Genomic DNA, 891220 nt, shown 5'->3' on the forward strand with positions numbered 1-891220 from the left:
GGTTCGTCGCGATGATGTCCTCGTAGTTGGCCGGTCGCGGCGGCATGTCCGAGAGGATCAACTCGACGAACGACTCCTCGTCCATCGTCAGCGCGTCCATCTCATCGACGAGGTCACCGATCGGCGCAGTGTAGGTGCCGTCGTCGGCGGGCACGGCGGAATCGCTGAAGTGCGCGCCGCCGACGAGGGTGTCGTCGGGCAGCGAGAGGATGCGCTCCTGGAGCGACTCGTAGAGCATGCTGGCGGCCTCGGGTGCGCCGTCGTCACCCTCCTCGAGGTCGGGGCGGGCGACGCTCTCGACGAACAGCCCGTCGCCGGTCGCGAGCAGCGAGTCGTCGACGAGATACGAGGTCATCCCGGAGGTGTGCCCGGGCGTGTAGACCGTCTCGATCGTCGCGTCGCCGACCTGGAACTCGTCGCCGTCGGCGGCCGTCGTCAGCTCGTCGGCGTAGGTGACGCCGCGGTCGACTGCCGCCGCGGGAATGACGCCTTCGACGCCGACGGCGTCGAGCGCGCGGACGCCCGAAATGTGGTCGGCGTGAATGTGGGTGTCGATCGCGTATTTCAGGTCGACGCCCAGTTCCTCGGCATCGTTGAGGTAGCGGTCAGTAAAGGCACGCAGCGGGTCGATGACGGCGGCCTCGCCGTCGTCGTAGACGAGGTAGCCCAGACAGCCCGAGGAGGGGCGCTGGTACTGGAGCAGCGTCCCGGAACCGTCGTAGCGCTCGACCTCGACGGCCTCGTAGATGCGCGCCCAGCCGTTCATCCCCTCCTCGAGGTGGTCGACCTCGTAACCGCGCTCTTTGAGCGTGCCCGCGACGTACTCGCTGGCACCGCCTTTCGCACAGAGGACCGTCAGTTCGCGATCGTCGGGAATCTGCGCAAGAACGTCGTCGTCGATCTCGTCCTCGAGGAACTCGAAGTAGGGCACGTTGATCGATTCGACGGTCTCGCCGTCGATGTGCCACTCGTCGTACTCGGACTGCATGCGCGCGTCGAGGAGCGTGACGTCCTCGCCCGCGTCGATACGGCTTTTTAGCGTGTCAGGCGTGACCGACTTGACGTCGGCGTCCGGAGTGGGGAAGTCGTCTGCGTTCATTGTCGTACACCTCTCCCTATCGACTGGGGGCATATAAGAATTTGCATAGTAGTTCCAAATACGCACAATACAGTAACCCGGATGAAGACGATGAGGAACCTAACCGGCCAGCAAAGCCCTATAGAGGGCGTTAACACATTCTCTCGCCCAATCGGTTGTTTGTGTATGGCGCAATAATCGATATCCTTTTACCGTCGCAGTCGATATTGTGCGATAGCTCCAATACAGATCACGGAGTATCCAACTATGAGTGACGAATTCGACATCACGGAGACGCTCGACGTCAAAGGTGCATCGTGTCCCATGCCGGTCGTCAAGACCAAGTCCGCCGTGGACGGACTCGAGGGCGGCGAGGTTCTCGAGGTGGTCGCGACGGACTCGGGCAGCATGAGCGACATCGACGGCTGGGCGGCCGGAACCGAGGGGGTCGAACTCCTCGAGCAGGTCGAGGACGGCGACGTGTACAAACACTACGTGCAGAAGACGACGTGAAATGAGTACTGACACACCCTCGGCGACGGCAAACGGCGAGCCGATGAGCGAGGAGGAACTGCGCGCGCAGGTCGCGGAACTCGAGGAGAAAGTCGCCGCGCTCGAGACGGACGTTGGCGACGATCAAAAGAAGATGACGATCGTCGCGACCAAGGGCAGCTTCGACATGGCCTATCCGCCGCTGATCCTCGCGAGCACGGCGGCCGCCTTCGGCTGGGACGTCGTCGTCTTCCACACGTTCTGGGGGCTCGATATCCTCCACGAGGAGAAGTCGACGGAACTGCAGCTGTCGGCGGTCGGCAACCCGAACATGCCGATGCCGAACTCGATCGCCGCGCTTCCCGGGATGGACCGGATGGCGACGTGGATGATGGAGCAGAAAATCGACGAGAACGGCACCGCGACGATCGAGGAACTGATCGATCTCTCGCTCGAGCAGGGCGTCGATCTGCAGGCCTGCCAGATGACCATCGAACTGATGGACTACGACGAGGACGACTTCCACGACGGCGTCACCACCGGCGTCGGCGCGGCGACCGCCATCCAGCACATGGCCGAATCGGACATTCAGCTCCTCGTCTGAGCTGCTCGCACCGACTGTTCGAGACACCGATCAACTATTCCGGCACTGAACGAACCGGTCGACCACGGGCCGACCGATCCCGAACGCGACTTCGAAGCCTCGTTCACCTATCGCGGACGCGGGTCGTCGTGACCGATCGCGGCACCGTCGAACTCGAGTGACCGACCCCGCGTCGGTTCTCCGGTCGTGTCTTCCTGAGAGTCGTCATCGATCCGCAGTCCCGCTGCTCTCGTCACCACTCCCGCTCCAGGCGCTCGAGCAGCCGATCGACCTCGGTCGCGGTGTTGACGGCGTGGACGGACGCCCGAATCGCGTTCGGTGAGGGGAGTTTCCGCAGGACGATGCCGTCGTCGGCCAGCCGTTCGACGGTCGCCGCCGGGTCGTCGACGTCGATCGCGACCAGGCCCGATTCGGGTTCGGCCGGGCTGTACAGCCGATCGTCGGGGACGCCGTCGGCCAGTCGCCCGGCGAGGCGGCGAACGCGCTCTTCGATCCGGTCGATCCCGACTTCGTCGATCGCGTCGATCGCCTCCCGAAGCGCGACGTGGGGGCCCGGATTCGCCGACCCGATCTCGAAGCGGCGCGCGCCGGCCGCGTACTCGTAGGGATCCGCGGTCGGCGTCTCGACGCTCCGGTAGCCGACCGCCCGCGGCTCGAGCCCCGCTGCCACGTCCCGATCGACGTAGAGGAACCCGCCGCCCCACAGTCCGAGCAGCCACTTGTGGCCGGCGGCGGCGACCGCGTCGGCGCCCCACTCGCCGACGTCCATCGGGAACTGTCCGGGGACCTGGACGGCGTCGACGAGCGCGAGCGCGCCGGCGTCGTGGGCGATGTCGACCAGCTCCGTCACCGGGAGTCGCGTCCCGTGTGTCCACGTGACCGCACTGAAACAGGCGAGTCGGGCATCGGAGACGGCCTCGGCGAATCGGTCCGGATCGACGCGGCCGGCGTCGGTCTCGACGACGCGGACCTCGACGCCCTCCCGTTCGAGGCGCTGCCAGGGGAGGATTCCGGCGGGGTGCTCGAGGTCCGTTCGGACGACGACGTCACCGGGCTGCCAGTCGATCGCACCGGCGATCGCGTTGATGCCCGCGGTCGTGCTCTCGGTGAGCGCGATCTCGTCCGGCTCGGCACCGACGAACGACGCGACCGTCTCTCGCGTGCGGTCGAACGCGCGAAACGCCGTCTCGTACGGATCGTCCGCGATCGGCGCGTCGTACTCGTGGGATCGGACGAACTCGTCGGCGGCGTCGACGACGTACTCCGGGCTCGGGCCGTGGGCACCGAAGTTGAAGTAGGCGCCGTCCTGCAGGGCCGGAACGTCCGCCCGGAGTTCTTCCGGCGTCATCGTCACATTCGGGTGCATGAGTGGCTGTTCCGTCCGGAGAAATCATCGCTCGGTTCGACGCTGGCAGGTGCCTTCGTCTCGATCGCCGCTGACTCGTTCGGTTCCATCGGCAGCGAATACGCGCCCAGCGGATAATAATCTTGGGAATATTGTGAAATACTGGTCCGGCCTCGAGACGACCGCCGAATCGCACGACCCTTCCACGACGGTCGCGGCACTGCGCGGCGGTCGGATCGGTCGACGACGACCCGGCTTCTCGTGTCTCGAAATCGAACGCTCCGAATCCTTACGAGACGTCACACGTGTCGACGCCGAGCACTCGGTACAGGAGACAGAACCGCGTCAGCCCCGTTCCGAGAGCGACGACGCCGACCACTGCCGCGATGGCACCAGCCGCCACTCCGTACTCGAGGACGCCCGCGAGCGTCGCGACACCGACGGCGAGTAACACCGCACCGACGACCAGTCGCGCCATCCGATCCGCCGAACCAATATTGCTTTTCATACCCATAACTACGGACGACTGAGACGTAAGCGTTGCCCTCGTTCCCGGTTCGTGGGGTCAGCTGGCCCGTCATCGACCGTTCGCCGCGGCGTCCCACGCTGCGGGGAGGGTCGCGTAGATCGTCGCGTTTCCGACGAGGGCGTCGACGGTCGTGTACTCGTCGACCGCGTGGACGGTGTCTGTCCCGAGCGCGAACTCGACCGTCGGAATCCCGGCGTTTCGCAGCTTTTTCGCGTCGCCGCCACCGGTCGCGCTCCGCCGATACACTCGCTCGCCGGTCGTCGCTTCGGCGGTCGACGCGAGGGCCTCGACGAGCGGGGCCTCGACCGGTTCGGCGGTGCCAACGCTCCAGGAGACGTCGGCGATCGTGATGCCGTCGCAGTCGGCGACGCACTCCCGAATTTCCGAGAGAACGTCGGGCGTCGGTACGCCGGCGGTCAACCGAACGTCGAGTTCTGCACGGGCGGACCCGGGAACGCTGTTGATCGCTTCCCCGCCCTCGAGGACGCCGAGGTTGATCGTCGGCGTCTCGAACAGTTCGCGGGCGGTTTCGGTGCCCATCGCCGGTTCGTAGAATTCGATCGATTCCTCGAGTATCGGCTCGATGGCGGGATCGACGTCGAGCCGTCGCGTCCCGAAGCGCTCTCGGAGCGTCGTGACCGCTTCGTAGAGCCGGTCGATCGCGTTCTCGCCCAGCATCGGACGCGAGCCGTGTGCGGCCTCGCCGGTCGCCTCGAGAGTCAACCAGATGCTCCCCCGGTCGGCGACCGTCACTGAGTGGCGGTCCCTCTCGCAGGTCGGTTCGCCGATGACACAGGCGTCGGCCTCGAGGCGGTCGGCCTCGAGCAGCGCCGGCAGGCCGGCGTCGCCGCCGACCTCCTCGTCGCTGACGAACGCGAACGCGAGGTCGACGGGCAGCTCGGTGTCGCTCTCGGCGAACGCGCGGACGACCAGCAGCATCGCCGCGACGGCCCCCTTCATGTCGGTCGCGCCGCGGCCGTAGAGGCGGTCGTCGACGCGCTCTCCCAGCGGGTCGAACGACCACGCCTCCGCGTCGAACGGCACCGTATCGAGGTGGCCGTTGTACAGCAACGTTCGGTCGCTCGCGCCCGACAGCGTCACGAGGAGGTTCGGTTTTGCCGGATCGACCGCGAACCGCTCGACGTCGACTGGCAGCTCCGACAGGTACTCCTCGAGGAATCCGACGAGTTCGCGCGTGTCGCCGGGCGGGTTCGACGTGTCGATCGCTAGCAGGTCGAGCGCGAGATCGACCAGTTCCGCGCGGTGGTCGGCGACGTATTCGGCGGGATCGGCCATCGTCACTCGAGTTTGCCGGCGAGGACCTTCGCCGCCGTGAGGATCGGGTCCCAGACGGGGCTAAAAGGCGGTGCGTACGCCAGATCGGCGTTCTGCAGCTCGGCTACTGTCATGCCGGCTTTCAGCGCCGTCGCGACCGTGTCGATTCGCTTCGCGCCCTCGCGACCGACGACGCTGCCCCCGAGCAACCTGCCGCTCTCCCGATCGGCAAACAGGGTGACGGTGAGCTCCGACCCGTCGGGGTAGTAGTGGGCGCGCGACGACGCCGAAATCGTGATCGAAACCGGATCGAAGCCGGCCTCGCGGGCCTGGTCCTCGTCGACGATCCCTGTCCGAGCGGCGCCGAGTTCGAACGCCTTCACGATGGCCGTGCCCGCGATCTCGCCGACCGGCGTGGGATCGCCGGTGACCGTCTGCCCGATCGCCCGACCCGCGCGGTTGGCGGTCAGCGCCAGCGGGACGTGGTCCGGCTCCCCCGTCACGACGTGGGTCGCTTCGGCGTTGTCGCCCGCCGCGTAGACGTTCTCGTCGTTCGTCCGGCCGTACTCGTCGGTCGCGATAGCGCCGGTCGGACCGAGTTCGATCCCGGCTGCCTCGGCGAGGTCGGTGTTGGGCGCGACGCCGACGCCGACGATCGCGATGTCGGCGGCCACGGTCTCGTCCTCGAGGTCGACCGCCTCGACCCGTTCGTCGCCGGCGAAACCCGAGACGGCCGTCTCGAGGTGGAGGTCGACCCCCTGCTCGCGCAGGTGTTCCTCGACGACCTCGGCGACGGGCTCGCCGAACGGCTGGAGCACGTGGGGCAGCATCTCGTAGAGGTGGACGTCGAGCCCGCGGGCCGACAGCGCCTCGGCCATCTCGATCCCGACGTACCCGCCGCCGACGATCGCGGCGGTCTCCGGGGCCCGCTCGGTGACGTAGTCCTCGATGGCGTCGGCCTCGTCCATGTCGTGGATCGTGAACACGCCCTCGAGACCGAGCCCGTCGAAGGGCGGCTCGATCGCGCTCGCGCCGGTCGCGACGAGGAGGTCGTCGTAGGGCTGCTCGTAGGTCTCGTCGCCGGACTGAACCGTCACCGTCCGCGCCCCGCGGTCGATGTCGACGACCGCTTCGCCGGTTCGCAGGTCGACATCTCGCTCATCTCTGAACTCTTCGGGCGTCACGGTGACGAGATCGTCGAGGTCGTCGACGTCGCCTTTCACGTAGTACGGCATCCCGCAGGCCGCATACGAGACCCACTCCCCCTTCTCGAAGACGATCACGTCTCGATCGGGCTCCTCGCGTTTCACCTTGCTCGCGGCGCTCATTCCCGCTGCGTCACCGCCGATGACGACGAACGTTTCGCTCATAGCCGATAGTAGGAGGCTCGTGCGTAAAATATTTTCCAATGTCCCCAATACTGTGCATAGATAGATGTGGTTATCCGGGCGGGGCCGCCTCGAAGCGAGTCACGTCTCACAGTCCGAACAGCGAGCCCGAAACCGTAGCACTGCTCCGATGATCCCGAGCGTGACGACGGTGACCGCAGACTGCACGAGAGCGCTACTCGCTCCGCCAATTGCAGTGCCGCCGGCAACGGCGGCGCCGCCGACGACGAGGCTGCTGGTCCCGACACAACAGAGGCCTGCGAGACCCGCGAGACCCAGTAGCGACCGCCGAGAGGCAGACCTCGAGTCCATGAGTCTGTTTCCGGCGGAGCGGTGTAAATGGATTGTGGCGATTTGCCGATCCAGCAGACGGCCCGCTCGTATCGGGCGAGTCAAACGAGACGCGCGGCCGTTCTCTCTGACGATCTCCGACGGACTGTGAAGCGTACCTCTCGTCGCGTACCGACGTGGTTTCCGTCGGCGGAGCGCACGAGCGTCGGGGCCCCGGCGACCACCGCGAGGTGGCCTTCACCCTCGATAGAAAGCGGTTCCCGATCGACCGTCTGAAAGCGTCGTCACTTCACGGCGAACCGGGCGAAATAGCTCCCTCGCGTTCCGATGCGGCCCTCGAACTCGAGCCCTCGCCGTTCGGCACGTCGTCGGAGCGTCTCGAGCGTGACGAAATGCGGGTCGGGAAGCGATTCCCCGACGACGAGCCGGCCGTCGGGCTTCAGTACTCGCTCGAGTTCGGCGAACGCCCGCTCTCGATCGGGAATTTCGCCGAGAACGAGGACCAGATACGCGGCATCGAAACTATCGTTCGGATACGGGAGCCGCTGTCCGTCGCCACGTACCGGCTCGACGTTCCGATAGCCTCGCTTCCGCGTCCGCTGTCGGAGGTGCTCGACCATCGCCCCCTGAACGTCGACGGCGTGGACCGTCCCGTCCGGTTCGACTTCTCGCGCGACCGTCCCCGTGTAGTAGCCGGTCCCCGGTCCGAGTTCGAGGATCCGTTCACCGGGTCGCGGGTCGAGGAGGTCGCAGAGCCTCGAGCGAGTGATTCCCGGGCGGGGGAGATCGATCCAGAGTCGCTGAGAGTACGGACACGGCGACGGATTCGACCGCCACCGGAGCGCGTACCCGATTCCGGCGAGCGCGACGAGTCCGAGCAGGGAGCCGACCGCTCGTAACGTACCGCGAGAGACCATCGGGCGCGTTGTTTACTGCGGACGGGTTACAGTCTTTCCCCGGGCACCCGGCCGAACGCCACGAACTTGCCGTTGCTACCCCAATCATAACCGCTCTGCGGAGGGTCCGTACAGTATGTCGTATACGCTCCAAACGCGTGTCGACGGCGAGTTCGACGACGTCGTATCCGAGACGACGGACGCCCTCGAGGACGAGGGCTTCGGCGTGCTCTGTGACATAGACGTCCAGGAGACGCTGAAGCGGAAACTCGACGAGGACTTCCGCCGGTACCGGATTCTGGGCGCGTGCAATCCGGGGTTGGCCCATCGGGGACTCGAGGACGACCTCGACCTCGGAACGTTGCTTCCGTGCAACGTCGTCGTGTACGACGCCGACGACGGCGTCGTCGTCAGTGCGGTCGACCCGCAGCGTCTGATCGGCGTCGCCGACAACGACGATCTCGATCCGATCGGAGACGATGCCCTCGAACGCTTCGAACGCGTTCTCGAGAGGCTGTGAGCGCGGACTCGATCACTCTCCAATCGACTTCAGTGGCCGCCGTTTGGCACGGATCCCGCGCCAGTTTCGAACGAGGAACGAACGCCCGGATTTCACGCCGCACAGTTGTTCGGCCCGAGCTCGAGTTCCGTCGCTTCGGACTCGTCCTCGGGCGGCTCCGATCCGGTATTGATCTCGATCACGCGTTCGTAGTTCGGCGGTTTCTCGGGCGCGTTCTCGGCTAACCGTTCCACGAACTCGTCTTCGTCCAGACCGAGCAGGTCGAGCTCGTCGCGGAGCTCGCCCAGTCGAGCGCCGATCAGGTCGCCGGGCGAACCGGCTTCGTATCGGTTGTCCTCCGTGACCGAGACGTGTCCCGGGAGGATCCGCGTCTCGTCCGGCAATTCGAGGATGGTGTCGTGGATCGATTCGTACAGCAGTTCGGCGCCGCTCTCTGCGTCTTCGTCACCGAACTGGAGCTCCGTCCGACCGACGGACTCGACGAACAGCGTATCGCCTGTCAGCAGCGCCTCGCCGTCGACGAGGTAATTGACCATCTCGGTCGTGTGTCCCGGCGTGTGGAGCGCTTCGATCTCGATCTCGTCGAGTTCGATCGTCTCGCCGTCGGCGAGCGGTTCGTAGTCGTACTCGACGTCCCGGTCGCTCGCGTGTTCTCCGAGGTGGTACGGTACGTCGAGTTCGTCCGCGAGCTTCGGTCCGCCCGAGATGTGGTCGGCGTGGACGTGGGTATCGAGGACGCGCTCGATCGTGAGCCCGGCCTCCTCGGCGACGATCTTGAACTGGTCCGTCTGCCGGGTCGCATCAACGACGACCGCTGATTCGGCGGATTTCGAGCCGACGATGTAGCCGAGACAGCCCTTCGCTCGCCGCTGCAACTGGACGACGACGAGGTCGTCGTTTTCGGTCTCGACGGGGACGACCTCGTAGACCTTGCTCCAGTCCTCCATGCCGCCTTTTACCACGGCCACGTCGTCGTAGTCGTGTTGCTCGAGTTCGAAGCTGAACGGCGTCGACGTGAGCCCTTTTCCACAGATCGCGACGACTGAATCGCCGTCTCTGGCCTCCTCGACGCGCTCGAGTTCCGCGTCTGTGATCTCGTCGTCCGGACCGAACGGAACGTTTTCGGCACCGTGGATCCGCCACCCCTCGTAACTGTCCTCGGGCCGCGTATCGACGAGCGTGAACGCCTCGCTCGAATCGATCATCTCCGCGAGTCGTTCGGGGGAAATCTGGTTCACCATTGAAATCACCCTACAATACTATCTGGTGCGAGGTCGCGGATAGTTCCCGTCCCTGCACAGGCACCCTCGGCTACCGATACGGGTTTCTGCGCGAAAACGGTCCCGTCTGAACGAGCCGCGTTTCGCGGCTCTCCTCGCCATCGGCGTAATCGACGCCGGATTGGACGAACGGGTACGGCCCGTCAGCGGGCGTGTTCTGAATCCGCCCGCCGTCGGAAGTTCGGACGAGTTCCGTCTCCCCGTAGTCTCCCAGAACGACGTTCTCCCGCTGAGAGGCGCGTCTGCTCTGAGACCGCCCTCAATCCCCGGTAGTCGTCGTCTCACGACTCGCCGACCGTCGGTGTGCGCGCCAGAGACCTTGGACGTAGGCGCCGCCGAACATCCCGGCGACGGCCCAGAGGATCCGGTAGTTGCCGATTCCCAGACTCGCATAGCCGGCACCGGGACAGACGCCCGAGAGCCCCCAGCCGACTCCGAAGATGACGCCACCGACGACGACGTTCCTATCGAACCCCTTCTCACGGCCGGTGTAGCGCGTCCCCGTCAGCGGTGCCGTTTCGAGGACTCGCGTTCCCAACTGAATGGCGAGACCCGTCACGAGGGCCGCCCCGCCCATCACGAAGAGCAGCCCGAAGTCCTCGAGCTGGAGGAAGTCCAGCACGATTTCGGGGCGGGCCATCCGACTGTACGCCAACCCGAACCCGTGCAGGAGTCCGCCGGCGACGATGAGGCCCGTGAAAAACGGCCCACGGCCGTCGTCACTCATCAGGGAGTCACCCCCAGCGCGGCGACGACGAGCGCTGTCGCGACGGCGACGCCGATGAACAGCGCCACGTTCACGATCGACGTCCGGGACAGCGACGCGATACCGGAGACACCGTGGCCGGACGTACAGCCCTTCCCGATCCGGGTGCCGATCCCGACGAGGATCCCCCCGCCGAGCAACCGCCACCACTGCACCTCGGTGACGAAGGCATCGGCGGTGAACCCGAACTCGTAGACGGCCGCGCCGGCGACGATACTGACCGCGAAGACGACCCGCCAGTCGCGAGACGCGACGTACTTCTCGCGCTGGAACCGCGGGAGATCGGAGACGTACGACAGCGTCGTCTCGAAAAACGTACTGTTTCCGGCGAGGATCCCCGTCCCCAGATAAATGACGGTAATGCCGAGGCCGACGAACAGGCCGCCGATCAGATAGTGATCGATTCCTCGCGGGAACGGGTCGACCGCTATCGAGAGAGCAGACGCTATCGCGGGTGATACCGCGATCACGGCCCGCCCCCTCCGAAGAGCGCGACTCGATCGACGATGCGTGCGTTCGGGACGATTCCGAGCGAACGGATATCGACGCGTTGCGAGCGGCGGTTCCCGTTGGAATCGGCGAAATTGGATACCGGCACTGGAGAACCTAACACGATTGCGCGGCATAAGCGAGGTGCCTGAATTCCAATAAAGCACAATATCATTGCCGCCCGAGGGCCGTTCCCGTTCCGGAACGAGACCGAGCGCACTGTTCGAGTGGTCAGACTCGGACGGCGTCCGGAGAGTGGCGGACTCACGTACATCGGTATCTCGGTCACGGAGACGATACACCACGCCGATAACTGAACAGTATCCGCGGTCTGCGCCCTCTATACCTGCATTTCGACCATCACATCGCCGGCGCCGTTCACGACTCTGCTCCGTTCGCTTCTCGAGTCTCACCGCCCCGTCAAGCGTGCTTTCCCGACTCCTCGAATCTCTGAGAGACGTGGTCGGGGTAGCCGTTCTCTCGTACGACGGTGCGCTCGTTCGAACCGGCGGTTCGGCACTGTCACTGTTCCCACTGGGCTGGGCGATCAGTCGCGAACGATGTGCGATTCCCACGGAGAAGACACCGCTCCTTCCGATCGCTCTGATCGAGTCGTGGAGCGCTCGCGTCGGGGACGGTCGTCGTCGCCGGCGTGATTCTCCCGTTCGGTCTCGTCACGGACTCGCCTCTCGGTTCGCGCCCTCGAGGCGACCGACACGGACCATCGGCGAACGCCGTGTCCCGGAAGCGACCGACGTGCTCCCGACGCGTACCGGCGACGAAATCCGGAAGTGATTTTCGTAGAGGGCCCAATACCACGCACGAATGACGCTGCCTATCGACCCGAGTCGGCTCGATCCGGACGACATCGGTGCGAAACAGACGACCCTCGAGATGGACCACGAGGCGGCGATCGAACACGTCCGCGAGGTGTTCACCGACGCCGGATTCGGCGTCCCCGTCGAGTTCTCTCCGTCGGAACTGCTCAACGAGAAAGTCGACGCCGACCGCGATCCGTACTACGTCCTCGGCGCGTGCAACCCGGCAGTGGCCGACCGGGCGCTCGAGGCCACCGATGGGAAACTCGGCGCGCTGTTCCCGTGTAACGTCGTCGTCTGGGAAGAGGAACCCGGCCGACAGCGCGTCTACCACGTCTCGATCATGCGGATCGCGCGGCTCGTCGGCATGGCGCCGGACGACGACGAGATGGCGGATATCGTGGCGGAGACGGGCGAACTCGTCGATACGGCCTTCGAGGAACTGTAACCGTGGGCCACCACACGTTCGACGCCTCGCGAGCGGACAAGTTGGAGAAAGCCGGACGGCGGTACCGCTTCGTGTCGGCCGAAGAGCTCCTGTGGGCGCTCGACGTCTCGCCGGACGACGCCGTCGCCGACCTCGGCAGCGGCACCGGCTTCTTCACCGACGACGTCGCGCTCCACGCAGGTGGGGTCCACGCGGTCGACGTTCAGGAGGAGATGCACGAGTACTACCGGGAGAAGGGCGTCCCGGAGAACGTCGACCTCGTCACCAGCGACGTGAGCGACCTGCCGTTCGACGACGACGCGCTCGACGCCGCGTTCTCGACGATGACCTATCACGAGTTCGCGAGCGACGACGCGCTCGCGGCGGTCCGACGGGTTCTCACGCCCGGCGGCCGACTCGTCGTCGTTGACTGGGCGGCGACCGGCGCCGGCGAGAACGGGCCGCCGGTCGACGAGCGATACGGCGCCGACGAGGCGGCAGCCGCTCTCCGCGAGGCCGGCTTCACCGTCGAACACGAGGCCGTCCGACCGGAGACGTTCCTGTTGATCGCGACGCTCGAGTGACAGTCTCGGCGGCCCGCTCGAAAGCGGTTTCCGGCCGGGCCAGCGGTCGCGTTCTCGAACGCGAATCGAGCAAGCTGTGCGCCGATATACCCCCCTCATTTTTCACGGCAGTTGTGGGCGATGCTGTGATGGACGACAACGAGCGAACCGTCCCGCGCCGACGAGCGTTGCGCATCGGCAGCGCGACGCTGATCGGAGTTGCGGGACTCGCGAGCGGAATCGGGGCGACGACCGTCGAACGGATCGCACAAAACGACGACAGGGATGCACAGGAAGAAACGCTGATTGCCTCGAGCGGAGCGGCCGACGTTGGAGCGGACGAGAGCGTGGAGACGTGGCTGTACGAGGAGCAGTTCCCCGGGCCGGAGCTCCGGGTGAGCGAGGGAGAGACGCTCCGCGTCTCGCTCGAGAACGGGTTGCCCAAGGGGACGACGATCCACTGGCACGGCGTTCCCGTACCGAATCCGATGGACGGTGTTCCGGACGTCACGCAGGATCCCGTCTCGTCGGACGAAACGTTCGAGTACGAGTACGAGGCGTCGCCGGCGGGGACGTACGTCTACCACAGCCACGTCGGGTTGCAACTCGACAGGGGGCTCTACGGACCACTGATCGTCGAAGCGGAGTCGCCGCACGTCGAGTACGACCGCGAGTACACGCTGCAGATCGACGATCACCTCGGGACAGAGCCGGCGCTCGACTCGATCGAAGCTCCGCCGGGCGGCGGTGACGGAATGGGCTCCGGCGGCCGACCGGACGGAGACGGAAACAGGACGGATCCCCGCGGTGGCGACGGACGGGGCGGCGGTCGCGGAACGGGTGACGGAATGGATTCGGGCAGAAACGGTGACGGAATGGGCCCCAGTGGTGACGGCATGGGACCGGACAATGGAAAGGGTCCCGGCGACGGTATGGGACCGGGCGGCGGTGGACCTGATGGCGAGCGCGGACCGGGCGACGGCATGGAACCTGGCGATGGGATGGGGCCTGGTGACGGCATGGGACCGGGTAATCAAATGATGAGTCAGCGACCGCCGTACGAGGGACTGCTCGTCAACGGCCGCCTTCCGTCGGATCCGCCGGTGTTCGAGGTCGAAGCGGGCGAGCGCGTTCGGCTGCGGTTCATCAATCCGAGCAGCGCCACGACCTATCGCGTCGGCGTCGGCGGCCACTCTCTGACCGTCACCCACGCCGACGGGCGACCGGTCGAACCCGTCGAAGTGGATTCGTTCGTGATGAGCATGGGCGAGCGCTACGACGCGATCCTCGAGGCCGACTCTCCCGGCGAGTGGGCCGTCGTCGCGGAGCCCGTCGTGGGCGAGGAGAGCCCCGCGGAGGCGAGACTGCGGTACGAAGATTCGTCCGAGGACGAGTCCGCCGATCGGCCGCAGTTCGGCGGTCGGGAACTCGAGTACGGCGATCTCGAGGCGCTCGAGCCGCTGGATCTCGACGGGGAGCCGGACCGAACGTTCGACCTCACGTTGTCGGGCGGGATGATGGGCGGCGCCGACGCCGACGCGTGGACCATCGACGGGGAGGTGTACCCGAACGCCGACCCGCTCGAGATTAGCGAGGGCGACCACGTCCGCGTGCGGATGGTGAATCGCAGCCCGGCGATCCATCCGATGCACCTCCACGGCCACTTCTTTCAGGTCGGTGACGCGGTCAAGGACACCGTCCTCGTCGCGCCCCGAGGCGACCAGGTGACGTTCGACTTCCTGGCGGACAACCCCGGCGACTGGCTGTTCCACTGTCACAACGTCTACCACCTCGAACGAGGGATGGCTCGCGTATTCGAGTACCAGTGAAGCCGATAGCCGAGCGCGAGCGAGTCACGCGTTCCTGACCCGTTCGATCGCCTCGTCGAAGCGGTCGATCGGCTGTGCACCGACGAGCGAGCCGGCGGCTTCGGAGCTCGGGTCGAAGACGACGAACGTCGGCGTTCCCCTCACGCCGAGTTCGGTCGCCCGGTCCGCGTCGGTCTCGACCGCGGCCTCGAGTTCCGACCGTCGATCATCGAGACACGACTCGAGGGCGTCCGCGTCGACGGCGTCGACGGAGCGGGTGTACTCGAAGAGGTTCTCGGCCGACGCCCAGCCCGAATTCTTCTCGCCCTGTTCGTCGAACACCGCCGCGTGCCAGTCCCAGTACGCGGACGGGTCGTCGTCTCGGACCTGCTCCCAGACGCACTTGCTCGCGACCGCGGCGGTCATCGAATCCGCGCCGAAGTACGGAATCGCGATCAACACGACGCGAACGTCGCCCGGTTCGACGTACTTCCGAACGAGGTCCGGGAACGTCTCCCGTTCGAACCGCTCGCAGAACGGGCACTGGAAGTCCGTCCAGTAGTAGATCTCGAGCGGTGCCTCCGGAGACCCCACGATCGGCTTTCCGGCGAGGTCGACGCCGAACGCGGACGTCTCGTCGCTCGAGTGAAGCGACGGGGAGACGTCGTGTGCGGGTTCGTCAGATCGCGTGAGATAGTAGGCGCCGCCGGCGCCGACCGTCACGACCGAACCGGCGAGGAAGGCGCGGCGGGATGGCTGATCGAGCGACATCGGGTGTTCTCCCGAACGTTTCCAGTCCGTGCTGGTAACGGAACCGCCGATTTGCTGGGCCAGCAAATCGGTCCCGTGCCGGTATCGACGGTTGAGGGTAACGCAATAGATACTTCCGGACGAATCGAGTGGCATCGGAATGAGAACCGAGCGGACGGAAGCGGTCGAGGCGATCACCGTCGATCTCGACGGGACAGTACTGCAATACGAGCGATCTCCCGGAGCCGTACTCGAGGCGGCCTTCGAGCGTACAGGCGTCGGCCCGCTGTTTTCCGTCGACGAGTACTACGCTCGATACGACGAGTTCGCCGCGCAGTCCGATTCGATGGACGAGCTCCGGTCCGACTGTTTCGCGGCGCTCGCCGCAGAGAACGGATACGCGCGACAGCACGGACGAGACGTCGCGGCGGCGTTCAGCGGCGAGCGCGACCAGTCGAACGTCGAACTGCTGCCGGGGGCCGCTCGTGTGCTGGACGAACTCAGCCGGGAGTACCGATTGGCCGTCGTCACCAACGGAGCGCGGGACGCACAGCGCCGAAAGATCGACGCCGTCGACCTCGAGCGGTGGGTCAACGCGGTCGTCGTCGCCGGTCACGACGCGCCGCCGAAACCGGATCCGGAACCGTTCGAGCGGGCGGTTCGCGCCCTCGACGCGACGCCGGCGACGCCGGCGACGACGGTCCACGTCGGCGATTCGCTCGAGACGGACGTCGCCGGCGCGGCCGCTGCCGGACTCGAGTCCGTCCGGCTCTCGGACCGCGCCGAGACGGGAGGATACGAGCCGACGTACCGAATCGAGTCGATCGGCGAACTCCGTGATCTCCCGCGGCTCTCGGACGCCGGCGGATACTCGGAATCGGACACCGGGACCGAGACGCAGTGAAGCGGGTCGAGACCCCCGTGACGGACGGTGGTCGAGCTCGGCGACAGCGCGTTCGCTACGCGTCCACGACCTCGAGGGTCCAGTCGCCGTCGGCCTCGACGTTGAGCCAGACGACGCCGCCGGCTTTGTACGACCGCGAGTTGTCGAACGACCCGTCCCGGTGGACGAGTATCTCGCGGCTGCCGTCCGCGCCGTGGCCGTCGACGACGAACCGCCCGTCGCCGTCGTGGGTAGCCTCGACCCTGACGTCGCCTTCGGTCCACAGCGGACCGACGAACGCCGACCCCGTCCCGGACGCCTGCACGGGGAGCTCTGAGAGCTCGTCGGCGCGGACCGCTGGCTGGGAGAGTTCGATCGACCACGCGCCGTCGGCGTCGATCTCGAGTTCGTACGTCCCGGTCTCGACGGCCGCGATCGACTCGCCGGTGGCGTTTCCGGACGTCGTCAGCAGGTTCTCGCTACGGCCGCTCCCGTCGGTGTCGGTCACGTCGACGGCGATCGACGACCCGTCGTTCGAGACGTCCGCGACGACGACGCCGTCGTCGAGGTCGAAGGTCTGGGAGTCGGTCGGCCCGGATCCCTCGAACGCGTAGGACTGCCCCGCCTCGAGGACGACGCCGCTCGGCCGCTTCCGGTTCGTCGGCTCGTCGCTGCCGTCGGCGCGTTCGAACTCCTCGTCGACGAGAGCGGAGGGCGTGACGACGTCGAGACCGCGATGCTCGAGGTGATCGAGGAGCAGTCCGAAGTCGTCGAGCGACATCCGGTTCTCGTCGACGCCCACGTCGTCCGCGTCGACGAGCCGCGGGACGCGCAGGACGGTCAACAGCCCGTACTGATCGGAGTGGTTGGCGTGGCGCCGAACGCCGGTGTGGAGCGCGGGCCCCCAGATGTACGGGATCATGTGCATCTCGGTCGGCGGCACGCCGGTCGTCCCGGCGCTGTACAGGAATGCCGATTCGTGGACGTCCCGAGCGACGTCGTAGGTCGTCGCGTCCATCCGGCCGTCCGGAACGAACAGGTGCCGCGCCCCGTCCTCGAAGCCCGCGTTCTCGAGCGCGTCTCGAGCGCCCTCGAGGACCTCCCGCTGCCGATCCGCGGACTGTTCCGGGAGGGGCGTCGACGGCTGCGGGAGCGAACAGACGTCCCACCCGCGGTCGCGGAGTTCGCGGAGTTCCTCGCGTCCCATCCGTCCCGCGTCGCCGATCCGCTCGGGGGTGACCGGGACCGCCGCCGCCCAGCCGCGCTCCGCGAGCATTTCGGCCGCGACGTCGTAGTGGGACTGATGTCCGCCGTGGAACGACAGGATCGCCGCGCCGGCGGCGGCCGACTCGGTTCGCCGGAGGTCGTCGACCAGCAGCCGGGTCGGCCCGCCATCGGGGCCGTGCGCGACGACGTTGATCCCGGTGACGGCCGTGAGATCGGGTTCGTTCCCCGGCTTCTGCTGGAAGCCGCAATCCATCCGGAACCAGCCGTCGAACGCGTCCGGCACGGGTCGCACACTGGCGAGACGCTCGCTCCGCGTCGGCGCGAGGAATTCGACGGCGATTCGGTCCGCCGACTCCGGCTTGACCGCCAGTGAGATGTCCCACCCCTCGAGGTCGATCCCGTCCGAGAACCGGATCTCCATGCCGGCCCTCCCCTCGTCGCTCTCGACGACCGCCGCCTGCGAGCCGGTCTGCGCCTCGTCGGGCGCGGCCGAGAGGTCGGCGGTCTCGGAGCGGGGGGACCACTCCTCGAGGTCTTCGAAGTCCGAGAGGACGTCGCCCGCCCCGATCGCGGGCCAATCTGTGGCGCCGTTTCTCGACCCGCTCTCGCGGGAACCCCGTCTGGCGGTCCCGTCGTCGGGCCCTGCTGCTCCGGTTTCGTCGTCGGACAGGACGTCCGTACAGCCCGCAATCGCCGTCGTCGATGCGGCCCCGAGTGCGGTCAGTAGTCGCCGCCGGGAACGACCGTCGTCCGTGTCGCGTTCGGATTCCATCGATGGAGCAGTCCCTCGCTGCCCCCGTCATTATCGTGTGGATAAGCGAATCCCGTTTTGCTGGGTCAGCAAATCGGAGTCGGAGATTTCAGTCGTCCCCGCGTCGGTTCGACTGAATGTTCACGCGCGACTCGTTCGGGGAGTATCTGACGAACCTCCTCGAAGCGGCCGCGTACCCGTTCGAGACGTGGCGCGGAACGATCGGGCTGGCTCTCGTGACGGCCGTCACCTACGTCCTGCTGATCCTGAGTACGATGCCGGCGTTCTCGCTCCAGATGCTCGGCGACGGCCTCCACTGGTTTACGTACGTCCTCGTCTCGTTGACGGAGACGGTGTACCGGACCGACGGCTGGACCGGGCTCGCGGTCGTCCTCCTCTACGCGCTGCTTTCGGGCGTCGCGATCGTCAACGCCGTCGCACAGCTCCGACTCGTCGGGCTCTCGAGTCTCGCCGACCTCTCGGGGATCGTTCCCGGGCTCCTCGCGTCGGGCTGTGCGAGCTGTGGCGCCGGCCTCGTCGGCTTCCTCGGGTTCGCCGGGGGCGTCGCGGTGCTCCCGTACGACGGCGCAGCGCTTCGCGTCGGAGGGCTTCTCCTGTTGCTGTTTTTCCTGGGACGTGCGGGTCACCCCGAACGGTGTGCGATCACGACGGAGGCGAGGCAATGACGGATCGCGGCTTCGTCGGAGCGATCCGGTCGGACCGGCGAGCGATGACGTGGGGAACGGTCGCCGGCGTCGGCGTGTTCCTGCTGTTCGGGCTCGTCACCGGCCTCGTTCCGAACCCGCTGTACGTCCGGATGGTCCCGCGGACGCCGATCGACTACCTGTTTCTGGCGCTGACCGCGCTGCTGGCCGGCGTCTACACCGCACAGCGGTTGGCGACCGAGGTCGTCGACGCCGAGGGGAGCGGGACCGACGCCTCGAACGGCGAGGACGGTCTGGCGATGGGCGGACTCGTCGGCGGATTTCTGGCGGTCGGCTGTCCGATCTGTAACGCCTTCCTGCTCGCCCTGTTCAGTTCGTCCGCGCTGATGACGTACTTCGACCCGCTGCGTCCCCTGCTCGGCGCGGTCTCGGTGGCGATGCTGGCGGGACTGATATACGCCCGCCACGAGCGATCGTGTCCGACCTGTCCGCCGTGACCCGGTTGACCGTTCGTCGACGTCATCCGCACGTTCACGGCATGTTGGTTCGACACCGTCTGGACACTCCGATGGACCGTGAAGACGACGATCGACGGGGTTCGCGGGAGCGCGATACAAAACGATGACGGCGATTCGCTGGATCGGCAAATCGTGGCCTATTTGCCGCTGAACGCCGGGGTCTATCGTGTGCAACACGGCGGCTCCTCGGACTCGACGGAAATCTTCCAGATCCTCGCGGACGAGTACGCGCGAAAGATCCTGCTCGCCGCGGATTCCGGACCGAAGACCGCGAAGACGCTCAGCGAGGAGTGCGACGCCTCCCTCACGACGATCTATCGTCGAGTATCGACGCTCCAGGACCACGACCTCGTCGAGGAACGCCGAACCGTCGACTCGGACGGCTCCCACCGGAGCGAATTCCAGACGGCGCTCGACGAGCTCCACGTCGACATCACCGACGGCCAGCTCTCGCTGACGGTCGAGACTCGCGACGAACTCGCGGACAACTTCACCGCACTCTGGAGCGATCTCAGGGGTGACGAGTGATGGACGCGTCATTTCTCGCCGCCAAACTGATTACGCTCGTCCTGAGTCTCGTCGTCGCCTATCTGGCGTATCACGGCTATCGCCGGAGCGGACAGACGCCGATGCTGTACGTCTCCGGCGGGTTCGTCTTCATCGGCGCCGGCGCGATCTGCGAGGGCCTCGTCTACCACATCTTCGGGACGACGGTCGCGTCCGCCGCGCTCGTGCAGGCAGTCATCGTCTCGAGCGGGATGGTGCTCGTTCTCGTCTCACTGACGAAGTGAACGCGGTGGGCTCGCGGCGTCGGCGGTCCGGTCGACGGCCGGAGAACGAGGCCGGCGCGGTCCGCGTGGCGGTGGCCGACCGGTCTTCGGCCGTGGCCGAGCTGCCGAGAGCACGGCAGTATTGTACAATGGCCGCAAAACACTGAAACGTGCTCGGCCCCTAACGTGGGTAATGACAGAACCAACAGCCTCGGACTCGACCGATGACGGCCAGCCGACACGGAAACCCGTCCAGTTGGACGACGCGGCCGACTACGACGACCTGATCGCGACACACGACCTCGTCTTGCTCGAGTTCGTCACATCCGGCTGTGGAATCTGTGCGTCGATGGAACCGGTGCTCGGCTCGGTCGCACGCAGCGCACCGGGAGCCGTCGCGACGGTGAACGCCGGTCTCGTCCCCGACCTCGCCGCCGAGTTCGACGTTCGGAGCGTCCCGACGCTCGTCGTCCTGAAAGAGGGCGAGGAAGTCGCCCGCCTCGACGACGGGTTCCAGCAGGCCGAAACGCTCGTCGACCTGCTCGAGACACACGCGGCGCGCTAAGCAGCCGGCCGGAATCGACTGCGTTAGCGTCGTTACTCCGGAACCGGGGTCGGTTCGTCGCTCTCCTCGAACGACGGCTCCGAGTCCCGATCGGTCTCCGTCGTCGCCTTTTCGATCACGAAGTCCTCGAGGACGAGCACGTCGAGTCCCATTCCATAGAAATCCTTGATCGCCTGCGTCGGCGTCCGGACGATCGGTTCGGCGTGATCGTTGAACGAGGTGTTCAGCACGACCGGCACGCCGGTGATGTCGGCGAATTCGGCGATGAGCCGGTGATAGCGCGGGTGCTGCTCCTCGCGGACGGTCTGTGGCCGCGTCGAGTCGTCGGCCGGATGCAGGACGGCTTCGAGGTCGTCGGTCTTCTCGGGCCGGACGTCGTACGCGTCGATCATGAACGGCGCCGGGCCGCCGTCGATCAAGTACTCCTCGGCGGCCGACTCGAGCATCGACGGCGCGAACGGCCGCCACTCCTCGCGGTGTTTGACGAACCGATTCACGCGGTCGCGGGACGCGGCGGTGCGGGGATCGGCGATGATGCTCCTGGCGCCGAGTGCCCGCGGCCCCATTTCCATCCGGCCCTGGAACCAGCCGATGAGGTCGCCGTCGGCGAGCCGCTCGGCCACGTATCGTTCGAGATCGCCCGGCTCGGCGTACTCGAGCTTGTTCGTCTCGAGGATCGTCCGAATCTCGTCGGTCTCGTACGCTGGTCCGAGGTAGACGTCCGTCTGGCGGTCGACGGCCGCCGGACGCCGCCGAGACCAGCCCGCACCGAGCGCGAGCCCCGCGTCGTGGGCGACCGGCTGGACGAAGACGTCGTCGACGACTGACGACTCGCGCACGCGCTTGTTCAGCTTGCAGTTCAGCGCGACGCCGCCCGCGATCGCGACGTTAGACGTCCCTAACTGTTCGACGGCCGTCTCCGCGATATCTACGATCGTTTCCTCGAGCAGCTTCTGGGCGGTGTGCGCGAGGTCCTTCTCCCACTGATCGAATTCACCGGGCGTCTCGTTTTGCGGGCGGCCGAACGCGCCCTCGAGGGTTTCGACGCCGTGGCCGGTTCCCCAGCGCTTCGTCAGTTCGGTGACGTCGTAGTCGACCCCCGCGTCGATCAGTTCGCGCAGGACGGCTTCGATCTCCGGATTGTCAGTTCCGTACGGGGCCAGCCCCATGGTTTTCCCCTCGCCGTTGAACATCCGGTACCCGAGGTACTCCGTGACGGTCGCGAAGAAGAGACCGAGACTGTTCGGGTGTTCGTAGGTGTCGGCCCGCGTCAGGCCGTCTTCGTCGGCGCGCCAGACGACCGTCGAGTCGTACTCCCCTTTCGCGTCGATCGTGAGCACGACGCCCTCGTCGAACCCCGACGGGTGGAACGCGCTCGCGGCGTGACAGCGGTGGTGGGGAATCGTCTCGATCGGCGGTACCGGCGTCCCGATCGACTCGAGACGGTTTTCGATCTGTCGTGTCGGGGCGAACCGGCTTCGGACCTGCGTAACGAGCGTTTCCTCGAGTGCGGAGAGTTTTCGTCCGATGCCGGGCGCTCGGATCGCGTCGGTGACGTAGTGCGAGGCGATTTCGCCCCGGAGCCGCGGTTCGTACGGGAGGAGGATTCGATCGAGGTCCGGGAGCGTCAGATCGCGATGGTCGAGACAGGCTCGAATCGCGCGCTCCGGAAACGTGTCCGTCGCGTGTTTGTCCCGCGTATATCGCTCTTCTTCGACGCCGAAGAGAGGCGCCCCGTCTTCGAAGAGGACGGCGCTCGGATCGTGCTGGCCGTAGAGTCCGATCGCGGGTTTGAACGCGAGTCGATAGTCAGTCATGGCTCGTGAAAGTAACCGTATCTTACACCGAAATCGGACGGCGGCAAAACGGTAGTGACGTTTCGCTGGGTCAGCAAATCGTCGGCGACGGAGCCGTGTTCGGTTAGTTCGCGGCGCAGTTGTTCGGGCCGAGCTCGAGCGCTTCGACGTTCCCGCCCGGCTGTTCCTTGCCCCAGTTGATCTGCTTGATCTCGTTGTAGTTCGCCGGCTCGTCCGCGAGGCCTTCCACGATCGTCTCGACGAACGCGTTCTCGTCGTCGTCCTCGACGTAGCTCAGGAGTTCGTTGGCCGTCTCCGCTCGGAGGTCGCCGAGTTCGGTCGCGAGCGGGCGAATCGACTCGTCGCTGAAGTGACCGGGCAGCACGACGGTTTCGTCCTCGAGCGCCGTCAGCCGCTCGAGACTGTCGAACAGCTGGCTGGCGGCTTCGCGAACGGCGTCTTCCGAGCTATCCTCTAGGTCCGGACGGCCGACGCTGCGGAGGAACAGCGTATCCCCGGCGAGGAGTGCGTCGCCGAACCGGAACGAGACGCTGCCGGGCGTATGTCCGGGCGTGTAGAGCACCTCGAGGTCGCGCTCGCCGACGGCGACCGTCTCGCCGTCCGTCAGGGTCGTGACGTTGTCGAGGTCGCCGGCGTCGCTCCCGTGGAGGTAGTAGGGGACGTCGAGCTCGCCGGCGAGTCGGCGGGCCCCCGAGACGTGGTCGGCGTGGGCGTGGGTGTCCGCGACGCCGACGATCTCGAGATCGCGTTCGTCGGCCGCGTTCAGGTACCGATCGACGTACTGACTCGGATCGACGACGACGGCTTCCCCGCCGTCGTGGGCGAGATACGAGACGCAGCCCGTTCCGGGACGGACGATCTGGACGACGCCGTCGGCGGCGTCGACGTCGTACTGGCGGTGGACGCGCCCCCAGCCGTTCATGCCGTCGTCGACCGATTTCGCGTCGAACCCGTGCTCGCGGAGGAACTCCGCGGCCCGCGCCGAGGTGATGCCGGCGACGCAGACGACCGCGATCTCCGTTTCCGTCGGGAGTTCGTCGAGGTGTTCCTCGAGCGTCGAGTAGTCGTACTCGAGCAGTTCGTCGTAGATCGGGATATTCGTACTGCCGTCGATCCGCCACTCCTCGTAGTCGTCCTCGTTTCTGACGTCGAGGACGAAGAGGTCCGGCGCATCGTCTTCCTCGATGCGTCGTGCGACCTCCGACGGGGTGAAGTCAGTATTGGGCATCGCACCCACTGATATACGATACCGATCCTTAAACTCGTTGGTGGAACGCGCAACGAGCGAACCGAACGCCACCGAGGCCGGCCGCGAGACCGGACCTCCGCCGGAACCCGCCGGGCGGGGATTGCGCAGAGCGGCCATCACCGGGTCGTCCGTCCCAGCGCCTTCGCGAGCGAGAGGAGAAATCCCATCCCCGCCCTGACATCCGGATCGCGCAGCGCCTTCGCGACGCCGATCGCACCGACCGGTTCCGCGGGGTCGGAGCCGGCCTCGCCGACCGCCTCGAGCAGCGACTCGAGCGACCGGGCCACGTCGTCATCGCTCGCGGCGTCGGCGACCTCGCCGAGTCGCGTTCCGGTCGCCGCGAGGTCGGTCACCATGTCGTCGTCCATCGCCGACGAAGCCAGCCCGACGAGGTCCGCCATCGCCAGCAGGTCCTCGAGCGTCCCCGACCGCTGCAGGCGAGCGAGCGTCTCGATCGCGTCGGCCAGTTCGGCCGCGTTCTCGCCGGTCGCCTCGCCGAGTCGCGCGACGTCGTCGGTTGCCAGCCCGTCGGCCGCGGCGCCGAGGTTCGTCGCCGTCCCGGCCAGTTCCTCGACCATCCGGTCGTCCATCGCCGCCGTCGCGAGGTCCGCCGTATCGAGCAGTTCGTTGACGACGCCGAGGCGCTCGATGAACCGAGCGACCTCGTCGGGGTTGTCGGCGACGAGTTCCTCGAGGGTCGGCTCCCCGGCGCCGGCGGTCTCGCTCGCCGTTTCGGGTTCGGTCTCAGTCTCGATGTCGGATTCCGATTCGGCCATCTACAGTAACCCCCGTGCGGTGAGCCAGTAGGACTCGTTGTAGCCGAGCTTCGCCCAGTGAAGCGGTTTCGACGGCTCGCGGACGTACGGTTCCTCGCCGTACTCGAACTCGATGAACGTCGCCTCGTCCATCCCCGCCTCGAGGAAGCAGACGGTCTTCCCGTCGTAGGTCGCCGTCGGGACTGTCCCGCGGGCGCGGCTGGCGATCCGATCCGCCACGACGCCGGCCTCGTAGTGGGCGACGCTGCCGGCCTTGCTCGTCGGGACGTCGGCGACGTCGCCGATCGCGTAGACGTCGTCGGCCGCCGTCGCCTCGAGCGTGTGTCTGTCGACGTCGACCCAGCCGTCTTCGCCCAGCCCTGCGTCGGTCACGAGATCGCTGCCCCGGTGGGGCGGGATCGCCACGAGCAGATCGTAGTCGAGTTCGTTCCCTTCGACGGTCTCGATGACTTCCGCGTCGGGGTCGACCTCGTCGACGTTGAAGAACGTCTCGAGGGCGATGTCGCGTTCCTCGAACAGGTCGGTCGCCCAGTCGGCGACCGACTCGAGGCCGTGGGCGCGGTTGATCGGATACGTGTAGGTGATGTCGACGTCCTCGCGCCGGCCGCGTTCGCGGAGCCAGGCGTCGACCATCAGGGGGAACTCGACGGGCGCGGCCGGGCACATGTGCGGGACGCCGACGACGCTCAGTACGAGGTGTCCCTCGGTGAAGTCGGCCAGCTCGTCCCGGAGCCGTTCGGCGCCGTCGGGGCCGTAGAAGTGGTGGCCGCCCTCGGCCAGCCCCGGGACGGCCTCGGGCTCGAGGGTCGCGCCGGTCGCCAGCACGAGCTGGTCGTAGTGCAGCGAGGTCGTCCGGTCGGCGAACGATACGCGATTGCGCTCGGTGTTGACACCGGTCACCTCCTCGAACGTCAGGGTGACGCGGCGGTCGACCAGCTCCTCGATCGGCCGTTTCGCGTCCTCGACCGTCTTCTCGCCGAACGGCACGTACAGGAACGTCGGCTTGTAGACGTGATTTTCGTCGGCGGTGATCAGCCGGACCTCGACCTCGCCGGCCTCGATCTCCCCCTGTAGCTCGCTCGCGAGTCGATTCGCGAGGACCGTCCCTCCCGTTCCGCCGCCGACGATCGCGATTCGGTGCATCTCAATTGACCTCCAGATAGATGTTCCAGTGGTCGTCGCGCTCTTCGATCTCGAGGAGGTCGTGGCCGGCCTCCTCGAGCCATTCCGGCACGTCCGTCGTGGAGTTGCGCGCGGTCGTCTGGAGTTCGACCACGGTACCCGGATCGAGCGTCTTCACCTTCCCGATGAGGTCCATCAGCGGACCGGGACACGTTGCGCCGCGCGAGTCGATCGTCACGTCGGGTTCGGTCGTTTCTGTCATCGGTCTAGGTCCCCCGTTTCCGTTGCCGTCGTTCGAACTCTCTCCTCGAGCGATCCCCCTCGAGCGTGGCGTTCACGGCGACGAAACGGACGGCGCCGAACGCCGTCGCTCACCCCGCAGACTGTCCGAGCGTGTCGTGTATTAGCGGTCATCGTTCGATCACACTCGGAAGGTGGTATTGTATCATAAAGCCAATTCTGCAAAACATATGCGGTCGGGAAGAGGCGAAGAAAATATATACAAATGGGGCGATGGCGAGCGCCCTTACCGGATACTATGGGTCTCTCGTCCCTCTCGGCGACGCACAGCAGCCCGGTTGCTGCGTTGATATTGCGCCCCATACGCAAAATCATTATAACCGTGGAGGCCGTACGGCCACACGATGAGCGACACCGCCGACGACGAACGGCAGCGGATCCGCGAACGAAAGAAACGAGAGCTACAGGAACGCCTCGAGAACGGCGGGAGCCTCGACGCGGCCGACGCCGACGAGGAGGGCGACGCGCCCGACGAGCCGATCGCGATCACGGGTCAGGACCACCTCGACGAGGTCGTCGGGGAATACGACGTCGTCCTCGTGGACTGTTACGCCGACTGGTGTGGCCCCTGTCAGATGCTCGAGCCGACGATCGAGGCTCTCGCCGCGGAGACCGACGCCGCCGTCGCGAAGGTCGACGTCGACGCCCACCAGCGCCTCGCCCAGCAGCTGGGCGCTCGCGGCGTCCCGACGCTGGTCCTCTACGCCGACGGACAGCCGGTCGAGCGGACCGTCGGAGTTCAGGATCGGGCGACTCTCGAGGGCCTGATCGAACAACACGCGCAGTGAGCCGCGTTCCGTAGTCACGCCGGGCGACCGGACGGTCTGTCAGGATACCGCTATCGGCGGGCGTCTCGGCTCCGCGAATCCGCGTCGACGGACCGACCCGTCGCCGGCGCCGCGGCGTCGGGACCGGCGATGACGATGGGTTTAACTACGGCGCTGCGGACGATTTAGGTAAGACCTTCTCGGGTGGTTTACCATGTCGGACACGGACACACGCGACCCCACATCCCTCAGAACGCCGATCGTCGCCGTCCTCGGACACGTCGATCACGGCAAGACAAGTCTCCTCGACAAGATCCGCGGCTCCGCGGTCATCGAGGGCGAAGCAGGCGCGATCACCCAGCATATCGGCGCGACCGCCGTCCCGCTGGACATCATCTCCTCGATCGCGGGCGATCTCGTCGACCCCGACGACTTCGACCTTCCTGGCCTCCTCTTTATCGACACGCCGGGCCACCACTCCTTTACCACGCTGCGTTCTCGCGGCGGCGCGCTGGCCGACATCGCCATCCTCGTCGTCGACGTCAACGACGGCTTCCAGCCCCAGACGCTCGAGGCGCTTGACATTCTCCGTCGCTCGCAGACGCCGTTCATCGTCGCGGCGAACAAGATCGACACCGTACCGGGGTGGAACGCCCACGAGGACTCGCCGATCAACGACACCTACGAGTCCCAGTCCGACCGCGTGCGCCAGCGGTTGGACGAGAGCCTCTACGAGATCATCGGCAACCTCTCGGACGAGGGCTTCTCCGCCGACCTCTACTGGCGGGTCCAGAACTTCCAGCGCAACGTCGGCGTCGTCCCCGTTTCGGCGATGACCGGCGAAGGTGTTCCAGACCTTCTGACCGTCATGATGGGGCTCTCCCAGCGCTACATGAAAGAGGAGATGGAGATCGACGTCGCTGGCCCCGGCGTCGGCACCGTCCTCGAGGTCAAAGAGGAGAAAGGGTTCGGGACGACGATCGACACGGTGCTGTACGACGGGACGATTCGATCGGACGATACGATCGTCGTCGGCGGCCAGAACGAACCGATCGTCACGGACGTCCGTGCGCTGCTCCAGCCCCGTCCGCTCGCCGAGATCCGCACCGAGAGCCGCTTCGAGAAAGTCGACGAGGTCTCGGCCGCGTCCGGTATCAAGGTCGCCGCGCCGGAACTCGCGGACGCGATGGCCGGTGCGCCGGTCCGGGTCGTCCGCAACCGCGACTTGGACGAAGTCATCGAGGAGGTACAGGCCGAACTCGCGGACATCGCCGTCGACACCGCCGAGGAGGGCGTCGTCGTCAAGGCCGACACGCTGGGCAGCCTCGAGGCGATGGCCGACGCTTTAGGCGACGCGGAGGTCCCGATCGTGCGCGCGGAGGTCGGTGACGTCGCGCCGCGGGACGTCTCGGTCGCCTCGACGGCCGACGACGGCAAGCAGAAGGTCATCCTCGGGTTCAACGTCGACGTCCTCGACGACGCGGAGGACCGCGCGGAGATCGAGGACGTGACGATCTTCACCGACGAGGTCATCTACCAGTTGATCGAGGAGTACGAGGAGTACGTCGAGGGGATCGAGCAGGCCCAGCAGGACACCATCCTCGAGAACATCACCCGGCCCGCTCGGTTCCGCATCCTGCCGGACCACACCTTCCGCCAGAACGACCCCGCGGTCGTCGGCGTCGAGGTGAACTCCGGGACGGTCCAGAAAAACACGAACGTCGTCAAGTTCGAGGGCAACGAACCTGAGCGCGTCGGCCAGGTCAAAGGTATCCAGGAACAGGGCGAAGACGTCGACGAGGCCCGCGCGGGCAACCGCGTTTCCGTCGCGATCGACGGGCCGACGGTCGGCCGCCAGATCGAGGAGGACGACGAACTCTGGGCCGAGATCCCCGAGAAACACGCGAAGATCCTAGAGCAGGAACTCGCGAGCGAAATTCCGGGCGACGAACTCGAGGCGCTGAACATGTACCTCGACAAGCAGCGTAACCGGGACCCCTTCTGGGGGAAGTAAGCATTTGTGTAGCTGTTTGTGTAGACAAATGCGAGGATTTCCGCGGTCGATCGGCCAAAGTTTCTAACATCGTACTCAGACTGAAGTATGGAACAGGAGCAAGAGCCGCAGGTTGCAGATATTTTTGAGGACAAGCAATCCTCACTCTCCTCATGGACTGACGGCGACGGTGCTGACAGTGGTGTACAGGTAGACACTCTAATCGGGACTTTCAGCGACAATACGGATGCACCGATACATCGCTGGTTCCGATATCAAGCAGGATTCTCCTACGAACTTGTATCTTCATTCTTAGACTTGTTCAACATAGGGGAGAACGATGAGGTCCTTGATCCGTTCGGCGGGGTAGGGACAACCGTCGTTGAGGCGAAAAAGCAGGGTGCCACCGCCCACGGCGTTGAAGTCCATCCATTTATCTCATGGGTGGCGAAGCGAAAAACCGACTGGGATGTTGATGTTTCCGAGCTTCAGTGCGAAAAATCGGAACTTCAGAATCGCGTGACCACCGCTCTGGATGAGCAAGACTACAACGACTACATTTCCGACGATGAAGAGCCTGAGTTCCTGTACAAGGTCTTTGATAACCGCAAACTCGGAGAATTATACATCATTGACGAAGTTATCAAGGGATTCGAGAGCAAGTACTCCGAACTCTATCGGATGGCCTTGGTAGCCTCACTACGTGATGTGTGCAAGGCAAACACCGTCTTCCCCTACGTACAACCAAGTGCAACCAAAGACTCGACCCCTGAGCCACAGACAGTCTTCTCTAACAAACTGAGTATGGTCATCGATGACCTGAACTCAACCCTCCGAGAGACAGATGTCGTTGGTGATAGCGTTATTCACAACATTGACGCCCGCAATATCGACACGATTGAAAATGAGTCGATTGATGCAGTTATCACCTCCCCACCGTACCTCAACAATGTTGATTACGCGGATGTTACTCGGCTCGAACTCTATTTCCTTGGCTACGCTTCCACTTGGGGCGAGGTAACGGATGTTGTCCGCACCGATCTCGTTAATTCGTCTACAGTAGTTCTCAAAGGGGTTCCCTCTGATGTTGAGCCACGGTCTGAATTACCCAAGCAAATTCGAGAGGAAGTTGTACGGAGACAGAGTGAGATTCTGGATATCCGTGACGAGAAGAGTTACAGCGGGAAGCGGTATGATGTCATGGTAGCGGCATATTTCAACGACATGTACGACGTTATTTCATCGGTGTATGATAAAATGAAGCCAGGCACTCACTTTGTGATGGTCCTTGGTGATTCTGCTCCATACGGCGTCCATATCCCGACCGATATCTACCTTGGACGAGTCGCTGAACACATTGGATTCGAATTCAAGGACGTGTATGAGATACGGGAGCGTGGAGATACTTGGAAGAGTATTAAAGGCTCTCGCCGCCACGATGTTGACCTTCGAGAGAGTATCGTCTTACTCAAGAAGCCAGAATAGCGGGGTGAGTTAGTTAATCTCACGGGCGGACTTCTTGCTCTGGCCTGCAAGAAAAACTGGACCTCGATTTCTGTCTACGCTTCAGTGAGGGAGCGGGTTGAAGCGTTGCGGGAAGGGCAGTCTTACAATGAACTGTTTCTTGAAATATGTGAGAAGTACGATCCTGAGCAAGCAGACCACAATTTTGAGTACGAACCATCAGAAGAAAAAAGAAGAGCGTGACTGGGAGACGATTTCACTTCACCAATCTACCTACGACGAGATAGACAAACTGAAGCAGAACGACGAGACATTCAACGATCTCTTCATCAAGATGGTGAGACAGTACGAGAGTGTGAGATCAGCCGCTTGATCACTTCTCAGTCATCGGCGTGCCCAGTATCTGCATCACTCCTCATCATGTGACGACACGGCCGTGCCTTGCGCGCGTGCACGCCAATAGATGATTAATCGTACGTATAAACACAAATCCGTTTTTCTAGCGAAGCCAGACGTTCCATCTCTGAACTCACGTTCTCCGTTCGAGTCGAACCCGCGCCCCGGCCTCGAGGTCCTCGAGCGGTTCGGTATCGTCCACTGGAGATCCCTTTCCGGTACCGACCTTGCGATGTACCCCTGTAAGGATTACCACGCTGCTCGTGATGGGTTCACTATGCTCGTACAGCTCCGTCAGTACAAGCACGAGGAGGTCCAGTTCGACGACAACCGGACGACCGGCGAGTCCCAGACCGAGGATACGGTGAATCCGGATGCAGAGGACTACTTCGGCGCGGACATGGACGATCTCGACGTGGAGACGTGGGACACCGTCGAGTACGAGGGCGACCCGATCGAGCGCCGGTCGGTCACCATCGACGGGGTCGCCGCCGTCTCCGTCCAGCACGAGTCGGCCGGCGATGAGGACCCCGGCCTTCCCGGGCGACCGATCCAGATTCGAACGGGCGGCGGGACGGAGATCCTCGAGCAGGCCGAAATAGTCGAAGTACAGGACGAGACGCCGAAAGAGACGTAGGTCGAGGTTCGAACCCACGGTGGGAAGACCGCGGGGACAGTCGTCCCCTACCTGATTTTCGTCGTCCCTGTCGATCGGCCGAACGATCGTTCCTCCGTATCGGATCGTTTTGGACGAACGTCGACCCAGATCGCGAGACGGGGGGCCGTGGCCGTACCGCCGCGGAGTGACAACCTCTGTCGGAGGCAGTACGGTCCCGAAATCGTTTTCAATCGGTCGCGCGCACACTCGGTATGCCGACGGAATCGGACACTCATTATGACCCCTCGCTGGGGAACAAGTTCATCTTCGTCACCGGCGGCGTCATGTCGGGGCTCGGCAAGGGGATCACGGCCGCGAGCACCGGCCGCCTCCTCAAAAACGCCGGGTTCGACGTCACCGCGGTGAAGATCGACCCGTATCTGAACGTCGACGCGGGAACGATGAACCCCTACCAGCACGGGGAAGTCTACGTCCTAGAGGACGGGGGCGAGGTCGACCTCGATCTGGGGAACTACGAGCGGTTCCTCGACATCGACATGACCTCGGACCACAACATCACGACGGGCAAGACCTACCAGCACGTCATCGAGAAGGAACGCGCGGGGGACTACCTGGGGAAGACGGTCCAGATCATTCCCCACATCACCGACGACATCAAGCGGCGCATCCGCGAGGCCGCCGAAGGCACCGACGTCTGTATCATCGAGGTCGGCGGCACGGTCGGCGACATCGAGGGGATGCCCTACCTCGAGGCGCTGCGCCAGTTCGCCCACGAGGAACCAGAGGAGAACGTCCTCTTTACCCACGTTACGCTCGTCCCGTACTCGAAGAACGGCGAGCAGAAGACCAAGCCGACCCAGCACTCCGTCAAGGAGGTCCGCTCGATCGGTCTCCAGCCCGACGTGATCGTCGGCCGCTGTGAGGACCGACTCGACCCCGAGACCAAGGAGAAGATCGCGCTGTTCTGTGACATCCCGACCGAGGCGGTGTTCTCGAACCCCGACGTCGAGGACGTCTATCACGTTCCGCTGATGGTCGAAGAGGAGGGGTTAGATCAGTACGTCTTGGAGCACTTCGGGCTGGCCGACGAGGCGCTGCCCGAAGGCGAGCGGGCGAACGACTGGCGCGAGATCGTCACCACCGAGAAAGACGGCGAGATCGACATCGCGCTGGTCGGCAAGTACGACCTCGAGGACGCATACATGTCGATCCACGAATCGCTGAAACACGCCGGCTTCGAGGTCGGCGTCGACGTGAACGTCCACTGGGTCGCCGCCGACGAACTGAGCGCCGGCCACGACGGGCAACTCGAGGGGATGGACGGGATCATCGTCCCCGGCGGCTTCGGGATGCGCGGCTCCGAAGGGAAGATCCGCGCGGTCCAGTACGCCCGCGAGAACGAGGTTCCGTTCCTCGGGCTCTGTCTGGGCTTCCAGATGGCCGTCGTCGAGTACGCCCGGAACGTGCTCGGTCTCGAGGGCGCCCACTCCGCCGAGATGGAAGAGAACACGCCCCACCCGGTCATCGATATCCTGCCCGAGCAGTACGAAGTCGAGGACATGGGCGGAACGATGCGCCTGGGCGAGCACACGACCGTGATCGAGCCCCAGACGCTGGCCTACGACCTCTACGACGATACGTCTTGTACGGAGCGACACCGCCACCGCTACGAGGTCAACCCCGAGTACTTCGACCAATTCGAGGACGAGCCGCTGGAATTCTCCGGCACGGCCGGCAACCGGATGGAGATCCTCGAGCTCGAGGACCACCCGTTCTTCTTCGGGACGCAGTTCCACCCCGAGTACACGTCCCGACCCGGCCAGCCGAGCCCGCCGTTCCTGGGGCTGGTCGAGGCCGTCCTCGAGGAGTCCGATGGGGGAGACGGAGCGACGACCGACGACGCCGATGCCGATGCGGAAACGGAGGTAACTCACTGATGGTAGACACCGAGACGTTCGTCCCCGACGCAGTCGCAGAGATCGAGGAAGAGATCGACGACGCCAATGCGGTCATCGCCCTCTCGGGCGGCGTGGACTCGTCGGTCGCCGCCGCCCTGGCCTACGAGGCCATCGGCGACCGCCTGACGCCGGTCTACGTCGACACCGGGCTGATGCGGAAAGGCGAGACCGACCAGATCCGCGAGACGTTCGACTACATGGAGTCGCTGCGGATCGTCGACGCGAAGGATCGCTTCCTCGAGGCTCTCTCGGGCGTGACGGACCCCGAGGAAAAGCGCGCGGTCATCGGCGAACAGTTCATCCGCGAGTTCGAGCGCGAGGCCAAGGACGCGGACGCGGACTACCTCGTGCAGGGGACGATCTATCCCGACCGCATCGAGAGCGAGGGCGGGATCAAGTCCCACCACAACGTCGGCGGCTTGCCCGACGTGGTCGACTTCGACGGGATCGTCGAACCCGTCCGGGACCTCTACAAGGACGAGGTCCGCGAGGTCGCTCGCCACCTCGGCCTCGACGAGCTCGTCGCCGAGCGGATGCCGTTCCCCGGACCCGGCCTCGCGGTGCGCGTGATCGGCGAGGTCACCGAGGAGAAACTCGAGGTCGCGCGCCACTCGTGTCACGTCGTCGAGGAGGAACTCGAGGAGTACGAGCCATGGCAGGCGCTCGCGGCCGTGATCGGCAAGGCCACGGGGGTCAAAGGCGACAACCGGGTTCACGGCTGGGTCGTCTCCGTGCGCTCGGTCGACTCCCGCGACGGGATGACCGCCCGCGCACAGGAGATCGACTGGGACACGCTCCAGCGCATTCAGTCCCGGATCACCGGCCAGAACGACAACGTCGCCCGCGTCGTCTACGACGTGACCCACAAACCGCCCGCGACCATCGAGTACGAATGAGTTCCGTCACGACCGCGGTCGTCGCCGGCCCCGACGAGGACGGCATCGCAGCGGCGCTCGAGGGCGAGGGCGTCGACGTAACCCGCGTCGACGGTGTCGTCTCGAGACCGCACCTCGAGGAAGCCGGTATCGTCGATGCCGATCTCTACGTCCTGACCGACATCGGTCAGGCGACGACGATCCCGATCGTCTGCGATCTGAACGACGACGCGCGGACCGTCGTCTACGCCCGCGATACGGTCCCCGAGTTCGTCAAGGGGCAACTCGATCTCGCGATCGATCCGCAGTTGATGGACGCGAGCGTCGTCGCGGACGAACTCGTCGGCTGACGGCGTCGGCCGGCCGCTTGGCCCCGAACGTCGTCGTTGAACGTCGTATTACTTTCCGAACACGGCGCACGGAACCAACTCGTTCGGACGGAATCGGTGTAGTCGCCGTATAAACTCTCTCGCCGGCGGTATAGCCGGCGTAAATCCGCAGTGAATTCGGCAGAATTCGGCGTAAGACCGGTATACCATCACCCCCGTTCAAGTAGCAATCGCTCGTCCGAACGAATGGAGGTCGACGGGCAGACCCCACCGATGGCACCCACCACCTGTTCCCGCGACTTCCAGCAACCCCACCACAGCACCCTTTCCCCACCACTGCCAACCGATTCTCGCTGACGGGACCCGCCCCACCGGTCCCGTCACACCCTGGAATTCTGGCATTCGGGACGCGGCGCGTTTGCCGCGTCCCGGGGATGGACTGGTCGGTTCTCTCGTCGCGATGTCGATCGATCGGTAGCCCTCGGCTTTCCTATCGACTCCGATCCGACAGCCGCTGTAACACCGGTATTTCTTCGAGCCGATCGTCCTCGAGCAGGTCCCAGTCGATGCCGGTCGGCTGTTCGCTCCCGTCCGGACGGAGCACTCGCTCGGGCGTGACGACGAGGCTCATCGCGACGTCGTGTGCGCCGATCGCGACCGGTTCGTCGAGCAGTTGGCGCTCGTGGACCGTCGTCGCGACCGGCGTCGCGTCGTCGATGAGGCCGAGGTCGCGGAGGATGGCGTATTCGAGGTCGCTGTACCCCTCCCCCTTGCCGATCCGGCCGCCCGCTTCGGTAACCGCGACGCTCCCGGAGACGATCAGATCGATCCGGTCTACCGCCGCCGGTCCGACCTGCACGCCGTGCTCGGCCGACCCAGAGACGGTCGTCGCCGCGTCGTAGTCCTCGAGTTCGTCGGGATCGAGCTTCAGAAAACAGTCCTCGTCGCGGAGCCGCGGCACGGCCATGTAGACCGTCTTCCCCTCGCGCAGCGCTCGCCGCCGGACGGGCAACTGCGGCGCGTCCGGGTTGGCCTTGATCGTCGTCGCCTCCTTCCACTCGGGCTGGTCGGCCAGTCGGTCGGCGGCCGCGTCTGCGCCGGCGAAGTTCGGAATGCGGCCGTGTGGCGGAAACGGAAACCGGGCCTCGCCGCTCTCTTCGAGGTCGTCCCAGACACGCTCACGGATGGCCGCCTTGTCGGCGCGATCGGTCCCGTCGTCGCCGTTGTCGCCGTCCACGTCAGGCACCTCCGTTCGTCGCGTCCGCCTCCGGCGCGTCCTCGTCGGTGTCGGGTTCGTCCTCCCGCGCGAGGTCGACGATCGCGGCCGCCTCCGACAGGACGATCTCCTCGAGTCCGATCCGCGCCACGTCGGCGACGCCGGGGAGACAGAAGACCGGCGTCCCGCTCCCTTTGGCGATGCCCGCGAGCGTCCGCGCAGTGACGACCCGCGTGCCGACTCGCTCGTAGGCCAGCGCGGTGAACAACTCGCCGAACGGCGTGAGTTCCTTTTCGAGGAGGGGTTCGACGGCCTCGAGGGTCACGTCGTCGGGTTCGACGCTCGTCCCGCCGGCGGTGATCACGATATCGACGTCGTCGCGGTCGATCTGGCGCGAGACGATCGACTGCACCTTATCGTGAGCGGAGCCGACGTGTTCCCGAACCGCAATCTCGTGTCCCGCCTCCTCGAGCACCGTGGCGATCATGTCCCCGGCCGGATCCTCCTCGAGCGACCGGTCGGACGAGATCGTGACGACGCTGGTGCAGAGGTCGTCCGGGGCGGTGTCGCGACCGCCGCCTGCGTCCGCCCCGTCGCGAGTCTCGTCCGCGTCCGTCTCGTTCATATCGCGTCTTCGAGCGCCGGCGAGTAAAATACTGGCCGAAAAGAGGCACGGCCCACGGATTGCCCAACTGTTATGCACGGGCTTTCCGTTGCCAACGGTACATGCAGGCAGTCAAAGTCACCGAACACGGCGACATAGACGTCCTCGAGTACGGCGAGTACCCCGACCCGGAGGTCGGCGCGGACGAGGTGCTGGTCGACGTCAAGGCGGCCGCGCTCAACCACCTCGACATCTGGACGCGACGGGGAATGCCGGGAATCGACCTCGAGATGCCCCACATCCCCGGCAGCGACGGGGCGGGCGTCGTCGAGGAGGTCGGCGAGAACGTCACCCGCTTCGAGGAGGGCGACCGCGTCGCGCTTTCCGCCGGCGTCGGCGACCTGCGGATGGACGATCCGACCCTCGATCCGCGCTTCCACATCATCGGCGAACACGTTCCCGGGATCCACTCGGAGTACGCCGCGATCCCCGAGGACAACCTGATCCCCGTCCCCGAGGGCGTCGACTGGGAAGTCGCCGGCTCGAGCTGTCTGGTCTTCCAGACCGCCTGGCGGATGCTGATCGAACGCGCCGAGCTCAAAGCCGGCGAGTCGGTGCTCGTGCTGGGCGCCAGCGGCGGGGTCGGCCACGCCGCGCTCCAGATCGCAGACTACGCGGGTGCCGAGGTGTACGCGACCGGCAGCACCGAGGAGAAACTCGAGTACGCGAAGGAACGCGGTGCCGATCACGTCTGCAACTACGAGGAGGAGAACTTCGCCGACTGGGTTCGCTCCGAGACGGGCGGCCGCGGCGTCGACGTCGTGGTCGAACACGTCGGCGAACCCACCTGGCAGGACTCGCTGGCGAGCCTGACCAAGGGCGGCCGGCTCGTCACCTGCGGCGGCACCGGTGGCGGCGCTCCCGAGACGGACATCCCGCGCATCTTCTGGAACCAGCTCGAGATCATCGGCTCGACGATGGCCACGCCGGACCAGGTCGACGACGTGATGGAACTCGTCTGGGACGGCACCTTCGAGCCCGCGATCCGCGAGGAGCTACCGATGAGCGAGATCGACCGCGCCCACGAGATCATCGAGAATCGGGAGGGCTTCGGCAAAGTCGTCGTCCGGCCCGATAGCGAGCTGTAGTCGGCCGAGCCCGTCGGTCGCGCGCGGCCAGGTTTCCGACGGTCGCTCGCGGAACCGTGAGGGCTTTCACGCCGCGCTCGCAAGGGACGATAGTGAGCTCGAGCGACGACGGCGGATACGTCCACGACCCAGCGGCGTTCGATGCGGACGGCGACGAGGGAGCTGCTGGGCCGGCCGACGACGGTTCAGCGGACGAGCCCGTCCACCCCGCGGCGGCCGACCGCGAGTTCGACTGGCGCGGCTGGACGCTCGTCGGCGTCCTCGCATTCGCCTTTCTCGTCGCCCCGACCGCGATCTACCTGTTCCCGCCGGGCGTGGAGGGGTACCGCTTCGCGCTGCTGATTCTCCCGCTCGCACCCGCCGTCCTGCTCGCGGTGACGGCCGTCTGGGCGACGACGCGTCCCTGACGAGCACCGACGAGCGGCCGGCTATCGACCGATTTCTACATTCTGAAAAACCGTGCGGCCTGTTACGCTCGAGCCTCGCGGACGTCCTCGAGCCGGTCGAGGACGGCCGCGCCGTGGCCGACGTCTCGGTCGGGCGTCTCCTCACGGTCGACGTACGCGGCGAGCGCGTCATAGACGCGGTCGGCCTGGTGGCCGGTGAGTCGTTCCGTCTCGTCGTCGGTCTCGATCGCCTCGAGTACCTCGAGGACCCACTCGGGCGGGGTTTCCTCGTCGTCTAGGGCGTCGTCGAGGCGGTTCGAGAGAACGTGGTGAACGACCCACTGCTCGTCTCTGGAGAGCGTGACTTCGTACGTCTCGGTTTCCGGTGGTGAGGAGCTCATTTCGTCACACGGACCTGTTTTCCGGTCCTCATGGGACGCTACGAACAGGGATGTAATAAGCCTTGTTACCGTATGGCATAGTTGCTGCGAGTCGGCGACGGCGACCGGTCGGCGAGCGTCGTCCGGCGGGCGGGACGGTTCGGCGTTCGATCAAAAACTTCTAACAGAATCGCGTCCAGAGAGTAGACAGAACGACGCCAATGGACTTCGCGACGGTATCCGAGAAGATCGCGACCGGGCGTCTCGGCGGCGCGCTCTCGCGGCTCCTCCCCGCGACGCCCGTCTGGGAGCGCGAGTGGGACCTCTGCTGTATTCTCGACGGCTGTCGGCTGGATCTCATGCGCGAGGTCGCCGCGGCCGGCCACGACGCGCTTCCCGGCCCCGAGGGAGTCGACTCGCTGTGGTCGGTCGGCTCCCAGTCGGCCGAGTGGATGGACCGCACCTTCGGGCCGGAGCACCGCGCGGAGATGGCCCGGACCGCCTACGTGACCGGAAACCCCTTTTCCTCGCAGTCCTGCGAGCACATCCTCGTCACCTCCGACGAGGTGTTGCCGCTCTCCGGCGACGATTTCGGCGTCTTCCACGAGGCCTGGCGCGACGAATGGGTCGACGACGAGATCTCGACGATCCCGCCCGAGTCCCTGACCGACGCCGCGATCGCCGTCTGGCGCGAGCGCGAGGCCCTCGACATCGACCGCGTTCTCGTCCACTACATGCAGCCCCACGCCCCGTTCCGGTCGCGACCGGGCTGGTTCTTCGGCTCGGCCGACATCGAACACTGGGGCCAGTTCACCGACGGCGACGGCGAGGACGAGGACATAGAGCTCGCCGACCTCTCGCCCGAGGAACGCGAGGCCCTCGAAGCGCTCGCCGAGGCCGAAGCGGCGGACGACAGCGACGACTCGATGAACGACCCCTGGCTGCGCGTCCGCGACGGCGACCTCTCCTTCGAGGCGGTCTGGGGGGCCTACCGGGACAACCTCGAGTGGGTCCTCGACGACGTGACGCGGCTGCTCGAGAACTGCGACGGCCGCGTCGCGATGACCAGCGATCACGGCAACGGCATCGGCGAGTTCGGCGTCTGGTCGCACCCGCCCGGCACGCCGGTCCCCGCGGTCCGGCGGGTCCCCTGGGTCGTCCGCGAGGGGCGGGATCGGCGGACCTGCGAGCCCGGCCTCCCCGACGCGATCGGCGAGGGGGCGACCGGGAGCGACGAGAGCGCGACCGACGACGACGCGATCGACTCGCGCCTCGAGGCGCTGGGATACAAGTAATGGCGGGACTCGTCCGCGACGCGATCTACGCCGTTCGGAAGGCGCGACTGGACAGAGAGCGCCGCCGCCTCGACTACGGCCGAGAGACCCGCGAGCGCGCCGACCGGCTGGCCGACGTGCTGCCGGCGTCGGCGGCCGAGCTCCGCGAGTACGAGCGCGAGTACGACGATCTCGAGTGGTTTCACGACGCCTACGCCGACCGCATCGCGGAGATCCACGACGCCGGCGTCGCGACCGACACGACGCACTGGCGCGACGGGGCGACGCTCTACGTCGTCTGCCGCGCGCTGGGGATCGAGACCGCCGTCGAGACCGGCGTGTTGTTCGGCTCGTTCGACGCGCACATCCTCGCGGCGATGGAGCGAAACGGCGGCGGGACGCTGCACTCCGTCGACCTGCCCGGCGGGCCGCCGGGGCCGTTCGAGTACGGCCACCTGATTCCCGATCGGTGTCGCGACCGGTGGACGCTCCACGAGGGCGACGCCCGCGAGGTGGTGCCCGACCTGCTCGAGCACGTCGGCCCCCTCGATCTCTTCTTGCACGACTCGGACCACCGGCTGCCACACATGCGCTTCGAGTACGAGACGGCGGTGGATCACCTCGAGCCCGGCGGGGTGCTGGCGAGCCACGACGTGCGGCTCTCGGGGCTGTTCGATCGATTCACCGCGGAAAACGGGCTGCAGTCGTGCGTGGTCTGCGATACCGGGATCGCTCGGCGACCACGGTAACGGCCGTCCCGACTCCTCGAGGGCGGCGGCGAACCGCTCGCAACGTCCGCGGCTGCCGGAGCGAACGTCGTGAGTGGCTCTGCGAGCCGAAAGAGCGGGTGAGGGCGGTGTCGGTCAGGAAGTGGTCGGGGTCCCGTTCCAGCCGGGGTCGCGACCGGTGCGGGCGATACGGTCGGACCGACACGCCGGGCAGTAGTCGGGGGTGGTCGATTCGCCTCGAGGGACGTACACCGCGCCGTCGCACTCCACGCACGCGTCCGCAACGATGGTTACGCAGTCCGCGCAGACGTTGAAGTCGTCAACCGTGAGGTCGCGCAGCGGTTCGAGTTGTTTGTCCAGTTCGTACTCGTCGATTACCGACTGACAGCTGTGGCACGGTTTCATAGCGATGCGTGTGAACCATGTGAACTCGTACCTAAATATCTGTCTCCGGAACCTGTCAGGCTCGCAGCAATCGGCCACTCGGCGCTCCGCGGTGAATCGGGTCTCGACCTCGACGGCTCACTGCCAGCGGGGGTCGTGGTAGCGCAACTCTCGGAAGGGTTATCCGAGTACGGCAACTACGTTTGCTCGTAATGGCAAACGGTAAGGTTGACTTCTTCAACGACACGGGCGGCTACGGTTTTATTTCGACTGACGCGGACGAGGTAGACGACGACGAGGACGTGTTCTTCCACATGGAAGACGTCGGCGGCCCCGATCTCGAGGAAGGGCAGGAAGTCGAGTTCGACATCGAATCATCCCCGAAGGGACCCCGCGCGACGAACGTCGTTCGTCAGTAATCCGGATTCTGCCCGTCGTTCACAGCGATGTTGGCAATTCCGTTCTTTTTGACCCACGCGCCGTAGCTGGGGCTCTCCGTCCGGTCGAGCTACCCTCTCCAGAGGCCACTTCGAACTGGTATTCCCGATCGGACTCCGGTTTGACGCCACGTCTCGAGTCGTGGGCAGCCGCTCCGGTACTCGCCTCGAGCGGTCGCCTTCCCGATACTCGTCACGGCTCGGCGGTCACAGCGGGCGGCGCGCTGGATGAACAGTGCGCGCGACACCGGTGAACCGGTAGGCGGTCGCGCGCTCGTCGGCCTCGCGTTTCGCCAAGAGGTCGCGGGCGACGAGTGCGCGCAGGTTCGGCTCGAGCCGGGATCGGCGTCCGATCGAACCCGTGTGCGCCGCCGGCTGTAGGTGCCGAGTAATTAACCCGAACATTCTGGACCGTTCGCTATGCGGCTCATTCAGATTTTCGTTCCCAGCGACGTCCGCCCGTCCGTCGGCGATACCTTGGACGGGATGGACGTCGAGTATCTCTTCGTCGACGAGGACGGGACGCGAGACGGCGCCGTCGCGTACGTTCCGGTTCCCGCGGGCGCGGTGGACACGGTTCTCGAGCGCCTGTACGACGCCGGACTCGACGAGGACACCTATACCGTCGTCACCGACGTCCAGCGCGCGACCATCCCGAACGTGGACGAACTGACCGACGAATACGTCGACGGCCCGAAGGGTGCTCGAGGCGCGTCCCATCCGGAGATCCGGGATCGGGCGCGGGATCTCACCCCCGAAACGGCGACCTACATCGCGTTTGCGGCCCTGAGTGCGATCGTCGCGGTCGGCGGACTCCTGCTCAACTCGGCCATCGTCATCGTCGGCGCGATGGTGATCGCTCCCTTCGCCGGCTCCACGCTGTCGGCGAGCGTAGGGGCGGTCATCAGCGACCGGGAGATGGTCGTCGACAGCGCGACCTCCCAGATCGTCGGCCTCGTCGTCGCGTTCGTCGGCGCGGTGGCGATGAGTCTCGTCTTACAACGGACCGGCTTCATGCCGCCGTCGCTCGTCGTCTCCCGCATCGATCAGGTGAGTTCGTTTCTCACGCCGAACCTGCTCACCCTCGTGATCGCGATTGCGGCGGGATTCGCCGGCGCGCTCGCGCTGGCGACGGACCTTCCGGTCTCGCTCGCCGGGGTGGCGGTCGCCGCGGCGATCGTCCCCGCCGCCGCGACCGCCGGCATCGGCGTCGTCTGGGGACAGCCGATCATCGCCCTCGGCGCGATCGTCCTGTTGCTCATGAACATCGTGTTCATCAACCTCGCGGCGTACGCCGCCCTCTTCTCGCTGGGCTACCGGTCGTCGGTCATCCGGAACCTCCGAAACGACGTGAGCGTCTCCGTTCGAACGGGCGCGTACGCCGTCATCGTCGTCGCGTTCGCCGTCGTGGTCGCGCTGACGGCCGTCGGAACGTATAGCCACCTCGCGTTCGAGCAGGACGTCAATCAGGGCGTCGAGACGGTCATGGACGACCCGACGTACGGTTCGCTCGAACTGGTCAGCGTCGCGACCGACTACAACGACATGAACGTCCTCGGGAACGAAGAGACGGTGACGGTGACGGTGAGCCGATCGACGGACGCCGAGTACGCGCAATTCGCCGACGAGTTACAGCGGGAAATCGCCGGCCAGTCCGATCGACCGGTCACGGTGAACGTCCGATTCATTGACATCGAACAGGAGCAGGCGACGGTCAGCGCCGACGACCCGCCGAGCCGGCTCTCCCGGTTCGCCGACCGGATCACTCGCGCAGTCGGTGCCAGTAGCGTTCGAGCATTCGGCGTATCTTGTTGAGGAAGGAGCCGACCTTGCGCGACCGCGCCATGAGCCGGAGCGCGCGGACGCCGCGACCGACGCGCAGCAGTCGCAGCGGGCGGAACCAGGGAATAGCCGCCGCGATCAGGAGCCAGTTCGATCGGACGAACGCCCGCGCTCCCTGCTCCGACCACCGATACAGGAGTGCGATGTCGAGGAGGAAGACGAGAATCAGCGCCAGGAGCCCGCGGCCGACGAGGGTCGCTTCGGTCGACGAGAGATCGACGACTCCGTAGGTGGCCGCGACGTCGACGACGAACAGCCCCATCCAGACGACCGCCGCGAGATCGACGAACAGGGTCCACCACCGTTTCGTGTCCATCTGGCCGACTCCGTTCGTTCGATTCGGTCGTCGCCGCGCCGTGTTAGTTCGGGGGGTCGTATCGGAACCGTCCGGAGCGCCTCGAGGGCTAACGGCCGCTTACTCGCGACCGATCGGGCGCGGCGTGCGCCCCAGAGGAAGAGGCCGCTCACGGCGAACAGGACGGTCGTCGTCCACACCGCTTCGGCCGGCGACGCGACGAGATGCACGGTGAACAGCACTCCGAACACGTAGCCGCAGACGCTCGCGAGCAGGACTATCGAAACGGCGTTCCCGACGGCGACCTCCGCCTCGAACGGGTCGTTCATACACTCCGCCTCGAGTCGAGACCGTATAATGTATCCTCTCCTACCTGTTCCGATGAACCCCTCGGGGATACCCGGCAACGGGACGGCATCGCCGACGGTATTGTCCGCGTCTCCGGCCCCGATCACCCGCTTCGGTCGCCCTCACCTCGAGCGACCGCTTTCTCGAGACCTGCGCTGCCCCGGAGATCACAGAGCACGGCGAGGCGTTCGGCGCGCTGGATCAGCAGCGCGCGCCCGGCACCCGTGAGGTGATAGGCGGTCGCGCGCTCGTCGGCCTCGCGTTTCGCCAGCAGCTCGCGACCGACGAGCGCGCGCAGGTTCGGCTCGAGGCGCGCCGCACTGACTCGCGGATACCGCCGCTCGAGGGTTTCGACGATCCCCGACCGGGTGCAGGCCACGCCGTCGCGCTCGCGGCGGGCGACGGCCTCGAGGCAGTCGCGCTGGAAGCCGGTGAGTTCGATCCACGCGCGCCGGCCGTCGGTCGTAGCGGGCGATGCGACTGCTCGGGCGGGAGGTTCAAGGTCCCGCAACTCGTCGTCGGACATGGCTTTCAGTGGATTACGGAAGCCGCGCGGGCCGGTGGTTGGGCACCGGGTCCGCATTCTCTCGAGGACCATTTGGGTAGTGGTGGGTCCGTCTGGCTTCCGCGTGATGACTGATGACCGGCTCCGACTTAATTCTTGATACTATATAGTATCATTAATTCACCTTCGGGCATCATCACTCAAGAGAGCACCCCCAGTTATAGCGGCACATGGCGATTCGCTACTGAATGCGCCCGCTGGTATCGTGGATGACGAAATCCGATCCCGCGCTGCTCGAGTTCTTCGAGGAAACGGGGATAGCGATGCCACCAGCGGTAGTCTCGTATAACATCGACGGCGTCTCTCATCCAACGGTGAAGCGTCGTCTTCCGGTCTTGGAAGATCACGGCCTCCTCCGAAAAGTCGACGACGACCGGGGTTATTACCGGATTACGGACCGAGGTCGTGCCTATCTTGAGGGTGAATTAGAGAGCAACGATCTCGAACCGTCATAACGAACTCGTACACACGACTTCTGAAATCATATTTTTCGGCTTGTTGAATAGTCCATTTGTGACCATGATCAGCAGGGTGTTGATCGTCCAGAAAAGAGCAATGATTCGGCCCATGAATTAGCTCCTAATACACACGATAGATCACGGTTCGTGTGTATATTCAGAGGATCAATTCTGTCGATAGACTACCTAAGAGGGCTATGGTAGGAGAGGGTGGCTACACCCCCTCAATTAATACAATCCCTCCTACAGATTAGAAATATGTGGAAATTTACGTAAACGAAGTGTTCGATACGGATTCCGATCAGAGTGTGGATTTCGAAATAATATTTGCAAGTGTAATGGCTTCGACGATGCTTGCTATTTCTGGAATTTCTCCATCACTCGATAGCTGGTCTGTTTTCGCTGCCTTAGGATTGCTTCTTTTCACTATGATTCGACGAATGGCGATTGATAACCCTTATTCTGCGGAAAACAAAATCATGGTCGGATCAATAATATTTATATTCGTATCGACAGCCTATGGTGTAATATACATTTCAGTCCATCTAACCAGTATACTCCAGAACTGGATTGATGTCGCGTATTTGCCCGCAATCTCCCTATTTTTATTTCTCCTTCCTTATGTAGTCCTATTACTGTACGAATTTATATATCGTGACTTCTTCTTGTGAGCATCTGTCATCACATATAATAAAACAGGGGGTGCGGCTTACGGTCAAAAGCTGATAGAAATAGCTCTGTCGGCATCTACTATTGACCAAGATGAAATGCCAAAAACGCTTAAGGACATTAATCCGTCAGAGACTCCGTCAGTCAGTACAGGACAAAGAATCGGAATAACATTAGCCATAACCGCCTTTTTGGGGATATGCTACGCAGTATCTTGGGTTTTGACGTACTATGTAATTGATATGGGATCTATTCAAGCCCTATTGCTATTGGCTTCGTCAGTTCCCTTGATGGGGATGCTTGAGTTCTGGTACTCAAGGCATGGGAATTCATCACATTCTGATCTCACGAATTTATACCTCAGAATACCTTACTTCACGGTGGTTTTGTTGACAGTCTACCGCGGCCAATTTTAAAGAGTTACATCGATGTGTCCTAATTTAGATATTACACGCTGCTTATGTCTTGCTGTACCTTCGCTAATAACTCCTCATAGGCGTATCTGGCAATCTCAAGAACGTATCCGCCCGAATCAGTTCATTCGAACAGCGGATCAGTAAAGAGATCCGCAGCCCCCGACACCCCCGACAACGAATCTGCGGCCAGCACCGCCGCACCGCCGGTCCACGTCGGCCGCTCGCCCGGCTAGAACTCCTCGTCCTCGAACCGGTAGCCCGTCCAGAAGACCCCCTCGTCGTCGATCCACTGGAACCACTGGCGAGGCCACCATCGATCACAGAACCTCACACGTGCGGCGCAGACTGCGGGCACTGCAGGACGGTGGGCTCGGCGAGCACTACGACGAGGACCGAGTCTGTATCGGATCAGCGACCACGGGAGGGCATCCCTGGAACGTACTTAGGGGTTCTCGGGGCGCTACAGACGTTCTTCGGTGAGTCGTCGTGGCAGGACGTCTCGACCGTTGAGGAAGAGTGAAACTCTCCCCCGCCGACCGCCGATGCAGTGAGGGTGGTCAATTAATCCGGTAGTTGGTGATAGATACACGCTCTGTATCGGTCATACTGTTACTGACAGCGATTGAGCAGTTGGCGAACGCACTGTTTCATACTGCGCGCGAATGCGACACGAGATCGTGACCGAGTCACGAAAGTAGCGATCGGTCAGTACAAACGTTGCATCTATCAGGATCACATCTCGGAGGCATATCCAGCCCTACACCTCGACACCGTTCGCGGCGGTCGCCGGGGCGACCTCGATGAGCTGGGCGATCTCGTCCGGAAGGCTCTGCTCGCCCGCCGGCGTCTCGACGGTTACCATCCCGAACGGCGCGATGTCGACTACCGCGAGTTCGACCTCCGGGCGAACGCCGGCATCGGCGAGGTACCGCAGCTCCGCGTCGCCCTGGTGGCGGATCCGCCGGACAGTCACGCGCTCGCCCTCGTCGGCGTCGGCGAGACGGACGGTTTCGCTCTCCGTGGGAACGGACAGGTCGGCGTCGGGGATCGGATCGCCGTGCGGATCGACCAGGGTGTTGCCCAGTGCCTCGGCGATGCGGTCGGTCAGTTCCCCAGAGACGTGGTGCTCGAGTCTGTCGGCCTCGTCGTGGACGTCGGCCCAGTCGTAGTCGAGGAGTTCGGTCAAGAACGCTTCGAGAAGCCGGTGGTGCCGGACGATCTCGAGAGCGACGAGTTTGCCCTCCGCCGTGAGCGTCACACCCTTGTACTCCTCGCGGTCGACCAAGCCGCGTTCTTCGAGCGTTTTCAGCATGGAGAGACGGTCGGCGCGGTGACCTCGAGATGGTCGGCGAGAGCTGAGGTCGACACCCGCCCGTCGCTGTCGCTCTCGATGGCGTAGATCGTCTCGATGTAGTCCTCCATGACCGCGCTCAGCATTCCTTTCGGTACATTCGACTGACACCGCTTGTCGCTTCGGGTGCGACCGTCGTCTGGCGAGTCGCCATCGCTGGTTGCGACCATCACCTATCCCCCGTCCCGGTGCCGACATCGGCGCTGTCGGCCTCGATGCTACCCATGTCGGGCATGGCCTGTTCACCACGAGCGGACTGGACCTTACCCAGTACGACGGCGCAAACGTAGATTCCAACGGCGATGAGAACGATGACCCCACCGGCCGTGACACCACCGTAATAGGCGACGGCGATACCTAGCAACACCGAGAGTTCCGCGAGAACGACCGAGACAACGAGCGATTCGGAGAAACTTCGGGACACCTGAGTCGCGCCCGCTACTGGAACCACGAGCATCGCCGCGACGAGGATGACGCCCATGATCTGCATCGCACCGACGACGACCATCGCCGTCAGCATCACCATCACCCGGTTGTACCAGTTAACGGAGATGCCGGAGACAGCGGCCGCGGTCTCGTCGAAGGTTACGTATAGGAGCTGGTTGCGCGTCACGGCCACCGTCCCGACGATGACGGCGAACAGCACCAAGAGGATAGCCGCGCTCTGGGGCGACACCGTGGCGAGGTTGCCGAAGAGAAACTGGTTGACGCCGACGGCGAGCCCGCCGGCGTTGAGACTGATGAGCGTCGTTCCCAGCGCGAACCCAGTCGACAGGACGATGGCCATCGAGACGTCGTTATAGGCGTCCGTGACCTCGGAGATGAGCTCGATGAATAGCGCGGCGACCATCGCCACAATGACGGCGGTGAGGTAGGGTGACACTCCAAGGTCAATGACGGCGTTCAGGAACAGCCCGACGGCTACCCCGGCGAACCCGGTGTGAGCCAGTGCGTCTCCGATGAGCGCGAGCTGTCGGTGGACGAGGAACGTTCCGATGAGCGGCGCCATCACGCCGACGCAGAGCCCGACGAGTATCGCCCGGTGCATGAACCGGTAGCGCGGGTTCAGCATCTCTAGGCCTGTGAAGTAGTATACCCAGTCCATCAGCCAGTACCACTGGTCCAAGAACCACAGAAGGACGCCGAAGACTAGGTCGCCGATGGCGCCTGGCTCGCTCTGCAGCAGGAGGACTGGCGACAGGTCCACAGTGGTGAGGACACTCGCCATGAGCGTAGCCGCCACATCTGCGCTCATCCGTCCACCCCCGTGAGAAACCGCGGCTCGGTTCCGAACGCCCGGGCCAGCGCGTCGCTTTCGACGAACTCGTCGGTCGGACCGTCGAAGTAGACTTCGCGATTCAGACACACGACGCGGTCGGCGTGTTCGACAACCGCCCCCAGGTCGTGCTCGATGAGAACGACGGTGATGCCCTCGGCGTTGAGCGCGGCCAGCAGGTCGTAGAAGGCGTCGACCGATTCGGCGTCGACGCCGACGGTCGGCTCGTCCAGCACGAGCAGGTCGGCCTCGCTCGCCAGCGCCCGCGCGATGAACGCACGCTGGCGCTGGCCGCCAGAGAGTTGGGTGACGCGGCGGTCGGCGAACGCGCTCATTCCGACCGTGTCGAGTGCGTCGTCGACAGCCTTCCAGTCCGACGCAGTGAGCCGACCGAAGACGGTGTTCAGGGTATCGAGAGACGTCCCGAGCGGGGCCTCGCGCAGCGCGTCGATACCCGTCTGGTCGTCGGTCACGATTCGCTCGAACCCGATGTGCGGGAACCGACCCATCTTCACCACCTCGCGGACGGTGATAGGCATCTCTTTTGCGGCGCTGGCCTGCTGGGCCACGTATCCGACCCGGTCGCCGTCGTCGAAGCGGTCGGCGCGCTCGCCGAATAGGTGGGCTGTGCCCGTGTCGGGCCCAAGCAGACCCAATATCAGCTGCATCAGTGTCGACTTCCCGGAGCCGTTCGGTCCCACGATGGCGACGTACTCACCCCGGTCGATTGTCAGCGAGACGTCCTCGATCACGGGTGTCGCTGTGTAACCGTAGGTGACGTCAGAGACATCGATGACCGTCTCGTTCGCTGTGGCGTCCGAATCCACCGCGGCAGTTGTCTGTTCGTCTGTGCCGGCTGCGCTCCCGGAATCGGTATCTTGCGTGCTCATATCGGTTCGAAGTTCCGCCACTGCTCTAGCCAGTCCTCCGACGGGGCTGCGTCTTCGGGTGTCTTGTTGCCGAGGACGATCTCGAACGTGGGCATGTTGATGTTGTAAGCGATCTCTTCGTAGCCCCAGTTCTCCTCGACCCACTCCTCACGGACGCCCGCATACGGCGTTACCGGGAAGTACGCCTCCACAGCTGTCTCGCGGACAAGTTGCTGAGCCGGGCGTTGGGACTCGAAGATGCCGTTGGCGATGTACTGGATGTCGTTCTCGCGGATAACTCTCTCCGCCTCACGGATGTCCGCGGGCTTGACGTCGCCGCTCGCCGCGAGGTTCGTCACTAGCGGCCGCATGCGCACGCCGTATCGTACACCGATGTACTGGAAGGCGTTGTGTGCGGCCAGTTGAACGATGTCGCGCTCAGTTCGGTCGAAGATAGCCTGGTAATCCGAGTCGATACGGTCGAGTACTTCAGACTTGTACGTCTCGGCGTTCTCACGGAAGGCGTCTGCGTATTCTGGGACGATTTGGGCGAACCCGTCAGCGATGTTGTCGACGGACTGCTTTGCGCGGCGGGGATCTAGCCAGAAGTGCGGGTCCTTCCCGCGCTGAGCGCCGACCCCTTCCTCCTCGCGATCGAGGGTCGCGGCGAGGTCCACCAGGTCGATGTCCTTCCGGACGTTGATTAGTGCCGTCTCTACGCCGTCGCCCTTGATCGTTTGGATGGCGCGGTCGGCCCAGGGCTGGAAGTCCTCCCCGACGTGAACGAACGCGTCCGCCTTGATGATGCGCTGCGTGATACTGGCGTTGGGTTCCCAACCGTGGCCGTGCAGCCCCGTCGGGACGAGGTTCTCCACCGTCAGCGGGGTCCCGTCGGCGATCTGCCGTCCAAAGTCGAAGAAGCTGAAGAACGAGGCCACGGCGACCGGTCCGTCGCTTCCGTCGTCACTCTCGGACTCTACCGGTGCGTTCGGCAGCGCCGTGCACCCGGCCAGTCCCGCCAGCACCGCCGTACCGCCTGCGCGTAGCGCGTCTCGTCGCGTCACTGCTCGTCCGCCATATAACGTTCGTGACATAGTGGTTATCAAAATTCTGGATTAGACTTATCTAATCCCCAGTTTGCATCACTCGCATGTATAGATTGTGATTTTTGAAACCTTGTGGGTGTGGTGAACGACCGCTAGCTACTGTCTTGTCCGCGCGCGGTTAGACGCCTCTCCACAACCAGCGACGACGAGAGGACCTCCCCGAGTCTATCGCTTCTTGACCTCTCGACAGTGGTCTGGCTACCTCGTTCAGCGGCGATGCTGGGTAGACAACTCAGAAGGCCGTCCACCAGTGAACCACTATTGAGTCACGTTAGAAGCACTAACTCTTCCTGAACCCAATACAGCCGATACAATATTGTAAGAACTCGACAATACTCGTTATCGAAGTCAGTCCGCTCCTACTGTGGAGCAGCGCTGTTGTACCGTCTCGAATCGGCCAGACTAACTCGGCCAGACTAACTTTTCGCTAGCGCGGCGCGCGCTCTGCGCGCCGTGCAATTGCCCTGCCCCCGTAGGGGCATGAACGAACTTACCTGTACAGTTCATTCGAACAGCGGATCAGTAAACAGATCCGCAGCCTCCGACACCCCCGACAATGCATCCGCGGCCAGCACCGCCGCACCGCCGGTCCACGTCGGCCGCTCGCCCGGCCAGAACTCCTCGTCCTCGAACTGGTAGCCCGTCCAGAAGACCCCCTCGTCGTCGGTCCACTGGAACAGCCACTCGTAGATCTCACGCGCGCGCTCCGTGCGGCCGACGGCGGCCAGCGCGATGACCAGTTCGCAGGACTCGGCGACGGTCACCCACGGCTCGTCGTCGACGCAGCGACAGCCCAGCCCCGCCTCGAGAAAGCGATCCATCCCGGCCTCGAGCCGTCGCGCCGCCGGGTCGCCGGTGAGCACGCCACAGAGCACGGGGTAGAACCAGTCCATCGCGTACCGGGATTTGCTCTCCCACGTGCGGTCGAACCGATCGGGTCGCGTGCGGATCGCCGTCCCGAGGTCGCTGCGGGCCTCGAGCCACCGGTCGCGGACCTCGGGACGCCCGAGAACGTCTGCGATCGCCGCGCCGCAGGCCAGACTCTTGTAGAGCGAGGCACAGCCGGAGACGAGCGCGTCCTCGTAGACCTCGCCGTCCGGCCCGACGGACCAGTAGATCTCGCCGCTGGGAGCCTGCTGGGCGCACGCGAACGCGAGCGCGTCGCGGACGGTCGGCCACAGCGACTCGAGAAAGTCCCGGTCGCCGGTACACAGGTAGTGGTGCCACGCGCCGACGGCGACGTAGGCGCTGCGGTGGGTCTCCTTGCGCGGTTCGTCGCCGGCGTGGGCGCCGTCGCCCGCCTCGGAGTCGCCGTAGTTCGCCCACAGCGCGCCGTCGTCGTGCTGGGCGTCGGCCACCCACTGGTAGGCGCGGCGGGCGGCTTCGTGGCGGCCGGCGACCGACAGCCCCATCGCGCTCTCGACGTGATCCCAGGGGTCGGCGGGGCCGTCGGGATACCAGAGGATGAGCCCGTCCGCACGCTGGGCGTGCTCGATGTGGTCGATCGCGGGCTCGAGCCCCCACGCCGACAGCGACCGCCGGCCGGAGGCGTCGCTCACGGTTGCCCCTCCAGCCGGAAGTAGTAGACGACGCTCTTGCCGACCACGGGGTCGAGCGCCCGCTCGAGCAGCCGCACCGGCCGCGGCGACTCGAGGATGTCCCACTCCAGAAAGCGATCGTAGGCCCGCAGCGGCAGCGGCGCGTCGCCCGCCTGATCGCGGTCCCACCAGAGACACTTCAGCCACCAGTAGGGCGCGTGCAGGGCGTGCGCGAAGTGGCCGCCGACTTTCCGGAAGCCCCGGCGCTCGATCGCGGTCCGAAGCTCCTCGCGGTCGAAGATGCGGACGTGGCCGCCCTCGACCTGGTGGTACTCGTCCGAGAGCGCCCAACAGACCCGTTCGGGACCCTCTCGAGGAACGCTCACCGCGAGCGTTCCGCCGGGTGCACAGACCCGCCGAAGCTCGTCTATCGCCGCCTCGTAGTCCGGAATGTGCTCGAGTACTTCGGTACAGCAGACGACGTCGAACGCGCCGTCCTCGAAGGGGAGTCGGAGCGCGTCGCCCGACAGGAAGGTGACCGGCACGTCCGTCTCGCCGGCGACGTACTCCTCGTAGTCGTCCCGGGCTGCAGCCAGGCTCTCCGGCTCGAGGTCGAGGCCGACGACCTCGCCGACGTTCTCGAGGGCCGCGGCGTGGACGTGCCGGCCCTCGCCGCAGCCGACGTCGAGGACGCGCGTGCTCGGCGTCAGCGGGAGCCGATCGAAGTCGATCGTCTCCATCTCAGCTCACCCGCGTCTCGATCGCGTCGCGGTACGTTCGGACGGTTTCGCGGGCGGCCCGCTCCCAGTCGAACTCCGCCACGATTCGCTCGCGGCCCCGCTCGCCGAGCCGACGCCGGCGCTCGTCGTCGGCCAGCAACTCGCGTATCGCGTCGGCTAACGCGTCGGAATCGGCCGGCTCGACCAGGACGCCGGCGTCGCCGACCACCTCGGGGAGGCCACCACCGGTGGTCGCGACGACCGGGACGCCACAGGCCAGCGCCTCGCCCGCGGGGAGGCCGAAGCCCTCGTAGACCGACGGGACGACGGCGAGGTCGGCGGTGCCGTAGAGGTCGACCATCCGGTCGTAGCTGATCTCGCTGTGGGTCTCGATCGCGTCCTCGATCCCCAGCTTCGATATCAGCCGGTCGCAGTCGCCGCCCTCGTCGAACTCGCCGACGACGACGAGTTCCGCGTCGACGGTCTCGCGCACCGCCGCGAAGGCCTCGAGCAGGTAGCGCGCGCCTTTCAGCGGCACGTCGGCGCTGACGGTCGTCATGATCCGCGGGCGGTCGCGGGGCCGCTCGCGGGGTTCGAACAGCTCCGTATCGATCCCGTTGTGAACGACGCGGATCGCGTCGGGATCGGCGCCGAAATCCGAGACGGTGTGGCGCTTGGCCGACTCGGAGACGGTGAGGACGTGGGGAAGCTCCTGGACGACCTCGCGCTGCATCTCGAGGAAGCGGTACCACCGGCGGATCAGCAGTCGTTCTTTCCAGTCGTCGGCCGCGGCGAGGTCCGCGTCGCGGTCGACGGTGATCGGATGGTGAACCGTCGCCACGACCGGGTGACCCCGCTCTCGCAGCGCGTGGAGTCCGTGACAGAGCGACTGGTTGTCGTGGATCACGTCGTAGTCCGGCTCGTGGTCGTCGAAGTAGTCGACGACGCGGCGGCCGAAAACGTAGGGATCCGGGAAGCCCCCGGTGAGCGCGCTCAGCCACTCGTAGAGCGCGAGCGGGTCGCGGAGATAGGACGGTTCGAACTGGCCCAGCCGGTCGAGTTCGTCGACGATGTTCTCGCCGGGCAGTTTCACGAGGTCGACGTCGTCGTCCAGTTCGGGGTAGGGCTTCCCCGAGATCACGTCGACGGAGTGGCCGAGATCGGTCAGCGCCCGGCTCAGGTACTTCACGTAGACGCCCTGCCCGCCCGAGTACGGGTTCGACCGATAGCTCAGCAGGCAGATATCGAGCGGCGCGTCGGCCTCGGCCGCCTCGAGCGACGGCTCGGACTCCGCCGTCGGTCCCGCGGCGGTCGACCTCCCTGCCGACGCGGACGAGGTGATAACGCTCCCCCGCAGAAGACGCCTGAACGTACCAATGACCATCGCAGTCTATCCTGCATGTGTGGGCACTCCCTCATAAACCTCCCGCTCGTGTACTGTTTCTTGACAGTGTTCGGTCCCGAAACGCGACTCGAGCGAGCGTCGGTCCGCCGTCACGAGACCGGTCGACTGGGAGCGCGAGCGGGCGTCGAACGCCGTTTCGGCGCTACCGCTGTGCGACCGGTTCTCGTTCTGGGGTGTCCCCGAGGATGTTCATCGATTGACAGTTTGCGGTTCGGTCGCGATCCGATTACCGCGTATCGCGACGCATGGCGATCTCGAACCACGGGCAGAGCCGCAGTTGGCGGTACCAATCCGGATGGGTGTGGAGCCGCTCGTAGGGGACCCACATCAGCCCGGCGACCTCCTCCTCGTTGGGGGCGAGGCTGCGGTCCGACAGCGTCAGTTTGAGAACGGCACAGACCTCGTGTTCGACGCCCTCGTTCTCGAAGTAGCGCTTGTACTCGAAGCGGTCGGTCAGCCGCAGGTCGTCGTACTGGTCGGGCGTAATTCCCAGTTCCTCCTCGAGGCGCTCGCGGGTCGCCTCCTCCTGGCTCTGGCCCTCGACGGGGTGGGAGGCGACGGTGCCGTCCCAGTAGGTCCCCCAGAGGCGCTTGTCGGGCGCGCGCTGGGCGAGCAAGACGTTGCCCTCGCCGTCGAAGACCAGCGAGGTGAAGGCGCGGTGGCGGATGCCGTCGCCCGTGTGGGCGTCGAGCCGGTTGACCGGCTCGAGTTCGTTGTCGTCGGCGTCGACGGCGATCACGTCCTGTCCCGCGTTCTTGTGTTCCAGCTCCTCGTCTGGGGTGCTCATACCCGCACAATTACGTCGACTCCTGAAACCAGTATCGTCTCGTATCGGCGGTTTCGAATCGATACACGTCGCTGTCAGGACCGGTCGAACGACCACAGCTCTCCGCCGTCCGGATCGGGCTGATACCCCTCTCCGACGGCGACGCAGAGCGTCTCGGTGCTCGTCTCGAGGCGCAGCGTCTCCGCCTCGAGCATCTCGCCGTCGAGGCTGTACTCGACGGAGTCGCGTCGGCTTTCGATCGCGAGCGACGGCGTGCGACGCCGGACGATGTGGTCGCTGTCGCGGTCGAACACCCCTGCGACTGTCGCGCCCCTCAGGAGATCGGTCGGCGACGCGTCCGCGACGATAGTGACCTCGAAGAGCCCGTCCTCGACGTGGGCCTGCGCGGTTCGCGCGCCGGTAAAGCGCCGACAGTTCCCGATGAGGACGAGCATCGCATCGCCCTCCCACTCCCGCGCGGTCTCCCCGTTCGGCCCCGCGGCCGTCTTCACCCGCAGCGGCAGGGAGTCGAACGAGCCGATCGTCTCGAGCGTCGTCTTCACGTACGCGAGGACGCCGAGCTCCTCTTTGCCCTCCGAGGACGTCTCGCTGCTCGCTTCGGCCGTGATCCCGCCGACACAGGAGTTGACGAAGACGCGATCGTTCGCGACTCCCACGTCGATCGAGCGCCGGCCCCCCGCCTCGAGGACGGCGAACGCGTGTTCGATGCCCTCGATCCCGATGTTCGCCGCGAAGTTGTTGCCCGTCCCCGCCGGAACGACGGCGACGGTCGTCGTCTCGAGCGCGTCCGCGGCCGCGACGCCGTCGACCACTCCGTTCACCGTCCCGTCGCCGCCGGCCGCGGCGACGAGGTCGGTCTCGGGCGCGGCCTCGCGGGCCAGCCGGTGTGCGTCGCCTTCTTCCTCGGTCTTTCGAATTTCGAAACCGTGTGCCCGTCCGCGTTCGACGACCTCGTCGACGTGATCGCCGCTCCCGCTGACGGGGTTGAGGATGAGGACGCGGTCGTCGCCCGGCCGACCATCGTCCGGACCCTCGAGTGCCATACACGGGAAACGCCGGCCGAGCGCAAAAGGGTCTGGCTGGCGTATGCGTTCCCGTGTACTCCGTCGACCTGCACGCGCACACGCGTTTCTTCCACGGCCGTCGGGACCTGGGTGACCGGTTCGACCCGCTCGGCGTCCGACTCCTCGCCGAAGCCGCCGACCGACGGGGCCTCGAGGGGGTCGCGACGACGAACCACGACTACTACACGCCGCTCGACCCCGACGGCGGCGCGGTGACGTTGCCGGGCATCGAAATCACGACGGACCGTGGTCACGTCCTCGTCGTCGGTCCCGACCCGCCCAGGGCGACGAAACCGGGCGCGCTCTCGCCAGCGGAGGCCGTCGCCCTCGCACACGACCGCGGCTGCGCCGCCATCGTCGCCCACCCGTTTCGCAACAGCACCGTGCGCGAACTCGATGACGTTCCCTTCGACGCCATCGAGGTCAACGGCAAACATCCGCGCTCGCGCCCGCTGGTGGAGGAATTAGCTCGAGAGCGCGACCTGCCGCTAGTCGGCGGCAGCGACGCCCACTACCCCTTCGAGGTGGGGCGGGCCTACACCGTCGTCGAGACCGACCGGCTCACGCCCGAGGCGGTCGTCGACGCGATCCGCGACGGGCGAGTCAGCGCGACCGTCTCGCGGTCGGGCTTCGATAGCATGCTCCGGCGGGCCTACCAGGCGATCCACGACCGCAAGGGGGTGATCGACGCGATCGAACGACCGACCCCCGGTGTGGGGACGCCGCCTGGTGAGGAAGAAGAAGTCCGCTAAGCGATCGTCCGCCGTAAACTGTCGCGCGCTGGCGCACGTTGTCGGCGTTCTTCGGTGGCACTCGGACAGTCGACGATACTGTGCGAGGTCGTCGCCAACGAAGCGAGAGACTGGCACGGAAGTCCGGTCTCGAGCACTGGGTGAACGGGGCAAAGCGCCCGTGAACAGACGGCGCTCCGCTCCGTGAGGTGCCATCGGCTGGCCAAGACGTGGCAATTCCGTGGTGCCAGGGTGGCAGGACACTCCTCGTCTCAATCACGCCGTTCGCATTTCGAACCTCGGTTTCTCGAGTCGGATAGCAGCGGCGTGGGCCAGTGATGCGCAAAGATTGACGTGCAGTAGTGTGTCATGTACTAACATGGACGACGTTCTGGACGGTATGACCGAGGGGGTGCTAGTTGCCGACGCCGACTGGCGGATCACGAGGGCCAACGCCGTCGTAGAGGACCTCCTCGAGCGAGAACGCGACACGCTCATCGGGGCCGACATCAGGGACGTCTTCCCCCGTTCGGCCGCATCGACCTTCCACGAACACTTCGGCGGCGATACCCCGGAACGGGCCGCGATCTCCTTCGAAGAGTACTTTCCGGAACTCGCCGTCTGGCTCCGCGTCCGGACGACCGTGATGGGTGAGTCCCTCGCAGTCTACCATCGAGACATCACCGATCGGAAGGAACTCGAGCGCGAACGCGAGGATCGGGAGGCGGAACTCGCGCGCCTCGATCGAATCAACGACATCATTCAGCAGATCATTCGAGACCTCGTGGGCGCAACGACCCGAGAGGAGGTCGAACGGATGGTCTGTGAACGACTGGCGGCGACCGACCTGTACGAATTCACGTGGATCGGCGACCGCGAGATGACGGGCGACCAGGTTGCACCACGAACTGCGGCCGGCGAATACGACGGGATTCTCGATCTCGTCATCGAGGGCGGTGCCGACGCAGCCACGGGACCGGAGTACACGGCGATGCAAACTGGCGAGACGCGAATCGTGCGTCATCTCGTCGACGACGAATCGGTTCCCGAACCGGTCCGACGAGAAGCGTTCGCTCGCGGATTGCAGTCCAGCATCGCCGTCCCGCTCCGATACGGCGATACCACCTACGGAGTGGTGGGCGTCTATGCGACCCGCCCGGACGCCTTCAGTGAACGAGAGCAGGAGAGTCTGGAAACGCTCGGCGTCGCGACCGGGTTCGTCATCAACGCGACTCGTCAGCGGAATCTCCTGCTCTCGGATACGGTCATCGAACTGTCGTTCCGTCTCACCGACCCCGACGTCTTCTTCGTCGCGGCGTCCGCACAACTCGACTGTACGCTCGTCGTCGAGGGGATCGTCCCGCTGGACGAGGCATCGCTGCTCTGCTACGTCCGCATCGAGGGTGCCGATCCCGATCCCCTCCTCGAAATGGTCGAACCCCGAGACGGCGTCGACGCCGGTCGCGTCGTCCACACCGCGACGGACGAGGGGGGGTTCGTCGAGATCACGGTGTCCGCTAGTTCGGCAGCCCTCGTTCTGGTTACCCACGCCGCACCCATCAGAACGGCCGAGTTCGACCGCGGGACCGGTCTGATCGTTGCGGAACTGGCACCGAGTGGTGACGTCCGAGAGGTCGTCGAAGCCCTCGGTGAGGCCTTTCCGCAGTCCGAATTGCTCTCGAAGCGCGAACACGAACGGCCGGTCGAGACGGCCCAGGAGTTCCGTAGCACGCTCCACGAACGCCTCACCGACCGCCAGCGAAACGCGCTCCAGACCGCGTACCACGGCGGGTACTTCGAATCGCCTCGTGACAGCACTGCCGAGGAACTCGCCGAGACGCTCGGCATCAGTTCGCCGACGCTCCACTATCACCTTCGGGCGGGACAGAAGAAGCTCCTCAACGCCTTCTTCGACGAGAACACGGAGTACAAACGACCGGCGGCGATCGATGACCAGCAACCGAGACAAAACAGATGACCGATGGGAACGCTCACGAGGATGGCGATCGTTCGCGGCGGCGGGAGAGTACCCGCTCGCCGACGTCCCCGCTGCTCGCCGACGGTGGCCAGTCGCGACGACTCTTTCGAGCCTTTCCCGACCCGCTTCTCTACTACGAGATCGAACAGGACGCGGCCGTTGTGCGCGCGGTCAATCCCGCATACGAGCGGCACTTCGACGTCGACGAAGCGGCGATCACGGGCGACCGACTCCGCTCTCAGCTGCGGCTCGAGACGGCCGAGAGCGACCCGGACCCGGGCTGGATATCGATGAGCGACACGGGCGACGCAACCCGTTCGGACGACACCGATGATCCAGACACGACAATCCATCTCGACGACATTCTTCCGCGGATCACTGCGGGCGAGCGGGTCACCGTCGAACTTCGTCGCGGAGCGGACGGTGACCGGCGTCATTTCCGTCTCGAATCGATCCCGCCTCGAGACGAGGACGCTGGCGGTTATCTCGTCTACATCCCCATCACCGAGTTGAGACGGCAGACGGAGACCCTCAGAACGCGAGTCGATCGGCTCGAGCGAGTCATGCGAACCACGGCCCACGATATCAGAAACCCACTGGAGGTTGCGACGATCCGTCTCGAGGCGGCTCGCGATACGGGTGAGGAGGTGCACTTCGAGAAGGTCGAGCGAGCGCTCGACCGGATTCAACGACTGATTCAGGACGTGCTCTCGGTCGGTGGCGGGGAAACCGATCCGAGCGAGAGCGTTGCCCTCGAGAGCATTGCCGAGGCGGCGTGGTCGACCGTCGAGACGGCCGACGCCACGCTCGCCCTCGCGGACGACCTCCCGACTATCGAAGCCGACACCGACGCCCTGCAGCAGGTTTTCGAGAACTTGTTCCGAAACGCGGTCGAACACGGGGGTCGGGACGTAACGGTGACGGTCGGCAGTCTCCCCGACGGGTTTTACGTTGCCGACGACGGTCCGGGGATCCCCGGATCGGAGCGCGACCGCGTGTTCGAACCCGGCTATTCGACCGCAGACGATAACACGGGTCTCGGGTTAGCGATCGTCCAGCAAGTCGCCGACGATCACGGCTGGCAAGTCGCGCTCGAGACCGGTGAGACCGGTGGTGCCCGCTTCGAATTCAGCGGGGTCGTGGCCGATGACTGCCCGTAACCTGCACGGGATTCTCGCCGCCGGTCGGAGCCCTCATCCTTCCCCCCGGTTGATCGTCGTGAACGTCTCGACCATCTCCTCGAAATTCTCGCGGGGGACGTCCAGTCCCTCTCGAAGTTTCGCCGCCCGCCGTTGCATTCGAACGTATTCGCTCGATTCCTCGAGCTGTTCCGGGGTGTGTTCGGTCTCGAGGACAGCCAGTTTCGCAGTGAGGCTGAAGAACTCCGAGAGGGGATCGTCGTAGGACGCGGCCTCGACCTGTTGGTCGACCGCTGCGAACATATCGCTCTTATCGATCGGCTTGCAGAGATAGTCGTCGAACGGCATATCGACGATATCGAAGCCGGGATTCACGGCCGTGACCATGATGACCTGACAGTCGTATCCCCGGTCCCGAATCTCCGTTAACACCTTGTCGCCGGAGAACGGCATCCGCCGGTCCAACAACACTACGTCGACGGTATCGTCCATCGCCGCTAACGCCTCCTCGCCACCGTACGCCGTCCGAACGTCGTCGTACCGCTGGCGGAGACGGAGCGCATACGCGTCTGTCACTTCCGGCTCGTCGTCGACGACGAGTACGGTCGGGTCCTGGGGGCTATCCATGCTAACGAATGTCTTGATATAGTTGGCCCGTCACCGCATTATAGCTTTCCCGTCCCCGGCCAACGCGGCTTCGATCGGCGAGCGTCCGTTCGTTGACGTGTACGTGGTGGGTATTTGTTCCCATTGGTACCAATACTCAATGTGGGCGTGAGATTACGGACGAAATTCGTCATCGTCGTCGTCGCGATCACGCTCGTGGTGAGCGGCTCGGTCTACGTCGCCCTCGAGTCGTACAAAAGCGACGCAGTGGCCGAAGAACGAGTGCGTACCAACGAGACGGCCACGCTCGTCGCCGATCAGATCGACGCGTCGATCTGGGATCATCGGGATCACGTCGGTCTGGTCGCGTCACGGCCACAGGCCCGGCAGTTCAACGAGAGCGGCCAGTTCCTCGATTCGTTCGTCGCGAACTCCCGGTTCTATGCCGCCCAGACCATTTCCCCGAACGGAACCGTCGTCGACTTCCGTGGCGATATCTCGGCCGAACAGCGGCAGTCGGTAATCGGGTCCGATCGAAACCAGACTCCCTACGTGCAGCGGGCGCTCCGGGGGGAAACGTACGTGAGCGATGCCGAATACGTTCCTCGAGCCAATAAGTCAGTGCTCGTATTCAGTGCCCCTATCCTGAACGGCTCGGCGGTCGAGGGTGCCATCGTGGCCGCCATGTATCTCGACCGGCAGACGATCTTTCGGATGCTGCCGCCACTCGAGACGAGCTCCCAGACGGTCGAGATCGTCGGAGACGGGGAGGTACTCGACGATAGCGATCAGACGTTCGCGGACTCCGTTCAGAGCTCGTCGACGATCGAATCGACCGGCTGGCAGGTCACCGTCACGCAAGACCGGACTGCACTGAACGATCGGTTGCGTGAGTTAGCTACGTTTCAGGCGCTGATACTGGGACTCGTTCTGGCGGTGATGCTCGGATTCGGCTACTGGCAGTATTCCGTGAGCCTTCGCCAGACAGAGCGCCTGCTCGACGGGTTCTCCAACCTCGGCGACGGAAACTACGACTACTCGGTATCGCTGAGCGGCGGGACGGAGTGGGAACAGATGAGCGACGGCTTCAACGAGCTAGCGGACACGCTGCACGAACGGGAGACGGAACTGCGAAAACGGCAGCAGCGTCTCGAAGTGCTCTACCGTGTCCTGCAGCATAACCTGCGCAACCGGATCAGCGTCATCCTCAACTACGCGGACGTTATCGACGACGAGACCACGAACGAGACGGTGCGCGACGCGGCACAGACTATCCTCGATACCGGCTGGGAAGTCACGAACCTGAGCCAAAAAGCCCGACAGATCAACAACGCTATCGAGGCCGACCTGGACCGGAAGCCGATCGAACTCACCTCACTGGTCTCCGACGTGGTCGCTGATCTCCGCGAGGCACACCCTCGCGTTAGCATGACCACGTCGCTGCCGGATACAGCATGGGGTATCGCGCTTCCCTCGTTCCGACTGGCAATCGAGAACGTCTGTGAAAACGCCTGTGAACACAACGATAGCGCCGAGCCCTGGGTCGAAGTAGCGATTACGATCCTCGAGTCGACGGATGCGGAACTCGACGGAGACGAAAGCGACGTCCCCGACGAAAACGGGAACTGGGTCCGCGTCACCGTCGCGGACAACGGCCCCGGCATTCCGGAGCAGGACCGGGCCGCCATCACCGAGGGCCGTGAGACGGCGCTCGAGCACGGGAGCGGACTCGGACTCTGGCTGGCGTACTGGATCGTCGACAACTCCGGCGGTGAGCTCCGATTCGCGGACAACGATCCGCGCGGCTCGATCGTCACCATCGACATACCGCGCGCGCCGCCGGCCGAGCGCGACGAGGTGTCGACGCCGATGCGTCTGTCTGAATAGCGTCGGTGCCCCGACCTGGGCTCTTCTAGATGGCTAGGACCACTGCCGCGAGCGGCGTCGTAATAGTGAGTTGCGGGTTCTTCGACGCAGGCGGGTCTGGAACTACACGCGATCGAGAGGGCAAACCCATGGCTGAAACCGACAGACGCGATTCGGACACGACCGTTACCGAGACGACGCTGACCGACAAGCAACGGCGAATTCTCCAATACCTCCGCGAGAAGGGGGAGACGAACACCTACTTCAAGTCCCGTCACATCGGCGACGAACTCGGCATGACCGCCAAGGAAGTCGGCGCGAACATGACCGCCATCCTCGACGGCGAGTTCGACGTGGCCGTCGAGAAGTGGGGCTACTCCTCGTCGACCACGTGGAAGGTCACGACCTGATCCCGAGACGCTCGGTACCGACCGTCCGCCTTCTTTCGCTGCGAGAGTCCCTCGCTGGTCGGACCATCGTTCTCCCTTCCACGGAGCGACTCGAGCGAGAAGACTCTCGTACGGAGGCGAAACGCGAACGAAGCTCCTCGAGTCGACGGCGCGCCGATATAGGCAAGCCCGGTCGAAACGAGGCGGCGCCGTCAGCGGCACTTCAGGGAGCGCGTCTTCACTGTGACTCACTGGTGGACAACGCCCAGTATCGTCCGGCGCGGTGCGCACCCTCTAGATACTGAGACTCACCGTTCAGTCCGACGGTTATGTATTGAGAACCTGATTCTTCGGGGAACGCGATCGGAGGTCGAAGTGGAGTGACGAGGAAACACCGATGAGAGAACGCGATCCGAGCGATTCGATTTCGAGACGTAACGTCCTCAAAACAGTTGGTGGAAGCTTCGCCGGCGCATCGTTACTCGCCGGGCGGAGCGCCGCGCAGGAGGCTGCCGAAGTCGAACCCGTCACGTTCGATGTCGAGTGTGAGCGCGACGGCGGACAGGGCAATCGCGCCGGCAGAGTCCACCTCGCCAACGAGCCTGGGTTCACCGATGTCAGACCGTGGATCGAAGCGCGCGTCGAGGCGGTGAACGGTTCGTACCGCAGATCGATCGTCCTCGGACCCGGTGCGAGCACGTCCGCGGTTTCGGGGCTCGAGAACGGGACCTACACCGTCGGGACGTACTTCGATCCGGATTCCGAGGGTCACTTCGACCCGGACAGCGCGGACCCCGTACTGGCCGCCGAAGAGACCTTCCAGGTCGACTGTCCGGGGCCGTACGAGTTCGACCTGGCGTTCGAATCTCGTCCGGCCGTGGTCGGCGAGACGGTGCGCATCGACGCCGTTCCGTCTCGACCCCCCGAACGCGGCTTCAACTACTACTGGGATTTCGAGGCGGGCGAGTCCGACGGGATCAGCGGCGATCCGACCACCCGAGAGGCGACCGACGAGCCGCAGGTGGAGTACGTGTACGACGAGCCCGGCGAGTACGAGGTCGAACTGACCGTCGAGTTCCTGGACGAGTCGGAACTGACCGTGTCGGAAGTACTGACCGTCGTCGATCCCGACTTGCTGACCCCGCCGAGGAGACAGCCGGATCCGACGAGGGCGGTTCTCTCCGGAGAGTAATACGCATACGACCACGAGAGACGGACGATCGGCGAATACGTCTCTCGAAGCGGCTCCGTTCTTCCCGGTATTCGTGATCCGGAGTGGCGGCTTCCCGGTGAATGCCCCTCTCCGATGCTGGTTCGTCTCGGTCTGATCGGTCGGAACCGTCGTCCGTTCTCCCGTGACGGTCTGCCGGACCAGTCGGGGCACACCGACTGGATGCGCGGTGGACGGAGCGCCCGGTCAGACAGTCCACGATGGATTTCCCTGCTCGTTCTCGAGTGTGCACACCGACAGAAATCGCGGCTCGTAGACGCCGTCCACGTGGACGTGAACGGACGAGCTATGCGTTTGTGGAGAGCTGTCAGCAGACTCGATTCGACCGGCAATCCGGGCGTCCCTCTATCGTTGCTGAGAGCAGTGTCCGTAACGGTCGCAGCGACCCGTAATCAGCTGGATTGGCCCCTCGAGCGATCAGTGGCAGTAGCGTCGGACGTCTCTCCGGGCCCGCAGTGACCGGACCCCGCTTGCACCGGCGAGTCGCCGCGCTCTACAACGACCGCTCCGTTCATCCGGAGCGTTCGGACTGCTGTCCGGCCGCTCGAGCGTGCGGTGGCCCCGTCTCGAGCACATCGCCGACGCTGTCGGTCACCTCGATACCGATACAGCGCCTCGTGCACCGGACTCGTCACCGGCGCGGGGCTGATCGGTGGTCACTGTCGACGCGACGGCTCGGAAGATCGGGCAGTTACTCCGCGATAAAATTCGACTGATTCGGTTTCGGTCGGATCGATCTGTGTCGGCCCCGACTCGGTATCTCCCGAGAAGATCGCGGGCACTGTCTCCTCGAGAGCCACTGGTGACGGCCGCTCTCATCGGCTACCGACCACGTCCTCGACGGTGACTCACCTGTGGCGGCGTCCGCCGAATCGTGACCCCCGTCTCGAGGTCGCTGCCGCGTTGCCTTCGATGAATCGGCGACGACCGGCTACTCGAAGCGCTCGTCCGGAGCGCTCGTCGTGGCAGTGATCGCCGTTCGTCACGATCCGTTCCTGCTCGAGCAGGGGTCCTCGGCCGTCGAGTGTTCGTCGCGGTCGGTCCGACTGCAGTCTCGGACTGCCGAGACCGGTTCGTCGGCCGACTCGGTCGAGGCGAACGCGATGACCAGTTCACCCTCGGTCGGCACGGTCGTATTGCCTTCTGTCGTCCCGCTCACGGTACTGGTCGACGTACCGGTCGGCGAGACGTCGACGGAGGACACCTGGCCCGTGTACGAGACGTCTTCGGGAGCGACGAACCTGACGACGGTCTCGTTGCAGTCGATGGTTATCGACGGACCGGCAGTCGCGTTCGTCTCGTTCGCCCCCGGTAGTTCTCCACACTGTTCGGACGCTGTGAGTCTCGTCTCTCCCGTCGACTCGTCAGTGACGAACGCGTACACGACTTCGGTCCCGCTAAACTCGGTGGTCGTGTTCCCGGAGAGCGGGGTCCGACTTGACGAGTTCGTACTGGTGCCCGACTGAGTCACGTTCACGGCCGAAACCGTAAGGCCGTACTCGTAGTCCTCCGGAGCAGTTACCCGCACCTGACTCGTGTCACAGTCGATATCGATGGTCGCATCGTCGCTGTCCGTTTCGTTTGTCATGCTCGTTGGAGCGTCGTTTGCGGGACCGCTCCCTATTCTCGGCAGACCAAGTGCGGGCACACCCGCAACTGCGAGTACCAGCACGATGGCCGTGGCCGCAGGCGCCAGGCGGCGGGCCGTACAGCGCACGCTGGGGATACCCCGATATTCGATCGCCGTGAATGGTTTCCTCTTCGTCATCGTCGTTGGCCTCTTGCTCTCGGGTCCGGAGTCACTCCTCGATCGCAGCCTGTTCCTAGCCAGGGCCTGGCTTCGCCCTGGACGCGGACTCGTTCGTTCGTGCGTTAGCCCTGAGTGACGGTAGCCGTGTTACGCTGGCTGATGGAAGCGTCGTTGTTCTTCCCGTCTTGATCAACGGTAGCCGTGTTGCGCTGGTTGACAGTCGCGTCGTTGTTCTTCCCGTCCTGATCGACGATGGCTTTGTTGCGCTGATCGACGTCAGCAGTGTTCTTCTTTCCGTCCTGATCGACGGTGGCTTTGTTGCGCTGGTTGACAGTCGCGTCGTTGTTCTTCCCGTCCTGATCGACGATAGCTTTGTTGCGCTGATCGACGTCAGCAGTGTTCTTCTTTCCGTTCTGGAAGACGCCGGCTTTGTTGCGCTGGTCGATATCAGCGTCGTTCTTGTAGCCGTCTTGGAAGACGCCGGCTTTGTTGCGCTGGTCGACGTCAGCGTCGTTCTTGTAGCCGTCTTGGAAGACGCCGGCTTTGTTGCGCTGGTCGACGTCAGCGTCGTTCTTATAGCCGTCCTGGAAGACGCCGGCTTTGTTGCGCTGGTCGACGTCAGCGTCGTTCTTGAAGCCCTCTTGGAATACCTTAGCCCTGTTGCGCTGGTCGACATCGGCGTCATTCAGGTAACCGTCCTGGAAGACGTCGGCATCGTTGTACTGGCCGACATCAGCATCGTTGCAGCTAGCGGTACAGTCATCCGGGTATGCGAACGCACTGCCGCTCATTACGACGCCGACGAGCGCCGCAGCGAACACCAGTGCGACTAGTGTGCGTAGGGTACGTTTCATTGTCGTATCATCCGAGTTTCTCTCGAAACTCTGCGTGAATCAAGGCCCGCACTTCTTGAAGAACCAGCCTCTCAATATGCTAATCGGCGGGTGTAACGGTGAACCTAGCTATCTAGAGGGACGACTACACTCCCGCCGGGCGACTCCAGTCGTTCCTGGACAGGGTCTCTGAGCCTGACCCGCATCGAGGGTCGCACCCCCGTCACGCTGACAGCCATTGCGTCAGCGTCCTTCCGCGGATACGACCGTCACGGTTCCGACGAAATGGTCGTTGACGTACATCTCGTAGGTCCCGGGATCGGCGAACGACTGTGTAAAGAACGCTTGCCGGCTGCCACTCGGCGCGATCGAGAGCTCCCGGCGGTCGACGACGGTATCGTCGCGGATGAGTCCCACGGTGTATGTCCCGTCAGCACTGCCGACGTTAGTGACGCGGACCACGACGTTCGTGCTTTCTCCGACTCGAATTTCGGTGACTCGCACGACCGCGTCATCGATTCGGAACTTCGCCTGCTGGATCCCGGTTGCGAAGTCCAACAGTCCGGGTGACTCCGCCTCGAAGAAGTAATGTGTCCGGCCTGCGCCGACGAGTTCCGTCGGAAGTTCGATCCAGTTCCCGTCGGAGCGCGTATAGAGCGAAACGTCGTCTGGGCCGGTCTCGTTCCCTGCTAACTGGTCCCTTCTCACGCGGAAATTGATGGTGACATTCCGGAGATCCTCGTCGGCAATCGTACTGTTCATCGAAACGAACGCGACGTCCTCGGTTCCATCGGCGAGATCGAACGGAGGATCCCCCTCGAATTGGTCGTCGCTTTTCGTGACGTTGATCGAGAAATCACCGCTCTGCCGAGGGGTGAAGGTGAACGAATCGATCGCCATGGGATCGTCCCGGGTGAGCGGCCACGAAATATTGATCGACTGTGACGTGTTCGCTCGTGCGTTCTCGATGGTCGCGTTTACGATCGTCCGATCGGCCAGTACGGTCGACGGAGAGACGTCGGCCACTATCTCCGTATTGGTGAGCCAGACGTTACGTTGTGGCTCGTCGGGATCGTCACTCAGGACGTGCATAGTCGCGAATCGTGGCCTCGGTTCCGTCTGATCGAATGTCACTGTGACCGATCGGCTCTGGTTCGGTTCGATCCTGAGCGGACCGCTGACAGCCGATTCGAAGACGCGACTGTCGGGACCGACTATTCGCAACGCTTGCAGCGTTAGCGGGGCAGTCCCGTTGTTCGTTATCGTGAGCGTCTCCGTCGCTTGCTCGTCCGTCACGTTCGCGAACTGGAGCGTCTCCGGACGGACGTCGATGTCCGGGGCCACTCCGGTCCCGGCCAGGTCGAACATAATCGGTGGGCCGTCGGCACGCTCGAGACGTAGGGTCGCGAGGTGGGGCCCGTCACTCTCGGGAGCGAAAGTCACTGCGATGCGGCGCGACGTCCCGGGCGCGCTCGTCGTCTCGCTCACGTCGGTGATTCGGAACGCTTCGGAATCCTCGCCGACGATCGCCAGATCGGTCACGGGGGCCGTCTCACCGGTCGTGACGCGAAACGCCTGCGTTGCGTTCGACCCCACGGTGACCCGACCGAAATCGTGCGACTGCTGAGTGGCGAACGCGTCGCGTTCGGCGCGTCGTCTGGTTTCGGGCCGTTCGATCGTCACCCTTTCGCCGAGTCCGTCGGAAAGAGTACCGCCAGCATCGTCCGGGTGGTCCCGAGCGACGCCGGTCGGCGGTGACCTCGAGTCGTAGCCGTTCGCTCCGCCAGTCGGCCAGACGACGGCACTAGCCGGTGCAGCCGTCACCGAGAGGACTGTGAAACAGAGCAAGAGCAGCCTCGGTTCGCGTCCGGCAATCGAGACCATTGGTAGCATTCACCACAGTGCGGCCCTACGCTCAATCCGCTCTTATAGTCACTGGTGTGTTGGAGTACCGAGGGATCCGGAGTACGAAATCGATCGGGAAAGCGTTAGAATCGAAGACCGTCTCGGACCGGCATTCGCCGATCGTGACTCGGGACCGACTTCGATTCCGACTCCGACCGCTATCACAGCCAGCGCTCTCGTCGCGCGTCCACCCGTCAGTCCGTCGCACGGACATGGAACGTTCCAGTCGATCCCTCGAAGACCCCACCTCTCAATAGGGGAATCGGCCGTCGTACCGGTGGACTAGCTGTCTAGACGCGCTCGAGTGGGTTCGACTCTCGCCTATCTAGAGTGGCACGTTTCCGTGGTGTGGGTCCAGTACTCGAGTGGAGGGAACACAGATGACCGATACGCGCGACCCCAAACAGTTCGACAACAGCCTCGACTCGTCGATCCCGTCGACACACAGCGTGATCGAACTCTGCGGCGAGACTCTCGTCTACGACCGCGAGAACCCGGATCGGTGGATTCAGGCGTCAGAGAGCGTCTCACTCGACGAGTGTCGGTGAGTGCCGGAACTCCCGAGACGTTCGTTGTCTCCTCGAGGTGCGACTGACCCGTTTGCTACCTGGTAGTCACGGGACGGATCGGCGACAGCAAGACGGGGCAGGATCAGTGACAGTAGACGGCGCGGGATCGGCGATGACCGCGCTTTAGAGACGCACACCCGAAGCGCAGAGCGAGACGGGACTACTGACGGGACTGTGTGACTCGTTTTAGCCGAGCTCTTCGTCCAGAATCAGCCGGGTCTTCGTACTCACCACCTCTTCTTGGTCGCGAGCTTTCGTGATGAGATCGTTGACGCCGCGCGTGTCCGCGGCGTCGACGACGAGGACGACGTCCTGCTCGCCCGACACCATCCAGACGAAGTCGACCTCGTCCCACTCGGCCATCCGCTCGGAGACGGCCTTGGTGTCGACATCGACCGCGACGCTGATCTCGAGCATCGCCTGAACGTTGCCCGTGCGGGTCGAGATCGTGAAGCGCTCGATGACGTCGTCGTCCATCATGCGCTCGACGCGGTTGCGGACGGTGCCCTCGCTTGTCCCCACCTCGTCTGCGATCTCGGTGTACGGCGTTCGGGCGTCGCGCCGGAGGATATCGAGGATCTGTCGGTCCAGGTCGTCCATGGAGATACGTACCTACGTGTGACCCGCACTTACAGATTACGAAAATCGTAACTGAGCTTCGAAGACAACACTTATGGGGGTCCATCCGATACGTAGATCGTAATGACGGAAGCCTACGTCGCACTGGAAGACGGCCGCGTACTCGAGGGACGTGGTCGTGCTCCGGGGACAGCTCGCGGTGAACTCGTTTTCACGACAGCGTACACGGGCTACGAGGAGAGCCTGACCGACCCCTCCTACGAGGAGCAGGTCCTGACCTTCTCGTACCCACTGATCGGCAACTACGGCGTCCGCGAGGAGCGGTTCGAGGACGATCGCGTCCATCCCCGCGCCGCGCTGGCCAAGGAGTTCACTGAGGACGTCGCCGAGTGGCTCGAGAGCGAAGGCGTCCCGGCGGTCGACCACCTAGACACCCGAGATGTCGTCACCACGATCCGTGACGGCGGCGCCATGAAGTGCGGCATCGCCGTCGGCGAGGACGTCACCGAGGAGGACGCACTCGAGCAACTCGAGCAGTGTAAATCGATGAGCGACCACACCGACATCGGCGCGCAGGTCAGCGTCGACGAACCCGAAGTCCACGGCGCGGACAACGACGGCGAGACGGTCGCCCTCGTCGACTGCGGCGCGAAGGGCTCGATCGTCGACTCGCTGCTCGAGCGCGACGCGACGGTCCACGTCCTGCCCTACGACGCGAGCGTCGAAGACGTCGAGGCCGTCGACCCCGACCTCCTGTTCGTCTCGAACGGTCCCGGCGACCCGGTCAACTTCGGGCAGGCGATCTCGCTCGTCGAGGCGTTCGTCGAGGACACGCCCGTCGCCGGCATCTGTCTCGGCCAGCAGATCGTCGCCGAGGCCCTCGGCGGCACCACCGAGAAGATGACCTTCGGCCACCGCGGCGTCAACCAGCCCGTCCTCGACCTCGAGTCCGGACAGGTCGTCATGACCACCCAGAACCACGGCTACACGGTCGCCGACCCCGGTGACCACCTCGAGGTCACCCAGATCAACGTCAACGACGACACGCCCGAGGGGATCGACGGCATCGAGTACGACGTGATCACCCGCCAGTACCACCCCGAAGCGAACCCCGGCCCCGAAGACACCCTCGACTTCTTCGACGACGTGCTCGCCATGGCTTCCGGGCGAGCGGACACGCGAGCGGTTCCCGCCGACGACTGATCGGCACCCGCCGATTCGAATTCTTGCGTTTCACTGCCACCGACCAGCGGCGGCCGTCGACCGCGACTGATCATCCGTTCTCGACGCCAGACGAACAGACTCGAGCGACCGCGCTTCGCTCCCGGCGCTCAGTCGCCACCCGACTCCGTCTCGACGAGGCCGTCGGCGTACTCGAGAATCGCGTCGTCGTCGACGGCCTCGAGCAACACGTCGTCGTCGAGCGCGGCCGCGAGCCGCCGCTGGCCGCGTTCGGCGCGCTCGGTCGCGGTCTCCGCGTCGACGAAGGTCGCGTCGCGATCGTCGGCGTAGCGCTCGGCGAGCCGGCGGACCGTCTCGGCCTCGTAGTCGTCGGGTGCACTCTCCTCGAACAGTTCGACCCAGCGCTCGAGGTCGGTCCACTCGTCCCGCCGGTTCTCGGCCTTGCGCCGCCAGTCGTAGTGGGGGGCGAATTTGCCCCAGTACCCTTCGTCCGCACGCAGTTCCCGGAGCAGCGTCCGGGCGACCGTCGCGCCGTGGCCGGCCGCGATGATCGCCTGATCGCCACACCCCGCGAGCGGCCCGGCGACGTAGAGCCCGTCGACGGGCGTCCGACCGTCGGAGTCGGGATAGTCGCGGTCGAACCGCTCGCTGGACTCGCCGTCGCGGTCCTCGGTGACGAACATCCCGCCCTCGGCGGCCAGCCCGCGGAGGTACGAGCCGTCGTACTTCGTCGCGGCGATCACGTGTCGGGCCGTGATCGGATCGCCGTCCTGGGGCTCGAGCCGAAAGCCGCCGGCCTCGAGCGCCGTCACCGACTCGATCAGGTCGTCCTCGATTCGACAGCCCGCCGTCGCGGCGTGGTCGCGCGCCAACTCGAGGAACGTCTCGGGGTCGACCGCGGGGAAGCCGAGGTAGTTCTCGAGGGAGGCACACCGACGCAGCGAGGAGGGGCCGCGATCGAAGAGCACGGTCTCGAGGCCCGCGCGGGCGGTGAAGACGCCGGCCGAACAGCCGGCCGGGCCGCCGCCGATTACGGCGACTGCGGCGTCGAACTCGTCCTCACCGTCCATCGTCGCTCCCTCGCGCTGCCCCCACCGGTGGCAAGCGTCGATCTGATTCTCGTCTCGCGCTCATGTGGTTTAGGCTGACCTAATAATCCAAAAGGCATTCGGTTGGAAGCCGATCGGCTGGCCGAGGGTTGCGTTCGACGCCGCCGCGATCACTCGCCGAACGCGTACGTGACTGTCACGCTGGCGCTGACGCTGACCGGTTCCGCGTCGATCTCCGTCGGCGGCGCGTCGCCCGCCGCGTCGCCGCTGGCCATCGCCTCCTGCCGGACGGGATGGACCTGTACACCGCCGGTCGTGACGGCCGTCGTCCCCTCGAGGCTGACGCCGCGGTTGTCGGCGATGTGTGCCGCTTCCGCGTCGGCGTTAGCGAGCGCCGCGTCGATCGCGTCCTTTCGGAGTTCGGCGCGCGTCTCCTCCTGGAGCGTGAAGTTCACGTAGCCCACATCGTCGGCCCCCGCCGCGACCGCCGCGTCGATGACCTCACCGACGCGGTCGACATCTGTCAGCGTCACCTCGAACGAGTGGGTTCCCTCGAATCCCGCCTCCTCGCCGGTACGCCTGCGGACGGGAGAGATCCGGTACTGCCCTTCCTCGACGTTTTCCTCGGGAATGCCGAGTTCGTCGAACGTCGCGCGGAGTTGCTCGGCTCCCGTCGCCAGTTCGTCGGTGACGGCCTCGGCGCTCTCGCCGCTGGCCTCGACGCCGACACTGACGATCGCCCGGTCCGGTTCCGCTTCGACCTCGCCGTTGGCGCTGACCGTGATCTCTCCCCGACCAGCGCTCTGATTGCCGTCCGAGCCGGAGTCGGCGGTGCTGAGCGGGCTTCCCGCACAGCCCGCAACCGTCGCTGCGAGTCCGACCGTCGATGCCGCGAGGAACTGTCGTCGATCCATACTCGTCCGTCACGGGGAACGGAGAAAAACGCCCCCCAAGCTCAAACGGCCCTTTGAGCCTGCACGGACTCGCTGCCGACCGAACCGATTCGGGACAAGCCGTACCCCGGTTCTCCCGAATGTATCGCCGCATGGACTCGAGTCTCGAATCCGCGGCCGACGTCGACGCCGCCGAGCGCGTCGACGAACTGATCGGCGAGACGCCCCTGTTGCGACTGGACGCCTTCGCAGACAACTGCTTCGGGAAAGTCGAAGCGGCGAACCCCTACTCGGTCAAGGATCGGATCGCGCAAGCGATCGTCGACGCCGCCGAGCGCGAGGGGTCACTCGAGCCCGGCGGCACCGTCATCGAATCGACCAGCGGCAACACCGGGATCGGCCTCGCGGCCGTCTCCGCGGCGCGGGGCTACGACTGCGTGCTGACGATGCCGGAATCGATGTCGGTCGAGCGCCGCCAACTCCTGCGGGCGCTGGGGGCCGATCTCGAGCTCACCCCCGCCGGGGACGGGATGGGCGGGGCCAACGAGCGCGCCGCGGAACTCGCCGCCGACCGCGAGGACGCGATCCTGGCCCGACAGTTCGAGAACGAGGCCAACCCGGCGGCCCACCGGGAGACGACGGGGCCGGAGATCTGGGCGGCCACCGACGGCGCGGTCGACGCGGTCGTCGCCGGCGTCGGCACCGGCGGGACGATCACCGGGGTCTCGGAGTACGTGAAAGAAGAGCAGGGCAAGACCGAATTCACGTCCGTCGCGGTCGAACCCGCCGAGTCGCCGACCCTCTCCGAACTGAGCTCCGCCGGTCACGACATCCAGGGCATCGGCCCCGGGTTCGTTCCCGACATCCTTCGGACCGAACTCGTCGACGAGGTCCGCGCCGTCGAGGCGAGCGAGGCCAGGGACGCGGCCCGAAAGCTGGGCCGCAGCGAAGGGTTGCTCGTCGGTATTTCGTCGGGCGCGGCGCTCGCTGCGGGAGCCGAATACGCGGCCGAGCACCCGGACGAACTGGTCGTCGTCGTCCTCCCCGACACCGGCGAGCGCTACCTCTCGACCGACCTCTACGACCTCGAGTAGCACGGCGGACTCTCCCGAAACGGGCCACACGTCATCTCGCTGCCGTCGTCAGATCTCTCCGTTGCGGATGACCATGATCTTCACGCGGCGAACGCCGTCGAAGTCGCGGAGGCGATAGGTGAGGTCGCGGACCCGTTCGGCCGGTCCGCGACAGAACAGCGACTCGAGACACCACTCGCCCTGATGGGTGTGGCTCGTGTTGAGGATCACGTCCTGATACTCGTGCTGGACCGTGTGTAGCTCCCGAATTACGTCGTGGTGGCGGTAGTCGAAGCCGACGAGCGCGACGATTTCTCCGGTGGTGTCCTCGAGCCGCAAGTGGGCTTCGATGTACTCCTGCATCGCCTCCCTGACCGCTCGAGACCGGTTGTCGATGCCTTGCTCGCGCCAGATCCGATCGAACTCCTCGAGGACCTCGTCCGGGACGTTGAACGACGTTCGCATATCTCCGTTACCGTCGCGTCTCCACAAGAGTCCCCTGTATGATCGAACCCCCGTTTCGGTAGTAACAACGGTTAACCGTCCCGTCGCACTCGACTCGAGACAGGATGATCCACGGCGACGCGCTGGGGCTGCTCACCGGTGCCGTCGCGCTCGGTGCCGTCCACGGCATCGAACCCGGTCACGGCTGGCCGGTCGCGGCGTCGTACGCGCTCGACAGGGGGAACGAGTGGGCGTACGGCTTCGCGGCGAGTCTCATCATCGGCGTCGGCCACCTCGTGAGCAGCATCGCGATGGTCGCGGTGTTCTTCTACGCGAAGGACTATTTCGCCCTCACACAGCTCAACGAGCCGATCACCGTCCTCGATAGCGTCCAGATCGGCGGACCGGTGAGTCTCGTGGCCGGCGTCTTGCTTATCGCACTCGGCGTCCGCGAGTACCGCCACGGCCACACGCACGGGAGCCACGCCGACGAGCACGAACACGATTCCCCTGACGCCGACCGCGTCGCCGATCACCGTCACGGTTCCGACCACGAGCACTCGCACGACCACGGACATGCACACGATCACGATTCGCGCGGCGATCTCGAGCACGACGCCGACCGCGGCCTGTTCGGCATCGCGTGGTTCGCGTTCGTCCTCGGATTCGCACACGAAGAGGAGTTCGAGATCATCGCGCTCTGTGCCGGGTCGACCCACTGCCTCGAGCTAATGAGCGCCTACGCGATCACGGTCGTCTTCGGTATCGTCGGGCTGACGATGCTCCTGATCGCGGGCTATCAGCGCTCCGAGGAGACCGTCGAGCAGTATGCGCCGTACCTTCCCGTCTTCTCCGCCGCCGTCCTCGTCGTCATGGGCGTCGGCTTCGTCGTCGGTCTGTTCTGAACCCGCCGCCGCTCGGGTATCGGCAGCACGTTCTTCCTCACCGACCGTTAAGAGCGTCGCCCGCAACCACCTCTCATGGAATCCGTTGGCAATGGACTCGCAGCGATCGAGTGGGACGACCACCGCGCCGACGTCTACCTCTCGAGACCGGACAAGCGCAACGCTATGACCGTCCCGCTCATGCAGGATCTGATCGAGGCTTTCGAGCGGGTCGACGCGAACGACGATATCCGTGCGGCGACCCTCCTCGGCGAAGGCCCCGTCTTCTCCGCCGGGATGGACCTGAACATGATGCGCGACCGCGTCGAACCCGACGCCGAGATCGACCGCGACGTCTTCCCCACGGTCCTCGACACGATCGAGGAGATTCGCCAGCCGGTCGTCGCCGGCATCAAGCGGGCCGCGCCCGCGGGTGCGTTCGAACTCACGCTCCCCTGCGATTTCCGCGTGATCGGCCGGGACGCGACGTACGGCCTGCTCGAGATCAAACTCGGCACCTTCCCCCACGGCGGCGGCACCCAGCGCCTGCCCCGGCTGGTCGGTCTCTCGAAGGCCAAGGAGATCGTCCTGACTGGCGAGTTCGTCGACCCCGAGGACGCCGCCGAGATGGGACTGGTTCACGAGGTCGTCGACGCCGACGCGGTCGACGAGCGAGCGAAAGCTTTCGCCGACAGGCTCTGTGAGAACGCGCCGCTCGGCCTTCGAAACGGGAAACAGGCGCTCAACGCCGCCTTCGATATGCCCCTCGAGCAGGGACTCGAGTACGAACGCCAGCTCGGCCACGAACTCGACGACACGCACGACTACCGGGAAGGGTTCGAGGCGCGACTCGAGGACAGAGAACCGGAGTTCCGCGGCGAGTGAGCGCCCGCGTGCCGTTCGCTGTCGCGGCAGATCACCGCCGGTCGTAGATCTGGACCGCCCGGTCGTGGCGCGCCGAGAGGCCGTGTGGATTACGCCGCTTCGAGCGGTCGGCGTACCGGGCGCGAAGCCCGTCTAACAACCCGCGTGCGACGTTTCTGCTCACGTCAGTGCCGTCGGAGAGCCAGTCCGTCGGCGTCGCGTCGCCCGAGGCGAGTCGGCGAGCGGCGGCGATGCCGTCTCGGACGGCGCTGTTTCCGGTCCGGACGACGACGCTCGGTCGCGGCCCGTAATTTTTCGCGAGCCGGTACGCCATCGACCGGTAGGTCTCCCCCCAGTCGGGATCGGCTCGACCGCCGTCGGTTCCGACCTCACAGCGGGCGGCCATCGCGGCGTCCCAGGATACCTCGTAGCCGAGATCCGCCGCGCGGTGGGCGCAGTCGCGCTCGCCGGCCGCCTCGAGATACTCGTCGAACCCGTCCAGGGTCTCGAGGACCGGCCGCTCGAAGGCGACGTTGTCGCCGTGAAACTGCGTCACCGTTCGGCCGCCGACCCGCTGTGGGGACCGGAGTTCGCTCCCGCCGGGGCCGCCGGTGACGGGACCGGTGACGATGTTCGCCCCGTCGCCGATCCCCTCGTTGATGGCCGGATACCAGCTGTGATCGATCGCGTACTCGCCGTCGAGGAAGGCGACGACGTCGCGGGTCGCCTGCTCGAGGCCGGCGTTCCGGGAGACGCCGGCGTTTCGCTCGGAGATCTCGACGAGGACGTCGACGTCGTCGCGCTCGCGCACGACGCCGGTCGTCCCGTCCGAGGAGGGGCCGTTGACGACGATGATCTCCGTCGACGACGGCGTCCGCTCCTCGAGGGCGTCGAGACACGACAGCAACCGCTCCCGGTCGTTGAGCGTCGACACGACTACCGAGAGCTCCATACCGCCCGTTAGGGGCTCCTGATAGTAAATAGATGGGATTTCTGCCGGTTCGCTCAGCGGACGCGTGCGTCCCAGTACGACACCGAGGCGAGGTGGTCTGTGACCGGGAGTTCGCCGACCGCTTCGTCGACCGCGCGTAGCGGCGACGCCAACCCGTTGGGGATCGACCGGTAGAGTCCGTACGGCAGGAGGAAGTCGTCTTCGACGTCCTCGAGGGTCAGTTCCGTCTTCGCGAGCAGGACGGCGACTTCGCTCTTCGAGTAGAGCCGCGACCCCATCGGGAGCGCCCAGTTGTAGACGCTACGCGTGGAGAAGCGATTGAACGTATCGAAGACGATCTGATCGCGCGAGACGCGTCGCATCTCCCGCAGGAACGCCTCCGGATCGTCCGCGAGGTGGAAAAACCGCATCGCGACGACGGTATCGAAGTGATCGTCCGGAAACGGCAGCCGACCCGCGTCGCCACGGAGGAACTCGAGCGTTCCCTCGGTCTTGGCGTTTCGCGCCTTCCGCCGTCCCTGCTGTAACATTGCCGCCGAGATGTCCAGTCCGACGACGTCCGCCCCCTGATGGGCGAGCATGAGGGTAAACCGCCCGGTACCACAGGCGATCTCGAGGATCGACCGATCCTCGACGGGCATGATCGCCTCGAGAACGGCCTCCTTCTCCCGGCGGTCGATCAGTTGTCCGCCCCGAGAGAACCGCTTGTCGTCGTATTCCTCGGCGACATCATCGGCTTGGTACCACTCCTGTCCTTTCACACTGGGCGAAGCTACTGTCCCGATGGGATAAAACGATACTGGAGTCCGCCCGCGACTGACCACCGGAACCGAATTCGGATTCGGCCGGTCACGGTAGTGAGGGGGGTCGAAATACGGTGTTGACGTTCTGTGTTAATACCTCATTCATACACCTTATACAAACTGGATTATTCGTATCTGAATATAGGGAAGCTTTACCATCACCGATTCCGCTCACGTAGGTATGAGCACGAGTACAGCCGAGGACCGTGGCGCTGCCGCCGAGGAAACGCTTTCCGAGGACGAATACCGCGACCGACTCCGCGAACTGCCGCCGAGCGCGAAGCTCGTCGCGAAAGTGCTAGAGACCGATTCGCCGCTCTCACAGGGCCAGCTCGCCGAGGAATCGCTGCTTCCCGACCGCACCGTTCGCTACGCGCTCAACCGACTCGAGGACGTCGGCCTCGTCGGCTCGCGGTACAGCTTCCGCGACGCCCGCAAGCAGGTCTACTTCCTCAAGCGCTGATCGTCTCGACTGTTTCCGAGCTGCGGTCCGCCACTCGGGGGGACGGGTGGGCCGACCGGGATCGTCGCTGTCGATACATCCTTTTCGGTCCGATTGCATTGTCCACGTATGCACGTGAGCCGTTGTGTCGTCCCAGTTGCCACGCGCGCGCCAAGCGGCGACACCAACGCCTATTTGCTTCGGGGGACCTCCGAGTCATCGCGTGACGACGAGCGGCGACGCCGTGAGTCCGGGACCGCTCCCACAGTCCTCGTCGATCCGGCGGCGCGGACGGACGATCTCGACCGACTGGTTTCCGAGCACGCCGTCGAGCACGTCCTCGTCACCCACACCCACCCCGATCACGTCGGTGCCGTCACCGAGTACGCCGCCGAGACGGATGCCACGGTCTGGGCCCGGTACGGCCGAACCGACCGGTTTCGCGATGCCACGGGCTGTGAGCCCGACCGTACGTTCGTGCCGGGAACGACTATTCCGCTCGGCGACGAGCGCGTTCGCGTCCTCGATACGCCCGGCCACGCCCCGGACCACGTCGCCCTCGAGGCCGGCCGCGGCGGCCCAGTCCTGTGTGGCGACTGCGCCGTCCGCGAGGGCAGCGTCGTCGTCGGCGCGCCCGAAGGCGATATGCGCGCGTACGTGACGACACTGCGTCGGCTCTGGGCGCGGAACCCGCCGGCGCTCTACCCCGGCCACGGCCCGGAAATCGACGCTCCCCGGGGGACCCTCGAGCGACTGCTCACCCACCGCGCCGACCGCGAGGAACGGGTGCTCGAGGCCGTCCGTGCGGGTGCCGAGACGCTCGATGCGATCCTCGACGGCGCGTACGACAAGGACCTCTCGGGCGTCCGTGACCTCGCGCGGGCGACGGTCCGCGCCCACCTCGAGAAACTCGCCGTCGAGGGACGGGTCGCGTGGAACGGTGAGCGGGCGACGCCGCCCGCGGGCGACTGACTTTTCCGCGTCGACCGCCTCCCCTCGAGCGTGCAATCGCTCGAAGCCGAACTCGAAGCCGCCCGCCGACTGGCCGTCGACGATCTCGCGGACGCGATCGAGTCGATCGGCTTCGAGTGTACTCGCTGTGGCGCCTGCTGCAAGGCCGACGCCGAAGACGACCACACCGCGACCGTATTTCCCGACGAAGTGCGCGAACTCGAGGCGAGCGCGGCGCGTAGCGCCGCGGACGATCGAGTAGCGGGGGAGTCGCAGAGTCCCTCTGACCGTGCGAGCGACTCGACGAGCCGCGAGCAGACGGTGGAACCGCGAGAGAGCGACAGTTACGACGGCGAGTACGACTGGCGCGATATCGCCCGGCCGATGCCGTACGGTCTCTCGGAAACCGAAGACGGCGGACTCGAGGGCGAGACCTTCGAGTGGGCGCTCCAGACCGACGGCTGCGGCGACTGTACCTTCTACGCGGAAGACGAATCGGGAACGGGTGCGTGTACCGTCCACGACGACCGCCCGCTGATCTGTCGGACCTACCCGTTCAGCGTCGCTCTCGCGGGAACCAGCCAGCCGATGGGTGAAGCCGTTGACGAAGCCGGCGTCGTCCGCGCCCACGAGTGCGAGGGACTGGGCCGCGACATCTCGCGCGAGGACGCCGAAGAACTGGCTCGAGCGCTCAAAGAACGGGCCGTGCGAGAACTCGAGGAGGCCATCGCGGTCCGCGATACCTACGAACCGATCGATCCCGATCCAGGTGAGGTCGTCGTCCACGACTCCGAAGGCGCGAAACGGGTCGACGGGACGCCGCTCGAGGAGTGAGACGGAGCCGCGGCTGATCGGTCAATCGCTGACCGATGGTCGAGTCCGATCGCTGTGGCTCCTGTGACGAGACCGGTAGATAGCCGACGACGTAGCTACGAAAGTGGCTGGCCGATAACCGGCAGCGTGGCTCGAAAGCGGCTGGCCGATACCCGACGACGTGGCTACGAAAGCGATTACTGTACGGCGCGCTTCGCGCGCCGTTTCCCCGAGCGCGCCGGAGGCGCGCTCGGCCTTTTTTGGTCGAGATTTTTGCCGGGGGTTGAGGCCGGCGTCTTCGACGCCGACCGATGCCCCCGGTAAAAAAGGTCGTTCTTAGAACGTATCCTCGATGATCTCGCCGACGGCGAAGTTCGACTTGACCTCGGTGACCTCGATCTTGACGCGCTCGCCGACGTCCGCCCCGGGGACGATGATGACGTAGCCGCGCTCGACGCGGGCGATGCCGTCGCCCTGCTTGCCGATGTCTTCGATCTCGACGTAGCGCGTTTCGCCCACGTCGACCGGCGGCTGGGGCTCGGACGGCGCGGTCGCCGGCTGACTGGTCGCCGCGGTGTCGCCGTCGCTGGCGGCCTCGTCGCGCGAAATGAGCGCGACGCGGTAGACCTCCCCGGGATCGATATCGCCGGTCTCGATCTCCTGACGCGGCACCTCGATAACGTAGCGATCCTCCTCCTCCGAAACGTCCGTACTGAACAGACACAGCAGTTTGTCAGAGATTTCCACAGGTAGCCCCTCTATTTCAGTGCAGATTCCCATCCATAATAGAACTACCGACACCGAGCCACCGTTTGACGGGGAAATTGCCGAAAGCGATGCGCCCGCGAGCGCGCCGGAACGGCCGTGTTAGCCGTTCACAATATGCGTGAGGTCGCGAATCCCGTTAATCGGCGCGCTCGAGCGGTCGCGTCGTGACGAACCGGGAGAGATCGAACTCGGTTCCGAGGTCGGCGTCGCCGACGGACTCGTAGGGGCGGTTGACGACGATGTCGCCCGCGGTGCGGTCGCCGACGCCGGGGATGGCGGTGAGTTCGTCCATCGAGGCCGCGTTGAGATCGAGCGGGTAGGGGACGGCGGTGACCGAGCGGTAGCCGTGGTCGACGACCGCCGCGTCGATCGTCCGTCCGAGTTCGCGCTCGCCCGGAATCCCGACCAGCAGCGGGTAGGTGCCGAGCTGGCGGCCGAAGGTCCGCCCGTCCTGGTGGTACTCGAGGTGGACGTCCGGCAACACGGTGCCCGGCGGGGCGACCCGCTCGAGCATCGGGTTATCGATCTCCTCGCGGACCCGTTTCTTGTAGCGTTTGAACAGCTTCTTGTGCTCGTTTGCGATCTCGGCGCCCGTATCGCTCATCTCGGTGCCGTCGAAGGCCATCACCTGCCGGATGTTGATCCGGCGGAGCATGTAACCCTCGTCGTAGACCCGCTGGAGGAACTGGCGGTTGCGTTCGTAGGTCTCCTCGCGTTCGCCCTTGAGCCCGTGCAGGAGGTTGATGCCGGGCAGGAGCTTCGGAAGTCGGCGCGGGGCGTCGTCGCCGAAGGTAGGCGCGTCCGCCGGCTCTTCCCCCGGCCGCCATCCCGCCTCCTCGTTGACGATCCGGACCGCCTCGAAACACTCCTCCGCGGTGACGTTGAGGTTGTTCTCCTCCTGGACGACGGGGTCGGCGGACTCGAGGCCGAACGCCGCCGTGTCGCCGGGCGTGTTGTGCTCGGCGATGATCCGGATCCCCTCCCGGCTGGCCTCGGGCCACTCGACGATCGTGATGGGGTTCATGTTGTCGAGGTGCAGCGTCTCGAGGTCCGGTGCGACTTCGCGGATGCCGCTGTAGAGTTGGCGCAGAGCGTCCGGATTCGGCGCTTCGCCGTCGCCGCCGTAGGCGAGGATGTCGGCCTGGCGACCCAGCCGAAAGTGTCGCACGCCGTGGTCGGAGAGCGCGTCGACCTCGCCGACGACGGTCGGCGGCGGCCGGAACGACGGGTTGCCGTACAGCGGTTCCGTGCAGAACGAACACCGGTACGCACAGCCCCGCGAGGTCTCGAGTTCGGCGATGAGGTGGTCGGGATGGTTCGGATGCTGTTCGACGACGAACGCGCCCTCTCGGGCCCACCGCGAGACCTCGTCGATGTCGCGCATCCGGTTGTTGAAGCCCTCGAGGCCGCTCTCGACGAGGTCGTAGACGGCGGCCTCGACGTCGCCTTTGGCGACGAAGTCGAAGTCGAGGTCCTGACGCTCGGTCTCGGTCGCGCCGGCGTTCTCGTCGCCGACGCCGAATTTGACGGGGCCGCCCATCAGGCTCGTTCCGTCGGCGGTCCAGGCGAGCTTTCGGACCTCGTCGGGTTCGGCCGGCGTGCCGCCGACGTACTTGCCGGGGACGGTCATCCCGCCGAGGTAGATCATGAGGTCGGCCTCGTCGACGTCCCGCCAGTAGTCTGGCTCGTCGCGAAGCCGATCGATCGTGTGATAGGTGATCCCCTCGCGCGGGACGCCAGCATCGACGAGCGCACCCGCGACGTACCGCGGATACGTCGAGATGTACGGCGGCACCCCGAAGTGCGCCGGCTCGTCGACGTAGCCGTCGACGATCGTCACGGACAGCGTCTCGGGGTCAGTCATGGCGCCCGATAGCGTCTCGAGGGCTAAAACGGTGACTACACGAAAGCCCCGACTCGGCGGGCTCGGGAGCCCGCCGAGCCGCCCCTTTCAGTCCCGCCCGGCGGTGGCTCGGTCGGCCAGCAGACACGAGCTGGTCGGTAAATCGGGCGCGAGCGAACGGCTATCCGGGCAGCTGATCGCGCACCGTCAGGTGCCGCAACCCCGACGTTGATAGTCGTCGTGACGCTAGTAACGCGTATGCCTCCGACGGAAGAGATCGTGTGCACCGACGACGACTGCTTTCTCGACATCTTCGAGAACCACTACACCTACGACGTGCCCGACGACCTCGACATCTCGCAGCTGTCGTGTCCGGTCTGTGGCGGCACCGACTGCCTCGAACGGGTGGAACTCTGACCGGGCGAACGGACCCGGCTCGAGGGGCGGGACTGACCGGCTCGCGCTCGATCCCGTCTGACGTTTCTTTTGAACCTGCCAAAAGGGATATGAACGCGGCTGTTGTAGGCCTCGATAGAGTCGTCTCTTCCATGTATCGCCACGCCCTTCTCTCGGTCCCCGAGACCGCTGTCAGCCTCACACGCACCGCCCGGGGTGACCGCCCGTGACCCTCAAAGACCTCGGTAAATCGGTCGGGAGCGCGTTGTACCGCCAGGTCGGACGCGCGAACGGCCGCGTCCAGAACCATCGCTCGCTTCCCGTCGACATCCTCGAGAACGACGACACCTATCGCGTCGTCTTCGACGCGCCCGGTGCCGAACCGGACGACGTAGCGGTCCGCTACCTCGAGGGGACCGTCAAGATCCGGATCGATCGGTTCCGCCAGTTCCACGAGGGGTACGAGATGCGATTCCCCGGCCGCGGGATGGCCCTGAGCGGCGAGGCCGAACTGCCGGCTGACGCGGTCGTCGATCCGGACGCCGGTACGGCGAAACTCTCCGAAACGGGAACGCTGACCGTCGAGATTCCGAAGGACTCGGCGGTGAGAGAGACCGACACGACCGGTGCCGCGGTCGAGGTCGGTGAGTCCGACGCGTCGGCGTCGGACGCGAGTACCGATACGGAACCCGTCACTCTCGACGACTGAGTCAGTTCGGATCGAGTGCCATCCCCGACACGACCTCGAACGCTTCGTCACCGTCGAACCGCGTCGGATCGAAGGCGTCGATCCCCTCCCCGCCGAGTATCTCCGTCGCGATCCGTTGTCCGATCGCCGGCGCGCGCATGAAGCCGTGGCCCTGGAAGCCGGTCGCGACGAAGAGTCCGTCGCGGAGTTCTCCGACCAGTGGATCGCGATCGGGCGTCGCCGTACAGAGACCGGCCCACGCGCGCTCGAGACTCGCGTCTGCCGCGATGGCCGGGACGCGGTGTGCGACCCGCTCTACGAGGTCGTCGGCGAACCCGTCGTCGGCCTCTCGGTCGTACGCGTCGGGGTCGGCCTCGCGGTTCTCGGTGCCGTCGCCGGCGAGGAGCCCGCCCGCGTGGGGTCGCAGGTAGAAGTCGCCGCTCGCGTCGTAGCACATCGGTCCCGCGAGGTCGCCGCTCGCGACGAGCGCCTGTACCCGATAGGGTTTCATCGCGAGGGTGACTCCGGCGCCTGCGAGCAGTTCTTTCGTGTGCGCTCCCGCGGCCACGAGGACCGCGTCCACCTCGCGGTCCTCGCCCTCGGAGTCGATCACCCGCGTCGGATCCGTCCGAATCTCGACTGGCGTCTCGGTCTCGAGGGTCGCTCCGGCACCGGTGGCCGCGGCCGCGAGACAGGCCGCGTACGCGCCCGGATCGGCGTAGCCCGCCGCGCCGGCGATCCCCGCGACCGCGACGTCGTCGGTTCGCAGGGCGGGGAACCGATCCGCGAGCGCGTCACCCTCCATCTCGAGGGCGACGACGCCGTTGTCCTGCATCCGTGCGACCTGCTCGCGAACGGCGTCAGCCCGCTCGTCGTCGCCCTCGCGGGCGAGCCAGACGTAGGGACACTCGACGAACGGGAAGGTGTCGTCGCCCGACAGCGCGCGGAATCGCTCGATCGCGTCGCCCGCGAGTTCGGCGTCGAGTCCGTCCGCGAACGCGTCGTAGCAGATCCCCGCGGCACGGCCGGTCGAGCCGCTCGCGACGGTCCCGCGGTCGTAGAGGGTCACGTTCGCCCCCTCGCGGGCGAGATCGTAGGCCGCGGTCGCGCCGACGGCCCCCGCGCCGACGACCGCCACCTCGAGGCCCGCGCCCTGCTGGGTGAACGCATCAGCGCCGACGGCGAGCTCGGGGTCGTCGCCGCTCATGGGCGCTCACTCACCGGTGTGGGTCGATGGAGGCGACTCGAAACGGGACCGCGACGCGAGTTCGCGTGATCGGAATCGGCGTTCATGCAGCCCACTGCGGACGGAGCCCACTTACGTCTGTGTGGTTCGACCGATCCGTGCACCGGTACTCGCGGGATTGCCGGTCCGGGAAGCCGTCGGATCCGACTACTCGCGATGAGATGGGAGGAAGGGGGTACGACGACAGGGTCAACGGAACTCGTGGTTCAGTGCCGCGTCCCTGCCGTATAGTGTGTATACCGGTATCGAGGATACGGCTAACTCCAAATATATTTGGCATCGATCGCGATCGGCTCCGCTCGTGGACTCGGCCGGTCGAGGCGAGCGATTGCAGTCTCGAAATCCGCGGAACGGCGAGCGGCTCTCAGGTCACGTACAGGGAGCGGGCGATCACCAGGAAGCCGGCCAACACCAGCAGGCTCTCGAGCAGGATGCCGGTCATCAGCGGCACGTCGAGCACTTCGTACAGCATCCCGGCGAGCACCAATCCGAGGGTGACGAGGCCGAACCCGAGCGAGAGATAGCCCAGTGCCGGCTGGCGTGTTCGCCGGTAGGCTTTGTACGAGAAGTAGGTGATGACGCCGCCGACGATGAGAACGAGCGTTTTGACGACCGCGAGTGCGATCGCAGTCGGCATTGCGGCGGACGACATAGCAGTGTGTATTCGGATATCCGAGACCTGTACCAAGAACCTTGCCGTTCCCGTAACGGGTGGGAGTTGACAGCCATTCTCGTAGCCGCGACACCCTCTGGGCGGTCGAGCGAAGCGTTTTGGCGTCGGCGACCGGAGACGCGATCATGACACGACTGGTCGAACTCGAGGAGCGCGGACCGCGAAGACTCGACCCCTCGGATATCGACGACGAGAAAGGCGACGTGGCGGTCTGTCAGTGCGGGCTCTCGGAGTCGTTTCCCTTTTGCGACGGGAGCCACCGGCGGACGCACGACGAGGACGAGGGAACGACCTACGTCTACGAAGACGGACAGCGACGGGAAGTCGAGCGGGTCGTGACGGCCGAGGACGCTTCGGACGCGGGCGACTGACGTTCACATCGAGCGCGCGGAATTGCAGACGACCAGCGCGCTGCTCGCCGCCATCGCGACGGCCGCGAAGAGCGGGTTCAACAGGCCGACGATCGCGAGCGGAATCGCGACCGCGTTGTACGCGAACGCCCACCCGAGGTTCTGGCGGATCCGGCGGTGCGTGCTCGTCGCGATATCGAAGGTCTCCGCGACGGCCGCGAGGTCGTCGCCGACGATCACCGCGTCGGCCGCGTCGGTCGCGAGTTTCGTTCCGCCCCCCATCGCGATGCCCACGTCTGCCGCGGCGAGCGCGGGCGCGTCGTTGCTCCCGTCGCCGACCATCGCGACCGTCCCTCGAGAGCGGAGCCGGTCGACGGTTTCGGCCTTCGCTTCCGGTGGAACGCCGGCGAAGACCTCGTCGACGCCATCGAGCGCGCGGAACTGATCGGCCGCTGGCCCCTCGTCGCCGGTGAGGACGACGATCTCGCGACCCGCCGAGAGCGTCTCGAGCGCCGCGTCCAGTTCCTCGCGCGGGGAGTCGCCGACGACGATGGTGCCGCGAGCCCGGCCGCCCCAGCCGACGACGACCGGCACGTCGCCCGCGGCGCGAGCGTCGTCGATCGTCGACTCGAGCGCGCCGGGGATCGTCTGACCACGCTCGCGGAGGTAGTCGGGGTGGCCGACGACGACGCGGTCGCCGTCGACGAGGCCGCTGACGCCGCGGTCGGCACGCTCGAAGCCCTCGACGGCGCTCGCGGCGTTCGCGGTGGCGTCGTCGGGTGTCGCATCGGCGACGGCGGCCGCGATCGGGTGTTCGGAGAGCGCTTCGACCGCGCCGGCCCGTCGGAGCAGTTCGTCGGCGTCGGTGCCGGTGGAAGCGTCGTCAGCGCCGGTGTGAACGCCCTCGACGGCCATCGTCCCCGTCGTGAGCGTTCCGGTCTTGTCGAGGACGACGACGTCGACGTCTCGAGCGTCCTCGAATATCGTCTCGGCGGCGACGACGATCCCCCGCTCGGCGGCGTTCTGGACCCCTGCGGCGATCGCGAGCGGCGTCGCGAGCCCGAGCGCACACGGGCAGGAGACGATCACGACCGTCAGTCCGAGCAGGAGCGCCGCCGACGCGCTCGAGCCGGTCGCGAGCGTCACGGCGGCCGTCGCGACGGCGAGGACGACCACCAGCGGGACGAAGACCGTCGCGAGCTTGTCCGCGAGGCGCTGGACGCCGGGGCGGGCGCTCTGGATCGACCAGAGCAGCGAGACGAGCCGGTCGTGGGTGCTCTCGGCCTCGTCGCCGACTTCGAGGACGATCGGCGCGTCGGTGACGACGGTGCCGCCCCGAACCGGGTCGCCCGGCCCCTTCCCGACGGGCAGCGATTCGCCGGTCACGAGCGACTCGTCGACCGCCGCCGTCCCCTCGACGACCTCGCCGTCCATCGGGACCCGTTCCCCGGGCCGGACCAGCAGCCGGTCGCCGGGCTCGACGGCCTCGAGCGGAACCGTTTCGCCGCGCTCGAGGCGGGCCTCGTCGACCTGCTGCTCGGTCAGCTCGGAGAGCAGTCCGGTTGCGCGGCGCTTGACCGATTTCTCGTAGAGGGTCCCCGCGGTGACAACGAGAATGATCGCGACGGTCACGTCGAAGTAGAGGTGACTCTCGCCGAGAACGAGCGCGACCGCGCTGTAGCCGTACGAGCCGAGCGCGGCCGTCGCGACGAGCAGGTCCATGTTCGGCCGTCCCGCCCGGAGGCTGACGTATGCGCCGCGAAGGATCGGGTAGCCGCTGTAGAAGAGGACGAACGAGGTGAACGCCCAGATGTTCGCCGACAGGAAGGTGAGCTCGTAGCCGCCGAAGTCGACGACCGGCTCGAGGTCGAAGTACGTCGGGTAGAGAAAGAGGACGTACCACACCATGACCATCATGCCGAAGAAGCCGCCGAGCAGGAGCCGGGCGAGGCCGTCGTCCGAGTCGCCCGCACCGTCTCCGGCCGCTCGATCGGCCGCGGTGTATCCGTAGCCCGAGACGAGGTCGGGGAGGTCCTCGGCTGCGACCCGGTCGGGATCGTATACGAGCCGGATCGTGTCCGTCGCGTAGCTGGCCGTCGCACCGCGGACGCCGTCCTCGCGCTCGGCGGTCGTCTCGAGGAAGGCCTCGCAGGTCGAACAGTGCATCCCGTCGACCGCGAGGTAGGCATCTTCGCCGTCGAGGTCGTCGAGGTCGCGACCGTCGTCGTCTCGCCGATCGAGCCGCGACTGGACCGCCGATTCGTCGGGTGCGTCGGTACCCTCGAGTGCCCGGGAGACCTCGAGACAGCCCCGACAGCAGAAGGTTCCGTCGACGTCCGAAGCGGTGATCGGCTCCGGGGGAGTCGGCAGTTCGCAGAGGTCGCAGGCGTCGCTGTCGACTGCGGAGCCGTCTCCGGCAGCGGTGCGGGCGTTCGACTCCGCGGTCGGCGCGGCCGCTTCCGACGGCGGTGCGTGCGATCGTGCGGTCGGTGGTGAGTCGTCTCCCATCGTTAGAACAGGGGTTCGAAGGGCAGCGGGAAATGCGGCAGATGGATTCCGTACAGCATCAGGCCGTGCGAGAGCGGGATATAGCCGAGGACGATGAACGCCGCGCCCAGCCCGCGGTGCAGTCTGACCCGTGTCTCGGGGTCGATCGTATTCAGGACGGTGCCGTACGCGAACAGTGTCGGGATCGTCCCGAGCCCGAGGACGGCCAGCGAGAGCGCGCCCTGCGTCGGCGATCCCAGCGCGAACGCGTAGAGGTAAGCCGGGTAGATGATCGGACACGGCATGAACCCGTGGACGGCACCGAGCGCGACGATCCCCGGCGAGGTGGCGAGCCGGTCGACCCGACTCGAGAGCAGCGCCGTGAGCCGCCGGAACAGCGTGCCGACGACGGGCAGGTCGTGCCCGGGAACCGCGGTCCGCCCGCGAACGTAGTAGAGCCCGCTCGTGACGATCGCAATCCCGACGAGGATCCCCGTCGCGCCGCGGACGCCGTTACCGATCTCGGCCACGGCCTCGCTCGAGGCGACCGTGACCGCACCGAGCAGGCCGAACAGGCCGCCGATGGCCGCGTAGCTGACCGTCCGGCCCAGATTGAAGAGCGCGTGCTGGCGCACCTCGTAGCCGGTGAGCGTGTCGTCGCGGCGCTTCTCGCTCGCCGCGCCGATCCGGTCGGCGTAGGTCGTCACCAGCGGACCGCACATCCCCAGACAGTGCGCGCCGGCGAGGAGGCCGACGACGAAGAGGACGAGCAGGTTCACGTGCTCGGGGATCGAGCCTGGCCCCATCGCCATCAGCGGAGCGACGGCCGAACGCTGGCCGAACGCGACTACTGTGGCAGTCGAGAGCGGGGCTGGATCGAGTAACACGGGGGTTAACTGACGGTTCCGTTTCCGTGGTGGTCGTCGTGCGATTCGTCGATCGGCGCCATCGCGATGTACAGCGAGCCGATGATGATCACGACGTTGACCGCACTGACGATACCGGCGACGACCGAGCCGGACATCCCGTAGACGAGTACGGGGATGATCGCGAGCAGTCCCGCACCCGCCGCGAACCGGGGTCCGACGCTCTCGAAGTTCATACCGAATACTGGGGACGGCGGGCGCTTAATACCCCAACCTGTTCCCACCGATCGGGAACCAAGGTTGATGGTAAGTCGCCCCCATTTCCTACTCAACCGTATGAGCTCCAAGACAAAACAACGGGAGCCCGATCATGTTCGCGAGCTCGGGCACGACGAGTACGATCCCATCGGAACCGCGATCCTGATCGGGATCTACTTCCTGATACTCGTATTGTTGTGGATATTCATGTACTTCGTCGAGTTCCTCGGCAACGGGCCGACCGTTATCGACCTGCTCTTCCCGGTGGTGGGACTGGCATGAACATCCACACGTACGAGAAGGCGTGGCTGATCGCGTCGATGGTCCTGATCGTCGGTTTCATCGCGACGATCACGTACGGTGCCGTCGGCCCCGGCATCGCGATGATCGACGACGACGGCGGCTCGATCAGTCCCGACAACATCAACGATCACGAACGGTTCGGCGAACCCGGCGTCACGCACGTCGGCGGCAACGAGTACGAGGTCGCCGTCGTCGCACAGGCGTGGTCGTACACCCCGAGTCAGATCGAGGTGCCGGCCAACAGCGAAGTGACGTTCTACATCACGAGTCGCGACGTGACGCACAGCTTCACCGTGGTCGGGACGAACATGAACACGATGGTCATCCCCGGCCAGGTGTCCCAGATGACCGTCGAGTTCGACGAACCCGGCGAGTACGGCATCCTCTGTAACGAGTACTGCGGCGAGTATCACCACACCATGGAAGGCAAACTGAACGTGGTTCCCGAAGACGAGTTCGACCTGACCGAACTGTCCGTCGAGGCCCCCGATGAGGCCCAGGCGGGCAACGAGACGACGATCAGCGCGACCGTGAGCGACGGCATGCAGACCGACCTCGAGACGACCGCCACCCTCGAGATCGGCGAGCAGACGCTCGAGCGTGACGTCATGATCTCGGGCGAAGGCAGCGAGACCGTCGAGTTCGCGGTCGACACCGCGGCGCTCGGCACTGGCGAGCACGACTGGACGGTGACCGTCGACGACCACCAGGAGAGCGGGACGCTCGAAGTCGTCAACGCGACTGAGGGAGGTGATGACAGTGCGTAACGCCTACGTCGACCAGTTCCCCGACGAGGCGGCCGTGATCAAGGCGGCGTTCTGGAGCTCGTTCATCGCGCTGGCGATCGGCGGGACGCTTGGGCTCATCCAGGCGCTCCACCGAACCGACGTCTTCCGGTTCATCCAGTCGCCGGACTACTACACCATACTCACCGCACACGGCGTGTTGCTGGCGATCACGTTCACGATCTTCTTCCTCGTGGGCATCTTCACCTGGGCGGTGACGACCGGCCTCGACCGCGGGGTCGTGGACATCCGCTTCACCTGGGCCTGGTACGCGCTGATGGTCGTCGGTGCGACGATGGCCGCCGTCACGATCTTTGCCGGCCTCCTCGAGCAAGCGCCGACGGTGCTCGGCTCGGAGCTGTACGCGGACGTGCTCTTCACCTTCTACGCACCGCTGCAGGCCCATCCCCTGTTCTATCTGGGGCTGGTGCTGTTCGTCGTCGGCTCTTGGCTCGCCGGCGTCGACTGGTTCCGAACGTGGTGGGCCTGGCGGAAAGAGAACGCCGACGAGCGCATCCCGCTCCCGGCGTTCATGGTCCTGACGACGACGCTGTTCTGGTACATCTGTACGTTCGGCGTCGCGCTGGCGATCCTCGCGTTCCTGCTGCCGTGGTCGCTGGGGATCGTCGACTCGGTCAATCCGCTGCTGACCCGAACGCTGTTCTGGTACTTCGGCCACGCCGTCGTCTACTTCTGGCTGATGCCGACGTACCTGATGTGGTATCTCATGCTGCCGAAGTTCTCCGGCGGAAAGCTGTTCAGCGACCCGCTCGCGCGCGTCGTCTTCGTGCTGTTCCTGCTGCTCTCGACGCCGCTGGGGATCCACCACCAGTATCTCGACCCCGGCATCGCGGAAGGGTTCAAGTTCATCGCGATGACGAACACGATGTTCCTTCTGCTGCCGAGCCTGCTGACGGCCTTCACCGTCGTCGCCAGCATGGAACACGGCGCTCGCCAGCGCGGCGGCGAGGGCTACCTCGGCTGGCTCAAGGCGCTTCCGTGGCGTGACCCGGTGTTCACCGGGATGGCGCTCGCGGGCCTGATGTTCGCCGCGGCCGGCTTCTCCGGCATGATCAATGCGGGGATGAACATCAACTATCTCGTCCACAACACGTGGTGGGTCGTCGGTCACTTCCACCTCACCGTCGGCACCGCCGTCGCGCTGACGTTCATGGCCGTGTCGTACTGGTTCATCCCACAGATGACCGGCAAGAAGCTCTGGAACCGCTCGATCGCGCTAGCCCAGGTCCTCATCTGGTTCATCGGGATGACGTTCATGTCGAACGCGATGCACCGCTCCGGACTGTTCGGCCTGCCTCGCCGTACCGCCGAACCGCAGTACAACGGCTTCGACTTCGAACCCGCCGTCGGCACCGTCGGCGAGATCAACGCGCAGGTCGCCCTCGGCGCGGTGTTGCTGACCCTCTCGCTGGCCCTGTTCCTCCTGGTCATGGTCATGACCTCGCTCAACGGCACCAGCGACGACATCCCGGACAACACCTACGCCGACGCGCTCTCCGGACCCGAGGACTCGCCGGCCATCCTCGACAACCTCAAGGTCTGGACCGCGATCGCGCTCGTCCTCGTGATCTTCGCGTACACGCTCCCGTTCGCGGCCATCATCGACTCCGGCGGCCTCTTCGGCGGGGGCATCGAGGGCTACAAGCTCAGCCTCGGGACCGACCCCGCGCTCGTCCTCGATACCCTCTGGGAGGTGATTCGGTAGATGCGCATCTCCGAAGGGGCGCTCCTCGTCGTGCTGGCCATGCTCGTCCCCTTCGTCGTCGAACTCCGGACGGCGCTCTCGTGGTTCGGCGTCGAACTGACGATCCTCGAGACGATCGTGCTCGGCTCGGCGATCTCGATGGCGGTCATCGCGTGGGCAGCGTGGCCCGAGAAGGGTGACGCGAACGGGGGATCGTCCCGGCCGAGCTGACCGGCGCTCGTTTTTCGGTCGATTCCCCGCGACGACTCGTTTTCTCAAAACCCGTCGCGCTCGCGAAGTCGTTCGACGATCGCCCGCACCCGCTGTGATGCACCGCGGGGCGCGACGAGCACCCGGTCGTCGAACGCCGCGACGATCAGATCGTCGACCTCGAGCAGCGAGACGTGCGCGTCGGGCGCGGCGACGACGTTGTTCGCCGCGTCGATCGACAGGACGTCGCCGGCGACGGTCGCGTTCGCGCTCTCGCCGTCGTCGTCGGCCCCGAGGACGCGCCCGACGGCGTCCCACGTCCCGAGGTCGTCCCAGCCCACCGACAGCGGTGTCACCGAGACGTCGATCGCCCGTTCCATGATCGCGTAATCCACGCTGACGGGCTCGACCGCGTCGAACCCCCGGTCGGGCTCGCCGTCCTCGAGCGCGTCGACCAGCGCTGCGAGCGGCGAGTCGCGGGCCTCGCGGAGGAGCGCGCTCGGCGTCCAGGCGAAGATCCCGGCGTTCCAGTACGCGCCGGCCTCGACGAGCCGCCTCGCGTTCTCGCGGTCGGGTTTCTCGGTGAAGCGATCCACCGCGGCGTAGTCGTCTCCGTGGCGCTCGCGCTCGCTACTCTCGAGTCCGTCGGCGCCGTCCTCGGGGACGATGTAGCCGTAGCCCGTCGCCGGCCGCGTCGGCTCCACACCCAGCGTGACGATCCCGTCCGTCTCGACGGCGATCTCGGCGGCGCGCTCGAGGCGCGTGGCGAACGCGGCGTCGTCGGCGACGTGGTGGTCGCTGGGGAGACAGACCAGAACTGGCTCCGTATCGAACCGGTCGCGGAGCCGCCAGGCGGCGTAGACCAGCGCCGGCCCGGTGTCTTTGCCCGCGGGTTCGACCAGCACGCCCGCTTCGGGCGCATGCTCGTGTATTTCGCCGGCAAAGGATTCGCGGGTCAACACGTAGCGCTCGTCGGCGAAGGCCGTCCGATCCAGCGTTCGGGAGAGCAGCGAGCGCTCGCCGCCGAACGCGAGGAACTGTTTGGGGCGGTCGCTTCGGCTCGCGGGATAGAGTCGGCTGCCGATACCGCCGGCGAGGACGCAAGCGACGACTGGTCGGTCCATCTCACCAGGTCTCGATCCGGCCCTTGCGGACGTCTTCCGCACACCCCTCGCAGTCGGGGTGGCCGGCCTCGTAACAGGCCGGCCGGTACTCCTCGTCTAACTTCGCCGCGCGCTGCTCGGCGTAGCGCCGGCAGACGATCTTCGCTCGCCCTGCCTCGTCGGAGGGGAGGCTACGGGCGTTTCTCGCCACCTCGTAGGAGTCGCGGGCCTCCTCGAGTTGCTCGTCGGTCGATCTGCGAAGTTCCTCGAACTGCTCGCCCGCGCCCCGTAGCGTCGTGCGCAGGAGTCGCTCGAGTCGACGCCGGTCCGCCATTGCCCCACCGTTCGGTCGCCGGGCACATATACTGTTGGTCGTCACCGGCGGTTCCCCCGTCCGGCAGACGGCAACGACTTTGACGAATCGGCCGTACCCTCGAGCATGGACGTTCGAGACGCGCTTCGGGGCATCACCTGCCCGCTGGTGACTCCGTTCGACGACGGATCGATCGACGAATCGGCGCTCGCCGACCTGCTCGAGCACGTGCAGGCGGGCGGGATCGACGCCGTCTTCCCCTGCGGAACGACCGGTGAATTCCCGAGCCTGACGGCCGCCGAACAGCAGCGCGTCGTCGAGGCGACCGTCGAGCGCGCCGACGTGCCCGTCGTCGCCGGCGCCGCCGCGACGAGCGTCGACGAGACGGTCGGGGCCATCGACCGCGCCGCCGACGCCGGAGCCGACGCCGCCGCGATCGTCGCGCCCTACTTCACTACCGCGAACGCGCCGGCGGGCGATCGGCGGTTCTTCGAGGCCGTCCTCGACGACGCCTCGCTCCCCGTTATCCTCTACAACATCCCGCAGTGTACGGGCCAGCGCATCGAACCCGAGACCGTGGCCGCCGTCGCGGAGCGCGATGGGGTCGTGGGGATCAAGGACTCGAGCGGCGACCTCGAGTACTTCCTCTCCGTCCTCCGGAACACGCCCGACGACTTCCGCTGTTTGCAGGGGTACGACGCGCTACTGGTCCCCGCGTTGCGAATGGGTGCCGACGGCGGAATCAACGCGCTCTCGAACGTCGTACCCAGTGTGCTGCGCGAGGCGTTCGAGCGAGCCACGGACGACCGCGGACGCGAGCTACAGAGCGACGCGATCGCGCCGCTGTTCGAGGCGTGTACGACCCACGACTTCGCCCCGGCGACGAAGGCAGCGCTGGCCCACCGCGGCGTCGTTCCCTCCGACGAGGTCCGCCCGCCGCTCGTTCCGGTCGACGACGCGGGAGCCGAGGCGATCGGCGACGCCGTCGACGGGGCGCTCGAAGTCGGCGAGCAATAGCGCCAGTGAGGGCGTCGTAGAAGTCTTCTCCGGGATTGATCACAGTCGATACTCCGGTGAGATCGAGAACGAGGTGTGCGTATCGAACGCTGCGGAAAGCGGCCGCTCGCGGGAATTGTCCCGGCCGTCAGTGATGGGGCAACGGCATCGACGAGTCAGACGCTGCCCGACGGAGCGTGAAGAGAAACATCGCGTCCGTAGACGGTGGTATTTCCTCACCCCGAATTTGACGGTGCGTACATTCACTCCGTTCGAGGCGGAATCACCAGTATGGCTGAGACCCTAGTTCAAGCGCTTTCGTACACGATGTTGGCGGTCGTCGCCGCGCTCGTCGGGGGGATCGTGGCCGTTTACCGGACGCCGGGACCGCAAATGGAGAGTAACGTCCAGCACTTCGCGGCCGGCGTCGTGTTCGCCGCCGTCGCCGCCGAGCTTCTCCCGGACGTCCATACGCGGACTCCGGCCGTGGTTGTCATCGGATTCGCGATCGGTATCGCCACCATGCTGGGCATCCATCGACTCAGTAAGTACGTCGAAAAGCGGAATATCGGCGGAAAGCTGGCGGGTGCCGCCGGCCTGCTGATCACCGTGAGTATCGACATGCTGATCGACGGCGTCTTGATCGGCGTGACGTTTCTGGCGCAGGCGGCCACAGGTGTGCTCATCGCGGTGGCACTCGCGATCGAGGTCCTCTTCCTCGGCGTGACCGGCGTCATAGCACTCCCGGAAGAGACGAGTACGCTGAAGAAACTCGCCGTCCCCGCCGGGTTCGGGGTTCTACTGCTGAGCGGAGTGACCGCCGGCGTACTCGCGTTCGAAGGCGTTACGGGCGCTCCGATCGCGCTCGTACTCGCGTTCGGATCCGCTGCCCTCCTTTACCTAGTGACCGAGGAACTCCTGGTCAAAGCCCAGAAGGTACCGGAAACGCCGACATCGACGACGCTGTTCTTCGTCGGATTCCTTCTCATCTTTCTTCTTGACATGCTACACTGAGCTTCAGGGATCTGCTGTGCAATCGAGTTCTCCCTGAGTGGACGTCAGTACGTGCTGAGCAGGCCGTGGATCCAGCAGCGATTATTCGAACTGCTCGACTTCTGTCAGGAGTGGCGTGACCGACTCAGCGAACGCCTCTCTCGCTGGTCCTGATTATGCTGTCTCACCGCCGCTGCACTGGTCGTAAAGTAGCACGTGCGTATTAATCGTCGTCGTTATCGGCCAAACTGAACGAGTGAACACATCTGTAGCAGCGATGTAGTTCTGCCTGTCAAGCGTGTGTCCGAAGGATATCTCGCCTGTCCGTTTCTTCCGTACTAAATAAGATTTTCAGTTAGTGCTCCGAAGTCGGCCCCGCCAGCACCGATCGCCGGACCGAACGTGCTACGTCGGCGCCCTCCGGCGGTTTCTTTCGCCGCTGTTCACTTCCGCTCCGGTGGCGGTACTTTAAATACTATCGGGCGCGAACGGGCGTATGCCTCCCAGTGAAACCAAAGAGGAGGCGAGACACTATGAGCGACGTACGACAGCACGCGGACGACATCCACGAGCAGTTTTCGGACCACCTCGACGTGAGCGTCGAGGACGTCGAAGGGCGCCTGACCACGCTCGTCGACGAATACAAAGTACCGATCGACGAGGCGCGCCGGAGCGTCACCAATCACTACCTCGAGGAGGCCGGCCTCGAGCGCGAGGACCTCGCGGGCGGCGACAGCGAGGCGGCCACCGTCGAGGACGTCGACGAACCCGAGCAATGGATCGACCTCACCGCGAAGGTCATCGAACTCTGGGACCCTCGCAGCGACTCGGTCGCGCAGGTCGGCCTGCTGGGCGACCCGACGGGAACGATCAAGTTCACCAAGTGGGCCAAGTCCGACCTCCCCGCCCTCGAGGAGGGCGGCGTCTACGAGCTTCGCAACGTCGTCACCGACGAGTACCAGGGCCGGTACTCGGTCAAACTCAACTCGACGACCGTCATCGAGGAACTCGACGAGGACCTCGAAGTCGGCGACGACACCAGCGAAATCGAGGGCGCACTGGTCGACATGCAAAGCGGCAGCGGCCTCATCAAGCGCTGCCCCGAGGACGACTGCACGCGCGTCCTCCAGAACGGCCGCTGTAACGAACACGGCGAGGTCGAAGGCGAGTTCGATCTCCGCATCAAGGCCGTCGTCGACGACGGTATCGACGCCCACGAGGTCATCTTCGACAAGGACGCCACCGAAGAGCTGACCGGACTGAGCTTAGAGGAGGCCAAGGACATGGCGATGGACGCCCTGGACACGACCATCGTCGCCGACGAGATCGCGGACGATATCGTCGGCACCTACTACCGCATCGAAGGGCCGACCTTCGGCCGATACGTGCTCGCCGACGACGTCGAAGAACTCGACGGGCCAGTCGATGCTGAGGAACTGCTGATCAAAGCGAGGTCGATGTGATATGAGCCAGGCAGAACTCACCCGCGAAGTCGCCCGCCGCGTCTTCGCCTCCGAATTCAACGATTCGACGTACGCGTTCAAAGAGAGCGACGACGAGCGCGCACCGAACTACGCGCTGCTCCCGACCGGCGACCGCGCGAACCGCGTGTTCGTCGCCGGTACCCTCACCGAAACCGAGGACGTCGGGGACGAGAGCGAGTACTGGCGCGGCCGGGTCGTCGACCCGACGGGGACGTTCTTCGTCTACGCCGGCCAGTACCAGCCCGAGGCCGCCTCTGTCCTGCGGGATACGGAGCCGCCGGCGTACGTCTCCATCGTGGGCAAACCCCGCACCTACGAGACCGACGACGGCACCGTCAACGTCTCGCTGCGACCCGAGTCGATCGCGGTCGTCGACGACGCCACTCGCGACCGCTGGGTCGTCGAGACCGCCGAGCGTACCCTCGATCGCATCGAGGCCTTCGAGGAGTGGGAGGAAGAACAGGAAGCGCCCGAGAGCGGCTCGACCGCGCCGACCAACGAGTACGCTCAGATGGCCCGCGAGCAGTACGATTCGCCGGTCGTCAACTATCGCAACGACGTGATTCAGGCGCTCGAGAGCCTCGAGACCGTCGACACGGACGACGCGGAAGCGACCGTCTGAGCCGGCGACCACCCTCGTTCTCCGTTTTTCGACGCGACAGCGGCCGCTACGTCGACTCACCGTCGAGGATCCTCTCGAGTAACGCGCCGATCGTGTCGAACTCGTCGTCGGTAACCTCGTGGCCCGTGTCCGGATAGCGTCGCTCGTCGACGGCGCCGTCGGCGCGTTCGAACGTTCGGACCGTTTCGGCGACGCGCTCGCGATCGACGTGGGGATCGGTTGCGCCGTAGCCGACGAGCATCGGCGTCCCGGCGAGCGAGCCGTCGACCGACGCCGATCGGAGCTCGTCGCTCGAGCCCGGAAGCGTCCCGGAGAGGAGGAAGACGCCGCCGTACCGCGCCGAATTCCGTCGGAGGAACTCCGCGGCGACGGTCGCCCCCTGTGAGAAGCCGCCGATCAGGGTTCGCTCGGGCGGAACGCCGATATCGGCCGCCGCTTCCAGCGCCGCGGCAACCGCGTCGACGCTCGAGGAGAGCCACGGCTCGTTGGCGGCTCGCGGCGCGGTCGCCGGGTTCGGATACCAGCGACTGCGCTCGGCCTGCGGCGCGAGGAAGGCGACGCCGTGGCGATAGGTCGGCTCGAGGAGGTTGACGACGCCCTGAGCGGTCGCGCCGCGGCCGTGACAGGCGACGACGGCGGCCTCGGCGGCCAGCGCGGGCGCGCCGCTCGTGAGCAGCGGCTGGCCGGCGTGTGGTCCCGAGATGGCGTCCATCGTCCGTCTCGACCCGGTTTCGGTCATCGGTCTGATATCTCGTCCGTCGTCGGTACCGTCAACTCCGGCAGCTGACTCTCGATCAGATCGCGATCACGTTCGAACCAGTCGGGCAGGAACAGCGATTCGCCGGCTCGGTCCGTCCCACCACCCGCCGCGACGCCGCCGGTTTCGGTCGCTAACTCGAAGAGGATCCCGCCGGGCTCGCGGACGTACAGGGAGTGGAAGAAGTGTCGATCCTTGACCCGCGACACGTCGTAGTCGCGGTCGGCGAAGAGCGCTCGCCACTCGTGAAGGTCGTCTTCCGTCTCGACGCGGACTGCGACGTGGTGGAGGGTTCCCTGCCCTTCGCGGCCGAACGGCGTATCTCGGTCGAGGACGTCCACGACGCCGGCGCGATCTCCCGGTGCACGGTAGCGGATTCGACCATCTCGCTCCGTCTCGTACTCGAATCCAAGCGTCTCGAGCGTCCCCGCGGTCGCGTAGGGATTGACCGACAGCGCCGCGACGCCGTAGAGCCCGCGGATCGCGCGGTCCGTCGGAACCGGCCCGTCGGTCCAGGGCTCGGTCCCCTCCGGTATCGGCGGTCCGGCCACGAGTTCGAGTCGCGTCCCCGCGGGGTCTTCGAACTGCAGGACCCGTTCGTCGAACCGCTCGAGTGGCCCTTCGACCGCGATATCGTGGTCCGCGAGCCTCGTGTGCCAGTACTCGAGCGCGTCGGCCGGCACGACGAACGCGACCGACTCGACCTGCGGTTTCCCGATGCGGCCCGGATCACCGTGGGGATCGGGGAAGTGGGTCAGGACGGTCCCCGGCGTGCCGGCGGCGTCGCCGAAGTAGAGGTGGTGCTGGAGGATATCCTCGAAGTTGACGGTCTGCGTGACGAGTCGAAGGCCGAGGACGCCGCTGTACCAGTCGATAGCCGTCTGAGCGTCCCCGACGATTCCCGTCACGTGGTGGAGTCCCGGCGTGTCGGACGGCATCACCGCGCAGTTGGGTCGCCAGAGAAATAGCCTCCCGGGTCGGCGACGGTTGCTCGGCCGTCGATCGCTCGAGTCCCGCTCCGGCTACCCGGGCTCGAACCCGCACGTCTGACGAATGGTTAAGTGTCGTGAACGACGACTAGGGGTATCGATGGGGAACAAGAACAAGACCATCTCGTTTCGGGTCAACGAGGACGCGTTCGAGGCGCTGCAGGAGATCGCCGAGGAGCGCGATATCTCGCTGTCCGCCGTCTTCCGGGACTACGTCGACCAACTGGTCGAACACGACGGCCAGGTCGAGGTCGTCCCCGAGGCCGACCTCGAGTCCCGCACCGGGGACGACGACGATGAGATCTCGTTCCCGCCGACCGTCGAAGTCCCGAAGCGGTTCATCCGCGAACACGAGCGGCTCGAGCTCGAGGCCGAGCACCTCCGGGAGCAACTCGACGAGTACAAGGGCTACGTTAACGATCTGCAGGACCGCCTCGAGGACGAAGAAGACGAGGTGCTGTTGCTCGACGAACTGGACGACGAAGACGAATCGTACCAGCTGCGGTGAGCGCGGTAGCCGTCCCTCGGACGGTTCGCGGACGGTCGGCCCTTCGTCCCGCGCTATCGGGCTAAATCCCGTTTCGCCTGTCGGATCTCGTCGTACTTCTCGTCCGCGCTGTCGACGCGAGCGAGCCCTTCGGCTGCCTCGAGGGTGCGGACGGCGTTGTCGAGGAAGGAGAGCACGTCGCCGGAGTAGGCGTAGACCATGTAGTCGTCGGTCATCACGTCGACGATCGCGTCCGGGCCGAGCCCCTGGGCGCGCAACTCGAGCAGGTACCGCATGAACTTCCGCTCCGGACACCCACAGTAGGGGTTGTTGTCGCAGTCGCAATCGAGGAAGTCCTGCGCGAAGTCGAGGATCCGATCGCGGGTCGCGTCGTCTAGCTTCTCGAGGCCCTCGCCCTGAAAGAGCACGTCCAGCGTCGCGCCCTTGAACGCTCCCTTGGGGATGTTCGTCTCGAGCTGGGAGCTGAGCTGGCGGTGGTTCTTGACGTAGATCTTGTCGGTGATGGCCACGCGTTGGCGGTTCTAACGGGTGTGGGCCGAAAAACGTCTCGGTCGAGATCGGTCGGTTCGAGCGGCTCGAGGCTGATCGTCCGTGCGCCCGAAATCGCGCGGTACGGAGTCGCACACCCGTATCCCGGAGTCGTAACGTATTTCAGGCCGACCGCGTGTAGGATAACGTGCAAGCGCGTCCGGGTTGGGGTAGTGGTTATCCTTCAGCCTTGTGGAGGCTGAGACGCGGGTTCGATTCTCGCACCCGGACTTCCAATTCTTCGAAAACTACGGGGTTCAGAGCCTCTGGCAAAGAATCCGTATCCCGGCGATCACCCAAGGTTACCGGGGTGCCGAAAAGGCTGAAAAGAAATCTCATACCCGATCCCCACGCCGTCCGGCGATTACGGAAAATTATCAGGACAAATACAACTATGAGTGACGCCAAACTTCCGGATGGCATCCCTCTCGTCCACGACATCGACGCGAAGAACCTCAACCAACTCCAAATCAAGGACTACCGAGACCACCGTCGCGAAGTCCTCACGTGGCTTTGGCAGTCGGGCAAAAATCCCGACGAAGGCAAAGGGTACAGCGAGAGCGTAGTGGAGAGCACTGCCTATCGTCTCTCGAAGATCTACCGGTGGGTGTGGGAACGCGAAAGATACACGGCCTCGTTGACGCACGAACACGCGGACGCGTTCGTCGATGAGATGAAGTACAAGGACTGGGGCGACGAAAACAAGAATCAGTACGTGAAGGCCCTCAAACGGTACATGTCGTGGCAAGCGCACGAGAAAGGCGCTGACGAGTGGGAACCTGAAACCACCTACACACCGAACCAGACCTCCCACCACGCTCGCGATTACCTCACGCTCGAGGAACGGCAACGTATCCGTGACGCCGGTCTCAATTACGGCAGTATTCCATCGTACGACTACGTCGGCCCTGACGAGCGCGATCGCTGGAAGATATACCTCGCACAACGATTCGAAATGCCGAAACGCGAGGTCGGACGCGAAGAGTGGGAGAAAGCGACGAGTTGGAAGGTGCCGTCGCTCGTTGCCACCGGTCTGGATGCCGGCTTGCGCCCCATCGAAGTCGAACGCGCACGCGTCTCGTGGGTGGACACCGCAAATGCGGTGTTGCGGATCCCGAAGGAGCAAGATTCGAAAGGCACGAACGGCGGTGAAAACTGGACGGTCAGTCTCCGCGAGGACACAGCCCGGCATCTCGACCGCTGGCTCGCCGAACGCGAGACACGTCCCAAGTACGACGACTCTGACTACCTCTGGCTCACGTCACAGAGAAATCCGTACGGCTCGAGTGCTCTCAACTACCTCCTCGGCAAACTCTGCGACGAAGCTGGAATTGAGACGGAGAACCGCGACATTTCGTGGTACTCGATCCGTCATTCCACGGGCACGTATATGGCTCGCGAAGAAGGACTCGCAGCTGCGCAGTCTCAACTTCGTCATCGTTCTGAACAGACGACAATGCGCTACGATCAGACACCTCCCGAAGACCGCAGAGACGCTCTCGACAGGATGTAACGCCCTTGCCCCCTGACGATGCGTTTGGGCCTTACAGGTTGAGGTCTTCGAGCTTCACGTTTGACTTGAACAGGGCTTTGATGTACGGGTTGTCAGCCGAGAGATTGAAGACTTCCGTCCTATCTCCGTAGACCTCGGTTATCTCCAACTGTATTCAAAGCGCGACGATCGGTTGTAGACGTTCACTTCCCGAGATGGGGGTATCAGTGTCCCTAGCAAGTGCGGATGTACCCGGGTAGAGATGTTGCAAGATTGCGAAGTGAACTTGAATAGCTTTGTAATTCTGCAACGCGAGTAGCTGCGTTGTCAAGAATGTAGATACCGATCCTGCTCCGGTAATTGAGATCGGTGAGCCGTTGGTTAGTTCTTTGTCCTGTGTGTTGTAGCTATTATTTCCTCACCCCAAATTGAGTTGCCTCTATACATCAAAGAAATAGAAAGTAAGTTTTTACTACCTATGATGGCCTGCACAGGAATGTACATTAATGTCGTCACACAAGCATCCGCTTGGGACGGTCGCCGAACTCGACGAACAGGAGATTGAAGAGTTCGCCGAGCGCCTTGAAGGAGAACTCGTCTTGCCCGATAGTGACGAGTACGAGGATGCGCGAACCGTGTGGAATGGCCTTATCAACAAATACCCCGCAGTTGTCGCTCGCGCCGAGAGCGCATTCGACGTGGCCATCGCTGTCCAGTTCGCTCGGGACGCTGGGCTTGAACTCGCGATCAGGGGTGGTGCCCACAATCAGACGGGCAGCGCCGTCGTCAATCAGGGTCTCGTCGTCGATCTCTCGAAGATGGACGGCGTACAGGTCGATCCCGATGCGAAAGTCGCCCATGTCGAACCCGGCACTCGTGCCGAGGACGTACTCGCCGAGACGCAGGAACACGGTCTCGCGTGTCCTACCGGCAGCGCGGGTGATGTCGGAATTCCCGGCTCCACGCTCGGCGGTGGCATTGGCTGGATACGACGCAAGCACGGGCTCGGCATCGACGCACTCCGTAGCGTCGAAATCGTCACGCCCGACGGTGAAGTGCAGACAGCCTCGCCTGACCAGAACGAAGATCTGTTTTGGGCGGTACGTGGCGGTGGCGGCAACTTCGGCGTCGTCACCAACTTTGAGTTCGAACTGTACGAGATTGGCCCGATGGTGCAAGCCCTCGGCATCTTCTACCCCTACGAGATGGTCGATGACGTGATGGACACGTTCCAACAGGTCATGAGCGACGCACCCGAGGAGCTGACCACCATCCTCCTCAGCGGGCACATCCCGAACCTCCCGCCGATGCCCGACGAACTCGCGGGTACTGACGCCGTTGGCATCCTCGGCTGCTACGCGGGCAACCCCGCTGAGGGCGAGGAGGTCATTGCGCCTCTCCGGGAGATCGGCGAGCCACTGATCGACATGAGCGATATGATGCCCTACGAGGCACTCCACGACCTCGGCACGCAGATGTACCCGTGGGGCCGCAAGTACACCCACCGTTCGGTCTACGTGGACGAGCTCACAGAAGACATTCGCAACTTCATCGTCGAACAGACCGAGGCAGCCCCGACCCCGATGGCCGCCATCGGTGTCTGGCCGCTCGGCGGTAACATCGGCCACGGGGCGGACGCCGCCTACGCGTGGGACGACAAGCAGTACATGATCACCATCGAGGGTAACTGGGAGGAGTTCCAGAACCAGCCTACCCTCGACTGGGCTGCCGAGACTGAACGCAAACTCCGTCGCAAAGGTGCCGAGGGTGCCTACGCTGGCTTTACCGGCGTTGAGGAACGCAACTGGGAGAATTGGACGGAACAGGTCTATGCCGACAGCTATGATCGCCTCGCTGAGCTCAAGGCCAAGTACGACCCCGAGAACGTCTTCCAGCAGAACGTCAACGTCGATCCAGAGGACACCTAAGTGGCGACCAAGCCGTTCGCGGCCACTAACTCTCGAGTGTCATCTTCAGTAATCTGTCTGAGATCGCGATTCTGACAAAAATTCTATAATCGATCGGAGGATCCTCGAGATCGGCCCCAGCAATAGGAAACTGGTGGAGACGCGGTAGCCACAACAAAATTCCGTTCGCTGGAGCCGATACAGGTATGTCTATACCAGCCAGTATCCGAACGACGTTCGATTTCAGTAGTATAGTCAGAGGTGGTCGAGAGTGAAGTCGTTGTATTCGTGGCAGGAACAGATGCTTCCTCATATTGATCCACCGCCGCGCTGGAAGCGGGCCGAAACACACGTAATCGAAGAATATGACCTCATTGAGGATCACGCGTCGTGGCACGATGCACGCACCGAGGATGATGAACTGATCGAGATCAAGTCCTGTGCGTGCGAATACGAAGATGGCTCAGTCGGAGAATTTGCTGTCTGGGAGTACCAGTGGGTGGAACTTGTTACTCGAGGAAAATTCGCACTCCTCGTCTATATCCCTGACGCAGATTGTACAGTCTTGGCGACAAAGATGGTCTTTCCCGGTCAGATAGGGAAGGCTGGAACAGTGTCTAAACGTAAGCATCCGACAATGGGCCGTCAGAGGCTTCGACGCGTCCCGTGGCCAGAGGTAATCTCACTGGATGAGATTGAACCTCGTAAACGTCACTACTTCACGGATTACTATTCCGAAGAGGAGGTAGAAAAGACGGCGTTCTGGTATCCGCCTAACGAGTGACATCCTTCCAGCTGTAAACAGTTGATGTGAAGTGTGCAGACAGGTGCGACGTCCTTGACCGGATGTAACGAAACTGCTACCCAACGATCTTTGACACTGGGACGAGATCCACGCCCTCAACGCGGGCTTGGCGGTCGTCGATCACCGACGGCCCTGCCTCCAGCCATGTCGCCCACACCCACCACCGATGCGGAGCCCGCTGCGACGCGATCAACACGCCGCTCATCCCCGGCCCGCTGCCGTGGGGGCGAGCGAACGGGGCTGCCAGCGAACGCGTCTCCCACTCTTCATCTGACTCCACGATCTCGACGTGCTCGAAGCGGACGCCAATCTCCACACCGGTAGCGAGCCGAATCACGGCCCATCCGTCGTGATCGTTCGCCCGCCGTACAGCTTCGATAATCTCGCTTGGCGAGTCACTCATTGCTGACCACCTCGATTTTCTCCACCGCAACAATCTCCCAGTCCTCCATCATACCGACCTTGGCCATCGAGTTCGACCACGATAACTCGGCGATCTCCCACCCGCCACGGTCTCCTTTGCTGACCCTAACGGAGCCGTGGGTGGCGTCAAACTCCTGCTCAAAGGCGGCGTTGACTTCGCGGTCATCCTCCGTGGGGATGACGACGTTGCGCTGCTCTGTCACCGCAGACCTGACCACTTCTGCCACCTCGGCTGGCGTCTCGGCAATGGTGTCCGTACTGTGCCTGCTGTCGACGGAATCAAGTGCCGTGTTCATCGGCACTCAAACTGAAAATCATGCCCCCCAGATAAACGGTCGCGCAAACCTTTATCCGAAGCAGAACGGACGGAACACCGCCACTGACACAGATCCCTACTTGCCGATCATCTCGGTGCTGATTCTGCGGGCGTTCTCTTGCAGGAGATGAAGGATTTTCCTGTTGACGTCGTCAAGATCGTAGGTGGTCATCGCTACCGTCGTTACGCTCGGAAGTGGGAAAGACGTGGGCCTCAAGATGAGAGAGTTGGCCGTCGGCGAGTAACTCGTCCACTTCGTTAGCACTCTCGGCTATACGGATCATCACCCATTCGCCTGAAGTGGGGAACAAGGAACATACGTCGGGCCGCAACATTGTGGGGTATGACGGAATTCAGTACACTCCAGCGACCTCCCTTCTCTGAATACTGGGCCGACGAGGAGGCCTTCAGCGCGTGGCTGGCTGACAAGGACAACATCCACTACCTGCGGGAGGTGCTTGGCCTGCACAGGCTGGTCGCCGAGGAACTCGAACGCGAGATCGAGGGCTACTTCGTCGACATCTACGCCCGGGACGAGACCTTCGGTGTGGAGGTCGTCGTGGAGAACCAGTTCGGCCGCTCCGACCACGACCACTGGGGGAAGGCGAACACCTACTCGGCGAACCTCGACGCCGATGTGATCGTGTGGATCGCCGGCGAGTTCACCGATGGCCACCGCGAGGCAGTGCGCGACCATAACGAGACCGCCGACCGGGCCGTGTTTGCACTACGGGCCGAGGTGGTCGAAATCGAGGGGTGCAACCGGGCGGCGTTCCGCCTCGTGCCGGAGGTTGAGCCGACCGAGTGGCCCTACGGCGAGGACGTCGACCGTGGCGTCTATCAGGAGCAGTTCTTCGAGCAGTTCGTCGCGCTCGCCGAAGAGGGGAGTCACGAGGCCCTCACTAGGGGGGATGTCCACCCCCATTCCTCGTCGGCTCCGCACGTCTATCACCTCCCTATCGCTGCGGACACCTCAACTAGCGATTACCGGCTGTCGCTGCGGGCCACGGGAACTGGCCTCGCCGTCCGGTTGGAAATCGATAAGGACGACGACCACGCTGCCTTCGACACGTTCGAAGCGAACCGGCAGGAGATCAACGAGGAGTTACGCTCTTGCATCAGCGGCGACGCCGAGATTACGTGGGAACGCGGGTCAGAGGACAAAATCCGTGACGTCATCGCCATCCAGTACAGCGAGGGCGAGTTTGACCTTCGGGCCGTGAACCGATACGACGCGTATCACCGATGGCTCCTATCGGCCACACGGGCCCTTCGATCGACCTTTGCCGGCCGGATCCAGCGGTTACACAGTCGGTCGTAGTTGTCGCTCCGACGCTTCGGCAGACGCTCGGTAACATCCGGTCTTGATGATCTGTTCGGTGTGTCAGTCTTCGTCACCACCCCGAAGCCGCGGCGTCTCTCCGCGTCGACGTCTCCCCGGAACTCCTCGCTTGGCGATGTCGGGGAACCCCTTCGGTTCGTGTCGAGACTCGAGGCTTCCTACGGCGAGATCGAGTCGGAGTCCACCTTGCGCGTAGACCCGCTGGGAGCCCGGTCTGCTCGAGGAGCCAGCGGGGAACCTCTTCGCGTCGATGTTGGAGCCCCTGTTCGCCGTTGAGACTGATCGGGAACCCTCCTGTGCGTAGACCCTTGGGGAACCTTGCCTGCACGCGGAGAGAAGGGGGTTACTCGTCGTCGAGATCGATGTCGAGATGTTCTGCTACTTCCTCGGTGGTGTACTGCTTGTCTTCGTCGTTGATCTCGTCGATGCGGTCGTCGATGATCTGCTCCTCGCGCGCGGTCATTTACGTCGTCGCTGGTCACGTGAAAGTGTAGTCGCTCCTGAGCCTTGGTGTTCTGGGCACGCTGGAGTACCTGCTCCGCTGCCTGCGCGTCGAGACGCGTGGACTCTTCCTTCTCGAGGACACGGTGGGATCCCTGCTTGCGGTGACGCGGGTCTGCTTTCCTTCTTGACAGATGGTGTCGAGACCTGTCTCTGGTTCTTCGAGGTGGCCCGGGGAGTGTTTGGGGCTCGGCCCTTGACTCTGAGGGCCCACTGTTCTTCTCGAGGTGGAACGCGCGAGGCGGTGCCGGGGGAGCGGAGCCTGCGGAGCACCTTTTCCGCGCTCGGGAACCGTCTATATGATGACGGAGCCCCTCTTTGGATACCTTTGGTATGATATTATCGGTATTAATACATATAAGTTACCAGACATTACTAGTACACGATGGCAACGATCAACAACGTCGAACTGGATTGGAAGGCGCAGGACGTCCTTGAGGCCCTCGTCGATAATGGCGGGGAGGCGACGACAAGCGAGGTGAAGACGTACACGGGGCTGGAGCGGAACGAGGTCATCAAATATCGCTTCAAGAAGCTCTCCGAGGCCGGGCTCGTGGAGACGTATCAGCCGGAGTCGCGGAACGGGCGACCGGCTGCGAAGGTGGCGCGGATCACTGACGCTGCCGAGGAGTTGCTGGACGGCGATGGTGAGGTGGATCTCGAGGTTGAGGTGGCCGACGACGAGCTGACGATCGACGAACGGATGGAGCGGTTGGAGAAGCAGATGAAGCGTGTGCGCGACACGTACGGGCAGGTGAAGCAGCGGATCGTGGAGTTAGAGGACGAAGTTGACTCGCACGACGAGGACTTGGACGACTTGGCGGAGAGCATCGAACACGTGAGGAACGCGGTGGACGCGGGCGCGCCGCGAGACGACAAGGACGAGGGTGGTCTGGCGACCGAGCTGGAGTTCGGCGACGACTGACGGCCTATTCTTCGGCGACGTGGATGTCGTCCAGCGCGCGCTGGACGCCCGGGTGGTCGATGATTCTGTCGAGCGTCTTGCAGTAGCCCTCCCACGCGTTCACCGCCCAGTCATCGTTCGTGGAGGAGATTCCGCGTCCGTCGGGCGCGAGAACGGTGCCGTGCGGGAGGTCTGCGAGGTGTTCGCTGAGGGCGTGGCGGCGCGCTTCGGCGAGGGCCATCGCCGAGGGGTGGGCTTCGGGCGCGATGCAGACGGCGTGCAGGCCGGTGGGCATTGCGTCGTCCTCGCTGGCGAAGGCGAGCAGGCGGATAGTGACGCCGTACCGCACCCCGCCGTCGACGCCGAGGACGGCATCGCCGGGCACGTACGCGATGTAGTCGCGGTGGGTGTCGACGGCGGTGGCGGGCATCGACGTGGTGACTTCTTCGACGTCGACCGCCCAGTCGTCCATCTCGGGCGCGCTGTGTTCTTGCCAGTTGATGTGTTCGACGACGGAATCAGCGCGAATCACGGGGTAGCGGTTGTCCGTGTTGAGCGCGGTGAGGGTGCCGTCGACGGCGGTGACGTCGAGTTCGTGTTCGCGGCAGTCGTCGGTTTGGGTGGCGAGGTGGTCTGTCAAGGTGAGCGCGTCGGGCGCGCTGTCGGGGAGGTAGTCGGTGGGCTGCATCGTCACACCTCCTTCTCGTTTTCTTCCTCCACGCGTGCGGTCATGCGGTCGTCTTCGTCGGCGATGATGGCTGCCTCGACGCCGTCTCCTTCGCGGCTGATGAGGATCGTCGTGTCGCCGTCGGGCCGGTGGGTGAGATTCACCGTGAGGTCAGAGTCCGCGAGATCGAACTCTTGGTACTCGTATTCGCCGTCGGAGTCGAATTCGCGGTCTCGGGGTCTGATCATCCGTGGATAGTCAGGGGTATTCATACGTACTTCTGGGGTATCCAGTAATGGGATAAAGGGATCTGCCGGCGGGCTGCTCGGATGGTGGCCGGTGGTTCGATTTGGACATAATCAGCTGCATATGATAGTACTACATCGTGGAAAACCAACCACAAGGTGTGACAATCCGGAATTGCTACTTCGTTCTTTCCTACCGAATTTACCGAAGCACGAATCCTACAACTACTCCTCTCGGCCTGTTTGACCTACTAGATTGGTCACGAGGGCTCGTGGACGCCGCCAGCTGCCGAATTGATGCTCTCGGGTAAGGTTGGATGGATGTGCATCGTGTTCGCGATGTCCTCGGCAGTCGCCCCAAGTTCTATCGCCAGAACGAGTTCGTGGACGATCTCGGCCCCCTGTTCGCCGACCACGTGGCCGCCCAGTAGCTCGCCCGTTTCGGCGTCCGTGACGAGTTTGACGAACCCTTCGGTCTCTCCGAGGGCCTTGGGCTTTCCCTGCTCGGCGAAGTCCTGCCGTCCGACTCCGACATCGTAGCCCGCCCCCCGCGCTTCTTTTTCGGTCATACCGACGTGACCAACCTGCGGATCGGTAAACACTGCCCACGGAACGATTCGATCCACGGTGCTGATCGTCTCGTCCTTGGCAAGATGCCGGTAGAGGCGGTCTGCATCGTCACGAGCCGAGTGGGTGAACATCGGCGGGCCGCTCGCGTCGCCGATGGCGTACACGCCGTCGGCGGTCGTCTCGAAGCTCTCGTCTGTTTGGACGAATCCCCGTTCGTCCGTCTCGACGCCTGTCTCGTTGAGCCCGATGCCGTCGGTGTTGGGCTGTCGACCCGCGGCGATCAGCACGTCCGAGACCGTTACCGACTCGGCATCATCGGGTTCGTCGGCCTCGATAGCGATGTCGTCACCATCCGACGAAAGACCGGTGACAGTCGTTCCGGTTCGGACGTTGATCCCTTCGGCCGCGAACGCGTCTTCGATCACGGTACTCACGTCAGGTTCCTCTCGCGGGAGGAGTCGGTCGCCGCGCTGGAAGACGGTAACGTCGGCGCCGAATCGGCTGTACATCTGGGCGTACTCGCACCCGACGTAACCGCCACCGATGACGCCCAGCGAGTCGGGTACCGAATCGAGGAACAGCATATCGGTGCTGTCGAGTACGTCGACGTCGTCGAGCCCGTCGATTGGCGGCTTCGCCGGTCGACTACCCGTGTTGACGACGATTCGGTCAGCCGAGAGCGTCCGGCCGTCGACGCGAACCTCGTGTGCCGACTCGAAGACGCCGTGCCCCTCGACGAGCGTGATGTTGTCGTTCTCTTCGACGTTCCCGTAGGCGCCCTCGCGAATGCTCTCGACGATCTCGTCCTTCCGTTCGACGATGGCGTCCAAGTTCGCCTCGACGTCGTCATCGATCTCAACGCCGAACTCCTCGCTACGGCGGGCGAGGTTCGCGACCTCCGCGCTCCGAATCATCGTCTTGGTGGGGATACAGCCGCGGTTGAGGCACGTCCCACCGAGAAGGTCATCTTCGACGAGGGCAGTCTCCATCCCCGAGTAGGCACACTTCATCGCGACCGGGAGGCCCGCCATACCTCCACCGAGGACGAGCAGATCGAAGTTCTGGTCGGCACTCATCAGTCACCAGCCTCCGTTTCGGCTCCGGCGATGTTGCGGACGGGTTCTGTCTTGATCTGTCGGGCGTCGTTTCCACAGTTGGAACGGGGTTTTGCTGGAGCAGTCATTGGTGTAGTGTTCGTTGACAGCGGGTTTGTGGTTGGGGGCTATTCGACACAGCAACTCATCGTCGAGGTATCTCGGCGGAACGCCTGACAGGCGTGCTTGAACGCCTCGGAAAACGTCGGGAACGGGTGAATGGTGTCGATAATGTCGTCGACAGTGAGGCCGAACTTCACGGCCAGCGTCGCCTCGGGAATCATGTCGGCGGCTCGCGGCCCGACCATGTGGACGCCGACGATCTCGTCGGTTTCGTGGTGCTTGACAACCTGCACCAGCCCGCGAGTGTCCTCGACGGCCTTCGCCTTCGGGACATCCTCCATCTCCACCGTCCGGCACGTGCAGGTGCCGTGTTCGTCCATGTACTCGAGTTCCGTCGTCCCGACCGCGGCGACCTCCGGGCTCGTGAACACCACCTTCGGGACGGCGTGGTAGTCGATGGTCGCATCTCCATCGCCGAAGGCGTTCCTGACGGTGTAGTTGCCTTCCTTGGCGGCGACGGTTTCCAGCATCGGCTCGCCGATGCAGTCTCCTGCGGCGTACACGTCCGGATTCGCCGTCTGGAACTCGTCGTCCACGACGATGGTGCCCGATCCGTCGGTCTCAACGCCGACCTCGTCCAGTCCGATGTCGTCGGTATTCGGGCTGACGCCGGTGGCGACGAAGAGATCGCTGGCCGTGAATGTCTGTGAGTTGCCAGCAACGGTGGCATCGACGGTGACGTCGTCTCCCGTCTCGCCGCCTTCGGAGACGCGTCGGATGTCCACGTCCGTCTCGACGGTGATTCCCTCTGCCTCGAAGCACCGCTGGAGTTCGCGCCCGAGCTGGCCCTCCATCTCCGACAGGACGCGGCTTGACCGCTGAAGGATCGTCACGTCCGTTCCCATGTGGTGGAGGATCTGTCCCCACTCCATCGCGACGTATCCAGCACCGATCATCACGATGCTCTCGGGGACATCACGGCGTTCGAGGATGGTCTCGCTGGTCTCGTAATCAACGGTCTCGATCCCATTGATTGGTGCGATATGGGACGAACTGCCGGTCGCGACGAGCACTTTCTTCCCAGTGATAGTCGTACCGGCGTCCTCGCCGTCGACCACTTCGATTGCTGTGTCATCGACCACGCGTCCGTAGCCCTCGTAGACGTCCGTCCCAAAATGATCGGCCACGTCCACGTAGTTCTGCTCGCGGAGCGACGCGACGATGCCGTCCTTCTCGTCGATTGCTGCCGACCAGTTAGTTCTCGGTTGGGTGTCGTCGTACGCCACGGCGTCGAAGGGATTGTTCGGCGGCTCGTACGCAGTCTTGCCGACCTCCAGAAGGTGTTTGCTTGGGACACAGCCGACGTTCACGCACGTACCGCCGAGCGGCAGTCCTGTATTTACCATTGCTGTCGAGAGGTTCTGGCGGTCGGCTTCGGTGATGGCCGCAAACGCTGCGGCACCGCCGCCCAGTATCACGAGGTCGTAGGAGTGGTCGGTAGCCATTGCTGTATTTGGTTTATAACGCGAAGCTATTGTACTGTGGAGTCCAAAGCTATGGAGTAGGTTGGAGGCCGCAAAGTAATGGCAGACGCTACATCTCCCCCGGAGCCGACATGCGACGTAGACGGCACGTGTTACTGCCCACTAACGGGTGTGATCGACACGCTGAGCCGAAAGTATGCGATGCAACTGGTCAGTATCATCGGTGCCCACGACTCGCTTCGATTCGCCGAGATCGAAGAGCACCTCACTAGCGCCAGCACCTCAACCATATCGAAGCGACTGTCCGAGTTTGAGGAGGCTGGGCTGGTCTCGCGGACGCAGTACAACGAGATTCCACCTCGTGTGGAGTACGCGTTGACTGACGATGGACGCGAAGTGCGTAAACGGTTAGAACCGCTTCTCCAGTGGGCTGAAGATCAGTCGTAGCTCGGCAGAGAGTAATGAATCAATCACGCTTGGACGGAGGGTGGACACGTTTCACAACTATTCCCCCGCTCTGTTGAGCTACTAGTTTCTAAGAGAGGGTGCTCGTTATGTTCCGGGACGGGTTACTTTTTCTTCGGGCACCGAACACGTCTACTGACGATGACCGATAGGTCAGCTAACGAGTTCACGGCTATCGGGCGAACGACGTCACCAATGTTCGATCTTCTTGACGCAACTCATGGTAGTGTGGTCGCAGTTCAGATGGGTCACGGCACATCCGCTGGGTATCGGGAGTTCTACGACCTGCTTGTTGAGAAGACCGACGAATACGGGAAAGTACACGTATACGAGGAGACGACAGGGTGGACGCTGGCGACGTATCTCTCACACTTGCACGGCATTATCCCCGACTTGCGAACCGGCCAAAAGTTCGACATCGGCAGGTATGCTGCGGTCGGCGATTCCCGCTGGGCACAACTCCTCTATCACCAGTGACAAGCGATCGCCCCGATATGGACGGTCGCTCCGGACGAGATGCGGTACTACGACCGGCCAGAACGCGATCAGGCACTCGACTGGGTGAAGACCGGCAATACCAACCCTGATGCGAAATCATTCAGTAATTGAAACAGATGGCTGCCGACATCGCGATCCACGATGCTTTCGTTCTCACGGTCGACGGCAGAAATCGGCTCTATGAACGGGGAACGGTGCTCGTCGAGGATGGCCGTATCACGGAGGTACGACAGTCTCGAGACGAGGATACGGTCATCGCGGCTGACCGCGTCATCGACGGCGAGGGAAAGCTCGTGATGCCGGGGCTCGTCAACGCCCACACTCATCTCGAACTGACGCCGCTGATCGGCGCGTTCAGCGACCTCGATCTGTTGGAGATGATGGGGAGCATGACGGCCATTTACGGCCAGATCGCGGACGGCGAGTTTGGCTATCTCACCGAGGTAGGGTACAAACTCGCCGCACTCAACTTCCTCGCAGGCGGTGTCACAACCGTTAACTCACAAGACGTCCGCCCGAGCGCGGGCGCGGAAACGTTCGGCGAGGCTGGTCTCCGCGGATTCTTCGGGCCAGCTCTCTCCGACCTCTTCTGGGACGTCCCCGTCGACGAGCAGTTTGCCCGCGCCCGCACGTTCATTGACGAGTACCACGACACGTACGACGGCCACATTCGCGCGACGATCAACCCCCACGACGACTGGTCGTGTACTCGCGAGTTGTGGGAGCGTACCGCTGACCTCGCCGCGGAGTATCCCGACCTGCTCGTCCACACGCACCTGCTCGAACTCGAAGAGAGCAACACGATGGCGCGGTCGAACGGCGCGAAAGACTCGCTCGACCTGCTCGACGACGTCGGCCTCCTCAACGATCGGCTGGTGGCCGCTCACTTCCGCCTCGCGGACGACAAGGACATCCGGCGCACAGCCGAGGCGGATGCGTCCGTCGCGCACTGTCCGTCGATCTTCTCGTACTGGAACACGGATGGTGACGTGCAGTGGACACCGGTACCAGAACTCCGGGCAGTTGGTGTCGACGTCGGCCTCGGCATCGACGACCACTACTGGCACGACTCGTACAACATGTTCGGCGAGGCCCGACAGGCGCGGCTCGCGGCCAATCTCAAGCGGTCGGCCGGTCAGTACCATTCGATGGAACTCGTGCGGATGCTCACCATCGAAGGGGCAGAGGCACTCGGCGTCGGCGACGAGATCGGTAGTCTCGAACCCGGCAAGCGCGCCGACGTCATCCTGCTCGATGTAGACAAGCCGAAGTTCACGCCCTTGACCAACGTTCCGGCGCAGGTCGCCAATAACGCGACGTCCGCCGATGTGGAGACCGTTATCGTCGACGGTGACGTGCTGATGGAGGGCGGCGAGGTGAAGACGATGGATGCCGAAGCGATTCGGGAACGCGCCGAGTCCGCGGTCGAACGCTTTGAGTCCGAGACGGATTGGGAACTCGACATCGGGGGAAGCGAGCCACCGAACTCGGTAGAGATTGCACACGATTTGCCGAAGCGCGGCCCCGCTCAGTTGCTCGGACGGCTCGCCTTCCAGTCAGTCAGAGACAGATTCCCCTTCTAACGTGGAATAACGATAGAGGGTACGAGACCGCCTCGTCTAGGTGCAATACTGAATAGCACAGAACTCCCCGCGTTGACTCTCTATAGGGGATCGAGCCAAAATCGCCTTCGCACATCGTTCACGGTCTCGACATCTACCTCATCTGCATACCGTTGTGCGAGGACTTCGCTCAGATGGTACGCATCATTCTCGGCCTTGTGGTCACCTTCGTCAAGCGAATCCAAGTACTCCATCGCCTCGACCGGTGAGAAGAACGCCATCTGCTCGTCCCACGGATTTCGAATCATCAAATCGTCTATCACCTGTTCGACGTACTCGTCACGCTTGTAGTCCGAATTCAAATTTCCGATGACAGATTCCGCTGCTGCAGCCACGTCATCACGCCGAACGACCGACTCGTGCCGTCGATCCTTGTCATCCCGGACGCGCCGCCAACGATGCCGCAGTACGCCACAGATCACGTGGCGTCGCAGGTCACGGTCTTGTGGCAATTCCTCGTCGGTCACGTCGTCAGGGTGGATTTCGATTTCACCGGCATAGGTCGGGAGTGCTTCGATGGCTTCTCTTCCCAGCGGCCGACTGTCACTCGGATCGTATTCGTCGAGAGTCCGAACGGGTGTACCGTCGTCGGCGAAAAGCTCGGTGATAGTGCTGTCCTGACGGACATACTCCAACATCAGACGCTCGAAAGCGTCGTCTGGATCATCTCCACGGGCTTCTGCGGCTTCTTCGAACTCGTTCGCGATGATGTCTTGGACATCGACCATTTGGTCGCATACGCCCGTTAGAGGGAGTTCATATACGGCTTTCCTCTGGAGGGGCATTCTTCAAGTAGGATGCGATGAATCTTCAGAAAAACTTCTCCATTGAGTGATAGCCCCGTCAGTGACTGTCGAGTTATGAGCCCATGATTGTTTGGTGCAATCACGACATCTCGATTTAAGTATCCTGAAGAGGATTTTCGAGAAATCACTCACGCCCCGAGTCCACAGGTGTCGTCACAACACCTCAATACAAGTGATGTGGTTCGCGTCCGACAGACGTGGGGAAGTAAAGGCCTTCTTGGTCACGACACGTCCTGTTGTAGATTGGTTCTACTCCCCATTGAGGGAACTGTACTCTCGCTCGACCCATTGAGTAGAAATGCTTAAACCACTAACACTATTACACACTTCCGAGGACTATTCGCAAACTGAGGAAAGGGAACTTTCCGAGGGAGAGCCGGCGGCTGTGCCGAGGAACTCTCGTGCGAGCAACGATATTTTGCCGCCACCTTCGACACGAGTCATGTTCGACTTTTTGAAGAGGTTCAGTAACTGCAAGCATAGAGCTCTCTGTGGTTCTCCTGTCTCGGACAGGGCCGTACGTACACACGACGTGAGAGAGATGCCAAATATTCGCACCTACTTTACTTAAGCGGGTTATCCATCTCACCGGAGCTCGATGGTCATATCTCGACCATCGAGAAACGATTGGTGAGTGTTTAGGGCGTAGGAGATCTATCAAAAGTCCGTCTGAGTTCATATAAAGAGGTCGGCGTGTCTCGTGGCTAACAGAGCTTCCTGTTCACTTGAGCAGGAGGATAAAGCGGCAGAGGACAGTAGAACAGCATCTCGTTCAGGGAGTCTACGCGGCACTCCGTGGCGAATTTTCCACGAAGTGCGGGGCGAGAGACGTCCGACTATCGAATTAACTTGACCACCAACGTCAACTCTAATCCGTTTCACCACGAGAATCGGCTCGATTTCCATTGAGTCCGAAGGTGACATAATAACCGCCGTGATCGGCAACCGATCGTCGCTCTGTACCCTCGAATCATCATAACTCTCTTGGACGCGTTTGAGGGCACGATAGACCTCGTTAGGATCGAACTCCATTAGCCTCACGGTCAAGGCGACCTCGAGCACGTTGATAGTTGCATCACCTCGCGAATACTCGGGCGGTGATTATTTACGCAGGTGGCCTCGTGAAGTGTTCGCGTCGGAATCTCATCGAACAGCAGCTTCGTCCCCTCTGGCTCGGAAATACCGGCGGCTTCGTCTTGGTCTCCCATTCACGCGCCGAGGCGGTCATGATGATCAATATGTTGACCGAGGGAATTATCAGGAGCTGAACTGAATCGAGTAGCAATGAGCGTCGGCAACGACCAACTCCGAACGGAACTCGACCGGAAATTCCAACCGCCGATCGACGTGCTACTAGATCCATCCTTGCTCGTCGCCAACCGTGCTCTCGGGCGTCTGGCTGACTCCACCGTCTTTGCGTCGCAGACGCAGGCCACGCTCGGCCGAACACCGACTGAACCGCGTCTCGGTGACCTATACGTACCTGCCACCTTTCTCAAGCTGATCTCCAGCGAGAATCAGTCTACTGTGCAGAAGACGGACGTGTGGGACTTCTATCGGGGACAGGCCGAGGCGGCATTTCCAGATGATTCCGTCGGCCTTCTTAACGAAAATGGCGTTGACGCGTACTCGGGTGAGACAACAGCGGCACCCTTACGTCGGGCGAACGTCGTAGACGATCCCGACCGACAAGAGCCGCTGTTGGCGATTCTCGGCGAGGAGTTTTCCTTCTTGCAGTCGGGCGGGCTCGTGTTGTCAAGAACGGCAGCAGCTTTCGAAGCGTTCCGCGATGCGGGCATTCCAACGATCGATGTCGGGAAAGCAGAGTTGGCGCCCGAATTGCGGGAAACCTTGACCAACATCGGCTATCGGAATCCGGCTGGCGTCTGTGCGTTCGGCGTTTCGACCGCCGAGTCGACCGCCGATGCGCTAGCAGGGAATGTCCTCGCCAATCCTACGGACTTCCTCCTCTATCGGCTAGGAGACTAACCAATCAGTCCTCGCAGCAGTCTTCTCCGACTGCGCGATGCGCGTCTATAGTGAGGGGATTTTCCGCCGTCAGTTGCTCCCCGCACCGCTCGCAGGTGGCCTCTTCCATCACTCCTGTTCCAACGGCGTATCCATAGGATCTCGAGAGCGTGGTCTCGCCAACCTGAAGCGTAAGGTCGAGATCGCCGCGCTCGTACGACACTGCGGTCGCGGCCACCGGCCGCAATCGAACGGTGAGCGCGTGCCGCTCCCGGATCTCCCGGCGTTTCTCGGGGAAGTCGGCCTCGATCTGAGTCGTCATATCGTCCAACTCGGTACGGAGATCGTCCAGCTCTGCTTGGAGGTCTTTCCGCTTTCGGAGCGCCTCGACACGCTCCTCCTGTTCAGAGGCGGTGTCGATAGTTTCGGACACTTCTTCTATCCGAGTCATCAGGCTATCAATCTCGTCAGCTAACTCGTCACGTCGTTGGTGTGCATACTGACGATACTCGTCGAGTTCGACTTCCGCTGCACGCGTCGCTCGCTCACGCGTTTCTTGTACCGTCGACGCCAGCTCGTTCTCAAGGGCGGTCTGTGCAGCATCAAGGGCATCGGCTAACGCCCGCTCATCAATCCCTCTTCCTTCGTCAAGCTCTCGTTGCTCGTCGTTCGCCAGCTCTAGATAGGTTTCCGCGAGACGCGGACGCTCCTCGTGGTCATTGAGATCAATCGCAACCGCGTGTAGCTCCTCCCGTTGATACTCGCTGACAGTCTCAATTCCGGCGTGAAAGAGTACACAGACTGCCCGCCGGTCGTAGTACGGCGTGAACGATCGATCCACGACATCGACTGGGCCGTCAGTCAGCCATAGTGGAGGTCGGATCTTCACGTCGTCGTCAGTGAGAGACAGCGAGCCGACGGGAGTTCGGTCGGCTGCTTCCTCGAGCATTCGTTCTACGAACGGGCTCTCCGGAGCGATAGCGAGGGCATCCTCGTCGACATCGCTCGGATCGTCGACGATCTCCAGTACGGTTCCGTCTAGTTCGAGGTTGGTGTCAGCGTCATCAGGAAGCTTGATCGACCATCGCCGACCGTTTTTCTCGATTTCGGCGCCGAGCGAGGTCAGATAGCTCTCGATGAATTGTTCGACCGCGCGTTGCGTGACCGGCAGAGTAGCGTCAGTCATCGCTGGCCCCCAGATCGAATCCCTCGAAGACGCCGCTGTTGAAGTCCTCGACTTTGTCAGCGAGGTCACGCTGTTCCTGCAGGTCGACAGCCATCGCGTCGAAGTCGTTCTCCAACTCGAGTTCAGAGTCCGCCTCGACCAGCCGCTCGAACACGTCGTCCTCGAAGTTTCGACCGGTCTCCTCCAGTCGAGTCAGAATCTCACTCAGTTCGCCGACGGATTGCTGGAAGAGGTCGATCTTGTGGTAGAGTTTTTCCAGTACGTACTCCTCAATGGTGTCCTCCAGCGCGATATTAAATACGTAAACCTCCCGATCTTGGCCGATTCGATGGATGCGGCCGATGCGCTGTTCGACTTTCATCGGATTCCACGGGAGGTCGTAATTGACCATCACGTTGCAGAATTGGAGGTTTCTCCCTTCGTTCATCGCGTCTGTCGAAACGAGAACGCCGCCCTCCTCCTCGAACCGCTCGACGATTTCCTCCTTCTCGTCGCTGGAGTGGCCGCCGTGGAATGCATGGGTCGTGTAGCCCTCGTCAGCGAGCGTCTCCAGCAACTCCCGCTGGGTGGCACGGAACTGCGTAAAGACGATGACGCGTCCCTTGTCGACGCGCTCTCGGGCCTCGTCAGTGATCCGCTGGACGCGATCGAGCTTCGTAGGTGTCTCGACCGCGTCGATTCGCTCGAGAATCCCTTCGAGTTTGTCGGCATGAGCGGGCCGGCTGCCCTCGCCGTCGAGCTGGCGTTCGATCGTCTGCTCGAGCGCCGCGGGACTGCTGACGACTTCCTTCTGGAGGGTCATTAGGACGAGTTTCTGTCCCTGACTCTCGCGGTACGCTCCGCGAACGTACTCTGTGACCGCCTCGTAGAGGTCTCGTTCGGCCGGCGACGGAGAGAAGGTACGCGTGGTGACGTTGCGCGGGGTGAAATCGATGTCCGTCTCCTCGCGACGGTTACGGATCATCACCTCGCGCAGTCGGTTCTTGAGCTCGTTGCGGTTGACCAGCTTCTCCTGCGAAGAGTTGACGAAGTAATGGTGGAACGCCTCGCGCGTACCGAACAGGCCCGGGCGGAGCAGAGAGATGATGTTGTAGAGGTCGGTGACGTCGTTCTGAATGGGCGTCGCGGTGAGGAAGAACGCGTAGTCGTAAGAGAGCTTGTCGAGGAGAGCATAGCGGTCAGTTTCCTCGTTCTTCACATAGTGGGCTTCGTCCAACACGAGGACGTCCCAGTCACGGGCGAGGACAGTTGAGCGGTGGCGATCACTCTTCGCGGTGTCGATACTTGCGATGACATGGTCGTGGGCGCTGAAGCCCTCAAAGTCGTCGTCGTAATTGCAGGTGAAGTTGAGGCCGAACTTCTCGAGCATCTCGGCCTGCCACTGTTGGGCGAGCTGCGCCGGCGTGAGGATCAGCACCGCGTCATCGGTGCCACGATGGTGCATCTCCTTCAAAATCATCCCGACCTCGATGGTCTTCCCAAGACCGACTTCGTCGGCGAGGAGCGCCTTGCCGTCCATCTCGAAGAGCGCACGATGGGCGGCATCGACCTGATGCTCGAGGAGCTTGACGTTCTCCTCGTCGAGGTAAGAAAGAGAGCGGAGTTCCGTGTCCGGCTGGCTGGCCTGTAGTCGGTTGGCCTGTACCGTGAGGAGATGGTTATTTACCAAGGACGTGTCATCGGCTCGGTTAGCCAACTCGTCGGCACCCTCATAACGAAACTCGGCATCGACGAGATCATCGGTCGTCACTTTGCAGCACCTCGCTTCGGTGTCATCAGAATATAAGAGTTCATAATTCAGCTGAAGGCAGACCCACGTTTCCACTCCTTCTGGAGCCCGTTTTCGTCAAAACGTCGAACGGAAACCGAGTAGTTTAGGTAGTCATGTCCGTATTCCGTTGGATCAGGGACATCTGAATCCTTGAAACGGTGGATTTCGTAATGGGCAAAGTTCTCTGTCTCCTGTCCCGGTGGCACTACCTCAACTAAGTCTACACCGTCCCAGACCGTGCTTGTTCTTGCTATTTCACGTTTGAGTAGCTTATCCCAGTGCTTAGCGATAAGTCGGATATTCTGATTTCCGTAGACCATTCGACAAGGGGCCGGGTCTCTATTCCAATCTAATCGAGACCGTTTTACTGGCACATCAAGTCCATTTTCAGCCAGCGTGTCTTGCACAAATTGAATCAGCTCATCGTCGGTAGAGGGTTGAACGATTACCCGTGTAATTAACTGATCCACGTTGACTCCGATACTGAGCGAATCGTCATATTCCCAGTCGGGGGGTTCTTTTGGCGGCTGGAATACCAGCTGCGGATCTCGATCAACTACGACCCTGAACTCATTTTCGCTCGCAAACCTCAACAACTTGTAAAAATACGCAGCTTCGGGAACAGAGGGAATTTCTACCAAGTCATCAACGTACCGTACCATCCCCATGTAGAGTTGATGGTCATACGAAATTGCTTCTCGCAATCTTCCAACGGTGGTCTCTATAGCAATTTCGCCGAATTCATCCCAATGCTGTTGATTCTCATCTGTCCCAAGCTTCCAGCAATTGAGGAAGAAGCGACCAATTGAATTTCGACGGAGGTCTTCGAGGTATTCTGCTGGTGCGAACGCTGAAAGTGGTGTTCCGCCTTTTTCGGCTTCTCGAGTCGCGTCCGTAGCTTGTCCTTCGGTATCGTCGAAATCCTCCTCGTGATATTTTCGAGCGGCCCCGAAGTACAGTTCCTTGTCTTCAACGAGCGTCTCGAAATACTCACGGCTTTTGTACCTTCGAATAACCATCGAATCCGAAGGGAGAGCCCATTGTTCATTCCGATACGCTACGGGCATTTTACCGGCTCGCTTTGCAGGCGTTTGGTAGGTGTTTTCCATGAGTACGGAATTTGAAGAGAGTTCCGTCAGAAATCGCTCAGACGCGACTCCAGAATGTTCCGGTAGGTGTCGTCGCCGGTCGCGTCGGCCAGCCCCTCACAAAGCTCTCGCAGGTCGTCGGTGATCTCCCATTCGCTGAGATATTCAGAGACAGACTTGCCGTGCTCCCAGCGGTAGCGGAGGAACTGTGCCTTGTCAAGGTCGGTGAGTTCCTCGTCGCTGTCGACGCGTGATTGGATGTAGGCGATGCGCTTCTCGTCGTCCCACGTGCCGAGCGTGAAGCCGTTGTCCATTTGGTAGAGACACATATCCTCCATGCGCTCGGGCGTGGCATTTGTCCCACGACAGAGTTTGTTGAGATCGTCGTAAGATGCTCCAACTGTTTCCAACAGGTCGAGAAACACGTCTATTTCACCGATGTCACTTCCGTGTTGAATGACACCGTAGATCTCATCTACGACCTCCTTCGGAGTCATAGTCTCTCCGGCGCGCTCAACCTTGCCGTGGTGCTTGGAGTATTCGTGGAAACACCGTCCCATTTCGATAACCCCAATATCGCCGCGAGATAGTTCGCGATTTTCTTCTAAGCGTTGGCGTGTCTTTTGGGCAGTTCGATAAATATTCCGGCGCAAGCTATTCCAAGATATAGATTTGCGCTCATTTGCTGTACGAGCAACAATAATAATGTCGAAATCCACAGATTCCCCTTCTGTCAACTTGGAAGTTGCACGGTTAGTATCTGCAGTTATCGGATATGTTGCAGTAACCTCGAATCCAACATCACAAAGCGCCCCCAGTAATTCGCCCCATGATTCGGAATCGCTGTGATGATAAGTAAATACTAGCGCGCCGTCATCTTTTAGCGCCTTGTGGACTGTCCCAAATGACTCTCTCAATTCCTCCTCAAAGGTCTCTTCTGTCTTGTTCTCTGCAGGGTTAGCAACAATACTCTCTGCCCTTGGCGTTGTGTCTGGTTCAAATTGGTCATAATCTTCTTTCAGAATTAATCGGAGCCAGACATAGAAGAAGTTCGAGAGTTCAGAGTAGATCACATTGTGATAATATGGTGGATCCGTCAGTACAGCATCAAACTCGTTTTCAAACTCAAGTTCACGAGCGTCACGACAATAGATCTCATGATCGCCTCCTGCAGGTGTGCTAAATGGGGGTGTTTTCGCTGTTGAACCATCTTCTTCGATATACCGTTCAACAGGATTGTGTGCCCACTCTATCCCTGCTAGAACCTTCTTCCAACTTTTTTCGAAAGTTCCACGTCCATATTCAGTTCCCCAAACATTGTTTTCAACATATTCTCTCTGAGGATTGAATGAATTCTCCTTAAATATACCCTCTATCTTGTGTCCTTGTAGATTGTAAATAGTAAATCTGTTATTGAACATCAGAGAGTCAGAGAACGCTAGCAGTAGATATTCGCGAATATTTTTATCGTCTTCTCTATTAATCTCTTTAAGTAGCTTCGATAGTAGAAGGAGCTGACGGTCGTTGAACATGTCCGTCCAGTCCTCGAATCCCTGTCTCAGAACGTTGAATCCCCCACCAATGCTCCCCTCGAATGCGGCGCTATCCGTTTTGATTCCTAATGGAATCTCCTGTGATGGAACGAATTCATGAAGTTCCGTGCTCTCTTTCCACTCTTCCACTGCCTCTCTGTACTTTTCGCGATCCGCAGATGTTGCCGACTTATATCCCTTATATACTGATCTTTCTTCGCCGTTTTCGTCGCAATGTGGACAGTAGTATTCTATAGCATACAATCGAGAACTATATCCGCCTTGTTCTTGACCAGCATTCATTACTCCATATTGCTGCCCACAACCCGGACATGAGTAATCTCCACTGCTTACGTTCCCCTCTGCTGGGACAAATTCTGTGTCACAAGATTCGCAACTAGACTCACTTTTCCAGTCGTCTACTCGATTAATATGTTCACAAGAGGGACACAGAACATTATACGTTCCTTTATTTTCATATCGGCCTTTCGCTACTCGATAGTCTTTAAACAGGGGAACAAGCTCATCGCATGAGACGCATTGGACTCCATCAACCCAAAGATGGTACATCACATCGGCTTTCTTTTCGCAATTTGGACAATCTGTTTTATAATGGCTCGTTATTTCCTCTTTGATTTCCGATTTTACCCTTTCATATGCTGATTCAAGTTCGTTGATGCTCGTGTTTGAGGCTTCGAGTTCCTTCTTCACCACAAACCAAGCAACTGGGTTTAGATCGTTTCCAACAATCGAGGCACCAAATCGTGATGCCTCTATCAAGGAAGTTCCGCCACCCATAAACGGATCTAGAATTTTCTTGTCCTCGATAGTTGTATCTTTATTATACAGCTCCCAGAGAGAAGATGGATCTTCTAAATCGACATTATCTACAATATCACTCAAATCTGTCTCTGATTGAGAGAACTCAGCTAATTTTCTATTACTGTCTCCCGGGTTATTAACTGTAATTGACTCTGGATCGTCTGCTAGGGTGTAGAGACAAATTGTACGAAAGACAGACCCTAGACGGCGAGCCCACCATTTGTGCATCGTATAGAGAGGACGATAGTACCGCTTAGCTTGGTTCTCTTTATCGACAATCTCGTTCACCCGTTTGATTGGATAACCTCTTTCTATAGGGAGCGTCTTCCGATCGCCCTCGTCAGATTGTCCGAGTTCCTGAGACATTGGTGTGTGTCCACCACGTAGCATTCAGGCCCTGTATAGCTTTCCAGTACGTGGCGACTTGACCAGACGAAGACTCTCTATGAAACAGAAAATTCGCTATCGCTCTGCCGCCATTCAGGAACGATGTTCTCTAACTCCTCGGATTGAATCTCTCCCGGCCGGTTCCCAAACACCCATTCCACATCGTCGAGGTTCAGGTATGGTTCCTCCAGCCGCATCCGGAGCAACTCCTGCAGCACGTTGGCTTTGAGCAAGACGATATTGTCGATGTCAGTATTCGTCCGCAGATCGCGCAGTGTCGATTCCTCGGTGTCCCGGAACGAACTCGAGACGATGGCGAAGTAGATGTGCCGCTTGCCCTGATCGCGCAGCCGACGCGTGTGCGTCTCGATATACTCTCTGATCGTCCGGTCGTCCCGGCCGATCCGGTAGCCTTCTTCCCGCTTCTTCGCGTCGTAGATGACCGCATAGTCGTTCCGTACCGCCTCGGCGATCCCGTCTGGATTGCGACCCGAGCCCTGACCTAACACTTCGGTGTCGAACCCGAGCATCTCGAACAGGATTCCGCATTTTCGCTCGAAGATAACCGGGAGATCCGTGTCGGCTGGCGCGTACTGGTTCACGGCTTCGTCTGTGCCGGCCGCGACCTCGTCCAGATCGGAGACGACTGGAGGTAGGTACGGCTTGTCGGCGCCGGCAAACGTCTCTTCCGTCCCTCCGCTTGCTTCCTCTTCTTCGATCTCGTCGTCGTCCCACTCCTCGTACCAGTAGATCGCGTTGGCCACGTCTCGATACTCAACCGGGCTTTCAAACCACGTCTCGGCCTCCGATCGCAGCTCGTCCAGCACCTCGACGAAACTCGCGTATCGCGTCCCGTACGGTGCGTCAGTGTTGAGGAGTCCCTCGTCGCCGAGGTACTGTTCCGAGGTTGGATAGAAGATCGGGTACTCGGTGGGGCGTTGAATGTGCCAGAAGTAGCTGAGAAAGAAGATCGTCGACTTCGGAAACGGGTCGGAATCGATGTCGTTGTCCTTCAACCGCTGTGTGTACTCGGCGAATGAATCGATCTTTTCACGGCCCTCATTGACTGATCCGGGCGGCTGGATGGCTTTTCGAAGCCGGTCGCCGAAATCGCCCTCGTTTGGGGCGGCGTTGGACAGCTTATTAAAATGCATCTGACCGATGAAGCCGTCGAACCCCCAGATCTGGTTTCGCTTGTTGAGACCGTCGATTCGACTCTTGAATTCAACAACGTCAACGTCACCACTCTGGAAATCGTCGATGAGCGGTTGTAGCTTCTCTTCGGTGACCTCGTCGCGCTTGCTGTTGTGTTCCCTGTAGTACTCTTGAGCCTCCTCACTGTCCGCGAATTGCCGAAAGACCTCCGCTGGAGCGACCATTATCATCTGTTGAGATACGTCCAGCTCCGTTAAATCTTGACTCTACCAAATGTTCAGACGAAGCTGAAGTAGAGGACAAGTGTGATGCTTGATGCCGACGCGAGTGTCGTCTGTCCCACCAGTACAACTTACGACCGGTTTGCAAGCGACACCACATCTTCAAGTGACGTTTCCTCGAGAATCAATGCCCTATACCCGTTATCGACCAGATCTGTCGGATTCGTGGTCGCCAGTTCAGTCAGGTAGTCCGTCACCTCGGCAACGTCGTGCGCATCGAGACAGATTCGGCGATCGTCCCACGGGATTTCCGAAAGCTCGCCGTCGATCTCGGAATAGTCCTCGTCTCGTTCCCATACCTCTGCCTGATCCATGAGGTCTTCCCGGTTCTCGATCGCGTTCTGTTCAATGTCTCGCGCGAGATCGCGAAGCCGCCGGATCAGGTCGTCGAACTGGATGTAGTTCGGTACTTCGTCGCGGTAGAACGAGTGTAGCGTCGTCCCAGCTACGTTGTGGCCCGCGATCAGGTCTTGGCGAATCCGGGATGTGTCCATTGAGTCCAGTTGTCCCTCGAACTCCGAGTCTCGAAGGCGATCAATATGGTTGAAAATCCCGTCCGCGATCTCCTCTGCGAGGTTCGGTTCTCGGTTCAGGTACTCTGATACCACGTGATCGGAAACAAACAACGCGAAACCGTTGTTGTCGAGATACTGTCGGCAGCGATGGTGATGTGAGTCGTCTCGAAAGCAAAATCCGAGTACGACGCCGGTGTCGAGGAACGACGCATCCGACATCTATTCCTGTGCGAGGAGTTGCTCGATCTGTTCTTCGATGGTCTGTGAATATGCATTCGAGACACGATCGAGTTCTGTACTCCGCGATCGGCCGCGGAGGAGTTCCGATCGTACGTCCTTGAGATGTGTCGTGAAGTCTGCCTGCTCTTCAGCTGCGTCCTCTTCCCAGTCCGCAAGTCGTTCGTCGGAGATATTCTGGTTGTAGGCGAAGCGAAGAACGACCTTGCTGAGCGTACGAATGAAATCGTCGAGGAACTCGGCGATCCGACTGTATTCGACAGACTGGTCTACCATAAGACGAACCGTGTCGTCCCACCGTAGATAGAGCGTCTTAATGTCATCGTATCGCTCCCCATCGTCCGGATATGCGGCCATCATCTCGTCAAGTTGCCGCTTGAGATATTCTTCGTTCGACTCTCCACCGCTACCGTAGTTCTCCAGTCGCTCCTGCTTGCCGAGATCGATCGTACTCAAGAGCCACCGGAGTTCGCTGTATTTTCGAATGAACTCATTCTCGGCGTACTCCTCGTACTGGTGTTGTTTGATCTCCTCAACGTTCTTGCGACCGAACTCGTGTACCGTCCAGTCGACCGCAACAGGAATCACCTCGAGACCTTCTTCGGAGACATCGAACGCGTCGACGTGTAACTCCTTGGGGATGTACTGCTGGCCGTCCCAACCGATGGCAAGCGGAGCGTTATAAAATCGTCCGGAAAACTCGTGTTCGTTAGCGAGTTCCCCGTACATATACCAGTAGCGAGGGAGATCAGCCTCATATCCGTGCGTTTCGATAAGGCGACGATCGGTGATACAACAGAGCTTTAGGAACTTCGATCGCGAAATCTGATCGTCACTCTGCTCCTTCAGCCGTTTCAGCAGGAGCCACCCCAAGAACTCCGGCTCACCGAACTCCGGTTCCTCTTGGGGCATTGTTCTCTGTAAGAGTCCGGGAGTGAGGTTCTTAACTTTTCCCACTTATCAAGGGTTGTGTAGAGGCTAACCGAGCCCTGCTACGTCTTGAAACGTGGATAATGGGTTTCGATCACCGAAGCACCCTTTGAGCGAGTATGAGATGGCAGCTACCACAGTACTTAAGCGAGTTACATACACTTCTCAAAATAACGAATGGCCAGTGCGGATTCTCTTACACGGACGATCGCGGACACGGTCACGATAAGCCGTGAACTTCGCGAAGAAGGCGAGATCGACGGACAGGTCAAGCTCTACAATGTCGACGATGAGGACGAGTTCGAGGCCGACGCGTCCACGTTCTTCGATCGAACGCTGATGACCCAAGGGTTACGCGAGGGACTTGTTGACCTCCGGGACACCCTTCGCGGTGACGCCAACTACGGCACACACATCCTCTACGGGCCGTATGGGAGTGGTAAATCCCACCAGATGGTGGCGATGTACCACTGCTTCGCCGATCCTGAAGCTGCCGGCGAATTCGGCGACCGCCACGTCGACGGTTTCAGCGACGCGTTGTCCGCCGATGAGAATTCGGAAGCAATCACTGTCTCGCTCCAGCAACGCCAGCCGGATTACCTTTGGGAGCCGTTCTTCGATGTTCTCGACTACGAACCTTCCGGGAGCGACCTCGATCCGTACCCTGATATGGAGACGATTCAGGAGGCAGTCGACGGTCGTACGGTCGCGTATCTAATGGACGAACTCGAGGACTGGTTCGAGCCGCTGAGCGGCGACCGGAAGAAACGCAACCGCGGCTTCCTCCAAGCGTTCCTCGAGACGGCCGACCTCGACGACAGCGATGTCTTCGCCATCGTCTCCGTCCTCAGGAAGGGCTCTGACGTCCACCGTATCCTCGACAGGGAGAACGCCTCTGAGGTCAACATGAGCAGCAAGGTGAGCAAACAAGAAGTCATTCGCCACCGCCTCATCGATGACATCGACGAGGACGCTGTCGATGAGATCGTCTCTGACTACGTGGACGCGTACGCCGGCAACGATCACGTTCCGGACTCCGACATCCCCAGTGATCTCGCCGGGAAGATGCGTGACACGTACCCGTTCCATCCCGTCCTCCTGAATGCCCTCGAAACCCGCTACTACGCCGACGAGGGGAACCAGAACACGCGAGGGATGATCTATCTCTTCTCGAAGATCCTGACGACCGCCGCCGATCCCGAGGCAGACCCCGATGACGAGGACGCATCTCTTCTTATTGAGGAGACCGACCTCGTCACCCACGGCGACATCGACGCTGTTCTCTTTGACGATGAGCTGACTCGGATCAACATCGACCGCCCCGGCGTCTGTATCGATGACATCCGGAACCGCGTCGACCCCGATGCGATCCCCTACGGCCGCCGCATCCTGAATACAATCCTCCTCTACAGCCTCAAGCCCGACGAGGGCGAGGGCGCCGGCAAGGCCGAGATCGTGATGGGAACCTACCAGACGGGCGACCTCGTCTCGGACATCGTCCTCAACCTCGAGCAACTCTACGGCGTTGCATGGTACCTCCACAAGCTCAATGGTAAGTACGCCATTCGCGACCGACAGAACCCGAACGCACTCATCCAGAACAAGGCGGCGGACGTCGACGAGAAAATCGCGCTCGGCCAGATCGCCGAAACCGTCGAGCAGGTCTTCGGAACAAACGCCTACCCCGTCGGTTTCACCGACGGCGACCTCAAGCAGGTGCCGGACAGCCGCGACGTCAAGGTCGTCGTCAAGTCCAGCGATTGGACACCGGACGACGTCAAGACAGCTATCAAGAACGCCGACGGTAGTCCCGGCCGTGAGTGGCGAAACACGCTCGTGTTCGTCCAGCCGAGCGGCGATAAGAAGATCGAGTCCGGGACGGGATTCATCGAAAAGGCCCGGTACATCGAGGGAGCCGAACGCGTCCTTGAAGACGACTCACTGGACGATGAGATTCACTCCTCCGTGAAGCGCCAGCGCGAGGACGAACAGCGCGAACTTCGTGACCGCGTTGAACTCGCCTACGGAGAGATCCTCGACGGTGACGATCTCCTCAACGAGTTCGATCTGGCTGCCGAGATGGATCTCGACGTGTTCGTCTCTGAAGGAGAGCCGCTCAACGCCGGTGACATCGCCGACAGTGTCTCCGCAGAGGGGATTGACCTTCAACGGTATATTTGGGAAATTGTCGAAGACTTGCTCGACCGGCGGGGCGAGGCCAGTATCGAGGACATCTATGAACAGTTCCTCCGCCAGCCCACCTACCCGATTCCCGGCAGTCCGGGTAATGTGGTGGACGCGGCCGTCGACGCGCTCGAGGACAAGCCGGTGATCACTCACGGCTCCAATGGCTTCTCCGAGTCGTTAGAGGGCAGCTCCCTCGACACAACGATCCTCAACGAGAACGACGTCCAGCGGTGGACAGCCGAGGACGTCGTACAGGAACTCCGCCAGCGGTTCGGCAGCGGAACAAAGGCGGTTGACATCGGGAACTTTGAACTCGAACTTCTCGAGGACACCGAGATTTGGCTTGAAGGCGACGGCCACGACACGGTGATGACGGCTGCTGGCCGCCTCGCACAGGACGACCAGTATGCCCTCTATAGCGGTACGGACATCGTGACGAAAGCACAATCCGACGCGACGATCCGCGACATCTCGGACTCCGAGCGCATCGGTACTCCCGAGGTACGCGAGCGTATCGGCGACGCCTTGGAAGGAAACGGTCGAGCGAATACACACCGTATTCTCGAGGAAATCCGGCGCGACGAGACAGTCTACCTTCCGGGAGATGAGACCGAGAGGGCGTTTCGGGAGGCAGTGACGGACTTCCTCGTAGACGACTACGTCGTCGATGTTGACCGCGAGTACGATGACTCTCTCGGCGACCGCGACCCGACGGACGTGACGCTCGTCCCCGTAGTTCCGGACAACGTTGGCGATCAGATCATCGACTACATCGAGGGCCTTGACGGTGGCGACGAGTTCACGGTCGGGAGCGTGGCCGACCGATTCGATGCATCGGTTTCTGAGGATGCCGTCCAAACGTATCTCCTCCAGCACCTCGGACGCGAGTCCGAGCCAGAGTACGTGATCGCTTCGGATGGATCGGGTGATCCGACGCGTTGGTCGCCGGGCTACCAGTTCCGAGTGCCGAGTGGTGGCTGGCGCTTCGTGTTTAACGGCAATGATGTCGCAGAACTCCGCCGGAATTGGCGTCAAGACGAAGACTCCGGGGAGGTCACCTACGGCGAAGTTAGGTTCCAGTTGACCAACCGGATGGGGATTCCCGGGCCGCTCCAAGGCTCTGCGAGAATCAAGGAGACGATGACAAAGCTGACGCTTGAATCCGGTGAGGACTTCACAAAGGTGCGTGACCTCTTCGAACGCATGCCCGACGAGGCATCGAACATCTCCGTCGAAATCAACTTCGAGTAACAATGGTCGAACACGGCAAACTCCCCGGCGAGTACAACATCGTCGTCAAGGGCGAGTACGACCTCTTCGACCATCAGGTACCTGTCGAAGAATTCGAGGAGATGCTCCGCGAGAACGACGTCCCGGACGAACTCTGCGTCGTCGGTATCGGTGACGTATTTGAAGATGATGATGCGGTGAACGAGTTGTCGGCACTGATGGATCGCTGTGGGAATGCCCTCGAGAACCGACATCCACTGCCGACCATTCAGTTTGCCGTCGATGGTTCGTTCCAGCGGCGGCAGCGTGACTTCGAACTACAGACTGGAGGCGACCTCCACCGGCTCAGCCGTGTCTTCGGCCCACAGATCGACCGTCGGAGCAGCGGCTGGCTCACTGCTCCGTTCTGAAGTCACTCAGAGGAGCCGGAAGTCGTCAGCAACGGAAACGTCCGTGGGCGTTCCGTCCTCGCCACGCGTCACGAAGTACAGGTCGATTCGTTCTTCGTATCCTTCACTCCGGAAAACCGGAACACCTGTGGTTGATTCCGGGGGATGCTCTCTGCATTGCGTCTCGATCTGCCGTCGCGTCCACTTCCCATCCTGCTCGAGATCGGAGCGTGACCGATACTGTGTCGACAGTGTGTCGGCAGCCGCATTGACCACTCGAAGCGAGAACTCGTGGACGTTACTGAAGTCGAACGGCCCGTCGGGGTCGGTTAGACGATCCAGCGCGGACGCGTCGTGCTGATCGAGACAGAGGGCGTGTTCCCTGACGGCACGGAAGACATCGAGAGCAGGGTAGACCTCGGCGACCGCCTCGTGTAGGTAGTCGCGGATACAGTCGTGGTATCCATCGAGCGAGAACTGGTCGCTGTCGGGTGAGATAACTTGTAACTCTGCCTCCGTCTGTGAGACCGTCCTCGTCCGCGGCTCGCCGAGTGGCGTCAGGAATCCCATCCGAGATGTGTCGAGTAGGTACGCGTAACTGAATAGGCGAGATCGCGATCCACCGCTCTTCACCGGATCCTTGTCCTCCGCATAGTATTTCGAGTCGAGAACAGCTAGCGTCTCGTCACCTTCCTCAACGGCGTGATCTGGCTGATGATATACCTGGGATTCGCTCTCGAAGGGTTTGAGTGTCGGTGATCGAACGGCCGAGATGTTCTCAGTCTGCTCGATACGGTCGTACTCCTTGATCGCATCCAACTCGTCCTCGATGGCGACCTGTGAGTACTGTTCGAACAGCGACTCCATATTCAACACGTAGTCCACGACCAGCTCCCGGTCGCCCTCCATTGCCGGCGTTCCGAGTGAAGAGGCTACAACTGCCTTCGCAACCTCAATCGCCTGCCGGTAATAGTGGCGTTGCTTCGGGAGGTCGTATAGTGAAAACCGACGATATTCGGGAATGCGTCGGCGATTGCTCGTTACGTCGAGTTCTTCGAGATGGCGTACCTCTTGATGCACCTGCGAGAAGACGTGGTAGTACGCCTGATGGTCGTACTTGTCCTCGTACTGCCTGAAAAGCCGCAACAGGTGCGTCCCCGCGTAGTGGAGCAGCGAGTTAGCCGAGTTGTCGTAATTGACCTCCTTCAGCAGGCAGTGCTGCTGGGCGCGTCCCTCTGCCTGATTGACTAGCGACTGCTCGATGTCGATGACTCCCCGTGGCTGTTCGAGGTCTGCACGACGCGTCTGAAGTTGTCGCACGAACCCGTTGCGATGGATGGCTTCGAGTCCGTTGAGGAAGTTGATTGCCAGAATCAGGAAGACATCCTCTAGATCAACGTCCTCTGTACGGAACTCATCGAGGGGGACTCCATGGTACTCGACCGACCGCTTGCGGCCGTGAACCGCGAGCAGCATATCGAAGATGTAGTCCCAGTCGATCTTCGGCTCGATTCGGAGCTTCGATCTGGGTGTAAGGCTGACGATTCCGACGTTGTCGCGGGCCGTCACGTGCATCACTGGGCCGTCAACACGCACCTTGACGACTCGGTACTCCTTGTCGCGATCGTCGAGCGATTCCTGTGTCTTTACGAAAACGTTGTCGGACTCCTGATCGAACGAGGCCCGGCGAAGTTGCTCGTCGATGGAGGGTGGGCATCCCTCGATCCGAATCTCGCCTCGCTCGGGTACACTGAACGTCCCGGGCTGGTAGGTGTACGATGCGTCTGTGTCTGAAACGCTCATTGCTCGTAGGAACCCATCCGACGACGCTCTGCCTCGAGTTCACGGCTAGCGAGGTCGGCCGCCGGTGCGAGGTCAAACATCTCGAAGGACTTGTTGAGTGCTCGGTAGTGTTCCTCGATCTGCTCGATTTGGGGGAAGGCCGCCGAATTGAGCAGTCGCGGGACGATGAACGTACGGAACGCCTGTCCGACCGCCTCTTCCGGGGCGTCCATGTAGAGAGATTCGTCTTGAAGGGCTTCACGCAGAAAGATCGTTACATCGCGGTAGTGCATCGGGCCGAATCGCATAATTGGGCCTCGAGACGCTTGCTCGGAGCCGTGGTTGATGCCGTCATAGTCGGCCTCAAAGAGATCGAGAAGATCGTCGTTTCCAATGAGAGGGATGTCGCCGAGGTTGTCCTCGAGCCATCCCTCGAATAGTGCCCGACGATCGTCGTCCTTGTACTCGTCGAGTTCGATCATCGCAAACCGACGCGTGATGGCGTTATCCAACTCGTTGACCGTCCGGTCGGACATGTTCATCGTGCAGATGATGCTCACGTCCTCGTCCAACTCGATGGTCACGCCATCGTCGGTCTCAATGAGCGTCTGATTGCGGTTCTCGATAGCGGTGTAAAGCGGGCCGAAAATCTGGGAGATGTCGGCACGCGTAATTTCGTCGAGGATGACTGCATAGGGGATGTCGAAGTCACGTGCCCGCTTGACTCCTGCAGAGACTGCCCCGAGCTCGGTCTCGTAGTTTAGCGATTGATAGCCGGAGGAGCCAGTAAGGTTCGGCCCGATACCACCGATTATGTCCTTGGCAGTCCATGAAGGGGTGGCAGTGTGAAGAGAGTAGCCGACGCAGTGACGAAGCGCGAGCTGCTTTGCGAAGGTCGTCTTCCCTGTGCCGGTCGGGCCGTAGAGGACAACTGGCTTCCCGGTTCGAAGAGCAGTCCTCGCGTTTCGCTCGACGCTTTCCGGGACGAGTACGGTCTCTGGCGTATCGTCGCCACGCGTGATGACGGTTCGCTTCAGATCCTGTGACGCCTTCCGAGACTCGAGTACGGCGCGACGAATCTTGCCGACCCCCTGATCGCCCTCGTGGTGCAAGTCAAGCTGTTGCTCGCGAATGAGATACTCTAATACCTCAGCATTCTCCGCACCCTCGATGGCTTCAACGACTTTGTCATCGACGGCCCGGAGTACATCGAGATCGGCCTGCACGTCCTCAACTGAAAAGGTCTCGTCCGACGAACTACTCATTTGTTGGATGACCTTTCCCACCGAGGGATTAAAAATATGGGCTCAATCAAAGCCCGCACAGGAAGATACTGGGTCGAGGGAGAAATCACACTGTGACGTTTGAAACTACTACTCAATCTTCACTATCGTATTTCGTCTCGATGACAAGATAACTGACTTTAGCAGGAATATTAACATAGCAGTGAACAGACCAGCACAATAACTAGATGACCGATAGCCTTGAGCAGACAGAGTTTGATACTGACCATATTCGCGCTAACAACGTTCTCCGGGCCTTGCAGGAGTTTGCCGCTGAAGCTCGGCGACGAAAGGCAGTCAATGCCCTCAAACAAGTGGCCAGTAACCAGAAGCGGCAGTTCAAGGGAGGCCATGTCGATCAGGCACCCGAGTACTTTACCGAGCAGTATCTGATTGAGCCAATTCTCGAACAATTGGCGCTGGAACCGTGGCCCCGGCCAGTCGACCTTGTGAAGGACGAGCGAAACCGACCCGACTACAGTCTTCGACAGGTCGCTCCAAACTGCCTCGCAATCGCCGAGAGCAAAGCTCTGAACCGCGAACGCAACCATGGCGATGCGACTGAGGATGTCCACAAGTACCTCCGGGATGAGACATTTCTGAAGACACTACGGCGCGAAGAGGTGCGCTACTCGGTTGGCGTCGCCACGGATGGACTGAAGTGGCGGCTGGTTGCTCGTGACATTGAGCAGGGAGTACAGACCGAAGTAGGGGCGTGTTCTATTGCTGGCCCTGTGGAAATGGTTTTAGAGAAAGCCCACTCCGAAGTAGATCCGGAGGAGAACTGGATGCCCAATGCTCGGCATCGGGTTGCCGACACGCTGGTTGCCACTTTCTCCCGAGAGAACATTGTTAATACTGCTATTGAGGGCTTACAATCCTGAGAAATATTTGCGTCTCTAAGAGGTTAGATCAGAACTGTAGGTCAATGTCGACCATCGGGTTAGGGTACACAGAAGCATATTGAGATGGCCTATGCTCGTCGAGATTAAATCTCTCAAACGCGTCCGTGAGTAGGTAGAGTGGCCTGACTGTGTGGACTACTGAGGTCAATCCACCTTCCATCCTATCGAGGCAGATCGTAGTCGGCGAAAACCACGCATCAACGATTGATTCACGCTGCTAGCGCAGTGATCGAGAGAGCATAAATGTGATTTCAATTACTTCTGTACGTAGCCCCGCTCTCGAAGGAACTCAAAATGATTGTGGTGGTTCCCGATGATGCCATACCCGATCTCGTCGTCCTTTGTATAGCGTATGAGTGTCTCTTTATCGGAGATGACGGCGCCAAAGTAGTTGTTGAACTCTGCTGTGACGTCGACGAGTTTCTCATCGTTAAGGAAGCACCACGCATGCTCAATTGCAATATCGAAGCCGGGCGGGACGGCAAATCCCTCGGCATATGTGAACCGATGGTCGTACTCCCACAACTGAATCGCATTAGCGAAGCAGGCCTTCCTTTGCGGTTTGGTTGCCCGGATTCCCTCGGCGATAAGTTCTCGCTCATCGTCAGTCACGTCTTGCGATAGCGCGATGTCTCGCCCTTCAAGGCAGGTATGTTCGACGTTGGTTCTTGGCACTGACTTGCCGTGGTCTACTACATATTCATGAACCGGGGAGATATGATGTCTCTCTCGGACGAATTCAGCGGCGGAGACTCCGTTTTCATCTGCATCTGAGCGAGAGGATGCCCCCGTGTATGTGCTAATTTCCTCGGAACCGCCTATGTCTTCCGTCACACCCCCGGGGTAGCCAGTCGTTATGAAAATGGATTTGTGTGAAAGGCTGCTCGGGCAGTGGCATAATTCGGTTCGGACGGTAGAAGACCTTCAGGCTTTGTAAGGGCCGTTGTAGAACTGCGAGTGTTCTTCATCGGTGGCTAACCCTTCGCGGCGACGCGTGCCGGACTTTACGGTCTCCCACGAGGAGTAGTCGGACATGGTACTCGACAGGACTCCTGTGGACGAGTGCCCGGAGTGTGGAGAGAAGGCCTACGATCACGTCGAACCGGGCGAGAAGTATGAGGGCGATCCGATTGGCTACATCCGGGTATGCGTGGCCGAGGAGGGGGCGTTCTTTCATAGCAACAGGCAAGTTGATTTGTAGCACCCGCCTGTCACCGTGTCACTGCGTTTTCTTTGTCACCTTGTCCCCGGCGGGATTGAGAACCCAATGGTAGTGAAACTCGGTGTCATCGGAACCGAGTATGTCCTCTTGACCCGCTATGGCGACTGGAGATGAACCAGTCGATGAAGGACATCCAACTCCAAACCCTTGCTCCGACGACGATGATCCCCGCCCCAATCGCGAACATCACCAGTCCGGCCCCGGGTTCAGAGAGAAACATGTTCGTTCCCGCTACCTCAAAAATGAATCCAAAGATGCCGAACGGGCCGGCGGAGATGGTGACAATTGCGAGTCCCGTGAGGACGATGATCAGGGGATAGTTTTGAATGGCGAAGAGGAGCGTGCTGATTGAACTGTCAGTTGTGGTGGTTTCAGTGGGTTCAGCGACTTCCACTAACGATTCCCTATCATAGAGAAGGCACCGGTGATGATGGCGACGAAGACGCCTTCGATGTTGCCGAGGAATCGGTTCCCGTATTCTTGCTCGAGAGACATTTGCGTTCGTATATGCGTTCCGACGTCTTGAATTCCAATCACGATCTGTCTCGTTGTTCCAGAACTCGGATCTAGTTGGTAGAGGAGTCGAAGTGGATCTAACTACGGTTCGAGATCGGCGACGCTAATATTGGTCGTCCGCGGGTGTATCCACGATCCGGCAACTGCAGGCACAACTGAACGAATCTGTTGCGAGATTACGAAATGAACTTGACTTAGTTCGTGATTCTGCAACATGGGTGTCCGCGCTGTTGACTCTGCATCGGTAACCTTTAACCGTACTGATAGTGCCTGTACCCCGGAAAAACAGCCCTTCCAACAATCTGTTTATCTATCCCTCCCACCAATCGATACTTGAGAAGAGGAAGTCGCCCGGATGGAGGTGACGCTGTCAAAAACAATACGACTCGAGACTATGACAGAGAAACATCTGACAAACACGAACAGGCTTCGGACGTTCGACGACTTCGACGGCGACGCCTACGTCGAGGACTATCGTATTCGTCCGCAGGAAGTCGAAGATGAGCAACTGGAGGTCTCGCTGTTGATGCGGATCGGTGGGCCTCGCGGACGGTTTACACTCCGTGCTAGGACTACGTTCATCGACAGCGAAGACGAAGATCACTGGGCAGTGATCCGCCGTCCGACTGGAGACGTCGTCGACGAGCTCGAAGTCGACTGGATGAGTGCCTCACCAAGCAGTATCCGTGATGCGACGCAGGCCTTTCACGAGGTCTATATCGGAGCGGCGAACGACTGGTACAGTCACTCGTTGGCCGTCGAGAAGGCAGATCAAGAGCAATGACGTACGAACGAACGCTTCTTCGAGTCGATGGCGAGGAGGCCGTCGTAGAGACCTACCCGCGACAGTTCGATGACGTTCCGTTCGAGTATGTCTTCCGCCGAGGTGGAAACGTGTGGGTACTGAAACAACCACGACATCAGTACACAGATCACGCCCTCGACTACGCTCGCAAGGAACTAGACAGACGTATCGTGGAGGTCTGCTTGCCCGTCACGCAGACGACGCTTGGCGAGTACGTGGAATCTGCCCCTCCTTCTGATGACAAAGCGGTTCGAGTGGCATCCCCCACGACGACAGCAGACTGATCCCGTTACGTCTACTGTTTCTCTCACCCTCTCGGACAGTGGTCTTATCTGACCTCTTCCCCGAATCGCTATTGCAGTGCCACAGGACAAGAAGGAGATGCTAAACGACTTTGTTGACGACCGGACGCTCCACACGACGATCAGTGACATCGAGGAACGCATAGATAGCACCTTTGAGAATGTGCCAAAGTACGGCCCTGAGTCAGGAGACCTCACCGTCGCTAACTTCGTCTGGGAAACAGACCTCCCGGCTGGTGGCACGATTACCGTCAACCCGGAGAAAGATGACGGCGTTGTCCAACTACACGTGCATCTTCGCGAGGACAGCGCGGCGGCGAGTGTCGTCTACCCGGTGGGATACCACGGAAGCTGTGTATTCATCGGTAGTCCAACGGATGTCCTTGAGGCAGTCCGTGAAGTTGCGGACTGGGAGGAAACTACTTCCGTGGACGGTGGTGTCCTCAGTTGCCCTCTAAAATAACACTTCTCTGTCCTTTTATCGCTAGATTTGTCTGAGAGATTACGTACAGTTATCTCGGCGTATGACGCGCCGCTCTTCCATGATCTTATTCAATAACTGCTGGTGCAAGCTTATCGAATCAAAAATCAGGATTCGCCAGTACCACTATATCTCTATGTGGTGTTGCTCAATCTATCTCCGATGACTGATCAGGGTCGCACAGAGGAATTACCATCCAATGTACACAGTGCGGGGCGATCTACCCTACTCTCCGACTTCCTGATGGAGGGATCACGCGAGACGGTAATAGATCAGTTTGCCGATGTGGGAACGACTCGTTTGTCGAATTGAATGACGATGACTAATCAATATTATCGTTTAATTTCTTACGCATATATTACACTATAGTGGGTAGAATTCTACGAACTGAGCTGACTTCTACTCGTTCTCGAGCCACCATGCAACTGTCGGGCCAACCACTATGTGAAAGAGTAACGTGGATTCGGTTGATCTGCTTCCGGACGACACTGGCTGGAGGCAGATCACCGAATCGGCACCCAACCGTATCAGCGCCTCGATCGAGTTTGTAGTAGCATATAAGGGGCTAACTACCCCTTTCCACCACGAATTGTGTCGACCATCGTCCAGCTGTGAGAAAATCGCTTAGATGTTGCAAGCGTTATGCAAAAGGACTACCAACGGAGAACTGGGCAAATCACTTGGCTACTCGTCCTAACCGTTTTGATTCAGATTTCCTCAACGGAGTATCAAGGAGTTCGTCTGGAAGGCAATCTGGGCGTGTCTGACGTGATGGTGGGTTGGCGGGTGGCCGCGTACCCAGACAGAATCGACGATCTGATCCAGCAGTGGCGGAGCGAATCTCTATGATACCCATGCTATCTCTGAGCGAGATAGCTAGACTCGAGCAGACGACACACCAGCGGCGAGTGTTTTAACTGGGTCGGAAATCTCTAAGAGCCAATGAGTACACGAGCGGGCGCTGCTGACGAAACATTTTGGGGGGACGTCACCGACGACGTTGCCCTCAATCGGTATCGAACGCTCGTCAACACGATTGACGATGGGATGTATCAGCTCGATTCAGACGGATACTTCGTTGCTGTCAATGAGGTCATTACCGAGACGACAGGCTATTCGCGCGAGGAACTCCTCGGCGAGCACGTCTCTCTCCTTCTTACTGACGACGATGCTGACCGTATCGAGCGTGAAATTGCGAGCCAGATCGAAACGGAAGACGAGACCATTGCTACCTTCGAACTTGGTGTCCAAACTGCCGATGGAGGTACGGTTCCCTGTGAATTACGGGTTAATCTGCTGATCGAAGAGGGAGAGTTTCGGGGAACAATCGGCATCGCACGAGACCTCTCCGAGAAAAAACAGCGACTGGCAACACTCGAGGAAGCACAGGCGTCGTACGACTCGATTACAAGCGTTCTCAACGAAGCAAATATCGGTGTCTTCGTTCTCAATGACGAGTTTGAAATCGCATGGGCCAACGAGACGATTGAACAGTATTTCGGTCTTGATCGGGACGAACTCATCGGCCGTGATAAACGACAGGTCGTACACGAGAGCATAAAGGACAAAATCGCCGATTCAGATCGATTTGTAGAGACGGTCTTGGCAACGTACGACGACAACAGTTACAACGAGGAGGTCGAATGCCACGTCACGGCAGGCGATGACCGTAAGGAAAGGTGGCTCGAACACTGGAGTAAACCGATCGAATCTGGACAGTATGCGGGCGGTCGAATCGAACTCTACTACGACGTCACAGACCGAAGGCGTTCAGAGGATGCTCTTCGAGACACCGAAGAGCGATTTCAGTCATTAGTTGATGCTGTCGAGGAGTATGCCATCCTCCGACTAGATTCGGACGGCCACGTTATTAGCTGGAACGAAGGGGCGAAAGCAATCAAGGGATACGACGCTGGCGAGATACTCGGCGAGCACTTCTCGACATTCTACACTGAGGAAGATAAAGCGGCAAACGTTCCTAAGAAGAATCTCGAACAGGCGACTGAAGCGGGATCCGTTGAACATGAAGGGTGGCGTGTCAGAAAGGACGGAACCCAGTTCTGGGCAAATGTAACGATCACATCGATTTGGGACGAGGACGGAACGCATCGCGGGTTTCTGAAGGTCACCCGCGATATGACCGATCGACGCAAGCGCGAACAGACACTTGAGAGTGAACTCCAGCGAGTATTCGGTAGGATTTCCGACGCGTTCTACGCGATCGACGAGGACTTTCGGTTCACACACGTCAATAAGCAGGCCGAGGAACTTCTGCAGCACTCGGAGGATGAGTTGCTCGGCGAGAAGCTCTGGGACATCTTCCCCAGCGCCGGCAAGATCGACGAAGTCCGGGACGCGTTCCAGATCGCACTGAACGAACAGGAAGCTACCAGCTATGAACTCTACTACGATACGCTCGATTTTTGGGTGGAGGCGAATCTCTATCCCTCAGAAACTGGTATCTCCGTCTATTTCCGGGACATCACCGAACGCAAGCAGCGCGAGTTGGAGTTGGAGCGGTACGAGAAGACGATCGAAACGATCTGGGACGGCGTTGCAACACTCGATGCAGACGACCGGTTCGTGATGGTCAACGAGGCGTTCTGTGAGATGACCGGGTACGATCGTGACGAACTGCTTGGAGAACACGTCACGCTCGTCCATGACGAGACGGTTAACGAACGAGCCGAGGAGTTGAAAGAGAGTGTTCTCTCGGACGAAGCAGAGTACGCTTCAATCGAGTTCGACCTCGAGACCGCAGACGGCGACACCATCCCCGTCGAGGGACGATTCGGGCCGTACGAACTCGAGGAGGGATCGGTCGGACGAACGGGCGTTACCCGTGACATCACCGAACGAAAGGAGCGCGAACAAGAACTCCAGCGGAAAGAGCGACAGTTCGAAGCGGTCTTCAACGATCCAAACATCCTCGTCGGACTGCTCGCGCCTGACGGGACAACGCTCGACATCAATCAGACGGCGATGGAGTATATCGACGCCAATCTCGAGGACGTGACCGGGGAACTGTTCTGGGAAACCCCGTGGTGGGGTGAGGGCGATGGCGTCCAATCTGACGTCAAGCGGTGGACTGAACGAGCAGCGAGCGGCGAGTACGTCGAGTTCGAGACCGACTTGACGCGACCGGATGGGAAACAGTACACGCTCAACGGCGTTTTCAGACCGGTCACGAACGACGACGGTGAGGTCGTGTCGATCATCGTCTCCGATCGCGACGTCACCGAGCGCCGCGAGTACGAGCGGGCCCTCGAAGAATCCAACGAGCGCCTCGAGCAGTTCGCCTATGCCGCTTCGCACGACCTGCAAGAGCCATTGCGAATGGTCACGAGCTACCTCCAGTTGGTCGAGAACAGATATGCCGACAAGCTCGACGAAGACGGACAGGAGTTCATTGACTTCGCAGTCGATGGTGCCGAGCGCATGCGTGACATGATCGACGCCCTCCTCGAGTATTCGCGGGTCGAAACGCGAGGTGATCCGTTCGAACCAGTCGATCTGAACGACATTCTCGAAGACGTCCGTGAGGATCTGCAGATGCAGATTGAGGAGACTGAAGCTGAAATCACAACTGGCGATCTCCCGCGTGTAGACGGTGACTCCAGCCAATTACGCCAAGTCCTCCAAAACCTACTCAGTAACGCGATCGAGTACAGCGGTGACCAGCCACCGCGGATCGACATCGACGCCGAGCGCGAGGGCAACAACTGGATCATTTCAGTCCACGACGAAGGGATTGGGATCGATCCTGACGAGCAAGAGCGTATCTTCGAGGTGTTTCAGCGGTTGCAAACCCACGATGAACATCCGGGGACAGGTATCGGACTCGCCTTGTGTCGTCGTATCGTGGAACGTCACGGCGGCGAGATCTGGGTCGAATCGGAATCGGGTGGGGGTGCGACGTTCTCGTTTACGCTACCTATGATGAGCGATTGAGGTTTGCCGAACTCACGTCGATGGGATCAGTCGATCTCCGCGACGAACACCTCCAGCGTGTCGGCCAGTTTGGCGCTTGAGTTGTCGTCCTTGACGGGTGAGTTGCGAATTCCGACGCAGACTAGCTAATCGCGGTGGGCGAGGATGACTCCCCCATGCTATCGCTGTTTGATCGGGGCATGCCCTATCCCAAAGCACTGGTCGACGGTGGAGTCACTCACGTCGAACGAGGTGCCGTCCTCGGAGACGCAGGCTCCCCATCTGCAGACCTCGCAATGCACGCGGCACTCGACGGATTTACTCTCACTCGCCCTGCTCTTCGAAAGCAGAGAAACGTTCAACAAAAAAACCTTCCTGCCAGCCTTCTACCACTGAACAAGTGGATCTATCTAGGATGTGGTTCAGCAAGCATAACCGAGTGGCCTATTTACAGCGAGTGATGAAGCCTTTGACCGGTATTCTTTCAATTATCGGCGGACGGCGTGCAATCTTGAGTCTTGGAAGCGTGTATATCATACTGAGTGTTGTATGGCCGTTCGTGAGCACCCTGAGACCGACACCACTTGAGGAGGAACTAATTGTTTCTATTCTGATTGGTGGGGCTGGAATTGTTCTTTTCTATTGGGGTTATCGCCTGCCACAGACCGAGATCCGACCCGAATTCTTTGAGACCGTCGCTATCTGGTGTTTCCGCGTAGTCGGAGTGATGGTTAGTATCCTCGTCTTTATTGCACTCGCTGCCGAGTTGAACGATCCAGCCCACAACTTTCTCATCCTGCCGGCGCTTGCTGCTGTCGCCGGCGCTGGCGCAGGCAAGCATGATGCACGGGCCAAAACGCGGACGTTTACCCTCAAACAGCGGAACCGGGAGCTACAGGAAACACAGACGGAACTCGAAGAAACCGTCAGCCGACTCGAGGAATCCGAGCAACGGTACCGGACGCTCGCAGAGAACTTTCCAAACGGTGGGGTCGCGCTCTTGGACGACGAGTTACGCCATACAATCGTCGGCGGTCGGGGTTTCGAATCAGTCGATTTCGGCGCCGCCGATCTCCAAGGAGAGGAGGTTCAAGAAGTGTATTCAGGCGACATCCGAGAAACTATCGAATCGAACTATCGCGTAACACTCGCCGGCGAACCGACCTCGTTCGAGGTGACGATACAAGGACGCGTGTTCGAGTTCCGTACGCACCCGCTGACCGACGAGGATGGCGGCGTGTACGCCATCTTAGCGATGTCCCAAGACATCACTGAACGCAAGCAGTACGAGGAGAAACTCGAACAGTTAGTCGCCGATCTCGAGGAATCAAACGAACGCTTAGAGCAATTTGCCTATGCCGCTTCCCACGATCTTCAAGAACCACTGCGGATGGTTTCTACCTACCTCCAGCTCATCGAACGCCGATACGGAGATGAACTCGACGAGGAGGGCGAGGAATTCTTCGAGTACGCCGTAGACGGAGCCGAGCGTATGCGCTCGATGATCGACGGGCTGCTCCAGTATTCACGAATCGAGACGATGGGCAACGAGTTTGAGCCAGTGGATCTCGATGTCGTTTTCGACGATGTCTGTGAGGACTTACGGGTATCGATCGAAGAGAATGGGGCTGAAATAACCGCAGACTGGCTTCCTCGTGTGGAAGGGGATGAAAACCAATTGCGCCAATTGTTCCAAAATTTGCTGTCTAACGCAATCAAATACAGTGGGGAGGAGCCACCGAAGGTACACGTCACTGCCGAACAGAACGGCAAAGAGTGGATACTCTCTGTCACTGACCAAGGAATTGGCATCGATCCCGACCATCAAGAACAGATATTCGAGGTCTTTGAGGGACTGCATGGCGACGGGGACTATGCAGGCACGGGAATTGGCCTCGCAGTCTGCGAACGAATCGTCGAACGTCATGATGGGGAAATATGGGTCGAGTCCGACCTCGGTGAAGGATCGACGTTTTCGTTCACACTTCCAGCAGTAGCTGGTTCTCCTACGTAGACTATCTATACCCACCGATTCAGTACTTATTCGGCAGATGAGTCCCCACTCAAGTCCGAGGGCATACTTTGTGGAGCATCCCCTCGGCGGGTAGTCAGATACCGGGGTTTCTGTTCGGACTTACGGACGAGTCCAAACACGAAACGAGTGTATGAATATAAGACGCGAAATTAGACGCGTAAATGGAATCGACAGAAGAGCGGTATCGAACGACCGTTTAGTCCCTCGCTTCAGTCGAGCCCCCCAGCCTACTTTGGATCCGGCGATCACGCAGGCTCCGGATGGAGATAACGTTCAGGTCAGGTAGAAATACAACTCTGACCAGAGCGTCTACGTGGATTTCGAATGCGCCAGCGATGCCGATGCCCACGAACAGTACGTCTACCGAACTACCTGACGCGTGGCGAGGGCTTCGAGGAAGACATCGAAGTCATCGAGATATGCGAGGACGATAGTGCGACATACGATGAGATGGAGAAAACCGTCTTGTTCTTGCGCAGCACTGTATCGAAGATTCTGGATCGTCGGGAGAAGTACCGTACCGTCGCCGAGAGCGCGAAGCTTGGCCGTGGCCTCGGAGTCGTCTGGCCAGAAGAGGCCGCGTCCACCGACGATTGATTCGGCGACCGTACTCTTTCGTCATATTCTGACGATGCGAACCGGAGGCCTTGTTGAAATCTTCCGGAAGTGATAGACTTTGGCGACCCTGCTGAATACAGGAGAGAGACTTACCGTTTGCTCCTCTCCGGAAGTCATACCCCCCCTTGCTACCTCTCGCCTCCTGCTTATAGAATTCCATGATGTGGGTTAACTATGGCCAAGAGATCAGAAGGGGAAGATGCATCAGATGAGCTTTCACTGGACGCAATCCTTGACGTTCTCAGTCATCATCACCGACGGACGTTGTTCCGGTGGGTACGGGATCAACCGAAACAACAGGCCGATTCCCAAGCTCTAATCGACCATCTGATTCAGCAAGAACACGAACGAATGGGAAAAACACCGAATCCAGACCATATTCAAGCCGCACTCTATCACATCCATCTACCGAAACTCAGTGAAACAGAGTTGGTCACGCACGACGAGGCCGCTCAAGAGTATCAGTACCACTCGAATGATCGGTTAGAGAAATGGCTCGAGCTGATCGACTCCGAGCATGAATCTGAGTGGTGACGAGAAACCGTTTATTTCTTGCCTGCTGTGACGTTTCCGTCGGCATCGATCTCGACAAGATATTCAGCGAACTCGATTCGGAGCAGGGTAGAGACGATTGCCCCCTCAACGAATCGCTCCAAAGCAACGGGTCAAATAACCGGGCTGCTGGTAGATGCTCTTGGATCTTTTCACCGCAAGCAGCCGCTACTGTGGTGACGATCTCTAAGAGAAGGTCATGGAGTTCTGGAGAGGATTCCTTGAAAGCGTCATTTGGCCACAACCATGGACATCTTTTACTGGCAAGGTCAGTCGTACGGGAAATCACTCACCCAGATTTCGACTCCACTGCCGATGTCTCGAAGAGTGACGTACGACTCACCGACGGCGAACGAGACACCTGCAGCACCGTCCGGGTTGAGTTGGAAGAGCCTGTTAAGTGCTGACGGATCAATGATGTCATAGAGGCAAAAGTCAGCCTCCATCAGATCAATGTCTTGGTGCTCGGCGATCGTGTCTAACACTGCTGCGCTCATGGAACGGTTCTCGTCAGTTGTGTATAGATGATGGCATTCACCGTTGTATGTGCCGGGCGAGGCCATAATAATGGAACCGCCCAGCCCACTACTCATAGACCTTCTCGTAGCAAGTGCAGTGTTGTCACTCGTATAATCACATGCTATGTTTTTGGAAAAGAGTTGAGCAATGAAGTCTCTGAGGGACAATTAGTTCGCATATCTATCCAGCGGCTGTTCCAGTAGGAGAAGGATATTGATTTAATAGGTTTCAGTAGAGTTAGCTGGCCTCGTCACCCGCGGAACATATCGTGTCTTCTCCTGTGTGCGTTTTCTGCGTCGTGATACGTGAATTCCCAGCCGTTTTGCATCAGCAGATTAGTGGCGCCTTCCTCATCTCCGTCGTTGGGCCACGCCGGCATCTCTTCAGCGATGTCCTTTGGATTCCGCTCGTAGAACGATTCGTCGCCGTCAATGAGGAGGCGGCCGGTGTAGCCGCCATAGATTCGTTCGTATCTGGTGAAGGTGTGTCCATGTTCGTTGGCAAATTCCATGATTCGAGAGCCGGTGGCGGCGGCACTCATTCATTCTTCGGTGCTTATCTCGTCATACGCGTCTGGGACTTCGGTCACAGACTTCCGCTATCCTACCATCACTAAAATGGATCTGTGCCGGAGCTGCCGAGCAGACAGTGTTGGCTGGTAGCGGAACCGGAGTTGAGTTCAACCGCTCGGTGAACTGGTTCGTTTTGATGAGCGTGCCGCACGAGGTAGAGCATCGAACGTGCCAACGAGTATTGCACGAGTCTTCTCGCCGAATCATCTCTTACTCCTCGGGGGCTGCGCCGGGCCGGCGTTTATCCCAGCCGACAGCTTGGATCCGAATAGAGTGGTTGCACGGACGGATGTTCGCTTACAGGCCTGTAAGCGAGAGCGGTTCTTTAAGTGGATCCTCTGCGGTAAACTGGCATCCCCTCCGACCCGCCCAACCACCCCCAAAGTATGACTGACAATACCAAGGATTACGCGAAGTACATTCGCGCCAGCACCGACACGCAGGAGAAGTCGCACCAGAAGCATGACCTCGACGGGTGGATCGAAGAGAACACCGACATTGATACCACAGAAACCGCCGAGTACGTTGACCTCGACGTCAGCGGCAGCACGCGCGACCGCGAAGACTACCTCAATCTTCTCGACTGCATCAGGGACAGGGAACTCGATCACGTCGTGGTCTGGGAGATCAGCCGCATCGGACGGCGCGGCTCCATCATTCAGGAATTCTTCGACGCGTGCGAGGACAACGAGGTGACCGTTCACATCACCAATGGGAAGGTGGACAAGATCAAGCCCGACGGCACGAACCGTTTCGTCGCTGATGTCGTCGGGATGGTCTATACTGAAGAACGCAGGCAGATCATCCGCCGCACCAAGTCTGGCCTTCGCCGTGCCCGACGAGAGGGTAAGTGGCTCGGCCAGACACCGACTGGGTTTTCTCGTAGCGACGAGGGCTATCTTCATCCGAACCTCTCCCCCGACTACGAGGCGGGTGAGACCAGCTACCTTGATGTCGTCCGGGCACTGGAGGCCATCGAGGATGGCGCATCCTACCGTGAGGCCGCCCGGGAGATTCCAAACTGCACGCGTCAGACCCTCATGAACATCTACAAGGACGACGAACGGCGTCGGTGGTACCTTGAGGAAGAAGCCGAGGACGAACGCGTGGACGCGGCCCTCGACGAGATCGACCGCGCCGACGACTGACCCGGCGGCCTATTCATCACCGTCGATGAGTTCGAGTGCGCGGCGGGCGGCATCACGGGCGGTCTCAATGTTGTCGAGGGCTTCATTGTCGACTTCTTCGATGCCTTCTGCGTTTTCGAGGGTTTTGTGGAGTCCTGAACTGGCCATGGCGAGTTTCGACTTGACCTCGTTGAGTTCGTCCATACCTGTTCGTCACCTGTCCCGTCGGATAAATGTCTGCGTGTAGCCGGCGTTAATGCCCTCGGGGCAGCGTTTTTGGAGTTTCACGAGAGAGACGTGTATGCCGGACGGGCCACAGGAGGAATGCCAGCGAACCACCTAATGGGGGTTCGCCGCCCACTCCGACAAGCCTGCTTCGGCGGTGGTTCAGGTGGAGTCATCGACCGTCCGCCGCGTTCGGCGGGCGGTCACGCTCCCGTTGCTACCCTGCAGGGTGTCACGGAACAGCTCGCACACCCGTCCTGTCACTACCCGACAACGGTAAGTACAGGCGGTCTATGTACCAATAAGTTCGAAGTCAGTTCCGGTACAGCTAGGACACGAATCCCAGTTCAGTGGAGCGGGGTTGACATCGCTCATTGCCCGCAGAACAAACCCACAGCTTTGGCATTCACTAAAGAGGCACAAGCAAGAGCAGGTGCGGGCTCAATTGTCTTTACTCCCTTACCCCAATAATTTGGTATAGATAGAAGAGAATAGCGTAATATTCGCAGGTGTAGTAAACGGATAGTTCAAATCGTTTGGGGCGAAAGAAACGCCATGCGAATCATTCTATGACGCCCTCACCCTGTGCTATCCATAGCCCGTATGATAGGTACGAAGTGCCGTCACCGCCTAGTCCCGTGTATGCTCGAGGACATCGAGGACGTCGACGGAGAGACGGAGCCACTATCCCTTCCCGACTATGACGAAGAAAAACTACGCGAGGAGAAGCGCGAGGAACTGACCGACCAGCCCGATAAGGAGCTCCGAGCGGAGCTCGGGCGGATGGACGAGGAGGAACGCGAATGGCGCGACGAGTACGACGTCGACGGCCCGCGTGAACTGGAGGAAGGCATTACCTCGGAGATGGACGCGAGTGAGCGGCGGGAACGTCGTCGCGTCGCGTACTACTGGCGTCAGAACCAGCATATGCGCAGGATGATCGAGGGTGTGCTCGATGGTTAGCGCGCACGTCGAGATACCCGTGGATGGGGAGCCACGCATCGCTGGCCGGAGACTCCCTGTGCTGACCGTGGTTCTACAGCTGGGTGGCTCGACACAATTCGTTGAGGAGTACGCGGACGAGCGCGGGCTGGATGTGGCGGACGTGACGGCGGCGTTGGCGTGGGCCGCCAACCACGAGGACTGGATGGACAGGCTAATCCAGAGGCGTGCGGACGCGATGCACGAGTTGACCGTGGAGGAGGACTACCCGCCGGATGTGGATCCATCCAGTAAGGCGGATCCGGTGGCGTTCCAGACGCGTGCCCGGCGGGCGCTCCGCGAGGTGATCGAGGATTGGCGAGGTTACGGCGACAACAGGTTCGGTGACTGCTAAGAGTAGAGTGTACGGGCCTCCTGTCCCGTGCCGTCATCGTCCCATCCCTTCTGCGAGTGACCTCCCTACCACCCACCTGATTCCTCGGGTTGCTCTCAACTTGAATGCCGGCGTGGCGGGCTGCAGACCATTTCGTTTCGTATGCCCCGTATTGCCGGGGTACGTTTCACGTGTTCTGCTATCTGGCGATTAGCTCCACACGTCCCCGCAAGGTCTTGCACATTGAACGTGAGTGACCACCCCCTCGAGTTCCGATGAAAAACAGGGAGAAGATGGTGGTCAGTCGTCGATCTTGACCACTTGCCAGCTGGAGTCGTCTGGCCACTGTTTGGGCGCAAACTCGTAGAGATTGATGAACTCATCAATGATCTCGCCGAGAACGGCTACAGCGACACGTGATAGGACGATGGCTGACGAACCAGTGACGCCTTTATCGAGGCGGCGGGATGGTCACCTGCGGCTCTGAGCCGCCATGAAACGACAGAACACCACGATGTCGATCCTATCGCCGCTACATGAGAGGGCGGTATGGAAGCCTCGGTTACGAGTCACCTGCTCTTTTAGGCGGTGAAGACGAGGAAATACGAGTGGTTTTTTCGAGCGTGCTGCTGTGTTACAATGCCTTGTGACGATGGTGTGGTCTGTCCAACAAGGACAAACAAATCGGTCGTAGTGAACCCTAACTCTTCACAAATATCAATGATTTCAACATGGGTGAGATGTTGCTTACCGCTAGCTACTTCGTCCATCGTCTTCACGATGTACGTTCCTCCCTCCCGAAGCACGCGTTTCGCTTCCTTCGCGCCGCCGGCATACTCGTGAAGTACTGCACCGTGGCCAGTACGTTTGCCTTCGAAGACGGTGCCATATTGTTCAACAATCCACGCTTCCTCGTCGCCATCGCGCCGATCTTCATTGTATAGACCACTCGCGTAGGGCGGATCAAAAACGACCGAGTCGAATTCGTTGTCGTCGTACGGAAGGTCGTGATAGTTGACTCCGGTGTTGTCGCTCGGAGAACGTTCTGGCTGAATGTCTGTCGCGCGGAGTTCGTACGCGTCAACATCAACCTGTTTCCAGAACACGCCTTTACCGAACGTGACGTCTGCGATTACCGCTCCTTTCTCGACGTGCAGGTCGAGAATATCCGGGAACAGATCCTCGTTCGTGCCGATGTGAGCAGAGAGAATTAACTCGTCCGGCGAGAGGATTTCTCCCTTGTCGGACGGTGTACCATCCTTGTCGGTTGGGGTAGCCGCAGATGGAGTTCCAGTATCCGAGGATTCGGAAGGGTGGCGTTGATGTACCATCTTGTAGGCCCCGCTGATAGACTGATCGCCACGGTCTAGTTTATTGACTTGGTTGACTGCGACTGGATCGTCGTCTTGAGCGGCCTCCCAGACGGTGCGGGCGTAGTCATAGGTCTTACCAGACCCAATGTTGATTTTCTCGGCGACGACATCGCGAGTACGCGCGAACTCAGATACCTCACTATCGGGTACGTTTTCCCGAAGGTCTGTACGCTGGCCTTGACGCTGACGTGCCCGGGCAGCCTCGATCTCGTGTAGCACCTCGGATTCTCGCATTTTCTGGCTGAAGGTCTTATCTCGCTGGCGGTTGAGATCGATCAAAGCTTCCTTTTGATCGAGTTCGTCGGCGAACTCTTGAACGATGACCGGTACTATCTCAAGGTCAAGCTGTTTGCCGGCCTCCCACCGCCGGTGACCCGAGATGATGAGGTCAGTAGGGGTGACAATGAGTGGGGTGTGGATTCCATTGTTCTCGATGGAGTCAAGGAATGTTTCCTTAAGATCAGCCCGGTCGCCGTACGTACGTTCGTTAAGGGGATGGGGTTGGAGCGTCTCGAGGTGCCGAGTTTCTACTCGAGGCTGGCCGCCAGATTCTACAGATAGGTAGTCTGGAAGTTCTGTCACTTCTTCTTCAGGCGGTGATGAGTTCGAGCCCACAAGGATGGTGTTCTCCTCGAGCAAAATACGTCTGTTTGTTGATAAGAGTAAGTATTAAGATACCTACCCGGGCCGGAACAGTATGAAATTAATATTTAGTGATTCGCCGGACAGTGCTGCAGTTGATGGTTAGGATGTTATCAAAAAGATGTGGGGGCAGGTTGTGATAATGCGGTGACTGGTTCCGAAATGTAATATGAAAACAAAAACCTATAAGTTGGAAATTGGTCTTCTCTTATCCGTGTTCAGCGCCGAGGAGTGAAATCGAGCGATCTGAGAAGGTATAGCAGCTACACGGCGGTTGACAGGTGTACAAGTATTGAATAGCGCAAATAGATAGTCGTAACTTCGCATATGAACACACACGACAACGACGGCGCCGAGATGTCTGCATCTGATGAGAGCGATCCGATCATGCCAACCAAACTTGCCGTTCTTGACCTCGTTGGCGCTGCCTACGAGCGTAACCCCGCCCAGATCGGCATCGACATTCGGATTGAGGAGGCTGGGCCTGTGATCATTGTCGAAGATGACGGTGAGGGTATGGCACCCACAGAGTTCGAGAGATTCTTTGACGCGTCCGCAGAGGATGTGCCGTTCTACGGCGCTGAGGAAGTTCATGTCGTCACCGAAAAAGACGGACAGATATGGCGAGCATCAAGCGAGAACCCCCCTGAGTACCAGATCACTGAGTTCGATTCCGGATATTGGGAAGGGGGTACGCGTGTCGAAATCGTGAATTACGACGCTCCTGACGACATCTGCGAACGAATCTCGGAAGCGGAACTTCGGGAATACGCTGCGCTTGACGAAAGCGATTGGACAACGCTCATTTCGGTTAACACGGACAAAAACGCTTCTAGTGTTCGGAGAGTGCGTGATTTCTAAGTACAGATCGTCACAGGTGAACGACAAGGGTTCTTTGAATACGATGCAGAAGTCAAATATCGAGCCTTCGAAGCTCGCGGAACTTGTGGAGTCGGTGAGCGAAAAGAGAGACACAGAACGGATCAAGCCCGACAATACCTTCAGAGAGATTTCTGCCCATCCGTTTGGCTCAAAGTTGCGTTTGGAGTTTGATTTGCATATTGGAGAAGCAGAGTGTGACGAGATCGTTCCAAGTGACCTTGAAGGGAGTGCCCTTGACGAATCGACCGTCGTTGCCCTTGCCGCCGAAGAAGACGCGACAAAGCTTCGGGAAGCGGTTAGTAACCGAATGTACGAGACGATTGCCAGAGGCATCACCCACGGACTCAATGGTGACTTCGATGGTGTTCGCCACCGGCTCGACCGATATGCGTTCTGTACCGAACGCCATCAGTTTGAAGAGGAAAATGGGAGTGCCACGTTCATCATGCCTCTTGGAACCCTATGGGATGTCACGAAGCAACTCCGTGAGGTCACCATTCACGATACGCTGGAAAACAAAGTGTATGATGTCGTTGCAGTCCATGGGGACGGAGTGGTTGTTGAACTGAAAGAGGATGGAAATACGGCTCAGGAAGAGCGAATCCCTATCTTCGGAAACGAAGGCATCCGAAGTAGTCGATACGTGTTTCCGAATCAGTCATGTGACGATCTACCGGACATCATCATGAATTAACGTGAAAACGGCCTCCGTACTGATTGCCATGAATATGGCTCGAGAATATCACAGCGATGAATGGCTACTTAGTGAGGGGATTTAGGCGATAATGGCCACAACACGCGTGTAGCTTCAAGTCGGAAGCTCACGACAGGTCAGTTTCGGCTGGTTTGTAGACTTGCACCGAGTTTTGCCGTGAGAGGGAGCACCTGCATCGTAATTTCATCGGAACCGAGGGGTGTGTCTGGGGCGGTTGGTAACTCAACCATCTGCTGGTGGTTTTCATCGGAACTGTCGGGGGTGGGGTTCACTCCTCGAGAGAGTCAGAGAGCGTCCGGATATGGGTTCTCGTCCGCGATTTCATCGGGTTCGTATCTACCAATCCCGTCAGGCAGGTCATCAATTAGGTCGTCGATGTCTTTGAGATTCTCCTCGTCGGCGAGTGCCTCGGTGCGGTCAGCGGCGAGATTCGCGTCGTCTCGGCCGGTCTGCTCTTGCACGCGCTCCAGCGACTTCTCGCGCTTGCGTTCGACCTCTTTCATCTCGCGGGGATGGTCGTGGTAGTACACGAGAGCACGGTACACGTCGGCGTCATCGAGATCGAACCAGTCGGCGACCGTCTTGGTGTCTTCGTCCACATCCTCGGCGCGCTCGCCGCCGGCGGCGTGGGCACGGTCGGCGTCGACCTCGTCGTCAGTCATCATCCCATCGCGTGTCGCTATAGTCTCTCTCGGCGATCTGCTCGAGTATCTCGCGGGCAGTGGCGACACTTACGTTGGCTTCGTCAGCGATCTCGGCGGGGTCGTCTGCTGTGCGGGGGTCGTAGAATACGGTCTCGACGCGCTCGCGTGCCGTCCAGTCGCGTGACCAGTCTGTCCCGTCGTCTGGGTCTGGCATTATGACGTGCTCTGAGCGGTAGTACGTGTGTCGTGTAGGGCCAGATCGACCTCGTGTTCTTCGCCGACGGTGATGACGACAGGGGTGTAGTCGTTCTCGTCGTCGATCATACGCGTGTGGTTGTTTTCCGTAGTGGTATGCGTTTCCCTGTTGTGGCTCGTCTAGGGCGTTTTAGCGGCCTATATGTCGGGTTTTACGGTCTCGGAGTACGACGAGTGTGGTGGGCCGAGAAGGCCCGGTGGGCTCTAGTGGAGTCATCCATCCACCATGGATCTGGGGTGAAACATCCCCTCTTTCGATTATGACCGACGAGAACGAGATCATGTGTCCGCGGTGTAGTTGCGAGGCGTACGAGCATCTCGAACCGGGAGAGGCGAGCGAGATAGACACAATTGGGATGCATCGCGTCTGTGCGACCGAGCAAGGGACGTATCTGCACGGCCAAAGTCAGTTCGAGTGATGAGTGGCGGTAAGAACAATCGACGGCGAGAAGCCGCAGAGTTAGCCGTTGACCTACGCGAGATGCTGCATGAGATCCTCGGACGCCGGGTGAGGTGGACGCGCACATCGACGCCAAACAGCACGCTTCCGCCGCGCTGGACGGGATACTAGATGCCGTCGTACGCTGACCCAAATGTTGTCCGTGACTACTCGCTCGACTCAGAGTGACTGATGTCGACGAATACAACGAATTGCCGAGCGCCTTGATGTCGCTCACTCGGACGCCACGCCGCTGATTTCGAACCGTCCTCCACCGGCTTCGCCGTCGGTGATCTCGATTTCCCAGCCGTGGCCGTCGATAATCTCCTTGACGATGCTGAGACCGAACCCTGTGCCTTCCTGCGTGATCGAATATCCGGGTTCGAAGACTGTCTCCCGCTTGTCTGGTGGAATTCCGGGGCCGTCATCTTCGATGTAGAACCCTCCGGCTAGTCCGCCGACTGACACCGCCACGTCGGCGCCACCGTGTTCGACGGCGTTTCGGAAGAGGTTCTCGAACACCTGCTTCAGGCGGCTCCGATCAGCCCGAGTCTTTGCTTCAGTGGTCACGTCGAGCGTCGCATCCTTCGTCTCGACATTAGCCCAGCACTGGCGCGCAAGGTCGCCGATGTCGACCGGCTCTAGTTCCTGTACATGGTCTCCCTCGCGTGCTAGCGTCAGGAGATCATCGATGAGCACGTCCATCCGCCCAAGTGCGCGGTCGACCTCGTCTAGATCGTCGCTATCATACTCCTCGCGGGCCAGTTCCAATCGCCCTTCGGCCACGTTGAGCGGGTTCCGGAGGTCGTGACTGACGACGCTGGCGAACGCCTCCAAGCGGTCGTTTTGATGCATCAGCTCCCGCTCTCGGGCACGCAGCTGTTCGGTCTGATTGACCTGTTCGAGTGCCGCCGCGACGTTCCCGGCGAGCAATTCGCCAAACACGAGGTCTTGCTGGTCGAAGGCCGCCGTCGTGTCCGAGCCGGCCATCAGGATGCCGTGGCCGTCGAGCGGGAGGTGAAGTTCGCTCTGGACAGGCGACTCCGGGTTGTAGGCGTCCGGGTCGTCGTGAACGTCGTCGACAGCCAGCGGTTCGCCAACTTCGTAGGCTCGCCATGCAATGCTGTCGCCCGAAGTGAACTTCGGCGGGTCGCCGATAAGTTCGGTCGCGGCGTCCGTGATGGTCTGCGGAACGAGGGCCGACTGCTGTTCGTCGTACAGGTGGATGGCACTCGCTTCCATCCCCAGAATCTCGGCTGCCGCGCTCACGCCGATTTCGGCGACATCATCGCGGGTCTCGGCGGCCATCAGGTCTTGAGTTGTCGTGTTGAGTGCCTCAAGGCGGGTTTCGCGTCGCTTGCTGTCGGTGATGTCGCGGTACACCCAGAGATGCCCCTCACCCTCGGGGAGTTCGATCGGCTGATAGCTCCGTGCGAACGTCTGACCGTCGCGAAGGTGGACTTCCTCGTTATGCATCGGGTCACCTTCGGTCACCAGTTCATGGATCCGTTCGACGAACGCCGCTGGTTCAGCAAACATCTCACTGGCATCCGCGGCCAGTGCGGAGCAGTCGGCGCCGGTAATCTCGTCGGGTTCCCCCGGTAAGTCGAAGAGTTCGAAGAGTTGGGCGTTGACGGCGACGACGTTCCGCGACGCGTCCTCGGCGAGGACACCCACCGGAAGCGTGTCCAACAGCGTCGACTGGACGGCGTTAGCCTCCTCGAGTTCCCGTTCATATACCCGCTGGTCGGTGACTTCTCGGTCGGAGATGATCAGCGAGACGACCTCATCGGCGTCGTTTGTAACCGGCCTGATCACGCCCTCGACAGCGTACGGGTCGCCGCTGGGATCGACGAGGTCGAGATCGAATTCGACGTACTCGCCCCTTGCTGCGCGATCGATCCAGTCTCTGATTTGCTCTTGAACGGTCTCGGCGTGACCGAACCACGGGGTCTTCCAGAACGGTTCCCCTGTGACGTCCTCGAGGGTGACGTCAACGTAATTCATCGCCGTCTGGTTGATGTCAAGGACGGTACCGTTGGTGTCGAGCAGACCAACGAGGATGTTCGGGTCGTTGAAGATCGCCTGATAGCGTCGCTCTTTCAGTTCGAGTTCACGTTCGCGTTCTCTCTGGTCAGTAACGTCGCTGGCGATTCCGAGCACCGCCTGTTCGTCGGTCTCACCGAAGTCGTAGGGGAGCAACCGAGGATTGAAGATGTGGATGGCGCCGCTCGAGTCGGGTATCTCGGCATCCGGAAAGCTCTTCATCGCCCCTTCGTCGAGCACATCAGCGACATGTCCTCTGAACTCCTCGGCCGTCGCGTCGGGAAGCACGTCGGCGACGTTGCTGCCCTCGATGTCCGTGACGGTCGTGTCGTGGAAATCCGCGAGTGCCTGATTCGCGAGTAGGTATGTCCCGTCGATGTCGACGACGTAGAGAAGATGTGGGAGCGAGTCGATCAACTCCCGAAGGCGTCGCTCGTTGCGCTCGACCAGCCGGCGCGACCGCTCCCGCTCGACGGCGTTGGCGATCCGGTTTGCCAGTACCGTGTACTGGTCTGTGCCGGATTCCTTCTGGAGGTAGTCGGTGACGCCGGCCGAGATGGCGTCGCTGGCGACTTCCTCGGATCCCTTACCCGTGAACAGGATGAACGGTAGATCTGGTCGATCATCGCGAACTGCCTCGAGGAACTCGAGACCAGACTGGCCCGGCATGTCGTAGTCCGAGACGACGCAGTCGAACTCGGCGTCGGCCAGTCGCTCCAGTCCCTTGCTTACGCTGGTGGCCGTCTCGACATCGAACCGGTCGTCCTCACGCCGCAGAAATTCCGCGGCCATCTCGGCGAAATCCGGCTCGTCGTCGACGTGGAGAACGTGGATTTCTGAAGTAGGAAACATGGGTGATTGAAGGTGCGGCTGTGAGTCGTCACCTACCGAAGGTAATCAGTCTTTAAAGATATTCTGACAAATATCGGTTTGTGGGAGTAGATCCTGACGGACATCAGTTCAACTTTCTACGCAGATGAGTGACTGTGCCCCAACTCACTAAAAGCAGGGTGAATACTCCCATAGCCGTAGAAGGTTCAGATGTTCTGCTTAACGAGTGATGAGTATAGACTGTGAACCCCTGCCTGTATTAGCGGGTGATAGATCTATCAGAGGTGTCCACATGCTTGTGGCCAGATGGCATCTCCCTCTGAGGGATCATCTCCACAACGACATGACCTTACATTGGAGATCGTCACCGCAGTAGCGGCTGCTCGCGGTGAAGATATTCAGGAACTCCCTCCATTGGCCTATTCGTTTGACCCTGTTGCTCTAGAGCGATTCATTGAGAGTACGACCGTCTCTACCTCGGTTCAACTTGAGATCTATGGATGTTTCGTCGAAATCGATGCCGACGGAAACGTTGTAGCAACCGAGAACACCGAATAACTGACCCTTATCACCACTCAGACTCGTGTTCGGCGTCAATCAAATCAAGCCATTTCTCTAGCCGCTCATTTGGGTGATACTGGTACTCCTGAACAGCCTCATCGTGCGTGATCAGCTCTGTCTCAGTCAGTTTCGGCAGATGAATATGGTAGAGTGCGGCTTGAACGTGGTCAGGGTTCGGTGTTTTCCCCAGTCGTTTGCGTTCTTGTTGAATCAGATGGTCGATTAGGGCTTGGGAATCGGCACGCTGGTCAGGCTGATCCCGCACCCAACGGAATAGTGTCCGTCGGTGATGATGACTGAGAACGTCAAGGATTGCATTCAGTGAAAGTTCAGCTGATGCATTTCCTTCGTCCGCTTTCTCACCCATAGTTAACATACACCACGGGATTCTATAAACGTGGGGTTGGAAACAGCAAGAGCAGAGGTATCATTTCGGAAGAGGATGAATAAGCTCTGGCCTCTGCTGATCACCGATGGAGCCGAAATTCAGGCCCCCCACACGGACACCGGTCACCTGTTCAATTAAACATATTTTGCCATCTGGCCAGAGGCGAGCGGCGTATGGTGACCGACAAGTAGTACAACCAGCTATAATTCGATTCGTGTCCTCTACTGATTTCATATCCTTTCTGCAGTCAGCAGTTGACTTTCCTTCACCCTTACTTGGGTAGGGCCACGATCCGATCGGTCGCTACAGACTGCATACAGACCGTCGTCTACGTGCTGCAGAATACTGAAATCATCAAAGTCCCGCTTGTTTAAAGGGCGATTCTGACCGGTCTTACAGTGCAATTGGTGTTTCCAGATCGGGATCAGCATCAATGATGGTTGAGAGCTGGGGCTCTAACTGATCGAACTGGGGAGTCGGTTCCACCAGTTGCTGTTCCTGATCGTAGTTGACGAGCGAGTGATCCGCCAACTTCGGGAGATGGACGTGGTGCAGCGCCAGCCGAATCTGTTTCGCTTCTTCTTCGGGAACCTCTGCGGGAGGTGTGTGATGATTGTGTTTGAGGATCGTCTTCGTGAGATCGGTTACCGTTACCGACCGCTTCTCGTGCGCGAGTGTTGCGAGGATGATACGACGGTGCTGCTCTTGACACAGTCGGAGAACCGTGTCGAACTCAGTAATTGACCCAACCACGAAAGAAGAAAACGCCTCTCTACCTAAGAGGAGAAGTGCTGTATAGTACTAATTCGAGCAGTGAAGTCCAGACAGTCCGTCACTGGGGAATTATTCCTCATTCTCGTCCTCATCTGGATGGCTGATCGTCAACGTACTGGTAATGAGATTGTTGTGTGCAGCGCGAAATCGGTTCGAGAGTGTCTGTTGGGCGATTCCCATTTGATCCGCCAGTTCACGCATTGTCACCGCTCGAGGAGCCTCGTAGTAGCCTGCTTCGAGCGCAGTGACCAGCGTCTCGCGTTGCTTCGGTGTGAGATCGTACTGGGCACTCGCCATCGGCTGTTCCTGTTCTTTGATCGACTTGAGTTCGTACGAAATACCGTTCTTCTCACAGTACTCTTGAAATTCCGAGAGGGAGTCCTGACTGTCGAATCGCATCCGTAGTTCCCAGTCTTGGGCTTTGCCGATTGCTTGTATGAGCGTCGCCCCGAGTTCGACATATGCATAGATGATGGTCTCGACGTTTTCCGTCCACTCGCCGCGGTACAATTTCGCCCCTTCTACTTCGTCGATACCGGTCACGTTCGTTACGGATTCGTCGTCCTGAAACGCCGCTTCGAACTCCGCGTGATTACCACCACTCACCCAGAAATACGGCATGATCCGATCTTCCATCGTCGCCACTACTTGCTCGATCTCGATGACCATCTCTGGGGCCGCTGTGAGTGTGTGGTTCAGCGCGAGATCATCCGATTTGACGGAAAATTCGGCGATAATGCTCATGCCGTCAATTGGTGGGCATGCATAATAAGTCGCAGTCGAAATACCTGAGCTATCCGGATATAGTGGCAAGTCAATCACCTATACTTATCACCGAAGTGGCTGAAGATCAAATTCTCCACATGGACACCGGTCTCCCGTTCCAATTAGGCGTATTTCGCCATCTGGCCAGAGGCGAGCAGCATATGGTGACCGGCAAGTGGTACAGACAGCCACGATTCGATCCGTATCTTCTGCCGCTTTCATATCCTTTCTACAGTCAACAGTCGTCTTTTCTTGATTCCCTACTTAGATAGGGAGACGCTCCGATCGGTCACTACAGACTGCGAATTGAAGAAGGCAAGTCAAAAGATTCCGATGATGAAACCAACACCCATGATGATGAGGACAGCCGCTGAAAACGCTGGGAGGTACGGCGTGTACTGCTCGACTTTCTCCTCGGAGTGCTGGTAGCCTGCAATCAACAGCATCGTCAGTCCAACGATACCCACGATGACGGTGATGGCGTACGCACTCATCAGTTCGAGGCAGTGGTTTGACCCGGCACAGAGTGCGATAATCTCGAACTCCTCCTCGTGGGCGAATCCGAGAACGAACGCGAACCACGCGATCCCGAGGAGGCCACGGTCAGCGGCCTCTTTAGGGTCATCGTGTGAGTGAGAATCGACACCGACGAAGGGAACGATGCCTTTCAGGCGGGTAATCAACCCGTCGTCGTGCGAATGGCTGGAATGCTCGTCCGAGTGGTGGTGGTCGTGGCCGTGATGGTCAGTATCGTGACTGGCGTGGGAATGTCCGTGGGAGTACTCCCGGACACCGAGCGCGATGAGCAGGACGCCCGCCACGAGACTGACTGGCCCTCCGATCTGGATGCCGTCGAGTATCGTCATCGGTTCGTTGACCTGCGTGAGGTTGAAGTAGTCTTTCGCGTAGAAGAACACTCCCACCATCGCGATACTACTGATAAGGTGGCCGACGCCGATGATGAGACTCGCGGCGAACCCGTACGCCCACTTGTTCGTCTGGTCGAGGGCGTACGAGGCAGCAACGGGCCACCCGTGACCCGGTTCGATGCCGTGAACGGCGCCAAGGGCAACTGCCCCGAGGAGGAGACCGAGTGCTTCGCCGTGTAACATCCTGACCAAGAATCTGCTACCAACGTGGATAACGGTTGTTAATACCGAAACAGGTACATCGTCATACGAGACCCTCTTGTAGAGCCACGACGAGCCAGTATCTATGCGAACGAGTTTCAACATCCCTGACGACGTGGTCGAAGAGTTTGACCGGGTCTGGCAAGAACAGGGTCTCGAAAATAGGTCACGGGCAGTCAGAGAAGCGATGCTGGAGTACATCGAGTCACATACCCGGCTCGAAGCGACAAGCGGGGAGATCGTTGCGCTCATCGCGTTCGATTATCGCCACCACGAGGTGATACAGGAACTCCACGCAGTCCAACACGAATATCAAGACGTGATCCTCAACACGAGTCATACGCACCAAGGAGAGTGGTGCCTCGAATCACTATTTTGTCGGGGCCCAGCCGAGCGGGTACGTAACCTCACCTACCGACTCCGCGACTTTGATGGCGTCAACCGGGTCAAGGTGATGGTCATTCGGGATGACGAGGAGTGACGAACTGACAGAATCCTCTAAGAGGTACACTCGCTATGTTCTTCACCTGCACTTGACTCAATCTTCACTTTGAATAAACACGCGTGTCGGCACCATCGCCACGGACGACGGACAATAGTGGACTACGGCTCGTAACCCGGGCAGACCTGTACTGTCCAAGATGTATGAGCAGTCACGTTGCGTCCACGGCGAGGTATAGGAATGGCTTGATGACTTCGAAGATAATTCCCTATACCTTCCGAGGTATCGAGGTCGAAAATTCAGTTTTCCTGTCCGATATTTGGTTGATGTGGTGAGGATCTAGTGCTGATCGGGAGTCCACGAATCAACAAACCCGGTTAAGCGCATTGATGATACTACTGTCCCCATCATCACTTCCCACGCGTTCGGTGTAACATTCAGTACAGAGCTATTCTGCTTCAGTCGGCGCTGGAACTCGATTGACGGTCGTCTCGCAGGCTGAACAGATGTTTTTGTCAGTAGCAATATAGACCGTTTCACAGTCTGGGCAACGAAACAACGACGACCGTTGTGTATCTTGCTGCGGTGTCACTGAATCGTCTATTGTTTCCCCTCCGTCCTCAAGACGCTGGAACTTCCTCCGAATGGATACTATCCACTTAGCAATGGAATTCATAGTTACTCTCCAGCATTAGCTGCTCGTCATCGTCTGAAGATGTACCCAGACATTATCAGTCTGGTTCGCAAGTGCAACTCTTTGCTCTGTATTGTCGTATGTGATGAGTTCTGCTTCGGCCATCTTTGGAAGGTGATTGTGTACAAGAGTCATTTCGATAGTAGTTCTATCGTCCCCTGATCGGTCAGAAAGTGGCTGTTGGGCTTCCCACGTTGCGAGTTTCGTTGCTAATTTCCCCACGGAAACTGGCAGTTGGCTGGCCTGCAGTGAGTGGAGCAAAACTCGGCGGCGTTGATTGGACAATACGTCAAAGAGCTTGTCTTGCTGATCGCCGCCTGCGTCGAACTCCGCCAAATCTGTTTCCGAGACTCGATCTTCCATGTCTCACCGGAGTGCATTGGCGGGGATAAGTGTTGTCTGGCAAATATATTGCCTATGCGACATTCCGTAGTTCTCGCCCCGACATTTGCGTCTGCCACAGTTGCCGGTGTGGCTCCCGTAACCACAGCCAGTATGATTGTGGATTCCCCACCTTCCGGGCGACCACAATAAGCGGTCACTCGTCTTGATCGTTATCCCCTTCACTGTATGGATCGGTGAAGAAAAAATGGTTGAACGGCTGCACCCGGCGTTGGCGCAGGATTTCTGAACTCTCTATTGAGAGGCCGATATTATGCATCGCGTCGGTGATGCGGACAGTATCTGTGGTATCAGTCCCGACGGCTTCGACGTACAGGTTGCGATGGCCAGTCAATGTTTCCCGAACGTCCACAACCCCACGGATGTCGAGTATTTGTTCGACCATCTCTGACCGTTCCGTCGGCGGTGCTGAACAGACGAATAGGACTTGGAGTGGGAGACTCGCCCTCTCGTAGTCGAGTTTTGGGTGATAGCCTTCGATAATCCCGTCCGCTTCGAGTTCCGCGATCCGATTCCGTACGGTACTGGCAGACACATCGACTTTATCGGCGATCTCTTGAGCCGTTCGATTCCGCGCATCGAGCTGCAGTTCATGCAGGATACCTCTATCCACGTTATCTAGTTCCACCATACCAGTTTCTCCGAGAGCCACACTCAAAGGTTCACGGCGTAAGTCACATCTCTCAGTAGTATCGCCTCAACAGCGATAATAGCATCCCATGTAGTGCTACGAATCTATCAACTGGGGGCGGGGGTTGTTCATTACCACCCGTGACGTATAGTACGTGATCAGTACTGATGCAAGTACCACAAACTCGAGAGGTTGCGTGTCCGCGATGCGGAGAGAACAGTAGCGTACGCGTCCCAGAACAAGACGTAGAATTGAAAGCCAGCCTGTCCGTCGCTGCGTTCGGTGATCACACTAAGATTGAATGTCAGAATAAACATACATTCTGGGTCTACTACTGCTAACCATACTCTTCTTTTACCAACTGCTTAGTTTGCATGCACACTTTCTGGTCAGTAAAGGGCATGTCGTTACCGTCACCTGCTTTGTAACCCATTTTCTCACACGGTACTTGTGCAGCGTGTTAACTTTTCCCGATTGAGGGTCAGCAAGTGACTATGGAGAGCACTATTTGCCCTAATTGTGGGATGGAAAATTCCAGTATGCTACTTGGGCCAGAAACGAATGTCGAACTCAAATGCACAAGTTGTGATCAGAAATGGTATCCTGAGTGATGAATTGGCAGGTGAAGACCCTACCGATAGGTCACTTAAATTTTGACACTTTCTATGATGCTCAGCGAGTCACTCTGATGTAGGTTTAATTTCGTTATATTTGAACCGTGATGGTCAGATTGCCATATCATTTCGCTTCGGTGACTATCTGGTTCGGGTCAGCGGAAACGAAGTGACAGTCGCCTCTGAGTGAGTTCCGGGAATTGACCGAGACTCACTTCCCCGGATCGTTGGTGGATACTAGCCCCGACGAGATCAGTCGGCGAAGAAGGACGACGACTCCGTTTTCGAGACCGGTGGCGTAGATTGCCTGTTCACTCCCCATGCCGTCGACGGCGTCCGGGTGATACGAGCCGATCAATAGCGTCTCCCGGTCAACGAGCAGAATCCGGCTGATAGCCATTTCGTGGTCGGCCCATTGACCGGTGAGCCAATCTAATCCGGTCTCGAACGTGGTGATATTCGGAAGTTCCGTTCCGAGTCGAGATCTGATCTGCTCCGTTTGGCCGCCAAGAACGATCGAGAGATTCCGTTCCACAGCGTCGTGGAGACGCTCGAAAAACGTCTCCGACAGGAGCGATTCGTCCACGACGAGCAGTGCGATCTCTGACTCTGCGTCGTCAATGAGGTCGAACGTCCGGGAATTGATCGCGTCGTTGCCGGCCAACGACCACACTTCCTGAACTCGGTCGTTACCCGACTCGGCATCGCGAAGCTCGATTGTCTCGAGATGGGTTTCGAGCGTCTCGATCCGATCGGTGTACTTCTGTTGGAGCGTACGGGTGGCCTCGGCGATACTGACAGCGCGGTACTGCTGTGGGCTCGAGTGCTGAACTTCAGCCAGCCCCTGTGATTCCAGCACGCGGAGGGCGTCGTAGACTCGCGTCCGTGGTACCTCGGAGAGTTCGTGGATTTCCTTGGCTGTCCCGCTGGGAAGTTGTGTCAACGCCAGAAAGCACCGTGCCTCGTACTCTTGCAGCCCAAGATCTTGCAACAAACTCGCCGCTTCGCTGATAGTCGTGTCTTGTGTCATGGCCCAACCACGCGTCCGACGATTCGAACGAGACTATTACCGTCCGTAGAGGGAAAAGGCTCCTGTTTTTTGTGCTGCGTCGTTCCTGCTCGGCTGCGTTCTCCGCGGAAAGTATTTTCACTCAGATTATCACACAAGCTACTTCAGCCTCCGAGTACTCCGATAGAGTGGCGTGCCCTATTACGGCCCAACCACGATGGGGCACGCCATCTACTACTCATCGGCGACAGTATAGCGACACCGATGCAATGGTGCTTTGAGCGTTCCTATTTACCAGTGTCAACCAGAGTAGGAGGACTACTGACTCCCGACAGCAATCCGGTGAAGAGATTAATTCCGATTGGCCTCCAGAAACTCGAGAAGCGGCCGAATCTCGTCGAACTGGGGCCCTTTCGTTACGATACTGGCTTCTCGATCCCACTCGATGTACCCATATTGGGCCAGTTTGGGTAAGTGGACGTGGTGTTTCTTGATCAGATCCTTGTCCTGTTCGGTAATATCCCACGGAACGTTGGACAATTCCGTCACATTCTGTGGATTATGGTCTAACAAGCCGAGCAACAACCGGCGTCGCTGTACGTCGGCCAACGCATCAAACATTTTGTCATTCACGTGCCATCCCCTCTGACGTTATGTAGACGGCTATACGGTTAACGAGTAAGCATTTTCACACACCGTTGTTGTAGTGATTAACTGAGTAACTGAAAAGAGCGATGGTCAGCGCGCACACGTAATTACCGCACTGTATCCAAGAAAGTAGAGACAGAAGTTGCGAATAACCGGTGAGCACAGGCTAACTACTCAGCACAGGCAAATCTGCCATCTGCAGAGGGGGAGAATTATTGTGAAATCGGGGGAGCTGTGCCTGTTCAAACCAGAATCGTTCGAGTGACTCCAACAGCGTGATAAACTCGTCATGAGCTGTTGGTTTTGTCAGGTAGGCGCTGGCGTGGGAATCGTAGTGAGGAATCAATATGAGTGCTATCCAACTCGTAAAGACGAGTTGGGTCGGCTTTCGCCAGCTGATTACCTATTTCCGCCTTCGAGCCCACTATACAGCCAAGAATTCTCGTATGCCCTAAAAGGCAATCGACGCCGGAATTTATGGTAGAGCGGCGAGACGTCTTGTCTTGTGACGGCGTGGGGACTTTCCAACTATCGACGCGGAAACAGGGTTCACAGCCTTTGCGGCGGCCAGTATCCCCGACTCCGCAGAGAAAGGTCGGGTGTGAGAAGGAATCCGGCGCGAGAATTGGGTAGTCTGCCCTCTAGAGGGCTTGTGGAGGCTGAGACGCGGGTTCGATTCTCGCACCCGGACCTTCTGAGGAACGTAGTGACGAAGAAGGCCGGAAAGCGAGATCGAATCACGCGAGACGAACGCCAGTGAATCTCGCAGTCGGGTTCGATTCTCGCACCCGGACGTTCTGCGGCGTCATCGCGATTTCCTTCCCCCAACTGAGACGTAAACAATACCTTACTCACACTCATATCAAACAGGCGGAATTTTCATAACAGCTGGTTTCCTGCGTGGTCGTATGGTTTCAGGAGACGTTCGACGCCGGCGATTTCTACAACTCGGCGGCGCGACACTGGCTGTAGGTGCGGCCGGGTGTCTCGGCGACGGCTCGGGGAACGGTTCGAGCTCGGGGAACAGTTCGAGCTCGGGGAACGGCGACGGTGCGGGGACGACCGACACGCCGGCGTACGCGAAGTGGGTAACGACCGTCGACAGCGACGTCTCGTTCAGCTACCTCGATCTGGCGGCACTCGACGAACTCGAGAGCGACGACGAGAACTCGAGCGGCGGTTCGGATAGTCTCGAGGACATCGAGGATCCGATGCTCAGACTCCCCCTGGCCGGCGGGTTGTCCGCCACGTTCGCCGCGGGGTTCGGCCTGTCGGGGTCGGGACTCGGCGGTCTCGTCGGCGATCAGCAGACGAGCGGGACCAGCTTCGAGACCTCGATCGACGACCTGCTCGTGACCAACGGGACCATCGTGCTGTCGGGCGACGTGGTGACCGAGGAGATCGACGGCGAGTTGACGACCGTCCCCGAGGACTCGTTCGCCGAGATCGAGTTCGAACACACGACCGACGTACGCGGATACGCGGTCTACGAGCCCGCAGGCGATCAGCAGGCGACGACGACGCTGGCCGTCACGGGCGAGGTGATCGTGCAGGGGTCCGGCCGCACGGCCGTCGAGCGGGTCATCGAGACCGAACAGGGCGACCGCGCCCGCGCCGCCGACGAACACGAGACGTTCCGGCGACTGCTGTCGACCGGCGGGCACGGACAGATGGTGTTCGGCGGCTACAGCCCGGACGGGTTCGACGGAGCCGACTCGGGACAGTCCTCGAGCGTGTCGTCCTCCGGTTTCCAGCTCGAGGCGTTCAGCGGCCTCAACGGGGCCGTCTCGTCGCTCTCGTTTTCCGAATCGTCGAGCGCGACCGGGGAGACGGCGCTCGTTTTCGACGAACTCGACGAGACGGGACGCGCCGATGTCGAGTCGGTTCTCGGCAAGGACGGCTCCGACGTCTCCGTGAACTTCGACGGTCCCTTCGTCTCCGCGTCGGCCACGTTCGCCGACGACGCACTCGAAAACGCCTGACCGAGAGATCAGGATACTCGCCTGTTATATTCGCCCCGCTTCGAACTGGCGCAGGAAGTTCGAGCGACCCGTTACGTCTCGTCCTCGAGGAACGCCGTCACCCGATCGACGAAGTACGCCGGCCGTTCCTCGGGGAGCCAGTGGCCGGCGCGCTCGACGACCTCGCCGTCGACGTCGGTGGCGACTGCGTTCATATCCTTGATAGGGAGTTCGCGAAAGGAGGCCTCGCCGCCGAGCGCGAGAACGGGGATCTCGAGCGGCTCCTCGGCATGCTCCCGGTTGTGCTCGGCGTCGGTTTCGTAGGCGCGATAGTACTCGAAGCCGCCTCGCAGTCCACCGGCCTGCGAGTAACAGCGGACGTACTCGTCGCGGGCGTCGTCGTCGATCGCGGAAGGGTCGTAGGCGCCCTCGCCGTAGAACCAGTCGAGATAGAGCCGCTCCCGACCGGCGACCAGCCGCTCCGGGAGGTCGCGGACGCCGTGAAAGCGGGTGTGCCAGAGGTGTCGTTTCTCGTCCTCGTTGATGCCCGGCAGCCCGGCCTCGAGGACGACGAGCGCGCGCACCTCGTCGCGGTACTGGGCGGCGTACGCGTAGGCCGTCGGCATCCCCCAGTCGTGACCGACGAGCGCGATCGGTTCGTCACCGAATCCGAGCTCGTGGACCAGCGCTCGAACGTCGGTCGCGACGGTGTCCTTGTCGTAGCCCGAGACGGGCGTCTCGGAGTCACCCAGTCCACGGAGGTCGGGCGCGATGACGGTGTACTCCTCAGCTAAGTCCGGAATCACGTCCCGCCACTCGTACCACGTCTGTGGCCAGCCGTGGAGCAAGACCAGCGGCGGCCCGTCCCCGGCGGTCACGTAGTGCAGTTTGACGTCGTTGACGCGGGCTCGTCCGTGCTCGAGGACGTCAATTGCGACCATATCTCAATGGTGGCGCGCCGATGTATCAGTCTTCGTGAGACGGCGATCGAGGACGCCCGTTCGCACCAGAAGCGATCTTCGTTCGAGAGTTCGATCGTGCGACCGCACCAGCGGCGTACTCAGGCCCTCGAGTTTAGCCGCTGGGAGCCGTGTGAGACGGCACGATGGATGCCCGCTTCGACGGCCTGCTCGAGGAGCCGACGCGGAGCGTGGTCCTCGCCTGGCTCGTCACGGCAGTTCTCGTCGTCCTGGCGGTCGGACACGGACTCGTCGGCTCGTACCGCTGGTTCGTCCTCACCGGCTTCGCGGTCGTGATCGTGGTGCTACCGGCGGCCGCGTTTCGGGATCCGTGCGCGATGCCGCCGTGGCCGCTGCTCGTGTTGGTCTTGCTGCCGATCGCCGATGCGTCGGCGTTCGGTCAGTCGTTTCTGACCGCGATCGCCGTCTACGTGGCCGTCGCCGCGGTCGCGCTCGTGGCGACCGTCGAACTCGATCGCTTTACGGCGGTCCAAATGAGCCATTCCTTTTCGGTCGCGTTAGTCGTTCTCGTAACGCTGGCCGTCGCTGGCGGCTGGCACGTCGCCCAGTGGGCCACCGACGTAGCCGTCGGGACCGACTACCTCCTGAACGATCGATCACAGGACGCGGCCAACAGGATGCTGATGTACGACTTCGCCTATGCGGCCGTCGCTGGCCTGCTCGCGGGGATTACCTTCGATCGATACTTCCGATCGTACTCCGAGCGCGTCGCCGGTTCCCCGGTCGCGTCCCGGGAACCCGAGCAGAACTCCCGGTCGGTTCCGGATCCGGTACCACCCCTGATTCGCGACCGGTTGGACGCGCCCGACGCGCTCGTCAGGCAATTCTCGCAGATTATGCAGGCCGCCCTCGCTGCCCTCCTGCTGTTCGGACTGATCCGCGGGGATCTGACCACCGTCGTCAACGCCGGCGTCGCGCTGGGAATCACGTTCCTCCCCGCAGTCCTCGAGCGCGACGCGAAGTTGCCGCTCGAGCCGGGGCTCGTATTCTGGCTCACGGCGGCCGTTTTCCTCCACGCGATCGGCTCGGCCGGACTCTACGCGGTCGTCGGACAGTGGGACAGCCTGACGCACACGATTTCGGCGTCGATCGTCGCCGCGGCGGGCTACGCGGTCGTCCGGGCGATCGACCTCCACTCCGATGAGGTCCACCTGCCGACGCCGATGCTCTTCGCCTTCATCCTCGTCTTCGTCCTCGCGTTCGGCGTCCTCTGGGAGCTCCTCGAGTTCGCTATCGACGAGAGCGCGCAGTTGCTCGGGATGCAGGCGGTCGTCGCCCAGTACGGCCTCAGCGATACGATCGTCGACCTCGTCTACGACGGGTTCGGTGCCGTCGTCGCCGCGGTCTGGGGCTCGTTCTACCTCACGAGTCTCTCCCAGCGCATAGCGGGGCGTTTCGAGGGCCAACGGCAGTGAAGCCGGCGATAACGTGGGCGTTTACTCCGCCGCGTTAGTTAGCCGCTGTACCTCGTCGTCCGAAAGCGATAGCTGCGAGGCGGCGACGTTCGACTCGAGGTGGTCGGGATCGGACGTGCCCGGGATCGGGAGGATCACGTCCGAGCGCTCGAGCAGCCACGCCAGCGCGACCTGTCGCCGGGTGGCGTCGTGACCGTCGGCAATTTCGTCGAGGAGGTCGCCGTGTGCGTCCAGATCGTCGCCGTTGATCGGGGCCCACGGGATGAAGCCGATGTCGTGCTCGTCGCAGTACTCGAGGGCCTCGCGGCTGCCGCGGTCGTTCAGGTTGTACCGGTTCTGGACGGTCGCGACCTCGACGTGCTCGCGGGCGCGCTCGATGAGGTCGACCGAGACGTTGCTGAGTCCGACCTGGTCGACGAGCCCGTCGTCCTGGAGCTCGGCGAAGGCTTGCACGGAGTCCTCGAACCGCGTATCCCCGTCGGGTCGGTGGAACTGATAGAGGTCGATGGCGTCGGTCTGCAGCCGATCGAGCGAGGTGAGGACCTGGTTCCGGACGTAGTCGGGATCGCCGTGAGCGATCCAGTCGCCCTCGCGGTTACGCAGCAGGCCGGCCTTGGTCGCGACCAGTACGTCGTCGGGGTCGCCGATCGCCTCGCCGATGAGCCGCTCGCTGACGGCGGGGCCGTAGGAGTCGGCCGTGTCGATGAAATCCACGCCACAGTCGACGGCGTGTTCGACGACCGCGCGCGCGGTCTCCTCGTCGTCGGGCGCGCCGATAATGTCCTCGCCGCAGAGTCGCATCGCACCGAAGCCGAGCCGGTGGACGGTCCTGTCGCCGATCTCGAACGTGTCGCTCTCGTTGGTGATCGAGGTACTGCTCACGAGCGTAGTGACAGCCCCATCCCTCTTGAGGGATAGGCTTCCCGAACGAAATGCCGGTTCGCGGTCGCGGTTCAGGCAGTCGTTGCGGTCTGCCAGTTACTTCCGATGTCTGGTCGAGCGACTACGGGCCACCGACCGGCAGCGAAACAGTCGGTCCCTCAGGTCTTCTGTCCCCACCCTTCGGTACTCGAGGATCGATCACGGCCGCCCGCGAACTCATGAGGACTGACACCAATGCACACGATCTAATTGGCCGGCGATCGTAGATCCACCGTGGTTTCCCCTGGACAGATCTACGCCGCGGTCGTTATCGGCCTCCTGCTCGCCGCATTAGGGGTCTGTCTCCCGGTCCTCGGCGGTATTTTCCGGGACGGACTCGAGCGACGGCGCGACCGACGGCTCGAGGCGAACGACCCCGACCCTGGCGACGAGACAGGCGTCCGAACGTCGACTCCCCGACCCGAGGAGGACACGGCGGAGGGATCGACACTGACGTGCCGCCAGTGCGGAGCACCAAACGATCCGGCGTTTACGTACTGTTGGCGCTGTGTGGAGTTGATCTGATCGCTCGATCCGCTCGATTTCGAACCATGCCGAGACGATCCAATCGCTTCGCTCGCTGTTCGTGTGTTTCAGGGTCAAATGAACGCTTGCGTCACGATCGTGGATATCGGGACGGCGTGCGGAAATTACCTGCCTGGTGACGTAGTCCCTTACCAGTTCGGCCGGAGGGATTTCATCGCTCTCGTGCTACTAGCCGACGAACAGAGGCATGGTCACCCCGCTGTCGAATCGACCGGTTCTGGGTCGCGCCATTAGGCCGATCCTCGCCCTCGTGACCGTCACAACGGTCGGAATCATCGGATACGTGCTGCTCGCGGGGGTCGGGCTGATGGAGGCGACGTTTTGGCTCGTCGATTTGACGAGCGTCGAGTTGCACTTTCAGGACCATGACGGTCCCGAGCGGGCGACGAAGGCCTTCGCGGTCGCGGTGCGGATCGGGGTCATCCTCTCGAGCCTCTGGATCGGCGAGACGGTCCTTTCGGCGGCATTCGGCGGTCAGATTACGGAGGAACTCAAACACATGCAAACGGAACGACGGATCGACGACCTCTCGGACCACGTCATCATCTGCGGGTACGGAATCTTCGGGCGCACCCTCGCCGCGCAACTACGTGAGGACGGCCACGACGTCGTGGTGATCGAATTCGACCAAGCCGAATTCGACCGCATCGGTGACGAGACGCTCGCCATCCGTGGTGACGCTCGCCGCGAGGACGTCCTCGAGCGCGCTAACGTCGCGGCGGCGGCGGCTATCGTCGGAGCCATCGACGACTCGAACACGAACATCCAAATCGCTATCACGATGAGTCAATTCTCGCCGAACCTGCAGGTGATCGTCCGCGTTGGCGACGAAATGTACGAGTCCGTCGCTCGGCGCGCCGGTGCTGACGAGGTCGTCATTCCCGAAGTCCTCAGCGGCGATACCGTCAGTGAATGGCTCTGATCCCACGGACAGCCTCACAGGCCACAAGAAATCTCGACGGGTCTCCGTACCGGATGGAAGCGAAGCTCTTCCCCGATTCAGATCCGATCGGATGGCTGTCTGCTGTCTCGAGTTTACTCGCAGCAGAACTGTCGTCTCTCGGTTTTGAACCGAAGTCAGGCGCACTCATTTCGTTACGCGCGTCTGACAGTCTCGAAACCGTTCGGCGTCGTTTCCCCGGCTACCCACTTCGTCGCAGTCTCAAAATATGCCGCCTCCCGAATTTGAACCGGGAAACACACCGCGAAAATACTGTGCCGTCGTGCGGTTTCGTGCTTCGTTTGCGTTTCGGAGTCAACAAATGACGAAGAAACGCTCGAACCCATCTCGCCCATCGAGCAACAGGAAATGTACGCCGATGCGCGCAAGCGCGAGGTATCACAACCAACTCTCGACGTGATCACTCCCGTCTCGAGTACTTCATCCGGTGGTGTGAGAACGTCGAAGGCCTCGACGTCGACCGGGGCGCGGTCCAGTACTGGCGGCGGGGCCAACGCAAATCCCCTGGGCGAGCCGTCTCAGTCGTCAATACCGTGGTAGACCTCTGCGGTGAGGTCCCTGTCGTAGAGGTCGAGTTCCGCCACCGTCGACGATGGTTCCTGACCCGCCGCGAACGCGATCGCACGCGCAACCTCTTCGGCGGCCAGAACGTCCCCCGGGTCAGCCACCGCCGAGAACGGTTCTCCGTCGACGGTGATGTCGGTCAGGGTATCCCCCGGGTTCACGACGGAGACTCCCACGCCGTTTTCCCCCTCTCGGGCTTCGAGACTCAGGGCGAACCCACGGGTCCACCACTTCGTCGCTGCGTACGTCGCCAACCGCGGGTCGGGGTGTTTCGCGGAATCGCTCCCGACGAAAACGATCGTACCGTTGCTCTCGCGGAGGTGTGGCAGGGCCGCCCGGGCGGTGTAGAACATCCCGTCGATGTTGACGGCGCGCATGGACTGGTACTCCTCGATCGGCATCTCTTCGAGGCGGTCCGCGCGCCGAAGGATGCCCGCGTTGTTGACAACGAGGTCCAAGCCGTCGAACACGTCGACGGTCTCTGCGACCATCTCCGCCACAGCGTCCGGGTCGGTGACGTCTGTCGTGACGACGAGCGCGTCCGAACCGTACTCTGCCCGCAGTCGGTCCGCGAGGGCCCGCAATCGTTCCGTGCGACGGGCCGCGAGCGCGACGCGGACGCCCTTCTTCGCGAGTTCGAACGCGGTCGCTTTCCCGATACCGGAACTGGCGCCAGTGACGAGGGCGCGTTTGCCCTCCAGGTCAAATCCTGTGTCAGTCATAGCAACCAGTAGGTAACAGTGCGGATTTAGGGGTGCTGGTCTCGACGGTCCCGACCGTCGAGTTCAGGTCACAGCACCTCTCAGAGTGCGAACGGTAGTCGAACGAACTCGCGATGCTGCGCCCCTGGCCGAGTTCAAAGCGAACGCGAGCGATGTCACTACTCACGTTGTTCGCAGGAAAATGCCGCCTCCCGGATTGTGAACTACGCCCGAGAACCTGCTCGCTTCGCTCGCAGCACCTCGGTCTAGTTCAAATCCGCTCGGATCGCACACTCGCGGCTCACGAAGTTGTTCGCCGCGAGAAGTGCCGCCTCCCGGATTTGAACCGGGGACAGCTCGATCTTCAGTCGAGTGCTCTCCCAGTCTGAGCTAAGGCGGCCTACTCCCCTCTCCGCCCATGATATAAAAAAGGATTTCGAATCGGAATCGTCGTTCCCGTCCCCTTACAGGAATTCCATCGTCGGTTCGACCTGGTCACCCCGTGACGAGTAACAGCGTGCATACCGTCACGTCTTCTCACGTAAGATACGCGAACAACGTATTATACACCGAATACGGTAGTGCCCGCCGACGATTACTGCCTGTCTGTTAGATTATCGGATATTCAAGACACCCTTTTGCGCCCTGGGGGGTAATATCGTGTTATGGAAGCTCTTACCTCGAGCCAGGCAGCCCAAGAGCTGTCAGCTGATACGATCCTCGAGTTACTGGCCAACAGGCGGCGGCGCTACCTGCTCTATGCACTCCGTGGACAGGAAGATCCGATCGAACTGTCGACGCTCGCCGAGACAGTCGCCGGCTGGGAACACGACGTCCCGCCGGACGAGGTCGCGAAAAACGAGTACAAGAGCGTCTACGTCTCTTCGGTCCAGTGTCACGTCCCGAAGCTGGACGACGCCGGCGTCGTCGACCACGACGAGGACAACCATACCGTCGTCCTCGCGGACAACTTCGACCAGCTCGAGCCGTATCTCCGGATCGTCGTCAAGGACGAGCCGGAGAACTCGACGCTCCACGCTGCCCTCCAGACGGAACCGGGCGACGGTCTGCTCGGCCAGATTCGGGAAAACGTCGCACGACTCAAGCAGTGACTACGACCGGCCTCGAAACGAAGACCGCGCATAGTGTTTGATTAGTCCGAACTGTCGGGCTCGAGGATCCGAATTGCGGTTGTTTCAGTTCCCGCCAGTGGCGCTCGGTTAGCCCCTCGAGTTGCCTCTCTGGCTCGAGATCGCGTATCGACCGTGTACATGGGGAGGGAAACGCGGCCGCGACAGCAGGAGCGGGCTCGGGCGGGTTCGAACCACCTAAACGTCGCTCGCGTGCGCTCGCTCGTTCCGTAGCTCGAACCGCCCTCTCGTCACATCGCTGTCGCTCACGTAATGTTCGCGACAGCAGAAATGGGCTCGGGCGGGTTCGAACCACGGTCGCAGCAAAACTGCTCCCTGATTAGAACCCGTCCTCGTGTACATTTCTGTGACTCGCTATCGTTCGTCCCAGAAATGGGCTCGGGCGGGTTCGAACCACCGACCTCGGCCTTGTAAAGGCCGCGTCATGACCAGCTAGACCACGAGCCCGCATTCGGCTGGAGTGCCCCCGTCCGAATAACCTTTACCTTCTCGCGATGGAGGAATCATGCATGGCACTCGAGCGCGTATGGAAGTCTCTTCTCGTCATTGCGATCGTCGGACTCGGCGGCGTCGTCCTCGTACAGGCCGGATTCGTGTCGCCTCCGTGGGGACCCGACGACGGGACTGCTCGCGTCGTCGACAACGAGTCCGACGACGATCCCAAGGCCGTCATCGACGTCGAAATTGCTGACTCCCGGCAGGAACGCTACACCGGGCTGAGCAACCACGAATCGCTCGAGTCGGGCAACGGGATGCTGTTCGTCTTCGAGCAAGAGGGGGAGCGGACGTTCGTGATGCGGGAGATGGACTTCCCGATCGACATCATCTACATCGGTGCCGACCACGAGATCACGTCGATCCATCACGCCCGCGCGCCCGATCCCAACGAGGACGGGAACGATCTCAAATACCCCGGTCGTGGGAAGTGGGTCCTCGAAGTCCCGCGCGGCTACACGAACGAGACGGGGATCGAGGTCGGCGACCACGTCGAGATCGACCTCGAGTCGAACCAGACGATCGTCGCCGAAACGGGTGCGAGCCTCTCGTCCGAAGGCGTCGCAACGGCCGCTCCCCCGTCCGAATCCGTCGCCGGTCGCGCGACCTATTTCGATTCGTAGGTAATTCTTATTGCCGGCGACCCCTGAGCCCCGGGCAATGAGTAGCGCCGAGTTGGACGAGGACGATCCGTTCGAGGAGCAGCGCGAGGAGGTCGAGAATCCGATGAAGCGCCTGTTCCTCGAGTACGGGTCGAACTATCTGGGCGCGGCGACCCTCGGCGTGATCGCGAGCATCGCCGCCCGGATTCTCGACCTGCTCCCGGCATTGATGCTGGGGGTCGCGATCGACGCCGTCATCCGACAGGAGATCGGCTACGTCGAGGCCTTTCCGATCGGTGGAGGCCTGATCGCGCCGTACGTCCCCGAGGCGCGGATGGGCCAGTTCTGGCTGACCATCGGGATCATCGCGAGCGCGTTTTCACTCTCGGCGATCTTCCACTGGACCCGCAACTGGGGATTCAACACGTTCGCGCAGAACGTCCAGCACGACGTCCGGACCGACACGTACGATGAGATGCAGCGGCTGCACATGGGATTCTTCGCCGACAAGCAGACCGGCGAGATGATGTCGATCCTCTCGAACGACGTCAACCGCCTCGAGAAGTTCCTCAACGACGGGATGAACTCCATGTTCAGGCTGCTCGTGATGGTGCTCGGGATCGGCGGCCTGTTGGTGGCGATCAACTGGCAGCTGGCACTGGTCGCCTTGCTGCCGGTACCGCTGATCGCCCTCTTCACGTACTTTTTCATCAAGACGATCCAGCCCAAATACGCCGCCGTGCGCTCGACCGTCGGCAAGGTCAACTCCCGGCTCGAGAACAACCTCGGCGGCATCCAGGTCATCAAGTCCAGTACGACCGAGTCCTACGAGTCCGACCGGGTCGAAGACGTCTCACAGGAGTACTTCGACGCGAACTGGGGGGCGATCCGCACCCGGATCAAGTTCTTCCCCGGTCTGCGCGTCCTCGCCGGAATCGGCTTCGTCATCACCTTCCTCGTCGGCGGGCTCTGGGTCATCGGCGGTCCGCCGGGCCCGTTCTCGGGCGAATTGAGCACCGGGATGTTCGTCGTCTTCATTCTCTACACGCAGCGGTTCATCTGGCCGATGGCCCAGTTCGGACAGATAATCAATATGTACCAGCGCGCCCGCGCCTCGAGCGCCCGCATTTTCGGCCTGATGGACCAGCCGAACCGGGTCGGCGAGGACCCGGACGCGCCCGACCTCGAGGTCACCGAAGGGAGCGTCGAATACGACGACGTCTCGTTCGGCTACGACGAAGACGAACCGATCATCCGGAACGTCGACGTCACCGTCGACGGCGGCGAGACGGTCGCTCTGGTCGGCCCGACCGGGGCCGGCAAGTCGACGGTCCTCAAACTCCTCTTGCGGATGTACGACGTCGACGAGGGGGCGATCCGTATCGACGGACAGGACATCCAGCACGTCACGCTCCAGAGCCTGCGCGAGTCGCTGGGGTACGTCAGTCAGGACACGTTCCTCTTCTACGGCAGCGTCGCGGAGAACATCACCTACGGGACCTTCGACGCCGACCGCGAGGACGTGATCGAGGCCGCGAAGATGGCCGAGGCCCACGAGTTCATCCAGAACCTGCCCGAGGGCTACGACACCGAGGTCGGCGAGCGCGGCGTCAAGCTCTCGGGCGGCCAGCGCCAGCGGATCTCGATCGCTCGCGCGATCCTGCGGGATCCCGACATCCTCCTGCTCGACGAGGCGACCAGTGACGTGGACACAGAGACGGAGATGCTCATCCAGCGCTCGATCGACGACCTCGCCGCGGACCGGACCACGTTCGCCATCGCCCACCGGCTCTCGACGATCAAGGACGCCGATCTGGTCCTCGTCCTCGAGGGCGGCGAGGTCGTCGAGCGCGGAACCCACGAGGAACTACTGGAAAACGACGGACTCTACTCGCACCTCTGGGGCGTGCAGGCCGGCGAGATCGACGAACTGCCACAGGAATTCATCGAACGAGCCCAGCGCCGGCAGGCGCGGACGGAAGTCGGCGGCGACGACGACTGAGCGGCGTCTGTTCGTTCCGCTCAGAACGATTCCTGCTCGCGCTGGTCGTCCTGATCCGGCGCGCCCTCGTCCTGTCTGTTTTCGCCCGCTGCGGGCGGCGTGCGGTCGCTGTAGTTCTTCCGCCCGATGGCCTCGTCGCTCACCATCGTCATGATCGCCCCCTCGAGTTCGCCGTAGTCCTGATACTCGTCTTCCCCCAGCGGGCCGATGATGCCCTCGAGCGTCGTCGTCTCGCCGCTCATCTCGATCTCCTCGTCGCCGTATTGTTCGAGCAACTCGTCGTGGCCGATCGGATACTCCTCGCTCTCGAGGTCGTCTTGCAGGTCGCCGAGTTCGACGCCCTGTTCGCGACTGTCGTCTGGCATACTCGAGTCTTCGTGACGGTGCACAAACGGGTTCGCCCTGCGCTCGCCACGAGGTGGCGGACCGGCGGTCCGAGAGCCGTCGAGTCGGTCCGACGGCGGCTACCGCGGGTTTCATGCCCGCGCGGTCGGCATACTCTCGCATGGATCTCTCCGACGCGACGTGGACCGACGTGCGCGACCTCGAGACGGACCTCGCGGTCGTCCCCGTCGGGAGTACGGAACAGCACGGCCCCCACGCGCCCCTCGGGACGGACGTTCTGACCGCCGAGGCGGTCGCCGACGCCGGGATCGAGCGCATCGATCGCGAGGTCGTGCGCGCGCCGGCGATTCCGGTCGGGATCGCCGAGGAACACCGCCAGTTTCCCGGAACCATGTGGGTCTCGGAGAACACGTTCCGGGACTACGTCGGCGAGGCCGTCGAGAGTCTCGCACACCACGGCTTCGATCGCGTCGTCGTCGTCAACGGCCACGGCGGCAACGTCGACGCGCTGCGAGAAGTCGGCGGCCGCCTCACCCGAGACGGCGACGCCTACGTCGTCCCGTTCACCTGGTTCGAGGGCGTCGGCGAGCACACCGCCGACATGGGCCACGGCGGCCCGCTCGAGACGGCGCTCCTGCGCCACTGCACACCCGACCTCGTCCGCGAGGAGCGGATCGACGATGCCCGCGCGGGTGCGGCCGACGGCTGGGGCGACTGGACGAGCTACGTCAACCTGGCTTACGACGCGGCGGAGTTCACGGAAAACGGAGTCGTCGGCGATCCGAGCGACGGCGACGCCGAGCGGGGGGCGGAACTGCTCGAGCTAGCGGCCGACGCGCTGGTGCGACTGCTCGAGACGGTCGCGGAGCGGGACGTGTCGCGGCCCGAGCGTCGCTAAGCTCGAGCGGTACGGCCTGCGCGGCCGGTGTTGCTCATTCCTCGTCTTCTTCGTCGTCCGTGGCGTCGTCGGTATCATCCGCGTCCGCTGGCCCGGCACCTTCGAGCGTGCCGCGAAGCGCCGGGATCGTCGACGTGAGTTCGCTCACCTGCTCGCCCGCCTCTGAGATGTCGGTGATCGCGTCCTCGAGGTCGGCGATCTCCTCCTCTAAGTCGTCGGCGTCGTCGAAGGCGTCGGCGCGCTGGCCCATAGTGAACCACTTCTTGGCGTCGCGGAGGTGGTCCTCCGCGTCGCCGGCGTCCAGCGCGGAGTTGAGACCGTTGAGGACGCCCAACACGTTGTCGGCGTCGGCATCCCAGACGTCGTCGGCGCCCGGCAGCGCCGCCCAGGCGTCCGCGAGCGAGGCCTCGACGTCCTCGCGCATCTCGTTGGCCGCTTCCCCGAACAGTTCGTCGTCGTCGCCGAACGTGGCTTGGCTCATGTCATCGCCTTTGCGGGCACCGGGGTTAAAAGATCGCCCGAAAGTGAAAGTGAAACCCGTCGGAAGCGGCTCGATATCGGTCGAACGCCGAACGGATTCCGAAAGGGAGGTCCTCCGACTGCGACCGTCGCCGACCGCGACCGACGGCGTCTCCCGGTCCGACGCGGTGAGCGTTTCGACCGAACCCGATTACCGGGACCACAAAGCATATTCCGCACCCTTCCCACTCGCCGCATAGGTCGGTGAACAGCGGGTAGGGGTACTCGCAGTTTCTGTTCACCGCTTTATCAGCCGTCGAGCGGCGCACAGACACTACTCGTCGGCGGGCGATCCGATAGCGGCCCGCCTCCGAGCGGCTCGTCGTCGCGCCGTCACTCCCGGACCGACTCGAGGCGCATCAGCGGATAGCCGTCCACCATTTCCATGCTGGTGACGACCTCGCAGCCCTCGTAGTCGACGACGATTTCGACCTCGAGGAACCGGCCCGTTAGCTCGGTGTAGTCGGCCGTCGACTCGGTGAGTTCGGCCTCGAGGGCGTCGCGTTGGACCTCGACGGTGACGTCCGTACAGTGGGGCTGGTTCTCGATCGATTCCTCCATAGCGGTCTCGAGGCTCGCGGCGCTGTCGGGCGAGAGCGGCGTGCCGGCGAACTGGTGGTAGAGCGAGCCGAACTTGATGCCGGCCTCGAAGCAGGCGTTTTCGGCATCGGTTGGCGTTTCGTCTGTCGGCATGCGTGGGTGGTCTCGGGCGGGCGGGAAGGCGATTGCGATGAGAGGGAGCCGGCGGAGATCTCGTTCCCGTCTCGGGCAGTAATCCGTCGTCGTAGTGAACCGGGTGGGCTCTCTGCTATCGTAGACACAGGGAATCGCCACGCCCTCCCCAGCCGATTCGTTCGCGCCGTTCGGCGCTCACTCATCCACTGTCAGAGCGAGCTCTGACAAGCCTTCGTTCACTCCGTTCACGAAGACCTCGCACGGGATCATCGGTACCCCTCACTCGCGTTCGGACTGCCGACAGCGCGCGCCACCGCGTGTGGCCCGGCAATCGGCAACGAGCCGTGAGGTGTCGTCCCTCTCCGAGAGCCGCGTGCCACCACTGACCTCGCTCCGGGCGAGACCGCATGGTACTTATCGGCGCTGGTCTTCACACCGAACGAATGGCACAGTCAGTCCTGCTCACGGGGGCTGCGGGGCGGGTCGGAGAGGCCATCCTCGACGGCCTCGCGGACGACCACGAGTGGCGGTTGCTGGACCGCGATCCGCCGACGGAGGAGCAACCGGGCGAGTTCGTCGTCGCGGACATTACCGACGTCGAGGCCGTCCGCGAGGCGATGGCGGGTATCGACGTCGTGGTCCACCTCGCGGGCGACCCGCGACCGGAAGCGCCGTGGAACAGCGTCCTGACCAACAACATCGACGGCACGCAGACGGTCTTCGAAGCCGCCGTCGACGCCGGCGTCGAGAAAGTCGTTTTCGCCTCGTCGAACCACGCCGTCGGCAACTACGAGACCGACGAGCGCACGCCCGATATGTACCGCACGCACGACGAGTACCGGCTCGACGGGACCGAACTCCCCCGGCCGAGCAACCTCTACGGCGTCTCGAAGGCCGCCGGCGAGACCTTGGGACGGTACTATCACGACGAGCACGACCTCTCGGTCGTCTGCGTCCGCATCGGGAATCTCACGCAGGGCCACCCGCCAATCGACTACGAGCGCGGCCAGGCAATGTGGCTCTCCTATCGGGACTGTGCACACCTGTTCGACCGCTGTATCCGCGCCGACTACGAGTACGAGATCGTCTACGGCATCTCCGACAACGACCGCAAGTACTACTCGATAGAGCGCGCCCGCGACGTGCTGGGCTACGACCCGCAGGACAACTCCGCGAACTACGACGGCGAGGAACGGGTCGTCGAACCTGACGTCTGAGCGCGCTGCTGTCGCCCGATATCCGCCGCTCCCTCTCTCGAGAGCCGGCAACCGATTCCGACGAGCCGCGTCCTTTTGTCGCTCGGAGTGGCACCTGCCCCCATGGAGTACACCACGCTCGGTAACACTGGGATGACGGTCAGCCGCATCTGTCTCGGCTGTATGAGCTTCGGCACGGGACGAGAATGGATGCTCGACCCCGACGAGAGTCGGGAACTCATCGACCGCGCGATCGATCTCGGGATCAACTTCTTCGATACCGCGAACGTCTACTCCACGGGCGAGTCAGAGGAAATTCTGGGCGACGCACTCGAGGGGTACGACCGCGACTCACAGGTCGTCGCGACGAAGGTCTTCGCCGAGATGGACCCCGACAATCCGAACGCGAGCGGACTCTCGCGGAAGGCCATCGAGCAGGAGCTCGCGGCCAGTCTCGATCGGCTGGGAATGGACACGATCGACCTCTACCAGACCCACCGCTGGGACTACGAGACGCCGGTCGACGAGACCCTGCGAGCGCTCGACGACGCGGTCCGGCGCGGCCAGGTCCGCTACATCGGCACCTCCTCGATGTGGGCCCACCAGTTCGCCGAGGCCTTGCAGACCAGCGACTCGCTGGGGCTCGAGCGCTTCGCAACGATGCAAAACCACTACAACGTCCTCTACCGCGAGGAGGAGCGCGAGATGTTACCGCTTTGTGAGAAGGAAGACGTCGGCGTCATCCCGTGGTCGCCGCTGGCCCGCGGCGTCGCGGCCCGGCCCCACGAGGAGATCGAGTCGACCACGCGCGGCCAGACCGACCAGTACCTCGAGCAGATGTCCTACCTCCAGGGCGGCGGCGAGGCGATCAACGAGCGGATTCAGGAGGTCGCGAACGACAAGGGCGTTTCGATGGCCCAGATCTCACTCGCCTGGCTGCTCCACAAGGACTGGGTCGACGCGCCCATCGTCGGCACGACCAGCGTCGAACACTTAGAGGACGCCGTGGAGGCGCTCGAGATCGACCTCTCCGATTCGGAACTGGAGTACCTCGAGGAGCCCTACGAGCCGCTGCCGGTCGCGGGTCACGAGTAAGCTCTCCCGCCGCAGCCGGCGCCCCTACAGCAGATCGGTTTCGCGCAAGACCTCGGCGACGTGCTCGAGGTGCGCTGTGTGTTCTTCGCCCTCGAGTCCCTGATACATCGTCGTGATCGAGAGGTAGTCCGCGCCGAGGTCGCGCCAGGCCTGGGCGCGGTCGATCCAGTCGTCCTCCTCGTCGGGGACGGCGTACATCCGGCCGCCGAGGCCGATCTCGTCGGGGTCGCGACCGGCTTCTTCGGCGTACTCGGCGAGGTCCGAGAGGTGTTCTTCTGCCTCCTCGCCCGGCTGGAACTGGGGTAACCAGCCATCCGCGAGGCGGGCGACCCGGCGCTTGACCGGCTCGGCCATCCCACCCATCCAGAGGGGGATCGGCTGCTGGACCGGCAGCGGCCGGATGCCGGCGTCGGGGATCTCGTGGAACTCGCCCTCGAACTCCACGAGTTCGTCGGTCCACAGGTTCCGGAGCACCTCGACCTGTTCCTCGATGCGCCGACCGCGTTTCGAAAAGTCTTCGCCCAGCGCGACGTACTCGGGTTCGTTCCAGCCGACGCCGACGCCCAGGCGGAACCGGCCGTCGGTAAAGCGGTCGACCTGTGCGGCCTGCTTCGCGACGAGCGCGGTCTGGCGCTGCGGCAGGACGAGAATGCCGGTCATGAACGCCAGCTCGTCGGTCTGGCCCGCAAGATAGGAGTACGTCGTCAGCGGCTCGTGGAACGTGCTCTCGTAATCGTAGGGGCCGTCCCACCCCTCGCGGTCTGGGTTCACGCCGAGGACGTGATCGTACGCGACGACGTGTTCGTACCCGGAGTCGTCGACTCGCTGTGCGTAGTCGGCGAGCGTCTCCGGGTCGTGTCCGATCTCGAGTTGCGGGAGCACGGTACCGATTTCCATACCCCCGCGTTCGAGCGGATCGGACTTGAAGCTCTGGTTCGGAGAACCGGTGAGCCGTCTCAGAACAGTCCTTCTACGTCCTCCTCGCGGGCCCGCCGCCGACTGACGTGGTCCGTCAGCCGCTGCACGATGATCCCGCGGTGGTCGTCTTCGCGGACGAAATCGAACAGCAGCGTGATGAACCGGCTGTCGTCCTCGCCGGCCTCGAGATCCCGTCGTGCGTACGTCCGCGCTCGTTCGATCGGCTCCTCGTCGTAGCCGAACTCCTCGGCGAGGACGACCGCCGCGACCGCGGTCGGCTCGAATCCGATGTCCGCGAGCGTCGGCGCAGTGCCCTCGTGTTCGATCCGAACCGGTTGCCGCCGCTCGACGACCTCGGGATCGGCTGCGAGTCGGGCGAGAAACGACCGGACCGGCTCGAGCCGAAGGCCGCGGTAGTCGGCGGGCAGCCCTGCGAGGTACTCCCCGCCGCTCTCGGCGAGCCCGACGGCCCCCTCCCAGTTGCGCTCGCGGGCGTGATAGACGGCAGCGGTGTACTGGATGAGCCCGTGAAGCAGCCGCTCGTCGTCGCTGTCGGACGCGAGCTCGAGCCAGCGGTCCTCCCAGGCGTCGTGGGCGGCGTGGTAGTAGCCGTCGTTGAAGACGGCTGCGCCCGCCCGAAGCCGATCGCGCATAGCCATCGTTGGGGCTCGAGACTCGAGAACATGACGAAAACGGTGACCGCCGGATATCCCGTCGGGCGCGGCGACGAGGTCGCGTCGGGAGTACGCGACGCCGTCCCGGACCCGACGGCGGAGCTACCGCCTCCGGCAGGGCGGGGCAGACAACTGTGGACGGGTCGTAGGGGATACGAGACCCCGATACCGGTAATTTGCCGCCACCGGTGAGGCGGTACCCGAAGTGAGGGGCTGTATCCGTATTAGTATGGCGCGGCTTCCGTGCTCCGAGTCGGCTTTCGCGACCGTAATCGGTGCCTACGGCCCGATCTCGCATCACTCAGATTTCGTCGTCCTCGAATCGGAAGACGCCGTTTCGCTGGACGACTTCGCCGTCGATCTCGAGACGGGAGTCCTCGCTCACGTCGGTGATGAGATCGACGTGGACGGCCGACTCGTTGCCCGTCTCGCCGTCGGGCAGACAGGCGTCGTAGGCCCGGCCGAGCGCGAGATGGACGGTGTCGCCCATCTTCTCGTCGAACAGGATGTTGTCCGTGTAGCGGTCGATGCCGCGGTTCATCCCGATGCCGAGTTCGCCCAGTCGTCGCGCGCCGTCGTCGGTCTCGAGTACGTCCTCGATCACGTCCGCGCCCTGCTCGGCGTCGAAGTCGACGACCTCGCCGCCCTCGAACTCGAGGCTGACGTCGCGGACGGACTCGCCACGGATCGTCATCGGCACGTCGAAGGTCACCTCGCCCTCGGTCGCGTACGGGGCGGTGAAGACCTCGCCACTTGGCAAGTTGTGGGAGTCGTAGGCGACCGAAGCGGCGCTGTTGACCGCCGAGCGGCCGTCGATCTGCATCGTGAGGTCTGTGCCCTTCGAGACGAGTCGGACCTCGTCGCCGTCGTCGAGCAGATCCTTCAGCTGGGCCATCTCCTCGGCCAGCGACTCCCAGTCGCGCAGGATCGCGCCGTAGGCGAACTCCTGGTACTCCTCGTAGGCCATGTTCGCCTGCTGGGCGAGCGACCGCGTCGGGTGAACCGTCGAGACCCAGCGGGTCCCCAGCCGGGTCTCGCGGAGTTCGGTCCTGGCCTCGTTGTACGCCCGTCGCCGCTCGCCGGAGATGTCGGCCGTCGCGCTCGTGTTCCGGCCGCCGCCCAGCGAGAGGTAGACGTCGGCGTTCTCGAGCAGCGCGAGTTCGTGAGCCGGATTTTCGTCGAAATCGCCGTCGTGGGCCTGGAGATACGCCCGCGTGATCTCACCCGAACTGTAGGTTGCGAGCAGATTCGCCCCCCGCTCGCCGAGTTGCTCGGCGACTGCCACCCCCAACTCGTGGGCGTCCGGGCCGACCGAGACGACGACGTCGTCGCCCGCTTCGATACGGGCGCTCCAGTCGACCAGCACCGTGGCGTGTTCGCGTACGCGTTCGTCCATACGCGTTCCTCTCGAGCGGGCACCTAAACGCTCCCTGTTTCGCGGAGCGCGACACGCCGCGGACAGCCGGCAGGCTGTGACTCGAGACGGAAATTCAGGCGGCGTGAACGTCGTCGGAGGCGAGATCCTCGCGGGAGCGCACGAGCGCGACGATTGCGTAGACGATCGGCGTGTCGAGGACGGCGATCGCGAGTTTCAGCAGATACTGGCCGACGATCAGCGAGAGGATGACGTTGGCCGGGAGGACGACGCCGACGCCCAGCACGGCGGGTGCGATGGCGAACGCGACCGCGACGAAGATGACGGTGTCGATCGCCTGACTGCTCGCCGTCGACGCGATGTTGCGCAGCCAGAGCTTCTCGCGGCCGGTCCGTTCGCGAATCCGGTGGAAGACGATCACGTCCCAGTTCTGACTGACGATGTAGGCTAGCAGACTCCCGACGACCACGTTCGTCGACGCGCCCAGCGCCGTCGCGAACGCCTCGGGATCGACGCTCGAGTCGGCCGCCGGGGCGGCGATCGTCGACCAGACGAGCGCGAGGACGACGAAGTTCAGCACGAATCCCACGTTGACGACGATCTGGGCCGCTCGGCGGCCGTAGAGTTCGGTGTAGCAGTCGCTCGCGAGGAAGGTGAGCGCGTACGCGAACGCCGCTCCCGGCAGCGCGAGTTGCGCGCCCGCGACCGGCAGCGCGAACGGCAATCCGAACGCCAGTACCTTCGATGCGGTCAGCTGGGCGGTTACGAGCGCCGCGACGAAGAGGCCGATCAGGGCCACCTGCGCGACCGTCGGCACGCCCTGCGTCCGTGGTTCGGTCATAGCGCCGCGTACCCATCGGATCCACCTAAACGGTGTCATTCAGGGACGATCCGTGAGTCGCTGCCTGCCCAGATTACCGGCGCGTCGATCGGCCGTGAGTGCCCCCTTTCACTCCCTGCTGTGACCGAGGCGACCGTCGACGGCTCGGTACCCCCTTCTGGACGATCGGTCGATAACGATCCTACCGAAACTGTCGACAGCGCCCGCCCTTCGCTCGTTGCTGTCTACAGTGCCTTCGTCTTCACTCGCCTCGATGCCGCTTTTGTGCCGCCTCGAGGGGGCAACGAAGCAGCCTCTGAAACGACTACTTCTCTCCAAAGTAGAAAAACTGAATCTGTTGCGACTCTGGCTTTCGAACGCTGTTCGTCGTCTTTCTGCCGCAAATTATTTTGTTTCGATATACGAGCCATAACATAACTGTTATACGTATCGGTGGTCTCGTACGAATTGCAATGGCGAAAGGAAACGTTGATTTCTTCAACGACACTGGCGGCTACGGTTTCATTTCGACGGACGACGCGGACGATGACGTTTTCTTCCACATGGAAGACGTTGGCGGTCCGGACCTCGAAGAAGGCACAGACATCGAATTCGATATCGAACAGGCCCCCAAGGGCCCCCGCGCCACCAACGTCACCCGCCTGTAACACGGCTTTTTGCGTTCGGTAACGGGTTTCACATTCGACTATCATTCTTCGGACGCTACGTCACGAGCAACGGCCAGTGGTCACGCGAGCACGCGATGTGTACTGTTCTACGGATCGGCTCGTATCAGCGCAGCAATAGCTACGCTTCCGTCGTGAAAATCCGGGTGAATGGCTGGTGAGCCGCCGATTGTAAGCTGTTCTTACTGTGCGAAACGAGAGACAGCGGCGGTGGCGGCTCAGTTAGTACGACTGAACGTCCGAGAAACGGTTGATACGAAATCGATAACAAATAGTCGTGTTCCCGTTCGTCCGCCTGAATACAACAATGGACGATCTGACAGGGTTTCAACGAGACCTTCTGTACGTGATCGCAGGGGCCGATCAGCCGTCCGGCCAGGACGTGAAAGACGAAGTCGAGACGTACTACGACAGCGAGATCAATCACGGCCGGCTGTATCCCAACCTCGATACCCTCGTCAATAAGGAACTCGTCGAAAAGGGGGAGCTCGACCGCCGAACGAACTACTACGAGATCAGTGAGAGCGGTCGACAGGCTATCGAAGAACGACGGCAGTGGGAACAACAGTATATCGACGGCTAGTCCAGCGGCCTCTGGTCCTGAACGTCAGCCACCCCTTCGAGCCTCGCAGACGCCAAACCGGGACTGCGACCGTCGACGCGGTGACCGTCACAAATTCGGGCCGCTCGTTCCGTGGGCGAGAACGACGACACTGGCTGCGGCCCCGTTTTCCCAGCGCAATCGGTGTCCGACTCGTGGCCCCCTCTCGAGCTGCCCTCCCCTTCCCGACCGCTCGAGGGAAGCGTCTCGTTTCTGTTGCGATGAACGCCGGCAGTAGTCGCTCGAACCGCACGCGCTCGACTACCGAGCCCGGCGGAAGGTATCCAACACACCGGGGGCGCGGACTGATCCGTCGTGGTCCGCTATCACCTACTTGCCGGATGTTGGCTCGATGCCCCAACTGTGATGATGGGCTGGGAGAGCGGCTCGAGACGTACGCCGCCGACGGTGAGGCGATAACGGACTTCGTGTGTCCGGACTGCGACCATTCGTGGTCGCTCCCGCTCTGATCCAGCCAGCAATCACATATTTTTGCCGAGGCGGCCACGTGACGCTCGAGCACCGGCTCCCATCGGCGCTCGGTCCGGTCCTCACGAGGGACGTTCGGACCGGCCGCTCATTGTCGGTCTCGAAGCCGCGCCACCGCGTAGCTCTCCCGACTTCCGAGAGGGAATCACTCCGAAAAGCGTGAGGTGGAACGAGACTCGGCGGTGTACCGGCTCACTCCTCGAACGAGTCGTAGACGTTCTCCTCCGCCGGGAACGCTCCCGCTTCGACCTCGGTAACGTACGTCTCGACGGCGTTTCGTATCTCCGAGTCGAGATCCGCGTACTGTTTCGAGAGCGCAAACGATTCGCCGCCGAGCCCCAGCATGTCGGTGATCACGAGCACCTGCCCGTCGACGTATCGCCCGGCACCGATGCCGATGGTGGGAACGTCGACCGCTTCGGTAACAGCTTTCCCGGTTTCTTCCGTCACGGTCTCCAGAACGACCGCGAACACGCCGGCTTCCTCCAGTCGCTCGGCGGTTTCGACGAGCGCGTCTACGGCGGCCGAACTCGAGTGATTTCGGCCCTGAATATACCCACCACCGATCTGGTTCATCCGCTGTGGCGTCAGCCCGATGTGACCCTGAACGGGAATCCCGAGTTCGGTCAGCCGGTCGATGATCTCGATCGTCGTCTCACCGTGCGGTGCCGTCTCGAGTTTGACCGCGTCGGCACCCGCTTCCTTCATGAACCGAACGGCGTTGTCCACGGCGGTTTCCATCGACTGACCGTAGCTGCCGAACGGCATGTCGCCGATGACCATCGCATCTTCGACGGCACGGTCGACTGCCGCCGTATTCGACACCGCCTCCTCCATCGTGACCGGAATCGTATCCTCGTACCCGAGGTGATTGTCGCCGGCGGTATCTCCGACCAGAATCATATCGACACCACCGCGATCGACCTGACGAGCGATCGGCGCGTCGTATGCGGTCAGCATCGTCAGCGGCTCCCCGTCGCGATACTTCTCGTGGAGATCCGGAATCGACGTTCGGGCCATAGTACCTGCCGCGTGCCGAGATCAGTTCAAATTGACGGAGACCCAACCATAGATGGGAATTGCGTATCGATCCGCTCGACGAACTCGACCGCATCGACGGTCTGGACGGTCTCGGCCTCGAGGACGTCGTCGCTGGCTTTCGAACTCTCGCGTTCCGACGCTCGCGAGCTCATAGTGGCTCCTCCCGTCCGTCGCGAACCGAGCACGTGCAATCCGGGCAGAGTCGACGAGGCGCGTCGACGCGGTCACTACACCGCTCGCACTCGTCGGAGTCGACGAGGCGGCTCATGCCGACTCACCCCCATCGTTTCGCGTAGAGTTTTCAGATTCTGAAGATGAATGATCGGTGTCTGGCTGTAATGATCGGTCGTGGGCGTTGCAGTCAAATTGGGATAAAAGACCGCCTTCCACTCTTCTAGGTGGCCGATTACTAATCGGAATCTCGCCGATGGTCTGCGTACGGAAGGGTCGCTCAGCGGAAGAGCACCGTAGTCCCATCGGGTTCTGCGGCGGCAATATTGCCTCGTGGCGTTCGAATCCCACCCCTTCCGCTTTCTGTGCGATGTCGCTCGAGGAGTGATCGCTCCCGCCATCGGCGCGAACTTCTCGGTCTTCGAGCGCCTGCCGAACATCGTCGTCAGTCGCTTGATGGACTGGATGGGCGTCCGGTTCTCGACATCGCACAGCCGACTCGCAGGCACGAGGACGGCCCTATGCATCGGCCTCACCTCCGTGGCATCCGGGCCGACGTTTCCGGATCGGGGATCGCGACGTCGACGCCAGCAGCGGAGCCACGGCTCAGTCGCGTGTAGGTGTCGCAGTCGCCACAACGATGGGCGCGGTCGTCATCGTCACCGAAGACGCGGCGGAACCGGTCGGTGACGTGGGCTCCGCAGTGTCGGCACGTCGAGTTGTCGACCGACGGCCACGGTGCGACCGTCACGTCGACCACCCCGTTTCGGCTACTAATTTCCCAAGACGGCGACGACCCGGAACCAGTGACCGGTTCGGTTCAGGTTCAGACGGGGGTTTCGCGGAAACGGAAAAGACGCGTCTCGAGCGGTTGAAGCTCCGATTAGCGGCCGAAGAAGATTCGGCCACGATTCGGGTTTGTTGCGGATGGGCCCTGACGGATTCGAACCATCGACCACTCGGTATCCCACACGACCTCACACAGTCAGGTCGCGTTATGAGCCGAGCGCTCTCACCAGACTGAGCTAAGGGCCCTCAATCGGGTGAAATCGTGCGCGGTAATTAACACTTGCTGTCCGGTTCGCTCGCAAGAAAGGGAACGGGGTCGCTACGCGGTCAGCGCCTCGAGGTCCTCCTCGTCGAGCTCTTCCTCGAGTTCGTCCTCGCTGTGGAACTCGAGTATCTCTTCGCGCTCCTCAGCGTCGAGTTCGGTGGCTGTTTCGAAGTGGTGGCACATAGCATTCGAAGGCACGCGAGCTGTTTCAATAAAAGCTGGTTCAGGCGAACTGACTGCTTGCTCGGGGTACGGGGCGGACGCGCGAACTCGTCTATTCCTCCCGGTAGTCCGCGAGCGTCTGGTCGTTCGTCCCGGCGCGGTGGCGCGTCGCCAGTCCCGCGAGGTGGGGCGTTTCGGGGACGATCAGTTCCTCGCAGGCGGTTTCGCAGGCGCTCTTGCTCCCGGGCAGGCAGAAGACCGGCGTATCGACGGCGATCCCCGCCGTCGCGCGCGAGGCCATCGCTCGCGTCCCCACTTCGTCCCAGGAGAGCGAGCGGAACAGTTCGCCGAAGCCGGGGAGTTCGCGTTCGAACAGCGACGCGGTCGCCTCAGGGGAGACGTCGTCGGCGGTGACGCCCGTGCCGCCGGTGGTACACACTACGTCGATATCGCGGCGCGCGACCAGGCCGCGGACGGCGGTCCGGATCGCCGAGTAATCGTCGCGGACCAGCAGTCGCTCGTGTACCTCGTGGCCTTCGGCCTCGAACGCCTCCTGAATCGTATCCCCGCCCGGGTCGTCGGGGTCTTCGTCGCCCGCACGCGAACTCGAGACGGTCACGATCCCGACGTGGAGCGGGTCGATGATATCGTGGCCGTGATGGTCGGTGCCGCGTCGGTCGTCGCTGTCGTTGCTCATACGGCCATGTCACTGCCGGAGGACGTTAATCCCTCCCCAACGAGCGCACCACTCCATCGATCCGCGATCGTCACTGCAGACCACCGAGCGAAGTCAGCTACCGCCCAGAAGGGCTGTCAGCTGTTCGTCGAACAGATAATCCTCGGCCCAGTTGATCCCGGCACGTTGCCCGTTCCGCGGCGCTCGGAATCTGATTTCCATCTTCCCAGTCGCGGCCTCGGATACAGGAATCAAGTACCGGTTATCGTTGATTGGATCGTAGACCGCGAAATATTCCGCACAGCCGTCATACCCTCGTCGGTCGTAGCCATCACGCCGTCGTCGCGTACTGACGGTCTCGAAGGCTACCGTCCCCGAACTCTTCCGGTACGCCGTCTTACACTGAACGCGGTAGAACTGCCCGTCGATCTCGACGACGAGATCGTACGGCTCATTGTCGAACGTCGGAACGAGTACTGGATATCTCGGAGGACGAACGCCGAGCGAATGAGAGACTCCGTCGCTTGACCACGTTTCTGTGGTTCCTCGAGTTCCTCATAGCACGCGGTTCGATCTGACATAGACCGTTTCGCCGCTTGATCTAATATAAACTATCGGTCCTCGAAACGGCCGTTATTCGGGGCCGCTCTACTGGTTCTCTCCGAAAGAGAACGGTCTCCGTGAAAATCGAAATGAGTTTGAAAAAGCGGGAAGCGAGGACTCGAACAGGAGCGAGACGGCCAGCCTCATTGTGTTCGGTCACATGCGACTCGCACGTTCGAGTCTAGCTCGTACCGCTGTTTTTCCTCAGCGAATCCGCTCGGAGCTATCTCCCCTCGCAGGTAGCGTTTGAAAAACAGCGCCGAAGCCAGGACTCGAACCTGGGACAACCTCGTATCTGCGGCGAGCAGGCAGTACCTGCATCACCGTAACAGCGAGGTGCTCTACCATCTGAGCTACTTCGGCTCATCCACTGATAGCCGGGTTGTTTTGATAGGGCTTTCGTTTTCGTTGCCAGCGGTTCGATACCCTTTCACGCGGGGCTCGAGTACACCCACGCGATGAGCGAGGAGGACGCCGACAGCGACGAGTCAGAGACGCGGGAACTCGAGCGAGTCGTCGCCGACGTTCGGACCGCGGTTACCCCCGACGAGGACGAGCGCACACGGCTCCGCGAGGTCGCCGATCGGCTCATCGATCGTGCCGAACGCGCCGCGACCGACCGGTGTGCCGACGCCGACGTGCTACAGGTGGGCTCGACGGCCCGCGATACGTGGATCAGCGGCGACCGCGACATCGATATCTTCGTTCGTTTCCCGCCAGATCTCGACCGCGAGACGCTCGAGACGTACGGCCTCGAGGTCGGCCACGCGACGCTGCCCGCGGGTCACGAGGAATACGCCGAACACCCCTACGTCAAAGGCACCGTCGAGGGGTTCGACGTCGACGTCGTCCCTTGCTTTCGGCTCGAGTCGGCCACGGAGATCCGCTCGGCGGTCGATCGGACGCCGTTCCACACGCGATACCTCCAGGAGCGACTCGACGACGGGCTAGCCGCCGACGTCAGGGTGACGAAACAGTTCCTCACGGGGATCGGCGTCTACGGCAGCGACCTCCGGACGCGGGGCTTCAGCGGCTACCTCACCGAACTGCTCGTCTGCGAGTACGGCGGCTTCCGGCCGCTGCTCGAGGCCGCGGCCGACTGGCAGCCGCCGGTCGAACTCGACCCCGAGGACCACGGCCGCGCGAGCTTCGCGGATCCGCTGGTCGTCATCGACCCCACTGACCCCGAGCGAAACGTCGCCGCGGTCTGCTCTCCGGCCAACGTCGCTCGCTTCCAGCACTACGCTCGCGCGTTTCTCGATGCACCCTCCACCGATGTCTTCGAACCCGATGACCCGGACCCGCTTTCCGAATCGGAACTGCACGCTCACCTCGAGCGCCGGGGGACCACGCCCGTCGCCGTCCGGTTCGACGCGCCGGAACTCGTCGAGGATCAGCTCTATCCACAGCTTCGAAAGTCGCTCGCGGGCATCACCCAGGGGCTGGACGACCGCGGATTCGACGTGTTCCGCGCGACGACCATCGCCGACGGGACGGCCGTCGTCCTCGCGGAACTCGCGGTCAGCGAGCGCCCCGCCGTCGAACGCCACGAGGGGCCGCCGGTCTCCGTCCGCCACCACGCGACCGGCTTCTACGACGCCTACGTCGACGACCCCGACGCCTACGGCCCCTTCATCGAGGGCGACCGCTACGTCACCGAGCGCGACCGGGAGTTCACCACCGCTCGCGCGTTCCTCGAGAGCGACCGGCTCTTCGACGTCGGCCTCGGTGCGCACGTCGAGACGGCGCTCGAAGACGGCTACGAGGTGCTGGTCGGCGAGGAGATCACGGCGTTGCTCGCGGAGTTCGGGAGTGAACTCGCGACCTACTTCGAGCCCCGTCCCTGAGCCCGCGCGCCGCTCGCTCTACAGCTCCGCGTCGAGGTCGTGCGCCTCGAGCACGTCCTCGAGGGCTGATTCGGCCTTCTCGCCGGGCTCGTCGTCGGGTTCGATCGGTTCGCGCCCGTCGAAGGTTTCGTGGACGATCGCCACGCTGTCGGCGAGGACGTCGAGTCCGTAGCCCCCCTCGAGAACAAAGGCCAGCGCGGCGTCTGTGTCGTCGGCCAGCGATCGCATCCGATCGGTCATCAGCGCGTAGGCTTCCGTCGAGAGACGGATCCGCGAGATCGGATCGTGGCGGTGAGCGTCGAAGCCGGCGCTGATCAGGAGCAGGTCGGGGTCGAACTCGGTCAACGCGGCGGTGACCGGTCCCTCGATGGCGGCCAGATACTCGTGGTCGTCAGTGCCGGCGGGCATCGGGACGTTCATCGTCGTCCCCTCGCCTTCCCCTTCGCCGGTCTCGTCGACGGCACCGGTGCCGGGGTAGAGCCCCTTCTCGTGGAGCGAGACGAAGAAGACGTCGCCCCGATCGTAGAAGATGTCCTGGGTGCCGTTGCCGTGGTGGACGTCCCAGTCGACGATCGCAACCGAGTCCACGTCGTACTCGTCGTGATCGAGCGCGTGTTGGGCGGCGACGGTGACGTTGTTGACGAAGCAAAACCCCATCGCGTCGTCGTAGACGGCGTGGTGGCCCGGCGGTCGGCCGATCGAAAACGGCGTTTCACGGCCCGTCGCCCCCTCGAGCGCTTCCTCGGCGGCCCAGCAGGCCAGGCCGGCGCTCTGACACGCCGCGTCCCACGTGGCCTCGACGGCGGCCGTGTCGGGATCCCAGTTTCCGCCGCCCTCGGCACAGAACTCCCGGACGGACTCGAGGTACTCCCGGTCGTGGACGGCCGCCATCGCGTCCACGTCACAGGGGTCGGCCTCGACGTACTCGACGCCGTGTTTCCGCTTCAGTCGCTCCCGGATCGCCCGTAGCCGGTCCGGCGACTCGGGATGGCGCGAACCGGGGTCGTGTGCGAGACAGGTCTCGCTGTAGCCGAACTGCATTTGCTCACTCGAACAACGAGAAGTACGTCTCGATGTCGTCGTCGGTGATCGTCCGCCGGTCGGCGTGGTGTGCGAGGATGGTGGCCGCCCGGGCGACGTTGTCCGCGTAGTCCTCGAGGATGTCGGCCAGGGCAACGCGGGCGTCCATCGAGACGCGATAGCGATCGTCGATCTCCAGCCTGGCGATGCGATCGACCGGCGCGACCGGGAGCTCGAGGTCGTCCTTGTCGACGACGCGCTCGACGCCGAAATCCTGGGCCATCAGCGTCTTGCGCCCGTCCGCCGTCGCTTCCTCGGCGGCGTCGATCGCGAGTTCGCTCCCGTGTTCCTGAATCCGCGTTGCGAGTTCCTTCGACGCGTCGGCACTCACCCGAAGATCGCCCGCGTTCCGCCGGATGATCGTATCCACCGGGGCGAACGGGAGTTCGACGTTCATATAATCATAGGCGAAGCTAACTCCCTTAACGCTTTTCCTAGGTGGACAATGAGGTTGCTCGCGCCGTCAGAACACGTCGTTTGCCTCGAGACGGCCGTCGCGGACGATCCCTCTGGCGGTTACCTCCTCGCCGAGCCCGACGTCGGCGTCGGTCGCGACGCTCATCGTCGTCTCGCCGTCGTCGAGAACGAGCGGATCGCCGGCCTGGACGACGACGCCGGTGAACTCGAGTTCCTCGCCGTCCGACGGGTCGTCCGAGTCGGCGTCGGCGCCGACGGTCTCGTCGCCATCGCCGCTCGAGTCGTCTCCACTGCCGGCCGTCTCGCCGTCCGAACTGTCGTTGCCATTGCCGCCATCGTCACCGGCGAACGCCGACAGACCTGCGTTCTCGTCGCTCGAGCCGTCCTCGCCGCCGGCAGCGTCCGTGTCGGCCGAATCGGACTCCAGCACTGTGATCGTCGACTGCCAGCCCGCCGACGCCTCGAGGTCGTCTTGCCAGCCGTCCTGGATTTCCACGTCGCCCAGCGCGACCTCGTCGCCCGGGCCGACGTCGATGTCGGCTTTTTCGCCCCACAGCGCCACGCGGATGTCGTCGGTCGCGTCCTGCACGCGGATGTTACGAACCTGCCCCTCGGAGCCGTCGTCGCGGTCGAACGTCCGTTTCGGGTCGGCCGAGCGGACGACGCCGGCGAGATCGACCGTCTGGTCGATCTCGACGTCCTCGATGGGCGTGCTCTCGGGGACGTACTCGACCTCTTCGTCGACCGCCTCGACCGCGCCGCGGTTGCCGACGTGGAGCTCGAGGGTTCCGTCGCGTTCCTTGACGTAGCCGTCGACCACTTCGACGGTTACACCGGGTTCGAACTCCGTCGCGAGGTCGGCCTGCTCGTCCCAGAGCGTTACGCGGATTCGGCCGGTCGAATCGCCGAGTACGAGGTTCGAAACTTTCCCTTCGGAGCCGTCGTCGCGGTCGAACGTCCGAACGCTGTCGGTGTCGAGCAGCAGGCCGACGAGGTTGACGTTCGAGAGGCCCAGCGAGAGATCCTCGATGGCGTACGTATCGGAGACCTGCACGTCGACCTCGGTGTCGTCGTCGGGCTCGACGTCGTCGACGCTGACCTCGACGCCGGAAAAGCCCTCCTTGGGTCGGCCCTTGATCCGCAGTACCTGTCCCTCCTCGAGTTCCTCGATAGCGGCTTCGGCGTGGTCGTCCCAGAAGGCCGCCCGCACGGAGCCGGTCTCGTCCGCCACTTCGACGTTGACGACCTGGCCGTCCTCGTCCTCGCCGTCGCGTTCGAAGGTCCGCTTCTCGCCGATCGAGAGCACCTTGGCGACGAACTTCGCTTCCTCCATGCCGGGCTCGATGTCGGCGATGCCGCCGACCTCGCTCTCGCCGACCTCGTGAGCGACGAGCATCGCCGCCGTCTCCTCGTCCGCGAGCCCTCCCATCTGCTCGACTTTCGCCTCGACGGCCTCGCGAAACTCCTCGAGGGAGACGTCGGCCTCGAGGTCCTCGTATACGCCCTCGATGTCGCTCATTCTATGCTCAGGCATGGGCAGGTCGCGCATAAGCGTTATCCATTCCGCGTCCCGAGGGCGAGCCGCGTTCGTCGGCTTTCACCCCGCTGGGCAGCGGATCGGTCGATTTCGGTTTCGCGAACCCGACACATCGGGGACGCGTACTGGCGGAACTCGAGCGAGGGAACATGTCCTCGTCTGGTCGCCCGCTCGTATATAAACGTCAGCACGGGAGCCGCTCGAGTCCGAACCGTACTGGCGGTCGACAGGAATCGCCGGGCGGCAACCGGCTCCTTTCGAAAGGGCTTTAATGTCGACGCGGCTACGAAGAGATGAGTCCTGATAGGGTAGTGGACTATCCTCTTGGCTTGCGGAGCCAGGGACCGGAGTTCAAATCTCCGTCAGGACGTTTCTCTGCAGCACAATATCGCGAGCAGAGCGAGCAGTCCGTGCTGCAGGAAACTTCCCGGAGATTCGAGCAGAGAAGTCGCAGCGGCCGAGCGAAGCGAGGCTGACCGTCTTCCCGTGTTCAAATCTCCGTCAGGACGCTCACTCCTCGCGAGTGCTTCACGATGTTCAGCACTCGCTTCGTCGTTCGGCCCTGACGTGCCCAACGCTCACTGCGTTCGCGTTGGACTCCGTCAGGACGTTTTTCCAACCACACCGACGGCGAGCGTAGCGAGCAGGCGCGTTTGGGCGTTCTTGTGGAGGCAAATCTAGGGAGATGAGCGCCCGGAACCGATCGCACTTTCGACCGTAAACTGAAGAACTCAACTGTTGCAAAAATAGAACGATCCCAATTCCCGATTCCGGACCGCATTATCAGATCTATAGTAATGCCGGTTACATAACTCGAGAAATTCATGCGTAGGAATACGAGACGACGGTTCCTGAAAGGGTGCATGACGGCCGCTGTGGCCGGTGGGGTGCTCGCGGGGGCCAACGGCGCTGGTGCGACGACCGGAACTGGACGCGGATCGACCGAGCTGCCGTCCCAGCCGCCCGAAGCGGCCGCGGGTTGGTCGACGGCACGGGGAGGTCCCGGACAGACGGGTGCGGTCGGCTTCAGGGACGGATTCGGGGAGGATTTCGCGTTCGATTCCCTCGAGACCGATTGGACGGCCGACGCCGAGGCGCTGCCCGTCGTCGACGACGGAACGGTCTATCTGTCGACCGAGGGGACGGTGCGTGCGCTCGACGCCGCGGATGGCACGCTCGAGTGGCAGTGCGAGGAAATCGGCGCCAGCGGCCAGCCGACGGTCGCTTACGGGACCGTCTACGTCGGCTGTGGCGATACCGTGACGGCGCTCGACGCCGCAAGCGGGGCCGTTCGGTGGGAGACCGCGGTCGCGGACGCCGACGACGCCACCGTCGGATCGCTGACGGTCGCCTTCGGGATGGGCTACGTCTTCGCTGCGGGGCGTCTGACCGCGATCGACTGCGAGACGGGCGCGATCGAGTGGACGCGCAGCGCCGTCGAACTATCGACCGGCGATCCCTGGGAGGAAGCGCGAACGGTCGAGCGATCGCTCGAGCGCGACGTGGTCGCGGCCGACGGTTGTGTCTTCACGATCGCCGAGCAGGGTACGATCGTCGGTCTCGAGCCGCTGACGGGCGAGCCGAAGCTGACGATCGGGACGAACTACTACTACCTGTACGATCTCGTCGCGATGGGCGGCAGGGTCGTCGTCAGAACGGAGTCCGAGGTCGTCGCGGCCTACGATTCGGAGACCGGCGAGCGAGAGGGGACGTGGAACGGCGGTGTGCGCCGGGTCGCCGTCCGCGGCGACACGCTGGTTTTCGTGACGCGCTACGAACTCGTCGCGATCGACCTCGAGAGTGGCGAGAAACGGTGGTCCGTCGGGAAGTACTCCCACGCCATCGGCGTTCCCGTGATCGCCTGCGATGTGGTCCTCGTTGGCTTCGGCCTGCAGGGTCGCCAGTACGAAAACTGCCTCGTCGCGTTCGATATCGACGACGGCAGCGAGCAGTGGGTCAGATCGCGATCGGACAGCGCCCACGTCGGAGAGCGATGTGTGGTCGCCGACCGGACGATCTACATCGACGACGGTGGAGTGACCGCGATTCGTGCAGTCTCCGAGGATTGCGACGAAGACGAGGATGACGACGAGAAGTCCGAGCACTGGCATGACGATGACCGGCCGGAGAACCGTCCGACCGAACGGCGAGACGACGATCAGCGGCGGCAGCGACGAGACGACTGGTCATCTCACTTCTGGGTCCGGGATCGCGCAGCGAACGGTGACGCGAACTCCGACCGAGGACGACGGCGCGTCTCGAGCTGGCTGAAGCTCCTGTGTCGGCGGTAGTGACGGTCTAGCGTGTGCCGGTCGCGTCGCTCGCGGCGGCGCTAACGCTCTCGAGGACGAAACGGGTGAGAGGAGTAAGCCCCCTTCTGTTCGGCCCGGCATTCGGCTGAGCGTCCGCGCCGTCCGCGGCGGCGCCGCGGGGCGTTCGGGCTACCACGGCGCGGACTTGCACCGGTGAGGATTCGCCGTTCCATCGATCCTCGGCCGTCAGCGCGCGGTCGATCGTGACGGGACGTTCGACGGCTCGCACCGTCTCACAGTTCGCGGTTCTCGCGCCGGTGGCGCTCCGAACCGCGCACACGATCCGCGGTTTCGAACCACGTTTCTACGACCGCACGCGATTCGCGGCGGACGCCGCTCATCTGTCGGCGACTCTCGCGCCGGCGGCGCTTCGAGTCGCCCTCCCTCCGCGGGTCAACTCCCCTTCCTCTCGGTCGGGTTCGCGCGCATCATCGGTCGGGCCGAGACGTGTCGTTTCTGTTCCAGAGCCAGCGGTCTCCCGCTCCGGACTTGCGTCCGGTCACCCGCCCGAACGGGTGGGGGGACTTTCCTCGCGAGCGTTGCGCGTCCCGGAGGGACGGGCAACGTTTCAGCGTGGCGCATCTCGAGGAGATGGACCACGGTAGTGCGTTGGGAAACCCGGGGGTTGCCAACAGGAGGTGATCGCGCCGTTGCCGGCTCGATCATCGCGGCAGCCGGGCTCTCTCTCCCACCTCTTCTACGCGCGTCGGGCGAATAAGTCCCCCGATCGGAGCATAAAAAAGATCCCCGTAGCGAATGGAAGCGTTTTAGGACGACTACTCCCTTGTGTTTCTGTATGTCCCAGGGACAGGGCGTCGACCTTTCCTACGAGGACGGTGCGCGCGCGGTCGAACTCGCGCGTGAATCCGTCGAATCCTACGTACAACACGGGCAGCGAGAACAACCGGGCAGCATGCGCGAAGCCTTCTACGAGCGGACGGGCGCGTTCGTCCGCCTCGAGTCGACCCGCGGCCGGGGGAGCCTGCGGGGCTGCGCGGGCGGCTACCGCTCCGGCGACCAGCTCGGTCACGTCATCGTCGACGCGGCGATCGAAGCCGCGAGCGAGGACTCCTGTGGCTCGGAGGTTAGCCCCTCGGAGCTGCCGAACCTCACGGTGTCCGTCTGTACCGTCAAGAACGTACTGCTCACCGACGATCCGCTCGCCGACCTCGAGCTCGGCACACACGGCGTCGCCATCGACGGGGGCGAGGGCGGCTGGCTCTACCCGACGGTGCCCGTCGAGAACGGCTGGAGCGCCCGCGAGTATCTCGACCGAACCTGTCGCAAGGCCAAACTCGCGCCGGGTGCCTGGCAGAACGACGACGTCGTCGTCACGCTGTTCGAGGGCCAGGTCTTCCGGGAGCGCGAGGCCGACGGCAGCATCGAAGAAGTCTAACGGTATCGATATCGATAGCGATTCTGCTGACGGTTTTCGCCGATATCTCGAGCGCCTGTTCTGATAGTCCGGCGTCGACTCCGTCTTGCAGCTGTCGGCTCCTTCTGTCGGATGGGGGCCGCGACTTTCGTCTCGAGCCGGCGTCGCCCGGGCGCTACCGACGCGTTAGGGTGCCGAGTCGTCGAACTCGACCACTTCGGCGTCCGCGAGACAGCGCTCGGTCGCCTCCTCGAGGTCGAACTCCCGGACGATCTCGCCGTCGCGGAGCAGCGGCTCGAGCAGCGGATCGCCGCCGTCCGGACCGTCGCGGTCGGCGAGCGCGACGTGGTGGCCGCCGTCGGGGGTCCGGTAGACCTGCTTGACGCCGGAGAGTTTCCCTCGCTTCGAGACCGGCTCGTCCGCCAGTTCGACGATATCGAGGCTGAAGTCGACCGAGTCGGCACCGGTGATGTGACTGCCGACGCCGAAGCCGTCGGCGACCTCGCGCAGCGGGCGGATCGTCTCGGGCGTCAGCCCGCCGCTACAGAAGATGTCGACGTCCTCGTGGCCGCGGGCGTCGAGTTCCCAGCGGACCTCGCGAATGATGTGTTCGAAGTCGCCGCGGCGCGAACTCGTGGTGTCGATGCGGACGCCGTCCAGGTCGTCGCCGAGCGTCTCGGCGGCCAGCAGGCTCTCGCTCTTCTCGTCCCAGAAGGTGTCGACCAGCGCGATTCGGGGGACGTCCGCGCCGACGGCCTCGTCGAACGCCGTCCACGCGTCGGCCTGATTCCCCTCGCCGAAACAGAACATGAGCGCGTGGGGCATCGTCCCGCCCGCTTCGCGGTCCAGAATATCGCCCGCCGCGACGTGGGAAAACCCATCGAGGCCGGCGAGCAGTGCGGCCCGCTCGACGGTCGACGTGATCGACGGGTGGACGTGACGCGCGCCGAAGGAAAGGACGAGTGAGTCGGGTGCCGCCAGCCGGGTCTCGAGCGCCGCCGTCGCGAAGCCGCTCGGCTGGGACAGAAACCCCAGCAGCGAGGTCTCGAGTTCGGCGAACTCGAGGTAGGGACCTTCGATCCGGCAGACGGGGCCGCCGTCGAACAGCGTCCCGTCGGGGAGCGCGTCGACGTCGACGTCGCGCCCCTCGAACAGCGTCGCGACGTCTTTGACGCCGGTGAAGACGTCGAACTCCCCGGTCGGGAACTGGTCGGCGGTCACTTCGGCGACGACGTGGGGATTCTTCCCCGCGTGCTCGAGCGTGGCCCGGGTGCGCTCGAAGTAGGCGTCAGTCGCGTCCCCCGCGAGAATCGCCTCAGGGGGAACGGTTCCGAACGGATTTGACATATCGCCGGTTGCCCCCGGGGAACAAAAAAGCTACCCGTCTGCTGCCGCGCGCCGGATCTCCGGACCGGTCCACGTGGTCGTCACGCGGCCGACGGTGTGGTGGGTGCTGTCGTCTGCGACGTCGACGCTGGCGCGGGCTCGAGCGCCCCCGAGACGGTCGCGTTCGATTCGCCGCCGGGAGCGTGAATCGCCGAAAGATCGTCGACGCTCGGCGCACCGACGATCTCGACCGTCTCGCCGCCGACCGAGACGCGGTACGCGCCGGCGAACGGTTCGCCGTCTGGGATTCGATAGACATCCGCCCCCACAGTACTCGCGGCGTCGACCGATTCGGCCCCGCGATTCTCGAGGAGGTCGCGGTAGGCGTCGGCGAACTCCTGCGCGTCGGCCGGGTCCTCCCAGGCGAGCCGCCAGACGTGTCCGAGCCGATCGGCGTCCGACGTGCTCCGATAGACCCGGACGCTGTCGCCGGCCCACCCCGTCGTCGCGGGATGGGTGTAGTTGTACGGCCCGAGATCGGTGCCGCCGGCGGTGAGCGGCCGGTCGATCGCGCCGTTGGCCCACAGTGTCGCGAACAGCGTCGCCTCGCCGATCGTCTCGGTGCGGGGCTCGGCGGTACCGTCGTCGTCAGAGCCGTCCTCGATCGGCTTCCAGGCACCGCTCGAGCGGTCCGGAATCGCCACCTCGACCGGCTCGCTTTCGGGGTAGCGGTCGGGGTGGATCAGCTGGGCGGTGCTCGCCGGCGGCTGGTCGTGGGCGCGACTGACGGCCGCCCAGCCGTCGCGCTCGTAGAGGTCGGCGACGAACGGCGGGCCTCCGGCGTACGGGACGTAGATCGAGAGGAAGAGTCCCACGTTGAACGGGCGGTCGGCGAGCACCTCGCCCGAGGTCGTCCCGGTCTGCAGATCCGGCAGACACTGCCACTCGTCGCCGCAGCGGCGGTCGTACCGCTCCGGGACGACGTTCGCCTCACCCTCGAGCAGGCCGTTCTCGGCCCGCAGGCCGTCGATCGTCTCGCTCTCGCGGGCGATGCCGAACTGCTGGTCCTGCAGCGCGTGGGTCAGTTCGTGGACCAGCGTCCAGCGATCGATCCGGATGTCGTCGGCGTCGTCCGTGATGATCACGATCCGGTCGTTTATGTAGTACCCCTGTACGGAGTCGCCGTAGAGGTCGTCGAACGCCTGACTCACATCCGTCTCGCCGTCGACGACGAACGCGCCGCGCCAGAGTTCGTTCCGAAACGCGGAGGCGTTTCCGGCGCTGGCCGCTCGCTGGGCGCGGTACTCCGCTCGGCTCCGCACCTCGAGGTCCACGTCGCGGCTGAACTTCAGCCCGCGGACGACTTCGAGACGGGCCATCGCCCGATACTTGACGGCCTCGAGTTGCTCGCGGGTGAGGCCGTCGCTCGCGTCGAACGCGAACGTGTCGTCGGCGGCGTAGTCGCCGACGTGGCCGAGTTCGCGGTCGGTGTCGAATCCGGTCGTATCGCCGGGAACCGAACACCCCGAGAGGACGACCAGTGCGACGACCGCGAACAGCCTGGTTCGCGTCATTGCCCTACTGTTCGGCGAGAGCGTGAAAGGCGTCTCGGTCCCGCAACTCGAGGCCGGTCCGGCTTCGAATTCGACCCGGCCGGCGTTCCGTGACGTTCAGGATCGGCGTCCATTGACGGCGATCCGCGCCCCCGTACCGAGCAGCGCGATCGCGAGCACGCCGGTCGCGACGAGGGGGCCGAAGCCGGGGATCTCGTCGGAGCCGTCGCTCCCCGAGAGCTCGAGGGTGTCCTCGCCCTCGGGCGCAGCCCCGGACTCCACGTTCGACAGTTCGTCGACGGACGGCGCGCGGACGATGGTCGCCGTCGTTCCGTCCTGTTCGATGGCGTACGCGCCGGCGTAGCCGCCGTCGTCGATCCGGAAGGTGTTGCGCCGTCCGTCGACCGGCTCGGCGTCGTGGCTCTCGAGCAACTGGAGATAGCCGTCGGCGAACTGCTCGGCGTCCGTCGCCGACTGCCACTGCGTGCGCCAGACGTAGCCAGCCCGCCCGGCCGCCGCCAGCGTGCTCGCGTTGACGTCGTCGTCGTTCGCGTAGACGACCAGTTCGTCGCCGGCCCAGCCGTTCGTAACGGTGTGGTTGTACTGGTAGCCCCGATCGTCGGCGAGGAACGCGCGTTGGTCGATCACCGGGTCGCGGCTCGAGCCGAACGCGTCGGCGGTGAACATCGCGACCATGCCGGCCTCACCGACGGTGTCGCTCGCGGGCTCGCCGTCGACGGTGAACTGTCGCCAGCCGTCGCTCGAGCGGTCAGGTACCGAGACGTTCGCCGGTTCGCGCTGGGTGCCGTGGATCACGGCCGAGGTAGTCGTCGGCGGATCGTCGTAGGCCGCGTCGACGGCCGACCAGCCCGGTTCCTGATGCCGGAGTCGGTTGACGTAGTCGGGGCCGTCGCTGTAGGGCTGATAGACGGTGAAGTAGATGCCCCAGTTGATGTCGGACGGCCGGTTGCGGTTCTCGCTGCTCGGCTCGAGGCAGTTCCACGCGTACCCACAGCGGCTCTCGTACTCGAGTTCGACCCGCTTGGCGTCGCCCTCGACTAGCCCGTTTTTCGCGAGTTCGCGGTCCTGAGTCGTCCCCGCGAGTGCCGACAGATTGTAGTGTTGGTCCTGCAGAGCGTGGACGAGTTCGTGCCCGAGCGTGAGTTCGTTCAGTTCGGGCGTTTCGGGGTTCTCCGAGACGATGACGATCTCGTCGGTTTCGGGGTCGTAGTAACCGTCGACGGCCCCGCCGTACAACGACTCGGTCGCGTCGGTCGCGGCGGTCTCCCGGTCGACCATGAACAGCGCTTCGTACGCGACGTTCTGCTCTAAGCGTTCGGCCCCGGTGAGGTTCCCGAAGCGGCCGTCGTTGTTTCGACGGAACTCCTCGCGGGAGACGACGTCGACGGTGACCTCCGTTTCGAAGGTCTTGTTGCGGATCAGTTCGACGCGAGCCATCGACCGGTAGACGACGGGTGCGAGTTCGTCCTCGTCGACGACCGCGTTCGACTGGTCGTCGACCGGCAACGGATCGTCGTACCAGTAGCCCGAGACGTAGCCGACGGTTCCGTTGGTCGTCGGGTTCTCGGGACGCTCGGTCTGTGCCTGAATGGCCGCCGCGTTCGTCGCCGCGGTCGAACCGGCAGTCAGGGCGGGTGTCGAATCGGACGCGGTCGTCGGTTCGGCCGGGTCCGCTGGCGTGGACTCCGCCAGTGCCGGGCCGGCGACCCCGCCGGTCACCAGCACCGCGACGAGCATCACCGAGAAGAGGGCGACAGACGAGCGAGGGTGCGTCGGTTCCATCTGGAGTGGTTAGCTATCCGTTGGAACAGGAGTGTAAAAAGCACGACGGTTGCACCGCTCGAGAGCGGGCACCCGTCGCCCTTCGGGGCCGGTGACGGCTCGCCTCTGTCAGTCATCGTCCGTCGCGTATCGGCCGAACACGACGCTCGCGACCACCGCGACAAGGCCGGCGACCAGTGCCAGCGCGCGCCGGTGCATCGACGCCTGGAGCTGGTAGCTCCGGTCGCGCGCCCGGTCGTCGAAGGGGCCGTGGGCGCCGTAATCGCCCGAAAGCGGCTCGTAGAGGTTGTGCTCCCGGTCCGGATCGGTCGGCTCGTCGGTTAGCTGGGAGTCGTAGCCGCCGCTCGCGAGGAGGTTGTCGAGCCGTCGCGGGATCAGGCGGTTGCCCAGGATCGCCTTCACCGTCGACCGGCCGACCCATAGTTCGTCCTTGCCGCAGTCGACGGTCCAGGTGATCGCCCGAGCGGCGACCTCGGGCTGGTAGATCGGCGGCACCGGCTGGGGCTGTTTCGGCATCCGGCTCTTCGACCACTCGAACTGCGGCGTGTTCATCGCGGGCATCTGCACCATCGAGAGCTGTACGTCGCAGTCGTCGTGGATGAGTTCGGTCCGGACGGACTCGGTGAAGCCCTGGATGGCGTGTTTCGCGCCGCAGTAGGCCGACTGGAGCGGAATGCCGCGATACGCGAGCGCCGAGCCGACCTGGACGATCGTCCCCTCGTCGCGGGGACGCATCCGCTCGAGGGCGGCCTGGGTACCGTAAACGTAGCCCAGGTACGTGACCTCGGTGACGCGGCGGTAGTCGTCGGCGGTCATCTCCGCGGCCGGCGAGAACACCGAGACCATCGCGTCGTTCACCCAGACGTCGATCGGGCCGAACGCGTCCTCGACGATCTCGGCCGCGGTCTCGACCTCGTCGGGGTCGGCCACGTCCGTCGGAACGACGACCGCCTCGCCGCCCGCGTCCTCGACGTCTTCGCGCGCGCCCTCGAGGCCGTCCTGGCCTCTCGCGAGGAGGCCGACCTTCGCGCCGCGTTCGGCGAACGCGCGAGCAGTGGCTCGCCCGACGCCGGCCGATGCGCCCGTGACGACGACGACTTCGGAGTCAGTGGATCCTGCCATCGTTAGCTACTGAGCGGGTTGAGCCGAGCGAACGTCTGGAGGGTCGCGTACTCCTCCCAGCCGCCGTAGCGGTCCTCGAACGAGCCCCGCGGGACGCTGAGCAGCACCACGAGCGCCCCGGCGACGCCGGCGTTGATCGCGGCGAGCGTCGGGACGCCGTCGAACAGCCACGGGGCGACGGCGACCCACGCGGCCAGCGGCACGTTCAGGAACCGGATCGCGCGCGCGGGCTCGGCGGTCGCGATCACGGTGAAGGAGACGATCAGCGAGCCGGCGAGGTGGCTGCTGTCGGCCATGAAGCCGGTCGTCCCGAAGACGGTCGGCGAGAGCATGAGCCACGCACCCAGCGCCATCACACCAAGCAGCGTCCACGGAGTCGAGACGCCCCAGAACGGCTCGCGTGCTGGCGCGTCGTCGATCTCTCGCATCGCGCCATCGCCGACGCCGGCCTCCTCTTCGGGGAACGTGCCGCCCATCCAGAAGGCGGTCCAGAGGCTGTCGCCCTGTCGCATCAGCCGGACGAGGTACTGGCCCATCGCGACGACCTCGTCGACGGTCAGCGAGATCATCCAGAGCATGCCGAAGGCCGACAGGAGACAGAGGGTACACCACGTGCCGACCATGATCGGTTGCATGATGACCAGCAGCACCTGCGCGAAGCCCAGGGGGATCACGACGACGCCGAAGAAGGCGACCATCCACGGCATCGTCCGCCAGCGCCGCCGGTCACCCATGAACCCCATCAGCGCCTCGACGGAGTAGGCGACTGCACCGAGGCCGGCGTCGGAAACGGGGAAGGCCTTCGACACCTTCGACGTCAGTATCGCGTGAGTTCCAGGCTCGTACAGCGGGTCCCAGACGCTCTCGATGTAGCCCAACTGGAAGGCGGCCATGTACCAGGAGGCGAAGAACCCGAAGATCCCGAGCGCGATCAGCGGGGCGCGCTGTGCGCCCGTCGAGGGGTTGTACGACCACCCGGGCGGCACGGTCGGGCCGTCCATCTCGGAGCGCATCACGATCAGGACCGAGAACGTGATCACCATCGTCCCCACGAGCCCGCTGTTGGCGTAGGCCGCCGCCGTCGGTGCCCAGAACGCGATCGGCGCGAATACGAGCCAGAGACCCACGAAGCCGTTGGCGTAGTTAGCGTAGCCGCTCTCGCGGTAGATCGTGAGTCCGGCCAGCGCGATCAGGACGAGCCCGCTGACGACGCTGTTCCAGACCATCAGCGCGCTCCCGTAGTCCAGCGCCGGCGCGGTCGCGACGAGCCAGATGCCAAGCGAAATGACGGCGTACTGCGGCCAGATCTCCTTCGTCGGGTGCTGGAGCATCATCTCGCCCGGCCGCATCGAGTCGCCGTCGTCGCCGTTCCCGTTGCCATCGCCGTTTCCGCCGCTATCGTCACCGCCTCCGTTCGTGCCAGCCGCTCCAGCCCCGTCGCCGGCGGGCCGCGGGCGGCGCTCACGCGCGTCGGTCGTCACGGCGGTCGGTTCCTCGGTCGAGTCGCGGTCTGTGTCGCTCATAGTCTCTCGTTCTCACTCGTTGTCGCTCGACTGTCGCACGATCTCCTCGCTCGAGTCGATTCCATCCGCGCCGTCGCTCCCGAGCGGTGCCGTCGACGCGTCGCTAGAGCCGGTCGCGTCCGCGAGGTAGAGCGCGCCGTTGAGCAGGCCGATGTGGCTGTACGCCTGCGGGTAGTTGCCGCGTTGCTCGCCGCTCTCGGGATCGACCGCCTCGCCCAGCAGGCCGAGGGGGCTGGCGTACTCGAGGACCGACTCGAGGCGGTCGCGGGCCTCGTCGGTCCGTCCCGAGAGCGCGAGCGCGGTGACGAGCCAGAACGAACTCACCACGAACGGGCTGTCGGCCCCTGGGAGGCCGTCGTCGCCCTCGTACCGCCGGACGAGTCCGTCGTCGGTCGCCAGTCGGTCGAGCGTCGCGTCGATCGTTCCCCGCACGCGGTCGTCGTCGGGCGGGAGGAAACCGACGACCGGGACGAGCAGGTTCGCCGAGTCGAGCGTGTCTTCGTCGCCGAACGACCGCACGAAGCTGTTCTCGGATTCGCTGAACCCCTGCTCGAGGATCGCCTCCCGAACGTCGTCCCGAGCCGTCCGCCAGCGCTCGAGCGGGGCCGAGACGCCGTCGGCCGCTTCGGCGAGCTTGATTCCTCGATCGATCGCCGTCCAGCACATGACCTTCGAGTAGACGAAGTCCTCGCCGTCGGTTCGCATCTCCCAGATGCCGGCGTCGGGTTCGTCCCAGCCGTCGCAGACGTAGTCGACGAGGTCGCACACCACTGTCCAGTCGTCTGCCGTCACCGGTTCGCCGTAGCGGACGCTCTCGTAGATCGCGAGGATCAGTTCGCCGTAGACGTCGAGCTGGTGCTGGTCCCGCGCCGCGTTGCCGATGCGAACGGGGGCGGAGCCGCGGTATCCCTCGAGGTGGTCGAGGACGCGTTCCTCGAGGTCGCTCCCGCCGTGGAGGCCGTAGACCGGCGGCATCTCCGCCGGGTCGTGGCGTCGGCAGTGGTCGAGACAGAGCTCGAAGTAGGATCGGGCCTCCTCGAGGTGGTCCAGTTCGGAGAGCGCCCGGACGGTGAAGGCCGCGTCGCGGATCCAGTTGTACCGGTAGTCCCAGTTGCGGACTCCGCCGAGGTCTTCCGGCAGCGAGGTCGTCGGGGCGGCACACACCGCGCCGCTCTCGCGATGAATGAGGAGCTTGAGGACGAGCGACGAGCGGACCGCGAGGTCGTGCCACCGACCGCCGACGGGACACGTCCCCTCGTCGCAGTCGTGGGTCCACGCCCGCCAGTAATCGACCGTTCCGGCGAGCGTCTCCCGGTGACGCGACGGCTCGAGCGGGATCCCCTCGCCGTAGCTCAGCACCAGCCAGCGCGTCTCGCCGTCCTCGAGCGTCGTCGTCCCGCTCGCCCCGTGGCCGTCGCTCGCGGGCTCGAGGGAGAGTCCGCTCGAGAGGACGGCCCGTTCGTCGTCGCCGCGCGCCGCGACGCCGTCGGCGGTCGGTTCGATCTCGGGCACGTCCCGCGCGTAGTCGAACCGCGGGTCGAACTCGATCTCGATCTCGAAAGGGCCGTCTTCGCAGTCGACCCTCCGGTAGACGGCGGGCGGGGGGTCCTCGGCGTCGGCGGCCTCGGCGACGGGCATGAAGTCGGTCACCGTCGCCGCGCCGTCGGCGGTCCGGAACGCCGTCTCGAGGACGTTCGTCCGGTCGCGGTAGCGCTGGACGGACTCGAACGATCCCGTCGGTCGGGCGGCGAACCGGCCGCCGCGATCGGCGTCGAGCACGGCGGCGAACACGCTCGGCGACTCGACGTGGGGGAGCGGACACCAGTCGATCGACCCGTCGCGGCCGACGAGGGCGACCGTGTTCCCGTCGCCGATCGCGCCGTACGCTTCGATCGGGTTGTACTGCATGAGTCGTCTATTTCTCCGACGTGTGCGCTGTCTCGCGAACGATACGCGCGAATCGACTCCGCCAGTCGGATCGCTCGTAGACGGTCCATCGATACTCGCTGCGGCCGTTTCCCTGCTCGGCAGTCATTCGAAAGGTCGCCGACGATGGGGTGGAGCGCGACGCTCGCGGTCGGGTCGTTCGGCGCGCGCTGCTCGAGCGGGAACCGCGCGGCCGACCTCAGGCCGAGGCCATGTTCCGGCAGGTCTCGGCGCAGTCGCGGAGGACGTCCGCACAGACCTGACAGTGTTCGGCGTCGTGCTGTTCGCACTCGTCGGCACACTCCTCGCACGCGTCGGCGGTCGTCGCCGCCAGGTCCGAACTGAAGCCGGAGTTGCGGGCCATGAACCGCGCGTGCATGGCCGCCAGGTCGGCGACGTCTCGACAGAGCCGCACGCACGCAGCCATCTCCTCGCCCTCGTCGGCGGACTCGTCGGCACACCACTCGCAGGCCTGGACGCACTCGAAGCAGCTGTCGATACACTCCTGCATCTCCTCGTCCTCGCTGACGTGGTCGATCTGGGTCAGTGCCATAGCGGTCGATGGATCGGCCCGGTTCGGTTTTGTTAGGCGCTTCCCACGACGCGCCGACCGAACGGTGAGGGCCGAAATCCCGATCAGGCGTCGCGATATCGCCGATTAGTGAGGGTACGTTTACGCTGGGTTACCGACGGTCGCGGCCCAGGTCGCTGCGGCCTGCGATCGTGGTCAGTACCGTCCGTTTCCGTAACGCGATATTAGGGGTCGGCTCGGCCGGCTTTAGGTCGGTGAAACCGCATGCCGCGCTTTAACGAATCGCGGACGCGTACCCCGCGTATGGCCCACTCCGTCGTGCACCTCCTCGGCATCCCCTTCGCGATCATCGCCGGCACGGGGGCCGGCGTGTTCGCGCTCCTCTCGTGGGGCATCTTCCGGGACTCCCCGTTCGGGACGGCGATCGCCCTCCTCTCGCTCGGGATGGTCGCGCTGACGATCTACCACACGATGCTGCTCGTCGCCGGTCCGGATCCGGTCCTCCTCTACGTCCTCCGAAGCGCGGCGAACACGATCGTCGCGATCGTGATCGGCGTGCTGATACTCCGTCACCACCAACTTCGCCGAACCCGGCCGACGGGTGAGCGCTCGTGAACGGGCTGCCCCCGTTCGCCGGCTACGATCTGGCGATCGGCGTCGTGGTCGCCCTCGAGCTCCTGTACTTCCTCTCGCTCGAGGCGTCGGTGACGGCGTACCGTCGGTTCGTCCTCGTCACAGTCGGCGGGCTGGTGCTCGCCGTGCTCGGCGGTCCGGTCGTCGAGTTGGTCGCGCCGTCGCTCGTCCACTGGGTTCACGGGACCGCCGCCCTGCTGGTCGTCTTCGGCCTCTACGACCCCGTGACGAACGACGTGCGAACGACGGAGTGGGCGCGCGTGTTGCTGAGCGAACCCGACCGGATCCGCCGGCCGGCCGCGTGGATGACGCCGATGGACGACGAGGTACTCGCCGTGTTCCACGGCTCCGAACTGGTCCTGACGCCGGCCGTCGTCGCCGTCAACACCGGCTACAGCCGGAAGGAAGTGAACCGCAGGCTACTCGAGCTGGCCGAGCACGGCCTCCTCGAGAAGGTCGAACGGGGGAAGTACCGGCTCACGGGACGCGGTGAGCGGTATCTTCAGGGCGACCTTCCCATCGCTCGGACGGCGGACGGGACGGACGACGAACCGGGCGTCCCGCGGTGAGTGACCGGATCGTCGGGTGCGTGCCGCGGAACGGGTCGCTCCGCGACTCGCGACCATCGCATCCTCGACGCCCGAACTACAGTACCAACTGAACCGGTTCACACATCGGCACCGTCTAGGTAGTGCGCAGCGACCGCACCAGTCACCCAACGGACCGACGCCAGCGGAGGTGCTACGCTAGACAGTGCCACAGAGCCATATCACTCGACTCCCAGAACTACTCCGACCGTCGGACCGTCATCACGGGTACTGGTGAGGTACGCACGGTTTTCTCAGCCACGCTCCCAAGGAGGTATCTCCCGATTCCACTGCGTCCGTGGGTACCCATCATGACGAGATCAATGTCGTGTTCCTCAACGTAGGTACGAATCCCTCGGTAGGGGTTCCCGTGTTCAATCGCGGTTTCGACCGCAGAAACGGAGGCTTGGGTCGCTAGCTCCTCGATGCTTTCTACCGCTGATTGGGTCGCTTCTTCGAGTGCTTCGAGGAATGCACCAGATCGGACATCCACTCCCATCGACATCGTATCGATGACCGAGAGGGCATGTAGGCGCGCATCGTAGGTGCGCGCGATATCGATAGCGGGGTCAATAGCGGCCTCCGCTCCTTCACTTCCGTCGGTCGGCACCAAGATGTCGGTGTAGGGGTACGTGGCTTCACCGTCCTCTTCCGCTTTGACTGTCAATACTGGTACGTCCGATAGCCGAATGACCTTTTCCGTGACACTCCCAAGCAGATACCGTTCGACACCGGTTCGGCCATGAGTTCCCATAACGATGAGATCGATGTCTTGTTCGGTCGCGTACCGCAAAATCGCCTTGTGGGGGATGTCAGTACGGACGGCTTGTTCGGTTGAGACGCCACTCGTAGAAAGGTCGTTGCAGGTTCTTTCAGCGATCTCCTCACGTTCTTTTCTGATCTGGTCGGCCTGTGGGGCAGTTCCGAGTGTTCTGGAATCGGCCACACTGAGCGCATGTACTCTCGCGTCATACCGTGTCGCCAGGTCTGCGGCGTAACCGACGGCTGCCTGTGCACAGTCACTTCCATCGGTCGGGACGAGGATGTGGTCGAACATCGGTAGCCACTCTCCATTTCGTCCGCGAATCTCATCAAGACATGCGACACACCGAAGGTTGTAGTTCCATGAGAGCCGAAGATTCGGCTGGCTCAACACGTTCCTCTCGAGGAGTGACCGTCACGAATCCCATTACTACAGGCGTAACAACCGCTGAAACACCGTTCTCCGTCAACAGCGCTTGACTAGACAGTGCCCACACATCGATCGCACAGCCCTGACCGATCTGGTGTGCAGTGACGTTCCGTGGCTACTGTAATCGTCACGCTCGACAGGCCGGCGGCACCGAACAGCCGCATGAGCTGGCGGTGACGAACCCAACCGGTTCGCCCCAGCGAGGGCAGTCGGGCTGCGGCGATTGGCCATCGGCCTCGCTGCGATTGCTCCCTATCGCAACCGCCCCGCGAACGTTTTGACGATCCCGTTCGTACCACCACGTAGACATGCAACTCGAGCCAGATCGCACGGCGGTGGTGGTCGTCGACATGCAAAACGGGTTCTGTCATCCGGACGGGTCGCTGTACGCGCCGGGCAGCGAGGCCGTCATCGAACCGATCGCCGACCTGCTCGAGCGCGCCGGTGAGGCCGGGACGCAGGTGATCTTCACCCGCGACGTCCACCCGCCCGAGCAGTTCGACGACGCCCACTACTACGACGAGTTCGACCAGTGGAGCGAACACGTCCTCGAGGGGTCGTGGGAGGCCGAAATCGTCGACGAACTCCCCGTCGAGGAAGCGGATCTCGTCGTCGAGAAACACACCTACGACGCGTTCTACAACACCGAACTCGAGGGGTGGCTGAACGCTCGCGGGATCGACGACCTCGTGATCTGTGGGACGCTCGCGAACGTCTGCGTGCTCCACACCGGCGGCAGCGCGGGGCTGCGGGACTTCCGACCGATCATGGTCGAGGACTGCATCGGTGCGATAGAAGACGACCACCACGAGTACGCCCTCGAACACGCCGCGTGGCTGTTCGGCGAGGTCGAACCGAGCGAGGAGATCGACTTCGCGTGATCGACCACGGCTCCACGGGCTCGCGTCTCGAGCCCCCGACTGAGGGTGATCGTAAATGAACCGGCAGCGGTTGCGACCGCTGTATCTGATCGGCATCGCGCTCAACGTCGTCGCGTTCGGCTACGCCGCGACGAACGGAACGTGGCTGTACGCCGGCGCGTTCGCCGTCGTAGCGGTCTATCTCGTCGTTCGGCTCCGGATGCTGTCCGCCGGTACGTAGGTCGGCGGGTGAGCGACCACGCGGGAGACCCCGAGCGACTGCGGGCGTGAGAGCACCCGATCGTCAGTGGATAGCTTTTACTGGCGCCTTTCCGACGACCGGATATGGACGGCATTCGATCTCGTTTCGCCGGTCCGTTCGCCGGGCTACGGCTCGAACTGACGCAGGAGGTCGCCGAATGAACGAAGACCGGTTGCGGTCGGTGTACGTAGTCGGCATCATGGTCAGCGCGTACGTGTTCTGGTACGTCCTCTCCTCGCTCGAGTCGTATCTGTACGCCATCCCGTTCGCGCTCGCGACGGTGTTTTTCGTGGTCCGACTCCGGATGCTGACCGCGGATTCCTGACACCCTGCATCGAGTCTCGTGTCCCGGAATCGGTGTCCGCTGATCGGACGGCAACTGGACCCCGATATCGGCCCTACTCCGGCCGGAACACGCGGTAGGCTCCCTGCCCGGTCGCGACGGCCTTCGTCTCCCCATCGGGGGTCGTGCTCTCGACGGTGATCTCGCTGACGCCGACGCTCCCCCCGAGACGGACGACGTTCGCAGTCGCCTCGAGGTCGCCGGTTGCCGGCCGAAGGTAGTTGATGTTCAGGTTGATCGTCGCCATGCTGACGTCGAAGGGGTCCTCGTCCTCGAGCGCCGTCTGGAGCGCGAACCCGCCGACGGTGTCGATGAGCGTCGCGGCGACCCCGCCGTGGAGGTCGGCGCGCCGATCGGTCACGTCCGGACGCGTGTTCGTCAGTTTCTCGTCGTACGGAATCGCGAGCGTCATCGTTCCGCGGTCGACGTTCTCGACCGTGGTCCCGAGCCACGACAGGAACTCCTGGTTCTCGTCGATGAGATGTTGAATCCCGCTCTCGATGTCGTCGAACGACTCGAAGAACGCCTGCCTATCGTCGGTCATACACTCCCGTCGCCCACCGACGCTCTTTACGGCTACGTTTCCGTCCCTTCCCGTTCTCGAGGGTTCATCCGTCTCCGGACCGTTCGACGGGTATGATTCGTGCGTTCGACGGCGGCCGCGTCGCGAACGACCGGTTCGGTGGTGAGCCCGATGAGTGACGACGGCCCCGAGTACGACGTCGATTTCCGTGACCACCCGGAGCGATACGAGATCGGGCGCGGCGAACAGGGCGTGTTCAAAGTCGAACCGTACAAGAGCGAACTCCTCCCGCTGTGGTCGTACGCGGACGAGGACGCGGCCCGCGAATCCGCGGCGGCGATCTACGAGCGGTACGAACGCTACCGCGACGACGACGAGTTCCCCGGCATGGACATGGCTCGAAAGTACCTCCAGATGGGGTACACTCGCGCGATGCGCTACGCGAAGTACCCCGGCGGGAGGAAGTACGACGACGGCGACGAGCGCGAGCCACAGCGCTGGGCCGACCCGGACAAACGAGCCGCGGCGCTCGTCTTCGAGAAGTACTGGGACCGCGTCCGCGAGGACGAGGTCTATCAGCGGGCGAAAGCCCGTCACCGGGAGCAGACTGACTAGCGCCGGTCACCACTCGAGCGAACCCGCACCCGAACGCGCTCCCCCCGCTCGAACGTCCGCTCCGGACAGATCAGCTTCGCACCGAAGTCGGCGTCGCGGGCACAGAACAGCGACAGCCCAGTGATCTGCTCGCTGTTCGCGGTGACGGTCACGTCGTCCCACGCGATCGTTCGGCCGTCGGCGACGCCGAGGCGGTCGCCGTTCAGCGAGACGACGGGTTCCGTATCGGCCTCGAGCGATCCGCTGCCATCGCCGCGCTCGAGCAACCCGCCGCCGTCGTAGTGTGGCAGTCCACCGTCTATGACGCCACCCCCGTCGGCCCGGACGCCGACGAACGCCGCGCCGGGGTCGGGATGTGCGGGCGCGTCCAGCACCGCGTAGGTGTCGCCGCTCGAGACGACGCGGCCGGTACCGTCCCACTCGAGCGGCCGGACCGCCGTCCCGAGATCGATCGGGAGCGACCCCGACGCCCGATACGGGTTCTGGTCCGATCGACGGAAGCCGACGTGGAGGTGGTTGTCGACCCACGGCGCGAAAAAGCCCGCCCGGACGAGCCGGCCCAGCGAGTCGCCCGGCTCGACGCGGTCCCCGGCCGCGACAGTTGGCTCGACGTGGAGAACTCTGGCGGTCAACCCCTCGAGCGGGGCGGGGCCGTCGCAGTCGAGCAGAATCAGATGATCGTGTTCGGGCGCGTACGGTTTCGGCGGCGCGCGCACGCGCCGGGTCTCGCGGACGGTGCCGGCGACCGGGCTCGGCGCGGCGGTCGTTCGGCCGTCGACCAGCGTCCCGGGATAGAGGTCGATCGCGCAGCCGCCGTCGTGGGCGGGGTACGGCGAGTTGTACAGCGAGAAGCGCTCGTACTGCGCCAGCGCGGCCTCTGGGAGCGTGACGGCCATCGGTTACCGATACCTGAGCGCCGGGAGCGTTTAGGTGCGTCGAGTCCGAGGGTCGGCCATGCGCGTGTTCCGCGGACGAGCGGCGTCGATCGATGCCGATCGGGACGTGAGCGCTCGGCTCCTTTCGGCGGCCGCCGACGGCGAGCCTGCCGTCCGCGTCTGGATCCCTCATCGGCAGGTCGCCTTCGGCCGCCGGGACGCACGCCTCGAGGGGTACGACGGCGCCCGCGAAGCCGCACGCGAGTGCGGCTATCCGCCGATCGAGCGCGACGTGGGCGGCCGCGCGGTGGCCTACGACGGCGAGACGACGCTGGCCTTCACCCGCGCCGAGCCGGTCGCGGACTTCCGAACCGGCTCGAGCGACCGCTACGAACGCGCCGCGACCGATCTCGAGCGCGCGCTTCGATCACTCGGCCTCGAACCAGTTAGGGGCGAGCCCGACGACTCGTTCTGCCCGGGGACGCACTCGCTGTCGGTCACGGACGCGAGCGCCGACGGCCAACGGGACGGGCGCGAGCGGAAACTCGTCGGTATCGCCCAGCGCGTTCGTCAGGACGCGGCCCTCGTCGCCGGCATCGTTCTCGTCGCGAACCGCGCGGAACTCGCGGGCGTCCTCGAGCCCGTTTACAACGCGCTCGGCGTATCCTTCGAGCCGCGATCGGTCGGCACCGTCGCGGACGCCGGCGGGCCGTCCGATCCGGACGCCGTTCGGATGGCGCTCGAGGACGCGCTGGTCGGCGACGCGCGGCCGTCGGTGACCGACGTGAGGTAACGTTTTTTCCGTTCCGTGGCGTCCGAGTCGAACATGACGGCACGAACCCGAACGGAGGCCGCTCGATGACGAGGGACGAATCGGAACGAACGGACGAGTCGGCGGCCGACGACGCCGCGGAACCGACGGATCCGCTGTGGGACGAACTCCGCGAGGACGCACGCGCCATCGCCGAGGAGTACCGCGAGGACGACTGGGACGCCGTCGTCCTCGAGCCCGACGGCGTCTCGCCGGTCGAGTCGGACGAGCGGATCGGACTCGACGTTCGCGTCTCCCGCGAGGAGTACGAGACCGTCGCTGACCTGATCGAGGAGGGCGACGTGACGATCACCGCGGCCGACGTCTACTACCGCCCGCTGGCCGACGAGGGGAGCGACCGGCGGGTCGCGCTCGCGGTCGAGCGCGACGAGGACAGCGAAACGGCGGTCTTCGTCCCGCTCTCGTACGATATCTCCGACGCGCGGTCCGTCTTCGAGACGGCGCTCGTCGAGGAGGAACTGCTGATTCACGTGGCGGCCGATCCGGCGGACGGCTGGGTCAGCTTCTCCCACGACGATCCGTCGCTCTTTCTCGAGGAGTCGGACGTCAGGGAGTGGAGCGCGGAGTAACGAGGGCGGAGATCGGAGCGAGACGTCTCACTTGCCCGTTCGGAACGACAGATCCAGCGACGGCGCGGAGTGGGTCAGCGATCCCATCGAGATCACGTCGACGCCCGTCGCTGCGTACTCGGGCACGTCCGCGAGGCCGATCCCGCCGCTGGCCTCGGCCAGCACGCCCTCGTAGTCGGCGAGTTCGTCCACTGCCGCCCGCGTCTCTGCGGGCGTCATGTTGTCGAGGAGGACGATATCGGCCCCCGCAGCGGCGGCCCGCGGTGCGTCCGCGACCGCCTCGACTTCCACGTCGATCTTCGTCGCGAACGACGTTCTCTCGCGGAAGTGATCGATGGCGTCCTCGAGTCCCAGCTCTTCGATGTGGTTGTCCTTGACCATCACCATATGCGAGAGGTCGAGCCGGTGGGTGTCGCCACCGCCGGCGACGACGGCCCGCTTCTCGAGCCCGCGCAGGCCCGGCGTGGTCTTCCTGGTCGCAGCGATCGCCACGTCGTCGGCCTCGGCTCCGCGCTCGCGGCCCGCAGCCGCTGGCGTTTCCGAGGCCCGTAGCGCCTCGCGTGCCGCGTCGACCGCCTCGCTGGTCCGCGTCGCGATCCCCGAGGCGTGTCCCGCGAGATTGACTGCGACGCGCTCGCCGCGCAGCATCTCCCGGGCCGGGCCGACGACCCGAAGCAGTTCGTCGCCGGGTTCGATCTCGGTCCCGTCCTCGAGCCGGTCGGTCACGGCTACGTCGAGGTAGTCGAAGACGGCCGCCGCGGCCTCGAGGCCGGCGGCGACGCCCGCTTCCTTGGCGACGAGCCGGCCGGTCGTCTCGCCGGGCACCTGGTTCGTCACGTCGTGATGGCCGACGTCCTCGCGGAGCCAGCGTTCGACCTGTGCGTCGGTGATCATCTCAGTCGTCCGCCGTCGGTTCGGCCGTCGACTCGTCGGCATCGCTCGCGACGTAGTGACAGCCCACCGATTCGGTGTTCTCGCCGGCCGCGCGGGCGATCAGCAGCGCGACGACGCTGGCGTTGCGGAGTTCGTAGAGCTCCCGGGCCGTCCGCGTGCGGATGTAGGCATCGACCTCGCCCTTGAGCCGCCGGAGGACGGCGCTGGCGCGGGCGATCTCGTCGGGGTCGCGCTCGAGGCCGAGGTACTCGTCCATCGTCCGCTGGAGGCGGGTGAACTTCTCGGCGGCGAAGCGCTCGGGGAGTTCGGGGTCCCGGTTCAGCAGTTCGGGTGCTTCGACGACTTCTGGCTCGAACCCAGTGGCGTCCTCGCCCGCACGCAGCCCCCAGACGAGTCCCTCGAGCAGGCTCGTGCTCGCCAGCCGGTTCGCGCCGTGGACGCCGGTGCGGGCGCACTCGCCGACGGCGTAGAGCCGGTCGAGCGAGGCTCGACCGCGCTCGTCGACGTCGATGCCGCCACACAGGAAGTGCTCGCAGGGTGCGACGGGGATCTCGTCGCCCTCGATCCCGCGTTCGCGGCACTTTTCGGCGATGCCCGGATACTCGGCTTCGAACTCGAGCGGGCTCACGTCGAGGACGACCTCGCCGGTTTCCTCGCGTTCCGTTTCGACGGCGCGCGCGACGACATCGCGGGGTGCCAGATCTCCCCGTGGGTGGTACTCCTCCATGAACCGCTCGCCGTCGCCGTTACGGAGGACGGCCCCTTCGCCCCGAAGCGCCTCCGAGAGCAGGAACGGATTCTCGCCCGCGTAGGCCGTCGGGTGGAACTGAACGTACTCCAGATCTTCGACGTCCGCGCCGGCGAGCGCGGCCATCGCGATCCCGTCGCCGGTCGCGTCGTCGGGGTTAGTCGACCGGCCGTAGAGCGCGCCGACGCCACCGGTCGCCAGCACCGTCGCGCCGGCGTAGATTGGATGCCCAGTCGGTTCTTCGTCACTCACGACGCCGTGGACGCGTCCCTCGGCGGTGATCAGCTCGAGCGCGGCCGTGTCCTGTCGGACCTCGATCCGCTCGTGGTCGTCGACGTGGTTCAGGAACGGCCGCAGGATGTGCGTCCCGGTGGCAGCGTCGACGTGGAGGATGCGGTACTCGGAGTGGGCGGCCTCGCGCGTGTAGTCCAGGTCACCGCCGTCGGTCTCGTCGAAGTCGACCTCGAGGGTGTCGATGAGCACGTCCTCGACGGCCTCGTCGGCGTGTTCGACGAGCGTCTCGACGGCATCGGGATCGGCGGTACCGTCGCTGGCGTCGATGATGTCCTCCTTGAGCGACGCCGGATCGCCGCGGGTCGTCGAGATGCCGCCCTGCGCCCAGTCGGTGCTGGCGTCGTCCGGCTTCGTCGCCTTCGTCAGGAGGACGACGTCGCCCCCCTTCCTCGCCGCGGAGAGGGCGGCCGCACAGCCCGCGATGCCGCTGCCGACGACGAGCACGTCGGTCGTCTCGCCCTCGGTCGTCGTCGCCGTGCCGGTGTCCGTTTCGGTCATAGTTATATCTCGAGCATGCGGTCGAGCGCGACGCCCGCGAGTTCCTTCTCCTCGGGGGCGACCTCGATCACGTTGTGTTCGCGGCCCTCGGCGAGCTCCTCGAGCACCCAGGTGAGGTAGTTGGGGTCGATCTGGCGCATGGCGTTGCAGTCCATGCAGGCGTCGCCACAGAGCGGGACGACGTCCACCTCGGGGTGCCAGCGCTGGAGGTGGTTCGTGAGGTGGATCTCGGTGCCGATCGCCCACGTGTCGCCGGGATCGGCGTTCTCGATCGTTTCGCAGATCGTCGCGGTCGAGCCGGCCACGTCCGCGGCTTCGACGACCTCGCGGCGACACTCGGGATGGACGATAACGTTCGCATCGGGATCGTCTGCCCGAATCTGCTCGATGTGTTCCTCGCGGAAGCGCTCGTGGACCTGGCAGTAGCCGTCCCAGAGGATGATGTCGCTCTCGGCGACCTCGTCGGCGTCCTTCCCCTCGGGGTCCCAGGGGTCCCACTCGGCGATTTCGTCTTCCATGCCGAGCCGGTGGGCGGTGTTCTCCCCGAGGTGTTTGTCGGGGAGGAAGAGGACCTTGTCCCCTCTGTCGAAGGCGTACTCGAACGCCTCGTGCGCGTTCGAGGAGGTACAGACGAGCCCGCCCTGGCTCGCACAGAAGGCCTTCAGGTCCGCGTAGGAGTTCATGTAGGTGATCGGGACGATGTCGGCGTCGGGCGCGGCGTCTGTGATCTCGGCCCAGGCGCTGTCGACCTGGAGCGCCTCGGCCATCCCGGCCATCGGACACGAGGCCTCCATGCTCGGGAGGATCACGGACTGATCGTCGTCCGTGATGATGTCCGCGCTCTCGGCCATGAACGTCACGCCGCCGAAGATCACGTACTCGGCGTCCGCGTCGGCGGCCTCCTTCGAGAGCTGGTAGGAGTCGCCGATGAAGTCGGCGTGCTCGACGATCTCGCGTCGCTGGTAGTTGTGGCCGAGGATGACGACGTCGTCGCCGAGTTCCTCGAGCGCCGCCTCGATGCGTTCGGTCCGTTCCGTCTCCTCGAGGTCCCGATACCGGGGCGGCAGTTGCTCGAGGTTGTCGTATTTGAACAGACTCAGATCGGTCTCCAGCTCCGCCGTTTCCATCTTTACTATATCACGTCACCTGTGGTTGATCACATATCGGTGGTGGCTATTGAATAACTTTTTCCTTCGATACACTCGACTGGGGGAATACCATCGACTGGTAGAACGTTCGAAAACGGATCGTCCGTTTATCATCATCAGCGACAGATCCCGGTCATTGAGAGTCGGTTTTTCGGACAATAGCAGCCTTTTGGGCGCGGAACGCACTACAGATATGGCACTCGAGGACGCCTTTTCGAACTTCACGCGACGGGACTGGGAACGCGAGTCGGTCGACGGAACTGTCCGATTCGCAGTCGTCGGCATCGGCGGCTTCGCCTGCCAGCGCGCGTTACCCGCGATCGCGGCCGGCGACTACTGTGAGACGACGGTGCTGGTCACGAGTTCGCCCGACGACGTGGCAGACATCGCCGAAGAGTACGGCGTCGAGGCTGTCGTCGACTACGACACCTTCCTCGGGGGCGAGCGCACGGACGCCTACGACGCGGTCTACATCGCGACGCCGAACGCCTTCCACGGCCGGTACGCCACCGCCGCGGCCGATCTCGACAAGCACGTCATCTGTGAGAAACCGCTCGAGACCACCGTCGAGCGAGCCCGTTCGGTCGTCGACGCCTGCGCCGACGCCGGCGTGACGCTGATGACGGCCTACCGGCTTCAGACCGAGCCGACGGTTCGGCGCACCCGTGAACTCGTCCGCGACGGCGTCATCGGTGACGTCGTCCAGATCCACGGCGGGTTCTCGCACCCGCTGTTAGCGCACGCCGAGCCGGACACGTGGCGGCTCGATCCCGACCTCGCCGGCGGCGGCGCGCTGGTAGATCTCGGCGTCTATCCGCTCAACACCATCCGCTTCATCCTCGAATGCGAGCCGACGGACGTCTACGCGACGACGCACTCGAGCGGCGGCCCCTTCGCGGACGTCGACGAACACGTCGCCTTTCAACTCGAGTACGAGACCGACGCGACGGCCTCGTGTACGGCCAGTCTCGACGCCCACGCTCGCAGCATCCTCGAACTGGTCGGCACCGAGGGGATGATCGATATCGAATCGCCCTTCGGCGGCGTCGTGCCCCAGGAGATCACCGTCGAGAGCGGCGACGTTCGGATGGAATACACGGGGTCGCGGATCGACGAGGTCTGCGAGGAGTTCGATTACTTCGGCTACTGCGTGCTGACGGGAACCGATCCCGAACCCGACGGCGAAGACGGGCTGGCCGATCTGCGCGCTATCGAGGCCGCCTACGAATCGGCCGAGACGGGTCGGCGGATCGACCTCGAGTGAAAACGAGTCGAAACGCGTCCGCGACCGCCGCTCACCGATGCCGGGTCTCCTCGTCGACGACCCGACGCCGTTCGCGGGCGGCCCGCGCCTCGTCGATGGACTCGTTCGCGACGAGCCGATCCACGCGTCGTTCGAACTCGGCCTCGGTGATGTCTCCATCGACGTACCGTTCCTTCAGATCGGCGAGTGCGCGGTCGGCCCGTTCCTCCGGCGACGGTTCCGGCGGCGAGAGGAATTCGGAGAGGCCGAGCATCCGGAGCGGCGAATACTCGCGCTCGAGGCGTTCGGCCGCCGACGCCACGCGCTCGCTGCGCGGCAGCGACGCGTGCCGGACGAACACCCACAGCGCGCCGACGCTCGAGACCGCAAGCACTGCGACCAGGAGGGTGACGACCGCCAGCACGGGGAGCGCGATCTCGAGCAGCGTCGCCGCGATGGGTGCCCCGGTCACGAGCCCCGAGTAGACGACCAGGGCGAGGTAGCCGACGACGACGAGCAGCAGGCCACCCGAAAGGAGGACGCCCAGCACGGACAGCCACAGCCACTTGTTCCTGAAAACTCCCATCGGTCCGGGGTACGGCGACGTCGTTTGTATATCCAACGCGTCTCGAATCGGTCGCTCCTCGGCGACGGTCGCGGCCGTTCTCGTCGGTTTCCGGCTAGCGACTCCTCGTCTCGAAGCGATTCGTCGCGGCCTCAGGCCTCGTCCCAGGGCTTCGTCTCCGCGTCGATGAACTCGAACATATCGTCGAAGTCGTCGGGCAACTGCGCCTCGACGTCGTCGATCTCGCTGCCTGGAAGGTGTTCGCTGAGCAGTTCGGTGACCGCCTTGATCCGGTAGACCGCTTCGCCCTCGTCGACCGGCGACGGCGCACCGTAGTCGGCGTCGAGCGCCAGATCGTCGTAGTTCATGCGCTCGAGAACCCGATGGACGAACTCGTCGTAGTCGTAACTCTGGCCGTGGTCGGCGGCCAGCAGGTACCGGTCGATCTCCATCGGCAACGGGCTCGCGATGTCGGTGGCTTCGCCCTTCTGGACGCGTTCGCCGAGCGTCTCGAGGACCGCCCGCGTCGTTCGGACGGCTTCGGCCTGCCGCCCGGCTTCGATTCGGTGCTGTACGTCGCCGACGAAATCGGTGTAGCTCGTACTCATAGCTGTCTCCGCGCGCTCGAGACTGTCGCTCGTTTGCGGCAAAAACGCCGGCCACGGATTCGCAAGGCCGCGGGTTCACGCCTGCTCCAGCGACCGTCGGCCGCCTACAGACGTTCGGGCGCGAGCGCCGCGATCGTCGTCTCGGTGACCTCGCTCGAGGCCGGTTCCGGAACGACGACGATCGGATGGTCGATTCCCGTCTCGGCGACGAGCGTTCGAAGCTGCTCACGAGCCTCGTCGGGCGTCCCCGCCACGCCGAGATCGGCGAGCATCTCGTCGGTCACCGCGCCCGCGGCTGCCCGCTTCTCGCCGTCGCGCCACGCTTCGGCGATCCGGTCGGCCTCGTCCGGAAACGCCGTCGCGACCGCTCGGCGGTAGCCCTCACCGCTCCCGACGTAGTAGGCGACGTGTCGGCGGAGGATATCGCGCGCTGTTTCGGGATCGTCGCTGACTGCCGACGGGACGTACGGCGCGATCTCGATCGCGTCGGGGTCGCGGTCGCGTTCGCGCGCCGCCGACGCAACCTCCTCGAACGCCTCGTCGAGCCGCGAGAAGGGGATGTTGTGGGGAATCCAGCCGTCTGCGAGCCGGCCGACGACGCGGCGATTGGCCGGCCCGAGCCCCGCGTGGTAGATCGGCACCGACACGTCGAGCGACGGGAACGACGACGCCTCGAGCAGTTCGCCCTCGTAGTCGACCGGCTCGCCGTCACCGGCGGTGAACGCGCGGATCAGTTCGATCGTCTCGTGGGCCCGGCGCACCGGCCGGTCGAACGACGTGCCGTGGAGCCCCTCAATCGCCGTGGCCGTGCTCGTCCCGAGTCCGAGCGTGAACCGGCCGTCCGAGACGTCCTCGAGCGACGCCGCCGTCATCGCGAGGACGGCGGGCGAGCGCGAGTAGACGTTCAGGATCGCGGTCCCGATGCCGATCTCGTCGGTTCGGCAGGCTATTTCGGTCACTTGCACGACGCCGCTGGCGCCCCAGAGTTCGCCGACCCAGATCGCGTCGTACCCTCGGTCCTCCGCGCGGACGGCCGCGTCCGCGAGATCCACGTCGCCGAAGCCTGTCACCATGAGTCCAACGTCCATACCGTGCCAGTCGCGTTCCGACGGCAAAAATCGACTCGCTCCGCGCAGTGAGTGCGAGCCGGGCGACCCCGATCAGTCGGCACGGGACAGTAACAATTGAAACTATTTACACAGCGATCGCGCAGTCCGCGGTTCTCGCTCTCACCGCTCGCTCCGAACCGCGCTTCCCTCGTGCGATCGGGTGTTCAGTGGCTGCTATAGCCGCCGCCCTCCGCACGCGTCGTGTCGAACCTACGCCCTCTCGAAGTCGAGGCCGTCGCCGTTCTGTCCCTCCGTTTCGAAGACGAGAACTCGTCCGTCGCCGGTGACGATCAGATCCCACTCGTCGACGCGGAACTCGAGTGCGACCCCGGAGTCGGCCGTTCCGAGGTGACCGACGAGTCGATCGAGCGCCTCGAGTTCGATCGTCTCGTACAGCGGCTGCATCTCGAGGGGCGACGTGTCGCTGACTGCGGCGAGCGCGTCGATGACGGCGCTCGACGCACGCTGCGTGCCGGTCAGTTCGAACTGCGTCTGACAGACGGGCGATTGCTCGTGGCGGCCGATGAGGTTACTCATTACCAGGTTCTACGCCGCCCCTCCGGTTGAATGCGGAGACGGCATATTCCCGGCTTTATGTACCCGCGGCCGTGCCGATCAGTGCGCGACTGTGCTCCCGACCAGGGCTGCCATCCCGCGCCGAAGTCGGCCGCTGACCGCCGACGAGGAGACGCCGAGTACCGCGGCCAGATCCTCGACGGTTGCTTCCCGCGGGTCGCTGAAGTAGCCGCGCTCGTAGGCCACCTGTAGCGTCTCTCGCTGAACTGGTGTCAGTCCGTACGCCGATCCCCGCTCGTCACCGTCGGGGTGGTAGAGCCGATCGACGGTGAACGCGACGTCCTTCGCGAGACAGTGGGCGCGAAACTCCCGCAGCGCCGCCATCTCGGGCACCTCGAGCGTCGACACCCAGCCGCCGCGCCCGCTCGTGGCGTGGAGGACTCGCATACCGAGTTCGGCCGCCTTCGGCAGGACGAGCCGTTCGCCGGAGGTCAACCGCGTCCGGTAGACCCGAAACTCGCCGCCGTCGATGATGACCGTCGGCTCGGACACCGTCGGATCGGTCGCCAGCGCGTCCTCGAAGCGATCGAACTGGTCGCCCGAGACCTTGAAGAAGAGGAAGTACTCGCCCGGGCCGGCGATCGTCTGGTACTCGAGTTCGCTCTCCATCTCCGGAACGGCCTGAATCGTCGGCGTGAGGACTAGATCCGGGTGGACGAGCGTGATCTCCGCGATGGCCCGCGAGTCGCTCATACCGGTTTTTCGCCCGCGAGAGCAATGAAGCTTGGACCACGCTCGAAGTCGGAGACTGCGAGCGAGCGCAAGTTTCACCTGCCTGCCCGTTGGCCGATCCGTATGCTCGATCGCGAGGGACGTGTCGTCTTCGGATCGTTCCTGCTGTTCGTCCTCGCTCGCGCCGGCTCGATCGTCCTCGAGCGCCAGCTCGGACTCGCCCTCCGCGATCGACCGATCCCCTCGCTGTTCCTGTTTGCCGGCGTCGCCGTCGCGCTGCCGCAGCTCTACCTCGCGTTCGCGGACGAGGAGCCGACCTCGCGCAGCAGGCTTCGGGTCGCCACGATCGCGACGGCGGCGTTCGCGGCCGTCTTCGCCCCCGAAACCGACGGGGTACGGTCGCTGCTCATCGGCGCCGTCGGCGTCGGCTCGATCCTCGGCTTGCTCTGTTACGAGGCGCTGTCCGGATATCACGCGTCGCCTCGAGAACTCGCGACCCGGCTTCGGTGAGCTGCGGACCGGCGCTCGGTGACCGAACGCGAATCAGCAACTGTTAGGGCGTCCCACCGTCTCGACCCACGCATGACAGACCCCGAGGACCTCGCCGAGCGGGTGCGCGACGGCGACCTCCGGCTTCACGAACTCGAGGAGCACGCCGACTACGACACCGCGGCCGAGGCACGTCGGCTGCTCGTCGAGCGCGAGACGGGCACGGAACTCGAGGCGATCGGCGACTACACGTTCCCCGCCGAGCGGGCGGATCCGAACATCGAGAACATGATCGGCGCGGCGCAGGTGCCGATGGGCGTCGTGGGTCCCGTCCCCGTCAACGGCGAGGAGACCGGATCGGACGGCGGCGCGGCCGACGGCGAGTACTACCTGCCGCTGGCGACGACCGAGGGCGCGTTGCTGGCGTCGGTCAACCGCGGTCTGGGTGTGCTCCGCTCGGCCGGCGGGGCCGAGGCCCGCGTCACGAAAAACGGGATGACCCGCGCCCCGGTGTTTCGGGTCGAGGGCGTCGCCGAGGCGGCCGAGACGGTCGAGTGGGTCGAGGCAAACCTCGAGACGCTGCGGGAGGCCGCCGAGTCGACGACGAGCCACGGCGAACTGCTCGATATCGAACCCTACGTCGTCGGCGACTCCGTCTTCCTGCGCTTCGCCTTCGACACCAAGGACGCGATGGGGATGAACATGGCGACGATCGCGACCGGCGAGGCCTGCGAGGTCGTCGAGGCCGAAACCCCCGCCTCGCTCGTCGCGCTCTCGGGGAACATGTGTTCGGACAAGAAGCCCGCCGCGATCAACGCCGTCGAGGGCCGCGGCCGGTCGGTGACCGCCGACGCCGTGATCCCCGGCGAACTCGTCGAGGACCGACTCCACACGACCGCCGACGCCATCGCCGAGGCCAACACCCGCAAGAACCTGATCGGCAGCGCCAAAGCGGGGAGTCTGGGGTTCAACGCCCACGCCGCCAACGTCGTCGGCGCGGCCTTCCTCGCGACCGGACAGGACGAGGCCCAGGTCGTCGAAGCCGCGAACACGATCACCACGATGGACGCCCGCGAGCGCGAGGACGGCACGACCGACCTCTACGCCAGCGTCTCGCTGGCCTCGCTCGAGGTCGGCACCGTCGGCGGCGGGACGAAACTCCCCACACAGTCCGAAGCGCTCGACGTGCTCGGCCTGCGAGGCGGGGGCGACCCGCCGGGCTCGAACGCCGACGCGCTCGCGGAGATCATCGCCGTCGGCGCGCTGGCGGGCGAACTCTCCCTACTCGGCGCGCTCTCCTCGCGCCACCTCGCGAGCGCACACGAGGATCTCGGTCGGTAAGGTCGATCGAGGACCGTCCGCTCGGCGGTCTCTCCCGAACCGAGAGCCGGCGGTGACTGCCCTGCCCCTTTTGGGGCCGAGCGGTGCAGGGACGGTATGACCGAGACGGTCGCCGTCACCGGCGGCAACGGCCGCGTCGGACGGCGCGTGATCGCGCACTTGGCCGACGAGGGCTACCGCACCGTCAACTGCTCGCGGGGCAAGCGCGACGAAGACCGGGCGGACGCCTATCTCACGACCGACCTGCTCGACGCGGGCGAAGTCTACGGCTCGCTCGCGAAGAGCGGCGCCGACGCCGTCGTCCACCTCGGGATGATCCCCACGCCCGAGTCGACGCCCGGCTTCCGTACCTACGAGAGCAACGCGCTCTCGAGCTACCTCGTGCTCGAGGCCGCGGGCGAACTCGGGATCGACACCGTGGCGCTGGCCTCGAGTCTCAGCGCGATAGGCGGCGGCTACGAGCCCGAGCCGATCGACGTCGACTACCTTCCCGTCGACGAAGCCCACCCGCCCAGGCCGTCGACCGCCTACGGGATCGGCAAGCAGACCCTCGAGATCGCCGCCGACGGGTTCGCACGCCGGTCCGCGGACCGGCCGCGAACCATCACCTCGCTCCGGTTCCCGTGGATCGTCGACGACGACCTGGCTCGAGAGGCGTTCCTCGAGGCCGACCGGACGCTGGCGGGGCTCCGCGACGCGGGAGAGTTCCACACGCAGCGCAACACGCTATTCAGTTACGTCCACCTGTCGGACGCGGTCGACCTCGTCCGGCGGACCGTCGAAGCGACATTCGACGGCCACGAGCGGGTCTGGGTGTCGGCACCCGATACGAGCGCCGAGACGCCCACCCGCGAACTCGCCGCGGCGGTCTTTCCCGACGCCGAACGCCGAGACGCGCTCGGCGAGGGCGAACACGCCGCGCTGATCGATACCGGGAACGCCGAGACTCTGTTCGACTGGGTGCCCGAATGGAGTTGGCGGCAGCTACGCTGACTGCAGCAGTCGCGGCTCTCGCTCGCGAGCCCCTCAGAGGAGTCGATACTGCCCGCGGCTCTCGCTCGCGACGCCGCGTCGCGTGAGCTTCTCGAGCGCGTCGCGAACGTACTCGGCCGAGACCCCGCGCTCGCCCGCGTAATCGACGATCTCGTCTTCGGTTGGATCCTCGAGGGCCTCGAGCGCCCCTTTTACGATCTCTTTCTTGCTGCCGCTGCGGCTCGGCCCGCGCGGGTCGCGGTCCCCGGCCGCGTCGACTTCTTCGACGTCGAGCCCTGACTCCTCGAGGTACTCGGCGTCGTCGACGACGCCGTCGGCCACGTCGTCCTCGAGCGCGGCGAAGGAGTCGAGTTCGGCGAAGGCCTCGCCCTCCCCCTGCCGGTTCGCGAGCATCGAGGCGCGTACGTCGCGAGCGTGGGCGGCGTCGTCGGTCTCGACGAACTTCTTGCGCTTCTCGTAGGCCTTGCGCGCGCCACAGCGGGGACACTGGGTCGTCTCCGATCGTCCCTCGATGATCCAGAGGTTCGAGCACTCGCTACAGCCGACAACGGCGTACATACCGGGCGGTGGGCCGCGCCGACAGTTCAACTTTCGGCAACCGGAGCGAAAGTGGTCGGGTGGACCCGAGCGGTGACGGCGGTCACCGGCCCGCGACGTCCAGCACTACTTTTCCGGTGAGTCCGCTCCCCTCGACCATCTCGTGGGCCTTCGCGACGTCGCCCAGCGGATGCACCGAGTCGATGACCGGCTCGAGGCGGCCCGCGTCGACCAGCCGACGGAGCGCGTCGAGCGGTCGCCGGTCCCGCTCGAGGAACAGCATCTCGACTGCGAGGTTCTTCTGATAGGCGGTTCCCCACTCGCCCTCCGGCTCGAGCACGGTGACCAGCCGGCCGTGGGGCTTCGTCGCGCCGGTGCTTTCGACCAGCGTGTCGCCGCCGACTGTGTCGAAGACGAGGTCGGCTCCCTCGTCGAACTCCGCATCGATCACGTCTGCGAACGACTCGGATTCGTAGTCGACGGCGCGAGCCGCGCCGAGCTCTTCGGTCTGATCGACCGTCTGCGGGCTCGCCGTTGCGACCACCGTCGCGCCGCTTTCGTCGGCGATCTGGACCGCGTGAGCGCCGACGCCGCCGGCACCGTGGATCAGGACCGTTTCGCCGGCCGTTACGTCGCCGCGGGTGACGATCGCCTCCCAGGCGGTCGCCGCCGCGAGGGGGAGCGCCGCCGCCTCGGCGTGCGAGAGCGAATCGGGCTTTTGAGCGACGATCGACTCGTCGGCAGTGTGGTACTCCGCGTAGCTTCCCTGCTCGCCGAAGATCTCCGGCGTGTAAAAGACCTCGTCACCGACTTCGAAATCCGCGACCGCATCGCCGACCGCCTCGACGACGCCAGAGACGTCGTAGCCGATGACCGTCGGTGGAGCGATGCCGGCCCACGAACCGGCCTGCCGAATCTTACAGTCGACCGGATTGACCGACGACGCGTGGACTCGAACGAGCAGTTCGGTCGGACCGGGCGTCGGCTGATCGATGTCGCGGCGTTCGAACACGTCGGTTCCGCCGAAGTCGGTGATGACCATGGCCTCCATGGACCCACCTCGACCGAGCAGCGAGGTATAGGTTGGACCCTCGCTCGCTCCGAGCTGAGACACCGTTCGGCTGTCATCTCCACCGCTTTCCGGCACGGCGAACGGCCGGTCGAACCCGCCAACGAAGGGAACTATTAGGGCTTTTGCCCCCTTTCGAAGCGTATGGAACGCGTCTCCCTCGACGACTGCGAGCCGTCCGAAGCGGCCGACGGCGTCCACCTGGCCCTGATGGCCGGCACCGACTCGATGAACGTCCAGCACTTCGAGATCGAACCCGGCGCGACCGTCGACGAGCACAGCCACCCCCACGAGCAGACCGGTTTCATCGCGGCGGGCGAACTGACCTTCCTCGTCGACGGTGAAGAGATCGTTTGCGGACCCGGCGACTCCTACGCTATCTCCGGCGACGAGCCCCACGCGGCCGAGAACCGCGGCGACGAGACGGTCCGCGGCGTCGACATCTTCAGTCCGCCGCGAGAGAACCCGAGCTGGCAGTCGGAATAGGTCACGACCGGGCTCGGCTCGTGATCCGACCGGCGGCCCGAGCCGCTACAGGACGACGGCGGTGACGACCGCGAAGAAGACGAGCAGCCCGCCGCCGGTGACGGCGGCCGCGATCGCGAGTGGGACGAGTAGTCGGCCGAGTCGCTGTACCGTCGATACCGTGGCCGTAACCGCGTTGGCGGGGGCACGAACGTCCTGTTCCATACTATCGTTGCCAACGGTCCGGCCCTTGAAACTCAGTCAGACACCCGACTGACGCCGCCCGACGAGTGGCGCTCCCCCGTCACATCGGGCGACGCCCCGCGACTACTCGCCGTACTCCTCGAGCGCGTCCCACTCGCGGCGCATCAGTTCGCGGACGCCGTGCTCGAGAATCCCCTCGCCGAGCGACGTCGCCCGGTAGTAGGAGTAGAGCCCGTTGCTGTTCGGCTCCTTGCGTTTCCGGTTTTCTACGAGACCGACGTCGACGAGCTCGTCGAGGTGATAGTGGAGCACGTTCGACTCGATCTCGAGCCGGTCGCGCAGTTCGCTGGCGCTTTGCGCACCGTCCTCGACGAGCGCGTTCAGGACGCGAAACCGCGTCTCGTTGCCGATCGAGCGTTGCATCGCGAGGTACTCCTCGAGCGAGAGGATGCTCTGCTCGGGTAGCAGTTCCTCTCCCTTCCGCCGCGCCGCGCGCTCGGATCCGGCCATACTACAGCATCGTCACCCGATCCGCATAAACGTTCGCTGAGTCAGTAATCGCTGAAATGGCGTACATTTATATACTAGCCGCGAGCAGCCGAGGTATGCGAGACCGTATCGTCGACGAATTAGGTGAGTTACCCCGCTCGCGATTTCTGGTGTATCTCATGGGGCCCTACGAAGCGTTCGACGTCGAGCGGGCGCTCGCGGACGCCGACCCCGAATCGGTGCCCGCGTCGATGGACTTCGGAACGCTCGTCGGCTCCGAGCACGACCTCGAGCGCGACGAAGCGGCGCTGGACCTCCTGCTGGACGCCCGCGATCGACTCCGGACGAGTGCTGGCGTCAACGCCTTTCTCGCGGTCGACGTCGACGTCCCGCTCTCGGAACTGGACGCCGCGTCCCAGAGCATCGCGTTCGCTCGAGCGAGCAACGCCGTCGTCTACGTCGTCCCCGCCGCCGGCGACAACCTCGGCGTCGGGATCGAGGTCGGGTCGGTCCTCGAGGCGCTGTTCGACGAGGAGACGCCCGCCCACCACCGCGAACGCGTCGTGTTCGCTCACGAGTCGGGCGTCCGAAGCGCGATGATCGCCGCCGTCCGCGACCGTTGGGAGGCCCGGATCTACTCGTACGAGGACCGCGAGGAACTGTGTCGACAGCTCCGCCTGTTCGTTCGCGACCTCGTTCGCAGGGAGCGGACGGGCGACCTGCCGCGACTCGAGTGACGCGGGACGGCCTCGCGTCGGATCACGCCACCGACTTCCGCATCTCGACGTGGGGGATCCCCGCCTCCTCGAACTCCTCGCCGCGCCGTTCGTAGTCGAGGTTACGATAGAAGCCGGCGGCTCGGGTCTGCGAGTGGAGTTTCAACGTCGAAAACCCGAGCGCGGCGGCGCGCTCCTCGAGCGTCGCCATCAGCGCACGACCCACGCCTTCGCTCCGGCGGGGCTCGAGGACGGCGACGCGCTCCACTTTCCCGACGCCGTCCTCGTACTCGCGCAATCGCGCCGCGCCGATCGGTTCCTCGCCGTCGTACGCGACGAAGTGGACGGCAGTCTCGTCGTGATCGTCGTACTCCAGTTCCTCGTCGACGCCCTGCTCCTCGACGAACACCGCGTGACGGACCGCGAACGCGTCTTCGCGTTCTCGGTCCGTGTCGGCGACGTGGACCTCGAGATCAGCCATCGCGTGAGCGTACGCGCGTAGGATGGGTGAATATTACGGCACGAGTGTCGACTCGACCGAGTTACGACCCGCTCGATCCGGTGAGCGGCTCCGAAAGAAAAGCGAGAACGGAGAGCGGTTTACGAGAGGTTCTCGAGTGCGTCAGACCGCGTCGCGGCCTGACTGCCCGAAAAACTGTCTACGACAGTTTCTCGATGTTGTTGACGACTTCCTCGGCGAACTCGCTGGTGGCGAGCTTCTCGGCGTCCTCGAGCTGTCGCTCGAGGTCGTAGGTGACCTTGCCCGACGAAATCGTCTCCTCGACGGCGTCGCGGACGAGGTCGGCGGCGTCGGCCCAGCCGATGTAATCGAGCATCATGCGGCCCGAGAGGATCATCGCGGTCGGGTTGACCTTGTCCTGGCCCTCGTACTTGGGCGCGGAGCCGTGGACGGGTTCGGCCAGCAGGAGACCGTCGCCGAAGTTGGACCCGGGAGCGATGCCGAGGCCGCCGATCTGTGCACCGGCGGCGTCGGACATGTAGTCCCCGTTCAAGTTCATCGTCGCGATGACGTCGTACTGGTCGGTGCGGGTCAGCAGCTGCTGGAGCATGTTGTCGGCGATGCGGTCGTTGACGACGAGCACGTCGTCGTCGGCCTCGCCGTCCTGCTCCTCCCAGAGGGTGTCCTCGGTGATGACCTCGTCGCCGTACTCCTCTTCGGCGACCTCGTAGCCCCAGTCGCGGAACTGGCCCTCGGTGAACTTCATGATGTTACCCTTGTGGACCAGCGTGACCGAGTCGCGGTCGTGCTCGAGGGCGTAGTCGATGGCGCGGCGGACGAGACGCTTCGTCCCGAACTCCGTGATCGGCTTGACGCCGATGCCGACGGGGCCGTCGTGGATGGTGCTGTCGAAGCCCATCTCGTCCTCGACGAACTCCTTGACCTGTTCGACTTCGTCGGTGCCTTCCTCCCACTCGATGCCGGCGTAGACGTCTTCCGTGTTCTCACGGAAGGTGACCATGTCCATCTGCTCGGGCTCGGAGACGGGGGACGGAACGCCGTCGAGGTGGTAGGTCGGACGGACGTTCGCGTAGAGGTCGAGCTTCTTGCGCAGCGCGACGTTCAGCGAGCGGAAGCCGGCGCCGACGGGCGTCGTCAGCGGGCCCTTGATCGCGACGCGGTGTTCCTTGATCGCCTCGACGGTCTCGGCGGGCAGGTTCTCGTCGTATTTCTCGCGGGCGGACTCGCCGGCGTAGACGCGCATCCAGTTGATCTCGCGGCCGGTCGCGTCCGCGGCGGCCTCGAGGACCTTCTGTGCGGCGGGGCCGACGTCGCTGCCCACACCGTCACCGTAGATAATCGGGATAATCGGGTTGTCAGGTACCTCGAGTTCGTCTTCGGTACCCTCTTTCAGCGTGATCTTCTCCCCGTCGTCGGGGACCTCGATCTTGTCGTAACTCATCTCGTCTACACGGTTCTTCGACGGGGGTAAAAGGTCTACCATTTCCGTCTCGGCCCGGCAAAAGTTGAACGATACACAGTCGCAGCGGATTCCGAGATGGTGTCGAAATCCGGTGTCTGAGCGATTTATCGGCCGGAATTCGACACCGCCACTGATGCAAAAAACATCAAATGAAGGGGATGATCGTCGAAAAATCAGCACTTCACGATGGACGGGCGACGAGAGCGATGAGCGTCCGACTCGCTGCCGAATCCTGCTCGTCCCGTCCGGAAAAACGCGGCCGACCGTCCCTCGAGGCCGGTGGATCCACCCGCCGGGTGCTCGTTCGTGCCGTCGGCCTCGTGGGCGTCGGTCGCCGGTTCGAGCCGGGGTCAGCGTGCCAGTGACGCCCTGCTCGGTTCGCTGGCGTCTCTCACGCCGGTGGGTACGAGGTCCCGGCGGGGTATAACCCGTGGCGACCGTTTCACGGACGCCGACGACGATACGGACGATTTCTCGCGCAAACGGTCGGGTCTGGAACGTGTTCGATCGGCCCGCGGTCGCCACTGAACGCGCTTCGAGGCCAGTTCGAACGACACCGCTGGGGTCCGTCCCGGTGACGGCCGGCCCGATCCGTCGGCCCGCGGAGAGACGGAACCTCTTTTTGTCGATCGGTGTAACCCGGATGCATGGCTGAATCCGAGGTGGACCTCGAGTCCGAGCAGTACGAGAAACACCGCGAAGCAGGGGAGATCCTCGCGCAGGTGCGCGAGGAGACCGCCGAGCGCGTCGAGGTCGGCGCGAGCCACCTCGAGGTCGCCGAGTGGGCTGAAGAGCGTATCCGGGAACTCGGCGGACAACCCGCTTTCCCGGTCAACATCTCCGTCGACGAGGAGGCTGCTCACGCGACGCCGTCGATCGACGACGAGACGACGTTCGGCGAGGAAATGATCAATCTGGACATCGGCGTCCACGTCGACGGCTGGCTGGCCGACACCGCGATCACCGTCGACCTCTCGGGCAACCCCGAACTGGCCGAGGCCTCCGAACAGGCTCTCGAGGCCGCTCTCGAGGTCGTCGAACCCGGCGTCGACACTGGCGAGATCGGCGCGGAGATCGAGGACGTGATCGACGGCTACGGGTTCAACCCCGTCGTCAACCTCACCGGTCACGGACTGGGTCACTGGGAGCAACACACCAGTCCGAACATTCCCAATCGCGCCGTCTCGCAGGGCGCGACGCTCGAGGTCGGCGACGTAGTCGCGATCGAGCCGTTCGCGACCGACGGCGGCGGCAAAGTCAGCGAGGGCGCGACCGAGGAAATCTTCTCACTCGAGCGCGAGGGCAACGTCCGTAACCGACAGGCCCGCGAGGCGCTGGACCAGATCACCGAGGAGTTCCGTACGCTGCCGTTCGCGACGCGGTGGCTCGAGACCGACCGACCGGAGATGGCGCTGCGCCGACTCAAGCGCAACAGTATCGTCCACAGCTATCCGGTTCTCAAGGAGGACGACGGCTTCCTGGTCAGTCAGAAGGAGCATACGATTATCGTTACCGAGGACGGCTGCGAAGTCACGACCGAGTGAAATCTGACGGTAGTTCGAATCGGTAATAGCGACAACGAGTGCGAGATGCTCGACGGATTCGGGGACCGAGCAACGGAAGTAGTTGGTCGTTAATCGAGTGCTAATCTGCTTCAGGCGTTGTTCATCCGCTGGCTCGAGCGGTTGCCACATCGCTGGCACTCGCTGACGCGGTACGGTTCGCGGGAGAACTGTGCGTTCTCTTTCTTGAGGCTCTCGGTTCGAATCTGCACGGAAACCTCGTGGAGGGTTTCCAGATCGCATTCCTCGCAGTGCTCGGTCATCCCGTTGAATGAGTTGTCGGTCGTTGCCATTACCGGATTACTTGTAGTAGCCTCCTCTTAAAGCCATGCTTCATTTTGAAACGTGAGTTGAGAAAAACGCAAGAAGGCGTTAACATCTCTATAAAGAGGTACCGAGAGCGTCTTATACTGTTTAAAACTGGCTCTCGTTCAGTTATAGCGGATTTGGGTCTTGCCAACGCACGATATGGCGGTCGAATACCGCCGTGATCGCCGTACGCGATGGGACTGAAACGCTTTAGGCGCGCCTCGAGTGGTACCGACTATGGAGCAGGTGTTCGCACCGTGGCGGATCGAGTGGATCAGACGGGAGGAAAAGAATCCGGACGTCGAGGACTGCGTCTTCTGTGAACTGCCCGAGCGGGACGCCGACCGCGACAACCGGATCGTCGCGCGCAGCGAGCACGCGTTCGTCATGCTGAACAACTACCCGTACAACCCGGGCCACGCGATGGTGATACCCCACACGCATACCGGCGAGTACGGCGCGCTCGCGGACGATACGCTACTCGATCACGCCCGCTTGAAACAGCGAACGTTCGCCGCCCTCGAGACTGCCTTCGAGCCGGACGGTTTCAACGCCGGCTTGAACCTCGGTGACGGCGCCGGCGGCTCGATCGACGACCACCTCCACACCCACGTCGTCCCGCGGTGGCAGGGCGACACGAACTTCATGCCCGTCATCAGCGACACGACGGTGATCGTCGAGGCGCTCGAGGCGACGTACGACCACCTCCACGACGCCTTCGCCGCCCAGGACGGAACGACCGCCCCCGACGAAGGGAGTGCCGTCGTCGTCGAGACCGACGGGGATCGCAATCGAGTGTGATCGGCGGGGAGAGTGCCGGCCCAACGCTTGTGGGCCGCTCCGTCGAACGCCGAACGCGTGCCCGTATTGACTCGCCTCGAGGAACTGCTCGCGGCCTACCTCTCGCTACTGGACAACGTCGCGACCTTCCTGCTGACGTTCGCTCTCGTGTACGTGATCGGCCGAATCGTCGTCCGGCCGCTCGTGAGCGCCGCGCTCGGCGTTCGCGACACCGAGCGCACCCTCAAGGAAGGTCTCGAGGGCGTCGTCGCGATCGGCGTAGTCACGATCGCGGTCGTCGTCGGCCTCTCGATCGCCGGCCTGGGCTTCGTCCTCGAGCGGGCGGCGATTCTCGTCGCCGCGTTGACGGTCGCGCTCGGGTTCGCCGCACAGAACGTGGTCGGCAACTTCGTTAGCGGCGCGTTCATCGTCACCGATCCGTCGTTTAGCATCGGCGACTGGATCCGCTGGGACGATCAGGAGGGGATCATCGAGGACATCAGTTTCCGCTCGACGCGGGTCCGCACGTTCGACAACGAGATCGTTACGGTCCCCAACTCGGAACTGACCGCGAGTGCGGTCACCAACGCCGTTCTCGAGGACCGACTCCGGGTCCGGGTGTCGGTCGCGGTCAGTTACGACGACGATCTCGACGCGGTCACCCGTCTCCTGACCGACGCGGCGGCCGACCATCCAGACATTCTTGCGGAACCGGAGCCGACGGCGCGCATCGTCGGGCTCGGCGACGGGGTTCAGATAGTCGCCCTGTGCTGGATCGCCGACCCAGACCGCGGTACCTACGGCCGCGTCCGCTCGGAGTACGCCCGCGAGATCGTCGCCCGCCTCGAGCGCGAGGGGATCGATCTAGGGACCGCTCAGGGACCGGTCGCACCGTCGGCCGGAGCGGGACCGAGCCCGACGGCGCGAGCGGTCGACGGCGGGGACGGGGGACAGGGATGAGAACCAGCAATCCGGGCCGGTCGACGAGACACTTTTGACGCGCGTTATCGTTCCACACGGTAGCATGGAGTACGAAGTGGTTCACACCGACGACGTACCGATCACCGACCTCTCCGACGTCGACGAGATCCCGCCCGACCTGCGGATCCGGGCGATCGACGAGGTCTTCGACACCGATTCGCTCAATATCAAGCTCTGGTACTTCGAGCCCGGCGAGGAGATCGGCTACCACGCACACAACGAGCAAGAGGAGTTGTACTACGTGGTCGAGGGCGAGTTCTCGCTGAAACTCGGCCGCTCGGGCGAGGAGGAGTACGTCGATGCCGGCCCGGGAACGTTCTGGATCGCGAAGCCGGAAGTCGGCCACGGCCACCGCAACGTGGGCGACGAGGAAGGCGTTATTCTGGCGATCGGCGCGCCCGCAGTCGAAGACCCGGGCATCGATCCCCACGATCTCGACGACGGCGACGAGTAGCGAGCGGCGACTCCGACCGTCGTCAGGCGTAGGTCGTCTCGAGGTAGTCGAGGATGCGCTCGGACTCGGCCATCGTCACGCCGCTATCCTCGTCGATGACGACGGGGACCTGCCGCTGGCCCGAGACGCGCTTGACCTCGTTGCGTTTCGAGTGCAGTCCCTCGACCCAGACGCTCTCGTAGTCGACGTCGAGTTCCTCGAGGCGGTCGACGACGTGCTCGCAGAACGGGCAGCCTTCCAGTCGGTAGAGCGTGAGCATGCCCCTTACTACGGCACAGGCGATCAAAAGAGTACGCCTCGCTCGAGTGCCGTCGGCCCACGGCGCCGACATCGGGTGGCCCCAACGAGAGTTGCCACAATAGCTAATATTCGTCGGTCGAAGACGGAACCGATGGACGCCACCTCGTATCGCGAAGCACTGTACGACGTATTCGTCGATACGGACCGCGACGTCGAGGCGCAGATCGCCCGCGCCCTCGAGATCGGGACGGAGTATTTCGATCTCCCCGTCGGTTTTCTCACTCGGATCGAGGACGAAACCCAGACAATCGTGCAGGCGGTCGGCTCGCACGAACTGATCCAACCGGGCGAATCCTGTCCGCTCGAGGAGGCCTACTGCCGTCGAACCGTCGAGACTAACGTGCCGCTTGCCGTCCAGCAGGCGTCGGTATCGTCGGCAATCTCGGAGACCGCGATCGAGACGTTCGATCTGGGAGCATACATCGGTGGCAAGGTCGTGGTCGACGGCGATACCTACGGGACGGTCTGTTTCGCCGACAAAGACGAACGTGACACCCCCTTTTCGGAGGTCGAAAAGACCACTCTCGAACTGCTGACGAAGCTGATCGGGCAGGCGCTCGAACAACGGGCACACGAGCGCGAGCTCCGGCGCCGAAACGAGCGACTCGAGCGGGAGAAACAGCGCTTCGAGGGGATCGCGGAAACCAGCTTCGATATCCTGTTCCGGGTCGGGCTCGAGACGGAGTTCACCTACGTTTCGTCCGCGGTCGAGCGCGTCCTGGGCTACGAGCCCGAGACGCTGATCGGACGACCGATCACCGAGTTCATCGCCGAGTCCGCGACCGAAGCGGCGATAACGGGCTACTCACAGGTGATCGACGGGACGCCGGTCGAAAACCTCGAACTCGAATTCGTCGACGCGGACGGCGAGCTCGTCGTGCTGGAGGTAAACGGAACGCCGCTCGTCGACGACGGTACCGTTCGCGGAGTGCAGGGCGTCGGCCGAGACGTGACCGCGAGAAAGGAACGCGAACAGGAACTGCGGATCAAGAACCGGGCGATGGACGAGGCGCGGATCGGCATTTCGATTTCGGACGCAGAGCAGTCCGACGAACCCCTCGTTTACGTCAACGAGGGGTTCGAACGGCTGACCGGGTACGAGGCGGCCGATTCGCTCGGTCGGAACTGTCGCTTTCTTCAGGGCGAGGCGACGGATCCGGAGACCGTCGCCACGCTCCGCGAACGGATCGACGCGAACGAGCCGGTGTCGGTCGAGATCCTCAACTATCGGGCCGACGGAACGCCGTTCTGGAATCAGGTCCGTGTCAGTCCGGTCGAGAACGCAGACGGTGACGTGACCCACTACCTCGGTTTTCAGACCGAGATCACCGAACGCAAGCGGACCGACCAACTCGTCCGGCTGCTCAACCGGGTGCTTCGGCACAACCTGCGCAACGACATGAACGTCCTCCTGGGGCTCGCCGACCGACTCGAGAACGCCCCGGCCGACGACGCCGAGACCCCCGGCGAGCAGCTCTCCGACACCGCCGCCGCGCTGATCGAACTGAGCGAACAGGCCCGCGATCTGGAACGGTACGCCCGACGCGAGCGCGATCCACAGCGGCTCCCGCCCGACTCGCTTCTCACCGACGTCGCGAACGACTATCGCGAGCGGTTCCCGTCGGCGACCGTCGACGTGACCGTCCACACCGATCGCCCGTTCTGTGCCGGCCCCGAACTCGAGCGGGCGGTCGCCGAACTCGTCGAGAACGCGCTCAAACACAACCCTGCACCCGAGCCGTGGGTCGGGTTAGCGGTCGCCGACGACGACAGCGAGCGGGTCGTCCTGACCGTCGAAGACGACGGTCCCGGAATCTCGGAGATGGAGACCACCGTCATCGCCAACGGCCAGGAGGAAGCGCTGGAACACGGTTCGGGGCTCGGCCTCTGGCTGGTCAACTGGATCGTCACCCGCTACGGCGGTTCCTTTCAGATCGAGGCCAGGGACGGCGAGACCGCGGGATCCGTCGCGACCGTCCGACTGCCCGGGATCGGTCCCGACGACTCGCTCGAGTCCGTCGCACAGCGCCCGACGGTCCTCTTTCGCTGATCGAACCGAACGATACGCCCGCTACGCCGAGATTTTTGTGCTCGGACGAGCATCCTCGCGTATGCCACCGACCGAGGGCGAGACCGTTGCCGATGTCGAGGCGGTGCTCTGTGACGGCGAAACGTTCCGATCGACAGCGCTGTCCGACGCACTCGGCGCTCGAGGAGGCGTCGTCGTCTCGACGGGCTTTGCGTTCAGCGCGATCGCACAGAACTGGTGGAAGCGCTTCGTCCGCGCCGGCTGGGCCGAGTTCGAGGACGTGTCGGTCCTCGGCGTGAGCCGGGACGGTCCGTACGCCCAAAACGAGTTCCTCCGCTGGCTGGACCGCCCCGGCTTTCGCTTCTTCGCGGACGTCGACGGCGCGGTGAGCGAGTCGTTCGATTTGCTGGTCGATCGGTCGCACATGGCCGGCGTGTCGACGCCCTGGCGCTCCGCGTTCGTCCTCGATGCGGATCGCGAGGTGCAGTACGCCTTCGTCGCGGACGACTGGATCTCGCCGCTTCCCCGCGAGGAGATCGAAGCCGCCGTCGCGGACCTCTAACGGTTCGCCGCCGGGAGGCTCACACCGCAGTCAGGGCTCGCAGTAGAGCGTCTTGCCGTGGTGTGCACACTCGATCCGCAGCGGATCGTCGTACGTCACTCTGACGTGCTCGATCGCCTGGACGTAGTGGGCCGGCAGCCCTCCCTGGGAGCGCTCGTTGAGCTGTCGGATCAGCCCGGCTTCGCGGAGGTTCTCGACTTTCCGGTAGGCTGTGGACGTGGGGAGCTCGAGCGCATCGGCGATCTCGCTGACCGTCGTCGGCTCCTCGACGGCCAGATACACCGCTCGCGCGTCGTCCTCGGAGAGCAACTCGATGATCTGCTTCGGTGCGCACCCGAACTCTCCGTCCCGATCGGCGCGCGGACACGGGGCCGGCTCTTCGACTGTGTTGCTCATATCGAGCAATTCTCTCCGAACGGCCGTAGAGTCGTGCGCTGATTCCCGAACACTGGTTACCGTCGCGACTTTCAAGACCCTCGAGAGCGAGTCGGGTTCGCCGCGGTGGAAGCGACCGACCCGGACCCTACACCGGCGTCCCGAACGCGTACATGGTTTCGTGAGCCGTCACCTCGAGATCGACGAAGTCGCCGGGCTCTATGCCGCAGTCGGCCGCGTTCTGCACGATGATCTGGCGGTAGGCCGAGTCGCGACACTTCACGGAATCGGCGGTGCCCTCCTCGACGACGAGGCAGTCGTCACGACGCTCGCCGACCATGTCCGCGTAGGCGTCGGCGACGATTTCGCGCTTGGCCGCGCTCATCTCCTTCGAGCGCTCCTTCTTGACCGTGCCGCCCAGTCCCTTCATGTCGGCCGCGTCGGTACCCGGCCGCTTCGAGAAGCGAGTGACGTTGATCTTCTCCGGGCGGGTCTCGCGCAGCAGCGCCATCGACTGCTCGTGGTCGTGCTCCGCTTCGGTCGGGAAGCCGACGATGAAGTCCGTCGAGAGCGTCCAGTAGTCGAGCGCCTCGTCGAACGTCTCGACGACTTCGAGATACTCCTCGACCTGGTGCTGGCGGCGCATGTCGCCGAGCACGTCGTCGCTCCCGGACTGGACCGGCGCGTGCAGGAAGTCGTAGAGTTCGTCGCGTTCGGCGAAGACCTCGGCGAGTTCCTCGCGGATGCCGTGGACGCCCTTCGGGTTGGCCATCCCCACGCGCACCCGGAAGTCGCCCTCGAGGTCGCAGATGCGCTCGAGCAGCCGGTGTAACTTGCGCTCGCCCTCGTCCCAGCCGTAGACGCCCGTGTCCTGTCCCGTGATCCGGATCTCCTTCGCGCCGGCGTGGATCAGCGCGCGGGCCTTCTCGACGTTTTCCTCGATCGAGGGGGAGTCGATCTTGCCCGTCGCCTGCTTGGTGATGCAGTAGGAGCAGTCGGACATACAGCCCCGTGCGATGGGGAGGATGCCGACGACGCCGTCGAGGATCGGCTCCGCGTCGGGCGTCGTCGTCGGACACTCACCGTTCGTCACGGCCTCCGGGACCTCGTCCCAGTGGAGGACCTGGCCGTCGACGCCGGCCTGGTCGAACTCCTCGCCCTGGGCCAGCGCCATACAGCCGGTGATGAAGAGATCGGCCGTCTCGTCGGCGAGCTCCTCGGCCCGCTGCAGCATGTTACGCTCGGTCTTCTCGACGACGGTGCAGGTGTTGAGGATGGCCACGTCCGCCTCGTCGGCGCTGTCGACTCGGTAGTGGCCCGCATCGCGGAGTCGCCGCTCTATCTCGCGGCTCTCCCCGCGGTTGGACGTACAGCCGTACGTCTCGATGTGATACCGGGCCATTCGTCTTGCTGCACCGTCGGGCGCGGGACGGCAAAAGCCCGACGGATCCCGGGCGCGACCCACGCAGCGTCGGACGCGAACCGGCCGGTGCCTCGAGGCGGGGGAGTTACTCGTTGTCGGCTCCCAACGACGCGGTGGCGCTGGACGATCCGCTTCGGAAGACCAGATAGAGGACCAGCACCGCGATCAGGAAATCGAACCCGTGCTCGACGAGGTGATGGACCGTCATCGGGACGAGGCCGAGGACGGTCCCGAGTCCGGTGATCGAGCGGACGACGAGGACGCCGAGGACGACCGAAATCAGACAATAGCGGGCCGTTCGTCGGCGGGAGTAGGCGACGAGTCCGACGACGAACAGGGCAGTCGTACCGAGTACCGCGAGGACGATGACGGCGACGAGGACAGGTGCGAGCTGTGGATCGAGCCACTCGCCGGTGACCGATGTGGGGAACACCATGCGATCGATACCGGTACTCGGTCGGACGGCTACCTATTCGTGTCGGTGTTTCCCGTTGGACGGTCTCGGCGGATCGAGCGCCACTCTCGTTCGGTCGTCAGATCGGCTGCTGGCCCGACTCGAGTCACGGATCGCCGGTTCTCGGCGGCTGGGAACGCGGGGAACCCGTTATATGCGCCTATCCGCTAGCTCCCGGTACATCCGTCCGCAGGGTGAACAGGGGTTACGATGACTGAAACACGACAGGAGATCAGAGCGCACGTGGGTTCGAACGCCGGTGTTCACTTCAACGAACTCGTCAGGGAGTCCGACTTCGCGCCGGGGCAGGTCCAGTACCACGTCCGGCGGCTGCTCGAGGAGGATCGGCTCGTCCGCGAGGAGTTCTACGGCCGGACGCACTACTACCCGCCGGCGTACGACGACCGCGAGCGAGCCGCACTGGCGCTGTTCCGCCGGGAGACCGCCCGCGAGATCGTCGTCCACCTGCTCGAACACGAGTCGGCCGCACCCGCCGACGTCGCCGACGCCCTCGAGATCGCTCGCAGCACGCTCGAGTACCACGTCGACCGGCTGGTCGACCACGAGATCGTCACGAAACGGTACGACGAGCGAAATCGCGTCGTGCTCGAGCTTACCGATCCGGAAGCGACGGGGCGGCTGCTGACGACGGTGACGCCGACGGTTCCGGATCGGCTCGTCGACCGGTTTACGCGGCTCGTCGACGAGGTGCTCGCCGGGACGCCCGACGCACAGTAAGACGACCGCGACGACGGGCCGAGCGACGCCCGCACGGCCGCGGTACGGAGTCGACTGGCGTTCGTTACTGTAGCCCCGGTTCCGTCAACTGATTGTAGTGGTCCCGCATCACGTTCAGCGTCGCGATCAGCGCGCCGAGGACGACCGGTCCGTAGAACAGCCCCATGACGCCGAACGCGTAGACGCCGCCGAGGACGCCGAGGATGATGACCGCGGGATTGAGATCGGCGTAGCGATCGACGAGGATCGGCCGAAGGTAGTCGTCCGAGAGGCCGACGACGACCGTACTGTAGGCGAATAGCGCCACCGCGAGGAACGGCTCGTCCGTCGCGAAGAGGAAGAGGACGGCCGGTCCCCAGACGAGGAACGAGCCGACCAGCGGGATCAGCGAGAGGATGATCATGACGACCGTCCAGAACGCGGCGTTCGGGATCCCGGTCGCGAACAGCCCGAGACCGGCGATCGATCCCTGAATGATCGCGATCAGGACGTGGCCCGCCAGGACCGCCCACATGACCGCGTCCAGTTCCCGGTAGAAGTCGTCCTGTGCCTCGTCCGGTAGCGGCGTCAGCTCCCGGATCCAGGCGAACAGTTCGCTGCCGTCTTTGAGCAGGTAGTACAGCAGGAAGATCGCGACGCCCAGTCCGACGACGGTGTGAGTCAGCGCGCTTACCCACTGGGTCGACTGCTCGAGGACGGCTCCGCCGACCCCCTGTGCGGAGTCGGCCAGCGTCGTCGTCAGGTCGACGCTGACGCCCGTCTGCGTCTCGATAGCCTGCTCGAGTTCGGCCGTCCGGAGCGATTCCGGATCGGCGTTTTCGATGAGTCGCCGCGCGTCGCTGGCGACCACGGCGACGATGACGAACAGCGGGACGACGAAGCCGGCGACGGCAACGACGACGAGCGCGAGCGATGCGATACGTGGCGAAACTCGCCGCTCGAGGCGTTCCTGCGCCGGGTAGAGGACGTACGCCACGAGGATGGCTCCGAGGACGTACTGGAAAAACGGGAGGACGAGCAACAGCGAGAGGTACGCGAAGATCCCGACGAGAACGAAGAGAAACCCCTTGCTGAGATTCACGGCTATCAGTTCATCGCTCGGCGGAATAAAACCACCTATCCGACCAGTTCCCAGTACAGACTGTCGTCTGGATCCGTCACACGGCTTCAAGGGCTTGGTTCGTGAACTCATACCCGAATGTCGACTCAGCTCGATCCGCTTTCGCTCTCGGCCGATCTCCTGTATACGGTCAAGACCGAGGGTGACGCCGATCAGTTACGAGAGCGTCTCGCGGCCCTCGAGCGATCGCATCTGGAGCGGGCGCTCTCGGGCCGCGAAGGCAAACTCGCGTTCTGGCTCAACTGCTACAACGCCTACGCCCAGCTCCTGCTGGAGGAACGGGAGCCCGACCTGCTCGATGGCGGTTTCCTCGACCGATGGAAGTTCTTCGCTCGCGATCAAGTTCCGGTCTGTGGCGTCTGGCTGAGTCTCAACGATATCGAACACGGGTTACTCCGCGGTTCGAAGCACCCCTGGGGTTTCGGCTACGTTCCGCGGCTGTTCCCCTCGTCGTTCGAGCGGGAGTTCCGCCTCGAGCAGTGCGATCCGCGGGTCCACTTCGCGCTGAGTCACGGAGCCGATCACTGTCCGCCGATCGCGGTCTACTCGCCGCGCGACGTCGACGAAGAACTGGACATCGCCATCGAGTGGTTCCTGGAGGAGAACGTCTCGTACGATCCCGAAACCGAGACGGCGACCGTCCCGCGACGCTTCCGGTCCTATCGCGGCGATTTCGGCGGTCGACGCGGCATCGTCTCGTTCCTCCAGGAGTACAACGCCGTCCCGCCGGACGTGATGCCCTCGCTCGAGTACGAGCAGGTCGATCGGTCCGCGGAACTCGACGTCGACCTCGAGGGCGAAGACGTCCGACCGTAACGCCGTCCGGTCGGCCACCCGCTCTCGTTACTCACGGCGGCGCTCGACGGTCGCAGTCGCGGCGCTGCGCATCACGCCTCGGGCCGCCCGTTCCGCGTTCGACCGCGACGTATATCCCTCGCCGCTGTCGGCGACGATGTTGCCGTTCCAGTGGACGAGTCGCCATCGCCACTCGCCCGCCCTGTCCTCGTATACTTCGAAGCGGCTTCGCCGGCTACCCTCGCCCGACCGGTCCTCGTCGGTCGTCTCGGCGTCCGTGCTCTCCACCGTCGCCGCCGGTTCGTCTCCGCTTTCGGTGGCGCTCCCTGCCGTTTCGTCTTCGTGTCCACCGCGGCCCGCGACGTCTTCCGGCGACATCACGGCCGCCGCCGGTTTCACATCGTCCGAGTTCGACCCGTCACCGCTCTCGGCGTCGGAATCTGGGGCTTCGTCGGCATCGCGGTCGGTGATCCGAACGCTCGAGCCGTCGGGGTCGTCCCATTCGAGATCGATCTCGAGTTCGCCGACCGGCGGCTCCGCGCCGACGTCGCGTTCGGCCTCGAACTCGGCGACCACGCCCTGCGGGACCGCGAGCCTGACCGTCTGCTCGTCGCCGTCGAGCCGGATCGGTCGGCCGTCGTCGAACGCGTCGGCGAACTCGCGGAAGACGGCGGCGAGATCCCCGCGGTCGTAGGCGCGCTCGAGGTCGAATACGTCGGCGGTCGACTCCTCCGTTGCGTCCGATCGATCGGCGTCGTCCGGTGAATCGGCCATACGGACAGTACGATCGGCCGCGAGTTAGTGTTTCGCACGCCCAGCTCGTCGCGCCGGTGCGTTTTTAGTGTCGGCCTGTCTTCGCTCGCTCGTGACTTCCCCCGACCGCCACGCCGACCGAGCGGCGGTGTTCGACCGCGACGACCGGCGCTGTCGACACTGCGCCGCGGACGGCGACGACGAATCGGTGACGCTCCGGGCGTACCCCCTCGACGACGACTCGGCGAACGACGCCCACGAGAGCTCCCTTGTCACCGTCTGTGACGATTGCTACGCGACGCTCGAGTCGGTGCCCGAACCGACCTCGATGGCGAACGACGACCTGTTTCGCCTCGTGCGCGACACGACTGGCGTCCAGAGCGCGACTATCTCGGATATCGCCGCCTTCGCGTCGCTTGCAACCTCGCTCCCCGATACGCTCGCGTCGGCGGTCGACGACGGAACCGACGTCGACCTCGACGAGTCGATCGACGAGTATCGCCACACCCGCCGCGACGTCTCCCTCGCGCTCGATATCGTCGACGCTCGGCTCGAACGCATCGCCGCGCTCGAGTCGGCCGCCGATCCCGACGTTCAGTCCTCGCTCGCCGCGTTTTCGGACGCGGCGACGGACCTGCAGTCCAGCCTCCGCCGGGTCGTCGAACTCGGCGAGACCGTCGCAACTGGACTCGACCGCTGCCACGGCTGCTTCGCCGCGCTCGAGGACGATCCCGACGCGTGTCCGACCTGCGGACTCGCCGTCCGCGAGACGGCCGACTGGCGAACCGACGACGGGACGCTCGCGTTCGATCGGCTCTTCGAGACGATCAACGAGACGCTGCAGGAGGCGTCGACGACGACCGAGACGCTGACCGATCGGACGATGACGCTCGCAGAACAGCTCACGGCATAGCGCGCGGCGGCCGGATTCAGAGGTCCGCGGCGGCCTCGAGCGCGATGTCGATCGCCCGCCCGACGTTGTTCTTCGCCTTGTCGGGGAGTTCGTCGTCCTCGGTGTCTGTCCCCTTCTGCGTGCCCTCCACGAGATTGCCGTCGACGGTACAGATCGCGCCGGCACGCAGTCCTCTGCGGCGAGCCAGCGAGAAGACGGCGGCGGCCTCCATCTCGACGGACAGCAGGCCGGCGGCCTCCCAGTCGTCGACGGCCGCGTCGGTCTCGGCGTAGTAGGCGTCGTCCGAGGCGATCGGGCCGACGTGAACGTCTTCGTCGTTTGCCTCTGCGGAGTCGACCAGCGCCGACAGCACGTCGTAATCGGGCACCGCGGGGTACTCGACGGCCTCGTACCGTTTGCTCGTCCCTTCGTTTTTGGCCGCACCGGTCGCGACGATCATGTCGCCGATCTCGATCCCCGACTGGAGCGCGCCGGTCGTCCCGACGCGGACGAACGTCTCGACGCCGACGTTGGCCAACTCCTCGATGGCGATGGCCGCGGAGGGACAGCCGATGCCCGTCGAGCAGATCGTCAGTTCTCGACCCTCGTACGTGGCGTTGACCACCTTGTACTCGCGGTTCTGTGCGACCGTCTCCGACTCGTCGCAGTGGTCCGCGATGCGATCGACCCGTCCTGGATCGCCCGGGATGAGCGCGATGTCGGTCAACTCGCCGTCCTCGACCAGCAGGTGTGGCTGCGTCGCCATACCCTCGCGTTCCGCGAGCGGCGAGAAAAAAGGTTCGAGGAAGGGCCGAGGTGCCGGAACCGCGTCGGCGATCCTCGACGCCACCCCCGTTTCCCAACGCTCGACCGCCGATCGGCACGTCCCGGTCAGTCGAGCGGGCGCACGTCGACGCGCTCGGATCGGATCGTGACCACTGCGTCGTCGGTCTCGAACTCGACGGTCCCGTTCGCCCTGGAACCGCCGCGGTTCGTCTCGGCGAAGAGACTGTCGAGTGCATCCGGATCGATGTAGTCGTATAGCTGCGTACTGGCCGCAGTGACGTCGTCGCCGTAATACTGAGCCAGCGCCATCGCAGCGGCGATACTCGGCGGTTCCTCCGCACGTCGATCGTATCGGATACGCCGTCTGATGCCGCATCCGTTAGACTCGTTTACCCTTCCTTCCGTCATGTCTCTCAGTCACGAGATCGTGACTGTTCACTCGAGTGCGCAACGTCTCCGCCTATATAACTACCGTCAGACAGCACCCGGTGAGAATCGCCCGACAGCGACCGGCTCACGACCGCCGGCCGAGCACGTCTTCGACCGCCGCCATCGTCGGCGCACTTCGCGCGCCGTCGCGGCTCGCGGTCACCGCCCCGCAGGCGTTCCCGTACGCCAGCGCACGATCGATATCGCCGTCCTCGAGCCACGTCGCGAGGAATCCCGCCGCGAAGGCGTCGCCCGCGCCGGCCGTATCGACTGGCTCGACGTCGAAGCCGGGATGCACGGCGTCGCCGTCCGGCGCGTACGCTTCCGCCCCGTCGGCCCCACACGTGACGACGACGAGTCGGTCGTCGGCGACCGCTTCGAGTCGTTCGGCCTCGAACGCCGCAGCCTCTCGATCCGTCACGAAGACGACGTCGGTGAGCGCGACCGTCTCGTCGTAGTCGCGATCCCCGAACCGGCGACCGGGATCGAAGCTGACGGTGATGCCGGCCTCGCTCGCGACCCGAGCGATCGCGGCGGCGGTGTCGGGTCGCTGGCCGGTCAGGTGGACGTGGTCGGCCGCGCGGATCCGCGCCGGCTCGAGGTCGGCGGGTGCGACGGCCTCGTTGACGCCGTCGTTGCCGAGGATCGCGACCTCGCCGGTCTCGTCGACGAGCAGGTACTTGACGGCCGTCTCGGCCCCCTCGATCACGCGCACGCCCGACAGTGAGACGCCCGCGGCCTCGAGTTCGCGGCGGGCGAGCAGGCCGTTGTCGTCGTCGCCGACGCTGCCGATCAGTCCGGTCTCGACCTCGAGGCCGGTCAGCGCCGCGGCGACGTTGGCGGCGCTGCCGCCGCCGGATTGCCGCTGCGAGTGGATCGCCGCCTCGCCGTCGGCTTCGGGGAGCCTGTCGACACGGAGGGTCACGTCCCAGTTGACGTGGCCGGCCGCGAGTACCGTGACCGGATCCATTGCACGACTAGAGGTGGACGATATCGGCCGGGAAAAACCTAGGTACTAGAACGGGCCGCGGCGGTGTGATGAGGGGGCGACTGCTCAGCCGACGATGAACAGCAGCGTGTTGTGGGTCGCCGGCCCGAGGCCGACCGCGGCGACCAGCGCGAGGATCGTTCGGGCCTGCTGGGGCCGTTCGTCGACGTACTCCCGGAAGAGCCCGAGGATGACCAGCGCGAGGGCGACCTTGACGAGGACGAACAGCCAACCGGAACCGATGTACTCCGCGGTCGGTAGCGCCTCGCCGGCCTCGAGGAGCACCAGGGAGAGCGGTACGCTCTCGCTGGCTCCGAGGACGTCGTAGCCGACGGCGGTCGTGACGCCGTCTAACGTGTGGCCGAAGACGACGAGCGCACCGGTCGCACCCGTGGTCGCCGCCACGTCGGTAAACCAGAGGCTCAGCGCGACCCAGGCGATGGCGGTGACGATGCCGGCGACGACGACGGCGATGACCGGCCAGAACGGCTCGAACGTGCCCGTCTGAACGCTGCGGAAGATCGCGAACATCGCGAAGACGGTGAAAAACGCCGTGCCGGCGATTCCGACGAACCGGGGAATGGTCGGCTGGAGCCCGCCGATGTGGAGGAAGACCCCGATGATCCAGACGGTCCCCGCGATGATCGCCGTCACTCCGTAGACCAGCGGCGAACTGAACAGGGGCTCGATACCCGCGGGAAACGCGTCCAACTTGTAGAGGACGTGGAGGCTCGCACCGAACATCATCCACGGTGCGAACGCGATGACCGTGCGGTCGGTCACCGGCGGCTCGATCGCCCACAGTAACGCGATGACGCTCCCCAGCACGACGACGACCGGAACCAGCAGGTACCACGGCGGGACGACGAACCCCTCGGGCAATACCATAGGAGAAATAGCACACACCAGTGACTAACACTTTCCGATTGTCGAAATAATCAGCATAGTTATAGCAAACCGGCGGACGATCACCCTCGTGATTCGGATGGCTCCCCGGGATCGGCGGTCGGCTCGCTCCCGACTCGAGGCGCGAACGCCGCCCCGGGCCGCTACGCGTCCCAGGGCTCGTCGGTCGTCTCGCCGAACAGTTCCCGCATGAGGATCACGATGCTCTCCGGCGGGAACTGTCCGTGCTCGGTGACGATCGCGTCGACGTATCGCGGCGGTGTCACGTCGAAGGCGGGATTCTCGACGGTCAGCCCCTCGTCGCTCGTGGCGGTCGATTCGTCGCCGTCCCGACCCTCGGCGGTCGCCCCGTCGGTATCGGTCGCATCCGCTCCATCGCCGGTGATCGCCGCGCGCTCTTCGTCCGTCAGCACCTCCCGTTCGTCCCGGCTCTCGATCTCGACGGTGTGGCCCGTCATCGTATCGGGGTGGAGCTTGATCGTCTGGGCCGCGACCATCACCGGCACCCCTCGTTCGCGGGCGTTGACCGCCAGTCCGCTCGTCCCGATCTTGTTGATCACGCTCCCGTCGGCCGCGATGCTGTCGGCTCCGACCAGTACGTGATCCGCGTCGTCCAGATAGCGTCGGGCCGCGTTGTCCGCGATCAGTGTCACCGGCACGCCCCGTTCGCGCAGTTCGCGGGCCGTGATGTGGCCCTGTTTGCGGGGCCGGGTCTCCTTGACGATCGCCTCGAGCGCTTTCCCGTCCTCGAGGGCGGCGTCGAGACACGCGAGGGCATCCGTGGAGTGACAGTGCGTGAGGACGGTGTCGCCGTCCCGCAGCCGGTTCGCGCCGATCTCGCCGAGGTTGTCCTGGGCCTGCGCGAGTTCGCGCTGGAACTGTTCGGCGCGGGCAATCGTCGACGCTCGGAGGTCGGCGACGGTTTCGCCCGCCGTTCCCCGCAGTACGTACCGGAGGGCGTTCGGGAGACTGACCGCGGTCGGGCGGGTCTCGTAGAGCGTTCGGGCGGCGGCTCGGAGCTGCCGTCGGAACGCCGCGGGGGTGTCGGCGTCAGCGCGTTCGGCTTGGGTCTCGAGGGCGGCCGCGGCCGCGTCGGCGATCGTCGCCGCGCCGCGAATCCGCATGGCGGCGATGTCCTCGGCGGTGGATTCGACGGCCGGAACGACGCCGGGATCGGCCTCTGCCATGGTAACGAATTGCACGCCGCTGCTGAAAAGGATGCTGTCGGCTGTCCCTCTCTGGAACCGGTCGCCGTCCGCCTTCACTGTCGCGTCAGGGTTGACGCTGTCTGGGCTCGAATCGAACGACAGAGCAACCGGCAGTTCTCACCGAATAGGTGCCGCAAGCGAAATCAACTCCTTCGTCGCCATCGTTCCATTCAGCGAACACAATGCCCCGCCAACTCCGCCGATGGCAGATCGTCTCGACGGTCGCCGTCCTCGTTCTTGCCGCCGTTTCGTCACTGCTCGGGTTGGTTCGTGCCGGCCACTATCATGGCCCTTCAGAAATTGTAGAAGCGTATCAAGTGCAGGACCTCACGATCCTCGTCGTCGGCATTCCCGTGATTGCTGCCGGGCTCTGGTACGCGGTCCGGGACTCGCCGCGGGGTCGAATCGTCTGGCTCGGTGGATTAGCGTAGATGACTTACATGTGGGCTAGCATCGCCATCCAGATCCCGTTCAACGAGCTGTTTCTCGTCTATATCGCGCTGTTCGGGCTCTCGCTCTTCACGCTCGTCGGCGGTACGGTAGCGACCGACGCGGAGAGAATCCGACAGGCGTTGGACGGAGACATCATCGTGCCGCTGTACAGCGGAGCGCTGACCGTCATCGGACTCGGTCTCGGGGCACTCTGGCTATCGGACGTCGTACCACCGTTACTCAGTGGGACGACGCCGGCCCTCATCGAAGAGTCCGGCCAGCAAGCGATGGCGACTCACGTCATCGACCTCGGTGTCGTGGTGCCGTCGATCCTCCTCTCAGCAATATGGTTGTATCAAGAGCGCACTTGGGGGTACGTCTTCGCCGGGATCGAGTTGGTCTTGGGTGCAACGCTCGCGGCTCCGATCGCTATCATGACGCTGGTGTTTATGACGGGCGACACCGTCAGTGTCAGCCCCATCGCAGCCGTATTCACTTTCCTGCCGGATCTCGTATCCGCGTTGCTCGCCGTAACCTATCTCCGATCGATGAGGGACCGAACGCGTTCCTCGGCGGACGAGAACCGTCAGATAGCAGAGTAGCCGTGCGGGATACAGCGCGTGAATTCAGCGGACGCGAATAGCAGTACAGTATCTCCGAAGCGTGGAATCCAGGCTTACGTGTCCGGACCTGGAGGCCCCACCTCGATTTATATTTCTGCAACTATTTCGAGTAGTCTATATGACCGACGACCCACCCGAGAACGTCTCTGATTCTATCCGCTATCAAGGCAAAGCGATCGAGGACCCGTCGTGGATTCCTGACTTTCTCGCCGACCAAGAGACAGGTGTGCTCGGTCTCGTAGACGACGACACCCCTCACCTCGTGACACAACTCTTCGTCTACGACCCCGAAGTAAGCGCTATCTTCCTACACGGTGCACAGGCCGGGCGTGCTCACGATCTAGTCGAGAACGGCGAACAGCCGCGAGCCTCTTTCACGACGAGTGAGAAGGGGCGGTACGTTCCGGCCGACGAACCGGTGAACTTCACCGTCGAATACTCGAGCGTGGTCGCCTACGGGCACATCGACTTCCTTGCTGAGCGAGAGGAGAAACGACGTGTTCTCGAGCAGTTCATGGAAAAATTCGCGCCGCAACTGACGGCGGGCGAGGACTACGAGCAGATGTCCGAGGAATCCATCGATCGGACAGCCGTGTACCGTCTCGACGTCGAATCTTGGAGTGGGAAGAAGGGATGGGAGAGCCCCGACCACCCGGACGCCTACGATTTAGACGCCGTCCAGTAACTATAGTAGCCACTGAACGTCGCTGCACACCCGACCCGACGGCAGAAGCGCGGTTCGGAGCGAGCAGCGAGCGCGAGAACCCCGGGTCGGGCGATCGGTGTGCGAATCGTTTCAGTTGTTACTACTGCGCGACTGCTTCGTTCGTTTCACACCTTTGCTGCCGAACTATCCGTTCCGTAGATATGCTTATTGATCGCTGGAATTCCTCCCAATCAGCGTATCTCTTCAAAGAGTCGTGCTGAACACAGAGCGCGTATGCATCAGCATACTGCGAATCCGGTAGTACGAAGACTACCAGAGTGTAACCTCTTAGGCAGTCGGCTTGATATTCTGGTTTAGCCGGAAGACGTTCTCTGGGTCGTACTCGTCTTTGAGCGCAACCAGCCGCTCATACGCCGGGCCAAACGTAGTCCGTAACATCTCGTCGTCCTCCTCGTGGAAGCCGGGAAAGTTCAGATAGACCGATCCATCAGAGAATTGGCGCATGTCGTCGAGGCAGTCTCGGACCCACTCGACGTTGGCGTCGTCGGTTTCGGGATTCTCCCAGTTAGCCTCCACCCCGAGGAGAAACGGTGCGTGCCGCCCAGCGAAGGCACTCTCTTCGATGCCGACGTCCGTAATCGCACCCCCGAGCTGCCAGACGTCGACCGTCGATAACGGCGACGGAGCGGCCCGAGCCCAGTATGCGATGCGGTCGATGGCCATGTTCGAAAGTCTGTCGAGGTACAGTGACTTCCAGTAGTACCGCATCCCATCGGGGTAGTCCTCATCAAGGAGTTGCTGGAACTCGACGTAGGGCATCGTCCCGCTGAAATCAGCGATCGGGTCAGCGAACTCCCGTAGGGGCTTCAGTTGGGGTTCCCCCTCGTCGGCGGGGCCAGCATAACACCCCATGATGGCGAACTTCCGCTCGTTGACCCACTCGGAAGGGAATAGCTCCTCGTCTGGAAGCTCGCCAGCGAACACGAGCGTGCTGATCTCGTCGGGAGCGTTCGCAACGAACTCCTGATAGGCCCGCAGCACCTCGGTCAGCCGGTCACCGGGATAAAACACGAGGCAGGTCGCTACGTCCGGACCGACGGGGTGAAGTTCGAACTCGAATCCAGTGACGATACCGAAGTTGCCACCGCCCCCGCGCAACCCCCAAAACAGGTCTTCGTTCTCGTCGGCGCTGGCCGTCAGGTACTCGCCCTCCGCGGTGACCAGATCGACCGACCGGAGGTTGTCACAACTCAGGCCGTACTTGCAGCGCAGGTGTCCGATCCCGCCACCAAGCGTCAACCCGGCGATGCCGGTGTCCGAAACGACACCGCCGGGTGTCGCCAGACCGAACGCCTGTGTTTCGTGGTCGAGATCTGCCCATGTGGCACCGGCCTGAACCCACGCAGTCCGTGTCTCTGGATCAACACGGACGCCAGTCATCTCCGAGAGGTCGATGACGAGCCCATCATCGCAGACGGCCGTGCCAGCAACGTTGTGCCCGCCGCCACGCACCGCCACGAGAACACCGTTCTCGCGGGCGAAGTCCACGGCACTGATGACGTCTGCGGCACCTGCACACTGCGCAATGAGTCCCGGCCGTTTATCGATTATCCCGTTCCAGACGGCACGGGCGTCGTCGTAGTCGGGGTCGTCAGGGCGAATCAGGTCTCCATGGAATCCGGCATCGAACTGTTCGTCGCCGATTTCGTGCCTTGCCATATCATATCGAAGGATCGCCTGGATTTTGGCCTCACCTATCAAGTAGCGTTCGACGGCGTGAACAGCGTTTCAGCACGTGAGACGTGTTTCAATTCATGACAGGAAGAGTTACGATCTGTGCTCCCGTCTCTCTAACAGAGGGATTCCGATGGAGCCCCACGAAGACGAAACGGACTCCGAAGACTCGACTCCGCCACCCAGCTCACCGGTTCTAGAGGCTCTCCTGGAGAACGAGCGAAACAGACGGCATCTCGGCCAGCGGCTGAACGCGGCGGGCGACCGCGTCGACACGGACCGGCTCGGTGACATCGTCCGACATGGACCAGTACTGGAAGTGCTTCGTCAGGAGTCGCTCGACCGCGGAGAGATCGAGGAGCGTCTCGACGTCTCGCGGGCGACGAGCCACCGCTTCACGAAGTGGCTCGACGAGCAGGGGTTCGCCCAGAAGGTCGACGGCCGGTTTCAGTTGACCGGGCGGGGTGAGGCTGTCGCCGACGAGGTGCTTCGGTTCGAGGCGAACGTGCGAACCGTCCACCGGATGGCACCGCTGCTGGATCTTATCTGTGAAGACCACCAAGAGTTCGTCGTCGAACCGTTCGTCAACGCGACGGTCACTGTGGCCAAGCCGGACGATCCGTACCGGCCGCTCGAGCGGTTTATGTCGCTGGTGGACGAATCCGACGCCTTCCGCGGATTCAATACGACGCACATGGCACCGCTTGTCTTGGGTGAATTCCACCAGCGGGTGTTCGACAGAACCGACACCGAAATCATCTACCTTCCCCATATCGTCGAGAAACTCTTCGAGACGTATCCAACGCAGGCGACCGAGGCGGTCGAGAGAGGCCACTTGACCCTCCGGACGCGCGACGATCTTCCCTACGGACTCGTCATCTTCGACGAACGTGTGGGAATCGGTGGGTACGATGAGTCGACGGGCCAGATGCGAGTGTTTGTCGACACGGAGTCACCCATCGCTCGGGAGTGGGCCGAGCGCGTCTACGCGTCGGTCAGAGCCGATTCCGAACCGCTCGCTGATGAACGAATCGATTCGATCCCCTGAGAGCTTCTTTCCGGCCGCTTCAGATGTTGCAGGGGAGAAACAGATATCGCTTTGCTGAACTAATGCTCTATATTCGGCAGGCGGCTTCTGGCATAGCTCGGACAGATCGATAGCCCCTTCGGTAACTGCTTGCTCTGTACTGAGCGATACTACCGCTGCAACGCAAGCCGACTCTCGAGGGGCGGTCGCGTTTCGTCTCCGGTCGTGCCCTACTACTATCGCCGCAGTTGACAGACGCGACACTGGTTCACATCCGTATCGAACGATCCCGTTGTACCGTCGCTCACTGGAAAGGCTTCCCCACCGTGAAAACGATGCCGTCGCGCATCCCCGATGCGTCACTCGGACCGATCCCCCTTCCCCTCGAGCAGTCCCCTCGAGACCCGACACCCGCACGGACTCGCCTCGTGGGTCGTCGGGCCGTAGCTCACGAGCAGCGCGATCGGGGTGTCACAGCGCGGGCAGGGGACCGATCCTCGCCCCGCCGGTGCGGAACTGGCGGCGATCGAGTCGGCGTCGACGGTCAGTGCCTCGGTCGCGGCCGGTTCGGTGTCGCTCTCGGCCGATTCGTCGTCGCTCATGGTCCCCTCCGGACGCGAGTCCGTCGGTGGGGGAGCGGCGCTGGCGCTATCGATAGTCGGACGCGATACTGTCGTCGTGCGAGACGTTTATGTCTCGGTGGCAGTAAGCGAAACATGGCTTGCAAAGCCGTGGTAGGCTTGGAAGCCAGGCTCGGGTGTCTCCGCACCCGGGCGTTTTCGCACGCCTCGCTGGAGCTGGCTTCCGGATTTCTGTTCTACGAAATTTACCTTGTAATTATTGGAAACTAGCCACGGCGGCCCCTCGAGCCGCGGCTCCGATCCCGGCCGCCGAGCAGCAAACCAACCGGGCGGCTTTTCACTCGTCGCGGAGTCGGCCCGCGTATGGACCGCAGCGAACTCGCCCCCCTGATCGATCACACCGTCCTCGGCCCCGAGACGACGACGGCCGACGTGCGGACGGTCCTCGACGAAGCTCGAGAGTACGGGATGAACGCCTGTATCCCGCCGTACGCCGTCGAAGAGGCGGCCGACTACGCGCCCGAGGTGACCCTCGCGACGGTCGTCGGCTTCCCCCACGGCCAGCACAGCCACGAGATCAAGCGCCGCGAGGGCGTGATCGCCTGGCAGGCCGGTGCGGACGAACTCGACGTCGTGATCAACGTCGGTCGCCTGCGGGCGGGCGAGGACGACGTCGTCCGGGCCGAACTCGCCGAACTCGTCGCCGCGGTGCCGATTCCGGTGAAGGTGATCATCGAGACCGCGCTGCTCTCCGACGCGGAGAAACGCCGGGCCTGCGAGGCCGCCGTCGCGGCCGACGCGGCGATGGTGAAAACGTCGACGGGCTTCGCCGACGGCGGCGCGACCGTCGACGACGTCGCGCTCATGCGCGAGTACCTGCCCGTCAAGGCCAGCGGCGGCATCGGCAGCTACGACGAGGCCGTCGCCATGCTCGAGGCCGGAGCCGACCGGATCGGTGCCTCGAGCGGCGTCGCCATCCTCGAGGGCGCACCGGAGTAGTCCCGAAGCCGAACAGTTTTGGACCAGCCGGAAGTACATTCGAGGTAACTGATGCGCGAGGGTATGCGGGCGCGCGTTCGCGCGTTCGCGAGACGGCTCCGACGACTCGAACGACGCGAGCTCGACGCCTTCCGCCGGTGGCTCGAGCACACGGGCAACCTCCTGCATCTCTCGGTGCTCGTCTTCGTGCCGCTGTTGCTCGCGGTGGTGACGTGGCTGGCGAACGTGACGGCGGCGATTTCGTTCCTGCTCTTTCCCCCGCTCGCGTCCGGGACGTACACGCTCTTTGCCGATCCCGAGGGGACGTACTCGACGCCGAGGAAGTTCGTCGGCGGGATGACCGTCGGCGCGCTCTGTGGCTGGCTCGCGATCGCGCTCACGACTGCGATCGGGCTCCCCGCAGGGACGATCAGCGCGTCCGGTGCCGCCGTCGGCGTCTTCCTCACCGGGGCCTGCACCTGGGCCCTCGACCTGGAGGAGCCGACGGCGTTTTCGACCGCGCTGCTCGTCCTCGTAACTGGGAACGCGCAGTTCGCCTACGTCCTCGGGATCGTCGTCTCGAGTTCGTTCGTCGCGGCCGCGTTCGTCGTCTGGCGGCGTCACTTCTACGAACAGCGCGCTCACTATCTCTACGGGACGACGAGCGGTGACGATCACGTCCTCGTGCCGATGGACGACGGCGACGAGACGGTCGCCCGGTTCGCCGCGTCGATCGCCGGGGCACACGACGCCGGAAAGGTCGTCCTCTTCACCGTCGTCGACGAGGCGGCGGCCGCGCGAGCAGGAGGCGAATCGGCCGAAAACGACGCGTCAGTAGAGGTCGTCGACGCGCAGGCCACCACCGACGGCGGTGCGGACGACCTGGCTGCCGCCGCGGAACGCGCGGCGGACGAGGCCGCCGACCGCCTCGAGTCGCTCGCGGTCGACCTCGAGTCCACCTACAACGTTCCCTGTGAGGTCGTCGTCGCCGCCGACGGGGGGCTGTCGGCCGGGCTGGTGCTGCAGACCGCTCGGCGACAGAACTGTGACCTCATCGTCGCACCCTACGCCGAGGACGACCGCGGCGCGCTCTCGTCGTTCATCAGGGGACTGTTCGAGAGCGAGATCGACGTCATCGCCTTCCGGCCGAACGAGGTGCGCCGGCGGTGGCGACGCGGCCTCGTCGCGGTCCGAGGCGCCGGCGACACCGCCCGGGCGATGCTCGACTTCGCCCTCCGGGTGACCGAAGTCGGCCGCACGGTCAGCGTCTGTACCTGCATCGATAGCGAGTCCCAGCGCCGTCAGTCCGAGAACACGCTCGCAGACCTCGTCGACGCTTTTTCGGGTCGGTTCGAGACTCACGTCGCAACCGCTTCGGTCGAGTCCTACCTCGCCCGGGCCGCGCCACAGTACGACGTCTGCTTCGTCGGCTCGAGCACCGACCGGTCGGCGGCCTCGCGGTTCGTCTCGCCGCCGACGTTCCGAAAGCTCCGCGACCTCGAGACAGACGTGGCGATCGTCCACCGGGGTCGCCACCGGTAGCCGGTTACTCGCTCTCGAGGATGCGATCGACCAGCGCTGTCTCGTCGCTGCCCAGCGCCGACTGGACCAGCAGGTGGCCCCCGAGTTGCGCGGGACTGATGACCGAGTCTGCGCCGGCGCGCTCGAGCTTCTTGACGTTCTCGCGGTCGGTCGCGGCCGCGACGATCCGGGTGGTCGGCGCGAGTTCGCGCGCGGTAAGGACCGTCAGCGCGTCCTCGGCGTCGTGGTTCGTCGCGACGAGGATCGCGGCCGCGCGCTCGATCTTCGCGCGCTTGAGCGGTTCCTCGTCGCTCGGGTCGGCGGTGATGACCTGTACGCCTCTGTCGGAAAGCATCGTTGCGGCCTCGCGGTCGGTGGTGACGACGACGAACGAGCGGCCGCTGTCCGCGAGTTCGTCGACGATCGGTTCCGTCAGTTCGCCGTAGCCGAGCACGAGGATGTGCTCGTCGAGCAGTTGGAGCTGTGATTCGGTCATTTTTCCGAGTGTTCTCGAGATGCGGTCCTGGATCAGCGGGCCGACGAGCGCCCCGATGGCGATACCGAAACTGGCGACGCCGAGGATGAGCACGGACATCGTGAACAGCATCCCCTGGACCGACCCCGAGTTCGGCGTCACGTCGCCGTAGCCGACCGTACTCGAGGTGATCAGCGTGAAGTAGAAGGCGTCGAGAATGGTGCTGATTTCGTCGAAGTGGTCCCGGAGGGCGTAGCCGCCGATGGTGCCGTAGAGCTGGACGCCGACGAGTGCGGACCCGGCCGCGATCTGGGTCGTCGACAGCGAGAGCGGTTTGTCGAACCGGCTGCGTGTCACCAGGAGGGCCGGGATCGAAACGACAGAGAGGACGACCAGCGGTAACGAGTATTGGCTCGACTGGAGGAGTCCCTGTGCCGCAGTCAGCGGCAACAGCAACAGCGTCGCCCACCAGCCGGCCCGGAGTCCGCGTCGGAGGGCCAGCGCGCTGCCGACCATCATGAAGCCGGTGAGCGCGCCGGTGAAGGCGGCGGCGTTCCGGACGGCGTCGGGAACGTATTCCGCGAGCGGGCCGCCGACGTTGTTGATCCCGATATTGACGACGGCAGTCGCAACGGAGAGGAGGGCGACTAGAAGAACGGTGATGACGGCCGCCCGCGTCGTGAACACTCGCCGCCAGTTCTCCGGCAGTCGTTCTCGAAGCGACCGGTCACCGACCATACTCTCCGCTGAGCGTCGGGGTTAGTTAAACGTCCCCGTCTCCGCTCGCCGTCGCAGCCGGTGAGCGATCGGCGCGGATCGCTCCGAAATCGCTCAGCGAACGACCGTCACCGGGACGGGCGAGCGCTTGAACACGGTCTCGGCGACGTTTCCGACGAACAGCCGATCGATCATGTCGCTGCTGTGGCTGCCTATCACGACCGTTTCGTAGTCCTCGGCGCGAGTGATGATCGCCCGCGCGGGCCGACCGACCGTAACGGCGGTGTCGATCTCGGCGTCGTACTCGGCGGAGATCTCACGAGCGCGCTCGAACACCGGCGCGGCGCGTTCCTCCGCGGCCACCTCGATGTCGTCCTCGAACGCGATACTCATCGCTTCCCCCATCATGACCGAGGGCTCGCCGACGACGCTGAGGACGGTCACCGACGCGTCGGGATGGTTCTCGAGTGCGTACTCGAGGGCGCGCTCGGACAGCGTGGAGCCGTCCATCGGGACGAGAACTCGAGAGAGCATACGGGCGCTACGACGAGTGCGCGAATAAATCTCACTCAGTCGAACGGTCCAAGTCGATCGATTCGCGCCCCGGTGAGCGGTTATTTCGGCAACTCGATCTGGTGGGCCTCCTCGGAGAGGTCGTCGGTCGAACTCACCGGTCCGCGCAGGAAGATCGTCTGGTAGATCAGCGCGATACCGATGAGCGCCGACGCCGGCACCGTGATCGCCGTCGAGATCGTCGTCACGGCCCCGATACCGAACCCCAGCAGCAGGCTCGCCAGAACGCCGAGAAGGATCAGGTCGTAGTACTTGATCGAGATCGCCATAGACGACGGTACGAGGCCGGCGAGCAAAAATTCGCTCCCGGCCCCCGCTGTCCGCCGCCTCCGATCGCCGCCGACCTCACGAGCGCTGCCCGTCCGGTGGACGTGTCGGTGCAAATTTAACGGTTCCGCGCCACAGGCAGACAATGCCATCCCTTCCGGTCGAAGTGCTACTCGGCCTCTATCTCGGCCTCTTGACCGGCATCGTTCCAGCGTTCGTCGCCGGCTCGCTGGGTTTCCTCGTGCGGTACTTCACGGGCGTCACGCTGCCCGGCTTCGGTGTCGTCGTCCTCGCGCTTTCGATCGCCAGTGTCCAGGGCGGCCTGCTCGGCCTCGTCGAGCCGACGATCGCCCAGTCCCCGCGGTTGCTGGTCGCCGTGCTGGTCGTACTCATGCTCGCGCTCTACGCCCACAATCAGGGCGACAAACTGGGGTCGGAACTCCCCCGCCGACTCTCGCTGACCTCGCTGCGCCAGCGGACCCTCTCGGCCGACGTGGTCGAACTCGTCGGCGCGGTCGGGCAGGTCACCGTCCGCCCGACCGGCGAAGTCCGCGATATGGAGGGGTACCCGCAGCTGTCACCCGACCTCCGCCGTACCCTCAAGTCCGGCTCGTGGCGGCTCCCCGCCGATCTCCCCCTCTCGGAACTCGAGGCCCGCCTCGAGGAGCGCCTCCGAACGGACCACGACCTGGCAGACGTCGACGTCGCGATCAGCGAGCGCGCCCGAGCGACGATCGCGGCGGCACCGCCGTCGGGAAGCCTCTCGCGGCGCGTCACGGCGGGCCGGCGGGCCGTCTCGCTCGCGACGCTGGTTCCGACGGGCCTGGCCCGCGGCGACGAGGTGACCGTCCGAACCGGCGAGCGCTCGATCACCGGGACGGTGCTGAGCGCCCGGACCGAGATCGACGACGAGCAGCCCGCCACCCCCCTCGAAGCGCCCGCGGACGACGATGCCGCAGCCACCGACGGCGGCGAAGCGCTCGAGCCGGTCGTCCCCGAGCCGAAGCCGAACGCGGCGACCGCCGGCGGATCGGGCCGAGTCACCATCGCCGTCGCGCGCCGGGAGGTGAAGGCGCTGCTCGAGGCCGACTCGCCGCGGCTGGTCGTCCGCTCCCGCGGGACCAGCCGCGAGTTCGAGGCGTTCTCGCTGGTCAAACGCGAGGGGTACGCCGTCCGCCGGCTCACCGTCGGCGCGGCCGGCACGGGCGTCGGGGCAGACGACGTCGCCGCGCCCGCGGCAGCCGACGTGACGGTCCTCGCGGTGCGGCGTCAGGGAAGCGAAACCGGCGGCCGCCGCCACGGCTGGGTGTTCGGCCCGGGCATCGAGCGCCGGCTCGAGGCCGGTGACGAGGCCTTCGTCGCGGGTCCCGAGGAAGCGACCGAGACGTTCGTGGAGGCGGTCGCGCGATGATCGAGCCAGTTCTCGCCCAGACGATTCCGACCGAGACGCTGGTGACGGCGCTCGTCCGAATCGCCGGTTTCGCCGCGCTGGCGGCCGGCGCGGCGGCCGTCGCAGCGTTCACTTACCGGTGGTACAGCGCGAATCCGATTGCGGACGGGGTCGCCGTCCTCGTCGGCGTTACGGTCGTCGCGCTCTGGCTGAACACACAGACCGCGCTGCAGCAGGCGATCATCGGCAATACTGGACTGCTCGAGCCAGGTACCGCGGTCTACACCGTCGGGGCGTTCGTCGCCAGCGCGATCGCCGCCGACGCGGGACGTCGGCTGGGCGATTTCCTCGCCCGCGACGTGTTCATGGTCGCGACGCCGCGGACGATCACCGAGGTCAGCCAGCTCGTGCGCTCGGCCGGCCGGGTGATCACCGTCGACCTCCCCGCGGAGATCGACGACATCGACGGCTACGACCCCGTCGACGAGTCGGTCAAGGCGGAACTCGCCGAACAGACCTTGCTCTTCCCGCGTCGGCTCACCGTCGACCAACTACGAGAGCGGCTGATCGCCCGCCTCGAGCGCGACTTCGGGGTCGGCCACGTCGACGTCGACCTCGACGCGGACGGAACGATCGATTACCTCGCAGTCGGCGGCCGACAGGCCGGTATCGGCCCGACGCTCGCGCCGGGCACCGTCGCCGTCGCGCTCGAGGCCGATCCCGCAGCCGACGCCAGCCCGGGCGACGCGGTGCGCATCTGGACGCGCGACGAGGGGAGCGGTACCGCCAGACGGGTCGCCGGCGGCGAACTGCGCGCGACCGCCGACGACGTGGCGACGGTCGCGCTGGACGACGACGACGCCCGCGATCTCGAGCCCGGCCGGGAGTACCGGCTCGTGACCCTGCCGGGCAGCCCGGACGCCGAACGAGATCTCGTCTCCCTGCTCCGGGCGGCCGACGAGACGGTGACGACCGTCGCCATCGAAGCTGACGATCCGTTCGTTGGCGTGACGATCGACGCGCTGCCGGTGCTAGTGCTAGCCCTCGAGCGCGAGGGCGACGGCGACGAGACCCTGACCCTGGCGCTGCCGGCCGGCGACGTTCGACTCGCGGCCGGCGACGTCGCCTACGTGCTCGGCCGGCCCGACGCGCTGCGCCGGGTGACCGAGCGGACGCTGACCGTGGCGCGGGACGAGGACGGGACAGCCACAGCCGATCGGGAACCGGACTCGAGCGCCCCCGAGGAGCCGGACGCCGACCGCGAACGGGAGCCGGAACGGCCGCGGGAGCGGTAGCTACTTGCCGCCGGCACCGATAGCGCCACGTATGCCCACGGAGTGGAAGCTGTTCGCCGATCTCGCCGAACGCGCGGGCGACAAACACGTGACCGTCGACGCTGGGGCCGGCGACACCGTCGGCGACGCGCTCGAGCAACTCGTCGCGGACCGCCCCGACCTCGAGGGACGCGTGCTCGAGGACGGCGAGTTGCGATCGCAGATCAACGTGTTGCGAAACGGCACGAACGTGCTGGTCGAGGAGGAAGGGATGGCGACGGAGCTCGAGGAGGGCGACGAGTTAGCGCTGTTTCCGCCGGTCAGCGGCGGATAATCGACGCGTCGTCGTTCCGAGTCGGGCACCGTCCCCGCTCGAGGAGTCGTCGAATCGATTAACTGTTCTCGATCGAAACCGGTAGCCGTGCGAGTACGAACCACGCTCAGTCTCGCGGTCCGGGCGATCGGTGCCGCCGCGATCGGCCTCGGCACGCTCGCGGCTCTCGGGCTCGTTCTCGCGATCCTCGGGGGGCTCGCGATCGGCGGTCTCGTCGTCGCCGCAGTCGGCGCGGCGGTCGATCCCGGCCCGTGGGTGCTCGTCGGTGCGTTCCTCCTCGGGACGGCCCTCACGTTGCTCACGTGGGCCGCCGTCGTGCGGCGCGCGGTCCGCCGGAGCCGCCGTCGGCTGCTCCGCGAGACGGAGCCGATCGACCCCGAGGAGAGCGGTCGCGTCGAATCGTCGGCGTCCAGGCTCGCGGCGCAGTTCGATCTGCCTCTGCCGGAACTGCGACGCCATCCCGCGGCGACCCCGATCGCGTGTACCACCTCGAGCAGCGGCGAGCCGGTCGTCGTCGTCTCCGCCGGCCTGCTCGAGGCGCTACCCGATCCGGAACTCGAGGCGGTGCTCGCCCACGAACTCGCTCACGTCGCGAACGACGATCTGCGACTGATGACGTGGGTGCTCGTCCCGTTGGTCGCGTCGGAGGAGTTCTTCGAGATGATGGACGACGATGACGACTTCGATCCAGGTGTCCTCCCCTGGCTCGCGGCCGGCTGGCTGCTGACGGTCAGTTCGACTCTCGGGGTCGGGCTGTTCTCCCGCGGACGGGAGTTCGCGGCCGACCGGGCGGCCGTCGCCGCGACCGGCGATCCGGGCGCGCTCGCAGCCGCGCTCGAGCGACTCGATTCGTCGACCGCGGTGCCCCCGCCGGACGACCTGCGGAAACACGCCGGCTCCGTGGACGCGATGTCCGTCCTTCCGACGCTGGATCCGGAGCGCGACGGTGGCGGCGGGCTCTTGGCGACTCACCCCGCGACGGAGCGGCGACTCGAGCGGTTGCGACGGCTGGCGGCCGAATAACGTCGGCGTCAGTACGTCGTGAGGTCGATCCCCAGTACGAAGTCCGGCTCCTCCGAGATCGCGGCCCCCGTCGCTGCGGCGTCGGTAACGAACCGGGCTGTCTCGGGAATCGCGATGCGAGTCGCATCGGCCTCGAGCGCGGCCGCGTCCCTGGCGACGGCGGCGAACAGCGAGCGCGCAGCGTCGACGCCGTCCCACGCGCCGAGGCCGTACTCGGCCCACGTCTCCGGTTCGCCCGAATCGGTCTCGTCGGCCGTTCGCTCGACGGTCCGCGTTCTGTAGCCGACGCCCGCGAGCCCGTCATCGCTCTCGACCGCGAACACGGCCGTCTCGTCGGCCGACCGTTCGAAATCGTCCCGCGTGAGTTCCCGGACGGCCCACGATTCATCGGGTGCGAGCCCCAGCCCGTCGAGGTGGTCGCGCGCGTCGCTGTGAGTCCAGTACCGCCAGGCAGCGGTGGGGTCACTCGAGACTCGATGCGGCCCCTCGGCGTCCGGATCGGGTTCGGGGTGGGCGAAGCGGAACTCGGTGACCGGCTCGTAGCCGCTGGCTCGCGCCGCACCCAGCGAGACCGCGTTCCAGGAGAAGACCATGACCCGGCCGACGGTCGCGCCCTGCTCGCGGCCCCACTCGAAGGTCGCCTCGTTCAACCTGCTGCTGACGCCCCGACGGCGGTGGTCGGCCGCGACGCGCATCCCCTGGAACCAGGCCTCGTCCTCGGAGAGCATGACGCCCTGCACGATGCCCGCGGCCTCGCCGTCGACCACCGCGAGGAAGGTCTTCTTGCCCTGGCCGGGCTCGTCCTCGAGCCAGTCGTGGTAGATCCGCGGGATGTAATCGCCGCCGCGCTCGGGCCAGATGTCGCTCGTGAAGTCGGCGACGGCCTCGTAATCGCCGTGGGTGGCGCGGCGGATCTCGATGGGAGGATCGGAATCGGATGACATCGTCCGTCGAACGGTCGATGGTAACGCGACCGCGCGGGAAAGAACTTCGCAGGCTCTCGAGACGGAGACACGTCGTCAGCTACAGATCGGCGAACGGCCATACGGTGGCGCGCGCCGTCGAGTGATGAACGAAGTGAATCACGAGACGAAGCCGTGCGAGGGATGAGCGAACGCCGTGAGGCGTGAGTGAATCGGCTGGGGAGGGCGTGGAAATCCCATGCCACCACGATAGCAGAACACCGTCCCACTACTCACACTCGAGCCATCGTTTCAGGTACAGCCGACCGCTTCGAGAAGAATTCGTCCTACTCCCAGGGGACCGACCGCTCCTGAATCTCGCCGGCCAGCGACGTGCCCATCGCCTCCTCGACGTTCTCGCTGTTCTCGAGGGCCCACATCAGCTTCACTTTCGCCGTCCCCGGCAGCGTATCGCCGGCTTCGACGACGCCCGCCTCGAGCAGGTCCCGGCCCGTATCGTAGACGCGGTCGCAGACGCGTCCCTCGAGACACTGGCTGGTCATGGCGACCGTCGTCCCGTCCTGGACGAACTCCTCGATGCGGGGAATCAGATCGGTGTGGACGTGACCGAGGCCGGTCCCCTCGATGATCAGGCCCTCGCTGCCCTCGACCACGTCGAGGAACGCGGGGTCCATGCCGGGCGTGAACTTCAGGAGTTCCACGTCGTCCTCGAGGTCGAGGTTGCGCTCGAGGTCGACCGCGTCGCGCTCCCGATAGTCGCGCCGGAACGAGACCGTCTCCTCGCCGCTCGTCTCGTAGTCGACTTCGCCCAGCGGCGCCGCGCCGACGGTCTCGAAGGCGTCCCGTCGGGACGTGTGGTTCTTTCGAACGCGCGTTCCGCGGTGGAGCGCACAGCGGTCGTCGGATTCGGTGGCGTGCATGCAGACCAGCACCTCCGCGCAGTCGCTCTTGGCGGTCTCGACGGCCGAGACGGCGTTCATCACGTTGTCCGAGGACGGCCGGTCCGCCGAGCGCTGGGAGCCGGTGAAGACGATCGGCACCGGCGTCTCGAGCATAAAGGCGAGCGCGGCGGCGGAGTACTGCATCGTGTCGGTGCCGTGCATGACGACGACGCCGTCGGCACCGGCCTCGATCTCCTCGTAGACGGCCCGTGCGAGGTCCCGCCAGAGCGGGGGTTCCATGTTCTCCGAGAGAATGTTGGCGACGACGCGGCCGCGGTAGTTCGCCCGGCCTGCCAGATCCGGCACCGCGCGCAGGACGTCCTCGGCGTCGAACTGGGCCGTCACAGCGCCGGTTCGGTAGTCGACCGTCGAGGCGATCGTCCCGCCGGTCGAGATCAGCGAGATCGTCGGCAGGTCGTCGTCGAACTCGATCTCGGAACTGGCTTCCTCGTCGGGCCCCGTCGAATCAGTCCCGTCGATCTCGTAGACGTCCTCGGCGAGGACGGACACGTCGGCCTCGTCGCGGTCGACGCCGACGTTGTAGCCGCCCTCGAGTTTCACCACGAGGTGGTCGTCCGTGCTCGAGGGGAGCAACACGCCTTCGTACGTGCGATCCGCGCGGTCGACGCGGACGCGGTCGCCTGGGTTCATGCCTGGCAGTTGCGCGGCTCCGGACTTGAAGGCACGCTTTCCGTCTCACGGCGATCGATCCGGGCGTACCGACCATCCCGGCCGGAGTCGAGCGTGGAAACGCCGCTCTCGAAAAACGTCGCTAAACGCAACAAATAAACCGACGACGGAGTACATACGTGATATGCAAATCGAGCCGCAAGCGTTCGACCGGGTTCTCTCGTCGATGTGTACGGAACCCCACCCGGCGGCGCGCGACGCGGCCGAGCGGTTTCTCGCGACGAACCCCGGTGATCCCGGCACCTACCCGAACGTCTCAGCGCTCGAGGACGACGCCGTCGCCCTCCTCGGTGAAATCGCGGGCATGGATCGCCCGGCCGGCTACATCACCAGCGGCGGGACCGAGGCCAACATTCAGGCCGTCCGAATCGCCCGCGAGCGGGCCGAGAGCCGAACTCCGAACGTCGTCATGCCCGAGTCGGGTCACTTCAGCTTCCAGAAGGCCGCCGACTTGCTCGGCGTCGAACTGCGAATCGTGCCGACCGACGATCGTCACCGGGCCGACCTCGAGGCCGTCCGCGCCTCGGTCGACGACGACACCGCCGCGGTGATCGGCGTCGCGGGGACGACCGAGTACGGCCGCGTCGATCCGATTCCGGAACTCGCCGAGATCGCCAGCTCGGCCGGTGCGATGTGCCACGTCGACGCCGCCTGGGGCGGCTTCGTCCTCCCCTTTACCGACTATGACTGGCACTTCGGTCACGCCGCGGTCGACACGATGGCGATCGACCCGCACAAGATGGGGCAGGCCGCGGTTCCCGCCGGCGGACTGCTCGTCCGCGACCCCACGTTGCTCGACGAACTTGCCGTCGACACCCCCTACCTCGAGTCGACCTCTCAGGCGACGCTGACCGGGACCCGCTCGGGTGCCGGCGTCGCCAGCGCCGTCGCGGCGATGGAAGAGCTGTGGCCCGAGGGCTACCGCCGCCAGTACGTCCGCTCGCAGAACAACGCCGAGTGGCTCGCCGACGCCCTGGAGAAGCGCGGCTACCGGGTCGCCGACCCGACGCTGCCGCTGGTCGCAGCCGACGTACCTCGATCGACGTTCGACGCCCTCCGGGCCAAGGGCTGGCGCATTTCGCGGACTGCGACCGGCGAACTTCGTGTCGTCTGTATGCCCCACGTCACCCGCGAGATGCTGGCCTCCTTCGTCGGAGATCTAGATCGGCTCGAGGTGCGCGCGAGCGTGCCCGTCGCCAGCGACGACTGACCGGCTCGAGTCCGACCGCGTCGCTTTCGATCGCCGGTACCGGCGATCTCAGCCGGTACCTGTCGGTGGCCAACTCGCTCGCGGCCGCCGATCAGTGGCGGCATAGCTACAGTCGGTTGGCGGACCCGCGTTCCGCTCGGGAGATCTTGTTGAAGCAGCGAAAGCAACGATAGAACCGCTTCGCGCCCTCCTCCGTGGAGCGAGGGTATCCGTGCGTTCGTAGCTTCGTCACGAGATACGTACTCCCGCAGTTCGGACAGTCGGGCGTCTGGAACATGATGTCTAATTTGCCGTATGTTGGCACTATATCTCCAGATCTATAACTCTCAGCACTTTCGCCCGCATAATTCCAAGATGCGGTCTTTCTGGCCGCACTTTGGGTTTGTAGGACCGATTGGACGGACGACTCCGCCTCTCACCTCGAGCCGGGGCCGTATACGTCGTCGCCGAACGCGCGACCCGGATCGCGACGGACGATCGAAACCGGCGGGTTTTACGCTCGCGAGCGCAACGTGACGATCATGAGCCACGACGAGTTTCCGACGGAGAACCCCGCCGTCGTGACCTGCGGGTTGCCCTACGCCAACGGCGACCTGCACATCGGTCATCTGCGGGGGTACATCGGTGCAGACGCCTTCAGCCGCGCGCTCGAGACGCTGGGTCAAGAAACGGCCTACGTCTGCGGATCGGACATGCACGGCACGCCGGTCGCCGTCAACGCCGAGCAACAGGGCGTCGATCCCGAGGACTTCGCGCTGGACTGGCACGAGCAGTACGAGGAGACGTTCCCGCAGTTCAACGTCGACTTCGACAACTACGGCCACACCCACGACGAAACCAACACCGAACTGACCCAGTCGATCGTCCGGACGCTGGACGAAGAGGGCTACATCTACGAGAAGGAGATTCAGGTGGCCTACGACCCCGATGCCGACCAGTACCTGCCCGACCGCTACGTCGAGGGGACCTGTCCCTACTGCGGCGCGAAGGCCCGCGGCGACGAGTGCGACGAGGGCTGTCAGCGCCACCTAGAGCCCGGCGAGGTCGAGGACCCGACGAGCACGATCACGGGAAACCCCGCCGAGTACCGCGAGCGGACCCACAAGTTCTTCGAGGTCTCGGAGTTCGCCGACTTCCTCACCGACTTTCTGGACGGTCTCGAGGGGACCTCGAACGCCCGCAACCAGCCCCGGCAGTGGATCGAGGACGGCCTGCAGGACTGGTGTATCACGCGAGACATGGACTGGGGGATCGACTATCCCGACGGCGGAGACGCCGACGGTGACGACCTCGTCCTCTACGTCTGGGTCGACGCCCCGATCGAGTACATCTCGAGTTCGAAGCAGTACTCCGAGCGCGTCGGTACGGACGAGTACGACTGGGAGCAGGTCTGGAAGGGCGAGGGCGAGATCGTCCACGTCATCGGCCGCGATATCATCCAGCACCACACGATCTTCTGGCCGGCGATGCTCGAGGGCGCGGGCTACAACAAACCGCGCGGGATCGCCGCGACCGGATTCATCACGATCAACGGCAAGGGGCTCTCGACCAGCCGGAATCGGGCGATCTGGGCCAAGGAGTACCTCGAGGAAGGGTTTCACCCCGATCTGCTGCGGTACTACCTGACGACGACCGGCGGCCTCCAGCAGGACGTCGACTTCTCCTGGGAAGCCTTCCAGGAGAAGGTCAACGGCGAACTCGTCGGCACCGTGGGTAACTTCTGGTACCGCTCGCTGCTGTTCGCCTACCGCAACTACGAGGGAACGCCGGAAGCCGACGTTTCCGAAGAAGTCCGCGAGCGTATCGAGGGCGCGATCGGCGACGTTCGCGAAAGCGTCAACGACTACGACCTCCGCGGCATCGGGCAGGCGGCCACTCGGCTGGCCCAGTTCGGCAACGAGTACATCCAGCGCAACGAGCCCTGGAAGCTCACCGACGACGACCCCGACCGGGCCGCGCAGGTCATCCGCGACTGCGTCCAGATCGCCAAGGCCGTCGGCGTCCTCCTCGAGCCGATCGCGCCCGACAAGGCACAGGACCTGTGGGCGCAACTCGGCGAAGACGGGGCGGTTGCGGACGCCCACCTCGAGGACGCGCTCGAGGCCCCGCCCCGGAACTTCGACGAGCCCGGCGAACTCTTCGGCAAAATCGAAGACGACCGCGTCACGGAGCTCACGGAAAAACTCGAGGAGCGCGTCGAGGCCGCCTCCGACGACGGCGACGAGTCGGACGAAGACGACGCGGAAACCGAAAGCGACGACACCGGCGCGGACGAAGGCGGCGATATGGCAGACACCGACGACCTCGAGCCGCTGGCCGAGGAACGGATCAGCTTCGACGATTTCCAGGAACTCGACGTTCGCGTCGGCCGGATCGAATCGGCCGAGGGGATCGAGGGCGCGGACGACCTCGCGCGTCTCGAGGTCGACATCGGCTTCGAGACCCGACAGGTCGTCGCAGGCATCAAGCAACTCCACGACCTGGACGAACTGCCGGGCGAGAAGTGCGTTCTCCTGGCGAACATGGAGAAAGCGGAACTGTTCGGCGTCGAGTCCAACGGGATGATCCTCGCGGCCGGCGAGGAGGCGGACCTGTTGACGACCCACGGCGACGCCGACGTCGGCGAAAAAGTTCGATAGGTCGCCGGGTTCGACCGACGGGCGACTCGAGTCGCCGCAGCAGAACCGTCGCTCGCTCGCAGCGAGCCGCTATTTATCACCTCCCTTCAAATACTCCTATTAGGCCATGTGTGTCATGAGCACATATGTCACAGAGTGACGGGCGCATCCGAGGTGTCATCGGCCGGAAACCGGACTCGAACTCGTTTGCACGACTACCAAACGACCCCGCCGCCCCGGAAGTGACGGCACTGCTGGTGCTCGCCGTGTCGCTGTTCTCGCTCATAGTGCTCGGCAATCTCGCCGGGCTGTGGTGACGGTCCGATCCGGGCCAAGCGTTCGAGGCCGATGCGTGACCGGCGTGTCTTCGTGCGGGGTGACGAAGTGACTGGCTCAGACCTCGTCGACCAGATTCGAGAAGTCCGCAGTGTCGACGATCTCCATCGTCTTCCCCTCGAGGCCGTGACGGTGCAGCGTCAGCGCGGACTTGAACGCCGCCTCGCGGTCGGCGGCCTCGAAGGTGATCAGGAAGTCGTGTTCGCCTAATGCGGCGTACGAATCCACGAGTTCGGTGTTGTGCCCCTCGAACTCGGTCCGGATCTCGCCCCAGATCGTGGTGAGTTCCTGTGCGTTCTGAACGTCCCGATCGGCGAGATCGACGAGGGTCGCGTACGTTGGCATATCGAGTCGGAGGGGCGATCCGCGGAAAACGGTTCGCGTGGCAAGCGACGGGAGTTCGATCGGCAACTCGATTCGGGTACTCGAGCGTGAGTAAGTCCCTATCTTTTAGGCGGTGCTGGCGGTAGCCTCCGACATGAGAAACGCGAAGATCGTCTGCACGCTGGGGCCGGCGTCGAACGACCGGGAGTCGATCCGGGACCTCGCCGCTGCCGGGATGGCCGTCGCGCGGCTGAACGCGAGCCACGGGAGCCGTGAGGCGCGGGCCGACGTGATCGATCGCGTTCGCGCGGTCGACGAGGAGCGGGTGGAACCCGTCGCGGTCATGCTCGACCTACAGGGTCCAGAGATCCGGACCGCACCGCTGCCAGACGGCGAGACGGTCTCCGTGGAAACGGGCTCGGAGATCCGGTTCGTCGAGGGCGAGGAAGCAACGCCGGAGACGATCGGACTCTCCCTGTCGATCGACGCCGTCGAGCCGGGGGACCGAATCCTGCTCGATGACGGGCTGATCGAGACCACCGTGGTCGAGAACGAGGGTGACGCCGTTCGCGCGCGGGTCGACACCGGCGGCGAACTGGCCGGCCGGAAAGGCGTGAACGTCCCGGGCGTCGATCTGGACCTCGACGTCGTCACCGAGTCGGATCGACAGGACCTCGAGCTAGCCGCCGAGAAAGGCGTCGATTTCGTCGCGGCGAGTTTCGTCCGAGACGCGGAGGACGTCTACGAGGTCAGCGAGGTACTCGAGGACGCAGGTGCGGAGATTCCGGTCATCGCGAAGATCGAACGCGCCGGCGCGGTGGCGAACCTGGACGAGCTCATCGACGCCGCTTACGGCGTGATGGTCGCGCGCGGGGACCTGGGCGTCGAGTGTCCGATGGAGGACGTCCCGATGATCCAGAAACGGATCATCCGCAAGTGCCGCGAGGCGGGCCGGCCGGTCATCACGGCGACGGAGATGCTCGACTCGATGGTCCACGCGCGCCGGCCGACCCGGGCGGAGGCCTCCGACGTGGCCAACGCGGTCCTCGACGGCACCGACGCGGTGATGCTGTCGGCCGAAACCGCCGTCGGCGACCACCCCGTCGCCGTCGTCGACGCGATGGACAGCATCGTCCGTCAGGTCGAGACCTCGAGCGAGTACGATGAGTTGCTCGAGCAGCGCGTTCCCGAGTCGGGCGAGGCGCGGACGGATGCGCTGGCGCGCTCGGCGCGGTTTCTGGCGCGGGACATCGACGCCGACGCCGTCGTCGCAGCGACCGAATCCGGCTATACGGCGCTGAAGACAGCGAAGTACCGGCCCGGGATGCCGGTCGTCGCCTCGACGCCGAGCCAGGCGGTGCGCCGCCGCCTCGCGCTGACCTGGGGGGTGATGCCGCTGTACGCACACATCTCCGATCAGGGTGCGGGCGCCGTCGTCGAAAAGGCCGTGCAGTCGGCGCTGGACGCCGGCGTCGCCGAGAGCGGCGATACCGTCGTCGTCCTCTGTGGCATGATGACCGAGCTAGAAGGGGCGAACACGACGAACATGCTGAAGGTCCACGTCGCCGCCGAGGCGCTGACGACCGGCCGGGTCGTCGTCGAGGGTCGGACGACCGGCCCGCTCGTCCGACTCGCCGACGGCGACCTCTCGGACGTCCCCGATGGCGCGATTGTCGCGCTGTCCGCGGAGTTCGACGAAGAGTTCACGGGCGAGCCGGCCCGTATCGGCGGCATCGTCGACGCCCAGCGAGGGATGACGGGGTATCCGGCGCTGGTCGCCCGCGAACTGGACCTCCCGATGATCAGCGATGCGGACCTTGCGGACCTCTCGGGGCTCGAGGACGGCGAAACCGTCACCCTCGACGCCGAACGCGGCGTCGTCTACGGCGGCGACATCGGGGACCATCCCGAGCGAGCCTGACTCGCGACGACCCGGGCCGCCTCGTCGAGCCACGGGTTTTTGACGGCGGGAACGTTACGGTCGGATATGGCAGACGATTCGTCCGGACGCGACGAGACCGACGACCGATGGGGGGCGTCGTCGGCGACGGAGCCGGACGCCGGCCCGGCGGCTGACTCGAGCGACGACGAGTGGAACGCACACGATGAAACTACCCGGCCGGCCGCGGACGACCGCCGAGACGCGGAGGCCGGCAACGACGGCTGGGACGGGATTCCGATCGACCTCTCCGGCTCGAGCGAAGCCGACGAGCCGGCCGATACGGACGAGGACGCGTACACGCCCGAGGCCAACTCGACGCCGATCGAACCCGGCGATCCCGACCTCGAGAACGTGCTGTTCGTGGTTCTCGGTGCGATCACGATGCTGCTCGTCTTCGTCCGGCTGATTTTGATCCTGCTGGGGTGACCGATCCGGCCGATCGAATCGGAGTGGCTCGCGCTCCCTCGAAACGACAGCATTTGGTACGCAGTAAACATTTAATCCGGACGAGACCTAACCGCCGCACATGGTCGAATCCCTCGTGGGGAACGCGCCGTTGCTGTTGCTGGTTGCGGGGCTCGTACTGATGGTTCTCGAGGCCCTCTCCCCAGGGGCCCACCTCATCGTCATCGGGATCGCGCTGGTCGGTGCCGGCCTCGTCGGCATGCTCTTTCCGCCCGCGGCGAGCCCGTTCGTACTGGCTGCGCTGACGCTTGCGATCGGACTCGCCGCGGCCTACGTCTACCGGGAGTTCGACTTCTACGGCGGGAAAGGTACCGCCCGGACGACGGACTCGGACTCGTTGGCCGGCGCGACGGGCTACGCCACCGAGACCATCACGACCCGCAGCGGCGAGGTCAAACTCGACGAAGGGGGGTTCGCTCCCTACTACAGTGCGCGGACGACCGACGGGACGATCGAGGAGGGCGAGGAGATCATCGTCCTCGATCCAGGCGGCGGCAACGTTCTCACTGTCGAATCGCTCGACGCGATCGGCGAGGACGAGATCGATCGCGCGCTCGCCCGGGAACGTGCGGCCTCCGAAGCCCGCGAACGGGAGGCCGCGGACGGCGGCGACGAGTTCGACGACGCGTCGTCGAACGCCGACCGCGAGACCGAAACGGAGCGCTCCGGTTGAGCCGTGGGATGCAGTCACAAATGTTGACGAAATAAGGGAACGCTTTTCTCCCCACCCCCGCAAGGGTGAAATATGATAGGACAACTGTTCCCCTTGCAGACCACCGGCGGTATCCTGCTGGTCGTCGGTGCCCTCATCCTCGTCGTCGTCGTCGCCGCGCTGCTCAGCGCGGTCGAGATCGTCGACGCCTACGAGAAACGTGCTCTAACCGTCTTCGGCGAGTACCGCAAACTGCTCGAGCCGGGGATCAATCTCGTCCCGCCGTTCGTCTCGAACACCTACGCGTTCGACATGCGAACTCAGACCCTGGACGTGCCCCGACAGGAAGCGATCACCCGCGACAACTCGCCGGTGACCGCCGACGCCGTCGTTTACATCAAGGTGATGGACGCCAAGAAGGCGTTCCTTCAGGTCGACGACTACAAACGCGCCGTCTCGAACCTCGCCCAGACGACCCTGCGCGCCGTGCTGGGTGACATGGAACTCGACGACACGCTCAACAAGCGCCAGGAGATCAACGCGCGCATCCGCGAGGAACTCGACGAACCCACCGACGAGTGGGGCATCCGCGTCGAGTCCGTCGAGGTCCGCGAGGTCAACCCCTCGAAGGACGTCCAGCGCGCGATGGAGCAACAGACCTCCGCCGAGCGGAAACGCCGCGCCATGATCCTCGAAGCACAGGGTGAACGCCGCAGCGCCGTCGAGAAAGCGGAAGGTGACAAGCAAAGCGAGATCATCCGCGCCCAGGGTGAGAAGCAGAGCCAGATCTTAGAGGCCCAGGGTGACGCGATCTCGACCGTGCTGCGCGCACGCTCCGCCGAGTCGATGGGCGAACGCGCGGTCATCGACAAGGGAATGGAGACGCTGGCCGACATCGGCCAGGGCGAGTCGACGACGTTCGTCCTGCCCCAAGAGCTCTCCTCGCTGGTCGGCCGCTACGGCAAACACCTCTCCGGCAGCGACGTCAAGGAGAACGGCCACGAACTCGAGAGCCGCGAGTTCGACGAGGAGACCCGCGAACTGATCGGACTGGACGACATCGCCGAGATCATCGGCGAGATCGACCAGGAGGCCGACATGGACGTCGAAGCGATGGAGCAGGAGGCTCAGGCGATCAAGGAGGGCAAGGATCCCGCGGAGATCTCCGACCCCGACGAAGTCATCGAGGAGATGGATCAGGACTTCCAGAGCCAGGCCGACGGCGGCACCGAGATCCCGGCCGACGACGCGGACGGCTCGTCCTCGGACGACTGAACCGCCGTCCCGCGACTGCGTTCGAACAGCTACTTCCGACACGTTTCGCGGCTCGACCGGGACGCGGCCGGTCAGTCGCTGCCGTTCACTGCTGGTAAGAGACTACTACCGAGAACCATTAGAAAGCTAACCAGTCGTATTCGATGAACAAAGCGGAGCGAAACCTGTTTTACGGGCCGTCCCGTTATGGGCTGTAGGTAGTTATGACATCGCCCAACAGGGTCGACGACGACAAACGAGCGACCCTGCGCCGATTCGCCGCCCTCGGCGCTGCATCCCCGCTGGTTGGACTCTCGGATTCAGCCGCGGCCGACGCGGGGGAAAGCGACGCGCGCGACGCGATCGCGGGCTATCTCTCGACGACGCCCGGAGCCCACTTCTCCAAGATCCGCGACGATCTCCAGCTCGGCACCGGCGAGACCCAACACCACCTCCGTCGACTCGAGGAGGTCGACGCCATCGAGCGCTATCGCGACGGCGACTACAAGCGGTTCGTCACGGCCGGCCGCTTCGACGAGTTCGAGAAACGGGCACTCGGCTATCTCCGCCGGGAGACGCCCCGCGGGATGCTCATCGAACTCCTCCTGAACCCGGACGCGACGGCGGGCGATCTCGCGACGGCGCTCGACGTCTCGCCGCCGACGGTCAGCAAGTACGCCGGCGAGCTCGAGGAGGCCGGCCTGCTCTCCCGCGACGACGGCTACGCGGTCGAACGCCCCGAGACCGTCCTGGTGCTGGTCGTTCGCCACGCGGATTCCTTCGGCGACCGGGCGCGGACGCTCGCTCGGAACGCGGATCAGTTCCTCGCCTACGAGGGGTAACACGCTGTTTCCGCGGAGTAAAACCCTATTACCGCCTGCTCAGGCCGATTCGACCACGCCGAGTAGCTCCCGCAGCGACTCGAGGTCGTACGTCGCCTCGGCCGGTCGATCGAGATCGCGGTTGTGCGACCGTCGAACGAACGCGGTCTCGAGGCCGGCCGCCGCCCCGGCCGTCACGTCTTTCGGCGAGTCGCCGACGTAGAGCCCGTCGCTGACGCCGAGTTCTGCGAGGGCCGCCTCGATGTAGTATGGGTCGGGCTTGCGTCGCTCGTAGCCCTCGAACGTAGGGTCGCGGCCGCGGACGACGTCGAAGTCGAATCCGAAGTGTTTGGCGACGAACTCGGCGGTCTCGTGGCGGTTGTTCGTGACGAGGCCGATCGTCGTCCGGTCGCCGAGCTCGTGGATCGCCTCGGTGTCGTCGTACGTCTCGCGTTCGCCGCTCCGAAGTCGGTCGTGGGTCCCCTCGGAGGCGTACATCTCCTTCAGTTCCCAGAACCGTGCGAGATCGATCTCGAGGTCGGCGCAGTGCTCCCGAATCCGTTCGTGCTCGTGGCGTCTGAAGTCGCGGCGCTGGGACGGGGTCGGATCGGCCTCGAGATCCGCGAGCACGGCGTCGGCGGCGTCGGCGTAGACTTGCGGGTGAGTCCGGGCTCCCTCGAGGACGATCCCGTCCATGTCGAACAGTATCGGTAGCATCGGCGGTTTCGTCCCCTTAGTCGACCCTCGATAAGACGTTTCTGACTCCTCGTAGTATATTGTCGCCCGCGAGTATTAGCAGAACAGCCAGGATGGCTTTCTGGTAGAAGTGTAACTCCACTATGTGGTCGTTCACGTGATAGACGGTCAAGAGCGTAATTACGACTAACAGAAATCCGCTGTCGAGCCGTCTCCTTTCGCGTGGTGATCCGTCATCCATACTCTTGAATCTGCTTTGGGCCTCGTTGGTTAACAGAGTTGATGCCCTGGCCATTGAAAGTACGTTTGGAGGCCAACAGTATCAGCGGTGGCTTATATTTTGTGAGACCTGCTCGGCAGGAGATAAACTTTTGATCACGAACAAGTGGAAGAGATTGGTCCCAGTCCACCATCGCGAAGGTGATTGTATCGCTAGCAGCGAGAGTAGCAAGAGTAGTAACTATCTCTTCTACCCTACGTTTGGTCAGAAGGTTTACTAACCATTGTGGCCCTTTCTTTCTGATGACAAACCAAAGTTCTGCGGCGACCACAGTTTTAGCCACGGCAGAGGCCTCTCTTCCTAGTTCAAAGGATTCAGCATCGTAATAATGTACATTACAATCACGGCTACAGTGACCGAGTGATTCCCAACGGCGTCCCGCTCTTTTTACAATCTCATACGAGCCAAATTCAACACCATCCAAATCTTCGTCAGTGTAACTAACATCGCCTGACCAGGGTGTATGTGAGGCGAGTCTGATACCGCCTGTCTGGGGAGTGGTGACGATCTCTGGCCTGATAACAAATTCTTGCTCACCACTTGTTCGATCAACTACAACAACTTCATCAGTCTTCTTATTAACTTTGTTTAATTTCTTTCTCCCGTTTCTTTCGAATTGGAGATAGATGTGGTTTTGGTCTTCTCCGAGGAACTTCGTGTGAGAGTCTTCACTATTGTGATTATCCTCGCTGTTTTCGTCTGCAACAACGCTAGCAGAAATCAAACTAACGCTTGAGAGGGCGATACTGTTCGTGAGTAGCTTTCTTCTCCGCATGCAGATTGCGCTTTTTCGCAGATTGTATTGATTTCATGTATGGGTATTCTGAGGCGGAAAGTAGACGATACATTTATTTACACATGAAAATATATTAATTGGTTTCACTCTCCGCTATCGGCTAAAGGAGAATGACGGCAGTACCGCTCGTCGGCTATCTATTACGAGGAAAACCAGAAATCCAGCCCGCAGTGGCCGCGTTTCGGCCTAAACGTCGACTTTCCAGGTCGTGCTCGAGGAGTAACCCCATTTTTCGATCTCGACATCGTACTCGCCCTCCTGAAGCGCGGTGATGTTCGAGCCGACCTCTTTCGCCGTCATCCCGAGTTCCTGGCCGATGAGGCGGGATTTGAAGTACGTCTTCGTCGCCGCGTTCTCGCGGAGGTACTCCAGGATCTGCTGTTGTTTGCTCGTGAGGTCGGGGGCCATTGCAGTGCTCATACTCGGTCGGATGGCAGGAACGCCCTTAGGGGGTTTGGTACGCGCGGTTAACCCGCCGCCTGCTTGCGGTTTTTCGGAAGAGTAATCGATCAATAATCCGGTGGAAAGCTTTCGTTGGTACGCGCGGTTAAAATATATGGGACGGTGACTGTCGCCAGTATTTGATCGTTTCCCGGCGGCGTCCGGCGATCGGCGTCCCTGAACGGACGTGACCGACCGGAGCACGATGGCGCTCGTTACGGTCGCGGTCCACCGTCGTACGTGCCCGCTACGAACGATCCGAACGAACACGCAACTGCCTCGCTGAGCGCCTGCGTTCGGTCCGTCAAGCCGGCGGTGAGCACGCCCGCCGCTCCCTCGGACTCGGCGACCCCCTCCGTTCCGAGCAGGTCGTCCATCACCGGTCCCAGTTCCGCACCGTCCTCGACTCGATCGGCGACATCGTCGGGGAGCCGGAGCGTCGGCCCGCCGCCCTGCTCGAGCCGGTCGCCGTCGGTCGTAGCACCCCACATGATCAGGGAGAGACCCGGAACGCCCTCGAGCCGGGCGACGCCGCCCTCGAGCCCGATCCCGTAGTCGGCGTCGGTTGCTGCGTGCGCCCGCCGAGCGCGGTTCTCGGCACCGCGGACGGTCTCCGCGATCGATCGCGGCTGCTCGCTCACGCCGGAGTCGACGTCGACGGCGGCGACGGTCGGCTCGTACCGCTCGAGCGTGCGTTCGACCGCTTCGACCTTGACCGGATTCGTGCTGCCGACTGCGATCTCCATGTCTGTGGCTCGAATCGGGCGAATTTGGGGGCTCCGGTTTCGACTGGCTTCTCAGCTTTAATGTTACTATCTATCATGCTCTTTCGGTCGAATTATCCAGTTTCGAGGGGTTTCCGGGCACGACTTCGAAACCATTAAACCTCGAGTGTCTGAACGTGGGAGGTAACGACTCCGTCCGGGCTTTTACGATCGGTTCGGCCGGGAGCATTCGCCATCGCATGACTAACGCACCATCGAACACGAGAGTACGACGTAGCGAACCCGAAACGAACGAACAGGAGACCGAAAGCGAGGACCAGGACCTCGTCTGCCCCGAGTGTACGGGCCAGCTCGTCGTCGACGACGAGCACGGCGAGACGGTCTGTGAGGACTGCGGGCTGGTCGTCGAGGAAGACTCGGTCGACCGCGGTCCCGAGTGGCGCGCGTTCGACGCCGCGGAGAAAAACGAGAAGTCCCGCGTGGGTGCGCCCACGACGAACACGATGCACGACAAGGGGCTCTCGACGAACATCGACTGGCGGAACAAGGACGCCTACGGCAACTCGCTTGGCTCCCGCCAGCGCGAGAAGATGCAGCGCCTGCGCAAGTGGAACGAGCGCTTCCGCACCCGCGACTCGAAGGAGCGCAACCTGAAGCAGGCCCTCGGCGAGATCGACCGGATGGCCTCCGCGCTCGGCCTCCCGACGAACGTCCGCGAGACCGCGTCGGTCATCTACCGACGCGCGTTAGACGAGGACCTCCTCCCCGGTCGCTCGATCGAAGGTGTCTCGACCTCCTGTGTCTACGCCGCCGCCCGCCAGGCCGGCGTCCCCCGCTCGCTCGACGAGATCGCCGACGTCTCCCGCGTCGAGAAAAACGAGATCGCCCGCACGTACCGGTACGTCGTGCGCGAACTCGGTCTCGAGGTCCAGCCCGCCGACCCCGAGAGCTACGTCCCCCGCTTCGCGTCGGGGCTCGAGCTCTCCGACGAGGCCGAACACCGCGCGCGCTCGCTGCTCCAGAACGCCAAGGAGAAGGGCGTCCACTCGGGTAAGTCGCCGGTCGGCCTCGCCGCGGCAGCGGTCTACGCCGCCGCGCTCCTGACCAACGAGAAGACCACGCAGGCAGCCGTCTCCGACGTCGCCGACATCTCCGAAGTCACCATCCGGAACCGCTACCACGAGCTCCTCGAGGCCGAGGAGACGATCGGGATGGCCTGACCGCGGACCCGACGACCCGCCGAAACGATACCGTTTTTGTCGTTCTCGCTCGCAGTCCGTAGCAATGGGACTGGATTTCGACTCGTTCGTCCTCGCGGCGTCGACGGCGGATCTCGCCGACGAGCCCGCGGCCCGCGAGCACGCCGACGCGATCGAATTTCGAATGGATCTGGCCGACGATCCGCTGGCCGCGCTTGAGGCCTACGACGGCGAGCTCCCGATCCTCGCCACGAACAGAGCTGACTGGGAAGGCGGCGAGGCCGAAGACGAGGGTCGGCTCGAGGCGCTGGCCGAAGCGACCGCGCTCGAGGGCGTCGAAGCGATCGACGTCGAACTCGAGTCGATCCTCGAGGGGGAGGCCGAGGGGCTGCTCGAGACGGCCCGCGAGCGCGATGTCTCGGTCGTCGCGTCGGCCCACGACTTCGAGGGGACGCCGCCCCGGAAAGAGATGGTGCGGACGCTGACCGAGGCGGGCAAGTACGCCGACGTGGCGAAGCTGGCGGTGACCGCGGAGTCGAAGGCGGATACCCTCGCGCTGCTGTCGGCGACCGAGCAACTGACGTCGCACGGCGATGCCGTGGCGACGATGGCGATGGGGGAAGTGGGGAGTCACACGCGGGCGGTCGCGCCGGTGTACGGCTCTAAAATCGGATACGCACCGGTGGATCCAGAAGAGGCGACCGCGCCGGGGCAGTACGATTTGGAGACGCTAACAGATCTAGTTTCGGAACTCTCTTTGAGAGAGGACCAATAATGATATAGTAGCCAAATCATTCTGCATCAAAATCACCTGACTGTCAAGAATTTTCCCGGTTGGTAATTCAATATTTGTATAACACCTCCATCTCAGAGGTTTAATTCATAGACTCGAGTACTCGTTTCTGACGTCGAATGCTTTTGTCAAGGAGTCCCTGTAGCCACTACAGGACTTCTCTTCCGTAACAACACGCGTTCTTTCCTGCTACTGCTGGTTACATATTCCAAAGATGGATCCTGTGGACCGACTGAATACGCGTCGCAGATGAGGAGGCGGTCGACAACGTGATGCCGGCTATGACGGCGCGCGACACAACGAGGTCGAAAATCAATGCAACGACGCAAATTCCTTGTCGGAATGGGATCGCTTGCCGCCGGTAGTGCGGCTACAATTGGTACTGGTGCCTTTGCTACAGCACGTGTCGATCGGGCAATCAACGTGGATGTTGCGGGTGACAATGCGGCGTATCTCGGATTAGATGCGTCAATAAGCGAATATGCTGTTCAGAAGAATAAAAAGCTGCAGCTTGTGTTCGATGGATCTAATGGCCAAAATGGAGATGGTCTCAACCCGGACTCGGATACGGCATTTCACAACGTCTTCCGTATCCAAAACAACGGAACAAATAAGATTCGGGTCACCCTGCAAGATGTTCCCAGCGATTCACCGATGGTGTTTAAGTACACGGACGGCGCCGACAATTCAACAACGTTGACAGACCAGACCTATTTCCCTAATTCTCCAAAGCCTCTTGCTGATACGACTTATGGTCCGAGTGGGAGTCAAAATTCAGGGCATCTTGAACTTGGGGTTGGTGATGATGCATACGTCCATATCAGTTTCTACCTACGTGATGAAGGAGACGCTGTTGATGATGTAACCACGGATGCCAGCGCAATTCCAGAGGAGTTTGGAATCTACGCATCCGGCCTCATTGATGACGATGGCCTGTAAATAGAGAGAACTACCTCTATTCTATTTTATCGGGTGGCACAGATCTAACATCTATTGAGGGGATTCGGTCTACTCCCCCATCGCAAACAATGAGTCTGCCTACTGATGAGTATGGTTCGGGTGAGAAACTGTTTATTTCCTACGAGTCGTCTTCGGCCGCGTCTTCTTGCCCGTCACCCCCATCGTCTGACCCGCCGGCGACGGCCTTTTCCTCGCCGGTCTGCCGCCTCCCGAGCAGGTCGAGACCGGCGTCGACGCTCAGGTCCGCCTCGAATTCCGCCGGCTCGTACGCGTACAGCGAGTCCCCGTCGACGACGTAGTACCCACCCGCAGCCTCGTCCTCGAGCACGCGCCGGTCGCAGTCGATCGCCACGTCCACCAGGTCCTCGAGCGTCGAGACCTCGATCCGCGACCGCTCGCGAACCTCGTTGGGGAGCGAGCCCCGGGAGATCCAGTCGTCGAACTCCTCGCGCTCGTACTGCATGCGGAGGCGCTCGAGTTCGGCTTCGGACGGCGCGAGCGTCCCGTTGGCTCGCGCGACCGCGAGCGCGCCGAGGGCGCCGAGCGACGCCAGCAGCAGGAGCACGGAGCCGATCGGGCCGACGAACCCGGCCGAACTCGCGGTCGTCGTCGGGTCGGTCGCCTCCCGCGGGGGCTGGTCCGCCGTCGTCGGCGCGTCGACGCCGTACGTGGCCCCGTCCGGCGTGATGGCGAGTTCGTACCGCTCGGTCCGCTCGACGGGATCGCCGTCGATCGTTCCCTGAATCGTCACGGTCGCGACGACGGTCGTCTCGACCGAGCCCGGCGAACCGCCGAGGCTCTCCTGGATACGCTCGCTCTCGTTGACCGTGGCGGGCACGTCGACCGCGAAGTCGGTCGTCGCCGTCTCGCCCGGTCCGAGGCTCTCGACCGTCGTCTCCGCGATCGTCTTGTTGACCTCCCAGTACTCCCGCTGGTCGTCGGCTGACCGGATCACCCGCTCGAGCTCGACGTCGGCGGTCACGTCGCCGGCGTCGGCGTCGTACCGGTAGGTGAAGTTCCCCTCGAGTTCGGGCGTAACCCGGGTGAAGTAGACCGACCGATCCGAGAGCCGCGTTCCGACCGGATAGACTTCGTTCTCCCGCTGCACCTCCGCGCCGTGGTCGAAGCTTCCGGTCGCCGACCACGCCTCGGCCGGCTGTCGACTCGTCTGCTCGGCCGAGCCGGCGACGGCCGCGTACGCACCCCAGCCGCCGACGAGCGCCAGCGCGAGCAACGCGACGACCGCGACGACGTACCACTCGTCGAGCGCGGCCCGCGCACGCACGACCAATCGATCGCTGTTCATCGTCGATACCTCCCTCGAGACGCACCAGTCACATCCATGATTGTCACCTCAGAAATCCCCCTGTCGAATCCGAACGACGCCGCGAGCGGGTCCTGATCGTGCCGGTGCCCGCCAGCAGCGCGAACGGCGAGACCACCAGTCCGGTGAGGACGGTCGCCACGCCGGTCATCGCCACCCAGGGGTGGACGGCGTGCAGTCGGGCGATCAGCGGCGGCGGAAGCACCGCGAAGTACCGGTGGTCCGTGTACGACCGCAGGTAGTAGCCGGTCTCGGACGGTGCGGTCAGCGCGACGGTCGCGTCGACGGACTCGCCTCGAGTGAGCACCCGCGGATCGTCGTCGACGTCGATTCCGTTACTGGCCGGCTCCGTGATGGATACGACCGGCATCGCGCCGCCGTGGCGCAGCTCCGTCGAGTGCGTTTTCGTCTCGCCGGCGGGGACCACGTCGGGCCGCTCCGAGTCGAACTCCGCGCTCACGAGCCCGATTTCGACCGATCCCGACATCGCGACCATAGTCGCCAGCGCGACCACGAAGACGAGGGCACCCATTCCGACGACGAGCCGCCGCGCGTCGAACGCGTCGATTCGCGTTCGCGACCGCGATCGGTCGCGATCGGGCGTCCCGCGGCCGTCGAACGCCGCCGAGAGGACGATCACGAGCAGGCCGAAGCCGAGCAGGAGGTACGAGAGTCCCTGGCTGCCCGCTAACGCTCGGATTCCCAACGTCGACGCGAGCCACCACTGGGCCGACTCGAGTCCCCCCTGGACTGTCATCGCGGCCGTCCCGAGGTGGGGGATCGTCACGACCTCGCCGTTAACCTGTAGCGCTTTCGCGGCGATCTGGCCGTCGGTGACGTGCGGTTCCCCGCCGTCTTGATCGGTAAACGGGTTCGCGTCGCCGCGCGTCACGTAGCCGTGGTCGGTCTCCTCGACCACCCGATGGGTCGTCAGCCCGCCGCCCTCGATCTCCTGTGCGTCGTAGACGACGACGTCGCCTTCCTCGACGGGGCCGGCGATGGCGGTCGGAACGGCGACGAAGCCGTCGCCGGCGTCGATCGTCGGTTCCATGCTGCCCGTCTCGACGTACCCGAGACCGATCGGTACGCCGAGGACGTGTCCGGCCACGAGCAGTCCGACGAGAGCGACGACGCCGATCGCCGCCGCTCGTCCGAGAACCGTCCCGCGTTCCGCTCCCGTTCCTGTCATTGTGTTCCCCAACAGTCGACGCGCCGCCGTCTCGTCGAAACGCGATGGCGCACGTCGTTCCGCCCGACGTGACTGTCAGGTATTGCTATGTACCGTTTTCCGACGCTGCTGGCGACGCCTGCGGCGGCTCAATCCGCTGTTACGAACGCGAGACGTTCTTCTACCGGTGCCATACCCGCCGCAAGTACTGTTCATTTCGTTTACGTTTGGCTAACTGATTTTCTCAATGGCTGTTCAGACACTGATACACTGGTAACTGCGGGCCGAGAACGAGTCGCCACGTCATAGTTTACAATTAATTAACATGGCCGACGGCGAGCGGGTGGATGGGGATGAAGGGGTGACGAACCTGTCTTCGAGAGACGAATCGCGAACGGACGAGTTGACACGCGACGAGATATTCACGATGTTGAGCAACCGACGGCGCCGGTGGGTACTCCACTATCTCAAGCGAACCGACGAGGAACGGGTCGATCTGCGGACGCTCGTCGACTCGATCTCGGCCTGGGAGTACGACGTTCCAGCCGACGAACTGCCCTGGAAGAAGCGAAAGCGGGTCTACACCGCGCTCCGGCAGTCCCACCTGCCGAAGCTCGCTGACGTCGGTGCGATCGAATACGACCAGTCACGAGGCGTCGTCGAGCTGACCGACGAGGCGGCGGAACTCCAGATGTACCTCGAATACGTCCCGGCGCAGGATATCCCGTGGAGTCACGTCTACCTGGGGTTGACTGTCGTCGGAACGGCGCTGACCGCACTCGCACAGTACGCGATCTTCCCGTTCGTCGACCTGGGCGGAACGGCGCTTGCGGCGATTTTCGTCGCCATGTTCGGCGTCACTGCGATCGCTCACGCGAGCTACGCACACCGCAATCGGATCGGACGAGGTGAGCCGCCGCGATGACCTCGAGAGTCGGCATCGCGATGGTCGTCCTCGCACTCGTCTCGCTCGTCGTCTCGAGCGGCGGCGTCAGTTCGGTCGTGCTCGAACGGCCGATCGAAATCGACGTCGCCGACGACCCGTCCGAGCAACTGGTGGTCTTCGATAGAGCGTCGAACGGTTCCCTCACGGTGACGAATCAGGCGACGGCGAACCTCACTGTCGAACGCGCGACCGTCGACGAATCGCGAGTCGGAACGTGGGCGTCGAACGCGAGCGTAGATCAACCTGACGAACCGATCGAACCCGGTGAAAACGCCTCGGTAGACGTTGCTGGCGATCCGTGTGCCGGCGCGGAGACCACACGGGACGTGCCGATCGAACTCGAGGTCGCGACGGATTCGACGACGATCGAAACGACCGTCGACGTCGCCGTCTGGTGTGGCGAAGACGGTGGCGCTACTCGCTCTGCCGGATAACCTCCGGTACTGCGCTCGATAGTAATCGAAATCGGAATGTTAAGGGCGAGGGTCCCCTACCGTCATCACAGACAATGACATGGATCCGTGCGCTCCTCGCCGCCGGCCTTTCGGTGATCATGCCGGGTGCCGGACACGTCCTCGTCCGGGACTGGCTTCGCGCCGCCGCGTTCGCCGCGCTCTTCCTCTCGGCGAGCGTCCTCTTTCTCCCGCTCGAACAGATCGCGCAGGCGGGCCCGATAACGAGCTACGAGCAAGCCTTCGAGCAGGCGGAGATCATGACCGAGGAGACCGACGCGATGGCGCAGTTCCTCCTCTCGTTTATCGCTCTCTTCGCCGCGGTCGATGCGACCGTCCGGGCGCTCGGCTACCGGTCGGGCGGAGCCGACGCCGCTGACGAACTGACCTGTCCGGAGTGTGGGAAAGAAGTCGACGAAGACCTCGAGTTCTGTCACTGGTGTACGACGCGCCTCGAGCCGACAGAGCCCGAAACGGAGACGGAGACGACCGATATCTAACGACTACTTCTCGATAATGCTCTCTTCGACGGCCTCGCCGAAGTGTCGGGCCGTGTCCTCGTAGTACAGCAGGATCTCGTCGCCGGCCTCGAGGTCGGTCACCGCCTTCCGTCCCTCCGCCGTCGCCACCTTGATCGTCTCGGCGTTCTGGAGGAGCGTCTCGACGCGGTCGCCGCTCTCCGTTTCGAGGGCGATCCGGAACATCGGTCGCTGCTCGATCTTGGCCCGGCCGACGATCGCTTCGCGGGTGTTCCCCTCGAGGTCGACGATCTGGACCTCGTCGCCGCTCTGGAGTTCGGCGAGATACTTCGTGCCGCCGTCGGGGGTGCGGACGTAGGCGTGGACCGCGCCGGCGTTGACCCGGAACGGCCGGGAGGCGACGTACGGCGATTCGGCCGTCTCGGCGTGGACGAAGACCAGCCCGCGGCTCATCGAGCCGACGAGCATCCCCTCGTCGTGCTCGAGCATGCTGCCCGTGTCGACGCAGACCCGGTCCGCGCTGCCGGCCCGTTCGACGTCGAGCACTTCGGCGTACTCGAGGTCGAGGCTCTCGCGTTCGGCCTCGTCGCGGACCTCGACTGTCTTGCGGATCTCGTCGGGATCGTCCGAGTCCAGCAGGACGGCGTCGGCTCCGATCTCGAGGGTCTCGAAGGCCGTCTTGGCTTCCTCGGCACTGGTGACGCCCGCCACGAGGTCGGTCTCCTCGCCGATGCGGGCGATCAGGTTCTCGAGGGGGATGATCGTCCAGTCCTCGCCGACGACGATCGTGTGGTCGGCCTCCTCGGCGGCGGTCTCGGCGAAGCGCTCGTACTCCTTGCCGAGGATGCGGACGTACGCGCCCCGCTCGAAGTCACCGTCGCGGCGCAGCGTCGAGAGGTCCGCGGATCCCGAGAAGTCCTCCGGGAGGTCGATCGTCGCGTCGCCCTCGCCGTTCTTGCCGACGACGACCGCGTCCGCCTGTGCGGCCACGTCGTCGTCGCTTCCGCCTTCGGCGTCGTCGATGTCGTCGACCAGCGTCACGTCGCCGTCGGTCCGAAACGCCGCGACGTTGATGTCGCCGAGTTCGCGGACGCGGGAGACGTCGTCCTCGTCGACCAGTACCCAGTCTACACCCGCCTCGAGCGCGGCAGTGATCCGCGCCCGGCGGTCGTCCCAGTCGCCGACGGCGTCGTCGGCTTTCACCCAGACAGATCGCGTCATAAATCGACCGTCGAAGGGAATCGGCTTGAACGTGGCGGATCGGGCAGGTGGTGTGGTCGGCCGACTCGCCCCGGTCCGGATTCACTGTGATTGTCCGGTGCTCGGTTCGTCCGGGCCGATCGTCACTGCTGAATCAACAGTCATGATACTCAGAATAGTACTGATAGTAGCAATACTTTCTCAGAAGCTGATAACATGCGATCGTTCCAGTCATCCCATATGGGTCAGCGCCACCTCGAGACCGCTGGCGAACCGACGATCGACTGCGCCGCCCGCCGTCTGGAGGTGGACGCCGCGACCGACGTCGCTCGAGCGGCGTTCGATCACGCGGGCGAGCTGGCGACCCTCGAGTACGGCCGGTTGGCGGCCGTTCTCGGGGCCGTCCGGCTCGCGTGTCGTCGCACCGAAATCGGCGAGCCCGACCGCGAGGAGTTCGCGACCGCGTTCGACGCCGAGCCGGATCGCGTCGTCGCGGCCGACGAACTGCTCGCGGAACATCTGGGTCCGCCGGCCGCCGCCGACGACGTTCGCTCGCTGCGACGCCGACTCGTCGTGGCTCAGGAGATCCTGGCCGCGGTCGAGCGCGGCCGTACCGCTGGCCCCCAGCTGCCGGGCTCGCGCCTCGCTGACGCCGCGCCCTTCCTGCTCGCTCGCGCGAGCAGCCATCTCGACTCCCGCACCGACCGCGAGTACCCGGGGCTGGAAGCGGCGGCGCTTCGCGACCACGTCGAGCGCCTCGAGGCCGACCTCGAGCTGGCTCGGCTGGGAACGAGGCTCTACGCGTGTGTTCACGACACCGAGTAACCGCTGTACCGCCCCCCGCTGACGCTCCCTCCTACCGCGGCTCGCCGGCCTCGTCCATGAGTTTGTGGCGGAACGCCCGGTAGGCGTTCTCGCCCCGCTCGGTCAGTTCGACCACGCGCCGGCGGCCGACGGATTCGATCGTGACGTAGCCGTCCTCGGCGAGCGGCTCGAGGATATGCGTATCGAGGATGCGGAACGCCCCCTTGTCCTCTCCGGCCCGTTCGTTGGGGGTGCGACGATCGGCCATAAACGAGAGGTCGTGATCGCGAGCGTACTCGATCAGATCCTTCTTCTTCGGCGGCGCGGTCCGATCGTCGTGATAGCCGTCCCACGCGTCGGGGTCCGACAGGAACTCCATGATGGCGACCTGATCGCGCGTCGGCGACTCGATCGGATAGGTCGGTACCTCCTCGATCTCGTCGACGCCGAAGGAGGTCGGCTCGGTCGTCCCGGCGTGGGCGTACGTCGAGGGCTCGACGTAGTACGCGTGGGCGTCGGTCGAGACGTCCATGCACGCGATCGTCGCGCCGATCGCCGGGATCGTGCCGGCCCCCGAAACGTTGACGTACACCTGGTCCTCGGCGTGGATGTCTGCGATCGTCGTCACGTCCCCGAGCACAGCGTACACGTCCGTCAGATCGCACTCCCACGTCCGAACCTCCGGGACGACCGACTCGAGTTCGTCACGCAGTTCCGCGTGGTACTCGGCGGCCGCGGTGGCGTTTCGTTCCGCGTGTCCGTCGGCGTCCTCGCCTCCGACCGCCTCGTCGCGGTCGCCGACGCCCGCTGCCTCGAGCAGGTAGACCAGATCGGCCCGCTGGTCCCGAATCGGCTCGAGGATCCGATCGAACTCGTAGCCCAGCGGCACGACGTGGACTCGCTTGACGACGTCCATATCTCGAGAGGCGTGTCAGATGAAATAACTACTGTGGAATCGGTGGGACCGACTCGAGTCGAGACCAATCTGCTCAGCCGACGTGTATCGGCCGCCTGATCGAACCACCGCGGGGTGGGGCTTTCGGGGTGTTCGCGTTCCTGACACCGATCCGTTTCACGCAAAACCAACCTAGTCGGCGAAACGTTGAGAACGCCCGCACTCATACACGAACGAGATGGCCGCCTACGACGCGATCTGCTTCGATCTGGATATGACGCTCTGCGAATCGACGCAGGATCCCGCCGGCCTGCTCGAGTCCGCGTTCTCCGGAGCCGGCTACGAGCCGTTCTGTACGCCCGCGGAGCTCCGGGCCGCCGTGCCCGACCTGCCGACCGCCGAGACGGACCGCGAGTTCTACGAACACCTCTTCGCCGAGGTCGCGGGCCGCGCCGGCATCGATTCGGGCGTCGCGCCGGAACTCGCGGGGGAGTACCTCGAGCGACAGGATCCGACCGCCGTCGCCTTTCGCCCGGGTGCGAAAGCGGCGCTCGAGCACGCCCGCGATCGGAGCCGGGTCGGTCTCATCACGAACGGCGGGCGGAACACGCAAACGAAGAAACTCGAGGCCCTCGGCATCGACGACGCGTTCGACGCGCGGGTGTTCACCGAACCGAGCGCCGGCATCCATCCGAAACCCAGCGCGGCACCGTTCGAGCGCGCGCTCGCCGACCTCGGGGTCGCGCCCGACGCGGCGATCCACGTCGGCGACTCGCTGCATGCCGACATCGCCGGCGCAAACGCGATGGGGCTCGATTCGGCCTGGCTGGACACCGGCCGCGATGGCGGCCCGCGCGACCACGAGCCGACCTACGAACTCGCGTCGCTCGAGGCGTTCGAGACGATCGTCTAACCCGATCCGCTGGAGACGTCGCTATAGTAACAACTGAAACGATTTACACACCGATCGCACAGCTATCGTGCGATCGGGTGTGCATCGACTTTCAGTGGCTACTATACTTCTTGCCGGGCAGGATGTCCGTATGAACGACGGCGCGATACTTGCTGTCGGACGCCTCCTCCACTCGCTTCAGTAGCGCCGCCGCCCGCTGGAAGCTCTCGGGGAGTTCGAACGGATCGTCGTCGTCCTCGTCGCGCTGTTTACAGAGCTTGACGAACGCGAGCAGGTGGTCGTACGTGTCCGTGCGGGCGTAGACCACGCCGATGTCCCGCTCGACTCCTTCGCGCCAGGTCTCGATCACCGGCTCGGTCGCCTTCCGGGGCCGTCGCATCCGCTCGGCCAGTTCCCCGGCGTCGATATCGCTCGAGCGGCCGTCCACCATTCCGTCGAAGGCCGCCTGTAGGTCGCCCGCCTCCTCGAGCGACGGGGCGGCCGCCTCCGCCTCGAGTAGCTCGGCGAACGCCTCGAGCTCCTCCCGGTGGACCGCGACGGGGTAGACGAAGTCGTGCGTCTCCTTCGGCAGCGTGTACGACTTCCCCTCGACACCCTGCTCGCCGGGGCCCGACTTCCCCAGCATCAAATCGAGTATTCCCATGTCTGAAACAGGTAGCGTGAGGCGAATAAGTGTTGCGCGGTCGACTCGATTTCGCCGTGCTCGTTCCGTCTCGCTACCACTTCTCGTCGAGCGCCGCCTTCGCACCGCCGTAGCCGCTCGCCGTTGCCCACGTTCGGCCGCTGTCCGTGTGTTCGACCTCGTACGAGCCGCCGCAAATCCCGCAGCGGTACTGATCAGGCGCTTTCACCGGCTTCGAGGCGCGATGGCGCTTCGCCCGCCAGTCACAGCCGTCCGTGAGACACCGGAGGACGTACCGTGGCTCGGTGAACGCCTCGCAGTACCGGGGTGCTTCGAGCGCCGCGGCCCGGTCGCGAAACCGGTCCCCGTGGCCGGACTCGCCGAACCGCTGGAACTCCCAGGCGTGGACGAGCTCGTGGCGGACGACGCCGGCGAACGTGGCCCAGTCGTACTCCTCGTAGGCCTGCCGTGCGAGGACGATCGTCGCCATCCCGCGGTCGGCGTGCCAGCGACACGCCCCCGCCCGGCGGCGCGCTCGCGTCGAGACCTCCCACTCGAGCGCCTCGAGGTCGACCGCCAGCTCGTGGTCGTCGACGACCTCGCGGGCGTGGATCCGCGCACGGGCGACGATCTCGTCGGCCAGCGTGTACTCCTCGCCGTCGGTCACGCCCTCGAGATGGGAGACCGCGACCGAAATTCTTCCGGTGGCGACCGATTCGGCCGCCGCACGCGGAATTATTAACTCAAGCCAATTCATTTGTGAAGGTTGCTAGTCTATCCGCCGCTCAATAGCAGCCGAATTAATAAGCGGGACGGGCCGAGTTCGGATACGAATGAGTCCCACCGAGTCGGCGCACGCCCACGACGGCTCGCACTCGCACGACGAGCACGGACGCGATCACGACCACGGCGGTCACGGACACGGCAGCGGATCGACGAGCAGCCGCAAGCTCGCCGCCGTCTCGCTGATCAACGTCGTCGGTTTTCTCGTCGAGCTCGCGGGCGGGCTGGCGTTCGGCTCCGTCGCGCTGATCAGCGACGCCGTCCATATGCTGTTCGACGCCCTCGCGTACGTGATGGCCTTCGCCGCCTCCTACGTCGCCGAACACTACGGCGACGGCGACCGCTGGTCGTACGGCCTCCACCGCCTCGAGCCGTTCGCCGCCTTCCTCAACGGCCTGTTGCTCCTGCCGATGGTCGGCTTTATCGTCTGGGAGTCGTATCGGCGCTTTCTCGAGCCGGCCAGCATCAGTATCGGCGTCGCTCCCACCCTCGCCATCGCGGTCGGTGGGCTCGCGGTCAACGTCGTCTCGGTGATCGTCCTCCACGGCGACGCGATGAGCCTCAACGAGAAGGGGGCGTTCTACCACCTCCTGGGCGACGCCGGCGGCTCGGTCGCCGTCATCGTCTCCGTGATCGCCATCGAGGTGACCGGTATCCGGGTCATCGACCCGATCACCGCGGCACTGATCGCCGCCGTCGTGGCCTGGTCTGCAGTGACGGTGTTGCGCGGCAGCGGCGAGATCTTCTTCCTCAGGACGCCCCTCGAGAGCGACGAGATCCGTGCCCACGTGAGCGAGATCGACGGCGTCGACCGGGTCGACGACTTCCACGCGTGGCAGATCTGCAGCCAGATCACGGTCGCGACGATGCACGTCGAGACCGGCGTCGAGACGATGGCGGAAGCGGAGGCGGTCCTCCAGCGCGTCCACGACGAACTCGCGACCCACGGCGTCGACCACGCTACCGTCGAACTCGGCCCCGGCTACGCCGACCGCGACGTCCACCTCGATACGCACTGCCACTGAGGATCACGCCGGGCTGCTGGCGAATCGGCCGGCCACGGCGAGAAGAACGGAGAAGAGAGGCCTCAGACCTCGAGCGCCAGCCCCGCCTCGGACAGCGCCTCGTCGGCGGAGAGGTCGCGGTGGACGACCCCGGCGACCGCCCGCGCGATGGCTTCGGGATCCTCGTGCTGGAAGATCGACCGTCCCATCGAGACACCGGCACCGCCGGCGTCCATCACGCCGCGGACCATCTCGATGGTCTCGCGATCGGACCCTTTCGACCCGCCGGCGATGACCACCGGCAGCCGGGTCGATTCGACGACGTGCTGGAAACTGTCGGCGTCGCCGCTGTAGCCCGTCTTGACGATGTCCGCGCCCAGTTCCTCGGCGAGTCGAACGGCGTGACCCAGCGCCTCGGGGTCCTCGGGGTCGACGCCGGGACCGCGGGCGTAAGCCATCGCGAGGACCGGCATTCCGAACCGTTCGGCTTTCTCGGTGACTTCCGAAAGCTGGGTGAGCTGGTCCGGTTCGTGGTCGGAGCCGACGTTGATGTGGAACGAGACGGCGTCGGCGCCGACCCGGATCGCTTCCTCGACGGTGCCGGTCACGCGCTTGTCTTCCTCGTCGGGGCCGATCGTCGTCGAGCCGTTGAGGTGGACGATGTAGCCTTTGCCGTTCTTGTTCTCGTGAACGCGGGGCGCGATCCCCTTCTGCGTGAGGACCGCGTCGGCCCCGCCGCTGGTCACGCCGTCGATGGTCGATTCGATGTCTTTCAGCCCCTGGACGGCACCCATGGTGATGCCGTGGTCCATTGGGACGATCACGTACGATCCGTCTGTCCCGATTCGCTCGAGTCGTGCGTCGATTCCTGTGGTCATTGCGGCAGTGTAGCAAGCTTGTCGTTATGGCTGTTCTGGTTCCGGTGCTTCTTCCTCGCCCGCCCCGCGGCGCGCGCCGCGTTTGAGTTCGCGGGCCTTGGCCTCGAGTTCGTCGGCCGCCGCGTCGGGCGTCTCGCTCGAGGCAATTATATCGACTAGGGCGCTGCCGACGATAACGCCGTCGGCACCTGCCTCGACGATCTCGGCCGCGTGGTCGCCTTCGCTGACGCCGAAGCCGACCGCCTTCGGAACGTCGTATTCCGAGAGGCGCGCGAGGCTGTCGTGGGTCGCCGTCGAGACGTTCGCCCGCGCCCCCGTCGTCCCGAGGCGGGCCTGCACGTAGGCAAAGCCCGACACGTGGGACATGATCCGATCGAGGCGCTCGCCCTCGGTCGTCGGCGCGACGATGAAGACGAGATCGAGCCCGTGGTCGTCGCAGGCCTCCCGCAGCGGATCGGCTTCCTCGGCGGGCAGGTCCGGGACGATGATCCCCGAGAGCCCCGCCTCGGCGGCGCGCTCGACGAAGGGCCTCACGTCCGGCTCGGAACCGTACTGGAGGATCATGTTGTAGTACGTCATCACCAGCAGCGGTGCCTCGGTCTCGAGGTCGCCGACCATCTCGAAGAAGCTTCGGGGGGTCGTCCCGGCCTCGAGCGCGCGGTTGATCGCCGCCTGGATCGTCGGCCCCTCGGCGATCGGTTCCGAGAACGGGAGCCCGAGCTCGATCAGGTCCGAGCCGCCCCGGTCGAGCGCTTCGACGTAGGCTTTCGTGTCCTCGAGCGAGGGATCGCCCGCGGTGATGTACGTGATCAGCGCGGGGCGGTTCTCGCGGATGGCGGCTTCGACGTCGCTGTCGTACGCGGTCGGTTCGCCGCCGTCGGCTCGAATCTCGCGGCTCACCCGTCGAACACCTCGACCTCGGGTGCGGCCTCGAGATCGCGTTTTTCGGTCTCCTCGAGTACCGTCTCCAGGTCCTTGTCGCCGCGTCCGGAGACGTTGATCACGACGAGGTCGCCGAGTTCGGCGTGTTTCTCCTCTACATAACCCAGCGCGTGACTCGACTCGAGGGCCGGGATGATCCCCTCGAGCCGCGAGAGTCGGTGGAAACCGTTGAGCGCGTCCTCGTCGTCGACGTTGGCGGGCGTGACCCGCCCGGTCTCGACCAGATGCGAGAGCTCGGGACCGACGCCGGCGTAGTCGAGCCCCGCGCTGACGCTGTGGGACTCCATGATCTGTCCGTCCCCGCTCTGGAGCAGTTTGGTCATCGCGCCGTGGAGGACGCCGTCGGTCCCCGTCGAGAGCGTCGCCGAGTTGGGGGCGACGCCCGACTCGTCGTCGAACGCGAGACTCGAGCCGCCCGCTTCGACCGCGTAGAGATCCACGTCTTCGTCGGGCACGAACGCGTGGAAGGTCCCCATCGTGTTCGAGCCGCCGCCGGCGCAGGCGACGACGCTATCGGGGAGCCGGCCGGCTTTCTCCTGTACCTGCTCGCGGATCTCGTCGCCGATGACCGACTGGAAGTCCCGGACCATCTTCGGGAACGGGTGCGGGCCGACGACCGAGCCGATCACGTAGTGGGTCCGCTCGACGGTGGTCGCCCAGTCGCGCATCGTCTCGTTGATCGCCTCCTTCAGGGTACCGCTGCCGGCCTCGACCGGGTTCACCTCGGCCCCGTTCATCCGCATCCGGTAGACGTTGGGCCGCTGGCGGTTGACGTCGGTGCGGCCCATGTAGATCTCGCAGGGCATGTCGAGGTGGGCCGCGGCCATCGCGGTCGCGGTGCCGTGCTGGCCGGCCCCGGTCTCGGCGATGATCCGCTCTTTGCCCATGTACTTGGCGAGTAGCACCTGTCCGAGCGCGTTGTTCAGTTTGTGCGCGCCGCCGTGGACGAGGTCCTCGCGCTTGAGGTAGATCTCACGGTCGTAGCGCTCGCTCAGCCGGTCTGCGCGCTGGAGCGGCGTCGGCCGGCCGCCGAAGTCGCGCATCCGCTCGCGAAACTCGTCCATGAAGCCGTCCTCGTTCTCAAGGACGTACCGCTCGTAGGCGTCCTCGAGTTCCTGTACGGCGGGCATCAGGGCCTCGGGGACGTACTGGCCGCCGTAGTCGCCGAACGTGCCCGTGCGCCCGGAGTCGTGATCGTCGCGTTCGCGTTCCGTGCTCATGTCTGTGTGTCTCCGTCGTGTTCGCTCATGTCTGCTCCGTCTCCGTCGCGTCCGCCGATTCCGCCCGCACGAGTCGACGCGTGTTCTCGGTCACGTCGCTGTCGCCCGCACCGTGGTCCATGATGGCGCTGCCGACCAGCAACGCGTCGGCACCCGCTTCGCGCATTTGCCGCACGTCGGCCGGCGACGAGATCCCGCTCTCGGCGATCAGTATTACGTCGTCGGGAACGTGTCTCGCGGCCTCGCCGCTCGACTCGTCGAGACCTGTCACACGTCTCGCGTGGGGCGCAACCGACTCGAAGGTTTCGAGGTCGACCTCGAGTTTCGCCAGATCGCGGTTGTTCACTCCGATGATCTCCGCGCCCGCGTCGAGGGCCGTCTCGAGTTCCGCGCGGTCGTGGACCTCGACCAGCGGTTGGAACCCGCGTTCGCGGGCCGCAGCGACGAGTCCCTCGAGATCGTCGACGAACCGCGCGATCAACAGCAGCAGGTCGGCCTCGACGACGTCCATCCCCGCTTCGTCGAGGACGAAGTCCTTTCGCAGGACGGGGACGTCGACGGCCTCCCGAACGCGGGTCAGCGCCTCGGGCGAGCCGCCGAAGTGGGTCGGCTCCGTGAGCACCGAGATCGCCGCCGCGCCGCCCGCGACCATCGCCTCGGCCAGTTCGACGGGATCGTCGGCTCGCGTCCCATCGGCCGTCGGACTCGTCGGCTTTACCTCGGCGATCACCGGGACCCGTCCGTCGGCGTCCGCCGCCGCCAGCGCGTCGGGCAGCGACCGCGCGTCCACGTCGACGACGCCGTCGCCGCCCGAGCGCTCCCGCGCGGCCTCGAGGATCGACTGCACCGCGGGAGCGAGCTCCGCATCGGAGTTCATTATTGTACATCGACGTACTCATATGTACATAAGGCTTGCGCCATGGCGGCATACGGGACCGGTGGAGGGGAGACGACCGACGAGTCCGAGGACCGGCGGCTATTCAAGCCCGGACCGCTTACGGCAGCGTATGGAGGACGTTACGGACGCTGGGATCTACGCGCGGGAGTCACCGTACCTCGACCGGTACGTCCAGCTCGGAGCCGCCAGCGGGCGGGTCCTGAGCGTCTCTTTCCCCGAGATACCCGACGACGACGCCGAGGACGACCATCCCGTCCTCGATCGGATCTTCGAGTACTTAGACGGCCTCGAGCCGATCGACTTCGACGACGTGCAGGTCGCGATGACCATGCCGACCGACCAGCGGGCCGTCCTGGAGAGCGTTCGCGAGATCCCTTACGGCGATCAGGTTTCCGTCGAGACGCTCGCGCGGATGACGTCCGGCCTCGACCACGAGGACGACGACGATATAATCCTCGTCCGCACCGCGCTCGACGAGAACCCGGCCCCGCTGCTCGTGCCGGACCACCGCGTGCGCGACGGCCCCAGCGCCGCGCCGCCGGACGTCGAACAGAAGCTGCGGTCGCTCGAGGAACTATAGGCCATCGACCGTCGGGTACTCTCAGACAGTGCGATCGATTTTGATGGGACGTTTCGAGAGCTCGGTGACTGACGCTAGAACTCCGACCGGTCGACCTTCTCCGGCGCTTCGAACTCCGTCGCGAGTTCGAGCAGCTGCACCAGAATCCGGCCGGTCGCGCCCCAGACGGTGTAGCCGTTCACGTGGAAGTAGTGGATGACGATCTCGCCGTAGTAGGGATGCGATCGGCGCTCGTACTCGTAGTTGTCGGGGTCGAGCAGTCCCGACAGCGGGAGGACGACGATCTCGGCGACTTCGCTCTCCTCGCGAACGTACTCTCGGTCCGGAATGTGAGCGACGAACGGCGTGACGGCGTACTCCGTGACCGTCCTGATGTCGTCCAACTGGCCGACGACCTCGGCCTCGCTGGGCTCGAGGCCGATTTCCTCGTTGGCCTCTCGGAGCGCAGTGTCTAGAATCGTCTCGTCGACCGGCTCCGCCCCGCCGCCGGGGAAGCTCATCTGTCCGGGGTGTTCGCCGAGGTGGTCGGCTCTGCGGGTAAAGAGCAGGTGGTCCTCGCCGTCGCGGTCGACGATCGGCGCGAGGACGGCCGCGTCGTACTCCTGGTCGCCGATTTCGGTCGGCTCGTAGTTCGCGACCGGCTCGAGTGACAGTCTCTTGGTCATTCCTCGAGGGCGTCCTCCAGTCGCGTCCGTTCGTCGGTGCAATCGACCGGCGCCCACGCCTCGAGGTCGTAGCTGATATCGAGGAGGGTCCGGATCCGTTCCGCGTCGTCCGCGGTGACGGCGTCGTCGGCGACCGCGACGAAGCGCTCGCGGGCGGCCTCGCCCAGCGCCGCTCGGTCGAGCCGTCGCCGCTCGACGTCGAGGATGTGTGGCACGTCTTCGGCGTGGTCCGGGACTGTGGGAAACGCGGTCGGCCCGGCGACCAGCAGCGGCTCCGATCCGTCGCCGTCCGGTCCAGCGCCGTCGGCGGCCGCGTCACTTCCGCGTTCGGGGTCGTATCGGACGAGCGCGAACGACTCGAGGGCCGCCTCGATCGCCTCCTCGAGTGCGGCCTCGTCGACGGACTGCCCGTCGGCGCGGTAGGCCGCCTCGGCGAGCGCCCGCTCGAGTTCCGCGCGGGTCAACCCGCCGAAGAGGTCGACCACGCCGGCGAGTTCGTCGGCGGTCGCGTCCATACCCCGTTCAACGGCCGGTGGTGGGATTAGTCTTGCGAGCGCGAGCCGAGCCGGCGCTCCCGCCAGGGGCTGGCCGCCGCGAGCACGTCGGCCGGGCCGAACGGCGCCTCGGTCCACCGGGGTAGCCGCGTGTCGGGTCCCGGCGGTGCGATCGACTCGGCGTACCGCGCGAGCTGGTCTCGCTCGCTCGCGGGATCGTACTCGAGGCCGTTGAACGCCGCGTCGGCCCGATAGCCGTCGATCAGCTCCTCGCCGGCGGCCCGGTAGCGCTCGGGCAGCGTCTCGTAGTCGGGGGCGACCCCGCCCTCCTCGAGGACCCGGAGGAGGGCGGCGGCGACCTCGCGGCTCATCCCCTCGAGGCCGGCGTCGCCGGCGACCGCGCGGTGGTCGTGCTCGTGGCGACCGAGATCGACCTGCGCGGAGCCGCCGAAGCCGGCGACCTCGTAGGCGTCGCCGAGCGTCCCGACCTCGAGTCCCCACGCCCGGGGCGCCCGGAGCCGCCGGGCGAGGTCGGCGGTCGCGGCGAACTCGCCGGCCAGCGCGTAGCGGAACGCGCCGAGGTAGTCGACGATCGCCGCGTCGTGGGCGTCGGCGAGCGCTCGGACGAGCGGTTCGTAGAACAGTCGAAAGAGCCGGCCGTAGAGCCGGCCGCGTTCGACGCGTGCGTAGTACCCCTTCGAGAACTGGTACCCCATCGTCAGCGGCGCGAGCAGCCGGCGGACGTGACCGCCCTCGTAGCTTCGCGCGTCGGCGTCGTGGACGACGACCGACTCGGCGGCATCGGCGGCGGGGCCGAGCGCGAGCCAGACGTCCCGGCCCTTGCCGAAGCCGCCGCCCAAACCCGCGTCGGCGAGCAGCGCGTCGACGGCCGGTGCAGTACACCAGAGAACGCGGATCGGCAGCGCGAAGGACTCGAGCCACTCGCGGAACGCCCCGATCTCGTCGGGCGCGGCGCGGACGGGGACGAAAACTGCGGCCGGAGCGGGCTCGAGGCCCTCGAGTTCGCGGAGGACGCGGTCGGCGGCGGGACTCTCGTACTCCCGGGCGGTCATCGGGACGACGACGGCCGTCTCGGCGACCGCGGCGGCGGCTTCGCGGGCGAGGTCGCCGCCCGCCCAGCCGCCGTCGCCGAACGCGTGGAGCGTTGCGATCCGCTCCTGAACGTACTCCATCGGTAGGGTATTCGGCCGAACCGATAAAACGGCCACGGCTCCGGCCAGATAGACCGGTCGGCTGCCCTCGCTCCGGTCCGCCGTCGGATCGGCGTCGCCCCCTCGCCGACCGCGGGCGTCGACTCGAGACTCGATAAAGCACCGGTCTTTTTCACCCCCTCCTTCCTACAGGATGCACATGAAATCAGTCCGGAAGGCACTTCGGGAGGGTGAACTCGACAAGGACACCTACGATCGGCTGGTCTGTGGGGACTGCGAAAAGCCGCTGAAGACGGAAAACGACCCCGACGAGATCAAGACGGTCCGGATCTGTCCGGACTGCGGAGCCGAGTGGAAGGAGATCCGGTAACGCCGGTTCCCTCGTTCGGACTGATACCGTGGTGGGTGCTCGCGGTTCCGGCTCGACCGGCCAGACGCCGTTCACGACCCTTCGCGCACCGCCGTGATCGGCCGCCGATTCGCTGCTCGCCGTAGCGCTGGCCGTCGAGTCGGCGCCCGCCCCGCCCTCTTTTGTCGGCTCCCGTTCCAGAAGGGACTGTGAGCTACGGTGACCTTCACGACCGCCTGGACGACTTCGAGACCGACGCTCGACGCGTCGTTGCGCTCCCCGACGGCAGCGTCGACCACCGCTACGCCCTCTCGGGAGCCGGCGGTCGCCGCGTTCGGACGGCCGACGACTTCGCTCGGCAACTCACCCGGGGAAGCCGCGCGTTCGCGCTCGAGCCGCTCGGCGTCGAACCCGGGGGGCAGGCGGTCAACGCGTCCGTGCAGGCCCACGCGCTCGGCGACGAGACGCTGCTCGTCGGCCACCTCGATCATCCGGTACTGGCCGACCTCCCGTTCGAAACGCGCTCGATGGGGAGTCCGGCCGAGATTCGCGTCGTCTCGCTGGTCGAGAACGACCTCCTCCTCTCGGAGCCCGGCCCGACCGACGACTGGCTGCTCGAGGAACTGTTAGCGGTCGTCGACTGGGAGCGAGTCGTCGGGGCGGACGGGCTCTGCTGTGCGAACTGGGTTTCGGTACGCGGTCTCACGGCCGTCATCGACCGGCTGGCGGCTGCCCCACCCGACGATCGGCTCGCGGTCGTGGTCGATCCGGGCCCGATCGACGCCGTCGAGCCGGCGGCGCTCGGCGGGTTGTTCGAGGCCCTCTCGCGCGTCGCCGGGGCCGACGCGCCGCTCGAGGTCGTCCTGAGCGTGAATCCGCGGGAACTCGCGGCCGCCGCAGCGGCCGTCGACGGGACGAAAGCCGAGAGTGGCGACGACTCGAGCCCGGACGGAGAACGGACGCGAGAGCGGGCCGCGACACTGCGCTCGGCGCTCGACATCGCCGGCGTCGTCTCCCACGGCTCGGACGCGGCCGTCGGGGCCACGCGCGGCGACACCGTCGCCGTCGAGATGCTCGACGTCACCACGATCGAACGCACGACCGGCGCCGGCGACCGGTTCTCGGCCGGACTCGCCTGTGCGCTGGCTCGCGACTGGCCGCTCGAGACGGCGCTCGCGCTCGGCAACGCGTGTGCGGCACACTTCGTCGAGACGGGCGAGACAGCCGATCCGGCGGCGCTGCGATCGCGACTCGAAGACTAGCGTTCGCCGGCCAGGGCGGCGAAGAGCCGTTCCTCGAACTCCTCGCGGCTGATCCCGTCGGAGGGACCGATCCCGCGCATGTGATCGACCGAGAGCTGCCCGCCGCCCATCCGCGCGTGGCCGCCCGCGCTGGCCATCGGAATGTCGCTGATCGCGTGGCGCAGCGTCTCGCCCATGTGTACCCTGTCGTCGCGCGACCGGCCGGAGAGGTGGAGCGTCCCGTCGTTCTCGCCGTAGACCACGACCGCCGTCACGCCCTCCAGGTGCATGAGTTCGTCCGCGGCCTGGGGAATCGCGTCGACGTTACCGATCTCGCCGACGTCACAGACGGCGAAGGGACCCTCGACGCGTTTCTGGGTGATCGCCGTCGCCTTGACCTGCAACACGTCGTCGCTGACCTGCGGGTTGGCGATCCGGTCGAGCAGGTCCTCGTCGATCCCATCGAAGAGGGCGGCGCAGGCGTCGAACTCGGCCCGCGAGCAGCCGTTCGTCAGGTGATTCGTGTCCGACTGGATCCCGTAGAGCAGCCCCGTCGCCAGCTCCGGCGAGATTTCGAAGTCGCTCGTGCCGTCCTCGTCGGCCATCGTCGCGCCGATGTCGTCGAGATACTCGACGATGATCGTCGACGCCGCGCCGTAATCGGTCCGGACGTCGGTGAACTTCGTCCCCGCCCCGTTGCCGGGGTGGTGATCGACGACCGCCACGGGCTCGACGGTCTGTGCGCCGGTAAAGCCCCGCGGCGTGTTGTGATCGACCAGCACCACTGCATCGGAGTCGAGTTGGGAACTCGCCTCGACGGACTCGAGGTCCAGATCGAGAACGGTCCGGAACGCGCGGTTCTCCTGATGGCGGATCTCGCCGGAGTACTGGAGGGTCGCCTCGGTGCCGACCGAGTCCGCGATCGCCGCGACTCCCATCGCACACGACATCGCGTCGGGATCGGGATTGGGGTGCATCAGCACGACCACGTCGTCGTGGTTCGCCAGCACGCGCTGAAGCCGGACGCCGGGGGGCCGGCGGAACCAGCGGATCGCCCACCAGCCGCCGAGAACGAGGCCGACGGCGACGAGTACGAGCAAGGAGAGAACGAGCGGCTCGAGGGAGCGCAACGAGTCGCCGACCGACCCGTTTGCCAGTGGCCCCGTTCCGGCGAACGCAGCCCCGCTCGAGGCGCTCTGAAAGCTCATATCAGCAAATCAAATCGAACGACCAAGAATTTTCCCCATACTGTCCGGTTTCATCAGTCAGTCGACTCGTCGCGGTAGCGCTCGATCGCTGCGCGATATCCCTCGCGGAACGTCGGATAGGCGAACTCGTACCCCAACTCCCGCAACTTCTCGTTCGAACAGCGTTTGCTCGTCAGAATCCGGCGGCGGCCCGCCGCCGAAACGTCGTCGTCCGCGAGCCGTTCGGCTTTCGTCCGCTTGGGCGGCCGCTCGACGCCGCACTCGTCGGCCAGCCAGTCCGCGAACGCCCACTTCGAGGCGGGTTCGTCGTCGACCACCTGCACGACCTCGTCGCGCGCGAGGTCCTCTTCGAGCAGGTAGCGGACCGCGCCCGCGGCGTCGTCCCGGTGGACCATGTTCAGGTAGCCCTCGGTGACGGGTCCCTCGAGGTAGCGCTCGAGCCGGTACCGGCCCGGGCCGTAGAGGCCGGCGTACCGGGTCACGGTCCCATCGTACCCGTACTCCGCGGGCAACTCGAGGGCGATCCGCTCGGCCTCGGCGAGCACCTCGGTCTTCTCGGTGGTGGGCTCGAGCGGCGTCCCCTCGTCGACCCAGTCGCCGTCGTGGTCGCCGTGGACGCCGGTCGAGGAGGTGTAAACCAGCCGCTCGGGGGAACGTTCGCGCTCGCCGAAGGCCTCGATCGCCGTCCGAAGCCCCTCGACGTACACCTCGCGGGCAGCCTCGGCTCCACGCCCGCCGCTGCTGGCGGCGACAACGATCGCGTCGGCGTCGGGGACCGCCGCGAGCGCCTCGCGATCGGTGATATCGGCCCGTACCGCCTCGAAGCCGGCCTCCTCGATCCGTTCACAGCCCTCCGCCGAGCGGCGAACGCCGGTCGGCTCGTGGCCGCGCTCCGCGAGCTGTCGGCCCAGTTCGAGGCCGACGTGCCCGCAACCCAGAATTGCGACCTTCATACCTCGTCTCGTGGTCGCTCGTACATAATTTCACCGCTCGAGGACCGGTTTCCGATCACCTCCTCCGGGATTCCCTGCGTATTTTCAACTCGCTTCCTCGAGCCGGCCGAGAACAGCCTCGGTCACTCGACGGTGACTTCGACCGCGTGGGGGAGAACGGCGTTCTCGGCGTAGCCACCCTCGTTCCACGGATACTCGCCGTCGGCGTCCCCGTCGGGCTCGGAAATCCGCATTGGCTGGCGGCGGCCGCGTTCGTCGGTCGCCCGCGAGACGAGCGTGTAGGTGTCGGGCGAGGGCTCCCACTCGTAACGGAACAGCCGCCAGGCGCAGTCGTAGTTCGGGCCGAAGAACTCGCCCTCAGCCCAGCTGTCGCCGCCGTCGGTCGAGACCTCGATTTCGGTCACCTCGTCGTCACCGGCCCAGGCGACGCCGACGATCTCGAGCGTACCGTCCTCGCGCGGGGAGACGGTCGCGCCGTCCGCGGGCCGGCCGATCGTCGACTTGACGTTCTCGTCGAAGGTATAGGGGTGGTCGATCTCGTCACCCTCGAGCTGGTCCCAGGTATCGAACGTCGACACCGTCGCGTTCGAGTCGGGCTCGACGCCCTCGGGGTGGATCCGGTAGGACGACTGCTGCCACTGCGTGTAGTCGTCGCCGTCGCGGTCCGCCCACTCGGGACCGTGGACCATCGTCTCCGCGACGTGGAGTTCGGCGAGCCACTTGACGCTGTTGACGCCGTACCAGCCGGGGACGAGCAGTCGCACGGGATGGCCGTGCTCGGGCGGGAGCGACTCCCCGTTCATCTCGTAGGCGAGGATGCAGTCCTCGAGGACCTTTTCCATCGGGACCGAGCGGGCGAACAGGTCGTTTTCCCCCTCTACCTCGGGGTGGTCGCCGCCGACCGCAGTGAGCCACGTCCCCTCGTCGGTCGCCGCGCCGTGATGAGCCAGGATCGACTGCAGCGGTGCGCCGGTCCAGATCGCGGTGCTCGCGGCTCCGTACTCCCACTGGACGCTGCCCGTCTCGGGGTCGAAGTAGCCGCGGCCGTTGCCGGCACACTCCATCGTGTGGGCGACCGCGACCGTCGGATAGTCGTCCCGAAGCTCCTCCATCCCCAGTTCGGCCTCGCGGTCGACTGCGCCCCCGAGCGACACCGTCCACTCCTCGGCCGCGGGATCCAGCGTCTCGTTGCGGTGGCAGACGTAGTGCTCCTCGATCGGCGTGAGCCAGTTCGCGTACGTCTCGCGATCGGCCGCACCGACGACCCGATACCGATCCTCGAGATCGGTGACGGCCTCGGTGCCGGGTTTTCGCTCCAGGATCTCGTCGGTCTCACGTCGCCGGTTCTCGCCGCGCGCCGAATTCGACATGGGGGTCGGACACCGGCCAGAGCGATAAATCACGGGGCTTGGTAGCAATGCTCGTAATCGGCGAGGGGACCTCTCGTTCGAAACGCGGCCGTCCCTACGGCGCGCCGTCCGCGATCACGTACTGGACGTGGACGAACTCCGCGAACGACATCGGCGCTCGCCCCTCGAGTTTCTGCTGTACTTCCTTGGCGTCCATGTCGATCTCGAGGTAACTCTCGACCGCGTCGACGTCCAGTACCGCCGTCGACATCCCCAGCAGGAGGTGCTCGAGCGCCATCGTGACGATGGTCTCCGGATCCGGCGTTCCCTCCGCGAGGGCCTGGATCTCGGCGGCCTCCTCGAGCGTCAACTCGGGCGAGTCCCCTGCGGCGAGCGCCTCGAGCGTCCCCTCCTCGAGGTCGGTATCGGCCGCGACGGCGTCGGGCCCGCGGTCGTCGACGATCGCTGCGAGGTCGTCCTCGTACTCGGCCCGCAGGTCGGCGGGCGAGTCGGGGACAGTCATCCGCTGTTCGTAGAACATACCCGGAGAGACGGGAATGGGGCAGAAAGATATTGTGACCTTCGGTGGACGGGGCGTCTCCGGGTCGGCCACTGGCCCGCGCCGCGTGCGTCCGCTCGCTTGAATGGGCCTCAACGGGAGTGGCATGCGGGTGACGAGAAGGACGGTCGCCTTAACCCGGACGACAATATATTCAAGAAGTTTTCTGTTACGACCCGTCGCTCAAAACGATTGAACGGGTGAATAGAGGGAACCACACCCATAATGTAATAATACCTATTGTGGCCCCTAACGCAAAGCAACCCATATCAGAGAAGACAGCGAAATCAATCCAAGAGCTCCCCCTGTGAAGAATATGAGCGTTTCCCAAAAATCATCTACACTTAGTATTCCGTCGATCCCTTGAAAGTAAACTGAGGACGCCATAACGAAGACCGAAAGGATGAGCATAAACACGGACATTTTCGGGTCTTTCGTGAATCCCGTTTCGAACATTGTTAACTATTTTAACTTCAGATTGTGGCAATGATTTTGTGTGTTGGTGGTCTCAGTGCTGCGGTTCGAGTCCACCGCCTTTGAGATTCCCGCCGAAATAGGTCGTAGTAACGGCGACTACGATGCCCTCGCCCTCATCGTTATTGCTGATTGGGGCCTTAGCAGTTCGCATGAGGAATATAGCGACCGCACTGGCAACCGCAGCTGGGATATTACCGTAGATCGCGCTAATCGCTGCGGCAAGCACACCTACCTCAACACCTATACTAAGCATGTCTACGATGTCATTACAGTTACAGTGATCAATCCAGAGCTTGTGCCTCATACCGTCACCGGTGACGTAACTCTTGTATTTGTTCTTGCCAGCGCAGCCCGCAGCGGTTATCACTACGCTTTCAGGCTCGGACTGTGACTGAGTCACGACTACGCCGTTCTCCATTGCGAAATCGAGTTCTCCGTCGTCGTACTTCTCGTTTATCGCCTCAACCGTGGCACGAATCTGGCCGTTCGTGTCTCCATAGTAGACGAGATGTCCACTGTCGTCGATCCCATACCCATACTTCCCCTGAGTCTCCCGGGCCCGAGACCGGGCCGCCCCCGTACCTGAGGCGAGGAAAGAGGTGAGACCGAGACTGGACAGGGCCGCGCTTGATCTGATTACGTTACGCCTTGACAGACGTCGGTTGTGGTTGTCTTCCGTCACATCCGGAAGAGATGGAGGTTAGTATATTCAAACATTCTAGCTTATTCACATTCAGAAAAAGCTTCGACTGGGAGAAATAAAACCAGTCCCAGCCCTTCTCTATCGGCTCTTCGATTGTCCGACCGGGTTTTATCGATCGACTCAATCGTTTCAGCGACTCTTTCACGTAGTCATTCCGACCCACTATCCCCGCTATTTCACCTTACCGGAACGTTCAACAGGACCCACTTACATGAGAATATCATGAAAGTAGCCCTGATCGGAGTCGGTCAGGCCGGTGGAAAGATCACCGAACGGCTCGCCCGGTTCGACGCGGACATGGGATACGGAGCCGTTCAGGGTGCGCTGGCCGTCAACTCCGCTGAACCGGACCTCCAGTCCCTCCAGTACGTCGATACGCAGCTGATCGGTGCCGACCGCGTCAACGGCCACGGCGTCGGCGGCGACAACGAACTCGGGACCGAAGTGATGCAGTCCGACATCGAGCAGGTGCTCGGCTCGCTCGACGGCCGCGTCACATCGAAAGCCGAGGCGATTTTCGTCGTCGCCGGTCTCGGCGGTGGCACCGGCAGCGGCGGCGCGCCCGTTCTCGTCCACCACCTCCAGCGGGTCTACGACGTCCCGGTCTACGCACTCGGCGTCCTGCCGGGGCGCAACGAGGGGGCGCTCTACCAGGCCAACGCTGGCCGCTCGCTGAAGACCCTCCTCCGGGAAGCCGACGCGACGCTGCTGATCGACAACGACTCGTGGCACGAACAGGGCGAGAGCGTCGAGGGCGCGTTCGAGACGATCAACGACCGGATCGCGAAGCGAGTCGGCCTGCTCTTCGCCTCCGGCGAGGCCGTCGAGGGCGTCGGCGAGAGTGTGGTCGACTCGAGCGAGGTCATCAACACCCTCCGCGCGGGCGGCGTCGCGGCGCTGGGGTACGCCACCGAAATAGCGAGCGAGGACAGCGCCGAGAACATCACCACCGCGATGACCGTCGCGAGACAGGCGCTGCTGACCGGGACGAGCCTGCCCGAGGCGACGACGGCCGACTCGGCGCTGCTGGTCATCGCCGGCCAGCCCGAGACGATCCCCCGCAAGGGCGTCGAGAAGGCGCGACGCTGGCTCGAGGACGAGACTGGCAGCATGCAGGTCCGCGGCGGGGACTTCCCGCTGGACAGCGACCGACTGGGCGCGCTGGTGTTACTCGGCGGTGCGGAACGCTCCGACCGCGTGCAGGCGTTCATGGACCGTGCCCGGGAAGCCAAGGAGGCCCAGGAGTCGGAATCGACGGACCACGCGGCGGCGTTCGAAGACGACCGGCTCGAGAACCTCTTCTAGCGGCGTCTGAAACGTCGGAAGGGCTTTTTACCCCCGGTTCACTCACAGTGACAATGACCGAGGAGTGGACCGGTGGCATCGTCACGGACCGCGACGGTGACGGCCCGCCCGCCGTCGAGGAGTGGCGGTCGGTGTCAGTTCCAGGGCGAGCCGCGGGGTTCGCCGGCGAGGGGCCGATCGCCTACCGAACGACGTTCGCCGATCCCCGGAGCGACGCGACCGAACGGGCACTGCTCGAGCTCCGCGGCGCCTACGACCGCGCGACGGTCTGGCTGAACGGGACGCGGCTGGCGACCCACGAGCCGCACTTCGTCCCCCTTCGCCTCGAGTTCGAACCCGAATCCGAGAACGAACTGGTCGTCGTTTGCGAGCGCCCCGATTCCTTTACGGGTATCTACGGGACCGACGCAGTCCCCGACCACTTCGGGACGCCGGGCATCTGGTGGCGCGTCGAGATCGAGTCCCGACCCGCGGCGTTCGTTCGGCGCTTCGAGGCGCGGCCCCGGCTGGAATCGAGTCCGGGCGCGGGCACGGACGCGACCTCGAGCGCGGACGCGACCGGTGACACCGCGGACAACGCGACTACCGACGGCGCGGGTGCCGCGATCGACGTCACGCTCGAGATCGACGCCGGGCGAGCGATCGACGACGCGGTGACGCTATCGGTGCGACCGGAGGGGTTCCGCGGCGGCGCTTCGATGGAGCGCGTTCCGGTCGCGGCCGCGGCGGGCGAGCGAACGACGGTATCCAAGACGATCCCGATCAGGGATCCCTCGCTGTGGTGGCCTCGCGAGTACGGGCCACAGAGCCGGTACACGATCCAGGCGAAACTCGGCGGGGACGCCCTCGAGCGGACCGTCGGCCTTCGGGAGATCGAGCGCGACGATGACGGCCTGCTGGTCAACGGCCGGCGCGTCCGTGCCCGCGGGTTCACGCGGCTTCCCGGCGGCGACCCGCGCGAGGACGTCGATCGGGCGGTCGACGCCAACGCAACGTTGCTTCGCACCCGCGCACACGTGGCGCCGCACGAACTCTACGAGGCCTGCGACGAGGCAGGCCTCCTCGTCTGGCAGGACCTGCCCGCCGTCGGCTCCGACCTCCCAGTCGAGCGAGGGACCGAACTGGCGGCGGCGCTCGCCGAGGAATACGGCCGCCATCCGAGTCTCGCGATGTACGGCGTTCAGGACCAGCCGACGGATCCGTTCGCGGAGCCGCTCGGGAGCGGCCTGCTCTCGCGACTCCGGCTTCGATATCGTGCGTGGCGGACGTCGGTCGACGACGGTCCTGCGCGTGAGATCGCCGACTCGTTCCCCGACGATCGCCCCGTCGTGGCGACGACCGGCGCGCCGGGAACCGGCGCGGAGGCTGCCCACCTCGCGCTCGGCTGGCAGTACCTCGCGGCCGACGATATCGACTGGCTGCTCGAGACCTATCCCTCGCTGGCCGGGACCGTCGGCGGGTTCGGCGCCGGTTCGCTCGCGGACGACGATGCCGATCCGTCGGACGTGGCGGGGCTCGACGCGGCCCTGCTCGAGCGGCGATCCGCCGACGTCGAGGGATCACAGCGCGAGCAGGCGCGAACGCTGAAAACGGTCGCGGAAGGGCTTCGTCGGCGCGGCTGTAGCGTCCTCGCGGCGTCGACGATCCGGGACAGTGCGCCGGGCGGCGGGATGGGCGTCCACACGGTCGACGGCGAGCCCAAACCGGCCGCCGAGGCGATCGCACAGTCGTTCGAGCCCGTTCAGGCCGTTCTCGACGGCTCGCCGAACCCGGGTTCGGTCGGGATTACGCTCTGTAACGATACCGACGAGCCCTTCGAGGCGATCGTCGGCTGGCGGGCCGGCGAGAACACGGACACCGAACGGGTCAGCGTCGGGCCCCTCGAGACGGCCGCCGCCGGATCGGCGCGGATTCCGGCCGATGCCGACCGAGTCGACCTCGAGGTCGGTATCGGGGATCAGCGGATCCGTAACCGGTACCATTTATAAGCAGCAGACACCGTGTGTTACACTCCAACATGGCACGACGAGGCCCCTGCGAACCGGTTTCAGGGGTTTGGCGACCGGTACATTTAAATTACAAGGGCCAGTATTTGCGGGTACCAGAACGCCACCGGGGCGCGTATCGCTCGACGATCGATGACAGGAAATCTTATTCACCGAGGTTTCGCAGATCGTGAGCAGTCGCTTCAGGCGGCCGGACGGCCGTCGATCGGATTCTCTCGACCGATAGCGAGGGGTCCGCACGGCCCGTCCGACCGACTCCCCCGGTGCGGGTATGGCACAGAGGTTTGAGTAACATGGTAGACGAATCGAAGAACATCGAACTGACAGAGGACGACCTAGAAAACAAATCGAAAGGACAGCTCATCAAGATGGCCGGTCAACTGCGAGACCGGCGAAACGAGCTGAACCAGATGGCTTCCGAGCGGGCTTCTAAACGCGACGATCTCAACGCGAAGACTCGCGAGAAAGTCGACGAGGCTCAGGAGCACCGCGAGAAGCGCGACGAGCTCAACGAGCAGGTCCAGGAGCACAAGGAGAGCCGCAACGAGCTCAACGCCGAGGCCAACGAGCTGTTCGACAAAGTCGAACAGCTCAAGTCGGACATGGAGCTCGACGAGGGCAAGGACCTGGAGGAACTCGAGGAGGAGATCGAACAGCTCGAGTTCAAACAGCAGACCGAGGTCCTCTCGAGCGAGGAAGAGAAGGAGCTCATCGAGAAGATCGAGAACAAGCGCGAGGAGTACGAGGAGCGCAAGCAGAAGCTCGACCAGAACGAGGATTTAGAGGAGCTCGTCGAGGAAGCCGAGGAAGTGCGATCGGAAGCCTCTCAGCACCACCAGAAGGTGACTGAACTCGCGGACAAGGCCCAGGAACACCACAACCAGATGATCGAGGCCTACCGCGAGGCCGACGACATCCGCGACGAGGCCGACGAGATGCACGAGAAGTTCGTCGAGGCTCAGGAGGCAGCCGACCGCCACCACGAGGACTTCGTCCGCGTCCAGAAGCGCCTGCGCGAACTGGACAAGAAAGAAGAGGAAGAGCGCAAGTCCGAGCGCGACAAGAAGAAAGAGGAGGCCAAGGAAGAGGCCGAGGAGATCTATCAGAAGTTCAAGGAGGGCGAAACCCTCGACACCGAGGACCTGATGAAGCTCCAGAAGACGGGGCTGCTGTAAGCCGATCTCGTCTACCGCGTCTTTTCTCCCGATATTCGGGATTCGAAAGCGGGCGTGTAGCACCACGTGATGCGCTCACAGCGATAGCCGCGTCCGGATGAGGGATCGTCCCTCGTGACAGTCTCGCGTTCGTTCTCATCGCCTGTGAACCGACTGGCGCTATTTTGTTCGTCTCGGTCCTCGAGTACTTCTAGCAGAGCAATGAAATCGAACGAACGTCGGTCGGTCGAGAGTCCGACCGCTCGAGAACGACTCACCGAGTTCTACGCGGCGTTCAATCACGTCGTGACGGACCGCAGCGAGGCCGACGAGATGGCGTCGCTGTTGGCCGACGACGTCACGTGGACGGACGCGACGACCGGCGACCGAGCCGATCGGACCTACGCGGGAATCGACGCCGTCCTCGAGAATGTCGTCGCGACGCCGGGCGAGCGGTCCGATCACGTCCAGGCGCTCCCGGACCGGTTCGTCGATGCGGGCGATACCGTGGTGGTAGAGGGGTCCTACGTCGGCACGGCTGGAGGTAGGAACTTCGATATCGCGTTTGCTCACGTGTTTGACCTGCGCGACGGCCGGATAGCCGGCTGTACGGCCTACAGGGATACCGCGATCGAGAACCGGGTATTCGATGCCTAACGGCGCGTATCCGCGGCCAACCCGGAACGGGAACCCGTGGCGCACAGTATTCGATCTATAACAATGGAACCAGATCCACTGCCATCGGTTATGGAACGCTCCAGGGACGACGCAAGCGTGGTCGTGCCGGGGATCGACGCGCCGAGTACCGTCGCCTGTCTCCGCTCCCTTCGACCGCGCGGCGTCCGCACTATCGTCGGCTCCGAGTCGCGGTCGACGCCGGCAGCCGCCTCCTCGCATCGCGACGAGTTCGTTTCCCTTCCGGATCCCGAGACCGATCTCGCCGCCTACGGCGACGCGTTGCTCTCGCTCGCCGAGCGCCCGGACGTGGAAACGATCGTCCCCGTCCGGGAGGAGGACGTCTACGTGCTCGCGGATCGGAAAGCCGCGTTCGCCGACGAAATCGCGACGCCGTGGCCCGATTTCGAGACTCTCCGACGCGTCCAGGACCGTGTCGAACTCTTCGAGGCAGCCGACGCTGCCGGGGTCGAAGCCCCCGCGACCTCCCTCATCGACGAGTGGGACGACTGGGACCGCGAGACGATCGTGAAACCCCGGTACACCGTGGCTGCTCCCGCCTACCTCGGTTCGGGGTTCGATCGCGCCGAGATCGGCTCCACCGAGTACCAACGGCCAGGCACGCGACCGGATCCGTCGACGGAGGTCGAGACCCGCGGCCACGTACCGCTCGTCCAGGAGCGGATCCCGGACTCGAGGGAGTTCGGCTTCTTCGCGCTCTACGATCGCGGCGACCCGGTCGCGACCTTCCAGCACTGTCAGCGCCGGGGCTGGGAGTACTGCGGCGGGCCAAGTGCCTACCGGGAGTCGGTCCACATCCCGGAACTCGAAACCGCCGGGCGCGCCCTCCTCGGCGAACTCGAGTGGCACGGCCTCGCGATGGTCGAGTTCCTGCGCGACCCCGCCGACGGCGAGTTCAAGCTGATGGAGATCAACCCCCGATTCTGGTCGTCCCTCCCGTTCTCCGTCCGCGCGGGCGCCGACTTCCCGTACTACTACTGGCAGTTGGCGACCGACGAGCCGATCCCGTCGGATCCGACCTACGAGGTCGGCATGGGCGGGCATCTCTTGCGGGGTGAACTCAGCTATCTCCACAGCGTCGCGACCAAGGAGTACCCGCTCGTCGAGCGCCCGTCGCTGAACGAAGCCGCGCGCGACGTTGCCGCATCACTCGCCCGCCACCCCCGGTTCGATTACGCGGTTCCCGACGACCCAGTCCCGTTCTTTCAGGACGGCGTCAACCTCGTCCGGGCGTGGCTCGAGAGCACGTCGACGACGGAATCCTCGGCCGTCAGCACCGATATCGACGCCGCAGACGGGGCCGAACCCGAACGCGGGCCCGCAGGCGGAGACGGTGCGGAACCGACCGACGCGGACCTGGCTGCGGACGGCGATCCGACCCGGTCGGCACAGACCGACGGCGGTTCGCCGTCCGAATCGAAGCGGCCGTAGCGATGGCTGGCATCGGATCGCGGCAGCACGGTCGGTGACCGCCAACGCTTAACGGGAACCGCTTCCAGATACGGGTATGAGTTCGACTCGAGGTGGCTGCCGTGGTCAGTAGCGAGGATATCGGCCGACTCGTGATCGTCGTCGCCGGCGGGCTCGCGTTCGCGGCCGTCGGCGTCGTCCTGTTCGTCCTCTTTCCGACGACGCTGGCGGACCTGCTGGGCGTGCTCCTCGCGCTCGCGGTCGCCCTCGTCGGCGTACGGTTCGCGGGCAGCGCCGCCGGCTCACTGTTTCCGGGCTACAATGTCGCCGAGGTCGCCGTCGAGGGACCGATCACCCGCGACGGCGGTGGCAGCCGATTCCCGTCCAGCCCGGGGTCGACGCCGGCCGACGACATCGTCGACCAGATCGAGCGCGCGAACGACGACGAGAACGTCCAGGCGCTCCTCCTGAAACTCAACACGCCCGGCGGCGAGGTGGTGCCGAGCGACGATATCCGGCTCGCAGCGAAGCGGTTCGACGGACCGACGGTCGCCTACACGACCGACGTTTGCGCCAGCGGCGGGTACTGGATCGCCAGCGGCTGCGACGAACTCTGGGCTCGCGAGGGCTCTATCGTCGGCTCGATCGGCGTCATCGGCTCCCGGATCAACGCGAGCGACTTCGCCGAGAAGGTCGGCCTCTCCTACGAGCGGTTCGCAGCCGGCGAGTACAAGGACGCCGGCAACTCGCTCAAGGAGATAGACGAGGACGAGCGCGCGTACCTCCAGGGGCTGATCGACGACTATTACGACACCTTCGTCGAGCGGGTCAGCGACGGCCGCGACCTGGAACCGGAGTTCGTCCGCGACACCGAGGCGCGGATCTACCTCGGTGAGCAGGCGTACGACATGGAACTGGTCGACCACCTCGGGACGCGCCGAGAGATCGAAACCGAACTCGCCGACCGGCTCGACACCGACGCGGTGACCGTCGAGGAGTTCGAGCCCGAGCGGCCGCTGATGGCTCGCGTCGGCGCGGGTGCCCAGCAGGTCGCGTACGCGTTCGGGGCCGGGATCGCCGGCCTCGGCGACGGTCGCGGCTTCCGACTGCGGAGCTGAGTCGACGGACGGCCGCGCTCGCGGCTGGTCGTGCGACCGCCGAACACGCGAGACTGTCTCGAACGAGTAAGTGGTTTTATCGTCGCACGGAACCCAACGCCTATCCGTGACAACGCTGGTCGTCTGCCTCGACCGGACCGACGACGTGGGCCGCAAGACCGGCCTGCGCTCGCCGGTCGTCGGCTGGGAGGCAGTTCGCGCACTCGTGACCGACGTCGGCCTCGCGGATCCAGAGGACTCGGGCGTGAACACGCTGCTCGAGTCCCTGCGCGTCGCACAGAACCTGCGCGACGAGAACGAGGAGGTCGTCGTCGCGGTCGTTTCGGGGGATCGGGAGTCGATGGTGTCGGCCGACCGAGCGGTCGCCGAGCAACTCGACGACCTCATCGCCGACTACGATCCGGAGTCGGCCGTCGTCGTGACCGACAGCGCAGAGGACGAACGACTGATTCCGATCGTCGAGAGCAGGGTGCGAGTCGACTCCGTGGATCGGGTCGTCGTCCGACAGGCCCGCGACATCGAGTCGACCTACTACCTGCTCAAGCAGTTCCTCGCGGACGAGGAACTGCGCCAGACCGTCCTCGTGCCGATCGGGCTGACGCTGCTGGTCTTTCCGTTGCTCGCGACGACCGTCGGTCCGGCGGAGGGAGCCGCCGCGATCACCACGGTGATCGGTCTCTTCCTCCTGTACAAGGGGTTCAATGTCGACGAACTCCTGACCCGACTCGCCCGTCAGACGCGGGAGTCGCTGTACTCCGGACAGGTGTCGGTCGTCACCTACGTGGTCGCCGCCGGGCTGACGTTCATCGGCCTGTTCGTCGGCGCGCTCGGCGTCTCGAACCTCGGCGAAACGCCAGGTGTGGTGATCCCCACGACACAGTTCGCCTTCGATAGCATCCCTTGGCTCGCGATGGCCGCGCTGACCGCGAGCGCCGGCCGGCTGCTCGACGAAGCCATCAGCGAGGAGCCGATTCGCACCTCCTTTCTCAACCTACCGTTTATCGTCCTCGCCGTCGGACTGGTCGTCCGTGGCTTCTCCGCGTACTTCCTCGAGCAACAGAACGTGATCGAACCCTTCGTCGTCCCCGCGGCCGAACTCGGGGTCGTCTCGAACGAGCGGTTTGTGATGGGGGCCGGCGAACGGCTTGCGGTGTTCGTCGTCACCGCCATCGTCGTGAGCCTCGTCGGTGCGCGCATCGCCTCGGTCTTCAGCGACTCGAGCGGGGATGCGGAACGGGGCGACGGCGGCCCGGACGCCGGCACGGCCGGCGGCGGTGACGGCACCGATGCCTCGCTCGAGTCAGCCCGATCGGCCGACGCGACCGCCGACCCCGATGCCGAGCGAGGGCTGGACCGGACCGATCCCGAACTCACCGATGGCGGGGCCGACGCGAACGCGAATCCGAACTCCTCCCGGGATCGGACCCGCTGAGCCGACCGAACTCGGTGCCCCTTTACCCGCGCCGGCCCACCTCCGACTATGAGCGACGCAGACGGCGCGTGGGTGAGCCTCTTCTCCGGCGGCAAGGACTCCTCGTGGGCGCTGTATCGAGCGCTCGAGCACGGACTGCCGGTCGAGCGGCTCGTCACGGTCCACCCCGAGGGTGACTCGTACATGTACCACGTCCCCGCGACGGAACTGGCCGCACTGGCGGCCGAAAGCATCGGCATCGACCTCGTCGACGTCGAACCCGACGACTTCGAAGCCGACGCGGCGACCGACTCGAGCGCACAGGGTGACGACGAACTCGAGCCGCTCGAGGCGGCGCTCGCCGACCTCGATCGCGACCTCCCGAACGGTCTCGCGGGCGTCACGGCGGGAGCAGTCGAGAGCGAGTACCAGACCAGCCGCATTCGGGGGATGTGCGATCGCCTGGGCTGTGAGCTCTTCGCTCCGCTCTGGCAGGAAGAGCCCCGGGAGCTGGCCGACGCGATGCTCGAGGCCGGTTTCGAAATCGCGATTATTCAGGTCGCGGCCCACGGGCTGGACGAATCGTGGCTCGGCCGGACGCTCGACCGCGAGGCGATCGCCGACCTCGAGGCCCTCAACGAGGAGTACGGCGTCCACATCCTCGGCGAGGGCGGCGAGTTCGAGACGTTCGTGGTCGACGGGCCGCACATGGATCGGCGGATCGATCTCGAGTACGAGACCGAGTGGGATGTGACGCGCGGGCGATTGCGGATCACTGACGCACGGCTGGAATAGTGACTCCCGTACTGCGAGAGATCTGGCGCTCAGAACGGCGGCACGTGCCGATAGCTCTACTCGACGGAGACTTCACCACGCCTCGAGCGTGGCCTCGCGCTCCTCGGGGTCGGTGTACGTCCACCACGCGATCCGGTCGAGTTCCAGCGGGGTGTATCCGGAGACGAACGCGAGCCACTCGCAGGAGGCGATCGTTAGCCGGTCGGTCGCGGTATCGATCGGCGACGATTCGAGATCGTCGTCGACGGCCTCGAGCAGCCGTTCGATCGTCGGATCCGGCGTGACGGTGCCGACGCCGGCCAGCTGGCGTAGATACTGGAACGTCGACGGGCCGACGCCGGAAATCGCTCCGATCGGATCCTCGTCGTAGCGGTAGTGGTCCGCCGTCGCGGCCCAGTCGACGAGCGCGGCCAGATCGTCGTCGGCCGGCCACTCCGTGAGCACGCGGGCGATCTCGAGGAGAACCTGTCGCTTGCGCTGTGCGCCGAGGGCCTCGACGAGGTCGTCGTCCTCGAGATCGATCTCGGCGAGGGCTGCAAACGAGTCGACCCGACCGGTCTCGAGGAAGGCGTCGCGAAACCGTTCGACGGCCGGTTTGATGCCGTCGACGAATCGCTGGCCGGTCGACGCGGCGGCGGCCTCTGCGATCAGCAACAGCGGGTCGTCGCCGGTCCAGCGCCGGAACTCGCGAAAGTCGCGTGCGAGGTCCTCGTAGGGCACGCCGTCGGCGTAGGGGTCGAGCACCGATCGAACGGCCGGAACGGGTTGCATGTGCGTCGTCCCCACGTATCACACGGGGGACTCATAGCTGTGTCGACTGATTCGAAACGAAGCACCTCCCGCGGCCAACCGGTTCTACTCCGCGCCGTTCGTGATCGTCGTATGCGCGCCGATGAGCGCCCCCGCGAGGTCGAGATTCTCGATGTGGGTCCCCTGGTCGATGATCGAGCGGCGGATGTCGCCGTTGCGGACCGTCGCGTCCGGGAAGATGACCGTGTGTTCGAGGTCGGTCTCCTCGAGTGTCGCACCGTCCATCACGTGGACGTTCTCGCCGACCGAGGCGTCCTCGAGCGTCGCGGAGTCGGCGACGAGCGACTCGCCGTCCAAGTGCCAGGCGACGGCGTCGAGATAGCTCTCGGGGGTACCGATGTCGAACCACGCGCCCTCGAAGGTGTAGGCGTAGGTGTCCTCGCGGTTCTGGAGCCACTGGACGAACCAGCCCGGTTCGTCGGGGTTGTTGCCGTCTTCCAGATACGTCGGGAGCAGGGACAGCGAGTCCTGCGGGAACGCGTAGCAGGCGATCGAGACGAGCGTACTCTTGGGGTCGTCGGGTTTCTCCTGAAAGTCGACGACGCGGTCGCCCTCGAGGTCGACCAGCCCGTAGGACGTGGCCTTCTCCCGGGAGCCGACGTCGTAGGCGGCGAGCGTGGGCGCGCCGTGGTCCTCGAAGTAGTCGAGAAAGTCCGAGACGGCGAAACTGATCAGGTTGTCGCCGGCGATGACCAGCAGGTCGTCGTCGACGTTCTCGCGGTCGATCAGCTGGGCGAGCGCGCCGACGACGCCGAACTTGTCGTCTTCCTCGGTCGTGTCCTCGACCGAGAGCTGCGGTTTGTCGAACTCGCTGTCCGCCAGGTGGGCCTCGAAGTCGGGGGCGAACCGCTCGTTCGTGCTGACGTAGACCGTCTCGATCCGGTCGTCCGCCTCGAGTTCCGCGAAGATGCGATCGATGACGGTCGACTCGCCGATCGGGAGGAACATCTTGGGCCGATGTTTGGTAATCGGCCACATACGCGTCGCGTACCCGCCTGCAAGGACGACGGCCTTCATGGGCCGCTGTTCTGCAGCAGGGTGTAAGTCACTTACCCTTTCAGCGGCCCGATGGGAACTCGCTCGATACGCTGGCCCGCGGTTTCCGGGCACGGCCGGGCAGAGCAAACGGTAAAAGCACGAGTGCCGTGACCGGACGTATGCGAGAGGCCGACGAAACGACGCGACAGCAACTCGCCGACGCCCTCCGTGCCGAACCGGCGACACCGAGTGAACTGGCCGCGCAGTTCGACCTCACGCCGCACGCGGTGGTCCGCCACGTCGAACACGTCTCCCGGTCGGTCGACGGAACCGACGAGCAGTTTCTCGTCGCGCCGCCGACCTGTCGAGACTGCGGCTTCGACGAGTACGACGACCTGCTGAACCTCCCCTCGCGGTGTCCCGACTGCAAGAGCGAGTCGATCGACGAGCCGACGTTCACCATCGAGTAACGCTGTCACCGTCATCCCTCGCTGACTGTCAATGTCGATTGACAATGCTCAACCAGATTCGATACTAATATTTACGGCGCAGGCAAGAGCCTGATACGAACCCTCGAACGAGCGTCTGTGTCCCATCGATTGCGGCGGTCCGTCTTCCGGCGCGATTGCTCGACTCGAGGACTCGAGCACCCATGACTTCCGGATCCAACTCGGAGTTCGACGCGGTCGAGTTCGTCCAGCGACTGCTCGACTGGCTCGACGGCGACGAGCACGATGTGTCGGGTGAATCGCTCGACGACGCGTTCGCTCTGCTGGCCGACCAGCGCCGGCGGCTGTTGCTCGAGGTCATGCGAACCTACGGGGAGGAACTGACGCTCCCCGACGCGGCGGAGGAAGTCGCTATTCGCGAGACGGGAAACAACGTGCGGAACATCTCGGCCGAACGGGTGCAGGAGGTCTACCTGTCGCTGTACCACGACCACCTTCCGCGGCTGGTCGACGCCGGCCTGCTCGAGTACGATCAGGAGCGGGATCTGGTCGCCCCTAACGCGGTCTAGAACTCGACGTTCGAGGTCGAGGTTCGGTCGAAATCGTCGCCCTCGATCGGCCCCAGTCCGACGACCTCGTAGCCGCCGTCGGTCAGATACACGTCGCCGTCGGAGACGCTCACCTCGAGTTCGGTGAGGTAGGCCCCCTCGCAGGGGCCGAACGTACACTCGCCGGAATCGGCCTCGAAGTAGGCTCCGTGATTCGCACAGACGAGTTCGCCGTTTCGCATCGGCGCACCTGACCCCTTATCCAGTTTGATGTGTGTAAAGTGCTGGCAGTAGTTGAGCCAGCAGGCGACGCCGTCCGCCTCGGCGGTCGGTTCTCCGTCGTCCGTTTCCACCGGGTCGGTCCTGACGAGGATCGCTTCCTGCACCTCGCCCGAGCCGTCGGTCACGCGAAAACAAACCGTCGAGTCGTCGGGCACCTCGGAAAGCGCCGTGATCCGTCCTGCGTCCATCACGCCCCGGTTATCGGTCGGCCGCCCTGAACGTTACGCCACCGGGCGAGCACATGTCTGACGGAATTTTAAACCCCTCTCCAACCAACGCCGTCTATGGACTCCCTTCTCATCTACGGCTCCTACGGGTACACGGGGCGGCTCATCGCCCGCGAGGCCGTCGCGCGAGGCGGTTCGCCGGTCGTCGCCGGTCGCGACGGCCGCGCGGTCGCCGAACAGGCCGACCGGCTCGGCGTCGAAGGTCGGACCTTCGACCTCGAGTCGAGCGATCTCGCGTCTCACCTCTCGTCGTTCGACGCCGTCCTGAACTGCGCGGGACCGTTCGTCGAGACGGCCAAACCGCTGGTCGCGGCCTGTCTCGAGACGGAAACCGATTATCTGGACATCACCGGCGAATTCCCCGTCTTCGAGTGCCTCCGCCAGCACGACGCCGTGGCCCGCGAAGCCGAAGTCACCCTCCTGCCCGGCGTCGGCTTCGACGTCGTTCCGTCGGACTGTCTGGCGGCCTACCTCGACGAACAGTTCCCAGCGGCCGACCAGCTACGACTCGGCATCAAGGGCGGTGGCGGACTCTCGCGGGGCACCGCCAGGACGCTCGTCGAACACCTCGGCGACGGCGGCGTCGTCCGCCGAAACGGGCGGCTCATTCAGGTGCCGACCGCCTTCCGAACGCGCGAGATCGACTTCGGCGACGGCCCCGAACACGCCGTTACGATCCCCTGGGGCGACGTCGTCACCGCGGCCCACTCCACCGGCATCGAATCGGTCGAGGTCTACGCCGCCGCGCCGCAGTGGGCCACCAGGGGCCTCTCCGCCGTCGACTCGCTGGGCTGGCTCCTCGAGCGGCGCCCCGCCGAGCGGCTGCTCAAACGGCTGATCGACGCCCGCGTCGACGGCCCGGATGACCGGGCCCTGGCAACCGGCAGCGCCGTCGTCTGGGGCGAAGTCACCGACGAGGCTACCGGCCGACGGGCGTGCGCTCGCCTCCGAACGCCGAACCCCTACGCGCTGACCGCCGAGGCGGCGGTGACGGCCGCGGAACGTGTCCTCGATCGCGGGAGCCAGCTTTCGGACGGCTTTCAGACCCCCGCGTCGGCCTTCGGGAGCGGATTTGCGCTCGAGCTCGAGGGAACGGAGCGCGAACTGGTTGCGGCACCCGACGGATCGGACGAACCGGACGAGTCGACGCAGGTGGCCGCCGAGTCGGAGTGACGGTTCGCAGCCGACTCACTCGTAACACGTTCGCTCGACGCGCTCGTCGTACAGCCGCGCGAGTTGATCCGTGACGGGACCCCCGCTGATCGGCTCACCGTCGAGCGCGGCGATCGGCCGGAGTTCCCACGTTCGATTCGTAAGAAATGCTTCGTCGGCCTCGAGCACGTCGACCGGCTCGTACCGCCCCTCGTGAACCGGAACGCCGGCCTCTCGAGCCAACTCGAGGACGAGTTCCCGCGTGATCCCCGGTAACACGGGACCGTCGGTCGTCGGCGTGTACAACTCGCCGCCGCGGACGAAAAACAGGTTGCTCGTCGCGCCCTCCGCGACGTACCCCTCGAGGTCGCACATGAGGGCCTCGTCCGCGTCGTCGCCGAGTTCCGTGCGCGCGAGGATGCCGTTCAGATAGTTGTGGGTCTTGGCCGCGGCCGGCACCGCCTCGTTCGGGACGCGGCGAGTCTCGACCGTCTCGACCGTTGCCGGACCAGCCCAGACGGGGTCGCCCGCGAGCCCGCCGCGAGGGAGCGGTTTGACGTAGATCACGACCGTCGGATCGACCTCGGGCTGGGGGGTGAGCTTGCCCGGCTGGACGCCGCGGGTGATCGAGAGGCGGACGTAGGCGTCCGCGAGGTCGTTCGCCGCGAGCGTCTCGTCGATTCGCTCCCGGAGGTCGGCTGCCGACAGGCCGTGCTCGAGTGAGAGGGCCTCGCAGGTTCGCTCGAGGCGCTCGCGGTGGGCGTCCCAGGCGAAGATCGTCCCGCCGTAGGCCCGCAACGTCTCGAAGGCGGCGTCGCCGTAGCGAAAGCCGCGGTCGTCGACGCTGACGGTGGCTTCGCTCGCAGGGACGAGGTCGCCGTCGACGTGGTAGATGCGGTCGTCAGTCATGTGGTGGACTCGAGTGGGGTGTTGTCTCGTCGTGGCACTCGGAGCGGTATCAAGCTACGGTCTCCTGCTCGAGCGGGGCGACTCCGTCCGCCGATACGCCCTCGATTTGCCCGCCGTTCGGATTCGTGAACTCGTATACGCGACTCGCCAAGTCGTCATTCTTGGCGTTCTCGAGCAGCCTGTACCCCCCGTGAGCGGTGGATTTCCATCATCCGATCTGAAAATCGGCTGGTTCCTCGAGTCGATAGCCGTTGATAGACACGTGCGTTCAGCATTTCGTGTGCACATTCGTTGAGTTGGTATTCGAGAATTTTCACCCAATACCGGTCGAATCGAAATGGTTGCTTTTCCTCTTCTATTCACTCAGCGGTTGCTGAACGCCGCGATAACTTCGTGTGCAAATCTCACACTGGTACTTCCATCAGCTATCGGTGATGTTGCCAGAGCGGTGCTAAATACAGGGTGCGTATTCGTGACGGGAATTCCCAAGATTTTGAACCAATACGAGTGACGTGAGTAATAAAAATAGTAAAGCAACACTGATGGACTATAACCAGCCATCTGGGAGTTCGTCCTGGTGGTTCAACATCAACTCTAAGATCGGCTTGATCACATCGTAGTTTGGCCCCTTCGTCACCTTCCCTTTGTCCTTATCCCAGTCGATAAAGCCGTACTCTTCCAATTTTGGAAGATGCGTATGTTCCATCTCAACGAGCAACTGTCGCAACTCCTCGTCACTCGCCCCATCATCCACAATGTATAGTTTGGAATCATCCTCCGGATTATGGGACAACATGTGGACCAATATTCGTCGCCGTTTCACATCCGAGAGAGCATCGAAGATTTTGTCAGTAGATTCCACAACTCTATATACTGATTGTGTATAGTTAACATACGTCAGTTTTCACAGAATGGGTGACAAAACGCGTGAAAGCGTTCAGTCTTGCTCCAGCTATATAGAGGATTCAATTCAGAACCTATGGACAGAGTAAGACTGCTGAAATAAGTAGAGGATCTGTACTCAGAAAGCCGCTTCTGATATCTATCCGAAATATCGGTGTCCGCTCCAGTAACGCTTTCACCTGTACTTACCGCCTGACGATAGGGTCATCATACTCTCCTAAGCGGCCTCGACAACACTCGTAATCGGGTCCCAGCCTCTTCTACTGGTGGAGCAGCACCGTTGTTCCGTCTCGAACCCGCCAGCTTGATTTTTATCAGCGCGACGCACTTTCTACGTGTCTTGCAGTTGCCCTGCCCCCGTAGGGGCAGCACATTTTTTCACACGAACCGGACGAGTCACCGCTGGGTCTCGTTCTCTGGAGCAACACCGAGATACTCAACCAGTCAATATCCTAACGTTCTTTAGAATAGATTGCGTACCGCACGGATGCGCACAAAAGTGCGCTGAGCCGGAGTGTCAAGGACCAACCAAGCGCTCCGGCTCACACACAGCCCCCGCGTCGCGGGAGCAATCCACCGTTGGCGTTGGCGAAATAAAGAAGTACCGACGTCCTGCCGACAAGTCGCGACCGTCGCCGACTCGCTCACTGGATTGTCTCCGCCGCGTTGGGACCACACACCCAACCTATGGACTCGAGCATCACCATCCACTGCACCTGTGAGACAGACGTTCGTATCGAAACGACGGCCGACCCGGTCGGCTGTCCGGACTGCGCGACGACGTTCGAACTAACGCTCGTCGACCACCGCGACGATCACCATGCATCCAGCACTCGCCACGGCACTCACGTGTATCGCGGCCTGTGAGGACCGCGCCGTGACGGACCTGCCGCCCCTATCCCAGACGGTGGACCCCGAGGCCCTCACCGCGGTTCTGGAGTCGAACCCGACCGCCACCGTCCGCGTCGAGTACATCGGCTACCGTCTCGTGCTCGGTCCCGGACCCGACGAGGTGGCGGTGATCGATCGAGAGCGGTGACGGCCCGCCGAGCGCCGATTCGGGCGGGCCGATCACTCGCCGACGCTCGCGGCGAACCGACAGAAGTTCGCGACCATCCGCTTGCCGAGTTCGAGCGAGATCTCCTCGCCGGTGCCGTCGTCGCTCGATCCGATCGCCCCCGCCGGTCCGGTCGCCGACTCGGACTGGGCCCGCGTGAGGATGCTCTCGGGGTGGAACTGCACGCCGACGTGAGGCCGCTCGCCGTGGCGGACCGCCATCAGCACGCTGCGCTCGTCGGTCGTCTGGGCGGTCTCCTCGAGCGTGTCGGGGAGATCGGCGCGGTCGACCGCCAGCGAGTGGTAGCGACCGACCTGAAACGTCTCCGGGAGGCTATCGAAGATCCCACTGCCGTCGTGGCTGATCGTCGACGGCTTCCCGTGGACCACCTCGGGTGCGTGGACGACCGGCGCACCGTTTGCCGCACACAGCGCTTGATGGCCCAGACAGACACCGAGGATGGGGTATTCGGTGTCGACGAACAGCGGGATCGAGATCCCCGCCTCCTGTGGGGTCCCCGGTCCAGGCGAGACGACGATCCCAGTCGGCTCGAGGTCGTGGACGCCCGCGATATCGATCTCGTCGTTCCGACGGACAGTCACCGCGTCGGCGACCTCGCCGACGTACTGGACGAGGTTGTACGCGAAGGAATCGTAGTTGTCGATCACCAGAACGTGGGTGCGGTCAGTCACCGGATTCACCTCCGCCGACCGCCCCCGAATTCGTCTCGCCGCCGTCGGCCTCGAGTCCCAACTCGGCCCGTTCGTCCAGCGCCTCGTCGACCGCGGTGATGAGCGCGCGGGCCTTGTCCAGCGTTTCGTCGTACTCGCGTTCGGGCTCCGAGTCGTGGACGATCCCCGCGCCGACCCGCAGGTGGTACTCGTCGGCGTGGCGAACCAACGTCCGGATGACGATGTTGAGCGTGGCCCGGCCGTCGAAGCCGAAGATCCCGACGCTGCCCGTGTAGGGGCCGCGCCGGGTCGCCTCCAGTTCGTCGATGATCTCCATCGTCCGCGGCTTGGGCGCGCCGGTGATCGTCCCGCCGGGGAACGCCGCCGCGATCGCGTCGGACAGCGTCGCATCGGCGCGGAGCCGGCCGGTCACGTTCGAAACGAGATGCATCACCTCGGCGTAGCGGTCGATCCGACGGTACTCCGAGACGTCGACCGAGCCGTACTCGCAGACCTTCCCGAGGTCATTGCGCTCGAGGTCGACCAGCATCGCGTGCTCGGCCCGTTCTTTCTCGTCGGTCAGCAGGTCGTCCTCGAGCGCGTCGTCTTCCGCGGGCGTCTCGCCGCGCGGTCGGGTACCGGCGATGGGCTCCGTTCGGACGAACTCGCCGTCGCGCTCTCGCGGACTGCGAGACGGCTTCGCCGTCTCGTTCGAGGCGGTGGAATCGCCTCGCTGTCCGCTCGAGAACGCCGGGGAACGTGGCTCCCCGCGCTCGAGCAGCAGTTCGGGACTGGCGCTCACCAGATCGGCCGCCCGGAACTCGAGCAGACAGGAGTACGGTGCCGGGTTGACCCGCCGCAGGGCGTCGTAGGCCGCGACGGGGTGGACCGCCGCGGGCGCGACGAGCCGCTGAGAGATGTTCGCCTGAAAGGTGTCGCCATCGCGAACGTACTCCTTGACCCGGCGCACGCGATCAGCGAAGGCCTCGCGGCCACAGTCGCTCTCGAAGGTCGCCTCAGGGATCGAGACCGGCGGCTCGCCGATTCCGGGATCGCCCTCGCGGACGGCGGCGGCGAGGTCGAGTGCCCGGTCTCGGCCCCGTTCGTAGGCTGCCTCGAGGTCGGTATCCGTCGGCTCCGACGCGCCCTCGCCGCCGACCCGTGGGCAGGCCGTGATCTGTAGCGTTACCGCGCCGTCGGCCGGCCCCTCCCAGGCCGCGAACCGGTCGTAGACCCCGACCTCGAGCCGGGGCAGCCCGCGGTCGTCGACGGCCGACTCGGGGAGGGCCTCGAGTTCGCGGGCCACGTCGTAGGAGAGCCAGCCGACGGCCCCGCAGGGGTAGGGCACGTCGCAGTCGCCGCGGGCGAGTCGGTCGGTCGCCAGCAACCCCTCGAGCGCGGCGAGCGTCGGCGATCGCTCGTCGTCGCGCGCTCGAGGGACGGCATCGGCGCTGACGGTCAGTCGATCGACGGGTTCGACGCCGAAGTAGCCCCAGCCGGGTTGGCCGCCGGTCGTCTCGAGAAAGATGCCGCCGTCGCCCTCACGGGCCCGACGGTAGGCGAGAAACGGATCCTCGACGGTCGTCCGGACCTCGACTGGAACCCGGCGCCCGGCGTGGGTCGGGCCGTCACGGTCGGCCGCCGCGTCGCCGTCGCGGCCGCCAGCGGCGGCGCGAAACGAGTCGAACGTCGTGACGACGTGCGGATCGCTCATATCTCTTGCGTCGGGACGTGCGGATAATCATTTTGCGATTTCGGGGCTGCCGACGGCCGTGGTGTGACGAATCCGGTGTCGCGAACACGACTCACAGTTGCGTCGACAGTGGAAAAATCGGTAGCGAGTGGCCACTCGAGGACGAGTCGGGAGGGTCGGCTCTGGATCGCCGAGCGGTGCGGGTGGATTATCGGACTTCGGCGCGGTCGATCCAGCCCTGAATGCGCGTCTCGGAGATGTCGGTCTGCTCGGCCAGTTCGGCGGCGTCCGCGACGGCGAGTTCGCCGACGGTTTCGACGCCCGCACCGGCGAGCCGGTCGGCGTAGGCCGGACCGATGCCCTTGATCGAGTCGACCGATTCCTGGTTGGTCGGCTCCGATTCGGGCTCGGTGTCGGCCTCGTCTGCGTCCGGTTCGGCCTCGGCGGTTTCCGGCTCCGCTTCCGCTTCGGTCTCCGTCTCGGTCTCGTCCGTGCCCGTCCCGGCCTCGGCTTCGGTCTCAGCCGCGGGCTCCGCGTCTGCGGCCTCGCCGTCCGCCGCGTCGGCGGCGTCCGGTTCGGCCTCCTCGACCGGCGGCTCCCCCTCGGAGAGGTCCGGCGTCGTTTCGGCCGTCGGTGCCGCGTCGTCCGTCTCCGGTCCGGCCGCTTCCGCCGGTTCGGCACCCTCCTCCGGGGCGTCCGTCGGCTCCGTCAACGACTCCGTCGACCCCGCTGCGCTCGAGCCGCTCGCCGCCGACTGCGGCGGCTCTGCGGCCCGCCCCTCTGCCGGTTCGCTCCGGTCAGTGCCGGCGGTGGTTCCGTTCCCCTCGTCCGTCGACCCTTCCCGTTCGACCGTTACCCCGACCTCTCGAGCGCCCCCGCGCTCCGAGTCCGACTCGTCGAATCCCAACAGGGACTTCAGCTTTTGGAGGATTGCCATTATCTCGATGTAGTCGTCTCCAACACTTAAATTCGCCTGATACTGTCGCCGGAACCGGACGCGAGCGCCGTACGCTCGCGGACCGTCAGAGCCGCGAGCGAAGCGCCTCGTTCATCACCGCGATCGGTGCGTCCCGCCCGGTCCAGATCTCGAACGCCTCCACGCCCTGATAGAGCAACATCCACGCGCCGTCGACCGTCGTCGCCCCGGTGGCGGCCGCCTCGCGCAGTAACTTCGTCTCGAGCGGCCGGTAGACCGCGTCGAGGACGGCCAGGTCGCCGTGGAGCGCGTCGGTCGGCACCGGCGAGACGTTCTCCTCCATGCCGACGCTCGTGGCGTTGACCAGCACGTCGGCCTCCGGCACCAGCGTCTCGAGCTCCGCGAGGCCGTGGCCGGTCGCGCGCGGGACTTCCTCGGCCAGGTCGCGGGCCGTCGGCTCGGTCCGGTTGGCGATCGCGACCGTCGCGCCGGCGTCGGCGAGTCCGAACGCGACCGCCCGACCCGCGCCGCCGGCACCGACGACGACCGCGTGGGCTCCCTCGACCGTCACGTCGTGGTCACGGAGCGCACGCAACGCCCCCACGGCGTCGGTGTTGTACCCCGTCGGCGGCCCCGATCCCGAGAAGTCGATCGTGTTCACCGCGCCGATCCGAGTCGCCAGATCCTCGGGGGCGACGATCTCGAGCGCGTCTTGTTTGAACGGGATCGTCACGTTCAGCCCGGCGATCCCGAGCGCGTCGGCGCCGTGAATCGCGTCTTCGATGTCGTCCTCGTCGGGCTCGAAGGTTACGTACCGCGCCTCGAGGCCGAGTTCGTCGTAGGCCGCCTCGTGCATCGGCGGCGACAGCGAGTGCCCCACCGGGTTGCCGAGGAGCCCGTATACGTCCATAGCCATCGTTGCGCTCATTCGACGCGGCGGGACTATAATCGGTCCGGCTCCGATATACGGATCCGGGCCGGCACCAGACCCGGAAAACGTGAACCTCACACGCGCACCGAGCCGAAAATTCGAACGGCGACACCCGTTTTCGATCGGCTGTTACTCACCACGGCTGCGTCCGCCGAGTGCGATCAGTCGTGGCCGTCGGTCGCGGCCGACGACGAACTGACGGGATTCGTGAGATCTCGCGATGACGCGTCCTCGCTGCTCGAGCGGTCCGCGGGCGGGCGAGCCAGCATCAGTGACATTCTGTTGCCATCCCTGATCGACTCGGTCGCGGCCACTCCCTCGACCGTCGCCTCGTCCGACTCACTTCGATCCGTGATCGGCTCGTCCTGCCGGGAACGCCGTTCGAGTCCGGCGGCGTCGGCGAGCGGTCCCTCGAGCAGCCAGTCGACCTCCCACTGGGGGGCGTCGGTGGCCAGCGCGACGCGGCCCGCTTCGCGGTCGTATTCCACGAGTCCGGCGTCTGCCAGCACGGGCAGATGCTCGTGGACGAGCGATTCGGCGACGTGCGTCTCTTCTGCGGCTGCCTCGTCAGTGCCCCCCGTTCCGTCGGCGTTCGCTCGGGCGACGACCGCTGCGGCGAGCTCGGAGACCGAAACGTCTCCGCGTCGCGTCGCGAGGACGGCGCAGACGGCCTGTCGACGCGGCGCGCGAAGCGCTTCGAGCGTTCGGTTCAGCGTGTCCTCGTCCCCGGGGAACGACTCGCCCGTCGGATCCTCGAGGATGGCCCGGACCCAGTCGGCCTCGAGGACGGAGTGGTCTGCGAGGCCGACCATCGTCGTGTCTCCGCGGGTCGTCCGGCGCAGAAGGCCGAGGTCGACCAGCCGCGGGACGTGGGCGTGAACGAGTGCGACGTGCGTTCGCTGGCACTGGTCGTCAGTGACGATGGGACAGTCGTGCTCCGCGGTCGCGACCTCTGTCGCGAGCGTCTCGATCGACATCGACAGTGGGTCCGTCCGCGGCGTCCGGTCCGGCGCCGCATCCGCTCGCTCGAGCAGCGTGGCGAGCAGGTATCGTCGTCGCGGCTCCGAGAGGACGTCCGCCGCGATCGTCATTTCAGGTGCCGGGGGTGAACTCATTACTCGATAGAGCAACTGGGCGGGGGAAAGAAGTGTACCAGCATGCTCTGGTATCGCCGAGTAGTCTCGTACTGTCGGGCGAACCCGTTCGCCTGACGGAGTCACTCGTCCGTCCGGAAGTACGCCGAGAGGAGCTTCGCCATCGCGACCCGGAGGTGCTGGTGGAAGGTCTGTCGGGCGATGCCGAGCCGATCGGCGATATCGCCGGCGTCGCTGTTGCGCGTCGGCCACTCGAAGTAGCCGCCGTGGTAGGCCGCCTCGAGCGCCAGTCGTTGTTTCTCGGTCAGGGTCGATTCGACGCGCTGCCGGAAGTCGCCCCACGTTTCGACCGGCCGGTCGACGGTTCGCTTCGAGACGAGCCTCGTGTCGGGGTACGCCGACGTGATCGCGTTGATGAGGTCACGAAGGTCCGCCTCGGGACTCACCTGCACTGTCAGCGTCCCGGCACCGTCGCGGACGGTTTTCGACTGCAGCCGCGCGCCGTACTCTGCGAGCAGTTCGGTGATCGTCGCCCCGCGAACGACCATTTCCCAGTAGCTCTCCTCGTCGGTTGCGTCGATCTGCCGGAACTCAGTGACTCCCTCGTCGTCCCTCGCCGCCTCCCGGATCCGCTCGGGGGGTGCTTCGGAGGCGGTGAGGTAGTAGACGAACACCTCGTCGGTCAGCGGCAGCACGTGGTCGACCGACAGCGTACAGCCGGTCGCGGCCGACAGCCGAATACAGGTGTCCCTCCGGTCGGCCGACTCGAGTTCGAGTTCGACGACGGAGTCCATATAGAGGAGCCGCCGGACGGCCATCGCGTTGATCGCGTGACCGATCGTGCCGCCGAACTCCTGTAACACCTCTCGCTCGCGGTCGGCGAACGCCGACGGCTCGTCGGCACCGATCACGAGCGCGCCAAGCGGTCGGTCGCTCGCAGCGATGGGAACGACCGCGACAGAGTCGTAGCCCCGTTCGCGAGCGTCGATCCGCCAGTCGTCGACGGGGCTCTCGTGGAGGTCCTGGTACCGCTGGACCGTCCGGGTTTCGAACGGGGACGTTCCCGACGCGTCGGCTGGCGGATCGACCAACGACGCGAGATCGCCAGCCGCCGGTTCGTCGATTCCCGCCCAGGCCTCGGGGTCCCAGGTGTAGCCCTCGGCCGTGTTGGCGGGCTTCGCCCGGCCGATGACCGCGAACTGGTAGGCGTCGGCGGCGGCGAACTCCTCGACGACCGCCGTCTCGATCTCCTCGCGAGTCTCCGCGGCGACCATCGTCTCGTCGATCGTCCGAATGACCGCGTTGAGCCGCTCGAGCCGCTTGAGCTCTCGTTCGCGGGCCTTGCGTTCGCTGATGTTGCGGCCGATGCCGGTAAAGCCGAGCACGGTGCCGTCGTCGTCGGTGATCCGGGCGCTGTTGAACTCGTAGGGGATCCGACGTCCGTCTTCGGTGAGGACTCGTCCCTCGGCCGTCACGCGCTCTCCTTCCTCCATGATGCGCTCGATCGCGTCGCCGATGTGCTCGCGGTCCTCGGGTGCGATGAACGTGAGCGGATCCACCTCTCCGAGTTCGTTCGCATCGTAGCCGGTCGCGCGCTCGAACTGCTCGTTCCACTCGATCAGGTTCCCCTCGGTGTCGTAGGCGTAGAGCACGTCCGGCTGCGCCTCGAGGACGCTCTCGACGAACGCCTTCTCCTCGCGCAACGCCCGCTCGCGGGCCTTTCGATCGCTGAGATCTCTGCCGGTTCCCGTAAATCCGAGGACGGTGCCGTCGTCGCCGGTGATCCGGGCGCTGTGGAATTCGTAGGGGATCCGACGCCCGTCTTTCGTGAGGAAATCCGCTTCGGCGGTAACGCGTTCGTTCTCCTCGAGGACGCGTCGGATCTTCTCGGCGATCCGTTCGCGGTCTTCCGGGGCGACGAACTCGTGCGGTTCCATCTCGGCCAGCTCCGACTCGGTGTATCCCGTCACCGCCGGCACGCGATCGTTCCACTCGAGGAAGTTCCCGTCGGCGTCGAACGCGTAGACGATGTCCGGTTGCGCCTCGAAGACCTTCTCGGCGAAGACTTTCTCCTCGCGAAGTTCCTGCTCGCGTTCGCGTTGCTCGGTGCGGTCGCGGACGAACCAGACGTACCCCCGCAACTCGTTCGTCGGAACTGCTCGTTCGGCGTCGATTTCGCCGTCGCCATCGATCGAGGCGACGACGTCGTGGGCCCAGAACCGGCTTCCGCCCTCCCGGACGCGCCATCCCTCGTCTTCGGCCTTTCCCTCCGTTCGCGCCCGCTCGAGCAACTGCTCCGGGCGGCCGGACTCGCGGGCGGGTGGCGGGAAAACGGTCCGGTAGTGCGAGTCGCGGATCGTCTCCTCATCGTGGCCGGTGAGTTGCCGCGCTCCCTCGTTCCAGGCGGCGACGGCACCGTCGGCGTCCAGCAGCGCGACGGCAACGTCTTGGCTGAGGCTGCTCAGATCGGTGAGATCGAAGTTCACCTCGACCGATCCAGCGTCCGACAGTCCGATCCCATCCCCCTCGTCCGACGTGTGTCCGTGTTCTGACGGTGTATCGTTCATCGATTCTCTAGAGCGATCAGTATGTGTTGTATGTTATCACCAGACATGAAAAGCTACGGGTAGCGGTCGCAACGGGTTTACACCGATCTCGTACGGACATTCAATATATCCCGTTCCCGAAAGCGTAGACTATTCGTCTTCCCCCCGGCAACGCTCTTCCGTGATCGCGATCGTCGAAAGCCGCGCCGACCGCGCCTCGGAGCACATCTGTGAGCAGCTCCGCGAGCACGCCGACTGGGACCGATGCGAGGACGAGACGCGCCCGTCGGCCGACGGCGGCGGCACCTACTACCGGATCGACGGGGCCGAACTCCGCTCGTTCGACGACCTCCACATCGAACTCGAGCGGCCCGCCGACGCCTTCGACTGCGACCCCGAGCTGCTCGTGTTCGCCTCGAGACACTCGGGCGACACCGGACCGCTGCTGACCGGCCACTTCACGGGCAACTTCGGCCCGGCCGAGTTCGGCGGCGACCCCGACGCCCTGGCCGACGCCGCGCCGAACGCGCTGGCTCGGCTGCTCGAGGCCTTCGACGAGTACGCGCCCGCCGAGTACGAGGTGGGGATGGAGTGCACCCACCACGGTCCGACCGACGTGGGCTGTCCGTCGCTGTTCGCCGAACTCGGCAGCGGCGACGCCCAGTGGGACGATCCCGCCGGTGCCGAGGCCGTCGCTCGCGCCATCCTCGATCTGCGAGCGGTCGATCCACACCGTGACAGGCAAGTCGTCGGCTTCGGCGGCAACCACTACGCCCCGCGGTTCGGTCGAATCGTCCGCGAGACGCCGTGGGCGGTCGGCCACGTCGCGGCCGACTGGGCGCTCGAGGCGATGGACCACCCGACGGCTCATTGCGACGTGCTCGAGCGAGCCTTCGAAGCGAGTGCCGCCGAGGTCGCGCTGCTCGACGGTGACTGGCCGGTGCTCGCGGAGACGCTCGAAACGATGGGTTGCCGGATCGTGAGCGAAACGTGGCTGCGCGAAGTCGGCGACCGGCCGCTCGACCTCGTCGATGCAGTCGAGTCGGAGTTAGGCGCGATCGACGACGGGATCCGCTTTGGCGACCGAGTCGCCGAGTCGATCACCGTCGTCGATCTCCCGACCGATCTCGTCACGACGGCGGAGGGGATCGACCACGAATACGTTCGGACCGTCGTCGAAGCACACACCGTCGCCTTCGCGACCGAGAACGGCGGGAGCCGCGTCGGCTCACGGGCGGCGGTACCGGTGACCGTCACTGAGGCCGAGGACGAAAACGGTAGCAAACTGACCAGTCCTCGAACGGCGATCGTCGAGGGACTCGCCGCGGTCCTCGAGTCGAAATTCGACGCGGTCCGGCTCGAGGACGACGCCGTCGTCGCGGAGGAGACCGCGTTCGATCCCACACTCGCGCGCGAGGCCGGCGTCCCGGAGGGGCCGAAGTTCGGAGCCCTCGCCGAGGGCGAGACGGTCACCGTCGACGGGGAAACGGTCAGTCCCGAGAGGGTTCGAACCCAACGGACGCATCGTTTCCCGATCTAACCGGCTCGGCGGCCGATAGTAATATATACTTAATCAGCGCCGTCCTGCGATTTCCACGTCTCCACTACTGAATATATAAGTTTTCATTAACATGTCAGACAGACGGCTGACGTGTAGGGGAAAGGTAATTATGCTCCATCTTTTAGACAGTGCCAAGAATGGACTCTATCATCGACGATGCAATCGACGAGGCCGAGAACGGGGACCCCGCTGGGACTCCAGACGGCGCTCCGGGGGAGGGGCAGTCGCCCGACGGCGACGCTGGGCGACAGACGGGGACGATGACCGACGACGAACTCGAGGACGTTCTCCAGGATCTCCAGACCGATATCACGGTCGTCGGCTGCGGTGGTGCCGGCGGTAACACGATCAACCGCATGCACGAGGAAGGGATCCACGGCGCGAAACTCGTCGCCGCCAACACCGACGTCCAGCACCTCGTGGAGATCGACGCCGACACCAAGATCCTCATGGGCGAGGAGAAGACCGGTGGCCGCGGCGCCGGTTCGCTCCCCCAGGTCGGCGAGGAAGCCGCCCTCGAGAGCCAGCAGGACATCTACGACGCCATCGACGGCTCGGACATGGTCTTCGTCACGGCCGGCCTCGGCGGCGGCACCGGCACCGGCTCGGCCCCCGTCGTCGCCAAGGCTGCCCGCGAGGCCGGCGCACTGACGATCTCGATCGTCACGACGCCCTTCACCGCGGAAGGTGAGGTCCGCCGAACCAACGCGGAGGCCGGCCTCGAGCGCCTGCGCGACGTCTCCGACACCGTCATCGTCGTCCCCAACGACCGGCTGCTCGATTCGGTCGGCAAACTCCCCGTCCGGCAGGCGTTCAAGGTCAGCGACGAGGTGCTGATGCGCTCGGTCAAGGGCATCACCGAACTCATCACGAAACCCGGCCTCGTCAATCTGGACTTCGCCGACGTTCGCACCGTCATGGAGCGGGGCGGCGTCGCCATGATCGGTCTCGGCGAAGCCGACTCCGAGGCGAAAGCCGAGGACTCGGTCAAAACGGCGCTGCGATCGCCGCTGCTCGACGTCGACATCTCCGGTGCGAGTTCGGCCCTCGTCAACGTCACCGGTGGCAACGACATGGCCATCGAGGAGGCCGAAGGCGTCGTCGAGGAGATTTACGACCGGATCGACCCCGACGCTCGCATCATCTGGGGGACCTCGATCGACGAGAGCCTCGAGGGCAGCATGCGAACGATGATCGTCGTCACGGGCGTCCAGTCGCCCCAGATCTACGGCCGACCCGACGGTGAGGAAGCCGTCCAGCCCGGCCCGGCACAGGGCGACGACATCGACTTCGTCGACTGATCGACACGCGCCGACGGCTCGAGTCCACTTCGAATTCATCCCTTTCCGTTTTCTCGACGGCTCCCGGAGCGAGCCGCGGCTCAACAGATCGGCTTCGGATCGAGCCCCAACTCGTTCAGCGACGCCGCATACACCTCGTACGCGGCTTCGATCACGTCCTCGGCGGCCGCTCGAGCGCGATTCCAGTCCTCGGCTTCGTCGCAGACGTCCTCGAGCACCGCGAGCGCCCGATCGCCCTGCGCCGCCGTCTCGCTTCGCAGCTCCCGGAACGCGTCGGCGCGTCGCTCGTCGCCCTCGTTGACGAAGAAGTTCACCACCTGAAGGTGCGTCCGATCGCCGACCAGCGACCGTCCGACGAGGCCACCGAGTCGCTCCGCCGTCGTCTCGAGCGATCGGAGACGGTCGTGCATCGGCCCGCCGTCCGCACCGTCGCTCTCGTGGTCGCCCTCGAGCAGCGCCGTGACCCGCTCGTAATGGTCGCGCTCCTGGTCTCGGAATTCGGCGAACGCGTCCCGTGCGCCGTCGTGGTCCTCGTCGTCGACCCACGCCTCGAAGGTCTCGGCGGCGGCGCGTTCGCTGTCCGCGGCCGTCTGCAGCACGCGCTCGGTCGTGAGATCCGCGTTCGTGTGGGCCACGAGGAGTTTGGAGGAGCCAAGGCGCTCGAGTTCGGTGCCCATCGATTCTTCGATCGCGGGCTGGAAGTCGTCGGCGTCCATACCGGGTCGACACCGCCGAACGTGTTGAACGTTGGCTGCGATTCGGCCGGCGGTATTGTACGGCGGGGCGCTACTTTACCCGCCTCGAGCGCGTATCACACGGCATGATCGACCGGAGCGACGACGCCGACCGATCGGGCGACGGCGTGGATTCGATAGCCCCCGAGGAACTGGCCGACCGGTTGCGGTCCGGCGACGAGCTAACCGTCCTCGACGTCCGCGACCGCGACGAATTCGAGCGCTGGCACCTCGAGGGCGAGGGCCTCGAGGCCGTCCAGATTCCCCATATGAAATTCATTCAGGCCGAGGCGACTGGTGGCGCGGACGACCTGGTCGCCGACCTCGAGGAACCGATCCTCGCGGTCTGTGGTCACGGGGAAGCGAGCGCACACGCCGTCTCCCTCCTCCGGGAGGCGGGCGTCGACGCGCGCAACCTCGCCGGTGGGATGGACGCCTGGGCAGATCTGTACGTCGCTCGCGAACTCGACGTCGACGCGCCCGCGACGGTGCTGCAGTACGATCGCCCCTCGAGCGGCTGTCTCGCCTACCTGATCGTCAGCGGCGACGAGGCCGTGGTGATCGACCCGCTGCGGGCGCTCGCGGACCGGTACGTCGCAACTGCGGCCGACCGCGGTGCCGAACTCGTCTACGCGGTCGATACGCACGTTCACGCGGATCACGTTAGCGGCGTCCGCGACCTCGCCTCGCGAACCGATGCCGAGCCAGTCGTTCCCGAGGGCGCTCGGGACCGCGGCCTCGCGTTCGACGCCCGAACGCTCGGAGACGGCGACGAACTTCACGTCGGTGAGGCCACGTTGACCGCGGTGGCTACGCCGGGACACACGACCGAATCGCTCTCGTTCCGCCTCGGCGACGTGCTGTTCACCGGAGACACGCTGTTCCTCGAGGGCGTCGGTCGGCCCGACCTCGAAGGCGGCAGTGAAGAGGCACCGGCCGCCGCGCGGCGGTTGTACGAGAGCCTCCAGCATCGGATCCTCGAGCGGCCTGACGAGACGACGATCGCGCCGGGCCACTACAGCGACGCCGCCGATCCGCGAGACGACGGTACGTACGCCGCCCGCCTCGGCGACCTTCGCGACCGGCTCGCGGCGCTGTCGCTGAGCGAAGACGAGTTTGTCGATCGCGCCACGAGCGACCTCCCGCCGCGGCCGGCCAACGACGAGCGGATCGTCGCGGCCAACCTCGGGCTCGAGGCCGTCGATGAAGAGACGGCGTTCGAACTCGAGTTGGGACCGAACAACTGTGCAGTCGCCGACTGAAGGGGTAGCTCTGCTCGGCGGCGAACGGCTCGAAGAAGTCGCGACCACCGACGGCAGTGTGCGGTCAGTCGTCGGCGACCGCACCGTCGTTCGCGCCACCCGCGAGGTCGCCCTCGATGCTCGGCGGGTACTTCCCGCGGTCGAGTTTCAGGTCCGACTGCGGGCGCGCCATGCAAGTCAGCGCGTAGTTCTCGGCTTCCTCGTCGGTGAGCCCCCGGGCGGCCGGCTGGGTAACCTCTCCCTCGAGAATTTCCGCCGAACACGCCAGACACATCCCGACCCGGCAGGAGTACTCCTGGGCGATGCCCTCCTCGAGGCAGCGGCTGAGAATCGTCTCCTTGTCGGTGCAGGTGATCGTCTCACCCGTCCCGACGAACTCGATGGTGTACTCTGTCATACACCTCGGTACGGATGACCTGCCTAAAACGTTTTATGTGCCGGGAGCTGTCGGGTTCGGCCGGTCAACCGAGGTATACGGACGCTTGGCGACCCGGCAACCACCGCGGATCGACCATAAAACGTTTTCTTACCGCGGTGTGCACAGTGTGGGTATGAGTACGCAGGAGCAGTCGGGCGCCGCGACGACCCGGACCCAATCGCCGGACGCGGTCGTCGTCGGAGCCGGTACTGCAGGGTGCTACGCCGCGGCGACCGTCGCCCGGGCGGGGTACGACGTCGTCGTCATCGAGCGCAAATCCGAGACCGAAGCGGGCCACATCGCCTGCGGGGACGCGTTGAAGGGTGCCGATGCCTTCCCCGAGGCGATCCCGAAATCGAAGCTCGAGCCGGCCTTCACGAACACCGGCGTCGACCACGGTCGCTTCGAGATCCCGCAGGAGGACACCGTCCTCGAGATCCCCGTACCGGGCGAACTGGCCGTCATCGACCGCTGGGAGTACGGCCGGCGGATCATCGAGGGCGCGGGCGACGCCGGCGTCGAGTTCCACTACGACACCGTCGTCAAAAACGTCGTGCAGGCCGACGACGGCCGCGTCACGGGCGTCGAGGCGGTCCGAAAGGGCGACCCGATCGAGTACGAGTCCGACATCGTCATCGACGCCGCCGGCTCGCTGTCGGTGCTGCAGGACAACGTCGACTTCTCCGACTCGACGTTCGACACGAACGTCGACTACACCCACTTCTGTTCGGCCTACCGCGAGATCGTCCACGTCGACGAGCCCGTCGAGTGGTCGGACGCCCTCGTCTTCAAACCGACCGAACGGGCCGCGGGCTACCTCTGGTACTTCCCGCGCACCGAGACAGAGATCAACGCCGGGCTGGGCTTCCAGATGACCGAGGAGCCGATGCAGCTGGTCGACGACCTCAAGCGCGACCTCGAGAACCGCCCCGAGTTCGCCGGCGCGGAGGTCGAGGACAAACTCGGCGCGGCGCTGCCGACCCGCCGGCCGTACGACTCGGCCGTCCACCCGGGCTACATGGCCGTTGGCGACGCCGCCGGACACGTCAACCCCACCACCGGCGGCGGCATCGCCGGCGCAGCCTACGCCGGCAAGTACGCCGCCGAGCAGGCCATCGAGGCGCTCGAGACCGACGACTACAGCGAGGACACCTTCTGGAAGTACAACGAGCGCGTCATGGACCACTTCGGCGCGCGCTACGCCGCGCTCGACGTCTACAACATCCTCTCGACGGCCGTCGACGTCGACGACCTCATGGGCCTGCTCGCCGCGATGCCCGGTGACAAGCTCGCCGAGGCGCTGTACTCGGGCAGCACGGACATCGGACTGAAGCTCAAACTCGAGGCCCTGCTCAAGAGCCGCGGCCACTGGGGGACGATCTGGAACCTCTACCAGACCAAACGCCGCGCGGACGAACTGCTCTCACACTACGAGAACTACCCGACCAGTCCCGAGGGTCTGGCCGGCTGGCAGGATCGCCGTGACGACCTCATGGAGAAGGTCTACGAGACGACCGGGGCGGAGCCCAAATACTAACACCGACCTTTTACGCTGCGGTCTGTCGCGCTGACGGCAGCATAGCTGCCGCACAGCGCGACGTCCCTCGGTAAAAGGTCGATCAAAAGCACTCCTCCCTCCCCTCCGCGCGGCAAGCCGCGCTCGGCTCACGGCCTTCGGCCGTTCGCCCTTCCGCGCTGCTTCGCACCGCGCTCTCCGGGTCGGTCGTCGGCCGCTCGTCTTTCCGCGGCGCTGCGCGCCGCGCATTCGGTCGCTCGCGGTGAGTGCCGGTGAACCGCCTGCCCTCCCCCGTTGAGCGGACGCTCCGCGTCCGCGAGGTCGTCGGCGCGAAGCGCCGACTGCTCGAGGCACCGCTGGTCCCTGGCCGCTCGGAAGAGCTTGCTCTTCCGTAGGGTCGGACGGCTCTCGCGTTGCTCGAGCCGTCCTCCCGGCCACTGGACGCTCAAGCGGGATGTGGCTACTCGAGCGGTCGATAGCGCTACTGTAAAAGTCCCTATCGGTCCGCGCTGCAATTACCCTACTCTGTTAGGGAACTTCGATTTTCCCATCCGTCAAATAACGGGTAATATGGCAGAAAGCCACACGCGCCGACGCGCATTGACACTGATCGGAACCGCGGGCGGCATCGCGCTCGCCGGCTGTATGGGCGGCGGCGGAGACGACAACGAGATGAGCGGCGGCGAATCGGGCGATGGGATGGGAGATGAGTCGATGGACGACGGTGGCGAGGAGATGGACGAGGCGATGGCGCACGTCCGCGTCGCCCACCTCTCGCCGGACGCGCCGAACGTCGACGTCTACGTCGACGGCACGGCCGTCCTCGAGGACGTTCCCTTCCCGAACGTGAGCGACTACCTCGAGCTGCCGGCCGGCGCTCACCAGGTGACGATTACGGCCGCGGGCGACCCCGACACCGTCGCCTTCGAGGGCGAACTCGAGGTCCCCGAGGGCCCCTCGACCGTCGCGGCGCTGGGCGAACTGAGCGAGGAGAACCAGCCGTTCCAGCCGGCGCTCTTCGAGGGCGATCTGAGCGACTCCGGCGAGAACGCGCGAGTGCGATTGATCCACGCCTCGCCGGACGCCCCCGCCGTCGACGTGACGGTCGGCGACGGCGAGACGGTGCTGTTCGAGGACGCGGCCTTCGGCGAGGCGGCGACGACCGAGGTGCCGGGCGGCGAGTACACCCTCGAGGTCCGCCCCGCGACCGAGAACAACGACGGCGAGGTGGTCGCGACGTTCGACGTGGCACCCGAAGCCGGAACCGTTTACACCGCCTTCGCGGTCGGCTACCTCGAGCCCTCGTCGGCCCCCGCCGACGTGCCGTTCGACCTCGAGGTCGTGATGGATACTATGGAGAACTGAGCGACCGGCGATCCCGCAACTCCCTCCCCGACTCAGACCCCGTCGCGACCGATCCGCTCGATCGCCCCCGCCAGCACGTCGATCCCGTGACCGATGCTCGCTTCGTCGACGTCGAACGTCGCGGTGTGGTGGCCGCCGGGGTGGTCGGTGCCGACGCCGACGTAGCAGGCGGTCCCGCCGTTTTCCTGCACCTTTCGCATGAGGAACGTCGCGTCCTCGCTCCCGCCGAGTTCGTCCCGCTCGAGGACGCGCTCGACGCCCGGGGTCGCCCCCGCGACGTCGACGACGATCGAGACGAGTTCCTCGTCGCTGGTCGCGCTCGGGGCCTCAGCGCCGGTCTCGATCGAGACCTCGCAGTCGTGCATCTCGGCGGCGCTCCGGATGATCCGGCGCGCCCGCATCTTCATCGAATCCATCAGGGCGGTCGTCTCGCCGCGGACCTCGGCGACGATCCGCGCCTCGTCGGGGATGACGTTGGCGGCGCTCCCGCCTTCGACGACGCCCGCGTTGACCCGCGTCTTCCCGTCGTTGTGCCGGGGGATCCCGTAGAGGTTCTGTACCGCCGTCGCCATCGCCTGCACGGCGTTGCGCCCCTGCTCGGGGTGGCCGCCCGCGTGGGCCGACTCGCCCGTGAACTCGGCCTCGAGGTGTGACACCGCGAGGAAGCCGTCGATCCCCGCCACGATCTCGCCAGTCGGGTGATCGAGTCCGATGTGGACCGCGAGCAGCGCGTCGATGTCCTGGAGGTGCTCGCTTTCGGCCATCGACTTCCCGCCGCCGACGACTTCCTCGGCGGGCTGGAAGAACAGCTTCAGCGTCCCAGAAAAGTCGCTCTCCGCGATCCGCTCGAGCACGCCGATCCCGATCGTCGCGTGGGCGTCGTGGCCGCAGGCGTGCATCGCGCCCTCGTGTTCCGAGCGGAAGCTTTCGGCCGCGGGAACGTGGCCCGGATCGTCCGACTCGTTTCGGGGGAGCCCGTCGATGTCGACCCGAAGGCCGACCGTCGGTCCGTCGCCGCGCTCGAGCACCGCGACCGCCCCGGTGTAGCCCCCCTCGAGGCGCTCGAGAATCCCTTCGTCGACGCCCGCAGCTCGCGCCTGCTCGTACCAGTGGGTGAGGTCGCTGTCGTCGGGGACCGCCATCCGATGGTCGCCCGCGATGGCGTCGGGGCCGACGTGGAGAGCGGCGAGGCCGTCGCCGAGTCGGGACTCGAGTTCGTCGACGATTCGGGCGGTAGTGTAGAACTCGCGCCATGCTGGCTCGGGTTTCCGGTGCAGGTCACGACGTAGCGAAACGAGGTCGTCAGCGGTCATACCTCCGACGTAGTCGCGAACGGCAAAAAGCTCTACTGGCGCTCGCGCGCCGTGAGGGGGCAACGGCGTCAGTTCCCGCGACCCGCGCCGTGGATCTGTTCGACTTCGGCCTCGATGTGGACCGAGTCGGGGAAGTTCTGCGAGGCGATGTTGCGCGCCAGATTGTCGTGGCCGTGAATCTCGAGTTCGCGCGTGAAGACGGTGTACTCCCACGAGGAGAAGTGTCGCTCGTCGTCGGCGTGGAGCCGACAGCGCTGGGGGACGGAGAGCGTTTCCGGCGGATGTGAGTGCGGTCCCTTCAGTGCGGCCCCCTTTCGTTCGGCGGTTGCTTTGATGTCCTCGACGATGCCATCGAGCGCGGCGCGATCGCCGCTCTGGAGGGTGAGACGGGTGACGAAGGTCATGGCTGTTGCTGTCGAATACGTCTACGGTGGGTGCGTAAAAACCTGCTGAGACGCGCCGACGCCCCGCACTGGCGGGACGCGACTGCAGTCGGTCGCCACTCGAGTGCGTGGCAATCGGATTCGGAAGCAGTGTCCGTTGGACGAACAGTCCGATATTCTCTTAACGTCGCATCTGTTATCCCACTTAATGGCAGTCGAAGCTACGAGCGCAGGCGCGATCCTCTTCCGCGATACGCGGGGCCGGCGCGAGTATCTTCTACTCAAGAGCCGCCCAGGCGACTGGGAGTTTCCCAAGGGCGGTGTCGAAGGAGATGAAGAGCTACAGCAGACGGCGATCCGCGAAGTAACGGAAGAGGCAGGTATCGAACAGTTCAGACTACTCGACGGGTTCCGCGAGGATTACGACTACGTCTTCGAGGCGAACGGCAAGACGATCCACAAGACCGTTCACCTCTTCATCGCGAAGTCGTTCGAGGCCAGCGCTGAACTCTCGAACGAACACCGCGACCTCCAGTGGCGCGACTACGATCAGGCGGTCAACACCGTCACGCAGGACGGCCCACGCGAGATTCTGGAGGAAGCCCACGAGTTCCTCGACGAGCGCGAGGAGGAGGACGAAGAGTAGGCACCCCTCGAGAATCCGATGCGAGCGGCGGTGTGAGCCGAAGGCTCGCTCGGCGACGGTTCCAACGTCGCCCGACGACCGGATCGAGAAGTGCTTTTGCGCACCCGGGCCCAACGGCCGCTGTGAACCCATACGCCGCGGAGTTCGGGTTCGAACTGCGGACCTGTCGGTGGGCCGAACGCGAGTGGCCGGTCGACGGCGCTGCCAGCGACGGCCGCGCGTTCGTCGTCGCCCGCCAACTCGGGACGAAGCGCCGCCGCTGGGACACCATCGTCCTCGAGTGCGACCGCGAGGCCCTCCGCCGGCGGGCGAACTTCGGCCTCGACAGGCTCGACAGTGACCTGCTGCACGTCGTCCGCAACGCCCCCGCCGAGTGGGCCTACTACCGCGATGCGCTTCCCAACCCCGGCTACCCCTGGCGGTACGTCCGCGAGTCGATCCATCGAGCCGCCGACCGCGGAATCCTCGAGACCCGCAAGTCGGGCAATCGTATCGAGATCCGGCGGAAGTGGCCCTATCCCGACTGGCTCGAGCGGATCGTGGCGATCGAGAACAAACCGGACCTCGACGCGAGCGCCGCCCGCGCGCTCTCGTCGCAACTCGAGTACGACGTCGCGATGGGGCTGGCCGACGAGGTCTGGGTCGCCACCGAGACCACGGACGAGCGCGTCGAGCCGGTGCTCTTCGAGGACCTGCCCGTCGAGGTCGGAATCCTCGCGCTCGAACCCGAGTCGCTGACGGCCGACGTTGCCTGGCACCCCCGGACGCTCCCGGTCGACGATCCGGGGACGAGAATCCTCGAGCGACCGGACGGTGGCGAGCGCGACGGCTCTGCAGCCCGGTTCGAGTACGTCGACCCCGAGACGAAGGCCGAGAAGCGGCTCGCGATCGCCGAACGCGCCTACGAACGCGGCTGGCGCTCGTTCGTCGACACGATGCGCCCCGATTGCCGACACTTCGAGTTGCGCGCTCGAGACGCGTCCCAGGCGCTGCCCCACTGCGCCGCCAAGGGTCGGTGTCAGACCACGGCCGAGTGTGCCGGCTCCTGTGCCGACTTCGAACCCGAGCCGCCGACCTGGCGCACCCGTGGCTGGCCGATCGAGGGCGGGCCGGGAAAACGGCTCCAGCGGGTTCTCGAGGAACGCCGGCGGCGACGGCGGCCGGGGCTGTAGTCGGACTCGAGCGCGAACGGATCAGTCGGCGACGCCGACCTCGAGCTCGTCGCGCTCGACGGCTAGCCGGAACGTCGGAACGGTGCGGTACTCGACCTCGACCACGCCCTTTCGGCGCAGGCTCTGGAGCCCCGAGCGGACGTCCTCGGCTTCGGGATCGACGTCGTACTCGTCTCGGAGCTTGTGGAGCACCGAGACGACGCTCTCGGACTCCTCGTCGGGCCCGGCCAGCACCGCGACGATCTGTGTCTGCAGTTCGGGGACGCGGATCTTCGAGGGCACGCCGTCGTCGGGGTCGCTCTCGATGCCCGGTTCGACGTCGACCAGATCGGCCGCCTCGGCGGTCGCCCGGATCAGGCTGTTGTCGTCGCGGAAGTAGTAGTCGCCGAGTTCGTTCTCGAGGTACTGGTGGACCTCGCTGCCGCTTTCCATCTCCCAGCGGTCCTGTAGCTCGGAATTCTTCGTCGGCTGTAGCTCCACTACGTCCGCCAACCGGTCCTGGGCCTCCTCCGAGAGCGTCATCGTCGAACCGTAAGCGGATCCGGTACTTTTGCGTTGCGTCCCGCCGTTCGGTCGCGCGTTTTTCCTCGCGAGCCGACGTTAACCGAGATCGCCGACGAAGGACCGCAGATCGTCGACGAACAGGTCGGGGACTTCCATCGCCGCGAAGTGGCCGCCGTCCGGCATGTCGGCCCAGTGGACGACGTCGTAGACCTCCTCGGCCCACGCGCGGGGCGTCTTGTACACCTCGGCCGGATAGCGAGCGTGTCCCGTGGGAACGTCGACTGCGTCCGGCGTCGCCGCTCCCACGTCGGTCTCGTAGTAGACCCGCATCGAGGAGTTGATCGTCTCGGTGAGCCAGTAGACGCTTACGTTGTCCAGCAGCCGATCCCGGTCGAACTGCGACTCGAGATCGCCGTTGCAGTCGCTCCAGGTCCGGAACTTCTCGACGATCCAGGCCGCGAGCCCGGCCGGCGAGTCGGTGAGCCCGTAGGCCAGGCTCTGGGGTTTGGTCGCCTGAATCTCGTGGTACGCGGTCTCCCCGTCGCGGAACTCGGCGGTCTCCCGGTAGTCTGCCATCCCCTGCTCGTCGAGCAGGTCGGTCGGATCGTCGGTCTCGAGCGACGACGGGTGCAGAAACAGCATGTTCGTGTGGATCGCCTCCACCCGATCGGGATAGTTCGCGCCCAGTAACGCGGTGACGAGCGCGCCCCAGTCGCCGCCCTGTGCGACGTACCGGTCGTAGCCGAGCCGATCCATCAGTTCGGCGACGGTCTCCGCGATCCGCGGCACGTCGTACCCCTGCTCGTCCGTGGGCCCCGAAAAGCCGAACCCCGGAAGCGACGGGGCGACGACGTGAAACGCGTCCGCCGGATCGCCGCCGTGGGCCGCCGGATCCGAGAGCGGACCGAGCACGTCGAGGAACTCCGCGACCGAGCCCGGCCAGCCGTGACTCAGTACCAGCGGCGTCGCGTCCGGCTCCGGCGAGCGGACGTGATAGCAGTGGACCCGCTGGCCGTCGATAGTCGTAACGTACTGGTCGAACTCGTTGAGTCGCTCCTCGAACGCCGCCCAGTCGAACTCCTCGCGCCAGTACGCACAGAGCTCTCGGAGATACTCTCGTTCGGTCCCGTACGCCCACCCTGCATCGGGGAGTTGATCCGGCCAGCGCGTCCGCTCGAGGCGCGTCTGGAGATCGTCGATCTCTTCGCGATCGACCGACACCTCGAACGGTCGAATCGCGTCGTCGTCCGTCGTCATGACGATCTCGCGACCCCCGTACCGCCGTTCCGACCGGCTATGGAAACGTTTCGCATACCGTCCCCGATTCGGTCGCGGCCCAAAATACTGTCGCGGCGCGCGGCCTCAGTCGCTTCCGACGACCGGTACGGAAGCCGTCGCCTCGAGCGTTTCCTCGACCTGGGTGTACACGAGTATCGCCCCGAGGACGGCGAGCGCGCTGCCGAAAACGAAGGGGACCTCGAAACCGAACCGGACCAGCAGGCCCGAGGAGAGCGGGCCGGCAGCGATTCCGTAGCCGAAGGCCATCGTGAGCACCGACAGCTTCGAGCCGGACTCCCCCTCGCCGGCGAGGTCGCCCGCCAGCGCCAGCGACGGGGCGAACACCATCGCGGCCGCGACGCCCTGGAGCAGCCGGGCGAGAAACATCAGCGGGGACGAGAAGATGAACCCCTGTACGAGCGTCGTCGGGATCAGAAACACCATGCCGGTGACGATGAACGGTCGCCGGCCGTACCGATCGCAGGCTCGCCCGATCGGCGTCTGCAGGGCGACCTGGGCGATGATGAACCCGGCGAACTGGAGGCCGAACCAGGTCGCGCCCTGCTCGAGGCGGGCGTTGACCTCGGGCTGGATGGTCGCGAACAGCGCGATAGCCGTGGCCATGAAGAACGACGCGAGGCCGAGCGTGAAGATCGGATCGAGCAGGTTGGGGCCCGACCGGTCGAGGATCGGGATCGAGAGGTCCGCGCCCGCGTTGGCGACCGTCGATTCGGGGTCGGAGACGAGGACCGTCACCATGACGTAGCTCGTCGTGGCCGCGACCGTGGCGACGTAGAAGGCGGCGTCGAAGCCGTCGACTGTCATTCCGCCGGGGAGCACGTAGGGGCCGCGGCTGACGACTGCGCCGGCGACGGCCGGCCCGGCACCGAAGCCGATCAGCCGGAACGTGTTGTAGACGCCCATGTTCCCGCCGCGGTCCCCCGACGTGGCGAGTTCGTTGACGAGCGCGACCGACGACGGGATGATGAAGGCGACGCTGACTCCCTGCAGCCCGCGGATGACGAGCAGCGAGACGTACGTCTCCGCGACGACGTAGGCGGCGTTGGTTAGCGCGAGGCCAGCGAGTCCGACCAGAATGAAGGGTTTGCGCCGCCCCATCCGATCCGAGAGCCGGCCGGTCAGCGGCTGAAAGCTGCTGTTGAGGAAGCCGAAGAGCGAGAGAATGAGCCCGATGATCAGCGACTCGCCGAGCCCGAACGCCGTCCCGCCGACCACGCCGCTGGTCACGTACAGCGGGATGACGATGATCAGAAACGAGTTGCCGATCCCGTCGGCCATCCGGGCACCCGCCAGCGCGAGCACCCGCCGGTCGACGGCGAACGGCGCGACGAGTCTGTCGAGGAGGCCCCGCATCGCCTTTGCCGTATGCGACCGCGTCCGATTATAGTTTCGAACCGAAACATCGGATTCGATGACAGTCCCGGCCAGCGCGGGAGAGGTACAAGCCGTCGGCCGGCGTCCGTTCATCTATGTCGGAAGTCAAACTCAGCCGCGTCAGTGCAGTTCTCGAGGACCTCGACTACCCCATCGCCCCCGATCAGGCCGCGACCGAACTCGAGGACGTCACCCTCCTGCTCGCGGACGGCGAGCGAAATCTGGGCGACCTCGTCGAACGGATCGACAGCGTCCGTTTCGAGTCGAGAGAGGACCTCGAGTCGGAACTCCACAACGTGCTCCCGCGCGAGGCCGTCGGCGAGCCCTACCAGTCCGAGGGCGAAGGATAGAGCCCCGGCGGTCCCGCAGACGGTCGACGGACCCAAACGGGTCCCTTAAGTCGCTCGACCTCCGTAGCCCGGACAACGATGGAATTTTGCGACGAATGCGGTTCGATGATGAAAGCCGACGATGGCACGTGGGAATGCGGTAGCTGCGGGTTCACGAAACCGAAAGGTGACGCGTCCCAGTACACCGTCACCGACGCTCAGGAGGCCAGCGAGATAATCGAGTCCTCCGGCGAGACCTCGCTGCCCGAGACCGACGCGATCTGTCCCGAGTGTGGCAACGACCGCGCCCACTGGTACATGCAACAGATCCGATCGGCCGACGAGTCCGAGACGCGCTTCTTCATCTGTACCGAGTGCGAGCACAAGTGGCGTGAAGACGATAATTGAGTGAAGACGAGCAGTGCACACCGGAACCACGGGTATAGTTCTGTCTCTCCCTGATACGGTGCTCGTCGACACTCGTCAGAGCGGTTCTTCGCCGTCTATGATCCGCTCGGCCCAGGCGGCGTATTCGGGAACGCGCTCCTCCATGTTCGGGTAGGTCGGATCGTTACTGTTGCCTTCCAGGTACCGTCGGAAGAACATCTCCGAGGCGGAGGCGATCTTGAATACGCCGAACGCCCGGTAGAACCGCTGGTTCTCGAACGTCCATCCCGTCCGATCCTCGTACCGCTCGAGCAACTGTCTGCGGGTCGGATAGTCGGCGTGAGCGAGGAACGACGGCGTGAGCGCCTTCGTTCGTTCGGGATCTTTCTCGTCGGGCCAGTACGCCAGCATCCACCCGAGGTCCACGAAGGGATTCCCCCGGGTACACATCTCCCAATCGAACACGCCTCCGATCTCGGGCGGCGTTCCGGGCTCGAACAGCACGTTGTCGAGCTTGAAATCACCGTGAACGAGGGTGTTCGCGGGCGGTTCGGGAACGTTGTCGGCCAACCAGTCGGCCACTTCGAACAGCGTCGGTACCTCCCGTCGTTCGCTCGTCACCTCCATCGCCCACTCGATCTGCGCCGTCCACCGGTCGACTTGCCGCTCGGTGTATCCGTCCGGATGCCCGAGGGATCCCAGCCCCACCGCTTCGGGGTCGAGCGCGTGTATCTCTGCGCCGACGTCTACGAGTTCGGTTCCGATCCGTCGGCGGAACTCGGGCTTCCCGAAGCGTTTCGGCTCCGCCTCGCGGATCACGTCGCCGCGGAGCCGTTCCATCACGTAGAAGTCGGATCCGATAACGTCGTGATCGTCGCACTCGAGTACTGTCTCCGGAAGCGGAACGTCGGTCCCCTGGAGCGCGTTCATCACGCGGTACTCGCGGAGCACGTCGTGTGCGGAGTCCGCGGTCGCTCCCGCCGGCGGCCGCCGGCAGACGAGTTCTCGCTCCCCCCAATCGACGAACAGCGTTTCGTTCGAGTGTCCCGCCTGGTGATACGTCACCGCGAACTCGTCGACAGCGCCGAGTTCCGACGCGAGATACTCCCGCAGCGACTCCTCGTCGATGAGTTGCTCGAGATACGCCTCCTCGCTCTGCCCGTTCGCCATACCGTTTCTGTGTCCGGTGGCCGTGATAAATATTCACTGTCATAGTGCGGTCTCGGGCCGCGAACCGAGTCTCGGTCACCAGTCGAGAAACGCTCGCCGGCCGCTCTACAGGAGAAGTGCCCTACTCGTTGCGCGCGATCGTCAGATATCCCGTGTGACCCACGGGTGCGGTCGAGGGCCTCGAGCCCCGCTCGTCGAACTGCATCTCGCGTTGAATCGTCTCCCGCGTGGTGACGTTCGCCAGGCCGACCTCGCGGGCCGTCCGTGCGACCTCGCGGGTCGACTCGACGAACGGGCTGTAGACCGCGACGAAGCCGCCGTCGACCAGCAGGTCGGGCGCGTGCTCGACCATCGCGGGCGCGTCGCCCGTATCGAGGGTCAGCACGTCGAACGACGACGGCTCGAGGTCGTCGACCGCCTCGGTCACGTCGCCCGTCCGAACGTCGACGGCGTCGGACACGCCGCCCAGCGCCATGTTCCCGCGTGCCACGTCGGCGAACTCGTCGTCCTGCTCGTAGGTCACGACCGTCGCGCCGGCACGCGCCATCATCGCCGCGAGCACCCCGGTCCCGGTGCCGGCGTCGAGCACGCGGTCGCCGCGAGCGATCCCCGTCTCGCCGATGACGAGGCCGATGTCGCGGGGGACCATCGGCGCGCCCGTCCGCTCGAAGTGATGGAAGAGGTCCGGGCCCCGGAGTCGACGCACCTGAAACTCGTCGCCCAGATGCGTCTCTATAGTGTCGCCCGACTGGACGTCCTCGGGAACCTCGAGCACGCCGAGGTCGGTCCCCTGTTCGCCGCCGGGTTCGACGAGGTACTCGCGGTCGCCGCGGACGAGCAGCACCGGGACGCGGTCGCCGTCCGAATCGTTCCCGTCGCCCGCGCTATCGGCGTCGTTCACTCGAGGGATTCGACCGCCGCGGCGAGATCGCCGTCGTTGTCCTCGAGCGCTGCGCGGGCCTCGTCCTCGCTGACGTCGGCGCGCATGGCGACGAGTTCGACGTCGTCGTCGGGGATCGACGGCTCTGCCTCGCTGCCGGCGTCGTCGCTGCCGGCGCTGCCGCCGGCCGACCCGGCCTCGACTTCCTCGGGCGAGCCGATGACCTGGTAGGTCTCCTGGCCACGGGCGTCCATCTTGGTGACCTCGGCGTCGTTGAAGACGAGGTCGTACTCCTCGGTGCGGATGATGACCTCCTCGGCGTCGATGTCCTCGACGTCGATGCCCATCTGCTCCATCATCTGTTCCATCTTGCGCGGGTTGAGTCCGCCGCCGCCTCCTCCGAACATACTCGCCACGTCGCCGTGGGCGACCTTTTACTTTGTCGTTCGTCGACTCGGCGGAAGCGCAACGCACCCCGAACCGAGCGGGCGGGAAGGGTAACGAAGCCGGCGGCGAGGCGACCGAGACCGACGTTTTCAATCGGTGTCGACGCGTCGAATTACCCATGACCGACGAGTTCGCCGCGCTGCTCGAGGCGTTCGAGTTGAAAGACGAGTCCAGAACGGGATGGGTCCTCCGCGGGATCGACGCGCCGGAGTCGGTGGCGGCACATACCTGGGGGACGGCGACGCTGTGTCTGCTGTACGCCGACCGAGCGGGGGGCGACGTGGACCGCGACCGGGCGGTTTCGATGGCGCTCCTCCACGACCTCGCCGAAGCGCGGACCGGCGATATCCCGACGCGAGCCGACGAAACGAGCACTGAGGACGGCGACGATCGTCCGTCAGCCGAGGAGAAGGCGGCCCTCGAGCGAGCGGCGATTACCGACCTGCTCGGGCCGTTCGAAGGCGAGGACCGTGATCTCGATCTCGTCGCGCGCTGGGAGGAGTACGAGGCCCGGGAGACGCCGACCGCGCGGTTCGTCAAGGATATGGATCTGATCGACAACTGCCTGCAGGCGCTCAAGTACGAACGCGAGGAGCGGTACGACGAAACGACACCGAACGAGGCGTTTTCGCGATACGAGAACCTCGACGAGTTCTTCGCGACTGCCGCGCCGCGGCTCCGGACGACGATCGGAGAGTCGCTGTTCGAGGGGGTCAGAACGCGGTACGAGCAGGAAATCGGACGGGAGTGTCAGCTGTAGCGTCTCCCCGCCGTCGACCGGCTCACGTCTCCGCGGGTGCGCCTTCGCGCACGTTCACCGCCATTCCCGTCTCGAAGTCCCGGATCGCGTCGGCGGCTAACTGCGCCGTCCCGACCGCGAGCAACTCGTCGCGCTCGTGGACCACCAGCACTTCGTCGCCCGGCCGGATCTCGTCGCCGGCTTCGAGGACGAACTTCGCGAAGACGTTCTTCTCGTCGCGGACGAACGGCTCGCTCTCGTCGTCGACGACGACGCGATAGGCGGGGTACTCGAGCGCGGCGTCGAGCCGGCGACCGCCCTCGAGGCCGAGGGTGAATCGCCCGTCGGTGCCGAACGAGACGATCCGCCCCGCGTCGGCGTGGATCTGCTGGGGGCGGCCGGAAGTAGTGCGCTTGATCGTCAGCGATTCCGCCGGCGGGAACAGAGCCGCGCCAGCCCCCGCGCCGAACTGGTAGTCCGCGATGGTCCGAAGTTCGGGCAGTCCCGCGCTACCGTCCGTCGAGTCGCTCATTGGCCGGCGTTCGGTGCGGTGGGTCGAAAGCCCTTCGACCTGTTCGCGTGGTAGCTGCGACGGGTTGCTCACGCGAACGGCGGCGGAGGTTTCGGTTTGATACATGTGCGCGATTATCAGAATCGATATCAGAACGAGATGGTGAATATTAAGGTAATTGATTTAGAACTACCGGCAGCGATGGACGTCACACAGATCGGTCTCGGGGTCGCCCTGCTCGTGCTCGGCACCCTGACGCTCGCCGGCCCGGCCACGATCGTCACGGGACCGTTCGTCTACCTCCTGACTGGGGCGACGCTGCTCATCACGGGCTACGCGCTGTTGATCGGACTCTGGCAGAACAGACAGCCGAATTAGCCCGACGAGCGCGGCCCGCTCCGGAATATTCGGTTCCGCGCTCGCTCGAGCACAGCCGCGAGCGCGGCCCGCTCAGAGCAGGAACGTCTCGTGTCGATCGCCGAGATCGAGGAAGGAGTCGGCTTCGGCGATCAGTTCTTCGGCCGTCGAGGATTCGAAGGCCATCACTTCGACGCGAACTCCCTCGTGGCGCAGGTGCGAACAGAGCCGCGAGAAGTCACCGTCGCCCGTACAGAGGACGATCGTGTCGACGTGGTTCGCCAGCGTCACCGCGTCCAGGCTCATCCCGACGTCCCAGTCGGCCTTCTTGGTGCCGTCGGCGAACGTCTTGATGTCCTTGATCTTGGGCTCGAAGCCGATATCGATCAGTGCCTCGAAGAAGCTCTCCTCTTCGGGCGAGTCCGCGCGGATGACGTAGGCGATGGCGCGCGTGAGTTGGCGGTCCTGCACGGCTTTCTCGAGCAGCGCGGAGTAGTCGATGTTGCGGCTGTGGATGCTCTGTGCGGTGTGGTAGAGGTTCTGAGCGTCGACGAGGACGGCGACGCGCTGACCGGGATGAATTTCCGTCATATACTAGCATGTCGTAGGCGGCTATAAAAAATCGCGGCGTTCGGTTCGGTCGTGGTGCCGCTGCCGGCAGTGTTCAGGACCGGAGCTTCTGAATGCGCTTCTCCGTCGGTGGGTGCGTCGCGAACAGCGTCGCCAGGAGTCCCTTCTCAGAGTTGAAGATACATAACGCACTCATGCTATCGTCGAGTTCGGACTCGCGGCCCTGTGCGCCCTGCGAGATTTTCTCGAGTGCGCGGGCGAGCGGGTCGCCGCTGCCGATGTACTGCCGGGCGTCCTCGTCGGCGACGTACTCGCGGTACCGCGAGATGGCGAGGACGAAGACCATCACGAGCATCTGTGCGATGTTCGAGATGACCATGCCGACGATGATGCTACCGATGTTGCGTTCGCCGCCGAACATGTAGACCATGTAGGCGACCCAGCCGACCATCATGGCGATGGAACTCCCGAAGACCATCGCGAGGACGTCGCGGTTCTTGATGTGGGCGAGTTCGTGGGCGATCACGCCCTCGAGTTCGTCGCGCTGGAGGAGCCGGATGAGTTCCGTCGAGACGACGACGACGCCCTTGCCCTTCCGACCGGTCGCGAAGGCGTTGGGAACGCCCATGTCCATGACCATCAGTTTCGGTTTGTCGATCTTCATATCCCGACAGAGCGAGTCCGTCATCTGATGGATTTCCTGATACTGGCCGTCTTCGGGCATTTCTTCAGCCCGTCTCGTTGCCGACCACGTTCCGATCTTGTACTGGATGACCGGTAACACGAGCAGTCCCAGAAGAACGAGAGGCCACGCGCCGAAGCCGAACATCGCCAGGCCGAAGGCTCCGACGAGCATGTAGAACGCGAACAGGATCGATCCGACGACCGCCATTCGCAGTTTCAATCCGAAATCTGTCACACCGGGTTGTAAGTAACGACTGGGGATAAATTACGCGGAACTGTATCTCAGCTCTCGAATGGCACTGCAACCGATTCGATCAAAGTCACAATCAATAAGTCGGACGAGCAGTATCTGTCGTCTATGCGCCGCGTCGCTCACCCGACCGTTGGCCCCGTCGTGAGCGACGCCCGCCCTCGTTTTCCGAAACGTAAACGCGCGTGAGAGCGCTCGCGGCGGGCGTGGCACCCCCGTCCCGGGCGCGGTTCGACCGCGCACAGTTGCGTTCGACCGACTAGCAGCCGCCCACCGATCGGAACCGATACACCCTACCGATTGGGGGCCGACACACGACCCAACGACACACCTATGACAGCAATCGACCTTTCGGGCGTCTTCCCGGCGATGTGTACGCCCTTCGACGAGGACGAACGAATCGACTTCGAAACGCTCCAGACCGACGCCCAGCGCCTCGAGGCCGCGGGCGTCGACGGGCTCGTTCCCGTCGGCTCGACCGGCGAGTCCGCGACCCTGACCCACGACGAACACGTCCGCGTCGTCGAGGCGGTCATCGAGGCCGTCGACGACGTACCCATCATCGCGGGCACGGGCTCGAACAACACCCGCGAGGCGCTCGAGCTCTCCGAGCGTGCTGCCGAGGCCGGCGCCGATGGCCTCCTCCTGATTTCGCCGTACTACAACAAGCCCGAGCAGCGCGGCCTGATCGAACATTATCGAACGATCGCGGACGCCGTCGACCTCCCGCAGATCGTCTACAACGTCCCCTCGCGGACGGGCCGAAACATCGAGCCCGACACCGCCGTCGAACTCGCGAGCCACGAGAACATCGCGGGCTTCAAGGCCGCCAGCGGCGACCTGGGCCAGATCGGCGAGATCGCCGAGCGCACCGTCGACGAGGAGTTCGCGGTCCTCTCGGGCGACGACGCGCTCACCCTGCCGACCATCTCGGTCGGCGGGACCGGGACGATCAGCGTCGCGGCGAACATCGAACCCGAGCGGACCTGCGCGATGGTCGGCGCGGCGCTCGACGGCGACTACGAGCGCGCTCGCGAACTGCACCACGAGCTCGGCCCACTGTTCCGCGAACTGTTCGTCGAGACCAACCCGATCCCGGTCAAGGAGGCCATGCAGATCCGCGGCTACGGCCCCGCCCGCATGCGCCCGCCGCTGAGCCGTCTCGCCGACGAGTACCGCGAGGGGCTCGAGGCGGTCCTCGACGACCTCGAGCGCGATACGACCGAGGTCGCCGACGCGACGGAGGGTGATCGATGACGGTCAGGCTCGGCGTCACCGGCGCGACGGGCCGGATGGGTCGAGAAGTGATCGCCGCCGCGACCGACCGCGAGGACTGCGAGGTGGTCTTCGCAGTCAACCGCGACCCGGACGACGAGACGGTCGACGGCATCGACGTCGAGCCAGCGAGCGAGTTCGACGCGCTGGTCGCCGGCCGCGAGCCCACGGTCGTCGTCGACTTTACCGGCCCCGAGTCCGCCGTCGACTACGTCGAGGCCTGCGCCGACGCCGGCGTCGCCTTCGTCACCGGAACGACTGGCTTCGACGACACGGGCCGCGAGGCGCTCGAGACCGCCGCGGAGGACGTAGCCGTCCTCCACGCGCCGAACTTCGCCCGCGGGGTGCAGGCGCTGCTCAACGTCGTCGGCGAAGCGGTCCAGAATCTGCCCGGGTACGACGTGGAACTCGTCGAGACCCACCACAACGCCAAGCGCGACGCGCCGAGCGGGACCGCGAATCGCCTGCTCGAGGAGATCGAGGCCAACGGCGAATTCAGCGAGCGCACGCACGGCCGCGAGGGCGAGGCCCCGCGCGAGGAGGCCGAGATCGGCGTTCACGCGCTGCGGGCGGGCGACATCACCGGTGAGCACGAAATCTTGCTGGCGGGCAACCACGAGGAGGTCCGGCTCACTCACCGCGCGGAAGACCGCGGTGTCTTCGCCGCCGGCGCGGTCGACGCCGCGGTCTGGATCGCTGGACAGAAGGCGGGGAGCTACGACTTTGCGGACGTGATCGCAGAATGAGCGCACTCGAAAACGAAATCGACGAGCTGTGGGACCGCAAAGAGAACGGCGAACTCAGCGCCGAGACCGCCGGCGAGGACGAGTACGCGACGCTCGAGGCCTTCCTCGACGCCCTCGAGGACGGCGAGATCCGCGCCGCCGAGAAATCGGGCGGTGAGTGGGAAGCCAACGAGTGGGTCAAGCAGGGTATCCTGCTCAACTTCGGCCTCCGCTCGATCGAGCCTCGCGAGCACGGCGGCGTCACGTACAACGACGTGCTCCCGCTGGCGGACTCGAGCGAATACGGCGACCGCGGGAGCCGCAACACGCCCGACGGGACGGTCGTCCGTCGCGGTGCGAATATCGGCTCGGACTGCATCATGATGAGCCCCGCGTTCGTCAACATCGGCGCTCGCGTCGGCGACGGCACGCTCGTCGACTCCTGTGACACGGTCGGCTCCTGCGCCCAGATCGGCGACAACGTCAAACTCGGCGCGAACCTCCTCATCGGCGGCGTGCTCGAGCCGGTCGAGAACGCGCCGGTCATCGTCGAGGACAACGTTTCGCTCGGTGCCGGCTGCCGGGTCACCAGCGGCTTCGTCGTCGGCGAGAACAGCGTCGTCGGCGAGAACACCCTCCTGACGCCGCGCATCCCGGTCTACGACCTCGTCGAGGAAGAAGTGCTCTACGGCGAACTGCCCTCGAACCGGCGCGCATTCACCCGCTTCGTCGAGTCCTCGATCGGCGACCACGACCTCTTCGACGGCGGCGCGTACAAGCCCGCCGTGGTCGCGACCGACCTCGAGACAGAGACGCTCGAGGCGACCGAGCGCGAAGACGCGCTGCGCGAGTAAGCGCGCGTTCGGCGGACGAATCGCGGTCGATCGATTTCTTCGTGACCGACGTGGGACCGAGACGAATTTCGTGGGAAGACTTTTGATCGTTTCCCCTGTAAGAGACCGTAATGAGCAAACGAGCCGAGGCCGACGATCGGGGTCGAATCGTCATTCCGCACGAGATCCGCGAGAAACACGGTGATCGGTATCGCGTCGTCGAACTCGACGATCGGGTCGAACTGATCCCCCTGAAAGACGATCCGATCGAGGGCCTCCGCGATGCCGTCGGCGGTGCGTTCGACGGAAAATCGATCAGGGAGATCAAGCGTGAGGCGTGCGAGGCCGCTCGAGAAAACGCGATCGACGACGCGAGCGAGTAGGAACCGATGATCTACGCCGACACGGACTTCTTCATCGCATTGGTGAAAGACGACGATTGGCTTCAGGACCGGGCGACCGAGATCGCGCTCGAGAACGAGGGAGAGATCTACACCTCGCGGGCGACGCTGCTCGAACTGCTCGTGATCTCGGACCGGTTCGAGTTCGATCGGATGGAAGCGCTCACGTACGCGCTCGAGATCGCATCGGTTCCCGAAGACGAAGACGTCCTGTTTCAAGCGGCGGACTACATGGAACAAGAGGGTCTCACCGCGTTCGATGCATACCACGTCGCCTACGCGGCCGAGGATCCCATCGTTTCGTCTGATAAATCGATCGGCGACGTGGCGACGGATCGGATCGCGATAGAAGAGACTGACTGACCGAAGACGGAGACGCTCGAGGCGACCGAGCGCGAAGACGCGCTCCGGGAGTAGCCGGTTCGGGCGGCGACGCTCGAGTAGTCGAGTCCGCTCGAACGTCGATCGACTTCTCGCCGGGCACGAAATACCGGTGACGGCCCGTATCGCCGATGGCGCCAGCCGATCGATTCGTTCGTCACGTCGTCCACCGCTCGGTCACGGCTCAGCGTCCGCCACTGATCGTCCCGAGAGAGCCGTCCAGCATCCGTAATACGTCAACAGAGTGACTTTATTCCTGCGGGCGATTCCTACGACTCATTGCGAATTGAACAGTAATGAACGGACCCTAGACGTTTAATTGATTGATCTCGTATGCAATTAATTGTGAAAACTGGACCCGGAAGAACGAACGACGCAGTGGGGAACTGGGACGAACCCGCCACAGATGCCGTCGAGGGGGCCGCTCGAGCGAGCGACGTCGCTCGCGTCGATACGGCCGCGTTCCGGGCCGGCGCCCCGTACGGCCGCGGAGACGCTTCGTCGATAACAGTGGTATGAGAACACACGACAATGACCAGCCGTCGCGAGCGACCGAGCGATCGAGCGACCCCGTCCTCGACGAGTTGCTCGAGGCTCTCAGATCGGATCAGGGCGGTGCGCGGACGGAAGCGATCAAACGCGCGCTCGAGCGGGAGTCGGGCCCGCGGAGCGAGGAAACCGAGCGGATCGCGGCCCTCGAATCGACGGTAGCGCAGTTATCGTCCGAGATCGAAGCCGACGCGGACGACGGCGACGGGGCCGTCCTCGAGGACGTTCGATCCGAACTCGACGCGACCGTCGACGAACTGGCGACGCTTCGATCGGCGGTCGACGCGTGCGAGTCGACTGATGCGGCCCTCGAGTCCCGGATCGACGACCTCGAAGCCGCGGTCACCGAACTCGCCGATCGACTCGCGAGCGTCGAGGAGTCGATACAAAGCGGCCGATCGGAACGCGCTGCGGCCCGCGACGCTTCCGACGACGCGGCCGGGAGCGGAGAACCGTCCGGGGATTCGATGGAACGGGACGGAGACGACGTCGCCAAGCGGATCCGCCACGTCGAGACCAAACTGGACACGCGGACCAACGCCCTGGCGTCTCGGCTTCGCGAAATCGAAACGCTGGCGGACCGGATCGACGACCTCGAGGAGCGAATCGACGCGCGAACGGCCGTCCTCGAATCCGGACTCGAGAACGTCAACGATACGATGGAAGAAGCGATCACGCTGCTCCGAGAAGAGACGCAAACGGAACTGTCGGACGTTCGGTCGGACCTCGACGACCTCGACCGAGAGTTCCGATCGTCGATCGAATCTCTGGAAGACGACATCGGTGCCCTCGAGACGCACGCGGCCGACATGACCCTGTGGCGAAACTCGATCGAGGGGTCGTCCGAGGGCCCCGAAGGCGACCGCGAAGAGGGGGCCGAGTGATCGCGGTATGCGCCGAACCGGCGGCGTCACCAGCGGCCGTCGAACGGAGCGCGGGTCGCCGACGACGGGATCGTGGCCGAGTCGGTAGTCCGTGACAACGACGTGACGGTCGGCTCGCTCCCGCCCGAAACGCGGAATCCAAACGCTTGAATCCTCACGGACGCTTGAACCGACCAATGACTGAGCGTTCGGACTCGCCGGCCGTTCGCCGGCTCACCGACTGGGATGCGACTCGACTCGAGTCCTTCATCGATGCGTACGGCTCGCCGCTGTACGTCCTCGACCTCGAGCGCGTCCGGGAGAACTACCGACGGCTCGAGGCCGTTTTCCCCGACGCAGAGATCCTCTACGCGGTGAAGGCGAACGCGCTGGGCGACGTACTCACGGTGCTGCTCGAGGAAGGCGCGGGCCTCGAGTGTGCCTCCGCGGGCGAAGTCCAGCGGGCGCTGGAAGCCGGCGCGTCAGGGTCGGAGGTTCACTACACGGCGGTCAACCCGCCGGCGCAGGACCTCGACTGGATCGTCGACGCCTGGAACGAACACCCGGAGCTGACGGTCACCGCCGGCTCGGAGGACACGATCGATCGGCTGGCCGACCGCGGCTACGACGGCCGGCTCTGTCTGCGTGTCAACCCCGGAATCGGCGCGGGTCACCACGAGAAAGTCCAGACCGGCGCGGCCGCGAAGTTCGGCGTCCCGGCCGAACGCGCCGTCGAGGTCCTCCGAGACGCCGCCGACCGCGGTTTCGACGTGGTCGGGATCCACGCCCACGTCGGCTCGGGCGTCTCGAGCGACCAGCTCGACGACCACCGGGAGTTCGTCGCGCGAATGGGCGGATTAGCACGAGAGGTCAGTGAGGCGATCGACGGCGACGGCCTCGAGTTCGTCGACGTCGGCGGCGGCTTCGGCGTCCCGTACCGCGAGGACGAGGAGCCGCTGGACCTCGCGTCGGTCGCCGACGCGACCCGAGAAGCCCTCGGCGAGATAGACGCGCGCCTGACGATCGAACCCGGCCGCTACTTCGTCGCGGACGCGGGCGTGCTCCTCACCGAAGTGAACACGGTCAAGGAGGCCCGCGATACGGTCGTCGCCGGCGTCGACGCGGGGATGACGACGCTGATTCGACCGGCGATGTACGACGCCTACCATCCGATCCGGAACCTGACGGCCGACGCAGCGGAAGCCGCCGAAACGGCCGGCTCGAGTGCTGCTGAGGCTCGCGAGACGATTCCACAGACCGTAGCTGGGCCGATTTGCGAGAGCGGCGACGTATTCTGTTCGAATCGCGACCTCCCGGCGAGCGAGCGCGGCGACGTCCTCGCGATCGGCAACGCGGGTGCTTACGGCTACGAGATGGCGAATCAGTACAACTCTCGGCCCCGGCCCGCGTCGGTCGTCCGCGACGGCGAGGCAGTCCGGCTCTCGCGACGCCGCGAGACCGTCGAGGACGTGACGCGGGTGGAACGCGAGGCGCGAACGGTGCGAGACTAACGTCTCGCATGCCGTTCGCGCGGCGCTGCCGCGCGAAGACGAAGTGAGCGCCTCGAGGAGATGAGCGGGAAGGGACGACCCGCGAACGCGAGCCCGGAACGGAGTGTGGGTCGTGGCTCGCTGACACAATCGGCGAGCGACGGATTGAAGACGCAACCGAACAGAGAAGGTGTACACGACTGCGAGGTCGCCGAGGAACCCGTCGGCGACCGCGACGACGAGCACACACCACTGATCGCACGATGACCGTTCCATTCCAGAAGTACCACGGCACCGGCAACGACTTTCTAATTATCCACGCGGACGAATACGTCCCCGACCGCGGCGCACTCGCCGAACGCGAGTGCGATCGCGACGACGGCGTCGGTGCCGACGGCGTTCTCTACCTCGCTCTCGAGGAGAAATTCAACCCGCCTCGCGTCGTCATGACGCTGGTCCAGCCCGACGGCGCGACGGCGCCTATGTGCGGCAACGGCGCTCGCTGCGCCGCCGAGTGGGCGATGGAGCGAACGGGGACCGATAGCGTGATGATCGACACGCAGGCGGGCACACTGCGCGCCGATCGAGCGGGCGAGGACATCATCATCGAAATGGGGACCCCCACGTTCGATCCCGACGAGATCCCCGTCGACGCCGACGAGCAGGTGTTCGAGGAGGAGATCGAGGGCCTCGAGGTAACGATGGTAAACACCGGCGTCCCCCACGCCGTCGCGTTCGTCGACGACGTAGACGACGTCGACCTCGAGGCGGTCGCGCCGGCCGTTCGCTACGCGGACGTCTTCCCGAAGGGGACGAACGTCACCGTCGCGAGCCCCGACGGTTCGGGCGGCTTCCGCCAGCGCACGTACGAGCGCGGCGTCGAGGGCGAGACCGAATCCTGTGGCACCGGTGCGGTCGCGATCGCCGTCGTCGCGCGCCGACTCGGCCTCACCGACGCCGACCCGGTGACCGTCTCACCGCCCGGCGGCGACCTGCAGGTAAGCTTCAACGAGCGCGGAAACGCGACCCTCGCCGGCCCGGTCGAACACGAGTTCGACGGCGAGGTGGCCGTCGAATCTCCCGTCCAGTCGTGACGGGGTTCGACTCGAGCGCGGACGGCGCGTTCGATCCGATCGCGTTCCTCGAGGACGCCGTCCAGCACGCTTCCCACGAGGACGTCGACCCGATGCGGGAATTTCTCTGCGAGACGCTCGCAGACCAGGGTCTCGAGGCCCGCGTCGACGGTGGGGGGAACGTGCTGGCCGCCCGCGGTCCGCCCGCTGCCGATACCGAGACCCACGTCGTACTGAACACGCACATCGATACGGTCTCGCCCCACGTCCCGTTCGAGCGCGACGAGGACGCCGCCGAGGCTGACGAGGGTGCCGTGATTCGCGGCCGGGGCTCCTGTGACGCGAAGGGTCCGCTCGCGGCCATCCTCTCGGCTTTCTTCGCCGTAGAGCCGACTGACGGCCGCGTCACGCTCGCGATCACCCCCGACGAGGAGGTGCTCTCGACGGGCGCGTACGCGCTGGTATCCGGTGAGGAATCCCCGACGCGGGACGCCGACGCGGTGATCGTCGGCGAGCCGACCGGCCTCGACGTCTGTACCGCTGCGAAAGGGCGCTTTCAGGGAACGATCCACCTGTCGGGAGCGAACGCCCACGCAGCCGAACCGGAGACCGGAATCAACGCTGTCGCGGCCCTCGAGCCCGTCCTCGCGGCGATTCGGACCTTCGACGAGCGCGACGATGCACCCCCCGCTCACCCCGAACTCGGCGCGGCGACGCTGACGCCGACCGTCGTCGAGGGCGGCGAGGCCACGAACCAGGTGCCGGCCGACTGCGCGCTGACCGTCGACCGACGGAGCGTTCCGCCGGAGACCGCCGACGGATTTCACGAGGCGTTTTCTGCCCATCTGCGGGCCGCCGTCCCCGACGACGTGAGTCTGGAGTTCCGCTTTACCGACCGGCCGACGCCGTTTCTCGAGGCGTGGGACACCGACCCCGACGCGCGGGTGGTGCAGACGCTTGCGGACGCGGCCGGCGGCGACGTGCGCCCGTTCACCGCGGCGACGGAGGCCTCCTACTTCGCTGCGGACGCGCCGACGGTCGTCTTCGGGCCCGGCGTCCTCGCCGACGACGAGGGGGCCGTCGCGCACGCCCCGCGGGAATATGTCCGGGTCGCTGACGTTCGCGAGGCGGCGAACGCGCTCGAGACGACGCTCGCAGACTTGATTGCGTAACGTTCTCGTCGAGGCGTGTCGCTCGAGCGTTCCCCCGAACGATTTTGTCAATTGAACACCAACTATGTGTGGGTAGATACCATGCAAAAGAACGTCGGCGGGATCGACCGAACAGGACGTCTCATCGTCGGCACGGTCGCTGCATTGGCCGGTATCGCCGCGCTGACGGGCTACTGGGCCGTTGGCATCGTGACCGCGCTCGTCGCGCTCGTCATCGGCGTGATCTTGCTGGTGACCGGGACGACCCAGAAGTGTCCGATCAACGACGCCGCCGGGATCGATACGACGAACCGGCGGTGAACTCGAGGGGACGGCTCACACGGACATCAGCGCGATCGCCAGCACGCTCAACCCGATCGCGGCGACCTTGCGGGCGGTGACCGCCTCGTCGAAGGCGACGATGCCGACGAGCGAACTGACGACGATGAAGAGGCCGTAGATCGGGACGACGACGCTGACCGGCCCGAGCGCGAGCGCCCGATAGTAGGTCAGCAGGCCGACTGTCAGCAGGACGCCCATCACAGCGATGTACGGCGTCCGGGGGTGTCGGAGATAGGGCCGAACCGACAGCCCGCGGTAGCGGATCACCAGTCCGACAGTGACGAACATCACCGAGTTCGAGAGGAACACCGCTAGCGTGCTCGGCAGGTCGGTCATCGCGATCGAGAGCAGCGGCGCGACCAGGCTGTAGGCCAGGCAGGCGAGGATCGACAGCCCGAGGTAGCGGCGCATCACTCCTCACCCCCGACGGCGAGGTAGATCGCGAGCACCGCGACGACGATCCCGGCCGCGCGGGTGGCGGTCAGCTCCTCGCCGAGAAAGGCGATCCCGATGATCGAACTCCCGACGATGAAGAGGCCGTAGATCGGGACGACGACGCTGACCGGACCCTGCTCGAGCGCCTGATAGTACGCCAAGATTCCGGTCGAGAGGAAGAGGCCGGCGACGTAGACGATCCCCGCCGCGGGAGTGGTCGCGTCGGCCGGCCGGCCGGTGCCCGTGGCGACGAGGACGACGGTCGTCAGGCAGAGGAAGATCGTCGTCGAGAGGAAGAGCGCGACCGCGGGCGGCACGTCCGACGTGACGACGCTCGTCAGCGGTGCGACGAGCCCGTACGTGACGAGGGCGACGATCACCCACAGCAGGTACTCCATATCGGCTCGTCACCGACGGTGCCCTATACTGTCACGATCTCGGAACGCAGGGCCGCAACCGGCGTCCTCGACGAGACGGCGACAGCCCGCGCGGAAAACCGGCTACTCGCCGCGCTCGAGGTCGGCGACCAACTCGCTCGCGACGCCGGTGTATCCAGTGGGAGTCAGTGCGTGCAGTTCCTCGCGAACGTCGTCGTCGACCTCGAGTTCGTCGAACATCGCGCGGAAGTCTGCGAGGGTGACGTCTTTCCCCCGAGTGACCGCCTTGACGCGCTCGTAGGCGTCGGCCTGACCCTCGCGCCGGAGGATCGTCTGGACGGCTTCGCCGATGATTTCGGGCGTGTTCTCGAGGTCGTCGCGCATGACCTGCTCGTTGGGAACGACCTTCGAGAGCCCGGCGGCGGTCTTCCCGTAGCCGATCAGGCAGTGGGCGAACGCGCTCCCGATATTGCGCTTGACCGTCGAGTCGGAGAGGTCTCGCTGGAGCCGAGAGGTGGTGACGTAGTCGGCGAGGAAGGTCAGATCGGAGTTGGCCTTCGAGAGGTTGCCCTCGCTGTTCTCGAAGTCGATCGGGTTCACCTTGTGGGGCATCGTCGACGAGCCGGTCTCACCTTCGACGGCCTCCTGACCGAGGTAGCGGTCGGAGACGTAGAGCCACACGTCGAGATCGAGGTCGAGCAACACGTCGTTTGCCCCGCGGAACGCGTCGAACAGCGCCGCGAGGTCGTCGCAGGGGTTGACCTGTGTCGTGAGCGATTCGAACTCGAGTCCCAGATCCGTGACGAACTCCTCTGCGAAGGCCTGCCAGTCCACGTCGGGATAGGCGGCGACGTGGGCCGCGTAGGTGCCTGAAGCCCCACCGAGTTTCCCGCTGAGGTCGTCGGTGGCTCGCCGAATTCGGCCCGTCGCGCGACCGAGCCGCGAGGCGTAGACGGCCATCTCTTTGCCGAAGGTCGTCGGCGTCGCGGGCTGGCCGTGGGTGCGGGCCAGCATCGGGAGGTCGCGGTACTCGCGAGCCATCTCCGCGAGCGTATCGCGCACGTCGTACAGTTCGGGAAGGAGCACCTCGTCGACGGCGTCGCGGACGAGCAGTCGGTGTGCGAGGTTGTTCACGTCCTCGCTGGTCAGCCCGAAGTGGATCCAGGCCGAGGCGTCGCTGTCGTCGGGCAGCCGATGGCGGACGAAGTACTCGACGGCCTTCACGTCGTGGTTCGTCGCCTCGAACTCCTCGTGGCCCTCGGTCTCGAGTTTCTTGATCAGCCGGGCGTCCTCCTCGGCGAAGTGCTCGTAGAGGCCGCGCAGGTGTTCGCGATCCGCGAGGTCGAGTTCCAGCGGCGTCGCCTCGAGGTCGGCCAGCGAGATCAGGTACTCGACTTCGACGCGAACGCGGGCGCGCATCAGCGCGGCCTCGCTCGCGTACGGCGACAGCGGCGCGGTCCGGCCGCCGTACCGGCCGTCCAGCGGTGAGACGGCGTACAGGGCGTCGGTCTCGGTCATACCCGTCGTTGGTCGAGGTGGTCGCAAAAGCGTGTCGAAACCCCTGTCCGGACTGGGCCACGAGCGTGCATACCTCCGGGGGGTGAGCCGAGAATACGGCCCGAATGATACACGTTTGTGCATACAACGGGGCTCGAGACCGCAACCACTTTGCCGCTCGCGGGCGCGGGTTCGACCATGACGCGAATCGCCGGGATGGCCGGCAACCGAGGGCGCAACCTGTTGAACATCGCCGACCGACGGCCGGGCGGGGCCGAGTTCGCGGTAATCCTGACGAACACGGAAGACGCGCCGGTGCTCGAGGCCGCCGAGGAACGCGGGATTCCGACCGAAGTCGTCCCGATGGACGACGACATGAGCCGCCGCGAGCACGAGGAAGCGGTGCTCGAGGCCCTCTCGGAGTACGAGTTCGATCTGGTCTGTCTGGACGGCTACATGCGGATCCTCTCGGATACGTTCCTCGAAGAGGCCCCGACGACGCTGAACGTCCACCCCGCCTTGCTGCCCGCCTTCCCCGGGATGGACGCCTGGAGCGACGCGCTCGAGGCCGGCGTCTCGGTCACCGGCTGTACGGTCCACGTCGTCACCGACGCGACCGACGAGAACGGCGACGTCGTCGAAGCGGAGGTCGACGCCGGCCCGATCGTCACCCAGGAGCCGATTCCGGTCTATGAGGGCGACGACGAAGAGACGTTGAAGGAGCGCGTCCTCTACGAGGGCGAGTTCCGCGCGTACCCCCGTGCAGTGAAGTGGTTCGCCGAGGGAGCCGTGTCCGTGGATACGGACGCGGGTGGGGTATCGGTCGACGCCGATGTCGCGAGCACTGAGGCCGATGGCCACGACGGGCTGCCGGCCCGCCGACTGATTTCGGACGACCGCGCGGACACCCTCCGCTACGGGGAGAACCCACACCAGGACGCGGCGGTCTACGCCGACTACACCACGGACGAGGCCAGCGTCGTCCACGCCGACCAGTTGAACGAGGGCGCGAAGTCGCTGTCGTACAACAACTACAACGACGCCGATGGCGCGCTGAATCTGATCAAGGAGTTCGACGAGCCCGCAGCGGCGGTCATCAAGCACACGAACCCCGCGGGCTGTGCGACCGCCGATTCGCTGGCCGAGGCCTACGAGAAGGCCCTCTCGACGGATCCGATGAGCGCCTTCGGCGGCATCGTCGCGCTCAATCGGGAGTGCGACGCCGCCACTGCAGAGCAAATCATCGACTCGTTCAAGGAGGTCGTCGTCGCACCTGACTACACCGACGACGCCCTCGAGGTCCTCTTCGAGAAGGACAATTTGCGCGTACTGGATGTCGGCGAGTTAGGTGAGCGCACGGAGCGCTTCACGGAGAAGCCCCTCGTGGGCGGTCGACTCGTGCAAGAACGGGACCTCCAGTCGATTTCGGTCGACGACCTCGAGGTCGTCACCGAGCGCGAGCCCACCGAGGAGGAGCTCGAGACGATGGTCTTCGCGTGGCAGACGCTCAAACACGTCAAGTCCAACGGGATCCTCTTCGCGGACGGCACCGAGACGGTCGGCATCGGCATGGGACAGGTCTCCCGCGTCGACGCGGTTCGGTTGGCGGCGATGAAGGCCGACGAACACGCGGAGGGCAAGGACGCCGAGGGCGCAGTCATGGCCTCGGACGCCTTCTTCCCGTTCCCGGACGGCATCGAGGAGGCCGCCGAGGCGGGTATCGAGGCGGTCGTCCAGCCCGGCGGCTCGGTCAACGACGAGGACGTGATCGAGGCCGCTGACGAGCACGGCATTGCGATGGCGTTTACGGGGCAGCGGTCTTTCAGGCACGACTGAGCGAGAGCGAAGGCGTGTCTGAAATTCGAAAGACGATCGAAGTGACGTCTTTCGTCGGTTCAGACGCGATTAGATCCGTGACGGCTGAAGGGAAGAAACGGATTTGTGGTCGAGATTTCGGAACCAGCGCAAGGCGGGTTCCCTCGAGGCGGCGAACGATCGACCCGACATCGGAACTCCCGTCGCTCGAGCGATCCGAACCGGGCCGCGACCAGATCGGCTGTTTTTAATCGCTTCTCGAGGATCGTTCGTTCATGAACGAGACGACCATCGAGGACCGCGATCGCCTCGCTTCGAGCGACGCCCGCGACGTCGCGCTCGCCTGCGTCGAGGCCGGCATCGGAGCGGGTCATCCCCGCACCGTCGTCCGAGACGCCGTCGCGTTCGAGGGCGATACCCTCCGCGTTGCGGACGGGACGTACGACCTCCGCGAGTACGACGATGTCGTCGCCCTCGGCGGCGGCAACGCCGCGGCCCACGTCGCCGCCGCGCTCGAGGACGTGCTGGGCGATCGGATCGACGGCGGCGTGGTCGTCACGGACGACCCCGTCGAAACCGAGCGCGTGACGGTTCGAAGGGGCGACCACCCGGTCCCGAGCGAACGCGGCGTCGAGGGGACTCGTGAGGTGCTCGAGGCGGCCGACGCGGCCGGCGAGGACACGCTCGTGCTGGCGGCGATCACCGGCGGCGGGAGTGCGCTCATGGCCGCGCCCGCCGGCGACGTGTCGCTCGCCAATCTGCAGTCGACCACCGACGCCCTGCTCGCGAGCGGGGCCGACATCGGCGAAATCAACGCGGTCCGCAAGCACCTGTCGGCGCTGAAAGGCGGTCGACTGGCGCGCCGGGCCGCCCCCGGGACGGTCGTCTCCGTGATCCTCAGCGACGTGGTCGGGAACGACCTGAGCGTGATCGCGAGCGGCCCTCTCGCGCCCGACGCGTCGACGTTCGACGACGCGCTCGCGGTCCTCGAGCGCTACGGGATCGACGCGCCAGACACCGTCGTCGATCGCCTCGAGCGCGGCGCGGCCGGTGAGGTCGCCGAGACGCCTGGACCGGACGATCCGGCCTTCGAGACGGTCTCGAATCACGTCGTCGCCGACGGGATGACCGTGCTCGAGGCGGCCCGCGAGACTGCTCGAAATCGGGGTTACGACCCCCTGATCCTCTCCTCGCGCGTTCGCGGTGAGGCCCGCGAGGCGGCGACGACCCACGTCGCCGTCGCCGAGGAGGTCCGTGCGACGGGGACGCCGCTCGAGCCGCCGGCCGTGCTGCTCTCGGGCGGGGAGACGACGGTGACGGTTCGGGGTGACGGAACCGGCGGTCCGAACCAGGAGTTCGCGACGAGCGCGGCGCTCGAACTCGTCGAGGGGGACGAAAACGGAAGCGAGGCCGGCATCGCGGTCGCCGCGGTCGACACGGACGGCATCGACGGGGCGACCGACGTGGCCGGCGCGCTCGTCGACGGTCGTTCCGTCGACGATTCCGACGCTGCGCGCGAGGCGCTCGCGGAAAACGACGTCTATCCGTATCTCGAGTCCCGTGGCGCGCTCGTTCGTACGGGACCGACCGGGACGAACCTGAACGATCTACGGGTGCTGGTCGTCCGTTAGAAGACCATTCCCGCGACGTTCCGGAGGACGGCGATCCAGACGATGCTCGAGACGCCCAGCACCAGCGTCGCGAGCGTCCAGGCCTGGTAGGCCGTCGACGTCTCCATGTCGGTGAACTCCGTGATGATCCAGAAGTAGGAGTCGTTCGCGTGGCTGACGGTCATGCTGCCGGCGCCGATCGCGAGGACGGTGAACACCCGGCCGATCTCGGTGTTCAGGCCGAGCGAGCCGAGCAGCGGTGCCACGAGGCCGGCCGTGGTCAGGATCGCGACCGTCGAGGAGCCCAGCGCGGACTTCATCGCCGCGGCGACGACGAACGCGGCGAACAGGCCGATGCCGAGGCCGCCGAGCGTGTCGGTGATGAAGCTCTCGAGGGGCAGCGCCGAGAGGACCTCGCCGAACGCGCCGCCGGCACCGGTCACGGCGAGGATGACGGCGGCGTTCTTGATCCCGTCGGAGACCCACTCGTCCGTCACGGCGCTCTCGAAGTCGGGCACGATCGCGAACGCGATGAACGCGCCGATCAGCAGTGCGACAGCGGGGTCGCCGAGGAACAGCAGCCAACGCTGGAGGGTGCCGGTGATCAGTTCCGGATTCTCCGCCTCGGGGTAGGCGGCGATCGAGCCGACGGCGATGAGCGCGATCGGAACGAGCAGCGGTGCGAACGAGGCCGCGCGCGATGGCATCGTTCCGTATTCGGCTTTGATCTCTTCCATCGTCAGCTCCGGATCGGGATCGATGTGGTAGTTCGACGCCACCGTATCGGCCCACTTCGCGGCGACGAAGACGATCGGTGCGCTGACGACGATTCCGGCCAGCATGACGAGACCGATGTCCGCACCGATGATCCCGGCCGCGGCGATCGGGCCGGGCGTCGGCGGGACGAAGACGTGCGTGATGTAGAGTCCACCCGCGAGGGCGACTCCGAGCGTCGACAGCGAGAGGCCGGAGCGCTCCGCGAGCGATCGGTTCAGTCCGGAGAGGATGACGAACCCGGAGTCACAGAACACCGGAATGGAGACGAAACTTCCCGTGATCGCCATCACTTCCGTCGTGTACTCCTCGCCGACGTAGTCCAAGACCGTCTCCGCGATGACGATCGCCGCACCCGAGCGCTCGAGGCAGGTGCCGATGATCGTCCCCGCGAGGATGACGATCCCGATGTAGCCGAGGATACCGCCGAAGCCGTCGGTCACCAGCGAGGCGACCTCCGCGGGATCGATCCCCGCGGCGAGGCCGGTCAGATAGGCGGCGATCAGCAACGTGAGAAACGCGTGGAGATCGAACTTCGCGGTCGCGACGATGATAAAGGCCACCGCCGCGGCGAGCAACAGTACCAGTGGAAATCCTTCGAGCATACAATCGGTCTCCGATCATGAACAATGATGAATTCGTCGATCTACCAGTATATGATGATATTCGAGATAGGGTTAGGAGGCAGATATATGGGTATAATAGTACGAATGGAGATATATAGTAAATAATAATTGATGTGTGCGTAGAAGGTACTGACATTTTCTACACATATGAAATCGGCGGCCATCGCTCGCACACGGCTCGGTCTCTGCGATCGGGCGAGGACCGATATCGTCGGGCGAGTGTCGTGGTGACACGCCCTGCAGTCGCGGAAAAACGAGATCGACTCTCAGGGTTGTGCGTCCGGCGCGAGCGCGTCGATCACGCGACAGGCGTTCTTCGAGAACGCGCGGCGCAGCATGTCCTCCGAGACGTCTAGGGTGAGAATCTCCATGACGGCGACGTTGGGATGACAGGCGGGCGCGCCGCTGCCGAAGAAGACGCGATCGGGGTGTTCGAGGAGGGCGCGCTCGAGTTGCTCGCGGTAGCGGACGAAACTCGTCTCGAGGTAGCAGTCGTCGAACTCGTCGAGGAGGTCGATCATCTCGTTCATCAGGTCGCGGTTCAGGGGGTGACCGCCGAAGCGACCGACGACGACGGGAAAGGAGCGCTCGAGCAGCGTCTCGGCGAGCGTCTCGGGCGGCGCGTCGACGCCGCCGCGGACGATCACCGGCAGGTCGACGTCTTCGAGGGCCGTGAGGACCTCCTCGTCGGGGTAGTCGTCGACGGCGGGGTCGAGAACGAACCCGTGGAAGCGGTCGTCGTAAGCGTACTTCTCGATGTCTTCGGGTGAGGTGTGGTGCTCCTCGCGGCGGCTCACGACATTGCGGAGTCGACCGGTCGCTTTCCGACCCGGCGTTTCGGTCCCGTTGATCCGGGCGAAGGCGACGAGCGGCCGGTCGACGCTCCGCCTGGCGACGCCGTTGTTCGGCGCGAGATAGCTGCCGTCCGGCTGCGACGGCGGAAAGACGATCGCTTTCGTGATCCCCGCCTGATGCATCTCCCGCTCGAGCCGATCCGCCGTGATCGTTCGTCTCCGGGGACCCCCGCTGCCGTCGGCCGGCGGCAGCCGCGTCGCGATGTCGACGACGCGAAATCCGTGTTCCAGCTCCAGCATCTACCGGGTGTTCCGAGTCGAGCCATATTTCGCTACCGGCTCCGTCGCCGACGGGCCTGCGGTCGGTTCACACACGCAATCGCCAGAGGGAGCGGTGGTAGTAGGGAAAGAGTTATATAGAAGTGCTGACGACATGGTTAGTGAGGATCAACGATGGCACAACAGCGACGCATGGGCGGACAGCCCATGTTCATTATGAGCGAGGATAGCCAGCGAACACAGGGCCGCGACGCCCAATCGTCGAACATCATGGCCGGCAAGGCCGTGGCGGAGTCGGTACGCACGACGCTCGGCCCCCGCGGCATGGACAAGATGCTCGTCGACTCCGGCGGGGACGTCGTCATCACGAACGACGGCGCGACCATTCTCAACGAGATGGACATCGAGCACCCCGCGGCCCAGATGATCGTCGAGGTCGCCGACTCTCAGGAGGAGGAAGTCGGTGACGGGACGACGACCGCGGCCGTCCTCGCCGGCAACCTGCTGGGCGAGGCCGAGGACCTGATCGAGCAGGACGTCCACGCGACCACGATCGTCGAGGGCTACCACGAGGCCAGCGAGATCGCCCTCGAGGCGATCGCCGAGCAGGTAAACGAGGCCGACGTCGACGACGACATCCTCCGGCAGGTCGCCCAGTCGAGCATGACTGGCAAGGGAACCGGCGGACTCACGGCCGAATCGCTGGCCGAGACGGTCGTCGAAGCGATCCGCCACGTCGACACCGACGACGGCGTCGCCCGCGACAACGTCACCGTCCACACCCAGATCGGTGCCTCCTCGAACGCGACCGAACTCGTCCCCGGCATCATCGTCGACGAGGAGCCCGTCCACGACGCGATGCCCGGCGAGGTCGAGGACGCCTCGATCGCCATCCTGGACGTCGAACTCGACGTTCGCACGGGCGACGTCGACGCCGAGTACGCCATCGACTCGATCGACCAGCTCAACGCAGCGATCGACGCCGAAGAAGGCGAACTGCAGGGCTACGCCGAAACCGTCGCCGAGAGCGGGGCCGACGTCGTCTTCACCACCGAAGACGTCGCCGACCGCGTCGCCAACGCCCTCGCCAACGAGGGAATCCTCGTCTTCGAGGGCCTCGGCGACAGCGACGCCCGACAGGTCGCGTCCGCGACCGGCGCTCGCCGCGTCGGCGCACTCGAGGACCTCGAGGAAGCGGACTTCGGCTCGGCCGACCGCATCCACACCGAGAACTTCGGCGACGACGATCTGGCGTTCGTCGAGGGCGGCGCGGCCGCCGAGACGGTCACCGTCTTCGTCCGTGGCGGCACCGAACACGTCGTCGACGAACTCGAGCGTGCCATCGGCGATGCACTGGACGTCGTCGCGACGGCGCTGGAATCCGGCGAGGTCGTCCCCGGCGCGGGCGCGACCGAGATCGCGATCGCGGACAAGATCCGGAAGGAAGCCGCCGGCATCGAAGGCCGCAAGCAACTCGCCGTGACGGCCTTCGCCGACGCGCTGGACGTCGTCCCCCGAACCCTCGCGGCCAACACGGGCCGCGACCCTATCGACGCGCTCGTGGACCTTCGTTCCGCTCACGAATCCGAGGGACGGGCCGGCCTGATCACCGACGGCGACGAGGTCACGATCGATGATCCGTTCGAGCACGGCGTCGTCGACCCCGCCGACGTCAAGCGCGAAGCCGTCGAGAGCGCGACCGAAGCCGCCACGATGATCGCCCGTATCGACGACGTCATCGCCGCGGAATAACGTCGTCCGTCGCTGCTGTCGTTTCACACGTCTGATCGTTTTTTCGCTCGTTCTCGTCGCCGCCTCGTCGTGTCTTTTGGCCAATAGTGTTAAGTGTTAACATATGATATTTCGGAGTATCATGTCCGGAACCGCTCCGCGAGCGAACCTGACGCCTATCGGTACCACGACCGGTCGAACGGTCTACTACGACGAGGACCGGGAGTCCTACCACACGTGGTGTGACGACGGCGCGTACGAGCCGGTGAATACGGCGCTGCTCATGGCCGTCTCGTCGGTGCTCGGGGTCGAGCCGGACGACCTCGAGTCGCTCTCGGAATGCGTCGAACCGGACGCGCTGAACGCGCTGTTCGTCCACTGGCGAGATGACGAGCCCCGCATCGGCGACGGTTCGATCTCCTTTCCGTTCTCCCAGTGTGCCGTGACGGTGCGGTCGGACGGCGAGATCGTAATCGATCCGGTACGACGGCGGCTCCACTCCGCCGACGACTGAGCGACTCGCGGCCGCGAACCGCAGTCGATCCGTCTCAGTCGTCGGCGTCGACGGCCGGCTCGAGGACGACCTGATCGCCGGTCGCGAGCCCGAAGGCCTCGTCGCCCCGACCCCGATTGACGTCGAGTTCGACGTAGCCGTGGCTCCCGACGGTCGCGAGTCGCTCACCGACCGGTACGGCGGCGAAGGTCTCGCCGACCGGGACGTTCTCGCCGTTCGCCGCGATCCGTTCTCTGCCGTCGAGATACGAGCCCGGAACGTTCGTGATCGCGTTGCCGAAGCCGTCGACGACGAGTACCTCGCCGATCGCTCGCCCGTCCGCGAGGTCGGCGGTCGGGAGCACGAGATCGACGTCGAAATCGGTCGGCGAGAGCCACTCGAGGTCACCGAGCGCGCCGAGATCGGTCTCGTGGACGGCCGCGGCCGCCGGCGCGAACACGTCCCGGCCGTGAAACGTGGCACTCGCGGGGCCGTCGTCTCCCGCGAGCGCCGTCGCGCTCGGGGCCCCTGCGCTCTTGCCGGTCGGTTCGACCGGTTCGAGACGGCGTTCGTCGACGGCGTAGACCTCGAGTCGGTCCTCGTCGTTTCCGACCAGTCGTCGGGTCGCGGGGAGCAAGACGCCGTTGTCGGGGCCGACGAGCGTCCCCTCGCCGGCGCGAACGACGAGCGCGTCCCGGTCGGTGCCGACGCCGGGGTCGATCACGACGAGGTGGGTGGCCGGGGGAAAATAGGGGAGGACTTCACGAAGCCAGAAGGCGGCCGCCCGGACGTCCTGTCGGGGGAAGTCGTGAGCAACGTCGACCAGTCTGGCGTCCGTTCGCTGCAGCAGTACGCCCTTCATCGCCGCCGGGTACGGCGTGCCGAAATCCGACGCGAGCGTGATCATGGCAGACCCTACGAACCGCCGTCCCAAATCAGTCCCCGTTCGAATCGGAGTCGCTGACCATCTGGATACGTTCGATGCCGTCCATCTCCTCGACGACCTCGACGACGGCCTCGGGGACGAGCGACTCCCAGTCGCCGCCCGTTATCATCCGCTCGCGGACCTCCGAGCCCTCGAGCACGTCGCGGTTGAACATCGGCGACTGGCGGATCTCGATGCCGGCCTCGCGAAAGAGCTGGATGACCAGCGGGTTGTTCGAGTAGGCCACGTCGAAGTCCGGACTCATGCTCTGGACGTGGCTGACCCACACCGAATTGCGCTCTAGGTCCTCGATCGGGACGGCGTAGGTGACGAGATCGGTATCGACGAGTGACTTCGTGATCATCATGATCCGCTCGCCGGCGGTGAACGGATCCCGGACCGTGTGTGAGTTGTCGGCGCTCCCGATGCCGAGGACGAGTTCGTCGACGTCCTCGGCGATCTGCTCGACCATGCTCCGGTGGCCGTTGTGAAAGGGCTGAAATCGGCCGATGTAGAACCCCCGAGTCATGCCGAACACTGCTCGAGCGGTCCGCTTAAGCGTGGCGAGTTTCCACGCGCCGCGACGAGGCGTCGGTGGCAGTTCGCCGCCGACACCTCCCGGCCGCGCTCGCTCGAGGCCGATCGATTTCGAGGCAGTATATTCAGCATTGTTTTGATATGATCCAAACATGGGATAGGCACAGCCTGAACACCCCCGTCGGCCGCTGTGTCTGCCGGTATCAGCAACTGACACCATACTCCGCATGGAGAAAGTATATCAGTCGCAATCCCTTCCAGATAGGTACCGAACAGAATTCTATGAGTAACGATACGAACGTTGACGACCCTCCCGAAGACGCGCCGGACGCCGCTCCTGACGGGGACTCCGTCGAGGAGCAGCGCGAGCGTCAGGGAGAACGGTCGCCGTACGAGGAGGACGGCGACCGTCGCACCGACGTCGACGATCCGACCGACGACCGCTCGAGGTCGTCCGACGAGGACGACGACATCGAGACCGTCAACGACCTCGGCAGTTCCGTCGAGGTCGATCCCGGCGTCGAGGTTGACGAGGATATCGCCGAGGACGACCTCCTCGGCGGTCTCAAGATCGACTCGACGGAGGACATCGAAGTCCCCGATCGGCTCGTCGACCAGGTCATCGGTCAGGACGAAGCACGAGACATTATCATCAAAGCGGCCAAGCAGCGCCGGCACGTCATGATGATCGGCTCGCCGGGGACCGGCAAGTCGATGCTGGCGAAGGCGATGAGCCAACTGCTACCGAAGGAGGATCTTCAGGACGTTTTAGTCTACCACAACCCGGACGACGGTAACGAGCCGAAGGTCCGCACCGTTCCCGCCGGCAAGGGCGAACAGATCATCGACGCCCACAAGGAGGAAGCCCGCAAGCGCAACCAGATGCGCTCGATCCTGATGTGGATCATCATCGCGATCGTCGTCGGGTACGCGATCCTCTCGGGAAGCATCCTGCTGGGGATCCTCGCAGCGGGGATCATCTGGCTGATCTTCCGCTACACCAGTCGCGGAACGGACGCGATGGTGCCCAACATGATCGTCAACAACGGCGATCAGCGCGTCGCCCCCTTCGAGGACGCGACCGGCGCTCACGCCGGTGCGCTGCTGGGCGACGTCCGCCACGACCCATTCCAGTCCGGGGGTATGGAGACTCCGAGCCACGACCGCGTCGAACCGGGCTCGATCCACAAATCGAACAAGGGCGTGCTGTTCGTCGACGAGATCAACACGCTCGACATCCGCACCCAGCAGAAGCTGATGACGGCCATCCAGGAGGGCGAGTTCGCCATCACGGGCCAGTCCGAGCGCTCCTCGGGCGCGATGGTCCAGACCGAGCCCGTCCCCTGTGACTTCATCATGGTCGCCGCCGGGAACCTCGACGCCATGGAGAACATGCACCCCGCGCTCCGCAACCGGATCAAGGGGTACGGCTACGAGGTCTACATGGACGACACCATCGAGGACACCCCCGAGATGCGGCGCAAGTACGCCCGCTTCATCGCCCAGGAGGTCGAACGCGACGGCCGCCTGCCCCACTTCACGGACGACGCCGTCGAGGAGGTCATCCTCGAGGCCAAGCGCCGCTCGGGTCGGAAGAACCACCTGACGCTGCTGTTCCGTAGCCTCGGTGGCCTGGTCCGCGTCGCCGGCGACATCGCCCGCGCCGAGGACCGCGAGTTCACCACCCGCGAAGACGTCCTGCAGGCCAAGCAGCGCTCGCGCTCGATCGAGCAACAGCTCGCCGACGACTACATCGAGCGCCGCAAGGACTACGAGCTGCAGGTCAACGAGGGCGGCGTCGAAGGTCGCGTCAACGGCCTCGCCGTCATGGGCGAGGACTCGGGCATCATGCTCCCCGTGATGGCCGAGATCGCGCCCGCCCAGGGTGGCGGTCAGGTGATCGCTACCGGGAAGCTCAAAGAGATGGCCGAGGAGTCGGTCCAGAACGTCTCCGCGATCATCAAGAAGTTCTCCGACGTCGACCTCTCGGAGAAGGACATCCACATCCAGTTCGTTCAGGCCGGCCAGCAGGGCGTCGACGGCGACTCCGCCTCCATCACGGTGGCGACCGCCGTCATCAGCGCGCTCGAGAACATCCCGGTCGATCAGTCGGTCGCCATGACTGGCTCGCTGTCGGTCCGCGGTGACGTGCTGCCGGTCGGTGGGGTCACCCACAAGATCGAAGCCGCCGCGAAGGCGGGTTGCAGCAAGGTCATCATCCCCGAAGCGAACGAACAGGACGTGATGATCGAGGAGGAGTACGAGGAAATGATCGAGATCATCCCCTGTGCGAACATCAGCGAGGTCCTGGACGTCGCCCTGATGGGCGAACCCAAGAAGGACTCGCTGGTCGATCGGCTCAAGTCGATCACCGGCACGGCGTTCGATCAGGGCACCGTCGGTTCCGCCGGCGGGTCGAACCCGAGCCCACAGTAAATGCCCCAGTGGGCGACGTTCGTCGGCCTGACGGGCGTCGTCCTCGTCTTACTGCTCGTTCTTTCGCACCTGACTCAATCGGCGTTTAGCGACGGCGACGCGGACGCCGGTGCCAGCGCTCGGCATCCGGCCGCCACGCCACGCGACGATACCGCGGTCGGAGACGACGCGGATCGCGCCGACATCGCGGTCGATCTGCCGCCGCGGCGTCCAGATTCGGACGCATCCCCGCACGCCGACTCCGACCGCTATCCAACTGATGGGGCGGACCGCGACCGCAGCGAGAGCGCCCGAGGGGACGACTCCCCGGATACGCGAGCGCCCTCGAGCGTAGCGGATCCCGTCGACGGTCGGACCGGCCCCGACCGACGCCGCGACTCGAGCTGGTCGGCCGCTTCGACCACCACTGGCGACCGACGACGGCCACCCGAGCGCGGCGTCGATCCGGGCTCGCTGTCGACCGGGATGGTCCTCGCGAACGTGGCCTTCTCTCAGGGGCTGTTCGCGCTCGTGTTGCTCGGTGCGGCGGTCTACACGGCGATCCCGCCGTCCGCGCTGGGCGTCGACTTCTCACTCGCGTACCTCGAGACGGGGCTCGTCCTGGGGACCGTCGCCGGGATCGCCTTCTACGCCGCGAACGAGCTCTCGGCGGCGGTCGCGACGCGGTTCGGTTTCGACCACGAAGAACAACTGCGCGAACTGCTCTCGCCCGATTCGATCCGGGGCTGGCTGCTCCTCTTGCTCGGGGTCTTGCCGATCATCGCCGGCTTCGAGGAACTCCTCTTTCGGGCGGCGCTGATCGGCGTCCCCGCTGCCGGCTTCGGCATCTCGCCGTGGCTTCTCGCGGTCGGCTCGTCAGTCGCGTTCGCGCTCGGCCACGGGATGCAGGGCTCGGTCGGCGTCGTCGTCACCGGGCTCCTCGGATTCGTCCTCGCGGCGGTCTTCATCGTCACCGGGAGTCTGCTGGTCGTCGTCGTCTCCCACTACCTCGTCAACGCCCTCGAGTTCGTCGTCCACGAGGGCCTCGAGTTCGACTGGGCCGAAACCCTCGAAGGCTAAGGCCGAGGCGTCGGTACTCGAGCTATGGACGAGACTGGCAGGGCGGTGACCCGCGCTCGAGTAATCGTGGCCCTGATCGTCGGCTACTTCGTCGTGCTCGCGTACGCGACGGTCGCGAACGATCCGCTGGCGACGACGGTCACGGAGCTCGGGTTCGGCGTAATCGCGATCGCTGTAGGAGCGTCTCTATACGACCGCGCGGAGGGCGCGCGATCGGCGCTGACGGCGGCCGCGGTAGCTCTCGCCGTCGGCGGCGTGCTCGCGGTCGTCGCCGTTTTCGCCGACGCTCCGGCTCTCGATTCGCTCTCGTCGCTGTTCGTGTTCGCGGGCGTCGGCTGGTACGGGTACGCGGTCTGGCGCAGTTGATCCGGTCGCGGTCCTCGCTCGATCAGTTCCCGCCGCCCTCGAGTCCATCGCCGATCGGGATCGTCACCGTTCGATCGCTGGCGAACAGCACGAACAGCGCGAAGAGTCCGAACAGGGCCGGCTCGTCGGTCGGGATGCCGAGGACGCCGAGAATCCCGAGCGCGCCGAGTCGCCGCAGTCGGATCGTGACCATACGACACGTTTGTCGTCGCGGTTCCAAAAGCCGGAGGCTCCGTATCGAGGGCTTTTATCGTGTGCTCCGGCTCGAGCCGCCGGTCCGTCTCTCACGTGCTATCCGGCCGACAGCGACTCGCGCCCGCGCCGAGACCGAACGCCGACGACGATTCCGGTCAGGATTCCCAGCAGGGTCCCGGCCGCGATCGCGATCGTCACACCGGCCCCGAATCCGACGACGACGAAGACGGCGAGGAAGGTGACGCCGAACGCGCCGAGACCTCGAGCGAGCCACCGACGCGTCGGATCTCCATCGCGGCCGACCTGTACGAGAACGACGGCCGCGATCAGGACGCCGGCGGCGATTCCGGCCGGGAGGCCGACGAGCACCGAGAACTCGATGTAAGGGAGTAGTAGCTCCGACACGGCGGCGAAGACGACGAGAAACGTCGCGATGCCCGCGGCCGCGGCGTAGCCGAGCGTTCGAAGGCGCATATCAATCACGGAGACAGTACGACGGGCTCTGCAATAGGTACTCCGACTGGTCCGGCGGATCGGTCAAAACTGCTCGAGCCCGGTCTGCTCGGCCTCAGCGAGGAGGGCTTCGCAGGTGGACCACGATTCGCGCGCGAACGGCGGGAGGTCGCCGTGCTCGTCGACGTACGTCTCGAGGAACTCCCGCGTCGTGGCGTCGCCCGGGTAGCCGCTGCCGATCGGGCCGTACTCGTCGGCCAGCGCAGCGACGTGGGAATCCCGTTCGACCTTGGCGACGATGCTGGCCGCGCCGACCAGCGGCGACTCGTCGTCAGCTCCGTGGCGCGCGTCGATCTCGAGGGCCTCGAGCGAGCAGGCGTCGGTCACACGGCGCGCGAAGCGGTCGGCGTCGGTGTCGCAGGCATCACAGAGTCCCGAGAGCGTGTCGTCTGTAGCGCCGTCGCGCTCGAGGTCGTCGGCCGCCGCCTCGATCGCCTCCGCGTGGGCCGCGACTGCCAGCGAGTTCATGTCCGTCCCGGGGTCGTCGATCCGGGCCGGCGTGATCTCGCTGACGCCGACCGCGATCCGATCGTCCTCGCGCAGGGTCGCCGCCAGTTCCTCGCGACGCTCGGGCGAGAGCCGTTTGGAGTCCCTGATGCCGTCGGGGAGGGCACTCGAGTCCGCGAGGTGGACCGCCGCGGCGAACATCGACCCCAGCGCGGGACCCTTGCCGGCCTCGTCGACGCCGAATGGCATATGGCGTGGCTCGGTCGCGGATACGAAAACCGTTGTGACTCGTCCCGCCGATCAGCCGGTCGTCTCCGCAACGTCGTCGTTCGACTCCGTCCGCGGCTCGTCCCGGAAGAACGCCTCGAGTTCGAACGGCTCGTCCTCGCCTTCGACGCCGGTCACGTCCAGCGCGGTCACCTCGGCGTCGGTCTCGAGCAGCCCCGCCAGACTCGGCTCCGTCCGTCCGTTGTCGCTGCTGATGAGCTCCTTCACGTAGAGGCCGCCCTCGCCGTGGAGTCGCACCTCGGCCTCGGTCGGCGATCGGAGGTCGCCCTCGATCCCGTAGACCGTTCGTTCGCGGGTCAGTCCCGCCCGCCGGTGGTCGACCCGCTCGGGCGTGTACTGCTCGACGGTCGTCCCCTCGAGCTCGTCGAGGGCGGCGTCGAACGCACCCTCGTCGACCGGCTCGGCAAACTCCACGTCGGTCCGATACCGTTTGCTCGCGTCGTGTTCCTTCACCCGTTCGACCATCTCGTGGGTCGCCAGCCGCAGCCCCTCGACCTCGACTTTCCCGTCGGCGGCGTCGTTGATCTCGCGCTCGAGTTCGCCCGGATCGGGATCGCGTCTCCGGGGTCGTTTCACCTCGAGGACGAACGGCCGCCCGCCCTCGAGCATGCGGGCGTCGACGTCCTCGCGGCCCGCGCCGTGGAAGGTGCCCTCGTCGCCGTTCATGGCGTCGACGACGTGGGGTCGAACGACCTGCTCGACGCTGGTGTCGTACATGTAGCCCGAGCCGCCGCAGTAGTCGCAGGGCTCCTCGCCGTCGTCGCTCAGTTGGACGCCGCTGCCGCCACACTCCCGACAGGGCCACTCAGTCTGCGGGATGTCGCGCTCTAACTTGCGGTAGCGGCCATAGACGAAGGCGGGGTTGACCTGCACGTCGACCGCGTGGCCCGTGACGGTCCCCGACTCGAGGGCCTCGAGCGGGTCGAACCCCTCGAGATCGACGATCGCGAGCACGTCGGGTCGGTCGAAGTCCACCTCGGTTTCGGTCGTCGCGCCGACGCGCCGGCCGACTTCGCGGTTGACCTCCCGCTTGATCGACTCGCCGACGTCGGGGTCGAGGCCGGCGTCCTCTCGAAAGAGGCGTTCGTTCTCCTCGACCAGCGGCGGGACGCGGGTGCCGACCTGGTAGGTAGCGAACTCGGTCCCCTCGAGGGCGTCGACGATGGCGTCGGAGATCGCGTCGAAGGTGCCGCAGTACCCCTCGCAGACCCAGCAGTCCGCGGGGTCGGTCGGCTCGAAGTCCTCGTCGTCAGCTAGCGCGACCGTGGTCCGCAGCGCCCGGCCGCGCTCGGCGTTGGTCAGCCCGAAGCTCCGTTCGGCGAAGGGCCGTCCGAGACAGGAGTCGCAGACGGCACCCGTCGACAGCAGCGCGCGGGCGTCTTCCGTGATCATGTCTCGGGAGTCGGGTGGCCGCGGGTAACACGTTTTCCCTTCGTGGAGACGGGACGGCGACCCGGAACGCCGCTCGGGACGAGTGCCGCGGCTTGAATACGCCGGTCGTTTGCCCGGAGGTTCAAATGGGTCGGGTCCTATCGCCCCATCATGCACGATTCCCGACTGGATCGGCGCTCGTTTCTCGCGGCCGCGAGCGCCGGCCTCGCCGGTGCCGTCGCCGGCTGCGCCGAGCCCCGGGCCGACAGTTCGATCGAGGGCAGCTCTTCCTACGGCATCGACCGCAGTAACCTCGCGGAGGGGTCCGCCTTCACCGACCTCTACGACGCGATCATCGAATCGGTCACGCAGGTTCGCGTCTTCGGAGTCCGGAATCCCGACACGGGCGCCCAGGGTCGCGGCCAGGGCTCCGGCTTCCTCTACGACGACCGCCACGTCGTCACCAACGACCACGTCATCGCCAACGGGACGGCGGCCGACCTCCAGTACATTACCGGCGACTGGACGAGCACCACGCTCGTCGGCCGGGACTACTACAGCGATCTGGCCGTCCTCGAGGTCGATCACGTCCCGAAGGCGGCGACACCGCTGACCCTGACCGACGAACGGCCCGTCGTCGGCCAGCAGGTCGCCGCCGTCGGCAACCCCTACGGCCTCGAGGGGACGATGTCGACGGGGATCGTCAGCGGCGTCGATCGGACGCTGTCGCTCCCGGATCGCCAGTTCTCGTTCCCGAACGTCGTCCAGACCGACGCCGCGGTCAACCCCGGAAACAGCGGCGGGCCGCTCGTCGATCTCGACGGTGAGGTCGTCGGCGTCATCAACTCCGGTGGCGGCGACAACATCGCCTTCGCGATCTCGGCGGCGCTGGCCGGACGGGTCGTGCCGGCGCTCATCGAAGACGGCGAGTACGAGCACGCCTATATGGGCGTCGGGCTCCGGACCGTCGATCGGCTCGTCGCCGAGGCCAACGACCTCTCCGAGGCGACCGGCGTCATGGTCACGGCCGTGGTCGACGGCTCGGGGGCCGACGGCGTACTTCGGCCGGCCTCGGGGACCGTCCAGCGACGCGGCGAGCCGATCCCGGTCGGCGGCGACGTCGTCCTCGCGCTGGACGACGAGCCGATCCCCGACCGCCACGCCCTCTCGACATATCTCGCGCTCGAGACTAGCCCCGGCGATACGATCGCGGTGCGACTCCGGCGAAACGACCGAACGATCACTCGAGACCTGACTCTCGGTGCGCGGCCGTCGGTCTAACCCGCATCCACGACGGGGTCTCGTCTCTCCGGCCGCCCGCGAGACATCGTTCACAACGAACCGTTTACGTCGGTTTGTTCGCGCCATCTTCGATTGCAGCAGCGCATAGCGACATCGTACACGTCAAGTCCCGTTACGTTCATTTTCGGCCGATTAAACCGTCCAAATCGCGACGGATCCGGACGCTATTTGCCGGGTTCGCGGGGTTAGCAACTCGATAACAATAGTACGGAATCCGGTATCATTCGTCGGCGCGAGCACCCGCCGCCTGACACTGCATGACCGACGCCGACTTCCACCCGCCCGACACCGAAGCACCGATCACCGATCTCGAGCACGTCACGGTCGAGAACGACGACGCCCCCAACGAGTGTGCGATCTTCCCCCGTGACGCCACCGAGGACGTGCTAACGACGACCTGGATCTCGGCCCACGAGGACTCCTTCGTCGACCTCGAGTCGATCCGCTGATCCGCGACGATGCACGTGAGTCACTCCGTCACCGCGGCCGGCTTCTGGCTCGGAACCCTGCTTCCGGTCGCCTACCTCCCCTTCCTCGTCGGCGGCATCGACTCGATCAGTCAGCTGTCGCTGTTCCTCGGGCTGGTCTCGATTCACGCCCTCGCCCTCGTCGTCGGCCACGACTACTCGGGGTCGCGGTCCCGCTGACCCTCGTCTCCTCCGCTTTTCGGGGTCGCCTCCTCCACCCACCGGTGCCACTCCGATCGTCCGCTCGTGTTCGTTACCGGTCCGTGACTGGTCAGGTTCGCACCGAAAAGGGATATGTGTTCGATCGGGGCAGACGGTCACATGCAAACCCGCTGTCCGCTCTGTCGGCGATCCATGTCCCGCGACGAACAACACTGGTGTCGCTGCGGCAAGCCGATAGATTCGCGCTGTTACGACGCTCACGGTGACTGGTGCGCCGTCGGCGGCGTCGACGCTGCAGTCGGCGCGCTCGAGCGCTAGCGGCTTTCGATGGCGTTACTCGGCCGTCGGCGACCAGACCTGCGCTTGCGGCGTGCCACACTCGCCACAGACGACCGCCCGCTTGTTCTTGTACGTATCGCGCTCGAGTACCCCCTCCGAGCAGTTCGGACAGGTCCGCCCCTCGAGGATCGCGAGTAGTTGCCGCTTTCCGCCTGACTGCGACGACTCTGATTTCGCCATATAGACACTCCATACCGGAGATCGATGAAACGGTTGGCCATGCCTATGCAGCCCGACGGTGCGTTCGAGCCGAAGGGCCTATACTCGTCTCCGCTGTACGCCCGCAGGATGTGGCCCTGGGGACACCTCGCCGTCGCCTATCTGCTGTATTCCGTCGTCGCTCGCCGGCGTTTCGATCGCCCGCCGCGTGCGCTGCCGGCGATTGCGCTCGCGATCGGCTCGCAGTTTCCCGATCTGATCGACAAACCGCTCGCGTGGAACTTCGGGGTGTTGCCCGGCGGCCGAACCCTCACCCACTCGCTGTTCACCGCCGCGATCCTCGTTCCCGCCGTCTACGTCCTCGCAGACCGCCTCGAGTGCCGCACGATCGGCGTCGCTTTCCTCGTCGGCTACGGCTCGCACCTGCTGGCCGACGTCCCGCCGTCGGTCCTCTCGGGCGAGTTCGTCGGCGCGGCCTACCTCCTCTGGCCGGTTCTCGAGCAGCCGCCCGAAGCCCCCGTCGCGGGGATCCTCGACGCGTTCCTCCACTACTACGAACTGGGCCTCTACGAGTGGACCCAGTTCGCCCTCTTCGCCGTCGCCGTCGTCGTCTGGTACGCCGACGGGATGCCGGGGCTCGGACTCGTGCGTACCTCGCTCGAGCGCCGTCTCGGCGTGCAGTCCTGATCCAGCCGGCCCGCCGGCGAATCGTGGCGGCTATCCCGCCGGCCGCCCTCTGCCCGATATGCGCCAGTTCGTCCTCATCGGTCACGACGTGCCGACGACGCCCGACTTCTCGCTCGACGACCTCGCCGGCGGAGCCGGCCGTCTCGATGCCCTCTGCCGGTCGATCACCGCCGCGTTCGTCACCTCCCACGGCATCCGCGAGGACGTTCGCGTCCACCTGATCGCTCGAGACGAGTACACCATCACCTTCGACGGGAGCGAACTCCGGCGTCTCAACCCCGACGAGCGGAGTACGGCCGCGCTGGTTCGCACCGCGCTCGAGCACCGCGAGGACGCCATCGGCGCGCTCCCCGCGGAACCGAGTCCGGGCGTGGAACTGTATCGCCGCGGATTCGCGGGGACGCTCGAGGCGATCGCCGACGACGGTCCGATCGTCCAGTTGCACGAGGACGGCGAGGCAGCGATCGACGTGGATGCTGACGCGCTCACGGACGGTGTGTTCGTCCTCTCGGATCATCGGGACTTCACGGACGAGGAGGCGGCTGTACTCGAGGACCACGCCGATCGGCGACTCCGGCTCGGCCCCGCGTTGCTGCACGCCGATCAGGCGATTACGATCGCACACCACTATCTGGACACGGACGGCTACGAGCGGTTTTGAGTGGGCGGCTCGAGCGGAGTTGGGCCGCCGTCGGGTGGTGCGACAGCCCCTTTCGCAAGCGTTAAACGAACGGACGCGTTTTCTCAGAATGCGGGCCGGTGGGGTAGCTTGGTATCCTTCGGCCTTCGGGTGGCCGTAACCGCAGTTCGAATCTGCGCCGGCCCACTATAGCTCGCACCCTTTCTGGAGTCGAGGAGAATCGCCCTATAGCTTGGGGTTCAGGGGGTGCGATGCCGCTATCTGGCGCGAGAGTCCAACTGCGCTGCATACGGGCGTCCAAGCCCTACGGCGATTAGGTGTAGAGCTACCAGGGCAAAAGTGATGCCTCCACCAGTTGCGGTGGCGGCGCGACGGCGGCCCGCTATCGCGGGCAGTCCGGGTCGCTACACTCCCGGCGCGGGATGCCGCCGCGCGTCGACGACTGGGTCATCCGCGCACCACACCGCGGGCAGTACCGACTAGTCATCGTCACCTCGCGCTTCCTTCGCTTCCTCGAGGTATCGCTCGAGGTCTTGCTGACCGACGATCTCTCCGCGCTCGTCCTCATCGGCGTCTCCGTACCGCTCGAGCGCACGCCACGCGCGGCGCGTCGTCTGCCACCCGTCCTCGCGCTGCTCGATGAGACCGCGGTTGCGCAGGTCGCACAGGATCGACCGGCTGAGACCGGTGTCCGACCACTTCCATACCGGGCCGGGCGCCGGCAAATGGTCGTCGAGAACCTGGTGGTGCGACCGCATCCAGCACGCGTTCGCATGGGTTAGCTGCTGACCACCGCGACCGGCCGTGGTGGTGGCGATCATCGGCCCATCTCCTGCGGTCGCTTCGCCGCACGGTACTTCCCTCTGTCCGGCTCGTACACCGCCCCTTTCTGCTTCAGCGTCTCAATGTCCGCCTCGACCGTCTCGGCGTCGTCGGTTGCTTCCTCCACCACCGCGTCATGCGGCGCGCCGGACTCTTCGTCAGCGATGTCGTCGATCGTCCTAACGAGTTCCGGCAGTCGCTCGGCCTGCGGCGTGCCGTTCTCTTCGTTGTCGCCGTCGCTTCCGACCAATTCGATGTCTGCGCCTTGGTCGTCGATCCGGTCAGCAGCATCGAGTTCATCGAGCGCGTCCTCAAGATGGGTTCCCGTCAGGCTGCTTCCCTCAAGCACCGTTCTCCTCAGGTAGCTACGCGATGCCGCCGATCTCTTGCTGTCCTCGAGGATCTCAAGGACCGCCTCCTTCGCTCGCTCGACATCGTCGATGCTCTCGTCCTCGCTGGTGTCGCTATCACCACCAGCACCACTGTCCAGGTCATCGTCCTCGTCGTCACCGTCCGTGTCGAGACTGCTTTGCTCGCCGTCGGTGTCGATCTTCCCGACCTCCGTACCAGGGGTGATGACGACTATGATACCATCGTCGTCCTCGACGTCGACGTTGCGCAGGATGTACGTCTCTCCGGCTTCTAGGCCGACCGCGCAGAACCGCGTTTCGAACTTGACGCCACTTCCTTCGTCGTCGATCCGACCCTCAACCTCGACCTTCCCCCACGGCGGGCCATTCGCCACGCCCATGATGGGGGCGGCGATGTCGACATCTTTCATTCCGGCTTCGAGCGCGTCGAGTTCTACTAGACCGCCGTCTTCCTCTTCGTCGCTGCTGATGGAGTCGCCTTCTTCCTCTTCGTCATCGCTACCACCCGCGTCGAGACCGTAGCGCTCGGCGACCGTGTTCGGAAGGTACCGCTCGGCACCCTCGACCCATCGCACTCCCTTCCAGCACGGGAGCGTCCGGTCCTCGTCATGATGGCGCTTCGAGCGACCGGTCTCAACTGACAGATAATCCTTCGTCATGTCGCTCGCAAAGTCTCTCTTGCCACGCCGCTTCGACGTCGACATCTCTTCGGCGATTGCGAGATACGCCTTGTGTGCGTGCTTCTTGATGATGACGTCCTCACTGGTGGCGTCCTCGGTCGTGATGAGAGCGGCCACCCGTGCTTCCGGGTCGCTCAGGTTCTCATACTCTTCGAGGCGCTCTTCTTTGCTTTCGGGGATCGACGTTTCGCCACCGTCGAGAAGCCGCTGCGCCCCGTCAACCGCGAGCTTCAGCAGGCGTTCAAGCTCTTCGTCCGTCGTGAGCTTGCTCTTCAGGTCCCGGTCTTTGTTCGGGAGGTCCGGGTCTTCGTCGCTGTGCTGGTTTCTGAAGGGCACGTGGTACAGGCGTTCGGCGACCGCTTCGCCCTTCTGACCCAGCGTCGGCGGGTCGTTGCTCGAGAAGATGAGGGTCGCGCGGTTCCTGAAGTCCTGCGGGTCGATACCCTTCTTTTCGGCCGGCACGACGTCGTCACCGGTGAGCTTCTTGAACAAGCTCAGGTCGTTGATGCGGTTGCCCGACAGATCGCTGCCGATGTTCGCCATCGAACCAACAAGGTCAGCAAGCGCGAACCGGTTGCTCGTCAGCTTCTCAAGCGGCTGGTGCGACGTGTTCCCCGACAAGAGCTCGGCGATGACGTCTTCAAACACGCCCTTCCCGGTGTCCGGCGGCCCGTGCATCACCAGCGACAGCTTCGGCTGATACCGCGGCAGAAGCGTGTGCCCGACGACTTCCTCGAGAAACAGCCGATCTTCTTCACGCTGCGTGCTCTCATCGAGGAATTCGTCGATACGGCCAGGCTCAGCATCCGGGGTCCAATCGGTGTCGATACCGGTGATGAAATTGTACTCAGGGTCGTGGTCTTCGAGGTCACCGGTCTCGAGGTTGAGCACGCCATTCCCGACGTTCAGCAACGGCTCATCGTGGTACCCGGCGTCGACCGCGGCGCTCGCAGTCGCCTCTATCGTCTGTATGCGCTTCTTGATGTGGTTCTTTTCAGCCGGCGCCCAATGCTCGTCAAGCTTGTTCTCGAGGATTTCGCCGAGTTCGTCACCCTCATCGTCCTCGTTGTCGGGGTCTTCGGGTTCGTACACGCCCGTCTCGGAGTTGTACCACCAGAGTTCTTCGAATTGCGGGAGGTACATCCAGTCGTTGTGTGCGAGCACCAGGTACGCAGCGATCTGCCGCGCCTTACCACGCCGACCGTCCTTGTACAGGTCTCGCACGTCACCCCACGACCAAACTCGGCCGACGACGTCGATGCGCTCGTCGGTCGACATGTCCTCCCATCGCGCGGGTAGCTCGTTCTCATCCGGGTCAGCATCGGCGATGCTGGCGGCGTCGACCTCGCTCGCCGAGTCGACGAGCACCGTCACCTCGTCTGCTTCCGCGTCGTACTCGACGACGTCACTGTACACGGCGCGCACGATCCACTCGCCGAGCGTCAGCGCGGCGTCGTCCGGCAGGCGCTCGCGCACACTCTCAAGCGATGCCGTCTTCTCTCCGTCACCGTCGAACGTGACCGCGCGCGTGACTGCCGTCCAAATCGCCTTGCTCGCGTCGATCTCGTCGTCGCTCGCGCTGCGGAACAGTTTATCGAGCTTGGCTTCTTCCCGCTCTTCTACCGGGTTCCACTCGGCGCCCCCCTCTTCGTCGCTGCTGGTGGCGCCTTCTTCCTCTTCGTCGCTGTCGCCACCATCGCCTTCGTCGCCAAAGACGATCGCCTTACCGGCGTCGAACAAGTCTTCGATGTCTTCTTTTTCGCCAGCGGTATCGCTGGCGGTCGATGCGTTCTCGTCAGTCCCGGTGTCTTTATTTTCCGGGATGTCCGTTTCTGACATGGTGATCGGTCGCTCGGTCACCAAACCCGTTTCGCGCGGGCGGTGGTGACGCCCGCGCGATTTTACCTCGATGGAACCGGGTTCGGCTTACCTGGAAGTAGCCATCATCGACACTTATACCCTTGGGGTGCGTAAGGTGATACGATCCTATGAACGAAAAGATCGAAATCGACCATTATGCGGCTGATTTCCGCATATTACAGCACCTCCTTAAGGGGCGTAACCTACCAAGCAACCTCGCCGACGATCTCGACCTGTCTCCCGAGTATGTGCGCACCAGATTGCGCAAGCTGAGACGTGCGGGGATGGTTGAACACGTCGGCGAACCTGACCGTGGCCTATACCAAATCACCGATCGTGGCGAGGTGGCACTTGACTTCCAAGACAAGTGGGACACTGCGGCCGACCGCGACGAATACCGGCAGATCGTCGCTGAGGCGGACCCCAGTCGTTCATAAGACCATAGCGCTAACTCACCGATGACGCGGTGGTGACGCGTCACGGTCGGTCGCTCGGTCACCGGATATTCACGCGCGGCCGTTTTGGCCGCGTTCACTCTCCTCTCGGTCGTTTATGGTGTGCTTCCGTGTCATCTCACTCCGGTGTATCCACGAGTGCGGAAAAAGGGTTAGCCCTACGCTCCCCAAGGTTCCGCAGATGCCGCAGTCGTAGGTCTCGAGGAGTGTCGCACTAAGGAACACCACCTTAGAAGGTCGAGAAAGCGTTCACAGCTTCCACCAGTCGACCGACCGCGGCAAGAGGTATCGATGTGGGTTGAGGAGGGGTTGAGGGGTCCGTGAGCCCCTACCCCTCAATCCAAATCACGGGCGAGCGGTTCTAAACCGAGCGAACCGATAGGGGGTTAAGGTGCTTAAGGGGTGAATCGCCGCTACCCTCCTATTACTATATTCTACCCCCTCTCTTCCTCTGTCAAGTGTGGTTTCTCTATTTTCTTGCCTACTATTCACCAAACACCCCTTAAGCCCCTTAAGCCCCCATCCAAACGCGAGAGTTAGAGTCTAAATCGTCAGAAATGGGTTGAGGGGTAGGGTCTTAACCGCCCCTCAACCCCCCTTTAACCCCTGACCGGGCACACTCGATACTCTGTGAGTTATCCTCGATCTTGCGGGTTGATGTCTCTCAGGGTTGTATTTCCCTCTCACCACTAGTAGGCCGGCGGCCGTAACCGCAACTGGTGGAAGTGCCACCAGCGGCTACACGGTAGGAAAACAATCGAGAATCGTCGAAAAGAGTAGTGTCACCACCAGGGTTCTTCGATCGCTTCGATGACGTGCTCAGGGTCGTCCCATAGGCTACAGGTGGGCACAAACACGGCAAGGCCGCGTTGTCCCTCGCGTTCGCGGCCGAAGCACGCACGCCCGGTCTCGGTCAGGGTGCCATGCCAGACTGCGACGTCGGGCATCGACGAGCGGTCAGCGGCGTGTTTGAGTATCGCGATTAGCGGGGAGTTCGCCCAGGAGAGCGCTGCGGTGATTTCCAGGCCGTCGGAGTGCCACCACTTGTTGATTTCGTTGGCGGCTGCTTCGGCACTGCAAGCGGGATTCGCGAGCGTGTTCAGGTTGTCCTCTGAGACTTTTTGATCGGACCAGGGTTGTTCTCGAGCGTCGCCATCGCCGACGTCGCCGCCGTGGAGGGCGGCGTGCTCGGCGTCAAAGATTCCGAAGACACCGTCGGAGACAAACACGGCGATGCCGGGCATATTCCGCCGTCTGCGGCCGAAGCTGACTCGTCCGCAGCTGCCAATCGTGGTGGCGCGGGCTTTGGAGTATGGGGCAGCGGCGATCGTCGCGGCGGCGGTTGCGAGGGTCGCTTCGTTGATGTCGTCGGGGTTGTCGATTTGGGTTAGTTCGTGGGTGATGCGGTCGATGTCAAGCCTGAGCGTTGAGTTGGTTTGGCTCATCTCGATTAGAGGTTGGTGGTGGGTTTGTAAAGTCGACCGTGTGGCATTTCGTGTGGAACACAGCTTTGCGGGCGTGGTATTTGCCGTGGAACAGAATTTTGAACAGGCCCGCCCCCACTCGAACAATTTGGCATGTGGCACAATCCTCTCACAGATCCTAATGGCGTTATAGGCTGATTTCTATCGTCTCAGGCCGCTTGACACGAGATATGCCACACTGAGGCGGCTATCTCGGTCCGCAATATAGTGGGGGTTCACGGTACAACAGCCTATTAAAGGCATTAGTGGATCGCTCGGCCGCTCGGGCGGCCGGGCCGGCGCGCCGGCCAGCGCCCAGCAGTGGGTCGCTGTGTCTATTGTGATCAATAGTGACTCCATCAGATACTCGGCCACCGCACACCGGCTAAGGAAGTGCTATATTCGACGGTCCCATCAGGGCCATAGGTACGGAAGACTCGATATGTGTACCTCTAGTATCTGAGCGGTAGTTCATCGACTCCATACCGTGAATTGTAGTCGAAACAGCAAGATGCAACTATTTATCCTAGTTCAGTCCGCATCCAACCATACACCGCACAGGTACGATGTGCCTCTGACAAATGGCCCGCGCCCTAACGCGGGCCCAGGTGCGGTGTTGGAGCTAACCTAACCGCAAATGTACTTACGAGTCAACAGGCAAAAAGACCTTGCTCAGGTCGAATCGTCTCGTCCACCAGTTAATCCGGCTACGGAGGACAGCAATGAATAAGATCGGGAGTGAGAAACACGAGCTCCCACTTGCAACGCTGCTCAGTAACCACCGAAGAATCAACGTATCTCGGTACCTCCTCGAGGAGAATCCCGAGTTTCCAGTAGATGTAGGTCAGCTTGCTGAGGGGGTTGCAGCGATCGAGTACGACAAGTCAGCTGAGAGAGTTAGTGGAGACGAGAAGCACCGAGTCTATGTAGCTCTCATTCAGAGCCATCTCGACCCTCTAGACCAAGAAAACGTCGTGCAATTCGACAGTGAACGCAAAACCGTCCGACCAGGGGCAAACCTACGACAGTTCTATGCTTTCGCGATGCTTCTTTTGGCTCTGAATTAGACCTGCCAACGCGAGAAGAACGATCCTCTTCCTTACCAAGTCGCCTCCAGAACAGCTAATACAGCCAAATCACAACTCGTCGGCTATTTTAAGATGTTTCCTTATCTCGTTCTCTAATATTTGGGTATACGGCGTTCTATCTCCTGATCTGATTTTGGATAGCCAGAGAACTAAGGCAGCACATAGCCAACTATCTACCGCTATTATACGCAGTTGATGGCTCCCGACTCGAGTAACCAACAGCACGTACCTGAACTCGCAGAAGTCGATGAATTCTACGAGGGGTTGGATGCTCTCGATACTGTTCTCTTCGAGTTGCCCCGTGATGTTCCAACTTTAGCAGATGATTCCAGTATAGAGCCCGCTTCAGATGTTCGGGAGACCGAAACGCAAGTCGGACAGATGTGGTTCGAGGTTTCAGAGCTCGTCAAAGACTGTTTCTCGGGTCTCTCCGCAGCCGACCACGAACTGGATCCAGAGACCAATAAACCGCTGTACCTGAGAGCAGCATACCCCGACCCATCAGATCCTATCGTAACCACTCGGATCACCTACAACCCTTCCGGACATCTTTTTGTTGAATCGCAATACTACATCGGTCACATGTCGTGGCCGTACTATATGGGGTCCAATGAGGGACTCTCTACACCAACCCTCTATGCGGCAGCAATCGCGGCGGGACTTAACTACTCCTCTGTGGCAGTCGCAACGGGACAAACTCAACTAGGCTATCATCACGGTCTCGTAATCAATTCGGCAGTCGGAGATGCCCACGCACGGCTCGAGGATCTTCGAGATGACCCTGATGGTTCTGATGGGGAGCTGCTCGACTCGTTTTTAGACCTCGTCAAGGACCGCCCGGAATGGACGATCTGATTTAGTGTCGTCTCACTTTATTCGAGAAGATCGTCGACTTGGGATTCCAGGTTGGAAAACGCTTCTTCAGCGATTTGAACCTCTGGATCCCCTGTAACTACGACTTTTCCGTTTGCAAAGAGTAGTAGCACAGTAGGAAACTCGGTAGGTCGGTAAACTAAACCAGGAAACTGTTCTGGCTCATATTCGACCGCCTCGAGACCCAGACCGATTGCGAGCGCGTTGAGGTTCACACTGTGTCCCAGATCGGCCGTACAGACGACGTTCTGTACGGTGAATCCTGGATCAAGGTCAGAATCGATGATACCGAACTCGATCAAGTGCTCGAGGAACTTTTCGTTCGTATCCGCCAGTTCTTCGAACGTCGAACATCCGCTGATGATGTATTTCCCGCTGCGATAGACAGTGATCAATGGCCCGCCCTCCACCAGACGGACGTAGAGGCCATGATAGTTCTCTGGGTCGTATTCAGTATACGGCACATCCAAATCAGCACCCAGTTGCTCAACGTCTAACTCAACGTTTAGACTTCCCGACCCGACAATATTGGCGATACTGACCATTACTCAGCCTCTTCTTCTGGAATGACGAACGCGGCCGACACTAAGTCTGGCTCTTCTGGCGTGACGTGTTTCTCTTCTTCGAGACGAGCCAGTTCTTCGTCCCGCTCACGCCGGAGCGATTCGAGCTTCCGTTTTGCATTTCCGATTGGAGCAGACATGTCCTTTCCCTCTTCGTCTCGTTGCTGATACGTCTCAAGGCGCTCTTCCCACTCACTGATTTGCTCCTTGAAGTACCGCTCTGCGTGCTGGCGCTTGATCTCGATCTCGCGTTCGCGCTCCTCTCGTGCTTCATCGGCGAACGACTCGACCTGCGTCCAAGCTTCCATCTGTGCCTCCTGGTGGAGTTCTTCAGCCATCGATGCCAAACGGTCGAGAGTTTGGTTAGAGGACGTCTCCTTGGGAGGGAGTGTATCGATTATCTCGGGAGCACTGGTGGAGACCTCGCCGTCTGTGGTAACGTACAGTGGAACGAGTTTCTCGGTAACGACATCGCCAGCCCCCGAGACGTAGCCTAGTCGGTAGGTAAAGAGTATTCCCGGTGCTGGCTGACTTCCACCAGTGACTTTGACGGCGAGCTGGCCTTGGATGCGGTCAGAGCTGAGACAGAACTCGATAAGCGACTGGACTAACGGGTGATCGAGCGCAATGAAGTCGACGTCATCCTGGTCCATCGCGACCTCTTTGGTAAAGGTCGCACGTTCGTACTGTCCGGAAACTTGGTCACCCGAGAGTACGTCCGGAACGTCCAATTGGTAGACGTCTCCACTAGAACGCGAGGGGCCGGGGCGAATGCCCTTGACTATACCGCCAAACTCATCGAAGAACTCGCGAACAAGAACTTCGATGTCGTCTTCGCTCACTTCGCCGTGCTGACTACGCTCAATTACGTCGAGAACCTCTTCGTCCTCGTTGGAGAGGTCAAACCGGTCTCGAATGAGGAACTCGTTCTCAACGGTCTGTAAGGCGTCTTTGCGTTCCTCGATGGTCGATTCGATGTCTGCCACCACCTCGTCTGTTGGCCGACCTTCAGCGATAGCAGACATGATCGTCTCGTCGAGGTCGACATCCTCCAGAACACGACCCATCACGTCCGACCGCATTCCGAGGTCAGACTCGATCTGGTTGGTTTTCTCGACGAGGAGGTTGAGAATCTCGCTCTCGCGAGTATCCTTGAAGAACAGGTTGCGAATCTCGACGGTGTGTTCCTGTCCGTAGCGATGGAGTCGGCCCATGCGCTGGTCGATACGAATCGGGTTCCACGGCAGGTCGTAGTTCACCATGATATGGGCGAACTGGAGGTTGAGCCCCTCCTGTGCCGCGTCGGTCGCGAGCATCAGGTTTGCTTCCTCTTCGAACTTCTCCATCTCCCGCCGTCGGCGCTCCTGGTCGAGGTCACCGTACACCTGCGCGATGTCGTGTTCAGGGAACACCTGATCCCGCAGGTACTCGAGGGTGTCTGTGTACTCAGTAAAGATGAGGATTTTCTCATCGGGGTCTTCCCGCAGAATGCGGTCGACAAACTGGCGCAGCAGTTGCGCCTTCGAGTCGGTCTCGATGTTCTTGGCTTGCTGCCAGAGCTGTTTAACGCGGTCCAGTTCCTCCTGCATCTGCGACCGATTCAGGGTGATTGTGACCGTCTCAAGGGCCTCTTCGACACGTGACCGTTCGGCCTCGGTTAGCGTCTCGGGTTCCGTACTGTAGCGCGGGATAAGCTCCTGTACGTCGTCGGGAAGTTCTTCGGCGATGCCGTCGTTCTGGATCGCCCGCATGCGGTTTTCCAGCGATTTTCTGATGGCATGGACGCTAGAGACCAGCCGCTTCTGGTAGATGACCATCGTAAAGCCGGCAGCCTGGTTCTCCTCTTGCTGTGCGAGGTTGTAGTATTCGCGGATGTACTCAGTGACGTCCTCGTAGAGCTTTCGCTCAGCCTGGGACATGTCGACACCCAATGCCTCGATGTTCTTCTCGGGGAACATGCGCGTCCCATCGGTGTCGTACATGTCGTCTTTCAACCGCCGTATCATCAAGTCGTCCAGCGCGTCGGGGTTAATTTGCGACTCATGGCTGAAGCGGTACGGGTCGAGCAGGCTGACGAGGAAATAGAACTGGTCGGACTTGCCCTTGTGTGGCGTTCCTGTGAGGAGCAACAGGGAGTCAGAGTTCTCAGCGACCGCCTCGCCCACCAGGTAGCGTTGCGTCCGCTCGATAGAGTCGTCACTCGAGCGGCGAGCTGTCAGGTGATGTGCTTCGTCGAAAACGGCAACGTCCCACTCCTCGTCGAGGTTATCGAGAGCGTCCAGAACAGAAACCCTGTCTGAATCTGGATCGTCGGTCGTCTGTTTCGCGAAGTCGATCGAGGTTATGATGAGGTCCTCTTGTTTCCAAACGTTCTGATTCGGGTGGGATTGCCGATGAGTTTCGACCGTCTCCCGGTCGTAGATGACGAAGTTCCGGTCGAATTTCTCGCGCATCTCTTCTTGCCACTGTACCGTCAGTGGCGCCGGTGCCACGATAAGTACGCGCTCAGCACGTTCGCGAGCGATGAGCTCCTCAATGACGATACCGGCTTCTATAGTTTTACCGAGGCCGACTTCATCGCCAATGAGGTAGCGATGATCGTACGAGTTCAATATTTCGTAGGCGGCTTGGACTTGATAGGGTTCAATCTCGATGCGGTTGTTCGTTAGCGAGAGGAACCGATCGTACCGGTAAGCAAGGTCAAGACGAGTTGCCCGTGAGTGTAAATCGTGGTGGAGGGGGTTATCGACCTGCTTTGCTCTGAGCCGGTCGAGGAGAGAGTCTATTTTTTCAATATGAGGCAGACCGCTTGGGAGCTTACGTAGTTGTCCCTCTGTAGTGTAGACGTGCAGTAGTTGGCTTCCGTTCGGGCGGTCTTCTATTTTCGTGATTTCACCCTGTCCGCCGGCGAACTTAACGCGGTCGCCGACTTTGAAATCAGTCATTCCTCAATCAGATTGGATAGCGCATTTTCTACAAGCTCCCTCTCTGCACTGGATAAACCATAGAGCTCAAACACGAGGTCATCAATTTCATTTTCAGCTTCTTGTATTCGTGAATCAATTTCATCTACCCGTTCCTTCACGTCTGCAAAGCGTTCCAACCCATTCCTACAACTTTCAATCTCTGGTAAGGTTAGAGATGTGAACCGGTCTATAAGAGAATTAGTCGACGTGGCAGTTTCTCGGAAGCCTGCAAACCCGCCCGCCTCATCAACTGCTAGTGGGATGAACTCTTTGAGGAGAACCATCTCGATGTCTGACAAATTAGTGAACTTCATGGCAGGCATCAAGTCGGTTTCAGTATAACCCCATTGATCAGTCTCAAAGTTCTCAGGTTCTGTCGGTTTATACCTAGCAGAGGAGTAGAGGACCAAGTTGTCTCCATCCTCTTTCAGTTCGATACTGCCAACACGTAGACTGTCTCTTTCATCCTCTGTGTCAGTAAGAATTGAATCAGAAACGTCTTCAGGTGGGAAATAAATGTCTCCGAGGGTTTCACCATCTTCATACCCGCTAAGATAGTCAAGTAAATTGAGATTGAGATTCCTTCGTTCATCATTCAAATCTAGCAATTCCTGTGAAAGTTTCTCAATTCGCCCAGCGAGTTCTCCTTCGCTATTCCCGTCTGATCCATAGACACGCTCGGACGGGTCTACTTCCTTGATTGGCAGATTACCGACGTATTGGGCTTTTGGTCGAAGATAACCGCCTCTCGCCTTGGCACACTCAACAGCAAGAATCCATTCTAGCAGGGCTGAATTTAGCAACCCAAGATAGTATCTATCCGATGATTGGAGGATGAATCCAGTAGTAGTCACCACACTCCCACTTGTATCAATCGTATAATGTGCACGTCGTGAGATGTCTGGGTAGACGATTTTCTCCTTGGATGGGTCAACATTTTTATTCACTTGCTGGAGCTCGTACCACTCCATTTCCCCCTTAGGATATTTGTCCTCGATGATTGCTCGACTCACCAAGTCCTCCTTGTGCTGCTCTAGGTACTGTTTGGTCACTTCGTAATCTTCCAAATTCGCAACTTCAACCCCATTATCTGTCCGCTCATAGGGGTACATTATATAACTCTCTGGTTTGGGTGATCTGAACCTCTTGATCTCCTTCCCAAAGATGATCGGCCGGAAGAGTTCAGTGTCTTCTGTTTCACCGAAGAGGTCAGTCAGCTTCTCTTCGTCAATTATGAGTACCTCATTGAGTCCGGACTTCACCCCCACAAGGGGATCTCCAATTGCTTCGACTACTGGCCTACCAATATCTGAGATTCGGTTCTTCAATTCACGCTCTTCTTTCCCCAAGAATGTCCACTCATCTTTAGAGAGGTCTGACTGATCTACATCCTTTTTAACTTCTTCAACCCTTTCAGGAAGTGAAGAGAAGCCCAAATCATCAATTTTGGCATATTTGAAATCGTCAGTTGGGGAGCTAGTGGAAAGGACCATAATAGCAGGGTATGCGCTCACGTCTGGCCCGAAGACAGGAAGGTCTTGGAAGTCAATGAATTCCTCAATTTGATACCCTCCCACAAGATTTCTTAGCCCCTTCCCAGACTTAACCTTCGTAAATTTGTGGGAAAGAATGTATGAGAGGCGACGATTCTCTCCAGCCAACTCGATTGCCTGCTCTACAAAGTAGGCGTAGATGTCTGCACGGCCGTGATAGACATCAAACTCTTTCTGGAGGTAATCTTTGAGTTGAGTGATTAACTCTTGGCGAACATATGGAGGGTTACCTATTACTGCATCAAAACCAGGGACATTAGCACTCTGTCCATCTTCTTGATAATATACTTCAGGGAACTCTAACTTCCAATGGAAGTAATTATCATCGTCGGCCCATTTTTGTGCATCTTGGAACCACTGCATCTGTTCAATTTCTTCCCACTCGTCGTCGTCTTCCAACGCTGCGGCCATCCGTTCATATGCATCCGATGGAAGATTATCTAGTCCGAAGTCTTCGGCAGTATGGACATTCGCCATCGCTTCAAGCCGTTGTCGAAGCTTGTTCCGCTCAAACTCGTCGTACTTGGACTCCATCTCCTTGACGTCCGCAAGTTCCTGATTCTCGATGGCGATGAAGTCCTCGTAGATCCGCATCAACTGCTCAATTGTCCCTTTCCGGGCTACACCGAAGTCTGCAAGCGAAGCGTTCTGACCGTCGCCACCGCTATCTGATTCTAGTTCCTCGATTTCCTCGATGTCGCTCCCGACAAGCGAGTTACCGGTCTTCAGGTGGTGATCAAGGAATGCGAGCGGCTGTTCAGCGGCGAGCGTTCGCAGCCACAGAGATACCTTAGCTAGTTCGACAGCAAGCGGGTTCAGGTCAACTCCATAGATACAGCGCTGGGCGACCTGTCGACGTGCCCAGTTGATGTCATGTTCCTCATCGACGGTTTCAATGCCTTGCTGCGCAGCCTGTTTCTCCTGAGCGTCGATAATCTCGCGGGCCAAATAGTCGATAGCACTCGTGAGGAAGTGTCCGCTTCCCATTGCTGGGTCAAGGATCTTCAGGTCGAACACGCGCTCGGCAAACTCCGCAGCGAAGCCACGGTCACCCCGGGCGTTCTGACCGGCTAGTTCTTCCCGGATGTCGTCCACCAGCGGTTCAAGTGTGTTCTCGACGATATACTCGACGACGTACTCGGGCGTATAGTACGACCCAGTAGCCTTCCGTTCACCGCTGCCTGTCGTCAGGTACACTTCGCCCTCCTGCACGACGACATCATCACCCTCGTTGGCGCTCACGTACTCGCCATCGTCGAGAGCTAACGGCTCCTCGGCAATGTTGAGCTGATACTCCAGCAGTCCCTCGTAGATGCTTCCCAAGTGACGTACGTCAAGCGACGAATAGTCGACGAATATTTTCCCACCACCATTGGCGTTCTCGCTACGAGTGAGAAGGTCGATGACTTTTGCAAGATAGGCGTCGCCAACGTCGTGATTGGCGAGGAACTTCGCCTCGCGGCTGTCGTCCTCGTCAGGATCGGTACGGAACAGCCCACCGTTGTACGCCGGGATGTAGAGATCCTCTTCGGGAATTCCGCGCGACTTGCTCCCCTTGTCGATGAGCGTGAAGAGCTCGTCCAGACGAGACTGGAGGTTATCCTGCCAGTCGCGATACTTCGGGTCTGCACTATCGAGTTCCTCGGCAATCTCCTGCTTGAGCGAGTTCAAGCTGTACGACTGCTCGTAAATCTCGTTATTCGTATTGAGCAGGTCGCGGCCCTCACTCTCAGCATAGAGGACGAAGATGAGCCGATAGAGATAGATGAGCGAGCTGTCGTGGATCAGGTCAAGGTCGTCTTCGTCGAGATCGTTGTCCGGGTACTGAAGGAACCCTTCTGAGAGGATCTTGATTGCCTCGTAGATGTTGTCCTGAAGGTCCTCCCCCAATTCCTGAGCGAAAACGTTAGACTCGTCGTAGACGTCGTCGAGGAAACTATCTCCACCAGTGTCCTCGAGGAAGGCTTCGTGGCGGAAGAAGAGGTAGAAATACTTGAAGTCCTCGAGGTCGCCCTTTTCCAGCACGGTCGGAAGGTCAATCTCGTAGTAAGAGTCTAGCCGGTGGCTCGTCGGAGCGTAGTAGAGCCGCCACTTCTTCCCGTCTGTGAGCACTGCCCACCGTGCGGGCGTCTCCTGGAGGTAAACGTGGATCTGGTAGCTGGGGTTCTCGAAGTCGCGCTCGTGTTCACCACTCCCACGAGTGTCGAGGGGGCGCCCCCAGCGCTTAGCGTCGGCGACGGCGACAGAGTCCTTGTAGAAGTCACCACCCTCTTCGCGACGTTCGAACGCCTTGCGGGCGGCGTCTTCTGTCTCGAAGAAACCGTAGTCCGGACGTCGCTGCGTACGACTGGTACTTTCCTCAACCTCGAACGGAATGCCCAGCTTCCGGAACATTGGCCGGATGAACTTCTCCTCGAGCTGGGACTCGTTCCGCTTCGGAGCCGTACTCTTCTCTCGCTCCCAGAGGTCTTTGATGTCCTCGTAGGCCTCTTGGAGTTCCTCATCACTGACCTGGTCCCACTCTTCGGTCTCGGGGAGGTGTTCGTCGAGATAGTGGTTGGAGAACAGGTCTCGGTTCGTACGGTAGGTGAGTGCTGTCTGCATGTATTAAGCCGGTGTAACGATGATGAATTCGTCTGCGTCCTTGCTGTCGATGAGCGCGTGTGCGATTTCCTTTGCGTCGACGACATCGACTTCGACCGCGTCTCCGATGTCGACGCCGAGTTTGTCGAGTTCAGACCCGGAAACGTTGATCCGTCCGGACTGTCCGGTGTTTCGCCCGATTTTCTTCCGGGTCATTCGTTATGCGCTCGAAGTGTTACTGGGAATATATAGTCTTTACTTAGTCTAGTAGAAGTCGAGTGTAGTTTGGTACTCTGCATCGACCCATTTCCAAAACCCCTCACGATCGTCGTAAATGACCTCACCACTCTGGACGTCATGACCGTGTGATGCCTCGTGACAATCGCTGCAAAGAGTAGCTAAGTTAGTTCGATCAGCGGACCCGTCTTGGTTAGCAGGGATGATGTGATGAACGACAAGATTGCCGTCGACCCCACATCTGGCGCACTCGCCATCTTCTTCTACGATCTTATCGCGCTTTGCGGGCGAGAGCTTTGATTCCTCGTACGTACTCCACCAGTCTTTTTTGCGGGCGGTCTCTGTCTCATCATCATACTCGAATTTTGCGGCGTGACTATGACTGCATCCCACGATTTCTGCAACTCGACTCGTGCGAATGTCGCCCTCGAATGCTTCCAGTATACCCAAAACCAGTGTCTTGTATTCAAGATCGAATTCTTGGACCCAGGCTTGGAATTCACGCTGTAATTTCTGGTGTCTTGCTTGAGTGTGATCGATCGCTCGCGACAGCTGGTCGTATTCTTCACCTTGGATGTCGTCCCAGTATGCTAATCGCCCAGTTTCTTCTTGAACGCGCTCTTCGACTTGCGATTCATATTCTTGGCGAGCACTCTTTGCGTCTGTTATCGATGCTTGCGCTTCAGAAAGACGATCTCTCCACTCTTCGACGCCTCTCCTAAACTGTTCCCTCCCACCAGTTCGGCTATCACTCATTATCTGCTTCACCTACTGAGGTGCCTTCGCAAACGAACACCGCGAGTCTACGCCTGCTCGATTGAGACGTCCCATCCCTCGTGTTCCTCATCATCCATGTATTCGAAGTGGTTTTGGGCCTGTTCGTAAGTATCCATACCTCTGAACTGGAAGAAGGGAGCATCGCATGCAGGGCACGTCGGTTCATCAGCGAAGTTGCTGGGGTTGCCGCTGGTGGTCTGCTGTCCTTCAGCTGCCCGCATTGCACGGCCCACATAGTTCGTATCACCTGGAACGAATTGGTTATCGATCTGGGTCATCAGGGCCAGAGTCCAATCTCGGGCGTCAGCTTCTGAGGTAATCTGATCTACTGGGTCAAAGAAATCTTCCACGCCGCCAAACCCGTCAGCAGCCCATTGAAGGGAAATACTGTAAAATAAGTCTGTATCTGCTTCGGGATTCATCTCATCTGCATCCATCCCGAGTACCGAAACTTCGACATCGAGATACTGGTGGCGGTATGTCCACGTTGGTGACGGGTTTTCTGATACTCGATACTCCTCCCAATCCCGTGGCAGGTCTTCAATCAGACTCATATAGTGCTCATCTCAGCCACCCAACTTCTATACTATCATTCTCTATGCCACCCTTTACCAACCCCCTTACCCTTTTACCGGTGTTGTGTCTAGACCTGGGCGCCTTGGGTGTTCATCCACCAGTGAACGCCCGCCACAGTTCGCAAAATAACCATGCCAACGAAAATTCGCACGAATCCCTGTGACCACGAAATTAGCATTGAAACAGACAACGTTAGCACGCCATTCTCGTTGGAATTCAACGAAAACGAGCGTGCCGTTGCCGTCCAGAAACGGACTGACATCAAGAAAAAATTCGGTATCGACCTTGACACAGCCTTTGAATTTGAAGTAGACGAAGAAGATGAGGGTGGTTCGGAATGACGGCGCAGAGTACGCGTTGGTTCGAGTACGACGAGCCGACCGGGAACGGGCGTGTCAAGGCAGTCATTCGGACGACATACCAGACCGGACCAAACGAGCGTTCGCGTGATGATGACGTTCAGCACGGCACCGTCGGATACGACGCACTCGAGGTGATAGACGAGAACGAAGAGGTGCAGCACCACACTCACGACGACGGTGCGGTAATGCTCTCTGGGCTCTCCGTGGACGCTGAGGAAGAACTGCTGGAGACTTTCGAGCCCATCGATATGGTGGAACAGATCCGATAGTGAGTTGATAAGGGCTTTCAGCGGCTATGGCGCTAGTTTTGTCTCTATTTAGTTATTGACAGTGCCAGGATCGTTGACCACGCTCGAAGTCTGTTAATCAAATACACTGTCGTTGTTAGCCTGTGTAGGATTTGTCTCCGGGATGCCGCCACCACTGCGATCGGAGCAATTGGTGGAAACAGTGTTCTGTTAGAGTAACATTGCTAAGGTATAGTCGACCGGCTGAACACCGCTGATACATTACTCGTCACAATCGGGGATGCGGCCAACGCATTTGATCATGCCATTGAGGATGCTTGTTGAGCAGTGAGGATTCCGCCAGGTACAGATGGGGTTCACAGAAGAGTAGTGAATACAGAGCTTAATTACGACTTCATTTAGTGCTGGGGAAACATAACGAGCCCAGCGAGTAGAGAACTGATGGTCCCGGACTCAGGTACAACCTGAAACCATTCACAGTATGTCATCGGTCGTTTCTGCTTCCTTGAATCGGCCCAACTCTGTATAGCGTAGTGAGTAGGGTACTCGACTTTCGTACTCAATTGGGTCTTCTAACTCGTGCAACGAACCCGGTTCGAACACGACGACCTGCTTGTTTTCATCGAACTCCGCTTGATCACCCACGTAAGACTCCAGTGTCCGAGCGAGAGTGGCTTCCGTCGAGGAAACAATCTTCTTCACACGAGCCACGTAGCGTATCTGCTGGACGTCATCGGAGATGTACATCGCTACATACTCCGGTTGCTGGTTGATGTGAACGAAGCCCCACGCATTGTTCTCCTTCAGGAACTCAACACCGGACGTCTGAGATGGGAACACAGCGACCGTGGTATCATCATCCCCTCTCAACTCGTCTCGAGAGATGGTCCCCTGTACTGCGTTCCCGCCGGTCTGTGGTCCTTCCCACTCTGTTCCGGCTGTACCGCCCCCGTCTGTAGACCCGCCTTCTATACCGCTATCGTCTTCACGGAACTCAATAACGTCTTGAATCAGCCCGACCAGTTGTCCGACATCTACTGCGTTGATCGGGAGCAAGACATCAACGACCTGATCGTGCCGAAGCCCCGAATCTTCCTGAATTCCGAGTAAATCAAGTAAACGCTGTGCAGTTACCACTCGCATCCGCTCCCGGTACTGAGACCCGAACACCGTCTGTGCAACCGTCTCGACATCTCCCTCACCAATCACGTACAGGCCGTAGACTTGTGACCGGTCAATGCCTTCTTCGGTCGTGAGTTCGTCCATATAGTCGCCTGCCTGTCCCGGATCTATTGAGTAGGCGGTCGTCTTCTTCGTCTCCACGACGAGGTGTGTGTCGTCTTCAGTTGCCGTCGAGACCCAGTGACCGTCGTATCCGATTGTGTCGCTTCGACCCTGATAGACGCCGTATTCAACTTCGAAGCCAAGACGTCGCCCGATGTTATTGACGAGGTCTTGCAGGGCGCGGTTGTGGTACTGTTCAGTTCCTTCCATCGCCTCAAGCAGATATGCTTCGATCTCCTCAGTTGTGGTCTGTTCGTCCTCGATGATCTCCCGGAATTGTTCACTTGCCCGAGAACCGTCATTCCAATCGCCAGCGAGACTGACGATTCGGTCCAGCGTGAGTTCGACCATGTTGCTTCGTTTCAGACAGCAGGTATATAGAAGTCATCAAGCCACTGTATTCAGAACGCGGTTTCTGGCAGCAACCAGAAAAGTGGACTACAGCTTCGGTAATGCCTTAGCCTATACTGATTGTTTACTCTCGGGGCCGAGGGGTACGTTGCCACAGTAGTGGTCTTGGAATTGCTCGTGACTTCCTCGAGGTGTATTTGGTGGACTAGTTGAGAAGCAGATAATCCCCATCCATGGAGAGTCCTGCTCTACAGTTTAAGTGTGAGGACGAGACAAATACAAGGTATGAGCCAACTCAAGCTCTTCGACTCGGTTCTTCATGAGTTTGACATAGGCGATCGGATGAACATCGGTTTCGAAGGAAAGACTGTAACAGGGATAGTCATCTCGAAGCGTCGCGTGATAAGGGAACTATCTGAACCACATAGCTACACCGTATATGTCGAGGAAACAGATGGGCAGAGGTGGAGCCTCAGAACGAATGCGGAGGAGGACGACGTCAAACTCAGGTTTGCGGTCGGGGAAAGTTCGGGAGAGAGGCCTGCATTGGATTCTGTCGAATGGGAAACGAGAGGAGTCGTCGATAAAATCGAATTCCTCGAGAACGCGAAGGATGACAGTAGAGTGCCTTCACGGTTCAAGTAGCGGTGAATAGCCGAAGTCGGGAATCACTCAGACTTAAACTCGACACCCTGCTACGTCTGATTGAGCCTGCTTATCCTCCACCAGGGAGATATTGGGATCTTGATTCCCGGGCTATCTGAGTGGGGAGATTCAAGAAGATGACGTCAACCTCACCGAGGGCTTCTTCGATTGCTTCAATCCGCTTCTCGGGACGAGTCATGTGATAGCCACCAGCGATGTAAAGACACATTCAGTGGTCGCTCATGCGAGATCGGCCTCTTCAAACGCCTCATTCACGACCTCTGGTGTCGGGGAGTTCAGGTAGGGCTCGATTGCTTGGAATGAATCCCACCCGCCAATAGCCATCACGACGCGGGGATTCATTTGTTCATCAACGAGCAGTCTCTGAGCGAAGCGGCGTCGAAGGTCGTGGCTACTGACGTAGAGATAATCGTCGTCACCAGTCTGTTCAGCTGCGCGTTCAGCGGTGCGCTTGACGACGTGTCGTACGCCGCGCTCAGACAGATTAATTAGCGGTTCATGTCGACCAATGTCCTCAGCGGTCTGGAACCGATGAATGTCGCCTTCGACATCACGAGGTAGATAGGCATCCCGGGGTTTCCCACCGGTACCGGTCGTGTCCTTGCCCTCGGGCACCCGGACCCGGTAGTGTTCACCATCGTCTGTCCGCTTCACATGTTTCGGCCGAACCTGCGGAATTTCGAAGGCACGAAGCCCAACATACCCGCCCAACTGGATGATTAAGTCGTCTCGATGACTCGTAGCAGCACGACGTAGTTCTCGCAGTTCTTCGTCGGTCATCCAGACCTTGTACTCGTCTTGTTTTGCTGTCGCCTCGAGTCGCATTGTGGTTTGTTAGAACAAGTATTCACTAAATTGTCTGGATGTCGCCTCAATCGACCCCTTGTCGCGGGGGATTACCGTATCTTGTTTCCGACTTGTCCAAGAAGTCGGCAATGAATCGAGAGTAGGTTGAGTTAGGGGGATTCTCACTGCCTTCATCTAACCAACAATGACTGAATCGAGACTTTATTTTTCTGGACTGATAAGGCGACTCCAATGACAGATGAAAATCCATTTGAAGGGGTGAAAAGCGCAGAAGAGGTGTTCAACGAACTCAATCAGCAGTTCCAAGAAATAGACGATGTAGATGCTCTTGAAATACAGAGGAATCTACTGAGTAACTCCCCTGTAGTCGAAGATGACGAAGGAAAATATACAGTAGCACATCTAACTCTCGCCCAGAAATTCCTTGAGATCACTCGAGGGGAAAAGCAAATAGAACGATGGTGGGACGAGTATGCTGATCAGCTTGACCCAGATGACTTTCCAGATCATGCCCATCCTCAGCGCCTTGCTGCTATGGGCCGGAAAACCGAGAAACGGAAAGAACTCGCCGATGATATAATATTGTTGTTTAGCTTGGGCCAGGAGGTGATTGATCAGCACATGGTTCAGTTATGCATTACTGAGCTCTCCAGTAGTGCTCCGTCTGATCTCGACCAAGAACGAACTATGGAAAACGGAGATATAAAAGAACACGCAAGTGATCTGAAAGACGAAATAACTCAGAATACAGATACTGAAAAGATTGCTCGTGAAAAATTCTCGCGGATACAGAGAGAAAAGTATCTCTACTATAGAGGAGTTATTGATAAGACGTTACACGACAGGTTACAAGACATTCGTACGAACATTCGTAATTCCCTCATTCACAATGTTGATGACCGCCACACATTGGATCCCGTCAAGAACATAGAACGGGACTGTAGAGATTGTATTGGTGTTATCAATCGGCTTAGCAGAATTGAACAGGATGAAATCGCGATACCGGTTTCTCGGTCTTCGGGAGAAACAATCGTATTTGACCCCTGATCACAGTCTAATTGACGTGTCTCTATGTCAGATGGGTATTTTCCGTTCAGAATATTCCTATGGGGTCAAACTTATTTGATAACACTCCGATAGATAGTGTATGCCACGACCCGCTGAGGCGAGTGCTTCAATTGCTGAAGACGCCTTTGAGGGGACGATCATAGCTCTCCTCCTAATACCTACTTTTCAGACCATCTTTCTGAAGATGGCAGGGGCATTTCAGACAATGCCCTCTGCTGAAAACGCCTTCATTGACCCGGCAGGATATGCGCTCATGATGGTTGGTGCCCTCGGCCTATTCAGCATTGGATTAACAATCGTATCAGTTGTTGGGTCATATGTCATAGCAGGCATTCCCGGTGTTGTAGCATATTTTGTGTTTGACTTGCTCGTGGCGGCTATACTGAATTCAATCACAATTGCTGCGCTGCTATTCGTGGTTGGAATACCAACCTTCGCCTTTCTGATTTGGATGAACCAGCGATTCAGGCAACCAACCTACAGACGCCGATAAGTTGTCGCGATTTTATTGCGATCCAATGCCCAGACAGTCCGCTTCCTGGTCGACGGGCGTCAATACAAGAATGGTCTCGACGGCTTTTCGTAGAGTGTCTATCTACTGACCGTATGGATATTGAACTCGCTGCAATTGTGCGGTTCGACTTTTGCGAAGCCTCCTCCGAGGAATCCCTCGAAGACCAGCTGTCGCAGGTGTATGGTGAAGAGGGTGACCGATATGGAGGACCAATCATGGGCACTGGTGGAACTTGGCGACGTACGATTTATTCGGCGGATGGAGATTCATTCGACGATCTTCCTGCCTTCGACGAGGTATTCACCCTAATTGAACCAGACTGTCGTCATATTCTGGATGTCACCACAGTCGCAATTCTCTCTGACTCTCAGATTAGCGACCTCACAGAACAGGAGTCCTCGCGGACTCACGTCGTTCAGAACGAACTGATGGACTCACTGAATTGGATTTCCGAGTCTATACCTAGTATTGCAGATACCGACCGCAGAGACCCTCCGACAGCCTTCTACATAGAACCGAGCGAAAAGCAGGAAATCGGTGTTGAAGGCGGGTCTCTTGAGACTGAGGCAGTTCATGAGTTTCTTGAAGGACATCAAACGCTCCTCGGAAAGTTCCAGTTCTTACTCGGCCATCCAATCGAATTCGCCGGAGAAGACCTTATCACACCCCAGTCATCGGGTGCCGACGGCGTCCGGAACTTGACGGTTCTCAATACCACCGCATCCTACGAGCAACAGGAAACAGAACCATGGGGTCCTTCGTGGCTTCGTCGTATTGAGGGCGTTCTTAAGCCGTATTTCCGAGCCGATGACTGGCTACGTCACCGACGGGATTTGATCGCAGATATTGATCAGGAGACGCATGGTATAAACGATGTTCTCAATCAGGATGCGGACGGTGTGGAAGCAGCTCTCTCGTCAGAGGAAGAACTCGAACAACTTCGTCGGGAATGGACGGACATCTACACGAAACTCGTTGATGAGGTTACTGTACTACGGGAGGAAACTAGTTGGTTAGATGATGAGGAACGAAATGGTACGGTTTCAATATCTCCCCCAGCAGTGCCCGAACAGCAAGTTTCGATGTTCGATTCCTATGACGAACATCTGCGAGAGCTGTTTACCATAGCCGAGAACGACCTCGATCGAGTAGGCGCCAAACTAGATCGAATCTCGCAATTCATCCACGATACTGTAGCGGCCCGGACAGCTTCAGCTAACATGGATCTCCAGAAGGATGTGAAGAATCTCACAATCGTAATGACGGTACTGACAATCGTCCTTGCTGTTCTGAGCTTGGTACAGTTCCTTTAGACCAGTGCTGAATTCCAGCACTCACATTTATGTATACTTCCCGTTAATTACAAAGAAAGTGCGAGGCCTCTTGAGTCTGTTCAGGAAAGCCAAGGGAGACTATCGAAACAATGCGAGCGCAGCATACACGCATGGCCTGAGAATCCTCAGCTTCTGGGGTATGCTTGCTCTTGTAGTGGTTTCATTGCTAGCTATGGAGGGTGTTATCGCACCGTCACAAGCGGTACAAGCGTTTGCTTACGCTGGTTTGATGTTTTTCTTTGATTTCGCTCTCCTCAGTGACTTCGCCTTGTTATTACGGTTTGCTGGACCCGAGCTATTCGGCGTACTCGGATTTTCGAGTGTCCTCGCTATCGTAAGAGGCACGGGCGCACTCTCGATTGCGCTTCGATGGTGGCGTTCTTAGTCACTCATCCTATGCTTATCCCTTAAAACACCGGACTCGATTAGAGGCTTAGTAAAGTTGAAATCAGCCCCACCGCGAGTGTGCGATAATGGATACACCGCTGTGGCAACTTGACGAGAATGAAATCCGTTCCCGTTCTCGTAAACGGATGCACGACCTCACACACGACACTTCTGGTGATTTCTTTGTTTATGTCCTAGAGTGCGAGCCTGAAATCAGGCTGCGAAAGGAGATTGAGGCATATGATGGGAAAGGAATCGTAGAAGCAGTGCAGGAGGGGAAAGATGCATGGCTGGATTACCCTGCGAAAATTCGACCGCCGATAGGGGATCACCAGTCGAACTTTCCAAATTGGGTCGAACAAGCGGTCGAAGCGGACGAAGTCTACTATGTTGGCCAAACATTGGACCCTGTTGACCGAATCGCTGAACACGCAACTGGCGGGGATAACTCAGCGTATGCAACCCGCCTCTTCCCACCAAAATCGATTATTCACATGGAACGGGTTCAGGACAGAGAGGAGGCCAAAGCGCTTGAGGACCTGATTGCGCAGGTCATCAGTTTCGGTTGTGAAATTGAAAGCGAGCACTATACTGGGTACGGCAGCGTCCCTGAACGGTTACACGAGCGATTAGAGAAGTTTGCTGATCCAGATGGTCCCGAGTTAGAGATTGAAAATGGCCGTAACCTCGCTACGTTCCATGCTGCGCCCAATGATTACTGGACGTTCTATCTCATGAGTTATATTACTGAACTTCCGAGCCCGATGGCTCCCTGGGACACTCATGAAGAATTCGATGCATATCCCATTGAGGAATCAATAGTCGTCGATTGGTATCTGACATCTCTAGAATCCGCTGCAAGAGCCAGTTCCTTCCAGTATCAAGAGGACCTACTCATGAAGCACATTGAAAAATTTGAGGAGTGGTTGGAGTCGTCCGATGAGTACCCCGAACGGGGGGACCCAGAAGACAACTACTGGGATGCCGATGAGGGAATCGACTCGACAGAGGAAGGTAAGCAGTATTTTTGGCAATTACACGAAATAGCGCAAGAATGGATTGTCGAGCCATTCCTTGCTGAGTACCGCGAGGAAACCCGATCGATGCATCCATCCCCCCTACGGTTTGCGTACAGCGATAAATCACCAAATGTTTCTCTCAAATCTGGACCGGAGGGTAGTACGTTGACCTCCTCTGAGCAGGGTGGCAAAAAAGGTACGTCCACAGAGCCGTTGACTAATGAAGAACGAGCTCGGTTAGAGGACGTCATCGAACTAGCGCCTACATCGAATGGTGAGCTTCAGGATAGGTGGGGTTTCGACGAGAGTGCTGATGTCCATCACTATTTAGAGGATCATCTCTCAGAATGGTACTATCGAGACGCAGATAGTCGAATTCGGCCGACTGACGACGCTGAAGATCAATTATAGTTGTACTTAGTTATATTCCTAGCTGAACTCCCAAACACTTCGTACCCGTTCCCAGCGGATGTTTGCGCAACACGCTCAGCCAGACTCATGCTTATTCACTGGTAGACTCTGTGCTGCTATCGCTGTCGAACAATTCGTCAAGTGGTCGAGGCCCATCCGTCTCGGGAGGGTCGACTGGATCGTTATCGAACAGTGTGTCTGGAGCGGATGGCTCCTCAATCCCCTCGGCTAGCGCAGCATCGAGTCTCTCAACAGCGTCCTCTGTCGGCGCACGCAGAGTCTCATCGAGATCAGGAGCATCTGATACAGCAGCAAGTACCGCACGCACGCGTCGCGTTCGATCCTCTAGTGATTCGTCAGAGGAGTCCATATCTGGGACAAATACGACGGGAAGGATAAGATAAGGGGTTAGTTAGACCGAGTCAAGGTAGTCTCGCCGCTGTTCCATGCGTTCTCGTTTAGAGCGTTTGTCGTAGTGCTCGTCCAATACGTCCTTGGTCACGTTCATCCGGTCGCTAACGACCTCAGTCGGCACATCCTGGGTTAGCCAGTGCGTGATAGCTCCACGGCGGATTGCGTGTGGCGACCGGGATTCCGGGCATTTCGATGCGCTCATCCTACTTTCGACAGCTTCGCAGTCATCGGGATCGCGGCCGACCGGACAATCCTTGCCATACTGGCACGGCCGCGATAGCCTGTACACATACGCACGTAGCGTATTTTTCGTAATTCGGCCGTATTCAGTCGTAAGAAGGGGATTGCGACCGTAGTCGTCAGTCACATCGTGCCGATGTTCTTCAATATAGTCTTCGATGAGTAGCGCAGTGTCCGGCGAGATAGCGACTTCTCGCTCTCCACGCTTTCCGTTCTTCAGCGGCGTATCAGTTTCAGGCTGGTGGTGGAGTTCGATGCGGCAGTCATGTAAGTCGACGTGATCGACGTCGATCGCGCGCGCTGCACCCATGCGACAACCAGTCTCCCACAGGATGCGCAGTAGGACATGATGAATGTTGGCGTAGTTGTACTTAGCGAGGTAAGCAAGGATGGTTTCCGCACGGTCAGTTGGCAGAATAGCGCCGCTGACGTTGTCCTCACGGTCGACCGTTGGACTCACCACTGATTCAGCAACACCATCACGCACGCCATCAAGCGACTCACAGAACCGAAGGAACACCCGCAGGGTGTCCATTTGTGACTTGAGGGTGACCGTGCTCACTTGCTGTTTGCGGAACAGCTTGAAGCGCTGGATGTCCCGGCCGCTGACATCGTTGAGGTTGTCGATGTCCTCGCGTTCGCACCACTCGATAAAGCGCTCCAGTCGGTATCCGTGTGACTGCAACGTTGCGTCGGATACCTCATCGCGACGGTCGGCCTCATACAGTTCTACAGCTTCCCGAGGAGTCAGGGGTTCGAGTCGATCGTTGGGGTTCGACATGTGTAGTCCTCGGCGCGAGGATAGTGGCGCGCGGCCCGGCGTTCCCCTGCGTCAGGCGGCCGCGGTGGCCCAACTGGTGGAAGCGCAGCGGTCGCGAAGCGACCGCGAGAACCGCGAAACCGCTCTTACGGTAGCGCCGGTGTAATCTGCGCCGGCCCACTGGATACATATACCTTTTCACCTTTCCTTACACTTAGCGGCCGCTCTACGGGGTGGTCAGCGTGACGGTCACCCCGTGGCCGTCGGTCGACAACTCGACCTGTCGGCACTGTGATGATTACGTCACTGACCGATTCCGTCGCATCTTCCGTGACGACGACGATCGCGCCCACCGCTGTGGTGGTTGCGATACCTACGCGCGACTGAGCCGTGGCTCTGCAGTTGGCGTCGACGTGGCGATCCCAGATCCGGAAACGTCGCTCGGCCGCCACGGCGGTGAGGCCGATGCGTGACGAGTTCGTTCCGGCGAGTCGGCTGTACGATGTCGAGAGCCGGACGCCCATCGCCCATCCGGCCCATCAAGCGACCGACGCGGACGTTCGGCAGGCGTTTGAGGAGCGGGAAGCTCAAGCTGACGGTGAGCAGTTCTCAAGAAAATCAATTCGGTACTGCCACAGCCTCTACGGGCTATTTACTGAAGAACGATTTTGCTGCAACAGCGATTTCTCACAATCGTGTTTCAGGAGAAGTTCGACGAGTATCGAGTATTTCTCCCAGGGCCTGCAAGGGTTCGTCGTTCTCGAGATACGTAGTAACGTCATCACGAATCGGACTCGGGACCAGATCTCGCTCGAGATATTCAATGACGACCGCTTCTGCCTGTCCTTCTACGGTTCTTCTCGGCGGCGTCATTCTCATTCTTCGCCTGAGACAAGAGATGCGAGGACGAAGAAACTATTGGCCATCTCCAATGGTTCGAAGTCCGATTCCGCCGATAGCGAGAATCAATCGATAGGTTCTGAGCGTGAAAGCGGTGGTTCTCTATGAACCGCCTCGTCGAGTCTGACGAGTGCGAGCGCTGCGGTGACCGTGTCGACGTGCTTTGGCGACTCTGTCCGGACTGTACGCGCGCGGTTCGCGACGCGTGGGAGGGGCCGCTATGAGCTCTCGAGCGTCGGAACTCGAGAGTCCGAAGGCCAGCGGCGACGCTGATCGCCACGGTCGTGACCTCGAGGCCGAGCTGGCGAGTCCGGTGGCTGGGCACTCCGGTGTCCGCGTCGAGCGCGCCCGAAACGGTACTCTCACCGGTGGCTTCTTTCAGGTACTTCCACTTCCGCTCTCGAGCCTCGGTTTCCTTGATTCGCATCGTGATTTGCACAACCCCCTCGACGTTCTAGGATTTCCGGTGACTCGAACCTCGAGCACATATAAAGAGTGGCCAATCGAAGGTGATGAAAGCCTTGTTCGTCACGATGAACGGCCCGGCTCGAGGTCGATCTTACACATCTCGACTCGAGATCGATGTGCAAAATTGGAAATCGGATTTCGTCGACGTGTGCCCCTATGGCGATTGGCTACGGATGACTCTGTTGAAACCCTCAACGCTTGATAAGAGTTGTGTGCTGAATACAGAGGATGGGCCTTGTTTAGACGCGGTGCAGATCGTCCTCTACGGCTGTTATCCAAACAACAAACCGAGTCGAGAGACGCTCACGAACTGGTTCTGTTTACCCGTCGTAACTACTAACCGGTTCCTTCGGGAGCGTCTAAACAAGGCTCAGAGGATGTATGCAGTATGGCGGGGCGTGTCGGTCGGCCGTGACGAGGTGAACCAGCTATTGGTCGGATAGGTAGCGTGAGCGACTCGTTTATTGAGCTACGAGGATGACAGCGACACCCGCGAGCAGGAGTCCTGCGACTCTCGTCGTGGTGATTTCGTCTCCAAGCACGGCTATCCCGATGAACGCTGCGACGACGAAATACATGGCACCGAGAGTCGATACGACCGTCGTTGAGCCACGTGAGAGACCGATGTACATCGAGACGAAGCCGATTCCGGCGAACAATCCAGCCACGCCAGCGATCGCCCCGCCTCGTGGCGTGATGGCCAGCGAGGCACCTGACACGATAACAAACCCGACTGCAAGGAGGGCTGCGACGAGATACGATATCGCGGCAGCCGTCTTCGGGTCGATGGACTTCGAGGCAGCGTTCCCAAGGACGATCCAGATTCCCCACGAAACCATCGTCAGCGATCCGAATACCACAGCCGAATCTACCTCAGGGACTCCCATCGGTGCGTACCTTCGCCCCTGTGACGGTAAAAGACGCTGTTTGTAGCAGTTCTGATCGAGGCAGAGGGAACAACTGCTAGTGACCGACTCGCGCTCTATGTTCAGCACCTCCGTTGAAACTTATCACCGGTTGCTGATTTCAACATCATTTGAAACGATATTTAATCAGTTCTATGATTCGATAGCTCAGCCAGTGGGAGAATGCGAACAGGTAACAAGCTCGTTGAGGACGTGGTAGGTACGCATGCCAGAACCAGTCATCGCGTCGGTCGGCGCCTCGCCGCTCGGCCGCACGGACCTCCCGGGCCGCGACCTGTTCTCGGTCGCCCTCGCGGAGGCGTTCGACGAACTGCCCGACCCTGCCGACCTCGTCGAGGCGGTGTACGTCGGCAATCAGTCGGAGAGCTACGAACACCAGATCATGTACGGGACGCTTTTGGCCGAGTGGGCCGGCCTCCGTCACGTCCCCGCCGAGCGGGTTGAGGGGTGTGCCGCCGCAGGCGCGCTCGCGTTGCGCCACGCGGTCAAGGACGTCCGCAACGGAGAACACGAGGCTGTGCTCGCGTGCGGCGTCGAGAAAATGACTTCCGCGGGCACCAGCGGCGCGACGGACGCGCTGTCGGCGGCGTTCGACCGTGCTATCGAGCAGCGCTCCGGCATCACCGCGCCCAGCCAATACGCACTGCTCGCCAAGCGCTACCTCCACGAGACGGACGCCACGGAACACGACCTTGCCGAGATCGCAGTGAAGAACCACGCCAACGCCGCTCGAAACCCCCGGGCGCAGTTTCCGAAGGAGATCGACGTGGCGACGGTCCTGGAATCTGCCCCCATCGCCCCGCCGCTGAAGCTCTACGACTGTGCGCCGGTCGGGGACGGCGCCGCGGCCGTCCTCGTGACGACCGCCGAGCTGGCGGCCGACCTCGACCAACCGCGGGTGCGCGTCGCGGGAAGCGGGGCCTCCGCGAACAACATCGCGGTCGCCGAGCGGGACATGACCGACATCGCGGGCGCTCGCATCGCCGCCGAGACGGCCTACGAGGAAGCGGGCATCGACGCCGCGGCCGTCGATATCGCGGAAGTCCACGACGCCTTCACCGTCTGCGAGGCGCTGCTCGCGGAAGCTGCCGGCTTTGCCCCCGCGGGAACGGGCTATCAGAGCTACCAGACGCCAGCGGAGCGGGCAGACGGCTGGACGGACGTGCAGTTGAGTCCGAGCGGCGGACTGAAGGCCCGCGGCCACCCCATCGGCGCGACCGGGCTCTTGCAGGCGCTCGAAGCCTACGAACAGCTCACGGGGGCCGCAGGCGACCGCGCGGTCGAGGGGGCCGAGACGGCCTTGTTGCTCAACGAAGGGGGCGTCGCGGACGCCGTCACCGTCGGCCACGTGCTCACGACGGCGGAGGCACCATGACTGACGGTGACCTCGATGCGACCGACCCGCGGACACTTCCGGGCTTCTTCGATGCCCTCGCGGACGGCAAACTCCTGGGCGGGGTCTGTGCGGACTGTGGACAGGTACTGTTGCCGCCGCGGCCAGCCTGCTACGCCTGCGGCAGTCGCGCCGTCGACGTCGAACCGCAGTCGCGCGAGGGCCAGGTCTTCTCGTACACGGAGGTCCACACGCCGCCGCCGGCGTTCGCGGCGGACGCGCCCTACACGGTCGCCGTCGTGGAACTCGCGGACGGTGGCCGCCTCCTTGGGCGCGTGGCCGCCGACTACGCCGACGTCGCCATCGGTGATTCGGTCGAACTCACGGTGCACGAGCCGACGGCCGCAGAGCGGGAGGTCGCGCTCGACTACGAGACCGACTGGCCGGTCCACGTCTTCGAGCCGCGGTGAGGGTCAGGCCCGGCTCCACGCCGGATGTCGGTGGCTGACCAAGTAACTCAACGATCCGCTGGTTTCTCAAGCTGGCTTTATTCACGATATCGTGCTCAACCGGTGTAGACGGCTCTGAACCTAGACGCTCATCGCCCGTACGCTGGGCGGCGTCACAGATGGACGGGTCGCTGACGGTGGCCAAGAACGAGCCGATCGGGATACGGGTAACGATCACGTTGCCCTCGCGTGTATACGAGTCGCCGACCCAGCGTGGTGCGCTGGAGCAAGACTGAGTCAATCGTCCTGGGGGTGGTGTCACCGATTGAGGTTCCCGATACGCCGAGCGATGTTGCTGATTACGCGTACTGTATCGATCGGTCGATCCAACAGACTCATTTGAGACAACCCGCTGGTGACCGATTCGCGTCCTCTGTTCAGCACGCCCGAACTAACCTATACAAATCCCGGTAGGAATCGAGTGCTGAATATAGAGGATGGGCCTTGTTTAGACGCCCCTGAATGGACGAGTCAGAAGTTCCCTGGTCTAACCAGAATACGGTAGTGACCACCTCACGGTCCAGTTTCGTGTGTAGAGAACAACGCGTGAGAGCCGATTGTTTCCGCGTCTAAACACGGCCTAGAGGATGTATTCATCATCCATTCTTTCTGCCTGAATTCGTCCTAATCGGTCAATTTGTAACAAGGGAAAGGCTATCTACGCCGCTAGCCAATAGGTGTCATGTCGCAAGGAAGTCGGGAAGAGAGGAGGCGATGGCCGAGCGATAGGTACAGGTGGGAGAAGTATCGCTTAGAGGAGACGGATCATAGAGTGGTAGATTCGGCATGGTCGTAGAAAATACTGATACCTGCTCGGCACCAAACGCTACAATTGGGGTTGGATGATGAGTAAGCTTAAACAATTGCGGAATAAGGATCGCGGGAAGAGGGGAACCAGCAACACGTCGCTGTACGAATGCCGTAACTGTGGCCAAAAGTTCGCGACAGACGTTGACCAGTGTTTCACCTGTGAATCGGCGGAGATCGCTCACTACGAATTCTGAGCCGTCACCCAGAGGGGCGTTTGCCCCGACGTATCTGAGACGGACTTACAGAATGTGTTCTGTTCGTACATGTCATTATTACGGCGTTCAGCTTCCCTCCAGGTGGATAGGAGATCGTGCAGCATCGTTTCGACTGCCTCGAGTCGAACGTCGCCGGAATCCAGTTTCCGAATCTGCACACGACTCATCCGCATTCGGTACTATAGTACCAACTAAATCGATTTCCACACCGATCGAACGACAGCTGTGCGATCGGGTATGCAGTGATTTTCAGTGACTACGATACCCGCTCACGGGTGCCGGATACGCACTGCTGATCCAGCGCGCCGAGCGTCTCGCGGACGCCTGCGACACGACGTTCGGTAACTCCGACACGCTCACTCGAGAGTGGCCATCCGCGCCTGTACGGAGACGAGAGCCGCGCCGCGCGGACACGGCTGTCGGCTCGGTTCGCCGTCCGTTCAGTACGGCGACCTTGTGCTTGTAAGTGCCAGCATTATGCCGGCCGACGCCGTACGTCCCGGTGCCGGGGTTCATCGAGAGACCGACGTCATCACTGTCTCTGCCATCATACTCCCCCGGCCCGCCGTTTTCCCGCCTCACCGTTTTCGCCGATCGGCGCGATCCGACGTTGTGGACGACGCCCGTGTCGGTAGCTCTCCGGATCGAACGAGTTCCCGTTCCAGCAGCCGTGACTGCGTCTCGCGGTCGGGGAGAGGAACTCGCACCGAAAACAGACTCAGCCGCGTCGACAGCCGAGCGAAGCGTTCAGGGCCGATCCGATCGAGACGGATTACCCGGTCGTGTTGTTGCCACCGCTCTCGTTGCCACTCATGTTCCCGGTTTCGTTACCCGTCTCGTTGCCGGTTTCGTTGCCGCCGCCACCGCCGCCACCCTGAATCTGGATCTCGCCTTCCATGCTCGGGTGGGGCTGGCACCGGTAGACGGCGATCTCGTCGGTCGCCTCGAACTCGAAGAACTGATCCTGGGGATCCGAGACGGGATCGCCGGTCGTGTACTCGTCGACGACCTCGCCGTTCGAGTCGCGCAGTTCCATGTTGTGTGCGGCGCCGTCGCCTTCCGACCAGCCGATCTCGTAGGTCTCGCCGCTCTGGAGGATCAGCGTCGGGTTCTGCTCGCCCTCGATCGAGGACGGTGCGAGGCCTTCCCAGTAACTGGTCTGGCCGCTGAAGTCGATCTGGGTTCCGGGCTCGACCTCGTAGCCGCTGCCGCCACCGCCACCACCGTTACCGCCGCCGCCGTTTCCATTGCCGTTGCCACCACCACCACCGCAACCGGCGACGAACGCCGTTGACGTCGCGACACCTGTCAGCTTGAGCATTCGCCGTCGGGAAACCTGCTCGTCTCGTGTCATCAATTCCGCTTTGTACTCGAGCGGAATAACCGAACACCCGTCTCTTGCATGCCAGGTTAAGATTTCCGCCCGCTCAATCGGTACCTGCTGATTCAGTCAGTTTGCCCTGATGATCTCGCGCGATGGAACGAACTCGCTGGCGACGCTACTGGTACGAAATCTGCCATATGTCGACGGCTCGTCGCCGCTAGTCGGCCAGCGCCGTAACGAGCGTTTCCACGTCGAAGTCGTTGAGCGGGTTCTGCTCGTCTTTGACCGTCGTGATGACGAACTTCGAGGAGGTCCGCTCGATCTCGTCGATCGCCTCGTAATCCTCGACGAGCGTCTCGACCATCTCGCGGTTGGCCAGGTGGGCGATCACGACGAAGTCGGTGTCGCCCATCGTGAAGTACACCTGGTTGACCCCCTCGACGGCGGCGAGTTTCTCGCCGACGGTGTCGTGGTATCCCTCTCCGAACTCCGCCCAGATCTCCGAGATGAGCGTGATCGAGAGTCCGACCTTCTCGAGATCGATGTCGTACAGATCGTTTTCGATGACGCCGGCCTCGCGGAGTTGGTTGAGTCGGTAGTGGACCGTCGATTTCGGGATGCCCGTCGCGTCCTCGATCTCGTCCGGACTCGCTGTGCCGTCTCTGGCGATGGCGGTCAGAATCCGAATGTCTTTCTCGTCCATAGGCGAGTTCTGGATACCGTTCAATGGTGTCGGAGACGTATAAATGAATACTGGTTAGAATTCCGTCCGGTCGGCCGCGGCTCGGCGGGGGCCGGTCAGGGCGCGCGCTGTTCGATCGCGTCGCAGATAATATCCATTCCGACGGTCGCCTGCTCTCGAGTGAGAACCAGCGGCGGAATCAGCCGGAGGACGTTACCCCGGCGGCCGGCCGACCAGACGAGGACGCCGCGCTCGTAACACTCCTCCTGAACCGCTTTGACGAGTTCCTTGCCCGTTTCATCCTCGCCGTCGGCGAACTCCGCACCGACGAATAGCCCGCGTCCGCGCACGTCGACGAGGCGGTCGTTGCCGCCGGCCGACTCGCGCAGGCGATCGCGGATGTACTCGCCGAGGTCTCGAGCGTGGGCGAGCAGGTCGTTGTCCCGGATGTACTCGATCGCGCGGAGGCCGCCGACCATCGCCGGGGCGTTGCCGCGGTAGGTGCCGACGTGGCCGCCGGCCTCCCAGGTGTCGAGGTCCTCGTGGTACATCGTCGCCGACAGCGGCAGCCCGATACCGCCGATCGCCTTGGCCATCGGCATCGCGTCCGGGGTGACGCCCTCCCAGTCGCTCGCGAACCACTCGCCAGTCCGACCGAAGCCGGTCTGAATCTCGTCGACGATGAGGGGGATGTCGTTTTCGTCCGCGAGCTCCTCGAGGCCGGGGAGAAAGCCCTCCGGCGGCGTGACGATGCCGCCCTCCCCCTGGATCGGCTCGACCCAGATCCCGGCCGGGTTCGCCAGTCCGCTGTAGGGATCCTCGAGCAGTTCTCGGACGTTCGCCAGCGCTCGATCGGCGGCTTCCTCGGGGTCGACGCCCTGGGCCTGCGCGTACGGATACGGAACGTGGCGGACGTTCGGGAGCATGGGCGTGTAGTTTTCCTTGTATTTGTTGCCCGCCGTGAGGCTGAGTGCGCCCGCGCTGCCGCCGTGGTAGGCCCCCCGGAAGGCGATGAGGCCGTCGCCGCCGGTGTTGTGCTTGGCGAGCTTGATCGTCGCCTCGATGGCGTCGCTGCCGGTCGGCCCGCCGAAGACGACGCGGTTGTTGTCGGGGAGCCCGCCCGGCGCGATGTCGTTCAACGCCTCGATCAGGTCCAGCCGCGCTTCGGTCGGGAAGTCGATGGTGTGTGCGACTTTCTCGGTCTGTTCCTGCACCGCCTCCATCACGTACGGGTTCGAGTGCCCGACGTTCAGGACGCCGATCCCGGCGAAGAAATCGAGGAACGTGTTGCCGTCGACGTCCCGGACCGTCGCACCCTTCGCTTCCTCGATCGCGATGGGGACGACTTTCGGATACGCGACCGCGCTGCTGTCGACGTTGCGCTGGCGCTCGAGGAGTCGTTTCGACTTCGGGCCGGGAATCGACGTCTCGATCTCTGGCTGTTGTGTGAAGTGGAGGTCGTCGAACCGCTGCTCTACGGCCATAGCGGAACACAGTTCTACTCAGTACTAAAACTTTGGACTGTATCCGATAATATGTTTTATTTTCCGAGGTGGTCCGTCTTCTGCTCGGCTAACCGGCTCGGTCCGTCGGCCATCGGTCGGCCTGGGCGGGGGCTCGAGCGCTTGGCCGAGTTGCGGCACAGGGATTGGTTCTCCTCGCTTGCAACGGATCACGGACGCGTCCACTCACCTGCGCGGCAGTCGATAGAGTGTCGAACTCTGTCCGAAAAATAATGATACAATCGGACTCAGTAAGACATATATATCTCTACCCGGATCGCATGCATATGGTTGACACGCAAACCGAAGGAAAGTTCTCACGCGTTCTGACAACGCGTGACATATTCGTGCTCGCGTTCGGGGCAATGGTCGGCTGGGGCTGGATCATCCAGTCCGGCTACTGGATCGACCAGAGCGGCGTCACCGGCACCATGCTGGCGTTTGTCCTCGGCGCGTTCATGGTCGCCGTCGTGGGACTTATCTACGGCGAACTCGCCTCGGCGATGCCGTTCGTCGGCGGCGAACACGTCTACAGCATGCGCGCGCTCGGCCCGATCGGCTCGTTCATCTGTACCTGGTCGCTGATCTTGGGATACGTCGGCGTCGTCGTTTTCGAGGTCGTCGCGTTTCCGTCGGCGCTGGCGTACGTCGTGCCGGGGTTCAACGCGATCCCGCTCTGGTCGATCGCCGGCCAGACCGTCTACGGCACGTGGGTACTCGTCGGCGGGGTCGGCGCCATCGTCATGACGTACCTGAACTACAGGGGCGTCCGTCCCGCGGCGCAGTTCCAGACGATCCTGACGCTGGTCATCGCGTTAGCGGGGCTCACCCTCGCTATTGGTGCGGTCGCGAACGGCCACTCGACGTCGACGCCGCCCTTCGCCGGCTCCGGAATGGCCGGCGTGCTCACCGTCGCGATCATGACGCCGTTCATGTTCGTCGGATTCGACGTCATCCCGCAGGCCGCCGGGGAGGCCGACGTTTCCGAACGACTGCTCGGTCTGCTGATCGTCGTCTCCGTCTCCGTCGCCGCGCTCTTCTACATTCTCGTCATCTGGGCTTCCGGGCAGGCACTCCCAGGCTCCGCCCTCGTCGAGAGCCCGCTGCCTGCGGCCGCCGCGATGGAGGCGCTGTTCAGCAGTGCCCTGATCGGGAAGATCATGGCGCTGGCCGGCATCGCCGGCATCCTCACCAGTTGGAACGCGTTCCTGCTCGGCGGCAGCCGCGCCATCTACGCGCTGGCCGAGTCCGGCATGCTGCCGGCGACGCTGGCGACCGTCGACTCGGAGACCGACACGCCGTCTCGAGCGCTCGCGCTCATCGGCGGGCTGTCGGCGCTCGCACCCCTCTTCGGCGAACAGATGCTCATCTGGATCGTCAACGCGGGCAGCTTCGGTATCGTCCTCGCGTGGGTGATGGTCGTCGTCTCCTTCCTCGTGTTGCGCGTCCGCGAACCCGAGATGGACCGGCCGCTGAAGATTCCGGCCGGGAAAGCGGTCGGCGTCCTCGGACTCGGACTCACGCTCGGCTTCACCGCGATGTACCTGCCCGGTGCTCCCTCCGCGCTCCAGTGGCCCTTCGAGTGGGGGATCGTCTTCCTGTGGGTCGTCCTCGGTATCGGCCTCGTCTCGCAGTCCCGTCTCGCCGGCGACACCGCACAGGTCGAGGCTCACAGCGTCGAGGGAGAGTAACGGTTCGAGAACGCCTCGCTCAGTCGAGTCGGATCTCGATCAACGACAGCTCGTCGGACGGGACGGCCTCTGCGAACGCCGCCTCGACCGCGTCCCACGTCTCGGGGCGGTAGGCCTCGAGTCCGAAGCTTTCGGCGAACGTCACCAGGTCGGGATTCGTCAGTTCGGTGCCGGTGTGTTCGCCGCGGTGTTCGTCCTGTTTCTCGGAGATCAGGCCGTAGTCGTCGTCGTTGAACACGACGGTCGTGAAGCCACAGTCGAGTCGGCTCGCGGTCTCGAGTTCCGCGGCGTTCATCAGGAAGCCGCCGTCGCCGGTGCCCGCGACCACGTTCGCGTCGACCGCGAGATCGGCCGCGAGCGCGCCCGGGACGGCGATCCCCATACTCGCCAGCCCGTTCGAGATGACGCACGTGTTGGGGTCGTAGGCCGGGAACGACTGGGAGATCGCCATCTTGTGGCTGCCCACGTCCGAGACGAGCACGTCCGAATCGGCCATGGCCTCGCGCAACAGCGGCAGGGCGTTGCGCACCGTCACCGGATCGTCGTCGGCCGGTGGCGCCGTCACCGCCTCGAGCAGCCGATCGTGGAGGTCGCCACACCACACCGAGCACGCCCCGGACTCGAGGCGGTCGTCGATCGCGCCCAGCGCCGCGCCGACGTCCGCGACGATCTCCACGTCGGGGTTGTAGTGGCGGTACACTTCGGCGGGTTCGTAGTCGACGTGGACGATGGTCTTTTCGAGGTCGGGGTTCCACCCCTCGGGGTCGTGCTCGGCGATGTCGTAGCCGACCGCGACGACGCAGTCGGCACGCTCGATCGCCCGCGCGGCCTCGCCCGCTGGCCCCGAATCGAGCGTCATCAGCGACGCCGGTTCGCGGTCCGAAATCGCGCCCTTACCCATGTACGTCTCGACGACGGGGATGCCGACGCGGTCGACGATGGCCCGGATGGATTCCGATGTGCGGGTCCGTACCGCACCGTTTCCCGCGAGGATGATCGGGCGCTCGGCGGCTTCGATCAGCGCTACGGCGCGCTCGGCAGACTCGTCGTCGGGGTCGGGCCGACGCACCGGATCGCGGCCCTCGATCGGGTCGGCCTCGACCGATTCGGCGGCCACGTCCTCGGGAAACTCGAGGTGGGTCGCGCCCGGCTTCTCGTACTCGGCGAGTTTGAACGCCTTCCGGACCGACTCGGGAACGATCTCGGGCTCGGCGATCTGCGTGTTCCACGCGACGATCGGGTCGAAGATATCGACCACGTCAAGCGCCTGGTGGCTCTCCTTGTGCAGGCGCTCGCGGCCGCCCTGGCCGGTGATCGCGACGACGGGGCTCTTGTCGAGTTGGGCGTCGGCGACGCCGGTCATGAGGTTCGTCGCGCCGGGGCCGAGCGTCGAACAGCAGACGCCGGCCTCGCCGGTCAGTCGACCGTGCACGTCGGCCATGAACGCCGCCCCCTGCTCGTGGCGCGTCGGGACGAACCGGATCGGCGAGTCACGCAGCGAGAACAGGAGGTCCTCGATTTCCTCGCCCGGCACCCCGAAGACGCGGTCGACGCCCTCGGACTCGAGACAGCTGACGAGCAGCTCGGCTGCCGTTTGCATAGTCGCTCCGTCCACACCGCCCGCCATTAATCGTCCACCTTTCAGGGGTCCGCGACGCGGTCGGACAGCGGCGTCGGTGTCGTCGGTCGTGACGCCGGCTGACTCACTGTCGGCCGCCGGTTCAGAGGACCCGATCTGGCCGAATCCGCAACACGACTCGCTCGGATTCGATCGGATTCGGATACTCGTCGACGTCCATGTATCGCCGGGCGAGTTCGTCGATGTGTTCTCGAGCGCCCTCGGTGGTGATCTCGTCGATTTCACCGATCACCGAGAGGTGTCGGTACGGGTCGTCGGGATCGACCATGCTGACGCCGACGCCGGGGTTGTGCTCCGCGTTCCGCGCTTTCTGGCGGTGGCGCTCGGTGTTGACCAACAGCCGGTCGTCGTCCGCGTCGTAGTCGATCCAGACCGGCGTGACGTGGGGCAGCCCCTCCTCGGTCAGCGTCGCGACGTGGGCGAACGTTTCCTTCTCGAACAGGTCGTGAAAATCCTCGGGAATCGAGGCCATGGGTGTCGTTCATCGGCCCCGGGTTTGGCTGTACTGCCTACAGTGATAGCGAGCGAACGGTCTCCGAAACCGACGGGACTTGCCGTTCGTGACTAGAGATGCTTGCACATGTCACGGAGGGCCACTGACCACGCAAATGACGGCTAACGGCTTATGAAGATCGATTGCGTCCCCATCAGTAGATGTCCGACCAGCAACGAGCAACCCGTCGGCGAGTACTGAGACTCACAGGCATCGCGGCGTCTACCGCCCTCGTCGCCGGCTGTGGCGGCCCGGGAGGCGAAGAGAACGACACCGGCGACAACGAGACCGAGGCCGAGGAGGGAACCGGCAACGGACAGGCCATGGAGAACGAAACGGAAAACGAAACCGGGAACATGACCGGGAACGAGACGAACGAGACTGGGAACATGACCAACGAGACCGGGAACATGACCAACGAAACCAACGCGACGAACGAAACCGGCTAACCGTCGTCCCGACGACGCCGCGCTCGCCGAACCGGCGTAACCGTTACCGGGCTTCGGCTCCTCCCTCGAGTGATGACCGACGGACTCGAGGCCGACGTAGAGGGAACCGACGAGATCGCCGAGCGGCGCAACGACCTCGCGGCACGGGTGCGCGCCCACGCCGGCGAGATCGCGCGGGAACTCGCGGTGCTGCAGGGCGGCGACTATGGGCAGGAGACGTTCGACACCGACGGCGGCAGTTGGACGCTCAAGTACGAGGCCGGCGACGTCCAGTATCTGCGATTCGATCCGAAATCGGGGTCGGAGACGTACGTCGTCTCGAGCAAACAGCCGCCCGAACCGGAACCGCTCGAAACGGCGATGGACGATTACGGCGCGTTCGTCGCCGCGTACAACGAGTACGTCCGCTCGTTCGACGGGATACTCGAGGACGTGCCCGACGAGTTCCCGACCGTCGAATCGACGGCGGAACTGGTCGCCGAACGCGACCGGATCGTCGAACGCATCCGCGAGGTCGGCAACGCGATGGCGGCCCAACTCCACCGGTACGACGGCGACTACGGCACCTACGCGACGACGGTCTCGGGCTCTCGCTGGGAGCTGAAGTGGGACGGCGACGTCGCCTCCTACCTCCGCGTCGGCGGTTCCGACGGCATCTATCTCCTCTCGCAGTACGGCCCGCCGCCGGCCCCGGAAGTCCGCCGGCTGGCCGACGACGTACCGGCGTTCGTCGACGACTTCAACGACCACGTCGACGACCTCGAGGCGGACCTCGAGCGAGTCAGTTTCGACGGCCGGTAGCGCCGCACCTGGGCGACGTAGCGTAGTCGACGACCGTGTACGGTATCGTTTCTCTCAGTACGGTCGCCATACGGCGGCTCCCGTTCCGACGCTGGCTGCCGTCGCTCCGCTCGCCGCCGCTGGCTCCGCTCGAGCGGAACCGATACCGAGCGCACCCGACCGCTCTATATGCGAACTAGTAGCCGTTTTGTACACTCCTGCCCTACGGGACGGTGGCGACGACGCTCGCCTGGACTACCATGGATGGCTCTGCCGACAGGACCGACGAGGGAACTGCCCACGAGTACGCGGTTGACACCGACGAGGCCGAGATCGCGAACGGAGTACTGTTCGACGCCGTCGTCGTCCGGTACGAATCCGGCAACGACCGCTGTACGCTCGTTCCCCACGACGCCACGACCGGCGAGAAACTGAACGCCTGGCTCTCCGCGGACCTCGAGACGGTCGTCGATCTCGACGGCGCCCGCTGAGGACGGCTCACCCCTCCGATCGGACCAGCCGTTATCGCAGCCGACGCGAAGCGAGGCGCTCACCGTCTGCTTGCTGTGAGAGAGGACGATGCCGGGAGTCAGACGTCGACGTACTGGTCGACCCACTCCTGGCGGCGCTGCAGCGCGCGTCGACCTTTCGGCGTCAGCGCGTAGTAGTTCGTCCGGCGGTCGAGCTCTCCCTTTTCAACGAGTTCTTTCTCGACGAGCGTGTCGAGGTTCGGATACAGCCGGCCGTGGGTGACCGGCTGATCGATGTAGCTGTTGATGTCGTCGAGAATCTCCTGCCCGGACGGTCGGTCTTTGCCTGCGATCACGTACAACAGGTCACGCTGGAAGCCAGTTAGCTGGTCCATGGATCACCCTCTGAGTGACGACGTTCACCGCTCTGTGGCTTTGTTATAGAGCTGGTACGGCTCGCCGGTGGTGCGGAACGCACCGCGTAGGACCGCCCGTGGCCCCACGCAGTCGGCAGCGACCCCTTCGCACTCGGCTCGCCGACGTGACGCGGCGCTTTTGACGATCACCGCCGTAGCGGCCGCTATGCCGACCGATCCACTCGAATGGGAAACCCACGATCGCCGAGTAGCCTACTCCTGTCCGGGGTTCGACGTCGTTAACGAATCCGTTCGCCTCCCCGACGGGACTGAAACCGACTTCGATTACCTCTCCGAACCCGCGAGCGTCTGCGTCCTGCCGTTCACCCCCGACGGCGACGTCGTCTGCATCGAGGAGTGGCGGCAGGCCGTCTCCCGGGTCAGCCACGGGCTCCCCGTCGGCGGCGTCGAACCCGAGGACGACGACCTCGAGGCCGCGGCGCGCCGGGAGCTCGCCGAAGAGACCGGCTACGAGGGCGACGAGTTCGAACCGCTGGTGACCGTCGAGCCGGCGAACGGAATCGCCGACAGCCTCATGCACTTCTTCGTCGCCGAGGGCTGTCGGCCGACCGCCGACCAGCGCCTCGATCATAACGAGAGCATTCGCCCGACGACCCGCTCGCTCGAGGCGCTGATCGAGGCGGTGGCCGACGGCGAGATTCGGGACGGCCGGACGGTGCTCGCTGTCTCGTACTATCGGCTGTTCAACGGTGCGGGGAGTACAGAATAAATCGCGACGCGTCGAACCGAGCGGTTCGACGTTCGGCCGGACCGGTTGTTAGCCGGTCTCGTTCGTCTGGTTGCCCGTTTCGTTCGCGCCGCCCGCAGTTTCGTTCATATCGCCCATCTGCTCCTGGAGCGCCGCCTGCAGGCCCTGCGATTCGGCGAAGGTGACCGTGTCGGCGGCGGCGTCGCCGATCGTCATCGATTCGGCGTCGATCGACGAGATCGTCTCACCGGTCGCCGTCTCGTTACCGGCGGTCATATTCGTCTCGTTGTCGCCGGTCGCGTTGTCAGCGGTCGCGTTCGTCTCGTTCCCAGTGGCGTTGGTCGCGTTGTCCGTCTGGTTTCCGCCATCCTGCTGCTCGAGGGTCTGGATGGTCATGGAATCGACCGTGATCTCGCTGACGTTGAACTGTTCGACGGTCAGCGAGTCGATCGTCTGGTCGGCTTCGCCTTCCGCTGTGGCGTTCCCCTCTTGTCCGTCGCCACCGTCGCCGCCACCGCCGAACAGGCCGCCGACGAAGTCGGAGATACCCTGAAGGATACCGCCGCCACCGCTCTCCTGGACGCTGAGGTCCTGGATCGACAGCTGATCCGCGTTCATCGATTCGATCGTCATGTTCTCCACCATCACGCTGTTCGCGTCCGGATCGACGACCTGCTCGAGACCGCCCATCGACGCGTTTTCGGACATGTTCTCAGACATGTTCCCGGTCATGTTCTCGGACATGTTCCCGGTCATGTTCTCGGACATGTTCCCGGTCATGTTCTCGGACATGTTCCCGGTCTCGTTCCCGAGTTGGTCGAGGGACACGTCCTGAAGCACCAGTGACTCGAACGAGATGTTCGAGATGACGACTTCCTGGGACGCGTTCTCCGCGGTCTGGTTGGTCGCGTTTCCGGCGGTCTGGTTAGTCTCCGACTCGTTCGCCGTCTCGTTCAGTTGCTGCTGGACCTCCTGTTCGGCAGCGATGTCCAGTTGCTGGACGGTGAGTTCCTCGATCGTCGCGTTCTGGATCGTGACGTTGTCGAGTTGAAGCGTGCCGACCTGTACGTTCTTCAGCGTTGCACCTGTGTCGCCCATGTCTCCGGCGTCGCCGTCCGCGGCTGTGGTTGTCGTTCCACCGACGAGGGCGGGACCCCCCGAGAACGCAACCAGCAGCGCGACGAACGCGACACCGATCGTCCGCGGTCGTGAAACCATACGAACTGTTAGACGGCGGATTTCAGGCTAAAACGGGACGACTGTTACGGAATTACTGCATCGAAAACGACTGTTGTGATCGACACCGCCGACCCACGCAGGAGGCGTCCCAGTCCCGCCGTTCGGCTCCGATTCCGCAGCGATGTCGTTCCACCGTCCGGCGATTCCCTCGCTGGCCAGCGATCACTTACCCGCACGTCCGTCCCGAAACATCCGATTGTCGCGGTGAAACGGCTCCTCTCGGCTCGAGCGTCGGGACGACGGCCCGACGACGGGCTACTCGAGGCGGAGTTCCCTGGTTTCGATCGCCTCGCAGGACGGACAGACGAACTGGTACTGGACGCGTCCGCCGGAGGTCGTGACGCGCCAGCCGCCCTCGGTGTCGACGTAGCCACACGCCGGACAGCGCAGCTCCGACTCGTCGAACTTCTCTCGGAGTCGCTCGAACGGTGAACGGTAGACCGACATACGAGTTGCTACGGTATGCTAATACATAACACACTAGCCCTCTCGTCCGCCGTGTGAACCGTCTTCGGATCCCAACCGTTCTTAGTCATCCCACCGTAGGGATACCTATGAACGATGTCGACGCGGAGCGCGGTGGCGACGTCGGTGACCCTGCGGCGGCGGCGCATGCGCTCGAGTCCGTCGTCGATCCAGTCGTCGCGGTCGCCGACGGAACGATTACGTATGCGAACGCGGCCGCCCGAGACGCCTTCGAACTCGGCGAGGTCGACCGCGACGCGGCGACCGCACTCGGGACGTACTGGAGCCGACTCGTTACGGTGATCGACGAGACGACGGTCGGCACCGCCCGCCGAGTCGATCTCGATGCGGACGATTTCGATAGCGCGCGCATCCATCGCGGCGCAGACGGTGCGACGATCACGTTCGGCCACAGCTGGAACGACACCGAGGAGAGCGGCGGCTCATCGACCGGAACGAGCGATCTGCTGGTGAAAGACCGCGCACTCGAGGAGGCCCCGGTCGGGATCACCATCTCCGACCCCGACATGGACGACAATCCGCTGGTCTACGTCAACGACGCCTACGAGGAGGTGACCGGCTACACGTTCGACGAGGTCGTCGGACGCAACTGTCGGTTCCTGCAGGGCGAAGATTCCGACGAGGACGCCATCGCCGAGATGGCGGCGGCGATCGACGCGGACCGACCCGTCACCGTCGAACTGAAGAACTACCGCAAGGACGGCACCGAGTTCTGGAACGAGGTAACGATCGCCCCGGTTCGCGACGGGGACGGCCGCGTCACCAACTACGTCGGCTTCCAGAACGACATCACCGCGCGCAAGGAAGCCGAACTCGCGCTCGAGGAGCGGACCGAGGAACTCGAGTACATCCTCGACCGCGTCGAGGGACTGATTCAGGACGTCACCGCCGTCGTCGCCGGTTCGACCGACCGCTCGGAGCTCGAAGCCGAAGTCTGCAATCGGATCGCCGGTGAGACCGGCTACGACGGGGCCTGGATCGGCGAACGGAACCCCGCGACCGGGACGATCGGCGTGCGCTCGAGCGCGGGGGCCGACCCCGAGACGAACAGCATCGCGACCGACGCCGACCACCCCGCCGCCGAGACGCTCGAGACGGGCGAACTCGCGGTCGACACCGTCGACGGGACGACGCGCGCCGCGTTCCCGCTGTCGTACAACGACATCGAGTACGGCGTCCTGACGGTCCGGACGGACCGGGACCGTGAGGTCGACGACCGCGAGGCCGTCATCCTCTCCGCGCTCGCCCGCGCGGTCGCCAGCGGGATCAACGCCCGCGAGACCAGCCGCGTGCTCACCACCGACGCCGTCGTCGCCGTCGAACTCGAGTTGACCGATCCCGCCCTCGCGCCCGTCGCCCTCTCCGCCGACGCCGACTGCCGGCTCGAGTACCGCCGGTCGGTCCACCGCACGGACGACGAGACGGCGTCGCTCTTTACCGTGACCGGCGCGAACGCCGACGAGATCGCCGCGGCCGCGGCCGAGCTCTCCGACGTGGACTGCCGCGTCGTCGTCGACCGCGACGACGAGTGTCTGGTCGAACTGACCAGTCCGACGGACCTCGTCGGCTGGCTCTCCGAGCGCGGGGCCCGCACGCGAGCGATCGAGAGCGAGGACGGTCGGGCCCGCGTCACCCTCGAGATCCCCCGATCGGCGAACGTCCGCTCGATCGTCGAGGCCGTCGAGGACCGCTACGAGGGAACCGACGTCGTCTCCTTCCAGCAGCGCGAACGCGACGGCGAGACGCGCGAGGAGTTCGCCGCCCGACTCGAGGAGGCGCTGACCGACCGCCAGTTCGGCGCGTTACAGCGGGCGTACCTCGGCGGCTACTTCGAGTGGCCCCGGCCGACGACCGGCGAAGAACTCGCCCAATCGATGGGCGTCTCGCGGCCGACGTTCCACGAACACCTGCGGACGGCCGAGGCGAAGCTCTGTCGTGCGTTCTTCGGGGACGCGTAGCGCCGCGTTTCGGTGACTGTCACGGCTCGAGACCTGTAGCCCCCACTTAGCGGCGAAAACGATCTCGGACGGTCGCCGGCGTTTATGTGGCCGCTCGTGGGACCGATTGCTATGCTCGAATTCGCAACTCCGCTTCAGATGGGTGGCGGTGGGTTCCTGTACTGGGCGATCATCTTTTTCGTCCTCGCGATCGTCGCCGCCGCAGTCGGCGCTCGCGGCGTCGCCGGGGTTTCGATGGAGATCGCGCGGATCTTCGTCCTGATCTTCATCATCCTCGCGGTGGTCGCGTTACTGCTGTAGCCGCGACCTCGCGAACGGACGGCCGCTGGCCGCCGCGATCAGCGGACCAGCGCACCGAACATTCGCTCTTCGATCTTGCGGAGGTGTTCGCCCGCGGTCACCGGTGCGATCCCGACGGCGGCAGCCACGTCCTCGTGGGTCGCCCGCCGCGGCGCGCCGTAGTAGCCGACCTCGACCGCGGCCTCGAGTACCTCCCGCTGGCGGGCCGTCAGCAGTCGCGTAAACGCCTCCTCGTCGGGCTCGTACGCCCCAGTTTTGACGACCTCGAATGTGAGCGGGAGCTCCGACACCACCTCGCGGAACAGCGTCCGAAGGGACGACTCGCTTCCGAGATGCGTGATTCGAAGCGAGCCGTCGTCGGCGATGCGGATCGGCATCTCGATGACGATATCCGAGTCGCGCTCGAGCTCGAGGATCCGCCGCATCGGAGCCGTCGGCTCGAACTGACTCACCGCCATCCACCGTCCCGTCCGCTCGCCGGAGACCATGTGGTCGACCACGTGCGGCGAATCTCGCATAATCTCCTCGTACCGGTCGCGGTCGCCGCTCCCCTCCGCGAGCAACAGCACCGTCCCGTCGGCGAGCAGTTCGACCTGATGGATTGCCTCCCGACCGATCGAGGGCTCCGCCGAGAGCGCCTCCCCGACCGGGTGGAACGCACCGCTCTCGGAGGGGCGAGCGAGAACGGTGAGATAGCGCATACTCGAGCATCGCCGCCGCGCCGACTTAAAAGACAATGCATGCGCTGCAGTCCGCGCTTCGCCGCCGCGCTCGAACGAAGAGATATGAGCCACACGCGAGAGCCGCTCGATATCGCCGTCGTCGGCGGCGGTATCTGCGGCCTGACGACGGCGATCGCGCTCGAGCAACGCGGCTTCGAACCGACCGTCTACGAGGCGGCGTCCGACTACCGGCCCGTCGGTGCCGGCATCCTCCTGCAGGCGAACGCGCTCCTCGTCTTCGACCGGCTCGGCGTCGCCGACCGCGTCCGGGCGGCCGGGCGGCCGCTCGAGGACGTGCAGCTCCGTTCGCCCGGTGGACGGGTCCTGTCGCGGTTCGACCTGAACGGCGTCGAACGGTCCGAGTTCGGCTACGGGGCGGTCGCGATCTACCGCGCCGACCTCCAGCGGATCCTGCTCGACGAGTTGGACACCACGGTCGAAACAGGGATGGCGTGCGAGGCGGTGGACGCCGCGGAAACGCCGACCGTCCGGTTCGACGACGGCACCCGCGTTCGACCGGACGTGGTCGTCGGCGCGGACGGCATCCGCTCGACCGTCCGCGACGCGATCGCGCCGGATGTCGAGTTGCGAACGCTCGACAGCGTCGCCTACCGGGCGATCGCCGAGATCGACCTGCCGGCGGGACACCGCGCGCTGGGATTCGAGGTGTGGGGCGACGGAACGTACGCTGGCGGCGCGCCGATCGGCGACGACAGGTTCTACTGGTTCGCGACGGCGGCCGGACGGCAGGCGGAGACCGCGACCGCTACCCCGGAGCGGCTGTCGGCACTTCGGGATCGGCTCGCCGACTACCCCGAGCCGATTCCGACCGTCGTCGACTCGCTCGAACCGGCCGACGTCGTCGTCACCGCTCTGGAGGACGTGCCGCCGCTCGAGCGATGGTCTCAGGGTTCGGTCGTCCTCGCCGGCGACGCGGCCCACGGCATGTATCCGTTCGCCGGACAGGGGGCGGCCCAGGCGATCGAAGACGCGCTCGCGCTGGCCCACTCGATCGCCGGCCGTGAGGAGCCGTCCGCGGCCATCGACGCGTACGTCGCCGAGCGGAAGCCGAGAGCCGAGCGGATTCGCTCCGAATCACACCGCCTGGGTACGCTCGGGACGATGCGCTCGACTGTCGGTTGTCGAGTACGGAACCTCGCGTTCAACTACTGTCCAGACGCGGTGTTGCGCCGGGCTCGCCGGAATCGGATCGCCGGCACTTCGCTGCCGGAGTCCCCCGTCGCCCGCCGCGGAACGGGCGACTGAGCCGTCCTTCGAAGTCGGCTCGCGCGAGATCGGTTACGGTGTCGCAGTATTTGCACCGTCTCGAGACAGTCTCGCTCTCGTATTCGTCGCCTCGAACCTGCCGTCGAGCCGCGAACACCTCCTCGCGATGCTCTAACCGGATTCGGTTACGTCCGGTTGTGAACTCATAACATGCTGGGCGTCGTAGATAAGGGAGAGCACTTACCATGACCGAACTCGGCGGATTCCAAGACAGGGTCGCCCGCATCGATCTCTCGGACGGCGAGGTCGCCTACGAGCCGATTGACGACGAGGACGCGAAGAAGTATATCGGTGCGCGGGGGCTGGGTGTAAAGTACGTGTTTGACCAGGGGCCGGACGTCGATCCGCTCGGACCCGACAACCTGCTCGCGTTCATGAACGGGCCGCTGTCGGGCACGCAGGTAACGATGAGCGGCCGGATCGCCGTCTGTACGAAGTCGCCACTGACCGGCACCGTCACCGACAGCCACCACGGCGGCTGGTCGGGTGCCCGGCTCAAGTGGGCCGGCTTCGACGGCCTGCTGTTCGAGGGTGAGGCCGACGAGCCCGTCTACGCCGTCGTCGAGGACGGCGAGGTCGAACTCCGAGACGCCTCCCACCTCTGGGGGAACGGCTTCCACGAGACGCGCGAGACGATCGAGGAGGAGGTCGAAGGCTCCTACGGCAAGAACCTGAGCATCATGGGGATCGGCCCCGGCGGTGAGAACGGGGTCAAGTACGCCTGCATCATGAACGAGGACGACCGCGCCTCGGGCCGGGGCGGCACCGGCTGTGTGATGGGGTCGAAGAACCTCAAGGCGGTCGTCGTCAAGTCGAACACGAAGATGCCCAAGCCCGCGGACAAGGAGACGTTCATGGAGGGCCACCAGCAGGCGATGCAGGCCATCCAGGAGTCGGAGGTCACCGCGCCCAACGAGGGCGGCCTCTCGATGTACGGGACGAACGTGCTCATGAACATCGGCGAGGAGATGGACGGCCTCCCGACGAAGAACGGTCGCTACACCTCGACCAAAGCCATGCGCGAGGCCGAGGGCGTCGACATCGACGCCGAGCGCGTCTCCGGCGAGAACGTCCGCGAGAACATCCTCGTCGACGAGCCGACCTGCCACTCCTGTCCCGTCGCCTGCAAGAAGGAAGTCGAGGTGACGGCGATGCACAAGGGCGAGGAGATGAACGTCCGCACGGAGTCCTACGAGTACGAGTCGGCCTACGCGCTCGGCCCGAACTCCGGACACACCGACCGCGACGCCGTCGCGCTCATGATCGACCGCTGTAACGACATGGGCGTCGACACCATCGACACGGGCAACATGATGGCGATGGCCATGGAGATGTCCGAGGAGGACAAACTCGAGGCCGAAGGCGAACTCGACTGGGGCGACACCGAAACGATGATCGACCTGATCGAGCGAATCGCCCACCGCGAGGACGACCTCGGTGACCTGCTGGCCGAGGGGCCGCGCCGCGTCGCCGAGCGCAAGGACGCCAAGGAGAACTCGCTGGCCGTCAAGGGCCAGACGATCGCGGCCTACGACCCGCGCTGCATGAAGGGGATGGGCATCGGCTACGCCACCTCGAACCGCGGGGCCTGCCACCTGCGGGGTTACACCCCCGCCGCGGAGATCCTGGGAATTCCGGAGAAGGTCGACCCCTACGAGTACGAGGGGAAGGGCGAACTCACCGCCCAGTTCCAGGACCTCCACGCCATCAGCGACTCCTTCGACATCTGCAAGTTCAACGCCTTCGCGGAGGGCATCGAGGAGTACGTCACCCAGTACAACGGCATGACCGGCCGCGACGTGACCGAGGAGGAGCTCCTGGAGGCCGGCGAGCGCGTCTACAACCTCGAGCGCTACTACAACAACCTGAACGGCTTCGAGGGCGCGGACGACTCGTTACCCGCGCGCTTCCTCGAGGACGGCATCCGCGGCCAGGGAGCCAGCGAGGGCGAGTACTGCGAACTCGAGGAGATGAAAGAAGAGTACTACGACTACCGCGGCTGGGTCGACGGCGTCGTCCCCGACGAGAAACTCGACGAACTGGGGATCGAGGTCGGCCCCGGCACGGGCATCAGCGGCGAAGGCGGCGCGGCTGTCTCGAGCGACGACTGATCGCGGTCGCCCTCGAGCCGTCCGTCACTTCTTACTGTTTTTCCGACGGTGGTTTTACGCCGAACTGGTCGCCGATAAATACTTATATCGTTATTTAACTTGTGCGTGTATGGGGTTCGCACAACAGTGGAAAGGGGTCAACGGATACATGATTCGTTCCCCGGGGGAGTTATTCGAAAAGTACAACGAAACGAACGGGATCGGCTACTCCATCGCGTTCATGCTGGTCTCGTACCTCGCCGTCATGCTGCCGCTCGGAGTGCTATTCGTGCTGGCGAACATCACGGAACCGAGTCAGATAGCCGTCGGCCTCGCGATCACACTGGGCCTCGCCGTCCTATACTGGGTCCTGGGACTCGTCGAGGCGTCGCTCGCACATGTCGTCCTGTATCTGTTCGGCGCGCGCGGGTTAGCGAAGACGTTCGATGCGTACGCGTTCCCGATCGTCGTTCGGAACGGCCTGTGGTGGATTCCGCTCGTTAACCTTCTGCTCGGGTTCTACGGCCTCTACCTCCAGATCAAGGGGCTGGCAGCGTTCCACGACATCTCCACCGGAAAGGCCGCGATCGCCGCGATCCTCGCTCCGCTATTGATTTTCGTTCCCGCGACCGTCGTCATCGCTGCCGTGATCGCCGCGTTCGTCCTCGACATGGGGGAACCAGCGACACAACCGGCGATGCTCGCACTCGAGTTAGTCGTCTGAATAACATCCCGTCCGACATCGATTTTAGACCACATTACGCTGAGTCCTGCCGCTGTACTGGTCGTGTATCGTCGCTCGATCGAGGGCTCACTTCGCACCCGAGTCGGCTGCTGCTGGTCCGCTCCGCGCGGCGATACCGCTGCCAGGAACTCGCATCGCCAACGGTCGGGTATCCGATAGTAGAAGGCAAAGGAACGCCAGCGACCGACTGCGTCGGCCTCGAGAAAGATCCACTACGGGCTCGAGGACCTCAGGAGAGACGACGGTTGCCGAAACGGGCCGCGGATTCAGTCATCGGCGACCGCGGCGCTCGAGCCGAACCCGGACTCCGATTCGGCGTCGGGTTTCGTCATCTCGATCTCGAGTCCCCCGCCGGCAACGGAGACGAGCACGTCGTCGAAGTTCTTGCGGTACTCGGTCGCGTGCTTGCCCGAGGTGTTGATCCGGACCTGCTCTTCGACCAGTTCGGCCTCGGTCAGCATCTCGACCTTGCGGTAGGCGGTCGACATCGGAATGTCACACCGCTCGGAGAGTTCCGTCGCCGTCAGCGACTCCTCGCTCGTCGCCTCGAGAATGGACCGGCAGGCATCGTCGTCCAGCGCGGCCAGGACGGCCTGGGGGTCGACGGGGTCTTCGCGTTGCCATCCTCGCTTCCGGGTCTCGCGTGCGTCGGGGTTCGTAGCGGACATCTGTTACACCTTCTACTACCAACCCTGCCCCCTCCAATTGACGCCCACTAAATCGGGGTGCTTTATATATGCTCACGGAATTCCCCGCTCGTGCCGCTCTCGCGGCCGTTCGTCGCTTGCGCACCGCACGCGTTCGACACGTGTTACCACCCGTTAGTCGTCGGCTCGGTTGCTTGCCGCGGCGCAGGGTTTAGGGTGCCGGCCCGACACCTGCCAGTAATGGCTTCCGGGATCCGTGCGGAGGTAAAGATCGACGATCCGCCCGACTGCGTCGTGACGCAGGCCGCTGCCGAGACGGACGGCCGAACGCACTCCGTTTCGAAGTGTACCAACCCCGCCGAACCCGAGCGCGTGACCGAGGAGTTCATCCTCGAGGCCGACTCCTACCCCGACGAGTTCGACGTCGACGCCGACCTCTCGCCGATCTTCTCGTACGGCTCGAGTTCGGTCTACCGGTTCGAACGCACCCTCGGCTGTGGCTGTCCCTGCGAGTCCGTCGAGCGACACGACTGTCCGGTCGTAGACGTTCGCGCGAAGGGCGCTGCGCTGTATATGACCTTCCACGCGCCCGATATGCGGGGACTGCAGGCCGTTATCGGCGAACTGCGGGAAAATTACGCGAACCTCGACGTGCAGCGACTGTTGCAGTCCCAGCAGGACCACGACGAGCGCAACCTCGTCTTCGTCGACCGGAGCACGCTGACCGACCGCCAGACGGAGGTCCTCGAGACCGCCCACCGGATGGGCTACTTCGAGCACCCCAAGCGAGCCAACGCCGGCGAGGTCGCCGACGAACTCGACATCACCGGGACGACGTTCACCGAGCACCTCGCCGCGGCACAGACCAAGCTTCTGGACGCGATTCTCGATCATGAGTGATCGCCAGCCAGGGGCCGGCGACCGACGGCTGACTCGAGCCGTAAGAACGTATCGGGACCTACAGGGTGACGGCAGTGAACCGCAACGATATATATACTGGCCGCCGAGCTATAACGTATACGATCGAGGGTTCACGCCGTCACCGCCACCGTCATGAGTAGATACGAATTCACGTGCCCGGAGTGCGGGCAGGAGATCGAGGTCAACGAATCGATGCGCGAGGCCACGCTTACCCACGGCTGTCCGGTCTGTGGAGCATCGGTGACGCCGTCGGCTTTCGTTCCGGAACAACAGACTGAGAGTTGAGCGCTCGCGCCGTCCTCAATCACGTTCTCTCGCCGCGCCGGTTGGCCGCTCGCTACTCTTCGCGGTTGACTTCCGTCCGCCGACCGTTGAGCGTCTCGGGCACGAGTCGGTAGAGTTCGATGTCGAGTGATTTCTTCCCCTGCGCCCAGATTTCGAACAGCGGCCGCTTCGCATCGCCGTACTGGGCGATCTCCTCCGGGGTTAGCTCCGCGGGTTCGATGCTCTCGAGTTCGCCCGTCGCGATGATGCTTCGGTACGACGAGCCGGTCTCGTCGTAGACGACGAGCCGCGCCGCGGGCGTCGATTCGAGGAACTGGCGTTTCTCGCTGTTGGGTGTCGATACCAGCCGCATGTAGAATTCCCGGTCGCCGTCGTCGTAGCCGTACGAAATCGGGATCGCGTATGGCTCGTCCGTCCGCGCGAGCGACAACACCCCCGTCTCGTGACGACGGAGGAAGTCGTCGATCTCCGCGTCGGTCATCTCGGTTTCCTGGTCGATAGCCATCGTCTCAGTGGTTTGCCAAAGGTGAAACGTGATCTTTAGAGTTGCCATCGACCGCGAGAAGCTCGGGTGACTGCGCCGTGACCGTCGGCCGAACCTAGGTGCCGTCACTGACCCCGATGATGACCGCCTCACGGATCTCGAGGGCCGTCTCGACCTCGCTTTCGCGGTCCGTTCGTCGGCCGATGCGAATCAGCTGTTCCTCGTGTGCGCGCCGAATCGCGGATAGTTCCCGGTCGCTCACGCCGAGCTCCGCGCCGATCTCGTCCCAGTGACCCCATTCGACGAGGAATACCTCGCAGTCCTCGCCCGCGTAGAATCGTTCGAACTCCTGACGATACCGCTCGATCCGCCGCCCCAACATCGTCTGTGCCCGATCGATTAGATCGGGGAGTCGGGTCGCCGGCACGCTCGCTTTGGCGGCCGTGAGCAGGAGTATCTGCCCCTCGATCGGCTCGCCCGCCATCAGCCACCCGCGCGCATTGCCTTCTGTGCGAACTGCTCGACGAGCGGCTCGAGGGTGTCTTCCGCGCCCTCGAAAGCGACGGTCACCTCGGTCAACTGCAGCGACGGCCCGACGCCGACTTTCTCCGAGGACAGCGTCGCCGTCCAGTCGTCGCCCTCGACGGTGTCCTCGGTCACCTGCTCCCCGCCGAGGTTCGTCAGATACCGGATCGCGAGCCGTTCGGAGATGCCGCGAAAGGAGCGCTCGAGACGTGTTGCCATACCCTCGGTTCGACGGCCGGACTGATAAATTCGCGCTCGACGGTACTGGGTCAGACGAGCGCCCGGAACAACACGACCGCGCCGACGCCGCCACAGAGCGCCAGCAGAATGTTCTCCGTTCGCCACATGACCACCAGTACGACGCCGGCCGCGCCCCACTCGGCCGGCCCGCCGGCCGCCAGCTCCGGTCCGAGGATCGCGATCACGATCGCGCCCGGTAGCACCGAGAGCCCCGCCTCGAGCCGGTCGCTCACCTCGATCCGGCGCAAGAGCCAGAAGCCGCCGACCTTTGCGAGGGCGGTCACGAGCGCCATCGCGAGGATCGTTCCGACGACGAGCGGCTCGAACGCGAGGGCGCCGTCACCGATCATGGCGGACCACCTCCACCGCGGCGGCTGCGAGCCCGCCGAGCAGGATGTACCACCGACCCGGCAGGAGTGCCGCGGCGACGACGGCGGTGGCGAGCGCGACCAGCCACGGCACGAGCGTCGGCCGTCCCTCCCAGAGATCGACCGCCAGCGCGACGAAGACGGCCGCGAGGACGAAGTCGAGGCCGTACCGTGCTGGATCGCCGATCACGCCGCCGGCGGCCGCGCCGACGACCGTCGCCGCGACCCAGAACACCCAGATAGCGATACCGGTTCCCAGGAGGAACGCGCCCCGGCCGCTCCCGGATTTCAGTTCGCGCATGGTCAGCGCCCAGTTCTCGTCGGCCATCAACAGGAGGCTCCCGTAGCTCCGGGCCGGCGCGAGCCGTTCGAGCCACGGTCCCAGCGCCGCCCCCATCAGCGAGTAGCGCAGGTTGATCGCGAGCGTCGTGAGGACGATCGCCGCGACCGGGAGCGGCTCCGCCCAGAGTTCGACGGCGACGATCTGAGCGGCACCCGCGAGAACGGTCGCGCTCATCAGCGTCGCCTCCGCGACGCTCAGTCCGGCCCGGCGGGCGAGCATGCCGAACGCGATCCCGTAGCCGCCGACCCCGAGCGCGACCGGGAGACAGGTGAGAAAGCCGGCGCGGATCCCCTCGCGGTCGAACGTCACCGCCGCGGCGTCCCCGTCGGCCGCTTCTCGCCCGCTCTCGGTCGAATCGTCAACCGTCTCGCGGGCCCGAACGCCTTCGGTCGGCTCGCTCCCGTCGATTTCGCTCACGGCCGTCTCGAAGTCGACGAGCCCTAAATCGGTCTCGAAATCGCCCGACAACGACCCGAAAGTCGACCGGTCCGATCGGGCCCAGCGATTCGGTCACACGCCGTAGACGAACAACGCGCCCCCGACGATCCCGAGTGCGAGCCCGTACCACAGCTCGGTCGCGACTGCGACGGCGACCGCGAGCAGCAGACCGATGAGCCCGAAGAGCAGGCAGAACTGCTCGAGTCCCGTTCGGTTCCGTCTCCGATCGACGAGCCAGTCGAACGCGCCCTCGACGAGCAGGGTAGCGATGTCCTCGAGCACGATCGATAATTAGATTCGACTGACAAAAACGTTCGGCGGTGTCCCCCGCGGGTCGCTCGGCACTGTGTGTCGTCAGCCGCCGGCGACCGGTGGAAACACCGATACCACGTCGCCCTCCTCGAGCGTCGTCTCGACGCCGGCCATGTGGACCACGTTCCGGCCGTTTTTCAGCACGCTCAGTTGCGGTCGGATTGCCCCGTCCGCGAGCAGTCGTCCCTCGAGCCCCTCGTATTCGCCCTCGAGCGCCGCCAGTACGTCTCCCACGGTGGCGTCGTCTTCGACCGTCCGCGTTCGCTCCTTCTCGCCGACGGCTTCCCGGAACGTGGCGAAAAATCGGAGATCGATGTCCATACGTGACACTCGTCGTCGGGCGGCATAAGTTCGGGCGGTCAACGGTCACGACTCAGCCGCGGGCGTGGCAGTCGACCCCGTCTCAGGCCGTCGACGCCATCGGCGACGACGTGTACGTGATCGAATCGAGGTCGGCTCGCTCGAGCGCGTCGCCGATCGCTGCCGCGCCGCGTTCGGCCGCCGCGTCCGCGTCGCCGGCCTCGACGGTGACGGTCACCGCGAACGCGAGCGAAATCGTGTACGGATCGAACGGCGCGGTCGGGTGCTCGTAGACCTCGGCGTCCGTGATCTCCCAGTCGGTGATCGGCCCGTTGGCGGCGAGCGTCTCGAGGGTGTCCGCGAGCGTCGCGGTCGCCTCGTCGCAGGCGGTCGTATCGGATCCTCCGTGCAGCGTCACGAGCGTCGTCCCCTCGCGGGACACAGCGAACTCCATACCGTCTTCTAGCGAGGCTGCGGATTTGAACGCTTGGGATGGACGTGCCGCCGGTTACGGCTCGCCGGCGTCGTGGCTCGCCCGTTCCCGCTCGATCCAGAACGGAACGCCGTGGTCCGAGAGCAACGACCGCATCCGTTCGACGCCGCCGGCGAGATCCCACCCCTCCTGCGTATAGTGCTTGTAGGGGTGGCGGAGCCACGAGTACTCGCGGTGGGCGAACACCTCGATGCCGCCGCTCGTCCGAAACAGCGCGACGTGGAGCTGCCACCGCGCGAGCGTCGATTCGCGCCGGACCCAGCTGCCGGCCGAGAGCCGGCCGTCGTCGTGGACCTTCAGGGACGCGATCGGCTCCGGTTCGAAGTCCATCTCCTCGAGCGTCGATCGGACCGTTTCCAGATCGCGCCTGACGGTGCCGACGTACTCCGCCGGGTGTTGTCGACAGATGGCGTAGCCGCCCAGCGGTTCCTTGACCCGGTGGAGCGCTGGAAGCAGCCGACGGCGAACGCGCGTCGTCAGGTCGATCGCATCGGGGCGATCCGAGACGTGTCCGTCGGTAGTCGTCGCCACATCACTATCTCTCGAGTGGGACTACAAAACCGTTATCCTCTTCGGACTGTCACTTACTCTGCCACGCCCATCAGAACCGGCGATATCGGGCCACTAATTCGGTTCGGCTACGTTTGCCAATGTATTCCACAGTTGGTATAATCGGCTCGGTCACCGGTGGTTGTCAGAGATCGCTCATTCGAATTCCGTCCGCAACCAGCCGCGCGTTTCGCTCCCGATCGAGGTGCTCGCCGAGGTCGTCGTGTTCGTGGAGCTGGGCGATCACGTCGGCGTACAGCGTCCGCCACGCGATCGCGTAGATCGGCGACTGGCCCCACGCTCGCAGTTCGGGCACCAGTTCGTCGTAGGTTTCGTACCGCTCTTCGAAGCGGTCGATCGCCTCGAGGACGCGACTCGCCGCCTCCCGGTCGTCGTCGGCGGCTTCGATCGCCCGGTTGAGTTGCGTCTCCCAGCCCGCGACCGCCTCCTGCATGTCCGTTGCCGCGGTGTCGTCGTCGGCCGGCAAGCGCTCGAGGATCGGTTCCGGGACGCCGAGTGTGATCTCGTCCATACGTCGTGGTATGCAACCGACTGCCATGAAAATGTTCGTCCCGCAGTGTCATTTCCCGATCAGGGCCACGTCGCCAGCATGATCTCGTCGACGAACTCGTCGTCGATGCAGTACTGTCCCTCGTGTTCGCCTTCACGCTGCCAGCCGTTCGCTTCGAGGAACTCGATCGCGGTTTCGTTCGTCGCGGGCACGTGCTGGTAGATCTTCCGATACCCCTCGTCGGTAGCCCACTCGAGGCCGTACTCGAGCAGCGACGAGCCGATCTCCTGTCGCCGGTAGTCCGGATCGACGCCGACGGTCAGTTCGGCCGTGTGGCGAAGCGCCGGGAGTTCCGGCGCGTCGAGGTGGAGCCAGCCGGCGACCTCGCCGCTCGCTACGGATGCATCGTCGGCGCTCTCGTCTCCCTCCATCTCGGCCGCTTCGTCGTCTCCCGGTTCCGACTCGAGAACCGCGACGAAGAACACCCGCGAGCGCTCCTCGTTCGCCCGGACGAGCGCCGGGTCGCGCTCGAGCTCCGCGGCGACGTTCTCGGCGACGACGTACGTGCCGTCGGTGGCGACCGCCCGCATCGTCTCGACGATTCCGTCCCGGTCTTCTTCGCGCGCCGGCCGGATCGTGACGGTCCCGTCCTCGCACTCGAGGTCGGTCGGCGTCGCCGAGAGCGCAACACGGAGCGTGCCGTCGTCCTCGGTCAGGTACCCCTCGGTTTTCAGCGCCTCGATGCACGACCGGAGGTCGTCCGACTCGGCGGGGGCGGTCTCGGTGTAGGCGCCCGACCGAGCGGGTTTCGAGTCGGGGCGGCCGGTCTCGATTCGGATCGACCGTTCGAGTTCGGCCGGCGTGACGGCACCGTTTTGTTCGACGTACTCGTAGACGCGACGCTGGACGTCGTCCGCGAACGATTCCGCCGGGTAGACGCTCATACGGACGGTCCCGCCGACCGACGACATTAGTATGCAACGCGTATTGCCGCCGGCTGCGCCGGACGACAGCGAAGTCGTCCATTGCTCGCGAACCGGTGCTCGTTTCGACGCACGTTCGAAGTCTCAGCGTCCGGACAATCCTCGATTAGCGCTCGGTTTCGCATCGTGGCTCGCTATCGGAACGAACGAAAATTTGATATCGCACTATTTGATTTACGAGGTGGGGAATCGACGACCAGCGCTGCATCCCCGTTTCGAAATCGGTCGGCGAACCGCACCGCGACGGTCTGGTTATCGCTTCGGCACCGCTCGAGTCGCGATCGGATAGTCGGTGCATCCGCGGCAGCTCGAGAGATGACCGGCAACCCCCTGAACGCGGACTCAACGAGCGTATCTCCTCTGACCGATTCGCAGTTCCGACGACCGCGTCAGCGATTTCCGCTCGCGGCTGCGGGCGGTGCGGTCGTGTCCGTCTCTATCGGCCTGTCCCGTGCTTTTCACAGTACGCGGCTTCCGACGGTCGAGAAAACGAATTCGGGTACAGACGACGCTCGGTTCCACTGCTGATCTCCGTTCACTCCAGCAGTCGAATACGAATGCCGGTGTCGAATTTCCGACACGCCGTTTCGTGGTAGTGTGACGAGCGTCGGAGCGTACGCCGTCGACACCGTGTTCAAGCCTGGTTCGAAGAACGGCGACTCACTTTCACCTACGTAGACCCAGCGGTTCGCGCGTACCAAACGCTGTCGTTCGAGTACTGAAGGCATATCCGTCGAACACCTCGAAAAACGTGTTTGCAATCCTCATAGATCCCGTTCGGTCGTCTAGTCGCGGCCGCGAGCGAGACGATAGCCAGCGAATTCGCGGAACTACTTTCACCGGTATCTAGCGCACGTGTTTTCGTTCACTGTGACCCGGAACTGGTCTCCATCGATTCCGAATCGATAGAACCTATCTCTTATCGAGGAGTTCGACGGAGCCGTAAACACCTGTTTGCTGATCGTAGACCCCTGGTGTGAGGGCACCGATTGCCCACTTAGCCGCGGATCACTCACCCGCTATTACAACCGATACGACGGTATTTCGTTGACCGATGCTTCTCCCGGTGTGCTTTGCGAAGTCGGTCGCGGTTTAGTAACAGATATGGCTGTGATTCCGAGAGGAACGGACTGCTAAATATAGAGCGTATATTCATCAGGACAGGCCAGCAGCAGTGTACAAGTGGAAACTCGCTGCCGGATGTAGCGTCAGTAGCTACCCGGGAGGTAGATTTTTCAGAGTAGCCACCGGATTTGCTAACAAGTGACACACATGGTCGATAATTCGCCAGTGATCAGAGATGGGGACCTTGCCCCTGATGGGGGATCGGTGACTCCCGAGTTCGTCACGCCGGACGATCTCCAATCGGCTGCCGAGACGCCAGGTGTTGACAGAAGAATGGCCTTCGAGACCGAGAATAACGTGATGGTGCAATCGCGCGTCGCCGGAAACACAGCAACTGACTGGCACCACCATGGAGACCGTCACGTCTACATCTATCTGGTTGAAGGGAGCGTAGTTCTTGAGTACGGTCCCGACGGAGACCAGCGACTCGAAGGAACCGCTCCTCTGTTCGTGCAGATTCCGCCTGGAATCGTCCACCGTGATATCAATCCCGCCGATACAGAGCAGGTGAGTATCATCAACTTCGTCGGCTCGGGCCCGCTCGTAGTAAATGTCGATAGCCCGATGGCTTCCGAGTGACGGGGGGTTCATCGAGTAAGTAGCCGACCGATCACTCGCATCAGCCGGCTCTGCTGAATTTGCGCTGTGTATTCAGCAGGATTGCCGAAACCTGTCATCGATCGAGGGTTCCAACAGGGCCATATTGTCTGTTCCGACCGGCAGTCGGCCCGGTCGCCGGTTTGGTCACCATCTGAATCGATTTCCGATATCGCGTACCCTCTCGTCTCGAGGCCTGTCGGTCCCTCGCGATAACGGCGGTGAACTGCGATATCGGCCAACATAAACCACAGAGTGCGATACAGAACGGTATCGGAAGTTTCGGAAACGGCCCGGCGTCGTTTAAGACCCTCGAGCCCAAACCGATCCGCTGTGATCGTCGACGGCCGCGTCCTGCGCGAGGATTTCGTGCCGAGCGAGGTGGTTCACCGCCACGACGAGGTGAACCTCCTCTCGGAGACTCTCGAGCCGCTGCTGTCCGACGGGCGGCCGGACCCGGCTTTCCTGTTCGGGCCGACGGGCGTCGGCAAGACCTGCCTCGCCCGCTACACGCTCGCTCAGTTGCGCGACCAGGAGCCGACGGTGCGGGCCGCTTACGTGAACTGCTGGCAGGAGTACACGCGCTTTCGCGTCCTCTACGGTATCCTCGAGTCGATCGATCGGGCGGTCGACGTCCATCGCTCGACGCCGAAGGACGAACTGTTCGATCGCCTCTCGCGGGCGGACGAGGGGCCGATCGTCGTCGTCCTGGACGAGGTCGACCAGCTCGAGGAGACGGGCGCGTTGTACGATCTCCACCGGTTGCCACACGTCTCCCTGATCCTGATCGCCAACCGCGAGGAGGAGCTGTTCGCGAGCTTCGACGATCGGGTGCGCTCGCGGCTCCACGCCGGCACCAGGGTTCGGTTCGACCGCTACGGCACCGACGAACTCGCGGCGATCCTCGCCGAGCGGGCCGAACAGGGCCTCGAGCCCGGCGCGGTGAGCGAGTCGCAGCTGCGAACGATCGCCGACGCCGCGTCGGGGGACGCCCGCGTCGGGCTGGGGATCCTCCGCTCGGCCGCCCGCCGCGCGGAACGCGAGGGGCGGGCGGCGATCACCGACGACGTACTCGAGGCGGCGATCCCGGACGCGCGGACGGCGATCCGCCGGCAGACCGTCGAGGGGCTGATCGAGCACCAGCGGGTGCTGTACGACGTGATCGCCGACGCCGGCGAGATCGAACCCGGCGATCTCTATACCGAGTACGAGCGGCGGGTCGAGGAGCCGAAGACGAACCGCACGTTGCGCAACTATCTGACGAAGATGGTCCACTACGACCTGATCGAGGCGGTCGGCAAGCGCCGCGGACGGACCTACCGGCTCGTCGCCGAGGACGGCGACGACGGCTCGAGCGACGAGCCGTAGCCGTCGACAGGACCGGCAGCCCCGCCCGACGTCGTCGAACGAGCGTCGACGCCGATGCGGCGCGCTCTTTTCGGAACCGGTATCGGAAACGGACGCGCCCCGCGAGCGGACCCACAACGGCCGATTGCGACGGCTTCGACGTTTTCGGAAGTATCGGAAACCGGGCTCCGCCGCTTATGGACCGCTCGCTCGAGTCCTCACACATGCACCGACTCGAGCTCGACCCCGGAGTAACGCTGCTGAACGTCCCGTCGGCGCGGTCGAAGATCGTTCACCGACTGGTCTGTGACCGACTGGCCGACGGCGCTGGTACCGGCGACGGGGGTGCGGCCTACTGGATCGACGCGCGGTCGGCGGCGTCGACCCACGCGCTATACGACTGCGCCTCGAGCCCGCGCGTCCTCGATCGCCTGCGGGTCGCGCGGGCGTTTACGGCCTACCAGCACCACTCGCTGGTGCGAGCGGTCGCCCGGCGAGCCGCACCGACGACGGCATTGCTCGCCGCGCCGAACGTCGCCAGCCTCTATCGGGACGACGACCTCGCGGCGTGGGAACGCGACGATCTGTTGGCCGCGAGCCTCGAGATCCTGTCCGAACTCGGGAGCGTGCTCGACTGTCCGGTGCTCCTGACGAGCGCCGACGACGGGGACGGCGACGTTTCGGACGCGGTCGCCGACCGTGCGGACACCGTTATCGAGTGCGCTCGCACGCGCGAAGGGATTCGTTTCGAGACCGCTGGCGACGAGGCGGCGACGACGGACGCGACCGCGGGGTACTGGCACGGGACCGTCTGGCAGACGACGATCCCGTACTGGGTCGAGGTCTGCGGTGCCGTCGACGCGGTCGATCCCGTCGTCGCCGCCCACGACCGGGGGCTGCTCGAGGTGAGCGGCTGATGGGGCGGACGAACCCGACCTACCGCGACGCGCTCCGGCGACTCGAGTCGGAGTGGGAGCCGATGCGCCGGGCGCTGCGCCGGGAGTACCAGGACGACTTCGACCGGCTGTTCGACCGGGCCCGGGAGTTCGCCGACGCGGCAGGCTACGCCAACCCGCCCGACCCCGAGCGTGCGCTCGTGCTGTCGCTGCTGCTCGCTCACGAGGTCGAACTCCGGCGGCTGCGCGAGGAACGCGACGCGAACGGGAATCGAGCGGACGACGATCGCCGGGCGGATCGCGAGGGGGCCGACGGATGAGCCAATTCACTGTCGAGTTCGAGGACGGGACCGTCAGGGAGTGGACCCTGACCGACGAGGGAGCCGAGCCGACGATCGTCGAGGACTACGCGCCGTCGCTGTTCGTCGCCGGGCCGGGCGACGCGCTCGCGGATCTGCGGGATCGCCTCGAGGCCGACCCCAAGGTCGCCGCGACCGGCGTCGAACGGTGGGCGACGAGCCTCCACGAGGCCCACGCGGGCGAGCGCAGCCGCGTCCTTCGGGCCGACCTCGAGCGCGTCGGCGAGGTTCGGACACTGGCTCGCGAAATCCGGGGCGTCCACGAGCGCGAGACCCACGCCCCCGGGACCTACCGCCTGTTCGACGTGGACCTCGCGCCTGGCTTTCGCTACTGTCTCGACCGGGGGCTCGATCCGACGCCAGCGCGCGAGCTGCGGACGCTCCGACTCGAGCTCGACGAGGCCGCGCTGGCCGACGGCGACGTCTCGGCGCTGGAAGTCGGGGGCGAGTCCGTCGAGGGAGACGGGACGCGAGTCCTTCGGACGCTTGGCCGCCGCCTCGAGCGTCGGGACCCGGACGTACTGGTGGTGAGTCACGCCGATCTGGTGCCGCTGCTCGAGCGGCGGGCGACCGAACTGGGGCTCGACGGGGTTTCGCTCGGGCGGCTGCCGGGCTGGACGACGCTCGCGAGCGAGAACACCTACGCGAGCTACGGACGAGCGGGTCACTCGCCGGCGCGGTACCGCATTCCGGGGCGAGCGATCGTCGATACCTCGAACAGTTTCCTCTGGCACCAGTCGGGGCTGGCGGGGATTCGGTACATGGTCGAACGGACGGGTCGCCCGCTGCAAGAAGCCGCGTGGGGGAGCATCGGGACGCTGCTGACCTCGAGGCAGATCCGGCACGCGCGTCGAGAGGAGGGGGTACTCGCGCCGTGGAACAAGTGGGAGCCCGAGCGGTTTACCGACGTGGAGACGCTGCACGCGGCCGACCGCGGCGGATTCACCTTCGCCCCCGAGGTCGGCTTCCACGATGACGTCCACGAGATCGACTTCGCCTCGCTGTACCCGCGGATCATCTGCGAGCGCAACGTGAGTCCGGAGACGCTCGGCTGTGGCTGTGACGGCACCGCCGGCAGCCACCGCGTCCCCGACCTCGGCTACGAGATCTGTGACGACGATGGCTTCCTCCCCGCCGTCCTCAAGCCGCTGATTTCCGAGCGAGCGGCCATCAAGCGGCGACTCGACGACGGTCCTCCCGACGACGCGGCCGCTCGGCTGCGCGCCGAATCGGGCGCGATCAAGTGGATCCTCGTCTCCTGTTTCGGCTACCAGGGCTACCGAAACGCCAAGTTCGGCCGGATCGAGTGCCACGAGGCGATCAACGCCTACGCCCGCGAGATCGCGCTGACGGCCAAACGGCGGCTCGAAGACGCCGGCTGGCGGATCGTCCACGGCATCGTCGACAGTCTCTGGGTGACTCCGCGGATCGACGACCCGGAGCCGATCGCCGACGTCATCGCCACCGTTTCGGACGCGGTGGGGATCCCGCTCGAGCACGACGGCAGCTACGAGTGGGTGTGTTTCGTGCCCCTCCGTGACTCGATCTCGAGCGGTGGAGCCGGCGGTCCCGCCGACGCAACCACGAGGGGGCGGGCGGCGGCGGGCGCGCTAACGAAGTACTTCGGCAAGCGACGGAGCGGCGAGTACACGTTCCGGGGAATCGAGTTGCGCCAGCGGAGCACGCCGGCGTTCGTCGCCGACAGTCAGCGCGCGTTCGTCGAAGCGCTCGACCGCGAGCGCGACCCCGAGGCCGTCTGTGACGTGCTCGGCCGGCGACTGACCGAACTTCGCGACGGAGCGGTCGACCCGACCGATCTCGCGATCACGAACCGCGTCTCGAGACCCCTCGCCGACTACAGCCGGCGGACGCACACTGTGGCGGCGCTCCAACGGTACGAGCGTCGGGGAATCGATCGCCGTCCCGGTCAGTCCGTCACGTACGTCGTCGCCGACGACGACGCCCGCGGCCCCGAGCGCGTCCGTCTCGCGCTCGAGGAGTCCCACCAGTACGACGCAGACTACTACGCGACGCTGCTCGTGCGGGCCTGCGAGAGCGTCGTCTCGCCGCTGGGATGGGACCGTGCCCGGATCCGGCGCTCGCTGCGCGACGGCCGGACGGTCCGACTGTCGACGTTTACCGACTGACGACCGGACCCGATCGCCGCGCCGTCGAGACTGTCACGGCGAGCAGACCGTTCAGCGACGCTGAAGACGAGCGCCAAGCTTACACGGCTCGCGTACTTTTGAGTCGTACTATGACTGCCCCGAATTCGTCAGGCCCGATCTCTTCTCGGCCCGGGCTCGAGCGGCCGTCGCGGCGGGCGGCCGGTGGCCGCTCGAGCCGACGGGCCGCGAGACGCACCCCATCGACACGCGCCGCTAGCGGGACCGGTCAGCAGCGCCGACCGGTCCGGAACCTCACGTATATGCGTATTCGCCTCGAAAGAGAGATCGATATGGACGGGTTCAGCTCGCGATCGGTAGACTGGGTACGGTTCGGCCGATCCGGATCGTTTCAGTTCGGCAGCCGATCGATGTCAGGTCCGTGGAGCGAACACGGAGACGGAACCGCCCGCGGTCGACGAGGCCGACGCTACAGTCGACCGGGAGGACCTCCGACGACCGATGACTGATTCAGGCACTTCGCGACCCGAGCCGGCACAGATCCTCCTGGTCGAGGACAATCCCGGCGACGTCCGGCTAACCAAGGAGGCGTTCAAACAGGGCCGCATCGAGAACGATCTCCACGTCGTCTCCGACGGCATCGAGGCGCTCGACTTCCTCACGCAGCGCGGCGACTACGCCGACGCGCCGCGACCGGATCTCATCCTTCTGGATCTCAACCTCCCCGGCAAAGACGGTGAGGACGTCCTCGAGGAGCTCAAGGACGATCCGGCGCTGCGATCGATCCCGGTGATCGTCCTGACGAGTTCGCGGGCGGAAGAGGACGTCGTCAAGTCCTACGAACTCCACGCAAACGCCTACCTCACGAAGCCGGTCGATCCCGACGAGTTCATCGAGACGGTGCGAGCCTTCGAGAAGTTCTGGTTCTCCGTCGTGCGGCTCCCCCCCGAGGTCGATAACCGATGAGCGAAACGAACACGCAGACCGGCGGTGAGCGAGGGCAGGAGGCTGCGGAGGCGCTTCACATCCTCCTGATCGAGGACAACCCCGGCGACGCTCGTCTGATTCAGGAAATGCTCCGGGACACCGAGGAACTCGCTCAGCGGGTGAGCCCCACCGAGGCGACCGGCCAGGCTCCGGAAATCTCCCGCCAGACCCGCCTCGAGGAGGGACTGACGGCGGTCGAATCCGAACCGCCCGACATCGTTCTGCTCGATCTGAACCTCCCCGACAGCGAGGGTCTCGCGACCCTCGAGACGGTCCACGAGGAGATCGGCGAGACGCCGATCGTCGTCCTGACCGGAGTCCGCGACCAGCAGGTCGGCGTCAAGGCGATCCAGCGCGGTGCCCAGGACTTCCTCGTCAAAGACGAGGTGACCAGCGAACTGCTGGTGCGGACGATCCACCACGCGATCGAACGCGCCCATCAGGAACGCGAGCGACGCCAGCAGCGCGAGCAACTCGAGGCGCTCAACCGGCTCAACCGGATCGGCCACGACATCACGCACGCGGTGATCACCACGGAGACGCGAGCGGAACTCGAACAGCAGGTCTGCGACCGGTTGACCGACTCCGACGCCTATCGGTTCGCGTGGATCGGCGGGGTGAACCCGGGCAGCGACCGGCTCGTTCCGAAGGCGGCGGCCGGCGTCGAGGACGGCTATCTCGACGAGATCGATATCTCCGTCGACGAAGAAGATCCGGCCGGTCAGGGTCCCGCGGGAACGGCCATTCGGACGGGTCAGGTTCAGGTCATGAGCGACGTCAATGCGGAATCCGACTTCGGACCGTGGCGAGAGGCGGCGCGCGCCCGCGGCTACCGATCGTCGGCGGCGATCCCGATCGTCCACGAGGACCTCGTCTACGGCGTCTTGAACGTCTACTCCGAGTCGCCGCGGGCGTTCGAGGGACCCGAAACGGCCGTTCTCACCAGGATCGGCGACGTTATCGCCCACGCGATCACCGCGATCGAGCGCAAGGACGCGCTCGTCAGCGACGCCGTCATCGAACTCGAGTTCAGCGTCGACGCGATGGCCCAACCGTTGATCGAGCTCTCGGCGTCGGAGTCGTGTACCATCGAGTTCGAGCAACTGGTCGGCGGCGACGAGACGCTGCTCGCCTACGGCTCGGCACACGGCGTCTCTCAGGAGGCGTTCTCCGAGGTCATCGAGCGGACCGACGGCCTCGGCGACGTCCGATTCCTCTCCGCCGGACGCGACGAGTTCGAGTTCGAACTCGTGGCCCCCGCGGCCGTCTCCCTGTTCGAGACGATCGCCACCCACGGCGGCCGCGTCGCGTCGGCGACGATCGCCGACGGCGAGTTCCGGTTCGTCGTCGAACTTCCCCGCGGTCGCGACACGCGCCGGATGATCGAACTCATCAAATCCAAGCGCGACGACGTGACCTACCTCGCCCAGCGCACCACCGAGCGCGGCGACCGCAGCGACTCCGCCACGCCGTCGGTCATCGAGGACGACCTGACGGACAAGCAGCGAGCGGCCCTCGAGACGGCCTACTTCGCGGGGTACTTCGACTGGCCCCGCGGGAGCACCGGCGAGGAGATCGCCGAGCGGCTCGGCATCGCGCCGGCGACGTTCAATCAGCACCTCCGGACGGCCGAGCGGAAGTTCTTCAATTCGGTCTTCGGCGAGTAACGAGGACCTCCCTCAGCGGCTCTGTTGAAACCCTCAGAGAGTTACGGATTCACCCGGTAGTGTGACTGGATACAGGACCACCACTGAGCGTCGCTGCACATCCGATCGCACGACGGAAGCGCGGGTCGGGGCGAGCAGGGAAAGCGAGAACCGCGGACTGTGCGATCGATGTGTCCATCGCTTCAGTTGTCACTATAGAACGGATGGCTCCAGCGGGAATCCCGCCCGCTCGTCTCGAATACGCGACGCTGGCCCGTCGAGCGCCCGAAAAATCGGTGTCGATTCAGACTCCAGTTAGTAGATAGACTGGCCACCGCCTTGTCGCGACGGCGTTTGGCCGCCCATCTGCTGTGACTGGCCCTGCTGTGCGACCTGCTGGCTCGCCTGAGAGATCGTCTGAGAGAGCTGCTGAGCCTGCTGGACCACCTGCTGGACACCCGGAATCTGGGACTGCTGGAGTTGCTGGGTGTTTTGTTGGAGCGCTTGCTCGGTACACTGGCCGAACGTCTGTGCCAGGTCGGACTGCCGCAGGAGGAGGGTCTTCTGGACGTGGATGACCTGAGAGAGGTCGGCCAACTTCCCAGCGGTGAACCGGTCGCCGGCGTTCATCGCCTGTCCGTGCGCCCACTCGGCGTCCGATTCGAGCTGCTCGAGCTTGTAGATGGCCTGCGAGACCTGCTGCGGGACGGCCTGATCGAACGACTGAGGCTGTTGCTGATACTGTTGAGTTGACCGTCCGGTCTGTTGCTGAGGCTGCTGCTGGCCGACCTGTTGTTGAGTTGGCTGTCCCATTTCCTGTCGCGGTGGCTGTTGGTGTGACATGGTTCTCTGGCCTGCGAGGTCGGGAAGCCGGCACTGCGTGCCTCGTAGGGCATTGCGACCAGTCCAGCCGCCTCAGTAAATATCCGGACTACTGTTTCTCTCACTCGCGTTACTGCTTCGTCCACCCGAACTCCCGGTGTGACCGTACACGTCCATTCAGGCATCCTGCCCGAGAGCACCGACCACCCAAGAGGTCGTTACTGGATCTGTTCACACGGTATATCACTGTCACGCTGCATATCGAGCCGCTGTTGACGCGACTCATATGCGTCGCCAACCGGAAATTCTCACTGGAACCCCGGACGACGGTAGACGGGAGGCGGTTCTCAGCCGTCGGCGGCCGCTCCTCCGACTCCCGCACTCGAGCGGTCAAAGCTACCGAAAACGCGAGTTTACAGTCTCAGCGGTAGCCTGTGAGAGCAGTTCTCCACTCCCGCTCTATACCGTCTTCCGTACGGCCCTGAGCATCCCGACTCGGAACTATCCGCCTGGGTACCACGTTCGCGCTGTGTATGCATCACGGGGGCTGAAAACTATCGCTGTGCGAGGAATTTCCACAAGCCCCCTCAGCGGTCCACGCCGTCCGCGATGAGCTCGTGAGAGCGAACCACGTCGTCGTGGTCCGCGATGATGTTCTGAACGATCACGTCGTCGACGCCGACCCGATCGGTCAGTTGCTCGAGCAGGGCAGCCACTGTCTCCGGGCCCCCCGAGATCGACCGCCGCCAGTCGCCGTCGGGAAGCGGGGTCGGCGTCGGATCGGGGACGCCGCCGAGTTCGTCGATCGCCGCCTCGACCGACGGGCGCGAGCCGACGACGCCGCGTCGCATCCGCTCGTAGGTCGCCTCGGCGGTCGCTCGCAGCCTGGCCGCCTCGTCGTCGGTCGCGGCGCAGGCGACGTTCATCGCGAGCATCCCCGTCGGTTCGTCGGGCCCCGCGCCGAGCGGTGACGGCTCGAACTGCTCCCGATAGGTCTCGAACGCACGTTCGGCGAGATTCGGCCTGATGAACCCGGCGAAACAGTATCGGAGCCCGAGTCGGCCGGCGATTTCGGCGCTCGAGGGGCTCGAGCCAAGCACCCACACCTCGGGAACGTCGTCGGCCGACCGCGGCAGGTCTAACTCGGCGTAGTCGTGCCCGTCCGGAAAGCCGTCGTAGAGGTGACTGACCGTCGCGTCGATCTTCTCGGCGTGGTCCTCGTCCGGATTCCGCTTTCGTCGATCGGTACCCAGCGCCCGGTCGGCGGCCGGAATCCCGGTCGCCCGGCCGAGCCCGAGGTCGATCCGGCCCGGTGCAAGCGCGTCGAGGGAGGCGAACGTCTCCGCCACCTTGAACGGCCGGTAGTGGTTGAGCAGGACCGTTCCGGAGCCGATCCGGATGTCGTCGGTTTCGGCCGCGAGACGTGCGATCAGCACTTCCGGCGTCGTGCTCGCGATGGAGTCGGCCATCCCGTGGTGTTCGGCCATCCAGAACCGCTCGTAGCCGCGCTCCTCGGCGACTCGAGCGAGTTCGATCGTATTTTCGTACGCGTCCGTCGCGGTCCCGCCGTCGGGGACCGGAGCGAGGTCGACGATCGAGAGGTTCACACCACCCCTTCGAGTCAGAACGGCCAATAACCGTTCGGTCCGGCCGCTCGAGAAGCGGATCGACGTGCGTTGGAGAAAAAACGGAGTTACGCGCCGCGCGGTTCGGTCGCGGGCGGAGTCACGTCGTCGATCGGTCGGGCTGCCATCGCGACGGTGATCATCGAGATCCCGGTCACGAGGAGGTTCGCGCCCACGAGGAGACCGATCGCCCAGGCCGCGGTCCCCGGGAAGCCGACCCAGAGGAGGGCAGCGAGGACGAGGCCGACGACGCCACTGATGGCGACCGCGGTTCGGCCCCGGGAGCTGGGCATCCGCATCGCCATCGCGAGTTCCGCGATGCCGTCGACGACCAGGTACGCCACGAGCGCGATCGTCAGGGTGATCAGCGCGACGGCGGGCGCCGCGAGGACGGCGATGCCGGCGACCACCGAGACGACCGCGAGCGCGATCTGCCAGAGCGATCCGCGCCAGCCGCGTGCGGAAAACGCGTGGACGCCGTGGACGATCCCGCCCACGACCAGCAACGCGCCGATCGCAAGCGAGAGCGAGAGCCCCGTGACGAGCGGGAAGGCCATCGCGAGAATGCCGATCAGTCCCACGATCCCGCCCGCGATCGCCAGGGTCCGCCATTCGTTCTCGAGGGAGTATCCCTCGACGGACATAGTGTCTACAGTGTCATTGCTCATTGGATTCACCAGTATAGTGTACGTCGTATACGTATATAAAATAAATATACGATTTGACACTAGGTCAGGGGAACGGACCGGTCCGAAACTCGTATTAACGGCGGTTTCGAGCGTCTTCGGGTGGTCTAGTGGCGCTATCTGTTCGACTACGTATGACGACGTGACTGCCAGGGCGCGGCTAGTGAACTACCCCACCCTACTCGCTCACGGCTGACGCCGTTCGCTCCTTGAGGGTGGGGCTTCCTGTTTCCACGACGCACTTTGCAGATACGGGCGTATCCACAGGGAGCGCAGTCTCCACAGGCATTGATTCGGAGTGAACCACTCCTATATCTTCGAGACCACGAGAAAGAATGTTCCACGCCGCGTTCGCGTCCCTGTCCGCCTCAAACCCACACGACGGACAGGAGTGTTCACAAACCCACAGCGGTTTGTCTGTCTTGACACCGCAGGACGCGCACTCCTTCGTCGTGTCTTTCGAGTCAACAGCGACGAAGTGCGTTCCTTCGCGCTCGCACTTGTATTCGAGCATCCGCAGGAACGTCCCCCACGCCGTACCCGCGCGATTCCGTGAGTTGCCGGGGAGTTCGACCAGTCCCTTCGCGTCCAAGTCCTCGACCGCCACCAAGTCGTACTCGCGGGCGTAGGAGTTCGAGAGCTTGTGGAGGAAGTCTCGTCGTTTTCGCTTCAGATCGGCGTAGCACTCGGCCACGACCTTCCGTTGTTTCTTCCAGTTGTTCGAGCCGTGTTCCTTCCGCGAGAGGTTGCGTTGGGCGCGTTCGAGCCGTTCGCGCTCCTCGCTGAAGTCAGGACTCTCGATGGCGTACCCATCAGTGTCATGGGCGTACTTGAGAATCCCGACGTCGATGCCGACGACGTTCTCGGGCGTCTCCGGTTTCTCAGACGTGTCTTCGTCTACGTTGATGCCGAAGGTGGCGTACCACTCGCCCGTTGGTTCCCGTTTGACCGTGACTTGTTTGGTGGTCGCGTCTTCGGGGATGTCTCGGTGGAGGTGTATCGGGATCTCACCGATTTTGCTCAACCACAGAACAGGCCGACCACTCGTATTCTTGAGTTCGAAGCCGGACTGGTTGTAGGTGAGTGACCGATACTCCCGAGGTGGTTTCCACTTGAGCATTCCCACGGTGTGTCCACTCTCCTTCTGTGCTTTGAGTGTGGAGAGGTTGTCGTAGACGCGTTTGACGACCATCTGGAGGACTTTTGAGTAAACGTTCCCGAGGTCGTCCCACCACGATTTGAGGTCGGGGAGCCGCCCCTGCACCTCGTAGCGAGCAGGAATGTCGTCAGACGCGTTAAGTAGGTAGAGAACGTGGTTGTACAGTTGCCTACAAGTATCGACGTGATGGCGGAGCGCCTCGCAGATGGCTTCCGACGGGTCAAGTCGATACTTGTAGTTGTACTGCATGGCCTACTCGTCTGGGTCGGGGTCTGAGACGCGGATGACTTTCACGTCGGCTCCACGCCAGCGTTTGGGAACGATGACGTGGGCGCTGTTGCCCGACGGTTTAGCAGTCCCATCAAGGACTCCTTCGATTTCAAACCCATATATCATAATCGTATATTCTTTGGATAGAAATAAAAGCAGCGGTGGGCCCGTGGGCCGAGTGTCGCGGGTGTTTGAGAACTGTGCGGCGTTGACGAGACGCTTCGCATCTCGTTAACGCTACTCGGTCGCTCCGCTCGTTGCGTTGCTCCTTGAGGAAGGGGACTTAGCGTCTAGTTACAGTTAATGCCGTCCGGGTGACAGACAGAGCCGTGAGCGACGAACGCGACGCCGACTACCGGACCTGCGACCTCTGTGGCGAACGAGTTCCCGCAGCCGTCTATCGCGAACACCTGTTGAAAGCGTGTCCCGGCCGCGGGGGGTAACCGCCGCGATCCAGCCCGGGGCCGCTCTCTCAGATGCCGGCGTCCGACGACGACCCTCTCTCGCCCTCGAGTTGCTGGTAGCAGTAGTACGAGTATCCCACGGTGATCCCGGCCGTCAGGAGCGCCGGCACGACGAGGAAGTAGACGGCGTACTCCCCGAAGAAGAGGCCGATCAGCGAGACGACGGCGGTGAGTTTGAACAGCCGGCCGCCGAGTTCGTGCGTGCGCTCCCAGACCGCCTCGCTGCTGAGCGTCCAGGGCGTTCGGATGCCGACGAACCAGTTGGGTTCCGCGCGCGTGAGCAGTTCGCCGACGCCGTAGAAGAGGACGGCGACCGCGCCGAGGACGAGCAGCGTGAAATCGAACCGGTAGCCGAGGTTGAACGCGATGATCCCGGCGTGCACGACGAACATGAACGCCGTGAAGACGACGATGAACCAGTCGTAGGTGGGACGGAACGACTCGACGTTCTCCCCGAGCGGATCGATGCGAGGGGCGAGCGCGAGGAGCGCCACCAGGACCGCCGTGAGCGCGGGAACGAGCGCGAGTGCAGGGCCCTTCGCCATCGTCCCGTCCGGTTCGCCGGCGGCGTTCCAGTGTGTCACGAGTGGGTCGGGAAGCTCCGGTGCCGCGAGGACGCTTGCGACCCCGGCGAGAACCACGAACCCTCCCGCCAGCGTCAGTCGCTGCGTCGTGTTCATGCCGGTTGATACGACGCCGGCGCTTATCAACGAGCGGGGTCGACCGTCGGCAGTCAGGAAGTGACCTGCCGTTAGGGCCGCTCGTCGTCGACGGCGGGGGCGTTCTCTCGAGACGAAACGTAGCAAAACACCTATTTGAGTCGTCGGAATCACGAACTGACAGTGACGGTGAACTCGTACAGCGCTATCCGCCAGTGTCCGGAGTGTGATCGGACCGTCAATCGATTCGTGAACGGTGCCCGGTGTCCCTCCTGCCGAGCGCCCGTCTTCGGCGTCTCCCCCGGTGACGGGGTTCGAAGCTCGAGCTCAGGCTGTAGCAGCCACTGAAACGGGCAACACCTGATCGCAGCGCAGTCGTTCGGTCAGGCATCAACGACTTTCAGTGACTACTATAGACGTCCTGTGCCCGCGACGCCTCACTTCTCCTCGACGTGGCGGACCTCGGCAGCGATGCCTCGCGTGCTCTCGGCCATCTCGCGGCCGAACATCTCGGCGCGGCCGACGGCGAAGGCCTTCGGACCCTCGACGAGTACTTCGTCACCGACGCGGATCTCCTCGTCGGCGTCGACGACCCCCGGCGCGAGGACGCTGCCGTGGGGGACGAAGCCGTCGATCTCGACCCGCTTTACGGGCGCGTCGCTCTCGAGCCAGCGCTTGGCCCCCTCGAGGGTGAAGGAGAGGGTACCGTACTGGGGAACCATCGTCGCGAGCTGGGTGTCGTCGGGATCGCGGACCTGGATCTTGGGGTAACGACTGGTCGTCTGAATGTCTTCGAAGAGGTCGTCTCCGGCCCCGTCGCCGAGCAGGTAGTCCGCGATGGCCCGGACGGTGTTGTGCTCGCGCTCGCGCTTGGAGTACTTGAGTTCGCCCGACAGCGCCGCCGAGAGGTTGGCGAGCGACTCGTCGGCCGTCGGATGACCGCCCTCGGGGACGGTGTAGGTAACGTCGAGGTCGAGACTCTCCTCGACGCGCCCGACGATGTCGCGGTAGCCCTCGTCGGGTACGTGCGCGATGATTTTCGGATAGTCGTTGCGCTCGAGGTAGCGCTCGAGGACCGCGCTCACGAACCGCTTCTCGTCCTCGGACCAGCGACCCGTGACGACGGTGTCGTAGTGCTGGGCGGGGTAGGTCGTCTCGAGTTCCTGGGGGACGACGCCGATCGGTGACGTCATCGAGACGAGGTGGGCCCGCCACTGGATGGCGTCGTGGAACTGACGGTGGCTCTGGGACTCGCTGTAGGGTTTCGCGGCCGAACAGGGGACGAGCACGAGCGGGTTCCGAAACCGGTTCCGATAGCGCGTCGTCACCCGGTCGGCGAAGCGCTGGATCTCCACTCGGCGGAGCGTGTCCGAGGTCGCGGCGCTGATCTGGGCGTCTCGCAGGATCGGCGTGCGTTCCTCGAGATAGCCCCACTGATCGTCGAGTTCGCGCATGGCGGCGGTGAGCCACTGATCCTGCCGGGCCTGCCCCTCGACGTAATCCCGGAGGCGGCCGTCACGGATCCGTCGGCGGACGACGGCGAGTTCGGCCGCGAGCGCGTTGACGTTGTGCTCGGCGCAGTCCTCGCGGGTGAACTCCTCGCGCGGCTGCTGACAGGCCGGGCACGAACAGGGGAGTTCGTCCAGGTCCTCGAGGAAGTACGCCTCGTCGGTCGTCAGATACCGGCCTTCGGTGCCTTTGACGACGGCGGCGGTCTCGTCGAACAGGTCGACGCCTGCGTAGGCCAACAGGGCGACGTTCCGCGGCGTCGCGACCCCGGAGAACAGCAGCGCAGTATCGGCGGGGGTCGCCTCGCGAACGCGTACGACGGCCTCGACGAGCGCCGCCCCGTGGCCCATCACCGACTGGACGTTCGAGAGGGCGTACGCGTCCGTTCCCTGTTCTGCGACCTGCTCGCTCGAGACGACCGCAACGCTGGGGTAGTCTACGTCGGGGTAGTCGACGGCGAACGACTCCTGTACTTCCTCGGGGGTGCCGCCGGGGAACGCCCGGTGGGGGAGGACGGTCAACCGCGAGTCGTCGCCTTCCGGAACGTCGCGGTCGGCGCTCCAGAGCGAGCCCGCGTCCTCGAGGACGTCGTCGGCGAGCGCGGGCGTCGTCACCGGCGAGGAGAGGCGAAGTTCGCCCACGCGCGCGGCCCCGTCGCGCTCGTGCACTTCGAAATAGTCGGTCATACGCGATATGACCGGGGCGAGCGAAAGAGGCTGTCGATAGCCGGCGACCGTCGGTGGGACGGCTCCGCCGCGGATCGGGGTGGCGACGCGGTCGTTTGCGACTGGTAATTTGTATTGTGCGCGTAAAGTCACGAAAATCAACCTTTATACTACTGGAGTCGAAGTTCGAACTATGCCAGAATCCGAATCACAGCCGAAGCTGCGATCAAAGGAGGGCGTCAGGGCCTTCCTCGTCGTTCTACTGGTCGCGGCCGTCGGCGTCGCGACGATCGGCCTTCCGGCCGTCTACGGTGGTGCGACGACCACTGCAACTGCGGCAGAGCCCTCCCCGAACGTCGAATCGTACGAGAGCGTTTCCCAGGCCGAGTCGAGCCTCGGCCCGGCCGACGACGTCTACCTCCGGGACGACGGCAGCGCCGTCCTCCAGTACGAGGACGATACGGACGTCGACAAGCTCGATATCGGGGCCGACGTGAGCAAAGGGCTCGTCCACATGCTCGTCGTCGATAACGTCAGCGAGCAGGACGCCGAGTACGAGGAAGCGAGCTTCTCGGCGGTCCTCGATCAGAGCGGTCTCTCCGGGGACGGCTCGCTCGTCATGGAGCAGCCGGACTCGCTGAAAGACCTCTCCGTCGACGTTTCGGGCGAGGTCTCCGAGGAGGCCAACCAGTTCGACGCGACCGCCTCCGGAACGTTCGAGAGTCAGGCCGCGGCCATGACGGCTAGTTCCGACGGCACCGTCACCGCCACCGCGGAGCGACTCGAGACGAGCGGCTCCGTTTCGGTCGACGGCGGGATGGCTGCCGGTACCGGTGGCAACATGCAGATGGACGTTTCCCTGGAAGACACCCAGAGCGGTTACGTCCTCGACGTGAGCCAGAACCAGCCCGTCTCCGACTGGTCGGCCAGCAAGTGGGAGACTCGAGAGCAAGCCAAGCGGACCCTCCAGCAGCAGTACGGAAACCTCGCGACCGGGCTCGGCGGCTCCAGCGAGATCACGATCTCGAACTACAACTTCGAAGAGCGATCCACCGGCCAGCACCGACTCGAGATCGACTTCACAGTCACGTACTCCGGGATCGACAGCGGTATCGAACGGCAGCTCGCGACCCAGCTCGCCAGCGACCCGACGACCGGTCTGAGCCAGTCCGAAGCGTCCGAGATCGCGTCCTCCGTTACCGAACTCGAGATCGAGACCCTCGAGTTCGCGGTCGACAGCAGTAGCGGCTCGATGGAGGCCACGTGGGACGTCGCCATCGCGAACTACGACGAACTCACGCTCGCGATGGTCGATCTGGCCGAGGCGAGCTCCACCACCAGCGGCGTCGCTCAGGAGGACCTCGAGAACGCACGAGCGGCCATCGAGGCACAGCAGGCGGCGAACCTCGAGTCGACGCTCCAGTGGGACGTCTCGATAGAGCAGACGTCGGACCAGGAGATGACGCTCGACGCCGAAGTCACCGGTGACACGACGAACTGGGGCAGCTACATCGACGAACTCGAGTCGCGGGATGTCGAGCCCCCGAAGGACGTCACGTTCAGCATGACCGCCGAGACGAACGACGGCGAGCTCGAACTCGACGCGAAGTTCGAACTCGAAGCCGAGGATCTGGCCAGCCAGGCGGTCAAGAGCTGGGCCCAGTCGATGCAGGGTAGTCCGACGGGAACGACGATGTCTTCGGACGCCAACCAGTTCATCACGGCGCTGTCCGAGTCCGAACTCGAGGTCGCTCGCGTCGACGCCAACCTCGGCGACGGCACGGTCCGTGTCGAAGGTGGTGCGAAGTTCGAGAACATGAGCAAGATCACGAACACCATCAGCGACACCGTCGCCATCAGCGGCGTCTCGTCCGAGATGAACGACGGCACCGCGTCGATGTACGTCTACGTCGACAGCATGGGTGACGTCGACACCGCGTCGGCGACGAAGGCCGACATCGAACACCTCGGCGTGGTCGGTGCCGAGACGACCGTCCACGCGGCCGGCGAGTGGGACAGAGAGTTCCCGTCGGTCGACACCGAGGCGATGAACAACTACCTCGAAGGCGGTAGCGAGGAGAAAGACGACGAAGGCGGCGATAGCATCCCCGGCTTCGGATTCGGGGCGAGTATCACGGCAGTCGCCGCGTTGCTGACGGCGCTCGTCCTCCGACGGCAGGAGTAGCGACCCCCGGTAGCGGTCGAACGACGCAGCGTCTTTTTTCGCCGTTCCGTGCGCCAGCGACGAATCGGGAGTCGATTCGCGGGCCGACCGACGTCTCGTCGGCGCGACGACCGGCGCCGTTTCGCGAATTGGACCAGATACGGTTTATTCGCTGCCCGCTACCGTCCGGTATGGAACCGCCGACTGCAGCTGCGCGAATTGACAGATCAACGACGCGTAGGGCCGTGCTGGGTGGTGTCGCGGTCGCCGCCCTCGGATCGATCGCCGGCTGTTTCGGCAACGAAGAGACCGCGAACGCCCCCGACCCGATCAGTATCGACGCGGAGCAAGCCTGTGATAACTGTACGATGGTCATCGGAAACCACCCCGGTCCGGCCGGGCAGTCCCATTACGAGGACCCGACGGCGGTGCTCGACGAGGACCGGCCGGCGCAGTTCTGCAGCACGCTCTGTACGTACGCGTTCACCTTCGACCACGAGCAGGAAAGCGAACCCGTCGTTTCGTATCTGACCGACTACTCGGCGGTCGAGTACGAGGTCGACGACAGCGGCCAGCGGACCGTCATCTCCCGCCACCTCGAGGCCGACGCGTTCGGCGACGCCTCGGAGCTCACGATGATCGCCGACAGCGAGGTAGAGGGGGCGATGGGGAAATCGATGATTCCGTTCGCCGACGCCGACCAGGCCGACGAGTTTCAGGCCGAATATGGCGGCGATAGCTACGAGAACGACGAAGTCACGCAGGAACTGATCATGTCGCTGATGAACTGATCCGGTGGATCGGTTCAGCAAGGATTTCTTTTCGGTGATCGGCGCGTCGAGTCCGTCGGACACGCGGGTCCGACACGGTTCTCGACCTCGAGCGTCGACTACCGGTTCAATACCCACGTCGCGATACCGAGCGACGCGGCCGTCCAGCCGCCGAGGCTCAGCAGACTCGCGATCGGTGACGCTGCCGCCGGCCCGGTCCCGGACGCGACGACGATCGCGCTCTCGAAGACGAGGCCCCGATAGGCGCTGAGCGGGCTGACCGCGAGCGCGTACATGAGACTCTCGTCGCCGATCACGCCGGCCGAAAAGCCGTAGACGAGCGCCAGGTCCAGCCCGACCAGCAGGACGACGAGCGCGACGACCGATAGCGCGAGCGCGCTGCGCGTCCCGCTGACCACTGCCGAGATCGCGATCGCGACGGCGAGGACGGTCAGCGCGAACAGGACCGTCAGGACGACGAATCGGGCGAACAGGATCGGCGAGTCGGCACCCGAGTGCGAGGCGTACAGCGTCCGCCCCTCGTCTTTGAAGACGACGACCGCGAGCGCGGCGAGGACGAGCGGAACGACGATGGCGGCTATCAGCCCCATCGCCCTCCCGACGTAGACTCCGAGAACGATATCGCGGTTCGAGACCGGATACGTCTTCAACACGTCGAGCTCGCCGCGCTGTGCGTCGCCGAGGATGGCTCGATAGCCGAACGCGACGGCGACCACCGGGACGAGGAGTTCGAGCGGCGTGAGCAGGTCGACCAGCGTCGGAACGTAGCCGGCGCGGACGCTCCCGCCGACCCAGGCGATGCCCAGTACGACGGCGGCGAACGCGAGTCCGAGGATGAAAAACGTCCGAGTACGTGCGACCGTGCGGAGCTCGCGTCCCACGATCGTCTCGAGGAGCCGTCTCGAGCCGGGGGCCGTCGGTCGCGAGCGGTCGGACGGGGTCGCGTCCCGGGCGGTGGCCTCGCCCGGCTGGCTCGCGTCGCGGCTCATGCGCGCTCACCCAGTACCTGCACGGTGTCTCGCTCGCCGCCGACGGCCTCGTCGTAGACGGGGCGCAGCGAGGCGACACCCAGTCGCTCCCGCAGGTCCGCCGTCGATCCCTGCTCGACGGTCCGTCCGTCCGCGAGGATGAGCACGTCGTCGGCGACCCGCTCGACGAGCTCCAGGTCGTGGGAACTCAGCAGAACCGCGATCCCGTCGTCGGCGAGGGTCGACGCCACGTCGAAGACGTGGAGCCGCATTCCGGGATCTAACCCGCTGCCGGGCTCGTCGAGAATGACGATCGGCGGATCGCCGATCGTCGCCTGTGCGATGCCGAGCAGCCGCGTCATCCCGCCGGAGAGAGCCTCGACGTTCCGATCGGCCGCATCTTCGAGGCCGATCCGCTCGAGCTGTGCCATCGCGTCGGTCTCGTCGCCGCCGACGAGCGACGCGTAGAACCGAAGCGTCTCGAGTGCCGTGAACCCGGGCCGGAACGCCGGATGCTGCGGCAGGTAGCCGATCTGCCGGGCGGTGGCGGGGCCGTTGTACGCGACCTCGCCGTCCGTCGGCTCGTGGAGCCCGGCGAGGACGCGGATGAGCGTCGTCTTGCCGGAGCCGTTCGGTCCGATCAGGGCCGTCACTCGGCCGCGTTCGACGGTCGCCGAGACGTCCCGGAGCACGGAGACTGTCCCGTAGTCGTGGTCGATACCGGTCGCCTCGAGGATGGGTGCTGACTCAGTCATTGCTCGTCTGCGTCGTTTCGTAACAGGTCCAGGCGTCGTCGGCCCACTCGGTTCGCTCGAGCAGGTCCGGATTGTTCGGCCCGCAACTCGGTGCTCGGTCGACGATACTGCCGGTCCGCATCCCGGGGACGGAGCCCTCGAGTCCGGCGAGGGCCTCGAGCGCGGGTGCCCGGGCGAGCGTCGGCGTTCCGTCGGTCCGGTGTAATCGCCTGTCGACCGGGTCGGTCGGCGAGTACGTCAGGTCGGACTGGTCACCGCTGGCGACGCCGGCAGCGCCCTGCCAGTAGTTGCCGCGGCCGTCGTGGCTCCAGACCCGGAGCGGGCCCGACATCGCGGTGGCGTGGACGTCGTTCCCGACGAAATCGTTGTCGACGACGCGGTTCGTCGGTAACATGGCGTTTGCCTCCGCGCCCACGTCGTTGCCGGCGATGACGTTGTGTTCGTAGATCGACGTGGTCGAGTCGACGCGGAGTCCGAGACCGTTGTTCGCCACGAGGTTGTACGCCACGTAGGTGCCGCTTCCGCCCGGGCTGATGCCGGCTTCGGCGTTCCGAACCGTGTTTCCGACGACAGCGTTCCGCTCGGGGCCGGTCATAATCATGATGCCGTGATTTGGCTGCTCCCGCAGGTCGTTGTCCGCGAGGAGGCTGTCGCCCGTGTACATCAGGTGGACGCCGAGGAAGTTGTTCTCGATCGTGTTCGATCTGACGACTGTCTCCGGAGCGCGGTAGAGGTAGATCCCGTTTCTCCCGCCACGGAACGTCGAGTTCTCGACGACGCTGGGCGACTGAAACAGCAAGGCCCCGGCGAGCCCGTCTTCCGGGGCGGGCCCTGCCACCGTGACGTTCTGCACGACGGCGTCTTCGCTCTGGTACGCGATGATCCCGCTCGCCGGCGTCTCGATACTGACGTTCTGGACGAGGAGCCCCGCCGCGTCGTAGGCCGCGACCCCGGCGTCGGTTCCGGCGTAGTACTCGGTGAAGGTGGCGTCCCACGCCCGTTCGTCGACCTCGACGGGCAGGTCACCGCCCTCCCGCGTCACGTTCCCGACGCCGGCGATGTCGATTCCCCGAACCGCTACTCGCTCGCTGGTGACGGTGATCACCGAACCGTTGCCGTCGCCGCGAAGCGTCACGTTCCCCTCGCTGGCGAGCGTGATCGGCCGATCGATCTCGATCGTCTCCGCGTACGTCCCGTCCGGGAGGACGACCGTCGTGTTCGCCGGCGCCCGATCGATCGCCGACTGGACGGTGTCAGTGTCCTCGCCGACGACCACCGACGTCGGCCGCTCGGTCAGTGCGGTCGCGTTTTCGACCCGCTCGTCCGCCCACTGCCGGTGGTCGTCGACCCGGTTGCGAGCGATCGCCGCATCGTCGCGATCGAACGACCGCTCGAGAATCCCCTCCCACCGCAGCACGGTGCCGCCGTGCTCGTCGGTGAACGCCCGCGCGTCGCCGCGGTCGGCGAACGGGACGACGGTCTTTCCGCCCGGCGTCCGCGCCTCGCTGTCGACGACGAACCACGCCGTCTCGGCGTCGGTCCAGCCGGGCGAGCTGTCCGTAATCGGATAGCCCGCGTCGGTCAACTCGACTCCGGTGTCGCTGTAGTCGGACACGTACACGGTCAGCGGGTAGCCAAACCGCTGCTCGTGGCCCGGCTGTCGCTGGTTCTCGACGAACGTTTCGACGCCGTAGTAGCCGACGACGTACTGAAACTGCGAGTAGAACACCTGCGCGCGGGGGAGTTCGACCGCGTCCTCGAGCGCGTACTCGGACTCGAGCGTGAGGCCGACGGACACCGTGTCGTCGAACGCGACGGGCTCGGGCGAGGTCGAGCTCACGTCGACGGCGAACAGGCCCGCAGCACAGAGAGAGGTGACGAGCAGGAGGCTCAGAAAGACGGTACTGGCGGAGCGATCGATCACGACCGGTAGTTAGAGACTGAACGAAATATAGGGACTGGTCTGAACGTCGAACGCCGCTCGAGGGCTCTGATCGCGTTACGCGGACTCGAGAAAGCGCGCCGTCGCGGACGTGTGGCCGCGGTTGAACGAGAGGATTTTGATCCGAATCACGTCGGTCGTCTCGCAGCGATCCGGGACGTCTTCGACGAAGACGACGAACCCTTCTATCTTGCCGACCGCTCGCCGTTCGCCGGAGTGGTGGTCGGTGAATTCACGGATGGCGACCTCCTCGGTGTCGCCGATATCGACCGGCGGCTCCCGCTTTTGGGCCGCTTCGTGGCGCTCTCGGGATCGTCGTTCGCTCGCCGATCCGGTCCGGCCGCGGAGCCGTCCGAACAGCACCGCACCGAGTACGAGGACGACGAGCCCGCCACCGCCGAGTATCGCTGGCTCGAGCATATCGGAATCGGTGCCCGCCCGGCGCTTCGGTGTTACGGTACGCGACGCGGTCGCCGTGAGCGACTGGTCCCGTCGCGGATCACACGCCGGAACCAGCAAGCGCTTGCCTCTCCGGGAGCTACCGGCACCTATGGGTCTCGAGCTCGACGAGGTCGACCGGGGCATCTTACACCACCTCCAGCAGGACGCGCGCCACAACACGGCGACGGACATCGCGGGGGACGTCGACGTGACGGCCAACACCGTTCGGAACCGCATTCGCCGCCTCGAGGACGCGGGAGTCATCAAGGGATACGTGCCGATCATCGACTACGAGCGGACCGGCAAGTCGATGCACATGGTCGTTCAGTGTACGGTGCCGATCCACGAGCGGGGTGCGTTCGCGGCGGCGGCTCTGGAGATCGACGGCGTCGTCGCCGTCAGGGAAGTGATGACGGGCCATCGAAACCTCCGTATCGACCTCGTCGCCGCCGATACCGACGAGATCACGGCGGCGGTGAGCCAGCTCCAGCAGCAGGGAATCGAGGTCGACGAACAGGAACTGCTCAAGGCGGAGTACCTACAGCCGTTCGATCACTTCGGGACGAACACTGGTGACGACTGAGGACCACCAGACGGGGGCAACGCCGGCGCCGCGGCTCTTCTACAGTTGGAAGTCACAGTATATTCGGGGAAAATTTAAGAAAACTAAATATATGTGTGTTCCACTTCGTTATAGTGGGTTTCCCCGCCACTCTTATATACTCCCGTCTGCTGAGTACGGTGTGAACAACGCAATCAGTGGTCCGTCCGGAAACGGGGTTCAGCAGTCGATAAGCGTCGCCGTCGTCACCGCGGTCGCGAGACGCCGGGGCGCGGACCCGACCGACCTGCCACCCCTCTACGAGTGGATCGATCCGGACGCGCTGGATGCCCTCTTTTCACCGACCCGACGCGGCGGCTCCAGAGACGGTCGCCTCGAGTTCACCTACGACGGCCACGAGGTCGCCGTCGACTGTACCGATGGCGCGTCGATTACGATCGACGGGACGCCGGTCGGCGAATCGGTCGCCACGGGGCTCGAAGCGAGCGCTTCGACCGACGCGTAACTGTCTCACTGAGCGCGGTGTTCTCTTTCAGTTCGAACGGATGGGAGCCGTGGCTCCGACCCGATAGCGGGGAGCGGTTACGGTCCGTCCGCGGCGAGATCGATTCGTCCGACGCCGTCGGGCACGCGCTCGAGGACGCCGGCGGGCCAGCCGCGATGGGCCAGCGTCAGCTCGGCGTCCGGGTTCGTCTCCGCCAGGCGAGCGACGCCGTCTGCTGCGGCTGCGAGCGCCGCGCGATCCGTTCGTTCGGGTACTTCGGCGGTGAGCGGGTAGCTCTTCGAGAGCGCTCGCGGGAACGGGCCAAACGGTGGCTGGACGCGCCAGACGTCGTCGTAGCCGCCGTCCGGTGCGGACCGGTCGACCGTGAGCAGCAGCGAGTCGGGGACCGCGAGCCGCTCGAGTCGCCGGTGGTGGCGCAGCACTTCGGGGCGGCGCGCGCTCTCGTGGGAGGTGTAGAAGAACGAGCCCTTCGAGACGGGATCCGAGCGCTCGAGTTGTGCGGCGTGGTCGAGCAGCGTGCGGTAGCCGTCGAGCATCGTCGGGTGGGCGCGGGCGCGTTGCTCGACGAGCTCGAGCAAGTTGCCGGCCCGGATCGCCTGTTTGATCCGCCGGATCTCGGCGAAGGTGACGTGGAGGTTGTGGGCGGCCAGCTCCGACTCGCGCTCGGGGTCGGGCAGCGCGCGGAGTTCGTCCGGCGAGTGCTCGGTACAGACGGCACACGAACAGGGGAGGTACTCGATCTCCTCGAGCGCCCGAGTGCCCCGCACCGTCAGATAGCGGTCGTCGCGGGCGTAGAGCGCGTAGGCCGCCGAATCGAACAGGTCACACCCCATCGCGACGGCGAGCGCGAACATCATGGGGTGGCCGGCCCCGAAGAGGTGGACGGGCGCGTCGGCACCGAGCCCGCGTTTCGCGGCGGCGACGACGTCGATCATGTCGTCGTAACGGTAATCGTTCATCAGCGGGACGACCGCACCGACGGGGAAGACGTCGAGGTCGGTTCCCTCGGCGTGGCGGCCGGCCCGCTCGCGGAGATCCGGGTAGGTCGATCCCTGGACGGGCGCGCTGACGAGCATCTCGCCCGTGTCGGCCGCGTCGGCGATCTCGAGTCGTTCCTGGGTCGTCTCGAGGTCGGCTTCGGCGCGCTCGCGGGAGACGTCCGGCGGCGTCGGGATGTCGACGGGGGTGGCGATGTCGGAGCCGATCTCCCGCTGGAAGGCGAGGATTTCCTCGGTCGTGACGTCGATCTCGCCGTATTCCGACAGCTGAAACGAGCCGGAGTCGGTCATGATCGCGCCCGGGAAGTCGAGCATGTCGTGAAGCCCCTCCTCGAGGGCGCGCTCGCGGAGGTCGTCGTCGCCGTGGATGATGTAGGAGTTGGTGATGAGGATCTCGGCGCCGAACTCGTCGGCGAGCCGGCGGGGGCCGATCGTGTCCAGATTCGGGTTGATCACCGGCAACAGCGCCGGCGTTTCGACGGTCACGCCGGCACGCGGGACGGTGAGTTCGCCGATGCGGCCGCCGGCATCGGTGTCCCGGAGTTCGAAGCACTCGCGCATTGAGCGTCAGTTGGCTCGTCTCACGTAAGTCCTGACGGTTTTCGACCGGTCGCCAGGTCGAATCCGTAGAAATCGGCGCGTCAGACCGAATCGAACGCGTACGGAGCGTTCCGGTCGACGAGTGGTCGGACGGTCGGCAGTCGCAACCCGAACTTTCGTTCCGACGGAGTCGCGGCACGTATCCGTCTTGTGATCGTTCCTCCCCGCGACCGAGACAGTCATCGACTACGAGGGGACGAACGCGCGATGCGCGCTCGCCGCGCGATTCTAACAGTAGGTTTCTCCGAGACAATCCCGTAACAGTCGCCTCGTTTTAGCCCGCGTCCGAGGGTAGAACGAGGCGCATGGTTTCACGACCGCAGACACTCGGCGTCGTCTTCGTCGCGCTGCTTGTCGCACTCTCGGGGGGTCCCGCCCTCGCCGGTGCGACGGCGGCCGCGGATCACGACGCCGGAGACATGGGCGAATCGGATTCCGAATCGGGCGCGGCGCTGCAGAACGTCACCGTCGAGACGCTCGAGCTCGAGAACGTCACGATCGAGAACGCGACGATCGAGGAGTTGACCGTCGAACAGCTCGATGCCGACGTTCAGCAACTGCAGGACGAACTCGGCGTCGGGAACGATACCGTCGGCGCCAACGAGAGCACGAACGCGACCGCCGGGAACGAGACCGGCGACAGCGGCAACGTGACGCTTTCGGACGTCCGGCTCGAGTCGCTCGAACTCCAGAACGTCTCGATGGAGGACCTCGAGCGCGGGGAGAACGCTTCCACTGACGCGGGGACGAACGTCTCCGCTGACATGGGGGCGAACGAATCCTCCGAGATGGGGACGAACGCCTCCACCGACGCGGAGATGAACGAGAGCGCCGGCGGGCAGGGTCTGATCGACGAGAACGCGAGTCAGGTCACGATCCAGAACCTGACGATCGAGTCGCTGACCGTCGAACAGCTGACGATCGAGGAGTTGACCATCGGCGCGGACGCCGGCACGAACGAGACGGCGGGTAACGTCACCCAGGACAACGCGACCGAGGACGTGTTCGACGAGAACGTCACGGAAGAACCAACGTCGACGGAGGACAACGTGACGATCGGTGATAACCTCACCGAGGACAACGCCACCGAAGGCAACCTCACCGAGACCAACGCCACTGACGAGAACGCGACGCAGGAGATCGAGAACCTCACCATCGAGCAGTTCCACGTCGAAGAACTGACGATCGAGTCGATGACCGTCGAAACGGTCGAGGAAGCTGATGAGGACACCGACACGGCGATGGCCGGCAACGAGAGCGACGAAACGGCGATGGCTGGCGATAACGCGACGGACGACACCGAGGCCAACGAGACGGCTGGCCTCGAGGACGGTGCCGACAACGAGACGATGGCCGACGATGGCAACACGACGATGACCGCCGACGAATCGGCCGGTCACACCATCGCCTCCCTCAACGCGTCGTCGATCACGATCGAGAACGCGACCGCCGACACCCTCTCGTTCGGCGACGCGAACGAACTCGCCGGCATCGGCGGCAACGAGACCCCGACCACTGACACCGGGATGAACGCGACCGAAGACGACGGGATGGACACCGGCACGAACGAGAGCGACAACGCGACCGACAACTAACGCTGCGCTGCCGTCAACGACCGATCTTCGTTTTCTTGACAGTGTACTCGACCAGCGCGAGCCACGGCCGCACGTCGTCGCGCTCGAGCGCCCTCGAGACGGACCGAAACGCGGGGCGGCCCCAGACGAAGGCGCTTTAGGCGCTGGCCCGCTTGCCTCTTTTAATGAGTAAACCCACGCCCGAAGTCTACGAGCAGGGCAAGGGCATGGACGCCCACAATCAGGCGATGCGGGAGATCCGCTCGCGAAAGGAGGCCAGCTACGACCCCCACGAGCCGACCCGCGTCTGGCTCGACGAGGACAACACCCCCGACGGCGTCAAAAAGAGTCTGACGATCATTCTGAACACGGGCGGCTGCCGGTGGGCCCGTGCCGGCGGCTGTACGATGTGCGGCTACGTCGCGGAAAGCGTCGACGGCGGCTCGGTCTCTCACGAGGCCCTGATGGACCAGATCGATGTCTGCCTCGAGCACGAGTCCGAAAACGCGGACGAACCGGCAGACCTCATCAAGATCTACACCTCCGGCTCCTTCCTCGACGAGCGCGAGGTCGGCGCGGAGAGCCGTCGGGCGATCGCCGAGGCGTTCGCCGACCGCGAGCGCATGGTCGTCGAGTCGCTGCCGGACTTCGTCGACCGCGAGAAGATCGGCGACTTCACCCGACACGGGCTCGATACCGACGTGGCGATCGGCCTCGAGACGGCCACCGATCGCGTACGCCACGACTGCGTGAACAAGTACTTCGACTTCGCGGACTTCGAGAACGCCTGTGCCGAAGCCGCCGCCGCGAACGAAGACGCGGGGAGCGACGTCGGGGCCGGTATCAAGGCCTACCTCCTGATGAAGCCGCCGTTCCTCACCGAGTCCGAGGCCGTCGACGACATGATCTCGTCGATCGAGCGCTGTGCCGGCGTCGACGGCTGTCACACCGTCTCGATGAACCCGTGTAACGTCCAGCGATACACGATGGTCGACGACCTCTACTTCGACGACGGCTACCGCCCGCCGTGGCTCTGGTCGGTCGCACACGTCTTGGAGGAGACGGCTGACGTCGACGCCATCGTCGTCTCGGACCCGGTCGGCCACGGCTCCGATCGGGGCCCGCACAACTGCGGCGAGTGCGACGACCGCGTCCAGAAGGCGATCAAGGACTTCGATCTCCGACAGGACCCGTCCGTCTTCGAGCAAGTGTCCTGTGAGTGCGAACTGACGTGGGAGACGGTCGTCGAACGCGAGCGGAGCTTCAATCAGCCGCTCACGCGATAGCCCCGAACGCGACCGCGGCAGTCCCTCGAGCCGAGAGTCAGGATCAGGTACTTTACCGCCGGCCGGGTAACGGTCGCTATGGCGCTGTCCGATTACCTGAACGAACTCGAGCCCACGCTGATGATCGCCATCGGTTTCGTCCTGTTCGTCTTCCCCGAGCCCGCGACCTCCGCGCTCGGCGCGGGGTTGATGCTACTCGGTGCGAGCTGGTGGTTCTACGAGTGGGGTCGCTAGCCCGTCTCAGTCGCCGGCGGCCGTCCCGTCCGACACCGACTTTACCGACTCTGCGTCGGCGCGTGGGACCTCGATCGTGACGACGGTGCCCCGCGGCTCGTTGTCCGCGAAGGAGAGCCGGCCGCCGGCTTGCGTGACGACCCAGTTGATCAGCCAGAGTCCGAGGCCGCTGGCGTGTCGGAGCTGGGTGATCTCCCGGTCGCCCTCGAGCAACTCCCGCTCTTCGTCGGGCATCCCGGGGCCGTCGTCGGTGACCGTCAGCGACAGCATCTCGTCGTCCGGACAGTCCCCCAGCGTCACGTCGACTGTCGGTCGCGCTCGGTCGTTGTGTTCGATGGCGTTCTCGAGAATCTGGAAGACGGCCGTCTGGAGGTACTCGTCGGCCCGGGCGAAGCTCTGGTCCGGCAGCGAGCTGGTGATCTCGGCGTCGTGGGCGTGCTCGAGGCGATCGATCGCCTGTTCGACGGCCGTGGTGAGATCGATCGGGCCGGCTGCGACCTCGTCGCGGTCGAGAACCCGCTCGACGGCGCGGGTCTTCCCCGCGAGATCGATGAGTTCGCTCGTTCGCTCTTTGATCGTCTCGACGTACTCGCTGTCGGCGTCGCCGACGGCGTCGTCGAGCATTTCGGCGCAGCCGTCGATGATGTTCATCCCGTTTCGCAGGTCGTGACGCAGGACGCGATTGAGGATCTCGAGGCGCTTCCGTCGCTGTTTCTGGGCGGTGATATCAGTGTAGAGTCCGAAGGTTCGATCGGAGGAGCCGTCGATTGCCATCGGGACGATTCGCATCATGAACTCGCGCATCCCGTCGGCGGTTCGACGCGTGACCTCGGCTTCGACGGTCTCGCCGCGCTGACTCCGCCGGTTGAGCGCGGCCGCCTCGTCTTTCGCGTTAGCGGGGACGAGAACGTCGTCGAGCGGTTCGTCGACGAGCGTCGCCTCGTCGTAGCCGAACACGCGTTCGAACGCCGGATTCACCGCTTCGACGATCGGCTCGTCGTCGCGGTGGCGTGCGCTGACGACCGCGTCGGGAACGTTTTCGAACAGCGCCGCGAACCGGTCGCGTTCCGTGCGGAGCCGTTCCTCGAACGCGATCCGGTCGAGTGCGTCGGTGACGTGGGAGAGCAACAGCTCCGCCAGTTCCTCGTCGCCGGGGGTGAAGGCGTCCGGTTCCGTCGAGACGGCCTGAAACACGCCGCGGTCGCCGATCGGGACGCTCAGTACCGACTCGATGTCGTCGATCCGCGGCTCCGCATCGTCGTCTGCGGTGATATCACCGACTCGGTACGGCTGTTGCGTGCGATAGGTCTTTCCGGCGATACCCTCCTCGATCGCCATTTCTCCGTCGAAGTCCCGCTCGAGGTTCGACGAGATAGTTTGCTTGACCAGCGACTCCCCGCGGACGCTATCGACACAGCAGACGTCGAAGTTGAGGACGCCTTCTGCCGCCTCGACGGTCACCTCGTAGATCTCCTGACGGCTCTCGCAGTCGTCGAGGCGCGAGGCGACGCTGTGCAGGGCCTCGATTTTGGCTTTTCGGTCGACCAGCTTCCGTTCCATGCGCTTGCGGTCGCTGATGTCGCGGGCGATGCCGACTGTCCCCTCGATCTCGCCGTCGGAGCGCAACAGCGCCATGTTGACCTTGAGCGGCGTTTGCTCCCCGTCGGGACCCACCAGCGTGATTTCGTAAGTGGCGACGTGCCGCTCGTCGTCGATGAGCGCTTGGATCTGCCGGAGCCCGCGGTCGACGCTCTCGTCGGTGAGCACCGTCGCGACGTGCTCGCCGAGGAGAGCGTCGCGTTCGTAGCCGGTCTCCCCCATCATCGTGTCGTTGATCGTGACGAACCGGCCGTCGCAGTCCAGCTGATAGACGCAGTCGCCGACCGTCTCGACGACCGTCTTCGTCCGCTCGAGTTCGCGCTCGCGCGCCGCCCGGTCGAGCGCGGCTTCGGCCGTCGTGGCGAGGACGTGGATCAACGTGGCCTCGATGTCGTCAAGCGTCTTCGCTCCCGGCGACGCCACCGCCAGCAGTCCGTGCTCGCCGAGGGGCTGGAGAATCGCCGTTCCGACGTCGGTCCCGATATCGTACGGGATCCGTTCCGTCGAGACGTTTTCGACGACGGTCGGCTCCGAATCGGTGTAGGCGTCCCAGAAGACGGTATCGTCCGGTCCGATCAACGAGATATCATCGGTGTACTCGTCGAGCGTCGGTGTGACGCCGGCGAGCTCGAGCTGGTCGCTCTCGTCGTCGTAGAACCTGATCGCGCCGAGTGACCGGTCGATCACGTCCTCCGTGGCCATCATCACGATGTCGGCAATCTCGTCGGCCGATTCGGCCCGCATCAGATCGTCGACCGTCTCGTAGAGCGCTTCGAGCGCGTCCGCGCGCTCCCGCTCGTCGGTCACGTCTCGAGCGAACGAGATGACACTGCTGACGTCGCCCGCGTCGTCGACCAGCGGCGTGTTCACCCACTCGCAGGTGACTACCGTGCCGTCCCTGCAAACGTTCCGTTCGAGGTGACAGAACGGATCGCTATCGAGGCCGTCCTCGATGAACATCTCCTGACGCGTTCGGACCGCCTCGCGGTCGCCTTCGGGGATCACGAGTTCGACCGCGGACTCGCCGATCGCCTCGTCGGCGGTGTAGCCGAACAGTTCGGTAGCCGCCGGGTTCCAGTTTCGGATCTCGTAGTTCGGGGTCCACTCGACGACCGGGAGTGGCGATCGCTCGAGCAGCGTCTCGAGTCTGTCGGCGGAGCTGTCCGTCGACGCCGGTGATGATTGGTCGGTCGCGTCGGCCTGTTCGGTCGGCCGGCGATTCGCAGTCTCCTCGGCGTCCAGCAACTCACGCGTCCGCGCGAGGAGCGTCTCGAGTCCCGCGGAACTGGGGACGTAGCCGTCGGCACCCGCGGCGACGACCGCACCTGCAAGCGCTTCGCTGCCGTCGTCGGGATAGACGATAATCGGGATATCGGCTCGCTGCGCTCGAATCGCCTCGCAGAGTTCGACCGGCTCGGCGTCGGCCGCGCTCGCGATCACGACGCAATCGGTGCTCGAGAGTCCCTCGAGGCATTCGTCGACCGCTCCGACTACGTCGGTCGCCACGTCGTGCTCCTCGAGAGCGCGTTCGATGGCGTCGCTCACGTCCGGATCGGTGGTGACGATGCGGGCGTTTGCGCTTGTTTTCGAGCCCATCCCCTGTATTCCACTCGTTTCCAAGGAACGCCGACACTATTACTGTTTGATTCGACTCACGAACTGAGTCGTGTCAATCGATGCGGGCGAATGCGACGACAAAACCAGTCTAGAGCCGATATACGCCCGTTACGTCGTCCGGAACCCTTCGAGGATCCCCTGGCCGTCGGTCGGGCCGATATCGGGCAGAGTCGCGCGTTCGGGATGGGGCATCAACACCGCGACGGTCTCGCGCTCGCCGAGGACGCCGGCGACGTCGTGTTTCGAGCCGTTCGGGTTCGCCTCGGGTCCGGTCTCGCCGTTCTCGTCGCAGTACCGGAAGAGGACGCGGTCCTCGTCCTCGAGTTCGGCCAGCCGGTCGTCGTCGATCTCGTAGCGCCCCTCGCCGTGGGCGATGGGGACCTCGATTACCTCGCCGTCCTCGTAGGCCGCGGTCCAGGGCGTGTCCCCGCGCTCGACGCGCAGGTAAACGTGTTCACACTGGAAGCGGGCGCTCTCGTTAGTCGTGAACGCACCCTCGGTGAGCCCGGACTCGCAGCCGATCTGCGCGCCGTTGCAGACGCCGAGCACCGGGACGCCGTCGGCGGCCGCCTCGCGGATCTCGGCCATAATCGGCGAGCGGGCCGCCATCGCGCCCGCGCGGAGATAGTCGCCGTAGGAGAACCCGCCGGGGAGGACGACGCCGGTCGTATCTTCGGGGAGGCCGTCCTCGTGCCAGACGATCTCGGCGTCGATCTCGAGGTGGTCGAGGGCGCGCTCGGCGTCGCGGTCGCAGTTCGAGCCGCCGAACCGGACGATCGAAACCGTCACAGTCGCCACCCCACGGTGTTGCGACCGACGGTTTCGATCGGTGTGAGAGAGACCGTCATCTACCGCTCGTCGACCTCCACGTCGTAGTCGTGGATGGTCGGATTCGCCAGCAGGCGTTCGGCCATCTCGTCCGCGCGTTCGCGAGCGCCGTCGGCGGAGTCGGCCTCGAGGTCGATCTCGAAGCGGTCGGCCGAGCGCAGGTCCTCGAGCTCGAAGCCCAGTCGCTCGAGAGCACCCTTCGTGGTCTCGGCCTCGGGGTCGAGCACGCCGCGTTTGAGTCGAACCGTCACCGTCGCGGTGTAGGCGGTCATTATCTGATACCCCGTAACCGTGCTCAAAAACGCTTTCGTCTTGACTCCGAAATACACGTTCGTGGATACCCAATCGGACCGGGACGGCGATTACTGCCCGCGTCATCACGTCGGCAGTCGCCCCACGGCCGCTACGCGGCCCGTGCGACGACGATGTCCCCCGTCGCGTGGACGGTGATCGTGTAGGCGTCTAGCTGAAACGTTACCTGTCCGGTGTTTCGCCCGCCGGTGGTGCTCGTCGGTTCGAACAACGTCTCGAGGCTCTCGGGATCGATCCGGTCGTAGATTCGCTCGATATCGGTCGGATCGGCGTCGGAAAGGTCGGCGACCGTCGAAACGATCGTCGCCGTCAGCGAGTCGTTTCCGTTCCAGTCGTGCGAGACAAACGCCGTCTTCCGTTCGCGATCGATTCGTGATCGGCCGTGGTCGTGTGGTGTTGCTGTCATCGTATTCACCCATCGGCTGGCGACTGTCACTGAGCGTGACTGAAAACTCGTTCCACAGTCGAGAGCATAAAACCCTGTCAGACAAATTACGAATACCTGTACGACAAAATAAACCAATCCGCGAGACGGGCGGCGGGTCCGCTCGAGCGTTCGTCATACGTCAGAGGCGCGATAGTCGGCGGCCTCCTTCGTAACGGGACAGGTTCGAGTAAATTTCGGACTCGCAGGGCGCCGAACTGAGAAAACGATGCGGGTCGTTCTCAGCGACCTCCACGGAAAGCAGGACTTTTAGCCGCGCGCGAACTGAGTCCGTCGTGATGGAACGAACTTCGCTCGAGCGGAGGTGGCAGCGGTGACGACCGACGTAACCGAGATCACGGTGATCGGAGACGACGACACCGGACTGATCGCGCGAGTGACGAGCCTCCTGTTCGAGCGCGGGATCAACATCGAGGACCTCGATCAGGCGGTCCGCGACGGCGTCTTCCGGATGTACCTCGCCGTCGATACCTCCGAAATGGTCTGTACCGAGGCCAAGCTCCGCGAGGACCTCCACGACCTCGGGGACGACCTCGGCCTCGACGTGCAGGTCCGGTTCCCCGCCGACCGCGAGCACCAGCAGATCGCCGTCCTCGTCACCAAAGAGAGCCACTGTCTCGAGGCTCTGTTCGAGGCCTGGGCCAACGACGAACTCGGCGCGGACATCGGCGTCGTCATCGGCAACCACGACGATCTGCAGCCGCTCGCCGAGCACTACGACGTGCCGTTCCACGATATCGGCGACGAGGGCGGCCAGCAGAACGAGGACCAGTTGCTCGAGTTGCTCGCCGACTACGACGTGGACCTGATCGTCCTCGCGCGGTACATGCGTATCCTCTCTCCCAACGTCGTCTTCCGCTACGAGGACCGCATCATCAACGTCCACCCCTCGCTGCTGCCGGCGTTCCCCGGCGCGGAGGCCTACCGGCAGGCCGTCGAGGAAGGCGTTCGCGTCGCCGGCGTCACCGCCCACTACGTCACAACCGACCTCGATCAGGGGCCGATCATCACCCAGCGCGCGTTCGACGTTCCCGACGACGCCGGCGTCGAGGAGATGAAACGCCGCGGCCAGCCCCTGGAGGCCGACGCCCTGCTCGAGGCCGTCAAGCTCCACCTGAACGGGGACGTGTCGGTCCACCGCGGCCGAACGTCGGTCAGGGAGAACGGCAGCGAGTACCAACTCGGGCTGCCCGACGAGGTCGAGGAGTTCACGCCCGACCGGCCGGTCGACGGGATCGGCAGCGCGGTCGCCGAGGATCGGTAATCGCTGTCGCTGAACAGGCCCTTTCTACGTCGCCGAGCTGCGTCACGAGCCAATTTGCGGCCGCGTCGACGACCTCCTCGAGTTCGCCCTCGCCTTCGAAGAGGCGGCCCCGTCCGCTACGACGTGAAGCTCGCGCTCGCAGGTGAGCGCGTCGTAGATTTCGCGGTTCGACTCGAGGACGGACTCGTCGTCGCCACCGACGACCAGCAGTGTGGGTGCGGTCACGTCGTCGACGACCTCGGCCGACGTGTCGACGCGGCCGCCGCGGGAGACGAGTCCGTCGATCGCCGTGTCGAGATGGGCCGCGCCGCGGAGGGCGGCCGCCGCGCCGGTGCTCGAGCCGAAGTAGCCGCTCGAGTCGACGGCCACGTCCGGCCGGTCGCGGACCCAGGCGCTCGTAGCGACGAGTCGATCGGTCAGTAAGGGGATGTCGAACCGGTTCTCCCGATCTCGGTCTTCGGCCTCGTGAGCAGGTCGAACAGGAGAGTCTCGAGACCGCGCTCGCGGAGCCGCTCGGCGACGAAGTTGTTTCGCGAACTGTGTTGGCTACTGCCGCTCCCGTGGGCGAAGACGACGAGCCCGGTCGCGTCCGGCGGGACGACGAGGTTGTCCTCGAGGGTCGCGCCGTCGACGGGAATATCGGTGACGGTGTCGATTCCGGTGGACGACATATCGACGGTCCACCCCGACGGAGTTGACTGTTGGGAGTCGCCCTCGTCGGTTCGACGCTGTCGGCTGCCCGTTACGCTGACGCTTCCCAGAGCTCGAGGCAGTCGTCGCTGCAGAAGTGTTTGTAGACGGTCGTCTCGTCTTCGACCGTCGTAATCACGCGCTGTTCGGGAGACGATCCGACGGGATCGCCACACTGTCGACATTCGGGTTCGTCCTCGTCCGTCGAGTCGGTCATCGGTTGACAGGTGGAACGAGACCCACTTTAACGAATCCATTTCGGCCGTATCGGTCGTGGTCGGCCGAATCACCCGACTTAGCCTCTGTAGCGGCAAACTCTCCGATCGTCGGACAGTTGACGGCGTCCGCTTCGCGTTCTCTCGGTCGACCGTGACGCCCCCGAACAGCGGGGCGAAGTCTCGAGCCGCGCTTTCAGGTTCTAGCGTTCGGCATCGCTCGAGGCCCTCGCTTCCCGACCAGTCCGTCGAACTCGTCGGCCCGAGTACGCAGCCGTAGGCCGGTGATCGACATCGGGTACTCGGTTGCAGAGTCCCGCAGCGGAAGCCGATGGGTCCGACGAGAGGCCGGCTCGAAACGCTCGCAGCTCGAGCAGTGCGTCGGCTTCGGTGTGCGGTCCGGTCCCTAGACCTCTCGTTCCCGTTTCCGCCGTCCTTAGCAACGTATTAATTCGGTTTTCACGTATACGACCGCGTCGCATCGGGCGGATCCAGGTCACCTATCTCGTCCATATATATCTACGATTGCGAACCACGGTATTGTATCTCAAGGTATAATAGATGTCACAGAAACTCTCAGAATCGGATATTTTCGTATTACTTAGTAAGCGACGGCGGCGGCTGATACTCCGAATCCTGCGGGAGTCCACCACGCCGCTATCGACGACGGAACTGGCTAACCGGGTCGGAGAAGCGGAGCAGGAGAACCCTTCAAACGAGGATCTCTGCCACGTTTCGCTCGCCCTCTCTCACAACCATCTCCCTCGACTCGACGAGGCCGACGTCGTTTCGCACGACCGGAACGACGCGACGGTGCATCCGGGATCGAACTTCGGTATCCTCGTTCGCGTACTGGAGCGCGTGGACGAGCGAGAACTGCCCTGGTCAGACGAGTGAGAAAGCAGGATCTCGCTTTCCGTCCGCGAACGTCCGACCGAACCGCCGCTGAACAGCGGCCTTCGAATCGGTGTCGACCGCCACCGTCGTGCTGGCGAGGGCCGCTTTCTGTCCACGACGGGCTGGTCCGAACCGCGACCTAGCCGACCGATTCCCGCTGACGGTAAGCTTAACGACGGTGACGGCGTACGTTGGTATGTTATGGCACAGCGAGAAGTCGAACAGGAGCTGTACGTCGACGAGTACACGCTCGGCCTCGTCGGCCCCGATCAGGAGTGGGCCGGGACCGTCGCGGACGGCGGAACGATTCGAACGTACACGCCGCCGGGCTGCTGGGGGCCGATGATCACGCCCGAGTTCCGCGGCGGCCACGAAGTGACCCGGCCGATCCGCGTCGAGGGTGCCGAGGTCGGTGACGCCGTCGCCCTGCACATCCGCGACATGGAGGTGACGAGCATGGCCACGAGCACGGGTTCGATGGCCGAACGCGAGGACGCCTTCGGCGACGACCCGTTCGTCGATCACCGCTGTCCCGAGTGCGGCACCGAGTGGCCCGAATCGATCGTCGAGGGAACGGGGGAGGAATCGATCAAATGCGCCGAGTGCGGCGCGAACGCCTCCTCCTTCGGCTTCGAGTACGGCTACACCGTCGCGTTCGACGACGACCATAGCGTCGGAATCACGCTCGACGAAGACGGGGCACACGAACTCGCCGAGAACGCCGACGAGGTGATGGACATCCCCGAGAACTCCCGCCAGCACCCCATCCTGCTGTACGAACCCGGCGAGATGCCCGGGACGCTGGGTCGGCTGCGCCCGTTCATCGGCAACGTCGGGACGACGCCGCCGGTCACGATGCCAGACTCGCACAACGCGGGTGACTTCGGCCAGTACCTTATCGGCGCCGAGCACGACTACGGCGTCGACAGCGAAGCGGATCTCGAGGCCCGCACGGACGGCCACATGGACATCCCACAGGTGCGGCCCGGCGCGACGCTGATCTGTCCCGTCAAAGTCGACGGAGCTGGCGTCTACGTCGGTGATCTACACGCGAACCAGGGCGACGGCGAACTCTCCCTGCACACGACCGACGTGAGTGGAAACGTAACGATGGACGTCGAGGTGATCGACGGCCTCGAGCTCGATGGCCCCCTCCTGTTACCCCCCGAGGAGGATCTGCCGTTCATCAGTAAACCGTACAGCGACGAGGAGCGCGAGACGGGTCGCGACCTCGGCGCGGATCACGGTGTCGAGGTAGAAGACGACATGGGGCCGATTCAGGTGATCGGCTCCGGGGCGACGGTCAACGACGCCACGCAGAACGCCTTCGACCGCGCGACGAAACTGCTCGACATGAGCGAGGGGGAGGTCCGCTCGCGGTGTACGTTCACCGGCGGCGTCCAGATCGGCCGTCTCCCGGGCGTCGTCCAACTAGACATGCTCGCGCCGATGGCCGTCCTCGAGGACTGCGGGATCGACCACCTCGTGCGCGAGCAGTACGGGCTGTAGGCTCGTTCCGTCTGCCGTCTCGAACGGCGGGGCTTCCGGAGTCACCGGCTGCGGTGGGACCGAGTTCGCAGGCGGTCGCGGAACGATTACGTCTCGTCGTCGGAACCGCCCTGAACGGCGGGAACCAGCGTCAGCGAGGTCGCTTCTGGAACCTGATCCTCGAGGGCGGCGCGCTCGCCGTCGACCGCGACTCTGACGCTCGGCCGGATCCGGTCGCCGTCGTAGAGCTGTGATTTCGCCCGCGGATAGGCGTCGACGAAGGCCGCGATGGCGGCGGCGACCGTACCGCCCGGCCACTCGAGGGACACCGTCTTCGCGCCGGTCGCGCTCCGCAGGGGTCCGTACACCGTGACATCGGTTTCCATGGTCGCACTGGGCCGACCGGACACATATACCGACCGGCGACGACGGCCATCGGCGGTCGAGACTGCCGTGTTACTTTTGGGCATTTGATCGAGCTAGGACTCCGATGACACGTCTGCGTAGACTTATATCGTCGAAATCCAATAGTAACACATGATTGAAGACGTACTACTTCGACAATCGGTAAACGTCCTGGACGACGTCTTCTACATCTACGACGAGCGCGGCGAGCTCGTTTTCTGGAACGACCGACTCGGGAAGCTGTTCGATCTGACCGACGAGCAACTCGCGGGGACGACGCCCATGGAGTTCTTCCTCGAGGCGGACCGTCCGGCCGTCGAGCGCGCCGTCGAGGCCGTCTTCGATACCGGCGAGGTCGTCGTCGAAGCGCGGGCGAACACGACCGAGGGTACGATACTGTTCGAACTCAGCGGCCGCCGACTGACGGACGCCGACGGCAGCGTCGTCGGATTTTGCGGCGTCGGACGGGACGTGACCGAACAGCGAGAACAGGCGATCAAACTCGCCGCGCAGAACGATCGGCTATCCGAGTTCGCGGCGATCCTCACGCACGACCTGCGGAATCCGCTCGCCGTCGCGTACGGCGATCTAGAAGGATATCGAACGGACGGCGACGACGAACAACTGGACTCGCTCGGTGACTCGCTCGATCGCATCGGTCGCATCATCGACGACGTGTTCGTCATCGCACGCGACGGCCGCGGCGTGATGGACGCGGAACCGGTCGATCTGACGACCGTCGCACGCGATGCGTGGGAAATGGTCGACACCGCCGACGCGACGCTCGACGTTCGGACGACGACCACCGTGAACGCCGACGGCTCCCGTCTCCAGCGGCTCTTCGAGAACCTGTTTCGAAACGCGGTCGAACACGCGGGGCCGTCGGTGACGGTTACGGTCACGGAGACGACGGCCGGATTCGCGGTCGAAGACGACGGGCCGGGAATCGCCGTCGAGGACCGCGAGCACGTCTTCGACCCCGGCTTCAGCCGTCTCACCGACGGCACCGGGTTCGGCCTCTACATCGTCGAGACGATCGCGGAGGCCCACGGCTGGACCGTCGCCGTCACCGAGGGCGCAGCGGGCGGCGTGCGGTTCGAGTTCACCGTCGTTCCCGGCGACGGGGAACTCGACCTCGTTTCCGCCTGACGGCGCGGGCAGCCGTCGGTCGGTTCCCCGGCGCTACAGCCGCTGGACCGCGCCGATCGCGCTCGAGAGCGGCGGCGCGTCGAAGAACTCACGCCCGGTGTAGGCGTTGGCCCCGGCACAGTACATGTCGCGAGCGGTCTCGAGGACGCCCTCCTCGAGGGGGGCGGGCTCCGCGTCGCACAGCGACTTCCAGTCGGCGATGCCCTCGCGCTTGGCCTCGGCTTTGGCGGCGTCGACGGCCTGGACCCACTCGGGCTGGGTGCGCTTGTGGTACTGGCGCAGTACCTCCTTCGAGAGCTGGACTCCCTCGTAGCTGAAGCGGTTCTCGTCGAAGGTGCCGACGACGTCTGCGACGCGGATCTCGCCCTGGTAGTACAGACACTCGATCTTGCCGTCCTCGTGGACCAGCCCGGCGGAGTCGGCCTGTTCGGTGACGATCCGGTTGACCTCGCGGGCGACCGATTCGAGGTCCTCGATCGACGCGTTCCCCGCGATCTCGTCGGCTTCGTCGCGCTCGAGCTGCCGGTCGCTCTCCTCGTACTTCGTCGTGAACTCGACGATCGGCTCGTCCAGATCGACCGCCTCGTCGGGCCACTCATCGAAGTCGAGGCCGTGGTCGGCGGGCTCGGTCCGGCTCCGCAGGCTCGAGCCGACGGGGACGCGGTTCCGGAAGACGATCTCGAGGGGGATCAGGTAGTTCTCACCGGCCGCGCCGTGGTAGTGGTCGTACTCGTACTCGCGGCCCTCGTGGGGCAGGTCGGGCACCTGCGTCAGCTCGATGGCCATCTCCCAGGGCGGATGGGAGGCGTCCTCGAGGTCGATGACGTCGCCGTTTTCGACGACGCCCCGGTAGTGGGTCGGCACGCCCTCGGCCTCGAGCAGTTCGAAGTTGAACGCGCCCATCGTACAGAGGGTCGCGCCCTTCTGTGGGATCTGGTCGGGCATCTTCCCCCAGTCGAACACCGAGTAGTCGTCGGTGAAGACGAACGAGCCCCGGCCGAGCTCCTGGGCGGTCGCTTCCTCCTCGATGCGGAACTCTTTGACACTCGTCATACGGGACACCTCAGGACGTGTCCGCCACCGCAGTTCATACTCCAGTTGCTGTGGTCGGACAGTAAGAAGGTTTCAGTATCGGGCCGGAGACCGCAGCGCGCTCGATCCGGCCCAGGGTCCGCGGACCGGTGGTCGGGATCGGTCACTCAGTTCCCCTCGACGGTCTCCAGTAACGCCGCGGCGTCGTCCTGCAGCGAGCCACCGACCGGATCCTCCCTGACGAGTTCGCGAAGCGTCGAGTCGCACTGGGGCGTCGCCAGTGCCTCGAGAGCCTGCCGACGGTACCGCTCGTCGAGACTTTCCCGTCGGACGAGCGCCTCGAGTTCGTCGCACTCGTTGGCCGTCTTCAGCTCGCGAATCGCGGCCGATCGCGTCTCCTCGTCGGCCGACTCGTCGAGCGCGCGATCGATGCACTCCCGTGGCGTCCGTGAGCTCATACGGGTGGATTCACGGTCCGCACCGATAATTCCGGGACCTGCGTTCGACGAGCCGTGCGAAGCCGACGAGTTGGCCGGGAACATTCCGGCTCGAGCGTTTTCCGGCTCGAGCCCGAACGGACGAGCGTGGTCGAACCGATTTCGGACCGTAGTACCGGGCTCCCGGCGGTCGCGCGCGTGCGAGCCGGCGCTCCCCCGGAACCGATTCACCGGTCGACGGCGGGGTGGCGCTGAGATGGATCCCGTACCGTTCGTCGTCGGAGCCGTCCTCCTCGCCGTCGTCGTCGTGGATCTGTTCTGGACGACGCTGTGGGTCGAAGGCGGTGCCGGGCCGCTCACCTCCCGGCTGATGGCGGTGACGTGGGGCGGGTTCAAGCGGATCGGCGATCGTGACTCGAGACTGCTCACCCTCGCCGGACCGGTGATTCTCGTCGTCGGGCTTTCCGTCTGGATCCTTCTTCTCTGGATCGGCTGGACGCTCGTCTTCGCGAGCGGAACAACCCCTTTCATCGATACGGTCGGCACGGGGCCGCTCTCCTGGTTCGAGTACGTGTACGTCACCGGCTACACGATCTTCACGCTCGGAAACGGCGATTACGTCCCGCGGGACGGCGTCTGGCAGCTCGCGACCACGCTCGCGACCGCCAGCGGGATGCTCTTCGTCACCCTGACGGTCACCTACGTCCTCTCCGTCCTCGACGCCGTCACACAGAAGCGGTCGTTCGCGAGCAGCGTGAGCGGGCTTGGAACGAGCGGCGACGAGATCGTCCGGACGAGCTGGGACGGCGAGGCGTTTCGGGGACTCGACGTACCCCTGAACGATCTCACCTCGCAGCTGAACGCGCTCACGGAGAACCACAAGGCGTACCCGATCCTCCACTACTTCCACAGCGAACAGCGCAACCGAGCACCGGTGGCGAGCATCGCCGCTCTCGACGAGGCGCTCACCCTCTTTCGGTTCGGCGTGCCCGAAGCCGACCGACCCAGCGACACCATCGTCAAAAACGCGCGAGCGAGTGTGCAGAGTTACCTCGAGACGCTCCGCAACGCGTTCATCGAACCCGCGGATCGCTCCCCGCCCGCGCCGGACCTCGAGCGGCTTCGCGACGCGGACGTTCCGACCGTGTCCGACGAAGCGTTCGCCGACGCCGTCGCTGACGTGGACGAACGCCGGCGAACGCTGCTCCGTCTGATCGAATCCGACCGCCGGCAATGGCCGACGTCGGAACCGACACCGCCTGCGAACATCGCACGAGAATAGTGACCGCGCCAGCGCCGATCGGTCGATCGATCCCCGTTCGACGGCCGGGCCCGAACGACCGAGATGACATCGCCGGATCGCCGAATCCACCATGCTTTTCTCGCTGTGCCGGAATCGTTTCTCCGATGGAGCGACCGGTGACCGAGGCCGACCTCACGTTCGAACACGTTCCCGAGACCGACCAGTCGTTCGAGAACGCACTGGCGAAAGCGCACGACGGTGACCGACTCGCGGTCGACGACGCGATCGAGTTACTCACCACGGGGACGGACAGTGAGGGGATCGACCGGCGGCGCAAGGAACGCGTCCTCGAGGCGGCCGATCGCCGCCGCGCCGAGACCGTCGGCGAGGAGGTCACCTTCATCGCGAATCTGAACAACAACGTCACCACGGCCTGTAACGTGGGCTGTCTGTTCTGTAACTTCAAGGACGCCGCCCACACCTTCGAGCGCGAGACGGAGATCGAGACGGCCGGCTTCACGAAGACGCCCGCGGAGTCCCGCGAAATCGTCGCCGATGCCGTCGAGCGCGGCATCTACGAGGTCACGTCCGTCTCGGGACTGCACCCCGCGTTCGCGCTCGACGAGGAACACCGGGAGATCCTCGAGGCCCACCCGAACCCGAAGGAAGTCAACTACAAGCCGCCGGCGGTCTACGACACCAGTCCCGGTACCTACACGGACCAGATTTCGGCGATGAGCGTCGACGGCGTCCACGTCCACTCGATGACGCCCGAAGAAGCGTACCACGCCCGTCGGGGCACCGACTGGTCCTACGAGGAGGTGTACCGCCGGCTGAAGGAGGCGGGCCTCGATACCGTTCCCGGCACCGCTGCGGAGATCCTCGTCGAGGAGGTCCGCGAGGTGATCTGCCCCGGCAAGATCAGTACGAACGGCTGGCTCGAGGCCATGGAGGCAGCCGCGAACGTCGGCCTCGGCATGACGGCGACGATCATGTACGGCCACGTCGAGAACGAGGCCCACCGTGCGCTGCACCTGAAGCGAATCCGGGATTTACAGGATCGAACGGGCAATATCACCGAGTTCGTCCCTCTGTCTTTCATCCACCAGAACACGCCGCTGTTCGAGCACGACGTGGTCTCGGGCGGCGCCAGCATCGACGAGGACGAGCTGCTGATCGCCGTCTCGCGGCTGTTCCTCGACAACGTCGATCACATCCAGTCGTCCTGGGTCAAGTACGGCGACGAACAGGGGCTGAAGATGCTCTCGTGTGGGGCCGACGACTACATGGGGACGATCCTCTCCGAAGAGATTACCAAGCGCGCCGGCGGCGGCTACGGCGAGTTCCGTTCGTTCGAGGACTACGTCGAGATGATCTCCTCGATCGGCCGCGTTCCCGTCGAACGCTCGACCGACTACGAGCAACGCCGCGTCATCGATCCCGACGAGCCGCCGTTCGGCCCGCGGCTCGGACCGAAAGCCGACGGGACGCCGCTGCTGACGCGAGCGGAGAGCGAAGAACGGACCGCGATCGCCGACGACTGATCGACGAAACCGTCTCGATCAGTGACGACCCAGCACCTGTAGGCTGGCTCTCGCGTGTTCTCGACAGTGGAGCGGCATCACCGGTCGGCGACCGCGCGGGTGGCAGATCTATTTCATATCTCCGACGCCGACGGCTCGCACCGGGGCGCCGTCGCTCGAGAGGGCCAGCGGATACGCCCGGAACTCGAAGCGGTCCGCAACGGCCTCGAGGTTTGTCAGGTTCTCGAGGATCAGCAGATCGTTGCCGAGCAGCGCGTGGTGTGTCTGAAACCCTTCCGGCTCCTCCGCGGTGGCGTTTTCCGTCGGCGTCGGATCGGGATTGAGCGCGTCCACGGCGACGTCGAACCCCCGTTCGACGCAGGCCTCGGCCGCCGCCGGTGAGAGGTACGGATGCTCGAGGTATCGATCGGTCCCCCAGTGAGCATCCCAGCCGGTCCAGCAGGCTATAAGGTCGGCCTCGGTATCCGGGATCCGATCCGCGGGAATCGGCTCGCGGGCCTCGAGATCGCGGCAGTCGACTCGAACCGCGTCGAAGACGAACCGGTCGATCGAATAGGACTCGAGGGTCCGGCCGTCGGGTTCGGTGTGGGCGGGCGCGTCGACGTGGGTCCCGGTGTGACTGCCACACTCGAGGCTCGAGACACGAGCGCCGTCCGCCGCGTGGGTAGTGTGGGGGCGGACGGCGACCGCGGGGTCGCCGGGGTACGTCTGCATCCCCGTCTCGATCGGCTGAGTGAGATCGACCTGCATACGGGAGAGCCGTCGGCCGAGGGGCATAACGATGCCCGGTCCTCGATCCGATCGACGGTCGATCTCTCGAATGGTGTGACAATCGTTATACGGTACCCTGATAACGTGTGTGTGTATGCGACTCGAAGGCAAGACAGCGTTCATCACGGGTGCCGGGTCCGGCCTCGGCCGAGAAGCAGCTGAACTGTTCGCCGAAGAGGGCGCGACGATCGTCGCGGCCGACATCGACCTCGCAAGCGCCGAGGAGACGGTTGACCTCGTCGAGGAGGCGGGGCAAGGTGGGACCGCGCTCGAGCTGGACGTCCGGGACGCCGACGCGGTTCACGCGGCGGTCGACGAGGCGGTCTCGGAGTTCGGCCTCGATATCATGGTCAACAACGCCGGCGTGAGCCACGAGCGCTCGAAAGTCGAGGACATCGACGAGGGCGAGCGCGACCGGGTCATCGACGTGAACGTCAAGGGCGTCTGGAACGGCTGTCACGCCGTCATCCCCCACTTCAAGGAGCAGGGATCGGGTGCGATCGTCAACACGGCGTCGCTGGCCGGCGTCATCGGCGCGCCGCAGTTGGGCGCGTACTCGCTGTCGAAGGGCGCGGTCGTCAACTTCACGCGCACCGTCGCGGCCGAGGTGGGGCCGGCCGGCGTGCGGGCGAACGCTGTCTGTCCTGGCGTGACCGATACCGCGATGCCCCGGAAGAACCGCACCGAGGAGGAGTGGGAGGCGACCAAAGAGGAGATGTCGAAGTACTATCCGCTCAAGCGACTCGGCCGGCCCGAGGACATCGCCAACGCGATGCTGTTCCTCGCCAGCGACGAGGCCGACTGGATCACCGGACAGGCGCTGGTCGTCGACGGCGGCTTCTCCTGTACGTAGTTCGCTGACCCGGAACAACCGTTAACCCGCTTCCGCACCGTACTACGGGTATGTTCGCGTACCACGCACTCTTTCTCATCGTACTCGTCGGGACGACCGCATTTTTCACCGTCCTCTCCGCGCTCAACCTCCGCCACGGGAAACGGACGCTCGAGCGCGAATCCGACTGGGTCGCGGATCGGCTGGGACTCGAGGAGCCCGACCGCGTGATCGCCTATCAGCGAGCGACCACCGTCCTCTCGCAGATTCAGACGTGGGTCGTCCTCGCACTCGTACTCGCGGCCCTCTACTCGGGCGCGGTCGCAACGGTCGTCGAGCGGCTCGAGGCGCTGGGGTACGGCCCGATCGCGACGGGTGCCGCCTTTTTCGTCGCCGCGGTCGTCGGCCTTCGACTCGTCTCAGTTCCGTTCGACGCCTACGAAACGTTCGTGATCGAGGAGCGGTTCGGCTTCAACGAGGGGACTCTCGCGCTGTTCGTCAGGGACCTGCTGGTCGGAACCGTCCTCGCGGCGGGGTTCACCGCCGTCCTCGCTGCCGCCGTCCTCTGGGTCGTGGGGCGGCTGCCGACCTACTGGCCGCTGGCGGCGACTGCGCTGTTCGCGGCCGTCTCGCTCGCGATGCTCGTGCTCTACCCGCGAGTGATCGCGCCGCTGTTCAACGACTTCGAACCGGTCGAGTCGGGCGAACTCCGCGTGGCCGTCGAGCGCGTCTTCGACCGCGCCGGCTTCACCTGCGACGACGTCTACGTGATGGACGCGAGCAAGCGCTCCTCGCACTCCAACGCCTACTTCGTCGGCTTCGGCCGGACCAAGCGGGTCGTGCTGTTCGACACGCTCGTCGACCGGATGAAACTCGCGGAGATCGAGGCCGTTCTGGCCCACGAACTCGCCCACTGGAAGCGGGGCCACGTCTGGAAAGGGTTTGCGGCCGGCGTGGTCCGAATCGGTGCCACGCTCGCCGTTCTCTGGTACCTGCTCGAGACGCCGTGGCTCTACGGCATGTTCGCGCTCCCCGAGACGACGTACGTCGGGCTCGCGGTCGGCGCGCTCTGGCTCCAGCCTCTCACGAAACTCACCCGGCCGCTCGAGAACCGCCTCTCGCTCTCCCACGAGCGCGAGGCAGACACCTTCGCGACGGACGTGACGGGCGATGGCGAGCCGCTTGTCGACGCGCTTTGCCGGCTCACAGCCGAAAACCTCTCGAACCCGTTCCCACACCCCCTGTACGCCACCTTCCACTACACGCATCCGCCGATTCCGGACCGGATCCGGTACATCCGCGAGGTCAGCGACGGGGCGGACGCGGGCGAGTCACCGCCCATGGACGCGAGCGGCGCGGACTGACGGCCGACCGCGGCTGCGCCGGTCTCGAGGGGAAGCGTTTCGGCGTCGGCCCCGGAAGAAGCGGCTATGGCAACCGACGAATCCTACGTCCGGCGGGCGATCGACCTCTCGCGGTCGGCGGTCGAACACGGCAACACCCCCTTCGGCTCACTGCTCGTGGTCGACGACGAGATCGTCCGGACGGCCGAGAACAGGACCCTCACGGACGACGACATCGCCGCCCATCCGGAGTTCGAACTGGCCCGCTGGGCCGCGAGCGAACTCGAGCCGGCCGAGCGCGCGGCGTGTACGATGTATACGAGCACCGAGCCGTGTCCGATGTGTGCGAGCGCGATCGTCTATGCGGGGCTCGAGCGGGTCGTCTACAGCGTGTCCGTCGAGTCACTCGCGGAAATACGGGACGACGGCGTGATCGAAATTCCGTGCGCGGAGGTCGTCGACCGGGCCGACGGCTCGACGACCGTGGACGGACCGGTGCTCGAGGAGGAGGGACTGGCGGTCCACGAAGACTACTTTTGACCGACGCACACACTGGGTGGCTACTGCATGTCTTCGAGCGAACGGACGGTATCTGACATCAACCACGCGGTCTCGCGCTCCGGGTCCTCGAGGCAGATCGCGAAAAACGAATCACGGCCCTCGTCGACGGTAATGCGGTACCCGTGACTTTCGAGCGTTCGGCCCTCGTCGGCGACGGGTTCGGGGGGAGTCACACACGTCTTCAGGGATAGCAGCGGATAACCGACTCGATTCGGAACGAGTGCGAAACCGGTTGGAACTGCCTAGTCCGCCGCGGCCGCCGTCTCATCACGAAGCACGGCGCGATAGCGCCGCCCGGCGGTATCGTCGGCCGCGAGCGCGTCCCGGATCGTCGGCGAGATCCACTCCCGGCCGGCGTCCGCACCGTCCGCGAGCCGCCCGTCGAAGTCGTCCGTCCGCAGGTCCGGCGGGAGGAATCGCTCGTAGACGGGCAGGCGCTCCCCCAGCGGGACGCCGGCGTGGTCGGCGATCTCCTCGAGTTCGCGCAGCGCGGGCCACGTGTAGTCGGGATTGATGTGGTCGTCGGTGACCGGCGAGACGCCGCCCAGATCGTCGACGCCGCAGTCGACGAGGTCCTTCGCGGGAGCGAGGTTCGGCGGCACCTGCACCGAAATCTCTTCCGGCAGCGCGATGCGAGCCATCGCCGTCACCTGCCGCATCGTCGCGAGGTCGGGCGAGCCGCCGGACCAGCGCTCGTTCTCCACCACCGGCTGGACGATCACCTCCTGGATGTGGTCGTAGCGCTCGTGTAACTCCCGAATTGCCAGCAGGCTCTCGGCGCGATCCCGCCAGTCCTCGCCGATCCCGACCAGAACCCCGGTCGTGAACGCGACGTCGAGTTCGCCCGCGTTCTTCAGGGTTCGCAGGCGCTGGCCGGGCACCTTGCGTCGCGGGCCGGCGTGGGCGCCGACCTCCGCGGTCGTCTCGAGCATCACGCCCATGCTAGCGTTGACGTCCGCGACGACCGCCATCTGTTCGCGGGTCTGATCGCCGGGGTTGGCGTGGGGTAAGAGCCCCTCCTCGAGCGCCACTTCACAGGCCTCGCGCAGATAGGTGTGGATCGAGTCGTGGCCCCACTCCTCGAGTTGCGCGTGGATCTCGGTGTAGCGGTCGTCGGGGTCGTCGCCGAACGTAAACAGCGCCTCGGTACAGCCGGCGTCCGCGCCGCGCCGGCAGATCTCGCGGACCTCCTCGAGCGAGAGCAGCGAGGCCTGCCCGGGCGGGTCGAAGTAGGTGCAGTAGGTACAGGTGTACCGACAGGCCGTCGTGAGCGGCACGAACACGTTCCGCGCGAAGGTCAATCGCGCTGGCGCGTCGACGTCGTTCGGGCTCACCTGCAGGAGGTCCTCGACGGCCCGCTCGTCGATCGCGATATCGACGCCGTACTCGTCTGCCCCGGGGAACATTACCTCGGAGTGTCGTCGCTCGGACTATAAGACCTTGGCTTCGTGACGGCCCGGGAGCCGTCGGCGGGCACCGCGCTACTCCAGTTCTCCGTCGCGGACTGCGACGACTCGTCCCTCCCGCTCTGCGAGTTCGAAGCCGAACTCGCGGAGACGGGACGGGGCGCGGTCGGTTTCGTGGCCGTGGACGAGCACCTCGACCAGATCCTCGGGCTCGTCGACGTCCGTCGCGAGCCGAAACGAGTCGACCGTCTCGAGAGTGGCACCGGCCTCGCGGGCGATCTCGCGGTGATCGAGGTAGGAGGCGCCGTGGTAGTCGACCCGAAACGCGGGGTCGCGGACGACGAGTGCGTTCGTCCCGCCGGCCCGCCCTGGCGCGATCGCCACGTCGGTATCGGGGGCGAACAGCTCCTCGAGCGCCGTCGGCGTCGCCAGCGCGAGGTCGGCCATGACGACGGCGACTGCCTCGCCTCCCTCGCCATCGTCTCCGTTCGCGTCGTTTTCCGACTCACCCGGCAGTCGCGCGTTGACCGCCTCGGTGAGCGGCCGGTCGTCGACCGTCACCGAGGTCGACGTTTCGATCTCGCCCGGCAGCTCGAGGGCGGAGAGCTCGAGCGGCGCGGTCGAGACGACCGTCGGCTCGTAGCCGGCCTCGACGACCGCGCGAAGCACGTCCGCGAGCATCGCGCGGGCGAGCGCCGAGCGTTCGGCTGCCGTGAGGACGGGCTCGAGGCGAGTCTTCGGCGTCTCGGCGGCGAACGGGACGACGACGCGCATCTGAATCTGGTTGCGATACTCCGGGCGCGCTCAAAAGCACGTCGGAGTCGAAATACCGACGATCCGCGCGTTCGACGGCCGCGTCCGATCGGAGTTCGATCTCGCGCCCCCCGACACGAGTCGAGCGCGGCCGCTCGAACCGTCGAAAACCGAGAGAAAGACGGCCTAGAAGAGCGGCTCGAGTTCGTCCTCGTCGTCCTCGACGAGTTCCTCGAGGTTCTCCTCGCTCTCCTGCTGGATATCGTCCATGTTATCCTGCGCCTCGATGGCGACCTGCTGGAGTCGCTTGATCCGCGGGACGTTCGTCACGCCCGAGAGCAGGATCGCCGCGGACACTTCCGGTTCCTCTCGCGGGAAGTCGCCACCGCGAACTTCCATGCTGCCCGTTTCCTCCTCGAGCCACTTGCGCCCGCGTTCGATGCCTTTCCGGTTCAGGTACTCCGAGGGACCGGAGAGGACGAGCAGGGCGCGCTCGGTGCCCTCGATCTCGCAGGGGAGCGTGAGCCGGCCGAGCGCGGCCTTCCGGACGAGGCTCGTGATGCGGTTCGTGGTGTTCGCGGCGTCGAGATTGTCGTCGCCAGCGCCGCCGCCGTCGCCGGTGAACCGGGAGAGCAGGCCGCCGCCGGAGTTGAGTTCGACCTCCTCGCTCGCGAAGCCGACGGTGGAGACACCACCGCCGGAGAGCGTGTTGATAATCTCGGAGGAGTCGACGACGCTCTCGGCGACCTCCTGGCCGTCACCGACCTCGCCGGCACCGAAGAGGATACCGAAGCGCCGGACGATCTCCTCGTTGATCTGCTCGTAGCCGCCCTCGACGGACTCGCCGGTCTGTCGCCAGGAGTCGTTGTCGAAGACGAGCAGGTTGTCGACCTCGCGGACGAACGTCTGGAACGAGCGCGCCGCGTTGAGCGTGTAGATCCCACCTTCGTCGGTGCCCGGCAGGACGCCGAGTCCGTAGACGGGGATCGTGTAGATCCGTTTGAGGTGTTTCGCGAGGACGGGCGCACCACCCGACCCGGTACCGCCGCCCATCCCGGAGACGATCAGGAAGGCGTCGACCTCGTGGGTCGGGATCGAGTCGATGGCGTTCTGAACCTCGTCGATGTCCTCCTCGGCGACTTCCGCGCCGAGTTCGTTGTCTGCACCCACGCCGTGGCCCTTTACGCGGGCCTGGCCGATGAGTACGCGATTCTCCTGTGGAATATTCTCGAGACCGATGAGGTCCGCTTTCGCGGAGTTGACGGCAATAGCAGCCCGGACGATTCCGCTGTTCGTCCGATCGTCGTAATCGAGGAATCGATCGACGATTTTGCCACCGGCCTGTCCGAATCCGATCATCGCCAGCTTCATTGTTTGTCAGGGGGCTCCGTTGGATTGGTACCAGTGCGATAGAGAATATAAGTCTTGTGCTAAACTGAATTTCTTTATTAATTCAATATTGCGCCAAATCGACCGATTGAGGGCGTATGTGGTCCGGTATTCGGACCCGAATACCGCCTTCTATTCCCGACAGTGATGTTCTTTATAATAAGATTTTTCGACAGGCTCGGTCGAACGCCGCCCGGCTGATTCGGGGAGACGACGCACCGTACCCGTCCTCACGCCGTTTCGACCGCTTGCACTCGAGAACCAGCGTCCTCGAGGCCGAGGTATACACCGAGCGTCGTCAACTCCGTCGGATCGCGACCGAACGCGGTGATGTCGTTGTCAGTGGTGGTGTTGTCCACCTCGAGCGAGCGGGCCTGATCCGGACCGAACGGGACGAACGGTATCGGGCCGACGGCCGAGAGTCCGAGCTTCGACAGGCCCATCGGAACCGGGACGATCGTGACGTCTTTTCCCTCGGCCGCGTAGGCCATCTTCGTCACGTCCGCGAGCGTGAGTACCTCCGGGCCGGCGAGTTCGTACGTCTCCCCGGCGTGGGCGTCGTCCGCCAGCGCGTCGGCCAGCATCGGGACCAGATCGCCGACCCAGATCGGCTGAAACCGGGTCTTTCCGCCGCCGGGCAGCCCCGTTACGTGCGGTGTCGTCACGGTCTTCGTGAACTCGAGGAACTCGGCCCCGTCGCCGAAGACGACCGACGGGCGGACGATCGTCCACGCGAGGCTCGAGTCTCGGACGACGCCCTCGGCTTTCCCCTTGGAGCGAAGGAACGCGGTATCTCCGTTCGGGTCGGCTCCGAGCCCGCTCATCTGCAGGAAGCGGTCGACGCCGCCGGCTTCGGCGGCGCGAACGAGGTTCTCGGTTCCGCCGAGGTGAACCTCCTCGTGCGTTTTCCCCCGCGGTGGCTTGTAGAGCGGCGAGAGCGAGACGAGGTTCACGACGGCGTCGCAGCCGGTCACGACGTCGACGATCGAGTCGTACGCGCTCACGTCGCCCATCGCCGAATCGACGCCCGCGGGGAGTTCGCCGGCGTCCGGGGATCGCGACAGCGCCGTCACCTCGTGGCCGCGCTCGGCCAGTTCCGCACACAGGTTCGTGCCGATGAAGCCGGTTCCGCCGGCGACGAGGATCTCCATACGCAGAATGTGCCGTCGCAGCGATAAATACCTAGTCGCCTTCACTGTTCGGCTCGAGCGGGCGCTCGACCGATTGTGCTACATCTAAATAGTGCTCTCCACGACGTGGGTGTATGCTGGTCACGCTCGAGGGGCTCGACGGCAGCGGCAAGACGACGGTCTGGGAGGCCCTGGACGAGCGCTATCCCGACGCCGTGTTCACGCGCGAACCCACGAGCGATTCGTGGTACGGCGAGGCCGTCTACCGCTCGATCGAGGACGACGACGCCGACCCGCTGGCGGAGCTCTTTCTGTACACTGCCGACCACGCAGATCACCTCTCGCGGGTGATCGAACCGGCCCTCGAGCGCGACGATCTCGTGGTTTCCGATCGGTACTCCGACTCCCGCTTCGCCTACCAGGGTGCGACCCTCGAGCGCTCGGAGCGGATCGACCTCGCGGATCCGCTCGAGTACGTCGTCGACCTCCATCGCCCCTTCTCGATCGCGCCGGACCTGACGATCTATTTCGATCTCGATCCGGAAACGGCCGCGGCGCGAGCGGGTACGACGAACAAGTTCGAGCGTGCCGAGTACCTCGCCGCAGTCCGTGACAACTACGAACGGCTGATCGAGCGGGATCCTGACCGGTTCGTCCGCGTCGACGCGACTCGATCGCCGGACGCGGTGCTCGAGGCGGTGACCGACGCACTGGTCGAGGCCGGCGCAGTGACGCGCTGAGGGCCGTCCGCGAGCGACCGCACTCGGGCAAACGCTTTAGTCGTGCCACGATGTACCACACTCTCGATGGTCCACGCGTTCATCATGGTGAAGACGGCCGCCGGAAAGTCCGAGGGGCTGCTGGCGGAGATCGGCGGCCTCGAGTCGGTCGCCGACGCGCACATCGTCGCGGGCAACTACGACATCATCGCCGAGGTCGACGCGCCGGAGGTCTACGACGTCCTGCAGACCGTCTCCTCGGGCATTCAGGGTCTCGGCGGCGTCACCGACACGAAGACGTACATCGCCATGGGGTAGCCCGGCCGGTCGTTCCATTCTGCGCCACTCCCGCCGATCGACTGTTCGTCGTCGCTCGAGCGCTGCCGTTCGAACTTCTCTCATGGTACTCGGGGGCAAACTTATTCACCGGGGCCGGCGTACCCCTGTCCATGCGGTTCGTGATTATCGGGGCGGGACGGGTCGGCCTACGCACAGCACGCGTCCTGCGCGATGAGGGCCACGAGGTGACGCTGATCGAACGCGACGAGCCGACGATCAGACGCGCCCGCAACCGAGAGTTTACCGTCGTCGAGGGTGACGGCTCCCGCGAGGACGTCCTCGAGGAGGCCGGCGTCAGCGACGCCGACGCCATCGGTGCGCTCACGGGCGATCTCAACGTCAACTTCACCGCCTGCATGATCGGAAATCACTACGGCTGCCGAACGGTCATGCGGATCGACGAAGCCTACCGAGAAGGGATCTACCGCAAGTACGCCGATCAGGTCGACGAGGTGATCTACCCCGAGCGCCTCGGCGCGATCGGCGCGAAAAACGCCTTGCTCGGCGGGACGATCCGCGCCATCGCCGACATCGCGCCCCACCTACAGGTCGTCGAACTCACGATCACCGACGCGGCCCCCGTCAATGGCTATACGATCAGCGAACTGCACCTGCCCGCCGACGCGACCGTCCTCGCGTTCGGCAAGCGCGACGCGGATCTCGGCATCCCAAACGAGGACCTCTCGCTCGAGGACGGCGACCGACTCGTCGTCCTCGCGGACTTCGACGTCTTGAGCGAGGTCCGCCAGTTGCTGGTCGGCGAGACGCCGAGCCAGGCGGCCGCCAACGCGGGCTCGGACGCACGCTCCGGGGCGACGGAGCTCGTGGCGGAGTACGAAACCGACGATACGGACGACTCCGAGACGGAAACTGATACTGGAGGTGTCAACTGATGGTTACAGCGTTCGTCATGATCAAAGCGAACACGGGCGAGGCGGACCGGCTCAGAGACAGCATCGAATCCATCGACGGCGTGCAATCCGCACACATCGTCGCTGGGGACGTCGACCTCATCGCGAAAGCCCAGGTCGAGACGCCGGCCGCGGTCAAGGAGATCGCCGCCACCCACATCCAGGCCATCGAGGGCATCGAGGATACGCAGACGTATATCGCGATGGACTAACAACGAAATTTTACGCTGCGGTCTGCCGCGCTGTGTGGCGAAGCCACCAGCGCGGCGTCCCTCGGTAAAATTTCGATCAAAAGCACTCCTCCTTCCCCGACAGCCGCGCGAAGCGCGGCTTCTGGGTCAGTCGTCGGCCCGCTCGCTCGTTTCACTCGCTCGCGGTCTGTGACTGGGCAACGGCCTGCCTTTCCCCGGGTCGCGCGGCTCTCGCGTCTGCTCGAGCCGCGCTCCCGGCCGATGTGCGAGTTTAATTCTACGTCGGTGACCGGCACTCGGAGAACTGGTTCGATCCGATTTCCTCGCGTCCGCTGTGATATCTGAGGAATCGTTCCTGCCACTTACATCGGCATTCCGCCGCTGCTTCCGTCACCGTCCGCGGCTTGTTGGCCACGGTTTTGGGCGCTCTCGAGCAGCGTCGCCGCCGGGCCGCGATACTCGTAGCCGGGGATGAGTCCCTGAGCGTAGGTCCCTTCGACGAACTCGATGAGCGCTTTGGCGTCGGCGACGCCCTCGCCGGCGTCCCAGGCGGTGTACTCGAGGCGGACCCTGACTTCGTCCCCGTCGCGTTCGACGGCTGGCTCGTCGTGGGTGCTCGTGTGGGCGACGCCGAAGGTGTCCTCGAGGCGGCGCTCGAGGGTCTCGAACCAGCCGTCTTCGACGACGGGGGCGACGACTTCGTTCGCCACGGCGGCGTCGAGCGTCGGGAGGAAAACGGTGACGCGGAATCGGCCGTCGCGTTTCCCCTCGGCGTCGTCGGCCGCCACGGTCGTTTCGAAGACGGTCGTCGTCAGCTCGTAGCCGTCGTCGGTCCGATCGAACGCGTCGTGAGACTCGAGTTCGCGCTCGACGGACTCGGGAAGGTCGGTCATTGCGAGAACGAAGGGGCGTGGCGAAAAAGGGTGTTACGTTGTGTCGGCCGATCTCGAGCGGGCCGGGACGGAACGGTATGAAGGCAGCCACTGTTCCGACCGTTTCACGGGAGAAGTAACGAGTTGTTACGGAAAATGATCCGCATTACTACAAGGGAAACCGGCTTCTATCCGACGATATGAGTATCGATAGACACGCTGCGGAACGTCGTCGGTTCGCTCGCCTCCTCGGGACGGACGACGACTACGGATCCGGTCTGCCCATCGGCGGGCGGGACGACGACGCGGAGGCAGAGCGGGACGAAGACGACGCCGATCTCGGCGACTCGAGCGACGCCGTTACGAAATCTCGCGCTCGCTGAGGAACGAGTCGAGCGCCGTCGCTACTTCTTCGAAGTCCTTGACGGTGAGGCCGTCGGTCGTGACGAAGACGCCCTCGCTGTCGTTCGTGACGCGGATGAGAAAGCCGTTGTCGAACACCCGGATCGTATAGTCGTACGCGCCGAGTTCGGACCCCTCGTAGGCCGTCTGGGTGGTCTTGAACCCGCGCCACTCGTGGCCGATGAACGTCGAGAGGTCGGCGTCGCGCTCTAAGTCCTCGCGGAGGTAGACCTGCTCGTAGTCGTCGCGCGTGAAGTAGGTGACCGAACGGAGGCTATCGCCGATGGCCGTTCGACAGGTCGCGACGATCTGCTCCGCTGCGTCCTCGGTGAGTAACCCGGTAGGCATAGTAGGGCAGTCGATCCGCGTGACCTTAACGACGCGGGCTAGTTCCAGTTCGCTGAAACCGCCGGCGGCGTGACGGTTGTGTCCCAGCCGCCCGGCGTCCGATCTACGCCTGCTCGATCGCTCGATCGAGATCGGCGATCACGTCGTCGACGTCCTCGATGCCGACCGAGAGGCGCACGAGGTCGTTCGTGACGCCGCTGGCCAGTTTCTCCTCTTCGGTGAGCTGCTGGTGGGTCGTGCTCGCGGGGTGGATGATCAGCGTCTTCGCGTCGCCGACGTTGGCCAGCATGCTCGTGAGTTCGACCTCGTTACAGACCGTCTCGGCCGCGTCGTAGCCGCCCTCAAGTCCGAAGGTGATCATGCCGCCGTAGCCGCCTTCGAGGTACTCTTTGGCGTTCTCGTGAGTCTCGTGGCTCTCGAGGCCTGGGTAGTTGACCCAGTCGACGTCCTCGTGGTCCTCCAGGTATTCCGCGACGGCCATCGCGTTGTCACAGTGCTTCTCCATCCGGAGGGGCAGCGACTCGAGTTTCTGCAGCGTCGTCCAGGCGTCGAAGGGGGCCTGCTGGTTGCCCAGGTCGCGAAGGCCGCGAGTGCGGGCGACGACCGAGAAGGCCATGTCGCCGAACGTCTCGCGGAAGTTGACGCCGTGGTAGGCCGGGTTCGGCTCGGTGATCTCGGGATAGTCGCCGTCTTCCCACGGGAACGAGCCGCCGTCGACGAGGATGCCGCCGACCGTCGAGCCCGCGCCGTGGATCCACTTGGTCGTCGAGTTCCAGACGAGGTCCGCGCCGTGTTCCAGCGGGCGGCAGAGATACGGCGTGGCGAAGGTGTTGTCGACGAACAGCGGTACGTCGTGGTCGTGGGCGATGTCGGCGATTCGCTCGATGTCCGGCGTCACGAGCGCGGGGTTGCCGATCGTCTCGAGGTGGACGAACGCGGTATCGTCGTCGATCGCTTCGGCGTAGGCGTCGTAGTCCAGAGTGTCGACGAACTTCGTCTCGATGCCCCGCTTCTCGACGGTGTGGGTGAGGTAGGTGTAGGTCCCGCCGTACAGCGCCGAGGAGGAGACGATGTTGTCGCCGGCCTCCGCGAGGATGAACGTCGCCAGATCGAAGGCGGCCATCCCCGACGACGTCGCGAGGGCACCGACGCCGCCCTCGAGGGTCGCGATGCGCTCCTCTAACATCGCGTTCGTCGGGTTCATGATCCGCGAGTAGATGTTGCCGAATTCCTCTAAGCCGAACAGGGAGGCGGCGTGGTCCGTGTCGTCGAAGACGTAGGACGTGGTCTGGTAGATCGGCGGCGCGCGGGCCCCCGTGGTCGGGTCCGGCTCCTGGCCGGCGTGGACGCTGTTCGTGGCGAAGCGGTGTCCGTCCGAGTCGGAATCGTCGCTCATACCAGCGCCGTTGTATCGGGCCGTAGTAAAACCACTAGACGTCTCCCTCGAGCCGGGTCGCGACCGAGTTAGGAGCAAAGGTTTCCTCGTCCGCGTGCCGCGACTCGGTGCACGGGCGGTCACGACGACCGGTCGGTCACTCGGCTGGCGTCACCCGGCTCGCCGCCGCCCGCTTCGGGTTCGACGACGCCGGGAACGCGGACGGTCGCCGTCGTCCCGTTTGCCGTCGTCTCGAACGCGAGATCGCCGCCGAGTGCCGTCACGCTCCACGAGGCGATCCACAGCCCGAGCCCGCTGCCGTGTTCCAGCGCCGTCTCCTCGCCACGCTCGAGGACGGCGAGTTCGTGGTCGGGAATCCCGGGTCCGTCGTCACGGACCGTGAGGACGGCGCTTCGGTCGTCCGCAACGCGCTCGAGAGCGATCGTCACGCGCGGCTCGTCGGCGTCGCTGTGGACGAGTCCGTTCTCGGCGAGGTTCTCGAACGCGAGGTCGAACAGCGCTCGATTGACTCGCACCACGAGGTCGTCGGGGACATCGATCGCGACGCGGCCGTCCGTCTCCGCCTCGAGGTCGGCTGCGACCGACTTCAGGGCGTCACTGGCCGCAAACGCCGACGGCGACCGGACCGTCGATTCGATCGATCGTTCGAAGTTTCGGGCCTTCTCGCTCGTCTCGAGGACGTCGTCGACGTCGTCGTGGACCGACTCGAGCATCGTCGCGACCTCGTCGTCGGCGCGGTCGGCCGCGATGCCGACGTAGCCGCGGACGGCGGTCAGGTCGTTCCTGAGGTTGTGGCGCAACACCCGGTTCAGGATCTCGAGGCGCTGTTCGCGCCGCCGCTGGTCGGTAATGTCCTGCAGGAGGACAGTGTGGCCGACGACCCGGCCCGAGCCGTCCCGAAGCGCCGAGGTCGAGACGGCGAGCTCGCGGCGCTCGCCGCGGTCGGTGTCCGTCACCACCTGCGTGTCGGCGCCGCCGTCGATGGTCAGACCGGTCGCTCGCTCGAGGGGGTCGCCGAGAACGGCCGGCGCTTCGAGGTCGAACAGGGACTCGGCGGCGGGGTTGCAGTCGACGATTCGGTCGTCGGTGTCGACGGTGAGCAGCGGGCTCTCGAGGGCTTCGATCGCCGACTGGTCGGCCCTGCGCCGGACCGAGGGGCTGTACGTGAACATGCCGCCGCCGACGAACGCGTAAGCGTCGAGCGCGATGTGCGGCAGGAACATGACCGCCGAGAGGTTGAGCTGTGGGACCGGTCCGATCCCAACGAGCCAGACCAGAAGGGCGATGCCCGGCGGGAGCGTGCTGAGCCCCACGGCGAGCGCTTCCGTCCGGTAGAGCGGTCCGTAGCTGACGACCGTATCGAACAGGAGCAGCGTCCCGGCGGCCGCGAACACGGTGCTGACCATGAGCGCGAAGAACGCCCACGCGTTGGGGTCGTAAGAGACCGTCGCCGCGCCGAACACCGGATCGATCCGGAAGCCGCTCCAGACGATCTCGTGGAGTGGGTTCGTCAGGACGAGCCCCGTCGTGATCGCGGGAACGAGAACGAGCGCGCCGAACCACGGCGTCCGAATAAGCGATCCCCGACCGGTGTACTCGAGGCCGAAAGCCAGAAACGGGACGCCGGTCCAGACGATGCCGATCCAGGTCAGCACTTCGAACGCCCACCTGAGCGTCGGATCGAAGACGAATAGCGAGACGCCGTAGGAGAAACACCACAGCGCCTGGGCCACCAGCGCCAGCAGAAACCAGTTCGCGCCGGGCTTCCCGCTGTGACGACGGAGATACCAGAGCAAGAGGAGCGTGCCGATCCCCGAGAGGATCGACCCGGCCGCCGGCCACGGAATTGCCCCCATAGTACTCGAGGGTACGAGTACATCGACTTCGGTGTTGTGGCCCGTACCGGTGCAGTATCTCGAAAGCCGCAGTCGAGTTCCGAGCTACTCGAGCAGCGACTCGCCGGTCATCTCGGGCGGCTGAGGGAGGTCGATGGCCTCGAGCAGCGTGGGCGCGATGTCGGCGAGCGTGCCGCCATCGCGGACGGTTCGCCCGTCGGCAGTCCCGTCGGGCGAGAGATAGACCAGCGGCACCTCGTTGTACGTGTGCGCCGTGTGTGGGTCCTCCTCGGTCCCCATGTCGTCGGCGTTGCCGTGATCGGCGGTGATCAGGACGTGTGCGCCGGCGTCCTCGAGCGCATCGGTCAGCCGACCGAGTTGCGCGTCGACGGCCTCGACGGCCTCGATGGCGGCCTCGTAGTCGCCGGTGTGGCCGACCATATCGGGGTTGGCGTAGTTGAGGACGAGTACGTCCGGATCGTCGGATTCGATCACGCCGATCGCGGTGTCCGTGACTTCTGGGGCGCTCATCTCGGGCTGCTGGTCGTAGGTCGGCACGTCGGGGCTCTCGACGATCTCGCGGCGCTCGCCGTCGAACTCGACCTCGCGGCCGCCGTTCAGGAAGTAGGTGACGTGGGCGTACTTCTCGGACTCGGCGATCCGCAGCTGGGTCTTCCCCGCGTCGGCCAGCACCTCGCCGAGCACCTGTTCGGGCTGGGTCGGCGGATAGGCCACCGGGAGGTCGAACGTCTTGTCGTACTGGGTCATCATCACGACTTCGGCGTCCGGTGGGTCCGTCTCGAACTCGTCGGCCCAGTCCTCCGGGCGGATATCGGCGAGCATCCGCGTGAGCTGGCGGGCGCGGTCGGAGCGGAAGTTGAACCAGACGACCGAGTCGCCGTCCTCGAGCGCGGGCCCTCCGCCTATCACTGTGGGCTCGACGAACTCGTCGGTCACGTCGCGCTCGTAGGACGCTTCGACCGCCTCGACGGCCGAGTCGGCGGTCCACTCCGCGTCTCGACCGACGATCGCGTCGTAGGCCCGCTTGGTCCGTTCCCAGTTCTGGTCGCGGTCCATCGCGTAGTACCGGCCGCTGACCGTCGCCACGTCGCCCGTGCCGTGTTCGGCGATCACGTCCTCGAGCGTCCCGAGGTACTCCCGGCCGCCGGTCGGCGAGGTGTCCCGACCGTCTGTGATCGCGTGGGTGACGGCCTCGACGTCGCGGTCGGCCGCCAGCTCGATCAGCGCGTGGAGGTGCTCCTGGTCGGAGTGGACGCCCCCGTCACTGACGAGGCCGAGGAAGTGGACCCGACCGTCGTTTTCCCGTGCCCGGTCGAACGCCCGGTTGATCGCGTCGTTTTCCCGGAAGGAACCGTCCGCGATCGAGTCCGAGATGCGGGTGTACTCCTGATAGACGACGCGGCCGGCTCCGATATTGAGGTGGCCGACCTCGCTGTTGCCCATCTGGCCCTCGGGGAGGCCGACGCGCCGGCCCGCCACCTCGAGCCGACCGTACGCGCCGGATTCCGCGAGCCGATCGAACGTCGGCGTCTCGGCCGCTTCGACCGCGTCCCTGCCGCCGTCACCGAGTCCCCAGCCGTCGAGGACGATCAGCGCAGCTTCCATACTGAATCGGAAATCGGCGCGTCCTAACTAGCTGTCGTTGTCCGTCGTCGGACGGGCTGATCGCGACCGCTCCCGCAACGGTCGAGCGTCGTTACTCGGTCTGGACGAACTCGCCCGAGCAGTCGTACTCGAGCAGTTTGTACTTCTCGATGTCCGGTTCTTCGTATGGGGCGGCCCGGTCGGTCATTCCGTAGATGGTCAACCAATCGACACCCCTCTCGTGGGTGGCGTTCCAGCGCCCGCACAGATAGTTTGCGAAGTACGAGTGGTGGTTCTCGTTGTCGGCGTAGCGCATATTCGAGACGTACTTTCGCCATCGCGCAGACTCGTAGGTCCGATCGACCGACGGCGGCCTGTCCCAGTCGACGGCCGACCCGTGGAGGACGTCGGTCTCCGTCCCGTCGTCGAGTCTTCCGGGAACTACGAGCCATCGGGCGTTGGAGATCGGGTCCGGAGCAAACATTCGCCAGGGCTGCTCCGCGTGGGTCGTTTCGATCACCTGTTCGGCGGGTTCCGGAACCTCGGTGGAAACCGCCTGTATGCTGGCGAGAACGACGAGGACGAGCAAGAGCCACGGTACGACCGTCGAGAGCAGGACGCGACAGGGGTTAGTGACTGCGGTAAGCGAGGGGATAGTCGCCCGAACCGATGGGAACAGCGGAAACGAGACCCGTGGGATGGCTCGCTGGAATCGAGTCAGGCCGCTTCGGAGTCGCGGTGTGGCTCCGGCTTGCGCCGCGAGCGCTGTCAGCCCGTCCCAGACGACGGACGGATAAAACAGGATGAGACCAGTCACGGAGACCAACGGGAAGATACCGACCCGGACCGTGACGAGCATGCCGAGGTGCATACCGACGAAGAGCGATGCGAACAGCGCTCTTCGGTAGCCAGTCAGTATGATAAGTAATGGTGAGAGCAGAACCAGCACCATCCAGAGGTGGGTGGCCGCACGTAACAGATGCGTCTGCTCCGCGATGGCGTTGCCGAGCAGGATCGTGAACTGATCGGCTCGAAAGATCGCGGCGACGGCGTCCCCACTCATCCACGCGTCGCTTCTGCTCTTGTGAACGGCGTTGACCGCGTAGACAAGCATCACCTGCGAGAGGACGGCCAGCGTCCCGACCGAGGACACCGTCGTACGGTCCCGATTGATTCGGCGGGCGTCGACCGACCACCGTTCTCCGAGCGGGAGGAACATCCCCCAGAGGAGGAGCATCCGTAACAGGAGATCGCCGCCATTGAGGACCAGCGGGTTCCGGATGTGAAGCGAGATCAATAGGACCGTCGAGGCGACCGTCGCGATTCGAGTTCGGTAGCCGACGAGCACGGCGAGCGCGGCCGCGCCCGCGACGCAAAACAGCAGCGCCTGAACCCACGCTTTGCCGGAAAGGGCGTGCAGAGAGTAGGCCGACGGATAGACTGAGAACAGCGCCGCTCGAGGGAGGACGCCGTCGTCCGTGTAGAACGCGATGAGGTTCCGCGAGCGCAGTACCAGATCGCCGATCAGCAGTGATCCGATCGCGAGCCGGAACACGGCCAGCGCTCGAAGGTCGATTTCGAAGCGGCGCTCGACGGCTCGTGTGACTCGATCCAGCCTCTCCAACGCCCGACTTTGCGCATCAAGAAGAGATCGCCCCATCGACTACTCCGTTCGTTCGCCTTCGGCTCTCGTATCGACCGGCATAAGTTTGTTGTACGCTGAAACGTGCACGGTAGTGTCCGCTGTTTTGAACCGGGCGGTCGGCGAAAACTGTGCGGTCGTCGGTCCCCGTCAGCGCGACGGCCGAGTCGCGTCCCCGTCGTGCTCGAACGTCACACCACAGTCGCCACAGGTGGTGGCGCTTCCGGGCTTTACTCGCTGCGCGAATACGGCGCCACACTCGTCACAGATCATGAAGAGCCGCTTTTCGGGGGCTACGCCCGCCTCGAACTCGGCGTGGATCCAGGCGTCGGAGTTCCCTTCCTCGTAGAGGGTGACGCCGGAACTGTTCTGTCGCCAGTTGACCGCGGTGTCGTCGGCCGGGACTGCCCGCGTGTCTCGCTTGGACATCGAGATATCCCCTCCCTTCGGCCGTTCATACTTACGTTTTCTGATAGATATTTACACGCCCTCGAGTTAACACCGTATTACTTCGTGACCACTGGCTTTTTGCGGGTCGGGTGGGTGGCCCCTGTCATGACGCTCGATCCGGTCCACTTCGACGGGATTGCGGACCTCGCGAGGCGGATCGACCACGGGGCCGACGAGCGGGACCGCCGCGCGTTCGCCGAGACCGTCTGGGAGTCGTTTCTCGACCCGCTGATCCAGGACGGCCGGACGATCCTCGAGCCGGTCGGCGAGCAGGCCCGGCGGCTCGTCGACTGCGAGGCGGTGGCGCTGCGCGACCGCGAGTTTCCGACCGAGCACGGCCTCGATGCGGGGACGATCAACCCGACGACGTTCAAGAACGGGCTCGTCATCGACATCGCGCAGGCGGCGATGAGCGCGACGCCGAGCGACCTCGACCTCCACCGATCGCGGACGACGGTGATGACGGTTCACTCGAACGACGAGACGATGACCGTCGACGAGACGTGGGGCAAGTTCGACGAGGGCTATAGCCGGAGCCGCGCGGTCAAGATTCCCCCGCTGCCGCGCTTCGCCGAGGGCGTCGTCCACGCGCTGGCGCTGTACCTCGCCGAGAGCACCCACGCTCGCGACCACGCCGAGGCCGTGTCGGACCTGCTCGTCCTCGACGGTCCGCTGTACCCGCGCGGACTGCTTCGCTGGGCCGACCAACACCCCGATCTGGCCGACTTCCTGCTCGACGACCCCCGACCGACGACCGTCCTCGAGAACTACGTCCGCCTCGTCGAGGCGTTCGTCGACCGCGACGTTCCGCTCGTCGGCTTCGTCAAGAACCCCGCGACCCGGCTCTTGACGCGCACGCTGAAGTCGAAACGCGACGTCGACGTCAGCGTCCCCTGGAGCGACGACTCGGCGCTTTTCACTCGACTGCTCGAGCGCGGCGAATACGTCGACGACGTCGACGGCGACCGCTGGGAGCGGGACACGTCGGCGCTGACCTACACGAACTGGTTCCGCTCCCGCGGCGGGGTCGACCGACCACTTTCCGCCGACGGAGACGCGCTCGGCGTCGACCGGCGGCTCGAGCGCGAGGCCTACGAGGTCACCTTCTTCGTGGTCTACGACCCGCGCGACGACCTGCTGTATCGGGTCGAGGCCCCCTACGCGTTCACGGCGGACGCCGACACGCGAGAACGGCTGACGATGCAGCTCCTGCAGGATATCGCCGTCGCCCACGGGCCGCCGACGATCGTCGAGAAAGCCGACGAACTCGCCCGGATCAGCAACGCCGAGAAGGCGTCGCTGCGCGAGACGCTCGAGGACAGGTTCGATACGGCGCAGAACCGGACCTACGACGATCACCGGTGGGACGAACAGCCCTACTAGAGGGCGGACGGTCGGAAGAGAACTGAGAGCTGTCGCTCCACCGACCGAATCTACGCGTCGTTTTTCTCGACCTCGAGGGCGACGTCGTCCGGATCGACGCCGATCCGGGCGAACTGGGTCCGGACGTGTTCCTTGGCCCCCTCGAGGGCCTGTTCACGCGTGTCGAACCCGCGGGGCATGGGTGACTCGAACGCGAGGTTGACCTCACGGCCGTCGACGCGCTGCGTCGAGCCGCCGCTGTCGACCTCGTAGAACTCGTCGCAGACCCAGACGTACGCGGCGTCTTCGTCGGGCGCGCCGCTGAACGTGGGGGCTCGCTCACCCCGTTCGTACAGCGTCCCCGTGAGTTCCGTCCCGCCGGCGCGACCGCGTACCAGAAGCATACGCGACCGTACGCCTCGTGGACGCAAAAGTACAGCGGCATCACCCCCTTCTCGGCACTCGAGTGCGTCATCGCCGCCGAACACTTCTCCTCGAGTGGGCGTAACAGACGAGTACGAGGCGGTAATCAGATATATCCAGCGTTCCGTGACGGTTCAGGAAGGGGCACTCTATCGGTGTTCACACAGTCGTGTTTCTCACGGAAATAGCCGCTATTCGGCGCTCTCGTCCGGTTCAGTGGGTTACTCAGCCTTTACTGGAGTAACACGGTCCTTCCCGGCCCAAATCGTTTTGGAAATGGGCTTATCCCCCTTGCAGAGGTTTGAATGAACAATGAGTTCGGACGCTCACCTCGGCGGCGACAGCACACCCGACCCACTCGCGAACGTTCCGGCGGAGTGTTACGAGATCCTTCGCCATCCTCGCCGGCTTCGCCTCCTCGAGGTGCTCGGTACCCAGGAGACGCGGCTCACCGTCTCGGAGCTGACGACGGAACTGCTCGAGCGGACGGCCACCGACACCTCGACCGGCCAGGCGCGACACGACGTTCGGATTAGCCTCGTTCACAACCACCTGCCGCGGCTCGAGGAGTACGATATTGTCGACTGGAACGACGACGGTGCCGCACTCGTCGACGAATCGCCCGTTCACCCGGCCGACATCTCCGTGCTTCTGGACCTCTGCGAGACCGAACGCGCCGAACAGCTGCTCGAGACGCTCGTCGATCCCGTGCGGATGCGCCTCCTTACCGTGCTCGAAGACGGCGGTCGGCCGCTGTCGGTCGACCAGCTCGCGGCCGAGCTGACCGCGCTCGACGGCGGCCCGCTGTCGAACGCCAAACGCGCGAAAGTCGCGCTACACCACTCTCACCTGCCCGCGATGGCCGACGCCGGCGTACTCGACTACGATCCGGAGTCGGGGCTCGTGACCCAGTACGACCACGCCGTCTCGCTCGTTCAGTAATCGCCCCAGCTGTCGCATCGAACAGGCGAGTACGCGTCCGACGCGTTCTCCCCCTCGTTTTCGCGGCCGCCGACCTGCGTCCGATCGCCCCGCCGTTCTGGCGGCGATCGCAAAACGGTAAGACACGTCCCGCCCTTATCGACGGATGAACGGACGATGTGCCCCGAGTCCAACGACCGTGACGACCGAGGCGACGCCGTGCCGAGTACCGACCGCATCGGTACCGTCGGCACCGTCGTCGCCGTGCTGTTCGTCCTCTCGGGGACAGCGATCGCAGGACCGGCCGTGGCGATCGACCAGGTCGCGATCCTCTCCGCTGACCGGGCGCAAGTCGCGGCCGCGCCAGGCGAGACGATCGAGATCGACGTCACGCTCCAGAGCAGCGGCGGCCACGGCGGCGAAGGCGTCAGCGCCGTGACGCTGATCGCCCAGTACAACCCCGAGTACGTCGAGATAACCGACATCCAGCGCGGACCCTGGCTCGAGGGCGACGGGACCGAGGTCCGGACTGTGGAGGCCATCGCCCACGAGCGGGGGACGGCAGTCATCGAGCAGCGCCGCGTCCCGGCCGCGGGAGGAACGACCGGCAACGGGACCATCGCCACGCTGACCGTCCGCGTCGCCGAGGACGCGCCGGCCGGGACGACCGCGATTTCGTTCGCCGAGAGCGACGTCGAGTTGACCGGTGACTGGCCGATGGCAGTCGTCGACGAGTCCGCAACCGTCGCGATCGACGGCGGCGACGAGCCACTCGACCCGTTCGACCATCCCGATCCGGACGAACTGGACCTCGCACTCGAGCCGAACGCATCGAGCCCGGGGAACGACTCCGATGGTTCCGACGGTGAAACGGCCGATTCCGGCGGCGATGCGCCGGTCCCGGGCTTCACTGCCGAAGCCGCACTGGCAGCCGTCGCGTTCACGGCGGGCGCGCTCTGGATCGGGCGCGACGATCGTCGCAGATAAACAGTCCATCCAGCTGGAGGGAAACGCGTTTTAGGGATGGGCCGGATGGAGTCCATATGACTGATCTGGGAGACTTCGGCGATTTCGACGCCGACGCCGACTCCGACGACGGCGCGGCGGCCGATACAGCCGGCTCGTCGCCGTCGTCTTCGGGGTCCGACGGACCGGGACGCGCGAACGCGAGTACGACGACCGACGGGGCGGCGACCGAATTCGAGTCGACGTCGGTCGAGCCCAGCGGGGAGGACGTCGGCATCGGCGCGATCTGCGTCTCTCAGGGACTGCGCGTCGCCGAAGACGGCGAGGAAACCACCTTGCGGGCGTACGTCACCCGTGGCAACCGCTCCTCGATCCGCATCGGGAGCTACCTGCTCGCCCCCTACCCCGACGGCGAGACGCTGTTCTGTCGGATCACGGGGCTCGAGTACGCCCAGCAGTACCACGCCGACGACGCGACGGAGATCCACGCGCGGCGGGCGATGCGCACCGACGGGATCGACGAGTCGGATTACAAGTTCGTCGCCGAACTCGAGCCGGTCGCCGTCCTCTACGATGACGACGGCGAACTGAAGCGGCGGATGACCGACCGCGTCCCGAAACCGCAGACGGTGATCCGACAGGCCGACGACACCGAGGAGATCAAGACCGGGCTGAAGATGCCCGACGACGGCGTCTTCCTGGGCCACCTCTCGGTCGGCGGCGAGAAGGTCCGAACCGCCGCGTCGCCGCCGACTATCGACTACCGGCTGAAAGACGACTACGACGCGGGCGATCCGCTGGTCTTCCGGCACACGCTCGTCGCCGGCGGGACGGGGTCGGGGAAGACCCACGGTGCGAAGAACATCTTGCGCCAGTACCTCGATGCCGATCGCACGTACCCGATGGACGACGGCCGCGAGGTCACCCCCGCGGTCGTCCAGTTCGACCCGCAGGACGAGTACGCCCAGATGCACGACGACAACCCCGATCTGGACGACGAGTTCGCGCGCCGACTCGAGCGCGAGGGGATCGCCTACGGCGGCCACGACGACACGACCGCGTTCGTTCCGAAGGTGGGGTCGGCGTCGTACGCCGCGGGCCACCACCGCGCCGAACAGGTCGAGTTCACGATCCCCTTCTCGATGGTCCACGACAACCCGTGGCTGGTCGCGGGCAGCGGGCTGAACGACAACCAGTACGGCGCGCTAGTCAGCGTCTTGCTGCCGCGGTTCCGCAAGCAGCACGGCTCCGAGGGGACCTACGAGGAGTTCACCACGTTCCTCGACGATCCTGCCCTGCGCGAGGAACTCGACGAGTCCGGGCGGGTCCACGAGGCGACCTTCGACGCCGTCCGGCGGCGGGTGCTCGGCTTCGGCCACGTCTTCGATCAGGACGCGCGGCCGATCACCGACCTCGTCCACGAGTTCGTCCGCCCCGGCGGGCTCACCGTGGTGCCGACCTACCACATCAACGACAGCCGGGCGACCGAGGCCATCGTACTCGCGGTCTCCTCGCTCGTCATCGACCAGAAGCTCTCGAACGACCCGGATTACGACCGGATCAAAGAGACTCCGCTCGTGCTCGGGATGGACGAGGCCCACAACTTCCTGACCGACGCCGACAGCGTGCAGGCAGGCAAGGTCATCAAGAAGTTCACCGAGGCAGCCAAACAGGGTCGCAAGGAACGGCTCGGGCTCTTCCTGATCACGCAGGACCCACAGGACATCCACGACGCCGTCTTCAAACAGATCAACACCACCGTCGTCCTCAATCTCGGCGACGAGGACGCGATCAAGAGCGTCAACATCCCGAGCAACCTCGAGTCCAAGGTCCCCTACATGGAGAAAGGTCAGATGGTCGTCTACTCGCCGGACAACTCCGAGCCGGTCGAGCTGATCGGCCTCCCGAAGTGTCTGACCAGACACGGCCGGGACTGAGGGTTCCCGCTCGTCCTCCGGAACTATTGCATCTCAGTCGAAGCCGCTGATCAGCGTCACGAGCCACTGGACCGGATCGCTGCGCGTGCGGACGTCCACTCGTTCGACCCACTTCACCCACTGAAACCCGCGACGACCGGGTGCCACGAGACGAAGCGGTGCCCCGTGGCCGTGGCTCAGCCGTTCGTCGTCGACGTGCGTCGCGAGCAGTGCCCGTCGCGCTTCGTCGATCGGCAGCGACCAGCGGTAGCCGGTTACCGACACGAACCGAACGAATTCCGCGTCTTCACGGACCTCGGCCGCCTCGAGGAGGTCGCCGACGCGAACGCCGCGCCACCGTCGGCTGGTGTACCAGCCGCTCGTGCAGTCCAGCAGCGCGTCGGCCTCGCTGTCGGACGTCAGGTCGCCGTACGGCAGTTCGAGCGGCGTCGTCACCTCGCCGCGGACCGTCAGCGTCCAGTCGGACCGATCGACCGGCTCGGGGTCGTCCGCGACCCACGAGGTGACCGGGAACCCCTCGTTCCCGGTTCCGCGTCGCGGCTGGGATCCCGTGAACCGCCGTTCGGCACCGGGGGTCTCGAGGCGTCGGTTCGCGAACTCCTGTAACCGGTAGGTGACCGCACCGCCGAGCAGCAGCGCCGTGTACTCGAGCGTCCTCCGGCGGCGGTCGGAGTCGCGCCGCCTCGGGAGCCGAAAGCGGGTCGTGAGATGCCACACCACTAATGGAACGAGTACGAGACCGAACCCGACGTGAACGCTCAACAGCGTCCAGTAGGAGAGGCGAACGTCGAGCCCGAACGTCCAGGCGATCCCCGTCGCGAGCGCGGCCGTCGCGGCGACCGCCGTGAGCACCGACAGGAGCGTGGATGGCCGCCACTGGTCGGGATCGGTAAGGCGGTGGCGGACTCGAGCGAGTTTGAATCCCAGCAGCGCGATGAACGTCACGCCCACGATTCGGTGGAACCAGAACACCAGCCACCCCGCCGGTGAGCCGACCGTGAACGAGACGGCACCCGAGACGACCTCGAGCACGACGAGCACGAGCAGGGACCAGTCGACGAGTCGCGGTGGCGGTCTGACGGCGATGACGGCGGCTCGGACGCGAGCCATCGGGCCAGAGCGCATACGGAATGCTTGCCCGCGCAGCACGAAGTAACGTGGCTCCTGTTCGAGCCAGTCGACCGCAGTTCGTCGATCTCCCTGGCCGCGTCTCGGGGTGGCCCGAGTATCAGCGCTGTGTGACCCGCGAGTTTCGGGGGCTCACTGCGACTCGAGCAGCGTCCGTTCGAAGAACTCCCCGACCGTGCGCGCGATTTCGTCGCGATCACCGCCGAAGAAGTGGTCGCCCGACAGCGCGGTGAGTTCCTCGCCGCGCTCGCGCGCACGCTCGACGATCGGTTCCCAGTCGACGGTTGCGTCCCGTTCGCCGTAGCAGATGTGGACGGGGCACTCGAGGGTAGAAAGCGCCTCGAGCGCGTCGAGGTCCTCGCCCAGTCGCGCCGTCGGTGCGAGGACGGCGACGGCGTCGGGTTCGGCGTCGGCCGACGCGAGCAGCGCCAGCGACGCGCCGAAGCTGTAGCCGAAGACGCCGACCGGAAGGCGTTCGTCGCCCCACTCTCGAGCCCAGCGGACGGCGTTTCGAACGTCCTCGCGCTCGCCGCGTCCCCCGTCCCACGCGCCGTAATCGAACCGCAGACAGGCGATGCCTGCCTCGCGGAGCGTGTCGCTGACGGCGACGAGGCGAGGATCGCTGCGCGAGCCGCCGTGCTGGGGATGAGGCGGGCAGGCGACGACGACCGCGTTCGGTTCGCCGTCCGGTTCCGAAAGCGTTCCGCGAACGTCGCGAGCGCCCGGGATCAGCACGTCGGTCATGTGGGTAGCCGTTACTGCCGGGCGCTAATCAAGCCCCAGTTCCCGTCGTTGTCACCCGAACCGGGTGTCGCAGTGACCGGAACGCGAGCCGAGCGGAAGGAGTACCGCCGGGACCGGTTCGGTCGCCATGCACACTCATCGCCGGGTGAGTGTCGTCGCTCGCGGACTGTTGCCGAAGTGATGTTTTTAAGTCCGGAGATCCATACGTTGCGAGTATGGGCATCCTCTCGCGGACTTCCTACATCATCCGGTCGAAGCTCAACTCGGTGCTCAACCGGGCGGAAGATCCGACCGAAACGCTGGACTACTCCTACGAGCAAATGCGAGATCAGCTCCAGCAGGTCAAACGCGGTATCGCCGATCTCACCACGCAGAAAAAGCGCCTCGAGATGCAGAAACGCCGCCTCGAGGAGAACGTCGACAAACACAACGATCAGGCGCGGACGGCGGTCCAGCAGGGCCGCGAGGACCTGGCGCGGCGGGCGTTGGAGAAGAAGAAGACGAAGATGAACCAGATCGAGGATCTGGAACGCCAGATCTCCGATCTCCAGAGTCAGCAGGACAAGCTGATCAAGCAGAAAGACGAGCTCCAGACCCGCATCGAGGAGTTCCGCACGAAAAAGGAGACGATGAAGGCGCGTCACGAGGCCGCGAAGGCCAGCTCCTCGGTCTCCGAGGCGATGACCGCCACCGGCGAGGAGTTCGAAGACGTTGGCCGCGCCATCGAGCGCGCCGAGGAGCAGACAGAGGACATGGAGGCCCGAGCCGCCGCCATGGACGAACTCCACGAATCCGGCGCGTTCGAGGACGTCATGTCCGACAAGGACAACATCGACCGCGAGCTCGAGCAGCTCGAGACCGACAGCGGCGTCGAGGCCGAACTCGAGACGCTCAAGTCCGAGGTCGGCGGCGGCGAGACCGACGCGGAGGCCGACGCGGAGAGCGAAGCGGCGACCGACGGCGCGGTCGAGGTCGACGACGAGGAACTGGCGGAACTCGAGGCCGACGATCAGGAGGACGTCGAGGCCGAACTCGCGGAGCTGCAGGACGAAGAAAACGCGTAAACTACCCTACCCTATTCCCTCAGCGCATACGCGCCTCGGTCCGTGAGGGGAGGGCTTTGATATGGACTCCCGGCAATCAACCACCGGCAATAGGCTGGTGACTCTCGGCGCTCAACGTCCCACCATTCAGGCGCACGTCTACTGGTGCGTCTCCGCTCCCCGACTTGGGCGAGGAACGGAGTCTGTGTGTCCGTTTCCGGGCGTATCGTAGCCCGATGTTCTTCGCCGCGTTATAGTCCGCGTTGCCCTCGTAGCCGCACTTCTGGCAGTGAAAGTGCTCGCCATCACGGTTTGCTTCGTGCGTGAACCCACAGTCTGTCCGAGAGCAGCGTTGAGACGTGTGGTTCGCTGCAACCTGCTTCGCCGTGACGCCGCGTTCGGCGGCCTTGTACTCGACGTACTCGAACAGGCGACGGAACGCCCATACGTGGTGCCACTTCGCCTGTGGAAGTCGCTCGCGAATGTCCGTTAATTCCTCGAACACGATCACGTCGCACCCGTTCTCGATGGCTTCCGTGACGATCTCGTTGGCGACGGTGTGGATGTACTGCTTTCGCCACGCTTCTTCGCGCTTGCCGAGGCGAAGAAGCGCGTTGTGCGCAGCTTGCGTTCCACGCTGTTGCATCTCACCACGTCGCTTCTCGAACTCACGGCACCAGTGGTCGTACTCGTCGCCCTGCCAGAACGTACCGGTCGAAGCGACTGCGAGGCTGTTGACGCCGAGGTCGATACCGAGGACTGTTTGGTGCTCGGTATCTTCCGAAACCTCAGACTCGTCATCATCCGAATCGTACTTCCGGGTCGTGATGTGGAAGTAGAACTCGTCGGTCGCCTTATCATATTGCAGTGTGCTTGCCCGGAACTCGTACTCCTCCGAGAGAACATACCGCTCGTAGGGGGTCGGACTGTCTGCCGGCAGTTCAAAGTCGCACTCGACGCGCCCGTTGACGGTCGAGAGAGACACACGGTTACGATAGAACGTAGCGCTTCGCTTGTCATAGGGCATACTCCACGACGTGAACTCCGGCTGGCTCACCCGCTTGCCCTGTTTCCACCGTTCGACGCATCCCTTGACGGCTTGGACGGCGCGTCGGATGGCTTCTTGAACGAGATTCGCGGTGAGGGCGGTTTCCTCACGAAGTTCGTCGTAGAGCGCGTCTCGTGCAGTTGTGTTGGCCGTGATGCACTCCGTGTAGGAGTTGTTGGACCAACAGAACTCGGCGGCACGGTTGGCGCAGTGAAGGAACCGCTGAGCGGATGCGTGGAGATCCTCACGTCGCTCGTCGGGGACGACGAGCTTGACAGACGCGGTACGCCGGACTCCATATTTCAGATGGATGACCTATGGTTCTTAAACGTTCGGGAGTCGGGTAGCTACTGTCGTACAGTTACGTCGTCCGTCGTCGGTTTCCTCTCCGATCTACTCACTCGCTTCCCTCGCTCTTTGAGGTCGGAGGCTCCACCTCGAATTATGCTGAATCGCCGCTTCCACGGCGGCGACGTCGCTTTCGGCACGTCGCGAGCCGTCGGGTCTCCGTCGGCGGTCGGTTTCTCCCGTCTGTTCAAACGATCTCGTCACTCCCGCCTTCTGCGACCGGGAGAAACGGTTACCATCGTTCGTGAATAACCCATACGTATGAGTGAGACTGCCACGTTCGATTCCCTCTCGCTGACCAATCAGGTCGTCCTGCTGGGCGTCGCCGACCTCGCCGCCGACGACGAGACGCCGATCCAGACCCACACCGTCCGACAGCACTGCCGACAACACCTCGAGAACGTCGACACGGAGGTCGTCGGAACGATCACCGAGGCCGACGTCATCCGATCGCTGTACCGACTCGAGGATGCAGGGCTCGTCGAGGAACGCGAGCCGTCGTCGTCGTCTCCCACTGGCAAGGGACGGCCGGCGTACTCGCTGGCTGTGAGCGTCGACGCGGTGTACGACGGGGTCGCTGACGTGTTGCTCGAGGAGTCGGCCGACTGAGCCACGAGGTGACGGGTTGCGGGCCGTCGTGCCTGTTCGACCGTCGGTCACGTCGGCGTGCCCAGAACTGTGATATCGTAACTCCCAACGTCGGACGGGGCCTCGAGGACGATGACCTGAAACGCCCACGACGAGCCGGCGTTGAGGTCACCGGTGGTAGCGAGATATCTGTCGAGAAGAGTGCCTGCGTCGTCGTAGACTCGCGTCCGCACTTCGACGGTCTGAACCCGACTGCTGCCCGTGTGTTCGACGGTTCCCTGAACGGTCGAGCCGAGATACCCGCTCTCGACGACGAACTCGTGGTCGGTCAACTCGAGGGCGTCCAGCGGCGTCACTGACGTGCTCACTTGCTGGTCGGCGAGCGCCGCCGCCGTGGACATCTCGCTCGCCGATCGACTGGCGTTATCGCTGACGTTGAGATCTCCGACGGTCCCTTCCTCGTAGGTCGGTTCGCCGCCGATGCTGTTGCTACCGGTACAGCCGGCGGCCGCGGTCGCGATACCCGTCCCGATCGACGCGAGGACGCGTCGTCGGCTCCATCGGCTCGGTGGCTCCGATCGGGTCATCGCCATCGGTGTCGCGTCTGCGGGCGGTTACCGAGCATATTTCGTCCGTACTATTGGGACGGACGCATTTCAGTGTCTGCCCTGAAGGGACAGCGCTCGGCTCGGCCTCGGTCGGCGTCCCGGCCGACCACGTGGTCCGCCACGGCGATCCACGTCGCGCTCTCGAGCGGTGGACGTGTGCAACGCAGGCGCTTATTGTCGCGTCGATGGAACGTACCACCATGGGGTCTTCCGAGAGTGACGAGACGCTCGAGACCTACGGGGCCGAGATCGGTACGCGATCGCGGTCGGGATCGCGGTTTCGGGAGTGGGTACTGATCGAGGCCGATCGGGTGCTGATCGCGGCCATCATCTCGGTCGTGGTCTTCTTCCTCTTGCTCGTTTTACACCGGCTCGGCATCGTCTCCTTCGTCAACCCGAACTCCGTGACGCGGGTGGCAAGCGGCATGATCGCGGGGACGTTCTCGCTCGTGACGCTCGTCGTCTCGATCAATCAGCTAATCCTCTCCCAAGAGTTCGCGTCTGCCGGCAAGGCACAGGAGCGCCTCGACTCGGTCATCGACTTCCGTCGAACCGTCGCCGACGAGACGGGCGCCACCGCGAGCCCGGTCTCACCGACGAAGTTTCTCGAGTTACTGATCGAATCGATCGCCCGGGACGCCGAGGCGCTCGCCGCCGCCGTCGACGATCACGACGAAGCGGTGCGACGGGCGATCGTACTGTATACGAACGCCGTTCAGGCCGAGTGCGAGCGAATCGACGAGACGCTCGAGCACACGTCATTCGGAACCTTCAGGGCCGTGTTGGCGGCGACCGCCTACGACGAGGACTGGCAGCTGCACGTCGGAGCCCACCTTCGAAACGCGTACGACGACTCGCTGTCGCCGACCGCGACCGAGCGACTCGAGGAGTTGCACGAGTCGCTGAAGCTGTTTCACGTGGCCGGCGAACAGTTCAAGACGACGTACCTGCAACGGGAGCTGACCCGGTTCTCTCAGTTGACGGTTTACGCGGGAGTTCCGTCGATCCTGTCTGCGATCTTCATCGGGCTTCTGTACGCCGATGTTACCGGGCCGAGCATCAGCATCGCGGCCCTACCATACGTCACGATCGGGCTGATAGTCGTCGTGCTCTCGCCGCTGGCTCTCCTCGTCTCGTTCATTCTTCGGACCACGACGATCACGCGCCGAACCGCTTCGGCGGGGCCGATGCTCCCCCAGAAAGCACCCGAGGAAGGGCCGTTCGACGTGATCGACGGCGACTGAACGGTAGCCGTTCTTCGCCGCGGTGATTGCCTCCCCGAGGAGTCGCCTCCGGCCCGCCCTCGCTGGATCGCGTCGTGCAGTGCTGGCGGAGATATTTCCGCCGGGTCGTGGTACCGTCGGACTCGTACGATGAGCGGCGACGGCTCCCAGCCGAGCGACACGATGGCCCAGCGTAGCGACGCCCCGACGGTGAAACAGCGACTGCTGCTGGACACGAGCCGCTGGCTCATCACCCTCGGACTGATGCTGTTCGTCTTCGGCGGACTACTCGTCGTCGCCCGGCTCAGCCCAGTCCCGCTTCGGTTACTCATGCAGACCGACGACCCGATCGAGACCGCGTTCCAGGCGCTCGTGACCGCGTTGATCACCGGCGTCACGCTCGTCGTGACGATCAACTCGCTGGTCCTCTCTCAGGAACTGGGTGCCGTCGAGGACCAGCGCGAACGGCTCGAGGGGGCGATGGATTTCCGGGAGGACGTCGAGTCGTCGATCGACGCCCCGATCAGCCCGCCGGAGCCGGCCTCGTTCCTGCAGGCGATCGTCGCCGCCTCGGAGGAGCGAGCCGAGGACTTTCGCGCGGCCGTCGCCGAGAGCCACGACGATACGTTCGTCGACCGAGTCGACGACTTCGTCGACAACCTCACCTCTCACGCCGACTCGATCCGCGACGAACTCGAGGACGCCCAGTTCGGCACCTACGACGTGCTCAAGGCGGCGCTGGACTACAACTACTCCTGGAAGATCTTCCGGCTGCGCCGGATCGAGAACGCCCACGCGGACGAGTTCGACGACGAAACGCGGGACCGATACGACGAGCTGCTCGAGACGCTGGAGCTGTTCGGCCTCGCGCGCGAGCACTTCAAGACGCTGTACTTCCAGTGGGAGCTGATCAACCTCTCGCGGGCGATGATGTACGTCGCCGTTCCCGCGCTGGTGGTCACGCTGTCGATGCTCTTCTTTTTCAACGCGACGGCCGTGTCGGGGTCGCTGCTGGGAACCGACGTTCTGGTCTGGATCGTCGCGCTGGCGGTGACCGTCGCCGTCACGCCGTTTCTCCTGTTGATCGCCTTCATCCTGCGGATCGCGACCGTCGCGAAGCGGACGCTGGCGATCGGGCCGTTCATCCTCCGCGACTCGAGTCGCGGCGAGGAGATCGACTGGGAGTGACGGCTCGAAGGGCGTGAAATCGCGTGGGAGCGGTCGCTTGCAGACGTTAGCCCTGCGGTTTTCGTCCACAGCCCCAACCGACGAATATGTCCACATCGTCCGATACCGCAGATTTCCAGCAGTGCCAGGCCTGCCGAACCGAAAACGATTCGTTTTAACCTACTGCCGGCAGTGTCTCGCGGAGCTCCCGTCGAAATCGTCGAGTCTATCGATCGTGTGATGATCGCGGCGGCCTCGCGCCCCGAATCGACCCATTGGTATAGCGGCGACCGCTACTGACCGCCGTGATCGTCGCCATCTGCGGGCCACCGGGTGCGGGCAAAACCACTCTCGCGACCCGAGTTCGAGACCGACTCGAGGGGCGCGGATCCTCGGTTCGACTCTTTCACTCGGACGATTTCTCGAGTCGCACCTACGACCAGTTAGCCCGACGGGTCCGCGACGCGCCGGCGACGGCGATCACGCTGGTCGACGGTACGTTCTACCGTCGCGAGTGGCAACAGCGGTTCCGGGCGCTCGGCGAGAGCCGCTTCGTCCGCGTGACCGCGAGCCTCGATACCTGCCTCGAGCGGAACCGACACCGTCCGGATGCGATCGACGAGCAGGGAGTTCACGTCGTGTATCGGGAGTTCGAGCCCCCCGACGCCGACTTGGTGATCGACACCGACCGCCGCGATCCCGACGAAGCGACCGATCGGGTCGTCGCCGCACTCGACGGGTGGCTCGACCAGTAGATCACACACCGATTCGAGGACGATCGACGCCGCTTTTGGCCGCGCGAGTGCCGCTTCAGTCGTCCTGTCTCCTACATGTTCATACATCGAGTTCGGACGGGACGTTCCGTTTCAGGACCTGACCGACGGTCTGACCCGGGATACCGTCGACGACGACCGTTCGAACTGAGCAGTCACTGGTGAGTGCTCCGGTTGACCGATAACCGACACCGTCTGTAACAGTCAGCGGGCCCCGCCGTGGTTGGGCCGTAACGGGACCCGCCACCTGACAGTATTGGACGGCTTCTGAAATATGTTGTGTGATAATTAGGGTTACAGGGCCGAACGCCCGTTTCGGCGAGGAACCGCCGTCGACGAAAGACGCGGAGATGAATCCTTTTCCATCTCGGAGTTCTATTCAAGATAAACGAATATGTTCGTGGTTGGGCCATGACGCGCGACGAAACGATACAGGAGGCGATCGATCTGTTGCAGGACCTCGGGCTTCAGGAGTACGAAGCGCGCTGCTTTGTGGCGCTGAACCAGCTCCCGAGCGGGACGGCGAAGGAGATTCACGACGTCTCAGAGGTCCCGCGGACGAGAGTGTACGACGCGGTCAGCACCCTCGAGTCAGAGGGGCTGGTCGAAGTCCAGCACTCGAACCCACAGGTCTACCGCGCCGTCGACATCGAGGAGGCGACGCAGACCCTTCGACGCAAGTACGCCGATCGGATCGATTCTCTCGAGACGCATCTCGAGAACGCAGAGGTTCAGGAAACGGACGAGGAGAATCACGTTCAGGAAGTGTGGTCGATGGTGGGAAACGACGCGATCGAGTCGCGTATGCTCGAGCTGATCGACGGCGCGGAGTCCGAAATCGCGCTCGTCGTCGTCGACGAGTCGATTCTCTCCGAGACGCTATTCGAGGAATTAGGGTGGGCGGTAGAGAGCGAACTCACGGTCCTGCTCGGCGGAAAGACCGACGCGATCACGAGCCGATTCGGGACGGAACTGCCGACGGTTCGCGTCTTCGAGACGAGTCTCGACTGGCTGACCGGGGCGATGGACGAGGACGAAGTCGCGATCAGCCGCATCATGCTCGTCGATCGCGAGAAACTCCTGATCGGATCCTACTATCCGGCGGCCGACGATGCGAAGGCGAACGAACAGGCCGTGTTCGCCAGCGGGCTCGAGAACGGAATCGTCGTCCTGCTCCGTCGGCTGATAACCGTCGGGTTGTCCGCCGAGGACCCCGCTGACTGATCGGCGCCGGGGCGTCGGAGACGCGTGACACAGCGAGGCCCGGTTACAGCCCCAGGTCGATCCCGAGCGGATCGGGACGCCCGACCTCGTCGGGCGTCCGATCGGGGACGAGGTCGTCCGGTAGCGCGTCCCAGCCGAGGTCGTCTTCCCCGGGAACGGCGTCGGTCTCGAAGCCCGGCTCCTCGGCCGGCGGCAGGTCGCGGTACGCCGCCGGCGGCGCGTCGTGTGCGTAGACGCTATGGGGGTGGTCGGCCGCCCAGACGTGAAGCATACAGGGCGTCCGACAGGGGAAGTCGAGCTGGCCGTCCCCGAAATCCCCCTCGTAGACCTGCCGGTAGTACCACCACGCGAACCGTCCCGGCAAGCCGGTGTGGGCGTGCCACGGCGAACATCGGCTCTCGTCTCCCTCGTCGTACACCGCCGGCGGTTCGACGGGATCGCCGTTGCGCGTCGCGATGAACATGACGCCCAGCGATCGCCACGACTCGTTATCGACGAGGACCGACTCCGGCCGTTCGGGGTCCAGCACCCCGTCGTCGCCGATAAAACTCGGGCTCAGCCAGTGCGACCAGCTATCGTCCCCCATCTCGAGCGTGTCGAAGTACGGCTTGAACCCCGCGTCGACCAGCGCGCCGGCGTCGGGAAACCGGTGCTCGAGGCTCTCGCTGACGGCGGATCGGATCGATACCGTCGCCGGATGGTCGTCCGCACAGCCCGCCGCGGTCGTTCCCGCACAGGGGGTCATCGCGGGCTCGAGGGTCGCTTCCTCGCAGTCTCCGCTCGTCCGTCCGGCAGCGTCGAGGATTCCACCGTCTCCGTCTGCCTGTACCGTTCCGACGGTCGAGAGCGCGACCGTCCCGGTCGACGCCCGGAGCAGCGCTCGCCGGGTGACGTTCGGATCGTCGGTACCGTCGTGCATACCAACGGATCGACATCGACCACCGCTATGAAACCGTGTTGCCGATGAGTTGGACAGTCCGTCGCGATGGGAGACGACGGAGAGTCGCTCGAGACCCACTCACGACACGTCGAGGACGGCACCCGTCCCCGGGCGATCGAGTCCCGTCAAGTCGATCCGGCCGTCGGGCATCGGGACGCCGGCTGCGGGGTCGTCGGCCAGAAGGAGCGAGCCGTCGAGGTCGGCGTAGTCCAACAGCGGCGCGAGGTGACACGCCGCCGCGATCGAGGCGTTCGACTCGGTCATACAGCCACACATCACCTCGAGTCCGTGAGCGCGCGCAGTACTGATGATCCGCCTGGCCTCTTGCAGTCCGCCGCATTTCATCAGCTTCAGGTTCACGATGTCACAGCGGTCCGCGACCGCCGGCACGTCCGCCAGCGTCACGCAGGACTCGTCGGCGGCGATCGGCAGCGCCGACCGCTCGGAGACGAACTCGAGTCCCTCGGGGTCCTCCGCGGAGACCGGCTGTTCGACGAACGTCACGTCGAACTCGGCCAGCCGGTCGATCTTGCGGAGCGCCTCGCGGGGCCGCCAGGCCTCGTTCGCGTCGACGAACAGCCGCACGTCGGGTGCGGCCGATCGGATCGTCCGGACGATCTCCAGATCTCGATCGGTGCCGAGTTTGACTTTCAGCGTCCCGAAGCCGCGCTCGAGGGCCGTCTCGGTCTTCGCGCGCATCGTCTCGAGATCGTCGAGGCCGATCGTATACGAGGTTTCGAGCGTTTCAGCGGGATCGAGCCCCCAGTGCCGGTAGAGCGGAACGTCGAACCGCTTCGCGACGAGATCGTGGAGGGCGATGCTCACCGCCGCGCGGGCGCTCGGATTCCGCCTGACCGTCTCGCGCATGCGGCGCTCGATCCGCTCGAGCTGGTGGGGATCGTCGACGTCCTCGACGACCGAGAGCAGGTCGGGCAGGACTGCCTCGACGGTCGCGACCGTTTCACCGTAATGCGACGACGGCGCGGCGGCACCGATGCCGGTCGTTCCGTCGCCGTCTCCGATTCGGACGAACACTACCTCGGTCTCGGTCGTCGTCCCGCGGGCGATCCCGAAGGGGTACTCGAGCGGGAGCGAGCGCCGTTCGAAGGAGGTCTCGAGACTCATAGGAGCGCATCGAGCAGGCCGTCGGTCCCGAACCGGAGCACGTCGGTCGCGGGCGCGCCGAGTGCCTCGGCGTAGTCGTCGACAGCGTCGCGGGCGGCCGCATCGCCCTCGAGGCCGGCCGTGTTGAGCGCGCCGGCGACGACGTCACTCTCGGCGACCGGCGCGGCGATGCTCTCGTAGAGGTCGACGTAGGTCCGAATCGACGGCAGCGCGAACGACTCGTAGCCGTGGATCGTCTCCCGGCCGGCCTCGTGGCAGAGGACGAGTTCGTCGGCCATCGAGCCGTGGAGGATCCCGAGCGTGACCGGCGAGTACGCCGGGTGGACGATGCTGCCCTGGCCCTCGACGAACAGGTAGTCGTGCTCGTCTCCCTTCTCGAGGACCATCTCCTCGACGGCTCCCGCCGTGAAGTCGCTGACGACCCGATCGATCGGCGTCCCCCAGCCCTCGATGAGGATGCCAGTTTGGCCTGTCGGAATCACCGCGGCGTCGTGGCCGGCCGCGCGGGCCGCTCGCGCCAGTTCCATCGTCGTCGTCATCTTGCCGACCGAGCAGTCGGTGCCGACGGTGAGGATCACCTCGGCGTCGACCTCGTCGGCGACGCCGTCGGCGACGGTGAGGTCGTCCGGCGGGTTCCGTACGTCCCGCAGCTCGCAGCCGTGTTCGGCCGCCAGCCGGGCGAACTCCTCGTCCTCAGCGAGGAAGTAGTGGAGCCCGGAGACGACGTCCCAGCCGTACTCGAGCGCCGTTCGAACGTCGTCCCGCCAGTTCTCGTCGAAGCCGCCGCCGATCGGAGCGATGCCGATCAGCAGGGCGTCGATCTCGTCGGCCTGGGGCTCGAGATCGCTCGTTTCGGCGACGATCGGGGCGTCCTGAACGTCGGGGACGAATTCGGATACCCGCCGACCGTCGTTCTCTCGGTCGAGGACGGCGACGACGTCGTGGTCTGCGTACCGGAGGATCCCGAGGGCAGTCTTGGCCCGATCGGGGAACTTCTCGTGGGCGAGGATCGCGACGCGCATACGGGGAGATTGGCGAGGGGTCACTTAAGCGTGGAGTAACCGAGCGTGACGACCGAGGGCGGAGAGCGACCGTCGCTCGAGCCGGACGATCGCCACAGCTTACTCGTTCGCGACGCAGGGTGGGGCAGTGAGTGATCGCTGGCTCGCCGCCTGGGGCCTCGGCTCGGTCGCCTTCGGCGGCGCATCGCTGCTGATTCCGCTCTATCTCGTCGAACTCGGTGCGACGCCGGTCCAGCTAGGGCTGCTGGCCGCGACAGCCGCCGGCGTCGGCGCGCCCGGCGCGATCGCGTTCGGCCGGCTGGCGAACCGGGTCGATCATCGACGAGTACTGGTGCTCGCGACGCTGGTCGGCGTCGCCGCCTCGATGGCCGCGATTCCGTTCCTGACGTCCATCACGGTCGTTATGGTCGCCAACGCAGTGCTCTGGCTGCTCGTCTCGTCGGTCGGTCCGGTCCTGACGATGATCGTCGTCGACGACGCGCCTGAATCGCAGTGGAGCGAGCGGATCGGGCTGGTGAACGCGTACCAGGGCTACGGCTGGGCCGGCGGGTTCGTCCTCGGGACGGTCTGGCCGCTCGTCGGCGGCCGACTGCTCGCCGCCGGTGCGGTCACGCGATCGCTGTGCTGGCTGCTCGCGGCGTGTGCCGGGGCGAGCGCGCTCCTCGCCGCGCGAACGCTCCCCCGACCCACGCCCGCCGACCACGTCATCGACGAGCGCGCCGCTCGACGGATCGGCCGGCTCCTCGCGACCTCGAGTCGCGGCGTCAAGGGGGCGACGTTCGCTCTCTCGCCGACCCGCCTCTACTGGACGACGTGGGGAATCGACCCGCGGCGGCTCGTGGCCCGAACCGACCGCACGGTAGCCGCGTACTTCGTCGCCGGAGCGTTCTTCTTCACGGGTTCGGCGGCCTTCTGGGCACCGCTGCCGCTGTATCTCACCGAACTGAGCTTCGACTCGAGTCTGGTGTTCGCGTGCTATCTGGCCTCGAGCCTCGGCTCTGCGGCCTGTTACGGCGCTGCCGGTCGACTGTCTGCGCGGTACGACGTTCGATACCTGCAGTCGGGCGCGCTGGCCGCTCGAGCGGTGCTGTTCCCGTCGATCGTCGTCGTCGCGGGAGCGGGGCTCGCCGTCGCCGTCGGTACCGTCGGACTCCTCCTCGCGGCCCTCGGGATCACGTGGGCCGGAATCGCCGTCGTCGGGACCGCGATCGTTACCCGGCTCGCACCGCCGAGCGCACGGGGCGAGGCGCTGGGAGCCTACGTTGCGCTGGGCGCGATCGGCGGTGCCCTCGGCGGCGCCCTGGGGGGCTGGGCCGCGACGTTCGGCTACGCCGTCGCCTTCGCGACCGCCGGTGGACTCGTCGGTATCGGGGCGATCCTCGTCGCCTCGCTCGAGGCGATCTCGGGTGGCGACCGCGCCGTGACGTCCCGCGCGGAGCCATCGGCAGCGACTGCGGACGGCGAGATTGCGACGCTCCGCGACTCGCGGTGAGAAAGCGGTGTCGACGCGAAAAACGAGTGTTCGTCGTCGCTCGGTTCGCACGTGACGGGTTCGAACTCGGGCGCACTCGATCGAAGATTCGTCTTCGCGAACCGAAACGTGTCGGAACGGTCTCGGCCGCGGCCGAATCGCCGCCCGCGAGGCTACTGTTTCGGTCCGAGTAACGGCCGTTTTCGGTTCGGTTTCGCGACGCCGATCGGTTTCGCGCTGACGAACGGTCTCCCGGTGTGGAACCGTTCGGTCGCGGCCGATAAACAGGCAGTGCACTTATGTACGTCGGCCGTGTCAACCGGTACCATGAATGGGGTCCTGAACGAGACGACCAACAAGATCCACAAGTACGAAGCCGGTCGGTCGGACTTCCAGACGAGTTGTGGGGCGACTTCCCACGTCGCGCACGAGCACCTCCGACTGATGCCCGTCGAACGGGCGGTCAGCGACACCGACGCGAACCGGTGCGGGCGCTGTTTTGCCGACGGCGACGGCTACTGACGGACCCGCACCCGCGTCAGAGCACTCGCAGGTCCGTCGTCCAGAAGGAGCGAACCGCGTTCTCGAGCGCCGGCTTCGGGTCCCCGGTCGCGTCCACGGCGGCCGTCGCGGCCGGCGCGAGAGCCGACTCTTCGCCGAGCGCGTCGACGACGCCGCGCTGTCCGACGAGGTAGAGCGGCGTCTCGGCGCGGTCGGCGCCGCGTTCGTACGCGGCGAGGGCCTCCCGGCAGCGCTCGAGGTGGTCGTCGATCTGGCCGTCGCGGATCCGCTCGAATCGGGCCTGCGAGAAGCCGCCCTTCGAGTGACTTCCCTTGACGTCGCTCTCGAAACCGCGGTAGTCGACGCGCTCGTCGTCCTCGTAGACGCCGAGCGCGAACAGGTCCGTTCGGACCAGTGCGACGGCGTGGCAGCCGGTCGGTTGGAACCACTCGCGCTCGAGGGTAAATCGATCGTCCCACGTCGCCGAGAGATCGGGGCGGACCGGCGGTTCGAGAGTCACCGCGATCAGCCCGGCATCGTCGACACAGCAGAGACAGGGCGCGGCGTCGTCGACGAGCGCGGTCCGGTCGCCGAGAGCGTCGGCCAGTTCTCTCCGAGTCGCGTCAGTCAGCCCGTCGTCGCCGACGCTGACCGTCAGTGCGCCTTCGGCTCCCGTCCGGAACGACTCGAGGCGATCGAGGACCGCCTCGAGACGGCCGCCGCGAAGGTGGTCGCGACGACGGACGGCGAGCCCAGCGTCGTCTTCGTCGACGCGCTCGAGTTCGCCTTCGAGCTGGGCGATGCGGTCCTCGAGCCGGTTGACTCGTTCCTCGGCGTCCTGCCGTGCGGTGGCGGCTTCGGCCCGGCGCTCGGATTCGGCTTCGTAGCGATCGCGCAACCGGTCGTTTTCGTCCTCGAGTTCGTCGATTCGCTCTTTGAGCGATGCGCGGCCGAGCAACTCGTCGAGCATCCGCCCGAACACGGGAAGCGAGCCTACTTCTAGGTTCCGGCACTTGGCAGATCGTCGTCGGGCGATCCGGGGCCCTCGGCTCGCCAGCCGCCGGCGAACGCGAGTAACTGTCGCGCCCGCTCGCGTCGGGCGAGGAATACTTCTCGAAGCGATGGCGGGTTTCTGATCTCGGTTCCGTCGAGCATCGATTCGGGCAGCGCGAGCGTATTCGTCGGGACGTCCGCCGCGCCGTGGACGGGGAAGTGCTGGGACTCGAGTTTCATGACCAGCGGGGTATCCAAGCGCTCGAGACCGTCACCGGTCGCGTACACTTCCTCGTTGATGCGTTCGTGTTGCGCGTCGTGCATGAGTGCGCGGTCCCCGTCGGTCGGGGTCACGTAGAGACGTCCGAGATAGTAACTTCGGGAAAAGACCTCGAACATGCTAACTAGTGTCATGGGGCGGACGGACATAACTGTTTGCAGATGGGTTTAAATCGTCGTGCTATCAGACCGATCACCGAGCCATTGCGGCGTCGTTGAGCGGAGTTCGCGGGATCGTCGTTCGATTTCTCGACCGAATCCTCACGCGTCGGCCGCGCGTAGGTCGCGATTGACGAGTCAAAAACCGACCCAAACGGTTCGAACGATCGGTTCCAGACCGGGTCGATTTCCCGGATCTACGACCCGCCGTGACGGATACTGCGACCCGCTTGAACGCTCGAAACGGATTTCAGAACCTGCCTGAGACGATTGAACGGTACGAACGAAGGTCCGTCTTTTTAGTATATTCGGGAGGACAACTAACGTAATGACCACCACTCGGTCGGTCGCCTTCCTCGTGGCCCTTGCCGTCGTCGGCCTCACGGTCGCGCCGCTCGCAAGCGGCGCGGTGGTGAGCCCGTTCACCGCGGCTGATACCGGCCAATCCGAGACGGCGACGACGAACGCGTCCGTCGGGACGCTGATGCAAGCGAGCGCAGCCGATACCAAGAGCGCAGTCGAGACCGGCATGTTCGAGGCCGCCTACGAAACGGCGGACAACGAGAGCCGAGCCGCGGTCGTTAGCGACCGAACGGCAGCGCTCGAGGCGCAGTTAGACGCGCTGCAGACCGAACGCGCCGAACTCCAGAATCAAAGCGAGAAACTCTCGCAGGGGACGTACCGCTCTCGAATGGCGAAGCTGACGGTCGAGATCGCCAGCCTCGAGCGGTCGATCGATCGAACCGAACGCCGTGCCGCCGAGGTCGGCGTCGACGAGGATCGCCTCGCGGAGCTTCGCGGAGCCGCGGCAGCGATGCGGGAGAACGCCACTGCGGAGGCCGGCCCGGGCGTCGCGGCGCTCGTTCGCGGCCTCTCCAAAGGCGGGGGTCCGCCCGCCGGCGCAGGGCCGCCGGAGAACGGCGGTCCCTCGAGCGAGACGCCGGGAAACGGGCAGAACGGCAACTCGGGGGACAGTAATCGGGGAAGTGGCGACTCGGGGGACAGTAATCGGGGAAGTGGTGACTCGGGAAACGGTAACCCGGGAAGTGGCGACTCGGGAAACGGGCAGAACGGTAACTAGCGCGGTTACGGACTGCATCGACCACTTCTCACCTCGAGTCCGGCGAGCAGACACGCTTTTCAGCGCCGGTCACTAACCTCACGTCGATGGACTCCGCCGCGTTGTTGGATCTACTTGGCAACGAAAACAGGAGGCGAATCCTTCGGCTGCTCGCTCGCAAACCCTGTTACGTCACCGAAATCTCCGAATACCTCGGCGTGAGTCCCAAGGCGGTTATCGAGCACCTGCGAAAACTCGAGGAGGCGGGCTTGATCGAGAGCCGCGTCGACGATCAGCGCCGGAAATACTTTCATATCGCTCGAAACGTCCGGCTCGAGGTCAACGTCTCGCCGTACGGCTTCGCGAGCAAGAGCGCATACCCGGCCAACAGCAGCTTCGATATCACGTCCTGTCGGCACCTGACGCTCGACGTCGCGTGGGACGAGTCCGACGATCTGGACGACATGCTCGCGGCCCTCGAAGACTTAGAACAGCTCGAGAACGAACTCTCACTGGCCCAGCGGTGGGTCCAGGGGCGGCTCTGTGACGTCCTCGATGAAATCTCCGAAAACGTGGGCGCGGGACCCGAAAGCCGGATCTACGCCGATCTCCTCGCGAGCGTCCGTTCGGAGCCGAAATCAGTCGACGAACTCAGCGACGACATCGAGGCCCCGCGAGAAGTCGTCGCCGAGTTGCTCGAGGTGATGGCCGACAACGGCGTGGTTCGCCGGACAGAACGCGGCTGGGAACTGACGCCGAACGGCTGAATTAGCTAATGTCCGTCGTGAGTCCGTCGCGGAGGTCGCGACCGAAGTAGTAGCCCACGACCGAAGCGAGCAGTCCGACGGCTCCACCGACCGCGACCAGCGCCCCGGCCGAGTCGGCGGCCGCGATGAGCACGGCGTGGGTGAGCAACGCTGAGACGACACCGACCGAGACGCCGGCGGCGCTCACCTCGAGATAGCGGCGTTTCGACGTGACAAGACCCACGAGAAAGGTAACGGCGAACATCCCGATCACGCGGCCGGCGATCGGCAGTACGGTCGCGCCGGCCAGCAGGCCGGCACCGACGACGAGAACGAGCGCGAGGAACGCCTTCGGCGAGAAGTACCGCCCGAGCGAGAGCCGCGACGTAAGCGGGGAGAGCAACGACGATGGCGCGAACCGCGACGAGCCGCTATCGGCTTCGGCACTGGTATCGCGTTCGGCGTCCGACCTGATCGTCCCCGTATCGTCCACCGACTCCGACGGGGCAGCCGTCGCGTCGGCACGCGGTTTGGCGTCACCGGATTCACCACCGGTTTCCGAAAGCAGGCGATCGGTCTCCTCGAGGAGATCGTCGGTCGCAGGGGCTTCCCGGTCCCGACTCGCCGTCACCTCGTCCGAACGGTCGCTCATATGTCATCAGTGGCGGCCCGTCGTCATGGACCTTTCCCCGGCCACAGGGTATACGGGGACGGCCGCCCCAGCGGAACCATGACCTGGGCCGCGACGGCGGTGTTCGGGCTGTGTTCCGTCGGGATGGGTGCGTTCGTCTACGTGCTCGTCGCGAACATCGAGCCCCAGCCGGAGTATCCGGAGCTGATGACCGATGCGTTGCGGCTCGTCGGCCTCGCGATCGCGATCGCCGCGGTCGGTATCGGAGTCGTCTTTCTGCTCTCCGCCGGGCAGGCCTACACGTGGTGACGAGCGGGAGAAATAGGCGCTACAGAGATCGCGCCGTTAGCGCACCGAGTCGAGCAGCAACTTCTGTTCGACGCGCTTGACCTCGTGCTGGACGTCGCGGACGGCGTCGATGTTCGCCGAGATCGACGTGATCCCCTCCTTGGCAAGGAACTGGACCATTTCGGGCTTGGAGCCGGCCTGCCCGCAGATGCTCGTGTCGACGTCGTGTTCGCGGCAGGTCTCGATGACATCGCCGATCAGCCGCAACACGGCGGGGTGGAGTTCGTCGAAGCGGTCGGCGACGTTCTCGTTGTTGCGATCGACCGCGAGCGTGTACTGGGTCAGGTCGTTGGTGCCGAAGGAGGCGAAGTCGATGCCGGCTTCGGCCAGTTCCTCGACCGACAGCGCGGCGGCCGGCGTCTCGATCATCGCGCCCCACTTGCGCTTCTCGGGGTCGATACCGGCTTCCTTCATCAGTTCCTTCGCGCGATAAACGTCCTCGGCGTCGTTGACCAGCGGGAGCATGATCTCGACGTTGTCGTAGCCCATCTCGTAGAGCCGACGGAACGCCTCGAGTTCGTGGGCGAAGACGTCCGGCCGATCGAGCGAGCGCCGGATGCCCCGGTAGCCGAGCATCGGATTGTGCTCGTTCGGTTCGTCGTCACCACCCTCGAGTTGGCGGAACTCGTCGGTCGGCGCGTCGAGCGTGCGGACGCGGACAGGGCGGGGATAGAACTCGTCGGCGACGCCGCGGATTCCGTCGATGAGTTCCTGCGTGTAGGCGTCCGCGCCGTTTTCGTCGATGTACTTGGCGGGCGTCTGGTTCAGCGAGAGGATCATGTGCTCCGTGCGAAGGAGGCCGACGCCGTCGGCGCCCGTCGCGGCCGCGCGCTCGGCGGCCTCGGGGATGGAGACGTTGACCTTGACCTCGGTCGCGGTCATCGGCTTGACCGGCGACTGCGGGCGCACTTCCTCGACTGGTTCGGTTTCCTCGTCGGGCTCGACCGTCGCTCCCTCGAGCACCGACCCCTTCTCGCCGTCGAGCGTGACGACCTGACCGTCCTCCAGGACGGTCGTCGCGTTGGTCGTGCCGACGATGGCGGGGACGCCGAGTTCGCGCGAGACGATGGCGGCGTGGCTGGTCATGCCGCCCTCGTCAGTGATGATTCCCGAAGCGCGTTTCATCGCGGGAACCATGTCGGGCATCGTCATCTCGGTGACGATGATGTCGCCCTCGCCGACCTTCGCCAGATCGTCGAGTTTGGTGACGATCCGCGCCGGGCCGCTGACCGTGCCCGGACTCGAGCCCAGTCCGTCGACGAGCACGTCGCCGGAGCCGCTCCGGTCGGATGCGCCGCCGCTGCCGCCTTCGGCCGCCTGAACGCCGCTGCCGTCGGTCAGCCCCTTCGAGGCGTCGGCGCCGGTCGCCTCGGCGGCGTCGCCGCTGCCCTCGTCGATCGTGGTGATGGGGCGGGACTGGAGCATGTAGACCTCGCCGTCGACGATGGCCCACTCGACGTCCTGGGGCTCGCCGTAGTGGTCCTCGACGCGCTCGCCGAGTTTCATCAGATCGTCGATCTCTTCGTCGGGGACGACCCGCTGGGTCCGTTTGTCCTCTGGCACGTCGCGCTCGACGGTCTGGCCGGTCGCCTCGTCTTTCTCGTGCATCACCTTCTTCTCGGCGATGGTGACGTCCATCGACCGGTCCTTTCGGTCGATGACGTAGTTGTCCGGCGAGACGGCGCCGGAGACGACGGCCTCGCCGAGCCCCCAGGCGGCCTCGATGATCATCGTCGGATCGCCCGTCGAGGGGTGACTCGTGAACATCACGCCCGACTTCTCGGCGTCGACCATCTGCTGGACGACGACCGCGATGTTGACCGCGGAGTGGTCGAAGCCCTGCTCCTGACGGTAGTAGATCGCCCGCTGAGTGAACAGCGAGGCCCAGCACTCGCGGACGCGGTCGAGCAGGTCCTCCTCGGTGACGTTGAGGAACGTCTCCTGTTGCCCGGCGAAGGAGGCGTCGGGCAGGTCCTCGGCCGTCGCCGACGACCGCACCGCGACGAACGCCTCGCCGTCGCCGACCTCGCGGTAGCTCGCGACGATCTCTTCGCGGAGGTCGTCGGGGAACGGCGTCTCGAGGATGAGTTCCTGTGCGCGATCGGCCGCGTCGGCCAGTGCGGCCGAGTCGTCGACGTCGATGTCGACGGCCGCGAACAGCTCCTCGTCGATTTCGGCCTCTTCGATAAACGAACGATAGGTCCCGGCGGTTACGACGAATCCCGGGGGAACGGGCAGCCCAGCACCCGTGAGTTCGCCCAGGGAGGCGCCTTTGCCGCCGACCTTCTCGAGGTCGCCGGCACTGATCTCGTCCAGCCAGAGTACAGCCATCTCTAGTTGCGTGATCACTGGAACGAATAAAGAAGGTTGCGAACGGTCGCGCACAGTCGCAACTCGCGACCGAATGAGTTTCTATCAGTCGACGGAGTTGAACGGGATGCTCGACCGGATCTGCCAGTGAAACGACTACGAGAAACTGCCTCACATGAGTTCAGGGTACTTCTCGCCCCCGTCCGTTCTAAAATGATCGTTCCGGAACCGGTTGTCCACAGCGGTTATACAGTGGCAGTGACTGTCGCCGGTATGGACCTTCGAAATCCGCTCAAGTGGGCGATTCTGTATCGGATAGTCGCGGTCGGGGCACTGGTGCTCGGCCTGGCGCTGGTCGCGGCTGGCCTCGTTGTCGGCTTCGGCGGTGCAATCACGGCGCTGTTTACTGACCCCCTCGACCCCGGCCCGGCGATCGAACAGGCCAACCCGGTGATTACCCTGCTCTTTGCCGCCCTCGGCGTCGTCGTCTGGCAACTCGGGAAGACCTACGCGCTGTTCGTAACGCTCCCCCGCGCGGCGGGCCGGGCCGCCGGCCGGCAGGTCGACGCCAATCGCGTCGCGAGCGAAGTGCGCGACAGTCTCGAGGATCGACTCACCGACCTGGAGACCGAGATCGAAGAGACGCGCCGGGCGGTCGAGGCCCTCGAGGACGGCGATCGACAGCTGACGTACGACGAGCGCGAGCACGGAGCGGACGAGCCGTCAGCGTCGGTGTCGAATACGTCGTCGGACCGAGAGCCGCTGGCACCCTCGAGTCCGAAACGCTCCGGGAACGACGGCGACGCGGGATCGGTCGACGACGGCAATCACCCCGACGCCGGCAGTGACGGCGACGATCCGCTCGCCTGACCTACTTAGGCCTCGAGAATCTCGTCTTCGTCCGCCTCGGGGACGGCAATCGAGCCGTCGAGAACGGTCACGCCGCGGCCGCCGACCTGCACGCCGTCCGCGAGTCGAACGCGGACCAGTCCCGGCCGGTCGACGTAGTGGCCCTGCTCGAGGCGGAGTTCGTCGGGCAGATCGCCGTCGAACGCGCCGAAACGATCGAGGTACGCGCCGACGGCCCCACTTGCGGTGCCCGTGACGGGATCTTCCGGAACCCCGGCGCCCGGCGCGAACATCCGGCCGTGGAGCGTCGAGTTGCCCTCGAGCGCGTCGAACGTAAAGAGGTAGACACCGGTCGCGTCGACGGCGTCGGTCAACTCCTCGATCGCGTGCATATCCGGCTCGGCGCTTCCCACGTCCGAGAGGTACGTGATCGGGACGATCAGGAACGGCAGGCCGGTCGAGGAGACGGCCAGCGGGAGGTCGGCGCTCGCGCCCTCGAGCGCGGCTCGATCGACGCCCAAGGCATCGGCGACGCGGTCGTAGTCGACGTCGACTTCGCGGATCGTCGGCTCGTCCTGTGTCATCCAGACCGTGCCGTCTTCCTCGACTTCGATCTCGAGGACGCCGACGTTCGTCTCGAGCGCGGTCGTTCCGGGCTCGAGGCCCTCGTCGCGGAGGTGGGCGAAGCTACCGATCGTCGCGTGGCCACAGAGGTCGACCTCCTGGGTGGGCGTGAAATAGCGAATTCGGCGGTCGGCTGCGTCGCTCGAGCGCAGAAACGCCGTCTCGCTGACGGCCATCTCGCCGGCGATCGCCTGCATCTGGTCGGTCGTCAGTCCGTCCGCGTTCGGGACGACGCCTGCCGGGTTCCCGGTCAGCGGTTCGTCGGTGAAGGCGTCGACCTGTACGACCCGAATCGTTTCCATACGACGTGGATCGGACGACCGGCGTATCAATCCTCGGTCCCGCGGTCGTCCGACGCCGTCACAGTTCGTCGATCCAGTTCGCGAGATCGTCGACGACTCCCTCGGCCACGTTGTTCCGAACGGTGTAAGCGAACTCCACCGACGCCCCCTCGCCCGGCATGAACAGGTGATCGAGGTCGCCGTACGTGTCGAACGCGACGTCAGACCCCTCGCCGAGTTCGGAGCGCCAGCGCTCGAGGTCGTCCGCGACGGAGACCTGAAAGTCCCGCTCGCCCTGCAGGAAGTACGCCGGTACATCGAGCCCCGCTGCGGTTTCGAGGTGATCGTACGCCGCCAGGCTGTCCCAGAACGCGCCGGGGTAGCCGAGGAGCGTCTCCGTCGGCTCGTAGTCGCCCGACCGAACGCGCTCGATCTGGCCGGTCCACCGATCGTGGATGTTCGCCAGATCGTCCCACTCGAGGGAGCCGACCGACACCTTGTGTTCGAGTTGCTCGAGGGTCAGGTCGTGGTACGGCCGGGCCGGCGCGGCCAGCCCGACGACCCCGGCGAGCGACCCGTCTCGAGCGGCGATCCGCGGTGCCGCCCGGCCGCCGAGACCGTGTCCGACGACGACGATCCGGTCGGCGGCGACGCCCTCGACGTTCCGAAGCCGTTCGACGGCGACGAGTGCGTCGTCGACGATGACGCGGTCGAGGGTATACGAGTCGGGTTTGACCTCGCAGGCCGGGATGCGCTTATCGTAACGCAGGACCGCGATCCCTTTCGAGGTGAGCCCTTCGGCCAGGTCTTTGAACGCTTTCGTGCCACCGCGGTCGTTGTTTCTGGTCCCTGCACCGGCGTCGTGGACGAGGACGACACCGGGAGCGTTTCCCGAGTCGGATTCGGGTGTCGTGACGGTTCCCGGCAGCGAACAGTCCGCAACCGAGAGCGTCACGTCCCGCTCAGTGATGGCGTTCGGTTCGACGTACGACGGACGCACGTAGCCGTCGACGATCCCGCAGTCGAGAAGCCGGGACTTCCCGTCGGCGATCACGCGAAAATCGTGGTCGCCGCGCTCGAACGACAGCGTCAGATCGACTGCCGTCCGGTTGGATTTGGTCCGCGTTTCCGTGTCGACGACCTCCGCGAACGAGCCGCTGACTGCGCCGTACGCCATCCAGAGCCGCTCGAGTCGGGCGGGGTCACCGCGCTTCCCTCGTTCGCGCTCGACGAACCGCTTACTGGCCCGCTCGAAGTTCTCGTTCGCGATGTCGTCGATCAGCGCCGTTGCGACGTCGGTGGGGGCGGTCGGTCCGTCGTCGCTCGTCTGTTCTGCGAGCAGGTCGGAACAGCCGGCCACTGCTGACGCCGTCGCCGTCGATACTGCCGCGAGTACGGTCCGTCGTCGGGGTGCCATCGTTGTCGGACCCTCCACGGTGTGTCGGATAAGTACGAGGTCGATTCTCTGTGACTGTATTCGACTTTGATATGCGAAGCCGGCGGCCGGCGTCACGCACCGACGGCCGACGGTCGTGGACGGCGTTCAATCGTCGCCCGTTTCCTCGAGCGGATCGGCGTGGTCGGCCATCGTCGGCAGTTCGCCCGACGCGTGGGTGCCCACGGGCGGCCGGTTGACCTCGGCAGCGGGCGAGTTCTCGAGATCGGCTCCCCCGTCGTCCTCGAGGGACTCCATCTCGCCGGCTTCCCGCGCATCCTGGTCGATCCGCATCGAACAGAACTCCGCGCCACACATCGAGCAGAATCGCGCTTCCTTGTAGTTGTCTCCGGGAAGGGTCTGATCGTGGAACGACCGGGCGCGCTCGGGGTCGAGCGCGAGGCGGAACTGTTCCCGCCAGTCGAAGTCGTAGCGCGCCTCCGACAGGGCGTCGTCCCAGTCGCGTGCGCCGGGCCGTTCGTTCGCTACGTCGCCGGCGTGGGCGGCGATCCGGTAGGCCGCGAGGCCGTCCCGGACGTCCTCCTCCTCGGGGAGGCCGAGGTGTTCCTTCGGAGTGACGTAACACAGCATCGCGGCCCCCGCTTGCGCCGCCATCGCCGCGCCGATGGCGCTCGTGATGTGATCGTAGCCCGGCGCGACGTCGGTCACGAGCGGCCCGAGGACGTAGAAGGGCGCGCCGTCGCAGACCTCCTGCTGGCGCTCGACGTTCTCCGCGACCTTGTGCATCGGGACGTGGCCCGGTCCCTCGACCATCACCTGAACGCCGTGGTCCCAGCCGATCCGTGTTAGTTCGCCCAGCGTGTCGAGTTCGGCGTACTGGGCTTCGTCGCAGGCGTCTGCCAGACAGCCCGGTCGCAGGCTGTCCCCGAGACTGAACGTCACGTCGTGCTCGACGAATATCTCACTGATCTCGTGAAAGAGCTGATACAGCGGGTTCTGTTCGCCGTGTTCCTCCATCCACTTCGCCACGATCGACCCGCCTCGAGAAACGATCCCCGTCTTTCGGCCGTCGGTCAGCGGCAGGTGCTCGGCGAGGATCCCCGCGTGGATCGTCATGTAGTCGACGCCCTGCTCGGCCTGTTTCTCGACGACCTCGAGCAGCAGGTCTTTCGTGATATCCTCGGGACTACCCGCCCGTTTGACCGCCTCGTACAGCGGCACCGTCCCGATCGGCACCGGCGAGTGCTCGACGTGTGCCTCCCGGATCTCGTCCAGATCGCTCCCCGTTCCCAGATCCATCACCGTGTCCGCGCCGTAGTGGACCGCGGTGTGGAGCTTCTCGAGTTCCGTCTCGAGGTCGCTCGTGGTTTCGCTGTTGCCGATGTTGGCGTTGACCTTCGTCGCGAACTCCCGACCGATGATCATCGGATCGAGCGCGTCGTGGTTGCGGTTCGCCGGGATCACGGCTTGCCCTTCGGCGACCTGCTCGCGGACGAAGGCCGGATCGCGGTTCTCTCGTTCGGCGATGCGTTCCATTTCGGCCGTGATCGTTCCGTCTCGAGCGGCCTGTAGCTGGGTTTGCGCCATCGATAACTAGGTTATACCACTGGATCATAAATAGCTATCTCCGACCTCGAGACGGGCCCGGTCTCTCTCGACGAGCGCCGTGTATCGTGGAACGCACCCGCTCGAGCGTCACTCGGTCGCCGATAGCGGTTGGCGAACAGCGCTCGACGGGTCGTCCGACTCAGCCTCGAACCGATGACAGTGTCGTTAGCATTGGAAATATATGGCCTTGAACCTCATACAAATTTACAATAGTTTCATTTGCCGCGGCCGAGCCGTTACTCTGTATGGTATCCAGTAACAGGCGGAGGGTGCTGAAAGCGGCGAGTGGGATCGGTATCGGTGCGTTAGCTGGCTGTCTCGGCGGTGGTGGCGGTGACGGTGGTGCGACGTCGCTGAGCGTCGGCATTCCCAGCGCGAGCACGACGACCGGCGCGGCGAGCAACTCGTTCCAGCGAGTCGTCAAAAACCAGTCGGGCGACACCGAACCTGCCGGCGAGATTCGCTGGCAGAACCAGGAGACCGGTGGGGACCCGCCGAGTCTGCGCCAGTTCTCACAAGGGAACGTTCAGGCGCTGTCCGCCGGCAACTTCATCGTTGCCTCGGCCCAGGAGGATCTCCCGCCGTTCCAGGAGCGACCGCTGGACACGCTCCCGAACCAGATGTTCTCGATCACGCCGCTGCACATGCACATCCTCTCGGTGCAGGGATCGGGCGTCCAGACGAGCGACGACCTCGTCGGCAGTAACTTCTGGCCGCTGCCGCCCCAGTGGGGACTGCGCCAGCAGGCCGAGACCGTGCTCTCGAACGCCGGGCTCTGGAGCGAACTCCAGGACTCCGACTCGATCGTCGACGCCGGAACCGGCGACGTGGCCGGCCTCATCGAGGAGGGCAACATCGACGCGATGATGGGCTACGGTGCCGGCTTCACCAACCTCGCCGGCTGGGCGACCGAGGTCGACGCCCGCGCCGACCTCCAGCTCGTCGAGTTCTCCGACAGCCTCGTCGAAGCCGCGAACAACACCCGCGGGACGAGTCACAGCGAGATCGATACCTACGGCTGGGAACAGCAGAGCTTCGACGCCAACCAGATGGACGTCTACGGCGCCGACTTCCAGTTCTGGCTCGGCAGCGGCGTCTCCCGCGACGTCGGCTACGAACTCGCGCGGATCAGCAACGAACACACCGAGTCGATCCAGGAGGGGCAGCCGGCGTATCTCGACCACAGCGACCCCGAGAACATGGCCTCGCTGTACCTCGAGGACGTCCCGGTCCATCCGGGCCCCTACGACTTCCTCGAGGAGCAAGGCGTCGATATGAGTGCCTACACGCGCGGCGGCGAATAGAGCGCGCCCATGAGCGAGACCCAGAGCGAACCGGCCGTCTGGTCGCCGCTGGATCTCCGTCGGGAGCACCTGCTGAACAACCTCGTCGTCCTCGTCGCTCTGCTCTTCTGGGGACGCGTCCTGCTGTACGCGCTCAACCAGGAGGTGCCGCGGGCGAAGTACGGGGCCGTCTTCCTCGCCGGCGGCGTCCTCATCTACGTCCTCGACGAAATCAGAGGGCTCGAGCGCGGTCAGTGGCTCGAGCGCCTCGGGCTGTGGGCGTGTGCGATCATCGGCGTCGCCGTGCCGGCCTACGTCTGGCTGCACTACGACGTGCTCGAGACCCAGCGGATCGGCTACGCCCTGGGCTACGAGTACGCCATCGGCGGTCTGTTCGCGATCGTCGTCCTCTATCTGACCTACCGGGCGTTCGGGGCGGCCTTCGCGGGCGTCGTGATCGCTTCGATCCTGTACGCCTTCTACGGTAACCAGATCACGGGGCTGCTGGGCCACGGCGGCATCGGTATCAGGCAGATCATCAACGTCCTGACGATGGAGTTCGACGGCTTCTTCGGCTCGATCACCCAGATCGTCGCCGCCTGGGTCGCGCTGTTCCTGCTGTACGCGGGGCTTATGCGCGGCTACGGGGCCTTCCAGCTCATCATGCGCCTGTCCTTTCGCACTGCGAAGTTTCTCCGATCGGGAGTCGCCCAGTCGGCGGTGATCTCGAGCCTGATCGTGGGGTCGATCAACGGGGCGCAGACGGCCAACGCGGCGATGACCGGCTCGTTCACCATTCCGCTGATGAAGGAAAGCGGGATGAAAGCGGACTCGGCCGGCGGCATCGAGGCGGTCGCCTCGTCTGGCGGGCAGATCATGCCCCCCGTGATGGGCGCGGCCGCGTTCGTCATGGCCTCGCTCATCCCGGGGATCGGCTACGTCGACGTGCTCATCGCCGGGATCATCCCGGCGCTGGTGTTCTACATCTCCGTCGCCATCGGCGTCCACTACATGTCGATCAAGCAGCTCCCCGAGGGCGGCGTCGACCTCGAGCAGCGTATCGAGGACCTCGAGGAGGGGTATCACCCGGTAATCGAGGCGATCCGCTTCGGCGTTCCATTCGCCGTGTTGTTGTACACGCTGGGGATCGCCCAGTGGACGGTCATCAGTTCCGCGCTGTACACCTGCGCGGCGATGGTCCTGACCGGTGCCGGGCTCCCCATCGTGCTGAGCGTCGTCGACGACGATGAGGGCGTGGGCGAAACCACGCTCGACGCGCTGAAGAACACGATCTCGGGGTTCAAGTTCGGTGCGGTCACGCTGGCACCGATCGCGATCATCATCGCGGCGGTCAACGGGATCGTCGATCTGTTGAACGCGACCGGCCTCCCCGGCAAGCTCTCGCTGGCGCTGGTGGGCGTCGCCGGCGGCGTGTTGCTGTTCACGGCCATCCTCTCGATGGTCGTCTGTCTCGTTCTGGGACTGGGAATGCCGACGGTGGCGGCGTACACGATCGTCGCCCTGCTGATCGCACCGACGCTGACCGGCGAGTTCGCCATCCCCGCCCTCGCCGCGCACTTCTTCGTGTTCTACGCGGCGATCCTCTCGGGGATCACGCCGCCGATCGCCATCGCGGTGGTGGTGACGACCGGCATCGCCGAGTCGAACTTCTGGAAGACCGCCCTCGAGGCGCTGAAGCTCGGCTTGCCGCTGTTCGTGCTGCCGTTCACGTTCATCTACAATCCCGAGATCGTGACCGGCGGCTTCGATCTGGCGACGGCCGGTTCGGGACTGATCGTCCTACTGGGTGCGGTCGCGATCACCCACGGGCTCAACTGCGCGCCCCAGCCCTTCGGCATTCCGTCGCCGCTGAGTTACAGTGCGCGCGTGGCGTACGTCGCGCTGGGCGTCTTCGCGATGGTGTGGCCGGCGACGATGTTCCGGGTCGGCGCCGTCGCGCTCGCGCTCGTCCTCATCGCGCTTCAGACGCAGGTGACCCGCGACACCGGCTTCGGCCCCGTCGCCGAGGGCGAGTGAACCGTTTCAGCCAACTTAAGGGGACCGCGCTCGAGACACCGTGTAGGTGGCCATCAGATGTCCGACCTACCGGACGATTTCGACTGCACGATAACTAACTGGGAGTACATTTACGGCCTGTGCCGGGACGTAGCCGACGACGTACGCGCCGACGAGTTCGAACCGGACGTCGTCGTCGCGCTCGCACGCGGCGGCTGGTTCGCGGGCCGCTGTCTCTGTGACTTCCTCGGTATGGACGACCTGACGAGTCTGAAGATGGAACACTACGTCGGCACCGCCGAGAAGTCCGGCGAGCCGACCGTCCGCTATCCGATGCCCGAGGGCAGCGTGGAGGACAAGGACGTCCTCATCATCGACGACATCGCCGACACCGGCGGCTCGATCAAGCGCGCCTACGAGTACGTCGACGACCGCGACGCCGGCGAGGTCCGCACCGCGACCCTCCAGTTGCTCGACACCAGCGAGTTCCGGCCCGACTACGTCGGCGAACGGCTCGAGGAGTGGACCTGGGTCGTCTACCCGTGGAACTTCATCGAGGACATGATCGATCTCGTCTCGAGCGCCATGGAGAAGGCCGATCAGGAGACGTTCACGGACGACGAGATCCGCCACTTCCTCACCGAACACCACGGCATCGAGCGCATCGAGATGGAGATCGCCCAGCCCGACCGACTCCCCGAAGTCCTCGCCGAAATGGAGCGACGCGAGGTGCTCGAGGCGGCCGGGACCGACGAGTGGGCGCTCGCGGGCGAGTAGCGCTCGCCGTCCGACTCGTCGATCGCTTCTCGTCCGCCCGCCGTTGTCGATCAGCGCGATGTCAATCAGACAAAGTATTTACGGGACGGCTGTGACCCCTGTCACCGTATGAAGCGAATCCTCTCGAGCCTCGGAATCGGTTCGGCGACGGTCGATACGGTCCTCCCGACCACCCTCACGGCGGGCGAATCCGTCGACGCGCGCGTCGACGTCACCGGCGGCAACGACACACAGGAGGTCGACGGCATCTACTTCGCGCTGGCGACGCGCTACGAGACCGACGAGAGCCGCGGAGCCGCGAAGATCGAGACGTACGACCTCGCAGACTCGTTCACGATCGAACCCGACGAGGAGCGGTCGTTCACAGTCACTATCGACGTCCCGTACCACACCCCCGTCACGCACGGGCGAACGAACGTCTGGCTCGACACCGGCCTCGACATCGACTGGGCGGTCGACCCGGACGACCGCGATCCAATCGAGATCGAGCCGGATCCGCTCCGCGAGTCGCTGTTCGACGCCCTCGAGTCGCTCGGCTTCACGCTTCGAACGGCCAAGTGCGAAGCCACGGAGTCGCTGTTCGCGAACCGTCGCTTCGTCCAGGAACTCGAGTTCGTCCCTCGATCCGGTCCCTTCGCGGGCGACCTCGACGAACTCGAGGTCGTCACGCTGCCCGAGGGTGATGGCTTCGACCTGCTGCTCGAGGTCGATCGCAGCGGCGGCCTGCTGGCCGAACACTTCGACGCCGACGAGCGCTACGATCGCGTCTCGCTCCAGCCGGGCGACGAGGCCGACCTCGAGCGTCGGCTTCGAGCGGCGATCGAGCGGAACCTCTGAGCGGGAGTTCACCTCGACTTGCCACTCGCGGCGGTCGCCGACCGCCGTTACTCCGCGACCGACTCCGACTCGGTCGCCTCGGCCGTTCCCTCGCTCGGTCTCGAGCCATCCCTGCTGTCGCCGACAATCGACCCCTTCCACGTGCCTCGCGTGAACCACGCGGCGGCCGCGAGGGCGCCCGCGACATCGCCGACGACGACGCCCGTCCAGACGCCGGTCGGCCCCCAGTCAGCGACGAAGACGAGCGCGTAGGTGACGGGCACGCGGACGATCCAGAGCCCGAGCACGGCGAACGCGAGCGCCGTCTTCGTGTTGCCCGCTCCGCGGAACGCTCCCTGAACGACCTGCAAGACGCCCATGAATGCGAAGCCGACCGCGGCGAAGCGGAGGTAGGTCGCGCCGTAGTCGATCGTCGCCGCCTTCCCCGCCGCGTCGGCCGTAACGAACACGGAGACGAACGGCTCTGGGAACAGCGCGGCGACCGCGCCCGCCGAGAACATGATCGCTGCGATCGCACCCGCGGCGAGCCGGACCGCCCTCGCCGCCCGGTCCGGCTTGCCCGCACCCAGGTTCTGTCCGACGATCGTGTCCGTCGCCTGTCCCAATCCGAGGGCGGGGAGAAACGCGAGCGAAATCAACCGGTTGCCCAGCCCGTAGGCCGCGACCACCGCCGGCGGGAACGTCACGACCATCGCCGTCATCGCGACCAGCGCCAGGGCCGTCATCGACTGCTCGAGCGCCGACGGCGTTCCCAGCCGCGTGATCTTCGCGACGTACTCCCGTCGCGGCCGGAGGTGCGCGGCCCGGATGTCCGGGCCCACGTCAGTGTAGTAGAGGATATAGACGCCGATCAGCGTCGCGAGCCCCCGTGAGATGAGCGTCGCGACGGCGGCTCCCTCGACCTCGAGGCGGGGGAACGGACCGACGCCGAAGATGAACAGCGGGTCGAGCGCGAGGTTGAGCACGACGCTGACGAGCATCACCCGCATCGGCGCACGCGTGGTGCCGTAGCCTCGCATGAGTGCGACGAAGACGTAGAAGCCGAAGAGGAAGGGGAGCCCGAGAAAGAAGATCCGGAGATAGCCCGCTGCGAGCGGGATGATCTCGGCACCCGTCTCGGCGTCGGCGGGGAGGGCGGCCAGCATCGGTCCGGTCGCGACGAAGCCGAGCGCGCCGAGGGCGGCGGCCACCAGCGAGACGAACGACAGCGTCTGGCCGGCGATCAGCCCCGCGTCGCCGCTTCTCGCGCCGGTGTGCTGGGCGATCAGGATCGCGCCGGCCGTCGTGAACCCGCCGCCGATCGCGATCAGCAAGAAGAGGAGCGGAAAAGCGAGGCTCACCGCTCCCACCGCGTCGGGGGAGAGCGCGCCCAGCCAGAACGTGTCGCCGACGTTGTAGGCGACCTGCAGGAGCTGGATGACCACCAGCGGCCACGCCAGCCGGAGCATCGGACGGACGAGCGGGCCGTCGGTGAGCCCGCCGTCCGATCCCTCGCGCACTGCCATACCCGAACAGTCACGACGGTGCTACTTGGGCGCTCCTGAGCCGTGATAGCGACGGCCACCGTCTCCCTCGAGCCGAGAACCGGAGCTTTAGGGGACTGGTCGACGCACCTCCCCGCATGACCATCGGCGTCATCGGCGGGAGCGGAATGTACGAGGCGCTGCCGCTCGAGAACACGCGCAAAGAGGAGGTCTCGACGCCCTACGGCGATCCGAGCGAAGCGATCACGATCGGCGAACTCGGCGGACGGGAGGTCGCGTTCCTCCCGCGCCACGGCGAAGATCATCGACACCCGCCGGGCGACGCGCCCTACCGGGCGAACCTCTACGCGCTGAAATCGGTCGGCGTCGACCGCGTCATCGCCACGAACGCGGTCGGAAGTCTGCGCGAGGACCTGCCCCCGCGAACGCTGGTCGTTCCCGACCAGATATTCGACCGGACGAAACACCGCTCGCCGACGTTCTTCGGCGACGGGATGGTCGTCCACATGGGCTTCGCGGAGCCGTACTGTCCGGCGTTGGCCGCTCACTTGGCCGAATCGGCCCGCGAAGCGACCGACGACGACACCGGGGTCGAGGAGGACGGCACCTACGTCTGCATCGAGGGCCCGCAGTTCTCGACGAAGGCGGAAAGCGAGTTCTACCGCTCACAGGGCTGGGACATCGTCGGGATGACCGCGATTCCGGAGGCCAAACTCGCCCGCGAGGCCGAACTCAGCTACGCCACCGTCGCCGGCGTCACCGACTACGACGTCTGGAAGGAAGACAGCGAAGTCTCCCTCGAGGAGGTCCTCGAAAACGCCGCGGCCAACGAGGACGCCATCAACGCGGTCGTCGAACACGCGATCAGAACGATGCCCGACGATTTCGAGAGCGAGGCCTGGTCCGCCCTCGAGGGGACGATCAACACCCCCACGGAGGCGATCACCGAGGAGACCCGCGAGCGCGTCGACCTGCTGGCCGGCGAGTATCTGGACTGATCACTCGAAGGCGCGTTTGAGCTCGATCGCCGTCGTCTCGTCGGTGGGTTCGACGCGCCGTGCTGCCTCGAGTTGTGGCGTGTCGGGATCCGTGAGGGTCGCTGTCCCCCCCCCGCTGGCGCGTCCGATCTCGGAGTCGATCGCCGCTCGGAGTCGGGTTCTGCCTCCGATTCCGTCGTCCGATCCGAGGCCGCCGTTGCAGTCCGGTCCGGCGCCGGTTCCGGCTCCGGGGTGGGATCGTCGCGCGTGTCGATGCCGTCCTCGAGCGGCCCGCAGTCGACACAGAAGTCGTTGTGTCCCCACTCGAGGGTGTGCAGCGGCACGCCGAGCACGACGAACTGTTTGGCGTACCGGCGATGCGTTCCGGATTCGGCTGGCGTTCCGCAGCGGACGCACTGGCGGCCCTCGGCGTCGAACGGCTCTTCCTCGTACCGGTACTCGATCCCGAACGTGTGGGCCGGATAGAGCGGAAGCCGATTCGCGAGGTGGAGACCGACGAGGACCAGCAGGACGAGGAGCGCCGAGAGCCACATCGCGGTCGCCGGCGCGGTGACGAACAGCGGCCCGCCCAGCGCTGCTGCCAGCAGGGCGATCGGAAGCAGTTTCCGAAGCAGCGCGAACGCCTCGACCCGGGTGCGAAAGAGCGCGTCGTCCGGTCTGGGCATTACCCGACGTTTCGCCGGTGCGGGCTAAACGCTTGTGGGCGCTCGAGTCGATCTGTCTGGAGAGACACCGTCACTTCGACTACGGTATCCTCGAAAGCCCTCGACCGTCTCGATTCCCGTGACTCGCTGCGCGCTTCGGCCACTTCGAGGCCTCCAGTGCTCGCTTCGTCGGGGTTCGCCGAGACGGCCTCGCCCTTTCAGTCCGCCAGGATCTGTTTCGGCCCTGCCTTTCCCCGAGTCGCACGGCTTCGCACGCTATCGCGCGAAGCCGTGCTCTTGGCCATGTGGCGCGAGTGGCACACTGCTGAGCGAGCCGCGCCGAGAGACTGCCGCGAGGAGTTCAATCCGCGATCGCTTCGCTCGCCTCGGACTCCACCGTGACCTCCTGTACCCAGAGGTCGCCGAACAGTTCGTCCTGCTCGAGCGTGACCCGTCCGCGATGTGCCAGAAAGAGCAGCGCGAGATAGGTCATCACGCGCGTGCCGCCGAGTTCCTCGATCTCGGCGTAGAGCACCTCGTCGCGGCCCTGCTCGTAGTGGCGCTCGAGTTCGGCCTCGACGTCGTCGATGACCGACTCGATGTCTTCGTCGTGAGTCGTGTGGGTTACGTCGTCGCTGGTCGGCTCGTCGTCCACCCGGAAGTCGTCCCCGGAGTGGTAGTTCAGCTCCTGGACGCCGCGGTCGTACCCCTTCGGCGAGTCGCTCGTGTCGTACGTTCGCGACTCCTTCCACCAGGTATCGCGCTCTGCGGTCCGGAGTTCGCGGACGAGTTCGTCGAGCGTCTCCGGCTTCCCGCGGGCGTGCTTGCGCTCGAGGCGGCGCTCCATCTCCTCCTCGAGGTTCTCGATGGGATCGTATCCCGGCGGATACTCCTGGCCGCCTTCCTCGGCGTCCATCGCCCCGTCGTCGGCGAACGGGGCTTCCCAGGGCGGGAGCTCCTCCTCGTCGGGCTCGTCGGTAGCGAACAGCTCGTCGCTTTTCATCCGCAGGAGGACGCTCGCGTAGAACAGCGCCCGGCCAGACGTTCGGAGATCGGCGTCCTCGATCGCCTCGAGGAACTTGTCGGTGACCCGGACGACGTCGATATCCCAGGGATCGATCTCGCCATCTTCGGCGAGCTGGACGAGCAGTTCGACGGGCTCGACTTCCTCGTCGTCTCCGGTCTCGTCCCCGGAGTCGGCCTCGATGTCGGTGAATTCGAGGATCGAGTCGCCGGACTCGTTCGCGGAATCGCGGTCCTCGTCCCCGTCGGGAGCCGTTTCTCCCGGCCGCTCGCGGTCTTCGTGACCGGTGATGTTCAGCGGAATCTCGTCGTCCCGCGGCTCGCTTCGTTCGCCGCTCGACGTTTCGGAGTCGCTGCGCGACTCCCTAGTCATCGGCCGGCACCTCCCCGCTGCTCAGGTCGATGCCGGTCACCGCGCTCACGTTGTCTTGTTGCATCGTGACGCCGATCGCCCGCTCGGAACGGTCGAGCATCGCCGACCGGTGGGAGACGACGACGAACTGGGCCTTCTCCGACAGTTCGTCGACCATCTCGCCGATTCGCTCGGCGTTGACGGCGTCGAGGAAGGCGTCGACCTCGTCCAGCGCGTAGAACGGGGCCGGGTTGTGTCGCTGGATCGCGAAGATAAAGGCCAGCGCGGTCAGGGACTTCTCGCCGCCGGACATCGCGTCCAGCCGCTGAATCGGCTTGTCGCCCGGCTGGGCCTTCATCGTCAGCCCGCCGTCGAACGGATCGTCCTCGTTCTCCAAGTGGAGCGTCCCCGTCCCCTCGGAGAGCTTCTCGAAGATTTCCGTGAACTGCGCGGCGATCTCGTCGTATGAGTCCATGAACGTCTGTTTCTTCTGGGTCTCGTACTGCTCGATTCGGTCGCGGATGCCCTCTGCTTCCTCGACCAGCGTCGCCTTGCCCTCCTCGATCTCCTCGAGGTCGCTTTTGACCTCGTCGTACTCGTCGATCGCGAGCATGTTCACCGGCTCCATGGCCTCCATGTCGGCCTGCAGGAGGTCGATCATCTCGATGACGGTGTCGTGGTCGGGCACGTCCTCGGGGTCGTAGTCGCCGACCTCGCTCTCGAGTGACTCGATCTCCCACTCGAGACTGTTCGCGCGCTCGCGGGCGTCCTCGAGCTTGCTCTCGACTGCGTTGACCCGGTCTTGCTGCTGGTCGCGTTTCGTGCGCGCGTCCGATAGTTCTTCCTTGAGGTCGCTCCGTTCGGCTTTCAGTTCCGTGAGTTCCTCCTCTAACTCTTCGACGGCCTCGCGTTTCTCCGCGAGTTCCTCGCGTTTCCCGCTGATCTGCTCCTCGTGCGCTTCGATCCGGTCTTCGTGTTCGGCTTTGCGGTTCTGTGCGGCTTCGATATCGTCGTGGAGATCCTCGATGGCGTCCTCGGCGTACTCCTTCTCGAGGCTCAGTTCGTTCAATTTGTTGTCGAGGTCCTGAATGCGGTCCTCGCGCTCGTCGATCTCGGCCTCGAGTTCCTCGATCTGGTCGGTCAGTTCGGGGATCTTCGAATCGGCGAGCTCCCGCTCGAGATCGTCGATGTCGGCTTCGATCTCTTCGACCGTCGCCGTCTTCGACTCGATCTCGCCGGAGATCTCGTTCATCCGTTCGTCGACGGACTCGCGCTCCTCGCGGAGTTCCTCGAGGTCGTCTTCGAGGTCCTCGATCTCCGCCTCGATGCGCTCGCGTTTCTCGTCGAGCCCCTCGATCTCGGACTCGATCGAGCGCACCTCGTCGGCCGCGTCGCTCTTGCGGTCGCGGGCGTCGTCGAGGCGCTCCTCGACGCCGCGCAGTTCCTCGCGGAGGGATTCGCGTTCCTCCTGCAGTTCGGTGATCTGCTTGGCGACGCGCTCGAGTTGGCCTTCGCCGCCGCCGGTGAAGGAGTAGCGGGAGCCGCCGCCGGAGCCGCCGGTCATCGCGCCGCTCTTTTCGACCAGATCGCCGTCTAAGGTGACCATCCGGTAGTCGCCCATGTACGAGCGGGCGGTCTCGATGTCCTCGACGACCAGCGTATCGCCGAGGACGTAGGAGAAGACGCCGGCGTACTGGTCGTCGAAGTCGACGAGGTTGTACGCGAAGTCGACGATCCCCGGTCCGCTGGGTGCCGACGGCAGCCGGCGTTGGCTCATGTCCGTCAGCGGCAGGAAGGTCGCGCGGCCCGCGTTGCGCGATTTGAGGTGTTCGATACACTGCTGGCCGATCACGTCGTCGTCGACGACCACGTTCGCCAGTCGACCGCCCGCGGCGGTCTCGCAGGCGACCGCGTACTCGCCGGCCACGGTGCCGAGCTGGGCGACCGCGCCGTGGACGCCGTCGATCCCCGAGTTGAGGATCGTCGTCACCGCGCGACCGAACGATGAGTCACCGCTCTCGCCCGCGTTGGCCTCGAGCTCGGCGTACTCCTGCTGTTTGGCCTGGATCTCGTCGTCCAACTCGTCGACGTCGGACTGGAGCCGCCGCTTCTCGCCTTTCAGGTCGTCGACGACCTCCGTGATGTTCGCGCGATTGCGCTCGGCCTTCTCGAGTTCGCGCTCGAGGTCGCCGCGCTCGCTCTCGATCTCGGGGAGCTCTTCGCGGCGTTCCTCGATCGTCGTCTCCTTCTCGCTGATGGCGTTCGAGCGCCGCCGGGCCTCGTCGAGCAGGCGGTCTTGCTCGCGCTGGAGGTCGTTCTTCTCGGTTTTCGCCTCCTCGAGTTCGTCCTTGCGCTCGGCGAGCTCGCTCTTGAGTTCGTCGTACTCGGTGTCGACGGCCTCGATCTCCGCCTCGAGCTCGTCGCGCTCGGCTTCGCGTTCCTGAATCTCGCTCTTGATCGAGGCCTTCTCGAGTTTGTGCTCGCGCATCTCGCTCTCGAGCTCGTCGATCGTCTCCTGCTTGCGGTCGATCTGGACGAACGCCTCGCGGCGCTTGGACTCGGCCTCCTCGATCGCTTCCTCGCTGGCCTCGATCTTGTCCTCGAGCCGCGAAATGTCACCTTTGATCTCCTCGATCTCGCTTTTGATCCGGAGCTGTTCGTCCTCGCCCTTGCGCTCGATTTCGGCGTTTAAATCCTCGAGATCCTCCCGGAGGCGGACGACTTTCCCTTCGCGCTCGTCGAGTTCGCGCTGGAGTTCCCGGAGTTCGTCTTCCCGGTCGTCGACCGTCGACTCGAGGGACTCGAGTTCGTCGCGTTTTTCCTCGAGTTCGCTGGCCTTCTTGTAGCCCTCGTACTCCTCCTTTTCGCGGCGGAGCCGGCGGTAGCGCATGGCCTGCCGGCGCTCGTCGGCCAGCTGGTCGAGCCGGTTGCGCTTCTCTTCGATGCGGAGTTCGGCCTCGTCGATTCGTTCCTGAACCGTCTCGAGTTCGCCGAAGGCGTCCTCCTTCTTGGCGTCGAACTCCGCGACGCCCGCAATCTCGTCGATGATCTCCCGGCGGGCGTGGGGAGTCATGTTGATGATCTCGGTGACGTCGCCCTGCATGACGACGTTGTACCCCTCCGGCGTGACGCCGGCCTGTGCGAGCAGATCCTGAATGTCAGAGAGGTTGACTGAGCGGTCGTTCAGGTAGTAGTACGAATAGTAGTTGTCCTCAGTCTCCTTGACCCGCCGTCGGATCCTGATCTCGTCGACGTCACCCACGTCGTCGCTGCCCGCCGCGTTGACGACCTGCGAGCGGGAGAGCGTGCCGTCTTCGTTGTCGAGGATGACCTCGACAGTGGCCTCGCGGGGGCCGGCCGAGGTGTCGCCGTCCTCGTGACCTGGGTTGTAGATGAGGTCGGTCAACTTCTCGGCGCGGATGCCGCGGGTTCGAGCGAGCCCGAGCGCGAAGAGGACGGCGTCGATGATGTTCGACTTGCCGGAGCCGTTCGGCCCCGTGACGACCGTGAAGTCCTCGTAGAACGGGATCTTGGTTTTCCGGCCGAAGCTCTTGAAGTTATCCAGGACGAGCGCCTTGATGTACATTCTCGTTACGAGTCCTCCGTTTCGCAGTCGCCCGTCGCCGCGAAGCCGGGTGGCGCGTTCGCGCCCCCGTCCCTCCCTTCCGCGGCGTCGGCCGCAGTTACGCGACGATAATGTCGTCGCTACCTGAGTCTTCCGTTTCGTCGCCGGTCGCTCCCTCGCCGTCGGCGTCGGCCGCCGCTTCGGCCACCTCGTCGGGTTCGGCCTCGGGCGTCTCCGTCTCGGGCTCCGTGCCCGTCTCCTCGCTGCGCCGCTCGGGGACGCGCGTCGGCGTATCGGCATCGAGTTCGGCCTCGAGGACGCGGATCCGCTCTTTCGCCTCGATCAGCTCGTCCGTCAGCCCTTCTACCGTCGACTCGAGTTCCGCGACCGTCGATTCGAGTTTCTCGACGCGGTTGTTCGACATATCGTCTAGGGGTCTGTCTGGCTACATAAACGTACGTCAGACACGACTAATTATTCTGCCAACTTTCGATCGACCGTCGTCGCGTGCGGCGAGACTCCCCGGCTGCGCCTCGAACGCCGTGTTCGACTCGGTAGCAGCTACCGTTAACATGTACACATTCGGTTATTTGGTTTGTTACTTAGTCTCATTTGTATGGCAAAACAGCCACTGACAGGTGTCTACAAATTATGACGAGCAAACAGCTGGACGAGACGAACGGATTCGATCGACGAACGCTGCTGAAAACGGTCGGCGGGTCGGCGCTCGCGGTTGCGCTCGCAGGGTGTACGGAACTGCTCGAGGGCGGCGACGACTCCCTGGAAAACGCCGACGTACCGGACGAGCCGATCGAGTCGGGGCTGCAGACGTTCACAGAGGGCGCGCCGGCGGTGCTGGGCAAGCAGGCGCAGTACGGCGCCGAGACCGCGGTCCGTCGGATTAACGAGAACGACGGAATCGCCGGCCGCCAGATGAACCTCGACGTCGTCGAGGAGGGCGGCGCGTATCTCACGAACTATCAGCAGTTCGTCGACGAGGGGAAAGACGTCACCTTCGGCCCGATCTCGAGCAGCGGCCACGCGGAGATGGTCCCGGAGATCGAGGCACAGGAGGTCATCAACGTCTCCACCGACGGGACGGTGACGACGCTCTACGAGGAGGACTTCCCGGACGTGACCTACTCGTTCCGGTTCCAGAACCACGACGTGATGGAGGCGCTCGCGGCGGTCGAGCAGGCGGTCGAAGTCCTCGGTGCGGACTCCATCGACACGTACGCGGGCATCAACCCCAACTACGCGTTCGGGCAGGACGAGATGAAACTGTTCTCGCAGGGGATCGAGAAGCTCACCGGGGCGGAACAGGTGTACAGCGGTTTCCCGGAGCTGGGTGCCAGCGATATGTCGACCCACATCACCGAGGTCAACGGACAGGCGCCCGACGTCGTCTTCTCGAGTTGCTGGGGCGGCGACGCGACGCTGCTGCTCGAGCAGGCGCACGCCAACGGCATGTTCGACAACGTCGAACTGCTGGCCGGGACGGTCCTCTACGGCTCGGCCAACGACATGAGCGCCGACCTCGTGGAGGGGCCGATCTACTCCGGCTCGCGCAACTTCTACTGGGGCGAGCCGTCGACCGACCGGTGGAGCCCGGCCGCCGACCTCGTCTCCGAGGTAGGAGACGAGTACGGCGTCGTGCCGACGGCTCACTTCATGAGCGGCTACGGCGCGGTGACGGCGTGGGCGACGGCCGCCGAGAAAGCCGTCCGCCTCCTCGGCCGCTGGCCCGAACAGGAGGAACTCGCGACGATCCTCGAGAATCACGGCTTCTTCACGCCGGCCGGCTACCACTCCATCGGCGCGGACCACCAGGGCTACTCCAACGCCCACTTCGGCGAACTCACCTGGTCGGACGAGCACGACGCGGCGGCGCTCTCCGACGTGAGCGTCTTCGCCGCCAAGAACGTGTCGCCGCCACCGGGCGAGATTTCCGCCGACTGGATCGGTAGCTGGTGAGCGACGTGCGAAACCCCATCTAATCATGCTCGAACACGTACTCAACGGGCTCTACTCCGGCTCGATCCTGTTCATGATCGCGTCGGGGATGACGATCATCTTCGGCGTGCTCGGGATCCTCAACCTCGCCCACGGCGAACTGTACGCGCTGGGCGCGTTCAGCGCGTTCAGCGTCGTCGGCTTCTTCGCGGGGCAAGTCGCGGCTCCGACCGGCCCAGTGACCGCGATTATCTTCGGCCTCGTCGTCCTCGCCGGCTCGCTCGCGGCCGCCGCCGTGTTGCTGCCGGTCGGCGGCGCGCTCGAGGCGGCGTTCATCAGACCGATCTACGACCGAGACGAGGTCTACCAGCTCCTGCTGACGTACGGACTGCTGCTGGTCCTCACCGACGTGATGAAGTTCGTCTGGGGGCCGTCCCCGGTCGATCTGGGGGTCTACAGCGGCATCAACGAGATCCCGACCACGGAACTCGTCGGCTTCAGCTACCCCTCGTACAATATCCTCGTCATTCTGGTCGGCCTCGCGGTCTTCGCCTGGCTCGTCTGGTTCTTCGATCGGACGAAGACCGGGCGCATCGTGCGGGCGACCGCCATCAACCGGGAGATGTCGACGGCGATCGGCGTCAGCACGGACCGCATGTTCACGCTCGTGTTCGCCATCGGCGCGTTCTTCGCCGGCTTCGGCGGCGCGATGGTCAGTATCGGCCCGGGAAGCGCGGTTCTCGGGATGGGACTCAAATGGCTGGTGCTCTCGTTCGTCGTGATCGTTATCGGCGGGCTCGGGAGCCTGAAGGGGGCGTTCGTCGGCGCGCTTCTGGTCGGCGTCTCCAGAAGCGTCGTGACGTCGTACTACCCGCCACTCGAGTTGGCGGTGCCGTTCCTCCTGATGGTGCTCGTCCTGCTGGTCAGGCCCGAGGGCCTGTACGGAACGTGGGGTGAGATCCAGTGAGCCGATTCTTCGTCGAGCGGGACGGTGAAACCCGCGTGCGCCTCTCGGAGGGCATGGAACTGACGAAGAGCCAGTCGATCCTCGCGGTCGTCGGGCTCGTGGTCCTCTTCGCGGTCCCGGACATCACGCGATTGACCAGCCTCTCGTTCCAGGCGATTCACCGCGGGATCCTGTTCGGCCTCGCGGCGGTCGGACTGAACCTGCTGCTGCGTCACACCGAACTCGTCTCGTTCGGCCACGCGGCGTTCTTCGGCGTCGGTGCCTACGGCGCCGCCGTGCTGGCGTCGCACTTCGACGTCTCGAGCGGGCTCCTCTTGCTCCTCGGGGGCGTTCTCGCGGCGACGACGGTCTCGGTACTGATCGGCTACTTCGTGGCCGGCTACCTCGATATCTACTTCGCGCTGCTGACGCTCGCGTTCAATCAAGTGCTGTACGCGTTCGTCCTGCAGAGCGGCTACTTCAACTTCAGCGACGGGCTCAGCGTCCGTCCCGACGGGCTGAACCCGCCGACGCTGTTCGGCCTCCAGTGGACGTCAGCGGGGTACGACCTGATCCTGTACTACTTCACGGTGGTCGTGCTCGTCGTCTCGCTGCTCGTGATGTGGAAGCTCGTCAACTCGCCGTTCGGCCGGGCGCTGGACGCGATCGGACAGAACCGCACGCGAGCCAGGTTCGTCGGCATCCCGGTCGAAAAGTACGTCTGGGTCGCGTTCGTGATCTCGGGTATCTACGGCGGACTCGCCGGCGGACTGTTCGCGCTCCTGCAGTTGCACGTCAGTCCGGACCCGACCCTCTACGCGTTCGTGTCCGGGGAGATCCTGTTCATGGCGATTCTCGGCGGATTCGGAACGCTCGTCGGCCCCGTCGTCGGCGGGGTCGTGCTCGTCTACATGCTCGTTCAGGCCCCGTTCTACGTGGAGTATTACAACGCACTGACCGGACTGTTGTTGCTCGCAGTCGTGCTCTTCCTGCCGGAGGGGATCCTCGGATCGATCCCGAAAGTCGGCACTGGAGTAGCGCGACGGCGCCGCGATCCCGGGCTGCTCCGGGAGGACGTCACGACGATCGGTTCTTCGCTCCGCCGGGGCGTGACGCGTGCCGTGACCACCGTTCGAATCATCGTTTTCGGGGTGAACTGAGATGCTCGAAGCACGAAATCTTCGCAAGGAATTCGGCGAACTGCGCGCAACGGACGACGTCTCGCTTCGATTCGGCGAGACCGACGGCGAGATGGTGTTCATCGTCGGCCCGAACGGGGCCGGCAAGACGACGCTCATCAACCTGTTGACCGGACTACTCGAGCCCGATCGGGGGTCGGTCGTCGTCCACCGGCGAGAGAACGGCTCGAGCGTCGAGGAGGACATCACGGAGATGGCCCCCGAGGACCGCGTCGAGGCGGGACTGGTCAGGAGCTTCCAGATCGTCCACGTCTTCGAGGAGATGACCGTCCGCGAGAACCTTCGTATCGCGGTCCTCTCTCGACACGGCAAGACGCTGAGCATGCGCTCCGTCGACGACGGTCACGAGGACGTCGAACGCGAAATCGACGATCTCCTCGAGCAGTTCCGCCTGACGGGCGTCCAGCACGAGGTGGCCGAGACGCTGCCACACGGCGACCGGAAACTGCTGGACGTAGCGATGTCGTTCGGACTCGATCCGACGTACCTGCTGCTCGACGAACCCACCGCCGGCGTCGCGACCCGCGAAAAGGAGTACGTCATCGAGACCATCGTCGAGGCCAGCGAGGCCGACGGCGTGACGACGGTAACGATCGAGCACGACATGGATCTGGTCAAAGAGTACGCGGATCGGCTCGTCGTCCTCCACGAGGGCGGCGTCTTCCGCGAGGGCGATCCCTCGCTGCTCGAGACCGATTCCGAACTCCGGCGAGTCCTGCTGGGGGTGGACGAATGAGCACGATCGGCACCGACACTGATACCGACGCCGACACCGGCGCATCGGAGACGCTGCTCGAGGTATCGAACCTCTCGGCGACCGTCGAGGGGTTCGAAGTCACCCACGGGATCGATCTCGAGGTCAACGAGGGCGAGGCCGTCGCGCTCGTCGGCCGCAACGGTGCCGGGAAGACGTCGACGTTCCGATCGATCATGGGGCTGACGCCGGTCGCGGCCGGTTCGATCAGACTGAACGGCGAGGAACTGCTCGATATGCGTCCCGAACTGATCCCCAGACGCGGAATCGGGTACCAGCCGGAAAATCGCGACCTCTTCACCGGGATGACCGTCGAGGAGAACTTCCGGCTCCCGATCTGGACCGCCGGGGACGCACGCGGTGTCGAAGACGAGGACGCCGTCGTGGAGGACATCTTCGATCTCTTCGACGAACTCGAACACCGCCGCGACGCCGAGGTGCAGAACCTGAGCGGCGGTCAGGGGAAGATGACCGCGATCGGTCGGGCGCTCGCGCTCCAACCCGATCTGCTCATCCTCGACGAACCGCTCGAGGGACTGGCTCCGGTGGTCGTCGAGAACGTCAAATCCTACATTCGCGAGATCATCGACCGGGACATCTCGGTGCTGATCGCCGAGTCGAACGCGAGTCACGTCCCGGAGATCGTCGATCGGATGTACGTGATCGAGCGCGGCGAGATCGTCGATAGCGGCGATCCCGAAGCCCTCTCGTCGGACGAGGAGATTCAACTCCTCATGCAGGGCGGCGGCGAGTAGTCGTCCTCACCGATCGATTCGGTTTCGGTAGCGGACGTCGATCCCAACCGATTCTCCAGAATTAGTCACTCGTCCGATCGTTCCGATGGACCTACAGCGCTTCGCGCTCGTCCATCCGCTCGAGCGCGCCCAGCGCCGCTTGCAGGACCTTTCGCTCGGTTCGACGCAGATTCATCGAGACGGCCGTCTTCGAGACGCCGAAGTGGTCCGCGAGCTCGTCGAGCGTCGTCCCTCGCGGCGTCTCGTAGTAGCCTCGTCGAGAGGCGACTTCGAACGTTTTCCGTTCGGTTTCGGTCAGCGACCGACAGCCCTCGAGCAGGCGCATCGCGCTCTCGGAGTTCTCGAGGAGGTCGAACAGCGTCGACGGGCCGAACTGGTCGCGGTCCTCGACGCTGAAATCGTTGTGTCGCTCGAGTTCCGCGAGGGCGTGATCCTCGTCTTCGTCCTCGTCGAAGCCGACGTGCCACCGTTCGCGGCCGTTTTCGATTTGGAACGGACCAGTGATGTAGCCGCCGTTCCGCTGGATCGACCGCATCGCGTTCGTCTGCTCGATTTTCGTCCCGATCTGGGCGACCTCGTCTCGCTTCGAGAGGATGTAACAGTCCCGCATGTTGGGATGCTCCCGAAGGACCCGCAGACCATCGTCGAGCGCCCCTCTCGAATCCGCTCTGGCGATGAGCCTCGTCTCGAGCTTTTCGGCGCCGGTATCGAGCTGCCACTGGACGGCAGAGAACGCGATATCGACGTCGTCGGTCGTATCGATAAAGGGACAATCGTACTGCCGCATATCGATATCGAGGTCGATCATCGCTACTGAGAGAACCACTGCCATACAATGTATTAATAGTTGTTATTATACATGGTCAGAATAGGGGTGCATACTCGACGGTTGACTATTTGTCACGATCGGCGAAACTGACGCACAGCCGCTCGCTCGCGCTCTGTTCGGTCGGGGTAGATGTCGAAGTTTATATGTTAATAGCGACGTTTTAGGGCGTCTCTACCGAACGACTAGCTGGAGAAAAATGTCTCAGAATAACGTTACGCCACCGACGGTGGCACGCGACGACATCTATCCGTTCCCCGATGACTCGTTTACCGACCGTAACGTCTGTCTCGTGACGGGCGCAGCCTCCGGCATCGGCCGAGCGACCGCGCTAGCCGCCGCCGGCAACGGGCTGACCGTCGCGGCCACCGACATCGACGAGGACGGCCTCGCGGGGACCGTCGACCGCGGCGAGGAACTCGGCCTCGAGGGGACGATCGAACCGGTTCCCGGCAATCTGACCGACGATGACGATCTCGAGCGGGTGGTCGAGGAGGCAGCCGAGTTGGGCGATATCAAGTATCTCGCGAACGTCGCGGGGATGCAACACATCGATCCGATCGACGAGTTCCCGATGGAGACCTACGACCGGATGCACCGGATCATGCTCCGAGCGCCGCTGTACCTTTCGAAACTCTGTATTCCGCACTTCCGGGAGACCGAAGACGGGACGGGCTGTGTCGGCAACATGGCCTCGGTCCACGGCCACTACGTCACGAGCGACAAGGTCGCCTACAACGTCTCGAAGTTCGGCCTGCGCGGGCTGACCCAGTCGATCGCCGCCGAGGGCGACGGGCAGATTCGGGCGTTCTCGATCAGCACCGGTTACGTGAAGACGCCGCTGGTAACGGCCCAGCTCGAGGACACCGCCGAACAGCGCGGCATCAGCGTCGACGAGGTGATCGAGGACGTGATGCTCGGCCAGTCCCGCGTCAAGGAGATGATGGAACCGATCGACGTCGCCAACCTCTACCTGCTCGGCTTCTCCGATCTCGGCCGACACCTCGACGGTGGCGACCTGTTGTTTGATGGTGGCATGACGCTAACCTACGAGTAACGATGTCAGGAAACACCAGCCCCAGCCTCGAGGACATCGACGAGATCGTCCACGAGCCCGGTCGGGAGTTCGTCGAGTCCACGAATATCTACGACTTCATGCAGGAGTACAGGATCGAGGACTACGACGACCTCATCGAACGGACGACGACCGAACTCGAGGACGAACCGGAAAGCGGCGTCGACTGGTTCTGGGACGAACTGGTCGACTACCTCGGCATCGAGTTCTACGAGGAGTACGACGAGGTGAGAGACGACAGCGAGGGGCCGCAGTTCACGGACTGGTACCCCGGCGGCGAACTCAACGTCGCTCACAACGTCGTCGACCGCCACGCCGAACTCGGCGAGGAACGCCGCAACAAGGTCGCGACCATCTGGGAGGGCGAACACGGCGAGGTCCGGGAAGTCACCTACCACGAACTCCACCGGGGAGCGAATCAGGTGGCCAACGCCCTCGAGGAGCGCGGTATCGAGACGGGCGATACCGTCGGGCTCTACATGCCGATGGTTCCCGAGGTCGTCTCGATCCTCTACGGCTGTTTCAAAGTCGGCGCGATCGCGGTCCCGATCTTCTCGGGCTTCGGCGTCGATGCGGCCGCGACGCGGATCGCCGACTCCGAGCCGTCCGTGCTCTTTACCGGCGACGGCTTCTATCGGCGCGGCGATCCGGTCTTCCTCAAGTCCGCGGCCGACGAGGCGATCGAGGAAGCGGGACACGTCGAATCGACGATCGTCTTCGATCGGCTCGGCTCGAGCGACCGGGCCAGCGAGCACGAGATCCCGTGGGACGACGACCGCGACGAGTGGTGGGCCGACGCCGTCGAGACGCGGGACGACGAGTACGAGACGAAGTCGCTGTCCTCGAGCCAGGAGTCGATGCTCCTCTACTCGTCGGGGACGACGGGGCAGCCGAAGGGGATCGTCCACACTCACGCCGGCGTACAGGTCCAGTGTCCGAAGGAGGTCCACTTCGGGATGGATCTCAAACCGTCCGACCGGTTCTTCTGGGTCTCCGACATCGGCTGGATGATGGGTCCGTGGACGCTCATCGGCACCCACACCTTCGGCGGCACCGTCTTCATGTACGAGGGCGCGCCGGACTACCCCGACCCCGACCGCTTCTGGGAGATGATCGACCGCCACAAGCTCACCCAGTTCGGTATCTCGCCGACCGCTATTCGGGCGCTTCGCAAGCACGGGGATGAGTGGCTCTCCGGCCACGACCTCTCCTCGCTCCGGATCCTGGGGTCGACGGGCGAACCCTGGGACCCCGAGTCCTGGCACTGGTTCTACGAGAACGTCGGCGGCGGCGATGCCCCGATCATCAACATCTCCGGGGGCACCGAAATCTGTGGCTGCTTCCTGATGCCGATGCCGACCCAGCCGCTGAAACCCTGCACGCTCGGCGGTCCGGGGCTCGGGATGAACATCGATATCGTCGACCGCGAGGGCGAGTCGATCAAAGAGGACAACGAGCGCGGCTATCTCGTCGCCCGCGACTCCTGTCCATCGATGACCAAGTCGCTGTGGTCGGGCGACGAGCGCTATCTGAACGAGTACTGGTCGACCTTCGAGGACATGTGGAACCACGGCGACTGGGCCCAGAAGGACGAGGACGGCTTCTGGTTCCTCCACGGCCGGGCCGACGACACGTTAAACGTGGCCGGCCGCAAGGTCGGTCCCGCGGAGGTCGAAGGCGCGCTCATCGACCACGACGCGGTCAACCAGGCCGCCGCCATCGGCGCGCCCGACGACACCACCGGCACCGCCGTCGTCACCTACGTCGTCCTCGAGGCCGGTCACGACGAAACGGACGACCTCCGCGAGGAACTGCGTGCACAGGTCGGCGACGAGTTAGGAAAGCCGTTCCGCCCGCGCGAGGTGCTGTTCGTCGACGAGTTCCCCAAGACGCAGTCGGGCAAGATCATCCGCCGGGCCATTCAGGCGACCTACGTCGGCGAGGATTTAGGCGATATGAGCAGCATCGAGAACCCGGCGGCGCTCGAGGAACTCGAGGACGCGCGTTAGTCGTCACCGACTCCCGTTGCGCTCGCTCGAACCCGATCGTCGCTCGCGTTCGAGGATGACGCCGCCGGCCCCGACCGCGACGTCGACGGGAGCGGTCGCCAGTCCGGCGTCGACGTCGTCGCTCGAGCGGGCGAGCGCGAGACCGAGCAGCGACTGTTCGGTGGGAACGTCGTGTGCGAGCCAGCGGACGCTCTCGTCGCGCTCGTAGAGTCGGCCGCCGCTCGCGACCGCGATCGCCTCGGAACCGGTCGACCGGATCGATTGCAGGTCCCCCTGCCCGACGAACATCGGGGTCCAGTTCTCACAGTGAGGATCGTACCGGTAGGCGATCCCGTCGGCACCGGCGATGAAGACGGACGCCTCGTCGGCCCAGACGTCCTGGAAGTTGACCTGTGCGTTGCGGACGCCGATCCGCTGCCACTCCTCCGGCGAGGTATCCGTCGGTTCCGTATCCGCCGGCGTACCGTTCCTGGGGTCGCTTCTCGGCGACTCATTTTCGTTCGAGTCGTCGGGCCGGGGCTCGAGGTAGGCCCCGCCGCTGGTGTCGACGGCGTAGAACCCGTCGGGGCCGGCGGTCAGGCCGGCGAGCGTCGACCCGCCGCCGGGTTCGACCACCGCACCCCACGTCGGACAGCCGTCCTCGACGACGCAGTCGAGGACCTCGCCGGAGCCGTTCGCGACGCGAACGCGTTCCTCGCCGGTCTTCCCGGTGACGGCGGTCGCCTCCCAGGTGCTGGTCTTCTCCATCGGTGCGGTGTAGTCGCTGAGGTGGCCGTCCGCCACGTCGTAGTAGCCGAGCGCACCGCTATCGCCGGCGAACCAGAGTCGACAGCCGTCGTCGGTCGCGCCGATGGCCCGGAGGGTGTTCTCAGAGACGTTGGGGCCGCGTTCCAGGAGGACGCGCCAGCCGTCGTCTCCCCGGTGGAGCAGGAGGCCGCCCTCGCCGCAGGCGTAGGGGCCGTCCTGTCCGTGGACGACGCCGTGGAGGGTCCGCGCTGCGGGTGATTCGGCGAGCTCCCAGCCGGGTGCTGCCTCGTCTCCGGGGCGAGCACCGTCACTCGAGGCCGCGGCGGTAGCGGGATCGTCGCCGGATCGCGTCTCTCCGTCGCTCGCCGAACCGTCGGCGGGCCGGTCCGCCGCTCGGTCGTGGCTCTCGTCGTCTTCGTCGGTTGCCGGCAGTTCGACGCGCTCTAACCAACCGCGGGCGTCGCGCAGCGACGCCTCGAGCCGGTCAATCATCGCACCACCTCGTGGGCCGCGGCGAAGACGGCGTCGTCCTCGCCCGCGAGGGTGACGACTGGACCGTCGAACTCGAGCACGGCCTCTCGGCGGCCGGCGACGGGCTCCGCACCGCCGCGGTCACGAGCAACGGCCGGGCGCTGTGGATGGCCGGCGACAGCGGCGCGCTCGGACTGTACGACGTAGTCGCCGACCGCGCCGTCGACCTCTCGGCACCGCTCGAGAAGACGACCTCCTGGACGGCGGTCGCGGCCGCCGGACTGGCCGGCGACGAACGGATTACGGCCATCAATAGCTCGGGGGAACTCCTCTGGGGCCGGCGCAACGGCGCGGACGTCTCGTGGGGCGAGGTGAGCAAACCGGGCAGCGGCTCGAGCATCACCGACATCGCCCTCACGTCGCTGGCCTACGGCTACATCGTCGACACCGACGGCGGGGTCTTCGAATCCCGCGACGGCGGCGTCACCTGGACCCGCATCGGGATCGACGGCGCTGGCGTCGACTTCGCGGCGGTCTCGGCGATCGACACCGGCCACGTCACGGTCGCCGGCGGCAACGGCGTCGTCTACGGCTACAACGGCGTCGACTGGTCACGCGCCACGGTGGGCGAACAGCCGATCGCAGCGCTCGCGCGCGACCGCGACACCGCGCTGGCGGTCTCCGCGTCGGGCGCGATCTACCAGCGGAGCTTCGACGGCTGGCAGCCGCTCGTTCGCCTCCGGCCGGGCAACGACCTGCACGCGGTCGCGCTCGGCACCGCCCGCTCGCCGCAACTCGTCGTCGGCGAGTCGGGCACGGTGTTCGAACGGCGGTACTGAGGGGCCGCTCGGTAGGTGCTCGAGGCCCTTCGAATCTCACCGCGATCCTCGAGCGCGTAAACGACGGCGGTCACGAATCGTCGCGTTCGATTTTCTGCCCCCAGTAACCCGGATGTTTCCGAACGACGAGGTCGTCCTCGACCGACAGCTGACACGACAACCGGAGCCCCGAGTCGGGGCTGTGTGGCGGCAGTTTGAGTCGACGGCGCTCTTGTCCCGTCGGCTCACCGACTTCCCCCTCGACGATTTCGACGGCACACGTTCCGCACATCCCGTTTCCGCGGCAGTTCGTGTACCGTGCGCTCCCGTTGTGCGGCGGGAGGTCGGCTTCGAGCAGGGCCTGACGGAGGTTTTCTCCGGTCTCGGCGTCGATCGTTTCGTCCTCGAATTCGATCGTCGGCATGCCACACCGTGCCATTCCTACGCACAAATACGTATGACCGACTCGCCCCGTCCACGACGATGCGGACGATGGTTGACACCGACCCCGAACGTCCTCGACTCCGTCCCGTTACGTTTTACCCCACCCGGCCCGAATCGAGGCCCAATGACTGCTCAGACCGTCCAGCAGGGCGACCTCGTCACTGTCATCGGCCTCGAGGTCCACGTCCAGCTGGAGACCGACACGAAGATCTTCTGTGGCTGCTCGACCGAGCCGACCGACGAGCCGAACGAGAACGTCTGCCCGGTCTGTCTCGGCCTGCCGGGCGCGCTGCCGGTCCTCAACGAGGGTGCCGTCGAGGCCGCCGTCAAGATCGGGAAGGCGATCGACGCCGACATCCCCGAAGAGACGCGGTTCCACCGGAAGAACTACTACTACCCCGACCTGCCCAAGAATTTCCAGATCACCCAGTACGACGAGCCGATCTGTCAGGAGGGCGAACTCGAGGTGGCCGTCGAAGGGACCCGGCGCACTGTCGAAATCGAGCGCGCTCACTTAGAGGAGGACCCCGGTAGCCTCCAGCACGTCGGCGGCGGTGGCGGCATCGACTCGGCCGAGTATACCCTCGTCGACTACAACCGCGCGGGGACGCCGCTGATGGAGATCGTCACGGCCCCCGACTTCCGCAGCCCCGGCGAGGTGCGGGCCTTCCTCGCCGAACTCGAGGAGGTCCTCGAGTACCTGGGCGTGTTCGACGCCGAGCGCGACGGCAGCCTGCGGATCGACGCCAACCTCTCGATCATTCCCGAGGAGGAGATCGACGGCGACGACGCCACCGAGATCGGTGCGGAGGCGCTCGAGGCCGCGAACCGGACGGAGGTCAAGAACATCTCGAGCCACAAGGGCGCGGAGAAGGCTCTGGCCTACGAGGAGACCCGCCAGAAGAACGCGATCCAGCGCGGGCGCGCGGTCGAACAGGAGACTCGCCACTGGGACGAGAGCCGGGGAATCACGGTCTCGATGCGCTCGAAGGAAGAGGAGAAAGACTACCGGTACTTCGAGGAGGCCGACCTCCCGCCGCTGCGCGTCTCGAACTGGAAAGACGAGATCGCGATCCCGGAACTCCCCTCGGCCCGTCGCGAGCGGTTCCAGGCGGAGTACGGCCTGAGCGAGGAGGCCGCCTCGAAGCTCACCTCGACGAAGCAGGTCGCCGACTTCTACGAGGACGTCGCCGGCCAGTTCGACCCCGACCTCGCCGCCACCTGGGTCGCGGACAACCTGCTGGGCGAACTCAACTACCGCGACATCGAGATCACCGAGATCGAAGGCCGACTCGAGGAGGTCACGCGGCTGGTCGAACTCGTCGCCGAGGACGAGATCACGGCGAAGAACGCCCGCGAGACGGTACTGCGCTCGATGCTCGACGACGGCCGGACGCCCGACGAGGTCGTCACCGAGGAGGGGCTGGGCAAGACCGGCGAAGACGAGGTCCAGCAGGCCGTCGTCGAGGCGATCGACGAGAACCCAGGTGCCGTCGACGACTACGAATCGGGCGACGACGGCGCGATCAACTTCCTCGTGGGGCAGGTCATGCAGAAGACGGGCGGCAGCGCCGATCCCGGCGACGTGAACCAGTTGCTGCGGGCAGAACTCGAGGGATAAGAACCGAACGCGAACGAAGTTCGCGTTCGGCTTTTTGGTCCAGATTTTTCTCGGAGTGGTTGCGAGCCTTGCGAGCGACCCGACGAGAAAAAGATGGCAGAACTGACTGGGCGGCAGCGCCGATCACGGCGACGTGAACCAGTTGCTGCGGGCAGAACTCGAGGGGTAGCCGACCGACGCGACGAAAAGAAGCCCGCTGAGAGTCGAATTCGACCGCCCTACGCCGTCGTTCGTGGCTCGGGTCGTTCGCCCATCGTAACGCTTACGTTTTGACGTTCTCCGTCGCGGATGACGGTCATGTCGACGGTATCGCCGGGTCGGGTCTCGGTCAACACGTATCCGAGGAGTTCTTCCCGCGTCTCGACACGCTGACCGTCGATACCGACGATAACGTCACCGCCGACCGGCACCCGCTGTCGATTGACGATCTCGAACCCGGTCGGTTCCTGCAGTTCTTCGCTGGCGGGCGATCCACGCATCATGCCGGCCACGTAGACGCCGCTGGTCACGTTGAGGTCGTTCGCCTCGATGATCGGCTGGGTGAGCGGTGCCGGACGGATGCCGAGGTAGGGGAACTCGTACGTGCCGTTCTGGATGAGTACCGGTGCGATCTGGTTCACGAGCGACGCCGAGATCGCGAAGCCGATGTTCTCGGCTCCACCCGCCTGATTGACGCCGGCGACCGTCCCGTTCCCGCACAGCACGAGCGGTCCGCCGCTGTTACCGGGATTAATCGGGGCGTCGGTCTGGATCGCGTTCGGAAGCACGCCGGCCCGCGTGGGCATCGTCCGGTTGACCCCGCTGATGATGCCGGACGTGATGGTGCTCTCGAGGCCGAACGGACTGCCCAGCGCCGCGACTTTCTCGCCGGGCTGTGGCGTGTCGTTCGTTACTGAGAGGGCGTCGACGTACTCCGGCGTCTCGTTTACGCGGACGACCGCGAGGTCGGCGTAGGCGGTCGCGCCGACGACCTGGCCCGTGCTGAGGTTACCCTGACTGAACCGCACGCCGACGATCCCGCTTTCGTTGACGACGTGCTCGTTGGTCACGACGTACCCCGTCCCGTTCTCTTCGTTCAGATCGAAGACGAAGCCGGAGCCGAGCCCGCTCGCGGTCTGGATCTGGACGATCGAGTCGATCGTCTGGTTGTAGAGTTGTACGTAGTTACACGTCCCGTCATCCGGCTGCTGGACCTGGCCAGTGCCCGCGTCGGTCGCGTTCGCAGTGTCCTGGACCGCCGGCGACGGCTGTGCGCTCGCCGTCGGCTGTCCCAGCGTCGCCACAGGAACACTCGCGACTGCGACGGTGATGACGAAGAGTAACGTTAGCGTTTGCTTCGCGCCCATGCCACGCTGTCCGACACCGAGCCGACGGAAAAAGGGCCGGCCAGCACTCGCTCTCGAGCGGTGGTGGCGGCGAGGCTACTCGACTGACCCCCGCTCGCCGGCCCGTTCGACGTCGTCGGTCCCCTCCCGCTCGGTGAGGCCCGCGGACTGCAGGCCGAACTCCTCGGCTCGTCTGCGCCAGAACTCGCTGTATCCTTCCTCGGTTTCCTGGACGGTGCTGCGGCCCTGGTCGATCCGCGACAGTTTGAGATTTACTTCCTCGAGCAGCGGCTCGCCCACCTCGTCGCCGACGACGCCGTCGTTGACCAGACTTTCGCCCTCGACGAGGACGGCCAGCCGATCGGGTGCGCCCAGCTCCTCGAACAGCGCGAGGACGGAGACGGGGTCGGTCGGCAGGATCATTGCGGCGAACAACAGCGCGACGATCAGGGGGACGCCGAAGACGTACTGGCCGAAGACGCCGAGGATGATCACCGACAGTACGAGTCCCGGGACCGCCAGCGCCAGGATTGGACCCAGATAGCGCCGGAAGTACTCGAGATCCGTCGTAGCAGCGCCCTCGAAGAGCAACGGGGGCAGTAGCACCAACAGGATGAGGTCGTGACTGAGTTCGATGTCGACACCGATATTGATAACGGAGACGGCCAATCCGGCCAGCAGCAAAGCGATTGTGTATGGAAACCGTCCGACTTTGGCGACGAAGATACCCACGCCCGCGGCGATGATGAACACCGTAAGCAGGTCGAGTAGTTCCGCGGCGACTTCGACGGCCATATCGGCATTATACGAACCAGACGGTAAAACTCTGGGCAGGCGCAACGACGACCGGTGCACACCTGTCGGCCGTGGTTCGGTATGGTATCCCGGCACACGGAAGCTGGGATAATTTAACATTCTTGAGCGACCGTCTCCACATGGGTTCAGAAAACGACACGATACGCGGCCGGCGTCACGTTCTGAGAGCAACCGGTGTACTGGCAGGGCTCGCCGGCGGTACTGGTGTGACGGCCGCACGAAACGCAGACGAACTTGAGGCGCAGGCGGACGCACTCCAACAGCAGGAGGACGAACGGATCGGGATGGTCACGGTCGATAGCGCCTATCTGTTTACTGCGCCCGTCCAGTGGCTCGAGCCGGGAACGACCCTGACCTGGGTCAACGAGAGCGGGTCCCACTCGACGACGGCGTACGCCTCGGCGAACGATCGGCCGGATCGGATCCCGGCCAACGCGGAGGCCTGGGACAGCGGCGTGCTGACGGAGGAGGGGGCGACGTTCGAGCACACGTTCGACGAAGAGGGCGTGTACGACTACTACTGCACCCCACACGAGAGTCTCGGCATGGTTGCTCGGCTCGTCGTCGGCACGCCGAACATCGAGAACTCGCCCGCGCTCGCCGAACCACAGAGTTCGCTGCCCGATACCGCACAGGAAATCATCCGCGGCCTGAACACGCTCACCGTCCCGATGGTCGGCGGGAACTGAGCCTCGAGCCGGCAGCGTTTCTCGGCGCCGTTCCGCTACCGCGCGAACTATTAGCGGCTAGCATGTGGGTAGCCGACATGGACCGCATTCTGCTCGGAAACGAGGAGTTCGAGGGTCGAAACAATGCGTACGTTCTCGCCAACGGCGACGACCTCGCGCTCGTCGATACGGGCGTCGCCACCGATCGCATCCGCCAGGATCTCCGTGACGGGCTCGCCGAACGCGGCTACGAGTTCGCCGACGTCGACGACATCGTCCTGACGCACTTCCACGTCGACCACGCCGGCCTGGCCGGCGAGATTCAGGCCGAAAGCGGTGCGACGGTCTACGTCCACGAGGCCGACGCCCCGCTGGTCGCGCAGGAACCGGACGCCGTCACGGCTGTCGAGGACCGCCGTCGCGAACTGCTCGAGACGTGGGGCGTCCCCGCGGACGCTCGCGAGGAACTCCTCGCCTTCTTCGAGTCAGCCGACATCGAGGGGCCGCCGGCCGATCCGACGCCGATCGAGGACGGGGACGTCCTCGAGGTCGGCGGCCACACGCTCGAAACGGTCCACGCGCCGGGCCACGCCGCGGGCCTGTGCTGTTTCGAGATAGCCGGCGGGGACGAGGCGTTCGTCGGTGACGCCGTCCTTCCGGTGTATACACCGAACGTCGGCGGTGCAGACGTCCGCGTCGAGCGCCCGCTCGAGAGGTACGTCGCCACGCTGGAACGGATCGCCGACCGCGACTACGAACGGGTCTGGCCCGGCCACCGCGACCCCATCGAGGAGCCGACCGCCCGCGCCGAGACGATTCTCGACCACCACCGCGATCGGACCGAGACGATCCTCGAGATCCTGCGCGAGCACGGTCCAGCCGACGCCTGGACGGTCAGCGCGCAGTTGTTCGGCGATCTCGAGGGGATCCACATCGTCCACGGCCCCGGGGAGGCCTACGCCCACCTCGATCACCTCCGTCACGAGGGGATCGTCACGTCCGATGACGGGGTCTATCGGTTGGTTGATTCGGCAGTTGCGCCCGATAACGTGCCGTAATTCCCCGCCGTTGCTTCAAACGGAACACTCGTGCATAGTTCACAACATCCTTGCTAACTTCCCTCACCTTTATTAAGGCCGACTCGAAACTGGTGGCTGAGAATCGGTAACTCAGTGACACACAATGGCTAACGAAGGTAACAATGCTTGCGGATCAGATAGAATTGGTAAAGGATCAGTCGGACGACGAACGTTCATCGGTACGGCCGGTGCTGGGGCTGTCACGACAGCGTTCGCCGGCTGTCTCGGCGGCGTCGATGGCGGCGGTAGCGACGATGGCACGTTCAAAATCGGCCACCTCGCGCCGACCGGCATGGCGATGGGACGCGGGTCGAAACGGAGCGCCGAAATCGCCGTCAACGAACTCGAGGAGAACGACGGCATGCAGGGTCAGGAAATCGAACTGATCGATGAAAACACCGAACTGACCGTCAGCACGACGAAGCCGATCGTGGAGCGGATGGTGAATAAAGACAACGTCGATCTCATCGTTGGGACGTTCAGCAGCGAAGTGACCCAGGGGATCATCGACACGGTCGCGGACGCCAACGTCCCGTTCATCATCACGGGCTCGGCTGACTCGAGTACGCTGCTCGACACGGTCAAGCAAGATTACGAGCGGTACAAGAACGTCTTCCGAACGGGGCCGATCAACTCCGAACTACAGGCCGAAGCGATCGCGGACTACGCCGAGTTCCTCAACGAGCTACACGGCTGGACGGACTTCGCCCATCTGCCCGAAAAGGCCGCGTGGACCAAACCGTTCCGTGACCTGCTGCCGGGCTATCTCGAGGACCGCGGCCTCAACGTCGTCTACGACGAGTCGCCCAGCGTCGACACCTCGAACTTCACGCCGTTCCTCGATGACATCGAGTCGGCCGGCGCGGACGCCGTAATCCGCTTCTTCGCGACCGGTGGACGCGGCCAACTCCTCAAAGACTGGGCCGGCAACTATCCGTTCGCCCTCGAGGGAGTCCACGTCGCGTCGATGTCTCCCCAGTTCTGGTCGCAGACCAACGGTGGCTGTATCTACGAGACGACCTCGCAGTCCGGCGGCGGTGGTGTCGCCCCGCTGACGGACAAGACGATGGACTTCGTCAACAAGTACGAGGAGGAGTACGCCGACGGCAAGCCGCCGAGCAAGCCCATGTACATGGGCTTCAACACCTACGACGCGCTCCACTTCTACGACAAGGCCACCGAGGAGGCCGGCACCACCAACTATGCCGACAACCTCCAGGACATCGTCGACGCGATGCTCAGCGTCGAACACACCGGTGCTGCAGCGGAGATCTCGCTGTACGGGAAGGATTCGGACTACCCGAACGACGTCAAAGAAACTCGGAACGACGAGGATAAGGTCAACTACCCGATCACGCAGTGGCAGCCCGACGGTGAGGGGAGTGGACAGCACCAGGTCGTCTATCCGGAAGCCGACGCGACGAACGATCACACGAAGCCCAGCTGGATGTAAGACGATATGCTCGATGCAATTCTCTCAGTCCTAATCCTGGGGGCGATGATGAGCGCGATCTATGCGCTCGTCGCCATCGGGTTTACGATGATCTTCGGCGTCGGGGGTGTCTTGAATCTCGCCCACGGCGGATTGATTATGATCGGCGCGTATGCGTTCTTAGCGACGACTTCGCCTTCCGTCTTCGGGTCGATTACGGTTCCGACGGCGCTGGGTTTCGTCATCGCGATCGTCGTGACGGCACTCGCATCGTACGTACTGTACGCCGGACTCGTTCAGCATATCGAGGACAACATCGTGATCACGTTCCTCTCGACGGTCATGGTCGCACTCCTCTTGACGGAGCTCGTCCACCACGAGTTCGGCGCCAGTCCGCGGACGCTCCTGCCGATCGCCGACGGCTCGCTCCATCTCGCGGGAGTCGGCACTCGGATCAATTATATGTACATCCTCGGGTTCGCCGTCTCGTGGATCTCGATCGGGCTGCTGTGGTACTACGTCAATCGAACCGACGAGGGTCGGTCGATCCTCGCGTCGTCGATGAGCGAACGCGGTGCACAGCTCACCGGCGTCGATCTCAAGTCCGTGAAATCGCGAACGTGGTTGATCGCTGGCGCACTTGCCGGGATCGCCGGCGTGTTCCTCGGGACGCTCCAGACGACCTCGCCCGAGATGTGGCTCAGTCCGCTCGCGATCGCGTTCATCATCGTCGTGATCGGCGGTATCGGCAGCATCAAGGGATCCATCGTCGCCGCGTACCTGATCGGCTATCTCGAGCAGTTCACGCTCGAATTCCTCGGCACGGGGTATCAGGGAATATTCTCGCTGGTCGTCCTCGTCGCCGTCTTGCTCCTCCGACCGGAGGGGCTCTTCGGGAGGGAGTTTGCCCATGAGTAGCAAAACAGACCGTTCGAGTGGTATCGCCGGGCGCTTCAGGGGTGCCGCCGGTCGTGCCGGCGGCGTCGCCATCGATGGATTACGTACCATCACCGTCCCCCTCAACCGAGCGCTGCAGCCGCTCGCGAGCATCTACAACCATTCACTCGGTCGTTACTTCGGCGAGATGAACGGCCTCCAGTTCGTGTTGTTGTTCGGCTCGTTGCTCGGGCTCGTGACGATCCCGTTCTGGGGTAACTACACCCTGGTTCAGGCAACATGGCTCGCCTGTATCTGGGGAATCTTTGCGATGAGCTGGGATATCCAGAGCGGCTACACTGGGTACATCAGCTTCGGTCACTCGGTGCTCTCCGGCGGGGCGGCGTACACGACCGCGATGCTGGTATACAACGTCGATCCCGCGATGCCGATGCGGATCACGGTTCCCGTCTCGATCTTGGCGGCATTGGTCATCGGTCTCGCGATCGCGCTCCCGTCGCTTCGATTGAGTGGTCCGTACTTCTCGTTGATCACGTTCGTCGCCGTGTTGATCTTCTACCGGGTGATCCGGCCGCTGAGCGATTACACAGGTGGCGAAACGGGGATTACCGGCATCGAGTCGATATACAGTACCGATCCGGTGATGCGAACCTACGCGTTCATGATCCCGATGCTCTTGATCGCGGTCGCGCTGCTGACCGTCGCACGCTCGAACATCGGACTCATTCTCGTCGCGATCCGCGAGAACGAGTCGGCTGTCGAAGCTGCCGGCATCAACGCGACCAAGTTCAAGATCTGGTCGTTCGTCCTCAGCTCGATTCCGATGGGGATCGGCGGCGTGCTCCTCGCACACCGGTTTGGGACTGTCACTCCCAAAGCATTCGTAATCGTGGATAACAGCATCGAGATGATTGCGATGGCTGTCGCCGGCGGGATGAGTTCGATTCTCGGTCCGCTCGGCGGCGCGTTCCTCATCATCATGTTAGAGGACGTGGTCCTCGCGGGTTTCGAGAGCGAGATCAAGTGGTCGATCCTCTGGCTGATCGTCCTAGCGATCCTCGTGTTCGCCCGCGACGGCCTGTTCCGGAAGCTCTGGCACGGGCTCGACCGACTCGGGGGTGATCGCCGATGAGCGTCCTCGAGGTCGACGGACTCACGAAGAAGTTCGGTGGGCTCGTCGCCGTCGACGACTTCTCGTTCGAAGTCAACGAAGGCGAGATCGTCGGCCTGATCGGCCCGAACGGCTCGGGCAAGTCCACGGTGTTCAACTGCATCATGGGCATCTACGACGTCACCGACGGATCGATCCGATTCGACGGCGACGACATCACCGACGATTCGACCCACGAGGTCGTCAACAAGGGACTCTCGCGAGTCTCACAGGAATCGAACCCGATCGATTCGATGTCGGTCGCCGGCAACATCAAGCTGTTCACGCTCCCGAACAGTATCTTCTCGCTGCGCGGCGGTGCCAGCGAGGCGGAGATCTACGACTACGCCGCCCGCATCGACATCGAGGACGATCTCCACGAGATGCCGGACGAACTGCCCCACGCGGACGTCCGCCGGCTCGAGATCGCGAAAGCGCTGGCGACCGAGCCCGAACTGCTGCTGCTCGACGAGCCGTTCGCCGGGATGAACCAGGCGGAGATCGGCGAACTGGCCGCCCAGATCGAACGCTTCCGCGAGGAGGGGATGACGATGGTCGTCGTCGACCACAACATGGGCGGGCTGATGGAGCTCGTCGATCGGGTCGTCGTGCTCAACAACGGCGACTTCCTCGCGGAGGGAACGCCCGAAGAGATCGCTGCGAACCAGCGGGTTCAGGAGGCATACCTCGCTGGGGAGGGACTGTAATGACCGATCCGATACTCGAGGTCGAAGACCTCAACGTCTACTACGGAAAGTCGCACGCGCTGAAAGGTGTCTCGCTGTCGATCGAGGACGGCGAAATCTACGGCGTAATCGGCCCGAACGGGGCCGGCAAGACGACGATGCTCAACGCCATCGCCGGCTTCGTCGACTACGAGGGTACCATCAGGTACGACGGGACGGATCTCGCGACCGTGAGTCCACAGCAGCGCGTCAGGGATGGTCTGATCTACTGTACCGAGGATCGGGACCTGTTCCCGTACTTCTCGGTCCACGAGAACCTGCTGATGGGCGCACAGTTCCGGAACGACCGCGACGCGGTCAAAGACGATCTCGCGATGGTCTACGACCTCTTCCCGCGGCTGGACGAACGCCGCGAGCAGGAGGCCGAGACCATGAGCGGCGGCGAACAGCAGATGCTCGCCGTCGGCCGGGCGCTGATGAGCGACCCCGAGGTGCTGATGCTCGACGAACCGACGCTCGGGCTCGCACCGGTCATCATCGAGGACATCGGCGACGCGCTCGAGACGCTTCAGGACGAGACGGGGCTGACCATCCTGCTCGCCGAGCAGAACTCGACGTTCGCCCTGAACCACGCCGAGCGACTCTCGCTGATCGAAACCGGCGAGATCGAGTTGTCCGGTGCGCACGCCGAGTTCACCGACAACGAGTACGTCCGCGAGGCGTACGTCGGCGTCCACTGACGGCGGCTACGTTCATTTTTCGGGCGCGCCGAACGGAGAGCGACGGCGCTACTCGGCCGACTCGAGGCCGCCCTGGAACGCCGCGACGGCGTCGCGGAAGTCGTCGGGAATTCTGGTCGGCTCTTCGGTCTCGAGGTCGACGGCGACCTGTGTGACGGTTCCCTCGGCCAGAATTTCGTCGTCGCGCTTTCGTTTCGCCCGGTGCTCGTACTCGAGACTCGCTGTTCCGATGTCGGCGACCCGGAGTTCGTTGACGATTTCGTCCTCGAATTCGGCCCCGGTGTAGTAGTTCAGTTCCGTATTGACGACGTGGATCTGCCAGCCGTTCTCGACCATGCGGTCGTACCCGTAGTCGATCGCACGAAAGAAGGCGGAGACGGCCTCGTCCTGAAACGTGAAGTACTCGCCGTAGAAGACGATTCCCTGCTGGTCGGTTTCGGCGAAACGGACGCGGTTCTCGAAGACGGGCTGGAACGTGGGTCCGTCGGATTCGCGGTTCGGATCGCTCGTGTCTCGGTCTCCCATACCGGCAACGCCGCCGCAAAGAGCAAAACCGTACCGGCCACGGCAATCGGTCGCCGGCCGTCGGTGCCGAGCCGCTGCGCTGGAACCATCCGTTACAGCCCCTCTTTCATCGCCTCGAGGTCCTCCATCGCGTGGCCGCAGATCACTCGGGCGTCGTGGCGGCGCTCGAGGTCCTTGAGCGTCCGCAGGCTCTCGAGCCAGTGGCGCTTGCTCCAGAGGAGGTAGCCGCCCATGGGGAGTTCGTACTCGTAGTTCGCCCGCGTGTAGGCCTGATCGCCCGCGAGGATCACCGTCCCGGCGTCGTCGAGCTCGAGTTTCACGCCCAGTAGGCCGGGCGTGTGCCCCGGTAGCCGGAGCAGTTCGACGCCGTCGAAGAGCTGGTGGCGGTCGCGGTGGACGACGTTCCATTCGAGGTCGCGGTCGAAGTCGCCGCGAACGTACGCGTCGTCGCCTTCGTCGGTCGTGACGCTGTAGTAGGCGTGTTTCAGCTCCTCCTCGTGGACGAAGATCGGGGTCTCCGTACCCTCGAACGCGTAGAGGCCACCGGCGTGATCGAGGTGGAGGTGGGTCTGGATCACGGCGTCGATATCGTCGACGCCGTAGCCGGCGTCGGCCAGGTCGTCCTCGAGCGGCCGGAGATCGGTGTGTTCGAAGGTGGCGTACAGATCGTCCGGCCAGTGGCCGTCGGCGGCCTCGGGGTGGGAACCGGTGTCCCAGAGGATCGTCCCTTCGGAGTGATCGATGACGACGTTGTAGACCGGGCCGTCACCCATCATCGTCTCGGGGTTCGGCTCGTCGGCCGTCCCTCGAACGTACCCCTCGATGGCGTTGTTGACGTCGCTGGTGACCGTCCCGCGATCGATCGGCGTGAGCGTCGCGTCGACCATACGCGACCCACGACCGACTGGTGCTTATGACTGTGGGAATCGGTGACGCGTTCGATCGCTCGTCGCACCGATTCGGTGAACAGTCCGATCTCGCTGTCAATGCCTGCCGTACTTCTATCGGCCGTCGTGTCGTCGGTATCACATGGTCAGAGCTTCGACGGTGATTCTCGTCATCGGCGTCGGACTGCTGTTCGTCCCCATTCCGCCCGTGGCAACGATCCTCGGCGCCATCGTGATCCTCGTCGGTGCTGCCCTTCGGATCCTGACGGATCACTGATGGTGCAGTCGTCTCGTCGGATCGGGTCCGCTCGCTCGTCCGAGGCCTGCATCGTTAGGTTCACGGTTTTATTCGTCGGCGTGTGACGATCCCGTATGGCTTCGTCCCCACGCGTTCTCGTCGTCGGCGGCGGACTCGCCGGCCTCGTCGCCGCCCGCCATCTCGCCGGCGGCGGTGTCGACGTCACGTTGCTCGAGCGCCGCCGGACGGTCGGCGGCCGCGTCCGTACCGTCGAGCGCGACGGCTACCAGTTCGATCGCGGCTTTCAGGTGCTGTTCACCGCCTATCCGGCGGTTCGATCCGAACTCGACCTCGAGGCGCTCGACCTCCGTCGGTTCGCACCGGGTGCTACTATAGCCGGCCCGGACGGCGAGGCGCTACGCGCCTCGGAATCGTCGAGCGGGAAGCGCAGCGACCCGCGAGACACGGTCAGGTCGACGCTCGCCGACCCACTGCGAGAGCCGGCGACTGTGCCGGCGACGCTGTCCAATCCTCACGTCTCCGTCGGTGACGCACTGCGGATCGTCCGGCTCTGGTGGGACCTCCGCCGAACCGATCCGGACGCGATACTCGCGGACGGCGACGACACCAGTATCGCGTCGTATCTGCGCGAGCGCGGCTTCTCGGATCGATTCGTCGAGGAATTCCTCGCGCCCTTCTATGGCGGGATCACCCTCGATCGCTCGCTGTCGACCTCGAGTCGCGTCTTCGAGTACACGTTCCGGACTCTCGCGGCGGGCGACATCGCCGTCCCGGCCGCCGGGATGGGCGCGATTCCGGCCCAACTCGCCGACCGCGTTCGCGAGGTCGGTGGAACGATCGAGACGGAGACGGCGGTCGAGTCGGTTTCGTCGGCCGACGGCTCGCGTGACTCCGCCGAGGGCGTCACGGTCGACACGGCCGACGGAACCACCGAGGCCGACGCGGTCGTCGTCGCGACCGATCCGCCGACCGCTCGCGAACTGACCGGGGTCGATGCGATCCCCACCGAGGCGCGGGCCTGCGTCACCCAGTACTACGCGCTCCCGGCCGAGGTCGACCTCGAGACGGGCCGACGGCTCCTGTTGAACGCGAGCGAGCGAGGCCCCAATCACGTCGTCCCGCACAGCGCGGTCGCGCCGGAGTACGCCCCCGACGATCGGACGCTCGTCAGTGCGACGTATCTGGGCGACCGCACGGAGAGCGACGCCGAACTGGCCGAGCGAACGCGGTCGACGCTCGCGTCGTGGTACCCCGATCGGCGGTTCGACGGACTCGAGCCGGTCCACACCGAACGCGTTCCGTTCGCTCAGTTCGCCCAACCGCCGGGCTTTCGCCAGCGGTTGCCGGATATTCGGGATCCCGCTGGACCGGTCTATCTGGCCGGCGACTACACGCAGTGGTCGTCGATTCAGGGCGCGATGGAGAGCGGGCGGGCGGCAGCCAAAGCCGCCATCGACGACCTGTCGCGGTGAGACAGCTCGAGCGGCCACCGGTTGGTCGGGTTCGCTCCGCACGGCGCTCGACCGGTCGATCTCCTGGGAAATCGACGCCGTCATTATGATGTTGCATTTGCAACAACGGAACTGATGCCCGCTCCCGTCCAACCGGGACACAGAGCAGATTGTCTATGGCCATGGATGACCTCCTCGAGGGAACGTCGTTGACCGGGCGACAGGCGGCGATCATCTTCTTCACGTTCCTCGCGCTGATCATCCTCGCGGGGCTGCTCCTGATCACGTTCAGCGACTTCTTCAGAAATCTAGTGATGTTCGTCGAGCCGGCCGGTGCTCGAGTCGGTAGCTCGACGCTCGTCGCCGGAGCCGGGCTCTAACGCTGCAGGCGCGAGGCGAGCGTCTGTTCACCGGCACGTCACAGCAATCGGCGCAACTCCCCCAGTTGCGGGAACCAGAGCGTCTCGCCGCTCGAGTCGTCCCGCACCGCCGGATGAAACTCGTCAGGGTTTCGGACGAGCGGCGTCTGGAAGTCGCGGTCGCGCATGCCGTTGACCGTCGCGCCCGCCGCGAGGCGGGTAAACGCCGGGAGGACGAGCACGGCGGCCCCCTCGTAGGCTTCGGGGCCGTAGAGGACACAGGGGCGTTTGCGCCCGTCGACCGACAGCGCCGGATGATCGTGGCCGACGACGTACCGCTCGCCAGTAGATTCCGGCCGTTCGTGCCCGTGACAGATGACCGTCTCCCCGTCTGCTAGCCGGTACTCCGCCGTCGTCTCGCCGTCGAAAGCCGACTCGAGCATCGTATCGTGATTCCCGGGCGTGACGACCAGCTCAGCGCCGGCCGCGTCGACGGCGTCGGCGAACCGCGACACGTCGCGTTCGACGCCGAGCGGGAGTCGGGAAAACGAGTGGAGCAGGTCGCCCGCCACGACGACCTCGTTCGGCTCGGTCTCCTCGAGGTGCCCACGGAGGCGCTCGACGACGTCGGTTCCGTCGTCGATCGGGGCGTCGACGCTCGAGGCGGCCGCTTTGCCGAGGTGGACGTCAGCGATGACGAGCGTTTCGATGGCGGGGAACCAGACGGCGCGGTCGCGGACGGAAAACGGGACGTCGACGGTGATCTCGGAGTCCGTCATCGCTCGGCGTCGGGGGTTCGCTCACCGCCGTCGGCTCGGACCTCCTGGCCGAGCGCGTCGGCGAGGTCGTACTCCGAACCGGTCAGGATGTAGAGGACGTCCTCGAGGGGTTCGACGACCTCGGGGAGGATGCGGAGGACGAGGTAGGTGATGCCCAGTAGGGCGACGATCGACAGCGACTGGGCGATGAAGTTGTGCGAGACGAGGTACGAGGTCCGGTTGGCCGGCGCGCCCATATACTCCGTGACGATGTAGACGAAGATGTCCTGCTGGAACCAGCCCCACGGCGAGGCCAGCCCGATGAAGACGTTTCGGACGAGGTTGAGAAACCAGATGACGCTGATGGCGAGCGCGAAGGCGGCGCCCTTCCGCTTCAGCGGCGCTTTGACCGCGGCGATGAGGCCGCCGAAAATCGCCATGCTGCCGATCCCCGTACAGGACACGACGATGTAGGTCGTCCGGCCGGTCACCGTCTCGTCGGGGTCGAAGGCGAAGCGACTCTGATATCCGTTCGCCCCCTCCTCGATGCCGGGGCTGTGGCCGAACAGTTCCATCCCGAAGTGGGTCTGGGCGGCGGTCGTCTCGATCAGCCAGGTCTTGACGAACGGAATCGTCTCGACCGGTAGGTAGATCAGTCCCATGAACGCGACGGCCTTCGAGAGCAACAGCAGCGACTCGCGGCCCTGGACGAGCAGATACCCGGTGTAAGCACACAGCGGCAGCGCCGCGAGCGTCAGCATGGTCTCGATCGGGCTCTTGACCTCGAGGTAGTAGTGAGGGACCATCGTCAGCCAGAAGACGCCGAAGACGACCCAGGCCCCGGCTGCGACGTATCGCGCGAGGTCGACGTTTCCGGACCACTCGAGGGCCATCGCGACGACGAACGCGGCGATCGCGATCCAGATGATCGAGTCCGACAGCGGGATCGAACCGACGCTCACGGCCGCGAGCATCGTGGGTCCCGCCGCCACGGCATCGGCGACCGTACTGGAGAGGGCGGTCGTCGCTGGTAGGGCCGGCATACTCAGGCTAACCAGATGGACTCTCCCGCTATCAACTTGACGCCTCCGGGTGGTCGGCCGATCGAGGGACCGTGTACCTTTTTGCCACCCTGCCGAAAAGGCTAGCCGTATGGTCGACGTCCTCGACAACAAGCGGGCTGCGACGCGGTTTCGCATCCTCGTCCAGATCGCCGAGCGCCAGCCCGCGGTCAGTCAGGGGGAGATCGCAGAGGAGGTCGGCGTGACGAGCCAAGCCGTCAGCGAGTACATACGCGAACTCGTCGACGACGGCCTCGTCGAGAAGGAAGGCCGGTCGCGCTATCGGGTCACCCGCGAGGGCGTCGACTGGCTCTTTCGCGCGGCCGACGACGTCCGCCGATTCGCGGACCACGTCACCGGCGACGTGCTCGGCGCGATGAGCGAGGACGCCTACATCGCGACCGACGACATCGAGGAGGGCGATACCGTCTCCCTAACGGTTCGGGACGGACTGCTCCACGCGACCCCCGGCGGCGAGGGCCCCGCAACCGGCATCGCGACGACCGACGCCGCGGCCGGTACCGACGTCGGCATCACCAGCTTCGAAGGCGTCATGGAACTCGAGCCGGGCTCCGTCACCGTCCTGCAGGTGCCCTCGATCCGCGCCGGTGGAAGCCGTGCGATCGACGACGAGACCGTTACCGCTGCCTGCGAGGACGCCGAGCTCGTCGTCGCGGCCGGCGTGGAAGCCGTCGTCGCCTGCCGACAGGCCGGTGCCGACCCCGCCGTCACGTTCGCGGTCGGCGACGTCGCCGCCGACGCCGCTAATCACGGCCTCGCGGTGACCGCCGTCGCCACGACCGACGCCGTCGGCCGGGTCACCGACGCCCTTCGGGACGCAGACGTCTCTTACGAAGTCCTCGAGGGCTGAGCTCCACGCCGAGGGCAATTCTCCCAACACCTTTAGGCACGGTCCCTTTGCCAGTGAAGACGCACGCTTCACGTAGAGACCAGTATGGATCAGTCGGACGCCTTTCGAATCCTTGCCAGCGCTGATCGGCAGTATCTCTTCCACGAACTCGTCGAACGGGACGGCGCGAGCACCGTAGAGACCCTGTCACGGATCGTTGCCGTCCGGCGACACCGGACGACCCTCGGAAACGTCTCCGACGCGGAGATCGACCGGACTCGCGTTCGCCTCGTTCACATCCACCTCCCGCAACTGCTCGAACGAGGTATCGTCGATGTCGACTGGTCCGATGAGACGGTCGCGTTCAGCGAGGACGCCGAGATCGACCTCTTGCTCGAGAGTGCCGCGGAACTCGACCAGTGGCCCCCGAAGCCGCGGGTGAGCCGGCCGCTCTCCGCTCGCTTCTGATCTCGAGCCCGTCGCTTCCGATCACTGACGCGGAACGTCTCCGATCGAAAACAACCGCGAACCGGCGCCGACCGTTCGCCTTCAGCCGATATACCGCAGGTCGTCGTCGGTCGGGACGTCCATCTGCTGTTGCTGTTCCATCTCCTGGATCTTGCCGATGACTTCCTCCATCTCGTCGGCCCGCTCGTCCAAGGACTCGTAGTCGAGTTCGAAGCCGAGCACCGTCTCGAGTACCTCGAGGACGGCGCGGGCGCTCTTGGGATCGACGAGGTAGCCGCTGGTCTCGCCCATCAGGCACGTCGCGTCGAAGCCGCGGCGTTCGCCGAGGCCGAGCAAGAGCCCGGAGACGCCGACGATGCCGCCGGCGGGCTCGTCTTCGCGGAACTCGACGCCAGCTTCCTCGAGTTCGTCGAGGAGCGACTCGTCGTTGACGGCACCGACGACGGCGTACTCCTCGATGAGTTCGCCCGTCGGAACGCCGCCCAGCGCGTAGACTTCCGTCGCGCCGAACTCTTCGGCGATGTCGAGGAAGGCGTCGGTCAGCACGTAGTGGCCCTCGTTGGTCTGGGCCTGATGGTCGCCCGTCAGCAAGAGGAGGTCACGACCCTCGGGGACGTCGACGGCGTAGATCTCGGCACAGGTCAACTCGGAGACGCCGTCCTCGACGCTCACCTGCGGCGGGAACTCGCGGGAGTAGATCCGGCGGACGAGCGTACTCTCGCCCTCGAGTTCCTCGAGGAGGTGTTCGACGGCGAGGGTGCCGACGTGTCCGACCCCCGGCAACCCCTCGACGAGGACGGGGTCGTCCAGTTCGACCTCGGCGACTGCGTCGATCTCGAGTTCGTCCATACCGTATCAGCGACGGCGACGTTTAAGAGCGCGTCGGTACTCGCCGTGCGGGTCGTTCGGATCGAACGGGGCCGGCGCACTGTTTTCCGCCGGCTCGCCACAGTCGGGGCAGGTGTCAGAAAGGGTATACACCGGGCGATCGTGGGCCTCGCGCCACGCCGAACACACCCGGATATCGGATTTCATTACTCGTCGTCGGTCCGGCGCTCGCGGTGGTACTCGCCGCTGCCGTCGTGACCCTCGATCGCGGTGATCGCACGCTGTGCGCTCTCTTCGAGGTGGGATTCAGCGGTCTTGTAGTTCGGCGCTTGCACTTCGATCCGGTACTCGGGCGCGCCGACGTAGCTCACCTCGAGGTCGACTTCGTCGGGGATCTCGCCGTTGCCGGCGGCGGCCTCGAGCGCTTCGCGGATGCCGTCGACGCCGGTGGACGAGGGGTTCTCGAGGTCGACGTAGCCGGTGACGTTGACGTACGGCACCGAGACGTTTTCGCGGGCCGTCTCGACGATCGATTCGATCTCGTCGTCGTCGAGGTCGGTGTCCGAGAGCGCTTCCTCACCGTGGATCGCGGCCTGCTTGAAGCCGTCGTAGAGGCTGCCGTGGACGCCGATGAGTTCGTTGGCGATCGCGGTGTAGTCTTCGTCGTCGATCTCGTCGCCGAAGGCCAGTTCCATCCAGTTGTCGGCCTTCTGCTCGTTTTTCCACTCCTGGATCTTGTCGGAGCGCTGGTGATCGTTGACGTCTTTCAGCGAGAGGTCGATCTGCTGGGACCCCTCGTCGACGTCGAGGACCTTGCAGACGACGATCTGGCCCTCGCGGACGTGATCGCGGACGTTCTTGATCCAGCCGCTGGCGACCTCCGAGATGTGGATGAGCCCGCGTTTCTCCCTGTACTCCTCGAGATCGACGAAGACGCCGAAGTCCTCGATTTCGTCGATCTTGCCGACGACGAGTTCGCCGGGGTCGGGCCAGCCGCTGTACTTCATCGTGACTCTACGGTCTCGAGGACTTCGTGGTCGATCTCGGCGTTGCCGCCGGTCGGTCGCGCGAGCGTCGTCCCGCAGACGGCGCAGGCGACCTCCGTGGAGGCCTTGCCGAAGACGGTCTGTTCGTTCTCGCAGTCACTGCATCGGACGCTGTAGAAATTTCCTGCCATTGAAATCACTCCTGGAACTCGAGTCGGCCGGCGCGCCATCCTTCGCGGAGGTGGGCCTTGCCGCACTCGCTGCAGCGGTACTTGAGGTCGGTTTTCTTGGTGGGCTTTTCGCCGGCGGGCACTTTCGAGAAGCGACCGGAGTTCCCGATCGACGAGGAGTTACGCCGAGTTCGGCGAGCGTCCCACTTCATTCCCGAGGAGCGGCCGGTTCGGGACTTCTCGACTTCGTGTTCGTGGTGTTCGTTACAGAACGGGCAGTACGTATTGAAGCGGCGTGGCATCTGCATGGTTATCTCACTTGCTGTGGGCTATGGCAGCGCCGTTTAAAACCCGTTTGGTTCGTCGGCGTGAACCGCCGCCCCTCTATCAGATTCGTCCGAGGGCGGAGCGGTTCGTCCGCCCCTCCGAAGCGTTTAATCGTCTCTCCTGTGAACGCTCGGGCATGAAGCAACTCATCATTCACGGCGATCCCGGGATCCGTAACGGCGCGATCGTTCGGTACGAGGGAGACGACGGGGAGTCAGAGGTCGTCTGTTTCGGCATCAATCGAAACGGCGAGTATCACGGCCCCGATCGAGTCCAGCTCTGGTGTACCGTCGGCGAGGAAAACGAGTACGAGGATTACGAGAAACGGAACTTCACACCGCACTTTCTCGACGTCGACCGCGTCGACGCCGAGGACGTCGAGGTCGTCCGGGAAAAAAGCGATCTCGCGGTCTGAATCGTCGTCGCTGGCGGTCTCGTTTTCTGCCGGCCTCCTCACCGCTGGACACGGATCGGCCACGTGACCGAGACGGTCGCGTCCCACCAGCGCCATTCCAGGATCAGCCAGGCGATCAGCAGGCCGATCGTTCCGACCGAGGCGGCCGTTTCCGTGATACCCATCCAGGGCGGCCGGACGAACAACAGCCCGTTCCTGATACGCGACGGTACGACACTCACGAGCGGACTGACGGAGCCGGACTCGGCGCTCTCCATCGTCCGACTCGAGGTGACTCCGGCGCAGTTTCGACGAGCCTGCGTCGGTACCGGATTGTTTCAGTCGACCACGACTGGCTGTGACTGACCGGTCGGAAATGATGCCGGAAAATCACTTTTCGGCGGCCGAGACGCGTAGTAACCGCAAAAGGGAAATCGGCGGCGTCGAACAGATGAATACGCTCGAGACCGACATGACTGATTCCCTAGTAGAAGCGGTCCGAATGCGGGCCCGCGCGTTGTTCTCACCGGCCCGGTTTGGCCAGTTCGTCGGGGTCGGCTTCGTCGGTGCGGCCGTCGACAACGTCGTCCTCGTATTGCTGGTCGAGGCGACGTTCCTCGGGCCGGTCGTCGCGAAGTTGCTCTCCTGGGAACTCGGTATCGCGGTCATTTTCGCGGTCAACGAACGGTGGACGTTCGCGAGCTACGGCGATGGCGGTCTGCGAGCGCTATGGGGGCGGTTCCTGCGCTCGAACGTGGTCCGATTAGGGGGGTTTCTAGTCACGCTGGCCGTGCTGGCCGTGCTCGTGTGGCAGTTCGACGTCTGGTACGTGGCGGCCAACGTGATCGGGATCGGTGTCGGGTTCTTCGTCAACTACACCTGCGAGAGCCTCTACACGTGGAAGGTTCACAAGGAATAGCGACAGAAATCCGCATACGGCAGTCGAATCACAACCCTTAACTAGCACACTCGGTTACGAGATGGTAGCGGGATGGGATAGCCAGGAGATTCCGGCGGGCTCATAACCCGCAGACCGGTAGTTCAAATCTACCTCCCGCTACTTTTCGACGTGAACAATAACGAGGAACGGAGTGACGAGTGCCGTGAACGTCGAAGGTACGACGAGTAGATTTGAATCAGGGAGCGGCTACGCCGCGACCGTGGTTCAAATCTACCTCCCGCTACTGTTCACGAATTCAGCGACGAACGACGCGCACAGCGAGGGGGACGTCCGAACTCGCTGAGCGTTTCTCCGTTCGTTAGTCGTCTCGCCGTGTCTCGAGTCGCCTACTCGCACGCTTTCGAACGCGTTTCGCCTGCGGCCTCGTCGCCGTACGGTAGTTAGAGCACGCATCAATTGGCCGATGACGGTCTCCACACCCTCACTTCCAAAGCTAGCAAGGTAGCCGTTGAAGAAGGTGCCTCAGTTAGCGTATCGCATGGTGTCGGAACTGGGCAGGGGCCGCCTCGTTGCCGACGGCGGGTCGACCTTCGTCACGGAGTTCGATGCCGACGAATCGGCGGTGTGTGCGATTTCACGAAGCATCGCTGCCGTGAAAGGCGTTTCCGAAACGGAACTCGAGGCGTTGTATCACCGAATCGAGATCGACGCATTGGACCGGATGATCCGGCACGCAAACGGACGTGACGGCTCCGTGCTGGTCGAGTTCACGATCGATGGATACACGGTTCGCGTCACCGACGAACGGGTCATTCGGATCAGTTTCGACGAGTTCGGATCGTCGACGACCGACGACTGCTGACCGAGTGCTGGCCGACCGCACGAAGAGGGCGGTTGCGATAGCTGAACGAGACGCGCCGTTCACTCCTCGAGGACGATTTCGGTGCGATCGACGAGCCCCTGCTCGGCGGCATCCCCGCGAGCGAGACGGACGGTGATCGCATACGTGCCGGCGTCGACGGGTTCCCACTCGTCGTCGGCGACCCGGATTCGCTGGGGCCACTGTCGCCGGAAGCGTTTGCGCTCGCGCCGAGAAAAGGAGAACGCCGTCGGGCGATCGGGCATCGCCGGCGGTACCCGTGAGGCCTCGCGATAGCCGTCGACGGCCCAGGTCCAGCGAGTCGGCGAGTCGGTCCGAAGCCGGATCGGGACGGGGAGCCGGTTGTGAAACTCGACGGTGATCGTGACCGGTTCGCCGCGCCCGTATCGCCGTTTGTCGGTCGAGACGCTGACGTCGATCGCCCGATGTCGCAGCGCCGTCGGCGTGAGCGCGTGGCTGAGCGCCGCCCAGTCGACCGACCGACTGCCGCGTTCGTGGTCGTCTCCCGCTCCGGGTTCGAACGGGCCCTCGTCGGAACGCTCGAGCGTTCCGGAGCCGTCACGTCGTTTCATCGGTCGCTCCCTCGAGTGCAGTGTCCGAGCGGTTCGATTCCTGGGCGGCCTCGAACCGCTCGTCGAACCGGTGACAGGCGATCGGATGGTCGGCCGTTCCCGGTGCCAGCGCCGGCGCCGTCGTCTCGCAGGGCGTCTCGAACGCCGACGCGAGCCGATCCCGCGCGCTCTCGAGGTCGCCCGCGGCCGCGGTCTCGAGCGCCTCCGAGAGGGCGGCGTCGGCGTCGGGATCGGAGAGCCGCCGGGGAAGACCGTGGGCAGCCCGGATCGCCGCCGGCACGTCCTCGCGCTCCGCTGATCGTGGAAGCAGCGCCTCGAGCCCTGCGCCCGTCTCCATCGCGTCGTCGAGGCGAGTCCGAAGCGTCATCACCGACCGGAACGCGTTCGTCTCGAGGTCGTACGCCGCGGGCGGGATGACTTTCGGGCAGCGGGTGTGGAACCGACAGCCGGCCGGCGGGTCGGTTGGCGACGGCACGTCACCTTCGAGAACGATCCGGTCGCCCCCCCAGCGGGGGTCGGGTTCGGGGATCGCCGACAGCAGCGCCTCGGTGTAGGGGTGGGACGGGGCGTCGAAGACCGCCGGGGTGGTCCCGGTTTCGACGAGGGTCCCGAGGTACATCACGGCCACCCGGTCGGCGACGTGTTCGACGACCGAGAGATCGTGTGTGATGAAGAGGTAGGAGAGTCCGAACTCCTCCTGGAGGTCGTCGAGCAGGTTGCAGATCCCCGCCTGCACCGACACGTCGAGCGCGGAGACGGGCTCGTCGCAGACGACGAGGTCGGGTTCCACCGCGAGCGCGCGGGCGATGCCGATCCGCTGGCGCTGACCGCCGGAGAACTCGCGGGGATAGCGGGCGGCGTGGTCGGCCTGCAGTCCGACCGTCTCGAGCAGCTCCCGGACGCGCTCGTCGCGACGGTCGGGCGGGACGACGTCGTGAACGTCGAGGCCTTCGCCCACGATGTCGCCGACGGTCAGTTGCGGGTTCAGGCTGGCGAGGGGATCCTGGAAGACGTACTGGATTTCGGTCCGCAACTCCCGGAGTTCGGTGCGCGAGCACTCGGTCAGTTCCCTGCCGCGGTAGGTGACCGAGCCGGCGGTGGGCTCGAGCAAGCGGACGAGCGTCCGGCCCAGAGTGGTCTTGCCGCAGCCGCTCTCGCCGACCAGTCCGAGCGTCTCGCCGGCGCGAAGTTCGAGGTCGACGCCGTCGACCGCCCGAACGGTCTCGCCGCGGCCGAGCAACCGCTCGAGAAGGCCGTCGGCGGTGGTGAAGTGCTTCTCGAGGCCCTCGGCCCGAAGCAGCACCTCGTCGTCGCAGTCGCTCGCCGTCATTTCGACTCACCCGACTGTCGACGTTCGGGACGGTTGCCGTTCGCTTCGGTCCCCCCGTCAGGCACGTCTCGCACCTGTACCTCGTAGTCGAGTCCGTCCTCTAAGTCGCCGGTGTACTCGAGACAGGCGGCGACGTGAGCCTCGGGATCGCCCTCGTCTGGGGCCCCCGATGCCGTCTCGACTAGCGGTGGGGCGCGGCGGGCACAGACGTCCTCGGCGTAGGGACAGCGCGGGTGGAACCGGCAACCGGTCGGCGGGTCTACGAGGTCGGGGGCGGTCCCCGGAATCGTCGCGAGGCGTTCGCGGTCGTCGCCGAGCCGGGGCGTCGCGGCCAGCAGGCCGACGGTGTAGGGGTGTTTCGGGTCGTAGTACAGCTCCTCGACCGGCGCTCGTTCGACGATCTCGCCGGCGTACTGGACCAGCACCCGTTCGCACAGTTCGGCGACGACGCCGAGATCGTGGGTGACCAGCTGGATCGCCGTCTCGGACTCGGTCGCGAGGTCGGCGAGGAGCTCGAGGATGCCAGCCTGGACCGTGACGTCGAGTCCGCTCGTCGGCTCGTCGCAGATCAGCAGGGCGGGATCGCCGGCCAGCGCCATCGCGATGACGGCTCGCTGTTGCATCCCGCCGGAGAACTCGTGGGGGTAGTCCGAATAGCGCGCAGCGGGCTCCGGAATGCCGACCCGCTCGAGGAGGGCGATGGCCCGATCACGGGCCTCGTCGTCGTCGGCGGCCTCGTGGGCGCGGATCCCCTCGGCGATCTGCTCGCCGACGGTGTAGACGGGGTCGAGCGCCGCTCCGGCGTCCTGGAACACCATCGCGATCTCGGTGCCCCGGACCGCGCGGAGTTCGTCGGCCGACAGCTCGAGGACGTTCTCCCCTCGAAAGCGAATCTCGCCGCCGACGATCTCGCCGCCCCCCTCGAGCAGACGCAGGAGCGCGAGGCTGGCGGCGCTCTTGCCGGCCCCGCTCTCGCCGACCAGTCCGAGCGTCTCGCCGACGCGGATCTCGTAGCTGATGCCGTCGACGGCGCGGACCGGGCCGTCCTCGGTGTAGTAGCGGACGGCGAGGTCCTCGACCTCGAGCAGCGCCATCAGCGCAGCCGCCTCCGTTCGTCGGCCGCGTCCCGGCCGGGGTCGAGCGCGTCGTTGAGTCCGTCGCCCACGAGGTTGATCGACAGCACGAACAGGAAGATCGCGAGCCCGGGGAAGACCGTCACGTGCCAGTCGCCCCGGATCAGCGAGCTCCGGCCCTGCGAGAGCATCGCGCCCCACTCGGCGCTGCCGGGCTCGAGGCCGAGGCCGAGGAAGCCGAGCGCCGCCGCGGTGAGGACGACGGTGCCGACGTTGAGCGTCGCCTGGACGACGACTGGCGCGACGGCATTGGGAACGACGTGTCTGCGAACGATCGTCCGATCGGGGACGCCGAGCGCCCTGGCCGCGGTGACGTACTCGCGTTCCCGGATCGAGAGCACCTCGCCGCGCAACAGTCGGGCGTACCCGATCCAGCCCGTGAGCACCAGCGCCACCACCACCGTCCAGAACCCGCTGCCGAGGAACGGCACCGGCTCGAGGATCGGGACGAGCGCGATCGCCAGCACCAGGAACGGGAAGGCGTAGAGGACGTCGACGATGCGCATGATTATCTCGTCGGTCCAGCCGCCGAAATATCCCGCGATTGCCCCGAGCGGGACGCCGACGCCGAGCGCCAGGACGACGGCGACGAGCCCGATGCTCAGCGTGTACCGGCCGCCGACGAGGACCCGCGAGAACAGGTCGCGGCCCGCCCAGTCGGTGCCGAACGGATGCGCCGGGGAGGGCGGGGCGTTCGCCGGGCCGACGAACGTCTCGCCGGGACCGTAGGGGGCGAGCGAGAACGGTTGCAACGTGACCGTCACCTGCGCCGTCGACACCTCGATCGGCCGAGCGAAGACCGCCAGGACGGCCATCGCGGCGATGACTCCCAGCCCGACGGTCGCCGAGCGATTCCGCCGAAACCGACGCCACGCGCTCCGGAGCCGCCGCCGTCCCGATCGGTCGGGCTGCGATTCGGTCGCCGACTCGGGCGTCGTCGTCGAACTCGAGTCGAACTCGTCCCGCCGGTCTTCGACGGCCTCGTCGAAGCCGACGACGCGAACTCGACCGCGCTCGGTGGTGGGACGTCGGTCGCTCATGGTCAGTACCGGATGCGTGGATCGAGGATCGCGTAGACGATATCGACGAGCAGGTTCGCGAGGACGATCGCGACGCCGACGAGCAGGACGGCCGCCTGGATGACCGGGTAGTCCCGCCGGAGGATCGAGCGGACCAGCAGCCGTCCCAGTCCCGGCCAGGAGAAGATCTGCTCGACGACCACGGCGCCGTCGACCAGAAACGCCAGTTGCAGGCCGGCGACGGTGACGACCGGGAGCAAGGCGTTTCGCAGGACGTGTTTCAGGATCACCGTTCGCTCGCGAAGCCCCTTCGCACGCGCGGCCCGGACGTAGTCGGCCTCGAGTTCCCCGAGCATCGACGACCGAAGCAGTCGGGTGACGAGCGCCGCCGAAGCGGTTCCGAGCGTGACGGTCGGCAACAGCATGAACTTCGCCATCGCGAGGCTCGCGAGCGGTGCGTCGGGAGGGATGACCCGGAACCAGCCCAGTCGGACGCTGAAGACGAGCAGTAGGACGAGCCCGAGCCAGAAGTTCGGCGTCGCGATCCCGGCCAGTGCGGCGACCCGACTGAGTTCGTCGGCCGGTTCGCCACGATTGACCGCCGCCACGATTCCCGCCGGAATCCCGATCGCGAGCGCGAGCAGCCACGCCGCCACACCCAGCGCGACCGTCGCCGGGAGCCGGTCTGTGATCGTCGCCGCGACGTTCCGGCCGGAGATCACCGACTCGCCGAACTCGAGCGCGACCGCGCCCTGCAACCAGAGCAGGTACCGTTCCCAGACGGGCCGGTCGAGATGGTACTCGGCCCGAATCGACGCCTCGACGGCCGGACTGACGTCCCGGTAGCCGGTGAGCACGTCGACGGCATCGCCCGGAAGCAGGTAGACGAACGAGAACGTCAGCGCGGTGACGCCCAGCAGGACTGGCACCGCGACCGACAGCCGCCTGACGACGTAGCGACCGAGCGACATCGGTGGGCGTTAGTTCGGCCGGACGTACTCGTCGGCGATCCGTTCTCGGAACGACTCGCTGACGTACTCCTCGAGCAGCGGCGAGATCGGCGTGTATCCTACCTGCCCGATCCCGTAGTAGACGTTCTCGAGGATGCGTTCGCGCGGGATCAGCATATTGCAGCCGCGGCGGACCGAGGGCTCGGAAAACGGCGGGAGGTAGGCCGGATAGAACACCACGTCGTAGCTGCCGCCGACGCGGCGACCGACGCCGTAGCCGCCGCGTTCTTCGAAGTCGGCGATGCTCGCCGAGGGAACGCCGTAACTGAAGTGAACGTTGCCGGCCTCGAGCGCGCCCTGTCGAGCGGACTTCTCCGCGATGATCTCGAGTCGGACGGTTTCGATCGGTGCCGTCCCCGGGACCGATTTGTCGCCCTCGAACCAGTGGTCGTCGAACCGCGTCATTCGCCAGTGGTTGCCGCTGTCGTGTTCGGCGAACCGGTAGGGCCCGGTCCCGATCGGCTCCGACTGGAGGTCGTGCTCGCCCTCGATCGCCGCCATCGGGACGATGGGAACGTTGAACAACGCCTGCTCGAACGGACCGTACGCTTGCTGACAGGTGATGTCGATAGTGCCGTCGTCGACGACCTCGCTGGTCTCGTACCAGTCGTAGACGTCGGCTTCTCGGGTCGTCCCCTCGTATCGCTCGAACGACCCCTTGACGTGGTCGGCGGTGAGCTCCTCGCCGTTGTGAAAGCGGACGCCGTCGCGCAGGGAAAACCGGTAGGTCGTGTCGTCGAGGCGTTCCCAGCCGGTGGCGAGCATCGGCTGGACCTCGCCCCCGAAGTCGATACCGACGAGTTCCTCGTAGATCAACGCCGTCGCCTGGCTCGAGACGGTTCCGTTTATCGCGACCGGATCGTAGTTCGTCACGTCGCTCCCGAGGTCGCCGATGAATTCGGTCGTCCCCTCGAGTTCGGTGTAGACGCCGGCCCAGGGGGCGTAGATCGCGTAGTAGGATCCCGGCCGGAGCGGGTACGTCTCCCAGCCGGTGACGACGTCGCCGTCCCAGACGTGGGTCGCCTCGCGAAAGCGGACGAACGACGCGGGTGAGTCGGCGACGAGCCGTTCCTGCAGGTTCCGATAGATCTCGATCCGTTCCTCCAGGTCGGTTTCCGTGAGTCCCGCGTCGATGTACTGGTCGACGGTCTCGTCCTCGTAGTGGCCGACGTTGAACCCGTTCGGCGTCCAGTTGTCCGAGTGAAACAGCATGTCGACGTAATCGCTGGGATCCCAGCCGCCCGTCCAGCTCGCGACGAACATGGCGTTCTCGTCGTTTTCGGCCGCGCCGACCATGAGGTCGACGTGGGAGCCGAACTCACGGCGTTCGATAGAGACGTCGAAAAAGCCCGTGTCGTTGAGTTCGTCCCGGAGGAGTTGCGCGAATTTCCCCCGCTCTTCGTCCTCGGTGATCGCGATAGCCGTCTCGAACGGCGGCTCGGTCCCCGTCGCCTCGAACCCCTCCTGAATCAGTTCCTCGGCCGGGCCGTCGGCCGTCACGCTGTTGAATTCGACACAGCCCGCGAGGCTGGCAATCCCGGCCGCCCCCTTCAGGAGTGAACGCCGCCGTAGCCGATCGCGCTCACCGTTTCCAACACTATCCCCTGTCATAGCCGTGGAATTCAGAACCCGCCACTATATTCCTTGTGATGAGCCGACCCCGTTCCGTTCGAAAAAACAGACTATAACCCCATTACTCACCATATATGTGGTCTAGAACTCGGAAAAGAATCACTATTTTCCAATTTTGCCGGTGGTAGACGGCGTGATGTGGCGATCGACTGTAGTTACTGATCGCCTTCTTCGTCGACGATGACGACTTCGCCGTCGACGACGTCGACGTTGATCAGCGTCTTGACGTCGTAACCGGCGTCGTCGACCTTGTTCTCGCCGCCGACTTTCTTGATGACCGCGACCGTGTCCACGACCTCCGCGCCGATCTCGTCGAGCGCCGTGAGGACCGACGCGAGCGTCCCGCCCGTCGAGAGCACGTCGTCGAGGACGAGGACGCGCTCGCCCTCGCGGACGTCGTTGATGTACATCTCGTTCTCGGAGTAGCCCGTCTTCTGGGAGATCGCGACCTCGTCTTCGAGGCCGTACTCGCGCTTTCGGATGACCGTCAGCGGGATGTCGGTCATCAGCGAGACGGCCGTCGAGATGTGGATGCCCATCGCCGCGGGGGTGACGATCCGGTCGACTTCCTCGAGTTCGGCCTTCCGGATGATCCGGATGACGATCTCGCGCAACAGCGTCGGGTCGAGCTTGGGGAGCCCGTCGCTGATCGGGTGGACGAAGTAGTGATAGCCGTTCTTCTCGATGATCGGCGCTTCGAGGAGCGACTGCTTGAGCTGATCCATGTCGTGGATCGGACGGAAGTGGAGTAAAAGTTGGCGATCCGCGGAGCGCACGGTCGGACCGCTGTAGGTCAGTTTCCGAGTACCCGCGAACCGTCTCGGTTGCTCCGATAAATCGTTACAGCAGACCGTCTCACTCGTCGACGCCGTAACTGAGTTCCGGCGGCTGATCGCCGTGACCCAGTCGCATGTTTCGTTCGTGGTAGATGTGGGCGGCTGCGGTGAGCGTAAACGTGCCCGCGATGATCGCCGTCCAGGTCAGGTCCGTCAGCAGCGTCAGCGGATAGATCTTCAGCCAGAGCGCGGCGACCAGCGCGCAGCTGATCGCGCCGAGCGAGAGGTAGAGTTCGCGCCAGGCGAACTCCCGGCCGGGAACGATCTCGAGGTAGACGCTGATGTCCCGCGTTCGCTCGGTCGCCTCGATGACGCCCCGGTCGGAGTCGAACGAGAGGATGCCGGCCGTGTCCATCTTCGGGAGGTGCGTCTGCTGGAGCGTCGTGTAGACTCGCTTTCGCTGTTCGGGCGTCACTCCCTCGAGGCTCGTTTCGTACTCCCAGGCGGCGACCTGTTGTGCCAGATCGCCGAGTTCGACGGGCCGGTCGTCCTGCTTGAGAAACTGGAGCACGTAGCGACGCCGCTGATTGCGCAGCACCTCGAAGATTTCGCCCTTGGTGAGGGGGTCGGGGCCGGCGTCCGTACCGGCATCACCGTCGACAGTGTCGGCGTCCGCGTCCAATTCCCCGTCGGGCGCTGGCTGTTGTTGCGCCACGTCGTTCACCTCGGGGTGCCAGCCGATGCCGGTGATTCTTTCTCGCTCGAACCTGTTCGAAGACCCATTAGTTCGCTCGAATGAACTGCACCCATATAGTTCCCCTGACGAACTCACCGATCGATTAGTCCGCGCCCGAATCGCCGCCCAGCACCGCGGCGATCGAGTCCGCGATCTCGCCGCCGAGACCGGCTTTCGTCCCCTCGTAGCGGGCTGCGTCGGTCGCGTGGACTAGCAGCGCTTTCGTCTCGTCGGCCCCCATTACGCTCGCGTCGTTGGCGACGACGAAGGTGAGATCGGCCCGCTCGAGGGTTTTTCGAGCCTGTTCGATCATCGCCGCTTCGTCGCCCGAGGTTTCGGTTTTGAAGCCGACGATCGGTAGGTCGGGATACTCGTCGCGGATCTCGTCGATCAGCTTCGGCGTCGGCTCGAGCTCGAGGGTGAGTTCCTGCCCCGAGCGGATCTTCTCGTCGCTCGTCTCGACGGTGTAGTCGCCGATCGCGGCCACGGAGACCATCGCGTCGGCGTCGTCGCAGGCCTCGCGCGTGGCCGCGAGCATCTCGCGAGCGCTCTCGGCCGCCCGAACGTCGGCGTAGGGCACGTCGGGGCCGTCGTGGACGAGCGTAACCTCGGCCCCGCGGACGTAGCAGGCCTTCGCGACGGCCCGCCCCATCTTGCCCGACGAGCGGTTCGTGATGACGCGCACGGGATCGATCGACTCGCTGGTCGCCCCGCTCGTGATTACGACGTGCTCGCCCGCGAGCGGCCGCTCGCCGGCCGCACGGGCCACGTCGCTGACGATCGCTTCCTCGCTGGCTATCTTGGCTTTCCCCTCCTCGATGCGCGGGTCGACGAACTCGACGCCCCACTCCGAGACGGTGTCGATGGCCTCGAGCACGCCGGGATGGTCGTACATCGGCTCGTGCATCGCGGGCGCGATGACGACCGGCGTATCGGCGCCGAGCGCGGTCGTCGCACACGTCGTGACGGGCGTGTCGTCGACGGCTCCAGCGATCTTGCCGACGGTGTTAGCTGTCGCCGGTGCGATCAGGAGCACGTCGGCCCAGCCGTCGTAGCCGCAGAGTTCGACGTGTTCGACGCTGCCGGTGATCTCGGTGACGACCTCGTTCTCGGTGGCGAACTCGAGCGCCCACGGGTGGATGATCCCCTGCGCGCTCCCGGTCATCACGCCCCGGACCTCGGCACCCTGCCGTCGCAACTCGTGGGCCAGTTCGACCGTCTTGACGGCCGCGATCGACCCCGTCACCCCGAGCGCGACGTTGATTCCCTCGAGCATTCGTCTGCCATTCCCTCCCGGGGTGTGTTAAGCGTAGCGAGGCGTCGCCGGAACGCGCACCCCGCTGCTCGCCGCGACGGCTTATTCCTCGGCCGCGAGGTCGACCCGTTCGGCGAGCCACTCGAGGGCTCGATCGACCGTCTCGGGATCGGTCCCGGTCACTTTCAGCCGGTTTCGCCGCTCCGTGTCCGGATAGCTTCCGATCGTCACGTCGAACCGCTCGCGAACGCCGTCGATGGCCGCTGCCATCGATCCTTCCGGCTGTGGCGTGTACGCCACCCGCGAAACCGCGTCACCGCTGAACTCGGCGGCGACCCGCTCGTACAGCGCCTGCATCTCCGCCGGCACGCCCGGGAACGCGTAGACGTTCTCGAGCACGCAGCCGGGACAGAGCCCCTCGGGGTTGACTACCGGTCGACTGCCCTCGGGCAGCGCCGCCCAGGCGTCGACGTCGAACTCCAGCTCGTCGGCCGTGACCGTCTCCGGGTCGAGGCCCCGGTAATCCGCGACGGTCTCGAGGACGTCCCGACGGACGGACTCGTCGACGACCAACTCGCGTCCGAACGCGTCCGCGAGTGCGTCGGCGGTGACGTCGTCGTGGGTGCCGCCGAGGCCGCCGGTCACGATCGCGGCGTCGACGGCGGTCGTCCACTCGCTGACCGTCGCCGCGATGCGCTCGCGGTCGTCCGGGATCGTCAGGATTCGATCGACGGTCGCGCCGCTGTCGGTCAGCCGGGTCGCGAGCCACTGCGCGTTCGCGTTCGCGATATCTCCGGCGAGCACTTCGTCGCCGACGGTGAGGATGGCGACCTCCATCGGCGGATCCGACGCGCGCGGCGGACAAAAGAGTGCGGTCGACCGCGACGCCGCGGTGACCGGCCGCCTCGAGCGGACGGCCCGACGGCTCAGCGGTCTCCCTCGGGCGGGTCGATCCGCTGTCGGCCCGCCGGCGAGAGCGGGTTCGACACCTCGCTGGTCACGTACTCGTGGCGCTTGCCCCGAAGACGCATCGCGGTCAGCGCCTTGTGGACCGCCGGCTCCGCGAACAGCGCGCGCTCGTCGCGCCGGATTCGGTCGTCGGGGACCGCGGGATCGGCGCGGAGCCGATCGAACCCGCGCTCGCACTGCTCGCGGACCCGTTCCCAGCAGGCCCGCTCGTCGACGGCCAGCTCCAACCCGATCGTCGCGACGAGTTCCACGAGGTGGTTCTGGAAGAGCGCGTAGTACAGCTTCCGGTGGAGGTCTGCCTCGCCGTCGGCCTCGAGGTCGGAGTCGGGATACGGCTCGAGCGAGCGCCCGCGCTCGGCGAGCCGACCGCGGTGGACCCGGATTCCGCCGAGGTCCCGCACCAGCGTCGCCGTCGGCCGCGCCTCCCCGTCGAAGACGACGAGGCTGTTCTGGAGGTGGCTCTCGAGGGCGACGCCGTGCTTGCAACAAAGCAGGAGCTGGTCGGGAACGACGATGCCGGCGTAGCGCTCGAGGAACGACAGCGCCGCGTCCGCGGCGCTCGAGGCGTCCGTCGCCGCCGCGTACCGCTCGATCAGGTCGCAGACGAGCGGCCGTCCCGTCGCCGGCGACTCGGCGACGAGGCTCGCGGCGACCACTGGCTGCGCGTCGTCGGAAACGAGCGGATGGGCGTCGGGCGGCGTCCGCACCAGCCCCGAGAGGTGACGGGCGTCGTCGTATCCCTCTCCACTCGGATGAGGGCCGCTGGGCGGGTGGTAGCAGGTCGCCGCAGGCTCGCCCAGCAGCCCCAGCGTCTCGAGCGATTCCCGCCGTTCGATGCCACGGACGACGTCGGTCACCCGCGGCCCGTTGGCCACCGCGTGGGGTGACAGCGTGCGGACGACGTTCGTCGTCTGGACCGGGATCGCCAGCTTACAGCGCGGGAGCGGCCCGTCGGCGGTGCCCCCCGTATCGAACGGGACCACGGTCCGGAGGTTGAGCTGCGGCGTCGCCGGTCGCGCGTACTTCGGGATCGGAACCACGCGGCCATCGGCGCGCTGGCTCGCGTACCGATCCGGTACCGTGCGGTGGTACTGCAGCGGATGGACGGGAACGACGGCGTACTCGCCGGGATCGCGGCCCGCGGGAAGTGCCCGCTCGAGCGCGGCCGCGAGCCCGTCGAACGCATCGCAGAGCCGATCGGTCAGGCGGTCGCTCCCGGCCGCGCTCGTCTCCAGTGCGTACTCGCGGTCGATCGCGACGAACCGGAGGTCGATCCGGTCGGTGAACTCGGGGGCGTACGCCAGCCCCTCGGCGGGGGTCATCCCGCGCCGGAGCTTGCCGCCGGGATGGAAGGGGTGGCCGTCGGTGACGATCCGCTCGAAGGCAGCGGCGGAATCGGCGGCCGGGACGCTGGTCGCGACGCTCTCGAGCGGTCGCGGCGGGTCGGTCCCGTCCACGGCTCGCGACTGCACGGCCGCGGCGAGGCGCGCCAGCGCGAGGTTGGCGACGCTCTCGGCCACCTCCGCGCGGATTCGTTCGGCCTGAGCGGCGTCGCTGAACGCGCCCTCGCACTCGAGTGGCGGAACGAGATCGACCGGGTGCGAGACGCGCTCGGCCGTGCCGTCGGCCGCCGACCAGCGGCGGACCGGTCCGACGAGCCGGAAGCGGTCGTAGCCGCCGCTCGCCGCGATCCCGGCGAACAGGACGCTCTCGGCGGCCGGCAGCGGGACGAGCGCGAGCCGGCGACAGCGATCGGGGAATCCCGCGGCGATCGATCGCAGCACCTCCCCTTCGAGGGCCGACAGCGGCGCGAAGTCGTCGGGAACCGCCGGGGGCGACGGACTCGACGATTCGAGGGCCACGAACCGCGCGGTGGGAAGCCCCGCCGGATCGCCGCGGAGCAGCCCGTGGACGAACCGGTGGCAGACGTCGCGGCGGGCGTCCGCCAGCGCCTCGAGGTAGGCGGCCTCGGCGGGCGTCGAGAGCTCGTGCGCTCGCGCGTACCGGGTCGCAGCGCCGAGCGCGTCCCGTTCGGCCGCCGTGACGAGACCGCCCTCGGAGCGATCACGTCCGTTCGTCCCCGTCATACGTAGAAATCGTCGGGACGGGCTTCGACGCGGGCCGTGTTAATTCACCGGGGGCAGTGCAGCGAGTGCGAATCGACGTCGGTCCGGCACCGCACGTGTGTCGTTTACTCCTCCTCGACGCTCGGGTGCATCGTCGGTTCCTCGTCGAGGGGCTCGGCGAAGGCTTCGCGGATCGTCTCCCTGGCTCGCTCGTCGCGTTCGCGGCGTTCCGCGTCGTCGATCTCTTCGCAGCCCGGCGGCACGTCGCGGTCGCGGCCGGTGAAGTAGCCCTCGGGGACGACCCAGTCCTGATAGAATGCGACGTCGGCGTCGTAGACGACCGCGAGGGCGACCTTCGCGCCGTGGCCCGCCGCGACGACCGTCTGGTGGGGCTCGTCCGCGATCCGACCCGCGGCGTAGACGCCGTCGACGGCCGTCCGACCGCCCTCGTCGACGTTCACGAAGTGTTTGTTGCCCCGCTGCATCCGGCCGACGTCCAGCGGCTCGAGGTAGTCGCTATTGGGCCACGAGGCCGCGATCACCCGCCGCGCCCGGACGGGTTCGTCGCCTTCCGTCTCGAGGACGAATCCGGCCTCGAGTTCCCCTTCGGCGATCGGTTCGGCGCGGGTCACGCGCCCGAGTTCGAACTCAGCGCCCGCGTTGCCGGCCTGTTCGCGACTCAACTGCAGGTACCGGCGGGCGTCGACCCCGTCGGGGAAGCCGGGGTAGTTCTCGAGGCTGGCGTTGCGCGCGAGGATCGACTTTCCCCCGTCGACGACGAGGGTGTCCAGTCCCGCGCGGGCGGTGAAGATCGACGCGGCGAGGCCGGCGACGCCTCCGCCGACGATGCAGACGTCTCGCATGGTCCCCGGTTGGCCCGCTCGAGTATAGAAGGTTGCCGTCTCCGACGCCGATTGTGGCCCACGAGACGGCGATCGCCGCGTTCGTGTAGCACTACCGACAGCATTTTGATCCGCGGTGGTAAACGTTCGAGTAATGCTGGCGGCTCTCGCACTCGTCGTCGCGCTCGCGGTCGGTCCGTTCCTGGGCTTCCGCGCCTACGCCCGCCGCGTCGAGTCGATGGACGCGCCCGTCGAGGACCGGATCCATCGGTTGAACCGCGTCCAACAGGTCGGCGGATTCACCCTACCGATCGCCGGCATCATCGGCCTCTACGCGCTGGATCTGATGGATCGAACGACGGCGCTCGTCGGCACGGCCGGTCCCGAACTGTTCGGCCTCGCCGTCCTCGAGTTCGGCGCGATCATCGTCGTCACGTTCGGAATCGCCGCGCTCCCGCTGGTCTCGATGGCGCTCGGTACGTATCCGACGGTGCGGTCGCTCCGCGACACGTCGGCCTCGATGTGGAACGTCGCGAAGGGGGTCGTCCTCGTGATGGCGGCCAGTGCGATCTCGGTGGCAGTCGCCCTCGTCGGCTTCTTCGCGATCACGTCCGTCGTCGGCTCGTCGCTGCCCGTGCTCGTCGGTGCCCTCGGACTGATCGTCTTCGTCTCCTTCGGCCTCTCGCCGTACCTCGTCCTGATCGCGCAGGACCGCGTCCCGCTCGAGGGGGAGCGCCGCGAGCGCGTCGAACGCCTCTGTGCGGACCTCGGCTACAGGCCGCGCGGCCTCTTCCTGCTCGAGGGCGAGTCCACCAAGACCGCGAACGCGCTCGTCGCGGGCACCGTCCCCGGCTTTCGGTACGTCTTCCTCACGGATTACCTGCTCTCCGAGTGCGACGACGACGAACTGCGCGCGATCGTCGCCCACGAGTTCGGTCACGTCGCCGGCCGACACCTCTGGCAGCGCGGTCTCCTCACCGTCGCCGTCTTCGGCGGCTGGATCGTCGGCGTCCAGCAGTTCGGCATGGGCGGGCTCGAGGAACGGTTCGGCTTCCTCGGCTTCTTCCTGCCCTTCGTGACGCTATACGCGGTGTATCACGTCGGCTTCCTCGGCGGCCTCGCGCGCTGGCAGGAGTTTCGCGCCGACGCCTACGCGGCCCGCGAAGCCGGTCGCGAGGCGATCGTCGCCGCGCTCGAGACGCTCGCGGACGCGAACGACACCCGGCGCGAGGCGGGACTGCTCTACAGTCTCGCGACCCACCATCCACCGATCGGGTACCGTATCGACGCGGTGCGGGACGACGCCGACGGTGAGCGGTCGCGTGCGACGCCGAGTGACTGATGGCGGCGTCGCCGCGCGAGAGCCGGACTCGCTCGTGTAACCCGAGCCGATTTCGACCGGTCGAAGGGTAATCCTTACGTTCGAACCTGCCGTACAGCGTGTGTGGACAGAATTCTCCTCAGCACGCTCGCCCATCGCTCACCCGAGGAGGTCTTTCCGTACGTGCGGTCGTTCGCCGACTATCCACGGTACACCGACCATCTGAAGGAGGTCCGAATCAACGGCGACGGCGGCGTCGGCTCCGTTTACGACCTTCGACTGGCGTGGTGGAAGCTGGCCTATACGGCTCGCTCGAAAGTCACCGAGATTTCCGCGCCGGAGTCTCTTCGGTGGCGGCTGGTCAACGATATCGACGCCCGCGGCGAGTGGCGCGTCGAACCCGAACCCGACTCCGCGCCAGCGGACGCGGAGACGGCGAGTCGGATCTACTTCGAGGCCGTTTACGACCCCCACTCGGCCGACGAGAACGCGATCTCGCTGCCGCGGTTCGTCTCGCTGGACTGGGTCGTCCGGAAGGTCGAGCCCAAACTGCTCGACGAGGCCGAAACCGTCGTCGAGCGGCTGGTCGCCGACATCGAAGGTCGCCGGCGCGACGTCGAGTTGACGATCCACGAGATGCCGTAGTCGGGTGACGCAGCGGTTCGTGACGCCGAAAGCAGTTGCTACTGCTCCTCGTTTTCGAGTTCCTCGATTCGCTGCTCGAGCGCTGCCATCCGCTGTCCGTCTCTGCTGTGGCGAATGACGTACTTCCAGATGGCGACGATGATGACGATCGGAACCGCGAGGAAAGACAGGAGCACCACGACGAGTACGAGCAAATCGGGTGGGCCCATGCCACCGGGGACGAAGGCAGGTAGCATACAGATTTCTAATCACACACTTCATATACAAGTTACTACCTGTGTCGGTCTCGAGAGAACGTCCGGTCGAAACCGTCAACGGGATCGGCAGCGGCAGGTGCACCGAGTCCGGTACTGGCAGCGGCGGGTGCACCGAGTCCGGTACTGGCAGCGGCGGGTGCACCGAGTCCGGTACTGGCAGCGGCGGGTGCACCGAGCCCGGTACTGGCAGCGGCGGGTGCACCCAGCTCAGTATCGGGAGCGCTGTGGACTCAGCAGGCCCAACCCACTTACCCGTCGGGGGAAACACACCTGACATGAGTGCCGTCCGTATCGACTCGCGGCCACAGTGGCGGCGGGTGAGACGCGAATGCGCGTAATCGTCGTCGGCGCGGGACAGGTCGGCTCGAACATCGCCGAGAGCCTCGCCGACGAACACGACGTGGTCGTCGTCGACACGAACCCCGACAAGATCGACTCGATCACCTACTCCCACGACGTGCTGGCCCTCGAGGGCGACGGCACGTCGATCGAGACGCTCGAGGAGGCCGGCATCGAGCGCGCGGATCTCGTTATCGCGAGCACCGATATCGACGAGACGAACATCGTCGTCTGCGGGGCGGCGAAGGCCGTCGGCTCGCCGTTTACGATCGCCCGGGTCAAGAAGACGAACCTCCTGCGGACCTGGGAGCACTCGGCGGGCGCGTTCGGCGTCGATTTCATGGTCTGTACGAACCTCCAGACCGCGGAGACGATCGTCCGTATCGCCGGCCTGCCGGGCGCACACGACGTCGAGACGTTCGCCGCCGGGCTCGTTCACATGGCCGAGTTCGAGGTGGGCCCGGAGAGCCCCATCGCCGGCGAGACCGTCTCGGAGGCCGACCGCTACGAGTCGCTCACCTTCGCCGCCCTCCTGCGGGACGACGACGTCGTCGTCCCGACCGGCGACACGGTCATCGAGGAGGACGACGCCGTCGTCGTCATCGGCTCCGGAGAGAGCGTCCGCGCGTTTGCAGGGTCGCTGACCCCCGACCCGTCGCTCGATGACGTCGACGAAATCGTCATCGTCGGCGGCGGCGAGATCGGCTACCAGACCGCTCGGACCTTCGAGGCGGAGGGGATCGACCCGCGACTCGTCGAGCGCGACCCCCGGCGAGCTCGGCAGTTGGCCGAGGAGCTACCGGGGACGCTGGTCCTGCAGAGCGATGCGACGGACATCGACTTCCTCGTCCGAGAGCACGTCGACGAGTCCGATCTCGTCGTCGCCGCCCTCGAGAGCGACGAAAAGAACCTGCTCGTCTCTCTGCTCGCCAAACGGATCGGCGTCGAGCGCACCATCGGCGTCGTGGAGGCCGGCGAGTACGTCGACCTCTTCGAGACGGTCGGGATCGACGTGGCGGTCAACCCGCGACTCGTGACCGCCGAGGAGATCACCCGCTTCACGCGCGAACGGGAGACCGAGAACGTCGCCATGCTCGAGTCCGATCGCGCGGAGGTCCTCGAGATCGAGATCGACCGCGACAGCCTGCTGTTCGAGAACCGGATCGGGGACACGATGGGTCGGCTGCCGAACGGGGTCGTCATCGGCGCGATCACTCGCGACGAGACGTTGATCACGCCGCGGGGCGACACCGTGGTCGAGGGCGGTGATCACGTGGTCGTCTTCGTCGATACCGACGTGTTAGACGAGGTTACCTCGGCGCTGTAGGTTCCACTACCTGTCGGCGACCCGCGAACCGATCTCGAGCCCGTTGCGCAGCGCCGCGTGCAGCCGTCCCTCGCCGGCGACCCAGTCACCGAGACAGTACAGGTCCTCGCGCTCGGCGCGCTCGAGGGGTTCGAGGTCCACACCCTCGTCCGGCAGCGCGTACCGCCAGCCCTGATGGTCGGTCCAGTCGGGCTCGCGCAGGCGGTCGTCGTCGAGCAGATCGGCGGTCAGTTCGGCGAGCCGCTCGAGATTGCCCTCGGCCGGCTCGTCGTAGCGGTCGACCGACCACTCCGGATTCGCCTGGACGATCAGCAGCGATTCGCCGTCGGGGACGTGACCGGGCTTGCACTCCTCGCGGCTGACCCAACCGACTTCGTGGTCCTTGTCGCTGTTGACGAGCGCGTAGTAGGGCCGCTCGAGTTCGAACGGGTAGTGGAAGACCCCGGTCCAGATCGTCCGGTAGGGGACTGCCTCGGCGGCGTCGGCCAGCGACTGGCGAATATCGACCTCCCAGTCGGCCGACCGAACTAGTTCGGCGGTCTGGGGTGCAGGCGGATTCAGGAGCAGCGCGTCGAAGGGGCCCCACCGCTGACCGTCGGCGTCCTCGAGCCGCCACGTTCCGCTATCGCCGTCGTCTTCCCGAAGCAGCGTCTCTACCCGCGTCTCGCGGTGGATGGTCGCGCCCGTCCGGGCGAACAGCCGCTTCGCCACCTGCGTCAGCCCCTGCCGGTAGGTCCACTTGTGGTCGTCGCGACCGTCCCCTTCGGTGATCTCTCCCGCCGCGTCGAACGTCCAGACCGGGTCGGCGATCTCGACGAGCCCCTCGGTGTCCAGCGTTTCCGTGAGCAGGTCGACGACCCCCTCGTCGTCGGACTTGATGTAGTTCGCGCCGTAGTCGTAGACGGCGTCGTCGCGCCGCCTCGTCGCGGCTCGCCCGCAGAGGCCGCGGGATTTCTCGAACACCGTGATATCCGTCTCGACCGGCGCCTCCTCGAGCACGTGGGCTGCGGCCGCGGCGGCCGCTCCCGCACCGACGATTCCGATTCGCGTCATAGTCGGAGGTGGTCTCGAGGCCCCAAGTAGTCCGGCCCAAACAGCGGAGGGCCGTCGTCGAGAAACGAGCGGCGGATCGCCCTACGTCGTCGATTCGAACTCCCATTCGATCACCCGCTCGGCTCGCCGACGCGGCGTCGTGCCGCCGACGGCGACGAGCTCACACTGCGACGCGCCGTCGTGACGACAGCGACGTTCGTAGACCTCGAGCCGCTGGTCGTAGTGGTCGCCGATTCCTTCTAACAGTCCCATCGCGACCTGACACAGACCCCGTCGTGAGCCGTACGTGACGACGACGACGCCCTGGTCGAGCCGGATCGCGGAGATCGCGGGTGGTTCGTACTCGAGCGTGTCGCTGTTTCGAAGCGCCTGATGGATCGTCCCCTCGACGTTCTCGACGAGCTCGAGCGCGTCCCAGTCGTCCTCGATGTACACGCCGTACATATCGACGAGCGTCGGGACGACGTAACGACCGAACGTCCTGAGGAGTTCCGACTGTTCGATGCCCGATAGCTCGACGGCCGCTTCGACGAGCGCGACGAGGTCTTCGTCCGGGTACGCGGAGACGGGCGTGTAATGGACCCCGCCTACGCCGGCTTTTTCCCGGATCTGGTTCCACGTCCCCTTATCGTACGTCTCGACGACGAAATGCTTCAACCCCGTAAAGATGATTCCGTGCATACGTGCTGTGTCGCTCCGTTCTGGACCCGTCCCTGCCGCCCTGTAAACGAGCGTGGCTATCGTATCTATATTGATTTAATATAAATATGAACCTAAACGATATGTCACCTCTCGGCTACGGCGAGCGTGAGCGGCGGTGGTACGACTCGGGCGGCTCAACCGCGTTTCGCGGCATCCCTCGAGCGAGCCGACAGTCACGGGAGCCGGTCGATCGAACGGCTTTTGCAACGTCGGCAGGTAGGAGCGGTCGATGGACGTACTGATCGTCGGCGCGGGGTCGATGGGGACGTGGTTCGGGGACGCGATCGACGCCCGAGTCTCGTTCGCCGACGTCGACGGCGACGCCGCGGCGGCCGCAGCCGAGCGAGTGGACGGTTCGGTCGCCGACCTCGAGGGCGGGCGGACGTACGACGTCGTCTGTCTCGCAGTGCCGATGGCCCACGTCACGGGTGCGATCGCCGAGCAGGCCGATCGCGCCGAACGGGCGATCGTCGACGTCTCGGGCGTGATGGAACCCGCGCTCGAGGCCATGGAACGCCACGCTCCGGACCTGGAGCGGGTGAGCCTGCATCCCCTTTTCGCGCCCGAGCGCGCGCCCGGTTCGATCGCCGTCGTCCGCGATCGGTCGGGTCCGGCGACGGACGACCTCCTGGCGTCGCTGGCGGCCCGCGGGAACGAGTTACTCGAGACGACGGCCGCGGATCACGACGAGGCCATGGAGACGGTGCAGGCGGCGACCCACGCCGCGGTGCTCTCCTTCGCGCTCGCGGCCGAATCGGTTCCGGACGGGTTCGAGACGCCGATCTACGAGGAGCTACGGCGCCTCGCGAGACAGGTGACCGCCGGCACGCCGCGAGTTTACGCCGACATTCAGGCGACGTTCGACGGCGCCGACGCGGTCGCCGACGCCGCCGCCGACATCGCCGCGGCCGATTCCGAGGAACTCGAGGCGCTGTACCGGGAGGCGGCGGCGAACTGGCACGGCGGGAGCGACGCCGATGAGCGCGATGCCGATGACGGAGAGACGGACCGGGACGAATCCGGCGGTGATGCGGCGTGAGCGATCAGCGCGAGGCGATCCGCTCGAACGCGAAGTATTTGCGCAACGTCCGGCCGATCGATCCCGAGGAGATCTGTGAGTACGTCGAGGGCTCCCCCCACCCCGCGGTGGTCCGCCAGCATCTCCGCGAGGACGCCGCCCTCCTCGGCCTGATCGAGCGCGACGACGGCACCTTCGTCCCCGTCGGCGACGAGCCGGTACGGCCGCTTCGGGGACCCGTCGAACGGTTCCCGGCGGCGTACGAACGCCGGCTCGAGGACGCGCTCGCCGATCGTTACGGGCCGAACTGGGAGGGCGGTGCCTCCGGCGATCTCCTCCGGTCGACGATCCGCCGGTTCAAAGCCGACTACCTCGAGGGTCGGCCGGTCGAGTACGACGAGGACGTGGCCGCGGGCTACGCGATCTACCACCTGCCGGGCTACTACGCGGCGATCCAGTACGCGCTCGACGATCTCGCGGATCGGGGACTGCTCGGTCGCAATCTCCGCGTGCTCGATATCGGCGCGGGGGTCGGCGGCCCCGCGCTCGGCCTCTGTGACTACCTCTCAGACGACGCCCTGCTCGAGTACCACGCGATCGAGCCGAGCGCGGCTGCGGACGTATTCGAGGACCTGCTCGGGGCGACGGGACGGAACGTCCATCCGACGGTCCACCGGACGACCGCGGAGGCGTTCGATCCGAGCGCGGCCGTCGGCGCTGACGGGGACGGTCCGGGCGACGGGTTCGATCCCACCGCGCCGGACGACGGCTTCGACCTCGTGCTCGCCTGTAACGTGCTAAGCGAACTCGACGACCCCGCCGCCGTCGCGCGGTCGTTTCTCGAGACGCTCGCGCCGGCGGGAACCTTCCTCGCGATGGCGCCCGCGGACAAGAATACGAGCATCGAACTCCGCGAGGTCGAACGGAACCTCGAGGGCGAGCGGCTGTGGGACCGCGACGCGTTGCCGGTCGAGGCGGCGGACGAGGACGACGATCCGGCCGCTCACCGACGCGGCGAGGTGACCGTCTACGGCCCCGCGGTCCGGCTCTGGCCCGACGAAACCCCGTCGGACCGCGGTTGGTCGTTCGACGTGCGTCCCGACCTCGACGTGCCGGGATTCCAGCGCCGACTCGACGAGGCCGCGCCGGCGGACGACGAGAAACACGCGCCCGGCGAGTTCGTCAACGTCGACGTACAGTTCTCCTACTCGCTGCTCCGACTCGACGGCCGTCGGCGGATCGAGATGGCACTCGAGACCAGCGAGTGGGCGAAGATGGCCGAGATGGACCGCCACGTCACGAACCGGATCGACCTCGTTGCAGCGAAACTCAGCCGCTCGCTGAGCGGAGACGACGGGAGCGATGGCAGTAGCGGAGGCAGCCGCAGCGGTCGCAGTGACGGCGGAACGAATCCGCTATTCAAGATCAGCGACGGCAGCGAGGCCGTCGACCACTACGCCGTCGTCACGACGGAGACCGCGCTCAACCGGCCGCTGCTCGAGGCCGACTACGGCGACGTCTGTTCGTTCGAGGGAGCCCTCGCGCTCTGGAACGACGACGAGGAGGCCTACAACCTCGTCGTCGACGAAGAGACGATCGTCGATCGAGTCGCCTGACGGGATGCCGGAAGCGGTGGTCTTTTCGCGCCGCCGGCCGACCGGCGTGACATGAGCGACGACCTCGAGATCCTGCTGACCAACGACGACGGGATCGACAGCACTGGCATCCGGGCGCTGTACGACGCCCTCTCCGAGCACGCGAACGTGACCGTCGTCGCACCCGCCGGCGATCGGAGCGCCTGCGGCCGCTCGCTCTCTCACGAAGTCGAGGTCGACGACCACGAACTCGGCTACGCCGTCCACGGAACGCCCGCCGACTGCGTCGTCGCGGGCCTCGCCGAACTCGGCCCCTTCCCCGACCTCGTCGTCGCGGGCTGTAACAAGGGCGCGAACCTCGGCGAGTACGTCCTCGGGCGCTCGGGAACGATCAGTGCAGCCGTCGAGGCCGCATTCTTCGACGTGCCGGCGATCGCGACCTCGCTGTACGTCCCCGCCGAGGACACCCCGTTCGACCAGACGGCGGTGACGACCGACCAGTACGCCGAAGCGACGCGCGCAACGACGTATCTCGCCGAGCGCGCGCTCGAGGCGGGCGTCTTCGATCACGCGGCCTATCTCAACGTCAACGTGCCGCTGCCCGGGGACGAACCCGCGCCGATCGAGGTCACGCGCCCGTCGAAGCGCTACGAGATGGACGCAGAACGGGACGGTGCCCACGTCACCCTCCACGACCGCGTCTGGGAGGACATGCATCCTGACACGCTCCCCGACCCCGAAGGGACCGACCGCCGCGCCATCGTCGAGGGTCGGATCAGCGTCTCGCCGCTGACCGCGCCCCACACGACGGAACACCACGAGGCGCTCGATGCGCTCGCCGACGCCTACGCCGAGACGGTCGGGACGGCCGACCGCTGACGGTTCCTCGGCCCTGCCTCGGTCGAGCCACGCCACGTCTAAACTACCGCTCGAGCCGGGAAGGCGGCGGCTACCGGCAGTATCGGTGAACTGGTACGTGTTCCCGCTCGGCGCCGCTCGGGTTGGTCGGCGAGCCTGTCGGTCGCTCAAACTGATAACTGACTTGCGACCCGCAAGGCGGTCGCTATTCGACAGCGATGCCGTCACGATATGTACAACGTAACCGGACCAACCGGATGTGTATCATATGGAACATAAAATCAAGGTAGGTGGGCGTTCAAGCTGTGGTAGTCCCAACGGAGCGTGATCAACAGATGGTATTCAGCACACTCTGGACCCGCATTTCGTCTCTCTGGCGCAGTTCGGCCGACGAATCCCCATCGGACGAATCCGCGACGACAGCGGCCGAGGAACCGGACGAGGAATCGGAGGACGAAACGTTAAGCTACGCCGAAGAGATCGAGTACGGTGTCGACGAACGCGAGCTGCCGGACGAAGACAAAATCCTTCGGATGCTCGTCAAACGCGGCGGCCGCGTCGACCAGTCGACCATCCGCGAGGAAACCGGCTGGCCGAAAGAGCACCTCGAGGAAGTCATCGATCATATGGAAGACGAAGACCAGATCAGCGCGATCACCGTCGGCCGCAAACGCGTAATCTGCCGGCGCGGGTTCGAGCCGAAAGGCTACCGGGGCCACCTCAACGAGTAATCCATCGGTATCCTGCCGCGTAGCGGCGGTCATCGGCTTTCGGTCGCCCTCCCGTTGGCCGTCTCGGCCCGCCGTTCAGCCAGCGGAGCGAGGACCCACCCTGCCATCTCCCCACGCAGATGTATCCGAGCCGCCGGCGGAGGGACCCCGATTCCGATAACTTACGGCCGAAAACACGCGAGTCGTGGTCGACTACGAGGGGCCGATTGCGCCTTCGAGGTCGTCGGCGACGACGACCTCGAGTACGCTGACACGAGCGCTCCGGAGGCGACGGTTCCCGACGCGGTACTCGAGGCGCTCGAGACGCGGGGAGACATCGTCCCCCGTGAGTGCGTAACCCGCTGCGTCCCGCCATCACGCATACCATATGTTTTCACAGCGAAAATCGTTAGATTGGAAACCTTCTTTCCATAGTTCTCCCATCTGTCTGCTGGGGATGGCACACAAAGACGACGTAACGCGGGTACTCGCATCGTGCACTGCATGTGGCTCCGTCTATGCAGCGCGCCAGTGGCCGGATGGCGAGATCCGAATCATCGGTCAGGACGGGTGCGCTTGTGGCTCGACTGACTTCGAACTCGTCGACGATTCCGACGACGAACCGGGGGTGGACTCTGGCGAGGACTGAGTCGCCGATCGCAGTAAGCTTGTCTCTGCACGTCTCTTGAGCGATCCGATACACTCGGACAGCGACTGCTATCGCACCGAACGCCGTTCCGAAACAGGCGTATCAGCTCCCGGATGCATCTATCCGTCGCGATGGTTCGAACACGAAGACCATCATAGTTAAGCGAGTGAACTGTGAAGGCAACGATCATGCCTTCAGACGAATTCCTCGATGGCGAGTCGCTCACCGGACGACAAGCGGGAATCATCTTCGCTAGCTTTCTCAGCTTCATCATCCTCTCTGGGGTCGCACTGGTGTTGCTCAAAGGCCTGTTCTGACGATCGTCCCGCAGACGGTAGACGGACGCTCGTCCCCGAAAGCAGCGGTCGAGCTCCGGAACGATTTTCTCCCTCTCGAGCGGGCAGTCGACTCGAGTCCGTCTACGTTCTTCTTGGCTCTCTCGAACCGAGTCGCTCGAGTCTCCTGAAGTAGTTCCACCATTTCCGCACTCACCACCGAGCGGTGTTGCCATGTCGGGCATCGTTCTCCTCTTCCTCCGTCGTTCAAATACAAGTGCAATATCAACATTTATTATAGGATTCTATAGTTGTCTGTACGAATATGTCATCCGTTCACGATAGTACGCGAACCAGTCAGTATGCCTCGGCAGTCGACGTGCCGAAGGTCGCCGGAACCGCAACCGCACTCGTTGCAGTGAACATCCTGTTGATGCTAGTGGGGAGTTACACGCCGCTCGCGGATCTCGGCGTCCTCCTGTTCTCGAATTACTTTATCGGAATCGGAACATTCGTCGTCACGATCGGTGGCGGGTTTTGGATCTCGAACAAGGGCATCCAAGGGGATGCCCTGCCACTCGCTGGTGCTGGTGTCGCATTAATCCAGTTTGGTTATACGCTGTTGGGCTCTGCGATCCTCGTGATCGCGCCGGCCGAGCTCCGTGTTCCAGCCCTTACCATTACTACGGTTCTGACGGGACTCCTCACGGCCGGCGTCGTCGTCCTCGTCTACCGTACCGATCGATCGTTCGACCGCTGGCAGCTCTACTCGAGAGGGTTGTTCGTCGCTGGCTTCGTCGCAGGCGGCGTTGGGGTGTTCGTCAACCCGACGCTCGTGCTCCTCGCGTCGGTTCTGTTTTTCCTTGGGTTCGTCACGGACCTCACCTACGAGATCTGGGCCGTCAAGGAAAACAAGTACGCGAGCACGCTCCGAAACGCGATCGGCATCTACATCGCCGTAATGGGCGTCTTCATCCACATCCTCCAACTCGTGTTGCGGATCCTCTCGCTCCTCGATAACTAACCGGAAACGAATCAGCCGTACTCGCGTGCGGGGTAGCGTGTTCGATCGCCACTTCCGACCGGCGGCGATATCGGGACCGTTCTATCTGCTCGAGAAAGGAGATCAGTAGCTCGCGACCCTGTCTACGGTGGAGAAACTCGAGTGGACTCGCCGGGATTTGAACCCGGGGCCTCTCCCATGCCAAGGGAGTGATCTACCTCTGATCTACGAGCCCTCGTGCGCACTCCACAGTTTCCGTCGGGAATAGATAAACCCCTCGAATTCCTCGAGTCGCGTTCCGGCACCTCAGCTCTCGTGATCGATTTCTTTACCGTGAGAACGAACCCGTGGCAAAGTCGTGCGCGAATTCGGCTTACGATCGACGACAAACAGCTGCTCTGCATACCGTTTCACGCCGACTGTAGTCACGAGCCGCTCGACGGGTAGCGAACGTTTTTTGCGCGTTTGCCGATCATCTCCGTCGATGGCCAGGGATCAGAACCGAGACCGAGAGCGACCCAGTAACCGGGACGAACGCGAGCGTCGAGCCGGTATTCGAGACACTTACGACCGGATTGCGACGCACTTTGCGTCCACTAGAGAGTACGCCTGGCCCGAAGTCGAATCGTTCATCGAGGCTCATGCGCTCGACTCAGCCGCCGGTATCGGATTAGATCTCGGTTGCGGCAACTGTCGCCATGCCGAGTTGCTCGCCGCTCACCTCGAGTCCGTCGTCGGGCTCGACGTCAGTCGCGGACTGCTCGAGACGGGCCGCGAGCGAGCGCTCGAGCGCGGGTTCGAAGTCGAGCTGGTACAGGGGGATGCCGTCTCGCTTCCGCTGACGACTGACAGCGTCGGGCTCGCGGTTTACGTCGCGACGCTCCACCATTTGCCGACGCGGGAGGCCCGTCGAGCCAGCCTCGACGAACTCGCCCGGGTGCTCTCACCGGACGGCTACGCGCTCGTCAGCGCGTGGTCGACCGCCCACGACCGATTTGACGAGACCACGGGTTTCGATACCACTGTCGAATGGACTCTCCCCGGCGGCGAGACGGTCGACCGGTTCTACCACATCTATGCACCCGAGGAGTTCGAAGCCGATCTCATCGACAGTGACCTCGAACTCCGCGAGTGGGAGCTCTCGAGCGGGAACTGCTACGCGACGGTAGCGGGGGCGACAGCGAGCAACTGACGACCGCCACGTGGTCGTTCGGTCCCGCCTCGAGTGAGGATCGTTCGATTGATATCTCTCGGCCGAAAGAAAGGGCTGCTCGAGCGACCACAGTTCCGACGAACGACGGCGACTTCGACCGCCAGCAGGGTCTCGTTCATGGGTGGTCACGGCGAAAAGGAAGAGCCTTAAACGTGGAGCGAAGATCCGAGAATGCGCGCGGATGGTCTAGTGGTAGGACCTGAGCCTTCCAAGCTCATGGCCCGGGTTCAAATCCCGGTCCGCGCATGGAGACAGCAGAGCTGTCTCGCAGTTTTCTCGGTCCGCATACGGTGAACGAAAGATGCGGATCACAGCTCATAGTCCGGGTTCGACTAGCGACTCCACCGTCGTGCAGCGATTTCAAAAGCTATCAGGCTCATGGAACGTCCGAGCCTACCCTAATCGACAGCGAGGGTAGGGATGGGAGAAAAGCAATCTACGAGCGACGACATTCCGATCGTGAACCGACCTACCCGCACACAGCTCGATGAGAGGCAGTTAGTCGACTACGAAGAGTACAAAACGAGCCTCATCAGGTGGCTTCTCCGGTGTGGGAAAGAGCCGGAGAAGGTAGTAATCTATGGTGGACACGAAAGCGAGTATCAGTGATAGGCATCGCCAATCCCTCCGTCGAATTTTCTTGACTCGGCTTTCACTGACGGAAGTGCTGCTATCCCTCGGACCTACGAGTGAAAATGCTAGACGGTTTTCGAGCTGTAAGCTCTGATTCCCCGACTGTGTGACTTCAGCACCAAATCCATCAATTTCGGAACCTTATAAAACTTATACGGTGAGTGTCGGTGATGCCGGGTAGGTAGCGAACGATCGGATGAACCGATTGAATGGATTCGTTCTGGTAGCAGTAGCCGAACTGCCTGTCAGTGTCTCTTTCGTGGATTGAATCGCCGATTTTTCGTTGTCCTTATCTCAGTAGTGTATGTGTATTTAGACTGAAATAAGTGAACGGAGAGTAAGCGTTCCCGTGGGTACGCACTATAAGGCGTCTAAGGCATCTCTCACATTCAACCGACCAGCACCGAGGTCCGAATCATTCTGCCCAGTAACGATATCAGCACCTTGCTTGATTGCATTTTCAACCTGTCTCACATTTGCATCAGGTGCCTCCTCTCGAAGGAGTGCCGCTGCCCCGGATACTTGTGGCGCGGCCATCGACGTACCGGCGAGATATGCGTATTGACCAAACTCCTGTCCGAGCATGCTATCAGGGGCCATCGAGCTCCACACGAGATTCGTTGGGAATGGCCACTCGACTTCTTCGGAATCCATCTCGAGTGTTTTCTCTAGGGTTTCATATCCGCCACCCGGCGCACCGACGTCGATCTCGTTCGTTCCCCAATTGGAGTAGAAGGTGAGTTCGTCGTTTGGTCCTGTTGCGCTAGTGCTGATTACGCCGGCAAGACTATTCGGAAGCGTCCAGGATCCTCCTTCTTGGAGACTCTCTCCGTGATTTCCGGCACTTCCAACAACAACCGTTCCCTGTCGGGTTGCGTATTGCATTATAGGTTCGGTTACACCACGAATGCCCCCCGCGTTGAAAGGCCCGTCAAGCGTCTCTATTGTCCCGAGGCTCATATTCGCGGAATCGGCCCCTACCTCGGCCACTGCGTATTCGATCGCGAGGAGGAGATCACTCCAGAAATTATCTTGCTCCTCCTCTTCGGTCGTGAACACGCGCAACGAAACGAGTTCAGCGTCCGGTGCCGTCCCGACGACACCAATCTCGCCCGTGGCGGCTGCAATACCGGCAACGTGGGTTCCATGACCATACCAGTCACCCGTGTGGTCTCGAATTTCACCTCCGAATATCGCTGCACTGGCTTCGCCATTGACATTTTGGAGATCGGGATGTGTATGATCAATGCCTGTGTCGATGATCGCAACGGTAGATCCCTCTCCGGTCGCGATCTGATGTGCCTTCTCAACGCCAGTAACGTGTTTATCCCACTGACGATCCCAGAATGCCGGCTTATCGGATGAACTCTCGACCGTCGCCGTTTCAACGGGCTCTTCGAGTTCGATCTTGAAGTCTGGAATTACGACCTGCACCCCGCGAACGGCCTCGAGCTTATCGAGGCTACCATCCGGACCTACGACAACGAGCACCTCTCCGTCAGCAAGTTCGGTTTCGATGTCGTATCCCGCTCGTTCGATTCGACCGGTAGCACCGCTCCCCTCTACTCTCGCTAGATATCGGGTTTCTCCATTGGCCGAGGCGACCCCGGCAAACACGAGTGTGGGTCCGATGCCTCCGGTTCCCTTCAGAAGCGTTCGTCGATTCAGATTGTGTGTCATCCCGAACCATATCTGCCTTCTGTCCATACACGATTAGTTAATCACATTATTACTTACTGTTTCTAGAGGCTAATCGATGGTAGACGTAATAATGAAGCGCGATGTCGATCAAACGCTTTCGGACATTCTCTGATCACCTCGCTCTATTACGGAGTAGGAGGAAGCCTTTCTATTCTACACTCCCATATATAGGAGTCTAGTACGTCTGAGTTGAGAATACTCGGCGAAGAAGCAGATACTGATCCACATAGAAATAGAGATAATTTCTGTTCAAAGTCGTTGGGCTGCCTCTCCCGGGGAGGTACCTTGCGGTAGAATACCTACCGAAAGCGATTATCGCCAGTTTCTCTCCGAGTAGCTGATAAACGGCCAACGATTTATGGCTTCTCTATACTAATTTCGATAAAGTTGTATGTCGTCGCCAAGCGCACTAACAGGTATTCTGCGTACACAGTCCTATTCTGGCCTCAATACGATCAATCGTGAGTTATGCGATAACAGGATTAAAAGAAGTGGAGGGAAGGAAAAGTATGTTCAACGCTTACGTCGGTCTCTCAAAAATTCCTTAGATAATGGTGATATACTATGGGAGGATCTCTTAGAGGTTCTTCAAGCGGACAATGAAGCACGTACTAGAACCCGAATCAGAGATTGCTTAGCAGGTGTTACATTTTCAAAGACAACAAGTCAAAAGGAAGGAGAAGAGGCGATCGAGCACTACGTGACCGCCGAAGTCTTCCAAGCTCTCCAATGGAAGTTCCAAGATGATGATATAGAGGTATATGACGAAAAGTGGCAAAACAAGTCAGTAGGCCGTCCGGACATAACTGTTTTTGATGATGATGACAAATATGTTATCGAAGTTAAAACATCATCTCTTGGTGCAATGAGCAAACTTAAAGAACAAGTGAAAAAGTACAAAGAGGTCGATGGGTTCCAGTGGCTCCTCGTCTTATACGTAACTACTAACCCTCGAATGACATTAGAAAAGAACTCAAAGCGAAAAAATATGATCGCCGGACTGAAGGGACATCACAAACGGTTAACCGTCGTAGATAAAGGGCCAGATAGTTTCTATCCAACGAAATAGGAATCCCTCTGGTTTTCCAATATCTGAATAGCGTATTTGAAGCCAATAGATCTATCTACCCCCATGTAGGGGTGTGAGTTTGGAACAAGAATGTCAATACTTCTTCTCTAAACGAATCGCCGTGAGCCACATATTCATGCTCCCGGTCTTTTTATAGGAGCACCTCATTGAGTCGACGTACGGACGCGAGAAAATCGCGAGACGGCCCGTAATTTCGGGGCTCCAGCGCGGATGGTCTAGTGGTAGGACCTGAGCCTTCCAAGCTCATGGCCCGGGTTCAAATCCCGGTCCGCGCATCACTCTCCTCCGCATCGTTGCCGTCCACTCGAGCGAATGACCTCCCAGTGCAGTAAGTCAGTGATCCACGACCAGGGTTCACGCGAAACTGGACGAGACGCAACTCGCTGCTTTCGGGTTTCCTCACGTAGACAGTACGCGGTCCATCGACCTATGAGTGAAGAAACCGAGAACATCGTCCTCGTACCCGAACCGTCAGCGAAACACCTCAACCCTCGACAGCGTGTCTCCTACCGAGACCACCGGTGCAAGCTCGTCGACTGGATGCTCTCCGAGGGAAAAGATCCGAAATGATCGATCGGCTACGCCCGTTCGACGACGCGTCAACGAACGTATCGCCTCGACACACTCTACCGAAAAACGTGGAATGCAGAGAATCGATACACGGAGAAGATCACGCCCACACATGCGGACGCCTGGATGGAGGAGTTAGCGGAGACGGATTACTCCCAGAGCTACAAACACTGCTGTCAGAAAGCGGTGCAGACGCTGTTCAAGTGGAAACGACACGAACTCGGCAGCTCAGTCGAATGGGAACCGGAAATATCGTTTGCATCGCGATCGCTTCACAGCCCGCGCGATTTCCTCACGCGTGACGAACGGGAGCGCGTTCGAGAAGCTGCCCTCGAATACAGAGGAATTCCTAACTACGACGCCGTCACGCCGGATGAACGCGAGCGCTGGCGGCGGTATCTCGCGCAGCGATTGGGCAAGTCCAAAGACGACGTAACGGTGGACGACTGGGAAGCCGCGAACAGCTGGAAGATACCGTCGCTATTGTGGACGACGCTGGACGTCGGACTGCGCCCGATCGAAGTGCGGCGAGCGACGACGTCGTGGATAGACGCGTCGAACAGCGTAGTACGCATCCGAAGGAGGATTCGGCGGAGAACACGGAGCACTGGCAGTGTAGCTTGTCGGATCGAACGGTGATGGCAGTCGAACGGTGGCTCGAAGAACGGAACTATCGAGAGAAATACGAGGACACGGAGCAGTTCTGGCTCACTCGGTTCGAAAACTCGTATTCGACCGGATCACTGAATCGAATATTTCGAGAGATCTGTGCGGAGGCCGGAATCGCAGTGGAGGACCGCGACTTGACGTGGTACTCGATGCGCCACAGCGTCGGGACGTACATGGCGAACGAATTGACGGTGAAGGCGGCCGCAGCGCAGTTACGCCATCGATCGATCAAATCCACGCTGCGGTACGACCGAGCGCCGATCGAGAAACGAAAGGCGGCACTCGAGCAGATGGGTTGATTACCCCTTCTGCTGCCGTTGCGCTACCGCGTCGACCACGCGTTTGCATACCGCTCGCTGAATACCCCGGTGATCACAATCGCGTATGGCCAACGACGAGACGAGGGGCCTCGATAATCCGGAAATCCTCTGCGATACGATCGCCGAACTGATCGACGTGCTCGAGGACGGCGACTTACTCACCGAGGAGCGAGCGTCCGAATTGCGCTCCCAGGTCTACCAGTCGATCGATCTGGGGGAACACCCATCGGAGGAAGCCGGGGAATAACTCGACTGCCCCGGTCTCGTACCGATGGACGCTGTCTGTGATAGGATCTCCGACGGGTCAGCGAACGACCGTAACCGGTACCGGAGCACGACGCGTAACCGCTTCGGCGACGCTTCCCAGCAGAACGCGACTTGTCCCGGTTCGACCGTGGGTTCCGATCACGATGTGATCGATATCGTGGCCATCCGCGAATTCGACGATAGAGCGGGCGGGAGATCCGACCAGCTGTTCCGTATCGACGATTCCGTTCACTCTCTCGGCTCGATCTTCGGCGTCTGAGAGTATCTGGTCTGTGGTGTCTTCCTGTTGCCCTCGAATCGCGTCGTAGGTCGCCGGGGCAGTCGCTTCCATCGTGGCAGCACCGTGGAAGTCGGCGGGGTCGACCACGTGTAACGCCGTTATCTGCGCGTTCGGATGCTCCGAGAGGGCGTACTCGAGTGCAGTATCGGATTGTTCGGACTCGTCTACCGGAACGAGGACGTCGGATGCCATTACGGGATATGCCGTTTTAGTACACAAAAGCGGAAGACACGCGTATGCCGAGGTCGAGCGGGCGTTCGACTTCGATTATAGAGATGTGAGGAGAATACCTGCGGCTTTAGCCGCAGGATGAATCCGACAACAGGGAGATAATTCACCACTGCGATGGCCCATCCGAGGTTTCTGATCCATACGTTGAAGTGACAGGATACCAATCATAGAGGTAGGAATCGGCGTGGAACAGAACGAGTCACGCATAGTCCTGTAGAGGCGGCCTGTCCACTCGGGTCGAGAAACGGTGACTGTCGAAGGTCACCGTCTCGGACCAGTTTCCACCGGAACGCTGTCGACGGGACCGCCAGTCTCAGTCGCGTGACGACGCGTGGATGAATGGCAACCCATGACTTACCCGCGTGGGAGCCCGCCGATACACAATGTCATCACCAGATGTCCAACAGACGGAGTCGGCCATCCGCTGTGATGCGTGTCAGTCTACCGTCCGATCTGGCGGCCAGCAGGCGATGTCATTTCTCCTCCTCGAGGGACTCACGGTCCCCGTTCTCGGCTGCGACGACCATCTCGAGCGGTTCTCCTCAATCTGTGGATTGAGCTCCGAGGACGCGGCCGATATCTTGCACCACCGACCGGCCGGCGGCCTCTCGTGTCCGAGCTGCCGCCTCGCGCCGAACAATGCGTCTCATCCGCTGATCCAGGTTCGAGACGGAGCGATCGTCCCGATAGCGTGTCCGGAACACCAGTCGGAGATCGTCCAGCGATTCCGGACCGGACTCCGAACCCGACAACGGCTGATGTCCGACCCCGTTAGCCGCAGCAATCCGTAAAGCGCCGCCTCGGTCGGGGTAGCTCAATCGCCCCAGTTGATGAGCGGTGCTCGCTCTGATTCGTGGAGAACGAACGGGCCGATAGCACCCGACTCCTTCGCGATCGAGGCCGTCCGAAGGACGTACGCAGTAAAAATAAAGAACGGAATCAACGCAAACGTCACGCCGCCGTTGATTACCCAGACGAGTGCGGGGATGCTGAGTACCGTTCCTGACACGGTCCCGGGCTTCAGATAGAGCGCCGCATAGATCGTGAAGAGGAGCGCCGGAATTCCCGTATAGAGGATCCGTCGGGAGAGGTTGACCAGTTCCCACTGGAGATAGTGGGCCTTGAAAAACTCCTCTGCAGGGCCGAACAGTTCTAAGATGTCGACCAGATCGTCGATCGCCTCTCGTTCCTCGTCACTCAGACTCTCTCGATGCTCCCAGTACAGCCGACGAACGAGGTAGATCTTCCACGAGTAATTATACGAGAGGGCGGCTTGCATTATCGTGAACTCTCCGAACGGTGAATCTTCCAAATCGTCGGTGATTTCGTCGGCGCTCGTAGCGATCCGGTCGACTAGCTGATCGACCCGGTTCCGAAGGAGTTGGTCGGAATTTCCTTTCACGGCCTCCTGCACTGTCTTGGCCCGATCGACGCTCGTGTTGATGAGCGTACTGAGGAACCGCTCCGGCTCTGGCGGACCAGTCCATTGAAATTCCCGCTCGGAGTCCTTCCTGAACGTCATCGATTTATCCATCCGCTCGCGTTGTCGACCCAGCGATCCGAATTCCTCGGACAGGACGAGCTGGTTGATCGAGACGACGAGCGTCATTCCGGTTATGAGAACACCGACGAGGGTCTGAAACAGCGTCTCGACCGTGTCCCCCTCAGTCAATATCGACTGGAAGGGGAGAGGAAGTAAACTGAGAACAGTAAGGAGAACCAGGCAGGTGAGTGCCAGTATTCCCGTAACGGTCAAGCGGTTTGCGCTGAACAAGACCCAGTCTCTGATCGATCGTCCGTTATCCATTCTAGTTCAGGTGTGTGAACGCTCGCCGAGGGAGTGCGGTTCAACGATCATCTCTCGAGCGGTGTCCGATCCACCGATTTCGCCGTGAATCGTCGTCCGGAGGGCCAGCACTCCGTGGATGGTTCTCTTTCTCTGACGGACCGGTGCGATAACGGTGAGTTCTACGAGCGGGACTCATTCCCGAGCGACCAGCACGGAGGTAGTCACCGACTCGAGAACGTCCTCCGTCGTGCTCCCGAAGAGTCGTTCCGTGAGGGTCGAACCCTCGCTTTCACCGATCACGATGAGGTCGATCCCGTTATCGGCGCTATACTGGGGTATTGCGTCTTCCGGGAATCCTTCGAGAACGGCTCGTTCGGACGTAACTCCGGCCTCATCGGTCGTTTGCTCGGCCTGATTGAGCGCCTCTTCCGCTTCCTCATCGAGCGCTTCGGTGAGGTCGTCCGCGATGTCGCCAACGGCGGACGCGGACATTTCCGCCTCAACATCCACGACGTGCAGGAGATGCACCTTGGCGTCCATACTCGACGCGATTTCCATCCCGTGTTCCAGCGCTCTTACACTCGCATCGGAGCCATCCGTCGGGACAAGGATGTCGCGGTACACGTCGAGGTCCTATTGGCTGAACGGCAAAAAGCGTGATCCCGAGTCAAATGGACCGAACGATGTCGTAATATTGGGAACGTGGCTCGTGACTCGCCGGAGCGAAACACGCTCGAGGAAAGTCTCACCGTCCAGCGCGTATTCGAGGCCATCCATCACTCCTCCGAGACCGGACGGGCGGTCAAACTCGACTGAACGGCCCATACGGAAGCACTGTCAGTTTGCCACCCGTGCTTTTTTGCTTCGGCGCCGTATCGATGGACCCATACTGAATGCAAGCACCCGAAATCCTCCTTCGTCTCGTCGCGGGTGCCGCATTGATTCTCGCCAACGGGTTTTTCGTCACTATCGAGTTCGCGCTGACCCGCGCCCGACAGTATTCCGAAGCCGAATTCATGGAACCCGGTCTCGAACGCGCGTGGGAGATGACCGAGGACCTCGAAATCTATCTCACCGGGTGTCAGGTCGGCATCACCGCCTGTAGCATCGGACTGGGTATCGTCGCCGAACCCGCGCTCGCAGCGCTGTTCGAGCCGGTGTTCGGCGGGACGGTTCTCGCGTCGATCGGCGCTGCCGTGATCTTAGCGTACATCATCGTGAGCCTGGTGCACAAGGTCTACGGCGAACAGGCCCCTACCTACCTCGGCGTCGAGCGATCGAAACAGGTCTGCCGCTACGGCGCGACGCCGCTGTACTGGTTCACGTGGGTCATTCGACCGATTCTCCGCATCGGTGACTGGGTAGCGAAATGGACGCTTTCGCTGTTCGGCGTCGAGATGACCGGTGCGTGGCTCGAATCCGACGACGAGGACATCGAGGGGCGTGCGGACCTCCACCGACAGCTCGAGTCGATACTCGATGACGGCGAGGTTGCCGAAGAGCGTCGTCAGGAAGTGATGAACGCGTTGGTGGTCGAGGAAATACCCGTCCGTGACAGCATGGTGCCGCGCGAGGAAATCGCCGCGCTCTCGACCGAGAACACCCCCGAGGAAAACCTCGCGGTCATCGAGGAGCGTCCACATCTCCGCTTTCCGCTGGTCGGCGAGGACATCGACGATTTCCGAGGGGTCGTTTACCTCGCGGCGGTCACAAACCAGTTCGAGGCGTTCAAAAACGGCGACATCGACATCGAAGACCTCGCCGAGCCGCCGATGACGCTGCCGGCCGACGAGGAAATCAGCGACGCTATCGACCGCTTCCAGACGGAAAATCAGGAGCTCGCGCTCGTCACTGAGGAGGGACGGGTCGTCGGCCTGTTAACCTCGACGGACGCCTTCGAGGAAGTGATGGGCGAACTCGAGGACCCCATTGACGCCTACCAGCGCGAACAACGCGGGGACGACGCATCGGGATTAGACTCCCAGAGCGACCCGGCTTGAGACACCTCGTGAGGTCGGTATCCGTCGGAGCGCGAAGAATCGGTTTGCAGACAAGCCGTTTATCCGTGTTGCTACTCGTATAACTTGGTATGCCGATGACCGCGCTCGAAGCCTCCATCAGGCTTATCGCCGGTCTATTACTCATTCTGGCCAACGCGTTTTTCGTCGCCATCGAGTTCGCGCTGACCCGCGCCCGACAGTATTCCGAAGCGGAGTTCGTGGAACCCGGAAGCACCGCTCTCGAGCGCGCGTGGGAGATGACTCAGAATTTAGAGATTTACCTGACCAGTTGCCAGATCGGGATTACGTTCTCGAGCATCGCGCTCGGGATCGTCGCCGAACCCGCGCTCACGGCCATCTTCGAACCGCTGTTCGGTGGGACCGTTCTCGCATCGGTCGGCGCAGGGGCCATCCTCGCGTTTCTCATCGTCAACCTCGTCCATCTCACCCACGGCGAGCAGACCCCTACCTATCTCGGCGTCGAGCGCTCGAAACTGGTCTCTCGGTACTGTGCGACGCCGCTGTACTGGTGGACGCGGGCCATCTGGCCGGTCATCAAGTTTGGAGACGGGGCGGCGAAATGGACGCTTTCGCTGTTCGGCGTCGAGATGACCGGCGCGTGGCTCGAAACCGAAGCCGACGTCATGCAGGGGCGTGCGGGCCTCTACAAGCGCTTCGGCTCGACCCTCGAAGAGGGAGACCTCTCCGAGGAACGCCGGCAGGAGGTGATGAACGCGCTGGCCGTCGGCGACATCCCGGTCGAGGTGATCATGGTTCCGCGCGAGGAGATCGTCGCGCTCTCGACCGAGAACACCCCCGAGGAGAACCTCGCGTTCGTCGAGGAACACTCCCATTCTCGCTACCCCGTGGTCGGCGAGGACGTGGACGACTTCCGCGGCGTCGTCTATCTCCCGACGATCACGAACCATTTCGAGGAGCTCATGAGCGGCGACGTCGGCATCGAAGATATCGCCGCGTCGCCGATGACGCTCCCGGCCACGGAGGAAATCAACGACGCCATCGACCGCTTCCAGACGGAAAATCAGGAGCTCGCCCTCGTCACCGAGGGCGGCGAGATCGTTGGTCTCCTGACCGCGACGGACGCCTTCGAGGAGGTCATGGGCGACCTCGAAGACCCGATAGACGAGCGGGCCGGACGCGCGCGCCGCGGTGCGGACCCGACCGGGACCTGAGACGACCCGGCGTCTTATTCGGGCGATCGTAGTGGGTTCTGTCCCGAGATACCGCGAGAAATAGCGAACGATCAGTCTGACACGGATTCGTCTCGCTCTCGGATCGGGTCGGAGTGTTCCCGATACGTCGCGAAGACGCGTTCGGCCCACCCGCGGGCGATCGCGGAATCGGAGTCGACAAATACGCGCATTATGCCGGTTTGTTCGTCGTAACCCGCGACGCCGACTCGGTCGTCGAAGATGGCGAGGCCGTACGGAAGCGCCTCGCGCGTTCGAAGCGTTAGATGACCCGCATCGATGGCGTCACGGAGCCGATCGGGATGGGTCTCGAAGAGACTGTCGATGACCCCGGGCAAGTAGATGAGTTCCGCTTCGAGGCCGTCGAATAGTTGCCCTGACGTCTCCTCGAGTGCCGGCGGAAACATGTGGGTCGTGTTGAACCCGCGAAGGGTATCGCTCTCCCGTACCAACTGGAGAAATCGGGTGAAGGGTGCGTACGGGTCCTCGGGCGTCGTAGTGGTCACCGTCCCGTCCGCAAACGGTGCGACGACGAACTCCTGGTGTGCTTCACAGATCGACTCGAGCAACGGTGCGAGCACCGTCGCCGCTCGTAGGTCTCGTTCGAGGTGGACGATCGCGTCGGCGTACACCTGCCCCTTCCCGGTCAGCGTAAACCGGTTGTCGACGCGTTCTGCGAGGTCGTGATCCGCCAACCATCGCGTGAATCGATGGCTCGTCGCGCGGGAGACGTCGAGTTGCGCTTCCAGGTCGTTCCGGTCGAGCGGTTCAGTCGCTAGCGCTTCCAGGACCTCACGATGACGGATGATGTCGATGAGTTCGTCCGTGGTCATTCGCGAACTGAGTTCGTGTGCCGATATCGGATTCGAGTCCAACTCGAGGCTCGTCTCCAGGATTTCGTCGAGTATCGTATTTCCCATTGAGATCACATGTGAGGGTGTCTACAGGAACAGAGGCGTCTCAAGTGCTTATTCCTGTCGCAGGTGTTGAGACGATCCGAGAGCGGTGATACTACAGTCGGAATTAGATATCAACATCGATAAATGACTACACACGTGCTGGCCGCCTCTCTACGATCATGGGACAGATAATCGAGACTGATTCACGGGCGACACCGACCGACGGACCGACCGAAACCGTTCCGTGGCGTTCCCGAACGGTACAGATCGTGCTGATCAGCACGGCGCTCGCACCGCTCGGTGTGCCGCTCATCAGCCCCGCACTCCCGGTCTTCCGGGACGTGTTCGGAATCACCGACGCGGAGGCGAGTCTCCTGGTGAGCACCTACTTCCTCGTGGGAATCGTTCTGTCGCCGTTCATCGGCATCCTCGCCGATCGTATCGGACGGAAACGCGTGCTCGTCGCGGGGCTGCTGGCGTTCGGCGTACTGGGTGGCGCGATGGCGATCGCCCCGACGTTCGAAGCCCTGCTCGCGCTCCGCGTCGCGCAGGGGACCGCCGCCGCGGCGATCTTCATCACCACCGTCACGATCGTGGGTGACGAGTTCGACGGCGCGCAACGAAATGCGGTGTTAGGGGCGAACGTCGCCGTTCTCTCGGCGACCGCTGCCCTGTTTCCGGTACTCGGTGGGGCACTCGCGGGTATCGCGTGGAACGCGCCGTTTCTCGCGTACCTCGCGGCGATCCCCATCGCCGTGTTCGCACAGGTGGCGTTGGACGAACCACACCGGGTCGCTGGCGGACGCGGGTTCACGTATCTCACGGACGCAGCCCGATCGATCGTCACGCCACCGCTTCTGGCGCTGTTCGCCGTCGCGTTCGTCACCGAGTTCCTGCTGTTCGGCGTGATCTTCACCGCGATGCCGTTCGTTCTCGCGACGGCGTTCGCGCCGGTCCTGATCGGGGTCGTGATTCTGGCGTCGGAAACGGCGTCGACGGTGGTCGCCGCCTCGAGCGGCCGACTGGCGCGTCACCTCTCGAACGAGTGGACGATCGCGTTCGGATTCGCCTGCTACGCGGTCGGCTTCGCAGCCGCGTGGGCCGCGAGCGGATTGCTCACTACGGTGGGGGCGGTCGTGGTCATCGGCGTCGGCGTCGGTCTCCTGATGCCGGTCGTCGATGCCGCCGTGAGCGAGCGGGTCACCACCGAATACATGGCCGGCGCGATGAGCCTCCGGAACAGCACCACGTTCCTCGGGCGAACCACCGGCCCGATCGTGTTCGTCGGTCTGGCGGTCTCCGCCGGATTCGGGTACGAGTCGCTCCTGCTCGCCTCGAGTTTCGTCGCGATCGTGGCGACCGGCGTTGCCGTGGTCGCAGGACCCGTTCGTCTCGCCAGAAGGGGAGCTCATCCCACTTCGATGTGAGGGAGCGATCGAGTCGAGGGAGCACTCGGAACCGCTCTCTCGACCGGCGATCGAGAACTGGGTCGATTTCTGTGTCTCTCGGTCACGTGATCATCTCCGTGACCTTCTCTCGTTTCGCCGAAGGGAAAACGTAGATGTCTCAAGCGCCCCTATTTGGATCGATGTCAATGGATGACTTCGACCTAGAGGAACTGCTCGAGACGGGCGGTTCGCAACTGAAGACGAGTCTCCCCGGCGTGGTCGTGACGACGAAACTCGCCGACGCGGATGTGGACGAACTGGAAGCGGTTCACCGCCGGCAGTTGGAGTATGCGCTCGAGCACGCCGAAGAAGCGAAGGAAGCGACTCGAATGTAACTGTCTCCTGCTGCGGTTCGCCAAGACGTCTAGCGGGACGCCCGCGGACGACGAGGAGACACCCGGTCTGCGCGTCAATCCGTTCGCTCTGACCGAATCTCTGCACGGAGTCTGGACTGCTATCTGCACCGTGGAAACGGTACTACTGGATCTATTTCGAACGCGGTACCAGCAGGAGCGTTGGCGCTTCCCGAACCTCCTCGACGAACCGGAAAGCGCCACCGCCGACCGCGACCGAAAGCGCGACGAGCGCGCTGCCGCCAGGGTACATCGAAACGCCCTCGTCAGGAAAACGGTCGGGAGCCTGGGTCGCGGAGACCGTTCGAACACCGCACATTGTAGTGGTCGGCGAGCCAAGCGAACCCGTGGAGTACGAACTGCTCGGCTGGCCGCCAGACGGCCCGAAACTGCGGCTCGACCACGAACGGTTCAGCTACGCCGGCAAGTTCGTCATGACGAACACCGGGAAGGCGATCGCTCGAGCCGACGGCCAGCTCGTCGCGGCGGTCGCGTTCAACGAAGATCGCACCGACGACAGAACGCTCTGGCTGCGCTACGTGACCGTCGCCCGCGACCGGCGCGGCGAGGGGATCGGTCCCGACCTCTGCCGGCTAGTCCGCGACCGCGCGCTCGAGCGCGGCTACGACCGGCTCCGGATCGCCGTCAACAACCCGTACGCTTACGAGGCGCTCTACCGGAGCGGGTTCACCTACACCGGGGAGACGACGGGGATCGCGGAACTGATCCTCGAGCACCCCGCACCCACGGACGACCGAAGCTGGGACGATCGCGAGCGCTACCAGGCCGGCCTCGATCGGTTCCGCGATCGAGAGCTCTCCGACGGCGAGGAGGCGTTTCTCGAGTCACGACGCGACGGCGATCCGCCCGAGCTCGAGTCCAGCGACGAGTGAGTCGGGGTGGCTGTAGTACGCCGTCCTGGGGGCGGGCGTACGCTACGGCCCGATCCCCTCGACGGGGACTTCCGTCTCGCAGTTCGGACACGATGCGTGTTCGTCGCCGCCGGTATAGGTCCAGGTCTTCCCGCACTCGTGGCAGGTCAGTTCGACCGTTTCCGGTTCATCCTCGGTGTCCGTTTCGAGCCCGCGAAGCCGCGAGACGACGGCCTCGAGGTCGTCGACCGTCGCGGTATCGATCGGAACGCCGCGGTCGTGTTGGGCAGCCGAATCGTCGGGACTCGAGACGAGCCGGTACGCCGCCGACTCGCTCTCGGCCGCGTCGACGATCGCGTACTGTCCCTCGCTGACGATCGGCTCTCGGTCGGTCGGTTGATCGGCCATATCCCCGGTACTGGAACTCCCCGCATCGGTCTTGTGCAAGCAGGGGCCACCGATCGGAGACGAGGGACCGAATCGCGGTGCACGTCCGAGACATGGCAACCCTTTTCCCCCGGGCTACGGAATCGGATTGTATGACGGACGAAAACGAATCCCCTGACGGAGACGACGCAGGCGAGGGTAGCGAGGAGAAGTCCTTCCGCGAGCGAGTCGAGGAGATTCGCGAGAAGCGCGCCGAAGAGGGCGAGGGCGAAGGCGACGCCCCCGAGAGCCCGTTCGGCGGCGGTGGCGGCCCCGGCGGCCCGGGCGGCATGGGCGGTGGCAACCCGTTCGCCCAGATGATGGGCGGCATGATGGGCGGTGGCCCCGGTGCCGGCCCCGGCGGTCCGGGCGGCCCCGGTGCTGGCGGTCAGGACGAAAGCAACGAGGAACTCGTCCGCGAGGTTCGACAACTCCGCGACGAGATGCGCGATCAGACCCGCGCGCTGAAGCGCATCGCCGACGCGCTCGAGGACCAGTAACCACCCCGTACGATCGGTTTTCCGCGTCTCGAGTCATCGATCAGCGACGCCGATACCGATCGCGACGAGGTCATCGCTGGCGACTACTGTCTGACCCGGAGCCGGCCGTCTTCGTCGTAATGGAATCCTTCTCGTTCGAACGCGGCCTTCGCTGCGTTCACATCGACCTCGCCGTCCGTCCCCAGGAACGGCAGTTCGGGATCTTCCCCTTCCCACTCGAGGCTTTTGGGAACCCACTGTTCGGTGACCGGGGTTGCGATCGGCCGTGCGTTCCCGTGGAACACGGTCTCGACGAGCCACTCTTTGTCGACCAGCCGTGCGATGACTCGCCGAAACCGCGGATTGCTGAACGGCGAGTTCCGCGCGTTGAACCCGAGGAAGTAGAACGTCCACGACGGAGACTCGATCAACCGAGTGGTGCCCGAACCCCCCACGTTGTCGATGATGCTCCTCTCGAGTGCCGTACTCGTCACGTCGGCGAGATCGTTTTCAACGGCGTTGACTGCCGTTTCGCTGCTCGGGGAGATTCTGACGGCAAACTCGTCGACGGTCGGTGACGGGAGATCGACGCCGGCTCGCCGCGTGAAGTGGGAATCGAAGCGTTCGAACGTCAGTTGCTCTCCCTGAGTCCGGTTCGCAAACTGATAGGGACCGCTCCCGACCGGCGGAACGTTGTTCGTAGTGACCGCCTTCGTCGTTCCCTGTGTGATGCTGACGCCGCCGGGACCCGACGCGTCGGCGGTCCGTTCACGCCAGATATGCGCGGGGAGGATCGGGACCAGAAGGGCGCGCTCGCCGACCGGCTGATTCGTGTCGACCGTTATCTCCAGCCGATCTCGACTGCGGATCTCGATGGACTCGACGGCTTCGACCTGGCCACGATAGCGAGGTGTCGGGACGGCGTCGTCGTGGTTCCCGAGCGACATGTCTTGCAGGAATCGGTAGGTGAAGTCGACGTCGGTGGCGGTCACCGACACGCCGTCGTGGAACTCGCAGCCGTCGCGGAGGCGAACGGCTGCCGTCCGTCCGTCCCATTCCCACGACTCGGCGAGCCACGGCTGAACGTCGCCGGTGGAATCCTCGGTAGCCAGCGAGTCGTAGAGCAACTCGGTGAACAGTCCGCGGCCGCGATAGCCGACCGCGAGCGGATTGAGGTTTTCAGTCGGTCTGCCATCGGTGTGGCTCGCACGCAGCGTATCGACGCCGACGGCCGGCTCGAGGCCGAGATACCCCTGCCGGGTCGCGAGGTGCCCTTCGCCCCACCCGTCGAACCGATCGGTCCCGACGAGCCGATGTTCCTCGGGGATACAGATCGGAACGAATGGCTGGACGGTCGCGATCGACTCGAGCGCCGCCGTGATGGCTTCGCGACGCCGCTCGCCCGAGACGTGGCGCTGTTTCTCGAGGAAGTCGTCGACGTTCAGGTTGGTGAATCCGAAGGGGTTCTGCCAGCCCGATTCGTCCGCGTACAGTGAGTGCAACGTCTCGTACAGGAAATCGGGGTCAGTGCCACCCGGATGACGACTGATACAGATATCGAACTCGTGGTCGTACAGCACCGTCCGGAGGAAGTCGATGCCCGATCGGATGTCGTAGGAGACGTCGATTCCGACCTGCTTGAAGACGCGTTCTAGTTCGTTGGCGATTCGAATACTCTCTCTGTCGCTATCGGCGGGGAGGGTGGTGATCGTCAGCGAGAGCTGATCGATGTTGTTTCGGGTAACGAGGTCCTGGAAGCGTTGAACGCAGCCGCTAGTCGAGACCGTTAGCCCGGTCGTCGCCGCCAGCATGGCGCGACGACTGATGGGACTGCCGTCGGCGTCGCGGCTGCTCGGTTTCGGGGCGGTCCGTCGTCCGTTCATTTGGTCCGTTTTTTACTGTTGGCTACCCTCAATATAACAGTATTGTGCTCTCGTGAGTCGTAACGTCCCCTCAATCGCCCAACGGTTGGATAGCGAGCGTCCCGCTGTGAACCGTCTCAGTCCTGATCGCGGTCGTGGTTCCGAAGCCGGGGATACCGGTCGCCGAACCGTTCCGACAGCGACCAGCGGCCGACGAGCCGGTCGGAGAGTCTGACACAGAGCGCAGCGAGCAACAATCCGGCGGTCACGTCGATCCCCCAGTGGATCCCGAGGTACATCGTCGAGATCGCGACGCTCGCGGCCAGTACGACCGCGACGGGGAACCATTTCGGAAACGCCGACCGCGTCATGGCCGCAAACGTGGCGACGGTGGCCGACAGCGAGGTGTGCAACGACGGAAAGACGTTGGTGTTGGCGTTGACTTCGCGCGTGAGATACTGATACTGCGGATGCGTATCGTACAGCATCGTCGGTGCGAGTTCGGCAGGCATCACGTTTCGGGGGCCGTACGCGATCACGAGAATATACAGGACCAGCCCGAGCGCGTAGTTGAGCGCGTACGCCGTCAACAGTCGGCGGAAGATCCGCGTGTCGGAGAGCGTAAAGTACGCGATGACCGGAAAGATCAACAGGAACGTATAACCGAAGACGTAGACCGTCGAAAAGTATGCCGTCAGCTCGGCGCTTGCGATCGACTGGAAGATCAGGATGAACTCCCCTTCGAGGTTGTAAAACGTCGCGGTCAGGTGGATCCCGATTTCCCGCGAGATCGCCGGTGCCGTCTGTCTCGCCACCCGGTTGATCAGCAACACCACGATGAGGGCGGCGATGACCGGCGCGTTCGTTCTGAGGCGCGACCGCCATTCCGCCCGCGTTCGTGCGAGTCGCTCGCGGCCGACGAAGAGGACTACCGAGACCGGTAGCAAGACGGCAACAGCGACGACGAGCTGGATCAAAACCTCGGCGAGCATCGCAACTAGTAGCCACCAAGCAAGCGCCCGTTATCATCGTAACGGAACCCGGCCGTCTCGAACGCCGATTTCGCCGCTTCGACGTTGAGTTCGCCGTTGGAACCGACGAAGGGCGTCACCGGATCCTCGCCGTCCCACTCGAGCGACGACGGAACCCACTCGCCTGTCACCGGCGTCGCGGTGGGCGTCGCGTTGCCGAAGAACACGTCCTCGACGATGGCTTTCTTGTCGAGCAACTGTGTGATCGCCCGGCGAAAGTGGGAGTTGCTAAACGGCGCGTTCCGGACGTTGAATCCGATGTGGTAGAACATCCGCGACGGCGATTCCAGTCGCTCGATAGCCGACGAGTCGGGGATCGCCCCGAACGAATGGGCGCTGAGCATCGATGCCGTCAGGTCCGCGTTGCCGTCGGCGACGCGACCGATCGACGAGACGCTGCCAGGATCGACGGTAAATCGGAGCTCGTCGACCGTTGGCCCGGGCAGCGAAACGTCGTCTCGGAGCGTGAAGTGGTCCCCGAATCGGCGGAGAACCAGTGACTCGTCTTCGGTTCGGGTTTCGAACCGGTACGGGCCGCTTCCGACGGGCGGAACGTTTTTCGCTGTGACGACGCTCCATCGCCCCTGTGAGGCAGTGAAATCGCCGGCAGCGGCGTGCTGGTTAACTCGCTTTCGCCAGACGTGCTCCGGCAAGACCGGAACGGTAAACGCTCGTTCGCCGACTTCGCGACTGCTCGTCACCGTGATCGTCAGCCGACGGTCGTCCGTCTCGTCGACGGAGATCTCGTCGATGACGCTCACGTGCCCCTGATAGCGGGGTGCCGGAGAGCGGACGTTGGCCCGCCCGAGCGACGTATCCGTGAGGAACCGGTACGTGAAAGCGACGTCGTCGGCAGTCACTGGCGTGCCGTCGTGGAACTGACACCCGTCTCGGAGGGTGACTGTCGCCGTCCGAGTCGTTTTCCCGTCGCGATCGCTCGTCTTCTCGGGTTCCTCGGTCCACTCCCACGATTCCGCGAGCCACGGCTCGACGGTACCGTCGCGCTCGCTTCCCAGCGAGTCGTAGAGCAGATCGATCGTCGTCCCCTGTTTTCGGAACGTCGCCGAAAGCGGGTTGAGGTTCATCGTCGTGCGGCCGCTGGTCAGGAGGGCGTGTAGCCGGTCGACGCCGTCTGCAGGTTCGAGCCCGAGATAGCCGTGTCGGGTCGCGAGGTCGCCGTCGGTCCAGCCGTCGAACCGATCCGCGTCGGCAACGCGGATTTCGTCCGGGAGACAGATCGGTTCGAACGGTTTGGCCTGTGCCAGTCCCTGGAGGACCGACTCGACGTAGGCGATTCGTTCCGCGCCGTCAGTGCGCCGCTGGGCCTCGAGGCGAGTATCGAAGGCCATGTTGGTGAACCCGAAAGGGTTCTGCCAGCCGGCCTCGTTCGCGTACGTGGAGTGGAGGGCCTCGTAGAGGAAGTCCGGGTCGTAGTCGGCGGGATGGAGACCGACGTACAGGTCGAAGTCCTGGTTGATCAGGACGGTCTCCAACAGTTCCGACCGCGACCGCATATCCAGCGAGACGTCGATGCCGACCTGCTTGAGGCGCTTCTCGAGTCGGCGGGCGATCCGGACGTTCTGTCTGTCCCCGTCCGCTGGAACAGTGGTGATGGACAGCGAGAGTTGGTTGTGTCCGCTCTGGTCGACGACGCTCTGGACGCTGTTGATGCAGCCGCTGGTCGCGACTGTCGTGCCGACAGCACCGGCAGCGAGGAACGAGCGTCTGCTGACGCCGTCCGTGGGCGGGGAGGGGTTCCAATTCATTCAGTTATGTCGCACCTCATTTGATTCGATATATAACAATACTGTGCACTCTGTTCGAATACGGGGCTGAGTAAAGAATCTTTTCAAACGGCGGTACATTCGCCACAGGTGAAGGCTTGTACACAAGTTTGGGACGGGTGACGAACGGCAACAGGTAGCTCGCTGCCGGAGCGCAACACCAATAGGTCGACCGACGAAACACGGCGTATGGATCTCGCCGCCGAACGGATCGAGCGGCTCCACGACCTCGCTCGAGCGGCGGCAGCGGACGGCGAGGACGATCGAGCGCGCTACTACGTCCGGTTGGCACGGCGGGTCGCGGAGCGCAACCGACTGACGCTGCCGCGGGAGTTTCGGCGCTTCACCTGCGATCGCTGTGACGCCTACCTCCGGCCGGGAGCGAACGCCCGCGTCCGGTTGCAGGACGGTCACGTGGTGATCACCTGTGACTGCGGGGCACACGCTCGGTATCCATACGAGGATTGAACGTCGCCGTCGACTGTTCTCGCCACATCCCATACCGCCCTCGTCCAATTCCGATTCGAGAAGATTGAAACGCCTCGCTTCGTTATCCAGCGTCATGGATAAACAGGAACTCAAGCAGCGGGCTCACGATCTCGACGTCACCGTCTGGGTCGGCAAGAGCGGCGTCGATTCGGTCGTCGACGAACTCGACGATCAACTGGCGAATCGCGACCTCGTCAAAGTGAAGTTTCTCCGCGCTGCCCGCGCAGGGAGTTCGACCGACGAGAAGGCGGCCGACCTCGCCGACCGCGTCAACGCGGAACTGATCGACACGCGTGGGCATACAGCGGTGCTCCATCGATGAGTGCCGCCCCAGGACCGACGCCGCTACAGAACGGCGAGTTGGGGCCGGTCGGCGAAGCGCTCGAGCGCACGGACCTCTTTGGCTCGTCGATGGCCGCGAGCGCGGAGGGCGTGATCCGGTTTGCGATCGCGTTCGTCGCGATCTGGCTCGTGGGTCGGTTCGTCATCGTCCCGATCGTCGAACGTGCCCTGGACAGGCGGGGTCTCGACGAGCACGCCAAGAACCCGCTACTGATGATCGCCCGATTCGGGGCCGCTTTCCTCGCCTTCGCAGTCGCGTTCGGCTTCGGCGGCTACGGCAACTTCCTCGTCTCGATGGCCGGTATCGCGGCGGCCGGCGCGCTCGCGATCGGGCTGGCGATGCAGGACGTGATCTCGAACTTCGTAGCCGGCGTCTTCATTTACACGGACAAGCCGTTCCGGATCGGCGACTGGATCGAGTGGGACGACGGCACCTACGCGGGCACCGTCGAGGACATCAGCCTCCGGGTCACTCGCGTCCGAACGTTCGACAACGAACTGTTGACGGTGCCGAACTCGGCGCTCACCGACGACGTACTCAAGAATCCGGTCGACGCCGACAAGCTCCGACTGAAGTTCGTCTTCGGGATCGGCTACGACGACGACATCCAGCGGGCGACCGACATCATCGTCGAGGAGGCCGAGCGCCACCCCGACATCATGGACGACCCTGCCCCCTCGGTCCGGCTGACGGAACTGGGCTCCTCCGACGTCGGCCTCCAGTCGCGGTTCTGGATCGAGAACCCCTCGCGCGCCGACTTCGTTCGGACACGCGGGGAGTACGTCACCGCCGTCAAACAGCGCTTCGACGAGGAAGGGATCGACATTCCCTACCCCGTCCGGACGCTCGAGGGCGGCCTCAACATCGAGAGCGGTGACGGCCAGAGCGTCGTCCAGCCGGCCGAATAGGAGCTACCGGCCGCGACCCGCTGCCGACCGTTCCACTTCTCTCAGGAGATGTCCTCGACGGTCGCGTTTGCCGGCGGCTCGAACGCGAACGTCTCGTCGTCCAGACCGCTGTTGAACGCCACCGATTCGAACTCCTCGACCATGACGATCCGCTCTTCTCCCGCCGGTTTGAACACCACTCTCTCTTTGAGCGGATACTCGTACTCCGTATCGATCCACAGCGTCTGCTCGACGACCCGAAGCCCCTTCCTCGGATTGCTCGTCTCGAGTGCGTAGACGTACTCAGTGTCGCCGACGATCGCGGAGATCCCCTTCTCGACGGTCTCGTTTTTCGCCTCGACATCGAGGACGTGCGTCTCTCGACCCGCGACCCGATCGGTGCCGTTGTACTCGATGTCGTATTTCCCGAGGTTCTCCGCGGCCATCTCCGCCCGACTCGATCGGACCTCGTCGTCGAACGGTTTCTCCGGCTCGAAGTACTGTGCGACCCCTGCGCTCGGATAATAGAACCAGTTCTTCGTGGCGTTCGACACGTAGAGATTGCCGATCTGGTTCGGATCGGGGGCGTCGATCACCTTCGTTCGCTGATCGACGTACGGCCGTTCGTACACCTGAACGACTTCGGAGAGCGTATGGCTCCCGTTCGTTACCTCGTTTCGCCGCGTTCCCGTCACGTCCTCGAGATCGTCGCCGTAGACGTACGCCGCCTCGAACACCGCTTCCGGGTCGGGCTCGGAACCGGAGGCCTCGGCATCGCTCGAGGGCGTGTCGAGCGCGGCACACCCGCTCAGCGGGACGCTTACCACGAGCAGCGCCAGAACAACTGCAAACCGATAGTTCCTCATGCGATACTACATAAAATTAGGGGCGAATAAGCGTTCGCATATTCGCGCTGCGATGAACCGTCGCCAGTCTCGCGAACCGTCGCTCTGTGCAGCCATCGGACAGTGTCGTCTCGTCGAACGGGGTCACCGGTCGAGGGGAGTGTTCACGTGCGTTCCGTGAGCGAGTACAACGAGCGAACGGGCTGACGATCGATGTGAGCGACTGGAAGAAACGAACGGTGGAAGCTTCTGTTCGAAATGTCACTGAAAGGGCGGCGAAGCCGCGCCTGTAGAGTGAAAGTTCGTCGCGTATGAATGCGGACGACCGCGGTGGCCCGGCGTTCCGGCCGGGGGAATCCCGGTTGCCTTCTCCACCCCGCGACCCGTCGAGCGACAGGTGTCCGGCGGTCCACTGCTCGCTTCCGCGCCTGATGGGCTGTCGCCGACTAACCACGATGGGGCGTCCCTGCGGACGGCCATCGTGGACCGCTGTCCCCGACGGACGAGGCTTCTCTGTTGGCTCCCGGGGCCCCGGTCGGTCTGACCGGACGCCCGCGGCGTTCGGTCCCCGCTAATGACCATAGCGCGGGTAACGAGCAGGGCCAAACTGCCCGACCTAGTCCATCCATTGATAGGCGGCCGGCACTTATGGGCCTTTCGTCTCCGCACCCTCGAGCCGGCGTTCGGTTTCGCCGACGCGAACGGATTCGAACCGATCGGAGCGCGAGTCGAGGGCCGTCGGTTTCTCGGGTCCTACGCCCGGTCGACGAACGCAGTGTCCATCCGATGCGTGTTCGGACAGCCGCCGAGCCAGGCGGTCCCGGCGTCGAACTCGCGAGCGTAGAGCCGGCGGAGTCCGTCGTCGGTGCCGAGCGTGTCGCCGGTGTCGGTCCAGTGAAGACGATCGCGAGTTCGTTCTCGGCAGCTTCCTCGAACACGTCGCGGAGTTGCTCTTCGCTCTCGCCGTAGTACTTCGACATGATCTCCGGCCCGGAGATCGTCTCGAAGTTGGCGTCGATCTCGTTGGCCACCGCGCGGGCGATCAGCGTCTTCCCGGTGCCCGGCGGGCCGTGCAGCAGGACGCCCTTCGGCGGCTCGATCCCGAGCGCCCGGAACAGCTCGGGGTGGCGCATCGGGAGCTCGATCATCTCCCGCACCTGCTCGAGTTCGTCGTCTAGACCGCCGACGTCCTCGTAGGCCACGTCCGGCGGCCGTTCGGCAGGTTCGCCGTCGCCCTCGAGCGGTCCGGTCGCTTCGACAGCGAGTTCGTCGTCGCCGCGTTCGGTCACCGTCACCGCAGTCTCGGTAGTGACGACGACGGAGCCGCTCGGTTCGGTGTCGACGACCGTCACCGGGAGCCGCCGGCCGGAGCGCGTCGAGAGCAGGCCGAAGCCCAGCGATAGCGAGAACGTGTCGCCGGTGCTGACGGCCCGCTCGGAGAGTTTGTCCTTGAGGTAGGAGCCGACGTCGCCCTGAATGCGAACGTTCTCGGGCAGGGCGAGCGTGACTCGCTCGGCCGGCTCGACGTCGGCCGTCTCGACGCTGACTCGGTCGTCGATCCGGACGCCGGCGGCCTGCCGGAGCTGCCCATCGATCCGGACGATACCCCAACCCGAGTCCTCGCTGCGGCCCGGTCAGACCCGCGCGACGACGCGGCCGTCGGGCCCCTCGAGCGCGGCGAACTCGCCGCTCGAGACGCCGAGTTCGGCCATCGTCTCGCGGTCGATCGCGGCCAGGCCGCTCCCTGCGTCCTTCCGCTTGAGCGGTTTTACTCGGGGTCGCATGGCTGCTCGGCCGTGGTGGCGTCGACGCGTGCGAACGACGAAATCAGGACAGGACCGACCGGTCGACGCGCCGACTCGAACGCGTCGACGAGGAGGCGGTTCACCGGGCGAGCCCGGGCGTCGATTCACCTGCGACGGATGTGGTCGTCGACTCGGCGGCTACCGCTCAACCCTCGAGCGGAATCTCCTTGCCGCGGGCGGTCGACTCGACCGTCGGCAGCCGGACCTCGAGGACGCCGTTGGTGTACTCGGCGCTGATTTCGTCGTCGGCGACGGTCTTGGGGAACCGGAACCGACGGTGATAGGTCTCCTTCCGGCCGCGACTCTCGTCGGTGTGTTCGGCGGCGACGTTCAGGACGCCGTCGTCCCACGCCAGCTCGATCTCGTCGGTCTCGAAGCCCGGCATGTCGACGGTGAGGACGAACTCGTCGTCCTCTTCGTACAGTTCGTAGTCGTTGCCACCGATGTCCTCGAATAGCTGGGACGGCAGGTCGAGGTTCTGCATCCAGGGGCTTGGTGTGCGTGTGGGCACCATGGCTGATCGCCCCGCATCCAGTAGAACGCTGTTCGCGGTTCGTAATAAATTTCTCGGATCGTGCTACGATCTGCCAAATCGAGGCCACTCGAGGAACGGTCGCTACCGACACGCCGAGCGAGGAAAAGGCCCATTAGTTCCCCGACACATCCTTTAGCTATGGGACTCGGCAGCACCGCAAAGAAGATTCAGACCCTCTCGGATCGGGCCGAGGCGATGTACAAGCAAGTACAGAAGCTCCAGCAGCGAATCACGGGGTTAGAGGAGAAAACGGACGAAACCCACGACACGGTCACCCGGCTGGATCACCAGCTCACCGAGCAGCGCCAACTGCTGCTCGCGCTCGCCGAGGAACAGGGGATAGACGGCGAGGAGATCCTCGCCGAGGCGGCGATCGACGAGGTCGACGTCGACGCCGACGACTCGGCGTCGAGCGAAGCCGAGACGACCGCCGGCGAGACGACGGCCGAGTAGCCCGCTCTCGGAGTTTGCGCGGGTCCACCGGACCGGGACAAGAGCTAACAGCGGCGATACCTTTTGCCGGCACGATGACGACCTACGAGGAGCCGGTCGACTCCGTCCTCGAGACGATCGGCCGAACGCCGCTGGTCCGGCTGCACGGCGGTCCGACGGACGTGCCGATCTACGCGAAACTCGAGTCGTTCAACCCCGGTGCGAGCATCAAAGACCGGATCGGCCGCTACATGCTCGAGCGGATGCTCGAGCGCGGCGACGTTTCGCCCGGCGGCACGATCGTCGAGCCGACCGCCGGCAACACTGGCATCGGTTTCGCGATCGCAGCCGGGCGACTCGGGCTCGAGGCCGTCTTCGTCGTCCCCGAACGGTTCAGCGTGGAGAAACAGCAGTTGATGGCCGCACTAGGTGCGGACGTGATCAACACGCCCACGGCTGACGGGATGGACGGTGCGATCGAACGCGCACACGAACTCGCCGCGGAACTCGAAGACGCCGTCGTCCCCCAGCAGTTCTCGAATCCGCTGAACGCTCAGGCCCACTACGAGACGACCGCTCCCGAGATCTACGAGGCGCTCGACGGGGAGGTCGGTGCCATCGTCGCCGGCTGTGGCACCGCCGGTACGCTCATGGGGCTCGCCCGCTACGCCCGCGAACACGACCCCGACACCCACGTCGTCGCCGTCGAACCCGAAGGGTCGGTGTACGGCGAACTCCTCGGCGAGGACCGCGAGGAAGCCGAGTACAAGATCGAGGGGATCGGCACTCACGACGTCACGACGAACGAACTGTTCGACCCCGAGTTGGTCGATACGGTCGACGCGGTCTCGGACCGCGACGCCCACGATGAACTCGAGCGACTCGCTCGCGAGGAGGGGCATCTGGTCGCCTCGAGTGCGGGTGCCGCGAGCGTCGCCGCCAAACGAGTCGCCGGAGAAATCGCCGACGGCGATCTCGACGTTCCGTCCGAGACGGTCGTCACGATCTTCCCCGACTCGAGCGAGCGATACCTCTCGAAGGGGATCTACCGCTCGTTCGAGGAGTGGACGTCGTAGGCGGGCCGGATCAGGCCGCCAGCCGCCGGTGCTGAACCTTCATACAGCGGTCCTGAACGACCTGCTTTCCTTCGGTCTCCGCGCGGGTGGCCGCCTCGTCGTCGCGGATGCCCTGCTGGGTCCAGATGACCTGCACGTCGTCGCGCTCGAGGGCCGCGTCGACGATCTCCCCGACCTCCTCGCTGGGACGGAAGATACAGACCACGTCGATCTCGTCGTCGACGTCCGCGAGCGAATCGTAGACCTCGCGGCCGAAGATCTCGTCGGCGTAGGGGTTGACCGGAATCACGTCGTAGCCGTGCTCGAGCAGGTACTTCGGTACGTCGTGGGCCGCTTTCCCCGGCGTACTCGAGCAGCCGACGACGGCGATCGTGTCGTAGTCGAGGATTGCCTCGAGTTCGTCTGCGGAGTCGACTGGCATACGCGCAGCTACGCGCTCGAGCAGTAAACGTCTCGGGGTCGCGGAGAACGTGTGCGTGGCCGCAAGCGGTCAGATCACGTCGAGAAGCCGGCCGTCCGAATCTCGGGTTCCTCGCCGTCGGCCGACTCCTCGAGCTCGAGGACGCCGTCGAACAGCTGTTTGAGCGTGTTCATCGTCTGGTCGTCGTGGGCGGTCGAGTCGATGACGTAGATGCCCATGGCGTCGGCGCTCTGGATTCGGCCCGTGAAGACGTGGAGGAACCGGAACACGGTCTGCAGGTCGGAGTACATCAGCAGCGTCGAGACGGAGTGGAGGAGGACGCGGTTCTCGGTGAGCCCGCGCGCCTCGTAAAACTCTTGGAGGAACTCCGAGAGTTTAATTCCGATACCGGTCATGTCGACGGGCGAGGACGCGTACTTGATCCGCGGATCGTCGTCGATGGTCCCGATGCCGCGCTGTTTCGTCACGCAGTCGACGACACCGACGTCGGGATCGACGCCGTCGCCGACGTGATCGTCGAAGCTCTCGAGGACCTTGTCGGCGCTATCTTTCGTGGTAACGACGATCGACCCGTCACCTCGATTTGCACCGCTCGCCAGTATATCGAAGGCGATCCGCCGCTTTCCCGTCAGTGGCGGGCCCGCGATTAGCACGTTCGTCCCCGGATCGATCTCGACGTCCGGAAGGACATCTGCGAGGTCATACATACCAGATACTCACATCCACCGCCGCCGCGACGACGTCCTGGTACCGCCCACTTCAGCGTCCGGCGTGTTACATGAAAATACGCGAAGCGGCTTATAGTACTTTTGATTAGAAAACACGTTGTGAACGCCGACTGCGTCGCCGGTGGTCGCTCGGCTGGTACGGCCTTCGGGTGGCTACACCGCCGGTAGCTCGAGGGCAGCGCGGCCGACAATAAACGCCAGCGCGGCGAGGAACATGCCGTACTTGAGCCGCGACTGGCCTACCGTCGGGTCCCGGAAGCTCTCGTAGGCGGCCGCGAGCATGACCGCGTCGGCCGGGGCGACCACCAGCAGATAGGCGACCCCGAAGTCACCGCGGACGTACGGCAGCGGGCTCGCGACCACCGCTGCCCCAAGGAGGACGGCGGCGATAGCCAGCGCTCGGCGTTCGCCGATCGCGATCGGGAGCGTGTTCAGCCCCTCCTCGCGGTCCCCCTCGATGTCCTCGACGTCCTTGACGATCTCCCTGGTCAGCGTCGCGACCGCCGCGAGGATAAAGAGGACGATCGCGGGGACGAGTTCGCCGTCTCCGCGGACCGCTGCGGCCCCAAACAGGAACGTGCTCCCCACCAGGTAGGCGACCAGCGCGTTGCCGAGTCCCGGCAGGCCCTTGAACACCTCGGTGTAGGCCACCAGCGCCAGGAGATTGATCCCGGCGATGGCGAGCGCCAACCGCGGGAGCGTCAGTGCGAACGCGACCGCACCCGCGAAGAGCGCAACGCTGAAGACGAGCGCCCCGCGCGGGCTCACCGCGCCGCGTGGGATCGCTCTGTCGGGCTGGTTGACTCGATCGATCTCGCGGTCGAAGTAGTCGTTGATCGCGTTCCCGGCACCGACCGCGAGCCCCGTGGCCGCGACCGCCGCGGCGACCGCAAGCGGATCGCCGGCGACACCGCCCGCGACGAACGCCCCGATGAAGGTCAGCACGCTCGAGGCGACCACGTTCACCGGCCGGGTCAACTCGAGCAACCCGCGAACCGTCTCCCCCGCTGTCATAGGGGGGAGTGGTCAGGCGGCCCGGTTAAACGGTGCGGTCCGCGGCCGGTGCGTTCGCTCGTGGACGGAAGCCACCGGAGACGAAATCACGGACGGAGAACCGACCCCAGGACCGGGGTGGCGGCTCAGCGCCACTGCTCGAGGTCACAGAGCGTTTCGCCCTCGACCTCGAGCCACTTGGTCATCCGCTCGTCGCCGCTCGCGTCGGCTGGCACGGCGGTCCAGAACTGCTCGTCGTCGGTGAGCAACTCGAGCGGCGTCGTGCCGGACTGCGCCTCGTCGGGGATTGGGGCCTCGTTCACCGTCATAGCACAGATAGACGTTGGGAGCCTATACCAAAGACCCCCCGCGGTGATTGTCATCGAGTGAAAATTGTCGGTCAGTGAGCGTGTCAGCCCCTGTCGGAATCGCTGAAAATCGAGTGACTTATACGGACTCATCGGAAACGAAACGGTGAGGGCGCTTAGCTCAGTCTGGACAGAGTACTTGGCTTCGGACCAAGCTGTCACGGGTTCAAATCCTGTAGCGCCCATCCCTTCTGTAATTAATTCGAATTCGCAAGACGGCGTCTACCCGTATTTAGTTTTGGTGGTCGTTCGCATTTGGATTTCAACCCGTCACAGGTTCGCGCCCGACGGTTGCGCGCGATTGAGTAGGATTCAATGTTGCCAAAATTGACAATCTTATTGGCTATCCTAACTAAAAAATCACATATGAGGGCATGTAGTCACATGGCACGGTGTCATATACCCCCCATACACCCCCCTGTATGTTACTAGCGAAAATAGAGCAAATCTAAGACCACACCGCACTACTCGTCATCCTCGAGCGCATCCATAAACTTCCGCCGCCTCGCTGCTTTCTCATCGGGATCAGCAGTGTCGTAGTGCTTCCGAATGATATCCACACTATTGTCCGCGCGGTCTGCGACGACCTGATCCGGCCAACCCTGATCCAGATGATAGGTGATGCTTGCCTTTCTCACGCGTTTCGGTGAGACTGAATCATTACACAGGTGGGCATTATTTGCACTGGTAGCTTCGCACTCGTCACAAGAACATTCCTCACCGATATACGACGGCGTCGTCGTCCAATAGATGTCCTTCGCTACTGACTGCCGCGGCGGGCGTCCAGATTCCCATGCGATGAGTGGCTTGCGACCATACTCGTCTGTGACATCCGGGCGCTGATCATCAATCCAATCGGCAACAATCTCAGCGACATCATCAGCAAGGTTGATGTCCCGTTCACTATCGTACTGTTTCTTCAGTCCAGTCCCCTCGTCGGGGCGATGTCGGATTTTTAATGTTTGATCAGCGCGGTCAAAATCTGAGACGTCAAGCGAGTGCACCGTGCAGTTCCGAAGCGTCGCATGCCAAATCAACTCATATACTACATGCTCACGCTTGGCATACTCGTATTTTCGCAGATATTCCTGAATCCGTACCGCCCGGGGGATCGCAATTGAATCGAGATCGACCCCATCATGTTTATCGAGAGATGGCGATTTCACCGCGGCCGTCATGTCCGTCTCGAGGTGATTATAATCCTCGCACCAACGGACAAAAACCCGCAACGTATCCATCTGCGTCTTCAGCGTGATCTTCTTCACCTCCTTGTTCCGCCACTGACGGAACTCTCGGAAATGCGTCGGGCGAATATCCGACAGGTACTGAATGCCCTGCTCTTCACACCAATCCGCGAACGTCGACAGACGATGACTATGGGCTCGTACTGTCCCATCCTCGGCGTCAACTGCCTTATCATCCAAATACTGAGAAATCGCATCGTGCACAGTCAGGTCGTCCTCCGGTGTGGTCGTAGCTGATTGGGCCATGATTTTATCTACAATTTGACATTAGGGGATTGTCCATTATAAAAGCCGTTGACGATCATCTAGACAATCACCACATACTATGTGTGTATGCGCAGTTCATGGAGTCTCGCACCCGGACCTTTTTCTGAAACATTCTGTTCGCATACCTACCAAACGGCTGTTTCAGTAGAAGGGTGTCACGTCAATAGGGTTTCAACAGATCCGTTAGTGGAGAATGACGGCGGGTACGAGGGGAAACATTGAGTCAGTGTTGATTGGGTCGGTCCCACCGCAAACCTCGTTTCCGGTTCGTTTTCACCCGCGTGTGGATCGGGATTTTGAAGCCAACCCCGTTCCAAAATCGGTCCCTCTACCTCACCTCGTATAATCCATTATACAGGACCAAAGAGTCGAGCCCGATCACCGGGATCACTAAGCCCGACCGCTTGCCGTCTAATTCCTCGCGAAGTTCGTCAGGTTCCGCTTCGACCCCGACAACACGGGTATCTATGACGCGGAAGGCATCGCGAGCTTGGGTCACCCCTTCCGAGCACGGAAGTCGACCCTCTCCAAATTGCCCGGGCACGTATCTATCACGTCAGGCCCGGGCACGTAGCACTCCCGACACAGACACAGCAACCCGTTTGACTCCTTGCTGGCCAATTCATATATTTGTCATTACAACTCGAGCGAGTCGTAGATATCGCACGACATCATTCCGAATCACCCTCGACCGAGACGAGCAGTCCCTGACAGTCGACAGGACACCCCGCGGGCGTCAAATACACATAACTCAATTCTTTACATCCCTCACAGCGATACGCGACCGTTCGCGCCGCTCCGTTCAGTTTGTGGCACTTCGATTCATCAAGTCGGCGGACTTGCACGCCGTCGTCACCGCACCGGTAACAATCGAAGTGCACCGTCTTAGTCATCGGAATCACCCCCTCCGAACGAGTTGCGAGCATACAGGGCCACCCGTCCCGTTCCCTCGTCATTGTGCGCGACGATGAACCCCGGATTCTTATCGTTTGTGAGAAATTTTACCGAGTCCGCCGGTTTCAGTAACCGACGTGGTGAGTATGCGGAGGAGAGCGGGAGTGCGAGTCCGCCGCCCTGTCTGTGGGGTCGGACGGTCCGACTCGGAACGTCGTAGGGATTACACCCCATCCGGTCGGCGATATCGGACATGTGTTCCGCCGCGCAGAGCACCGACACGCGCTCCATATCATAGAACAACACGACGACGCCTTCCCCGTCCTCAAGAGCTAAGGAGAGGATATTCGTCGAGCGCCCCTTCACCTCGCCCTGTTCGACCTCGCCGAAGCGAGCGTCTGCGCACGGTCCCGAGGCCTGCGCGATGATTGTCTCGCCCGACTTGCGCACTCCAGCCATTAGGCAGCACCTCCGTTGAGAACAAACTCAATGATTAAGTTGCCATGGTCCTGCTCGTCCCAGAACTGCGCAGATCCGTCGCTGATCGATTCAACACGCCAACCCTCGGCGATCCCAGTAATTTCGTGGAAGACCGTCCGTGAGCAGGTATCTGGTTCTTCATCGGGCCACTCCTCAATGTCGTGGACAGGGTATTCCGCGTCTATTTCCACCACGGTAAACACGCCAGTATCGTAGATTGTCCACACGGTGTCATCGTCTGCACGCCCTGCGATGGCGCAGAATCGGGAGTCACTGTCGGGATCGTAGAGGACTGCGGTATGGGAGTTCCCGTAGACGTCGTTTGGACGCGCGAGTTGGGCGATGTCTGGTTCGATATCGGCCGCGCGATAATTGTTCGGTGCATCGTCCGCGACGGTGAACGCGGTGCGGGCGGTGTCGATGCAGTCAGCATTCGCGAGTTCTTGTTCGATGTTAGTTTCTCCATCGTGGTCAATGGGCTCTGGAACCATTGCGACCAGTATAATTGGTTATATCGCTATAAGTTTTACGACACCCAGAACTTGCAATTACGATATAGTCCCCATATAGTAAAACTGGTCTACGCAGGGGGATCAACCATCCATATTGCGAGGTATATCATTGTCATCTCCGTCTCGGTGCCAATCCATATACACCCAGATGGCAAGCGTAGTCCTGCCGCGTTCCGAAAGCATCGCATGCACGGTAAACGCAGTGGCCAGTCTGTATCGTCAGTGACCCCCAAGAACTCCACGACCAGTTAGGAAGTCCACCAGAGAATACCAGATCAGAGTAAAAAGAAATAGAGCAGCAGGATCATCGCAAGGACGCGAGTCACCCAGACGGCGACCGTTGAGAACACCGACATCGCGATAGCCACCAGCCTCGGGACGACTGCAACCACAAGTAGCCAGACGAACAGTTCTACGGACAGTGGGAGTGGCATGGGGGTCAGGGGATCAGGAACTCCTCGTCGCAGTCTGCATTCGTGCATTCGATCTCCTGCAAAGAGTTCGAGCTGTAGTAGTGTGCGGATCGATGACACGCAGGACACGTTGCCTCGACGAGCAACTCAACCGCGAGTCGGTTCACGAGATTGCGGGGCACGTTCTCGGGGTCCGGATAGTTTTTTATGTTCTTCGCCTCGCGTCCGTCCATGTATCGGCGCTGGATGTCTTGTACCATCGTATTATTTCGGCGAAACATCAATAATCTCGTATTTTTCGAACAATACGTCGCCCCGGTCGAGAGCCCATCTCGCCTCCTGATGGGCAGCGGAGACCGTCTCCTCTAACGAGTGACCCGCCCGAACATGGGTCTGGACGAGATTGTCCGTGACCGTGATGCTACACTCCGCGGGCGGTTCGACGATCTTCTCGTCCGGGCCGACTTCGTAAGTCTGGTTTTGCACCATACGACTCGTATATCACGATCACGCCCCATATTTCTAGTATCTGCTTCCATACAACTTTATTCTAGAATTGATTTAATTTATGTATGAACGACATCGATGAGGAGCGGTTTGCTCCGGCCGACGAGGACGGTTACGTTATCTGTCGAGCGTGTGGGGCGAAACTCCATGCGGGCGACAATCCCCTCGACATCTACAGGCATCGCGAGGCCTGCGCGAAAGATGTATGATACTCAACAGTAATGGATTAAGAATGTACTCCATTCATATTGGTATAGAAATGGAACCGAGATTTCTGTGGATGCGTGTATAGACGTGCGTCTTTACGGGCAACGGTAGTTCTCTACACAGAAAGATGTCCCTTGCCCACGTTCGTGGTATTCAGTTCGCATCTGTTGCCACTAAATGAGGGTTTCAATTCCATAGTTGCTTTAGGAAGCCATTATATTTCCATCTATCTTCGGCCTTTTACCCATAGGTAGAATTTTATATATTATCTCTCAAGAGTTGAGCATAATTCTGTGCGGTAATCTATCCCAATGTCCTTTAGGCGAAATTGCTTTATGCACGGAAAACATAGAGAAGACTACGTGAGGCCGTTGAATGGCTCTGCGGAGGTTGCCATTCATCACCCCCTACGCGTCCTACCAGTGTTGGTAGGACGAAAATGGCGGTCCGTGTTAGGTCGGGGCGAAATGGCCCTTGCACACTCTCTCTAGGAGGTAAGAACTAGAGCGGTAATGTGTGCAAGTAATACTAATAAACCTCCGTTAGAGGGTACTGTACTAACCGAACGCGCTAATAGAACGCGTTCGCAACCACCTTGGCGTCGAAACGACCTACCAACATTGGTAGGACGCTCTGTACGCGGGGTATTACCCGGTAGTTAGAATCAGCAAATCGATGAGTTCTCGCGAAGCGGAACGAAGTGAAGCGGAGCGGGAACTCCCCCGGAATGACTACTCCCCACGCGTGGCGATACTTGTTCGAGCGGAGCGGAACGAAGTGGAGCGGAGCGAGAATTCCCTTGAAGTAGCAGCTTCCTGCGCGTGGCGATACTGTCCGAGTGAAGCGGAACAAGAACGCCCCACTCTGTACAAAAGATGTCTTATGGATGGATTCCTCGTCCAATTAATTGCGGAAGCGGTCTCGCCAACTGTACGACGGGGGGTGCTGCATAATATACTATCCGTTGCCGCACTCGTACTCTTGCAGGCCTTTTAGTTCGGCAAAGTGATCCCAGCAGAGGAACGCACCTTCGGTCGTAACCTCCTCGCCAACCTTCTCCTCGAGCTTCTGGATTATGTCGTAGTCCGTGACGACGTTTTAGCGATGAAACACATCATTGGCGAGATTGCTGACGATTAGAACTCCACGTCCGACAGTTCCTCAACGATTGCGCCCTCCGTTGCTTCCGCGAGGTACGGCTTTATCGCTTCAAAGTCTGACCAGCCTCCAGCGGCGAGCATAATTCGGGCGTTGCGTCGTTCTTCTACGAGCAGATAGGTAGCCCACGAGCGGCGGAGATCGTGACTTGAGACGTTCGTCCAGTCGTCCCGCCCCGTAGCCTCGTGTGCGGTCTCCGCCGCCTTGTCTACCCAGCGGCGGACCGAGCGGGGCGTTACGTCGAGGTACGCCGCGTCCATATCGAGACCTTCGTCGCGTTGGTAAGAGTGCAGGAGTTGCTCGGTCGAGTCCGGGAGGAAGGTATCACGGGCTTTGCCGTCGCCGTCTTTGGTGTCTTTGCCTCTCGGGACACGGAGGAGCCATGCACTGCCGTCCTCGGACCGTCGTTTGTGTTTGGGGCAGATTTGCACGGTTTCGAACGAGCGGAGGCCGCAGTCGCCCATGAGGCGGACTGCTAATTCGCCCTCGCGGTGTGGGGCGTAGCGTGCGAGGGTATTGATTTCGCTGCGGGTGAGCCAACATTTGGTCCGGTCGTTGTCTGTGTCGATCCTCATGTCCTAATTGTCACTAAGAACTAGGACACTTGAAGCTATTGCCGATTGGGATTGAGGGGGGTTATTCGCGCTATATTGGATTTCGTGTCTCAGTTGGAGGGACAACTCGGACACCAGTTAGAAATGACTGACAGCAAAGTCCAGACAGGCAAACTCGAGGAGGATATCGACACGGAACTTACCCGGTACACGAGGAATTCAAGAAGAAGGGGGACGCAGGCTAGCTTGCGTTTCGCCACTGATCCAATCCATTCACAGTACTTGGAGTTCTGTTCACTTTAGGGCATATTCAAGAGAGCCACTCTTAGGAATACTCACAAGTATCAAAAATATTCAGATTACTTTTTCACATATTGTTCACTCACACTAAGTGTAAAGGATGGGGAGTATCCAACTGGCCAATCAAATAGTCCCTGATAGAGTGCATGCTTCCTTGAGCCGCCAGAAGTCATACGGGGAATTACAGATAGCGGTCGTCGAACCGGTCAACAGGCTAGCTAGAAATGACGTTACTTCTATGAACTGACGATGCGTCTTCAATTACATCTCCGCGCGACCGCGGACGCTGTGTACGATAACGCGTACCATCACAAGCTACGCGGGCGTCTGTGGCAAGCACTGGACGAATCGTTCGACGAGGATCACGAGAGTCGTCGCGGTGTTGGGCTTGCGTTCTCAGGACCATATCCGTGGGGTGACATCAAGGAAGGAGACAGCCTCTCTGTGCTTGTTGCCTCTCCGCGGAGGGAACTCTTGGATTCTCTCATTGCCGACCTCAGTCGGAACCGAGAGTTCAATATCGGAGAAATGCCGTTCGAATTGGAGGATATTACGGCTCACAACCCCGACGTGGGGGAACCCGGAACAGAAGGCACGCTCGAAACCGTTACCGGTGTGGTCTGTCGGCTTACGAAGGAGCAAGTTGAAGAATACGGGCTTGATACTACCGAGATAGAATCTGGGGAGACCGAAACACGCACATTCTGGCGACCAGATCACGGAATGGGTCCGCTCCGCGATTCCATCCGTCACTCGTTGCAACTCTCCCACGAGTGGTTCGGTGACCAGACACGCCCGGGACCATATGAAGTCGATCACCGTCTATGGTCTTCGATTGAACCCATAAAGGACGATATCACATACGCCCTTCCGTTTAGTCCTGCAACGGGTGTCGAACGGACACTTATCGTTTCCAAATGGACGCTCGGATACCGTGTTCGTGACGACACGCATCGGTACCATCTCAACTTGGCGTTAGATTGTGGTATTGGACAACGTCGAGAACACGGTTTTGGGTTTGTGAACGTCGAACAGACGAAGCACACCTCGCCTGTTAAAACAGAGAGGGGTTCACAGGTAACTCACTGACTCATGTCCCAACCGAAATCTTACCAACAACCCACGTTCGATGTGGATGTCTTCGAAGAGGAACTACCTGACGTTCCCATAACAGGGTTGAGACAGATACAAACTCTGTACGGGGCCCTCGCCGAAGCCGAGAAAGCTGCGCAGGATTCCGAGACGCCGACGTATGGTGTCGAACGAATTTACTTCACCCCATCCGAACTTGATCGGTTTGTCAACGAATCCGAGTCTGATGACGGTGTCTTGGTCGCAGTCAAAGTCGACCTTACCGGTGAGACGCCAACGTACGAGGGGGTCGAATACCAGAACCTCAGTCGCGACATAGTCCCACGGTTAGGTCATTCATATTACTGGCCCGGAGCCGCAATTGACCATAGTCTAACTCACCGTGGCTCATCAAGCGGCTCCGAGATCAATACGGTCGTCGACTACTGTATGGACCGACTTGTCCGATGGACTAATGAGACAAACAAAGAACCGGCGGTCGGGTCCGTAGCTGACGCCGAGACAGGACACCCTGACGGGTGGGTTATTCGAGGGTTGAGAGAGGTCGGACAACAGGACGATATTAGAGAGACGATTGAGTCGGAATTGGAACGCTTCCATAACGGATCGCCACTTGTCACCTCGACTGTGAAGCTCCGCCTTGACCCCGCTGATTTGGACGAACACGGTAATATTGACCAGACGGACTGGTATTATCCCGGCGAAATTCCCGTCCTGAACCACGCGATGAAAGCGCGGCGAAAGGAAAAACTCGCCGAATCGAACGTCGACAACCCGTCAAAAGGAACGGCAGCGTGCCAAGTCACCAACGAGGAGACAGACGTCTTCGGGACGGCAGGAGGTCCGATGGACCTGTACACTGTACAACATGCGGAGCACTTCCCGAGTTTCCAGCGTAAGGAGGCATGGCGTGTACATCCCATCTCGGCGCGAGCTGCACTTCTCATTCAATCGGGGACTGCGTTCGTTGAGGCCTGCAAGACGACCCGCAATGGAATCGGGGTTTTCACTCTCCCATATTTCACTAGTATTACCCAAGAACGGGCCGAGTTGTTGTTCATCGCACTCTCACAACTTCGGGACCAGTCGGCAGATAAACATCCGATGAAGTTCGTTGCTGACGCCATCCGTGAACATGGATCGGATGAGGATATCGACGCACTCCGATTCTACGTGATGAGCATCGAGAATAATCAGGGTGATATCCGCGTCTTCAATACGTCGCCCGGGACGACGATGCACACGCCCACACGTGTTGCGGAAGCTCACCAAGCTGTGCTGGAGAGTCCACTGTTTACCGATGGTGGACTGCCGACAAGCGATTCTGGCACGCCGCTTAATCCACAGCGAGGCGTGGACGCGCTCGTTGATGACATTATAAGCGGTTGGTACGCGACGACTACGTTCTGTGAAGACGAAGAGTCGAGTGATAACGATATCATCGAGCACGTCACGTTCAGCGTCCTCTCGGACACCCCAATCAACGAAACCATCCTCTTCGACCATTACGTCGAACGGTTAGTCGAGGAGCGGAACACGGATTATGGGCAGTCCGACAACTCTGGGGGATCAGGACGTGGCTTCCCACATCGAACCGTCGCGACACAGTTCGCACAGTACGTCACTCTCGACAGAGCCGAGTTGCTCGATAGCAGCCGAGCAGCCGTCTCAAACGTCGTAGATGACGAAGAAGATGGCTGGAATCCAACTTACGCACCTATGTCAATTCACGAGACGATAGAGGACCAACTCAACGACTTCCTCGACGCCAGAGACGAGCTTCGAGCCAATGACGAACTTCGCGGTGCGTTCCTCTTCGGAGCTTATCTGGGCGTCGTTGCACAGCATCAGAGCCTCCCCACCGAGTACGGCGGTCGCGGGATGAACTATACTATCTTGGATGATATCGTTATCAACCAACTCGCACCTGTCGACGTCGAGTCACTTGTTACCGACCTCGTCGAGAAAGATGGGGTATACGCCCGAGAAAGCGATGTCGGAACGAGCCTCGCCCGCCCTATCAAGGACGAGTTGATGAAGGCGCTCACGCTCAAGCAGCCGCGTGAGTGGGACCTCCCGCGCAGTCAATTCCAGTTCTTCGTCACGGCAGGCGAAGCATACGGCGAACAAGTCATTTCCACGGCATTCGAGGCCAACGGGGATGACCAGACCGAAACCGACGCACAGGCCGAAGCTAACTAACCAACTCCACCAACCAGACCAATGTCCACGAACGAATCCACTCCCGTCGAGAACCGTTCAGAAATCGTCTTTGTCACCGACGCACAGGACTGCAATCCCAACGGAAACCCCAGCGACGACAACCGCCCACGTATCGACCGCCATACGGGCACCTGCAGTATCACCGACGTTTGCCTCAAACAGTACATCCGTCGGCAACTCCTCTCCGACGGACACGACGTGTACGTCCGCAAGCCACAAGAGCAAGATCGTGGAGCGAAACCACGCTGGGAACTCGCACTCGACATCCTCGGAGATGTTGAAAGCCCCGAAGATGTCCCAGAGATGGAAGAAGCACACGATCAGTTCTTCTCTACTGCGACGGACGCTCGATATTTCGGAGCGGCATTCACGTTCAAAGCCAACGAGGGGGAACTCGTCGACGCCCTCACCGAAGCGTTCCCCGACAATCAGAAAGGTCCAGTGCAGTTCATGCCCGCGCGCTCGCTGAACGAAGTCCAGACGAACGACGAACTCAGCAACCTTACGAGCGTCATCGCGACGAGTGATGAGAAAGACACGGGTGGCTTCCAACTCGACGACTACCGCATCAAATACGGCATCTTCCCATTCTATGCGCTTATCGACGAAGAAAACGGGCAGGCCGTTGACCTCAGTCAAGAAGACGTCAAGCGCCTAGACTCACTGTGTTGGCGCGCCGTCAAGAATCAGACTGACTCTCGTGCGAAACTCGGGCAAGAACCACGCCTCTACGTCCGTGTCGAGTACTCCGACGACCACTATCACCTCGGGAACCTTCACCGAACGCTCGATCTCGACTCCGACCGGTCCGAACCTGACGAGCAGATGCGTGATGTCTTCGACGTCACCCTCGATGTCTCTCGGTTCATCCAAGACCTCGAACACGGGGCCGATGCCATCGAGAAGGTACGCGTCTGCGGGGACCGCCAACTCGACATCAGCGACGGAGGCGGAGAGGTTCTCGGGACGGCTGCTGACCTCCCCACCATCCTCAACGAGCGACTGCCTGAGACAGTGACCGTCGAGCATATCGCCATCATGGAAGAGGCCCACGAGACCGCGCCATAACATGTCCACGCCCGCTCCCTCTCAGTCCCAGCAAAGTGTTCCCACTGTCGCTGACGATGGCGTCCCAACAGAGTGTGCTGTCTTCAGTGTCGAAAGTGACCTCGGGCATTTCCGTCGCGTTGCCTCGGTGGACGCGAAAACGACGTACCGAGTCCCTCCGCGAACAACACTCGCCGGACTTATGGCGGCCATCGTTGGACGTGATCGCGATTCGTACTACGATGTCTTCCAGCCCGACAACTCGGCGCTTGCCATTACGGTCGATTTCGAGGTGAAAACGCTGTCCCACACGAAACACGATGTCGGAACCAACCCCGACGAAACGTTCGAGAGTGCGGGCGGCACCGGACAGAAATCGCCGAAGGTGTACTATCCAGACACGATGACTCATCGGCAACTCGATTCGTACGAATATCTCATCGACCCAAAGTACACCGTCTATGCGGCAGTCGAAGACACTGAATTCTGGACGGACCTTGTCAGCCATCTCGATGCCGGGACATCCATCTACCCTCCGTCAATGGGTGCCTCAGAACTCCTCGCGTCCATCAAGTACCACGGGTGTCTCACTCCTAAACGACTCGATCCTGACGAACCTATCGAGATCGACTCTGTCGTCCCGAACGCTAACGACTACATCATCCCGACGGGAACGCCCGCACAGTACGAACACGTCCCGGCATTCATGGAAGCCAACGACACTGGTCGACGAACGACAGCGTTCGCCGACTACGCGTTCACCGACTCGCCCGACGACACGCTCACTGTCCGTCCAGACGAGATTACACCAGTGGATATCGACGGAACAACCGTTATCTTCCACTAACGACCTCGTCGCTGTCTTCCTGTGGGGAGAGAGCCCTCAGATCGGTGCAAGTCCGACGCAGGAGATATGCTTACTACGGATGATGGCCAGTTTGCCATCCTCGCCCGCCCTCCAGTGTCCGAGGAGGGTGAAATTCTCTCACCCCGAACAGATTTGGACGCGCACCTCGCCCGAGTTGGGCGGCGGATGGGGACCAGCACTATCGATCACTGTATCGGACGTCTCCACGATTTTGGGAAGGTCACACACGAATTTCAGCAGTATATTCATCCCAACAGAGAATTCTTGGGTGATCAGTACGAGAAGAACCACGCTCGCTTGGGCGCTATCGCCGTCTACTACGCGCTGACGGAGATGGGAATAGACGAGACCGATGCACTCGCTGCCTGCCTCGCTGTCGCCAAGCACCACGGAACTCTCCCAGACACCGCGAACTACCTCTTCAATGTCGCGGAAACGGAGCGGACAGGCGACTCAGGGAGCTATCTCGACACACAAGTCCAGAATATTTCCGAGTATACCAGCGCTGCCGCGGACACTCTGCTTGACGCCGCGACGGATGGAACGGTCTCGTGGTCCGACCTTGAACACGCAATTACGACCGGAGTGGTCTACGAAAATATCCGAGATAACGTCTCGACAGCGAGCGTTAACAGTGGAACAAACAAATTTTTGCAAGGCGGGACACGTGTTCCCGACCCCACTGGCCTTTCAGACGACTTCTTTGGGCGAGCCCTCTCCTTCTGGGGCACACTCACATTTGCGGACAAAACAGATGCGGCGGGACTCATCGACGAGAATTCTCCATCACTTCGCCGGGAACACCTCCCGTTGGAAACGCTCGACGAACATATCGATGAACTTCAGGATGCGACAACCGACCCACTTCAGGTCAGCCTCAACAAGCAACGAAGCGACGCCAGACAGGAATCTATGGCACGCGTCGAAGCGTTTCTCTCCAGTTCCACACAGTTAGCTACACTCTCGCTTCCAACGGGTCTGGGAAAGACGTACACGGTGCTCTCAACAGCCTACAAACTCCGGAATACGCGCGAGGATAACCCATCCGTTATCTACTGTCTGCCGTTCACCTCGATTATCGAGCAAACGCGTGAAGAGTTCGAGTCCGATGTCTGGGGAGCTGACCCATCCGGAAACGCGTTTACAGTCCACCACCATTTGGCGGATACTATTACCTTCCCCGACCCGGACGATCTCCCAGAGGATACGCCGCCGCAGTCATCCGACTCGTCGCTCGCTACACTCTTGGGAGAGAGTTGGCAGTCCGGAACCGTTCTCACGACGTTCGTCCAGCTTTTCGAATCTCTTACGCGGGCGTCGAACACGCAATCGACAAAAATCCCCGCGCTCACCGATAGCATCATCATCCTCGACGAGCCACAAGCGATTCCACTCGATTGGTGGCCTGCGATCCAGAAACTCATCACAGTCCTTATCGACGAGTTCAACGCGACCGTCATCTCAACGACGGCCACGCAACCCTCGCTCATCACGGACATGGATCTCGAGAGCTTTTCGCTTATCGAGTCGCCCGAGACGTACTTCACAAATCTGAATCGCGTCTCGTACCGGCTTGACCCCTCAGTCATCTGGTTGGGAGCCGACCACTCGGACGGACCAAAATCCCACGAATCGGCGGCACGATACATTATCTCCGATATCACGGGTGGAGAGCAACAATCTGCGATGGCGGTTTGCAACACGATTGCAAGCTGCCGAAAACTGCTCACCAACGTTCACAAAGTCGCCGAAGAGACTAGACATACGACAACGAACATCGGTGAGGCTCTCCAGTCGTACCTCGTTCACAACGACATTGACCCAACGACAGCAGATCCGGCGGACGTCGCTTATGGAGTCCTCACACAACTGGGGTTCAACTACAACAATGGCCGTTGGATTCCCGCCACCAATATGCAGGATACTGTCTTTCTCGGCGCGTTCAACGCACGCTACCGTCCATTCGACCGTCGCGTTTTGATGAAGATACTCGATAACATCTCGACGACAGACGTTCCAATCGTGTTGATCGCGACACAGGCCATCGAAGCCGGAGTGGATCTCAGTTTTAGCCGAGTCTACCGTGACATCGCACCGCTCGATAGCATCGTCCAAGCTGCGGGGCGGTGTAATCGGTCGTTCGAGTGGGGGCGAGATGGTGGACGTGTTCTCGTCTGGGCATTGTACGATGAAGACCGGTCATCAGAAGACGACTATTCGCTTCCCAGCCAGTCCGTCTATCGGTCGTTAGGAGGTCACCTCCATCTGGTCGCATCGATACTATGTTCCCACCTAGACTGGACGTCATGGACTTCGGATGAAACTATGAACGACGTTGTGCGAGAATATTATGACGCCCTCATTGATGAACCGTTTGGCGATGAAGAACTCGTTCAATACATTGAAAACTGTAACTGGGATGCGTTAGCAGAGCGGTCACTGATTAACACACCCTATGAGACTGTGGATGTCGTCCTTCCCATTTCAGACACAGACCACTCGCTCGTGGATTCGGTCCGAGCAGCATTTGAAGCGGAAGATACAGGTCAGGCATACAACCTTCTCAGAGAATGTATGGAAATGAGTGTGACTGTTTCTACATCTGGAGACACTGAATCTGTAACCCAGTTGCCCAGAATCGATGGGGAGCCGGTTGGCGCACCCGGAGTTCCAATCCGACTGGCCGCTCACGGGTCAGTCGGTCAGTACGATCTGGATTCAGGTGGGTTCACGGCTTCTGGGTCGACTTTTCTTGATAGGTTCTCGCTGTGATGGGTTCATCGACCCCCACAGTCTGAGCCAGAATTCGTGGTCGACGAAAATCGACGGCTGAAATCGGCGGCTTTAATCCCGAAGAAACCCGAATTAGATATGGATTCAGAAGAACCCCTGTGGGTTTGCAGCATCCATTGGCCGATCCTCGACTGGCACCCGGAGTTCCGGATTCAGAAGAACCCCTGTGGGTTTGCAGCGTCGAGTACGATCCAGAGACCGGCGAGGTGCAGGCGGATTCAGAAGAACCCCTGTGGGTTTGCAGCGTCGAGTACGATCCAGAGACCGGCGAGGTGCAGGCGGATTCAGAAGAACCCCTGTGGGTTTGCAGCGCGGGCAGCGGCCACACGATGCTTGATCGCGTCTGGATTCAGAAGAACCCCTGTGGGTTTGCAGCGACAAGAAGGACGGCGCGCGTATCTGGCTGTCTCGGATTCAGAAGAACCCTTGTGGGTTTGCAGCTTGCCGAGATACTTCCCGGCCGTCTGGCCGCCACGAGATTCCGACGAACCCTTGTGGGTTTACAGCACGCTCGACTGGCGGGAGCTATTCATGTCGGCGGAAATTCAGAAGAACCACTCTCTGGTTTGCAGCGACATTGAGGACGAGGAAAATGGCTTGTGCGACGCGATATTCAGAAGATCCTCTGTTGGTTTGAAGCACTGAAACCAACTTCGAGCCCTTCCGCTGGGCTGAGATTCAGAAGAACCGCTGTCGGTTTGCAGCATACCCGGAACACAGGCGCGCCGTGACCGCTTCATTTCGATTCAGAAGATCCCTGTGGGTTTGCAGCGCGGCCGCCATGCACCACTCGACGGCCACAGGAGAGATACAAAAGAACACTCTATGGGTTTGCAGCATCGACACCCTCGCGCAAGACGTCGCATCTGCCAAGATTCAGAAGAACCCCGCGGGTTTGCAGTGCGCACGGCCACGGGACAGACCACTGCGAAACCGGATAGATTAAGAAGAACCCTTGTGAGTTTGCAGCTCTAGTCCGCGACTGCCCACGCAGATCGGCCGGTCCGAGGTTCAGAAGAACCCCTGTCGGTTTGCAGTGACCATGCCTTTCAAATGATCTGGAATAACCAAAACAATTCAGAAGAACTCCACTGTGGGTTTGCAGCGAGCGACCGACACTCGAGAAGTTCGACGAACTCACCGAGATTCAGAAAAATCTTGTTGGGTTGCAGTTCGTACTCACCGGTTTCACGCCGGACGAGCACGCGATTCAGAAGGACTCCTATAGGTTTGCAGCGTCCCGTTCGGCAAGTCGTGGGTAGGCGACCGCTGGCAATTTAGAAGAACCTCTATGGGTTTGCAGCATGCTGTGAAGCGGGAGCAGGTTGGATGGATCAATGGATTCAGAAGAGCCCCCTGTGGGTTTGCAGCGCTGGAAAGGAATTTACCGAGGAAGACCTCAACACGGTACCAGAAGAACCACTGTCGGTTTGCAGCACGGAAACCAACTTCGAGCTGTTCGCGTGTAAGATGTCCAGAAGAATCCCCCTCTAGGTTTGCAGCGAGAAAATGCGGACCGACCCCGATTACTTCCCCAAGATACAGAAGAACCTTATAGGGTGGAGGCGCTCGGGTTCGGAAGAACTCCTTAGGTTTGCAGCATCGGGGCGAAGAACGGCACAACGATCCAATTAGAGATTCAGAAGAACCCCTATGGACTTGCAGCGAGGAGGCCTCGTTCCCCGACAGTGTTCACAGCGTGATTCAGAAGAACTCCTGTGGGCTTGCAGCATGGTCGTTCGGAAGCTCGATTTCGAGCGGACAGAGTGATTCAGAAGAATCCCTGTGGGTTTGCAGCCCAGACGCGGATGGCACACAGGAAGCCATGAGGATCAGATTCAGAAGAACCTCTGCGGGTTTGCAGCGTCGTGATCTTAGATGAGTGCGACCAAATCGAAGACGATTCAGAAGAACCCGTGTGGGTTTGGAGTATAGGGACCGTTTTAAACCCCTGTGGCACCGTCGTTGATCCAGAAGAACCCCTGTGGGCTTGCAGCGAGGTCAAGAGTACGTCGTCTGTGATCGGGGACAAGGATTCAGAAGAACCCCGATGGGCTTGCAGCGAGGAACGGCGCAACGCGGCGGCGAAACACCCACTGATTTAGAAGAACCCCTGTGGGTTTGCAGCCTCCTGCAGGTCGACTGCTGGGGCGGTCCAGATGACGGATTCAGACGAACCTCTGTGGGTTTGCAGCCCGTATCACGATACCGAACAGGAAATCATCAAACAGATACAGACGAACCCCTGTGGGTTTGCAGCGACAACTCCGAGGGCGCAAGCGAGATCGATGACGCGGATTCAGACGAACCCTTGTGGGTTTGTAGCGTCGTGCAGTACGTGATCGAGTGGTCGGCCGCGCTCGATTCAGACGAACCCCTGTGGGTTTGCAGCAACGGGCTAGCTGCGCTCAAGTACCACCCTGAAACGATTCAGAAGGACCTCTCCGGGTTTGTAGCGCGGACCCCGAATACCTCACTCTCCCGTACAAAATCCGATTCAGGAGAACCCCTCTGGGTTTGCAGCCAGCGTATCGAAGATGAAGTCGGTGGCAAGGAGCAGAAAGTTAGAAGAACGTTTGTCGGTTTGCAGCACCACTGAGGGTGATCTTGGTGTACCGGACCTTGGGATCTAGAAGAACCCCTATGGGCTTGCAGCAAGGATGGGAAGACGGAAGCCCAGATCAAGCGCGAGATTCAGAAGAAATCCCCTAGGTTTGCAGCGTCGAGGTCTGGTTCGAGAAGCAGTCCCTCGCCAGCGATTCAGAAGAACCCCTGTGGGCTTGCAGCTCGGTCACCGAGGTCTATCTCGAGGTGTTTCGGGATAGATTCAGACGAACCCCTATGGGTTTGCAGCGCACACGGCCACGACACGGATCAACGCGAGAGCGGGATTCAGACGAACCCTGTGGTTTGCAGCCGCGTCCCGTTTGTGATTCACGTCGAAGACATCGAGATTCAGACGAAACCTGTGGATTTGCAGCGTAGAACCCGGAGTTTAAGAAGGCAAAGTCGTCGAAGGATTCAGAAGAACCCCTGTGGGCTTGCAGCGAAACTTTTCAGCGCCATTATTTGGGAAAACACTGATTCAGAAGAACCCCTGTGGGTTTGCAGCGGCGATACAAAGTCGGGCTGGGTACGCGAGGCCGTTGATTCAGAAGAGCCCTTGTGGGTTTGCAGCATCAGAAAGCGTCAGCACGAGCAGCTTGTCGACGAAGCGATTCAGAAGAACCCGTGGGTTTGAAGCGCCGTCCTTCGGAACTCGAACGGCGACCCACTCCCGATTCAGACGGACCACTCTAGGCTTGCAGCGAGAAAATGCGGTCCGATCCCGACTACTTCCGCAAGATTCAGAAGAACCTCTGTAGGCTTGCAGCGCTCAGAACCTCGAGTACGACCTAATGGCCCTGTTGATTCAGAAGAACCGTTTAGGTTTGCAACTCACGAGTGACCTCGTTACCCTTGTGGTTGACAATGTGATGCAGAAGAACCCCTCTGGGTTTGCAGTGCGTTGGTCTGTGTGGACTCGACGACGTGGCGGGATTCAGAAGAACCTCTGTGGGTTTGCAACGCCCGCGAACGAGGAGCCTATGTCTGCCTGTGCGGTCGTGATTCGGAAGAACCCTGTGAGTTTGCAGCCAGTGGCTCAAGGTTCGCCATGCGGAGGCACCCACGATTCGTAGTCCCTAAGGAAAATATAAACATTGTGTCTAGAACAGTTTTGACATATTTGTGAAAATGAATTTTTGTTCGTCGCTTGACTTGCCGCACTGTGACTCGAGGAAGAGGAGGTCAGCTCATCTACTGTATTAGAGTCATTTAGCGCTTTTATCGGTGCCAATATGTGTTTATTACTGTTCTTATCCAATAGTATTTATCCGTTCAGCACTAACGCAAGTATGTCGCATGGCAGACCGAATCCCACTCGAGAAGTTCACGAAGAAGATTGACACTGAAGGGATCAGCCTCATCGCGATCCCGGAAAAGAAGCTTACAGACGGAAAGATGCCGCTCCTTTATCATACATGGGGAGATACACGTCCGCTCAAAGAGGACGCCGCGGAAGTAAGCCGTGTTAGCTATCAAGGAAAGACGTATCTGGCAGGAGATGTCGGCATCGGACACACGGATGTCCACTTCGTCCGTCGAATTCCGGTTTTTTCTGCGGGGGTACTTGGAACCCCTGAAGTACCCTTGAAAGATGGAGTAGAAAACATCCGCGCGTTCCTTACAGAGGAACGAGAACCGACACCAGATTCGACGGAGACGACCCCGCTCGAGTCACTCCTCGACGAGCTTATCGAGGCGGGGGCGGACCCAATAGGGATCGACAAGCAGATGTCACAATGGGGGGATGAAAATCGCCTTATGCTCCGAATTTCGCTGGAACCCGGCATCGGAGTGCCAATCGTTGAACAGTATTCAGATATAGTAGTTGATGACCAAAGCTATAAAATTGACTGCATCTGTGACGCTGTCAATGGACCTGCACCTTTCGGACGGGTCACTTTGTATGCGTCCGACAATATTGGGGGAATGGAGCCAGTCTCGATAGAGACTGGTCAGGAGGATCTCCGTGAATTCCTTCGGACAGAATTAGGCCACGAGTGAAATGGCAAAATAGATGATGGCGTAACGAATCGTCCGCTGCTATCCCGTCGGATTAGGTCCACGGCGACCACCTGATCTGGATACGCATTGACTGGCAAGGAGAAATCACGGTTTTACGCACACAAAACGCGGTCTACCAGACTGATACGACGCACTGTATCCCAAACGTAGGTTCAATATCTCCAATCCAAGTGCGGATCTCCACGATGAGGAACTACCCTAATCGGCGGACTACTGTTATCCGAAGTGTGACCTCTGATTGACGTGCCGCTCAATAGCTTGATGCAACAAGTGTTTCAAGCCAAATCCTCCCTTTGGACGAAAATCTGCCGAGCTTTTTGCCGTATTCTCGTCACGCCCTGACCTCCCCCGCAAACACGCGGTAGAAGGCGTCGGGTTTACGGCGCTGGTTCTACTCGTCCAGCGGGCCCTAGCCGTCATCGTTCCCCATGCTCATCCAGTCCTCCGCCTCAGCCACAATGGGTACAATATGCTCATTCAGATATCGGATTAGTCCGTCGAGATTTCGTTGTGTGGTCGCATGTGCCTTTTCGAGATCGTCAAGGCGGCTCTCTAGATGATCGAGGCGGGCGTCGGTGTCGGCAAGTTCCGGCTCGGCGGTGACGGCCAAACCCTCCTCAAGTTCGCGATGTCCACGCTCGGTGAGGACACCAACCTTCATCGGGGCGACGCCCTCCTTCGTGAGCGAATCATCATAGTTGATCTCGACCAGACCGTGGTTTTCGAGTTTCGTCCACCTGTAATTGACCGCTCGGTTCGAGCAGCCGAGCTTTCGGCGTACCTCGTTCGTGGACGCCCGTGAATTGGGGGCATCCTCCAGTACGCGCATGATCTCCCGCGACTTTTCATCTAATTCCACCATATTATATCTTATTAGTAATTAGTGTAAATATCTGGTGGAGCCCGTCTACAACCGCAATCATAAGGGATCTGTTGCAGTCGACATAATGAGGAGTGTGGAACATACTTGTGAGGACTCCACACCGAGATAACGACCCCTTCCCTATGAGAGCCCCACTCGAAGGATATTCATGAGAGAGTAGTCAGAAATAACGCGAGAGTACGAAGAATACTCCAAAAAAGTGACCTCCCGTTTGTCAACGACTTCGGGAACTATAGGATGGACACCGACAAATCTAGAGGAGCGACACTAGCGGTTAAAGAAGGAAGCCAAAGAGGTCTGGCTCTCCTGAAGGTATAGCATTGAGGGTTGGCGTGTTCTCACTCCGCGTATTTATTCCTTTGCCAGAGTGGTGAAAGGAAAGGGAGAGGGTGGAGAATACGAACCATTCTCTACCCATCCGCATATACATTAATCTCGTATCATGTAGTTCAAGATCGTTCATAAGATTATGTATACACCTCAAAATTTCATCTTAGACAGAGTAGCTGTTATTCGACTCACCCGTGATCGCCAGAAAGAGGAATCGCGATCTATCTAGGTGTGTAGAAATAGCGATGAACGAGACGCGTTCTCTACCGCGTCACCCTCATCGACGGCGGGAGACTTGACTTTAGATGGCACGACCTACGCTCACGATAGGCCGTTCTTCGGATTCTCCGCCGCCTAAGTACCAGTTCCCCAGTTTGTATAATGCATTATACGGAGAAGGCACCGAAGCTCACCACCACTACCACACAAATTCTCTGGTATACGGATGAAGGTCTCTTCAGTGGTCGACTATATGGTAAATTGACTATTTAATAAATACACCAATAAGCAATATTCTTCTGGCATAAATTGGGATATGATGAGTGAGCAAATAACACTCCGAGTACGGAATCGGCGAGCGATCCAGCGCGAAATCAAGCGTCTCGAACTTGAATACGATCCAATGTTCCGCGCGAAAACCTACGAATTACACGATGCTATCGTTCAGGTTGGCCTTGCCAATCCAGAACTAGTACTCAAGCAACTCAAAGAGCAACAAAGTCAGTAAGTCCTTGAGCGCTCGAAGAACTGAGACGAAAGAACAGGGATGTCTGTATAAGCGTTCACGGGAGTTCGATGACTGGACGACAAGTGTCCGGGGCAAGAGAAGGAAAGTATGTCATGACATACCTCGGAGTACGCGCTCGCCCGATTATCCGCCGAACTTTATAGTCACTAACTCCATATGTATGTGAATAGTCACTTTCCGAAATTACCAGCACAACGCTGATGGGGGGTGATCTGTAGTAGAGTACTGTATGAGATGTATACTCTGATTGTTCTCCAAATGCCTATATTTCCGTCTTATTTCAACGTAACATCCTTAACTCTGGTCAGTCCGTAATGTTTTTCCGGGCAAAGGGCTACGGATTATCTGGACAATGAGTCAACAATCTCCGCCTGAGATAGCCTCGGTCGCTAAACGACTAACGTCAGCAGGAACACCCATCCTTGCAGTTCCCGAAAGCGCACTTGCAGACGAAAGAGTAAGATTACTGTACTCTCTGACGAGACAAAACGAGGATCTCGTCGCCTATCTGGATGGGCTTGACAACGTCATGGTTGGAGACGAGAAGTATCCGCTAACATGCGTCAACATCCATCAATCGGATGTGCATTTCGTGCGACGCCTGCCGATATACGCACGTGAGCAACCAACACTTGGTCTATCCGAAATGCCACTCGACAAGGGAATAGAACAACTGCATGTGTGGCTAGCGTCTGGTCGCGAACCGAAACCCACGACTCCTGAGACGGCACCTCTCAACAACCCGATCCAAAAACTCATCAACGGAGGGGCAGTTGCTATCGGCCTCGAAAAAGAGATCTTTGAATTAGTTGATAGTAACTTGCTCAACTTCCGAGTTCATGGTCCTCCCGCTATCGGGGCCCCCCTTGTCAACCAATACGAACAGGTGATATTCGACGGTGAAACCTACGATGTCGACTGGACCTTTGCACTCGATGGGCCAAGAACTAGTGGCAGAGCCATGGTGTATGCTGGTGATAACATCATCGGAATGGACCCAATCCCGCTCAAGAGTGGGTGGGAAAACCTCCGAGAATACCTTAGGAAGGAGTCGTAAGATAAATTTCGTGGTCTGCGTGACGAGCAGTTTGTGGAACAAACTGAGGTGTTGTCCGAGCCTTACGCGCTTGGTGATGTCCTCAATGGCCAAAATAACGGGTCAATCAATCCAATGGGTCCAAATCGGTATCGCCATAATTAGTTTGGTGCCGATCACCGCGGCGGCCTCGCGATGACCGTGGAGACATGCCCCGATGATGATCGCCCTTGACTACGCTATTCTCCAGATCCATCTGAAGCTCGTCGGATGCAAGTGTGCGCGGTGTCTCGCCCGAGTACACCCGATACAGCGAGATGACGGAGACCAATGCACAGATAGCAAACTGTTCTGCTAGCTTTTCGTCGCAGTATTCGATGATCTCCTCATTCCACTTGCTGAGCCAGACCCAGAACGGAGATTTTCGGTGGTGAGACTCTAATTGCGTGTCGATATCTCCTATATGATGGAATTGCCGACACTTGGAGTTTTGGTCGGTCGTATTTGAGGAGGATTTTGACCCATGTGGGTGGGAAAGTGGGCCGTATCGCGTGTAAGTGTGACTGATAATAGGCTATTCTCCGACACCTCCGACACCCAGACTTCGGTTGTCACTAATTTATTAATTATATACTCAACTAATGCAGTTAATTGGCGGAATGCCAATATTCTATTCAGTCGTATAGTGAGTTATGGGTGATCAAGTCACCATCTACCTCGACTCGCGCGAAGAGTTTCGCAAAGATATGACGAAATTGGAACTCGAATATGACGAGATTTGGGATGCAGAAATGGCAGAGGTCCATCAAGCAATGATCGATGTCGCGCTGAACGACCCAGACCGACTTATAGAAAGATTACAGGATATACAAGACGAATAGATTAAGGAGGCATTCTGATCCTGCACCTCATACACAGGACCCCATCAAAAGGTGGCTTCTCCTCTGATCACGCAGCAGGGAGCGTGAACGAGAACGTTGAACCCTGATTGGGGTCGGGCTCCACCCACATTTCCCCGTCGTGGCGTTCACCAATGCGCTCACAGAGCACCAATCCAAGTCCTGTTCCGTCGTACTCGTCGCGACTGTGCAATCGGTCGAAGACGGAGAATATCCGTTCCTGATCGTCTGGATCGATGCCAACCCCGTTATCGTGGACCGAGACTACCCATTCATTCCGTCGCCACTTCGCATCAATATGGATATGGGGAGACAAACTCTCGTTATAGACAATGGCATTCTCAATCAAATTTACCGTCGGGAGTATTATGAGTGATATAATATTTTCACAGGACCTGTGGAATACTGGGCTGTATTGTGTAATCAGGCGAGAAAACGGTTATCCAAGACCGACTGGCCTCTGCACTCTATGGAGGCAACATCCTACCGTTGCGATCCACGGAGGATAAGCGACTCAATCGCAAGCGTTCGCTTGGCTATCGTTACGATCCGTAACACATAGGCCGTGAATAACAGAAACGGCACCAGCGTCACTGTGAATGCACCGCCAATTACCCACGTGAGAGACGGAATACCCAGTAATCTGCCGGGAAACATACCTGCGTCAACGACCGTGAGCATGATTCCAGCAACCACTAACGCTGGTATCGCCGCATAGAGGATTAGTTGTGAGAGCGAGATTAGTGCCCACTCAAAGTACAACGTCTTGATGTGCTCACGAGCTGGACCGAACAGACTCAGCGCGGTCTTCAAATCGTCTAATAGTTTCGTCTCGTCGTCGCTCAGACTATCATCATAGTCGGTGGCGAGGCGTTCAACTTGGAAGATTTTCCAGCCGTAATTGAAGTTGAGTGCCGCAAACAACACGTCGAAAGTGCCGAACTGCGCCCTGTCGAGCTGGTCGCGGACCAATTCGGCGTTCCCGATGAGACTCTCGGTGAACTCATCGACTTCTTCGCGGAACTGGTCATTCGCATTGTCAGAGACGCCCTCGCGGAGTGCCTTCGCCCGTTGTTCAGTTACCCTGATGAGTTCCCCGAGAAACGTTGACGGATCTGCGGGACTAGGTGTGCCTACAAGATCCTCAACGAAGTCCCGAACATCCATCGAGTTCTCCATACGTTCGCGCTGTTCGCCAAGGGGGCCGTTCTCTTGAGAGAGAACCAACTGGCTAATAGTGACGACAAGCGTGGTTCCAGTCATAATCGCCCCAATCATCGTCGAAAACATCGTTTCGATGGTGTCGCCCGACCGGAGTTGTGGCTGGACGGGTTGAGGAAAGACGGTGACCACTACGACGAACACTATGAATATGGACAGCGCCAGCACAGCAGTAACATGCAACCGGTTAGCCGCGAGGAGCAACCAGAGTTTAACTCGACTCTCATCGGCTCGCTCGCGCATTGTGTTCGCCGTGCTAATGTCTGCGTTTTCGGCTTGTCCGCTCATGATGAACTGTCCCTCGTCGCTACAGATAGTTGTCTTAACCGAGCGTTTGAACACGATGAATTTGTCCTATCGGTGTATCCAATTGTGGTGACAAGTACCCAGCTATCGTCACCACAGGTAGTCAGCACCGCCTGCGAGCCCTCAGTTTCTTTCTGAGTTTTATCAGAAGGCGACCTGAATGTCTTGCCTTCCCAGCAGCGTACGGTGGTTTGGTTCATGGTGGTCTCATTGAATGGGTCCAACAGCACTAAGAATAGCGGTAGTCACACCATCGACCGCTCAATCCACGCTCTCCACCTATCGCTTCGCACACCTTTCGTCACGGTTCTCAAAAGGCAAACGCAGTGGGGGTGACGGCTGCGTTTGCCCCCTGAATGGGTCGCAGACAACCGAGGGTTCAGTGCAAGGGTTCTCGGGGGATTGGTTGGCGTACGGTTCACTGCGTGATCTGCCGGGGTGTGCCAGTACCGTGTCAAGGGCAGATCAACAGAATGTTAGGAAATAACACGGTTAGCCATTTGGCCGTCCATCGCAGTCTTGTAGTGATTATCTGGGTAACAGTCTGCGTAGAAACCAGCAGTGCTTGGTTCTTCACCTGTATTGACCGTTGTCGGGTAGTCCTAGGATGGGTATGCTAATTATTAGTCTTGGTGGGACCCTCAATAGATGATAGGTTTTCGCAGCCCTGTTGAATACAGGGTATACAGTGAATGTGGTGAACATCGTGGATCTCACCGATTCCTTCTGTAGGGTTCATTCTCCGATCTGCCTCTTCGGTCTGCATGTCTCCTTCAAAGTTGACAGATAGGCGTTCACAATGCTCGTATTATCGTATTCATTTTAATCCAAATCCCTTTGGAGATGCCCTCATTTCCGGGCAGAACTAGGTGCGTAATATGTCACATACTGAGCCTGAGAAGACAGTTGCGAGGTGCAGTAATTGTGGTGAAATCCATACCATCGAAATTAGGAGCAACGGATCACTACATCTTGTCGGAAGGGGCCTAATAAATCAGTGTCCGTGTGGCGATGAGGGATTAGAGAGACTACAGATGGAACTTCATCCTCAATCTTCCTAACTCACTCACAGTAGTCCGCATATGTATTTGCTGTTCAGTAGAGGGACTTCACGTATTGCCACCGCTTACGGCCGGTAGCGTGAACCGAAACGTCGCGCCCTCACCGTGTTCGGAGTCGACCCAGATCTCTCCACCGTGACGCTCGACGATGCGTTTACACAGCGCCAGCCCGATCCCGGTTCCATCGTGTTCCTCGTGGGAGTGTAATCGTTGGAATACCTCGAAGACCCGTTCGTGGGCATCCGAATCGATCCCAATCCCTTCGTCTTCAACCGAGATCACCCACTCGCTGCCGCGCCGCTCGGCCCCGATGTGTACCCGCGGCGGTTCGTCACCGCTGTACGCGAGCGCGTTCGACAGCAGGTTCTGGAACACCTGCCGGAGCTGGTCCGGGTCGCCCTCGACGCGAGGCAACGACTCGCTCGAGAGGATTGCGTCGGTTTCGTCGAGTCTGAGCCGTAGATCCCGCCGGACGTCCTCGAGCACGGCGTCGAGATCGACCGGTTCGAAGGGATCGCCCTGCGTCTCGACCCGTGAGTACTCGAGGAGCGCGTCGATCATCTCACGCATGCGCTCGGCTCCATCGACGGCGAACTCGAGGAACTCTTCACCGTCCTCGTCGAGGGCGTCACTGTAGCGCTGTTCGAGCAACTGGAGATAGCTCGTGATCATCCGAAGGGGCTCTTGCAAGTCGTGCGAGGCGATGTACGCGAACTGTTCAAGCCGCTCGTTCGATTCTTTGAGTTTCTGTTCGTATTTCTTGCGCTCGGAGATGTCGGTGAAGTACACGGAGAGGCCGGATTCCGAGGGGTAGAGCCTGACGCTTTCCCAGATACCGAGCGGCTCCGAGTAGCGCTCGAAACTCGTCGCGGTCTGGGTGGCCATCGCCGTCTCGAACCGGTCGCGGACTGGATCGTCGTCGGCGACGGACAGCGCTTCCCCAACGGTCTGGCCCAACAGGCTGGCCTCGTCGTGGCCGAGGAGTTCCTCCGCACGGTCATTGACGTATGTAAACCGAAACTTGTCGTCGACTGCGTAGAACGCGTCGTCGACCCGCTCGAACACGTCCTCGAGTTCGCTCTCCAAGTCGTCGCGCTGGCGCTCGAGACGTTGGGCTTGCTTCTCGAGTTGTGTGATGTCCGCCATCGTGATGACGACGCCGGTCTCGTCCGGGAGTGGCGTGGCGTTTACCGACAGCCACCGGGTTTCCCCGTCGGGACTGTCGACCCGAACGCGCTGGTCGGTGACTGTCTCGCCGGTTGCGAGTGCCCGCGGGGCAGGTCGGTCCGGGTACGGGATCACCTCGCCGTCCTCGTCGAGCAGGGGCTGATCCCCCAGTGCGTACCTCTCGGTCCCGTCCCCACCGAGTCCGAGGTACTCGATGAAGTGTCGGTTCACGTGCCGCGGTTCGCCGTCGGTATCGAAGACGCCGATCCCTGTTGGGCTGATCTCGAGGATGCGCTCGAGGAGATCGTGCTCGCGACGAATCTCTCGCTCGCGCTCACGCCGGTCGGTCATGTCCCGAGTCACCTTCGCGTATCCCTCGAGATCGCCGTCGTCGTCGCGGATCGCAGTGATAGTGATGCTGGCCCAAAATCGCGAGCCGTCCTTCCGAACACGCCACCCTTCGTCTTTGATCGAGCCGTCCTCAGCGGCGGCTGCAAGGTTCGCTTCGGGGACATCGGCTTCTTGATCTTCCTCGGTGTAGAACGTCGAGACGTGTTCGCCGAGCACCTCGTTGGGTGCATAGCCTTTGGTCTGTCTGGCTCCCGAGTTCCAGCTACGGACGCAACCATCCACATCGAGCATGAAGATCGCGTACTCCTCGACGGCGTCGATCAGCGATTCGAACCGCGTCCGTTCTTCGCGGTGGGCACGTTCTGATTGCTTCTGCTCAGTGATATCGTAGTACAGTTCGACGCGACCGCCAGCGTACGCGCCGGATGTAATCGGTTTGCTTCGGTGTTCGAGCCAGCGTGCGTCGCGGTCCTCGCCCGCGGTCATGTGACACTCGAACCGTTCGGCGTACGTGTTCTCCTCGTAGGTCGCTAGCACGGTCTCGGCGAACTGCTCGCCGTCGTCGACCATCGGAGTGATCTGGTCCCGGACGAGTTCACGCTTGTCCTGTCCGAGGATGCGCTCACGATTGAATCCGAAATACCGTTCGAGCGTGTCGTTGATCCACGCTACTTCGAAGTCCTCGTTGAGGACAAACACCCCCACGTCGGCAGTATCGAGGACATCGTCGACTAGCGACTCGGCGACGGTCGGCCAGTCGTGGTCGGTGGCCGTCTGTGCAGGCAGCAACGACTGCGGCCGCCACCAGACGTGGCCGTTTGTCCCCGCTTTCTTGGTCTCGAGTTCGCCGTGATCGACGAGTCGCTCGAGACGTTCGTACGTACTGCGGCGGCCGATATCAAGCTGGTCTGCCACCTCGAGTGTCGTCTGTGGAGCGCCGGGTGTATCGAAGAGCGCAAGAGTTTCTCGGAGACTATCGCTCAGCGAACTACTGGTCACGTTGACGTACGACAAGCAATCCCGGATCATAAACCCTCCCCTCGCGGATGTAACAGAATGTGAATTCTCTCTACCGAGTTCTACGCGAACAGAGTGAGCAAAGATCCGGTATTGCTTTTGAATAATCACTCACGAATGGGACTCTCTACCACTGGAATCTAGCGTGAGTGCTGATCCGAGAACTGCAGTAGTGTCGGACGGTCTCGAGTTAGCACTAAGGACAGGTAGTACAGTTATCAGTGTGAAATTCCGCCTACCCCGATACTGTCAAGATTGGCGTGTTGAATACAGAGAATGAGTTCGGCACGGCAGCTTTGTTTGTTTCACGCCGAAGCCGGTGAACTACCCGTGCACTATACGTGCTTATTGATCAGCGAGCGTTCTATCAGGTTCGAGTGAGGTCCGTAGCATCGTGCTGAATAGAGGGCGCGAATGCGGCACGAGACCGTGGCCGATCTACGAACGTAGTGTTCAGTACAGGTCAGGCATTTATTGATGCAAGGGTAGATTGGTACTCTGTATGCCCGAAGAAGTTCTGTTCAAATCAGAGAGCGGCCAAACCCGAGACGAAATCGCATCGTATCTTCACAGCGTCGCTGAGAAGCTTGAACAAGGCGATGCTGTCACGCTCAAATCTGGTTCCGAGTCCGTAACGATGGAACCGCCAGCCCGCCCCACGTTTGAGGTCAAAGCCGAACGCGAGGGGCCAACAGACAGGCCCGGTAAATTGAGTGTTGAGTTCGAACTCGAATGGGACGAGAACGGCAGTGAGGGAGACGGCGAGAGCGGCCAGTTGGAAATCGAGTGAATCGTAATCCATTCGATTTCCACCACTTAAGACGACTGTCTCCATCATGCGGTGTACCTTGGTTGTCCACTGAGCAACCCGGTAGACGACATTTTTAACGCCTGTTGGAAATATACAGTAGTACGAAAATGAGGATTGTAGAACCACTCTCTCCTAGAGCAAACGACCGTTTCAGGCAGACAGGACGATGACTCCCACCGTACTGGCGATCCTACTTATAGGATACGGCCTTGGGCTCATGACCGCTGCCTACACATTAGCACCAGATACGACGGCTTTACTCGGCGGTATGTTAGTCGCTGTTTCTTCCCTCTATATCGTCATAACCGATGACTGGTGGAAATAGGACGATGAGGCAGGAGAGATAAATCCAGTGGTCGCACTTTTCCTCAATAACCTTCGGTCATTCTGGAACACTCAAATCGAACTGGATCTCCGACGCACGGTCACAAACTCGACGAGCAACACGCCCTCTTTGGACCTGCTGGAGAGCGGCTATTGCGGCATACAGAGGACCCGCGCGATAGGTCCTACTGTTCAGATTCACTAACAGTGATGACCGGGACTGGTGCCGACCGAACAGTCTTTTCTGCGACGCTCCCTAACAGAACGCGGTCGGTCCCACGCCGCCCAATCGTCCCTATAACAACCGCCTCGATCTCGTTTTCATCTATATAGGCGAGAATGCCTTCCACCGGGCTCCCGTGCTCGATGGAGTGGACGATATCCCTGAGATCGTACTCCTCAGCTACCGAAACGAGGTCGTCAATAGCCTCCTGTGCGGCTGCCTCGCCAGTTTCACTCGAAGCAGTTGACCGGACATCGAGTCCGAATGAGGCATCATCCACGACGGACAGCAGATGGACAGTTGCGTCGAGCGCCGATGAGAGTGCTAGCCCGTGTTCAGCCGCACGAGTCGCACCTCTACTCCCGTCTGTCGGGATAAGAATATCTTCGTACGGAAATGCAAACTGTTCATCGGGTTGCATTCGTGCTGTCAATACAGGGACCGACGAGAGACGAACCACTTTCTCGGTGATACTGCCAATGAGATAGCGGGATACCCCCTCACGGCCATGTGTTGGCATTACGATTACGTCATGCCCGTATCGCTCAGCATACTCAGTTATCGTCGGTGCTGGATTACCCTGAACGACATCTGTCTCATAGTCAACACCAAGTGTCTGGAGCGTCTTTTCTGCTTCTGCGACGATGTCCTTCCCCTGCTGGCGGAGCGCGTCCACGGTTTGTCCCTTAATAACGGTCACCGAATCACGCGTTGTATCCGCGACATAAAGGACATGAACCGTGGCGTCGGCCCAGTGGGCGATTTCGGCAGCATGGTGGAGGACGGCTGCTGCGCTGTCATTTCCATCGAATGGGAGTAAAATGTCCTCGTACATAGTTCAGCCTTGGATTCTATGATGAGAGGTCTCTAATGATTTTGCCTCCTCACGGTAAGCGGACAGAAAATTGTGACTCCTCTCACGCGTCTCTGGTAGTACGTACATGTACTTACGGCACGAGTCCGCTGTTCGTGAACGCGTGAAAGTCAGAGGGACGATTTAAACAAATAGTAAGTACAGTGGATAGCTGTCACGGTTTGTTCAGGTGAATCTCTGAACCTATTGTCTATACCCAACTCCGGCTAAACGAACTATGGTCGTGGCAAACCGTGAGTTGGGACTTGTCACTCTGCTTCTTACAGTTTCTTATGCAGCATGAGACCTTTTGACAGTGGAAGACGAAACGGGTGTATGGAGAGTGCCAAGTACCCAAGTTGTGGGAAGGAAACTCCCAGCATCTTGCTTGGAAAGGTGGGTAAAGTTCAACTCAAATGTACCGACTGTAACCACAAGTGGGTCACTGAATTGTAGCTGCTATCGTCTTTGCTCGGAATACGACGTATCTCTGGCCGGTAGGGAAGTGCTGTTCAGTTCGCATATCTACGGAACGGCTGGTTCAGTAGGTCGGGCGTGAAACAGACGAGATCGTCGTGCTGCACTCATCCTCTATATCTCGTACGCTGGTTCTGACAGCGATTCGGTAGTTCGCTGCGTCTCTGCAAGATACAGGGCGCGAATGTGGCACGAGATTCGGTTCGATCTGCGAAGGAGGTGATCGCTCAGTACAGGCGAAGGCATTACCGGAGCAACTGCCCATCTCTCGGATAGGCGTCAGAAACGACCTGCTGAATATAGAGGATGTAGTCAGCACCGAGAGGATCTTTTGTGCAGGCACATCTGACAGAATCAACTGCAAGGATGAACGTGCGAATGGAGCGCCACCGGTTCTCAGATATACCGGCTTTCCGCAAAGGTGGGGTGATGCTGTTCCCGAGTTATCCCTACAAGTGTCGCTGTCGCAACTGCGTCACTCGCAATCATAACGAGAAACAGAACCACTAAGAATAACAGCATGAGAAGAACAAGGACCATATCATTATCCATAATTACCACTGTGCTACTTGCGTCTGTGCCCACAACTTCCCGGTAACCGATTTCGCGAATTATTACGCATCCAGTGACACCCGTGCTTACGGTCAGATACACAGAAGTGTTGGCTTTCAAATGACGGCTCCTTTAACCAATACAGATTCCACTCTGCCAACTCTTCGTATTGGTACGTGTATCTACGGTACGTAACCCCTGCCAGCGTGTCTTCCCCGCTCCTCAATATATAGGCAAGTGTCTTCTTCAAGATCTGGCCTGATAGCGTACCATTCCTTCTAATATTAATTTAAATAACTATATCTTTTCTATATAGAGCTATTTAATGACAAATAAATCATCCTACGCTTGCAGTAGATGGGGATCTGATTATCTGCATAGAGTCGGCAAATTAGCCCGTGAGCCAAGACAAGCAGACATCTCGACGGCGGATGCTCAAGTTAACAGGTGTCGCAGGTTCGACGGCGCTCGTCGCCGGTTGTGGCGGCGGGGGTAACGGCGGTAACGGTGGCAACGGCGGTAACGGTGGCAACGGCGGTGGTGGAGCCGACGGATACGAGATTTCCCCCGATCAGGACATCCGATTCGACGGGCAGACGAGCGCTTGGGTCGGGCTCCAGCCGTCCTCTATCGAGGGCGAGGAGAACCCGACGCTCATCCTCGAGGCCGGTGAGAACTATTCAATCGGCTGGACGGAAGGTGACGGTGCCGCACATAATCTGGAACTCCGGAACGATGACGGCGAAGTTGTCGACGACTACACGACCGGCGATCCTGTCTCCGATCCGGGAAGCGACGAGACCTTTGAGTTCGAAGCACAGGACGTGATAACGCTCTACCGCTGCCAGCCCCACCCGGCGATGGAAGCCGAAATCCGGGTTCAGGGCCCTGCTAACGGCGGCGGTGGCGGCGGGAACGAAACCGGCAACCAGACGGGCGGCAACGAGACCGGGAACGAAACCGGCGGCAACACGACTGGCAACGAAACCGGCAATCAGTCTGACTAACAGCGATACTCCCGGTAACTCTCGGTAGTTGTCGCAGGGAAGACCAGAAGAATACTCCGGACAACTGCTTCTCTCAGGTCCAAATCCCTAATCGAGGGTCTCGGCTACGACCCACTGTTGAAAGCTAATCTGTCTGATTATATTTCATATCAGCGGGTGCCGGGGCTGTGATGACACGAGACGGTAGCATACTTGTTTAGTGTGCCCCGGCAGGGAACCTACATGTGCCCTATTTATAGGCATGGTCCCCGCAAAAACAGGGCCTGTTTCAATATCAGAGACTAAAAATAGGATGCGCCAATATCCACCCCCATTTGAAAGAGTATAGAAGAACAATGGACACGCCAGAGGTATCGAAGCAGGCCGCGTACCGCTATACAAAAAAAAAAACGGCGGAGGGAATTACTGGTCTCGAGTCGTTTTTCGATATTTACTGCCACCAATCGTCGTTCTCGAGGATGTTGTCTTCCTCGTCCTCACCGACGGGGCTGGCATTGACGGTGATGAACTCCTGATTGTCGCTGAAGGGGGTCCACTCGCGGTTCATCTCGAACACCTGCGGCTGGTTCTGGTCGTCGTCGGCGTCGGGGATGAACCCGAGATTCTCGTCGTACTCGCCGATGTTTGCGTCGTGGGCAACGAACAACGGCACGACCTCGCCGCTGTTGAGCCACCGGATCTGATAGGTGTTGTAGTCCGAGAACCAACTGTCGTTGACGTCACCGTAGTTGGGGACCCACTCAACGACGCCCGAGACGAACGTAAACTGGGCGTTCGGGTGGAAGTTGCTAATGTGAATGAGTGCCTTCCACCCCTCGTCAAGGATACCGCCATCCTGTGCTGTTGCAGTTCCCGATGCGCCGAGGACAAGGGCACCCGATGCGAGTGCCCCTTTCTTCAGAAATGAGCGGCGCGAATCGTCTGGATCACCGAAGAGTGAATCGCTCTCATCGTGTGTCATACTTTCAGCCTCCAGTTAGCAAATCTGCCAGCCAGACGGGAAAGCCATGCCCCTGCAATATGGTCTATATTCACCCAACATGATCTATCGCTAAATTCGATTTAGAGCCGCGAATATGCCCGCTAAGAGAAGTCACCTGAAAAATCACTGACAGTGCTGCCTGCCTGAACTCGTCGGGCCAACGCCTATTTGTCTCACTGCCACAGGTTAACATGATCTTCCCCAGTACACGGATGTGGCCCATCCTATCGACTATCGGGGGAGATCACCCTGTATCGCACCGGCACACGATCCATCCATGTGCCAGCACTGAACCACTGGGACACCGCGTTCAGGCTGTTCGTGCCTGCAACAGGGACTGACGCCATTCCACGTTTGTCCCCTTCGTGGACCGTAAAAAGCGTACCTCGGTCATCAACGGCCGCTGGCTACGCGAGCCGCTCGCGGCTGGCCGCGGCCGTCTGCTCGCCACCCCGTAACTGCCTTCCAATTACATCGATCATTCAGTAGGACCCCCAGAAAGAGTGCTCTCTCTGAATTCAGTCCCGCCACATCGGCAGTTCGATTCTGTCCCAAGTCGAGAAATTCCCTTTCCCGGCCAGCGTTCCCCTGCATATACCGCCCCATAGTCGACACAGATTATCGCGGTACGTCTCGGTAGATTATCGGCCCCATTCTATTACTTCCGCTGCCTTCTGTAATATAAGGTTTCTACCTGCGAGAGACAGCCGATCAGCGCAGGTTCTTATTAGCCATGGGGGAGATTTTACCCTCAACGAAATTGATGGTAACTCCTGTGTAGTCAACCAGTGCTTTCCGGATCAACGACTTCACGGCATTCAGGACATTCTGCGAATACTCGCTGCTTGCCGTTCGTCACGAACTCGATGATGGATTGATGTTCTGGGACTCTAGCGTTACAGAACGGACAGTTTCCGAGCGTCTGGTTTTCGGCTGTCATAGGGAACCGGGTGGAGCCATGGAGCGTGTGACAGGGGAATCCACAGCTCCATGTGATGTATTTGACCTTTCGAGTGAAAAAGGTGTGCCAGCCTCAGTGAAAGTAGAAAAGCCTTATAGAGCTTTGATAAGGTAAATTTAGTAACTTTACTTATATAAGATGGGCACCCTACGAGGCCGCGAAGATCAGATTCTAAGCACTCTCCTTACTTTGCTCGTATATAAATAGAGGGCTATAGTACTCACATATCTATCTGTATTTTGTCTATAACAATTTCCAAATGGGTGAGGGACCAGTGCATGGACGGCCTCACAGGTTTCCAGCGTGACCTCCTATACGTCATCGCAGGTGCAGAACAGCCATCTGGTCAAGACGTAAAAGATGAGGTAGAGCAGTACTATAGTAGTGAAATCAACCATGGGCGTTTATACCCAAATCTAGATACAGTGGTGAACAAGGAGTTGGTTGAGAAGGGCCAATTGGATCGTCGAACTAATTACTACGATATTACAGAACAAGGAGAGGAGGTAATTGAAGAGCGTCGTAAGTGGGAAGAACAGTATATGGATTTCTGAGAATAGTATCTAAAAATATTTCTTTCTCAGTAGCCGAAATCAACTAATCGATAACTGAGTTCTCTGCACTGAATCATATATGTACCGCCTTCATTGGGTGTTTTCAGGGAGCAAGAATCGGACGACATTTCCACGAGGGTCGTTTTCTTCGAAGACGAGTTCGCCACCGAGTGCATCAACACACCACTGCATGACCCAGAGACCGATACCAGAGCCGTGATATGTCGTACTCGCCGTGACTGGTTCCTTGAGAACGGTAGTCTCAACGTCCGGGATCGCTGGTCCAGTATCGATGACTCGGATCTCCCCGCGATCAGTTGTCTCCGTCACAACCACCGTGATGATGGGTGTCTCACGGTCGTTATGGACGGTTGCGTTCTCAAGCGCGTGTTTCACTGCATATCGGAGACCTCTATCGACATTTACTGATGGATTTGATCGAATGTCGACAGTCAGTTCAGCTTCTGGGTGCTGGGATCTTATCTCTGCGGCGGTTTCCTTCACAAGATCTCCGAGATCCGTAGGAGACCGCTCTGTTGCGTCGGGTTCGGCAATCTCTTCAACTTGCCGAATAGAGTCACTCAATGTCCCAATCTCTGTAGCAATCTCCGAGATGGTTTCGACCTCCTCTTCAAGCGTTTCGTCTTCGATGGCGCTTTTGAGCCGCTCAGCGTAGCCCATGAGCACATTGGTCTCGTTTCGGAGGTTATGACGGACGACGCGGCTCAAGAGACGGAGACGCCGTTCTCGTGCTTTGTACTCCGTGATGTCGCGGATTTCAGCAAGAACACAGGGCGGCCCGTTAATCGTGGCGCGACTGAGGCAAACGCGAATCCAGACTAGTTCACCGTTTGCCCGTTCGATTTGCCATTCGAATACCTGCTCTTCTCCGTCGGCCGCGGCCTGAATACGGCGAAGCGCCTCTTCCTGTGAAAACCGTCTGGAAGTGGCTGTAACGTCCCCAACTTCCATTTCGCGTAGTTTTGACCGAGAATAGCCGTATAACTCTTCTAAGCGGGTGTTGACATCGAGGATGTCACCTGTCTTTGGTTCGTGTAAGATGGTACCAACCTGTAGATCATCGAATATACGTGGCAGTCTCGTGGTGCTCGTATCGGTCATAGTAATTACCAGAAAGAAAACTCATAAAAACTTGAGAGCAGAGGAAGCGATTGCCTGTTGGCGAAAAGCCGTCATTTGAGGGGTATCTGTCCGGTATTTCGGGCCATCATCTTTAACATACGAAAAGTCATTTTGAAGACTACTGACGCTACACATGGAAAGTACACACCCCCCACCAGATAGCCAACGAGTTTTGATCGATAATTTTCCGAATGGGGTATTGGTCTTATTCGACGCTGATCTTTACTACCGGATCGTCGGCCCTGAGACGCTCCCATTTTCAGGCCGAAAGGCGAGGGATATGATTGACAAACACCTCTATGACCTCTTTCCTGAAGAGACTGCGACTGAACTCGAGTCGAGACTCAACGCGACAATTGATGGGGAGTCCCGCTCGTTCGATATCGAATACGACGACCGAATTCACCATATTGAGACGAGACCGGTACGAATTGACGCGAATCCATACGGGGTACTGGTGACCCAAGAGGTGACTGAGGTTCGCCAGACTTCGGAAGAGCTTGAACGGCAGAATAAACGGTTAGATCAGTTCGCAAGTATGCTCTCGCACGATCTTCGCAATCCGCTCTCAATCGCGCTCGGGGAGCTTGAGCAATATCGCGAAACTGGTGATGACGCGTACCTCGATGGAATTGAGGATGCATTAGGGCGAGTTGATGATCTTATCGTTGATCTCACGGCACTTGCTCGATCCAGTATCCCGTCTCACGAGCACGAGGAGGTTTCGCTGGCAGCAGTAGCTTGGAACGCTTGGGAAGTAATTGACACTCGATCAGCCTCCTTCGAAACACAGGACTGCACAGTCGTCGGTGATCGGAGTCAGTTACAGGTGCTCTTCGAAAACCTGTTTAGAAATGCAGTTGGCCATGGGGGAGCAAACGTAACTGTCCGAGTCGGTCCTGTTGACGATGGCTTCTACGTTGAAGATACGGGGACAGGGATCACACCCGATGACCGCGAGCAGGTGTTTGAGCACGGGTTCACGACGGGCTATGGTGGAAGCGGTGTCGGACTGACGATTGTCAACCGAATCGCTACCGAACACGATCTTGAGGTTTCTCTCGCAGAAAGTACTGAGGGAGGTGCTCGGTTCGAATTTCGAGACAGTGGATAACCGCCAGTGTGTATAACTCCACCTGTATTGAGTGTTAGTAGCGGTCTCAGATCGGCTGCAACGAAGAGTGACGCCTCTGTACGTGTGCTTGCTCCGCTTACTGAGCAGCGTGACGATGTATTCGATACTGGATACAGTACCTCGCAAGATGGTGCTGGGTTCGGGTTAAGTATCGTGAAGCGAATTACTGAAGCACACGATTGGAATATTTGTGTGACCGAAAGCCCACGGGGCGGTGCACGATTTGAGATTACTAGTGTTAAGTTCATTGATTAACAATTTTGCTTCTATCATATTCATTTGGGTGACTACTTCGATTGGAGGATAACTCTCCTCAGCGGTAAGTACAGGGGAGGCAGTTACCAAAGCAATCGATGCCCGTCTACTCGATGACCGACCAGCTACTCACTGAGTCCGTACGATTGTCTTATCCATACCAGTACGGATAGCAGGCACTTGGAAGCCGTCGAATTCGCCGACCACTTCGAGGAACTCACCGGGATCGACTGGCTTTTCGATGACCGCGTCTTCGTCCGCATCGTGATCGAGATCACGTGATTCGATGAAGTCTTCGTTCATCCCGGACAGAATAACGACGGGAACGTGTTCGAGTTCCGGGTGGTGTTTGATTTCGTGCAGAACTTCTTCACCGTCCACTTGCGGCAACTTCAGGTCTAATAAGACAATATCTGGACGGGGTGCATCTTCATATTCGTCTCGGCGGTGAACGCGGTCGAGCGCCGCTTGGCCGTCAGTGACGGTGTGGAGTCGATTAGTGATGTTCCCTTCGCGGAATGCTTCTACGACGAGGCGTACGTCTCCGGGATTATCCTCCACCAACAATATTTGCGCCTCAGGGGGACGTGAGGGGCCACCGTCCATGCTGGAATCTGCTGACGGACGGACATAAGCGACTCGGCCTCCGTTCATCGTTTTCGCCGCGCTATTGATATTTCAGCGTCGCTACTCGGGATTGCGTCAGGAAGTACGCATGTGTACAGTCGAGGCGAGTGGAGGGGGGAGAGAACGTATAGTGGATCACGCGGCGGGGTGCGTGAACAAGAAGGTCGACCCCTCACCGGGCTCAGACTCGACCCACATCTCACCATCGTGGCGTTCGATTATCCGCTGACAGAGCGCGAGCCCGATTTCCGTCCTTTCATATTCTCCTTCTGGGTGCCACCGCTGGAAAATTTCGAAAATCTGTTCTTGATGAGCTGGTTCAAATCCGATTCCTTGGCGCTGTTAAAAATTTTATTGATTCGATACTTTCCCACTGGAACAGCCGTTGGGTAGGTCTGCGGATATAACGATACAGACTGTTCATACACGGATCTTTTTTGGTTGGTGGATGCCGAGACTGAGGTGATTGATGCCTGATCTAATCGAAGCGTTCCAAGATATCGAAGAAGCACAGGTGCGAGTCGTTGCGACAATTGACTCCCGCAAGTATGAGATCGAATTCATTCGGGATGACCTTATAGAGGCGTATAGCAGGGAAGACTTCGAGGATGCCTATAAGGATCTCATCGCTAATCAGATATCAGCCGACGACTTCCGGCAAACTGTCGGGTTTAGCGACCTCAACTGCCAACTATTCCTCTTCGACGAGACTGCCGCCTTCCTCTTTCCCTCGTCACGATATGATAGTATCTTCATCTCGTTTGACTATGAGTATCCTTTTCCCCTCCGCACCATTGTCAACACTGCCAGCACTATCCCTCACCTATCCGACGAGGATTCTGCTTAGCAATAGAGACATGCATCTCCTGCACTTATCGCTGTTCTCGGGGATTGGGTTCGTGAACATGGTACTCGTATAGATACAGATGCATAGTGCCCATAGTAACAGTCGGAATTCATTTTACCTCGGCAACCATGTGTTCTCGAATATGCCGAAGGTTTCCCCGCGATCAGCCCTTGCACCGCTCGCCTTATTCGGTTTCTCCATAAGTGCGTACTTTCTCGTGCTTGGAGGGGTTGTGCCAGTTCCACAGAAGCCGGATGTCGTGTTGCTCGCTCTTGCAGGTGTAACGACGATTGCCGCTGCGGTCATCCGGGCGAAGATTCCTGCCGTCACAGCAGGCGTGGTGACGCTCGGATTCGCCCTCGGCTTTGCCACCGATCCACTCGTCGTCACCGTCGCCGCGGCACTCACGATCCTTGGTGGTCTCGGCTTTCTCGTTGGGACGGCAAACCATGTCAGGAAGCGTGCTACCACCACGAATTCGACCTGATTTCTGCGATTCATCATGACCACCCGCACCCCCTACAAATCATCATGGAGAGAGCAAACACCATCCCTCATCTCTCCAATGAGACTTCTACCTAACATCGTATCACCCATGTTCTGACGATGTAGGTATCCTTCTCTCACCTTCAAATTGTCTTACTTGATGGCACCGTGATTGCTATTGACTCTGCAAAGGATGACGGTGGAAGGGGGAAGGATTGTGCCTCTAAATGTAGGAGGGGTGGCAGATAGTTGTTTTTAGTGATAGTCATTAGTATTTTCGTTCTCCTTGTTGGCCATTAGCCTTATCTCACCACTATGAGAACTACCACATGGCGAGGGGGAAGGATCAAACGGAGACCCACCTACTGATCCGCTTCGAGACAGTCCTCGCCACCCCGAATCCCCGAGACCGTTCCAATGCAGGTCAATAGCCATATTGTCAATTCGGTCTTGGACCCATTGACACACCATCTGGTGGATGTGAGGACGCCGACCCCTGTCAGCGTTTTCAAAACACAAGTCGACCACTGAAACCGTGGTCAGTTACCTAAATTGAGGTGCTAATGCCCCTTCCTCAGCGAGCGCCGAAGGCGCGAACAGGGAGGGGATACAGCGTCCCCAAAAATCGAATATTTCTGGTGTGCAAACGAGACGCGGAGCGTCTCGTCAACGCCGCACGAGTTTCTTGGACTGTTCTACAGCAGGCCCGCAGGCCCACGCTATCGGTAGATTCACGAGTATCTACGAGGTAGATACATTCAACGGATCGGTACGAGGTCGAAGGGCACGAAGTCCTTGAAGTTGAAGTGAAACCAACAGGCAACGGTGCGCACATCTGCGTCCCGAAAGCGTGGACTGGCGCAACTGTCAAAGTCGTCCGCGTCACCGATCCAAACGACGAAGACGAGTAGACCATGCGCTACAACTACAGGTATCGGCTCAACCCAACCGACGAACTCCACGAACGGGTAGCGTGGACCGTCGATACCTGCCGACAGGTCTACAACCACTTCCTGTACCGACTCAACCGAGAGGACGGCACAACCGCCTACTCCGAGCAGTCGGTCCTTCCCGACCTCAAACACGAGTGGACTGAGTTGAAGCAAGTCCATTCGAAGGTATTGCAGAAGGTCGTACAGCGGCTGTACGACAACCTTTCAACACTGAAGGGCCGGAAGGACAATGGCTACCGCGTCGGCGAACTCAAGTGGAAAGGCCCGCAGGAATACCGCTCGATCAAGTACAGTCAAACCGGCTTCGAACTCAACAACACGAGTGGCCGTACTGTGCTTTCTCTTTCCAAAATCGGCGATATTCCGATGGTCTACCACCGCGACGTTCCCGATGACGCGACGATCAAAGAGGTCGTCGTCAAGCAAGAACCGACCGGCGAGTGGTTTGCCGTCCTTGGAATCGAAACCGAGGACGAAGCACCAGAGAAACCCAAGACACTCAAGGATTGTGTCGGGATCGACGTAGGCATTCTGAAGTACGCTCACGACACCGACGGCACCGCTGTCGAACGTCCCGACTTGTCCGACGAACGCGAACGGTTGGAACGCGAGCAGCACAAACTCTCGCGGAAAGAACACGGATCGGCGAACTACCGCAAGCAACAGCGAGTCGTTGCCAAACGTCACGCCGACCTGCAACGGAAGCGCCAAGACTTCCTTCACAAACTCTCGAACCACTACGCTCGAGAGTACGACCTCGTGGCAGTCGAAGACCTCGACGCGAAGGGGCTGATGGAACTCCCGTTGAACAGCCGCAACCGTGCCGGAGCAGCGTGAGGAGCGTTCCTCCGAATGCTCGAGTACAAGTGCGAACGCGAAGGCACGCACTTCGTGGCCGTCGATCCGGCCGGGACGACCAAAGAGTGCGCGGCCTGCGGTGTCGGGTCAGACAAGCCATTGTGGGTCCGTGAACACTCTTGTCCTTCCTGTGGCTTCACCGCCGACAGGGACTGGAACGCGGCCTACAACATCTTGGTGCGCGGACTAAAGCAAGTAGGGACGGGCTGTCCCGAATCAACGCCTGCGGAGACTGCGCTCCCTACGGGAACCCATTCGGTTCCTGCAAAGCGCGTCGTGGAAACAGGAAGCCCCACCCTCAAGGAGCGAGCGGCGCAAGCCGTGAGCGAGTAGGGTGGGGAGGAAGTCACTACCCTCTCGGACCGCTGGAATAGTAAGAGTGCCGATTCACACGAAAATAAGACGTGCGGGCGCTGTATCCCCTCCCTGCTCGCTTCGCTCGCTGAGGACGGGGGCTTATCGCCTTCAATTATAGCTAATCTAAGTCAACGTATTTATTCTCCCAGTCACGACGAGCCTCGATCTCGCGAGTACCGCGCCTTGTTACCGAGTAAAAATTCGTCCGCCGATCTTCTTGCCCCTTCTCAACCAAGCCCTTGTCTACGAGCGTGTCCAGATTCGGATACAACCGTCCGTGATGGATCTCCTTCTCGTAGTACTTCTCGAGTTCGTCCTTGATCGCGAGACCGTGGGGGTCGTCCTGTCCAGCGATCACATAGAGCAGGTCTCGTTGGAATCCGGTGAGATCGTACATACTCGATATCTTATACGTGACTGGATAAATGTACTCATTAGTCGTCAATCCAGTCAATAGAGAACGAAGCGCACGAGAACGGATTCGCGGAAATGACTGCCGCCTGTAAGGTGGAGATGACAAGGATCGCGATGGTTGCGTCCCAGAACAACCATGGAGGCGAGCAGGCTGGCTCTCCACCGTACAGACGACATCCTGATCTCTCTGCACCCTCGCCTATAAAAATCACTGCCAGAACCAATGTACACCTGCATAGATGCATTCGGCCTTGTTGAAACCCTCATACGGTGAAAGGCTTCAGCAGTTGTGCTAAAGACAGAGTGTGAATGTCGCACAACAATACTTCAAAACCTATCTATCTCCTGCACTTTATCCGTCGTTAGCACCTACTTCCGCTTGTCTCGGAGCCGTGCTGAATACACAGCCCACAGAGGTTTGTATGTCCTACACGGGATTGGGAACGTGGTTCAGGTACCCCTGTGGCTCTGGGTCGGCGGTCTCATTGTCGGCGTCTTTGCGGCACACTGGGGAGCCGAACAGTTCTCAAAGCCGTTGAAGAAACTCCGTCGCCAGTGGGGACTTTCTGCGGTGGCAGGCGGTGCGTTCGTCGGCCTTGCGGCGGCCAGTCCCGAAATCGGTATTACCGTTGTGAGTGCATATCGTGGAGTCTCGGACATCGGTCTCGGTGTGATGCTCGGCGCGAATATCGTGGCAATTCCGATAATGGTGACAACTGCTTATATCGCCTCTCGAACTGAATCGCTTGGAAACAGCAACACTACGGGGAAGTCACAGTCAAACACGGCTGATCGAGACGGGTCTCACGAGTTACCAACGGGCGACCATGCGCGACATCGTCAAGAACACCTTCTGCATGTTGATCGCACGGCAGTCACCGTGTTGGCACTTCCATATCTTGGAATCGTAGCGGTAGCTGCCGTTCTGACGCTTCCAGCCCCATGGCGAGGGCTCCAGCCCCTCGATGCTGGTGTGATGGCGGTTGTCTACCTCGTTTTTCTTGGGCAGGCAGTTATCCGCGGTCGGCAAGAGACCGAATCTGTCGAGTGGAAGAAACGAGAAGTCGCTCTGGCAAGTACCGGACTAGTCGTCTTGGCGGTTGGGACGTACTTGGCGGTCCGAGCAACTGAAAATATCGCCACAGCGTTTGGTATTTCAAATCTCATCAGTGGACTGTTCATTACAGCTCTTATAGCGGCGACACCGGAGATTTTCGCCACGTGGAACGTTGTGCGAAGCGGGCAGGTCACGGCTGGCACGACTAGCGTCCTCGGTGATCACGCTGTGACGATGACTGTCGCGTTTATCCCGCTTGCAATCACCACAGTCCCCATTGAGAACTTCCGACTCTACTGGGTAAATCTGGTTTTCGTGGCCACGATGCCAGTGGCCTATGCGATCCTTCTCCACTTCGGTACTGCTGAACACGGCTTCAAACGGTGGCAGATCGCCATGTTGGACGGGATTTATGTCCTATACATCGCAATTGTCGTAATCTGGGTTCTTAACCTCATCCCAATTCCGTGAACTTTGTTCCTATACTGGTCACGAGAACCAATCTGGGGTCTGCTGCAACGAAGAGAGGTAGTTCTCTACGTCCGTATGCTCATTAGCCATAGGGAGGTTTACCCTCAACGAAATCGACGGTAACTCCTGCGTAGTCAACCGGGGCTTTCCGGATCAACGACTTCACGGCATTCAGGACATTCTGCGAATACTCGTTGCTTGCCGTTCGTCACGAACTCGATGATGGATTGATGTTCTGGGACTCTAGCGTTACAGAACGGGCAGTTTCCGAGCGTCTGGTTTTCGACTGTCATAGGGAACCGGGTGGAGCCATGGAGCGTGTGACAGGGGAATCCACAGCTCCATACGATGTATTTGATCTTTCGAGTGAAAAAGGTGTGCCAGCCTTAGTGAAAGTAGAAAAGCCATATAGAGTTTTGATAAGAGGAATTCGATGAACTTGTTGGGCATGAGATAGGCCCCTACGAGGCCTCGAAAGCCAGATTCTAAGCACTCTCCTTACCTTGCTCGTATATGATGAGAGGGCTATAGTACTCACATACATGTGATAAATATGTGAAAGGCGTCGCTCAGGAGCGCGACTAAACCAAATAGTAGACCGCTAGCGAGTTCAGCGATAAAGCCAAGGAGGTTGATGACCGAGACAGCAGCCGACTTCCGGCTGTTCGTCGATGATCCCCCGGTCCATGGTTATGGTCGTCGTGCGATCCATCATAGGCCGATTCGTGTTCATCTGGCTTCATTTTTGGTGGCCCTATTTCGTTAAAACGGCTGCTATAAATCCTGCATTCTTGGGTGAGGGTTAGCAATATATTGCGTATAAGTTACTAACAGAGAAAGATACTAGCACTACGCCGATACTAAAACTGGGAGGACCTACAGCGATCAGTAAACACATATGCATAGCAAACTCTCACCCTATGTTGCAGGATACCTCCGTCTGATTCCATCGGCCAGTACAGTTGAAAGCGTCATCAGAAGGATAGTAGGTCTATCTGGCAACTGCCAAGAGTCATATCTCCGTGCTGAGGCTGTAGTCGGTACGGGAGATTACGCTTGGACCGTTCTGGCATGGTGTCGCTCGCGTATCGCCATGCTTGCAATACCTTCGAGACACTGGTGACCCAACGACCACCAAATGCGGACAATCGTTGAGGCGCTCGAACCCGACGTTCCCTACCGCGTGAGACAGCGGCTCGGCCCCGTAATTACTCGTCTCGGGCGAACTCTCGGGCAACCCGAGTATCGCCTTCGCGATACCGAATACGTCGGTACTGTTCACCGGCCGCTGGGCGAGTTCACGGAGACGCTTCAGGAACACGATTTCGAGTGGGACCCACTGGCGTGGTATCACCAACCCCCGGTCGGGTCGGAGCCGAACGGGAGCTGGACGTATCGTCGGACGTTGCTCGCCGACAGACAGATCCATGTCATCCTCATCGCTCACTCGTCGACGTATATCGACGTGTTTGCCCACGAGGAGTACAACTGGCTGCGACACCCGATCAAACACCTCTGGCAGGTCGGCATCGACCGGAAAGCTGGCAGTAGCAAAATGCAGCGGTGGATCGAGAGTCACGGCATGGAGATCGATACGAAATCGCGTCGGCGGCGACGAGTCGCACAGGCAGTAATAGGCCTCCAGAAGTGTCTCGTGTCCATCATCCAGTAGCGTCGGTTCAATCCATACCTTCGAAGGAGAATGACGGGCTACACCACGTGTAGTGTTTATCGGGGATGAGGCCATGATAGTTTGGTGCTTGTTGTCGCCGATTTTCCAACGAGATTTGTGCCCTATTTCTTGCACGAAACACCAGCACTATCGTCATTTGATAGAATCCACAGTGGTCCATCCGTACCTGCGCTGATCGGTTGTCTCTCACGGGTAGAAGCGTTATATTACAGCAGACGGAGACGGTAGTAGAATGGGGACCGGTAATCTACCGAGCCGTACCGCGATAATCTGTGTCGACTGTGGAGCGGTATATGCAGGGGAACGCTGACCGGGAAAGGGAATTTCTCGACTCGGGAGAGGATCGGACTGCCGATGTGGCGGAACTAAATTCAGAGAGACCACTCTCTGAAGGGTCCTCCTGAACTCTCGATGTAATTGGAAGGCAGTTACGGAGTTGGCGAGCAGACGGCCGCGGCCAGCCGCGAGCGGCTCGCGTAGCCAGCGGCCGTTGATGACCACGGGACGCGTTTGACGGTCGTACGCGAGGGGACAGACGCAGAATAGCGTCAGTCCCTGCTACAGACACGGGAAGCTCGAACGCGATGTCCCAGATGGATCAGTGCTGGCACAGTCGGTGAGGATCGTGTGCCGGTGCGATACAGGGTGATCTCCCCCGACTGGCCGACTGGATGGACCACATCCGTGTACTGGGGAAGATCATGTTAACCTGTGGCAGTGAGACGAATAGGCGTTGGCCCGACGAATTCAGGCAGCGACGCTGTCAGTGACTTTTTGGGTGACTTCTCTTGGCGGGCGTATTCGTGGCTCTAAATCGAATTTAGCGATAGATCATGTAAGGTGAGTATAGACCATATTGCAGGGGTACGGCTTTCCCGTCTGGCTGGTTATTTGAAAGCCAACACTTCTGTGTATCTGACCGTAAGCACGGGTGTCACTGGATGCGTAATAATTCGCGAAATCGGTTACCGGGAAGTTATGGGCACAGACGCAAGTAGCACAGCGGTAATTATGGATATGAGATGATCCTTGTTCTTCTCATGCTGCTATTCTTGGTGGTTCTGTTTCTCATTATGATTGCGAGTGACGCAGTTGCGACAGCAATACTTGTAGGGGCAGCTCGGAAACAGCATCACCCCTCCTTTGCGGAAAGCCGGTATATCTGAGACTGAGAACGGTGGCGCTCCATTCGCACGTGCAGTGAGAGGGTAGTTCACCGGTTTCGGAATGATGCAAACGAAGTCGCCGTACTGAATTTATCCTCTGTATTCAGCACGATATTTTGTCAATATCTGAAGAGAAGGAACCTCACGCGGATAACTATACTACCTATATCTTGTACACCTCGCTCAATCTATCCAGCAACTGGCAGAAAGCGCGTGCAAGATACAGAGGATGAGTGCAGCACGACGATCTCGTTTGTTTCACGGCCAACCTACTGAACCAGCCGTTCCGGAGATATGCGAACTGAACGGCGGTCGTTCACCCAGTTAATCAAAACTCAGGTACGAGTGAAATTGTCATGGTGTTAAGACGTAGGAGCACACACTTGGCATTGTAATGAACAATACTAACGATCAATTATACGAAGTATTGGCAAACGAGCAACGCCGACAACTGCTATTCGGCTTATTAGACGAGAATCCTCGGGCAGATAGTCCAATCGACCTTGATACACCACCTGACGATGTCATAGCTGAGAGGACGGATAGAATCGAACAGAGGCACGTTCATCTTCCCAAGTTGGATGATTACGGGTTTATTGAATGGATACCAAGCATGAGTTGTGTGGAAAAAGGGCCCCGATTTGACGAAATCAGGCCCACGCTGGAACTTCTGGCGAAACATCACGGGAAGTTCTCAGCGTAACCTCATCGAATTCCGTTCCACGGTAGTGACTCGTTGTCTTTATTCACTGTACTGAGCGATCTCCACTTTCGCAAGCCGGGCCTGATTTCGTGCGACATTCGCGCTCTGTATTCAGCACGGCTCCACCAATATCATCAATAGCTGATTGAAGTGTCAGCATTATATTCGCAGACAAACTGAACGAGGCACATTTTCACTCAGTTAATCAAACAACACCCACCTGTGAAAATGATAGGTATTTAAGATTATGGGGGAGGGAGTGGATTCGAGGGATATGAGATGGCCAACACTGATGATATGTTTGAAGCATTGGTAGACAATCATCGACGACAGTTATTAGTGAAATTGTTATATAGCTCTCAACACATCCCAGAACCGTCTGGCCTTTCTCGGGAGATTGCAGAAGGGGACGAGAACCTCCTTCAGAGACATCTATCCAGTTGTCGAACGATTGCAGAAGCGGATGAGTACTCAATTGGGATGCACCATATCCACCTTCCCAAGTTAGCAGAGTATGGATTCATCGAGTGGAATCAAGATAACAATCTTGTAGTACAGGGCCCCTGTTTTGACGAGATAAGACCTCATCTTGAACTAGTGTCTGAACATCAGGATGTACGCTGTACAAAAAGTCCCGTTCTCACTCATCGTAGGTGAGGGTTGATTGAGACAGAAGACTTTGCGCAGTATTTCACCTGTACTTAGTGATCGGCCATTCACTCACAATGAGGGGTGTGTCGTAGAAGCGAAGTTATTTCACAGAGATCAGAGCCGAATTAGTCGTGCAGTAGATGTGCATACAGACCGTCGTCTACGTGCTGCAGAATACTGAAATCATCAAAGTTCCGGTTATTTAAATGGCGATTCTGACCGATCTCACAGTGCAATTGGTGTTTCAATATCGGGATCAGCATCAATGATGGTTGAGAGCTGGGGCTCTAACTGATCGAACTGGGGAGTCGGTTGCACCAGTTGCTGTTCCTGATCGTAGTTGACGAGCGAGTGATCCGCCAACTTCGGGAGATGCACGTGGTGCAACGTCAGCCGAATCTGTTTCGCTTCTTCTTCGGGAACCTCTGCAAGAGGTGTGTGATGATTGTGTTTGAGGATCGTCTTCGTGAGATCGGTTACCGTTAACGACCGCTTCTCATGCGAGAGTGTTGCGAGGATGATACGACGGTGCTGCTCTTGACACAGTCGGAGAACCGTGTCGAACTCAGTAATTGACCCAACCACGAAAGAAGGAAACGCCTCTCTACGTAAGAGGAGAAGTGCTGTATAGTACTAACCCCAGTGGTGAAGTCCAGACAGTCCGTCACTGAAGAATTATTCCTCATCCTCGTCCTCATCTGGATGGCTGATGGTTAACGTACTGGTAATGAGATTGTTGTGTGCAGCGCGAAATCGGTTCGAGAGTGTTTGTTGGGCAATCCCCATTTGATCCGCCAGTTCACGCATTGTCACTGTTCGAGGGGCCTCGTAATAGCCTGCTTCGAGCGCAGTGACCAGCGTCTCGCGTTGCTTCGGTGTGAGGTCGTACTGAGCACTCGCCATCGTCTGTTCCTGTTCTTTGATCGATTTGAGTTCGTACGAAATATCGTTCTTATCACAGTACTCTTGAAATTCTGAGAGGGAGTCCTGACTGTCGAATCGCATCCGTAATTCCCAGTTCTCGGCTTTTCCGATTGCTTGTATGAGCGTCGCCCCGAGTTCGACATATGCATAGATGATGGTCTCAACGTTTTTCGTCCACTCGCCACGGTACAATTTCGCCCCTTCTACTTCGTCGATACCGGTCGCGTTCGTCACGGATTCGTCGTCCTGAAACGCCTCTTCGAACTCCGCGTGATTACCACCACTCACCCAGAAATACGGCATGATCCGATCTTCCATCGTCGCCACTACTTGTTCGATCTCGACGACCATCTCTGGGGCCGCTGTGAGTGCGTGGTGCAACGCAAGATCATCCGATTTGACGGAGAACTCGGCAATAATGCTCATATTGCCAGTTGGCGGTCAAGCACGATAAGTCATAATCGAAATATCGTGTACCTGTGCTCCAACATGGAGTATTCAACCTATCATCTCTACTCCTCATCACAGTGTTCGGAGAAATGTCTAAACTATACACAGTAGGAAATGACGAGTCCCGTCGTGGTTGGGCTAGTAACAGGACTCGCCAGTCTTTCGTTTGTGGGCGCGTCGTAAATAGATTGTGTGAGGAAATGAGTAACAGAGAATGGCAATACCTACTGTATCTTGTAACTTTCCCATGAGACAGGAACCCAACCCCTTTTTCATCTGCAGACCGTATGTGGTCTGTTAGACTATGTACGTGGTTGGGCCATGATCGGGAACGAACCGATACAAGAAGCGATTGATCTATTGCAAGAACTTGGGCTGCAGGAGTACGAAGCTCGCTGTTTCGTGGCATTAAATCAACTCTCGACTGCCACAGCAAAGGAGATCCACGAGATCTCCGAGGTACCGCGGACGAGAGTGTACGACGCGGTGAGGGTGCTGGAGTCAAAGGGATTGGTCGAAGTGCGACATTCAAATCCGCAGGTCTATCGCGCTGTGAGCATTGATGAGGCGACACAGACCCTTGCGAAGCAGTATACTGATCGCATTGAGTCTCTCAAGGGTCATCTTCAAAACACGGATGCTCAGGAAACGGAGGGCGAGGACCACGTCCAAGAGGTTTGGTCGCTGTCGGGCCATGAGGCAATTGAGTCGCGAACGCACGAACTCATTGATGAAGCCGAGACCGAGATTGTGTTCGTCGTCGTCGACGATGCTCTCCTGTCGGAACAGATGTTTGAGGGGCTACACATGGCAGTTGATCGCGATCTCTCGCTCATGCTTGGCGGGAAAACGGATACGATCACGGCACAACTTGGGACGGAACTTCCCACAGTTAGCGTGTTCGAAACTGGTCTTGACTGGCTCACTGGGAAGGTGAGTGACGATGAAGTCGCGATCAGTCGCCTCCTGCTCGTCGACCGTGAGACGCTCCTGATTGGGACTTACTATCCCAATGCCGACAATGAGAAGGTGAAAGAGCAGGCCGTCTTTGCGAAAGGCCTCGAAAACGGGATTGTCGTGTTGCTCCGGCGACTGATAACGATGGGATTGTCCGCCCAAAACGATTCAGAATACTGACCAGAAACAGGCATTTCAAGTCGGGTTTTCTGTAGTATTTGCAGAAGGGTTGGGCGCTTAGAGCTATCAATCCACTTGTACTGGCTGGTACGTACCTCCCCTATATCTCGTACGCTCCTTCTGACAGCTATTCGGTAGTTCGCTGCGTCTCTGCAAGAGACAGGGCGCGAATGTGGCCCGAGGCTCTGGTCAATTTGCGAAGGTGGTGTTCGCTAAGTACAGAGGATATAGATACCGTACACTCGGCTTCCTCTTTGTTCTACATATCTACGTCTTCGAGAACGGACCCATCGTTGCTGAGAATACGGAGATCACCATCGTCACATGTACAAGTTTCATCTCGTCCACTCCCAATTGGCCGTATTTCGCCGTCAGGCCCGAGACGCACTGCATGGGCAGTCCCACAGTTTTCACAGACTGCTGCTGCCCGCTGTCTCTCACCTTCCTTCGTCATATCTGGTCCTGTGTGAGGATCTGAGTTAACTATTGCTCATAGGGGAAGAGAGATAGTTTCTCGTTGATCAGTTCGCATGCCTACTTGGCAGTTGATACTCCGCAGTTAGGGTGGAATCAACTGGACTCATACTCTCTATTTAACATGACCCCGTCGACATCTTCGGTAGAAGGTGGAAGCAGCGGTCTCAGTTTACATCTGTGTTGAACGCAGTTACACGACGCGTTATCAGTGACTTTCTACGAGAACTCCGCGACTAGTAAGGGAATCTTCTCAGGAAGAACTGCGCACAGAACGAATATTTCATACAACAAACATTTGAATTTTACCACATTAGTGATGGTATGGACGAATTCGACGAAATCGTATTCCACGTACCAGATAAAGGCGAAGCGGAAGCACTGCTCGTTGACGCCCAACACTCTTGCGTCTCCTACGCACATCGGGTGAAGATTAATCGTGCAATCCTCGCGGTCGCGGTAGATCACCCGGAGATGATCCGTGGGGAGACTACAAGACACGTTCTCGATGATGCTTTCACGATCTAATGTATGCTGGATGTACTCAATGGAGATCCATATGAGTAGATTGGGGGTGTCATATACTATCCTGTATGCACTAGACTTATTGCCTTCTTATTGTATTAGTTTGGATAGGACGGGTGTAAATTTGTCAGCTTATACTCCGCGTGGATAATAACTAGGGTGGGTTGACGCACCTGTAGCGCCCACTTCTCGCGGCGAGCAAATTCTCGAGCCTCGAGCAGTGAACCGCGAAGCATTTGAATCAGGGAGCAACTCCGTTACGATCGTGGTTTAGCTTTCTCGAGTCCGAGACGACGTCGAAACCAGTGAGCTCCCGTTCTGAGCCGAGCGCTCAGTCTGCGTTCGCGAGCCACGACTCGAGTCGGTCGACGACGGCCTCAGCGATGGCCTCGCCGATCCGGTCGGGCGAGTCGGAGAGGTCCCAGACGTAGTCGCCGCGCCGGGTGATGGTCACCCAGTCGACGTAGTCACGGCGATCGAGTTCGAGCAGGAGGTCCTCGAAGACGGAGTCGTCGAGGCGACAGCCCAGCGCGTCCTCGATAGCGTCGGTCAGCTGGGCCGTCGTCGCGACGATGTCGCCCTCGAGAGTCGTGTCGGCGGTCGCGGGGCCAGTCGTCGGTGTCGACGGTGATGGCGGCCGATCGGTCATGGTCGGACACTGGTTGTGGGCGTGGTAGTAATAGGTCTGGTGGTAGTCACGGCCACGCGAAGATGGTGGCTCGATGATTTTAAAGTATATCTGGTAGGAACGCCGGTTTTTTTCTACTACGGCGGAGACGATTGCAGCAGAGCAACGGCCCCGACGAAATCACGAGCAAGAGCAGCGGCTACCGAAATCCCCTTTCTCGGAACGGACTACGAGTGACCGTCGCGGTCCGCGTCGCTGGTAGCGCTCTCTCGAGTCTGCGTCGGACCGCATCGGCCCGTTACGTTTCGGGCGAGTCGTTGATGATGACGACGGCCTCACCGTCGATGACCGGTTCGTCGTCCTCGCCGAAGACCCGCGTGTGGAGCCGATACCGATCGCCGCCGAGGTCCTCGACGATCTCGCACTCGGCGGTGACTGTTTCGCCGATCCGGACCGGCCCGGTGAACTCGAGGTCCTGCGAGAGGTAGACCGTCACGCCTGGCAGTCGAGCCAGCGCGGCGCTGATCGTACCGGCGACGAGGGTGCCGTGGGCGATTCGGCCGCCGAACTGGGTATCCTCCGCGAAGTCCGACTCGAGGTGAAGCCGGTTGGTGTCGCCGGAGACCTGCGCGAACGCGGTTACGTCGGTGTCCGCGATCGGCTTGCTGAAGCGGACGTAGTCGCCGACGCCGAGCGATTCGTACTCGTCCGTCGAGCGTTCCACGACCCAGGTCTCGTCACCGAACGCGACCTCGGGGACTGACTCCGTAGTCGCCGTTCCGGCCCTCGCCGGCTCCGACTGCGACAGCGATTCCTCCCCGGTCGAGGAGAACCCCATTGCCGCGAGGAGGGCGTTGTTCGCCTCGAGATAGCTATTCAATACGTGCTTCGAGATGCTCGTCCAGTTCGCGGGCGATGGCGTAGCGTCGACGCTGTCAGTGTCCGGACATTGACTACTCATAATGTAGTGGGTATGATTCGACGAAGGTGGTGGTTCCACCTCAGTATAGGGTGGTTACTGCCTTCGGGGTATCGCCAAATTGCATTGGACCCTTGACAGTGACTCTCGCGTGAGAGCTAGAGTGACAGATTTTGGAACGAGCTGATACGTCTCGAGACGAGTGCTAAACGGTCGAAACCTGGCGTTAGGTCGCCGGTAGCCGCTCGAGGAAGTCTGCCGCCACCGTGTTGAACGCGTTCGGCCGATCCTGATTGACGAGGTGGCCCGAATCGGACAGTTCCAGTCGGTCGCCGTCGGCGACCGCGGAGACGATTTGCCGGCCCTGTCGCTTGACCAGCGGGGCCTCCTGCTCGCCGTGGACTACGAGCGCCGGCGTCTCGACGCCGGTCAGTTCGGGGGGGTCGTACCGGTAGAGCGCGTCGAAGATTTTGCGGAACTCGGCCGTCGAGATGTCGCCGACGTCGGCGATCGCCTCGGCCCGTACCTCTGGATCGACCGACAGCCACCGCTCGCCGGTCGTCGCCTGAATCGAGTACAGCATCGACTGAAACGTCCCCGCCGTCCCCGTCAGCGACAGCGACGCGGTCAGCGCCGGTACCGGCGTCCAGAGCGGCTTCAGCCCTGCCGGCATATCGACCGGCGGCATCGACCGGACCGCACCGCCCATGATCGCGCCCGTCGCCCCCTCGGGGTGGCGGTCCAAATATTCTTGGACGACCATCGAGCCGAGCGAGAGCCCGCAGAGGGACGGTTGTTCGATATCGAGATCGAACAGCAGCGCCTCGAGATCGTCGGTAAAGAGTTCGATCGAGTACTGATCGGGGTCGGTCGCGCCGGTCTCGCCGTGGCCCCGAACGTCGAGGGTGACGACGCGGTAGTCGTCGGCGAAGTGTTCGACCTGTGGCTGCCAGGTCTCGCCGTTCATCCAGCCGCCGTGGACGAACACCAGTGGCGGGCCGTCGCCGGTGGTCTCGTAGTAGATGGAGCCGTCCTCGAGCGCGAGTTCTGCCATGATCCGTCTCAAGGGCTGCTCGCTCTTAGAATGAGTGGTTGCGCTGGCGCGTCGTGAGACGAGTTCTCGAGCGAGAGCGTGGCCTCGCCGCGCTCAGCGGTCCGCGCTCGAGTCGGCCCCGAGCCAGCGGTCCCAGACCGAGTCGAACTCGGATTCGTCTTCCGTGATCCGGTCCCAGGCCGCGAGGCCGCGTTCCTCCCGCGAGCCCGGGATCGTGTTGTCGAGGACGAGCGCCGCGAGCCCGCCGACGGCCATCCCGGTCGAGCCGATGATGTAGATCGTGTCGACGACGGCCTGTGCGGCGGCCTCGAGCGGGGGCGCAGCGGAAACACTCGCGAGACCCACGGCCTCGCGGAACGCGATCGTGCTCTCGAAGTTGCCCATGTAGGCCGGGATCGCCAGCCCGACGAACAGCGCGAAGCCGACGACGAAGGTGTTTCTCGAGGAGTCGAGATCGACGTGGCGCAGGTTCGAGATGCCGACGGCGACGATCTGGCCGAACATGGCGATGAACAGGCCGCCGACGATCGGGTCGGGAATCGTCGCGATCAGCTGACCGAAGTAGCCGACGAAGCCGACCACGAGCATGACGGCGGCCCCGAGCTGGACGACGTACCTCGAGGCGACGCCGGTCAGCCCGATCGCGCCGATGTTCTCGGAGTACGACGTGGAACCGCCGGTACCCATGATCCCCGCGAAGACGTTCATCAGCCCTTCCATGCCGATGCCGTGGTTGATTCGCTTTTCGCTGGGCGCGCCCGATCCCGAGAGGTTCGCCACCGCGTAGTAGTCGCCGATGCTCTCGACGATCGAGGCCAGCACGCCGGCGAACATCCCGATGACGAACGCCGTCGTCACCTGCGGCATCCCCCACTGGAAGGGGTAGATCGGCAGCAGCGGCCGGGTGTCCGTGACCTGACCGAGATCGACGAATCCCGGATGGCCGCCGCCGATGACACCGGTGACCGACAGCGCCGCGGCGACGACCCAGGCGATAACGAGCGCCAGAATGACCGGGTAGAGTCGGAACGCCTTGTGCCGAACGTCGAGATACTGCGAGAACAGCAGGATGAGGCCGAGCGTGAGCCCGAGCAGCCACCAGCTCTGGTTCGCCGTCGTGATCTGCGGTGCGCTGAACAGCGAGAGCCCGATCAGCGCGATCGTCGGCGCGATGACGACGGGCGAGAGGAACCGGCGCAGTCGTCCGACCAGCCCGAAGTATCCCATCGCGACCTCGGCGGTCGCTGCGACGATGATCGCCCCCTGAAGTTGCAGTAGTGCGGCCTCCCAGTTCGGTTGTCCTGCCACGCCGCCCGCAGTCACGACGCCGACGATCGCCAGCGCCGGCGCGAGCATGGAGAACGGCGCGCCCTGAACGATCGGATACCGGTTTCCGAAGGTCGTCTGGGCGAGCGTCGCGATCCCGGAGACGACGAAGAACGTGCCGACGAACCGGGCAGTCACGTCCGGAGGCATTCCCATCGCCCCTGCAAGGATCAGTGGAACTGCGATGTTCGCGCCCACCATCGTCAGGTAGTGCTGGATCCCCAGCACGAGCGATTCGCCAAGCGGCGGCCGGTCGTCGATGCCATACTCGATCTCGTCGCCGACGGCCCCGTCGGCGACTGTCTCGTCCCCCGTCATCGATTCTCGTCGGATAACGGCAGAGGTAGCTCATAGGGGTGTTGATCCGTGGCCGGCGAATCTTCGGACGATCGTTTGGAGAACCTCCATCGTCCGCCGCTCGAGCCGCTCAGAAGAGGACGGACCAGACGTGGCCGCAGTCCTCGCACTCGAAGGTCTTCTCGAGCCCGGACTCGAGCAGAGTGCGCTCGATTTCGACGCCGGATTCGGTCAGGCACTCCGGACAGTTGATGCGACTCACTGCCACACCCGACGGAACGAAGCGCCGTAAATCGACCGCTATGCGATCCGTCGGATCCAGTATACCTCAGCGGCTCGTCGCTTCTGGCGGCGCTATCGCCGCTTTTCGATCGCTGCGCGCTCGGCTGCGGCTCGCACCGTCTCGGCCGACAGCGAATCGAGGTCGACCAGTTCGCCCTCGGTTTCGGTCGCGACCAGTTCCGAGAGGCCCGCGCGGGAGTCGTCGCCGGCGTCGACGACCACGACTCGCGCATCGTCGGTCGCGAGCGCGCGGGCCGCGGTGCGCGTCGCGTCCGTCGGGCTTCCGTCGGCGACGTTCGCCCGGCCGTCGGTGACGAGGACGACCACCGAGGCGTCGGTATCGGTCCGCTCTATGACTCGTCGCGAGGTCTCGAGCCCCGCGGGGAGCGGCGTCCGATCGCCCGAAGGGAGATCTTTGAGGTGGCGAGCGGCCAGCGAGACGCTGTCGGTCGGCGGCAGCAACACGTCGGCGTTCTCACCGGCGAACGCGACGAACGCGACCCGATCGCGCCGTTCGTAGCTGTCGCGCAGCAACTCGAGGACGACGCCTTTCGCGGTCCGCATCGCCGGCCGCATCGAGGCGCTGGCGTCGACAGCGAAGACGATTGTTACCGATGTCTCGCCGGTTCGCACGGACTGCCGGAGGTCCTGTTTCCCGACCCGGGATTCGCCGCGGGCCGCGGCCGACCGGACCGACGCCGCGGCGTCGATCGGCCCCTCGCCGGACGCGGGCTCGGTGCGGACGCGAGCGCCCCGATTGTCGACGCTGAGTGCGGTACTCGCGCGTGAACCAGTCGCCGCTGTACCGTCGCCGCTCTCGACCGTTTCGGTCTCGAGGTCGGGTGCCCGCGCCTCGCCGATCTCGGCCCGCTGCTGGCCGGGGACCAGCGGCTGGGCGGTCTCGTCCTCGCCGTCGTCGGGTGAGTCGTCCGATTCCGAGTCAGATTCGCGGTCGCTCGAGTCGTCAGAACCGCCGTCGCCGGCTTCCGCGGGCGATTGATTCGCCGACGCCGGTCGCTCGCCGTCCTCCGGTCGCGGTTCGGAGCCGGCATCGTCGCCGTTTCCGCCGTCCGATTCGGCGTCGATATCGTCGCTCGAACCGTCTTCATCCCCTCTCTGGACTCCTTCGTCACGCTCACCCTCGCGATCATCGGATTCGTCGCCGTCCTCGGAGGCGGATTCGACTTTCTCGTCACCGTCGCCCTCGTCCGCGTCGCTCTCGTCGCGTTCGCTGTCTCCGTCGGCCTCCTCCGGCGACTCCTCGTCGAACCGGTCCTCGAGCAGGTCGTCGAGCTCCGGCTCGTCCTCGAAGGGCGTGCTCCGGAGTCGGTGGGGAAGCGCGTACGTCGCGGCCTCGTACACGTCGGACTCGATGACCGTCTCGCGGCCCTCGAGCGCGGCCAGCGTCATCGCCGTTCGAGCGGTGGCCACGTCGCCGCGGTGGCCGTCGACGCCGGCCTCGAGGCAGAGTTCGGCGATCTCGGCCTTGAAATCGCTCGGGAGAGTGACGCTCGAGAGCCGGTCTCGAGCGGCGGCCAGTTCGTCGCGAAGGGCGGCGACCTCGTCGTCGTACTCCGCTTTCGGGTCCGTTGCACCGCCGTCGGCCTCGAGCGCGCGGTCGATGATCTCGACGCGGTCGTCGATCTCGCGGCAGCCCTCGACGGTGGCCTGCAGGGCGAACCGATCGCGAAGTTGGGGTCGGAGGTCGCCTTCCTCGGGGTTCATCGTCCCGATCAGGGTGAAGTTCGCGGGATGGGAGACGCTGACCCCGTCCCGCTCGACGGTATTGACGCCGCTCGCGGCCGAATCGAGAACGACGTCGACGAGGTGGTCGTCGAGCAGATTGACCTCGTCGACGTAGAGGATGCCGCGATTCGCGCGGGCCAGCAGGCCGGGATCGAAGTCGGCCTCGCCGGCCAGCGCGTCCTCGACCGAGAGGGTGCCGACGACGCGGTCGCGGGTCGCGCCGAGCGGGAGCGTGACGAGGGGAACCGGCCGCGTCTCGACCGGCAGTTCGTCGGGCTCGCGCTCTCGACAGTCCGCACACTGCAGGTCGGGGTCGTCCGGCGAACAGCCGTACGGGCAGTCGGCGACGGCCCGCTGTTCGGGCAGGAGATCCACGAGCGCCCGTACGGCGGTCGACTTGGCGGTCCCTTTCTCGCCGACGATCAGGGCTCCGTCGAGGCCGTCGTTTGCCGCGACGGTCAGCAAGACTCGCTTCAGGTCGTCCTGTCCGACGATCGCCGGAAAGGGGAGTGACGATAGCTTTTTGCCCCCGGCGTTTGCAACCATACTTGAGCTAATACAATAGAGGTTTAAAAACGCGATGACAACGATTGGGATATATACCGCGACAGAAAACGAACTCGGCTCGATCGGGCAGGCCGCCGACCGCCTCGAGGATATCGAACTCGTGGTCCGCTCGGAGAGCGACCTCGAGGACGAGGCCGCCGTCGAGGAGTTCGTCGAGGAATTGCACGACGCCGCGGCGGCGATCTTCTGGCTGCACGGGGCCGAAGACAGCATGCCGGGCTACGACTACGCGACGGGCGCGCTCGAGGACGCCGGCGTCCCGCTGATCGTCAAGGCGACCGGCGACGCCTTCGCCGTCGAGGATACGACGGTCTCGGCGGATCATCGCGATCAGGTCTACGACTACCTCGAGAAAGGAGGCACGATCAACGTCGCGAACCTCTGTCGGTTCCTCGGGGCGGAGTACGAGGGTCGCGACGTCGAGTACGACGAGCCGACCGAACTCCCCACGGAGGGGGTCTATCACCCTGACCATCCGGGGATCGAGTACGAGGACCTGCTCGCGACCCACGACCCCGAAAAGCCGACGGTCGCGGTCTGGTTCTACGAGTCCCACTGGACCCACGAGAACACCCGCTACGTCGACGCGCAGGTCCGTGCGCTCGAGGAACAGGGTGCGAACGCACTGCCGATCTTTTGCAATCCAGCGACCGACACGGACGAGCAGGAAGACGCCGAGTGGGTGACCGACAACTGGCTTCTCGACGACGCGGATCAGCCCGTCGTCGACGCCGTGCTCTCCTCCTTTATGTTCTCTCTCTCGATGGACGAGCGCGGCCGCAGCGCCAGCGACGAAGGCGATTCCGCGGAGGACGTCTTCCTCGATCGACTCGGTGTCCCCGTCCTGCAGACGGTCACCACGATGCGCTCCCGTTCGCGCTACGAGTCCAGCGACACGGGCGTGATGGGCTTCGAACTCGCCCTCTCGGTGGCCCTGCCGGAGTTCGACGGCAACGTCATCACCCATCCGATCTCGGGCAAGGAACGCACCGACGACGAGGCCGGTATCGGCTCCGCGCCGAAACACCACTTCCCGATCGAAGATCGGATCGACCACGCCACCCGGCTGGCGGTCAACTGGGCGCGACTCCGGCATACGCCGAACGAGGACAAACGGGTCGCCGTCGTCCTCCACAACTACCCGCCGAGCGACGACGGGATCGGGACCGCGTTCGGTCTCGACTCGCCCGAGTCGACCGTCAACCTGCTCGAGGAACTCGACGCCCGCGGCTACGATTTAGGCGACGATATGCCTGACAGCGGCCAGTCCCTCGTCGAGAAGCTGACCGCACAGCTCACGCTCGAGGATCGCTGGGTCGCGCCCGAAGACGTTCGCGACCTCTCGGTCGACGTGGTGTCGCCGGGCACCTACGAGGAGTGGTTTTCGGCAGCCGACGAGCGCTTCCAGGAGAATATCATCGAGGAGTGGGGCGAGGTCCCCGATCGGCCGTTCGCCATCCCGGGCGTCGAGTTCGGCAACGTCCTCGTCACTGTCCAGCCCCCGCGCGGGTTCGGGATGGACCCCTCGAAAGTGTATCACGACTCCGATCTACAGCCGCCACACGACTACTTCGCCTTCTACGGCTGGCTTCGGAACAGCTTCGAGACCGACGCGGTCGTTCACCTCGGGACCCACGGCAGCCTCGAGTGGCTCCCCGGGAAAACGGTCGGCCTGAACGGCGAGAGCGCGCCCGATCAGCTGATCGACGATATCCCGAACGTCTACCCGTATATCGTCAACAACCCGGGTGAGGGGACGCAGGCGAAACGGCGCTCCTACGCCGCCATCGTCGACTACCTCACGCCGGTCATGCGAAACGCCGGGACCTACGACGAGCTCTCGGAGCTCGAGGAACTCGCGAATCAGTACCGCGAAGCCGGCATGGAGGACGCCCGAAGCGACGACGGCGAACACCTCGAGGCGCTCATCCGCGAGAAAGTCGAGGAACTGGACCTCGCTGTCGAGTTAGGCATCGAAGGAACCATCGGCGAGAAGGCCGACGTCCGCGGCCCCGACGAGGCGGGGTCGACCTTGGCTGAGGGCAACGTCGACGGCGACGACCTCGAGATCGACGACCTCGTCGAGCGAATCCACGAGTATCTGACCGACGTGAAGACGACACAGATCCGGCTCGGGCTCCATACGATGTCCGAGCCCCCGGCAGACGAGCGCCTCGTGGAGTACCTCGTCGCGCTCACCCGACTCGAGAACCCCGGCGCGCCGAGCTTGCGCGAGAGCGTGGCCGGCGTGCTGGGCGTCGACTACGAAACGATGCTGAACGCGCCCGGCGAGTACGACGACGATCTCGGGATGACCTACGCCGAGGCCGCCGACGAGGTCTACGAGACGAGCGTCGACCTGCTCGAGACGCTCGCCGAACACGACTTCGACGTGCCGGAATCCGAACGCGAAGCCGGTCAGGACGAGGAGGTGAACATGAATCTGCTCGTCGTCGATCTCGAGACGATCGGCGACGCGCGGGCCAAATCGCGCGCCCACGATGATCTCCGGGAGGTGCTGGCCTACATCTGCGAGGAGGCCCAGCCCCGCGTGCAGGGGGCCGAAGACGAGATTCCCCGCACTGCGGACGCGCTCTCGGGCGAGTACGTCCCGCCGGGCGGGTCGGGCGCGCCGACCCGCGGTGGCGTCGACTTACTGCCGACCGCGCGGAACTTCTACACGCTCGACCCCCGGAAGGTGCCCGCGAAGGCCGCGTGGCAGGTCGGGAGCGAAGTCGCGGAGGGCGTGCTCGAGCGCCACCAGTCGGAGAACGGCGAGTACCCCGAGGAGGTCGGGGTCGTCGCGTGGGGGACCCCAACCGTGCGCACCCGCGGCGAGACCATCGCCCAGGTCCTCGCGATGATGGGCGTCGAGCCGCAGTGGACCGACGCGGGCCGGATCGACGACGTCGAGCCGATCCCGCTCGAGGAACTCGATCGACCGCGAGTCGACGTGACGACCCGCGTCTCCGGGCTGTTCCGGGACGCCTTCCCGGCCGCTGCGGGCGTCATCCACGATGCCGTGGACGCGGTCGTCGACCTCGACGAGCCCCACGAGATGAACTACGTGAAGAAACACGTCGAGGAAGAGGCTGCGGAGCTTCAGGAGGAAGAAGGACTCGACGAATCGGACGCCCGCAAAGCGGCTCTCCACCGCGTCTTCACGACCCGACCCGGTGGCTACGGTGCCGGGACGAACAAGGCGGTCGACGAGGGCAACTGGGACGACCGCTCCGATCTCGCCTCCGTCTACGTCCAGTGGGGCGGCTACGCGATGGGGTCGCGCGGTCGGGTTTCGGACGCCCACGACGCCTTCGAACGGCGGCTCTCTTCCGTCGACGCCACCGTCAAGCTCGAGGACACGATGGAGCAAGACGAGTTCGACTCCTCGGACTGGTACGCGTTCCACGGCGGCTTCATCTCCGCCGTAAGCGAGATTTCGGGCGAGGAGCCGGCTTCCTACGTCGGCGACTCCTCGGATCCCGACAACGTCGACGTCTACACCAACGAGGAGAAGGTCCGCAAGGCGATGCGGTCGCGGGTCCTGAACCCCGACTGGCTCGAGTCAATGGAGGAACACGGCTACAAGGGCGCGGGCGACCTCTCGACGACGGTCGACGTGACGCTCGGCTGGGACGCCACGACTGGCGTCGTCAGCGATACCTTCTGGGAGGAAGTAGCCGAGAAGTTCGCCTTCGACGACGATCGTCAGGAGTGGATGCGAGACGTGAACCCGTGGGCACTCGAGTCCATCACGGACACCCTGCTCGAGGCGATCGAGCGCGATCTGTGGGATGCCGACGACGAGACGGTCGACCGCCTGCGCGATCTGAACCTCGAGGTCGAGGGCGATCTGGAAGCGCGGACGACCAACGAGGCCGTGGGGGTAGCGAACGATGACTGACAGCGGTCCGACGACGGTCGAACGGGTTCGGCCGACGGACGATACTCGAGCCACGGAGAGTGAGACGCGATGAGCGACAGCCAGGAATACGAAACCGAGTACGCGGACTTGGGCGCAACGACGCAGAACGCGATGGATATCGCGGAGACGAGCATGGACATCGTCCGGCAGTTCACGCCGGACGAGACTCTCGCTGATCGGATCCGTCAGAAGTCGGTCCACTCGATGGGCGACATCGAGTTCCAGCACCTGATCGAGTTCACCGGGACCGACGAAGTCGGCGACGACGAGGACGCGCCGGTTCGGGCCGGCGCTCGAGCAGTACTCGAGGAAGCCGACATCATCACCGATATCACGATGGTGAAAGCCGGCGTCACGGGCCGGGGCCACGACTGCGAGGTCGCGAAGGCCATCGGCCACGGAAAGGAACTCGCCGAAGAGACCGGGATGACCCGGACCGCCGCGGCGATGCTCGAGTTGGACAAAGAGGACGCCTTCGAGGGGTCGATCGTGACGATCGGCAACGCGCCGACTGCGGCGCTCGCGCTCGCCGACTGTATCGAGCAGGGGACGCGACCGGCCGTCGTCGTCGCCAACCCCGTCGGCTTCGTCAAGGCCGAGGAGAGCCGCGGGCGCATCCGCGAGGTCAGCGAGGCGTACGGCGTGCCGGCGATCACCCACGTCGGCCGCCGCGGCGGCAGCGGGCTCGCCGCCGCACTGACGAACGAGCTGATCCACGTCGCGAAGGACGTCCGAACCGGCGAACTCGAGTTGGATCTCGACGCCGAGACGCGGGCCGAAACCGGCGCGAACCGATGAGTGGCGAGTACGACCTCGACGCAGGGCCGGATCCGGCGACGTTCGCGGCAGGAGCAGCGGAGCCCGACATCGACGAATCGGCCGACGATCCGGTCTATGCCGTCGGCGTCGGCCCGGGGAATCAGGAGTATCTCACCCCTCGCGGCGAGCGGGCGATCCGCGAGGCCGACGTCGTCGTCGGCTTCACGACCGTCGTGGAGTTCGTCGAGGACCTGACCGACGCCGACCTGCTGACCTGCGGGTACAAGGACGAAGCCGAGGCGCTCGAGGAATTCGGTGAGCGCGTCGCGGCCGGCGAGTCTGGGACCGCGGTCGCGATGGGCGACCCGAATCACTCGGGCTACCAGTTCGTCGGCAAGGTGCAGGACGCCGTGGAACGAGCGGCCGAGAAACGGGACGCCGACGCACGGCCGGTCCGCGTCGTTCCGGGTATCTCGTCGCTGCAGATGGCTGCCAGCCGCGCCCGGACGCCGATGGAGGACACCGAGTTCGTCACGCTCCACAAGAGCGGCGACCTCGAGTCCGACATGGACCGACTCGCGGCCGCGGCGACGGTCGACGAGCGGCACCTGCTCGTGCTCCCGCGACCCTACGATCGGATGCCCGGCGACATCGCTCAGTTCCTGCTCGAGCGGGGGGCGGCTCCCAATCTCGAGGCGCTGGTGCTCGAGAAACTGACCCACGACGACGAGGAGAGTCACCGGTTTACGCTCGCGGCACTGTCGGACTACACAGGCGGGACCGACCCGGAGGACACGCCGTTCTCCGATCTCGTGGTGCTTGCCGTTCGACAGTCGGTCTAATCACCGCTCTCGAGCGGAGAAGCCGGCCGGGACGGCGATCTATCGCAGCGATTTCTTCATACAGGTCGCCGACGACGGACAGAGATCGGTGAACTCGGTCGTCTCACGAATCTCCGAGGGTGCCTCCTCGCGGTCGATCGCTTCGTATCCCCGCTGTCGGAAAAACTCCGCTGCTGTCGTGGTCAGTAAGTATAGCGTCGCTATTCCGTTCTTTCGAGCGTGGGCTTCTAGCTCGTCGCATACTGCGGACCCGTAGCCCCGACCTCGAACCGATTGCTTCGTCACGACTGACCGGAGGAGCCCGTCGGACTCGTACCGTTCGATTCCGCCGACGCCGATGAACTCCGTCCCGTCGACGGCGACGAAGAAACACCCTGGCTTCGCTCGCACGTCTCGATACGGGAGCTCGTTCGCTTTCAACAGGGCTTCGACTCGGTCGATAGCGTCCGTCTCCGCCGTCGCTACGGTTATCGAAACCTCGGTCATACGGTCGCGTCGACCCCCTCGAACCGTCGGTCAGCTCGAGTCATCGGTACGTGGACGAGTGATCGTGAGTCGAACCCGGCCGGCCAGATCGACCGTGAGGGGCCGACAGCCGTAGAGACAGTGGGCCAATCGCCAGGCTGGTCGTGCGGCGACGGCGAGGCCGACGACGACCCCGAGGGTCGCGACGGCGGTCGCCGGATTCTCGACGGCCCAGAGCACCACTGGAACCGCAGCTACCAGCGCGTAGCCGGTGAGTATCGCCTGCCAGTCGGTGCGTCTCGAGGCCGGATCGGTCGGTGGAACGTGCATCGTGTGATCGATCTGTGTCGGTGAGCGCGTCGTCAGTTCGCCTCGAGCGATCTCGTGTCGTCGAGGGCACGGAGGAGCCGTTCCGCACGCGGCGTTGCGGTGTAGTACCGCCATCGCCCCTCTTTTCGTCGGTCGACGAGGTCGGCACCGAAGAGCCGTGAGAGGGCCTGGCTGACCGCTCCCTGGCTCACTCCGAGTACCGGCTCCAGTTCGCAGACGCAGACGGCGTCGTCGGCGTCGGCGATGAGCCGAAGGGCTTCGTAACGGGTATCGTTTCCGAGCGCTGCGAGCGTCCGGACGTCGGCGGCGACCGCTTCCGCTGACAGGGAATGGTCGGCCGAACAGCAGTCGGGCCCCTCCTCGTTTCGAGATTCGGTCGCCGTCTCGTTCGTCTGTCGCCCACTCATTTTAGCGATTGCTAATATTAGCGCCCACTAATATAAGCGTTCGGGTCGTCCCACTGTCAGGTCCGGATCCGATAGTCCACGAAACCGTCTCACTGACGGCGACGGACGAACGTCGGCCGACCGGCCGACGAGTGAGGCAATCAGCGACGACACCGCCGGCGCTCGTCGCTACTCGACTGGGCGCAGAGAAAGAAATGCGCGCTACCGGTCGCCTTCGTATTCGCGCAGCACGGACGAAACCGTGTTCGAGACCTCCTCGAGCGCGACGGCGTTAGTCTTCCTGAGGTCGTCGTCGTCCTGTACCTCGCCCAGGTGGCGGAGCGCCTCGCGGAGGTGCCGCTCGGTGTCGGTTTCTGGTTCTTCGTTCATCGTTCGAGCGACGAACCGTAACCGACTCGAGCGGTTAAGTTCGTCGGTGGTGGTAGCCCGTCACATACAGGCGCCTCGAACCGCAACTCGTCGATTGATCGCCGGTCGCGCGGCTGCTCCGAACGCCCGAGCCGTCCCGCGGCTCCGAGGACCTAAGGGCGTTCGTGTCACGAACTCCCGTATGCTAACGATCGACGAGGGCCGGTTCCGGGAGAGCTTCGAGACGTACTCCGAGATCGGCGCGACCGACGCGGGCGGACTGGACCGTCTCGCGCTGACGGACGAAGATAAGCGCGCTCGAGATCGGTTCGTCGACGATCTGGCGGCGCTCGGGCTGGACGTTCGGATCGACGAGATCGGGAACGTGTTCGGGCGCCGCGAGGGGATCGACCCCGACGCGGCCCCAGTTCTGATCGGATCGCACCTCGACTCTCAGCCGTCCGGCGGTCGGTTCGACGGGCAACTCGGGGTCCTCTCGGCGCTCGAGACCCTCCGAACCCTGGAGGCGGAGGGCGTCGAGACGAAGCGCCCGATCGAGATCGTCGACTGGACCAACGAGGAAGGGTCCCGCTTCCAGCACGCGATGCTCGGCAGTGCGGTGTTCACCGGCGAAACCGACCTCGAGACCGCGCTGGACCTGACCGACGATGACGGCGTTCGCCTGGGCGACGAACTCGAGCGGATCGGCTACGACGGCGACTACTCGGTCGATCCGTTCGACATCCATAGCCACGTCGAACTCCACATCGAGCAGGGACCGAAACTCGAGACCCACGGAAACGCCGTCGGCGTCGTCGAGGGAGTCTACGGGATCGCGTGGCTGAACGTGACGATACGCGGCGAATCGGATCACGCTGGTCCGACGCCGATGCACACGCGGCGCGACGCGATGGCGGCCGCGGCCGACGCTGTCAGCGCTATCGGCGCGCTCCCGAACCGGCTCTCGGCGGACGCCGTCTCGACCGTCGGCGAGTTCGACGTCGAACCGAACTCGATCAACGTGATTCCGAACCGCGCGACGTTCTCCGTCGACCTTCGATCCTACGACGACGACGTCGTCGACCGAGCCGTCGCTCTGGCCGAGAGCGAGATCGAGGCGGCCTGCGAACGGCACGGAACCACCGCGGACGTCGAGGAAGTGTGGCGGATCCCGCACACCGAGTTCGATTCGGACGTCTGTGACGCCGTCGCCGCCGCTGCGGAAACGGCAGGTGTCGATTACGAGCGGCTCGTAAGCGGTGCGGGTCACGACGCGAAGTACGTCAGCGACGTCGCGCCGACCGCGATGATCTTCGTGCCGTCGGTCGACGGCCAGACTCACAACGAGTCCGAATTCACTGCCTGGGCGGACTGCGTCGCCGGCGCGAACGTCTACGCCAATACCGTCCTCTCGCTTGCCAACGAGTGACGTGACTCTCGGGGGACGGCGCTACGGATTCCCAGCGTTCCCACCGATTCGCCGTCGAACCCTCGAGAGCACCGACGCTTTCAAGTCTACTTGTTCTAATCCAACTACAATGACTGTACACCGATCGACCGGTGCGGTCGCTCGAGCGGCGGAGGGCGATCGATGAAGGGGTTCGTCCTCGGCGGCGTCAGCTCCGGTGTCGGGAAGACGGTCGCGACGCTGTCGATCATTCAAGCGCTCGAGGACGCCGGCCACGAGGTCCAGCCGGCCAAAGCCGGGCCGGATTTCATCGATCCGAGCCACCACGAGGCGGTCGCGGGCCGCCCGTCTCGCACGCTCGATTCGTGGCTCTGCGGCGAGGACGGCCTCCGGCGGAACTACCACCGCGGCGAGGGCGATATCTGCGTCGTCGAGGGCGTGATGGGGCTCTACGACGGCGACGGCTCGAGCACCGCGATGGTCGCCGAAACGCTCGAGTTGCCGGTCGTTCTCGTGGTCGACGCCAAGGCGGGGATGGAGAGCGTCGCGGCGACCGCACTTGGATTCGAGGAGTACGCCGCGACCATCGACCGCGACATCGAGGTCGCCGGCATCGTCGCCCAGCGCGCTCACGGCGGCCGCCACGAAGGGGGGATCCGCGACGCCCTGCCCGACGACCTCGAGTACTTCGGTCGGATTCCGCCGAACGACGACCTCGAGATCCCGGACCGGCATCTGGGACTGGAGATGGGCGAGGAGGCCGCGTTACCGCGGGACGCGCTCCGGGACGCCGCCGGGTCGCTACGGGCTGAACGACTGGCAGCCGTCGCGAGCGAACCGCCCGCACCCGAGACGCCGTCGGCGGACGCCGCGGGCGCGGAGCCGGTCGACGCCACGGTCGCCGTCGCCAGCGACGCCGCCTTCTGTTTCCGCTATCCGGCGACGATCGAACGGTTCCGCGAGCGGGCCGAAGTGGTCGCGTTCTCGCCCGTCGCGGGCGATCCAGTCCCCGACTGCGACGCGGTCTACCTCCCCGGCGGCTACCCCGAACTCCACGCCGCCGAACTCGAGTCGGCCGGCACTCTCGCGGAACTGGGCGACCGCGCCGCCGGCGGGCTTCCCGTCTTCGGCGAGTGCGGCGGCCTGATGGCCATGAGCCGGTCGCTGACGACGGCCGACGGCGATCGCTGCGAGATGGCCGGAATCCTCCCCGCGGACGTGACCATGCACGACCGCTATCAGGCACTGGATCACGTCGAACTCGAGGCCCGCGTAGGGACCCTGACCGCCGATGCCGGCGAGACGGTCCGGGGCCACGAGTTCCACTACTCGAGCGCCGACGTCGACGGCGACGCGCGCTTCGCCTTCGAAACGGTCCGCGGCGACGGCATCGACGGCGATCACGACGGCCTGACCGAGTACGAGTCGCTCGGCACGTACGTCCACGTTCACGCCGAGAGCGGCGCGTTCGATCGGTTCCTCGAGCGCCTCGACCAGTGACGAAGGGCATCGCCGGCCCGCCTGGAGCGATGTCGAGCGGCCGGACTCAACCGGCCGTTTAGTACGCTTCGGAGAAATTCATCGATCGAAACGGATGCTCAATTAATTAACGGACAGTGCCGATAGTGTCAATCGTATGTCCGAATCTGTACAACGGCTCGAACCCCTAGAGCGCCGTCCGCTGACCGACCGCACCTGCCTCGTTACCGGGTCGTCACGTGGAATCGGTCGCGAGATCGCGTTCGAACTCGCCCGTAGCGGTGCCGACGTGGCGGTCAACTATCGCTCCTCGAAAAAGCGAGCGCTCGAGGTGACCGAGACGATCGAGGAAAACGGCGAGGCGGCGGTTTCGGTCCAAGCGGATATCTCCGACCCGACACAGGTCGAGCGGATGGCCGCGGAGGTCAGGGAGGAACTCGGCGCGATTGACGTGCTGGTCAACAACGCCGGGATCACGATCGACCGGACGTTCGAGAACATGACCTACGAGGACTGGCAGACGGTCATCGACGTCAACTTGAACGGGACGTTCAACTGCACGAAGGCGTTCTACGAGGACATCAAGACCTCCGACCACGGCCGACTGATCAACATCTCGAGCGTCGTCGGCCAGCAGGGCAACTACGGGCAGGCCAACTACGCGACTTCGAAGGGCGGTCTCTTCGCCTTCACCCGGACGCTGGCGCTCGAACTCGCCAGCCACGGCTCGACGGCCAACTGCGTCGCGCCGGGCTTTACCGAGACGGACATGCTCGAGAAGGTCCCCGAACGGGTACAGGAGAAGATTCGAAACGACATCCCGCTCGGCCGCTTCGCGAAAACCGAGGATATCGTCGGCATGGTTCGATTCCTCGCCGGCGATCAGGCGGAGTACATGACCGGCCAGGTACTCGGTATCAACGGCGGCATGGAGTGGTAGGGACGCTGCGAGCCGATCGGACTGGAACTATCAGACTGTCGGCTCGAGTATGGTCGTCCGCTCGTCGCCGTGACCGACAGTCAGGTTCGTTTCGACAATTTTCGTTGTCCTACTCCAACTCTATCTGGGCAACCGGAGTTGTGCTACTCCAAACAAAATTGTTTTAGGGGCGGACTCTGTTCCAACGGGTGATGCCACCCATCGCGCTTCCACACGACGCGAAGGCCGGGCCGACCAAGTCGGAGGTCCGGGCCGTCGTCCGCTCGAAGCTCGCGCTCGAGTCGGACGACCACTTCGCGGAGGTCGGCTCCTGTACAGGGGCCGTCACGATCGAAGCCGCACAGCGAGCCGGGCGGGTGACCGCCGTCGAGCGGAAACCCGAGCGCCTCGAGACGACCGAGCGGAACCTCGCCGCGAACGAGGAGTCGATCCGCGCCGACGTCGAACTCCGCAACGCGGAAGCGCCCGAGGGGCTGCCCGACGACGCTGACGCGCTCTTCCTTGGCGGAAGCCGCAACTTCGAGGCCGTCCTCGACCACGCCGTCGAGACCGAGATCGATCGGGTCGTGATGAACGTCTCGCGGCTCGAGGTCGCCGGCAAGGCGACCGAGGCCTTCCGCGAGCGCGACCTGCTCGAGGAAGTCGTCCAGTTTCAGGTGAGCCACGGCTACGAGCTCGCCGGCGCGACGAGTTTCGACTCGGACAATCCGGTCTATACGCTGGTCGGGAGCGCGACGCCGGACGGAGACGAGGACGCGGACGACGGTGAGAGAGTTGCCGCCGATGGACGCGGCGGAACGCGGACGGAGGGTGTCGATCGATGACGCTCTACGGCGTCGGACTCGGCCCCGGCGAGGCTGACCTCGTGACGGTTCGCGGGAAGGAGGTGCTCGAAAACGCCGACGTGGTCTACTCGCCGGGTCGGCTCTCTCGGACCGTCGCGCTCGAGCACGTCGACGAGTCGAAGATCGGCGACCTCGATTTCCCGATGACGAAAGACGAGGAGAAGCTGCGAGCGGCCTGGAAGGAGGCCGCGGCGGAGATCGCCCCGAACGCGCGCGACGGCGACGTCGCCTTCGTCACGTTGGGCGATCCGAACGTCTACTCGACGTTCGGCCACCTGCGCCGGACGATCGACGCCTTTCATCCGGACGTGGATCTCGAGATCGTCCCCGGCGTGAGCGCCGTGACGGCTTTCGCGACCGCATTGGGTGTCGAAATCGAAGCCGGCGCGGGCCTCTCCCTGCGGGAGGCCGCCGCCGGTCACAGCCCGACGGGTCCGGACCGGATGATCCTGTTCAAGGTCACTGACGCGCCGGCCACCCACGAGGGCCTCGTCGAGGCCGGCTACGACGTCACCTACGGCCGCCGGCTGTTCATGGAACAGGGCGAGACGCTCGTTACCGGCGACCCTGCGGAGATCGACGAGCGCGACTACTACACGCTCGCCTACGCCGAGAAGGCGGATCTCGAGGTCGAACAGGCGACGGCCGCGTTCCAGACCGAGGACGAAACCGGATCGGAGGACGCGACGACGGACGGTGAGCCGGTGACTGACGGCGGCGAAGTAGTCGATCTCGAGCGCGCCGAGGGCTGCGAGGGTGGCGATTGCGGAGGACATCGATGACTGACGATACACGCAACGACCCACAGGACGCGATCGATTCACAGGGCGAGGCCCGCCGCGAGGAACTGGACGACCGGATCTTCGAGCACAGCGCCGGCGACGACCAGGAGGGGATCCCCTTCGTCGGCGCCGGGCCCGGCAATCCGCGGCTGCTGACCGTCGCCGGCAAGGAACTGCTCGAGGCGGCGGACCTCGTCGTCCACGCGGGTTCGCTGGTCAACAGCGAACTGCTCGACGAGTACTGCGGCCACGCCGACCTCGTGAACTCGGTCGGGAAGGACCTCGAGGAACTGATCCCGCTGATGCGGGACGCCTACGAGGACGGCGACGACGTCGTCCGACTCCACAGCGGCGACCCCGCGATCTACGGGGCCGCGCTCGAGCAGATGGACGCCCTGGAACACGAGGGCGTCCCGACCTACTTCGTGCCCGGCGTCACGTCGGCGTTCGCGGCCAGCGCGACGCTGCGGACGCAGTTGACGCTGAACGAGGTCTCGAACCACGTCGCGTTCACCCGTCCCCAGGGCAAGACCCTGACGCCCGAGGAGGACCACATCTCCGACTTCGTCGAGATGGGCGACGTGACGACCTGCATCTACCTCGGTACCCACGCGGTTCGTGACACGATGGATCGGCTGCTCGAGGACGACCACGACCCCGAGACGCCGGTCGCGGTGATCTACCACGCCTCGTGGCCGGACGAGGACGTCATTATCGGCTCGATCGGCGACATCGCGGACAAGGTCGAGGAAGCTGGGTACCGAGCGTCGGCGCTGGTCGTCATCGGCGACGCCGTGACGGGTGCGGGCTACGAGCGATCCTTCCTCTACGGCGACTGGGCCAATCGGGGCCCCGACTCGACCGGTGCAGACGAATCGGACGCACAAGCGAACGAAACGCAAGCGGGAGACGATTAACTCATGAGTACGGACAACGCTGACAATGCGAACGACGATTCGGGATCCGGCGGCGGCCACTGTTCGACGGCCGATTCGGACGGCGAGGTCGCCGAGGAGATCGCGATCATCTCCTTCGGCCGGAAGATGGACACCGCCGAGGAGATCAAAGCCGAGATCGGCGATCGCTACGAGGCGATCGACATCATCGAGTACCACGGCGACGTCTTCGAGGAGCACTGGGGCGAGTACGACTGCTTCATCGGCCTCATGGCGTCGGGGATCGCGATGCGGAAGACGGCCCACCTGCTCGACGACAAGTGGGAGGACCCCGCGATCTGTGTGGTCGACGAGGAACTGACCTGGGCCATCCCGATTACAGGCGGCCACCACGGCGCGAACCAGGTCGCACAGGACTTGGCAACGATGGGTGCCGTTCCGGCGATGACAACCGCGAGCGAGGCCGCGGGCAAACAGGGCGTCGAGTCCCGCGCGAAGGCGATGGACACCCACGTCGTCAACGGCGACTCGACGGTGAAGACCAACCTCGCCGTTCTCGACGACAACCTCGGGCCAGTCGAGCGCCTCGAGGGGCCGAAGGCCGTCCTCGTCGGCGACGACGTGACGGTCCTCAAACGTAACACAGACGACGGCGTCGTACTGGGCACCGGCAGCGTTTCCGGAGCCGACAAAGAGGCGTTCCTCGCCGCATGGGAGGACGCCCTCGAGCAGACCGACTACGGCTTCGAGGACGTGGAGTTCGTCGGGACTGCGACCCGCAAAGAGGACGAAGAAGGGCTGCTCGAGGCCGCTCAGGAACTCGACCTCGGCGTCGTCGTCTTCGACAAGGAGACGCTGCTCGCACACGAGGGACCGACGCCCTCGAAGTCGAAGGAGTTGATCGGCTGGCCGGGCGTCTCGGAGGCTTCCGCGATCGCGGGCGGCCGCGAGCAGGAACTGGTGCTCGAGAAGATCAGCTACGAGAACGAGGTCACGGTGGCGATCGGCAAATGAGCGGGACCGAAAGCGGATCCGCCGATGCGACGGCCGGCGGCACCCCCGACGACCACGGCACCCTCTACGTCGTCGGTATCGGCCCCGGACTGCCGGATCACATGACCAAGCGAGCGAAGGAAGTCATCGAGTCCTCGGAGGTCGTCATCGCCTCAAGCCTCTATCAGGAGTTCCTTCGCGACGACGGGACCATTCCCCCGGAGGAGCAGACTGACGAGGACGGTATCGCCGTCCGCGAAGATGGGTTCGAACAGGAGATCGTCCGCTCGACGATGGGTCGACAGATCGAACTCGCCCGCGCGGCGTTCGACTACGTTCGCGAGGGGAAGGACGTGGCTCACGTTTCCGGCGGTGACCCGTCGGTCTACGGCAAGTCCGATCTCATCTTCAAGATGGCCGAGGAGGACGACGCGACGGACGTGCCGATCGAAATCGTCCCCGGCATCACCGCGGCGCTGGGCGGATCGGCGAACGTCGGCGCGCCGCTGTGTAACGACTTCTGTACGGTCTCGCTGTCGGACAAGTGGCGCGGCTGGGACGAGATCGAGGAGAAGCTTCGCGCAGCGGCGATCTCGGACTTCGTGATCGTCCTCTACAACTGCTGGCGCAACTACGAGAAAGCCGTCGAGATCGTCAGCGAGGAGCGCACCGACGACGCCTACGTGGCCATCGTCAACGACGCCGGCCGGGAAGACGCCGGCCGAAACGGCGAGAGCCAGCACATTACGACGCTGGGCGAGGCCGCCGACCACGACGACAAGGTGTCGGGGATGGGCACCTCGCTGATCATCGGCAACCACGAGACCGAGACCTGGCGCAACGACGACCGAACGTATCTCGTCACCCCGCGCGGCGGGCGTGACGTCGACGATTTCTGAACCCACCGACACATAGCCATGAGTACTGACACCAACGCGGACGCTGACGACGAATCGACTTCCAACTGCGGTGGCTCCTCGAGCGGGAGCAGCGAGGCCAGCGCCGATACCTCGAGTGCGTGCGGCGCCTCGAGCAGTACCGACGACTCGACTTCCAAATGCGGCGCATCCTCGAGTTCGAGCTCCTCGTCTTCGAACTGCGGCGCCTCGAGTTCGGACGACTCGAGCGGCAACGAACAGGAGGTCGGCGCGACGGTCGACGACTTCGACGCAGAGCCCGGTCAGCTGATCGCCGTCGGCCTCGGCCCCGGTCACCCCGAGGGGATGACCGAGCGCGCGAAGGCGGCGCTGCTCGAGGCCGACCACATCGTCGGCTACACGACCTACATCGACCTGATTCCCGACGAGATCACCGACGAGGCGGAGGACATCTACGACACGCCGATGTGCGGCGAGGTCTCCCGCACCGAGGAGTCGATCGACCGCGCGCTCGCGGGCAACGACGTCGCGATCGTCGGTAGCGGCGACCCCAACGTCTACGCGCTGTCCGGACTTGCCCTCGAGATCTTGGAGTCCAAGGGCGCGACGGCGTCGATGGTCGACTTCGAGGTCGTTCCCGGCGTGCCGGCGGCGCAGTCCTGTGCGGCCCGACTGGGCGCGCCGCTGGTGAACGACACCGTCTCGGTGTCGCTGTCGGACCACCTCGTCCCGATGCCGGAGATCGAGTCCCGACTCCACTCGGTGGCCAGCGAGAACTTCACGATCACCATCTACAACCCGTGGAGCCGCAAGCGCCGCGAGAACTTCGAGAAATGCTGTGAGATCCTCCTGACTCACCGCGATCCCGACACGCCGGTCGGCATCGTCCACGGGGCCGGCCGCGAGGACGAGCAGGTGATGATCACCGAACTCGCCGAACTCGAGGAGTTAGGCGAGAGCGAGATCATCGACATGACGACGACGATCGTCGTCGGCACCGAGGACACCTACGTCTGGGACGACCGGATGGTGACCCCGCGGGGCTACGAGACGAAGTACGACTACTGAGCGACGATCCCACCAGCGAACTACACCACTATGCCACGATACGAAGTCACCATCGAGAAGGACGCTTGCGACGGCATCTTCGCCTGTCTGACCCGCGATCCGCGGTTCGTCGAGGGCGAGGACGGCCTCGCGACGATCGATCCCGGTGCGGATCCCGTCTACGACTGCGAGGGCGAGGTCACCGACAACGCCGAGCGCGTCGTCGCGACGTTCGACGACGACCGCATCGACGAGGCCCAGCAGGCTGCGGCGGCCTGCCCGACGGACGCGATCGTCGTCCGGGAGGTGGGCGAATGAGCGGAACGGAAGCGAAAGCCGCAATCGAAGTGCCGTCGGACCCCCTCGCGGGCCACCCCGCGACGGCGTATTTCTGGGGCCACGTCGCCGGCAGCGGCACCGTGTCCGACGAGCGCATCGAGGTCGTCACCAACGACGAGGAGTCCGCGCAAGTGCTCGCAGCCGTCGCGGGCGGCGATCTCGAGCACGAAACGACCACCCGCGACTACGCCCACGACACCTCGATCACGCGCACGGAGGACGAGTACACGCTGTCGATCGGCGGCGACGAGAACGCGGGTCTGCTGGGCCGCAGCGGCGCGCTCGGCCTCCCCGTCGACGGTCGCGGCAACTACCGCTTCGGGGCCTTCGCGAGCCACGACCGTGAACTGCTCCGGGGCCTGCTCGAGGGCTGTGGCACGATCTGCTTCAAGTCCTCGAGCGGCACCGTCGGCATCTCGTTCGTCCACGACGATCGGGAGCTGCTCGAGTTCGCGCGGGAGCTGATCGCGGCGTGTCCGGTCGAAGCGCCCGTCGACGACCTCTTGGAGACTTCGTCGGGCGGTTACTGGTTCGGCGTCGACGACGCCGCCGCGCCCGATTTCGGCACGTGGCTCTACGAGGACTGCGAGGGAACCGGACTGTTCGCGCCGAGTCGTCGGCGCAAGTTGGAGCAGAGCCTCGAGCAGGCCGATGCGTACGACGAGTAGCCGACAGACCGATCGAGATAACGAGTACCGATGAGCACACCCGACGAGACCACGCCCGCGTCCGCGGCAGGCTTCGACGACGAGGCCGTCCTGCTTGTCGGCCACGGCTCCAGACGCGAGAAGTCGAACGAACAGGTGCGCGAACTGTCAGCCGGCCTCGAGTCCCGACTCGGGATCCCCGTCGACGCCGCGTTCCTCGAACTCGCGGAGCCGGCGATCGACGAGGCCTTCGCGGGGCTCGAGCCGATCGCGTCGCGAGTGACCGTCGTCCACTGCTCGCTGTTCGCCGCGAGCCACGTGAAAAACGACGTGCCGCTGGCGATCGAGCAGGCACGGGCGGAACGCGACCTCGAGATCGACAACGGTGCACATCTCGGCGTCCACCCCGCAATCTTGGACCTGCTGGACGACCGTGCCGCCGCCGTCGAGGCGGAACTGGGCGTCGATCGCACGGAGGACGACGTCGCCGTCGTCGTCTGTGGTCGCGGCTCGAGCGATCCGGACGCCAACGGCGACGTGCACAAACTCGCTCGGCTGCTGTTCGAGGGCCGCGATTTCGACCGCGTCGAGGCGACGTTCATCGGCGTCACCGAACCGACGCTCGAGGACACCCTTCACGGGCTCTCGAAACACCGGCCCGACGCGGTCGTCGTCCTGCCGTACATGCTCGGCGACGGCGTCCTCACCCAGCGGGTGCGCGATCGGACCGCCGAGTTCGACGCGGACTACCCCTACGTCGACGCACTCGCCGGCGATCCGCTCGGCACGGATTCGCGGTTGCTCGACGTCTTCGCCGACCGCTGGCAGGAGGCCCGGACCGACAGCGTCGCCATGTCCTGTGACACGTGCAAGTACAAGGTCGACCTCGAGGGCTACGAGGAGGACGTCGGCGGCGCTCGCGCCATGCTCCGGGCGCTCGCCCATCAGGAGGCCCACGCCGATCGCGAGGACGTCGACGAGGAACCCCACAGCCACGACGCGCCGGAAAAGCACGTCGCGGTCTGTATGAATCAGACCTGCGCCGAGCAGGGGTCGCCGGCGGTCCTCGAGCGACTGCGACAGGAGGCCCGCGACTCGGAGCACTGCGACGCCCGCATCACGCGGTCGTCCTGTCTGGGACGCTGTGGCGACGGGCCGATGGTCGCGGTCTACCCAGACGGGGTCTGGTACGGCGACGTCGCGAGCGAGGACGCCGAGCGGATCGTGGGCGACCACCTCGACCGGGACCGAATCGTCAGCGACCTCGTCGATCAGACGCTGTAGCCGTGCGAATTATCGCGATATCCACGTAGAATAGCACGCCAACTGACTGCAGATACGAACCCGATTCAACGCATAATCCATGAGCTGTTACGAAATCGAAGCACTGCGACTCGGACTGATGAACGTCCTCGGCGTCGGGGACGACAGCGCCCGCGAGCACGCGGAGAAGGAACTCGAGGGCCATCTCGAGGGTCCCGTTCGGGGCCTCGCGGAGGCCGACAGCCTCGCGGAGATCCAGCGTCACCTCGACGCGGCGCTGGTCGACTTAGAGGAGGCGGTCGCCGCGATGGACAGCGACGACCCCGAGTACGATTACACGCGAGGGCGGTTGCTGGCCGTTCGCGACGCCGAGCGAGCAGTAGCGCGGCTGACCGTACAGGGAGAGAGTATCGTCGACGGGCTCGGGGATGCCCACGACACGCTCCACGAGACCTTCCCGGTCGAGGAGTGACGATGAGCGAACCGACAACCGAAGCCGGTTACGAGACCGAGTTCCGGTCGGTCACCCTCGGCGAGATCGAGCCCGCCCGAAGCCGACATATGTGGACTCGATCCGCAGTCGGTGTCGCCGAGTCCGGCGATCTCGTCGTCACCGGCGAGTGGGACGGCACCGTCACCGCCTGCGACGCCGACTCGCTCGAGGCGCGCTGGACGGCCGACCACCCGGACCACGCGGTCGGGATCGCGTCGCTCGAGGGAACGAGCGAAACGAACGGCAGCGGGGGCGAGGGTGAGGGCGAGACGGTCGTCGTCGCCGGCCGCGGTGAGACGGGAACGATCGCGGCCTACGACACCGCGACGGGCGACCGGCGCTGGCGCTACGACACCGTCGACGAGCTCGGCGAGGCGGTCGAGGACACCGTCTTCTACCTCCCGTACGTCGTCGCGCTCGAGGTCGGCACCGACGCCGACGGCAACGACGTACTCTATGCGGCCGCGCGCCGCTACGAGCGCGACGGCGAGACCCGCCGGTGGCATAGCGCGGTCTACGCGTTCGACGCCGACGGAACGGTGCGCTGGAGCTACGAGACCGACGCGTCCCCGATCGCGCTCGATCTCGAGGCCGACGGCGAGCGCCTCGCGGTCGGCTACAACCGCTGTATGGGTGACCACGACACCGGGCTCGTCGTTCTCGAAGCCGACGCAGGCGACCTCGCGTGGACCTGGGATCCCGGCACCGAGGGCGACCGTCGCGTCGGCGACGTTGCCTTCGATGGGGAGGCGATCGCGGTCTCGAGCCACGGCGACAAGCGCGGCTACCTGCTCGGGCCGGGCGGGGCCGAGCGCTGGAGCGTCGACCTCGCCGTCGAGACCGATATCGGCGACGAGACGCTGTACGCATATCCGAACCACGTGTACGCGAACGATGGCCGGGTGGCGTTCGTGACCGGCAACACCTACGCGGTCGAGAGCCGCGAGACCGAGAGCCGCCATCCGAACGAACACCGAGTCGCTACGTTCGACGCCGACGGCAACCCGCTGTGGGACGACGAGGTCCGCGGCTTCGTCCACGGGCTGGCCGCCGACGGCGATCGACTCGTCGCTCCCTGCGCCCAGAACTTCCGGGTGCGCGATCCAGACACGCACGCCGTCCGCCGGTTCGATCTCGAGTCGGGTGTGACGGACTGCGTGCGGTTCGACGGCATCGCCACCGCGGCCGCCGTCGCAGACGGCACCGTCGCCGCGATCGAGGAACCGGTGCAGTACCACGACGAGGGGCAGACTCGCGGCGAATACGCGCTCCGCGTCGGATCGCTCGAGTAACGCAGTCCGTTCCTTCGCACCGATCCGTCCGGCTGATTGTGTCGTCCGGTCGCACACGCAAGGCCAACCCCCACAACGCGCCCTCGCGTCTGTACGACCGTACTATGACCCAGGATTCTACATCCGGCGGCGACGAGGCGCGTTCGGTCCTGGAGTGCGCTTCGAGCTGTCCCGACGAGACCGAACAAGCGGCGGGACCGCCGCCCAGGCTGATGACCGACGGTGGTCAGGCGGAGATGAAGGAAGCGGAAGACGAAGAGCCGGAAGACGAGACCGAGTCGGACACGGAAGCGGACTCCGATGCGCAGACCGACGACGGGGAGGCAGAGTCCGAAACCGACGAAGCCGAGACGGAACCCGAAGCGGAGGCAGAGTCAGAAGAGGAGGTCGAAGACGAAGCAGAGGGGGAAGCCGAAGCGGAAGAATCGGAAAGGGAAGACGAGGAGGCAGCAGAGGAAGAGGTCGAAGCCGACGAGGCAGCAGAGGAAGAGGTCGAAGCCGACGAGGCAGCAGAGGAAGAGGTCGAAGCCGACGAGGCAGCAGAGGAAGAGGTCGAAGCCGACGAGGCAGCAGAGGAAGAGGCCGAAGACGAAGCGGCGGAAGAAGACGAGTACCACGTCCAAGGCGCCGATGAGGTGTACGAGGGCGACGACGCGTCGGGCGTCCTCCACCTCGACCTCGACGGACTGTTCCTCGACCTGCTCGGCCTCGAGGTCAATCTCGATCCGGTTACGCTCGACGTCTCGGCGCGACCGGGCGAGAACAGCTTGCTCGGAAACCTGCTGTCGGCGGTGACGGGACTGCTCGACGGTCCCGGCGCCATGGTCGACGAGGCGAAGTCGCTGCTGAGCAAGCCGATCGAGTTCGTCCAAAATCTGCTGAACGAGCCCGTCGAGAAGCTCACGGGGCTTTTCGGCGGTGGTGACGAGGCGGACGAGGCCGCCGAAGACGAAGACGCGGCCGAGGGCGAAGAGGAATCCCCCGGTCCGCTCTCGTCGGCGGTGGCCCGCCTGAAGAACGGCGTGTCGGCGGCGGCGGGCTGGCTGCGGGAGAAGGTCGCTGCGCTCGCACCCAGCCTCCCGACCGAGGAAATCGTCTCGGCGATCGTCAGCGCGATACTGGAACAGTTGCTCGAGCAACTCGAGCCCGAACGCACCGACGAGACTCGCGGTGAGACGGAGCCCTCACAGGCGGAGGCGACGTCATGAGCGACGACTCGCTGACTCAACGGATCGATACGGAGCAGATCACGGAAAACGTCGACGTCGACGAGTTAGTCGAGGGGACCGACTGGGAGGACGAGATCGATCGGGACAAGCCCCTCGGCGAAGCGCTGGGCGGACAGATCGGCGCAATCCTCGGTCGGGCAATCGGCGAATCGCTCGGCCGAACCATCGGGAACATAGTCGTCGACGAGCTGCTCAGTTCCGGCGAAACGGGCGACGAATCGGCCGCAGACGAGGAGGCTGACGAGGGAGAGAGCGAGGAAGACGAGTCGGACGACGAAGCCGCCGAAGAGGCCGAGAGCGAATCCGAGACCGACGACAGCGAGAGCGAATCCGAGGCCGAGGAGGACGACGACGGCCAAGCGGCCGAAGACGACACCGACGCCGAAGCCGAATCGCAAGGCGACGCCGAGGACGAGGGATCGGCGGACGAAGAACAGACTGCCGAAGCCGAGGAGTGACCCACTGATGCACAGACTCCTTTCGTGCTACGGCGCGGCTCGAGGTGATCGTCGTGAGTGACGACTCGGGACTGAAGGGAATGGTCGCCGAGGAGGTCAGCAACCAGCTCGACGTGGCCGATATGCTCAGTGACGGAGGCATCGAAGACAGCATCGACGGCGGTGAGGTCGGAGCAGCGGTCGGTCGCCGGTTCGGCGAACGGTTCGGCCGCGAAGTCGGCGCCTCGATCGGCCGGGAGGTCCACGAGACGATCGCCGCGGGCGTCGACGAAGGGAAAGCGCTCGGCGAGATCCGCGCCGACCTCTCGACGGCGATCCGCGACGCCCTCCGCGACTCGCTCGCGGATGTAAGCGGCCGCGACTCGCTCGAGTCGGTGGCCGAGAGCGTGTCGGAGGGGAGCGCCCAGGAACTCCTCGGCGGCGCCGGAAGCGGCGAGACCGACGCGGACGAATCGGAGAGCGAGGAAGCCGAACCTCGAGACGAGGAACCGGCGGACGAAGGGACGTCACCGGACGTCGAAGGCGACGACAGCGACGAGACGAGCGCCAAAGAGCGGGTCAAGGAAGCCGCCAGCAAAGCCGGCGACTCGGTCGAGGAGACCGCCAGCAGGGCCAAAGAGACGGTCGACGGGGTCACCGGCGACGCCGACGAACAGGCCGACGAGGCCGAGGAAACCGAAGAGACGGCCGACGAGACCGAGGAAGCCGAAGCAGCCGACGATGACGAACCGTCCGCGGAGGACCTCGAGGATCTCAGGCGGGAGACCCTCGAGGACTTCCTCGGAGTGATGTCCTACAGCGACCTCCAGTCGGTCGCGAAGGACGTCGACGTGAAGGCGAACCTCAGCCGGGAGGAGATGACCGAGGCGATCATCGAGACGGTGACCGACGAGGAGGCCGACGCCGACTCGGGATCGGCGTCGGACACCGAGGAGGCGGAAGCGGAGTAACGACTGCGACGTACCGGTCGCCCGCCAGCGGGACCGACAACGGACGACACGACGTCGAAATCTGGGAGGCATCTATGAGTGACACGCAACTACGAGATCGCGTACACGACGTACTGAACCAGGCCGACGAGTCGAGCGAATCGATCGTCGCCGGTGACGACGAAGCCGCCGAGGACGGCGAGTCGACCCTCCTCGAGACGGCCGCCGAGGCGAGCGACGTCCTCGAGTCAGCGGAACCGGACGAATTGCTCGCGGCGATCGGACTGGACACGCTGGCGGACGGAACCGAGCCGGATTCGATACCCGAAGCGATCGCCCGCGGGGAGGAGGAGAACGTCGCGGACCTCCGACGGCTGCTACGCCTGTCGAACCTCGCCGATCATGCGGACGACGGCGGGCTCGAGGACGCAGTCGACGGTCTCCGGGCAGCGATCGGAGAGCGAGCCGACGCCGCATCGGAAAGCGGAGCCAGCGCCGACGAGGCGGACGACGAACCAGCGACCGACGACGGCGAGGCTGGGACGAGCGACGGCGAGACCGGCGACGGATCGGAGACGAGCGGCGACGTCGGCGACCGGCTCCGAGCGGCGATGAGCGACTCGTTCGCGGAGTTCGGCGACGAACTCTCGGAACTCAAAACCCAACTCGAGGAGCGAAGCGCCGCCGCTGCCGACGGCGAGACGGCCGGCGAGGAGGCGGACGCGGCGGACGAAGATGAGGATGAGGACGAGACCGACGATGGACTGCTGGAGCGTAGGTCGGGCGGCGAGGATCGCGGCACGGCGTCAGGCAGACCGAGTCGGCATTCCACGATGGCGCCGCCGCCCTCGAGACGAGCGGACATGCGCGGAACCGCGCGGCACTCGACGATGCCGAACAAACGCGGATAGCGGGGCAGCTTTCGGCCGATCCGGAGCGCGACGTCGAATCGGACAGGCTATCGCCCGCTGAAGCCTTATCGGGTTCCTCGCCGACGTCGTGCGTATGACGAGACACATCAGCGAAGCGCAGGTCCGCCACTGGCTCGACGATACCGCGATCCGAGACGTGACGCCGCACACCGACGAGGACACCGAGTTCAACTTCCAGGTCGAACTCTCGCGTCTCCCGGTCCACGTCATCAAGGAAGACGAGTTCGGACCGGTTCGGATCGTCGGCCGTAGCGGATTCGACACCGAACGAGCGAAGAATCTGCTTCGCGACGACCGGCGACGCGGCGAGCTCCTCGAGTACGTCGGGCCCATGCTGGCTGCGACGCCCGGGTTTTACACGTTTCTCGACGAGGAGGGGGCGTCGTGCCAGTTGCGCGAGGCCGAGACGGTGCAAGTAGAGTACCGCGTCTATCCCAACGAGGCCAGTCAGCAGTCCCTGATGGACGGCATCATGTCGATCGCGACGAGCATGCGGTACGTCCAGAACGTGGTGGTCGCGGTCGCCGAATCCGAGTAACGTTCGGTCGACGGGTCGGTTCGGCGAAAGCGAACGCCTTGGAGTCGTCTCGAAGGTCGTTACGCCGGGCCCACCCGGTCGTGCGGTCACGGGGGATTAACAGTAATGCAACTCGGCGCGCGGAAACGTCAGTCGGACCGTCTCCCCGAGGGCCGGGGGGTCGTCGGTGAACACGTCGACGTCGGCCTCGTCGAACGCCACCGTCACTCGGTTGGTCGCGTCCTCGCGGACGACGCGATCGACGGTCCCCGAGACGTCACCCGCCGAATCGCCGATCACGACCGCTTCCGGCCGGATCGCCACGTATCCGTCCGACGGCCCGTCGCGGCTGAGCGCGTCCTCGAGCGAGGGCGCAGCCGACAGCTGAATGGCGTTCGATCCCGTGAAGTCGGCGACCATCGGCGATGCGGGCCGTTGGAAGACGTCGTCGGGCGTTCCGATCTGGACGACGTGGCCGTCTCGCATCACGGCGATCCGATCCGCGATCGCTCGCGCGGTCGTGCGGTTGTGCGTCACGTACACGCTGGTGACGTCCGCGAGGACGTCCGCCAGGTCGTCTCGAAGCGTCTGTCGAGTCGGAACGTCGAGCGCCGCAAGCGGCTCGTCGAGCAGCATCACGTCGGGTCGAACGGCGAGCGCGCGGGCGAGCGCCACCCGCTGTTTTTCGCCGCCAGAGAGCGTCGGCGGGTAGCGGTCGGCGAGGTCCGCGACGCCGAGTTCGGCCAGTAACTCGTCGGGATCGCGCGTCCCGTCGTGGTAACGGACGCCGTACTCGACGTTCTCCCGGACGGAGAGGTGGGGGAACAGGGCGTAGTCCTGAAAGACGAAGCCGAAGCCGCGCTGCTCCGGCGGCCGGTCGTCGAGCCGTCGTCCGTCGAGCGTCACGGTCCCGTCGTGGTCGTGGAAGCCGGCGACGGCCTCGAGCAGCAGCGTCTTGCCGCTTCCGCTCGGTCCGAGAACGGCGAGGCTCTCACCGCGCTCGACCTCGAACGCGGCGTCGACGGTGAACGCGTCGGCTCCCTGCGCGGTGAACGTCGTCCTGAGGTCCGCGTGCAGGCTCATCGGGACACCCCACCGGCGACCGTGTCACCGTCGGTCAGGTAGCGGACGACGAGGAAGACGAACGCGGACACCCCGAGTAGCAGGAACGCGACCGCGCCGCTCTCGTCGAGCCCGCCTTGGAGGTACGAGTTGTAGACGAAGACGGGCGCGTGCTGTGCGGTCACCTGCCCGCCCGCGGGCGGGTAGAAGAACGAGACGCTGTAGGCGACGACGGCGACGGCTCCGAACTCCGAGACGGCCCGCGCCCACGCGAGGACGCCGCCGGTGATCATGCCCCGGACTGCGAGCGGGCCGGTCACCCGGCGGAACGTCTGCCAGCGGTTCGCGCCGTGAATTCGAGAGGCGTACTCGAGGCGCACGTCGATCGTCTCGAACGCCTCCCGAGTCGTGTTCACGGCGTAGGGTGCGGCGACGAACGTCATCGCGAGGACCATGCCGACCATCGTTCCGAGCACCGACAGTTGCGGAAACGCGCCGTTCTGGCCGAAGCCGAACAGGATGATGATGCCCGCGACCGAGTGCGGGACGACCAGCGGGAGGTCGACGAGGCTCTCGACGAACTGCTGGCCGGCGAACCCCTTTGCGAGCAAGTGGGCAAGTGGGACCCCGAGCAGGAGGCTGAGCACCGCCGCCAGCAGCGGGCCGTAGACGCCGAGATAGAGCACGCGTTGCACGTCCGGGTCGAGCGCCTTCTCGACAACGAGCGACGGCGACTGTCGCGCGACGAACAGGAACAGCGGGAGCCCCAGTGCGACCATGAGAAGGCTGCCAACAGTCGCGGTCGCGACGGTGAACGGCGACCCGTCGAGCGCGTAGGCGGTGACGGCCGTGCTGCCCACCATGAAGAAAGCATACCAGGTCGGCTTCTCGAGCAGAAACGCCCCGGCAAACGCCAGTAGCTGCACGGCTATGAACGCCGCCACGAGCGGCGTCCGGCCCACGGTTCCGTCTCCGAATCGCGTCTCGGTTTCTGTTGCCATGATCTCTGATTATCGTTCGTCGGCCGCGTATCGGTTCACGGAGCGAGACTCAGGAGCCGCTGAGTTCGAGCGGGCCGAGGTTGGACTTCGCGCTGGCGACCTCCATCACGCGGTCCGGAACCGCGTCCTCCGAACTCTTCGGCACGACGATGGGATCGACCGGAGTGAGCCCCTGGTTTTTCAGGATCTCCCGCCCCGGTTCGGTCCCGAAGTATTCGACCCACTGCGCGCCGAGTTCCGGTGACTGTGCGACGCTCGGTACGGCGATACCGTAGGCGATGGGTGCACCGGTATACGTCCCCGAGTCGGTCTCCACCTCCGCCTTGGCGTAGTGGTCCGCGTACGTACTGGTCGCCTTCGAGAGGTCGACCTCCGGCTGCAGGTCGATGAACGGTTTCCCCGCCGTGCTGGAGATCGACTGGTAGTAGAACACGTAGTCCAGTTCGCCCGACTCGAGTTGCCCCTCGAGGTTCGTCTCCGTTCCGGTTGGGACGACCGAGTTCTCGCGGAGTTTCTGGTAAGTGGCTTCGTCGTACAGGCGCTCGCCCTCGAACTCCTCTTTGCCGAGTTGCTGAGTCATCACCGCGCGATAGCCGCCCGGGTCGACCGCCGGGTCGGAGTGGCCGATCGTGATCCCGTCCCGGCTGAGAACCTCCCACCAGTTGTCCTTCGAGATGTCGCCCGCCCCCGGGGAATCCTCCCGATACTGGATCGACATCGAGTTCGTGGTGAAGACGGCGTACCAGTCCCCGTAGTCGGGAACGACGTCGTCGCGAATGAGCCGGAAGTCGGAGACGCCGAGGACGTCTGCCTTCCGGTTCTGCTGGGTGATCTTGTTCTTGGAGTCGACCGAGCCCTTGGCTTCGCGCGTGACGTCGACACCGTATTCCTCCTCGAACTGGGGTTCCGCCTCACCGAACGGCGGTGCCAGCGACCCGGCGTGGAAAATCATCATCGAGTCGCTGCCTCCGCTGCCGCTTCCACCGCCGATACACCCGGCTACCGCGATCGCCGCGGTGCTTCCGCTCCCCGCCAGAAACGCGCGTCGGCTCCGTTGTTCCACCATGGATACATCGCTGTTCCGCCGGGACGAGTATAACCGTTTCCCTCGAAATTCGTACGGAGATGACCATATTCCCAATAGAACACCGTTGTAACAACGGAAAGTTGCTCGAAGAGAGGCCGATCGGATGACCGGGGAACCGCTCAGCCGATGGAAACGAACTTCTCGCTCGATCGCAAACCACACGTAAGCAGCCCGACCGGGACCGCCGCATGACCAACTGATGTCTATGGAAAAGGAGTTCGACCCATACCTGCGGATCGACGACGTGGCCGTCGATCGGAGCGACGTCGAGATGTTGCGCGCGATCGACGACTGCGGCTCGCTGTCGGGTGCGGCCGACGCCCTCGAGCGCTCCTATCCCCGCCTCCAGCAGCGGGTCGTCGAACTCGAGGAGGCGATCGACCCGCTGGTCGAGCGCACCCGCGGCGGGGCAGACGGCGGCGGGAGTTCGCTGACCGCGACGGCTCGAGACCTGCTGGCACGGTTCGACCGACTGGTCGCGGCCTACGAGGGCGTCGCCCGCGTCGACGAGACGGTGCTGTCGGGGCCGGTGGTCGACCGCGACGGCGAACTCGCGACCGTCGAGACGGCGGCCGGGACGGTCCTCGCGGTCGTCCCCGCGGACGCCGGGACCGCGGCCGTGACGATCCGCTCAGATGCGGTCAGCCTCCACGCACCCAGCGACGCGCCGCCGATCGAGGGGACGAGCGTCCGCAACCGCTTTTCGGGAACCGTCGCATGGCTCGAGGCGGGCGATGCCGTCGCTCGCGTCGGAATCGACCTCGAGGGCGGATCGAACGGCGACGACCCTGTCGAACTCGTGGCGCTGGTCACCCGCCGCAGCGTCGATGCACTCGGGCTCGAGCCCGGGCGGGCGATCGTCGCGTCGGTAAAAGCGACCGCGGCGCGGGGGGTCGCGGTGACGAACCGAGATGGAGATTGACGAATCGGCCGGCGAAGCGAGTCCGATCGAGCGGTTCCGTCACACGACGCCGAACGCTTGTGATTTCGTGTCCCGCTAGGGGAGACGTTTCGTTGCGGTCGGTTCGGACCCGCGACCGGCCGCCGTTCGTGGACATCTTTCGCCGCTTCCGGCCGCGAACTTCACGCCAGTTAGCCGCCGGTACCGCTGTACTGGGTCACTCGCGGGGCCGATGCGCGACCACTGTTGTGTAGGTCGGCCTCTGAGAGACCACCCTCGAGAACGGATCCGCTGGACGACGAGCGTCCCGTTCCGAAGTCCGCTCGGGCAAAAATAAAATGTCCCGATAGTTCATGAATTGGTTGTATAATTCAATGGTCGCAGTTCTTTCGACGGTTTTCTAGAAAACTGTTCACTAGTTTATTACCCGTCAATTTATGTGGATGTCTCTGGCACTCGGGGACGATGCACACGAGCGAACAGCCGACTGCAGTGCCCAGCGACTTCCCGGTATTGGACGACAGAGATACGCCTACACTACGCCGACACACGGCAGGGACGAGGGCGATCGGCCACCGGCGGCCGTCGGTGCCGTCTGACTGCAACCGCCTCGCTGTGCTCGCAGTGCTCACCGCGACGGATCGTCAGCGGCGAGCGGAGGGACGGTATGCAGGCCGATAAGTCCGCGAGTCTCCCTGCGGTCGACGAGGTCCCGCGGAAAGCCCGTCGGATCGACTGCTACGTGCGATCTACCGTCCCTGGTCCACTCGCCGAGACAGTCGACGACATCGTCGAGCGACTCCACCGACTCCGCGACCGCGGGCGCTTCGCCGACGTCCGGGTCTGTGTCTGGCCCCCGGAGGGCCACGCAGCCTCCGAACCGGACGACGAGCGCGAGCGAACGCGACACGACCTCGTGGCCGAGTTCGAACGCTGGGCCGCCGAGCACGACGCGACGCTCGAGCCGGCCTTCCGTCGAGAGGAGAGTCCACCGTTCTCGCACGGACTCGGGCCGGAGGAGCCCCGCGAACGACTGCGGGTACCGGTCGTGGCGCTGGCGCTCCGCGCGGACTCGGCCGAGTCGGACGCCGAACCCGATCCCCTCCGCGGAGTCGTTCCACACACGACGTCTCCCGGGACGGACGACGAACGGACGTACACTGTCGACGAGTGGCTCACGGCCGTCGAACGGTCGGAGCGGAAACCGGTCGCTGGCTCCGCGCAGACTGATGGCCAGCCGTCACTGGGAGGGCAGCGATGAGCGCGGCTCGGACGGCACGATCAGGTGACACGGGACGAACGGGGACGATCACCGACACCGCTCGCGAAATCGAACGGAGCATCGACGCGCGGAGTACATGACGACCGATTGCGATCGAAACGACGATGACCCAGCGGCGACGGGCGACTCGAGCGACGGCGGCGCGCGCCTTTCGTGGAGCGCGACGTTCGCCGTGCTGTCCCACTGGTATCGCCGCGAGGTGCTGCGGTTCGTCGCGGACGCCGACGACCACACCGCCACCGTCGACGAGCTCACGGCACATCTCGTCGAGCGGACCGACGAGCCGCCGCGGTGCGACCGGATCATGATCGCTCTCCACCACGTCCACCTGCCGACGCTGAGCGAAGCGGACGTCGTCGACTACGATGCCGAGTCGAAGGTGGTGTCGTACCGGCGATGCGGTCGAGTCGAAGCCATCCTCGAGCGCGCCCGGTCCGAGGAGCCCGGCCGAGAGTTCCCGACGTAGGATCCGAACGGTGCCGGTCGCAGCCCGTTTCACGTTCGAAACACGATCAGATCGCAGGAACCACGGCCCGCCACGCTGCATTTCGGTCTCGGGACGCTCGGGGAGCCATAGGTCTTTCTCGCGAGGGTTCGTATCGGCACGCATGTACGACTCCATTCTGATCGCGACCGACGGCAGCGAGGCCGCGGCGACCGCCGTCGATCACGCGGTGGCGCTCGCAGACCGATTCGACGCACCGCTGTACGGAATCGCCGTCGTCGACGATCGAACCGAGTACGACACCGGCATCGTCGACCCCGAGGAGGCCCGACAGCACCTCCGCGAGCGTGCGTCGGAGTGGCTCGCGGCCCTCGAGGAAACGGCGGGCGAGGCGAACGTGACCGTCGAGACGACCGTTCGAACTGGCGTGCCTCACGAAGAAATCCTCGGGTACGCGGCCGAGAACGACATCGACGTGATCGTCGTCGGCGCTCGCGGCCGCTCGTCGTTCAAGGGGGCGCTGCTCGGCAGCACCGTCGACAGGGTCGTCAGAGTCGCGGATCGGACGGTGCTCGTCGTCGGGACCGACGACTGACGAGAACCGAGCGTGGGATGGACCGGTGTGCGAGACCGGTACCGGCGGCGGGGAGGCCTGCGACCAGGTGATGGAGGGAGAACACTTACCTTCGCTGTCGTATGAGCTATCACCATGTCACTGCTCGTTCCCTTCGACGGATCGGTGTTGGCGACGAACGCGCTCGAGCGAGCGTCGACCTTCGGCGACCTGCTCGACGAGGAAGTCGTCGTGCTGACGGTCATCCCGGACGACGCCGATTACGCGCGGGAGCGCGGCTGGATCACGGAAGGCGAGCCGTTCAATGCGGAGGCGATCGCCGCAGGGATGCAGACCCGCGCTGACGAGGTCGCGCCGGAGGCGACGTTCCGAACCGAGCGAGTGAGTTCCGACGAACCGACTGCCACGTCGACGACGAACGTCGTCCGAGAGATTCGGCGGGTCGCCGCCGAGATCGAGGCGTCGGTGGTCTTCATCGGCTCGGAGAACGCGGGCTCGGTTATCGCACCGCAGTCAAGCGTCGGAGGTCCGGTAGCTAACGACCAGCGCTACGACGTCTACGTCGTTCGCGAACCCGGCGACGAGATCGATCCCGAGGAGATGGCCGACATCGACTCGACGCAGGACGATCTCTGATCGGCGACAGGGCCGCCGCCGACGGGCGGACGCGACCCGTCTACCGCACGGCGATTTGGAGGAACGTTTATTCCGCTGACCGACCACGATTCGGACGACAATGGACGATCGGAACGGGTGGGACCGGGACGCGACGGCGCCGACCGGGTCCACCCACAGCCCGCCGGCGTCGTTCGTCGAGCAGGCGAACGTCGCGGAGCAGGATATCCACGAGACGTTCGACGCGAACTGGCCGGACTGCTGGACGCGTGCGGCCGACCTCCTCTCGTGGGAGGAACCTTACGACACCGTCCTCGAGGACGCTGACGCCCCCTTCTACCGGTGGTTCGCCGACGGCCGACTGAACGCTTCCTACAACTGCCTGGACCGCCACCTCGAGGCGGGCCGGAAGAACCACGCCGCGATCCGCTGGGAGGGCAAACAGGGCGAGCGCCGGACCTACACCTACCGCGACCTCTACGTCGAGGTCAACGAGTTCGCGGCCGCGCTGCGGGATCTCGGCGTCGAGGAAGACGACGTGGTGACGATCTACCTGCCGATGATCCCGGAGCTGCCGATCGCGATGTTGGCGTGTGCCCGTATCGGCGCGCCACACAGCGTCGTTTTCGCCGGGCTCTCCGCGGACGCGCTCGCGACGCGGATGGACGCCGCCGACAGCGAGTATCTCGTCACCTGCGACGGCTACTACCGCCGCGGCGACGCCTTCAACCAGAAGAGCAAGGCCGACAACGCCCGCATCGGGCTCGAGCAGGACGTGCGGACGGTCGTCGTCGACCGGCTCGGCGACGACCTCCCGCACGTCCTCGGTGATGGCGAGTGGGACTACCACGAACTTCGCGAGGAATTCGCGAGCGAAACGGTCGAGCCGGTCTCCCGGGACGCCGAGGACATGCTGTTCCTGATGTACACCTCCGGGACGACCGGCGAGCCGAAAGGCGTCGTCCACTCGACCGGCGGGTATCTCGCGCACGTCGCGTGGACGAGCCACGCGGTCCTCGACGTCAAGCCCGAGGACACCTACTGGTGTGCGGCCGACATCGGCTGGATCACCGGCCACTCCTACATCGTCTACGGCCCGCTCGCGCTGGGAACGACGACGGTGATGTACGAGGGGACGCCGGATTACCCCGACCGGGATCGGCTCTGGGAGATCGTCGACCGCAACGCCGTCGACGTCTTCTACACCGCGCCGACGGCCATCCGCGCGTTCATGAAGTGGGGCGCCGAGTACCCCGAGCGCCACGATCTCTCGAGCCTGCGGCTGCTCGGGACCGTCGGGGAGCCGATCAGCCCGCGCCCCTGGAACTGGTACCGCGAGCACGTCGGCGGCGGCGACTGTCCGGTCGTCGATACGTGGTGGCAGACCGAGACCGGCGCGGTGACGATCTCGACGCTGCCGGGCGTCGACGACATGAAGCCCGGCTCCGCGGGGCCACCATTACCGGGGATCGACGCCCGAATCGTCGACGCGGGGGGCGAGGCGATCGATCCCGGTGAATCCGGCTATCTCACGATCACACAACCGTGGCCGGGCATGGCCCGGACGCTGTACGACAACGACGAGCGCTTCGTCGCGGAGTACTGGCAGCGCTTCTCCGACCCGGAGGCCGGCGAGTGGCGTTACTTCAGCGGCGACACCGCTCGAGTCGACGAGGACGGCTACATCACCGTCCTCGGCCGGGTCGACGACGTGATCTCCGTCTCCGGCCACCGTCTCGGAACGATGGAGATCGAGGGCGCGATCGCCGACGTCGACGGCGTCGCCGAAGCCGCCGTCGTCGGCCGCTCGAGCGGGACCGGCGACACCGAGATCTACGCGTACGTCAGCACCGAGAGCGGGCGGGAGCCGGACGGGGCGATTCGGCGGGCGATCCTCGAGAGCATCGAGTGCGCGATCGGAGCGATCGCACGACCGTCCGAGGTCGTCTTCACGCCGGAGCTCCCGAAGACGCGCTCGGGCAAGATCATGCGCCGCCTCCTCGAGGACGTCGCCAACGGCGAGGAACTGGGTGACACGAGCGCGCTCCGGAACCCGGAGATCGTCGGCGAGATTCAGGCCGAAATCGACGAGGACGGCGAACGAATCCAGTAATTTCGCAGTATCAATTTTCGCGAAACGTTTTCCGTTCGTGTACCCGCCGTCCTCAGCGGGGACCGCACGGAAATCATCGCGCTCGGCGATACAGTTATGTTCGCGTCGCCAGAACGAGCGAACCATGAGCCTCGAGGGGACGGGGGGGACGGTGCTGACGCGCCGGGAGTACGAGTCGCTCCTCGACGCCGCCGAGACCTACCGCGAGGCGCTGGTCGTCCGCCTCTGCGGGGACGTCGGGCTCCGGCCGGCCGAACTGACGCGGCTGACGATCGACGACGTCGAACAGGTGCGGATCGATCCGCCGCGGTACCTGGTCCGGGTGCCGGGCGGCGACGAGGGGCGCGGCCGGACCGCGTACCTGCCGACCCGCGTCGAGCGCGAACTCCGGCGGTACGCCCGCAGCAACGACCTCTCGCCCGAGGATGAGATTTTCTCGGTCACGGCCCGCCGGCTCCAGATGCTCGTTTCGGACGTCGCCGACCGGGCCGCCGAACTGTTCGACGATCCGACCCTCGTCGACGCGTCGACGAGCGATCTCCGGCGGCATTTCGTCCACACGGCGCTGGTCGATCACGACGTCAACCCCCGCGTCGTCAAGGCCGCGGGCGGCTGGCGCAGCTTCGAGGCGCTCGAGTCCTATCTGCCGGAGCCGACCGAGACCGAGATCGTCGACGCCTTCGACGCCGTCGAGCGCCCATCGGGACCCCGCGCCGGCGAGTCGGGGTCCGGGCCCGCGGTCAGCGACGACAGCGTCGTTCGGTTGTTGCTGGCCGCCAGCGACCGGTACGCGCTCGTCCGCCTCGATGCCGACGGCTACGTCGAGCGCTGGAACCGCAGCGCGGCCGCGATGTTCGGCTACCGGGCCGGGCAGATCGTCGGCACGCACGTTTCGACGTTCTACACCGACGACGCCATCGAGGACGGGGAGCCCGAACGGACGCTCTCGGCGGCTCTCGAGGAGTCCGGGACCGAGACCGAGGGCTGGCGCGTCCACGAGGACGGCACCCGGTTTCGCGCGACGGAGGTCGTCTCGCCGCTGCGGGACGATCAGGGCCGCCACAGCGGCTTCGCCGTCTTCGTCCGCGACGTGACGGCCGCCCACGAGGAACTCGAGGCCGCCCGCGAGCGCCGGGACGAACTCGAGGGGCTGTATACGGTCGCTCGCCGCCACCGGGCCGTCACCCACGCGCTACTCGACTCGACCGACCACGAGGAGGTCGAGGCGGCGACGTGTGCCACGCTCGCCGACGGGCGGGCCTACGACGTGGCCTGGATCGACCGGGCGACGATCGGGGATCGTCGTCGGGAGCGGCGCGCGGCGAACGGCATCGACCCGGAGGAGATCGATCGGCTCGTCCCCGAGGACTGGCGCGAAACCGAGCCAACCGCTGATCTCGAGCGACCGGTGTTGGACGCCGATACCGAGACGCGTGAGCGGGCGGTTGCCGTCGCAGACGACATCTCGGCGACGCTCGACGGCGACGCGTTCGAGGGGGCCATCGCGAGGACCCCGCTGACGTACGGTGATACCGTCTACGGAACGCTCTCGGTCGCAACCGAGCGGCCGGGCGCGTTCGCTGACGACGAACGCACGTGGCTCGGGACGATCGGCCGTCAGGTCGGCTACGCCATCGCCGCCATCCGCCGACGGAACCTTCTGTTATCCGATCGGGTGACGGAACTCGAGGTCACCTGTCGGGACGACCGGTCGTTCTTCGTCGACGCCTCGCGCCGGCTGGACTGTCGGTTCGAACTCGACTCGCTGGTCCCGATCGGGGAGGCGACCCAGCTCTACTACGTCCGGCTCGAGGGGGCGTCGCCGGCCGACGTCTTCGACCTCGCCGCCGACGATCCCGGGATCGACGACTGCCGGCTGGTCGAGACCGGCGAGGAGAGCTGGCGCGTCGAGTTCGTCATCGACGGCTCCTGTCCGATCGTCACGCTGACCGAGTACGGCGTCACCGTCCGCGAAGCGGTCTTCGAGGCCGGAACGGCGACGATCACCGGCGACTGCGCGGCCGACGCCGACCTCCGCACGATCGTCGACGGGCTCCGCGCTGCGTTCCCCGACTCCGAACTGGTCGGCAAGCGCGAGGCAGAGCGGGCCGTCCAGACGGCCCGCGAGTTCCGCGAGGGGCTCGAGGATCGACTCACGGACCGCCAGGAGGCCGCGCTGCGGGCAGCGTACTTCGGCGGCTACTACGACTGGCCTCGAGAGAGTACGGCCGAGGAGGTAGCCGACGCGATGGGGGTCTCCTCGCCGACGCTGCACAATCACCTGCGGAAGGGCCAACACGAACTGCTCCGAACCTTCTTCGACGAACCTGGCGATGGCTCGTAGTAACGAGTTCGAACAGCCGGCGGCCGGAGCGTATCGCACTACGCGCGCACGCAGTCTCATGGCGACCATGTCAGTACTAGACCTCTAGATGTCCGGCGCGAACATGTGGGCCGATACACACATATCTTCGCTGATCTGGGCGTGACGACTCGTCGTGCTGTCGATTTCCTCCGCGCGCGGCGGTCGCCGACGGGCTATCAGGACCTAATATGGTCAATATACCCTATATTTCCCTGGGAGAATGGGGTCGATTTTGCACAGCTAGAGGCTGGCTTTACTATGGTCGTTGAAGACTGGGTGAGTGTACCATGTCACAGGACAACGCCGAACTCGAGGCGCGACTCGCGGAACAGGAGGCGTTCGAGCCTCCCGAGTCGTTCGTCGAGCAGGCGAACGTCACGGATCCGGGGATCTACGAGGAGTTCGAGGAGAACTGGCCGGAGTGTTGGGAGCGGGCTGCCGATCTGCTCACGTGGAACGAGGAGTACGATACCGTGCTCGAGGACGGGAACGCCCCGTTCTACGAGTGGTTCACCGGCGGTGAACTCAACGCGTCGTACAACTGCCTCGACCGCCACGTCGAGGACGGCCGCGGCGACAGCGTCGCGATCGAGTGGGAGGGCGAACTCGGCGAGACGCGCACCTACACCTACGAGGAACTGCTGGACGAGGTCGAGGACTTCGCCGCGACGCTTCGCGACCTCGGCGTCGAGGAAGACGACATCGTTACGCTGTACATGCCGATGGTTCCGGAGCTGCCGATCGCGATGCTCGCCTGTGCCCGCATCGGCGCGCCACACAGCGTCGTCTTCGCCGGCTTCTCGGCTGACGCGCTCGCGACCCGAATGAACTCCGCCGACAGCGAGTATCTCGTCACCTGTGACGGCTACTACCGTCGCGGTGATGCACTCGACCACATCTCGAAGACCAACGAGGGCCTCGAGGGCGTCGAGCACGAGGTCTCGGACGTCGTCGTCGTCGACCGTCTGGGCGACGATCTCGAGCACGAGCTCGCGGCCAACCAGCACGACTACGACGAACTCGTGGCCGACCACGAGGGGTCGACGGTCGAGCCGGTCTCCCGGGACGCCGAGGACATGCTGTTCCTGATGTACACGTCGGGGACGACCGGGCAGCCAAAGGGTGTCAAACACACCACCGGCGGCTACCTCGCGTACACCGCCTGGACGAGCCACGCCGTGCTGGACATCGAGGCCGACGACACCTACTGGTGCTCGGCCGACATCGGCTGGATCACCGGCCATTCGTACATCGTCTACGGGCCGATGGCGCTCGGAACGACCAGCGTCATGTACGAGGGGACGCCGGACTACCCCGAGAAGGACCGGCTGTGGGAGATCGTCGAGGAGAACGAGGTCGACATCTTCTACACCGCGCCGACGGCCATCCGCGCGTTCATGAAGTGGGGTTCGGAGTACCCCGAGAAACACGACCTCTCGAGCCTGCGGCTGCTCGGAACCGTCGGGGAGCCGATCAATCCGCGCGCGTGGAAGTGGTACTACAAGCACATCGGCGACGAGGAGTGCCCGATCGTCGACACGTGGTGGCAGACGGAGACCGGCGGTATGATGATCACGACGCTGCCGGGGATCAACACCATGAAGCCCGGCTCCGCGGGGCCGCCGCTGCCGGGCATCGATGCCCGCGTCGTCGACGCACAGGGTGAGGAAGTCGACGCCGGTCAGGCCGGCTACGTCACGGTGAACAACCCGTGGCCCGGGATGCTCCGGACGCTGTACGACAACGACGAGCGGTTCATCTCCGAGTACTGGCAGGAGTACTCCGACGAGGAGGCCGACGAGTGGGTCTACTTCCCCGAGGACGGGGCGAAGATCGACGACGATGGCTACATCACCATCCTCGGCCGTGTCGACGACGTGATCAACGTCTCCGGCCACCGGCTGGGGACTATGGAGATCGAGTCGGCCGTCGTCGGCGTCGAGGGGGTCGCCGAAGCCGCCGTCGTCGGCGGCGAACACGACGTCAAAGGCGAGGCGGTCTACGTCTACGCCATCCCAGAAGACGGCTACGAGGGAGACGAGGAACTCCAGGAGCGAGCCGTCGAGGGCGTCCTCGATTCCATCGGCCCGATCGCCAAGCCCGAGGAAGTGATCTTCACTCCCGAACTTCCGAAGACGCGCTCGGGCAAGATCATGCGCCGCCTGCTCGAGGACATCGCGAGCGGCAACGAACTCGGCAACACGTCGACGCTTCGGAATCCGGATGTCGTCGACGATATCGCAGACCAGGTATCGAGCGACTGACCACCATTCGATTTTCGGGATGGAACACGACGACACAACACGATTCACGAACATATGACAGAGAATAACAGCCACGATACGACCGACGACGAGGTCGCAACGGACGGTGGGGTGGCCGGACAGCCCGGCCAGGCCCATCGAAACACCGATTACCTCAGTTCGGAGGTGAACCTCCTGAACCCGAGCACGACGTTCATGCGCGATCACCTGCGCATCGTCTGGACCGGGTTCGCCATCTGGTTCGTCGTCGTCTTCGGGCCGGTGACGCTGACGCGGCTCGCGCCCGGCGTGATGACGACCCAGCTGCCGGCGATCGGCTTCCCGCTGCACTACTTCCTGGTGGCCTTCGCCGCGCCGACCGGCGCGCTGATCCTCTCGTTCTGGTACGCCCGGAAGCGCGACGCGTTAGACGAGAAGTATGGCATCGACCAGGGGACGGTCGAGGAGACCGGCCGCGGCGGGGGTGCCGCGGCGACTGACGGAGGTGTCGACGAATGACGGGCGCTGCGGGCGTCGTCCTGCAGAGCGGGCTCCTGCCGGAGGGGCTCAACGTCTCGTTCAAGCTCGGACCGGCCATTCTGGTCCTCGCGATGCTGCTACTGTTCCTCGCGATCGGCGTCGTCTTCCGCGTCGCCGACACCGAGGACATGTGGGTCGCCGGCCGATCGATCGGCAACATCGAGAACGGAATGGCGATCGGTTCCAACTGGATGTCGGCCGCGTCCTACCTCGGGATGGCGGCGCTGATCGCGCTGTCGGGCTTCTACGGCCTGGCGTTCGTCGTCGGCTGGACGACGGGCTACTTCATCCTGCTCATCTTCATGGCCGCACAGCTACGCCGGTTCGGCAAGTACACCGCGCCGGACTTCGTCGGCGACCGCTTCAACTCGGACGCCGCCCGCGCGATCGCGGCCGTCACGACGTTCCTCATCGGGTTCGTCTACGCCATCGGCCAGGCCCGCGGCATGGGGCTCGTCGGGCTGTATATCTTCGGCGACATCGGCCTCCCGGGACTGTCGGGCTACCAGTCGATGGTCGTCTTCATGATGGCCATCACGGTCGGCTACCTGACTCTCTCGGGGATGCTGGGCGCGACCAAGAACATGGCCGTCCAGTACGTCATCCTCATCTCGGCGTTCATCCTCGGCCTCTACGTCGTCGGCTTCACGCAGGGGTACTCGACGGTGCTTCCCCAACTCGAGTACGGCATGCTGATCAGCGAACTCGGCAGCGAGTTCAGCGAGCCGTTCGTGAGCGGGAGCTACTACTTATGGATCGCGACGTGTTTCTCGTTGATCGTCGGGACCTGCGGGCTCCCACACGTGTTGGTGCGGTTCTACACGGTCGAGAGCGAACGAACGGCCCGTTGGTCGACCGTCTGGGGGCTGTTCTTCATCTGCCTCCTGTACTGGAGCGCCCCCGCGTTCGCCGCGTTCGGGACCGACCTCTTCGCGGAGAACGTCGGCGCGGTCTACGGTGACCCCGGCATGAGCAGCGCCGCCGGTGACGTCATCGTCGTGCTGGCCGCACAGCTCGCGGAACTGCCCCAGTGGTTCGTCGGCCTCGTCGCGGCGGGCGGGATCGCCGCGGCGATCGCGACGGTCGCCGGTCTGTTCATCGCGGGCTCGTCGGCCATCTCGCACGACATCTACACGAACATCATCAACCCCGACGCGACCCAGCGCCAGCAGGTGATGGTCGGTCGGCTGAGCATCGTCGCGCTGGGCGTCCTGACGACGCTGGCCGCACTCGACCCGGCGGCACCCATCGCTGCGCTCGTCGCGTACGCGTTCTCGCTCGCCGGCTCGGTGCTGTTCCCCATGTTCTTCCTCGGCATGTGGTGGGAGAACACGAACCGTCCCGGGGCGCTAGCCGGGATGCTCACCGGACTCGGAATCTGGGGCATCTCGATGATCAACGAGGTCCTCCCGGTGTACATCAGTAACGGCGAACCGTACGTGGCGGCGCTCGCACAGTGGATGCCCGCGATCGGGTCGGCCTTGATCGCGGTCCCGGTCGTGTTCGCCGTCACCATCAGCGTCTCGATGATGACCGACGAACCCGACCTGGAGACCAAGCGGATCGTCCGCCAGTGTCACAGTCCCGAACCGATGAGTCGCCAGCAGACCGCCGAAGACGTTGTCACCGACGGGGGCGAGACCCCCGCGGACGACTAATCCATGTACGAGAAAATACTCGTTCCCACGGACGGTAGTGAGACGGCCGAGGCGGCCGTCGATCACGCGCTCGACCTCGCCGAGAAGTACGAAGCCGGGCTCCACGCCCTGTACATCGTCGACACGGACTCGATGAGTCTCAGCCTCGGCGCAGAGCAACTCGACCGTATCGAACAGGGACAGTACGGCGAGATGGAGGAGGTCCGCGAACGCGCCGAGCGCGCCACCGGCCACGTCGCCGACCGCGCACGTGAGCGCGGCCTCGAGACCGTCGAACACGTCTCGGCCGGCAAACCCCACTCGCTGATCGCCGATTACATCGAGGACAACGGTATCGACCTCGTCGTGATGGGGTCTCACGGCCGCTCGGGCATCCGACGGGCGCTGCTCGGCAGCGTCACCGAACGGACGCTCCGGTCGACGCACGTGCCGGTGCTGGTCGTCGACGTCGACGAGAACGAGTAATCGCGCGGACTGCAGTTCGATTTTTCGCGGCGGTGCGCTTCGTCTCGACCAGCGGAAGCACCGTTACGGCGTCTCGAGGAGGCTACCGTTTCTGCTGTGCGGTCGCGAGCTTGAAGCTCCAGATGAGCCCGAAGTAGGCGGCGATTCCCGCGAGCATGAACATGTAGTACGCCCAGGTCGGTCCGTCGAGGACGCGGAAGACCAGATCGACGGCCGTCACCCAGACGACCGCGAACGCCAGATCCGTCAGTATCCCCCACCGCTCTTCGCGCGCCGTCTTCAGCCACTCGCGAACGCCCGTCATCGACCCGTCACCCGGCTCCTGTAGTCGGCCATAGTGTGACCGTTTCGCAGGGTCCCGAAAAAGCCTATCGGAGAGGCGGTCGAGAACCGCGCACGCCGCCGTTCTGGTCGCTAATCGTCCCAGTACGTCGTCTCGTCGCCGATATTGTAGTACCCGTGGAACGAACGCTCGTCGCGGCCGCCCGGCGGCGAGCCGACGAAGACGCCGAATTTCTCCATGTCGGGGTAGATCGTCACGTCCGGCTCGTTCATCGTCGAAATCGCGAGGTAGCGGAGCGTTTCCTCGCCGTCGTTGACGAGCCGGTGACCGCCGCTCTCGTCGGCCGGCAGAGAGATGAAATCGCCGGTCGAAAGCGGCTCGAGGCCGTCCTCGGTCCGGAGCTGGCCGTCGCCCGCCAGCACGTAGATCGCCTCCTCGTTGGCCGTGTGGTAGTGGTAGGGCCACGAGCGCCGGCCCGGCGGGAGCTCGTAGAGGCTGCAGCCGAGGTCGTCGGCGTCGACGGCGCTCGAGAGTTCCTTTCGACGGAACATCGTCTCCTCGCGCTCGTACTCTTTCCAGTCCATTTCGGACTCGTTCACTTTCTTCATGATACGGTATCCCACTACCTCGATTCTTTAAACGTCTGTGGCTCTTCGCCGGGTTTTCGGCCGCCTCCGTGCTCGGACGGCTCTCTGCTCGAGCCTGCGTTTCGGTCGATCGTCCTGCAATCGTGAACACACGGAATCTCCACGCCCTCCCCAGCCGATTCGCTCGCTCCTACTGTCGCTCGCTCATCCCTCGCACAGTATCGTCTCGCGATTCACTGGTCGTTCATCGCTCGACAGCGCGCGCCACCGTATGTCGGCTGGCCGAATCGCGGTGATACGTTTCCCTAGTATCGAATTCGCGCGGCCCTGAATCGATGGGCAACCGGAGGCAAAAACGAAACCCCCTAACCCAGCCCGGGAGTGGATACGTACATGTACGACGACAGCGAGGTCGCCGTCCTCCGGCTCGGTCACCGGCCCGGCCGGGACGACCGGATGACGACCCACGTCGGCCTGACCGCGCGGGCGTTGGGTGCCGACCGCGTCCTCTTTCCCGACAACGCCGGCCAGTCCCTCGAGACGGTCGCGGACATCACCGATCGCTTCGGCGGCCCGTTCGACGCCGAACTCACCGACTCGCCCCACGGCGTTATCCGCAACTGGGAGGGGCGGGTCGTCCACCTCACGATGTACGGTGAGCGCGTGCAGGACGTGGAAGCCGACATCCGTGATGCCCACCTGTCCGAGGGCGAGCCGCTCCTGCTCGTCGTCGGCTCCGAGAAGGTCTCGTTCGACGTCTACGAGGAGGCCGACTGGAACGTCGGCGTCACCAATCAGCCCCACTCCGAGGTCGCGGGGCTCGCGGTCTTCCTCGACCGCTTGTTCGAAGGGCGCGAACTCGAGCAGGAGTGGCAAAAGGCCGACCGACGCGTCGTCCCGATGGAGACGGGCAAGCGCGTCGAGTCGGCTGACACTGAGTCCGAGTCCGAGTAACGACCGAGCCACGGTATTCGGCCGCCGTCTCGCGACGGGGACGGGTTGCGAACTCACGCCAGGGAGCACTTCGTCACCTCCGGACTCCGTCTCGAACGTGCTCAGATCTCCCCGAGTGCGACCGGTCGATCGCCCGATGCCGTCGAGAAACTGTGTCCAACACGAAAGTTTATGGATGAACTACGGTATCGTCAACCATGGATCTAGACGCGGTGGAGCAGTCTGCACTGGAGGGGAACGTCGCGAAGCTCTTCGATCAGACGGCGGCTCAGCACGGGGAGGCACAGGCGATGGAACACCACGGCCGGCGCTGGACTCACGCGGAGCTCCGCGACTGGACGGCCGAACTCGCCGGCGGCCTCCACGACCTCGGCCTCGAGCCCGGCGATCGGATGCTGCTCTTCTTGCCGAACTGTCCGCAGTACCTCGTCGCTTCGATCGGCGCGTTCAAAGCGGGCGTCGAGATCTCGCCGGTCAACCCGCAGTACAAGCGCCGCGAGGTGGCCTACCAGCTCGAGGACACCGATGCGAAGGCGATCGTCACCCATCCGGCGCTTCGGGAGATCGTCGATCAGGCAACCGAGGACGCCGAAATGGAGCCCGAAGTGATCGCGATTCAGAGCGAGGATTGGCCGCGAGACGACGCGGACCACGCCTTCGAGGAACTGCGCGGCGAGCCGACGCTGGTCGACCGCGACGGCGACGACGTGTCCCTGCTGCCGTACACCTCCGGGACCACGGGCGACCCGAAGGGCGTCCAGCTTACCCACGATAACACGCGAGCGCAGTTGATGTGGCCGCTGGTCGCCTCGAACGTCGACGTCGAACCCGAGGAGGTTCGCAGCCTCACCTGGCTGCCGCTGTACCACATCACCGGCTTTACCCACACCGCCCTCCAGCCGCTGGTCGGCGGCGGGCGGCTCTACTTCCGCAGCGCGCTCGAGTGGGACGCTCAGGAGTGCATGCAACTCATCGAGGACGAGGGGATCACCCACTTCGTCGGCGTGACGACGATGTACGCCGACATGGTCGATTCCGACGACTTCGGTGAGTACGATCTGACCAGCCTCGAGGCGGCCTCCGAAGGCGGCGCGAAGCTGTCGACCGCGGTCCAGGAGCGGTTCGAGGAGACCGCGGGCGTCGACATTTCGGAGGGGTACGGCCTCACCGAGACCCACGGGGCGACCCACACCCAGAGCGGGTCGACGTTCGGCCTGAAACACGGTACGATCGGCCAGCCTCTGCGGATGACCGACTGCAAGATCGTCGACGAGTCCGGCGACGAAGTCGCACCCGGCGAGGAAGGCGAACTCGTCGTCCGCGGGCCGCAGGTGATGACGGGCTACCACAACCTACCCGAGGCAACGGAGGCCGCATTCACCGAGAACGGCTACTTCCGTACCGGCGACATCGCTCGCCGCGACGGGAACAACTACTACGAGATCGTCGACCGCAAAAAGCACATGATCAACACCGCAGGCTACAACGTCTATCCGAGCGAACTCGAGAACCTCCTGCTCGAGCACGAGGCCGTCGCCGACGTCGCCGTCGTCGGCGTGCCCGACGAGCGGCGCAACGAGGTGCCGAAGGCGTTCGTCGTCCCGGCCGAGGGCGTCGAACCCGGCAGCGACGTGACCGACGAGGCGATCAAGGAGTTCTGTCTCGAGGAGGTAGCCAGCTACAAACACCCCCGCGAGATCGAGTTCATCGACGAACTCCCGCGGACGACGAGCGGGAAGATCCAGAAGTTCAAGCTCGAGGACGAAACGGAGTAACGACGATTCACCACGACCGGACTAACGCGGGGCGGGCTCATCGTTCGACTATTCTTGCGCCTCACAGAGCGCCGTCACCGCCAAAACGGTATGCCCTCGCACACCTCTCCCGCCCGCGATCGGTCAGCGCCCTCTCGAGAATCTGCCTGAAGCTACACAGCCGCAGGTCGTGACTTCGTGCAATCGAATTATATAATCCAACCACATGCACGAGAATTCATGTACGAAGCGTCTAGAGAGATACTGTGCGTGATTATCGGAATCCCGACACTCACGGTCGTCGCGTACATACTGTTTGTCTTTCTGGCGTTCACTCCAATCGGGTGGCTGGCGCTCGGGATTCTCGTTCTCGTCGCTCTCGCGGTGAGTTCGTGGGACAGCGAGCCGCCGATTCGGATCAACTGCTCCGAGTGCGGGTCCCCGAGCGAAACCGACAGTGTCCGCTGCAAGCACTGCGACACGGCGCTCGAAACCGCCGATGATACCTGATCAGTGACCTACTCGAGACGGCCTACGTCGTCTCGTAGTACCGAACGCCGTCGTCGATTTCGTACGTTACTTCGTCCCGTCTTTCGAGCGTACCCAGCGCCCCGAGCGTGTCGAGCACGGGTGCCATGTGACGGACGGTGCCCGCGCGCTCTTTCGCGATCGACAGCGGCGTGGCGGGTTCGATCACCGCGGTTGCCGCTCGGGTCTCCTCGAGCAGTTCGTCGAGTCGGTCGCGGGTGGTCTCGATGACCCGCTGTGTCTCCTCGAACGACGGGCCGTGGCCGGGGAAGACGTGCGTCGCGTCGGTCTCGCTCAGCCGGTCCATCGCCGCGTAGTAGTCGTCGACGGCCTCGTACGCGCCGTCGTCGATACCGACCTGAAAGGCACCGGCTCGGAACGGCTCGATGAGCGCGTCGCCGGCGAACAGCACCGTCGTCCCCTCGAGCGTCGTCTCGTAACAGAGGTGGTTGATCTCGTGACCCGGCGTCTCGAAGGCGCGGAACTCGCGCCCGCCGACAGTGAAGCGTCCGGTCGGATCGACGGCTCGAGCCGTCTCGAGGTCGATCAACCGCCGGTCCCGTCCGATCTCGTCGATCTCCTCGTCGACGATCTCCTCGCGGTCGTCGCCGCGATAGCCGGCCGCAGTCGCTGCCTCCCACATTTCCGCTCGAGCCGCTTCGAGGTCGCGCTCGAGCCGCGACAGCGCCGCCTTCGGGACGTGGATCGTCGCGCCGGCCTCCCTGAGCGCGGGGAGCTGGCCGATGTGATCGCTGTGGACGTGGGTCACGAGCACGTGGTCGACGTCGGCGGGCTCGCGGTCGATCTCGGCGAGGCCCTCGAGCAGTTCCGACTGGCCGACCTCGCCCGGCGCGCCCGCGTCGACGAGGATCGATTCCGGCCCCTCGAGCAGATAGGCGGCGACGTGTTTCGGGGGCCAGGGGACCTCGAATTCGAGGCGATGGATGCGAGAGCGGGCCCGGTCGGCCCGAACGGTTCCGCAGGAGGCATCGGTAGTCATTGTCTCGAGAAGTGCCACCCATCACCATAAACGTCGCGCCCGAACACGCCGACGGCGCTCGGATTCACCGCTCTCGTGGCAGAATTTGCCCCGACTTGAGCACGGTCTCATCAGTTCTGGTAAGACGACGAGCGTTCTGCTGTCGTGGGTACGAGGGATCTCCACGCCCTCCCCAGCCGATTTCTACTCACGGGGCTGCGGGACGGTTCTACCGTCCCAACAGCCGCGGCGCGTTGCGCCGCGCACTGCCCGTTCGTATGGTTCGCGGGACCGTCGGTCCCGCGCTAACGCTCGCTCCGTCTGGTCGCTCGCTCATCCACCGGAAGACCCCTCGCGTCTTCCGAGCTACTCGAAAACGCGTCGCGTTTTCGGCATCACGAGTCGGCGAACCGTCGCACAGCGCGCGCCACCGCACGGCGGTTTCTCGGTCCAGCGCGATGCCGACCCCCCGAATCCCGACTCAGTAGGGCAGAGCACTTGATAAGACTTAATGGCTTCATGCCGTTACACGTAGGTAATGGCTTTTGAGGACCTGCTCGAGGACCCGGTGATCCAGAAATATTTGCACGAGCTGGTCGGTCCCAAGGGGATGCCCGTCGCGGCGGCACCCCCGGACGGGGAGGTGACCGACGAGGAGCTCGCGGAGGAACTCGACCTCGAGTTGAACGACGTGCGGCGCGCGCTGTTTATACTCTACGAGAACGATCTCGCCACGTATCGGCGGCTGCGCGACGAGGACTCGGGATGGCTGACCTACCTCTGGACGTTCGAGTACGACAACATCCCGGAGAATCTCGAGGAGGAGATGTACCGGCTCCACGAGGCCCTATCGGACCGCCGCGAGTACGAGCGAAACCACGAGTTCTACCTCTGTGAGATCTGCTCGATCCGGTTCGAGTTCGGTGAAGCGATGGACTTCGGCTTCGAGTGCCCCGAATGCGGCTCGCCGCTCGAATCGATGGACAACAACCGCCTGGTCACCGCGATGGACGACCGCCTCGACGCCCTCGAGGACGAACTCAACATCGACGCGGACGCCTGATGGTCGTACTCGCAACCAAACTGTACGTCGAGGGCGACGCCCGCGAGCGGTCGCTGGATTCGCTGCGGTCGCTGGTGGACAACGAGATCGGCGACCTGGACGTGGAGTTCGAACTCGGCGTGCGCCACGACGACTTTCCGTCCGTGACGATTCAGGGCGAGGACGCCGTCGTCGCGCGCAACGCCCTCCGAGAGGAGTTCGGCGAGATCGTCCCCGATCTCGAGGCCGGGGAGACCTACGTCGGGACGCTCGAGTCCTGGGACGAAGACGGGCTCGTTCTCGATGCCGGACAGGGCGAAGGCGTGCGGATTCCGACGGACGAACTCGGGCTCGGCCCAGGAACCGCGACGCAGATCCGCGACCGGTACGGGCTCGTCCAGCACATGCCGCTGCGGTTCGTCTACGGGGGTGAGGGAACCGGCGCCCCCTCTCGACTCGCCGACGCCGAACGCGACCGACTCTACGAGTGGTCTCGGGGTGACGGCCGCCTCAACGTCAACAGCGCTACTCGAGCGGAAGTACGGGCGACGCTCAATCGCGCGGGCCACGCTCAGGACTACGTCACCGTCGAGCGGCTCGGCCTTCTCGAGCAGAGCGTGATCTGTACCGAAGACACCGACCCGCCGGGACTGCTCGCCAGCGTCGGGGAATACCTGCCGGCGGAGCTCCGCTGTGTCGTTCCATAGCATGAATCGACGACTCGTTCTCGGGATGATCGCGGTCGCGCTCCTCGCGATGGGAGCGGGCTGTACCGCGTTCTTCGGCGGCATCTCCGACGAGCAACTCGACCAAGAGGGGAACTACAGCGACCTGCGGGACAGCGACGCCGACGTCGCCATCGAAATCGAGGGCGGTAATCTCATCAACGGCGGCGAGTTCCGGGCGGTCTACGACCTCAACGGGACCGAGGAGCTATCGCTGTACCGGTCGACGATCTACCGCGACGAACCGCTCCAGATCAACAGCGTCCGCTACTGGTATCCCAATGGTACCGAGCTGACGGGGTCCGAACTCGAAGTCAGCCAGGGACGCTCGGCGACTACCGTCGAGGTGCCCGACGAGAATGGGACGCTCGCGTTCTCGAGCGAAGCCGGGCGCAAGAGCTTCTCCCTTCCGGCTTACGTCGGCGGCTCCTACGAGATAACGCTACCCGAGAACCACCGAACGGGGAACTTCCTGTTCGGAGACGTCTCGCCCAATGGAGCCGAGCGGGAGGTCGTCAGCGGACAGGAGCGACTCTCCTGGGAGGAGATCGAGGCCGACCGCACGATATCGCTGCGGTACTACCTCGCGCGGGATATCCCGCTGTTCCTCGGACTCATCGGGATCGCCTTCCTGCTGGGCGGGCTCGGGATCGGCTACTACTACCGGCAGGTCAAGCGACTGCAGGAACAACGCGAGGAGTTCGGTATCGACGTCGACGCCGACGACGATTCGGACGGCGGGCCGCCGGGACTACTTTGACCTCCTCCCACGGCTGAAGCCGCGGGCTTCGCCCGTGTCATCTGTAATCCGACCGTCGTCGCACGTGTTTTCCACCCCTCGGCGACGACCGCTCAGCCGTGCATCGCTCGTCGAGCCGGCCGTGATAATGTCGTATAAAATTATATCGGCAAGAGAGAATGTAGTGTGGAGTCAACGTTTTATTGTTGGAACCTGATACACGAACAGGACAATGGCCCCGGATCTCTCGGAAAAGCTTCTCGGAACGGATATCGACGCTGCCGACCAGACTCACGAGACGGACGGCGACGAGGGCGAGGCGGAAGAACTCGTTCAGTTCGTTTTCGTCGGCGTCGGCGAACATCGACTCGCGCTGCCGGTCGATACGGTGCGGACGATCACGAAACCACCGTCGGAGCTGACTCGCGTCCCGCGATCACCGCCCGCGGTCGAGGGACTGATGGACTTGCGCGGGGAGATTACTGCGGTTATCGATGCGCACGTCCACTTCCCGACGACCGAATCCAGATCAGGGCGCGAGCGACTGCTCGTTCTCGACCGACCCAGCGATCAGCAGTCGGCTGCGATCCGGGTCGACGACGTCATCGGCGTCGAGACCGTTCCCGAGAGTGACGTACTCGATAGCCATGCGATCGAAACCAGCGAATTCGACGGCGATGCGCTCGCACACCCGCTGGTCGTCGCACTCATCAGACAGGAACAAGAGCCGCAGGCCGACGTCGACCACGTGATTGCTGAACAATCGGCCGACGACGCCGCCGCACCGACACCGGGCCCCGACACCGGTCACGCGGCCGGGACGGGTGGCTCCGCGGCGCTATCGTCAGCTGGCGGCGTCGGTGGCGGACTCGGCGAGTCGGTCGGCGAGACGTTCGAACTCGAGTCCACCGAGGAAGCCGACGCGGAGGAGGACGCTGAAGGTGGGGTAGAGTCGGAGGATTCGATCGAGGAGATCGTCGTCACGGCAACGCCGCTCGTCGATGTCGATCGACTGTTGTTGGCGTCGGGTCAGGCGGACGACCGGCGCTGACGGGCCGTTCGCGAGAGTCCGACCTGAGCGGGTTCTCCGGGGCGTATTCGACGCTTATCATGACTGATAATCGAGAGACAGCATTTATGGTAGTTGTATCTCTACCAGAGTTTGGTGTACTACTGAATGTCGACAGGGGTGCTCATCGTGGACGACTCTCATTTTATGCGGAATCTACTGCGTCAGATCTTGGAGCAGGATTACCGCATCCTCGGAGAGGCGTCCAACGGAGCAGAAGCCGTTAAACTGTACAAAGAACACGATCCCGATATCGTCATGATGGACATCGTGATGCCCAAATGCAACGGCATCAAGGCGACCGCGGCGATCAAGAAGATCGACCCGGACGCCCGCGTCATCATGTGTACGAGCGTCGGACAGCGTGAGAAAATGAAACTCGCCGTGAAGGCTGGCGCGGACGGCTACGTCACGAAACCGTTCGAAGAACCCAGCGTCAGAAAGGCCCTCTCAGACGTCGTTGCGGCATGACGCGAGTACTCGTTGTCGACGACTCGAGGTTTATGCGGACAGTCATCGGCAACGCGCTCACTGGGGCCGGATACGACGTGGAAACGGCTGCGAACGGATCTGAGGGGGTCGAACGCGCCGGCACGTTCGATCCGGACGTCGTTACGATGGACGTCGAGATGCCCGAAATGGACGGTATCGACGCCGTGGAACGAATCATGGCGACGAATCCGACCGCAATTCTCATGCTCAGCGTCCACACCGAACGCGGTGCGGAAGCCACGCTCGACGCGTTGGAGCGCGGTGCCGTGGATTTTCTCCACAAGCCCGACGGTTCGGGCTCACGGAACATCGCGCACCTGACCGACGAGGTCATCGAAAAAGTCGACGACCTCGCCGAAGCGGACGTTTCGTCGGTTGCGCTCGCCCGCGCCGCGGCGTCGGCTTACGCGACCGGCGCGGGCCGCGCGGAAAACCCCGGGCAAACGACCGTAACCGGCAACGCCGTCGCCGGCGGCAGTTCTGACGTCCAGTCGAGCGTCGACCGCGGCACGGCCGGACCGGACGTATCGCCCGGGCTCGGTTCAGACGCCGAACACGACGAGTCGGCACCGATCGCGGTCGACGGCGAGCGTGCGGACGCCCCGACGGTCGTCATCGGGGCGTCGACCGGCGGCCCGAAGATCGTCGAGCGATTGTTCGGTCGGCTTCCCGCCGATCTCGAGGCGAAGGTGCTGGTCGTTCAGCACATGCCACCCGGTTTCACCGAGCGGCTGGCCGAACGGCTCGACGATCGCAGTGCATACGACGTGACCGAGGCGACGGATCGTCAGCGACTCGAGCCCGGCGAGGTCGCAGTCGCGCCAGGCGATTACCACCTCGAGGTAACGAGCAACGTCGGCGACTCGCTGCGCCTGCGACTCGACGACGGCGAGCGCATCCACGGCGTGCGCCCGGCGATCGACATGACGATGCAAAGCGCCGCCGAACGGGTTTCCGACGCCCTCTGTGGCGTCGTACTGACCGGGATGGGCCGCGACGGCGCAGCCGGAATCGAGGCGATCAAGGAGGCCGGCGGGCAGACGATCGCACAGGACGAGGCGACGAGTCCGGTCTTTGGCATCCCCTGTCAGGCAATCGAAACGGGCTGCGTAGATACGATCGCGCCCGCCGACGGCGTCGCCGACGCGATCGTCGACGCGTTCACGACGGACGGTGAGAACGATGACTGATTACCTCACAGACTTCGTTCAGGAGAGCGAAGAACGGATCACGGAACTGAACAACGCCTTGCTCACCCTCGAGCGCGATCCCGACGACGAGGAGGCGATGGAGAACATCTTCCGGATCGCACACACCCTCAAGGGGAACTGCGGTGCGATGGGGCTGGAATCGGCCAGCGACCTCGCGCACGCGATCGAGGACCTGCTCGACGCCGTCCGTCGGGACGACCTCGAGGTGACGCCAGAGTTGATGGACATCGTCTTCGACGGCGTCGACGAACTCGAGACGATGATCGACGAGGTCGCTGCGACCGGCGAGATCGAAACCGATCCGTCGGCGACGATTCAGGCGCTCCGCGAACACCTCGAGAGCGCCCCCGGCGCGGGGGAGACCGGGTTCGCCGCGCCATCAGCCGACGAGATCGACGACGTCTGTTCGCGGTTCGAGCCGCCCACAGACGACGACCACGACGTCTACCTCGTTCGACTCGACATCGCCGAGCGCGAGGGCGTAAACAACGGCAAGCTGGTCGTCGACGCCTTGATCGACGCGTTCGATCTGATCGGAACCGACCCGTCACAGGATCGGATCGAGGCCGCGGAGTACGAGGGCGGCTTCGATGCCGTCTTCGCGACCGCGGTCGGCGAAGCTGCGATCACCTCCGGCCTCGAGCCGGTCGAAGAAGTCAACGAGTTCGAAATCGTCGACGTAACTGACCGGTTCGCGGAGGCCGACGAGGAATCACAGACGCTCGACGAGGTCGAAGCCGGTGACAACATTTCGGCCGAGGAGGCTCAGGACCTCGAGGTCGACGACCTCCTCAACGAGTTCACCGAGTTCGACGACTTGGACGAGATGGTCGAAGACGTCGACGACGACGAACTCGCGGCCTTCGAGGACATGGGCGAGGCCGGCTCGTTCGACGATCTGCTCGAGGACGACGATATCGAGGCCGAACCGGGCGAACCGCCGGCCGAGTCGCTCGACGAGGACGCCGAGGCATCGGCCGAACCGTCGGAGGCCGCCGACGCGTCCGACGAGGACGCGACGGCCGGCGCGGAGGCCGACGCCGACGACGACGTCGACGACGCCAGTGCGGTCTTCAACGAACTCAAAGACGAAGTGGAGATGGTCGGCTTCGACGAACTCCAGGACGAACTCGCCGAACTCGAGTTCGACGAGTTCGACGAGGAAGAGGAAGTCGGCATGGACGAACTCCTCGGCGAGGAGGCGGACGACGACTCGTTCCTCGAGGGCGACGTGCCGTCCGAGAGTGAGGTCGACGACATCCTCGTCGACGATGTCGTCGAGCCTGACACCGACGAGAGCGAGGGCGACGATCCCGATGTCGAGTCCGCGCTCGAGACGACGGAACCGGAAGCCAGCGACGACGAGGAAGCAGCCGATGACGACGAGGACGATGTAGCTGACGCCGATAGCACGGACTCGACGGCGACTGAGACCCCCGAGGCGGAGCCATCCGCAGACGCCTCGACAGGCGACGAGACGCCAGCGGTGGCGGACTCGGAGTCCGAATCGGTCGACGAAGCAGGCGACGAATCCGATCTCGAGGGGGCTGACGCTGACGAGTCCGACCTCGAGGAGGCAGCGATCGACGAATCGGACGACGAGACCGCCGAGGCTGCTGAAGCCGACGGTTCCGAGACGACGGTCGACGACGAAATCGCCGAGGGCGATAGCCCGGCGACGACCGATGATACGGCTGCGGAGGCTACCACAGACGCCGAACCCGACGAGACTGAGGCGGATATCGAACCGGCGACCGAGGACGTGGTCGCCGATTCGGATGCGGAACCGGCCGAATCGGAGGCTCCATCGGAACCGGACGACGCGTCCGAGTTGCCGGAGACGGAACCCGATGCAGCGGGTGACGAGTCGGGCGACGAGGCCGACCTCGAGTCCGAAGCAGCCGAGACGGCCGAGGACGACGATACCGCAACCGACGATTCGTTCGGAGCCGACGCCGACGACTTCGACCCCACGGCAGCGTTCGACGATGTCGACTCGTCGGACGACGGGACTAACGCGTTCGACGATGACGGCTTGGGAACAGCCGACGCGACGTTCGACGACGAGTTTGCCGACGAATCGACAGCTGACGGCTTCGATGAGGAGTTCGACGACGATTTCGACGAGGGACTCGATGACGAGGTTTTCGCCGGGACCGACGAGTTCGACGTCGGCGCGGCGGGGTTCGATTCGCCGGTGTCGGAATCGGGTGCGGACGACGAGAGTCCCGAATCGGCCTCGTTCGGTGACGATTCGACCGACGACGACGATTCCGACGACGTCGTACGGACCGTCGAGGAGCCGTCCCTCGAGATTCCGGATCTCACCGTCCCCGAGACGGACGACCGAACGGACGACGACACCCAGGCCGACGAAATTCAGTCCGTCAGAGTCGACGTCGAACAGATCGACTCGCTGTTGACCCTCGTCGAGGGGCTGGTCACGAGTCGCGTCCGCCTCCGACACGCGGCCGACGCCGACGGCGACAACGACGCCCTCGAGACGGAACTCGACGCGCTGTCGGAGCTGACGACGGACCTCCAGGAGACGGTCATGGACATCCGACTGGTGCCGCTCCAGACCGTGACCAATCGCCTGCCGCGGGTCGTCCGCGACATCGCTCGCGATCAGGACAAAGAGGTCGCCTTCGAGATGAACGGCGAGAACGTCGAACTCGATCGGAGTATTCTCGACCGGATCGGCGACCCGCTGATCCACCTTGTCCGGAACGCCGTCGACCACGGAATCGAACCACCCGAGGAGCGCGAGGAGGCGGACAAACCCCGCGAAGGGACCGTCGAGGTCCACGCAGACCGCGACCGAGATCGTGTGACGATCTCGGTCGAGGACGACGGGAGCGGGCTCGACCCCGATCGACTGCGAGCCGAGGCAGTCGATGCCGGCGTCCTCGAGGAGTCCGAGGCGGTCGATCTGCCCGACGAGGAAGCGTACGAACTCATCTTCCATCCCGGTCTCTCGACGGTCGACGAAGTGACCGATATCAGCGGCCGCGGCGTCGGCATGGACGTGGTCAAACGGACGATCGAGGACTTAGACGGGACGGTCGCGATCGACAGCGAGGCGGGCGAGGGGACGACCGTCACGATGGAACTCCCCGTGACGGTCGCGATCGACGACATTCTGTTCGTCGAGAGCGGCGGTGAGGAGTTCGGCGTCCCGACCAAGGCCGTCAGCGACATCGAGTCGGCCAGCGCACTCGAGTCGACCGGCGAGCAGTCCGTTCTCCCGAGCGACGACGGCGACTTACCCGTTATCCCGCTCGCAGACGTCCTCGAGACGCCAGCTCCCGGAGCGAACGGCGACGGGATGGTCGTCCGTATCCGCGGCGACGTCCGTGAGGTGGCCCTGCACTGCGACCGCGTCCACGGCCAGCAGGAGGTCGTCGTCAAGCCGTTCGAAGGCTTCATGAGCGGCGTGCCGGGGCTCAGCGGTGCAACGGTGCGGGGACGGGGAGAGGTAGTCAACATTCTTGATGTGACGACACTATGAACGAACGCGAACACCCAACCCTACGGAGGAAATCATGACGATGATGGTCGACATACGCAAGCTGAGCTTCATAAACGAAATGGCGAAGGTCGGGACGAACGGCGTTGCCGACAACATGAGCAAACTAACGGGCGAGGATGCCCAGATGGAGGTGACTAAAACCAACTTCATCGACGTCGAGGACATCGAGTCCCAGCTCGACGGCGGTAAGCGGGTCGGCGTCCGCGTCCGGTTGCTCGATCCACCCCACGGACACATCCTCATTCTCTTCCCCGAGGCGAGCGCGAAGAAGATCACTGCGATCATGCTGCGCGACGTTGTCGACGATATGGGCGACGTCTCCGGGAAGATGGCCAGAAGCGCCGTCGAGGAGATGGGCAACATGATGGCTAGCGGGTTCATCGACGGCTGGGCGGACGTACTCGGCCGCGCGATCGATATCGCCGCGCCACAGCTCGTTTACGCGCCGGCCGGTGACATCGTCACCCGAACGGCCAGTCTGGGCGGTGACGATCTCGCCCTGTTCTTCGACTCGGATCTGTCCGTGCCAAGTTATCAGATCGAAGCCGAAATCTACGCCTTCCCGGACCTGGCCGAGTTCGTCGAAATGGTCAACGGCATCGAAGTCCAGCCCGCATGAAACTCGACGTCAACGCGCTCGGTACGTTCTACCGGATGGCTCGAGAAGGTGCCGGACTGGCGGCGGGCCGACTCACACACATGTTAGGCGTCGAGACGCAGGTCGGCGTGACGAAACTCAACTTCATGCGCGGCCAGGAGATCCGACGCGACTTCGAGGACTCGACCGAGAAAGTCGGCGTCCGGGTCAAGCTGACGGGCGCGATCGAGGGCTACTCGGTCGTCGTCTTCGAGCGCGAGAACGCACTTCGGATCGTCCAGACGCTGCTCGCCGAAGCCGGTCCCGAGGCGGACGTCGACGCCGACGTCGACGAACTCGAGGGGTTCGACGAGATGACGAAAAGTGCAACGACGGAGGTCGGCCACATCATGAACAGTGGGTTCATCGACGGCTGGGCCGACGTGCTCGAGGCGGTCATCGACGTTTCGACGCCGGAGTTCGTCGAGGGCCAGACCGCCGAACCGTTCTTCGGCGACATCGACGAGGCCCCGGCCGACGACGACCTCGCCTTGCTCTTCCAGAGCCGGATCGAGACCGTCGGGACCGAGGTCGGCTTCAGCCACTACCTCTTCCCCAAACGCGAGTCGCTCTCGAAGCTCCTGGAGCGTCTGCGCACCAGCGACGGCATCGAGTACGACAAGCTAGACGGCTTCGACCGGATGGCCGAACGCGGGGCCGAGGAGGTCGCCAAGACCGCGACCACACTGACCGGGATCGATACGAGCGTCGAAATCCGCCGGCTGAACTTCGTCTCGCTCGAGGCGATCCCCGAGCAGGTCGCAAACGAGAAACTCGTCGGGGTGGCCTTCGAGTTCGACGGGATGCCGAGCGGCTATCTCCTCTTCCTGTTCGACGAGGAGTCGGCCCACGAGATCGTCGACGCGATGGTCCCGATGGAAGTCGACGAAGAGGGCTTCGGTGAGATGGGGACCAGCGCGATCAAGGAGCTGGGAAACATCATGGCCAGTGGCTTCCTCGACGGCTGGGCGAACGTCCTCGATACGACGATCGATCACTCGACGCCGGAGTTCATCCACGACATCGGCGCTGCCGCCGTCGACCCCGTCATTATTCAGCTTGGCGAGAACCAGGACTTCGCGTTCGTCTTCGATACGGTCGTCGTCGCCGACGGTCGCGAGTTCGACTGTGAAGTGTACGCGATCCCGGACGAATCGGACTTGGAACGGGCGCTGAACAACTTGGACGTCGATCGGATCGAAGAGACACCGACGACGGCGGAGTTCCAGGAAGTCGATAACGCATGAAAACCTACGGAACCGAACCAGGTGCACCGACGCCGGTCCAGGTGGGCATCTCCGAGCTGGTCGTCAGCGACGGCGACGACACGCTCAAGTCCTACGGGCTCGGCTCCTGTTTAGCGATCGCCCTGTACGATCCGAACTCCGGGATCGGCGGGCTGGCTCACGTTATGCTCCCCGACGGCGACGCCGCGGACAACAGCGAACGCAAACCCGGCAAGTACGCCGACACGGCCATCCGCGCGCTGCTGCGCCGAATGGTCGAACAGGGCGCCAACTACACCACCGTCGAAGCGAAGATCGCTGGCGGCAGCGACATGTTCGAGTTCGAGAGTTTCGGCGACGGCGTCGGCCAGCGAAACATCGCCGCCGCGAGGGAGGAACTCGAGAAGCTGGGCGTTCCCCTCGAGGCCGAAGACGTGGGCGGCGAATACGGCCGGACCGTCGAGTTTACTCCCGGGTCGGGCACGCTCACGGTGAAATCGTCGAACAATGACAACGGAGTGACGGAGCTGTGATCGGCGACGGCGCTGGCGACGCCGACAATACACCGGACCGAACGGATGACGACACCTTCGCCGACATCCTCGCGTTCGTCGAAGACGAACTGGCCTTCGCGACGAGCCACTACAACGACAGTTACCTCGATCGGCGCATCTCCTCGCGGATGCGCCGCACGCAAAGCGAGAGCTACGACGCCTATTTCGACATACTACGGAACGACCCCGACGAACAGGCGGAACTGCTCGAGGCGTTGAGCATCAACGTCACGGGCTTCTTTCGAAACCCCGACGTCTGGTCGGGGATCCGGACCGTCCTCCGGCAGCTCACCGCGACGACCGACACCGTCCGCGTCTGGAGCGCCGCGTGTGCGGACGGCCGGGAGCCGTACTCGCTGGCGATGCTCGCTCGCGACGACCCACAGATCGACGGCTCCGCCGTCTACGTCCTCGGCACCGACATCAGCGAACCGGCCCTCGAGACGGCTCGAGCCGGCGTCTACGAGGAATCCCGAACCGTCGATCTCGACGAACAGCTCTCGTATCTCGACGACTATCACCAGTACCTCGACGTCGACGGGCGGACCTACCGGGTCTGCGACAACGTGAGACGAAACGTGCGCTTCCAGCGCCACGACCTGATCAACGACGAGCCCAAATCCGGCTTCGACCTCGTCGTCTGTCGGAACCTGTTCATCTACATCGACAACGCCTACAAGGAGTCGATGCTCGATACCATCGCCCGGTCGCTCCGGCCGGCCGGCTACCTCGTCATCGGGAAGGCCGAGACGATTCCACCGAACCTCAAGTCCGCCTTCACCGTCCGCGAAGCCCGTCTGCGTATCTATCAACGCGAGATGAGGGAGACGAACGCCGGGCAATCTGACCGACGCGCGAACTCGAGCCAGTAACCCTGACCCGACGTGGTTTGCAGGTCGAACGACGACCGGGTGTTACATGATCGTCCGACGAATACTCCCCACGAATGCCTTCGCTCGACCTCCGCTCGTTCGTCGCCCGCGCCGCGGCAATGGTCGACGCTTCGCCGCCCGCCGATCTGGGTGACACCCGAACCTGGCTCGTCGAACCCTTCCTCGAGACGCTGGGCTGGGACCTCGCCGACGTCTGCGTGACGGACCGCTCCGTCGACGGGACGCACCTCGAGTACGTCCCGACGATCGAGTCGGTCCCGGCGCTGTTCGTCGCCGTCGAATCGTACGACGACTCGCTGGACGAATCGCGAGCGAACGCCCTCCGAGCAGCCATGGCGTGGACCGGCGTCGACCGCGCGATCTACACGAACGGACGCCAGTATCTCCTTCTGTCGGGCACGACGGATGTCGACTATCACGCCCTCTCCGTCGCCGAACTCGCCGACGCCGACTCGGTCGTCGCCGACCACTCGCGAGCGGCCTGTGAGCGTCGCCTCGAACACCACGCCCGGGACCACGTCGCCCGCCAGCTCGCCGTCGAACGGCCGGCGCTGGTCGAGTCGATCGTCGATCGACTCGCGGATGCGACGGTTCAGGGCGACGTCTACGCCGACGAACTCGAGTCCGCGACGGATCGCTTTCTCGACCGGCTCGTCGTCGCGTTCGCCGACGACGAGCGCGAACCGGCGCGCGCCGACGATTCGGACGACGTCTCGATACGGTTCGACGAATCGACGATCACCGACGACGGCGGATCGACGGTCGCCGATCGTGAGTGGACGACCAGATCGGAACGTGCCGGGGAACGAACTCGTATCGGCGACGGTACCGATACAGACTCAGACGCCACGGAACGGACGGACGGTGCGGACGCGAGCGCCGATGCCGAGTCCGGCGCAACGAACGGGAACGAGTCCGACGCGACGACCGCGACCGAGTCCGACGCGACGACCGCGACCGACGATCGCGGCGTCGACGACGGGCCTCAACCGACAACTGACGCTCGAGGCGACGATCCGAGCCGAGCGCCCCCGATTTCCGACGACGAGGGTGGCGACGGCGAGTACGTCGTTCGGTTCTTCAACGACCGCGGCTCGATCGGCGCGGTCGGCCACTCGACGTCCGCCGGCGCGCTCGTCCAGGCCGCCGACTACCTCCTCGAGCGAGGACTCGCCGGCGTCGAGGTTCCCTGGAGCCCGGACGACGCCGAAAAGACGGTGCTGAACGCGGAGCCCGTGCACGCCGACGGCTCGTCGATGGCTCAGCCCAAACAGCTTTCGAACGGCCTCTATCTCGCCACGGCAGGCTCCGTCGAGGAACGCGCCGGCCGAATCGAAGCGCTGGCCGCTCGAGCCGGCTTGCGGGCGATGCTCACCGGCGATTGGGAATAACGCGGTTCTGCACCGGCGCAGGTGATCGATGCAGTCAGTAGTTGACGTCCGCTTCGACGACCGTTATAACTACTCGATCGACCTGATAACTCCCGGTGTCCTCACACGTGGCGAGAATGTCCCCGCTGGCCGATCCCGTCGTTTCCCAGCCGGATCGCTGGAGCGACGCGTTCCACGCCCGTTCGTAGGTGGTGTCCAGTCTGACCGAGACGTTCGTCACCCCGTCTTCGATCTGCGTTTCGCGCTGGCGTTCGGTCATCGTGACTCCGATTCCATCGCTGCTCAGAATCGACCGATCGCTCGCGTCGACCGCAATTACCGAGATGACGACGGTGTCGCTTTCGGGCCGACACGTCAACTGCGGTCGCTTGACGACGGCGCTGCCGGTTTCCCCGGCGCGAACGACCCCGCCGCCTTCGTAGGCGATGGTGGTGTCACCGGTTTCATATGTGAACTCGCCGAGATCGATGGGATCGGCTGTGACGTTACCTGCATTCCCACTGAGTTCATTCCCGTCGACCAAGATCGTGAGATTCGTCCCCGAGGATCCGGTCGAAACGGTCCCCTCTCGAAGCGAAAGTTCACCGTATCGCTTCTCCACACCGTCCTGACGCAGGACGGAATCGAAGTTCACCGCGAGCGCCTCCATCGCCCGTTCGGCGTTGCGCAACTGCTCGCCTTCCTGGTAGTCGCGCATCGACTGGAAGCCGACCGTCGCCAGCAAAGCGACGGAGCTGAGGATGATCCCGAAGACGAGGATAAACGCGAGTACGTCGGAGACGGCGCGGTCGTCGTCTCGAGTCGATCCCGTCGTCTGTCGGCGTGTTCGTTTCATTAGGTTCCGTCCTCGATCGATATCTCACTGCTTTCGTAGACGATGGTGATCGTCCCGCCGGACGCCGAACTGCCGTAGTCGATGTCGGTTTCGGTCTTTATCGGGACGTAAACGACGGTGTCAGCGCCGTCTGCGGTCAGTTTCACGCAGTCAGTGCTGCCGTCGAGTAACGGTGACTCGGCACAATCGCCGCTCTCCAGCAACTCGACGGTGTACCGCGAGCCCGCGACCGTCCGCGGATGTTCCGTCGTGAGGGTCACGTTTTCCGCCCCCGAACCGATCTGATCGACGTTGCCGATCTCGTCGGCCAGTCGCTCGCCGATCGTCTCGAGCGACGATTCGGTGCTTCGACTCGTTTCGGTCTCGAGCATGGTCCCGGCGCTGGTCACTAGCATCGCGATGAGGATCGTCGTGATGCCGAGCGTCAGGACGTGGGTGATCGAAATCGACACCGCACGGTCCCGTTCGGTACTTCGGTGAATCATAGCTCTCATGTCGGACAGTCACCTGGACCAACGGTCATTTCCCGCTTGAAGTGAAGCTCGTTCGTGTCGTACGTGACGATTATGTTCACGTCATCTATCGAGCCAGTTATGTTTATGCCATCGTATCTGACAGTCACTGCAGCTGACGTTGAGCGGACCGTTCGATTCCGGTACGAGTCGCTGAACGTCGAGATGTTATCTTCAGCGTGATCATCGAGGAGAGATATTGTACTGGTATCATTATTGACCTCCTTGAGCAGACACCCGACGCCCTGTTCGACCTCGAGTTCGACCGCGTCGGCGTTGCTCGCGCTCTGGCTCGTACCCCCCGAAGAGAGCGTCTCCGTGTAGAGGACGCCGTTGAAGACGACGACGACGCCGAGAATGATGAACGCGAGGGTGATCGCACCGATCAGGAGTAACTGCGCGCGGTCGTCGCCGTCGCTTACCATATGATCACCCGAACCTCGACGACGTTGTACAGCGGTGTATCGTCGCCGTACTCACGCGGAATCATTCGTTCGCTACCGTTCGTTTCGTGTAGCTTGTCGCTCGAGGTGTCCGACGTCACGGTCTGGTTGTCGTACAGCGTGACGGTGTAGCTCGCAGTCAGGGCGCTCGCGGGGGGACTGCCCTGATAGACGAGCGTCCGCTCTTCGCCGCCTTCGGCGTACAGTTCGACGTTGTACGTCCAGCCGTTTTCGCCGAACCGCTCTTTCAGGATTTGTCCAAGATCGGATTCGTTCGCGAACTGATCGACGGAGTAGGTCTCGTTGCTCTCGTCGGGCGCTGGGGGTTGGCTCGTATCCTCGAATCCGCCGCCGCCCGCCCAGTTTCGGACGATTTCCGAAAGATTGCCATCCTGACTCGAGACGACGAGGGAGTCCTGTACTTCCTGTTGAATCTGTAACTGGGCCGTCCGATCGGCCAATCCGCCGGTCGTCGGCGTGATGACGACGGACTGCAGCGCGAACAGGACGGCCATCAGGACCACCATCGCGCCGATGAATCCCTCGAGTGTGTACGCCTGTCCGCGGTCGTCATCGTCTTTGGGTGTGGTATCTGGTCCGTACATGCAATCACCAAACTCTCACGACGAGTCGACAGGCCGGTTCGCAGCGGGAACCGTCCGTCGTGATTATTCGTGCTGCACTGGCAGCCGACTGGTCGTCGTACTCCGCTCCGCCAGTCCAATTGCTTGGTGGCCCGACGACGGTGTCGTTGCCGAGATACTCTACGCTCACGTTCACCTGATCGATCGTGTTGCCGTTGGCGTTCCGGAGGCCCAGTTCGGCGGTCAAGTTATCGTCAGTATACGCCTGAAATCCGCTTTCACTGATGTTGTTCCCGTTGATCGAGGTATTCTGTACGATCAAATCCGCGACTCGGTCGGCCTGTGCCGTCTCCGCCCCGCCGATCGACGAGTCGAAGGGCGTGATGACCGACGGCAGAAACGTGAAGACGAAGGCGATCGCCAGCAGGAAGATGCCGATTCCCACGGCGAAGTCCTGTGTCGTCTGTGCCCGCTCGTCGAGCGAGATCGAGATCGTCCGCGGCCGTCGGGTCCGTTTTCCCTGACGCCGCGTTCGGTCGTGCGTCTGGTTCCGAGTCATGTTAGGCCACCAGCGTCCAGCCGATGAGCGCGACTGCTGACAGTCCGATCGCGTACTTCAGCCCGCTCAGCAGGTCGGCGTCGCGAATGTAGCCACAAATGAACCCGGAGATGATCGCCTGCAGCGTCACCGCGTGGAAGAACAACACCGACAGCATGTCGACGTCGATGTTCTCGCTCAGATTGCCGCCTTGCATCCCACTGCCGCCGGCACCGCTTGCGCTGGAACTGGCACCGGAGCTGCTGCCGGCGTTGAGGCCGGCCATCGTGTCGATGAACTGGGTCTTGAGGATCGCGATCACCGCGAGCACGGTCATGAACGTCATGATGATGATCACGATCTGCATCCGGGTCCGGGACTTGCGCTCGCGTTCGATATCGTCGTGATTCTCGCTCGCTCGTGCGGCCGTCCGGAGAACGTCCGAAATCTGGTTCGACGCCTCCTGCGCTTCGGTTATCAGGCGCGTCGTCCGGGCGAGTCTCGGAATATGGTACTTGTTGTTGAACTCGATGAGCGCCTCCTTCAGGCTCGTCCCGTAGTTGACCTTCGTGTGCATCATCTCGAATTCGCGAGCCAACTTACCGCTCGTCGTGTCGGAGACCGCCTTGAGCGACTCGAGCAGCGTCAGCCCGGTGTCGTTCGAACTCGAGAGTTTGCGGAGGTCTTCGGAGAGTTTGTTGACGACGGAGTTGCGGTGGCGGACGTTCCACTCGCGGAAGATCGCCAACGGGATCGCGGTGATGTACAGCGGTAGGTAGACGTAGATGACCGTCCCCCAGATCGGTCTGTCGAGCATTCCCTGCCACGACGTCGGCGCCGAACCGCTGACCATGGCCGTGACGACGATCACCAGCGCAAGGGGACCGGTCAACGCCAGGGTCACCAGCGGATGGTCACGGAAGAAGAGATGGGGCTTCCGCAGGACTTCCATCGTCTCGTAGGTCCCCTCGCGGTTCTTGATCCGGTCGAAGACGCTGTGGTCACCAGTGAACTGCTCGATGAGTCCCAGGCTCAGCAGCCCGCCCTCCTGTCCGGTTTCGGTTCGCTGCTCGGTGTTCCCCATCGAGAGGTAGCCGTCGCCGGGTTCGTCGTGTTTGACCGTCGAGACGAGAACGATGAACCCGACGCCGATCATCGGAATGAGGCCGTAGACGACCATATACAGCATCTGATTCGTCACGCTCGCGTTCGGGATCATCTTCATGACGACCATGATGATGATCAGCAGAAGCGGGAACAGCGACAGTGTCATGTACATCTCGCCGAACAGCTCGAGCGTCTCGAGCGTGAGCTCCTGTTCCTGCTTTGCGGTCCGCATGTGTTTTTCCTTCTTGTCCTCGAGGAAGCTCTCCATGTCCCCGCCGCTGTTGACGATCGAGAGCATGTCGGTCAAGAACTGCGAGAGGTCGTCGCTCGGGGTCTCGAGGGCCTGTTTTCGGATCGACGTCCGGTAGTCGATGTCGAAGTACTCCGTCTCCTTGACGATGCTCTGGAACTCCTTTGCGACCTCGCCGTAGGTGTCGTCGGCCTGGGCCATCGCCTCGATGATCTCGAGTTGGTTGAGCCCACCGACCGACAGGGCGTACATAAAAGAGACCGCGTCGGTCAACAGCATGTTGATTTCGCGCTTGCGGGCCGAGGCACGCGAGTAGGGAATCGCGACCATCGATCCGAACCCCATCGCGAAGCCGATCGACCCGAACAGGAGCCCGGTAAACAGGACCAGTGCCGGCATGCGAAGCGCGACGACGATTTCGAGCAGTTGCTCGTTACTGATCGGGATACCGAGGACAGTCCCGACTTCGATGATGCCAGTAGCAAAGAGGCCGTAGCCGAGCATCAACCCGAGTACCCACAGGCTCAGCCCACTGATGGTGCCGATCCCGAGCGCTCGAGAGAGGTAGAGTTCGACGGTGTCGGTCATCCGGGCTTGCGCGAGTTTCGTCTCGACGTCGGCGACGAACTCGCTGTCGTCGCCGAACAGCCGTTCGTAGAGGGGATAGAACCGATCACCGAGCGCGTCGGATGAGGCCGACACCCCCGAGCCGCTACCGCTGTCAGTCTGGAGGCTCATGCGTCGTCCTCGTCGCTTTCGTCGGCGGCGAAGATGCTCCCGTCGTTCTCGGCCGCATCTTCGTCACCGTCGTCGCTGCTGAAAATCGATTCTTCGTCGCCGCTCTCGTCCGTATCGTCGAACAGCGAGCCTCCGTCATCGCTCTCGTCCTCGTCGTCGCTGAAGACCGAGTTCGACTCGTCGCCGAAGATAGAGCCGCTCTCATCCTCGTCGCTATCGGTTGGAGACGCCGATTCGGCATCGTCGACAGCTTGCTCGTCGGCTACCGACGACGGGTCGGACCCCGGCGGTTCCGTATCCGGACTCCGTCCGGGAACTGGTTCGGGGTCGCGTTCGGACTCCGCGTCGGACTCCGGCGGTGCACCAGCGATCGGTTCGGCGTCGCCCCCCGAATCCTCATCGCCGTCGTCGGACTCGTCGCCCACATCTATCGTCGGTGGCTCGGGCGCGGCCGCTGCCGACTCATCGCCTGCGGGGGAGTCAGTATCGGCAGTACCGCCTGGATCACTGGTAGCATCCGCTTGATCCGCGTCGCCGTCGTTGCTGCCCTCACCGACGTCGATCGTCGGCCGTTCGTGGTCGTCGGCAGCCGGCTCAGTGCCGTCCAGCTGGTCGCTGAAATCGGCGTCGGAAGCAGTATCGGACGACTCCGGATCGAAGATCGAATCGAGATCGTCCTCCGGGAACATCGTATCGAACCCGGAGGTGTCCGGCTGCCCGCCCGCTGACCCGCCGCCCGCGTTCGGCTGGCCGGTCTCCGGATCGTCGAGTTCGTCGATCGTCTCGCCCATGTCGTCGAACAGCCCTGCGAAATCGCCGTCCTCAGCGTCTTCCGAGGGCATTACCGTCGACCCACCGTCCCCGGATCCGGCAGCTCCGTCCCCACTGGTGGCGTCCGCCGCCGACCCTCCCGAACTCGAGGTCGACGACGGCACACTGTCTGGCTCGGCTTCCGCGGTCGTGATTGCGGTCTCCGTTTCGGCCGCCGACGCTGTGGCCGTCGCGGCGTCGCTGCTCTCGCCGGCCGAGGCGTCGGCGGTGCTCGCGGCGTCGTCGCCGCCGATATCGAAGCCGGTGTCCTCGTTGAGCCACGCCGGCTCGTTGCCGTCGTCGGCCTCGCTCTCGGAAGCGAACTCGGTCGAGCCGTCGCCGAGTTCCCACTCGTCTTCCTCGACCCCGTCGTCGACCTCGCCGGCGAAGTCGAACTCCTCGCTATCGGCCCGGTCGACCTCGATGGTGCTCTCCGCCTCGACGTCGCCGAGCGAACTCGCGAGCCCGCTGGGCACCTTGCCGCGGTACTCCTCGAACAGCGACTCCTCGGCTCGCTCCAGAATGTCCATCGAGAGGTTGTACGTCTCGCTGGTCGCCTCGGGTCGCGGGACGAGTTCCTCTTTCTCCTGGTCGACGTCGATCAGGACGCTCTCCATCTCGCGGAGGTCCTCGAGGCTGTCCTCGAGTTGCCCGTTCGCGATGAGCGTGAGGATCGTGTCTGGATCGTTGATGAAGGCCTGGACCGTCGCCGCGACCTGCGCGTACGTGTTCAGTTCGTTCTTGATGAGGTACGCGAGAATGATCTCCCGCTTGAATAGCTCTTCCTGAAGCTTCTCGTTGCTCCAGCCGCGGTCGAACTGGATCTCCTCTAGCGTGTTCGAGTCCCCCATCTTGAGGTACTCGTCGGTCTCGGCCTGCCACTGGTAGACGTCCTGAACGTTGATCTCGTCGTGCTCGGCGTCGTAGTGGTTGATCTCGGTTAGCGATTTGTTCCGGCGGACCTTCCGGCCCTGCACCCGGGTCTGGGTCTGGATCGAGACCAGATCCAGTGCGGTAAACATCGTCTTCGAGACGTTGATCGGGTCCGTCGTGAACCGCTTCAGGACTTCGTCGACGGAGTCGGCGTGGAAGGTCGTATACGTCGTGTGACCGGTCGACATGACCTGGAACAGCGTCCGACCTTCCTCACCGCGGATCTCACCCATGACGATGTAGTCGGGTCGCTGGCGCAGTGCGGCCTCGAGCAGGTCGAACTCGTCGACGTCGCCCTGTTCGTCGTCGGCGAACGACGGCCGGGTGACGCTGGCGATCCAGTTTCGCTGGGGAAGCTCGACCTCGCGCGTGTCCTCGATGGAGACGATCTTCGCGCTCGAGGGGATGAACAGCGAGACGGCGTTCAGCGAGGTGGTCTTCCCGGACGCCGTACCGCCGGCGAAGATCAGGCTCTTGTGGTTCTCGATGGCGAGCCAGAGGAACGCCATCTCGTCCAGGCTGAACGTGTTCCAGTTGATGAGGTCGATCGGAGTGAAGGGGACGTCTTTGAACTGACGGATCGTGTAGTTGGTCCCGTGGTCGGACACCTCTTTTCCGAGCGTCAACTGGGCGCGCGAGCCGTCGGGCAGCGTCGCGTCGACCTGGGGGAGCCGCTTGCTGATCCCCTTCCCCGACCGCTGGGCGAGTTTGACGACGAAGTCGTCGAGTTCGTCCTCGCCGTGGTAGATATTCGAGATTATCTGTTCGTACTCCGAGTGGTAGACGAAGACGGGCGAGTTGTATCCGTCGACCGAAATGTCCTCGACGTTGATGTCGTGTTTGATGCCGTCGATGCGCTCGTAGCCGATGAAGTTCCGTTTGAGCAGATAGAGTAACTTCTCGACCTGATACTCGTTCAGCGTATCGGGGTCGTCAGCGAGGATCGCCGGCTCGGGGCGAACTTCGATCCCCTCGAGTTGGCTCGGCCCGGCATCGAGTTCGACGTCTTCCTCGTCGTCGTCGAGGAGCCCCCGAAGCGTCTCGAGGATCCCCTTCGACGCCTCGTCGGAGGACGCTTCGAAGAGATCGTACCGTTTCAGCAGGCGACGAGTCTCGTCTTCGATTACCGTTCGACGGCCGTCCTCGGTCGACTTCTCCTTGATCCCTTCCTCGGAGTACTTGATCGCCGTCCGGAGTTTGCCCGAGAGGAACTCCTGGAGTTCCGTCTCGATCTCGTTCTGGTACGGCTCGATCATGTAGTACTTCTTCTCGTTTTCCTTCTCCGAGTGGAAGATGACCACGTACGCGTAGGGCTTGTTCACCCAGTAGCGCTCGACCTCGCGGAAGTGGGTCTTCTTCTCCATCGGGACCGCCTTCTCGAGGTCGTAGCGGTTGGAGACGGTGGTGTTGCCCGCGGCCGTCGAGAAGAACTCGTCCTCGTCTAGCTCCTCCTGGACGTTGATGGTTCGTTCCTCGACGATATCGTCGAGCTCCAGGGCTGCGTCGTTGCCCGCTGCGAGTCGCTCCTCGAGCGTCTCGGGGTCGAAGCCCAGCGCCTCCTCCTCGTCGTGACGGACGATGTCGCCGCTCGAGTCACGCGGGCGGCTGCCGTCGTCTTCGTAGTAGTACTCCCACTTGTAGTGCTCCCAGCTCCATGTGTCCTTGACGACCGGTGTCGTCTCCGGATCGACGTGCTCGAGGAAGATGTCCCAGAGCGCCTCCGCGTCGTCGCCGGCGGTCGGGAGAACGCTGTCCTCGAGGTCGTCCGGATGGTGCCCGAGATACGTTTTCGGATCGAATTCGACCTGGGCCCAGTCCTCGCCGTGTGGTACCCAGCCGCCCTCGTTCGTATCGAGTCCGAGTTGATCGTCGGCCTCGGGGTCGTCCGGATAGAGCGCGGACACCTCGTCGCCGTGGCCGTACTCTTCCATGAACTCCGCCCACGTATACTCGCCGACTCGGGCACCCGGGTCCGGTACGGAATCCGACTCCTGAGACCGCTCGTCCTCCGACGCGGCGTCGGACACCTCCCCCTCGGAGAAGTCCCCGGCATCCGACTGGTCGGCCTCGTCAATAGCCATTGCATCCACACTATCTCCCACCCTTCAAAAAATTCATCCGCCTATTACCACTTCTGATAATCCGAAACTGGCCGGATTTTGTTCGGTTTCAGCGCTATCACGGTCGAACAGGTGTGAGACATCGATACGTACGCGCCCGCGGCTCTGGCACACACTCACACGCTGTTCGACGGGCATGTCGGTGGCCCGAACGACGACGAGCGACTACCCTGTCGGATCCGTGACGTGGGCGACGGCGGTACGTGGAAGCGATGAGCGACCTGTCCGACCTCGAGGGTCGCGGTACCGTTCGTCGCCCGCCGACGGGTAATTTCGGACGGTTTTCTCCGAAGAGAGACAGTACGCTTATGTCTTCCACTCTCGCCTCTTTCGAACATGCTTGGTAGTGTCATTCACTGTTTCGAGAGGGCGTTAAACGGCCTGGAAACGCGACAATCCGCTCGAAACGGATCTCTCGTCCCGCTGATGGCGTCGGTCGATTCTACCCGTTCCGGCGATGGTGATCGTCGATGACTGATCTGACGATCCGGCCGTTCTTCTGGCGGCCGACGAACCTCTTCCCCGAGACGCGGCTCGTCTCCCGGACGCACGACGGGATCGTCGACAGTTCCTACGGCGAGTTCGGCGAGCGCGTCCGGTCGCTGCTGGCCGCGCTCGAAGACCGCGGCTTCGGCCACGGCGATCGAATCGGGACGTTCGGCTGGAACCACCACCGCCACCTCGAGGCGTACTACGCCGCCCCCCTCTCGGGTGCGCAGTTGCACACGATCAACGTCCAGTTGGGCGACGACGACGTCGTCTACATCGTCGAGGACGCCGCCGACGATATCCTGTTCGTCGATCACGGCGAGCCGTTCGAGACGATCGAGCGGCTGTGGTCGGAGTTGCCGGTCAACGAGATCGTCGTGATGGGCGAGACGGTTCCGGACACCGAGATCGACGCCGTCGCCTACGAGGACCTGATCGACGAGTACGAGCCGGTCGCGGACGACGAGCTTCCGGCCCTCGAGGAGGAGTACCCCGCCGGCATGTGCTACACCTCCGGGACGACCGGCCGGCCGAAGGGCGTCGAGTACACCCACAAGATGATCTACGCCCACGCGATGATGGTGATGACGCCGGCCGGGCTCGACGTCAGCGAGCGCGACGTGGTGATGCCGGTCGTGCCGATGTTCCACGTCAACTCCTGGGAGTTCCCCTACGCTGCGACGATGGCCGGCGCGACACAGGTCTACCCCGGTCCCTCGCCGAGCGCGGCCGACCTGCTCGAGTTGATCGAGCGCGAGGGCGTCACCATGACCGCCGGCGTCCCGACGGTCTGGATCGACTTACTCGAGTACGTCGACGAACATGGCGGCGACCTCTCGAGTCTCGAGCGGATCGTCGTCGGCGGCAGCGCCGCGCCCGAGGAGATGATGCGTCGCTACGACGAGGAGTTCGACGTCACCGTCGAGCACGCCTGGGGGATGACCGAGACGATGAGCATCGGGTCGGTCTCCCGGCCGAAAGATCGCATGGCTGACTGGGATCCGAGCCGAAAGTACGAGAAGCGCCGGAAACAGGGCCTGCTCTCGCCCGGCCTCGAGATGCGCGTGGTCGACGACGACGGCGAGGAGGTGCCCTGGGACGGCGAGGCCGCTGGCGAACTGCTAGTCCGCGGCCCGACGGTCATCACGGAGTACTACAACCGTCCGCAGGCCAACGAGGAAGACTTCGAGGGAGAGTGGCTGAAGACCGGCGACATCGTCTCCGTCGACGAGGACGGCTACATCGAGGTCGTCGACCGCGCCAAAGACGTCATCAAGAGCGGCGGCGAGTGGATCTCTTCGATCGCGCTCGAGAACGCGCTGATGGCCAACCCGGACGTGGTCGAGGCGGCAGTGATCGGCGTCCCGCACGAGAAGTGGCAGGAACGGCCGCTGGCGACCGTCGTCACGGCCGAGGGCGCCGACCCCGACGAAGCGGAGTTGCAGGCCCACCTGACGGAGACGCTCGAGCAGCCCGACTGGTGGCTCCCCGACGAGATCCGCATCGTCGAGCGGATTCCCAAGACGGCGACCGGGAAGTTCGACAAGCAGGGGCTGCGCGAAAAGCTTGACGTAGGCGCCGACGAAACGGAGGATCGATGAGCGATCTGTTCGACCTCGAGGGGCGAGTCGCAGTGGTGACGGGCGGCGGACGCGGCATCGGCCGTGCAATCGCCGTCGAACTGGCGAACGCGGGTGCCGCCGTCGTTCCGAGCGCCCGATCGACGGACGAGATCGAGGCCGTCGCCGCGGAGATCGAAGACGCGGGCGGGGAGGCGATCGCCGTTCCCGCGGACGTGACGGACCCCGACGCGGTCAGCACTGTCATCGACCGGGCCGTGGACGAGTTCGGCGGCGTCGATATCGTCGTCAACAACGCCGGCTTCAATCCCGACGACGCGCTCGGCCGGCCGGAGGACGTCGACACCGAGAGTCTCGACCGGGTCCTCGACGTCAACCTGAACGGCGCGTACGAGGTGACGCGGACGGCGGCCGACCACCTCCTCGAGAGCGACGGCGGTTCGGTGATCAACGTCGCCAGCGTCGGCGGACTGGTCGGCCTCCCGCGTCAGCATCCGTACGTCGCCTCGAAACACGGCCTCGTCGGGCTCACGAAGAGTATGTCGCTCGACTGGGCTCCCGAGGTCAGGGTCAACGCCGTCGCACCGGGGTACGTCTCGACGGAACTGACCACCGATCTCGAGGAGAACGACCGCTTGCGTCAGTCGATCGTCGATCGCACGCCATTGGATCGGTTCGCCGACCCCGAAGAGATCGCCGGCCCGGTCGTCTTCCTCGCGAGCGAGGCCGCCAGCTACGTTACCGGATCGGTGCTCGCGGCCGACGGCGGCTGGACGGCGCGCTAACGTCGTATCGTTCATCGCAGGGAGAGTCGACAGGAAACGTCCGTCTCCGTTTTCACCCGATCACGTTCGGCTCGATTGCGTTCGAATCAAAAATGTAGGGGGTGGTTGCTACCGAATGGGGGTTCTCCCAATCCTTACGCGCGGAACGGGAGAAGCTCTCCCTATGCGATATAATGACAGTGACCAAGCGCGCGAGGTCGCCCAGCGCGCTCACGACCTGATGGAGGAGGTCGTCCTCCCGATCGAACGCGAGCGAGCCGGCGGGATGGCCGTCTCGAGCGGCACCATCGCGGAACTCCGCGAAGCCGCCCGCGAGTACGACGTCTACGCACCGCAGATCCCCGAGGAGTACGGCGGAATGGGACTCTCCTTCCGCGACTCCCTCCCGGCGTTCGAAGAAGCCGGTCGCAGCATGCTCGGGCAAGTCGCGATGCGCGTCGACGCACCCGATGAGGGGAACATGCACCTCCTCGAGCTGGTCGGCGACGACCTGCAAAAGGAGACCTACCTCGAGCCGCTGGTGGCAGGCGAGATCAAGTCCGGCTTCTCGATGACCGAGCCGATGCAGGGGGCCGGCTCCGATCCGAAGATGATCCAGACCACGGCCGAGAAGGACGGCGACGAGTGGGTCATCGACGGTCACAAGTGGTGGACGAGTCAGGGCGTCGAGGCCGACATCCTGATCGTCCTCGCCCGGACCGATCCGGACGCCCATCCCTACGAGGGCTGCTCGCTCTTTCTCGTGCCGGCCGACGCAGACGGCGTCGACGTCATCCGCGACGTGCCCCACATGGGCGGGGGCAACCGCGGTGCCTCGCACGCGGAAATCCGCTATAAGAACGTCCGTGTCCCCGAGGAACACCTGCTCGGCGAACTGAACCAGGGCTTTACTCACGCGCAAGAGCGCCTCGGCCCGGCCCGCCTGACCCACTGTATGCGCTACTCCGGGATGGCCCAGCGCTCGCTCGACATCGCGAAGGCGTACATCAGCGAACGCCAGGGATTCGACTCGACGCTCTCGGACAAGCAGTCGCTGCGCCACCGGATCGCCGACGCCGAAACGAAGCTCCACATGGCCCGAACCGGCATCCGCGATGCCGCCGACCGAATCGCTGCGGGCGACGAGGCCCGGGTCCCCGTCTCGATGTGCAAGGTGTTCACCGCGAACGTCACCCAGGAGGCCATCGATCTCGCCCTGCAGTGTTGCGGCGCGAACGGCATCGGGAAGGACCTCCCCATCTCGGACTTCTACGAGGCCGTCCGCGCGTTCCGCATCGTCGACGGAGCAGACGAAGTCCACCGCCGGGTCATTGCCCGCGCCGCCTTCGAAGACGTTCCCGAGGAAGAACTCGAGCCGCTGACCCGGTTCGGTGATCCGAACCGCGATCGAGGCGCGCAGCACTGAGTCGCAACGGTCGCTCGAGCGACGCGCCAACGCTGCATCGACTCGCCGTGAGCCATCCGGAACTCGTTTTCGACCGTCGCCCTCGTTCAGTTACCCTGTCGACCGTCCGCGATGAATGTATTCCTCGGCAGCGAGTGCTCCGATTCGGCCCCGCTCGTTCAGCGGTCAGACGATCGGGCCCGCACAGTCGAACTATCGACTGGCGGTGTGCCGTTCGTTGGAATGATATTCTAGGTCCTTCCGCCGACGATTCCGGGTTCCAACGGGGAAAATGACCTCCAGATCGGGGTAATATCGGCGTGCTGAGCGGCTCCAAGCTGGCGCGCGGACGCGACACGTTTAGGACGCGGCCTCGAGCCGGGCTGTCTGGAGGTGTGGCGGGATTCGAACCACGGTCGGAGCAAAGCTCCTCTCTGATTCGAACCCGGTGCCCGTTCGCTCCTCGCAGAACGAGCATGGCGGGCTTTCGTTCCCTGGCTGCATGATTCACCCGGGATGCATGGAATAAAATTGTTTCATCTCTCTATAAGTAGGTGTTTAAACATATACTTTCATAGTTGGGAATGTGACAAACAACCTCCGGCTGTGCTTGTCATCCCTATTTTTATGCCGTTGATCATCATGAGGGCTGATATGTACGATCTGACTGGTTTCCAGCGCGACCTCCTATACGTTACTGCAGGATTGGATGAACCGCACGGCCTCGCACTGAAGGAAGAACTCGAGAACTACTACGAGAAGGAGATTCACCACGGCCGCCTCTACCCAAATCTCGATACCCTCGTCGATAAGGGGCTTCTCGAGAAGGCACAGGCCGATCGCCGGACGAACGTGTACTCGGTGACACGGCGTGGAACACGCGAAATCGAAGCCCGACGTGACTGGGAAGACCAGTACGTTTCTGATATTCTTTGAAGACTGAGCTTCAGACCAACGGGTTCTGTTGCAGTTCTCTTCTTTCGCTATCTCGTCCCGTGGAGCCACCGGTCACTAAGACATGCGAATCTAACGCTGGCACTTCTCTCAGGTATCGGTGATGTTGGCAGGAGCGTGCTGAATACAGGGTACGGATTCAGCACGCTTCCCGTCTGGTTGGTCGTGAGTCACTCCTGTCGGCCAAATTCCGGACGACGTGGTCGTTGTACTCGTCTGGTTGCGGAATCCCGGAACAGTCTCTCCGTCGGTGGTCTGGAGCAGCCGCGCTACCGGTCTCGAGGACGGTAGTCGTGTCCCGCAACGAGGCAGGCAACGTTGAGGGCGAGGAGGCCAACGAAGACGTGTGGGTGGCTGTTGATCCCGCCGGCAAGAACAACTAGAGCGATAACGAGAGAGCACAGGATCGCCATATAGAACGTGAGGCATCGAACAGCGGTAGCGAGTGGGGGGATCATCGTTTCTTAGCCAGTGTCCGTCGGAAGGGTCAGGACTAGATGCCGGTGGCGGTCACAGGTCGGGGAACGCGTGGTGATTGTCCGCGAGCGCGAACCGGACAGTAACTTCGCCCGGCCGCTCGGCTCGCATCTCGCTCGCCAAGAAGGGTGCAGTTCGGAGCCATCGAGTGACGGCGTGTACCTCGACGGGATGGCCGGTCACGTCGAGCCACCCGTTGCCGGCCAGCCGCACGCGATCGGCCCGAACGGCTGGCAAGTCTCGGATGTGGGTCGCGGCGTTATCGAGTTTTTCGATAGGCGATGCGGACGTGGTTGCCGTCGGTTCGGTTTCCGCGGGGCGATTGTTGTGCGTCATTGGCTTCTCCGTATTCAGACAGTCGGCAGGCTGTACGGAGGAACCACTAGCTAGGTACTGAGCAACAGGTCAGCAACGCTACCTCTAGATATTGCGTATCTAATGCGAATCACTGGTTCACGATAGCTAGTCTCGATGGCGTAATTGCCGAATGAAGAAAACATCGCCGCGGGTGCTTATGGACAGTAGTATCTAGCAGGCTTTTCGACTCTTAACGAGAACCCCCAAGTGAGTGGCTCTCTCCGGTCAGTAGCAGCCGGGATGATACCGATATTCGTCTCCCATCGATAGCGTCCCGGTTTCAGGTACCCTGGGACCTGATAATCGTCCCACACGAAGTACTCGTTACTGACGGACTCACCGGGTTCGTACATCCTCGGGAGACAGGCATATTGCACGAACCAACGTTGTTCGTCGGCGGGTCTATCGGCCACCCATCGATTCTCTTTTCGGTCGATGTCCTCTGTACGGTGTAACCATAACCCTGACGGGCCGTCACTTCCGCCTTGCGCCCGACCGAAGAGAACACACCGCTTTTCTCCGATTGGTAGTCTCTGTCTCGGCCCCGAGTTCGTTGTGGTGATACGTAATCGGGCCGTCTCCGTGTTCGTGATGAACGGCTGAAGTATATCCACATTGATTTGTACGTCGTATTTTTCGGGGACGGAATCTTGGCTGTCGAGAAACACGAGGCGTTGGATCTCCTCCTCAGAACCCTTGAATGAATTAAATGACGAATATGGTCTCTCGGCTACGGCAGTGGAAGGTCTGGAGCCGCGCGCAGATGCATTGCTAGGTAGTAATGTGCTGCCCAGTACTGACCCGACCACACGAAGAACCGACCGTCGTGAGTGGGTGTCGTCGTCAGACATCTAATTACTCTAAAACGAACTCGCTCCCGTGGAGTGCTTGACGGACATCATTACTCTGTGTCTCAGCAATTGATTGAGTGGTTGTATTGATCGTGCTGTATTCTACCATTTTCTCTTGTTACTCCACAGGAACTCAGGTCCACTCATTCCAAAGAATCTGCCTCTTAATATCCCAACCGGCGTCGCACCGAGGGGTCTAGTTACTGAGAAGCATGTCGGACCGACTCAGTTCCGAGTAAAAGCTTCTCGATACTCGGGCCGTGCCCATCTTGGAACCATATCACGCCGTGAAAGGTAACAATTATGAATGTTTGGCTCTGTTGAACCCCTCAGAACTTGATAGGAATGGCGTGCTGAATACAGGGAGCGTATGCAGCAATTCAGCCTGAACAGCAATGTTTCCAACGGAGTAGCCGATAGAGGGACGGGCCACGCAGAGGACGTAACCACCGGTCGGGAGGGTTAGTAGTCTCGGTGACCGGGACAGGCGTCCCAATCCGTGCCTGGAATCGTGCGCTCTTCGAAGACGCCTAGACCTAACATGACCTCCTCGCCTCCCGCCTCGGAGAGGTCGACCGCCGCCGTGCGGAAGTACATCTCGTAGATCCGTTCGTCGAGGCGTTCCACCTCGACGGGATGGGCGAGTCCGTCGGTGTCCTCGGGCAGCGACACCGCCTCCTCGTCGTCGTGAATCTCGAACCGGTCGGCGTGGCCCAGGAAGATGTCGTCCAGGAATTCGACGTCTTCCGTGTACGTGTCTTTCGGGAACCGCACCTCAACGGCGATGTACTCCTCGGTCATCTCCCGGACCTCGATCCGGAGACCCTCCTCGGACTCGGCGGCCCCGCGGCCGGCACCGAGGCCGGCCAGCGCCGTCGAACCGGCGATGAGTCCGCCCATCGTCTTGAGCATGTTGCGCCTCGAACCCGTCTCGCTCGCGTTCGTGTTGGTCTCGAACATTGTGTTTTCCTCGCAACCGCACGTGGACAGATGGGAGAGAGGGCCGTAGAATCTATTGTTCAATAGTACAATAGACCGAATTTGGGGGCGGGCTAATTATCTAGGGCAGTTCCGCGGCAGTCACGCGCGATCTACCAAGGCCGAATTGTGCCAAGATGGGGTGCCTACGGGTAAGTCTCAATGCCGTGCACGACACCCACAGACGTGTCCCTAGAGAGCGGTGAATCCGGTGAGAGATTTAGTCTCTGTATTCAGCAAATCAGTTCTGTTTACTGCCAAAGATCCAATAGAGCCGAAATTCTATAAAGAAGCAACTGACCTAGAGTCGGTGCAGGAGCCTGTTTCTCCCCGGCAGATTGAAGAACGAGGCGAAAAGCCGACGGTCCACAGCCACGACTGGCGAGTAAACTACAATGGGAGACAGAACGAGCGGTGTACGTGTTCGTGGTCGCAGTGCCAGGCGTCAATAAGCTTGAGCCAGACTGTGTCGTGATCGATCACGCAGTAGATGCCACTCCGGACGACGGACGCCCCAAGTGTGATCATGTCTGGGAGGAACTCGGATTTACAACGGTCTGTACCGAGTGTGGCCAGGAGCGCTAACAGCTATTGGCGGAACCCTGATCGCGTGCGACAGATGGCTCAGCCGCAGCGCTGACAGACTGATGGTAGGTCGGTGGCTGGCGCGCGATTATATATCAGTATTTTCATATGTTCATTGCATGATCTCCCGGATTGGCCTCTTAGTTCCCGAGAAAACCGGAGTTTCAACACCTCATACCCGTATTTTCTGTTGTTTTCGCCGCCAGGTTTGTTACTCTATTATTATTGTGGTTGACCGTGATGTTGGATGGACGGATTCGCAGGACAGGGGCGACCCGCGTTCCGGGACGAAACGAAATCACGGTGGATGTGGGACGGTGATTTAAAAGGAAGGCGCCGCCATCTGCCAGACGTGGACCGTTCCCTAAGGGAACGAGCGCTCAGAGAAGGTATAAAAATGACGGCTGTAGGTTACTGTCGTCCGCTGGTTCTCTCGAGCTATGGCTTATAAAGCGGGCGTGGCGGGCTTTCGGTCCCCCGTGGAACGATTTCACTTGTACAACAATATTTGATCGCTGCTCTAGAACGACATTTTCGTGCTCTCAATCCGTATTAGAGGATTGATAGGTTCGCTTTGAACGGGTTTGGAAACCGGCGAAAGGTAGTGATAAATAGTCATTGGCTGGGCTCGTTATCCCTATTTTTATGCCGTTGATCATCATGAGGACTGATATGTACGATCTGACCGGTTTCCAGCGCGATCTCCTGTACGTTACCGCGGGACTGGACGAACCGCACGGCCTCGCGCTCAAAGAAGAACTCGAGAACTACTACGAGAAGGAGATCCATCACGGTCGCTTGTATCCAAATCTCGACACACTCGTTGATAAGGGACTCCTCGAGAAGGCACAGGCCGATCGCCGGACGAATGTGTACTCGGTGACGCGGCGTGGAACGCGTGAGATTGAAGCCCGCCGTGACTGGGAAGACCAGTATGTTTCGGATATTCTCTAAAGAACGCGATTCAGATTGAGGGCTTTGTTCCAATCCTGTTCGTTGACTCTCTCATCCTAGAATGCCACCGGTCACTACACCTACGAACAGAGCGTCGATTCTTGTTGAAGACCGTCCCGAACATATCACGGAAAACGTCTCCTGGTCGACTATGACCCAACTTAGAATTCGTAATGAGCAATCTCCTCTGATTCACAGGTAAGGCATTGGTCAACGTTATCCGGAAATTTTTCACCACAGTTACGGCATTCGTACAGCCCTGTTTTGCTGGTCTCCCTTCTCCGGATCACCATTTGCAATATACCAGTTTTGGACATTCCCACTCACCACTTGTGCATATTTATCGCGCAAGGGCATCAGTATTATTCGTGATGGTGACGAATCTCTTGGTAGATGTCCGGTTTGGATCGAACGCCTCCTTGTGACCGCCTGTCCGATCCAACACGACTTCTCGGATACGGCCTCACAGTAAGTCTACGTGCGTAGCAGCAGTACCCCTGATTGCGAGTGTTGTTTTCAAATGGAGTAACTCTTCCCGCTTCTTGTCTACGTGATTTAGTAGCTACCACTGTTTGCAGTGTCCGAAGATGTCTCGGGGTCTGTCGGCGTTGATGGCTGTGACCCAAGTGAGGAACGGTCCGGGTACGTCTCAGACACTGTGACGGTTCGATCCCAGGTGATTGTATCAGTCGTCTCACCTTCGTTTTGAGTCCGTGCCCAGGCGTCGACATGCGCTTCACCACTCTCGAATTCGGACGATTCGGGGGACTCGATAATGGTGATCCACGATTGGACGAAGTTGGGGCCGAGACAGTAGGCGGCAGTATCATCCATCGCGACAGCACCGGTCGAATTCTGCGTCACAGTGACGCGAACCTCGAGTATTTCTCCTGCGGTACAACTCGCTGCGCCGAAGACGTGAACGGTATTATTGGGCGTGTCGACTACCGCCGTTTCTTGGATACCAACGCCCGAGGCATTCGGGATTGGGAACGCACTATTGATTCGTTCTACTCGCTCACCGTCCGTGACAGCTTTAGTCGGCTCACTGTCGCCACCAGTTCCAGCGCCACCGATTAGCCCGCTTGCCGCAAACGTACTAATACCGACGAGACAAACTAAACTCACTGCGATTACAGCGATCCAGCGACTTCGGTTACTAGGACTCGATCCCCCTTGCTTCGTGTTGCTTAGTGTATCTCTTTCTGTACGAATCATCGTCATCTCCCTCGATCACGAGGATCCTAGAGAGGATCGAGCGGCGTCGAGATATAGATATCGGTCACTAATCCTCTATCTTCCCCATCTCCGGTTTTACGTCTACTCAAGAAGGTACAGGCCGATCACTGGACGAACACATACTCAGTGACGGGGCGTGGAACGCACGAAATCGAAGCCCGAGATGATTGGGGAAGACCAGTACGTTTCTGATCTCCTTTGAGGACCGAGATTCAGATCAAGGCCTCTGTTGCAGTTCTCTACTTCACTTCTCTCTCATCGCATGGAGCTCCTGGGTACTACACCTGCGTACTGGCTACTAGAACAGTATCTCATCCCCTATCGGAATAACGATTAACCCATATCATCACACAAGGTCAGCTATGGGGAATGAAGAAGGGGAGAAGCAGCGGGCAGTAGCAGTATGCGAGAACTGTGAGACTGCACACGCAGTCCGTCTCGGCCCTGACGGCGAAATACGACCGATTGGGAGTGGACGGGGCACTGCTTGTTCATGCGGAGAGGGTGAACTTCGCATCATGAGCGATGATGCGTCTGTTCTCGAAGACGTAGATATGTCGTAGTTGCTTCAATGAGAAGGCTGCTTGAGGAATAATCGCTGTAAAATCCCCTGGACATTACTCTGTGCTCGCCTGTTCGATTCAATGCGGCTTTTCGAACACACTGATCTCCTGCTCGGTGCATCTGCCAACGTACCACTAGTAGCATCCTGATATGAGAAACGGTAACCTCTATCGTACTGTGTAGTGAAGTCTACTCGGAGTACTTGTGGAGAAGATACGAAGGTGAGATGCTGTCGCGCCGAATCAAGTGCTTCACCTGGAGGAGACCGATGAAAGTAGCGAAAGAAGAGATTCCGACCAAGATTGACAGCCCGGACGCCGTGGCCCAGCACCAACCTGACTTCGGCGACGCGACCGACTACGGACACATGGCTGCAGAACATTTCACGGTAGCGGAAGGGACTGATCTCTCTGCACTTCTCGAAGGACTGGACAATGATCTCTGCCAGTCGCCTCACTGGGGATACGTCGTAGATGGTGCGCTGACCGTCACCTACGCCGACGGCAGCGAAGAAGCCGATGAGGGTGGCGATATGTTTTACTGGCCACCCGGACATACGGTTCGGGCTGACGAGGATACGGACTTCGTTCTCTTTAGTCCACAGCACGAACACGGCGAGGTTCTCGACCACATTAAGCAGAAAATGGAGGAGCATTCCTAAGAAACCCTTTTTGCGATCTCTCTTTCCATGATACAGTTTTATTCACCGTCGCTGGAAGAGTGGATTTGGCGGTGCCACAGCGGCCCTGAAAGAGATATCTATAAAAATAAGATTGTTACTCGAGCGAGGTCGAGAAGAGGTTCAGTTGAGAACTGAACATCGACGCGTCTTCGCTGAGCGTTTCACTGTCATCGACACTGAGCGTCTGTCCAAGGACGAACAGAACAGTCGTTGGTTCCAACGGGCCGCTATCGCTCTGATTCCGGACGACGTACCCGTTGTACTCGTCTGGCTGTGGGATTTCCGGAACGGTCTCTCCCTCGGTGGTCTGAAGCAGTCGCACCGACGTTCCCTGCTCGAGCTGGGAGACGACATCGAACGTCGCACCAGCCTCATAATCGTAGGTGAAGAGCAGGATGCGCTCTTCTCCTTCTTGCACCATTATTCTCCACCTCCATTCTCAGTGGGAGTCTCGTTCGCCGTCTGATTCCCCTCGTCCGTCTGGTTGCTTTCCGTTCCGCCACCGTCGCCCAGTGACGTATTGAGGAGGTTCAGGTCCGAACTCAGCACCGAGGCCTCTGGTCCGATCGTTCCACTATCACCGCGACTGAGCCTGCCACCGCGCACAAACAGGAACGTCGTGATCCCCGCCCCTCGGCCGATATCGTACCGGATGATATGCCCGGCCCATTCGTCGGGTTGGGAGATCTCCGCCACCGGTTCGTCGTCGACCTGCAGGATGTCGACCGTCGTCCCTTGCTGCAGCGGATCAACGACGTCAAAGTTCGCCCCGGGGTAGTAACTGTCCGCGAAGACCGCGATCTGGTCTTGCTGGGCCGCGACTGTCGCCGTGCCGAATGCGCCCGTTCCGAGCGTCAGTGCCCCCGTCATAAGGGCACTCTTCGCCGTGAACGACCGCCTCGTGTCGCCTGCCGCTTCTTGTTCACTCATTCTCCCTCACTGTGGTGTCCCCCCTTCTTCCAAGGGACGTCTTTCATGTGCTAGCAAATAGCATAAAAAGCGCTGATCGTTCTCTCAATAGATGGCCGTTCGTTGGAAGATAATAGACCTTGGTGCACAGTAGCCACCTGATTATAGAAGTTTTCCATATTCATCAACAGATGATGTGTACTATACGTTTCTGGTCTCTCACTTTTGTCTGACAATTTCCAATCGAATGCCAATTCCGTGTTAGGCCAGAACCGGACGCTACTGAATGGCGAAAAACCCGGTATTAGACCGTTGCTTCACCGTTATAGGTTGTCCCCTCCCAAAGTGGTCGCCCGTTTTCTCTACGTTGCGGCCAACACGCTCTGAAGAAGAAGTGGTAACAGAGCCACTGTGGATTACCGGTTATGAAACTGCTAGTAGCAGATGTTTCCTCATCATGCCTACTTGGAGTATACGAGAGTTCACTAGGGTTTAGGTTCTTGTTATAGTAATATACACGCAGATGCGGGAAAGATGTCAAATACAGATTCGTTGAAGTCTCACGCGAGATGCACGACCTCACCGGCTTCCAGCGCGACCTCCTGTACGTCATTGCAGGTGCCGATCAGCCCTCCGGCCAAGAAGTGAAAGACGAAGTCGAGATCTACTACAGTTCCGAGATCAATCACGGCCGCCTCTACCCGAACCTCGACACCCTCGTCAACAACGAACTGGTCGAGAAAGGTCAACTCGATCGCCGGACGAACTACTACGCCATCACCGACGCAGGCGAAGAACAGATCCAGGAGCGTCGGGAATGGGAAGAGCAATACATTGAACTGTAAGTGGGAGGCTCGTTTTCGGCTGTTCGGCATAGTCTCCGAGATCTACTGCTCCGTCGACAGGAAGGCTTATACTGGCAGAATCGTGTTCTCAGAGTATGCCACCTGAGGGAAGTCTGACAAATAGTATCACAATCGTTGGCAGGGGAGTACCAGCGAACTACGAAATTACCGTCGACGGTGATATCGAACTGGTCGGCGCTGACCCGCTCGAGGAAGCAATGGTCGTCACAGACCATGCTGCGGAAGGCGCGGTCGAGACCGGTGTGATGCGGTTCAGGTTCTCCGGCGAGATGGCGAACGTCCACCTCGTCGATTGGAACGGCGTTCCCGCATCTGAGTCGCAGAGTACACCAGAAGCGCATATTGATTACGGCGTTCCTGCCCGAGACTGCAGTATCTAACTAGTGTCGTCTCACCGTCTGAAAGATAGCGATCACATATCTATCAAAACAGGATATAACACGGAAGATAGTTTTTTACAGAGATACTGGTGAACCAGTCATGGGTGAGGGCCCATGACACCATTGAGATGTCCCAAGTGGACTAGAGTGACTCGACGTAGAAGCGTTTGATACAACCAGCTAGCGCCGGGCACTCGAAAAGAAGCGGCCTGATGCGTCGGGGGTGATCAAGGCGGGAGTCAACTGGGACAGCAGTTGGTTAGCCTGTGGGTGTGTCAACGGCGTCGAGTTGCTGGAGCAGCCCCCACGTATCGGTCAGAGACACGTCTTTGACGAGTTGTCCGCCCTCGATGTGGTGACGCACCACCCCACTTAATTCGACCTCCTTGCCCGTTGGTTCGATGCCCATGAGCTCACCCTGGTGGGTGGCCTGTGCTGAATAATCGTCAACGATTGTAGTTCCATCAACGAACCGATTGTCGACTGTGAACGTAGCGTCGGGGAATGCCGTCCGAACCCCTCGGACGTCTTTTTTCAACGCCTCAGGGCCGTGCATCGGTTGCCGACCGGATTTCTGCAGGACATAATCGCTCGCCGCTACTTCATCGATGACTGCTAGGTTCCCATTGTTGAAGGCTTCTTCCCAGACGCGGTCGACGAGCCCCGCTGCCGCATCACTGGCTTGTTGGGCGAGTCCGTACATATCATTGACCAACCACTCCTCAGCGATCCTGCCATCGCGGAACCGGTGCAGCGAGAATCCCGTAAGTTCGACCGACGCGCCCGAGGCCGGCAAATCCAGCGGTGCGAACCGACCGTCATGAGTGCCGGAGGCTGTGACGTAGGCGACTACGTAGTTTCCTTCTGCTATCAGCTGCTGCACGTCGAACTGGAGGTCCGGGATGGCCCTATTGTACGCCTGGATAGCCTGTAGTAACCCCGCGGTATCGATCGGTTCGGGTCCAAATCCGTGGCCAACAAAATCGGAGGTATGGATCCTCTCAATCTTCTCAAGGTTCCCTTCGGCGGTATGCTGGTAGTGTTGTTCGACAATTCGCTTGTACTCGTCTGTTTCGTCGTTCGATGCTGCGTCGGTGCCGGAGGCCGCCGCGCTTCCGGCGGATAGCGTAGCGCCAGCCGCCAGTAAGCCCAGTAGCGTCCGTCGGGTAGTGGATGCTGCGCCGTCCTGCACGAGACCGCCGCTGGGTTGCTCCCCAGTGGCCGATGCACCGTCGCCGGCCGCCTCGGAGTGTGCGTTGAGATCGCGTCCGTTCTTGAGTGTCATGGTGAATCAATCGTTCCGTGGTTCTGGCAGTAGTCTGTATGTCTGCCTCACCGAGGGATTCCAGCAGGATTGACGCGTCAAGGGTCCAGCCCTATCTGCGATGGAGTCGATGTCGAATCGGACAACTTCGGGTGCCTGCAGCAGGCATTGCTGATCATCAGGTGACTCCCACAGGCGCTGGATATGGCTACTACCTTCCAGAGGTGGTCGCCGTAGTCTGTGTGTCCCAATGGATGCCATCGGTGAGTTCCTCCATCCCCCAACTGGTTTTCTGTTAGCGCCACGTTCCTCGCGTTGGGATGCACCTAAACAGAGGAGAGAGAACGTGATACCCTTACTCGATGGCCGATACTCTACGGTGTAGGACTGTTCCCAGCGTACGGATGGTGGCAGAATCAGACGGTATCTGCTCTTTTCGGACAGGCCGTGATAAACAGAAGGCCAGCATTATCCCTCTCACTTCGTGGAATCGCTCCCACGATGTGCTCATAAGTGCACCCCATGAACATTGATACCAATTGGCAGTATAGGAATAGCCATGAACGAGCCCGACCCGGTTTTAGGAGACGCGCTCGAGGATATCGCATACCTCTCGCGGTCGGAGAACCGAGTCCGGATTCTCGAAGCGCTCACGTCCGAGGCGTACCCACGCCGCGAATTAGAGGAAGTGACGGGGACTTCTCGGACGACGCTCGGCCGAATACTTAGTGAACTCGAAGAGCGTGGGTGGGCCGAACGAGCCACTGACGGGGCCTACGTGGCGACACCTGCGGGAAAACTCATCGCAAACGAGTTCCGGCCGCTCGTGGAGGCGATGCGGACTGTTCGGAGTCTCGGCGAGGCGGTAGCGTTGCTCCCGACTGATGAACTCTCAATTGAACTCCGACACTTCAGTGACGCAACCGTCAGACGACCGAAGCCGAACGAACCAATCGAGATCGACAGATATCTCGCCGACCTCATCCGCGATGCTACCGTCTTTTATGCGCTCACATTTCTTGCTCCGCCGTTGGCTGTGGGAAACGCTATGCGGGACGGTGTCTTGACTGGTCGATTGACCGCAGAACATGTCCTGGCTGGGGGGCTTGTCGGGTATCTCCACGACCATCCGGATGGCCCGCCACCCTGGCAGGACTATATCGAGGCCGGCGCCAAAGTGTACCGCTATGATGGTCACATTCCGTGTAACCTATTCATCATGGACGAGACAGTGCTTCTAGAGAATAGCCAAGCAGAGAAGGAGGTAGTTGATACTGTCATTGAGAGCCAGAATGAGAACGTTCGGACATGGGCTCTTGAGTTGCTTGAAGCATATCGAGAGAAATCGGAACGAGTCGACGCTGAGATGTTTGCTTAGCCGTCACCTCCTGTCAGTTCGGTGGCTGGCGCGCGGCAGTTCCACGGGGATAATGTTGCTAGTTGGTATGCGTGGTACGGTTTTCTAGAAGGCGGGGAACATGGTGAGACGTGTGGGGAACCTAATTGAAGGAAATTTAGGCGGGAAGAAAGCGGTCGAGCCGGAGAGCCAGAAGGAGGTAGCTGGCGCGCGACAATATATAAGAAAGAGTACTTATTATACTCCGTGAGTCCCTGAAGTAGCCTTTACCATCTCCAACACCGGGAAATCAGTGCCTTGAGCCCGCTTTTGTCGGTAAGTATGCCAGTCCCCATCCTTTTGGTGGTTGACCTTGGTTTTGGATGTACGGATACGCAGGACGGAGTGGACCCGCGTTCCGGGACGGAACGAAATCACGCTTACTGGCCTTAAAAATGAAAGGGAAAGGTCTACGCCATCTGCTGGTTCTATCGGTAATCACCATCATACGGGCGTGGCGGGATTCGAACCCACGATCAGAAGGTTAGGAACCTCCTGCCCTCTCCGCTAGGCCACACGCCCCGGCGTGAAAAGAACGTTAGTTGGTTTCCGTTTCGGTTTCGGTTTCGGTTCCGGTCTCGGTCGTCGACTCCTCCTCGGTGGTGACCGGCTCCGTGTCGACGAAATCCTCGTTCTGCTGGTCGACACTGTCGGTCTGACCAGTTTCACGCATTTCCTCGAGCTCCGTTTCGACCTTCTCGCGCCCCTTCTGGAACTCACCCATGGCCTCACCGGTCGACCGTGCCAGCTTCGGGATCTTGTTGGCCCCGAACAGCAGGATCGCGATGATCAGAATGATTGCGAGCTCCGGAGGCCCCATGCCGCCGGGGATGAACAGCGGTGCGGTTTCGACTACCATCTCTATGCGTGGCTTACCCGCTGGCAATTATAACCTTTTTGGACCGATAAGGCAAGCAAGCGGCCGCGACAGTCGCCCTGAGCGCGAGATTCGCGAGAACTACGTTCGTTGTTAGCCGTAGCGATCCGCTCCTTGCTCGTCGGAATATCCCCGGCGATTCCGCGAGCGAAACTGTCTTTCCGGGTTGGACGCAATACCCGGACGATGGTAACGACCGGAGATGCCGCACCCGACTTCACCGCACCGCTCGCAAACGGCGACATCGAGGAATTCACCCTCTCGGAGCGCCTCTCAGACGAAGCACCGATCGTTCTCGCGTTCTTCCCCGGTGCGTTCACCAGTGTCTGTACGACCGAGATGTGTGCGTTCCAGGACCGCCTGGCCGACTTCAACGACCTCGACGCCACCGTCTACGGCATCAGCCGGGACTCCCCGTTCACGCTGAACGAGTTCCGCGAACAGAACGGCCTCGAGTTCGGCCTCATCAGCGACTACAACAAGGAAGTCACTGACGACTACGGCATCGCGATGGACTTCGCCGATCTGGGCGTCTACGGCGTCGCCAAGCGAGCCGTGTTCGTCGTCGACGGCGACGGCGAGATCACGTACGCGTGGGTCAGCGACGATCCCGGCGTCGAGCCCGATTACGACGAGGTCGAGGCCGCCGTCGAAAACCTCTCCTGACGGATCGGTACGAACAGCCCCACACGCGACGGCGCAGAGCTTTTTATGCAGGCAGCCGACGTTCCGGTATGAGTGATTCTGCCGCCGACGAGGACCCCCGCCGCGTCTACTCTCCCAACGACGATCACGCCTTCCCCGACGAGAAGCTAAACGCCGTCCTCGAGTACGTCAAGACCGACGACGAGATCGCGGCCTACCTCGAGGCCCAGAACGTCAACGCGGTCGACCGGATGCGGTACAACGATCACGGGACGAAACACATCGAGATCGTCCGCAACCGGGCGCTGTGCCTGTACGATCTCCTCAAGCAGGGTGACGTCGACTTCAACGGCGCGCGCCAGCAGGGGTTGGCCGAGGCCGACGAGTCGGTCATCATCGCGCTCGCGGCGACCCTCCACGACGTCGGCCACGTTGTCCACCGCGACAGCCACGCCTACTACTCCATCCCGCTCGCTGCGGACATCCTCGAGCGAGTCCTCCCCGAGTTCTACGACGTCGTCGATACCGTCCGGATGAAAGGCGAGGTGCTCCACGCGATCCTCTGTCACCACCGCTCGGAGACGCCCCTGACGACCGAGGCTGGCGTCATCCGCGTCGCCGACGCGCTGGACATGGAACACGGCCGCTCCCGGATCCCCTACGAGCACGGCGGCCGAGGCATCAACACCCTCTCGAGCCAGGCCATCAGCCGCGTCTCCCTCCAGCAGGGCGACACCACGCCCGTCATGGTCGAAATCGAGATGACCAACGCCGCCGGCGTCTACCAGGTCGACAACCTGCTCAAGGCCAAACTCGAGGACTCCGGGCTCGAAGAGGAGATCCGCATCGTCGCGCTCAACACGAACGAGAACCGCGAGCAGTTGGTCGAGCGGATCGAACTCTAAAAACGGAATTTTATCCTTTGGGCTGGCCCTCGATAAAATTTCGATCAAAAGCACTCCCCCTTCCTCTCCGCTCACTTCGTTCACTCCGAGTCAGTCGTCGGCCCGCTCGCTCGACTGCGGCCTCGCTCGCGGTGAGTGTCGGTGGATCGCCTGCCCTTCCCCGGATCACGGGTTCCTCGCAGCGCTCGGAACCCGCTCTCGGCCGTTCGAATCGGTCGACCTGCGATTTAGGCGAGTTCGAACTGTCCGTCCCGGCGCTCGAGGTACCCCCGATCCCGGAGTGTCCCGGTGATCGAGAGGACGGTCCCCTTGCTGACCGCGAGGTCGTCACAGAGTTCCTCGGCGGTCGCGCTCCCGCCGGCGGCGAGATACAGGTACACCAGTTTCGCTCGAGCGGAATCGAGGTCGGTCGGTATCGATGCATCGATCTCCGTCGTCGTTGTCGAGGTCATACTTGCACCACTCTTTTTCGACGATAATAAATCATCTCTACAACGATCGTCGAAAAAGTGCGGCCGAATAGGGGGGTCGTCCGTTGTCGACGACACACCTGTCGGTCGTCGATCAGGCATATCGCCCTTCGGAACCCGCCGTTTCACCCGTACCGTGGGATAGTCGATCGTCGTGACCGCAATCGATCGACTCAGCAGTCGTCGCGTTGCCGTGGAGGTGAATCGATGAGCAACTGGTTACTTATAGGGCCTGCGACGAGTCAGTACGATAGCAATGTCGACGCAGCTCACTGTCCTCGCGCTCCTGACCGGATTGGTCACCGGCGCACTGTTCCGATTTCTCAACATTCCGATCCCGGCGCCGCCGGAACTGCCCGGGATTATGGGGATCGTCGGAATCTACCTCGGCTACAAAGTAGTCGAACACGTCGGCGTCGGCATCGATCTGCTCGAGACGCTGGGACTATAGCGATCCGCCCGAGCGGCGAGAGCGACCGCGTTCTCAGGCCGCCGACCCGCTACTGAAGAAAAATCGCATGACAACCCAGAGCACCACCAGGAGCGCTGCGGGTGCGAACACGACCGCCACGAACAGCAGCGGACCGGTCAGAATGGAGGCGCTCGAGAGAGACGCGACGATACCGAGCAGTGGAACGATGCCCATATATCGCCATTAGCTGGGGAAGGGATAAACGATTCTACTCGAGGTGGCGGTCGGATCACGGCCGCAAAAACGGAGACGGCGATTCGCGGTCAGTAACTGCGTTCTTTCGGCTCGTAGGTCTTGTTCTCGCCCTCGAGGATGACCGGGCGGTAGAAGATCGAGGGCTCGCCGTCGTCCCACGAGATGAGCGTGTGCTTGAGCCAGTTCTCGTCGTCGCGAATCTGGTTCTCCTGTCGCCAGTGTGCACCGCGGAACTCGTTGCGGACGAGCGCGCCGAGCGCGATCGTTTCGGCGACGTCGATCAGGTTTCGCGTCTCGATGGTCTGCTGGAGGTCCGTGTTGAACGTCCGCGACGGGTCGTCGACGTAGACGTCCTGATACTCCTGACGACACTCGCGGATAACCTTCAGCGCCTTCTTGATGCCCTCCTCCGTGCGGAAGACGTTGACGTAGTCCGTCATCGCCTGCTGGAGCTTCGAACGGATCTCGGCGTGCTGGACGCCGTCGTCTTTGTCCATCAGGCGGTCGACGCGCTCGCGGGCGCTCTCGACTTTCCGCTGGAGAACGCCCTCCGCTTCGGCAGCGACACCGCCGTCTGCGGCGACGCCGCCGGCCGTGTCGAGGCCGGCTTCGCCGGGTCGGACCGGGAGGTCGGCGTCGGTCTCGTCTTCGACGTCGTCGCCGTAGCCGGTCCGGATCTCGGCCTCGCCGAGGTCGTCACCGGCGGCGTGGCGGCCGGCGCGCTTGCCGAAGACGATCAGTTCGGGCAGGGCGTTACCGCCGAGGCGGTTGCCGCCGTGGACGGAGACGCAGGCGCACTCGCCGGCGGCGTAGAGGCCGTTGACGCAGGTCTGGCCGTTCTCGTCGACCTCGATACCGCCCATCGCGTAGTGCTGGCCGGGCTTGACCGGCATCGGCTCGACGAGGCCGTCGACGCCCTCGAAGTCCTCCGCGAGGTGGAGGATGTTCTCGAGGCGGTCCATGATGCGCTCTTCGCCGAGGTGGCGCATGTCGAGGTGGACGTACTCGTCGTTGACGCCCCGTCCCTCGTCGACCTCGGTGAGTTCGGCGCGGGCGACGACGTCGCGGCTGGCGAGTTCGCCGGAGTTGTTCGCGTAGCCGTACTCGAACATGAACCGCTCGCCCTCGCTGTTGTAGAGGATGCCGCCTTCCCCGCGGACACCCTCACTGATGAGGACACCCGTGGAGGGCAGCGAGGTCGGGTGGAACTGGATGAACTCCATGTCCTCGAGGGGCGCGCCCGCACGATATGCCATCGCGTGGCCGTCGCCGGTACAGGAGACGGCGTTGGTGGTGTGGTCGAAGGCCTGCCCGGGGCCGCCGGTCGCGAGGACGACGCCCTGGTTCGCTTTGAAGCCCTCGATATTGCCGGACTGAACGTCGTAGGCGACGACGCCGTGACACTCGCGGTCGTTCGGGTCCGGTTCGTCGGTCGTCGCCAGATCCATGACGTACCACTCGTCGTAGACCTGAATGCCGCGTTTGACGACCTGCTCGTACATCGTGTGCAGCAGGTGGTGGCCGGTCTCCGCTCCGGCGTACGTCGTCCGCGGATAGGAGAGGCCGCCGAACGGACGCTGGGAGACCCGGCCGTCCTCCTCGCGGGAGAACGGCATCCCCCAGTGTTCCAGATTCATCGTCTCTTCGGGGGCGTTCTTCGCGAGGGTCTCGACCGCCGGCGCGTCGCCGAGGTAGTCCGACCCCTTCATCGTGTCGTAAGCGTGGAGTTCCCAGTCGTCGCCCTCCTGTAGGGCGGCGTTGATGCCGCCTTCCGCCGCGCCGGTGTGGCTACGGACGGGGTGGAGCTTCGAGACCATCGCCACGTCGGCTCCCGCTTCGTGCGCCGCGACCGCCGCTCGGAGGCCGGCACCGCCTGCGCCGACCACGATAACGTCGTGTTCGTACATGGTTACCAGAACTTCAGGTTCTTCTTGACCGCTTCCCGCTTGAGCTCCTGAATGTGCTCGGTGAGCGGAATGTCTTTCGGACACACCTCGGTGCAGGAGAACTGGGTCTGGCACCGCCAGACACCGTGTTCCTGCTCGAGGATGCGGAGTCGGTGCTCTTTGATTTCCTCGCTCTCGCGATCGTCCATCGCGAACTTGTAGGCCTTGTTGATCGCCGCAGGACCGAGATACTCGTTGTCGCCGGCCGCGATGTTACACGAGGACATGCACGCACCGCACCAGATACACCGCGAGGACATCTTGATCTTCTCGCGGTTTTCCGGGCTCTGGCGCTGTTCCTCGAGGTCATCGGTCGCGGGCGTGTCCTCGTCCTGGAAGTACGGCTCGACGGTGTGCATCTGGTCGTAGAAGTGGTCCATGTCGACGACCAGGTCCTTGACGACTTCCTGGTGGGGCAGCGGTTCGATGCGAACCGGCTGCTCCAGGTCGGCGATCTGTGTCTTACAGCCCAGTCGCTGTTTGCCGTTGACGAAGAAGGCGTCGGAGCCACAGACGGCCTGCCGACAGGAGTGTCGGAAGGTCAGCGACGAGTCGTACTCGTCGCGGGCGTACATGACCGAGTCGAGGACGGTCATCCCCTTCTCGAAGGGGACGTGGAAGTCGTCGAAGCGAGGTTCCTGCTTGCCTTCGACTTCGGGGTCGTAGCGGAACACCTTGATGTGGACCGTCTCCCCTTCGAGTTCCGACACGTCGGTCGACGTCTGGTCGACCATCCCGCCCTCTTTCTGTTTCTCCGCGGCGGGCGATTCCGCGCCCTGCATCTCCGGGTCTTTCGGTGCTTCCTGGCTTTCGGGTTCGGCTTGTTGCGTACTCATGTTAGATCATCCCCGACATGGTGAGTGCCACGTAGACTCCCTGTGCGACGAGTGCGAGGCCGGCCAGCGACAGCACCGCCAGCACGGCCTTCTTCGGGCCGCCCTCGAGTCCCTGATTGACCAGCGCGTTGTAGACGCCGTTGACGCCGTGGAACGCGGCGGTGATCAGGAACAGCACCATCGTGAGGAAGTAACCGATGTTCTCCATTCGGGCCTGAGTGCCCAAGAAGGTTACTTCGTACGCGTGGTTCACGAAGTGCAGGAGGAAGAAGTGGAAAGCGAGAACGACGACCAGAAACGCCGCCGTGATGCGCTGGAGGAACCAGCGCGTGCCGCCGGGCGTGAAAGAGGAGTAGCGCTCCGCCATCAGATCGACACCCCCGTGAGGAAGGTCGGGACGCTCGCGACGGTGATCGCACCCGTCAACACCAGCGACGCGTAGAAGCTCTTGTCCTGCGAATCCAGCCCGACGCCGAGGTCGACCATTAGCAGTCGGAGGCCGTTCAGGATGTGGAAGACGGCTACCGCGAGCAGGCCGATCTCGAGCAGACGAATGAGGAACAGCCCCTCGAGTCCCTGTAGCGTCGTGGTGTAGATGTCGCTTTCTGCGCTCAGCGTCGCTGCGCTCGCATCGGCTGCGCCGATGGAGGTACTCAGCACGGCGATGTGGGTAAACAGGTAACCGATCAACACCCATCCAGTGAACTTGTGGAAGATCCACGCCCACATGCCGGCCGAGAACTCCTTCCAGCGGCCGAAGTCCTCGATGAGACCGCGATTGTAAGACTGACTCATACGCTCATGTGGTCCGTTAGACCGTGGAGGTATAGAAGTTACTTTTATCGCTGCCAGCGAACTGTATCCGAACGAAGGAATCCACGGAAACGAAACCGAATGCCGGACAAACCCCGAATCGGTTCGGGTGAATCCTTTCGGATGTCCGACTTTTTCGTCGGCAGGCGGTCGCTCAGAGGTCCGATCGCGAACTCTCGGTCGTCCGCTCGCGCTCTAAGGCGGTGAGCGTGTCCGGGGAGAGGCCGACCAGGTGACAGAGCGGGTTCCCCGGGTAGACGACCGGATTCTCGAGAACACCGACGATGAGGCCCGTGAAGGGGGCGTCGACGGTGACGATGTCCTCCTCTTCTTTGAACGGATTGGTGATGGTACAGATGACCTCCCCTTCTTCGACGAGCGCACCGCGGCCGCGTTTCATGTCGACGATGCCGCCCGCGTCGGCGCGGAGCCAGGTCTTCTCGTCGTCGGAGTCGATGACGGTCCGCCAACCGGGCCAGTGGACCGACGATTCCCGATGGCAGCCGAACTCCGCGAGGACGCTCGCGACGCCGGTGAGCGCACGGTCGATCAGCCGCCGCTGGAACCGATGGGCTTCGCCCATCTCGACGGTGATCGTGGGAATGCCGGCGTCGGTCGCCTCGCGACGGAGCGTCCCCGACGGTCCCTCGCCGGCGATGATGACGTTCGAACTGAACGCCTTGGCGAGCCTGCTCACGTCCGACCGCTCCATGTTCGCCCGGACGTGAAGCATGTTCGTCCGCCCGCGTGTCGACGTATGAAAGTCGATGCCGAGGTCGCAGGGCTCGATGAAGTTCGTGTAGATCTGGTGGGCCATCCGCATGGCGCTGGTCGACCCCTCGCGGCCGGGAAACGACCGGTTCAGGTCCCGATCGTAGATCGGGAGATACCGCTCCTGAGCGAGAAACCCGGGAACGTTCATCACGGGCAGACAGACGAGCGTTCCGTGGAGGACGGAGTGATCCCAATCGTGGGCCACCTCACGGACGACCTCGATCCCGTTGAGTTCGTCCCCGTGAGCCGCCGCAGAGAGAAAGACCGTGGGCCCGGGATGTTCGCCGTTGATCACCGTGACAGGGATTCTGACGGGGTCGCCGAGATAGGTCTCGCTGATACCGTACCGGATGTTCGCCGATTCGCCGGGGTCGACCCGGCCGCCGTTGTAGGTAAACGCCTCGTTCATAGCTTCGGAGTGAGGTGGCTCGTCGGGCGGTTCTGTCGCGGTGGCGTCGTCGCTCATACCTCCTTCTCCGGCGGCATCACCGTGAATCTTCTCCCTTCCGGGCCGTGAATTGGTGCCTTCGTGCGCTCTCGAGCGGTTCCGTGTCACTTTTTCCGGAGAAAACCCGTTTCGCTCGAACAACGTCGTGCAACATCTGGGACTGTGGGCATACGTTTTGTATCTGGCTGTAGTATGACGCTGCATGGAAATTCGTGAGGCAACTACCGACGACACCGACGCGATTCGCTCGATCGCACATGAGTCGCTCAACTCTACGTACACCGCCTTTCTCGACGAGGACACGATCGAGGATGCGGTCCAGCAGTGGTACGGCGAATCCTTTGCCGACGACCTCGACGACGATCGCCTCCTCTTTCTGGTCGTCGAGCGCGACGGCGAGGTCGTCGGCTTCTCCCAGAGCGAACTGGTCGGTCAACAGGCCAACACCGGCCACCTCCTCTGGTTGCACATCCACCCCGACCACCGCGACGGCGGGACCGGCGTCCGACTGCTCGTTCGAACCCGCGAAGCGCTGCTCGAGGAAGGCGCAGATGCCATTCAGTGTTTCGTTCTCGCGGACAACGAGGGCGGTAACCAGTTCTACCGGGAGCACGGTTTCGAACGGGCCGGCCAGCGCGAGGTCGAGATCGGCGACGAAACGTTCACGGAGAACGTCTACGTCGAGAGCGACCTCGAGGACGACGGCGAGTGGGGCGCGATCGACGAGCTCTCGGTGGACGGCGAGACGATCTACGTGAGCTACGGCGAGGCCGCCCGCGGATCGAAGGCGCCGTTTTACACGGCCTACCGGACGAAGGATCGACACGATCGATACGCCTGGTTCTGCGGGAACTGCGACTCGATCGACAACGCGATGGACGCGATGGGTCGAATCGAGTGTAACAACTGCGGGAACAGGCGGAAAGCGACTCGGTGGGACTCCTCGTACCTGTAGACCGATTCGGAACCCGTTTTCCGCTCTCGGTTCGCGTCTTTTCTCAGCGTCCGATCGGGACCCGCCTGCCGGCCGTTCGATCTCCCTACCGATGATCTCTCTCCGCGTCACTCCGCTCTTCGGTTCGTACGGGATGCTTTCGGTCGTTTGAATCGCGTTACCACCGGGGATCGTACCCGAGCCGCTCCGAACGCGGTCCAGAGCGACCTCCGTGCCGGGAACCCGGCCGTCACCGCGCTCGTTACGATCGGTTTCCGACAGTTGTCCCCGCATTACAATTGGTCGATCCCTCGATGCGGGGAGTACGTTGGTCGCTATCGGCTGCACCGTCTGGCGGATACGCGCGTCTCATCGCACCCATTACGTCGAATGAACAGGGAGGATCACATCGTTCACGGCTTCAAGGCAACGCTCGTTGCGCGCGCGATCTACATGATCTCGAGCGCGCTGCTAATGTTCGTACTGGCGCGGTACCTGCTCGATCCGGACGGGTACGGCGCGCTGTACTGGGCGATCGGGGTGCTGGCTATCATCCAGCTGTTCGCGGATCTCGGTCTCTCGCGGTCCGTCGCCCGGTATCTCTCGGAATACCGCGAGGCGGATTCGGGACAGATACCCTATCTCCTCAAGACGACGGTCACGGCCAAACTGGTCCTGATATCGTTCGTCGCGTACGTCCTGTTGCTCTTTCACGACTGGATCGCGATCGCGCTCAACGAACCGAACGCGGCCCCGTTTCTCGCGGCGGGCGTCCTCTATCTCGTCGCCTACTCCGCGAGCACCTTCTCGCAGGTGGCGTTTCAGGGGTTCAACCACCTCGGCTACAGCGCCATCGTTCAGGCGATCAGCGGCGCGGCTCGGCTGCTCTTCGCCGTCGTCTTCGTCCTCGCCGGCCTCGGCGCGCTCGGGGCCTTTTTCGGCTACATCGTCGGCTACGCGATCGCCGGCGTCGTCGGGCTCGGTGTACTGTACTACGGGTTCTATCGGCGTTACGACGCGGCCGACGAGTACGAGGACGGCCTCTCCCGTCGGCTCCTCGAGTACAGCGTGCCGCTGACGGCGACCCAGAGCGCGAACGTCATCGACAAGCAGATCGACATCGTGCTGGTCGGACTGATCTTGAATCCCGCCGCGGTGGCGTTCTACACGCTCGCAAAGCAGATCTCGGACTTCCTTCTCGCGCCGGCGGCGTCGCTCGGCTTCACGATCTCGCCGAACTTCGGCGAGCAGAAGGCGGCCGACGAACTCGCCGAGGCGCGGCGGATCTACGAGAAATCGCTAACCAACGTCCTGTTGCTCTACATCCCGGCCGCGGCCGGCCTCGCCATCGTCGCGGGGCCGTTCCTGACGATGGTCTTCGGGCAGGACTACGCGGCCGCGGTGCCCGTTCTGCAGGTACTCGCCGGCTTCGTCGTGTTACAGGCGATCACGAACCTGACCAGTGACAGTCTGGATTATCTCGGGCGTGCTCGAGCGCGCGCGATCGCGAAGGGGCTGACGGCGCTCGCGAACCTCGGCCTGAACATCGTGTTGATCCCGCGAATCGGCGTCGTCGGCGCGGCGATCGCGACGGTCGCGACTCACTCGGTGTACGTCGCGGTCAACCTCTACGTCGTCCACACCGAACTCTCGCTGAACGTCACGCGGCTGGCTCGCACGACGGCCCTCATCTGTGCGATCACCGGCGTGATGGCGGTCGCCGTCCTGCTCGTGACGCCGATGGTCTCGAGTCTGTTCATGCTGATCGGTGCGATCACGCTCGGGGCGGTCACCTGGGCCGTGCTGGCGGTGCTGAGCGGTCTCGTCGATCCGCGGCAGGTTCGGTCGGTGATCGGGTAGGCAGTAGCGACCGCTGGACGACGCCGGCCGAATCGGCGACGAGACAGGCCGTTGAACATTGAATGGAGTGACTATCAATACTTATCCGACGGCTCAGCGTCTAGCCGCTATGGCCGGTGCCGATCCCGTAACCGTCGGGGTATTGAGCCTTCATACGAGTAAGGAAACGAAAGCGATTCTCAACGCAGTCGAAGACCTCGGCCACGACACCGAATGGCTTCGGGCCGAGAACACGTCGATCAGCGTCGAAGACGGCAGTCCCGTTCTCGAGCCGCCCGTCGACGTGATCGCGAATCGGATGCTGCTGTCGAACACCGAACAGCCCGCCGAGGAACTCGGGCTGGTCAACGCCTTCTCACAGCTCGTACCGACGCTCAACGAGCCGAGCACGGTGTTGACGGCGATGCACAAGCTCTCGACCGCGACCGCGCTCGCATCGAACGACGTGCGGACGCCAGACGTCACCCTCGCGCTCAGCGCCGATATGTTGAACGCCGCGCGGGATCGCTACGGCGAGGAAGCAGTGTACAAGACCGCGATCGGCACGCACGGCGGCGGCACGTGGAAAGTCGGCCCCGACGATCCGATCAACGCCAAGGTCGGCAACCGGTACGCCTTCCTGCAGGAACTCGTCGATCAGGAGGACGTCCGCAACCGCGACCTGCGCGTCTACGTCGTCGGCGACGAGATCGTCGGCGCGATGTACCGCTACGCGCCGGACAACGATTGGCGGACCAACGTCGCGCTCGGCGGCTCGGTCGAGGACGCGACCGACGATCTCCCCGAGGAAGCCGCCGAGATGGCGCGCCGAGCGGCGAACGTTGTCGGCCTCGACTACGCCGGCGTCGACCTCGTCGAGGGCGACGAGGGCTGGTTCGTCCTCGAGGTCAACCCGACCGCGGGGTTCAAGGGGCTCTACGAGGCGACCAAGGTGAGTCCTGCGCCGTACATCGGTAAACTGGCGATCGAACGCGCCGGCGGCGAGGTCGACGACGAGCGCGTCCGGGACCTCGCGAACGTGCTCGACGACTCCCGGCCGACGGCCCAGCCGGCCGAAGCGGTCACCCGGGACACGGAGCCGGCGGTGATCGGTTACACCGAGGAGGTCGTCCTCTCGGGGACCAGCGGCTCGAAGTCGGTGCTCGCCAAGTCGGACACGGGCGCGACCCGGACGAGTATCGACACCAGCCTCGCCGCCGATATCGGCGCCGGCCCGATCAAGTCGATCACCCGCATCCGATCGGGCAGCAGCAAGCAGTCCAAGAGCCGCCCCGTCGTCGACGTCGTCGTCGGCGTCGGCGGCAACCAACACACCGTCACTGCCAGCGTCGAGGACCGCAGCCACATGGATTACCCCGTCTTGCTCGGGCGGGACATACTCGGGAACTACCAGGTCGACGTGAGCCGCCGGGTCGACGCCGACGCCGGCGACACGCCCGAAGAGGAAGAGTAAACGGCGGAAACGCGTTCGATCACTACCCGAATTCGATTTCCGATCTCGAAAACTCTCCTGGTTGTGATCGGAAACAAAGATCGTATTCGACTCGTGTATGCTGGTAGACACCCGGCCAGACGGACAGCAGCTCGATGAACGTGGGGAGTCACGACATTCGAACTCGGGGTCGCGGGAGGCCCCACCGAGGCCGAAGCGGGAAGAGCGCCGCTACTGACCGGTTCCGACGAGTCCCCCAGCGGCCGGACTGAAGCGCCCGCAGCGGCGGTCTGCGGACCCGCACTGATGGACGACTGTCGCTTTCTCGAGCGGGTCCGGTCGGCCTCGTCGAAACCCACCGTCAGTGACGGGCCACAGTGGCCGTGCCGAACACGCGGTGTGCATCCACTATCGAGGTGGGTTGGTGATGGCGTAATATTATTTGTCTTTCCCGAAGACTTCTCGCCCGAGTAGGAAATCTTAATAGGAGATAGTGGCAATCGCACACTGATGACTAAGTCAAACCAAGACTGGTGGCCGAACCAGTTGAACGTTGACCTCCTCGATCAGAACGTTCCCACGTCCACGCCGATGGACGAGGACTTCGACTACGCAGAGGAGTTCCAGAAACTGGACTTCGAGGAAGTGAAGGCGGACATCGAGGACGTCATGGCGACGTCGCAGGACTGGTGGCCGGCCGACTACGGCCACTACGGGCCGCTTTTCATTCGGATGGCGTGGCACAGCGCCGGGACGTACCGGACCAGCGACGGCCGCGGTGGTGCGGCCGGCGGTCGACAGCGCTTCGCGCCGCTCAACAGCTGGCCCGACAACGCGAACTTAGACAAGGCCCGTCGACTGCTCTGGCCGGTCAAGCAGAAGTACGGCCGCAAACTCTCGTGGGCCGACCTGATCGTTCTGGCCGGGAACGTCGCCCTCGAGTCGATGGGATTCGAGACGTTCGGCTTCGCCGGCGGGCGCGAGGACGAGTACAAGCCCGACGACGCCGTCGACTGGGGCCCCGAGGACGAGTGGGAAGCGTCCGAGCGCTTCGACGAGGACGGCGAACTCACGGGGAACCTCGCCGCCACCGTGATGGGGCTCATTTACGTGAATCCGGAGGGACCCGACAGCGAGCCGGATCCGGAGAAATCCGCGGAACGGATTCGAGAGTCGTTCGGCCTGATGGCGATGAACGACGAGGAGACGGCCGCGCTCATCGCCGGCGGCCACACATTCGGGAAGGTCCACGGTGCCGCCGACCCCGACGAGCACGTCGGTCCCGAGCCAGAAGCGGCCCCGATCGATCAGCAGGGCCTGGGCTGGGAGAGCAGCCACGGCTCCGGAAAAGGTGCCGACACGATCACCAGCGGCATCGAAGGCCCCTGGAACACCACGCCGACCCAGTGGGACCTGAGCTACATCAACAACCTGCTCGAGTACGAGTGGGAAGCAGAGAAGGGTCCCGGCGGTGCGTGGCAGTGGACCACGAAGAGCGGCGAACTCAACGAGGCTGCACCGGGCGCTGAAGATCCGTCGGAGAAAGAGGACGTGATGATGCTGACGACGGACGTCGCGCTCAAGCGCGATCCCGACTACCGGGAGGTCATCGAGCGTTTCCAGGAGAACCCCAATGCGTTCCGGAAGGCGTTCGCAAAGGCCTGGTACAAACTGATCCACCGCGATATGGGTCCGAAAGAGCGATTCCTCGGCCCGGAAGTGCCGGATGAGGAGATGATCTGGCAGGACCCCATCCCCGACGCCGACTACGACCTGATCGGCGACGAGGAGATCGACGAACTCAAAGCGGAGCTCCTCGATTCGGAGCTCTCGATCTCCCAGCTCGTCAAGACCGCCTGGGCGGCGGCGTCGACGTACCGCGACAGCGACAAACGCGGCGGCGCCAACGGGGCTCGCATCCGTCTCGAGCCACAGAAGAGCTGGGAAGTCAACGAGCCCGACCAGCTCGAGACGGTGCTGTCGACCTACGAGGAGATTCAGGAGGAGTTCAACGGCTCGCGGTCCGACGACGTGCGGGTCTCGCTGGCCGACCTGATCGTGCTGGGCGGCAACGCGGCCGTCGAGCAGGCCGCAGCCGAGGCCGGCCACGACGTCGAGGTTCCGTTCGAACCGGGCCGTACCGACGCCTCGCAGGAACAGACCGACGTCGAGTCCTTCGAGGCGCTCAAGCCCCCGGCCGACGGGTTCCGTAACTACTACAGCGACGAGGCCGACCAGTCCCAGGAGGAGCTGCTGGTCGACAAGGCGGACCTTCTGGATCTGACGGCGCCCGAGATGACGGTGCTGGTCGGCGGCATGCGCGCGCTGAACGCGACCTACCAGGATTCCGAGCTCGGCGTCCTCACTGACCGACCGGAGACGCTGACCAACGACTTCTTCGTGAACCTGCTCGACATGGACTACGAGTGGGACGCGTCCGACGATTCTCAGGACATCATGGGCTGGGAAGCGCCGGCCGACTCCGACGACGGCGAGGTCTTCGAGCTGCGCGACCGCGAGACGGGCGAACTCGAGTGGACGGCCACCCGCGCGGATCTCATCTTCGGGTCGAACTCCCGGCTTCGAGCCATCGCGGACGTCTACGCGTCCGACGACGCGGAGGAGAAATTCGTGCGTGACTTCGTGGACGCGTGGAGCAAAGTGATGCAGCACGACCGCTTCGACCTCGAGTAAGCGGCGCTCGGCGCTACTCGCCGTAGCGGCCGCTCATCCAGCGGTCACTCGCTGTGGATGACGACCTCGTCGTCCGTGATCTCCTTTATCTGCGATGAGTCGATCGGGTAGTCGTCGTCACCGTGGCCGCCCCAGTTCATTCGGGCCTTGAGCCGATCCGTCAGCCCGGGCTCCGGATCGACGTAGGCGGTCTGTCCCTCGACCTCGGCGACCATGCCGATCTGCTGGCCCGTCTCGTCGACGACGTCTTTCCCTTGCTCGCTTTGCGAGAGTTCGATCGCGGCCGGTTCCGACGTCTCGTTCGCGGTCTCCGTTCCGGTGTCGGTGGTCGCCGTCGCCTCGTCGGTCGTCGTCCCGGCGGTTTGGGTCTCCATCTCGCCGGTTTCCATCGTCTCGTACTCGTCGACTTCGATTATCTCACCCTCGATCACCTCGCTGGCGACCACCTCCGTCTCGAGCAGGTCGGTCTCCTCGAGCACGTATCGCATCTGCACCTGCTCGGCGACCTCCTCCTCGACCGTCCGGCGCTCGATGATTTCGCTTCGGACGGTATCGCCTTCGGTCCGCTGGCTCTGGATCACTTCCCGCTCGATCACTTCGTCGGCCATCACGTCCGAGCGGACGACGTCGCTCTCGAGGATCGACCGTTGCACGCTCTCGAGTTCGATGTCCGTCTCGACCGACTCGATCTCGTCACGCTCGATCTCCTCGTCCTGTTCGATGTCGACGTCGACGACGCGGCTCTCGACGGTGTAGCGTTCGATCTCCTCGATGGTCTCGAGGTGGGTCTCGTCGACGATCAGATCGATCATGTCGTCGCTCACGAACTCGGTGTCGACGATCTCGCGGCTCAGGAGTTCGGAGTCGACGACGTCCCGATCGACCACTTCCGTGTCGACCACTTCGCTCTCGATCGTATCCCGTTCGACGATCTCCTGTTCGACGACCTGCGTCTCGACAATCTCGGTCGTCACCGTCTCGCCGCGCCGCAGCGAGTCCTCGAACTCGTCGCGGCCGAGGTCGGCCCGTTCGAAGGCCTGATCGCGTTCGACGATTTCGAAGAAGCCCATCTCGTCGCCCGACGGCTCGTCTTCGTGATAGACGAACACGAGGTCCTCGTCCTGGAAGCGGTCGCCGAACTCGTCCCAGGTGTACTCCTCGTGGTGCTCGCCGATCTCGTCTCGCCGAGCGAACGAGTGGCCGTGGTCGTCGCTGTCCCGTACCCTGACCGGAACGGCGTCGCGAGCCTCGGCCCACTCCCTGATCCGTTCGGTGTCGTTCGTCATTCGTCGCTGGTTCGGCGCGTCCGCGTCACTCGAGGAAGGATCGTTTGCCATCGCGTTCTGCCGTGGGACAGATCTGTACTTCAGTGACCGGGACCCTCTCGTCGGTCAGTTCCACGTTTCTCGAGACCCCTCTTCCGGCCGGCATTAGCCGGGGCGTAATCAGTTATTGCCGGTTCCAGCGGGGCCCGTTTCACGGCGCGCCCGACAGGTAGTACGCCGTTACCGCGGTTTCGACTCGAACACGATCGACTGCCGTCCGCTGTGAGCGGCTCGGACGACGGCGGCCTTAGTCCGACTCGTACTCGGCCCAGATGTATCGCGTCGCGACGCTGCGATACGGCCGCCACGGCTCGGCGATTTCGCGCATCTCTCCGCGGGTGAGGTCGTCGCCGTCCCCGTACAACTGCTCGATCCCGCGGCGAACGGCGAGGTCGCCGAGGGGGAGGACGTCCGGCCGCTCGAGGACGAACAGGAGGTACATCCGCGCCGTCCACGCGCCGATCCCCTTGATTTCGGTGAGGAGATCGATGACTTCCTCGTCGGAGTCGGAGGCGAGCCCCGCTCGCGTGTAGTCCCGGTCCTGAAACGCGCGGGCGGCGTTCCGGAGGTACTCGACTTTCATTTCCGAGAGCCCCGCCTCCCGGAGCGCCGCGTCCTCCGCGGCTAAGACGGCCTCGGGAGTCACGTCTCCGTCGAGGAGGTCGAACACGCGCTCGCGGACAGCCGCCGCGCTCGCCGTCGAGAGCTGTTGGTTGATGATCGAGATGCAGAGCCGTTCGTACTCGTCCCAGTCGGGTTCGACGTACGGATCGTGTCGGTCGATCAGCCCCGCCATCACGGGATCCTGTCGGAGGACGTCGTGTGCCTCGTCTCTCATGCGAAGGTGTGGATGCGGGAGTAGGGGACCGAAAACGCATATGCGTCTCGGTTAGCGCCGATCGACTGGCCTCGTACTCACACTCGCTCACTCGAGGTGGTGGTAGTCGAGTTCGTACCCTTCCGCGAGGGCCTCCCCAACCGGTTCGCTGGGTTCGGTCACGCCGCGGCGAGCGATGGACAGTTCCCCGGTGTCGGCAGAGACGACGAGGTTCACTCGCCAGTCGGGGTTCGTCTCGGGGTAGTCCGTCCGGTGGTGTGCGCCGCGGGACTCGGTTCGCTCGAGCGCCGCCCGGAGGGTGGCTTCGGCGACGGTGAGGCTCGCAGAGAGGTCCACGGCGTACTCGAACGATTTGGACGTCAGGTCGCCGTCGACGCGAAGGTCGGTCGTCCGCGTCCGGAGGTCTTCGAGTTTCGCCAGTCCTTCTCGGAGCCCCGCTTCGGTGCGGAGAATGCCGGCGTGGTCCCAGAACAGGTCGCCGAGGTCAGCGAGGAGTTCCGTCGGTGTGACGGTACCGTCCGAGGCGGCGAGTGCGCGGTGAGCGCGGAACTCCCGCTCGGCCAGCGCCCGCTGACCGTCGGTGACGTCGGGATCTTCGTCGGCCCGGGTCACCGCGCCCGCGACGTGGTCGCCGACGAGTTTCCCGATCGCGACCGTTTCGGCCAGCGAGTTCCCGCCCAGGCGGTTCGCGCCGTGGACGCCGGCGACCGTTTCGCCGACGGCGTAGAGGCCCTCGACGCCGGTCTCACCGGTCCGAAAGTCGATGTCGACGCCGCCCATGGTGTAGTGAGCCGTCGGCGCGACCGTCATCGGCTCCTCGGTGATGTCGACGCCGAGCGAGTCGAAGCGCTCGACCATCGACGGCAGCCGCTCGCGGACGTACTCGGGGTCCCGGTGGGAAATGTCGAGGAAGACGCCGCCCTCGTCGGTCCCTCGTCCCTCGCGAACTTCCTGCGCGATGGCCCGTGCGACGACGTCGCGGGCGTCGAGTTCCATCTGATCGGGCGAGTAGCGCTCCATGAACCGTTCTCCGTCGGCGTTGTAGAGCCGCCCGCCTTCGCCGCGGACCGCCTCCGTGACGAGTCGGCCGTCCCACTCCTCGCCGTAGCGCTCGCCGACCATCCCGGTCGGATGGAACTGGACGAACTCGAGGTCGAGCAGCCGCGCACCGGCCTCGAGCGCCAGCGCCTGGCCGTCGCCGTTGTTCTCGTCGTCCCGCGAGGAGTGGCGGTGATAGAGGGCGGAGAACCCGCCGGCCGCGAGCACGACGTGGTTCGTCCGGAACAACAGCTCCTCGCCGGTCTCCATGTCGAAGCCGACGGCACCGTCGACGCGCTCGCCGTCGGAGAGCAGCCGCGTGATCATCACGTTCTCACGGTGGGGAATCCCGAGGTCGCGAGCGCGGTCGACGAGCGTCTCGAGCATGGCCTCGCCGGTCCGGTCGCCGACGAAACAGGTGCGCCGATAGGACTGTGCGCCGAAGTAGCGCTGATTGATCGCTCCGTCGTCGGTTCTGTCGAACGGCATTCCCCAGTCGGCGAGTTCGCGGATGCGGTCGGGCATCTCTTGCGTCGTCAGTTCGACGGCCTCGGGGTCGTTCAGGTGGTGGCCCTCGGTGAGCGTGTCCGCCGCGTGAACGGGCCAGTCGTCCTCGGGGTCGAGCGAGCCGAGCGCGGCGTTGACGCCGCCGGCCGCCCACGTCGTGTGGGCGTCGCCGTGCTCGCGCTTGCCGATCACGAGCGGCTCGACTCCCGACTCGGCGAGTTCGATCGCGACGCGAGCGCCCGCCGCACCAGCCCCGATGACGAGTACGGGCGTCGTCACGACCTCGTACTCGAGGTCGTCGGCCGATCCCGAACCGGCGTCGGTCTCGATACGATTCTCGAGGCCGGCGGGAGGCCGTTCGCCCCGCGTCGCTCGGCGGTCGCCGGCCGTCGGTCCGTGACTGTCGGACGGGTTTTCTGTCATCACTTTTAGATCAGTGCCGGCCGCGTTTAGAGCCGTTCCCGAACAATGCAGAACGCAGTATAGGGTGCCTCAGGTGGCCGACACTCGACTTCTGGCGAACAATTCGTGACGAGAACGAGACCGCAGACGGGCGATCGATCGGCCCGCCGAGAGAGCACGGCAGGACCGGCTACCGGTCGGCAGCGGAGCCTTCGAACGCGTCGGGTGTCTCGGGTTCGAGATTCGCCAGCCGCATCGCGTTGCCCGTCACGCCCAGACTCATCCCCATGTCGCCGACGACGACCGCGTGGATCACCGTCACGAGGCCGAGCGGCGCGCCGACGGCGAGCACGGCTTTCACGGCCAGGCTCGCCCAGATGTTCTGTCGGATGACGCCGTTGGCCGTCCGCGAGAGCCGGTAGAGATAGGGGAGGCGGGTGAGATCGTCGCCCATCAGCGCCACGTCGGCCGTCTCGAGGGCCGTGTCGGTCCCCGCCGCACCCATCGCGATGCCGATGTCGGCCGTCGCGAGCGCGGGCGCGTCGTTGATGCCGTCGCCGAGCATGGCGACGCTTCCCGCGTCGTCGGTCTCTCCGGAGGCGCTCCGCGCTTCGCCGTCGAGTCGTCGGATCCACTCGAGTTTCTCCTCGGGGAGCAACTCGGCGTGGTACTCGTCGATGCCGACCTGCTCGGCGACCGCGCGGGCGGTGCCCTCGTTGTCACCGGTGAGCATTACGACGCGAACGCCCTGTTCCCGTAGCCGCGAGACCGCCCACTCCGCTTCCGGGCGGACCCGATCCGCGACGCCGAGGACGCCCAGCGGGCGGTTCTCGGTGCCCACGACCACGACGGTCTTGCCCTCGGCCTCGAGCCGTGGGACGACGTCCTGTAACACGTCGAGGCAGTTCTCGCGGTCGCAGCCTCGTCGCACGTTTTCGTCAGCCGACGCCGACTCGAGGACCGCCCCGCCGTCGGTCGTCGCGTGTGCGTGCTCGAGATCGGCCAGTCCCTCGAAGAGGTCCGGTTTGCCCACGTAGTGCGTTTCGCCGTCGACGGCGGCCCGGACGCCCTTCCCGGTCAGCGCCTCGAAGTCGGCCACGTCGGGCGCGTCGGGCTCGATTCCCTGTTCTTCGGCGTAGCCGACGATCGCACGCCCGAGAGGGTGTTCGCTCCGGCGTTCGACCGCGCTCGCGTACCGGAGGACGGCGGCCTCGTCGGCCCCCTCGAGCGGGATCACGTCGGTCACCGACAGATCGCCGGTGGTGAGCGTGCCGGTCTTGTCGACGGCGAGCACGTCGCTCTCGGCGACCGCCTCGAGGTAGCGACCGCCCTTGATGAGCACGCCGTTGCGCGCGGCGCTGGTGATCCCGGAGACGACGCTGACGGGCGTCGAGATGACGAACGCGCAGGGACAGGCGATGACCAGCAGCGTCAGCCCGCGGAGGAACCACGTGTTCCACGACGCGCCGACGAGCAGCGGCGGCCCGGCTGCGACCGCGATCGCGAGCGCGACGACGATCGGCGTGTAGACGCTCGCGAAGCGGTCGACGAACTGCTCGCGGTCGGTCCGCTCGCGTTCGGCGTCCTCGACCAGTCGGACGATGCGAGCGATCGTCGAGTCGTCGGCCGCGCGCTCGACCGCGACCTCGAGGTAGCCCGATTCGGCGATGGTGCCGGCGAAGACCTCGTCGCCGGCCGCCTTGTCCGCGGGGACGCTCTCGCCCGTGATCGGCGACTCGTCGATCGCGCTCTCGCCCTCGCGGATCGTGCCGTCCGCGGGAATCTTCTCGCCGGGGCGAACGACGACGGTGTCGCCGACCGCGAGGTCGTCGGCCGGAATCTCCGCCTCGGTGCCGTCGTCGCGCTTGACGGTCGCGGTGTCGGGCGAGAGGTCCATCAGTTCGCGCAGGGAGTCCCGCGCCCGGTCCATCGAGTACGTCTCGAGCAACTCGGCGACGCTGAAGAGGACGGCCAGCATCGCCCCTTCGAAGGGGTGGTGGGCGGCGACCGCGGCGAGGATGCCGACGCTCATCAGGAAGTCGATGTCGAGGCTCAGCGTCCGCGCGGAGTAGTAACCGTTCCGAAAGATCGGCGCGCCGGCGACGGCCGCGGTGATAACGAAGAGCAGCGTCGAGAGCTCGTAGCTCCGACCGACGGCCGAGAACAGGGTCGGGTTCGACCCGGCGAAGACGAACTCGAGGGCCATCCCGACGGCGACGACGAGGGCTCCAGCGCCGGTGATGACGGCCCGGCGGCTCTTCCAGACGGGGTCGCCGTCGCCGAACGGCTCGCCGTCGCCGCCGACCGGCGTCGCCTCGTAGCCGGCCCCCTCGATCGCGGCGGTGACCGTCTCGGCGTCCGTTCCGCCGGTGACAGCGACAGTGACCCGCCCCGACGTGGGTCGAGTCTCGATCTCGCCGACGCCATCGACGCCGGAGAGCGCGTTCTCGACTTTGGTCGCACAGGAGGCGCAGTCCATGCCGGGCACGGACACCGTCAGTTCGTCGCTCTCGCGCTCGCCCGCGATCTCGTAGCCGGCCGCGCGGACCCGCTCGCGGATCTCCTCGTCGGTGGTCCGCGTCGGATCGTACGCTACGACGAGACGGCCGCTGGCTACGCGCGCGTCGAGTTCGCCGATTCCCTCGAGTCGGTCGACGCTGTTGGTCACCTTGCCGGCGCAGGAGGAACAGTCCATCTCGGGGACGCGGAGCTCGAGGGTCCGACTCGAGTCCGCTTTCCCGTCCCCGTCTGGCGGCGTCGACGGTGTCGAATCGCTCATTACTCCATCGTAGTCACTGGTCACTCATACAGGTTATTTGGCGTGCGCCAAACCAGCGGTCGGGCGACCTCAGCGACTGGCCGTGATCGCCTCGAGCGACTCGCCGTCGGCGAACGCGGTCGCGAGGTGCGCTTCCGCCCGCCGGAGGCGGTAGGAGAGGGTCGATCGCGGAATCTCGAGTTCCTCGGCGAGGTCGGAGAGGTCGATCCGGCGCGGCGTCTCGTAGTAGCCGCGGTCGACCGCCGCGCGGAGCGCGTCTCGCTGTTCGGGCGGGAGTTCGTCGTCCGACTGGAACTGCTCGCGGTCCGGATCGAGGTCCGTCAGTCGCAGCATTTCCATGCCGGCGCACTCGCCGACCTCGTCGCCGAGCGCGTCGAAGAAGTCGCCGACCGGCGCGTCGCTTCCGAGAACGATCCGCCAGCGGTAGCGCCGCCCCTCGCGGTAGGTCTCGAACAGCAGCCCCTCGCCGAGGTACTCGAGCGCCAGATGAGGGACCGACGTACAGACGTCAGTCCGGTCCCAGTAGGTGTAGACGACGAGTTCGTCGCTCGAGCGATCGAGCACCTGCGTCTCGCAGTCGGCCCCGCAGTCGTCCCGGACGAGACAGTCTGCGCAGTAGGCGGGCTCGCGGTACGCCGCCTCGAGCGCCGCGATTCCGTCCGCCGAGCCGGTCGCGTGGTCGACCCGCCACAGACTGTCGGCGGTGACGTGACACGACAGCGACCGCACCGTCGTGTCGGGGTTGGCCTCGAGCACGTCGGCGACCGGGTTCGTTCCCGGATCGTACTCGAGGGCGAAGACGAACTCTCTCATGTGTCTCTAGTGGTACTCCCACGACAAATGGTTCCCGCTGGCGGAGAAACTGCCGTCAGCTTCAGCCTCGGTGGTCACACGCCCGCCACAGACAGCAGTCTGGTGGTCGTTGACTCGTGAGTGCGGTATTTGCAACTGCGGGCGACGGTGCTCAGCAGCGATTCCAGTGGGGTAGCCGGAGCGACTGGCGGCGTCCGCTGGTCAGAAGCGGTCGTAGCCGGATTTTTCGACCTCTCTGCCCTTAATACAAGCATAATAAGGGGTGGCCACCGCCGACTTCTCCCCGAGGATAAATGACAACTGATCGACATGACGATCGGTGCTGAAACTCGCGGCCGGAGTGCACTCGTCCCGGCCACCGGGGTTGCAGCGGCACGGGGAAACGGTGCGCAAGCAGAACAAGGGGGAAGCGGGATCTTTCGACAGTCCTATCTCCGACACGACGAGCGGTTCCAGATCGTCAGGGAGTCGTCCGTCGTCACCAGAGGCTGTCGCGGCCGTCCGAAGGAGTGGCAGTGCTACGTGATCCGGTACGAGAGCGACGGCCACGAGGTGCGACTGCTCGTCAACCCGAACCGGCGACTCGATCTCGACGAGGCCGACGAGTGGCACGAGTTCACCGCCGCCCGGCCGCTCGAGTGCAAGGATCACCAGGGCAATCCGGCACCGTACTACGAGGTGTCGTTCAAGCCGGCGACGCAGGGCGGGCCGGGAAAGGGAACGAGCCCTGGTCGCGGTAACGGAAACGGCCGCGGACGCGGTAACGGAAACGGTCACTGAACCGGCCTCGAGCGCCGGATATCTACCGCGGGCCGATTTCGGTGCGGTATCGTCTGGGTGGTGTTGCTCGACCGGATCCCAGTCCCCGCTGGCGGTCGGTAGGCCAGTCGCAAATCCCGACTGAACTCACCACATCACTGCGCCGTCGACTTTTATTCGACTTGACCGACAACTATCGGCGAATGAACTCTCACGGCAATAGTCAACAGCCGACCGAGACGACGAGGGCATCACGGTCCGCCGGTTCGGCGTCCTGTTCGCGGTCGGCCTGCTGGGGATCCTCGCGCTCGCGGCCACGACACCCGCACAGGCGGGTACTACCCCTGACGCGCCGGCCGTCCCGACCGCAGTCCTCGTCGCTGCGGTGATCGTCCAGTCTTCGATCCTGCTCGCGATCGCAGTGCTGATCGGCTGCTACGCCGCGCCGCGAGTGGGGCTTCGCTCGCACCCGCTCGAGCGCGTTTCCGAGGGAACAGCCATCGGCCCAAAACTCCGGGACGAACTCCCGATCGCGGTCGGACTCGGCGTCGTCGCGGGGCTGGCGATCGTTCTCGCCGAATCCGTCTTCGCGCCCGCGATCCCGGCCGACGCGGGGGCCACCGAGGCGACCGTCGGTGCGGTGCTCTCGAGTCTCCCCGTCAGATTCCTCTACGGCGGGCTGACCGAAGAACTGCTGCGCTGGGGGTTCCTGTCACTGGTCGCGTTCGGCCTCTGGAAGACGGTCGGCCGCGGGACGGACCGCCCGTCCGACCGGCTGCTGGCGACCGCGGTCGTCGTCGCCGCAGTCGTCTTCGGGCTCGGGCACCTCCCGACAGCGGCGACCACTTACGGGGGACTCACGCCGGCTGTCGTCGGCTGGATCGTCGCCGGCAACGCGATCGGTGGTCTGGCGTACGGCTGGCTGTTCTGGCGACGGGGCCTCGATGCGGCCATGATCGGCCATATGGCCACGCGCGTGTTTTCGTCGCGCTGTCGCTGGTGATCGTGGTCGTCTGAAGCTACACAGAACGGACAGCAGTGGCCGAGAGCGCGGCTCGAACGACAGTGAGAGTCGCGCGATCCGGGGGAGAGCAGGTAGTCACCCGATCACCGACCGCGAGCGAACGCAGTGAGCGAGCGGGCCGACGACTGACCCGGAACGAAGTGGAGGGGAAGGAGGAGTGCTTTTGATCGAAATTTCACCGAGGGACAGCGCGCTCGCGACAGGAATCCTGTCGCGAGTGCGCAAGACCGCAGCGTGAAATTTCGTTTCTAGTCGTCTAGCAGCTCCCGCGCGATGACGTTTTTCTGGATCTCGGTCGTACCCTCATAGATCTGGGTGATCTTCGAGTCGCGGTAGAACCGTTCGACGGGGAAGTCGTTGACGTAGCCGGCTCCGCCGTGGATCTGGACGGCCTCGTTGGAGACCTCGACGGCGACGCGGGAGGCGTACTCCTTGGCCATCGAGGCGAGCTTCGTGATGTCGTTGCCCTGGTCGACGTTCCAGGCGGCCTTGTAGGTCAGGTTGCGGGCGGCCTCGGTCTCGGTGGCCATCTCCGCGAGTTTGTGCTGGATGGCCTGGAAATCCGAGATCGGCTGGCCGAACTGCTCGCGGTCCTGTGCGTACTCGCGGGCGGCCTCCAGGGCCCCCTTCGCGATGCCCAGTCCCTGTGCGGCGACGCCAGTGCGGGTGGCGTCGAAGAAGTGCATCTGCTGGAGGAAGGCGGCGTCCTCGTCGCCGACGAGGTTCTCCTCGGGGACGCGGACGTTGTCGAAGATGAGCTCGGCGGTGTCGGACGCGCGGATTCCGAGCTTTCCGGTGATCTTGTCCGAGCTGAAGCCGTCGCGGTCGGACTCGACGATGATCTGGCTGAAGCCGCCGTAGCGGCTGTCGGCGTCGGGGTCGGTCTTACAGAGGACGACGAAGAAGTCGCCGATGGAGCCGTTGGTGATCCACATCTTGTTGCCGTTGATCACCCACTCGTCGCCGTCCTTCTCGGCGCGAGTCGAGACCGACGAGACGTCGGAGCCGGTGTCGGGTTCCGAAATCGCCGCGCCGGAGATCTTCTCGCCCATCGCGACGGGCTCGAGGTAGCGCTCCTTTTGGTCTTCGGTCCCGAACTCGCGGATGGCTTCGGTCCCGAACGAACAGGCCATGATCGAGAGCGCGATCCCGGGGTCGTGGGAGAACAGTTCCTCGGCGATGATGGCCGACTCGAGGGTCGAGTAACCCGCACCGCCGTACTCGATGGGGATCGAGGAGCCGACCAGGCCCATTTCGGCGGCCTTGTCGACGATTTCGTGGGGGAACTTCTCCGCGGTGTCGTACTCTTCGGCGTTGGGAACGATCTCGTTCTCGGCAAATCGGCGCACTTCGTCGCGGATCTGCTCCTGTTCTTCGCTGAGTCCGAATTCCATGGACGTTCATTACGATCCGAGCGATAAAGAGCTTTGTAACCGTGAGTAAACCGAATTATAGTTTCTAGCCGATAATAGGGAAACGTTGAAACGGAGGCGAATGGGATTCTCGCCTATGGACCTGGAGGATATCAACACCATCACAGTTCTGGGTGCGGGAAACATGGGCCACGGTATCACGGAGGTCGCCGCGATGGCGGGCTACGACGTGGTCATGCGCGACATCAAAGACGAGTTCGTCCAGAACGGGTACGACCAGATCGAGTGGTCGCTGAACAAACTCGCCGAGAACGATCAACTCACCGAGGAAGAAGCCGACGCCGCGCTCGAGCGCGTGACGCCAGTCGTCGACATGGAGGAAGCCGTCGCGGACACCGACTTCGTCATCGAGGCCGTCCCCGAGCAGATGGAGATCAAGAAGGACGTCTACGGTGAACTCGAGGAGCACGCTCCCGACCACGCGATCTTCGCGACGAACACGTCGAGTCTCTCAATCACCGATCTCGCCGAGTTCACCGATCGCCCCGAACGGTTCTGCGGGATGCACTTCTTCAACCCGCCGGTTCGGATGCCACTCGTCGAAGTGATTTCGGGTGCCGAAACCGCCGAAGAGACCCTCGCCGTCACGGAGGACCTCGCCGAAGATTTCGATAAGGTGCCGGTCAGAGTCCACAAGGACTCGCCGGGCTTCATCGTCAACCGGATCCTCGTGCCCCTGATGAACGAGGCCTCGTGGCTCGTCAGCACCGACGAGGCGACTATCGCCGAGGTCGACTCCACGACGAAGTACGGGCTGGGACTGCCGATGGGCAGTTTCGAACTCGGCGATCAGGTCGGCAACGACGTGAGCTACCACGTCCTCGAGTACATGAACGAGGTGCTGGGTTCGGCATACGAGCCGGCCCCGCTGCTCGAGGAGAAAGTCGAGAACGAGGAACTCGGCAAGAAGACGGGCGAGGGCTTCTACGACTACGAAGACGGCGAGGGCGCGCAGATACCGACCGATCAGCAGTCCGAGTTCGTCGAGGCACGCCTGCTCGCGACGATTGCCAACGAGGCCGCGAAGCTGATCGGCGGCGACGTCGCGCCGCCCGAATCGATCGACGAGGCGGTGAAACTCGGAGCCGGCTTCCCCGACGGCCCCGTCAGAATGGTCGACGACTACGGGCTCGAGACGCTGTACGAGACCCTCGAGGAGGCCTACGAGGAGACCGGTCACGAGCGGTACGCGCCTGCGGACTACCTCGCGGAGCGTGCCGATGCGGGCGGGTTCTACGAGACCGACGAGGAGTCGGACGAGGCCGACTTCGAGACGATCCGCATCGAGTACCCCGGCGACATGGTCGGACACATCGTCCTCGACCGACCCCACCGGATGAACACCATCAGCGACGACTTGCTCTTGGAGCTCTCGACGGCAATCGAGCTGCTCGAGGACGACGACGACGTGCGCGCGCTCCTCGTCACCGGTGAGGGCGAGCAGGCCTTCTCCGCGGGCGCGGACGTCCAGAGCATGGCGGGCAGCGGTGCCGACCCGCTCGAGGGACAGGAGCTGTCCCGGCTCGGTCAGTCGACGTTCGGCGAACTCGAGGCCTGCGACCTCCCGGTCGTCGCCGGGATCGACGGCTTCTGTCTCGGCGGCGGGATGGAGCTCGCGACGTGTGCCGACCTGCGGATCGCCAGCGAACGCTCGGAGTTCGGCCAGCCGGAGCTGAACCTCGGGCTCATTCCCGGCTGGGGTGGCACACAGCGACTCAAGCACATCGTCGGCGAGGGTCGCGCGAAGGAGATCATCCTCACCGCCGAGCGCTACGACGCCGAGACGATGGCCGACTACGGCTTCGTCAACGAAGTCGTCGAGAACGACGAACTCGTCGACCGCGCCCTCGAGCAGGCGACCGACCTCGCCGGCGGCCCGCCGATCGCACAGCGGTTCACCAAGCGCGCGATGCTCGCCGGCCGCGACGACACCGAGTCCGGGCTCGAGTACGAGGCCTCCGCGTTCGGCCACCTGATGGCGACCGACGACCTGATGGAGGGTATCACGGCGTTCATGGGAGACGAGGAGCCGGAGTTCGAAGGGACGTAGACTCGCCCCTCGTCGGCTGAGTCCGCCGGTCGCGTCCGCCGGCCTCCCCGACCGATCGACGTGGCATCGTTGGCCCTCGTTTATTGACACACTCTGACATTTGGTCGCGAGATTTATCATGGAGAGGTACCATTGGTGACGCGTGGCTGTAACCGATGAAAAGAACGGAGGGGGCACCCAATGACTGACGGGCCCGAAATACTAGTCGTCGACGACGAAGCTCGGCTCGCCGACCTGTTCGCCGCGTGGCTTCAGAGCGAGTGGGACGTCGAAACGGCGTACGACGGGGAGGAAGCGCTCGAGAAGATGGCCGACTCCGTCGAGGTCGTCCTACTGGACCGGCGCATGCCGGGACTCTCCGGTGACGAAGTCCTCGAGGAGATCCGCGACCGGGAACACGATTCGCGGGTCGTCATGGTGACGGCGGTCGATCCGGACTTCGACATCATCGAGATGGGATTCGACGACTACCTCGTGAAGCCGGTCTCGAAGGACGAACTCGTCGAGATGGTCGACGACGTCGCCGATCGGTCGGACTACGAGTCGGATATCCAGGAGTACTACGCTCTCGTCTCGAAGAAAGCACTGCTGGAATCCGAGAAGGCGGACCGCGAACTCGCGGACAACGAGGAGTATCAGGAACTCTGTGAGCACGTCGACGACCTCGAGCAACGAGTCGACGAGACGGTTTCCGGCATGTCCTCCCACGACGACTTCGTCGGTGCGTTTCAGGACCTTCAATCCGAACACTGACCGTCAGTTTCGAACTCGAATCGGGCTCCTCCGCTCTCGCTTTCGGTCGCGCCGACCGACCATCCGTGTCCGGTAGCGACTTCTCTGACGATCCAGAGGCCGATCCCTAACCCTTCCGTCGACGACGAGACCGACGGATCGAACAGCCGCCCCTGTAGTTTCTCGGGGAGTCCCTCGCCGTCGTCTTCGATGAAGAAGCCGCTGCCGTCACCACCTCGTTCGTCCGTTTCGAGCGGGCCGACGCGAACGTGCACGCTCGCGCCGCCGTGTTCGAGGGCGTTGCGGAAGCAGTTCTCGAGCAGTCGCAGGAGTCGCGACCGATCGGCCTCGAGCGTCATCGTAGCCGTCACCGACAGCGTCGCCTTCGGCGTCGAGACGTGGTCCCACGCCTCGCGGACGACCGACTCGAAGTCCACCGACTCGGTGTCGGCCGCCCACTCGCCTTCGCGGGCGATGGTCAGCACGTCCTCGATGATCGTCTCCATCCGGTCGAGTCCCTCGCGTGTCCGTTCGGCGTACTCGGGATTGCCGGTCTCCTCGAGCAGTTCGAGGTAGCCCTGGGCGACCCCCAGCGGGTTGCGGAGGTCGTGGCTGACGATCCGGGCGAAGGCGTCGAGCTGTTCGTTGCGTTCGCGGAGTTCGCGCTCGCGGCGCTTGCGCTCGGTGATGTCGCGCAGGACGCCGACGGAGCCGTGGAACTCCCCGTCGGGAACGAGGATCGCGATCTGGGCCTCGCAGGGGATCCGCTCGCCGGCTTTCGTCTCGAGGGGGAGTTCGAGGGTATCGGTGCTCCCGCCGCGTGTGAGCAGCGAGCGGATGGTGTCCGCGGCGGCGTCGACGTCGTCGTCGTCTAACAGGAGCGAGGCGTGTTCGCCGAGCAGTCCCTCGCGGCTGTAGCCGGTCATCTCGACGAGCGCGTCGTTGACGGTCGTGAAGTGGCCCGTGCTATCGAGGACGTACATTCCGTCACCGGCCGTCTCGACGAGGCGCTCGTATCGGTGCAGCGTCCGCTCCTGTTGCTGGTGTCGGCCGCGCAGGGCGATCGTCTCGAGGACGTGGGATGCGGCCGCGGCGGCCGCTCGAATGGCGTCTCGTTCCGCGTCGGAAAACGACTCCGGCGCGTAGACGACGACGACACCGTACAGTTCGTCGTTCGCCGTAAGCGGTGCGACGGCGACCGATCGAACGCCGTGTTCGAACGCGCGGTCGCCGAACGGGACAGTATCGCGGCTTTCCGCGTCGTAGCGCCGGGTCTGGAGCGTCCCCGTTCGTAGTGCCTGCTCGAGCAGGGGGTGGTCGCCGTCCCCGATCGGAAACGTCTGCTGGAGCGACCACTCGACGGCGTCCGAGTCGGACAGCCACGGCACGACCGCGCGTTCGCCGCGGTCGTATTCGCCGACCCAGGCGAACGAGAACCGATCGTCGGCCGTGAGTTCCTCGCGGAGGATGCGTTCGACGGCGAGCGGCGAGGTGACGTCGACGAGCCGACAGCGGGCGGTACTGACGATCGACGCGAGGTCGTTCGGCAGGTCGTGGACCGACGGGGCGGATCCGTCAGTCGTCACCGCACCGGCAGCGCTCGAGCCGGTGTCGGCTTCGATCTCGGGATCCGGTCCGGCGTCGATTCGATCTGTGACCGCGTTCGCGAGTCGCGTGCTCGGCTCGGCTTCGTCCGCTCGCGCGACGACTTCGCTCAGCACGGCGGCGCCCCCGTCGTCCCCCCAGTGGACGAACGTCGGCGTCGTCGCCGTCTCGGCTTCGACGGTGTCGACGAGTGCTTCCACGTTCGCGACCGTGTTCGCGTCGATGACGACCGCGTCGACCGCCTCCCGCTCGAGTCGGTCGACGGCCTCGGACGATCGCTGTGCGACGACGACGTCGACTGGGGCGTCGGTCAGCGACAGCGTGACGGCCGCGCGCGTCGATCGATCGCTGCTCACACAGAGGACGCGTGGCCGACTCATGGCAGTTGAGTAGTTCCTGAGAGCATCTCCATCGTGGCAGCAGTGGGTTTGCCGATACGAATGCGGCCGACCGGGATTGTTCTTTCGCCCAATTCAACGACTGACTGGTCGCGACCGAGGGCGGGCGGAGAATTGCGACGAGAGCCGGCAGCCGAAAGCAGCGGCCGGACCGGCCGTCTGGTCCCAGCGGCGCTCGCGGAATGGGCGGACGCTCAGGGTGCCTGGCCGTAGATCAGGTTGCGCTGAATTTCGTTCGCTCCCTCGTAGATGACCGGAATCCGGGCGTCGCGGTAGACGCGGGCGATCCGGCGCTCGTCGAGTATCGACCGGCCGCCGTGGAACTGCATGCCCCGTTCGGAGACGTCGACCGCCGTCTCGGTCGCTTTCGTCTTCGCCATCGCGGCCCAGTAGCCCGCGTTCTCCTCGTTGGCGACCTTCTCGCGGGCGCGCCAGGTGAGCGCTCGAGCGCTCTCGAACTCGAGGATCATGTCCGCGAGCCCGTGCTGGACGGCCTGGAAGTCGCTGATCGTCCGGCCGAACTCCTCGCGGTCGTGGGTGAACTCCCAGGCCTCCTCGATGGCGGCCGCGGCGATGCCGAGGCCGTGACCGGCGACTGCGATGCGGCCGTGGTTGAAGAAGTCCGCGAGCATGAAGAAGCCGTTCCCCTCTTTTCCGATCAGGTTCTCCGCGGGGATTCGGCAGTCCTCGAACTCGATGTGGGCCTGCTTCGAGGCGCGCATCGCCATCTTCTCCGGGATGTGTTCGGCCTCGTAGCCGTCGGTGTCCGTCGGGACGATGAACATCGAGTGGTTGCCGTAGGGGTTCTCTTCGTCGTCGCCGGTCCGCGCGTAGAGCGTGATCCAGTCGGCCTCGACGCCGTTGCCGATCCAGTACTTCTCGCCGTTGATCACCCACTCGTCGCCGTCTCTCTCCGCGCGAGTTTGCATTCCCGAAAGGTCGCTGCCGGTATCGGGTTCGGACACGGCGAGGCCGGAGCGCTGCTCGCCCTCCGCGACCGGCCGGATGTACTCCTCGCACTGCTCGTCGGTGCCGTACTCGTAGGTGATCTCGCAGCCGAAACTCGCCAGCTGGAGTGTCAGCGCGATTCCGGCGTCCGCCCGGTAGAACTCCTCGGTCATCGCGAGCAGTTGTGCGAGATCCAACCCTCTGCCGCCCCACTCCTCGGGAATGTCCTGGGCCACCAGGTTCGCCTCGCGGCCCGCCTCGAGGATCTCCTCGGGGTACTCGCCCGCCTGAAAGTACTCCTGAGCGTTCGGTTGGATGTGCTCGCGGGCGAACTCGCGGGCCTCGGCCTTGACGCCCCGCGCGTGTTCGGGGACGATGCTGTCGTCGAGTAACTCCATACCGTGTGGAACGGCCGCACGGGGCAAATAATCGCGGTCGAACAATGCAACCTGAGAAATCGGCCGCTCCGACGCGATTCGATCGTACTGTCGCCGGCAGAGCACTCGCCGCCCGACTCCCCTAGCCGAGCATCCGCGCGAGGTCGTCGATCGAGGCGGCTGCCTCCGCGTGATCGGGAAGCAGGTAGCGATCCCAGACGAGATCAGCCAGAAGGTGTACGTAGAGGACGGCACCGGTTAGAATCGCGAGCGGGACGGTGACGAGGGCGAGCACCGGGACGACGACGCCGCCGATCACGACGTGGCTCAGTAGCCTAGAGAGGACGCCGACGTCGCCGGTCTCGAAGATCCGCGACTGGTCGGCGACCGCCGCGCCGGGATTCGCGAGGCAGAAGCGGACGGCGTCCCAGCCGCCGGTCTTGAGGCGAGCGATGAGGAAGTGATCGAAGTCGATGCAGACGCCGACGGCGGTCCCGTAGGCGACGACGGCCACGGCGGGGACCGAGTAGCCGCCGAGGGTGACTGGCGGAAGCAGATAGACGAGGGTCGCTGCGACGACGAGCGAGATGACCGCGTGATGTTTCGAGTAAATCGAGACTCACCTACCGAAGACGATCACGTCGATCGGTTAAATCGTTCCGCCGGCGTTCGCTCGCGCGCCCGACGCGGCCCCTTCGCTCGCGTCCGCTATCCCGCAAAGCCCGACAGCAGCCACTCGTCGCCGTCGCTCTCGTCGTCCGCGATGCTCGGCGCGCTGACGAGGACGAACGCGCTCTCGCTGTCGCCGTTGCGGATCTGGCGGGTCGACTCGGGCGGGATCCACAGCGCGTCGCCGGCTTCCATCGCCACCGGTTCCTCGTCGACGACGACCGTCGCCTTCCCCTCGATGAGCACGTAGATTTCCTCGTGCTCGTTGTCGGTGTGGTCGTGTGGCTTGCTGTTCCAGCCGGGATCGCAGCGGGCTACCGTCACCCCGACCTGCTCGGTCTCGAGCGGATCGCTGAGAAAGTGCATCGCGCTCGAGACCTGCTCGACCTCCTCGTAGTTGACCTTCCGGTATGTCATGGGTACCCATTGGAGAGGACGACAGTAAAACTACGCGTTCCCTCTCGGTCCGTGCTATTTCCGCGGTGAACCGCGTCGATTCTCGAACTTTTCTGGTGCGACCGAGACGTTACGACTGTGCAAGCGGATCGAAGCTGTCGACCGGGATGACGGAGTAATCGACGGTCAGCGCGTCCTTGGTCGCTCGGATCTTCCCGACGAACGCGGAGATCTCCTCGAGTTCGCCCTCGAGGACGAACAGCTCCATACAGTAGTGATCGCCGACGTGGCTGTGGAAGTTCGAGGCGACGAGGTCCTCGTGTTCGTGGCGCAGGTGCATCATCCGCTCCTCGACGCTCGTGGTTTCGTAGTCGAACAACACCGTGACGATCCCCATCAGATCGCGGTCCTCGAGTCGCGTGTCCTCGAACTCCCCGAGGAGGTTACGAGAGGCTTCCCTGACGACTTCACTCCGACCAGTGTACCCGTGCTCGTCGGCGAACTGGTCGAGTCGTTCCAACAGTTCGTCCGGCATCGAGACGCTGACGACGGCCATGTAATAACTTTCCCCGACTGATCTATTAAGGCTTATTATCAGCTTCCCCGTCGCCGGTCGCCACCGCCGGACGGCGTCCGCTCGAGCGGCCTCGACGGGCTCGATCCGGCCGCGTTCGAGTGGGTCGTCTAGACGTGGTCTCTCGGCATGAGGTCCGCGAAGTCCTGTGCCGCGAGCCACTCGCAGAGCTGGACGAGCTGGTCGCTCGCGGCCTCGAACAGCTGCTCCCCTTTGTCGGCCGTCGCGTCCGTCTGGTCACCTAACACTCCGTTTTCCGTGTTGTCCGCGGCGTCGTAGAACGTTCGCGAGCCGTGTTTGACCGTGTCGGCGTCGGCGACGCTCGGGACGCCGGTATCACGGGCCTCCTCGAGTCGATCCTCGTGGACCAGCTCCGGCTCGAGGTACTGGATCATCGCGGTCTCCTTCGGGCCGCCGTGAGGGCCGTTTTGCTCGAAGAGGTCGTCGACGAGGTCAGGAATCGAGTCGTTCCACATCCACTCGATGGCGTAGGCGACCTCGTCCTGTCGGAGCCGTGCGCCGACCTCCCGCAGGTGGGAGATATTGCCGCCGTGGGCGTTGACGTAGATGACGCGGTCGATTCCGTGAGACGTGAGGTTTCGCGTCAGCGACTCCATGTACTGGCGAAATTCCGGCGGATCGACCCACATCGTTCCGTGAAACTGCCGGTGGTGCCCGCTGACCCCGACGTTGATCGTCGGCGTACAGAGGTAGCCGGTCCGATCCGCCGCTTCGCGCGCGAACGCCTCCGCGATCAGGTGGTCGGTCGCCTCCGGTAAGTGCGGACCGTGCTGTTCCGTCGAGCCGAGCGGCACGAGCGCGAGCGATTCCGACTCGAAGTACGACTCGAGGTCCGGCCAGGCTTCGTCGCCGAGGTACATGATATGCTATCGTGACCGGACGCTCAATAGCGTACTGGGTGAACCCGGTGTCGGAACGGGTCCCACCGTGATCGCGCGAGACGCGTCGAGCGGTACGCCGATCGTCAGTTGGCAAAACGCGGTCGCACGAGGGCGCTCCGTCGATGAGGCCGGCCGGTAATACAGTGTTACCGATTTCAGATATCATGCGAGATCGTGCTGAAATATTATCAGCATAGGAACGCAGATACAGAGGATAGAAAGCCAGATTTCGCAATCTCCGCCAATCATGTTTCGAGACGATGCTTGTTCAGCCACACCTCCCGACGATCGGTGTCGATTTCGGAAGATTGGCGGTGTCGGCCACTCGAGTCTACGCCGAACTGCGGGCCACTCGCGTCCGACAGGCGAGTATCGGTGTCCTGTACGGAGTGATGCCGACGGTGTGCTATGAGTGAAACTTGACACGCTTGGTCGGCTGTCGGAGAACAGAATCCGCAGCCGACAAATGGTCGTCATCTGCTGGCGCCCATGGCCGATCACAAGACGAGTTTATCGCCAGCCGTGGCGGGGGTCGAGGGGTGATCGGCGTCGGTTTGGGACACCGAGTCAATCGAAATTCATATTTGCCACTCACGGTACAACCGCCGCGCAATTCGCCGTAACGGACAGTTCAACCGTTACGCCGTCACAGGGCGAGAACTGTTTGTTTCGTGGATAAGTGATACCCACACAATTACGAAAAGCGATGGCCGGCAACGAGTATCTGCACATGGTACAGGCATTCCCCGCCCAACAGGCACAGGTTCCCGACTGGCTGCAGGACCCGCTCGCGGAGCTGATAACCTTCGTTCCGCGCCTCGTCGGCGCGCTAGTGATCCTCGCCATCGGCTGGATCATCGGCCGGCTGGCGGGACGGATCGTCCGCCGGATCGCCGACGGCGTCGAACTCGACCGAATGGTCCTCGAGACGCCGATCGGACGCATCCTCGGTGGCACCGAACAGGCCGTCTCGAGCGCGTTCGGCAAGCTCGCGAAATGGTTCGTCTACGCGCTCGCGATACTCGCGGCCGCGAACGCGCTCGCGATATCGGCGCTCTCCGAGTGGATTTCGACGGCGGTGTCGTACCTGCCGGCCTTCGTCGCCGGACTGGCGGTCATCGTCCTCGGATTCGTCGTGGCCGACTTCATCGGTGACGCGATCGAGCGGACTCGCGCGGCGACCCAGACCGCCTATACGACCTGGTTCGCTACCGGCGCGCGGATGTTCCTCTACTTCACGGCGATCGTCATCGGCCTCGACACGATGGGGATCGACGTCGGCATCCTCTACGTGTTCGCACGAGCGCTCGCGTGGGGTCTTGGCGCAGCCATCGCCATCGGCGTCGGCGTCGCGTTCGGCTGGGGCGGCAAGGACTACGTCGCCGAGAACATCAGCGGTTGGATGGGGCGAACGAGCGAAGTCGCGCCGTCCGAGCGACGCTCGAGCGGCCAGTCGACCGACGACGACTAACCGCTCAGTCGGCCGTCGAGCGGACGCCCTCCGGTTCGGACGGCCGGTCCCGGGGAAAGAGCGGCTTTACCGGGACCACGATGTCAGACCTGACGAGTCGGCCGTCTCGCGGTCGCATTTTTTCGAGGTGCGCCAGCGAGTGGGTCTCGGCGTACCCCGATTCGATCCGTTCGATGGTCGACTCGAGGGCGTCGAGGTCGACCTGTTCGATCGGCACGCGGTCCGTGACAACCGTGACGCTACGCCGCCGGGCGTAGACGTCGAGTCGCCCCTCGAAGGCGACCTCGAGGTCTGCGATCCACTCGTGGATGCGGCCGATCGTCGGCCGCTCGGGCGCCGTCGGGAAGGTGACCGACAGCTGGCACTGTTCGGGACGGTTCCGCACGTATCGACCCCAGAGTCGGCGCGCAAATCGCACACCGTCGTTGTCAGGTAGTCGGGAAACGATGCGCCTCGCTCGCCTCGCCGCGGCCGCCACGCCGCGTCGGGTGTCCGTGTCGGAACCGGATCGATCGCGTTCCCCCATTCGTTCTCACTGTCGTCTTACCGGCACCGGTAATACATCCTTTGTTGTTCGGTCCCGACAGACTCCATCGGCTCGACGCATCGACGGTTCGCGAGCGTTTTGTACAATGCGATACTACCGGGGAGCAGCATGCCACGGACAGGGCTCAGCCCATCGGTTCCGCGCCTCGTCGGCGGCGTCGTGCTCGTCGCCGCCGGCGTCACGGTTAACGCCGGCTTTGACTCTCCGCTTCGAATGCTGCCCGCACTTCTCCTGATCGCGGTCGGTATCGCCAGCGTCACGAGCACGGCGCGAGAGCACGGCCCGGGTCGGCTCCGAAACGGTGCGAAACGATGGTGGCTCCTCGCGCTCGCGGCGTTCGTCCCCTACGGGCTCGCGACCGCTCCCGACACCGAGTCGGCGGCCGCCGTCGGCGACGCGTTCGCCGGCCCGGTCGTCGGCACCGCCCTCGAGGCGGTCGCCGGTGCGATGGTACTCTGTGCGGTTTCGATGACGGTACTGTACGGATTCGCCCGCTACGGGATCCACCCCGGCCGCCCGACGCCCGAAGAGCGCGTCCTGACTGACCGAACGGACGACTAACTCGCCAGCTGGAGCCGCCGGTGTCGACTCTCGCACGATCAGTTCGGGACTGGGCGTTTCGAGACGACGGGCAACGTGGTCCTTATCCGTTTGAGTACCCTCCGTCTTCCAATGACCGAACGGGCGGAATCGACCGCGCACGACTCCATGGGCGACGGTGACGGTCGCGCGACACACCGGTGGTACCAGACGCTCGTCGACACCGTTGCGGGCGGCGTCTTCCGGCTGGACGCCGACGACCGCATCGTCGCGATCGACGATACCCTTCTCGAGTTGGCGGGCCACGATCGCGAAACGCTCCGCGGCGAACACGTTTCGCGGCTCGTCGGGGGCTCGGACGCCGAGAAGCTCGTCCCGACCGACGGCACCGACCGCCGAACCGAATCCGATTCCGGCGTAACCCCGACCACCTCGCTCGAGCGGCCGATTCGGACGGCGACCGGCGAGACGGTCCCCTGCGAACTCCGGCTCGGTGCGGTGCCGGCCGACGACGGACCAGTGGGGACGGTCGGCATCGTTCGAGCGCTCGAGTCGGGCGAGTCGGCAGCGGACGCGGCGATGGACCGATCGATCGACTCAGCAGCAGACGGAGCGTCGGAGCCGAGGCCGCCGTTCGACCCGATCACCGCCGCGCTCGAGGAGGCCGACGTGGGCGTCTTCGTCCTCGACGACGAGTTCGACGTGGCGTGGATCAACACCGCCATCGAACGGTACTTCGGCCTCGAAGAAACCGACGTCGTCGGGCGGGACAAACGGGAACTGATCGAGGAGACGATCCGCGAGCGCGTCGCCGAGCCCGATCGATTCGTCGAGATCGTCGGCGCGACCTACGACGACAACAGCAGTAGCGAACGGTTCGAGTGTCACGTCACGCCGGACGGCAACCGCGCGGAACGCTGGCTCGAGCACCGGAGCAAGCCGATCGACGCCGGCCCCTACGCGGGCGGCCGCATCGAACTCTACTACGACGTCACCGAGCAACACCGGCGCGCATACCAGCTCCGACGGTTGAACGAGGCCGTCCGCGAGTGGCTCGGCTCCAGCAGCCGGGAGGCGGTCGCCGAGCAGGCCTGCCGGCACCTCTTCGACATCCTCGACCTCGAGATCAACGGCGTCTTCCTCCACGATCCCGAGGCGGACGTACTCGAACCGGTCGCCTGGTCCGAGCCGGCCGCGGCGCTCTTCGACGAGATTCCGACGTTCGCAGCCGAGGAGGGAATCGCCTGGTGCGTCTTCGAGACCGGTGAGCCGGCGACCTACGACGACATCACGGGAGACTCGAACATTTACAACCCCGAGACCCCGATCCGGAGCGAGATCTGCCTCCCGATCGGCGACCACGGCATCGTCATGATCGGCTCCGAGGACCGCGGCGCGTTCGACGACGGCGACCTCTCGCTCGCGAAGATCGTCGCCTCGAGCCTCGAAGTGACCTTCGACCGGATCGATCACGAGCGGACCCTCGAGCGCGAGCGGGGCCAGACGGCGAAGCTCCTCCAGACCGCCCCGGTCGCGATCTCGGTCGAGGACGCCGACGGCGAGCCGGTGCTAGCGAACCGTCACGCACAGACGATGTTCGGCCTCGGGCACCGCGACCCGCTCGGCGAGACCGAACTGCTCGCCGAACTCGACGTCCGCGACGCCGACGGCGAGCCCGTCCCACCCGAAGACGGTCCCTCGGCGCGCGTCAGGGCGACCGGTGAGGCGGTCGCGAACGAGGAACTCGAGATACAGGGGCCGACTGGCGAGCGACGGTGGTTCTCGATCACTGCTGTCCCCGTGTTCGGCCCCGACGGCTCGCTCGAGCGGGTCGTCTCCGCCGGCGAGGACGTGACGACGCTCAAAGAGCAGGAACGCCGCCTCGAGCGCCGCAAACACGAACTCGAGACCGAGCTCAGCGAGATCCTCGGCCGCGTCTCGGACGCGTTCTACGCGCTCGACGACGAGTGGCGGTTCACGCACGTCAACGATCGGGCCGCCGAGCTGCTCGGCTACGAGCCGGGCGAGCTCGTCGGCGAGAACATCTGGGAGACGTTCTCCAGCGGAACGCGATCCGACCTCCGCGAGCGCTACCGCGAGGCGATGGCGACCCAGCGTCCCGTCACGTGGGAGCGTTACTCCGAGTCGCTCGAAATCTGGATGGAGATTCAGGCCTACCCCTCCGAGACCGGGTTGTCGGTCTACTTCCGGGACATCTCCGATCGGAAGCGACGCGAGCGGCAACTCGAGCAGTACGAACGGATCATCGAAACCGTCGAGGACGGGATCTACGTGCTCGACGAGAACGGCCGGTTCACAGCCGTCAACGACGCGTACGTCGACCTGACCGGCTACGATCGCGACGAGTTGCTCGGCTCCCACGGGTCGCTGGTCGTCGACGAGCAGGTGATGGAACTCGCCCGGCTGGTCGCCGCCGACGAGAGCGACGTGCCGACGATCGAGACGGAACTCGAGACGAACGGCGGCGACCGCGTCCCGGTCGAGGCGACCGTGACTTCGATCACGGTGGACGGGACCGGTCGCGAGCGGATCGGCGTCGTCCGGGACGTCACCGAACGGAAGGAAAGACAGCGGAAACTCGAGGCGAGCGAGCAGCGCTACCGCACCCTCGCCGAGAACTTCCCGAACGGCGTCGTCGCGCTGTTCGACGACGACCTTCGGTACACGGCCGCCGGCGGGCAGCTCCTCGGCGACCTCGGGATCGACCGGGAGACCACGATCGGACAGACGATCTACGAGCGGTACCCCGACGAGCTGGTCGCCGAGATCGAACCCCACTTCCGCGCCGCGCTCGAGGGCGACGAGCGCACGTTCGACGTGAGCTATTACAACCGCGAACTGCGCGCCCACACCCTTCCCGTTCGGACCGGCGACACGGTCACTGCGGGCATGCTCGTCATTCAGGACATCACCGAGCGCACGGAGTACCAGCGCAAACTCGAGGAGTCGAACGAACGCCTCGAGCAGTTCGCCTACGTGGCTTCCCACGACCTCCAGGAGCCCCTGCGGATGGTCATCAGCTACCTCCAGTTGCTCGAAGACCGATACGAGGACGACCTCGATTCCGACGGCGAAGAGTTCATCGCGTTCGCGGTCGACGGGGCCGAGCGCATGCGCGAGATGATCGACGGCCTCCTCGAGTACTCTCGCGTCGAGACGCAGGGTGACCCCTTCGAGCCGCTCGATCTCGAGGGGGTTATCGCGGACGTCCGCGATGATCTTCAGGTCCAGATCGACGAGCGAGACGCTGACATCACCGTCGAGCCGCTCCCCCGCGTCGAGGGGGATGCGAGCCAACTTCGGCAGGTGTTTCAGAACCTGCTGTCGAACGCGATCGCGTACAGCGGCGACGAGCCGCCGCGGGTCCACGTGAGCGCCGACCGGACCGACGACATGTGGGAGATTTCGGTCCGCGACGAGGGAATCGGCATCGAACCCGACGATCAGGAGCGGATCTTTCGGGTGTTTCAGCGGCTCCACGGTCCGGACGAGCACTCGGGAACAGGAATCGGCCTGGCGCTGTGCAAGCGGATCGTCGAGCGCCACGGCGGTGACATCCGGGTCGACTCGGAGCCCGGCGAGGGCGCGACGTTCTCGGTTACGATCCCAGCGGTCGACGATGAATCGTAACCCGCGAACGCGATCCGATTTAACGGTGAAAAACGGCAAACCTGCTTCCGTAGGTTTATTGGTTTCACTATCACTTGTCAAACTGCCCGTGGGGTTGCCATCGAAACCACACCACCTACCGACCCCATGGGCGATACGTTCTAACCGCTAGCTGCGTCCATGACGGTGACCCAGTGAAGACGCGAGAGCCGCGACTGACCCGGTCGCAGCGAACGGCTCGGCACGTCGGAAAACCCGACCAGAGACCGACGTTGGACGAGATCCCTGAGCGGAACGAGGGGTGATATCTTGGTGTCGGAACCCCAATCGTGGCAACGACCGGCGCTCTTCCCCTCGCGATCACTGTATTGGCGTCCGCTTCAATAGGGCTATCGGCCACACACGTTGTCTCGACGAGCGCGTTTCGGCGTCACTCTATCGGGCCGTCCTCCGTCGAAAACGTCCGTTTCAGTTTACACCAAGCTTATGCCGATCCCCTCGAGAGATCGATGACATCTAGCGCGAACGATGCATCGACGACTCCCCTCTTTCGGCTCCGACGACCGGTTCACCGCCGCCCTCGACTGGCTCTCCGGCGCGATCGCACGCCGGTTCGCAGTGGACCGGCGAGCGCTCGCAGCGTTTCGGATCGCGCTCGGACTCCTGTTGCTCGCCGACCTCGCGCTCCGCTCGCGGAACCTCAAGGCGTTCTACACGGACGCGGGCGTCCTTCCGCGCTCGGCGCTGTACTCGGATTACGGCGCCGTCTACTCGCTACACGCCGTCTCCGGCGAGGCGTGGGCGATCGGCCTGCTGTTCGTCGTCGCCGCCGGCTTCGCCGCCGCGATGGTCGTCGGCTATCGAACGCGGCTGGCGACGGTCTGCTCGTGGCTGTTGCTCGTCTCGCTGCACGTCCGCAATCCGATGGTCCTCAACGGCGGCGACGTACTGTTCCGGATGCTGCTCTTCTGGGCGATGTTCCTCCCACTCGGGGAACGGTGGGCGATCGACGCCGATCACACAGATCGGGCTCGAGCGACCGTCTCGAACGTCGCCACGATGGCGTTGCTCTGTCAGGTCGTCGCGATGTACGTGGTAAACGCCCTCCACAAGACGGAGGGGGAGATGTGGCTGAACGGGGAGGCGGTCGTCTACGTCTTCAGCCTCGACTACCAGTTCACGTACCTGCTGGGCAACGCCCTCGCCGAGTACCACGACCTCCTATCGATCATGACGTACGTGTGGATCGCGCTGGTCGTCTGCTCACCGCTGTTGCTCGTTCTAACCGGTCTCCCCCGAGCGGCGCTGGCGTCGGCGTTCGTCGGCATGCACCTCGGGATGTTGCTGACGATGCGCATCGGCCTCTTTCCGCTGGTCGTCGTCGCTGCCTTCGTTCCGTTCTACCCACCCGTCGTCTGGAACGGCGCGAGCGCGCTGGCGGCTCGAGCCGGCCTCGCGGAGCCGGCCGGTCGCTGGGGAAGACGGCTCGCGACCGCCGTTCCCGACGGTCCCGACTCGAGAAGCGACGCGCTCGCTGCACCTGTGCCGACCTCACGAGAGATCCGCTCGGCCGTCGCCGACGCCCGCAAGCGCAGCCGGACGCTGTTCACGACGGCGCTGCCGGCGGTGTTCCTCGTCCTCGTCGTCCTCTCGAACGCCCAGGCGGTCGGGTATACGCAGGTGCCCGACCCCGGCGAGTCGGCCCTCGAGGCGGCCCAGGCCGAACAGCACTGGCGCATGTTCGCGCCCGAGCCGCTACAGACCGACGGCTGGTACGTCGTCCCGGCCACCCTCGAGAACGGATCGACGGTCGACGCCATGTACGAGTCGGAGGTGAGCTGGGAACCGCCGCCGAGCGAAACTGCCGTCTACCCTAACTCCCGCTGGCGAAAGTACCTCTCGAACGTCTACGGGGCCGACAACGAGAACCACCAGTCGTACCTGTCGAACTACCTCTGCCAGCGCTGGAACGGGAGCCACGAGACCGACATCGAGGAACTCGAACTCTACTACGTCCGACAGTCCTCGCAGCCGTACAACGAGACCGAGCCGACCAGCGAGATCATGATCCAGCAGTACGACTGCGGCGGCGACTTCGTCCAGTAGGCCGCCGGCGACTATCCGCTGGGCAAACCAGGGCCGTCGTTGGCTACGAGCCCGTTTCAGTCCCGCGGACCGTCACCGTCCGCTCGGCCGTCCGATCTTCCGTTTCGACCCGGACGGGGAACGACTGGTCGTTCGCGACGAGGGCCGTCTCGAACTCGAGGTCGACGGTTTCGGACCCGCCACCGTCGATCGAAACGTGTCGCGTGTCCGCCAGCGTCGGATCGTGGCCGACGATCAGTTCGAGTGCCCGCGTGACCGACCGATCGCCGGCGTTCTCGAGGGTCGCCGTCACCTCGAGTACGTCGCCGGCGTCGACGGGGTCGTTCGTTGCCGTAATCGAGACGCTCACGCCGGCATCGGCGCTGGCACCGCTTTCGGCGCCCCCGACCGTCCAGACCGTCTCCGACGTGAACGTCCCGTCGTTGGCGATCACCCAGGCGACGATCGGACAGCTCTGCGGGAGCCCGCCCTCCACCGACAGGAACGCGGTATCCGTCGCGCCCGAGACCTCTGAGACGCCGAGGAGGCGGTCGACCTGACTGACCCACCAGACGACGCGATCCAGCGCCCCGTCGGGATCGGCGACGTCGATCTCGAGGTCGGTCGTTCCTTCGGGATCGATCGGCAGCGAACCACGGGCCGGTCGAGCACCTTCGATCGTCGGCGACGCGTGTCCGTCTGGAGTCACAGTTACCGTCCAGTCGGCCCGGTAGGTGCCGTCGTCGGTCTCGACGCCGGCAGTGATCTCGTGGCTCCCCTCGGCGTCGGCGGTGTACTGCCGGTAGTGGGCGTTTCGCTCCGCGTAGTAGATCGACTGCCAGGGCGCGGCCGTCGATTCGCCGACGGACTCGCCGTCGACCCACCAGGCGGTGGTCTGGGACGCGTCGGGGTCGACGGCACCGGCCTCGAGGAAGACCGACGTTCCCGGCTGCACCGCGATCTCGGCGTTCGGGCGTGTCAGCCCGTCGTCGAGTTCGTCGACGCCGCGGACGGTCACCGCCCGCTCGGCCGAATCGCCCGCCGCTTCGACGCGAACCGTGGCCTCGCGATCGTCGGCGGCGGGTTCGACGCGATAGCTCGCGGGGAACGGCCGTCTCGTCTCCCCGGGCTCGAGCGTCAACGTGACGTTGCCGATCGACTCGCCGCCGACGAAGTACTCGACGGTCGGGCGCGCCGTTCGATCCGTCACGTTCTCGAGTTCGGCGGTTACCTCGAGCAGTCCCGCGCCCGGGACGGGATCGGTCGCGTCGGCGATCCGAACGTGGACACCCGAGCCGTCGGAGATCGGTTCCGGTCCACCGCTCCGGGACGCTCGCTCCGTGCCGTCGCCCCGGGAACGGACGTGACCGTACCCAACGGGAACGATACTACTCGCCGCGGCCCCTCGCAACAGCGTCCGCCGGTTTACCATTCGTGCTCGGAAACCGGAATTCCGGGTAAAAAGCAGTGTTACCGTTTCGACGAGAAAACGGACGATTTGTCGCGTCTGGCGCACCTTGAAACTGCGGCTGTTTTCGCCCCTCCCGTTGGATCTGAGTGGTATCGCGGATCGCGATCGGCCGCCGCAGCGACGCCGTCGTCGCCTGCGTGGCCTGTACGCGGTCCCTACTCCTTCCGTTTCGCGACGCGCCCCTCGCTCGTCACGGCGTCGACGTGGACGTGAACCCGGCCCGCGTCGGTCTCGAGCGGGACGATCCACGACGCGCTGGTCCGATGGGGGTCCTCGAGTACGCTTACGTCGTCGTACCCCTCTTGCTCGGCGGTCTGGCGGGCGATCCGTGCGGCCTCGTCGGCGTCCTCGATCCGGATCTCGTCGGTCAGGCGGACGGTGACGACCGGCACGTCGGCCATCCGGACGATCCGTTCGGTGACGCTGCCGACCAGCACCCGGTCGAGCCCCGTTCGACCTTGGGTTCCCATGACGATCATGTCGATCCCGTGGTCGTCGGCGTACGCGAGGATCTGCTCGTGTGGGACACCCTGTTCGACGGCCGTCACGACGTCGACGCCCTCTCGGCTCGCTTCGGTCTCGATCCGCTCGACCGCGCGTTCGGCCGCCGGAATCGCTTCGTCGGTCTGGAGCGTGCCCAGTGGCCCCTCGGGAACGACCGACAGCGCGTGGATCGTCGCGTCGAAGCGATCCGCGATCGTCACCCCGTGGTTGAGCGACCGCCGCGTGCCGTCGCTCCCGTCAGTCGGCACGAGAATATCCTGATACATCGATATCGCGTGGCTAGGGAACGCTTCCGTAAATACCCTCGAGTCGGTGTCTAGTCGCCACCCAGTATAACACTGCTGTCAGGAACGATGAAGCGGAAAGCGAATTATCGCTGGAAAGAAATCCTCCCGCCGTACCCGAACGATGTAAATCTTTTTTACGGTACGCGCGAACGTACCGCACGGAGTATGACAAATCTTGTCACTAACGTCGCCAGTGCCGTCGAGGAGCACGGCGACAACACCGCAATCGGGTTTCAGGGGTCCGAAATCAGCTACGAAGAGTTCTGGGGGCAGACGGGTGCCTTCGCGGCCGCGCTCGAGGAACGCGGCCTCGGTCCCGACGACCGCGTCGCGCTCTACCTTCCCAACCTGCCGCAGTTCGTGATCGCGTTCCACGGGACGCTCCGGGCCGGCGGCGTCGTCGTCCCGATGAACCCGCAGTACAAGTCCCGCGAGATCGGCCATCTGCTGGGCGACAGCGAGGCGAAAGTCGTCGTCGCGCTGGCCGATCTCGTCCCCTTCGTCAACGAGGTACAGGACGAGACGGGCGTCGAGCACGTCGTCAGCGTGGGCGGCGACGCCGACGGCGCGACGGAATTCGAAGCGTTCCTCGAGCAGGGTGCGCCCGACATCGCCGACCGAGACGACGACGACGTCGCGGTCCAGCCCTACACCTCCGGGACCACCGGTCAACCGAAGGGAGTGCAGTTGACTCACAACAACCTCGGGTCGAACGCGAACGCCGCCTCGAAGCTCATTCCCGACGGCATCCGGCCGGACGACAAAACGCTGGGCGTGCTGCCGCTGTTCCACATTTACGGGATGACGGTCGTCATGAACGCGTCGCTGTTCAACGGGGCCGCGTACTACCCGATGGCTTCGTGGGAGGTACAGGACGCCGTCTCGCTCATCGAGGACGAGGAGTTGACGATCATGCACGGCGTGCCGGCGATGTACAACGACGTGATCAACCAGCCCAACGCCGAGGAGTTCGACATGTCCTCGCTGCGCCTCTGTGGCGTCGGCGGCTCCGGCATTCCCGTCGAGGTGCTGCGCCAGTTCGAGGAACTCTACGAGCCGAAGATCTACGAGGGGTACGGCCTGACCGAGACCAGCCCGATCACCCACTTCAACAGCCCGATCGAGGGCCGCCGCGTCGGCAGCGTGGGCAAGACCGTCCCCGGCGTCGACTCGAAGGTCGTCGACGAGGACTTCAACGAGGTCTCGCCGGTCGAGGAGGGACCGATCGACGAGGAGGAGGCCGACCTCCGCGAAATCACCGGCGAAATCGTCGTCGCCGGGCCGAACGTGATGAAGGGCTACTACGGCCTTCCCGAGGCCAACGAGGAGGCCTTCACCGAGGAGGGCGGCCGACGCTGGTTCCACACCGGCGACATCGGCTACAAGGACGAGGACGGCTTCTTCTACGTCGTCGACCGCGAGAAGCACATGATCGTCACCGGTGGCTACAACGTCTACCCGCGTGAAGTCGAGGAACTCCTCTTCGAGCATCCCGACGTGGCCGACGCCGCCGTGGCCGGCATCCCCGACGAACGCCGCGGGGAGACCGTCAAGGCCTTCATCGTTCGCACACCTGACGGCGACGTCACGGAGGAAGAAATTAGGGAATACTGCCTGACCAACATGGCGGAGTACAAACACCCCCGTGAGGTCGAGTTCGTCCAGGAACTGCCGCGGACGACCACCGGAAAGGTCCAGAAGTTCAAACTCCGTGAGGAGGAAGAAGAGGCAGAGGAGGTGTCCGAATAATGTCGCTCGGCGACGCCGTTCTCCTCGAGATCGAAGACGACGGTCCCGCGACGATCACGCTGAACCAGCCGGACCGCCGTAACGCCTTCTCGGCGGAGATTCACGACGGGTTCGTCGCGGCCTTCGAGGAGATCGAAGGCAGCGACGCCCGCTGTGTCGTCATCGAAGGCGCTGGCGGCGCGTTCTCGGCCGGAGGCGACGTCAAGCGGATGGTCGACGCCCTCGAGGAAGACGTCCCCGCCGACGAGCGGGCCCGCAGCCTCGAGCAGCGAACGAAGGAGATGATGACCGCACTGGTCGACTGTCCGATTCCGACGATCGCGGTAATCGACGGCCCCGCGGTCGGTGCAGGTGCGAACCTCGCCATCGGCTGTGACGTGCAGCTGGCCAGCGACCGCTCGGTGTTCGGCTTCGTCTTCCGACAGGTCGGTCTGAGCGTCGACGCCGGCACCTCCTACCTGCTGCCCCGGATCGTCGGCGAGAACGTCGCGAAGGAACTCGTCCTGACCGGCGATCTCATCGATGCGGACCGCGCGAAGGATCTCGGGCTGGTCAACCACGTCTACGACGCCGAGGAGTTCGACGAGCGAGCCGACGAGTTCGTCGAGAAGATCGTCTCCGGCCCGCCGATCGCGCTGCGCCACGCCAACCGGCTCGTCGGCGAGGGCCTCGAGAAATCGCTCGAGCAGGCCCTGACCGACGAAGCCGTCGCACAGGGGATCGTCTTCGAGACCGAAGACCACGCAGAGGGGGTCAACGCCTTCCTCGAAGACCGCGATCCCGAGTTCGAAGGTCGATGAACTGACCACGATACGTCCGACCGGCCGTCGCACCTCCTTTCTGACCGACCGCAGCAGATACGCCCCGACGTATCGACTTCGGACGCGTTAGTCGCCCCGCCTCGAGCCGCCGTTGGCTGGCACCAGCGTCGATACCCGCGCGTTCTCCTTGAGCCGCAGTCCGCCATCGGCGACCGACAGCGGCAGCAACGGCAGGTGATCGCGAACCTGAACCGACGGATGCGAACCGCCGCGGGCGAGTAGTTCGTTGCGCGGCTGGAGCTGTGCGGGTTCCCCGAGTCCGGTCAGAAACTCGTTGTGCTGGATCACGTACTGGCCGCCCTCGAGGTGCCACCAGCCGTACTCGTCGTGTGGCGTCTCCTGTTCCGTCGGGACGGGCTCGAGGTCGGCGTCTGCCAGTTCGTCGCCGCCGAAGTCGATGCGACCGGGGGCGGCGACCTCGTAGACCGCGCTGACCGTCAGGTCGATCCCGTGGTCGTGGACCTGTACCGGTTCGTACACCAGATTGTCGACGGAATCGGCGAGCGGGTGCTCGGCGGACATGTTGGTCGAACCGACGGTCTCGAGCGGGAAAAAGGATACAGGTGTTCGCCCGACCGGACTCCCCGAACCCTATAGGCTGGCGCACGTACCGTTGCTCATGACCGAGGTCCTCTCCGACGAGGTCGCTCGCTTCGTTCGCGCGATCGGTCCGGAGCCCGACGAGACGTTGATCGAGATGGACGAGTACGCGGCCGCCGAAGGGTTTCCCCACGTCGGCCCCGAAGTCGGCGCGTTCCTCCGCTTTCTCGCCCGGCTGACCGACGCCGAGCGGATCTTCGAGTTCGGGTCGGGCTACGGTTACTCCGCGTACTGGTTCGCCGAGGCCCTCCCCGACGACGGCGAGATCGTCCTCACCGAAGTCGACGACGCCGAACTCGAGTTGGCCCGCGAGTACATGGCCGCGGGCGGCTACGACGCGATGACGCGGTACGAACTCGGCGACGCGATGGCGACCGTCGAAAACTACGACGGGCCGTTCGACGTCGTCTTGATCGACCATCAGAAGGAGCGCTACGCCGACGCGTTCGAGGCGGTTCGGTCGAAGGTCCCGGTCGGCGGGGTCGTCGTCGCCGACAACGCGATCACGGCCAGCGTCGTCGACTTCGATGCGATCCTCGAGTGGGCCGAGGGGGGCTCGCCGACCGAGGTCGACGACCACACCCAGGGCGTCATCGACTACCTCGAGACGGTGCGCGCCGATCCGGCCTTCGAGACGATCGGCGTGCCGCTGGGCGAGGGAATCGCGGTGAGTTACCGCGTCGAGTAATCAGACGTCTCGCCGTCGAACATCGCCTCGTCCGGCTCCTCGGCCGGGGCCGGAGAGCCGTACTCGCGGAAGCCGAGGAAGGTCGTCGTGGCGGCCGCGGCGAGCAGCGTGGCCCACGTGACCGCGGTGAGCGCGACGACGGTTACCAGTGTGGGGCCCGGTGCGACGGAGCCGATCGTCTCGAGTCCCACGGCGTGGCTCCCGGCGACCCCGAGAAAGGCGAGCCAGAGACCGAGCGAGGTCCCGGCGAGCGTTCGGCGGTCGACCGACTGGGCGTAGCGAGCGACGCAGTAGACGCCGACGATGGCCAGCGCCGTCGCTCCGAGCGTCAGTTCGACTGTGTCGACGGCGACGTTGCCGACGCCGGCGACGGCAAAACAGGCGAGCGAGGCGGCGAGCAGGGACCGGTCCGAACTGGTTGTTGTCGGAATCACGTCGTGCACCGCTTTGACGGGTTGAGTCGGCCCCCGCGTATATAGCTGTTGGCTGACGGCGACGATCGGCCGCCAACGTTATTCTACCGCAACGAGAGTGTTCAGGTGGCGAGGCCGGGTTCGGTCGATTTCGACGGAATTCGTTCGACCATGCAAGATCCTCGCCATTCCGGGATCGTTTCACGACGGCTTATCGGCCACCGTGCTCCGATTTCGGCCCGTCGATTGACACACCACGATCGAACGGGGGCTCGAACGCCGGCGTCCGACCGGCGTTTTCTGTGGAACCGACACGCGCGACAGTCGGGACTCCGACGGGCCGTCGATCCTCTAGTAGCCACTGGCCGTCACTGCACACCCGATCGAACGGCGGAAGCGCGATTCGGCGCGAGCAGCGAGCGCGAGACCCGCGGACTGTGCGATCGGTGTGCAAATCGCTTCAGCTGTTACTATAGCCCATTCGGGTTGGTAGACAGGAACTATTTCTGACGTGAGCGCCGAGGGGTCGCTATGGTCCTCCCGCTCGAGATGGGGTGGCGAAACCTCCTGTTCGAGAACTGGCCGGTCGATCCGGACGCGATGAACGAGCGACTCCCCGACGCGCTCGAGGCCGACACCCACGACGGCTCCGCGTGGCTTTCGGTGATCCCCTTCACGAACGTCGCCGTCCGGCCGAAGGGACTCCCCGAGTGGGCCGGCGTTGCGCTGCCGGAGATCAACGTCAGGACGTACGTCACACACGACGGAGTTCCCAGCGTCTACTTCTTCAGCCTCGACGCGCAGGGACTCGCGAGCGTCACGGGTGCGCGGCTGTTCCATCACCTGCCGTACTACTACGCTCGAATCTCGCTGTCGCGAGCCGACGGCGGGGTCGCGTTCGACAGCCGCCGGTACCACCCCGGTGCGCGACCCGCCCGCTACAGGGCTACGTACCGGCCGACGGGCGACCCGTTCTCGGCTCCCGACGACCCGCTGGCGGCATTCCTCGTCGAGCGCTACCGGTTCTACACGGAGGCACCCGACGGCTCGCTGCGCTACACAGACGTCGACCACGAGCCCTGGACGCTCGCGCCGGCGACCGCGGACGTCGAGACCAATACGCTGCTTTCCGCGGCCGGCTTCGCACGTCCCGAGCGCGATCCCGTCCGCTACTACAGTCGGGGCCTCGACGTGGTCGCGAACGTGAGTCAGCGACTCGAGGGTTGACCGTCGTTCCTACCCCTGCGTGACGGTGCTGCGTCCGGTGGATCGAAACTCCGGCGGCCCGTATCAGATGATATTCGGCGTGAAGGGGTACGAGTAAATTTCACCGTCGTTGGCTTTGACCGTCGCTATAATCACCAGGATGAGGTCTACTATTGCGACTAGCGGGAACAACAAGAAGCCGACGAGAACGACCATTAGTACGCCAGAAACGATGAACCCGATGGCGATCATGATCTGAAAATTCAGCGAATTCTTGGCGTTCTCTTTGACTAGCGTGTCGTCGTCGTCTGCGAGTATGAGAATGAGCAGTGGGCCGAGGAACGACGCAACTAACGATGATACGTGCGCCAATGCTGCCATCGTGGTGTCTCCGCCTACATCAGTTGACATATCCCACAAATCACACAGACAGTATATAAGAGCTGGGTAACTGTCCGTCCTATCGGCCGTTCGACCGCTCGCAAAACGCTGCAGGTAGACGGGGCTTTGGGCCGACGGAGTCAAGCCAGGGCGGGGATTCGAACCCCGGAAGTCTCGATTACAAGTCGAGTGCATGAACCGCCCATGCTCCCCTGGCGCAGGCCGTGGGTTAGCCGTCCTCCTTTGAATGTGTATCGTTTTCGCCCCGGTCTGCGAGCGAGCTGGACATCGACACCCTGAACTCGTCGTACCCGTGACGGCGGTAAAATCGCCTGGCGGCCTCATTCTCGGCCATCACCTCGAGCAGCATCGTGTCGACTCCCCGCTCGGCGAGCGAGTCCTCAGCGGCCTCGAGCAAGGCGGTGCCGATTCCGCGGCCCCGGTATGCCGGCCGGACGTAGATGTTCGAGAGCAGGCCGCGCGTGGTGTCGAGTTCGAGAGTTCCCCGTTCGATCGATACCGAGACGAAGCCGACGATCGTGCCGTCGAGGCGGGCGACGAGGAGGCCGTCGTTGACCAGATAGGCACCGAGGGTCTCCCGCATCGCCTCGCGGTTCGCGTCGGGGCGGACGGCCGACTCGTACCGGCGCTGGTCGCGGGCGAGGTCGACCCAGAGGTCCGCGAGAGCATCGAGGTCGTCCCGCGAGGCGAGTTCAATCGTCGGCTGCGGGTTGTCGTGGGGCATTCTCGAGAGCCGTCACGGCGGGGAGCGATTCGGCGGTGAGCATCCGCAGGGCGGCCCCGCCGCCGGTGCTGACGTGGGAGAAGCCCTCGACGCCGAGTTTACGCAGCGCGGAGGCCGTGTCGCCGCCGCCGACGATGCTGGTCGGGCTGTCCGTCGCCGCGCCGTACAGCTGTCGGGTGCCCGTCTGGAAGCGCTCGTCCTCGAAGACGCCGGCGGGGCCGTTGAGGATGACCGTCTCCGCGTCGTCGAGGATCCGCCGGTAGTAGTCGAGCGTCGAGTTGCCGATGTCCATCGCGGATTCGCCGTCTTCCGGCGGGAGAGCGTTGACTCCGAGTTCGTGACGCTCGTCGCCGCGGGCGACGGCGACGTCCCGCGGGAGCGCGATCCGGTCGCCGTAGGCGTCGAGCAGGTCGGCGGCGCGGTCGATCTCGTCCCAGTAGCCCTGATCGTAGATGAAATCGGAGCTCTCGTCGCCGAGGTCGACGCCGTCGGCGATGAGGAAGACGTTGCCGACGACGCCCGCGGTGAGGACCTGGTCGGCCAACCCCTTCTCCAGAACGGACCAGGCCACGTCGATCGAGTCGGGCACCTTCGCGCCGCCGAGGACGTAGACGCGAGGCTCGGGGGTTTCCTCGATGGAGCCGAGCACGTCGAGTTCCGACTCCATGACGCGGCCGGCGTAACTCGGCAAAACGGTCGGAAGGCCGACCAGCGACGGCTGGGAGCGGTGGGCCGCGGCGAAGGCGTCGTTGACGTAGGCGTCGAGGACGGGTTCGAGACCTTCGACCAGATGGGTCCGGGCGGCTCGCTCCGGGTCGAACTCCATGTACTCCTCGCTGTAGAAGCGGGTGTTCTCGAGGACGAGGCAGTCGCCGTTCTCGAGGTCTCTGATTGCGTCGCGAGCGGCGGCGGAGAACGTCGCATCGACGTAGTCGACGGGTTGGCCGAGCAGTTCCGAGAGGCGGTCCGCGTGGGACTCGAGAGAGACGAAATCGTCGCCGCCGGGTCGACCCTGGTGGGCGAGGACGGCGACCCGTCCGCCTCGCTCGAGCAGTTCGGAGAGGGTATCGACGTGGGCTCGCAGTCGGGCGTCGTCCGCGAGCGTGCCGTCGTCGCCGATCGGACTATTGACGTCGACGCGAACGCCGACGGTAGTCCCGTCGACGTCCAGGTCGTCGAGGGTCTCGATCATTATCGCCCCCTCCATCGCCACACCCGAAAGGTCTTTCTATCGGAGAGATAGCGTCCGGTGACCGGTGACACGGCGCATACGACCGTAGGGGTCGGCTACGGTCACACCGTTCGGCAGTCCGCACAGACCAGTTGGCCGTTGGCGTCCCATAACGCGTCCGCGAGGGAGCCACAGGCCTCGCAGACCCCCTGAGTCGTGTACTCGTCGCCGCCGTTCGGAACGAGTCGGGCGTCGTCCGATGCCGTCGCGCGGGCAGTCGTCGCTTCGGCGACTTCCCGGTCGCGATCGAAGAGCGGCTCGGACGAGCGAACTGGAGTCATCGTCGCCTGGAACGAGCCCGCGGCGGCGATGACGTCGCGCTGGGTGACCAGCCCGACGATCCCCGTATCGTCCTCGACGACGACGTTCCGGATGTTCTGGCGGGCCATCGTCGTGGCGACGTCGGTGAGCGACCGGTCGGGACCGACGGTGATAACCGGCGTCGTCATCGCTTGCTCGACGGTCGTCTCGGCGGGGTCCGACTCGTTATCGATGAGTCCGAGAACGTCCCACTCGGTCACGATGCCGACCGGCTCGCTCCCGCGGACGACCAGCGCGCAACTCGTTCGCTCCTCGCGCATGAGGCGAACGGTATCGAGGACGCTGTCGGACTCGCTGACGCCGACGTATTCGTTCGTCAGGACATCCCTGACGGACAGTTCCGATTCCATGTGTGAACAGATAGCACGAACGGGCTAAAAGCTACCCCCGCTACACTTAAGCGAAACGGCGTCGAAGTTTACGGTCTTCCGGTCTCAGGCCGTCTACCACTCGAGTTCGACCCTGGTCCCGTCGGCCCGGCAGGTCTCGAGGGCGTGTTTGGCGGCGTAGCCGGCGTCGTGGGCGTTCTCGCCGCGGCCGACGCCGACCTGCATCTCGACGTCGACGGCTTCCTCGACGTGGTGGATCGCTTCCTCGTAGTCGCTGGCCTCGAGCTCGGGGCAGACGACGATGACGTTGTCGCCGCCGACGAAAAACGAGAGGCTCTCGTGGGCGTAGCGCATGTGGCGCATCAGTTCCGCGTAGCCCTGCTCGATCTCGATGAACGTGTCGAAGGCGTTGAGTTCGTCGGTGTAGTTGCCGGTCGCGTCGATCACGTCGAAGTGGGCGATCTGGACGTCCTCGTCGGTCCGGTAGCCGTTCTCGATGACCCGTCCCTCGAGACACTCGCGTCGGTCCTTATCCTGTGCGCTGCCGGCGTCCTGCAGGCGCTGGGTCGCGTCGGACAGCGCCTGAACTGGGCTCGTTCCGGTCGCGACACCGAGGCTGAGCGTCACCGGGTAGCGGTTGCCGACCGACTCCTGGAGGAGCGCGTGGTCCTCGAGCGAGCAGCCGTTCGTGACGGCGATCATGTTGTCGAAGCGAGTGAAGAAGGTGTAGCCGCCGCGGTTACCGACGAACTGGGAGATGTCCGCGTACAGCCGGGACTGCATGGTCTGGAGGTCGGCCTCCCGTCGCGGCTCGGGTGTCACCGTCCACGGCCCGTAGTTGTCGATCTGAACGAGCGTCACCTGCGTATTAGTCACTGTGGGCGATCATTTCGAACGGCGTCGTATAAGTGATACGTAATCCAGATTCGTGATGCGCTCGAGAAGCAGCCTACGCGTGTTTCTTCTCGGGGTCGGCACCCTGCGGGTGGTACTCCCAGAAATCGCCAGCGCGCATCGCTGCGCCGACGGCTTTGTGCATGTCGATCATCGTCTCGAACTCCTCGGCGTCGACGTAGTCGAAGATTTCGCGCATCGGGACGACGCGCTCGTAGTTGATCCGGATCGGGTAGTCGCCGTATTCGTCGACGAACTCGGCGACGTCCATCGGGTAGTCCTCCTCCTCGTCGACTTTGTCCGCGATGATCCGCATGTCGAACTTGCGCATCCCCTCGCTGCCCTCCTCGCCGTCGGGATCGACCGGCCAATCGTTGCTCATACCTGGGTGTGTGCAGGGGTCCCGCAAAAGGATTACTCTCCGGCGCCGTCGACTCGCCGCCGATCCGCTCGCTCGACGCCGGTGAACTCGAACCGCGCCCCGCCGTCGGTCCCATCGGTGACGCTCACTGCCCAGCCGTGGTCCTCGGCGACCTCTTCGACGATCGCCAGCCCGAGCCCAGTGCCGTCGCTGGCGCTCGAGTAGCCGCTCTCGAAGACGTGATCGCGCTCGTCTTCGGGAATCCCGGGACCGTCGTCCGCGACGTAGAACCCCGGCCGTTCGTCGTCGAGATCGCCGATCGTAACCGTGACGCCTGCGTCGCCGTAGTTGACCGCGTCGTGCTGCGTACGCGGAGAAGGGTTCTGCGAGCTATGCTCGACGGCATTTCGGATCAGATTCTCGAGCAACTGTTTGAGCCGCGCACGGTCGGCTCGAACGACGGCATCGGTCTCGAGTCGGAGCGACGCGTCGGCCGTCTGGACGTGGTCCCAGCAGCTCTCGGCGATCGCCGCGAGACCGACCGGTTCGGTGTTCAGGTCGGAATCGCCCTCGCGTGCGACCGCCAGCAGGTTTTCGATCAGGACGGCCATCCGTTCGTGCGCCCAGGCGACAGCCTCGAGGTCCTCGCTGTCGCGCCGTTCGCGGGCCAGTTGGAGCCGGCCCTGCGCGACGTTCAGCGGGTTCCGGAGGTCGTGGGAGACGATACCGGCGAATCGGTCGAGGCGTTCGTTCTGCTCTTTCAGTTCGCGCTCCCGTGCCTTGCGCTCGGTAATATCGCGCAAGACGCCGACCGTCCCCTGAAAGCGGCCGTCCTCGTCGGTCGGGAGGAGCGCGATGTGATTCTCGTTGATCCGACGCTCGCCGTCCGCCCCGATCGTCTCCATCTCGAACGATTCGTGATCGCGGTCGTCGTCGCGAAGCAGCGACCCGATTATCGATTCGGCCCTGTCGATGTCCTCGTCGTCCATGATGAGCGAGACGTGTTCGCCGACCAGTTCCTCGGGACCGTACCCCGTCGTCGTCAGTTCGGCGTCGACCGGCGGGACGACCTTCGTCAGATAGCCGTCGGCGTCCAGCGTGTACACCTCGTCGGGGATCGTCTCGAGGATCGTCTCGTACTGCTCGAGTTCGCGCTGGCGCTCCTTTCGTTCGGTGATGTCACGGACCACGCCGGCGACACCGCGGAACTGTCCGTCGGCGAGGGGCAACAACGAGACGTTCGACTCGCACTGAATCCGTCCGCCGTCTTTGGCTTTCACGGTAGTCTCGTGGGTCTGCTGTTGCGTGTCGGCCTCGCTCGAGAGCAGCGACCGGACGATGTCGGCGCCGCTCTCGACGGACGACTCGTCGAGCAGGAACGAAAGATGCTGGCCGACGATCTCGTCTTTCTCGTAGCTCGTTAGCTCGGCGTACGCGTCGTTGACGTACGTGTACCGACCGTCGGCGTCGACCGTGTAGACAGGGTCGCCGAGGGACTCGACGATCGTCTCGTAGCGCTCGAGATCACGCTCACGTTCCTTCCGGTCCGAGATGTCCTGCACCGTACAGATCAGATCGCCGTTGCCGGTCGTCGACAGCGAGTGCGCCTCGACGAAGGTCGATCCGTCCGCTCGGAGGCCGGTCGTCTCCCCGTGCCACTCGCCCTCGGTCATCACCGTCGGGATGACCTCCTCGCGGACGGTCGCGACGTCGTCCTCCGGATAGAGGCGTTCCCAACCCTCGCCGATTATCTCGTCAGGTTCGTACCCGTAGAGGTCGGCGTACGCCCGATTCACGTAGACGAACCGGCCGTCGTTATCGAGGATACCGATGCCTTCCTGAGCGGTCTCGATGGCGCGGAGCTGTCGCTGGCGTTCCAGACGTGCCCGCGTCGTCGTGACGGCCTCGACGATCCGGTCGGCCAGCGTCGCGTTCCCGTCGGTTCCTTTGCGGACGTACTCGGAGACGCCCGCCGAAATCGCCTCGCTCGCGACCGCCTCCGATCCCGCGTCCGTGTACAGGATGAACGGAACGTCGTCGTGATCCGCCCGAACCGATCTGAGAAACGTCAGGCCGTCGGTATCGGGTAGCTCGTACTCCGAAACGACGCAGTCGATCTCGGTCTCGACGAGGCGTTCGAGCCCGTCGCTCGCGCTGGTCGCGCTAACCGTTTCGATGGGTACGTCCGCTCGCTCGAGGACAGCCGCGTCGGAACACACCGGATCGTCGTCCACGCAGAGCACGCGGATCGGCTCCATCGAGACGCTCCCGGAGAGGGATTCGTCTCGGGTTTGCATGACACTTCTCTCGTTACTGCGGCCAAATAGCTTGGGGTCGGGTTCCGTTCACGACTGTTCGGAACTATCGATGGGATCGTATCGAAGAGTGGGCTCCGCTCGCTAGCCGCTGTGCGTACTATCGACTGCTGTTCGTAACAGCACTTTCCGTACCGTATTCGACGGTTTACCGTCCCGAAACGGCGTTTACGTCCCTTCTCTGTTCGTCCGGATTGGTGAATGCGGGCTGTGAAGCCGTCGCTCTCCGCCCATCTATTCACATACTTGTTATTTCCATATGGTATTATACGTAACAATTTGGATGAGATTGAAGTACCGGCGGAAAGTAATACGTTCGAAAGTATGCGAGTGTCCTATCAGCATGCGAACGTTCGGAGCGGCAACGAGTCGACGCTCCTTCGGTTTACGACCCGCGATGGGACACGCGCATGCGTCCTCGTCGACTGCGGTGCCGACGTCGATCTGGACTCGCTACTCGGCGACGACGAGTACCTGAACGCGATTCTCCTCACGCACGGCCACATCGATCATTACCGGACGCTCGCGAGGAACGTCCGGCACAACGCGCCGATTTACGCGTCGCCGGCGACGGCGACCGTCCTCGAGCACGCGCTGCCGGAAGCGCGGAAGGACAACGATATCGGCGACACCTCGTCCGCTCTGGACGCGCTCGAGCCGATCGAGGACTGGACGTCGATCCTCCACGACCTCGAGGTTCGGCCGGTTCCTGTGGGGCACACGCCCGGCGGCGCGGGGTTCGTGATCCGGTTTCGAGACGCGGCGGTGGCCGACGACCTCTTGAACGGCGAAGGACATCTCCTGGCGACCGGCGATTTCACCCGACGGCCCTGTGCGGGCTATCCCGGACTGACGACGACCTATCCGTTCGACATCGATGCCGTCCTGCTGAACGTCTCGACAGCGGACGCCTGTCCGGCCGCGCTCGACGAGTCGGTGCGGACGGTCCTCGAACGAGCGTACGCCGGCGCCCGAGTCGTCGTCGCGACGAGTTCGCTGACCGGCGTTCACTACGCGACGCTGCTGGGCCACGCGGCGGCAGCGCTCGATCGCGACCTCCCGATCACGCTCGTCGGTCAGACCGCCAAGCTGTACGACGCGCTCGGGCTGGACGAGCCCGGCATTGAGACGCGGGGCGTGTTCGATCGGACCGCCGAGATGCTCGAGGAGGGACGGGTTACGATCGCCGGACCGGAGACGCCGACGCGGGGAAGCGCGTCTCGGCTCTTCGATGCGGTCGCGGACGACCCCGCTGCCGTGTTCGTTCAGCTCGCGACGGACGACGCCGCGGCGGTGTCGGGCGCACGTTGCACGACGCACTGCATCGAGTTGCGAAACCATCCGTCGATCGAGACGATCGACGACACCGTCCGCGAACTCGCGCCGACACAGGTCGTGATCAAGCACGCGATGGGAGAGACGCTCAACCGGTTCCAGCGCCGCTTCGATCGCTGTTTCACGTGGGGAACGAACGACCAAGAGATTCATCGGCTCTACGAGGACGGCGAGTGGCTGGCCCCCGACTGGATCGCGGAATCGACGGCGACGCAGATTCGAACGCGACAGTGGGAGGCGATGGGAAACCGCGCGTTCGATGCAGTCGAAACGGTTCCGGCCGTCCGTCGGGAGTCGGTCGACCTCGAGGCGGAGGGTCTCGATCTCGAGGCGCTCGAGACCGCCTTCGCTGGCGGGTCGCCGGATCCCTACGCGATGCCGACCGCAGCGGACGAGTCGACGGCTACCGAGACGGCGACGGACGCCGAGGAACGGGACGCGGGAGATCAGTCGCTCGAGGCGGAACTCCTCGACCGGCTCGCGGCGATCGAGGCGAAACTCGAGCAGCCCGACGAGGAGACCGTTCGGGCGCGCGTCCTCTCCGACGGCGACGGCGAGCAGTTCCTGCGGCTCGTCGATCGAGCGGACGTCGACGCGGGCGATACCGTCGAAATCACGATCTCGAGCCGTACTCCGTCTCAGTAGGGATCACAGTGCCCGCCGTGTCGAGACACTGATTCGTGAGCGACGGCCGTCCAGCGGGTGCCAGCGCGAGCGCTGCCTCCTGTGCCGGCGTAGGCACAGCGGACGGTGGCCGTGGCGCGTGCTGACTGACCGACGCGGCTCGAGCGGCGCGGCGTGACCGATCGCGACCGGCGTCAGTCGTCCCCGCAGAAGCCCTCGAACTCCTCGATAGTGATAGCGATCGCGTCCCGTTCGGGTACGTCGCGGACTGCGTACGCCGTCGGATAGACACCCGAGGTAGCGTACGTCTCGGGCTGGGCGATCCGCCGCCGATCGGTTCCAGAATGGGCTCGGAGGTACGCCCGGGTGATCATCGGTTCGACGAACGTCAGCCTCGCGGTGCCGTCGCCGTCCGGATCGTACGCACCCCAGACGAGCGTGTTCGAGAACGTCCCGCCGTTCATTTCGGGGACGGTGGGGTCGACCATGTGCTCCCCCATGTCGGTGATGACCCGCTCGTCGACGACGGGGCCTCGAGCGTACCCGTCCGGAACGTACCGATCCGGGAGGTCGTAGCTCGGCGCGGCCGGCCCGGTGATGGCATCGACCGTTTCGGCCGGTAACATGTGGAAGTGGATGTCGAAATGGGGCTCCGTCCAGACACCGTCCGGCGGATGGCCGCCGGGATTCCAGTTCAGGCCGAGGAAGGTAACTGGCGTCGCGGCGGTCGCCGGAAACGGGACGAAAAACTCCTGGGACCACTTGTGGTGGATGACCACCGACTCGCCGGTCGGGCCGTACTTGTCCGTGTAGGCGTCGTCGCCCGAGTTTGCGAGGTCCTCGGCCGAGGGGAGCCCCTCGAGTGCGGCTCGCTCTACGAGGAGGCCGTGATACTTCGGGGTTCCCGACGGCGTGACCGTCGTGAAGGTCCTCGCGTCGCCGTTTCCGAGGGTCACGGGGTCGCCCCACTCGGTGATGCCTGCCGAGGGAACGGCCTCGGCGTTCGTTGCACTCGTCAGGTCGCTCAACCCGAGGGCCGCGCCGGTCGCGGCCGCGGTACCGACGAATTGGCGTCGGCTGACGGGTAGTCGGTCGTCGGTGTACGTCCCCGCTCGAGTCTGTTTTCGTGTCATTGGTTACTGAAGCGCGTCGAGACGGCCGTCTCGTCTGCTTCGATAGCGCTTGTGTTCGGCTGCCAAATAGTGTTATCTATTGGCACGGTGTCGGGGAAATAACCTCGAGAAGAAAGTGAGGTGTCGATGACGAACCGCCGAGTGAATTCTCACCGGTCGTCGCGGCCGGCGTCGGTCTCGGCGTGGTGCTCGAGCAACCGCTGAATCCCGGCTCTGATCACCTCGCTGCGGTTGCGGTAGACGTCGTCGTCGACGAGCGATTCGATCGCCGCGAGCTGTTCGTCGGTCGCCCGGAACGTCACCCGGTCGAGCGTCGGGCCGTTCTCGAGGCGGGAGCGGTTGTGCTCCGGCGTCCCGTCGGCGGGCGGGGATCTGCTCTCCGTCATCGTTGCCCCCCGCTGGTCCGTTCCGGGGACGGACGGCCCGCCGCTTCGAACGCGGTGCTCGCGGGCTCGAGTGAGGGCGTGGGAGTCACGGTGACCATAGAATCGAGAGGAGCCGAGCGCTCGTAAGGGCTCGCGTAGCGGAGTGGAAGTGAAACAGGAACTCGGTTACCTCCGGTCGTACCGCCGCACCTCTGACTCGGACCTGACTCTATTTCACCAAACAAACAGTAGATATAAGTCACAACTGATCAACTCACAAACCGGAAGCCGGTCTCCAGAACCAGGGGGCGTACGGAAACGTCCCGGGTGGAACCAGCACCCGAGACTTGGCTTCCATCCGAACGGATTGAAGCCATGATTGCGTTCATTCTACCGGGATATAAACGTCCCGCACGACCGCGGAATCGCCCGCTACGAGGAGCCTCGAGTCCGGTTTCGGCCGCGAGCCAGCGCGGGGGTGGCGACGGATGAGCGGTGACGACGGGCCGAACGGAGACGGCGAATCGCGACTTCCCGATTGTCCTCGTTGCGGCGAGCGGGTAGTGATATCGGTCGCATTCAGTCCCGAGGCGGGGCTGGTCAGCCCCTGTGGCTGTTCCGTGCCGCCGGCGTTGTTTCCCGAGGTCTACGGGGACTAGTCCGAGGCTCGCGCTCGAGCCCCGCCGGACAGCCGGCCGGTCGGCGCAGTGAGCGTCCACTCCGTCGAAACCACCCCGTCGACAGTGCGTCGGCCGGCCGGTCCGGAAACGGCGGCTCACGTTTCGGCCTTCGCCACCAGGCATCGCGATTCCCGTCCCGGCCTCGTCCAAATTTGCCCAAATGTCTCCGCTCTCTCGGAGGACGATTTCTAACTGGAGCGGTTCACTACCGACGGCATTGTCGTACGAGTCGAATGAGAGTCGGAAGTCCAGTCGGGATTGCCGTGGTCCTCAGTCGTCGGCCGTCTCGGCGTCCGCGTCCTCACTAAGCACTTCCTCGCGGTGTTCGTCCAGCAGCGGCGCGCGACCGCGGGGCTCGGGGTTGGTCTTGCTCATCTTGATCGGGTTGCCGGCGATCTCGACCTTGCCGTCGGCACCGGGCTGTTCGACCGGGTACAGCATGTCGCGTTTGTGGACGTGCGGGTCGTCGAAGATCTCCTCGGTGGTCTGGACCGGGGCGGCGGGCACGCGGCCCTCGAGCTTGCCCACGAGTTCGTCGTTGGTCTGCTCGCGGGTCCAGTCGGCGATCTCCTCGCGCAAGGCGTCGCGGTGCTCGAGGCGCTCGGGGGTCGTCGGGTACTCCTCGGCGAGTTCCTCACGGCTCATTATATCGCAGAGCTCCGCCCAGTGGTTGTTGTTGAACGCGGCGATGACGGCGTAGCCGTCGTCGGTTTCGAAGGCGTTGTAGGGGAACAGCGTGGGGTGGGAGTTGCCCCGGCGGGTGGGGGCCTCGCCGGTGTAGGACTGCTGGTAGATGGCGCGCTCGGTGAAGCTGATCATGGAGTCGTACATGCCGGTGTCGACGTACTGGCCCTCGCCGGTCTGTTCGCGGTGGTTGACGGCGGCGAGGATGCCGATGCAGTTCAGCGTCGCGGTGAAGAGGTCGCCGACGCCGGGGCCGGTCTTGGTCGGCGGGCCGTCGGGCTGGCCGGTGGTCTCCATGACGCCGCCCAGCGCCTGTGCGATGAGATCGAAGGAGGGCTGGCCCTGCCGGTCGGTCTCACCCGTGCGCGGGTCGCCGAAGCCGCGGATCGAGGAGTAGATGAGATCGGGGTTGTGTTCTTTCAGCGTCTCGTAGCCGAGACCGTACTTCTCCATCGTCCCGGCGCGGTAGTTCTCGACGACGACGTCGGCCTCCTCGACGACCGAGAGGAAGTCCTCGCGGTCTTCCTCCTCGCGGAAGTTCAGTTCGATACTCTTCTTGCCGCGGTTGACGCTCTGGAAGTATCCCCCGTAAGCTTCGTCTTCGGGGTCGTCGACGAACGGCGGATTCGACCGGATCATGTCGCCGCCCGGCCGCTCGATCTTGACCACGTCCGCACCCAGATCCGCGAGCAACATCGTACAGTACGGCCCCGCGAGCACCTGAGTCAGATCAACGACGCGAAGGTTGGAAAGGGCTCCCATAGTCTGTACGCCCTCCTTACGAAACCATTACCAAAACCCTTACCATCGATCATGTAGTTGGTCACCAGTACCATAACTCATGGGAACACCCACCATTGGGACGCTGCTAGGACGTTTAAGGTGTATTATCATGGAAGATCATTAGGTTTATACCGGAGTCCCTCATGGTTCTGGATACGATGTCCCAAACGGTCGTCCTCGGCGTGATCGGCTCCGATGCCCACGTCGTTGGCATCACAATCCTCGAGCAAGCCTTCAGTGCAGCCGGCTTCGATGTCGTGAACCTCGGTGTCCAGACCTCCCAGGAGGAGTTCGCCGAGGCTGCGGTAGCTCACGACGCCGAGGCTGTACTGGTCTCTTCGCTCTACGGCCACGCCGAGCAGGACTGCCAGGGATTCCACAGCGTCCTCGAGGACGCGGACGTCGACGCGGTCAGCTACATCGGCGGCAACCTCGCCGTCGGGCAGGACGACTTCGAGCAGACCCGCAAGACGTTCCGGAAGCTCGGGTTCGATCGGGTCTTCGACTCCGAGACCGATCCCGAGGACGCGATTGCCGCACTCCGCGAAGACCTCCAGATCAAGCCGACGGAGTCCGAGCGGGCAACTATCAGTTCTTAGATGTCTAGATGATACGAGACGAACGCATTCCATCCGACGAGCTACAGCGTATCGACGAAGAGATTCGGTCGAACTGGCCGACGGGCGAAGACGTCGACTTCGAGGAAGCCATCGAGTACCACGAGTCGCTGCCCGACCACAAGCGGTTCGCCGACGTCCTCGAGTCGGCCGACAAACCGCTGCTCCAGCCGCGGGCCGGCGTTCCCCGGCTCGAAGACCAGATCGAACTCTTACAGTATCTTCATCAGGAAGGCCAGGCCGACCTCCTGCCGACCACGATCGACTCGTACACGCGCGACAACGAGTACGAGAAGGCCCAGCAGGGCCTCGAGAAGGCCCGGGAGACGGGTGACGACACCCTGAACGGCTTCCCCGCGGTCAATCACGGCGTCGACGGCTGCCGGAAGCTGATCGACGCGATCGACGCGCCGATCGAGGTCCGTCACGGCACGCCGGACGCCCGGCTGCTCGCGGCGATCACCTTCGCCGGCGGCTTCCAGAGTTTCGAAGGGGGGCCGATTTCTTACAACATCCCCTACACGAAGCGCCACGGATTAGAGGAGACCATCGAGAAGTGGCAGTTCGTCGACCGGCTGGCCGGCGCGTACACGGAACGCGGCGTGCGGATCAACCGCGAGCCGTTCGGCCCCCTCACGGGGACGCTCGTCCCGCCGTCGATCGCCATCGCGATCATGCTGGTCGAGGGCAAGCTCGCCGCCACGCAGGGCGTGCGCTCGATCACGCTCGGCTACGGGCAGGTCGGGAACGTCGTTCAGGACGTGGCCGCCCTGAACGCGCTCAAAAAGCTGGGCAACGAGTACCTGCCCGACGAGGTCGTCGTCACCACCGTCTTCCACGAGTGGATGGGCGGCTTCCCGCCGGACGAGGCCCGCGCCAACGGCGTGATCAGCCTCGGCGGCATGACCGCCGCTATCGCCCAGCCCGACAAGGTCATCACGAAGTCCCCACAGGAGTTCCAGGGGGTTCCGACCAAGGAGGCCAACGCCTCGGGCCTGCGCACCACGCGACAGGTCATCGACATGGCGATCGAACAGAAGATCGACATCGACGGCATCGAGGAGGAACAGGACCTCATCGAGCGCGAGACCCGGTGTCTGATGGACACCATCTTCGAGCACGGCGACGGCGACGTCGTCCAGGGGACGCTCAAGGCCTTCGACTCCGGGGCGCTCGACGTTCCCTTCGCGCCCAGCGACAGCGCGCGGGGAGCCGTCCTCCCGGCCCGCGACGACGACGGTCGCGTCCGCATCTTCGAGTGGGCCGACCTCGAGATGGACGACGATATCAAGGAGATTCACAAGGCTCGACTCTCGCAGCGCGCCGACACCGAGGGCCGCGACCAGTCGTTCCGCATGGTCGCGGACGACGTCGACGCGATCAGCGACGGGAAGCTCATCGGCCGACCACAGGGTGACGTTTAAATGGAGATTACAGGAATTTACGCCACGCCCGGTTACTCCGGGTTCTTCTTCGACGACCAGCGCGCGATCAAGCAGGGAGCAACGCAGGACGGGTTCACCTACGAGGGCGAGCCCGTCACCGACGGCTTCGACGAGATTCGACAGGCCGGCGAGACGATCATCGTCGACATCGAACTCGCCGACGGGACCGTGGTGCGGGGCGACTGCGCCGCGGTCCAGTACTCCGGTGCCGGCGGACGAGATCCGCTGTTCCAGGCCGAGGAGTACGCCCCGGTCATCGAGGGCCCCGTCGCCGACGAACTCGAGGGACGGGACGCCACCGCGTTCCTCGACAACGCCGAGTTGCTCGAGGACATGCAGGTCGACGGCGACCGGCTTCACACGGCGATCCGATACGGCGTCTCGCAGGCGCTGCTCGCCGCCGCCGCCGAAGCCGAGAACACGACGCAGACGGACGTTATCGCGGACGCGCTCGGTACCGAGCCCGCGACGGAGCCGGTGCCGGTCTTCGGCCAGTCCGGCGACGACCGCTACAACAACACGGAGAAGATGTTCGTCAAGGGCGTCCCCGTGCTGCCACACGCGCTGATCAACAGCGTCGAGAAGATCGGCGAGAACGGCGAGGTCCTCCTCGAGTACGTCGAGTGGCTGGTCGAGCGCTCCCAGGAACTCGGCCCCGAGGGGTACGAGCCCCGGTTCCACATCGACGTCTACGGCATGATCGGGGAGATCTTCGGTGCCCCCTACGACCGCGACGAGGTCGTCGACTACTTCGCCGCGCTCGAGGAGGCCGCCGCGCCGTTCCCGATCCAGATCGAGGGGCCGATGGACGTCGGCAACCGCGCCGACCAGATCGACGCGATGGTCGAACTCCGCGAGGGGTTGGCCGACGCCAACGTCGGCGTCGACATCGTGGCCGACGAGTGGTGTAACACCTTCGAGGACGTGCAGGCGTTCGTCGACGCCGGGGCTGCGGACCTCGTGCAGGTCAAGACGCCCGATCTGGGCGGCATCCACCGCAGCGGGCAGGCGGTCCGCTACTGCGAGGGGACCGACACCCGCGCCTATCTCGGTGGGACCTGCAACGAAACGGAGACCTCCGCACGTGCCTGTGCCCACGTCGCGCTCGCGACCAACGCCGCGCAGGTACTCGCAAAGCCCGGCATGGGCTTCGACGAGGGCTACATGATCGTCGAAAACGAGATGCGGCGGGCGATCGCCCGACGAGAACGAGAACAGTTAACGGCCGACACTGACGAGGTGACAGCAGATGACTGACTGGACGGATCCCGACACGTTCGCACAGGCGCTCGAGCAGGTCGAGACCAAGGAGAAGGGGAACTGCTTCGAGGACTTCGAGGAAGGCGACGTCATCGAACACGACCCCGGGCTCACGCTCACCCAGTTCGGCAACGAGCAGTGGATGGGCCAGACGCTCAACCACGACCCCGCCTACTGGCGGACCGACGCCGCCGAGGAACGGGGCTTCGACGAGCCGCCGGTCCACCCCGACTACCTGACCGCTGCGACTCTCGGCATCACCGTCGAGGACCTGAGCGAGAAGGGTGGCTACTTCCTCGGTCGCACTGACGTGCGGTTCCCCACTGCGCCGGTCTACACCGGCACCGAACTCCACGTCGAGAGCGAGGTCGTCAACTGCGCCACCTCGAGCTCCCGACCCGAGTACGGCATCGTCTCCTGGCGCACCCGCGGCACGGACGCCGAGACCGGCGACGTGCTCTGCTCCTACGAACGGACGAACATGATTCCCCGCCGCGAGCCCCTCGCGACCGACGGGAGCGGCGCTGCCACAGCCGAAGGCGACGAAGACGGTCCCGACCTTCCCGAGGAGTTCATCGCTCCCGACGGAGGATATTTCGAGGACTTCGTCGAGGCTCTCGAGGCGGCCGACGACGAGAACGCCGCCGTCGCCTACCGCCACGAGCGCGGCCGCACGCAGGACGACGTGACCGTCGCTTCGCTGCCACTGGCGACGCTGAACACGGCCAAACAGCACCACAACGTCGACGTGATGTCCGACTCGCCGTCGGGCAACATCGTCACCTACGGCGACGTGACCCGCTCGACGGCGCTCGGCCACGCCCGCTCCGACGAAGAGACCTGGCGCGAGGTCGGCTTCGACGACGAATCGTTCCACACGTTCGTCGCGGTGGGCGACACCGTCTACGCCTTCACGCGCGTTATCGAGGCCGCCGACGACGCCTCGAGCGACGAGGCGGGGACCGTCACCTTCGAGCACATCGCGTTCAACCAGGACGACGAACCCGTCTATTCGGGGACTCGGACCGCCGAGATTCGAAAGCGTTCTAACTAACACGATCGATTGTCACAAACGACCGCAGACAACTACGAACACATGACTGACGACATCCGACTCTGCCGTACGTTCCAGACCGCACCGGCCGCCGTTCCGAAAGACGACTCCGCGAAGTACCTCGTCTCCGCGCTGGAGGCCGAGGGCTTCCAGGCACCCGACTGGCTCGTCCCCGACATGGAAGACGGCACCGCGCCGAACATGAAAGCCGAGGGGCTCGAGAACACCATCGAGAAGGTCCCGGAGTACGACTTCCCCGGCGAGATCTGGCCCCGCGTCGAGTGGAGCTACGAGGACGAGGAGTACTGCGAGAAGGGCCGCGACCAGATCGACCGGCTCGTCGCCGAGATCGGCGACGAGATCGACGGCGTCGTCGTCCCCAAGGTCGGCCGCCTCGAGGACGTCGAGCGCGCCGCCGAAGTCGTCGCCGAGGCCGAGGCCGAGCACGGCTACGAGGACGGTTCCATCGGCCTCTCGATCATCATCGAGACCGGCCGCGCTCGCTCCGACCTGCGCGAGATCTCCAAGTTCGGCGAGGACTCCCGGCTCACCGCGCTCATCTTCGGCCCGGTCGACTACGCCGCCGAACTCGGCGGCCGCGACCTCGGCGACGGCATGCCCCGCTGGGACGGCCTGCTCGAGGCCCTCTCGAACGAGGCCAGCGCCGCGGGCCTGCTCTCGATCGGCGGCCCCTTCGACGACCTGTTCAAGGAGCGCGCCGGGCTGACCTACTACAACGCCGACGAGTACGCGGATCAGGTCGAACACGAGGCCCAACTCGGGCTCGACGGCTCTTGGTCGCTGTACCCCAAACAGACGATTCAGGCCAACACCGTCCACATGCCCACCCCCGAGGAGCTCGAGCGCGACGTGAGCAAGATCGAGCGGTTCAACGAAGCCAAGCGCGAAGGGACCGGCGCGGTCACGCTCGACGGCCAGATGGTCGACGAGGCCACGTTCAAGAACTTCAAGAACACGGTCCAGCAGGTCCGCGCCATCGACGAGATGCGCCCCGGCCAGACCGAGGAGTACTACGACGACGACCTGCTGACGCGAGCCCGCGAGCTCGAGCTCTCCTATAACTGAGCTCGCGGCAGCTGCGACAGCGTTCGCTACCGTCCCGATTTCCGTTTTCGAAGTCGAGGGGCGTCGACAGTTGCTGTTTGCCGGTGATCGACCAGCCTGATCCTCGAACAGAGCGCTCTCGCTCGGTCCGCAACCGACGCCGTTCGAGATAGTGTGACCGAAGGCCGTTATTCGTCGTCCGCGAGGTCGATCAGGTTTTCTCGGCCGATCCTGCGTTTTTCGACCGCTCCCTTCTCGACCATCGATCCGATGACGCGGGACGTCTTCGAGGTCGACCAATCGAACTCGTCGTCGATCGCCGCCTGCCGCATACGGCCGCCGTTTTCCTCGAGCAGCGCCAGAACGCGTTCCTCGTCGGTCATGACCGGTGTCGATGCTCGGTCGTCGGACTGTGTCGCCGATCCGGCAGGCGTCTCCGGCGCCGCGTCCGGCGGCTCCCCACGGCCAGGCGTCGTCGACTGTCCGGTCTCGCCGGAACGCCGGCGGCGTCGACTGATCGCGTACGCGGCGGCGACGACGAGCGAGACGACGCCGACGAGCGAGACCGCGAGCCCGCTGCCGCCGAACGGGGTCGGCGTCGCGGCGCTGCTTGCTGCGGACTGGGTCTCGGCGTCGTTACCGGTCGGGGCGAAGGCGATGGACGGGTGTTCGTCCTCGAAACTCTCTCTGCCGGCCCACGTTACTGACCCCTCACCTCGGCTGTCGGGAGCTGGCTCTACGCGATCGATTTCGTATTCTGCGGGCCCCTCGACCGCGAGCGTGTCGTTGGCCGCGATGAAAAAGCCGCCCTGGAAGACATCACCGACGACGACCGATTCGTTCGCTCGAGCGCCGAAGTTCGTCCAGGTGAACCGGTAGGTGACGACGCCCCAGCGACGCGGGACTTCCTGAACGCTGGTCGTCGCGGTGAACTCTGTGGCGTGCATCTCCCGGCCAGTCGCGTTCGCCGCGCTGGCGACGACACCGCGCATTCGTGCCCGGAAGGGGTCGAGATACCGCGCAGTGTCGTTGCGAAAGCGGTCTCGGAACGCTTCGTACTCGTCGACGCGTTCGTCGGTATCGAGACGCGTCCTGATTTGGATCGTCCAGCGGGCCGAGCCGTTCTCGGATACGTCGATTCGGGTGACGGTGTTGTCCGGTTCCGGCTCCGCCTGCCGCGTCGCTGCACCGGCGGTCCCCGCGGGCACGATCAGCGTTCCGAGCACGAGGCAAAGGATACCGAGTGCCGCGAACGCTGCCGACCCACCTCCCCGCGAACTCTCCATTCGTCCGATCTGTTTAGATGACGTTTATATAAGTTCGACGGCCGAAAAACTCGGATCGGCTTGGGATCGAACGGCCTTGCAGTCCCCGAATAAAATTGCGTGCAAATGGCTGCAAACGTCCGCAACTCCCACCGAAAACGGCTGCAAGTCGCTTCAGACATCGGTCCGGTTTATCACCAGATATTCCGAGAGTGTCTCGTACGATGAGACGAACAGCGATCGGCGCCGTACTAATCGCAGTGCTCGTCGCCGGGATGGCCGTCCCGGCGACTGCAGCAAGCGTCGGCCAGTCGCACTCGCGCGCGAATTCGGGCGCGGCGGCCGCGATGGTGGTACAGGAGAACGCGACGAACGATTCGGACTCGAGCGTGGACGTCACGGTCGGCCAGCAGCTCTCGACAGTTATCGACGTCTCGAGCGACGAGGTCCGGACGGACTTCGAGAACACCGCGTTCGAGATGTCCGTCGAGAGCGCCGACGACGAGGAGCGCGCCGAGGCCGTCGCCGAGCGCGCGGAGGAACTCCGCGATCGCGCCGAGGACGTCCGCGAGGAGTACGAGGAGGCCACCGAGGAGTACGAGGCGGGCGAGATGAGCAAGTCCGAGTACGCCCAGCGGATCGCGACGTTGAACGCGCGGGCGGCGAACCTCGCAGACAGCTACGCACAGCTCCAGCAGCGAGCGTCGAACGTCTCTGCGTCCGAACTACGGACGCTCGACGACTCGATGGACAACCTGAGCAGCGTCAGCGGAAGCGGTGCGAAGGCGCTGCTAGAGCGGTTCACCGGCGAATCGCAGGGCGAGGTCGAACTCGAGACCGCCGGCGGGCTCTCCATCGAGGTGAAAGGCGAAGACGGTGAACGGTCGCGTGAACTCGAACGCGAGCGCGACGACGACGATACTATCTCGGTGAGCCAGTCCGCCGCCCTCGAGACGGCTCAGGCGGCGCTCTCGACGCCCGAACGCGGTAGCTGGGTCCACGTCGAATCGAACGTGAAAGACGACGAGGGTGCCTACGAGTTCGAGTTCGCCCTCGAGAACGCGACCGCCCAGACAGGTGAAGCCGAAGTGCGAGTCGACGGCTCGTCGGGCGACGTGTACAAACTCGAGGAGGAGATCGAAGCCCGTGACGAAGACGAGCGGGACGACGATGATGAGCGAGAGGACGACGAGCGAGAAGACGACGAGACCGACGCTCGAGCGCTGACCGTCGATGCGACGCTCGACGGCGACACCGTGACGGTGACCGTTACCGCGGACGGCTCAGGCGTCGCGAACGCGACGGTCGACGCGAATGACCGATCGGTCGGTACCACCGACGCTGACGGGACGGTGACGTTCACCGTCGACGCGAACGAGACCGAAGACCTCGAACTGACCGTCCGTGAGGGCGAGTCCGAAGCCGAAACCGAGTACGTGATTCGGGACGGCTCGCTCGTCACGACCGAGGGCGAGGAGGACGAGCCGACGGACGATGACGACCGAGACGATGAGGACGCGGACGACGAGACGGAGCGGACCGATTCCGACGGAGACGACGACTGAGCTATCGCTCGAGCCGAAATCGACGTTCGGATCGGCTCGTGACGGTCGCCGATATCACTCGAAATACGTAATCTATGACGACGACTGACGATGGATCTCTGGCACGAACGGGACGGCAGCGAGTTCGCTTCGCGTGCGTCCTCGTTGTGATCGCACTGCTCGCAACCGCGCCGGTCGCTGCAGCGACGGGAGCGAACGCGAATCAGCCGACGGAGACGGTACCGACCGAACCCGCGTTCGTCGTGGCGCTCGACGCTGAGGGGACGGGCCAGGTCACCCTCACCACGACGTTCGATCTAACCACCGACGGTGAACGGCGCGCGTTCGAGGCCCTCCGCGCGAACGAGACGGGGCGCGAACAGCGAGCGGAGCGGTTCGCCGCGCGGATGGACGGCATCGCCTCCAGCGCCGAAAACGAGACCGGGCGATCGATGGCGATCCGCGACGCCGCCATTTCGTTCACCGAGCGAAACGACACCGGGATCGTCGCGCTGTCGGTGACCTGGGAGGGACTCGCAGCACAGGACGGCGACCGACTCGTCCTCAGCGAACCGTTCGACAGCGAGTTCGCGCTCGAGCGCACGTTCCGCGTCGCCGGGCCCGACGGCTATGCACTCGAGACGGTAACGCCGGAACCCTCCGATCGTGGAGACAACGCCGCGACGTGGGACGGCTCGGCTTCGTTCGACGGGTTCGAAGCCACGTTCGCCCCGACGGACGGTGACTCGGCGGCCGACGGCGGTGCCAGCTCGAGCGTCCCCGGGTTCGGCGTCGGGATCGCCGCCCTCGCGGTGCTGGGCGGGACGGCGGTACTGACGATCCGCGATCAAAACCGACGGTAACGCTACTCGCGGCGCTGTCGCCGCCCTCGGTTAGAACGGGCACGAAATCCGGAACACGGTACCGCTCGCGGTTCATCGGTTTCGCTGTCGCTCACGGAATTGTTCGCGACAGCAACGGTGGGGATGGGATTCGAACCACGCCCAGACGTACTCGCTCCGCTGTGCGCGACTGGTCTGATTCAAATCCCACCGTTTCGGTTTCCGCTCGAGAGACTCCTCGCTCTGCTCGTCGTGTTCTCTCGCGGAAAACGGTGGGGATGGGATTTGAACCACCTGAACGTCGGTCGCGTTGCTCCCTCGTTCCGTAGTTCAAATCCCTCGGTTTTGCTGTCGCTCACGGAATTGTTCGCGACAGCAACGGTGGGGATGGGATTTGAACCCATGAGGCTTGACAGCCACCTGCTCTCAAGGCAGGCGCGTTAGGCCGCTCTGCCACCCCACCTCGTCTTTCGGTTCTCCGTACGTTCAAAAAGGGTTGTCGGTCTACTCGCGCTCAAGCCCGCCGTCGTCCCCGACTCGAATTCCCAGATCGTCCACGAGCGCCGCCGTCGCCTCGGCTCCCGGTCGCCCAGCGGCTCGGCGGGCCTCGAGGCCCGCGACGGTCGCCCGCAGCCCGGTCGGCGTCGCCACGGTCGGCAGCATCGGCGAGAAACCGACGCCGAGGCCGGCATCAGCCCCACGCTGGGCCAACGTGGACAGTTCGGGGGTCGCGTACGCGTCCTCGAAGTCGATCGGTTCGGAAAAGCCCGCGAAGTAGGTCCGACCGTCAGAAGACGGCCCCAGTACCACGTCGTGGCGCCGGAGCGACATCGCCGCGCCGTCGATCTCCGTTCGGTTACCGAGCGGCACCGTCGGCTCGAGCACCCCAACGCTCTGGGCGTCCTCCCGCTCGAGCAGGTGCGTGACGGTGTTGCCGACGCGGGCCGAGCGGTTCGAGCCGACCTGGCGCTCGAACCGCACCTCGGCGTCCTCGCCGAGCGCCTCGAGGGTGAGTGCCCGAACCTCGGCCTCGGGGTCACCGTCCGCGTACTCCGCGGGCAGGGTCCCGGCGTCGCGATAGTTAACGAGGAGGTCGCCGCCGCTCTGTGCGACGGCCCACAGGACGTCGGCGACGGTGGCCTCGTAGAGCGAGGAGGCCTCGGCGGCGGACAGCGGGGTCGTTTCGACGAGCGACGACAGAACGAGTCCCTCCCGTGGTGGATCGACCGGGACGACGACGATCATATTCTGGACTCCGGGCGCGCGGTTCTTGAACGCGGCGCTTCCGTCACTCTACGCCTCTCCGCTACGGTGCAAATAGCGATGAATTATTATGCAGTAGTGTCTCCGAGACGGTATGGACGAACGAACGATCGCCGGACTGTTCGCGACGGTCGTGATCGCCGCGCTGGCAGTACTCGGTGTCTTCGGCTTTGGCAGCGGCTATCTGATCAATCCTCCCACCGGCGTCTATCTGGTGCCGTCGATCGCCATTCTGGTCGTCGCAGTCCTCGTCGTCGGCGGGCTGACCGCACTCGGCGCTGGCTCGCGACGCTGGCGCGAAAACCCCTACTGGTAATCGATTTCTTACCGTTCCCGCCGTCCTTTCGTTTGCCGATAATCCGACGCCATCAGCTCGACGAAGGCCTCGAGCCACGCCTGCGTCTGGTCGTCGGACTGCTCGCGAGGGTCGATCATCGGGACGAGTTCGAATCCCCGTCCCCGAATTCTCGCGGCGTGGTCGTCGGGGAGCGCGAGGTCGTCGGCCGGCGTCGTCGTGTATTCGGTTCCGAGTTCGGCCAGCGCGCGCTCGCCGACGGGAACGAGGATCTCGGGGTTGATCATCCGTATCTCTGCGTTGAGGTAGGGTTCGCAGTTGCCGATCTCCTCGTCGGTCGGCCGCCGGTCGGGGTCGCGACAGCGCGTGAGATTCGTCAGGTAGACGTTCTCGAGTTCGGGGCGATCGGCCGGCGAGTCGACGGTACAGAGGCCGAGCCGCTCGAGCATTCGCCGTAACCCACCGGCGCCGTCGCTGCCGCCCGCGCCGGCGAAGGGAACGCCGGTCTCGTCGGCCCGCGTCGTCGGCCGTTCGCCGACGAACAGGAAGTCAGCGCCCACGTCGCCGTAGCCGTGGACCACCTGCGTGCGCGTCTCGCAGAGCGCCGGACAGTTCGGACACTCCTCGTCCATACCGAAGGGGTTCGCTCGAGACTCCTGATTCGCGTCCACGTTCGCTTCTCGAGGGGCGTACTCAAAAGCGACGCGCCCGACGCCGGGTCGGGCTCGGTGAACGACGGGCGGTCAGCGCTCGAGGCCGCCGCGTTCGTTCACCTCGAGAATGTACTTCACGTTGCGGACGATCTCTTCGGGAGTGGTTTCCTCGGAATCGTCGTACAAGTCGCTGGTCCGGTAGAGAATGTTCGCGAGCTGTTTGCTCTCGCTCGAGTCGCCGCGGATGTCGTCGGCGACCTCACGCAGGAGTTCGACGCGTTCGGGGTCGGGCGCGAAGCCGTCGGCGGCGGTGTCCGCTTCCCGGCCGTCGTCGCCGTCCGCTCCGCCGGGGCTCATCGGTCGGGCGAGGCGGCCTCGTTCCGTCGGGTCTGGGAGATCCCCTGTCGGTGGACGATGCCGGTGTTATTCGCGACGTTCTCCGTGATCGTTCGCAGGGCGTCGCTGGTGGCGTCCTCGTCTTTCAGCACGGTGGGCTTTCCGCCGTCGCCGCCCTCACGAACGGCCGGATCGAGCGGGATCGAGCCGAGGAAGGGGAGTTCGTGTTCCGCGGCGAACTCCTCGCCGCCACCGGAGCCGAAGATGTCGTGCTCGCCGCCGCAGTCGGGGCAGGCGAACGTCGACATGTTCTCGGCGATTCCCAGCACGACAGTGTCGTGTTTGGCGAACATCTCGAGGCCCTTGCGGGCGTCGTCTAGCGCCACGTCCTGTGGCGTCGTGACGATGACCGCGCCGGTGACGGGCATCGTCTGGAGCATCGTCAGCTGGGTGTCGCCGGTCCCCGGCGGGAGGTCGACCACGAGGTAGTCGAGGTGGCCCCACTCGACGTCCTCCGTCAGTTGTGTGATGACTTTGTGGACCATCGGACCGCGCCAGATGACGGGGTCGTCCTCGCCGGTGAGGAAGGCCATGCTCATCAGTTTCACGCCGTACTTCTCGGGCGGGACGAGCGTCTCGTCCTCGGTGGCCATCGGCGGCTCGTCGGCGTCGACCATCCGCGGGACGTTCGGGCCGTAGACGTCGGCGTCGAAGAGGCCGACGCGGGCACCGAGCTGCGAGAGCCCCGCCGCGAGGTTGACCGCGACGGTCGACTTGCCGACGCCGCCCTTGCCGGAGGCGACGGCGATGACGTTCTTGACGTTCGGCAGTACCTGATCCTCGCTGGTGAGGTCGTCCCGGTCGGGCACGCTGGCGGTGAGCTCCGGCTCGAGCCCTGCGCCGGTCAGCTCCCGGCGAACGTCCGCGGCGATGTCGCTCTCGGCCGGCGAGTACGGTGCGCCAAGTGCGAGGTCGACGTGGACCTCGTCGCCGTCGACGTCGATGTCGTTGACGAGTCCGAGCGAAACGATGTCGTCGCCGAGTTCGGGATCGTCGACCGCCCGAAGGCGGTCGCGAACGGCGGCTTCGTCCATGTCTCTACCTACTTCCGGGCGTCGAAAAGGGTTGTGTTCCCACCTTTTTGTCGGGGTCCGAGGGCGGCAACGCCGCCCGAGGACTCCGACAAAATCTGGACTAAAAAAGCCACTCGCTCCCTACCACAGAGGCGCAGGCCCTTACGGCGCAAAGCGCCATACTGCTGGCCGCTCGGGGGTGCAACGCTCGTGCATTTCGCCTTACGCGTTGAAATCGAACCGCGGCCCGCCGTAGGTCGGCGGATCGGGCTCGAGTTCGACCCCCTGCTCGTAACGGACGAAGTTGAGATAAAACGGGCGGCCACAGCCCTCGACCGGATCGCCCTCGAGGTCGGTGACGGGGCCGTCCTCGCCGCAGATGAACTCGATCCCGTCGGCGTCCTCGAAGTCGTCGTCCGGGTCGGCGTACTCCCAGCCCGGTTGCGGCGTCGTGGTCACGGAGCGGTCCGCGAGGTCGGGCCGGCGCTCGACGCTCACGACGGCGTCGCAGTGAGGGCAGGTGTATCGAACGGTGACTGTCATCGACCGTCCTAGGGCGTTCGCAGACGTAAGGCTGTGGCTCGCGCGGTGTCGCTACCCGGAACACCTTTCCCGCTGACGGGAATTCGTCCACGTATGATCGACGAGACGGCCGAGGAAATCCGCGAGATGCAGACCCACAGCTCCTCGGTAGTGGCGGTAAACGCCGCGCGAGCCCTCGAGGAGCTAACCGAGCGGGAGTTCGCCACCGTCGAGGAGTACACCCGCGCGCTCGAGCGCAACGGCTCCGTCCTGCGGCGAGCGAACCCGTCCCACGCCTCGCTGCAGAACGCCGTTCGCGAGGTCGTCGACGACGTGACTGATGCCGATCTCGACAATGTCGAGGCTGCCCAGCGGTTCACGACCGAGAAGATCGAGGAGGTCGTCACCCGGATCGAGTCCGGCAAACGACTGGCGGCCGAAAACGCCGTCGAGCACCTTTCGGACGGTGCGACGCTGCTGACTCACGACTACTCCTCGACGGTGCTCGAGGCGCTCGAGCAGGCGACCGCGGCCGGCAAGACGTTCGACGTCTACGTCACCGAGGCCCGGCCCCGCTACCTCGGGCGCAAGACCGCCCGGACGCTGGCCGACATGGAGGGCGTCGAGGCGACGCTGTTGACCGACAGCGCCCACGGAATCTACCTCGAGGAGTGCGACCGCGTCGTCGTCGGCATGGACTGTATCGTCGACGACACGCTCTACAACCGCGTCGGTACGTTCCCGATCGCGGCGACGGCCGCCCAGAGAGACGTCCCGGTCACCGTCCTCGGCTCGGCTTCGAAGATCGTCAGCGAAGGGTTCGTCTTCGAGAACGAGTTCCGTCCGGGGAGCGAGGTAATGGCCGAGCCCGCCGACGGATTCGCCGTCGAGAATCCTGCCTACGACGCGACGCCGGTCGAGTTGCTCGAGAGCGTGATCACCGACGAGGGTCGGCGACCGTTCTGACCGCGCGAGCGCGGTGAAACACTACTCTCGCTGTCCGAACGTCCGGGGCGAACCGTCCGTCGGGCTCGCCCACGCGACCGCGTTGCGAAGCACGCGCCGGATCTCCTCGTTCTCGTAGATCGGGTACGTCTCGTGACCCGGTCGGAAGTAGAAGATTCGGCCACTGCCGCGGCGATAACAACAGCCGCTGCGGAACACCTCGCCGCCCTCGAACCAGCTGACGAACACCAGTCGGTCGGGTTCGGGGACGTCGAACGGCTCGCCATACATCTCCGATCGCGGGAGATCGATCGACTCCCCCAGCCCGTCGGCGATCCGATGGCCCGGATCGACGACCCACAGACGCTCGGTCCCGCCGTCCTCGCGGTACTGCAGGCTGCAGGACGTTCCCATAAGTCGCTTGAAGATCTTCGCGTAGTGGCTCGAGTGAAGCGCGATCAGCCCCATTCCCGCGAGGACGCGCTCCTGAACCCGGTCGACGACCTCGTCGTCGACTTCGTCGTGGGCCTCGTGGCCCCACCACACCAGCACGTCCGTCGACTCGAGAACGTCGTCGGAAAGTCCGTGGTCGGGCTCCTCGAGCGTCGCGGTTCGGACCGTGTGTTCGTCGGCGAGCGCGTCGGCGAGCGTCGTGTGGATCCCGTCGGGGTAGACGGCTGCGACCTCGTCGTCCTCGCGTTCGTGTCGGTACTCGTTCCAGATCGTGACGGCAGCCATGACAGATGCCTCCATCGCCACTGCCCTTAGCTCGAACGGTCAGCATCGATGACATTCTCGACAAAAAGTCATATTATCGTACCAATAGCGCCCAGTGGAAAGTAATCGTCTAGTTCTGCGTGAATGGTGAGTCGATTGTATAGATTAATCGGTCACAACCCTTATTTTGATCGCCGACTGCTTCTCTTCATGGACCGGGATCGCACTCAAACGTCATCGAAATGGTTCGTTTCTTACCGCTCCTTTGCCGCCGCGTCTACGAAATCGGGGGTTGAGCGATGATCGACGACAGTATCGGCGTCGGTATCGTCGGCCTTGGCGGAATGGGGAACCTACACGCCAGAAGCGTCCGCGAACTCGGCGCGGACGTCGTCGCCGGCGCGGATCTCGTTCCCGAGCAACGCGAACGGTTCGCCGGTGAGTTCGGCGCGACGACCTACGAGACCCACGAGGAACTCGTCGTCGACGACGCGGTCGATGCCGTCATCGTGACGACACCGAACCGGTTCCACGAACCGATCGCCGTCGCCGCACTCGAGGCCGGCCGCGACGTCCTCGTCGAGAAGCCGCTCGCCCACACGTTAGAGAGCGCAGAACGGATCGCCGCCGCGGCGGCCAGAGCCGACGGCATCTGTATGGTCGGCTTCCACAACCGCTACGCGGCGTCGATGGCCATGTTCGACGAACAGCACGCCCGCGGCCGCTTCGGCGACCTCACGCACGTCGAGGCCAAGTACGTCCGGCGGCGCGGCGTTCCCGGTCCGGGCTCCTGGTTCACCGATTCCGAACTCGCCGGTGGCGGCGCACTGCTCGACATCGGCGTCCACGCCCTCGATCTCGCTCTCTACGCGCTCGATTTCCCCGAAATCACTGAAGTCAGCGGCGTCACGCGAACCACGTTCGGCACCAGCGAGGAGTACGCCGACCCCGACGGCTTCGGCGACAACTGGAACGCCGAGGCCGAAACCTACGAGGTCGACGACTCCGTCAGTGCCTTCATTCGCACCGCCGACGGCCAGACGATCTCTCTCGAGGCCGCGTGGGCGACCAATCGCGAGGAGAGCATGGACTTCCGGGTTCGCGGCACGCAGGCTGGCGCGGAGTTCGACATCGGCGATACCGACCTACGGATCCTCGAGGCCGGGACTGCCGGCTGCGACCACTATTCCGACGTCGACATGACCGGCGACGCCGCGATGACCGGGTACGCCGAACAAGACGAGGCCTTTCTCGCAGCCGTCGCCGCGGGCGCAACGCCGGAGACCAACACCATCGAGGAGGCGCTGACCGTCCAACGCGTTATCGACGCGATCTACCGCTCGAGCGAGACCGGTCGGGCGACGCAGCCCAAAGAGAGCGACATCGAACTCGAGCAGACGACGCGGATCTCGTAGCTCGGTCGCTTCCCGATACCGCCGATGCCCCGATTTTCATCCCTTTCTCTCGCCGATCCCACCGCGGATCGATCGGTTTCCGGGGCTGGTGCCGATCGCTACTGACTGGTGAGTGCGTCACAGTACTATCATGATCTGCTAGATAAAATTTCAGTCTAAAGTAGTGTGGTCGTAGAACGAAATGAATCGCCGAAACGCACTGAAAGCGACTGGCGCATCGCTTCTCGCAGGAACTGCAATGACGACGTCGGCGACCGCCGACATCAGCGACGGTCCCAGAATCGTCTCCGTCGACTCGACTACCAACTCTGGCAACGCGGACGGCACCGACGAGTACACCGTCGAGTATCTGGGCGACGGCGTCGTCGAGATCAACGGCTACACGGTCGCCCCGACGCCGTGCCACGAGGTCGCTGTCGACGGCATCCATCGTAGCAAGTACGGTGACGTGGTTGACCTCTCGCTCGAGAGCGGCTCCGGTTTCTGCATGACGGTCCTCGCCGGTCTCACGTACACTGTTCGCCTCGAGTACGCGACCGAGCCCCGCGACGTGCTCGTTAGCGTCCCAGATACTGCCTGACACCGCGTCACGCGTTGCTCGTCGAGCGACCGAGCACCCGTTTTCGATGCCGGCCGAGGTGAGAGAACTAGCTGTGTCGGTCTCTGCGCTGCGAGCAAAAACGAGTCGTGGGCGACTCGACGCACTGCACACTACGGCCGTCGTCGCTTACAGGACGTCGTCGAAGTCGTGGTGGCCGTGGATATCGACGCCCTCGTCGGTGATCTCACAGAGGAAGACGCCGTTCCCGGAGCCGGTGTCGCGCTCGACGGCCGACTTGATGCCGCGGGCGGCGACCGTCTTCGCCTCTTCGTTTGACATGTCCGGTTCGTAGGCCTGCTCGAGGTGACCGTAGGCGAGCTGCATCCCGGAGCCGGTGACGGTGTAGTCGTCTTCCATGACGCCGCCGGCGGGATCGATGCTGTAGACGTGGCTGCCCTCCTCGTCGACGCCGCCCAGAATCGGGTGGATGGCGAAGAACGGGCCGCCGCGGGCGAAGTTGCCCGCCAGCGTCGCGAGCGCGTCGATGCTCATGTTCTCGCCGCGGCGGGCTTCGTAGAGGTTGACCTCGGCGCGGAGACTCGAGATGAACGATTGGGCACCGCCGACGCTGCCGACGAGCGTGAGCGCGCCGGTGGGGTGGATCTGCTCGACCTTCTGGACGTTCTTGTTCGAGACGAACCGCCCGCCGAGGCTGGCGCGCATGTCCGTCGCGATGACGACGCCGTCGGCCGTCGAAATACCGATCGTCGTCGTCCCGGTCTTGTTCACGTTCTCGAGGTCGGCCCGCGTCAGATCGTTCTCCGGCAGGGAGCCGATCTCCGGCTCGTAGGGGTTCGGATCGTCGGCCAACTGGTCGACCGTCCGGGAGAAGTCGGAGTCGTGTGTGGGCGTGCGCATTACCGGAAGGATACGACCGGGACGGTATAAAACACCGGCGGTCACCGCCCTCGTTTCCGCTTCCAGCGGTCGCGAGACGAAGTCGGCTCGAGCGCCGGTCAGTGCGCTCGAAACGCGGTCGCTCGGCGAACGAGGAACGGAAAACGCGGAACGTAGCTAACCGATCAGGGTTGGGTCGCCTCGTACGCCTCCTCGACGTTCGCGAGGACGCGGTGGATCGGTAGGGTCAGCCCGGCCTGTCGGGCGGCGATCGCGAGCGGCATCGCGACGATGCCGATCACGATACATAGCTGGTACAGGGCGAACAGGGTCGCGTGGTACACGCGGGATATCATCTGCGTTCAGCCGTGCCCAGACGGAGGGGATATATAAGCCTTCTTGAAAAAATAATTTCATCATTATCTATCGCTCTCAATCGGGTCGCCGCCTGCTTGCGATTCAAGTTCGCTTTCGATGAGCGCAACTGGAGGCGCACTCGAGTCGATGTACGGCTATGGTGGCGGCAATCGACCGGCGGATTTCCCGTAAGTTATGGGCATTATTCGATTCACGTGCGCACCGGCGAACCGGCGGCGCGCGCCTGTGAGGCCGTCACGGCCGCCGTGTGAACACGGCTCAGTGGCGATGGACGGCGGCGAACCGCAAAGCAGGAAACCCCCCGGACCGACCATTACGTATGAGCAACTACCTCGTCGCGATGGAGGCGGCATGGCTCGTTCGTGACGTCGAGGAGATCGACGACGCGATCGGTGTCGCCGTCAGCGAAGCCGGGAAGCGACTCAACAGCGAAGACATGGACTACGTCGAAGTCGAGGTCGGTGCGACGGGCTGTCCGGCCTGCGGCGAGCCGTTCGACTCCGCGTTTATCGCCGCCGACACCGCGCTCGTCGGCCTCGGCCTCGAGATGGAGGTCTTCAACGCCGACGGCGAGGAACACGCCTCCCGAATCGCGAAAAGCGAGGTCGGCGGCGCGTTGCGGGACGTGCCGCTGTCGGTCGTCGAGGTCGCCGAGGTTCCGGACGAGGACTGATACGAGGCGGGCGCGCGATCGACCCAAAGCTCTTTCTATAACCCTCGGTTATTTAGTCACATGGAACTCCCGACGCCCGCTGACCTCCGGCAGCGCCGTACCGAGCTCGGGCTCACCCAGAGCGAACTCGCGGACAAAGCAGACGTCTCACAGCCGCTGATCGCCCGTATCGAGGGCGGCGACGTCGACCCGCGCCTGTCGACGCTCCGCCGGATCGTCAACGCCTTAGAGAAGGCCGAGAGCGACGTGATCCGCGCTGCGGACCTGATGAACGAGGCCGTCGTCAGCGTCGCCCCCGACGATCCGGTCAGCGAGGCCGCCCGCGAGATGGAGGAGGAGGCCTACTCGCAGTTGGCCGTCATCCAGGACGGCATTCCGGTCGGCTCGATCAGCCAGACCGATCTGGTCCACCTCGACTCCGAGGACCGCGACGAACCCGTCGAGGAACACATGAGCGAGAGTTTCCCGACCGTCTCGAAGGACGCGACGTTAGACGAGATCAGTAACCTGCTCGAGCACTACAAGGCCGTGATGATCACCGAAGCCGGCGAGACCGTCGGCATCATCACCGAGGCGGACATCGCCGCGCGGCTGTCCTGATCGGCCGATACCGTTCGCGGCGACTTCGGTTCGCACCGGTCGATTACGCTCCCGTCTCGAGCTACTTCGCGCGAACGGTCGTACCGAGTCGCTGGGAATCGCGCGGTGTGTATTCCGTCCGGGCCGACTAGTCTTCGCTAGAACGATGGACTACTACGATCGGCTCCTCGGCGGGATGGTAGCGTCCCTGCTACTCGGGTTCGCCGCCGGCCAGCACGCCGCTGTCGACGTCTATTACGGGCTCTTCGGCGGCGCGCTCGTGGCGACGCTGTTCCTGTGGGACGCGGTCGTCCGCAACCCGCCGGCTCCCGCGACCGATCCCCGTCACGCGGCCGCGGCCGTCGTCTGGCACAGTGGGTTAGTCATCTATCTGGTCACGCTCTTGTGAACGCGACCGAGCTTCCGCTGGCAGCCGTTTGCGAGTGGGCTGCTAGCCGTCGAGGTCCGGACGGGGAGCGTTCTCGTATCTGACCATCTTTTCCGATTTATCGGAAATCGTCTCGTAGATTCGCTGCAGGGTCTCCTCCGCGGCGAGCAGGTTGTGATCCTCGAGGAACGCCCGCCCCTCGTCGGTCAGCCGGTAGAATTTCCAGGGGTAGCCCTGTCGACGCTCGTCCTCGGGCAGCGCGACCGCCTCGACGACGCCGGCGTCGATCAGCTTCTGGACGTGCTTGTAGACCGTCGCCTCGCTCACGCTCGGGTTGAGTTGCTCGAGTTCGTACAGCGACGGCAGTCCCTCGGGGTGTTGCAGGATGTTGGCGAGGATCGCGAACCGCGTCTCCTGGGTGACGAAGTGGACGAGTTCGCGCGCGTTTGCCCCCTCCGGCGTCCCCACGTCGGTACTCATACGAGCCGATACGGAGCGCAGCGCCAAGTAGTTTACCCTGGAGTAAACCACCGGGTGAACACTCGAGCGAGCGCCTCGACGGGTATCGGAAGAATCGGAAACGGGACGGTAACGACTATCCGTAATTCACGATAACTGGTTCGTATGACCGACGACGATCCGCCGGAGCCGGACGAGGTGTTGGCGAGCGCGACGGAGCGACTCGAGGCCGCGGAGCTCTCGCTGTCGGACAACGAGGAACTCCTCCACGCGCTGAGCGAACTCCGGCCGCTCTACGAGACGGACCGGTCGTATTTCGTTCTCGGCAACTACGACCGGGAGCCGATCCGCCGGCTGAACCTGGTCGTCGACCGCCTGAACCGCCGGCCGGACGCCTACGCGTTCCGGATGGTCGACGTTCGCGGCGAGTGGGACAACGGGATCCAGAAGTTCTGTCTGCTGGCCGATCTGGTCACCCACATCGTCGGCGTCGCGGAGCGCGAGCCGAGCGGCTTCCTCGTCGAGCAGGGGCTGCTCGCCGGGACGACGGAGTACTTCGAAAAGACCCACGTCCTCAAACGCGAGTACGAGGACGACCGGGCGTTCGACTGGATGCAGGACGGCGTCTTCGACCTGCTCGAGGACGAGGAGCGGTTGCATCGGTGGGAGACCGAAGCCGACCTCGTCGAGGCCGCCGAAGCGCTGCCGTGAACCGGTCGAGCGAGACGGACGATTACGCGTCGAACAGGGACGTGAACACCGTCGATTCGGCCTTCTGGAGGTGTTCCGCCGCGGTCGCCGTCGCGCAGTCGAGTTCGCGAGCCACGTCTTCGGTCGTCGCCGTCCGGGGGACGTCGTAGTAGCCGAGCTCGAACGCGGCCACGACCGCTTCCCGTTGTCGTTCGGACAGTCGGCCGACGACGCTGTCGGTGGCGACGCGCTTGCCGCCGACCTGCTCGAGGGTCACGCCGACGCCGTCGGGGACGCCGTCGACTGCGGCCTGAATGTCGGCCTCCGTCCCGACGATACTGAACGTGTTCGTCCCGTCGTCGTTGCACTCGATCGGTGGCACCGTCATGAGGCTGCCACGGGTGAAGTTCTCGAACAGCGAGCGTGCGGCCGTCGAGACCTCCCCCTCGAGAAAGCAGTAACACGCCCGGTCCGTGATCGGGAGCACCTCGTAATCCGAGACCATCGAACTCTCGGCGAGTTCGCGCTCGAATCGGCGGTACTCGCCCTCGAGGCGGAACAGAAAGCCGGTCGGCGGGTCGGAGACGTTCCAGTTGACGATCCGCGCGCGCTCTATGTAGTCGGCCCCGCCTGCGAGCCGTTCGTAGATCGGCGGCGCATAGGCGCCCCGCGGGTCCAGCGTGATGCGGACGCGTTTCATGAAATCGCGTTCGAACAGGGGAGCAAAAGGATTTGTTCCGGACGGCCGTCATCGGCGCTGCCCACATCACGGCCATAAACCCACCCGAACGGTTCGGCCGAATCGATTCCTCCCCGGCGGCCGTTCGGACGCGTATGCAGCGAAACGTCGGCGGACTCGATCGAATCGTCAGGGGCGTCCTGGGAACGTGGCTGCTCGTCGTCGCCGGTGCGGCGGTGCTTTCCGGTCGGCGCACCACCGCCGTCGCGACGGCGATCGCGGGATCGGGCCTGCTGGTCAACGCGGTGACCCGGTTCTGCGGCGGCAACTTCCTCCTCGGAATCGATACGACCGAGACGTCGTCTTGCTCGTGCGAGTGACGGTCGGGTGAACCGCCAATCGTTCTAGCGACTGGAAGCGGCCGCCAAACGGATCAGCTATGGCCGGACACCGGCACCGGTTCGTAGGGCGCCTCGAGGTACTCCATCTCGGAATCGGAGAGATCGATCTCGAGCGCCTCGACGGCCTGCTCCAGGTGTTCGACGCTGGTCGTGCCGACGATGGGTGCGTCGACCCAGTCCTTGTGGAGCAGCCACGCGAGGGCGATCTGGGCCATCGTGACGCCCTTGTCGTCGGCCACTTCCGCGACGCGCTCGTTGATCTCCGGACCACCGCCCTCGCGGTAGGGGTGTTCGTAGAGGTACTCTTCCGACTCGCCGCGCGTCGTCGCGTCGATTTCCTCGTGCGGTCGCGTCAGGTAGCCGCGAGCCAGGGGCGACCACGGGATGACGCCCACGTTCTCCCTGTCGCACAGCGGCAGCATCTCGCGTTCCTCCTCCCGGTAGGTGAGGTTGTAGTGGTTCTGCATCGTCTGGAACCGCTCGAGTCCCAGCGAGTCGCTCGTGTGCAGGGCGTCGGCGAACTCGTGGGCCCACATCGAGGACGCACCGACGTACCGCGCGTGGCCCCGGCGAACGGCGTCGTCGAGCGCTCGCAGCGTCGTTTCGATCGGCGTGTTGTGATCCAGTCGGTGGATCTGATAGAGGTCGATCGTGTCCATTCCCAGCCGCTCTCGGCTGGCCGCCAGTTCCTGCTCGATCGCCTTCCGGGAGAGTCCGCCGGAGTTCGGATCGTCCTCGCGCATCCGGAAGAACCCCTTCGTCGCGACGACCGACTCCTCGCGGTGGCCCTCGAGGGCCTCGCCGAGGACGCGCTCGGACTCGCCCATCGAGTACATGTTCGCGGTATCGAAGAAGTTGATCCCCAGGTCGATCGCGCGGTCGATGATCTTCTGGCTCTCCTCGTCGTCTAACACCCACTCGCGCCAGTCGCTCGAGCCGAAACTCATACAGCCCAGACAGATGCGACTCACCTGCATCCCGGTCGAACCGAGCGTCGTGTACTCCATAGCGGCCGTACGGAAACCCGCGAAAAAAGCGTGCGTGGTGCGGCAAACGACAACACGTATCGAACGATACCCTCTCCGGATCGGCGGGACGGACTACCAGTGGCCGAACAGCCGCTCGAAGACGTTCCGATCGCTCGGTCGCTCGGCGAGCAGGACCGAACTATCGACCTCGTTGACCACGTCCATGTGGAGGGAATCGGTCATGAGCCGCGAGATCACGCCCTCCTCGGTCGCGCCCAGCAGGACGAGCGAGTGATCCGCGGCCGCGCGACAGATGGCGTCCTCGACGTCGCCGGAGTCGTCGACGACGAGTTCGGCGTTCTCGAGTCCGCGCTCGGCGGCCCACTCCTCGAGGAACTGCTCGCCGGTCTCGCGGTCGCTCGAGCCGGCGACGACGTGCAGGAGCGTCACGTCGGCCGCGGTTTCCGCCTGCAGCGTCCGCGCGACCTCGGCGCTCAGGTCCGAGTCCGGACCGCCGGCGGTCGCCAGCAGGACCCGCGAGGCGTCCAGCTCCCGATCCTTGAGGATGAGGAAGTCACAGGGGAGGTTGCTCGTCAGTTCGCTGATCCGGCGCTCGGCGCGACCGGTGCTCCACGGCCGGTCGGTGCCCCAGCCGAGCAGGACGAGGTCGGAGCGCTCGCGCTCCGCGGTGGCGAAGACGTCCTCGAACGACCGGTGAGAGACGACCGTCGACGTCTCGCAGGGCACGTCGTAGCTGGCTGCCCGCTTCCGAACGTCCGCCATGCGCTCCTCGGACTCGGCGACGATCCGCTGGGTCTGTCCGGCGCCGTAGCGCAGCGACGTCCGATTGGGCGTCTGGACGATGTGGACGGCGTGGACGACCGCGTTCTCGCGGCCGCTTGCGAGCGTGCAGGCGAAGTCGACCATCGCCGACTCGGTTCGCGGGTTCGAGATGGGGACGAGGATCCGGTAGGCGTCCTCGTCGTCCCCGTGGATCTCCGCCGTGTTGATCAACGGGACGTACGATCGGCCCGCGTAGGAACCGAACAGCCACTCCGAGATCGAGAGCTGCCGGTTCGCTCCCTCGAAGCGGGCCGACTGGAGACGGTGTTCGCTCGTCTGGAAGTAGTTGACGACGGTGACGAGGACGATGCCGCCGATGGTGTTGCCCAGCAGGACCGGCAGGACGAAGCCGTAGAGCCCGGTCAGGAGGGCGAGTTCGCCAGCCAGCACCAGATAGACCATCTCGGTGAAAGAGACGACGACGTGAAACAGGTCGCCGAGCGGGATCGCCAGGAAAGCCATGTAGACGACGACGAGCCGCGAGATGGTGTCGCGGGAGGCGTAGACGATCCAGACGACGCCGGCGACGATCAGGCCGGCGAACGCCGCCTTGGAGAATAGTGTCCACCACGAGGTCTCGACGCCGTGACGGGAGAGTTCCATCGCGGCGGCCGCCGTGTCGTCGTCGAAGACGCCGCCCCACGTCAGCGCGATCGCGCCGAGGGCACCACCGGCGAAGTTGCCTGCCAACACGATCGACCAGTGGCGCAGCAGCGCCGGAACGCTGGCCAGTCGTTCCAGCGTCAGTGCGACCGGTGGTAGCGTGTTTTCGGTGTAGAGCTGGTAGCCGCCGATGATGATGTAGATGAAGCCGAGCGGATACAACAGCTTGCTCAGAATCGGGTGACCGTCGGTCGAGGCCGTCAACGAAGCGTACAGGAGGAACGTGATCGTGATCGCGAAGCCGGCGGCGAGACCGCTGAAGAACAGTTCGCGGCTTCCGGAGGTAATCTCCTCGTCGGCCGCGGCGACGATCCGCTGGAAGATCTCGTCGGACGAGAACCGGTCGCGGACGACCGCGCCGACCGCCGGCGCGCCGCTTCTGGACCGCTCGACGGCCTCTCGGACCTGTTCCTGATCGGACGAATCTCGGTCCGGCCGATGGCGCTCGGCCGGTGCGTAGTCAGTACGCTGCTGATCGGGTGGTTCGCGATCGCTCATCGTTCAGTACGAACCCGTAACGAGACGACGCGTTTAGTATCTGCTATTAGCCGTCGTGACGAGGGATCGCGGCAGCGACGGCGAGTTCCGCAAGCGTCCGACTCGGTTTCTCGAGCCCTACAGCGAGTCGGGGTCGAGCCGGCCGACGCCCGCTCGGAGCGCGAGGAAGGCGGCGACCCCGAGCAAGCAGTAGATCCCGAGCAGCGCCCAGGTCGTCCCCGTCGGGGTGCCGATCGCGAACTTCGCGACCGTGTTCGCGGGGTGTTCGGGCAGGACGGTCGCGACGACCAGCGCGCCGACGGTGGCCACGGAGTAGAGGAGTTGGGCCTGCCGCCTGTCGGGGGCCCACAGCGCGACCGCGACGCCGCCGGCGACCACGAACAGCGACAGCGCGGCCACCAGCACGATCAGCGCCGCTGGACCGGCGATCGAGGTCCCGTTGGCCGACAGCAAGAGGAGCCAGGCGATCGCCTGAATCGGTGCCAGCCCTGCCGTCGCCAGCAGCTTGGCGTCGATCACGTCCGCCAGCGAGAGCGGGGCGACCCGGAGCAACTCGAGGGTACCCCGCTGGCGCTCCTCGATCAGCGAGTCGACGGCGATCGAGCCGCTGATGAACACCGGGAGGAACAGCAGGAGCGGCAGCAACACGGTGTACGTGAAGCCGACGTACGGGCTCGAGCCGACTTCCTCTGGCACCGGTAGCGGCGCTCGCTCGAGCCGACCGGCGTCGGCGTTGCGCTCGCGCTCGACGCGTTCGACGCGCTCCAAGGTGTCCCGAAGCTGGACGACGAGCAGGGTCGTTTGGATCCCCTCCTCCGGGGCGGTGACTCTGACGCTGAGCCGCCCGTCGTCGTTCCTGTTCGCGTCGAGGACGGCCGTGACCCGGCCGGACTCGAACGCCTGATAGGCGGCCCCACGGTCGTCGTAGTACTCCGCCGCGACGCCGTCACGTTCCTCCGCGACCGCGAGCAAGGTATCGGGATCGTCGCCAGTGACGGCGACCTCCGTCCGATAGCCGTCGACCGAGCCGGGATCGTACAGCGAGACGAGGCCGACGACCAGGAACGAGGAGAACGCCGCGATGAACAGCTGAATCGTCAGCGCCAGGATGATCGTCTTCTCGGAGCGCAGCGAGCGCAGTTCCCGGCGGGCGATGGCCCAGCGTGCCCCCCGGCTCGAGCCCGACTCGCGACCGCCGTCGCGCTCACGCGACAAGGGCGATCACCCCGAGGTTGTAGGCCGCGTGAATCAGCGTCGCCGCGAGGAAGCCGACGGCGTAGCCCGTCCGACCGCGGCTCGCACCGAGCGCCGAGACGACGGCCGTCGTGACGTGTAGCGCAAGCGGCGCGAGAAACACCGCGAGGAGAACGAGCGGATCGCTCGAGACGGTGGGGCCGAACGCGGCGGCACCGACCGACAGGTCGGGCAAGCCAACGAACTGGACGACGTGAGTGAGCTTCTCGCCGACGAAGAAGCCGGCTCCGGAGAGCGCACCGAGCACGGCGGCGGTCCGAAGCGTCGCGTCGAATCTCGAGCGGGCGATGCCGGCGTAGACGTGGATGCTCTTCGCGATCTCCTCGACGGCAGCGGCGATAACGACGATGACCGGCACTGCGACCGCCTGCGGGACGGCGAAGAGGAGCGCGACGGCGAGCAACTGGCTCGCGAACACGAAGGGGATGAAGAGGATCGACAGCAACGGGACGCTTCGCCGACCGCGAATGCGACTCGCGATCGCATCGATGGCCTTCGCCGGGATCGGTTTCTGGGCGAACATGTCCTCCTCGCGGTAGACGCCGATCCCGAGCAGGAAGAAGACGGCCGCGCTCAGATAGAACGGCGCGGTCGAGAACAGGTACTCCCCGGCGGTAACCGACTGGTTCTGGAGGTCCATCACGACGATCGTCAGCGGCGAGATCAGCGCGACGGCGTGAACGTCGGTGAAGATCGCCGGGATGAACGTGTACGTCGTCAGGAAGACGCTGATCGTGACCGTCACGAACGTCAGTTCCTTGAACGACCGGGCGAGCATCGCCCCGATGAACGTCGACCCGAGGAAGAGCAGCGCGATCGGCAGCGCCGCCGCGACGGCGAGGGGACCGCCGTCGATCGCGTACGCGATGGCGACGACGATCGCGACGAGGCCCCCCAGATAGGGCAGCGTCTTGCCGGCCACGATCTCGAGGCGCGAGGCGGGCGAGACCAGCAGCAGTTCACCCCGTCGCTTCACGCGTTCGTCCATGATCGTGCTCCCGTAGGCCTGGATGACGAAGTTCATCGGCACGACGAACAGGAACGCGAGGACGAGCGACTGGAAGGGAAACGGCGGTGCGATCGAACCGGGCGTCCCCGGAGCCGTCGACGCCGTCGACCCGCCGCCGAGGCCGGGGACCTGAAGTCGACCGTCCCCGTCGCTGCCGGGTTCGCTTCCACCGCTGCCGTCGGTCCCGTCCGGCCCGCTGTCGCTACCGGTGGTCCTCCCGTCGGTTCCGTCACCGCCACCGCCGGTTGTACTCCCATTACCGGTGTCCGTCGCTCCGCCAAGGTCTCGGTTCTGGTAGTCGATCGAGACGAGGACCGGATAGGCGGCCGCCTCGTCCGCTTCCTCGTCCATCAGCTTCGCGTTGTACGACTGGATGGCGTCTCGAAACGCGTCGGCGGCGACCTCGCCGTTGTCGCCGACGTAGCCGATCCGGCCGTCACGCGTCACGATCACGTCGGCGTTCGCATCGCCCTCCGTTTCGACGTCCTCGAGCGGGACCGGCCGGAACTGTTCGCTGTGGACCGCAGCGTCGTGGTAGGGACTGTCCGCGTCGACGCCGACGACGTAGATTTCGCGCTCGAGGCCGAGCCCCGAGTCGGGGACCGTGAACCCAGCGGTGCCGACGGCGAGGGCCATCACGACCAGTGCCACCGCCGTCTTCCGGTCGACGGTGCCGGCGCTGCGGAATATCTCCCAGCGGGCGATTCGGGCCGTACGAGCGACGAATCCGCGGAGACGGCCCTCGCTCACGTCTCCGCCTCCGCCGGTTCGCGCGCGACTTCGAGGAAAATCTCCTCCAAACTCGGCGTCTCCGTCTGGATGTCCGTGACGCGGCCGCCGGCCGCCTCGACGTACTCGCGGATCGACTCGACGGCGTCCATGTCGCCGACGACGTGACGAACCCGACCGTTCTCTCGGGTCACCTCGACCGGCCCGTCCATCGCGGCGACCCCATCGCTACCGTCGGCCGTCGCGTAGACGTGGTACTCGGTGCCGCCGTGGGCGTCCCGGATCTCCGCTAACGTACCGCGGGCGACGATCCGGCCGTCGTTCATGATGATGAGCCGATCGCAGATGCTCTCGACGTGAAAGAGGTTGTGCGCACTGAAGACGATCGTCTTCCCCTCGTCGCTCAGTTCGCGGGTGAACTCGATGATGTAGTTGGTCGTCAGCGGATCGAGTCCGGACGCCGGCTCGTCGAAGATCAAGACGTCGGGGTCGTTCACCAGGGCCCGCGCGATCGCGACCTTCCGCTGCATTCCCTTCGACATGTTCCCGATCCGGCGGTCGCGGTGCTCGAGATCGAGCCGGTCCAGCGAGTCGTGGATCCGCTCGCGCGCCACGTCTTTCGGGACGTCGTAGAGGTCGGCGAAGAACTCGAGGTAGCTGATCGCGGTCATCTCCTCGTAGAGCGGCGACTCCTCGGGGAGGAAGCCGAGGCGGCGCTGCATCGCGGGTTCGCCGGGCCTGTGACCGGCGACGACGGCGGTGCCGGCGGTCGGCTCGATCAGCCCCGCGAGCATCTTCAGCGTCGTCGTCTTGCCCGCGCCGTTCGGGCCGACGACGCCGTAGACCTCACCGCGCTCGATCGAGAAGGAGCTCCCCTCGACGGCCACGAAGCCGCCGTACTCCTTCCGGAGGTCGTCCACTTCGAGTATAGCCATTGGATAGCGCGACCGAGGGAGCGACCCCAGTAAAGTCTAGCGGCCAGAGACTGTCGAGATTCGCCGACCGTTCGGCGTCCGGTCCAAACCCCCAAAGCCGAGGACGGCGTAGTGACGGCTATGACTCGAGTCCGGACCGCGCGAACCCCTGACGGCCGCCGCCTCGAGGTCTCGACCGTCGTCGCCGCCCCGCCGGCCGACGCCTGGGACGCCATCGTCGACACGACGCAGTGGCCCGAGTGGTCGCCGATCGTCCACGGCGTCGACTCGACGGATCGCCGAATTCGAACCGGGACGACCGGCCGGATACGACTCCCCGGCGTCTGGGTCCCGTTCCGGATCACCGCCTGTACGGCGCGGCGGTGGACCTGGCGGGTGACCGGGATTCCGGCTGCCGCCCACCGCGTCGACGACCTCGGCGAGAACCGCTGTCGGATCGCGTTCGAACTGCCGCTCCATCAGGCGGGTTCCGCGCCGATCAGTCTGCGCTCGCTCGAGAATCTAGAGGCGCTGCTCGAGGCTGACGGGTCGCCCGTTCGGTAGCGAATCGCGTCGGTACGTCTCCTCCCTGATCGGTGGATTTATCCGGTCTTCGTCAGTCTTCCACACCGAAATGACGCGTGGCGAGACGCGCCGCGGCGGTGTGTACGGATCGATTCACGGGAGGGGAGCATGGCCTCCGTAGCCGAGTTGTTCGTCCGGATTGCCGGTGAAAATCCGGTCGTCCAGGGGCTCGTCGGCGGGATCGTCATCGCGTCGCTGAATCTGCTCGGCGCGTCGCTGATACTCGTCTGGCGCGACCCCTCGGAGCGCGCGCTCGACGGCGCGCTCGGGTTCGCGGCCGGCGTGATGCTCGCTGCAGCCTTCACGAGCCTCATCATCCCCGGAATCGAGCAGTACTCCGGCGGCGATCCGGTGCCCACGCTCGTCGGCGTTGTCCTCGGCGTCGTCTTTCTCGACCGGGCCGACGGGCTTGTCCCACACGCGCACTATCTGCTGACCGGATCCAGACGAACGGACGGAGCCAACCCCAGCACGTCCCTCCCCCTCGAGAACGAACGGCTGACCCCCGTTATCCTGTTCATCCTGGCGATCACCCTCCACAACATGCCGGAGGGGCTGGCCGTCGGCGTCGGCTTCGGCTCCGGCAACGTCGAGAACGCGATTCCACTCATGCTCGCCATCGGGATTCAGAACATTCCGGAAGGGCTCGCCGTCTCGGTGGCCGCGATCAACGCGGGACTGGATCGGCGCTTCTACGCGGCGTTCGCCGGATTGCGGTCGGGCATCGTCGAAATCCCGCTCGCGGTGCTCGGCGCGCTGGCGGTGAGCGTCGTCGAGCCGTTGCTCCCGTACGCGATGGGCTTCGCCGCCGGAGCGATGCTGTTCGTCATCTCCGACGAGATCATTCCGGAAACGCACACGCGCGGCTACGAACGGATCGCTACCCTCGGCGTGATGGCCGGCGTAGTCGTGATGCTTTACTTGGACGTGAGTCTGGGATAGCGGTCTCACTCTGACTTCGGCCGGAACCCGCGCTACGGCGGCCGCTCGAGCGAGAATCGATCAGCCAGCCGCGCGTACCGACTCCCCGCGAGCCGGCCGACGGCGTCGATCTCGTCGACGTCTATCTTCCCGTCGCTCGTCACCGACTCGTCGAGGTGGACGTGGCGGACCTCGCCGAGGACGAGCGTCGAACCGCCCACGTCGATCAGGTCGTGGAGGGCGCACTCGAAGGCCACCTTCGCGCCGGCGACGCGGGGCGGGTCGACCGCGGCCGACTCGGCCCGCTCGAGGGTGGCGTGGTCGAACTCGCTCTCGCCGGCGGGCAGCGTGGCGCTGGTCTCGTTCATCGCCTCGGCCAACTCCTCGGTGACGAGGTTGACGACGAACTCGCCGGTTTCGCGGGCGTTGCGCGGCGTGTCCTTGAGTCCGTCCGTGCCGTCCACGGGCGCGAACAGCAAGACCGGCGGCGCGACCGACGCGACGGTGAAGAAGCTGTACGGCGCGAGGTTGTCGACGCCGTCCTCGCTCGAGGTGCTGACCCACGCGATCGGCCGCGGGACGACGGCGCTCGAGAGGATCCGATAGAGCGAGCCGTCGTGGTCGTCGACGTCGATCTCGAGGCTCGCGTCGTCGACTCTCGATCCGTCGTCCGTCATCGAAGCGCCTCCGCCGGCTGCGTTGCGACCGATCCCGTCGAAGCCGTCTCCCGGGTTGCTACTAACACGATGTTACCCGGTTCGGATGCGAACTACTAAAGCTGTTCGCGACGTAGGCGCCAGCAGATACTATCGATGTCGTCCCCACAGACAGAACCCCGCGAGCGAAACGCCGACGCCTGTCCCGTCATCGCCTCCCTCGAGCAGATCGGCTCGCAGTGGCGACTCGCAGTGCTCCACGAACTGTTAGACGGCGAGCAGCGGTTCAACGAACTCAAGCGCTCGACCGGCGCGAACGCGCGCACCCTCTCGCGGGTCCTCGACGACCTCGGGGAGATGGGCTTCGTCGAGCGTCGCATCGAGGAGGACGCGCCAGTCGCGACGTTTTACAGTCTCACCGACAAGGGCGAATCCCTCGAGCCGGTCTTCGACGAAATCGAGTGCTGGGCCGGCTCCTGGCTCGAAGAGAGCGCGCTCGAGCCCTGACACAGCCGGTCGGATCCGGAACCGGACGAAAACGAGCGCGGCTCGGGTTCAGGCGTGCTCGGCGACGAACGCCTCGATTCTGCTGAGCGCCCTGCGGAGGTCCTCGAGCCCGGTCGCGTAGGACACGCGCAGATGCCCTTCGCCGACGTCGCCGAAGACGTCGCCGGGGACGACCGCGACGCCCTGTTCGCGCAGCACTTCCTCGGCGAACTCCTCGGCGGTGAAGCCCTCGGGAACCTCGGGGAAACAGTAGAACGCGCCCTTCGCTTCGAAGACGTCCATCCCGATCTCGCGGAACCGGGAGAGGACGAACCGGCGGCGGCGGTCGTACTGGTCGACCATCTCTCGGACGTCGTTCTCACAGGAGTCAAGGGCCTCGAGCGCGGCGTACTGGGCCGTCGTCGGGGCCGAGAGCATCGTGTACTGGTGGATCTTGTTCATCGCGCCGATGGCCTCGGGCGGGCCCAGCGCGTATCCCAGCCGGAGGCCGGTCATCGCGTGGGCCTTCGAGAAGCCGTTGAAGACGATGGTGCGCTCGCGCATCCCCGGGAGGCTCGCGATCGAGGTGTGCTCGCCGTCGTAGGTCAACTCGGCGTAGATCTCGTCCGAGAAGACCGTCAGATCGTGCTCGCGGGCGAACTCGGCGATCGGCTCGAGGTCCGCTTCGGGCATGATCGCCCCCGTCGGGTTGTTCGGGTAACAGAGGACCAGCACGTCCGCGTCGGCCGCACCGGCTTCCTCGAGTCCCTCCACGGTGAGTCGGAAATCGTTCTCCTCTTTCGTCGGGACGGACAGCACCTCGCCGCCGGCGAAGATCACGCCGGGTTCGTAGGAGATGTACGCGGGCTGGGCGATCGCGACCGTGTCGCCGGGGTCCACGAAGGCACGGAAGGCCAGATCGACGGCTTCGCTCGCGCCCGCGGTGACGATGATCTCCTCGTCGGGGTCGTAGCCCAGGTCGAACCGATCGGCGACGTAGTCGGCGATCGCTTCGCGGAGCTCGCGCTTGCCGCGGTTGGCCGTGTAGGAGGTCTTCCCCTGCTCGAGGGACGTGATCGCGGCGTCGCGGGCCGCCCACGGCGTCGCGAAGTCCGGCTCACCCACACCCAGGGAGATGACGTCGTCGCGTTCCTCGGCGATCTCGAAGAACCGACGGATGCCCGACGGCGGGACCGCCTGCACCCGCTCTGACAGTTCGAACGTCATGGTCAGGGTGAGAACGAGAGGCGGTCGTCGTCCTCGCCGTCGCCGAGTTCGATCCCGTTCTCCTTGTAGGAGGTCATCACGTAGTGGGTGACCGTCTGGGTGATCTCGGGGACGGGCGCGACCTTCTCGCTGATGAACTGCGAGACCTCGCGGATGGAGTCGCCCTCGACTTCCATGTCGAAGTCGTAGTCGCCGCTGACCAGCCGCAGGGCCGTGACCTGCGGGAACCGCGCGAGGCGCTCGGCGATGTCGTCGTAGCCCGTCTCGCGGTCGAGCCGGACGTTCAACTCGACCTCGGCGCGGACCCGCTCGTCCTCGAGCCGGTCCCAGTCGACGACCGCCTGGTAGCCACGCACCAGGCCTGCTGCCTCGAGATCCTCGATGGCTGCCTCGACCTCGTCTTCCTCGAGGTCGGTCATTCGCGCGATATCCGCCGCGGAGTACCGCGCGTTCTCACGAAGCAACTCGAGCACCTCGCGTTCGCTCATATCGCTTCGAAGCGCGAGCGCGAGTAAAGTTCTAACGTTCTCGCAGCGATCGCTGCTTCGGTGAGCGGGCGCCGTTCGACCCGCTCGTCGACGCGTCACTCCGGACTAACCGACCGATATGCGGTGGCGCGCGCTGGCAGTCCGGCCGAACGAAAGTGAAGGCGGACGACGACAGCGCGCGAGGTCGTCGCGAGCGAAACGAGCGACTGCTTGGAAGACGCGAGGCGTCTTCCAGTGGATGAGCGGGTGACTGAAAGGAACGAGTGAATTGGCTGGGGAGGGCGTGGCTACTCCGGGTTGCCACGCTAGCAGACTACACCTCCGTCGACACGACGCTCTGATCGATCGAGACGTTCGGCTTGGAGTGCGAACGGACCCCGAGTCCCCGGTTCAACGATAGTTCTTGAACAGCAGCGCCCGCACGTCGTCTTTCGTCTGGACCTGCTCGGTCGAACCGTCGGGGAGTTCCACGGCGTACCGGTAGTCCGCCGAGTCCGACTCCTCCCACTTGTCGTCGTGGGTCTCGAGCAGGCTCATCATCTCGTCTAACATGTCGTCGTCGTCGGCCGAGCCGTCGCCGTCGTCAGCGTCGGTATCCGTTTCGTCGCCCTCGGCGTCGGCCGGGCCGTCCTCGCTCGAGCCGGCGTCCTCGGACGCGGCTGACTCGTCCGATTCGGACTCGAGCTCGCCGTCCGTCTCGGCTACTACCTCGCCCGCGTCCGGCGTTTCGCCCTCGACGTAGGAGACTTCCTCGAGTGCGTGGGGATCCGCCTCGCCGTCGATGGCGGCCCCGACCGACGCGGACACGTCGTCGGTCGCCGAGGAGTCGAACTCGTCGGTGTCGACGTCGATGTCGATCTCCTCGGCGAAATTGTCGATCAGGAACTGGACGGCGTCCTGCTCGCGGACGAAACCGTACTTGCCGACGACCGATTCGGCGATCTCCTCGCGGAGGTGCTGGATGAAGGCATACTGTTCGTCGGTGACCTCGAGCGTCTGCATACCCCGTGGATGATGCCGCGGGTACAAATATGTACGTCGTCGGTCCGGATCACGACGGTGCCAGTCTAACCGTGTGCGAGGAGACAGACGACAGCGACGAAATTAAGGGACTTCGCCTGCCAAAACCGGCTAGTCATGGACGAGGTACTCGAAGTCGTTGACGTCGTCGCCGACTCGGAACTCGAGGGTGCGTTCGTCTGGCTCCTCCGACTCGTGGGCCTCCTCGCTGTCCTCGCCGGCCTCGGCCTCTGGCTGCTGACCGAGATGGGGCTGCTCGTCGTCCCGCTGGTGTTGATCGTCGGCGGACTCGGCCTGTTGATCGTCCCGAGCGTCCTCCTCTCGTTCGCGGAACTGTTCGGCTGACCGGCGATCAGGGACGCGAGGGGACTTCTTTCCGTCCCGTCAGCGTCTCGGGGTCGAGACAGAAGAACCGGAACGTGACCTCCTCTCTCGGTCGTTCGAAGATATCGACCCGCGGGAGCTGGATCGCCCACATTCCCTGAACCGTGCTGGATTCGTACGGCATGTCGTCGATATCCTCGAGCGTCCCCGTGGCGATGACGCTTCGCCATCCGTCGTCGGTCCGGCCGTACGCGACGAAGGAAACGGGTCGGTCGATCAGGTCGCCTTTTCGGCTCTCTCGGGGAAACGAGAGCTGATAGTAGAACACCTGTTCGTCCGCGTTGTAGCCGTAGGAGATCGGGATCGAGACCGGCGGCTCGTCGGGTTCGGCCGCGAACGAGATGATGCCCGTCCCGCCCCGCCCGAGGAACTCGGCGATCTCCTCGTCGGTCAGTTGGAGCCAGCGCAACCCTTGCATACCCCGTCGGACGACGCGTGAAGGAATAATACGTTGTCGCGATCCGCCGAACAGTCACGGCAGCCTGTACTCCCGGCGCGCTCACGCGCTTCCAACTCCGCCGGTCGATTCGAGCAGCCTACTGCGAACGTGACGGTTAAGGACGAACGCACGGAAACACCGGGTATGGTCCTGCAAGAATCCGATTCCGAACTCGAGGCCGGTGACCCGGCGCCGGCGTTCGAACTCGAGGGCGTCGACGGCGAGACCCACTCGCTCGACTCCTTTGCCGACGCGGAGGCGCTGCTGCTCGTCTTTACGTGCAACCACTGTCCGTACGCGAAGGCGAAGTTCGACCTGTTGAACGACCTCGCCGCGGAGTACGACGACGTCGCCGTCGTCGGGATCAACTCCAACGACGCCGAGGAGTACCCCGAGGACTCGTTCGAGAAGATGCGAGAGTACGTCGACGAGGGCAAAGTCGCGTACGACGCCTACCTCCGCGACGAGAGCCAGGACGTCGCACGCGCGTACGGCGCGGTCTGCACGCCGGACCCGTTCCTCTTTTCCAGAGCAAATGGCGAGTTCGAACTGGTCTACCACGGCCGACTCGACGACGCCCTCAATCCCGACGACGAGCCGACTCGGTTCCACGTTCGCGAGGCCATCGAATCCGTGCTGGCCGGCGAGTCGGTCGACCTCGAGTGGCGACCGTCGCAGGGCTGTTCGATCAAGTGGAAAGACGACTGAGATCCAGCGGCAGTGACGGTCTGCGCAGGCGACTGCCGGACGCTCGATTTTAGTGGTGGCCGTGGTAGGCGGGGCCATGAGCGAGCCCCGCGGTAACGCGCTCCGCGAGACCCTCGAGGCCGGCGAGGTCGCGCTCGGCGTCCTCGAGAACACGTATAGCCCGACGGCAGTCGAACTCCTCGCGACGATCGGCGTCGATTTCGTCTGGATCGACCTCGAGCACGGCGGCCCCAGCCCGTGGGATGGCGAACGCCTCGAGGCCCTCCTCCGAGCGGCCGACGGCACCGACACCGAACTGCTGGTACGGGTCGCCGACACCGACCCGGCGCTCGTCCGGAAGGCTCTCGACGCGGGCGTGCGGAACGTGTTCCTCCCGCGGGTCGGCAGCGCCGAGGAACTCGAGCGTGCGGTGCGAGCCGGCCGATTCGAATACGACGGCGAGCCGGGTCGGCGCGGGCTGGCGAGTCCCCGCGCCCGACGCTGGGGGCTCACCGACGACTACGTCGGCAGCGAAGACGAGTCGGTCGTCGTCGGCGTCACGGTCGAAACGGCGGCCGCACTCGAGGACCTGGATGATATCCTCGCCGTGCCCGAACTGGGCTTCGTCTTCATCGGCCCGCTGGACCTCTCGGTGTCGCTCGGCCATCCCGGCGAACTCGACCACGACGAGGTCGCGGACGCCGTCGAGACGATTCGCTCGGCGGCCGTCGATGCGGACGTCCCCGTCGGCGGGCTCGGATTCGGGATGGACGACGTCAACGAGAAAGCGGCGAACGGCTACCAGTTGCTGAACATCGGGACGACGACGGGCGCGCTGCAGTCGAGCGTGACCGGCTGGCTCGAGGAGTACGACGGCTAGCTGACTCCGCGTCGGTCAGCGCTGCACCGCGCGCCGGTACTGGACCGGCCACTGCTCCGCGACCGCTTCCGGGTCGCGCTCGAGTTCCCCGGTCGCCCGGAGTCCGAAGTACGGGTCACGTAGGAACTCCCGGCCGACGAGGACGAGATCGGCCCGGTCGTTGCGGACCAGCGCGTCGGCCTGTTCGGGCTCGGTGACGCCGCCGACCGCGCCGACCGCGACGTCGGCACCTTCGCGGACCCGCTCGGCGAGCGGCACCTGAAAGTTCGGTCCCGCCGGCACCGACTGCTCGGGGTGGAGTCCGCCCGAACTGACGTCGATCAGGTCGACGCCGCGGTCGGCCAGCTCGTCAGCCAGGCGCACCGACCCCTCGATGTCCCACGAATCGCGGCCGTCGAGCCAGTCAGTCCCCGAAATCCGAACGAAGAGCGGCTTCTCGTCCGGCCAGACGTCACGGACCGCGGTGACGACCTCACGGACCAGCCGCGTTCGGTTCTCGAAACTGCCGCCGTAGTCGTCCTCGCGGCGGTTCGTGACCGGTGAGAGGAATTCGTGGAGCAGATAGCCGTGAGCGGCGTGGACCTCGGCAATCTCGAACCCCGCCTCGAGCGAACGCTCGGCCGCGGCCCGATACGCGTCGATCACGCCCTCGATATCGTCCTGAGTGGCCTTCCGCATCGCTGGCCGGTCGCCGTTGAACGGCGGGTACGCGTCGGGCGACGGTGAGAGCACCTCCCAGCCCGACGCGCCGCTCGGGCCGGTTCCGCCGGGCTGGATCGGCACGTGACCCTCCCACGGGCGCTCCTTGCTGGCCTTGTGCCCTGCGTGGGCCAGCTGAATCGCCGGCACGCCGCCCTGTTCGCGGACGAACTCGGTGATCGGCTCGAGCGCGGCCGCGTGCTCGTCGCTCCAGATTCCGAGGTCGTGGGGCGTGATCCGCCCCTCGGGCGAGACGGCGGTCGCTTCGGTCATCACGATCCCGGCACCGCCGACGGCTCGGCTCCCGAGGTGGACGCGATGCCACTCGGTCGCCAGTCCGTCCGGCTCACAGGAGTACTGGCACATCGGCGAGACGGCGATTCGGTTCCGGCTCTCCACGTCACGCAGCGATAGCGAAGAAAGTGCGTCGGCCATCGACCGGCGATAACCACGGCGGGGGCAAAACGACCCTGAAGGGAGCGGCGATTGCCGGCTCGCTCGACGGCCAGGGGAGCCATCCGCGGTAACGGACGGCCACGGCTACTTATCCGACTCGCACTCGCAAATCGGATATGACTTCGAGCATCCCCGTTCTCGAGCGCTTCGACGCCGACCGCCCCGTCCTCGGTATGGTCCACCTCCCCGCACTCCCCGGCGCACCGGACTTCGACGGCGACCGCGACGCCGTCCGAACCCGCGCGCTCGAGGATGCGCGGGCACTGGAGGCCGGCGGGGTCGACGGGCTCGTTCTCGAGAACTTCGGGGACGCGCCGTTCTATCCGGAAGACGTGCCGAAACACGTCGTGGCCGAGCTGACGGCTATCGCGACGGCCGTGACCGACGCCGTCGACGCGCCGGTCGGGATCAACGTCCTCCGAAACGACGCGGCGGCCGCAGTGTCGATCGCCGCGGCCGTCGACGCCGACTTCGTCCGCGTCAACGTCCACGTCGGCACCGCCGCGACCGATCAGGGGCTCATCGAGGGCCGGGCTCACGAGACGCTCCGGCTTCGCGATCGGCTCGAAACCGACGTTGCGATCCTCGCCGACGTCCACGTCAAGCACGCGAGCCCGGTCGGCGAACGGGACGTCGAACGCGCGGCGCTCGAGACGGTCGAACGCGGCAGGGCCGACGGGGTCATCGTCTCCGGCCCCGGAACGGGCGTCGAGACGCCGCTCGCGGATATCGAGTGCGTCGCCAGCGTGCTCGCTGACCGGAACGCGGGCCGCGATCGCCCGCCGGTGTTCGTCGGGAGCGGCGTCACGAGCGAGACGGTCGGCGACTGCCTCGCGGCCGGTGCGGACGGCGTCATCGTCGGCACCGCGCTCAAACGCGGCGGGGAGACGACCGCGCCGGTCTCGAGCGAGCGCGTCGCGGCGCTCGTGGCGGCCGCTCGAGGAGATTAGAGACCGAGCATCAGCGGCCCGATCAGAACGCCCATCAGGTGAACGCGTCGGGCGCGCAGTCGGATCGGCACCATCCCGACCGCGGTCGCCGCGACGAAGATCGCGATGCCGGCCGGGCCGGCGAAGAGGAACGCGAGAACGAGCAACAGCGCGAGGACGGCCGCCGATATCTTCCAGTACGTCAGTCGACCGATCAGCTCGAGGTAGGCGTCGCCGACGACGATCACGAGGACGAAACCGACCACCCCCGCGAGAACGACGGCCGCGAGCAGGATCGGGAGCTCGAGGGGCGCACCGACGGTATCGAAAGCGACCATGACGCCGGTCCGAGGCTGGCCGATAGCGACCAGCGCGAAGAGCGCGAAGATCGTGTTTGCCGTATCGACGCCGCTGGTCGCGACGATGTAGCCTCGATCGCTGGCGCCGTCCGGCACGACGGCAAGCACCGCGACGGCGGCGATGGCCGCCGTGATACCGGGCAGATAGCCGACCGCGGCGCCCGCGAGCGTGCCGGCGATTGCCGTGGCCCCGATCACTCCACGCGACATCACGATTCCGTCGCCGGTCTGGCGGGGGAGCCCACTCCCGCGAATCGCATCGAGCAATACCGGCGCGCCGAAGAGGCCGGCGAACAGCGGGGCGAGGGTCCCGCCCGACTCGAGCGGGGCCGCGGGCGAGAGATCGAGCGCGAGCGCACCGAGTGCAGTTGCCAGCGCGAACGAAAGGGTGCCGCCGACTCGGCTCCGCCACGTTCGCTCAGAGGCGAGCAACGCGACCGTAATCAGCACGAGCACCAGCGAGAGATGTTCTCGTACCGCTGGATAGACGGCCGTCACGGCTCGAGTGACGGGCACGGCCAGCGGCACCGCAGCGAGGACCGCGAGAACGCTCCCGACCGCGGAGAGCCGGATCGCTTCGTATCCTCGGCCGGCGAGGACGAGTCGGTGGCCCGGCAACGCGGTGACGGCCATCTCCGCGTCGGGAACTCCGAGTGCCATCGCGGGCACGGCGTTGAGAAAGGTGTGGACGACGCCCGCGGCGAGCATCGCACAGCCGACGAACAGCGGTGGACCGGGGACTGACGGGGCGATCCCCGCGAGCAGGAGCGCGAAGTTGTTGGCGTGGAGGCCCGGTACGAGGCCGCTACAGGTTCCGAGCGCTGACCCGGCGAGGACCCACGCGCACAACTGCACCGTCAGTTTCGGCTGGGAGACGAACTCGACTGGCGCGGCCATCGCCCCTTCTGGCCGCGCCTTCGCTTATGTACTCTCGGTCGAAACCGGTCCAGTCCGTGACGGCGTCGCCACTCTCCCTCGAGCACCGATAAAAGATCGAGATTTCCGAGTCGTCGAAACCGGATCGACGGCGCGAGTTACCCGAAGAGTTCGCCGAGGCCCTCGCCGCTGGCCTCTTCGTCTTCGTCGTCGTCGTCGTCCGTCGTGTCCGGCACGTCGCTGGTCTCTTCGGCTTCCGCTTCTTCTTCGCCGCCTTCGTCGGCGGCGGCCTCGCCACCCGCGGCGCCGCCTGCGGCGGCCCCGCCAGCGGGGACGGCTGCGGCCTCGGAGACTGCCTCGTCGATGTCGACGTCCTCGAGTGCGGCGACGAGTGCCTTCACACGGGACTCTTCGACGTCGACGCCGGCAGCGTCGAGCACGTCCGTCAGGTTGTCTTCGTTGATCTCTTCGCCCGATTCGTTCAGGATGAGTGCAGCGTATACGTATTCCATTGTTGTGTCCTCCGTTGATTATCCGAACATCTCGCCGAGGCCGGCCGCGCCGTCGCCGTCGTCTTCGTCGTCGTCATCGTCGGTGTCGGCGTCTTCGGCCTCGGTCTCGTCTTCGGTCTGGTCGTCTGCCGATTCGTCTTCGTCCTCGGCTGCCGCCGGTTCGGCGGCCGCCTCGACGCCCTGTAGTTCCTCAGGGAGCGCCTCCTCGTCGTCGATCTGGGCCGCGAGCGCACGCAGCTGTGCGTCGGCCTTGCTGACGAGGTCGGGCATCAGGTCTTCGTCCTCGATCGCGGCCTGCAGGCCGAGACTCTTGGCCTCGCCCGTGGCCTTCGCGATGAGCGTCGGAGCCGTCGCCGCGGTCGGGAAGCTCGCGTTGATCGCGAGGTTCCGTGCGCGAGCGGCGGCCGTCGACACGTCGCTCCGGTAGGCATCGACGTCGATGTCGAGGTCCTCGGGGTCGAACAGGACGCCGTCGGCGATGACGGCGCGCAGGTCGAGTCCGACCTCCTTGGGCTCGATACCGAGCTCGTTGAGGACGTTCGCCAGATCCGCAGAGACTTCCTCGCCGGCCTCGAGGACCGTCGAGTCCTCCATGACCTGGATCGAACCCTCTTCGATCCGCGCGTTCGCGCCGATCTGCTGGAGTTCGCCGACGAACGGCCCCGGGTCGACACCGGTGTCCCCTTCGGGGATGACGATGTCGTTCGGGGCGACCTCGCCCTCGTTGATCGGAGCCGGCGTCTTCGACGCCTCGAGTTCCTTGTAGAGCGAGAACGGGTTCTCGTTGGTCGCGACGAGCCCGACCTGGCCTTCGATGTGCTCGACTAAGTCGCCGAGTCCGGCGTCCTCGAGCGCACGCGTCTGCAGGGTGTTGCGGCTGACCCGCAACACGGCAGTGCCGTGCAGGTCGCGGCGCATGTCCTGAAGCTGCTTCGAGGGGATACCGGCGATGCCGACGACGCCGACGCTCTCGTAGTCAGCGATGAGCTGCTCGAGCTCGTCGACCTCCTCCCGCTTCCACTGGGGAAGGTTCTCGGTTTTGCGTTCGGCCTGTGCGCTCATGTTAGGCCACCTCCACGGACGGCCCCATCGTCGTCTTCACGTAGACGGCGTCGATGTTCTGGGGCCCCTTCTCGAGGTCGGCGTGCAGGCGACGCAGGATGACGTCGATGTTGTCGGCGACGTCCTCGGCGTCCATCTCTTCGGAGCCGACGAGAGTGTGGAACGTTCGTCGGTCGCCGGAGCGAAGCTGCACGGTATTCTTGAGTCGGTTGACGGTCTCGACGACGTCGTCGTCGGGCGAGAGCGGGTCCGGCATCTTCCCTCGGGGACCGAGAACGGTACCCAGGTGCCGGGCGATGTCTTGCATCATCGCCTCTTCGGCGATGAAGAAGTCCGTCTCGTCGGCCATGTCTTTGGCCTCGTCGTCGTCCAGATCGGCCACGTCGTCTCCCGAGAGAACCTCGTCCGCGGCCTCTTCGGCGCGGACTGCGGTTTCTCCCTCGGCGATGACGACGATACGCGTTTCCTGGCCGGTTCCGGACGGCAGGACGATCGACTCGTCAACGCGGTTCGACGGTTCGTTCAGGTCTAGGTCGCGCAAGTTGATCGCGAGGTCCACCGTCTCGGTAAAGTTCCGATCGGGGGCGTCCTCGAGTGCGCGCGCTACTGCGGTTTCAATATCCGAATCTGCCATCGTTCACCTCCGTAGTACGCAGGAGTGCTCCTACGGGTCAGTGAAACAGGCGATGCCTGTCTCCCTTGAACCGAGGGCCATGCCGAACTTAAACCCGTCGAACCACCGGAGACCAGTCTCGAGACGTCGATCAGCGTTTCGCTCCTCCGAACGGACGATTTCCGCTCGAGTCTACCGACGGTGCGTCCCGACGAGCAGGGCCGCTCGTCTTTCGGTTTCCGTTACCGTTCGGTTGTCATTACTGTCCGGCTGACCAAAAGTTCTATAATGAGTGATGGTGTACTACGCAGTATGTGGCCATTAGAGTTATATACTATGATCGCTGCACCGACGCTCGATTCGGTCGCAGCGATATCGGGGCACGGGGAAGCGTTCGAGACGTATCGATCGCTGGAGCCGCTCGTTCGAATGGGTGCTCAGTTCGTCGGAACGCTCGTCATCGCGATGGCTGTGCTCGGACTCCTCCAGGGCTTCGGCACGCGCGCGGTAACGAAATCACGTCAAAGCCCCGTAATTTCCCTCTGTATTGGTCTCCCGGGATTGCTCATCGTCGGCGGAATCGCGAGCACTGGAATGTTCATCTCGGATACGAGCGTTGGCCCGTTCTTCGCGATTCCGATGGTGATCTTCGGGGCGACGGTTCTTCCGGTCGTGCTAGCGGTCGGGTTCACCGCGATCGGCCGCACCGTCGCCTCGCGACTCGGTAGCGATCGACTGTGGGTCGGCGTTCTCGTCGGCGCAATCGTCAGCGGGCTCGCAAGCCTGGCACTCCCCGCGACCGTTGCCGTTGCCGGCGTCGCCGGGGCGCTCGGCCTCGGCGCGACTGTCCGCATTCTGTCCGGCGGCATCGGTGCGGGCCGACCGGACGAGCGAACCGTGCCGCCCGCGAACAAGATCTGACGCGCTCGAACGTCGTCGGTTCGACCGATACCCGAACCCCCTCTCGTTTCTCGCCGTTTCGCCGTTCTCGTGTGTCGACGGTCGCCACTCTCGTCGAGAGATCGCTGCAAGTAGCCCGCTGTGAAAACGAAGACGAGTCGTCGTGGTGCGCTCTCTCTTTCGACTACGCTTCCGCGCCGTCGGCGAGCACGTCGTCGTACTCGCCGTCGTCGACTCGCTGCTTGAACTCTCGAGCGTCGTTGCCCTCGATGGTGACGCCCATGGAAGCGCAGGTGCCGACGACTTCCTTCGCGGCGTTGATCGTGTCGTAGGCGAGCAGGTCGGGGTGTTTCTGCTCGGCGATCGTCTTGACCTGCTCGACGGAGAGGTCGGCGACGAAGTCCTCCTGGGGCTCGCCGCTGCCGGTCTCGAAACCGGCCTCGTCCTTGATCAGCGCCGCCGTCGGCGGGACACCGACGTCGATCTCGAAGGAGCCGTCGTCGTCGTAGTCGACGGTGACGGGAACTTCGGTTCCGTCGAACGCGGCGGTCTGATCGTTGATCTCCTGTACGACGGCCTGCACGTCGACGGGCGTCGGTCCGAGCTCCGGACCGAGCGGTGGGCCGGGGTTGGCCTGGCCGCCCGGAACGAGCACTTCGATGGTTCCAGCCATACCCGTCACAACCCGTGCGCGAGTTTTAAGGGTTGCTTTTTCGGGCAGTCCTCGTCTGTGACGGACTCACGCACCGATCGCCATCACACCGTCTACTCGACGCTCTCGGCGCGCCACGTCGCGAACGACTCGAGCAGGTCGTCCTCGTCGAACCGCTCGATACACGGGACGTCGTAGGGGTGTACGTCCTCGACGCGCGCGACGAGGTCGTCGTACGCGTCGTCGGTCGTCTTCGCGAGCAACAGCGCCTCCTCGTCGCGGTGGACGTCACCGTCCCAGCGGTAGGTCGAGGTCGTCGACAACCGATTGACGCAGGCCGCGAGCCGTTCCTCGACCAGCGTCTCGGCGATTCCGTCGGCCGCCTCGGGCGGCGCGGTGATGTAAACGGTCGGCATGGCGGCGACTACGCTCGAGAAACGCAAAAGGGAACCGGCCC

Annotated in this window: 895 protein-coding genes, 16 tRNA genes, 2 other RNA genes, 10 pseudogenes and 1 CRISPR repeat array; of the genes and pseudogenes, 459 read left to right on the forward strand and 464 right to left on the reverse strand. The window is 63.7% G+C overall.

All coding sequences use genetic code 11. The annotated features are described in order from the left end of the window. Positions 1-1099: MBL fold metallo-hydrolase (locus NDO75_RS00005; RefSeq protein ID WP_310903998.1), on the reverse strand; the 1099-nt coding region annotated here is incomplete at its 3' end. A gap of 246 nt (positions 1100-1345) precedes the next feature. On the opposite strand from NDO75_RS00005, the gene NDO75_RS00010 reads away from it, so the two are divergent. Then, on the forward strand, positions 1346-1591 hold the full coding sequence (locus NDO75_RS00010) for a sulfurtransferase TusA family protein (RefSeq protein WP_310903999.1): 246 nt from the start codon (positions 1346-1348) through the stop codon (positions 1589-1591). A gap of 1 nt (position 1592) precedes the next feature. Further along, positions 1593-2174 (forward strand): DsrE/DsrF/DrsH-like family protein, encoded by a 582-nt coding sequence (locus NDO75_RS00015; RefSeq protein ID WP_310904000.1) that lies wholly within the window; start codon positions 1593-1595, stop codon positions 2172-2174. 232 nt (positions 2175-2406) lie between these two features. Here the strand turns inward: NDO75_RS00015 and NDO75_RS00020 are convergent, their stop codons facing one another. The 6 genes from NDO75_RS00020 to NDO75_RS00045 form a co-directional block, all read right to left on the reverse strand. Then, positions 2407-3540, reverse strand: coding sequence for an aminotransferase class V-fold PLP-dependent enzyme (locus NDO75_RS00020; protein WP_310904001.1), 1134 nt, complete (start codon positions 3538-3540; stop codon positions 2407-2409). A 268-nt stretch (positions 3541-3808) separates the two neighbouring features. Next, complete coding sequence (locus tag NDO75_RS00025) at positions 3809-4027, reverse strand: DUF2892 domain-containing protein (protein ID WP_310904003.1); 219 nt, start codon at positions 4025-4027, stop codon at positions 3809-3811. Between the two features lie 69 nt (positions 4028-4096). Further along, positions 4097-5344, reverse strand: a complete 1248-nt coding sequence (locus NDO75_RS00030; protein WP_310904004.1) for an ArgE/DapE family deacylase — start codon at positions 5342-5344, stop codon at positions 4097-4099. 2 nt (positions 5345-5346) lie between these two features. After that, positions 5347-6693 (reverse strand): FAD-dependent oxidoreductase, encoded by a 1347-nt coding sequence (locus NDO75_RS00035; protein WP_310904006.1) that lies wholly within the window; start codon positions 6691-6693, stop codon positions 5347-5349. A 99-nt stretch (positions 6694-6792) separates the two neighbouring features. Further along, complete coding sequence (locus NDO75_RS00040; protein ID WP_310904007.1) at positions 6793-7023, reverse strand: hypothetical protein; 231 nt, start codon at positions 7021-7023, stop codon at positions 6793-6795. Positions 7024-7286: 263 nt separating this feature from the next. Beyond that, positions 7287-7919 (reverse strand): methyltransferase domain-containing protein, encoded by a 633-nt coding sequence (locus tag NDO75_RS00045; protein ID WP_310904009.1) that lies wholly within the window; start codon positions 7917-7919, stop codon positions 7287-7289. Between the two features lie 115 nt (positions 7920-8034). Between NDO75_RS00045 and NDO75_RS00050 the strand changes: the two genes are divergently transcribed. Continuing rightward, the gene (locus NDO75_RS00050) at positions 8035-8418 is read left to right on the forward strand and encodes a DUF302 domain-containing protein (RefSeq protein ID WP_310904010.1); all 384 of its coding nucleotides are present in this window, start codon (positions 8035-8037) and stop codon (positions 8416-8418) included. 92 nt (positions 8419-8510) lie between these two features. Here the strand turns inward: NDO75_RS00050 and NDO75_RS00055 are convergent, their stop codons facing one another. The 3 genes from NDO75_RS00055 to NDO75_RS00065 form a co-directional block, all read right to left on the reverse strand. Beyond that, positions 8511-9659 carry a rhodanese-like domain-containing protein gene (locus NDO75_RS00055; protein WP_310904011.1) on the reverse strand — a complete coding sequence of 383 codons (1149 nt, stop codon included), beginning with the start codon at positions 9657-9659 and terminating at the stop codon, positions 8511-8513. A 298-nt stretch (positions 9660-9957) separates the two neighbouring features. Beyond that, complete coding sequence (locus tag NDO75_RS00060) at positions 9958-10425, reverse strand: DUF6691 family protein (protein ID WP_310904012.1); 468 nt, start codon at positions 10423-10425, stop codon at positions 9958-9960. Further along, positions 10425-10934, reverse strand: coding sequence for a YeeE/YedE thiosulfate transporter family protein (locus tag NDO75_RS00065; RefSeq protein ID WP_310904013.1), 510 nt, complete (start codon positions 10932-10934; stop codon positions 10425-10427). Before NDO75_RS00065 ends, NDO75_RS00060 begins: the two co-directional genes overlap by 1 nt. 844 nt (positions 10935-11778) lie before the next feature. Between NDO75_RS00065 and NDO75_RS00070 the strand changes: the two genes are divergently transcribed. The 3 genes from NDO75_RS00070 (at position 11779) to NDO75_RS00080 (ending at position 14590) form a co-directional block, all read left to right on the forward strand. Continuing rightward, positions 11779-12219 carry a DUF302 domain-containing protein gene (locus tag NDO75_RS00070; protein ID WP_310904014.1) on the forward strand — a complete coding sequence of 147 codons (441 nt, stop codon included), beginning with the start codon at positions 11779-11781 and terminating at the stop codon, positions 12217-12219. Between the two features lie 2 nt (positions 12220-12221). Continuing rightward, a complete protein-coding gene (locus NDO75_RS00075; protein ID WP_310904015.1) occupies positions 12222-12782 on the forward strand; it encodes a class I SAM-dependent methyltransferase in 561 nt (186 codons plus the stop codon). Positions 12783-12910: 128 nt separating this feature from the next. Continuing rightward, entirely contained in the window at positions 12911-14590 is a 1680-nt protein-coding gene (locus NDO75_RS00080) for a multicopper oxidase family protein (RefSeq protein WP_310904016.1), read from the forward strand. A 24-nt stretch (positions 14591-14614) separates the two neighbouring features. On the opposite strand, the gene NDO75_RS00085 is transcribed toward NDO75_RS00080, so the two are convergent. Then, positions 14615-15340, reverse strand: a complete 726-nt coding sequence (locus NDO75_RS00085) for a DsbA family protein (RefSeq protein WP_310904017.1) — start codon at positions 15338-15340, stop codon at positions 14615-14617. A 139-nt stretch (positions 15341-15479) separates the two neighbouring features. Here NDO75_RS00085 and NDO75_RS00090 point away from each other — a divergent pair, with 139 nt between their 5' ends. Continuing rightward, positions 15480-16223, forward strand: coding sequence for an HAD family hydrolase (locus NDO75_RS00090; protein ID WP_310904019.1), 744 nt, complete (start codon positions 15480-15482; stop codon positions 16221-16223). A 55-nt stretch (positions 16224-16278) separates the two neighbouring features. Here NDO75_RS00090 and NDO75_RS00095 read toward each other — a convergent pair whose 3' ends face one another. Continuing rightward, positions 16279-18201, reverse strand: coding sequence for a polysaccharide deacetylase family protein (locus NDO75_RS00095; RefSeq protein WP_310904020.1), 1923 nt, complete (start codon positions 18199-18201; stop codon positions 16279-16281). A 116-nt stretch (positions 18202-18317) separates the two neighbouring features. Between NDO75_RS00095 and NDO75_RS00100 the strand changes: the two genes are divergently transcribed. From NDO75_RS00100 to NDO75_RS00120, 5 genes are all read left to right on the forward strand, one after another. Continuing rightward, the gene (locus NDO75_RS00100) at positions 18318-18866 is read left to right on the forward strand and encodes a hypothetical protein (protein ID WP_310904021.1); all 549 of its coding nucleotides are present in this window, start codon (positions 18318-18320) and stop codon (positions 18864-18866) included. Next, positions 18863-19342, forward strand: a complete 480-nt coding sequence (locus NDO75_RS00105; RefSeq protein WP_310904022.1) for a hypothetical protein — start codon at positions 18863-18865, stop codon at positions 19340-19342. The genes NDO75_RS00100 and NDO75_RS00105 overlap by 4 nt, the downstream gene beginning before the upstream one ends. 189 nt (positions 19343-19531) lie before the next feature. Then, positions 19532-19891, forward strand: coding sequence for a helix-turn-helix domain-containing protein (locus NDO75_RS00110; RefSeq protein ID WP_310905148.1), 360 nt, complete (start codon positions 19532-19534; stop codon positions 19889-19891). Beyond that, positions 19891-20154 (forward strand): hypothetical protein, encoded by a 264-nt coding sequence (locus tag NDO75_RS00115; RefSeq protein WP_310904023.1) that lies wholly within the window; start codon positions 19891-19893, stop codon positions 20152-20154. Before NDO75_RS00110 ends, NDO75_RS00115 begins: the two co-directional genes overlap by 1 nt. A 172-nt stretch (positions 20155-20326) precedes the next feature. Then, positions 20327-20698, forward strand: a complete 372-nt coding sequence (locus NDO75_RS00120) for a thioredoxin family protein (protein ID WP_310904025.1) — start codon at positions 20327-20329, stop codon at positions 20696-20698. A gap of 32 nt (positions 20699-20730) precedes the next feature. Here the strand turns inward: NDO75_RS00120 and NDO75_RS00125 are convergent, their stop codons facing one another. The 5 genes from NDO75_RS00125 to NDO75_RS00145 form a co-directional block, all read right to left on the reverse strand. Next, entirely contained in the window at positions 20731-22515 is a 1785-nt protein-coding gene (locus NDO75_RS00125) for a carbamoyltransferase C-terminal domain-containing protein (RefSeq protein WP_310904026.1), read from the reverse strand. 103 nt (positions 22516-22618) lie between these two features. Then, positions 22619-23743: an MBL fold metallo-hydrolase gene (locus tag NDO75_RS00130; protein ID WP_310904027.1), complete on the reverse strand. Its 1125-nt coding sequence runs from the start codon at positions 23741-23743 to the stop codon at positions 22619-22621. A gap of 137 nt (positions 23744-23880) precedes the next feature. Beyond that, positions 23881-24540, reverse strand: coding sequence for a DUF1641 domain-containing protein (locus NDO75_RS00135; RefSeq protein WP_310904029.1), 660 nt, complete (start codon positions 24538-24540; stop codon positions 23881-23883). Then, the gene (locus NDO75_RS00140) at positions 24541-25683 is read right to left on the reverse strand and encodes an FAD/NAD(P)-binding oxidoreductase (RefSeq protein WP_310904030.1); all 1143 of its coding nucleotides are present in this window, start codon (positions 25681-25683) and stop codon (positions 24541-24543) included. It lies immediately after the preceding gene. Position 25684: 1 nt separating this feature from the next. Continuing rightward, positions 25685-25924 (reverse strand): sulfurtransferase TusA family protein, encoded by a 240-nt coding sequence (locus tag NDO75_RS00145; RefSeq protein ID WP_310904031.1) that lies wholly within the window; start codon positions 25922-25924, stop codon positions 25685-25687. Positions 25925-26306: 382 nt separating this feature from the next. On the opposite strand from NDO75_RS00145, the gene NDO75_RS00150 reads away from it, so the two are divergent. The 7 genes from NDO75_RS00150 to NDO75_RS00180 all read left to right on the forward strand — a co-directional run bounded on the left by NDO75_RS00150 (position 26307) and on the right by NDO75_RS00180 (position 34384). Further along, complete coding sequence (locus tag NDO75_RS00150; RefSeq protein WP_310904032.1) at positions 26307-26750, forward strand: thioredoxin domain-containing protein; 444 nt, start codon at positions 26307-26309, stop codon at positions 26748-26750. Between the two features lie 193 nt (positions 26751-26943). After that, positions 26944-28743 (forward strand): translation initiation factor IF-2, encoded by a 1800-nt coding sequence (infB, locus tag NDO75_RS00155; protein ID WP_310904033.1) that lies wholly within the window; start codon positions 26944-26946, stop codon positions 28741-28743. An 87-nt stretch (positions 28744-28830) separates the two neighbouring features. After that, positions 28831-30207, forward strand: coding sequence for a DNA methyltransferase (locus NDO75_RS00160; protein WP_310904035.1), 1377 nt, complete (start codon positions 28831-28833; stop codon positions 30205-30207). A gap of 652 nt (positions 30208-30859) precedes the next feature. Further along, entirely contained in the window at positions 30860-31219 is a 360-nt protein-coding gene (locus tag NDO75_RS00165) for a hypothetical protein (RefSeq protein WP_310904036.1), read from the forward strand. Positions 31220-31452: 233 nt separating this feature from the next. Then, a complete protein-coding gene (gene pyrG, locus NDO75_RS00170) occupies positions 31453-33138 on the forward strand; it encodes a CTP synthase (glutamine hydrolyzing) (RefSeq protein WP_310904037.1) in 1686 nt (561 codons plus the stop codon). Continuing rightward, entirely contained in the window at positions 33138-34055 is a 918-nt protein-coding gene (gene guaA / locus NDO75_RS00175) for a glutamine-hydrolyzing GMP synthase (protein WP_310904038.1), read from the forward strand. The genes pyrG and guaA overlap by 1 nt, the downstream gene beginning before the upstream one ends. Further along, positions 34052-34384 (forward strand): CTP synthetase, encoded by a 333-nt coding sequence (locus NDO75_RS00180; RefSeq protein WP_310904040.1) that lies wholly within the window; start codon positions 34052-34054, stop codon positions 34382-34384. The genes guaA and NDO75_RS00180 overlap by 4 nt, the downstream gene beginning before the upstream one ends. Positions 34385-34853: 469 nt before the next feature. Here the strand turns inward: NDO75_RS00180 and NDO75_RS00185 are convergent, their stop codons facing one another. Both NDO75_RS00185 and NDO75_RS00190 read right to left on the reverse strand, forming a co-directional pair. Further along, positions 34854-35600 carry a 5-formyltetrahydrofolate cyclo-ligase gene (locus NDO75_RS00185; protein ID WP_310904042.1) on the reverse strand — a complete coding sequence of 249 codons (747 nt, stop codon included), beginning with the start codon at positions 35598-35600 and terminating at the stop codon, positions 34854-34856. 1 nt (position 35601) lies between these two features. Then, positions 35602-36204, reverse strand: coding sequence for a molybdopterin-binding protein (locus NDO75_RS00190; protein ID WP_310904043.1), 603 nt, complete (start codon positions 36202-36204; stop codon positions 35602-35604). 101 nt (positions 36205-36305) lie between these two features. Between NDO75_RS00190 and NDO75_RS00195 the strand changes: the two genes are divergently transcribed. Further along, the gene (locus NDO75_RS00195) at positions 36306-37331 is read left to right on the forward strand and encodes a zinc-binding dehydrogenase (protein WP_310904044.1); all 1026 of its coding nucleotides are present in this window, start codon (positions 36306-36308) and stop codon (positions 37329-37331) included. Between the two features lie 92 nt (positions 37332-37423). Next, entirely contained in the window at positions 37424-37738 is a 315-nt protein-coding gene (locus NDO75_RS00200; protein WP_310904045.1) for a hypothetical protein, read from the forward strand. 62 nt (positions 37739-37800) lie between these two features. Here the strand turns inward: NDO75_RS00200 and NDO75_RS00205 are convergent, their stop codons facing one another. Continuing rightward, entirely contained in the window at positions 37801-38118 is a 318-nt protein-coding gene (locus NDO75_RS00205; RefSeq protein WP_310904046.1) for a hypothetical protein, read from the reverse strand. A gap of 200 nt (positions 38119-38318) precedes the next feature. Between NDO75_RS00205 and NDO75_RS00210 the strand changes: the two genes are divergently transcribed. Then, entirely contained in the window at positions 38319-39392 is a 1074-nt protein-coding gene (locus NDO75_RS00210; RefSeq protein ID WP_310904047.1) for a hypothetical protein, read from the forward strand. Continuing rightward, on the forward strand, positions 39392-40120 hold the full coding sequence (locus tag NDO75_RS00215) for a class I SAM-dependent methyltransferase (protein WP_310904048.1): 729 nt from the start codon (positions 39392-39394) through the stop codon (positions 40118-40120). Before NDO75_RS00210 ends, NDO75_RS00215 begins: the two co-directional genes overlap by 1 nt. Before the next feature lie 114 nt (positions 40121-40234). Here NDO75_RS00215 and NDO75_RS00220 read toward each other — a convergent pair whose 3' ends face one another. Beyond that, positions 40235-40504: a hypothetical protein gene (locus NDO75_RS00220; RefSeq protein WP_310904049.1), complete on the reverse strand. Its 270-nt coding sequence runs from the start codon at positions 40502-40504 to the stop codon at positions 40235-40237. Between the two features lie 191 nt (positions 40505-40695). On the opposite strand from NDO75_RS00220, the gene NDO75_RS00225 reads away from it, so the two are divergent. Then, positions 40696-40902: a cold shock domain-containing protein gene (locus tag NDO75_RS00225; protein WP_049991771.1), complete on the forward strand. Its 207-nt coding sequence runs from the start codon at positions 40696-40698 to the stop codon at positions 40900-40902. A 225-nt stretch (positions 40903-41127) separates the two neighbouring features. On the opposite strand, the gene NDO75_RS00230 is transcribed toward NDO75_RS00225, so the two are convergent. Next, the gene (locus tag NDO75_RS00230) at positions 41128-41325 is read right to left on the reverse strand and encodes a hypothetical protein (protein ID WP_310904050.1); all 198 of its coding nucleotides are present in this window, start codon (positions 41323-41325) and stop codon (positions 41128-41130) included. Positions 41326-41340: 15 nt separating this feature from the next. On the opposite strand from NDO75_RS00230, the gene NDO75_RS00235 reads away from it, so the two are divergent. Next, entirely contained in the window at positions 41341-42735 is a 1395-nt protein-coding gene (locus NDO75_RS00235) for a DUF389 domain-containing protein (protein ID WP_310904052.1), read from the forward strand. On the opposite strand, the gene NDO75_RS00240 is transcribed toward NDO75_RS00235, so the two are convergent. Further along, positions 42683-43078 carry a hypothetical protein gene (locus tag NDO75_RS00240; RefSeq protein ID WP_310904053.1) on the reverse strand — a complete coding sequence of 132 codons (396 nt, stop codon included), beginning with the start codon at positions 43076-43078 and terminating at the stop codon, positions 42683-42685. The genes NDO75_RS00235 and NDO75_RS00240 overlap by 53 nt on opposite strands. A 430-nt stretch (positions 43079-43508) precedes the next feature. Next, complete coding sequence (locus tag NDO75_RS00245; protein ID WP_310904055.1) at positions 43509-43931, reverse strand: PadR family transcriptional regulator; 423 nt, start codon at positions 43929-43931, stop codon at positions 43509-43511. A 227-nt stretch (positions 43932-44158) separates the two neighbouring features. Here NDO75_RS00245 and NDO75_RS00250 point away from each other — a divergent pair, with 227 nt between their 5' ends. Beyond that, positions 44159-44425 (forward strand): ArsR family transcriptional regulator, encoded by a 267-nt coding sequence (locus NDO75_RS00250; RefSeq protein WP_310904056.1) that lies wholly within the window; start codon positions 44159-44161, stop codon positions 44423-44425. A 1209-nt stretch (positions 44426-45634) separates the two neighbouring features. On the opposite strand, the pseudogene NDO75_RS00255 reads toward NDO75_RS00250, so the two are convergent. From NDO75_RS00255 to NDO75_RS00300, 10 genes and pseudogenes are all read right to left on the reverse strand, one after another. Then, positions 45635-45814: pseudogene (locus tag NDO75_RS00255) on the reverse strand (prenyltransferase); the annotation flags it as partial. Positions 45815-46270: 456 nt separating this feature from the next. After that, positions 46271-46950 (reverse strand): annotated as a pseudogene (locus NDO75_RS00260) (metal-dependent transcriptional regulator). A gap of 83 nt (positions 46951-47033) precedes the next feature. Next, positions 47034-48119 carry a metal ABC transporter permease gene (locus NDO75_RS00265; RefSeq protein ID WP_310904057.1) on the reverse strand — a complete coding sequence of 362 codons (1086 nt, stop codon included), beginning with the start codon at positions 48117-48119 and terminating at the stop codon, positions 47034-47036. After that, positions 48116-49030 carry a metal ABC transporter ATP-binding protein gene (locus NDO75_RS00270; protein ID WP_310904058.1) on the reverse strand — a complete coding sequence of 305 codons (915 nt, stop codon included), beginning with the start codon at positions 49028-49030 and terminating at the stop codon, positions 48116-48118. Before NDO75_RS00270 ends, NDO75_RS00265 begins: the two co-directional genes overlap by 4 nt. Beyond that, a complete protein-coding gene (locus tag NDO75_RS00275) occupies positions 49027-50073 on the reverse strand; it encodes a metal ABC transporter substrate-binding protein (protein ID WP_345784883.1) in 1047 nt (348 codons plus the stop codon). The genes NDO75_RS00270 and NDO75_RS00275 overlap by 4 nt, the downstream gene beginning before the upstream one ends. A 545-nt stretch (positions 50074-50618) precedes the next feature. After that, complete coding sequence (locus tag NDO75_RS00280) at positions 50619-51674, reverse strand: prenyltransferase (protein ID WP_310904060.1); 1056 nt, start codon at positions 51672-51674, stop codon at positions 50619-50621. After that, positions 51671-52393, reverse strand: coding sequence for a methyltransferase domain-containing protein (locus tag NDO75_RS00285; RefSeq protein WP_310904062.1), 723 nt, complete (start codon positions 52391-52393; stop codon positions 51671-51673). Before NDO75_RS00285 ends, NDO75_RS00280 begins: the two co-directional genes overlap by 4 nt. A 1-nt stretch (position 52394) precedes the next feature. Continuing rightward, the gene (locus NDO75_RS00290) at positions 52395-53756 is read right to left on the reverse strand and encodes a glycosyltransferase family 4 protein (RefSeq protein WP_310904063.1); all 1362 of its coding nucleotides are present in this window, start codon (positions 53754-53756) and stop codon (positions 52395-52397) included. Between the two features lie 247 nt (positions 53757-54003). After that, the gene (locus tag NDO75_RS00295) at positions 54004-54564 is read right to left on the reverse strand and encodes an NUDIX domain-containing protein (protein ID WP_310904064.1); all 561 of its coding nucleotides are present in this window, start codon (positions 54562-54564) and stop codon (positions 54004-54006) included. Between the two features lie 74 nt (positions 54565-54638). Further along, on the reverse strand, positions 54639-55607 hold the full coding sequence (locus NDO75_RS00300) for a YegS/Rv2252/BmrU family lipid kinase (RefSeq protein ID WP_310904066.1): 969 nt from the start codon (positions 55605-55607) through the stop codon (positions 54639-54641). Positions 55608-55660: 53 nt separating this feature from the next. On the opposite strand from NDO75_RS00300, the gene NDO75_RS00305 reads away from it, so the two are divergent. The 3 genes from NDO75_RS00305 (at position 55661) to NDO75_RS00315 (ending at position 59497) form a co-directional block, all read left to right on the forward strand. Next, positions 55661-56380 carry a CehA/McbA family metallohydrolase gene (locus NDO75_RS00305; RefSeq protein WP_310904067.1) on the forward strand — a complete coding sequence of 240 codons (720 nt, stop codon included), beginning with the start codon at positions 55661-55663 and terminating at the stop codon, positions 56378-56380. A 358-nt stretch (positions 56381-56738) separates the two neighbouring features. Further along, positions 56739-58337 (forward strand): bacterio-opsin activator domain-containing protein, encoded by a 1599-nt coding sequence (locus NDO75_RS00310; protein ID WP_310904068.1) that lies wholly within the window; start codon positions 56739-56741, stop codon positions 58335-58337. Beyond that, complete coding sequence (locus NDO75_RS00315) at positions 58334-59497, forward strand: HAMP domain-containing sensor histidine kinase (RefSeq protein ID WP_310904069.1); 1164 nt, start codon at positions 58334-58336, stop codon at positions 59495-59497. Before NDO75_RS00310 ends, NDO75_RS00315 begins: the two co-directional genes overlap by 4 nt. A gap of 33 nt (positions 59498-59530) precedes the next feature. Here the strand turns inward: NDO75_RS00315 and NDO75_RS00320 are convergent, their stop codons facing one another. Beyond that, positions 59531-60103, reverse strand: coding sequence for a HalX domain-containing protein (locus NDO75_RS00320; RefSeq protein ID WP_310904071.1), 573 nt, complete (start codon positions 60101-60103; stop codon positions 59531-59533). A 141-nt stretch (positions 60104-60244) separates the two neighbouring features. On the opposite strand from NDO75_RS00320, the gene NDO75_RS00325 reads away from it, so the two are divergent. The 3 genes from NDO75_RS00325 (at position 60245) to NDO75_RS00335 (ending at position 63529) form a co-directional block, all read left to right on the forward strand. Beyond that, positions 60245-61969, forward strand: a complete 1725-nt coding sequence (locus tag NDO75_RS00325; protein ID WP_310904072.1) for a sensor histidine kinase — start codon at positions 60245-60247, stop codon at positions 61967-61969. A gap of 128 nt (positions 61970-62097) precedes the next feature. Continuing rightward, on the forward strand, positions 62098-62358 hold the full coding sequence (locus tag NDO75_RS00330) for a hypothetical protein (protein ID WP_310904073.1): 261 nt from the start codon (positions 62098-62100) through the stop codon (positions 62356-62358). 376 nt (positions 62359-62734) lie between these two features. After that, the gene (locus NDO75_RS00335; protein WP_310904074.1) at positions 62735-63529 is read left to right on the forward strand and encodes a PKD domain-containing protein; all 795 of its coding nucleotides are present in this window, start codon (positions 62735-62737) and stop codon (positions 63527-63529) included. 1021 nt (positions 63530-64550) lie between these two features. Here NDO75_RS00335 and NDO75_RS00340 read toward each other — a convergent pair. The 3 genes from NDO75_RS00340 to NDO75_RS00350 form a co-directional block, all read right to left on the reverse strand. Beyond that, complete coding sequence (locus NDO75_RS00340; RefSeq protein WP_310904075.1) at positions 64551-65156, reverse strand: hypothetical protein; 606 nt, start codon at positions 65154-65156, stop codon at positions 64551-64553. A gap of 284 nt (positions 65157-65440) precedes the next feature. Further along, positions 65441-66172 (reverse strand): curlin, encoded by a 732-nt coding sequence (locus NDO75_RS00345; protein ID WP_310904077.1) that lies wholly within the window; start codon positions 66170-66172, stop codon positions 65441-65443. Positions 66173-66394: 222 nt separating this feature from the next. Further along, positions 66395-68035 carry a choice-of-anchor D domain-containing protein gene (locus NDO75_RS00350; protein ID WP_310904078.1) on the reverse strand — a complete coding sequence of 547 codons (1641 nt, stop codon included), beginning with the start codon at positions 68033-68035 and terminating at the stop codon, positions 66395-66397. A 401-nt stretch (positions 68036-68436) separates the two neighbouring features. Between NDO75_RS00350 and NDO75_RS00355 the strand changes: the two genes are divergently transcribed. Then, positions 68437-68604, forward strand: coding sequence for a hypothetical protein (locus tag NDO75_RS00355; protein WP_310904080.1), 168 nt, complete (start codon positions 68437-68439; stop codon positions 68602-68604). Between the two features lie 207 nt (positions 68605-68811). On the opposite strand, the gene NDO75_RS00360 is transcribed toward NDO75_RS00355, so the two are convergent. Beyond that, positions 68812-69225, reverse strand: a complete 414-nt coding sequence (locus NDO75_RS00360; RefSeq protein ID WP_097381398.1) for an Lrp/AsnC family transcriptional regulator — start codon at positions 69223-69225, stop codon at positions 68812-68814. Between the two features lie 102 nt (positions 69226-69327). On the opposite strand from NDO75_RS00360, the gene carA reads away from it, so the two are divergent. Continuing rightward, a complete protein-coding gene (carA, locus tag NDO75_RS00365; protein ID WP_310904081.1) occupies positions 69328-70407 on the forward strand; it encodes a glutamine-hydrolyzing carbamoyl-phosphate synthase small subunit in 1080 nt (359 codons plus the stop codon). Positions 70408-70535: 128 nt separating this feature from the next. Here carA and NDO75_RS00370 read toward each other — a convergent pair whose 3' ends face one another. Together NDO75_RS00370 and NDO75_RS00375 are read right to left on the reverse strand one after the other, a co-directional pair. Beyond that, positions 70536-71456, reverse strand: coding sequence for an FAD-dependent oxidoreductase (locus tag NDO75_RS00370; RefSeq protein WP_310904082.1), 921 nt, complete (start codon positions 71454-71456; stop codon positions 70536-70538). A 149-nt stretch (positions 71457-71605) separates the two neighbouring features. After that, complete coding sequence (locus tag NDO75_RS00375) at positions 71606-72349, reverse strand: SIMPL domain-containing protein (protein WP_310904083.1); 744 nt, start codon at positions 72347-72349, stop codon at positions 71606-71608. A gap of 131 nt (positions 72350-72480) precedes the next feature. Between NDO75_RS00375 and cysK the strand changes: the two genes are divergently transcribed. Continuing rightward, positions 72481-73422 carry a cysteine synthase A gene (gene cysK, locus NDO75_RS00380; RefSeq protein ID WP_310904084.1) on the forward strand — a complete coding sequence of 314 codons (942 nt, stop codon included), beginning with the start codon at positions 72481-72483 and terminating at the stop codon, positions 73420-73422. A 48-nt stretch (positions 73423-73470) separates the two neighbouring features. Here the strand turns inward: cysK and NDO75_RS00385 are convergent, their stop codons facing one another. After that, complete coding sequence (locus tag NDO75_RS00385) at positions 73471-73866, reverse strand: ribbon-helix-helix protein, CopG family (RefSeq protein WP_310904085.1); 396 nt, start codon at positions 73864-73866, stop codon at positions 73471-73473. Between the two features lie 104 nt (positions 73867-73970). On the opposite strand from NDO75_RS00385, the gene NDO75_RS00390 reads away from it, so the two are divergent. Both NDO75_RS00390 and NDO75_RS00395 read left to right on the forward strand, forming a co-directional pair. Next, positions 73971-74750 carry a hypothetical protein gene (locus tag NDO75_RS00390; RefSeq protein WP_310904087.1) on the forward strand — a complete coding sequence of 260 codons (780 nt, stop codon included), beginning with the start codon at positions 73971-73973 and terminating at the stop codon, positions 74748-74750. 75 nt (positions 74751-74825) lie between these two features. Beyond that, positions 74826-75614, forward strand: a complete 789-nt coding sequence (locus NDO75_RS00395) for an enoyl-CoA hydratase/isomerase family protein (RefSeq protein ID WP_310904088.1) — start codon at positions 74826-74828, stop codon at positions 75612-75614. Positions 75615-75645: 31 nt separating this feature from the next. Here NDO75_RS00395 and NDO75_RS00400 read toward each other — a convergent pair whose 3' ends face one another. After that, a complete protein-coding gene (locus NDO75_RS00400) occupies positions 75646-76545 on the reverse strand; it encodes a glycosyltransferase (protein WP_310904090.1) in 900 nt (299 codons plus the stop codon). A 53-nt stretch (positions 76546-76598) separates the two neighbouring features. Further along, positions 76599-77306 (reverse strand): class I SAM-dependent methyltransferase, encoded by a 708-nt coding sequence (locus NDO75_RS00405; RefSeq protein ID WP_310904091.1) that lies wholly within the window; start codon positions 77304-77306, stop codon positions 76599-76601. A 223-nt stretch (positions 77307-77529) separates the two neighbouring features. Between NDO75_RS00405 and NDO75_RS00410 the strand changes: the two genes are divergently transcribed. The 3 genes from NDO75_RS00410 (at position 77530) to NDO75_RS00420 (ending at position 79575) form a co-directional block, all read left to right on the forward strand. Then, the gene (locus NDO75_RS00410; RefSeq protein ID WP_310904092.1) at positions 77530-77811 is read left to right on the forward strand and encodes a helix-turn-helix domain-containing protein; all 282 of its coding nucleotides are present in this window, start codon (positions 77530-77532) and stop codon (positions 77809-77811) included. A 108-nt stretch (positions 77812-77919) separates the two neighbouring features. Then, on the forward strand, positions 77920-78762 hold the full coding sequence (locus NDO75_RS00415; protein WP_310904094.1) for an MBL fold metallo-hydrolase: 843 nt from the start codon (positions 77920-77922) through the stop codon (positions 78760-78762). A gap of 30 nt (positions 78763-78792) precedes the next feature. After that, on the forward strand, positions 78793-79575 hold the full coding sequence (locus tag NDO75_RS00420) for a YkgJ family cysteine cluster protein (protein ID WP_310904095.1): 783 nt from the start codon (positions 78793-78795) through the stop codon (positions 79573-79575). Between the two features lie 315 nt (positions 79576-79890). On the opposite strand, the gene NDO75_RS00425 is transcribed toward NDO75_RS00420, so the two are convergent. Beyond that, the gene (locus tag NDO75_RS00425) at positions 79891-80301 is read right to left on the reverse strand and encodes a TRAM domain-containing protein (protein ID WP_310904096.1); all 411 of its coding nucleotides are present in this window, start codon (positions 80299-80301) and stop codon (positions 79891-79893) included. A 157-nt stretch (positions 80302-80458) separates the two neighbouring features. Then, positions 80459-82186 (reverse strand): radical SAM protein, encoded by a 1728-nt coding sequence (locus NDO75_RS00430; protein ID WP_310904097.1) that lies wholly within the window; start codon positions 82184-82186, stop codon positions 80459-80461. A 237-nt stretch (positions 82187-82423) separates the two neighbouring features. Between NDO75_RS00430 and NDO75_RS00435 the strand changes: the two genes are divergently transcribed. Both NDO75_RS00435 and NDO75_RS00440 read left to right on the forward strand, forming a co-directional pair. Then, positions 82424-82582 (forward strand): hypothetical protein, encoded by a 159-nt coding sequence (locus tag NDO75_RS00435; protein ID WP_310904098.1) that lies wholly within the window; start codon positions 82424-82426, stop codon positions 82580-82582. Positions 82583-82787: 205 nt separating this feature from the next. After that, on the forward strand, positions 82788-83270 hold the full coding sequence (locus NDO75_RS00440) for an Hsp20/alpha crystallin family protein (protein ID WP_310904099.1): 483 nt from the start codon (positions 82788-82790) through the stop codon (positions 83268-83270). Position 83271: 1 nt separating this feature from the next. Here NDO75_RS00440 and NDO75_RS00445 read toward each other — a convergent pair whose 3' ends face one another. Further along, positions 83272-84456: an FAD-binding oxidoreductase gene (locus tag NDO75_RS00445; RefSeq protein ID WP_310904100.1), complete on the reverse strand. Its 1185-nt coding sequence runs from the start codon at positions 84454-84456 to the stop codon at positions 83272-83274. A gap of 403 nt (positions 84457-84859) precedes the next feature. Beyond that, complete coding sequence (locus NDO75_RS00450; RefSeq protein WP_310904101.1) at positions 84860-85132, reverse strand: hypothetical protein; 273 nt, start codon at positions 85130-85132, stop codon at positions 84860-84862. Between the two features lie 161 nt (positions 85133-85293). Here NDO75_RS00450 and NDO75_RS00455 point away from each other — a divergent pair, with 161 nt between their 5' ends. Then, positions 85294-85539 carry a CDGSH iron-sulfur domain-containing protein gene (locus NDO75_RS00455; RefSeq protein WP_310904104.1) on the forward strand — a complete coding sequence of 82 codons (246 nt, stop codon included), beginning with the start codon at positions 85294-85296 and terminating at the stop codon, positions 85537-85539. 3 nt (positions 85540-85542) lie between these two features. On the opposite strand, the gene NDO75_RS00460 is transcribed toward NDO75_RS00455, so the two are convergent. The 3 genes from NDO75_RS00460 to NDO75_RS00470 form a co-directional block, all read right to left on the reverse strand. After that, positions 85543-88026: a cation-translocating P-type ATPase gene (locus NDO75_RS00460; protein ID WP_310904107.1), complete on the reverse strand. Its 2484-nt coding sequence runs from the start codon at positions 88024-88026 to the stop codon at positions 85543-85545. A gap of 2 nt (positions 88027-88028) precedes the next feature. Further along, the gene (locus NDO75_RS00465) at positions 88029-88817 is read right to left on the reverse strand and encodes a sulfite exporter TauE/SafE family protein (RefSeq protein ID WP_310905150.1); all 789 of its coding nucleotides are present in this window, start codon (positions 88815-88817) and stop codon (positions 88029-88031) included. An 80-nt stretch (positions 88818-88897) separates the two neighbouring features. Then, the gene (locus tag NDO75_RS00470; protein WP_310904108.1) at positions 88898-89107 is read right to left on the reverse strand and encodes a cytochrome-ba3 oxidase subunit; all 210 of its coding nucleotides are present in this window, start codon (positions 89105-89107) and stop codon (positions 88898-88900) included. Between the two features lie 100 nt (positions 89108-89207). Between NDO75_RS00470 and NDO75_RS00475 the strand changes: the two genes are divergently transcribed. The 4 genes from NDO75_RS00475 to NDO75_RS00490 are packed head-to-tail and all read left to right on the forward strand — an operon-like array spanning position 89208 to position 92153. Then, positions 89208-89411, forward strand: a complete 204-nt coding sequence (locus NDO75_RS00475) for a hypothetical protein (RefSeq protein WP_310904109.1) — start codon at positions 89208-89210, stop codon at positions 89409-89411. Then, positions 89408-90199 carry a cytochrome c oxidase subunit II gene (locus tag NDO75_RS00480; protein WP_310904110.1) on the forward strand — a complete coding sequence of 264 codons (792 nt, stop codon included), beginning with the start codon at positions 89408-89410 and terminating at the stop codon, positions 90197-90199. Before NDO75_RS00475 ends, NDO75_RS00480 begins: the two co-directional genes overlap by 4 nt. Next, complete coding sequence (locus NDO75_RS00485; protein ID WP_310904111.1) at positions 90186-91943, forward strand: b(o/a)3-type cytochrome-c oxidase subunit 1; 1758 nt, start codon at positions 90186-90188, stop codon at positions 91941-91943. Before NDO75_RS00480 ends, NDO75_RS00485 begins: the two co-directional genes overlap by 14 nt. Further along, positions 91944-92153 (forward strand): CbaC protein, encoded by a 210-nt coding sequence (locus NDO75_RS00490; RefSeq protein WP_310904112.1) that lies wholly within the window; start codon positions 91944-91946, stop codon positions 92151-92153. 44 nt (positions 92154-92197) lie between these two features. On the opposite strand, the gene NDO75_RS00495 is transcribed toward NDO75_RS00490, so the two are convergent. Together NDO75_RS00495 and NDO75_RS00500 are read right to left on the reverse strand one after the other, a co-directional pair. After that, positions 92198-93256 (reverse strand): sugar phosphate nucleotidyltransferase, encoded by a 1059-nt coding sequence (locus tag NDO75_RS00495; protein ID WP_310904113.1) that lies wholly within the window; start codon positions 93254-93256, stop codon positions 92198-92200. A 1-nt stretch (position 93257) separates the two neighbouring features. Then, positions 93258-93569, reverse strand: a complete 312-nt coding sequence (locus tag NDO75_RS00500; protein ID WP_310904114.1) for a hypothetical protein — start codon at positions 93567-93569, stop codon at positions 93258-93260. Between the two features lie 105 nt (positions 93570-93674). On the opposite strand from NDO75_RS00500, the gene NDO75_RS00505 reads away from it, so the two are divergent. From NDO75_RS00505 to NDO75_RS00520, 4 genes are all read left to right on the forward strand, one after another. Then, entirely contained in the window at positions 93675-94565 is an 891-nt protein-coding gene (locus NDO75_RS00505) for a dihydrodipicolinate synthase family protein (RefSeq protein ID WP_310904115.1), read from the forward strand. A gap of 270 nt (positions 94566-94835) precedes the next feature. Beyond that, a complete protein-coding gene (locus NDO75_RS00510) occupies positions 94836-95558 on the forward strand; it encodes a hypothetical protein (RefSeq protein ID WP_345784884.1) in 723 nt (240 codons plus the stop codon). A 512-nt stretch (positions 95559-96070) separates the two neighbouring features. Further along, positions 96071-97000, forward strand: coding sequence for a replication factor A (locus NDO75_RS00515; RefSeq protein ID WP_310904118.1), 930 nt, complete (start codon positions 96071-96073; stop codon positions 96998-97000). A gap of 1 nt (position 97001) precedes the next feature. Beyond that, on the forward strand, positions 97002-97643 hold the full coding sequence (locus NDO75_RS00520; RefSeq protein WP_310904120.1) for a DNA-binding protein: 642 nt from the start codon (positions 97002-97004) through the stop codon (positions 97641-97643). Positions 97644-97689: 46 nt separating this feature from the next. Here the strand turns inward: NDO75_RS00520 and NDO75_RS00525 are convergent, their stop codons facing one another. Next, complete coding sequence (locus NDO75_RS00525; protein WP_310904121.1) at positions 97690-98382, reverse strand: phospholipase; 693 nt, start codon at positions 98380-98382, stop codon at positions 97690-97692. Then, complete coding sequence (locus NDO75_RS00530; protein ID WP_310904123.1) at positions 98379-99338, reverse strand: VOC family protein; 960 nt, start codon at positions 99336-99338, stop codon at positions 98379-98381. The genes NDO75_RS00525 and NDO75_RS00530 overlap by 4 nt, the downstream gene beginning before the upstream one ends. Positions 99339-99489: 151 nt before the next feature. Here NDO75_RS00530 and NDO75_RS00535 point away from each other — a divergent pair, with 151 nt between their 5' ends. After that, positions 99490-99897 carry a ribbon-helix-helix protein, CopG family gene (locus NDO75_RS00535; RefSeq protein ID WP_310904124.1) on the forward strand — a complete coding sequence of 136 codons (408 nt, stop codon included), beginning with the start codon at positions 99490-99492 and terminating at the stop codon, positions 99895-99897. A 53-nt stretch (positions 99898-99950) separates the two neighbouring features. Here the strand turns inward: NDO75_RS00535 and NDO75_RS00540 are convergent, their stop codons facing one another. After that, complete coding sequence (locus NDO75_RS00540; RefSeq protein WP_310904126.1) at positions 99951-100406, reverse strand: DUF5814 domain-containing protein; 456 nt, start codon at positions 100404-100406, stop codon at positions 99951-99953. A gap of 178 nt (positions 100407-100584) precedes the next feature. Here NDO75_RS00540 and NDO75_RS00545 point away from each other — a divergent pair. The 4 genes from NDO75_RS00545 (at position 100585) to NDO75_RS00560 (ending at position 104608) form a co-directional block, all read left to right on the forward strand. After that, positions 100585-100656, forward strand: a tRNA-His gene (locus NDO75_RS00545). A gap of 163 nt (positions 100657-100819) precedes the next feature. After that, positions 100820-101938 carry a site-specific integrase gene (locus NDO75_RS00550; protein ID WP_310904127.1) on the forward strand — a complete coding sequence of 373 codons (1119 nt, stop codon included), beginning with the start codon at positions 100820-100822 and terminating at the stop codon, positions 101936-101938. A gap of 485 nt (positions 101939-102423) precedes the next feature. Then, on the forward strand, positions 102424-103845 hold the full coding sequence (locus NDO75_RS00555; protein ID WP_310904128.1) for an FAD-binding oxidoreductase: 1422 nt from the start codon (positions 102424-102426) through the stop codon (positions 103843-103845). A 280-nt stretch (positions 103846-104125) separates the two neighbouring features. Continuing rightward, positions 104126-104608: a hypothetical protein gene (locus NDO75_RS00560; protein WP_310904129.1), complete on the forward strand. Its 483-nt coding sequence runs from the start codon at positions 104126-104128 to the stop codon at positions 104606-104608. 76 nt (positions 104609-104684) lie between these two features. Here NDO75_RS00560 and NDO75_RS00565 read toward each other — a convergent pair whose 3' ends face one another. Both NDO75_RS00565 and NDO75_RS00570 read right to left on the reverse strand, forming a co-directional pair. Further along, positions 104685-105032, reverse strand: coding sequence for a hypothetical protein (locus NDO75_RS00565; RefSeq protein ID WP_310904130.1), 348 nt, complete (start codon positions 105030-105032; stop codon positions 104685-104687). Next, complete coding sequence (locus NDO75_RS00570) at positions 105025-105354, reverse strand: hypothetical protein (protein WP_310904131.1); 330 nt, start codon at positions 105352-105354, stop codon at positions 105025-105027. Before NDO75_RS00570 ends, NDO75_RS00565 begins: the two co-directional genes overlap by 8 nt. Positions 105355-105711: 357 nt before the next feature. Between NDO75_RS00570 and NDO75_RS00575 the strand changes: the two genes are divergently transcribed. After that, on the forward strand, positions 105712-106689 hold the full coding sequence (locus tag NDO75_RS00575) for a DUF4268 domain-containing protein (protein WP_310904133.1): 978 nt from the start codon (positions 105712-105714) through the stop codon (positions 106687-106689). A 907-nt stretch (positions 106690-107596) separates the two neighbouring features. Further along, positions 107597-108136: a hypothetical protein gene (locus NDO75_RS00580; protein WP_310904135.1), complete on the forward strand. Its 540-nt coding sequence runs from the start codon at positions 107597-107599 to the stop codon at positions 108134-108136. Positions 108137-108140: 4 nt separating this feature from the next. Here NDO75_RS00580 and NDO75_RS00585 read toward each other — a convergent pair whose 3' ends face one another. The 4 genes from NDO75_RS00585 to merA all read right to left on the reverse strand — a co-directional run bounded on the left by NDO75_RS00585 (position 108141) and on the right by merA (position 112259). After that, positions 108141-108803 (reverse strand): hypothetical protein, encoded by a 663-nt coding sequence (locus NDO75_RS00585; protein WP_310904136.1) that lies wholly within the window; start codon positions 108801-108803, stop codon positions 108141-108143. 2 nt (positions 108804-108805) lie between these two features. Further along, positions 108806-109054, reverse strand: coding sequence for a hypothetical protein (locus tag NDO75_RS00590; protein ID WP_310904137.1), 249 nt, complete (start codon positions 109052-109054; stop codon positions 108806-108808). A gap of 233 nt (positions 109055-109287) precedes the next feature. Next, entirely contained in the window at positions 109288-110673 is a 1386-nt protein-coding gene (gene lpdA, locus NDO75_RS00595; RefSeq protein ID WP_310904138.1) for a dihydrolipoyl dehydrogenase, read from the reverse strand. 146 nt (positions 110674-110819) lie between these two features. Then, on the reverse strand, positions 110820-112259 hold the full coding sequence (gene merA, locus NDO75_RS00600) for a mercury(II) reductase (RefSeq protein ID WP_310904139.1): 1440 nt from the start codon (positions 112257-112259) through the stop codon (positions 110820-110822). Between the two features lie 78 nt (positions 112260-112337). Between merA and NDO75_RS00605 the strand changes: the two genes are divergently transcribed. The 3 genes from NDO75_RS00605 (at position 112338) to NDO75_RS00615 (ending at position 114784) form a co-directional block, all read left to right on the forward strand. Continuing rightward, positions 112338-112685 carry a helix-turn-helix domain-containing protein gene (locus NDO75_RS00605; RefSeq protein ID WP_310904140.1) on the forward strand — a complete coding sequence of 116 codons (348 nt, stop codon included), beginning with the start codon at positions 112338-112340 and terminating at the stop codon, positions 112683-112685. A gap of 213 nt (positions 112686-112898) precedes the next feature. Next, positions 112899-113180, forward strand: coding sequence for an STAS/SEC14 domain-containing protein (locus NDO75_RS00610; protein ID WP_310904141.1), 282 nt, complete (start codon positions 112899-112901; stop codon positions 113178-113180). 137 nt (positions 113181-113317) lie between these two features. Continuing rightward, positions 113318-114784, forward strand: a complete 1467-nt coding sequence (locus NDO75_RS00615) for an amidohydrolase family protein (RefSeq protein WP_310904142.1) — start codon at positions 113318-113320, stop codon at positions 114782-114784. 80 nt (positions 114785-114864) lie between these two features. Here NDO75_RS00615 and NDO75_RS00620 read toward each other — a convergent pair whose 3' ends face one another. Next, the gene (locus NDO75_RS00620; RefSeq protein ID WP_310904143.1) at positions 114865-115551 is read right to left on the reverse strand and encodes a hypothetical protein; all 687 of its coding nucleotides are present in this window, start codon (positions 115549-115551) and stop codon (positions 114865-114867) included. A 1362-nt stretch (positions 115552-116913) separates the two neighbouring features. Between NDO75_RS00620 and NDO75_RS00625 the strand changes: the two genes are divergently transcribed. After that, positions 116914-117618, forward strand: coding sequence for a hypothetical protein (locus tag NDO75_RS00625; protein ID WP_310904144.1), 705 nt, complete (start codon positions 116914-116916; stop codon positions 117616-117618). A 4-nt stretch (positions 117619-117622) separates the two neighbouring features. Here NDO75_RS00625 and NDO75_RS00630 read toward each other — a convergent pair whose 3' ends face one another. The 7 genes from NDO75_RS00630 to NDO75_RS00660 form a co-directional block, all read right to left on the reverse strand. Next, positions 117623-118546, reverse strand: coding sequence for a hypothetical protein (locus NDO75_RS00630; protein WP_310904145.1), 924 nt, complete (start codon positions 118544-118546; stop codon positions 117623-117625). A gap of 229 nt (positions 118547-118775) precedes the next feature. Then, positions 118776-120533, reverse strand: a complete 1758-nt coding sequence (locus NDO75_RS00635) for an SNF2-related protein (protein WP_310904146.1) — start codon at positions 120531-120533, stop codon at positions 118776-118778. 47 nt (positions 120534-120580) lie between these two features. Continuing rightward, positions 120581-121663, reverse strand: coding sequence for a hypothetical protein (locus NDO75_RS00640; protein ID WP_310904147.1), 1083 nt, complete (start codon positions 121661-121663; stop codon positions 120581-120583). Positions 121664-121689: 26 nt separating this feature from the next. Continuing rightward, on the reverse strand, positions 121690-124362 hold the full coding sequence (locus NDO75_RS00645; RefSeq protein WP_310904149.1) for a DUF1156 domain-containing protein: 2673 nt from the start codon (positions 124360-124362) through the stop codon (positions 121690-121692). Between the two features lie 77 nt (positions 124363-124439). Further along, positions 124440-125762: a hypothetical protein gene (locus NDO75_RS00650; RefSeq protein ID WP_310904151.1), complete on the reverse strand. Its 1323-nt coding sequence runs from the start codon at positions 125760-125762 to the stop codon at positions 124440-124442. A gap of 128 nt (positions 125763-125890) precedes the next feature. After that, positions 125891-126553: a hypothetical protein gene (locus tag NDO75_RS00655; protein WP_310904152.1), complete on the reverse strand. Its 663-nt coding sequence runs from the start codon at positions 126551-126553 to the stop codon at positions 125891-125893. Further along, entirely contained in the window at positions 126554-127300 is a 747-nt protein-coding gene (locus NDO75_RS00660; RefSeq protein ID WP_310904153.1) for a hypothetical protein, read from the reverse strand. Positions 127301-127678: 378 nt separating this feature from the next. Here NDO75_RS00660 and NDO75_RS00665 point away from each other — a divergent pair, with 378 nt between their 5' ends. Further along, entirely contained in the window at positions 127679-130939 is a 3261-nt protein-coding gene (locus tag NDO75_RS00665) for a DUF499 domain-containing protein (RefSeq protein WP_310904154.1), read from the forward strand. A 2-nt stretch (positions 130940-130941) separates the two neighbouring features. Next, positions 130942-131328 (forward strand): hypothetical protein, encoded by a 387-nt coding sequence (locus NDO75_RS00670; RefSeq protein ID WP_310904155.1) that lies wholly within the window; start codon positions 130942-130944, stop codon positions 131326-131328. Positions 131329-131334: 6 nt separating this feature from the next. Here NDO75_RS00670 and NDO75_RS00675 read toward each other — a convergent pair whose 3' ends face one another. Further along, positions 131335-133110 carry a restriction endonuclease gene (locus NDO75_RS00675; RefSeq protein ID WP_310904156.1) on the reverse strand — a complete coding sequence of 592 codons (1776 nt, stop codon included), beginning with the start codon at positions 133108-133110 and terminating at the stop codon, positions 131335-131337. Beyond that, entirely contained in the window at positions 133107-134354 is a 1248-nt protein-coding gene (locus NDO75_RS00680) for an AAA family ATPase (RefSeq protein ID WP_310904157.1), read from the reverse strand. The genes NDO75_RS00675 and NDO75_RS00680 overlap by 4 nt, the downstream gene beginning before the upstream one ends. Positions 134355-134560: 206 nt before the next feature. Between NDO75_RS00680 and NDO75_RS00685 the strand changes: the two genes are divergently transcribed. Then, positions 134561-135256: a hypothetical protein gene (locus NDO75_RS00685; RefSeq protein ID WP_310904159.1), complete on the forward strand. Its 696-nt coding sequence runs from the start codon at positions 134561-134563 to the stop codon at positions 135254-135256. Between the two features lie 276 nt (positions 135257-135532). On the opposite strand, the gene NDO75_RS00690 is transcribed toward NDO75_RS00685, so the two are convergent. Continuing rightward, positions 135533-136111, reverse strand: a complete 579-nt coding sequence (locus NDO75_RS00690; RefSeq protein WP_310904160.1) for a hypothetical protein — start codon at positions 136109-136111, stop codon at positions 135533-135535. 199 nt (positions 136112-136310) lie between these two features. Here NDO75_RS00690 and NDO75_RS00695 point away from each other — a divergent pair, with 199 nt between their 5' ends. Beyond that, positions 136311-136478 carry a hypothetical protein gene (locus NDO75_RS00695; RefSeq protein ID WP_310904161.1) on the forward strand — a complete coding sequence of 56 codons (168 nt, stop codon included), beginning with the start codon at positions 136311-136313 and terminating at the stop codon, positions 136476-136478. A gap of 85 nt (positions 136479-136563) precedes the next feature. On the opposite strand, the gene NDO75_RS00700 is transcribed toward NDO75_RS00695, so the two are convergent. After that, positions 136564-136893, reverse strand: a complete 330-nt coding sequence (locus tag NDO75_RS00700; RefSeq protein ID WP_310904162.1) for a hypothetical protein — start codon at positions 136891-136893, stop codon at positions 136564-136566. Positions 136894-137409: 516 nt separating this feature from the next. Between NDO75_RS00700 and NDO75_RS00705 the strand changes: the two genes are divergently transcribed. The 7 genes from NDO75_RS00705 to NDO75_RS00735 all read left to right on the forward strand — a co-directional run bounded on the left by NDO75_RS00705 (position 137410) and on the right by NDO75_RS00735 (position 145720). After that, positions 137410-137799, forward strand: a complete 390-nt coding sequence (locus NDO75_RS00705; protein WP_310904164.1) for a hypothetical protein — start codon at positions 137410-137412, stop codon at positions 137797-137799. Further along, entirely contained in the window at positions 137796-138104 is a 309-nt protein-coding gene (locus NDO75_RS00710; RefSeq protein ID WP_310904165.1) for a hypothetical protein, read from the forward strand. Before NDO75_RS00705 ends, NDO75_RS00710 begins: the two co-directional genes overlap by 4 nt. A gap of 76 nt (positions 138105-138180) precedes the next feature. Beyond that, the gene (locus NDO75_RS00715; RefSeq protein ID WP_310904166.1) at positions 138181-138585 is read left to right on the forward strand and encodes a hypothetical protein; all 405 of its coding nucleotides are present in this window, start codon (positions 138181-138183) and stop codon (positions 138583-138585) included. Between the two features lie 960 nt (positions 138586-139545). After that, positions 139546-142554, forward strand: a complete 3009-nt coding sequence (locus NDO75_RS00720) for a PAS domain S-box protein (RefSeq protein WP_310904168.1) — start codon at positions 139546-139548, stop codon at positions 142552-142554. 439 nt (positions 142555-142993) lie between these two features. Then, complete coding sequence (locus NDO75_RS00725; protein ID WP_310904170.1) at positions 142994-144547, forward strand: ATP-binding protein; 1554 nt, start codon at positions 142994-142996, stop codon at positions 144545-144547. 471 nt (positions 144548-145018) lie between these two features. Further along, the gene (locus tag NDO75_RS00730) at positions 145019-145165 is read left to right on the forward strand and encodes a hypothetical protein (protein ID WP_310904172.1); all 147 of its coding nucleotides are present in this window, start codon (positions 145019-145021) and stop codon (positions 145163-145165) included. 195 nt (positions 145166-145360) lie between these two features. Further along, positions 145361-145720, forward strand: coding sequence for a hypothetical protein (locus NDO75_RS00735; RefSeq protein ID WP_310904173.1), 360 nt, complete (start codon positions 145361-145363; stop codon positions 145718-145720). Between the two features lie 287 nt (positions 145721-146007). On the opposite strand, the gene NDO75_RS00740 is transcribed toward NDO75_RS00735, so the two are convergent. Both NDO75_RS00740 and NDO75_RS00745 read right to left on the reverse strand, forming a co-directional pair. Then, a complete protein-coding gene (locus NDO75_RS00740) occupies positions 146008-146331 on the reverse strand; it encodes a HalOD1 output domain-containing protein (RefSeq protein WP_310904174.1) in 324 nt (107 codons plus the stop codon). Positions 146332-146507: 176 nt separating this feature from the next. Beyond that, positions 146508-146798, reverse strand: a complete 291-nt coding sequence (locus NDO75_RS00745) for a hypothetical protein (RefSeq protein ID WP_310904175.1) — start codon at positions 146796-146798, stop codon at positions 146508-146510. A gap of 417 nt (positions 146799-147215) precedes the next feature. Here NDO75_RS00745 and NDO75_RS00750 point away from each other — a divergent pair, with 417 nt between their 5' ends. After that, positions 147216-147977: a recombinase family protein gene (locus NDO75_RS00750; protein WP_310904176.1), complete on the forward strand. Its 762-nt coding sequence runs from the start codon at positions 147216-147218 to the stop codon at positions 147975-147977. Positions 147978-147986: 9 nt separating this feature from the next. Here NDO75_RS00750 and NDO75_RS00755 read toward each other — a convergent pair whose 3' ends face one another. Continuing rightward, the gene (locus NDO75_RS00755) at positions 147987-148160 is read right to left on the reverse strand and encodes a hypothetical protein (protein WP_310904177.1); all 174 of its coding nucleotides are present in this window, start codon (positions 148158-148160) and stop codon (positions 147987-147989) included. Between the two features lie 663 nt (positions 148161-148823). Between NDO75_RS00755 and NDO75_RS00760 the strand changes: the two genes are divergently transcribed. Further along, positions 148824-149144: a hypothetical protein gene (locus NDO75_RS00760; RefSeq protein ID WP_310904178.1), complete on the forward strand. Its 321-nt coding sequence runs from the start codon at positions 148824-148826 to the stop codon at positions 149142-149144. Next, a complete protein-coding gene (locus tag NDO75_RS00765) occupies positions 149137-149517 on the forward strand; it encodes a DUF433 domain-containing protein (RefSeq protein ID WP_310904179.1) in 381 nt (126 codons plus the stop codon). The genes NDO75_RS00760 and NDO75_RS00765 overlap by 8 nt, the downstream gene beginning before the upstream one ends. Before the next feature lie 560 nt (positions 149518-150077). Here NDO75_RS00765 and NDO75_RS00770 read toward each other — a convergent pair. After that, positions 150078-151508, reverse strand: coding sequence for a ParB N-terminal domain-containing protein (locus NDO75_RS00770; RefSeq protein ID WP_310904181.1), 1431 nt, complete (start codon positions 151506-151508; stop codon positions 150078-150080). Positions 151509-151838: 330 nt separating this feature from the next. On the opposite strand from NDO75_RS00770, the gene NDO75_RS00775 reads away from it, so the two are divergent. Then, on the forward strand, positions 151839-152372 hold the full coding sequence (locus NDO75_RS00775; protein ID WP_310904183.1) for a hypothetical protein: 534 nt from the start codon (positions 151839-151841) through the stop codon (positions 152370-152372). 16 nt (positions 152373-152388) lie between these two features. Next, positions 152389-153087 carry a hypothetical protein gene (locus NDO75_RS00780; RefSeq protein ID WP_310904184.1) on the forward strand — a complete coding sequence of 233 codons (699 nt, stop codon included), beginning with the start codon at positions 152389-152391 and terminating at the stop codon, positions 153085-153087. Between the two features lie 305 nt (positions 153088-153392). Here the strand turns inward: NDO75_RS00780 and NDO75_RS00785 are convergent, their stop codons facing one another. Further along, positions 153393-153770, reverse strand: a complete 378-nt coding sequence (locus NDO75_RS00785) for a hypothetical protein (protein ID WP_310904185.1) — start codon at positions 153768-153770, stop codon at positions 153393-153395. Then, complete coding sequence (locus NDO75_RS00790; protein ID WP_310904186.1) at positions 153763-153966, reverse strand: hypothetical protein; 204 nt, start codon at positions 153964-153966, stop codon at positions 153763-153765. Before NDO75_RS00790 ends, NDO75_RS00785 begins: the two co-directional genes overlap by 8 nt. A 301-nt stretch (positions 153967-154267) precedes the next feature. Between NDO75_RS00790 and NDO75_RS00795 the strand changes: the two genes are divergently transcribed. Continuing rightward, positions 154268-154426 carry a hypothetical protein gene (locus tag NDO75_RS00795; protein ID WP_310904187.1) on the forward strand — a complete coding sequence of 53 codons (159 nt, stop codon included), beginning with the start codon at positions 154268-154270 and terminating at the stop codon, positions 154424-154426. A 254-nt stretch (positions 154427-154680) separates the two neighbouring features. Here NDO75_RS00795 and NDO75_RS00800 read toward each other — a convergent pair whose 3' ends face one another. Next, positions 154681-157344 carry a PAS domain-containing protein gene (locus tag NDO75_RS00800; RefSeq protein ID WP_310904188.1) on the reverse strand — a complete coding sequence of 888 codons (2664 nt, stop codon included), beginning with the start codon at positions 157342-157344 and terminating at the stop codon, positions 154681-154683. A gap of 285 nt (positions 157345-157629) precedes the next feature. Here NDO75_RS00800 and NDO75_RS00805 point away from each other — a divergent pair, with 285 nt between their 5' ends. Continuing rightward, positions 157630-157881 carry a HalOD1 output domain-containing protein gene (locus tag NDO75_RS00805; protein WP_310904190.1) on the forward strand — a complete coding sequence of 84 codons (252 nt, stop codon included), beginning with the start codon at positions 157630-157632 and terminating at the stop codon, positions 157879-157881. 10 nt (positions 157882-157891) lie between these two features. Here the strand turns inward: NDO75_RS00805 and NDO75_RS00810 are convergent, their stop codons facing one another. The 4 genes from NDO75_RS00810 to NDO75_RS00825 form a co-directional block, all read right to left on the reverse strand. Further along, positions 157892-158251, reverse strand: a complete 360-nt coding sequence (locus NDO75_RS00810) for a hypothetical protein (RefSeq protein WP_310904191.1) — start codon at positions 158249-158251, stop codon at positions 157892-157894. Between the two features lie 414 nt (positions 158252-158665). Beyond that, complete coding sequence (locus NDO75_RS00815; RefSeq protein WP_310904192.1) at positions 158666-159025, reverse strand: hypothetical protein; 360 nt, start codon at positions 159023-159025, stop codon at positions 158666-158668. A 90-nt stretch (positions 159026-159115) separates the two neighbouring features. Continuing rightward, a complete protein-coding gene (locus tag NDO75_RS00820) occupies positions 159116-159790 on the reverse strand; it encodes a helix-turn-helix domain-containing protein (protein ID WP_310905151.1) in 675 nt (224 codons plus the stop codon). Positions 159791-160131: 341 nt separating this feature from the next. Beyond that, positions 160132-160923 carry a hypothetical protein gene (locus tag NDO75_RS00825; protein ID WP_310905152.1) on the reverse strand — a complete coding sequence of 264 codons (792 nt, stop codon included), beginning with the start codon at positions 160921-160923 and terminating at the stop codon, positions 160132-160134. Between the two features lie 103 nt (positions 160924-161026). On the opposite strand from NDO75_RS00825, the gene NDO75_RS00830 reads away from it, so the two are divergent. Further along, a complete protein-coding gene (locus NDO75_RS00830) occupies positions 161027-161422 on the forward strand; it encodes a CopG family ribbon-helix-helix protein (RefSeq protein ID WP_310904193.1) in 396 nt (131 codons plus the stop codon). A gap of 652 nt (positions 161423-162074) precedes the next feature. Here NDO75_RS00830 and NDO75_RS00835 read toward each other — a convergent pair. The 3 genes from NDO75_RS00835 to NDO75_RS00845 form a co-directional block, all read right to left on the reverse strand. Beyond that, positions 162075-162440 carry a hypothetical protein gene (locus tag NDO75_RS00835; protein WP_310904195.1) on the reverse strand — a complete coding sequence of 122 codons (366 nt, stop codon included), beginning with the start codon at positions 162438-162440 and terminating at the stop codon, positions 162075-162077. A 175-nt stretch (positions 162441-162615) separates the two neighbouring features. Then, positions 162616-163110 (reverse strand): Lrp/AsnC family transcriptional regulator, encoded by a 495-nt coding sequence (locus NDO75_RS00840; protein ID WP_310904196.1) that lies wholly within the window; start codon positions 163108-163110, stop codon positions 162616-162618. A gap of 825 nt (positions 163111-163935) precedes the next feature. Further along, positions 163936-164754, reverse strand: a complete 819-nt coding sequence (locus tag NDO75_RS00845; RefSeq protein WP_310904197.1) for a helix-turn-helix domain-containing protein — start codon at positions 164752-164754, stop codon at positions 163936-163938. A gap of 1535 nt (positions 164755-166289) precedes the next feature. On the opposite strand from NDO75_RS00845, the gene NDO75_RS00850 reads away from it, so the two are divergent. Continuing rightward, positions 166290-167363 carry a hypothetical protein gene (locus NDO75_RS00850; protein WP_310904198.1) on the forward strand — a complete coding sequence of 358 codons (1074 nt, stop codon included), beginning with the start codon at positions 166290-166292 and terminating at the stop codon, positions 167361-167363. A gap of 71 nt (positions 167364-167434) precedes the next feature. On the opposite strand, the gene NDO75_RS00855 is transcribed toward NDO75_RS00850, so the two are convergent. Then, positions 167435-168283 carry an alpha/beta hydrolase gene (locus NDO75_RS00855; RefSeq protein ID WP_310904199.1) on the reverse strand — a complete coding sequence of 283 codons (849 nt, stop codon included), beginning with the start codon at positions 168281-168283 and terminating at the stop codon, positions 167435-167437. Between the two features lie 164 nt (positions 168284-168447). Between NDO75_RS00855 and NDO75_RS00860 the strand changes: the two genes are divergently transcribed. Next, complete coding sequence (locus NDO75_RS00860) at positions 168448-169737, forward strand: hypothetical protein (RefSeq protein ID WP_310904200.1); 1290 nt, start codon at positions 168448-168450, stop codon at positions 169735-169737. A gap of 21 nt (positions 169738-169758) precedes the next feature. Here NDO75_RS00860 and NDO75_RS00865 read toward each other — a convergent pair whose 3' ends face one another. Then, on the reverse strand, positions 169759-170619 hold the full coding sequence (locus tag NDO75_RS00865) for an aldo/keto reductase (protein WP_310904201.1): 861 nt from the start codon (positions 170617-170619) through the stop codon (positions 169759-169761). 273 nt (positions 170620-170892) lie between these two features. Here NDO75_RS00865 and NDO75_RS00870 point away from each other — a divergent pair, with 273 nt between their 5' ends. Both NDO75_RS00870 and NDO75_RS00875 read left to right on the forward strand, forming a co-directional pair. After that, on the forward strand, positions 170893-171183 hold the full coding sequence (locus tag NDO75_RS00870) for a zinc ribbon domain-containing protein (RefSeq protein ID WP_310904203.1): 291 nt from the start codon (positions 170893-170895) through the stop codon (positions 171181-171183). 208 nt (positions 171184-171391) lie between these two features. Then, positions 171392-172126: an NAD-binding protein gene (locus NDO75_RS00875; protein ID WP_310904205.1), complete on the forward strand. Its 735-nt coding sequence runs from the start codon at positions 171392-171394 to the stop codon at positions 172124-172126. 557 nt (positions 172127-172683) lie between these two features. Here the strand turns inward: NDO75_RS00875 and NDO75_RS00880 are convergent. Further along, positions 172684-173451, reverse strand: coding sequence for an SDR family oxidoreductase (locus tag NDO75_RS00880; protein ID WP_310904206.1), 768 nt, complete (start codon positions 173449-173451; stop codon positions 172684-172686). Between the two features lie 305 nt (positions 173452-173756). Continuing rightward, positions 173757-173830: transfer RNA gene (locus NDO75_RS00885), tRNA-Phe, on the reverse strand. A 265-nt stretch (positions 173831-174095) separates the two neighbouring features. Between NDO75_RS00885 and NDO75_RS00890 the strand changes: the two genes are divergently transcribed. Next, a complete protein-coding gene (locus NDO75_RS00890) occupies positions 174096-174542 on the forward strand; it encodes a hypothetical protein (RefSeq protein ID WP_310904207.1) in 447 nt (148 codons plus the stop codon). Between the two features lie 412 nt (positions 174543-174954). On the opposite strand, the gene NDO75_RS00895 is transcribed toward NDO75_RS00890, so the two are convergent. Continuing rightward, a tRNA-Val gene (locus NDO75_RS00895) sits at positions 174955-175028 on the reverse strand. 62 nt (positions 175029-175090) lie between these two features. Between NDO75_RS00895 and NDO75_RS00900 the strand changes: the two genes are divergently transcribed. Together NDO75_RS00900 and NDO75_RS00905 are read left to right on the forward strand one after the other, a co-directional pair. After that, on the forward strand, positions 175091-175699 hold the full coding sequence (locus NDO75_RS00900) for a DUF192 domain-containing protein (protein WP_310904208.1): 609 nt from the start codon (positions 175091-175093) through the stop codon (positions 175697-175699). A 37-nt stretch (positions 175700-175736) separates the two neighbouring features. After that, a complete protein-coding gene (locus NDO75_RS00905) occupies positions 175737-177680 on the forward strand; it encodes an ABC transporter ATP-binding protein (RefSeq protein ID WP_310904209.1) in 1944 nt (647 codons plus the stop codon). 20 nt (positions 177681-177700) lie between these two features. On the opposite strand, the gene NDO75_RS00910 is transcribed toward NDO75_RS00905, so the two are convergent. Next, a complete protein-coding gene (locus NDO75_RS00910; RefSeq protein ID WP_310904211.1) occupies positions 177701-178045 on the reverse strand; it encodes a hypothetical protein in 345 nt (114 codons plus the stop codon). A 140-nt stretch (positions 178046-178185) separates the two neighbouring features. Between NDO75_RS00910 and NDO75_RS00915 the strand changes: the two genes are divergently transcribed. Then, positions 178186-178923, forward strand: a complete 738-nt coding sequence (locus tag NDO75_RS00915) for a creatininase family protein (RefSeq protein ID WP_310904212.1) — start codon at positions 178186-178188, stop codon at positions 178921-178923. A gap of 34 nt (positions 178924-178957) precedes the next feature. Here NDO75_RS00915 and NDO75_RS00920 read toward each other — a convergent pair whose 3' ends face one another. Together NDO75_RS00920 and NDO75_RS00925 are read right to left on the reverse strand one after the other, a co-directional pair. After that, on the reverse strand, positions 178958-179404 hold the full coding sequence (locus tag NDO75_RS00920; protein ID WP_310904213.1) for a DUF5790 family protein: 447 nt from the start codon (positions 179402-179404) through the stop codon (positions 178958-178960). A gap of 371 nt (positions 179405-179775) precedes the next feature. Continuing rightward, the gene (locus tag NDO75_RS00925; RefSeq protein ID WP_310904214.1) at positions 179776-180135 is read right to left on the reverse strand and encodes a dihydroneopterin aldolase family protein; all 360 of its coding nucleotides are present in this window, start codon (positions 180133-180135) and stop codon (positions 179776-179778) included. 425 nt (positions 180136-180560) lie between these two features. Here NDO75_RS00925 and azf point away from each other — a divergent pair, with 425 nt between their 5' ends. After that, positions 180561-181334 (forward strand): NAD-dependent glucose-6-phosphate dehydrogenase Azf, encoded by a 774-nt coding sequence (gene azf / locus NDO75_RS00930; protein ID WP_310904215.1) that lies wholly within the window; start codon positions 180561-180563, stop codon positions 181332-181334. A gap of 102 nt (positions 181335-181436) precedes the next feature. Further along, a complete protein-coding gene (locus tag NDO75_RS00935; protein WP_310904216.1) occupies positions 181437-182408 on the forward strand; it encodes an aldo/keto reductase in 972 nt (323 codons plus the stop codon). A gap of 24 nt (positions 182409-182432) precedes the next feature. Here the strand turns inward: NDO75_RS00935 and NDO75_RS00940 are convergent, their stop codons facing one another. From NDO75_RS00940 to NDO75_RS00955, 4 genes are all read right to left on the reverse strand, one after another. Then, positions 182433-183305, reverse strand: coding sequence for an LLM class F420-dependent oxidoreductase (locus NDO75_RS00940; protein ID WP_310904218.1), 873 nt, complete (start codon positions 183303-183305; stop codon positions 182433-182435). A 59-nt stretch (positions 183306-183364) separates the two neighbouring features. After that, positions 183365-183979, reverse strand: a complete 615-nt coding sequence (locus NDO75_RS00945) for a DUF309 domain-containing protein (protein WP_310905153.1) — start codon at positions 183977-183979, stop codon at positions 183365-183367. Positions 183980-184301: 322 nt separating this feature from the next. Continuing rightward, positions 184302-185396 carry an aminopeptidase gene (locus tag NDO75_RS00950; RefSeq protein ID WP_310904219.1) on the reverse strand — a complete coding sequence of 365 codons (1095 nt, stop codon included), beginning with the start codon at positions 185394-185396 and terminating at the stop codon, positions 184302-184304. Between the two features lie 94 nt (positions 185397-185490). Then, positions 185491-186216, reverse strand: a complete 726-nt coding sequence (locus NDO75_RS00955) for a queuosine precursor transporter (protein ID WP_310904221.1) — start codon at positions 186214-186216, stop codon at positions 185491-185493. A 452-nt stretch (positions 186217-186668) separates the two neighbouring features. Here NDO75_RS00955 and NDO75_RS00960 point away from each other — a divergent pair, with 452 nt between their 5' ends. Together NDO75_RS00960 and NDO75_RS00965 are read left to right on the forward strand one after the other, a co-directional pair. Beyond that, a complete protein-coding gene (locus NDO75_RS00960; protein ID WP_006087767.1) occupies positions 186669-186863 on the forward strand; it encodes a cold shock domain-containing protein in 195 nt (64 codons plus the stop codon). A gap of 325 nt (positions 186864-187188) precedes the next feature. Continuing rightward, positions 187189-187464, forward strand: a complete 276-nt coding sequence (locus tag NDO75_RS00965; RefSeq protein ID WP_310904228.1) for a PadR family transcriptional regulator — start codon at positions 187189-187191, stop codon at positions 187462-187464. 699 nt (positions 187465-188163) lie between these two features. On the opposite strand, the gene panB is transcribed toward NDO75_RS00965, so the two are convergent. Together panB and NDO75_RS00975 are read right to left on the reverse strand one after the other, a co-directional pair. Further along, entirely contained in the window at positions 188164-188991 is an 828-nt protein-coding gene (gene panB / locus NDO75_RS00970; RefSeq protein WP_310904230.1) for a 3-methyl-2-oxobutanoate hydroxymethyltransferase, read from the reverse strand. 26 nt (positions 188992-189017) lie between these two features. After that, positions 189018-189164 carry a hypothetical protein gene (locus NDO75_RS00975; protein ID WP_310905180.1) on the reverse strand — a complete coding sequence of 49 codons (147 nt, stop codon included), beginning with the start codon at positions 189162-189164 and terminating at the stop codon, positions 189018-189020. 288 nt (positions 189165-189452) lie between these two features. Between NDO75_RS00975 and NDO75_RS00980 the strand changes: the two genes are divergently transcribed. After that, positions 189453-189542: transfer RNA gene (locus tag NDO75_RS00980), tRNA-Gly, on the forward strand. 160 nt (positions 189543-189702) lie between these two features. On the opposite strand, the pseudogene NDO75_RS00985 reads toward NDO75_RS00980, so the two are convergent. The 6 genes and pseudogenes from NDO75_RS00985 to NDO75_RS01010 form a co-directional block, all read right to left on the reverse strand. Continuing rightward, positions 189703-189943: pseudogene (locus tag NDO75_RS00985) on the reverse strand (hypothetical protein). A 168-nt stretch (positions 189944-190111) separates the two neighbouring features. Beyond that, a tRNA-Ile gene (locus tag NDO75_RS00990) sits at positions 190112-190218 on the reverse strand. 73 nt (positions 190219-190291) lie between these two features. Next, positions 190292-190420, reverse strand: coding sequence for a hypothetical protein (locus NDO75_RS00995; RefSeq protein WP_310904231.1), 129 nt, complete (start codon positions 190418-190420; stop codon positions 190292-190294). 91 nt (positions 190421-190511) lie between these two features. Beyond that, a complete protein-coding gene (locus tag NDO75_RS01000) occupies positions 190512-191096 on the reverse strand; it encodes a MogA/MoaB family molybdenum cofactor biosynthesis protein (RefSeq protein ID WP_310904232.1) in 585 nt (194 codons plus the stop codon). A gap of 93 nt (positions 191097-191189) precedes the next feature. After that, positions 191190-191656: pseudogene (locus NDO75_RS01005) on the reverse strand (group I intron-associated PD-(D/E)XK endonuclease). Positions 191657-191935: 279 nt separating this feature from the next. Next, positions 191936-192041, reverse strand: a tRNA-Asn gene (locus NDO75_RS01010). A 95-nt stretch (positions 192042-192136) separates the two neighbouring features. On the opposite strand from NDO75_RS01010, the gene cca reads away from it, so the two are divergent. Further along, complete coding sequence (gene cca, locus NDO75_RS01015; protein WP_310904233.1) at positions 192137-193525, forward strand: CCA tRNA nucleotidyltransferase; 1389 nt, start codon at positions 192137-192139, stop codon at positions 193523-193525. 18 nt (positions 193526-193543) lie between these two features. Here the strand turns inward: cca and NDO75_RS01020 are convergent, their stop codons facing one another. The 3 genes from NDO75_RS01020 to NDO75_RS01030 all read right to left on the reverse strand — a co-directional run bounded on the left by NDO75_RS01020 (position 193544) and on the right by NDO75_RS01030 (position 196541). Then, positions 193544-194566, reverse strand: a complete 1023-nt coding sequence (locus tag NDO75_RS01020; protein ID WP_310904234.1) for a histone deacetylase — start codon at positions 194564-194566, stop codon at positions 193544-193546. Between the two features lie 4 nt (positions 194567-194570). After that, complete coding sequence (locus NDO75_RS01025; protein ID WP_310904235.1) at positions 194571-195002, reverse strand: histone; 432 nt, start codon at positions 195000-195002, stop codon at positions 194571-194573. Positions 195003-195068: 66 nt separating this feature from the next. Continuing rightward, complete coding sequence (locus NDO75_RS01030; protein ID WP_310904236.1) at positions 195069-196541, reverse strand: single-stranded DNA binding protein; 1473 nt, start codon at positions 196539-196541, stop codon at positions 195069-195071. A gap of 315 nt (positions 196542-196856) precedes the next feature. Between NDO75_RS01030 and NDO75_RS01035 the strand changes: the two genes are divergently transcribed. Both NDO75_RS01035 and NDO75_RS01040 read left to right on the forward strand, forming a co-directional pair. Further along, positions 196857-196929: transfer RNA gene (locus tag NDO75_RS01035), tRNA-Arg, on the forward strand. Positions 196930-197422: 493 nt separating this feature from the next. Continuing rightward, positions 197423-198850, forward strand: a complete 1428-nt coding sequence (locus NDO75_RS01040) for a PQQ-binding-like beta-propeller repeat protein (protein ID WP_310904237.1) — start codon at positions 197423-197425, stop codon at positions 198848-198850. A 63-nt stretch (positions 198851-198913) separates the two neighbouring features. Here the strand turns inward: NDO75_RS01040 and rnpB are convergent. Beyond that, positions 198914-199561, reverse strand: an RNA gene (gene rnpB / locus NDO75_RS01045) — RNase P RNA component. Positions 199562-199667: 106 nt separating this feature from the next. Between rnpB and NDO75_RS01050 the strand changes: the two genes are divergently transcribed. Continuing rightward, positions 199668-200267, forward strand: a complete 600-nt coding sequence (locus NDO75_RS01050) for a TIGR00296 family protein (protein ID WP_310904238.1) — start codon at positions 199668-199670, stop codon at positions 200265-200267. 165 nt (positions 200268-200432) lie between these two features. Here NDO75_RS01050 and NDO75_RS01055 read toward each other — a convergent pair whose 3' ends face one another. The 7 genes from NDO75_RS01055 to NDO75_RS01085 form a co-directional block, all read right to left on the reverse strand. Continuing rightward, complete coding sequence (locus NDO75_RS01055) at positions 200433-201593, reverse strand: nicotinate phosphoribosyltransferase (protein ID WP_310904239.1); 1161 nt, start codon at positions 201591-201593, stop codon at positions 200433-200435. Between the two features lie 80 nt (positions 201594-201673). Then, positions 201674-203146: an Hvo_1808 family surface protein gene (locus tag NDO75_RS01060; RefSeq protein WP_310904240.1), complete on the reverse strand. Its 1473-nt coding sequence runs from the start codon at positions 203144-203146 to the stop codon at positions 201674-201676. Between the two features lie 96 nt (positions 203147-203242). Beyond that, positions 203243-204928 carry an Hvo_1808 family surface protein gene (locus tag NDO75_RS01065; RefSeq protein WP_310904241.1) on the reverse strand — a complete coding sequence of 562 codons (1686 nt, stop codon included), beginning with the start codon at positions 204926-204928 and terminating at the stop codon, positions 203243-203245. Between the two features lie 108 nt (positions 204929-205036). Then, positions 205037-206050: an SDR family oxidoreductase gene (locus NDO75_RS01070; protein ID WP_310904243.1), complete on the reverse strand. Its 1014-nt coding sequence runs from the start codon at positions 206048-206050 to the stop codon at positions 205037-205039. A 2-nt stretch (positions 206051-206052) separates the two neighbouring features. Next, a complete protein-coding gene (locus tag NDO75_RS01075) occupies positions 206053-207573 on the reverse strand; it encodes a vitamin K epoxide reductase family protein (protein WP_310904245.1) in 1521 nt (506 codons plus the stop codon). Positions 207574-207585: 12 nt separating this feature from the next. After that, the gene (locus tag NDO75_RS01080; protein WP_310904246.1) at positions 207586-209481 is read right to left on the reverse strand and encodes a glycoside hydrolase family 15 protein; all 1896 of its coding nucleotides are present in this window, start codon (positions 209479-209481) and stop codon (positions 207586-207588) included. A 217-nt stretch (positions 209482-209698) separates the two neighbouring features. After that, on the reverse strand, positions 209699-210052 hold the full coding sequence (locus NDO75_RS01085; protein WP_310904247.1) for a four-helix bundle copper-binding protein: 354 nt from the start codon (positions 210050-210052) through the stop codon (positions 209699-209701). 282 nt (positions 210053-210334) lie between these two features. Between NDO75_RS01085 and NDO75_RS01090 the strand changes: the two genes are divergently transcribed. Beyond that, on the forward strand, positions 210335-210646 hold the full coding sequence (locus NDO75_RS01090; protein ID WP_310904249.1) for a hypothetical protein: 312 nt from the start codon (positions 210335-210337) through the stop codon (positions 210644-210646). Beyond that, positions 210643-211233 carry an ArsR family transcriptional regulator gene (locus NDO75_RS01095; RefSeq protein WP_310904251.1) on the forward strand — a complete coding sequence of 197 codons (591 nt, stop codon included), beginning with the start codon at positions 210643-210645 and terminating at the stop codon, positions 211231-211233. The genes NDO75_RS01090 and NDO75_RS01095 overlap by 4 nt, the downstream gene beginning before the upstream one ends. A gap of 217 nt (positions 211234-211450) precedes the next feature. Here NDO75_RS01095 and NDO75_RS01100 read toward each other — a convergent pair whose 3' ends face one another. Continuing rightward, on the reverse strand, positions 211451-212308 hold the full coding sequence (locus tag NDO75_RS01100; RefSeq protein WP_310904252.1) for a universal stress protein: 858 nt from the start codon (positions 212306-212308) through the stop codon (positions 211451-211453). A 443-nt stretch (positions 212309-212751) separates the two neighbouring features. Here NDO75_RS01100 and NDO75_RS01105 point away from each other — a divergent pair, with 443 nt between their 5' ends. From NDO75_RS01105 to NDO75_RS01115, 3 genes are all read left to right on the forward strand, one after another. Further along, positions 212752-213324 (forward strand): cysteine hydrolase, encoded by a 573-nt coding sequence (locus tag NDO75_RS01105; RefSeq protein WP_310904253.1) that lies wholly within the window; start codon positions 212752-212754, stop codon positions 213322-213324. Between the two features lie 55 nt (positions 213325-213379). Next, on the forward strand, positions 213380-213544 hold the full coding sequence (locus NDO75_RS01110) for a hypothetical protein (RefSeq protein WP_310904255.1): 165 nt from the start codon (positions 213380-213382) through the stop codon (positions 213542-213544). A gap of 178 nt (positions 213545-213722) precedes the next feature. After that, positions 213723-213890 carry a hypothetical protein gene (locus NDO75_RS01115; protein ID WP_310904256.1) on the forward strand — a complete coding sequence of 56 codons (168 nt, stop codon included), beginning with the start codon at positions 213723-213725 and terminating at the stop codon, positions 213888-213890. Positions 213891-213963: 73 nt separating this feature from the next. On the opposite strand, the gene NDO75_RS01120 is transcribed toward NDO75_RS01115, so the two are convergent. Further along, a complete protein-coding gene (locus NDO75_RS01120; protein WP_310904258.1) occupies positions 213964-214452 on the reverse strand; it encodes a PaaI family thioesterase in 489 nt (162 codons plus the stop codon). Positions 214453-214602: 150 nt separating this feature from the next. Between NDO75_RS01120 and NDO75_RS01125 the strand changes: the two genes are divergently transcribed. Next, the gene (locus NDO75_RS01125) at positions 214603-215046 is read left to right on the forward strand and encodes a DUF4385 domain-containing protein (protein ID WP_310904259.1); all 444 of its coding nucleotides are present in this window, start codon (positions 214603-214605) and stop codon (positions 215044-215046) included. Here NDO75_RS01125 and NDO75_RS01130 read toward each other — a convergent pair. Continuing rightward, on the reverse strand, positions 215043-215942 hold the full coding sequence (locus NDO75_RS01130) for a hypothetical protein (protein WP_310904261.1): 900 nt from the start codon (positions 215940-215942) through the stop codon (positions 215043-215045). The genes NDO75_RS01125 and NDO75_RS01130 overlap by 4 nt on opposite strands. A gap of 58 nt (positions 215943-216000) precedes the next feature. Between NDO75_RS01130 and NDO75_RS01135 the strand changes: the two genes are divergently transcribed. After that, the gene (locus NDO75_RS01135; protein WP_310904262.1) at positions 216001-216714 is read left to right on the forward strand and encodes a lipoate--protein ligase family protein; all 714 of its coding nucleotides are present in this window, start codon (positions 216001-216003) and stop codon (positions 216712-216714) included. A gap of 65 nt (positions 216715-216779) precedes the next feature. Continuing rightward, positions 216780-217322: a hypothetical protein gene (locus NDO75_RS01140; protein ID WP_310904263.1), complete on the forward strand. Its 543-nt coding sequence runs from the start codon at positions 216780-216782 to the stop codon at positions 217320-217322. Positions 217323-217349: 27 nt separating this feature from the next. Here the strand turns inward: NDO75_RS01140 and nadC are convergent, their stop codons facing one another. Genes nadC through nadA form a run of 3 tightly spaced genes read right to left on the reverse strand, consistent with a single transcriptional unit; the run spans position 217350 to position 220892 of the window. Next, on the reverse strand, positions 217350-218216 hold the full coding sequence (nadC, locus tag NDO75_RS01145; RefSeq protein ID WP_310904265.1) for a carboxylating nicotinate-nucleotide diphosphorylase: 867 nt from the start codon (positions 218214-218216) through the stop codon (positions 217350-217352). A gap of 1 nt (position 218217) precedes the next feature. Beyond that, on the reverse strand, positions 218218-219756 hold the full coding sequence (locus tag NDO75_RS01150) for an FAD-dependent oxidoreductase (protein ID WP_310904266.1): 1539 nt from the start codon (positions 219754-219756) through the stop codon (positions 218218-218220). A 2-nt stretch (positions 219757-219758) separates the two neighbouring features. Continuing rightward, positions 219759-220892, reverse strand: a complete 1134-nt coding sequence (gene nadA, locus NDO75_RS01155) for a quinolinate synthase NadA (protein ID WP_345784887.1) — start codon at positions 220890-220892, stop codon at positions 219759-219761. A gap of 205 nt (positions 220893-221097) precedes the next feature. On the opposite strand from nadA, the gene gfo6 reads away from it, so the two are divergent. Beyond that, positions 221098-222168, forward strand: a complete 1071-nt coding sequence (gfo6, locus tag NDO75_RS01160) for a D-xylose 1-dehydrogenase Gfo6 (protein WP_310904268.1) — start codon at positions 221098-221100, stop codon at positions 222166-222168. Between the two features lie 31 nt (positions 222169-222199). On the opposite strand, the gene NDO75_RS01165 is transcribed toward gfo6, so the two are convergent. The 5 genes from NDO75_RS01165 to NDO75_RS01185 all read right to left on the reverse strand — a co-directional run bounded on the left by NDO75_RS01165 (position 222200) and on the right by NDO75_RS01185 (position 225698). Continuing rightward, positions 222200-222733, reverse strand: a complete 534-nt coding sequence (locus NDO75_RS01165) for an SHOCT domain-containing protein (protein ID WP_310904269.1) — start codon at positions 222731-222733, stop codon at positions 222200-222202. 131 nt (positions 222734-222864) lie between these two features. Then, complete coding sequence (locus tag NDO75_RS01170; RefSeq protein ID WP_310904270.1) at positions 222865-223320, reverse strand: DUF2267 domain-containing protein; 456 nt, start codon at positions 223318-223320, stop codon at positions 222865-222867. Positions 223321-223424: 104 nt separating this feature from the next. Beyond that, a complete protein-coding gene (locus NDO75_RS01175; RefSeq protein ID WP_310904271.1) occupies positions 223425-224408 on the reverse strand; it encodes an LLM class flavin-dependent oxidoreductase in 984 nt (327 codons plus the stop codon). 231 nt (positions 224409-224639) lie between these two features. Then, positions 224640-224966, reverse strand: coding sequence for a HalOD1 output domain-containing protein (locus NDO75_RS01180; RefSeq protein WP_310904272.1), 327 nt, complete (start codon positions 224964-224966; stop codon positions 224640-224642). A 78-nt stretch (positions 224967-225044) separates the two neighbouring features. Beyond that, the gene (locus tag NDO75_RS01185; RefSeq protein WP_310904273.1) at positions 225045-225698 is read right to left on the reverse strand and encodes a helix-turn-helix domain-containing protein; all 654 of its coding nucleotides are present in this window, start codon (positions 225696-225698) and stop codon (positions 225045-225047) included. A gap of 102 nt (positions 225699-225800) precedes the next feature. Between NDO75_RS01185 and NDO75_RS01190 the strand changes: the two genes are divergently transcribed. The 3 genes from NDO75_RS01190 to NDO75_RS01200 all read left to right on the forward strand — a co-directional run bounded on the left by NDO75_RS01190 (position 225801) and on the right by NDO75_RS01200 (position 228500). Then, a complete protein-coding gene (locus NDO75_RS01190) occupies positions 225801-226187 on the forward strand; it encodes a hypothetical protein (protein ID WP_310904274.1) in 387 nt (128 codons plus the stop codon). Positions 226188-226259: 72 nt separating this feature from the next. After that, positions 226260-227507 carry a hydroxymethylglutaryl-CoA reductase (NADPH) gene (hmgA, locus tag NDO75_RS01195; RefSeq protein ID WP_310904275.1) on the forward strand — a complete coding sequence of 416 codons (1248 nt, stop codon included), beginning with the start codon at positions 226260-226262 and terminating at the stop codon, positions 227505-227507. 96 nt (positions 227508-227603) lie between these two features. Then, a complete protein-coding gene (locus tag NDO75_RS01200) occupies positions 227604-228500 on the forward strand; it encodes an NAD(P)-dependent oxidoreductase (protein WP_310904276.1) in 897 nt (298 codons plus the stop codon). Positions 228501-228533: 33 nt separating this feature from the next. On the opposite strand, the gene NDO75_RS01205 is transcribed toward NDO75_RS01200, so the two are convergent. Together NDO75_RS01205 and NDO75_RS01210 are read right to left on the reverse strand one after the other, a co-directional pair. Continuing rightward, the gene (locus NDO75_RS01205; protein WP_310904277.1) at positions 228534-229058 is read right to left on the reverse strand and encodes a DUF5817 domain-containing protein; all 525 of its coding nucleotides are present in this window, start codon (positions 229056-229058) and stop codon (positions 228534-228536) included. Positions 229059-229140: 82 nt separating this feature from the next. Then, entirely contained in the window at positions 229141-230088 is a 948-nt protein-coding gene (locus tag NDO75_RS01210; RefSeq protein WP_310904278.1) for a zinc-binding dehydrogenase, read from the reverse strand. A 162-nt stretch (positions 230089-230250) separates the two neighbouring features. Here NDO75_RS01210 and NDO75_RS01215 point away from each other — a divergent pair, with 162 nt between their 5' ends. Then, on the forward strand, positions 230251-230592 hold the full coding sequence (locus NDO75_RS01215) for a cupin domain-containing protein (protein ID WP_310904279.1): 342 nt from the start codon (positions 230251-230253) through the stop codon (positions 230590-230592). Positions 230593-230637: 45 nt separating this feature from the next. Here NDO75_RS01215 and NDO75_RS01220 read toward each other — a convergent pair whose 3' ends face one another. Further along, the gene (locus tag NDO75_RS01220) at positions 230638-230796 is read right to left on the reverse strand and encodes a hypothetical protein (protein ID WP_310904280.1); all 159 of its coding nucleotides are present in this window, start codon (positions 230794-230796) and stop codon (positions 230638-230640) included. 102 nt (positions 230797-230898) lie between these two features. Next, positions 230899-231285 carry a helix-turn-helix domain-containing protein gene (locus NDO75_RS01225; RefSeq protein ID WP_310904281.1) on the reverse strand — a complete coding sequence of 129 codons (387 nt, stop codon included), beginning with the start codon at positions 231283-231285 and terminating at the stop codon, positions 230899-230901. A 95-nt stretch (positions 231286-231380) separates the two neighbouring features. Here NDO75_RS01225 and NDO75_RS01230 point away from each other — a divergent pair, with 95 nt between their 5' ends. Continuing rightward, positions 231381-232001, forward strand: a complete 621-nt coding sequence (locus tag NDO75_RS01230; RefSeq protein WP_310904282.1) for a hypothetical protein — start codon at positions 231381-231383, stop codon at positions 231999-232001. Positions 232002-232023: 22 nt separating this feature from the next. Here NDO75_RS01230 and NDO75_RS01235 read toward each other — a convergent pair whose 3' ends face one another. Together NDO75_RS01235 and icd are read right to left on the reverse strand one after the other, a co-directional pair. Beyond that, complete coding sequence (locus NDO75_RS01235) at positions 232024-232461, reverse strand: GNAT family N-acetyltransferase (protein ID WP_310904283.1); 438 nt, start codon at positions 232459-232461, stop codon at positions 232024-232026. Between the two features lie 178 nt (positions 232462-232639). Further along, positions 232640-233902 carry an isocitrate dehydrogenase (NADP(+)) gene (gene icd, locus NDO75_RS01240; protein ID WP_310904284.1) on the reverse strand — a complete coding sequence of 421 codons (1263 nt, stop codon included), beginning with the start codon at positions 233900-233902 and terminating at the stop codon, positions 232640-232642. Between the two features lie 668 nt (positions 233903-234570). Between icd and map the strand changes: the two genes are divergently transcribed. Further along, the gene (gene map, locus NDO75_RS01245) at positions 234571-235467 is read left to right on the forward strand and encodes a type II methionyl aminopeptidase (RefSeq protein WP_310904285.1); all 897 of its coding nucleotides are present in this window, start codon (positions 234571-234573) and stop codon (positions 235465-235467) included. 110 nt (positions 235468-235577) lie between these two features. Here map and NDO75_RS01250 read toward each other — a convergent pair whose 3' ends face one another. Next, on the reverse strand, positions 235578-235778 hold the full coding sequence (locus NDO75_RS01250; protein ID WP_310904286.1) for a hypothetical protein: 201 nt from the start codon (positions 235776-235778) through the stop codon (positions 235578-235580). A 253-nt stretch (positions 235779-236031) separates the two neighbouring features. Between NDO75_RS01250 and NDO75_RS01255 the strand changes: the two genes are divergently transcribed. From NDO75_RS01255 to NDO75_RS01265, 3 genes are all read left to right on the forward strand, one after another. Next, a complete protein-coding gene (locus NDO75_RS01255; RefSeq protein ID WP_310904287.1) occupies positions 236032-236595 on the forward strand; it encodes an HIT domain-containing protein in 564 nt (187 codons plus the stop codon). A 57-nt stretch (positions 236596-236652) separates the two neighbouring features. After that, positions 236653-237534 (forward strand): mechanosensitive ion channel family protein, encoded by an 882-nt coding sequence (locus NDO75_RS01260; RefSeq protein ID WP_310904288.1) that lies wholly within the window; start codon positions 236653-236655, stop codon positions 237532-237534. 64 nt (positions 237535-237598) lie between these two features. After that, positions 237599-238009, forward strand: a complete 411-nt coding sequence (locus NDO75_RS01265; protein WP_310904289.1) for a cupin domain-containing protein — start codon at positions 237599-237601, stop codon at positions 238007-238009. 22 nt (positions 238010-238031) lie between these two features. Here NDO75_RS01265 and NDO75_RS01270 read toward each other — a convergent pair whose 3' ends face one another. Further along, entirely contained in the window at positions 238032-238268 is a 237-nt protein-coding gene (locus tag NDO75_RS01270) for a glutathione S-transferase N-terminal domain-containing protein (RefSeq protein ID WP_310904290.1), read from the reverse strand. A gap of 132 nt (positions 238269-238400) precedes the next feature. Between NDO75_RS01270 and NDO75_RS01275 the strand changes: the two genes are divergently transcribed. Both NDO75_RS01275 and NDO75_RS01280 read left to right on the forward strand, forming a co-directional pair. Beyond that, complete coding sequence (locus tag NDO75_RS01275) at positions 238401-240359, forward strand: PAS domain S-box protein (RefSeq protein WP_310904291.1); 1959 nt, start codon at positions 238401-238403, stop codon at positions 240357-240359. Positions 240360-240420: 61 nt separating this feature from the next. Further along, positions 240421-240900, forward strand: a complete 480-nt coding sequence (locus NDO75_RS01280) for a redoxin domain-containing protein (RefSeq protein WP_310904292.1) — start codon at positions 240421-240423, stop codon at positions 240898-240900. Between the two features lie 30 nt (positions 240901-240930). Here the strand turns inward: NDO75_RS01280 and NDO75_RS01285 are convergent, their stop codons facing one another. The 3 genes from NDO75_RS01285 to NDO75_RS01295 form a co-directional block, all read right to left on the reverse strand. Continuing rightward, the gene (locus tag NDO75_RS01285; protein ID WP_310904293.1) at positions 240931-241296 is read right to left on the reverse strand and encodes a helix-turn-helix domain-containing protein; all 366 of its coding nucleotides are present in this window, start codon (positions 241294-241296) and stop codon (positions 240931-240933) included. A gap of 127 nt (positions 241297-241423) precedes the next feature. Continuing rightward, positions 241424-242677 (reverse strand): tRNA (N(6)-L-threonylcarbamoyladenosine(37)-C(2))-methylthiotransferase, encoded by a 1254-nt coding sequence (locus NDO75_RS01290; RefSeq protein ID WP_310904294.1) that lies wholly within the window; start codon positions 242675-242677, stop codon positions 241424-241426. 106 nt (positions 242678-242783) lie between these two features. Beyond that, the gene (locus tag NDO75_RS01295) at positions 242784-243134 is read right to left on the reverse strand and encodes a hypothetical protein (protein ID WP_310904295.1); all 351 of its coding nucleotides are present in this window, start codon (positions 243132-243134) and stop codon (positions 242784-242786) included. A 228-nt stretch (positions 243135-243362) separates the two neighbouring features. On the opposite strand from NDO75_RS01295, the gene NDO75_RS01300 reads away from it, so the two are divergent. Continuing rightward, positions 243363-243890 carry a helix-turn-helix domain-containing protein gene (locus NDO75_RS01300; RefSeq protein WP_310904296.1) on the forward strand — a complete coding sequence of 176 codons (528 nt, stop codon included), beginning with the start codon at positions 243363-243365 and terminating at the stop codon, positions 243888-243890. A 64-nt stretch (positions 243891-243954) separates the two neighbouring features. Here the strand turns inward: NDO75_RS01300 and NDO75_RS01305 are convergent, their stop codons facing one another. After that, positions 243955-244971, reverse strand: coding sequence for an AI-2E family transporter (locus NDO75_RS01305; RefSeq protein WP_310904297.1), 1017 nt, complete (start codon positions 244969-244971; stop codon positions 243955-243957). 117 nt (positions 244972-245088) lie between these two features. Here NDO75_RS01305 and NDO75_RS01310 point away from each other — a divergent pair, with 117 nt between their 5' ends. Next, complete coding sequence (locus NDO75_RS01310) at positions 245089-245826, forward strand: DUF547 domain-containing protein (protein ID WP_310904298.1); 738 nt, start codon at positions 245089-245091, stop codon at positions 245824-245826. A gap of 27 nt (positions 245827-245853) precedes the next feature. Here NDO75_RS01310 and NDO75_RS01315 read toward each other — a convergent pair whose 3' ends face one another. Then, the gene (locus NDO75_RS01315; RefSeq protein ID WP_310904299.1) at positions 245854-246579 is read right to left on the reverse strand and encodes an amphi-Trp domain-containing protein; all 726 of its coding nucleotides are present in this window, start codon (positions 246577-246579) and stop codon (positions 245854-245856) included. Between the two features lie 91 nt (positions 246580-246670). Here NDO75_RS01315 and NDO75_RS01320 point away from each other — a divergent pair, with 91 nt between their 5' ends. Beyond that, positions 246671-247471 (forward strand): HNH endonuclease, encoded by an 801-nt coding sequence (locus NDO75_RS01320; protein ID WP_310904300.1) that lies wholly within the window; start codon positions 246671-246673, stop codon positions 247469-247471. Between the two features lie 16 nt (positions 247472-247487). On the opposite strand, the gene NDO75_RS01325 is transcribed toward NDO75_RS01320, so the two are convergent. The 5 genes from NDO75_RS01325 to NDO75_RS01345 form a co-directional block, all read right to left on the reverse strand. After that, positions 247488-248216 carry a nucleoside phosphorylase gene (locus NDO75_RS01325; RefSeq protein ID WP_310904301.1) on the reverse strand — a complete coding sequence of 243 codons (729 nt, stop codon included), beginning with the start codon at positions 248214-248216 and terminating at the stop codon, positions 247488-247490. A 125-nt stretch (positions 248217-248341) separates the two neighbouring features. Then, complete coding sequence (locus tag NDO75_RS01330) at positions 248342-248644, reverse strand: HalOD1 output domain-containing protein (RefSeq protein ID WP_310904302.1); 303 nt, start codon at positions 248642-248644, stop codon at positions 248342-248344. A gap of 106 nt (positions 248645-248750) precedes the next feature. After that, complete coding sequence (locus tag NDO75_RS01335) at positions 248751-249635, reverse strand: PfkB family carbohydrate kinase (RefSeq protein WP_310904303.1); 885 nt, start codon at positions 249633-249635, stop codon at positions 248751-248753. An 84-nt stretch (positions 249636-249719) separates the two neighbouring features. Continuing rightward, positions 249720-250541 (reverse strand): DUF63 family protein, encoded by an 822-nt coding sequence (locus NDO75_RS01340; RefSeq protein ID WP_310904304.1) that lies wholly within the window; start codon positions 250539-250541, stop codon positions 249720-249722. A 161-nt stretch (positions 250542-250702) separates the two neighbouring features. Then, entirely contained in the window at positions 250703-251746 is a 1044-nt protein-coding gene (locus tag NDO75_RS01345) for a ribose 1,5-bisphosphate isomerase (protein WP_310904305.1), read from the reverse strand. A 203-nt stretch (positions 251747-251949) separates the two neighbouring features. Here NDO75_RS01345 and NDO75_RS01350 point away from each other — a divergent pair, with 203 nt between their 5' ends. From NDO75_RS01350 to NDO75_RS01360, 3 genes are all read left to right on the forward strand, one after another. Then, the gene (locus NDO75_RS01350; protein WP_310904306.1) at positions 251950-252198 is read left to right on the forward strand and encodes a hypothetical protein; all 249 of its coding nucleotides are present in this window, start codon (positions 251950-251952) and stop codon (positions 252196-252198) included. Further along, entirely contained in the window at positions 252199-252801 is a 603-nt protein-coding gene (locus NDO75_RS01355; protein WP_310904307.1) for a hypothetical protein, read from the forward strand. A gap of 139 nt (positions 252802-252940) precedes the next feature. Beyond that, positions 252941-253507 carry a pyridoxamine 5'-phosphate oxidase family protein gene (locus tag NDO75_RS01360; protein WP_310904308.1) on the forward strand — a complete coding sequence of 189 codons (567 nt, stop codon included), beginning with the start codon at positions 252941-252943 and terminating at the stop codon, positions 253505-253507. Positions 253508-253816: 309 nt separating this feature from the next. Here the strand turns inward: NDO75_RS01360 and NDO75_RS01365 are convergent, their stop codons facing one another. Beyond that, positions 253817-255208, reverse strand: coding sequence for an FAD-binding oxidoreductase (locus NDO75_RS01365; protein ID WP_310904309.1), 1392 nt, complete (start codon positions 255206-255208; stop codon positions 253817-253819). 148 nt (positions 255209-255356) lie between these two features. On the opposite strand from NDO75_RS01365, the gene NDO75_RS01370 reads away from it, so the two are divergent. Beyond that, a complete protein-coding gene (locus tag NDO75_RS01370; protein WP_310904310.1) occupies positions 255357-256271 on the forward strand; it encodes a transcriptional regulator in 915 nt (304 codons plus the stop codon). 338 nt (positions 256272-256609) lie between these two features. Here NDO75_RS01370 and NDO75_RS01375 read toward each other — a convergent pair whose 3' ends face one another. Further along, on the reverse strand, positions 256610-256852 hold the full coding sequence (locus NDO75_RS01375; RefSeq protein WP_310904311.1) for a hypothetical protein: 243 nt from the start codon (positions 256850-256852) through the stop codon (positions 256610-256612). Between the two features lie 342 nt (positions 256853-257194). Between NDO75_RS01375 and deoC the strand changes: the two genes are divergently transcribed. Then, positions 257195-257830 (forward strand): deoxyribose-phosphate aldolase, encoded by a 636-nt coding sequence (deoC, locus tag NDO75_RS01380; RefSeq protein WP_310904312.1) that lies wholly within the window; start codon positions 257195-257197, stop codon positions 257828-257830. A gap of 51 nt (positions 257831-257881) precedes the next feature. After that, entirely contained in the window at positions 257882-259351 is a 1470-nt protein-coding gene (locus NDO75_RS01385; protein ID WP_310904313.1) for an HPP family protein, read from the forward strand. Positions 259352-259355: 4 nt separating this feature from the next. Here the strand turns inward: NDO75_RS01385 and NDO75_RS01390 are convergent, their stop codons facing one another. The 3 genes from NDO75_RS01390 to NDO75_RS01400 all read right to left on the reverse strand — a co-directional run bounded on the left by NDO75_RS01390 (position 259356) and on the right by NDO75_RS01400 (position 261364). Further along, positions 259356-260543 carry an NAD-binding protein gene (locus NDO75_RS01390; RefSeq protein ID WP_310904314.1) on the reverse strand — a complete coding sequence of 396 codons (1188 nt, stop codon included), beginning with the start codon at positions 260541-260543 and terminating at the stop codon, positions 259356-259358. A gap of 93 nt (positions 260544-260636) precedes the next feature. Beyond that, complete coding sequence (locus tag NDO75_RS01395) at positions 260637-261056, reverse strand: universal stress protein (protein ID WP_310904315.1); 420 nt, start codon at positions 261054-261056, stop codon at positions 260637-260639. 80 nt (positions 261057-261136) lie between these two features. Then, the gene (locus tag NDO75_RS01400; protein ID WP_310904316.1) at positions 261137-261364 is read right to left on the reverse strand and encodes a hypothetical protein; all 228 of its coding nucleotides are present in this window, start codon (positions 261362-261364) and stop codon (positions 261137-261139) included. A 143-nt stretch (positions 261365-261507) separates the two neighbouring features. Here NDO75_RS01400 and NDO75_RS01405 point away from each other — a divergent pair, with 143 nt between their 5' ends. The 4 genes from NDO75_RS01405 (at position 261508) to NDO75_RS01420 (ending at position 265383) form a co-directional block, all read left to right on the forward strand. After that, positions 261508-262773 (forward strand): potassium transporter TrkA, encoded by a 1266-nt coding sequence (locus NDO75_RS01405; RefSeq protein WP_310904317.1) that lies wholly within the window; start codon positions 261508-261510, stop codon positions 262771-262773. Continuing rightward, positions 262770-264047, forward strand: coding sequence for a TrkA C-terminal domain-containing protein (locus tag NDO75_RS01410; RefSeq protein WP_310904318.1), 1278 nt, complete (start codon positions 262770-262772; stop codon positions 264045-264047). Before NDO75_RS01405 ends, NDO75_RS01410 begins: the two co-directional genes overlap by 4 nt. 31 nt (positions 264048-264078) lie before the next feature. Then, positions 264079-264360: a ubiquitin-like small modifier protein 1 gene (locus NDO75_RS01415; RefSeq protein WP_310904319.1), complete on the forward strand. Its 282-nt coding sequence runs from the start codon at positions 264079-264081 to the stop codon at positions 264358-264360. Between the two features lie 87 nt (positions 264361-264447). Then, positions 264448-265383, forward strand: coding sequence for a M48 family metalloprotease (locus tag NDO75_RS01420; protein WP_310904320.1), 936 nt, complete (start codon positions 264448-264450; stop codon positions 265381-265383). 8 nt (positions 265384-265391) lie between these two features. Here NDO75_RS01420 and NDO75_RS01425 read toward each other — a convergent pair whose 3' ends face one another. Together NDO75_RS01425 and gatD are read right to left on the reverse strand one after the other, a co-directional pair. Continuing rightward, the gene (locus NDO75_RS01425; protein WP_310904321.1) at positions 265392-266327 is read right to left on the reverse strand and encodes a GNAT family N-acetyltransferase; all 936 of its coding nucleotides are present in this window, start codon (positions 266325-266327) and stop codon (positions 265392-265394) included. A 305-nt stretch (positions 266328-266632) separates the two neighbouring features. After that, positions 266633-267898: a Glu-tRNA(Gln) amidotransferase subunit GatD gene (gene gatD / locus NDO75_RS01430; RefSeq protein WP_310904322.1), complete on the reverse strand. Its 1266-nt coding sequence runs from the start codon at positions 267896-267898 to the stop codon at positions 266633-266635. On the opposite strand from gatD, the gene mfnA reads away from it, so the two are divergent. The 3 genes from mfnA (at position 267897) to NDO75_RS01445 (ending at position 272082) form a co-directional block, all read left to right on the forward strand. Next, positions 267897-269147 carry a tyrosine decarboxylase MfnA gene (gene mfnA / locus NDO75_RS01435; RefSeq protein WP_310904323.1) on the forward strand — a complete coding sequence of 417 codons (1251 nt, stop codon included), beginning with the start codon at positions 267897-267899 and terminating at the stop codon, positions 269145-269147. The two genes, gatD and mfnA, sit on opposite strands and share 2 nt — an antisense overlap. Before the next feature lie 521 nt (positions 269148-269668). Beyond that, complete coding sequence (gene metG, locus NDO75_RS01440) at positions 269669-271786, forward strand: methionine--tRNA ligase (RefSeq protein ID WP_310904324.1); 2118 nt, start codon at positions 269669-269671, stop codon at positions 271784-271786. A 125-nt stretch (positions 271787-271911) separates the two neighbouring features. After that, on the forward strand, positions 271912-272082 hold the full coding sequence (locus NDO75_RS01445; RefSeq protein ID WP_310904325.1) for a hypothetical protein: 171 nt from the start codon (positions 271912-271914) through the stop codon (positions 272080-272082). A gap of 76 nt (positions 272083-272158) precedes the next feature. Here NDO75_RS01445 and NDO75_RS01450 read toward each other — a convergent pair whose 3' ends face one another. Continuing rightward, positions 272159-272446: a GYD domain-containing protein gene (locus tag NDO75_RS01450; RefSeq protein ID WP_310904326.1), complete on the reverse strand. Its 288-nt coding sequence runs from the start codon at positions 272444-272446 to the stop codon at positions 272159-272161. Between the two features lie 133 nt (positions 272447-272579). On the opposite strand from NDO75_RS01450, the gene pyk reads away from it, so the two are divergent. The 5 genes from pyk (at position 272580) to NDO75_RS01475 (ending at position 277580) form a co-directional block, all read left to right on the forward strand. Next, the gene (gene pyk / locus NDO75_RS01455; protein ID WP_310904327.1) at positions 272580-274346 is read left to right on the forward strand and encodes a pyruvate kinase; all 1767 of its coding nucleotides are present in this window, start codon (positions 272580-272582) and stop codon (positions 274344-274346) included. 66 nt (positions 274347-274412) lie between these two features. Continuing rightward, positions 274413-274793 (forward strand): hypothetical protein, encoded by a 381-nt coding sequence (locus NDO75_RS01460; protein WP_310904328.1) that lies wholly within the window; start codon positions 274413-274415, stop codon positions 274791-274793. Between the two features lie 100 nt (positions 274794-274893). Further along, positions 274894-275505, forward strand: a complete 612-nt coding sequence (locus NDO75_RS01465; protein ID WP_310904329.1) for an NfeD family protein — start codon at positions 274894-274896, stop codon at positions 275503-275505. A gap of 72 nt (positions 275506-275577) precedes the next feature. After that, the gene (locus tag NDO75_RS01470) at positions 275578-276759 is read left to right on the forward strand and encodes an SPFH domain-containing protein (RefSeq protein WP_310904330.1); all 1182 of its coding nucleotides are present in this window, start codon (positions 275578-275580) and stop codon (positions 276757-276759) included. A 203-nt stretch (positions 276760-276962) separates the two neighbouring features. Beyond that, a complete protein-coding gene (locus NDO75_RS01475) occupies positions 276963-277580 on the forward strand; it encodes a MarR family transcriptional regulator (RefSeq protein ID WP_310904331.1) in 618 nt (205 codons plus the stop codon). A gap of 39 nt (positions 277581-277619) precedes the next feature. On the opposite strand, the gene NDO75_RS01480 is transcribed toward NDO75_RS01475, so the two are convergent. The 4 genes from NDO75_RS01480 to yjjX all read right to left on the reverse strand — a co-directional run bounded on the left by NDO75_RS01480 (position 277620) and on the right by yjjX (position 280518). After that, the gene (locus tag NDO75_RS01480) at positions 277620-278276 is read right to left on the reverse strand and encodes an HAD-IA family hydrolase (protein ID WP_310904332.1); all 657 of its coding nucleotides are present in this window, start codon (positions 278274-278276) and stop codon (positions 277620-277622) included. 212 nt (positions 278277-278488) lie between these two features. After that, entirely contained in the window at positions 278489-279259 is a 771-nt protein-coding gene (locus NDO75_RS01485; protein ID WP_310904333.1) for a hypothetical protein, read from the reverse strand. Between the two features lie 258 nt (positions 279260-279517). Then, entirely contained in the window at positions 279518-279739 is a 222-nt protein-coding gene (locus NDO75_RS01490) for a hypothetical protein (RefSeq protein WP_310905154.1), read from the reverse strand. 248 nt (positions 279740-279987) lie between these two features. Then, positions 279988-280518, reverse strand: a complete 531-nt coding sequence (gene yjjX, locus NDO75_RS01495) for an inosine/xanthosine triphosphatase (RefSeq protein WP_310904334.1) — start codon at positions 280516-280518, stop codon at positions 279988-279990. A 218-nt stretch (positions 280519-280736) separates the two neighbouring features. On the opposite strand from yjjX, the gene NDO75_RS01500 reads away from it, so the two are divergent. The 3 genes from NDO75_RS01500 to NDO75_RS01510 all read left to right on the forward strand — a co-directional run bounded on the left by NDO75_RS01500 (position 280737) and on the right by NDO75_RS01510 (position 283428). Next, a complete protein-coding gene (locus NDO75_RS01500) occupies positions 280737-281717 on the forward strand; it encodes a transcription initiation factor IIB (protein WP_310904335.1) in 981 nt (326 codons plus the stop codon). 64 nt (positions 281718-281781) lie between these two features. Beyond that, complete coding sequence (locus NDO75_RS01505) at positions 281782-282471, forward strand: type I 3-dehydroquinate dehydratase (RefSeq protein ID WP_310904336.1); 690 nt, start codon at positions 281782-281784, stop codon at positions 282469-282471. Between the two features lie 333 nt (positions 282472-282804). Beyond that, positions 282805-283428 (forward strand): hypothetical protein, encoded by a 624-nt coding sequence (locus tag NDO75_RS01510; RefSeq protein WP_310904337.1) that lies wholly within the window; start codon positions 282805-282807, stop codon positions 283426-283428. A 139-nt stretch (positions 283429-283567) separates the two neighbouring features. Here the strand turns inward: NDO75_RS01510 and NDO75_RS01515 are convergent, their stop codons facing one another. Both NDO75_RS01515 and NDO75_RS01520 read right to left on the reverse strand, forming a co-directional pair. Then, positions 283568-284755 (reverse strand): DUF5305 domain-containing protein, encoded by a 1188-nt coding sequence (locus NDO75_RS01515; protein ID WP_310904338.1) that lies wholly within the window; start codon positions 284753-284755, stop codon positions 283568-283570. 43 nt (positions 284756-284798) lie between these two features. Beyond that, complete coding sequence (locus NDO75_RS01520; protein ID WP_310904339.1) at positions 284799-285962, reverse strand: S26 family signal peptidase; 1164 nt, start codon at positions 285960-285962, stop codon at positions 284799-284801. Between the two features lie 304 nt (positions 285963-286266). Here NDO75_RS01520 and NDO75_RS01525 point away from each other — a divergent pair, with 304 nt between their 5' ends. The 3 genes from NDO75_RS01525 (at position 286267) to NDO75_RS01535 (ending at position 287839) form a co-directional block, all read left to right on the forward strand. Further along, positions 286267-286866 carry a hypothetical protein gene (locus NDO75_RS01525; protein ID WP_310904340.1) on the forward strand — a complete coding sequence of 200 codons (600 nt, stop codon included), beginning with the start codon at positions 286267-286269 and terminating at the stop codon, positions 286864-286866. Then, complete coding sequence (locus NDO75_RS01530; RefSeq protein ID WP_310904341.1) at positions 286863-287321, forward strand: hypothetical protein; 459 nt, start codon at positions 286863-286865, stop codon at positions 287319-287321. The genes NDO75_RS01525 and NDO75_RS01530 overlap by 4 nt, the downstream gene beginning before the upstream one ends. Before the next feature lie 74 nt (positions 287322-287395). Further along, positions 287396-287839, forward strand: coding sequence for a zinc ribbon domain-containing protein (locus NDO75_RS01535; protein ID WP_310904342.1), 444 nt, complete (start codon positions 287396-287398; stop codon positions 287837-287839). A gap of 3 nt (positions 287840-287842) precedes the next feature. Here the strand turns inward: NDO75_RS01535 and NDO75_RS01540 are convergent, their stop codons facing one another. Beyond that, positions 287843-289039, reverse strand: a complete 1197-nt coding sequence (locus NDO75_RS01540) for a 3-dehydroquinate synthase II (protein ID WP_310904343.1) — start codon at positions 289037-289039, stop codon at positions 287843-287845. A gap of 219 nt (positions 289040-289258) precedes the next feature. Here NDO75_RS01540 and NDO75_RS01545 point away from each other — a divergent pair, with 219 nt between their 5' ends. Next, positions 289259-289843: a hypothetical protein gene (locus NDO75_RS01545; protein ID WP_310904344.1), complete on the forward strand. Its 585-nt coding sequence runs from the start codon at positions 289259-289261 to the stop codon at positions 289841-289843. Positions 289844-289874: 31 nt separating this feature from the next. On the opposite strand, the gene NDO75_RS01550 is transcribed toward NDO75_RS01545, so the two are convergent. Next, positions 289875-290738 (reverse strand): DUF6293 family protein, encoded by an 864-nt coding sequence (locus NDO75_RS01550; protein ID WP_310904345.1) that lies wholly within the window; start codon positions 290736-290738, stop codon positions 289875-289877. A gap of 217 nt (positions 290739-290955) precedes the next feature. On the opposite strand from NDO75_RS01550, the gene NDO75_RS01555 reads away from it, so the two are divergent. Next, positions 290956-291630, forward strand: coding sequence for an HAD family hydrolase (locus tag NDO75_RS01555; RefSeq protein WP_310904346.1), 675 nt, complete (start codon positions 290956-290958; stop codon positions 291628-291630). Positions 291631-291721: 91 nt separating this feature from the next. On the opposite strand, the gene NDO75_RS01560 is transcribed toward NDO75_RS01555, so the two are convergent. Continuing rightward, positions 291722-292273 (reverse strand): hypothetical protein, encoded by a 552-nt coding sequence (locus NDO75_RS01560; RefSeq protein WP_310904347.1) that lies wholly within the window; start codon positions 292271-292273, stop codon positions 291722-291724. 73 nt (positions 292274-292346) lie between these two features. Then, on the reverse strand, positions 292347-292919 hold the full coding sequence (locus NDO75_RS01565; RefSeq protein ID WP_310905155.1) for a SprT-like domain-containing protein: 573 nt from the start codon (positions 292917-292919) through the stop codon (positions 292347-292349). Positions 292920-293085: 166 nt separating this feature from the next. On the opposite strand from NDO75_RS01565, the gene NDO75_RS01570 reads away from it, so the two are divergent. Then, positions 293086-294060, forward strand: a complete 975-nt coding sequence (locus tag NDO75_RS01570; RefSeq protein ID WP_310904348.1) for a cation diffusion facilitator family transporter — start codon at positions 293086-293088, stop codon at positions 294058-294060. Between the two features lie 62 nt (positions 294061-294122). Here the strand turns inward: NDO75_RS01570 and NDO75_RS01575 are convergent, their stop codons facing one another. Genes NDO75_RS01575 through NDO75_RS01590 form a run of 4 tightly spaced genes read right to left on the reverse strand, consistent with a single transcriptional unit; the run spans position 294123 to position 297956 of the window. Further along, positions 294123-294917 (reverse strand): 2-amino-3,7-dideoxy-D-threo-hept-6-ulosonate synthase, encoded by a 795-nt coding sequence (locus tag NDO75_RS01575; RefSeq protein WP_310904349.1) that lies wholly within the window; start codon positions 294915-294917, stop codon positions 294123-294125. A 24-nt stretch (positions 294918-294941) separates the two neighbouring features. Further along, entirely contained in the window at positions 294942-295817 is an 876-nt protein-coding gene (gene trpA, locus NDO75_RS01580) for a tryptophan synthase subunit alpha (protein WP_310904350.1), read from the reverse strand. Then, positions 295814-297079, reverse strand: coding sequence for a tryptophan synthase subunit beta (gene trpB / locus NDO75_RS01585; RefSeq protein WP_310904351.1), 1266 nt, complete (start codon positions 297077-297079; stop codon positions 295814-295816). Before trpB ends, trpA begins: the two co-directional genes overlap by 4 nt. Before the next feature lie 25 nt (positions 297080-297104). Continuing rightward, positions 297105-297956 carry an indole-3-glycerol-phosphate synthase gene (locus NDO75_RS01590; RefSeq protein WP_310904352.1) on the reverse strand — a complete coding sequence of 284 codons (852 nt, stop codon included), beginning with the start codon at positions 297954-297956 and terminating at the stop codon, positions 297105-297107. Positions 297957-298086: 130 nt separating this feature from the next. Between NDO75_RS01590 and NDO75_RS01595 the strand changes: the two genes are divergently transcribed. Then, entirely contained in the window at positions 298087-298557 is a 471-nt protein-coding gene (locus NDO75_RS01595) for an MGMT family protein (RefSeq protein ID WP_310904353.1), read from the forward strand. 74 nt (positions 298558-298631) lie between these two features. Here NDO75_RS01595 and NDO75_RS01600 read toward each other — a convergent pair whose 3' ends face one another. Genes NDO75_RS01600 through NDO75_RS01610 form a run of 3 tightly spaced genes read right to left on the reverse strand, consistent with a single transcriptional unit; the run spans position 298632 to position 300909 of the window. Beyond that, positions 298632-299222 carry a CoA pyrophosphatase gene (locus tag NDO75_RS01600; RefSeq protein WP_310904354.1) on the reverse strand — a complete coding sequence of 197 codons (591 nt, stop codon included), beginning with the start codon at positions 299220-299222 and terminating at the stop codon, positions 298632-298634. Continuing rightward, positions 299219-299737: a hypothetical protein gene (locus tag NDO75_RS01605; RefSeq protein WP_310904355.1), complete on the reverse strand. Its 519-nt coding sequence runs from the start codon at positions 299735-299737 to the stop codon at positions 299219-299221. The genes NDO75_RS01600 and NDO75_RS01605 overlap by 4 nt, the downstream gene beginning before the upstream one ends. A 26-nt stretch (positions 299738-299763) precedes the next feature. Further along, on the reverse strand, positions 299764-300909 hold the full coding sequence (locus NDO75_RS01610) for a glycosyl transferase family 2 (protein ID WP_310904356.1): 1146 nt from the start codon (positions 300907-300909) through the stop codon (positions 299764-299766). A gap of 178 nt (positions 300910-301087) precedes the next feature. On the opposite strand from NDO75_RS01610, the gene NDO75_RS01615 reads away from it, so the two are divergent. Together NDO75_RS01615 and NDO75_RS01620 are read left to right on the forward strand one after the other, a co-directional pair. After that, positions 301088-301258, forward strand: a complete 171-nt coding sequence (locus tag NDO75_RS01615; protein ID WP_310904357.1) for an HVO_0758 family zinc finger protein — start codon at positions 301088-301090, stop codon at positions 301256-301258. Between the two features lie 188 nt (positions 301259-301446). Then, on the forward strand, positions 301447-302499 hold the full coding sequence (locus NDO75_RS01620; RefSeq protein WP_310904358.1) for a PfkB family carbohydrate kinase: 1053 nt from the start codon (positions 301447-301449) through the stop codon (positions 302497-302499). On the opposite strand, the gene NDO75_RS01625 is transcribed toward NDO75_RS01620, so the two are convergent. The 5 genes from NDO75_RS01625 to NDO75_RS01645 form a co-directional block, all read right to left on the reverse strand. Then, the gene (locus NDO75_RS01625; protein WP_310904359.1) at positions 302496-303686 is read right to left on the reverse strand and encodes a DHH family phosphoesterase; all 1191 of its coding nucleotides are present in this window, start codon (positions 303684-303686) and stop codon (positions 302496-302498) included. The two genes, NDO75_RS01620 and NDO75_RS01625, sit on opposite strands and share 4 nt — an antisense overlap. Before the next feature lie 53 nt (positions 303687-303739). Next, positions 303740-304639, reverse strand: coding sequence for an SDR family oxidoreductase (locus NDO75_RS01630; RefSeq protein WP_310904360.1), 900 nt, complete (start codon positions 304637-304639; stop codon positions 303740-303742). A gap of 122 nt (positions 304640-304761) precedes the next feature. Then, on the reverse strand, positions 304762-306009 hold the full coding sequence (locus tag NDO75_RS01635; protein WP_310904361.1) for a sulfite oxidase: 1248 nt from the start codon (positions 306007-306009) through the stop codon (positions 304762-304764). A gap of 94 nt (positions 306010-306103) precedes the next feature. Next, positions 306104-306529, reverse strand: a complete 426-nt coding sequence (locus NDO75_RS01640; RefSeq protein WP_310904362.1) for a DUF5791 family protein — start codon at positions 306527-306529, stop codon at positions 306104-306106. A 526-nt stretch (positions 306530-307055) separates the two neighbouring features. Next, complete coding sequence (locus NDO75_RS01645; protein ID WP_310904363.1) at positions 307056-307706, reverse strand: hypothetical protein; 651 nt, start codon at positions 307704-307706, stop codon at positions 307056-307058. 243 nt (positions 307707-307949) lie between these two features. On the opposite strand from NDO75_RS01645, the gene NDO75_RS01650 reads away from it, so the two are divergent. From NDO75_RS01650 to NDO75_RS01685, 8 genes are all read left to right on the forward strand, one after another. Next, positions 307950-309032: a tubulin/FtsZ family protein gene (locus NDO75_RS01650; RefSeq protein WP_310904364.1), complete on the forward strand. Its 1083-nt coding sequence runs from the start codon at positions 307950-307952 to the stop codon at positions 309030-309032. A gap of 53 nt (positions 309033-309085) precedes the next feature. Next, a complete protein-coding gene (locus tag NDO75_RS01655) occupies positions 309086-311020 on the forward strand; it encodes a glycoside hydrolase family 2 (protein WP_310904365.1) in 1935 nt (644 codons plus the stop codon). Between the two features lie 311 nt (positions 311021-311331). After that, complete coding sequence (locus NDO75_RS01660) at positions 311332-312213, forward strand: phosphoserine phosphatase (RefSeq protein ID WP_310904366.1); 882 nt, start codon at positions 311332-311334, stop codon at positions 312211-312213. 201 nt (positions 312214-312414) lie between these two features. Continuing rightward, positions 312415-312849 carry a nuclear transport factor 2 family protein gene (locus NDO75_RS01665; RefSeq protein WP_310904367.1) on the forward strand — a complete coding sequence of 145 codons (435 nt, stop codon included), beginning with the start codon at positions 312415-312417 and terminating at the stop codon, positions 312847-312849. Positions 312850-312939: 90 nt separating this feature from the next. After that, the gene (locus NDO75_RS01670; protein ID WP_310904368.1) at positions 312940-314319 is read left to right on the forward strand and encodes a carboxylate--amine ligase; all 1380 of its coding nucleotides are present in this window, start codon (positions 312940-312942) and stop codon (positions 314317-314319) included. Between the two features lie 101 nt (positions 314320-314420). Further along, a complete protein-coding gene (gene sppA / locus NDO75_RS01675) occupies positions 314421-315416 on the forward strand; it encodes a signal peptide peptidase SppA (RefSeq protein ID WP_310904369.1) in 996 nt (331 codons plus the stop codon). A 106-nt stretch (positions 315417-315522) separates the two neighbouring features. Next, the gene (locus tag NDO75_RS01680) at positions 315523-316848 is read left to right on the forward strand and encodes a DUF373 family protein (protein WP_310904370.1); all 1326 of its coding nucleotides are present in this window, start codon (positions 315523-315525) and stop codon (positions 316846-316848) included. Between the two features lie 48 nt (positions 316849-316896). Then, the gene (locus NDO75_RS01685; protein ID WP_310904371.1) at positions 316897-317622 is read left to right on the forward strand and encodes a diphthine--ammonia ligase; all 726 of its coding nucleotides are present in this window, start codon (positions 316897-316899) and stop codon (positions 317620-317622) included. Positions 317623-317694: 72 nt separating this feature from the next. Here NDO75_RS01685 and NDO75_RS01690 read toward each other — a convergent pair whose 3' ends face one another. Both NDO75_RS01690 and NDO75_RS01695 read right to left on the reverse strand, forming a co-directional pair. After that, complete coding sequence (locus NDO75_RS01690; RefSeq protein ID WP_310904372.1) at positions 317695-318393, reverse strand: hypothetical protein; 699 nt, start codon at positions 318391-318393, stop codon at positions 317695-317697. An 84-nt stretch (positions 318394-318477) separates the two neighbouring features. Continuing rightward, the gene (locus NDO75_RS01695; protein ID WP_310904373.1) at positions 318478-319449 is read right to left on the reverse strand and encodes an NDP-sugar synthase; all 972 of its coding nucleotides are present in this window, start codon (positions 319447-319449) and stop codon (positions 318478-318480) included. Positions 319450-319589: 140 nt separating this feature from the next. Here NDO75_RS01695 and NDO75_RS01700 point away from each other — a divergent pair, with 140 nt between their 5' ends. After that, positions 319590-319880: a transcriptional regulator gene (locus NDO75_RS01700; protein ID WP_310904374.1), complete on the forward strand. Its 291-nt coding sequence runs from the start codon at positions 319590-319592 to the stop codon at positions 319878-319880. Between the two features lie 182 nt (positions 319881-320062). Then, positions 320063-320428 (forward strand): hypothetical protein, encoded by a 366-nt coding sequence (locus NDO75_RS01705; protein ID WP_310904375.1) that lies wholly within the window; start codon positions 320063-320065, stop codon positions 320426-320428. Here the strand turns inward: NDO75_RS01705 and NDO75_RS01710 are convergent. After that, positions 320425-320877 carry a Rieske 2Fe-2S domain-containing protein gene (locus NDO75_RS01710; protein ID WP_310904376.1) on the reverse strand — a complete coding sequence of 151 codons (453 nt, stop codon included), beginning with the start codon at positions 320875-320877 and terminating at the stop codon, positions 320425-320427. The two genes, NDO75_RS01705 and NDO75_RS01710, sit on opposite strands and share 4 nt — an antisense overlap. Positions 320878-320973: 96 nt before the next feature. Here NDO75_RS01710 and NDO75_RS01715 point away from each other — a divergent pair, with 96 nt between their 5' ends. Next, the gene (locus NDO75_RS01715) at positions 320974-322089 is read left to right on the forward strand and encodes a saccharopine dehydrogenase NADP-binding domain-containing protein (RefSeq protein WP_310904377.1); all 1116 of its coding nucleotides are present in this window, start codon (positions 320974-320976) and stop codon (positions 322087-322089) included. Positions 322090-322104: 15 nt separating this feature from the next. Here NDO75_RS01715 and NDO75_RS01720 read toward each other — a convergent pair whose 3' ends face one another. Next, complete coding sequence (locus tag NDO75_RS01720; protein ID WP_310904378.1) at positions 322105-322977, reverse strand: aminotransferase class IV; 873 nt, start codon at positions 322975-322977, stop codon at positions 322105-322107. A 547-nt stretch (positions 322978-323524) separates the two neighbouring features. Next, positions 323525-323839, reverse strand: coding sequence for a transcriptional regulator (locus tag NDO75_RS01725; protein ID WP_310904379.1), 315 nt, complete (start codon positions 323837-323839; stop codon positions 323525-323527). Between the two features lie 861 nt (positions 323840-324700). Here NDO75_RS01725 and NDO75_RS01730 point away from each other — a divergent pair. After that, positions 324701-324919 carry a HalOD1 output domain-containing protein gene (locus NDO75_RS01730; protein ID WP_310904380.1) on the forward strand — a complete coding sequence of 73 codons (219 nt, stop codon included), beginning with the start codon at positions 324701-324703 and terminating at the stop codon, positions 324917-324919. Between the two features lie 32 nt (positions 324920-324951). On the opposite strand, the gene NDO75_RS01735 is transcribed toward NDO75_RS01730, so the two are convergent. From NDO75_RS01735 to NDO75_RS01760, 6 genes are all read right to left on the reverse strand, one after another. Then, on the reverse strand, positions 324952-325629 hold the full coding sequence (locus tag NDO75_RS01735; protein WP_310904381.1) for an aminodeoxychorismate/anthranilate synthase component II: 678 nt from the start codon (positions 325627-325629) through the stop codon (positions 324952-324954). Further along, positions 325622-327322, reverse strand: coding sequence for an anthranilate synthase component I family protein (locus NDO75_RS01740; protein ID WP_310904382.1), 1701 nt, complete (start codon positions 327320-327322; stop codon positions 325622-325624). Before NDO75_RS01740 ends, NDO75_RS01735 begins: the two co-directional genes overlap by 8 nt. A gap of 187 nt (positions 327323-327509) precedes the next feature. Continuing rightward, entirely contained in the window at positions 327510-328238 is a 729-nt protein-coding gene (locus tag NDO75_RS01745) for a helix-hairpin-helix domain-containing protein (RefSeq protein ID WP_310904383.1), read from the reverse strand. 85 nt (positions 328239-328323) lie between these two features. After that, complete coding sequence (locus NDO75_RS01750) at positions 328324-329127, reverse strand: shikimate dehydrogenase (protein ID WP_310905156.1); 804 nt, start codon at positions 329125-329127, stop codon at positions 328324-328326. Positions 329128-329309: 182 nt separating this feature from the next. After that, positions 329310-330263: a hypothetical protein gene (locus tag NDO75_RS01755; protein ID WP_310904384.1), complete on the reverse strand. Its 954-nt coding sequence runs from the start codon at positions 330261-330263 to the stop codon at positions 329310-329312. Positions 330264-330364: 101 nt separating this feature from the next. After that, positions 330365-332809 (reverse strand): PAS domain S-box protein, encoded by a 2445-nt coding sequence (locus tag NDO75_RS01760; RefSeq protein ID WP_310904385.1) that lies wholly within the window; start codon positions 332807-332809, stop codon positions 330365-330367. A 160-nt stretch (positions 332810-332969) separates the two neighbouring features. Here NDO75_RS01760 and NDO75_RS01765 point away from each other — a divergent pair, with 160 nt between their 5' ends. Both NDO75_RS01765 and ftsZ read left to right on the forward strand, forming a co-directional pair. After that, a complete protein-coding gene (locus NDO75_RS01765) occupies positions 332970-334328 on the forward strand; it encodes a D-aminoacyl-tRNA deacylase (protein WP_310904386.1) in 1359 nt (452 codons plus the stop codon). A 158-nt stretch (positions 334329-334486) separates the two neighbouring features. Continuing rightward, positions 334487-335650, forward strand: a complete 1164-nt coding sequence (gene ftsZ, locus NDO75_RS01770; protein WP_310904387.1) for a cell division protein FtsZ — start codon at positions 334487-334489, stop codon at positions 335648-335650. 80 nt (positions 335651-335730) lie between these two features. On the opposite strand, the gene NDO75_RS01775 is transcribed toward ftsZ, so the two are convergent. After that, entirely contained in the window at positions 335731-336366 is a 636-nt protein-coding gene (locus NDO75_RS01775) for a rubrerythrin family protein (protein ID WP_310904388.1), read from the reverse strand. 104 nt (positions 336367-336470) lie between these two features. On the opposite strand from NDO75_RS01775, the gene NDO75_RS01780 reads away from it, so the two are divergent. Next, complete coding sequence (locus NDO75_RS01780) at positions 336471-337646, forward strand: MBL fold metallo-hydrolase (RefSeq protein WP_310904389.1); 1176 nt, start codon at positions 336471-336473, stop codon at positions 337644-337646. Positions 337647-337710: 64 nt separating this feature from the next. Here NDO75_RS01780 and NDO75_RS01785 read toward each other — a convergent pair whose 3' ends face one another. Further along, entirely contained in the window at positions 337711-338043 is a 333-nt protein-coding gene (locus NDO75_RS01785) for a 2Fe-2S iron-sulfur cluster-binding protein (RefSeq protein ID WP_310904390.1), read from the reverse strand. Positions 338044-338197: 154 nt separating this feature from the next. Here NDO75_RS01785 and NDO75_RS01790 point away from each other — a divergent pair, with 154 nt between their 5' ends. From NDO75_RS01790 to NDO75_RS01800, 3 genes are all read left to right on the forward strand, one after another. Then, entirely contained in the window at positions 338198-339601 is a 1404-nt protein-coding gene (locus tag NDO75_RS01790; protein WP_310904391.1) for a geranylgeranyl reductase family protein, read from the forward strand. A gap of 251 nt (positions 339602-339852) precedes the next feature. Next, positions 339853-339975: a hypothetical protein gene (locus NDO75_RS01795; protein ID WP_310904392.1), complete on the forward strand. Its 123-nt coding sequence runs from the start codon at positions 339853-339855 to the stop codon at positions 339973-339975. Between the two features lie 175 nt (positions 339976-340150). Beyond that, positions 340151-340945: a DUF4397 domain-containing protein gene (locus tag NDO75_RS01800; protein ID WP_310904393.1), complete on the forward strand. Its 795-nt coding sequence runs from the start codon at positions 340151-340153 to the stop codon at positions 340943-340945. A gap of 32 nt (positions 340946-340977) precedes the next feature. Here the strand turns inward: NDO75_RS01800 and NDO75_RS01805 are convergent, their stop codons facing one another. Beyond that, complete coding sequence (locus tag NDO75_RS01805; RefSeq protein ID WP_310904394.1) at positions 340978-342258, reverse strand: amidohydrolase; 1281 nt, start codon at positions 342256-342258, stop codon at positions 340978-340980. Between the two features lie 68 nt (positions 342259-342326). After that, on the reverse strand, positions 342327-342662 hold the full coding sequence (locus NDO75_RS01810; RefSeq protein WP_310904395.1) for an uS10/mL48 family ribosomal protein: 336 nt from the start codon (positions 342660-342662) through the stop codon (positions 342327-342329). Positions 342663-342849: 187 nt separating this feature from the next. Between NDO75_RS01810 and NDO75_RS01815 the strand changes: the two genes are divergently transcribed. Together NDO75_RS01815 and NDO75_RS01820 are read left to right on the forward strand one after the other, a co-directional pair. Next, on the forward strand, positions 342850-343287 hold the full coding sequence (locus NDO75_RS01815) for a bis(5'-nucleosyl)-tetraphosphatase (protein ID WP_310904396.1): 438 nt from the start codon (positions 342850-342852) through the stop codon (positions 343285-343287). A 122-nt stretch (positions 343288-343409) separates the two neighbouring features. Next, positions 343410-344459 carry a DUF5787 family protein gene (locus tag NDO75_RS01820; RefSeq protein ID WP_310904397.1) on the forward strand — a complete coding sequence of 350 codons (1050 nt, stop codon included), beginning with the start codon at positions 343410-343412 and terminating at the stop codon, positions 344457-344459. A 21-nt stretch (positions 344460-344480) separates the two neighbouring features. On the opposite strand, the gene NDO75_RS01825 is transcribed toward NDO75_RS01820, so the two are convergent. The 3 genes from NDO75_RS01825 to NDO75_RS01835 form a co-directional block, all read right to left on the reverse strand. Then, positions 344481-344981, reverse strand: coding sequence for a DUF5797 family protein (locus NDO75_RS01825; protein WP_310904398.1), 501 nt, complete (start codon positions 344979-344981; stop codon positions 344481-344483). 78 nt (positions 344982-345059) lie between these two features. Then, positions 345060-346220, reverse strand: a complete 1161-nt coding sequence (locus NDO75_RS01830; protein WP_310904399.1) for an epoxide hydrolase — start codon at positions 346218-346220, stop codon at positions 345060-345062. A gap of 105 nt (positions 346221-346325) precedes the next feature. Next, positions 346326-347615, reverse strand: coding sequence for an MFS transporter (locus NDO75_RS01835; RefSeq protein WP_310904400.1), 1290 nt, complete (start codon positions 347613-347615; stop codon positions 346326-346328). A 116-nt stretch (positions 347616-347731) separates the two neighbouring features. Between NDO75_RS01835 and NDO75_RS01840 the strand changes: the two genes are divergently transcribed. Together NDO75_RS01840 and NDO75_RS01845 are read left to right on the forward strand one after the other, a co-directional pair. Next, a complete protein-coding gene (locus NDO75_RS01840) occupies positions 347732-347986 on the forward strand; it encodes a hypothetical protein (RefSeq protein ID WP_310904401.1) in 255 nt (84 codons plus the stop codon). Positions 347987-348064: 78 nt separating this feature from the next. Next, entirely contained in the window at positions 348065-348373 is a 309-nt protein-coding gene (locus NDO75_RS01845; protein WP_310904402.1) for a transcription factor S, read from the forward strand. 75 nt (positions 348374-348448) lie between these two features. Here the strand turns inward: NDO75_RS01845 and NDO75_RS01850 are convergent, their stop codons facing one another. From NDO75_RS01850 to NDO75_RS01860, 3 genes are all read right to left on the reverse strand, one after another. Beyond that, complete coding sequence (locus NDO75_RS01850) at positions 348449-349522, reverse strand: phosphotransferase family protein (protein ID WP_310904403.1); 1074 nt, start codon at positions 349520-349522, stop codon at positions 348449-348451. Positions 349523-349643: 121 nt separating this feature from the next. Then, positions 349644-350432, reverse strand: coding sequence for a methyltransferase domain-containing protein (locus NDO75_RS01855; protein ID WP_310905157.1), 789 nt, complete (start codon positions 350430-350432; stop codon positions 349644-349646). After that, positions 350420-350809: a nascent polypeptide-associated complex protein gene (locus tag NDO75_RS01860; protein ID WP_310904404.1), complete on the reverse strand. Its 390-nt coding sequence runs from the start codon at positions 350807-350809 to the stop codon at positions 350420-350422. Before NDO75_RS01860 ends, NDO75_RS01855 begins: the two co-directional genes overlap by 13 nt. A 158-nt stretch (positions 350810-350967) precedes the next feature. Here NDO75_RS01860 and NDO75_RS01865 point away from each other — a divergent pair, with 158 nt between their 5' ends. Continuing rightward, a complete protein-coding gene (locus NDO75_RS01865) occupies positions 350968-351609 on the forward strand; it encodes an HD family hydrolase (RefSeq protein WP_310904405.1) in 642 nt (213 codons plus the stop codon). Between the two features lie 22 nt (positions 351610-351631). Here the strand turns inward: NDO75_RS01865 and NDO75_RS01870 are convergent, their stop codons facing one another. Beyond that, on the reverse strand, positions 351632-352120 hold the full coding sequence (locus NDO75_RS01870) for a PUA domain-containing protein (protein ID WP_310904406.1): 489 nt from the start codon (positions 352118-352120) through the stop codon (positions 351632-351634). A gap of 180 nt (positions 352121-352300) precedes the next feature. Here NDO75_RS01870 and NDO75_RS01875 point away from each other — a divergent pair, with 180 nt between their 5' ends. After that, entirely contained in the window at positions 352301-352477 is a 177-nt protein-coding gene (locus NDO75_RS01875) for a hypothetical protein (protein WP_310904407.1), read from the forward strand. A gap of 72 nt (positions 352478-352549) precedes the next feature. Here NDO75_RS01875 and NDO75_RS01880 read toward each other — a convergent pair whose 3' ends face one another. Continuing rightward, positions 352550-353047 carry an NYN domain-containing protein gene (locus NDO75_RS01880; protein WP_310904408.1) on the reverse strand — a complete coding sequence of 166 codons (498 nt, stop codon included), beginning with the start codon at positions 353045-353047 and terminating at the stop codon, positions 352550-352552. Positions 353048-353120: 73 nt separating this feature from the next. Then, positions 353121-353945, reverse strand: coding sequence for a M48 family metalloprotease (locus NDO75_RS01885; protein ID WP_310904409.1), 825 nt, complete (start codon positions 353943-353945; stop codon positions 353121-353123). Positions 353946-354293: 348 nt separating this feature from the next. Here NDO75_RS01885 and dapA point away from each other — a divergent pair, with 348 nt between their 5' ends. The 12 genes from dapA (at position 354294) to NDO75_RS01945 (ending at position 363022) form a co-directional block, all read left to right on the forward strand. Next, positions 354294-355217: a 4-hydroxy-tetrahydrodipicolinate synthase gene (dapA, locus tag NDO75_RS01890; protein WP_310904410.1), complete on the forward strand. Its 924-nt coding sequence runs from the start codon at positions 354294-354296 to the stop codon at positions 355215-355217. Further along, the gene (gene dapB, locus NDO75_RS01895; RefSeq protein ID WP_310904411.1) at positions 355214-355981 is read left to right on the forward strand and encodes a 4-hydroxy-tetrahydrodipicolinate reductase; all 768 of its coding nucleotides are present in this window, start codon (positions 355214-355216) and stop codon (positions 355979-355981) included. The genes dapA and dapB overlap by 4 nt, the downstream gene beginning before the upstream one ends. Next, entirely contained in the window at positions 355978-356814 is an 837-nt protein-coding gene (locus NDO75_RS01900) for a 2,3,4,5-tetrahydropyridine-2,6-dicarboxylate N-succinyltransferase (protein ID WP_310904412.1), read from the forward strand. Before dapB ends, NDO75_RS01900 begins: the two co-directional genes overlap by 4 nt. A 110-nt stretch (positions 356815-356924) precedes the next feature. Continuing rightward, positions 356925-357176: an AbrB/MazE/SpoVT family DNA-binding domain-containing protein gene (locus NDO75_RS01905; RefSeq protein WP_310904413.1), complete on the forward strand. Its 252-nt coding sequence runs from the start codon at positions 356925-356927 to the stop codon at positions 357174-357176. A gap of 6 nt (positions 357177-357182) precedes the next feature. Beyond that, positions 357183-357557 (forward strand): PIN domain-containing protein, encoded by a 375-nt coding sequence (locus NDO75_RS01910; protein ID WP_310904414.1) that lies wholly within the window; start codon positions 357183-357185, stop codon positions 357555-357557. A gap of 363 nt (positions 357558-357920) precedes the next feature. Further along, positions 357921-358094: a hypothetical protein gene (locus NDO75_RS01915; protein WP_310904415.1), complete on the forward strand. Its 174-nt coding sequence runs from the start codon at positions 357921-357923 to the stop codon at positions 358092-358094. Beyond that, complete coding sequence (locus NDO75_RS01920) at positions 358091-359008, forward strand: hypothetical protein (protein ID WP_310904416.1); 918 nt, start codon at positions 358091-358093, stop codon at positions 359006-359008. Before NDO75_RS01915 ends, NDO75_RS01920 begins: the two co-directional genes overlap by 4 nt. Before the next feature lie 176 nt (positions 359009-359184). Next, the gene (gene lysA, locus NDO75_RS01925) at positions 359185-360498 is read left to right on the forward strand and encodes a diaminopimelate decarboxylase (protein WP_310904417.1); all 1314 of its coding nucleotides are present in this window, start codon (positions 359185-359187) and stop codon (positions 360496-360498) included. Positions 360499-360558: 60 nt separating this feature from the next. After that, a complete protein-coding gene (locus NDO75_RS01930; protein WP_310904418.1) occupies positions 360559-360744 on the forward strand; it encodes a hypothetical protein in 186 nt (61 codons plus the stop codon). After that, positions 360741-361571, forward strand: coding sequence for a diaminopimelate epimerase (gene dapF / locus NDO75_RS01935; protein WP_310904419.1), 831 nt, complete (start codon positions 360741-360743; stop codon positions 361569-361571). Before NDO75_RS01930 ends, dapF begins: the two co-directional genes overlap by 4 nt. Beyond that, positions 361568-362722 carry a M20 family metallopeptidase gene (locus tag NDO75_RS01940; RefSeq protein ID WP_310904420.1) on the forward strand — a complete coding sequence of 385 codons (1155 nt, stop codon included), beginning with the start codon at positions 361568-361570 and terminating at the stop codon, positions 362720-362722. Before dapF ends, NDO75_RS01940 begins: the two co-directional genes overlap by 4 nt. 81 nt (positions 362723-362803) lie before the next feature. Continuing rightward, entirely contained in the window at positions 362804-363022 is a 219-nt protein-coding gene (locus tag NDO75_RS01945) for a DUF2892 domain-containing protein (RefSeq protein WP_310904421.1), read from the forward strand. A 15-nt stretch (positions 363023-363037) separates the two neighbouring features. Here the strand turns inward: NDO75_RS01945 and NDO75_RS01950 are convergent, their stop codons facing one another. From NDO75_RS01950 to purB, 3 genes are all read right to left on the reverse strand, one after another. Next, a complete protein-coding gene (locus NDO75_RS01950; protein ID WP_310904422.1) occupies positions 363038-363454 on the reverse strand; it encodes an EamA family transporter in 417 nt (138 codons plus the stop codon). Further along, positions 363454-363876, reverse strand: a complete 423-nt coding sequence (locus tag NDO75_RS01955; protein WP_310904423.1) for an EamA family transporter — start codon at positions 363874-363876, stop codon at positions 363454-363456. Before NDO75_RS01955 ends, NDO75_RS01950 begins: the two co-directional genes overlap by 1 nt. A 102-nt stretch (positions 363877-363978) precedes the next feature. Next, positions 363979-365373, reverse strand: coding sequence for an adenylosuccinate lyase (gene purB / locus NDO75_RS01960; RefSeq protein ID WP_310904424.1), 1395 nt, complete (start codon positions 365371-365373; stop codon positions 363979-363981). 177 nt (positions 365374-365550) lie between these two features. Between purB and purH the strand changes: the two genes are divergently transcribed. Together purH and NDO75_RS01970 are read left to right on the forward strand one after the other, a co-directional pair. Further along, the gene (gene purH, locus NDO75_RS01965) at positions 365551-367188 is read left to right on the forward strand and encodes a bifunctional phosphoribosylaminoimidazolecarboxamide formyltransferase/IMP cyclohydrolase (RefSeq protein ID WP_310904425.1); all 1638 of its coding nucleotides are present in this window, start codon (positions 365551-365553) and stop codon (positions 367186-367188) included. Between the two features lie 254 nt (positions 367189-367442). Beyond that, entirely contained in the window at positions 367443-368798 is a 1356-nt protein-coding gene (locus tag NDO75_RS01970; protein ID WP_310904426.1) for a glycerate kinase, read from the forward strand. Here NDO75_RS01970 and NDO75_RS01975 read toward each other — a convergent pair. Both NDO75_RS01975 and NDO75_RS01980 read right to left on the reverse strand, forming a co-directional pair. Then, a complete protein-coding gene (locus NDO75_RS01975) occupies positions 368795-370156 on the reverse strand; it encodes a GntP family permease (protein ID WP_310904427.1) in 1362 nt (453 codons plus the stop codon). The genes NDO75_RS01970 and NDO75_RS01975 overlap by 4 nt on opposite strands. 287 nt (positions 370157-370443) lie before the next feature. Then, the gene (locus tag NDO75_RS01980; RefSeq protein WP_310904428.1) at positions 370444-371271 is read right to left on the reverse strand and encodes an amidohydrolase family protein; all 828 of its coding nucleotides are present in this window, start codon (positions 371269-371271) and stop codon (positions 370444-370446) included. A 186-nt stretch (positions 371272-371457) separates the two neighbouring features. Between NDO75_RS01980 and thsA the strand changes: the two genes are divergently transcribed. Further along, complete coding sequence (gene thsA, locus NDO75_RS01985; RefSeq protein ID WP_310905158.1) at positions 371458-373002, forward strand: thermosome subunit alpha; 1545 nt, start codon at positions 371458-371460, stop codon at positions 373000-373002. Between the two features lie 121 nt (positions 373003-373123). Continuing rightward, on the forward strand, positions 373124-373495 hold the full coding sequence (locus NDO75_RS01990) for a HalOD1 output domain-containing protein (RefSeq protein WP_310904429.1): 372 nt from the start codon (positions 373124-373126) through the stop codon (positions 373493-373495). 34 nt (positions 373496-373529) lie between these two features. On the opposite strand, the gene NDO75_RS01995 is transcribed toward NDO75_RS01990, so the two are convergent. Together NDO75_RS01995 and NDO75_RS02000 are read right to left on the reverse strand one after the other, a co-directional pair. Beyond that, entirely contained in the window at positions 373530-374381 is an 852-nt protein-coding gene (locus NDO75_RS01995) for an SAM-dependent chlorinase/fluorinase (RefSeq protein ID WP_310904430.1), read from the reverse strand. A 28-nt stretch (positions 374382-374409) separates the two neighbouring features. Then, on the reverse strand, positions 374410-374928 hold the full coding sequence (locus NDO75_RS02000) for a nicotinamide-nucleotide adenylyltransferase (protein WP_310904431.1): 519 nt from the start codon (positions 374926-374928) through the stop codon (positions 374410-374412). 290 nt (positions 374929-375218) lie between these two features. Between NDO75_RS02000 and lonB the strand changes: the two genes are divergently transcribed. Genes lonB through NDO75_RS02015 form a run of 3 tightly spaced genes read left to right on the forward strand, consistent with a single transcriptional unit; the run spans position 375219 to position 378797 of the window. After that, complete coding sequence (gene lonB / locus NDO75_RS02005) at positions 375219-377372, forward strand: ATP-dependent protease LonB (protein ID WP_310904432.1); 2154 nt, start codon at positions 375219-375221, stop codon at positions 377370-377372. Then, complete coding sequence (locus NDO75_RS02010) at positions 377373-378431, forward strand: CPBP family glutamic-type intramembrane protease (RefSeq protein ID WP_310904433.1); 1059 nt, start codon at positions 377373-377375, stop codon at positions 378429-378431. It abuts the gene before it with no gap. A gap of 24 nt (positions 378432-378455) precedes the next feature. Next, complete coding sequence (locus tag NDO75_RS02015) at positions 378456-378797, forward strand: hypothetical protein (protein WP_310904434.1); 342 nt, start codon at positions 378456-378458, stop codon at positions 378795-378797. Between the two features lie 22 nt (positions 378798-378819). Here the strand turns inward: NDO75_RS02015 and NDO75_RS02020 are convergent, their stop codons facing one another. The 4 genes from NDO75_RS02020 to NDO75_RS02035 all read right to left on the reverse strand — a co-directional run bounded on the left by NDO75_RS02020 (position 378820) and on the right by NDO75_RS02035 (position 381632). After that, a complete protein-coding gene (locus tag NDO75_RS02020) occupies positions 378820-378990 on the reverse strand; it encodes a hypothetical protein (RefSeq protein ID WP_310904435.1) in 171 nt (56 codons plus the stop codon). Between the two features lie 98 nt (positions 378991-379088). Next, complete coding sequence (locus NDO75_RS02025) at positions 379089-379466, reverse strand: hypothetical protein (protein ID WP_310904436.1); 378 nt, start codon at positions 379464-379466, stop codon at positions 379089-379091. A 63-nt stretch (positions 379467-379529) separates the two neighbouring features. Then, positions 379530-380201 carry a ribonuclease HII gene (gene rnhB, locus NDO75_RS02030; RefSeq protein ID WP_310904437.1) on the reverse strand — a complete coding sequence of 224 codons (672 nt, stop codon included), beginning with the start codon at positions 380199-380201 and terminating at the stop codon, positions 379530-379532. Between the two features lie 51 nt (positions 380202-380252). Then, the gene (locus NDO75_RS02035; RefSeq protein WP_310904438.1) at positions 380253-381632 is read right to left on the reverse strand and encodes a tRNA pseudouridine(54/55) synthase Pus10; all 1380 of its coding nucleotides are present in this window, start codon (positions 381630-381632) and stop codon (positions 380253-380255) included. 150 nt (positions 381633-381782) lie between these two features. Here NDO75_RS02035 and NDO75_RS02040 point away from each other — a divergent pair, with 150 nt between their 5' ends. The 4 genes from NDO75_RS02040 to NDO75_RS02055 all read left to right on the forward strand — a co-directional run bounded on the left by NDO75_RS02040 (position 381783) and on the right by NDO75_RS02055 (position 383860). Next, the gene (locus tag NDO75_RS02040) at positions 381783-382892 is read left to right on the forward strand and encodes a trypsin-like peptidase domain-containing protein (RefSeq protein ID WP_310904439.1); all 1110 of its coding nucleotides are present in this window, start codon (positions 381783-381785) and stop codon (positions 382890-382892) included. Between the two features lie 278 nt (positions 382893-383170). Next, positions 383171-383362 carry a hypothetical protein gene (locus NDO75_RS02045; protein ID WP_310904440.1) on the forward strand — a complete coding sequence of 64 codons (192 nt, stop codon included), beginning with the start codon at positions 383171-383173 and terminating at the stop codon, positions 383360-383362. A 9-nt stretch (positions 383363-383371) separates the two neighbouring features. Then, entirely contained in the window at positions 383372-383560 is a 189-nt protein-coding gene (locus NDO75_RS02050) for a hypothetical protein (RefSeq protein WP_310904441.1), read from the forward strand. 141 nt (positions 383561-383701) lie between these two features. Next, entirely contained in the window at positions 383702-383860 is a 159-nt protein-coding gene (locus NDO75_RS02055) for a hypothetical protein (RefSeq protein ID WP_310904442.1), read from the forward strand. A gap of 15 nt (positions 383861-383875) precedes the next feature. Here NDO75_RS02055 and NDO75_RS02060 read toward each other — a convergent pair whose 3' ends face one another. Continuing rightward, entirely contained in the window at positions 383876-384061 is a 186-nt protein-coding gene (locus NDO75_RS02060) for an HVO_A0556 family zinc finger protein (RefSeq protein WP_310904443.1), read from the reverse strand. A 108-nt stretch (positions 384062-384169) separates the two neighbouring features. Here NDO75_RS02060 and NDO75_RS02065 point away from each other — a divergent pair, with 108 nt between their 5' ends. The 3 genes from NDO75_RS02065 to NDO75_RS02075 all read left to right on the forward strand — a co-directional run bounded on the left by NDO75_RS02065 (position 384170) and on the right by NDO75_RS02075 (position 385553). Further along, positions 384170-384727 (forward strand): metal-dependent hydrolase, encoded by a 558-nt coding sequence (locus NDO75_RS02065; protein WP_310905159.1) that lies wholly within the window; start codon positions 384170-384172, stop codon positions 384725-384727. A gap of 58 nt (positions 384728-384785) precedes the next feature. Further along, positions 384786-385388 (forward strand): tRNA (pseudouridine(54)-N(1))-methyltransferase TrmY, encoded by a 603-nt coding sequence (trmY, locus tag NDO75_RS02070; RefSeq protein ID WP_310904444.1) that lies wholly within the window; start codon positions 384786-384788, stop codon positions 385386-385388. 92 nt (positions 385389-385480) lie between these two features. Beyond that, positions 385481-385553: transfer RNA gene (locus NDO75_RS02075), tRNA-Pro, on the forward strand. A gap of 293 nt (positions 385554-385846) precedes the next feature. Here NDO75_RS02075 and NDO75_RS02080 read toward each other — a convergent pair. Both NDO75_RS02080 and NDO75_RS02085 read right to left on the reverse strand, forming a co-directional pair. Next, positions 385847-386188: a hypothetical protein gene (locus tag NDO75_RS02080; protein ID WP_310904445.1), complete on the reverse strand. Its 342-nt coding sequence runs from the start codon at positions 386186-386188 to the stop codon at positions 385847-385849. Next, entirely contained in the window at positions 386185-388614 is a 2430-nt protein-coding gene (locus NDO75_RS02085; protein ID WP_310904446.1) for a phage/plasmid primase, P4 family, read from the reverse strand. The genes NDO75_RS02080 and NDO75_RS02085 overlap by 4 nt, the downstream gene beginning before the upstream one ends. Positions 388615-388756: 142 nt before the next feature. On the opposite strand from NDO75_RS02085, the gene NDO75_RS02090 reads away from it, so the two are divergent. Beyond that, positions 388757-389128 carry a hypothetical protein gene (locus NDO75_RS02090; RefSeq protein WP_310904447.1) on the forward strand — a complete coding sequence of 124 codons (372 nt, stop codon included), beginning with the start codon at positions 388757-388759 and terminating at the stop codon, positions 389126-389128. Positions 389129-389228: 100 nt separating this feature from the next. Beyond that, entirely contained in the window at positions 389229-389537 is a 309-nt protein-coding gene (locus NDO75_RS02095; RefSeq protein ID WP_310904448.1) for a winged helix-turn-helix domain-containing protein, read from the forward strand. A gap of 800 nt (positions 389538-390337) precedes the next feature. On the opposite strand, the gene NDO75_RS02100 is transcribed toward NDO75_RS02095, so the two are convergent. Next, positions 390338-391000: a hypothetical protein gene (locus tag NDO75_RS02100; protein ID WP_310904449.1), complete on the reverse strand. Its 663-nt coding sequence runs from the start codon at positions 390998-391000 to the stop codon at positions 390338-390340. A 740-nt stretch (positions 391001-391740) separates the two neighbouring features. On the opposite strand from NDO75_RS02100, the gene NDO75_RS02105 reads away from it, so the two are divergent. Next, complete coding sequence (locus NDO75_RS02105) at positions 391741-392085, forward strand: hypothetical protein (RefSeq protein WP_310904450.1); 345 nt, start codon at positions 391741-391743, stop codon at positions 392083-392085. A 216-nt stretch (positions 392086-392301) separates the two neighbouring features. Further along, entirely contained in the window at positions 392302-392961 is a 660-nt protein-coding gene (locus NDO75_RS02110; protein ID WP_310904451.1) for a hypothetical protein, read from the forward strand. A 17-nt stretch (positions 392962-392978) separates the two neighbouring features. Here NDO75_RS02110 and NDO75_RS02115 read toward each other — a convergent pair whose 3' ends face one another. From NDO75_RS02115 to NDO75_RS02140, 6 genes are read right to left on the reverse strand one after another with little or no spacing between them, the layout of a single operon-like run. Continuing rightward, positions 392979-393524 carry a TATA-box-binding protein gene (locus NDO75_RS02115; RefSeq protein ID WP_310904452.1) on the reverse strand — a complete coding sequence of 182 codons (546 nt, stop codon included), beginning with the start codon at positions 393522-393524 and terminating at the stop codon, positions 392979-392981. Beyond that, entirely contained in the window at positions 393524-396487 is a 2964-nt protein-coding gene (locus tag NDO75_RS02120) for a helicase-related protein (protein ID WP_310904453.1), read from the reverse strand. Before NDO75_RS02120 ends, NDO75_RS02115 begins: the two co-directional genes overlap by 1 nt. Continuing rightward, positions 396484-400665 carry a TaqI-like C-terminal specificity domain-containing protein gene (locus NDO75_RS02125; protein WP_310904454.1) on the reverse strand — a complete coding sequence of 1394 codons (4182 nt, stop codon included), beginning with the start codon at positions 400663-400665 and terminating at the stop codon, positions 396484-396486. The genes NDO75_RS02120 and NDO75_RS02125 overlap by 4 nt, the downstream gene beginning before the upstream one ends. Before the next feature lie 3 nt (positions 400666-400668). Beyond that, entirely contained in the window at positions 400669-400860 is a 192-nt protein-coding gene (locus tag NDO75_RS02130; protein WP_310904455.1) for a hypothetical protein, read from the reverse strand. A 48-nt stretch (positions 400861-400908) separates the two neighbouring features. Then, positions 400909-401637: an HNH endonuclease gene (locus NDO75_RS02135; protein WP_310904456.1), complete on the reverse strand. Its 729-nt coding sequence runs from the start codon at positions 401635-401637 to the stop codon at positions 400909-400911. A 47-nt stretch (positions 401638-401684) separates the two neighbouring features. Beyond that, positions 401685-402212 (reverse strand): hypothetical protein, encoded by a 528-nt coding sequence (locus NDO75_RS02140; RefSeq protein WP_310904457.1) that lies wholly within the window; start codon positions 402210-402212, stop codon positions 401685-401687. Between the two features lie 153 nt (positions 402213-402365). Between NDO75_RS02140 and NDO75_RS02145 the strand changes: the two genes are divergently transcribed. Both NDO75_RS02145 and NDO75_RS02150 read left to right on the forward strand, forming a co-directional pair. Then, positions 402366-402575, forward strand: a complete 210-nt coding sequence (locus NDO75_RS02145) for a hypothetical protein (protein ID WP_310904458.1) — start codon at positions 402366-402368, stop codon at positions 402573-402575. After that, a complete protein-coding gene (locus NDO75_RS02150; protein ID WP_310904459.1) occupies positions 402572-402865 on the forward strand; it encodes a hypothetical protein in 294 nt (97 codons plus the stop codon). The genes NDO75_RS02145 and NDO75_RS02150 overlap by 4 nt, the downstream gene beginning before the upstream one ends. Positions 402866-403318: 453 nt before the next feature. Here the strand turns inward: NDO75_RS02150 and NDO75_RS02155 are convergent, their stop codons facing one another. Next, complete coding sequence (locus tag NDO75_RS02155) at positions 403319-404479, reverse strand: hypothetical protein (protein ID WP_310904460.1); 1161 nt, start codon at positions 404477-404479, stop codon at positions 403319-403321. 285 nt (positions 404480-404764) lie between these two features. On the opposite strand from NDO75_RS02155, the gene NDO75_RS02160 reads away from it, so the two are divergent. Beyond that, positions 404765-405124 carry a hypothetical protein gene (locus NDO75_RS02160; protein ID WP_310904461.1) on the forward strand — a complete coding sequence of 120 codons (360 nt, stop codon included), beginning with the start codon at positions 404765-404767 and terminating at the stop codon, positions 405122-405124. Between the two features lie 240 nt (positions 405125-405364). Here NDO75_RS02160 and NDO75_RS02165 read toward each other — a convergent pair whose 3' ends face one another. After that, positions 405365-405970 carry a site-specific integrase gene (locus tag NDO75_RS02165; RefSeq protein WP_310904462.1) on the reverse strand — a complete coding sequence of 202 codons (606 nt, stop codon included), beginning with the start codon at positions 405968-405970 and terminating at the stop codon, positions 405365-405367. Positions 405971-406183: 213 nt separating this feature from the next. Here NDO75_RS02165 and NDO75_RS02170 point away from each other — a divergent pair, with 213 nt between their 5' ends. The 4 genes from NDO75_RS02170 to NDO75_RS02185 all read left to right on the forward strand — a co-directional run bounded on the left by NDO75_RS02170 (position 406184) and on the right by NDO75_RS02185 (position 410685). Continuing rightward, on the forward strand, positions 406184-406999 hold the full coding sequence (locus NDO75_RS02170; RefSeq protein ID WP_310904463.1) for a hypothetical protein: 816 nt from the start codon (positions 406184-406186) through the stop codon (positions 406997-406999). A 100-nt stretch (positions 407000-407099) separates the two neighbouring features. After that, positions 407100-407513 carry a hypothetical protein gene (locus NDO75_RS02175; RefSeq protein WP_310904464.1) on the forward strand — a complete coding sequence of 138 codons (414 nt, stop codon included), beginning with the start codon at positions 407100-407102 and terminating at the stop codon, positions 407511-407513. Between the two features lie 113 nt (positions 407514-407626). Continuing rightward, the gene (locus tag NDO75_RS02180) at positions 407627-408847 is read left to right on the forward strand and encodes a hypothetical protein (protein ID WP_310904465.1); all 1221 of its coding nucleotides are present in this window, start codon (positions 407627-407629) and stop codon (positions 408845-408847) included. Positions 408848-409341: 494 nt separating this feature from the next. Continuing rightward, a complete protein-coding gene (locus tag NDO75_RS02185) occupies positions 409342-410685 on the forward strand; it encodes a DUF5797 family protein (protein ID WP_310904466.1) in 1344 nt (447 codons plus the stop codon). Positions 410686-411097: 412 nt separating this feature from the next. Here the strand turns inward: NDO75_RS02185 and NDO75_RS02190 are convergent, their stop codons facing one another. Beyond that, on the reverse strand, positions 411098-412120 hold the full coding sequence (locus NDO75_RS02190) for a tyrosine-type recombinase/integrase (protein ID WP_310904467.1): 1023 nt from the start codon (positions 412118-412120) through the stop codon (positions 411098-411100). Positions 412121-412332: 212 nt separating this feature from the next. Between NDO75_RS02190 and NDO75_RS02195 the strand changes: the two genes are divergently transcribed. Beyond that, complete coding sequence (locus NDO75_RS02195; protein ID WP_310904468.1) at positions 412333-412572, forward strand: hypothetical protein; 240 nt, start codon at positions 412333-412335, stop codon at positions 412570-412572. Beyond that, entirely contained in the window at positions 412565-413107 is a 543-nt protein-coding gene (locus tag NDO75_RS02200; RefSeq protein WP_310904469.1) for a hypothetical protein, read from the forward strand. Before NDO75_RS02195 ends, NDO75_RS02200 begins: the two co-directional genes overlap by 8 nt. A gap of 821 nt (positions 413108-413928) precedes the next feature. On the opposite strand, the gene NDO75_RS02205 is transcribed toward NDO75_RS02200, so the two are convergent. Further along, positions 413929-414354, reverse strand: a complete 426-nt coding sequence (locus NDO75_RS02205; RefSeq protein WP_310904470.1) for a DMT family transporter — start codon at positions 414352-414354, stop codon at positions 413929-413931. A gap of 244 nt (positions 414355-414598) precedes the next feature. On the opposite strand from NDO75_RS02205, the gene NDO75_RS02210 reads away from it, so the two are divergent. After that, positions 414599-415768: a beta-ketoacyl synthase N-terminal-like domain-containing protein gene (locus NDO75_RS02210; RefSeq protein WP_310904471.1), complete on the forward strand. Its 1170-nt coding sequence runs from the start codon at positions 414599-414601 to the stop codon at positions 415766-415768. Beyond that, complete coding sequence (locus NDO75_RS02215) at positions 415765-416196, forward strand: Zn-ribbon domain-containing OB-fold protein (RefSeq protein WP_310904472.1); 432 nt, start codon at positions 415765-415767, stop codon at positions 416194-416196. Before NDO75_RS02210 ends, NDO75_RS02215 begins: the two co-directional genes overlap by 4 nt. A gap of 1836 nt (positions 416197-418032) precedes the next feature. Here NDO75_RS02215 and NDO75_RS02220 read toward each other — a convergent pair. From NDO75_RS02220 to NDO75_RS02230, 3 genes are all read right to left on the reverse strand, one after another. Continuing rightward, positions 418033-418581 (reverse strand): hypothetical protein, encoded by a 549-nt coding sequence (locus NDO75_RS02220; RefSeq protein ID WP_310905161.1) that lies wholly within the window; start codon positions 418579-418581, stop codon positions 418033-418035. A gap of 220 nt (positions 418582-418801) precedes the next feature. Then, positions 418802-419287 (reverse strand): Lrp/AsnC family transcriptional regulator, encoded by a 486-nt coding sequence (locus tag NDO75_RS02225; RefSeq protein WP_310904473.1) that lies wholly within the window; start codon positions 419285-419287, stop codon positions 418802-418804. Positions 419288-419382: 95 nt separating this feature from the next. Continuing rightward, positions 419383-420750 carry an aspartate aminotransferase family protein gene (locus tag NDO75_RS02230; RefSeq protein WP_310904474.1) on the reverse strand — a complete coding sequence of 456 codons (1368 nt, stop codon included), beginning with the start codon at positions 420748-420750 and terminating at the stop codon, positions 419383-419385. Between the two features lie 299 nt (positions 420751-421049). Between NDO75_RS02230 and NDO75_RS02235 the strand changes: the two genes are divergently transcribed. After that, on the forward strand, positions 421050-422459 hold the full coding sequence (locus NDO75_RS02235; RefSeq protein ID WP_345784885.1) for an APC family permease: 1410 nt from the start codon (positions 421050-421052) through the stop codon (positions 422457-422459). Positions 422460-422478: 19 nt separating this feature from the next. Here NDO75_RS02235 and NDO75_RS02240 read toward each other — a convergent pair whose 3' ends face one another. Further along, the gene (locus NDO75_RS02240) at positions 422479-424059 is read right to left on the reverse strand and encodes an acetolactate synthase large subunit (RefSeq protein ID WP_310904476.1); all 1581 of its coding nucleotides are present in this window, start codon (positions 424057-424059) and stop codon (positions 422479-422481) included. 121 nt (positions 424060-424180) lie between these two features. Then, complete coding sequence (locus NDO75_RS02245; protein WP_310904477.1) at positions 424181-424570, reverse strand: PPOX class F420-dependent oxidoreductase; 390 nt, start codon at positions 424568-424570, stop codon at positions 424181-424183. A gap of 182 nt (positions 424571-424752) precedes the next feature. On the opposite strand from NDO75_RS02245, the gene NDO75_RS02250 reads away from it, so the two are divergent. The 3 genes from NDO75_RS02250 (at position 424753) to NDO75_RS02260 (ending at position 426311) form a co-directional block, all read left to right on the forward strand. Then, positions 424753-425040, forward strand: coding sequence for a hypothetical protein (locus NDO75_RS02250; protein ID WP_310904478.1), 288 nt, complete (start codon positions 424753-424755; stop codon positions 425038-425040). A gap of 72 nt (positions 425041-425112) precedes the next feature. Further along, on the forward strand, positions 425113-425841 hold the full coding sequence (locus NDO75_RS02255) for a hypothetical protein (protein WP_310904479.1): 729 nt from the start codon (positions 425113-425115) through the stop codon (positions 425839-425841). Positions 425842-426080: 239 nt separating this feature from the next. Then, positions 426081-426311, forward strand: coding sequence for a hypothetical protein (locus NDO75_RS02260; RefSeq protein WP_310904480.1), 231 nt, complete (start codon positions 426081-426083; stop codon positions 426309-426311). Between the two features lie 98 nt (positions 426312-426409). Here the strand turns inward: NDO75_RS02260 and NDO75_RS02265 are convergent, their stop codons facing one another. Further along, positions 426410-426685: a PadR family transcriptional regulator gene (locus tag NDO75_RS02265; protein WP_090622019.1), complete on the reverse strand. Its 276-nt coding sequence runs from the start codon at positions 426683-426685 to the stop codon at positions 426410-426412. A gap of 187 nt (positions 426686-426872) precedes the next feature. Between NDO75_RS02265 and NDO75_RS02270 the strand changes: the two genes are divergently transcribed. After that, complete coding sequence (locus tag NDO75_RS02270; RefSeq protein ID WP_310904481.1) at positions 426873-427436, forward strand: NUDIX hydrolase; 564 nt, start codon at positions 426873-426875, stop codon at positions 427434-427436. 48 nt (positions 427437-427484) lie between these two features. Here the strand turns inward: NDO75_RS02270 and NDO75_RS02275 are convergent, their stop codons facing one another. Continuing rightward, entirely contained in the window at positions 427485-428633 is a 1149-nt protein-coding gene (locus NDO75_RS02275; RefSeq protein WP_310904482.1) for a hypothetical protein, read from the reverse strand. Between the two features lie 276 nt (positions 428634-428909). Then, the gene (locus NDO75_RS02280) at positions 428910-429101 is read right to left on the reverse strand and encodes an HVO_0649 family zinc finger protein (protein ID WP_310904483.1); all 192 of its coding nucleotides are present in this window, start codon (positions 429099-429101) and stop codon (positions 428910-428912) included. A gap of 107 nt (positions 429102-429208) precedes the next feature. Here NDO75_RS02280 and NDO75_RS02285 point away from each other — a divergent pair, with 107 nt between their 5' ends. Together NDO75_RS02285 and NDO75_RS02290 are read left to right on the forward strand one after the other, a co-directional pair. Continuing rightward, positions 429209-431098 (forward strand): bacterio-opsin activator domain-containing protein, encoded by a 1890-nt coding sequence (locus tag NDO75_RS02285; RefSeq protein WP_310904484.1) that lies wholly within the window; start codon positions 429209-429211, stop codon positions 431096-431098. 111 nt (positions 431099-431209) lie between these two features. Next, complete coding sequence (locus NDO75_RS02290) at positions 431210-431398, forward strand: DUF1328 family protein (RefSeq protein ID WP_310904485.1); 189 nt, start codon at positions 431210-431212, stop codon at positions 431396-431398. 38 nt (positions 431399-431436) lie between these two features. On the opposite strand, the gene NDO75_RS02295 is transcribed toward NDO75_RS02290, so the two are convergent. Continuing rightward, positions 431437-432099 carry a helix-turn-helix domain-containing protein gene (locus NDO75_RS02295; RefSeq protein ID WP_310904486.1) on the reverse strand — a complete coding sequence of 221 codons (663 nt, stop codon included), beginning with the start codon at positions 432097-432099 and terminating at the stop codon, positions 431437-431439. An 84-nt stretch (positions 432100-432183) separates the two neighbouring features. Here NDO75_RS02295 and NDO75_RS02300 point away from each other — a divergent pair, with 84 nt between their 5' ends. The 3 genes from NDO75_RS02300 (at position 432184) to NDO75_RS02310 (ending at position 436221) form a co-directional block, all read left to right on the forward strand. Next, the gene (locus NDO75_RS02300) at positions 432184-433386 is read left to right on the forward strand and encodes an FAD-dependent monooxygenase (RefSeq protein ID WP_310904487.1); all 1203 of its coding nucleotides are present in this window, start codon (positions 432184-432186) and stop codon (positions 433384-433386) included. A gap of 206 nt (positions 433387-433592) precedes the next feature. Beyond that, positions 433593-435518, forward strand: coding sequence for an aldehyde ferredoxin oxidoreductase family protein (locus NDO75_RS02305; protein WP_310904488.1), 1926 nt, complete (start codon positions 433593-433595; stop codon positions 435516-435518). Between the two features lie 109 nt (positions 435519-435627). Further along, positions 435628-436221 carry a YIP1 family protein gene (locus NDO75_RS02310; RefSeq protein WP_310904489.1) on the forward strand — a complete coding sequence of 198 codons (594 nt, stop codon included), beginning with the start codon at positions 435628-435630 and terminating at the stop codon, positions 436219-436221. Between the two features lie 287 nt (positions 436222-436508). On the opposite strand, the gene NDO75_RS02315 is transcribed toward NDO75_RS02310, so the two are convergent. Beyond that, positions 436509-436910: a helix-turn-helix domain-containing protein gene (locus NDO75_RS02315; RefSeq protein ID WP_310904490.1), complete on the reverse strand. Its 402-nt coding sequence runs from the start codon at positions 436908-436910 to the stop codon at positions 436509-436511. Between the two features lie 219 nt (positions 436911-437129). On the opposite strand from NDO75_RS02315, the gene NDO75_RS02320 reads away from it, so the two are divergent. Together NDO75_RS02320 and NDO75_RS02325 are read left to right on the forward strand one after the other, a co-directional pair. Beyond that, entirely contained in the window at positions 437130-437789 is a 660-nt protein-coding gene (locus tag NDO75_RS02320) for a helix-turn-helix domain-containing protein (RefSeq protein WP_310904491.1), read from the forward strand. Between the two features lie 153 nt (positions 437790-437942). After that, a complete protein-coding gene (locus NDO75_RS02325) occupies positions 437943-438095 on the forward strand; it encodes an FmdB family zinc ribbon protein (protein ID WP_310904492.1) in 153 nt (50 codons plus the stop codon). A gap of 52 nt (positions 438096-438147) precedes the next feature. Here NDO75_RS02325 and NDO75_RS02330 read toward each other — a convergent pair whose 3' ends face one another. From NDO75_RS02330 to NDO75_RS02380, 11 genes are all read right to left on the reverse strand, one after another. After that, positions 438148-438600: a pyridoxamine 5'-phosphate oxidase family protein gene (locus NDO75_RS02330; protein WP_310904493.1), complete on the reverse strand. Its 453-nt coding sequence runs from the start codon at positions 438598-438600 to the stop codon at positions 438148-438150. A 94-nt stretch (positions 438601-438694) separates the two neighbouring features. After that, complete coding sequence (locus NDO75_RS02335; protein ID WP_310904494.1) at positions 438695-439063, reverse strand: hypothetical protein; 369 nt, start codon at positions 439061-439063, stop codon at positions 438695-438697. Then, positions 439063-439323, reverse strand: coding sequence for a hypothetical protein (locus tag NDO75_RS02340; protein ID WP_310904495.1), 261 nt, complete (start codon positions 439321-439323; stop codon positions 439063-439065). Before NDO75_RS02340 ends, NDO75_RS02335 begins: the two co-directional genes overlap by 1 nt. Before the next feature lie 50 nt (positions 439324-439373). Next, the gene (locus NDO75_RS02345; protein WP_310904496.1) at positions 439374-439694 is read right to left on the reverse strand and encodes an AzlD domain-containing protein; all 321 of its coding nucleotides are present in this window, start codon (positions 439692-439694) and stop codon (positions 439374-439376) included. Next, on the reverse strand, positions 439684-440463 hold the full coding sequence (locus tag NDO75_RS02350; protein WP_310905162.1) for an AzlC family ABC transporter permease: 780 nt from the start codon (positions 440461-440463) through the stop codon (positions 439684-439686). The genes NDO75_RS02345 and NDO75_RS02350 overlap by 11 nt, the downstream gene beginning before the upstream one ends. Before the next feature lie 102 nt (positions 440464-440565). Beyond that, positions 440566-440775, reverse strand: coding sequence for a hypothetical protein (locus NDO75_RS02355; RefSeq protein ID WP_310904497.1), 210 nt, complete (start codon positions 440773-440775; stop codon positions 440566-440568). A gap of 72 nt (positions 440776-440847) precedes the next feature. Further along, entirely contained in the window at positions 440848-441126 is a 279-nt protein-coding gene (locus NDO75_RS02360; protein ID WP_310904498.1) for a ubiquitin-like small modifier protein 1, read from the reverse strand. An 82-nt stretch (positions 441127-441208) separates the two neighbouring features. After that, positions 441209-441559, reverse strand: coding sequence for a hypothetical protein (locus tag NDO75_RS02365; RefSeq protein ID WP_310904499.1), 351 nt, complete (start codon positions 441557-441559; stop codon positions 441209-441211). Positions 441560-441613: 54 nt separating this feature from the next. Then, positions 441614-442129: a hypothetical protein gene (locus tag NDO75_RS02370; RefSeq protein WP_310904500.1), complete on the reverse strand. Its 516-nt coding sequence runs from the start codon at positions 442127-442129 to the stop codon at positions 441614-441616. Positions 442130-442292: 163 nt separating this feature from the next. Continuing rightward, positions 442293-442679: a hypothetical protein gene (locus tag NDO75_RS02375; protein WP_310904501.1), complete on the reverse strand. Its 387-nt coding sequence runs from the start codon at positions 442677-442679 to the stop codon at positions 442293-442295. A gap of 59 nt (positions 442680-442738) precedes the next feature. Further along, positions 442739-443602 carry an N-acetyltransferase gene (locus tag NDO75_RS02380; protein ID WP_310904502.1) on the reverse strand — a complete coding sequence of 288 codons (864 nt, stop codon included), beginning with the start codon at positions 443600-443602 and terminating at the stop codon, positions 442739-442741. Between the two features lie 1311 nt (positions 443603-444913). Between NDO75_RS02380 and NDO75_RS02385 the strand changes: the two genes are divergently transcribed. The 7 genes from NDO75_RS02385 to NDO75_RS02415 all read left to right on the forward strand — a co-directional run bounded on the left by NDO75_RS02385 (position 444914) and on the right by NDO75_RS02415 (position 452745). Next, complete coding sequence (locus tag NDO75_RS02385; RefSeq protein WP_310905164.1) at positions 444914-445345, forward strand: cupin; 432 nt, start codon at positions 444914-444916, stop codon at positions 445343-445345. 351 nt (positions 445346-445696) lie between these two features. Continuing rightward, positions 445697-446731, forward strand: a complete 1035-nt coding sequence (locus NDO75_RS02390; RefSeq protein ID WP_310904503.1) for an orc1/cdc6 family replication initiation protein — start codon at positions 445697-445699, stop codon at positions 446729-446731. Between the two features lie 203 nt (positions 446732-446934). Next, positions 446935-447627, forward strand: coding sequence for a hypothetical protein (locus NDO75_RS02395; protein WP_310904504.1), 693 nt, complete (start codon positions 446935-446937; stop codon positions 447625-447627). Beyond that, positions 447627-447926 carry a hypothetical protein gene (locus NDO75_RS02400; protein ID WP_310904505.1) on the forward strand — a complete coding sequence of 100 codons (300 nt, stop codon included), beginning with the start codon at positions 447627-447629 and terminating at the stop codon, positions 447924-447926. Before NDO75_RS02395 ends, NDO75_RS02400 begins: the two co-directional genes overlap by 1 nt. Next, positions 447923-450112, forward strand: a complete 2190-nt coding sequence (locus NDO75_RS02405) for a type B DNA-directed DNA polymerase (protein WP_310904506.1) — start codon at positions 447923-447925, stop codon at positions 450110-450112. The genes NDO75_RS02400 and NDO75_RS02405 overlap by 4 nt, the downstream gene beginning before the upstream one ends. Before the next feature lie 480 nt (positions 450113-450592). After that, positions 450593-451057: a response regulator gene (locus NDO75_RS02410; protein ID WP_310904507.1), complete on the forward strand. Its 465-nt coding sequence runs from the start codon at positions 450593-450595 to the stop codon at positions 451055-451057. Then, positions 451054-452745: a bacterio-opsin activator domain-containing protein gene (locus tag NDO75_RS02415; protein ID WP_310904508.1), complete on the forward strand. Its 1692-nt coding sequence runs from the start codon at positions 451054-451056 to the stop codon at positions 452743-452745. The genes NDO75_RS02410 and NDO75_RS02415 overlap by 4 nt, the downstream gene beginning before the upstream one ends. 294 nt (positions 452746-453039) lie before the next feature. Here NDO75_RS02415 and NDO75_RS02420 read toward each other — a convergent pair whose 3' ends face one another. The 7 genes from NDO75_RS02420 to arcS all read right to left on the reverse strand — a co-directional run bounded on the left by NDO75_RS02420 (position 453040) and on the right by arcS (position 460604). After that, positions 453040-453537: a hypothetical protein gene (locus tag NDO75_RS02420; protein WP_310904509.1), complete on the reverse strand. Its 498-nt coding sequence runs from the start codon at positions 453535-453537 to the stop codon at positions 453040-453042. Between the two features lie 596 nt (positions 453538-454133). Beyond that, positions 454134-455153 (reverse strand): LLM class flavin-dependent oxidoreductase, encoded by a 1020-nt coding sequence (locus tag NDO75_RS02425; RefSeq protein ID WP_310904510.1) that lies wholly within the window; start codon positions 455151-455153, stop codon positions 454134-454136. A gap of 86 nt (positions 455154-455239) precedes the next feature. After that, the gene (locus NDO75_RS02430; RefSeq protein WP_310904511.1) at positions 455240-455839 is read right to left on the reverse strand and encodes an HdeD family acid-resistance protein; all 600 of its coding nucleotides are present in this window, start codon (positions 455837-455839) and stop codon (positions 455240-455242) included. Positions 455840-456035: 196 nt separating this feature from the next. Continuing rightward, positions 456036-457265: a transposase gene (locus NDO75_RS02435; protein WP_310904512.1), complete on the reverse strand. Its 1230-nt coding sequence runs from the start codon at positions 457263-457265 to the stop codon at positions 456036-456038. A gap of 3 nt (positions 457266-457268) precedes the next feature. Beyond that, on the reverse strand, positions 457269-457412 hold the full coding sequence (locus tag NDO75_RS02440) for a DUF2080 family transposase-associated protein (RefSeq protein ID WP_310904513.1): 144 nt from the start codon (positions 457410-457412) through the stop codon (positions 457269-457271). A gap of 346 nt (positions 457413-457758) precedes the next feature. Further along, entirely contained in the window at positions 457759-458430 is a 672-nt protein-coding gene (locus tag NDO75_RS02445; protein WP_310904514.1) for an SdpI family protein, read from the reverse strand. 416 nt (positions 458431-458846) lie between these two features. Beyond that, positions 458847-460604: an archaeosine synthase subunit alpha gene (gene arcS, locus NDO75_RS02450; RefSeq protein WP_310904515.1), complete on the reverse strand. Its 1758-nt coding sequence runs from the start codon at positions 460602-460604 to the stop codon at positions 458847-458849. Between the two features lie 172 nt (positions 460605-460776). Here arcS and NDO75_RS02455 point away from each other — a divergent pair, with 172 nt between their 5' ends. Next, positions 460777-462768, forward strand: coding sequence for a hypothetical protein (locus NDO75_RS02455; RefSeq protein ID WP_310904516.1), 1992 nt, complete (start codon positions 460777-460779; stop codon positions 462766-462768). Between the two features lie 170 nt (positions 462769-462938). Next, positions 462939-463538, forward strand: coding sequence for a nitrous oxide reductase accessory protein NosL (locus tag NDO75_RS02460; protein WP_310904517.1), 600 nt, complete (start codon positions 462939-462941; stop codon positions 463536-463538). Positions 463539-463636: 98 nt separating this feature from the next. Here the strand turns inward: NDO75_RS02460 and NDO75_RS02465 are convergent, their stop codons facing one another. The 4 genes from NDO75_RS02465 to NDO75_RS02480 all read right to left on the reverse strand — a co-directional run bounded on the left by NDO75_RS02465 (position 463637) and on the right by NDO75_RS02480 (position 467623). Further along, positions 463637-464527: an ABC transporter permease gene (locus tag NDO75_RS02465; protein WP_310904518.1), complete on the reverse strand. Its 891-nt coding sequence runs from the start codon at positions 464525-464527 to the stop codon at positions 463637-463639. Continuing rightward, positions 464524-465261 carry an ABC transporter ATP-binding protein gene (locus NDO75_RS02470; RefSeq protein ID WP_310904519.1) on the reverse strand — a complete coding sequence of 246 codons (738 nt, stop codon included), beginning with the start codon at positions 465259-465261 and terminating at the stop codon, positions 464524-464526. Before NDO75_RS02470 ends, NDO75_RS02465 begins: the two co-directional genes overlap by 4 nt. Then, a complete protein-coding gene (locus NDO75_RS02475; protein ID WP_310904520.1) occupies positions 465254-467185 on the reverse strand; it encodes a NosD domain-containing protein in 1932 nt (643 codons plus the stop codon). The genes NDO75_RS02470 and NDO75_RS02475 overlap by 8 nt, the downstream gene beginning before the upstream one ends. Before the next feature lie 75 nt (positions 467186-467260). After that, on the reverse strand, positions 467261-467623 hold the full coding sequence (locus tag NDO75_RS02480) for an RNA-binding protein (protein WP_310904521.1): 363 nt from the start codon (positions 467621-467623) through the stop codon (positions 467261-467263). A gap of 130 nt (positions 467624-467753) precedes the next feature. On the opposite strand from NDO75_RS02480, the gene NDO75_RS02485 reads away from it, so the two are divergent. Further along, positions 467754-468227, forward strand: a complete 474-nt coding sequence (locus NDO75_RS02485) for an Lrp/AsnC family transcriptional regulator (RefSeq protein ID WP_310904522.1) — start codon at positions 467754-467756, stop codon at positions 468225-468227. A 160-nt stretch (positions 468228-468387) separates the two neighbouring features. Further along, the gene (locus NDO75_RS02490; protein WP_310904523.1) at positions 468388-468711 is read left to right on the forward strand and encodes a HalOD1 output domain-containing protein; all 324 of its coding nucleotides are present in this window, start codon (positions 468388-468390) and stop codon (positions 468709-468711) included. Between the two features lie 77 nt (positions 468712-468788). On the opposite strand, the gene tgtA is transcribed toward NDO75_RS02490, so the two are convergent. Beyond that, entirely contained in the window at positions 468789-470270 is a 1482-nt protein-coding gene (gene tgtA / locus NDO75_RS02495; protein ID WP_310904524.1) for a tRNA guanosine(15) transglycosylase TgtA, read from the reverse strand. Between the two features lie 344 nt (positions 470271-470614). Here tgtA and NDO75_RS02500 point away from each other — a divergent pair, with 344 nt between their 5' ends. From NDO75_RS02500 to NDO75_RS02510, 3 genes are all read left to right on the forward strand, one after another. Further along, positions 470615-471904: a hypothetical protein gene (locus NDO75_RS02500; protein ID WP_310904525.1), complete on the forward strand. Its 1290-nt coding sequence runs from the start codon at positions 470615-470617 to the stop codon at positions 471902-471904. Positions 471905-472068: 164 nt separating this feature from the next. Beyond that, positions 472069-473169: an archaeosine biosynthesis radical SAM protein RaSEA gene (locus tag NDO75_RS02505; protein WP_310904526.1), complete on the forward strand. Its 1101-nt coding sequence runs from the start codon at positions 472069-472071 to the stop codon at positions 473167-473169. 78 nt (positions 473170-473247) lie between these two features. Then, complete coding sequence (locus tag NDO75_RS02510; protein WP_310904527.1) at positions 473248-473403, forward strand: hypothetical protein; 156 nt, start codon at positions 473248-473250, stop codon at positions 473401-473403. Between the two features lie 6 nt (positions 473404-473409). Here the strand turns inward: NDO75_RS02510 and NDO75_RS02515 are convergent, their stop codons facing one another. From NDO75_RS02515 to NDO75_RS02530, 4 genes are all read right to left on the reverse strand, one after another. Beyond that, the gene (locus NDO75_RS02515; protein WP_310904528.1) at positions 473410-476598 is read right to left on the reverse strand and encodes a PAS domain S-box protein; all 3189 of its coding nucleotides are present in this window, start codon (positions 476596-476598) and stop codon (positions 473410-473412) included. A gap of 129 nt (positions 476599-476727) precedes the next feature. After that, entirely contained in the window at positions 476728-477408 is a 681-nt protein-coding gene (gene purQ, locus NDO75_RS02520; protein ID WP_310904529.1) for a phosphoribosylformylglycinamidine synthase I, read from the reverse strand. Positions 477409-477467: 59 nt separating this feature from the next. Beyond that, positions 477468-477719, reverse strand: a complete 252-nt coding sequence (gene purS / locus NDO75_RS02525; RefSeq protein WP_310904530.1) for a phosphoribosylformylglycinamidine synthase subunit PurS — start codon at positions 477717-477719, stop codon at positions 477468-477470. 131 nt (positions 477720-477850) lie between these two features. Beyond that, positions 477851-478165 (reverse strand): HalOD1 output domain-containing protein, encoded by a 315-nt coding sequence (locus NDO75_RS02530; RefSeq protein ID WP_310904531.1) that lies wholly within the window; start codon positions 478163-478165, stop codon positions 477851-477853. A 352-nt stretch (positions 478166-478517) separates the two neighbouring features. On the opposite strand from NDO75_RS02530, the gene NDO75_RS02535 reads away from it, so the two are divergent. Further along, positions 478518-479468: a formyltetrahydrofolate deformylase gene (locus NDO75_RS02535; protein WP_310904532.1), complete on the forward strand. Its 951-nt coding sequence runs from the start codon at positions 478518-478520 to the stop codon at positions 479466-479468. A 49-nt stretch (positions 479469-479517) separates the two neighbouring features. Here NDO75_RS02535 and NDO75_RS02540 read toward each other — a convergent pair. Next, a pseudogene (locus NDO75_RS02540) lies at positions 479518-480139 on the reverse strand (dienelactone hydrolase family protein); the annotation flags it as partial. Between the two features lie 71 nt (positions 480140-480210). Further along, complete coding sequence (locus NDO75_RS02545; RefSeq protein ID WP_310904533.1) at positions 480211-480375, reverse strand: hypothetical protein; 165 nt, start codon at positions 480373-480375, stop codon at positions 480211-480213. 559 nt (positions 480376-480934) lie between these two features. Here NDO75_RS02545 and NDO75_RS02550 point away from each other — a divergent pair. After that, positions 480935-481270, forward strand: coding sequence for a hypothetical protein (locus tag NDO75_RS02550; RefSeq protein WP_310904534.1), 336 nt, complete (start codon positions 480935-480937; stop codon positions 481268-481270). A 201-nt stretch (positions 481271-481471) separates the two neighbouring features. Continuing rightward, positions 481472-482779 carry an acetamidase/formamidase family protein gene (locus tag NDO75_RS02555; protein WP_310904535.1) on the forward strand — a complete coding sequence of 436 codons (1308 nt, stop codon included), beginning with the start codon at positions 481472-481474 and terminating at the stop codon, positions 482777-482779. Positions 482780-482865: 86 nt separating this feature from the next. Here the strand turns inward: NDO75_RS02555 and NDO75_RS02560 are convergent, their stop codons facing one another. Further along, positions 482866-483144, reverse strand: a complete 279-nt coding sequence (locus NDO75_RS02560; RefSeq protein ID WP_310904536.1) for a MoaD/ThiS family protein — start codon at positions 483142-483144, stop codon at positions 482866-482868. Positions 483145-483295: 151 nt separating this feature from the next. On the opposite strand from NDO75_RS02560, the gene NDO75_RS02565 reads away from it, so the two are divergent. Beyond that, entirely contained in the window at positions 483296-484312 is a 1017-nt protein-coding gene (locus NDO75_RS02565; RefSeq protein ID WP_310904537.1) for a PAS domain-containing sensor histidine kinase, read from the forward strand. A 33-nt stretch (positions 484313-484345) separates the two neighbouring features. Here the strand turns inward: NDO75_RS02565 and NDO75_RS02570 are convergent, their stop codons facing one another. Continuing rightward, the gene (locus NDO75_RS02570) at positions 484346-485365 is read right to left on the reverse strand and encodes a phosphoribosylaminoimidazolesuccinocarboxamide synthase (protein ID WP_310904538.1); all 1020 of its coding nucleotides are present in this window, start codon (positions 485363-485365) and stop codon (positions 484346-484348) included. A 146-nt stretch (positions 485366-485511) separates the two neighbouring features. Then, positions 485512-485802, reverse strand: a complete 291-nt coding sequence (locus tag NDO75_RS02575) for a hypothetical protein (protein ID WP_310904539.1) — start codon at positions 485800-485802, stop codon at positions 485512-485514. A gap of 235 nt (positions 485803-486037) precedes the next feature. On the opposite strand from NDO75_RS02575, the gene NDO75_RS02580 reads away from it, so the two are divergent. Next, positions 486038-487063, forward strand: coding sequence for a potassium channel family protein (locus NDO75_RS02580; RefSeq protein ID WP_310904540.1), 1026 nt, complete (start codon positions 486038-486040; stop codon positions 487061-487063). A 125-nt stretch (positions 487064-487188) separates the two neighbouring features. Beyond that, positions 487189-488568, forward strand: a complete 1380-nt coding sequence (gene cofH / locus NDO75_RS02585; protein WP_310904541.1) for a 7,8-didemethyl-8-hydroxy-5-deazariboflavin synthase subunit CofH — start codon at positions 487189-487191, stop codon at positions 488566-488568. 108 nt (positions 488569-488676) lie between these two features. Here cofH and NDO75_RS02590 read toward each other — a convergent pair whose 3' ends face one another. After that, the gene (locus NDO75_RS02590; RefSeq protein WP_310904542.1) at positions 488677-489318 is read right to left on the reverse strand and encodes a cyclase family protein; all 642 of its coding nucleotides are present in this window, start codon (positions 489316-489318) and stop codon (positions 488677-488679) included. A gap of 115 nt (positions 489319-489433) precedes the next feature. On the opposite strand from NDO75_RS02590, the gene NDO75_RS02595 reads away from it, so the two are divergent. From NDO75_RS02595 to NDO75_RS02605, 3 genes are all read left to right on the forward strand, one after another. Then, complete coding sequence (locus NDO75_RS02595; RefSeq protein ID WP_310904543.1) at positions 489434-490192, forward strand: SDR family oxidoreductase; 759 nt, start codon at positions 489434-489436, stop codon at positions 490190-490192. 50 nt (positions 490193-490242) lie between these two features. Next, positions 490243-491535, forward strand: a complete 1293-nt coding sequence (locus NDO75_RS02600) for a M48 family metallopeptidase (protein ID WP_310904544.1) — start codon at positions 490243-490245, stop codon at positions 491533-491535. A 66-nt stretch (positions 491536-491601) separates the two neighbouring features. Next, entirely contained in the window at positions 491602-492054 is a 453-nt protein-coding gene (locus tag NDO75_RS02605) for a nucleoside deaminase (RefSeq protein ID WP_310904545.1), read from the forward strand. Positions 492055-492074: 20 nt separating this feature from the next. Here the strand turns inward: NDO75_RS02605 and NDO75_RS02610 are convergent, their stop codons facing one another. The 5 genes from NDO75_RS02610 to NDO75_RS02630 form a co-directional block, all read right to left on the reverse strand. Next, positions 492075-492248 (reverse strand): hypothetical protein, encoded by a 174-nt coding sequence (locus NDO75_RS02610; RefSeq protein ID WP_310904546.1) that lies wholly within the window; start codon positions 492246-492248, stop codon positions 492075-492077. Positions 492249-492317: 69 nt separating this feature from the next. Then, positions 492318-493481 (reverse strand): 7,8-didemethyl-8-hydroxy-5-deazariboflavin synthase subunit CofG, encoded by a 1164-nt coding sequence (gene cofG / locus NDO75_RS02615; RefSeq protein ID WP_310904547.1) that lies wholly within the window; start codon positions 493479-493481, stop codon positions 492318-492320. A 75-nt stretch (positions 493482-493556) separates the two neighbouring features. Beyond that, complete coding sequence (cofC, locus tag NDO75_RS02620; protein WP_310904548.1) at positions 493557-494255, reverse strand: 2-phospho-L-lactate guanylyltransferase; 699 nt, start codon at positions 494253-494255, stop codon at positions 493557-493559. Between the two features lie 165 nt (positions 494256-494420). Next, positions 494421-495605 carry a tubulin/FtsZ family protein gene (locus NDO75_RS02625; protein ID WP_310904549.1) on the reverse strand — a complete coding sequence of 395 codons (1185 nt, stop codon included), beginning with the start codon at positions 495603-495605 and terminating at the stop codon, positions 494421-494423. 248 nt (positions 495606-495853) lie between these two features. Then, positions 495854-496774 (reverse strand): complex I NDUFA9 subunit family protein, encoded by a 921-nt coding sequence (locus NDO75_RS02630; RefSeq protein WP_310904550.1) that lies wholly within the window; start codon positions 496772-496774, stop codon positions 495854-495856. Positions 496775-496887: 113 nt separating this feature from the next. On the opposite strand from NDO75_RS02630, the gene tmk reads away from it, so the two are divergent. The 4 genes from tmk to NDO75_RS02650 all read left to right on the forward strand — a co-directional run bounded on the left by tmk (position 496888) and on the right by NDO75_RS02650 (position 498934). Beyond that, positions 496888-497493, forward strand: coding sequence for a dTMP kinase (gene tmk / locus NDO75_RS02635; RefSeq protein ID WP_310904551.1), 606 nt, complete (start codon positions 496888-496890; stop codon positions 497491-497493). 66 nt (positions 497494-497559) lie between these two features. Continuing rightward, a complete protein-coding gene (locus NDO75_RS02640) occupies positions 497560-497790 on the forward strand; it encodes an Lrp/AsnC family transcriptional regulator (protein WP_310904552.1) in 231 nt (76 codons plus the stop codon). A gap of 131 nt (positions 497791-497921) precedes the next feature. Beyond that, positions 497922-498704, forward strand: a complete 783-nt coding sequence (locus tag NDO75_RS02645) for a TrkA family potassium uptake protein (protein ID WP_310904553.1) — start codon at positions 497922-497924, stop codon at positions 498702-498704. Beyond that, positions 498704-498934, forward strand: coding sequence for an Lrp/AsnC ligand binding domain-containing protein (locus NDO75_RS02650; protein ID WP_310904554.1), 231 nt, complete (start codon positions 498704-498706; stop codon positions 498932-498934). The genes NDO75_RS02645 and NDO75_RS02650 overlap by 1 nt, the downstream gene beginning before the upstream one ends. Before the next feature lie 341 nt (positions 498935-499275). On the opposite strand, the gene NDO75_RS02655 is transcribed toward NDO75_RS02650, so the two are convergent. Beyond that, positions 499276-499806, reverse strand: a complete 531-nt coding sequence (locus NDO75_RS02655; protein ID WP_310904555.1) for a DUF5813 family protein — start codon at positions 499804-499806, stop codon at positions 499276-499278. A gap of 179 nt (positions 499807-499985) precedes the next feature. Between NDO75_RS02655 and NDO75_RS02660 the strand changes: the two genes are divergently transcribed. Next, positions 499986-500168: a hypothetical protein gene (locus NDO75_RS02660; protein ID WP_310904556.1), complete on the forward strand. Its 183-nt coding sequence runs from the start codon at positions 499986-499988 to the stop codon at positions 500166-500168. Here NDO75_RS02660 and NDO75_RS02665 read toward each other — a convergent pair. From NDO75_RS02665 to NDO75_RS02690, 6 genes are all read right to left on the reverse strand, one after another. Next, on the reverse strand, positions 500146-500535 hold the full coding sequence (locus NDO75_RS02665) for a hypothetical protein (RefSeq protein WP_310904557.1): 390 nt from the start codon (positions 500533-500535) through the stop codon (positions 500146-500148). The two genes, NDO75_RS02660 and NDO75_RS02665, sit on opposite strands and share 23 nt — an antisense overlap. 103 nt (positions 500536-500638) lie before the next feature. Next, positions 500639-501931: an O-acetylhomoserine aminocarboxypropyltransferase/cysteine synthase family protein gene (locus NDO75_RS02670; protein WP_310904558.1), complete on the reverse strand. Its 1293-nt coding sequence runs from the start codon at positions 501929-501931 to the stop codon at positions 500639-500641. Positions 501932-502050: 119 nt separating this feature from the next. Next, entirely contained in the window at positions 502051-503787 is a 1737-nt protein-coding gene (locus tag NDO75_RS02675) for a histidine kinase N-terminal 7TM domain-containing protein (protein ID WP_310904559.1), read from the reverse strand. Positions 503788-503871: 84 nt separating this feature from the next. Further along, positions 503872-505392 (reverse strand): 2,3-bisphosphoglycerate-independent phosphoglycerate mutase, encoded by a 1521-nt coding sequence (gpmI, locus tag NDO75_RS02680; protein ID WP_310904560.1) that lies wholly within the window; start codon positions 505390-505392, stop codon positions 503872-503874. 91 nt (positions 505393-505483) lie between these two features. Next, positions 505484-507031 carry an HTTM domain-containing protein gene (locus tag NDO75_RS02685; protein WP_310904561.1) on the reverse strand — a complete coding sequence of 516 codons (1548 nt, stop codon included), beginning with the start codon at positions 507029-507031 and terminating at the stop codon, positions 505484-505486. Between the two features lie 132 nt (positions 507032-507163). Beyond that, entirely contained in the window at positions 507164-507442 is a 279-nt protein-coding gene (locus tag NDO75_RS02690) for a hypothetical protein (protein ID WP_310904562.1), read from the reverse strand. Positions 507443-507568: 126 nt separating this feature from the next. Here NDO75_RS02690 and NDO75_RS02695 point away from each other — a divergent pair, with 126 nt between their 5' ends. After that, positions 507569-508846: a DNA double-strand break repair nuclease NurA gene (locus tag NDO75_RS02695; RefSeq protein ID WP_310904563.1), complete on the forward strand. Its 1278-nt coding sequence runs from the start codon at positions 507569-507571 to the stop codon at positions 508844-508846. A 50-nt stretch (positions 508847-508896) separates the two neighbouring features. Here NDO75_RS02695 and NDO75_RS02700 read toward each other — a convergent pair whose 3' ends face one another. After that, positions 508897-509229, reverse strand: coding sequence for a hypothetical protein (locus NDO75_RS02700; RefSeq protein WP_310904564.1), 333 nt, complete (start codon positions 509227-509229; stop codon positions 508897-508899). A 331-nt stretch (positions 509230-509560) separates the two neighbouring features. On the opposite strand from NDO75_RS02700, the gene NDO75_RS02705 reads away from it, so the two are divergent. From NDO75_RS02705 to NDO75_RS02715, 3 genes are all read left to right on the forward strand, one after another. Next, positions 509561-510190 (forward strand): ArsR family transcriptional regulator, encoded by a 630-nt coding sequence (locus NDO75_RS02705; protein WP_310904565.1) that lies wholly within the window; start codon positions 509561-509563, stop codon positions 510188-510190. Between the two features lie 198 nt (positions 510191-510388). Further along, the gene (locus NDO75_RS02710; RefSeq protein ID WP_310904566.1) at positions 510389-511156 is read left to right on the forward strand and encodes a cohesin domain-containing protein; all 768 of its coding nucleotides are present in this window, start codon (positions 510389-510391) and stop codon (positions 511154-511156) included. Between the two features lie 56 nt (positions 511157-511212). Then, positions 511213-513072 carry an ATP-binding protein gene (locus tag NDO75_RS02715; protein WP_310904567.1) on the forward strand — a complete coding sequence of 620 codons (1860 nt, stop codon included), beginning with the start codon at positions 511213-511215 and terminating at the stop codon, positions 513070-513072. Positions 513073-513105: 33 nt separating this feature from the next. On the opposite strand, the gene NDO75_RS02720 is transcribed toward NDO75_RS02715, so the two are convergent. Both NDO75_RS02720 and NDO75_RS02725 read right to left on the reverse strand, forming a co-directional pair. Continuing rightward, positions 513106-514182: a molybdopterin-dependent oxidoreductase gene (locus NDO75_RS02720; protein ID WP_345784888.1), complete on the reverse strand. Its 1077-nt coding sequence runs from the start codon at positions 514180-514182 to the stop codon at positions 513106-513108. A 150-nt stretch (positions 514183-514332) separates the two neighbouring features. Then, positions 514333-514944, reverse strand: a complete 612-nt coding sequence (locus tag NDO75_RS02725) for an alpha/beta hydrolase (protein WP_310904569.1) — start codon at positions 514942-514944, stop codon at positions 514333-514335. 215 nt (positions 514945-515159) lie between these two features. Between NDO75_RS02725 and NDO75_RS02730 the strand changes: the two genes are divergently transcribed. Then, positions 515160-516008: a PspA/IM30 family protein gene (locus tag NDO75_RS02730; protein ID WP_310904570.1), complete on the forward strand. Its 849-nt coding sequence runs from the start codon at positions 515160-515162 to the stop codon at positions 516006-516008. A gap of 76 nt (positions 516009-516084) precedes the next feature. Here the strand turns inward: NDO75_RS02730 and NDO75_RS02735 are convergent, their stop codons facing one another. After that, the gene (locus NDO75_RS02735; protein ID WP_310905166.1) at positions 516085-517341 is read right to left on the reverse strand and encodes a transposase; all 1257 of its coding nucleotides are present in this window, start codon (positions 517339-517341) and stop codon (positions 516085-516087) included. A gap of 303 nt (positions 517342-517644) precedes the next feature. Here NDO75_RS02735 and NDO75_RS02740 point away from each other — a divergent pair, with 303 nt between their 5' ends. Next, a complete protein-coding gene (locus tag NDO75_RS02740; protein WP_310904571.1) occupies positions 517645-517992 on the forward strand; it encodes a hypothetical protein in 348 nt (115 codons plus the stop codon). A gap of 47 nt (positions 517993-518039) precedes the next feature. On the opposite strand, the gene NDO75_RS02745 is transcribed toward NDO75_RS02740, so the two are convergent. Continuing rightward, the gene (locus tag NDO75_RS02745; RefSeq protein ID WP_310904572.1) at positions 518040-518558 is read right to left on the reverse strand and encodes an FxLYD domain-containing protein; all 519 of its coding nucleotides are present in this window, start codon (positions 518556-518558) and stop codon (positions 518040-518042) included. 221 nt (positions 518559-518779) lie between these two features. Here NDO75_RS02745 and NDO75_RS02750 point away from each other — a divergent pair, with 221 nt between their 5' ends. From NDO75_RS02750 to NDO75_RS02765, 4 genes are all read left to right on the forward strand, one after another. Next, positions 518780-519823: a hypothetical protein gene (locus NDO75_RS02750; protein WP_310904573.1), complete on the forward strand. Its 1044-nt coding sequence runs from the start codon at positions 518780-518782 to the stop codon at positions 519821-519823. 129 nt (positions 519824-519952) lie between these two features. After that, the gene (locus NDO75_RS02755; protein ID WP_310904574.1) at positions 519953-520990 is read left to right on the forward strand and encodes a hypothetical protein; all 1038 of its coding nucleotides are present in this window, start codon (positions 519953-519955) and stop codon (positions 520988-520990) included. A 284-nt stretch (positions 520991-521274) separates the two neighbouring features. After that, complete coding sequence (locus tag NDO75_RS02760) at positions 521275-521724, forward strand: AAA family ATPase (protein ID WP_310904575.1); 450 nt, start codon at positions 521275-521277, stop codon at positions 521722-521724. A gap of 429 nt (positions 521725-522153) precedes the next feature. Then, positions 522154-522966, forward strand: coding sequence for a helix-turn-helix domain-containing protein (locus NDO75_RS02765; protein ID WP_310904576.1), 813 nt, complete (start codon positions 522154-522156; stop codon positions 522964-522966). 43 nt (positions 522967-523009) lie between these two features. Here NDO75_RS02765 and NDO75_RS02770 read toward each other — a convergent pair whose 3' ends face one another. From NDO75_RS02770 to NDO75_RS02780, 3 genes are all read right to left on the reverse strand, one after another. Beyond that, positions 523010-523885 (reverse strand): hypothetical protein, encoded by an 876-nt coding sequence (locus NDO75_RS02770; RefSeq protein WP_310904577.1) that lies wholly within the window; start codon positions 523883-523885, stop codon positions 523010-523012. 99 nt (positions 523886-523984) lie between these two features. Beyond that, positions 523985-525031 (reverse strand): dipeptide epimerase, encoded by a 1047-nt coding sequence (locus tag NDO75_RS02775; RefSeq protein ID WP_310904578.1) that lies wholly within the window; start codon positions 525029-525031, stop codon positions 523985-523987. After that, positions 525028-526053: a DUF1611 domain-containing protein gene (locus tag NDO75_RS02780; RefSeq protein WP_310904579.1), complete on the reverse strand. Its 1026-nt coding sequence runs from the start codon at positions 526051-526053 to the stop codon at positions 525028-525030. Before NDO75_RS02780 ends, NDO75_RS02775 begins: the two co-directional genes overlap by 4 nt. A gap of 127 nt (positions 526054-526180) precedes the next feature. Between NDO75_RS02780 and NDO75_RS02785 the strand changes: the two genes are divergently transcribed. Together NDO75_RS02785 and NDO75_RS02790 are read left to right on the forward strand one after the other, a co-directional pair. Then, on the forward strand, positions 526181-527545 hold the full coding sequence (locus NDO75_RS02785) for an MFS transporter (protein WP_310904580.1): 1365 nt from the start codon (positions 526181-526183) through the stop codon (positions 527543-527545). A gap of 306 nt (positions 527546-527851) precedes the next feature. Then, positions 527852-528046, forward strand: a complete 195-nt coding sequence (locus NDO75_RS02790) for a hypothetical protein (protein WP_310904581.1) — start codon at positions 527852-527854, stop codon at positions 528044-528046. A gap of 16 nt (positions 528047-528062) precedes the next feature. Here NDO75_RS02790 and NDO75_RS02795 read toward each other — a convergent pair whose 3' ends face one another. After that, entirely contained in the window at positions 528063-528995 is a 933-nt protein-coding gene (locus NDO75_RS02795) for a Vms1/Ankzf1 family peptidyl-tRNA hydrolase (RefSeq protein ID WP_310904582.1), read from the reverse strand. A 29-nt stretch (positions 528996-529024) separates the two neighbouring features. Then, positions 529025-529417 carry a DUF5802 family protein gene (locus NDO75_RS02800; RefSeq protein WP_310904583.1) on the reverse strand — a complete coding sequence of 131 codons (393 nt, stop codon included), beginning with the start codon at positions 529415-529417 and terminating at the stop codon, positions 529025-529027. A 367-nt stretch (positions 529418-529784) separates the two neighbouring features. Between NDO75_RS02800 and NDO75_RS02805 the strand changes: the two genes are divergently transcribed. Together NDO75_RS02805 and NDO75_RS02810 are read left to right on the forward strand one after the other, a co-directional pair. Then, entirely contained in the window at positions 529785-530537 is a 753-nt protein-coding gene (locus NDO75_RS02805; RefSeq protein WP_310904584.1) for a hypothetical protein, read from the forward strand. Between the two features lie 86 nt (positions 530538-530623). Continuing rightward, positions 530624-531283: a metalloregulator ArsR/SmtB family transcription factor gene (locus NDO75_RS02810; RefSeq protein WP_310904585.1), complete on the forward strand. Its 660-nt coding sequence runs from the start codon at positions 530624-530626 to the stop codon at positions 531281-531283. 1 nt (position 531284) lies between these two features. Here NDO75_RS02810 and NDO75_RS02815 read toward each other — a convergent pair whose 3' ends face one another. Next, complete coding sequence (locus tag NDO75_RS02815; RefSeq protein WP_310904586.1) at positions 531285-531914, reverse strand: DUF456 domain-containing protein; 630 nt, start codon at positions 531912-531914, stop codon at positions 531285-531287. Positions 531915-531992: 78 nt separating this feature from the next. Here NDO75_RS02815 and NDO75_RS02820 point away from each other — a divergent pair, with 78 nt between their 5' ends. Next, positions 531993-532202 (forward strand): hypothetical protein, encoded by a 210-nt coding sequence (locus NDO75_RS02820; RefSeq protein WP_310904587.1) that lies wholly within the window; start codon positions 531993-531995, stop codon positions 532200-532202. Between the two features lie 36 nt (positions 532203-532238). Here the strand turns inward: NDO75_RS02820 and ppsA are convergent, their stop codons facing one another. Then, a complete protein-coding gene (ppsA, locus tag NDO75_RS02825; RefSeq protein ID WP_310904588.1) occupies positions 532239-534572 on the reverse strand; it encodes a phosphoenolpyruvate synthase in 2334 nt (777 codons plus the stop codon). Positions 534573-534824: 252 nt separating this feature from the next. On the opposite strand from ppsA, the gene NDO75_RS02830 reads away from it, so the two are divergent. After that, positions 534825-535421 (forward strand): hypothetical protein, encoded by a 597-nt coding sequence (locus NDO75_RS02830; RefSeq protein WP_310904589.1) that lies wholly within the window; start codon positions 534825-534827, stop codon positions 535419-535421. 5 nt (positions 535422-535426) lie between these two features. Here NDO75_RS02830 and NDO75_RS02835 read toward each other — a convergent pair whose 3' ends face one another. The 3 genes from NDO75_RS02835 to thiC all read right to left on the reverse strand — a co-directional run bounded on the left by NDO75_RS02835 (position 535427) and on the right by thiC (position 539288). After that, positions 535427-536326, reverse strand: a complete 900-nt coding sequence (locus NDO75_RS02835; protein WP_310904590.1) for a PhzF family phenazine biosynthesis protein — start codon at positions 536324-536326, stop codon at positions 535427-535429. A gap of 58 nt (positions 536327-536384) precedes the next feature. Beyond that, complete coding sequence (locus NDO75_RS02840; protein WP_310904591.1) at positions 536385-537722, reverse strand: alpha/beta hydrolase; 1338 nt, start codon at positions 537720-537722, stop codon at positions 536385-536387. Between the two features lie 126 nt (positions 537723-537848). After that, positions 537849-539288 carry a phosphomethylpyrimidine synthase ThiC gene (gene thiC / locus NDO75_RS02845; protein ID WP_310904592.1) on the reverse strand — a complete coding sequence of 480 codons (1440 nt, stop codon included), beginning with the start codon at positions 539286-539288 and terminating at the stop codon, positions 537849-537851. A gap of 266 nt (positions 539289-539554) precedes the next feature. On the opposite strand from thiC, the gene NDO75_RS02850 reads away from it, so the two are divergent. The 4 genes from NDO75_RS02850 to NDO75_RS02865 all read left to right on the forward strand — a co-directional run bounded on the left by NDO75_RS02850 (position 539555) and on the right by NDO75_RS02865 (position 544222). Beyond that, positions 539555-540613, forward strand: coding sequence for a TAXI family TRAP transporter solute-binding subunit (locus NDO75_RS02850; protein ID WP_310904593.1), 1059 nt, complete (start codon positions 539555-539557; stop codon positions 540611-540613). Positions 540614-540622: 9 nt separating this feature from the next. Then, the gene (locus NDO75_RS02855) at positions 540623-542629 is read left to right on the forward strand and encodes a TRAP transporter fused permease subunit (RefSeq protein WP_310904594.1); all 2007 of its coding nucleotides are present in this window, start codon (positions 540623-540625) and stop codon (positions 542627-542629) included. Between the two features lie 57 nt (positions 542630-542686). Then, positions 542687-543385, forward strand: a complete 699-nt coding sequence (locus NDO75_RS02860; protein ID WP_310904595.1) for a phosphoribosyltransferase — start codon at positions 542687-542689, stop codon at positions 543383-543385. A 108-nt stretch (positions 543386-543493) separates the two neighbouring features. Further along, positions 543494-544222, forward strand: a complete 729-nt coding sequence (locus tag NDO75_RS02865) for a sporulation protein (RefSeq protein WP_310904596.1) — start codon at positions 543494-543496, stop codon at positions 544220-544222. A 47-nt stretch (positions 544223-544269) separates the two neighbouring features. Here the strand turns inward: NDO75_RS02865 and NDO75_RS02870 are convergent, their stop codons facing one another. Next, positions 544270-545727, reverse strand: a complete 1458-nt coding sequence (locus NDO75_RS02870) for an MATE family efflux transporter (protein ID WP_310904597.1) — start codon at positions 545725-545727, stop codon at positions 544270-544272. A gap of 116 nt (positions 545728-545843) precedes the next feature. Here NDO75_RS02870 and mtnP point away from each other — a divergent pair, with 116 nt between their 5' ends. Next, complete coding sequence (gene mtnP, locus NDO75_RS02875; RefSeq protein WP_310904598.1) at positions 545844-546704, forward strand: S-methyl-5'-thioadenosine phosphorylase; 861 nt, start codon at positions 545844-545846, stop codon at positions 546702-546704. Here mtnP and NDO75_RS02880 read toward each other — a convergent pair whose 3' ends face one another. The 4 genes from NDO75_RS02880 to NDO75_RS02895 all read right to left on the reverse strand — a co-directional run bounded on the left by NDO75_RS02880 (position 546705) and on the right by NDO75_RS02895 (position 552712). After that, positions 546705-547007 (reverse strand): hypothetical protein, encoded by a 303-nt coding sequence (locus tag NDO75_RS02880; RefSeq protein ID WP_310904599.1) that lies wholly within the window; start codon positions 547005-547007, stop codon positions 546705-546707. A 702-nt stretch (positions 547008-547709) separates the two neighbouring features. Continuing rightward, positions 547710-548744 carry a ScpA family protein gene (locus NDO75_RS02885; protein WP_310904600.1) on the reverse strand — a complete coding sequence of 345 codons (1035 nt, stop codon included), beginning with the start codon at positions 548742-548744 and terminating at the stop codon, positions 547710-547712. Beyond that, positions 548737-552309, reverse strand: coding sequence for a chromosome segregation protein SMC (gene smc, locus NDO75_RS02890; protein ID WP_310904601.1), 3573 nt, complete (start codon positions 552307-552309; stop codon positions 548737-548739). The genes NDO75_RS02885 and smc overlap by 8 nt, the downstream gene beginning before the upstream one ends. Before the next feature lie 97 nt (positions 552310-552406). Then, positions 552407-552712 (reverse strand): hypothetical protein, encoded by a 306-nt coding sequence (locus NDO75_RS02895; RefSeq protein ID WP_310904602.1) that lies wholly within the window; start codon positions 552710-552712, stop codon positions 552407-552409. Between the two features lie 227 nt (positions 552713-552939). On the opposite strand from NDO75_RS02895, the gene NDO75_RS02900 reads away from it, so the two are divergent. From NDO75_RS02900 to NDO75_RS02920, 5 genes are read left to right on the forward strand one after another with little or no spacing between them, the layout of a single operon-like run. After that, the gene (locus tag NDO75_RS02900; protein ID WP_310904603.1) at positions 552940-554262 is read left to right on the forward strand and encodes an ABC transporter substrate-binding protein; all 1323 of its coding nucleotides are present in this window, start codon (positions 552940-552942) and stop codon (positions 554260-554262) included. Positions 554263-554287: 25 nt separating this feature from the next. After that, positions 554288-555208, forward strand: coding sequence for a branched-chain amino acid ABC transporter permease (locus tag NDO75_RS02905; protein ID WP_310904604.1), 921 nt, complete (start codon positions 554288-554290; stop codon positions 555206-555208). Beyond that, positions 555205-556347 (forward strand): branched-chain amino acid ABC transporter permease, encoded by a 1143-nt coding sequence (locus NDO75_RS02910; protein ID WP_310904605.1) that lies wholly within the window; start codon positions 555205-555207, stop codon positions 556345-556347. The genes NDO75_RS02905 and NDO75_RS02910 overlap by 4 nt, the downstream gene beginning before the upstream one ends. Position 556348: 1 nt before the next feature. Then, a complete protein-coding gene (locus NDO75_RS02915; protein WP_310904606.1) occupies positions 556349-557122 on the forward strand; it encodes an ABC transporter ATP-binding protein in 774 nt (257 codons plus the stop codon). Further along, positions 557119-557895, forward strand: coding sequence for an ABC transporter ATP-binding protein (locus tag NDO75_RS02920; protein WP_310904607.1), 777 nt, complete (start codon positions 557119-557121; stop codon positions 557893-557895). Before NDO75_RS02915 ends, NDO75_RS02920 begins: the two co-directional genes overlap by 4 nt. Positions 557896-557986: 91 nt before the next feature. Here the strand turns inward: NDO75_RS02920 and NDO75_RS02925 are convergent, their stop codons facing one another. Then, complete coding sequence (locus NDO75_RS02925; protein WP_310905167.1) at positions 557987-558703, reverse strand: helix-turn-helix domain-containing protein; 717 nt, start codon at positions 558701-558703, stop codon at positions 557987-557989. Between the two features lie 217 nt (positions 558704-558920). On the opposite strand from NDO75_RS02925, the gene NDO75_RS02930 reads away from it, so the two are divergent. Further along, a complete protein-coding gene (locus NDO75_RS02930) occupies positions 558921-559778 on the forward strand; it encodes an SDR family oxidoreductase (protein WP_310904608.1) in 858 nt (285 codons plus the stop codon). Between the two features lie 2 nt (positions 559779-559780). Then, positions 559781-561805: an AMP-binding protein gene (locus tag NDO75_RS02935; RefSeq protein WP_310904609.1), complete on the forward strand. Its 2025-nt coding sequence runs from the start codon at positions 559781-559783 to the stop codon at positions 561803-561805. 3 nt (positions 561806-561808) lie between these two features. Here the strand turns inward: NDO75_RS02935 and NDO75_RS02940 are convergent, their stop codons facing one another. Next, positions 561809-563044 (reverse strand): hypothetical protein, encoded by a 1236-nt coding sequence (locus NDO75_RS02940; RefSeq protein WP_310904610.1) that lies wholly within the window; start codon positions 563042-563044, stop codon positions 561809-561811. 11 nt (positions 563045-563055) lie between these two features. Between NDO75_RS02940 and NDO75_RS02945 the strand changes: the two genes are divergently transcribed. Continuing rightward, positions 563056-563862, forward strand: a complete 807-nt coding sequence (locus tag NDO75_RS02945) for a YCF48-related protein (protein ID WP_310904611.1) — start codon at positions 563056-563058, stop codon at positions 563860-563862. 70 nt (positions 563863-563932) lie between these two features. Here NDO75_RS02945 and NDO75_RS02950 read toward each other — a convergent pair whose 3' ends face one another. Continuing rightward, positions 563933-564265 carry a 2Fe-2S iron-sulfur cluster-binding protein gene (locus NDO75_RS02950; RefSeq protein WP_310904612.1) on the reverse strand — a complete coding sequence of 111 codons (333 nt, stop codon included), beginning with the start codon at positions 564263-564265 and terminating at the stop codon, positions 563933-563935. A gap of 144 nt (positions 564266-564409) precedes the next feature. Between NDO75_RS02950 and gatB the strand changes: the two genes are divergently transcribed. Next, positions 564410-565906, forward strand: a complete 1497-nt coding sequence (gatB, locus tag NDO75_RS02955) for an Asp-tRNA(Asn)/Glu-tRNA(Gln) amidotransferase subunit GatB (protein WP_310904613.1) — start codon at positions 564410-564412, stop codon at positions 565904-565906. Between the two features lie 218 nt (positions 565907-566124). Here gatB and NDO75_RS02960 read toward each other — a convergent pair whose 3' ends face one another. Beyond that, the gene (locus tag NDO75_RS02960; protein ID WP_310904614.1) at positions 566125-567252 is read right to left on the reverse strand and encodes a trypsin-like peptidase domain-containing protein; all 1128 of its coding nucleotides are present in this window, start codon (positions 567250-567252) and stop codon (positions 566125-566127) included. Positions 567253-567546: 294 nt separating this feature from the next. Further along, positions 567547-568026 (reverse strand): annotated as a pseudogene (locus tag NDO75_RS02965) (cation:proton antiporter); the annotation flags it as partial. A 227-nt stretch (positions 568027-568253) separates the two neighbouring features. On the opposite strand from NDO75_RS02965, the gene NDO75_RS02970 reads away from it, so the two are divergent. The 7 genes from NDO75_RS02970 to NDO75_RS03000 all read left to right on the forward strand — a co-directional run bounded on the left by NDO75_RS02970 (position 568254) and on the right by NDO75_RS03000 (position 574699). Further along, positions 568254-568736 (forward strand): plastocyanin/azurin family copper-binding protein, encoded by a 483-nt coding sequence (locus tag NDO75_RS02970; protein ID WP_310904616.1) that lies wholly within the window; start codon positions 568254-568256, stop codon positions 568734-568736. Between the two features lie 77 nt (positions 568737-568813). Beyond that, positions 568814-569773: an MBL fold metallo-hydrolase gene (locus tag NDO75_RS02975; RefSeq protein ID WP_310904617.1), complete on the forward strand. Its 960-nt coding sequence runs from the start codon at positions 568814-568816 to the stop codon at positions 569771-569773. Positions 569774-569897: 124 nt separating this feature from the next. Next, the gene (locus NDO75_RS02980) at positions 569898-571247 is read left to right on the forward strand and encodes an ABC transporter substrate-binding protein (protein WP_310904618.1); all 1350 of its coding nucleotides are present in this window, start codon (positions 569898-569900) and stop codon (positions 571245-571247) included. Between the two features lie 6 nt (positions 571248-571253). After that, positions 571254-572144, forward strand: coding sequence for a branched-chain amino acid ABC transporter permease (locus NDO75_RS02985; RefSeq protein ID WP_310904619.1), 891 nt, complete (start codon positions 571254-571256; stop codon positions 572142-572144). Then, on the forward strand, positions 572137-573255 hold the full coding sequence (locus NDO75_RS02990) for a branched-chain amino acid ABC transporter permease (protein ID WP_310904620.1): 1119 nt from the start codon (positions 572137-572139) through the stop codon (positions 573253-573255). Before NDO75_RS02985 ends, NDO75_RS02990 begins: the two co-directional genes overlap by 8 nt. After that, positions 573252-573980: an ABC transporter ATP-binding protein gene (locus NDO75_RS02995; protein ID WP_310904621.1), complete on the forward strand. Its 729-nt coding sequence runs from the start codon at positions 573252-573254 to the stop codon at positions 573978-573980. Before NDO75_RS02990 ends, NDO75_RS02995 begins: the two co-directional genes overlap by 4 nt. After that, the gene (locus NDO75_RS03000; protein ID WP_310904622.1) at positions 573980-574699 is read left to right on the forward strand and encodes an ABC transporter ATP-binding protein; all 720 of its coding nucleotides are present in this window, start codon (positions 573980-573982) and stop codon (positions 574697-574699) included. Before NDO75_RS02995 ends, NDO75_RS03000 begins: the two co-directional genes overlap by 1 nt. A gap of 48 nt (positions 574700-574747) precedes the next feature. Here NDO75_RS03000 and NDO75_RS03005 read toward each other — a convergent pair whose 3' ends face one another. After that, positions 574748-575224, reverse strand: a complete 477-nt coding sequence (locus tag NDO75_RS03005; RefSeq protein WP_310904623.1) for a thioesterase family protein — start codon at positions 575222-575224, stop codon at positions 574748-574750. Positions 575225-575316: 92 nt separating this feature from the next. After that, complete coding sequence (locus tag NDO75_RS03010; RefSeq protein ID WP_310904624.1) at positions 575317-576111, reverse strand: N-acyl homoserine lactonase family protein; 795 nt, start codon at positions 576109-576111, stop codon at positions 575317-575319. Positions 576112-576253: 142 nt separating this feature from the next. Here NDO75_RS03010 and NDO75_RS03015 point away from each other — a divergent pair, with 142 nt between their 5' ends. From NDO75_RS03015 to NDO75_RS03025, 3 genes are all read left to right on the forward strand, one after another. Further along, complete coding sequence (locus NDO75_RS03015; RefSeq protein WP_310904625.1) at positions 576254-576388, forward strand: transporter; 135 nt, start codon at positions 576254-576256, stop codon at positions 576386-576388. A 95-nt stretch (positions 576389-576483) separates the two neighbouring features. Next, the gene (locus NDO75_RS03020; RefSeq protein ID WP_310904626.1) at positions 576484-577842 is read left to right on the forward strand and encodes an NAD(P)/FAD-dependent oxidoreductase; all 1359 of its coding nucleotides are present in this window, start codon (positions 576484-576486) and stop codon (positions 577840-577842) included. A gap of 155 nt (positions 577843-577997) precedes the next feature. Beyond that, positions 577998-578201: a hypothetical protein gene (locus tag NDO75_RS03025; RefSeq protein ID WP_310904627.1), complete on the forward strand. Its 204-nt coding sequence runs from the start codon at positions 577998-578000 to the stop codon at positions 578199-578201. A 38-nt stretch (positions 578202-578239) separates the two neighbouring features. Here NDO75_RS03025 and NDO75_RS03030 read toward each other — a convergent pair whose 3' ends face one another. Both NDO75_RS03030 and artA read right to left on the reverse strand, forming a co-directional pair. Then, positions 578240-578959, reverse strand: a complete 720-nt coding sequence (locus NDO75_RS03030) for a metallophosphoesterase (RefSeq protein WP_310904628.1) — start codon at positions 578957-578959, stop codon at positions 578240-578242. After that, positions 578956-579981 carry an archaeosortase A gene (artA, locus tag NDO75_RS03035; RefSeq protein ID WP_310904629.1) on the reverse strand — a complete coding sequence of 342 codons (1026 nt, stop codon included), beginning with the start codon at positions 579979-579981 and terminating at the stop codon, positions 578956-578958. The genes NDO75_RS03030 and artA overlap by 4 nt, the downstream gene beginning before the upstream one ends. A gap of 109 nt (positions 579982-580090) precedes the next feature. On the opposite strand from artA, the gene NDO75_RS03040 reads away from it, so the two are divergent. Then, a complete protein-coding gene (locus NDO75_RS03040; protein WP_310904630.1) occupies positions 580091-580870 on the forward strand; it encodes a MarR family transcriptional regulator in 780 nt (259 codons plus the stop codon). 84 nt (positions 580871-580954) lie between these two features. Then, a complete protein-coding gene (locus NDO75_RS03045) occupies positions 580955-581317 on the forward strand; it encodes a hypothetical protein (protein WP_310904631.1) in 363 nt (120 codons plus the stop codon). Between the two features lie 81 nt (positions 581318-581398). Here NDO75_RS03045 and NDO75_RS03050 read toward each other — a convergent pair whose 3' ends face one another. Genes NDO75_RS03050 through NDO75_RS03070 form a run of 5 tightly spaced genes read right to left on the reverse strand, consistent with a single transcriptional unit; the run spans position 581399 to position 583609 of the window. Continuing rightward, complete coding sequence (locus NDO75_RS03050; RefSeq protein WP_310904632.1) at positions 581399-582166, reverse strand: proteasome assembly chaperone family protein; 768 nt, start codon at positions 582164-582166, stop codon at positions 581399-581401. Positions 582167-582172: 6 nt separating this feature from the next. Further along, entirely contained in the window at positions 582173-582352 is a 180-nt protein-coding gene (locus NDO75_RS03055) for an RNA-protein complex protein Nop10 (protein WP_310904633.1), read from the reverse strand. Then, complete coding sequence (locus tag NDO75_RS03060) at positions 582352-583152, reverse strand: translation initiation factor IF-2 subunit alpha (protein WP_310904634.1); 801 nt, start codon at positions 583150-583152, stop codon at positions 582352-582354. The genes NDO75_RS03055 and NDO75_RS03060 overlap by 1 nt, the downstream gene beginning before the upstream one ends. Continuing rightward, positions 583149-583322 (reverse strand): 30S ribosomal protein S27e, encoded by a 174-nt coding sequence (locus NDO75_RS03065; RefSeq protein WP_310904635.1) that lies wholly within the window; start codon positions 583320-583322, stop codon positions 583149-583151. Before NDO75_RS03065 ends, NDO75_RS03060 begins: the two co-directional genes overlap by 4 nt. A gap of 5 nt (positions 583323-583327) precedes the next feature. Beyond that, complete coding sequence (locus tag NDO75_RS03070) at positions 583328-583609, reverse strand: 50S ribosomal protein L44e (protein ID WP_179262743.1); 282 nt, start codon at positions 583607-583609, stop codon at positions 583328-583330. 155 nt (positions 583610-583764) lie between these two features. Between NDO75_RS03070 and NDO75_RS03075 the strand changes: the two genes are divergently transcribed. Next, positions 583765-584043: an HAH_0734 family protein gene (locus NDO75_RS03075; protein WP_310904636.1), complete on the forward strand. Its 279-nt coding sequence runs from the start codon at positions 583765-583767 to the stop codon at positions 584041-584043. Positions 584044-584081: 38 nt separating this feature from the next. On the opposite strand, the gene NDO75_RS03080 is transcribed toward NDO75_RS03075, so the two are convergent. Beyond that, a complete protein-coding gene (locus tag NDO75_RS03080) occupies positions 584082-584300 on the reverse strand; it encodes a hypothetical protein (RefSeq protein ID WP_310904637.1) in 219 nt (72 codons plus the stop codon). 194 nt (positions 584301-584494) lie between these two features. Between NDO75_RS03080 and NDO75_RS03085 the strand changes: the two genes are divergently transcribed. The 3 genes from NDO75_RS03085 to NDO75_RS03095 all read left to right on the forward strand — a co-directional run bounded on the left by NDO75_RS03085 (position 584495) and on the right by NDO75_RS03095 (position 585785). Then, entirely contained in the window at positions 584495-584941 is a 447-nt protein-coding gene (locus NDO75_RS03085) for a GtrA family protein (RefSeq protein ID WP_310905168.1), read from the forward strand. 66 nt (positions 584942-585007) lie between these two features. Next, positions 585008-585082, forward strand: a tRNA-Met gene (locus NDO75_RS03090). Between the two features lie 379 nt (positions 585083-585461). Then, positions 585462-585785: a HalOD1 output domain-containing protein gene (locus tag NDO75_RS03095; RefSeq protein WP_310904638.1), complete on the forward strand. Its 324-nt coding sequence runs from the start codon at positions 585462-585464 to the stop codon at positions 585783-585785. Between the two features lie 59 nt (positions 585786-585844). On the opposite strand, the gene NDO75_RS03100 is transcribed toward NDO75_RS03095, so the two are convergent. From NDO75_RS03100 to NDO75_RS03155, 12 genes are all read right to left on the reverse strand, one after another. Beyond that, entirely contained in the window at positions 585845-586375 is a 531-nt protein-coding gene (locus tag NDO75_RS03100) for a hypothetical protein (protein ID WP_310904639.1), read from the reverse strand. Beyond that, positions 586362-587705, reverse strand: coding sequence for an ABC transporter ATP-binding protein (locus NDO75_RS03105; RefSeq protein WP_310904640.1), 1344 nt, complete (start codon positions 587703-587705; stop codon positions 586362-586364). The genes NDO75_RS03100 and NDO75_RS03105 overlap by 14 nt, the downstream gene beginning before the upstream one ends. After that, positions 587702-588799 carry an ABC transporter ATP-binding protein gene (locus tag NDO75_RS03110; RefSeq protein ID WP_310904641.1) on the reverse strand — a complete coding sequence of 366 codons (1098 nt, stop codon included), beginning with the start codon at positions 588797-588799 and terminating at the stop codon, positions 587702-587704. Before NDO75_RS03110 ends, NDO75_RS03105 begins: the two co-directional genes overlap by 4 nt. After that, complete coding sequence (locus tag NDO75_RS03115; protein ID WP_310904642.1) at positions 588799-589878, reverse strand: ABC transporter permease; 1080 nt, start codon at positions 589876-589878, stop codon at positions 588799-588801. The genes NDO75_RS03110 and NDO75_RS03115 overlap by 1 nt, the downstream gene beginning before the upstream one ends. Before the next feature lie 2 nt (positions 589879-589880). Further along, positions 589881-590828: an ABC transporter permease gene (locus NDO75_RS03120; RefSeq protein ID WP_310904643.1), complete on the reverse strand. Its 948-nt coding sequence runs from the start codon at positions 590826-590828 to the stop codon at positions 589881-589883. 9 nt (positions 590829-590837) lie between these two features. After that, positions 590838-592478: an ABC transporter substrate-binding protein gene (locus NDO75_RS03125; RefSeq protein WP_310904644.1), complete on the reverse strand. Its 1641-nt coding sequence runs from the start codon at positions 592476-592478 to the stop codon at positions 590838-590840. A gap of 176 nt (positions 592479-592654) precedes the next feature. After that, positions 592655-593224 carry a hypoxanthine/guanine phosphoribosyltransferase gene (hpt, locus tag NDO75_RS03130; protein ID WP_310904645.1) on the reverse strand — a complete coding sequence of 190 codons (570 nt, stop codon included), beginning with the start codon at positions 593222-593224 and terminating at the stop codon, positions 592655-592657. Between the two features lie 130 nt (positions 593225-593354). Beyond that, entirely contained in the window at positions 593355-593957 is a 603-nt protein-coding gene (locus NDO75_RS03135; RefSeq protein ID WP_310905169.1) for a hypothetical protein, read from the reverse strand. A 157-nt stretch (positions 593958-594114) separates the two neighbouring features. Continuing rightward, entirely contained in the window at positions 594115-595287 is a 1173-nt protein-coding gene (gene coaBC / locus NDO75_RS03140) for a bifunctional phosphopantothenoylcysteine decarboxylase/phosphopantothenate--cysteine ligase CoaBC (protein ID WP_310904646.1), read from the reverse strand. A gap of 81 nt (positions 595288-595368) precedes the next feature. Then, positions 595369-596103 (reverse strand): molybdopterin-binding protein, encoded by a 735-nt coding sequence (locus NDO75_RS03145; protein WP_310904647.1) that lies wholly within the window; start codon positions 596101-596103, stop codon positions 595369-595371. A gap of 89 nt (positions 596104-596192) precedes the next feature. After that, positions 596193-598322: an IucA/IucC family protein gene (locus tag NDO75_RS03150; RefSeq protein ID WP_310904648.1), complete on the reverse strand. Its 2130-nt coding sequence runs from the start codon at positions 598320-598322 to the stop codon at positions 596193-596195. Between the two features lie 104 nt (positions 598323-598426). Next, positions 598427-599164, reverse strand: coding sequence for an FAD-binding protein (locus tag NDO75_RS03155; RefSeq protein WP_310904649.1), 738 nt, complete (start codon positions 599162-599164; stop codon positions 598427-598429). Between the two features lie 133 nt (positions 599165-599297). Here NDO75_RS03155 and NDO75_RS03160 point away from each other — a divergent pair, with 133 nt between their 5' ends. Together NDO75_RS03160 and NDO75_RS03165 are read left to right on the forward strand one after the other, a co-directional pair. Further along, on the forward strand, positions 599298-600485 hold the full coding sequence (locus NDO75_RS03160; protein WP_310904650.1) for a M48 family metalloprotease: 1188 nt from the start codon (positions 599298-599300) through the stop codon (positions 600483-600485). A gap of 102 nt (positions 600486-600587) precedes the next feature. Next, complete coding sequence (locus tag NDO75_RS03165; protein ID WP_310904651.1) at positions 600588-601109, forward strand: SRPBCC family protein; 522 nt, start codon at positions 600588-600590, stop codon at positions 601107-601109. 38 nt (positions 601110-601147) lie between these two features. Here the strand turns inward: NDO75_RS03165 and NDO75_RS03170 are convergent, their stop codons facing one another. Then, entirely contained in the window at positions 601148-601345 is a 198-nt protein-coding gene (locus NDO75_RS03170) for a hypothetical protein (RefSeq protein ID WP_310904652.1), read from the reverse strand. 349 nt (positions 601346-601694) lie between these two features. On the opposite strand from NDO75_RS03170, the gene trkA reads away from it, so the two are divergent. Continuing rightward, positions 601695-603032: a Trk system potassium transporter TrkA gene (gene trkA / locus NDO75_RS03175; RefSeq protein ID WP_310904653.1), complete on the forward strand. Its 1338-nt coding sequence runs from the start codon at positions 601695-601697 to the stop codon at positions 603030-603032. Between the two features lie 6 nt (positions 603033-603038). On the opposite strand, the gene NDO75_RS03180 is transcribed toward trkA, so the two are convergent. Both NDO75_RS03180 and NDO75_RS03185 read right to left on the reverse strand, forming a co-directional pair. Next, positions 603039-604085 (reverse strand): NAD(P)-binding protein, encoded by a 1047-nt coding sequence (locus tag NDO75_RS03180; RefSeq protein WP_310904654.1) that lies wholly within the window; start codon positions 604083-604085, stop codon positions 603039-603041. Positions 604086-604166: 81 nt separating this feature from the next. Continuing rightward, a complete protein-coding gene (locus NDO75_RS03185; RefSeq protein WP_310904655.1) occupies positions 604167-604766 on the reverse strand; it encodes a heme NO-binding domain-containing protein in 600 nt (199 codons plus the stop codon). A gap of 250 nt (positions 604767-605016) precedes the next feature. Between NDO75_RS03185 and NDO75_RS03190 the strand changes: the two genes are divergently transcribed. The 7 genes from NDO75_RS03190 to NDO75_RS03220 all read left to right on the forward strand — a co-directional run bounded on the left by NDO75_RS03190 (position 605017) and on the right by NDO75_RS03220 (position 610916). After that, entirely contained in the window at positions 605017-605826 is an 810-nt protein-coding gene (locus NDO75_RS03190; RefSeq protein WP_310904656.1) for a prephenate dehydrogenase/arogenate dehydrogenase family protein, read from the forward strand. Continuing rightward, on the forward strand, positions 605823-607421 hold the full coding sequence (locus NDO75_RS03195; protein ID WP_310904657.1) for a class I SAM-dependent methyltransferase: 1599 nt from the start codon (positions 605823-605825) through the stop codon (positions 607419-607421). The genes NDO75_RS03190 and NDO75_RS03195 overlap by 4 nt, the downstream gene beginning before the upstream one ends. Before the next feature lie 51 nt (positions 607422-607472). Next, a complete protein-coding gene (gene surE / locus NDO75_RS03200) occupies positions 607473-608279 on the forward strand; it encodes a 5'/3'-nucleotidase SurE (protein WP_310904658.1) in 807 nt (268 codons plus the stop codon). 314 nt (positions 608280-608593) lie between these two features. Further along, positions 608594-608989, forward strand: a complete 396-nt coding sequence (locus NDO75_RS03205; RefSeq protein ID WP_310904659.1) for a hypothetical protein — start codon at positions 608594-608596, stop codon at positions 608987-608989. A gap of 436 nt (positions 608990-609425) precedes the next feature. Continuing rightward, entirely contained in the window at positions 609426-609617 is a 192-nt protein-coding gene (locus tag NDO75_RS03210; protein WP_310904660.1) for a hypothetical protein, read from the forward strand. 188 nt (positions 609618-609805) lie between these two features. Continuing rightward, positions 609806-609934 (forward strand): hypothetical protein, encoded by a 129-nt coding sequence (locus NDO75_RS03215; RefSeq protein WP_256527488.1) that lies wholly within the window; start codon positions 609806-609808, stop codon positions 609932-609934. A gap of 283 nt (positions 609935-610217) precedes the next feature. Further along, a complete protein-coding gene (locus NDO75_RS03220; protein WP_310904661.1) occupies positions 610218-610916 on the forward strand; it encodes a hypothetical protein in 699 nt (232 codons plus the stop codon). Between the two features lie 142 nt (positions 610917-611058). On the opposite strand, the gene NDO75_RS03225 is transcribed toward NDO75_RS03220, so the two are convergent. After that, a tRNA-Ala gene (locus NDO75_RS03225) sits at positions 611059-611130 on the reverse strand. Positions 611131-611379: 249 nt separating this feature from the next. Here NDO75_RS03225 and NDO75_RS03230 point away from each other — a divergent pair. From NDO75_RS03230 to NDO75_RS03240, 3 genes are all read left to right on the forward strand, one after another. Next, positions 611380-612087 (forward strand): class I SAM-dependent methyltransferase, encoded by a 708-nt coding sequence (locus NDO75_RS03230; protein ID WP_310904662.1) that lies wholly within the window; start codon positions 611380-611382, stop codon positions 612085-612087. Between the two features lie 196 nt (positions 612088-612283). Further along, positions 612284-612354 (forward strand) — tRNA-Gly (locus NDO75_RS03235). A 174-nt stretch (positions 612355-612528) separates the two neighbouring features. Next, positions 612529-612717 carry a hypothetical protein gene (locus NDO75_RS03240; RefSeq protein ID WP_310904663.1) on the forward strand — a complete coding sequence of 63 codons (189 nt, stop codon included), beginning with the start codon at positions 612529-612531 and terminating at the stop codon, positions 612715-612717. Positions 612718-613101: 384 nt separating this feature from the next. Here the strand turns inward: NDO75_RS03240 and NDO75_RS03245 are convergent, their stop codons facing one another. Beyond that, positions 613102-614448, reverse strand: coding sequence for a S8 family serine peptidase (locus NDO75_RS03245; protein ID WP_310904664.1), 1347 nt, complete (start codon positions 614446-614448; stop codon positions 613102-613104). A gap of 385 nt (positions 614449-614833) precedes the next feature. Between NDO75_RS03245 and NDO75_RS03250 the strand changes: the two genes are divergently transcribed. From NDO75_RS03250 to NDO75_RS03270, 5 genes are all read left to right on the forward strand, one after another. Continuing rightward, entirely contained in the window at positions 614834-615511 is a 678-nt protein-coding gene (locus tag NDO75_RS03250) for a hypothetical protein (protein ID WP_310904665.1), read from the forward strand. 225 nt (positions 615512-615736) lie between these two features. Beyond that, positions 615737-615807, forward strand: a tRNA-Gly gene (locus NDO75_RS03255). Between the two features lie 154 nt (positions 615808-615961). Beyond that, positions 615962-616102, forward strand: a complete 141-nt coding sequence (locus NDO75_RS03260) for a hypothetical protein (protein ID WP_310904666.1) — start codon at positions 615962-615964, stop codon at positions 616100-616102. A 638-nt stretch (positions 616103-616740) separates the two neighbouring features. After that, positions 616741-617070, forward strand: a complete 330-nt coding sequence (locus tag NDO75_RS03265) for a site-specific integrase (protein ID WP_310904667.1) — start codon at positions 616741-616743, stop codon at positions 617068-617070. 85 nt (positions 617071-617155) lie between these two features. Then, on the forward strand, positions 617156-617338 hold the full coding sequence (locus NDO75_RS03270; RefSeq protein ID WP_310904668.1) for a hypothetical protein: 183 nt from the start codon (positions 617156-617158) through the stop codon (positions 617336-617338). A gap of 57 nt (positions 617339-617395) precedes the next feature. On the opposite strand, the gene NDO75_RS03275 is transcribed toward NDO75_RS03270, so the two are convergent. Then, entirely contained in the window at positions 617396-617830 is a 435-nt protein-coding gene (locus tag NDO75_RS03275) for a universal stress protein (protein WP_310904669.1), read from the reverse strand. A 422-nt stretch (positions 617831-618252) separates the two neighbouring features. Between NDO75_RS03275 and NDO75_RS03280 the strand changes: the two genes are divergently transcribed. Then, positions 618253-618660, forward strand: a complete 408-nt coding sequence (locus NDO75_RS03280) for a hypothetical protein (protein ID WP_310904670.1) — start codon at positions 618253-618255, stop codon at positions 618658-618660. Positions 618661-618683: 23 nt separating this feature from the next. Here NDO75_RS03280 and NDO75_RS03285 read toward each other — a convergent pair whose 3' ends face one another. Continuing rightward, positions 618684-619541 (reverse strand): hypothetical protein, encoded by an 858-nt coding sequence (locus NDO75_RS03285; RefSeq protein WP_310904671.1) that lies wholly within the window; start codon positions 619539-619541, stop codon positions 618684-618686. Positions 619542-619850: 309 nt separating this feature from the next. Continuing rightward, entirely contained in the window at positions 619851-620282 is a 432-nt protein-coding gene (locus NDO75_RS03290) for a universal stress protein (RefSeq protein WP_310904672.1), read from the reverse strand. 269 nt (positions 620283-620551) lie between these two features. Between NDO75_RS03290 and NDO75_RS03295 the strand changes: the two genes are divergently transcribed. Both NDO75_RS03295 and NDO75_RS03300 read left to right on the forward strand, forming a co-directional pair. Next, entirely contained in the window at positions 620552-621658 is a 1107-nt protein-coding gene (locus tag NDO75_RS03295) for a hemolysin family protein (protein ID WP_310904673.1), read from the forward strand. A gap of 89 nt (positions 621659-621747) precedes the next feature. After that, positions 621748-622851, forward strand: coding sequence for a hemolysin family protein (locus tag NDO75_RS03300; RefSeq protein WP_310904674.1), 1104 nt, complete (start codon positions 621748-621750; stop codon positions 622849-622851). 71 nt (positions 622852-622922) lie between these two features. Here NDO75_RS03300 and NDO75_RS03305 read toward each other — a convergent pair whose 3' ends face one another. After that, a complete protein-coding gene (locus tag NDO75_RS03305) occupies positions 622923-623702 on the reverse strand; it encodes a transcriptional regulator (RefSeq protein ID WP_310904675.1) in 780 nt (259 codons plus the stop codon). A gap of 245 nt (positions 623703-623947) precedes the next feature. On the opposite strand from NDO75_RS03305, the gene NDO75_RS03310 reads away from it, so the two are divergent. The 3 genes from NDO75_RS03310 to NDO75_RS03320 all read left to right on the forward strand — a co-directional run bounded on the left by NDO75_RS03310 (position 623948) and on the right by NDO75_RS03320 (position 626462). Then, on the forward strand, positions 623948-625195 hold the full coding sequence (locus NDO75_RS03310) for an MFS transporter (RefSeq protein ID WP_310904676.1): 1248 nt from the start codon (positions 623948-623950) through the stop codon (positions 625193-625195). 161 nt (positions 625196-625356) lie between these two features. Next, positions 625357-625551 carry a hypothetical protein gene (locus tag NDO75_RS03315; protein ID WP_310904677.1) on the forward strand — a complete coding sequence of 65 codons (195 nt, stop codon included), beginning with the start codon at positions 625357-625359 and terminating at the stop codon, positions 625549-625551. Between the two features lie 365 nt (positions 625552-625916). Further along, complete coding sequence (locus NDO75_RS03320; RefSeq protein ID WP_310904678.1) at positions 625917-626462, forward strand: GNAT family N-acetyltransferase; 546 nt, start codon at positions 625917-625919, stop codon at positions 626460-626462. A gap of 42 nt (positions 626463-626504) precedes the next feature. On the opposite strand, the gene NDO75_RS03325 is transcribed toward NDO75_RS03320, so the two are convergent. Continuing rightward, positions 626505-626849 (reverse strand): hypothetical protein, encoded by a 345-nt coding sequence (locus NDO75_RS03325; RefSeq protein WP_310904679.1) that lies wholly within the window; start codon positions 626847-626849, stop codon positions 626505-626507. A 131-nt stretch (positions 626850-626980) separates the two neighbouring features. Here NDO75_RS03325 and NDO75_RS03330 point away from each other — a divergent pair, with 131 nt between their 5' ends. Next, positions 626981-627367: a hypothetical protein gene (locus tag NDO75_RS03330; RefSeq protein WP_310904680.1), complete on the forward strand. Its 387-nt coding sequence runs from the start codon at positions 626981-626983 to the stop codon at positions 627365-627367. A gap of 83 nt (positions 627368-627450) precedes the next feature. Here NDO75_RS03330 and NDO75_RS03335 read toward each other — a convergent pair whose 3' ends face one another. The 3 genes from NDO75_RS03335 to NDO75_RS03345 form a co-directional block, all read right to left on the reverse strand. After that, complete coding sequence (locus tag NDO75_RS03335) at positions 627451-629157, reverse strand: ABC transporter substrate-binding protein (RefSeq protein WP_310905170.1); 1707 nt, start codon at positions 629155-629157, stop codon at positions 627451-627453. A gap of 188 nt (positions 629158-629345) precedes the next feature. Then, on the reverse strand, positions 629346-630200 hold the full coding sequence (locus NDO75_RS03340; RefSeq protein ID WP_310904681.1) for a phosphatase PAP2 family protein: 855 nt from the start codon (positions 630198-630200) through the stop codon (positions 629346-629348). Between the two features lie 5 nt (positions 630201-630205). Then, a complete protein-coding gene (locus tag NDO75_RS03345) occupies positions 630206-632005 on the reverse strand; it encodes an ABC transporter substrate-binding protein (RefSeq protein WP_310904682.1) in 1800 nt (599 codons plus the stop codon). Positions 632006-632212: 207 nt separating this feature from the next. Here NDO75_RS03345 and NDO75_RS03350 point away from each other — a divergent pair, with 207 nt between their 5' ends. The 3 genes from NDO75_RS03350 to NDO75_RS03360 all read left to right on the forward strand — a co-directional run bounded on the left by NDO75_RS03350 (position 632213) and on the right by NDO75_RS03360 (position 633763). Continuing rightward, positions 632213-632491: a ribonuclease P protein component 4 gene (locus NDO75_RS03350; protein ID WP_310904683.1), complete on the forward strand. Its 279-nt coding sequence runs from the start codon at positions 632213-632215 to the stop codon at positions 632489-632491. Between the two features lie 94 nt (positions 632492-632585). Then, positions 632586-632834: a YhbY family RNA-binding protein gene (locus tag NDO75_RS03355; protein ID WP_310904684.1), complete on the forward strand. Its 249-nt coding sequence runs from the start codon at positions 632586-632588 to the stop codon at positions 632832-632834. Next, on the forward strand, positions 632831-633763 hold the full coding sequence (locus tag NDO75_RS03360) for a mechanosensitive ion channel family protein (protein ID WP_310904685.1): 933 nt from the start codon (positions 632831-632833) through the stop codon (positions 633761-633763). The genes NDO75_RS03355 and NDO75_RS03360 overlap by 4 nt, the downstream gene beginning before the upstream one ends. Positions 633764-633804: 41 nt before the next feature. Here the strand turns inward: NDO75_RS03360 and NDO75_RS03365 are convergent, their stop codons facing one another. From NDO75_RS03365 to NDO75_RS03380, 4 genes and pseudogenes are all read right to left on the reverse strand, one after another. Next, positions 633805-634608, reverse strand: a complete 804-nt coding sequence (locus NDO75_RS03365; RefSeq protein WP_310904686.1) for a DUF2092 domain-containing protein — start codon at positions 634606-634608, stop codon at positions 633805-633807. 294 nt (positions 634609-634902) lie between these two features. Then, positions 634903-635214, reverse strand: an RNA gene (gene ffs / locus NDO75_RS03370) — signal recognition particle sRNA. Between the two features lie 269 nt (positions 635215-635483). Beyond that, positions 635484-636371 (reverse strand): annotated as a pseudogene (locus NDO75_RS03375) (AAA family ATPase); the annotation flags it as partial. A gap of 166 nt (positions 636372-636537) precedes the next feature. After that, positions 636538-636906: an Hsp20/alpha crystallin family protein gene (locus tag NDO75_RS03380; RefSeq protein ID WP_310904687.1), complete on the reverse strand. Its 369-nt coding sequence runs from the start codon at positions 636904-636906 to the stop codon at positions 636538-636540. Positions 636907-637065: 159 nt separating this feature from the next. Here NDO75_RS03380 and NDO75_RS03385 point away from each other — a divergent pair, with 159 nt between their 5' ends. Together NDO75_RS03385 and NDO75_RS03390 are read left to right on the forward strand one after the other, a co-directional pair. Beyond that, positions 637066-637380 (forward strand): DUF5798 family protein, encoded by a 315-nt coding sequence (locus NDO75_RS03385; protein WP_310904688.1) that lies wholly within the window; start codon positions 637066-637068, stop codon positions 637378-637380. 74 nt (positions 637381-637454) lie between these two features. Then, a complete protein-coding gene (locus tag NDO75_RS03390; protein WP_310904689.1) occupies positions 637455-638435 on the forward strand; it encodes a PLP-dependent cysteine synthase family protein in 981 nt (326 codons plus the stop codon). A gap of 10 nt (positions 638436-638445) precedes the next feature. Here the strand turns inward: NDO75_RS03390 and NDO75_RS03395 are convergent, their stop codons facing one another. The 4 genes from NDO75_RS03395 to NDO75_RS03410 all read right to left on the reverse strand — a co-directional run bounded on the left by NDO75_RS03395 (position 638446) and on the right by NDO75_RS03410 (position 640906). Next, complete coding sequence (locus NDO75_RS03395) at positions 638446-638856, reverse strand: CoA-binding protein (protein ID WP_310904690.1); 411 nt, start codon at positions 638854-638856, stop codon at positions 638446-638448. 74 nt (positions 638857-638930) lie between these two features. Then, positions 638931-639563: a recombinase RecA gene (locus NDO75_RS03400; protein ID WP_310904691.1), complete on the reverse strand. Its 633-nt coding sequence runs from the start codon at positions 639561-639563 to the stop codon at positions 638931-638933. Positions 639564-639737: 174 nt separating this feature from the next. Beyond that, a complete protein-coding gene (locus tag NDO75_RS03405) occupies positions 639738-640598 on the reverse strand; it encodes a geranylgeranylglycerol-phosphate geranylgeranyltransferase (protein ID WP_310904692.1) in 861 nt (286 codons plus the stop codon). Between the two features lie 125 nt (positions 640599-640723). Beyond that, a complete protein-coding gene (locus NDO75_RS03410; protein WP_310904693.1) occupies positions 640724-640906 on the reverse strand; it encodes a hypothetical protein in 183 nt (60 codons plus the stop codon). 149 nt (positions 640907-641055) lie between these two features. On the opposite strand from NDO75_RS03410, the gene NDO75_RS03415 reads away from it, so the two are divergent. Then, a tRNA-Arg gene (locus NDO75_RS03415) sits at positions 641056-641130 on the forward strand. 279 nt (positions 641131-641409) lie between these two features. Here the strand turns inward: NDO75_RS03415 and NDO75_RS03420 are convergent. The 6 genes from NDO75_RS03420 to NDO75_RS03445 all read right to left on the reverse strand — a co-directional run bounded on the left by NDO75_RS03420 (position 641410) and on the right by NDO75_RS03445 (position 645244). Next, complete coding sequence (locus NDO75_RS03420; protein ID WP_310904694.1) at positions 641410-642435, reverse strand: site-specific integrase; 1026 nt, start codon at positions 642433-642435, stop codon at positions 641410-641412. A 906-nt stretch (positions 642436-643341) separates the two neighbouring features. After that, on the reverse strand, positions 643342-643809 hold the full coding sequence (locus NDO75_RS03425) for a hypothetical protein (RefSeq protein ID WP_310904695.1): 468 nt from the start codon (positions 643807-643809) through the stop codon (positions 643342-643344). Beyond that, positions 643809-644321, reverse strand: a complete 513-nt coding sequence (locus tag NDO75_RS03430; RefSeq protein WP_310904696.1) for a hypothetical protein — start codon at positions 644319-644321, stop codon at positions 643809-643811. Before NDO75_RS03430 ends, NDO75_RS03425 begins: the two co-directional genes overlap by 1 nt. 296 nt (positions 644322-644617) lie before the next feature. After that, positions 644618-644776 carry a hypothetical protein gene (locus tag NDO75_RS03435; protein WP_310904697.1) on the reverse strand — a complete coding sequence of 53 codons (159 nt, stop codon included), beginning with the start codon at positions 644774-644776 and terminating at the stop codon, positions 644618-644620. 5 nt (positions 644777-644781) lie between these two features. Beyond that, positions 644782-645015 (reverse strand): hypothetical protein, encoded by a 234-nt coding sequence (locus NDO75_RS03440; RefSeq protein WP_310904698.1) that lies wholly within the window; start codon positions 645013-645015, stop codon positions 644782-644784. Positions 645016-645019: 4 nt separating this feature from the next. After that, positions 645020-645244, reverse strand: a complete 225-nt coding sequence (locus NDO75_RS03445; RefSeq protein WP_310904699.1) for a hypothetical protein — start codon at positions 645242-645244, stop codon at positions 645020-645022. A gap of 83 nt (positions 645245-645327) precedes the next feature. Between NDO75_RS03445 and NDO75_RS03450 the strand changes: the two genes are divergently transcribed. Beyond that, positions 645328-645471, forward strand: coding sequence for a hypothetical protein (locus tag NDO75_RS03450; protein WP_310904700.1), 144 nt, complete (start codon positions 645328-645330; stop codon positions 645469-645471). 1134 nt (positions 645472-646605) lie between these two features. On the opposite strand, the gene NDO75_RS03455 is transcribed toward NDO75_RS03450, so the two are convergent. After that, positions 646606-647202: a site-specific integrase gene (locus tag NDO75_RS03455; RefSeq protein WP_310904701.1), complete on the reverse strand. Its 597-nt coding sequence runs from the start codon at positions 647200-647202 to the stop codon at positions 646606-646608. A 567-nt stretch (positions 647203-647769) separates the two neighbouring features. On the opposite strand from NDO75_RS03455, the gene NDO75_RS03460 reads away from it, so the two are divergent. From NDO75_RS03460 to NDO75_RS03485, 6 genes are all read left to right on the forward strand, one after another. Continuing rightward, positions 647770-648570, forward strand: a complete 801-nt coding sequence (locus tag NDO75_RS03460) for a CRISPR-associated endoribonuclease Cas6 (RefSeq protein WP_310904702.1) — start codon at positions 647770-647772, stop codon at positions 648568-648570. Positions 648571-648612: 42 nt separating this feature from the next. Next, the gene (locus NDO75_RS03465; protein ID WP_310904703.1) at positions 648613-650775 is read left to right on the forward strand and encodes a TM1802 family CRISPR-associated protein; all 2163 of its coding nucleotides are present in this window, start codon (positions 648613-648615) and stop codon (positions 650773-650775) included. 21 nt (positions 650776-650796) lie between these two features. Then, positions 650797-651864 carry a type I-B CRISPR-associated protein Cas7/Csh2 gene (gene cas7b, locus NDO75_RS03470; RefSeq protein ID WP_310904704.1) on the forward strand — a complete coding sequence of 356 codons (1068 nt, stop codon included), beginning with the start codon at positions 650797-650799 and terminating at the stop codon, positions 651862-651864. 1 nt (position 651865) lies between these two features. Beyond that, the gene (cas5b, locus tag NDO75_RS03475; RefSeq protein ID WP_310904705.1) at positions 651866-652690 is read left to right on the forward strand and encodes a type I-B CRISPR-associated protein Cas5b; all 825 of its coding nucleotides are present in this window, start codon (positions 651866-651868) and stop codon (positions 652688-652690) included. A 186-nt stretch (positions 652691-652876) separates the two neighbouring features. After that, positions 652877-655483, forward strand: coding sequence for a CRISPR-associated endonuclease Cas3'' (locus NDO75_RS03480; protein ID WP_310904706.1), 2607 nt, complete (start codon positions 652877-652879; stop codon positions 655481-655483). 101 nt (positions 655484-655584) lie between these two features. Then, positions 655585-656276: a CRISPR direct-repeat array (repeat unit 31 nt; unit sequence GGATTCAGAAGAACCCCTGTGGGTTTGCAGC). 3131 nt (positions 656277-659407) lie between these two features. Next, a complete protein-coding gene (locus NDO75_RS03485) occupies positions 659408-660112 on the forward strand; it encodes a hypothetical protein (RefSeq protein WP_310904707.1) in 705 nt (234 codons plus the stop codon). Positions 660113-660542: 430 nt separating this feature from the next. On the opposite strand, the gene NDO75_RS03490 is transcribed toward NDO75_RS03485, so the two are convergent. Next, entirely contained in the window at positions 660543-660995 is a 453-nt protein-coding gene (locus tag NDO75_RS03490; RefSeq protein WP_310904708.1) for a helix-turn-helix domain-containing protein, read from the reverse strand. A gap of 1451 nt (positions 660996-662446) precedes the next feature. Here NDO75_RS03490 and NDO75_RS03495 point away from each other — a divergent pair. Further along, positions 662447-663151, forward strand: coding sequence for a hypothetical protein (locus NDO75_RS03495; RefSeq protein WP_310904709.1), 705 nt, complete (start codon positions 662447-662449; stop codon positions 663149-663151). A gap of 671 nt (positions 663152-663822) precedes the next feature. Continuing rightward, the gene (locus NDO75_RS03500) at positions 663823-664011 is read left to right on the forward strand and encodes a hypothetical protein (RefSeq protein ID WP_310904710.1); all 189 of its coding nucleotides are present in this window, start codon (positions 663823-663825) and stop codon (positions 664009-664011) included. A gap of 67 nt (positions 664012-664078) precedes the next feature. On the opposite strand, the pseudogene NDO75_RS03505 reads toward NDO75_RS03500, so the two are convergent. The 3 genes and pseudogenes from NDO75_RS03505 to NDO75_RS03515 form a co-directional block, all read right to left on the reverse strand. Further along, a pseudogene (locus NDO75_RS03505) lies at positions 664079-664381 on the reverse strand (ATP-binding protein); the annotation flags it as partial. A 131-nt stretch (positions 664382-664512) separates the two neighbouring features. After that, positions 664513-665538, reverse strand: a complete 1026-nt coding sequence (locus NDO75_RS03510) for a hypothetical protein (protein WP_310904711.1) — start codon at positions 665536-665538, stop codon at positions 664513-664515. A gap of 1127 nt (positions 665539-666665) precedes the next feature. Then, a complete protein-coding gene (locus NDO75_RS03515; RefSeq protein ID WP_310904712.1) occupies positions 666666-669050 on the reverse strand; it encodes a PAS domain S-box protein in 2385 nt (794 codons plus the stop codon). 604 nt (positions 669051-669654) lie between these two features. Here NDO75_RS03515 and NDO75_RS03520 point away from each other — a divergent pair. Then, positions 669655-669942 (forward strand): amphi-Trp domain-containing protein, encoded by a 288-nt coding sequence (locus NDO75_RS03520; RefSeq protein WP_310904713.1) that lies wholly within the window; start codon positions 669655-669657, stop codon positions 669940-669942. 530 nt (positions 669943-670472) lie between these two features. Here the strand turns inward: NDO75_RS03520 and NDO75_RS03525 are convergent. After that, positions 670473-671345, reverse strand: a complete 873-nt coding sequence (locus NDO75_RS03525) for a universal stress protein (RefSeq protein WP_310904714.1) — start codon at positions 671343-671345, stop codon at positions 670473-670475. Positions 671346-672823: 1478 nt separating this feature from the next. Between NDO75_RS03525 and NDO75_RS03530 the strand changes: the two genes are divergently transcribed. After that, positions 672824-673399, forward strand: a complete 576-nt coding sequence (locus tag NDO75_RS03530; protein ID WP_310905171.1) for a plastocyanin/azurin family copper-binding protein — start codon at positions 672824-672826, stop codon at positions 673397-673399. A gap of 430 nt (positions 673400-673829) precedes the next feature. Here NDO75_RS03530 and NDO75_RS03535 read toward each other — a convergent pair whose 3' ends face one another. Then, complete coding sequence (locus NDO75_RS03535) at positions 673830-674360, reverse strand: twin-arginine translocation signal domain-containing protein (protein ID WP_310904715.1); 531 nt, start codon at positions 674358-674360, stop codon at positions 673830-673832. 1260 nt (positions 674361-675620) lie between these two features. On the opposite strand from NDO75_RS03535, the gene NDO75_RS03540 reads away from it, so the two are divergent. Beyond that, positions 675621-675896: a PadR family transcriptional regulator gene (locus NDO75_RS03540; RefSeq protein ID WP_310904716.1), complete on the forward strand. Its 276-nt coding sequence runs from the start codon at positions 675621-675623 to the stop codon at positions 675894-675896. 90 nt (positions 675897-675986) lie between these two features. Here the strand turns inward: NDO75_RS03540 and NDO75_RS03545 are convergent, their stop codons facing one another. After that, the gene (locus tag NDO75_RS03545; RefSeq protein WP_310904717.1) at positions 675987-677018 is read right to left on the reverse strand and encodes a PAS domain-containing sensor histidine kinase; all 1032 of its coding nucleotides are present in this window, start codon (positions 677016-677018) and stop codon (positions 675987-675989) included. A gap of 154 nt (positions 677019-677172) precedes the next feature. Here NDO75_RS03545 and NDO75_RS03550 point away from each other — a divergent pair, with 154 nt between their 5' ends. Both NDO75_RS03550 and NDO75_RS03555 read left to right on the forward strand, forming a co-directional pair. Beyond that, a complete protein-coding gene (locus NDO75_RS03550) occupies positions 677173-678153 on the forward strand; it encodes an ATP-binding protein (protein WP_310904718.1) in 981 nt (326 codons plus the stop codon). 84 nt (positions 678154-678237) lie between these two features. Then, a complete protein-coding gene (locus NDO75_RS03555; protein ID WP_310904719.1) occupies positions 678238-678429 on the forward strand; it encodes an ATP-binding protein in 192 nt (63 codons plus the stop codon). A gap of 129 nt (positions 678430-678558) precedes the next feature. Here NDO75_RS03555 and NDO75_RS03560 read toward each other — a convergent pair whose 3' ends face one another. Then, positions 678559-679035: a response regulator gene (locus NDO75_RS03560; RefSeq protein ID WP_310904720.1), complete on the reverse strand. Its 477-nt coding sequence runs from the start codon at positions 679033-679035 to the stop codon at positions 678559-678561. A gap of 156 nt (positions 679036-679191) precedes the next feature. Beyond that, positions 679192-679386 carry an ATP-binding protein gene (locus NDO75_RS03565; protein WP_310905172.1) on the reverse strand — a complete coding sequence of 65 codons (195 nt, stop codon included), beginning with the start codon at positions 679384-679386 and terminating at the stop codon, positions 679192-679194. A 139-nt stretch (positions 679387-679525) separates the two neighbouring features. Here NDO75_RS03565 and NDO75_RS03570 point away from each other — a divergent pair, with 139 nt between their 5' ends. The 4 genes and pseudogenes from NDO75_RS03570 (at position 679526) to NDO75_RS03585 (ending at position 682533) form a co-directional block, all read left to right on the forward strand. Beyond that, positions 679526-679903, forward strand: a complete 378-nt coding sequence (locus NDO75_RS03570; RefSeq protein WP_310904721.1) for a hypothetical protein — start codon at positions 679526-679528, stop codon at positions 679901-679903. 142 nt (positions 679904-680045) lie between these two features. Beyond that, positions 680046-680390 (forward strand): hypothetical protein, encoded by a 345-nt coding sequence (locus tag NDO75_RS03575; RefSeq protein ID WP_310904722.1) that lies wholly within the window; start codon positions 680046-680048, stop codon positions 680388-680390. A gap of 751 nt (positions 680391-681141) precedes the next feature. Then, positions 681142-681300: a DUF2080 family transposase-associated protein gene (locus tag NDO75_RS03580; RefSeq protein ID WP_310905174.1), complete on the forward strand. Its 159-nt coding sequence runs from the start codon at positions 681142-681144 to the stop codon at positions 681298-681300. Positions 681301-681303: 3 nt separating this feature from the next. After that, positions 681304-682533: pseudogene (locus tag NDO75_RS03585) on the forward strand (transposase). Between the two features lie 142 nt (positions 682534-682675). Here NDO75_RS03585 and NDO75_RS03590 read toward each other — a convergent pair. Then, positions 682676-682954, reverse strand: a complete 279-nt coding sequence (locus NDO75_RS03590) for a helix-turn-helix transcriptional regulator (RefSeq protein ID WP_310904723.1) — start codon at positions 682952-682954, stop codon at positions 682676-682678. Between the two features lie 462 nt (positions 682955-683416). On the opposite strand from NDO75_RS03590, the gene NDO75_RS03595 reads away from it, so the two are divergent. Next, positions 683417-684499 carry a hypothetical protein gene (locus tag NDO75_RS03595; protein WP_310904724.1) on the forward strand — a complete coding sequence of 361 codons (1083 nt, stop codon included), beginning with the start codon at positions 683417-683419 and terminating at the stop codon, positions 684497-684499. A 552-nt stretch (positions 684500-685051) separates the two neighbouring features. Here NDO75_RS03595 and NDO75_RS27710 read toward each other — a convergent pair. Beyond that, positions 685052-685242, reverse strand: a pseudogene (locus NDO75_RS27710) (cation transporter); the annotation flags it as partial. Between the two features lie 395 nt (positions 685243-685637). Between NDO75_RS27710 and NDO75_RS03600 the strand changes: the two are divergent. Then, positions 685638-686171, forward strand: coding sequence for a hypothetical protein (locus NDO75_RS03600; RefSeq protein ID WP_310904725.1), 534 nt, complete (start codon positions 685638-685640; stop codon positions 686169-686171). 1581 nt (positions 686172-687752) lie between these two features. Continuing rightward, a complete protein-coding gene (locus tag NDO75_RS03605) occupies positions 687753-688061 on the forward strand; it encodes a hypothetical protein (protein WP_310904726.1) in 309 nt (102 codons plus the stop codon). A gap of 876 nt (positions 688062-688937) precedes the next feature. Here NDO75_RS03605 and NDO75_RS03610 read toward each other — a convergent pair. Both NDO75_RS03610 and NDO75_RS03615 read right to left on the reverse strand, forming a co-directional pair. Then, entirely contained in the window at positions 688938-689297 is a 360-nt protein-coding gene (locus NDO75_RS03610) for a hypothetical protein (RefSeq protein WP_310904727.1), read from the reverse strand. Positions 689298-689387: 90 nt separating this feature from the next. Next, positions 689388-690062 (reverse strand): helix-turn-helix domain-containing protein, encoded by a 675-nt coding sequence (locus NDO75_RS03615; RefSeq protein WP_310904728.1) that lies wholly within the window; start codon positions 690060-690062, stop codon positions 689388-689390. Positions 690063-690407: 345 nt separating this feature from the next. On the opposite strand from NDO75_RS03615, the gene NDO75_RS03620 reads away from it, so the two are divergent. Both NDO75_RS03620 and NDO75_RS03625 read left to right on the forward strand, forming a co-directional pair. Beyond that, a complete protein-coding gene (locus NDO75_RS03620; RefSeq protein WP_310904729.1) occupies positions 690408-691223 on the forward strand; it encodes a helix-turn-helix domain-containing protein in 816 nt (271 codons plus the stop codon). A 798-nt stretch (positions 691224-692021) separates the two neighbouring features. After that, positions 692022-692225, forward strand: coding sequence for a hypothetical protein (locus NDO75_RS03625; RefSeq protein WP_310904730.1), 204 nt, complete (start codon positions 692022-692024; stop codon positions 692223-692225). A gap of 328 nt (positions 692226-692553) precedes the next feature. Here the strand turns inward: NDO75_RS03625 and NDO75_RS03630 are convergent, their stop codons facing one another. The 6 genes from NDO75_RS03630 to NDO75_RS03655 form a co-directional block, all read right to left on the reverse strand. After that, positions 692554-692871 (reverse strand): hypothetical protein, encoded by a 318-nt coding sequence (locus tag NDO75_RS03630; protein WP_310904731.1) that lies wholly within the window; start codon positions 692869-692871, stop codon positions 692554-692556. Between the two features lie 277 nt (positions 692872-693148). Next, on the reverse strand, positions 693149-693811 hold the full coding sequence (locus NDO75_RS03635) for a MaoC family dehydratase (RefSeq protein WP_310904732.1): 663 nt from the start codon (positions 693809-693811) through the stop codon (positions 693149-693151). A 184-nt stretch (positions 693812-693995) separates the two neighbouring features. Further along, entirely contained in the window at positions 693996-694823 is an 828-nt protein-coding gene (locus NDO75_RS03640; protein ID WP_310904733.1) for an alpha/beta hydrolase, read from the reverse strand. Positions 694824-694916: 93 nt separating this feature from the next. After that, positions 694917-696467, reverse strand: a complete 1551-nt coding sequence (locus NDO75_RS03645) for a solute carrier family 23 protein (RefSeq protein ID WP_310904734.1) — start codon at positions 696465-696467, stop codon at positions 694917-694919. Between the two features lie 109 nt (positions 696468-696576). Further along, on the reverse strand, positions 696577-696708 hold the full coding sequence (locus NDO75_RS03650; protein ID WP_310904735.1) for a hypothetical protein: 132 nt from the start codon (positions 696706-696708) through the stop codon (positions 696577-696579). A 92-nt stretch (positions 696709-696800) separates the two neighbouring features. Next, positions 696801-699020 carry a VWA domain-containing protein gene (locus NDO75_RS03655; RefSeq protein WP_310904736.1) on the reverse strand — a complete coding sequence of 740 codons (2220 nt, stop codon included), beginning with the start codon at positions 699018-699020 and terminating at the stop codon, positions 696801-696803. 34 nt (positions 699021-699054) lie between these two features. Here NDO75_RS03655 and cobN point away from each other — a divergent pair, with 34 nt between their 5' ends. The 3 genes from cobN (at position 699055) to NDO75_RS03670 (ending at position 704567) form a co-directional block, all read left to right on the forward strand. Continuing rightward, positions 699055-702945 (forward strand): cobaltochelatase subunit CobN, encoded by a 3891-nt coding sequence (gene cobN / locus NDO75_RS03660; protein WP_310904737.1) that lies wholly within the window; start codon positions 699055-699057, stop codon positions 702943-702945. 69 nt (positions 702946-703014) lie between these two features. Further along, positions 703015-703764 (forward strand): precorrin-8X methylmutase, encoded by a 750-nt coding sequence (locus NDO75_RS03665; RefSeq protein WP_310904738.1) that lies wholly within the window; start codon positions 703015-703017, stop codon positions 703762-703764. Then, positions 703761-704567 (forward strand): cobalt-precorrin-7 (C(5))-methyltransferase, encoded by an 807-nt coding sequence (locus tag NDO75_RS03670; RefSeq protein WP_310904739.1) that lies wholly within the window; start codon positions 703761-703763, stop codon positions 704565-704567. The genes NDO75_RS03665 and NDO75_RS03670 overlap by 4 nt, the downstream gene beginning before the upstream one ends. Positions 704568-704606: 39 nt before the next feature. On the opposite strand, the gene arsN2 is transcribed toward NDO75_RS03670, so the two are convergent. The 4 genes from arsN2 to NDO75_RS03690 all read right to left on the reverse strand — a co-directional run bounded on the left by arsN2 (position 704607) and on the right by NDO75_RS03690 (position 706138). Continuing rightward, a complete protein-coding gene (arsN2, locus tag NDO75_RS03675; RefSeq protein WP_310904740.1) occupies positions 704607-705053 on the reverse strand; it encodes an arsenic resistance N-acetyltransferase ArsN2 in 447 nt (148 codons plus the stop codon). Between the two features lie 30 nt (positions 705054-705083). After that, positions 705084-705362, reverse strand: coding sequence for a hypothetical protein (locus NDO75_RS03680; RefSeq protein WP_310904741.1), 279 nt, complete (start codon positions 705360-705362; stop codon positions 705084-705086). 32 nt (positions 705363-705394) lie between these two features. After that, on the reverse strand, positions 705395-705769 hold the full coding sequence (locus NDO75_RS03685) for a metalloregulator ArsR/SmtB family transcription factor (protein ID WP_310904742.1): 375 nt from the start codon (positions 705767-705769) through the stop codon (positions 705395-705397). 201 nt (positions 705770-705970) lie between these two features. After that, on the reverse strand, positions 705971-706138 hold the full coding sequence (locus tag NDO75_RS03690) for a hypothetical protein (protein WP_310904743.1): 168 nt from the start codon (positions 706136-706138) through the stop codon (positions 705971-705973). Positions 706139-706319: 181 nt separating this feature from the next. Between NDO75_RS03690 and NDO75_RS03695 the strand changes: the two genes are divergently transcribed. The 19 genes from NDO75_RS03695 to NDO75_RS03785 all read left to right on the forward strand — a co-directional run bounded on the left by NDO75_RS03695 (position 706320) and on the right by NDO75_RS03785 (position 723505). Further along, entirely contained in the window at positions 706320-707546 is a 1227-nt protein-coding gene (locus tag NDO75_RS03695) for a Zn-dependent hydrolase (protein ID WP_310904744.1), read from the forward strand. Between the two features lie 162 nt (positions 707547-707708). Continuing rightward, positions 707709-709025 carry a cobyrinic acid a,c-diamide synthase gene (locus NDO75_RS03700; protein WP_310904745.1) on the forward strand — a complete coding sequence of 439 codons (1317 nt, stop codon included), beginning with the start codon at positions 707709-707711 and terminating at the stop codon, positions 709023-709025. A gap of 136 nt (positions 709026-709161) precedes the next feature. Next, positions 709162-709944, forward strand: a complete 783-nt coding sequence (locus tag NDO75_RS03705; RefSeq protein ID WP_310904746.1) for a 3-oxoacyl-ACP reductase family protein — start codon at positions 709162-709164, stop codon at positions 709942-709944. A gap of 191 nt (positions 709945-710135) precedes the next feature. Next, complete coding sequence (gene cbiT, locus NDO75_RS03710) at positions 710136-710768, forward strand: precorrin-6Y C5,15-methyltransferase (decarboxylating) subunit CbiT (protein WP_310904747.1); 633 nt, start codon at positions 710136-710138, stop codon at positions 710766-710768. Further along, a complete protein-coding gene (locus NDO75_RS03715) occupies positions 710765-711571 on the forward strand; it encodes a cobalt-factor II C(20)-methyltransferase (protein WP_310904748.1) in 807 nt (268 codons plus the stop codon). Before cbiT ends, NDO75_RS03715 begins: the two co-directional genes overlap by 4 nt. Continuing rightward, positions 711568-712488 carry a cobalt-precorrin-4/precorrin-4 C(11)-methyltransferase gene (locus tag NDO75_RS03720; protein WP_310904749.1) on the forward strand — a complete coding sequence of 307 codons (921 nt, stop codon included), beginning with the start codon at positions 711568-711570 and terminating at the stop codon, positions 712486-712488. The genes NDO75_RS03715 and NDO75_RS03720 overlap by 4 nt, the downstream gene beginning before the upstream one ends. A gap of 3 nt (positions 712489-712491) precedes the next feature. Continuing rightward, positions 712492-713481, forward strand: a complete 990-nt coding sequence (cbiG, locus tag NDO75_RS03725; protein ID WP_310904750.1) for a cobalt-precorrin 5A hydrolase — start codon at positions 712492-712494, stop codon at positions 713479-713481. Then, entirely contained in the window at positions 713478-714359 is an 882-nt protein-coding gene (locus tag NDO75_RS03730; protein ID WP_310904751.1) for an SAM-dependent methyltransferase, read from the forward strand. Before cbiG ends, NDO75_RS03730 begins: the two co-directional genes overlap by 4 nt. Before the next feature lie 18 nt (positions 714360-714377). Then, positions 714378-715406 carry a precorrin-3B C(17)-methyltransferase gene (gene cobJ, locus NDO75_RS03735; protein WP_310904752.1) on the forward strand — a complete coding sequence of 343 codons (1029 nt, stop codon included), beginning with the start codon at positions 714378-714380 and terminating at the stop codon, positions 715404-715406. A gap of 30 nt (positions 715407-715436) precedes the next feature. Continuing rightward, positions 715437-715703 carry a ferredoxin gene (locus tag NDO75_RS03740; RefSeq protein WP_310904753.1) on the forward strand — a complete coding sequence of 89 codons (267 nt, stop codon included), beginning with the start codon at positions 715437-715439 and terminating at the stop codon, positions 715701-715703. Next, positions 715700-716392 carry a cobalamin biosynthesis protein gene (locus NDO75_RS03745; RefSeq protein WP_310904754.1) on the forward strand — a complete coding sequence of 231 codons (693 nt, stop codon included), beginning with the start codon at positions 715700-715702 and terminating at the stop codon, positions 716390-716392. The genes NDO75_RS03740 and NDO75_RS03745 overlap by 4 nt, the downstream gene beginning before the upstream one ends. Before the next feature lie 30 nt (positions 716393-716422). Continuing rightward, positions 716423-717655, forward strand: a complete 1233-nt coding sequence (locus tag NDO75_RS03750) for a CbiX/SirB N-terminal domain-containing protein (RefSeq protein WP_310904755.1) — start codon at positions 716423-716425, stop codon at positions 717653-717655. 79 nt (positions 717656-717734) lie between these two features. Then, a complete protein-coding gene (locus NDO75_RS03755) occupies positions 717735-718106 on the forward strand; it encodes a DUF3209 family protein (RefSeq protein ID WP_310904756.1) in 372 nt (123 codons plus the stop codon). A 2-nt stretch (positions 718107-718108) separates the two neighbouring features. Next, positions 718109-719419 carry a PQQ-binding-like beta-propeller repeat protein gene (locus tag NDO75_RS03760; RefSeq protein WP_310904757.1) on the forward strand — a complete coding sequence of 437 codons (1311 nt, stop codon included), beginning with the start codon at positions 718109-718111 and terminating at the stop codon, positions 719417-719419. A 104-nt stretch (positions 719420-719523) separates the two neighbouring features. After that, complete coding sequence (locus NDO75_RS03765) at positions 719524-720627, forward strand: hypothetical protein (RefSeq protein WP_310904758.1); 1104 nt, start codon at positions 719524-719526, stop codon at positions 720625-720627. After that, positions 720624-721106, forward strand: a complete 483-nt coding sequence (locus NDO75_RS03770; RefSeq protein ID WP_310904759.1) for a hypothetical protein — start codon at positions 720624-720626, stop codon at positions 721104-721106. The genes NDO75_RS03765 and NDO75_RS03770 overlap by 4 nt, the downstream gene beginning before the upstream one ends. 44 nt (positions 721107-721150) lie before the next feature. Further along, positions 721151-722056, forward strand: coding sequence for a hypothetical protein (locus tag NDO75_RS03775; RefSeq protein ID WP_310904760.1), 906 nt, complete (start codon positions 721151-721153; stop codon positions 722054-722056). 74 nt (positions 722057-722130) lie between these two features. Then, positions 722131-722946: a hypothetical protein gene (locus tag NDO75_RS03780; RefSeq protein ID WP_310904761.1), complete on the forward strand. Its 816-nt coding sequence runs from the start codon at positions 722131-722133 to the stop codon at positions 722944-722946. A gap of 94 nt (positions 722947-723040) precedes the next feature. Beyond that, positions 723041-723505, forward strand: a complete 465-nt coding sequence (locus tag NDO75_RS03785; RefSeq protein WP_310904762.1) for a hypothetical protein — start codon at positions 723041-723043, stop codon at positions 723503-723505. A 96-nt stretch (positions 723506-723601) separates the two neighbouring features. On the opposite strand, the gene NDO75_RS03790 is transcribed toward NDO75_RS03785, so the two are convergent. From NDO75_RS03790 to NDO75_RS03800, 3 genes are read right to left on the reverse strand one after another with little or no spacing between them, the layout of a single operon-like run. After that, complete coding sequence (locus NDO75_RS03790) at positions 723602-724567, reverse strand: ABC transporter ATP-binding protein (protein ID WP_310904763.1); 966 nt, start codon at positions 724565-724567, stop codon at positions 723602-723604. Next, positions 724564-725547: an ABC transporter permease gene (locus tag NDO75_RS03795; RefSeq protein ID WP_310904764.1), complete on the reverse strand. Its 984-nt coding sequence runs from the start codon at positions 725545-725547 to the stop codon at positions 724564-724566. Before NDO75_RS03795 ends, NDO75_RS03790 begins: the two co-directional genes overlap by 4 nt. 49 nt (positions 725548-725596) lie before the next feature. Further along, positions 725597-726613 carry an extracellular solute-binding protein gene (locus NDO75_RS03800; protein ID WP_310904765.1) on the reverse strand — a complete coding sequence of 339 codons (1017 nt, stop codon included), beginning with the start codon at positions 726611-726613 and terminating at the stop codon, positions 725597-725599. Between the two features lie 226 nt (positions 726614-726839). Between NDO75_RS03800 and NDO75_RS03805 the strand changes: the two genes are divergently transcribed. The 11 genes from NDO75_RS03805 (at position 726840) to NDO75_RS03855 (ending at position 739835) form a co-directional block, all read left to right on the forward strand. Next, positions 726840-727556: a TOBE domain-containing protein gene (locus NDO75_RS03805; protein WP_310904766.1), complete on the forward strand. Its 717-nt coding sequence runs from the start codon at positions 726840-726842 to the stop codon at positions 727554-727556. Positions 727557-728202: 646 nt separating this feature from the next. Continuing rightward, positions 728203-728796 carry an HTH domain-containing protein gene (locus tag NDO75_RS03810; RefSeq protein ID WP_310904767.1) on the forward strand — a complete coding sequence of 198 codons (594 nt, stop codon included), beginning with the start codon at positions 728203-728205 and terminating at the stop codon, positions 728794-728796. Between the two features lie 97 nt (positions 728797-728893). Next, complete coding sequence (locus tag NDO75_RS03815; RefSeq protein ID WP_310904768.1) at positions 728894-729283, forward strand: hypothetical protein; 390 nt, start codon at positions 728894-728896, stop codon at positions 729281-729283. A 142-nt stretch (positions 729284-729425) separates the two neighbouring features. After that, entirely contained in the window at positions 729426-729857 is a 432-nt protein-coding gene (locus tag NDO75_RS03820; RefSeq protein WP_310904769.1) for a universal stress protein, read from the forward strand. 114 nt (positions 729858-729971) lie between these two features. Then, positions 729972-730472 (forward strand): universal stress protein, encoded by a 501-nt coding sequence (locus tag NDO75_RS03825; RefSeq protein WP_310904770.1) that lies wholly within the window; start codon positions 729972-729974, stop codon positions 730470-730472. A gap of 100 nt (positions 730473-730572) precedes the next feature. Then, positions 730573-732564: an acetate--CoA ligase gene (gene acs / locus NDO75_RS03830; RefSeq protein WP_310904771.1), complete on the forward strand. Its 1992-nt coding sequence runs from the start codon at positions 730573-730575 to the stop codon at positions 732562-732564. A 124-nt stretch (positions 732565-732688) separates the two neighbouring features. Further along, positions 732689-734908, forward strand: a complete 2220-nt coding sequence (locus tag NDO75_RS03835; RefSeq protein WP_310904772.1) for a bacterio-opsin activator domain-containing protein — start codon at positions 732689-732691, stop codon at positions 734906-734908. Positions 734909-735216: 308 nt separating this feature from the next. Next, positions 735217-737193: an acetate--CoA ligase gene (gene acs / locus NDO75_RS03840; protein WP_310904773.1), complete on the forward strand. Its 1977-nt coding sequence runs from the start codon at positions 735217-735219 to the stop codon at positions 737191-737193. 54 nt (positions 737194-737247) lie between these two features. After that, positions 737248-737691 (forward strand): DUF4212 domain-containing protein, encoded by a 444-nt coding sequence (locus NDO75_RS03845; RefSeq protein ID WP_310904774.1) that lies wholly within the window; start codon positions 737248-737250, stop codon positions 737689-737691. Beyond that, positions 737688-739370 carry a VC_2705 family sodium/solute symporter gene (locus NDO75_RS03850; protein WP_310904775.1) on the forward strand — a complete coding sequence of 561 codons (1683 nt, stop codon included), beginning with the start codon at positions 737688-737690 and terminating at the stop codon, positions 739368-739370. The genes NDO75_RS03845 and NDO75_RS03850 overlap by 4 nt, the downstream gene beginning before the upstream one ends. A gap of 3 nt (positions 739371-739373) precedes the next feature. Then, positions 739374-739835: a universal stress protein gene (locus NDO75_RS03855; RefSeq protein ID WP_310904776.1), complete on the forward strand. Its 462-nt coding sequence runs from the start codon at positions 739374-739376 to the stop codon at positions 739833-739835. 82 nt (positions 739836-739917) lie between these two features. Here NDO75_RS03855 and NDO75_RS03860 read toward each other — a convergent pair whose 3' ends face one another. After that, positions 739918-740139, reverse strand: a complete 222-nt coding sequence (locus tag NDO75_RS03860) for a hypothetical protein (protein WP_310904777.1) — start codon at positions 740137-740139, stop codon at positions 739918-739920. A gap of 110 nt (positions 740140-740249) precedes the next feature. After that, positions 740250-740726: a cupin domain-containing protein gene (locus NDO75_RS03865; protein WP_310904778.1), complete on the reverse strand. Its 477-nt coding sequence runs from the start codon at positions 740724-740726 to the stop codon at positions 740250-740252. Between the two features lie 372 nt (positions 740727-741098). Between NDO75_RS03865 and NDO75_RS03870 the strand changes: the two genes are divergently transcribed. From NDO75_RS03870 to NDO75_RS03880, 3 genes are all read left to right on the forward strand, one after another. Then, positions 741099-741659, forward strand: a complete 561-nt coding sequence (locus tag NDO75_RS03870; RefSeq protein ID WP_310904779.1) for a tRNA (cytidine(56)-2'-O)-methyltransferase — start codon at positions 741099-741101, stop codon at positions 741657-741659. A 197-nt stretch (positions 741660-741856) separates the two neighbouring features. Next, positions 741857-743434, forward strand: a complete 1578-nt coding sequence (locus NDO75_RS03875; RefSeq protein WP_310904780.1) for an AMP-binding protein — start codon at positions 741857-741859, stop codon at positions 743432-743434. A gap of 219 nt (positions 743435-743653) precedes the next feature. Next, positions 743654-743923, forward strand: coding sequence for a hypothetical protein (locus tag NDO75_RS03880; protein WP_310904781.1), 270 nt, complete (start codon positions 743654-743656; stop codon positions 743921-743923). Between the two features lie 22 nt (positions 743924-743945). Here NDO75_RS03880 and NDO75_RS03885 read toward each other — a convergent pair whose 3' ends face one another. After that, a complete protein-coding gene (locus NDO75_RS03885; RefSeq protein WP_310904782.1) occupies positions 743946-744941 on the reverse strand; it encodes an MBL fold metallo-hydrolase in 996 nt (331 codons plus the stop codon). A 517-nt stretch (positions 744942-745458) separates the two neighbouring features. Between NDO75_RS03885 and NDO75_RS03890 the strand changes: the two genes are divergently transcribed. The 12 genes from NDO75_RS03890 to NDO75_RS03945 all read left to right on the forward strand — a co-directional run bounded on the left by NDO75_RS03890 (position 745459) and on the right by NDO75_RS03945 (position 758431). Continuing rightward, the gene (locus tag NDO75_RS03890; RefSeq protein ID WP_310904783.1) at positions 745459-745983 is read left to right on the forward strand and encodes a transcription factor; all 525 of its coding nucleotides are present in this window, start codon (positions 745459-745461) and stop codon (positions 745981-745983) included. Further along, on the forward strand, positions 745983-746669 hold the full coding sequence (locus NDO75_RS03895) for a DUF2110 family protein (RefSeq protein ID WP_310904784.1): 687 nt from the start codon (positions 745983-745985) through the stop codon (positions 746667-746669). Before NDO75_RS03890 ends, NDO75_RS03895 begins: the two co-directional genes overlap by 1 nt. 1 nt (position 746670) lies before the next feature. Then, the gene (locus NDO75_RS03900) at positions 746671-747447 is read left to right on the forward strand and encodes a DUF5803 family protein (RefSeq protein ID WP_310904785.1); all 777 of its coding nucleotides are present in this window, start codon (positions 746671-746673) and stop codon (positions 747445-747447) included. Between the two features lie 211 nt (positions 747448-747658). After that, on the forward strand, positions 747659-748477 hold the full coding sequence (locus NDO75_RS03905; RefSeq protein ID WP_310904786.1) for a chemotaxis protein CheW: 819 nt from the start codon (positions 747659-747661) through the stop codon (positions 748475-748477). 126 nt (positions 748478-748603) lie between these two features. Further along, complete coding sequence (cheY, locus tag NDO75_RS03910; protein WP_006181855.1) at positions 748604-748966, forward strand: chemotaxis protein CheY; 363 nt, start codon at positions 748604-748606, stop codon at positions 748964-748966. Further along, positions 748963-750177 (forward strand): chemotaxis-specific protein-glutamate methyltransferase CheB, encoded by a 1215-nt coding sequence (gene cheB / locus NDO75_RS03915; RefSeq protein WP_310904787.1) that lies wholly within the window; start codon positions 748963-748965, stop codon positions 750175-750177. The genes cheY and cheB overlap by 4 nt, the downstream gene beginning before the upstream one ends. Then, positions 750170-753709 carry an Hpt domain-containing protein gene (locus tag NDO75_RS03920; RefSeq protein WP_310904788.1) on the forward strand — a complete coding sequence of 1180 codons (3540 nt, stop codon included), beginning with the start codon at positions 750170-750172 and terminating at the stop codon, positions 753707-753709. Before cheB ends, NDO75_RS03920 begins: the two co-directional genes overlap by 8 nt. Positions 753710-753743: 34 nt before the next feature. Continuing rightward, positions 753744-754349 (forward strand): chemotaxis protein CheC, encoded by a 606-nt coding sequence (locus tag NDO75_RS03925; protein ID WP_254763476.1) that lies wholly within the window; start codon positions 753744-753746, stop codon positions 754347-754349. After that, positions 754346-755614, forward strand: a complete 1269-nt coding sequence (locus tag NDO75_RS03930) for a chemotaxis protein CheC (RefSeq protein ID WP_310904789.1) — start codon at positions 754346-754348, stop codon at positions 755612-755614. Before NDO75_RS03925 ends, NDO75_RS03930 begins: the two co-directional genes overlap by 4 nt. Beyond that, the gene (locus NDO75_RS03935) at positions 755611-756126 is read left to right on the forward strand and encodes a chemotaxis protein CheD (RefSeq protein WP_310904790.1); all 516 of its coding nucleotides are present in this window, start codon (positions 755611-755613) and stop codon (positions 756124-756126) included. Before NDO75_RS03930 ends, NDO75_RS03935 begins: the two co-directional genes overlap by 4 nt. Further along, positions 756123-757019, forward strand: a complete 897-nt coding sequence (locus tag NDO75_RS03940; RefSeq protein ID WP_310904791.1) for a protein-glutamate O-methyltransferase CheR — start codon at positions 756123-756125, stop codon at positions 757017-757019. The genes NDO75_RS03935 and NDO75_RS03940 overlap by 4 nt, the downstream gene beginning before the upstream one ends. Positions 757020-757093: 74 nt before the next feature. Then, positions 757094-758431 carry a hypothetical protein gene (locus NDO75_RS03945; protein WP_310904792.1) on the forward strand — a complete coding sequence of 446 codons (1338 nt, stop codon included), beginning with the start codon at positions 757094-757096 and terminating at the stop codon, positions 758429-758431. Between the two features lie 34 nt (positions 758432-758465). On the opposite strand, the gene NDO75_RS03950 is transcribed toward NDO75_RS03945, so the two are convergent. The 7 genes from NDO75_RS03950 to NDO75_RS03980 are packed head-to-tail and all read right to left on the reverse strand — an operon-like array spanning position 758466 to position 767262. Then, positions 758466-759266 (reverse strand): hypothetical protein, encoded by an 801-nt coding sequence (locus NDO75_RS03950; RefSeq protein WP_310904793.1) that lies wholly within the window; start codon positions 759264-759266, stop codon positions 758466-758468. Further along, positions 759266-759760 carry a hypothetical protein gene (locus NDO75_RS03955; protein ID WP_310904794.1) on the reverse strand — a complete coding sequence of 165 codons (495 nt, stop codon included), beginning with the start codon at positions 759758-759760 and terminating at the stop codon, positions 759266-759268. Before NDO75_RS03955 ends, NDO75_RS03950 begins: the two co-directional genes overlap by 1 nt. Next, positions 759757-760203, reverse strand: coding sequence for a hypothetical protein (locus tag NDO75_RS03960; protein WP_310904795.1), 447 nt, complete (start codon positions 760201-760203; stop codon positions 759757-759759). Before NDO75_RS03960 ends, NDO75_RS03955 begins: the two co-directional genes overlap by 4 nt. Next, positions 760197-760826 (reverse strand): hypothetical protein, encoded by a 630-nt coding sequence (locus NDO75_RS03965; protein WP_310904796.1) that lies wholly within the window; start codon positions 760824-760826, stop codon positions 760197-760199. Before NDO75_RS03965 ends, NDO75_RS03960 begins: the two co-directional genes overlap by 7 nt. Positions 760827-760830: 4 nt before the next feature. Further along, complete coding sequence (locus NDO75_RS03970; protein WP_310904797.1) at positions 760831-761364, reverse strand: hypothetical protein; 534 nt, start codon at positions 761362-761364, stop codon at positions 760831-760833. A gap of 1 nt (position 761365) precedes the next feature. Next, the gene (locus NDO75_RS03975) at positions 761366-763438 is read right to left on the reverse strand and encodes a type II secretion system F family protein (RefSeq protein ID WP_310904798.1); all 2073 of its coding nucleotides are present in this window, start codon (positions 763436-763438) and stop codon (positions 761366-761368) included. Then, on the reverse strand, positions 763435-767262 hold the full coding sequence (locus NDO75_RS03980) for an ATPase, T2SS/T4P/T4SS family (RefSeq protein WP_310904799.1): 3828 nt from the start codon (positions 767260-767262) through the stop codon (positions 763435-763437). The genes NDO75_RS03975 and NDO75_RS03980 overlap by 4 nt, the downstream gene beginning before the upstream one ends. A 509-nt stretch (positions 767263-767771) precedes the next feature. Between NDO75_RS03980 and NDO75_RS03985 the strand changes: the two genes are divergently transcribed. From NDO75_RS03985 to NDO75_RS04000, 4 genes are all read left to right on the forward strand, one after another. Beyond that, positions 767772-769391, forward strand: coding sequence for a long-chain fatty acid--CoA ligase (locus NDO75_RS03985; protein ID WP_310904800.1), 1620 nt, complete (start codon positions 767772-767774; stop codon positions 769389-769391). Further along, the gene (locus NDO75_RS03990; RefSeq protein WP_310904801.1) at positions 769388-770155 is read left to right on the forward strand and encodes a glucose 1-dehydrogenase; all 768 of its coding nucleotides are present in this window, start codon (positions 769388-769390) and stop codon (positions 770153-770155) included. Before NDO75_RS03985 ends, NDO75_RS03990 begins: the two co-directional genes overlap by 4 nt. A 163-nt stretch (positions 770156-770318) precedes the next feature. Beyond that, complete coding sequence (locus tag NDO75_RS03995) at positions 770319-771560, forward strand: acyl-CoA dehydrogenase family protein (protein WP_310904802.1); 1242 nt, start codon at positions 770319-770321, stop codon at positions 771558-771560. 633 nt (positions 771561-772193) lie between these two features. After that, positions 772194-772475 (forward strand): PadR family transcriptional regulator, encoded by a 282-nt coding sequence (locus NDO75_RS04000; RefSeq protein ID WP_310904803.1) that lies wholly within the window; start codon positions 772194-772196, stop codon positions 772473-772475. A gap of 528 nt (positions 772476-773003) precedes the next feature. Here NDO75_RS04000 and NDO75_RS04005 read toward each other — a convergent pair. Both NDO75_RS04005 and NDO75_RS04010 read right to left on the reverse strand, forming a co-directional pair. Further along, positions 773004-773306 (reverse strand): hypothetical protein, encoded by a 303-nt coding sequence (locus NDO75_RS04005; protein WP_310904804.1) that lies wholly within the window; start codon positions 773304-773306, stop codon positions 773004-773006. Between the two features lie 1334 nt (positions 773307-774640). Beyond that, entirely contained in the window at positions 774641-775138 is a 498-nt protein-coding gene (locus tag NDO75_RS04010) for a hypothetical protein (protein WP_310904805.1), read from the reverse strand. A 1275-nt stretch (positions 775139-776413) separates the two neighbouring features. On the opposite strand from NDO75_RS04010, the gene NDO75_RS04015 reads away from it, so the two are divergent. The 3 genes from NDO75_RS04015 (at position 776414) to NDO75_RS04025 (ending at position 779159) form a co-directional block, all read left to right on the forward strand. After that, on the forward strand, positions 776414-776695 hold the full coding sequence (locus tag NDO75_RS04015) for a PadR family transcriptional regulator (protein ID WP_310904803.1): 282 nt from the start codon (positions 776414-776416) through the stop codon (positions 776693-776695). 729 nt (positions 776696-777424) lie between these two features. Beyond that, positions 777425-777775 (forward strand): hypothetical protein, encoded by a 351-nt coding sequence (locus tag NDO75_RS04020; RefSeq protein ID WP_310904806.1) that lies wholly within the window; start codon positions 777425-777427, stop codon positions 777773-777775. Positions 777776-778766: 991 nt separating this feature from the next. After that, positions 778767-779159 carry a cupin domain-containing protein gene (locus NDO75_RS04025; RefSeq protein ID WP_310904807.1) on the forward strand — a complete coding sequence of 131 codons (393 nt, stop codon included), beginning with the start codon at positions 778767-778769 and terminating at the stop codon, positions 779157-779159. A 115-nt stretch (positions 779160-779274) separates the two neighbouring features. Here the strand turns inward: NDO75_RS04025 and NDO75_RS04030 are convergent, their stop codons facing one another. Together NDO75_RS04030 and NDO75_RS04035 are read right to left on the reverse strand one after the other, a co-directional pair. Further along, positions 779275-779601 carry a hypothetical protein gene (locus tag NDO75_RS04030; RefSeq protein ID WP_310904808.1) on the reverse strand — a complete coding sequence of 109 codons (327 nt, stop codon included), beginning with the start codon at positions 779599-779601 and terminating at the stop codon, positions 779275-779277. After that, a complete protein-coding gene (locus NDO75_RS04035; RefSeq protein ID WP_310904809.1) occupies positions 779601-780110 on the reverse strand; it encodes a calcium-binding protein in 510 nt (169 codons plus the stop codon). The genes NDO75_RS04030 and NDO75_RS04035 overlap by 1 nt, the downstream gene beginning before the upstream one ends. A gap of 548 nt (positions 780111-780658) precedes the next feature. Here NDO75_RS04035 and NDO75_RS04040 point away from each other — a divergent pair. Together NDO75_RS04040 and NDO75_RS04045 are read left to right on the forward strand one after the other, a co-directional pair. Continuing rightward, positions 780659-780934, forward strand: coding sequence for a PadR family transcriptional regulator (locus NDO75_RS04040; protein ID WP_310904810.1), 276 nt, complete (start codon positions 780659-780661; stop codon positions 780932-780934). A gap of 95 nt (positions 780935-781029) precedes the next feature. Beyond that, positions 781030-781335, forward strand: coding sequence for a hypothetical protein (locus NDO75_RS04045; protein ID WP_310904811.1), 306 nt, complete (start codon positions 781030-781032; stop codon positions 781333-781335). A gap of 259 nt (positions 781336-781594) precedes the next feature. Here the strand turns inward: NDO75_RS04045 and NDO75_RS04050 are convergent, their stop codons facing one another. Next, on the reverse strand, positions 781595-782620 hold the full coding sequence (locus NDO75_RS04050; protein ID WP_310904812.1) for an ester cyclase family protein: 1026 nt from the start codon (positions 782618-782620) through the stop codon (positions 781595-781597). A gap of 538 nt (positions 782621-783158) precedes the next feature. Between NDO75_RS04050 and NDO75_RS04055 the strand changes: the two genes are divergently transcribed. Further along, complete coding sequence (locus NDO75_RS04055) at positions 783159-783977, forward strand: winged helix-turn-helix domain-containing protein (RefSeq protein WP_310904813.1); 819 nt, start codon at positions 783159-783161, stop codon at positions 783975-783977. A gap of 467 nt (positions 783978-784444) precedes the next feature. Here the strand turns inward: NDO75_RS04055 and NDO75_RS04060 are convergent. Then, positions 784445-784517 (reverse strand) — tRNA-Arg (locus NDO75_RS04060). Positions 784518-784533: 16 nt separating this feature from the next. After that, positions 784534-784854, reverse strand: a complete 321-nt coding sequence (gene tatA / locus NDO75_RS04065; protein WP_310904814.1) for a twin-arginine translocase TatA/TatE family subunit — start codon at positions 784852-784854, stop codon at positions 784534-784536. Between the two features lie 204 nt (positions 784855-785058). On the opposite strand from tatA, the gene NDO75_RS04070 reads away from it, so the two are divergent. Further along, positions 785059-785538 (forward strand): redoxin domain-containing protein, encoded by a 480-nt coding sequence (locus NDO75_RS04070; protein WP_310904815.1) that lies wholly within the window; start codon positions 785059-785061, stop codon positions 785536-785538. A 68-nt stretch (positions 785539-785606) separates the two neighbouring features. Then, positions 785607-786422 (forward strand): HD domain-containing protein, encoded by an 816-nt coding sequence (locus NDO75_RS04075; protein ID WP_310904816.1) that lies wholly within the window; start codon positions 785607-785609, stop codon positions 786420-786422. Positions 786423-786649: 227 nt separating this feature from the next. Here NDO75_RS04075 and NDO75_RS04080 read toward each other — a convergent pair whose 3' ends face one another. After that, positions 786650-786874, reverse strand: a complete 225-nt coding sequence (locus tag NDO75_RS04080; protein WP_310904817.1) for a MarR family transcriptional regulator — start codon at positions 786872-786874, stop codon at positions 786650-786652. A gap of 274 nt (positions 786875-787148) precedes the next feature. On the opposite strand from NDO75_RS04080, the gene NDO75_RS04085 reads away from it, so the two are divergent. Then, positions 787149-787343, forward strand: a complete 195-nt coding sequence (locus NDO75_RS04085) for a DUF1427 family protein (protein ID WP_310904818.1) — start codon at positions 787149-787151, stop codon at positions 787341-787343. A 33-nt stretch (positions 787344-787376) separates the two neighbouring features. On the opposite strand, the gene NDO75_RS04090 is transcribed toward NDO75_RS04085, so the two are convergent. From NDO75_RS04090 to NDO75_RS04115, 6 genes are all read right to left on the reverse strand, one after another. After that, positions 787377-787538 (reverse strand): hypothetical protein, encoded by a 162-nt coding sequence (locus NDO75_RS04090; RefSeq protein WP_310904819.1) that lies wholly within the window; start codon positions 787536-787538, stop codon positions 787377-787379. An 89-nt stretch (positions 787539-787627) separates the two neighbouring features. After that, the gene (locus tag NDO75_RS04095) at positions 787628-789466 is read right to left on the reverse strand and encodes an FAD-binding protein (RefSeq protein WP_310904820.1); all 1839 of its coding nucleotides are present in this window, start codon (positions 789464-789466) and stop codon (positions 787628-787630) included. Between the two features lie 2 nt (positions 789467-789468). Further along, entirely contained in the window at positions 789469-790341 is an 873-nt protein-coding gene (locus tag NDO75_RS04100; RefSeq protein ID WP_310904821.1) for a succinate dehydrogenase/fumarate reductase iron-sulfur subunit, read from the reverse strand. Position 790342: 1 nt separating this feature from the next. Beyond that, positions 790343-790708, reverse strand: coding sequence for a succinate dehydrogenase (locus NDO75_RS04105; protein WP_310904822.1), 366 nt, complete (start codon positions 790706-790708; stop codon positions 790343-790345). Then, entirely contained in the window at positions 790708-791136 is a 429-nt protein-coding gene (gene sdhC / locus NDO75_RS04110) for a succinate dehydrogenase, cytochrome b556 subunit (RefSeq protein ID WP_310904823.1), read from the reverse strand. The genes NDO75_RS04105 and sdhC overlap by 1 nt, the downstream gene beginning before the upstream one ends. 172 nt (positions 791137-791308) lie before the next feature. Further along, positions 791309-792394 (reverse strand): succinylglutamate desuccinylase/aspartoacylase family protein, encoded by a 1086-nt coding sequence (locus NDO75_RS04115; RefSeq protein ID WP_310904824.1) that lies wholly within the window; start codon positions 792392-792394, stop codon positions 791309-791311. 184 nt (positions 792395-792578) lie between these two features. On the opposite strand from NDO75_RS04115, the gene NDO75_RS04120 reads away from it, so the two are divergent. The 4 genes from NDO75_RS04120 (at position 792579) to katG (ending at position 799296) form a co-directional block, all read left to right on the forward strand. Next, entirely contained in the window at positions 792579-793331 is a 753-nt protein-coding gene (locus NDO75_RS04120) for a GNAT family N-acetyltransferase (RefSeq protein ID WP_310904825.1), read from the forward strand. A gap of 369 nt (positions 793332-793700) precedes the next feature. Beyond that, on the forward strand, positions 793701-795170 hold the full coding sequence (locus NDO75_RS04125) for a flippase (RefSeq protein WP_310904826.1): 1470 nt from the start codon (positions 793701-793703) through the stop codon (positions 795168-795170). 109 nt (positions 795171-795279) lie between these two features. Next, positions 795280-796623, forward strand: coding sequence for a RimK family alpha-L-glutamate ligase (locus NDO75_RS04130; protein WP_310904827.1), 1344 nt, complete (start codon positions 795280-795282; stop codon positions 796621-796623). A gap of 489 nt (positions 796624-797112) precedes the next feature. Continuing rightward, on the forward strand, positions 797113-799296 hold the full coding sequence (gene katG / locus NDO75_RS04135; RefSeq protein WP_310904828.1) for a catalase/peroxidase HPI: 2184 nt from the start codon (positions 797113-797115) through the stop codon (positions 799294-799296). 44 nt (positions 799297-799340) lie between these two features. Here the strand turns inward: katG and NDO75_RS04140 are convergent, their stop codons facing one another. The 5 genes from NDO75_RS04140 to NDO75_RS04160 all read right to left on the reverse strand — a co-directional run bounded on the left by NDO75_RS04140 (position 799341) and on the right by NDO75_RS04160 (position 806998). Then, complete coding sequence (locus NDO75_RS04140; RefSeq protein ID WP_310904829.1) at positions 799341-800633, reverse strand: hypothetical protein; 1293 nt, start codon at positions 800631-800633, stop codon at positions 799341-799343. A gap of 235 nt (positions 800634-800868) precedes the next feature. Then, on the reverse strand, positions 800869-801459 hold the full coding sequence (locus NDO75_RS04145; RefSeq protein WP_310904830.1) for a DNA-3-methyladenine glycosylase 2 family protein: 591 nt from the start codon (positions 801457-801459) through the stop codon (positions 800869-800871). Between the two features lie 87 nt (positions 801460-801546). Next, positions 801547-803427 carry an FAD-dependent oxidoreductase gene (locus NDO75_RS04150; RefSeq protein WP_310904831.1) on the reverse strand — a complete coding sequence of 627 codons (1881 nt, stop codon included), beginning with the start codon at positions 803425-803427 and terminating at the stop codon, positions 801547-801549. 169 nt (positions 803428-803596) lie between these two features. Beyond that, positions 803597-806185 (reverse strand): heavy metal translocating P-type ATPase, encoded by a 2589-nt coding sequence (locus tag NDO75_RS04155; protein ID WP_310904832.1) that lies wholly within the window; start codon positions 806183-806185, stop codon positions 803597-803599. A 69-nt stretch (positions 806186-806254) separates the two neighbouring features. Then, positions 806255-806998 (reverse strand): helix-turn-helix domain-containing protein, encoded by a 744-nt coding sequence (locus tag NDO75_RS04160; RefSeq protein WP_310904833.1) that lies wholly within the window; start codon positions 806996-806998, stop codon positions 806255-806257. 309 nt (positions 806999-807307) lie between these two features. Here NDO75_RS04160 and NDO75_RS04165 point away from each other — a divergent pair, with 309 nt between their 5' ends. Together NDO75_RS04165 and NDO75_RS04170 are read left to right on the forward strand one after the other, a co-directional pair. Further along, positions 807308-807778 carry a hypothetical protein gene (locus tag NDO75_RS04165; RefSeq protein WP_310904834.1) on the forward strand — a complete coding sequence of 157 codons (471 nt, stop codon included), beginning with the start codon at positions 807308-807310 and terminating at the stop codon, positions 807776-807778. A 364-nt stretch (positions 807779-808142) separates the two neighbouring features. After that, complete coding sequence (locus NDO75_RS04170; RefSeq protein WP_310904835.1) at positions 808143-808760, forward strand: CPBP family glutamic-type intramembrane protease; 618 nt, start codon at positions 808143-808145, stop codon at positions 808758-808760. Between the two features lie 269 nt (positions 808761-809029). Here the strand turns inward: NDO75_RS04170 and NDO75_RS04175 are convergent, their stop codons facing one another. Continuing rightward, entirely contained in the window at positions 809030-810175 is a 1146-nt protein-coding gene (locus NDO75_RS04175) for an acyl-CoA dehydrogenase family protein (protein ID WP_310904836.1), read from the reverse strand. A gap of 115 nt (positions 810176-810290) precedes the next feature. On the opposite strand from NDO75_RS04175, the gene NDO75_RS04180 reads away from it, so the two are divergent. Together NDO75_RS04180 and NDO75_RS04185 are read left to right on the forward strand one after the other, a co-directional pair. After that, positions 810291-812264, forward strand: a complete 1974-nt coding sequence (locus NDO75_RS04180) for a 3-hydroxyacyl-CoA dehydrogenase NAD-binding domain-containing protein (RefSeq protein WP_310904837.1) — start codon at positions 810291-810293, stop codon at positions 812262-812264. 180 nt (positions 812265-812444) lie between these two features. After that, positions 812445-813017: a HalX domain-containing protein gene (locus NDO75_RS04185; RefSeq protein WP_310904838.1), complete on the forward strand. Its 573-nt coding sequence runs from the start codon at positions 812445-812447 to the stop codon at positions 813015-813017. Here NDO75_RS04185 and NDO75_RS04190 read toward each other — a convergent pair. The 6 genes from NDO75_RS04190 to NDO75_RS04215 all read right to left on the reverse strand — a co-directional run bounded on the left by NDO75_RS04190 (position 813002) and on the right by NDO75_RS04215 (position 818844). After that, positions 813002-814981 carry a PAS domain S-box protein gene (locus NDO75_RS04190; protein ID WP_310904839.1) on the reverse strand — a complete coding sequence of 660 codons (1980 nt, stop codon included), beginning with the start codon at positions 814979-814981 and terminating at the stop codon, positions 813002-813004. The two genes, NDO75_RS04185 and NDO75_RS04190, sit on opposite strands and share 16 nt — an antisense overlap. 212 nt (positions 814982-815193) lie before the next feature. Beyond that, positions 815194-816345 (reverse strand): acyl-CoA dehydrogenase family protein, encoded by a 1152-nt coding sequence (locus tag NDO75_RS04195; RefSeq protein ID WP_310904840.1) that lies wholly within the window; start codon positions 816343-816345, stop codon positions 815194-815196. 121 nt (positions 816346-816466) lie between these two features. Further along, positions 816467-816913 (reverse strand): hypothetical protein, encoded by a 447-nt coding sequence (locus NDO75_RS04200; protein WP_310905175.1) that lies wholly within the window; start codon positions 816911-816913, stop codon positions 816467-816469. A 119-nt stretch (positions 816914-817032) separates the two neighbouring features. Continuing rightward, the gene (locus NDO75_RS04205; RefSeq protein WP_310904841.1) at positions 817033-817410 is read right to left on the reverse strand and encodes a cupin domain-containing protein; all 378 of its coding nucleotides are present in this window, start codon (positions 817408-817410) and stop codon (positions 817033-817035) included. Between the two features lie 109 nt (positions 817411-817519). Further along, entirely contained in the window at positions 817520-817945 is a 426-nt protein-coding gene (nikR, locus tag NDO75_RS04210) for a nickel-responsive transcriptional regulator NikR (protein ID WP_254763515.1), read from the reverse strand. A 128-nt stretch (positions 817946-818073) separates the two neighbouring features. Then, positions 818074-818844 carry a creatininase family protein gene (locus tag NDO75_RS04215; protein WP_310904842.1) on the reverse strand — a complete coding sequence of 257 codons (771 nt, stop codon included), beginning with the start codon at positions 818842-818844 and terminating at the stop codon, positions 818074-818076. Positions 818845-819595: 751 nt separating this feature from the next. Here NDO75_RS04215 and NDO75_RS04220 point away from each other — a divergent pair. Further along, the gene (locus tag NDO75_RS04220; RefSeq protein ID WP_310904843.1) at positions 819596-820336 is read left to right on the forward strand and encodes a hypothetical protein; all 741 of its coding nucleotides are present in this window, start codon (positions 819596-819598) and stop codon (positions 820334-820336) included. A 4-nt stretch (positions 820337-820340) separates the two neighbouring features. On the opposite strand, the gene NDO75_RS04225 is transcribed toward NDO75_RS04220, so the two are convergent. Beyond that, positions 820341-820721 carry a hypothetical protein gene (locus NDO75_RS04225; RefSeq protein WP_310904844.1) on the reverse strand — a complete coding sequence of 127 codons (381 nt, stop codon included), beginning with the start codon at positions 820719-820721 and terminating at the stop codon, positions 820341-820343. A 270-nt stretch (positions 820722-820991) separates the two neighbouring features. Here NDO75_RS04225 and NDO75_RS04230 point away from each other — a divergent pair, with 270 nt between their 5' ends. The 3 genes from NDO75_RS04230 (at position 820992) to NDO75_RS04240 (ending at position 827159) form a co-directional block, all read left to right on the forward strand. Then, positions 820992-821444 (forward strand): hypothetical protein, encoded by a 453-nt coding sequence (locus NDO75_RS04230; protein WP_310904845.1) that lies wholly within the window; start codon positions 820992-820994, stop codon positions 821442-821444. A gap of 111 nt (positions 821445-821555) precedes the next feature. Next, the gene (locus tag NDO75_RS04235) at positions 821556-825074 is read left to right on the forward strand and encodes a PAS domain S-box protein (protein WP_310904846.1); all 3519 of its coding nucleotides are present in this window, start codon (positions 821556-821558) and stop codon (positions 825072-825074) included. Positions 825075-825581: 507 nt separating this feature from the next. Beyond that, positions 825582-827159 (forward strand): HTTM domain-containing protein, encoded by a 1578-nt coding sequence (locus NDO75_RS04240; protein ID WP_310904847.1) that lies wholly within the window; start codon positions 825582-825584, stop codon positions 827157-827159. Between the two features lie 43 nt (positions 827160-827202). Here NDO75_RS04240 and NDO75_RS04245 read toward each other — a convergent pair whose 3' ends face one another. Together NDO75_RS04245 and NDO75_RS04250 are read right to left on the reverse strand one after the other, a co-directional pair. Next, the gene (locus NDO75_RS04245) at positions 827203-828570 is read right to left on the reverse strand and encodes a hypothetical protein (RefSeq protein WP_310904848.1); all 1368 of its coding nucleotides are present in this window, start codon (positions 828568-828570) and stop codon (positions 827203-827205) included. A 194-nt stretch (positions 828571-828764) separates the two neighbouring features. Further along, positions 828765-829379, reverse strand: coding sequence for a universal stress protein (locus NDO75_RS04250; protein WP_310904849.1), 615 nt, complete (start codon positions 829377-829379; stop codon positions 828765-828767). A gap of 186 nt (positions 829380-829565) precedes the next feature. On the opposite strand from NDO75_RS04250, the gene NDO75_RS04255 reads away from it, so the two are divergent. Beyond that, positions 829566-831149 (forward strand): long-chain fatty acid--CoA ligase, encoded by a 1584-nt coding sequence (locus NDO75_RS04255; RefSeq protein WP_310904850.1) that lies wholly within the window; start codon positions 829566-829568, stop codon positions 831147-831149. After that, positions 831149-831949 carry an enoyl-CoA hydratase-related protein gene (locus tag NDO75_RS04260; RefSeq protein ID WP_310904851.1) on the forward strand — a complete coding sequence of 267 codons (801 nt, stop codon included), beginning with the start codon at positions 831149-831151 and terminating at the stop codon, positions 831947-831949. Before NDO75_RS04255 ends, NDO75_RS04260 begins: the two co-directional genes overlap by 1 nt. An 87-nt stretch (positions 831950-832036) precedes the next feature. On the opposite strand, the gene NDO75_RS04265 is transcribed toward NDO75_RS04260, so the two are convergent. Next, positions 832037-832492, reverse strand: coding sequence for a dCTP deaminase (locus NDO75_RS04265; protein ID WP_310904852.1), 456 nt, complete (start codon positions 832490-832492; stop codon positions 832037-832039). 97 nt (positions 832493-832589) lie between these two features. Here NDO75_RS04265 and NDO75_RS04270 point away from each other — a divergent pair, with 97 nt between their 5' ends. Further along, the gene (locus tag NDO75_RS04270) at positions 832590-833258 is read left to right on the forward strand and encodes an O-methyltransferase (protein WP_310904853.1); all 669 of its coding nucleotides are present in this window, start codon (positions 832590-832592) and stop codon (positions 833256-833258) included. Here the strand turns inward: NDO75_RS04270 and NDO75_RS04275 are convergent. After that, entirely contained in the window at positions 833243-833701 is a 459-nt protein-coding gene (locus tag NDO75_RS04275; protein WP_310904854.1) for a hypothetical protein, read from the reverse strand. The genes NDO75_RS04270 and NDO75_RS04275 overlap by 16 nt on opposite strands. A gap of 501 nt (positions 833702-834202) precedes the next feature. On the opposite strand from NDO75_RS04275, the gene NDO75_RS04280 reads away from it, so the two are divergent. Then, positions 834203-834898: a DUF2071 domain-containing protein gene (locus tag NDO75_RS04280; RefSeq protein WP_310904855.1), complete on the forward strand. Its 696-nt coding sequence runs from the start codon at positions 834203-834205 to the stop codon at positions 834896-834898. Between the two features lie 63 nt (positions 834899-834961). Here the strand turns inward: NDO75_RS04280 and NDO75_RS04285 are convergent, their stop codons facing one another. From NDO75_RS04285 to NDO75_RS04320, 8 genes are all read right to left on the reverse strand, one after another. After that, on the reverse strand, positions 834962-835288 hold the full coding sequence (locus NDO75_RS04285; RefSeq protein ID WP_310904856.1) for a DUF4870 domain-containing protein: 327 nt from the start codon (positions 835286-835288) through the stop codon (positions 834962-834964). 113 nt (positions 835289-835401) lie between these two features. Beyond that, positions 835402-835475 (reverse strand) — tRNA-Thr (locus NDO75_RS04290). A 12-nt stretch (positions 835476-835487) separates the two neighbouring features. Beyond that, the gene (locus tag NDO75_RS04295) at positions 835488-836003 is read right to left on the reverse strand and encodes a GNAT family N-acetyltransferase (protein ID WP_310904857.1); all 516 of its coding nucleotides are present in this window, start codon (positions 836001-836003) and stop codon (positions 835488-835490) included. Next, positions 835972-837195: a phosphoglycerate kinase gene (locus tag NDO75_RS04300; protein WP_310904858.1), complete on the reverse strand. Its 1224-nt coding sequence runs from the start codon at positions 837193-837195 to the stop codon at positions 835972-835974. Before NDO75_RS04300 ends, NDO75_RS04295 begins: the two co-directional genes overlap by 32 nt. Before the next feature lie 101 nt (positions 837196-837296). Next, complete coding sequence (locus NDO75_RS04305; RefSeq protein WP_310904859.1) at positions 837297-837905, reverse strand: CBS domain-containing protein; 609 nt, start codon at positions 837903-837905, stop codon at positions 837297-837299. A 93-nt stretch (positions 837906-837998) separates the two neighbouring features. Then, positions 837999-838760 (reverse strand): GTP cyclohydrolase IIa, encoded by a 762-nt coding sequence (locus NDO75_RS04310; protein ID WP_310904860.1) that lies wholly within the window; start codon positions 838758-838760, stop codon positions 837999-838001. 73 nt (positions 838761-838833) lie between these two features. Beyond that, entirely contained in the window at positions 838834-839160 is a 327-nt protein-coding gene (locus tag NDO75_RS04315) for a DUF5785 family protein (protein ID WP_310904861.1), read from the reverse strand. A 32-nt stretch (positions 839161-839192) separates the two neighbouring features. After that, positions 839193-841436, reverse strand: a complete 2244-nt coding sequence (locus NDO75_RS04320) for a PAS domain S-box protein (protein ID WP_310904862.1) — start codon at positions 841434-841436, stop codon at positions 839193-839195. Positions 841437-841778: 342 nt separating this feature from the next. On the opposite strand from NDO75_RS04320, the gene NDO75_RS04325 reads away from it, so the two are divergent. Next, entirely contained in the window at positions 841779-843434 is a 1656-nt protein-coding gene (locus NDO75_RS04325; RefSeq protein WP_310904863.1) for an MBL fold metallo-hydrolase, read from the forward strand. Between the two features lie 173 nt (positions 843435-843607). Here the strand turns inward: NDO75_RS04325 and NDO75_RS04330 are convergent, their stop codons facing one another. Then, positions 843608-844546, reverse strand: coding sequence for a twin-arginine translocation signal domain-containing protein (locus NDO75_RS04330; protein WP_310904864.1), 939 nt, complete (start codon positions 844544-844546; stop codon positions 843608-843610). Between the two features lie 149 nt (positions 844547-844695). Continuing rightward, positions 844696-844932, reverse strand: coding sequence for a ribbon-helix-helix domain-containing protein (locus NDO75_RS04335; RefSeq protein WP_310904865.1), 237 nt, complete (start codon positions 844930-844932; stop codon positions 844696-844698). 467 nt (positions 844933-845399) lie between these two features. On the opposite strand from NDO75_RS04335, the gene NDO75_RS04340 reads away from it, so the two are divergent. After that, the gene (locus NDO75_RS04340; RefSeq protein ID WP_310904866.1) at positions 845400-845570 is read left to right on the forward strand and encodes a hypothetical protein; all 171 of its coding nucleotides are present in this window, start codon (positions 845400-845402) and stop codon (positions 845568-845570) included. Positions 845571-845861: 291 nt separating this feature from the next. Here NDO75_RS04340 and mct read toward each other — a convergent pair whose 3' ends face one another. Continuing rightward, complete coding sequence (mct, locus tag NDO75_RS04345; RefSeq protein ID WP_310904867.1) at positions 845862-847037, reverse strand: succinyl-CoA:mesaconate CoA-transferase; 1176 nt, start codon at positions 847035-847037, stop codon at positions 845862-845864. Between the two features lie 164 nt (positions 847038-847201). On the opposite strand from mct, the gene glmS reads away from it, so the two are divergent. The 5 genes from glmS to citE are packed head-to-tail and all read left to right on the forward strand — an operon-like array spanning position 847202 to position 852520. Continuing rightward, positions 847202-847657 carry a methylaspartate mutase subunit S gene (glmS, locus tag NDO75_RS04350; protein ID WP_310904868.1) on the forward strand — a complete coding sequence of 152 codons (456 nt, stop codon included), beginning with the start codon at positions 847202-847204 and terminating at the stop codon, positions 847655-847657. Positions 847658-847665: 8 nt separating this feature from the next. Next, on the forward strand, positions 847666-849099 hold the full coding sequence (locus tag NDO75_RS04355; protein WP_310904869.1) for a methylaspartate mutase subunit E: 1434 nt from the start codon (positions 847666-847668) through the stop codon (positions 849097-849099). Further along, complete coding sequence (locus NDO75_RS04360) at positions 849100-850377, forward strand: methylaspartate ammonia-lyase (protein WP_310904870.1); 1278 nt, start codon at positions 849100-849102, stop codon at positions 850375-850377. It abuts the gene before it with no gap. Next, positions 850370-851434: a 2-methylfumaryl-CoA hydratase gene (mch, locus tag NDO75_RS04365; RefSeq protein ID WP_310904871.1), complete on the forward strand. Its 1065-nt coding sequence runs from the start codon at positions 850370-850372 to the stop codon at positions 851432-851434. The genes NDO75_RS04360 and mch overlap by 8 nt, the downstream gene beginning before the upstream one ends. Before the next feature lie 42 nt (positions 851435-851476). Then, on the forward strand, positions 851477-852520 hold the full coding sequence (gene citE / locus NDO75_RS04370; RefSeq protein ID WP_310904872.1) for an L-malyl-CoA/beta-methylmalyl-CoA lyase: 1044 nt from the start codon (positions 851477-851479) through the stop codon (positions 852518-852520). Between the two features lie 167 nt (positions 852521-852687). Here citE and NDO75_RS04375 read toward each other — a convergent pair whose 3' ends face one another. Next, positions 852688-853785, reverse strand: coding sequence for a helix-turn-helix domain-containing protein (locus tag NDO75_RS04375; protein ID WP_310904873.1), 1098 nt, complete (start codon positions 853783-853785; stop codon positions 852688-852690). A gap of 203 nt (positions 853786-853988) precedes the next feature. Between NDO75_RS04375 and NDO75_RS04380 the strand changes: the two genes are divergently transcribed. Then, positions 853989-855329, forward strand: a complete 1341-nt coding sequence (locus NDO75_RS04380; protein WP_310904874.1) for a hypothetical protein — start codon at positions 853989-853991, stop codon at positions 855327-855329. A gap of 74 nt (positions 855330-855403) precedes the next feature. After that, the gene (locus tag NDO75_RS04385) at positions 855404-856171 is read left to right on the forward strand and encodes a hypothetical protein (protein WP_310904875.1); all 768 of its coding nucleotides are present in this window, start codon (positions 855404-855406) and stop codon (positions 856169-856171) included. 358 nt (positions 856172-856529) lie between these two features. Here the strand turns inward: NDO75_RS04385 and NDO75_RS04390 are convergent. Next, positions 856530-856613: transfer RNA gene (locus NDO75_RS04390), tRNA-Ser, on the reverse strand. 41 nt (positions 856614-856654) lie between these two features. After that, positions 856655-857395: a hypothetical protein gene (locus NDO75_RS04395; protein WP_310904876.1), complete on the reverse strand. Its 741-nt coding sequence runs from the start codon at positions 857393-857395 to the stop codon at positions 856655-856657. 112 nt (positions 857396-857507) lie between these two features. Between NDO75_RS04395 and NDO75_RS04400 the strand changes: the two genes are divergently transcribed. Then, on the forward strand, positions 857508-857729 hold the full coding sequence (locus NDO75_RS04400; protein ID WP_310904877.1) for a hypothetical protein: 222 nt from the start codon (positions 857508-857510) through the stop codon (positions 857727-857729). Positions 857730-857737: 8 nt separating this feature from the next. Here NDO75_RS04400 and NDO75_RS04405 read toward each other — a convergent pair whose 3' ends face one another. The 4 genes from NDO75_RS04405 to NDO75_RS04420 form a co-directional block, all read right to left on the reverse strand. Then, entirely contained in the window at positions 857738-858340 is a 603-nt protein-coding gene (locus NDO75_RS04405; protein WP_310905176.1) for a uracil-DNA glycosylase, read from the reverse strand. Positions 858341-858451: 111 nt separating this feature from the next. Then, positions 858452-858718, reverse strand: coding sequence for a hypothetical protein (locus NDO75_RS04410; protein WP_310904878.1), 267 nt, complete (start codon positions 858716-858718; stop codon positions 858452-858454). Next, positions 858715-859791 (reverse strand): Mrp/NBP35 family ATP-binding protein, encoded by a 1077-nt coding sequence (locus NDO75_RS04415; protein ID WP_310904879.1) that lies wholly within the window; start codon positions 859789-859791, stop codon positions 858715-858717. Before NDO75_RS04415 ends, NDO75_RS04410 begins: the two co-directional genes overlap by 4 nt. Before the next feature lie 201 nt (positions 859792-859992). After that, on the reverse strand, positions 859993-860313 hold the full coding sequence (locus NDO75_RS04420) for a hypothetical protein (protein WP_310904880.1): 321 nt from the start codon (positions 860311-860313) through the stop codon (positions 859993-859995). Between the two features lie 93 nt (positions 860314-860406). Between NDO75_RS04420 and NDO75_RS04425 the strand changes: the two genes are divergently transcribed. Next, positions 860407-861258, forward strand: a complete 852-nt coding sequence (locus NDO75_RS04425; RefSeq protein WP_310904881.1) for a translation initiation factor eIF-2B — start codon at positions 860407-860409, stop codon at positions 861256-861258. Positions 861259-861279: 21 nt separating this feature from the next. Here the strand turns inward: NDO75_RS04425 and NDO75_RS04430 are convergent, their stop codons facing one another. After that, positions 861280-861975, reverse strand: a complete 696-nt coding sequence (locus NDO75_RS04430; RefSeq protein WP_310904882.1) for a ThuA domain-containing protein — start codon at positions 861973-861975, stop codon at positions 861280-861282. Positions 861976-862253: 278 nt separating this feature from the next. On the opposite strand from NDO75_RS04430, the gene NDO75_RS04435 reads away from it, so the two are divergent. Both NDO75_RS04435 and NDO75_RS04440 read left to right on the forward strand, forming a co-directional pair. Beyond that, positions 862254-863369 (forward strand): Gfo/Idh/MocA family oxidoreductase, encoded by a 1116-nt coding sequence (locus NDO75_RS04435; protein ID WP_310904883.1) that lies wholly within the window; start codon positions 862254-862256, stop codon positions 863367-863369. 238 nt (positions 863370-863607) lie between these two features. After that, entirely contained in the window at positions 863608-863949 is a 342-nt protein-coding gene (locus tag NDO75_RS04440; protein WP_310904884.1) for a hypothetical protein, read from the forward strand. Between the two features lie 147 nt (positions 863950-864096). Here NDO75_RS04440 and psmB read toward each other — a convergent pair whose 3' ends face one another. Then, the gene (gene psmB, locus NDO75_RS04445; protein ID WP_310904885.1) at positions 864097-864828 is read right to left on the reverse strand and encodes an archaeal proteasome endopeptidase complex subunit beta; all 732 of its coding nucleotides are present in this window, start codon (positions 864826-864828) and stop codon (positions 864097-864099) included. Positions 864829-864992: 164 nt separating this feature from the next. Further along, entirely contained in the window at positions 864993-865163 is a 171-nt protein-coding gene (locus NDO75_RS04450) for a hypothetical protein (RefSeq protein WP_310904886.1), read from the reverse strand. Positions 865164-865504: 341 nt separating this feature from the next. Between NDO75_RS04450 and NDO75_RS04455 the strand changes: the two genes are divergently transcribed. The 3 genes from NDO75_RS04455 to NDO75_RS04465 all read left to right on the forward strand — a co-directional run bounded on the left by NDO75_RS04455 (position 865505) and on the right by NDO75_RS04465 (position 866846). Continuing rightward, entirely contained in the window at positions 865505-865858 is a 354-nt protein-coding gene (locus NDO75_RS04455) for a DUF555 domain-containing protein (RefSeq protein ID WP_310904887.1), read from the forward strand. 60 nt (positions 865859-865918) lie between these two features. Continuing rightward, positions 865919-866458 carry a CBS domain-containing protein gene (locus NDO75_RS04460; protein WP_310904888.1) on the forward strand — a complete coding sequence of 180 codons (540 nt, stop codon included), beginning with the start codon at positions 865919-865921 and terminating at the stop codon, positions 866456-866458. Positions 866459-866603: 145 nt separating this feature from the next. Further along, on the forward strand, positions 866604-866846 hold the full coding sequence (locus NDO75_RS04465; RefSeq protein WP_310904889.1) for a hypothetical protein: 243 nt from the start codon (positions 866604-866606) through the stop codon (positions 866844-866846). A 42-nt stretch (positions 866847-866888) separates the two neighbouring features. Here NDO75_RS04465 and NDO75_RS04470 read toward each other — a convergent pair whose 3' ends face one another. Beyond that, the gene (locus NDO75_RS04470) at positions 866889-867305 is read right to left on the reverse strand and encodes a MarR family winged helix-turn-helix transcriptional regulator (protein WP_310904890.1); all 417 of its coding nucleotides are present in this window, start codon (positions 867303-867305) and stop codon (positions 866889-866891) included. A 144-nt stretch (positions 867306-867449) separates the two neighbouring features. On the opposite strand from NDO75_RS04470, the gene NDO75_RS04475 reads away from it, so the two are divergent. Further along, on the forward strand, positions 867450-867995 hold the full coding sequence (locus NDO75_RS04475; protein ID WP_310904891.1) for a hypothetical protein: 546 nt from the start codon (positions 867450-867452) through the stop codon (positions 867993-867995). Positions 867996-868017: 22 nt separating this feature from the next. Here NDO75_RS04475 and NDO75_RS04480 read toward each other — a convergent pair whose 3' ends face one another. Beyond that, complete coding sequence (locus NDO75_RS04480; RefSeq protein ID WP_310904892.1) at positions 868018-868674, reverse strand: helix-turn-helix domain-containing protein; 657 nt, start codon at positions 868672-868674, stop codon at positions 868018-868020. A 134-nt stretch (positions 868675-868808) separates the two neighbouring features. Between NDO75_RS04480 and NDO75_RS04485 the strand changes: the two genes are divergently transcribed. Then, positions 868809-869033, forward strand: a complete 225-nt coding sequence (locus NDO75_RS04485) for a DUF2892 domain-containing protein (RefSeq protein ID WP_310904893.1) — start codon at positions 868809-868811, stop codon at positions 869031-869033. Between the two features lie 53 nt (positions 869034-869086). Here the strand turns inward: NDO75_RS04485 and NDO75_RS04490 are convergent, their stop codons facing one another. The 5 genes from NDO75_RS04490 to NDO75_RS04510 form a co-directional block, all read right to left on the reverse strand. After that, complete coding sequence (locus NDO75_RS04490) at positions 869087-870061, reverse strand: aldo/keto reductase (protein ID WP_310904894.1); 975 nt, start codon at positions 870059-870061, stop codon at positions 869087-869089. A 93-nt stretch (positions 870062-870154) separates the two neighbouring features. Next, positions 870155-872026, reverse strand: coding sequence for a formate/nitrite transporter family protein (locus NDO75_RS04495; protein WP_310904895.1), 1872 nt, complete (start codon positions 872024-872026; stop codon positions 870155-870157). A gap of 117 nt (positions 872027-872143) precedes the next feature. Further along, complete coding sequence (locus NDO75_RS04500) at positions 872144-873241, reverse strand: ABC transporter permease (RefSeq protein ID WP_310904896.1); 1098 nt, start codon at positions 873239-873241, stop codon at positions 872144-872146. Next, positions 873231-875039, reverse strand: a complete 1809-nt coding sequence (locus NDO75_RS04505; protein WP_310904897.1) for a PrsW family intramembrane metalloprotease — start codon at positions 875037-875039, stop codon at positions 873231-873233. Before NDO75_RS04505 ends, NDO75_RS04500 begins: the two co-directional genes overlap by 11 nt. Then, entirely contained in the window at positions 875036-875953 is a 918-nt protein-coding gene (locus tag NDO75_RS04510; RefSeq protein WP_310904898.1) for an ABC transporter ATP-binding protein, read from the reverse strand. The genes NDO75_RS04505 and NDO75_RS04510 overlap by 4 nt, the downstream gene beginning before the upstream one ends. 120 nt (positions 875954-876073) lie before the next feature. Between NDO75_RS04510 and NDO75_RS04515 the strand changes: the two genes are divergently transcribed. Both NDO75_RS04515 and NDO75_RS04520 read left to right on the forward strand, forming a co-directional pair. Then, complete coding sequence (locus tag NDO75_RS04515) at positions 876074-876496, forward strand: SRPBCC family protein (protein WP_310904899.1); 423 nt, start codon at positions 876074-876076, stop codon at positions 876494-876496. 129 nt (positions 876497-876625) lie between these two features. Next, on the forward strand, positions 876626-877459 hold the full coding sequence (locus NDO75_RS04520) for a ZIP family metal transporter (RefSeq protein ID WP_310904900.1): 834 nt from the start codon (positions 876626-876628) through the stop codon (positions 877457-877459). A gap of 32 nt (positions 877460-877491) precedes the next feature. Here NDO75_RS04520 and NDO75_RS04525 read toward each other — a convergent pair whose 3' ends face one another. Beyond that, a complete protein-coding gene (locus NDO75_RS04525; RefSeq protein ID WP_310904901.1) occupies positions 877492-878115 on the reverse strand; it encodes a flavin reductase family protein in 624 nt (207 codons plus the stop codon). A 135-nt stretch (positions 878116-878250) separates the two neighbouring features. Here NDO75_RS04525 and NDO75_RS04530 point away from each other — a divergent pair, with 135 nt between their 5' ends. Then, a complete protein-coding gene (locus NDO75_RS04530) occupies positions 878251-878601 on the forward strand; it encodes a helix-turn-helix domain-containing protein (protein WP_310904902.1) in 351 nt (116 codons plus the stop codon). A 48-nt stretch (positions 878602-878649) separates the two neighbouring features. Here the strand turns inward: NDO75_RS04530 and NDO75_RS04535 are convergent, their stop codons facing one another. The 3 genes from NDO75_RS04535 to NDO75_RS04545 form a co-directional block, all read right to left on the reverse strand. Further along, the gene (locus tag NDO75_RS04535) at positions 878650-879807 is read right to left on the reverse strand and encodes an aminotransferase class I/II-fold pyridoxal phosphate-dependent enzyme (protein ID WP_310904903.1); all 1158 of its coding nucleotides are present in this window, start codon (positions 879805-879807) and stop codon (positions 878650-878652) included. A 2-nt stretch (positions 879808-879809) separates the two neighbouring features. After that, positions 879810-880295 (reverse strand): Lrp/AsnC family transcriptional regulator, encoded by a 486-nt coding sequence (locus NDO75_RS04540; RefSeq protein WP_310904904.1) that lies wholly within the window; start codon positions 880293-880295, stop codon positions 879810-879812. A 390-nt stretch (positions 880296-880685) separates the two neighbouring features. After that, complete coding sequence (locus NDO75_RS04545; RefSeq protein WP_310904905.1) at positions 880686-881297, reverse strand: hypothetical protein; 612 nt, start codon at positions 881295-881297, stop codon at positions 880686-880688. Between the two features lie 135 nt (positions 881298-881432). Here NDO75_RS04545 and NDO75_RS04550 point away from each other — a divergent pair, with 135 nt between their 5' ends. Beyond that, complete coding sequence (locus NDO75_RS04550) at positions 881433-881660, forward strand: hypothetical protein (protein WP_310904906.1); 228 nt, start codon at positions 881433-881435, stop codon at positions 881658-881660. Between the two features lie 7 nt (positions 881661-881667). Here NDO75_RS04550 and NDO75_RS04555 read toward each other — a convergent pair whose 3' ends face one another. After that, positions 881668-882117, reverse strand: a complete 450-nt coding sequence (locus NDO75_RS04555) for a pyridoxamine 5'-phosphate oxidase family protein (RefSeq protein WP_310904907.1) — start codon at positions 882115-882117, stop codon at positions 881668-881670. Positions 882118-882282: 165 nt separating this feature from the next. On the opposite strand from NDO75_RS04555, the gene NDO75_RS04560 reads away from it, so the two are divergent. Together NDO75_RS04560 and NDO75_RS04565 are read left to right on the forward strand one after the other, a co-directional pair. Beyond that, positions 882283-882846, forward strand: a complete 564-nt coding sequence (locus tag NDO75_RS04560) for a thioredoxin family protein (protein WP_310904908.1) — start codon at positions 882283-882285, stop codon at positions 882844-882846. Positions 882847-882922: 76 nt separating this feature from the next. After that, a complete protein-coding gene (locus NDO75_RS04565; protein WP_310904909.1) occupies positions 882923-883705 on the forward strand; it encodes an aldolase/citrate lyase family protein in 783 nt (260 codons plus the stop codon). Between the two features lie 15 nt (positions 883706-883720). Here the strand turns inward: NDO75_RS04565 and NDO75_RS04570 are convergent, their stop codons facing one another. Then, a complete protein-coding gene (locus NDO75_RS04570; protein ID WP_310904910.1) occupies positions 883721-884839 on the reverse strand; it encodes an NADH:flavin oxidoreductase/NADH oxidase in 1119 nt (372 codons plus the stop codon). Positions 884840-884976: 137 nt separating this feature from the next. Between NDO75_RS04570 and NDO75_RS04575 the strand changes: the two genes are divergently transcribed. Further along, complete coding sequence (locus tag NDO75_RS04575; protein ID WP_310904911.1) at positions 884977-885810, forward strand: BtpA/SgcQ family protein; 834 nt, start codon at positions 884977-884979, stop codon at positions 885808-885810. On the opposite strand, the gene NDO75_RS04580 is transcribed toward NDO75_RS04575, so the two are convergent. From NDO75_RS04580 to NDO75_RS04595, 4 genes are all read right to left on the reverse strand, one after another. Continuing rightward, on the reverse strand, positions 885807-887045 hold the full coding sequence (locus NDO75_RS04580; RefSeq protein WP_310904912.1) for a tripartite tricarboxylate transporter permease: 1239 nt from the start codon (positions 887043-887045) through the stop codon (positions 885807-885809). The two genes, NDO75_RS04575 and NDO75_RS04580, sit on opposite strands and share 4 nt — an antisense overlap. Positions 887046-887182: 137 nt before the next feature. Further along, the gene (rpl12p, locus tag NDO75_RS04585; protein WP_310904913.1) at positions 887183-887536 is read right to left on the reverse strand and encodes a 50S ribosomal protein P1; all 354 of its coding nucleotides are present in this window, start codon (positions 887534-887536) and stop codon (positions 887183-887185) included. A gap of 18 nt (positions 887537-887554) precedes the next feature. Beyond that, positions 887555-888598: a 50S ribosomal protein L10 gene (locus tag NDO75_RS04590; RefSeq protein WP_310904914.1), complete on the reverse strand. Its 1044-nt coding sequence runs from the start codon at positions 888596-888598 to the stop codon at positions 887555-887557. Position 888599: 1 nt separating this feature from the next. Continuing rightward, positions 888600-889232, reverse strand: a complete 633-nt coding sequence (locus NDO75_RS04595; protein WP_310904915.1) for a 50S ribosomal protein L1 — start codon at positions 889230-889232, stop codon at positions 888600-888602. Positions 889233-889547: 315 nt separating this feature from the next. Between NDO75_RS04595 and NDO75_RS04600 the strand changes: the two genes are divergently transcribed. Next, on the forward strand, positions 889548-890132 hold the full coding sequence (locus NDO75_RS04600; RefSeq protein ID WP_310904916.1) for a hypothetical protein: 585 nt from the start codon (positions 889548-889550) through the stop codon (positions 890130-890132). Positions 890133-890295: 163 nt separating this feature from the next. Here the strand turns inward: NDO75_RS04600 and NDO75_RS04605 are convergent, their stop codons facing one another. Both NDO75_RS04605 and cutA read right to left on the reverse strand, forming a co-directional pair. Then, positions 890296-890784: a 50S ribosomal protein L11 gene (locus NDO75_RS04605; protein WP_310904917.1), complete on the reverse strand. Its 489-nt coding sequence runs from the start codon at positions 890782-890784 to the stop codon at positions 890296-890298. A gap of 92 nt (positions 890785-890876) precedes the next feature. Further along, on the reverse strand, positions 890877-891179 hold the full coding sequence (gene cutA, locus NDO75_RS04610) for a divalent-cation tolerance protein CutA (RefSeq protein WP_310904918.1): 303 nt from the start codon (positions 891177-891179) through the stop codon (positions 890877-890879). Positions 891180-891220: the final 41 nt, after the last annotated feature.

This window comes from Natrinema sp. 1APR25-10V2 (assembly GCF_031626495.1).
GTDB lineage: Archaea > Halobacteriota > Halobacteria > Halobacteriales > Natrialbaceae > Natrinema.

What these genes read in the sequence shown, in the direction of transcription:
- NDO75_RS02180 (WP_310904465.1), top strand. Translation starts at nt 407,627, where the DNA reads ATGGATATTGAACTCGCTGCAATTGTGCGGTTCGACTTTTGCGAAGCC.
- NDO75_RS02725 (WP_310904569.1), bottom strand. Translation starts at nt 514,944, where the DNA reads ATGACCGACGTGCTGATCCCGGGCGCTCGCGACGTTCGCGGAACGCTT.
- NDO75_RS03400 (WP_310904691.1), bottom strand. Translation starts at nt 639,563, where the DNA reads ATGTATGACCTCGCAGATGTCCTTCCGGACGTCGAGATCGATCCGGGG.
- citE (WP_310904872.1), top strand. Translation starts at nt 851,477, where the DNA reads ATGACTGACGACATCCGACTCTGCCGTACGTTCCAGACCGCACCGGCC.
- NDO75_RS02190 (WP_310904467.1), bottom strand. Translation starts at nt 412,120, where the DNA reads ATGTCGAACCCCAACGATCGACTCGAACCCCTGACTCCTCGGGAAGCT.
- NDO75_RS03635 (WP_310904732.1), bottom strand. Translation starts at nt 693,811, where the DNA reads ATGAGTAGTCAATGTCCGGACACTGACAGCGTCGACGCTACGCCATCG.
- NDO75_RS01290 (WP_310904294.1), bottom strand. Translation starts at nt 242,677, where the DNA reads ATGGCCCGGTATCACATCGAGACGTACGGCTGTACGTCCAACCGCGGG.
- NDO75_RS04495 (WP_310904895.1), bottom strand. Translation starts at nt 872,026, where the DNA reads ATGAGCGATCGCGAACCACCCGATCAGCAGCGTACTGACTACGCACCG.
- NDO75_RS04090 (WP_310904819.1), bottom strand. Translation starts at nt 787,538, where the DNA reads ATGGGCATCGTTCCACTGCTCGGTATCGTCGCGTCTCTCTCGAGCGCC.
- NDO75_RS03820 (WP_310904769.1), top strand. Translation starts at nt 729,426, where the DNA reads ATGTACGACTCCATTCTGATCGCGACCGACGGCAGCGAGGCCGCGGCG.
- NDO75_RS00695 (WP_310904161.1), top strand. Translation starts at nt 136,311, where the DNA reads ATGGTACTCGACAGGACTCCTGTGGACGAGTGCCCGGAGTGTGGAGAG.
- NDO75_RS04550 (WP_310904906.1), top strand. Translation starts at nt 881,433, where the DNA reads ATGGACGAGGTACTCGAAGTCGTTGACGTCGTCGCCGACTCGGAACTC.
- NDO75_RS01025 (WP_310904235.1), bottom strand. Translation starts at nt 195,002, where the DNA reads ATGAACGTCGAACTCCCGTTCGCCCCGGTGGATACGATCATCCGGCGG.
- ppsA (WP_310904588.1), bottom strand. Translation starts at nt 534,572, where the DNA reads ATGGCTGTACTCTGGCTGGACGAGATCAGTGCCGGCGACCTCGAGAAG.
- NDO75_RS00900 (WP_310904208.1), top strand. Translation starts at nt 175,091, where the DNA reads ATGGCACTCGAGCGCGTATGGAAGTCTCTTCTCGTCATTGCGATCGTC.
- cobN (WP_310904737.1), top strand. Translation starts at nt 699,055, where the DNA reads ATGACAACGATTGGGATATATACCGCGACAGAAAACGAACTCGGCTCG.
- NDO75_RS04150 (WP_310904831.1), bottom strand. Translation starts at nt 803,427, where the DNA reads ATGACAGAAAACCCGTCCGACAGTCACGGACCGACGGCCGGCGACCGC.
- NDO75_RS04280 (WP_310904855.1), top strand. Translation starts at nt 834,203, where the DNA reads ATGGTCCTCCCGCTCGAGATGGGGTGGCGAAACCTCCTGTTCGAGAAC.
- NDO75_RS00875 (WP_310904205.1), top strand. Translation starts at nt 171,392, where the DNA reads ATGGTCACCCCGCTGTCGAATCGACCGGTTCTGGGTCGCGCCATTAGG.
- NDO75_RS03325 (WP_310904679.1), bottom strand. Translation starts at nt 626,849, where the DNA reads ATGGCCGATCAACCGACCGACCGAGAGCCGATCGTCAGCGAGGGACAG.
- NDO75_RS03495 (WP_310904709.1), top strand. Translation starts at nt 662,447, where the DNA reads ATGAGTCAACAATCTCCGCCTGAGATAGCCTCGGTCGCTAAACGACTA.
- NDO75_RS02050 (WP_310904441.1), top strand. Translation starts at nt 383,372, where the DNA reads ATGCACGTGAGTCACTCCGTCACCGCGGCCGGCTTCTGGCTCGGAACC.
- NDO75_RS01070 (WP_310904243.1), bottom strand. Translation starts at nt 206,050, where the DNA reads ATGGCAGGATCCACTGACTCCGAAGTCGTCGTCGTCACGGGCGCATCG.
- NDO75_RS00745 (WP_310904175.1), bottom strand. Translation starts at nt 146,798, where the DNA reads ATGAGTGCCGCCGCCACCGGCTCTCGAATCATGGAATTTGCCAACGAA.
- NDO75_RS02940 (WP_310904610.1), bottom strand. Translation starts at nt 563,044, where the DNA reads ATGATTGACCGGCTCGAGGCGTCGCTGCGCGACGCCCGCGGTTGGTTA.
- NDO75_RS04020 (WP_310904806.1), top strand. Translation starts at nt 777,425, where the DNA reads ATGCGCTTCACCACTCTCGAATTCGGACGATTCGGGGGACTCGATAAT.
- NDO75_RS01230 (WP_310904282.1), top strand. Translation starts at nt 231,381, where the DNA reads ATGCGAGACCGTATCGTCGACGAATTAGGTGAGTTACCCCGCTCGCGA.
- NDO75_RS02580 (WP_310904540.1), top strand. Translation starts at nt 486,038, where the DNA reads ATGGATCCCGTACCGTTCGTCGTCGGAGCCGTCCTCCTCGCCGTCGTC.
- NDO75_RS02205 (WP_310904470.1), bottom strand. Translation starts at nt 414,354, where the DNA reads ATGGGAGTCCCTGAGGTAGATTCGGCTGTGGTATTCGGATCGCTGACG.
- trpB (WP_310904351.1), bottom strand. Translation starts at nt 297,079, where the DNA reads ATGAGCACGGAACGCGAACGCGACGATCACGACTCCGGGCGCACGGGC.
- NDO75_RS02755 (WP_310904574.1), top strand. Translation starts at nt 519,953, where the DNA reads ATGAGCGGCGACGGCTCCCAGCCGAGCGACACGATGGCCCAGCGTAGC.
- NDO75_RS04205 (WP_310904841.1), bottom strand. Translation starts at nt 817,410, where the DNA reads ATGACATACCGGAAGGTCAACTACGAGGAGGTCGAGCAGGTCTCGAGC.
- NDO75_RS01200 (WP_310904276.1), top strand. Translation starts at nt 227,604, where the DNA reads ATGACCGAGACGGTCGCCGTCACCGGCGGCAACGGCCGCGTCGGACGG.
- NDO75_RS01255 (WP_310904287.1), top strand. Translation starts at nt 236,032, where the DNA reads ATGGAGCAGGTGTTCGCACCGTGGCGGATCGAGTGGATCAGACGGGAG.
- NDO75_RS03620 (WP_310904729.1), top strand. Translation starts at nt 690,408, where the DNA reads ATGATCGGGAACGAACCGATACAAGAAGCGATTGATCTATTGCAAGAA.
- NDO75_RS00455 (WP_310904104.1), top strand. Translation starts at nt 85,294, where the DNA reads ATGACACGACTGGTCGAACTCGAGGAGCGCGGACCGCGAAGACTCGAC.
- NDO75_RS04465 (WP_310904889.1), top strand. Translation starts at nt 866,604, where the DNA reads ATGGACTACTACGATCGGCTCCTCGGCGGGATGGTAGCGTCCCTGCTA.
- NDO75_RS00665 (WP_310904154.1), top strand. Translation starts at nt 127,679, where the DNA reads ATGGCCAGTGCGGATTCTCTTACACGGACGATCGCGGACACGGTCACG.
- NDO75_RS01470 (WP_310904330.1), top strand. Translation starts at nt 275,578, where the DNA reads ATGATAGGACAACTGTTCCCCTTGCAGACCACCGGCGGTATCCTGCTG.
- NDO75_RS01235 (WP_310904283.1), bottom strand. Translation starts at nt 232,461, where the DNA reads ATGGCTGATCTCGAGGTCCACGTCGCCGACACGGACCGAGAACGCGAA.
- NDO75_RS01570 (WP_310904348.1), top strand. Translation starts at nt 293,086, where the DNA reads ATGAGTCCCACCGAGTCGGCGCACGCCCACGACGGCTCGCACTCGCAC.
- NDO75_RS03755 (WP_310904756.1), top strand. Translation starts at nt 717,735, where the DNA reads ATGAGCTGTTACGAAATCGAAGCACTGCGACTCGGACTGATGAACGTC.
- NDO75_RS00350 (WP_310904078.1), bottom strand. Translation starts at nt 68,035, where the DNA reads ATGGTCTCGATTGCCGGACGCGAACCGAGGCTGCTCTTGCTCTGTTTC.
- NDO75_RS03425 (WP_310904695.1), bottom strand. Translation starts at nt 643,809, where the DNA reads ATGGCTGGAGTGCGCAAGTCGGGCGAGACAATCATCGCGCAGGCCTCG.
- NDO75_RS02775 (WP_310904578.1), bottom strand. Translation starts at nt 525,031, where the DNA reads ATGAGTCTCGAGACCTCCTTCGAACGGCGCTCGCTCCCGCTCGAGTAC.
- NDO75_RS00130 (WP_310904027.1), bottom strand. Translation starts at nt 23,743, where the DNA reads ATGCCCAATACTGACTTCACCCCGTCGGAGGTCGCACGACGCATCGAG.
- NDO75_RS03990 (WP_310904801.1), top strand. Translation starts at nt 769,388, where the DNA reads ATGAGCGATCTGTTCGACCTCGAGGGGCGAGTCGCAGTGGTGACGGGC.
- NDO75_RS02000 (WP_310904431.1), bottom strand. Translation starts at nt 374,928, where the DNA reads ATGACTCGGGGGTTCTACATCGGCCGATTTCAGCCCTTTCACAACGGC.
- NDO75_RS01870 (WP_310904406.1), bottom strand. Translation starts at nt 352,120, where the DNA reads ATGAGCGACTCGACGGACGGTAGCGCGGGACTGCCCGAACTTCGGACC.
- NDO75_RS00285 (WP_310904062.1), bottom strand. Translation starts at nt 52,393, where the DNA reads ATGGAGACGATCGACTTCGATCGGCTCCCGCTGACGCCGAGCACGCGC.
- NDO75_RS04045 (WP_310904811.1), top strand. Translation starts at nt 781,030, where the DNA reads ATGCCACCTGAGGGAAGTCTGACAAATAGTATCACAATCGTTGGCAGG.
- NDO75_RS01780 (WP_310904389.1), top strand. Translation starts at nt 336,471, where the DNA reads ATGATCGACCGGAGCGACGACGCCGACCGATCGGGCGACGGCGTGGAT.
- NDO75_RS00630 (WP_310904145.1), bottom strand. Translation starts at nt 118,546, where the DNA reads ATGCTCGAGGAAGCAGCCGACCGAACTCCCGTCGGCTCGCTGTCTCTC.
- NDO75_RS04085 (WP_310904818.1), top strand. Translation starts at nt 787,149, where the DNA reads ATGTCGACGCAGCTCACTGTCCTCGCGCTCCTGACCGGATTGGTCACC.
- NDO75_RS03170 (WP_310904652.1), bottom strand. Translation starts at nt 601,345, where the DNA reads ATGCTACCTGCCTTCGTCCCCGGTGGCATGGGCCCACCCGATTTGCTC.
- NDO75_RS02020 (WP_310904435.1), bottom strand. Translation starts at nt 378,990, where the DNA reads ATGGTCACGATCCGACTGCGGCGACTCGGCGCGCTCGGGATTCTCGGC.
- NDO75_RS00300 (WP_310904066.1), bottom strand. Translation starts at nt 55,607, where the DNA reads ATGGCACTCGAGGGTCCGGACGATGGTCGGCCGGGCGACGACCGCGTC.
- NDO75_RS04140 (WP_310904829.1), bottom strand. Translation starts at nt 800,633, where the DNA reads ATGGCAAACGATCCTTCCTCGAGTGACGCGGACGCGCCGAACCAGCGA.
- NDO75_RS00250 (WP_310904056.1), top strand. Translation starts at nt 44,159, where the DNA reads ATGCGCCCGCTGGTATCGTGGATGACGAAATCCGATCCCGCGCTGCTC.
- NDO75_RS04115 (WP_310904824.1), bottom strand. Translation starts at nt 792,394, where the DNA reads ATGAGCGACGACGCCACCGCGACAGAACCGCCCGACGAGCCACCTCAC.
- NDO75_RS02035 (WP_310904438.1), bottom strand. Translation starts at nt 381,632, where the DNA reads ATGATCACGGAAGACGCCCGCGCGCTGCTGTCGACGGGTGCCGTCTGC.
- NDO75_RS01020 (WP_310904234.1), bottom strand. Translation starts at nt 194,566, where the DNA reads ATGCAGTTCGGCTACAGCGAGACCTGTCTCGCACACGACCCCGGTTCG.
- NDO75_RS00125 (WP_310904026.1), bottom strand. Translation starts at nt 22,515, where the DNA reads ATGACTGACTATCGACTCGCGTTCAAACCCGCGATCGGACTCTACGGC.
- NDO75_RS00315 (WP_310904069.1), top strand. Translation starts at nt 58,334, where the DNA reads ATGACCGATGGGAACGCTCACGAGGATGGCGATCGTTCGCGGCGGCGG.
- NDO75_RS02410 (WP_310904507.1), top strand. Translation starts at nt 450,593, where the DNA reads ATGACTGATTCAGGCACTTCGCGACCCGAGCCGGCACAGATCCTCCTG.
- NDO75_RS00335 (WP_310904074.1), top strand. Translation starts at nt 62,735, where the DNA reads ATGAGAGAACGCGATCCGAGCGATTCGATTTCGAGACGTAACGTCCTC.
- NDO75_RS03030 (WP_310904628.1), bottom strand. Translation starts at nt 578,959, where the DNA reads ATGACGGACTCCGAGATCACCGTCGACGTCCCGTTTTCCGTCCGCGAC.
- cas5b (WP_310904705.1), top strand. Translation starts at nt 651,866, where the DNA reads ATGTCCACGCCCGCTCCCTCTCAGTCCCAGCAAAGTGTTCCCACTGTC.
- purS (WP_310904530.1), bottom strand. Translation starts at nt 477,719, where the DNA reads ATGACCGCCTACACCGCGACGGTGACGGTTCGACTCAAACGCGGCGTG.
- NDO75_RS04080 (WP_310904817.1), bottom strand. Translation starts at nt 786,874, where the DNA reads ATGACCTCGACAACGACGACGGAGATCGATGCATCGATACCGACCGAC.
- NDO75_RS01705 (WP_310904375.1), top strand. Translation starts at nt 320,063, where the DNA reads ATGACTTCCGGATCCAACTCGGAGTTCGACGCGGTCGAGTTCGTCCAG.
- carA (WP_310904081.1), top strand. Translation starts at nt 69,328, where the DNA reads ATGACGGAAGCCTACGTCGCACTGGAAGACGGCCGCGTACTCGAGGGA.
- NDO75_RS02375 (WP_310904501.1), bottom strand. Translation starts at nt 442,679, where the DNA reads ATGGACGAGATCACACTCGGCGTCCCGGAACCGATCCTCGAGCGCTTG.
- NDO75_RS01550 (WP_310904345.1), bottom strand. Translation starts at nt 290,738, where the DNA reads ATGGACGTCGTCAAGCGAGTCCACGTCGTGCCGCTGGGCTACGAGTTC.
- NDO75_RS01975 (WP_310904427.1), bottom strand. Translation starts at nt 370,156, where the DNA reads ATGCTCGAAGGATTTCCACTGGTACTGTTGCTCGCCGCGGCGGTGGCC.
- NDO75_RS00655 (WP_310904152.1), bottom strand. Translation starts at nt 126,553, where the DNA reads ATGTCGGATGCGTCGTTCCTCGACACCGGCGTCGTACTCGGATTTTGC.
- NDO75_RS02225 (WP_310904473.1), bottom strand. Translation starts at nt 419,287, where the DNA reads ATGGACGAGAAAGACATTCGGATTCTGACCGCCATCGCCAGAGACGGC.
- NDO75_RS01300 (WP_310904296.1), top strand. Translation starts at nt 243,363, where the DNA reads ATGACTGAAACACGACAGGAGATCAGAGCGCACGTGGGTTCGAACGCC.
- NDO75_RS00435 (WP_310904098.1), top strand. Translation starts at nt 82,424, where the DNA reads ATGCCTCCGACGGAAGAGATCGTGTGCACCGACGACGACTGCTTTCTC.
- NDO75_RS02045 (WP_310904440.1), top strand. Translation starts at nt 383,171, where the DNA reads ATGACCGACGCCGACTTCCACCCGCCCGACACCGAAGCACCGATCACC.
- NDO75_RS02855 (WP_310904594.1), top strand. Translation starts at nt 540,623, where the DNA reads ATGAGCGAGACCCAGAGCGAACCGGCCGTCTGGTCGCCGCTGGATCTC.
- NDO75_RS00825 (WP_310905152.1), bottom strand. Translation starts at nt 160,923, where the DNA reads ATGTTACACGGCGAAGCACTCGGTCTCCTCCTCGGGGCAGTTGCCCTT.
- NDO75_RS01670 (WP_310904368.1), top strand. Translation starts at nt 312,940, where the DNA reads ATGGAACGCTCCAGGGACGACGCAAGCGTGGTCGTGCCGGGGATCGAC.
- NDO75_RS03305 (WP_310904675.1), bottom strand. Translation starts at nt 623,702, where the DNA reads ATGACCACGGACGAACTCATCGACATCATCCGTCATCGTGAGGTCCTG.
- NDO75_RS03230 (WP_310904662.1), top strand. Translation starts at nt 611,380, where the DNA reads ATGGCCAGGGATCAGAACCGAGACCGAGAGCGACCCAGTAACCGGGAC.
- NDO75_RS01370 (WP_310904310.1), top strand. Translation starts at nt 255,357, where the DNA reads ATGGAGCCCCACGAAGACGAAACGGACTCCGAAGACTCGACTCCGCCA.
- NDO75_RS04015 (WP_310904803.1), top strand. Translation starts at nt 776,414, where the DNA reads ATGTACGATCTGACCGGTTTCCAGCGCGATCTCCTGTACGTTACCGCG.
- NDO75_RS01325 (WP_310904301.1), bottom strand. Translation starts at nt 248,216, where the DNA reads ATGGCGACGCAGCCACACCTGCTGGTCGAGGACGGCGAGTTGACCGAC.
- NDO75_RS03935 (WP_310904790.1), top strand. Translation starts at nt 755,611, where the DNA reads ATGAAAACCTACGGAACCGAACCAGGTGCACCGACGCCGGTCCAGGTG.
- NDO75_RS03115 (WP_310904642.1), bottom strand. Translation starts at nt 589,878, where the DNA reads ATGAGCGACCGACGTCCCACCACCGAGCGCGGTCGAGTTCGCGTCGTC.
- NDO75_RS00555 (WP_310904128.1), top strand. Translation starts at nt 102,424, where the DNA reads ATGTCGTCACACAAGCATCCGCTTGGGACGGTCGCCGAACTCGACGAA.
- pyk (WP_310904327.1), top strand. Translation starts at nt 272,580, where the DNA reads ATGAGAAACGCGAAGATCGTCTGCACGCTGGGGCCGGCGTCGAACGAC.
- NDO75_RS04450 (WP_310904886.1), bottom strand. Translation starts at nt 865,163, where the DNA reads ATGATATCCCGCGTGTACCACGCGACCCTGTTCGCCCTGTACCAGCTA.
- NDO75_RS03260 (WP_310904666.1), top strand. Translation starts at nt 615,962, where the DNA reads ATGAGTGAAGAAACCGAGAACATCGTCCTCGTACCCGAACCGTCAGCG.
- NDO75_RS01265 (WP_310904289.1), top strand. Translation starts at nt 237,599, where the DNA reads ATGGAGTACGAAGTGGTTCACACCGACGACGTACCGATCACCGACCTC.
- NDO75_RS00395 (WP_310904088.1), top strand. Translation starts at nt 74,826, where the DNA reads ATGGAATCCGTTGGCAATGGACTCGCAGCGATCGAGTGGGACGACCAC.
- NDO75_RS04105 (WP_310904822.1), bottom strand. Translation starts at nt 790,708, where the DNA reads ATGGCGGAGCGCTACTCCTCTTTCACGCCCGGCGGCACGCGCTGGTTC.
- NDO75_RS02060 (WP_310904443.1), bottom strand. Translation starts at nt 384,061, where the DNA reads ATGGCGAAATCAGAGTCGTCGCAGTCAGGCGGAAAGCGGCAACTACTC.
- NDO75_RS01480 (WP_310904332.1), bottom strand. Translation starts at nt 278,276, where the DNA reads ATGCTACCGATACTGTTCGACATGGACGGGATCGTCCTCGAGGGAGCC.
- NDO75_RS03795 (WP_310904764.1), bottom strand. Translation starts at nt 725,547, where the DNA reads ATGGCAACAGAAACCGAGACGCGATTCGGAGACGGAACCGTGGGCCGG.
- NDO75_RS01310 (WP_310904298.1), top strand. Translation starts at nt 245,089, where the DNA reads ATGTCGACTCAGCTCGATCCGCTTTCGCTCTCGGCCGATCTCCTGTAT.
- NDO75_RS01210 (WP_310904278.1), bottom strand. Translation starts at nt 230,088, where the DNA reads ATGGAGGCCATGGTCATCACCGACTTCGGCGGAACCGACGTGTTCGAA.
- NDO75_RS03600 (WP_310904725.1), top strand. Translation starts at nt 685,638, where the DNA reads ATGCGGACAATCGTTGAGGCGCTCGAACCCGACGTTCCCTACCGCGTG.
- NDO75_RS02950 (WP_310904612.1), bottom strand. Translation starts at nt 564,265, where the DNA reads ATGCCGACGATCGAATTCGAGGACGAAACGATCGACGCCGAGACCGGA.
- NDO75_RS01450 (WP_310904326.1), bottom strand. Translation starts at nt 272,446, where the DNA reads ATGCCAACGTACGCGACCCTCGTCGATCTCGCCGATCGGGACGTTCAG.
- NDO75_RS02040 (WP_310904439.1), top strand. Translation starts at nt 381,783, where the DNA reads ATGCACGATTCCCGACTGGATCGGCGCTCGTTTCTCGCGGCCGCGAGC.
- NDO75_RS03800 (WP_310904765.1), bottom strand. Translation starts at nt 726,613, where the DNA reads ATGGTGGAACAACGGAGCCGACGCGCGTTTCTGGCGGGGAGCGGAAGC.
- NDO75_RS03690 (WP_310904743.1), bottom strand. Translation starts at nt 706,138, where the DNA reads ATGAACGAAGAACCAGAAACCGACACCGAGCGGCACCTCCGCGAGGCG.
- NDO75_RS00720 (WP_310904168.1), top strand. Translation starts at nt 139,546, where the DNA reads ATGAGTACACGAGCGGGCGCTGCTGACGAAACATTTTGGGGGGACGTC.
- NDO75_RS02465 (WP_310904518.1), bottom strand. Translation starts at nt 464,527, where the DNA reads ATGAGCCGCGACGCGAGCCAGCCGGGCGAGGCCACCGCCCGGGACGCG.
- NDO75_RS01120 (WP_310904258.1), bottom strand. Translation starts at nt 214,452, where the DNA reads ATGACCGACGATAGGCAGGCGTTCTTCGAGTCGTTCGACGACATCGAG.
- NDO75_RS01050 (WP_310904238.1), top strand. Translation starts at nt 199,668, where the DNA reads ATGTCCCAGGGACAGGGCGTCGACCTTTCCTACGAGGACGGTGCGCGC.
- NDO75_RS04095 (WP_310904820.1), bottom strand. Translation starts at nt 789,466, where the DNA reads ATGTACGAACACGACGTTATCGTGGTCGGCGCAGGCGGTGCCGGCCTC.
- dapA (WP_310904410.1), top strand. Translation starts at nt 354,294, where the DNA reads ATGACAGCAATCGACCTTTCGGGCGTCTTCCCGGCGATGTGTACGCCC.
- NDO75_RS00485 (WP_310904111.1), top strand. Translation starts at nt 90,186, where the DNA reads ATGACAGTGCGTAACGCCTACGTCGACCAGTTCCCCGACGAGGCGGCC.
- NDO75_RS04415 (WP_310904879.1), bottom strand. Translation starts at nt 859,791, where the DNA reads ATGGACGAAGCCGCCGTTCGCGACCGCCTTCGGGCGGTCGACGATCCC.
- glmS (WP_310904868.1), top strand. Translation starts at nt 847,202, where the DNA reads ATGGTTCTGGATACGATGTCCCAAACGGTCGTCCTCGGCGTGATCGGC.
- NDO75_RS00070 (WP_310904014.1), top strand. Translation starts at nt 11,779, where the DNA reads ATGACGCTGCCTATCGACCCGAGTCGGCTCGATCCGGACGACATCGGT.
- tgtA (WP_310904524.1), bottom strand. Translation starts at nt 470,270, where the DNA reads ATGCGCGAGTGCTTCGAACTCCGGGACACCGATGCCGGCGGCCGCATC.
- NDO75_RS03750 (WP_310904755.1), top strand. Translation starts at nt 716,423, where the DNA reads ATGAGCACACCCGACGAGACCACGCCCGCGTCCGCGGCAGGCTTCGAC.
- NDO75_RS00625 (WP_310904144.1), top strand. Translation starts at nt 116,914, where the DNA reads ATGAGCGTCGGCAACGACCAACTCCGAACGGAACTCGACCGGAAATTC.
- NDO75_RS04070 (WP_310904815.1), top strand. Translation starts at nt 785,059, where the DNA reads ATGGTAACGACCGGAGATGCCGCACCCGACTTCACCGCACCGCTCGCA.
- rnhB (WP_310904437.1), bottom strand. Translation starts at nt 380,201, where the DNA reads ATGCCATTCGGCGTCGACGAGGCCGGCAAGGGTCCCGCGCTGGGGTCG.
- NDO75_RS01920 (WP_310904416.1), top strand. Translation starts at nt 358,091, where the DNA reads ATGAGAACACACGACAATGACCAGCCGTCGCGAGCGACCGAGCGATCG.
- NDO75_RS03570 (WP_310904721.1), top strand. Translation starts at nt 679,526, where the DNA reads ATGCCTGATCTAATCGAAGCGTTCCAAGATATCGAAGAAGCACAGGTG.
- NDO75_RS01990 (WP_310904429.1), top strand. Translation starts at nt 373,124, where the DNA reads ATGTCCGGAACCGCTCCGCGAGCGAACCTGACGCCTATCGGTACCACG.
- NDO75_RS03640 (WP_310904733.1), bottom strand. Translation starts at nt 694,823, where the DNA reads ATGGCAGAACTCGCGCTCGAGGACGGCTCCATCTACTACGAGACCACC.
- NDO75_RS02870 (WP_310904597.1), bottom strand. Translation starts at nt 545,727, where the DNA reads ATGGCAGTGCGCGAGGGATCGGACGGCGGGCTCACCGACGGCCCGCTC.
- NDO75_RS04255 (WP_310904850.1), top strand. Translation starts at nt 829,566, where the DNA reads ATGACAAATCTTGTCACTAACGTCGCCAGTGCCGTCGAGGAGCACGGC.
- NDO75_RS02640 (WP_310904552.1), top strand. Translation starts at nt 497,560, where the DNA reads ATGGTCCACGCGTTCATCATGGTGAAGACGGCCGCCGGAAAGTCCGAG.
- NDO75_RS02745 (WP_310904572.1), bottom strand. Translation starts at nt 518,558, where the DNA reads ATGACCCGATCGGAGCCACCGAGCCGATGGAGCCGACGACGCGTCCTC.
- NDO75_RS04395 (WP_310904876.1), bottom strand. Translation starts at nt 857,395, where the DNA reads ATGATCGTCGTCGTCCCGGTCGATCCACCACGGGAGGGACTCGTTCTG.
- NDO75_RS01835 (WP_310904400.1), bottom strand. Translation starts at nt 347,615, where the DNA reads ATGCGGGGCCTCCTCGACAGACTCGTCGCGCCGTTCGCCGTCGACCGG.
- NDO75_RS00615 (WP_310904142.1), top strand. Translation starts at nt 113,318, where the DNA reads ATGGCTGCCGACATCGCGATCCACGATGCTTTCGTTCTCACGGTCGAC.
- NDO75_RS00015 (WP_310904000.1), top strand. Translation starts at nt 1,593, where the DNA reads ATGAGTACTGACACACCCTCGGCGACGGCAAACGGCGAGCCGATGAGC.
- NDO75_RS01115 (WP_310904256.1), top strand. Translation starts at nt 213,723, where the DNA reads ATGAACGAAGACCGGTTGCGGTCGGTGTACGTAGTCGGCATCATGGTC.
- tatA (WP_310904814.1), bottom strand. Translation starts at nt 784,854, where the DNA reads ATGGTAGTCGAAACCGCACCGCTGTTCATCCCCGGCGGCATGGGGCCT.
- ftsZ (WP_310904387.1), top strand. Translation starts at nt 334,487, where the DNA reads ATGGACTCTATCATCGACGATGCAATCGACGAGGCCGAGAACGGGGAC.
- NDO75_RS04565 (WP_310904909.1), top strand. Translation starts at nt 882,923, where the DNA reads ATGAGCGAGCCCCGCGGTAACGCGCTCCGCGAGACCCTCGAGGCCGGC.
- NDO75_RS03490 (WP_310904708.1), bottom strand. Translation starts at nt 660,995, where the DNA reads ATGGTGGAATTAGATGAAAAGTCGCGGGAGATCATGCGCGTACTGGAG.
- NDO75_RS00500 (WP_310904114.1), bottom strand. Translation starts at nt 93,569, where the DNA reads ATGGCGGACCGGCGTCGACTCGAGCGACTCCTGCGCACGACGCTACGG.
- NDO75_RS03480 (WP_310904706.1), top strand. Translation starts at nt 652,877, where the DNA reads ATGGGGACCAGCACTATCGATCACTGTATCGGACGTCTCCACGATTTT.
- NDO75_RS03085 (WP_310905168.1), top strand. Translation starts at nt 584,495, where the DNA reads ATGACTGATTCCCTAGTAGAAGCGGTCCGAATGCGGGCCCGCGCGTTG.
- NDO75_RS04525 (WP_310904901.1), bottom strand. Translation starts at nt 878,115, where the DNA reads ATGACGGACGACGGATCGAGAGTCGACGACGCGAGCCTCGAGATCGAC.
- NDO75_RS00095 (WP_310904020.1), bottom strand. Translation starts at nt 18,201, where the DNA reads ATGGAATCCGAACGCGACACGGACGACGGTCGTTCCCGGCGGCGACTA.
- NDO75_RS00460 (WP_310904107.1), bottom strand. Translation starts at nt 88,026, where the DNA reads ATGGGAGACGACTCACCACCGACCGCACGATCGCACGCACCGCCGTCG.
- NDO75_RS01825 (WP_310904398.1), bottom strand. Translation starts at nt 344,981, where the DNA reads ATGACGCTCTCGGAGGAGGCCCAGGACCGGTTGGCGGACGTAGTGGAG.
- NDO75_RS00030 (WP_310904004.1), bottom strand. Translation starts at nt 5,344, where the DNA reads ATGGCCGATCCCGCCGAATACGTCGCCGACCACCGCGCGGAACTGGTC.
- NDO75_RS01845 (WP_310904402.1), top strand. Translation starts at nt 348,065, where the DNA reads ATGGAATTTTGCGACGAATGCGGTTCGATGATGAAAGCCGACGATGGC.
- NDO75_RS00135 (WP_310904029.1), bottom strand. Translation starts at nt 24,540, where the DNA reads ATGGCCGAATCGGAATCCGACATCGAGACTGAGACCGAACCCGAAACG.
- map (WP_310904285.1), top strand. Translation starts at nt 234,571, where the DNA reads ATGGCTGAATCCGAGGTGGACCTCGAGTCCGAGCAGTACGAGAAACAC.
- NDO75_RS04440 (WP_310904884.1), top strand. Translation starts at nt 863,608, where the DNA reads ATGACGACGTCGGCGACCGCCGACATCAGCGACGGTCCCAGAATCGTC.
- cheB (WP_310904787.1), top strand. Translation starts at nt 748,963, where the DNA reads ATGACGCGAGTACTCGTTGTCGACGACTCGAGGTTTATGCGGACAGTC.
- NDO75_RS00430 (WP_310904097.1), bottom strand. Translation starts at nt 82,186, where the DNA reads ATGACTGACCCCGAGACGCTGTCCGTGACGATCGTCGACGGCTACGTC.
- NDO75_RS03810 (WP_310904767.1), top strand. Translation starts at nt 728,203, where the DNA reads ATGCAGGCCGATAAGTCCGCGAGTCTCCCTGCGGTCGACGAGGTCCCG.
- NDO75_RS03110 (WP_310904641.1), bottom strand. Translation starts at nt 588,799, where the DNA reads ATGGCGCTGCTCGAGGTCGAGGACCTCGCCGTCCGCTACTACACCGAG.
- NDO75_RS01340 (WP_310904304.1), bottom strand. Translation starts at nt 250,541, where the DNA reads ATGGTATTGCCCGAGGGGTTCGTCGTCCCGCCGTGGTACCTGCTGGTT.
- NDO75_RS02155 (WP_310904460.1), bottom strand. Translation starts at nt 404,479, where the DNA reads ATGGTCGAACTCACGCTGGACCGAATCGTCAGTCTCGCTGGCGATTGG.
- NDO75_RS00920 (WP_310904213.1), bottom strand. Translation starts at nt 179,404, where the DNA reads ATGAGCCAAGCCACGTTCGGCGACGACGACGAACTGTTCGGGGAAGCG.
- NDO75_RS01850 (WP_310904403.1), bottom strand. Translation starts at nt 349,522, where the DNA reads ATGGCGAACGGGCAGAGCGAGGAGGCGTATCTCGAGCAACTCATCGAC.
- NDO75_RS04000 (WP_310904803.1), top strand. Translation starts at nt 772,194, where the DNA reads ATGTACGATCTGACTGGTTTCCAGCGCGACCTCCTATACGTTACTGCA.
- NDO75_RS02115 (WP_310904452.1), bottom strand. Translation starts at nt 393,524, where the DNA reads ATGGTCAGTATCGCCAATATTGTCGGGTCGGGAAGTCTAAACGTTGAG.
- NDO75_RS01505 (WP_310904336.1), top strand. Translation starts at nt 281,782, where the DNA reads ATGGGACTGGATTTCGACTCGTTCGTCCTCGCGGCGTCGACGGCGGAT.
- NDO75_RS03560 (WP_310904720.1), bottom strand. Translation starts at nt 679,035, where the DNA reads ATGGACGGTGGCCCCTCACGTCCCCCTGAGGCGCAAATATTGTTGGTG.
- NDO75_RS04435 (WP_310904883.1), top strand. Translation starts at nt 862,254, where the DNA reads ATGATCGACGACAGTATCGGCGTCGGTATCGTCGGCCTTGGCGGAATG.
- NDO75_RS04490 (WP_310904894.1), bottom strand. Translation starts at nt 870,061, where the DNA reads ATGGAGTACACGACGCTCGGTTCGACCGGGATGCAGGTGAGTCGCATC.
- NDO75_RS00820 (WP_310905151.1), bottom strand. Translation starts at nt 159,790, where the DNA reads ATGAGCATTATCGCCGAATTTTCCGTCAAATCGGATGATCTCGCGCTG.
- NDO75_RS03770 (WP_310904759.1), top strand. Translation starts at nt 720,624, where the DNA reads ATGAGCGACGACTCGCTGACTCAACGGATCGATACGGAGCAGATCACG.
- mtnP (WP_310904598.1), top strand. Translation starts at nt 545,844, where the DNA reads ATGACCATCGGCGTCATCGGCGGGAGCGGAATGTACGAGGCGCTGCCG.
- trmY (WP_310904444.1), top strand. Translation starts at nt 384,786, where the DNA reads ATGCGCCAGTTCGTCCTCATCGGTCACGACGTGCCGACGACGCCCGAC.
- NDO75_RS00450 (WP_310904101.1), bottom strand. Translation starts at nt 85,132, where the DNA reads ATGCCGACTGCGATCGCACTCGCGGTCGTCAAAACGCTCGTTCTCATC.
- NDO75_RS03155 (WP_310904649.1), bottom strand. Translation starts at nt 599,164, where the DNA reads ATGCGAGACGTCTGCATCGTCGGCGGAGGCGTCGCCGGCCTCGCCGCG.
- NDO75_RS03310 (WP_310904676.1), top strand. Translation starts at nt 623,948, where the DNA reads ATGGGACAGATAATCGAGACTGATTCACGGGCGACACCGACCGACGGA.
- NDO75_RS00240 (WP_310904053.1), bottom strand. Translation starts at nt 43,078, where the DNA reads ATGGACACGAAACGGTGGTGGACCCTGTTCGTCGATCTCGCGGCGGTC.
- NDO75_RS02575 (WP_310904539.1), bottom strand. Translation starts at nt 485,802, where the DNA reads ATGAGCTCACGGACGCCACGGGAGTGCATCGATCGCGCGCTCGACGAG.
- NDO75_RS03000 (WP_310904622.1), top strand. Translation starts at nt 573,980, where the DNA reads ATGACCGATCCGATACTCGAGGTCGAAGACCTCAACGTCTACTACGGA.
- NDO75_RS03150 (WP_310904648.1), bottom strand. Translation starts at nt 598,322, where the DNA reads ATGACGGGGACGAACGGACGTGATCGCTCCGAGGGCGGTCTCGTCACG.
- NDO75_RS01530 (WP_310904341.1), top strand. Translation starts at nt 286,863, where the DNA reads ATGACCTCGAGAGTCGGCATCGCGATGGTCGTCCTCGCACTCGTCTCG.
- NDO75_RS03970 (WP_310904797.1), bottom strand. Translation starts at nt 761,364, where the DNA reads ATGACTCGGAACCAGACGCACGACCGAACGCGGCGTCAGGGAAAACGG.
- NDO75_RS01740 (WP_310904382.1), bottom strand. Translation starts at nt 327,322, where the DNA reads ATGAGCGATCCGCACGTCGTCACGACGTTCGACTCGTTTCGCGCCGCC.
- thsA (WP_310905158.1), top strand. Translation starts at nt 371,458, where the DNA reads ATGTTCATTATGAGCGAGGATAGCCAGCGAACACAGGGCCGCGACGCC.
- NDO75_RS01800 (WP_310904393.1), top strand. Translation starts at nt 340,151, where the DNA reads ATGGCAGAAAGCCACACGCGCCGACGCGCATTGACACTGATCGGAACC.
- NDO75_RS04215 (WP_310904842.1), bottom strand. Translation starts at nt 818,844, where the DNA reads ATGTACCTCGGCGACGAAGCCTGGCCGGACCTCGAGTCGTACTTCGAG.
- NDO75_RS01400 (WP_310904316.1), bottom strand. Translation starts at nt 261,364, where the DNA reads ATGGCGATCTCGATCAAGTACTACGACCTGATCCTTCTCGGCGTTCTG.
- NDO75_RS02510 (WP_310904527.1), top strand. Translation starts at nt 473,248, where the DNA reads ATGGCGCTGTCCGATTACCTGAACGAACTCGAGCCCACGCTGATGATC.
- NDO75_RS01560 (WP_310904347.1), bottom strand. Translation starts at nt 292,273, where the DNA reads ATGGGAATACTCGATTTGATGCTGGGGAAGTCGGGCCCCGGCGAGCAG.
- NDO75_RS01600 (WP_310904354.1), bottom strand. Translation starts at nt 299,222, where the DNA reads ATGACCAAGAGACTGTCACTCGAGCCGGTCGCGAACTACGAGCCGACC.
- NDO75_RS00960 (WP_006087767.1), top strand. Translation starts at nt 186,669, where the DNA reads ATGGCGAAAGGAAACGTTGATTTCTTCAACGACACTGGCGGCTACGGT.
- NDO75_RS03250 (WP_310904665.1), top strand. Translation starts at nt 614,834, where the DNA reads ATGTCGTCGCCAAGCGCACTAACAGGTATTCTGCGTACACAGTCCTAT.
- NDO75_RS03860 (WP_310904777.1), bottom strand. Translation starts at nt 740,139, where the DNA reads ATGACGGGCGTTCGCGAGTGGCTGAAGACGGCGCGCGAAGAGCGGTGG.
- NDO75_RS02460 (WP_310904517.1), top strand. Translation starts at nt 462,939, where the DNA reads ATGGAACCGCCGACTGCAGCTGCGCGAATTGACAGATCAACGACGCGT.
- NDO75_RS03805 (WP_310904766.1), top strand. Translation starts at nt 726,840, where the DNA reads ATGGAAAAGGAGTTCGACCCATACCTGCGGATCGACGACGTGGCCGTC.
- NDO75_RS03530 (WP_310905171.1), top strand. Translation starts at nt 672,824, where the DNA reads ATGCTCAAGTTAACAGGTGTCGCAGGTTCGACGGCGCTCGTCGCCGGT.
- NDO75_RS04570 (WP_310904910.1), bottom strand. Translation starts at nt 884,839, where the DNA reads ATGGCCGACGCACTTTCTTCGCTATCGCTGCGTGACGTGGAGAGCCGG.
- NDO75_RS02570 (WP_310904538.1), bottom strand. Translation starts at nt 485,365, where the DNA reads ATGACGAGTGTCAAAGAGTTCCGCATCGAGGAGGAAGCGACCGCCCAG.
- lpdA (WP_310904138.1), bottom strand. Translation starts at nt 110,673, where the DNA reads ATGAGTGCCGACCAGAACTTCGATCTGCTCGTCCTCGGTGGAGGTATG.
- NDO75_RS00330 (WP_310904073.1), top strand. Translation starts at nt 62,098, where the DNA reads ATGGCTGAAACCGACAGACGCGATTCGGACACGACCGTTACCGAGACG.
- mct (WP_310904867.1), bottom strand. Translation starts at nt 847,037, where the DNA reads ATGGGAGCCCTTTCCAACCTTCGCGTCGTTGATCTGACTCAGGTGCTC.
- NDO75_RS01350 (WP_310904306.1), top strand. Translation starts at nt 251,950, where the DNA reads ATGCCCCGCCAACTCCGCCGATGGCAGATCGTCTCGACGGTCGCCGTC.
- NDO75_RS01900 (WP_310904412.1), top strand. Translation starts at nt 355,978, where the DNA reads ATGAGCGCACTCGAAAACGAAATCGACGAGCTGTGGGACCGCAAAGAG.
- NDO75_RS02485 (WP_310904522.1), top strand. Translation starts at nt 467,754, where the DNA reads ATGGGTCTCGAGCTCGACGAGGTCGACCGGGGCATCTTACACCACCTC.
- NDO75_RS01365 (WP_310904309.1), bottom strand. Translation starts at nt 255,208, where the DNA reads ATGGCAAGGCACGAAATCGGCGACGAACAGTTCGATGCCGGATTCCAT.
- NDO75_RS03210 (WP_310904660.1), top strand. Translation starts at nt 609,426, where the DNA reads ATGGCACACAAAGACGACGTAACGCGGGTACTCGCATCGTGCACTGCA.
- NDO75_RS03045 (WP_310904631.1), top strand. Translation starts at nt 580,955, where the DNA reads ATGGATCAGTCGGACGCCTTTCGAATCCTTGCCAGCGCTGATCGGCAG.
- NDO75_RS02340 (WP_310904495.1), bottom strand. Translation starts at nt 439,323, where the DNA reads ATGGCAACACGTCTCGAGCGCTCCTTTCGCGGCATCTCCGAACGGCTC.
- NDO75_RS03245 (WP_310904664.1), bottom strand. Translation starts at nt 614,448, where the DNA reads ATGGACAGAAGGCAGATATGGTTCGGGATGACACACAATCTGAATCGA.
- NDO75_RS02860 (WP_310904595.1), top strand. Translation starts at nt 542,687, where the DNA reads ATGTCCGACCTACCGGACGATTTCGACTGCACGATAACTAACTGGGAG.
- NDO75_RS04320 (WP_310904862.1), bottom strand. Translation starts at nt 841,436, where the DNA reads ATGCAAACCCGAGACGAATCCCTCTCCGGGAGCGTCTCGATGGAGCCG.
- NDO75_RS01540 (WP_310904343.1), bottom strand. Translation starts at nt 289,039, where the DNA reads ATGACGCGATCTGTCTGGGTGAAAGCCGACGACGCCGTCGGCGACTGG.
- NDO75_RS01610 (WP_310904356.1), bottom strand. Translation starts at nt 300,909, where the DNA reads ATGGAGTACGTTCAGGAGCGGATCGCAACGCTCCACGCGTTCGGCGAC.
- NDO75_RS01775 (WP_310904388.1), bottom strand. Translation starts at nt 336,366, where the DNA reads ATGGACGCCGACGACTTCCAGCCCGCGATCGAAGAATCGATGGGCACC.
- NDO75_RS04595 (WP_310904915.1), bottom strand. Translation starts at nt 889,232, where the DNA reads ATGGCAGATTCGGATATTGAAACCGCAGTAGCGCGCGCACTCGAGGAC.
- NDO75_RS04145 (WP_310904830.1), bottom strand. Translation starts at nt 801,459, where the DNA reads ATGAGAGACGAGGCACACGACGTCCTCCGACAGGATCCCGTGATGGCG.
- NDO75_RS01030 (WP_310904236.1), bottom strand. Translation starts at nt 196,541, where the DNA reads ATGAGCGACATCGAGGGCGTATACGAGGACCTCGAGGCCGACGTCTCC.
- NDO75_RS04605 (WP_310904917.1), bottom strand. Translation starts at nt 890,784, where the DNA reads ATGGCTGGAACCATCGAAGTGCTCGTTCCGGGCGGCCAGGCCAACCCC.
- acs (WP_310904771.1), top strand. Translation starts at nt 730,573, where the DNA reads ATGGACGATCGGAACGGGTGGGACCGGGACGCGACGGCGCCGACCGGG.
- NDO75_RS04545 (WP_310904905.1), bottom strand. Translation starts at nt 881,297, where the DNA reads ATGCAGACGCTCGAGGTCACCGACGAACAGTATGCCTTCATCCAGCAC.
- NDO75_RS01225 (WP_310904281.1), bottom strand. Translation starts at nt 231,285, where the DNA reads ATGGCCGGATCCGAGCGCGCGGCGCGGCGGAAGGGAGAGGAACTGCTA.
- NDO75_RS02670 (WP_310904558.1), bottom strand. Translation starts at nt 501,931, where the DNA reads ATGAGCGACGATTCCGACTCGGACGGACACCGCTTCGCCACGAACAGC.
- NDO75_RS02925 (WP_310905167.1), bottom strand. Translation starts at nt 558,703, where the DNA reads ATGATCGACCTCGATATCGATATGCGGCAGTACGATTGTCCCTTTATC.
- NDO75_RS02885 (WP_310904600.1), bottom strand. Translation starts at nt 548,744, where the DNA reads ATGACTAGGGAGTCGCGCAGCGACTCCGAAACGTCGAGCGGCGAACGA.
- NDO75_RS02500 (WP_310904525.1), top strand. Translation starts at nt 470,615, where the DNA reads ATGGTTTCACGACCGCAGACACTCGGCGTCGTCTTCGTCGCGCTGCTT.
- NDO75_RS00755 (WP_310904177.1), bottom strand. Translation starts at nt 148,160, where the DNA reads ATGGACGAACTCAACGAGGTCAAGTCGAAACTCGCCATGGCCAGTTCA.
- smc (WP_310904601.1), bottom strand. Translation starts at nt 552,309, where the DNA reads ATGTACATCAAGGCGCTCGTCCTGGATAACTTCAAGAGCTTCGGCCGG.
- NDO75_RS00795 (WP_310904187.1), top strand. Translation starts at nt 154,268, where the DNA reads ATGACCGACGAGAACGAGATCATGTGTCCGCGGTGTAGTTGCGAGGCG.
- cobJ (WP_310904752.1), top strand. Translation starts at nt 714,378, where the DNA reads ATGAGTACTGACACCAACGCGGACGCTGACGACGAATCGACTTCCAAC.
- NDO75_RS01375 (WP_310904311.1), bottom strand. Translation starts at nt 256,852, where the DNA reads ATGAGCGACGACGAATCGGCCGAGAGCGACACCGAACCGGCCGCGACC.
- NDO75_RS00560 (WP_310904129.1), top strand. Translation starts at nt 104,126, where the DNA reads ATGCTTCCTCATATTGATCCACCGCCGCGCTGGAAGCGGGCCGAAACA.
- NDO75_RS02645 (WP_310904553.1), top strand. Translation starts at nt 497,922, where the DNA reads ATGCGGTTCGTGATTATCGGGGCGGGACGGGTCGGCCTACGCACAGCA.
- NDO75_RS03870 (WP_310904779.1), top strand. Translation starts at nt 741,099, where the DNA reads ATGTACGACGACAGCGAGGTCGCCGTCCTCCGGCTCGGTCACCGGCCC.
- cas7b (WP_310904704.1), top strand. Translation starts at nt 650,797, where the DNA reads ATGTCCACGAACGAATCCACTCCCGTCGAGAACCGTTCAGAAATCGTC.
- NDO75_RS01080 (WP_310904246.1), bottom strand. Translation starts at nt 209,481, where the DNA reads ATGCAGTACAACCCGATCGAAGCGTACGGCGCGATCGGCGACGGGAAC.
- NDO75_RS02395 (WP_310904504.1), top strand. Translation starts at nt 446,935, where the DNA reads ATGCACCGACTCGAGCTCGACCCCGGAGTAACGCTGCTGAACGTCCCG.
- gatB (WP_310904613.1), top strand. Translation starts at nt 564,410, where the DNA reads ATGACTGCTCAGACCGTCCAGCAGGGCGACCTCGTCACTGTCATCGGC.
- NDO75_RS04375 (WP_310904873.1), bottom strand. Translation starts at nt 853,785, where the DNA reads ATGGAGAGTTCGCGGGGAGGTGGGTCGGCAGCGTTCGCGGCACTCGGT.
- NDO75_RS01330 (WP_310904302.1), bottom strand. Translation starts at nt 248,644, where the DNA reads ATGACGGAAGGAAGGGTAAACGAGTCTAACGGATGCGGCATCAGACGG.
- NDO75_RS00245 (WP_310904055.1), bottom strand. Translation starts at nt 43,931, where the DNA reads ATGTCCGACGACGAGTTGCGGGACCTTGAACCTCCCGCCCGAGCAGTC.
- NDO75_RS03745 (WP_310904754.1), top strand. Translation starts at nt 715,700, where the DNA reads ATGAGCGGAACGGAAGCGAAAGCCGCAATCGAAGTGCCGTCGGACCCC.
- NDO75_RS00855 (WP_310904199.1), bottom strand. Translation starts at nt 168,283, where the DNA reads ATGGTCGCAATTGACGTCCTCGAGCACGGACGAGCCCGCGTCAACGAC.
- NDO75_RS03145 (WP_310904647.1), bottom strand. Translation starts at nt 596,103, where the DNA reads ATGGAGGTCGCCATCCTCACCGTCGGCGACGAAGTGCTCGCCGGAGAT.
- NDO75_RS00935 (WP_310904216.1), top strand. Translation starts at nt 181,437, where the DNA reads ATGGAGTACACCACGCTCGGTAACACTGGGATGACGGTCAGCCGCATC.
- NDO75_RS04030 (WP_310904808.1), bottom strand. Translation starts at nt 779,601, where the DNA reads ATGGTGCAAGAAGGAGAAGAGCGCATCCTGCTCTTCACCTACGATTAT.
- NDO75_RS01830 (WP_310904399.1), bottom strand. Translation starts at nt 346,220, where the DNA reads ATGACGACGGACGACGACGCGATTCGACCGTTCGAGGTGTCGGTCGAT.
- NDO75_RS00160 (WP_310904035.1), top strand. Translation starts at nt 28,831, where the DNA reads ATGGAACAGGAGCAAGAGCCGCAGGTTGCAGATATTTTTGAGGACAAG.
- NDO75_RS03380 (WP_310904687.1), bottom strand. Translation starts at nt 636,906, where the DNA reads ATGGTGCCCACACGCACACCAAGCCCCTGGATGCAGAACCTCGACCTG.
- NDO75_RS00310 (WP_310904068.1), top strand. Translation starts at nt 56,739, where the DNA reads ATGGACGACGTTCTGGACGGTATGACCGAGGGGGTGCTAGTTGCCGAC.
- NDO75_RS02140 (WP_310904457.1), bottom strand. Translation starts at nt 402,212, where the DNA reads ATGAGTCTGATTGAAGACCTGCCACGGGATTGGGAGGAGTATCGAGTA.
- NDO75_RS03700 (WP_310904745.1), top strand. Translation starts at nt 707,709, where the DNA reads ATGAAGGGGTTCGTCCTCGGCGGCGTCAGCTCCGGTGTCGGGAAGACG.
- NDO75_RS00345 (WP_310904077.1), bottom strand. Translation starts at nt 66,172, where the DNA reads ATGAAACGTACCCTACGCACACTAGTCGCACTGGTGTTCGCTGCGGCG.
- NDO75_RS02920 (WP_310904607.1), top strand. Translation starts at nt 557,119, where the DNA reads ATGAGCACGATCGGCACCGACACTGATACCGACGCCGACACCGGCGCA.
- NDO75_RS00740 (WP_310904174.1), bottom strand. Translation starts at nt 146,331, where the DNA reads ATGAGTAGTGGGCTGGGCGGTTCCATTATTATGGCCTCGCCCGGCACA.
- NDO75_RS02685 (WP_310904561.1), bottom strand. Translation starts at nt 507,031, where the DNA reads ATGGGGCGATCTCTTCTTGATGCGCAAAGTCGGGCGTTGGAGAGGCTG.
- NDO75_RS03350 (WP_310904683.1), top strand. Translation starts at nt 632,213, where the DNA reads ATGGATCTCGCCGCCGAACGGATCGAGCGGCTCCACGACCTCGCTCGA.
- NDO75_RS01750 (WP_310905156.1), bottom strand. Translation starts at nt 329,127, where the DNA reads ATGGACGTATACGGGCTCCTCGGCAACCCGGTGGGGCACTCGCTGTCG.
- NDO75_RS03025 (WP_310904627.1), top strand. Translation starts at nt 577,998, where the DNA reads ATGGCCATGGATGACCTCCTCGAGGGAACGTCGTTGACCGGGCGACAG.
- NDO75_RS02265 (WP_090622019.1), bottom strand. Translation starts at nt 426,685, where the DNA reads ATGGACCAGCTAACTGGCTTCCAGCGTGACCTGTTGTACGTGATCGCA.
- yjjX (WP_310904334.1), bottom strand. Translation starts at nt 280,518, where the DNA reads ATGGAGATCGCAGTCGGCAGCACGAATCCGGTCAAGGTCGAAGCGGTC.
- cheY (WP_006181855.1), top strand. Translation starts at nt 748,604, where the DNA reads ATGTCGACAGGGGTGCTCATCGTGGACGACTCTCATTTTATGCGGAAT.
- NDO75_RS00475 (WP_310904109.1), top strand. Translation starts at nt 89,208, where the DNA reads ATGAGCTCCAAGACAAAACAACGGGAGCCCGATCATGTTCGCGAGCTC.
- hmgA (WP_310904275.1), top strand. Translation starts at nt 226,260, where the DNA reads ATGACAGACCCCGAGGACCTCGCCGAGCGGGTGCGCGACGGCGACCTC.
- NDO75_RS01425 (WP_310904321.1), bottom strand. Translation starts at nt 266,327, where the DNA reads ATGTCATCCGATTCCGATCCTCCCATCGAGATCCGCCGCGCCACCCAC.
- NDO75_RS01525 (WP_310904340.1), top strand. Translation starts at nt 286,267, where the DNA reads ATGGCCGACGGCGAGCGGGTGGATGGGGATGAAGGGGTGACGAACCTG.
- NDO75_RS00050 (WP_310904010.1), top strand. Translation starts at nt 8,035, where the DNA reads ATGTCGTATACGCTCCAAACGCGTGTCGACGGCGAGTTCGACGACGTC.
- NDO75_RS04555 (WP_310904907.1), bottom strand. Translation starts at nt 882,117, where the DNA reads ATGCAAGGGTTGCGCTGGCTCCAACTGACCGACGAGGAGATCGCCGAG.
- NDO75_RS03895 (WP_310904784.1), top strand. Translation starts at nt 745,983, where the DNA reads ATGGTCGTACTCGCAACCAAACTGTACGTCGAGGGCGACGCCCGCGAG.
- NDO75_RS00605 (WP_310904140.1), top strand. Translation starts at nt 112,338, where the DNA reads ATGGCAGACGCTACATCTCCCCCGGAGCCGACATGCGACGTAGACGGC.
- NDO75_RS02515 (WP_310904528.1), bottom strand. Translation starts at nt 476,598, where the DNA reads ATGGGCTCGAAAACAAGCGCAAACGCCCGCATCGTCACCACCGATCCG.
- NDO75_RS00340 (WP_310904075.1), bottom strand. Translation starts at nt 65,156, where the DNA reads ATGACAAACGAAACGGACAGCGACGATGCGACCATCGATATCGACTGT.
- coaBC (WP_310904646.1), bottom strand. Translation starts at nt 595,287, where the DNA reads ATGCTCGAGGGAATCAACGTCGCGCTCGGGGTGACGGGGTCGATCGCG.
- NDO75_RS02010 (WP_310904433.1), top strand. Translation starts at nt 377,373, where the DNA reads ATGCCCCAGTGGGCGACGTTCGTCGGCCTGACGGGCGTCGTCCTCGTC.
- NDO75_RS03500 (WP_310904710.1), top strand. Translation starts at nt 663,823, where the DNA reads ATGGGTGATCAAGTCACCATCTACCTCGACTCGCGCGAAGAGTTTCGC.
- NDO75_RS04330 (WP_310904864.1), bottom strand. Translation starts at nt 844,546, where the DNA reads ATGACACGAAAACAGACTCGAGCGGGGACGTACACCGACGACCGACTA.
- NDO75_RS00090 (WP_310904019.1), top strand. Translation starts at nt 15,480, where the DNA reads ATGAGAACCGAGCGGACGGAAGCGGTCGAGGCGATCACCGTCGATCTC.
- NDO75_RS03545 (WP_310904717.1), bottom strand. Translation starts at nt 677,018, where the DNA reads ATGACCGATACGAGCACCACGAGACTGCCACGTATATTCGATGATCTA.
- NDO75_RS02110 (WP_310904451.1), top strand. Translation starts at nt 392,302, where the DNA reads ATGGCTCCCGACTCGAGTAACCAACAGCACGTACCTGAACTCGCAGAA.
- NDO75_RS03100 (WP_310904639.1), bottom strand. Translation starts at nt 586,375, where the DNA reads ATGAAACGACGTGACGGCTCCGGAACGCTCGAGCGTTCCGACGAGGGC.
- NDO75_RS01860 (WP_310904404.1), bottom strand. Translation starts at nt 350,809, where the DNA reads ATGTTCGGAGGAGGCGGCGGCGGACTCAACCCGCGCAAGATGGAACAG.
- NDO75_RS01415 (WP_310904319.1), top strand. Translation starts at nt 264,079, where the DNA reads ATGCCCACGGAGTGGAAGCTGTTCGCCGATCTCGCCGAACGCGCGGGC.
- NDO75_RS01685 (WP_310904371.1), top strand. Translation starts at nt 316,897, where the DNA reads ATGAGCGACGCAGACGGCGCGTGGGTGAGCCTCTTCTCCGGCGGCAAG.
- NDO75_RS03825 (WP_310904770.1), top strand. Translation starts at nt 729,972, where the DNA reads ATGTCACTGCTCGTTCCCTTCGACGGATCGGTGTTGGCGACGAACGCG.
- NDO75_RS00165 (WP_310904036.1), top strand. Translation starts at nt 30,860, where the DNA reads ATGCTCGTACAGCTCCGTCAGTACAAGCACGAGGAGGTCCAGTTCGAC.
- NDO75_RS03020 (WP_310904626.1), top strand. Translation starts at nt 576,484, where the DNA reads ATGGCTTCGTCCCCACGCGTTCTCGTCGTCGGCGGCGGACTCGCCGGC.
- psmB (WP_310904885.1), bottom strand. Translation starts at nt 864,828, where the DNA reads ATGCGCACGCCCACACACGACTCCGACTTCTCCCGGACGGTCGACCAG.
- NDO75_RS02175 (WP_310904464.1), top strand. Translation starts at nt 407,100, where the DNA reads ATGCCACGACCCGCTGAGGCGAGTGCTTCAATTGCTGAAGACGCCTTT.
- NDO75_RS02705 (WP_310904565.1), top strand. Translation starts at nt 509,561, where the DNA reads ATGAGTTCGGACGCTCACCTCGGCGGCGACAGCACACCCGACCCACTC.
- NDO75_RS04100 (WP_310904821.1), bottom strand. Translation starts at nt 790,341, where the DNA reads ATGAGTACGCAACAAGCCGAACCCGAAAGCCAGGAAGCACCGAAAGAC.
- NDO75_RS02555 (WP_310904535.1), top strand. Translation starts at nt 481,472, where the DNA reads ATGGCACAGCGAGAAGTCGAACAGGAGCTGTACGTCGACGAGTACACG.
- purB (WP_310904424.1), bottom strand. Translation starts at nt 365,373, where the DNA reads ATGACCGAGACCGACGCCCTGTACGCCGTCTCACCGCTGGACGGCCGG.
- NDO75_RS03075 (WP_310904636.1), top strand. Translation starts at nt 583,765, where the DNA reads ATGAAGCAACTCATCATTCACGGCGATCCCGGGATCCGTAACGGCGCG.
- NDO75_RS03205 (WP_310904659.1), top strand. Translation starts at nt 608,594, where the DNA reads ATGGTATTCAGCACACTCTGGACCCGCATTTCGTCTCTCTGGCGCAGT.
- NDO75_RS04355 (WP_310904869.1), top strand. Translation starts at nt 847,666, where the DNA reads ATGATACGAGACGAACGCATTCCATCCGACGAGCTACAGCGTATCGAC.
- NDO75_RS00045 (WP_310904009.1), bottom strand. Translation starts at nt 7,919, where the DNA reads ATGGTCTCTCGCGGTACGTTACGAGCGGTCGGCTCCCTGCTCGGACTC.
- NDO75_RS00495 (WP_310904113.1), bottom strand. Translation starts at nt 93,256, where the DNA reads ATGGACCGACCAGTCGTCGCTTGCGTCCTCGCCGGCGGTATCGGCAGC.
- NDO75_RS01285 (WP_310904293.1), bottom strand. Translation starts at nt 241,296, where the DNA reads ATGAGCAACACAGTCGAAGAGCCGGCCCCGTGTCCGCGCGCCGATCGG.
- NDO75_RS01520 (WP_310904339.1), bottom strand. Translation starts at nt 285,962, where the DNA reads ATGACAGGAACGGGAGCGGAACGCGGGACGGTTCTCGGACGAGCGGCG.
- NDO75_RS01605 (WP_310904355.1), bottom strand. Translation starts at nt 299,737, where the DNA reads ATGGACGCGACCGCCGACGAACTCGCCGGCGTGGTCGACCTCTTCGGC.
- NDO75_RS01730 (WP_310904380.1), top strand. Translation starts at nt 324,701, where the DNA reads ATGCATCCAGCACTCGCCACGGCACTCACGTGTATCGCGGCCTGTGAG.
- NDO75_RS03785 (WP_310904762.1), top strand. Translation starts at nt 723,041, where the DNA reads ATGACGAGACACATCAGCGAAGCGCAGGTCCGCCACTGGCTCGACGAT.
- NDO75_RS03655 (WP_310904736.1), bottom strand. Translation starts at nt 699,020, where the DNA reads ATGGTTGCAAACGCCGGGGGCAAAAAGCTATCGTCACTCCCCTTTCCG.
- NDO75_RS04180 (WP_310904837.1), top strand. Translation starts at nt 810,291, where the DNA reads ATGGACCTGGAGGATATCAACACCATCACAGTTCTGGGTGCGGGAAAC.
- NDO75_RS04250 (WP_310904849.1), bottom strand. Translation starts at nt 829,379, where the DNA reads ATGTATCAGGATATTCTCGTGCCGACTGACGGGAGCGACGGCACGCGG.
- NDO75_RS03550 (WP_310904718.1), top strand. Translation starts at nt 677,173, where the DNA reads ATGGAAAGTACACACCCCCCACCAGATAGCCAACGAGTTTTGATCGAT.
- NDO75_RS01665 (WP_310904367.1), top strand. Translation starts at nt 312,415, where the DNA reads ATGAAATCGAACGAACGTCGGTCGGTCGAGAGTCCGACCGCTCGAGAA.
- trkA (WP_310904653.1), top strand. Translation starts at nt 601,695, where the DNA reads ATGCGCGTAATCGTCGTCGGCGCGGGACAGGTCGGCTCGAACATCGCC.
- NDO75_RS02065 (WP_310905159.1), top strand. Translation starts at nt 384,170, where the DNA reads ATGTGGCCCTGGGGACACCTCGCCGTCGCCTATCTGCTGTATTCCGTC.
- NDO75_RS02565 (WP_310904537.1), top strand. Translation starts at nt 483,296, where the DNA reads ATGATTGAAGACGTACTACTTCGACAATCGGTAAACGTCCTGGACGAC.
- NDO75_RS00100 (WP_310904021.1), top strand. Translation starts at nt 18,318, where the DNA reads ATGTTCACGCGCGACTCGTTCGGGGAGTATCTGACGAACCTCCTCGAA.
- NDO75_RS00710 (WP_310904165.1), top strand. Translation starts at nt 137,796, where the DNA reads ATGACGTACGAACGAACGCTTCTTCGAGTCGATGGCGAGGAGGCCGTC.
- dapB (WP_310904411.1), top strand. Translation starts at nt 355,214, where the DNA reads ATGACGGTCAGGCTCGGCGTCACCGGCGCGACGGGCCGGATGGGTCGA.
- NDO75_RS03975 (WP_310904798.1), bottom strand. Translation starts at nt 763,438, where the DNA reads ATGAGCCTCCAGACTGACAGCGGTAGCGGCTCGGGGGTGTCGGCCTCA.
- NDO75_RS03385 (WP_310904688.1), top strand. Translation starts at nt 637,066, where the DNA reads ATGGGACTCGGCAGCACCGCAAAGAAGATTCAGACCCTCTCGGATCGG.
- NDO75_RS00585 (WP_310904136.1), bottom strand. Translation starts at nt 108,803, where the DNA reads ATGCAGCCCACCGACTACCTCCCCGACAGCGCGCCCGACGCGCTCACC.
- NDO75_RS00890 (WP_310904207.1), top strand. Translation starts at nt 174,096, where the DNA reads ATGGAAGCTCTTACCTCGAGCCAGGCAGCCCAAGAGCTGTCAGCTGAT.
- NDO75_RS03060 (WP_310904634.1), bottom strand. Translation starts at nt 583,152, where the DNA reads ATGAAGTACAGCGGCTGGCCCGACCCCGGCGAACTCGTCGTCGGCAAG.
- NDO75_RS00675 (WP_310904156.1), bottom strand. Translation starts at nt 133,110, where the DNA reads ATGAGCGTTTCAGACACAGACGCATCGTACACCTACCAGCCCGGGACG.
- NDO75_RS00530 (WP_310904123.1), bottom strand. Translation starts at nt 99,338, where the DNA reads ATGCCGTCCGACACGCCGGGACTCCACCACGTGACGGGAATCGTCGGG.
- NDO75_RS00195 (WP_310904044.1), top strand. Translation starts at nt 36,306, where the DNA reads ATGCAGGCAGTCAAAGTCACCGAACACGGCGACATAGACGTCCTCGAG.
- NDO75_RS00735 (WP_310904173.1), top strand. Translation starts at nt 145,361, where the DNA reads ATGGCCAAGAGATCAGAAGGGGAAGATGCATCAGATGAGCTTTCACTG.
- NDO75_RS03855 (WP_310904776.1), top strand. Translation starts at nt 739,374, where the DNA reads ATGTACGAGAAAATACTCGTTCCCACGGACGGTAGTGAGACGGCCGAG.
- NDO75_RS00020 (WP_310904001.1), bottom strand. Translation starts at nt 3,540, where the DNA reads ATGCACCCGAATGTGACGATGACGCCGGAAGAACTCCGGGCGGACGTT.
- NDO75_RS03760 (WP_310904757.1), top strand. Translation starts at nt 718,109, where the DNA reads ATGAGCGAACCGACAACCGAAGCCGGTTACGAGACCGAGTTCCGGTCG.
- NDO75_RS00145 (WP_310904031.1), bottom strand. Translation starts at nt 25,924, where the DNA reads ATGACAGAAACGACCGAACCCGACGTGACGATCGACTCGCGCGGCGCA.
- NDO75_RS03430 (WP_310904696.1), bottom strand. Translation starts at nt 644,321, where the DNA reads ATGGTTCCAGAGCCCATTGACCACGATGGAGAAACTAACATCGAACAA.
- NDO75_RS03220 (WP_310904661.1), top strand. Translation starts at nt 610,218, where the DNA reads ATGTCATCCGTTCACGATAGTACGCGAACCAGTCAGTATGCCTCGGCA.
- NDO75_RS01635 (WP_310904361.1), bottom strand. Translation starts at nt 306,009, where the DNA reads ATGTCGAATTCGGCGCGCGGCGAGAACCGGCGACGTGAGACCGACGAG.
- NDO75_RS00850 (WP_310904198.1), top strand. Translation starts at nt 166,290, where the DNA reads ATGGTTTCAGGAGACGTTCGACGCCGGCGATTTCTACAACTCGGCGGC.
- NDO75_RS01710 (WP_310904376.1), bottom strand. Translation starts at nt 320,877, where the DNA reads ATGGACGCAGGACGGATCACGGCGCTTTCCGAGGTGCCCGACGACTCG.
- NDO75_RS01410 (WP_310904318.1), top strand. Translation starts at nt 262,770, where the DNA reads ATGATCGAGCCAGTTCTCGCCCAGACGATTCCGACCGAGACGCTGGTG.
- NDO75_RS03040 (WP_310904630.1), top strand. Translation starts at nt 580,091, where the DNA reads ATGGTCGACGTCCTCGACAACAAGCGGGCTGCGACGCGGTTTCGCATC.
- NDO75_RS02930 (WP_310904608.1), top strand. Translation starts at nt 558,921, where the DNA reads ATGTCTCAGAATAACGTTACGCCACCGACGGTGGCACGCGACGACATC.
- cofC (WP_310904548.1), bottom strand. Translation starts at nt 494,255, where the DNA reads ATGCGCGTCGTCGTCCCGTTCGCCGCCGAGACGCCGAAGACTCGCCTC.
- NDO75_RS00730 (WP_310904172.1), top strand. Translation starts at nt 145,019, where the DNA reads ATGGAGAAAACCGTCTTGTTCTTGCGCAGCACTGTATCGAAGATTCTG.
- NDO75_RS01945 (WP_310904421.1), top strand. Translation starts at nt 362,804, where the DNA reads ATGCAAAAGAACGTCGGCGGGATCGACCGAACAGGACGTCTCATCGTC.
- artA (WP_310904629.1), bottom strand. Translation starts at nt 579,981, where the DNA reads ATGCCGGCCCTACCAGCGACGACCGCCCTCTCCAGTACGGTCGCCGAT.
- NDO75_RS01075 (WP_310904245.1), bottom strand. Translation starts at nt 207,573, where the DNA reads ATGAGCGACACAGACCGCGACTCGACCGAGGAACCGACCGCCGTGACG.
- NDO75_RS03450 (WP_310904700.1), top strand. Translation starts at nt 645,328, where the DNA reads ATGAACGACATCGATGAGGAGCGGTTTGCTCCGGCCGACGAGGACGGT.
- NDO75_RS00385 (WP_310904085.1), bottom strand. Translation starts at nt 73,866, where the DNA reads ATGCGAACGTCGTTCAACGTCCCGGACGAGGTCCTCGAGGAGTTCGAT.
- NDO75_RS00140 (WP_310904030.1), bottom strand. Translation starts at nt 25,683, where the DNA reads ATGCACCGAATCGCGATCGTCGGCGGCGGAACGGGAGGGACGGTCCTC.
- NDO75_RS01625 (WP_310904359.1), bottom strand. Translation starts at nt 303,686, where the DNA reads ATGAGCTTTCAGAGCGCCTCGAGCGGGGCTGCGTTCGCCGGAACGGGG.
- NDO75_RS02250 (WP_310904478.1), top strand. Translation starts at nt 424,753, where the DNA reads ATGTCCGACCAGCAACGAGCAACCCGTCGGCGAGTACTGAGACTCACA.
- NDO75_RS03645 (WP_310904734.1), bottom strand. Translation starts at nt 696,467, where the DNA reads ATGACGGGGGACGAGACAGTCGCCGACGGGGCCGTCGGCGACGAGATC.
- NDO75_RS00810 (WP_310904191.1), bottom strand. Translation starts at nt 158,251, where the DNA reads ATGGGTGAGAAAGCGGACGAAGGAAATGCATCAGCTGAACTTTCACTG.
- NDO75_RS04385 (WP_310904875.1), top strand. Translation starts at nt 855,404, where the DNA reads ATGACGACGACTGACGATGGATCTCTGGCACGAACGGGACGGCAGCGA.
- NDO75_RS01065 (WP_310904241.1), bottom strand. Translation starts at nt 204,928, where the DNA reads ATGGAACCGACGCACCCTCGCTCGTCTGTCGCCCTCTTCTCGGTGATG.
- NDO75_RS00105 (WP_310904022.1), top strand. Translation starts at nt 18,863, where the DNA reads ATGACGGATCGCGGCTTCGTCGGAGCGATCCGGTCGGACCGGCGAGCG.
- NDO75_RS04005 (WP_310904804.1), bottom strand. Translation starts at nt 773,306, where the DNA reads ATGACGCACAACAATCGCCCCGCGGAAACCGAACCGACGGCAACCACG.
- NDO75_RS01745 (WP_310904383.1), bottom strand. Translation starts at nt 328,238, where the DNA reads ATGGCAATCCTCCAAAAGCTGAAGTCCCTGTTGGGATTCGACGAGTCG.
- NDO75_RS02600 (WP_310904544.1), top strand. Translation starts at nt 490,243, where the DNA reads ATGTTCGCGTACCACGCACTCTTTCTCATCGTACTCGTCGGGACGACC.
- NDO75_RS00750 (WP_310904176.1), top strand. Translation starts at nt 147,216, where the DNA reads ATGACTGACAATACCAAGGATTACGCGAAGTACATTCGCGCCAGCACC.
- NDO75_RS02770 (WP_310904577.1), bottom strand. Translation starts at nt 523,885, where the DNA reads ATGCACGACGGTACCGACGATCCGAACGTCACCCGGCGAGCGCTGCTC.
- NDO75_RS01995 (WP_310904430.1), bottom strand. Translation starts at nt 374,381, where the DNA reads ATGATCACGCTCGCGTCGGATTTCGGCACGCCGTACCCGGCGGCGATG.
- NDO75_RS03925 (WP_254763476.1), top strand. Translation starts at nt 753,744, where the DNA reads ATGACGATGATGGTCGACATACGCAAGCTGAGCTTCATAAACGAAATG.
- NDO75_RS01475 (WP_310904331.1), top strand. Translation starts at nt 276,963, where the DNA reads ATGACATCGCCCAACAGGGTCGACGACGACAAACGAGCGACCCTGCGC.
- NDO75_RS01460 (WP_310904328.1), top strand. Translation starts at nt 274,413, where the DNA reads ATGGCAGACGATTCGTCCGGACGCGACGAGACCGACGACCGATGGGGG.
- NDO75_RS02505 (WP_310904526.1), top strand. Translation starts at nt 472,069, where the DNA reads ATGAGTAAACCCACGCCCGAAGTCTACGAGCAGGGCAAGGGCATGGAC.
- NDO75_RS03365 (WP_310904686.1), bottom strand. Translation starts at nt 634,608, where the DNA reads ATGAGGAACTATCGGTTTGCAGTTGTTCTGGCGCTGCTCGTGGTAAGC.
- merA (WP_310904139.1), bottom strand. Translation starts at nt 112,259, where the DNA reads ATGGCTACCGACCACTCCTACGACCTCGTGATACTGGGCGGCGGTGCC.
- NDO75_RS00410 (WP_310904092.1), top strand. Translation starts at nt 77,530, where the DNA reads ATGAGCACGAGTACAGCCGAGGACCGTGGCGCTGCCGCCGAGGAAACG.
- NDO75_RS02105 (WP_310904450.1), top strand. Translation starts at nt 391,741, where the DNA reads ATGAATAAGATCGGGAGTGAGAAACACGAGCTCCCACTTGCAACGCTG.
- NDO75_RS01405 (WP_310904317.1), top strand. Translation starts at nt 261,508, where the DNA reads ATGCCATCCCTTCCGGTCGAAGTGCTACTCGGCCTCTATCTCGGCCTC.
- NDO75_RS04480 (WP_310904892.1), bottom strand. Translation starts at nt 868,674, where the DNA reads ATGAAACGCGTCCGCATCACGCTGGACCCGCGGGGCGCCTATGCGCCG.
- NDO75_RS04405 (WP_310905176.1), bottom strand. Translation starts at nt 858,340, where the DNA reads ATGGACGAGGAGTGTCCGAACTGTCCGGCGCTCTGCGAGACGCGCACG.
- NDO75_RS04580 (WP_310904912.1), bottom strand. Translation starts at nt 887,045, where the DNA reads ATGGCCGCGCCAGTCGAGTTCGTCTCCCAGCCGAAACTGACGGTGCAG.
- NDO75_RS01930 (WP_310904418.1), top strand. Translation starts at nt 360,559, where the DNA reads ATGAGCGGGAAGGGACGACCCGCGAACGCGAGCCCGGAACGGAGTGTG.
- NDO75_RS01595 (WP_310904353.1), top strand. Translation starts at nt 298,087, where the DNA reads ATGGAGGACGTTACGGACGCTGGGATCTACGCGCGGGAGTCACCGTAC.
- NDO75_RS03335 (WP_310905170.1), bottom strand. Translation starts at nt 629,157, where the DNA reads ATGCTGGCGGCGACGACCGGGCTAACGGTCTCGACTAGCGGCTGCGTT.
- NDO75_RS03540 (WP_310904716.1), top strand. Translation starts at nt 675,621, where the DNA reads ATGGACGGCCTCACAGGTTTCCAGCGTGACCTCCTATACGTCATCGCA.
- NDO75_RS02435 (WP_310904512.1), bottom strand. Translation starts at nt 457,265, where the DNA reads ATGCAGTACAACTACAAGTATCGACTTGACCCGTCGGAAGCCATCTGC.
- NDO75_RS01615 (WP_310904357.1), top strand. Translation starts at nt 301,088, where the DNA reads ATGAAATCAGTCCGGAAGGCACTTCGGGAGGGTGAACTCGACAAGGAC.
- NDO75_RS01085 (WP_310904247.1), bottom strand. Translation starts at nt 210,052, where the DNA reads ATGGCACTGACCCAGATCGACCACGTCAGCGAGGACGAGGAGATGCAG.
- NDO75_RS01660 (WP_310904366.1), top strand. Translation starts at nt 311,332, where the DNA reads ATGGTAGACGAATCGAAGAACATCGAACTGACAGAGGACGACCTAGAA.
- NDO75_RS02025 (WP_310904436.1), bottom strand. Translation starts at nt 379,466, where the DNA reads ATGCGCCTTCGAACGCTCGGCTACGCCGCGGCCGCGGGCATCGCGACG.
- NDO75_RS03955 (WP_310904794.1), bottom strand. Translation starts at nt 759,760, where the DNA reads ATGAGAGCTATGATTCACCGAAGTACCGAACGGGACCGTGCGGTGTCG.
- NDO75_RS01215 (WP_310904279.1), top strand. Translation starts at nt 230,251, where the DNA reads ATGGAACGCGTCTCCCTCGACGACTGCGAGCCGTCCGAAGCGGCCGAC.
- cofH (WP_310904541.1), top strand. Translation starts at nt 487,189, where the DNA reads ATGGAGCGACCGGTGACCGAGGCCGACCTCACGTTCGAACACGTTCCC.
- NDO75_RS03395 (WP_310904690.1), bottom strand. Translation starts at nt 638,856, where the DNA reads ATGCCAGTCGACTCCGCAGACGAACTCGAGGCAATCCTCGACTACGAC.
- NDO75_RS01805 (WP_310904394.1), bottom strand. Translation starts at nt 342,258, where the DNA reads ATGACCGCTGACGACCTCGTTTCGCTACGTCGTGACCTGCACCGGAAA.
- NDO75_RS02430 (WP_310904511.1), bottom strand. Translation starts at nt 455,839, where the DNA reads ATGAGCAATGACACTGTAGACACTATGTCCGTCGAGGGATACTCCCTC.
- NDO75_RS02730 (WP_310904570.1), top strand. Translation starts at nt 515,160, where the DNA reads ATGGGCATCCTCTCGCGGACTTCCTACATCATCCGGTCGAAGCTCAAC.
- NDO75_RS01790 (WP_310904391.1), top strand. Translation starts at nt 338,198, where the DNA reads ATGAGTACGCAGGAGCAGTCGGGCGCCGCGACGACCCGGACCCAATCG.
- NDO75_RS02230 (WP_310904474.1), bottom strand. Translation starts at nt 420,750, where the DNA reads ATGGCCGTAGAGCAGCGGTTCGACGACCTCCACTTCACACAACAGCCA.
- NDO75_RS04455 (WP_310904887.1), top strand. Translation starts at nt 865,505, where the DNA reads ATGAGCAACTACCTCGTCGCGATGGAGGCGGCATGGCTCGTTCGTGAC.
- NDO75_RS02235 (WP_345784885.1), top strand. Translation starts at nt 421,050, where the DNA reads ATGCATATGGTTGACACGCAAACCGAAGGAAAGTTCTCACGCGTTCTG.
- NDO75_RS00965 (WP_310904228.1), top strand. Translation starts at nt 187,189, where the DNA reads ATGGACGATCTGACAGGGTTTCAACGAGACCTTCTGTACGTGATCGCA.
- NDO75_RS00400 (WP_310904090.1), bottom strand. Translation starts at nt 76,545, where the DNA reads ATGGAGCTCTCGGTAGTCGTGTCGACGCTCAACGACCGGGAGCGGTTG.
- NDO75_RS00915 (WP_310904212.1), top strand. Translation starts at nt 178,186, where the DNA reads ATGGATCTCTCCGACGCGACGTGGACCGACGTGCGCGACCTCGAGACG.
- NDO75_RS02310 (WP_310904489.1), top strand. Translation starts at nt 435,628, where the DNA reads ATGGGGTTCGCACAACAGTGGAAAGGGGTCAACGGATACATGATTCGT.
- NDO75_RS01650 (WP_310904364.1), top strand. Translation starts at nt 307,950, where the DNA reads ATGAAAGTAGCCCTGATCGGAGTCGGTCAGGCCGGTGGAAAGATCACC.
- NDO75_RS02590 (WP_310904542.1), bottom strand. Translation starts at nt 489,318, where the DNA reads ATGCAGGTCGATCTCACTCAGCCGATCGAGACGGGGATGCAGACGTAC.
- NDO75_RS01515 (WP_310904338.1), bottom strand. Translation starts at nt 284,755, where the DNA reads ATGAACAGCGATCGATTGGTCGTGCGTGCGCGGGCCGCGCTCGACGAG.
- NDO75_RS04245 (WP_310904848.1), bottom strand. Translation starts at nt 828,570, where the DNA reads ATGGTAAACCGGCGGACGCTGTTGCGAGGGGCCGCGGCGAGTAGTATC.
- NDO75_RS01690 (WP_310904372.1), bottom strand. Translation starts at nt 318,393, where the DNA reads ATGCAACCCGTTCCGGCCGTTCGATCGGTGCTCGACCCCTACGCCGAC.
- NDO75_RS00480 (WP_310904110.1), top strand. Translation starts at nt 89,408, where the DNA reads ATGAACATCCACACGTACGAGAAGGCGTGGCTGATCGCGTCGATGGTC.
- NDO75_RS03420 (WP_310904694.1), bottom strand. Translation starts at nt 642,435, where the DNA reads ATGGCCCAATCAGCTACGACCACACCGGAGGACGACCTGACTGTGCAC.
- NDO75_RS02470 (WP_310904519.1), bottom strand. Translation starts at nt 465,261, where the DNA reads ATGACTGAGTCAGCACCCATCCTCGAGGCGACCGGTATCGACCACGAC.
- NDO75_RS03950 (WP_310904793.1), bottom strand. Translation starts at nt 759,266, where the DNA reads ATGAAACGAACACGCCGACAGACGACGGGATCGACTCGAGACGACGAC.
- NDO75_RS00565 (WP_310904130.1), bottom strand. Translation starts at nt 105,032, where the DNA reads ATGAGTGACTCGCCAAGCGAGATTATCGAAGCTGTACGGCGGGCGAAC.
- NDO75_RS02675 (WP_310904559.1), bottom strand. Translation starts at nt 503,787, where the DNA reads ATGGGGGCAATTCCGTGGCCGGCGGCCGGGTCGATCCTCTCGGGGATC.
- NDO75_RS00445 (WP_310904100.1), bottom strand. Translation starts at nt 84,456, where the DNA reads ATGAGCGGCGACGACCCCGAGCTCGCCGTCGGCGCTGATGCGTTCACC.
- NDO75_RS00525 (WP_310904121.1), bottom strand. Translation starts at nt 98,382, where the DNA reads ATGACCGAAACCGGGTCGAGACGGACGATGGACGCCATCTCGGGACCA.
- NDO75_RS00120 (WP_310904025.1), top strand. Translation starts at nt 20,327, where the DNA reads ATGACAGAACCAACAGCCTCGGACTCGACCGATGACGGCCAGCCGACA.
- NDO75_RS00180 (WP_310904040.1), top strand. Translation starts at nt 34,052, where the DNA reads ATGAGTTCCGTCACGACCGCGGTCGTCGCCGGCCCCGACGAGGACGGC.
- NDO75_RS00760 (WP_310904178.1), top strand. Translation starts at nt 148,824, where the DNA reads ATGCTCGAGGACATCGAGGACGTCGACGGAGAGACGGAGCCACTATCC.
- NDO75_RS01125 (WP_310904259.1), top strand. Translation starts at nt 214,603, where the DNA reads ATGAGTGACGACGGCCCCGAGTACGACGTCGATTTCCGTGACCACCCG.
- NDO75_RS04175 (WP_310904836.1), bottom strand. Translation starts at nt 810,175, where the DNA reads ATGGAATTCGGACTCAGCGAAGAACAGGAGCAGATCCGCGACGAAGTG.
- NDO75_RS00520 (WP_310904120.1), top strand. Translation starts at nt 97,002, where the DNA reads ATGAGCCAGGCAGAACTCACCCGCGAAGTCGCCCGCCGCGTCTTCGCC.
- NDO75_RS01205 (WP_310904277.1), bottom strand. Translation starts at nt 229,058, where the DNA reads ATGTACGCCGTTGTCGGCTGTAGCGAGTGCTCGAACCTCTGGATCATC.
- NDO75_RS01880 (WP_310904408.1), bottom strand. Translation starts at nt 353,047, where the DNA reads ATGACGGAAATTCATCCCGGTCAGCGCGTCGCCGTCCTCGTCGACGCT.
- NDO75_RS02975 (WP_310904617.1), top strand. Translation starts at nt 568,814, where the DNA reads ATGGACCGCATTCTGCTCGGAAACGAGGAGTTCGAGGGTCGAAACAAT.
- NDO75_RS00925 (WP_310904214.1), bottom strand. Translation starts at nt 180,135, where the DNA reads ATGCCGACAGACGAAACGCCAACCGATGCCGAAAACGCCTGCTTCGAG.
- NDO75_RS00225 (WP_049991771.1), top strand. Translation starts at nt 40,696, where the DNA reads ATGGCAAACGGTAAGGTTGACTTCTTCAACGACACGGGCGGCTACGGT.
- NDO75_RS02170 (WP_310904463.1), top strand. Translation starts at nt 406,184, where the DNA reads ATGACAGATGAAAATCCATTTGAAGGGGTGAAAAGCGCAGAAGAGGTG.
- NDO75_RS01250 (WP_310904286.1), bottom strand. Translation starts at nt 235,778, where the DNA reads ATGGCAACGACCGACAACTCATTCAACGGGATGACCGAGCACTGCGAG.
- thiC (WP_310904592.1), bottom strand. Translation starts at nt 539,288, where the DNA reads ATGGCGCAAACCCAGCTACAGGCCGCTCGAGACGGAACGATCACGGCC.
- NDO75_RS02015 (WP_310904434.1), top strand. Translation starts at nt 378,456, where the DNA reads ATGGACGAGACTGGCAGGGCGGTGACCCGCGCTCGAGTAATCGTGGCC.
- NDO75_RS01055 (WP_310904239.1), bottom strand. Translation starts at nt 201,593, where the DNA reads ATGTCAAATCCGTTCGGAACCGTTCCCCCTGAGGCGATTCTCGCGGGG.
- NDO75_RS02270 (WP_310904481.1), top strand. Translation starts at nt 426,873, where the DNA reads ATGCCGACCGATCCACTCGAATGGGAAACCCACGATCGCCGAGTAGCC.
- NDO75_RS04335 (WP_310904865.1), bottom strand. Translation starts at nt 844,932, where the DNA reads ATGACGGAGAGCAGATCCCCGCCCGCCGACGGGACGCCGGAGCACAAC.
- NDO75_RS01970 (WP_310904426.1), top strand. Translation starts at nt 367,443, where the DNA reads ATGAACGAGACGACCATCGAGGACCGCGATCGCCTCGCTTCGAGCGAC.
- cbiG (WP_310904750.1), top strand. Translation starts at nt 712,492, where the DNA reads ATGAGTACGGACAACGCTGACAATGCGAACGACGATTCGGGATCCGGC.
- NDO75_RS03695 (WP_310904744.1), top strand. Translation starts at nt 706,320, where the DNA reads ATGCTAACGATCGACGAGGGCCGGTTCCGGGAGAGCTTCGAGACGTAC.
- NDO75_RS03120 (WP_310904643.1), bottom strand. Translation starts at nt 590,828, where the DNA reads ATGTCGCTCGGTCGCTACGTCGTCAGGCGGCTGTCGGTCGCGGTGCCA.
- NDO75_RS02445 (WP_310904514.1), bottom strand. Translation starts at nt 458,430, where the DNA reads ATGAACACGACGCAGCGACTGACGCTGGCGGGAGGGTTCGTGGTTCTC.
- NDO75_RS04300 (WP_310904858.1), bottom strand. Translation starts at nt 837,195, where the DNA reads ATGATCGAGACCCTCGACGACCTGGACGTCGACGGGACTACCGTCGGC.
- NDO75_RS00490 (WP_310904112.1), top strand. Translation starts at nt 91,944, where the DNA reads ATGCGCATCTCCGAAGGGGCGCTCCTCGTCGTGCTGGCCATGCTCGTC.
- NDO75_RS02895 (WP_310904602.1), bottom strand. Translation starts at nt 552,712, where the DNA reads ATGTCGAACAACCGCGTCGAGAAACTCGAATCGACGGTCGCGGAACTC.
- NDO75_RS02400 (WP_310904505.1), top strand. Translation starts at nt 447,627, where the DNA reads ATGGGGCGGACGAACCCGACCTACCGCGACGCGCTCCGGCGACTCGAG.
- NDO75_RS02315 (WP_310904490.1), bottom strand. Translation starts at nt 436,910, where the DNA reads ATGTCCGCTACGAACCCCGACGCACGCGAGACCCGGAAGCGAGGATGG.
- NDO75_RS04220 (WP_310904843.1), top strand. Translation starts at nt 819,596, where the DNA reads ATGGTACAGGCATTCCCCGCCCAACAGGCACAGGTTCCCGACTGGCTG.
- dapF (WP_310904419.1), top strand. Translation starts at nt 360,741, where the DNA reads ATGACCGTTCCATTCCAGAAGTACCACGGCACCGGCAACGACTTTCTA.
- gfo6 (WP_310904268.1), top strand. Translation starts at nt 221,098, where the DNA reads ATGGCACTCGAGGACGCCTTTTCGAACTTCACGCGACGGGACTGGGAA.
- NDO75_RS04410 (WP_310904878.1), bottom strand. Translation starts at nt 858,718, where the DNA reads ATGAGCCCCGGCGGAGCGGACGGCGACGACGGCCGGGAAGCGGACACC.
- NDO75_RS00190 (WP_310904043.1), bottom strand. Translation starts at nt 36,204, where the DNA reads ATGAACGAGACGGACGCGGACGAGACTCGCGACGGGGCGGACGCAGGC.
- NDO75_RS02765 (WP_310904576.1), top strand. Translation starts at nt 522,154, where the DNA reads ATGACGCGCGACGAAACGATACAGGAGGCGATCGATCTGTTGCAGGAC.
- NDO75_RS02850 (WP_310904593.1), top strand. Translation starts at nt 539,555, where the DNA reads ATGGTATCCAGTAACAGGCGGAGGGTGCTGAAAGCGGCGAGTGGGATC.
- NDO75_RS02740 (WP_310904571.1), top strand. Translation starts at nt 517,645, where the DNA reads ATGAGTGAGACTGCCACGTTCGATTCCCTCTCGCTGACCAATCAGGTC.
- NDO75_RS00660 (WP_310904153.1), bottom strand. Translation starts at nt 127,300, where the DNA reads ATGTACGGGGAACTCGCTAACGAACACGAGTTTTCCGGACGATTTTAT.
- NDO75_RS02405 (WP_310904506.1), top strand. Translation starts at nt 447,923, where the DNA reads ATGAGCCAATTCACTGTCGAGTTCGAGGACGGGACCGTCAGGGAGTGG.
- NDO75_RS02255 (WP_310904479.1), top strand. Translation starts at nt 425,113, where the DNA reads ATGACCGACGGACTCGAGGCCGACGTAGAGGGAACCGACGAGATCGCC.
- NDO75_RS03945 (WP_310904792.1), top strand. Translation starts at nt 757,094, where the DNA reads ATGCCTTCGCTCGACCTCCGCTCGTTCGTCGCCCGCGCCGCGGCAATG.
- NDO75_RS02985 (WP_310904619.1), top strand. Translation starts at nt 571,254, where the DNA reads ATGCTCGATGCAATTCTCTCAGTCCTAATCCTGGGGGCGATGATGAGC.
- NDO75_RS02150 (WP_310904459.1), top strand. Translation starts at nt 402,572, where the DNA reads ATGACGGCGCAGAGTACGCGTTGGTTCGAGTACGACGAGCCGACCGGG.
- NDO75_RS02690 (WP_310904562.1), bottom strand. Translation starts at nt 507,442, where the DNA reads ATGTCCAAGCGAGACACGCGGGCAGTCCCGGCCGACGACACCGCGGTC.
- NDO75_RS00270 (WP_310904058.1), bottom strand. Translation starts at nt 49,030, where the DNA reads ATGAGCACGCAAGATACCGATTCCGGGAGCGCAGCCGGCACAGACGAA.
- NDO75_RS02055 (WP_310904442.1), top strand. Translation starts at nt 383,702, where the DNA reads ATGCAAACCCGCTGTCCGCTCTGTCGGCGATCCATGTCCCGCGACGAA.
- NDO75_RS00575 (WP_310904133.1), top strand. Translation starts at nt 105,712, where the DNA reads ATGACGGAATTCAGTACACTCCAGCGACCTCCCTTCTCTGAATACTGG.
- cofG (WP_310904547.1), bottom strand. Translation starts at nt 493,481, where the DNA reads ATGTTCCCCGGGGCAGACGAGTACGGCGTCGATATCGCGATCGACGAG.
- NDO75_RS02325 (WP_310904492.1), top strand. Translation starts at nt 437,943, where the DNA reads ATGAGTAGATACGAATTCACGTGCCCGGAGTGCGGGCAGGAGATCGAG.
- NDO75_RS01170 (WP_310904270.1), bottom strand. Translation starts at nt 223,320, where the DNA reads ATGAGTACGAGCTACACCGATTTCGTCGGCGACGTACAGCACCGAATC.
- NDO75_RS03520 (WP_310904713.1), top strand. Translation starts at nt 669,655, where the DNA reads ATGCCCGAAGAAGTTCTGTTCAAATCAGAGAGCGGCCAAACCCGAGAC.
- cysK (WP_310904084.1), top strand. Translation starts at nt 72,481, where the DNA reads ATGGACTCGAGTCTCGAATCCGCGGCCGACGTCGACGCCGCCGAGCGC.
- purH (WP_310904425.1), top strand. Translation starts at nt 365,551, where the DNA reads ATGACGCGAATCGCCGGGATGGCCGGCAACCGAGGGCGCAACCTGTTG.
- NDO75_RS02440 (WP_310904513.1), bottom strand. Translation starts at nt 457,412, where the DNA reads ATGATATATGGGTTTGAAATCGAAGGAGTCCTTGATGGGACTGCTAAA.
- NDO75_RS01720 (WP_310904378.1), bottom strand. Translation starts at nt 322,977, where the DNA reads ATGACTGACGACCGCATCTACCACGTCGACGGCGACCTCGTCCCTGCG.
- NDO75_RS03005 (WP_310904623.1), bottom strand. Translation starts at nt 575,224, where the DNA reads ATGGGAGACCGAGACACGAGCGATCCGAACCGCGAATCCGACGGACCC.
- NDO75_RS04325 (WP_310904863.1), top strand. Translation starts at nt 841,779, where the DNA reads ATGCGAGTGTCCTATCAGCATGCGAACGTTCGGAGCGGCAACGAGTCG.
- NDO75_RS03405 (WP_310904692.1), bottom strand. Translation starts at nt 640,598, where the DNA reads ATGACAGCGGGGGAGACGGTTCGCGGGTTGCTCGAGTTGACCCGGCCG.
- NDO75_RS03280 (WP_310904670.1), top strand. Translation starts at nt 618,253, where the DNA reads ATGTCATCACCAGATGTCCAACAGACGGAGTCGGCCATCCGCTGTGAT.
- NDO75_RS01040 (WP_310904237.1), top strand. Translation starts at nt 197,423, where the DNA reads ATGACGGCCGCTGTGGCCGGTGGGGTGCTCGCGGGGGCCAACGGCGCT.
- NDO75_RS03190 (WP_310904656.1), top strand. Translation starts at nt 605,017, where the DNA reads ATGGACGTACTGATCGTCGGCGCGGGGTCGATGGGGACGTGGTTCGGG.
- NDO75_RS03835 (WP_310904772.1), top strand. Translation starts at nt 732,689, where the DNA reads ATGAGCCTCGAGGGGACGGGGGGGACGGTGCTGACGCGCCGGGAGTAC.
- NDO75_RS00265 (WP_310904057.1), bottom strand. Translation starts at nt 48,119, where the DNA reads ATGAGCGCAGATGTGGCGGCTACGCTCATGGCGAGTGTCCTCACCACT.
- NDO75_RS01875 (WP_310904407.1), top strand. Translation starts at nt 352,301, where the DNA reads ATGGACGTCACACAGATCGGTCTCGGGGTCGCCCTGCTCGTGCTCGGC.
- NDO75_RS02545 (WP_310904533.1), bottom strand. Translation starts at nt 480,375, where the DNA reads ATGACCGACTCGACGGACGAGGACGAACCCGAATGTCGACAGTGTGGC.
- NDO75_RS03315 (WP_310904677.1), top strand. Translation starts at nt 625,357, where the DNA reads ATGTCAATGGATGACTTCGACCTAGAGGAACTGCTCGAGACGGGCGGT.
- cutA (WP_310904918.1), bottom strand. Translation starts at nt 891,179, where the DNA reads ATGCCGACCGTTTACATCACCGCGCCGCCCGAGGCGGCCGACGGAATC.
- NDO75_RS00055 (WP_310904011.1), bottom strand. Translation starts at nt 9,659, where the DNA reads ATGGTGAACCAGATTTCCCCCGAACGACTCGCGGAGATGATCGATTCG.
- NDO75_RS00800 (WP_310904188.1), bottom strand. Translation starts at nt 157,344, where the DNA reads ATGTTTCCTACTTCAGAAATCCACGTTCTCCACGTCGACGACGAGCCG.
- NDO75_RS04315 (WP_310904861.1), bottom strand. Translation starts at nt 839,160, where the DNA reads ATGAGCAACGATTGGCCGGTCGATCCCGACGGCGAGGAGGGCAGCGAG.
- NDO75_RS02080 (WP_310904445.1), bottom strand. Translation starts at nt 386,188, where the DNA reads ATGATCGCCACCACCACGGCCGGTCGCGGTGGTCAGCAGCTAACCCAT.
- NDO75_RS02715 (WP_310904567.1), top strand. Translation starts at nt 511,213, where the DNA reads ATGACTGATCTGGGAGACTTCGGCGATTTCGACGCCGACGCCGACTCC.
- NDO75_RS01395 (WP_310904315.1), bottom strand. Translation starts at nt 261,056, where the DNA reads ATGCTCTCTCGAGTTCTCGTCCCGATGGACGGCTCCACGCTGTCCGAG.
- NDO75_RS03960 (WP_310904795.1), bottom strand. Translation starts at nt 760,203, where the DNA reads ATGGTAAGCGACGGCGACGACCGCGCGCAGTTACTCCTGATCGGTGCG.
- NDO75_RS02660 (WP_310904556.1), top strand. Translation starts at nt 499,986, where the DNA reads ATGAGTATCGATAGACACGCTGCGGAACGTCGTCGGTTCGCTCGCCTC.
- NDO75_RS01630 (WP_310904360.1), bottom strand. Translation starts at nt 304,639, where the DNA reads ATGAAGGTCGCAATTCTGGGTTGCGGGCACGTCGGCCTCGAACTGGGC.
- NDO75_RS00205 (WP_310904046.1), bottom strand. Translation starts at nt 38,118, where the DNA reads ATGAGCTCCTCACCACCGGAAACCGAGACGTACGAAGTCACGCTCTCC.
- panB (WP_310904230.1), bottom strand. Translation starts at nt 188,991, where the DNA reads ATGGCCCGAACGTCGATTCCGGATCTCCACGAGAAGTATCGCGACGGG.
- NDO75_RS01590 (WP_310904352.1), bottom strand. Translation starts at nt 297,956, where the DNA reads ATGAACTCCGATGCGGAGCTCGCTCCCGCGGTGCAGTCGATCCTCGAG.
- NDO75_RS04560 (WP_310904908.1), top strand. Translation starts at nt 882,283, where the DNA reads ATGGTCCTGCAAGAATCCGATTCCGAACTCGAGGCCGGTGACCCGGCG.
- NDO75_RS03240 (WP_310904663.1), top strand. Translation starts at nt 612,529, where the DNA reads ATGGGAGAAAAGCAATCTACGAGCGACGACATTCCGATCGTGAACCGA.
- NDO75_RS01280 (WP_310904292.1), top strand. Translation starts at nt 240,421, where the DNA reads ATGCCACCGACCGAGGGCGAGACCGTTGCCGATGTCGAGGCGGTGCTC.
- NDO75_RS04270 (WP_310904853.1), top strand. Translation starts at nt 832,590, where the DNA reads ATGACCGAGGTCCTCTCCGACGAGGTCGCTCGCTTCGTTCGCGCGATC.
- NDO75_RS04075 (WP_310904816.1), top strand. Translation starts at nt 785,607, where the DNA reads ATGAGTGATTCTGCCGCCGACGAGGACCCCCGCCGCGTCTACTCTCCC.
- NDO75_RS03815 (WP_310904768.1), top strand. Translation starts at nt 728,894, where the DNA reads ATGACGACCGATTGCGATCGAAACGACGATGACCCAGCGGCGACGGGC.
- NDO75_RS04040 (WP_310904810.1), top strand. Translation starts at nt 780,659, where the DNA reads ATGCACGACCTCACCGGCTTCCAGCGCGACCTCCTGTACGTCATTGCA.
- NDO75_RS02700 (WP_310904564.1), bottom strand. Translation starts at nt 509,229, where the DNA reads ATGCTTCTGGTACGCGGTCGCGCCGGCGGGACGGAACTCACGGGGACG.
- NDO75_RS03445 (WP_310904699.1), bottom strand. Translation starts at nt 645,244, where the DNA reads ATGGTGCAAAACCAGACTTACGAAGTCGGCCCGGACGAGAAGATCGTC.
- NDO75_RS03485 (WP_310904707.1), top strand. Translation starts at nt 659,408, where the DNA reads ATGGCAGACCGAATCCCACTCGAGAAGTTCACGAAGAAGATTGACACT.
- NDO75_RS01535 (WP_310904342.1), top strand. Translation starts at nt 287,396, where the DNA reads ATGACATGGATCCGTGCGCTCCTCGCCGCCGGCCTTTCGGTGATCATG.
- NDO75_RS00670 (WP_310904155.1), top strand. Translation starts at nt 130,942, where the DNA reads ATGGTCGAACACGGCAAACTCCCCGGCGAGTACAACATCGTCGTCAAG.
- NDO75_RS03850 (WP_310904775.1), top strand. Translation starts at nt 737,688, where the DNA reads ATGACGGGCGCTGCGGGCGTCGTCCTGCAGAGCGGGCTCCTGCCGGAG.
- NDO75_RS03920 (WP_310904788.1), top strand. Translation starts at nt 750,170, where the DNA reads ATGACTGATTACCTCACAGACTTCGTTCAGGAGAGCGAAGAACGGATC.
- NDO75_RS01500 (WP_310904335.1), top strand. Translation starts at nt 280,737, where the DNA reads ATGACTAACGCACCATCGAACACGAGAGTACGACGTAGCGAACCCGAA.
- NDO75_RS03410 (WP_310904693.1), bottom strand. Translation starts at nt 640,906, where the DNA reads ATGACGGTGAACGAGGCCCCAATCCCCGACGAGGCGCAGTCCGGCACG.
- nadC (WP_310904265.1), bottom strand. Translation starts at nt 218,216, where the DNA reads ATGATCACCGACGCACAGGTCGAACGCTGGCTCCGCGAGGACGTCGGC.
- surE (WP_310904658.1), top strand. Translation starts at nt 607,473, where the DNA reads ATGAGCGACGACCTCGAGATCCTGCTGACCAACGACGACGGGATCGAC.
- gatD (WP_310904322.1), bottom strand. Translation starts at nt 267,898, where the DNA reads ATGAACCCAGGCGACCGCGTCCGCGTCGACCGCGCGGATCGCACGTAC.
- NDO75_RS01955 (WP_310904423.1), bottom strand. Translation starts at nt 363,876, where the DNA reads ATGGAGTACCTGCTGTGGGTGATCGTCGCCCTCGTCACGTACGGGCTC.
- NDO75_RS02480 (WP_310904521.1), bottom strand. Translation starts at nt 467,623, where the DNA reads ATGCTCGAGCCAGCGATACTCGGCGGTGGCGGGCTCGTCGTCCTCGTA.
- NDO75_RS04510 (WP_310904898.1), bottom strand. Translation starts at nt 875,953, where the DNA reads ATGGCTATACTCGAAGTGGACGACCTCCGGAAGGAGTACGGCGGCTTC.
- cca (WP_310904233.1), top strand. Translation starts at nt 192,137, where the DNA reads ATGAGCGAGGAGGACGCCGACAGCGACGAGTCAGAGACGCGGGAACTC.
- NDO75_RS02550 (WP_310904534.1), top strand. Translation starts at nt 480,935, where the DNA reads ATGTCACAGAAACTCTCAGAATCGGATATTTTCGTATTACTTAGTAAG.
- NDO75_RS04530 (WP_310904902.1), top strand. Translation starts at nt 878,251, where the DNA reads ATGTCGTCCCCACAGACAGAACCCCGCGAGCGAAACGCCGACGCCTGT.
- pyrG (WP_310904037.1), top strand. Translation starts at nt 31,453, where the DNA reads ATGCCGACGGAATCGGACACTCATTATGACCCCTCGCTGGGGAACAAG.
- NDO75_RS03265 (WP_310904667.1), top strand. Translation starts at nt 616,741, where the DNA reads ATGGCAGTCGAACGGTGGCTCGAAGAACGGAACTATCGAGAGAAATAC.
- NDO75_RS02290 (WP_310904485.1), top strand. Translation starts at nt 431,210, where the DNA reads ATGCTCGAATTCGCAACTCCGCTTCAGATGGGTGGCGGTGGGTTCCTG.
- NDO75_RS04010 (WP_310904805.1), bottom strand. Translation starts at nt 775,138, where the DNA reads ATGTTCGAGACCAACACGAACGCGAGCGAGACGGGTTCGAGGCGCAAC.
- NDO75_RS03015 (WP_310904625.1), top strand. Translation starts at nt 576,254, where the DNA reads ATGGTCAGAGCTTCGACGGTGATTCTCGTCATCGGCGTCGGACTGCTG.
- NDO75_RS04515 (WP_310904899.1), top strand. Translation starts at nt 876,074, where the DNA reads ATGACTCGAGTCCGGACCGCGCGAACCCCTGACGGCCGCCGCCTCGAG.
- NDO75_RS03390 (WP_310904689.1), top strand. Translation starts at nt 637,455, where the DNA reads ATGACGACCTACGAGGAGCCGGTCGACTCCGTCCTCGAGACGATCGGC.
- NDO75_RS04035 (WP_310904809.1), bottom strand. Translation starts at nt 780,110, where the DNA reads ATGAGTGAACAAGAAGCGGCAGGCGACACGAGGCGGTCGTTCACGGCG.
- NDO75_RS04425 (WP_310904881.1), top strand. Translation starts at nt 860,407, where the DNA reads ATGATCGACGAGACGGCCGAGGAAATCCGCGAGATGCAGACCCACAGC.
- NDO75_RS00150 (WP_310904032.1), top strand. Translation starts at nt 26,307, where the DNA reads ATGAGCGACACCGCCGACGACGAACGGCAGCGGATCCGCGAACGAAAG.
- NDO75_RS01105 (WP_310904253.1), top strand. Translation starts at nt 212,752, where the DNA reads ATGCAACTCGAGCCAGATCGCACGGCGGTGGTGGTCGTCGACATGCAA.
- NDO75_RS00945 (WP_310905153.1), bottom strand. Translation starts at nt 183,979, where the DNA reads ATGCGCGATCGGCTTCGGGCGGGCGCAGCCGTCTTCAACGACGGCTAC.
- NDO75_RS02595 (WP_310904543.1), top strand. Translation starts at nt 489,434, where the DNA reads ATGCGACTCGAAGGCAAGACAGCGTTCATCACGGGTGCCGGGTCCGGC.
- NDO75_RS00290 (WP_310904063.1), bottom strand. Translation starts at nt 53,756, where the DNA reads ATGGTCATTGGTACGTTCAGGCGTCTTCTGCGGGGGAGCGTTATCACC.
- NDO75_RS02305 (WP_310904488.1), top strand. Translation starts at nt 433,593, where the DNA reads ATGACCGAACTCGGCGGATTCCAAGACAGGGTCGCCCGCATCGATCTC.
- NDO75_RS02300 (WP_310904487.1), top strand. Translation starts at nt 432,184, where the DNA reads ATGAGCCACACGCGAGAGCCGCTCGATATCGCCGTCGTCGGCGGCGGT.
- NDO75_RS03680 (WP_310904741.1), bottom strand. Translation starts at nt 705,362, where the DNA reads ATGCACGTTCCACCGACCGATCCGGCCTCGAGACGCACCGACTGGCAG.
- NDO75_RS01275 (WP_310904291.1), top strand. Translation starts at nt 238,401, where the DNA reads ATGGACGCCACCTCGTATCGCGAAGCACTGTACGACGTATTCGTCGAT.
- NDO75_RS01000 (WP_310904232.1), bottom strand. Translation starts at nt 191,096, where the DNA reads ATGAGCAACGACAGCGACGACCGACGCGGCACCGACCATCACGGCCAC.
- NDO75_RS03440 (WP_310904698.1), bottom strand. Translation starts at nt 645,015, where the DNA reads ATGGTACAAGACATCCAGCGCCGATACATGGACGGACGCGAGGCGAAG.
- NDO75_RS03665 (WP_310904738.1), top strand. Translation starts at nt 703,015, where the DNA reads ATGAGCGACAGCCAGGAATACGAAACCGAGTACGCGGACTTGGGCGCA.
- NDO75_RS00470 (WP_310904108.1), bottom strand. Translation starts at nt 89,107, where the DNA reads ATGAACTTCGAGAGCGTCGGACCCCGGTTCGCGGCGGGTGCGGGACTG.
- NDO75_RS03685 (WP_310904742.1), bottom strand. Translation starts at nt 705,769, where the DNA reads ATGAGTGGGCGACAGACGAACGAGACGGCGACCGAATCTCGAAACGAG.
- NDO75_RS02915 (WP_310904606.1), top strand. Translation starts at nt 556,349, where the DNA reads ATGCTCGAAGCACGAAATCTTCGCAAGGAATTCGGCGAACTGCGCGCA.
- NDO75_RS04475 (WP_310904891.1), top strand. Translation starts at nt 867,450, where the DNA reads ATGACCGACGACGATCCGCCGGAGCCGGACGAGGTGTTGGCGAGCGCG.
- NDO75_RS00830 (WP_310904193.1), top strand. Translation starts at nt 161,027, where the DNA reads ATGCGAACGAGTTTCAACATCCCTGACGACGTGGTCGAAGAGTTTGAC.
- NDO75_RS03790 (WP_310904763.1), bottom strand. Translation starts at nt 724,567, where the DNA reads ATGAGCCTGCACGCGGACCTCAGGACGACGTTCACCGCGCAGGGAGCC.
- NDO75_RS02145 (WP_310904458.1), top strand. Translation starts at nt 402,366, where the DNA reads ATGCCAACGAAAATTCGCACGAATCCCTGTGACCACGAAATTAGCATT.
- NDO75_RS00465 (WP_310905150.1), bottom strand. Translation starts at nt 88,817, where the DNA reads ATGGCGATGGGGCCAGGCTCGATCCCCGAGCACGTGAACCTGCTCGTC.
- NDO75_RS02200 (WP_310904469.1), top strand. Translation starts at nt 412,565, where the DNA reads ATGCGTGACGAGTTCGTTCCGGCGAGTCGGCTGTACGATGTCGAGAGC.
- NDO75_RS01695 (WP_310904373.1), bottom strand. Translation starts at nt 319,449, where the DNA reads ATGAAGGCCGTCGTCCTTGCAGGCGGGTACGCGACGCGTATGTGGCCG.
- sdhC (WP_310904823.1), bottom strand. Translation starts at nt 791,136, where the DNA reads ATGAGTCAGTCTTACAATCGCGGTCTCATCGAGGACTTCGGCCGCTGG.
- NDO75_RS04305 (WP_310904859.1), bottom strand. Translation starts at nt 837,905, where the DNA reads ATGGAATCGGAACTGTCCGTCAGGGATGTCCTGACGAACGAATACGTC.
- NDO75_RS00680 (WP_310904157.1), bottom strand. Translation starts at nt 134,354, where the DNA reads ATGAGTAGTTCGTCGGACGAGACCTTTTCAGTTGAGGACGTGCAGGCC.
- NDO75_RS02345 (WP_310904496.1), bottom strand. Translation starts at nt 439,694, where the DNA reads ATGATCGGTGACGGCGCCCTCGCGTTCGAGCCGCTCGTCGTCGGAACG.
- NDO75_RS02245 (WP_310904477.1), bottom strand. Translation starts at nt 424,570, where the DNA reads ATGGCCTCGATTCCCGAGGATTTTCACGACCTGTTCGAGAAGGAAACG.
- gpmI (WP_310904560.1), bottom strand. Translation starts at nt 505,392, where the DNA reads ATGGAAGCTGCGCTGATCGTCCTCGACGGCTGGGGACTCGGTGACGGC.
- NDO75_RS02240 (WP_310904476.1), bottom strand. Translation starts at nt 424,059, where the DNA reads ATGCAAACGGCAGCCGAGCTGCTCGTCAGCTGTCTCGAGTCCGAGGGC.
- NDO75_RS03215 (WP_256527488.1), top strand. Translation starts at nt 609,806, where the DNA reads ATGCCTTCAGACGAATTCCTCGATGGCGAGTCGCTCACCGGACGACAA.
- NDO75_RS00220 (WP_310904049.1), bottom strand. Translation starts at nt 40,504, where the DNA reads ATGAAACCGTGCCACAGCTGTCAGTCGGTAATCGACGAGTACGAACTG.
- NDO75_RS00940 (WP_310904218.1), bottom strand. Translation starts at nt 183,305, where the DNA reads ATGGAAATCGGTACCGTGCTCCCGCAACTCGAGATCGGACACGACCCG.
- NDO75_RS01715 (WP_310904377.1), top strand. Translation starts at nt 320,974, where the DNA reads ATGGACTCCCTTCTCATCTACGGCTCCTACGGGTACACGGGGCGGCTC.
- NDO75_RS01190 (WP_310904274.1), top strand. Translation starts at nt 225,801, where the DNA reads ATGCTCGATCGCGAGGGACGTGTCGTCTTCGGATCGTTCCTGCTGTTC.
- katG (WP_310904828.1), top strand. Translation starts at nt 797,113, where the DNA reads ATGACTAAGTCAAACCAAGACTGGTGGCCGAACCAGTTGAACGTTGAC.
- NDO75_RS03095 (WP_310904638.1), top strand. Translation starts at nt 585,462, where the DNA reads ATGGTGTCGGAACTGGGCAGGGGCCGCCTCGTTGCCGACGGCGGGTCG.
- cbiT (WP_310904747.1), top strand. Translation starts at nt 710,136, where the DNA reads ATGCCACCCATCGCGCTTCCACACGACGCGAAGGCCGGGCCGACCAAG.
- NDO75_RS01345 (WP_310904305.1), bottom strand. Translation starts at nt 251,746, where the DNA reads ATGGCAGAGGCCGATCCCGGCGTCGTTCCGGCCGTCGAATCCACCGCC.
- NDO75_RS00215 (WP_310904048.1), top strand. Translation starts at nt 39,392, where the DNA reads ATGGCGGGACTCGTCCGCGACGCGATCTACGCCGTTCGGAAGGCGCGA.
- NDO75_RS00390 (WP_310904087.1), top strand. Translation starts at nt 73,971, where the DNA reads ATGATCCACGGCGACGCGCTGGGGCTGCTCACCGGTGCCGTCGCGCTC.
- deoC (WP_310904312.1), top strand. Translation starts at nt 257,195, where the DNA reads ATGGACCGCAGCGAACTCGCCCCCCTGATCGATCACACCGTCCTCGGC.
- icd (WP_310904284.1), bottom strand. Translation starts at nt 233,902, where the DNA reads ATGAGTTACGACAAGATCGAGGTCCCCGACGACGGGGAGAAGATCACG.
- NDO75_RS01135 (WP_310904262.1), top strand. Translation starts at nt 216,001, where the DNA reads ATGCGCGTGTTCCGCGGACGAGCGGCGTCGATCGATGCCGATCGGGAC.
- NDO75_RS02095 (WP_310904448.1), top strand. Translation starts at nt 389,229, where the DNA reads ATGAACGAAAAGATCGAAATCGACCATTATGCGGCTGATTTCCGCATA.
- NDO75_RS01315 (WP_310904299.1), bottom strand. Translation starts at nt 246,579, where the DNA reads ATGGCCGATTCACCGGACGACGCCGATCGATCGGACGCAACGGAGGAG.
- NDO75_RS00805 (WP_310904190.1), top strand. Translation starts at nt 157,630, where the DNA reads ATGGCATCTCCCTCTGAGGGATCATCTCCACAACGACATGACCTTACA.
- NDO75_RS01865 (WP_310904405.1), top strand. Translation starts at nt 350,968, where the DNA reads ATGACCGACGAGTTCGCCGCGCTGCTCGAGGCGTTCGAGTTGAAAGAC.
- NDO75_RS01270 (WP_310904290.1), bottom strand. Translation starts at nt 238,268, where the DNA reads ATGCTCACGCTCTACCGACTGGAAGGCTGCCCGTTCTGCGAGCACGTC.
- NDO75_RS03730 (WP_310904751.1), top strand. Translation starts at nt 713,478, where the DNA reads ATGAGCGGGACCGAAAGCGGATCCGCCGATGCGACGGCCGGCGGCACC.
- NDO75_RS01575 (WP_310904349.1), bottom strand. Translation starts at nt 294,917, where the DNA reads ATGACCACAGGAATCGACGCACGACTCGAGCGAATCGGGACAGACGGA.
- NDO75_RS00640 (WP_310904147.1), bottom strand. Translation starts at nt 121,663, where the DNA reads ATGGAAAACACCTACCAAACGCCTGCAAAGCGAGCCGGTAAAATGCCC.
- NDO75_RS02120 (WP_310904453.1), bottom strand. Translation starts at nt 396,487, where the DNA reads ATGACTGATTTCAAAGTCGGCGACCGCGTTAAGTTCGCCGGCGGACAG.
- NDO75_RS04470 (WP_310904890.1), bottom strand. Translation starts at nt 867,305, where the DNA reads ATGAGTACCGACGTGGGGACGCCGGAGGGGGCAAACGCGCGCGAACTC.
- NDO75_RS01390 (WP_310904314.1), bottom strand. Translation starts at nt 260,543, where the DNA reads ATGGTCGGTGACCGGTCGCTTCGAGAACGACTGCCGGAGAACTGGCGG.
- NDO75_RS03875 (WP_310904780.1), top strand. Translation starts at nt 741,857, where the DNA reads ATGGATCTAGACGCGGTGGAGCAGTCTGCACTGGAGGGGAACGTCGCG.
- NDO75_RS03180 (WP_310904654.1), bottom strand. Translation starts at nt 604,085, where the DNA reads ATGACGCGAATCGGAATCGTCGGTGCGGGAGCGGCCGCCGCGGCCGCA.
- NDO75_RS04400 (WP_310904877.1), top strand. Translation starts at nt 857,508, where the DNA reads ATGGACGAACGAACGATCGCCGGACTGTTCGCGACGGTCGTGATCGCC.
- NDO75_RS03295 (WP_310904673.1), top strand. Translation starts at nt 620,552, where the DNA reads ATGCAAGCACCCGAAATCCTCCTTCGTCTCGTCGCGGGTGCCGCATTG.
- NDO75_RS03345 (WP_310904682.1), bottom strand. Translation starts at nt 632,005, where the DNA reads ATGAATTGGAACCCCTCCCCGCCCACGGACGGCGTCAGCAGACGCTCG.
- NDO75_RS03270 (WP_310904668.1), top strand. Translation starts at nt 617,156, where the DNA reads ATGGCCAACGACGAGACGAGGGGCCTCGATAATCCGGAAATCCTCTGC.
- NDO75_RS01840 (WP_310904401.1), top strand. Translation starts at nt 347,732, where the DNA reads ATGTCGGAAGTCAAACTCAGCCGCGTCAGTGCAGTTCTCGAGGACCTC.
- NDO75_RS00880 (WP_310904206.1), bottom strand. Translation starts at nt 173,451, where the DNA reads ATGACTGACACAGGATTTGACCTGGAGGGCAAACGCGCCCTCGTCACT.
- NDO75_RS00910 (WP_310904211.1), bottom strand. Translation starts at nt 178,045, where the DNA reads ATGCCAGACGACAGTCGCGAACAGGGCGTCGAACTCGGCGACCTGCAA.
- NDO75_RS04460 (WP_310904888.1), top strand. Translation starts at nt 865,919, where the DNA reads ATGGAACTCCCGACGCCCGCTGACCTCCGGCAGCGCCGTACCGAGCTC.
- NDO75_RS02135 (WP_310904456.1), bottom strand. Translation starts at nt 401,637, where the DNA reads ATGAGTGATAGCCGAACTGGTGGGAGGGAACAGTTTAGGAGAGGCGTC.
- NDO75_RS01510 (WP_310904337.1), top strand. Translation starts at nt 282,805, where the DNA reads ATGCAACGACGCAAATTCCTTGTCGGAATGGGATCGCTTGCCGCCGGT.
- NDO75_RS04195 (WP_310904840.1), bottom strand. Translation starts at nt 816,345, where the DNA reads ATGGAGTTACTCGACGACAGCATCGTCCCCGAACACGCGCGGGGCGTC.
- NDO75_RS02865 (WP_310904596.1), top strand. Translation starts at nt 543,494, where the DNA reads ATGAAGCGAATCCTCTCGAGCCTCGGAATCGGTTCGGCGACGGTCGAT.
- acs (WP_310904773.1), top strand. Translation starts at nt 735,217, where the DNA reads ATGTCACAGGACAACGCCGAACTCGAGGCGCGACTCGCGGAACAGGAG.
- NDO75_RS02285 (WP_310904484.1), top strand. Translation starts at nt 429,209, where the DNA reads ATGAACGATGTCGACGCGGAGCGCGGTGGCGACGTCGGTGACCCTGCG.
- hpt (WP_310904645.1), bottom strand. Translation starts at nt 593,224, where the DNA reads ATGGATCAGCTCAAGCAGTCGCTCCTCGAAGCGCCGATCATCGAGAAG.
- NDO75_RS00590 (WP_310904137.1), bottom strand. Translation starts at nt 109,054, where the DNA reads ATGAATACCCCTGACTATCCACGGATGATCAGACCCCGAGACCGCGAA.
- NDO75_RS01980 (WP_310904428.1), bottom strand. Translation starts at nt 371,271, where the DNA reads ATGCTGGAGCTGGAACACGGATTTCGCGTCGTCGACATCGCGACGCGG.
- NDO75_RS00550 (WP_310904127.1), top strand. Translation starts at nt 100,820, where the DNA reads ATGAGTGACGCCAAACTTCCGGATGGCATCCCTCTCGTCCACGACATC.
- NDO75_RS03070 (WP_179262743.1), bottom strand. Translation starts at nt 583,609, where the DNA reads ATGCAGATGCCACGCCGCTTCAATACGTACTGCCCGTTCTGTAACGAA.
- NDO75_RS02295 (WP_310904486.1), bottom strand. Translation starts at nt 432,099, where the DNA reads ATGCGCTATCTCACCGTTCTCGCTCGCCCCTCCGAGAGCGGTGCGTTC.
- NDO75_RS01360 (WP_310904308.1), top strand. Translation starts at nt 252,941, where the DNA reads ATGACCGACGACCCACCCGAGAACGTCTCTGATTCTATCCGCTATCAA.
- NDO75_RS04230 (WP_310904845.1), top strand. Translation starts at nt 820,992, where the DNA reads ATGCCACGGACAGGGCTCAGCCCATCGGTTCCGCGCCTCGTCGGCGGC.
- NDO75_RS01335 (WP_310904303.1), bottom strand. Translation starts at nt 249,635, where the DNA reads ATGGATCCGGTCACGGTACTCGCGGCCGGCCACGTCAACTGGGACGTG.
- NDO75_RS00860 (WP_310904200.1), top strand. Translation starts at nt 168,448, where the DNA reads ATGGATGCCCGCTTCGACGGCCTGCTCGAGGAGCCGACGCGGAGCGTG.
- NDO75_RS04535 (WP_310904903.1), bottom strand. Translation starts at nt 879,807, where the DNA reads ATGACGTTCGAACTGTCAGAGCGGGTGCAGGCGGTCCCGCCGTCGGGC.
- NDO75_RS04430 (WP_310904882.1), bottom strand. Translation starts at nt 861,975, where the DNA reads ATGGCTGCCGTCACGATCTGGAACGAGTACCGACACGAACGCGAGGAC.
- NDO75_RS04120 (WP_310904825.1), top strand. Translation starts at nt 792,579, where the DNA reads ATGGAAATTCGTGAGGCAACTACCGACGACACCGACGCGATTCGCTCG.
- NDO75_RS02630 (WP_310904550.1), bottom strand. Translation starts at nt 496,774, where the DNA reads ATGGAGATCCTCGTCGCCGGCGGAACCGGCTTCATCGGCACGAACCTG.
- NDO75_RS03360 (WP_310904685.1), top strand. Translation starts at nt 632,831, where the DNA reads ATGAGTGCCGCCCCAGGACCGACGCCGCTACAGAACGGCGAGTTGGGG.
- NDO75_RS04185 (WP_310904838.1), top strand. Translation starts at nt 812,445, where the DNA reads ATGACTGACGGGCCCGAAATACTAGTCGTCGACGACGAAGCTCGGCTC.
- NDO75_RS02815 (WP_310904586.1), bottom strand. Translation starts at nt 531,914, where the DNA reads ATGAGCGACCGTTCGGACGAGGTGACGGCGAGTCGGGACCGGGAAGCC.
- NDO75_RS03865 (WP_310904778.1), bottom strand. Translation starts at nt 740,726, where the DNA reads ATGAAGAAAGTGAACGAGTCCGAAATGGACTGGAAAGAGTACGAGCGC.
- NDO75_RS03930 (WP_310904789.1), top strand. Translation starts at nt 754,346, where the DNA reads ATGAAACTCGACGTCAACGCGCTCGGTACGTTCTACCGGATGGCTCGA.
- NDO75_RS00955 (WP_310904221.1), bottom strand. Translation starts at nt 186,216, where the DNA reads ATGACCGAACCACGGACGCAGGGCGTGCCGACGGTCGCGCAGGTGGCC.
- NDO75_RS04235 (WP_310904846.1), top strand. Translation starts at nt 821,556, where the DNA reads ATGACCGAACGGGCGGAATCGACCGCGCACGACTCCATGGGCGACGGT.
- NDO75_RS00725 (WP_310904170.1), top strand. Translation starts at nt 142,994, where the DNA reads ATGAAGCCTTTGACCGGTATTCTTTCAATTATCGGCGGACGGCGTGCA.
- NDO75_RS01165 (WP_310904269.1), bottom strand. Translation starts at nt 222,733, where the DNA reads ATGGGAGTTTTCAGGAACAAGTGGCTGTGGCTGTCCGTGCTGGGCGTC.
- NDO75_RS02790 (WP_310904581.1), top strand. Translation starts at nt 527,852, where the DNA reads ATGAATGGGGTCCTGAACGAGACGACCAACAAGATCCACAAGTACGAA.
- NDO75_RS00950 (WP_310904219.1), bottom strand. Translation starts at nt 185,396, where the DNA reads ATGGACGAACGCGTACGCGAACACGCCACGGTGCTGGTCGACTGGAGC.
- NDO75_RS01180 (WP_310904272.1), bottom strand. Translation starts at nt 224,966, where the DNA reads ATGAGTAACCTCATCGGCCGCCACGAGCAATCGCCCGTCTGTCAGACG.
- NDO75_RS04165 (WP_310904834.1), top strand. Translation starts at nt 807,308, where the DNA reads ATGACGATCGGTGCTGAAACTCGCGGCCGGAGTGCACTCGTCCCGGCC.
- NDO75_RS01810 (WP_310904395.1), bottom strand. Translation starts at nt 342,662, where the DNA reads ATGACCTTCGTCACCCGTCTCACCCTCCAGAGCGGCGATCGCGCCGCG.
- NDO75_RS04295 (WP_310904857.1), bottom strand. Translation starts at nt 836,003, where the DNA reads ATGCCCCACGACAACCCGCAGCCGACGATTGAACTCGCCTCGCGGGAC.
- NDO75_RS03670 (WP_310904739.1), top strand. Translation starts at nt 703,761, where the DNA reads ATGAGTGGCGAGTACGACCTCGACGCAGGGCCGGATCCGGCGACGTTC.
- NDO75_RS01110 (WP_310904255.1), top strand. Translation starts at nt 213,380, where the DNA reads ATGAACCGGCAGCGGTTGCGACCGCTGTATCTGATCGGCATCGCGCTC.
- NDO75_RS02160 (WP_310904461.1), top strand. Translation starts at nt 404,765, where the DNA reads ATGAGCCAACTCAAGCTCTTCGACTCGGTTCTTCATGAGTTTGACATA.
- NDO75_RS02750 (WP_310904573.1), top strand. Translation starts at nt 518,780, where the DNA reads ATGGGGTCTTCCGAGAGTGACGAGACGCTCGAGACCTACGGGGCCGAG.
- NDO75_RS04240 (WP_310904847.1), top strand. Translation starts at nt 825,582, where the DNA reads ATGCATCGACGACTCCCCTCTTTCGGCTCCGACGACCGGTTCACCGCC.
- NDO75_RS03720 (WP_310904749.1), top strand. Translation starts at nt 711,568, where the DNA reads ATGACTGACGATACACGCAACGACCCACAGGACGCGATCGATTCACAG.
- NDO75_RS01130 (WP_310904261.1), bottom strand. Translation starts at nt 215,942, where the DNA reads ATGGCCGTCACGCTCCCAGAGGCCGCGCTGGCGCAGTACGAGCGCTTC.
- NDO75_RS01355 (WP_310904307.1), top strand. Translation starts at nt 252,199, where the DNA reads ATGACTTACATGTGGGCTAGCATCGCCATCCAGATCCCGTTCAACGAG.
- NDO75_RS03985 (WP_310904800.1), top strand. Translation starts at nt 767,772, where the DNA reads ATGACTGATCTGACGATCCGGCCGTTCTTCTGGCGGCCGACGAACCTC.
- NDO75_RS02365 (WP_310904499.1), bottom strand. Translation starts at nt 441,559, where the DNA reads ATGGAGTTCGCTGTGTCCCGCGAGGGGACGACGCTCGTGACGCTGCAC.
- NDO75_RS02905 (WP_310904604.1), top strand. Translation starts at nt 554,288, where the DNA reads ATGCTCGAACACGTACTCAACGGGCTCTACTCCGGCTCGATCCTGTTC.
- NDO75_RS02455 (WP_310904516.1), top strand. Translation starts at nt 460,777, where the DNA reads ATGCCAGAATCCGAATCACAGCCGAAGCTGCGATCAAAGGAGGGCGTC.
- NDO75_RS03160 (WP_310904650.1), top strand. Translation starts at nt 599,298, where the DNA reads ATGCTGGCGGCTCTCGCACTCGTCGTCGCGCTCGCGGTCGGTCCGTTC.
- NDO75_RS00790 (WP_310904186.1), bottom strand. Translation starts at nt 153,966, where the DNA reads ATGCCAGACCCAGACGACGGGACAGACTGGTCACGCGACTGGACGGCA.
- NDO75_RS03055 (WP_310904633.1), bottom strand. Translation starts at nt 582,352, where the DNA reads ATGAAATCCGATATCCGGGTGTGTTCGGCGTGGCGCGAGGCCCACGAT.
- NDO75_RS04420 (WP_310904880.1), bottom strand. Translation starts at nt 860,313, where the DNA reads ATGACAGTCACCGTTCGATACACCTGCCCTCACTGCGACGCCGTCGTG.
- NDO75_RS00845 (WP_310904197.1), bottom strand. Translation starts at nt 164,754, where the DNA reads ATGACACAAGACACGACTATCAGCGAAGCGGCGAGTTTGTTGCAAGAT.
- rpl12p (WP_310904913.1), bottom strand. Translation starts at nt 887,536, where the DNA reads ATGGAATACGTATACGCTGCACTCATCCTGAACGAATCGGGCGAAGAG.
- NDO75_RS03995 (WP_310904802.1), top strand. Translation starts at nt 770,319, where the DNA reads ATGCGATATAATGACAGTGACCAAGCGCGCGAGGTCGCCCAGCGCGCT.
- NDO75_RS02420 (WP_310904509.1), bottom strand. Translation starts at nt 453,537, where the DNA reads ATGGGACAGCCAACTCAACAACAGGTCGGCCAGCAGCAGCCTCAGCAA.
- tmk (WP_310904551.1), top strand. Translation starts at nt 496,888, where the DNA reads ATGCTGGTCACGCTCGAGGGGCTCGACGGCAGCGGCAAGACGACGGTC.
- NDO75_RS01220 (WP_310904280.1), bottom strand. Translation starts at nt 230,796, where the DNA reads ATGGAACAGGACGTTCGTGCCCCCGCCAACGCGGTTACGGCCACGGTA.
- NDO75_RS02215 (WP_310904472.1), top strand. Translation starts at nt 415,765, where the DNA reads ATGACTGACGGTGACCTCGATGCGACCGACCCGCGGACACTTCCGGGC.
- NDO75_RS03605 (WP_310904726.1), top strand. Translation starts at nt 687,753, where the DNA reads ATGAACAATACTAACGATCAATTATACGAAGTATTGGCAAACGAGCAA.
- NDO75_RS01785 (WP_310904390.1), bottom strand. Translation starts at nt 338,043, where the DNA reads ATGACAGAGTACACCATCGAGTTCGTCGGGACGGGTGAGACGATCACC.
- NDO75_RS03355 (WP_310904684.1), top strand. Translation starts at nt 632,586, where the DNA reads ATGGATAAACAGGAACTCAAGCAGCGGGCTCACGATCTCGACGTCACC.
- NDO75_RS00415 (WP_310904094.1), top strand. Translation starts at nt 77,920, where the DNA reads ATGCACGTGAGCCGTTGTGTCGTCCCAGTTGCCACGCGCGCGCCAAGC.
- NDO75_RS00035 (WP_310904006.1), bottom strand. Translation starts at nt 6,693, where the DNA reads ATGAGCGAAACGTTCGTCGTCATCGGCGGTGACGCAGCGGGAATGAGC.
- NDO75_RS03340 (WP_310904681.1), bottom strand. Translation starts at nt 630,200, where the DNA reads ATGCTCGCCGAGGTTTTGATCCAGCTCGTCGTCGCTGTTGCCGTCTTG.
- NDO75_RS04160 (WP_310904833.1), bottom strand. Translation starts at nt 806,998, where the DNA reads ATGAGAGAGTTCGTCTTCGCCCTCGAGTACGATCCGGGAACGAACCCG.
- NDO75_RS02995 (WP_310904621.1), top strand. Translation starts at nt 573,252, where the DNA reads ATGAGCGTCCTCGAGGTCGACGGACTCACGAAGAAGTTCGGTGGGCTC.
- NDO75_RS00355 (WP_310904080.1), top strand. Translation starts at nt 68,437, where the DNA reads ATGACCGATACGCGCGACCCCAAACAGTTCGACAACAGCCTCGACTCG.
- NDO75_RS00320 (WP_310904071.1), bottom strand. Translation starts at nt 60,103, where the DNA reads ATGGATAGCCCCCAGGACCCGACCGTACTCGTCGTCGACGACGAGCCG.
- NDO75_RS02220 (WP_310905161.1), bottom strand. Translation starts at nt 418,581, where the DNA reads ATGCTCAAGCTGACAGGTGTCGCGACGTCAACGGCGTTCGTCGCCGGT.
- NDO75_RS01815 (WP_310904396.1), top strand. Translation starts at nt 342,850, where the DNA reads ATGGCAGTCGAAGCTACGAGCGCAGGCGCGATCCTCTTCCGCGATACG.
- NDO75_RS04340 (WP_310904866.1), top strand. Translation starts at nt 845,400, where the DNA reads ATGAGCGGTGACGACGGGCCGAACGGAGACGGCGAATCGCGACTTCCC.
- NDO75_RS02900 (WP_310904603.1), top strand. Translation starts at nt 552,940, where the DNA reads ATGACGAGCAAACAGCTGGACGAGACGAACGGATTCGATCGACGAACG.
- NDO75_RS03630 (WP_310904731.1), bottom strand. Translation starts at nt 692,871, where the DNA reads ATGACCGATCGGCCGCCATCACCGTCGACACCGACGACTGGCCCCGCG.
- arcS (WP_310904515.1), bottom strand. Translation starts at nt 460,604, where the DNA reads ATGACCGACTATTTCGAAGTGCACGAGCGCGACGGGGCCGCGCGCGTG.
- NDO75_RS04380 (WP_310904874.1), top strand. Translation starts at nt 853,989, where the DNA reads ATGAGACGAACAGCGATCGGCGCCGTACTAATCGCAGTGCTCGTCGCC.
- NDO75_RS00230 (WP_310904050.1), bottom strand. Translation starts at nt 41,325, where the DNA reads ATGTTCGGGTTAATTACTCGGCACCTACAGCCGGCGGCGCACACGGGT.
- NDO75_RS02380 (WP_310904502.1), bottom strand. Translation starts at nt 443,602, where the DNA reads ATGAGCGTCTACCCGGCGGAATCGTTCGCGGACGACGTCCAGCGTCGC.
- NDO75_RS03980 (WP_310904799.1), bottom strand. Translation starts at nt 767,262, where the DNA reads ATGGCTATTGACGAGGCCGACCAGTCGGATGCCGGGGACTTCTCCGAG.
- NDO75_RS00115 (WP_310904023.1), top strand. Translation starts at nt 19,891, where the DNA reads ATGGACGCGTCATTTCTCGCCGCCAAACTGATTACGCTCGTCCTGAGT.
- NDO75_RS01140 (WP_310904263.1), top strand. Translation starts at nt 216,780, where the DNA reads ATGACGAGGGACGAATCGGAACGAACGGACGAGTCGGCGGCCGACGAC.
- guaA (WP_310904038.1), top strand. Translation starts at nt 33,138, where the DNA reads ATGGTAGACACCGAGACGTTCGTCCCCGACGCAGTCGCAGAGATCGAG.
- NDO75_RS01295 (WP_310904295.1), bottom strand. Translation starts at nt 243,134, where the DNA reads ATGGTGTTCCCCACATCGGTCACCGGCGAGTGGCTCGATCCACAGCTC.
- NDO75_RS04485 (WP_310904893.1), top strand. Translation starts at nt 868,809, where the DNA reads ATGCAGCGAAACGTCGGCGGACTCGATCGAATCGTCAGGGGCGTCCTG.
- NDO75_RS00975 (WP_310905180.1), bottom strand. Translation starts at nt 189,164, where the DNA reads ATGAGCTCGCGAGCGTCGGAACGCGAGAGTTCGAAAGCCAGCGACGAC.
- NDO75_RS00535 (WP_310904124.1), top strand. Translation starts at nt 99,490, where the DNA reads ATGGGGAACAAGAACAAGACCATCTCGTTTCGGGTCAACGAGGACGCG.
- NDO75_RS00085 (WP_310904017.1), bottom strand. Translation starts at nt 15,340, where the DNA reads ATGTCGCTCGATCAGCCATCCCGCCGCGCCTTCCTCGCCGGTTCGGTC.
- NDO75_RS04590 (WP_310904914.1), bottom strand. Translation starts at nt 888,598, where the DNA reads ATGAGCGCACAGGCCGAACGCAAAACCGAGAACCTTCCCCAGTGGAAG.
- NDO75_RS00765 (WP_310904179.1), top strand. Translation starts at nt 149,137, where the DNA reads ATGGTTAGCGCGCACGTCGAGATACCCGTGGATGGGGAGCCACGCATC.
- arsN2 (WP_310904740.1), bottom strand. Translation starts at nt 705,053, where the DNA reads ATGACCGAGGTTTCGATAACCGTAGCGACGGCGGAGACGGACGCTATC.
- NDO75_RS00295 (WP_310904064.1), bottom strand. Translation starts at nt 54,564, where the DNA reads ATGAGCACCCCAGACGAGGAGCTGGAACACAAGAACGCGGGACAGGAC.
- NDO75_RS03765 (WP_310904758.1), top strand. Translation starts at nt 719,524, where the DNA reads ATGACCCAGGATTCTACATCCGGCGGCGACGAGGCGCGTTCGGTCCTG.
- NDO75_RS02935 (WP_310904609.1), top strand. Translation starts at nt 559,781, where the DNA reads ATGTCAGGAAACACCAGCCCCAGCCTCGAGGACATCGACGAGATCGTC.
- NDO75_RS02605 (WP_310904545.1), top strand. Translation starts at nt 491,602, where the DNA reads ATGGCAACCGACGAATCCTACGTCCGGCGGGCGATCGACCTCTCGCGG.
- NDO75_RS01150 (WP_310904266.1), bottom strand. Translation starts at nt 219,756, where the DNA reads ATGACCGAAACGGACACCGGCACGGCGACGACGACCGAGGGCGAGACG.
- NDO75_RS03330 (WP_310904680.1), top strand. Translation starts at nt 626,981, where the DNA reads ATGACGGACGAAAACGAATCCCCTGACGGAGACGACGCAGGCGAGGGT.
- NDO75_RS00010 (WP_310903999.1), top strand. Translation starts at nt 1,346, where the DNA reads ATGAGTGACGAATTCGACATCACGGAGACGCTCGACGTCAAAGGTGCA.
- NDO75_RS02275 (WP_310904482.1), bottom strand. Translation starts at nt 428,633, where the DNA reads ATGGTTTCACGACCGCGGACGATCGGTGTCGCGTTCGTCGCGCTGCTG.
- NDO75_RS00835 (WP_310904195.1), bottom strand. Translation starts at nt 162,440, where the DNA reads ATGGAAGATCGAGTCTCGGAAACAGATTTGGCGGAGTTCGACGCAGGC.
- NDO75_RS00840 (WP_310904196.1), bottom strand. Translation starts at nt 163,110, where the DNA reads ATGGTGGAACTAGATAACGTGGATAGAGGTATCCTGCATGAACTGCAG.
- NDO75_RS02810 (WP_310904585.1), top strand. Translation starts at nt 530,624, where the DNA reads ATGGACTCCGCCGCGTTGTTGGATCTACTTGGCAACGAAAACAGGAGG.
- NDO75_RS03525 (WP_310904714.1), bottom strand. Translation starts at nt 671,345, where the DNA reads ATGTACGAGGACATTTTACTCCCATTCGATGGAAATGACAGCGCAGCA.
- NDO75_RS02980 (WP_310904618.1), top strand. Translation starts at nt 569,898, where the DNA reads ATGGCTAACGAAGGTAACAATGCTTGCGGATCAGATAGAATTGGTAAA.
- NDO75_RS01175 (WP_310904271.1), bottom strand. Translation starts at nt 224,408, where the DNA reads ATGGACGTTGGACTCATGGTGACAGGCTTCGGCGACGTGGATCTCGCG.
- NDO75_RS00360 (WP_097381398.1), bottom strand. Translation starts at nt 69,225, where the DNA reads ATGGACGACCTGGACCGACAGATCCTCGATATCCTCCGGCGCGACGCC.
- NDO75_RS01385 (WP_310904313.1), top strand. Translation starts at nt 257,882, where the DNA reads ATGCGCGAGGGTATGCGGGCGCGCGTTCGCGCGTTCGCGAGACGGCTC.
- NDO75_RS00785 (WP_310904185.1), bottom strand. Translation starts at nt 153,770, where the DNA reads ATGACTGACGACGAGGTCGACGCCGACCGTGCCCACGCCGCCGGCGGC.
- NDO75_RS00040 (WP_310904007.1), bottom strand. Translation starts at nt 7,023, where the DNA reads ATGGACTCGAGGTCTGCCTCTCGGCGGTCGCTACTGGGTCTCGCGGGT.
- NDO75_RS01100 (WP_310904252.1), bottom strand. Translation starts at nt 212,308, where the DNA reads ATGTTCGACCACATCCTCGTCCCGACCGATGGAAGTGACTGTGCACAG.
- NDO75_RS03905 (WP_310904786.1), top strand. Translation starts at nt 747,659, where the DNA reads ATGGCCCCGGATCTCTCGGAAAAGCTTCTCGGAACGGATATCGACGCT.
- NDO75_RS00235 (WP_310904052.1), top strand. Translation starts at nt 41,341, where the DNA reads ATGCGGCTCATTCAGATTTTCGTTCCCAGCGACGTCCGCCCGTCCGTC.
- NDO75_RS00620 (WP_310904143.1), bottom strand. Translation starts at nt 115,551, where the DNA reads ATGGTCGATGTCCAAGACATCATCGCGAACGAGTTCGAAGAAGCCGCA.
- NDO75_RS02990 (WP_310904620.1), top strand. Translation starts at nt 572,137, where the DNA reads ATGAGTAGCAAAACAGACCGTTCGAGTGGTATCGCCGGGCGCTTCAGG.
- NDO75_RS00685 (WP_310904159.1), top strand. Translation starts at nt 134,561, where the DNA reads ATGACCGATAGCCTTGAGCAGACAGAGTTTGATACTGACCATATTCGC.
- NDO75_RS03705 (WP_310904746.1), top strand. Translation starts at nt 709,162, where the DNA reads ATGTCCGAATCTGTACAACGGCTCGAACCCCTAGAGCGCCGTCCGCTG.
- NDO75_RS03300 (WP_310904674.1), top strand. Translation starts at nt 621,748, where the DNA reads ATGCCGATGACCGCGCTCGAAGCCTCCATCAGGCTTATCGCCGGTCTA.
- NDO75_RS00580 (WP_310904135.1), top strand. Translation starts at nt 107,597, where the DNA reads ATGGCAACGATCAACAACGTCGAACTGGATTGGAAGGCGCAGGACGTC.
- NDO75_RS02335 (WP_310904494.1), bottom strand. Translation starts at nt 439,063, where the DNA reads ATGGCGGGCGAGCCGATCGAGGGGCAGATACTCCTGCTCACGGCCGCC.
- NDO75_RS03065 (WP_310904635.1), bottom strand. Translation starts at nt 583,322, where the DNA reads ATGGCAGGAAATTTCTACAGCGTCCGATGCAGTGACTGCGAGAACGAA.
- NDO75_RS04130 (WP_310904827.1), top strand. Translation starts at nt 795,280, where the DNA reads ATGGCCGGTGCCGATCCCGTAACCGTCGGGGTATTGAGCCTTCATACG.
- NDO75_RS02820 (WP_310904587.1), top strand. Translation starts at nt 531,993, where the DNA reads ATGACCTGGGCCGCGACGGCGGTGTTCGGGCTGTGTTCCGTCGGGATG.
- NDO75_RS03105 (WP_310904640.1), bottom strand. Translation starts at nt 587,705, where the DNA reads ATGACGGCGAGCGACTGCGACGACGAGGTGCTGCTTCGGGCCGAGGGC.
- NDO75_RS03125 (WP_310904644.1), bottom strand. Translation starts at nt 592,478, where the DNA reads ATGACAGGGGATAGTGTTGGAAACGGTGAGCGCGATCGGCTACGGCGG.
- NDO75_RS02780 (WP_310904579.1), bottom strand. Translation starts at nt 526,053, where the DNA reads ATGCGCGTCGCGATCCTCGCCCACGAGAAGTTCCCCGATCGGGCCAAG.
- NDO75_RS00650 (WP_310904151.1), bottom strand. Translation starts at nt 125,762, where the DNA reads ATGGTCGCTCCAGCGGAGGTCTTTCGGCAATTCGCGGACAGTGAGGAG.
- NDO75_RS04540 (WP_310904904.1), bottom strand. Translation starts at nt 880,295, where the DNA reads ATGAGCGAACGCGAGGTGCTCGAGTTGCTTCGTGAGAACGCGCGGTAC.
- NDO75_RS02665 (WP_310904557.1), bottom strand. Translation starts at nt 500,535, where the DNA reads ATGCCTACCGGGTTACTCACCGAGGACGCAGCGGAGCAGATCGTCGCG.
- NDO75_RS02415 (WP_310904508.1), top strand. Translation starts at nt 451,054, where the DNA reads ATGAGCGAAACGAACACGCAGACCGGCGGTGAGCGAGGGCAGGAGGCT.
- NDO75_RS02655 (WP_310904555.1), bottom strand. Translation starts at nt 499,806, where the DNA reads ATGACCGACCTTCCCGAGTCCGTCGAGCGCGAACTCGAGTCTCACGAC.
- NDO75_RS03455 (WP_310904701.1), bottom strand. Translation starts at nt 647,202, where the DNA reads ATGAGGATCGACACAGACAACGACCGGACCAAATGTTGGCTCACCCGC.
- metG (WP_310904324.1), top strand. Translation starts at nt 269,669, where the DNA reads ATGAGCCACGACGAGTTTCCGACGGAGAACCCCGCCGTCGTGACCTGC.
- NDO75_RS03435 (WP_310904697.1), bottom strand. Translation starts at nt 644,776, where the DNA reads ATGCCACTCCCACTGTCCGTAGAACTGTTCGTCTGGCTACTTGTGGTT.
- NDO75_RS00775 (WP_310904183.1), top strand. Translation starts at nt 151,839, where the DNA reads ATGAACACACACGACAACGACGGCGCCGAGATGTCTGCATCTGATGAG.
- NDO75_RS02830 (WP_310904589.1), top strand. Translation starts at nt 534,825, where the DNA reads ATGGACCTTCGAAATCCGCTCAAGTGGGCGATTCTGTATCGGATAGTC.
- NDO75_RS02330 (WP_310904493.1), bottom strand. Translation starts at nt 438,600, where the DNA reads ATGGCTATCGACCAGGAAACCGAGATGACCGACGCGGAGATCGACGAC.
- lysA (WP_310904417.1), top strand. Translation starts at nt 359,185, where the DNA reads ATGACTGAGCGTTCGGACTCGCCGGCCGTTCGCCGGCTCACCGACTGG.
- NDO75_RS00080 (WP_310904016.1), top strand. Translation starts at nt 12,911, where the DNA reads ATGGACGACAACGAGCGAACCGTCCCGCGCCGACGAGCGTTGCGCATC.
- NDO75_RS03535 (WP_310904715.1), bottom strand. Translation starts at nt 674,360, where the DNA reads ATGACACACGATGAGAGCGATTCACTCTTCGGTGATCCAGACGATTCG.
- NDO75_RS02795 (WP_310904582.1), bottom strand. Translation starts at nt 528,995, where the DNA reads ATGCTCGACGAGTTGCTCGGCCGCGCATCGCTCAAAGAGCGAATCGAC.
- NDO75_RS01760 (WP_310904385.1), bottom strand. Translation starts at nt 332,809, where the DNA reads ATGAACGATACACCGTCAGAACACGGACACACGTCGGACGAGGGGGAT.
- NDO75_RS02800 (WP_310904583.1), bottom strand. Translation starts at nt 529,417, where the DNA reads ATGTTCGAGGTCTTTTCCCGAAGTTACTATCTCGGACGTCTCTACGTG.
- NDO75_RS03615 (WP_310904728.1), bottom strand. Translation starts at nt 690,062, where the DNA reads ATGAGCATTATTGCCGAGTTCTCCGTCAAATCGGATGATCTTGCGTTG.
- NDO75_RS03890 (WP_310904783.1), top strand. Translation starts at nt 745,459, where the DNA reads ATGGCTTTTGAGGACCTGCTCGAGGACCCGGTGATCCAGAAATATTTG.
- NDO75_RS03050 (WP_310904632.1), bottom strand. Translation starts at nt 582,166, where the DNA reads ATGGACGAACTCGAGATCGACGCAGTCGCCGAGGTCGAACTGGACGAC.
- NDO75_RS00025 (WP_310904003.1), bottom strand. Translation starts at nt 4,027, where the DNA reads ATGAAAAGCAATATTGGTTCGGCGGATCGGATGGCGCGACTGGTCGTC.
- NDO75_RS03885 (WP_310904782.1), bottom strand. Translation starts at nt 744,941, where the DNA reads ATGACTACCGATGCCTCCTGCGGAACCGTTCGGGCCGACCGGGCCCGC.
- NDO75_RS02260 (WP_310904480.1), top strand. Translation starts at nt 426,081, where the DNA reads ATGGATGGCTCTGCCGACAGGACCGACGAGGGAACTGCCCACGAGTAC.
- NDO75_RS01755 (WP_310904384.1), bottom strand. Translation starts at nt 330,263, where the DNA reads ATGAGTTCACCCCCGGCACCTGAAATGACGATCGCGGCGGACGTCCTC.
- NDO75_RS04520 (WP_310904900.1), top strand. Translation starts at nt 876,626, where the DNA reads ATGGCCTCCGTAGCCGAGTTGTTCGTCCGGATTGCCGGTGAAAATCCG.
- NDO75_RS04600 (WP_310904916.1), top strand. Translation starts at nt 889,548, where the DNA reads ATGATCGCTGCACCGACGCTCGATTCGGTCGCAGCGATATCGGGGCAC.
- NDO75_RS00515 (WP_310904118.1), top strand. Translation starts at nt 96,071, where the DNA reads ATGAGCGACGTACGACAGCACGCGGACGACATCCACGAGCAGTTTTCG.
- NDO75_RS03780 (WP_310904761.1), top strand. Translation starts at nt 722,131, where the DNA reads ATGAGTGACACGCAACTACGAGATCGCGTACACGACGTACTGAACCAG.
- NDO75_RS02360 (WP_310904498.1), bottom strand. Translation starts at nt 441,126, where the DNA reads ATGGACATCGATCTCCGATTTTTCGCCACGTTCCGGGAAGCCGTCGGC.
- NDO75_RS03900 (WP_310904785.1), top strand. Translation starts at nt 746,671, where the DNA reads ATGAATCGACGACTCGTTCTCGGGATGATCGCGGTCGCGCTCCTCGCG.
- NDO75_RS02130 (WP_310904455.1), bottom strand. Translation starts at nt 400,860, where the DNA reads ATGACCCGGAAGAAAATCGGGCGAAACACCGGACAGTCCGGACGGATC.
- NDO75_RS00375 (WP_310904083.1), bottom strand. Translation starts at nt 72,349, where the DNA reads ATGGATCGACGACAGTTCCTCGCGGCATCGACGGTCGGACTCGCAGCG.
- NDO75_RS02210 (WP_310904471.1), top strand. Translation starts at nt 414,599, where the DNA reads ATGCCAGAACCAGTCATCGCGTCGGTCGGCGCCTCGCCGCTCGGCCGC.
- NDO75_RS04190 (WP_310904839.1), bottom strand. Translation starts at nt 814,981, where the DNA reads ATGAGTCGGCCACGCGTCCTCTGTGTGAGCAGCGATCGATCGACGCGC.
- NDO75_RS04260 (WP_310904851.1), top strand. Translation starts at nt 831,149, where the DNA reads ATGTCGCTCGGCGACGCCGTTCTCCTCGAGATCGAAGACGACGGTCCC.
- NDO75_RS00705 (WP_310904164.1), top strand. Translation starts at nt 137,410, where the DNA reads ATGACAGAGAAACATCTGACAAACACGAACAGGCTTCGGACGTTCGAC.
- NDO75_RS02100 (WP_310904449.1), bottom strand. Translation starts at nt 391,000, where the DNA reads ATGAGCCAAACCAACTCAACGCTCAGGCTTGACATCGACCGCATCACC.
- NDO75_RS02185 (WP_310904466.1), top strand. Translation starts at nt 409,342, where the DNA reads ATGGATACACCGCTGTGGCAACTTGACGAGAATGAAATCCGTTCCCGT.
- nikR (WP_254763515.1), bottom strand. Translation starts at nt 817,945, where the DNA reads ATGGCCGTCGTCAGCGTCTCGATGCCGGACGAACTGTTGGAACGACTC.
- NDO75_RS01950 (WP_310904422.1), bottom strand. Translation starts at nt 363,454, where the DNA reads ATGCGCCGCTACCTCGGGCTGTCGATCCTCGCCTGCCTGGCCTACAGC.
- NDO75_RS04575 (WP_310904911.1), top strand. Translation starts at nt 884,977, where the DNA reads ATGACTTCGAGCATCCCCGTTCTCGAGCGCTTCGACGCCGACCGCCCC.
- NDO75_RS02280 (WP_310904483.1), bottom strand. Translation starts at nt 429,101, where the DNA reads ATGTCGGTCTACCGTTCACCGTTCGAGCGACTCCGAGAGAAGTTCGAC.
- NDO75_RS02320 (WP_310904491.1), top strand. Translation starts at nt 437,130, where the DNA reads ATGGCTTCCGGGATCCGTGCGGAGGTAAAGATCGACGATCCGCCCGAC.
- NDO75_RS01490 (WP_310905154.1), bottom strand. Translation starts at nt 279,739, where the DNA reads ATGGCCCCCGACCTCACGAGCAAACAACAGCAGATCCTGGAGTACCTC.
- NDO75_RS00510 (WP_345784884.1), top strand. Translation starts at nt 94,836, where the DNA reads ATGGCTGAGACCCTAGTTCAAGCGCTTTCGTACACGATGTTGGCGGTC.
- NDO75_RS01090 (WP_310904249.1), top strand. Translation starts at nt 210,335, where the DNA reads ATGGCCCACTCCGTCGTGCACCTCCTCGGCATCCCCTTCGCGATCATC.
- NDO75_RS01700 (WP_310904374.1), top strand. Translation starts at nt 319,590, where the DNA reads ATGCGAGAGGCCGACGAAACGACGCGACAGCAACTCGCCGACGCCCTC.
- NDO75_RS03510 (WP_310904711.1), bottom strand. Translation starts at nt 665,538, where the DNA reads ATGAGCGGACAAGCCGAAAACGCAGACATTAGCACGGCGAACACAATG.
- NDO75_RS03590 (WP_310904723.1), bottom strand. Translation starts at nt 682,954, where the DNA reads ATGTACGATCTCACCGGATTCCAACGAGACCTGCTCTATGTGATCGCT.
- NDO75_RS04155 (WP_310904832.1), bottom strand. Translation starts at nt 806,185, where the DNA reads ATGAGCGATTCGACACCGTCGACGCCGCCAGACGGGGACGGGAAAGCG.
- NDO75_RS00995 (WP_310904231.1), bottom strand. Translation starts at nt 190,420, where the DNA reads ATGTGCCACCACTTCGAAACAGCCACCGAACTCGACGCTGAGGAGCGC.
- NDO75_RS04285 (WP_310904856.1), bottom strand. Translation starts at nt 835,288, where the DNA reads ATGTCAACTGATGTAGGCGGAGACACCACGATGGCAGCATTGGCGCAC.
- NDO75_RS03575 (WP_310904722.1), top strand. Translation starts at nt 680,046, where the DNA reads ATGCCGAAGGTTTCCCCGCGATCAGCCCTTGCACCGCTCGCCTTATTC.
- NDO75_RS00905 (WP_310904209.1), top strand. Translation starts at nt 175,737, where the DNA reads ATGAGTAGCGCCGAGTTGGACGAGGACGATCCGTTCGAGGAGCAGCGC.
- NDO75_RS01555 (WP_310904346.1), top strand. Translation starts at nt 290,956, where the DNA reads ATGGCCGCCTACGACGCGATCTGCTTCGATCTGGATATGACGCTCTGC.
- NDO75_RS01185 (WP_310904273.1), bottom strand. Translation starts at nt 225,698, where the DNA reads ATGAGCGACTCGCGGGCCATCGCGGAGATCACGCTCGTCCACCCGGAT.
- NDO75_RS01545 (WP_310904344.1), top strand. Translation starts at nt 289,259, where the DNA reads ATGGGTCAGCGCCACCTCGAGACCGCTGGCGAACCGACGATCGACTGC.
- NDO75_RS01640 (WP_310904362.1), bottom strand. Translation starts at nt 306,529, where the DNA reads ATGTTCTACGAACAGCGGATGACTGTCCCCGACTCGCCCGCCGACCTG.
- NDO75_RS02530 (WP_310904531.1), bottom strand. Translation starts at nt 478,165, where the DNA reads ATGACAGCAACACCACACGACCACGGCCGATCACGAATCGATCGCGAA.
- NDO75_RS03880 (WP_310904781.1), top strand. Translation starts at nt 743,654, where the DNA reads ATGTACGAAGCGTCTAGAGAGATACTGTGCGTGATTATCGGAATCCCG.
- NDO75_RS03080 (WP_310904637.1), bottom strand. Translation starts at nt 584,300, where the DNA reads ATGGAGAGCGCCGAGTCCGGCTCCGTCAGTCCGCTCGTGAGTGTCGTA.
- NDO75_RS03625 (WP_310904730.1), top strand. Translation starts at nt 692,022, where the DNA reads ATGGACGAATTCGACGAAATCGTATTCCACGTACCAGATAAAGGCGAA.
- lonB (WP_310904432.1), top strand. Translation starts at nt 375,219, where the DNA reads ATGAGTAACGATACGAACGTTGACGACCCTCCCGAAGACGCGCCGGAC.
- NDO75_RS02165 (WP_310904462.1), bottom strand. Translation starts at nt 405,970, where the DNA reads ATGCGACTCGAGGCGACAGCAAAACAAGACGAGTACAAGGTCTGGATG.
- NDO75_RS04025 (WP_310904807.1), top strand. Translation starts at nt 778,767, where the DNA reads ATGAAAGTAGCGAAAGAAGAGATTCCGACCAAGATTGACAGCCCGGAC.
- mch (WP_310904871.1), top strand. Translation starts at nt 850,370, where the DNA reads ATGACTGACTGGACGGATCCCGACACGTTCGCACAGGCGCTCGAGCAG.
- NDO75_RS04055 (WP_310904813.1), top strand. Translation starts at nt 783,159, where the DNA reads ATGAACGAGCCCGACCCGGTTTTAGGAGACGCGCTCGAGGATATCGCA.
- NDO75_RS01655 (WP_310904365.1), top strand. Translation starts at nt 309,086, where the DNA reads ATGACCGAGGAGTGGACCGGTGGCATCGTCACGGACCGCGACGGTGAC.
- NDO75_RS03740 (WP_310904753.1), top strand. Translation starts at nt 715,437, where the DNA reads ATGCCACGATACGAAGTCACCATCGAGAAGGACGCTTGCGACGGCATC.
- NDO75_RS04265 (WP_310904852.1), bottom strand. Translation starts at nt 832,492, where the DNA reads ATGTCCGCCGAGCACCCGCTCGCCGATTCCGTCGACAATCTGGTGTAC.
- NDO75_RS02625 (WP_310904549.1), bottom strand. Translation starts at nt 495,605, where the DNA reads ATGAAGCTGGCGATGATCGGATTCGGACAGGCCGGTGGCAAAATCGTC.
- NDO75_RS02960 (WP_310904614.1), bottom strand. Translation starts at nt 567,252, where the DNA reads ATGGGCGCGAAGCAAACGCTAACGTTACTCTTCGTCATCACCGTCGCA.
- NDO75_RS02720 (WP_345784888.1), bottom strand. Translation starts at nt 514,182, where the DNA reads ATGGCTCGCGTCCGAGCCGCCGTCATCGCCGTCAGACCGCCACCGCGA.
- NDO75_RS02650 (WP_310904554.1), top strand. Translation starts at nt 498,704, where the DNA reads ATGGTTACAGCGTTCGTCATGATCAAAGCGAACACGGGCGAGGCGGAC.
- NDO75_RS04360 (WP_310904870.1), top strand. Translation starts at nt 849,100, where the DNA reads ATGGAGATTACAGGAATTTACGCCACGCCCGGTTACTCCGGGTTCTTC.
- infB (WP_310904033.1), top strand. Translation starts at nt 26,944, where the DNA reads ATGTCGGACACGGACACACGCGACCCCACATCCCTCAGAACGCCGATC.
- NDO75_RS01060 (WP_310904240.1), bottom strand. Translation starts at nt 203,146, where the DNA reads ATGACGCGAACCAGGCTGTTCGCGGTCGTCGCACTGGTCGTCCTCTCG.
- NDO75_RS00645 (WP_310904149.1), bottom strand. Translation starts at nt 124,362, where the DNA reads ATGTCTCAGGAACTCGGACAATCTGACGAGGGCGATCGGAAGACGCTC.
- azf (WP_310904215.1), top strand. Translation starts at nt 180,561, where the DNA reads ATGGCACAGTCAGTCCTGCTCACGGGGGCTGCGGGGCGGGTCGGAGAG.
- NDO75_RS02840 (WP_310904591.1), bottom strand. Translation starts at nt 537,722, where the DNA reads ATGGCACCCCGACGACGGACCGTACTCGCGGCAGTATCGACGGCGACG.
- NDO75_RS00370 (WP_310904082.1), bottom strand. Translation starts at nt 71,456, where the DNA reads ATGGACGGTGAGGACGAGTTCGACGCCGCAGTCGCCGTAATCGGCGGC.
- NDO75_RS02805 (WP_310904584.1), top strand. Translation starts at nt 529,785, where the DNA reads ATGACCACCACTCGGTCGGTCGCCTTCCTCGTGGCCCTTGCCGTCGTC.
- NDO75_RS00210 (WP_310904047.1), top strand. Translation starts at nt 38,319, where the DNA reads ATGGACTTCGCGACGGTATCCGAGAAGATCGCGACCGGGCGTCTCGGC.
- NDO75_RS02560 (WP_310904536.1), bottom strand. Translation starts at nt 483,144, where the DNA reads ATGGAAACCGATGTCACGGTGTACGGACCCCTGCGGAGCGCGACCGGC.
- NDO75_RS03275 (WP_310904669.1), bottom strand. Translation starts at nt 617,830, where the DNA reads ATGGCATCCGACGTCCTCGTTCCGGTAGACGAGTCCGAACAATCCGAT.
- NDO75_RS00610 (WP_310904141.1), top strand. Translation starts at nt 112,899, where the DNA reads ATGTTCGATCTTCTTGACGCAACTCATGGTAGTGTGGTCGCAGTTCAG.
- NDO75_RS01905 (WP_310904413.1), top strand. Translation starts at nt 356,925, where the DNA reads ATGAGCAAACGAGCCGAGGCCGACGATCGGGGTCGAATCGTCATTCCG.
- NDO75_RS04050 (WP_310904812.1), bottom strand. Translation starts at nt 782,620, where the DNA reads ATGACACTCAAGAACGGACGCGATCTCAACGCACACTCCGAGGCGGCC.
- NDO75_RS03715 (WP_310904748.1), top strand. Translation starts at nt 710,765, where the DNA reads ATGACGCTCTACGGCGTCGGACTCGGCCCCGGCGAGGCTGACCTCGTG.
- NDO75_RS03010 (WP_310904624.1), bottom strand. Translation starts at nt 576,111, where the DNA reads ATGGTCGACGCGACGCTCACGCCGATCGATCGCGGGACGGTCACCAGC.
- NDO75_RS01465 (WP_310904329.1), top strand. Translation starts at nt 274,894, where the DNA reads ATGGTCGAATCCCTCGTGGGGAACGCGCCGTTGCTGTTGCTGGTTGCG.
- NDO75_RS00060 (WP_310904012.1), bottom strand. Translation starts at nt 10,425, where the DNA reads ATGAGTGACGACGGCCGTGGGCCGTTTTTCACGGGCCTCATCGTCGCC.
- NDO75_RS03965 (WP_310904796.1), bottom strand. Translation starts at nt 760,826, where the DNA reads ATGTACGGACCAGATACCACACCCAAAGACGATGACGACCGCGGACAG.
- NDO75_RS03845 (WP_310904774.1), top strand. Translation starts at nt 737,248, where the DNA reads ATGACAGAGAATAACAGCCACGATACGACCGACGACGAGGTCGCAACG.
- NDO75_RS00505 (WP_310904115.1), top strand. Translation starts at nt 93,675, where the DNA reads ATGGACGTTCGAGACGCGCTTCGGGGCATCACCTGCCCGCTGGTGACT.
- NDO75_RS01445 (WP_310904325.1), top strand. Translation starts at nt 271,912, where the DNA reads ATGTCACAGAGTGACGGGCGCATCCGAGGTGTCATCGGCCGGAAACCG.
- NDO75_RS02125 (WP_310904454.1), bottom strand. Translation starts at nt 400,665, where the DNA reads ATGCAGACAGCACTCACCTACCGTACGAACCGAGACCTGTTCTCCAAC.
- NDO75_RS01910 (WP_310904414.1), top strand. Translation starts at nt 357,183, where the DNA reads ATGATCTACGCCGACACGGACTTCTTCATCGCATTGGTGAAAGACGAC.
- NDO75_RS03185 (WP_310904655.1), bottom strand. Translation starts at nt 604,766, where the DNA reads ATGCACGGAATCATCTTTACGGGGTTGAAGCATTTCGTCGTCGAGACG.
- NDO75_RS02695 (WP_310904563.1), top strand. Translation starts at nt 507,569, where the DNA reads ATGACGCTCGATCCGGTCCACTTCGACGGGATTGCGGACCTCGCGAGG.
- mfnA (WP_310904323.1), top strand. Translation starts at nt 267,897, where the DNA reads ATGCCTGGCAGTTGCGCGGCTCCGGACTTGAAGGCACGCTTTCCGTCT.
- NDO75_RS02835 (WP_310904590.1), bottom strand. Translation starts at nt 536,326, where the DNA reads ATGGAAACGATTCGGGTCGTACAGGTCGACGCCTTCACCGACGAACCG.
- NDO75_RS02385 (WP_310905164.1), top strand. Translation starts at nt 444,914, where the DNA reads ATGGTCGATAATTCGCCAGTGATCAGAGATGGGGACCTTGCCCCTGAT.
- NDO75_RS04125 (WP_310904826.1), top strand. Translation starts at nt 793,701, where the DNA reads ATGAACAGGGAGGATCACATCGTTCACGGCTTCAAGGCAACGCTCGTT.